We start from the raw sequence: 898,309 nt of genomic DNA, 5'->3' as shown, positions 1-898,309 counted from the left end.
ACCGCCCGGACCACCCGGGCCGCCACGGCCACGAGCCGGCGCGCTGCCGAGCTGCCCGGACGACTGCTTGGGCATCATCGCGGGGTTCGGCCGCGGGATGCCGGGGACGCCGCCGCCACCGCCGGGACGGCCGGCCGGAGCCGGACCGCCGGGCCGGCCGGACTGCGGACGCGGACCGCCGGGGCGGCCGCCGCCTTCCTGGCCGGGCCGCGGAGCGCGCGGCTGCCCCATGCCCTGGGACGACGAGAACGGATTGTTACCGGGCCGCGGAGCGCCGCCCGGGCGAGGCCGGGAACCGCCCGGCAGACCGCCGGTCGACCCGGGCCGCGGCGCCCGCGGCTGACCGCCGGGGCGCGGCTGATCGGAACGCGGACCGTCGCCGCGACCCTCCTGCCGGCCGGGTGCACGACCCGGAGCCGGACGCGGGGTCGGCCGCGGACGGCTGTCCCGGGGTGCGCCGTCGGACCGCGTGTCCGGACGTGTGTCCGGGCGGCTGTCCGACCGCGTGTCCGGACGACTGTCCGTACGGTTCTCCGGTCGAGCCGGTGCGGGACGCGGCGTCGGCCGGGCCGGTGCCGGAGTCTCCGCCGGCGGCGTCTCCGCCCGCGCGGACTCCGGGCGTGGAGCCTCCGCCCGAGGGGTCTCCGCACGAGGGGTCTCCGCACGGGGTGCCGGGGCCTCCGCAACAGGTTCTGGTTTCTTCTCCGCCTCGACGGGCGGGGCGACAGGCGCGGGAGTCGCCTCGACAGGCGCCTCCGGCACGGCAGGCTTGGCCGTCACTGCCTCTTCCTTGGACGGGCTCGCGGGCGCCTTCTTGGCGGGAGCCTTCTTGGATGCCTTCTTGGCGGGCTGTTCGCTCGCCAGTCGCTCCGTCAGCCGACGGACGACTGGGGCCTCGACGGTCGACGATGCCGACCGGACGAACTCCCCCATGTCCTTCAGGGTGCTGAGGACGACCTTACTTTCGACTCCGAGCTCCTTTGCGAGCTCGTAGACCCGGACCTTAGCCACTACTCTCCTCGTTCGGTCCGGACCTTGGGCCAGGCGCGGACCAGCTAGTTGTCGTGCATGCTCATTGAGGTGTACTCATCGAGTGGTCATGAGCGTTAGCCCACCTTCTGTTCGACGCGGGTGTCCCGGTGCACGACGTGCCTCGGGGCCCACGCTTCGGCTGGTTGCCCGCCCGGTCTCGGGCAGGCAGGTGATAGCTGGCCGTACGGCCGAGCACTAACTCTATGCCCAAGCGTACGCATCTGCCTAAGCGGGTGCCGCTCGGCGCGGCACCCCGGGTCAGTCGGTCGGGAGGGTGAGGCCGGCCAGCTGGTCGGCGCCGATCCCCTCGGTCCGGAGCGCCCGGCCGAACGCGCGCTTCTTCGTCGCCTGCGCCAGGCACTTCGGATCCGGATGCAGATAGGCCCCGCGACCCGGGGCGACCTGTCGCTCGTCGACGATCACTCGGCCGCCGGACCAGACGACCCGCAGCAGCGCCTTCTTGTCGGTACGCCGACGGCAGCCGATGCAGGTCCGGACCGGGTCGCTCACCGCGTCACCGTAGCGCGGACCACGGCGAGCGCCGCGGCCGCGGCCTCGTCCATGTCGGTGGTGTCGATCAGGTGGCGCGGGCCGTCGCGGGTCTCGTCCCACGGCTCGTAGCCGCCGGCCTGGACCTCGGCCCACGTCGGTACGGTCTGGCCGGCGAGGTCGGGCCGGCGGCCGCTGACCCGGCGACGGTGCTCGCTCTCGTCGTGGACGACGGTCTCCAGGAAGACAGGGCGGGACACCTCGGCCAGACTCAGCCAGCCGGCCCGTGCCTCGGCGACCGGGTTCACGGCGTCGACGACGACCGGCCGGCCGAGCCGGAGCATGCCGAGGGCGATCTCGTGCGCGAGCGTGTAGCCGACCGGGCCGACCGGCGGCTCGACGGTGCCGGTCCGCAGCAGGACGGTCTCGATCGCGTCGACGCGGACGTACCCGGCGTCGAGCTCGCGGGCCAGCCTGGTCGCCAGGGTGGTCTTCCCGGTGCCGGGGCGGCCGGCGAGCAGGATCAGCAGCGGTCGGTCCGCTGGGGTCAAGCCTGGTCCTTGACCGGCTCGGTGTCGGAGCGGATGTCGATCCGCCAGCCGGTCAGCCGGGCGGCGAGCCGGGCGTTCTGCCCTTCCCGGCCGATCGCCAGCGACAGCTGGTAGTCCGGCACGACGACCCGGGCGGCGCGCTGGGTCTCGTCGACCACGGTGACCGAGGTGACCTTGGCCGGCGACAGGGCATGGCCGACGAACTTCGCCGGGTCCGGGGAGTAGTCGATGATGTCGATCTTCTCCTCGTTCAGCTCGTGCATCACGGCGCGCACCCGCTGCCCCATCGGGCCGATGCAGGCGCCCTTCGCGCTGACCTCGGGGTTGTTGCTGACCACCGCGATCTTGCTCCGGTGGCCGGCCTCGCGGGCGACCGCCTTGATCTCGACGGTCCCGTCGGCGATCTCCGGCACCTCCATCCGGAACAGCTTCTCGACCAGGCCGGGATGGGTCCGCGACACCACGACTTGCGGCCCGCGGACCTCCTTGCGGACCGAGACCACGTAGACCCGGAGCCGGGTGCCGTGGGTGTACGACTCACCGGGGACCTGCTCGGCCAGCGGCATGATCGCCTCGATCTTGCCGAGGTCGACCAGCACGGTCCGGGTGTCGCTGCCCTGCTGGACCACGCCGGACACGATGTCGCCCTCGACGCCGGAGAAGTGGCCGTACTTCTGCTCGTCCTCGGCGTCGCGCAGCCGCTGCATGATCACCTGGCGCGCGGTCGACGCGGCGACCCGGCCGAAGCCCTCCGGCGTGCTGTCGTACTCACCGATCTTGGCGCCGTCGTCGTCGAACTCGGGCACCATCACGTTGACGTGCCCGGTCTTGCGATTCAGTTCGACGCGCGCGCCGGGGACGGCACCGTCGGTCTTGTCGTACGCGGACAGCAGGGCTTCCTCGATCGCGGCGACCAGAATGTCGAACGGGATGTCCTTCTCCCGCTCCAGCAACCGCAGTACGGATATGTCGATGTCCACGTCAGTCCTCCTCGGCACGATTCAGCTCGACCTGAACCAGCGCCTTACCGATATCGCCAAAACGTACCGAAGTCTGTTCCGATTCTGTCGTCAGCAGCACCTGATCATCGCCCACTTCGGCGATTCGACCGGTGATTTCGGTGCCGTCGGCGGTGTTCACCCGGACCAGCCGGCCCGTGTTGCGCCGCCAGTGCCGGGGCAGGGTGAGCGGGCGGGAGACGCCCCGCGACGTGACTTCCAGCGTGTACGGTCCCGCGCCCGCCGTGTCGTCGGCGTCGAGGGCGGCCGAGACCGCCTTCGTCGCCTCGGCGATGTCGTCGAGCAGCGGACCGGTCCCCTCGGGCCCGTCTCCGTCGACCACCAGCCGGAGCAGCCGCCGCTTGCCGGCGGGTACGATCTCGACGGCCTCGAGTTCCAGACCGTGTTCCGCGAGCACGGGGGTCAGCAACTGCTCGATGTGGACGTCCTTCATCCCCCAGCTCCGTTCGATTGATATGTTGAGGTGCCTCATCTGCGGGCCGCAGTTTTTCGCGGACCAGGCATTGTTCCATGACACCCGTAGTTTCTGACGCAGGGGACCAACCCGATGAACCCACCGCTGCCCCGGCGCGTCGTGCTGCTGGCCGGGTTCGGCGCCCTCGGCGGGACCCTGATCGGGTGTGACGCCAAGGCGCCGGTCGGGCCGACCACGACACCGGAGCCGAGCCCGACCCAGCCGCCGGTCTTCGCCGGCGGCGCCGCCGCGGCCAGGCTCGAGGAGCAGCTCAGCCTGCAGGCCCGGTCGCTGCTGACGTCCGGCGGCGACGACCTCGGCCGCCCGCTCACGGCGATCCTGACCGCCGCCGCGGGCGGCCACCAACTCCACCTGGCGGCCCTCGCGGCGCCGGAGCCGACCGGCCGGCCGACCTCCGGCGGCAGCCCGCGGCCGACCCCGAAGCCGACCAAGGCCGCCCTGCCGGCCGACCTCAAGGAGTTCGCCGCCGCCGAGGCCGCCGCCGCCGGTGCTCATGCCGAGCGGGCCGTCACCGCGGAGTCGGTGACCGCGCTGTTCTGGGCGTCGCTCGCGGCCGCGGCCGACGGGTACGGCCAGGCGGTCCGGCAGCAGGGCGGCTCCACGAAGGGTGCCGGCCCGGCCAAGGCGCCGAAGCCGGGGCCGCACCGCCCGGTCGAGCCGGTCGAGCCGGAGCAGGCCCGGCGCGCCATGGTCGACCAGCTGCACGCGGTCACGTACGGCTATCAGATGGCGATCGGGCACCTGGCCGAGGACCGTTTCGAACGCGCCGCGACCGCGCTCCGGGAGCACCGCGGCCTGCGCGACCGACTGATCGCCGACCTGGTCGAGGCCTCCGCCGACGTCCCGCCCGCCGCCCCCGCGTACGACGTCCCGGTGCGACCGACCGACCCGGCGTCGGCCACGAAGTTGATCATGACGATGGAGACCGCGCTGCTGCCGTTCTGCGGCCAGTGGGTCGCCGCCGCCGAGTCCGGGGAGGAGCGCGAGCTGGCCGTCGCGACACTCCGCGCGACGACGGTTTCCGCGGTCGGTTGGGGCGGACCACTGCTCAGCTGGCCCGGCTACGTGGAGCCCTGACCGATTCCTTTCCGGTCCGGCCGGGGTTCATATCCCCATGACGATCACGACCGAAGACCCCAACCGTGCCCACTGGACTGCGTTGGCCGCCGGCCAGGAACCCGTCTGGGAGGACCTCGGCGCCGACCCGGACAGCATCGAGACCGAGCTCACCACCGACCCGGCCGGCCGCTGGCTGCGCCCGCCGGACCCGCTGCCCGGCGCCGCGGTGCTGGCGATCCACGGCGGCGGTTTCATCGGCGGCTCGACGCACACCCACCGGCGGCTGTTCGGCCGGCTGGCCGAGGCCACCGGCACCGCCACCTTCGCCGTCGAGTACGGGCTGGTGCCGGAGCACGTGTTCCCGAGCCAGCTCGACACGGTCACGGCGGCGTACCGCCGGCTGCTCGACCGGGGCGCGACCCGGGTCGCGGTCACCGGCGACTCCTGCGGCGCCGGGCTCGCGATGGCGCTCGCGCTCCGGGTGCGGGACGAGGGACTGCCGGCACCGGCCGGGGTGATGCTGATCTCGGCCTGGGTCGATCTGGAGGCCACCGGCGACACCTACGACACCGGCTCCGATCCGTTCTTCACCCGCGACCTGGTCCGGCAGCTCGGCGCCGGCTACCTGGCCGGCACCGACCCGCACCACCCGCTGGCCGCTCCGATCCACGCCGATCTCCGCGACCTGCCGCCGGTCTATCTCCAGGTCGGCGCCGCGGAGGCCGGGCTCGGCGACAGCCGCCGGCTGGCCCGTCGGCTGCTGGAAGCCGGCGTGGAGGTGCGCCTGGAGGAGTACGGCGGCCAGTTGCACACGTTCCAGATGGCGGCCGGCCGGACCCGGGTGGCCGACGAGGCGGTCGGGAAGGCGGGACGATGGCTGCGATCGACGTTGACCAGGCAGGTGGGATGACCGGATTCGAGGACGCGGCGGCGCCGTTGCGGCGCGAGGTGCTGGTCCACTGCTACCGGATGCTCGGCTCCTGGGACGAGGCCGAGGACGCCGTCCAGGAGACCTTCCTGCGGGGCTGGCGGGCGTGGGCGACGTTCGAGGAACGGGCCTCGGTCCGGACCTGGCTGCACCGGATCGCCACCAACGTGTGTCTGAACTCGGTCCGCGACCGCGGCCGGCGGGCGCTGCCGGCCGGGATCGGCGCGCCGGCCGACCGGGTCGACGAGCCGGGACCCGTACTGCCGCCGGAGACCTGGATCCAGCCGATCGCCGACGACCGGCAGGACCTCCGGCTGGCCGTGATCGCCGGCCTGCAGACCCTGCCGCCGACCCAGCGGGCGGTGCTGCTGCTGCGCGACGTGCTCGCGTTCAGCGCCGCCGAGGTGGCCCGGATGCTCGACCTGTCGACCGCCGCCGTGAAGAGCTCGCTGCAACGGGCGCGGGCGCGGCTGGCCGCGGTGGCACCGGAGCCGGAGGACGTGCTGGAACCGAGCCGCCCCGAGGCCCGGCGCCTGGTCGACGCGTACGTCGGCGCGTTCGAGAACGCCGACGTCCAGCGGCTGATCACGGTGCTGCGCACCGACGCGACCCTGCAACTGCCGCCGGGCCGGGACTGGTTCGCCGGCAAGGCGAGCTGCTCCCAGGTCTTCGCCGCCGCCGTCGGAAACCCCGGCGAATGGAAGATGCGGCCGATCGTCGCGAACGGCCAGCCGGCCGTGATCGCCGCCTACCGCGGGCAGCCGTTCGGCATCGCCGTGCTGGACGTCCGGACCGACGGCATCGCCGGCGTCACCGCCTTCGGCCTGCCGGACCTGGTGCCACGGTTCGAGGCTGCCCGGCCGTCGTGATCACCGGGGGCCGACGAACTGCATCACCGTGTCGTAGCCGAGCTTGAGGATCAGGGCGAGGACGACGATCAGGAAGACCCGGCGGACGAACTCGTTGCCGCCGCGGATCGCCATCCGGGCACCGAGCAGCCCGCCGATCAGGTTGGCCGCGCCCATCGCCAGGCCGAGCTGCCAGATCAGCTGGCCGTGCACGCCGAAGACGATGATCGCGCCGAGATTGGTGGTCAGGTTGGCGATCCGGGCCTTGGCGCTGGCCTCCAGGAAGCCGTAGCCGAGCACACTGACCAGCAAGATCACGAAGAACGCGCCGGTGCCCGGGCCGATCAGCCCGTCGTAGCAGCCGATGCCGAGCCCGATCGCCGCGGCCCGGCCGTAGTGGTGGCTGCCGGCGTGCTTGCGTTCGCTGATCATGCCGAGCTTGGGCCGGCGCCAGGTGAAGATCCCGACGCCGATCAGCGCGATCAGGACGATCGGGGTGAAGATCGACTTCGGCAGGTACTGCGCCACCATCGCACCGCCGGCCGCGCCGAGACCCGACGTGATCACCAGCGGGATGATCGTCCGCCAGTCCGGTCTGACCTTGATCGCGTACGTGATCGAGGCGACCGCCGTGCCCCAGACGCTGGACAGCTTGTTGGTGCCGAGGATCGCCGCCGGCTGGCTGTCCGGCAGGCCGATCAGCAGCGCCGGCAGCTGCAGCAGCCCGCCGCCGCCGACCACCGAGTCGACCCAGCCGGCCGCGAACGCGACCAAGATCAACAGTGCGACCCCGAGCAGGGACAGCTGGAGGCCGTCGTGGAGCATCACTCCCAGAACTAGACGAGGAGATCCGCGGCGCTGCCCTCACGGATGAGGGCGAGCAGATGAGGAAGCGCATCCGCGACCGCGATGTCGGAGCGCTCACCGGTCCGGCGGTCCCGGACCTCGATCAGGCCGTCGGCCAGGCCGCGGCCAACCACCACGATCGTCGGCATGCCGAGGATCTCGGAGTCCGCGAACTTCACGCCGGGGCTGACGTTCCGGTCGTCCAGCAGCACCTCGATGCCCGCCTCGTCCAGCCGGGTGGCCAGCTCGTGGGCGTACTCGGCGATCTCGGTGCCCTTGCCGGCGGCCACGATGTGCACCCGGTACGGCGCGATCTCGGGCGGCCAGGCCAGACCCTTCTCGTCGCTGGTGTTCTCGGCCACCGCGGCGACGGCGCGGGACACGCCGATGCCGTACGAACCCATGGTGACCGTGGTCAGCTTGCCGTTCTGATCAAGGACCTGCAGGCCGAGCGCCTCGGCGTATTTCTTGCCCAGCTGGAAGATGTGACCGAGCTCGATCCCGCGGGCCAGGTGCAGCGGCCCGGAGCAGTCCGGCGACGGGTCGCCCTCCCGGATGTCGGCGACGTCGATCGTCCCGTCCGGGGTGAAGTCGCGGCCGCAGACAAGATCAAAAACGTGCTTGCCCGGCTGGTCGGCGCCGGTCACCCAGCGGGTGCCGACCCCGACCCGCGGGTCGACCAGGTATTTGATCTTGGTCGCCGACTGCTCGCCCAGCGCGCCGGGGCCGATGTAGCCCTTGACCAGACCCGGGTGGGCGGCGAAGTCGGCCTCGCCGAACGGCTCCGCGGCGGCCGGCTCCAGCTGCGCCTCCAGCCGCTTGGCGTCCACCTCGCGATCGCCGGGAATCCCGATCACCAAGGGATAGCGAGTCTTGCCGTCGGGCTCGGTGATCATCAGGACGACGTTCTTCAGGGTGTCGCTCGCCTGCCAGGGCCGGTCCGGCCGCGGCACCCGCTCGTTGGCCACCGCCACCAGCGTCTCGATGGTCGGCGTGTCCGGGGTGTCCTCGACGTGGGCGGCGGGTAGGTCGTCGTACGGGAGCGGTTCGGCGGGCGGGATCCGGACCGCCTCGACATTGGCGGCATAACCGCCGGGCGAGCGGACGAACGTGTCCTCGCCGTTCTCCGCGATGCCGAGGAACTCCTCGCTGGCCGAGCCGCCCATCGCGCCGGACATGGCGGAGACGATCTCGTACTGCAGGCCGAGCCGGTTGAAGATCTTGATGTACGCGTCGCGGTGCGCGTCGTAGGACTTCTGCAGCCCGCTGTCGTCAAGATCGAAAGAGTACGAGTCCTTCATCACGAACTCGCGCCCGCGCAGGATACCGGCCCGCGGCCGCGCCTCGTCGCGGTACTTCGTCTGGATCTGGTAGAGCGACAGCGGCAGATCCTTGTAGGAGGAGCAGAGGTCCTTCACCACCAGGGCGAAGATCTCCTCGTGGGTCGGGCCGAGCAGCATGTCGTTGCCGCGCCGGTCCTTCAGCCGGAACAGGTTCGGGCCGTACTCGGTCCACCGGTTCGTCGCCTCGTACGGCTCGCGCGGCAGCAGCGCCGGCAGGTGCACCTCCTGCGCCCCCATCGCGTCCATCTCCTCGCGGACGATGGCCTCGACCTTCCGCAGCACCCGGTAGCCGAGCGGCAGCCAGGAGTAGATGCCCGGGGCGGTCCGCCGGATGTAGCCGGCCCGGACCAGCCAGCGGTGGCTGGGCACCTCGGCGTCCGCCGGGTCCTCGCGCAGGGTCCGGACGAACAACTCCGTCATGCGAGTGATCACGTCGGTGCTGGCCTTTCTTCGACTTTCTGGGGAGCAGCGGGGTACGGCGCCGTACCACCCGTGCACCTTATCGCCAGTCCGCGGGTGGTCCGTGCCGTCCCGAGGTTTCATATCCCTTGCTATTCATATGAACGGCGAGTAATGTCCTGGGCCATGGACGGTTTCACGGTGCTGGCGGACCCGAACCGCCGCCGCGTCCTGGATGCGCTGGCCGACGGAGAGTCCGACGTCGGCTCGCTGGTCGAGCGCCTGGCGCTGTCCCAGTCGCTCACCTCGAAGCACCTCCGGGTGCTCCGGGACGCCGGCGTGGTGACGGTGCGCGTCGACGGCCCGCGTCGGGTCTACCGACTCAACGACCGCCCGCTGCCCGACGTGATCGCCTGGATCACGCCCTATTACCGCCGGTGGTCGCGGGGCCTCAACCGGCTGACCGAACTACTCGAACAGGAGAAGGACGATGCCGAATGAATTGATCATGGACGCGATCGCCGCGGCGGGCTTCGAGGCCGCGACGCTCACCGAGGACGCCGGCACCTGGGTGTTGACGATGACCAGATCACTGCCGCGCAAGGCCGAACAGGTCTGGCCGTGGCTGACCGAGCCGGACCGGCTGGCCCAATGGTCGCCGATCGTCCCGGACCGGTCGCTCGCCGAACGCGGTGCCGCCCAGGCCCGGGAGAATCCGGGCGACGACTGGGTGGACGTCGAGGTGCTGGAGGTCGACCCGCCGCGCGAGTTGATCCATCGCTGGGGTGATCACACGATGCGCTGGACGCTGACCCCGAGCGACGCCGGCTGCGTGCTCACGCTCGAGCAGCGCTTCGGCGACCGTGATCTTGCTCCCGCGCTGGCAGGTGGCTGGCACGTCTGCCTGGCCGTGCTCACCGTGACCACCGATGATCATCCGGTCGGCCGGGTGGTCGGCTCCGACGCGAACGCGTACGACTGGCAGCAGCTCCATGATCATTACGCCGAGCAGTGGGGTCTCGGGGCGACGAGGGCGTCCTCGTGAAGCCCGCGACCGTCATCGTCGCCCTCCCGGTCACCGACCTCGACCGCACGCTTCGCTTCTATCGCGAGGGTCTGGGGGTCGAGACGTCCGACATCGACGGCGGCATGATCGTCATCGAACTGCCGAACCTCTCGCTGTTCCTGATGGATGTGCGGGAGTACGCGACCTATGCCGACCGGGTCGGCCCGGCGGCGAGCGCCACCCCGGCCCCGGGCGCCTGCATGTTCTCCTGCGCGATCGGCACCCGGGCCGAGGTGGACCAGACCCTGGCCGGTGCCGAACGCGCGGGCGGCTCGATCCCCGGTCCGGCCGGGGAGTCCGACGGCGGCTACATGGGCTACGTCAGCGATCCCGACGGGCACGTCTGGGAGCTCGTCTGCAACGACCAGACAGCGGCCGCCGCCGGATCGTCGACGGCCGCGCCGGACCGGTGACCGACCGGTGACCGACTACAGGCCGGACAGTTCGAGCTCTTCGCTGTAGTGGCAGGCGGCCAGGTGCCCCGCCCCGGTGATCGGCCGGAGTTCCGGCAGCCGACTCGTACAGCCGTCGTTCACGTAGCGGCACCTCGTATGGAACGGGCAGCCCGGCGGCGGGTCGGCCGGGTCGGGCAGGTCGTCGGCGATCGTGTAGCCGTGGCGCGAGCCGCGCTGGGCCGGGTCGGGGATCGGGACCGCGTGCAGCAGCGCCTCGGTGTAGGGGTGCTGCGGCGCCCGGTACAGCTCGTCGGTCCCGGCCCGTTCGGCGATCTTGCCGAGATACATCACGGCGACCCGGTCCGAGATGTGCTCGACCACGGACAGGTCGTGGCTGATGAACAGGTAGGTCAGGTCGTAGGCGTCCTGCAACTCGCCGAGCAGGTTCAGGATCTGGGCCCGTACCGAGACGTCGAGGGCGGAGACGGCCTCGTCGGCGATCACCATCCGCGGGTTGGTGACCAGGGCCCGCGCGATGTTGATGCGTTGTCGCTCGCCGCCGGAGAAGGCGTGCGGGTAGCGCTTCAGATACTCCGGGCGCAGGCCGACCACCTTCAAGATCTCGGCGACCCGGTCCCGGAGCTCGGAGCCCGTGGCGAGCCCGCTGTTGCGGAGCGGTTCGCCGACCAGCTGCTCGAGGGTCATCCGCGGGTTCAGTGAGGAAAACGGGTCCTGGAAGATCACCCGGACGTCCGTCCGGTACTTCACCAGACCCGCCCCGCCCAGCGTGCTCACGTCGACTGCCGAGCCGTCCCGCCGCCGGTACTCGATGCTGCCCGAGGTGGGCTCCAGGATCCGCGCGATCGTCCGGCCCAGGGTGGACTTGCCGCAGCCCGACTCCCCGACCAGGCCGAGCGTCTCGCCGGGCCGGATCGCCAGGCTGACACCGTCGACGGCACGGACCTCGCCCTTGGCCCGGCGGAAGGCCCCGCTCCTGACCGGGAAGTACTTCTTCAGGTCGCGCACCTGCATCAGCGGAGCCGGCACCTCCTCCGGCGGCGGACCGGCCGTCCCGCCGTCGGGGCCCGGCGCGGGCTCGACCACCTGCACCCGGCCGGGCACTGCCTCGGCCTGGCCGGCGCGCCGCGGCACGGCCGGGGTCTCCAGCTCGACGACGCGGCGGGTCGGCTCGCCCGGCTGCCCGGCGGCGCCGTCGCGGTCGTACAGGTGGCAGTAGGCGACGTGGCCCCCGCCGAAGTCGGCCAGCGCCGGCAGGCTCTGGTCGCAGACGCCCTTGATGGCGTGATCACAGCGATTGTTGAACGGGCAGCCGGCCGGTCGGTTCTGCGGGTGCGGGATCATCCCCCGGATCGCGGACAGAGCCTGCCGACGTCGGCCGGCCCGCATCGTCGGGATCGACTCCAGCAGAGCCCTGGTGTACGGATGCTTCGGGTCGCCGAAGATCTGGTCGACCGTGCCGTGCTCGGCGACCCGGCCGAGATACATGACGGTCACCTCGTCGGCGATCTCGGCCACCACGCCCATGTCGTGGGTGATGAACAACATCGACATGCCGCTGTCGGCCTGCAGCCCGGCGAGCAGATCCAGGATGCGAGCCTGGGTCGTGACGTCCAGCGCGGTGGTCGGCTCGTCGGCGATGAGCAGCTTCGGCGAGCAGGACAGCGCGATCGCGATCATCGCGCGCTGGCACATCCCGCCGGACAGCTGGAACGGGAAACTGTCGATCCGGTACTCCGGCTGCGGAATGCCCACCTTGCGCAGCATGTCGATGGCGTGGTCCCGCGCCTCGGCCTTGCCGAGCTTGCGGTGGATCCGGATCGCCTCGGTGAGCTGGTCGCCGATGGTGTACATCGGTGACAGCGACGCCATCGGCTCCTGGAAGATCATCCCGATGTCCCCGCCGCGGACGGTCCTCAGCCGCGGGTCCTTGCGGCCCAGCTTCGTGATGTCGATCATGGTGTCGGAGCCCGGGTCCGGCCGCCACTCGATCGAACCGTCGATGATCCGGCCGGGTCGCTCGATCAGTCGCATGATCGAGCGGGCCGTGATCGACTTGCCGCACCCGGACTCGCCGACGACGCACACGGTCTTGCCTCGCGGTACTGCGAGATCGACACCGTCGACGGCCTTCACCACGCCTTCTCTGGTGAAGAAGTGGGTCTTCATCCCGGCGATGCGCAGGACCGGCTCGTTTGCGCGCTCCATGAGTCCTTCTCTTCCGTTTCAGCTGTACGGGTCGGCCGCGTCGCGCAGACCGTCGCCGAAGAAGTTGAGGGCCAGTACGGCGACCACGACCGCGATGCCCGGGATCATGATCCACGGCGAGGTGGTGATCACCCGGACGTTCTGGGCCTCCTGCAGCAGGACGCCCCAGCTGACCACCGGGGGCTGCAGGCCGAGACCCAACCAGGACAGCGAGGTCTCGGCCAAGATCATTCCCGGGATCGACAGCGACAGTCCGGCGATGATGTGACTGGCGAACTGGGGCAGCATGTGGCGGAAGATCAACCGGCCCCGGCTGGCGCCGTCCATGGTCGCGGCGCTGATGTACTCCTCCTCGCGCAGCGCCATGAACTTGCCCCGGACCTCGCGGGCCAGCCCGGTCCAGCCGATCATGGACAAGATCACCACGATGGCGAAGTAGCGCTGCAACGGTCCCCAGTCAGGAGGTACGGCAGCGGCGAGCGCCATCCACAACGGAATCGCCGGCAGCGACATCAGGAATTCGATCACGCGTTGGATCACCGTGTCGACCGCGCCGCCGAGCAGGCCGGACAGGCCGCCGAGGAGGATCGAGATCACCAGGCTGATGGCGATCCCGACCAACCCGATGGTCATCGACACGACGGTCCCGTGGATCATCCGGGACAGGATGTCGTGGCCGTTCTTGTCGGCACCGAGCAGATAGACCGGCTGCGTCTCGTTCGGGTCCTGCGGTCCGATCAGGTGCCGGTCGCCGGGGATGAAGCCGAAGAGCTGGTACTCCTCGCCCTGGACGAACAGCCCGATCTCGGTCTTGGCGGTCTCGTCCGCCCGCCAGGTGAGCTCCAGGGTGTCGGGGTCCTGCTCCCCGGTCACCGGGTGGACGTACATCCCCCACTCGCCGTTGTCGACGAAGTGGATCGGTTGCGGCGGTGCGTAGGCGTGGTCGGCGCTGTAGAAATCGCTGGAGTACGGGGCCAGGAAGCCGGCGAACAGGACCACCAGATAGAACCCGAGCGTGATGATCGCGCCGATCACGGCCAGCCGGTGCCGCTTGAACGACCACCACATCAGCTTCCACTGGGAGGCGACCGCGACCTCCGGCTCGGCGATCTCGGCAAGATCGACTTCGGCCGGCTCCGCGGCCCGCTGATCGGGCAGTGCCTGAGTCATCGTCCAGTCCCCCTCAACGCCGCGCCAGCCGGACCCGGGGGTCCAGCCAGCCCAGCAGCAGGTCCGAGATCAGCGTGCCGATCACGGTCAGGGTCGCGCCGATCAACACGATCGACCCGGCCAGATACATGTCCTGCGACCGCAGCGCCCCGAGCAGCAGCGGTCCGGTCGTGTCCAGGTTCAGCACCTGGGAGACGATCGCGTCGGCGCTGATCAAGCCGGCCAGCACCCAGCCGATGGTGGAGAAGAACGGGTTCAGGGCGACCCGCAGCGGATACTTCAGGGTCAGCTTCACCTCGGACACGCCGCGGGCCCGGGCGGCCACGACGTACGGCTTTCGGACCTCGTCCAGCAGGTTGGCCCGCAGGATCCTGATCATGCCCGCGGTGCCCGCCGTGCCCCACACGATCAACGGCACCCAGAGGTGCCCGAGCAGGTCCAGCACCTTGCCGAGGTTCCAGGCCGCGCCCTGCCACTCCGGGGACAGCAGGCCGCCGGCGCCGGTGCCGAAGTAGGTCATGCCGAGGTACATCAGCACCAGGGCGATCAGGAAGTTCGGCGTCGCGAGACCGATGAACCCGATCATGGTGACGACATAGTCGCCGACGCTGTACTGCCGCAGCGCGGAATACACCCCGATCGGGAACGCCACCACCCAGATGAACACCAGGGTGGCCACCGACAGGCCGATGGTCAGCGGCAGCCGGTCGGCGAGCAGCTCCGACACCGGCTTCTTCCAGGCGAACGACTGCCCGAAGTCCTGGTGCAGCACGATGTTGGTGATCCATTTCCAGTACTGGACGTAGACGGGCTGGTTCACGCCGTAGCGCTGCTCCAGGGCGGCGATCCTGGCCTGGTCGAGTTGATCACCCTGAGCGGCGTACTGGGCGATCAAGGTCGACACGTAGTCGCCCGGCGGCAGCTGGATGATGATGAACGAGGCGACCGAGATGGCGAACAGCGTCGGGATCATGATCAACAACCGACGCAGGACGTAGCGTCCCATCAGCTGATCACTCCTGGATGAACCACGTCGGCGGGTTGGCGTGCGCCGGCGTGTAGTAGACGGGCGTGTCCGGGATCGGGGTCTGCACGTTCTTCAGCCGGTTGTTGATCACGACGTACGGAGCCGGCGCCGAGGCGATCCCGATCACCCAGAACTGTTCCTTGGCGATGGCGATGATCTGCCGGTAGAGGTCTTCCCGCGCCTTCTGGTCCGGCGTCTTCTCCAGCTGCCAGTAGAGCTCCATCTGCTGCAGCGCGGCGTCGATCGGCTTCTCGCCGGACGCACCGTCGGAGGCGAAGTACTCCGCCCAGGGCGTCGCCCAGAACGACTGGCTGCTGAACGGGAAGTACCAGCGCGGTTCGACGATCTCCACCGCCGCGCCGCCGTCGCCGCTCCACACGCAGGCGTCGGTCTCGTTGGCCTCGTTGCCGACGCGTTCCGAGAAGAGCGTCCGGTCGATCGCGTTGACATTGAGCCGGATCCCGACGGCCTTCCACATGTTCTTGATGATGGCCGCCGCCGCGGACCACTCCGAGAACATCGCCTGCGCCACGTCGAGCGTGATCGTCAGGTTCTTGCCGTTCGGCAGCGTACGGAAGCCGTCGCCGTCGCGCGCCGCGATCCCGGCCTTGTCGAGATGCTCGTTGGCCGTGTCGACATCGAATTCGGTGTACTGCTTGGCGAACTCCTCGTCGTAGTAGATCGAATTCTTCGTCGGTGCCGCCTGCCAGGGCTCGCCCTGCCGCTGCCAGACCGCGGTGATCAACTCCTGCCGGTCGATGGCGTGCGAGAGACCGATCCGGAAGTCCTTGTTCTGATAGAGCTCCCGGTGGTCCTTGTTCTTGTTCGCCAGGTTGAGGGCGACGCACATCGTGTTCATCGAGGTCGGCGTGAGGTCGGAGATCTGGTAGCCGGATTCCTCCCGGCTCTTGGCGAAGACGGGCTTGTTCGCCGGCACGTTGACGTGCCGGTACATCAGGTCGACCTCGCCCGACGTGGTCTTGAGGACCATCACCTCCGGGTCCATCACCACGGCGTAGGAGAGCTTGTCGATGTAGGGCAGCTGGCGACCCTCCGGGTCGGTCTTCCAGTAGTACGGGTTGCGCTCCAGCTCGACCGAGTTGCCCTCACCGAGCGGGGTGGTCACCTTCCACGCGTTCAGCACCGGACAGTCCACGCTCTCCCACTCGTTCACCTGCCCGTCGTAGTAGTCGGTCCAGGTCTCGAAGCCGGCGTCCTTGGCCTCCTGCTCGGCCTTGTCGTTGTACTTGGGGTGGAAGCGGGACGCGTAGTGCTTCGGCGCCGCGACCAGGTCGATGTAGTGGGTCGCCAGGTCCAGGAACAGGCCGTTCGGCTGGGCGAAGGTGAGCTTGACCGTGTAGTCGTCGACCTTCTCGGCCTGGGCCAGCTTCCCGTCCTGGCTGAGCCACTTGGGCGGGGTCGGGTTGAGGTCCGGATTGCCGGCGACGTCCTGCACCACGAACATCAGGTCGTCGGCGGTGAGCGGCTCTCCGTCCGACCAGCGCAGCCCCTCCCGGAGCCGGATCGTGAACGTGGTGGCGTCGTCGGAGGCCTCGACCGCGGTCGCGACACCGGGCAGGTTCTGCGTCACCATGGGGTCCTTGCGGAGCAGCGGTTCGTAGCCGGCGATCCGCTGGAAGGCCGCGGTGTCGCCGGGTCCCTGGGTGAACGAGCGCCAGGTCCCGCCGTAGCTGCCGAGTTCGGCGACCTCGACGACCAGCGGCTCCTTCGGCAGGCGTTCCGCCAGCGGTTCGAGGTCCCCGGCCTCGACCCGCTCGGCCAGCATCGGCGACTCCTTGACACTCGTGTCGACCGAGCCGCCGCCGTTCGAGTCGCCGCCGTCCCGTTCGGGTTCGGTGGACAGGAAGCCGCAGCCGCTCAGGGTTGCGGTGACCAGGGCGGCACTACCGCCCCGGACCAGCAGGTTCCGTCGGCTCAACACGTTCTTGATGGGTTCGCTCATGATCACTCTCTCGCCTTCGAGTTCCGGAGAATTCGGACAATGTCAGAAAACGGTTCCTGGCCAGATCCGGTGCGGCGCCGGCTAACTCACCCGCCGCCAGGCGTCGGAGCCGCCCGGCGGCTGGTTCCGGCTGCGGGCCTGCGCCTGCCACCAGTGGCCGTCGTGGGCGACCAGCTCACCCCCGGTGTAGTGCCAGCTGGCCGTCCAGGCGCGCTGCGGCCCGAGGGCGCCGGTGACGAACTCGCCGGCCTCCAGCCACGGCCCGCGGTCGGGACCCGGCTGCTCGCCGTCGGTCGCCTCGTGCGCCACCCAGGTCCGGTCGTCGTGGCGCACCAGGTCGCCCGGGCCGTAGGACCGGTCGGCGGCCCACGGTTGCGCCTGCCCGGCCTGCCCGGCCGCGTAGGTCCGTACCACGACCTCGTCCGACGGCGCCGACTCGCCGGCTGCGTTCTCCGCCCGGACCGTGTAGGTGTACTGCTGCCCCGGCTCGGCGGTGCGGTCGTAGAACGTGGACACCCCGGCGGTGCCGAGCTTCTCGGCCGGTTCGCCGTCCCGGCTGCGGTAGATCACGTGCCGCTGGTTGCCCGCGCCCGGCTTGAAGATCAGGCCGACGAACCTCTCGCCGGTCAGCCCGACCACGAGGCGTTCGGGCACGGCGGGCCGGGGCACCGCGGCCTGGACCGCCTCGCTCGGCTCGGACCGGCCGCGCTCGTTCTCCGCCACGATCCGGTAGCGGTAGCCGGTGGCCGAGGTCGGGACGTCGGCCACGTACTCGGCCTTCGTCACCGACGCGATCGGCGTGAAATCGCCTCCGCCGTCGGCCAGCCGCTGCACCTCGTAGGTCTGCGCGTCGGTGACCTCGTCCCACTTCAGGCTGACCGAGGAGAAGTCGATCTCCTCCACCCGCGGCGTGGCCGGTGTCGTCGGGTGCTCCAGCGGCCGGTTCGTGGTGGCGCCGACCGTTTCCGACGGTCCGGACGCGCCGCCGGCCCCGAGTGCGATCACCCGGTAGCGATAGCTCGTGCTCGGCTGGACCGCCGTGTCGGTGAACCGGGAGCGAGTCGTCCGCGTGACGACGGCGAACTCGCCGCCGGCGCCGGCCCGCTCGACGGCATAGCCCACGGCGCCGTCGACCTCGGCCCAGTCCAGGCTCACCGAGTAGCTCCTCGCCTCCGCCTCGGGAGTCCCGGGCCCGGGCGGTGGTGCGCTGTCGTCGTAGTGGGCGAGGTCGACCTGCTCCGACGGTGCCGACTCGCCGCCGGAGTTGACCGCGGCGATCCGATAGCCGTACGGCATGCCGGCGGCCAGGTTCGCGTCGTTGAACTCCGGCTCGGTCGTGGTCGCCACCGACCGCGGGTACGGGTCCGCGAGCGAGGTCCGGTACACGACGTAGGCCGTGGCGGTCTCGACCGGATCCCAGCGCAGACTTGCGGTGCCGTCGGTGACCTCGCCGTGCACCGCCGCGGGCGCGGCAACCTCCGTGTCCTCGGCGGTCGGCCGGAAGGCGGCGATGTAGTTCATCGTGGACCCGCCGGCGTTGGGGCCGAGCACCACCCGGGTCCCCGCCGTCACGTGGCGCTTGAACACCGTGTATGTCACCGGCTGGTCGTCGATGATCACGGTTCCGGTGTCTTCGTACTGAGAGGTCAGCCAGGCCGGCCGCGGCGAGATGCGGGCGTCGTGCGCGAGGTAGACGTCGGTGTCGCGGGCGACGTGGAACCGCACGAGATCCTCGTTCGCAGCACCGCGCGAGTCGTTCGCGGATCTGATCCACTCCGCGCCCAGCAGGTCCGCCGGGAGTTCGGTGAAGCGGTAGCCGCGGTCGCCGTGCGTGGCATCGCCGACCTGCAGGTTCGACTCCAGCGACCAATCGGTCGCGTTCTCGGCGCCGTTGGCGGAGCCGTCGTTGACGACGACGCTGCGGGCGACCTCGCCGTTCAGCGGCGCCAGCGGTTCCGGCTCCTCCTTGGGCGCGACCGGCGGCTCGAACTGGTCACCGTCCCAGTCGACCGGCGTCAGCGGGTAGCCGGCCGGGAAACCCGGGGCGGCGAGTTCGTTCAGGTACTCCTCGAGATTCGTGTACCCGTTGCCGTTGTCGTCGCCGTTGCGGTCGGCGGGATCGTCCGGATCGAGCCCCCGGGCCGTCTCCCAGCCGTCGGGCATCCCGTCCCGGTCGGCGTCCGCCGGCGCGGTGCCCTCGGCCAACTCCGGGAAGCCGCCGACGTCGCCCTCCTGGTCGATGATCACCCCGGTCTGGAACCGCACGCTGCTGATCACCCGGCGGTCCACGGCGTCGCGCCGCAGCGAGGCGCCGGCATGGTCCAGGACGTGTTCGTACGCCGACTCCGGCGACTCCGTGTGCACCGGCGGATAGGCGAACCGCTCGTCGACGACGACGCTCGGCCGGTCCGACTCCATGATCTTTTCGCCAGGGTCGTGGCCGTCCAGCACGTCGTTGAGGTTGCCGTCGATCCGGTTGTCGGCCAGATACACCTGGTAGTTCTCGTTGCCGCGGAACACCCCGAACTGCGGCTCGGTGGAGTTGGCGCCGGCGATGAAGTAGTTGCCGACGACGTTGCCGTATCCCTTGGTGCCAGACTCGCCGCCGGCGACGTAGGCGTAGCCGCCCCAGTTGTAGACCACGTTGTTCACGAAGTCCATCGGCCCCTTGGTCTTGGGGTTGCGGTCGTTGTTGTGGGCGTACAGGTTGTGGTGCATCGAGATGGTGTTCATCTCCACCAGCCCGCCCATCGAATGGGTCAGCAGGCCCTCGGAGATGATCGACCACTGAACGGAGATGTTCTTCGAGCGGGGGTTGTCGTAGTCCTTGCTCTTGATCGACAACACCTCGTCGCCGCCCCAGGAGAACGACGAGTGGTCGATGATCACGTTCTGGCAGTCCTCGAAGTACATCGTGTCGTCGCCGGCCTGGTCGGAGTTCCGGAAGCGCAGGTGCCGGACGACGATGTCGCTGCTGTTGAGGAAGCGGATGTTGTTGCCGGCGATCGTCACGCCGTCGCCCGGCGCGGTCTGCCCGGCGATGGTGATCCTGGCCTTGTTCCGCACGATGATCTGCGGAATCTCGATCTCGCCGCCGATGTCGAAGACGATCGTGCGTGGGGTGTCGCCCGCTGTGGTGAGGGCGTGGTGGAACGTGCCCGGACCGGTCAGTTCGCGGCTGGTGACGTGGTACACCTCGCCGCCGCGACCGCCCTGGGCGAAGGCGCCGAGCCCTTCGGCACCGGGGAAGGCGGGCAGCGCGTCCTCCTCGGCGCGGGCCGGTGCGCCCGGCAGGACCACCAGGGACAGTGCCAGGCACAGCAGCAGCGGCAACCACAGCCGGCGTGCCGGCGGCACCGCAGAACCCGAGAACTGCTGACTCAATCCGCCCATCTCATACCCCTCTGTATGAAGATCAGTTGACGTTGAAACGATCCAGTGAGAAACCGGTTTCACCGTAACAGAGGGTTTCGGCGAGCGTCAAGAAGTCGATCGGGGCGACTGCGGCTCAGCGCGACCACGAGAAATCACTTGCCAGGCCAGGCGCGGATCGGTCACGATCATCCGGCTGGTGCCCGTCTGCGCCGGGAGCGCCCGGTGCCTGAGGAAGGAGGCGTGACATGTCCATCGCCTCCTTTGGTCATGCCTTCGTGACCATCACCCTCAGCACAGGAGCACGCACCGATGACCGAATCCAGGTCCGCAACGGACTACGGCTTCGACTTCACCTTCGAAGCCAAACCTGATCTGCCCGACAACCAGCGCTGGTCTCGTTACGACGAGATGGGCGTGCTCACCGGGCCCGAACCGCTGCCCGACTGGGTGATCACCGAGATGGCGATCGACACCGAGCTGGGCATCCTCAAGACCGGCAAGGAAGCCGACGTCCATCTGGTCGAACGGGCCACCGACGACCGGGCCGAACTCCACGCCGCCAAGCGCTACCGTTCCCATGATCACCGCCAGTTCCACCGGGACAGCGGGTACGTCGAGGGACGCAAGATCAGGAACACCCGGGACCGCCGGGCCATGGCCAAGGGCAGTCAGTGGGGCCGCACCGTGGAGGCCGGCCAGTGGGCCGCCGCCGAATGGGGCACCCTCTGCGACCTCTGGTCGGCCGGCCTCCCGGTGCCGTACCCGATCCAGCTCGACGGCACCGAGATCCTGATGGAGTTGATCACCACCGAGGACGGCCGACCGGCGCCACGACTGGCCCAGGCCAGGCCGGACCGGGACCTGCTCGCCGTCTTCTGGCAGCAGCTCACCGACGCCATGCGTGTGCTCGCCTCACGTCAGCTGGCCCACGGGGACCTGTCCCCGTACAACATCCTGGCCACGGAGGATCGCATCGTGATCATCGACCTCCCCCAGGTCGTCGACATCGTCGGCAATCCGCAGGGCATGGAGTTCCTGGCCCGGGACTGCCGCAACGTCGCGAACTGGTTCACCGGCAAGGGATGGGCGGTCGACCCCGACGAGCTGCTGTCGGAGTTGATCAGCTACGCCTGGTGATCAGGAGGACGGCCAGACCTCGACCAGCTGGCCGTCGGGGTCGGTCACGGTGATCCGGCGCGGGGCGTCCAGCAGCTCCGCCGAGTAGCCGGCCGCGGTGAGCTGGCCGGCGACCGCCTCCAGCGGCTCGTCGGTCTCGAGGCTCAGCCCGACCGAACCCTCCTGATCATCGGTGTGGGCTCGATGCAGGAGGATCACCCCACGGTCACCGTTGCGAAGATGATGATGACCCTCCGAACCGTCCTCGTCGGGCTGGAAGCCGAACCGGGCGAAGAACCGGGCCGCGCCGTCGAGGTCGTTGGTGAAGAAGACCACGACCACGTCGACCGGCCCGGGCCGCGGTTCGTGTCGCTCGTACCCGTAGAAGTCGGTCTGCTCCTCGTTGATCGAGAGCTTCCCGCCAAAGGGCGTGCTGACCGTGGCCTGAAGGCCGAAGGCCTCGTCCCAGACCGACGTCTCGAGACCCTGCGACTCCAGATACGCGGCGGCCGCCCTGGCCTCCGGGGCCACCATGACCAGTCCGGTCTGGCCGCCCGGCGCGCCGGAATCGCTGCGGTCCCCCGAGGCGTGCAGGGCCACGGATCCACTCCGGCCGCGCAGGTCGTACCAGCCGGTGTCCTTGCTGACCAGGACACCGAGCCCGAGCACCTCGAGGAACCGCGCCATCGCGGCGGGCTCGTCGGAGAACCGGAAGGCCTGTGCGACAAAGGTCGGCACGGCAACGCTGCTCTGCTCCGTCATGGTGATCATCACTGTCCCTTCTTCGTCGTCAGGTAGGCCTCGAGCGCCGTCTCGACCACGGCGGACAGACTGCGGCCCTCGTCGATGGCCTGGTGCTTGAACCGGCGGACCAGCTCCGGCGGTAGGTAGACGTTGAACTGAACCTTGCTCGGCTTGTCTGCGACCATGGCTAAAATGCTAGCAATCTAGTACGGAGGGTTGTCAACCCCTTCCGGACCGCTGAGATAAGGTCTGCCTAACCAAACGAAGGGGAATCCTGATGCGCCCGTTGCGCCTGCTTTTCGTGATCATGGTCGGCCTGGCCTTGCTGGCCACGGGCTGCGGCAGTGGCGGCACGACCCCGTCCGGCGGGGCACCGGCTCCGCAGCGGCTCGGCCCGACCGCCGCGCCGGGCGACGACGTCTGCGGCGAGACCCGGCCGGCCACCGGGCCGACGACGATCGAGCACGCGATGGGGTCGACCACCGTCCCGGACGACCCGCAGCGGATCGTGGTGCTGGACAGCGACAAGCTGGACACCATCTGCGCCCTCGGGCTGCAGGACCGGCTCGTCGGGACGATCTCGCTGGACAGCGGCCAGCCGTCCTATCTCGGCCCGACGATCAAGGCGGTGCCGACGGTCGGCAAGATCTCCGAGCCGGAACTGGAGAAGATCGCGAGCCTGCGCCCGGACCTGATCCTCGGCTCGAAGTTCCGCACCCCGGACCTGTACGACCAGCTGTCCCAGATCGCGCCGACGGTGTTCACCGAGCTGGTCGGCCTGACCTGGCAGGAGAACTTCCTGCTCGACGCGAGCGCGCTGCGCCGGGCCGACCAGGGCCGGGAACTCCTTGATCAACTCAAGGCTGACGCGAAGACCACCGGCTCCGAGGTCGACGGGGCCCAGGCCGAGGCGTCGATCGTCCGGTTCATCAACGGCGGGATCCGGATCTACGGCCCGACCAGCTTCTCCGGCTCGGTGCTCGAACTGGCCGGCATCTCCCGGCCGGAATTCCAGCAGCTGAACGGGGCCGAGGACCGGCGGTTCGCCGAGATCAGCGCCGAGGAACTGCCGAAGGCGGACGGCAAGATCATCTACGTCACCGCGTACGGGCCGGACGCGACGGCCCAACAGGACCAGCTGCTGAAGGATCCGCTCTGGCAGACGCTGAACGGGGTGAAGAGCGGGCGGGTGTTCCTGGTCTCCGACGAGGTCTGGATGACCGGGATCGGCGTGATCGCGGCGCACGGGATCCTGGTGGACCTGAAGACCTCCCTCGGCTGACGGTCAATGTTCGGGTTCCCGTCACTCCCCGCTGTTAGAACGGCTCGATGGCTACCGCTTCCGAGTCCTCCCGTCCACGCCCGGTCACGGTCGCCGGTTGGGTCCTGCAGGTCCTGGCCGCCGCGATGTTCCTGTTCACCGCGTTCGGCAAGTTCACCGGCTCCGCGGTCAGCGTCGAGACCTTCGACGCGATCGGGGCCGGCGACTGGCTGCGCTACCTGACCGCCGCGCTGGAGTTGCTGGGCGCCGTCGGCCTGCTGATCCCGCCGCTGTCCGGGCTGGCGGCGCTCTGCCTTTCCCTGCTCATGGTCGGTGCGGTGCTGGCCCAGCTCGCGGTGGTCGGCGGGCCGTGGCTGCTGCCGGTGGCGTTGCTCGCCGTGGTCGCGGTGATCGCCTGGATCCATTGGCCGCGGACGATGGGGCTGATCGCCCGGATTCGTACCGGGGCAGGGAATCAGGACGTCCAGTCGAGCCGGCCCCGGGCCGGCGAGCAGTCGTAGAACCCGCGTTGGCCGGACAGGTCGCCGCGGATCGGCGTGTCCGGGAAGTAGCGCCGGGCCAGCTCCTCGCTGGGCACCTCGCTGGCCGTCCGGTCGGCGACGACGTAGAACACCTCGGCGCCCCGGACCTCGCCCGTCAGCGCGGCCAGGCAGACGGCGGCACAGGCGTCGGGCGGCGAGTAGCCCCACAGGTCCGGTGCCGCGGCGGCCTCGTTGCGGCGGATGTGGGCCACCCGAGCCTCGCGTTCCATGATCGCGGAGAAGCGCAGGCTGGCCACCGACACCGACGGGAACCGGCGGACGATCGAGCGGGCCTGCTCCTCCAGGATCCACTTGGACAGGCTGTACGGATCCTCGGCGTAGGTCGGGTGCGACGCGTCGATCGGGAAGTAGTCGAACCGCGGCTGGCGGCTGTAGATGCCGCCGATCGCGTTCACGCTGGACGCCGCGCAGACCCTGGTCACGCCGGCCTCGGCCGCCGCCAGCAGGACCGAGTAGGAGCTGCTCACGTTGTCGTGGTGGGTTCGCGGCCAGCCAGGCTGCGGACCGGCCCAGGCGGCCAGGTGGATCACCGCGTCGACGCCGTCGAGCAGGCCGCGGACCGCGTCGTAGTCGGTCACGTCGGCGATCACCGGCTGCACCAGCGGGCCGGCCTCGACCAGTTCCCGGTCGCAGGCGATCACCGTGTGCCCGGCCGCGGTCGCCGTGTCGACCACCCGACGACCGAGCCGGCCGGCCGCGCCGGTGATCATGATCCGCATCAGCTCTCCTTGCCCGCGGCCTCGATCAGTCCGCGCATGTACCCGATCGCGAACAGCCGGCCCAGGGTGCCGTAGCCGACGTCGGAGAGCGATTCGCCATACATCGTCGGTACGTGATCACACCGCATCAGGCCCTCGAAGCCGATGTCGCGATACGCCTTGACGCAACCGTACATGTCGGTCGGCCCGGCGTCGTGCCACGTCTCGGTGAAGCTGTCGACGGTGCCTTCGACGTCGCGGAAATGGACGAAGAAGATCTTGCCGTCGGCGCCGAGCTCGCCGATCGCGGCCGGAAGATCATCCGTCATCAGCCGGAAGTTGCCCTGACAGAACGTGATCCCGTTCATCGGCGAGTCGACGGTCTGCAGCAGCCGGCGGTAGCCGTCCAGGCTGGACATGATCCGGCCCACCCCGCCGAGCGGCGACAGCGGCGGATCGTCCGGATGCATGGCCAGCCGGACACCGGCGTCCTCGGCGACCGGGATCACCCGGCGCAGGAAGTACTCCAGGTTCTCCCAGAGTTGATCTTCGGCGATCTCGCCCAGTTCCGGCGGTCCCGCATCGAACGCCGTCCGGTCGAAGGCGGTGACCACCGAGCCGGCCCGGGACGGCGTGCTGGTGGAGGTGCGGACCCAGTTCCGGTCGGTCATCCACTCGTAGCACCAGACTCCGATGCCGAGCTTGCCCATGCTGGTGATCAAGGTGCAGACCGCGTCGATCTCCTCGTCCCGGCCGGACAGGCCGCGCTTGGCCAGGTTGAGCGGCGGACGCCATTCGATCACGCCGAGGTCGAAGCCGGCCTGCTGGTAACGGTCCTTCAGGCGCAGCATCGGCCGGTAGTCCCAGGGCGCGGCGCCGTCGCCTGCCTCGAGCCGGTCCACCGGTGGCAACGTACCCACCGCGTCCTCGACGCCGGCCTGGGCGACCAGCCTGGACAGCGTGCCGTCGATCTCGGCGCCCGGGACCACTTCGGCGATCTTCACGTGCTCAACTCCTCCATCGGGTCAGCTCCAGAGTCGATCATGGGCGGTTTCGTTGTCCCAGATCGCCGTGTCGGCGAACAGGACCGGCGCCCGCGGGTCGAGGTGCTCGGCGAACAGTTCCTCGTTGATGTCGGTGAAGCCGAGACCCGGCGCCTCGGGCACGGCGATGTTGCCGTCGTCGGCGATGATCGGGTTCGGCAGTCCGGTGACCAGGTCGTTCCAGAACTCCACGTCCGCCGCGTGGTGCTCCAGAGCCAGGAAGTTCTGCGTCGCGGCGGCCAGGTGGACGCTGGCCATGGTCGCGACCGGCGACGCGGCGAGGTGCAGCGCCATCGCGATCCCCTGCTCCTCCGCGTAGTCGCCGAGCCGCTTCGTCTCGGCGATCCCACCCGACGTCGCCGGGTCGGGATGGACCACCCGGATCGCCCCGGAATCCAGCAGGGGCTTGAAATTCTCGGTCAGATAGATGTCCTCGCCGGTGCAGGTCGGCACCGCGACCGCCTCGGTCAGCTGGCGCCACTGGTCGGTGAACTGCCACGGGATCAGGTCCTCGATCCAGGCCAGCGTGTACGGCTCCAGGGCGCGGCCGATCCGGATGCAGGAGTCGAGCGCGATGTGGCCGAAGTGGTCGGCGGCCAGCGCGACGTCGTACCCGACGATCTCGCGGACCCGCGCGACGTAGGCGGCCAGCGCCTCGACCCCGCGCTGGGTGACCTGGATCCCGGTGAACGGGTGCATCGTCGCGCTGTCGGTCAGGGCCCCCGGTGGCGCGATCAGCGCACCCGGCACGTCCTTGATCAGATTGATGCCGACGTCCATCTTGAGCATGGTGAAGCCGCGCGCCTTGCGGTCGAGCAGCCGCTTCCCCATCCGATCCGGGTCGGCTTCGCTCGGTGTATCGGCATAGCACCGGACCCGGTCCCGGAACTGCCCGCCAACGAGGGCGTACGCAGGAACGCCGTAGGCCTTGCCGGCCAGGTCCATCAGCGCCATCTCGATCCCGCAGACGCCGCCGCCCTGCCGGCCGTGCGCGCCGAACTGTTTGATCTTGCGGAAGATCTTGTCCAGGTTGCACGGGTTCTCGCCGATGATCCTGCTCTTCAAGATCAACGCGTAGCTCGCGCTGGCGCCGTCGCGGACCTCGCCGTAGCCGACCAGTCCCTGGTTCGTCTCCAGCCTGATGATCGTCGACGGGAACGGTACCCCGACCAGGTTGGCGACCTTGAGATCGGTGATCCGCAGCTGACTGGGCCGGGAGGCGGTGTTGACGTTGTCCTCGCTCAGCACGGGAGCGCCCGAACCGACGATGGTCATGACGGATTTCCTTCTCTCGTTGAGATTTAGATCGGTTGGCGCTCAGATCGGGTTGACGCGGGTCCAGTCGGCGTAGTCGGCCTCGATGTGCTCGGCCCAGGTGCCGGTGTCGATCTCCGTCGTAGTGTAGATCCGCTCCGAGATGCGCAGCTTGCCGAACCGGTCCCGGTGCGCGGTCTTCTTGCTCTCCTGCACGACGGCGGCGACCAGGTGCGGCGGGATGAAGGTGACGCCGAGCTCGGTGCCGAGCACGACATCGCCGGGCAGCACGGTGGCGCCGCCGATGGTCACTGCCGCGTTGACCGTGTTCAGCACGACCTCGCGGATCGGCGACGGGTCGGTGTCGCGGAAATAGAAGTTGGCGTCGAGCTCGCGCAGTCCGGTGAGATCCCGTACGCCACCGTCGATCACGGCGCCGACCCCGGTCCGGGTGGCCACCGCGGTGCCGAGGTTGTCGCCGACCACGGTGCCGTTGAAGATCTTGCCGAAGATGTCGGCGACCAGGCAGTCGCCGGCGCCGAGCGATTCGATCACCCAGGTGTTCTGCCGGCCGCCCTCGGTGAAGCCGTGCTCCCGGCCGTTGCGTACCACGGCTTCGTTGTGGTCCGGCCGGAACGGCACGAACCCGCAGGTCAGGGCGCGCCCGGCGAACGGCCGGCCGGGCCGGGACTGCACCCAGCCGCCGACGTACTGCCGCGGATAGCCGGCATGATCGAGAACGGACCAGGCGTGCTCGGCGGTGGCGCCGGCGAGCACCTCAAGATCATCATCGGGGACCCGGGGACGCCCGTCGACGGAACGCTCCCCCTCCCACAACGGCGTAAGGGCGACGATCTCTTCGTAGGACGGCAGCATCGAGGAATCCTCGGTTGACGGGAGTTGCGCAGAATGCAACGCTGTTGCTCAATCCTGCGCAGCGGGGGCGCAGCCTGTCAAGGGTCGGACCACCAGGAGACACGAGCGATGGCAGCAGCGGAGGACCAGCGGGCGACCTCGTCACTGCGGCGGGGCCTGGTCGCGCTCGAGCTGGTGGCCCAGTCCGGCAAGGACGGCGTCACGGTCACCGAGGTCGCCGCGCAGCTGGCCCTGGACAAGTCCAGCAGCTCGCGGATCCTGGCCACGCTGCGCGAGGCCGGCTATGTCCGGCAGGACGTCAACCGGCGCTACTTCTCCACGCCACGGCTGAGCAAGCTGGCCCACCGCCGGCCCGGCGTGCTCGACCTCGCCGGCCTGGCCCGGGCCCGGCTGGAACAGCTTCATGATCAACACGACGAGGCGATCCATCTCGCGGCGGTCAACGGCGGCGAGATGCTGTTCCTCGACTATCTGCAGACCAGCAAGGCCGTCCGGACCGAGATCCCGATGGTGCCGCGGCCGATCCACGAGGTCGCGGTCGGCGTCGCCGTCCTCGCCGCGGTCGAGCACGGCGAGCGGTCGCAGCTGATGCGGGAGTCGCTGGCCGCGGCGCACCACCGGCTGTCCGCCGCCGAACGCAAGGAGCTGTCCGGCCAGATCGAGCTGGCCCAGCAGCGCGGCTGGGCGACCATCGAGCACGGCGACGAGGTGACCCGGATCGCGGTCGCGCTGATCGACGCCGAGGGCAGCCCGGTCGGCGGCATCTGCCTCTCCGGGCCGTCGTACCGGATCGACCCGATGATCAAGGAACTGGCCCGCGACACGATCGCCGCCGCCGTCGAGATCAGCGCCAGCTTGCGCTGACCGCACCGCCGCGCCCTGTGGCGTGTCGCGATTTCTCTTCGCATCAACAGCTGCAACGTTGCATCGGCCCGTTGCGCTCGACACCAAGAGGTTTCGCGACATCACCGGGCAGGAACAGCGGCCGGTGTGATTATTGGGGTGCAACGGATCACCGGTACTGGCACGATCACCGGATGGCGGTCGACGAGGCTTCCCTCGTGGCGGCGCTGGCCGGAGCGAGTCCCGCGATCACCTTGCGCGGACGGCCACGTCGCCTGGCGGGCTACGCCAACGAGATCTGGTTCTGTGACAGCGACGCCGGGCCGGTCGTCGCCAAGGTGCGGCTGATCCCGGAGGAGGATCCCGAGCAGCTGGCCACCTATGTGCACACAATGGATCTCTTGCGCCGGCAGGGATTCCCGACCCCGGAGCTGCTCGTCTTCGAGGAGTCCTGTGCCGCTCTCGACGGCCGGCAGTTCTCCGTGCTGCGGCACGCGGACGGCGCGGAGGCGTCCGCGCTGCTCGGCCGGATCCCGGCCGCCGCGCGGGTCGAGTTGCTGCGGGAGTTCGGCCGGATCATCGGCCGGCTGCATGCGATCGAGCTGCCGGCCGGGACGGTCTGGCGCGACGACACCGGACAGGCGCACCCCGGCTGGCCAGAGGTCTTCCGCGCGGCCCTCGACGAGGTGCTCGCCGAACTGACCTGGCTCGACGGCGACGAGCGGAGGCTGGTCGACGCGGCGACCGTACGGATCGAGCGGGAGGCACCCGCCCTGCTGGCGCCGGTAGCCGCTGCACGCCTGGTCCACCGTGACCTGCACCCGGGCAACTTCCTCGTCGCCGAAGGGAGGACCACGGTCCTGCTGGACTTCGAGATGGTCCGCGAATGGGACGCGGCGTACGACTTCATCAAGATCAACAGCAGCCTCCTCGGCGGCCCGGCCGAGGAGGTCGCCGCCTTCCACGCCGGCTACCGCGAGCAGGTGGCCCCGGACGACGGGTTCGCGGCCAGGGTCCGGTTGTACGAGGGTCTCTACGGCCTGCTGTCCGCCGCCGAGTTCCGCAGCGGCAATCCGCGGCATCGAAACTGGGCCAACAGCCTACGCCGCTGGCTCGCGGCGGAACAGGACCGGCTGTGACACCCAGTGCCGGGTCACCCGGCCGCCGGGTCGCTCGGCGAACAGCCGCCGCACCTCACCGTAGAGATGATCACGTTTGGCCGGCTCCATGACGAGGTGATTGGCGAACGTGTCCAGCAGGGCGAGGTAGCCGTCGACGTCGTACTCGACCGGCCAGACGTAGCTCCGGTCGGCGACCGCGGTGAAGAGCCCGGTCGACTCGGCTTCCTCGATCAGCGGCCCGTTGGTCGGCCGCGGCGGCGCCGGCGGCCAGTCGATCGCCCCTTCGCCGAGTTCCTGGTAGACGGGCTGGAGCTGGTCGAAGAACGGGTCGTAGCCGTCCGGAAAAGCGTGCCGGGCCCCGAAGACCGCCAGCCAGCCACCCGGCGCGAGCAGGGCGGCGGCCTTCGTCCAGCGCACCTGCGGATCGAGCCAGTGCCACACGTTGGCCGAGTAGACGAGGTCGTAGCCGGTCCCGGCCGGCGGCTCCCACTCCTCGAAGCCGCCGGTGATCACCGAGACCAGCGGAAAGGCGGCGAGATTGCGCCGGGCCTGCTCGGCCAGGCCGGGACCGAGCTCGACGGCGGTGATCTTGAACCCGCGCCGCGCGACATCGACCGTCGCCGTGCCGGGGCCGGCGCCGATCTCCAGCAGCTCCGACGGCGGCCGCAGACCGGTGGCGGTGATCAGGTCGTCGAACAGCTCGGCGGGGTAGGCCGGCCGCGCCGCCTGGTAGATCGCCGCGGATTCGTCGAAGACGTCGCGTTGGCTCATGGAAGACATCCCATGATCGTTCCACGCGCAAGCCGGCGACGCTCCTGACTTTCATCACTACCCGCGCGGTCCGCCGCCGTGGAGCCTCGTTGGCACGACCTTCCACCGCATCAGGCCGGGCCACGGCGACAGCAAGACCGTGCCGCTCAAGCTGCTCGAATCGACGGCCCTCGACTCGGGCGTCCTGCACCTGGTCTACGGCCGCGCCGAATAGTCGCCTCGGGTCGGGAGGATGGCAGGACGCGTTCGGCCCTGGCACCACCGGGCATTCCCGAGATCTTGCTGCTCAGCAAGTAGTTGCGACCCAGAGGGCGTGGGCGACTGGCCCGGTACCAAGATCATGAGTGCCGGTACGGTTCGTCAGGTACACGTTCCCGTGCGGTGACCGGAAGATCATCGTCGTCGGATCCGGTCTGCGCCGCCGCCACCCTCCATGCGTCACCGCACGAGTGCGCCGTGAGGCGCTTGTTGATCGAGTGGAGGTGAGAGGCCTGCACCGTGGTTCTGTCGCAGCAGGACTGCGAAGCTGAGGGCAGCCTGTCCCGGGAGGTGCCGGGATGGGTGGAAGCGGCCCTGACGATGCCGGGACGTGTCAGTACTGCCAGATGGTGCGGGTCCGGCTAGCGAGGACGGAAAGGTAGACGCGAGAAACCGGCGTATACGTCCCTCAATGACACACCGGCTCGAAACCTGGCGGATCAGGGCCGGATGCGACGCGCACCCGCTGTTGATCATCGATTGGTGATCTTGTGGGGAACTTCCTGGAGCTATTCGAGCGGCGATAGGAAGGCTGTGGTGAAGGTCTGTGGCGTAGCCACAGCGAGGTCGCAGGGTCCAAGTCGGCTGCCTCCTTCGTCGAGCGATCAACAAGTGAACACGGGAACCGTCCCCGGTCCGCCTCAGAACGCCACACAGCCGGTGTGAGCGTGGGGGCTGGGTTCACCGTCGACCGATCGGTCGGGGACGGGGCGGAGCCGTCGTAGTAGTCGCGGGAGTCACGACCCGCCATCGGAGTCCGGGAGAGCCGGTCACAGGGCGAAGGGCGGCAGTGGTATCGAGAAGAGAATTGGAGATTGTCATGCCGAAAGACGCTGCCCCGAACGGGGACGCCTCGCTGCCGATAGTGCCGGATGGTCCTCGGCGGCGGGTATCGGGGATTCAGGCCAAACTTCACCGTTGGGCGGTGGCCGATCCCGGCCGCCGGTTCGACGATCTGTTTAATCTCGTGCATGACCCGGCCACGCTGATCATGGCGTGGGATCGGGTCGCGGGCAATCGCGGAGCTGTGACGGCGGGTTCGGACGGGTGGACAGTCGCCCGGATCGAACGCGAGGTCGGAGTCACGCGGTTCCTGGACGATCTACGCTCCTTGATCAAGTCTGGGGAGTTTCGGCCGCAACCGGTGCGGGAACGCAAGATTCCCAAACCGGGCGGGGCCGGGAAGGTCCGCCGGTTGGGGATTCCGACGGTGATTGACCGGGTCGTCCAGGCCGCGTTGAAGCTGGTGCTGGAACCAATCTTCGAGGCCGACTTTCAGCCGGTCTCCTACGGGTTCCGGCCCGAACGGCGCGCACACGACGCAATCGCCGAGATCCACCAGTACGGCACCAACGGATACCGCTGGGTGCTCGATGCTGACATCGAGGCGTGTTTCGACCGGATCGACCACGCGGCCCTGATGGACCGGGTGCGGCTCCGGGTCAAAGACAAGCGCGTGTTGCGGCTGGTGAAGGCGTTCCTCAAAGCCGGGATCTTGACCGAACTCGGCGAGGTTGAGGACACCAACACCGGCACTCCGCAAGGCGGCATCCTGTCCCCGCTCCTGGCCAATATTGCGCTGTCAGTGCTCGACGAGCACGTCCAGCAGCCATGGCAGCCAGGCGGGTCGATGTCGACTCAGCAACGACGTAAAACACGGGTCCAGAAAGGTGAGCCGAACTGGCGGATCGTCCGCTACGCCGACGATTTCGTCGTTCTGGTCCACGGTGAACGGGCCCATGTCGAGGGCCTACACGAGAAGATCATTCAGGTGCTTGCACCGATCGGATTGACGCTGTCAGAGGCGAAAACCCAGATCGTGCACATGAGTGAGGGGTTCGACTTCCTCGGGTTCCACATCCAGTGGAAACGAAAACGAGGAACGCAGAGATGGTACGTCTACACCTTCGTCGCGAAACGACCGATCCGGTCGATCCGGGACAAGATTCGTGCCCTGACCCCCAGAACGTCACAGCAAGAGCTCAGGAACGTGCTGATCCGGATCAACCAGATCAGTCGCGGCTGGACCAACTATTTCAAGCACGCCGTCGCGAAACACACCTTCAGCCACCTCTATTGGTTTACCGGGTGGCGGATCGTGCACATGATGCGAACCCGGCACCGCTGGAAATGGAAGGACGTCCGACGCTGGCTCGTCACCCCCACCGGAAGATGGAGGCCGATCAGCGCGGACGGGATCGTACTGTTCAACCCGGCAGCGGAACCGATCACTCGCTACCGCTACCGCGGCTACAAGATCCCCAACCCCTGGACCCACACTGTCTGAACCAACCCACCGGCAGAACCATGGAGAGCCCGGTGCGTGGAAACACGCACGCCGGGTTCGGAGAGCGGCCTGGGGAAACGGACCGGGAGCAATCCCGACACCGCGCCCCAGGCCGACTCAACTGCTCGACCCGAGCCAAGGGAGTGAGTGTGGCGACCCGGGTCTGGCCGGGCGGCCCGTTCGGCTCGTAGGGATCGGTGTGATCAAGATCGAGGTTCCGGGTCGCGGTCGACCACGGGAACGCACTGCCCGGTTGGCGCAGGAAGGCGTGTTCGCGGTGGCGGGCCGGGATCTCGTAGGCATCCACCGGTGGCGGCACGTCGTTGAGATCGATCACCGGCCGCACCACTACCCGCTCATGCCCCAGCCACTCACCGACCACACTCTTCAGGGTCGGTCCGATCCTTGGCACGCGGCACACGCCGTCGGCCTGCGAGAGATCCTCGGCGGAGATGTGCACCACGACGGTCGAGGTCGGCGCCAAGAGCGCCGGGTCGAGTTTCGTCACAATCCGTTCCACTGCAGCCTCGAAGATCGACGACTCCACATCAACGTGGCTGGGCCGATCTCGCAGCGCCGGATGCACGTCGGATTCCTCCACCACCAGCTCTGGTTCATCGTCCGGCGTCAACGCCGCCACAGCCTCGGCCAGTTCGTCGTCGAACAGTTCCGGCTGCCGGCGCCGCGCCCGCAACTGGGTGATCGCGCCGACATCACCCAACAAGCCGAACGCCTCAGCCCGCCGCTCATCCGCCGTACCCTCGGTCAAGCAATCGGCCAACTCCTGGACCTGGGCATACAGCCGGGTCGCGGCCAACGGCTCCAATCGCCCGTACACTGCCTTGTGCCCGTTGTCATCGGTCTGGGACAACCACACCCCACGCTGCTTCCGGCGCTGCTCGTACTCGGCGCGAGCCCGGTCACCGTCGACGCGCAAGATCTCGGCCTCGACTGCGTCGCGCAGCTTCCCGAACGGCTGCGACCCAGCAAACCAGGCCACCGCCCGATCCACCTGCGCCGCTTGTTCCATGGTCAGGTGGTGGGTCAGCCGGGCGATCTTGCAGGCCTGCCACTCCTCAATCTCACACCGCATCGTCTTAGCCCACAGCAGCGGCAACCTGTGGCGCAGATCCAGCACGTCTCCGATGAACGCCATCCCAGCTCCGCTGCTCTTGCCGATCTTGGCCAAGAACTCGATCATGGCCAGATCGTTCAATGCCGGAGTGCCCTCCCCACCCGGCCGGACCGCCCGCGCCAATCCCGGCCCGGTCTCCATGATCGACTCCGCCGGATGCGCATCCACCCACGCCGCTGTCCAGACCAGCAGCTCGTTCGCCGCGGCGATCCGGGCCCGCCTCAACCCGCCCGCGGCCTTGAGGATGTCGTCGGTGCCGTACCCGGCAGCCTTCGCCTCCAACGATTCGAACATGTATGCCATTCTAGCCCACTGGACCGACAGAAACCCAACAAAACAAGGGATCTGTGGATAATTCCGGCCACGTTCACCTCGGTCATCCACCGGCGATACGGGCCTCGCAACCGCCCTCTCGGCCTCTGAGCCGATCATCGCGACAAGAACTCCTGACCCGCGTCGACTGCCGGGATTCACTTCTGTTCAGCTCACGACTTGGCTCGACATGGACCATGCCGAAGCCCCCGAGCCGAAGATTGCGTCCGGCTTACTTGATCAGGTCACGTCTCAGTCTCCGCTGCGAAACACGACGGCTGAAATCGCTGCAGACAAGGGCTACCGAAACCCAGAGACCTCCGACCCAAGTTGACCGAGAATCTCTGGCAACGCGCAGACGGAGCATGATCGACTCGCTGTCGCGGCCGGTGCAGGTGCGCAAGGTCTATCCCCATCGACACCGGCATAGGGGCCGACGAGCGCGGTGAGTGACCGGAACCGAGGCGGACCACCTCCTGGCGCAGATCAGCCGGGACGCCAGGGGTCTCCGACGTTTTGCCGGAGGCGACTCTCGTCACTGACTCCGTTCAGGGTTGAACGACCCCGATTTGGCCCTTCAACAGGCTCAGGGCACCTATCGGCCGGGCGTCAGGACGGCGCCGGCCGACGGGGTGAGCGGGTCGGGCAGTGCGGCGAGGTCGAACCAGGCGACCGAGGTGATCTCCTCCGGCAACCGCACGCCGGGCGTGCCCGACACACCCTTGCCGGTGAAGGCATGCGCTCGATATCGACCACCGGTGCCCGGGTAGACCAACTCGTGCACGCTGTGCGGCGTGACCGCCTCGGCCCGCAGACCGGTCTCCTCGAACAGCTCCCGAAGGGCCGCCTCGGCCGGGGACTCACCGTCCTCGATCTTCCCGCCGGGCAGGCCGTAGAAGCGGTGCCCGTAGTTCTGCCGGACCAGCAGCACCCGTCCGCTCGGGTCCCGCACCAGCACGACGCTTGTCTCCCAATCCCACATGCGCGGCAGCCTGCCACCGACCACCGACAGCCTTGAAGCCACCCGTAGAGTCCTCGGTATGCGCGATCAGGCGGCTGCCCTCGAAGCCGAGGTGTCCCAGGCGGCCCGGGAGCTGGGTGTTCCCGGGGCCGTCGTCGGAGTTGATCATGGCGGTGACCTCGACTTCACCGGCTCCGGGGTGACCCGCCTCGATCATGGCCGACCGGTCGACGAGTTGACCCTGTTCCAGATCGGCTCGACGGCGAAGACCTTCACCGCGGCGGCGATGATGGCACTCGTGGACCAAGGCCGGGTCGCGCTCGACGAGCCGGTGCGCCGCCACCTGCCCGACCTGCGACTCCACGACGACACGGCGGCGGCGAGCCTGACCGTCGGTCACCTGCTCAATCACACCGCGGGTTGGGACGGTGGCGACTCCTGGGTCGACACCGGCGAGGGCGACGACGCCGTCGAACGTGCGGTCGGGGCGCTGGCCGACCTGCCGCAGCAGTTCGCCCCGGGCACGGACGCCTCGTACAACAATGCGGCGTTCGTGCTCGCCGGGCGGGTCGTCGAGAAGATCACCGGCGAGCCGTTCGACAGCGCGCTGGCGACGTTGATCTTGGAACCGCTGGGGCTCCGGGAGACGTTGACGTCGCTGAACGCGATCATGACGCACCCCTTCGCGCTCGGCCATCAGCCGACGGCGAACGGCGGCGAGGTGCGGGTCTGCGAGCCGTGGAGCGATCCGCGCGGCTACATCCCGGCCGGCGCGCGGCTGGCCTCCAGCCTCCGTGATCAACTCGCCTGGGCCCGCTTCCAGCTGGGTGACGGCCGGGCTCCGGACGGCACCAGGGTGCTCTCCGAAGCGTCGCTCCGGGCCATGCACGAGCCGACGACCGATCATGTACTGATGCCCGGCATCCGGGTCGGCATGGGCTGGATGCTGCGCGAGTACGACGGCGTCAAGATCATCGAGCACCACGGCGACGTGGCCGGCCAGCACTCGGCGGTCACGATCATCCCGGACCGCGACACCGCGATCGTCGCCCTGACCAATTGCAGCCCGGCCGGCCGGGAACTGTCGGAGCGGGTCGTGCGCCGGATCCTGGAGACCCGGCTCGGCCTGGTCGAACGGCCGCCGGAGCCGCTCCGGCTCTCCCCCGCCGAACTGGCCCCGTACGCGGGGACGTACCGCACCGACGGGATCGAGTTGCGGATCGTCGTCGCCGACGACGGCCTGATCATCCACGGCACCGTGTCGGACGGCGACGGCTCCGGCGAGACGCTGGAGTTCCCGGTCAGCCTGCTCGCCGGCGAACGCTTCCTGGTCGTCGGCGGCCCGTTCACCGGGCTGCAGGGCGAGTTCGTCCGGGACGGCGACGCGGTGGTCGCGGCCAAGCACGTCGGCCGCCTGGTTCCGCGCGCCGGTTAGGCCCGGTACGCGCTGATCACCAGTACCCGGGTGTCGTCGCCGGCCGGTTCGACCGCGGCTGCGTCGCCGTCGATCCAGGTGACCGCCTCCGCCCCGGGCTGCCGGCGGGCATAGCCCAGCATCGTCGGGCTGGGATCGACGCCGATCACCGACCGACCCTCGGTCGCCAACGTCCGGGTGAGCAGGCTGGACGAGTTGCTCGTCCCTGCAGGGATCCTCGGCCATCGTCACTGTCCGGACCGCCTGTCCAGCAGGACCTCGATGCCGTCCAGCAGTCGTTCGAGGCCGAAGTCGAAGTTGAACCGGTGATCGGTGTCCGGGTCCGGTCGCCCGGCGCTCTCGAACTGGCGGTGGATCGCCGGGAAGTGATCGGGATCGACCACCCGCGACCAGTACGGCCGGTGCGCCTGCCACCAGTCGGAATCGTCGAACCCGGCCGCCCGTGCCGCGGCGGCGTCCACCTCACTCTGCACCGTACCCTGGACGAACACGCCCAAGGTGATCATGGTGGCGGTGATCTCCGCCGCACTCAGCCCGGTCCGGTCCAGCGCGCTCAGGTCGCGGTCGTACTTCGCCGTCACGTTCGGACCGGACGGGGGCCGGGTCGCGGTCAGCTGTAGCAGCCAGGGGTGCCGCAGGTAGCGGTCCCGGTCGTTGTGGGCGATCTCGATCACGGCCTCCCGCCAGCCGACCGTCTCCGGTACCGGCCGGAGATCCTCGCCGGTGACGTGGTCGAGCATCAACGCGTGCAGTTCGGGCTTCCCCGGCACGTGCGTGTAGAGCGACATGGTGCCGACCGAGAGTTCCTGGGCGAGCGCACGCATCGTCACTCGCTCGAGACCGCTCACGTCGGCGAGCTCGACGGCCTGCTGCACGATCCGCCCCACCGAGAGCCGGTCGCCGGGGCTCGACCGTTCGGCGGTACGCCACAGCAGCGGCAGTACCCGTGACAATTCCGCTCCGTGCATGTCTGGACCCTAGTCGCCGTACATAGTACGGTACGACGTACGCCAGTGCCGCCGCCCCACGTGAGGAGCACGTACCGTGAGACCACTGATCGTTTCCTGCAACATCTCCCTCGACGGCTTCATGGCCGGGCCGGAGGGCGACCTCGCGTCGCTCAGGTTCATCGTCCCCGACGAGGATCAGGAGGACGACCTGGCCGACCGGTTCCGTTCGACGGTCGACACGATCGTGATCGGCCGGCAGACGTTCCTGGACATGGAGGCCCACTGGACCAAGGTCGAGAGCCCGATGGCTGACTGGATCAATGCCACCCCGAAGGTCGTGCTGACCTCGACTGCCGACCTCGACGTCTCGATCTGGCCCGGAACCACACTGGCGACCGGCGACGGCGCCGAGCAGGTCCGGAAACTCAAGGAGTCCGGGGGCGTGCTCTGGTGATGTTCGGCGGCGTGGCGTCGATCCGGTCCATGATCACGGCGGGCCTGGTCGACGAGTTCTGGTTGAAGATCAGCCCGGTCGCCGTCGGTCAGGGCAGCTCGATGTTCGCCGAGCTCGGTGCCGCGCTGCCCCTGACGCTGCGTACCGCGCGGACGTTCGACTCCGGCATGATCGAGGCCGTCTACGCGACCTCGTCTGAGTAGATGCCGCGGGCGCGGAACGCGTCGGTGACCACCTGCAGCCCCTCCAGGCCGGGCAGCCGGGCCACGTGCTCGTCGATCTTGCGGATCTCCGCCATCCCTTCCGGGGAACCGAAGATGTGCTTCATCACGTGCCTGACCTCGGCTTCCGGCATCACCCCGGAGCCGACCGGACCCCACGCCTTCGACAGCGCGAACCGGGTCAGCGTCCGGGCCGCGGCGCTCTGCTCCAGCCGGGCCCGGGCCTGGGTGGTGTAGAAGGCGACGTGCCGGGTCTCCTGCTGGCCGATCCGGCGCAGCAGCGGCGACAGCGCCGGATGATCTTCGAGCTTGGCCAGCCGTCGGTACGCGGCGGTGGCAGACCACTCGTTCACCGCACCCCAGCTCATGTGCACCGCGACGAAGTCGGCGCCGACCAGGTTGCCCAGCAGCGCCTGCTTGACCGGAGCGATCTTGTCCCGCCAGCCAAGCTTGAGCCGGCGCGACTTCAGGGCGTCGAAGTCGACCGAGATGCCGTGCCGCTGCAGGACCGCCGCCAGCGCCTCGCCGTGCCAGTACTCCTCCCGGTTCCACATCGTCATGAACGTCGACACCGCGTCCTCCCGATGCGACGGCGTGGTCAGCATGTCCCGCATGTAGCAGACCGTGTGGTACTCGATGTCGCACATGTAGTGCAGGCTGCGCAGCGTCTCCGGCGACAGCGGCCGGTCGTCGAAGGCGGAGAAGTCCAGGTCCTCCCAGTGCACCCGCTCCGACGTGTCGGCGTACTTGTCGATGTCGAAGGCCATGATCAACGACTCCCTTCGTCGGTACGCAAGCGAAGCCGGCCCCGGCCCTCGATGAGCCGGAGCCCGGGCAGGCCCGGCAGACCGGCGTCGACGTCATGATCATCAAGCCCGCCGAAGACGGTCCGGACGAACCAGGACACCTCTGCCTCCGGCAGCCCGGGACTGCGCTCCGGCCACGCGTACGACCGCAGGCGCCGGCCGACCAGGCGCCGGGCCGCGGCGGACCGGTCAAGATCAACAGCGGCCCGGGTGCGCAGGTAGCGGCCGTGGATGATCTTGATCGCGAGGACCGACTCGGCCAGCTCGGCAAGGTCCGGTTCGAGCTTGATCAACTCCCGGTAACCGACCCGGCTCAGTTCGTCGTCCAGGACACCCTCGACGAGATGGACGGCGACCACCGGATCGCCGATCAGGTTGGTCCGCAGCGCCTCGGTGATCGGCAGCAGCCGGTGCCGGGCGTCGCCGAGCAGCCCGCGCACCGACCACCGGGAGGGCGGCGGAAAGTCGACCGGCCACGCATGCGCCTCGAGCACGGTCCGCAGCGCGTCCGCGATCCAGTGCCGCTCGTAGGCCCAGGTGCACAGGAAAGCCGTGACCTGAGCGTCGCTGTGGGTGGGCGTGACCAGCAGCACCCGCATCCGTTCGATGGTCGAGCGTTCGATCAGGTAGAGCACCCGGAGCAACCGCAGGGTCGTCGCCGAGCAGCGGATTCCCTCCAGCGGCAGCCGTTCGGCCAGACTCCCCGAGGCGGCCCGGGCATGCTCGCGGAGATCACGATCGAGCCGGCCGGCGTCGTCGTACCACTCCATCCGTGCACCCCCAGAAGTCCAATCAGAGAAAGCTTAGCCTCACCTTACTTGAGTTGGGAACCGGGTGGGGTTGGGCTGCGCCGTGCCCCGCCGGTCGTTACGGTGTCCGCTCAGCGACAAGAGGAGCGAGGAAAGACATGTCCGAACCGCAGGGAGCCTTGGCGAGCTTGCCGAGGCGACTGCCGCCGTTCAGCAGCGCCGCGGTGCTGGCGCTCACCGCGACACCCTGGCTGCAGAAGCTGTACGAGACGCCCGAGTCGACGTGAACCGGACCTCCACGCTCTGGGGGATGCTGGCGACGGTGAACCACCGCATGCTGTTCGCTCTCGTGCTGGCGATCGGGATCCTGCTCGCGTTCGTCGTGGTCGGTGTCCTGGCCCGGCCGGACCGGCTGCTGGCCCGCTCCGTCCTGGGCTGGCTCGCCGTCCTCGCAACTTCCGGAATCATCTTCTTCAGCGACAACGATCACACCCCCGGAGCCGGCGTGATCATCACCCTGGTCGTCTGCGCGATCACCGCGCTGGTGACCTCGCTCGGCCCGCTCCTGCAACGCTTCCAGGGCCCGACCGGAACCTAGTGTCGTGCGACACTAGTGGCGAATCTTCGGGCATCCTTGAGCAGAAGTTGATCGTTCGTGATGCCTGGGCGGCTTAACTATTCATCAGTAGGCCGGTCCTCCCAAGTACCCGCAGGCTTGGTTGAGGGCCGGCCGAATTTTTTGTTCTCCGCCAGGTGCTTCAGCTTGTCCGGATTGAGCACCCCGTAGATGCCGGTGACCTTGCCGTCGGCCACGTCCAGCCCGAGCGCGGTCAGCGGCCGCCCGTCCGCATAGCCGATCGCCCGCCGGGTCCCGGCATCCCAGACCAGCTCGTACCTCGGCAGGTCGGGACCGATCGCGCCGAACAGCCGGGCCACCTTCTCCGCGCCGGTGATCGGCCGCAGTGCGGTACGGATCGCGCCACCGCCGTCCAGATAGAGCACGACGTCCGGCGCCAACACCTCCAGCAGACCCTCGATGCTGCCGCCGGTCGCGGCCTGCATCAGCCGGTCCGCCGCCTGCCGCGCCGCCTCCGGCTCGGCCCGGAACCGCGGCCGCCGCTCCCGTACGTGATCACGGGCCCGGTGCACCAGCTGCCGTACCGCGCTCGGGGAACGATCCAGCATCTCGGCGACCTCCGGGTGGTCGAACCCGAACACGTCGTGCAGCACGAACGCCGCCCGCTCCAGCGGCGACAGCGTCTCCAGCACGACCAGCATCCCGGTCGCCAGATCCTCCGCGTCGGTGACCCGCTCGGCCACGTCCTCGGTCGTCCAGAGCGGCTCCGGCAGCCACGGCCCGACGTAGTCCTCCCGGGCCCGGCGCAGCTGCCGCAACCGTTCCAGGGAGAGGTTCACCACGATCCGGACCAGGTAGCCGCGCGGGTTCGCCACCGCGGCGTGATCGACCGTGTCCCAGCGCAGCCAGGCCTCCTGCACCACGTCCTCCGCGTCGCCGACCGAGCCGAGCAGGTCGTACGCGATCGTGAACAGCAGCCGTCGGTACTCGGCGAAGGTCGACCCGGAATCGATCATGAACTCCATCCTGACCGATCCGTCCGAGCCGGGTCGGTCGAGGTCGGTCCGGGGCGTTCGCAGGCCTCAGGCTTCGGTGTAGCAGCTGAGCCGGTGACCGTCCGGGTCGTCGAACTCGAAGTAGGCGACCACGTCGGGAATGTCGATCAGCTCGCCCACGGCGATGCCCAGATCGATCAACCGTTGCCGTTCCGCCCGGACGTCGGGAACGCCGAACCGGACCACCGTGTTGCCCGGGCGCGGTTCGTCCAGGCCGAGTTGCAGCCAGGCGCCGCCGAGGTCGTACTCGACGACGGTGTCGACGGGGCGGAGATCCGGGCCGCCGCGTTCCAGGATGCGTTCGTACCAGCCGGTCGATCGGTCGAGATCGCTGACCGACAGTCCGACGGTGACGCCGCTGATCTTCATCGTGCCTCCTCAGGGTTGACACCCCAGGGACGAACGGCAGCGCCGGAAATCGACAGCGCCTCGGCACGAGTCCTCGACTTCCCGCCGGTGCCCGATGTCACAAACCGAGCCCGTTCGCCATCGTAGGGTCATGATCGATCCCTGGTGGCCGCTCGCGGTCCTTGCCCTGATCCAGTTCGGCGACGGACTGATGTGCCTGAAGCCGGTCGCGTTCATCCGGAAGTGCTTCGAGGACGTCGGGTTCCCGAGGCGGTTCTGGTGGGTCGCGCCGCCGATCAAGTTCGCCGCGACGGCCGGGCTGGTGATCGGGATCTGGTTCCGGCCGCTGGCGATCCTCACCACCGCGGCGCTGGTGATCTACTTCCTGCTCGCCGCGGGGGCGCACATCCGGGCCCGCGACTTCGGCCGCAACTTCTTCCTCAACTGCCTGGGCATGCTCACCCTCAGCAGCGCCACCTTCGTCTTCACTGTCCTCGCACCGGCGCAATGATCAAGGACCCGTCGGCAGTGAGAGGTCGGCGATCACCCGTTCCCGCGGTCAGGTCATAGGTCTCGAGTTCCAGGGCGACCGCGGTCTCGGGCGCCGCGCGCTGGATCACGATCGCCACCTGCTCGGACCGCACGCCCTCGGGAACCGAAGCGTGCAAGGAAAGCCAGCCCGCTCGGGTGGGCACCTCGAGCCCGGGTGACGCCCGGTCCGGCATGCCGCGGGCCTGCCGCCGCGCGACGGCGGCGAGCGACAGCACCGGCAGCGGCAGGTCGTGCGGGGCAGCCGGATTCGCGCGGACCAGGTCGTCCAGCAGCAGCCTGGCCGGCGGAGTGATCAACTGGACCTCGTCGTACCGACCGAGCACGACCAGCCCGGGAGCCGCGTCGTGATCCTGACGAGCGCCGCGGGCTTCCCGCCGCCCGAACTGGTGCTGGACTTCAGGGCCTGAGCCGTGGCAGTCGTCAGTAGAGGATCGTGGCGAACTCGCTGACCTGGCGGAAGCCGACCCGGCGGTACGTCGCGCGGGCGGCATGGTTGAAGTCGTTGACGTAGAGCGAGACGACCGGCGCGACGGCGCGGGCCTGCTGCACCACGGCGGCCATCGCGGCGGGAGCCAGGCCGCGGCCGCGGAACTCCGGGTCGAGCCAGACGCCCTGGACCTGGCTCGCGGTGGCCGAGACCGAGCCGAGGTCGGCCTTGAAGAGGACCCGGCCGTTCTCGATCCAGCCGAACGCCCGGCCCGCGGAGATCAACTGCCGCACGTAGAACCGGTAGCCGGCCGAGTTGCCCTGGACCGGGGAGACGCCGACCTCCTCGGTGTACATCTTGATCGCCGCCTCCGAGTACGGCTCCCACTCGGCCAGCGTCACCGGCCGGACGTACGGATTCGGCACCACCCGGGGTTCCGAGTCGATCGCCAGCACCGGCTGGTGCGGCCGCACCTCCCGTACCGTCGCCCAGGACTGGCCCCAGCGGTCCGACAGCCCACGCCACAGCGCCATCGCGGTCTCGGCGGGGCCGATGATCGAGGAGCACATCCGTTGCGGGCCGGCGAACTCGACGTAGGCGTCGACCGCCTCCTGGTCGGCGCCGACCGGGACCAGGTTGGAGCCGGCGTGGCAGAGGGACCGCAGCACGCCGTCGCGTTCGTACCCCCACATCGGGCAGCCGAGGCTGTTCGGGTCGAGACCGGCACCGCGCACCCGGGACGCGACGAAGACGTTGTCGACCGGCCGGGTGGAGAGGATCCGCACCGCGGCGGCAAGATCACCGGAGTTCAGCACCCGGACCGTGCCGGCGTGGCCGGACCGCCCGGTGACCGTCGACGCGGCCGTCATCCGTCGGTTCCGCGGCGAGGTCTCATGGGTCCGACGTTATCCCCGCGCCGGGGCCGGCGTCGATGCGGCGCCCGCGACCTCGACCAGCGGCTCGCCCTCGACCGAATCGCCGAGCTCGTCGGCGATCCGCATCGCCTCCTCGATCAGGGTCTCGACGATCTCGCTCTCCTTGACCGTCTTGATCACCTCGCCGCGGACGAAGATCTGGCCCTTGCCGTTGCCAGACGCGACGCCGAGGTCGGCCTCGCGAGCCTCGCCGGGGCCGTTGACGACGCAGCCCATCACCGCGACCCGGAGCGGCACGGTCAGGCCCTCCAGCCCGGCGGTGACCTCCTCGGCCAGCTTGTAGACGTCCACCTGGGCCCGGCCGCAGGACGGGCAGGAGACGATCTCGAGCTTGCGCGGGCGCAGGTTGAGCGACTCCAGGATCTTGGAGCCGACCTTGACCTCCTCGACCGGGTCGGCCGACAGCGAGACCCGGATCGTGTCGCCGATTCCCTTCGACAGCAGGGCTCCGAACGCGACCGCGGACTTGATCGTGCCCTGGAACGCCGGCCCGGCCTCGGTGACGCCGAGGTGCAGCGGGTAGTCGCACTGCTCGCTGAGCAGCTCGTAGGCGCGGACCATGATCACCGGGTCGTTGTGCTTGACCGAGATCTTGAAGTCTCCGAAGCCGTGCTCCTCGAACAGGCTGGCCTCCCACAGCGCCGACTCGACCAGCGCCTCCGGGGTCGCCTTGCCGTGCTTGGCCAGCAGCCGCTTGTCCAGCGACCCGGCGTTGACGCCGATCCGCAGCGATACCCCGGCCTCGCGCGCGGCCTGGGCGATCTCGCCGACCCGGTCGTCGAACGCCTTGATGTTGCCCGGGTTGACCCGGACCGCGGCACAGCCGGCCTCGATCGCCGCGAACACGTACTTGGGCTGGAAGTGGATGTCGGCGATCACCGGGATCTGCGACTTCCGCGCGATCGCCGGCAGCGCGTCCGCGTCGTCCTGGCTCGGCACCGCGACCCGGACGATGTCGCAGCCGCTGGCGGTCAGCGCGGCGATCTGCTGCAGGGTCGCGTTGATGTCCGAGGTCAGCGTGGTGGTCATCGACTGGACGCTGATCGGGGCACCGCCGCCGACCAGCACCTTGCCGACCTTGATCTGCCGGGTCGGCCGCCGTTCGGCCAGGGTGGGCGGCGGCAGCGGCGGCATTCCAAGATCAATACTCATGCTCTTCTTTCTGTACGTCAGCCGCTGAACAGCTTGATCGGGTCGAAGATGTCGGCGATGATCAACACCGCCCCGGAGAGCGCCACCACGATGCCGACCGCCCAGGCGACCGGCAGCATCCGCGCGGTGTCGACGTGGCCCGGGTCCGGCCGCCGGAACAGCCGGGACAGGCCTCGCCTGAGCCACTCGTAGATCGCGCCGGCGATGTGCCCGCCGTCCATCGGCAGCAGCGGGATCAGGTTGAACAGGGCCAGGAACAGGTTGACGTTGCCGAGCGTGAGGGCCAGCGCCGCGAGTTTGTCGGCGACCGGCACCTGGTCGGTGGAGGCGATCTCGCCGGCCACCCGGCTCGCCCCGACGATGCTCATCGGGCCGTACACGTCCCGCGGCTGGCCGGTGACCAGATCCCTGGCCACGTTGAAGACCTTGACCGGGAACTGCGCCAGCAGGTAGCCGGTGCGCTGGGTCAGGTCCCACATGTCGTTGAGGACGGTGACCGGGCCGCCGCGCTCGCGGACCGGCTGCGGCGTCACGCCGAGGAAGCCCTGCTGGATGATCTTGGACGGGTCCCACTCGTCGCGGACCCCGTTCAGTGCCGTGTTGACCGGCTTCAGCTCGACTGGCTGACCGCCGCGCAGCACGGTGAGCCTGGCTTCATGATCGAGATTGGCGCGGATCGTCGCCTGCAGCTGGTCCCAGGACTCGATCCGTACCCCGTTGAAGGAGACGATCTCGTCGCCCGGCTGCAGCCCGGCCAGGAAGGCGGGCGTCTTCGGGTCGTTCGGGGCGCAGGCGGAGGCCGGCGCGTCCAGCGGCCGGATGCACTCGCTGACCGTCTGCACGGTCAGGGTCTCCCGGTAGACACCGTACGTCGCGGTCACTCCGAGCAAGATCACGAAGGCCAGCAGAATGTTCATGATCGGCCCGCCGGCCATGATGATCAACTTCTGCCACGGCTTCTTCTGGTAGAGCAGCCGGCCGTCGTCCTCGGGCCGGATCTCCTCGTACTCGGCGGCCCGGGCCTGGTCGGCCAGCGACTGGAAGATGCCGGTCCGGGTGGCCCGGACCTGATTCGGCCGCTCCCGGCTCGGCGGGTACATGCCGATCATCCGGACGAAGCCGCCGAGCGGGATGGCCTTGATCCCGTACTCGGTCTCGCCCTTGCGCCGGGACCACAGGGTACGACCGAAGCCGACGAAGTACTGGGTGGTCTTGACGCCGAACAGCTTCGCCGGGACCAGGTGGCCGATCTCGTGCAACGCCACCGACGCCATCACCAACGCGAAGAAGATGAGTGCGCCCGCGATGTAGATCACGGTCTCCAGGGCTGACATCGGTCCTCTCGATCTCCCGGGCTAGCGCCGGTAGCATTCCTCGCCGGCCCGTTGCCGGGCCCAGCCGTCCGCCGCGAGCACGGTCTCCACCGTCACGTGGTCGGTGAAGCCGGCCGGTGCGGCCACCGATGATCCTACGTCGGCTCCGGGATCGCCCGCAGGTCTCGCCTCGCCGAGGTGTTCGGCCAGGATGTCGGCGACGATGTCGACGATGTCGGTGAAGCTGATCCGGCCCTCGTGGAAGGCGTCGACGCACACCTCGTTGGCCGCGTTGTAGACCGCGGTGGCCGTACCGCCGGCCCGGCCGGCCCGCTTGCCCAGCTCCACCGCCGGGAACGCCGCGTCGTCCAGCGGTTCGAACGTCCAGCTGGTGGCCTGGGTCCAGTCGCACGGGCGGGCGGCGCCGGGCAGCCGGTCCGGCCAGGTCAGGGCCAGCGCGATCGGCAGCTTCATGTCCGGCGGGGAGCACTGGGCGAGCGTGGAGCCGTCGACGTACTGGACCATCGAGTGCACCATCGACTGCGGGTGCACCACGACGTCGATCCGGTCCAGGTCGATCCCGTACAGCAGGTGCGCCTCGAGCACCTCCAGCGCCTTATTGACCAGCGTCGCCGAGTTGGTCGTGATGACCCGGCCCATGTCCCAGGTCGGGTGGGCCAGCGCCTGCTCCGGCGTGACGTCGCGCATCTGCTCCCGGGTCCAGCCGCGGAACGGCCCGCCGCTGGCGGTGACGATCAGCCGGTCCACCTCCTCGGCCCGGCCGGCCCGCAGACACTGCGCCAGCGCGGAGTGCTCGGAGTCGACCGCGACCAGTTGCCCCGGCTTCGCCGCCCCCGTGACGAGCGCCCCGCCGATCACCAGCGACTCCTTGTTGGCCAGCGCCAGCGTGCTGCCGGCGGCCAGCGCGGCCAGCGTCGGGCGCAGGCCGGCCGACCCGGTGATCCCGTTCAGCACGACGTCGGCCGGCTCGGCCGCCGCCTCGGTCGCCACGTCCGGGCCGGCGATGATCTTGGGCAAGGTCAGCTTGCCCTCGGCCCAGCCGCGCCGGGACGCCTCCGCGTACAGCGCGAGCTGCAGGTCCTGCACCGCCGACGCCTGGGTGAGCGCGACCAGCCGCGGGCCGAACTCGAGGACCTGCTCGGCCAGCAGCTTCGGCCGGGTACCGCCGGCGGCCAGCACGGATACCCGGAACCGGCCCGGATTCTCGGCGATCACCTCCAGGGCCTGGGTGCCGATGGATCCGGTGCTGCCCAACACGACGACGTCACGCACGGGTTCAGTCTTCCCTATCCTTGGCCGGGCCGGCGTCAGCGCCGCGTCAGCGGGAGCGGTCACCGTGCATTCAGGCCCGAGCGACCGCACGGATCAACGCCCCCGAGGAGCAGCCGCAGCATGAATGACCAGACCGGCGCGTACGTGATCCGGTATTCGGCCTCGTGGGAGAGCCTGGCGCTGGCCGCGCTCAGTGTGGCGTTGACCTTCTCCTTGGCGCGCCTCGCCGCGACGACCGCAGAGCCGCTGGCCTGGATCCCGTTGCCCTTCGCCGGCGGCTTCGCGCTGTTCCTGGTCGTCAGCCATCTGGCCCGGCTCGGCAAGGTCGCGCTGCGGGTCGACAGTCACGGGCTGACGTTCGGCGGGCAGCCGTTCCGCCACCGGGAGACCACGCACACCGTGCCGTGGACGGCGATCGATGCGGTGGTCGTCTACCGGACGTATCTCTATCGGGTGCAGGGGTTCGGGCCACGGACCGGCCGCTTTCTCGGGCTCCGCGGGACCGAGGCTCCGATCATCCTCCCGGGCCGGCCCGATCCGGTCACCGACCCGTCCCGCTACGCCGCGATGATCGACCGGCTGCGCCGTTGGGTCCCGCACGTCCCGCCCGACGTCGCGTACGCCAGCCGGCGGGTCTGGGGCTGACCCCTGTCCCGCGACCGACTCGCCGAGGCCGTGACCCGCTTCGCACCCCGCGTCGAGGTCGTCGACACCGGGTGATCCGCTCGGTGCACGGGTCTCGAACTGATCTTGTCCGAGACCGCCGGACCACCGATCGAGGCTAAGGTGTGCCTCGTGACCCAGCAGTTGGAACGGGCTTCGGCGGCCGAGCACGGGCTGAGGCCCAGGGCCGTCCTCGATTTCCTCGATGATCTTGATCAGGAACTGCACAGCCTGATGATCATCCGGCACGGCAAGGTGCTGGCGGAGGGCTGGTGGGCACCGTACGGGCCGGAGCAGGTGCACCTGATCTACTCGCTGAGCAAGAGCTTCACGGCGACAGCCGCCGGGATCGCGGTGGCCGAGGGCAAGCTGCATCTGGACCTGCCGCTGCTGGCCTACCTGGACGACCTGGCCGACTCCGCGGCCGGTGACCGGATCCGGAAGCTGACCGTACGGGACACGCTGCGGATGGCCACCGGGCACCTCGAGGACACGCTCTGGCGCTCCTTCGTCGCCGACCCGCACGAGCCGCTGCGCGGTTTCCTCGGGATCGAACCCGATCATGAACCGGGCAGCGTGTTCGCGTACAACAACACGGCCACGTACGCGATCGCCGCGATCACCCAGCGGGTCACCGGAGAGACGCTGCTGGACTACCTGACGCCGCGGCTGCTGAAGCCGCTCGGCATCGACCAGGCGCACTGGACCGCGTACCCGGAAGGCCGCCAGCTCGGCTACACCGGCCTGCACCTGACCACGGAGTCGATCGGCAAGTTCGGCGAGCTCTACCTGCGCCGCGGGAGGTGGGGCGACCGGCAGCTCGTCCCCGCCGCGTACGTCGACGAGGCGACCTCGGCGCTGACACCCAACCAGCAGGGGTCGACGCCGGACTGGCAGCAGGGCTACGGCTTCCAGTTCTGGCGGTCCCGGTACGGCTACCGGGCCGACGGCGCGTTCGGCCAGTTCTGCCTGGTGCTGCCGGACCAGGACGCGGTGATCGTGATGACGTCGGCCGCCTTCGACGCCCAGTCGATCCTCGCGACGGTCTGGCAGCACCTGCTGCCCGGCTTCAGCCAACGGCCGCTGTCCGGCGCCGACCGTGACGCCGACGCGCTGGCCGAACGACTGGCGACGCTGACCCTGCCGACCGCCGACCAAGCGGCCGACGCGGCCGCCGAGCAGCCGTACGGCCGGCCGCCGGAGGCCGAGGACGCGCCGCGGCCGGACGTCCACGTCACCGGTGTCGAGTCGGGCGACTACGGCGTCTGGCGGGTCAGCCTGACCCACTCCGATCCGATGCTGCCGCCGGAGACGCCGTACTTCGACCTGGTCGCCGCGGCCGACCGCTGGCTCGAGACCACCGTCGAACTGCCCGGCGACCGGGAGCTGCGGCTCGCCGCCAGCGGCACCTGGCTGGACGACATCTTCCGGCTGGACCTGGTGCTGGTGCAGACCCCGCACCGGATGACCCTCTGGTACGCGCCCTCGACCGGCGGCACCATCACCGAGTGGGTCACCGCCCCGCTCCCCGGCACCTCCCTCTTCGGCCTAGCCCTCCCCCGCGCCCTGACCCTCTGAAACCCCGCGGACCCAAGCGAGTGGGGCGTATCCGGCCGGGTGTACGCGGCAGGTAGTGACCCACAGCATCAGGGAATTGCTCGACCTGGCTGTCGCGAGGGCGGCCAGGGCGCTCAGTCGTCGAGCGGTGCCCGGCTCGGGCCCGCGGGCAGGTTGAGGCATGGGTCCGGCAGCGATGGTGTCGCTTTTCCTCCACGCGTCGAGCATTGCCACGTGGCACTCGCCCTTGGCTTGCGAACCGTGGAGGAAAAACGACGCCAACTGCGCCCAGCACAGCGCCCTCATCCCGCCCGGTGCACGCGCCCGCCGGCTCCGCCCCGCCGTCCCCCACGCTCCACCCGCCCCCGCCCGCCCGTTCCGTCTCGCCCGTCCCCGCGCCGCCGCGCCCGATTCCGCCGCGCCCGTTTCCGCCCCGCCCCGTTTCGGCCGCTCCGTTACGCCTCGCCCGTCCCCGCGCCGCCCGTCTGCGCGCCGCCGAGCCCGATTCCGCCCCGCCCGGTTCCGCCCGCGCCCGACCACCAGTTTCCGCCGCGCCGGCCACCCGTTTCCGCCCCACCCGTTTCCGCCCGCGCCGGCCACCCGATTCGGCCGCGCCCGGCCGGCCGTTTCGGCCGCGCCGTTCCGGCCTCGCCCGGCCAGCCCTTTCGGCCGCGCCGTTCCGCCTCGCCCGTCCCCGCGCCCGCAGCCATTCGCCCCGGCCCGCCCGCCCGTTCCCGCGCCGCCTTGCCTCGCGCACTGCCGGTCGCCGCGCCGTCTGTTCGTCGCGCCGCCTGTTCGTCGCGCCGCCTGCTCGTCGCGCCGCCCGTCGGCGTCGCCTCTGCCCTCGCCGTCCCCAGCAGGCCCACGTCGGGTTGTCGACAATCCCATCGCTGGCGCGAGTCCTGGCGTTGAAATGTCGACAACCCGACGTTCCAGGCGGATGGGTCGGCGCGGCGGGGACGATCTCGCGCGCCGCACGACGGTCCGGCCTTTCGATGCCTAGCCGCGACCCTGATCTCGGGTCGCGACCCCGGTTCCCGGCGCGACGACCCGTCCCGTCTGCCGCGGCGGGCTCAGGGCAGGCGCCACTCCTTCTCCATGACTGTGTCGGCCCGGGTCAATCGACGGTGAGGTCGCGGACCGCGTTGTCGCGGAGGGTCTGCAGGCCGGCGTCGCCGATCGCGACGGCCCCGATGAACAGGCCGTAGGCGTCCGGACGGCCGGTGTCGACGACGATCACGTCGACCGTGTCGCCGGGGACCCTGCGGTCGGAGACGTAGATGTCGGTCCGGATCCACCAGGCCTGGTGGCCGTCGATGGTCGTCTGCTCCGCCTTGAGGTCCTTGGTGGACTGTTCGGTGGTGTACCAGCCGGAGCTGGCGACGCACTGCATCACCTTCTGCGCGGCGGCCTTCGGCGTCGGGGCGAACCCGTCCGCGGCACGGATCTCGCCGACGCCGAGGAACGCGGCCCAGCCCGGGTAGACCGAGAAGCCCTGCGACTCGACGTCGTAGCCCCAGCTCACGCCGCTGGTCTGCAGGTCGTCCACCCAGCCGTCGATCCGCGGGAAGGACAGGCCGCCGCCGTGCACCCGGCCGTCCGGCGGGCGCGGTCCGCGCTCGCGGGGATTGCCGGTCGGGCAGGCGATCGTCGTCTCGGCGGTCCCGCTGGCGGACGGGCTCGGCGTCGGCGACGGTGACGGCGTCGGCGACGCGGTGGGGGTCGGCGAGGCGGTGGGCCGGCTGTCGTCCCAGCCGGACACCGTCGAGGACGGGACCGGGTCGTCCGTGATCGGACGGCCGGCGCCCGCTTGCCGTACCGCGAAGAAGATGATCAAGCCCAGTACGACGACCAGCGCCAGGCCGCCGATGATCAAGGACAGCCCGCGCCGTTTCCCCGGCCGCTCGGCGCCGGTGGCCGGGCCGCCCGGGCGGTCGGTGGTCTGCTGGGACCAGGCACGACCGTCCCAGTAGCGGTACTGACCGGGTGCGCCGGAGGGGTCGGGATACCAGCCGGGCGTCGACACGGGCGTCAGTCAATCACGGCGCGGTCCCACCGCCGGCGCCCGTCCCGACAAGATCAGCGGGTACGGGGCTCGCCGCGGTAGCTGCCGACGGACCAGAGATTGCCCTCCGGATCGGCCAGGGTGAACTCGCGGCCGCCGTAGTCCCGGTCGACCGGCTCGTTGATGATCTTGGCGCCGGCGGCGACCGCCCGGCGGTGGATCTCGTCGACGTCGTCGGCCACCAGATAGGTCCCGGCCGTGCCGGGCCGGCGGCTCCAGTCGGCGTCCGGCTGGTGGCTGCCGAGCATGATCCCGCCGGTCCCGGCGCCGCCCGGGTGCGGCCAGTTGAGTTGGGCGTGGGCGACCCGGTCGCCGTCGGCGTACACGGCGGTGCGTTCGAAGCCGAGCACATCGACCAGGAAGTCGATCAGGGCCGGTGCGTCGGCGGCCTGCAAGGTGGGCCAGACGTTGGCAGCAGTGTCGGTGTCGGTCATGGTGGCGAGTCTTCCGGAGCCCGGTGCCCACCGGCTTGGATGTTTCGGAACTCCTCGGCGATCCAGCGGGACGGGCTGGTGCCCGTGTACTGCCGGAAGTCCCGGACCAGGTGCGACTGGTCGTAGTAGCCGCGCTCGGCCGCCACCCGGCCCAGGTCGCTCCGCCCGGTCCGGTCGATGTCGGCGGCGATCTGCCGGCGGGCCAGGTCGAACCGGAACAGCCGGCCGACCTGTTTCGGGGACGCCCCGAGTTCGGCGCCGAACAGCTGGCTCACCCGGCGGCCGCTGTAGCCGAGGTGCCGGGCCAGGCCGTCCATCGAGCCGGTGCCGCCGAACCGGGCCAGCCAGCGCCAGCCCTCGACGAGCGCCGGCGGCGGGGCCTCGACCCGCTCGGTGGCCTCGACCCGACGGCGCAGGTACGCCCAGAGCAGCTCGAACCGTTCCGCCCAGGTCGGCGTCTCCGCCATCCGCTCCCGCAGCCGGGCCGCCTCGGCGCCGAGCACGGCGACCCCGTCGCCGACCAACTCGGTCAGCTCGCGGGTCGGCGGGCCGAACAGGCGGCGCGCCGCCAGCGGGTGGACGGCGAGTTGGATGCCGACCTGGCTGCGCGGCTGGACCACGTAGGCCGGCCGCTGGTGCAGGCCGCCGAGCAGCACCTCCGCCCGCGGTGCCGCCGGGGTCAGGGCTCGGTCCGGCGTGTCGGCACCGATGATCGGGGCGTCGTCCAGCGCGAAGATGAAGGCGAGGTACGGCGACGGCAGCCCGCGGTGCAGCCCGACCGGGTTGTCCGTGGTGTGGTAGCCCGTCGCGGAGGCGACCAGGCCGGGCAGCCGGCTCGGCGGCGTGACGAACGCGTACCGGCGCCGGGCGTCCTCGGTCTCCTCGGAACTGACGGCCACGATCCCAGTGTGCTCCCTAGACTGCGGACATGCTCGTGCCGCTCGGCAACACGCTCGCGTTCGCCCTCGCCGCCTTCGTCTTGATCATCATCCCGGGGCCGTCGGTGCTGTTCGTGGTCAGCCGGGCGCTCGCGTACGGGCGCCGGACGGCGGTGCTCACCGTGCTCGGCGGCGCGCTCGGCAGCTTCGTCTGCGCGGTCGGGATCGCCGTCGGCGTCGGAGCGCTGCTGCAGGCCTCCGCGCTTGCGTACACGGTGCTGAAGTTCGCCGGCGCCGGCTACCTGGTCTATCTGGGCATCCGGGCGATCCGGCACCGCGGCAAGCTCTGGCAGGCCCTCGAAGAGGGAGCCGCGCCGGTCGGCGGCCGACGCACGTTCGTCGAGGGCTTCGTGGTCAGCGTGACGAACCCGAAGTCGATGGTGTTCTTCGCCGCCGTCCTGCCGCAGTTCGTCGACCGTGCCGCCGGCGCGCCACCGGGCCTGCAGATGATCATCTTCGGCGCGATCTTCGCGGCCATCGCGCTCCTCTCCGACACGATCTGGGGGCTCGCGGCCAGCACCGTACGCGGCTGGTTCGCCGCGTCCCGCCGACGGCTGGAGCTGGTCGGCGGCGCCTCCGGACTGACCATGATCGGACTCGGCGTCGGCGTGGCCCTGAACGGGCGCCGGGACTAGCCCGGGGTCCCTAGACTGCGGGCATGTCTGCGACGAGACCGGCGGGGCGACCGTGACCCGGCGCACGATCGAGATCGAGAGCCTGGCCGCGTTCGATGATCATCTGGCGTCCACCTCCCGGCTGAACGGCTGGTTCGTCCAGTCGGTCGACCTGACCGAGCGGGCGGCCGAACTGGACCGGGTCGTGGTCCGCGGCGCCGTGTTCCTCGGCTGCCGGTTCGGGCCGGGTGTCGAGGAGCGGCTGCGGCGGCGCGGCGCGTTGATCTTCCCCACGCTGCCGGAGTTGCCGTTCGATCCGTACCGGCCTCGGCTCTATTCGGCCGACGACCTCTACGGCGATCCGGCGGACGGCCGGCTGGTGCCGTACCCGAGCAGTCCCGATGCGGCGATCTATGCGTGGGCGAAGGAGGCCCAGGTGCACCGCTCGCTGGACCACTCGCTGGCCGCGTCGCTTCATGATCATGCGATGTCGGACGCGCTGGACGAGGCCATGCACGGCTCGGCGTACCAGAACGGTCGCCGGGTGGTCGGGATCATGGGCGGCCACGCGCTGGCCCGGACCGACGACGCGTACTGGCAGGCGGCGCGGCTCGGCGCCGACCTGACCGCGGCCGGCCGGGTGGTGCTCACCGGTGGCGGACCCGGCGCGATGGAGGCGGCCAACCTCGGCGCCTACCTGAGCCCCGAGCCGGAGGCGCTGGTCGAGGCGCGGGCGCTGCTCGGCAAGGTGACCGACTACCGGGTCTCGATCGACGACTGGGTGGAGACCGGCTATCAGGTACGGGAGCTGTTGCCGGCCGCCAAGGCCGGGCACAGCCTCGGCATCCCGACCTGGTTCTACGGCCACGAGCCGAGCAACGTGTTCGCCACCGAGATCGCCAAGTACTTCGCCAACGCGCTCCGCGAGGACACCCTGCTGCACCGCTGCCGCGGCGGCATCGTCTATCTGCCGGGCCGGGCCGGCACCCTCCAGGAGATCTTCCAGGCCGTCACCGAGAACTACTACGCCACCGACGACTCCGAGATCGCGCCGATGATCTTGGTCGGCACCGACTACTGGACCCGGGCCCTGCCGGCCTGGCCGCTGCTGGCCAAGATCGCCGAGGAGCGGTCGATGGCCGCCGTGATCGCCTGCGTCGACTCCGTCCCCGAGGCCCTGGACCGACTCGCCGAGTTCAGCCCCTGACCGCCCTCCGCATCCCCGCCCCCGCATCTATCCGCGACTGTTGCACCAATCCGCGACTGATGCAGCGGTCGCGGATGAGTGGAACGGTCGCGGATCCAGCACAACCGCGACCTACGCCACCGGACGACTCCGGCGTGGGTCAGGGGAGCAGGACGAGCTTGCCGGTCGTCTTGCGGGCGGTCAGGTCGGACTGGGCCCGAGCCGCCTCCGCGAGCGGGTAGGTGCCGCCGATCCGGACCGAGAGCCGGCCGTCGCCGATCCAGGCGAACAGCTCGGTCGACCGTTCCAGCAGCTCGCTCCGGGTGACCGTGTAGTCGGCCAGCTTCGGCCGGGTCAGGAAGACCGAGCCGGCGTCGTTGAGGCGCTGCGGGTCGACCGGCGGCACCGGGCCGCTGGACGCGCCGAACAGCACCAGGTGGCCGCGCCGCCGGACCGCGGACAGTGACGCGTCGAACGTGTCCCGGCCGACGCTGTCGTACACGACCGGAAGGCCCTCGCCGTCGGTGAGTTCGCGGGCCCGGTCGGCGAAGCCGGTGTAGCCGACGATCACCTCGTCCGCGCCGGCCTCCCGGGACAGTTCCGCCTTCTCCTCGGTCGAGACGGTGGTGATCACCCGGGCGCCCTTGATCTTGGCGATCTGGGTCAGCAGCAGGCCGACCCCGCCGGCGCCGGCGTGCACCAGCACGGTGTCGCCGGCCTGGATCGGATAGGTCGAGGTGGCCAGGTAGTGCGCGGTCAGCCCCTGCAGCGGTACGGCAGCGGCCTGCTCGTCGGACAGTCCACGGGGTACGGCGAGCAGCTTGTCCGCCGGGCCGACCAGCCGGCTGGCGTACGAACCCGGGATGCCGGCCCAGGCCACCCGGTCGCCGACCGCGAACGTGGTCACCTCCGGCCCGACCGCGCTGATCACGCCGGCCCCCTCGCCGCCGGGCACGAACGGGTAGTCGACCTTGTAGGTTCCGCTGCGCTGATAGGTCTCGATGAAGTTGACCCCGACGCCGGCGACGTCGATCGCCACCTCGCCCGGGCCGGGCTCGCGGTCCGGGACCTCGACGTAATCGATCACCTCGGGGCCGCCAGCACGGGCGTACCGGATCGCGTACGCCATGATCATTCCCCTTCGGTGCGGGCCTTGCGGGCGGCGATGAACGACCTGATCCCGAAGATCAGGTAGACCACCGTGACGACGAGCATGATGATGCTCTCGATGATCGCGCCGGGGCGTTCGGCGGTGCCGTCGAACAGCTGGCCGATCTTGGCCACGTTCATCAGCGAGCCGAGCGCGCCGATCAGCGCGAACACGAGCGCGAGGTGGATCGCGTGGCGGCGGAACTTCTCCCGCATCGCCAGCACGCCGCAGATCCCGATCAGGATCCCGACGAACGCCGGGATCAGCGCGGTCGCGCTGGACGCTCCGGTCGCGATGAACGTGATCACGCCGGTCAAGATCAGGATGACGGAGACGGCCTGGGTCAGTCTGGTCACCCGGGTCAGCATAGTGACGAGGTCTCCCGGGACGGGTCGGGCCCCGTGGCCCGGGTGAGTAACGGCCTGCTCCGGGTGTCGATCCCCGGGGTCACCCGTTCGTCGGGTGGGTACAAACGCAACAGGCACTGAAGGGAACTTGTGATGAACAACCCCGTGATCGACCTCGATCCCCGCTACAGCGACACCGGCCAGCCGCCGACGAGCTGGAGCCACACCCGGTCCGTGCTCGAGACGGCCCAGCTGTTCTGGATCGCCACGGTCCGCGAGGACGGCCGGCCACATGTCGTCCCGCTCGTCGCCGTCTGGCTGGACGACGTCTTGTACTTCAGCTCCGGCGAGGAGGAACAGAAGACGGCCAATCTCCGGCACCATGATCGCGTAGCCCTGACCACCGGCTCCGATCATTGGTACGCCGGGCTGGACGTCGTCGTCGAAGGACGGGCCGAGTCGGTGACCGATCCCGCGGTGCTGGCCCGGGTGGCGGCGGCCTGGGACGGCAAGTGGGACGGCTTCTGGGGTGAGCACATCGTGACCGATGGCGGCTTCGGCACGCCGAGCGGCGGCTTTGCCAAGGTCTGGGCCGTGCGGCCGCAGAAGATCCTCGCCTTCGGTCGCGGTCCGGCCGGCTTCAGCCAGACCCGCTACCGACCGGCCGAGTGATCTTGGTCCGTACGCAGCCCGGCCGCCATCACCTCGGCCAGGGCGGCCGCGCGCGGGCTCATGATCAACTCCTCCAGCGTCATCGGCCGGCCGTCCGGATGGCTCAGCGGCATCCGCCAGTTCGGATGTTGATCAATGGTGCCGGGCTGGTTCTGCACCCGCCGATCGCCGACCAGGTCGGGCAGCGCCGCCACCCGCAACACGGCCGGGGTCGCGCTGAGGAACCGGTGCAGCGCCTCGACCACCGGCTGCTCACCTTGATCATCTTCGGCCAGCAGCCCGCGGCCGCGCAGTTCGGTCAGCCAGCCCTCGCGTTCGGCGCGGGAGCCGGCGAGTTCCTCGGCCAGTGGCCGTTCCAGGAGGCCGAGCCGCTCCCGCAGCCGGACATGATCATCGCGCAGGTAGGCCGCGGTCGGCGGCAGGTCGTGCGTGGTCACCGACGCCAGGCAGGCGGTCCGCCAGTGCTCCGCCGGCAGCGGCGTGTCGGCCTGGTAGTCCCGTTCGAACCACAGGATCGAGGTGCCCAGGATGCCGCGCTCGCGCAGGAAGTCCCGGGCCGCCGGCTCGACCGTGCCCAGGTCCTCGCCGATGATCACGGCGCCGGCCCGCTCCGCCTCCAGCGCCAGAATGCCGACCAGCGCCTCGTGGTCGTAGCGGACGTAGGTGCCCTCCTTGGGACCCGCCTCGCGCGGGATCCACCAGAGCCGGAACAGGCCGATCACATGATCGACTCGGAGCCCGCCGGCGTGCCGGAGCAGCGCCGCGACCATCTCCCGGAACGGCCGGTAGCCGGTCTCGGCCAGGCGGTCCGGCCGCCAGGGCGGCTGGTTCCAGTCCTGACCGAGCTGGTTGTACGCATCCGGCGGCGCCCCGACGCTGAACCCTCCTGCGTAGCAGTCCCGCAGCCGCCACGCGTCCGCGCCGCCCGGATGCACGCCGACGGCGAGGTCGTGCAGCACCCCGAGCCGCATCCCGAACCGGCGCGCGTCGTCCTGGGTCCGGGACAGCTGCTCGTCGCACTGCCACTGCAGCCAGCGGACGAAGTCGATCTCGGCGGCATGATCATCGGCGAACCGTTGCACCTCGGCCGATCGCGGGTCCCGGTACGGTTCCGGCCAGGTCCGGCTGTCCGGCCCGTGCCGCTCGGCCAGCACGGACCAGGTGGCGAAGTCGGTCAGCGACGAGCCCTCCCGCTCCACGTACCCGGCGAAGGCGAGCTGCCGGCCAGGCGTCCGGCCGGCCCCGAAGATGATCTTGAGTGCGGCCAGCTTCGCCGCCCAGGCGGCGTTCCGGTCGATCCGGTAGCCGACGCCCGGCGTCTGCAGCAGCCGTTCCCGGAGCCGGCGGATCCGCTTCCGGTCCTTCCGCCGCAGCGTCGCGTACTCGAAGATCGCCTCCGGCCGCAGGTAGAGCGGGTGGACGAACCGCCGGCTGGCCGGAAGGTACGGCGACGGCTCCAGCGGCGGCACCGGTTCGGCGGCATGCACCGGGTTGATCACCACGAAGTCGCCGCCGTGCTCGACCGCCGCCCAGGCCGCGAGGTCGGTCAGGTCGACCAGGTCGCCGCTGCCCCAGGACGACTCCGAGCGGACGCTGTACAGCTGCGCGGCGAGGCCCCAGCCCGGCCGGGCCGCCAGGCCGCCCGGCCAGTCGAGCCGGTCCGGGGTGACGATCAGCGCCGCCTCGGCGCGGGCGTCGCCGACCTCGGCCCGCAGGGTGTGATAGCCGGTCGGCAGGTCGTCCGGCAGCGGGTACGACCAGCGCTGGATCAGCGCACCGGCCACCTCGCGATCGCCGTCCGGGCCGTCCGGCGCCGCCAACTCCAGGTCCGGCCGCCCGTCCTCGTACCCGAGCGTGAGCCGGACCTCGGACCCGGCCGGCGCGTGCACCGGCACCGCTATCGACTGGCCCCGACGCACCGTCACGCACGGCGGCAAGGCCGATCGCCACGGCGCCAGCTCATGATCGGCCAGCGCGGCCCGGACCGAGTCCGGTGACGATGCGTCGACCTCGAGGCCGGCCAGCACGCCGACGATCGTGGCCGGGTCGACCCGGGTCAGGTTGCCCCGCCAGTCGTAGTACTCGGTGTCGATCCGGTACGCCTGCGCGAGCCGGATCAGGTCGGGGTCAGCGGACGACACGACGCCATCCTGGCATGCCCGGACCGGAGTCCACCCACAGCAACCCACAGGCGCCGGCCAGCCCGAACCCAGCCCGATGCCAGCCTCCGCCACTCACCTGGGGATCTCCACCACGACAACAAGGGAGAACCATCGCATGAGATCCAAGACCACCGTCGCCGCCGCGATCGCCGGCAGCGCACTGGCCGTGACCGGGATCGTCGCCGGCACCGGAGTCGCCGCGGCCGAACCGACGCCCACTCCGAGCGCCGGCCCGTCGGCGAGCGGCACCCCGTCGGCCGATCCCAGGAAGGCGCCGGACGACCGGACCGGTCCGGTGCGCCACACCGGACCCGGCGGGGTCTTCGCGGCGCCCGAGCTGGCGGAGAAGCTCGGGCTCGACGAGGCCTTGGTCGACGAGGCGCTCCGCGCCGCGTTCCAGGAGCTGCGCCCCGACCGGGACGCCGATCCGGACGACCGACCGTCCCGGGAGGAGCGGCAGCAGCAGCTGACCAAGCTGCTCGCCGAGAAGCTGGGCGTCGAGCAGGCCGCAGTGGAAAAGGCGCTCACCGAACTGCGCGAGGCCGCCCGGGCCGACGGCATCGCCGCGCTGAAGGAGCGGCTGGCCGAGGCGGTCGAGGCCGGCACCCTGACCCAGGCCGAGGCCGACGCGGTGGTCAAGGCCGCCGAGGCCGGCGTCATCCCGGCCGGACCGGGGCGCCGCTGACCCCTCCCCACCGACCACGTTTCCTCCCCCTCCCGCCGCCCGGTGCCGGACCTCCCCTCCGGCACCGGGCGGCGGCCCGTCCGGGCCGTCCGACGTGAGTTCCACCACTCGTCCGGAGGCCTCCGCGCGGGCCCGTCGAGCAGGTTTCCGCAGGTTCTCAGGGGTCCGCTGAGCGTGCCGCGCGGCGGCCGGGCGAATTCGCGGCGACTGGGTAGTTACAAACCTGTCATTTCCATATATGGTGGTCTTCGCGCCAAACAGCCACTACAGGTAGGGAGGATCCCCAACATGACCGTGACCAGTGAGATCCGAGTCGTCAAGCGTGACGGGGGCCTTCAGCAGTACGACGGGTACGAGATCGCCCGCTCCATCGAGGACGCCGCACGCGGCCTCGACGACGCCATCAAGCGGGCTACCCAGATCCAGTCCGAGCTCGAGATCACGCTGTTCGACAAGATCACCACGGAGCAGCTGGACGAGGCCGTGATCGGCATCGCGCTGCAGAACGTGAAGGACGATCCGGCGTTCGACACGATCGCCGCCCGGCTGTTGATCAAGACCCTCTACAAGCGAGTGCTCGGCGAGACCAACGACCTGTTCGGCGACTCGGCGCCCGAGACGATCCAGGCGCTGCACCGGCTGCGGTTCGCCGACTACCTGAGCGACGCGATCGAGCGCGGCCTGCTGGATCCCCGGCTGGGCAGCGAGATGTTCGACCTGGAGCGGCTGGCCGCGGCGCTGGATCCGACCCGCGACGACCTGCTCCGCTACATCGGCGTGCAGACCATGCGGACCCGTTACATGATCAGTGATCATGATCGGAACCCGCTCGAGGTGCCGCAGTACTTCTGGATGCGGGTGTCGATGGGCCTCTCGCTCAACGAGGAGGACCCGACCGAGGCCGCGCTCGGCTTCTACGAGGGCATGTCCCGGCTGGAATACCTGGCCGCCGGCTCGACGCTGGTGAACGCCGGCACCTCGTACGCCCAGCTCTCCAACTGCTTCGTCATGCAGATGGAGGACGACATCGAGCACATCGCGAAGTCCGTTCGCGACGTGATGTGGCTGACCAAGGGCACCGGCGGGATCGGCCTCTCGGTGTCCAAGCTGCGCAGCGAGGGCTCGCCGATCCGGTCCAACAACACCACCTCGACCGGCCCGATCCCGTTCATGCACACGATCGACTCCACCCTGCGGGCGGTGTCTCGTGGCGGCAAGAAGTTCGGCGCGCTCTGCTTCTACATGGAGAACTGGCACCTCGACTTCCCGCAGTTCCTCGATCTCCGGCAGAACGCCGGCGACCCGTACCGCCGCACCCGGACCGCCAACACCGCGGTCTGGATCTCCGACGAGTTCATGAAGCGGGTGCGCAACGACGAGGACTGGTACCTGTTCGACCCGCTGGAGGTCGAGGACCTGACCGAGCTGTACGGGGCCGCGTTCTCCCAGCGCTACGCCGAATACATCCGGATGGCCGAAGCCGGCGAGATCAAGCGGTTCAAGAAGATTCGGGCCCGGGAGCAGTTCCAGGCGATCCTGATCTCCCTGCAGACCACGTCGCACCCGTGGCTGACCTGGAAGGACACGATCAACACCCGGGCGCTGAACAACAACACCGGGACGATCCACCTGTCCAACCTGTGCACCGAGGTCTGCCTGCCGCAGGACCGGGACAACGTCGCGGTCTGCAACCTGGCCTCGATCAACCTGTCCAAGCACCTGCGCGGCTCCGGCCCGCAGGCCCGGATCGACTGGGACCGGCTGCGCCAGTCCGCCCGCTCCGCCGTACGGCAGCTGGACAACCTGATCGACATCACCATCTCCTCGGTGCCGGAGTCGGAGCGGTCCAATGCCGACAACCGGGCCATCGGGCTCGGCGTGATGGGCTTCACCGACGTGGTGGAGCGGATGGGCTACTCGTACGAGAGCGAGCAGAGCTACGCGCTGGCCGACGAGATCATGGAGTTCGTCAGCTACCACGCGATCGACGAGAGCGCCGACCTGGCCCGTGAGCGCGGGGCGTACTCGAACTTCCCGGGTTCGCGCTGGTCGAAGGGCATGGTCCCGTTCGACACGATCGACGAGCTGGAGCGGGACCGCGGCGTGAAGGTCGACGTCGACCGGACCACCCGGCTGGACTGGGACGCTCTGCGTACCAAGGTCAAGGGCGGCATCCGCAACGCCACCCTGATGGCGATCGCCCCGACCGCCTCGATCGGCCTGGTCGCCGGCACCACCCCGGGCCTGGATCCGCAGTTCTCGCAGATCTTCAGCCGGGCCACCTCGTCGGGCAAGTTCCTCGAGGTAAATCGCAACCTGGTCAAGGATCTCAAGGAGTACGGCCTCTGGGAGCAGGTCCGCGACGACCTGCTGCGCGCCCAGGGCGACGTGTCCAAGATCGACATCGTGCCGGAGGAGTTGAAGAAGATCTACCGGACGTCGTTCCAGCTGTCCCCGTACGCGTTCATCAACGTGGCCGCGCGGGCGCAGAAGTGGATCGACCAGGCGATCAGCCGCAACATCTACCTGGCCAGCCGGGACGTCGGCGAGATGGTCGACCTGTACAGCGCGGCCTGGGACAAGGGCGTCAAGACGACGTACTACCTGCACATGATGCCGCGGCACACCGCCGAGCAGAGCACCGTGAAGGTGAACAAGGCGGCCGAGCTGCGCGGCGGGTCGGCCCCGGCCGAGGCCGACGGCGGCTCGACCAAGAGCACCCCGGCGCGGCGCGGGTTCGGCTTCGGGCGCTCCGGCGGCCGTACCCCGACCTCCCCCGCCACGGCGTCCGAGGTGCCCGCGGTCGCGGCAGCCGAGACGGTCGACGCGGTCTCGGTGCAGCGGCCCCAGACAGTCGAAACACAGTCCGCCGAGGCGCAGGCCGTCACGGCGCACCGGCCCACCGCGGCCGAACGTGCCGCCACCGCGCAGGCGACCAAGCCGGTGCAGTCCGAGAGCGAGTCCGTCGCGCGGCCGGCCCGGGCCGTGCAGCTGTCCGTGACGCCGGCCATCTCGGTGAACGACCTCGACCTGATCGACCCGCAGGACCTGGTGCAATGCGATTCCTGCCAGTAGGCCGGTACCTGTCAGACTCGGTCGCGGCACCACGTGGGAAGGAATGGCGATGACATCGATTCTGGGGACCGGGATCACCGAAGGGCTGCTGCTGAAGCCCGTGACGTATCCATGGGCGTACGAGCTCTACAACCAGGCGGTGGCCAACACCTGGTTCCCGCACGAGGTCCAGCTCGGCGAGGATCTGAGCGACTTCGGCCGGATGACGGACGACGAACGGCACGCGCTGACGCACCTGATGAGCTACTTCAATCCGAACGAGCTCCTGGTGAACAAGGCGCTGGCGTTCGGGGTGTATCCGTACGTGAACTCGGCCGAGTGCCACCTGTATCTGGCGAAGCAGATGTGGGAGGAGGCCAACCACTGCATGGCCTTCGAGTACGTGCTGGAGACGTTCCCGATCGACCGGGCGGCGGCCTACGAGTCGCACATCAGCGTGCCGTCGATGGCCGCCAAGGAGCAGTTCGAGGTCAACTTCATCCGCCGGATGACCGAGCAGACCCTGGACATCTCCACCGTCGAGGGCAAGCAGGACTTCGTCCGGAATCTCGTTGCGTACAACGTGATCCTGGAAGGGATCTGGTTCTACTCCGGCTTCATGGTGGCACTCTCGTTCCGGCAGCGGAACCTGCTGCGCAACTTCGGTTCCTTGATCGACTGGATCGTCCGGGACGAGAGCCTGCACCTGAAGTTCGGGATCAACCTGATCTTGACCGTGCTGGACGAGAACCCCGAGGTCGGCACCGAGGAGTTCGCCGAGGAGATCCGCGGGATGATCTTGAAGGCGGTCGAGATGGAGGAGGCGTACAACCGGGATCTGTTGCCCAACGGGATCCTGGGCATGAACGCCGACTACATCAACCAGTACGTGAAGTATCTGGCCGACCGGCGCCTCGAGGAGCTCGGCTTCGAGTCCGAGTACAACGTGACCAACCCGGCCAAGTGGATGGCGACCGCCAACGACACGCTGCAGTTGGTCAACTTCTTCGAGTCGATCAACACGTCGTATGAGGTCAACGCCCGCGCCAAGTGATCACCGCCGACGCTCCCTGATCCTGCCCTCCGGCAGGGTTCAGGGAGCGTTGTCGTTGCGGGCGGTCAGGACCAGGATGCTGATCAGGAACAGCCCTGCCGCGGGGAGCAGGGCTCCGGTCAGGCCGGCCAGGCCGGCGATCGCCGCGAGGACGGAGGTGCAGGCGATCTCGCCGACGTACTCGGCCTGGGCGAGGAACGAGTGCACGGTGGCCCGGACGTCGCTGGTGGCCCGGCGATTCACCCAGATCGTCGTGACCGTACGGATCAAGGGCAGCGCGGCGCCGGAGGCGATCAGGACCGCCAGTACGGCCCAGGTCAGGTTCGGCGCCAGCGCCAGCAGAGTCAGCCCGGCGGCGGCCGCTCCGCAGGCCATGATCAGCGCGGTGCGGGCGCCGCGTTCGCCCTCGATGCGGCGCTCGACGGCGAGCAGGGCGAGCGCGCCGGTGATCAGGCCGGCGATGCCGAGCAGCGTGAACCAGAGCGTGCCGTCCCGGGTGGACGGGAAGCCGAGCTCGGCCAGCCGGACCGGGTAGATCCGGCCGAACGAGTCGGCGGCGCCGTTGACCAGCACGGTGACGATCACCAACGCGAACAGGGTACGGTCGCGCAGCGCCAGCCGGGCACCGCGGCGGGCGATGCCCAGGGCGGCGCGCAGGTGGCCGGTCCGGACCGGCGTGAAGTTGCGCTCTGGGAACGTGACGGCGACGACGACACCGAGCACCAGCATCGCGACGCCGGCCACGACGATGCCGGTCTGCCGGCCGACCAGGATGCCGAGCCCGCCCAGCGTGATCATGCCGACCGCGGCCCCGGCCAGCTGCCAGCGGGCCTGCCGGGTGAGCACCGAGGTGATCATGGCCGGCCGGTCCAACTCGTCGGTGATCCAGGCGACGTCGGCCCCGCTGGAGAACGTCCACGAGATGCCCCAGAGCATCTGGGACAGCAGCAGCGGCCAGAAACTGCCGAACAGCCCGGTGGTGATCATGGCCGTCCCCATCAGGGCGTGCGCGATCACGATCGCCCCCTTGCGGCTGATCGCGTCCGCGAACACCCCGGCCGGCACTTCGAAGATCACCGCGGCGACGCCCTGGGCCGCCGCGATGATCAACAACTCGGCCGGAGTGAGGCGCGCGTCGACCACCATGAACAGGCTGGCCAGCAGCCACCAGCCGTTGTGCAGGACGGCGCGGGCACCGATCCAGCCGAGGAAGAGGCGAACCAGGAGCGACGGGTTCATCGAATTCCTCGCGGCTGGACCCGGTTCACCCGGACCCGGGGGCCGCGATCCCGGACCGCTGCCGGGCCGCCTCGAACAGCAGCACCCCGGCCGCGACCGCCGCGTTGAGGCTGTCCGGCCCACCCGCCGGCCCGGCCGACATCGGAATCCGTACCGGATGGGCGACCTCGGCCCAGCGCGACGACAGCCCTCGCTGCTCGCTGCCGATGGCGATGGCCGCAGCCCCGGTCAGGTCCGCGTCCCAGGAGGCGTCCGGTGCGTCCGGGATGCCCGCGAAGATCGTGATCCCCCGCTGCTGCAACCAGCGCAACGCCGAGCCCGAGTCGGTGATCGCGAGCGGCACGGTGAACAGATGACCGAGCGAGGCCCGGACCACCCCGGGCCCGTACGGATCGGTCGCCGGATCGCAGATGATCACGCCGTCGACGCCGGCCGCACAGGCGGTGCGCAGCATGGCGCCGAGGTTGCCCGGCTTCTCGATCCCCTGCACCACCAGGAGCAACGAGCCGTGCTGGGCGGGCAGCCCGTTCAACGGCGCCGGGAAGATCCGGCCGACTCCGATCAGCCCGTCGGGCCGGTCCCGGTGGCTGATCCGCCGGAACGGTTCCTCGGCGAGTTCGACCAGGCGAGTGCCACCGGCGCGGGCGCGGGCCAGCAGTGCCGCCTCGTGCCGGCCGGACCAGAGTGCCCGGCAGTAGTAGAGGTCGAGCAGGTCGACCCGGGACTGGGCTCGACTCAGTTCCCGGTAGCCCTCGATCAGGAAGGCGCCGGCGCGAGCCCGATGGCGCGGCAGCCGGAGCCGTACCAGCTCGGCCACCTTCTTGTTGGTACGCGACGTGATCACCGGATCCGCGCGCATGCCGGACACAGGTCCGTTCATGATCATCACCCGATGGTGCAGACGTGATCACCGGCCGGCATCCGTCGAGGCGGGCAGCCGGTGCAGTGGACAGTTCGTGATCGGAGCGCGAAGTCAGCGGTCGGGAACCCGACCGGCCTCGCACATGATCCTGATCATCGGAACTGTCCTCCTCGTCCGCTTCGGACTGTAACCCCGCAGGGCCGCGACCTGCCAGTGAATATCCGAGGAGTGCGGGACCCTGGTGTCGCGTAGCCCCTAGCGAGCTTCCCAGGTGCCCATGATCACGGCCCGGCCGACGCTGTGCGAGAACAGATTGAAGCCGAGGTAGGCACAACTCGCCTCGGCCGGGATGCCGAGCGACGCGACGCCGACCGCATGGACGCCGATGTAGTAGCGGTGCGGCCCGTGCCCGGCGGGCGGCGCCGCACCGACATAACCGGCGAAGCCGGCGTCATTGCGCAGCTGGAACGCCCCGGCCGGCAGGTTCGCGTCACCCTCGGCTCCGGCGTCGGTCGGCAGCGAGGTCGTACTCACCGGAACGTCGGCGACGGCCCAGTGCCAGAACCCGCTGGTGGTGGGGGCGTCCGGGTCGAAGACGGTGATCACGAACGACTTCGTCTCCGCCGGGAAGCCCGACCAGGACAGCTGCGGCGACCGGTCCGCTCCCCCGGCGCCCATCCGCCCGCTCACCTGCGGCTGCCCGAGCACCGCACCGTCGGCAAGATCATCACTGGTCAGGTCGAACGAGGGCACGGACCCAATCACGTCGTACGGAGTAGCCATGGATGTCACCTTAGCGAGGTTCCCGACGAGCCGGCCCCCGTGAGTGCGCAGGCACATGAGGGCCGGCCGCCGTTCCTGAGTGGTGACTCAGACAAGCTCTGGCACGTGCAGATGAGCCATCGCAAGTTCGTACTCCCTCACCTCCCTGATCGCCATTCCTGCAGCGTCCGTGGCGGCGGCGCGAAGCTGATCGGCCATGGCGCGACTGCCCTCGAGAGCTTCGCGGGAGTCGTACGTCGACGTGATGCAGCACCGACCGGTGTCCCGGTTGAGCAGGACACTGATGCTGCAGAATCCGTTCAGCTGCTCGATCTTCGGCAATGAGTCGCGGATGAACTGCAGCGCCGCTTCGGGCATGGACGGCTCGACGTCTGCCCAGGTCACCCGACTGCAGCAGCCTTCCGACGTACGGTGCTCGCGGTGCATTAGGGCAATTTCCCACTCGTCCACCGAAATCGACCCACCGAAGACTTCGCCGGCCCGGGCCCGGATCGCTTCGACCTCGTCCATACTGGCTCGCATCGACTCCTCGGAGTCCCAGGAACTCGTCGCGATGCATTCACCCGAGTCTCTGTCGATCAGCACGGACAGGCCGCGACACCCACCGATGGCGCCCAACATCGGACGGACTTCTTCGTCCACGAATCGGATGCCAGGATCGATGTTCTCCGGCATGCCGCGAAACGTGGAGGAGCGTGCAAACACGGTCCACCTCCCAACGGTTGAGGCGATGCCCGACCGGCATCGCCGGCTAGGGATCCACATTCCTCCCTTCCGGCCCGCTCCGCAATGCCGTCATCGAGATGCCGCCCGAACCAAGTGCCGCCAGCGGCGGAGGGTTCGCTGGTGAGACGACCCGCAAGCACTGTCTCGGGCTAGCGACGGCGCCCGTTGCCGATGATCGATTCGGCGAGCTGCCGGGCGCCGGGCGCCGGATTGGACGCCGGGTGGTTGGCGCCGACGGCCAGCGTTCCGTTGATCAACAGGACGAGCTGCTCGGTGGCGAGTGCCGGCTGCGGGTGCGCGAGCTCGCGCAACTCGTGCTCGATGAGTTCGTGCACGCGCCGGTGGTAGTCCCGGGTGACCTCGTGGCCGGGGTGGTCCGGATCGGCCAGGGCGAGTTCGGCGGCCAGATAACGACAGCCCCGGAAGTCGGGTTCCTCGATCACCGCGCCGAGCCAGTCGAAGATCGCCAGCAGCCTGCGGCGCGGATCGGTCCCGGCCGCCTCCAGGGTCTGCCGGTAGGCCGCCTCGTCCTCGGCAGCCGTCACCCGTAGCACCTCGGTGATCAACCCGTCCTTGCCGCCGAAGTGTTCGTACAGGGAACGCCGGGCGACCTTCGCCTGCTTCAGCACGGCATCGATCCCGACTGCCATGCCCTGCGCGTACGTGAGCTCCTTGGCCGCCGCCAGCAGGCGATCACGCGGGCCGGGCGTCGTCCGTGTGGTCATGGCATCACCCTACTTGGCCGATAGACCGATTGGTCTATAACCTGATGGAAGCCATGCAGCCCGCTCCGGACGGCGCCCGGACGGTCGACCGCGACGCCTGCCTGGAGTTCTGGCGCACGCTCGCCCAGGATCGCGGCAGCCGGTTCGAGCCCGAGGCGGTCACCATCGGCGGCGAACACGCGACGATTCGCTGGCGGCTCCACTTCGGCGCCGGGCTCGCGGAGTCGGTGCGCGGCGTGACCCTGATCCGGATCCGCGCGGGGAAGATCATCGAGGCCCGCGGCTACGTGAAGTCATGATCAAGAACGCTGTCGCCGATGTCCCCCGCTGTTGGGGAGAAACGCCCGAGTACGCGACTTTCCGCTCAGAGCGGGGGATGTTCGCGACACTGGCCGGATGGATGGCGACTCCGAACTGATCCGGGCGATCAATCGCCGAACGGGCGCCGGACTGATCGTCCGGGGACGCGCGGAGCACGGCAAGCTCGGTGGCGCGATCTATGCCGAGTGGCCGGACGGGCGACCCGCGGTGGTGACGCTCTTCGACGGCGAACTGCCGGCCGCCCGCCAGGTGGCCGAAATTCTCAATCTGCTGCAGGACCGCGGATACCCGGTGCCCCGACACGAGCTCGTGGTCGAGCTCGGTGATCAGGTCGTCTTCGTCCAGCAGCGCCTGCCCCAGGCGGCCTCGACTGGGCTCAGCCTCGCGCGGATCCGGGGAATCGCCGCGATCAACGAGCGGTTCGCGGGCGCCTTGGCCGACCTTCCGGACGTGCCGCCGGTCACGCGCTGGTTCCGGCCACCGGGTACGGACCCGTACCTGATCCTGGACCTGGTTCCGCAGCATGATCACCGGGCCCGCGACGTGGCCGAGGAGATCCTGCGGATCACGACGGCTGAGGCCAGCGAGGACCGGCTCGCTGGCGATGATCTTGTCCACGTCGATCTCAGCGCGGCGAACGTCCTCTTCGATGATCAGGAGCGCCCGACGGCCGTGGTCGACTGGAACCTCGGCGTCTACCGCGGTGATCGGCGACTGGCCCTGGTCCAGACCCGGTTCGACCGCGAATGGTTCGTCCGGCGCGCCGATCCCGACCAGGTCGAACTCGCGGCGGCACACCTGCTGGACGAGATCCTGACGGACCTGATCCCACCCGACCAGCTCCGGACCTTCTGGGCATTCTGGCTGCTGCACCAACTGCCGAGGGCCCTCCGCCGCGGCGCCGCCGCGCCCGTGATCGACTGGCAACTGGCCTTGGCCGAGTCACGATTGAGTCACTGAGCAAGATCAGCGGAAGTCCGCCTCGGTCATGCCCGGCGGATGGCCGGGCGCCCATTGCACCAGTTCGATCCGGTAACCGTCCGGATCGGTCAACCAGGAGACGCGCGGTCCCGGCTCGGACGGCGGCTCGGCCTCGATGCCGCGGCCGGCGAGTTCACTGATCATGGCATCAAGATCATCGACCTGGACGACGAGGTGGTTGATCGCACTCGTGTCGGTGACCGGCCGCTCCGGGTCGTGGACCAGTTCGAGGCTGACGTACGGATCGTCCGGCAACCGCAGCATCGTCAGACTGCCGAACCCGGTCTCGGGCACCCGTCCGACCTCCAGGTAGCCGAGGGCGGTGTAGAAGGCGAGCGAACGGTCCAGGTCGGTGACCCGGAGTCCCAGGTGCAGCATGCGCATGGCCACCTCCAGCCGTCGAACGGACCAAGGTTCCACACATTCTCGCGCACCGCGCGCCGCGACGATCGCCTCCAACCGGGTCGGCCGGTTCGGGTGCGCACACGATCACCTGCGGTCCATGGTGATCACCCATCGGAAGCCTGAGCGGCTTCGGTCGTCAGGATCGTGGAGTGCTGGTTGGTGATGTCGATGGCCGTCCTCGGCCGGAATCACCGAGCGCCCTATCGTGAGGCCATGGAAGAGCCGGCGGCGGTCACAGTGACTGGATACCCGGCACGCGCCCTCATGCCGTTCGTCCAGCGTTATCACGGCGCCAGGTTCGAGGACCTCGCGCCATGTGTTCATCGCGGCCTTCCCTCGCACCAACTCGAGTTCATCATCTGCCTCGGGCAGCCTCTCATGATCAACTCGAGCGGTGGGCTGCTGGCGCGTCCGTACGCAGGGCTGGTCGGAGGTCTGCACCGTCGGCCCGTGAACGTTGCGCTCCACGGGTCGATGCGGAACGTTTCGCTCGAGCTGACACCACGCGGTGCGAGGAAGCTACTGGGCGTCCCTGCCGCCGAGCTGGCCGGGCAGTTCGTCGACCTCGACGCGCTGCTGGGAAAGGGCGCCGCCGAACTCACCGAGCGCCTGGCGAGCGCGACCGACTGGGCAGCGTGTTGGTCGGTCCTGGACGACTCACTGAGTTCGCTCGCGTCTCGGGCCAGCGACCGGATCCGGGAGGACGCCGACGCCCAGCACACCTGGCACCGCATCCTCGCCTCCGGCGGCACGGTTCGGATCGGAGACCTGGCCACGGAGTCGGGTTACAGCCACCGCCAGTTGAGAGACAAGTTCCTTCGCGAGTACGGCCTGTCGCCCAAACAGGCCGCCAGGATCGTTCGGTTCGAACGATCGGCAGAACTGGTCAAGACTCTCGGACGAACCAAGCACCACCCGATGGCTCCGACACCGTCGCTGTCCGAGATTGCGGCATGGTGCGGCTACTACGACCAGGCGCACATGACTCGAGACTGGAATGATCTTGCTGGGTGCCCGCCGTCAGAATGGCTCCGGTCCGAGAATCTCCCTTTCGTCCAAGACAGCGATGGTGGTTCCGGCCCAAGCTGACTGCATGGAATCGACGACACCACCGGGCCTGTGGCCGAGCCTCGGGTATCGAGACGCGACCGCAGCTGTCCAGTTCTTGAAGGAGGCACTGGGCTTCGAGGAGATCGCCATCCATCCCGGAAGCGCTCCCGGTGCGATCAATCAGGCGGTACTGCGCTGGCGCTCAGGCGCGATCATCACGGTTCACACCGCCGAGCCGGAGGTCGTCGCCTTCCAGGACCTCGGGCCGCGGATTCCGATCGGGATCTACCTGCATACCGACGACCCGGACGGATTGTACGAACGGGCGGTGAGGTCCGGAGCCAAGCCGTTCGGCGGTCCAGAGACGTCGCACCACGCGACCCGCGACGCGACGGTAGCCGATCCCGAAGGTTGCCTCTGGAGCTTCGGCACCTATCGCGGCGATTGAACAGCGCCACCGGCCGCCGTCATCAGTTGAGCTTCACTGGTCGGTCTGAAGTGCAAAGCCCGAGCGCCACGTCCGTCCGGACGGGTCTCGAGCTCACTTCCTGGCACGGACCGTGCCAGGCACCTTCCGTATGCACCCCGAGGAATGAGCGTTTCGATCAACTAGCTCTTCGCAGCCGCGAGCTGGCCGCAGGCACCGTCGATCTCGCGCCCGCGCGTGTCCCGTACGGTCACGGGCACGCCCCGCCTTTCCAGCCGGCGCACGAACTCTTCCTCGTCCTCGCGCCGCGATGCGGTCCATTTCGAACCAGGGGTGGGATTCAAGGGGCACAGACCTAAAAAACATGTACCCTCGGTGACGTGACCAGGATTGCGGTTGGCTACTGCCGTATCAGCGAAGACCCCGAGGGCCTTGAGGTCGGCGTAGACCGGCAGCGGGAAGACAACTCGACCCTCGCCAAGCGCGAGGGGTTCACGCTCGCACACTCCTTCGAAGACAACGATATCGGTGCCTCGACCTTGAGTCGGAAGAGTCGGCCCGACTTCGAACGGATGATGGAACGCGCCTGGCAAGGCGAGTTCGACGCCATCATTGCCTACTCGAACTCGCGACTCACCCGCCGACCTATGGAGCTGGAGGGCTTCATTGAGCTGTACAACCATCGACTCCGCATCGATCGGCCCATCCGGATCATCACCATGGTCTCAGGTGAGGACGACCTCTCGACCGCGGACGGGCGTATGGTCGCTAGATTCAAGGCGGCCGCCGATGCCGGTGAGGCTGAGCGCACTGGCGAACGGATCGCCCGAGCAAGAAAGGCGAAGCGCGACAAAGGCGAGCCGCATTCTGCATTTCGCCCATTTGGTTGGCAGAAGGATCGGATACACCTCGACCCAATCGAGGCACAGCATGCACGAGAGGCGGTTTCGATACTCATCGAAGGCGCGTCGCTGCACGAAGTGTGTCGAGGGTTCAACGATGCTGGATTACGAACATCCCGAGGGAATCCCTGGACCTATCAGACCGCTCTGACCTACTTTCACAACCCGAGGCTCGCCGGCTACGTCGGCCAGGACGGTGAACTGTATCTACACTCGCTGACTGGCGATCCGGTCAAGGGACAATGGGACCCATTGATAGAGCTTGACACGTTCGAACGGCTGTGCGCGCGTCTCGATCGCAACAAAGAGCTAGGCATACATGTGAGAGATCGTAACGAAAAGGCGCTCCTGAGTGGAGTGCTTCGGTGCGGCGTGTGCGGGACACGGATGCATGCGATCTCCGGCCGAGGAGGTAATCTCCGGCCGGATGGAACACGAACGAAGCGGTACAACGCCGCCTATCGATGTGGGCTCATGACCAGTTCTCTTGGTACAGAGAACAAACACTACATGGTTATTGACCGACTGCAGACCGAAGAAACAGTAGTTGGCCTGCTCCTGCGCTACATGGCGCGAATAAGCCTCGAAACGCAGCCAGCTCCTCAAACCTGGCCACAGGAAGAGGAGCTGACCGCCAAAGAGGAAAGGGCCAAAGCGCTACTGGCAGCATTCTCGCGCGGCGAACTCTCTGAGGCGCGAGTATTTCCTGTCGTCCAAACGCTTGAGGACGAAATAGCGACCCTGAAAAAAGCCCGGCGGCGGTGGCTCGCCGAGACAGCAGGCCCGATTCCTGAACAGCTCAGCCGGGAGGAATGGGACAACCTGCCGACGCACAAGCAGCGCGGATATATCGATCGAGTGTTCTCCTCAATCGTCGTTACGCGCTCTCAGGCAACCGGCCGGCCACGGTTCGACCCCGACCGACTCCGTCCGGTGTGGCGCGAAGCGCGTTGAGCGACGCGATGAGGGCCGCGGAGGGCTCCGGCGCTGCTGCCAACTGCTTCTGTATCCATGCTTCCTTCTGCTGGTCGTCGCTCGTTGGCTCTCCGCGGTGATTCGTCATTACGGTCGCTGCTTCTAGCTGGGTTGTCGGAGTGCCGGTCCCTGTCTGGTTGGCGCCTGGGCGGGACTGGCCTTGCACGGCTTGTCGTTTCCTCATCTCCGGTGCTCCTGTTGTTGTTGTTCGCGGTCGTTGGACTCCTGCAGTTCGTGGCGTGCGTTGGTGCTGTACTCGGCGGCTAGCTGCCGGGCTTCGGCTTCGGAGAGATCGCGGCGGATGTGGCGGCGGTAGTAGGTGTCGAACACGGCCCAGCGGCCGCGAAACCGGCGTGGTTTGAAGATGTCGTCTGCACGGCTCGGCCAGACGTACTGAGGGGCCGGCGCGACGTCTTGGCGCTGCTCGGGTTTCGGCCACGGCTTGTGACCCGCCGGACTGGCCTGAAGCCGAAGGTACTCGTTGAAGCCGATCTCCCGTTCACGGCGGGCCCGTTCGGTGCGGACCTCGACCAGCCGGGCCACGTAGCGGTCCAGGCCGGCGGCGCGGCGCTCAGCCGGCGTCGAGACCCGCCAAGGCCGGCGGTCGTTCCAGCCCTCTGACCTGACGGTCACGTTCGCGATGTAGCCCTGCAGGCCGCGGTCATGCTCCTCCAGCCCGGCCGGACTCAGGGTTTCAAGATCACCGTTCCACGCCGGGGCGCCCGGGTAGCGCCCCTCGCGGTCACGCTCACCAATGCGTTCGCGATAATTGGTCATGATCATTCTCCTGACGTGTCGGACTCGCCGACCTTGGTCGGGGCGGCGTCAGCGGCATACGTCTTCGAGTTGATCTTGAACCACTCTCCGACCTCGTACCCGTAGCGGGCGATGTGCTCGGAGAGGGTCACGGTCGAACCGACGTAATCGGCATCGGTGAACGCGCCCTCGATCTGGCCGCCATCGGCGTAAACGGTGATGTAGTGGGTTTCGGTGTTGTGCGCGGCGTACATGTCTACTCCTTCGTGATCAAGGTCGGGTCGGTCGGGCGCGGGTGATCTTGGCTGCGCGGGCAACGACTCCTGGGGGCCCTCCCTCCTCCCAGTAGATGACCAGGTTCGGGGATCCGAAGTTGCCGAAGACCTCCTTCACGGTCCGCTCTTCGGGTCCCCAGACGCGGATGTTGTGAACCGGAAAGAGGATGCGATCGCCGGGCTTGAGGTCGGCATAGGTCTCGGTCATCTCTGCTCCTTTGTGATCTTGGTCTGGTCTGCCTCGGCGGCGCCCGGTGCGGGGTCCGGGCGCCACTGGGACGGGTCAGAGGGAGTAGCCGAACGCGGCCAGAATCTCGATGTGCGTGGCGTCGGTGTGGAAGTGCGCCATGGGCTCGGACTTGACCATGCCGTTGGGGAAGTTCCCGTCAGCGGCCGGCGTCCAGTAGTAGACCGGGTAGACGGCAATCCGGTCGGCGGCGTGCCAGATGCCGATGCCGTCGAACCCAGCACGGTCGCCCCAGCTGCAGTCGTCACTGAGGACGTACATCGCCAGGCCGTTGACGTCGGAGATCCGGCTCGCCTTCTTGGTCTCGGTGGTGATCATTTCGGGTTCCTCCGGTTGGTGTGGTGGTTGCAGGGACAGGGTTGGTGGATGGCGTGTTCGCGGTGGGTGCGGATCTGGTCGCCGCAGGGGCCAGCGTGGGGTGCGTGGCCGCACCAGGTGCAGGCTCCGGCCGGAATCCGGCGCGGAGGGTTTGACCCGTTCGCCATGATCATCAACTCCCCTGCTGGTGGCCGTTGGGTGGCGGCAGCCCCCTGTTTTTTGGGGGCCTGCCGACTGCTGTCGCATGCCGGCCCGGTAGAGGCTCCAAGGTCAATCAGGGTCCGTGAGGTTCTCGTTTGGCGGACTAGGAAATAAGCGAGCTTGCGAGCGCCGACGTCCGTCAGGCGAGAACCTCACGGACCCTGATTGAGGTTGGAGGGGCCGGGCTGGCACCAGGCCACCGGACCCGGCCAGGCACCCTCTTTCCCGCCCGCAGGGCGGTGGGCACCAGGCCGGGCCCGGCAGCCGCCCGGCTCGACTAACGGTCGTCGTAATCAGCGCGGTCCAGCACCGGCTGGCTGTCCGTGCGCTCGATGGCGGCGTGCTGTTGTTGATCTTGTTGATGCCACCGGACGAGGTCCTCGTCGTGTCGGGCCCGCTCCGCGGCGGTCCTGCGGTGGTCCTCGGTCTGGCGCTGCTGCAGATCGTGCACGGCCTGCCCGGCCCGGTGTACCGCCACAGCGGTTTCGTCCGGTGGCTCGTCCAACGGCTGCCGCTCAAAGTCCGGCGCTACGTCCTGGGCGGGATGATCAGCCGAGTTGCCCGCCGGCCTCGGATCCCGGTCTCCTCCTGGAGCTGCGAGATCCCGTTCGCGTGACCGCTCATAGGCAACCTCGGACGGGTACCCCGCATGCAGATCGGAGAGCACCGCCTCCGTGCCTTCCGCCCGCACCACATCGCCTTCGGATCGAGCGGCAGCAGCTATCTGTTCCAAGCGTCGAATGAGGTCCTTGCTCGGCCCGGACTTGTGCGATTCAGCGATCGCCTCAGCGCGCGCCTCGCGCAGCTCCAGGTCGGCCGCGGCGAGCCGGTTCTCGATGAGCTCGGCCCGGTGGGCATTCTCGTAGAACACCTCACGGTCGTAGTAGTCGAACTCGCCGTCCTCGTCGTTCTCCACCTGGGCCAACTCGCGGGCCCGGTAGCCGGACAGAAGCCCACGAACCAGGCGGATCTCGTCCGACGACAAGATCACCTGCGCCTGGTCCGAGATCGTGGCCGGCACATGCACGGCGTCAACCGCGCCGGTGTCCACCGCGTCGTCGTCGACATCCTGGCCGCCGTCGTGATGTTCGGCGGTCGGGGTTGCGGTGGAGTCACCGGCGTTCGCGGCGGGTGCGGTGCGAAGATCACGCCACGGGTCATGGTTTGGAGCGTCTGGCGGCATAGCTTCCCGCCGATGCTGGGCGCCCTCGCCACGACTAACGACGGCAAGCAGCCGGTCAATCTCGGCCGCAGCCTCAGCGTCGGGCTCACTCCACCACGAGTCGTCGTCGAAGCGGGCATCGTCGGCATATTCCGGTGCGAGGCCCAGGGTCGCTTCGTCCTGGTCTTTCCAGTCGGCCCTGATCCGGTCGTCGATACCGGGCGTCTGGAGATCGTCCAGGTTGGACCGCGTCATCGCCTGCGCCGACCCGATTAGCTCGCCCAGCAGGTCAACGTTGGTCGGTGTGGCGTCGGTGCGGTCCCATTCGGCGTAGGCGTCATCGGTGCCCCGCAGGAGGTCGAATGCCGACCGGGCCCGGCTCAGCGCAGTATCGGCGTCACGGTGCGCGCCGAGACTGTGCCCACCCTCACCCAACTCGGAGTCCACAGCCGGAGCGGTAACAGCCCGCTCGGCAGCCGCGGCCGTGTCGATGGCCGGCCGCTGGTCGCCGGCGGCGTCGGCTTCAGCGGAGGCCTGGGCCGTCGCTCCAGGGGTTCCTTCGATCAGGCGTTGTTCAGCGATGGCTCGCTGCACGTCACCGCGGGCGAAGTCGATGTCCAGGGCGAACTCCGAGTTCACTTCGTCATACCCGGCGGCTTCCCGGAGTTGGTCTTCGATCTCCTCGGCCCGGCCGAGGGCGGTGTCGGCCTCGAACAGGGACGCCGCCAGGGTTTGCCGGGCGTCGGTGTTGCGTTGCGGGATCCGGTACCAGTAGTCCCGATCCCAATCGTCGTTGCACACCTCGTCCTCGGCCAAGATCAACCCGTCAGCGGTGACGCGGACCGGTGACCCGTCCGAGTACCGGGCCTGAAGGCCGGACTTCGCGATCTCGGCAGGGTCTGTCGAGACATGCTCGGCCTTGATCAACTTCTCTGCGCCGCTCGCAGCGACCACAACTCGGTAGCCCTCAACCGGCGTCGACGCGTCCGCGTCCAGGCCGTAGCCGTAGAACGCCTCCTCGATCCGGCCGGGGCCGTACGGGGTTGCCACCAACCGATCCCTCCCCTCCTGGCTGACGGGCTCCAGGGCGTGGGCTTCAAGCCGGTCCGCGGCGGAGTACTCCTCGCCAGCCTCTGCCGTGTCCTGGGATTCAAGGCCGAGCTGGTCGGCGAGCCGGCCGCGTTCCTCGGCGAGCCGGTCGAGGTCGTCCGGTCGCGGCGACCAGCCGCGGTCACGCTCCTCGCCGGGCGAGGCCAAGGTGAGGGCGGTGATCAGGTCACCGTTGATCGCGTCGTCGGCGATTACGGCGGCGAGGTCGCCTTCGTGCTTGACGATCAGTCGGAGCCCGAACGGTGGGCTGATCGGTCGTTCGGCGGTCTGGCCGGTGAAATAGGCCTTGTTGCGTTGGCTGTGCTCGACCTGCAGCCGCTGGGCCAGATCACGCCGCTCGGCGTTGGCGGCGGCGTCGTGGCCGGCGATACCGAGGCTCAACGCCTCGGCCCGCCCAGCGGCAGAGAGCTGGTCGTAGGTGGCGGCCAGCTCGGCGCGCTCCGCGGCCTCGTGCTCCCAGTCGGTCCGGACCATGGCGCGGAAAGCGGGCCACGCCAGCTCGCCGGAGTTGACCCGGAGCGTCCCGGCGATCCGGTCCAGCCGCTCGTCCACCTCCGCCCACACCGCCTCTTCCTGCTCGGTGTGGCCGTAGTCGGCGGTCAGCCGGTCCAACAACACCTGCGCCCGCTCGGCAGCCTTCCCGGCCGCAACGTGAGCCGGCACGAGCAGCGCGTCCCGCTCGGTGTCGTCCAGCTCTGCGACCTCGGCGGTCCGGTCGTCGCCGACCTTGACGTTGGCCAGGATCGGATGATCCAGGGCTGGGTCCAACTCGATCATCCGGTCGACGGCGGCGATGGCGTGGGTCATCGTTCGCCAGAGCCGCCATTCAAACGGCGAGGTCACCGCTTCGTAGCCGGCCCCGACCCGGCCAGCCTTCTCGACCGCCGCCGCCCGGGCCATCGCCTCGTGCACATCGGCCAACGCCGCCGCAAGCTCAGCCCGCGTCTCCTTCTCCGATACATACACGCTCATTTCACCGGCCTCGACAGCGGCCAGGATCCCGGCCATGGCCTCAGCATCGGTAGCCAGCCGGTAACCCGACTGGTCGCGGTTCCCTCGATCGGCTGCGGGCGCTGGCTGGTCCGGCGTGACGCTGGTGGCGAGATCCTTCTGGGCCTGCTCCTGGAGCCGTCGTTCAGCCTGATCCAGCCGCCGCCGGTAGGCGTCGTAGGCCTGCTCGTACTCCTCCTCCGAAACGACCTCGCTCAGGTCAGCCATGGCCAGGTCGGCCTCATACACGCTCTGGCGGTGCTGTTCTTCACGGGCGACGATCCTCCGCGCGATCTCGAGCGGATCGGTCGGGTCGTTGGTGGTGTCGGTCATGATCATTTCCTTCCGTGGTGTTGGTTAGTTAGTGCGAAAGTTCGAGCGCCGGACCGTCGTCGTCCTGCCGAACGGCGGAACGGCTGTCGGCCGGCTGGTCGGTGTAGTCGGTGTGCCAGCGGGCGAGTTCGTCGTCCCGCTCGGCCTCCTGTTCGTCGGCGGCCCGCTGCTCCTCGACGGTCTGGCGGTGGCGGATCTCGACGATCGCCCGCTGCGCGTTACGCACCGCCGCCGCGGACTCCTCCGCCGACGGGACCCGCAGTACGTCCTCGACCTCGACCGCACCCTCGGTCTCGGCCCGAATGTCGGGCACCGGGTCGGCGACCGGCTCGACCTCGACCGGCTCGGGCCGGACCGCGGCCAGGTCTTGGTCCCGGGCCTGTTCGGTATCGGCGAGTTCGTGCTCGCCGGTGATCTCGCGGTGCGGATCCTCAGCGGCATCGGCTTCGCGGCGGGCGGCGAGCCACTCCTCGGCCGTCACCGGCTCCTCGTCCAAAGCTGCGTCCTCGCGGGTCGGCAGCTCGGCCGCGGCCCGCTCGGCCGCCGCCCGTGTCTCCGCCGTGTGCGCGTACCAGGCGGCGCGGGCCTCGTCCGCGACCGCCAGCTCGGCCGACTGCGCCTCCAACGCTTCAGCGAGGGCCGCAGCGTCGCCGGCCTCATCGAGCAGCCGGTCCCGTTCCGCCCGGTCCGTGGCGGCGTCGGCCTGCGCGTTCAGCAGGGCGGCATCGTTACGTCGCTGTTCGGCGGTCTGACGGGTCGCCGCGAGCTGGTCGGCCACATAGGACGGCGCCCACGTCTTCTCCCGCTCGTAGGCGGCGATCCGGACCCGCAACTGGCCCGTGCTCATTTCGGCCTCGGCCCGGTCCGCGACCGGCCGACCCAACGCTCGCCACGCCGCATGCCACGAGGCGTACGCCTCCACCTGTCCCGGCTTCGGCGCGGGGCCCAACGCCTCTGCCGGATCCTCATACCCAGTCAGCTCACGGTGCGCCGCAACCTTGCCGACGTTGTCGAGCCACTGCTCCTGCGCATCTTTGTCCTCGGGCACGGGGCCCAGTGACTCAATCGCCCACTGGGGAGGGGCCGCCGCAAGAGCCCTGCCGAGTTCCGTCTGTCGTGCATCCGCGTCACCCGCAAGCTGCTGCAGGTAAGCACTCCACTGGGCGTCCTCGATCGCCGGAATCCAATCGCCGTAGCCGTCACCGGTCGGATCGAGGGTCGTGGTGTGGTCGGTGATCCGGGAGTGGAGGACGTTGGTGATCTGCCGGGCGTCGTCGAGGTCGCGCCGTTCGACGGCGTCGACCAGGGCGGCGCGGGGGTCGTGGCCGGCGATCTCGACCCGGCGTAGCAGCCGGGTGAGGGTGGCGGCGCCGTCCTCGGCGGCGATTGTCGCCCGCTGCCCTTCGGTGAGGGTGCCGGCTTGGACGAGTTCGTCGAGCCATCGTTCGGTGCGGCCGGCGATCGCGATCTCGCAGGCGTCGGCGAACAGCTCGCCGGGTGTGCGGATCGCCGCGTTCTCGTCGGCGGCCTCGGCGGCGTGGGCGAGGGCGGACAGTTCGGGCTCGTCGGTCTCCAGGACGGTCGCGAGCACGGCTTGCGGGTCGCGGTGGACCGCCTCCAGCACCTCGCCGGTCTGGGCCTGGTCGGGCCGGTCGAGGGTGACAACGTGGGCGGTGTTGGCGTGCCGGCCGCGGCTCATCCCGACATAGAGCGCGTCCGCTCCCGTTCGAGCGCTGACCACGGAGTGGGTGGTGTCGACGGTGACGCCTTGCACCGCGTGGACGGTGTAGGCGTAGCCGAGGGCGAGCTTGTCGGCGACGTAGTCGGCCGGCAGCCGCATCGTCTCCCCGTCGACCGGTCGGCCGGTGTCCCGGTCGATCGGGGCGCAGGTGATCGACCCGTCGTCGTGCACGTCGGTGATCTTGAACTCGTCCCGGTTCCGCGGCGCCCGCCGGTTACCGGCATAGCCGGCCAGGTGCCACGCGTTCTCCCGGGCCTGCACGACGTCGCCGGCACCGGCGAACAGCCCTTGGAGGCCGAGCTGGACGGTGCGGGTGTCGTCGACCCGGCCAAGATCAACGAGCCGGGCCCGGAGGTCACCAGACAGCCGGGCGGCCTGCTCGTTGCTGTCCACGATCAGCAGCGACCGGCGCTCTTCCAGGGTGTCGGCCAGCCACGCCCGGCCGGCGGCCTGCTCGGTCTGCTCGACTGCGCCGCCGTCGAGCAACCGGCCCTGCCGGTGATACTCGCCCAGCACAGAGGTGTCGTGCTCACGCAGCCGCAACGACGCCGGGCCCTCCCAGTCCTCGGCGAACCTCCTAGTTTCGGTCAGTTCGTACCGGGGTCCGGTCGCGGCGGCGAGGTCCATGCCGCCGGCGGCGCCGACGGCCGAAAGCTGGCGGTGATCACCGACCAGCAGGAGTTTCGCGCGGGCCTGCTCGGCGTAGGCGTGGATCCGGGCCAGCGCGGCCGTGTCGGCCATGCCGGACTCGTCGACTACGACCAGGTCGCCGGCGGAGAGTGCCCAGGCGCGTTCCTCCGGCCGGGCGTCGCCGGCGGCGATCCGGTCCTGCATGCCGAGCCACTGGGTCGTGTTCCGCGCGGTGAGCCCCTCGGCGGCCAGGACGTCGGTGGCGATCTGCGCGGTCGCCAGCCCGACAACCCGACGCCGCTCCCCGCCCCACAGGGCGGGGTCTTCCCACGCGTTCGCGAGGGTACCGAGGAGGAAGCTCTTACCGGTCCCGGCCGGGCCGATCAGCGTTTCGATCCGGGCACCGGAGGTCAGGATTCCGGTGATCGCGGCCGCCTGGTCGGCACCCAACTCGGTCCCCTGCTCGGCGACCGTGGCGATCACGGTCCGCGCCGTGGCCGGGTCGAGGGCGCGCCGGTCGGTCGACCGGTCGGCGGCGTGGAGCAGCTTCTCGGTGTGCAGGTGGCCGGGAGTGGCGTAGACCCGGCCGCCGGGCGCCTGATAGGACGAGGCGCCGTTCGCGAGCCGTAGCTCGTCGGGCAGCACGGCCTCGCCGGGACGTTCCGGCTCCAACGGTGTGGCGAGCTTGACGCCGTCTTGGGTGAGCCGGACGAGAAGCTCGGTGATCTCGCCGGGCTGCAGGTTCCCGAGGTGGTCGGGCAGGCTGTCACTGATCGCCCGGGTCAGGTCCGACTCGTTCCAGGAGGCCCGGGTCTCGTGCACCCGGGCGAGCGCGGCCTGCAGCACCGCCGTCTCGGTCCATTCCCCGCCGCCGGCAGGCTGTTCGGTGCGGGCCGCGAGGGCCTGATCGGCGACTGCCGCGAGGCCGCCGGCGACCTCGGCTCGAAGCTGCTGGTCCCACCGGTCGAGCCGTTCGGCGACGGTCTCGCCGTCGTGCGACTTCGCCCGCCGGGTCGCGAGCGTGGCCTGTTGCTTCAGCCGGTTCAGCTCCAACGCGTTCGGCGCCCGGCCGAACTTGCTCTCGAACGCGGCGACCAGTTCGCCGGCCTTCTTCCCGATCGCGGTCTTCCGTGACGAGAACAGGTCCATCACCGACTGGTCGATCCCGACGATCTCGCGGGCCGCGCCGTCCGGGCGGGTCGCGAACTGGACGCCGAGCGCGCGGGTCAGGTGCTGTTCCATGACCCGCTCGGCGACCGCGCCCGCGCTGCCCTTGTACTTGTGCAGGGCGCGGGAGTCGAGCGTGCGCCACTTCCCGTCCGATCCCGGAACCCGGTTCAGGATCGCGTTGTGAATGTGCAGCTGCGGATCGTGGTTCCGCGAGTCGTGCTGGAAGAAGCTCGCCACGACCCAGTCGTGCGCGTCCGCCCACCGACCAGCCGGACCGCCGTGGTGCCCGACCCGGGCATAGCCGGCCTTCTCCGACAGATAGTCGAGCGCGGCATTGTTCCCGGCCCAGATCGCATCCTCCACCGCCGTCCGGTAGGCGGCCCAGGATTCGACCTCACGCCGCGCCCGGCGCACCGCCGCCTCCAACGGCTGCACACCGTGCACCGCCTGCACCGGTGCACCGGCCGCCTGCACCGCCGCACCGGCCGCGTCCTGCTCGGCTACGGCCAGTGCGGCCAGGGCGTCGTCGAGCCGCTTCTGCGCCTGCACTGCTTGCGCTTCGAAAGCAGTATGTAGCACGGTGACGCTCTTCTGCACGCTAAACGTGGCGTCGTGGAAGGCGACGTTCTTGCGGGCCTTCTGCCCCGCCTCGATCCGCAGTGCGGCGCGGCGTTCGGCGTCTGCACCGGGCTCGCGCTCCAGTGCAGCCGCATAAATCTCGTGCTCGGTCGGATAGTGGCGACCCTGGTGGCCGAGAGTGTCGACCTCGCCCCACTTCTCCGGGTCGTCGAACCCGTCGGCACGCGGGTCCAGGAACCGCTCATACAGGGCCTGCATGTCCTGCGCGTCGACCTCGCCGGACAGGCCGAGCAGGGCAGCGCCGGCGCCCTGCCAGCGGCCTGGCGGTTCGCCCTCGGTCACGGCGCCGGTGTAGTAGTTCTCCCGGCCGGTGGCGATCGCGTCGGTCAGGTACGAGGCGCTGTGGCCTGAGTTGACGGTCAGCATCCGGCCACCGCCGCCCCCGCCGCCAGGCGGCCCATCTGATCGTGATGCCAAGGTGTGTACTGAAAATCTTGTGGGTCTCGTGCGCTCATCTGGACATCGCTGGCTACCTGAATCGGGCCATGGAAATCGGAAACTTGATTCGTGCTGGAGTGGCTGGTCATGCTCGGCTCTCCTCAAGCTCAGGCTCGGAATCTGACGGCTCGTTCGGCTCTGACTTGCTGGTGTTCGGGATCAACTGGAGCTGTCTCGGCTCGGTCTTGGTCTCGGCGGTCTGGTCGGTGTCGGTGGTGTCGTTCCAACCGGCGAGTTCGTGGATCCGCTTCGCGCGGGGCCAGCCGGAAGACAGAAGTTTCATCACCGCGCGCGCAGACAGCGGTTCGCCGTCGTTGTGGGCGGCGGCATGCCGGTGCAGCCAGCCGACCAGGGCGGCGTCGTCACCGTCGGGCGGTGCGCCCTCGGCAACAGCAGGCGGCTGCACCGCCGGGGCGGGAACGGCAGCGGCAGCCGTAGCAGGCTCGGAAGCGCTACCGGAAGCACCCGGCTGCACCGGGGCGGAAGCGCTCACAGCAGCAGGGCGGTGCACCGGTGCAGCAACAGCGGTGTGCACCGGCCGGTGCGGCTCACCGGTCACCCGGCCCATTGCCGGGTCGGGGGTGGGGAGGGTGATCGTGGCGCGGTCGAGCCGGGCGAGCAACTGACCGGGTGAGAGTTGCCGGTCGTCGTCGGGCAGCAGCAGGGCGACATCGCGGGCCGACAGCAGCCCGTCACGGATCGTGCGCAGGACGGCAGTCCGGGCCGCGCGGGCACGGAGCATCGGCCGCCACCCGGCCGGAGTCGGACAGACCGCCGCCAAGCGGGACGAGACCCGGACGAGCTGCTGCATCAACGCCCGTGCGGCGACCGGATCGTCACCGCCGGTCCGGGCCAGGTGCAGCCACACCCGGGTCGTGATCACCGGCGACGTCAGCCACGTCAGTACGGACCAACGGGCCGACATCAACGCCGACAAACGGCGCTCCTGCCGAGGCTGAATGAGGCCCATGTGCTGCCGCAGCAGGTGCGCCAGCATCTCCACGATGATCGCGTAAGCGAGCGGGGCCAGGGCGTGACCGAGCTTGGCCGCCCACCCCTCCACACTCGCGGCGTTGATCACGATCGACCCGACAATGAACACGTAGGTCGTAAACATCGCGCCCGGGATCGTCCAGCCACGACTCATCGCCGCCAACCGCAGCGCGGTGCAGGCGATGATCATGCCGTCCGCAACCAGCGGCACCAACGGCGACCCGAACGCGGCAGAGACCGCCTCGAACGACGTCACACCGCCGATCCCGGCCACCACCAAAGCGAACGCCACCGCGACACCGAACCCGAACCGGGACCCGGCCCCGGTGCTGCGGCGCGCCCGCTGCTGGAAGGCGCGCACGGCCCGCCGCACCGTGCGGACGATCACCACGACGACCAAGATCGCGACCAGGACGATCACGCCGTACGGGATCAGATCGAACGGGTTCATGACAGACCTCCAGAAGTGAGGGGAAGCGGCTTGCCGATCGGTGGCGGCGGGTCGAGTTGGCGCGCGAGCTTGATCAACTCGCTCCGGATCGCGGCGCGAAGGTCCGGCTGGGCCGCCACCGAGACGGGCCCGATCCGAACGTCGGCGAACTGGTGAAAGCGGGCGCGGTCGCACGCGGCGATCGCACGAGTCACCGCACGGCGGGACAGGTCGAACTCGACCGGCCCGACCATGAGCCAGGCCCGCCAATGCCCGTCCCAACCGTCTTGGTGAAGCCCGCCGGCCACCGGTACCCGGCCCAGCTCGACGTCAGCCCAGGACAGGACGAGTGCCGACGACCACGGCTCCACCAGCCGCGTGAACGGCCGGCGGCAGCGGACGGCCTTGACGGCCAGGTCCTCGAACCGGTCGAGGACGGCCCACCGGATCTGCGTGAGGCTGATCATCGTGCGACCACCCGAGCCCGGCCGGGGTACTCGCGGTTGTTGCCGCCGGTGCCCCAGTCGACCAAGATCGCCCAGGCGGCGGTCTCCCACGAGCCGAGATTGGCGATCGTGGACAGGTCGAGCAGTCGGCCGGTCGTCAGGCTCGCCACGATCGCGTAGAGGCGGCGTTCGGTGCTGGACCAGCCGCGGCCCCGGGTGTCGACGTCGTCAACCCAGGCCTGCCACGGATCGCGCCGGTCGTCGCCGACGGCGAGCAGCCACAAGCTCGCATCTCGGCGTACGGCCGGTGAGAGTTCAAGCAGCGCCTTCGCGGCGAGCCATTCCTCACTGCCGACGCGGGCCCAATACTCGTTCCAGGTGGTGGTCATGACTGTCCTCCTCGGGTTCGGGTGCGGCGGTGGAACGCCGCGTCGGCGGCCGCGAGCTGCTCGTCGGTCGGTACTGGGGCGGGCCGGTCGTGCGGGCCCTCCCACCAGGCGGCGATCGCGTCGGCTGCGGTAGCGGTCGGAACGTCCGGCCGTCCGGTCGCCTGATCGGTCTGGTGGTGGTCCAGGGAGCACTTCCCGGCGTAGTCGCTGATCCGGCGGACCACGCCGGGCCGCATCCGGTCGTGCCAATCGGCGGCCGACCGGACCGACGGCCGGCCCAGGTACGAGGCGCGCCAGGCCTGCATCAGCCAGACCAGTTCCTCGATCACCTCCGGGTGCCACAGCCAGCACTCCGGCAGCCCGGCCGCCCCGTCGGCGTACTGCAGGTACACCGTCCGCAACCACTGCGTGAGGTCGGTCAGCACCTCGGACGGCGTGAACGTGTCCGGCAGCCCGGCCAGCCAGGACTCGACCGGCGGCACCTGGTCCGGCTCCGGCGTCAGCAGGTCCGGCAGCGCGGCGACCTGCTCGGCCAGCTTGCGGACCTCCTCGGCGAGCTGCTCCAGCCCCGCCCGGTCCGCGAGCCCGGCCTGCGCCGTACGGGTGGCCTCGACCTCCCGACCCAGCCCGGCCAGCCCACGCTGCAACAGTTGGACGCGTTCCTCGATCGTGATCGTCATGCCACACCCCTCTCTCGCCAGTCCTCGTAGCCGTCGACCGCGACGGCCGGCGTCGTGTCGGCCGTCGGCCAGGCGGGATCCTCAGCGCGACTGCTGTTCGTGCGGAGTTGGCGGGCCACCAGGTCATCCAGGGCCCGCCGGGCCCGCTCCAACGCATCCGTGACCTCGGTCCCCGACCACACCGCGGCGATCTGCGCCCGGTCACCACCGGGCCGTTCGTGCCCGGTCCCGTCGTCGTGCTCCACGGCCTGTTGATCTTGACCGTGTTGATCTTGAACGGCCGTCTCCGCCGCCGGGGCCGCGATCGGCTCGACCTGGTCCTCGTCGGGATCGATGTCGGCCCGGAACGGGTCGTCCGTGGCCGGGATCGTCCGGTAGAGGGCGTTCAGTTCGTCCGTCGCCTCATCAGTGGCGACTTGATCAACTTCGCCGTCGACCATGGCGGCGTAGCAGTCGCCGCACAGGTGATCGGTCGTCCTGACGGTGTGGTCGACCGGGCCGCACTCGACGCAGACCCTGCGGGCGGCCAGCGCGGCCTCGACGGCGGCGAGCTGCGCCGGAGTCGGAACCCGCTTCGGTGCGGCCAGATCCTCCCGGTACAGCCACGCGAACCGCTGCTCCCGCTTCCACACGATCCGCCCATACGGCTCCTGACCACCCGGCGACAAACCGGCCTCACGCAACTGCCGCCGCGTCAACAAACCATCCGGCGCCCATCCGAACGGGAACGACAACAGACCATCCGCATCGACCCGGCCGAGCCAGGATCGGCCGTCCCACAACTCGACAGCCCCCACTCCCTTGATGGTCATGACCGGCTCCGATCGTCATCGGCCGGCGGAACGACCACCAGGTGCCGGTCACGTTCGGTCGGCCACACCGGATCCGTGTCGGTGTTGAAGTCGGTCGGGCTGACCGGGATGTCACCGACCCGGCGGGTCGTGGACAGGGTCGGGGTGAACCGGTCGGCCGGGCGGAGGCTGGCCAGCCAGGCACGGAACCCGGCCCAGCCGGACCGCCAGGAGATCTCGACCAGCGCTGGACGCCCGGTGGCGATCCGCCGGTTCAGCCGGTCGGCGGCCTTGTCGGCCCGCTGCTTGGCCCGGGCGGCCTTGCGGAAGTCGTGGCGCTTCCACACCATCTCGACCTTGCCGATCGCGGGCGGCATCGACCGTCCGATGATCACGACCTGTCCCGGCTCCAACTGCGCGAACTGAGCCTCCGACAGGATCGCCTGGCGCCGTTTCGTGGTCGAGTAGCCGCGCGAGCTGTGATCATGCGTCGCGACGTCCTCGTCCCGCTCGCCGGCCAACTTCGAGTAGGTCGCAAGATCATCCGTATCGCGGGCGCCGCCATAGACGAGGACGGTCGCGGAGTTGTTCATGATCGAACCCGCCCCGGTATCGCCCCACCGCTTCCGCAACTGCGACCGGCCCTGCGCCGCAATGTGAATGGTGATGTTCCGGCCACCCATGTCGGACGTCCACTCCGGCAACGGAATCGGACAGATCAGGGCGGCCTCGTCCAACACCATCGTCAGCGACGGATCCAGCCGACCCGACGGCTGCTCCGACGCGATCCGGCGTGCCTCCCGCGCGATATGCGCCGTCAACGCCGTCACCAACGGGGCGGTGCTGGCGTCCTCGGCACCGAGCAGATACAGGGTGCCTTTCTCGTCAAGGAACTTCGCCACGTCGATCGACTCCCCCGGCCGCGCGGCGGCGCTCGCGGTCTCGGAGATCATCCAGCGCAACGCGGGCAGGATCGTCGTCGTGATCGACGACTGGGTCCGCTCGTTGTTGTCGAAGAACTGGACGGCCTGCGCCGTGAACGCCTTCGCCGCCGGCGACCGCCTCAGCAGCCGCGTAACCAGCTCCTTGACGTCCTTCGACGGCTGCGCGGCCCAATCGTGCACGTCACTCATGCCGTACTCGCCGCCCGCCGCCCGGCCCAGGGCCGCGGCGTGCAGCATCGTCGACAACGCCTGCGCCGCCTGCAGCAGCCAGAACTTCCGATCACCGTCGCCGCCGTCACCCGGCGAACCGCCCTCGATCAAGTCCTCAGCCCGGTACATCGCCACGGCCGGCGCCTCACACCCGGCCAGCGGGTCGAACGTCAACGTCGATTCCAGCTTCGCCAACCCGTTCGGATTGAACACATACAGCGGACCAACCTTGCCGCGCAGCAGCTCGGTATTGTCGATCAGATCCGTCCGGGTGGAAGTGCAGATAACCGCGCCCGGCGCGTCCAAGATCCGCCCGGCCATCTCGCCCGACTTACCGATCCGCGGCCCACCAAACCTGAGCGTGACGTCCTCGATCGGCGACCAGATCCCGAACATTCCAACCTTCGCCAGCCGAGTGCCCAGCTCGGTCGCCGAGAGCTTGAACCAACGCACCCACCACGACACGTCCCGCAGCGACGGCCGCAGGATGTGGGCCTTACGGCGCAGCGCGAACGCCGACGCCCGCCGCCACAACACCCACCACGACGCCACACCATCCTGCTGAGCAAGCCGCCGCGACCAACGCCGCACCAGACCACCCGATCCCGTCCGACGATGCGACAACCGGGCAAGCATGATCAACACCACGACCGCGCCAACCGCGAGCGGAATCCACCCGTACTGCTTCAACGGAATCCCCGGCTGCAACAGCCACAGCGCGCCGATCAGAGCCAGCCAGAACCCGCCCGACAAGATCCCGCCGACGACCAGCCGCCAAAACACCAGGCAGAACATGATCACCGACGCGGCACCGGTCAAGATCACCCACAAGCCCACCGGCAGGTGCGCGGCCAACATCGCGCCACCCAAGATCAACAACGCCAGCCCGACCAGGCCGGCCCACGGCATGACCAGGCCTTCCTTCTCTGTCGGCCGCCTCACGACGACACCCCTAGACCAAAGGACGCCGGATCGACCGCTCGGCCTGCCGCGACGTGGCCAAGCAGCGCGGTCGACTTTCCACCGCGCGGCGCTCCCGGCTGGACCCGAGACTCACGCAACACCCGCGGCCCGTACGCGATGCACGACAGCCGCACCGGACCAAACCCCGCCTCGACCGCGTACTTCCGCCGATCACACTCCGTGAACGGCTCCATGCCAGTCGAACCGGCGACCGCGTCGACAACATCGTGGGCGTGATATCCCGACGGCACCCGCGCCGACACCGCCGGCAACGGCAACTCCGGATGATCACAAACCCACGCCGCCAGCTCGAACAAACCGCGAACCAACGCAGCCCGCTCCGCCGGCAACACCTTCAACGTGCCCAACCGAGGCACCCACGCCTCCGCCGACACAGCCCGACCCGTCATGATTGATACCTCCGCTGCTCCTAGCTGGGTTGTCGGAGAACCGGCCCCGGTCTGGTTGGCGCCTGGGCGGGGCCGGTCTCGATCTCTCCGTGGTGTGCTCATTCCCTGGCCCCCTGCCAGTCGGTTGCCGTCACGACGCGGCCCTGGGCAAGCGCTGCATTGCCCAGGTCCTCCATGAGTCGGGCAGGCACGAACAGGCGCCGCCCCACCCGGACAGCCGGAAAGTCTCCCGAGTGAATGAGGCGGTAGACGGTCATCGCCGAAATGCCCGCGAACGCGGCGAACTCCTTGATCGTGAGCAACTGCTTGGTCGGGCTCTCGTCGGCCGAGACCGCAACGGCCTGCTCAGCGAGCCGCTCAGTCAGATCGATGCCGCTCGGCTGAACCGAGCCCTCACCCGTCACAGGTGTTGGCATAGCTTCCACTTCCTTCCAGTTGACTATTCTTGACATAGTTTAACCATGGTCATCAGTCTTTACAACAGTTCCGGCTCGTTGACATAGGTCAACTCGTCAGTGAGCGGCTACGGTCTTCCTATGACCATCGACGCAGGGGCCCCCCAGCCGCCGTACCTGCAGATCGCCGACGCACTGCGAGCTGCGATCAGCTCCGGCGAACTCCCACCAGGCGCGAAGCTCCCGGCCGGCCGGGCACTTGCTCGGACCTACGGCGTCGCGATCCCGACGGCACAGAAGGCCGTCGATGAACTCCAACGAGAAGGCCTCGTTCGATCGCATGGAACCAGGGGCGTGTACGTGATTCCCGCGGCGACGAACGATGCTGCTGAAAATGACATCTCCTCGCTCCGCAAGGAGATTGCACTGCTTGCCGCCCGCGTCGAGGCCTTGGAGTTGAAACTCGATGAACTCCGTTGACCACACGAGCTGGCCGCGAGCCCTGTGTCCTGCCGATCCCCTTGGTTCCATGGAAACCAGTGAATACTGGTGGGGCGAGGCGAACCATGCATCGGTAGTGCACTGAACGTGCAGCGGGGATGAAATGCGGGAGCTGAACATGCGGGTCATCGACACCTGGACAGGTCAGGAAGCTACCGCGCTACAGCGCGCATTCCGGCTCAGCAACGAAGCGTTCGCGGCACGGCTAGGGATCGCCGTTCGCACGGTTGCGAATTGGCATGCCAAACCCGCAGTAGTTCCCGTGCCGGTGATGCAGCAGATTCTTGACACCGCTCATCGCGACGCGGATGAGGATGAGCGAGCGCGCTTCGCCCAACTACTTCCCCCTGATCCGACGGCACTTCCGTCCGAGCCGGGGGTGCTCGATCACGTTGACCAGGATCTGATCAACGCGATCGACTGGCTGGATGAGGCGGCGGAGCTACCTGATGGAACAACCGAGGCGCTGGTTGCATCACGTCTCGCAGAGCTTGACCCACGCACCTCCCGTCGGATCAAGCGACAGCGCAGCAAAGTCGGAAGGTCGGCACTAGCGGATGCAGTAGCCGGCCTGTATCCGACGGCAGCGGAGAACGCGAGCTTGTACCAGGCGAGCACGGCGTCGGGCCCGATCCGTACGACGATGTTGGTGCAGCCTGATTGGGTCGCCGGCCCGGTTCCATTGGGTTCTGGCCAAGATCAATTCGACCTTGATCGTTCGCCCATCAGACCGGTCCATCTGGACGATGCCGCGCATGCTGCTGCAAGCAACCGGGTCGCCGAGATCGTGGCAACTGGATCACGATTCTTCGATGCCCAGCTTTACGCGCTCACTGGCGTGACGATCGACCGCACCGCTGGCATCTCAGGCACGTTTCAACTTGGTCAGTTCCGCGAGTACGCACTCACCACCGATCTGATCGCGACCGAGCTCGTCGACGGATTGGTTAGTGACCGCGCAGACTGGTCCAGCTTGCCGCTGAGGTCTCGGTACCTGCCCACCCCTCTGAGCGCTCTAGATCTCGGAAGCCGCAGGCCCGCCGGCGGAGTGCTCTCATTGTTCGCTGCGGCCCGCCCCGCGAGCCGGACCGGTTGGCCGGCAGACTATGTGCTTCTCATCCAGGAACGCTCCGGTCAGGTCGTCAATGCCAATGGGCAACTGGCCGTCATCCCGAAGGCCTTTCATCAGCCCCTCGTTAACTACGCCGACGACGCGCACCTGTCTATGACTCTCCAACGCGAGCTTGAGGAGGAACTCCTAGGCAGGGATGACCTCGAGCTCGGCGGTCAGGGCGTGGCGGATCCGATCCACCCGAGCCGGCTGTCGGAACCGATGCGGTGGCTGATGGAGCATCAAGACCCGGCAATCTGGCAGATGGAGTGCACGGGCTTCGGCGTGAATCTACTGACTGGAAACTACGAATTCGCTGCACTGACCGCAATCCATGATGAACACTGGTGGGGCTCGTTCGGTGGAGACGTGCTGGCCAACTGGGAAGCCAATCACCTGCAGCAGTACTCGGCGCGTGACACGGCTGCGCTGCTCCACCTGATCCAGGACGATCGATGGAGCAACGAAGGCTTGTTCGCTCTACTCCGCGGGCTCCTCCGCCTGTCGGAGGTAGGAGGCGACCGCACGGCAATTCCCAACATCTCAGAGGAGATCTGATGACCGCTGACTGGCACACCGGCAATGCCAACGACGAGACCGCAACCCGCGGCTGGTTGCTCGGCCACTTCATGGAGCCCGCAGGCTCCATGCGCGCCACTGGTGACCTGGAAGTTAAGTGGGGTGTGCATCCGGCCGGCCAGTCGCGCCCAGAGTGGACCACCGGCGAGAAGCGCACCACGCTGCTGCTCCTTGTCAGCGGCACGTTTCGACTCGACCTCCCCGGCGACAGCGTGACGCTTGAGCGGCAAGGGGACTACGTGCTGTGGGGCGCCGGCACAGACCACTCGTGGCAGGCCGTGACAGATGCTGTTGTCGTGACGGTCCGCTGGCCGTCTGTCGTCTGAATTACGACGTAGCTGCTACTCTGGGGCCATAACCCACCAGCTGACTTGAGCAGTTGGCCGCGAAACCCCGCTACGGCGGGGTTTCTGCTTTCTTAGGTACCCACAGGCCTCGGCGGCGCTGGCCACGCTGCCGGCCGGTGCAGTGTGCGGTTGCCGACGATCAGCGGGCTATCGAACTGTGACGCAGCGAGCAAACCGTCTCGGATCCGACGAATGATCGTCGGACGGGTGGCGAGCAACTCCCGGTTCGGCGGTGCATCCCATGGGTTCACGAGACCGATCGTCTGCCCGAACCGACTCCCGAGAAGCGACAACGGCAGGACTAAATCGGAGTCGTTGCTCACCAGGACCGACGCGTCGCAGGCCTGGTCGAAGGCGTCGACCAGCATCAGTGTCGCCAGGTTGACGTCACTGCCCTTCTCCTCAAACTTGTGCACCAGCACGGTCGGGGGGTCCGGCGGTGGCGGCGGGTTGACCAGCCGGGCGTACTTCTTATCTGCCCGGAACTTTCCGTAGTGAATCGACAGTCCCGGCACGGACCGCAGTGCAGCTAGGTAGGCCTCCTGCCGCGCCGCCACCCCAGGGTTGTCCGGCAGTTCCTTCACCCGAGCTGTGCAGTAGCGGATGCCGACGATGTCGTGGTCGTGCAGCAAGCCGCGGAACATGGCGCCGAGATCCAGCCATTTGAACGGAGTCTTCCGGAGCCGGTAGTACAGGTTGAACCCGTCAACGTAGACGATCGTCCGAGGACGCGGCTTCGGTTCCGGCTCAGACGTGGTCACAACCTCGATTCTCGGAGAGGCCTGGGCACACCTCGGTCTGCGACACGGCACAAGCTAGACGTGAGTCGGCAAGGTGACCCCGGCGGCAGCCAACTCCTTGTCTACGGCACCGGGCCGGAGCCCGTCGATTTCGTTGACTTCCCAGTCAAGTTCAACGGTTCGACCCCTTGCCATCTTCCTTATGCTTGACAGCACGATCGAAACAAGTTCTGCAATGTCGTTGCTACCGTCCTCAGTGCCGACGCTGTTGTCCCTCCAGGCCCACTCGGCCGACCATGCCACGTAGGGATCCTCGTACTCATCCAGGTCGTCGCCGCTGAAGTAGGTGCCGTAAAGCCGAACCTCCATGACCTTTGTCGCCGAGGAGCTGTGGCTACTGGTTCCGGGTGCACTCGTAGGATCGGCGGAGGCGGCAACGCCCAACGTGGATGGCAGCGCCAAGTTCGTCGGCGACGACCGTGCTGCTTTGGCTTCGGCGCGCTCCCGCGCTCGCCTCTGCTGCCTGGTCTCCTTCATCGCCGATCCCTGTCGTAGGAAAGACCGCACAACTCGACAAGATCGCGTGGAAGTGATTCCGCCGTGACGCCCTGTTCGACCAACAGGTCCCGCATCGCATCCGGCGCACTGTCGGGCAGCAGATCGATCAACCCCGCCCGCAGTCGTAGGAGCCGGTGCACCACGTCGTCAATGATCTTGCCCTGTCCACGGTTGGCGAGTAGGGCCTGCCAGGCGCCGCGGTAGTCGGAGGCCCAACCCCGCACATGACTTCTATGGATGTCTTTCGTCTTGCCGATCGAGTGGTCCGGAATTCGCATTGGTCGGTGCTCGTGATAGTCAGCTTGCGAAGGCGCATCGTAGGCCCAGATGAACGCGGTATCCGCCGTCTCATCAACACCACCCTCGACGACGATCGAGCCTCGCGGCAGACCGAACGCCGCTGCGATTGATGACGAGGCGTCAATAACACTCCGCGTGGAATGCTGACCTGGTCTCAACTGGACCTGACCGCACCATCCGGTGGGAGTCCGGATCGGATCAAGAATCGCCCCAGGCAACGGCCCGCCGCGCCCCGCGATCGTCTTCTCCCAGATCGCCCGCAGCCGGTCGCAGTCGGCACGATAGTTACCATGTCGCGCTTGCGCATCATCGATACCAGTCATGACAGCGAGTCTCGCATCGGAACCCAGTCGATCGCCCGGACGCACCCGCGGCGCGTCTCCAGGGTGAGTCGAGTCGCCCGGCTGTGTAGGCTTGCGCGTAAGCCCGCTGACGCTGACAGTTGGGAAGCCGTGAGGTCGGAACCCCCGCCGGACGACGGGACCCGGCCTTCGCGCATTTCAAGACCCGGCTCAGCCGCGCCACTCGACGATCGCAGTCGCGACCATGCCGAATTTCCGCGACTCGGCGAGTTCCGCTTTCCGGTCAGATTCGCTGTAGCCGGTTGACGAAGGTGGCGTCCGAACTCCGATCTTGGGCCCGTAGACGACCGTCACGTAGCGCTGGCTGACGGCCGCTGAGATCCACTCAGGATCCGGAGTCAGTTCCGCGACCGCCCATAACCCGTCCTGCTCGTCCCGCAGCTCAAGCGTCTTGCCGACCCGTCGCACCGACCAACCTGGTGCGCCCTTGAGCATCGTCGCCACGGGCGGCCAGCGCGTGAAGCCCTGCCGGCAAATGCCGGCGACCTGGACCTCACTCGTCTCGCCGTTCAGCGGATCCGACATCATCAGCGCCTTCTCCGGCTCGAAGAGCACGACCGGCAGCGCCTCGGCGGTGGGATCGGGCACGAACGTCGGACCGACAGCCTGAATGTTCCTCGCCAGCGTGACAGGGCTACCCAGCCCGATCGCCGGGTGCGTCGAAAAGATCGCCCGAGCGTTCGTGTGGGTGTCGTTCGCGATGCGCTCGATCTCAGCCTGATCCGTCCCCACGCCGTCGGGCAGCACCGGCCGGCCGGTGGCATCTCTGCCCAGGTTCATCGTCGGAGTACCCACCATCCGCCGAAACTGCGACTGCTTCCGCTTGCGCCGATTGCTCATCTGCCAAGTCCTCCCGCTCGGTAAATTGGCTCGGATCAACAAGTGTTGCACCCGCGTACGACACTCGACTGACCGCGGAGAAATGGTTCCTGCGCCAATTGGGGCTAGGAACTGTCATACGTCCGTGCGATGGTTGAAGGCATGGACATTCGCGCGGAGGACATCGAAGGGATCCCTACCGGGAATCTCCGGGTGCCGCGCGTCACCTTTGCGGAGGTCTGGCGGGCGGCCGAGCAACTTGGCAAGACTGACGAGTACGCGACCGGCGTGACCCTGATGTGCAGGTGGATCGCCTGTGCAACCGTCGTCTTCAACGGCCGTCCCAGTCCCGCTTTCGCACCGATAACGCGGACCCGGCGCCGCGCGCACGAAGAGTTGCTCGAACGCGAGTTTCAGGCAGCAGAGAGGGCGTCGATTCGAGTGCAGGGAACCGACGACCCGCGCCGGCTGATCATCGAGGGAGCCGCCGCGACGTTGCGGTGGGCCTGGAAGGGCAACGGCGACCCGCCCTTGTCAGTTGGTGAAGCTCGCGCGAGCTGAGGTCCCGGCTATGCGCGCTCGCTGGCCGCGAGTTGTCCGCAGGCAGCATCGATCTCCCGGCCACGTGTGTCACGTACGGTGACCGGAACGCCTCGGTGCTCCAGGCGCCGAACGAACTCCTCCTGGTCGGCCAAGTCGGAAGGCTGCCACTTGGTCGCACCTTTAGTTGGGTTGAGCGGGATCAGGTTGACGTGGACCCAGCCCCAGTTGCCGCGCCGCAGCACCTTGGCCAGCAGATCGGCGCGGTGAGCTTGATCATTGATGTCCTTGATCAAGATGTACTCGATCGAGACCCGGCGCTTGGTGATCTTGGCGTACTCCCAGGCAGCGTCGACGACCTCGTCGACGTTCCAGCGGGTGTTCACCGGGACCAGCTCGTCGCGCAGCTCGTCGTCCGGGGCGTGCAGTGAGATGGCCAGAGTGACCGGCAGGCCCTCGGTGGCCAGCTGCTGGATCCGCGGCACCAGGCCGACGGTGGAGACGGTGATGCCGCGGGCGCTCATGCCGAGACCGTCCGGCGCCGGGGTGACGAGCTGCCGGACCGCGCCGATGACGGCCTTGTAGTTGGCCATCGGCTCGCCCATGCCCATGAACACGACGTTGGAGATCCGGCCGGGTCCGCCGGCGATCTCGCCGCGGCCCAGCCGCCGGGCGCCGTCGACGACCTGTTCGACGATCTCGGCGGTGCTCATGTTGCGTTGCAGCCCGCCCTGCCCGGTCGCGCAGAACGGGCAGGCCATGCCGCAGCCGGCCTGGCTGGACACGCACATGGTGGCCCGGTCCGGATAGCGCATCAGGACGCTCTCGACGGTCGCGCCGTCGTGCAGCCGCCACAGCGACTTCACCGTCGCACCGTCGTCGCAGGTCAGTTCGTGGACCCGGTTCAGCAGCGGCGGCATGAAGGTCGTGGCGAGTTCGTCGCGGACCTCGGCCGGCAGGTCGGTCCATTCGGCCGGGTCAGTACGCAGGCCGGCGAAGTAGTGGGCGGAAAGCTGGCGGGCCCGGAACGCGCGGTGGCCGAGGGCCTCGACCGCCTCCCGCCGCTCGGCCGCAGTCAGGTCGGCCCAGTGCCGCGGCGGCTTTCCGCGTCGGGGCGCGGAGAAGACGAGCGGCAGCGTGCCCCCGCTCATGGTGTCTCCCCCGCCGTAGTCATGGCGACAGGCTACCCGGTCGGACCATCAAAGACTGCGCCGGCGGAACGCCCCTTGCCCGATCCCGAAGCCGACCGCGGCCAGCGCCAACAGGACGGCCACCGGCGTCGCGGTGAACCCTTCCACCGGAATCCGCGCCAGGTGTTGGAAGGGCGATGCCGCGATCAGCCAGCCGGGCAACCCCTGGCCGAAGAACCGGATGACGACTCCGTACCCGAGCACGAGCCAGGTCAGCCAGAGCAGCCGCGGCGCCAGCCCGTACAGCAGTGCGCCGATTGCCAGCAGGACCAGCAGTTCGGGCATCCGGGATGTCACCGCGCCGAGCATCACGCCCAGCCAGACGCCATTTCCAGTCGTCGCCGCGCCGCCGAGCCCGATCCCCGCGCCGATCATGATCAACTGCAGGCCGACGCCGAGACCGGTGACCAGCGTCCAGGAGCCGAGCCAGGCGACCCGTCCGGTCGACGTGGACAACACCGCTTCGAGCCGCCCGCTGGTCTCCTCCGTCTTCAGCCGGTACAGCATGATCACGACGTACCCACCGACGACCAGCACCTGGGTCACGCCCATCAGGCTGAGGTAGCCGGCCACGATGTCTCCGTCCAGGCCCTCGATCATGCCCAGTTGAACGGAGTTGACGAGAGCGCCCCAGATCACCGCCAGCACGGTCATCGAGAGCAGCCACCAGCCAAGGCTGCCCCGCTGCAGCCGGTACGCCAGCGCCAGGGATGACCGCAGCCAGCCTGCCGCGCGCACCCGACCCGCCCGGGTAGGCAGCAGCCCGGCCCCGACGTCGCGGCGAGCGGACAGCACATACCCGACGGCGAAGCAGCAGGCGGCGACCACGATCGGGATCGCCAGCGGCCAGATCCTCGGCTCCACCATGACCCGTGTCATCGGCGCCCACGAGAACGGCGACAGCCAGACCAGCCAGCCGTCGTTGTCGATCACCGATCCCACGCCCCGCACCATGAACGCGACGGCCAGTAGGAGCCCGACCAGGGCGCCGGCCGCCCTGCCACCCTCGGTGAGTTGGCAACTGATCGCGGTCACTCCAGCGAAGATCATCCCGGTCAGACCGACGCCGACACCGAACAGCACGGCGTCGCTGGCAGCGAAGCCGATGGCCAGCGTCGTGCCGGTGACCAAGACCACCGTCAGGGCGTTGGTGATCAGCGCAGTGATCATCGCCGCCGTCAACGGAGCGTGCCGGCCGATCACCGCCGAGCGGACCAGCTCGGTCCGGCCGTGTTCCTCCTCGCCACGGGTGTGCCGAATGATCAACAGAAGATTCATCAACGCGGCGGCGAGCAGGAACTCCTGGGTGTACATCAGGAAGAAGAGTTCGATGCGTCCCTGATCCAGGCCGAAGGCCGGACCGACGAAGAACTGCAGCATGCCCATCGCGTCCGACATCTGCGCCGTCAACTCCGACAGTCTCCCCTGACTCGCCATCGTCCGCAGGTTGTTGGCGAACAACACGACGAAGAGAGCGATTCCCGCCGGCCAGACGACGATCTTGATCCGGTCCCGGCGCAGGGCGAGGCGCAGCAGCAAAGCTGTTCCGGTCAGCGAACTCTCGCTTGCCGGCACCGAGCCCCAAGCCCGTACGGCCACTGTGTCACTCATCACCGGCCCTCCGGTAGTGCCGCAGCATGATCTCTTCGAGGGTCGGCGGCTGGCTGGTCAACGCGCAGATGTCGAAGCGGCCGAGGTGTTTCAGCGCCGCGTCGAGCCGATCGCTGGCCACGCTGAACTCCACCCGGTCATGATCGAATTCGAGGTCCGCCACTCCTTCGACGCTCTCCAGGCCGGTGACTGGATTCGCTGTCCGGGCGTCGATGTGGGTCCGGGTCAGGTGCCGCAACTCGTCCAGCGAGCCGGTCTGCACGGTCTGTCCGGCCCGGATGATACTGATCCGATCGGACAGCCGTTCCACCTCGGCCAGGATGTGGCTGGACAGCAGCACGGTGCAGCCGCGCAGCTTGGCGTCGGCGATCGCCGACTGGAACACCACCTCCATCAGTGGGTCGAGACCCGAGGTGGGTTCGTCGAGCACGAGCAGTTCTGCGTCCGTGGCGAGCGCCGCGATCAGGGCGACCTTCTGCCGGTTGCCCTTGGAGTAGGTACGGCCCTTCTTGCCCGGATCAAGATCGAACTGCTCGATCAGGTCGGCCCGCCGAGCCTCGTTCAGGCCGCCGCGCATCCGGCCGAGCAGGTCGATCGCCTCGCCGCCGGTCAGCGTCGGCCAAAGATCAACATCTCCGGGCACGTACGCGATCCGCCGATGCAGCGAAACGGCGTCTCGCCAGGGATCGCCGCCGAGCAGCTCGACGCTGCCCCCGTCGGCCCGAACCAGCCCGAGCAGCACCTTCATCGTGGTGGTCTTGCCAGCTCCGTTGGGCCCGAGAAAACCGTGCACCTCGCCCCGGCGCACGCTGAGGTCGAGCGAATCGAGCGCCCGCACCGTCCCGTAGGACTTCACCAGGCCGCGGACGCGGATCACCGTATCGGTGTCCTGGTTGTTACTGATCATGGTTTCGGTGGTCATCGTCGGCTCCCCTTCGAAGCCTTGTTCCGGTACCCGAGATGCTTGAGAACTGCTGTGAAATAGTCGCGGATCTCGGACTCGGTGCGTTGGTCGTCGTAGTTGAACAGGTGGAACGTGATCGAGGCCAACAGCAGGGTCTGGATCATGACGGGATCGGAGTCCGGCGGGAACCGACCGGCCCGGTGAGCACGGGTCAGGGCATCGAGGATCGCGTCCTCCCGAGCCTGAATACTCGCCGCACGATAGGACCGTTCAAGATCGGGATGATCGCGCAGCGAGTACGCATTCCGCCGGATCAGTCGGCGACCCCGCGGATCGGCCAGCGCGATCGCGAGGGCGTTGATCACGTCTTCGATCGTCGGTTCCGCGGGCGCCGGAGGGAGCGGCAATTGATCATGACCGTGCTTGATCGCGGCGATGAGCAGCTGGTTCTTGTCCGGGTAGCGCCGATAGACCGTCGTCCGAGCGACGCCGGCGTCTCGGGCCACCTGATCGATGGTGGTGGCCTCGATCCCTCGCTCGATCAACGACTCCAGAGCCGCTTCCAAGATCGCTTCGTCGGCCGCGCCGCTGCGTGGCCGGCCAGTCATCCGGGCCGGACGATCATGCTCATCACCCTTTCGCTACACAAGTGTAGCGTAACACGTGATCAGCCCGCCACGGTGATGGTCAGCCCAGCGCCGCCCGGAGCTTGTCGTAGGTCGGCGCGAGCGCCCGCAGCCCGCGCGCCACGGCCGGGTCGTCCCTCGTGACGACCGGATATTGCAGCGATCCGACCAGCCGGGACTGATCCCGCAACACGGCCGACGCCTCGTCGAGGCCGATCCGGGCCAGGCAGGTCGCCGCGTCGTCCAGCCGGCGCGCTCCGACCCGTACCGCGAAGTAGGCGAGGTGACCGCGCAGGCCGTCGTCCAGGCCGGCCTCCCACAGGTCGGCCAGGGCGAGCGCCGCGTCGCCGTTGCCGAGCGTCCCGGGCGGCACCTCCCGGGCCGGATCGAGGTCAAGCCAGGCCGTCGCCGCGCCGATCCCGCGCCGCAGCGCCTCGATCTCGGTGACCTCGGTCTCGCGGCGGAAGCCGGAGCGCAACGTGTACGGCTTTCCGTACGGCAGCGTGTCGGCCCGCCAGGCGGTGAGGAAGTCGCGCACCGGCAGCGTCGCGTACGGGAAGCCGTGCGGATCGTGCATCGTGACCAGGTCCGGCCCAACCTCCAGCACGACGACGAAGTGGTCCGCCTCGATCGGGCCGCGCATCTCCGGCTGGTGCGCCAGATAGCCCATCTCGACCGGCCCGACCCAGACCGGCCCGTCGGCGGCGGCAGCCCGGAGCCGCGCCTCGGCCTCGTCCTCGTCGCCGCCGGAGGTCTCGGTCGCGGTCCAGCCCAGGGCGTCGAGCAGGTTGTCGAAGCCGAGCGCCGGATCCCAGCCGTACGGGTCGAAGAAGGGCAGTCGGCCGCCGATCAGCTGCATTCCGAACGGTCCGCCGGACAGCGTTTCGATCACCGCGGTCGAGGGGGCGTGCTCGCCCATGATCATGGCGAACGAGTTGGCATAGCAGTAGGGCCCGGACCCGATGTAGGGCAGGCCGACGGCGGTCGTGATCATGAGGGATCCTCACTATGGTTGGGCAGCCGGACCGGGTAGACGACGTCGAACCGGGCGTCGCTGCCCGGATGGACCTCGAAGCAGGTGTCGCTGAGGCAGGCACCGGGACGGTCGGCGATCCAGGCCTCCAGCGCGTCGTAGAGGTGCAGCACCAGCGGATAGTCCTCGTACGCCTTCGGCGCCGGCAGCACCGCTTCGGTCTGGGCCGGCGACAGCCGGATCCGCAATCCCGGCAACGGATCGAGCGGGCCGGTGTAGCCGAGCGCGACCTCCACCAGGCCGTCGCTGTCCGGCGTGACCATTTCGTGGAAGTAGACCCGGATCGGGCCGTCGCCGGGTAGGCCGGCGCCGCGCAACCCGGCCCGCAGCTCCGCCTCGGACTCGGCGATGAACGTGTCCAGCTCCGCCGTCGACACCATCCGCTGCCGGCAGAGCAGCGTGGTCGCCGGCGCCTGCCGCACGGTTACGGCGGCGATCAGTTCCGGCAGCTGGGCCGGTCCGCGGACGATCGCATCGATCTGCTGCGCCTGCCGGCCGAGTTGATCATGGCGAGACTTGAGCCAGGCCCGCAGCTCGATCTCCAGCGCCGCCGGGGTCAGGTCGACCAGCGTTGCGATCCTGGCCAAAGGCAGGTCGAGGCCGCGCAGCCGGCCGATCAGCCGGGCCCGGTCGAGCTGGTCGCGGTGGTAGTAGCGGTACCCGGTCGCCGGGTCCACCTCGGTCGGCACCAGCAAGCCCAGCTCGGCGTACAGCCGGAGCGCCTTCGGCGACAGCCGGGCCTCGGTGCCGAAGCGGCCGGCCAGCAGATACGCATCGTCCACACGCCGAGTCTGCGGCCGGCCCCTGGGGCGAGGTCAACCGACGCGCTGATCGAACCGGTCGCCCGGCAACCACCAGGTCTGCCCCTGCTCGCCCAGCTTGTCGAAACCGACCCGGCGATACACCGGCTCGCCCGGCCCGGTGGCGTTCAACAACACCGACCGGCAACCAAGATCACGAGCCCGTTCACCGACCGCCTCGGCCAGAGCGGTGCCGATGCCGCGACGACGTTGACCAGCGTCGACCTCCATGTCGTAGAGCCCGCCGACGGGCTCACCGTCGACCTCGCACAGGTGCAGGATCGCCCGACCCACGGTGACGTCGTCGAGGCGCGCCTCGTACCGCCACCAACGATCTTTCAGCTCGACCACCGTCAGGCCCGCCGGACGCGCATGATCAACAACCAGGCGGGCGACGTCGAGCATCATCCAGTTCGGTCGCCAGCCCCAGTCGAATCCACGCTCGGCCAGCACCGCCCCCAACGCCGGAAGGCCCGCGGCATCCAGGGACCACCAGCCGATCTCCGACAGCGGCCGGTGCCGCTCGAACAACGCCAGCTGCTCGGCCACGCATTCCGCGGCCGCATCGACCGGCACGGTCGGGAACAGGACCATCGCCTCGCCGTTGGGCGTCACCGCCACGGTGCCTCCGTAGCGGTGCTGCACCATACCGCCGGCGGCCTCCGCTCTGGCGGCGAAGAAACTCTGGTGATTGGCGGCACCCAACTCTGCCGCTGCCCGGATGATCATGGGCTCTTCCTCTCCGGACCTGCGGTCCGCGAACAGGGCCAAGGAAGCTGTGATCAACTGGCACGGCTTCGCGAAGATCGGAGGTGGGCTGTCCCCTGCCCGCGGACCCGGCGGCGCCCTCCAGCGCCGAATCACAGGATAGCGCACGAGCTCAACCGCGGTTGTAGGGCTGCACCGCCGCCTTGCTGGCGCCGATCCTCAGGTCCCGGAAGTCGGAGCGGAACGTCGCGCCCGGCTGGTAGTCCTTGTACAGGCCGAACTTGATCTTGAACTCGTTCCTGAACTCGCCCGTGCATCTGGAGCGCGTCGCGTAGCCGAAGTACTCCTCCCGCTCGAAGAGCTTCGTCTCGACGGTGGTCGCTCCCACTCTCCTGTGCCAGACCGCGATACGCCCCTTGGGCGCGCCCTCGTGATAGGGCTCGACGTTGTACTTGATCACGAAGGAGTGCCACTCGTCGGTCCCGACGCTCTTGGTCGCCATCGCCTTGTTGTACTCCAATTCCATGCCCGGCTCCTCGCCACGGCGTACGAACTGGAGGTTGTGCCCGTTGCCGGCGCCGGACTGGATGCGCACGCCGCCGATCGGGTTCGCGGTGCACTGCCATAGCTGCAGCACGTACGCCCCGCTACCCGTCACGTCATCGACGCCCGCAGGGATGCGAACGTCGAACCCGACCCACACGTCGGTGTGGAACGGCAGGTCCCATCCCGTTGCCAGTTCCGAGCGGTCCCGGAGGGTGTTTCCGGCAGCGTCCTGCCAGGTGTTCTTGGCGGGGTCTTCGATGATGGCGCCCGGGTACCTGAAGTCCTTGTCGGTGCGGAACGTCAAGGCCCGCGCCTCCGAGGTCCCGGTGATCCGGGGTGCTTCCCCCGCTCCCTGACACTTGCCCTGAAAGAAGTCCTCGCCCTCCCTGAGGTTGCCGCCAGCGCCGATCTCCGCACTGCAGTCCTCGGGATCTTCGATCGTCCAGGTCTCCCCCGCGATGCCCGCCGCGTAACTGCGGACCGGCTCTGCCGCACCGGCGGGTAGTGGATTCGTCACTGCAGCGACAGCCACCGAGGCGCTCAGGATTACCGCCGCGGTGAGAACCATCGTCCTTCGAGCAAGTCGACCAGGGGCCGAGATCTGCGTCATGGCCATCCCTTTCTTTGGTGGAAATGCTTCCTGTTTCCCCGAGTCGTGGAGGATCTACGGCTTCGGCTGGGGGCCGAGCGATTGCAGGTTCCAGCCGCCCAGCGGTGTCACCGCCGGCGGATCGGCCGGCTGCCCGGTCGGCAGTGGTTCCAGCAGCACCGACAGGCGGAAGTGACGCGCCGGGTCGGCGGTCACCACGAGCTTGCGGGTGCCGGCGTTCGGGTTCTGGCCGGACGGGTTCGGCGAGGTCGGCAGCGGCTTCGCGTCCATGATCGAGAACTTGGCGCCGGCCGGTCCGTCGAGCAGCCGGGCCTGCAGTTGCCGGCCGTTCAGGGTCAGCTTCGCGGTCCTGCCGTCCGCGGCGAGGGTGATCGCCGCGGATGTGTGCATGAACCAGTACGGCGTGATCCGAGCCCTGCCGGCCGCCTCGTCCTGAACCACGACGCGTGATCGCCCGTCGACCATGGCGATGCCGCGCCGCCACCTGATCACGCCACGATCGGCGTACGCCTCGGACAGGTCCGCGACCGAGAACGCCGTCCCCGCATTCCCATCGGTACGGACGACCCTCCCGGTGGCCCCGAGGGCCTGGTCGGGTGCCGTCCCGGGATTCAGGACCAGCGTGTTCTGCCCCTCGGCACGTTTGCGGTAGTACGTCCAGCGCAGCCCGTCCTGACCGGTGTCGAAGTAGCCGGGCAGGCCGTAGTCGTCCCGGCCGAGCTCCGTCGCCCATCGCACCCCGAGGGCATCGAGGACGAACGTGCCCATGTCAAGATCACCGTGGTTCGCGGCGTTGTCGCCGCTTCGGAAGCCGACGAACGTCGCGCCCGGATCCCAACCGCTACGCATCGTCTGCACGTGGGCACGCTGGAACACCTTGTCCAGTGGCAATCCGGAGGCTCCAGGATCCTCGGGATCGATCATGCCCAGCCACATCAGATGCAGCGGCGGCAGTGCGCTGGGCAGGACTCGGGAGGCGCCCTCATCGGCCCACCAGGCGTAGCCGGGTTGGTTGTAACGATGGGCCAGCCAGTAGGTCGACGCCGAGCCGCCCCGGGTCCTGACCTGGGTCAACGAGTCGGCGTAGTTGAACAGCTGCCCGCTCGAGCCGGTCAGCTGCATGCCGAAGTCCACCGTCACATCGAGTCCGGGCGCATCGGAGATGCCGTAGTCGTCACCGATCGACGTCTCCAACGAGGAGAGCGCCGAGACCAGCAACCGGGTCGCATAACCCCAGTAGGTGGTGCCTTCCGGATAGCCGCCGTCCGGCCCGTATTCGGCCAGCGCGACCGGCAGCGAGTCGTACGCTCGGTGCAGCAGCTCATTGGCCAACTCGGGGACCTCGTCGCCGATGGCCAGCGCAGCCATGATCACGCCGCTGTTGCAGACGATGTTCCAGTTGGTCGTCGACCGGGTCCAGGAGTTCGACGTGTCGTAGGCGATCTTGGCCTCGTTCAGCCCGAACTCGATCATGGCGTTGCGCAGTACGGCGCGTTGATCATCGCCCAGATACTCGTAGAGCCAGTCGTAACCGACGGCGTACGCGTACAGCAGCTCGGCGACCGAGAGCCAGCTCTCCGGGTTCCAGTCCGGGAACTCCGCGACGGCCGCGAGCTCCTGGTAGGCCCGGGCCGCGTAGCGTTCGTCACCGGTCAGCCGGTACGTCAGCGACAGGAACACCGATCGCCGCTGCACCTCGCGGGCCACCTGCAGCAGCGTCCGGCCGTCCGGGAACTCGTAGACCGACACCGGCAGCGTGACCATCCGGTCGGCCTCGGTGATCAACTGCTGCTGCAAGCCGGCCGCCAGTTCGGAGCCCGTGACCTGCTGCTCGATCCGGGCCAGCCCGGCGGCGTCGACCATCAGCCGTGGGTGGCCGGGCCGCAGCCCGGCGACGATGTCGTCCGGCGGATGCAGCTGTGGTGGTTCGGCGGCCGCCTTCGGCGCACCACCGATGATCATGGGCAGCAGGACGGCGAGCACCAGGCCGGTGATCACGAGCCGCTTCCGTCTCCGGGCAGGCAGGGTCATGGGAACTCCTCGTCGATGAAGATCAGGTTCGGATCAGGTCACTTGGCCGCGAACGCGGTCTGGTAGTCCTCGCGGATCTGGTCGCCGCCGGCCTTGCGCCAGCTGGACACGGCCTCGGTCCAGCTGTCCAAGGGCTTCCGGCCGATCAGGATCTCCGTGCGGTGATCTTCGAGCGCCTTGCCGATCTGGGCGGTCTTGGTCGCCTCGGTCTCCGAGTAGAGGCCGATCGTCGGATCCGGCAGGGTCATCGCCAGCGCCTTCTCCTGGTAGGCGAAACGCGCCTCCGCGATCCGCCGCTGGCCCGGGTCGTAGATCACCTGCGGACCGTCGGAGATGTAGCCGAACGGCACGAGCTTGAGGTTCTGACCCCGCGAGTTCAAGATCGGGTCCGTCCCCTCGAGCACATACGTCTCGCCCTCGATGCCGAACTTCCGGGTCAGGTATTCCGACGAGCCGAACGGCGAGGCCAGCCAGTCCAGCGCCTTCAGCAGCTCCTTGACCCGGGCCGGATCGGACTTCTTGATCACCGTCATCGCCTGCATCACGGTGCCGCGGTTGTGCACCGGCTCGGTCGAGCTGTCGTACCCGACGGGGAGCATGGTCGCCAGCTCGAAGCCCGGCACCTCGGCGCCCCACATCTCGTACTTGCTGTAGCCGACGAATCCGCCCTGCACCAGCGGGGTGCGGCCGGCGGTGAACCAGTCGTTGCGCTGGTTGTTCGTCGCGGTCATCCCGTCCGGATGGAAGACCCCGGCCTCGACCAGGCCGCGTGCGTCGGCCAGCGCCTTCGCGTACTGTTCGGTCTCGATGTTGGCGGTGAACTTCCCGCCCTCCTCGATCCACAGCGACGGGATGCCGAGCATCGAGGTGATCAGGCCGAGCACGCCGGCCGGATCGCCGCACGCCCAGCGCGAGTTGCGCTCGTCGGTCAGGGCGATCAGCAGTTCCTTGAACTCCGCGAAGTCCTTCGGCTGTACGGCGAGCCCCTGCTGGTCCAGGAGGTCCTTGCGGACGAACATCGCGCCGCCGATCGGCGGCCGCGCGATCGGGATGCCCCAGATCGACCCCTCGATCACGGTCTCCCGCCAGGACTCGGTGGCGAGCCCGGCGAGGTTCGGGTAGTCCTTGATCGCATCGCCGGCCAGATGCTCGCTGAGGTCGGTGAACTGTGACCTGAGCAGCCCCGGCAACTGCTGCACCGAACCGTAGATCGTCACCAGGTCGGGCAGGTCGCCGCCGGCGATCGTGGTGGCGAACCGCTGCCGGTAATCGGCCGACGGTGCGTAGGTGATGTCCAGTTCGGCGCCGAGACCCTGATTCACCTTCTGCCACAGGGGATTCTCGGCCAGGCCGGGGGCGACCGGATCGAAGGTGTACGTCAGCGCCGTGATCTTGCCGCCCGACAGCGGCGGCTCCACCGGAGCCGTTGGTTCGGCCGGGTAGCTGAAGAACCCGTGCATGCCGCCCGGGTAGCCGCTGGGCAGGTCGGGCTTAACGCCGGCGGCCTCGGCGAACGTCGGCAACTCGCCGTCGCCGACGCGCCGGGCGTCGGTGTTCTCGCCGCCCGAGGTGCCGCAGCCGGTCAGAGTCGCGGCGCCGCCGATCACGGCGGCCGCTGAGGCGCCCATGATCAGACTCCGCCGAGTCAGTGTCTCCATGGTGTTTCCTTTCGTCATTGAAGAGAGTCGGGCGCTGCTATCCCTTCACGGCGCCGATCAGCAGGCCCTTGCTGAAGTGCTTCTGGATGAACGGATAGACGATCAGGATCGGGACGATGGAGATCACCAGGATCGCCATCTGGATCGAGGTCTGCGGCGGCATCGTCTCGGCCCCGACGGCGAGTTCGTCGGTGCCGAGCGGGGTCTGGTTGACGACGAACGTGCGCAGCACCAGTTGCAGCGGCCACTTCTCCGGCGACGGCAGGTAGAGCAGCGCCGAGAAGAACGCGTTCCAGTACGCCACCGCGTAGAACAGGCCGACCACGGCGATCACCGCCTTGGACAGCGGCACCACGATCGTGGTGAGGATGCGCAGCTCGCCGGCGCCGTCGATCTTGGCCGATTCGATCAGTTCGCCGGGCAGTTCGAGGAAGAACGACCGCATGACGATCACGTTGAACGCGTTGATCAGCACGGGCAGGATCAGCGCGGCAAGATTGTCGATCAGGCCGAGCTGCCGGACGATCAGATACATCGGGATCATGCCCGGGCTGAACAGCAGCGTGAACAGGGTCAGCAGCAGAATCGGCTTGTGCAGCAGCGTTCCCGGCCTCGACAGCGCGTACGCGAGCATGATCGTGCAGACCACCGACAGGATGGTCCCGACCACCGTGACGCCGATCGACACGAATAGGGCGCGGGTGACCACGCCGCCGGACAGCACCGCCCGGTAGGCGGCCAGTGTCGGATCCGTGGTGAACAGGACGAACCCGCCGGCGGCGCTCACCTCCCGCTGGGACGCGATGCTGGTCATGATCACCGCGACGAACGGCACGATCACCGCCAGGCAGGCGAGGCCGAGCACGATCCCCCGGCCGGCCCGGGCCAGGATCGAGGGACGGCCCATCCAGACCGGCCGGGTGTCTCGCCAGTTGCTCATTTCGAGTACACCCCTCGCTCGCCCAGCGCATGGGCCACCTTGTTGGCGCCGAGCACCAGGATCACGCCGACCACTCCCTTGACCAGGCCGACGGCCGCCGAGACGCCCCAGTCGCCGCCGATGATGCCGTTGTTGTAGACGTAGGTGTCCAGCACCTCGCTGGCCTGGATGCCGACCGGTCCCTGCTGCAGGATGATCTGCTCGAAGCCGACGCTCAGCGCGTCACCGAGCCGGAGGATCAGCAGCAGGACGATCACCGGCCGGATCGCCGGCAGCGTGACATGCCACATCTGCCGCCAGGCGCCGGCCCGGTCGATCGCCGCCGCCTCGTACAGGTTGAGATCGACCCGGGACAGCGCGGCCAGGAAGATGATCGTCGACCAGCCGGTGTCCTTCCAGATCACCTGCGACGTGATCATCAGCTTGAACAGCTCCGGCACCCCGATGATCTGCAACGTCTCGAAGTCGGCGCTGCGCAGCCAGGTGTTCAGCATGCCGCCGTTGCCGAGCATCTGCTGGAACAGCGCCACCACGATCACCCAGGACAGGAAGTGCGGCAGGTAGAGCACCGACTGGGTCAGCCGCTTCAGCCGTTCACTGAGCAGCGAATTCAAGATCAGCGCGAACGCGATCGGCAGCGGGAAGACGAACACGACCTGGATCAGCGTGATGATCAACGTGTTGGCCAGCGCGTTGAGGAACTCCGGGTCTCCGTTGATGATCACCGCGAAGTTCTCGAACCCGACGAACGGGCTGTTGCCGATGCCGAGGAACGGCTGGTAATCCTGGAACGCGATCACGTTGCCGAGCAGCGGCAGGTAGTGGAACATCAGCAGCACCACGACGCCCGGCACCGCCAGCAGCAGCAACACCCGATCCCGTCGCCAGCGAACGGCCAGGCGCTGCCGAAGACCAGGGGAGGTCTTCGGAGACGGTGCCGCCCGCGACGGTGCGGGGCGGGACTGGACGTCGATCACGGTGCGTCAGCGCCCCGCTCCCCCGCAGCACCCGTGCCCCGAGCCTGCCCCTCCGTGCCCTGAGCCTGCCCCTCCGTGCCCTGAGCCTGCCCCTCCGTGCCCTGAGCCTGTCGAAGGGCCGTAACCCGGCCGACCGCGAACTCGACGTGGTGCCGCAGGCCTTCGTAGGCCGCGATCCGCGAGCGGGCCATGGCGTCCCGCGCGGCCGGAAGATCGGAGGCGATCTTGGCCACCCGCTCGACCGCCTCCCCCGCCGCGGCGTCGGTCAACTCGATGATCGACTCGGACAGCCCGAGGTCGTGATACATCTGGCCCTTGATCGTGTCCGTCGGCTGACGCAGGTAGAGCGACGGAACGCCCTCGGCCAGTGCGATCAACGGCGAGTGGCACTCCATGCTGACCACGGCGGCGGCCCGGCGATAGACCGCGGCGGCCTCGGCCAGGTCCCAGAACCGGGGCAGCACGTGCACCCGGTCGCGCACGTCGGCCGGGAAGGTCCCGGCCAGCCGGGTCTCGGCCAGCTCGACCGCGTACGACATCTCGGGCACGATCAACGCCGGCAGGTCGGTGGCCCGGACCCAGCTGATGATCGACTGCCGCAGCACGTCCAGGTCGGACTCCGCGTAGCCGGCGTTGTAGGCCTCCTTGCGCCAGTCCTCGGCCCGCGGGGCGAAGCCGCGAATCTTGTAATACGGCGTGTACCGCAGCCGCGGCACCGCGCACAGGAACTGACCCTCGACCAGCCCGTACTCGGCCAGCACCGGGGCTCCGTGATCATCGTCGACGACGTCGAAGATCACCGTGCCGTCCGCGCCGAACTCGAGCTCGGCCACCCCGATTCCCTGTCCCTGCAGGAATCTCCGGGTCAGCGAGTCCCGGCAGTAGACGAACGCGGCGTCGGTCAGCAACTCCCGGTCCAGTGGGCCCAGCAGGTCGCCGGCGATGGCGTCGATCATGGCCGCCGACCGTTCCAGGGTCCCGTCGTAGGGCCGCAGCGGGTCGACGGTGACCCCGAAGAACCCGTACGGCTTGTGGGTGTGCGCGCGCCAGGCCGCGGTCTCGATCTTGCCGACCAGCGACGGGCCGGAACCGTGCACCAGCAGGTCCGCCTCGCCGAACAGCCGCTCCAGCGCCGGAGTGATCGACCCGTCGTCGCCGACCCGCTCTTCGACCAGCGCCACCTCCGGGTAGTAGCGGGCCAGCAGCTGCCGTACCCCGTCGTCGATGTTGCGCGCCCACAGGGTGAGCCGAACGCCCGGTGCGAACCGCCGGAACGCCTCCAACACCCCGGGGCTGTGCGCGACATCCCCGATATTCACGGTCTGCCATCCAGAGACCACCACGACATGAACCATCGGCAGAACTACCCCAGTTCGCCCCCGACGGGGCATCGATCAGCAACGTCCGGATTAGAGTGACACGGATTAATCGAGTAATCAAGACCGCAATCGGATCCTGATCGGGTCGAACTGAGGTCAGGAGGCGGGCGGGGCCGTGGATCCGCGGTCGATCAACTTCGGGCGTGGGCTCTTCACGAGGGCCGACCTGGCCCGCTTCCCGTCGATCAACTGGCGGAGAGCCCGGTAGCCCCGGACACCAGCTTCGTAGACCGGCATCCGGATCGTCGTCGGTGCCGGCCGGAGGACACCGGCAATCGGCAGATCCTGATAGGCCACGACCGAGAGATCCTCCGGCACCCGCAGCCCCAGATCGACGATCGCCGCCAGAGCCCCGGGCGCAGCGATCACGTTGTCGATGATCATCGCCGTCGGCGGCTCGGGCCCGGTCAGCACCGCCATCGCCGACTGGGCGACGACGTGCGGGTCGAAGCCGGACCGGTGGACCAGCCGCGGATCCGGCCTCAAGCCGGCCGATCGCAGCGTGTCGAGATAGCCGGCGACGCGAGGACCGCCGTAGGAGGCCTGGTCCGGGCCGCCGATCAGGGCGATCCGGCGATGGCCCAGCCGGAGCAGATGTTCGGTCGCCAGGGCGATCCCGGCATGATCATCGACCCAGACGCTGGTCCGCTGATCATCCTCGGCGGGAGTCTGCAGGATCACGTACGGGATCGTGCGACTGGTCAGCTCCTCGATCGTCTCGGAGCCGAGCTGTGGCGACCGGACCAGGAACCCGTCCACCATCCGGGTGCCGACCATCCGTTGCATCAGGTGACTGCCGTGCTTGATCCAGAGTGCATCGGTCAGCATCAGCACGTCACCCGCCTCCTCCGCCGCGGCCTGGATGCCACGGATGGCGTACTCGAAGACCGGGTTCGCGATCTTGGGCACGACGGCGGCGATGATGCCGGACCGCGACATCCTGAGTGACTTCGCCGCGTGGTTGACCCGGTAGCCGGTCTCGGCGACCGCCCGCTCCACCCGGAGGCGCGTCGCCTCGCTCATCCGGATGGTCGTCGCGTTGCCGGAGATCGCCGCCGACACGACCGCCGTCGACACACCCGCCCGCTTGGCGACGTCCTTCAACGTCACGTGTCGCTCGACCATGGCTCGAGCCTAGTGGCGCACTCCGTCCGACCGGTCAGGCACCGGGCGATTCATCGGTTAATCGGTGATCGACGCCCCGGTCACAGGCGGCCGGCGAACCACTCGACCGCCAGGCGATCGGCAGCGGCGGCATGGTCGGTCTGCGGCGCCGGCTCGTCTCCCGGCGGATCGACCAACATGTGCGGCATGTTCGGCACCACGGTGACCTCGGCCTCGACCCCGGCACCGGCCAGCGCGTCGCGTACGGCGAAGGCGGGGACATGGATCGCCTCGGCGTCGTCGAGTTCGCCGACCAGTAGCCGCAGCGGAGCACCGGCCCGAGCCAGTTCGGGAGCCCGCGCGACGAAGTCGATCTTGTCCGCGATCGCTTCCGAGCCGGCATCCCAGGGATAGACGATGCCGTACAGCCGGCCGTTGGCCGCGACCAGCGGCCGCAGCTGGGTCAGCGGGCTGACCACGACCGCGGCCGCAACCGGGAGCCGGGTGGCGGCCAGGACGCCGAGCGCTGCGGCAGCACCGGCCGACCCGCCGAACAGCCCGAGTCGATCACCGGTCAACCCGTGCTCGGCCTTGATCGCCGCGACCGCGGGCTCGAACTCGGCGACGGCCTGGTCCTGGACGGGCCCGTACAGATTGCGGACCGCGTCCTCCATACCGAGCCGCATCACCTCCTCGTCACCGCCGGCCGGCTTCCTGGCTCCGCACAGCGGCAGCCCGAGATAGATCCGCCAGGCATCCAGTCCGTCCAACGGCATCGCCGCCGCGAAGGCGGACTCGGTCCGCGGCGCATCGAACAGGTGCCAGCCGACCACGATCGGCGCCTCCGTCCGGCCCGAGGCCGGCGGCAGGATCAGATAGGGCACCCCGGCGGCGGTGCCGACGTACTGCTCACGTTCTGCGAAGTTCGTCATAATGGACACTGTACAACTTAATTGGACGTTGTACAATAGAGTCATGGAACGGAGCCGAAGGTCGCGCGGTGAGCGTGCCGGACTGAGCCGGGAGCAGATCGTCGCCGCCGCGCGCCGGACGCTGGCCACCCGCGGGCTGGCCGGTTTGAGCCTGCGTGCCGTCGCGGCCGAGCTCGGGGTCGCCCCGAACGCGATCTACAGCCACCTGGACGACAAGAACGCGCTCCTCGACGCGGTGCTCGACGACGTCTTGACGGCGGTCCGGAATCCGAGCGCCAAGAACCCGCGCCGGGCCCTGAGAACGATCATGGTCGACACCTACGACACCCTGGTCGAGCACCCCAGCCTGGTCGGCGCCTACCTGACCAGGCAGGGATCCCGGGGTCCCGAGGCACAACGGCTCGGCGTGATCATGGACGACTGCCTGGACCGGCTCGGAGCCGGCGGCCGAGCGGGCGAGGCCGGCCGGCGCACCATGATCGTCTACACGATCGGGTACGCGGCGTTCGCCACCGGCTGGACGGCCGACGGCGAGCAGCCGTTGTCCGCGAGCAGGGTCCGGCGCGACTTCCTGGCCGGCCTGGACTGGTTGATCAACGGTATCGTCGGCCCGCCGTGATCACGGACAGTCATACTGGCCCGGCGATCATCCGTAGCGCCGAGTCCGCCGACCTGCCCTGGCTGCAGGAGATCGAGGTGGCCGCGGGCGAGCAGTTCCGACGGCTCGGCATGGCCGCCGTCGCCGACGACGAGCCGCCGACGCTCGCCGAGCTGGAGCGGCTGCGCAGAGCGGGCGCCGCCTGGGTCGCCGCCGCGGACGACGGCACGATCGTCGCCTACCTCGTCGCCGAGGAGGTGGACGGCGCCCTGCACGTCGAGCAGGTCACCGTGCATCCGGACGCCGCCCGGCGCGGGCTGGGCCGGGCGCTGATCGAGCACGCCGCGGGTCATGCACGCGACCGGGCTCTGCCGGCACTCACCCTGACCACGTTCCGGGACGTGGCGTGGAACGCCCCGTACTACGAGCGGCTCGGCTTCCGCGTACTCGGCGACGACGAACTCAGCCCAGGGCTCGTCCGAATCCGCGCAGCCGAGGCAGCGCTCGGCCTCGACCGATGGCCCCGCGTGTGCATGCGGCGCGAGCTGTGACGGGAACCCGCGACAGTACGGTCAGCCGCCGGGAACCAGCAGATACATGATCAGCCAGGCGACGGGCGCGGCCACCAGCAGCGAGTCCAACCGGTCCATCACGCCGCCGTGGCCGGGCAGGAACGAGCTCATGTCCTTGATCCCGAGGTCCCGTTTGATCAAGGACTCGATCAGGTCGCCGCAGACGCCGACCCCGACCAGCAGGACACCGAGGATCAGGCCGATCCACCACGGCGCGCCGAGGCCGAACACCGTCAGGGCCAGTCCGGAGCCGGTGCCGAGCACGACCGAGCCGACCAGGCCCTCCCAGGACTTCTTCGGGCTGATCGTCGGCGCCATCGGGTGCCGGCCGAACAGGACGCCCGCCACGTAGCCGCCGACGTCGCCCATCACGACGATCACGATGAACGTGACCAGCCGTACCGAACCGTTCTCCCCCGCCAGCATCAGCGCCGCGAACGAGCCGAGGAACGGCACGTAGGCGATGATCATCAGGCTGGCCGCGGTGTCCTTGACGTAGCCGGACGCCCCCTTGGGCATCCGCCAGATCATGGCGGCCAGGACGGTGAGCGCGAGCGAGGCCAGCAGCACCGAGGTGGTCGAGAAGAACACCGGCCGCTGCACCCCGGCCAGATAGGAACCGGTGGCGATCGCGACCGTACCGACGACGATCGGCACGATGGCCGCCGTCATCCCCTGCCGCTTCAGCGCCTGGTACATCTCGTTGGCGCCGAGCGCCAGGGCGACCGCGAGCAGGGCGACGAAGCCCGGCTTGAACCAGATCAGGGTGACCACCAGATAGGCGCCGAGCCCGACGCCGACCCCGATCGCCGCCGGCAGGTTGCGGCCGGCCCGGCCGTGGTCAGCCGGCGGCTGCGGCGTCGCTCCGCCCGGTTCGTTCCCTGGAGCTGATTCTCCAGGCGAGGGATCCGACACCGATCAAACCTCGATCAGTTCGGATTCCTTGTGCTTGAGCACCTCGTCGACCGCGTCCGTGTGCTGCTTGGTGACCACGTCCAGCTGCTTTTCGGCCCGGGTCACCTCGTCCTCGCCGGCCTCCTTGTCCTTGACCAGCTTGTCCAGGGCCTCCTTGGCGGCCCGGCGGTGGTTGCGAATCGAGATCCGCGCCTCCTCCGCCTTGGTCCGGGCCAGCTTGATGTATTCCTTGCGCCGTTCCTCGGTCAACTCGGGCAGCGTGACCCGGATGACGTTGCCGTCGTCGGTCGGGTTGACGCCCAGGTCCGAGTCCCGGATCGCCTTCTCGATGCCGGCCATCGATCCCTTGTCGTACGGAGTGATCAGCACCATCCGCGCCTCGGGGACCTGAAAGCTGGCCAGCTGCTGCAGCGGCGTCGCGGCGCCGTAATAGTCGACGACCAGCTTCGAGAACATCGCTGGGTGGGCTCGACCGGTGCGGATCGCCGCGAACTCCTCCTTCGCGTACTCGATCGCGGAGTCCATCTTCAACTCCGCGTCCATGAGGATCTCGTCGATCACGGTAGAGCTCCTTCTGCTCGGCTTGGGCTATCAGGTGTGGACTGTGGTTCCGATCCTCTCACCAGCGATCACCCGGACGATGGTGCCGTCGGTGTCGAGGCTGAAAAAGACCATCGGCAGTGCGTAGTCACGGGCCATGCTGATCGCCGTCGCGTCGGCGACCTTGAGGTCCCGGGCCAGATACTCGTCGTAGCTGAGGTCGTCGAACTTCCGGGCGTCCGGGTTGGTCCGCGGGTCCGAGTCGTACACCCCGTCGGTGCCCTGCTTGCCCATCAGCAGCACCTCGGCACCGATCTCCAGCGCCCGCTGGGCGGCCACGGTGTCGGTGGAGAAGTACGGCATCCCGGAGCCGGCGCCGAAGATCACGATGCGGCCCTTGACCAGGTGCCGCTCGGCCCGCTGCGGGATGTACGGCTCCGCGACCTGACCCATCGTGATGGCGGTCTGGACCCGCGGCTCGGCACCCGCCTTCTCCAGGAAGTCCTGCAGGGCCAGGCAGTTCATCACCGTGCCGAGCATTCCCATGTAATCGGCGCGGTCCCGCTCCATGCCCCGCAGCTGCAACTCAGCACCGCGGAAGAAGTTGCCACCGCCGACGACGATGGCGATCTGGACCCCGGTCGCCGCGACCTCGGCGATCTGCCGGGCCAGTGCGGCCACCACGTCCGGGTCGACGCCCACCTTGCCGCCGCCGAACACCTCGCCGGACAGTTTCAACAGCACCCGCTTGTACGGGCTCGCCATCGGCTCTCCTTAGGGTCGAAATTCCGGGCTTGACATGAGCGTGCGCTACGAACCCGTACGGATTCGTAGCGCACGCCACGGTTTCGAAGGCTCAGGAAGCCGCTTCGAAGCGAACGAATCGCTCGATGGTAACGCCGGCCGCGTCGAGCAACTTCTTGACCGGGGTCTTGTTGTCGGTCACCGACGGCTGGTCCAGCAGGACGACGTCCTTGAAGAAGCTGTTCACCCGGCCCTCGATGATCTTCGGGATCGCCTGCTCCGGCTTGCCCTCGGCCTGGGCCGTCGCCTCGGCGATCCGACGCTCGTTGGCCACGATGTCGGCCGGGACCTCGTCGCGGTTGAGGTACTGCGGGCGCATCGCGGCGACCTGCATGGCGGCCGTCTTGGCGGCTGCCTCGTCGTCGCCGGCGTACTGCACCAGCACGCCCACCTGGGGCGGCAGGTCCGAGGCCCGCTTGTGCAGATAGACCGTCGTGTTGCCGTCGAAGTAGGCCGCGTCGCTGACCTCGAGCTTCTCGCCGATCTTGACGGCGAGCTCGTGGATCACGTCGGCGACCGTCTTGCCGGCCTCGACCGGAGCCGCGTTGACCTCGTCGACGGAGTTCGCCTTGGCGGCGGCCGCGGCCTTGACCACGGTCTCCGCGAGGGCCTGGAACTCCTCGTTCTTGGCCACGAAGTCGGTCTCGGCGCCGAGCTGGATCAGTGCGCCGTCGGCGTAGGCGACCAGGCCGTTGCTGGCCGCCCGGTCGGCCCGCTTCGCGGCCTTGGCCTGCCCGGACACGCGGAGCAGCTCAACGGCCTTGTCGAAGTCGCCTTCGGCCTCGGTGAGCGCCTTCTTCGCGTCCATCATCCCGGCCCCGGTGGAGTCCCGGAGCCGCTTCACATCGGTAGCGGCAATCGTCGCCATGCGTCCTCGTACTTCCTTCGTTCAGAGAGCTTGTCAGGGGGAAGCGCAGGGGTTGCCCCCTGCTGCGGTGTCGCGTGAGTCAGTTGCTGACTTCGCTGGGCTCCTTGAGCCCGGCGGTCTCGGACTCCAGGATCGGATCCTGGGAGGTCGCGGCGGCATCGGCGGCCTCGCTGCCGTGGACTTCCTCGGCCGTGTTGGTGGCCTCGGCCCGGGCGTCGGCCTCCTGCTTGGCCAGCAGCTCGCGCTCCCAGTCCGGCATCGGCTCGGCGGTCGCCTCCGCGCCGGTCTGGTCGCCACCGGAACGGGCCATCAGGCCCTCGGCCACGGCGTCGGCCAGCACCCGGGTGAGCAGCGAGACGGAGCGGATCGCGTCGTCGTTGCCCGGGATCGCGTAGTCGACCTCGTCCGGGTCGCAGTTGGTGTCGAGGATGCCGATGATCGGGATCCGCAGCTTGCGGGCCTCGTCGACGGCGAGGTGCTCCTTCTTGGTGTCGACGATCCAGACCGCCTGCGGCACCTCGTTCATGTCCCGGATGCCGCCGAGGGTCTTCTCCAGCTTCTCCTTCTCCCGGCGCATGCCGAGGAGCTCCTTCTTGGTGCGGCCGGAGCCCGCGACATCGTCGTAGTCGATGCCCTCCAGCTCCTTGAGCCGCTGGATCCGCTTGATCACGGTGTGGAAGTTGGTGAGCATGCCGCCGAGCCAACGCTGGTTGACGTACGGCATGCCGACCCGGGTCGCCTGCTCGGCGATCGCTTCCTGGGCCTGCTTCTTGGTGCCGACGAAGAGGACCTTGCCGCCGCGGGCGACGATCTCCTTGACGAAGGCGTACGCGCGGTCGATGTAGGTCAGCGACTGGCGCAGGTCGATGATGTAGATGCCGTTGCGGTCGGTGAGGATGAACCGCTTCATCTTCGGGTTCCACCGACGGGTCTGGTGTCCGAAGTGGACGCCGCTCTCCAGGAGCTGGCGGGTGCTGACGACGGCCATGGCCGTATCCCTCTCTTCTCGGGCTTCCGCCCGACGTACGGTTGTCCGGTGCCGAGCTCTTCGACACCGCCTGATGCCCATGCGACGGCCGACTCGAACCGGGCAGGAATCGAGACCGCGGACGCCGCCCGATCGTGGCCGATCGGTCAACGAGCATGCGAAGTCAGCCCGATTCCTCGGGCTGCGGCGCCGAGTCTACGCCGTTCGCCCGTTCCGGGCTAACTCGCGGCCGGCGTCGGGCGCCAATCTCCGGGCGGGTCCTCACCGACCCGGCCGTCGACCGCTTCCCGGATCAGGTCGGCGTGCCCGGCGTGCCGGCCGTACTCCTCGATCAGGTCGCAGAGCAGCCGGCGCAGGCTGAGCCGGCGGCCGTCCGGCCAGGCCAGGTGGACGAGCTGATCCAGACCGCCGGCGGACAGTGCCGCGGCCAGTCGCTGCCGGGACCGGACGACCGTGTCGTCCCAGATCGCGTAGAGCTGAGCGGGGCTGTCGTCGGCGGCCGAGGTGAAGTCGAAGCCCGGGTCGGCGTCCCAGTCGACCGTGTCCCAGGGCGGACTGACCGGCGCCCCGCTCAGCTTCCTGGTGAACATCTCGTCCTCGGCCCGGGCGAGGTGCTTGAGCAGGCTGCCCAGGGTCAGCGGCGAGGAGCCGATCGTGGTCCGCAGGCCCGCAGCGTCGAGGCCGTCGGTCTTCCAGCGGAAGGTGGCCCGGAGTCGATCCAGGGCTCCGGTCAGGTGCTCGAGCTCGGTGCCCGCCGTGGGCGGTTCGTGCCAGTAGGCGTCGTTCATGCGCGCAACGTAACGGCGGTTCCGGACAGTCGAGTTCCTGAAACCGCGGTTGTCCACAGCCCGGCGGGTACGAATTTCGTTGTCCACAGATTTTCTCCGGCCCGGCGGATCCGAGTGGACCGGCGCAGGATCCCGGGCATGAAGATACGCACGTGCCGCGGGTGGAGCCTGCCCGCCATGGTCCTGGCCGGTCTGCTGCTGGTCCTGGCCGGGCCCGGACCGACGTCGGCCGAGGTCCGGCCCGGCCGCACCGGTTGGCCGCTGTCCGGGCCGATCGAGGTGGCCCGGCCGTTCGACCCGCCCACGACGCGCTGGGGCGCCGGCCACCGCGGCGTCGACCTGGCCGCGCCGGCGGGGTCGCCGGTGCTGGCCGCGGCCGCCGGCACGGTGACCTATGCCCAGCCGCTGGCCGGTCGCGGAGTGCTGGTCGTCGACCACGGGGCCACCCGGACGACGTACGAGCCGGTCACCGCGACCGTGCCGGTGGGGACTCGCGTGACGGCCGGTCAGCGGATCGGGACGCTGCAGCCGGGGCACTGTCCGCCGCGCGATTGCCTGCACTGGGGCTGGTTGCGCGGCGACACCTACCTCGACCCGCTCCGGCTCGGCGGCGCCGCCGCGGCCCCGGGCGGGGACGGACGGGTCCGGCTGGTCGGCGAGGCGCAGCGGGAGGTCGCCGAGCGGCGCGCGGCCGAACGCGCGGCAGCGGCAGCAGCAGCCGCGGCCGGCCTGGGTGGGACCGGGCCACCCGGCGAGCACGGCTTCGTCCCGCCGGTCGCCGGGCCGATCACCTCACCGTTCGGGATGCGGCTGCACCCGGTCCTGCGGGTGACGAAGCTGCACGACGGGACCGACTTCGGCGCCGGCTGCGGGACCCCGATCCGAGCTCCGTACCCGGGCCGGGTGAGTCAGGTCTTCTTCAATCCCGGGTACGGCAACCGGTTGATGATCGACCACGGGACGATCGCCGGCCGGCATGTGGTGAGCGGCTACAACCACGCGAGCTCGTACTCGGCGAGCGTCGGGCAGCAGGTCGCGCAGGGTCAGGTGATCGGCCGGGTCGGCAGCACCGGCTATTCCACCGGCTGCCACCTGCATCTGATGCTCTGGCTGGACGGCGAGGTGGTTGACCCGATGAGCTGGTGGTAATCCCGATATGCATCGGCATATGGCGCGCGTATGCTCGTCTGCATGCGCACGACCATGAACCTCCCTGACGCACTGATGGATGAGGTCCGGGAGCGGGCGAAGGCCGAGAACCGGACGGTGACGAGCCTGATGATCGAGGCCCTGCATGACCTACTGGCGAAGGATCGAACGGTGACCACCAAGAAATACAGTCTCCCCACCGACGGCTTCCCGAACGGGCGCCTGTTGATCGACATCGACGACAAGGACGCCGTGCAGCAGCTCTTCGACGAGGAAGACGGCTGGCTGTGATCCTCCTCGACGTCAATGTGCTCGTGTCCGCGTTCCGGGAGGGCGCGGACCGGCACGCCGACTATGCCCGATGGCTCGGCGGGGCCGTCAACGACGCCGAACCGCTGTTGCTCGCCGACCTGGCGCTCACGGGCTTCGTGCGGATCGTGACGGACCCGCGCATCTCGAAGCCGGTGTCCACCACAGCGAGTGCTTTCGGTTTCGTCCGGGCTCTGCAGGAGACACCACCGGCTCGATCGGTCACCTCGACGCCCCGGTCGTGGGCCATCTTCGACGAGTTGCTCAAGAGTGATCGCCGGCTCCGCGGAGGTGCCGTATCGGACGTCTACCTCGCGTCGCTCGCGAGCGCCCACGGCGCGCGGCTGGCGACCCGGGACCAAGGTTTCGCCAGGTTCGGGAAGCGGCTGCGTTGGTTCGATCCGGCCGAAGGCTGATCTCGCGTCCGATCGTCGGCTTCCACGCCGGGTAGCGTGCCATTCGTATGGTGTACCGCTTTCGGTACACTCCTGCACATGAAGTACTCGGCGGCGGACCTCGCGGCGACCTTGATGGCGACATCAGAGACAAACTATGTCCGCGTCGTGGCCGACTGGCTAGAACATGGCGAGGTAAGCCAGGTCGAGCCTGCACAGACCGGGGACCTCCTCGTTGACGCCCTGGCAGCTGCTGCCGTCGCGCATCTAGCCCGACAAAACGGCACGGAACCGCCAGCATGGACGTTGACTCCGGAACGCGCACTACCAGCCTTCTGGCACCCTGGCAGCGACCGGTTCTTCGCCTACTCACTCGCTCACGCACCCGCCGAGTTCGCTGCCCGCGGGGTGCTGGTCGAGCAAGACTCGTTGGCGTCGGTGTGAGCGACGGCCGCGACCTCACGCTCAGCCGCGAGCAGATCATCGCGCTGCTCTCCGAACTTGGCCGGGAACTCGACGCGCGCGGCGTACGAGCGCAGCTGTTCGTCGTAGGCGGTGCGGCAATGGCACTCGCGTACAACATGCGTCGCACCACCGCCGATGTCGATGGGGTCTTCGAACCCAAGGCCGTCGTCTACGAAGCCGCGCGCCGGGTGGCGGCGCGTCACAGCGGATTGGCTGACGACTGGCTCAATGACGGAGTCAAGGGACTCCTGCCGCCCGGCAACGACCGCGAGGCGAAGGTCATACTCGACGTCCCCGGTGTGACAGTCAGCGTGCCGTCCCCTCGCTATCTGCTGGCGTTGAAGGTCCAGGCCGCACGGATCGACCGCGACCAGGACGACATCATGTTCCTCGCCCGAGAGGCAGGGGCGGAGACTGCCGATGATGTGCTGGCGATTGCAGAGCAGGTCATCGGCAGCAGCCGACTTCTGCCGAAGGCACAGTTCCTCGTTCAAGAGATGTTTGCCGAACCTGGTCATGGCGGTGACGGCCGTGACCGGTGACGCACTCGCCGCCCTAGCGGATACCTCGATTGCTCAAGCGTTGAAGCTGGCTCGAGAAGAGGCAGGACTCTCCGCGAGTGCTCTCGCACGTGCCGCTGAGACATCGCGTGCGGCGATCCACGCCTATGAGACCGGGATCAGGGAGCCGACCGTCTCGACCGCCTTGCGCCTGCTGCGCGTCTGCGGATGCACGATGGAGGTCATCCACTACGGCCGGTCGCCTGGAGCCCAGTCCTCCCCCTGAACGGCGCGCGGTGATTCGGCGCACCCAGCAGGGACGATCTGGATGTAGTCGCCGCGTCGCCGCCCCGATCTGTTAGCACAACGCGCCTCGAGCAGGTACCCGAGGCGGACCCGGGTGATGATGTGGCGGCATGCCGGCTCGGGCGAGGACAGTTCACGAGGCGAAGACGCCGGCCAGGCGGGTCTGCCGGCGGCGGGCCTGCTCGACCGGATCGGGGACCGGGGCGGCGGCCAGCAGCCGCCGGGTGTACGGGTCGGTGGGCTCGTTCATGATCATCGCGCAGCTGCCCTGCTCGACGATCACGCCGTCGTGCAGCACGGCGACCCGGTCGCAGACCTGCTCGACCACCGCGAGGTCGTGGCTGATGAACAGGCAGGCGAAGGCGAACTGCTGCTGCAGCGAGACGAGCAGGTCCAGCACGGTGGCCTGCACCGAGACGTCCAGGGCCGAGGTCGGCTCGTCGGCGATCAGCAGATCGGGCTCGAGCGCGATCGCCCGGGCGATCGAGACCCGCTGCCGCTGGCCGCCGGACAGCTCGTGCGGGTAGCGCCCGGCCCAACCGGCCGGCAGCTCGACGCTCTCCAGCAGGGCGCGGACCCGTCCGGTCAGTTCCGCACCGCGGACGCCGCGGTGGACCAGCAGCGGCTCGCCGATCGACTGGCCGAGGGTGTAGCGCGGGTTGAGCGAGGCGGCCGGGTTCTGGAAAACGGCACCGATCCGCGACCGGATCGCGCGCAGCTGGGCACGGCCGGCGCTCGCCAGCGAGACCCCGCCGACGCGGACGTCGCCGCCGCTGATCGGAGCCATCCCGAGGACGCTGCGACCGATCGTCGACTTGCCCGACCCGGACTCGCCGACCAAGCCGCAGATCTCGCCGGGGCCGAGGCGCAGGTCGACACCGGCCACGGCCCGGACCCGACGCCCGCGCCGGCCGCGGTACTCGACCACCAGCCCGTCGATCTCGAGCGGGGGCGGCGTGGTGTCGTCGCCCGCCGGCCCGCTCACCGGTGCCCGGTCATGATCACGGCCGGGCTCCGGATCGGGGCGGTCGGCGCCGGGGACGGCCGCCAGCAGGGCCTTGGTGTAGTCGTGCTGCGGCCGGGCGAACAGGTCCCGGATGCCGGCGACCTCGACCACACTCCCCTGGCGCATCACGACGACCCGTTCGGCGACGTCGGCGACCACGCCCATGTCGTGGGTGATGATCATGATCGACACGCCGGTCCGCCGGCGCAGCGCCATCAGGACGTCGAGCACCTCCTGCTGCACGGTGACGTCGAGGGCCGTGGTCGGTTCGTCGGCGATCAGCACCTCCGGGTCGCAGGACAACGCCATCGCGATCATGGCGCGCTGACACTGCCCGCCGGACAGCTGGTGCGGGTAGTGCCGCAACCGCTGCTCCGGGTCGGAGATCTCCACCATCCGGAGCAGCTCGACGGCCCGCTCCCGCGCCTGCCGGCGATCCAGGTCGGGCTGGTGCCGCCGGATCATCTCGACCAGCTGGAACCCGATGGTGAAGACCGGATCCAGCGCATTCACCGGGTCCTGGAAGATCATCGCGATCCGCTTACCCCGGATCTCGGTGAGCCGGGCCCGGCCGGCCGTCAGCAGGTCTTGATCATCGAGCAGCACCCGGCCGCCGACCCGGGCGTTGCCGGGCAGCAGGCCGATCGAGGCCAGGCTGGTCACGCTCTTGCCGGACCCGGACTCCCCGACCACCGCGAGCACCTCGCCCTGGCGCAGGTCGAACGACACCCCGTCGACCGCCCGCTGCCACTGGCCGCCGACCTCGAAGTCGACCACGAGGTCCTCGAACGCCAGCACGGCCCGCCCGGCCGAGGTCATGACCGTTCCTCGTCGCCGGCGGCCGATTCCTCGTCGGTGTCGACGTTGTGGGTCTCGTTGTAGGCCTTCCAGTCGGCCAGCATCTTGCGGTGGTAGGTGGCCAGCCACTCCATGTAGTTGCGGGCGTTGCGGAGCCGGCGCCGCGGGCCGGTGAGCGTCGCCGGGACGTCGGCCAGCAGGTCGGAGAACATGGCGCGCTGCCGGTCCAGGTAGCGTCGTTCGCCGGCCAGGAAAGTGCCCCAGATGTCGTCGTCGACGGTGAAGTAGTGGCTGCGATCACCCGGGATGGCGTGCCGCGCGATGAAGCCCATCTCGATCAGCCGCCGGGTGGTGCCGGAGATCGAGCCGGCGCTCGCCTTCAGCGCACCGGCCAGCTCCGCCGACGAGACGTACGGCTTGCTGCTGGTCATCAGATACGCCAGCACGCGACCCTCCATCCGCGGCGAACCGGCCATCTCACGCAGCACCCCGAAGGACTCGATGAACTCCCGCCGCCGTTCGCTGACCTCCCAGTCCTCGGTCGGGTCGGGCGGCGGGGCCGACGGCTTGCTGCGACCGGCGCGGTTCGCGGACTTGGCCATGATCAACTCGTTCCGGCCCCGGCGGTGCCCCTGCTGATCTGGTCGGCGCGGCGGGCCAGGAACACGTCCACCGGCCACCGGCTGCCGCCGCCGTAGCGGACCGACTCGACCGACCCGTCGGCCGCCCAGGTGAACCGGATCGGCTCGCCGGCCAGCCCGAACCCGGCCTCCGCCGTCCCCGCCAGGGTGTTCTCGTCGACGAAGCGGAGCTCGTCGTAGGACGCGGTCGGATCCGGCGCCGCCGCGTAGAAGCCGACCAATCGACCACCCAGCAGGGCGATCTGCACGACGCCCATCAGGTTCGCGAACAGCCCGGTGAACCGGGAGAGATCATGATCGACCGCCGCCGGATCCGGTTCGTGATCATCGGCCGCAAGATTGAGCAGCTTCACCACGCCGTCGGCGAGGGCGGTGGCCGGGCCGCCGATGCAGTTGGTCAGGACGCTCACCGCGACCTGCTCGGTCGGGTCGAGGTAGGTCCGGGTGATGTGGCCCGGGTAGCCGCCGCTGTGGCCGACCAGCCGCCGCTCGCCGATCGTCGTGACGTCCATGCCGAGACCATAGGTGCCCTGCTCGGTGCCGTTCGTCGTGACCGTGCTCTCGTCGCGCTGGATCAGTCGCTTGGCGGAGTCGTCGATCAGGTCCTCGGCGCCGGTGAAATGGGCGGCGGCGTAGCGGACCAGGTCCTCGGCCGTGGAGTAGAAGCCGGTTGCCGCGGCCATGCCGCGGGTGTCGACGTGGCCGATCGCCTGCCGCGGTTCGGCGCCGTCGATCAGCCCGGTATGGCCGGCGGCGAACCGGCCGGCGAGGTCCGGCAGCCACTCCGGGCCGGTGTCGGCCAGCCCGAGCGGCTCGATGATCAACTTCTTGACGTAGTCGTGGTACGAGACGCCCGAGGCGCTCTCGATCGCCAGCCCGAGCAGCGAGTAGCCGACGTTGGAGTACTTGAAGTACTCGTTGGTCTGGTAGACGACGCCGTGCTCGCGGCACAGCTCGATCAGCTCGTCCCGGTCCGGGAACGGCCGCATCAGCTGCCAGAAGTCGGTGTCGATGCCGTCCCTGATCACGCCGCCCTGATGCCCCAGCAGCTCGCGCAGGGTGACCGCTCCGACCCCGGTGCCGGCCAGCTCGGGTACGTGAGCGTCGATCCGGTCGTCCAGCCGCAGCCTGCCCTGACCGGCCAGCTGCAGGACCGCGGTCGCCGTGAACGTCTTGGAGTGCGACGCGATCCGGAACAGGTGGTCGGTCCGCAGCGGCGTCCCGGCCGGCTCGTCGGCGAACCCGTACGCCTGCGAGGTGATCAACTCGGCCCCGACCCGGATCGCGGCCTGCACCCCCGGGATGCGCAGAAAGCGCCGCTGGTACGCCAGCCAGGCCTCGATCGCCGGCGCCGCCTCGCGTGCCGTCTCGACGCTGTATCCCGTCATCGTCTCCCTTTCCCTGGATCCGTCATCCGTCTTGATCATGATCGGCAACCTTTCATGATCGGGCTCGGGGGTTGATCGCGTCCCGGAGCACGTCGCCGATCGTCATCAGGCTGAGCACCGTCACGGCCAGGAAGATGCTCGGATAGATCAACATGTGCGGCGCCCGCTGGAACACGGCCTGCGCGCTGGCCAGTTGGAGGCCCCAGGAGATCGACGGCGCGCGCAGGCCCAGGCCGAGGAAGGTCAGGGTCGACTCGGCGACGATCACGCCGCCGACGGTCAGGGTCGCGACCGCCAGCACCGGACCGATCGCGTTCGGCAGCACGTACTGGCCGAGGATGCGCCGGGTCGGCAGCCCCATCGCGGTCGCCGCCTGGACGTATTCCGCACCGCGGATGCCCCGCACACTGGTCCGGACCAGCCGGGCCAGCGTCGGCCAGGCGAACAGCGCGAGCACCAGCGCGACCGTGATCACCGACCGGCTGCCCAGCGTGTTCAGCACGACGATCGCGCCGAGCAGGAACGGGAAGCCGAGGAAGATGTCGGTCAGCCGGGCCAGGATCGAGTCGAGCAGCCCGCCGAGATAGCCGGCCAGGGTCCCGACGACGAGGGCGATGCCGAGCGCGATCGCAGTGCAGACCAGGCCGACGATCATGGACGCCCGGGCGCCGTGGATCACGTTCGCGTACACGTCACAGCCCTGCACATCGAAGCCGAACGGATGCCCGGCGGTCGGCGGCCTCACGCTGCGGGACAGGTCGCAGACCCGCGGATCCGGATTCCCGAACAGCCCCGCGAACGGCTCCGGTGCGACGGCGATCAACATCATGATCGTCAACACGCCGAGCGGCAGCCAGAACAGCACCCGGCGCCGCACCGTGGCCCAGACACCGCGGGCCTGGGCTCCCTCGACCGCGATGTCGGCGGTCAGCACCTGATCAGTCACGATGCACCGTCCTCAGTCATGGCGCACCCGGGGATCCAGCAGGGAGTGCAGGACGTCCACGATCAGGCTGGTGGCCAGGAAGATCAGGACCAGCGCCGTCGCGATGCCGACGACCGTCGGACCTTCGTGGGTCCGGATGGCCTGAAACATCAGCTGTCCCACGCCGGGCAGGTTGAAGATGCCCTCGGTGACGATCGCGCCGCCCAGCAGCGCGCCCAGGTCGACGGCCAGATAGGTGAGCACCGGGATCGCCGAGTTCCGCAGCACGTGCACGCCGACCACCTGATGCCCCGGCAGGCCCTTGGCCCAGAGCGCCCGGACGAAGTCGGTCCGCATCGTGTCCGCGACGCTGCCCCGCATCAGCCGGGACACCGCCGCCAGACCGTAGATCGCCAGCACGCAGGCGGGCAGCAGGTACGAGACCGGCCACCCCTCCGACACGCCCGCGATCGGAAGCAGCGACAGCCGAACGCCGAAGATCAACTGCGCGGCGACGGCCATCACGATGATCGGGATCGAGGTGACCACGATCGTCATGATCAACACGCTCCGGTCGATCCAGGAGTTCTGCCGCAGGCCGGCCAGCAGCCCGAGCCCGATCCCGATCACGACCTGGATCACCCACGCGGTCAGGGCCAGCTGGATCGTCACCGGCCACCGGCCGGCCAGCCGCTCGGCGACCGACCGGCCGTTCAGGTCGACACCGAGATCGCCGGTCAGCAGCGTGCCCAGGTAGCGGAGGTACTGGCTCCACAGCGGATCGTCGAGGTGGTACTTCGCCCTGATCAGTTCGACCGTTCGCGGCGGCAACGGCTGGTCTCCGCCCAGCGCCGCGACCGGGTCACCGGGCAGGGCGAAGACCGCCGCGTAGATCACGAACGTGACCCCGAGGAACACCACCACGAGCTCGGCGAGCCGGCGGACCAGGAACTTGATCACGTGGTTGGCCCGACCATGATCACTGTCCGGCGAGCTCGGTGAACTCGATGTTGATCGAGCCGACACCCTCGTCCAGCTTCGCCACCCGTTCCGAGGTGGCGTAGGTGTACTTCTCGAAGAACATCGGCGGTGCCGGGAAGTCCTTCATGATCGCCTTCTGTACCTCGACGTACCCCGCGATCGCCTTCTCCTGATCAAGCTCGGCGTCGGCCTTGGCCAGCAGCTCCTTCACTTCTTCGGTGTAGTAGGGGATGCAGTTCACACAGCCGCCGGTCTCCAGGTAGAACTCGCGCAGCGTGTTCTGCTGGCTGGCGTACAGCGCACCCCAGCGGGAGAAGTACGGCCCGGTCAGCTTGCGCTCGTTGCGCAGCTTCTGGAACTCGGGGAAGTCCGTCGTCGGCGTCGCGGTCACGTCGGCGATGCCGAGGTTCTGCCGCAGCTGATTCGCGTAGGCCTGATAGAGCTCGTCCAGCCCGGAACCGCCCGGATACCTGATCTCCATCGAGCCGGTCCAGCCGCCGGCCTCGGCCAGCAACTGTTTGGCCTTGTCGGGATTGAACGTGCACAGTTCACCGCACAGCCCGACCGGAGTGCCCGGCTCCCCCGGCGGCGTCAGCGCGGAGGCCGGCTCCCAGATCCCGCCGTAGATCGCGTCGCTGACCGCCTGCCGGTCGATCGCCATCGAGATCGCCTGCCGGACCCGGATGTCGGAGTACCGCTCCTCCCACAACGGCAGGCCCAGGTAGTTCATCCCCAGACCCTGGAAGACGTAGGCGCGATCACCGAAGTCGGTCTTGACCTGGTTCATCCGGCTGGCCGGGACGAACAGGACGTCGGTGTTGCCGGCCTGGACGTCGGTGTAGGCCGTGGTCATGTCCGTGTACGGCTTGAACACGATCTCGTCGACCGTCGGCTTCGGCCCGGCATACTCCGGGTAGGCCTGCACGGTGACCGGATCGTTCTCGGTGTAGCTGCCGACGATCTTGAACGGACCGTTCCCGATCGGCGCCTTCGCGAAGCCCTCAAGATCATCGTAGGCGGCCTCCGGCAACGGGAAGAAGCCCGTCTGCGACTGCGACACCTGGAACGGGAACTGACCGTCCGGGCTCTTCAACTGCACCGTGAAGGTGTGCTCGTCGATGATCTTGAGACCGGACATCTCCGTGACCTTCGGCTCACCCTCCTCCGGGTTCAGGTCGTCGTACCCGACGATGTTGGCCAGCTGGCCGCTGTTCTCCCAGGCGTTCGGTCCGTACGCGGTCGCGTTCCACGCCTTGACGTAGCTCTCGGCGGTGACCGGCTCACCGTTGTGGAAGGTCCAGCCGTCGCGGAGCTTGATCGTCCAGTTCACCGCGTCGTCGGAGGTCACCGACTCCGCGTTGAGGCCGGTGATCGATCCGTCCGCCTCGGCGAACATCAGGCCGGAGAAGATCACTCTGGTCTGGGCGAAGGCGATCGTCTGCCGACCCGGGTTCAACGTCACCGGGTCGCTGACCGCCAGGGACACGGTACGACTCTGCTGCTCGGTGCCCGATCCACTGCCACCGCCCGCGCAACCGGTGAGGATCAGGAGGGCGGCCAGCAGGACCGCCGGGATGCGGGAACTCATGCAACGTGATCTTGAAGCCCGCTCCGGGCGCCAGTCAATACCAGATCTCAGAAGTTTCAGTATGAAATGAAACCTTAACTCGACCGTGACATCCCGCGGAGTTCAGGCCCGCGGATGGGCCTGTTCGTACGCCCGCCGGAGCCGGTCCGTGGTCACGTGGGTGTAGATCTGGGTCGTCGCGAGTGAGGCGTGGCCGAGCATCTCCTGGACGCTGCGCAGGTCGGCGCCACCCTCCAGCAGATGGGTCGCCATCGCGTGCCGGAGCCCGTGCGGACCAAGATCAGGAGCGCCGTCGGTGAGCCGGAGGGCGCGGTGCACGATCCGCCGGACCACGCGTTGATCGATCCGGCCGCCGCGCTCGCCGAGGAAGATCGCCGGCGGCGAGGCCGGAGTGATCAGAGCGTCGCGGCCGTCGGCGATCCAGCGGTCCAGAGCGCGGAAGGCGGGGGCGCCGAGCGGCACCGTGCGTTCCTTGCGGCCCTTGCCGAAGACGCGCAGCGTGCGCCGGTCGGCGTCGACGTCGGTCAGGTCGAGCCCGCAAAGTTCGGCGACTCGGACGCCGCTGCCGTACAGCACCTCGAGCAGGGCGACATCGCGCAGGGCGACCGGACCGCCCTCCTCCGCCGCGTACGCGATCGCCTGCTCGAGCATCTGCTGCGCGTCGCTGGCGTCCAACGTGTCCGGCAGCCGTCGTTGCAGCTTCGGCGAGCGCAGCGACACCGCCGGGTCGGTCTCGATCTCGCCGACCCGCCGGGCCCAGGCGAAGAAGACCCGGGCCGCGGTGGCCCGGCGCTGGATGCTGGACCGGGCCTGGCCGGCCGACTGCTGCCGGGCCAGCCAGCTCCGCAGGTCGCCCAGGGTGGCTTCGGCCAGCCGGTCCCGGCCGAGGCGGGTCAGCTGCTCCAGCAGCGAGATCAGGTCGGCGCGGTAGGCCCGTACCGTGTGGTCGGAGAGTTGCCGTTCCGAGCCGAGGTGCCGCAGGTAGCGGTCCAGCAGTTCCCGGCAGCCGTCCGCCAGCTCGGGTTCGGCGGGTTCCGGAGCGGCAGGCACGTTCTCACCATCCGTCGGCTCGGCACCGAGGACAAGTCGCCACGCCGCAACCGTGATATGCAAGACATCGTGCCTCTACCTCACCTGAGCCAGCTCATCGTCGGCGGCTACACCCCGACCCTGGGGGACGGATCCGGCCTCGTCACGTTTCGGGTCTCGCCGGACGGCGCCTCCCCGATCGGCACCGTCGAGATCGACTCGCCGAGCTATCTGATCAAGCACCCCGACCTGCCCTTGCTGTACGGCGTGTCGGAGGGTACGAACTCGTCGGCGGCGGCGTTCCGGCTGACCGAGCGCGGCCCGGAGTTGATCAACACCGTGCCGAACTCCGGGCCGGGCGCGTGCCACCTGTGCCTGAGCCCGGACCGCCGGTTCGTGATCACCGCGAACTACGGGTCCAGCTCGGTGTCCGCCTTCGGCCTCGCCGAGGACGGCAGCCTGACCGGGCAGACCGACCGGCTCGACTTCACCGGCACCGGGCCGGATGCGAGCCGGCAGTCGGAACCGCACCCGCACCAGGTGGTGGCCGACTGCGACCTGATCCTGGTCCCCGACCTCGGCACCGACCGGGTGCACCGGATCGGGATCGACGGCGACGGCAAGCTCGGCCGGGCCGGCGATCCGGTCCTGCTGCCGCCGGGCACCGGGCCGCGACACCTGGTCCTCGTCGATGATCAACTCGTGGTCGCCTGCGAGCTGTCGGCCGAGGTGTGGTGGGCTCCCCGTACCGGCACCGGCGGCGAGACCGGGCAGCGCGTACCGGCCTCCGGAAGCTCAACCCAGGAACGGATCTACCCGTCCGCGATCGTCGCCGACGGCTCGTCGATCTTCGTCGCCAATCGCGGCTCCGACACGATCGCCGCGTTCCAGCTCGCCGACGGTCACGTCCGGCCGGCGGTCGAGGTGTCCTGCGGCGGCGCCTGGCCGCGCGACCTGGTCGCCACCGAATCGCACCTGTGGGTGGCCAACCAGAACGACGGCACCGTGGTCGCGATCGGCCGCGATGATCTTGCCGCCGGCCGGATCGACGGCACGATCGAGACGCCGAGCCCGTCCTGCCTGATCCCGCTCACCGAAGGAGCCGGCGCCTGATGCCGAGGCAGACGTCATCGTCCACCTTCCCGCGCCGCCAGGGCGAACTCGCCGTCGTCGGCGGCCGGGTCGTCCCGATCGTCGGCGAGCCGATCGAGAACGGCACCGTGTTGATCAAGGACGGCGTGATCACCGCGGTCGGCGCCGGAGTCAAGATCGGCAAGAAGGCCGAGGTGATCGACGCGACCGGTCAGTGGGTGCTGCCCGGCTTCGTCGAGGCGCACGGCCACGTCGGCGTGCACGAGGAGGGCAACGGCTGGGCCGGCCAGGACACCAACGAGATGACCGACCCGGTCGGCGCCCGGTTCCGCGCCCTGGACGCGATCAACCCGGCCGACGAAGGCTTCCGGGACGCCCTCGCCGGCGGCATCACCTCGGTCGTCGTCAAGCCCGGCTCGGGCAACCCGATCGGCGGCCAGACCGTGGCGATCAAGTCCTGGGGCCGGATGGTCGACGAGATGGTGTTCGCCCAACCGTGCAGCATCAAGTCCGCGCTCGGCGAGAACCCGAAGCGGGTGTACGGCGAGAAGAAGCAGACCCCGTCGACCCGGCTCGGCGTCGCCGCGGTGATCCGGGAAGCGTTGAGCAAGGCGCAGGACTACCAGGCCAAGCGTGATCAGGCCGAGCAGGACGGCAAGCCGTTCGACCGGGACGCCAACTCCGAGGTGCTGGTCTCGGTGCTGACCGGCGAGGTGCCGTGGTGTCAGCACACGCACCGCGCCGACGACATCGCGACCGCGCTCCGGCTGGCCGACGAGTTCGGCTACCGGCTGGTGATCAACCACGGCACCGAGGGACATCTGCTCGCGGACGTGCTGGCCGAGCGCGGCGTGCCGGTGATCATCGGCCCGTTGTTCACCTCGCGCAGCAAGGTCGAGGTGAACCAGCGTCATCTGCGTAATCCGGGTCTGCTGGCCAAGGCCGGTGTCAAGATCGCGATCACCACCGATCATCCGGTGGTGCCGATCAACTTCCTCGTCTACCAGGCGATCCTCTCGGTCAAGGAGGGCCTCGATCCCCGTACCGCCCTGGAATCGATCACGATCAACCCGGCCGAGATCCTCGGCCTGGCCGACCGGGTCGGCTCCCTGGAACCGGGCAAGGACGCCGACCTGGTGCTCTGGGACGGCGACCCGCTGGAGATCATGAGCCGGGCCCGGCGGGTGATCATCGAGGGTCGCGAGGTCTACCACTACGATGCGGACGCCGGCACCGGGTTCACCGAGGACCCGTACCAGATCTCCTAGGAAGGACCTCCTTCGGTGACGACCCTGACCGACCTGACCAGCGGTGGCACGATCCTGCCGATCACCCGTTGGGGAACTCCGGTCATGCATGCCAAGACTCGCCCGGTGACCGAGTACGGGGACGAACTGCACCGGCTGATCCGGGACATGTTCGCCACCATGCGGGCCGCCGACGGGGTCGGCCTGGCGGCCACCCAGGTCGGCATCGACCTCAGCGTCTTCGTCTACGACTGCCCAGACGATGATCATCAGCGGCAGCTCGGCGTGTTCTGCAATCCCGAGGTGGAGCTTCCCGAGGGCAAGGACCGGGTGCTGGAGACCGAGGAGGAGGGCTGCCTCTCCCTCCCCGGCGCGTACGTCGAGCTCGCCCGCCCCGACCGCGCCGTCTGCCGCGGCCAGGACGCCTTCGGCCAAGATCAGGAACTGGTCGGCACCGGCCTGCTGTCCCGGTGCCTGCAGCACGAGACCGACCACCTGCTCGGCACCGTCTTCGGCGACCGGCTCTCCGGCCGGCTCCGGAAGAAGCTGTATCGCCGGCACGAGGAGCTGGCCGACGAGTACCCGGTCGACTGGCCGGTGAGTCCGCGCAAGGACTCCTGAAGCGCCACAACGTCGAGCCGCGGGGAGCGCGAATGAATGATCATGAGGAGCACGTCCGAGCCTTCCTCGCGGCGGCGACCCTGGAACGGCGCGACCTCGACCGGTTCCTCGACACCGGCGAGCCCAACTGGGCCAGGTTCGACGCCGAGCTCGGCTATGTGCCCAACGACTCCCGGGTCGTCGACGGCCATGGCGGGGCGACCAGCACGTACCGCTACGGCGAGCTCGGCGAGCGACTCGTGATCAACTACAGCGACCGACCGTGCCGGATCAACAGCTTCGGCGACAGCTTCACCCAGTGCCACCAGGTGAGCGACGGCGAGACCTGGCAGGAGTACCTCGCCGCGAACCTGGGCGAGCCGATCCGCAACTTCGGCGTCGGCGGCTACGGCGTCTACCAGGCGGCGCTCCGGCTGCGGCGGGTTCAGCCGACGAACATCGGCACCGAGTACGTGATCTTGAACATCTTCCTCGATGATCACTACCGGAACCTGGACGCCTATCGGCTGCTCCGGGTCGGATCGGATTGGTGGCGCGAACAGCGCGAGCTGCCGGTCGGCATGTTCCACGCCAACCCGTGGCGCCATGTCCGATTCGATCCGTCCGGCGGGCTCGCCGAACAACCCAATCCCTGCCCCACCTCGGAGTCCCTCTACGACCTGTGTGACACGGACTTCCTGATCGAGACCTTCGGCGCCGACCCGGTCGTCCAGCTTCTGGTCGCGGAGCAGACCGGCGATTTCGCCTTCGTCCGCGAGCATGCCGAACTCGCGCACTCTCTGGGCGTCGAGTTCGACACGACCACGGGGGCTGCAATGGCGGCGTCGGCCCGTCGCCTCTACACGGCCTGCGCCTTCCGGTCCTCGATCGAGATCATCGAGTCCGTACGCAGCGAACTCGCCAGCCGTGATCAACAACTGCTGATCCTGCTCAGTTATCCGGCTGGAGCGGTCGCCGACGCCTGCGCCGGACTACCTCGGGCTGACCAGGACTTCGTCCGGCGACTCGACGACCTCGGCATCGACTACGTCGACGGCCTGGCGGCGCACCAGCGAGACTTCGAGGCGTTCTCCCTCACCCCGACCGATTACGTCGATCGCTACTACTGCGGCCACTACACGCCGGCGGGCAACCACTTCTTCGCGATGAACGTCGCCAAGTCGGCCATGATCGACTGGCTCGACCCGAGGCCGCCCGCCTACCGCAACGAAGCCGGCCCGGTCGACGGCGCCGCCTCGCGCCGTCACGACCGACCTGATCCCGTGAGCTGAGCGAGCCTGCAACGACGACTATTGGATCGCACTTCGTCTCATGATCATCTACGATCCCGTGAATGCTGCGCATCACGCGGGACCAGCTGATCGGTCTGGACAGCTCTGAGCTCCCGGCAGCCGTCACCGTGCGTTCGGGTGACCAGTTCGTCGCTGAGACGATTGCGTGCACCGTTTCGCCCTTCCTCACCGGCCCGATCGATGTCGAGGGCCTCGGTGCGGGAGACAGCCTGGCCGTCACGATCGACGACATCGACGTCAGAGGCCCGGGCTGGATCGGCTTCGCCGGCACCCGGCTGGACTGGGAACCCTGGGGCGGAGTCCTCCGGGATCGGGCCGGCGCCAGTGTCGAGAGGGCGACCACGTCATCAAGGACACTCGTCCACACCGACCGCTGGTGAGCCACGGCGCCGGCCTGTCGCATCTGTGCAGCCGCTTCGTCGAGAGCGAGTCCTACCGTCAATGCATTTCGGACGCAGCGATGCACGTGGCCTACGCCCAGGATGTCTCGTTCGAGGAGGCCAACGCCTGGCTCGGCGCGATCGGCGATCTTCGCGTGTCCAGCGTCGTCGCCCACACCCCGACCTACCGAATGGACGTCCCCCACGAAGTCCTCCGACCGGTTGTTGAACTGTTGAGCGAAGTCGACCGACCGCTGCTTCCCAGCTCACCTACCCGAGGTCGCTGACGAGGGAGCGCACCTGGCGACCAGACCGCGCGATGCCGACAGGGTCGTGCTGATCCACGCCGAAGGTCAGCGAATCCAACGCGATCAGGAGGGTGTGCAGGTCCAATCGGCGTCGGTACGTCTCGTCGGCCGGTGCACCGAAGCCGAGCAGCAGCGGTGACACCTCCAGCTGTGGTTCGCGGACTCGGAGCACGGCCAGATCATGCACCGGGGCGCCCGCCTGCCAGTCACCGAAGTCGATCATCCCGGTGACGGCGATCGAGTCCCCACCGTCGCCCGTCACGAAGATGTGCTTGCCACTGAGATCGCCATGGCAGAGCACCCACTCCTCGACCGGGAAGTCACGGACGTATCCCGCCAACAACTCAATGATCTGGTCGAACTCGGTCGCCGAGAACCCGCCGGCGAGCACCTGGTCCCGTTTTGCGCATCGGTCAGCCAGTCCAGCGGCCATCACGGTCGACCAGTCGAGCTCACTCTCGACCCGGATGCCGTTCAGCCGGGCCATCAACTCGCCGAGTCGAATCAGCACCTGCCGCACCTGCTGCTCCGAGAGCCGCTCGATCACCTGACTCAACGGACGCCCCGGCACCGTCCGCTGCACCATGACCGGAAACCCGCGGTCGCCGGCGTCGATCGTGTCGAGCAGCAGAATCTCCGGCGCGGGAACGCCGGCCGCCCTGGCCAGGGCGATCGCCCGAGCCTCGGCGGCCGATGCCGAGGGACTGATGTCGTCGTCGAACCTCAGAATCCGGATCATCAGATCCTGGTCGTCCGCAGCTCGAACCCGGTAGACCTCGTTCGAGTAACCCTCCAAGATCCGGTCCGCACGGAGGATCTCGGCTCCCACCGCCCGGCGCACGACGTCGGCCAGGACCGAGCGCGGAGTACTCGGCTGAGCGAGCTGCCATTCGCCGAAAGAGCCGATGCGCATGACGCCATCCCAGCAGCCCCGGAACTTTGGGCCAAGCGGATTGTCGGCGCCACCCGCCCGGAGCACATCGGCGTGGATCCATCGTCCGCGCGCGCCCGACTACCAACGTCTCCGGTTGCGTCGAGTGGACCCAAAGGGCACGGATTCGTCGGGCGGAGCTGCCATTTGGGTCCGTTCGGCGACTTGCGGGTTGGAAGCGCGAGTGTGCGGCGCCGCGGAGCGTGGTTGCGCCGCTGAGGCTCGACGGCTGCACAGGCACCGCCCTTTGCGTCGACAAGGGAATGACAGGCGCCATTGCGAGCGGCACCGGATGGACGGGAGGCGGAGTCATCCGTACGCGCGGGCCACGCAATCGACGGCCGTCCAGGGATCCGGGTTAGCCTGGCCCCGCAACGACCAACCGGCACTCCACGCGCCGATGCAGAGATGAGTCCCACGACCAGCAGATCCGAGGTGACCACGTGTCCTTGTACGACGATCTTGGAGCGATGCGTTGCAGAATCAAGCACGGCGACGGCTCGGATGTCGACCTGGACGACGTCCGGATCCTGCTCGCCCGGGCCCAGGATTACATCCAGCGCACCGATGCGATCGCCGAGGCATCCCTGGTGCGAGGCGATGCCGTCCGACAGCTGCTTGCCGATTGGTCGATGTCGACAGGTAACGCTGAACGGCAGCCAACCGACTGATCTGTAGTGAATTCCAGCCGGTCAGTCGCGGCGGAAATCCACAGCGGTCGAGACCCTGCGGTGGGCGCCATCAGCGGACCAGCGAGTGGCGCGATTTTGCACTTTGCTGCCCGGAGAGATCGATTTCCCGGCCGTTGAGCGGCAGCAAAGCATTCGCCGGCGTCAGCAGCAGCGGCCCTGCGGGTTGCGTTCCTGATCATCGGTACGGGCTCGCCAGAACTCGCGCTCGGAGAGGGCCGGCTGCTCGGGATGGTGCTGCCGCTGATGATCAAGGTAGAGCTGGTACGCGTTGTCGCCCATCACTGATGTGACGTACCAGCGCACGGAACGCCAGACGCGTCCGACCATGATCATCGGAGGCGCCATCAGTGACCGACCCCGCTGGGCTGCTTCTCTGCCGGCAGCGCCGCCCACTGCTTCATCAGGTCGCGTTCCGGCTTGCTGGCGAACAGGCTGGCCGGGGCGTAGCGGCCGGCCGGCTGGGCCGGCAGTTCGGTGCTCGGGCCGCCGCCGGCGCGGAGCAGGGCGATGGTCCGGGCGATCGCGATGGCGATCACGATGATCGCGAGCGTGACGAAGATGATCGACAGCGTGCCCTGGACGAACGTGTTGCGGACTACGGCCTCCATCGCCTCGCGGGTCCTGGCCGTGCCGAAGCTGGTCTCGCCCCGCTCCAGCGCCGCCCGGAACGCGCTGTGCTGCGCCCAGTAGCCGACCGCCGGCACCGGGGAGAAGATCTTCTGCATCGAGGCCGTGATCGTCACCACCGCGGTGAACGCCAGCGGTACGGCGACGATCCAGAGGAACCGGCCGGCGCCGCGTTGCCGGGCCACGATGGACAGGCAGACCGCCAGCGCGATCGCGGCCAGCAGCTGGTTGGCGATGCCGAACAACGGGAACAGCGTGTTGATGCCGCCGAGCGGATCGGTGACCCCCATCAGCAGGATCGAGCCCCAGCCGGCGACCATGATCGCCGTACAGACCCAGGCGCCGATCCGCCAGTTGGTGTCCTTGAACCTGCCCCAGACGTTGCCCAGCGCGTCCTGCAGCATGAACCGGGACACCCGGGTGCCGGCGTCCACCGCGGTCAGGATGAACAGCGCCTCGAACATGATCGCGAAGTGGTACCAGAAGCCCATCAGGGACGTGCCGCCGATGAACTGCTGCATGATGTGGGACAGCCCGAGCGCCAGGGTCGGTGCGCCGCCGGTTCTGGAGACGATCGACTCCTCGCCCACGTTCCGGGCCGTCTCGGCGAGCAGTTCCGGGGTGACGTTGACCCCGGCCAGGCCGAGTGAGTTGACGAACGCCGCCGCGCCCTCGACGGTGCCCTGGGTGACGGCGGCGGAGGAGTTCATCGCGAAGTAGATGCCGCGGTCGATCGAGATCGCCGCGAGCAGCGCCATGATCGCGACGAACGACTCCATCAGCATGCCGCCGTAGCCGATGAACCGGGTCTGCCGCTCCTTCTCGATCAACTTCGGGGTGGTCCCGGACGAGATCAGGGCGTGGAAGCCGGACAGGGCTCCGCAGGCGATGGTGATGAAGAGGAACGGGAACAGGGCGCCGGTCCAGACCGGCCCGTTGTCCCGGCCGGCGAACTCGCTGAACGCGGGCACGCTGATCTCGGGCCGGACCAGGATGATCGCGACCGCCAGCATGACGATCGTGCCGATCTTCATGAACGTGGACAGGTAGTCCCGCGGCGCCAGCAGCAGCCAGACCGGGAGTACGGCGGCGACGAAGCCGTAGATGATGATGCCCCAGGCGATCGTCGGCCGGTCCAGGTGGAAGATCGCCTGGCCCCAGTCGGTGTTGGACACCCAGCCGCCGGCGATGATCGCGAACAGCAGCAGCACGAACCCGATCAGCGAGATCTCGGTGATCTTGCCCGGCCTGATCCAGCGCAGGTAGACGCCCATGAAGAGAGCGATCGGGATGGTCATCAGGATGCTGAAGACGCCCCACGAGCTCTCGCCGAGCGCGTTGACCACCACCAGCGCCAGCACGGCCAGGATGATCACCATGATCACCAGCGTGCCGATCAGGGCCGCGATGCCGCCGATCACGCCGAGCTCGTCGCGCGCCATCTGGCCGAGCGAGCGGCCGCCGCGCCGCATCGAGAAGAACAGCACCAGGTAGTCCTGCACGGCGCCGGCCAGGATCACGCCGACGACGATCCACAGCGTGCCGGGCAGATAGCCCATCTGCGCGGCGAGCACCGGCCCGACCAGCGGACCGGCGCCGGCGATGGCGGCGAAGTGGTGCCCGTACAGGACCCGGCGGTCCATCGGCATGAAGTCGCGGCCGTTGGCCTTGTATTCGGCCGGGGTGGCCCGCCGATCGTCCGGCTTGAGCAGCTTGCGCTCGATGAACTTGGCGTAGAAGCGGTGCGCGATGAAGTACGTGCACACGGCGGCGAAGACGAACCAGATCGCGTTCACGGTCTCGCCGCGGACGATCGCGATCATGGTCCAGCCGAGGCCGCCGAGGATCGCGATCAAGGTCCAGACGATGATCCGCCGCGGGGTCCAGCGGCGCTCCTCCGCTTCCCGTACCTGATCATCGACGGCGACCGGCGGCAACCCGGGGTCCTCCACCAAGGCCGAATCCGAACGCCCTCCGTCTGCACCGTTGCTCATCCCGACACCTTCCCGCGCCAACGCCGTTCCGGTGATCGTAACAGCGCGTCCCCGCTGCCCCGCGGCTTCGTTACTGACCTGTTTCGGACGCCCGACGTCCACCCAGCGAGACCAGTCGGCGGAGCAGGATCTCGGCCGGACCGCGGTGCCCGAGTCGGCGCATCAGGTCGGCGGCCAGCAGCGACGCGAGCCAGATGATCACCGCCAGGATCGACGCTCCGGTGATCCCGAGCCGGTCCCCCAGTCCGAGCCCGTACGGGTAGCAGACCGCGACGAAGATCACCGACTGGACCAGGTAGAACGTCAGCGAGCGCCGCCCCAGCGCCTGCAGCGCCGTGGCGAGGAGTCCCGGTCGCCGTTGGCCCGACGCGGCCACGGCGATGAAGCCGATCACGCCGATCCCGCCCACGAAGCCGGTCAGCGGCTGCAGAAACGTCGCCAGGGCGACACCGGCAACGGTCGGCTCCGGCCAGGAGCCGGTCTGGATCAAGATCGCCGGCACGGCTCCGGCCAGCGCCACCAGCGTGCTGCCCACACCGATCCCGAGCAGCAGCCGCCGGTGCCGTTCGGGCTGCTCCAGCAGCCGGCGGCGGGCGGCCCAGATTCCCAAGATCACCGCGGGCAGCACCAGCACGACACCGATCACCAGTCCGGCCGGCCAGCCCAGCACCCGCTCGATCAACAGCGCCCACGGATCGCGGGCGCCAGGATCGAACCCGTTCAGCGCGTACGACGAGACGCCCTGGGACAACGGGTACCACAGAAGAACTCCGGCCAGCCCGACCGCCGGCACGGCCGTCCCGGCCGCCACCCGCAGCAAGGTCGCGTCCCGGGCCCGGAGCAGCCCGGCGAACAGCACGGCGACGAGGCCGTACCCGGCAAGGATGTCGACCGGGGCGAGCAGCGCGACGTGCAGGAAGCCGATCATGATCAGCCAGCCACCACGGCGCCGGATCAGCCCGCGCACCTCCGCGTCGCTCTCGGCCGGCGGCCGACGATCGGCGAGCTGGACCAGCGCATACCCGAACAGGAAGGCGAACATCGATCGCGCGTGGTTGTTGACGAACAGCAGGTGCAGCACCTCGGTGACCGCGTCGGCCCCACCTGGAGCTCGAGCCACGACGGTGAACAGCGGTGCGTGGGCCAGCGCGATCACCAGCAGCATCAGGCCGCGCGCCAGGTCCGGCGCCGGCGCCCGGCCGCCCGGAGCATCGACCCTCGGCCCGCGCTCCTCGGCCGTCAGGCTTCCCGTCATCTCGACCCCTTAGCAAGTCAACTGTATTGACTCGCTACTGTAGCAATACACTCGACTTGAGTCCAGGAGGTCACGATGCAGCATCGCGTCGACCACGAGCAGCGGCGGCGCAAGCTCGTCGACGCGCTCTGGCGGCTCGCCGAGACGCGCGGCCTGGACGGGGTCGGCATGCGCGAGATCGCCAAGGAGGCGGGCGTCTCGCTGGGTCAGCTGCAACACTATTTCTCCGGCAAGGAGGAACTGCTGCTGGTCGCGCTGACCCAGAACGGCGAACGGGCCGGCGCCCGGGTCCGGCAGCGGCTCCAGGACCTCGGCGGCCGGGCCACGCCCTACCGGATCATCCGTACCTCGTTGCAGGAGATGCTGCCGCTGGACCGGGAGAGCCGCGCCGGGCTGCTGGTCCACCTGGCCTATCTGTCCCGCGCCGTCCACGATGATCAACTGCGCGCCATCACCAAGGACGCCACGACGCCGCTCGCGGCCCTGTTCGCCGATCAACTGCGCCGGGCGGCCGAGGACGGCGATCTCGCGGCCGATCGCAACCCGGAGACCGAGGCGGGGCTGCTGATCTGCCTCGCCGAGGGCCTGACCAACTACGTGCTGCTCGACGTCTACACCGCCGAGGTCGCGCAGTCGATGCTGGACGACTACCTGGCCACCTTGTTCACGCCCGCGGCGCGGTCAGGTCACGACCAGTGAGCTGAACTCGTACGGTGGATCGATGCGGGCCGCCAGGTCTTCCGCCGGCCGTTCCTGATCGATGTCGAAGACGATGCGCTCTCCGACGTAGCGGACGATCACGAGTTGTACCGGGCGGTCCTCACCGTCGAGGATCCGCAGCCGTTGCACCATCAGCGCCGATCCGATGGCGATGTCGAGGAGCTTGGCGATGCGAGGTTCGGCCGGCTCGGCGATCATGGTGCCGCGGGCGCTGCGCGGCCGGCGCCCGATCGCCGCGAGCGCCGCGTGCAGGGAGCCGGTGAGGTCTCGGTCGCGGACCGCCCCGCAGTCCTGCGGGAGGATCACGTCCTCGATCGCGATCGGGGTTCCGTCGCCGCACAGCACGCGGCGGAGCGTGATCACCGATGCGCCGTCGGGCTGGTCGAGATCGGCGTTCTCGGCCCTGGTGCCGAGCCGGTCGCCGAGATCGATCACCTGCGCCGAGGGAGTCCGGCCCTGGCGATGCATGTGTTCGGTGAAGGACAACAGCCTTGCCATCCGCCGGTGCACCGCCCGTTTGGCGACGTAGGTGCCGCTGCCCCTTCGGCGGATGATCAAGCCTTCGGTGACCAGCGTCGCGACGGCCTGGCGTACGGTCATCCGGCTCACCCCGAACCGCTCGGCGAGTTCGCGATCACCAGGAAGGAGGTCACCGTCGGCATAGTCGCCGAGTTCGGCGCGCAGGCGTTCGGTGATCGCCGCGTGGATCGGCCGGTCGTCAGCCATCAGCACCTCACAGTTATCTAGACTTCTTCGACAAGCAACTCTAGTACGATCTCGGGCGTGACTCACCCTCGAAGCGAGCGGCCCAACATCGTGTTCATCCTCACCGACGATCACGCAGCGCATGCCATCGGCTGTTATGGGAGTCAGGTCAACCAGACGCCGCACCTCGATCGGCTCGCCGCCGCCGGCGCCCGGCTCGATGCCTGCTTCTGTACGAACGCGATCTGCTCCCCGTCCCGGGCGTCCATTCTGTCCGGCACCTACAGCCACGTGAACGGCGTGACGAGCATCTACTCGCAGATCGACTACCGGGTGCCCAACTTCCCCCAGGCCCTGCGCGAGTCGGGCTACCGGACCGCCCTGTTCGGCAAGTGGCATCTCGGCGAGCAGGAGCCGCATCTGCCCCGGCCGGAGGATTTCGATGCCTGGCAGGTCTTTCCCGGTCAGGGCGAGTACTTCGACCCGGAGATGATCACCGCTGACGGGACGACCAGGGTGCCCGGCTACGCGACCGACATCGTCACGGATCTCAGCCTGGACTGGCTTGATCAACAGTCCGGCGCCGAGCCGTTCTGTCTGATGATTCACCACAAGGCGCCACACCGGCCCTGGCAGCCGCACCCGAAGCATCGTGATCTCTACCCGGTCGGCAGCATCCCCGAACCGGCGACGCTGTTCGACGACTACGAGACCCGAAGCGACGCGGCGCGGGCCGCCACGATGAAGATCGCCGATGATCTTCCGGATCATGATCTTCGCGTCGCCATGCCGCCCGAGCTCGCCGGCGAGGAGAACCGCGAGGAACGGACCCGCTGGTTCTACCAGCACTACCTGCGCGAATACCTGCAGACCGTGCAGTCCGTCGACGACAACGTCGGGCGCGTGCTCGACTACCTCGACGACCACGGACTCGTCGACAACACGATCGTCGTCTACACCTCCGACCAGGGCTTCTTCCTCGGTGATCATGGTTGGTACGACAAGCGCTTCATCTACGAGGAATCGCTGCGGATGCCGTTCCTGGTCCGCTGGCCCGGCCGGATCTCCCCCGGTACGACCGTGGACGAGATCATCACCAACGTCGACTTCGCGGCCACCTTCCTCGATGCGTGTGGGCTGAAGCCGGGCGACGTGCTGCCGACCGGCCAGGGCCGCAGCGCGCTCCCCCTGCTGGAGGGCGAGCGACCGGACGACTGGCCGCGATCCCTGTACTACCGCTACTGGGAGCACGACGACCCGAACCACCACGCCTGGGCCCACTACGGCGTCCGCACCGCAACACACAAGCTGATCTACTTCTACGCCGATGGCCTCGGCACCGACGGATCCTCCGACCGGGTGTTCCCGCCCGCCTGGGAGCTGTACGACCTCGTCGCCGACCCGAACGAGCTCACCAACATCGCCGACGACCCGGCGGCCGCCGAGATCAGGGCCGAACTCGAACGGGAGCTGGCTCGCCTGCAGGAGCGGTACGAGGACGTACCTCACGCAACCTCGCCGCCAGGCTGATGATCTTGGCCGGCGATCCGAGCTGCCGGCCACCCGCGCCGCTCATGAATCGGGGACCGGCACCGCCCGCAGCACCTCGAGATTCGCGTACTCGGCGATCAAGGGGGCCATCTGGCGGAAGCCGATCTTGCCGCCGGTCAGGGGCGGGCCGCCGACGGTGCCGTCGTCGGTCCACCGCAATGACACCAGCCCGTCGATCGAGAACTCGATCCGGCCCCGCACTTGACGATCATCATGCGGTACGGCGGCTCGGCCTCGATCACCGACGGAATCGGATCAGCCCCTTGGGCCACCAGGTGGAAGCCATGGCTCTTGCGCAGGTTGCAGGTGTGGAAGCGCGGCTCCTCGGGGAACCGCCGCCGGAAGTAGGACACGTGATAGGCGTCGATGTCGCCGTGGTGATACTGCTCGTACGGTCCGTTGCGCTCGGCGAGAGCCGGATCGAGGACGTCCTCACCGCCGCGGCCGCGGGCGGCGAAGAACAGGATGCACAGGCCGGGTTCGTGGAGCGGGAAGAAGTCCCAGGAGACGGCCACGTCGGACGGGAAGGTCTCCGGGCACCAGAGGACGAGATTCGCCGCCTGTCCCGCACCCGGATCGGCCGTGCTCTCCAGGCGGAGCCGGCCCCGCGGGAAGCTGATCACTCCCGGTCCCTCCATCCGGAAGTCGGCCAGGTCCCGGGCGCCGGCCAGCGGGTTCTCGTACAGGAGCTCCCCGAGTTCGGACGACGCCGGCCTCATCGCGGTGGCACCCCGACTTCGGGAACATGCCGCGCGAAGCGGTCGTCGCCGACGGCACAGTGTTCCCGGAGCCGGCGGCGGTGATCATCGAGGATCGGCTGATGGCGGCCGCTGGTGGCCAGATTGATCAGTTGCCCCGGGTCCTGGCCAAGATCGAACAGCTGCTCCCGGTGCAGTCCCCAGGAATGACAGAGGTAGGCGTACCGCTCGGTCCGGACCAGGCGGCCGAGCAGGGTCGACATAACGGGCGGCGGCATCAGGCCAGGAAAGGTCCACTCCGTCTCGACGACGATGTGCTCCCGCCACTGCGGCCGAGTCGCGTGGCCCGACTCCAGCAGCGGCCGGACGCTCCGCCCGGCCCGGTTCCCGGCCGGCTCGATCCCGGCGTAGTCGCACAACGTGGGCAGCAGGTCCAGCCCGACCGAGACGAGTTCCGTACTGGTCCGGCCTGCGGCCGACCCTCCGGGCGGAACGACGATGAACGGCACACCGGCCGCCTCCTGATACAGAACCTTCTTCTGGTTCCACTGGTGGGCACCCTGCATGTCGCCGTGGTCCGACGTGAAGATGATCAAGGTGTTGTCGCGGAGCCCGGCGGCGTCCAGGCCGGCCAGCAACGTCGCGATCTCCGCATCGACCCGTTCGCACAGCCGGTGATAGGCGTAGCGATAGCGGCGCCAGCGCTCCTCGTCCCACTGCTGGGTCGGGTGCACCATCCAGGCGAACTGCTGGACCTGGCGCAGCGCCTCGGGCTCCTCCGAACCCGCGGCGAAGTTGGGTGGCAGCAGCGGAAGCTCACGCCAGTCGGGATCGGGCAGCTCGCCCGAAGGGGGCCGCTGGCCCCGAGCCCATTCACAGATTCCATGTGGCTCGTTGAAGGACGCGACGAGCAGGAACGGTGCGTCCCTCCGCTCGGCGGCCGTCAGGTAGGTGCTGCACGCCTGCGCCAGCCCGTCGTGCGTACCGGAGAAGATCTCGTCGAATCCGCTCGTCGCCCGGCCAGCCGGCCCCGGCCGGCCACCCTCGTGGGCGACCCCGGGGACGTGCCACTTCCCGGCGTAGGCACATTCGTAGCCGGCAGCGGCGAAGATCCGGCCGAGCGTGTCGGCCGGGAAGGACTCCGGCACGAGCGCGATGTTGTCGTTCACGCCGAGGGCGGACGGCATCAGTCCGGTGATCATGGACGCCCGCGACGGCGCACACAACGGGCTGGTGCAGTACGCGTGCTCGAACCGCACCCCGGTCCGAGCCAGCGAGTCGATCGCCGGCGTGGCCAGGTCGGCGTTGCCGGCGCAACTCAGCGCGGTCGCCGACTGCTGGTCGGTCATGATCACCAGCACGTTCGGGCGGGTTGCGTTCACGAGGCCGCTCCCCATGATCGTGAAAGGAACCTGCGCTGGTCCGCCAGCAGCGCCCGGCCCTCCGCTTCCCGACCCGGATACTCCAGGTGCCCCGCCGTCAGCAGGAACCGTTCCCGGACTCCGGCCAACCCGTTGTGGACGGCGAACTGGCCGGGCGGCGGTACGGCCGGATCGGCGAGGGCCAACCCGACGTGGGTGGGGATCGTGATGAAGCCGGCCGCGGCGGCGGCGTCGAAGTAGCGCAGGACCTCCAGCACTTCGGGATGGTCGAGCGCATACAGCCGGACCGACTCGCCGCTGCCGGTGCACGGAAGCGTCACCCGCAACGGGTGATTCCCGAAGCTCGGCACCACCAGACAGGCCGCATGGATCCGGTCGTCCCACGGCAGGGCGAGCGCGCCGATGCCGCCACCGAAGCTGCCGCCCAAGTAGTCGATCCGCGCCGCCGCCTCCGGTACCAGCTGAACCAACGCGCTGACGGCACACCAGGTGTCGGCCACGCAACCGCCGTGAACATAGCGATCGCGGTGATCGATGCCGTGCAGCACGTGCGTCCCGCCCCGGGTCGGGAGGCCCGGCTGCTCGCCGCGGACCGGCAGGCCGCGCGCGGTCAGGAACAGCACCGCTGCCCGCTCCACCGGGACTTCCGCCTCCGGCGCCGCCCGGCCCCCGTAACCATGGCCGACCACGAGCCCGCGCTCGACCTGCCCGTCGGCGGGCAGGCTGAGCCAGCCGCCCAGCCGCAGGCCGTCGGTCGAGGTGAACTCGATGTCCCACAGCCGCGTGCCGGCCGGGCCGGTGTCCCCGCTGGCCCGCATCCGGGCGACCGGGTCGACGGCCCGGGCGGCCCGGTACCGCGCGGTCCAGAACTCCGCGAAGTCGCCCGGTGCAGCGGGCGCTTCGACCGCCAGCAGATCGTGGAGTGAGTAGCCGTAACGGGCATCGATCCGGGCCTGGCTGTCGGTCAAGCCTCCGCTCTCCTTACGCGCGACGGAACGTGACGGTGCGACTCACCCCGGCGGCGCCCCGGGTGTTCACCGAGAAGCTGATCTTGGGCTGGAGCTGGTGGACCGTGATCGTGTCGTCGGCGACGTAGGACCGGTAGCCGGGCTGGTTCAGGTTCACCGTAACCGATGCGGACTCGTGCGTCGGATCGGCCACCGCCACCTTCAGCTCGCCGGCACGCTGCTGCATGATCACCGAGCAGGGCGCAGCCCCGGCCGGCGACAGCTTCACGGCGTCGGCGATCACGTAGCCTTCCGCGACCGCGTTGTCGTTGTTGACCTCGACGTAGTAGCTGCCGGCCTCGAAGTCGAAGACGCCGAGCTCGTTCCACGCCGCGCCGTTGGTCCGTTGATCGACACGGACGGTCGTCCGGCCCCCGGCGTGCTTGATCACGTACGGCGTATCGGCGACGATGATCGTCGGCAGGTACGGGGAGCCCGGCCTTCCCGATCGAGGTTCCGGCCACCGAGCCGGTGTCGAAGAAGTTGGCCGCGGTGATGGCGAGCCTGGGCACCTGCAGGCCTGCACGAGTGCGTTGTTGGCCAGGATCCGAACGGCTCCGGGCGACGCTGCTCGGGCGGCGGCGCTACCGCGTCACGTAGAAGACCACCGCTGTCGCCGCCGCGACATTCAGCGAGTCGACACCGGCGGCCATCGGGATCCTGACCCGAAGGTCCACGTCCCTCGCTGTACGCGGATCGACGCCGGCGCCCTCGGTCCCGAAGATCAGCGCCAGGGCCGGCAGATCCCGCTCGGCCAGTTCGTCGAGGGTGATCGAGTCGTCCGCGAGCGTGAGGGCGACCGTCGTGTAGCCGTGCGCTCTGAGCAGGTCGAGCAGGTCCGGCATCGGTGGCGTGCGCGTCCAGGGCACGTTGAAGACGTTCCCCATGCTGGTCTTGATGGCGCGGCGGTAGAGCGGGTCGGCACAGGACGGCGTCACGAGGACGGCGTCGACGCCGAGGGCTGCTGCGTTCCGGAAGGCACTGCCGACGTTGGCATGGTCCACCAGGTTCTCCAGCACGGCGATCCGTGATCGTCGCGGCCGCCGGCGGCCGAGCACGTCCTCGACCGGCCGCGGCGGCTGCCGGTGCAGCGAGGCCAGGGCACCGCGGTGGACGTGGAAGCCGGTGACCTGTTCGGTGACCTCCTCGGTGGCCAGGTAGACCGGGGTGTCGGGACAGCGAACCAGCACGTCGCGCAGGGAGGCGAGCCAGCGTTCGGCGAGCAGGAAGGATCGCGGCCGGTAGCCGGCCTCGACCGCGCGCCGGATCACCTTCTCCCCCTCCGCGATGAACAGCCCCTCCGCGGACTCCAGCGACTTGCGCAGGTTGACCTCGCGCAGGGCGACGTAGTCGGCCAGCCGCAGGTCGCCGGCGTCGGTGATCGGAATCGAGTTGATCATGGCACCTCGGTGTAGCTGATCGACATGGTCGCGCCGGGGATCGGCATCGCGAGTGCCTCGGCCTCGACGTCGGCGCGGACCGGCTCGGGCAGCGGGCCCGCGACCCGGACCACGATCCGGCCGCCGCGCCGGCCCCAGGCGCCGACGAGTTCGTCGCCGACCAGCAGCCCGTTCGGGTGGAACGTGTCGTGCAGGTCGGTCCAGCGCCGCTGTCCGGGTCCGCAGAACAGGCCGGTCCGGTCCTGCCCGAGCAGGCGCAGGTCGGGTGCGGCCAGGAACCGGGCCGGCGGCGGGTCGGGCGGCCGGCGCAGGTCCGGCTCGTCGCCGGCCAGGATCCAGGCCCGGTGCCCGTCCAGGTCCACCTCCACCAATTCGGGCTTGAGCTGTCGCCAGACCCGGCGAGCATCGCCGGGTGACATCCCGGACCACCAGGCGTACGCGGCCGGAGTGGTCGGCCCGAAGCCGGTCAGGTGCCGGCGGCACAGCTCGGCCCGGGCGTCGGCCTCGTCGATCTCGGGGCGTTCGACCTCCCTGGCGTACAGCGCGCTGGTGGTCCAGCGGAGCGCGATCCGGCCGGTCCAGCAGGCCGACCGGAGTCCGTTGAGACCGCCCCGTCGCTCGGTCCCGGCGAGGTCGCGGCAGATCTGCTCGGCGTCCGCCTCGAGGGCCGCCCGCTGATCTTGGTCGAACGGCAGCCGGCCGATCGTGAACACCCCGAAATCCTGCTCGGGCAGCACGAACACGGCGGCTCGCGGACTGTAGGTCTGGATCAGCCCGGGCGCCTGCCACGCCTCGGGCTCGCACGCCTCGACCCGCGCATGCAGTGCGACCAGGGCGTCCCGCGGTGCCGAGTCCTGCAGCCCGAAGCGCGCTGCGTTGACGTACTCCCGCTTCGGCAGTCGTACGGTGAGCCGCTGGGCCGCGAACCGGTACGCCAGCGCCTGCCGCCGGGTCACCGCCAGGACCGCCACCACCACCATCCTTGAAAGGCTCTAGACTTGCTTCAACTCGAAGAAAGGAACTAACCTTTCCCTTGTGCCGTACGTTCTCACCGTGGACCAGGTCTCGTCCCGGACCGGCCCGGACCGGGTCGAGCCGACGCTGAGGCGTCTGAGTGTAGACACGGTAGACACGGTGCTCCCGTTCACCCGGACCGTCGGCGACGAGTTCCAGGGCGTCCTCGACCGGCCGTTGTCGGTGGTCCAGGTGATGCTTGACCTCATGCGGGAAGGCGACTGGTACGTCGGGCTCGGCATCGGGCCGGTCGAGACGCCGCTGCCGGCGACCTCGCGCGAGGCCCGCGGGCCCGCGTTCCCGGTCGCGCGCGCGGCGGTCGAGGCGGCCAAGCAGGATCCCGACCGGCTCCGGGTGATGGCGACGGCACCCGGCGAGCAGGAGGCCGCGGACGCCGACGTCGTGCTGCATCTGCTCGCCGCCGTCCGCAGCCGGCGCTCGGACCAGGGCTGGCAGGCGATGGACGCGATGACCGGCGACGCGACCATGCAGCAGGCGGCCGAGCAACTGGGCATCACTCGGCAGGCCGTCGGCCAACGGCTGCGCGCCGCCGGCTGGGCGGTCGAGCGGGATACGGTGCCGGTGGTGGCCAGGATGCTGGAACGCGCCGAACGGTCCACCGCGGAGGAGAGTTGATCATGACGCCGCTGCTGCTCGGCCTGCTCGGCTGGACCGCCGTGTCGATCGTCGCCGGCCTGATCTGGCGGCAGCGCGCGCAACCCCGGCCGCCACACCTGCTGACCGGACCGCCCCGCGCGGTGATCATCCTCGCCGTGATCGGACTGGCCCAGCTCGGGGTCGCGATCGTCGCCTCGGCCACGCCGCCGGCCGGCCCGGTGATCAACTGGCTCGGCGTCGGCGCCGCGGCCGTCTCGACGGTGATCACCGGCGGCACCGTCACGACGATCGTGCTCAGCCTCGCCCGAGCCACCGCTCCGACGCTGCAGGTCGGGCCTTCGGGTGCCCGGATCCAGCGCGAGATGCTGCGCGGTGGCGCCTGGATCGGTGTCCTGGAACGGATCGGGATCATGGCCTCGCTGCTCACCTGGCCGGAGGGCGTCGCGCTGATCTTGGCGATCAAGGGGCTCGCCCGCTATCCGGAACTGAAGGCCGGCGCCACCTCAGGCACCGCCGAACGGTTCATCATCGGCACGCTGGTCAGCTTCGGCTGGGCCGCCGGCTGCGCCGGCATCAGCTGGTTGATCATCACCTGAGCGTCTCGAGATACCGGATGATCTCCGGCTGCCGGAACCAGGCGGCCCAGCCGCGGACGTCGGCGTCGAACTGGGTGTCCTTGATCGACAGATCGGCGCCGCGCTCGACCAGGAACCGCAGGGTGTCGAGTGCTCCCGTACCGGCGGCGAGGTGGGCCGCGGTCATGCCGCCCGCCGTCCGCTCGTCGACGGCGAACCCCAGCTCGGCGAGCTTCGGGATCAGGTCCCAGCGTTGCGCGGCCGCGGCTTCGGCCAGCAGCGCCGGCCGCTCGGCCGGGGTGATCCTGCCCTCGAGCGCCGCCGGGAACGGGTCCTCGGCACGCAGCCCGCGATAGAAGTCGCGGACCGTGCCGACCTCGGCGCCGTGGTGGATCAGTTCGTCGAGGATGTGCAGGGCGAACGAGGTGCCGTCGCTCTCGGCATAGGGCCCGGCGATCTCGCCCATCGGCCGGTCCAGGTCCTCCTGGCTCAGCGCGGCGAGCCGGCTCCGCCAGACCTCGTACGCGTGGTCCAGGGCAGCGAGCGCGTCGGCGGCGGAGCCCGGCACCGGCGGCGGGTCGTCCGTGGCCGGCTGACCGAACCAGGTGGCGGTGCGCTCGGCCTGCAGGATGTCGACCAGGTGCGTGATCCGCCAGGCCAGCGTGGTGAACGGCGCCGGCGCCGGCGGGATCCGGCTCGCATCGGCGACGAAGCCGGCGCCGGACTTGTGGATCGTCCAGCAGCCGTCGAACGGTTCCCAGAAGTACTCGTCGTCGGTCAGCCCGGCGACGCGCTGCCGCAGCCGTTGCCAGGCGAAGTCGGACAGTTCGAGAAGGTTCTGCGAGAGCGTCGTCATGGACTTCACGGTAGGACGACCTGCGGACAGGGTCGGTCCTCGAGTTCTGGGAAACTGGGCGCGAGATGGATACCGCGACCCGGCTGCTCCGCCTGCTGTCCCTGCTCCACGCGCGTCCGCAGTGGGACGGCGCCGAGCTGGCGGGCCGGCTCGAGATCACGCCCCGGACGGTGCGGCGCGACGTCGCGCGGCTGCGCTCGCTGGGCTATCCGATCCAGGCCGAGGCCGGGATCGGCGGCGGCTATCGGCTCGGGCCCGGCGGCCGGCTGCCGCCGCTGCTGCTCGAGGACGCCGAGGGGGTGGCGATCGCCGTCGGGCTCCGGGTGGCGACCACGACGACGGTGTCGGGGGTCGAGGAGGCGGCGATCTCGGCGCTGGCGAAGCTGCACCAGGTCCTGCCGGTACGGCTTCGGGAGCAGGTCGACGCGATCAGCGCCCACACCACCCAGTTGCCCCAGGGCGAGCTGCCGGTCGTCGACGGCGGCGTGCTGGTGACGCTCGCCGCGGGCTGCCGGCACGTCGAGGGACTCCGGTTCCGCTACCGCACCCACGACGGCTCCGAGGCCGAGCGGAGCGTCGAACCGCTGCAGATCGTCCACACCGGCCGGCGCTGGTACCTCGTCGCCCGCGACCGGGACCGGCAGGCCTGGCGGACGTACCGGGTGGACCGGATCACGCAGCCCGAGCTGACCGGCACCCGCTACCGGTTCGACGATCCGCCGGACCCGGTCGCGCTGGTCGCCGAGGGGACCGGCATCGCGCCCTGGGATCTCGTCGCCCGGCTCCGGGTGCACGCGCCGGCCGCGACCGTGGTCAAGATCATCCCGCCGAGCCAAGGGGTGGTGGAGGCTGTGGATGACACGGCCTGCGAGGTCCGCTTCGCCGCCAACGAGCTGGGGCCGCTCGTCGACGTCGTGGTCCGGATCCCCTGGGCCTTCGAGATCATCGACCCGCCCGAGGTCCGTACCGCCGTCCATGATCACGCCCGGCGGCTGCTCGACTCCTGATCCACGCGAAAAGGAGAACCCGGCCCGGTGCTGGGGAAACAGCACCGGGCCGGGTTGATCAACTCAGCTGATCACGATCAGCGCTTGTTCCTCCTCGACCGGGCGACGGTCACGCCGCCGACGGCGAGCAGGACCAGACCGGAGAGCAGCGCGAACAGGGTGCTCGGGGCACCGGTGTCCGGCAGTTCCGGGCCGGGCGGCTCGGTCTCGTGCGTCGTGCAGGACGGGTCGCCGTCGTTGCACTCGGCGGGCGGCTCCTGGCCGGTCTCGGTCAGGAAGTTCGCCAGCTGCCCGTCACCTTGATCATCGGCGGCCCGCACCTCGACGACGTAGGAGACGGTGACCGTCTGCCCGGCCGCCAGGGTGCCCTGGACCGTGTACTGATCATCGGCGTCGAGTACGGTCAGCGCCGGGTCGGACGCCTTCGCCGACGTGATCACGTCCGCGTCGTCGAGCACGCCGGCCAGGTGGTCGGTGTGATCGATGTCGGCGTCGCCGGAGCCCTCGTTCTCGAAGGTCAGCGTGTACGTGATCCGCTGCCCCTCCTCGACCTGCGCACCCGAGGACGGGTCGGCCGACTTGCTCACCCGGAGCCGGGCGATCGGGTTGGCCGTGCAGTCCTCGCCCTCGCAGACCGGCTCGTCCGGGGTGTCCTCATCCGGATCGAGCAGGAAGTTGGCGAGCACGCCGTCACCAAGATCATCCAGCCCGCGCACCGTGACCGTGTAGGTCACCGTGACGGTCTGGCCCGGCTCCAGCTCACCGGTGATCGCGAACCGTCCGTTCTCGATCATGGAAACGCTCAGCGCCGGGTCCGACGAGGTCGGTTGGCCGGTCACGTCGGCGTCGTCCAGCAGGTGGCCGAGGTCGTCGACCCGGTCGACCTGCCCGGCTCCCGTACCGTCATTGCCGAAGGTCAGCGTGTAGGTCAACTGCTGACCCGGATCGACCGTGCTGCCCGTCTCCGGAGCGACGCTCTTGCTGTCGACCAGGTGCGGAATCGGGTTGCTCGTGCAGAGCGGATCGTTCTCCTCGCACGGGCCCGGCGACGGGTCCTTGCCCACCACGTTGCCGAGGGCGTTGTTGCCCCGCTCGCCGTCCGGCAGCACCTTGACCGTGTAGGTCACGGTCACGGTCTCGCCGACCGCCACCGAACCGTTCACCGTGAACCGGCCGTCGGCCACCTCCGAGACGCTCAGCGCGTCGCCGGACGAGGTCGGACCGGTGATCAACTCGGCATCGTCCAGCACGTCGGACAGGTCGTCGATCCACTCGTTCACCGCGGCGTCGGTCTCGCCGTCGTTGCCGAACGTGATCGTGTAGGTGACCTCCTGGCCCGCATTCACCACCGAACCGTCGGCCGGATCGACCGACTTCTCGACGGTCAGCCCGGCGGCCGGGATCTGGTGCTTGAAGCAGGGCTGCCCGGTCTCCGGGTCCAGCCCGTTCTCGTCGGCCGGGTCACAGGCCGGCGGCTCCGGGTTGTCCGGGTCCTCCGGCTGGAACGCGACGTTGATCAACTTGTGATCACCGGCGCCGGTGTAGGTCACCTGGTAGGTGATCGTCACCGTCTCGCCCGGCGCCAGCGCGCCGGTCCAGGTGATCCGCGGCTCGGCGTACGCGGCCGCCGGATCGCGGTCGGCCTGGAGCGTCGCCGGATCGACGGTCGCGTCGTCCAGCACACCGGACAGGTCGTCGATCACGACCGCCGGATCCGCTGCCGTGAACGCGCCCTTGCCGTCGTTGGTCGCCTTGACTGTGTAGGTCACGGTCTGGCCGACCTCGGGGATCGCCGTGGTGTCGGCGGCCTTCTCGACCGTCAGCCTCGGCAGCTCCACTTTTGTGCTGTCGCAGGGCAGGCCGGTCTTCGGGTCCTTGCCGTTCTCGTCACACTCCGCCGGCGGCGGCGTGACCGGCTCGCAGTCCTCGGCCGCCGGATCGCACTCGGGCTGGAATGCGACGTTGATCAACTCGGCGTCGCCGGCACCGGTGGTCGTCACCGTGTAGGTGATCGTGACCGTGCCGCCCGGCTCGATCGCACCGCGCCACCGGAGCAGGTTCCCGTCGACGGTGGCCTCGCCGGACGTCGCGTCGACGTCACCGTTGTAGGTCGCGTCGTCGAGCACCCCGGACAGGTCGTCCGCGATGATCGCCGGAGCGTCCTCGGTGAACGCCGCCGTGCCCGTGTTGGACACGGTCACGGAGTACTTCACCGTGTCGCCGATCCGGGTCGCCTCGGTGGCGGTCGAGTTCTTCTCGATCGTCAGCTCGCGGTCCTCTACGACGTAGTCCTCGACCTCACCGGCACCGGCCGGTCCGGTCGGGGACGGCGTGGCGCCCGTGCTCCCGTACAACCGGAACCGCGCATACGTGGTGCCTTCTCCGGTGAACTCGCCGAACTCCAGCGGGTACGTTGCGGTGCCGCTGCCGGCCGGCACGGTCGCGGTGACCAGTTCGCTCGCGTCGAACGTGCCGTTCCCGTCGAGGTCGATCCAGCCGGCCAAGGTGGCCGCCACGTCCCTGGTGTTGGTCGCGGTCACCGACACCGTGGTCGGGCCGGTCTGGGACAGCTGCACCGGCTTGGTCACCCCGTCCTCGTCGGCGACCTCGGCGGTGTCGTCGGCGTCGGCGGCGTCCGAGGGAACCCCGTCCACGTCGATGTCGATCTTGGAGCCGAGCATCAGCGGCGCGGTGTCGGACTGGACGTCGATCCCGGGGATCGAGTGGCGCGGACCGTCATCGGCCAGCGTGGTGCCGTAGCTGTCCGGGGCGTCACCGAAGTCGATCGGGATCGGCGCCTCGGCGCAGCGAGCGCCGTCGTTGGTGCCGGAGGACGGACCGTCGGAGAACTTCTGCGCCGTGCCGGCCGCGACATCGACCCGGAAGATCTGGCCGGTGACGTTGTCGGAGCCGTACAGGAAGCCGTTCGGGTCCGCATAGACGGCGCCGAAGGTGTTGCCGCCGAGGACGCCGAGGTTGGCTGCCACGGACTTCTGCCGGGTCGCCCGATCGAACTTGACCAGTACGGCGTTCGAACCCTCGATGCCGATACTCCAGAGCGCGTCGGTGCCCGGGACGTAGGCCCAGTCAGCTCCCATGCTTGCGAGGCCGGCCGGTGTCGGTGCCTGGCCCTGGTCGACGACGGTTCCGTAGCTGCTGGAGCCCGGAGCGAGGTCAACCACGTGCCAGTTCAGGTCGTCCGTGACCCAGTAGCGGCCTGCCTCGTCAATGTCACCGACGACGAGGTGAGGGAGGCCTTCCGGCCAACCGATCGGGACGGCGCTCGCATCGCCGCCGACGCGCACGATGGTGGTGTTGTGCAGATCCAGGCCGTAGATGTAGTCGTCCAGCACGTTGTAGGCGATCGCGTTGATCCTGCGATTCTCGATGGAGCCGAGCGTGCTCGCAGCACCGGTCACGACGTCGATCCCGATCACCTGGGTGGGCGGCACGTTGCCGGGGTACTGGAACAGGATCCCCTGCGGCGCGCACTGGAAGTCTTGCTGAGTCTCGAAGGTCACCGAGGCGCAGGCCGGCAGGTCGATACCGGCCTGGTCGGAGATGTTCTCGGCGCAGTTCTCGTACGTCCCGGCGGTGTCGGAGGTGACTGCGACCGTGATCGTGCAGGACTCGGTGCCGGCGGCGAGGACGCCGTTGGCGACCGAGACCGAGGCGCCGTCGTCGCCGATGGTCGTGTCCGCTGCACAGGTGCCGCCGATGGCCGTCGGCTCGGCGGCCACCAGGCCCTCGGGCAGGTTGTCCGTGAAGGACCAGCCGTTCTTGGCACCCAACTCGCTGGTGTTGGTGACCGTGAAGGTCAGCGTGGACCGGCCGTCGACCAGCACGGTCTCCGGGCCGAAGGACTTGTCCAGCTGCGGCGTCACGTCGAGCACGCGGATGTTGTCGTACGCACCGTCGTTGCCGCGACCATTGCCGTTCTCGTTGCGCAGCACGATGTCGAACTCACCGCCGGTGAGCAGCACCGCACGGTCGCCCGGAAAGGTGCCGACCCGGGTCGCGGCGGCGGATCCGTTCTGCGACGTACCGGTGATATCGACGGCCCGCGGGTCCGTGCACGGATCGATCGCGGCGCCCGACAGCGGCTGTTCGCCGTCGCCGCCGTCCAGGTAGAACCGGAGCTGCGGGTGGGTGGCGAAGCAGTTCATGGCACCGGCGTCGACCGAGAACGTCACGAACCGCCCGTTGGCCGCCAGCTGGATCGCGTCGTCGGTGCGGAACTGCACCGCATTGTTCGCTCCATCGCCCGCGGTGTAGGAGGCGACCGCAGTGTTGAGGCCGGTCGCGCCCTGGTGCTGACCGAGCGCGTCGACGACTGCGGTCACGGCGTTGTAGGAACCCACGGCACTCGCGCCAGTGCCGCAGTCGCCCTCGAGGCGAGGGCTGGTCCGGTCGATGATGAAACCGTTGCAGTTGGCACGGCTGGCCCAGTAGGGGTCGGCAGAGTACGCGATGCCGGTGGCCGACTCGTAGTCGCTGAGCAACGTGTTCGTAGCGTCGGCGGAGTTTTCGAAGTCCTCTTCGTAGAGGACGGTTGGCTCGCCGGGCGTACCGGGATTACCCGGTACGGCCGCGGCCGGCGTCGGCGGACTGCCGAACGCGATCAGTCCGGTCAGCAGGGCCAGCGAAACGATCGCGGCCGCGAGCCGGAAGCGAGGGGGCTTGTCGGACAAGACTCGATCCTCCACAACAGTGCGCGGGCCGACACGATGTGGAGAAGGCCACCTGCCGGCGAGAACGAATGAGGAAACGCCGGTCCCCCGCCCGTGCGCACGCCATTGCTATCGGTGATCCGGCGAGACTGGCCAGCCGGTGGAGCCGCGCCGCGGCGACATGATCAACGAAATAGTCAACTTCGGTCATGTCGGTGATCAATTCGCGGAAACCGATTCATCGGAGCGCGGGGCTGTTTACAGGACAGGGCGGGGCGGTACCATGCCCACCTCAACTGTGGGTCTCCGACCTCCCGGTTTTCCGGCCAGGTCCTAGCGGGATTGGTATACCAGGATGGCACCACTGGTGCGGGTTGTGCGCGTCTCGGGTTCGGCGTCGATCTCGGCATGCCCTGCGCCCTGGACGGTTTGAGCCATGGACCTCACCGCTGCGGTACGGGCAGCCCGGCGAGCGGCACAAGACGATGATCATGGAGGACTGGCAGGGCTGATCGAGGCCGAGTGGATCCATCTGATCCGGGTGCCCGGGCTGCTCCCCGACCTGCTCGGCCGACTCGACCATGATCAACGGCAACGCCATCCGGCCCTGGAACTGATCATGGACCGGACCGCGCCCGCCCTACCCCGTGGCCCGGAACCGGTTCCGGACCGGGTCCGTACGGTGCAGCGGATGATCGACGAGGGCCGCTATGCCGATGACGAGGTCCGGGTCAGTGTCGAGCATGCCGTGCTGCGGTCGCTTCGTGATCATGGACACTACGACAGTGCGGTACGGCACGCGGCGGCGATCCGTTCGATCGGCGAACGGCTGATCCTGGCCCGGGATGCCGACCACCGCAAGCTGGCGACCCTCTCCCTGCACAACGGCGTGGTGAACCTGCTGGCGGGCCAGCTGATGGAGGCTGGTGGTGATCTTCACGCGGTCACCTACCTACCGAACGCCCATCCCGATGATCTTGCCGGCGCTGCGGGCGAACTGGCCCTGCTGCACGCCGTGTACGGGGAGCAGGCCACCGCGCAACGCTGGGCGGATCAGGCCGATTCGGTACCGGACGGGTGGGCGGCGGACTGGCTGAATCCCGGTCCGCACGTCGGCCAGCTCAGCGCGCAGTTGATCTTGGCCACCGACCGGCTGGACTGGGTGACGTACGAGGAAGTGCTGGGCCGCCTGCACACCGGCCGGTTCGTCCACGACGAGCACCTGTATCTCGCCCAGTACGCCCAGGCCCGGGCCGGCCTGGTCCGCGGCCAGCAGCGGCTGCTCCTTGATCAGATCGCGCACCTGCGCCGGACCTGGCCGAAACAGCTGCCGGCCGATTCGCTGCCGCAGACGTTGCTCGGCGGCATCGAACTCCAACTCGCCCTGAGCCTCGGCGACTTCGCCCGGGCCAAGCAGCTGGTGCCGAGCGAACCGCGGAACCACCAGCAGGTCCTGCAGGTCGCGCACTGGCTGCTCGCCACCAGCCGGCCCAGTGAGGCCGCCGAGTTGATCTCCGACGGGCCCTGGCTCGAGCAGGCGCCACGGCGCGGAGCGATCGACCTCAGCCTCGCCCTGGCCACCGCGCTGGACCGGATCGGTGATCAACACCGCTCGGCCCAGCTGGTCCGCCGGGCCCTCACCCAGTCGGGCGATCCGGGCACGATCCGGCACAGCCTGGTGACCATGGACCGGCGCACCCTGATCTCCGCGGGTGATCATGAACCCGCGGTCAAGGCCGTGATCACGGCCCTGCAGGTCGTCCTGTTCGTCGAGCCGACTGCGGACGGAGACGCGGACCGGGTCGCCCTGACGCCGCGGGAGAAGGTCGTCCTCGGTCTGCTCGCCGACGGCGGCACCGCCGCGGAGATCGCCGAGAGCCTGTTCGTCTCCGTCCACACCGTGCGCAACCAGACCCAGCGGATCTACCGCAAGCTCCGCGCGACGTCGCGCCGCCACGCAATCGACATCGCCACCCGACGGGGTCTGCTGCCGTCGGCCGGCCGGCACCCGGAGTCCGTCGGCCGCTGACCCGTCATCCGCGGAGAACCCGCGCGGCCGGGAGGCCTTCCAGCGCCCGCCGACCAACCACCCGCGACCTCTGCACCGGCCCGAAAGGGTCCTGAGCTTCCCGGCAATCTCAGGTCGGTCTGTGGCCGCGCTGGTCCCAGAGCGGACTTTCGGTGAAGTGCACGTCGTAGGTCCGGTGCATCTCCGCCAATTCCTGCTCCGGGATCTCGCCGCGCAGAATCTTCGGCAGGACGCGGAAATAGTCGAACCGGTTGACGCCGGGCGTGATGAACACGAACGCGGAGACGGGCGAGTCCGAGGTCGCGCCGAAGGCGTGCACGACGCCCGGTGGAACGGCGACCAGCCCGCCGCCGCCGACGGTCACCAGCTCGTCATCCAGCAGCATCTCGAGAGTTCCGTCGATGATGCAGAACACTTCCCAGGACGCCTTGTGGAAATGGGGTTTCGCGTTGTCGGCGCCGGCCGCGATGGTGCCGCTGGAGATGCTGAACGCGCCCTCGCTGGCATCGCTGTCGGCGAGCAGACGCATCGGGTTCCGTCCGGCCAGGAGCTCGGCGTCGGCTGCCTGTACGACAATGGGTGTTTGGTTGATCATGTCTCTCGAGTCCAGCTCAGGAGCGGCGGGCGACCAAGAAGCAGTACGCGACCACAGTGATCACCGATCCTGATCACCGGCGGGCGAGCGCAGGAAGGGGCCATGGAGATCCGTCAGCTTCGGTACTTCGTCGCCATCGCGGAGACCGGCGGTTTCGGCCGGGCGGCTCGCAGCCTGAACATCGTTCAGGCCGCTGTGAGCCAGGACATCCAGCGGCTGGAACGCGAGCTCGGCCTCCGGCTGTTCGACCGGTCCACCCGTCACGTACGGCTGACCGCGGCCGGTGCCCGCCTGCTTCCGGAGGCCGAAGCCGTGTTGCAGGCCGTCGACCGGACCCGGCGGATCGCTGCCGATCTCAGCTCCGGCCGCGACGGCACCATTCGCCTGGGCGTCGGCCGGGCGTTCGATCGGCAGGTCGGTGACCTGCTGACCCGGCTGAACTCCGAGCTGCCGGACTTCCGGATCGAGCCCGTCCGGGCAACCCGGGCCGACCGGCTGGCTCGCGTACCCACCGGTGATCTTGATGCGGCGATCGTTCGCGACGTACGCCCGCCGCGGGAGCTGGCGGCCGCACGGTTGTGGACCGATCAGGTGCTCGCGGTTCTGCCTGCCGCCCATTCCGCCGCGGCACAGGAGGCCGTACCGGTCGCGGCGCTGGCCGATCTCGCCCTTCGGTTGGCCCCGCGCGAAGCCAACCCGCCGTTCCACGACTTGATCATGCGGGTCTGCGACGACGCAGGGCTGTCGCCGCGGCTGGGCGAGCCGTTCACCACCCTGCAGGGCATGCTGCACGACGTCGGAAGCGGCGAGCAGTCCTGGACCGCCTTCTATCCGTTGGACGAGCCACCGGACGTCCCCGGCGTCGTAGTCCGTCCACTGGCCGGCGTCACGGTCGACACGTACCTGATCACCCGGCCCGACGACGAGTCACCTGCGGTACGCCGACTGCTGGACCACTTGACTTCGTCCCCTCGGGTCACGGATGCATCCGGGCGCCCTTCATGATCTTGTCGACCGCCGACCGGCCGCCGTGCACGGCGATGCCGACCAGGTCGAGCTTCTCGGTCGGTACGGCAGCGACGGCGGCCCGGTTGTCCGCGTCGTGGCCGGTGGAGAACATCTCCTGGGTATAGATCGCCAGGGCCACGTCGCGGGCGAGGGCCCTGGCGTGGGCTGCCCGGACCGTTTCGCGGTCGGCGGCGAAGATCATCACCGGCTGCCGGAACAGCGACAGGTAGCCGATGCCGTCGGCGTCCACGTACGGCTCGCCGATCAGGTCGGGGGCGGCCGCGGCGACCCCGCTGGCCAGGAAGGCGGTCACGTTCAGCCGCTGCCAGGCCGCGAGGTCGTCGGCGAGCAGAACGGCGATCTTGGTGTCGAAGCGCACCCGGCCAGAGTGCCCCGATCGCTCAGGTCCGATCTTGTACGTTCTTGATGTGGCGCCCGAAACCGAGATCGCCGCCTGGCGCCCGCAGGCGACCGGGATCGCGGAGGTGTTCCACGCGCGGTTCACCGATCACGCCTACCCGCGGCACACCCACGCCGACTGGACCCTGCTGATCGTCGACGAGGGCGCGATCGGGTACCGGTTGGAGGGCAAGGACCACGGCAGCACCACGGACCTGGTGACGCTATTGCCGCCCGGCGTGCCGCACGACGGTCATCCGGCGACCCGGACCGGGTTCGTCAAACGGGTGCTCTATCTCGAGCCGGATCAGTTGCACGGCGTCGGCGCCGGCGTGGACCGGCCGACGCTGCGGGATCCGGCGCTGCGGGACCGGATTCACCGGCTGCACGGCGTGCTGGCCGCGCCGGAAAGGCTCGAGGCGGAGAGCCGGTGGGCGCTGATCCGGGAACGGGTGCAAGCTCACCTGGACCGGGCCGAGGCGACGCCGAAGCCGGTCCGGGACCGGCCGCTCGCGGCCCGGCTGCGCAGACTGCTCGACGACCGGGTACGGACCGGGCTCGGGCTCGCCGAGGCGGCCGGACTGTTGCAGGCCAGCCCGGAACACCTGGTCCGCAGCTTCGCGGCCGAGTACGGCCTCCCGCCACATCAGTATCTGACCGGCCGGCGGGTCGACCTGGCCCGGCATCTGCTGCTCGCCGGACACCGGCCGGCCGACGTCGCGGCCGAGGTCGGGTTCCATGATCAATCCCACCTGACCCGACACTTCCGGCGGGTCCTCGGCGTCACCCCGGGCCGATACGTCCGGCTACCCTGAACCCCGATGACCGAGAACTCCCGCACGCCCGGCGTCGGCACCCTCGACTGGGCGCCGGCCGGCGATCACCCGGAACTGCTCGCCCCGCCCGTCGTCGCCGCGCTGGCCGGTCTCGACCTGCCGGCCTGGGTCGCCCCGATCGACGCCGCCCTCGCCGACACGGCCGCCTTCTGTGAGGCGTACGACGTTCCGCTCGAGGCCTCCGCCAACTGCGTCGTGGTGTCCGGCCGCCGGGCCGAGACGGAACGGACCGCAGCCTGTCTGGTGCTCGCCACCGACCGCGCCGACGTGAACCGGGTCGTCCGCAAGCACCTCGACGTCCGCAAGATCTCCTTCGCCCCGATGGACGACGCGGTCAGCCGAACCGGGATGGAGTACGGCGGGATCACCCCGATCGGGCTGCCCGCCGACTGGCCCGTCCTGGTGGACGCCGCCGTCACCGAACAGCCGTGGATCGTCGTCGGCAGCGGCATCCGCGGCAGCAAGCTCGCCCTGCCCGGCCCCGACGCCGGCCGGCTTCCCGGCGCGGAAGTGATCAAGCTCGCCATCGCCGGCTGAACTCGTTCAAGATCAAGTTCCGGTACGGGAGCGGCTCGGTGTCCAGGGCTGTCGGCGCCGGCGTCACGTTCCGGCGCGAACCCCAACGCTCCTGACGACGTCGCCGGCGGTACGGACGAAGGCGGCGACGGCGCGGTCCCGGGCGGTCCGCGGCCACGCCACCGTGAGCGTCGTCGGCGGCAGGTCGGCCAGCTCCCGGTAGGCGATGTCCGGCCGCGGATTGCGCTGGACAATCGACCGCGGCACGAACCAGACGACACGGCCGAACGCCACCAGGTTGAAGATCTGGCCGACGGGATGGTCGAGATGGCGCAGGCCAAGCGCGACGGGCTCGACCGCGGGGTCGAGCGCACTCCGGAGACGAGTTCGCCAACCACGTTCCGGCAGTGGTGCGACGAGGTCCTGGGGCCGGTGGTCCTCAGCCCCGCCGGCTGACAGATCCGAACTCCCACCGGCCCGCCGACCGGTCACCAGTGCAGCGACACGCCGTAGAAAACGCTGCTTTGGTGACCGGTCGGCGGGGTTTTCAGCGGGAGTAGCGGAGGGTGATGATCTGGAAGGGGCGGAAGGACAGCGACAGGTCGGCCGGGGTGGTGCTGGACAGGGCGTCCGCGTCGGCCAGGGGGCGCTCGAGCAGGTCGACGGTGGTCACCGCCGTGGCCTCGAAGGCCGCATGGACGTTGGCCGTCGCCCGGCCGCCGTCCGCCGCGTAGAGCCGCACCACGACGTCGCCGCTGCGGTCCTCGGCGAGCTTGATCGACTCCACCACGACGGACTGGTTGTCGACCGTGATCAACGGCTCGACGCCGCCGCCGGCGACGGTCCGCTCGGGCAGGTTGATCGCGTAGCCCTCCCGGACAGCGTCGGCGATCTCGGCGCCGGGCACGATCGCGTACCGGAGCCGGTGCTGGCCGAGGTCGGTCTCCGGGTCCGGCCAGCGCGGGGCGCGGAGCAGGGAGAGCCGGACCGTGGTCGACGTGCCGCCGTCCTCGCGGACGGTCCGGGTGACGTCGTGGCCGTACGTCGAGTCGTTGACCAGCGCCACCCCGTAGCCGGGCTCGGCCACGTGCAGGAACCGGTGCGCGCAGATCTCGAACTTCGCCGCGTCCCAGCTGGTGTTCTCGTGCGTCGGCCGCTTCACGTGGCCGAACTGGGTCTCCGAGCTGGACACCTCGGCGCGCAGGTCGAGCTCGAAGCCCGCCTTGAGGAACGTCTCGCGCTCCTGCCAGTCCACGTCCGTGGTGATCTCCAGCGCCCGGGCGCCCGGGGCCAGGCTGATCACCTGGGTGAACGTCGAGTCGCCGTGCTTGCGGACCATCTGCACCCCCGCGGACACGCCTTCCGCGACGGCCACCGACTCGGCGTCGCGAAGATCGACGACCGTGTTGCGGTAGAACGCGTCGACGTCCCAGGCGTCCCAGTCGTTCGGCACGTCCGGGTGCAGCTGGAGCAGGTTGCCGACGCCGCCCGGCGTGATCGCGTTCCGGCCGGTCTCATGATCGACAACGCTCGTGATCAAGCCGTCGGCGCCGATGATCGCGCTGACGATTCCGTTGTCCAGCAGGAATTCCGACCCACCGGCTGCGCCCTGAGCCTCTCGAAGGGTCACCGTCGCGGGCGCCGCCTCGCCGGTCGCGGACGCACCGAGGGCCGGCACACCGTTGCGGGCGTGCGGCGCGGCGTTCACCGTCGCCTGCCCCTCGCCGGTGCCCAGGGAATCGAGCGAGGCGGTGATCAACTGCTCCAGTTCCTCGCCCACCTGCTGGTACGTGGCGCGCGCCTCCCGGTTCACCCAGGCGATCGACGAGCCCGGCAGGATGTCGTGGAACTGGTTCAGCAGCACGATCTTCCAGAGCCGGTCCAGCGCGTCGTACGGGTACTCGGCGCCGTGCCGCACCGCGGCCGTGGTCGCCCACAGCTCGGCCTCACGAAGCAGGTGCTCGCTGCGCCGGTTGCCCTGCTTGATCTTGGCGTGCGACGTGTAGGTGCCGCGGTGGATCTCCAGGTAGAGCTCGCCCCACCAGACCGGGGCGTCCGGATAGTCGTCGTACGCCTTCTGGAAGAACTCCTCCGGCTTCTCGATCGTCACCCGGGACGAGCCCTCGAGGTCGGCGGTCCGGGCCGCCCGGGCCAGCATCTCCCGGGTCGGGCCGCCGCCGCCGTCGCCGTACCCGAACGGGGCCAGCGCGTGGTTGGCCCGCGCCTTGTCGGCGAACTGCCGGGCGGACCGAGCAAGATCACCGGCGGACAGGTCGGAGTTGTAGGTGTCGACCGGCGGGAAGTGGGTGAAGATCCGGGAACCGTCGATGCCCTCCCACCAGAACGTGTGGTGCGGGAACAGGTTGGTCTTGTTCCAGGAGATCTTCTGGGTGAGGAACCACCGCGAGCCGCTGAGCTTGATCAACTGCGGCAGTGCGGCCGAGTAGCCGAACGAGTCCGGCAGCCACACCTCTTGCGTGTCGATGCCGAACTTCTCCTGGAAATAACGCTTCCCGTGGATGAACTGGCGGGCCATCGCCTCGCTGCCCGGCATGTTGGTGTCGGACTCGACCCACATGCCGCCGACCGGGACGAACTGGCCGGCCGCGATCTTCTCCTTGACCCGGGCGAACACCTCGGGCCGATGCTCCTCGATCCAGGCCAGCTGCTGGGCCTGCGACATCGCGAAGATCATCTCCGGATGATCATCCATCAGCTGGACCACGTTGGACGCGGTCCGGGCGACCTTGCGGACGGTCTCGCGGAGCGGCCACAGCCAGGCCGAGTCGATGTGCGCGTGACCGACCGCGGTCAGCCGGTGCGCGCTTGCGTTCGCCGGCTTGGCCAGCGCGACGGCGAGGATCTCCCGGGCCTTAGCCGCCGTGCCGGAGATGTCGTGCAGGTCGATCGCGTCCAGCGCGTCGGAGATCGTCGCCCAGAGCTGGGCGCCGCGGGGGTCGTCGGCGGGCAGCTCCTCGGCCAGCTGGCCCAGCACGTCGAAGTCGGCGACCAGCTCGCGGACCTCGGCGTCGACGACCGCCAGTTCGGCCTTGGCGAGCCGGTAGATCGGCTCGGCCGGCGCGGTCTGCACGTCGCCGAGCAGGGTCGGCACCCGCATCGTGATCTGCGGGTTCGAGGCCGCCTCGACGTACACCTCGACCCGGTCACTCCCGGGCTCCACCGGCAGCCAGTGGTTGTACGGGTGCAGGCCCTTGATCGGCGTCCCGTCCGGCCGGTACGCCAGCCCCTCGGCGGCGAAGCCCGGGCCGGTGCCCTCGAAGCCGAGGTCGACCAGGACCTCCAGCTCCCGGCCGGACCAGTCGGCCGGCACCTCGGCGGTCAGCTTGAACCAGGTGGTGGCCCAGGGCGAACCCCAGGCAGCGCCCACCTCGGTCGGCTGGTAGCCGGCCGCGAGCCCGTCGGCGACGGGGATCGGCTCACCGTCGACGTCGTACCGCTCGACGGTGAGCGCATGGGTGTGCGGATAGACGGCCGGGCGCAGACGCTCCGGCAGCAGTCGTCCGAGGCGACGCCGGACGAGGACTGGGTCGAAATGCATGGCCCCAGCTTTTCATAACTTCGATGGATTTATTGCCCGGGTCCGGATGTCGTCTCGGGACCCGGCCCGGCCTGCCCCTGCGCCTGGCCGGACTGCGGCGGTGCCGCGGGCGGGACCTGTCCGGGCTGAGCCTGCTGCTGCGGCGGCTCGAACGACGGCGCCGATTCGGCCTCCGGCTGGGCGGCGGGCGACTGAGCGGCCTGACCACCGAGGGCGGCCGGCCCTGTCGGCGTCGAGAGGCCCAACCGGGTCGTCTTCTCCAGCTGCCGGGCCTCGTCGATCGCCCGCTGCACGGTGGCCGCCGCCTTCTCCGCCTCCTCGGCGTTCTGCTGCGCGATCTCGGCCTGGACATCCACCTTGTCGGGCGCCTTGAAGTCGCCCTTCGGGGCGGTCGGGATGGACGACACCGCCGAGCTGACCGCGCCGCCGAGCCCCTCCAGCGCCTTGCCGATCTCGCTCGGGATGACCCAGACCTTGTTCGCGTCGCCGCGAGCGATCGCCGGCAGCATCTGCAGATACTGGTACGACAGCAGCGACTGGTCCGGCTGGCCCGCGTGGATCGCGTTGAACACCGTCGTGATCGCCTGCGCCTCGCCCTCGGCCCGGAGCATCTGGGACTGCCGGTCGGCCTGGGCCCGGAGCACCGCGGCCTCCCGATCGCCCTGGGCCCGCAGGATCGCCGACTCCTTCTCACCGCCGGCGGACAGGATCTGCGACTGCCGCTGGCCCTCCGCGGTCAGGATCGCGGCCCGCTTGTCCCGCTCGGCCCGGGTCTGCTTCTCCATCGCGTCCCGGATTGTCGCCGGCGGCTCGATCGAGCGCAGCTCGACCCGGTTGACCTTGATCCCCCACTTGCCGGTCGCCTCGTCCAGCACCACCCGGAGCTTGCCGTTGATCTCCTCGCGGCTGACCAGGGTCTGCTCGAGATCGAGCCCGCCGATGATGTTGCGCAGCGTGGTCATGGTGAGCTGCTCGATGGCCTGGATGTAGTTCTGTGCCTCGTACGCGGCCCGGACCGGATCGATCACCTGGAAGTAGATCACCGAGTCGATGTTGACCATCAGGTTGTCCTCGGTGATCACGCCCTGCGGCGGGAACGGGACCACGGTCTCCCGCATGTCGATGTTGTAGCGGACCTTGTCGAAGACTGGGATCAACAGGTGCGGGCCGGGATCGAGCGTCCGCCGGAACTTGCCGAGTCGCTCCACCACCCCGACGCGCTGCTGCCTGATCACCTTGATCATGCTGCCGAGCAGCACGACGACCAGGCCGATGACGATGATCCCGAGAATGACGGATAGCGGATCCACGGTCTTCCCTTCCTCTTGGAGAGCTACAGCCTCCGGCTACGGGAGTTGATCATGCTTCGGATAGACGACGGCGGTGGCGCCGTCGATCTCGTACACCTCGATCTCGGTGCCGGCCTCGATCACCATCGAGCTGTCGTACGGGCGCGCGGACCAACTGATCCCGTCCAGCTTGACCTCGCCGCCCGCCTTGTCGATGGCGGACACGGCGACACCGGACGCGCCGAGCAGCCGGTCCGTCGACGACCGGTAGCCGGGCATGTTGCGCACCCGCTCCAGCAACGTCGGCCGGAGCAGCAGCAACGTGATCAAGGAGACCGCGGTGGCGACGCCGATCTGCAGCCACCACAGGTCGGGCGCGACCACGGCCACGCCGGCGCCGGCCAGGGCACCGACCGCGAGCATGATCAACACCAGGTCGAGGGAGAGAATCTCGGCGATCCCGAGCAGCAACGCCAGCGCCAGCCAGATCGCCCAGACGTGATCACCGAGCCAGTCCAACAGATTCATCCGACACCCCCTCGACCGTTCGCCGAACGCGCTGTCCACCGGCCGTCGATCTCGGCCAGCGCGAGCGGCAGCCGGAACGTTTCGCTGAGTGTCTCAGCGGTCAGGGTCGCCCGCAACGGCCCGGATGCGACCACCTTGCCCTCGCGCAACAACAGCGCGTGCGTGATCCCGGCCGGGATCTCCTCGACGTGGTGGGTGACCAAGACCGAGGCCGGCGCCGCCGGATCGCGGGCCAGTTCGCCGAGGGTCCGGACCAGCGACTCGCGGCCGGCCAGGTCGAGCCCGGCGGCCGGCTCGTCCAGCAACAACAGCTCGGGGTCGGTCATCAACGCCCGGGCGATCTGGACCCGCTTCCGCTCGCCCTCGCTCAGGGTGCCGAAGGTCCGGTCGGCCAGGTGATCGACACGGAGCTGCCGGAGCAGCCCGGCGGCCCGGTCATGATCAAGAGCGTGATAGTCCTCGCGCCACCGGCCGACCACCGCGTACGAGGCCGAGACGACGACGTCGTGGACCCGCTCGCTCTTCGGGATCCGGTCCGCCAGCGCCGCCGACGCCAGGCCGATCCGCGGCCGCAGCTCGAACACGTCGACCGTGCCGAGCACCTCGCCGAGCAGGCCGGCGACCCCGGAGGTCGGGTGCAACTGAGCGGCCAGGATCTGCAGCAGCGTCGTCTTTCCGGCGCCGTTCGGGCCGATCACGACCCAGCGGTCGGTTTCGTCGACGGTCCAGTCGACGTCGTCGAGCAGCCTCGTGCCTCCTCGCACGATGCTCACCCCGGCCAGGTCCGCCACTGCCACCATGCGTCAAACCTACCGGGCCGGTCCGCTTCCCGAGCGCGTACCTTAATCACGACATCGACGCTGATTACCCTGTGGTCATGACCGAGAGCGGCCGCGAGCGAATTCGGGTGGGCCATTCCGAACGCGACGCCGCCGCGGAAGCCCTGCGCGACGCGGCCGCGGACGGGCGGATCACCCTCGAGGAACTGGACGAGCGACTCGAACGAGCCCTGTCGGCCAAGACCTTCGCCGACCTCGACGTCCTGTTCGTTGACCTCGGCGGCCCTGCTCGCGAGGCGGCACCGGTCGCGGAGGCTCCGCTGCCCCAGCTGCCCGGCTTCGCCGAGGACGATCCGCTGATTCTGGACGGCGGCTTCTCCTCGGTGACCCGGACCGGCGCCTGGGAACTGCCGCCGTTCATCCGGATCAACGCCGGCGCCGGCACCGTCCGGCTGAACTGCCTGCAGGCCACCACCCGGGCCCGGGTGATCGACATCGAGGTGATCGCGTCGATGGGAACCGTGGTGATCGTGGTGCCGGACGGCTGGGCCGCGAACACCGACCGGCTCTCCACCTCGTGGGGTACGGCGAAGTCGAAGATCACCTCGACCCCGACGGCCGGCAAACCGGTCCTGGTGCTGCGCGGCTCGCTCGGCATGGGCACGCTCAGGGTGCGTCACCCGAGCCGCGGCGACCTGCGCAGGCTGGAGAAGGCGCTGCAGGCGAGCCGCCGGCGGGCGCTGGAACGCTGAACCTCGATGATCGACTCCGCCGGCTGCGCCACTAAGCTCAGCGGGATGGAGGTTGATGCGTCGGTCCGGCTGACGACGCACCTCAACGCGCTGCTCGCTAACCGGGTCAGCGTTGAGGTGGCGGCGACTCAGATCGTGGCCGGTGACGTGGCCCACCACGTCGTCGACCCCGATGATCTGCTGGACGTCGACAGCACTCGGGCGATCACCTGGGAGCGCGCCCTGCCGCGTTGCCTGGTGGTCGAACGGACCCAGTGGCAATTGGCGCTGCCCCGTCCCGGCGTGCTCGGCGGGCTGCGCGGCCCGGTCGAGTTCAACACCGCCGCCCTGTCCGCCGGGGCCGCCGTGCTGGCCAGCGGCGGAGAGCTGGGCCTGGTGCCGATCCGGGTCGGCCAGGCGCTGCAGTGGCGGGTCTTCAACGCGACGCTGCCGGCTCCGCCGCCGAGTCCGTACGAGAGCGAACGGGCGCTCCGGGAGGCGGTGCTGGAGGCGGCCCGGACCCTGGAGACCCTGGAACTGGCCGGCGGCGCGATGGCCGGCTGGCGGCCGCCCGACATCTCCATCTGGGCCCCCGGCTATCCGCCGCTGCAGCGCAACGCGATCGCCAAGGCACTCCGGATGCTGGCCGCCGCGGACCTCGCGCTGAGCGACGACGGCGGCTCGATCTCGTCCTGGGAGTCCGATCTCCGGTCCCGCGAGCTGCGCCGGGTCCGCGACGCAGCCAGCGACGCGCTGGTCTCCGCCGTGAGCTGGATCAAACCCTCATGATCGACTTTCCATCCCGACCAACCCCCTAGCCGCGACCGTTCGACCCATCCGCGACCGTTGCAACAGTCGCGGATCAGCGCAACGGTCGCGGCTGCGGCGGCGGGGTCGCGGGGGACGGGAAGCTTAGACTCGGGGCCGTGAGAGTTCTCGTGACCGGCGGAGCCGGCTACCTCGGCAGCATGATCGCCACCGCGTTGGAGCGGGCCGGCCACCAGCCGGTGATCTTGGACAACCTGGTGAGGGGGCGCCGCGAGTTCGTCGCGAACCGGGTCTTCTACGAAGGCGACATCGCCGACCGGGTGCTGCTGGAGAAGATCGTCGCCGATCAGGAGATCGATTGTACGATCCACTGCGCGGCCCTGATCGTGGTGCCGGAGAGCGTCCGGGAACCGTACCGCTACTACGTCAACAACGTGGCCAAGTCGCTCGAGCTGTGCCAGAACCTGGTCGACCTCGGCCGGCCCCGGCTCGTGTTCTCGTCGTCGGCCGCGATCTATGCCTTCAGCGACCGGTTCGAGGTCGACGAGGCGGCTCCGCTGGCGCCGACGTCGCCGTACGCGCGAACCAAGATGATCATGGAGCTGGCGCTGCGGGACCTGACCGAGGCGACCGACCTGCGGGCGATCATGCTGCGCTACTTCAACCCGATCGGCTCCGACCCCGAGTTCCGGACCGGCATCTACGACCCAGTGCCGTCGCACGTCATCGGCCGGCTGGTCGCGGCCGCCGAGGGACGGATCGACGCCTTCGAGATCACCGGCACCGACCTGCCGACCCGGGACGGGACCGGCCTGCGCGACTACATCGGCGCCTGGGACCTGGCTCGCGCCCACGTCGCGGCCGTCGAGCGCTTCGACGAGGTGCTCGCCGCCGAGGACGCCCCGAGTTCGGTGATCAATCTCGGCACCGGCTCCGGCGTCACGGTCCGGGAGCTGCTGGCCACCTTCGAGGAGGTCTACGGCCGGCCGGTGCCGACCCGCGAGAAGCCGCCCCGCTCGGGTGACGCCGTCGGCGCCTACGCAGGAGTTGACAAGGCGCACCGGCTGCTCGGCTGGCGGGCCGAACAGTCGCTGGCCGACGGCATCGCCAGCGCCCTGGAGTGGGGTCGCCGGCGCGCTTCCGTACTGCCTGATCTGGCGGTCGATTGATCTTGGTCAGGAGCCGTTGAGCACGGCTTCGATGAGATCCAGCCTGACCGGCGGTGGCAGCCGGGCCGGCGTCTCGCTCCGGTCGGCCCGGAAGGCGTCGATCAGGTAGGCGACCAACCGGCGCGAGGCGGCCACGCCCGCGTCGGTCGTCCCGGCGGCGATCCCACCGTTGGCCTGCAGGATCAGAGAGAGGTCCTCAACCGCGAAGTCCTTCCGGAGCCGGCCGGCCTCTTTGGCCCGCCGGACCAGGACCTCGAAGCTCTCGACGAAGTGGGACCGGGCCTGGTCCAGGTAGTCCGTGCCAGCCAGCGTCGCGCTGAGGACGGCCCGGAAGCCGCGATCGCCAGCCTGCATCGCGCACACCTCTTCGATCACCGTACAGAACGCTCGCCACGGGTCCGGGTCCACCTTCGCCTCGCCGAACATGATCAGACAGTGCTCGAAGCGCTCCGCGAAGGTCGCGGTGACCAGGTCCTCCTTGGTCGGGAACCGGCGATAGAGCGTCGCGACGCCGACTCCGGCGCGGCGGGCGATCGCCGCCATCGGCACGTCAAGACCGCGCTGGGCGAACAGGACCCGAGCGACCTCGAGAATGCGATCGCGGTTCTGCTGCGCGTCGGTCCGCAACGCCGGCGCCTCGAGCTGATCATCAACGGCGATCCGAGAGTGCTGGTCGGTCATGTTTCTCACTTTAGCTAAGTGGATGGGGTTCTCCACTTAGGCCGGGTACGGTGAACGACAGACCATGATCAACAACCGAACGGAGCGCCTGTGCCGACAGCGAAGACCCTTCCCCGACAGGCGGTCGACCGGTTCAACGCCTTCGTCCTCGGCCTGCGCGACTCGTCCCTGCTCGGCTCCCGGCTCCGGCGCAGCCTGACCGTCGTGACCTACACCGGGCGGCGCTCGGGCCGGACCTTCAGCACACCGGTCGGGTTCCGGCGCGACGGGGACACGGTGATCATCGGCGTGATGATGCCGGAGCGGAAGCGCTGGTGGCGCAACTTCCTCGGCGAGGGCGGGCCGATCATGATCGAACTCGACGGGGTGAACCGGACCGGTCACGCGGTCGCGGAGCGGAGTGACCGCGGCCAGGTCGGCGTCACCGTCCGACTACGATCCGAGGGGTGAAGAAGTACCTCCTTTTCGATCATGACGGAGTCCTGGTGGACACCGAGTTCTGGTACTTCAAGGCCGGCGAGCGAGCCTTGGCCGAGATCGGCCTCACCCTGGACCGGCAGCGATATCTGCGGGACATGGCGCAGGGCAGGGCCACCTGGGTCCAGGCCAGGGCGGCCGGCGTCGACGACCGGACCATCGATCGGCAGCGCGAAGCCCGCGACGCCTACTACCAGGAGTATCTGCGCACCGAGGCGATCGAGATCGAGGGTGTCCTCGAGACCCTCGCCGAACTGTCGCGGCACGTCCGGATGGCGATCGTGACGACGTCGCGGCGCAAGGACTTCGACCTCATCCACGAGAAGCGGAAGATCACGTCCTTCATGGAGTTCGTGCTGACCCTCGAGGACTACGAGTTCTCCAAGCCGCACCCCGAGCCCTACCTGACCGGCCTGCACCGCCTCGGTGGCGCCCGGGAGGAGACGCTGGTCGTCGAGGACTCCGCCCGGGGCCTGGCCTCGGCACTCGCAGCCGGGATCGACTGCGCCATTGTGCACAACGACTTCACCGGCGCGCAGGACTTCACCGGCGCCCGCCATCGACTCAAGACTCTGAGTGAATTGCGTGACCTCGTCCTCGAGTCCACCTGAGTTCCGGCCACCTGAGACCTGCGTGGAATTCCGCGGTGGCTGGAGCGTCGAGGTGGCTTGGAACTGGCCGCCGCGTCAGGTGCCCTGGGGGTTCCACGGTGCAGGGATTCAACTACCGGGCGTTGACCTGGTGCGAAGGACACGACGCCGACCGCGGTAGTGGCACGGAATTGCACAACGACCGATCGATGCGGATTCCGCCGTGACCAACTCGGCATCGAGTGGACCCTAAGGGCAGCGAAATCGCGCTGTCATGTCTCGGGTTCGTCCGGACAGTATGTCCGAGGTCAGTGTGGACAGATGGTGGTGTGGTTGGTCAAGGGTCGGGGCCGCGCGGGAGCTGCGAGGAGGGTGGCGTCGTCCTCGTCGTGGTCAAGGCCGGGGGCCCTTCGGGTTGGCCTTCGGCCAAGCCTTGACCTCGTCTCCGGGCGCCTGCCGATTCGCGGTCAGCTTCAGCGTGGCGGGTTTGGGCCGAAGCCGCTAGAAGGGTTGGGACCGCTCGGTGGCGTCGCGGCTGCCGTGTTCTGGTTGCCAGCCGCTGGATTCGTCGAGGAAGTCGTCGGGCCAGGGTGCGGGCCGGCCGGTGTCGTCCCACCAGCCGGTTTCGTAGCCGGCTTCCAGGGCTGCCCGGTATTGATCTTGGGTGAAGCCTGGACCGTGGATGTCGCGGAGGTCGATCTTGGTCTCGTCTGGTTCAGCGGCGTCTGGTTCACGATCGTTGTTGATCATGGTTGTTCCTTGCGTTGTCGTTGTTGGTGGATCAGCAGGGGCAGCCGGCCGCCGCGGGGCCGTCCGTTGCTGTAGTAGGTCTTGCCGGGTTCGAGGACCTGGGTCCGGAGGTGGCGGCCTCGGCCATCGAAGATCGTCACGGTCTGACCGGGCTGATCGTGGTGACGGTGGTCTTGGCATGTTCACGGCCGAGCTGGATCCGGACACCGTCGACCCGCACGCTGCCGTTCGCGGCGACTCTGGGCTGTTTCGACCGTGCCGGCCGTGCCGGTGCCGGTGCCGGTGGGGCCGGGACCGGCGGGACCGCGACCGGCCCAGCGGCCATGACCTCGGCCGGTGTGCGCAGGCCGAGGGCTTGATGGCCACGGTCGTGGTTGTAGTAGCGGTCGAACTGATCCAGCTGTGCTTGCAACTCGGCCAACGAGGTCGCCCTCGGCCGGGCTCTCAGCCAGCGTTGCACGGTCTGATGAACCCGTTCGTCCTTGCCCTGGGTCTGCGGATGCCCCGGCCGGCCGGTGATCGGACGACACCCCAGTCCGGTCAGATGATCAACCAGACGGCTCCGCCGGCCGATCCGGGTCTGATTCAACGCGCTGCCGTTATCGGTGAGCAGCAGACACGGCACCTGGAACGCAGCGATACCCCTGTCGACCACCAGGATCGCCGCCTCCACCGTTTCACCCCACGCCGCGAGCGAGGCGATCATGAACCGGGAATGATCATCCACGAGCTGGAAGATCACACACGCACGGTCAGCGGCCAGCACCCAGTCGAACGCGTCGAGCTGCCAGCACTCATGCACCAGCGCGAACACGAACCGTCGCACCGCCGACCGCGGTCGTTTCTGCGGTTGCGGGACCACCATCCCGCGACGGGAGAAGATCCGGGCCAGCGTCGACGCGGCCGGCGGCGTCACACCCAGCCGGTCCATCCGGAACCGGACCGAGACCGGTCCGTAGTCACAGCCCTGATCCCTCAGCTCCTTCCGGAGCCGGACCGCCAACTCCTCGATCTCCAGCCCGACCGCGAGCGGATGCCCCTGCGGCCACGACCGCGAACGTGGCTGGACCGCCGCCGCCGGATCCTCCGCTCGAGCACGAGCCCGGAGTTCGTAGAACCAGGACCGCGACAGCTTTGTGCCGCTCACAGAACCGAGAGACCGCGCCCCGCGGCGCGTCCTCGGGCCAGAACGCGATCTGAACACGAATGTCCACCGAGACCACCCTGTCTGCCATGAACGCCAGCATGCGTTCGTCCGAACTGTCCGGACGAACCCGAGACATAACTGTCCGGTCGAACACAAGTCAGGACAGCAGCGAAATCGCGCCGGACGTTGCCTTTTGCGTCCAGTCGATGAACACCCCCGCGGAGAACCGACGAAATCACCGACCCGACCCGAGTCGCCCGGATACGGAGCCTGCCGGGCGAGGGCACTCGCCCGAGCACGGAATTGCAGTTTGCGGACCCGGGAACCGGGCTCGCCGAGGCAGCACTGCAATTCAGTGCCACTCGGTCGATCCCTCAGCCGATCAGGCGGTCCAGCAGTTCGAACGCGTCGGTGTCGTCGTAGTGGCCGCCGTCCCTGATGATCAAGGTGCCGCCGAGCCGGTCGAACATCGCCCGGCCCTGCCGGTCGTCGCAGCCGTAGGGGTCCGCCGGTGAGTTGATGAAGATCAGATCGTTGACGTGGGCGGCGATCGCCGGCCAGTCGTACTCCTGCTGCAGCACCGGTTCCGCGCCCTCGTTCGGTTCCGTCGCATAGCCCGCGACCAGGATCGCCTGGGCCACCGTGACCTCCAGGTGCTGCAACAGCGCCAGCAGGAGGGCGGCACCGCCGGAATGCCCGACGAGGACCGTGCCGGCATCGAAGGTGTGGCGCGCCAGCACCTTGGGCAGAAAGGTGTCGATCGGCTCCACGTTCAGGCCCGGGTAGTGCGGCACCTCGACGGCAAGACCCCGCTCGGTCAGCCGATCGCGGAGCCACGGCAGCCAGCAGACGTCAGGGTTGGCTCCGGTGCCGTGGAAGATGACGGCCTTGCGTTCCATGGCCTGATCCTGCCACAGGCGAATCGCTACTGACTGTCGTTTTCGTTTAGGATCGTCGGGTGCTTGACCAGTCCCGGCCGCCCCGCACCCTCCCGCGTCCGCCCGCCGGCCGTACGGTCCCGGCCGGGCTCGTCGCGGGGCTGCTCTGTGTGGTCCTGCTGATCTCCGTGATCATCGCGATCGGGCTGGGCCCGGCCGCGATCGGGCCACTCCAGACCAGCCGGTATCTGTCCGCGGCGATCTTCGGCGGGACCCTGCCGGCCGAGGAGGCGTCGGCGTACCAGATCATCTGGCAGATCCGGACGCCGCGGGTGCTGCTGGCCGCGATCGTCGGGGCCGGGCTGGGCTGCGTCGGCGTCGTCGTGCAGACGCTGGTCCGCAACCCGCTCGCCGACCCGTACGTGCTCGGGGTGTCCTCGGGCGCGGCGGCCGGTGCCGTCGCCGTGGGCAGCCTCGGTTTGCTCGGGGTGCTCGGCGTGCATGCCCTGTCCGTGGGCGCCTTCCTCGGCGCGGCCGCGGCGTCCGTCCTGGTCTTCCTGGCCGCGCGGACCAGGGTCGGCCTGCAGCCGTTGCGGCTGGTGCTGACCGGCGTCTGCCTCTCCTTCGGATTCCAGGCACTGATGAGCGTGATCATCTACCTGGTCCCGAACAGCGAGTCCACGGCGACCGTCCTCTACTGGACGATGGGCAGCTTCGGCGCCGCGACGTGGTCCTCGCTGCCGGTGGTGGCCGCCGTCTTGATCATCGGCCTGGTGATCACGTACCGGCACAGCCGGACCCTCGACCTGATGTCGCTCGGCGACGAGACGGCCGCCAGCCTCGGCGTCCGGTCCGACCAGGTCCGCCGCCGGCTGTTCGTGATCACCGCGGTGCTCACCGGTGCGATGGTCGCGGTCAGCGGCGCCATCGGCTTCGTCGGACTAGTCCTGCCGCACCTGGTTCGGCTGCTGGCCGGGTCCGGCCACGCCCGGGTGATCATGATCACTCCCCCGGCGGCCGCGATCTTCATGGTCTGGGTGGACCTGCTGTCCCGGGTCGTCGTCGCGCCCCGGGAACTGCCGCTCGGCGTGATCACCGCCCTGATCGGCGTGCCGGTGTTCGTCGGCCTGATCCGGCGCCGCGGCTACCACTTCGGCGGTCGCTGAGATGGAACTCGAACTCAGCGCGCTCTCGGTCACGATCGACGGCGCCGAACTGGTCCGCGAACTCGATCTCACCGTGGCCACCGGCGAGGTGGTCGGATTGATCGGCCCCAACGGCAGCGGCAAGTCCACCGTGCTGCGCTGCATCTACCGGGCCCTCGCCCCGACCGGCGGCGTGATCATGATCGACGGCCGGCCGATCGCCGGGATGCCGCCGCGGGCCACGGCTCGCAGCGTTGCCGCCCTCACCCAGGACAACGGCGCCGACCTCGACTTCACCGTCGCCGAGCTGATCGCCCTCGGCCGGGCGCCGCACCAGTCCGGCAACCGGGCACTGAGCGACCGGGAACGCCGGCTCTGCGCGGACGCCATGGAACGGCTCGAGCTGACCCATCTGGCCGACCGCGGCATCCACAGCCTCTCCGGCGGCGAACGGCAACGGGTCCAGCTGGCCCGGGTGCTGGTCCAGGAGCCGCGGATCCTGATCTTGGACGAGCCGACCAACCACCTCGACCTGCGGCACCAGGTCGGCGCCCTCTCCGCTCTGCGCGGGACCCGTCTGACGGTGCTCGTAGTGCTGCACGACCTCAATCTCGCCGCCCTGGTCTGCGACCGGCTCGCCGTGCTCCAGGCCGGCCGGCTGGTCCGGCACGGGTCGCCGGCCGAGGTGCTGACCGAGTCCCTGGTCCAGGACGTGTTCGGCATCGAGACCGTGATCATTCCGCATCCGGCCGGTGGCCGCCCGCAACTGTTGCACACCCTCTCCGATCCCGTACCGAAAGGCTCTTGATCATGATCAGACGCGCCGGCATCGCCCTCGTCTGCGGCACCTTGCTCGCGTCCGGCTGCGGCGCCCAGATCGCTCCACCGGCGGCCGAGACCACCGTGACCGTACAGCGCTGCGGGGAGTCGGTGCAGTACACCCGGCCGCAGCGCGCGATCGCCTACGAGGGCGGCAGCGCGGACAAGCTGTTCAGCCTCGGGCTGACCGACCGGGTCCGCGGTTACGTGATGCCGCCGGCCAACCCGCCGGTCAGCGAATCCCCGTGGGCCGCCGAGTACGCGAAGGTCGACATGCTCAGCGACGACCTGCTGAACAAGGAGATCGTGGTCGACGCGAAGGGCGATCTGGTCGTCGCCGGCTGGAACTCCGGCTTCAGCGACCGACGGGGCATCACGCCGGAGATCCTGGACGGGCTCGGCATCGGCAGCTTCATGCACGCCGAGAGCTGCTTCAACTACCCGGGCTTCCCGGAGCGTCACCGGCCGTTCGACGGGCTGTACGTCGACCTGGAGCGGCTCGGCCAGATCTTCGGCGTCGAGGACCGGGCGGCGGCCGTGATCACCGAGCTGCGGCAGCGGGTCGCGGCCGCGACCAGGGACGTCGCCGACGCCGAGCGACCCCGCGTCTTCCTGTACGATTCCGGCACCGACCAGCCCTTCACTGCGGGCCAGCAGGTGCCACCGAACGACATCATCGAGTACGCGGGCGGCCGCAACGTCTTCGCCGACCTCGAGGCGCGCTGGACCCAGGTGGCCTGGGAGGCCGTCGTCGACGCACAGCCCGAGGTGATCATGATCCTGGACTACAACGACCAGCCGGCGCAGGAGAAGATCGACTTCTTGCGGACCGATCCGAAGACGAAGGAACTGCCGGCGGTGAAGGCGAACCGGTTCTTCGTGCTCGACTACAACGAGGGCATCAGCGGCCCGCGCAACGTGGACGGCCTGGAACGGTTCTCGACGTATCTGCAGGATCTGGAGCGATGAAGCCGGCCGCGATGGTCGGGAACGAGCCCGTCGGCGCCCCGCGGCCGCTGCCGGACCGGCGGATCGCCGCCACGATCTGGCCGCTGCTCGTGTGCGCCGTGATCGGCCTGGTGCCGTTCACCGTCTTCTCGACGTTCCTGGTCCAGATCGCCGCGGACGCCGGCAGCGACACCGCGACGGTCGGCACTCTGCGTGGCCTCGGCGGGATCGCCGCGCTGCTGATCGGCGTACTGCTGGCACCCCTGATCGATCGCTGGAGCCGGCTCCGGGTCCGTACCGTGGCGCTGGCGGTGCTCGCCGTCTCCTGCCTGGTCGGCGCCGTCGGCAGCTACCCGACCTTGATCGTCTTCTGTCTCGGCGTCGGCGCCGCCACCGCGGCGCTCAGCCCGGTCCTGCTCGCCCTCGCGGCCGACCGGTTCAGCGACGCCGCCAGCTCGGGCCGGGCCGCGACCATGATCACCGCCGGCCAGACCATCGCCGCGATCATGGCCGGGCCGCTGGTCGGCCTGCTCGCGCTCTGGCCCGGCTGGCGCGGCGCGCTCGTCCTGACGGCGATCATCGCCCTGCTGCTGGTGGCCGGCTCGCTGGCCCGCAACCCCTGGACTTCCTCGGGCAAGCGCCGCGGCGACGCGCTGACCGGGCTGGCGCTGCGCTCCGTCCTGCGGGACCGGACCGTCGCCGGGTTGATCATCATCGCGTTCCTGCGGACCGCGGCGTTCATGGGTCAGCTGGCCTTCCTGGCCGCGTTCTACCATGATCGTTTCGGGTTGGACGTGGCCCAGTTCGCGCTGGTCTGGACCGTCAGCGGCGTCAGCTTCTTCCTCGGCAACTTCCTGGCCGGACGGACCTTGGCGCGGCTCCCCGGCGACGCCGCCAAACCGCTGTTGATCATCGCCCTGATCGCGGCCACCGGTGCCCTGGCGCTGATCTTCACGGCGCCCACCCTGGTCGTCGCGATCGCCGGTACGGCCGCCACCGCGATCTGCCATGCCGTGATCGCCGCCGCGGTCGTGGACCAGCTGGTCAAGCGGGCCAGCCGGCGCGCCCCGACGCTGGCCCTAAACGCCGCCGGGATGAGCCTCGGCGTCTTCGCCGGCGCGACCGTGGGTGGCGCCGGTCTCGCCCTGGCCGGCTACCCGGGCCTGCTGATCGGTCTCGGCGCCCTGACCGCGATCGGCACCCTGGTCGCGGTCGGCTGCCTGGATTCCCGTACGGCCTCGGTGCCGGCGACCGGCTGACCAAGGCGGAAAGGCCAGCCACAACGCTCCTGAGCTCGAATCCACCGCGCTGGATCCGAAAACAGCCCGGCCGAGCTCCGGAGGAGTCGCGGCGGTTGCGGCCGGGGGCAGGGCAGGTCGCTGAGCGGACGACTTGACCTCGATTTCAGCGGGTTTTGCCGGTCAAGTCGTCCGTTCGGTGATCTCGGGCTGCGATGGCGATATCCCGGCTGCGACAACGGGCGGGCGCGGAAGCGGATGGTCGCGGTGCGCGGAGGTCGGGATCTGGGTCGCGACGTGTCGCGATTTCTCTTCGTATCAGACGTTACAACGTTGCATCGGCCGGTTTCGGTCGGTACCAAGAGAAATGGCGACATCGCCTGCGCAGGATCAGCGGGACCGGCGGCCGGTGGGTCCCCGAGGCAGCATTGACGGGTAACGGTGGATCCAGGCAGAGCTTGGTCGATGGGCAAGCCACATCCGTCCTGGACCTTCGACAGGCTCAGGGCACCGACCCCTCCCGGCCCTTCGACAGGCTCAGGGCACCGACCCCTCCTGGTCCTTCGACAGGCTCAGGGCACCGACCCCTCCTGGTCCTTCGACAGGCTCAGGGCACCGACCCCTCCTGGTCCTTCGACAGGCTCAGGGCACTGACCCGTCCTGGTCCTTCGACAGGCTCAGGGCACGGTGGACCTGGCGTGGCGGAGCGAGAGTCGGTCCAACAGCAGGGTGCCCGGGGTGGTTGCCGTGAGGCGCAGCCGGTGCGGGCCCGCGGCCAGGGCCTGGGTGAACTCGATCTCCCGCTGGGACGGCGACGGTCCGCGGAGATCGAGACCGGAGGCGATCGGAGCATCGTCCAGGTCCGCGCTGATCACGCCGCCGGCCGGGTGGCGGACCAGGTCGCAGCGCAACGCGGTCCGGCCCTGGTCGGCGATGAACGGGAACTCGAACCAGTCACCGAGAGCCAGCTCGACCGCCAGTCCAGACCGGCCGGAGAACTTGAAGCCCAGCCCGTGGTCGCCGCGCCGCCGCGATGCCGGACCGGAGGTACGCGCCACGCCGAGCAACGACTCCGCTTCGATGATCAACTCCGCGAACCCGAGGTGGGACTCCTCGCGGCGGTCCGGCCAGTCGGTCATGGTGCCGTCGGCGCCCGCTCGCGCGCCCTCGTCCATCCAGGCCCGGGTGTTGGTGTTGTGCATGATCAGCGGGCCGGCCCGGTGCACCCGGTCGACCAACGGCGCGGTGATCCGGTCGGTCCGGAAGCACAGGAAATCGGCGTACTCGGCGTAGCCGGCGATCTCGGCGTCAGTGATCGTTCCGGCGTCGAGGAAGAGGACACCGATGATCGACTTCGGCAGCAACCGGCGCAGTTCCGCCGACCGGGCCGGGACCACGGACGCCGCCGCGACCCGCGCCTCGGGATGATCAGCGAGGTGCCTGGTCAGTTCGGCGGCGACCAGGTTCATGCTGTCCGTCTTGAGTTCCAGCAGGGCGCCGCAGTGGCTGCCGGCCAGCAACTCCAGGGCCTCCCGCAGGGTCGGGATCCCGGTCGCCGCGCCGGGATCGAACCAACGGCCGGCATCCAGCCGGCGCAGCTCGGCCAGGGTGAACGTGGACACCGGGTCGTCGGCCCGCTCGGGGAAGACGCCCGCGACATCCGTGGTGCGGCGCAGGGTCGCGTCGTGCATCAGGACCAGTTGATCGTCGGCGGTGACCCGGATGTCGATCTCGCAGTAGTCCGCGTACGGGATCGCGGCGGCCAACGACGGCAGCGTGTTCTCCGGCTGCCGGCCGCACAGGCCACGATGGGCGAACGTGATCTTGCCGCGCCGGCGCAGCGATTCCATGATCGACTCCCGTCGAACGGTTCAGTCGGTCACGGTGCTCGGCGCCGGGCCGAGGCCGTCCAGCGCCGTCCAGAGTCCGTCCGGGACCTCGGTGGCCCGCATCCGTTCCAGCTGCTCCAGCCGCTCCGCGCTGCCGACGCCGACGACCGTCGAGTGGATCAACGGCGAGCGCAGCGAGAAGTGCAGGGCCGCGGTGGTCAGCGGGACGCCGTGCTCGGTGCAGACCGCCTCGGCCCGGCTCACCCAGTCCAGCAGATCCGCCGAGCTCTCCTGGTACGCATACCGGGTGCCCCGCCCGGCCAGCAGCCCGCCGCCGAACGGTGCCGCGTTGAAGATGATCATGTCCCGCCGGGCCGCCTCCTCGAACAACGGCGTCGCGGACCGGTCGATCAAGGTGTAGCGGTTGTGGCTCAGCACGGCGTCGAACGCGCCGCTGCTCACGTACTCGATCATCAGGCTGTTCCGGCCCGCGGCGATGCCGATCAGGTCGACCGCGCCCTGCTCCTTGAGCTCGCGCATCCCCTCGACCGCCCCGCCGGGGCCGAACGCCTCCTTGATCGAGATCGAGTACGGATCGTGCAGGTGCAACAGCTGCACCCGGTCCAGGCCGAGCCGGGCCAGGCTCTCCTCGTACGACCGCAGCACCCGGTCCCGGTCGAACCGGCCGGTCCCCGGCTCGGCGTCGGTCTTGGTGATCACCGCGCGCCGTTCGGAGCCGAGGCGGCCGATGGCGACGCCGAGCGCGGTCTCGCTCTCGCCCGCCGCGTAGGCGTTGGAGGTGTCGACCGCCCCGTACGGCCCGGTCAGCATCGCCTCGGCCAGCGCCGGGTCGTTCAGCGGGGATGTGCCGAGCGTGATCGGGCTGAGGACGAGGTCGGTGCCGGGCAGCGTGCGCGGTTCGACCGGATCGTTCAGGGTCATGGGTTCAGCCTAGCGGCGGCGTTCCTGAAGCGTTTCAGGGTCGCCGGACCTCCTAGACTTCCGCTGACCGGGCTGGGAAAGGGGGCGAGAAGTGGCTGCGTCGCGTCGCCGCGGGGTCAACCTGATCGAGGTCGCCCGTGCCGCCGGAGTGTCCCCGGCGACGGTCTCGAACACCCTGAACCGGCCCGAGATCGTGTCACCCCAGACCCGGACCCGAGTGCTGGACGCGATCCAGCGGCTCGATTTCGTCCCCAACCACGCGGCGGCCACCCTGCGCCGCGGCCACAACCGCCTGTTCGGGCTGGTGGTGCCCGACATCACGAACCCGTTCTACGCCGAGATCGCCCGCGGCATCTCCGACGCCGCCGACGAGGCCGGCTACGCGGTGGTGCTCTGCGACAGCCAGGACGACCCGGACCGGGAGCGCCGCCAGCTGGAGACCCTCGGCGAGCACCGGGCCGCCGGTGCGCTGGCCGTACCGCTGACGGCCGACGAGACCCGGCTCGAACGGCTCCGCTCGCTGGGTGCCCACCTGGTCCTGATCGACCGCCTGGCCGATCCGGCGCAGGGCTGCTCCGTCGTCGTCGACGACCGGCGCGGCGGTGAGATCGCGACCGCGCACCTGCTCGCCACGACCACGGGCACGACCCGGCCGATCGCGCTGGTCAACGGCCGGCACGACATCCCGCAGTGCAGTCAGCGCCGGCTCGGTGCCGTCGACGCCCTGCGGGCAGCCGGGCTGGATCCGGCCGCGCTGGTGGAGTTCGAACTGGCCGAGATGACCACCGCCGCCGGGGTCGAGGTCGGGCGCCGGCTCGCCCGCTCCGGCTCGCTCCCCCGCGGCGTTTTCTGCATCAACGACCAGCTGGCGATCGGCCTGATCCGCGGCCTCGCCGCCGAGGGCGTCACGGTGCCGGGTGACGTCGCGGTGGTCGGCTACGGCGACCTGGCGATCGCCCCCGACGCACCGGTGCCGCTGACCACCGTCGAGCAGCCCAAGTACGCCATCGGCCGGACCGCCGTCGAGCGACTGCTGGCCGAACTGGCCGAGGGCGACCAGCACCGGCACCAGGCGACGGTCTTCCCGCCGTCCCTGGTGGTCCGAGCCTCCGCACCCTGAGGCCCGCCCGGTACCCGGACCACTCGGCACCCTTGACAGGGCGGTCGGGCTTGGCGAGACTTTCACGGATTGAATCCATTCAATCGATGCGGCTCGCTCACTGCCGAGAGGGAGAGTCTGGTGCGGCCTCCAGCGACGGCCCGACCGTGATCACCTGGCCCGGCCGAGTCGACTCCTGGAGGCGATGATCATGTTCGACGGCTGGTGGCTGCCCGACACCCCGGACGGCGATGTCCAGGCGGCGTTCCGGGCCGATCTCGAGCTGGCCGCGCCGACCGAGGTGACGTTCCGGCTCCAGGCCGCGGCGAACTTCCGGCTCTGGGTGGACGGCATTCCGCGCGGGTACGGGCCGCTGCGCTATGCCCCCGCGCGCCCCGAGTACGCGAGCCAGCGGATCCGGCTGGACGGCGGGGCGCACCGGATCGCCGTCCAGGCGGCCGGCGGCGGCCTGGTCAGCCGGATGATGCCGGGGTTGCCGTCGTTCCTCTGGGTCGAGGCCGTGGCCGACGACGAGACCGTACTGGACCTGGCCTGGCGCTGCCGCCGGCTCGACGAGTACGCGGCGACCGGGTTGCGCACCAGTCCCCTGCTGGACTGGCTGGAGTGGCTGGACGAGCCGCTGGACCCGGCCTGGCGGATGACACCGGTGATCGAACTGGACGATCGCTGGGTCGCACCGGCGCCCGCGGCAGGCCTGGCGGACGTGCTCGGCGAGCCTCGGCCGAGCGTGATCAACGTGCCCGAGCTCCCCCTGGTCCGGCCCCGGGAGATCGGCCGGGGCCGCTACCGGGACGCCTTCACCGGTTACCGCTTCGACGATCCGGCGATGCAGTTCCTGCTGGCCGACCTCGACCCGCCGGACCATGATGATCATGACGGCGACTGGGTCCGCTACGACCTCGGCCGGATCCGGATCGGGCACCTCGAGCTCACCGTGGACACCGACCGGCCGGCGGTGATCACGCTCGGCTACGCGGACCGGCTGGCTCCGCACGGCCGGGTCGCGCCGGTCGTCGCCCTGTCCACCGGGCCGACCCGGATGATCCAGCGGTACGCGATCGCCCCCGGCCGCACCAGGATCGAGCCGTTCGGCGCGCTCGGTGGCCGTTACGTCGAGGTCCGGGTCACCGGCGATGCCACGATCAGCGAGGCTGGCTTCCGCGACCGCGACTTCCTCGGCCCGCCGCGCGGCACGTTCGAGTGCGACGACCCGCTGCTGAACCGGATCTGGCAGGTCGGCCTGGATACGCTGCGGTCCTGCGCCGAGGACGTCCTGGTCGACTGCATCCGTGAGCGCGGCGAATGGCTCGGCGACGCCATGGCCGCCGCGATCGACCTGCTCGCGGTCGGCTGGGGTGATCAGCGGCTGACCCACCGGGTGCTGCTGCACGCTGCCGCCTGCACCCGCGAGGACGGGCTGGTCGCCGGCTGTGTGCCGGGCACGCCGATCTTCCACGGCAGCTACGCGGCCCAGTGGTTCAACGGCTGCCTGCGCCACGCCGACCTCACCGGCGACGACCACGTCCTGCACGAACTGGAAGACGCCGGCCGCCGCAACGCCGACGCACTGCTGGCCATGATCAACACCGACACCGGCGGCAACAGCGTGCCGCGGAGCTTCGTGGACTGGGGCTACGCACCGGAATCGGGCCGGCCGGACACCGCGGCCCTGCTGCACGTGCTGCGCGGCCTGGACGCGTGGCTCGCCTGGCAGCGCCGGCTCGGTCGGGATCATGATCAGCGGCAGCAGGCCGGGCGTGATCAACTCGCCGGCCTGCTGCGCCGGCAGCTCGCCGCTGCCGACCCGGCCCTGAGCTACCACACGGCGGCCATCGGCCACCTCGCCGGCCTGGTCCCGCCGGAGCGGGCGGTGCCGGTGGTCCATGATCATCTCCGGCGCGGCTTCCCGTTCGACCCGAAGGCTCCGCGGCTGCGCGATCCGGGCCGGGTCGACCCGTCCGTCGTGACGCCGTACTTCACCAACTACTCGATGCCGGTGCTGCTCGACGCCGGCCGTACCGACGACGCGATCGATCTCTGGAAACGGGGCTGGGGCTGGATGCTGGACCGCGGCGCGACCACCTGGTGGGAGGTGTTCGACGACCGCTGGAGCCATGGCCACTTCTGGAGCGGCGCGCCGACCTGGCAGCTCACCCGGTACGTCCTCGGCGCCCAGCTGACCGGCGGCGGAGCCGAGTTGATCATCAACCCGAACCCGGGATCGCTCACCCGGGCCCGCGGCGTGCTGCCGCTCGACGCCGAGCATCAGGTGGAGGTCGCCTGGCGGCGGGACGGGAACCGGCTCCGTTACACGGTGATCAACGACCGCCCGCTCCGGCTCACGGCGCCCGGCAGCGAGCCGAGGCAGTTGGCCGCCGGGCGGCACGAGTTCGACTGAGGTCTTGGCCGGAACCGTCCCCGCTCCCCCAAGTACAGAACGGGGACAGGTCCGGCGGGTCCCCCTGGAACAATTTGGGAAGGCCCTTTCCCAATTGTCCCCCGGTCCGGCCCACCCGGACCGATCCCGGACGTCACGATCGGATCACATCAGTCGCACCGGCTCAGATCACCAGGTTGACCAGGCGGTCCGGGACCACGATCGTCTTCCGCGGTTGGGCACCGCCGAGCAGGCCGGCGATCCGCTCGTCGGCCAGCACCGCGGTGATCAGGTCGTCGCGCGCGACCCCGGCCGGCACCGTGACCCGGCCGCGCAGTTTGCCGTTGACCTGGATCCGGTACTCGACCGTCGCCTCGGTCAGGTAGCGCTCGTCGGCCGTCGGGAACGGCCCGTGCGCCAACGATGCGGCGTGTCCCAGCCGTTGCCACAACTCCTCGGCCAGGTGCGGGCAGAGCGGCGCCAGCATGAGCACCAGCGGCTCGATCACCGCGCGCGGGCAGGGCCGCTCGCCGTACACCTTGGTCAGGTGGTTGTTCAGCTCGATCAACTTCGCGCCGGCCGTGTTGAACCGCAGATTCGCGTAGTCGTCGCGCACGCCGGCGATCGTCCGGTGCAGCGCCCGGAGCGTCGAGTCGTCCGGCCGGTCCTCGTTGATCTTGAGCTCGCCGGTGTCCTCGTCGATCACGTTGCGCCAGACCCGCTGCAGGAACCGCTGCGCACCGATCACGTCCTTGGTGGACCAGGGCCGGGACACGTCCATCGGTCCCATCGCCATCTCGTAGAACCGGAACGTGTCCGCGCCGTACCGCTCGCACATCTCGTCCGGCGTCACGACGTTCTTCAGGCTCTTGCCCATCTTGCCGTACTCCTGGCGGACCTCCTGCCCGTTCCAGAAGTACCGGCCGTCGGTCTCGGTCACCTCCTCGGCGGGCACGTAGCTGCCGCGCGCATCCGTGTAGGCGTAGGCCTGGATGTAGCCCTGGTTGAACAGCCGGCGGTACGGTTCGGAGCTGCTGACGTGGCCCAGGTCGAACAGCACCTTCTGCCAGAACCGGGCATACAGCAGATGCAGCACGGCGTGCTCCTGGCCACCGACGTAAAGATCAACTCCACCACGGTCGTCCGCGCCGTGCTGCTCCGGTCGCGGCCCCAGCCAGTAGCGTTCGTTCTCCGGTTCGCAGATCCGCTCGGCGTTGGTCGGATCGACGTAGCGCAGCTGGTACCAGGACGAACCGGCCCACTGCGGCATCACGTTGGCGTCCCTGCGGTACGTCTTCGGCCCCTCACCGAGATCGAGTTCGACCTCGATCCAGTCCGTGGCCCGGGACAGCGGCGGCGACGGCTCGGAGTCGGCGTCGTCGGGATCGAAGGTGCGCGGCGTGTAGTCGTCCACCTCGGGCAGCGCGACCGGCAGCAGGTGATCGGGCAGCGCCACCGGTTGATCATGCTCGTCGTAGACGATCGGGAATGGCTCGCCCCAGTAGCGCTGGCGGGCGAACAGCCAGTCCCGCATCTTGTACTGGGTCCGGCCCTCGCCGTGCCCGTGCGCCTCGAGCCATTCGATGATCGACTTCTTGGCCTCGTCGACGTCCTGCCCGTCCAGGAAGGCAGAGTTGATCGCCGGCCCGGCGCCGAGGTAGGCCTCGCCGTCGAAGTCGGCTGGCGGCTGCACGGTGCGGATGATCGGCAGCGCGTACTGCTCGGCGAAGTCCCAGTCCCGTTGATCTTGACCGGGCACGGCCATGATCGCGCCGGTGCCGTAGCCCATCAGCACGTAGTCGGCGACGAAGATCGGGATCCGGGCCCCGTTCGCCGGGTTGCTGGCGTACCGGCCCAGGAACACCCCGGTCTTGTCCCGGTTCTCCTGCCGGTCCAGGTCCGACTTCCGGGCGGCGGCGCGTCGGTAGGCCGCGACCGCGTCGGCGGGCGTCGCCGCCCCGCCGGTCCAGTCCGCCGGAGTGCCGTCCGGCCAGGACTCCGCGATGATCAGTTCGACGGTCGGGTGTTCCGGCGCCAGGACCAGGTAGGTCGCGCCGAACACGGTGTCGGGCCGGGTGGTGAACACCTCGATCTCCGCGTCCGGCCGCTCGAGCACCGGGAACCGGAGGCTAGCCCCGGTGGACCGGCCGATCCAGTTCCGCTGCATCGTCTTGATCTTGTCCGGCCAGTCTAGGTCGTCCAGGTCGGCCAGCAGCCGGTCGGCGTACGCGGTGATCCGCATCTTCCACTGCCGCAGGAACCTCTTGAACACCGGGAAGTTGCCCCGGTCGCTGCGGCCGTCCGCGGTGACCTCCTCGTTCGCCACCACGGTGCCCAGCCCGGGACACCAGTTCACCGGTGCCTCGGACTGGTAGGCCAGCCGCTGGTCGTCGATGATCATCCGCTGCTCGGCCCGGGTCAGTTCGGCCCACCGCCGGCCGTCCGGCAGGGCCCGGTCGCCGGACGCGTACTCGGCCTCCAGCTCGGCGATCGGCCGGGCCCGGCCCTGCCGCTCGTCGTACCAGGCATTGAAGATCTGCAGGAAGATCCACTGGGTCCAGCGGTAGTAGCCGAGGTCGGTGGTGACGATCCGGCGGCGCTCGTCGTGCCCCAGCCCGAGCCGGCGGAGCTGGCTCAGGTAGCGCTCGACGTTCCGCTCGGTCGTGGTGCGCGGATGCTGGCCGGTCTGCACCGCGTACTGCTCGGCGGGCAGCCCGAACGCGTCGAAGCCCATGGTGTGCAGCACATTCCGCCCGGTCATCCGGTGGTAGCGGGCGAACACGTCGGTGCCGATGAAGCCCAGCGGATGCCCGACGTGCAGTCCGGCCCCGGACGGGTACGGGAACATGTCCTGAACGAACAGCTTGTCCGGCGGCACCGGCCCGGCCAGCGGCCCGGCGGGATTCGGCGCCTCGAACGTGCCGCGCTCGGCCCAGGTCCGCTGCCAACGCTCCTCAAGCTCGCCGGCGACGCTCGCCGTGTACCGATGGGCCGGTACGCCCTCGTCGGGTGCTCCGTTGCTCACTGCCGGGTCCTTCCGGTCGTTCTGCCCTGGTCAATCGAAAGCGAAAACCCCTCCGCCGAAAGGCGTGAGGGGCTTGCCGCGCGGACCGTGAAAGCTGGTCAGCGCGGCCGGCGAAGAAGCAGAATGGCGGGCCTCATGCCGGAAGATTAGCGCACCGGATCGTGATCATCGGCCGGATCGGAGCGGGAGCCGAGGTCTCCGGGCAGGGTGGGCTCGGTGAGCAGCCGGCGAAACCGGTCGGTTCGATCGGGGCGATCCAGCCAGTCGCCGACCAGCCGGTGCCCGGCCTGGTAGCCAAGGACGTAGGCGCCCATGGCCGGCGAGCGGACGGCCGTGACGGCCCAGGCGGCTTCGGCTTCCGACAGTAGGGCCCACCGCCGGAGGTACCCACCGAGCTCACCGTCGCCGCTGCCCTCCGCGGCCAGGATGGCCGCGTTGACCCAGGCGCCCCACAGGGCGTCGCGAGCCCGGTGGATCGCCGCGAAGTCACCCGTCGTGGCCCTCCCCAGCGGAACGAAGACCTGGTCGGTGAGCCATCGCTGCGCCTGGTCGTCCGGGAAGATCACGTACTGCGCATGCAGCCCGATCCCCTCGCTGACCACGAACGGCGGAGACGGCAGGAAGCGGATCGCATGTTCGGGCTCGCGCCCGTTCAGGGGCTCCTTGAGCAGCGACTCGGCGATGTGGCCGGGGAATCCCTCGTGGGCCACGATGTTGAGTAGGTCGGCGCCGTTGAAGGGCTGGCTGTTGCTGAGGAAGATCGTGCCCGCCGAGCCGCCCTCGTAGTGACCGCGATGGGCACCCGGGTCGAGTTCGACGTCGATCGTCAACGCTTCCGGCAACGGGACGAGTTCACGGGTGCGCGCGACCGTTGCCGCGATCGCACGGTGCGCGAACTCGATGACCCTCTCGGCCGGCAGGAGGTGGGCCTGGCGCCAGGCCAGCAGCCGGTCGGCCAGCGAGCCCGGCCCCGGTGGCAGAGCAGCGGCCAGCCGCTGATGGGCCGCGGCGAGCTCGTCCTCCGGGACGCGACGCAGCGGCGTCCCGAGGCAGCGGCTCGCGTAGGCCAGGAACGGGCGGTCCGCGCCGTTCAGCCGTTCGGCGACCGCGCTCATCGCCGCCAGCTGGGCCGCCACGAAGGCGGCCCGGGGTCCGGTGAGCGGCAGCTCCCGCCGCACCGCCTGACAGGCCACGACGAGGTCGGCCGGCGCCGGTTCAGGTTCCGCGGCAACGCGCTCCTGCCAGGCTGACGGCTCGCGGTAGATCAGGCTGACCTCGCCGGTCGCCGAGCGCACCGCGCGATCCAACCGGAGCGCCAACTCGGCGTACGAACGGAACCAGTCGTCGGAAACGGCCATGCCGACCAGCCCACACCTTCAGCCCACCTCAAGGTCAACCCCGCGGCGGGCGGCGGTCGGTCAGGCGCCGGTCATCTGCACGCCGCCGTCGACGTGGATGATCTCGCCGGTCGTCTTCGGGAACCAGTCACTCAGCAGCGCGACCGCGGCCCGCGCCGCCGGCTCCAGGTCCTTGGTGTCCCAGCCGAGCGGCGCCCTGGCGGCCCAGACCTCGTTGAACTCCTCGGAGCCGGGGATCGCGCGCTTGGCGAGCGTGTCCAGCGGCCCGGCGGCGACCAGGTTGACCCGGACCCCCTCCGGACCGAGATAGCGCGCCAGATAGCGACAGGTGCTCTCCAGGGCGGCCTTGGAGACGCCCATCCAGTCATAGACCGGCCAGGCGACGGTCGCGTCGAAGTCGAAGCCGACCACGGCGGCGGTCTCGCCGAACAACGGCTTGCAGGCCATCGTCAGCGACGTGAGCGAGTACGCCGACACCTGGACCGCGGTCGCCACGTCGGGCCACGGCGTGGTCAGGAAGCCACCGCCGAGCGCGGTCTCCGGATTGGCGAACGCGATCGAGTGGACCACCCCGTCGATCCGGTCCGTATGCTCCCGCAGCGCGTCGGCCAGGCCGGCCAGATGATCTTCGTTGGAGACGTCCAACTCGAGCAGCGGCGGCACCGGGTCCAGCTTCTTGATCACCCGCCGGGTCAGGCTCATCGCCCGGCCGAAGTTGGAGATGATCACGTTCGCACCCTCGGCCTGCGCGATCTTGGCGGTCGCGAAACCGAGCGAGGTGTCCAGCGTCACGCCGGCCACCAGGATGTTCTTGTCCTGCAGGATTCCCATGACTGTCCCCGTTCCTCGTCTACTCGCCGCTCAGTGGCCCATGCCGAGGCCGCCGTCGACCGGGATCACGGCCCCGGTGACGTACGAACCCGACGGCCCGGCCAGGAACTCGATCACACCGGCCACGTCGTCCACCTCGCCGAACCGGCCGAGCGGGATCTGCTCGGCGTACTTCGCGACCAGCTTGTCGTCCAGCTCGTCGGTCATCGCCGTCTTGATGAAGCCGGGAGCGACCACGTTGGCGGTGACGCCGCGGGACCCGAGCTCGCGGGCCAGCGACCGGGCCATGCCGACCAGGCCGGACTTCGAGGCCGCGTAGTTAACCTGGCCGGCCGACCCGAGCAGGCCGACGACGGAGGAGATGAAGATGATCCGGCCGAACCGGTTCCTGATCATCGGCCGGGCGGCCTGCCGGGCGACCCGGAACGCTCCGGTCAGGTTCGCCGCGATCACCGCGTCCCAGTCCTCGTCGGACATCCGCATCACCAGGGTGTCCCGGTTGATCCCGGCGTTGGCCACCAGCACCTCGACCGGACCGTACGCCGCCTCGACCTGGGCGAACGCCGCCTCCACCTGGCCCGCGTCGGTGACGTCGCACTCGATCCCGAGCACGCCGGCCGGAGCCTCGCCGGACCGGGAGGTCGCCGCGACCCGGTGCCCGGCCCGGACCATCCGTTCGGCGATCCCCCGCCCGATGCCCCGGCTGCCGCCGGTCACCAGCACGACCCGGGACTCGGTTGACGCTTCCTGTTCTGCTGCAGTCACGGCGGACACGCTACCGACTCCGCGACCGCGCGGGCGAACGCGTAGGCTGACCCTGTGAGAAAGGCCGCCGTGATCACGGACGCGCCGGGCGCCGCGAGTGCGGAGTTGAGCCGGCGGCAGAAGCGGTACGTGATCACGATGCTGTTCCGGCTCGCCTGCTTCATCGCGATCTTCTTCGTCCCCGGCGTCTGGCGCTGGGTGCTCGGCGCGGGCGCGGTCTTCCTGCCCTACATCGCGGTGATCCTGGCCAATCAGGTGGACTCCCGCCGCATCGCCGGCCGCAGCGAACCGGCCGCGGAGCCCACGGCCGAACCGGACCGGCCCCAACTGGAGGCCGTCCGGATCATCGAGCCGGACCCCGAACCCGAGGAACGGAAGCGCGATGACGCAGCCTGACGGCCCGGGCGAGCCGCTGATCTGCTCGGCGAAGGGCTGCCAGGAGGCGGCCGGCTACACGCTGCTCTGGAACAACCCGAAGATCCACACCCCGGACCGCCGCAAGCAATGGCTCGCCTGCCCGGACCACCGCGAATCCCTGGCCGCGTTCCTGTCCGCCCGAGGCTTCCTGCGCGACATCGAGCCCGTCGCAGGCTGATTCCGTCCGCAATCCGCGACCGTTGCGCGTATCCGCGACTGGTGCAGCAGTCGCGGCTGCGAGGAGCAGTCGCGGCTGCGCGCAAGCGGTCGCGGATGCGGTTCGGCAGGGAGGCCGGAAAAGTGATCAGGCCCGCTCTCGACCGAGCCTGCGGGAACCCGGGATAACGGACCTGATAGGTAAAACTCTAACCGCGGCAACGTTCAATAAGGGTCAAAGCTGACTCAGGAGATGCCTAAGCGTTGCCACGCCTTAGGCAAGGGCTTTCCAAAGCGAATTTCAGCCGCCGATCGCCGACATCGGGCGGTCCGGCTGCAGGAAGGTCGGATCGTCGATGCCATGACCGGCCCGTTTGCCGGCGAGCGCGGCGACCCAGCGGTCGGCGATCCGGTCGTCGGACCAGCCGGTCCGCAGCGGGGTCCGCAGATCCGATTCCTCGCGGGCGAACAGGCAGTTCCGCAGTTGTCCGTCGGCGGTCAGCCGGACCCGGTCGCAGGCCCCGCAGAACGGCCGGGTCACCGACGCGATCACACCGACGGTGTGGTCGGTGCCGGCCACCCGGTACGTCTCCGCGGGCGCGCTGCCCCGGCGCAGGGCCTCGGCCGGGTCCTCGACGAGCTCGTACCGCTCGGACAGCCGGGCCAGGATCTCCTCGGCGGTGATCATCTCGGAGCGCCGCCAGCCGTGCTGAGCGTCCAGCGGCATCTGCTCGATGAACCGCAGCCGGACGCCCTCCTCGATCGCCCAGGCGAGCAGGTCCGGCGCCTCGTGGTCGTTGACGCCGCGCAGCAGCACCGTGTTGATCTTGACCGGTGACAGCCCGGTGTCCCGAGCGGCCCGGATCCCGGCCAGCACGTCGGGCAGCCGGCGCCGCCGGGTGATCTTGGCGAACGTGTCGTCGTCCAGGGTGTCCAGGGAGACGTTGAGCCGGTCCAGGCCGGCCCGGCGCAGTCCCCAGGCCCGGCGGTCCAGCCCGATCCCGTTCGTCGTCAGGGCGATCTCCGGCCGCGGCGAGAGCCCGGCGATGGCGGCGACCAGACCCTCCAGGTTCTTCCGCAGCAGCGGCTCGCCGCCGGTCAGCCGGACGGTACGGATGCCGAGCAGCCGTACCCCGATGTCGATCAACCGGACCGTCTCGTCGTCCGTGAGCAGTTCGTCGCGGCCCAGCCAGTCCAGCCCCTCGGCCGGCATGCAGTAGTCGCAGCGCAGGTTGCAGCGGTCGGTCAGGGACACCCGCAGATCCGTGGCCACTCTGCCGTAGCGGTCAGTCAGCGCACGCATCCGCTCTCTCTCCCTTTCGTTACGATCTCGCCCGATCCATGGACCGGCTGTCCAGCGTGGCCTGCCGCTCGCTGATCACGTACGCGGCGAGGCCGAAGGTGACCAGGTAGGCGACCCGGCGCATCCACTTCCTGTTGAACACGTTGCGGGTCACGTGGTCGAGCGAGAGCTTGCCCGGGCCGGTCATCGCGATCGCTGTCGCCGAGATCGCGTACGCGGCGGGCAGTTCGAAGCCGCCCTTGCTGTTGAAGTAGCCGTTGTCGACGTGCGTCGTCGAGGCGACCGCCATCGAACTGGACACGGCGGCCGCGGCGGGACCGGTGCCGAGGCCGGCGGCGATCATCGCCCCGCCGAGCGTCTCGCTGACGCCGGACAGCAGGGCGTTCCGGTCGCCCGGCTCGAACCCCTTGCTCTCCATGCTGGCCGCCGTCGCCTCGGGGCCGGCGCCGCCGAACCAACCGAACAGCTTCTGCGCGCCGTGGGCGAACACCGCGCCACCGATGCCGAGCCGCAGCACCAGCAGACCAAGATCACGTGCGGATCCCATGCTTCTCCTCTCGGCTTCTCCGTGCTCAGCCGTTACCGTGTGACGCTACTACGGGCCGCCAGAATCCGATCCGGGTGGGTGTACACGTTCATCGATCCGCCGCGGACGAAGCCGGCCAGCGTCAGTCCGGAGCGCTCGGCCAGCTCGACCGCGAGCGAGCTCGGTGCCGAGACGGCGATCAACAGCGCGATCCCGGCCAGCACGGCCTTCTGGGTCAGTTCGAAGGAGGCGCGGCCGGACACCACCAGGGCCAGGTCGCGGGCCGGCAGCCGGTCCTGCCGGAGGGCCCAGCCGATCACCTTGTCGACCGCGTTGTGCCGGCCCACGTCCTCCCGGACGCAGACCAGGTCGCCCGCCGCGTCCATCAGGCCCGCACCGTGCAGGCCGCCGGTCTTGTCGAACGTCCGCTGCTGTTCCCGCAGCCGGTCCGGCGCCGCCGCGATCACCGCCCGGTCGATCCGCAGCTCGTCGGTCAGCTCGAACCGGCCGTCCCGCAGCACCTGGTCGATCGAGGTGGCCCCGCACAGCCCGCAGGCGCTGCTGGTGAGCACCTGGCGCCGCTGCTCGGCCGCCGGCGGCGCGACACCGGCCGCCAGGGCCACGTCGAGTTGGTTGTACGGGTTCTCGCCGTCCTCTCCCGCCCCGCCGCAGTAGCGGGCCGTGCTGACGTCCGCGACGCCCGTGATCAGGCCCTCGGCGTGCAGCAAGCCGTGCACCAGGTCGAGATCGTCGCCCGGAGTGCGCATCGTGACGACGAACGGCTCGCCGTTGATCCGGAGCTCGAGCGGTTCCTCGACGGCGAGGACGTCGATCCGGCGCCGCTCCTCCTCCGCCGTCAAGCGAAGCACCGGATGCCTGCGGGTGAGCCGTCCCATAAGGGAATCATCCCCCACGATTATCCTCGTGGATCATGGACCGCGATGAATGGCTGGCCGCCCTGTCCGCCCGGATCGGCACCGAGGACATCTCGATGGATGACGATGCCGTGCACATCGTGCTCGACCTGGCCCGGGACGCGGCCCACGAGGTGGAGCGCCCGGCGGCGCCGCTGACCGCGTTCCTGGTCGGGGTCGCGGTCGGCCGGGGCGCCGCGCTCGGTGCGGTCGCCGCGCAGGCGACCGAACTGATCTTGTCCGAGGCCGGACCGTCCGATCCCGGCCCGGTCGCCGCCACCGAGGAGGGACCGGCGGGTGGCTGAACCCAGCGGCACCGACGTGGAGAACGACCGTCCCGCCCGCCCGCTCTGGGTGCGCTGGACGGCCTTGATCGTCTTCGTGGTCCTGCTCGGCACCGCCTTCGTGCTGCTCGGCCGCTGGCAACTGGCCCGGCTCGACGAGCGGCGCGGCCACAACGAGCACACGATCGCGAACGAGAAGGCACCGGTGCGGCCGTACACCGAGGTGTTCACCCGCCCGATCGGCGAGGACGACCAGTGGCAGCGGGTCGAGGCGGTCGGCACCTTCGATCCCGATCATCAGTTCGTGGTTCGGTTCCGCAACGGCACCGACACGAACGGCGCCGAGGCCAAGGGCTACGAGGTGGTCACGCCGCTGCGTACCGACGCCGGCTGGGTGCTGGTGGACCGCGGCTTCGTCGCGGTACCGACCGGTGAGCCGCTGCCGACGGTGGCGCCGGCGCCGCCGGCCGGCCAGGTCCGGGTGATCGGCCACGTCCGCCGGAACGAGGAGGGCAGCGGCGGCGCCGTGACGCCGTCCGACGGCCAGGTCCGCTTGATCAACTCGCCGGCGCTCGCGGCGGCGCTGCCGTACCCGGTGCCGGACGGCTACATCGGCGCGATCACCGTCGACCCGCCGCAGGAAGGCGGACTGACGCCGGTCCGGCTGCCGGAGCTGTCCGACGGCCCGCACTTCTGGTACGCCGTCCAGTGGTTCATGTTCACCGCGATCGGGGTGGCCGGGATCGTGGTCTTCATCCGCGGTGATCTTCGCGAGCGGAAGGCGCAGGCCGCCCGGAGCCGGTGATCAACACCCGGACATGATCAGACCCGGGCGGGAATCCCCACCCGGGTCTGATCAAGAAACCTTCCGGACCGGCGTCAGCGCTTGCGCGCCGTCTTCTTCGCCGGAGCCTTCTTGGCCGGGGCCTTCTTCGCCGGGGCCTTCTTGGCGACGGCCTTCTTCGCCGGAGCCTTCTTCGCGGCGACCTTCTTGGCCGGGGCCTTCTTCGCCGGAGCCTTCGTAGCGACGGCCTTCTTCGCCGGAGCCTTCTTCGCGGCGACCTTCTTGGCCGGAGCCTTCTTCGCTGCCGCCTTCTTGGCCGGCGCCTTGGCCACGGTCTTCTTCGCCGCGGTCTTCTTCGCAGCCGGCGCCTTCTTGGCCGGTGCCTTCTTCGCAGGAGCCTTCTTCGCCGGCGCCTTCTTGGCCGGCGCCTTCTTCGCCGCGCCACGGGTCGCGCCGCCGCGGCCGCGGAGCTCTACCCCGGCCTCGACCAGCACGCCGTGCACGAAGCCGAACGAACGACCAGCGTCGTCAGCGATCTTGCGGATGCTCTCCCCGGACGCGTACCGCTTGGAAAACTGGCTGGCCAGCGTGTCACGCTGGGCGCCCGTGATGCGTGAGCCTTTAGCTAGTGCCTTGGCCACCATGCCCTCCTCGTACTTTGGGATCATCGCGCAGGGTCGCCCGATGACTTACAGGACTTATGATCGACATTTCAAGATCAGTGATCAATCATTTGTAGCACTTTTCGCGAACTTTTTTCCAATTCGCACCAAGATCAGCGGTGATTCCGCCTCAAATGAGGGGTGATCAACTGCTCGGGCCGTCGACCTTGATCACGCGAGCGAGATCAACTCCGCGTACTCAGGGCTCCAAAGATCTTCGGTTCCGTCCGGCAGCACCAGTACCCGATCAGGATCGAGGGCGTGGACGGCTCCCTCGTCGTGGGTGACCAGAACCACGGCGCCCTGGTACGTCCTGATCGCGTTTAGCACCTCGGCGCGCGACGCGGGATCGAGGTTGTTCGTCGGCTCGTCGAGCAACAGCACGTTGGCACTGGAGACGACCAACATCGCCAACGCCAGCCGGGTCTTCTCACCGCCGGACAACACGGCCGCCGGCTTCTCCACATCGTCGCCAGAGAAGAGAAAGGAGCCGAGCACCTTGCGTACCTCGGTCTCACCAAGATCAGGAGCGGCGGACTTCATGTTGTCCAGCACGGACCGGTCCAGCTCCAGCGTCTCGTGCTCCTGCGCGTAGTAGCCGAGCCGCAGCCCGTGACCGTTGTGCACCTGGCCGGTGTCGGACTCCTCGAGACCGGCCAGAATCCGCAGCAGGGTGGTCTTTCCGGCGCCGTTGAGGCCGAGCACGACCACCTGGCTGCCCCGGTCGATAGCAAGATCGACTCCGGTGAACACCTCGAGCGACCCGTAGTTCTTGCTCAGATCGGTGGCCGTCAACGGCGTCTTCCCGCACGGCGCCGGGTCCGGGAACCTGATCTTGGCCACCTTGTCGGCCACCCGGACCTCCTCCAGGCCGGACAGCAGCCGTTCGGCGCGGCGCGCCATGTTCTGCGCCGCAACGGCCTTGGTCGCCTTGGCGCCCATCTTGGCCGCCTGGGTGATCAACTGGTCGGCCTTCTTCTCGGCGTTCTTGCGCTCCCGCTTGCGGCGCTTCTCGTCGGTCTCCCGCTGCAGCAGGTAGCGCTTCCAGTTCATCGCGTAGACGTCCAGCACGGCGCGGGTCGCGTCCAGATGGAACACCTTGGTCACGGTCTGGTCCAGCAGCGCGACGTCGTGGCTGATCACCACCATGCCGCCGGGATAGGTCTGCAGGAAACAGCGCAGCCAGATGATCGAATCGGCGTCGAGGTGGTTGGTCGGCTCGTCCAGCAGCAGCGTGTCCGCGCCGGAGAAGAGGATCCGGGACAGTTCCACCCGGCGCCGCTGACCGCCGGACAGGGTGCGCAGCGGCTGGCCGAGGACCCGGTCGGGCAGCCCGAGGTTGCTGGCGATCCGGGCCGCCTCCGCCTCCGCGGCGTAGCCGCCGGCGGAGATCAACTCCGCCTCCGCCCGCGTGTAGGCGTTCATCGCCCGATCGCGTACCTCGTCGTCGGGATCGGCCATCTGCTGCTCGGCCCGGCGCAGCCTGGTGATCACCTTGTCCAGGCCGCGGGCCGACAGGATCCGGTCCCGGGCGAGCACCTCGAGATCACCGGTCCGCGGGTCCTGCGGCAGGTAGCCGACCGAGCCGGGCCGGTGCACGGTCCCCGCCTCCGGTTGTCCCTCACCGGCCAGGATCTTGGTCAGTGTGGTCTTGCCGGCACCGTTCCGGCCGACCAGTCCGATCTTGTCCCCGGGAGCGATCTGGAACGAGGCATGCTCCAACAACAACCGCGCACCCGCACGGACCTCAAGATCATGAGCAACTAACACGGAACAAGGGTTCCCCAGAGAAGGCCGGGGGCCAAATCCTTTCCAGGGGGCTCAGACGTTGAAGCCGAGCGCACGGAGCTGATCACGACCCTCGTCGGTGATCTTCTCCAGGCCCCACGGCGGCATCCAGACCCAGTTGATCCGCCAGTCCGTGACCAGGCCCTCCAGGGCAGTGTTGGTCTGGTCCTCGATCACGTCGGTCAGCGGGCAGGCCGCCGAGGTCAGGGTCATGTCGATCGTGACCGAGTTGTCGTCCTCGACCGTGAGCCCGTAGATCAGGCCGAGGTCGACCACGTTGATGCCCAACTCGGGGTCGACGACGTCCTTGAGCGCCTCGGTGAGGTCCTCCACGGTCGGCTTGCTGATCGGCGCCGCGGGCTGCGGGGTGCCGGACAGGTCGACCTCCGGCAGCTCGTCGCGAATCTGCTGTTCGGTCATCAGTTCTCCTTGGTCGCGCGGAGTACCGCGTCCTTGAATGCGGACCAGCCGAGCAACGCACACTTCACCCGGGCCGGGAATTTGGCCACGCCGGCGAACGCGATGCCGTCCTCCAGCCGATCCTCGTTCGGTTCGATCTCACCACGGCCCTGCATGAGTTCCAAGAACTCCTGGTGCAACTCCAGGCCGTCCGCGTACGGCTTGCCGATCACCAGATCGGTCATCACCGACGTCGACGCCTGCGAGATCGAGCAGCCGACGCCGTCGTACGACACGTCGGCGACCCGGTCGCCGTCCAGCCGGACCCGCAGCGTCACCTCGTCCCCACAGCTGGGGTTCACGTGGTGCACCTCGCTGCCGTACGGCTCGCGCAGGCCGCTGTGATGCTTCTCCCGGTAGTGGTCCAGGATGATCTCCTGGTACATGTCCTCGACGTTCACGCTTTACCTCGACCGAAAAAGTGCGTCACATATTCCAGGGAGTCGACGAGAACGTCGATCTCGGCCCGGGTGGTGTAGAGATAGCTCGACGCGCGGGTCGAGGACTGGACGCCGAACCGCTTGTGCAGCGGGCGGGCGCAGTGGTGGCCGCCGCGCACCGCGACCCCCTTGCTGTCCAGCAGCTGGCTGACGTCGTGCGGGTGCACGTCGAGGCCGCCGGCGGTCAGCGTGAACGAGATCGCGCCGCCCCGGTCCACCGGCTCGGTGGGGCCCAGGATGCGCAGCCCCGGCAGGGTGGCCAGGCCCTTCAGCGCGTACGCCGTGATCTCCTGCTCGTGCGCGGCCACCTTGTCCATCCCAACGGCGGACAGGTAGCCGGCTGCGGCACCCAGCCCGACCGCCTGCGCGATCGGCGGTGTGCCGGCCTCGAAGCGGTACGGCGGCGCGGCGAACGTGGAGCGTTCCAGCTCGACGATCTCGATCATCTCGCCACCGCCCAGGAACGGCGGCAGTGTCTCCAGCAGGTCGTAGCGGCCCCACAGGACGCCGATCCCGGTCGGGCCGAGCATCTTGTGCCCGGTGAAGGCCACCAGGTCGGCTCCGGTCGCCGTGACGTCGACCGGCAGCTGCGGGACCGCCTGGGAGGCGTCCAGCACCAGCACGGCGCCGACCGCGTGGGCCTGCTCGGCGAGCTTGGCGACCGGGTTGACCGTGCCCAGCACGTTGGAGACGTACGCCACCGAGACGATCTTGGTCCGCTCGTTGATCAAGCCGTCCCGCTCGGCGCCGGCCAGGTCGAGCCGGCCCTCCTCGGTCACGTCGAACCAGCGCAGCGTGGCGCCGGTCCGCTCGGCCAGCAACTGCCACGGGACGATGTTGGAGTGGTGCTCCATCACCGAGATCACGATCTCGTCGCCCGGAGCAAGCTTGGCGCCGAGCGTGTGGGCGCACAGGTTGAGCGCCTCGGACGCGTTCTTGGTGAAGATCACCTCGTCGGACCGCGGAGCGCCGATGAAGCCGGCGATGATCCGCCGGGCTCCCTCGTACGCCTCGGTGGCCTCGGCACCCAGCTGGTGCATCGCCCGCGCCACATTGGCGTTGTGGTACAGGTAATGATCTTCGATCGCCTCGACCACACAGCGCGGCTTCTGCGACGTGTTGGCCGAGTCGAGGTAGACCACCGGCCGGCCGCCCACTTCCCGTTCCAGAATGGGGAAGTCGGCCCGGAGGTGGTCGACGTCGAAGGCGAACTCAGACACCGGCGCGCGCAGCCTTCACGTAGCGGTCATAGCCCTCGGCCTCGAGCCGCTCGGCCAGTTCCGCGCCACCCTGCTCGGCCACCCGGCCGGCGACGAAGACGTGCACGTGGTCCGGCTTGATGTAGCGCAGGATCCGCGTGTAGTGGGTGATCAACAGCACGCCGCGGTCGCCCTGGGCGCTGTAGCGGTTGACGCCGTCGGAGACGATCCGCAGCGCGTCGATGTCGAGGCCGGAGTCGGTCTCGTCCAAGATCGCGAACTTCGGGTTGAGCAGCTCCAGTTGGACGATCTCGTGCCGCTTCTTCTCGCCGCCGGAGAAGCCCTCGTTGAGGCTGCGGTTGGCCATCTCGGGGTCCATGTCGACCCGCTCCATCGCCGTATTGACGTCACGCGCCCAGGTGCGCAGCTTCGGCGCCTGCCCGTCGATCGCGGTCTTGGCGGTGCGGAGGAAGTTGGACACCGAGACGCCCGGCACCTCGACCGGGTACTGCATGGCGAGGAACAGGCCGGCCCGGGCGCGCTCGTCGACGGTCAGGCCGAGGATGTCCTCGCCGTCTAGCGTCACCGAGCCCTGGGTGATCGTGTACTTGGGGTGGCCCGCGATCGAGTAGGCCAGGGTCGACTTGCCGGAGCCGTTCGGTCCCATGATCGCGTGCGTCTCGCCGCTGTTGATCGTGAGATCGACACCCTTGAGGATCTCCTTGGTGCCGGCTTCGGTCTCGACCGTCACGTGCAGGTCGCGGATCTCGAGGTTGGACATGTGGGGTGTGACTCCTGGTCTAGTTCGTTGCAGAGTTGGGGTTGGTGACGTCGACCAGAACCTCGCCGTCGACGATCTTGCAGGGGTAGACGGCGACCGGTTCGGTCGCGGGGAGGCCGAGCGGTTCGCCGGTCTTCAGCGAGAACCGGGACCCGTGCAGGTAGCACTCGATCTCGCCGTCGCCGACATCGCCCTCGGAGAGCGGGATCGCCGCGTGCGAGCACTCGTCGGCGATCGCGTAGTAGGCACCGCCCGAATGGACGATCGCCAGTTCGTGATCATCGACGTCCACCGGGATCGCCGATTCCGGTGCGACCTCGGCGGCCGAACAGGCCCTGACGTAGCTCATCAGGACGCCGCCGGCAGTCCGATGTTGATCGCGAGCTCCGCCTCCACCGCCTGCATCAGCTTGTCCTCGACGGCCGGGATGCCGATCTTGCGGATGATGTCGGCGAAGAAGCCGTGCACCACCAGGCGCCGGGCCTCGGCCTCGTCGATGCCGCGACTGCGCAGGTAGAACAACTGCTCGTCGTCGAACCGGCCGGTGGTGGCGGCGTGGCCGGCGCCCGCGATCTCGCCGGTCTCGATCTCCAGGTTCGGCACGGCGTCGGCCCGGCAGCCGTCGGTCAGCACGAGGTTCTTGTTCGACTCGTACGTCTCGATGCCCTCGGCCGCCTTGCGGATCAGCACGTCGCCGATCCACACGGCGTGCGCGCCCTGGCCCTGCAGCGCGCCCTTGTAGTCGACGTTGCTGCGCGACTTCGGCGCGTTGTGATCGACGAACAGCCGGTGCTCCAGGTGCTGCCCGGCGTCGGCGAAGTAGAGGCCCAGCAGCTCGGCCTCGCCGCCGGTGCTCTCGTACGCGACGGAGGCGTTCATCCGGACCAGGTCGCCGCCGAACGAGATCGCGACGTGCCGCAGCGTGGAGTCACGGCCGACCAGGGCGTGCTGCGAGGTGTGGTGCACCGCGTCGTCGGCCCAGTCCTGCACGCTGACCACGGTCAGCTGAGCGCCCTCGCCGACGACGATCTCGATCACGTCGGCGACGGTCGCGCTGCCCTCGAAGCGGAGCACGATGGTCGCCTTGGAGAACGGCTCGGCGACGATCACCGCATGGCCGGCGGTCGCGGTCTCGGTGCTCGACCCGGTGTGGGTGATCACCGCAGCGTCGGCCACCACGGCCTCCTTGGCGATCTTGATCACGGTCACCGTCTCGGCCGCCTGCCAGGCCCGCGCGCTGATCCGGTCCGCCGGCACGTAGCCGCTGGACCCGACCACCGCGTCGTCGGCCGGCACCTCGGACACCGTGACGCCCTCGGGCAGCACGGCGTCCAGCGTGATCGTGCCACCGCCGAACGGGGCGTCCTTGTGCAGGCCGCGGAGGCGCTTCAGCGGGGTGAACCGCCAGACCTCCTCGAGCCCGGTCGGCACGGCATGATCATCGACCGCGAAGGACCCTTCCGGGTGCAGGTGGCTGGCCACCCGGTCACTGGTCTCGACCGCACCAGCGACGTTCGGGGTTGTCGTCGTCACAGTTTCGCTTTCTGTCTTTGGTCTTGTGTCCTGAGCCTGTCGAAGGAGCCGATCGGCGTCAGCCGACCGCGCCTTCCATCTGCAGCTCGATCAGCCGGTTCAGCTCGAGCGCGTACTCCATCGGCAGTTCGCGGGCGATCGGCTCGACGAAGCCGCGGACGATCAAGGCCATCGCCTCGTCCTCCTCCAGCCCGCGCGACATCAGGTAGAAGAGTTGATCTTCGCTCACCTTGGACACGGTCGCCTCGTGGGCCATCGAGACGTCGTCCTCGCGGATGTCGTTGTAGGGGTACGTGTCGGAGCGGCTGATCTGATCGACGAGCAGCGCGTCGCACTTCACCACCGAGGCCGAGTGGTGCGCCCCGGCGTCGACCTGCACCAGCCCGCGGTACGAGGCCCGGCCGCCGCCGCGGGCGACCGACTTCGAGATGATCGAGGACGACGTGTGCGGCGCGCAGTGCACCATCTTCGAGCCGGCGTCCTGGTGCTGGCCCTCGCCGGCGAACGCGACCGACAGGGTCTCGCCGCGGGCGTGCTCGCCCATCAGGTAGACCGCCGGGTACTTCATGGTCACCTTGGAGCCGATGTTGCCGTCGACCCATTCCATGGTCGCGCCCTCCTCGCAGGTGGCGCGCTTGGTGACCAGGTTGTACACGTTGTTCGACCAGTTCTGAATCGTCGTGTAGCGGCACCGGGCGTTCTTCTTGACCACGATCTCCACCACCGCCGAGTGCAGCGAGTCGGACGAGTAGATCGGCGCCGTACAGCCCTCGACGTAGTGCACGTAGGCACCCTCGTCGACGATGATCAAGGTCCGCTCGAACTGGCCCATGTTCTCGGTGTTGATCCGGAAGTACGCCTGCAGCGGGATCTCCACGTGGACGCCCTTCGGCACGTAGATGAACGAGCCGCCGGACCAGACCGCCGTGTTCAGCGCGGCGAACTTGTTGTCGCCGACCGGGATCACGGTGCCGAAGTACTCCTGGAACAGCTCCGGGTACTCCTTCAGCGCGGTGTCGGTGTCCAGGAACACCACGCCCTGCTTCTCGAGCTCCTCGTTGATCTTGTGGTAGACCACCTCGGACTCGTACTGGGCGGCGACGCCGGCAACCAGGCGGGCCTTCTCCGCCTCCGGGATGCCGAGCTTGTCGTAGGTGTTCTTGATGTCCTCGGGCAGGTCCTCCCAGCTGGCGGCCTGCTTCTCCGTGGAACGGACGAAGTACTTGATGTTCTCGAAGTCGATGCCGGAGAGATCGGCGCCCCAGGTCGGCATCGGCTTGCGCCGGAACAGCTTGTGTCCCTTGAGCCGCAGGTCGAGCATCCAGTCCGGCTCGCTCTTCAGCCGGGAGATGTCGGCGACCACGTCATCGCTCAACCCGCGGCGCGCTGCGGCGCCCGCGGTGTCGGAGTCGGCCCAACCCCACTGGTATTTACCGAGCGCCTCCAGGTGTTCCTCCTGGGTGTGACCGGTGCCGACGGGACGGTTCGCGATGTCGGGGGTCTGCGTCATGAGTGAGACCTTTCGGTTGCGGTTTCGGTGGTGGCCTTCGGAATATGGGTGGTGCAGACGCCGTCGCCGTGGGCGATCGTCGCCAGCCGCTGGACGTGGACGCCGAGCAGCCGGGCGAAAGCCCTGGTCTCGGCCTCGCAAAGCTCGGGGAACCGCTCGGCCACGTGCGCGACCGGGCAGTGGTGCTGGCACAGCTGCTCGCCGGTGCCGGCCGGTCGGCTCGCCGCGACGTAGCCGTCGTCCGACAGGGCCGCCGCCAGCGCCTCGGCCGGCGTGACGTCGGGCCCGGACTGGGCCAGGATCCGCGCGTAGCGCTGCTCGGTCTCGGCGATCCGGGCCTCGGCGAACGCTGCCACCGCGTCCGGCCCGGCGTGCTCGCGCAGGTAGTCGAGCGCGGAGATCGCCAGCTCGTCGTACGCGGCGTAGAACTCCTGCCGGCCTGCGTCGGTGAGCACGAACACCTTGGCCGGGCGCCCGCGCCCGCGATGCCCGTACACGCGCTGTTCCCGGGCCTCGATCTGGCCCTGCTCGGTGAGCACGTCGAGATGGCGGCGAATGGCCGCCGCCGTAAGATCGAGGCGTTCGGCCAGCGCCGCCGCGGTGGACGGGCCGTACTCGAGGATCGAGGACGCGACCCGCTGCCTGGTCGAGGAATCAGCGTCCGCGTTTTTCACAACACCAGTGTGCTCTTATTCGCCGTTTGGTTTCAAATAAGGGTGGACTAACCGCAGGCCCGGGTTTCGCGGAAGGCTGGCCCGCCCAGGACGACGGCGCTAGCGTGGTCGCCACCGATCCCGGACGGAGGAAGATGACCGACACCGCAACGGAGGCCAAACGCGGGGCCTTTTCCTCCCGCACCGTGTTCATCATGGCCGCGATCGGCTCCGCGGTCGGACTCGGCAACATCTGGCGGTTCCCCTACGTCGCCTACGAGGGCGGCGGCGGCGCCTTCGTGATCCCGTACATCGTCGCGCTGGTCGTCGCCGGGTTGCCGTTCCTCCTCTTCGACTACGCCCTCGGGCACCGGTTCCGCGGCTCGGCGCCGCTGGCGTTCGCCCGGCTACGCCGCTGGGCCGAGGGGATCGGCTGGTGGCAGGTCGCCATCTGCGTCGCGATCGCGGTCTACTACGCCGCGGTGATCGCCTGGGCGGTGAGCTACACCGGGTTCTCCGTCACCCAGGCCTGGGGCGACGACCCGGAAGGATTCCTGATGCAGGAGTTCCTGCAGGTCGCCGACGGCGTCTCCTTCGCCGTCGTCCCGGGCGTGCTGGTGCCGCTCGCGGCCGTCTGGCTGGTGACCATCGTGATCATGGCTCTCGGCGTCCAGCAGGGCGTCGGCCGCACCGCGGTGATCTTCATCCCGCTGCTGATGGTCGCGTTCGGCGCGCTGGTGGTGCAGGCGCTGCTGCTGCCGGGCGCGGCGACCGGTCTCGACGCACTCTTCACGCCCGACTGGTCGGCGCTGCTGGTGCCGGGCGTCTGGGGCGCCGCGCTCGGCCAGATCTTCTTCTCGCTGTCGGTCGGCTTCGGAATCATGATCACGTACAGCTCGTACGTGGGGCGCAAGACCGACATGAGCGGCTCCGGGCTCGTGGTCGGGCTGTCGAACTCCGGTTTCGAGCTGCTCGCGGGCATCGGCGTGTTCGCGGCGCTGGGTTTCCTCGCGCAGGCCCAGGGCGTCGAAGTCACCGAGGTGGTCGCCAGTGGCATCGGACTCGCGTTCATCGTGTTCCCGACGATCATCAGCCAGGCGCCCGTCGGCGGGTTGCTCGGCGTGCTGTTCTTCGGCTCGTTGGTGCTCGCCGGCATCACCTCGCTGATCAGCGTCCTCGAGGTGGTGATCTCCGCAGTCCGGGACAAGTTCGAGTTGACCCGGGTCCGGGCGACGCTGATCGTGACGGTGCCCGCCGCCGCCGTCAGCCTGGTGTTCTTCTCGACGGCGAGCGGGCTGAGCGTGCTCGACATCGTGGATCACTTCGTCAACCAGTACGGCATCCTGCTCGCCGCGGTGGTGAGCACCCTCGCGGTGGCCTGGGGCGCCAGGGCGCTGCCCGAGCTGGCGGCTCACCACAACAAGCAAGGTTCGGTGCGGCTGGGCCGGTGGTGGAACGTGCTCATCGGCGGCGTCGTCCCGGTGGGGCTCACCGTGGTGCTGGTGCAGCAGCTGATCACGGACCTGCGCGAGCCGTACGAGGGCTATCCGCTGTGGATGCTCGCGGTGTTCGGCTGGGGCATCGCAGTCGCGTCGCTGGTGTTCGGCCTGATCGCGGGCCGGACCAGGTGGCGGGCGGGCACGCAGGTCGACGGCTACGAACCCGACCGGGTCCCGGAGGAGGCGGCATGAGCGGCGCGGCGATCATCATGATGCTCGTGGCGATGGTGATCATCTGGGGCGGCCTGGTCGCCGCGATCATCAACCTGCGCCACCACACGGCCAACGGCGGCGCCGAGCGCGACGGCCGGGACCTGCCGCCCGACCTCTGAGCCGGCCGTCAGTTGGACGCGTCGACCACGAGTTCCGCGACCAGGCCGGCGGGCGGACGGTGCAGATCCTTGATCCTCAGACCGGCGGGGGCGGCCAGGGCAGTGAACTCGGCCAGTCCGCGGACTCGGCCGCCGAGCAGCACCAGTTCGACCTCGAGGCCGGACGGTTGATGGTCGTCGTCGGCGACGCCGCCACGGACCAGGACCCGTCCGGTCCGGCCCGCCGCCTCGGCGCACCGGGTCAGGATCGCGACGGCCTCCGGGTCCGGGAAGTCGTTGATGATGCTGGACAGCTGGTAGAGGTCCGCGCCCGGCGGCAGCGGCTCGAAGAAGCTCTGCGCCACCACCTCGGACCGATCCGCCAGACCGGCCTCGGCCAGGACCTGCTCGGCCCGCGCGGCCGTCGGCGGCAGCTCGACCAGGGTCCCGCGCAGCTCCGGCCGGGCCTTCAGGAGCGCGGCGAGCTTGTAGCCCGCGCCGCCGCCGACATCGACGATCCTGGTCACGCCGGCCCAGGCCTGCTCGGGCAGGATCCGCGGATCGGGCTCGCCGTGCCCGGCCGGGCCCATCATCGCGTCGAAGTCCGCCGACAGCCTCGGGTGAGCGGCCAGATCCTCCCAGAACGGTCGGCCGAACTTCTCGGCGTAGACCGGCCTGCCTTCTCTGACGGCATCGGCGAGCGTGGTCCAGGCGTGGGCGAACCGGCCACCGACCCCGTCCAGGTCGTAGCCGAGCCGAGCCCCCTCACCCCGCAACTGCTGCCCGGCCTCGGTCAGCGCGAACCGGCCCGGCTGCTCCTGCCGGAACAGCCCGCGCCCGGCCAGGTGCGCGAGAATCCGGCGCAGATAGGCGGCATCACAATCCGTGGCCGCAGCGAGGTCATCCGCCGGCCGCGCTCCGTCGGCCAGCAACTCCGGTACGCCGAGCGTGATCACGACCCGGATCGCCCAGGGCGTGGCCAGGTCGGCCAGCTCCTCAAGACTCCGTTCGCTCATGCGTCTAGCCGGCCAGGATGTCGCCGAGGTCGAACTTCACCGGCTCCTCGAGCTGCTCGTACGTGCACGAGCTCGGGTCTCGGTCCGGGCGCCAGCGGTTGAACTGGGCCGTGTGCCGGAACCGGACGCCCTCCATGTGTTCGTACCGGACCTCGACGACGAGCTCCGGCCTCAGCGGTGTGAAGGACAGGTCCTTGCCGCCGCTCCACCGGCTGCCTTCGGCGTTGCGCGGCGTCCGGGTGCCCTCCTCCTGCTTGGCCCAGGCCCACGGATGATCATCGAACGTGGTCACCAGCGGCTGCAGCTCGGTGAACAACTCCTTCCGCCGGGCCGCCGGGAAAGCGCCGATCACGCCGACGGAAGCAAGATCACCGTCGTCGTTGTAGAGGCCGAGCAGCAACGAGCCGATCGCGTCGGGGCCGCTCTTGTGAACTCGGTAGCCGGCCACCACGCAGTCCGCGGTCCGTTCGTGTTTGATCTTGAACATGACCCGCTTGTCCGGCTGGTAGGTCACGTCGAGTCCCTTGGCCACAACGCCGTCCAGGCCGGCGCCCTCGAACTGGGTGAACCAGTCCTCCGCCAGCTTCGCGTCACGGGTGACCGGGGTGAGATGAACGGGCGCATCGGCCGCCGCCAGGGCCTGCTCGAGCGCGGCCCGGCGTTCGGTGAACGGGCGGTCGGTGTAGTCCTCGTCGCCGAGCGCCAACAGATCGAAGGCGATGAACCGGGCCGGGGTCTGCTCCGACAGCAGCTTGACCCGGCTCGCGGCCGGATGGATCCGCTGCTGCAGCAGGTCGAAGTTGAGCCGGTCGCCGCTCTCGCCGATGACGATCAGTTCGCCGTCGATCACGGCGCGATCGGGGAAGTTGGCCTTGACCGCCTCGACCATCTCCGGGAAGTAGCGGGTCATCGGCCGCTCGTTGCGGCTGCCGATCTCCACCTCGTCGCCGTCACGGAAGATGATCGAGCGGAAGCCGTCCCATTTCGGTTCGTAACTGAAGTCGCCGGCCGGGATCTGCTTGACCGACTTGGCCAGCATCGGCTTCACCGGCGGCGGTACGGGGAGGTCCATGTCGACACGCTAACCGAATCCGGGCGCCGTAGGATCGCTTCCGTGCCCGAGCCGGATCCCGCCCTGACGATCGAGGGACTCTCGGTACGGCTCGGCGGTCGCCGCATCCTGTCCGAAGTGAACCTGGGCGTGCAGCCCGGCCGACTGACGGCTCTGCTCGGCCCGAACGGTGCCGGCAAGACGACATTGATCCGGTGCTGTGCCGGCCTGATCACCCCCGACGGCGGCCGGATCTCGGTGCTCGGTGCCGCTCCGGGGACTCCGGCGGCGCTGGCCGGGGTCGGCATGATGCCGCAGAGCACCGGGGCCTGGTCGGGGGTGCGGCCCGGTGAGTTGTTGCGCTATCTGAGCAGCTTGTACGGCGAGCCGCACGATCCCGCGGTGCTGCAAGCTCGGCTGGGCATCGACGCGTACGCCCGGATCCCGTACCGGCGGTTGTCCGGCGGCCAGCAGCAGGCGGTCAATCTCGCCGGCGCGCTGATCGGCCGGCCGAAGTTGATCTTCCTCGACGAGCCGACCGCCGGAATGGATCCGCACGCACGCAGGGCGACCTGGGGACTGCTGCGCGAGCTCCGTACCGCGGGGGTGGCGATTCTGCTCACCACGCATGCGATGGAGGAGGCGGAGGCGCTGGCCGACCAGGTGTCGATCCTGGACGGCGGCGTGATCAAGATCGCCGGTACGGTGGCGGAGCTGACTGCGGGCGGCGCCAGCCTGGAGGAGATCTTCCTGTCGTCGACCCACCCGGGAACGCCATGACCACCCTGGACTTCACGCCGGCCCCGGCGGCCGCTCCGGCATCCCGCCGGATCCTGCAGCACGCGATCATCGAGGCGAAGCTCCTGGTCCGCAACGGTGAGCAACTGTTGCTGGCGCTGGTCATCCCGGTCGGCGTCATGATCATCGGACGGATCGTCGGCGGGCCGTTCGGCGACCTCGGCAGCCTGGTCCCGTCGGTGCTCGGGCTCGCGGTCTGGTCCAGCGCCTTCACGTCGGTGGCGATCGCGACTGGCTTCGAACGTCGCTATGGAGTCCTGGAACGCCTCGCGGCGACGCCGCTCGGGCGCCCCGGCCTGCTGGCCGGCAAGACCCTCGCCGTGATCATGATCGTGGTCGGCCAGCTGATCGTGATCTTCGTGGTCGGGTTGCTGCTCGGCTGGCGACCCCGGTTCGGCCCGGTGCCGGCGCTGGCAGCTTTGGTGATCATGGTGCTGGCGATCGCGACGTTCAGCTGCCTGGCCCTGTTGCTGGCCGGTCGGCTGCGCGCCGAGGCAACGCTGGGCCTGGCGAACCTGATCTACCTGATCTTCGCCGCCGCTGGAGGTCTGGTCATCCCGATCGACGGTTACCCCGCCGCCCTGCGCCCGATCCTTCCGTTCCTGCCCACCGGCGCGCTCGGCGAGGGCCTGCGAGCCGCCGCGGCCGGCGCTCCGCTGTGGTGGCCGGTCCTGGTGCTGGCGGGCTGGTTGGTGATCAGCGGGATCGCGGCCCGGGCCAGTTTCCGCTGGACCTCCTGAGCGTGCGTCACGGCGGCAAATCAGTCGCGTCCTGACGGTGGTCAGCACTAGCGTCGGCCGGATGGCAGAGTTCGTGAAGGGGCTGGAACTGGCGCACAGCTTCTACGAGGACGTCGTGGCGCCGTTGATCGGTCGACCGCACACGGCCTGCCTGATCGGCGAAGGCTCCGAGGTGCTCGGGTACGACACCGAGCGGTCCACCGATCACGAGTGGGGACCGCGGCTCCAGGTCTTTCTCGCCGAGGAGGATGTAGCTCTCGTCCGTGACCGGATCCAGGGCCGGCTCCCGTTGCACTATCGGGACCGACCTACCAGCTGGTACTCCCTCGACGCCGGCAAGGAGACGCACCATCTCGAGATCGGTACGCTCACCGACTGGCTGGCCCGCCGAATCCCCACGATCACCCTGGAACCACCCGATCTCGCGACCTGGCTGAGCGTCCCGCAGCAGCACCTCCTGCAGCTCACCGCCGGCAGGGTCTTCCGCGACGACCTCGGCGAACTCACTGCACTGCGCACCCGTTACCAGTGGTACCCGGACGACGTCTGGCGCTGGATCATGGCGGCGCAGTGGCACCTGATCGCCAACCAATCACCCTTCCTGGGCCGCTCCGTCGAGCTCGGTGATCTTCGGGGCGCCCGGTTGATCACCGCGCGGCTGTGCCGGTTGATCATGGAATTGGCGTTCCTGCAGGAACGCCGCTATCGGCCGTACGACAAGTGGTTCAGCCGCGCCTTCGACGACCTCGACGCCGCCGGCGACCTCGGACCCTTGATCGATCGGGCCCTGACCGAGCCACCGACCGGGCGGGCCGACGACTCGGTGCTCCGGGCCATGATCTTGGCCGGCAGCCGGCACAACGAGCTCGGCCTGAGCGAGCCGGTGCCACCGAAGATCGGACCGTTCGAGGTCGGAATCAACGCTGCCGTCCGGCCCTACCCGGTGCTGAACTCGGCCGCCCTCATCGACGCCATCGTCGACTCGATCACCGATCCGGCGCTCCGCGACCTGCCCCGTGTCGGAACCATCGACCAGCTCACCCACGCCGACGACCTGTTGATCAACTTCACGGAGTGGCCGGCACGCCTCGCTCGCACCTTCCGCACCCAGCCGCTCATTTGACCTCATCGACGCGCCGTTCTATTCTGATTGCAATCTGCAAGCAGTTAGTGGAAGGGGTCAGTCATGGGAATCGTGTTCGCCCAGATGTCCGTGTCCGTCGACGGCTACGCCGGGCACCCCGAGATCGAGAAGACCTGGGAGTACCTCGGGCGGCTCACCAGTTGGGTGCACGACCTGCCGACCTGGCGGGACCGGCAGGGGATGACGGGCGGGACGCCCGGACCGGCCGATGATCTCGTGGCCGAGGAGTTCCAGGCCGGCGCGTACGTGCTCGGCCGGAACATGTTCGACTTCGGCGAGGAGCCGTGGGGCACCAACCCGCCCTACCGGGCGCCGGTCTTCGTCGTCACCCACCGCCCCCGCGAGGTCCTGCACAAGGAGGGCGGCACCAGCTTCCACTTCGTCACCGACGGCCTGGCCTCGGCCGTCGAGCAGGCCAAGGCCGCGGCCGGCGACAGGAGCGTCGGCATCTACGGCGGCATCGGCATCATCAGGCAGGCGATCCGGGACGGTCTGGTCGATGAACTGCACCTGCACCAGGTGCCGGTCCTGCTCGGCGAGGGAATCCGGCTGCTGGACGAGCTCGGCGCCGAGGCGAAGGAACTCGTGGCCACGCGCACCGTCGCGATCGACGGGGTCAATCACCTCTACTTCAGGTTCGACCGCCCGTCCTGACACCTCGGCCAGGATTCCAGTCGATCCGTCTGGCGTCCTCGGACGGCGTCGGCGGACGGGAATCCCTACGACAGCAGCGGAAACCGAGCCGCGGCCGGACCGAGCTGGTCCCGCTCGACGTCGGTGAGCCGATCCCGTCCGGTCGCGACGGCCAGCACCCTGGCCTCGTTCCAGCCGAGCCCGGCCGGACAGTCCTGGCCCAACAGCGAGCGGAACACGGGCGCCATCACCGCGTGCGCCGCCGGTGTCGTCCACGGCGGCCGGTCGAGGGAGAGCGCGACGTCCAGGCCGTGCGCCGCCAGCGAGATCACCCGGGTCGCCAGCCAGTCACCGAGCCGCATCGGCCCGACCCGGGGCACCTCGACGATCCGACCAAGATCATCGTCCGCGAGGGCCGCGGTAGCGTCCCGAAGCGAATCCGCCAGCACATCGGCGACGCCGGCCTCCAGTCGAGCCGCGGCCCTTTGGGCCTGCCGCACGTTGTTGTCCCGGTATTCGGCGGTGCCTCGCTCGGGCCGGCAATAGTAGTCGGCGGCTTCGCGCGGACGGGTGCCGGCCGGAGCGGTACGGAACTCGCCGACCCGGATGCTGTCGGCGATGTGCACGATCAGCTCGGCCAGGTTCCACGGCGGGCAGTTCGTCGGGCGCCCAAGATCATCGGCGCCGAGTTCCCGGACGATCCCGAGAAGGGCCCGGCCCTCCGCGCGGAAGGCTTCCAGCACAGCATCCATGACCCAGTCCTAGCACGTGTTGCCGCACCCGCTCGCTGAGCTTGTCGAAGAGCAGGCTCAGCCCCGGATCCCCCGATCGCTCGTATCGAGCCGACTCGCGGTCGCCACCTCCGGCACTCGCGGCCGTTGGCGCGAAGCCCTCTCAAGTTCGAACGCTGGACGGCTCTGAAGCGCTTGATCAATTGAGCTGCGGCGGAAGGACGACGGCACCCGGCGCTGATCAGCCGACCGCCCGCGAACCAGCCCGGCTGAACCCACCACCGCGGCTGCGGCCCCGGAATGCCTCCCGACGGGTCCCCCTGCAGCCGACGGTGGTGATCATTCAGGCGGGCAAGGCAGCATGCGTCACGTCACAGGCACGAACCCGACGTGACCTTGGTTCGGCGTGCAGCCGGCCGTTGGTGGTTCGAGTGGTGACCGCTGGACCCGGGGTCGTCGCCCGAGGCCGGGGCGGTGGATGCGGCGGTGCCCGAGCGGGGCTGGACGGACCGGGCAGCGCACCGCCGGACCGGCCACCATGATCAAGCGGTCCGGCACCGAGGACTCGAGGGGTTACCCGACGCTACCGGCCCCGGAGCACCGGCCGCTGTTCCTGCCCGGGCGATGTCGCGAAACCTCTTGGTGTCGACCACAACGGGCCGGTACAACGTTGCAGCCGTCGATGCGAAGTGAAATCGCGACACGCCCCCGCCCTCCGCAGCCGCGACCGCCCCCGCATACCGCGACCGTTGCCTCATCATCGCAGCCTCGACATCACCGAGCGGACCGCTTGACCGGCAGAACTCGGCGAAAGCGAGGTCACATCATCCGCTCAGTGAACTGCGCCCGCCACGGCCACGACGGCCGCGATCCGTCGGAAACCGGCTCAGCTGTTTCGGCTCGGGTGCGGCGGATTCGGGGCTGAGCCTGTCGAAGGGGCAGGCCCGATTCGACCCGGCACTTCGGCAGGTCAGCTCGCGCGGAGCAACCCAGTTCCTAGCATGGGGCTCCCTCGCCCTGTTCCAGCAGCGCGGCGATCTTGGACCGGCAGCCGCCACAACCGGTGCCGGCGCGGGTTTCCCGGCCGACGTCGGCGACGGTTCGGGAGCCCGCGGCGATCGCGGCCTGGACGGTCTCCTTCGGCACTCCGTTGCAGCGGCAGACCGGCGCTCCGGACGGCTCGTCGCCACCGTCCGGGCCGTCGCCGCGGAGCAGCAGGGAGCGATCCCAGGGCAGTTCGGTCCCGGTGTCGTACAGCCAGGCCAGCTCCGCGCCCGCGTTCGGCATGCCCAGGCTCACCAGGCCGGTCAGCCGTCCTTCCCTGGTGATCATCTTGACGTAGCGGCCGTGAGCCGGGTCGAGCCACTGGGCCACCTCAAGTCCCGGCGTCCAGGGTCCGGCCAGCGTGTCGCCGGCGGCCACCAGATCAAGATCATCCGCCTTCAGCTGGATCATTCCGTCGATCCCCGTCCCGACCGTGACCGGGACACCGTCGATCAGCCGATCCGCCAGCGCCTCCGCCTGTTCCCAGCCCGGCGCGATCAGGCCGGCCGGCGCCGACGTCTTCAGCGGACGCTCCGTACATTCGGAACAGTACGGCTCCGCGGCGCACCGCACCTCCGCGCAGTCGCCGACGGCGAAGATCGAATCCGTACCCCAGCAGGCGAGTTCGTGATCGACCAGGATCCCGTTGTGACAGCGCAGCCCCGCCGCCTCGGCCAGCTCGGTCCGGGCCAGCGCGCCGCAGGTCAGCACGAGTTCGTCGCCGCGGACGAACCGCCCGTCGCTGAACTCGATCCCGGTGAACCGGCGGCCATGATCATCGTCGGGCTCGGTGAGCAGCGCCCGGCAGATCACATCGGACACCACGAACACCCCAGCCGCACGCAGCGCCCGGAGCAGCAGCCGGCCGCTGTCCTGATCAAGGGCGCGGGCCATCGGGTGTTCGCCCGAGTGGATCAAGGTGGCGTCGATCCCGGCCCGGGCCAGGCCGAGCACCAGTTCCAGGCCGAGTACGCCGCCGCCGAGCACGACGATCCGCCGGCCGGCGGCCACCGAGTCGCGCAGCCGGTCCGCGTCGTCGAGGGATCGCAGCACCTGGATGCCGCTCAGCTCACGCGGGTCGATCCGGCCGGAGAACCCTTCCAGGGAAGGGACATAGGCGCGGGCGCCGGTCGCGAAGACGAGCCGGTGCCAGCCGATCAACTCTCCGCCGGCCAGGGCCACGGTCCGGGCCTCGCGATCGACCTCGGTGACCACGGCGCCGAGCCGGACGTCCACGCCGTCACCGATCAGCTCGGCCGCATCGGACAGCCAGAGCGACGCGCGGGTCGCGACCCCGGTCGCCAGTTCGCCGATCATGACCCGGTGGTAGGCCGGTTCCGGCTCGGCGCCGATCACCGTGATCGCGAACCGCTCCGGCTCGCCCGCCTCCCGGCGACTGCGGTTGGCCGCGCGCAGCCGGTCGATCAGCCGAGCCGCCACCGGCCCGAACCCGATGATCACCACCCGTTCCGGTCCGTTCATTCCCCCACCTCCACATGATCGTCGGCCGCCACGCGCTCGACCCGCACCGACGCGACCTTGAACTCCGGCATCCCCGAGACCGGATCGGTCTCCTCGGTGGTGAGCAGGTTCGCCCGCTGCCGGTCCGGAAAGTGGAACGGCAGGAACACGGTGTCCCGGCGGATCGCCTTGCTGTAGACGGCCCTGACCCGGCACTCGCCACGGTCGTTGTGCAGCCGGACCGGCTCGCCGTCGCCGATGCCGAGCGCCGACGCGGTCGCCGGGTGAATCTCCAGCATCGCCTCCGGCCGCGCCGCCGCCAGTTCCGGCACCCGCCGGGTCTGCGCCCCGGACTGGTAGTGCTCCAGCAGCCGCCCGGTGATCAACACCAGCTCGCCGCGCCGGTGCAGCCGGTCGGCCGGACCGCGATACTCGACGGTGATCAACTTCGCCCGGCCGCTCGGCGTCGGGAAGCCGTCCGTGAACGGCCGCGGCGTCGACCGGCCACCTTCGGGGTACGGCCAGTAACAGGCCTCGCCCTGGTCCAGCCGGGCGTAGCTGATCCCGGAGTAGTCCGCCCGGCCGCCCGCGGAGGCCCGCCGCAACTCGTCGAACACGGTCTCCGGATCGGCGCTGAAGCCGGTGGTCTCGCCGAGCCGGCGGGCCAGTTCGGTGAGGATCCACAGCTCGCTGCGCACCCCGGCCGGCGGTGTCACCGCGGCCCGGCGCCGGATCACCCGCCCCTCCAGGTTGGTCAACGTGCCGTCCTCCTCGGCCCATTGGGTGACCGGCAGCACCACGTCCGCCAACCGCGCCGTCTCGGAGAGGACGAAGTCGGACACCACCAGGAAGTCCAGCCGGCGCAGCCGTTCCGCCACCGCCAGCGAACGCGGCGCCGACACGACCGGGTTCGAGCCGTGCACCAGCAGGGAACGAATCCCGCCCGGCTCGCCGATCGAGGCCAGCAGCCGTACCGCGGGGAGGCCCGGGCCCGGCAGTCGGTCGGCCGGCACGCCCCACACCTCGGCCACCGCGGCCCGCGCGGTCGGGTCGGTGATCATCCGGTAGCCGGGCAACTGGTCCGCCTTCTGGCCGTGCTCGCGGCCACCCTGACCGTTGCCCTGGCCGGTCAGCGTGCCGTAGCCGGAGTCCGGCCGGCCGACCAGACCGAGCACCAGGGCCAGGTTGATCGCCGCGGTCGCCGTGTCGGTGCCATCGGCGTGCTGCTCGACACCGCGCCCGGTGATCACGTAGCTGCCGGCCCGCGACGCGAGCAGCCGGACCGCCTGCCGGATCAGAGAAGCCGGGACTCCGGTGACGGTCTGGGTCCGGGCCGGGTGCCAGGCCGCGACCGACCGGGCCAGCGCCTCGAAACCCTCGGTCCGGGCCACCAGATAGTCATGATCAACGAGATCCTCGGCGATCGCGATCCTGATCATGCCCAGCAGCAGGGCGAGGTCGGTGCCGGGCACCGGCTGCAGGTGCAGCCCGCCGCCGTCCGCGGTCAGGTCCGCGGTCGCCGAGCGGCGCGGGTCCACGACGATCAGACCGCCGCCGGCGCGGATCCCGTCCAGGTGCTGCACGAACGGCGGCATGGTGTCGGCGACGTTGGAGCCGAGCAGCAGCAGTTGGCCGGCCTGATCAAGATCGGTGACCGGGAACGGCAGCCCGCGGTCCAGCCCGAGCCCCCGGTTGGCCGCCGCCGCGGCCGACGACATACAGAACCGGCCGTTGTAGTCGATCATGGCCGTACCGAGCGCCACCCGGGCGAACTTCCCCAGCAGATAAGCCTTCTCGTTGGTCAGCCCGCCGCCGCCGAACACGCCGTTCGCGTCCGCGCCGTAGCTGGAGCGAAGCTTGATCAACCGTTCGGCGATCAGGTCCAGCGCCATGTCCCAGGACGCTGCCGCGAAGCCGCCCCGGCCGTCGGCGATCAGCGGCTCGGTCACCCGGTCCGGAGTGCCGAGCACCGCGGCCGCGGTCCAGCCCTTGCGGCACAGGCCGCCGCGGTTGGTCGGGAACTCCCGCCCGGCCACCTCGACGCCCGCCGCGCCCGGCGTCAGGTTCATCCCACACTGCAGGGCACAGTACGGGCAGTGCGTCTCGGCCATTCAGATCCGCCGCGCGGCCATCGCCGAACCCGGCCGCAGGTAGCAGAACCAGGTGATCGCCAGCATGATCAGATAGGCACCGGCGAAGCAGCCGAAGGCCAGGTCGTAGCCCTGCGTCTGTTCGTACGAGATCCGCAGCACCTGCGGAATCACGAAGCCGCCGTACGCGCCGATCCCGGAGACGATGCCGAGCGACGCGGCCGCCAGCCGTGCCCCGCTCATGCCGCCGGCGGCATGGAAGACGGCCGGCAGCATCCGGTACGTCGAGCCGTTGCCGACCCCGGTGGCGATGAACAGGAAACAGAAGCAGGCCAGGAAGATCCAGAAGTTGCCGGACCTGGTCGCGAAGATCGCTCCGGTCACGCCGAGGGCCAGCGCGACGAACGACACCGCGGTCAACCGGGCGCCGCCGAACCGGTCCGCCAGCCGGCCGCCGAACGGCCGGGCGATCGAGCCGACGAACGCGCCGAGGAAGGCCAGCGACACGGTCGCCGCGCCGACCTTGAAGCCTGCGTAGGACGGGAACGCGTCACTGATCAACTTCGGGAACACGCCGGCGAAGCCGATGAACGAGCCGAAGGTGCCGATGTAGAGCACGGCGATGATCCACAGGTGCGGCTGCCGCAGCGCCGCCAGCGAGGCCGCGACGTCGGACCGTGCGCCGGACAGGTTGTCCATCCGGCGCCAGGCGCCGATCACCGCGACGATGATCAACGGGACCCAGATCAGGCCGGCCAGCGGCAGGTTCACCGCGGCGGCCGCACCGATCGTGATCACGATCGGCACCACCAACTGGCCGACCGACGCGCCGAGGTTGCCGCCGGCCGCGTTCAGTCCCAGCGCCCAGCCCTTCTCGGCCCGCGGGAAGAAGTAGGTGATGTTGGCCATCGACGAGGCGAAGTTGCCGCCGCCGAAGCCGGCCGTCGCGGCGATCAGCAGCAGCACCGGGAACGGCGTCGCCGGGTTCGCCACCGCGACGGCCAGGCTGATCGCCGGGATCAGCAACAGCAGGCCGGACACGATCGTCCAGTTGCGTCCGCCGAACCGCGCCACCGCGAAGGTGTACGGGAAGCGCATGGTCGCCCCGACCAGGCTGGGCAGCGAGATCAGCCAGAAGATCTCCGAGTTGCTGAACCGGAAGCCGGCCGCCGGCAACGAGACGACGACGATGCTCCACAGCCCCCAGACCACGAAGCCGAGGAACTCGGTGAAGATCGACCAGCGCAGGTTCCGGTGCGCGATCGCCCGGCCGCCGTTCGCCCACTGTTCGGCGTTCTCCGGGTCGTAGTCGTCCAGCCAGCGGCCGGGCCGCCGGGTCGGTGCGACGGCCGTCGCCGTCCGGGCCTGGGTGGCCGCATCGATGTCGAGCGCCATCTCGTCTCCTCGATGATCATGGAACTGGTGCCGAGACTTACGCTAGGAACGCGGAGTGTCGGACCTGGTGCGGTCGGGTCACGACCCGGTTAGCTCTTGCGCACAAGCCGTTTCGGGTGCTGTGAGGCGACGGACGTTCATCCGGTAGCCGCGCTTGATCACGGTGCTGATCAAGTCCGGTACGCCGAGGCTGCGGCGCAGCCGGCTGATCGCGACCTCGAGCGCATGCGTGTCGGCCTGGTCGGACAGCCCCTCGACCAGTTGTTCCCGGGACAGCACCGCCGACTCCGCGTCGGCCAGCCTGCGGAACAGGGCCAGCGCGGTCGGGCCGAGCCGGACCTGCCGGTCACCGACCCGTACCGTCTGGCCGCGCAGCTCCAGCACCTCCGCGTCGCCGACCAGGGTCCGATAGCGTCGCACCCGGTCCCGGTTCAGCCGGTCGCAGACCAGCCTGATCAGTGCGCCCATCCGGTACCGGTCCGGCATGATCACGTCGATCCCGGCCTCGGTCAGCGGGCCGGCGGTGACCGGGCCGACCGCGACGGTGATCACGTCGGAACGCAACGCGGACAGGAAGTCCGACCACCGGCCGCTGGACCTGGCCAGGGCCAGGGTGGCGTCGGCAGCCGGCGCACTGGTGAAGGTGAGCGCGTCGAGTGCCCGGTCGCAGACGGCGTCGATCAGCCGCTGGGAGCGGTCGTCGCCGCTGACCGGCGCCCACCGGTACGGCGCGACCGTGTGCACCGCGGCGCTGGCCGAGCGCAGCCGGGCCAGCTGCACCTCGTCGGTGTAACCGTGCAACTGGATGCCGACCCGGCGGCCCGGGCCGGCCGCGATCACCGCGTCGACCAGCGAGGCGGTGGTCTCCGCGTCGCTCAGCGACGCCTCGTCCAGCCCGGCGGCCCGGATCGCGCCGAGCGCCTTCGGGCCGCGGGCCAGCACCCGGGACCGCTCCAGGGTGTCGATCAGTTCCGCGCCGAGACCGGCCACGTCGGCGACCTCGAGCCAGCGGTGCATCCCGTAACCCGTGGTGATCAGGACGAACTCCGGCCGGGCCGCGATCAGCCGCCGGGTGTCCTCGATCAGCGACGCGTCCGACTCGTTCACCGCGATCCGCAGCGACGGCGCGTGCAGCACCTCGGCGCCGCGCCGTTCCAGCGCGGTGATCAGATCCTCCGACCGCCGGTCCGAGGTCACGCCGACCCGGAACCCCTGCAGGGCAGGGACTGTCGCGTTCACGCCGGACCCAGGCCGGCCGTGATCAACAACGGCGCCAGGTCGGCGTGGGACCGGACCACCTCGCCCACGATGATCACCGCCGGCGACCGGACCCCGATCCGGGCCGCCTCGCCGGGCAGCGAACCGATGGTGCCGACGGTGGTCCGCTGCCCGGGCCGCAGCCCGCGTTCGATCACCGCGGCCGGCGTGTCCGGCTCCAGCCCGGCCCGGACCAGGCCGGCGCCCAGCTGGTGCAGGTTGGCCACGCCCATCATGATCACCAGGGTTCCGCCGACCCGGACCAGCGCGTCGAAATCCTCGTCGGACAACGGCTCATGGCCGGAGACGACGGTGAAGGACCGGCTCACGCCGCGTTGGGTGACCGGGATGCCGGCCGCGCCCGGCACCGCGATCGCGCTGGACACGCCGGGCACCACCCGGACCTCGATCCCGGCCGCGCGGCACGCGTCGACCTCCTCGCCGCCGCGCCCGAAGACGTACGGATCGCCGCCCTTGAGCCGGACCACCGACGCACCGCCCCGGGCATAACGGATGATCAACTCGTTGATCCGATCCTGCCCCACCGGATGGTGGTACGGCCGCTTCCCGACATCGACCAGCGTCGCGCCGGGCGCCAGCTCGGCCAGCCGCTCGTGCGGCGCCAGCCGGTCGTACAAGATCACGTCGGCGTCGGCCAGCGCCGCCCGGGCCGCCACCGTGAGCAGTTCCTCCGGTCCCGGCCCGCCGCCGACCAGGGTCACCCGGCCGGCCGCGATCGCCGCCGGCTCGAGCACCGTCGGCACGCCGAGCCGCCGGCACTGCCGCCGGATCGTCTCGACCCGGACCGCCGGCAGGCCGGGGTCGCCGTCGATGATCACGCACCGCGACGGCGGCAGCTGAGCCACCGGCAGCAGGGCCAGCCGCCAGGCGACCGGATCGTCGTCGAGCGGCAGCTCGGACGCGCCGACCCGGCGGACCCGCGCTCCGGCGGCCCGGTAGCGCCGGTCGGCCCGCCGACTCGTGGACTCGGCGCCGACCAGCAGCACCACGCTGCCGGTCAGGTCGAGCTCGCCGATCATGATCGGCGTCCGATCGCCGGGCCGGAGATCAGCGGCGGACCGGACGACGCCCCCGCCGGCGCGTTGACGAAAGGCCGGAACCGGCGCAGCCGCTCCGGGTCCGCCAGGGTCGCCGCCCACTCGTCGACGTAGCGCTCCACGTGATCGGCCATCGCCTGCTCCAGTTCCTCGGCGATTCCGAGCGAGTCGTCGATCACCACGGACTTGACGTGATCGAGGCCGCCGTCGATCGACGCCAGCCAGGCCGACGTCCGTTGCAGCCGGTCGGCGGTGCGGACGTAGTAGATCAGGAACCGGTCGATGTAGGAGATCAGCGTCGGCGTGTCCAGGTCGGAGGCGAACAGGACGGCGTGGGCCGGTTGGAAGCCGCCGTTGCCGCCGACGTAGAGGTTCCAGCCGGCCTCGGTCGCGATCACACCGACGTCCTTGCTGCGGGCCTCGGCGCACTCCCGGGCGCAGCCGGAGACGCCGAGTTTGATCTTGTGCGGTGCCCGCAGCCCGCGGTAGCGCAGTTCCAGTTCGACGGCCATCCCGACCGAGTCCTGGACGCCGAACCGGCACCAGGTCGAGCCGACACAGGACTTCACGGTCCGGACCGCCTTGCCGTACGCGTGCCCGGACTCGAAGCCCGCGTCGACCAGCCGGCGCCAGATCTCCGGCAGCTGCTCCAGCCGGGCCCCGAACAGGTCGATCCGCTGCCCGCCGGTGATCTTGGTGTAGAGCCCGTACTCCTCGGCGACCTGGGCCAGCACAGCCAGCTTCTGCGGGGTGATCTCGCCGCCCGGGATCCGCGGCACCACCGAGTAGGTGCCGTCCTTCTGCAGGTTGGCCAGGGCCCGGTCGTTGGTGTCCTGCAGGCCGCCGCGGCCGCCGTCCAGGATGTAGGCGCCGCCCTGGCTGGCCAGGATCGAGGCGACCACCGGCTTGCAGATGTCGCAGCCGCGGCCGGTCCCGTAGCGGTTCAGCACCTCCTCGAACGAGGTCAGCCCGAGCACCCGTACCGCGTCGAACAGTTCCTGCCGGGACGACGCGAAGTGCTCGCAGAGCGCCGTGGACACGGTGATCCCGGCCTTGATCAACTCCGAGTCCAGCGTCTTCTTCAAGATCGGCACACAGGAACCACAGCCGGTGCCGGCCCGGCTGCACTGCTTCAACTCGCCCAGGTCGGTACACCCGGTCCCTGAGCCTGTCGAAGGGCCTTCCTTGATCAACTTCTTGACGGTGCCGACCGGCACGTTGTTGCACGAGCAGAGGATCGCGTCGTCCGGCAGTTCGGTGGCCGGCCGGTCACCGCCCGCCACCGAGAGATAGCGGCCCGGCGGCTCGGGCAGGTCCCGGCCCAGCAGCGGCCGCAGCGACGGGTACGGGTCGGCATCGCCGACGAAGATCCCGCCCAGCAACGTCTTGGCGTCCCCGGTGACGATGATCTTCTGGTAGAGCCCGCGGGCCGGGTCGGCGTACACCACCTCGAGGCAGCCCGGCAGCTGCCCGAACGCGTCGCCGAACGAAGCCACCTCGACCCCGGACAGCTTGAGCTTGGTCGCGGTGTCGAAGCCAGGGAACCGCGCGTCGCCGCCGGTCAGCCGGTCCGCGACGACGTCGGCCATCGCGGTCGCGGGCGCCACCAGGCCGACCGTGCGGCCGTCGAAGCAGGCCACCTCGCCGATCGCGAAGATCGCCGGATCCGAGGTACGGCAGCGATCGTCGATCACGACGCCGCCCCGCTCCCCGACGTCGAGCCCGGCCTGCCGGCCCAACTCGTCCCGCGGCCGGACCCCGATCGCGATGATCACGAGATCCACCGAGAGTTCCCGGCCGTCGCTCAGCTCGACCGTACGGCCCGCGCCGTCGACCCGTACCTCGGTCGGATAGACGTCCAGCAGCACGGTGTGCCCGGTGTCCCCGATCAGCCGGCCCAGCGCCTCGCCGCCGCCCTGGTCGAGCTGGGTGTTCATCAGCCAGCCGGCCGCGTTCACGACGATCGCCTCGGCGCCGAGCTCGGCCACCCCACCGGCCGCCTCCAGCCCGAGCAGGCCGCCGCCGACGACCAGCACCCGGGGCTTCCGTCCGAGGGTTTCGGGCAGCTCGAGCAGCTCGGCGCGCAGCCGGTCGACGTCCTCCAGGGTGCGGTAGACATGGCAGGAGTCGGCGCCGGTGATCGGCGGCACCAGCGGGTAGGAACCGGTCGCCAAGATCAACTCGTGGTAGGCGTGGTCGGCCGCGGTCGTCCTCACGTAGCGGCGTTCCCGGTCGATGCCGGTGACCTTCTCGCCGGTGCGCAGTGTGACGTTCGGATGCTGCCACAGGTCGGGATCGCCGAGGGTCAGGTCGACGTCGCCGGTCAGCCGGCGGGACAGCGCCACCCGGTCGTACGGCGCCCAGGGCTCCTCGGTCAGGACCATGATCGACAACTCGCCGGCCGGGTCGCCGGCCACGAGTCGTTCCACGCACCTCTGGGCCGCGGGTCCACCGCCGACCACCACCACTCGTCGGGTCATGTCTCGACGCTAAGCAGCCGCGATTACCCGGCCATTTCCCCGATGTAACCGCGGCATGACAGCGTTCACACGGCGCACGCTCCGGACTGTGAGGGGGTCGTAACGCCGCTGATACGAAGCAGCCATCCGCCCGCAACAACCCCCCGCCTACGCTGGCCGCACCATGATCACGATCACTGAACCCGTGGCCGCCCGGACCTGGATCCCGGTGTGCCGGCTGGACGACCTCGAACCCGGTTGGGGCGAGGCGGCGTTGATCATCGACGATCACGGCGCTCCCGCGCAAGTGGCCCTGTTCCGGCTCGACGACGACAACGTCTACGCGACCTCGAACACCGATCCGCACACCGGCGCGGAGGTGATGGCCCGCGGCATCGTCGGGTCCCGCGGCGACGCGCCGACCGTCGCATCGCCGCTGCACAAGGAGATCTACGACCTCCGCACCGGAGCCGGCCTGACCGATCCGGAGCTGGCCCTGCGCAGCTATCCGGTCCGGCTCACCGACGGCACCGTCGAACTCGGCCTCGACTGAGCGATCGGCGGCCCCACCGGGGTCCGTCCGGCTGACCCACCGTCGATCGGGGCCTGCAGACTGCACGCCGATCGGTGACAGTGCGCAGGTGCCGCCGGCCTTGCGCAGCGGGCAGTCTCGGCGGCATGAGCAGCTTGTCGTTCGCCGAGCGGAGTCGGCGCTGGGTGCCCTGGCAGGGCCGGCGGGCCACCGCGGCCGACGTCGCACTGATGGCAGCCATCGGCGGGGTGATCGTGCTCGGGCTGGTGGTCCGGCCGCTGCGCCCGTACCTGATCGCCTCGAATCCGGTGCTGCTGGAGTTCCTGGGCGGCGGCCTGGCCGAGATCGGGGCGGCCGCGGCGTTCGCCCGGATCGGCGAACTGCCGCTGTGGCTGGCGATCGTCGCCGGCGTCGCCGGCATGATCAAACTCGACTGGCTGACCTGGTGGGCCGGCCGCCAGTGGGGCCTCGGCATCATCAGCTTCTTCACCACCAGCGAGCGCACCAAGCGGTTCGCCGAGCGGGCCCGGGAGCTCGATCCGTGGCTGCTGCGGCTGGCCGTGGTGCTGGCCCCGCTGCCCGGCGTGCCGAGCCCGGTGATCTTCGCGCTCGCCGGCTGGACCCGGATGCGGTTGATCCCGTTCCTGCTGCTGGATGCGCTCGGGTCACTGTTGATCACCGGGCTGGTCGCCGGTCTCGGCTACGGACTGGGTCAGCACGCCGTCGATCTGGTGCTGACCATCGATCGGTACGCGTCGCTGGTCAGCCTGACGATCATCGGTTTCGCGCTGACCGTGCCCTTGATCAGGAAGCTGATCAGGAGGCTCCGCAGGAAAGAGGTCGGTCGGCTCTCAACCGGGCCTGCGGGTACCCAGGAGAGCCGACCTGGGTGAAACTCTAGCCGACCGATTCCCAGCTGATGATCAACACCGGCTCAGGAATTCCCAAAGTGCGGATCATGCTTCGCAACGGCTCCTCCGGGCTGCTGTCAGTGGGTCCGCGTAGCGTCCCGGTCGACGGTACGACGAGAGGAGCAGAGTGTGTATGACGGGGCCATCATCATGGAGAGCCTGCGGGTCGGGACGAGCCTGGAGGCGTTCCCGCTGATCCTGCGGCGGTTGAGCAGGTACGCGGTGAAGACGGCCTCGGCCGACCAGCCGCCGGTGTGGACCGAGTTCGTGTTCGAGGTCGCGGACGAGCACGCCGTGGAGCTGGCCGACGCGCTGGCCGAGGTGCTGGACCAGCCGGGCTGGTACGCCGACTTCCACAACGACGAGGAGAACTTCGTGATCTACCCGGGCCGGGTATTCCGCTACCGGCGGGGTGATCAGCTGGCCCGGGCCGAGGCACAGGAGCACGGCCGGACGCTCGGCGTCCCGGAGCCGCAGCTGGACTGGACCGACTGAAACGCGCACCGAGCCTGTCGAGGCACCAAACCCGACCGCCGCGCCCTGAGCCTGTCGAAGGGCCAAGCCGGACGTGGCCTTGCCCTCGACAGGCTCAGGGAACGTTGTGGCTTCGGCCCTTCCGCCTTGATCAGGGAACGTTGCGGCGGCCGAGTTCCGCGGCCTGGCGGAGAGCCTCGATCATGCTGTCGGCCGAGGCCCGCCCGGTGCCCGCGATGTCGAACGCGGTGCCGTGGTCCACCGACGTCCTGATCACCGGCAGGCCGACCGTGATGTTGACGCCGGCCTCGATCCCGAGCACCTTGACCGGACCGTGGCCCTGATCGTGATACATCGCCACGATCAGGTCGTAGTCGCCGCGGCCGGCCAGGAAGAAGGCGGTGTCGGCGGGCAGCGGTCCGCGGGCGTCGATCCCGTCGGCACGGACGGCGGCGATCGCCGGTTCGATCTTGGTCGCCTCCTCGCCGTAGCCGAACAGGCCGTTCTCCCCCGCATGCGGATTGATCGCGCAGACGCCGATCCGGGGGTTCTCGATTCCGGCGCCGAGCATGGCGGCCTGGCCGCGCCGGATGGTCCGTTCGACCAGGCCGGGTTCGATCATGGCGATCGCGTCCAGCAGGCCGACGTGGGTGGTCACGTGGATCACCTTGACCTTGGGCGTGGACAGCATCATCGACACCTCGGGGGTGCCGGTCAGGTGGGCCAGCAGCTCGGTGTGGCCGGGGAAGACGTGGCCGCCGGCGTGCAGCGCCGCCTTGTTGATCGGGGCGGTGCAGATCGCCGCGACCTCGCCGCGCTGGGCGAGCTCGGCGGCCACCCTGATGAAGTGGTACGCGGCGTCGCCGGCCACCGGGCTGACCTCGCCCCAGGGCAGCTCGGCCGGGACCAGGCCGAGGTCGATCGTGTTGATCACGCCCGGAGCGAACCGGGCCTGCGCCGGCTCCTCGATCGTGATCACCTCCACCGACGCGGCCAGGATCTCCGCCGCCAGCCGCAGCCGTGCCGCGTCGCCGATCACCACCGGGTGGCAGAGCCGGCCCACCTCGGCCGCGCGACCGTCGCCGCGCAGCGCGCCGACGCAGATCTCCGGGCCGACCCCGGCCGGATCGCCCATCGTCACCGCCACCAGGGGCAGGTCGTTCCCGGTGTTGATCATGGTCATGGTCGGTCCTGTCGGGTCGGGGCGGACAGTCGGTCGAGGATGCGGACCAGCGAGTCGGGCCCGCCGAAGCTGCCGGGCCGGGTCACCACCGTCCGGTCCCCGGCGGCGCCGAGTGCGACCGCACCGTGGTGGATCTCGGCGCACAGCCGGAGCGTGTCGACGCCGAGCCGATCCAGGACGGCACGGGCGGTGTGGCCGCCGGTCAGGACCAGGGGCACCTCGATCCCGGCGAGGACGTGCTCGGTGAGAGCGGCCAGTTCGGCGACCAGGCCCGCGTCGTCCGCGTCGGCGGTCTGATCGGTCGGCCCGGACAGCTGCCGCTCGGGCAGCCGGAGCACGGCCGGGGCATCGCCGGCCAGGTGCTGCCGGACCTCGGCCGCGGTCCGCTCCGGCCAGCCCGCACGCCCGGCCGGCCGGGTCCAGACCCGGGTGCCGGCGACGGCCGCGGTGAGCGCGTCGAGTTGCCCGGCGAGGGTCGGCGCTGCCGTACCGACGACGAAGAGGATGGCGCGCCGAACGCGCACCGAGTTCGACAGGACGGCCCGCTGAACGCGCACTGAGCCCGTCGAAGTGCCAGGCACCATCGAGCCTTGCCCTTCGACAGGCTCAGGGACCGTATCGGCTAGCCGGCGGGCGAGGGCGGCGATCAGCCCGGCCGAGCCGGCGTAGCGGACTCCGGGCAGGGCGAGGCTCGCCGCGACGATCCGGTCCAGCGCCGCGTCGTCCGTGGCGTCGCACAGCGCGATCCGCCCTGCCTGCGCGGTCTGCGCAATCCGCTCGGCCAGTTCGGGCACGGCGAGTTCGGGCAGCACAGCCGTCGGCAGCGGCGCCAGCAGCTCGGCCAGCGGCGCCGCGCCGATCGGCCGGCCGTCGTCGAGGTCGCGGGCCGCCCCGCCGATCACCACCCGCCGCTGCACGGGCAGGGCTGGCGCGAACACCAGCGGGTACCGGTCCGGGTCGAGGGCGGCCAGGTGGGCGACCAAGCGGCCGCGCAGCAACGAATCGATCTTGCCGATCAGCAGCGGCGCAGGTGCCGCCCGGATCGCGGATCGGGCCCGCTCGGCGGCATCGAGGGCGGGCCGCTGCCGGGTGTCGGTGTCGACGGTCCAGATCGTCGTGCCCGGGGCCGGCCGGGCGTCCGGCCGCAGCCCGATCCCGATCGTGCCGCCGAACCCGTACCGGTGGAAGACGGCGGCGCTCTCGACGGTGCCGGTCAGGTCGTCGCCGATCACCGTGACCCGGAGCGTCACGGCCGACCCGACGGTACGACGACGACCTCGACCCCGCCGGCGCGGAACTCGGCGACCACCTCGTCCGGCGCGCCGACGTCGGTGACCAGGGTCCACGGCCGGTCCAGCCGCGCCCAGGCGTGGAACGGTCGGTGGTTCAGCTTGGCCGCGTGCGCGAGGACGTACACCTGCCGGGACCGGCGCGCCATCAGTTCCTTGAGCCGGGTCTGTTCGGGTTCGGCCTCGCAGAGCCCGCTGTCGCTGGTCACGCCGTCGGCGCCGAGGAAGGCGACGTCGAAGCTGAGCCGCTCCAGGGCGGCCTCGGTGAGCGGCCCGACGAAGGCGTCGCTGAGCGCCCGGACCCGGCCGCCGAGACAGATCGTGGCGACGTCGCCGCGCCCGTGCAGCTGGCCGATCACCGGGATGCTGGCCGTCGTGACGGTGACCCCGAGGCCGGCCGGCAACAGGCGCGCCACCTGGGCGACGGTGCTGCCGGCGTCGAGCAGTACCGAGGTGCCCGGCTCGATCCGGCCGGCGGCCCAGCCGGCGATGGACCGTTTGGCCTCCGCGGCCTCGCCGCCGCGCTGTCGGAGCGAGGACTCCGGGACCGCCATCGCGCCGCCGTAGGTCCGGGCCAGTCGGCCGGTGCCGCTCAGCCGGGCCAGATCCCGGCGGATCGTCGACGCGGTGACGCCGAACCGTTCGGCCAGCTCGGCCACGCCGGCCGGCCCGCGATCGGTGGCCAGCCGCAGGATCTCTGCCCGCCGTTGCTCAGCGCCCACCCGTTCAGCCTAACCCGAAGCTGCGCGAATCGCGCAGGTGAATCTGCGCATGATGCGCAGAAGGTCAGCGCACTTCCTGGATCCGGATCTGGTTGCCGGCCGGGTCGCGGAAGGCACAGTCGCGCACCCCGTACGGCTGCTCGGTGGGTTCCTGGATCACCTCGGCATCGGCCGCCCGCACCTTCTCGAACGTCGCGTCCAGGTCGGGTGTGGACAGCAGGATCCAGCCGTAGGTGCCCTTGGCCATCATCGAGGAGATGGTCCGCCGCTCGTCGTCGGTGACGCCCGGATCGGCACCGGGCGGCGCGAGCAGGATCGAGATGCCGGGCTGCCCGGGCGGGCCGACGGTGATCCAGCGCATCGCGCCCTTGCCGACGTCGCTGCGCACCTCGAACCCGAGCGCGTCGCGATAGAAGGCCAGCGACGCCTCCGGGTCCTGGTGCGGCAGGTAGCTCGTGTCGATGGAGATCTGCATGGCGACAAGCTACTCCGCCGCACCCGGCCCGGGACCAGGTTCAAGCCAGCAGCTTCGCCCAGGTCTGCGGGCCGACGATGCCGTCCGCGGTCAGCCCGTTCCTGGACTGGAAGTCGATCACCGCGGCCTTGGTCCTGGCGCCGAAGACGCCGTCGACGGTGAGCCCGTACGAGCCCTTGGCGTTCAGCAGCTGCTGGGCCTCGCTGACCGCGGCGCCCTTCGAGCCTTCCTTGATCGTCGGCTTGCTCGGCGTACCGCCGCCGACGTTGTACTGATAGAGGTGGTACTTCTGCATCATCGAGATGATCTTGTCCGAGTACGCCGGATCGGTGGCGTAGCCGGCCTTGTGCACCTCGCGGATGAACTGGTCCGGATTGCCGGTGTGATCGAACGCGGCGGCGTAGCGCGGCCGGTTCCGCAGGAAGTGTCCATGATCACGGAACGAGTCGGTGGCGCTGGCGTACCCGCGGAACAGGGCCACCTCGTCCCAGCAGTTGCCCTGCGGATCGCACTCCTGGGTCACCTTCTCGATGCACCGGTTGGAGATCGGACCGTTGTCCGTACCGCACTTGATCCCGAAGTAGGCATTGCCCTCCTTGGTCAACGACGACTCGCCCCAGCCGGACTCCAGCGCCGCCTGGGCCATCGCCACCGACGCCGGTACGCCGAACTCGCGCTCACCGGCCTGGGCCGGATCCTTCGCGGCGGCGAAGAACGTCGCCGGGTCCTCGGCCCGCGCCGAGTCGGTCGTCCCGACGATGATCATGCCGGCGGTCAGCGCGACCGCGGCGACGCCCCCGAGGATGACGCCCATGATCGACTTCTTGACTCTCATGATCGTTTCCCCTCTCGGTCGGGAAGCTCAGGCGAGCAGTTTCTCCCAGGTCTTCGGACCGACGATACCGTCCGCGGTCAGCCCGTTCTTGGACTGGAAGTCGATCACGGCGGCCTTCGTCTTGGCACCGAACACGCCGTCGACGACCAGGCCGTAGTTCCCCTTCGCGTTCAGCGCCGTCTGGGCCCGCTTCACCGCCTCGCCGGTGCTGCCTTCCTTGATCGTCGGCGGGGGCGGCGGGGTGCCGCCGATCTTGGCCACCAAGGCGTCCACCGCCGGGTCTCCGGGCGGCTTGTTCAGCTCGAAGTGCATCTCGTCGGGGGTGCCGCTATAGTCGCCGCCCCAGCGGACCACGCCCTCGCAGTAGTTCAGGATGGCCCGGATCGCCGAGACCTGGGGTGCGTTGAACGTGCCGCGGCTGCCCTGCGGGTGCTTCGGCGCGTTGAAGTCGAGCGCGGTGCCGCTGGCGTGGTTGGACAGCGTGGTGCCGCCGCCGATGGTGCGGTAGTTGAAGCCCCAACAGCCCGGCGTGATCAGCGCTTCGACGGTGTCGACGTACTGCCGGGCGACGAAGCCGAGGATGGTCTCCGGAGCTCCCGGCGCGACGCCCTGCGGGAACTTCACGCCGCCCACGTTGAAGTCGCGGTTCACGGCGAGGTTCTCGGCCGCCGGCCAGCCGTTCTGGGAGGTGGCCGCGAACGCCGGCTGGACTCCCAGCGCTCCGACGCCCACGACGCCGAGCCCGGCGATGCCGACGCCGCGCAGGAACCCGCGCCGGCGCAGCAGGCTCGAGGTGGGATTCGTTGCTTCATGGTCAGTGCACATGGTTCGTCTCCTCGCAGTTGAGCCGAAAAGTTGCCTGCACCACGAGTCAACCCTGCGGAATAGGCGGTCCGCTACCCCTCTGTGCCACAAATTCACCTGGAAGACGCATCCCAGGCCAGGAGTTTTCCCAGCCTGTGCTCCTCTGCCGTACCGTTCCACAGGTCATCCGCGACCGTTCCACGCAAACGCGACCGTCGCAATGGTCGCGGATGGATACAACGGTCGCGGCTGCGCGTCGAGGCCGTCCGGTCAGCCGAAGATCAGCGGGTCGACCGCGGCGGCGACGAACAGCAGCGCCAGGTAGGAATTGGACCAGTGGAACAGGCGCATCGGCTTCAGCGCCGCGTCGGTCTGTCCCTGCACCGCCCGCCGGGCCAGCAGCGTCGCCTCGACCATCAGCGCGGCGCCGAGCACGCCGGCCACCAGCGGATAGAGCCAGCCGGTCCCGGCCACCGGCCAGAGCAGCAGCGACATGCCGACCGTCGCCAGTGAGTAGATCCAGATCCGCTTCGTCACCACCGGCGCCGACTTGACCACCGGCAGCATCGGCACCTCGGCGGCGGCGTAGTCCTCGCGGTAGCGCATGGCCAGCGCCCAGGTGTGTGGCGGCGTCCAGAGGAAGACGACGCCGAACAGGACGAACGGGGCCCAGTCCAGCGACCCGGTCACCGCGGTCCAGCCGATCAGGGGCGGGAAGCAGCCGGCGATGCCGCCCCAGACGATGTTCTGTGAGGTACGGCGCTTGAGCCACAGCGTGTAGACGAAGATGTAGAAGGCGTTCGCGCCCAGCGCCAGGAAGGCCGACAGCCAGTTGACGAAGAAGCCGAGCCAGAGCGTCGACACCACGCCGAGCACGGCACCGAAGATCGTCGCGGCCCGCGGCCCGACGGCGTGCCGTGGCAACGGCCGGCGCCGGGTCCGGCGCATCCGCTCGTCGATGTCCCGGTCGAGTACGCAGTTGAAGACGTTCGCGCTGGCCGCCGCCAGGGTGCCGCCGACCAGGGTCAGCGCGACCAGGGCCAGCGACGGGATGCCCCGCGCGGCGAGGAACATGGCCGGCACGGTCGTGACCAGCAGCAGCTCGATGATCCGGGGCTTGGTCAGGCCGACGTAGGCGGCGAGCACGTCGCGGACGCGGACGGCCGATTGGTCCGTCTGCGGGTCGGATCGGGGCTCGGTCGCTGTCGGACCGGGCACCTCGACGCTCGTCACAGACTTGTCTCGCTCACTCGTACTCGGGGGTCAACTGCCGGGCGGAAACCGCTACGGTGGGCGGTCCGCCTCCGGCAGTCTAGGGTCCCTTCTCGGCGGGCGCACACTCGGCCCGGCGCACCATGTCCACACCTGCGCCCTGGCATCACGCCGAGGTGCGCTCCGAGTAGGCTCAGGCCTGTTCATCGCCTGGAACGAGCAAGGGGAACCGAGTGACCAACACCACAGAGAAGACGGTGCTGCCGGAGGGCTGGACCGAGCTGGACGCGCGCGCGATCGACACCGTACGGGTGCTCGCCGCGGACGCCGTGCAGAAGGTCGGCAACGGACATCCCGGCACGGCGATGAGTCTGGCCCCGGCGGCGTACCTGCTGTTCCAGAAGGTGATGCGGCACAACCCGAACGATCCGACCTGGCTCGGCCGGGACCGGTTCGTGCTCAGCTGCGGGCACTCCAGTCTGACCCTCTATCTGCAGTTGTTCCTCGGCGGCTTCGGCCTCGAGCTGGACGACCTGAAGTCGTTGCGGACCTGGGGCTCGAAGACCCCGGGCCACCCCGAGCACGGCCACACCGCCGGCGTCGAGACCACCACCGGGCCGCTCGGCCAGGGCGTCGGCAACGCGGTCGGGATGGCGATGGCCGCCCGCCGCGAGCGCGGTCTGTACGACCCCGAGGCCGCCCCCGGTACGTCGCCGTTCGATCACCAGATCTACGTGCTCGCCTCGGACGGCGACATCGAGGAGGGCATCGCCAGCGAGGCCTCCTCGCTGGCCGCCACCCAGCGGCTGGGCAACCTGACCCTGATCTACGACAGCAACAAGATCTCGATCGAGGACGACACCAACATCGCCCTCTCCGAGGACACCGCGGCCCGGTACGAGGCGTACGGCTGGCACGTCCAGACGGTCGACTGGACCAACGGCGACACCAACTACGTCGAGGACGTCGCGGCGCTCGACGCGGCGCTGGCGGCGGCCCGTGAGGTGACCGACCGGCCCAGCTTCATCGAGCTGAAGACGATCATCGGCTGGCCCGCGCCGTCCGCGCAGGGCACCGGCGGTGCGCACGGCAGCGCGCTCGGCGAGGAGGAGGTCGCGGCGACCAAGGAGGTGCTCGGCTTCGATCCGGCCACGACCTTCGAGGTTGCCGACGACGTGCTGGCGCACGCCCGCAAGCTCGGCGAGCGCGGCGCCGCCGCCCAGGCCGAGTGGACCAAGGACTTCGAGGCCTGGGCCCAGGCGAACCCGGAGCGGAAGGCGCTGCTGGACCGGCTGAGCACCCGGTCGCTGCCGGACGATCTCGCGGCCGCGTTCCCGACCTTCGACGCCGACCCGAAGGGGCTGGCCACCCGGGCCGCGTCCGGCAAGGTGCTGAACGCGCTGGCCGACGTGCTGCCCGAGCTGTGGGGCGGTTCGGCCGACCTGGCCGGCTCCAACAACACGACGATGGACAACCAGCCGAGCTTCCTGCCCGACGACCGGCAGTCCAAGAAGTTCCCCGGCAACCCGTACGGCCGGACGCTGCACTTCGGCATCCGCGAGCACGCCATGGGTTCGATCATGAACGGCATCGTGCTGCACGGCGGGACCCGCCCCTACGGCGGCACGTTCCTGGTCTTCAGCGACTACATGCGGCCCGCGGTCCGGCTGGCGGCGCTGATGAAGCTGCCGGTGACGTACGTCTGGACGCACGACTCGATCGGCGTCGGCGAGGACGGCCCGACCCACCAGCCGATCGAGCAACTCGCGGCGCTGCGGGCGATCCCCGGCCTGGACGTGGTCCGGCCGGCGGACGCCAACGAGACCTCGGTGGCCTGGGCGACAATCCTGTCCAACACCGACCGCCCGGCCGGCCTGGCGCTGACCCGGCAGAACGTGCCGACGTTCCCGCGCGGCACGGACGGTTTCGCCGACGCCTCCGGGGTGGCGAAGGGCGGCTACGTGCTGCGCGACGCCGACGGCGACCCGGACGTGATCTTGATCGGGACCGGCTCGGAGGTGCAATTGGCGGTCGCCGCCCAAGATCAACTCAAGGCCAGCGGAATAGCGGCCCGAGTGGTCTCGTTGCCTTGTAAGGAATGGTTCGACGCCCAGGACGACGACTATCGCGACTCGGTGATTCCGCCGCAGGTGCGGGCCCGGGTCAGCGTCGAGGCCGGCGTACGGCAGGACTGGCGGGACCTGGTCGGCGACGCCGGCCGGATCGTCAGCATCGATCATTACGGCGCGAGCGCGTCGGCGGGCACGGTGTTCAAGGAATTCGGCTTCACTCCGGAGGCCGTCGTCGCGGCGGCCGAGGAGAGCCTGACGGCGGCCAAGGCGTTGTCCGGGCCCGCGCCGGCCCACACCGCCGCATCCGGCCCGATCGGCCCGGGGGACGACGCGGCGAACCCTGGTGCGGCGACCAACGATCGCTAACTATCCCGAGGAGCTACTTCCCATGACCGATCGACTGAAGGCACTGTCGGAGGCCGGCGTTTCGATCTGGCTCGACGATCTGTCCCGGGACCGGTTGAACACCGGAAACCTGGCCGAACTGATCAAGGACTCACACGTCGTCGGCGTCACCACCAACCCGACGATCTTTGCCACGGCGTTGAGCCAGGGCACCGCGTACGACGAGCAGATCGCCGAGCTCGCCGCCGTGGACACGACGCCGGCCGACGCGATCACCAAGATCACCACCGACGACGTCCGCAACGCCTGCGACGTGCTGACCGCCACCGCGGCGGCGACCGGCGGCGTCGACGGCCGGGTGTCGATCGAGGTCGATCCCGGGCTGGCCCACGACACCGAGGCCACCGTCGCGCAGGCCAAGGAACTTTGGGCCCTGGTGGACCGGCCGAACGCGTTCGTCAAGATCCCGGCCACCGAGGCCGGGCTGCCCGCGATCACCGCGGCGATCGCCGAGGGGATCAACGTCAACGTGACGCTGATCTTCGCGCTGGAGCGGTATCGCGCGGTGATCGACGCGTACCTGACCGGGCTGGAGCAGGCGGCCGCGGCCGGTCGTGATCTTGCTCAGATCCATTCCGTGGCGTCGTTCTTCGTGTCCCGGGTGGACACCGAGGTGGACAAGCGGCTGGACAAGATCGGCTCCGATCTGGCCACCGCGCTGCGCGGCAAGGCGGCGATCGCCAACGCGCGGCTCGCGTACGCGCTGTTCCAGGACGTCTTCGGCAGCGAGCGGTTCGCCACGCTGGAGGCGAAGGGGGCGCGGAAGCAGCGGCCGCTGTGGGCGTCCACCGGCACCAAGGATCCCGCCTACCCGGACACCCTCTACGTCACCGAACTGGTCGTCGCCGACACCGTGAACACGATGCCGGAGAAGACGATGCAGGCGTTCGCCGATCATGGCGAGGTGCGCGGCGACACCGTCACCGGAACCGCCGGCGATGCTCAGGCCGTGCTGGACGGGCTGGCCGAGCTCGGCGTCGAGTACGACGACGTGGTGGCCGTCCTGGAACGGGAGGGCGTCGAGAAGTTCGCCGCCTCCTGGACCGAACTGGTCGACACCGTGACCGCGGCCCTGGCCGCCGCCACGGCCGCCTCGAACTCGGGAAGCAACGCCTGATGATCACCGAGGAGCGTCCCAACCCGCTCCGGGATCCGCAGGATCGCCGGCTGCCCCGGATCGCCGGGCCGTGCGTACTGGTGATCTTCGGCGTCACCGGTGATCTCTCCACCAAGAAACTGATGCCCGCCGTGTACGACCTCGCGAACCGGGGGCTGCTGCCGCCGGGGTTCGCGCTGGTCGGCTTCGCCCGGCGCGAGTGGGAGCACCAGGACTTCGCCAAGATCGTGCACGACGCGGTCAAGGAACACGCCCGGACCCCGTTCCGCGAGGAGGTGTGGAAGCAGCTTTCGGAGGGCATCCGGTTCGTCCGCGGCGAACTGGGCGACGACGAGGCCTTCGACCGGCTGCGCCGGACCATCGCCGACCTCGACGAGGCGCGCGGCACCGGCGGCAACCACGCCTTCTACCTGTCCATCCCGCCCGGCCTGTTCCCGACCGTGGTCGGCCAGCTGCGCGAGCACGGCATGGCCGACCAGCTGCCCGGCCGGTGGAGCCGGGTCGTCATCGAGAAGCCGTTCGGCCATGATCTGGCGAGCGCCCGCGAGCTGAACCAGGTCGTGTCCAGCGTCTTCCCGTCGTCGTCGGTGTTCCGGATCGATCACTACCTGGGCAAGGAGACGGTGCAGAACCTGCTGGCGCTGCGCTTCGCCAACCAGCTGTTCGAGCCGGTCTGGAACAACAACTACGTCGATCATGTGCAGATCACCATGGCCGAGGACGTCGGCATCGGCGGCCGGGCCGGCTACTACGACGGCATCGGTGCCGCCCGGGACGTGATCCAGAACCACCTGCTGCAGCTGCTGGCGCTGACCGCGATGGAGGAGCCGACCTCGTTCGAGGCACGCCAGCTGCGGGCGGAGAAGCAGAAGGTGCTGGCGGCGGCCCGGCCACCGCGGGACCTGGCCAAGCACACCGCGCGCGGCATCTACGGCGGCGGCTGGGCCGGCGGCGAGAAGGTCAAGGGCTACCTCGAGGAGGACGGCATCCCGGCCGACTCGACCACCGAGACCTACGCCGCGATCCGGGTCGACATCGACAACCGCCGCTGGGCCGGGGTGCCGTTCTACCTGCGCACCGGCAAGCGGCTGGCCCGGCGGGTCACCGAGATCGCGCTCGGCTTCAAGCGGGCACCGCACCTGCCGTTCACCGAGACCGACACCGAGGAACTCGGCTACAACGCCCTGGTACTGCGGATCCAGCCGGACGAGGGCGTCACGCTCCGGTTCGGCGCCAAGGTGCCGGGCACCCAGATGGAGATCCGCGAGGTCAACATGGACTTCGCCTACGGCGGTTCGTTCACCGAGTCGTCCCCGGAGGCGTACGAGAGATTGATCTTGGACGTGCTGCTCGGCGATCCGCCGCTGTTCCCGCAGCACGAGGAGGTCGAGCTGTCCTGGCAGATCCTCGATCCGATCCTGGACTACTGGGCCGATCTGGGCACCCGTCCCGAGACGTACCGGCCGGGCGGCTGGGGACCCGAGGAGGCCAACCAGATGCTGGCCCGTGACGGGTTCTCCTGGCGCCGGCCGTGATCATGAACCGAGAGGACGCAGCATGATCATCAGTCTGTCCGACACCACGTCGGCGAAGATCTCCAGCGCCCTGCTGCGGGCCCGGCGCAACGCCGGCTCCCCCACCATGGGCATGGTGCTCACCTTGATCATCGTCACCGACGAAGATCATTACGAGGATGCCCTGGAGTCGGCCGTCGCGGCCGGCCGGGAGCATCCCTGCCGGATCCTGCTGGTGGTGTCCGGTAACGGCCGGCGGGCCGGGCTGGACGCCGAGGTACGCATCGGCGAGGGCACCACCGGCGAGGTGGTGATCATCCGGATGCGCGGCGAACTGGCCCGGCACCAGGCCTCCGTGGTCCGGCCGCTGCTGCTGCCGGACTCGCCGGTGGTGATCTGGTGGCCCGGCAAGTGCCCGAACAATCCGGCCCAGGACGAGCTCGCCCAGCTGGCCCGGCGGCGGATCACCGACTCGGCCACCGCGGCCCGGCCGCTGGCGGCGCTGCGGGAGCGGTCCGAGACCTACGAGGAGGGCGACACCGACCTGTGCTGGACCCGGCTGACGCCCTGGCGGGCCCTGCTGGCCGCCTCGCTGGACCAGTACCCGGCCCGGATCCGCAGCGCCGAGGTGGAGGCCGAGCGGTCCAACCCGTCCGCCGAGCTGCTCGCCGCCTGGCTGCGGTCCCGGCTCAAGGTGGAGGTCAAGCTGCGCCCCAGCGACGGGCCGGGCATCACCGCGGTCCGGATGACCACGGCGGCCGGTGACATCGCGATCACCCGGCCGGACGGCCGGCTGGCCTCCTATTCGGTGCCCGGCCAGCCGAACCGGCTGGTCGCGCTGAAGCGCCGCGAGGTGACCGAGTTGATCACCGAGGAACTGCGCCGGATGGACCACGACGACGTCTTCGCCGCCACTCTGAACGCGTACCGCCGGAACGGGCGCGGCTCGGCCAAGAAGACCGCCGCGAAGAAGACGTCCGGGCAGCGGACCGCCGCCGCACGTACTGTCGCAGTGAAGGGCGCGACGCAGAAGACGGCGGCGGCCCGCGGCAGTGCCCAGAAGACGGCGGCCGCGAAGAAGAGCACCCGGAAGGCCTCGCGATGAGCGACGGGAGCGTCCTGCTGCACGCGGACGCGGACGCCGTCGCCGAGGCCCTGGTGGCCCGCCTGCTGGCCCGGATCGTCGAGCTGCAGACGGCCGGCCGGGTGGCCCGGCTCTGCCTCACCGGCGGCCGGATCGCCACCCGCGCCTACCAGCGGCTGGCGGCGGAGGGCCGCAACTCCGCCGTGGACTGGGGCCGGGTCGAGCTGTGGTGGGGCGACGAGCGGTTCGTCCCGACGGACAGCGAGGACCGCAACGCCGAGCCGGCGATCGCGCAGCTCGCCCCGCTCGGCATCCCCGCCGAGCAGATCCACCCGATGCCCGCGACCGACGGCGGCACCGGGCTGGACGACGCGGCGGAGGCGTACGACGAGGAACTCGGGGGCACGCAGTTCGACGTCTGCCTGCTCGGCCTCGGCCCGGACGGCCACGTCGCGTCGCTGTTCCCGGAGCATCCGTCCTCGTACGAGCCCGGCCGGGTGATCGCCGTCCGCTCCTCCCCCAAGCCGCCGCCGGAGCGGATCAGCCTGACCCTCGAGGTGATCAACAACGCGGCCGAGGTCTGGTTCCTGGTCAGCGGCGCCGACAAGGCCAAGGCCGTCGCGCTGGCCCTGCTCCGCACCGGTCCGGTCCAGGTCCCGGGCGCCGGGACCCGCGGCCGCGACCGTACCTTGTGGCTGCTGGACCGCGAAGCCGCCGCCGAACTCCCCGCCGACCTCACCCAACGCGGCCTCCTCTAACGCCGACCAGTCACAAAAGCAGCGGTTTTGACGGCGTGTCGCTGCAGTTTGTGACCGGTCGATCCGGAGGGTGTACGAAACGTCGGCGCCGCTCTCTAGGTTGGCCCCATGTCTCAGCCCAGCCACCATCACGACTCGGTGTTCCGCCGCGTCCTCGGCGAACCGGCGAACGCGGCCTCTCAACTCCGCTCGGTGTTCCCCGCCGACCTGGTCGCACGGCTCGACCTTGATCAACTGACCCGGGTCCCCGCGAGCTTCGTCGACACCGACCTCAGCTGGCGACACTCCGACCTGCTCTTCTCAGCCCCACTGGACGGCAGCCAAGCCTTCATCTACATCCTGGTCGAACACCAGAGCAGAACCCCGGGGTCCCCGCGGCGTTGTTCGGGGGAGCGCAGCGGAGGAGAAGAACGTCGTGGGGTGGTCTCGACCCGACCATGCCGTTCCGCATGCTCCAGTACGTCGTACGGATCTGGGACCGCTATGTCAAGGACAACCACGGAGCCACCCGCCTGCCGCCCGTCCTCCCCCTGGTCGTCCACCACAACCGTCGCCCGTGGACCGGCCCGAGCGACATCGCCGAAATGCTCGACATCGACGCCGACGCCTGGGACGTGGCAGCCGCCTACCAACCCCGGTTCCGCTTCCTGCTCGACGACCTGACCCGCCTCGACCTCCAGGACCTACGCAGCCGACCACTCACCCCGTCCGCCCGGATCGCGCTGCTCCTCCTCAAGATCGCCGCCGGCAACACCGAACTCGCCGACCAACTGCGGCCCTGGGCCGACGACCTCAGGGCGGTCCTGGAGACCAGCGGTGGGCTCGAGGACTTCCGGGCCCTGGTGACGTACATTGAGTTGGTGGGCGAGTCGCGCCCCCGACGAACTACGCGAACTGTTCAACCAGCTCGGACCGACCGCAGAGGAGGCCTACATGACCACCGCCGAGATGCTCCGCGCCGAAGGCCGAGCGGAAGGGAAAGCCGACGCTTTGGTAGAGCAGCTCGAGCACAAGTTCGGCCCACTCTCTCGGACGGCCCTCGACACCATCCACGCCGCCTCCACAGACCAGCTCCGGACCTGGAGCTTGCGTGTGCTCGACGCGACGACGCTCGACGAAGTCCTCCGTTGACCGCGCGACGGGCTGCGGTGACCCGCCTGACCACGGCCGAGATGCTCCGCGCCGAAGGCCGAGCGGAAGGGCTGGCCGACGCATTGGTACGGCAACTCGAGCACAGGTTCGGCCCACTCTCTCGGACGGCCCTTGACACCATCCACGTCGCACCCGCAGACCAGCTCCAGACATGGAGCTTGCGTGTCCTCGACGCGACGTCGCTCGACGATGTCCTCCGCTGAGCGTCGACCGATTGCGACGGAGTTGATCAAGTTGAATCAGGCCATGATCATGAAAATCCCGCAAGCAGTGCCGCCTCGCCGCGATCCGCACCGCGGCGAGGCACCTCAGAAGTTGATCAGTAGATGACCTCGCCGCGAGCGCGGCGGTCCCGCAGGGCTTGCAGGGCCTCGCTCAGGATGTCATCCGCCTCCGAGTCGGTGCGGCGCTCCTTCACGTAGGCAAGATGCGTCTTGTACGGCTCGATCCGCGGCGGGGGCGGCGGATTGTCCGAGTCCAGGTTGGCCGGCAGGCCGCAGCGCGGGCAGTCCCAGGTCTCCGGGATCTGCGCCTCGGCCGCGAAGGCGGGCCTGGTCTCGTGCGCGTTCGCGCAGAAGTATGAAACGTAGAGCCGCGGAGCCGTTTCGCCACGCTCCGCCTCGCCCATCGGGCCGGAGCCGACACGGCTGCCCTTGATGGCGCTCCCACTAGCCACGGTAGAAATCTCCCTCAGAAATCGAGCACAGGAAAGCGATGATCAAGCCGAAACGGAGCGGCAGCGGAGATGGTCCGCGCTCAACTCTGCAGCTTGTAGAGCAGACCCAAGGCCACGATGCTGGCCAGCCAGACCGCTGCGACGATGATCGTCAGTCGGTCCAGATTGCGCTCCGCCACGGACGTTCCGCCCATGGACGTCGACATGCCCCCGCCGAACAGGTCGGACAGACCGCCGCCTCTCCCCTTATGCATGAGGATGAACAAGGCCAGGATCACACTGGTGACCACGAGAACGATGGAGAAGACCAACACAGGCACGGTCATCATCGGAACGGGCGCAACAATCACCGGGGTACTCTAACTCAAGGCTTACCGAAATCTCACCCCCGACCGGGGGCGGGATTGGTCAGATCACTGGCAAGGCGTAGAAGCGTGAAATCGCGGCGAATTCTTCGACAACGAGGCTCGCTCCGCCGACCAGACAGCCGTCGACGTCGGGCTGCGCCATGATCGCCGCCACATTGTTCGCCTTCACCGAGCCGCCGTAGAGCACCCGCACCTGGTCCGCCACCTCGGGACCGTGCAGTTCGCCGATCCGGGACCGGATCGCGGCGCACACCTCCTGGGCGTCCTGCGGCGTGGCCACCTCGCCGGTCCCGATCGCCCAGACCGGCTCGTAGGCGATGACCAGCCCGGCCACCTGCTCCGCGGACAGCCCGTCCAGGGCGCCGTCCAGCTGGGTCAGCGTGTAGGGCACGTGCTCGCCGGCCTGGCGGATCTCGAGCCCCTCGCCGATGCAGATGATCGGGGTGATCCCGGCGCCGAGGGCCGCCTTGGCCTTCCGGTTGACCAGCGCGTCGTCCTCGCCGTGGAACTGCCGGCGCTCGGAGTGCCCGACGGTCACGTAGGAGCAGTTGAGCTTGGCCAGCATGGCGGCGGAGATGTCGCCCGTGTACGCCCCGCCGGCGTGCTCGGACACGTCCTGGGCGCCGAAGCCGAGCTTCAGCTTGTCGCCCTCGACCAGCGTCTGGACGGTGCGCAGATCGGTGAACGGGGGCAGCACGACGACCTCGGACTTGTCCGGGTCGTGCTTCTTGTCCTCCAGCGTCCAGGCCAGCTTCTGGACCAGGCCGACCGCCTCGACGTGGTTCAGGTTCATCTTCCAGTTGCCGGCCAGCAACGGCTTGCGTGCCACGAGGTTCACTTCTCCTGATCGAGTACGGACAGGCCGGGCAAGGTCTTGCCCTCCAGATATTCCAGCGACGCCCCGCCACCGGTGGAGATGTGCGAGAAGTCGCCGTCGCCGAACCCAAGATCACGTACGGCAGCGGCCGAGTCGCCGCCGCCGACGACGGACAGCCCGTCCACCTCGGACAGCGCCTGCGCGACCGCCTTGGTGCCGGCGGCGAAGTTCTCCCACTCCGCCACGCCCATCGGGCCGTTCCAGAACACGGTCTTGGCTTCCTTGATCAACTCCGCGAAGGCCCGGCCGGACTCGGGGCCGATGTCCAGCCCGAGTTGATCACCGGGGATCGCGTCGGCGGCGACCACGGTGGGCGGCGCGTCCTGCTTGAACTCCGGCGCGACGACGATGTCGGTCGGCAGCACGATCCGCTTGCCGGCCTGCTGCGCCTGCTCCAGGTAGCCCTTCACCTTCTCGAGTTGATCTTCCTCGAGCAGGCTCTGGCCGACCTCGAGGCCCTGCGCGGCGAGGAAGGTGAACACCATCCCGCCGCCGATCGCCAGCGTGTCGGCGGTCTTGATCAAGTTGTCGATCACGGCCAGCTTGTCGGAGACCTTGGCACCGCCGAGCACGACCACGTACGGGCGGGCCGGCTCCTCGGTCAGCCGGCGCAGCACCTCGACCTCGGCGAACACCAGGGTGCCGGCGGCCGCGGGCAGCCGGGACGCGAGGTCGTAGACGGAGGCCTGCTTGCGATGCACCACCCCGAAGCCGTCGGAGACGAACACGTCGCCCAGCGCGGCGTACTTGTCGGCCAGTTCGCCGCGGACGGCATCGTCCTTGGACTCCTCGCCCGGCTCGAAGCGGACGTTCTCCAGCATCGCCACCGCGCCGTCGGCGAGCTCGGAGGTGATCTTGGTCGCGGACGGGCCGACGACGTCCTCGGCGAGCTGGACCTCGGTGCCGAGCAACTCGCCCAGCCGCTTCGCCGCCGGTGCCAGCGAGAACTCCGGCTTGACCTGGCCCTTGGGCCGGCCCAGGTGCGCCAGCACGATCACCTTGGCGCCGGCCTCGCGCAGCTTGGTCAGCGTCGGCAGCGAGGCCCGGATCCGCCCGTCGTCGGTGATCTGATCACCGTCCAGCGGCACGTTCAGGTCGCACCGGACCAGCACCCGCTTCCCGCGCAGGTCCCCAAGATCATCAACGCTCTTCACAAGAATCCTTTCCCTCCGCCGGGACGCCAGCAGCGCGGACGTTCTCGCGGCGTTTCGCAGCGGTCGTGACGGCTCGATCGCGCTTCGGCCGGGGTCGGCGGCGCGGTTCAGGGATCACCGTAGCGGCACGACCTCGGTCGACGACGGCGACCCGGGCGGACGGCCGGTGCCCCTCAGCACGAGGGCACCGGCAGTCCACGAAGAGTTCGCCGAGACGTCGACTCTGGCCGACGGAGGGACGTCTCGGCGGATCGGTCAGAGGCTCTTGCCGACGATGCCGACCAGGTCGACCAGACGGTTGGAGTAGCCCCACTCGTTGTCGTACCAGCCGACGACCTTGACCTGGTTGCCGATCACCTTGGTCAGGCCGGCGTCGAAGATGCAGGAGGCCGGGTCGGTGACGATGTCGCTGGAGACGATCTCGTCCTCGGTGTAGCGCAGGTAGCCCTTCATGGAGCCCTCCGCGGCCGCCTTCACCGCCGCGTTGACCTCCTCCACGGTGGTCTCCCGGCCGGCCTCGAACGTGAGGTCGGTGGCCGAGCCGGTCGGCACCGGGACGCGCAGCGCGTAGCCGTCCAGCTTGCCCTTCAGCTCCGGCAGCACCAGGCCGATCGCCTTGGCGGCGCCGGTCGAGGTGGGCACCACGTTGAGCGCGGCGGCGCGGGCGCGGCGCAGGTCCTTGTGCGGCCCGTCCTGCAGGTTCTGATCCTGCGTGTACGCGTGGATCGTCGTCATCAGGCCCTTGACGATGCCGAACTCGTCGTTCAGCACCTTGGCCATCGGCGCCAGGCAGTTCGTGGTGCAGGACGCGTTGGAGATGATGGTGTGCTTGGCCGGGTCGTAGGCGTCGTCGTTCACGCCGAGCACCAGGGTCAGGTCCTCGTTCTTCGCCGGGGCGGAGATGATCACCTTCTTGGCGCCGCCGTCGATGTGCGCCTTCGCCTTGGTGGCATCGGTGAAGATGCCGGTGGACTCGACCACCACGTCGGCGCCGAGGTCGCCCCACGGCAGCGCGGCCGGGTCCTTCTCCTCGAACACCTTGAACGCCTTGCCATCGACCGAGATGTCGGTGTCGGTCGCGACGACGTCGCCGGGCAGCCGGCCCAGGATCGAGTCGTACTTCAGCAGGTGCGCGAGACTCGCGTTGTCGGTGAGATCGTTGACGGCCACAATCTCGAGGTCGGCGCCGGCGGCCAGCGCCGCGCGGAAGAAGTTGCGGCCGATCCGGCCGAAGCCGTTGATGCCAACACGTACCGTCATGCTTGATTCCACTCCTCGTACAAGATGAGCTCTGTCGGGTGATTCCCCCGCCACGGCCACACTAACGAACCGCCGCCGAGCGATTGCGGACCGGAACTGGCTGTGGTACGTGCATTAGACCACCACCCCGCTGGTCTGTCATCGGCGGCGTGGTCGGACGAGGGAGCGCGTCGAGTCTTCCGCGAGCGGCCCGGCACCGCAACCCGAGGCTCGGCCGGACCGAGCCGGCAGCACGGAATTCCGCAATACGCGCGAATTCTCGAATACATTCCAACGAAGATTCGGCGCCCGGAGTTCCGCCGCAAGCCTGTGCATGCGGCGCCTGGAATTCACAGCGTCCGCGATTACTCTGCACAGAGTGCTCCGGTCTGCCCGGCGCGTCGTACGCGTCCTCACCTCGGCTGTTCTCTTCGTCGCCGTCAGTGCCCTCGCCGGGCTGCTGGTGGCCGCCCTGGTAGCGCCGTTCGCGGGCGGGCTCGGGCTCGGTGCGCGGGCCGCGTCGGACCAGCTGGGCAACCTGCCGGCCGACTTCGAGGTGCCGGCCCAGTCGGAGCGCTCGACGATCCTCGACGTGAACGGCGACGTGCTGGCCTACTTCTACGCCGAGAACCGGGTTTACAAACCTCTGCAGGAGATCGCGCCGGTGATGCCGCGGGCTCTGCTGGCGATCGAAGATCATCGGTACTACGAGCACGGCCCGCTGGACCCGATCGGGACCCTGCGCGCCTTCCTCACCAACCAGGTGTCCGGCGGGGTCACCCAGGGCGGCTCCAGCATCACCCAGCAGTACGTGAAGATGGTGCTGATCGACGAGGCGAAACGGCGCGGTGACGAGGCTGCCGTACGCGCCGCGCAGGAGAGCACGTACGAACGAAAAATCCAGGAATTACGTTATGCCATCGCCCTGGAACAGGAATGGTCCAAGGACGAGATCCTGGAACGCTATTTGAATATCGCCTATTTCGGCGACGGCGCCTACGGGGTCGAAGCCGCCGCGAAGCACTATTTCAACACCACGGCCGCAAAGCTCACCCTGGCCCAGGCCGCGATGCTGGCCGGTCTGGTGCAGAACCCGACCCAGATCAACCCGGTCGTCAACGAGGGCGCGGCGCTGGAACGGCGCGACGTGGTGCTGAACCGGATGGCCGAGTTGGGCATGGTCGGCCCGGCCGACGTGGCCGCGGCGAAGAAGACCGGCTTCGACGAGGACCTGGTCCGGGGCACCCGGAACGGCTGCGTCGGCACCGACTACCCGTTCCTCTGCGACTACGTGTACGACGCGCTGATGCAGACGCCGAGCCTCGGTGCGACGGCCGACGACCGGGAGAACGCGATCAAGCGCGGCGGCCTGACCGTCCGGACGGCGATCGACCCGGAGACCCAGGACATCGCCCAGCAGGCGGTCAGCGACGTGGTCGGCCCGACCGACCCGGTGATCGCCACGATGAACATGATCCAGCCGGGCACCGGCCTGATCGTCGCCATGGCGCAGAGCCGGCCGGTGATGGGCGACGACGCCGAGGCGGGCGAGACCTACTGGAACTACGCGATCGGCGAGCAGGGCGGTTTCCAGGCCGGCTCGACGTTCAAGGCGATCACCTCGGCGGCCGCGCTGGAGAAGGGCATCCCGCTCAGCAAGCGGTACGACGCGCGGGGAACGATGGACTTCTCCGGCGAGACGTTCGACACCTGCGACGGACGGAGCCGGGTCTACGGCGACTGGGAGGTGTCCAACTCCACCGGCACCAACGGCGAGATGGACATGTACCGTGCCGCGCAGCGCTCGGTGAACACCTACTACGTGCAGCTGGAGCTGGACACCGGCATGTGCCGGGTGATCGAGATGGCCGAGAAGCTCGGCATCGTCAGCACCACCGCCGACCGGCCGCTGTCGTACTACCAGGACAAGCCGTCGTTCACCCTCGGCACGGTGGAGATCAGCCCGCTGTCGCTGGCGGAGGCGTACGCGACGTTCGCCTCCGGCGGGATCCACTGCGACCCGATCGTGCTCGAGTCGATCACCCGGCCGGACGGCAGCGCGCTGGCCGTACCGAGCGGCAACTGCCGGCGGGTGCTCGAGGAGGACGTCGCGAACGCGATGAACGATCTGCTGGCCAGCGTGATGACCGACGGCACCGGGCAGCGGGTGGCCACCGACGACGGCCGGCCGCAGGCCGGTAAGACCGGCACCACCAGCGGCAACCAGGCCGTCTCGTTCGCCGGGTACACGCCCGAGATCTCGGGCGCGGCGATGATCTCGGTCGACGTCACCCGGGAACCGTTCCGGCGCGGCGGCGACGACTTCCGGTCCAGCGGCGTCAAGGGCTACCGGGTGCCGTCGACGGGCTTCGTCCTGGAGGGCTCCGGCAGCGGCGACGCCGGGCAGGAGATCTGGAAGCCGGCGATGGAGGAGTACCTCGAGGGGAAGCCGGAGACCCGCTTCGAGGCGCCGCCGCGGGAACTGACCGACGGGCGACTGGTCGACCTGCCGGCCCTGTTCGGGCTGAGTCCGGAGGCCGCGACGAAACGGCTCGAAGAGGCCGGCTTCACGGTGCGGCGGACGACCGAACCGAGCCGTACGGTGCCGGCCGGGCAGTTCATCCGGTTCACGCCGGATCGCGGACGGGTGCCCGAGTTCAGCACGATTCGGGCCGTCTATTCCTCCGGTCCGGAGCCGAGCCCGCCCCGCTGACTCCGGGAATCAGTCCGCGTCGAGGAGTTCCGGGCTGATGCTCGACTCCGTGTCCGGGATGCCGAGCTCCGCGGCCCGCTTGTCGGCGGTGGCGAGCAGCCGCCGGATCCGGCCCGCGACGGCGTCCTTGGTCAGCGGCGGCTCGTGCAGCTGGCCCAGTTCTTCCAGGCTGGCCTGCTTGTTCTCGATCCGCAGTACGCCAGCCGCCTTGAGATGATCCGGTACGTCCTCGCCGAGGATCTCCAGGGCCCGCTCCACCCGGGCGCCGGCCGCCACCGCGGCGCGGGCCGACCGGCGCAGGTTGGCGTCGTCGAAGTTGGCCAGCCGGTTCGCCGAGGCCCGCACCTCGCGCCGCATCCGCCGGTCCTCCCAGGCCAGCACCGATTCGTGGGCGCCGATCCGGGTCAGCAGGGCGCCGATCGCGTCGCCGTCGCGGATCACCACCCGGTCGACGTTGCGTACCTCGCGGGCCTTGGAGGCGATGCCGAGCCGCCGGGCCGCGCCGACCAGGGCCAGCGCCGCCTCCGGTCCCGGGCAGGTGACCTCGAGCGCCATCGAACGGCCCGGTTCGGTCAGCGACCCGTGCGCCAGGAACGCCCCGCGCCAGGCCGCCGCGCACTCGTCCGCGCCGCCGCCGACCACCTGGGCCGGCAGCCCGCGCGCCGGCCGGCCGTGCGAGTCGATCAGTCCGGTCTGCCGGGCCAGCGCGTCGCCGTGCTTGATCACCCGGACCACGTAGCGGGTGCCGCGCCGGATGCCGGAACCGTTGACGATCACCAGGTCGCTGGGGTGCCCGAACACCTCGGCGATGTCGGTCCGCAGCCGGCGCGCCGCGGCGCCGGTGTCGAGCTCGGCCTCGATGACGATCCGGCCGCTGACGATGTGCAGGCCGCCCGCAAACCGCAGCATCGCGGCGACCTCTGCCTTCCGACAGCTTGGCTTGGTGACCTTGATCGTCGCCAGTTCCGCCTTCACCTGAGCTGTCATGGCCATTGGTGCATGATGCCAGATTTGGCCAGCGCCCGAGGCGCACCCCCTAGCCCCAGTGATCTTGAAGGGTCAGCCGGGGATGCCCATGATCTCTGCGTACGCCGAAGCGAGGCGGAGCGGGTCGTGCCGTGGGGTGCCGTCTCGGACGGCCAGGTCGGCGACCACCAGCTCCGCGCCGAGCGAGCTCGCGTACGCGCTCAGATGGGGATCGTCGGCCGCGAACGCGCTGTCCGCCAGCACCACGTCGAGGCGCAGGCACGGCGCGTGCTCGGCCAGCAGTTCCAGGTGCCGGGCGGCGCTGAAGCCGTGCGTCTCGCCGTCGTAGCCGATGTTGAGGGTGAGCAGCCGGCGGGCCTTGGTGGCCAGGATCGCGTCGGCCAGCTCGGGCACCAGGAGGTGCGGGATCACCGAGGTGAACCAGGAGCCCGGACCGAGCACCACCCAGTCGGCGGCCTCGACCACCGCCACCGACTCGGGACAGGCCGGCGGGTCGCTCGGCGTGAGCCGGACCGCGGACACCTGACCGGTCGTCGTCGCCACCGCCGCCTGGCCGCGGACCAGCCCGGTCTCGTCCGGGTGCGCGGCGTCCAGGCCGATCACGTCCGCCTCGATCTCCAGCGGTACGGCGGCCATCGGCAGCACGCGGCCCTTCGCGCCGAGCAGCCGGGCCACCAGGTCGAGCCCGGCCACCGGGTCGCCGAGCCGGGCCCACACCCCGGCGATCAGCAGGTTGCCGATCGCGTGGCCGTTCAGGTCGCCGTCGGAGGCGAACCGGTACTGCAGCACCTCGGCCCAGGTCCGGCCGGACTCGTCGTCGCCGCACAACGCGGCCAGCGCCATCCGCAGATCGCCCGGCGGCAGGCAGTCCAGCTCGGCCCGCAGCCGGCCCGACGAACCGCCGTCGTCGGCGACCGTGACCACCGCGGCGAGCTTGTCGGTGACCCGGCGCAACGCGCTCAGCGACGCCGACAGCCCGTGGCCGCCGCCGAACGCGACCACCGACGGCAATGTCGGCAGCGCTGGCAGGGCCGTGCTCACCCGAAGTACCTCACTCGTGTCCCACATCGCGGTGCAGCACCTTGGTCGGCAGCCCCAGGGCGCGCAGCCGGCGGGCGAACTCCTCGGTCATCGCGGTGCTGCGGTGCTTGCCGCCGGTGCAGCCGATGGCGATGGTGGCGAACCGCTTGCCCTCCCGGATGTAGCCGGCCGCCATGATCTGCAGCAGCTCCTGCAGCTTGTTCAGAAACCCGTTGGCACCTTCGGCGCCGAGCACGTAGTCGCTGACCTCGGAGTCCAGCCCGGTCATCGGCCGCAGCTCCGGCACCCAGTGCGGGTTCGGCAGGAACCGCACGTCGACCACGAGGTCGGCGTCGACCGGGATGCCGTACTTGAAGCCGAACGAGACCAGGGTCACCCGCAGCTGCTCCGTCGTCTCCCCCGCGTACGCGTGCGCGACCCGCGAGCTGAGCTGATGCACGTTGATCGCCGAGGTGTCGATCACCAGATCGGCCGCGGCGCGCACCGTGGCGAGCATCTGCCGCTCCCGGAGAATGCCGTCCAGCAGCCGGCCGTCGCCCTGCAGCGGGTGCGGCCGCCGGGCCGACTCCTGCCGCCGCACGATGACGTCGTCGGAGGCCTCGAGATAGAGGATCTCCGGCAGCAGGCCGCGCGCGGTCAGGTCGCTGAACATGGCCGACAACTGCTCGAAGAACGATCGGGTACGGACGTCGAGGACCACCGCCAGCCGGGTGATCCCGGCGCCGCTGGCCAGCGAACACACCTCGGGCAGCACGCTCGGCGGCAGGTTGTCGATCACGTACCAGCCGAGGTCCTCGAGCGCATTCGCGGCGGTCGTCCGGCCCGCGCCGGACATGCCGGTGACGACGACGACCCGCAGGTCGGGGGCGGTCGGTGCGGCGGCGGGGTCCAGGTCCTCGGGCGCGGCCGTGATCGGCTGGCTGGAGTTCACCGGCCCCATTATGGCGGCCACCGGTGACGCCCGGACCGAGGCGGGTCCGCCCGGTCGCCGACAGCCTCGATCTCAGCCGGATCCGCGACCGTTCCTCCGGGCCGCGCCGAACCTGCGACGCCCCCGACCGCACCGCTCCGCCGACCCACACCACTCCGCCGACCCACACCACTCCGCCGACCCACACCACTCCGCCGACCCACACCGCGCTTTCATCCGCGACCGACCCTCCGCCGGCGACCGACGCTCCACCCGTCATCCTCCCCGCCGCGACCGCTCCGACCCGCCGGCCGAGGCGACCGCGCAACCCTCGGTGTCCGGACAGCGGGTCGGGTTGTCGACTTTCCGACCTCGAATCGGCTTCGACGTGTGCGGTTGTCGACAAACCCACGCGACGTGGACCGACTCGAGCCGGAGCGGGCCAGGGGCAGGGCGGCCGCGGTTGGGCAGGGCGGACGCGAGTGGACAGGGCGCGGACGCGGGTGGGCGGTGGGGCCCGGCTGTCGTTCTTCCGCCTCGGTTCGCCCGACAACGCGCTTCAGAGCCGCCCAGCGCTCGAACTCAGGTGCTTTGGCGACATCGCTCCGCGAGCCTCGGCGCGGTGGCCCGATCAGTCCAGGATCTCGCCGGTGGCGGTGTTGATCGCCTCCGCCTTCGGCGTCTCGGACAGGGCCGCCTTGATCGCCAGCGCGGTCTTGTCGCCGAACCCCGGGACCGCGGCGATCTCCTCCACCCTGGCCTCGCGGAGCTTCTTCAGCGAACCGAAATGCTTCAGCAGGGTACGCCGACGTACCTCACCGAGACCGGGAACCTGATCAAGGACCGATTCGACCATCGACTTGCTCCGCCGGGACCGGTGGTGGGTGATCGCGAACCGGTGCGCCTCGTCGCGGAGCCGCTGCAGCAGGTAGAGCCCCTCCGAGGTGCGGGGCAGGATCACCGGGTCCTCGGTCTCGGGCAGCCAGACCTCCTCCAGCCGCTTCGCCAGGCCGCAGAGGGCAATGTCGTTGATGCCCAACTCCCCCATTGCCTCGGCCGCGGCGGCCACCTGCGGCGGGCCGCCGTCGACGACGACCAGCGCGGGCGCGTAGGCGAACCGGCGCGGCGCCCCGGTGGTCGGGTCGATCAGCATCGGGCCGTCCGGCTCGGCGTCGGCCACCTCCGCAGCAGCCGCCGTACCGTTGCCGCGATCATGATCGGCCGCGGTCCGGGCCCGGTCGTCGAGCAGCCGGCGGAACCGGCGGGTGATCACTTCCTTCATCGCGGCGACGTCGTTCTGGCCGTCCACGCCCCTGATCACGAAGCGCCGGTATTCGCTCTTCCGCGGCAGGCCGTCCTCGAAGACGACCATCGAGGCGACCACCTCGGTGCCCTGCAAGTTGGAGATGTCGAAGCACTCCATCCGCAGCGGCGCGGTCGGCAGTTCCAGCGCCTCCTGGATCTCCTCCAGCGCCCGGTTCCGGGTGGACAGGTCCCCCGCCCGGCTGGTCTTGTGCCGGACCAGGGTCTCGCCGGCGTTGCGGGCGACCGTCTCCAGCAGCGTCCGCTTGTCGCCCCGCTGCGGCACCCGGATCGCCACCTGGGCCTTGCGCCGCTCGCTGAACAGGGCGGTCAGCGAGTCGACCGACGGCGGCAGCGCCGGCACCAGGATCTCCCGCGGCAGCGGCGGCTGCTCCGGCCCGTCGGCCTCCTCCGGCGCCGCATACAACTGGAGCAGGAACTGCTCGACCAGGCCGGCCGTGTCGATGTCGTCGACCCGGTCGGCGACCCAGCCGCGTTCGCCGCGGACCCGGCCGCCGCGGACGTGGAAGATCTGCACCGCGACCTCGAGCGGGTCCTCGGCCAGCGCGATCACGTCCGCGTCGGTGCCGTCGCCGAGCACGATCGCGTTCTTCGACATGGCCTGCTGCAGCGCACCGATGTCGTCCCGGATCACGGCGGCGCGTTCGTACTCCATCGCCGCACTGGCCCGGGCCATCTCGCGCTCGAGCTTCTTGATCATCGGTCCGGACTGGCCGGAGACGAACTGGCAGAAGTCGTCCACGATGTCGCGGTGCTCGTCGGCGCTGATCCTGCCGACGCACGGCGCGGCACACTTGTTGATGTAGCCGAGCAGGCAGGGCCGGCCGATCTGCTTGTGGTTCTTGAACACGCCGTTGGAGCAGGACCGCATCGGGAACACCCGGAGCAGCAGGTCGACGGTCTCCCGGATCGCCCAGGCGTGCGAGTACGGCCCGAAGTAGCGATTGCCCTTGCGCTTCTTGCCGCGGCCGACCATCACCCGCGGGAACTCGTCGGCCCAGGTCACCGCCATCCACGGGTACGACTTGTCGTCGCGATACTTCACGTTGAACCGCGGGTCGAACTCCTTGATCCAGGAGTACTCCAGCTGCAGCGCCTCGACGTCGGAGCGGACCACGGTCCAGTCCACCCGGGCCGCCGTGAACACCATCGCCTGGGTCCGGGTGTGCAGGCCGGCCGGATCGGCGAAGTACGAATTCAGCCGCTGCCGCAGGCTCTTCGCCTTGCCGACATAGATGACCCGCCCGTCCGCGTCGGAGAACCGGTAGACGCCGGGCTGCTCCGGGATCGAGCCGGGCTTGGGTCGGTAGGTTGTCGGGTCGGCCACGTTCCTCAGCGTAGAACCCCGGTCCGACAACCCGAGCGGGGACTATTCGGGCAGCACCAGGCTGTCGCCCGACACGGTGAACTCGACCGCCGGGAGCGGCTGGTCGGCCGGTCCGGAGACCGGGTCACCGGTGGCGATCGCGAAGTGGCTGCCGTGGCACGGGCAGACGATCTCGGCGTTCTCGACCTTCTCCACCGGGCAGCCCTGGTGGGTGCAGACCGCGCTGAACGCCTTGAACTCGCCGGCCGCGGGCTGGGTCACCACGTACTTCTCCTGGATCACCACCCCGCCGCCCTCCGGCACGTCGGCGGTGGCGACCGTGATGCCCTGCGGGGCCGGGGTGGGCGACCCGCTCGCGCTCGGGCTCGAGCCCCCGCTCGGGCTCGCACTCGCGCTCGGCGAGCTTCCGGCGGTCGGTCCGCCGCTCGTCGACGGAGCGGCGGAAGCGGGCGCGGAGGCCGACGGGCCGGCGCTGCCGCCGGTGGAGCAGCCGGCGATCCCAGCCCCCGTGCCGATCGCGACCGCCGCCAGCCCGGCCTGTCTCAGCAGCCTGCGCCGGCTGCGCGCTCCCGCGACGAGTTGGTCGAGTTGGCTGCGGACATCCGGCATCACGGGCTCCCTGGGGGGTCGGGGGTCGGTCCTCAGTTCGCCAGTCTAGGGAGGGTCAGCTGTGAATCGTCCATGATCAACGTCAGCGCGCCGGTGCCACGCCTCAGGCGTCGAGCGAACCCTCGACGACCCCGCCGTGGATCTTCTTGTCCCACGGATCGACGAAGGTGCGGTCCGCCCAGTGCCGATAGCGGCCGGCCAGCTCCGCCGCCTTGGCGGGGTGGGATTCGGCGAGGTTCTCGGTCTCGGAGCGGTCGGCGCCCAGATGGTAGAGTTCGTGGGGTTCCTGGAAGCGGGCGACGAACTTCCAGTTGCCGGCGCGTACGGCGCGGTTGCCCTCGTGTTCCCAGAACAGGGGTTCCTCCCGCCGGAGCGGCCGCCCGCCGAAGGCCGGTGCGAAGGACCGGCCCTCGGCCGGCAGGATCGCGTGGCCGTTGAACTCGGCCGGATACCGGGCCCGGCCGACCTCCGTCAGGGTCGGCATCAGATCGATCACGTGGCCGGGCTCGCGCCGGATCGTTCCGCGGACGGCCGGATCGATCCCGCGCGGCCAGTGCGCGATCAGCGGTGTGGCGATGCCGCCCTCGGACGTGAAGTGTTTGAAGTACGAGAACGGCGTGTTCTGCAGAGTCGCCCAGTTGAGACCGACCCAGATATTGGAGGTCGCGCTGCCCGGCGTGCCCGCGCCGGTCCGGCCGTCGGGGCCGGCTTCGGCGTTGCCGCCGTTGTCGGAGAGGAAGATGATCAACGTGTTCTCGTACGCGCCGGTGTCCTTGAGGTGCTGGACAAGATCACCGACGGCCCGGTCCATCCGGAAGATCGCCGCGGCGTAGACCGCCATCATGATGTCGAAGCGTTCCCGGTGCTCGGCGGTCAGCCGGTCCCAGTCGTAGGCGTACCGCAGGGCCGGCGACAGCCGCTCCGCCGGGCCGACGACGCCGAGTTCGCGCTGCCGCTCGAAGCGGGCGTTGCGCGGCGGTTCCCAGCCGTCCAGGTAGCGGCCCCGGAACCGCGCGATGTCCTCCGGCGGGGCCATCAGCGGGAAGTGCGGGGCGCAGAACGGCAGGTAGTGGAAGAAGGGTTTGCCCTGCTGCCGCGCGTCGTCGATGAATCGGGTGCTCCAGTCGACCAGGAGGTCGGAGCCGTACCAGTAACCGGGGCCGACCTCGTCGGAGTTCAACGGCACCGGCCGGCCGTCGATGTGGACCGCACCCTTGTCCTGATCCCGGAAGTAGGTGCCGCCGACGGGCGCGAAGGAACGCTGGAAACAGCGCGCCCACGGCGGCGTGCCGTGGCCCAGTCCGAGGTGCCACTTGCCGGACATCGACGTGTGATAGCCGGCCGCACCGAGCACCTCGGCCAGGGTCACCGAGCGGTCGAGCAGCCGGCCGAAGGTGCCGCGGGATTCCGGTTTGACGATGTTGTCCAGCGCACCCATGCCGGCCTGGTGCGGATACAGGCCGGTCAGCAGCGAGGCGCGCGACGGGCTGCACCGAGCGCAGTTGTAGAACTGGCTGAACCGCAGCCCGCCGGCGGCGAGCGCGTCCAGGTTCGGGGTCGGGATCTCACTGCCGAAACAGCCGAGATCGGAGAATCCCATGTCGTCGGCCAAGATCACGACGATGTTCGGCCGCTCGGCCACCTCCTCCGCCCGCGCTGCCGGCGCCCCGGCCGCGGAGACTCCCCCAGATGCCAGCGCCAAACCACCGCCCACCAGGGTGCGCCGGGTCATCGTCGGTACGGTCTCCTCCGCCATGGCGTTTCTCCTTCGCCGTCAGGGACATCGATGATCATGGTTCGGTGTGATCAGTGCGCGATCTTGATCGGAAGGGGCCGGCGCCAGGCTTCCAGCCGGGCGGTCAGGGATCGGGCGAGCCGCGGATGGCGATCGGCGACGTCGGTCGACTCGCCCGGGTCGGCCTCCAGGTCGTACAGCTCCACGTTGCGGCCGCCGGACTCGGCAAGCAGCTTCCACCGCCCGGACCGCATCGCGAAGCTCGGGCTCGCGCCGGCCGGCACCTGGCTCGGGTCCCGGAACGCACCGAAGGTCCAGTACAGGTCGGGTCGCTCGGTGACCGGGCGGCCGCACCACGCCGGCAGCAGGCTGATCCCGTCGGCCGGCCCGGGCAGCCGGGTGCCGGCGGCCTCCGCGAGCGTCGGCAGCAGGTCGACCGCGTGCGCGACCGTGCGGTCGTCCCGACTGCCGGCCGGCACCCGGCCCGGCCACCGGATCAGCAGCGGCTGCCGGATGCCGCCCTCGTACAGGCTGCCCTTGCGGCCCCGGTACGGCCCGGCCGAACCCGGCCGGGAGGCTCCCGCGGTGGGACCGTTGTCGGAGGTGCAGACGATCAAGGTGTCGTCCAACAGACCAAGATCATCCAGCGCCCCGGTCAGCCGGCCCACCTCGGCATCCAGCGCGACCAGGACGGCCAGGAAGCGCTCCTCTTCCGGAGTCCGGCCCAGCCCCGCGACCTGCTCCAACTGTTCGGCGCTCGGCGCCCACGGCGTGTGCACGTCGCCGGGCCAGAGTTGGACGAACCACGGCCGATCGTGTTGCCGCCGGATGAAGTCGATCGCCCGGTCGACGAACCGTTCCGTGATCTGCGACTTGGGCAGCTGATCGATCGGCCCCTGCCCCAGCGCGATGCTGGCCGCCGCCAGCCCGGCCTCGGTGTCGGTCGGCACCACCCGCGGGCCGAGTCCCTCGAACTGGGTGTAACTCTCGTCGAAGCCGTACGCGGCCGGCCACGGAGCGTCGCCGACATCGCGGCCACCGCCCAGATGCCACTTGCCGAAATGGCCGGTGGCATAACCGGCGGCACGCAGCGTTCGCGGCAGGTTGGGCACGTCGGGGTCGAGCCAGTCGGCCTGCCCGGCCCAGGCGTTGTGCTCGCGGGTGGCGAGGAAGGTGACGAGCCGGTTCCGGGCCGGATACCGACCGGTCAGGAAGCCGGCCCGCGACGGCGAACAGATCGGGGAGGCGTCGTAACACTGGGTCATCAGCATGCCCTCGGCGCCCAGCCGGTCCAGGTTCGGCGTCCGCACCAGCGGGTTGCCGGCGATCGACAGGTCCCCGTACCCGAGGTCGTCGATCAGGATGAACACGATGTTCGGCCGCCGGCCGGCCGGCCCGGCCGGTTCGGCGGCCGCGCGCGACTCCGCGGCGCCGCACAGCCCGGCGAGTGCGGCGGAGGCGCCCGCGCCGAGGACCGTGCGTCGGGTGGGTCTGGTCATCGGCATTCCCCTCGCGTCGTCGTCGACGAATGTCTCCGGTAAGGACGCTAAGGCACCGAGCGGACGAACCGGAACCCTTTGTAGACAACGTTTTGCATCGTGGCAGAAGTGGGCGTCGCGGTCGGCCGATCTCTTGCCGGCCGCGGGTCGACCGTGGCTGATGGGAGGTTCAGCGAGCGTCGGAGCGGAGCAGTTCGTCGACCTCGGCGGCGGTCGGCGGCTGGGCCCCTTGGCGTTCGCAGACGATCGCGGCCGCGGCGACCCCGCGGCGCAGCGCGTCCTCCAGGGAGGCCTGCCGGCGTACGAAACCGTCCAGGAAGCCGGCCATGAACGTGTCGCCGGCGCCGACCGTGTCGACCACCTCGACCTTGCGGCCGGGCACGTCCGTGCGGCCGTCGGCGTCGACGGCGACGGCTCCGCCCGGGCCGAGGGTGATCACGACGGCGCGCAGCCCGTACCGCTGCTGCCAGAGGGCGGCGGTCTCGGCCGGATCGGCACCGCCCGGCGCGACCTCGGCCAGGGCGGCAAGATCGGCATCGCTGGCCTTGACGATGCCGCCGTTGCGCCCGGCCAACTCCAGCCACGGCTCGACCTTCGTCCAGTAGAGCTTCGGGTCGGTGATCACGGTGGGCCGGACGTTGATGTCGTACGAGAGCGGCGCCTGCGACGCCGAAGCCCAGTCGAGCAGCACCCCGGCGCCCGGCTCGACGACGCAGGCGAGGGACGCGATGTGCAGCCAGTCCCCCGCGCCGAGCTCGGGCAGCTCCGGCGGCTGCCAGGCGAAGTTGGCCGTGCCGTCGAAGTGGAACGTGTAGCTCGCCACCCCGTCGGCATCCAGCTCGACCACCGCCAGCGAGGTGGCCTGATCGGTGATCACGGCAAGATCAAGATCGACCCCGGCGCCGGTGAGATGATCATGGAGCTGCCGGCCGAAGGCGTCCCGGGACAGCCGCCCCAGGAAGTGGCTGTCCGCCTCGAGCCGGCTCAGCGCGACCGCCGTGTTCATCGGCCCGCCGGCCGACAGCGCCTGCCAGGTGGTCCGGAAATGATCATCCGACGGCTCCGCGACCCGGACCAGGTCGATCAAGGTCTCACCACACACGACGAATCGACTCATGGCGGCACCCTAATGGAGCGATCCGGGCGGCCCGCCCCGTCGTCCGGGAACGCCGAAAGGCTCTCGACACCACGGCGGGCGTGGCGTCGAGAGCCGATCGGGGAGGCGGTCGGGGTCAGCCGAGCTCGGCCGCACCGGCCTGGGCGAACTTCTCGTCCAGGTCGCCGGACGGGGCCCCCGCGACGCCGATGCCGGCGATCGGGGCGTTGTCCGCCGCGACCGGCACGCCGCCGGCCAGGAACAGGGTGCCCGGGATGTCCTTCAGGGTCGGCGCGGACTCGAGCCGCTTCACCAGCTCCGAGGTGGGCGCGTTCCAGGACACCGCGGTGTAGGCCTTGCGGACCGCGGACTCGTAGGACTGCGGCCCGGCGCCGTCGCCGCGCAGGGTGACGATGGTGTTGCCGTTGCGGTCCACCACGGCGACGGTGACCCGCTGGCCCTCCTTCTCGGCGGCGTCCAGCGCGGCCTGGGCGGCCTCGGTCGCGGCGTCGATGCTGAGGTGGGTGCTCGTGGTGGTGGCCTTCTCCGGTACGGCGGCCTTGGTCGCGGCCGGCGGTTGGGCGGGCGGCTGAGCCGGCGGCTGGGCGGCGGCGGACACGACGCCCGCGGTGCCGAAGCCGGCGAGGGCGACGGCCGCGGCGGCGGTGATGATCTTGACCCGCGTCGAGAACTTCTTGACCTGCATGGTGTGACTCCCCATCTCGTTGTGGTGTGGGCTTTCCGTGCTGTGCTTCCAGCCTGCTGCCGAGACCCCGGTCCGCGCGTCGTCGCAGTGGCTGGTCCTCGGCGGCCGTACGGGCGAGGCCGGGGTCAGCCGATCGGATGACCCGCGGGCCGCCGCGGCTGGGCCAGAATGGGTGTTCTCGCAGGTCAGGAGAGGAGCGGACCATGGCCGGCAGCACCCCGGCGCCCGGCGGGGACGCGTCCCCAGCCGGCGACCTCGCCACCGCCGCGGCCGGTGACGTCCGCCGGCTCGCCCTCGTCATTCACATCGCGTTCTTCGTCCTGCTCGGGGCCGCTCTGTTCCGATTCGCCCAGCGGCACGGTGACGACGCGCAGGCCGCCGTCGTGTACGCGATGGCCGCCGCCCTCGCCGTCCTGTACGGACTTGCCCTGTCCCGGCTGCTCGGCGCCGGCGTGGCCCGGCTGATCTGGCTCTGCGGCGTGGTCGGGGTCTGGTCGGTGCTGGTGAACCTGGCGCCGAGCTTCGCCTGGTGCGCGGTGCCGCTGTTCTTTCTGGCGTTGCGGATGCTGCCGCTGCGGCTTGCGCTCGTCATGATCATCCTGTTCACCGGCTTGGTGATCTTCGCCCAGTTGCGGCTGGCCGGCCGGTTCGACCTGGACTGGGTGGTCGGCCCGCCCGCCGTCGCCGCCCTTGCGACTGCGGTGTTCGTCGTGATGGACCGGCAGGCGACCCGCCAGGCCGCGCTGATCGAGGACCTGGTCCGGACCCGGGCCGAGCTGGCCGCCACCGAGCGACGCGAGGGCACCCTCGCCGAGCGGCAGCGGCTGTCGATGGAGATCCACGACACGATCGCCCAGGGCCTGTCCAGCCAGCGGATGCTGTTGCAGGCCGCCGACCGGTTCTGGGACGCCGAGCCGGCCCGAGCCCGCGAGCACGTCCGTACCGCGGCCGCCGTCGCGGACCGCGGCCTCGCCGAGGCCCGCCGCTTCGTCCACGACCTGGCCCCCGCCGACCTCGCCGAGGGCGGCGATCTGCAGACCGCTCTGCGGGCGCTGGCCGACCGCGAGATCACCGACGAGCGCACCGTGATCTGCCAGGTCGACGGCACGCCCGTACCACTGCCGGACCGGGTCCAGTCCGCCCTGCTCCGGGTCGCTCAGGGCGCGCTTGCCAACGTACGCGAGCATTCCGGCGCCACCCGGGCCGCCGTCACCGTCAGCTACCTCGGCGACGAGGTACGCCTCGACATCGCCGACGACGGCCGCGGGTTCGACCCGGCCTCGCCCGGACCCGGTTCGGCCGACCGGGGCCACGGACTACCGGCCATGCGGGCCCGGGTCGGCCAACTCGGCGGCACCCTGACCGTCGAGTCCGCGCCGGGCGACGGCACAGTCGTGTCCGCTGCCGTACCCGCGACTCTGGAGGTTCCGACCCCGTGACCAGCCCCGCTCCGACCGGACCCGTCCGGCTCCTTCTCTGCGACGACCACGTCGTGGTCCGGGCCGGCCTGCGTGCCCTGCTGGACAGTGCGCCTGACATCGAGGTCGTCGGCGAGGCCGGCAGCGGAGAGGAGGCGGTGGCCCAAGCCGCCGCGCTCACCCCCGACGTGGTCCTGATGGACCTCCAGCTCGGCGACGGCATCGACGGCATCGAGGCGACCCGGCAGATCGTCGCGGCCGGCGGCGACGTCCACGTCCTGGTCCTGACCACGTACGACACCGACGCCGACATCACCCGCGCGATCGCCGCCGGCGCCACCGGCTACCTGCTGAAGGCGGAACGACCCGAGGAACTGTTCGCCGCGATCCACAGCGCCGCCGCCGGCCGCACCGCCCTGTCCGCGCCCGTCGCGCACCGGGTGATGGCCCAGATGCGCAGCCCCCGGCCCACCTTGACACCTCGCGAGCACGACATCCTCGGCCAGCTGGCGCTCGGCCTGTCGAACCGCGACATCGCGAAGGCCCTGTTTCTCAGCGAGGCCACCGTGAAGACGCACCTCGGCCGGATCTACGAGAAGCTCGGCGTCGACACCCGGACCGGCGCGGTCTCCGTCGCCAAGGAGCAGCGCCTCCTCCCGTGACCTCGATTCGGGCGAGTGACACAAATCTGCAACGCAACCGCCCCGCCGCACCGATTTCGCGCCCCGAGACCCCGTTGCAGGGCCGATCCGTGACACCCCGGGCACGGGTCCTGACATCAACCCGCTCCGCGCCCGTGCGGGCACGCCCCTTGGCCCGGATCCCCGGCACGGTCCCGGCATGCCCGGTCAAGCCGCCGGACCTGCCCGACCCCTCGGCACCGTTCGTCTCCCGACCGCCCTCAGCCCGGATCCTCCGACTGGAAGCGTTGCCGTGCCCTCGGCGGAAGGCCGCTCCGGGTCAGGCACTGGACCCCCGACCCCCGTTCTGACACGTCACCGCAACCCGATCCCGGTTCGATGAAGCGTCACGACGCAGCCACGGCCGAACGGCGAGTGGCTGAGCGCCGAGTGGACCCAAATGGCACGGATTCCGGAAAAGATCTGCCCTTGGCGTCCGCTCGGCGGAGCGTCGGCGCCGGACGCAGCGACGCGACGGTCGCAGAGCGGTGCGCCGGCAAGTGTTCCGGTGCGAGGTTGCTTGGTTGACAGCCTGATGTTCGCCAACAACGCCAGCGCGCCCTAAGCAGCGATCCACGGATTCAGGCTCAAGCCCGCCGCCCAGCGCTAAGTCAATAGGGTCTTCGATGCCTCGTCAGCCGAATGTCCGACCCTCCACTCTTTGCTCACCCCTCTCCGTTCGCCCCTCTCCGCTCGCCCCACCCCTATCCGCTCGCCCCACGGCCCGTTCCCTCCGCCCGTACCCTCGGCGAGTTCCCCTCGTCGCGTTCCGCCACGCCGCCACCCCATCCCCACCGCCGCCCATCCCCCTTCCGCCCGCCCCCTTCTCCCTTCCACCTTCCGCCTTCCCCTCGTCGAGTTCCCCGTTGGCCGCCGCCCCATCCTCCCCGTGGGCCCCTCCCTCCCCACCGGTAGGGCCCCTCCCCCGCCTACCGACCAACCAACCACCATGCGCCGGCACTCCGCCCAGCACCCAGCGCCCACCGCCGGGATCCGCGAGCTGGCCACGTTGACCACCCGCCCACACTCGACTAAGTTCGAAACATGTCTTTCGAAAAGGTGGATCCGCTCGAGGACCCGCGCGCGATGCGAGCTCTGGCCCACCCGATCCGGCTGCGGATCCGGGACCTCTTGGACGACGAAGGTCCGCTCACCGCGACCGAGGTCTCGGACCGGATCGGCGAGAGTCCCGCGAACTGCTCGTTCCACCTGCGCACCCTGGCCAAGTACGGCTTCATCGAGGAGGCCGAGGGCGGCAAGGGGCGCAACCGGCCGTGGCAGATCCGGCACGGCTGGATGCGGGTCGAGCCGGAGAACCTCGCCGGTGATGCCCGGCGGGCCGCCCTGGCGATGGGTCAGGCCCTGCGCGGCGCCCTGGTCCGCCGGATCGAGGCGTGGGCCCGACGCAGCCGGGACCTGCCCGAGCCCTGGCGGGGCGTCGGCTTCGAGATGCAGATCGACACGGACCTGTCGGCCGAAGAGCTGAAGCAGATCGGCGAACAGATCAGCGAGGTGCTGCGACCCCTGACCAGCAAGCGCGAGCTCGCGCCGGACAGCCGGCGGATCACCATCGCCGTGCAGGGCTTCCCGCACGTCTCCGACGACGACTGATCATCCGGTCTCCGACCACACCTCCTCCCGGATCCGCGGCCCGAGTTCGTGCCACAGGGTGGGCGGGATGCCGCTGCTGGCCAGCTCGGCCAGCAGCGTGATCATGCTGTACGACGGATCGAGCCGCAGCCCGCGTTCGACGCAGCAGTTCAGCAGGGCGCCGTGGCCGCCGACCCAGGCGGCGGCACCGGTCAGGGCCAGCGGGCCGAGGGCGTACCGGTCGATGGTCCGGCGGACCACCCGGCGCCAGAGCGCGACGTGGTCGTCGGCGCGGTCGAGCGTGATCATCGACCAGGCGGCGTCCCGGGCGTCGATCGCCGCGGCGAGGACGGCGAGCCGGGCACAGGCCTCGTCCGACGGCTCGGCGGCCAACCCGGCGTGCACGGCCTCGACCATGGTGATCTGCCGGGCCTGCACGTCCAGCTGGTCCAGGTCTCGGACCGCGCGGGCGGCCAGGGCGGCGAGAGCGGGGCGGTCGGGTTCGGCCGGGCCAGCGACGCTGGCCTCCAGTTCGGACCGGCTGGACAGTGCTGGCAGGCCGGCCATCACGGCGGCAGCGGCGGCGCCGCTGGCCCGCGGATCGTACGGGACGCCGGCAGTCCGGGACCTGCCGAACGCCGTCGTCCGGGACCACCAGTGCTCGCCGTCCGCGTACAACACGTCGTGCAGGACGCAGCTCGGGCGGGCTCGTTCCGCCCGGGCCCAGCGGGCCCGCCACCGGTCCAGCAGTGCGGTCGCCGCGGCGAAGTCGGCGCCGAACGCCACCGCGACGGCACCGGTCGCCTCGTGCGCGACGGCGAGAGCGTGACCGTAGTCGGCCAGTTGCCCTGCACCGGCGGCCGGCGGCAGGTCGACCCGGGCGGACAGCAGCAGTTCGCTGCCCCGGAACAGCAGCAGCACGAACGACTCCTCGGGACGGAAGCCGAGCAGGTAGGGAATCAGGCCGAGCAGCTCCTGCGGGTCGCGGGAGTCGAGCCGGAGGGTCGGCTGCGGAGGCCGACGAGGTTGGGCACGTTTCATGCCCATGGTTCTGCGCAGTTCTGGCCGAATCCGCCGGCGGAAAGAAAATCTGTGGACAACCGAGAAAGTCGGGCGCTGCCTGTGGACAGCGCGCCGGCGCCGAATGCGGACTTGCTGCATCTCGTCCGGCGCCACGGTAACGTGATGGGTGTGAGTCACGAGATCGAGCGGGCGGACTCGACCAGTCGGACTGCGCCCGGTCTCGGTCGAAACTCCAGCGGCCCCGCCTTCGCGCCACCCGCTTCCGGGCTCCCCTTGGCCGACCGCCCCCTCGGTACGCCCCCGCCGGCTCCGCAGCCGCCGCCCGAACTGCCGCGCCGCCGCTCGCTGCTGCTCCGGATCGCTCCGGCCGTCGGCACCTTCGTGATCCTCGCCCTGGCCGCCGTGATCATCGTGGCCGGCAGTGTCCAGGACAACCGGAAGGCCGCCGAGCAGGCCAGACGGCCGGTGCCGTCGCCGGTGATCACCGCCCCGCCGGCCGTCGCGTCCGACCCCGCCGGTGAGCCGGACGCGATCGAGTTCACCACCCCGCAGGGGCGCGGCGAGCTCACCGTGATCGACCACACCTGGCTCCGCAAGCCCGGCTCGTCGGAGGTACGGCTCCGGGTCCAGGTCGAACTCCGCGCCCTGGACGGGGTCGTCGACTACGACCCGGCCTACTTCTTCGCCGCCCGCGACCTGGCCAACCCGGTCCGCGCCGAGGACTCCTTCGCCCATGGCGATCTCGACGTCGGCGTGCTGGAACCCGGCGACGCGGCCCGCGGCTATCTCACCTTCCTGCTCCCCCGCGGCGACGTCACGCTGATGATGTCCAGCGACGCCGCCGACTGGATCACCGCGATCAAGATCGTCGACTGAATCACGATCCCGACGCGCGTCGGTGCGGGCCCGGGTCGATCAGTAGGCTTCATCGCTATGACCGAGGTCGAAACTCACACCGAGCGCGGCTGGGACGTGCTCCGGATCCGCTCCGAGGGGCTCGTCGCCGAACTGGTCCCGGGCCTCGGCGGCACCGTGACCTCACTCCGCCGGCCGGACGACGACGCCGAACTGCTCTGGCGCACCCCCTGGGGACTGCGTCCGCTCACGCCCACCCTGCCGGGCAATGCGGAGGCGTCGATGCTTGATCATTTCCCGGGCGGCTGGCAGACCCTGTTCCCTAACGGCGGCGACACCGCACACGCACACGGCGTCGAATGGGGCTACAACGGCGAGACCCGGTTGGCGCCGTTCGACTGGCAAGTCGACGGCTCGTCGGTGATCATGAACACCCGACTGGTCCGCAGCCCGTTCCGGGTGACCAAGATCGTCACCGTGGACGGCCCGACGATCAGCATCGAGGAGTCGGTGCACAACGACGCGAACGAGGCGGTCGAGGTCATGTGGGGCCAGCAGGTCGTGCTCGGCGCGCCGCTGCTCGGCCCGGACACGGTGATCGAGAGCGGCGCGACGATCGTGCACCCCGACCCGACCGCGACCTCCGGCGCCAACTACAACGACGTGATGCCGTGGCCGCGTTCGGTCGGCGAGGACTCCATGATCAACTTGCGCCGGGTGGTCGGCCCGCGCGCCGATCACGCCCGGCTGGCCTACCTGACCGACTTCGTCGATCCCAAGATCACCGTACGGAATCCGGCGGCCGACCTCGGGCTGGACCTGACCTGGGACGCCGAGGCCTGGCCGTATGCCTGGTATGCGCTGGAGTCCGGCCACCGGCGCGGCTTCCCCTGGTTCGGCGACGGCTACTTCCTGGCCCTGACCCCGTCCAGCAGCTGGCCGGCGCACGGCATCCACGACGCCCGACGGATCTCCAAGGCGACCGTCTGGGTGCAGCCGGACGAGACCCGCAACGCCCGGCTGGCCCTGACCGTGCATGCGAGCACCGAGTAGGCACAGCCACGAACCGACGACCGCAGGAGGGGCGGGCCACGATGGTCGATCAACAACGGATCAGATCCTGGGTACGGGTCGCGGCGCGCTCGCTCGGCACCGAGTATCCGTACGCCAGCCACCACGTCAGCCGGGACGCCTACGACAACGACGTCACGCCGCGCACCCTGCATCCGGCCTTCCACGGCAGCTTCGACTGGCACTCCAGCGTGCACCTGCAGTGGTCGCTGGTCCGGCTGCTGACCATCCACCGCGCGGCGCTGAACGCCGAGCAGTTGACCGGCCCGATCTGCGATCTGCTGGACGCCCGGCTGACGCCGGCCAAGATCGCCACCGAGGTGGCCTACCTCCATGATCATCCCGGGTTCGAGCGCCCGTACGGCTGGGCTTGGGCGGCGATGCTCGGCGCCGAGACCTGGCGCTGCCTGGACCAGTTCGCCGACCCGTGGGTGGAGGCGACCAGCGAACTCGTCGCCTGCGTGGCCGATCTGATCATCGACTTCCTGCCCCGGCTGCCGCACCCGGTCCGGCACGGGCTGCACGGAAACACCGCCTTCGCGCTCAGCCTGATGCACCACGCGTTCTCGGTGATCGGCCGGTCCGACGTGGTGGAGTTGATCAACGACTACGCGCGGAAGGCGTACGGCGGCGACACCGCGGCACCGCTCGCGTACGAGCCGTCCGGGATCGACTTCCTGTCCCCGGCGCTGAGCGAGGCCGAACTGATGCTGCGGGTGCTCGAGGCCGAGTTCCCGGCCTGGCTGGACAGGTTCCTGCCCGGGCTGGCCCGCAAGCCGCAGCCCGACCCGGACCTTGATCGACTCCTGCGGCCGATGCCGGTCGAGGACACCGCCGACGGGCAACTGGCGCACCTGACCGGCCTGGCGCTGTCCAAGTCCTGGCAGCTGTCCCGGCTGGCGGCCTCGCTGCCGATCGAGGACCCGCGGCACAGCCGGCTCGTCGCCGCCGCGATCCAGCTCCGCGAGCCGGCCCTGCCGCTGGTGACGGAGGCCCACTTCGCCTCCACCCACTGGCTGCTCAGCTTCGCGATCCTCGCCACCGACCTCTGAGCGTCTTCACCAGGTTTCCTGGCGCAATACCACAGAAGTTTCTCTGGTAAGGCGCCAGTTTTTCACGTTACGTGAAAAACCGACGCCCCCAGTCAGCGGAAGGCGGCCAGGTCGACGTCCGGGCCGGGACCGTGGTCGGGCACCTCGATCCGGGCGCCGTCCTGGCGGGCCGAGGCGAACGCGGCCACGCCGGGCAGCGTGAACCGGGCCGCGACCCAGGCGTTGATCGGCGGCTGCGTCTTCTTGGTGACGGCCTTGACGAAGTCGTCGGCGAGGAAGTGGTGCGAGCCCTCGTGACCGTTCGGGGCGCCCTCGAACTCCTTCGGCAGCCGGGAACGATCATGGGCCTTCGCCATCCCGGAGCTGAAGCTGTGCAGCAACTCCGGATCCAGCCCGGCCAGGTCGGCGTGCCGCTCGGCCTGGTATTCCCTGGTGTAGAAGAGCTCGCTGATGTCCTCGATCTCCTTGCGATCACTCCAGCTGGCGCCGGTCGAGGTCTGCTCCATCACGCCCTCGGTGCCGTAGAACCGGAACCGCGACTCGTGCACCCGGCCCGGATGACCGACCCGGCGGAACTCGTTGGTCCGCATCACGCCGCCGTCGGCCAGGTGGAACAGCGCGCTCATGTTGGAGTAGTCGTTGTCGAACATCGACACCTCGCGGTCGAACACGCCGTCGCCGCGGTCGTCGACGATGCCAATGCAACTGACCGAGGTCGCGTACGTCGGCCAGGCCCCCAGCACGCCGCCGACGGCATGGGTCGGGTAGAGCATGGGCGGGTACGACGCCGTGGCCTTCCAGTTCTCGCCGCCGCTGAACTGGTAGGCGGAGTAGAAGCCGTTGTCCATGTCGTGGACGTAGTCGCCCTCGCCGTAGAAGACGCGGCCGAACTCGCCGGCGGCGATCTTGTCCCGCGCCCAGACGACGGCCGGGTTGTAGTAGCTGGTCTCGCCCATCATGTAGATCAGACCGGTCTGCTCGACCAGCTTGATGATCTCGGCGATCTCCTCCGCCGACACCGCCATCGGCACCGCCGAGTAGACGTGCTTGCCGGCCTTCAGCGCGTTGATCACCAGCTCGCCGTGGGTCCACCGCTGGGTCATCACCGCCACCGCATCGACGTCGGAGGCGAGCATGTCCTCGGCCGACGGCACTGTGCCGTCGATGCCGAACTTGGTGTTCGTCTCCTCGGCCCGCTCCGGCAGCAGGTCGGTGACGACGATGGAGGTGACGTCCGGATGCAGCTGCCAGAGCCTGATGAAGCTTCCCGCGAACTGGCCCGTGCCGATGACACCGATCTTCATGGGTCTGTCTCCCGAATGGTGTTGGGGATGTTTGTGTTGCCGCGAAACAATCAACGAGAGCCTAGGCGATCCGGCCGCCGGACTGTAGTTCCGGTTCGCCATGCGGCATCCTGAAGCCATGGCCGGACGGCGGACCCGACAGGATTTCGATCGGTTGTACGCCGACGGGCGCCCGCCCTGGGAGCTCGGCGGTCCGCAGCCCGCCCTGGTCGAAGCGTTGACCCGGGAGCCGGTCGAGGACCCGGTGCTGGATGCCGGCTGCGGCACCGGCGACCTCGCGCTCTGGCTGGCGGCCCGCGGCCACCGGGTCGTGGCCTTCGACTTCTCCGCCGCCGCGATCGAGCAGGCCCGGGCCAAGATCACCACCGGCGGGTCGGACGTCACGTTCCTGGTCGCCGACGCCACCCGGCTCGCCGACCTGCCACTGCGGCCCCGGACCGTCGTCGACTCCGGCCTGCTGCACGGCCTGGACGAGCCGTCCCGGAGCGCGTACGTCGATGGGCTGCGCGACCTCTGCGAGCCGGGCGCCCGGCTCTTCCTGCTGGCCCGCGACGACCCGGGCAGCGAGCACGCCGATGCCGGCCGGGCCGAGTTGATCACCCGGTTCGCCGCGCCGGACTGGACGGACACGGAGGTCCGGCCGGCCGAGGTGTGCGCCCAGGTCGACGGCGCGGCGGTACGGCTGCCAGGGTGGTTGTTGATCACTCATCGAGCCGCTTAGCTCACTCCATCAGCAACACGGACGGGTGCGCGGACAGGAAATGATCAAGGACCAGGGCCGCCGCGCCGTGCGCCGCGACCCGGTCGCCGACGATCGAGCCCTCGACCCGTACCCCGGCATCGGGGCGGACCAGCCAACCCTTCATCCCCTCCGGAACGACCTCCAGGAAGCGATCCCGGACCAGCGACCAGATCGGACCGCCGATCACCGCAAGATCGAGATCGAGCATGTTGATCATCAACGCGATGCCGGCGCCGAGCCGGCGGGCCGACGCCTCCAGCATCGCGGTCGCCTCCGCGTTGCCCTCGTCGGCCAGCCGGCAGAGCCGGGTGAACCGCTGCTGCAGATCCGCATAGTCGGTCTCCGTGGCCGGCGGGTCCAGCAACCCGTGCCGGACGGCCTGCCGGACCAGACCCTGCGGCGCGCAGGACGTGTTCAGCGAACCGCGCCGGCCGTAGTCGAGGTCCTCGGCCTCGGCGTCGACGATGATCTCGCCGACCTCGCCGACGTTGTTGCTGACCCCGCGGATCACCTCGCCGCCGATCACCACGCCGGCGGCGACGCCGCTGCCGAGATAGAAGAACAGGAAGTCCCGCCGCCGTTCGCTGGACGCCCACAGCTCGCCGGTCGCCGCGGCGGTGGCGTCCTTGTCCAGCAGGACGTGCAGCCCGGTCGCCTCGCGCAGCTCCGAACGCAGGCCGACGTTGTGCCAGGACGGCAGCTGCGGCGGGTCCAGCAGCACCCCGGACTCGATGTCGATCGGGCCGGGGGCCGCGACGCCCAGCCCGAGCAGCCGGCCCTGGTCGATCCCGGCCTCCGTGATCAACGCGTCGCAGGTGACCTTGATCAGGTTCACGATGCCGGCCGGCGTGTGGTTCGACGGCGTCGGCAGCCGCCGGTCCGCCCGGACGTGCCCGGCCAGGTCGACCAGCACGAAGTTCAGGTTGGCCGGGTCGACGTGCACCCCGATCGCGTAGTGCCCGTCCGGGTTGACCTCCAGCAGCGTCCGCGGCTTGCCCCGCGCCTGCGCCACCTTGCCGGTCTCCAGCACCAGTTCGGCCTGCAGCAGCTTGCGGGCGATGTTGGACATCGTCTGCTGGGTGAGCCCGGTCAGCTCACCCAGCTCGACCCGGCTCCGGCCGTGCGGGGAACGACGAATGGCATCGAGGACGACCGCCTGGTTGAAGTCGCCCAGGGTTCGAAGATTCGAGCCCTTGCCCATGCCGTTACACCTCCGATGCCTGGATCCGCCCGTCGCCGTCGGCGGTAGATCTGGGGCGATCACATCATAAAGGTCACCCCTCGTGCACCGTCAGTTCAGTTGATCACCACCGGCTCGCCGCTGCGTACCGACTGGTAGGCGGCCTCGACGATCTCCAGCGAGCGCAGCCCGGCCTCGCCGTCCGGCTGCGGCCGGCGGCCGGTTGTGATCGAGTCCACGAACTCGGCCACCAGGGCGGTGTCCGCGTCGCCGCCGTACGCCAGCCAGAGGGGCTTCCTGTCGGCCTCGGAGAAGCCGTCCACCCGGCTGTTGAACGCGTCCATGTCGGCGATCCCGCCGGTGCCGACCAGCTGCAGGGTCAGCCCGCCCCAGGTCGGGTAGTTCGGCGGCTTGGACCAGCTGCAGTCGATCGTGGCGAGCACGCCGTTGGCGTACCGGATCGAGACCAGGCCGGCCGTCTCCACCTCGACCTTGTCGGCATGCAGGATCTTGTTGACCGAGGCGTACACCTCGGCGGCCCGGGTGCCGTCGAACAGCGAGTCCAGCAGATCGGCCACGTGCACCGTGTGGTCGGCCAGCGAGCCGCCGCCGGCCAGCGCGGGATCGACGAACCAGGACCGGGCGTCGAGCGGGATCCGGCCGTTGTTGGTGCCGGTCACGGACAGCACCTGGCCGAGCGACCCGGAAGCGTAGGCCGCCTTGGTCGCGGCGAACGCCGACGAGAACCGGACCGGGTAGGCGACCATCAGGTTCACCCCGGCCGCGGCGCAGGCGTCGATCATGGCCCGCGCGTCGGCGGTGCTGGTCGCGATCGGCTTCTCCGACATCACGTGCGCGCCGGCCGCCGCGGCGAGCTCGGTCAGCTCCCGGTGCTTGGCGTTCTCGGAGCAGATGATCACGCCGTCCGGCCGCTCCGCGAGCAGCGTCTGGTAGTCGTCGAAGTACGGCACGCCGAGCTGGGCGGCAAGGTCCGCGCCGCCGACCTCACCGGCCGGCCGGGTTCCATGATCGGGATCGCTGGCGATCACCTCGATGCCCAGCCGTTTCAGCGCGTGCACGTAGGAGACCGCGTGCAGATGGGCGAACGACATCATCGCGATCTTCATCGGGCTGCCTCCTCGGCCACGGCGGCGGAATCGTTGGACAGGTGGACCGGCTGCCCGGTCCGGATCGAGGTCGCGGCGGCCTCGGCGATCTTGACCGCGGCCAGGCCGTCGGCGGCGCTGACCCGGGTCGGGGCACCGGTCGTGAAGGCGGCGTGGAACTCCCGGATCTCCGTCAGATAAGGACTTTCGGTGAACCCCGCGTCCGGCAGCAGGCCGGTGCCGGAGTCGTCGGTGGCGCCGCCGTCGATCACCAGCGGCCGGTGCTCGGTGGAGTCGTGCTGCAGCAGCCCACCGGTGCCGGCGATTTGGAAGGTGGTCCGGAACGTCGTTCCAGGCCGCGCCCAGGTGCCGTTGACGTAGCTGATCGCGCCGTTGGTGTGGGTCAAGATCACCTGCGTGCTGCGGACCGGGACCGCCGGGTCGGCGCCGGTGTCGCGGGCGAACACGGTCGCCACCTCGCCGGCGTTCCAGCGCGCGAAGTCAAGATCATGAATGCTCTGGTCGACCACCAGGCCGCCGCTCAGCGCATCGTCGAGATACCAGGGCCGGAGCGGACGGGACCCGGCGCGGGTGAACCGCTGCACGGCGATCTCGCCGATCTTGCCGGCGGCCACAGCGTCGTGCATGGTCACGTACTCGCTGAAGTAGCGCACCACGTGCGCCGGGTAGAGCTGCACGCCGGCGTCGGCGCAGGCCGTGATCATGGACTCGGCATCGGCGCTGGACAGGGCGAACGGCTTCTCGCACAGCACGTCCCGGCCCGCCGCCGCGGCCGCCCGGACCAGCTCGGCGTGGGTCGTGGTCGGGGTGCAGACATCGACCGCGTCGACCGAGGCAAGCAGTTCGTCCAGCGATCCGACGGCCTCGCCGCCGCCGACCCGGTTCAGCAGCGGCGACGGGTCGTCCTTGGTATACACCAGGACCCGGACGCCGAGACTCAGCCAGGCCGGCAGGTGGGCGCCGGCGATCGCGCCGGCGCCGATCATGCCGACGGTGAATGGTTCCGCCATCGAGTGGCTCCCTCTCTCACAGTGGACTCGACCCCCGGTGGACCGAGGAGGTGGTGCACCATTGTGGCCCGACGCGTTTCCGGCGGGGGCGACCGGGGTCGGTCAGTCGATCACCCGGAGTTCGCCGTACCGGGCCAGTCGCGGCGCCGGATCCGTACCGGAGAAGGCGGAGTCGAGGAAGTCGGCGCTGGCGCCGGCGGTGATCGCGAGCCCGTCGGTCCGACCCAGCGAGCCGACCAGACCGGGCAACGGCGGCAGGTAGAGTGGCGCGTCGGTGAAGGTCAGGTGCGCGGCGCCCGGGACCATGATCAGATAGCCGGCCGCGCGGCTGCGGCGCAGTGCGTCGGCCAACCGGTCCTGGTAGTCGGCGGTCTCCTCGCCGGCCGGCTGGTGCCGCAGTGCGAGCACCGGTTGCGGGTACGGGTCCGGACTGGGGTCCCGCGGATAGCCGTCGAGAGCGATCACCGCCCGGAACGCCGGATCGAGGCGGGCCGCGAGCAGGGCCGCGGCCCCGCCCAGCGAATGCCCGGCCACGGCGACTCGGTCCGGGTCCAGCCGACCGGCCAGCGGGCCCGCCGGATCGGCCAGCCGCTCCCGGACGAAGCTCAGATCCGCGGCCCGGACCTCGGTCGAGCGGAGCGCCCGGCGCTCGTCCTCGGCGTCGTCGCCGGTCGCGGCCACGGTCGAGGTGATCACCCGGCCGTCGGCCAGGTGGACCGCCGCCGAGTCGTACGGGTGGTCCAGGGCCGCGACGACGTAGCCGCGGGAGGCCAGTTCCTCGGCCCAGGCCGTGCTCTGGGTCCGGACCGCGCCCAGACCGGGCGAGAACAGCACCACCGGGAACCGCCGGGCGACCGGCTCGGCGTCTTGACGGGCGCGGGACCGGGCGCGGGCGGGCCCGTCGAGCAGGAACGCCGGCAGACCGTACTGGTCCGCCACCGCCGCCGCCACACTGCCGGCCTCCGCTGCCGTACGGCCGAGGAGCTGGGCCCGGGGCCGGTCCGAGGGCAGCGCCGGGAACCAGAGTTGGGCGACGACGACCCGGCGATCGGCCGGCCGGGCTCCGGCCGGGCCGAGTCGGTCCACTGGACGACCCTGGTGCCCACCGGGTACGGACCCGTCGGCACCGGCAGCCGGGGCACCGGCAGCACGACCGCGAGCACCACGCCGGCCCCGGCCAGGCCGACCACGACGCCGGTGCCGAGCCCGGCGGTCCAGCGGCGCCCCGTCCCGGCGGGCCGGCCGCGGCGGGCCCGGACCAGCGCCACGAGCGTGCCGGGCAGGACCAGCAGGAACGCGGCCAGCACCGGGATCAACACCCAGCGCGGCCCGGCGAGCAGGATCCCCGCCAGGGCCAGGACCGCGCCACCCAGTGCCGCGATCCGCATTCCGGTCCGGGAACGCTCCGGGCAGCCAGCGGCCGAATGCCAGCGCCAGCACGGCCAGCACGGCGAGCAGCTCGGGAACGGACAACGAGATCAGCGGCAGCGGCTCCAGCACGCCCCGATCCTGGTCCGCCCGCGAACCCGGGACGACCGGCCAAGGTCTCGACCCGGTTACGACCTCGGTCCGGACCTCGGCCCGAAAGCGTCCAGTCCGTCAGGGCCCTCATGATCCGGCGCGATCGCCCGAGGCTTGCCGCAGGATCTCTCGTCGTCCGCGGGCCCGCCTCGTCGAGCGGACGCCTTGACCCGTGCCGAGCCGTTCCGAGGCGGTCAAGGAGTCCGCTCGAGGTCGGGTGAGACCCGGGCTGTGAGCGATCTTGCGGTGGTGGCGGCGGGCGGACCGGGTTCAGCTTCGACACGCTCAGGGAACGTTGCGATTCCTGACCGAGCCGAAGGAGCCCCGCCCACCGCTTATGAGGGCTCGAACCCGGGCGCGGGCACCGGACCCGCCCGGCAATGCGTCGGCCCCCGGGCCCGGGCCGCCTTCCCCTCACCCCGACCTGGGCCTGGCACCGTGGGATCACCATCACCGCCGCCGCCTCTCCGACCGCCCGCACCAGAGCCGGGTGGCATCACGGCATCCGCGCCGGCCCGGCTCACCAGTCCATGTCGTGCATTGCCGCGCGTCGTTTGGCGCGAGCAGGCAAGCTGGATCACCCGGAAGAACCGGACCCAAGGAGCACCACGTGTCCAGCAGCATCTCCCCCGCCGGCCAGTCCCCGGTCCGCACCGGAGCCGCGAACATCGTCCGGTCCGCCTTCGTCATGGGCGGCCTGCTGGCACTGCTGTGGGTGCTGGAGGGATTCGACTCGCTGCTCGGCGGCCAGTTGGACGGGTACGGCATTCACGCTCAGGAACTGGACGGACTGCCCGGCATCTTCGCCGCTCCGCTGCTGCACGGCGGCTGGACTCACCTGATCAGCAACTCGGTGCCGTTCTTCGTGCTCGGCCTGCTGGTCCTGCTCGGCGGGGTGGCCCGCTGGATCTGGTCCAGCCTGATCTCGATCGTCACGTCCGGCCTGGCCGCCTGGCTGCTCACCCCCGTCAACACGGTGATCATCGGCGCCAGCGGCCTGATCTTCGGCTGGCTGACGTACCTGCTGGCGCGGGGGCTGTGGTCCCGCAAGCCCGGCCAGGTCGTCATCGCGGCCGCCGTCCTGCTGTTCTACGGCGGCCTCATCGTCGGCGTGCTGCCCGGCGCCGCCGGTGTGTCCTGGCAGGCACACCTCGGTGGCGCCGTCGGCGGCGTCCTGGCCGCCTGGCTACTGCACCGCCGCCGCTGACAGGAACGCCGCGTGGAGCCGCGGGTCGCCGGTCAGTTCCGGATGGAACGAGGTGGCCCACAGATTCCCCTGGCGGACCGCGACCGGGTGGCCCTGGTAGCTGGCCAGCACCTCGACACCGGGCCCGACCCGCTCCACCCACGGTGCCCGGATGAACACCGCCCGGAACGGATCGTCCAGCCCGCGCACGTCGAGGTCCGCCTCGAACGAGTCGACCTGCCGGCCGAACGCGTTCCGCCGGGTCACCATGTCGATCCCGCCCAGCGTCCGCTGGTCCTCGGTGCCGCCGACGATCCTGTCGGCCAGCATGATCATTCCGGCGCAGGTGCCGAGCACCGGCAGCCCGTCCTTGATCGCCGCCCGCAGCTCGTCGTACAACTCGAACACGACCAGCAGCTTGCCGATCGTCGTGGATTCGCCGCCGGGAATGATCAAGCCGGCCAGGCCGGTCAGCTCCCGGGCCCGCCGCACCGGTCGCGTCTCGCCGCCCGCTCGACCGATCAGCCGCGCGTGCTCGGCGACGTCGCCCTGCAGGGCCAGGACGCCGATCATGGCCTCAGCAACCGCGTACGGCCGCGGGCGCGGCACCGGTGATCATGGGCCCAGCCTAACCGGGCCCCACGGTTCAGAAGCCCAGGTCCCGCAGCCAGGCCAGCACCTCGTCCTCGCGCTGCCCGGCGCGGTCGGAGGACCACGGCCCGAGCTCCCTCGTGTCCACCACGGCGCCGTCGCGCAGGTAGATGATCCGGTCGGCGCGGGCCGCTACGCCGGGGTCGTGGGTCACCATGACGATCGTGGTGCCGTCCCGGTGCACCTCCGTGAATGCGTCCATCACCTCGACCGACATGCTGCTGTTCAGCGCGCCGGTCGGCTCGTCCGCGAACACCACCGACGGCCCGCCCGCCAGGGCCCGGCAGATCGAGGCGCGCTGCAGCTGGCCGCCGGACACCTGGGTGATGCCGTGGTCCTTGATGTGGGCGATCCCGAACCGCTCCATCAGCGCGTCGACGCGGGCGATCGCGGCCTCCCGGCCCTCCTTCGGTGCCGCCTTGAGCGCGGGCAGCAGGATGTTGTCCCGGACGTCCAGATTGCTCAGGAAGTGCGGCTGCTGGAACACGAAACCCATCCGGGTCAGCCGGACGTCGCTCATCTCGGCGTCGCCGAGCGAGGTCAGCTCCCGCCCGTCCAGCAGCACCTTCCCGGCGGTGGGCCGGTCCATCCCGCTGATCGAGTAGAGCAGCGTCGACTTCCCCGAGCCGGATGCGCCCATGACGACCAGGAACTCGCCGGTCCGGACGGCCAGGTCGACGCCGCGCAACACCTCCGTCGGCGGGTCGGTGGAAAAGTACGTCTTGCCCAGATCCCGTGACTCCAGGGTCGCGGTCGCCTGATCCATCGCTGGTCCCTTCACTCTCGTACCCACTGGCTCTTGTCGGCCTTCCGAATCCCGGCGGTCAGCAGAGCGACGCCGAGCAGGCCCGCCCCGAGCAGCAGCACCGGGTAAAGCAGGTACACGAGCCACGGATTCGGGATGAACGTCAGATCGGTGATGCCGAGCCGGGCGGCGGCCAGCCCGGCGCTGGTCAGCGACTGCCCAGCGGTGGCCGCGAACACCAGGCCCGCCGCCGTCCCCGCCGCGACCACGAGCAGCGTCTTCAGCCGCACCTGCCCGACCAGCTCCCGGACCGAGAACCCGATCGCCGACAGCACGCCGAGCTTCGACCGGTCCCGGGTCAGCCGCAGCTTGAGGAACAGGCTCGTGATCAGGATCGCCACGCCGAGCCCGAACACCAGCGCGATCCAGGCCGCGCCGCGCAGCGAGTCGATCAGCACCCCGAGCGTCTCCCGGAGGTACTCCTGGGTCGGCTTCACGCCCGCCGTCGGGAACAGTTGGTCGTACTCGTCGGCGACCCCGGCCGGATCCCCGCCGCCGGCCAGGTCCGCGTAGACCGTGTAGGCCGACGCGCCCTCGCTCACCCGGCCGGGCAGCTTGGCGGTCTGCCCGCCGTCGGTGAGGTCCTGGTAGATCCCGCTGACCCGCACCGGGGTGACCCGGCCGCCGTCACGCAGGGTCAGCTCGTCGCCGACGCTCACCTGGAACCGGGCCGCGTTCAGGATCGAGAGCGCGATCTGCCCGTCCCGCGGCAGGCCGCCCGCGCTGAACCGGATCGCGCTGTCGGAGTGATCACCGACCTCGGCCCGCAGTCTGGCCCGGCCACCCGCGGCGTCGGCGGTGTAGTCGACGTAGGCGTAGGCCCGTACATCGGTGAGGCGGTCGTCGGCCGCCATCGCCGCCAGCAGCCGGTCCTTGATCCCGTCGACGTCGTCCTGGAACTGTACGTCGGCCCGCAGGTCCCGCTCCGGCGCACCCAGATAGGTGACGAACCGCGGGTTCTCGAACGTGCTGACCAGGTTCGCCGGCAGCGTGATCAACACCGCGGTCAGGGCGAACACGACCGGCAGCAGCGCCCACGCCCGGCCCTCGGCGCGCAGGTCCAGCACGGCCAGCCGCCGGTTGACGCCCGCGCCGAACGCCGAAGCCAACCCGGTACGGCGCACCCAGCGCGCCTGCCGCCGGGCCCGGCGGGCGGTCTCCTTCTCGTCCAGCGTGCTGCCGTGCACGAGCGCGTTCACGACCTCGATCCGGCGGACCGCACGGAGCACGCCCCGGCAGATCCCGACGACGATCAGGAAGACCGCGGCGAGCGCGATCAGCGGCACCAGGAACGTCCAGATCCCGACCGGCGCCTGGGCGTAGCTGGTCTGGATGCCCTGCGTCAGCGCGTTCGCCGCGACGACGGCGAGCAGTCCGCCGACCACGCAGCCGGCCAGCGTCAGCAGCGCGTACTTCGTCAGGTAGAGCCCGGAGATCACCCGGTCCGGGATGCCGATCGCCTTCAGCGCACCGATCTCGTGCACGTCGTCCTCCAGCGTTCCGCGGATGACGAAGCGCAGGTTGATCAACGCGATCATGATCAGGACCAGGCTGACGAACACCAGCGCGAACGCGACCAGGCCGTCGCTGATCATGCTCACGATCCGCAGCTGCGGGCCGGTGATCACCTGGCCGTTGGTCGGCAGCCCGCCGGCGTTCTCGTACGCGGCCTGCAGCGCGTTCGGGTCGCCGCCGGGCACCAGCCGGTACTCGACGATGATCTCCAGCGCGGCGCCGCCGGCCCGGCTGAGCGCCCCGAAGTCCGCGGAGTTGATCAAGAAGCGGGACGACGGCGACAGCGAGGCCGCCATCTGCGAGTCGCGGATCGAGCCCTGCACCCGGAGCGGGTGGGATCCGGAATCGGTCCGGATCGTCAGCACGTCGCCGGCCCGGAGGCCGTACTGCTGCTGGTACAGGACCGGCACGAACACCTCGCCGGCCGCCGGCTGGACGACCGCCCCGGTCTGGTCGACCAGGAAGTCGAACTCGGCGTTCTGGGTCACGAAGAGGTTGTCGATCCGGCTGGCGGCGAGGTCCCCGCTCTCACCGGTGGCCGGCCGCTGCCAGGTCAGGGCCGTGCTGTCGTAGCCGAGCATCTCCTCGAGCAGCCAGGCGTCGAGCTGCGCCACATGGTCCGCCGCGAACCGCTCCAGCGCCGCGAGGTCGTACTCGCCCTTGTGCATCTGCAGGAAGTCCGGCGGCCTGCCCTGCTCGGCCAGCCGGCTGACGGAACCAGCCAGCCTTTCGATCACCATCGACCCGGTGGCCATCAGGAACGCACTCAAGATCAAGATCACCACGAGAGTGGCGTTGATGCCTTTGTTCCTGATCAGGTCGTTGTACGCGTACCGGAGGTAGAGCCGTTCCCCGTTCTTCACCGTGAAGCTCCGCATCCGTTGTGATCTGCGTGAGGACGGCTCCATCCTGACCCGGATGTCCGGCCGTGGGAGTTGGGTTCGTCCCCGGCTCACCCCTGGGCCGGCCACGCCCCGTCCCCGACCGTCGGTCGCGCCTTTCCCCGGGATCGCTCACTCGGCACCCTTGAGCGCGTCGCTCATGGCGATCTTGGCCAGCTTGCGCCCGGACAGCCGCTTGGTGATCTCGTACACTCCGAAGATCACCACGAAGCTGATCACGACATGCCACGGATTCACCGTCATCGGAATCAGCATGTTGAGCGTCTCGGCCACGATCCCGAAGAGCAGATTCGCGAAGGCGAGCATCGCGGGGAACCCGAGCAGGATGCCGACGACCACCGCCGGTGTCGCACTGTTCAAGATCAACCTCGCGAGTTCGCGCCGGCGGTAGCCGAGCACCGTGAACAGCGCAACGGTTCGGTGGCTCTCCTCGATGATCAAGGACGTGACGAGGAACAAGATCACGACCGCGATCAGCACCGCGAGGGCCGACACCGATCCCATGATCAGCGACGTCGGTGCGCCGACCTGTTCGAACGCGGCGGGATCGCGGGTGTCGAGGACGCCGGCGAGCTTCGACTCGTCGAGTTCCAGCTCCCGGCTCGCCAGGACGGTACGGTAGCTGCCCGCCGGCTGGCCGGTCAGCCGGTTGAACTCGGCCAGCGGCATGGTGACGAACTGCTCGCCGTAGGCCTCGACGATCCCGTCGATCCGCAGGCTGTAGGTCGCGCCGTCGAGCTGGCTCGCCATCGGCAGGGTGTCCCCCACCCCGAGCTTCAGCCGGGTCGCCAGCGGCTCGGTGATGTTGACCTGGTTCCGCGGCAGCGGGGCACCACGGGTGTCGTTCAGCTTCATGCCGACCGAATCCGGCAGCATGCCGGTCAGGTAGAAGCCGACCGCCTCGCGCCCCTCCGGGTGCACCCGGACCGTGTTGTACGGTTCCGCTCCGGCCGGGACCGGCGCGTCCTTCAGGTTCTGCACCTCGGTGAAGTTGTATTCGATCTTGTAGTGGTACCGGTTCAGGGCACCGCGTTCGGTGACGACGTCCATCGAGTGGCCGTACGTCAGCCCGAACAGCATGATCATCGAGGCGGCGGCCACACCGAGCACCAGGAACAGCAGGCGCGGGATGCTGCGGACCTGCTCGCGGATCCGGAAGGCGGTGCCGAACCGGAACCGGTCCAGCCGGAGCGCCCGCTCCAGCGCGGTCACCTTGCCGGACTTCTCGCCGCCCTTCATCAGTTCGGCAGCGGGCTTGCGGAGGATCCGGCGGATCGCCAGCGCGCTCGCCGTACCGATCAAGATCACGGGCGCGAGCAGCGCGATCGCCAGATCGTGCGGCGCGAAGTGCAGCCCGGTGTCCGGCAGGTTGTACGAGGCGAGCATGGTGCCGACCACCGGCCCGACGCAGGGCAGCGCCAGCAGCGTCCCGGCCAGACTGCCGGTCAGCGTGATCAGCACCGGCACGGCCAGATAGTGCCGGGTCAGCTCGCCGCGCCGGTAGCCGAGGGCGTACAGGCTGCCGACGATCACACTGTCGGACTTGACGGCCCGGGTGATCATCACGCCGACGATCACGGAGCCGAGGACGAAGAAGGCGCCCGCGACCGGCAGGCTCATCGACTGCATGCTCGAGATGTTTCCCCACGGCATGGTGATCCGCTGGTTGTGCTCGGCCGCGGTCCACTCGGACAGCCGGTGCCCGTCGCCGGCCAACCGATTCCGCAGCGCGGTCGTCTGGGCCTCGATCCGGTCCCGATCAACGAAACGGACGCTGTACGTCGTCGTCGCCGCCCCGGTGGCCGGCGGCAGCGCCTCGAGGTCGGCCCGGGCCGCGACGCCGACGCCGAAACCCGCGGTGGGCAGCACGTCGTACAGACCCTTCAGCGGATACACGTAGTTCGGCACGGCCACCGTGCCGACGACGGTGAACGTCCGGCCGTCGAGGGTGAGCGGCTCCCCGAGCTTCAGCCCGTGGGTCTGCAGGAAGCGCGGATCGACCAGCAGGTCCCCCGGCTCGGCGAGAGCCCGGCCCGCGGTGACCTGGGCGAGATTGATCTTGGTCCCGGCGCTGAGCAACCGAAGCTCCCCCGCCGGCAGCCGGACGTCGTGGCGCAGCGTGGCCTCGATCGTCGCACCGGTCTCGCGCTCCCAGGCGGCGATGTCGAGCGGCCGGTCGGTGCTGAAGGTGAGGTCCTCCTGCTGGTTCCGGTCGGCGAACCCGACCACCATCCGCTCCAGGCTGCCGGCCACCCCGGTCGCTGCCGTGAAGTAGAAGCTGCCCAGCAGGATCAGGATCGCGATGCCGACATAGCGGCCCTTGTGCTCGCGCAGCAGCCGCCCGATGCGGCGGTTCAGGGCGCTCACCACTGGATCCGTTCGGCAGGCACCGGCTGATCATGGTGCGTGACGTCCTCGACCTGGCCGTCGCGCATCCGGAAGACGGAGTGCGTCATGTCGGCGATCGCGGAGTTGTGGGTGATCATCAGGATCGTCGTACCGAACTCGGCATTGACCCGCTGGAGCAGGGCCAGCACGCCGAGCGAGGTCTCCACGTCGAGCGCCCCGGTCGGCTCGTCGCAGAGCAGCAGTCGAGGGCTCTTCACGATCGCCCGGGCGATCGCGACCCGCTGCTGCTCACCGCCGGACAACTCGCACGGGAACCGGTCCTTCTTGTCGGCGAGCCCGACCGCGGCGAGCACGTCGTCGGTCTGCAGCGGCTTCTCGCTGATGTTCGAGACCACCTCGACGTTCTCGCCCGCCGTCAGGTTCGGCACCAGGTTGTAGAACTGGAAGACGAAGCCGACCCTGGTCCGGCGGTACTCCAGAAGTTGATCATCGGTGAAGTCGGAGAGCCGCTCGCCGTCCACCTCGACCGTGCCGCCGTCGGCACGATCGATGCCGCCGACGATGTTCATCAGGGTCGATTTCCCGGATCCGGAGGGACCGAGGATGACCCCGATCCGGTGCCGTTCGAGCTCGAGGTCGGTGCCGCGCAGCACCGGAGTGACGACCCCCGTGCCGTAGCTCTTCCGCAGTCCCGCGACGGCCAGGAACCTGCCGCCGTCCGTCGTGTTCCGCAGGCCGGTCGCCGCGGTCGCCGAAGTTGTCATGACCCCAACGATCGAGCCGGTGCCTGTCACCCACCTGACACGACCCTGACACCGCCCCGGCAGTCCGCTTCGGGTCGGTCAGACAGAGCCTGCGCAACTGTCGCAGGCCGGTGGAACCATTGCCCTCGTGGACGATGCCGACCCGAAACCGACCGCGTCGGTGTACGTCGACGGCTTCAATCTGTACCGGCGCCTGCTGGAGGGCCACCCACAGCACAAATGGCTCGATCTTGAAGCTCTTGCGGACCGAGTGCTGCCGGATTATCAGGTCAGTTCGATCTCCTACTTCACCGCGATCATCAAGGCGCTCCCAGGCAAGGACCCCAGTTCCCCGCAGCGCCAACAGGCCTACCTACGAGCGCTGGCCACCCTGCCCCGGACCGAGATCTACCGTGGCAAGTTCCGCATCGACCCTCGGGTCATGCCGCTGCATCCGACGGTCCTGGATGCCGACGGTGAACCCAAGCGCGTCAAGGTCAAGAAGACCGAGGAGAAGGGATCCGATGTCGCGCTGGCGAGCAGGCTGCTCATCGACGCCATGAAGGGCGTTGCCGACGTCTACGTCGTGTGTACGAATGACTCCGACCTCGTCATGCCGATGCGCCTCGCCCAGGAGGAACTCGGTCGTCAGGTCGGCCTGCTGTCGCCCATGGAGCCGAAGCGCGCCAGCAACGAACTGAAGCAGACGGGCCCGATCTGGCACCGGCAGATCACCCCTGAGGACCTGGCCGCCTGCCAACTGCCGGACCAACTGAAGGACGCCCGAGGCACGATCCGGAGGCCCGAGAAATGGGCCGGAAATTCCGAGAGCCCCGCCGAAGCGGGGCTCTCTAACCAGGAGCCGAAGCCACCTGGGGGTGTATATGCACCTTAGCGCGGTCTGCCGGTTAAGTCAGCATGGTCGCCTTCGGGCGTCACCAGCCGCGCTGATCCTGAGCCGCTGGCGTCCCGCGTTCGCGGGGATGCCGGCCGAGACCCTGATCCGCAAGCACCAGGACGGCTACCACGCCGCCCTTCAGGCGTCCCGCGAGCCCGAGATCGATGCAGCCGTCTTCATCGACTACATGTTCGACGTGATCACGGAATCCCTCACGGCCTACGCGAAACGCGCCAAGGCCGACGCCACCCGCGTCGGCGACACCGTCGACGAGAGCACGGGCATCGACGACGCCGTGCGCGCCCTCCTCCGCAGGCAGCATCGCCCGCGAGGCCAAGGCCCCACGCACGATCGAGCGCCACCTCGCCCGGATGAAGGCCGACGGCCGCGTCCGCCGCGAAGGCTCAGCCAGGGCCGGGCGGTGGATCGTCATCGACGAGGCGTGACGCGGAGACCCGCTCGGCATCTCCGACACCATCCCCGCCAGGTGTCGGAAAACCTGTCGGAGAAGTCGCGGCCCTGCGTCTGGGCCGTCGACGTCGAGCCGCCGCCCAGGCGGATCCGCACCTTCTAGAACCGCACGACCTCGCGGTCTCGAAGCTGGCGGCCGGTCGTGACTAGCAGGCTCGTCAAGATCGTTTCCGGTTCGGCCTCGATCAGGTCGGGCTCGACCTCGACGACCCCACCAGCTCGCCCGGAGGTTCATGAATTGCGGCTGGTGCAGCCGCGTTCTCCGCCGCCTGAGCGAACTGCTCCAGAGCATCCTTGGTTGAGCTCCCGGGTCACAAGTCCACGACCCGCCGGAGGCCGACATCGATCGCATCCATCAAGCTGTCCGGCAGTTCCACGCCGATGTCTTCGAGGTCGGTGCGATCCACGGTCATCGGCTGTGAGACGTTGACGACCGAGTCCTTCGGCAGTCCGGACGCCGACGCCGGGAGGAACACATTGCCCGGATGTCTGGCCAGGGCTGTGTTCGACGTGATCGGCAGAACGACCACAGTGGAGATTCGCGATGAGTTGTACCGATCGGACTGAACAATGACGGCCGGTCGCCGCTTGGCCGGAGCGCTGCCCTTGGGTTCACCGAAGTCCACCCAGCACACCCCACCGCGCTGGATCACCACTCGTCAGACACGACCAGGCGGGTGTTCGCCGCACGACGCAGGTCGGCGGACTCGTCACCCGGCTGCCCGACGGCGTCGATGGCATCATCGATCTGCGCCGTCAACTCTGCATCGGCCAGATCCTCCGCATACTGCTCGGCAGCACGCCGGTAGAACTCCGACCGCGTCATACCGTGCCGCCGCGCGATGCGGTCGAAGCGCGCGGCCGCCTGGTCCGGGAGACTGATCGCCGTCTTCATACACCAGATGGTATAACTTTTCCTACCGCCACTCCAGAGTCGCCGGCCATGTGCTCCATCGCCCAGATCGAAGGACGATGGGACAGATGTTCTGTTGAGAAGAGGCGAATTCGATGGCACCGAGGGCGACCCTCAAAGAGTCCATGCACAACTACCTCCGCGGCGCGCGAGCCGGGATGTTGGCGAGGATCGACGGTCTCCGTGAGTACGACCGCCGTCGGCCGATGACACCGACCGGAACAAACCTGCTCGGGCTGGTGAAGCATCTCACCTTCTACGAGTCCTACTACTTGGGCAGCGTGTTCGGCCGAGAACCGGAGTGGACGCTGCCCTGGATCGAAGACGACTCCATCTGGCAGGGCGCCGACCTGTGGGCGACACCCGATGAGACCACCACCTACTTACTCGACCACTACCACGCTGCGTGCACCCACGCCGACAGCACCATCGCGGAACTTGATCTTGGTGCGCCCACGACCGTGCCGTGGTGGCAGGAAGCCAAGCGGGACACGACGTTGGGCGTCTTGATGACCCACATGATCGCCGAAACCAGCCAGCACCTCGGGCACGCCGACATCATCCGTGAACTGATCGACGGCAGGACTGCGTCCGACCCCGCGGAGATGGGCGATGCGGAGTGGTGGCAGACGTACCACCGCAAGATCACCAGTGCGGCAGATACGTTCCGTGATCACCCGTCCTGACCCTGCGGAAGTCGCCGACCAGGATTCATCTCCGACACCATCACCGCCACCTGTCGGAGAAGTCACCAGCCTCTCAACGGGTTGACCATCCCCACAAAAGGGCAAATGTTTACAGGAAGTTCGAGCAGCTTGTAGACAATTGCCCATCTCGTGCGGTTCCCTGTAACTGCGGCGACTACTCCCCTGTAGGCCTTAGCCGCGGCCACCCCCGACGTGAGGACCGCTCATGCCGTCATACCCGCCCCCACCCGACAAACCCTTATCCCGCCGGCTGTTCGTCGGCGCCGGCGCCGCGCTCGGCGTCACCGCGATCGCCGGCACCCCCACAGCCACCGCTGCCACCAGGATCGACCGGGCCGTCGGCGTCGCCCGGCTCGGCGACACCGTGCACATCCTCGGCCGCACCCGCGGCGGCTGGGTCCGCGTCGGCGCCGACGGATCGGCCCGGCCGACCCGCGGGCTCGGCGCCGCCGAACTCAACAGCCTGTCCGCGGCCGGCGGCGTGCTGCTGGCCGTCGGCGCGGACCGCACCGTACCGGCGGTCTGGGAATCCACCGATGGCGTGTCGTGGCGGCAGGCCACCCGACTCGACGGCGTCGACGGGCACCTCACCGCCAGCGGCGCGTACGGCGGCGTTGCGCTCGCCGTCGGCGCGCAGCTGACCCTCGAACGCGCGCCGCGGAAGCGCATCGTGCTGCGCCGCACCGAACGCGGCTGGGCGACGGTGCCCACGCGTGGTCTCGAGTACACCGACGAGTTCACCGCGACGGCCGTCGGCGGCGACGCCTCAGGCTGGGTCCTGTCCACGGTCGATGCGAGCGGCAGCCTGCTGGCTCGCTCTGCCGACGGTCTCGGGTGGACACCGGACACCCGACTCGTCGATACGGCCGTGAAGTCCTTCGACGCCGGGACCTGGGTCGCCAACGCCATGGCAGGTTCCGCCGGGTTGACCGGCCCGCGGCGTTCGCTGGCCCGGTCCGGTGGGCAGGCCGTCGGCCTGCTCGACGACCGGTCGTACTGGCTCGCCGACGGCCGCATCGTCACGGCGAAGGTCTGAGGGGGCGGGAGACATGATCAGCTTCAGCAACATCGACGGCACGCCGGTCTACTACTGGCGCTCGAACCGTGGCAACACCACGCCGCGGACGTGGAACTGCACGCAGTCGTTCTACGACCGGCTCGTGGTGTGGATCCGCGACCTGCGCAGCCAGTCCGAGGCGTACGGCAGCGTGAGCTACCTGGTGTCGGCCGGCTTCTACGTCAACAAGGCGGGCCAGCACGGTGCCGGCACCGCCATGGACCTCGACCACGTGCGGTGGTCGAACGGCACCACCAGCTCGCCGCTGGACCAGGCCCACGCGTCCGGCACCCAGTCGATCCGCCGCCGCTACCTGGCGGTGGACGCATCGTGCCGCCGCCGATTCCGGTACGTGCTCGACGGGTGGTACAACTCGGCGCACGCGGACCACATCCACGCCGATTTCGGCGACCTGCCGCCGCGGTGCGTGAAGGCCGCGTCAAGCGACTGCAAGTTCGTCCAGGCCATGTGCAACAACTTCATCGGTTCCAACCTGGTGGTCGACGGCGACTGGGGTCCGCTGACCCAGAGCGCGTTCGACACGGCGAAGTCGCGACTGGGAGTGACCGGAGACCCGCACACGACCAGCAGCGTGTGGATGTCCATGATGTGGGCCGTCGCGACGCACGGGTTCGCGAATCAGGCGTTCTGACCACGATCGCCTGGCCGTCATCGGGACCGTGGACTATCCGTCCGCCCTGCGCGGCCGGATAGTCCACAACGTCACTGCCTCGATCACCAGCCGCGCTCGGCCAGCCGGTGCGGCTCCGCAACCTCTTCCACGTTGATCCCGACCATCGCCTCGCCGAGCCCGCGGGACACCTTGGCGAGCACGTCCGGATCGTCGTAGAACGTCGTCGCCTTGACGATCGCGGCGGCGCGCTGGGCCGGGTTGCCGGACTTGAAGATGCCGGAGCCGACGAAGACGCCCTCGGCGCCCAGCTGCATCATCATCGCCGCGTCGGCGGGGGTCGCGATGCCACCGGCCGTGAACAGGACCACCGGCAGCTTGCCGGTCCGGGCCACCTCGGCGACCAGGTCGTACGGCGCCTGGAGCTCCTTGGCCGCGACGTACAACTCGTCGGGTGGCAGGCTCTGCAGGCGGCGCAGCTCGTCGCGGATCTGGCGCATGTGGGTGGTCGCGTTGGACACGTCGCCGGTGCCGGCCTCGCCCTTCGACCTGATCATGGCCGCGCCCTCGGTGATCCGGCGCAGCGCCTCGCCCAGGTTGGTCGCGCCACAGACGAACGGCACGGTGAACTGCCACTTGTCGATGTGGTGCGCGTAGTCGGCCGGGGTCAGCACCTCGGACTCGTCGATGTAGTCGACGCCGAGCGCCTGCAGCACCTGCGCCTCGACGAAGTGCCCGATCCGAGCCTTCGCCATCACCGGAATCGAGACCGCGGCGATGATGCCGTCGATCAGGTCCGGGTCGCTCATCCGTGCCACGCCGCCCTGCGCCCTGATGTCGGCGGGTACACGCTCCAGCGCCATCACCGCCACCGCGCCGGCGTCCTCCGCGATCTTGGCCTGGTCGGCCGTGACGACGTCCATGATCACGCCGCCCTTGAGCATCTCGGCCATGCCGCGCTTGACCCGCAGCGTGCCCGTGGGGGCCTCGTGTGCTGCAGTCATCGTCGTTCCTCCCTCTCCCCAGCGCTTCGGCCGGGGAACGGGAGCAACGTACCTCCTTCAGCCCGCCGATCCACCTTTGCCCTTCGACAGGCTCAGGGCGCGGGAAGGATCAGGCTGCGCGGCGGGAGAACCGGCGGTGCTTCTTGAGCGAGACCAGTCGGCCGGACGGCTGGACCTGCCGGTAGAGCCCCTCGAACGCGTCCAGGGTGGCGCCGATGCTGTGCTTCTCGACGATCTTCCGGCTGGCCGCGCCCATCCGGCGGCGCAGGGCCGGGTCGGCGATCAGGCTGAGCAGCCGGTCGGACAGCTCGTCGATGTTGCCGGGCGTGAACAGCCAGCCGTTCTCGCCCGGGTGCACCAGGTGCGGCAGCGCGACGGCGTCGGCGGCGACGACCGGCTTGCCGGCCGACATCGCCTCCAGGGTGACGATGCTCTGCAGCTCCGAGACGCCGGGCATGCAGAACACCGAGGCCCGGCCGTACGCCCGCAACAGCTCGTCGTCGTCCACGAAGCCGAGGAACCTGACCCGGTCGCCGAGCCCGAGCCGGCCCGCCAGCGACTCCAGGGAGGCCCGCCGGTCGCCGTTGCCCACGATCTCCAGCCGCACCGGCCGGTCCAGCGGGAACCGGGCGACGGCCTTGATCAACTGGTCGACGTGCTTCTCCGCGTCCAGCCGGCCCACGAACAGGATGGTCGGCGTCATCGGGGCGGCGGCCGCCTGGGTGGCCCGCCAGTACTTGTCGGTCTCGATGCCGCAGGAGATCGCCCGGGCACCGGTGATCACGGTGTTGTCCTGCATCACCTGGACCGCGAGCGGCGTCGGCGCGGTGATCGCGTCGGCCCGGCTGAACACGCGGCCGAGGTCGTTCCAGCACCAGCGCGACACGGGGCCGTACAGGGCCTTCGGCAGCGGCAGGTAGCCCAGCACGTTGCCCGGCATGAAGTGGTTGGTCGCGATCGAGGGGACGCCCTGGCGGGCGGCCCACCGGAGCACGCCGCGACCGACCAGCATGTGCGACTGCGAGTGCACGACCTCCGGCTGCAGGTCCCGGATCAGCCGGTCGATCGCCGGCAGCGCCTGCCAGGGGGTGCAGATCCGGAGGCTCTCGTGCAGCGGGTAGCGGTAGGACCTGATCCGGTGCTCGGTCACGCCGTCGACGACCCGGGTGGTGGGCGGACCGTCGACCGACGGGCACACGACGTGGACCTCGTGGCCACGCGCCGCGAGGCCGTTCGCCAGGGTGTGGGTGAAGGTGGAGGCACCGTTGACGTTGGGCGGATAGGTGTCAGCGCCAAGCAGGATTTTCATCGAGTGTCCTCTTCGGGTCGTTGTCGCCCGGTGCGGGCGACGGCATGCCGATCGACTGATCGCGCAGGCCGAGTTCGGTGGCGGCGTCCGGTGCTCCGGTGCCGATTTCCCCGCGCGGACCGCTGGTACCCGCATCGCGGTCCCCGTCCTGGTCCTGCTGCTTCTTGGCGTCGGGATGATGCCGGGCGAGTACGAACACGCCGACCGTGGCGACCACGGCCGCGGCGGCCATCCCGAGCCCGGTCAGCGGATCCATGTCCCTGCCTTCGCCGAGCAACATCAGCCCGATGAGTACGGCGACGAAGGGGTCGGTCACCGTGACACAGGCGAGCACGACCTCCGGCGAGCCGACCGTGTAGGCCTGCTGCACCAGGGTGCCGCCGACCGCGGCCGCGGCGATGATGCCGAGCAACGTACCGATGACGACCGGCTGGGTGATCCGGGTGATGTCGCCGGCGATGAGCTGCGACAGGGCCCGCATGCCCGCCGCGACCAGGCCGAACGCCGCCGCCCCGCCGAACGCGCAGCCGAGCGCCCGGACCCAGCCCTGATTGACCTTGGCGACCATGATCGCGGCGCCGACCAGCAGGCCGACCAGGACCCCGGCCAGCACCAGGGTCTCGCCGGTCAGCGGCACCGAGGTCGCCTTGCCCGCAGTGAGCCAGACGAACGCTGCCGTACCGACGACCGAGATGGCGATCCCGGCCACCACGCCACGGGTCGCGTGCTCGTGGCCGCGGCGGGCGGCGACGATCACGGCGAGCGGCACGCCGAGGACGCCGATCGGCTGGACCACCGAGACCGGCGCCAGGATCAGCGCGACCACGTGCAGGCCCGCGCCGAGCGCGATCAGGGCAAGCCCGGCCAGCCAGCGCCGCTGGCGGAGCAACGCGAGCATGCCGCGCAGGCCGAGGGTGGCGTTCTCACCGTTCGGAGTCGAAATGGTGCGGCGGACGGCGTCGTGCTGCAGGATCGCGCCGAACGCGAAGCAGGCGGCGTCGCACACGGCGATGCCGACCGCGAGAAGGGTCAACAGGCTGTTCGGCGTCACGACGGTTCGCCAACTCGTTCCATCGACCCCGTCCGTCCCACAGGGATCACCCGGCCGGCCGGGTCAAACCGTTCCACAGGGCCCATGCGTAGCACAGGTAGGTGGCGCGCAAGCGGCGCCACACCCACCCGGCCACCGGGCAATGCGGTACTCACGGCCCCGACACTAACGATCCGTGGCCCATCACCCAACCTCCCGGAGCCGGGGTGCCCATCACGGTTTGGCACAGCACGGTTTGGCGCAGCAGGGTTCGGCACGGCTCAACCCTCGCAGTTGCCGCGCGCCATCTCCATCAGGCTGTCTACCGATCTTGCGGTAGGGGTAGCCCTACTGGGGCGGGATCAGGACTCAGGGCCGGGTACGCCATGGGTATGACCCGCGAAGACGCCGATCGCCTCGGCCGCCCGGGCCGGCGCCTCGTAGTGGATCAGGTGCCCGACGCCCTCGGCCACCACCAGGTCCGCCCGCGGGAACCGGTCGGCCAGGATCCGCTGCCGGTCCAGCGCGGTGATGTCGTCGACCTCGCCGGCGATCAGCAGCACCGGCAGGTCGAGTTCGGCGGCGAACTGGCTGACGTCCGACGACACCGACGCCCGGAACGACTCCAGCACGACGTCGCGGTCGGCGAAGGCGCCGAAGTACCGCCGATGTTGATCATGGATCCAGCGGCGCAGCGCGGGATCCTTCGTCTTCGCCATCACCTCGCTGAGCAGCCGGGTGATCGCCCGGCTGCGCAGCAGCGGCAGCCCGACCGGCGCCGGCAGCCTCGCGCCGAGCCAGTAGTAGCCGACCGCCAGCCGGCTGAGGATCCCGCGCGGGCCGCTCAGGGCCGGGGCTCCGATCGGGTTGATCAGGACGGCGCGTTCGGCCGCCAGCCCGCCGGCCAGGGCGGCCGAGACGATGATCGAACCGAACGAGTGGCCGACCATGATCACCGGCCGGCCGCCGGCCACCGCGGCGGTGAAGGCGGTCAGCCAGGCGGCGTAGCCGGCCAGGTCGTGCGGCCGGTCCGGGAACGGTTCGGAGATGCCGAAGCCGGGCAGGTCCGGTGCCACGATCCGGTACGGTCCGCCGGCCGCGGCCAGCTCCTCGGCGATCCGGGCGAGGCCGTGATGATCACCGCGGAAGCCGTGCACCAAGATCACCACGGGGCCGCCGGGGACCCCTTCCGCATACGTGAAGCAGTCGGTACGGCAGCCCGCCACCTCGACCGTCTGGTGGTGGGGCTCGATCACGGGGGCGACTCTACCCGCGCGGCGCCGGGACGAGAGGATAGGTTGAGGGCACGCCACGAGGGGGTGATCACCGTGCGCCGACCGAGATCTGGATCAGCCGGCGCGGTGCTGGTGCTGGCCGGCGTCGTCGGCCTGATGGCACTGATCGCCGCGGGGGTCGGCGGTCCGTGGACCGTGGTCGACCGGTGGGGCCTGATCTTCGGCACCCCGGCGCCGATGTCGCGGCCGCCGCAGCCGATCAGCAACCCGTTCGCCAGCGCGACACCGCCGCCGCGGGACCGGCAGCCTCCGCCGGACCTGAGCTGGCTGGACAACGTCCTGCTCACCCTCGCCATCGTCGCCGGCGTGACCGTCCTCGGCTTCGTCGCCTGGCTGATCTGGCGCCGGTTCCGCGCGCTGCGGCCCGACCTGGAGGACGAGCCGGTGCCGATCGGGGCGGGCCTGGCCCAGGTCCAGGTCGAGCCGGAACTGCCGGTGCTGCGCCGCGGCGCCGCGGCCGCGGCCCGGCTGCTGGACCGGATCGCCGACCCGAACGACGCGATCATCCGGGCCTGGCTGGCGCTCGAGGAGGCCGCCGAGGCGTCCGGGGTGCCCCGGGAGCGGTCCGAGACGCCGACCGAGTTCACCGTCGACGTGCTGGACCGGACGCCCGCGCCGCCGGAGCCGGTCCGCCGGCTGCTCAAGCTCTACCTCGCGGCCCGGTTCGGCTCGACACCGGCCACCGCCGAGGACGTACGGGATGCCAAGCGGGCCCTGTTCGCGCTGGCCGAGCACTGGACCGCCGCCGACGACGCGGTGGAACGGATCAGCCGCGGCGGCAGCCCGGGCAGTGCGGGCAGCCCGGGCAGCGCGGACCGGGAGCGCGACCGGTGAACCCGGCGGAACTGCGGGCCACGGTGATCGGTGTCCTGGTCGTCGCGGCGATTCTCGGCGGCGGGGCCTGGCTGGTCGGGCTGGATCCGCTGAAGTGCCTGCTGATCGCCGTCGCGGTCGCCCTGTTCGGATCGTTCCGGCTGTTCACCGAGTTCGGCGACAACGCCGGCTGGCCGGAGCCGAACGACCGCGGCCGGGACCGCGGCGCCCGGCGGGAGGTGGCCCGGCTGTCCTGGACGCTGCAGGGCCACGCCTCCCAGGTGGACGCCCGGTCCGGCCGCCGGCTCCGTACCCTCGCGGCGGAGACGCTGGCCGAGCACGGCCTGGACCTGACCCGGGACGAGGACCAGGAGCGCTGCCGCGCGCTGCTCGGCGACCGGGCCTATCGAACCTTGGCGGCGGACCGGCCGCACTACGACGAGTTCGTCGCCGTGCTGAACCGGCTCGAGCAGCTGCTTGCCGTACCGCAACGAGAAGGAGTACTGCATTGAATGACGGCGCGGGGTTGAACGACGATCGGACGTTGGAGGTCGCCGAGGTCGCCCGGCTGGGTGAACAGGTCATGGCGGAGGTGGGGACCGTCGTCGTCGGCATGCGGACGGCGCTGCGAACGGCGTTGGCCGCGGTGCTGGCCGGCGGCCACGTGCTCTTCGAGGACGTACCCGGGCTGGGCAAGACGCTCGCCGCGCGCAGCCTGGCCACGGCGCTCGGGCTGGAGTTCCGCCGGCTCCAGTGCACGCCGGACCTGCTGCCGGCCGACATCACCGGGTCATACGTGTTCGATCCGGCGGCGTCGGCGTTCGAGTTCCGGCCGGGGCCGGTCTTCACCGGCCTGCTGCTGGCCGACGAGATCAACCGGACCGCACCGAAGACCCAGTCGGCGCTGCTGGAGGCGATGGCCGAGCGGCAGGTCACCGTCGAGGGCGTCAGCCACCGGCTGCAGCCGCCGTTCCACGTCATGGCCACCTCCAACCCGGTCGAGTACGAGGGCACCTATCCCCTGCCGGAGGCGCAGTTGGACCGCTTCATGGTCCGGCTCGCGGTCGGCTACCCGGACCCGGAGGCCGAGGTCGACGTACTGCAGCGGCGGCTGGAGCGGCAGCGCGAGGAGGCGAACGTCAAGGCGGTCGTCGACGCCGCCACGGTGCTGGCGATGCAGGCCGGGACCGAGCGGGTCGAACTGGACCGCGACGTGGTCCGCTACTGCGTCGACCTGGCCGCCGCGACCCGGACCCACCCGGGCGTCGAGGTCGGCTGTTCACCGCGCGGGTCGCTGGCCCTGATGCTGGTCGCCCGCGGCATCGCGGTGCTCGACGGGCGTGGCTACGTCACCCCGGAGGACGTCAAGGAGATCGCGGTCAGCGCCCTGGCGCACCGGCTGACGCTGAACCCGCAGGCCTGGGCGACCGGGCTGCAGGCCGGCGACGTGATCAAGACCCTGCTCGGCCAGGTCGCCGCGCCGCCGAGCCTGCGCGGAGCCGCCCAGCCGGCCGGCCGATGACCGTACTCTCCCGCGACGACCCGCCCGCGCGCGAGCGAGCGCGCCCGGCGCCGACCCTGCCGCCGCGGCTCAGCCTTGCGGCCGGACTGAGCCTGCCGGTGGCCGTGGGTTTGATCATGCTCGCCCTGCTGGCCGGGCGGCCGGACCTGGTCACGTTCGCCCTGCCGGTGGTGCTGTTCGTGCTCTGGGGCTGGCTCGGCCGTCCCGCTTCCCCGGGCCGGCTGGAGTTGCGGGCGGATGATCAACAACCGGCGCCGGGCGTGATCCCGGCCCGGATGATCATGGAACCGGCCGGAGAGTTGATCATGGTCCGGGTGAACGCGCCCGGCCACCGGCCGCGCGAGGCCGTCCTGGACGCGCTTCGGCTCGAAGATCATGATCATGGTGTCGGCATCGCCATGGAGACGGTACGGACCGGGCGGCGGGACCTGTTCTGGGTGGAGTGGTACGAGGCCGGTGCCGCGGGTGTGACCCGGACCGAGCCGGAGCAGGTCGGGCCGGTCGCGATCACCGTACTGCCCGGGCTGCAGCGGCTGTCCCTGGTGCCGCTGCCGTTCCGGCTGCAGGGCCTGACCGGGCCGCACAGCTGGCGCCGGGCCGGCGACGGCGGCGAATTGCACGACGTCCGGCCGTTCGCCCCGGGCGACCGGCTGCGCCGGATCGACTGGCGGGTCACCGCCCGGCGCGCCGCCGACCGGACCGGGGGCCGGGGCCCGGCCCAGCTGACCGAGCTGTACGTCCGCCGGACATATGCCACCGCCGACGCCTGCGTGATGCTGGTGCTGGACTCGCGGGACGAGATCGGTCCCGTGGTGAGCAGCTGGGGCGACGCGACCGAGGTCCGGGAGGACCAGGCCACCTCGCTGGACATCGCCCGGGTCGCCGCCCTGTCGATCGCGGACCGCTACCTGTCCGGCGGTGACCGGGTCGGACTGGAGGACCTGGGCCGGATGCAACGCCCGGTCCGCCCGGCCGGCGGCCAGCACCAGGCCCGCCGGCTCGCCCTGCACCTGGCCCTGGCCGCGCCGCTCGGCGAGCCCGGCCGGCGGGAACGGGTGCCGCGGCTGCCGTCCGGCTCGATGATCGTGCTCTGCTCGACGTTCCTCGACGACGACGTGGCCCGGATCGCGGTCGACTGGCACCGGACCGGGCACCGGGTGGTCGCGGTCGACGTCCTGCCCCGGCCGGTGACCCGGGACCTGGGCGATCGCGGCCGGACCGCGTACCGGATGATCATGCTGGAGCGGGTGCTGCGATTCCGCGGCCTGGCCCGGGCCGGGATCGAGCTGGTCCGCTGGGATCCGCGGCCGGCCGGGGCCGAGTTGGGCGGTTCGGCCGGCGAGCCCGTACCGGCGGACGCGGCGCTGACGGCGCTGAGCCGGATCAGGCGGCGGCGATGAACTCACCGCGCAACGTCGGCAGCCGGGTCCGGACCCGGCTGACCCGGTCGGCCCGCGGCCGGCTGGAGCCGTGGCGGGAGCGCGGGGTCCGGCTGCTCTGGGCGCTGCGGATCAACCGGCCCGAGTCGCAGCGGCCGCTGCCGCTGGTCCAGGTGGACGTGAAGAATCCGGTGCCCGGCTGGGCGCTGCGCCTGGCCGGCCTCGGCCTCGGCACCGCCTGCCTGCTGCTGCTCTGGCCGGCGCTGCCGCTGCTGGTGCTGACGGCGGCCATGCTGCTGCTCTGGCTGCTCCGGCCGGGCGGGGTCGCCGTCGCCGCGTACACCGCCCTGATCGGGATCGGGGTCCTGGTACAGCCCGATCCCTGGGCGCCGGCCGGTTTCGTCGCCACCGCCCTCGTGCATCTGCTGGTGGCCCTGTCCTGCCTGCTCGGCTCGGCCGGCTGGTCGGCCCGCTTCGAGGCCTCGACCCTGCGCCCGCTGCTGCTGCGCTGGCTGGTGATCCAGGCCGGCGTCCAGGCGTTCGGCCTGCTCGGCCGCTGGATCGGCACCCTGCAACTGGCCCTGCCGGCACTGCCCCTGCTCGCCGGTGCCGTCCTGGTCGGCTTCGCCGTCTGGCTGTTCCCGCGGATCGCCGGCCGACAGGACGGGCCGCGACGGTCGTGACCAAGACGACAAACTGACCAACTGACTGATTTGGTCAGTTTGCCTAGTCTTGGATCATGACCAGCTCAGCAGGCACCTCGCGACCCACCTCCGCCCGTCGCCGCGCCCTCGTTGTCGGCGCCGGGATCTCCGGCCTCTCCGCCGCCACCGCCCTGCACAGCGCCGGCTGGGACCCGGTGATCGTGGAGCGTTCCGAGGCTCGGCGGCGGGGCGGCTACTTCATCGCCATGTACGGCTGCGGCCGGATCGCCGCGGAACGGATCGGGCTGAAGGGGATCCGCAACCGGATGACGACGAGCGGGACGTACCAGGTCGACCGGCAGGGGCGGCGGCGGGCGGCGCTCGGCTTCCAGGACCTGCCGGGCGGGCCGTGGATGATGCTGCGCGGCGACGTGGAACAGGCCGCGTTCGAGGCTCTGCCGGCCACTGTCGAGCTCAGGTTCGACACCTCGCCGACCGGGCTCGACCAGGACGCCGACGGTGCCACGGTGACCCTGTACGACAGCCGGAACGAGCGCTCGACGACCGAACGCTTCGATCTCGTGGTCGGCGCCGACGGCCTGCGCTCGACCGTACGCAAGCTCGCCTGGGGGCCTGACGAGGACTACCTGCGCCCGCTCGGTTTCATGATCACCGCGTTCGAGCTGCCCGAGGCGCTGCCCGGGCTGCCGTCGCAGGACGGGGCCATCCTCTCCGAGCCGGGCCGGTCGTTCTGGGTGTTCCCGTTCGCCGACCACCCGCCCACCGTGCTGTTCTCGTACCAGACCGACGATGTCGCCGCCGAACGCGCCCGGGCCAAGGCGGTCGGGTGGCCGGCCGGCTCCGCGAGCTCTACGGACCCGAGCCGCCCGGCGACCTGATGGAGGCGGCGCTGCGGCACCTGGAGCGGGCCGACGAGTTCCTGTTCGACTCGGTCGAGCACGCCCGGGTGGACCGCTGGCACCAGGGCCGGGTGGTGCTGGTCGGCGACTCCGCGTGGTGTCCGACCCTGTACTCCGGGATGGGCGCGACCTCGGGCCTGGCCGGCGCCGACCTGCTCGGCCTGATGCTGCGGCGGCACCCGGACGACCTGGAGACCGCGCTGACCGAGTGGGAACGCAAGCTCCGCCCGGCGATCGCCGACTTCCAGGAGTCGGCCTTCCCGATGCGGCGGATCTTCACCCAGACGTCGGCCCAGGAGCAGCGGCGGCACAACCGCACGCTCGGCCTCCGTAAGCTGATGTTCCGCTTTCCGCCCGTGATCCACCTGCTGTCGCGGACCAGGCACTTCCGGTTGCGCAACAGCGACCTGGCCGCCTGAGGAGCCGATGACCGACCCAGCACCCGAAACCCCGGCACCCGGCCGGCGCAGTGCCCGCGCCGCCACGATCCTCGACGCCGCGCGGCAACTGATCCTGCGGCAGGGGTTCAAGGCGGTCACGATGGCCTCGGTCGCGCAGCACGCCCATGTCGGCAAGGGCACCGCGTACCAGTACTGGCGGACCAAGGAGGACCTGTTCCTCGAGTTGATCGCCGGTGAGCTCGCCGACGTCCTGACCGAGCTCGCCGAACAGGTCCGGGCCGCTCCGCCGGTCGCCCAGCCGGACCTGCTCTGCGCGACCGTGACCAGGTCCTGGCTGACCCGGCCGCTGGTCCGTGCGCTGCAGACCTCCGACGACGTGCTGCTGGGCGGGCTGCTCGACCAGCCCGGGGCCCGCGACCTGGTCACGACGCACGGTGCCGGCCCGATCCTGCGTGACCTGCTACCCCTCTGGAGGACGTACGAGGTCGTCCGGACCGACTGGTCCGCGCAGCAGCAGGCGGACGCCGTCGCGCTGCTGGTGATCGGCTACTTCAAGGTCGCCGACCTCGGCCCGCAGCCGGAGGCCGAACTGGAGCAGACGTTGCAGCTCGCCATCCGCGGCATGCTGCAACTCCGGGAGCCGGACCGGGCGGACCGGGTCCGACTGGCCGAGGAGGTGGCCGCGGTGCTCACCGCGCACGCCGACCTGGTCCGCGCCGCGGTGAACTGAAGGCGGTCAGCCCGCGGCGGTCCGGTTCAGTTCGCTGGTGGTCGCCCGCTCGACCAGCAACGGCACGTAGTCGCGGATCGGGTTGCCCTCGAACCGCTGGTGCACCGACCGCAGCGTGGCCTCGATCGCGCCCGGATCGATCCCGGTGAACCGCTGGCGGAGCCGCTCCAGCACCGCATTGAGTTCCTGTTCTTCGTCATGGGCCATGGCTGTCCTCGGTTCGAGCTGCGGGAAGCGACCTGCCGCCCGCCACACGGACGGCAGGTCGCTGACTCTTCAAACAGATTGTGCAGCCGACTCAGCCTTCGGACGAAATGGCGTACGTCCCGGACCGGCGCTCGCTGTCCAGATCGGCCATGAACCGGGCCGGGTAGCGTTCTCCGCGCACGGCGCCAGGCGGGATCAGCTCGTCGATCCGGTCCAGGTCGGTCTGGTCCAGCACGACCCCGGCGCTGTCGATCATGGTCGCCACCTGCTCCGGCCGGCGGGCGCCGATGATCGGGACGAGGTCGTCGCCTCGGGCGTGGACCCAGGCGATCGCCAGCTGGGCGATCGTGGCGCCCTTGGCCCGGGCCAGCTCCTCGAGCCGGGACACCAGCGCCTCGTTGTGGGCCCGGTTGTCACCCTGGAATCGCGGCTGGATCGCCCGGCCGCCGGTGAGTTCGCCGCCGCCGCCGATCATGCCGCGGCCCAGCACCCCGTACGCCGTGATCCCGATGCCCAGTTCCCGGCAGGTGTCCAGGATCTCGTCCTCGATGCCGCGGGTGAGCACCGAGTACTCGAGTTGCACGTCGCAGATCGGCGCGACGGCGGCCGCCCGCCGGATCGTCTCGGCGCCGACCTCGCTCAGCCCGATGTGGCGGACCAGACCCTGCTCGACCAGGTCGGCGATCGCGCCGACGGTCTCCTCGATCGGCACGGCCGGGTCCAGCCGGGCCGGCCGGTAGACGTCGACGTGGTCGGTGCCGAGCCGGCGCAGCGAGTAGGTGAGGAAGTTCCGCAGGGCGACCGGCCGGGTGTCGATGCCGCCCATCATGGTGACCGGGTCGAGCAGGGCGCCGAACTTCACCGACAGCACGACGTCGTCCCGCGAGCGGTCGCGCAGGGCCCGGGCGATCAGGGTCTCGTTGTGGCCGGCGCCGTAGAAGTCGCCGGTGTCCAGCAGGGTGCCGCCGGCGTCGAGGTAGTCGTGGATGACGCGGACGCCCTGGTCCTCGTCGACGTCGCCGTACGCGCCGGACAGGCCCATGCAGCCGAGTCCGGGTGAGCTGACGGCGGGGCCGGTGCGGCCCAGGGTTCTGGTGGCGAAGGAAGTGATCATGGCGCCAGCGTGTCCCGGCAGCGCGTCCCGGGACAGGCACGGTTCATCCAGGGACGGGCTCTCCCTGGATCGCGCTGACCGGTCGGGGCACGATGGGACCGTGATCGACCGCCCGGGCCTCGCCGACTTCCTGCGCCGCCGGCGCCGGCTGCTGCACCCGGCCGACGTCGGGCTGCCGGACGGCCCGCGCCGCCGGACCCCCGGCCTGCGCCGCGAGGAGGTCGCCCAGCTGGCCGGGGTGTCCACCGACCACTACACCCGGCTGGAGCAGGCCCGCGGCTCGGCGCCGTCGGAGGCCGTGGTCGGCGCCATCGCCCGCGCGCTCCGGTGCGACCTGGACCAGCGCGACCACCTGCTGCACCTGGCCGGCTATCCGTCGCCGCCGCGCCGTGCCGGCGGCCACGTCCGGCCCGGCCTGATCGCGCTGGCCGACCGGCTGGTCGACGTACCGGTCGCCATCTACAGCGACCTCGGCGAGGCGCTCTGGCACAACGCCCTGCTCGCGGCCCTGATCGGGACCCACGACGGCGCGGCCCGGACCGGCCGGGACCGCAACATCATCTGGCGCTGGTTCACCGAGCCGGGCATCCGGGACTGGACCCCGCCGTCCGATCGGGCTCGACTCTCCGCCTCGCACGTGAGCGACCTCCGCTCGACGTACTCGCGCCGGGCGGGTGATCACGACATCACCAGCCTGGTCCGGGACCTGATCGACCGCAGCGCCGAGTTCCGCGGATTGTGGGAGCGGCACGACGTCGCGGTACGGCGCTCGGACCGCAAGAACGTGCTGCATCCGGAGCTCGGCCTGATCGAATTGAACTGCGAGGTGCTGCTGACCCCCGACGAGGACGTACGGCTGGTCGCGTTCTTCCCGGTCGAGGGCACCGACGCCGCCGACAAGCTGGCCCTGCTGTCGGTGATCGGCCTGCAGGATTTCCGGACCGCGACCTGAGACCTCACATCGGGGCGTTCCCGAGCGTCTTCAGGTCATGACCGACACCCTGACCGAGCCGGCCGCCCGGCACGTCGTGACCAACCCCGCGATCCTCTACTTCGGCACGCCGGTCGTGCTGGTCAGCACCAGGAACGCCGACGGCACGGCGAATCTGGCCCCCTTCTCGTCGGCGTTCTGGCTCGGCGACCGCGCCGTCCTCGGCGTCAGTCACGGCTCGCAGACGTACGCCAACCTGCGCCGCACCGGCCAGGCCGTGATCGCGCTGCCGTCCAGCGACCAGGCCGACGTGGTGAACCGGCTCGCCCTCACCACCGGCCACCCGACCCCGGCCGCCTACAAGCTGGCCCGCGGCTACGCCCAGGTCGCCGACAAGTTCGGCCGGGCCGGGCTGACCGCGGTACCGGCCCAGGTCGTGGACGTGCCGCTCCCGGCCGAGACGCCGATCGCGCTGGAGGCCGAGGTGGTCGCCTTCCACAGCGAGCCCGGCTCGGACGGCGCGCCGGTGACCGAGTTGCGCGTGGTCCGGGTGCACGCCCATCCCGAGCTCCTGCTGCCCGGCCGGCCGAACCGGATCGACCCGGACCGCTGGCGCCCGTTGATCATGAGCTTCCAGCAGCTGTACGGGCTCACGCCGCGGGTGGCGCCGTCCCGGCTCGCCGCGATCGACGAGGAGGCGTACCGCCGCTGATCCCGTGTGCCTGCCCCGAAGCCCGGCGGGTACGTTGATCATGGTCGGCGACCGCCGCCGACGACGATGATGATCATGGAGGGACACCGTGGCAGAACGGCAGCACGGGGGCAGTCCGACCGTCGGCTGGATCGGGCTCGGGATCATGGGCGGGCCGATGTGCCGGCACGTGATCAACGCCGGGTTCGACGTGATCACGTACGCCCGGCGGCCAGAGGCGACGGCTCCGCTGGCCGAGGCCGGCGCCCGGGTCGCGTCCTCGGTGGCCGAGTTGGCCGCCGGCTCGGACCTGGTCGCGACGATCGTCGGGATGCCGTCCGACGTCGAGCAGGTGCTGCTCGGCGACGACGGCGTGATCGCCAACCTGCGGCCCGGCGGCACCGTGGTCGACCTGACCACCAGCGAGCCGGCGCTGGCCCGGCGGATCGCCGCCGCCGCGGGCGAACGCGGCCTCGGGGCGGTCGACGCGCCGGTGTCCGGCGGCCAGGGCGGCGCCGAGCGCGGCACGTTGTCGATCATGGTCGGCGGCGACGAGGCGGCGGTGGCGGCGGCCGAACCCGTGTTGCGCAGCTTCGGCGAAACGATCGTGCACCAGGGCGGCCCGGGCGCCGGTCAGCACACCAAGGCGGCCAACCAGATCCTGGTCGCCGGCGCCATGATCGCGATGTGCGAGTCGCTGCTGTACGCCAGCGCGGCCGGCCTGGACCCGACCCGGGTGCTGGAGTCGGTCAGCCGCGGCGCCGGCAGCTCCGCCGCCCTGACCGCGCTCGCACCCAAGACGATCGCCGCCGACTGGACACCCGGCTTCTACATCGAGCACTTCCTCAAGGACCTCGGGATCATCCTCGCCGAGGCCCGCCGCTCCGGCCTCGCCCTGCCCGGCGTCGAGCTCGCCGAGCGGCTGTACCGGTCGGTGCAGCGGCTCGGCCACGGCCGCTCCGGCACCCAGGCCCTGATCCTGGCCCTGGCCGAGGAATCCGGCCGCAGCTGGCCCTGACCGCCGTCTTCACCACATTTCCTCGCGCTTTACCAGAGAAGCAACTGTGGTAAAGCGACAGTTTTTCACGTTACGTGAAAAACTGCGGGCCCCTGATCCGGGTGACCTCACATTCCGCCGAGGCCGGGCGTCTTCCTCGTGACAGCATCCACAAGGAAGGATCGGGCCATGACCGTTCGACACACGCGGGTCGGGACCGGGATCGGCGAGCTCACGCTGGTCGCCGCCGGGGACGCGCTGACCGGGATCTACTTCCCGGGGCATTGGCATCCGCCGGTGCCCGGCACGACCGGCGAGTACGTCGACGCGGCGGGCGACGCCCTGTTCACCGAGACCGTCACCCAGCTGGAGGACTACCTGGCCGGGCGGCGGACCGGGTTCGACCTGCCGACCGCGACGCGGGGTGACGCGTTCTCGGAGCGGGTCTGGGCGTTGCTCCGGGCGATCCCGTACGGGGAGACGACCAGCTACGGCGAACTGGCCGGGCAGCTCGGCGACCCGAAGCTGGCCCGGATGGTCGGCCGGGCGGTCGGGCACAACCCGCTCAGCATCGTCGTACCGTGCCACCGGGTGCTCGGCAAGGACGGCCGGCTGACCGGTTACGCCGGCGGGCTGGAGCGCAAGCAGCGGCTGCTCGAGCTGGAGCAGCCGGTGCCGGCCGCGGCCGGGCGGCTCATCTGATCATGACGCCGCTGGCCAAGCAACCGTTCGACACGGTGGTCGCCGAGCACGGCGCGCGGATCCTCCGGGTCTGCCGGGCCGTGCTCGGGCCGACCGCGGACGCCGACGATGCCTGGTCGGAGACGTTCCTGGCCGCGCTCAAGGCCTGGCCGGACTTCCCCGACGACGGCCGGGTCGAGGCGTGGCTGGTGACGATCGCGCACCGGAAGGCGATCGACGTCACCCGCGCGCGGGCCCGGCGGCCGATCCCGGTCGCCGAGATCACCGAGACGGCCCCCGAGCCCGGCCCGCCGGACCGCTCCGACGAACTGTGGGAGGCGGTCCGGAGCCTGCCGCCGAAACAACGCCAGGCCGTCGCCTATCACCATCTCGGCGGCCTCCGCCATGCCGAGGTCGCCGAGCTGATCGGCGGGTCCGCCGCGTCGGTCCGCAAGGCCGCCTCGGACGGCATCCGTGCACTGCGCACACTGTTGCAGGACCCGAAGGGAGCATGATCATGATCGACGAATCGCTCGATCCGCTGATCGACGAGGAACCGGCCGGACTGGCCGGACTGAAGGACCGATTGGCCAAGCTGGCCGGGGATTCCGGCCTACTCGACGTGGGCTATCTGATCATGGACAGCCCACTCGGGCCGCTGCTGCTGGCCGCGACCGAACGCGGTCTGGTCCGGGTGGCGTACCAGATTCAAGATCATGACCGGGTGATCGCCGAGCTGTCGCAGAAGATCAGTCCGCGAGTGCTCCGGGCACCGCGCCGGCTGGACCCGGTGGCCCGGGAGCTGGACGAGTACTTCGCCGGCCAGCGGTCCGAATTCGATCTTGACCTGGACCTGGTGCTGACCGCGGGGTTCCGGCAGCAGGTGCTGCGCGAACTGCCCACGATCGCGTACGGGAGCACGGCGAGCTACCGGCAGATCGCGGAGCGGGCGGGCAGCCCGCGAGCGTTCCGCGCCGTCGGCACCGCCTGCGCCCTCAATCCGCTGCCGATCGTGCTGCCCTGCCACCGGGTGGTGCCGACCAGCGGCGGGATCGGCCGGTACGCCGGCGGTCCGGAGGCGAAGGCGGCGCTGCTCGCGCTCGAATCGCGGTGAACCCCTGGCCGCGAGCGGTCTAGCCGCAGCCGCAGGCCCCGCCGCAGCAGCCGCCTCCGCCGCCCGCGGGCACCGGAGCACCCGCACCGGCCAGGCCGCCGAGCGAGACGGTGGACAGTAGCTTCACCGTGTCCGGGTGGCCCCGCGGGCAGTCGGCCGGATCGCTCGCGGCCGCCATCGGGCGGTCGACCTCGAACGTGGTGCTGCACTCGCGACAGCGGAACTCATAGCGCGGCATGAAAGTCACCCTACGACAAGCTTCTCCACCGCTTCGCTTCCCCGAACCTTGCCGCAGGGAACCCGAAAGCGAGCAGAAGGGTATGTCAGCCGGCGACGTTCGCGGCAGCCGCGCTGTGTCCGGCACCGCGGCCCTCGGCGCGGCTCACGATCACGCCGCCGGCGACCCGGACCGCGACCTCGGTGTCGTCGCCGGCCTCCGGCACCCCGAGCGCCTCGGCGATCCGCCCGTCCTCGTCGACCAGCAGCCGTGGACCGGACCAACTGTCCGGCGGGAAAACCCGGCGCAGGCAGCCGATCAGGTCGGCCAGCAGCAGCCGGACCAGCCGGCCGCGCTCGTCGGGATCCCGGGTCGCCAGGACGACCGTCACCTGATCGCCCCTCGGCGCGGCCCGGACCGCCTCCTCGGCCGCCGACAGCCGGCCCGTCCCGAGCACCGCGACCACCCCGTCCGCGTCGAGCCGGACCGGCCGGCCGGTCAGCAGATCCTCCCCCGGTTCCGTCGGCACCGGGCGGCGTTCCGGCCGGGCGGGCGTCGCATAGGCCAGGTGCGGCGGGTCCCAACCGTCGTCCGGCTCCGCCGCGGCCAGCGCTGTGCAGGCCTCGACCACGGCGAACGGGTCGCCGAAACCCGGGGCGATCTCGGCCAGGTGCGCCGCCCCGGTCAGCAGCGTCAGAGCCAGCTCGGCCTGCTTCACCCGGCGGCGTCGGCGGGCCCGGGGCGGCCGGACCGACTCCAGCGCCAGCCCGAGCAGCAGGGCCTGCAGCCGAGTCGCCTGGGCCAGCGTGCTCCGTACCGCGTCGTCGGCGGCGTCGGTCAGCGAGCGCAGTTGCAGCCGGCCCTGCTCGGCCGAGTCGGCGGCCAGCGGCAGCCGTTCCAGCCAGACCCGGGCGAACGCCCCCAGCGCGGCCCCCGGGTCGCTCGGCGGTTCGGCGGCGTCCGCCGCGCGGGCCGCGTCGACGAGTTCGGTCAGGACGGCCAGATAGAGGGCCCGCTTGCCGGGGAAGTTCGAGTAGACCGCGCCCCTGGTCAGCTCGGCCCGGTCGGCGATCCGGTCGATCTTGGCGCCGGTGTAGCCGTGCTCGGCGAACTCCTCGGTCGCCGCCCGGACGACGGCGGCGCGAGTCCGTGCCTGCTGCTCGGCGCGGGTCAGCCGGGCCATCGGGCTCCCTTCCCTCGGATGCCGCACTAGGATACTGTCACCATTCAGATGATGACATCATCCGAAATCGAAAGGGCGGGCCGGCGTGAGCAGGTACGGGATCGAGGCCGAGGGCCTCAGCAGGAGATTCGGCCGGACCACGGCCCTGGACGGCGTCGGGCTGTCCGTCGAGCGGGGCCGGGTGCTCGGCCTACTCGGCCCGAACGGTGCCGGCAAGACGACGGCGATCCGGATCCTGGCCACCCTGGTCCGGCCGGACGGCGGCCGGGCCAGCGTGGCCGGCTTCGATGTCGTACGGCAGCAGGGTGAGGTGCGCCGCCGGATCGCCCTGTCCGGCCAGCACACCAGCGTCGACGAGGAACTGACCGGCCGAGCGAATCTGATCATGATCGGCCGGCTGCTCGATCTGCCCCGGCAGCAGGCGGTGGTCCGGGCCGGCGAACTGCTGGACCGCTTCGGTCTCGCCGAGGCCGGTGACCGGCCGGCGGCCGGCTATTCGGGCGGCATGCGGCGCCGACTTGATCTTGCGGCCAGCCTGGTCGGCCGGCCGGAGGTGATCTTCCTCGACGAGCCGTCGGTCGGCCTCGATCCCGGCAAGCGGGACGATCTCTGGCAGCTGATCCGCGGCCTGCGCGCCGACGGCGTGACCGTCCTGCTGACCACGCAATACCTGGAGGAGGCGGATGCGCTGGCCGACGAGATCACCGTGATCGACCACGGCCGGGTGATCGCCGAGGGCACCCCGGACGACCTGAAGGCCCGGGTCGGCGGCCGGACGGTCGAGGTCCGGCTGGTCGACCCGGCCACCGTCGACCAGGCGGCCAAGATCATCGCCGCGGTCACCCGGCAGCGCCCGGAGCACACCGGACGGCAGCTCCGGCTGCCGATCACCGACGACGCCGAGTTCTTCGAGATCGCCGCCCGGCTGCGCGACGAGTCGGTCGCGGTGACCGAGCTCGCGCTTCGCCTGCCCAGCCTCGACGAGGCCTTCCACGCCCTGACCAATGCCACTCCGACGGAGGCCGCTTCATGATCACCACCTGGCCCGACGCCCCGCCCCGACCGCTCGGCTGGCTCCGGCACAGCGCCGTGCTGGCCCGGCGCAGCTTGATCAAGACCGGCCGGAACCCGGGCGCCGTGATCAACGCCGTCGTCACACCGGCCCTGTTCGGCGCGGTGTTCCTCTACCTGTTCGGGGGTTCCGTCGCGGGCTCCACGTCCGCGTACGTCCAGTATCTGTTCCCGGGTGTCCTGGTGATGGGCGCCGCGACGGCGGGCCTGCTGTCCACCGGCACCAATCTCACCCTGGACCTGAGGAACGGCATCACCGACCGGTTCCGCAGCCTGCCGATCGCCCGGGTCGCGCCGTTGTTCGGTTCCCTGCTGGCCGACCTGGTCCGCTATCTGGCGGCGGCCGCGATCCTGTTCGGCCTGGGCAGCCTGGCCGGGTTCCGGATCGGCGGCGGCGTCCCGGCGGCTGTTGCCGCGGTGGGCCTGGCGATCTTGTTCGGCAGTTGCCTGAGCTGGATCACCGTGTTCCTCGGCGTGTTGATCAAGGACCCGAACGGCGTGACCGCGATCGGCTTCATCACCTTCCTGCCCCTGCAACTCGGCACCAGCCTGGCCGCTCCGGTCGGTTCACTGCCGGGCTGGCTGCAGGCCTGGGCCGGCGTGAATCCGTTCAGCCAGGCGATGGACGCCTGCCGCGCCCTGCTCACCGGCACTCCGGCCGGGAACTCGATCGTCGTCACCCTGATCTGGTGTGCGATCTTCGTCGCCGTTTTCTGCCCGCTCGCCGTCCGCGCCTACGCCCGGCAGCAGTAGTTGATCACTCGTTGGGCGTGAGCTCGCTGTCGAGGACGTACGCCTGCGGGTGCGTTTCCAGGTAGCGCACGACGATCTCGTCGTCGGCCCGGCTGAAGAACTCCCGGTCCGAACACCACCCGGCCCACCCAGGCCTTGATCAACTGCAGGGGGTCGAGCACCGGTCGCTGCCGCCGCCCCAGCGGCGCCTCCCGTTCCTGGCACAGTTCGGTCAGCCGTGACCGCCGCCCGCTCTTGTTGATCATGTGGCGGCCCACCCTGAACGCGCCGAAGCCGGAGATGAAGACCCAGAGGTAGCCGGTGCTCGCCGACCTGAAGCTCGGAGACCGACTCGGCGTAGACGAACACGCGACTCGTCGTCTCGAACGGGTCCTGGCCGTCCGGCGAGACCAACAGACGAAACCTCCAGTTCGCTCTGGCCGTCCTGGCGTCGCCCGGTGGGCCGCACGGTGATCACCGGGGCGCACTCGGACCGGACCTCGGGCTCGGCGGGCTCGGCCGGCGTGACGTAGTCCGGGTCGTTCAGGTCGTAGTGGACCGGGTTCGACCATCCAGGCGTCCCGGCTGGATGCCAGCAGCCGGCACTGGCTCACGTACCGGTCGCCGCCGTGGGCTTCACGTCGCCGGGAACGGCAGCAGCGGGCCGAGCTGGAGTCTCCATGATCTTGGTCGGGGCCGCCGTCGATTGACCGTGATCTGATCAACTTGTAGAATTTACGATATTACGTAATCCATCGACTTGGAGGAGTTCATGTTCTCTCGGCGCCGCTTCCTGATCGCCGGATCGCTGGCGATTCCGGGAGCCCTGGCCTTCGGTTCGACGCCGGTCGCCGCCGAGCCGCGCAGGCCGGCCGATCCGGAGGTCGCGGCCTGGCTGGACTGGATCGCGGCGAATCGGGATTCGGTCTCGATCGTCGCGACCGACGGCGGCCGCGGCCGGATCAGGCATCTGGAGCAACGACCCCGGGTGCTCGCCTCGGCGGTCAAGATCATCCATCTCGCGGCGTACGCGACCGCCGTCGCCCGGGGCCGACTGGACCCGGCGGAGCCGATCCGGCTCGGCGATTGGGACGCCCGGCATCCGTACGTCAGCGACGGCCGGGCCCACTACTCGGCCTACAACGCACTGGGCATTCCGTGCAACGAGTACGGCATCGCGGACGACCCGGACCGGACCGTACCTCTGGACACCCTGGCAGCGGCCATGATCGACTTCAGCGACAACGCCGCGACCGACTACCTCCGGGACCGGCTCGGCGATCCGGCGCTGCACCGGGCCGCCGCGGCCGGCGGTTGGCACCGGCCCGATACCCGTTCCTTGCAAGGCGAAGTGCTGCAGTTGATCTTGCCGGAGCGGGCGGCACCCCACGGGGCACCGGCCGCGCTGCGCCGGGCGATCGGTGATCACCTGGCGAGGCGCTTCATCCACGATCTTGAGTTCCGCAAGGAGGTCTGGGACCGGATTCCGGAGATGCCGGCGACCACCGAGGAGCAGTGGCCGTGGACCCAGGGCCACGCGAAGGGCACGGCCGCGGAGCTGGCCGGACTGCACCACGCCGTCGCCGCCGGCACGTTCCGCCCGCGGTCCGCCCAGCCGGTGATTCGCGGCCACCTGGAGCGCGGTCTCGCATCGCTGCTGCCCGAGGGCGCGGCCGGTCTCGGCTTCAAGGGCGGCAGCCTGCCCAAGACGGTCAACCTCGGCCTCAACGTGCGCTGGCAGGACGGCCGGACCGGCGTCCTCGCCCTGATGCTCACCAACCTGTCCGAGGACCAGGTCGGCACCGGCGGCCCCGCCCTGATCCGCCTCGGAATCGGCGCCCTGCGCGACCCAGACCAGTTCACCGCCCTCACTCAAGCGCTCTAACCCCAAAAGAACCCGCCGACCGGTCACAAAAGCAGGCGTTTCTGCGGCGTGTCGCTGCAGAAGTGACCGGTCGGCGAGCGTCGGGGACTGGAGGGCAGCGATCGTCGGAGAGCCCAAGGCCCACGCGGGTAGGCAGGACTTCGGCTTGCGGGCCTAGATCGACGCCGGGCGTAGCCGGCGGCGCCCGCCGGTTATGCGAGGGGAATAGCAGGAACCCAGGAAGGGCCTCTGCACTCACCGAGCGCACGTGTCCTCGAGACCCTTGTCCTCGCTCGGACCAGAGTCGTCGGCTTGCCCTTCGACAGGCTCAGCCCGAATCCCCCCGAACCCAACCGAAGCGGCTGGGCCGAAGTCGCGGCTGTCGCGGCAAGGTGCGGGCGCGCAGCTCGCCGAGCGGACGACGTGACCTCGATTCCGGCGAGGTTCCCCGGTCAAGCAGTCCGCTCGGTGATCCAGGCGCTCCGATCGTGACGCAACGGGCGCGCGTCGGGCGGGTCGTGGTGCGCGCACGGCCGGCCCGGGCCGGAATGTCGCGTTTTCTCTTCACATCGGAGGGTGCAACGTTGTACCGGGCGGCGGATTCAAGCTGCTGTCGCAACAGTGAGTAGTTGATCAAGCTTCTCAGCGGGGGTCTGGTAGTTCAAGACTTTGCGGGGGCGTGTGTTGAGCAGGCGCTCGACTTCGGCGACTTGCTGGTCGGTGATCTTGGTGAAGTCGGTGCCTTTGGGGAAGAATTCTCGGATCAGTCCGTTGCCGTTCTCGTTGGTCGGGCGTTGCCAGGGCGAGTGGGGATCGCAGAAGAACACGGGGCAGCCGGTGGCGATGGTGAACCGGGCATGTTCGGCCATTTCCACGCCCTGGTCCCAGGTCAACGATCGCCACAACGCTGCGGGGAGCCGGGCGGCCATCTCGGTGAGCCGGTCGGTCACGGTGGCGGCGTCGTGGACGGTGATGCGGCTGATCAGGCAGAACCGGGTGTTGCGTTCGAACAGGGTGATCAGGGCCGAGCGCTGGTCACCGCCGATGATCAGATCGCCTTCCCAGTGGCCGGGCACGGCCCGGTCAGCGGCCTCGGCTGGTCGGGCCGTGATCTTGGCCTCGCCGATCCAGGACCGGTTGGACCGCGGCCCGAGCTTGGACCGGGGACGGCGGCTGGTCCGGCCCGACCGCAACGCCTTCTCCACGGCCAGCTCGTGCCGCAACGCTCCGGCGCCCTGGACGTAGAGGGCCTGGTAGATCGTTTCGTGGCTCACCTGCATAGCGTCACGCCCGGCGAAGTCTCGGGCCAGCCTGCCGGCGATCTGCTCGGGTGACTGCTTGGCGTTCAACCGGGCGATCACCTCGTCCCACAGTTCAGTCCCGGGCCTGAGCTTGACCCGGTCCGACTTCGGCCGCCGCCGCCGCTCGTCGGCCCGCCGCTGAGCGATCTTGCACCGGTAACGACCGTCCACGCTGCCGGCCTCGACCTCACGCTTCACCGTCGACCGGTGCACCCCCAGCTCTCGGGCGATCGCAGCATGCCGCTGGCGTTCCCGGAGCCGGATCGCGATCACCACCCGCCCGGCCAGCGTCAATCGGCCGTTCTCATCCAGATAGTCACCCTCGGGCAGCACCCGCGGCTGCCGCGACCGCGGCGACCGCCGAAACGCACTGACCCCAGGGATCCCACCGATCCGACCCGGCTGCAACTCCATGCCCGCCAGATTGGCCCACCGCATCGCGCTCCGCCGGTTAACACCGACCCGGCGCGCCGCCTCCGAGCACGACTCGCCCGCCGCCACCAACTCCAACACCCGCGCCCGCAAACCAGCATCGACCGCCACAACAACCTCCAAGATCGTTGTTGCGACGACCGTCTGAGCCCGCCGGCGGTTGCGGGCGATGCCAAGAGAAATCGCGACATCTCACGAACGGGTTGGTGGATCCGGGCTCAGGGAACGTTGTGGCCTGGCACCCAACCGGCCCCCGCACCCCATCAGGACCGTGGGTTTGTCGACAACCGCACGCGATGGAGCCGGTTTCGCGTCGGAATGTCGACAACCGACGCGAATGCCTCGTGACTTGCTGCTCGCGCGCGCAAACCCGCGAACGCGGCACGTGGATGCCCAGGCTATTCCCCACGAGCCGCTCATCCGTGCGCATCTCAACAACTATCGACTTTCGTGCGCTCCGAGCTCACCTGCCCCATCCGCCCGATTTGGTATACCATCTGGGCATGGTGCGGCGGACAGTGAGCAATGTGCGGCCCTGGGGCCGCGAGGCAGTCGATCTGGTGATCGAGGACAACCTGATCGCGGAGGTCCGGCCGGCGGGTGGGCCGGCGACTACGGACGAGAGCGGTGAGGTGATCGACGGCGGCGGCCTGGTCGCACTGCCGGGATTCGTCAACGCGCACGCCCACGTGGACAAGAGTTGGTGGGGCATGCCGTGGGTGTCCTCGGGCGGCGAGGGCGGGACGCAGGGCCGGATCGCTCACGAACGCGCGGAACGCGACAAGCTGGGCATCCCGAGTGCCGACGCGGCGACCGCGGTGCTCGGCGAATTCCTCCGGCACGGTACGACGGCGACCCGGACCCACGTCGACGTCGATCTCGGGGTCGGCCTGGCCGGCATCGAGGTGGTCCGCGAGGCCGTCGCCCGGCACCAGGGCGCGATCCAGGCGGAGATCGTGGCGTTCCCGCAGGACGGGGTGATCCGCCGGCCGGGCGTACTGGAGCTGCTGGACCGGGCCGCGGCGGCGGGCGCGACGGCGATCGGCGGACTGGATCCGGCGGGCATCGACCGCGACCCGGTGGCGCAGCTCGACGGGCTGTTCGCGATCGCGGAGCGGCGCGGGGTCGGCCTGGACATCCACCTGCACGACGGCGGCGAGCTCGGCGCCTTCCAGTACGAGTTGATCATCGACCGCACCCTGCGTACCGAACTGCAGGGCCGGGTCACCGTCTCGCACGGGTTCGCCCTCGGCGAGCTGGCGGCCGATCGCCGACTCGGCATGGTCGAACGACTGGCGGAAGCCGGGATCTCCTGGGCCACCGTCGCGCCACCAAGATCAGCACCGCTGCCCTGGCGGGAGATGATCGAGTACGGCGTCGGGATCGGACTGGGCACGGACGGGATCCGTGACCTGTGGTCACCGTTCGGCGACGGCGACCTGCTCCGGGTCGCGCTGGGCTTCGCCCGGTTGCACGGGCTGCGTACCGATCAGGAGTTGATCACCGCGGTCGAGCTGGCCGGCAGCCGCGCCGCCGCCTTCGTCGGCCGTACGGTTCATGATCTTGTCGCCGGGGCCCGGGCCGATGTGGTGCTGATCGACGCCGAGAACGTACCGGATGCTCTGGTCCGTGCGCCCGCCCGGGAGCTGGTGATCGCCGGCGGCCGCGTCGTCGCGCGGTCCGGTCGCCTGGCGTGAGCCAGGTCCGGACCCGGCCGGGACTCGGCTCGGCCCTTGCCTCGCTGCGCGACAACCCGCAGTTCCGGCTGCTCTGGTGGTCGAACCTGTTCTTCTTCGGCGGCGCCTGGAGCCAGACCCTGGTGCTCGGCTGGATCGCCTATGAGCTGACCGGGTCCGAGTTCCTGGTCGCCGTGTTCACTGCGGTACGGCTGGCGCCGCTGCTGCTCGGCCCGCTGACCGGGGCGCTGGCCGACCGGCATCATCGGGTCGGGATGTTGATCATCGCCAGCGGCTGGGCGTTCCTCGCGGTCGCCGTGGTCGCCCTGCTCGCCTCGGCCGGCCTGCTCTCCTACGGTGCGATCGTGATCGGCGGGCTCGCGGTCGGCCTGGCCCAGTCCCCCTCCCAGCCGGCCCGGGCAGCGCTCGTGCTGGAACTGGTCGGGCGGGAGAACCTGAGCAACGCCAACGCGCTCAATGCCCTGGCCATGAACGTGACCCAGGTGATCGGGCCGGCGCTCGGCGGGGCCATGATCGCCGTGCTCGGCGCGCCGACGACCTTGTGGATCTCGACCCTCTGGTACGCGGCGTCGCTGGTCCTGCTGCTTCCCCTGCGCCGGTACGGACGCGCCGTCACCCGGGCCAGCGAACGGATGCTGCCGTTGATGATCAACGGCTTCCGGCAGATCGGCCGGAACCGGCTCGCGCTCGCCGTGCTCGGCGTGACGCTGGCCGCGAACATCCTGATCTGGCCGGTCTACCAGTCCTTCATGCCGGTGTTCGCCCGGGACCAGCTCGGTCTGGATGCCGCCGGGCTGGGCGTACTGCTCACCTGTGGTGGCGTCGGCGGTCTGGTCGGTTCCATGATCATCGCCGGGCTCGGTGACTTCCGCCACAAGGGCGCACTGTTCGTCTTCGGCACCGCGGCCTGGGGCGCCATGTGGGCGCTCTTCGCCGTGTCCGGCCAGGTCGCCGTCTCGTACCTGCTGATGGCCGCGATCGGCGTGTTCAGCGCGGCATTCGGCGTGATGCAGACGACGCTGCTGTTGATCACCACCGACGAGGGGCTGCACGGCCGGGCACTCGGCCTGCAGGAGCTGGCGATCGGGATCATGCCGGTCGCCGCGCTGGCGCTCGGGGCGATCGCCCAGGTCGTCGGAGTCGGCCCGACCACCCTCTGCAGCAGCCTGTTGTTGATCATCACCCTGGCCGCCCTCGCTGTGACCGAGCCACGACTGATCAAGATCGGCAGTCAATCCACCCGGGACGATGATCCGTCCGCGGAGCGCCCGGCCCGGCTCAGATAGCGGCTGGTCTCCAGGTGCTGCCGGACCAGCTCGGCCACGCGGGCGACGTCACGGTCGGCGACTGCGAGATAGAGCCGCTCGTGCTCTGCGGCGACCAGTTCCAGGTCGTCGTGCTGGGTCAGCAGCCAGCGCATCCGGCTGCGCAGGTTCTGCCCGAGCTCGATCAACAACTCATTGCCGGACAGGTCGGTGACCACCTCGTGGAAGTCGGCCGCGGCGCGGCGGGCCCGGACCGCGTCGCCGGCCCGGGCCGCCTCGATCTCGGCCTCCAGGACCGCCTGCAGCCGGCGCAGCCCGGCCCGGTCGTGCCGCTGCGCGGCCAGCCGGAACGTCAGCTCCTCGAACGCGGACCGCACCTCGCTGAGGTCGGCGATGTCGGCCGGCGTGAACTCCCGCACCACGGCCCAGGTCCGCGGACGCTGCACCACCAGACCCTCGGCGACCAGTGCCCGCAGCGCGTCCCGCACCGGGATCCGGCTGACGCCGAGCTCGTTGGCCAGGTCGCGCTCGACCAGCTTGCTGCCGGACGGGCGTACCCCGTCGATGATGTCGTCGCGGAGCTGCCGGGTGACCCGCGCCGACTCCGGCTCGAAGCCTCCGTCGTTCGCCATCCGGCCATTCTTCACCAGGTCACCCTTGAATTGGTTTGGTATACCAAAAGGAGCACACTTTCTCAGGAGGCCCCGATGACCGACCGCGACACGACGCTCCGCAGGATCCGCGCCGGAACACTGGCCGCCGGGCTCGCCGCCGCGATCACGGTCGCCTCGGCCTGCTCGACCGTCCCGTCCCAGCCCGCTGCCGTACCGACGACGCAGGAGAGCACCGCGATGCCGACCGAACCCACCCCGACGCCCGCACCGTCGACGCCGAGCCCGACGCCGAGCCCGACGCCGACCCCTACACCGAAGCCGACCCCTACGCCGAAGCCGACGGTCAGCCGGGAGCAGGCGACGCAGGCCCTGCTGCGCGCCGTCCGCGAGGACGACCCGGCCGCGGCGAAGCGGGCGATCGCCGACGGCGCCGACCTGGAGGCCCGCTCGGACGGCGGCCGGACCCCTCTCGTCGCAGCAACGAAGGCGAACCGGGTCGAACTGGCCCGACTGCTGCTCGACGCGGGCGCGGACCCGGACGCCAAGGACGACATCCAGGACTCGGCCTTCCTGTACGCCGGGGCCGAGGGCCTGAACGAGATCCTCGAGTTGATCTTGGAACACGACCCGGACGTGAAGAGCACCAACCGGTACGGCGGCACCGCGCTGATCCCGGCCAGCGAGCACGGCCACGTCGAGACCGTGCGGATGCTGATCGCGGCCGGGGTGCCGGTGAACCACGTCAACAAGCTCAACTGGACCGCCCTGCACGAGGCGATCGTGCTCGGCAACGGCTCCGATGATCATGTCGAGGTGGTCCGGCTGCTGCTGGCCGCCGGTGCGGACCCGTCCATCCCGGACGGTGACGGTGTGCCGCCACGCCGGCTGGCGGCCGACCGCGGCTTCACCAAGATCGTCGAGGCGATCGACGCTGCCTCCTGATCATGGCAGGGCGTCGGCGAGCAATGCGCGCAGCCGATCCCAGTGCTCAGCACCGAGCCGTTCCCGCCAGCGCTTCTCGACCGCGCTGATCACCTGGTTACCGGCCTCGACCGCCCGCCGGCCCTTGGCGGTGGGCCGCAGGATCCGTACCCGACGGTCGGTCGGATCGCTCACCGACTCGAGGAATCCGTCATTCTCCAGGACGTTCGCGAACTCCCCCAGCGCCTGCTTGGTCATCCCGACCCGGACCGCGAGATCGGTCAGCCGCATCCCCTCGGCCGGGGTCAGGCTGAGCAGCCGCAACTGGGAGGTCCGCAGCCGCCGGTACGGCTGCCGCAGCGCCTTGGCCTCCTGCTGGAAGTCGGACCGCAATGCGTCCAGAAGGCCGCCGAGCAAAGCGAAGATGTGATCGGGCTCAATCTGCTTGACCACGGTCATAAGGGAACCTTACTATCAGCGAGTCAGTAAGGTTTCCTGACAAACCGGGGGAAGGAGCGCTCCATGCGTGGCGCGCGACTAGGGGGCCAGCTCGGCGGCGGCCCGGCGTTTCTACTGGACGAGCTTCTGCAGACGGCCGATCTGGGAACGGCTGTCCGCGAGTTGGTACGAGAAGCGTTCGGAGCCGAGGCCGCCGCCGAGAGCACCCTGATCCCGGTCCCGTACGCTTCGGGCTCGCCGGCCACCGGAGCGCTCTACCGCCTCCGCGGGGCCACCACGGACGGCCGCCCGTGGTCCCTGTTCTGCAAGGTGTTGCAGCACGTCCGGCACTGGCCGATGCTGCCCCTGCTGCCGCCCGCAGTCGCGGCCGACATGGTCGCCGGGTTCCCCTGGCGGTCCGAGCTCGAACTCTGGGACCCGTTGATCATGGCGAGCCTCCCGCCGGGCCTGCGCCCGCCGCGGCTGCACCGGCTGGTCGAACTGCCGGACGACCGGGTCGCCGTCTGGCAGGAGGACATCGCGGTCTCCAGCGAGCCGTTCGACCTTGATCATTATCGTCGCTCGGCGTACCTGCTCGGCCGCTGGAACGCCCGCTGCAGCAGCCCGGAAATCCTGGCCACCAACGATTCCCCGGCCAATCAGGCCCTCCGGCAGTACGCCACGACCGCCGTCCCGATGCGCGGTATCGAGCCGCTCGCCGACGACGACCTGTGGGCCCACCCCTGGCTTCGTGATCATGGCGAGCTGCGGCGCGACCTGTGCCGGCTCGCGCCGCGGATCCCGGAGTTCCTGGACCGGCTCGACACCATGCCGCTGTGCCTGCCGCACGGCGACGCCAGTCCGCAGAACCTGCTGATCCCGCGGGACGAGCCGGACACGGTCGTCGTGATCGACCTCAGCTTCCGGACCCCGCACGCGCTCGGCTTCGACCTCGGCCAGTTGCTGGTCGGCCTGGTGCACGCCGGCGAGATCCCGGCCAGCCGGCTGCCGGCGATCGCCGACACAATCCTGCCCAGCTACCTGCGCGGCCTCCGCGCCGAGGGCGTGAACCCCTCGATCGCGGGCGTCGCCTGGTCGTTCGCGATCGCGACCCTGCTCCGCAGCGGCTTCGACTCCTTCCTGTACGGGCTGCTCGAGGACCCGTCCGACGGTGCACGGCACACCTTCGACGAACGCGTCCGGCTCTGCCGGTTCCTCGCCGACCGGGCCGTCGGCACCCTCGCGGAGGTGAACATCCTCGGCCGGACACCGGTCTTTCATCGTTAGCGAGCTCCGGACGGTCACCAGTCCGAGGTCAACGCGTCGGCCAGGAAGTCGCCGTCGCGGACCAGGTCGACCCGGAAGGCCGACCGGTAGGCCTCGGCGTCCCAGCCCGCCTCCGGGTGGGCCACCTCCGGATCGCACCAGAGCTGCGTGATCCGGTGGCCCAGGGCGGACGCGATCAGATACTCGTTCCTCGCCGTGTACGACTCGGGCGCGATCAAGATCACCGGCTTCGGGGCGGCGCAGAAGATCAGGCTGAACATGCCGCTGCCGGCGAAACCGGCGATCCGCTCGGCCCGGTTGAAGATCATCGCCTGCTCGGCGACACCGTAGTCCTCCGGATACAGCACGGTGTAGCCGTGCCGGGTGACGAACTCCTCGACCTCGGTCAGGTTGCGGCAGGGCCGCCGGTCGAAGTTGGGCCCGCGGGAGACGAAGATCCGCTCCGGCGAGTCCCGCTCCGGCGCGCGGGCCAGCAGGTTGGTCCCGGCCCGGCGCCACACCTCGGGGAGCTCCGGATGGATGAAGGTCGGATCGACCAGCATCGGGGTCGCGGCCAGCAGGCGTTCCACCCGCAGCACGCCCACCGGCGAGACGATGTCGTGCTCGCCGACGCCGGCCGCCGACAGCACCTCCCGCTCGAACCCGGCCGGCCCGATACGACCATCCGCAGGTTGCAGCAGCGCCTTCAGGCCCGGGTGCCGCTCCACGGCGGCCGACCAGGCCCACATCCGGGACAGCTGCTCGGTCATCAGATGGCCGAAGTGCCCGGGCACCTCCGAGGACAGATAGAAGTAGCTGCCGGCCAACCGCTGCGGCTCGGACAGGTCGCCCGGGTAGCGCGCGAACCAGGGAGTGGCCTCGTCCAGGTAGCGGTTGCGCAGCCGGCGCTTGGTGAAATGGCGAAAACTGTCCGGCAGCACCAGGCCGCCGCCGAGCAGCACCTGGTGCGGACAGACCAGGACGTCGCGGTACTCGCGCAGCTGCACCTCCGAGACCCGCTCGTCACTGCGCCGCGCCACCACCTGCGGTTCGAGGTTGGAGCGGAGGCTGCCACCGGGGCCGAGGCCGCGGCCCGGCTTCTTGATCAACACCGAGCCGAGGTCGGGCCGCGCCGCCAGCACCCGTTCGGTCTCCACCTCCCGCAGCTTCGGCAGCGCCGGCCGGCCGCAGGTGATCATCACCGTGCCTTGCTCCTCGGCGGTCCGCCGGATCGAGGCGGCGATCGCCCGCTCCTCCTTCCGCAGGTCGGTCGCCGCCGAGGCTGGGTCGCGATGGGCGATCAGCCGGTCGAGGTAGGCCCGGATGATCTCCGCGCTCCGGTCGCCCGAGCCTGGATCCGCAGTACGGAAGCAGTAGCGGCCGCCTCGGGCGAGGTGGAACCAGATCCGGCGGAACCGGCGCAACCGGTCGTCGGCCGGGGCGCCGGTGGCGTCGACGATCACGTCGAACGGGCCACGAGCGGCCAGTTCGACGTGCCGGCCGGAGTCGGTGCCGCAGGACACCATGATCACCGGAGCGTCATGATCATCACCGGCGGTATGATCATGATCGGCGTGTTGATCTCGGGCAGGAGATTGATCTTGTGCTGCCGGGCCGAACTGGACCACGGTGCCGCCCGGGTGGGCGGCCCGGAGCACCGGCCCGAGCCAGGCCGTCCCGGCGTCGGTGAAGACGGCGATCCGGAGTTGCCGCCTCGGCTCCTCGGGCGGTGTGCCGGCGTCCCCGCTGCCGCCCGCTGGGGCAGCCGACGTGGAGCGGTGCCGCGCTCGGGCAGTCCGGTAGACACGCTTAAGCCAGCCGGGCGCGTACCAGCGCCCCAGCCGTCGCAGCCGGGACCGCAGCCGTGGCTGCCCGGCCTTTCGTAGCCTCTCCACTGCTCTCCCGCGGTGCACCTCGTCGTACCCCCATCGGCAGTGCCACCTTACGACGACCGAGAACGGCCCGGACGATGCCGCGTTTCATCGTTAAAATCAAGTCTTCCGGTCAGCCCAAAAATCTCATACGGTTGCGTCATAATCCCAAACTCGATGTCGAGGATGTGATCATGGTGCGTCACCGCGGACTTCGCCGAACAACCCCCGTACTGCTCGGACTGGCCCTGATCGCGACCCTGCTGGTCGCCGTCTCCGGCCCGGCCCGCGCGGCCGGACCGGGCATCTGGCAGGACTACGAGACCGACGAGGCGGTGGCCGCGACGACCGTCAGTGTGCCGGGCCACGACGCCGCCACCCGGGTGCCGTACGGCAGCCACGGCGAGAGCGGGCTGGAGTTCACGGTCGCGCCGACCGGCACTCCTGGCTCGACCGCGAGCTCCGGCCTGACGCTCAACGCGGGCACCGCCGCGATGCCGGACAACGACTGGTCCGGACACGACTGGCTGGCCTGGGACTTCTGGATGCCGGCCGACTACACGACCACCGGCAGGATCACCATCCGGGACACCCACAACGTGGCCTGGGGCGTGAACTACGCGATCCGGGGCCGCGCCTGGACCGCCGTGCAGGTGCGGTTGGCCGACGTGGCGCGGGCCGGCGTCGACCTCAGCTCGATCAAGTACATCGGGATCTCGATCCCCCGCCGGTCCGAACCGGTGAAGGGCTACTACGACGCCCTGCGGCTGGTCGACGGCACGCCCGACCACAGCGCGTTCGGCAACCGCGTGGTGCAGAACCTGGTCCGCCAGGTCGACTTCGACGCGATCCTGGACGGTGTGGACGCCGACCTGGCGGAGGCGGCGACACTGCTCGGCGACGAGGGTTCGCCGTCGTACGCCGACATGAAGGCGCAGCTCGACGGCCTCGCCGCCGACGCGGCCGCGATCCGCGACGGACTCGACTCGATCACCACGGTCGAGCAGTACAACACCATGATCAAGACGCTGGCCACGCTGGTCGCGGCGCCGGACCGGCTGAAGCAGATCCTCACCCTGCGGCAGGGCCAGCCGGAGGGCCGGTTCGGCCTGGACACAGCCGACTCGATGAGCCTGGTCTACCCCAAGGACAAGACCTGGCCCGGCACCGGCACCGCACCGAGCCTGGAGCTGGCCCGCGGCGAGGCGGAGCACGTGCAGGCCGTCGTGGTCCCGTACGGTCTCGACCTGAACGACGTCCGGGTGTCGATCGACGCCGTCCGTGGACCGGACGGCAAGCCGGTTCCGGAGGGCACCCTGGACGCGACCGTCGCGCCCATCGGGTCGCTCTACACCGTGCCGAGCTCGGCGTACGGCCGGCCGACCTACACCGGCTGGACCCCGGATCCGATCCGGGCCGACCTGAGCACGGTCGACATCCCGGCCGGCGACGTGCAGCCGTACCTGGTCAGTGCCGAGGCCGCCCGCGACCTCAAGCCCGGCCACTACAAGATCACGGTACGGGTGCGCGCGGAAGGCCAGCCGGACCAGCGGCTCGCGGTCGCGGTGACGGTCTGGCCGCTCACCCCGAAGGACCGGCCGGAGCTGCGCACGGCGTTCCAGTTCACGCCCTGGCTGGCCTGGGACCTGTACGGGATGACCGACCCGGCAGAGCGCGAGGCGATGCGGCTGAAGTACTGGGATTTCCTTGCTGAGCACAAGATCCAGCCGGACCAGATCTATACGACGGCCCACAACCCGGCCATTCCGGGGCCGGGCGAGATCCGGCCGCAACCGGTCGCCGACATCGTCAAGATCAAGGAACGCTACGGCCTGAAGCAGTTCACCGCGCTCTACCTCTGGGCCGGGCTGCTGGATCCGAACAAGCCGGAGACCTGGGACACCCAGATCGACATCTGGATTGATCAACTGGAGACGGCGATGGCCGAGTACGAGGCGGCCGGCGTTGCCGACCAGGCCGTCGTGTACGGGTTCGACGAGTCGACCGGGCCGATGCTGCGCGCCGCCGAATACACGTTCGCCCGGATCAAGGAACGGTTCCCGAACCTGCCGACGATGACGACGCTGCGCGACGACACGTTCGGGCAGAACACCGGGCTGACCGAGGAGGTCGACATCTGGGTGCCGTGGATCGACGGCTACCGCCAGGACGTCGCCGAAGCCGCCCGGGCCCGCGGCGAACGGATCTGGTGGTATCACGCGATCTCCACCCGCTACCCGCAGCCGAACTGGTTCAACGGCTATCCGCCGATCGACACCCGGATGCTGATGGGCGCGATGTCGCACCAGGGAGGAGTCGAGGGCATCCTCTACTACGCGACCAACCGGTGGCCGAGGGCCGATCGGGGTGATCAACTTCTGGTCGACGACGGCATCCTGTCCAAGTGGAACCCGGCGACGTTCTACGGCACCGCCGGCGACGGCTCGCTCTACTATCCGGGCGCCGACGGGCCGATGTCCTCGCTGCGCTTCGAGAACGTCCGCGACGGGCTCGAGGACTACAACCTGATGCAGGAACTGCGCCGGGCGATCGAGGCCCATCCGGACGCGCCGCGCGGGCTGCTCGACCGGGCCCGGAAGGCCCTCGGCGCCCGGGACGTGGTGACCGATTCCCGGCACTTCACCGAGGACCCGGCCGTCTACCGCGCCTGGCGCCACGAGGTGGCCGAGACCGCGGTGCTGCTCGAAAAGTTCTGATCATGGACCGACCGGCAGTTCCGCGGAGGCGACCATGATCATTCCGTCACCGCTCGATGGATTCGCGGCCCGCGAGATACCGTGACCCGATGTCGAAGAAGAGGGTCACGCTGCGCGACGTCGCGGAACGGGCCGGCGTCTCGCGAACGACGGCCTCCAACCTGGTTCGCGGGACCGGCCGTGCCTCCCAGGAGACGCGCGATCGCGTGTTCGCCGTCATGGAGGAGCTCGGCTACGTCTACAACCGAGCGGCCGGATCACTGCGGGGCAGCTCCTCCCGCACCGTCGGAGTCGTGATCACCAACATCCATCGAGCCCATTTCGGCGAGCTTCTCGTCGGCCTGGAACAGGCCTTCACCGAGGCGGGGTACACGCTCTTCGTCGTCTCGACGATGGACCAGCTACCACGCCAGGAACGCGCTCTCGGCACCCTGCGCGAGCACAACGTCGACGGTCTCGTCATCGTACCGGCGACGGGCAGTGATCAGAGTCTGATCGACACCCTCGAGGACTGGGGGGTGCCCAACCTGTTCGTGAGCCGGTGGATTCCCGGCATCGATCATCCGTACGTCGGCATTGACAACGAGCACGGCGCGTACGTCGCGGCGCAGCATCTGCTCGAGCACGGCTGCCGCGACATTGCCTACGTCGGCAGCAATCCCGGCATCTCGATCCATCTCGAACGGGTGACCGGCGTGCGACGTGCTCTGCAGGAGTGGCCCGACGAGGCCCGGCTCACGGTCGTCGAGGGCGAGACGACGAGCGCCGGCGGCTACCGGATGACGGCCGGGCTGGTCCGGGACAAGATCACTTTCGACGGGCTGATCGGCCATGGTGATCTTGTCGCGCTCGGCGCCGCGCGCGCCCTGCGCGACCTCGGGCTGTCCGCGCCGGGCGAACCGGGTTCGGTGCGCGTGATCGGTTACGACGGTGTCGACGCGTCCGCGTACTGGCAGCCGGCCCTGACGACACTCGCGGTCAATGCCGACGAACTCGGGCAACTCGCCGCCGAGTCGCTGGTGACGGCGATCGAGGCCGGGGCGGAGGTCGAGTCGAGGCGGCCTCAGCCATCGCTGATGGTCAGGGAGTCCTGTGGACCCCATCCGTCCGCTCAGCCCTACCGGGTCACCCTTCCGGACTGACGACCCTCTCTCCAGATGCTGTTATGGTGGATCGGTCCACCACGATGGTGGATCGATCCATCAACCGGCCAAGGAAGGCACATGGAGATGACGCGCAAGCTCACAATGGCCGTCGCAGGAGTCGCCGCGATGGGCCTCGCCCTCGCCGGGTGCGGTCTGCAGCAACCCGGCGCAGGCGCCGACGGTGACTCCAAGGGCACCGTCACCATCTACTCACCGCGCCCGTCGGCGATCACCGACGAGATCATCCCGCGGTTCGAGGAAGCGTCCGGCTACGACGTGCAACTCGTCACGCTGGGGGCCGCCGAGGTCGCCGATCGGGTCCGGGCCGAGAAGGCGAACGTGCAGGCCGACGTCTGGTGGGGCGGCACCGCGTCGCTGTTCGGACCGGCGGCCGACGAGGATCTCGTCGAGCCGTGGAGCGACGACGTGCTCAAGATCATCGGCGACGAGTACCAGTACGACGACGACAAGTGGGTGGCCGAGCAACTGCAGTTGCAACTGTTCGCGTACAACACGGAGATGATCACCCCGGAAGAGATGCCCAAGGACTGGGACGATCTGCTGGACCCGCAGTACAAGGACAAGATCCTCATCCGTGACGTCGCCGCCTCCGGGACGATGCGGGCGATCTATTCGGCCATGATCGACCGGTTCTACGCCGAAGACGGGAAACCCGACCGCGGCTACGCCTGGCTGAAGGCTCTCGACGCGAACACGAAGGACTACGCGGCGAACCCGGAGGACCTCTACCTCCGGCTGGAGCGGCAGGAGGCCGCGATCACGCTGTGGAACCAGCAGGACATCCTGGCCCAGGCCAAGGAGGGTGCGACGTTCGCCATCCTCGAACCGGCGTCGGGTTCGCCGATCAACACCGACGGCGTGGCCAAGATCAAGGGCGGGAAGAATCCCGAGGGCGCCGAGGCGTTCGCGAAGTTCCTGTTCAGCACCGAAACCCAGGAATGGCTGGCCAACAACGCGTTCCAGATCCCGACGATCGAGCTCGCGAACGAACCGGAGTGGCTCAAGGGCCTGACCCGGAAGGAGTTCGAGTACAACCGCGCGAACGCCGCCGAGCATGAGCGGGAGTGGATCGATCACTGGCTCGAGAACATCAAGAACCAGGGCTGAACCATCGTGATCCCGATCCACCTGGACAAGATCAGCAAGACCTATCAGGAGTCGGCCACGGCCGTGCCGACGGTCAGCGTGGACTTCACGGTCGAGCAGGGTGAGTTCTTCACCCTGCTCGGCCCCTCGGGGTGCGGCAAGTCGACGCTGCTCCGGATGATCGCCGGCTTTGTGGCGCCGTCGTCCGGCCGGATCCGCTTCGCCGACCGGGATGTCACGACGACGCCGGCGCACAAGCGGGGCATCGGGATGGTGTTCCAGAACTACGCGCTGTTCCCGCACCTGACCGTGCTGGACAACGTCGGGTACGGCCTGAAGCTGCGCAAGATCACCAAGGCGGCCCGCCTGCCGCGGATCGAGAAGGCGTTGCAGCGCGTGGGTCTGGAGGGGTACGGCCAGCGCCGCATTGATCAACTGTCGGGTGGGCAACAGCAACGCGTCGCGCTCGCCCGGGCGATCGTGATCGAGCCGGAGGTGCTGCTGCTGGACGAGCCGCTCTCCAACCTCGACGCGAAGCTCCGCGAGGAGACCCGGATGCAGATCCGCGACGTGCAGCAAGCCGCGGCGACGACGGCGATCTATGTCACCCACGACCAGGCCGAGGCGATGGCGATGAGCGACCGGATCGCCGTACTCGCTGACGGCCGCGCCCATCAGATCGATACGCCGCAGAAGGTGTACGCCGAGCCGGCGACGGCCTTCGTCGCCCGCTTCATCGGCCGCAGCAACGTGGTCCCGGCCGAGATCGCCGGCCTCGCCGAGGGCACGGCCGAGGTCCGGCTGGGTGACGGCCTGGTCCAGGCGCGCCGGCACCCGGACGTCGAGGCGGCCGAGGGACAGCGGGTCGAGCTGTCGATCCGGCCCGAGTCGCTGCAGGTCACCTCGCTCGAGACGGCCCGGCTGCGCGGTCTGGTGCGGAGCCGGGAGTTCCTGGGTTCGACCGCGGTGCTCGAGGTCGAGCTCGAGGGAGTCGCCGAGACCGTCACGGTCGCCACGCCGAACCTGGAGGTCGCGCAGGGAGCCCGGATCGGGCTCGAGGTCGAGCCGCGGTCGGGCTGGGTGATCCCGGAATGAGTGACGTCGCCGGCACCCGCCGTCGTCGGCGGCTCGCGCCGACCGAGCGGTTCATCGTCCTGCTCGCGCTTCCGGTGTTCGCCGTGATCATCTTCTTCGTCGTGCTGCCGATGCTGCAGACGGCGATCCAGAGCGCCGGCGGTGACGGACCGGCGGCCAACTACGTCAGCTTCCTCTCCGGCGGATCCCAACGGGCCTTGGTCGCCTCGGTCGGCATCTCGCTCGGCACCGTCGCGTTGTGCGCGGTCGTCGGCACGGCACTGGGCGTGCTGCTCACCCGGTTCGACTTCCCGGGGCGGCGCATCCTGCAGATCCTCGCGGTGCTGCCGCTGGCGCTGCCGCCGCTGATCGGCGCGGCGTCGTTCACCCTTCTTTACAACGAGACCGGGATCTTCCCGCGGGCGTTGCACGCCCTGCTCGGCATCGACCCCGGTGCCGTCGCGGTCTCCGGCGTCAGCGGGGTGCTGCTCGTCCACGTGCTCACCATGTATCCGTACTTCTATCTCTCGGTCACCGCCGGGCTCGCCGGCCTCGACACGTCGCTGGAGGAGGCGGCCGCGAATCTCGGCGCGCCGCGCTGGCAGGTCTGGACGACCGTCGTACTGCCGATGCTGACCCCGGCGCTGGTGGCCGGTGCGCTGCTCACGTTCATGACGTCGATGGCGTCGTTCACGGCTCCGCAGCTCTACAACGTGCAGACGCTCACGATGCAGATCGTTTCGACCCGGACCGGTGGCAACTACTCGCTCGCCGCGGCCCAGGCGACCGTGCTCGCGGTGGTCTCGGTCGGCTTTCTCTTCCTGATGCGCTGGTACCAGGGACGGCAGACGTACCGCAGCCTGTCGAAGGGCATCCAGCGGACGCGGACCCGGACGACGGGCTGGGTCTCCGGCGTGGCCGCGATCGGCAGCACGCTGATCTCGCTGATCTTGATCGCGCCGGTGGCGGCGATCCTGCTGCTGTCGTTCTCCAAGAACCGGTCCTGGACGACCGAGATCCTGCCGAGCCGCTACACGATCGAGAACTACGTCTCGATCTTCACCGACCCCGAGTCGCTGTTCCCCGTCAACGTGTCGCTACAGATGGCCTTCTACGCAACGATTGTGGCCGTGGTGATCGGCGGGACGGCCGCCTGGGTGATCTCCCGGTGGCCGCTCCGCCGCGGCAAGGGTCTGCTGGACGCCATGGTGATGCTGCCGTGGGCGCTGCCGGGCACCGTCATCGGCGTCAACCTGGTCACGGCCTTCGCCGAACCCACCTGGTCCAACCTCGGCCTGGTCCTCGTCGGATCGCTGTTGATCTTGCCGGTGGCCTACTTCGTCCGTTACGTACCGCTGGTCTTCCGCGAGACCGGAGCCTCGATCGACACCCTCGACCCGGCGGTCGACGATGCCGCGCAATCGCTGGGTGCGTCGCCGCTGCGGTCCCTGCTGACCGTGGTGATGCCGCTGGTGTGGCGAGGCGTCCTCGCCGGCGCGCTGCTCGCGTTCATCGACGGTGTCGGCGAGTACGTCGCGTCCGTCGTGGTCTACCCCGCCGGCTACGCACCGATGTCCGTGGAGATCTACAACCGCCTCTACTCCGCCGACCTGGGCTCTGCGGCCGCGTACGGATCGCTGCAGATCCTGCTGATCTTCGTCGTACTGCTCATCTCCAACGCGATCGAGCACAAACCCAAGAACTCGAAGGACACCACGATCATGACCCCGGCGGTGACACCGTGACGACATCGATCGCGGACCTGTTCGACCTCCGGGCCAAGCGGCAACGCTGGCTCGACGTCGAAGCGGCACTCGCCCAGGCGGAGGCGGACGCCGGTCTCGTACCGCCCGAAGCCGCCGCGGCGATCACCGAGCAGGCCGACATCTCCAAGATCGACGAGGCCGCCCTGGCCGAGGCCGAGCAGACCACCGGACACGTGATGGTGCCGCTCGTCACGGCCCTGGCCGAACTCGTCGGGCCCGAACACGGCGGCTGGGTGCACTGGGGCGCCACCACCCAGAACATCCAGCAGTCCGGTGACACCGTCGGCCTCCGGGCCGCCCATGCCATCCTCACCGCCCGGATCGAGCGCATCCTCGGCCTGCTCGCCGACCTGGCCGAGACCCACGCCGCGACGGCGATGGCCGGCCGCACCCACGGCCAGCACGCCGTGCCGATCACGTTCGGGTACAAGGCCGCGGTCTGGGCCGACATCATGCTCCGGCATCGGCAGCGGCTGCGCGAGATCGAGCCGCGCCTCTTCGTCTCGATGACGGGCGGCGCGGCCGGCACGTTCGCGACGTTCGGCGAGCTCGGCCCGGCCATCCAGCGCGGGGTCGCCGAACGGATCGGGCTGGCGCCGATGGCCGTGCCGTCCCGGTCGATCGCTGATCATTTCGCGGAATGGGTGAGCCTGCTCGCCCTCATCGCTGCGACGGCGCAGTCGATCGCCGAGGAGGTGGTCCGGCTGATGTCGGCCGAGTTCTGCGAGGTCGAAGAGGCCTTGCCCGCAACGGATGTCGGCAGTTCCACGATGCCGCAGAAGCGCAACGCCAAGGCGTCGATGGCGATCATCACCGCGGCCGCCAAGGCCCGCGCGCTCGCGCCGCTCGCGGTGGAGGCCACCATCCAGGCGCACGAGGTCGACGGGGCCCGCTACGCGACCATGGACCACGCGCTCGAGCAGTCCGCGACGTTGCTGGACGAGATCCTGGAGCGGCTGGAAGGTCTGCTCAGCGGGCTGCGAGTCCACCCGCAGCGGATGCGAGAGAACCTCGACCTGACCCGCGGGCTGATCACCGCCGAGGCCGTCATGATGCGGCTGGCCGAACGCATCGGCCGGCAGCAGGCCCACTCCCTCGTCCACGACGCGGCGACGGAAGCGTCGAGCACCGACCAGCCGTTCGAGCAGGTGCTCGCCGCCGACCCGACGATCACCGCGCTGCTCAGCCGTCACGAGGTCCACGAACTGCTCGATCCGGAACGCCACCTGGGCCTCAGCGAGACCCTGGCCACCGAGACCGCGACACGCGTCCGCGCCGAGCTCCGGGCCGCAGTCGAAGGAGATCCGCCACGGTCGGTGCGATCGCCGTCGTCGTGACGGCGGCGCTGGCCGGGCCGCCGGCGGAGGCCTTCGCAGCCGCCAGACCGTGCACCGAGGCGGCCATGGCGCCGGCGTGGACAGCGTCCAAGCCGGCAGCCATCAAAGCTCCGGCGATGCCCGCGAGGACGTCTCCGGAGCCTGCCGTGGCCAGCCAGACAGGGCCGTCGTTCTGACTGAACACGGGACCCTCCGGGTTGGCCACCAACGTCGTCGATCCCTTGAGCAGCACGGTTGCGTCGACCTCGCGGGCGAGCCACGTCACATGGTGCAACGGACGGTCTTCGATGGCGGTACGGGCCACATCGTGGCCGAGGGCCGCGAAGATCCGGGCGGCCTCCCCTGCGTGCGGCGTGAGCAGGATCCGCGTCGACGGCGCAGGCCGGTCGCCCGCGGCGCGCCGACGTGCACAGACCTCCAGGGCGCCCGCATCGACCACGCAGGGAAGTCCGGAGGCGAGAGCCGTGTCGATGGCCCGCTCCTGATCGGCATCGTCCTCGACGCCAGAGCCCAGCAGCCAGGCCTGGACCCGGGCGGGGCCAGGCACGATCTCCGGCGTCGCACTGAGCACATGATCGGCGACCCGGCGAGGGCCGACGTATCGGACGATCCCGACCCCGGCGCGAACAGCGCCTAGGCACGCCAGCACCGCGGCACCGGGATAGGTGTCCGACCCGGCCACGACACCGAGCACCCCGCGGCTGTACTTGTGATCGGTCTCGGCCGGTACCGGCCACAGCTCGGCAATGCCGCCGGGAGTCAGCCGGAGCGCCAACGGTTCGGCGTCGAGCTGGTCGGCGAACCCCACGTCGACGAACTCGATCCGGCCGGCTGCGTAGCAGGCCGGCGCGATCATCAGGCAGCCCTTGAAGGTGCCGAAAGTGACCGTCACGTCGGCGCGGACGTGTGCGCCATGGATCTCTCCGGAATCGGGGTCCACCCCGCTCGGCAGGTCGACGGCCACGACCGCCGGTCCGTCCGGCATCGCGGCGACGAGGTCCGCCGCCACGCCTCGCAGACCACCCACACCCTGATCTCCGATGATTCCGTCGACCATGAGATCGGCGACGGCCAACGCCTGCAGAGCGCGCTCACGCCCGGCGATGGTGGTCGCGTCGACCAGGCTGCCGCCGGCCGCCCGGACCGTATCGACACCTGGCTGGTAGGCCTTGTCACCGACAAGCACCGCGTCGACCGTCACTCCTCGCCGGCGAAGAAGCGCACCGGCAAGGAGCGCGTCCGCGCCGTTGTGCCCGGTACCGACCAACAGGACCACTCGGCTGCCGTAGACCGCCCCGCGGCGATCGCGCAGCACGTCAACACAGACGCCGGCAAGAGCAGCCGCCGCGCGGCGCAGCAGCGTGTCGGACCGACGCCCCTCGAGCGTGCGAGCGACCGCTGCCTGAATCGCCTCGGCGGTATGGGCGGCGAGGCAGCCGTCGGAACCCACGGCGAGCACTGGGCGCATCACGCGGCGATCAGGCCGGCGCGCTGGGCTAGTCCGCGAACATGGGAACGGGCTCGCGCTCGGTCCCGGTGCAGCAGTTCCCGCAGCAGCTCGCGGACGAGAGTGGAGTCTCGGACCTCCTCCGCCGAGATTCGTTCCGCGTCGAGCAGGACGAGCGCGGCGGCCTCGTCCTCGCCCCGGCGAACGAACCCACGCGCCGTGTTGATCAACGCCGCGGATCGACGTTCCACGCTGGGCACCTGGTCGATGTCCAGCCGTGACGCGTACTCGACAACCGCGTCGGCGTGGCCCAGTTCCGCACTGATCGCCACGCCGTGGATGTCGACGTTCCCCCTACCGAAGGCCGTCCAGGCGTCGTAGTGCGATCCAAGAGCCCGTGCCGCATCTTCGGCTACCCGGTGCAGTGCCCAGGCCCGGCCGTCCTCGTCCGACTGGGCTGCGCTGATCGCCGCCGCCAGATGGAGCATCCCGTAGTCGGCGAGCAAGGTCTTCTGCGGATCGCTGGGATCGATCCGCCTCTCCAGTTCATCGGCGGCCGCAAGACAAAGCCTCGTTGCCTCGTCCTGCTGACCGGCACGCCGATACGAGCCGGACAATGCCCAGGCGCCGAGCGCGATCAGGTGCGGATCGTCCGCCTCGCGGGCAGCGTTCATCGCCCGCTCGGCAGCGACCCACGCAAGTGCGCCGTCGGGGATGTGGTGTAGCCATTGCCGGGTGACTTGATAGACGCCGGCCAGGGCCCGGGCGGCACGCTTATGCTCGGCCGCCGTCTGATAGGCCGCGTTGGCGTCGGCGATCAACCCAGGAAGCATCCCACCCAGTACCGTGTGGGCGGCGGGAGAGCCATGCCAGACTGTCCATGCCTCAGCGACCCGCTCGCCGACATCGTCGAGATCCGGTACCTGACCGACCGGCGGCGCGATGGGTACGGCGGCCCGCATGAGAACCTCCCGGACCGCTGCAACCGCCTCACCTCTCGGCGAGGAGCCGGGGGCCAGAGTGTCGACAGGTCGACCGATCAGGTCTTCCACCCGACAGCCGACCACCGTGGCGATGGCGATGAGGTCGGTGAGCCGATCAGCATGCCTTCGGCCCTGTTCGACGGCCGAGACCCACTGGACCGACTTGCCGACGCTGAGCGCGAGGCTCGCCTGAGTGATGCCCGCAGCCCGGCGATGTGCCGCGATGTTCGCCCCGATGCCGTCCAACAGGCCAGATTCGCTGTCCATGATTGCCGCCCATCCTCGAGTCCGACGCACTTCGGAGACTACTACTCGTGTAGCAGTACCTGACGTTGCAGGGTGATTCGATCACCTCATGAGCCCTGTACGCGACGCGGACGTCGCAACGGAACGTCGGGTGCGGGTGTACTTCGGGGAACACCTGCTGCGGGAATACAAGGCGGATCAAGCAGCCGCCTTGCGGTACGCCCATGCGATTGGGCGACGATTTCCCGGCCTCCTGGTCACCGTCGACGGCCAGACCGTCGAGGGTCTGGCCCAACTGCCCTGTGAACAACTTTGGACACTCCTCCCGCCCTAACCCGGCCGAAGACTGCAGTGACCTCACTTCTGGCACCCCGCCAGGTGAGCCCCTCGTCCGCACGCACGGTGACGCCGATCCGGCTCGCCTCGTGGAAAGGAAAGGTTGATGAGAATGGCACTGCGCTGGGTCGTGCGGCTGCTGATGCTGATTGCACTGCTCCCCTTCGCGTTCCTGGTTGTCCAGGGATGCAAGCCCGCCTGCGCTGCTGGTCGGTTCGTGACTGAGGACGTCGACCTCGGTGACCTTCTCAAGCAGAGCGAAAAGGACAAAGAACTGGCCAAGGGTCCGAAGAAGCCGAGGAGCAACGAAGCCGACGGTGGAGTCAATCCACGGGGCGGGGGTGGCAATCCGCGCATCGGCGGTGGGAAGTGCCCGCCCGGGAAGGACGCCGGGAACGGCAAGAACTCGAAGATGTTCGGTGCCAACGGTCAACAAACGCCGGGCTCGATCACGGTGTACAACGGCACAACGTCGGGCTATTCGTACCGGATCGACGTCGAGAATCTCAAACCCGGTGTGCGGCCCGGAACGCTGCACCTCCAGATCGACAAGCCAGCCAAGTACGAGAAGTACAAGTACGAGTACAACCCGGCTGACGGCAAGTTCTACGACAGGTTGACCGGTGACCAGCCGCCGCGAGCCGTACGAGACCATGTGGCGAACAGTGACAAGGCGCGGAGCAAGATCAACGTGGGTCTACGACGGCTTGGAGAGTTGTGACGATGAGAGTGATCGAAGAGGCTTCACAGTGGCGGCTGAAGATGAAGAACGGCAGCTACGTAGGCGTCTGGGCCGGCGGCTACGGGCGGGTCGACGGCAACTACGTCTTCAGCATCCTGGTCGAGGTCGCGCAGGAGGAACAGATGGGCGACCTTGTGGTCTTTACTCGCGCTCCTGCTGATCCTTCGCGCATCTCGATCGCGGTGGCGAGCATCCCGATCGACGACGTCGAGAGTATCGAGACGGCGGATTGGGAGAAGATCCCGCCCGCAGTCTGATCCCCTACGGCGAGTCCCAGGTTCCTGCGTGATCAGTCGTTTCGCACCTGAGCCCGGGTGGGTGGAGCCGAGGGGAGTCGAACCCCTCCCCGGACGTCTCCGCATGCGGCTTTACCGTCCAGGTGAACCGTTTCCGGCCCCGTACCGGATCGAGGGTAGTGCAACGGTCCAAGATCACGAAGCGGTTTTCAACCGGACCAGGGGGCCGTTCTGGGCGACCGTCTCGCCGGTCTCGGCGAGGATCTCGATCACCGTGCCGGCGGCGGGGGCGGTGACCGGGATCTCCATCTTCATCGCCTCCACGACGGCGATCGGCGCGCCCGCCTCGACCCGCTGACCGAGCTCGACGGAGAGTTTGATCACGGTGCCCCGCATCGGCGCAACGACTGTGCCGGACGGCTGGTCCGGCCCGGGATCCGTGCCCTGGTAGGGCGGGATCGGGTTCTCCCAGTCGGTGTCGATCCAGCGGGTGTGTACGGCGAACTCGGCCGGGTCGTCGCCGGCAAAGGCGGGATGGCGGACGATCTCCCGGTGGAACGGCAGCACCGTGGCCACGCCCTCGATCCGGAATTCGTCCAGGGCGCGGCGGGCTCGCTGCAGGGCGTGCGCCCGGTTCTCGCCGGTCACGATGAGCTTGGCGATCATGGAATCGAAGCCGCCGCCGACCTCGTCGCCCTCGGCGACGCCGGAGTCGACCCGGATGCCCGGCCCGGACGGTTCCCGGTACGTGATCAAGCGCCCCGGCGACGGCAGGAAGTCGCGGCCGGGGTCCTCGCCGTTGATCCGGAACTCGATCGAGTGCCCGCGCGGCACCGGGTCCTCGATGATCATCAACCGCCCACCGCCGGCGATCATGAACTGCTGCCGGACCAGGTCGATGCCGGTCGTCTCCTCGGTCACCGGGTGCTCGACCTGCAGCCGGGTGTTGACCTCGAGGAAGGAGATCACATCGCCCTGCACCAGGAACTCCACGGTGCCCGCGCCGTAGTAGCCGGCCTCCCGGCAGATCGCCTTCGCCGCCGCCGCGATCCGGTCCCGCTGGTCCTGCGAGAGGTACGGGGCCGGCGCCTCCTCGACCAGTTTCTGGAACCGGCGCTGCAGCGTGCAGTCGCGGGTGCCGACGACCACGACGTTGCCGTGCCGGTCGGCCAGCACCTGGGCCTCGACGTGCCGGGCCCGGTCCAGATACTGCTCGACGAAGCACTCGCCGCGGCCGAAGGAGGCTACGGCCTCTCGGGTCGCGGATTCGTACAGTTCCGGGATCTCGTCCAGCGTGCGGGCGATCTTGAGGCCGCGACCGCCGCCGCCGTAGGCCGCCTTGATCGCCACCGGCAGGCCGTGCCGTCGGGCGAAGTCGATCACCTCGGCGGCGCCGGAGACCGGCTGCTCGGTCCCGGCCGCCATCGGCGCACCGGCGCTCAGCGCGAGCTTCCGGGCGGTCACCTTGTCACCCAGGTCGCGGATGGACTGCGGCGACGGGCCGATCCAGACCAGCCCCGCGTCCAGCACGGCCTGGGCGAAGTCGGCGTTCTCGGACAGGAAGCCGTAGCCCGGGTGGACCGCGTAGGCCCCGGACCGGGCGGCCGCGGCGATCAGCTTGTCGGCGGCCAGGTAGGTCTCGGCCGCTGTCGTACCGCCCAGGGGATGGGCCTCGTCGGCCAGTTTCACGAACGGGGCGTCGGCGTCGCTGTCGGCGTAGACCGCGACGCTGCCCAGGCCGGCTTCCCTGGTGGCCCGGATGATCCGGACCGCGATCTCGCCGCGGTTGGCGATCAGCACCTTGGCCGGGCCGGGCGGCCGGTCGGTGCGCCCCGGCTGGTGCGGCCGGAACGTGATCCGCTGGCCGGGCCGGGCCTGCGCCACGATCGGTACGTCCTCGGCGATCACCACCCCGATCACCGGATAGCCGCCGGTGATCGGGTGATCGGCGAGGAAGATCACCGGCTCACCGCTCGGCTGCACCTGGATCGCGCCGAGCGGCATGCCCTCGGTCGGCAGCTCGCCGGTGACCGACCGAGTGAGTACGGGCTGGCCGGCGGGCCGGGAAAGGCGGGCCCCGATCCGGTCCTGCTCGTCGGTGGCCAGCCAGGATCCGGCGAACAGGTCGTCGGGATTCGTGAACCAGTCCTGCCGGGGTCCGGGGACCACCCGGACAGTCAGCGGACCGGGGCCGATCGGCACCGCCGCCGGCGCCGGTTCGGTGGGTACGGCCGGTTCGGCGGCCGGACCGATCGGCAGCAGCTGCCCGGCCCGCAGGGGTTCGGGACCGAGTCCGGCCAGGGTGTCCCGGCTGCGCGAACCGAGAACCGGCTCGACGTCGAACCCGCCACGGACGCCGAGATAGATCCACCGGCCGGCCTCGGCCAGCCCGAGCCGGAGCACCTGCCCGTCCCGCAATTCGATCGCCTCGGTCGCCGCCACCGGCCGGCCGTCGACGGTGACCGGCGCCCGGCCTCCCGCCACGGCGAGGACGAGGTCGCCCTCCGCCTCGAGCTCAAGACCGCCGAGTACGGCCTCGATCGCCGCCGCACCGTCCGGATTGCCGACCAGCCGGTTCGCCCGGCGCAACGACACCGGGTCGGCGGCGCCGGAGACCCCGACCCCGGACGAGAACCAGCCCGGCCGGCCCAGGTCCTGCAGGGTCGCGCCGGGGCCGGTCGCCAGCACCCGTCCCGCGCTCATGGCGACGTCGCCTCGACGAACCGGACCCGGGTGCCGGGCGCCAACAGGGCCGACTGCGGCCGGCCCAGGTCCCACATCGCCACATCGGTGGTGCCGATCAGCTGCCAGCCGCCCGGGGCGCGGCGCGGGTAGACGGCGCTGTACCGGTCCGCGAGCCCGACCGACCCGGCCGGGACGGCGGTCCGCGACTGGGCGCGCCGCGGTACGGCGGGCCACGGCTCGTCGCACTCCAGATACCCGAAGCCGGCGGTGAAGCCGACGAACCGGCACCGCCAGACCCGACCGGTATGGGCCGCGATCAACCCCGGGACACCGAGTCCGAGCATCCCGGCGACGTCATCAAGATCAACTCCGTCGTACCGGACCGGAATGACCACTTCGCCGGCCTCGTCGTCCGGCGCCGGGACCCAGGTCGCGAGGTCGGTCAGCAGGGCCCGCAGGTCCCGGGCCACGGACCGTTGATCAACATTCTCGTCGAGCGTGATCAACAACGTCTCGGCGGCCGGCAGCAGGTCCGCCACTCCGGGCACGCCGGCCGAGCGGACCGTCGCCAGCATCCCCGCCAGCAGGTCGGACCGTCCGGGCAGCAACAGCAGCGCCCGGTCCCCCGCCGGCCTGATCTCGACCTCGTCGCCCGTACTGATCATGGAAGGATCCTGTCACCGCTGCTCGACGAACGGCGCGATCTCGACGCCCGCGTTGATCAACGCCTGCCGTACCGCCATCGCCATCGCCACCGCTCCCGGCGAATCCCCGTGCACACAGACCGATCGGGCCGAGATCGCGACCTCACTCCCGTCGACCGCCCGGACCCGCTGGTCCATGATCATCCCGAGCACCCGGCGGGCCACCGCGTCGACGTCGGTGATCAACGCGCCCGGTTCGCTGCGCGGGACCAGGGTCGCGGCCGGGGTGTAGCCGCGGTCGGCGAACGCCTCGGTGATCACGGTCAGCCCGGCCTCGGCGGCCAGCCGCAACCAGGCCGAGCCGGGTAGGCCGAGCACCGGCAGCCCCCGGTCGTACGCCAGCACGGCCGCCACCACCGCCGCCGCCTGCGTCTCGTCGGTGACGATCCGGTTGTACAGGGCGCCGTGTGGCTTCAGGTAGCTGACCCGGCTGCCGGCCGTCCGGGCGAACGCCTCCAGCGCCCCGAGCTGGTAGAGCACCTCGTTGGTCAGCGTCGCGGGCGGTACGTCGACGGAGCGGCGACCGAACCCGGCCAGGTCGCGGTAGCTCACCTGCGCCCCGATCGCCACGCCCCGTTCGGCGGCCCGGTCGCAGACCCGGCGGAGGATGTCGGGATCGCCGGCGTGGAAGCCGCACGCGACGTTGGCACTGCTGACCAGGTCGAGCAGGGCGTCGTCGTCGCCGAGCCGCCAGATCCCGAAACCCTCGCCCAGGTCGCTGTTCAGGTCGATCCGGAGGCCGCTCATCGCAGCGTCGGCTCCTTCTCCTCGAGTTCGATCTTGGACGTCTCCGGCGCCAACAGGACGCAGACGATCGTGATCACCAGCATCGCGACAGCGTAGACGGAGACCATGATCGACGTGTTGAACTGGTTCAGCAGCGCGACCGAGATGATCGGCGCCACCGCGCCGCCGACCAGGCCGGCCAGCTGATACCCCATCGAGGCCCCGGTGTAGCGGACGTTGGTCGGGAACATCTCGGCGATGAAGGCGGCCTGCGGCCCGTACATCGCCGCCCAGCAGGTCAGCGCGACGATCGCCGCGAGCAGGATCCAGCCGAACTGCCCGGTGTCCAGCAGGGCGAAGAACACCCAGACCCAGACGGCGGTGGCGACCGCGCCGATCAGATAGACCGGCCGCCGGGCGATCCGGTCCGAGAGGTGCCCGAAGATCGGAATGGCCACCACCTGCAGGGCGGCCGCGATCAGCACCGCGTTCAGGGCGTAGTGGTTCGGCAGGCGCAGATAGGTCGTGAGGTACGTCGTGATGAACAGGACGAACGTGTAGAACAAGACGTCCACGCCGACCCGGGCGCCCAGCGCCAGCAGCACCTGCTTCGGGTAGCGCCGCAGCACCTCCAGGATCGGCGCGGTGGTCTTGCGCTCGGACGCCTCGACCGCGCGATACAGCGGGCTCTCGGCGATCGACACCCGGATCCACAGGCCGACCAGGACCAGCAGGCCGCTGAGCAGGAACGGCACCCGCCAGCCCCAGACGTCGAACGCCTCGCCCGGCACCAGCGCACTCATCAGCGACAGCACGCCGTTGGCCAGCAGCAGCCCGATCGGTACGCCGACCTGCGGCCAGCTGGCGTTGAGCCCGCGCCGCTTCGGGTCGCCGGACTCCAAGGTCATCAGGACCGCCCCGCCCCATTCCCCGCCGAGGCCGAGCCCCTGAAGGAAGCGCAGCACCACCAGTGCGATCGGCGCGATCACCCCAATCGTGGCGTATGTCGGCGTCACGCCGACCAGGAACGTCGAGATGCCCATCAGCAGCAGGGTGACGACGAGGACGTTCTTCCGGCCGAGCCGGTCGCCGAAGTGGCCGAAGATCACGCCGCCGAGCGGGCGGGCCACGAAGCCGACCGCGTACGTCGAGAAGGCGAGCAGGGTGCCGACCAACGGGTCGAAGCTGGGGAAGAAGAGCCTGTTGAAGACCAGGGCGGCCGCAGTGCCGTAGATGAAGAAGTCGTACCACTCGAGCGACGTGCCGATCAGGCTGGCGACGACGACCTTGCGAGCGGAGGACGGCTGCGGTTCCTGGGATCGTGGGAGAGCTGAGGTGGACATCGTTGCCTCCTGGATTCGGAACCCATCGAGAGTGGGCTGGATCACATCCTAGAGATTGTTGAACAATATGACAAGAGGACAATTGGACGATCCATCCACACGGTCACTAGGCTGAGCGCGTCGACTCGAGAAGGGGTGCACCATCAGCGCGAAGTCGCCCGAAGTCAGCCGGCGCGGGTTGCCACGGACTCCGAGCCGCCCCGAGCAGGCCGCCAAGGCGCTGCGCGAGTTGATCATCGGCGGTGAGTTGCTGCCGGGTCAGCCGCTGCGCGAAGAGGAGTACGCCAAGGAGTACGAGATCTCCCGCAACACCGTTCGCGAGGCGTTCCAACTCCTGGCCCACGAGGGTTTGGTCGAGCACATTCCCTACCGCGGTGTGCACATCCGCCGTCTCGGCGCCGCCGACATCCGGGCCCTGTACCACACCCGTCGGCTGATCGAGCCGCTCGGAATCCAGGCCGTCCTGGCCGACCCGGAGGCGCAAGTCCGGCTCCGCGCGGTCGTCGACGAGGCCGCGGAAGCCGCCGAACGGGGCGACTGGCAAGACGTCGGGACCAGCGACATCGAGTTCCACCGAATCCTCGTCGACGCCTGCGGCAGCCCGCACCTGTCGGCCATGTTCGAGCAGCTGCTGGCCGAACTCCGGCTCGCGTTCCTCCAGCTCTCGGACTCGCGACAGCTGCACCAGCCCTACCTGGCACGCAACCACGCCCTCCTGGACCTGATCGGATCCGGCTCCACGGCGCGCCTGGCCGAGGAACTGGCCGACTACCTCAGCGCCGCCGAGCGCGACGTGCTGCGGGACCTCGACCCGGACAGTTGAGTCAGGGCGCGACGGCGTACCAGCGGAGATAGTCGAACGCTGCGGGTTGGGCGTGGTCGCCACCGTGGGCGACCAGGCCGAGCCGGGGTTCGCCGCCGGCCGGCAGGGTGTACGTCAGCCCCCAGGTCCAGGTCTCGCCGTCGCGGCTGACGCCGGCCCGGTAGAACTGCTCACCGGTCGCGGGATCGATCGTCCGGGCCAGCCGGAGCCAGGTCGTCGGCGCCGCGGCACCGAGATTGAGCACGCTGCCGAACGTCGGTGTGGCCGCCGGTACGGACTCTTTGCCGAACTCGGTCAGCGCCGTCCGGGCATGACCCCGGACCGCGAGCCGGAGGAAGTCGTCGTCGTTGCGGTAGACGACCAGACCGGCCTGCGGGAACCGTGGATCGAGTCGATCATGGAGGTCGAGGGACAGCTTCGTCTCGACGATCCAGTCCCCGGCCGGCACGTCCCGGAGCAGCAGGGAGGCCGAGTTCCTGGTGCCGGTGAGGTCACCGCTCTGGACCGGGAAGATCAGGGTCCCGCCGTCCACCGTTGCCGCCGGTTCGCGGACCCAGGACCAGTCCATCCCGAGCGGCCCGTCGAACTCCTCGGCCGTCCCGGGGATCGCGGCACCGGGCTCGGGCTCGGCCACCCGTTCGGTCTCCGGCGCGGCCAGGCCGGCCACCGTGACGTCGTCCACGTCGACCGGACCGGACTCGGCGAGGAGCCCGAAAGTCCCACCACGCAAGGGATTCGCCAGCCTCACCTCCGCCCGGGCCAGCGGATCGTGGAGTCCCGCCTCGGTCACCTCGGCGATCACCGTACGACCAGCGAGCCGCACGTCGAGCTCGTGCCAGCCACCAAGATCAACATCAGCCGGCAGCGCGGCCCGGGTCTGCTTCCCTGCCGTCTCGATGATCACGGCGGGCCGGCGCGGGTCGAGCCGCACCCGAATCCCGGGATCGTCGCCGCGCGCACCGAGGACGAAGCCCGCTGCCGCGTCCCCGGTGACCCGGAAGGTCGCCCGGGCCCGCAGCTGCGGCCCGAACCGTTGTCGCGCCAGCAGCCGGCTCGAGCCGCCCGGCTCGGCGTGCAGGTAGCCGCCGGCCTCCTCGCGGCCGACCGTCCAGCCAGCCCGACCCGCCCAGAGCTCGGAGCTCGGCTCGGCCGCCCCTTCCACGGCGTCGGCGAACGCCGCCGGGATCGGCCCCGGCGTCGGCCCTTCGCTGGCGTACCGCCCGGCCCGGACGACCGGCCAGCCGTCGATCCAGTCGAGCCGGTCGATGTACAGCGAGCGGACCAGTCCCTCCGCCCGGTGCCGATCCAGGGCGTGGAAGACCAGCCAGTCCTGCCCGGCGGCGTCGGTCGCCAGGGTGTTGTGGCCGGTGCCAGTCCAGGCGTTGCCGTTGGGCGTCAGCACCGGCGTGCCGCCCGGGTACGGCGCGTCGGTGCGCGCTCCGGTCCGGTCGACGAACGGTCCGGTCGGGCTCTTCGACCGGGCGACGGACACCGTGTAGCCGCTGTTGGGCACGAGGCAGCAGTGTCCGGTGGAGAAGAAGAGCCAGTACCAGCCGTCGCGGTGGACCAGGTGCGGCGCCTCGAACGCGTCCTCCCGGATCACCTGCACCGGTTCGCCGACCCGTTGCCGGACCTGCCGGTCGACCTCCTGCACGAACACCCCGCCGCCGAAGCCGCCGTAGTAGAGGTAGCGCCGGCCGTCCGGGGTGGCGAGCAACTCGCTGTCGATGATGCCCTGCATCCGCGGCGGCTGGTCCGGGAACGGCTGCCAGGTGCCGGGCGGGATGATCGGCGCCGGATCGGCCCGCCAGGGTCCGGTCGGCGTCGGTGCGGAGGCGACACCGATCGACCGGTTCGGGTTCGGCGCGATGGCGGCGTCGATCGCACTGAACGTGATCACGTAGCGGCCGTCCAACCAGGAGATGTCCGGTGCCCAGATGCCCGTCGTGTCCCGGAACCAGTCCGGCCGGTTGGCCTCGTTGAACACGGTGCCCGCGGGCTCCCAGGTGATCAGATCACGGGACCGCTGGATCGTGATCAGCTTGCTGGTCGTGTACGCGTACCAGTAGCCGTCCCGGCCCCGGATCACCGACGGATCGGCGAAACTGGCCGGCGGCGCCGCGGCGACCGGATTCGCGTAATCGGCAGCCGCCGGACCGGCGCCGGGTCGCGGCTCGGCCACGGCCGCGGGCGTCGCGCTCGACGCCACGCCGATGATCACGGCCACGATGATGATCAGGACAGCAGGCGGTCGCTTCATGATCGGCTCCTTTGCCGGTCGTATCAGGTCAGGTGATCAGTACTGGTCCTTGCCGTAGTCCGCACGCGGCTTCCAGTTCGGGAAGGCGTAGTCGTCCAGCGAGACCTCGGCGCCCTTCTTCTTCGCCGCCTCGACGGCTCGCTCGCGCTCGGCGTTGGACTTGTCGCTGAGTTCCTTGAGGGCGGCCGGAACGTCGGTGACATCTCCGGAGAAGGCACCCTGGACGATGTCACCGAGGCCGGGCTTGATCGCCTTGGTCTCGGCGCCGACCTTGCTGGTCTGCGGGTTCCTGACCACCGCCTCCGGCGCCAGGAACACCTGGTCGGCGAACCAGGTGATCAATTTCTTGTACGCGGGATGGGCGGTCGACTTCTCCACCGCACCAAGATCACGGGGCGGCTGCGACATCGTGTTGGCGATCTCCACTGAGTATTCCTCGGTGGTGAAGTAGTCGCTGAGCAGCTGATTGGCCTGGCCCGCCATCTTGGTCGACGGCGTGATCCAGTACTCACCACCCTGGGTGCCTCGGTAGGTGGCCGGCTCGCCCGGGTTCGGCGTGAGGACCGGGCCGACGCCGAGCGACTCGGCGAACTCCGGGGTGTGCTTCAGCGCCACGCCGGGGCACCAGGGCCCGTCGAAGTAGTAGCCGGCGATGCCGGCCGTCCACCGGGTCCGGGCGGCGTCGTCGATCAGGGTCTGCGAGCCGGGCACCAGAAGTTGATCTTGCTGCAGCGACAGCAGGAACTCGATCACCGTCAGGTACGGCTCCGAGTGGTAGGCGTACTCGCCGGTTCGGTACAGCACTCCCCCGCCGCCCTCGAACCCCGCCGCCTGGGCCAGCACGTTGACCTGATCACCGATCCGGTCGGTCATCCCGATGTTCCAGATCCACCCTTGGGCCTTGCCGCCGGAGGAGTCCCGGACCGCCCGCGCGGCGGACCGGAACTCGTCGTACGTCCGCGGCGGCGCCTCCGGATCGAGCCCGGCCTGGCCGACCAGCTTGGTGTTGAACCAGGTGACGTTGCTGTACACGTGGTAGTCGAAGATCGGGAACGAGTGAACCTTGCCGTCGAAGACGTGGATGCCCTCGATCAGCTTGCCGTCGAGCCGCTTCAGGGCGGCGTCGTTGAGTTCGAGCGGCCCGACCCAGCCGCCGGCGATCAGCTGCGGCACCGGCACCTGGAGGCCGGCGTTCGAGTGCACGTCCGGCAACTGGTTGCTCTGCTTGGCCAGCTGCAGCGCCTGGCCGAGCTTGGCCGGATTGTTGTACGTGTAGTCGACCGGGACCCCGCCCTCGGCCGCGGCGAACTTCTCGAAGATCTTCCGCTTCGCCGGCTCGAGCTGATTCTGGTGGTCCCACCAGGTCAGCCGGCCGGCAGCCACCGAGCCGCCGCCACCCGGGTCGCCGCCGGTACTGCAGCCGGCCGTCAGTGCCCCGGCCGCGGACAGCGCCGCCGCCTGCAGAACCCGGCGTCGGGTCAGGTCGCCCATCTCGTGCTCCTCGTTCCCCTGCGTTTCTTGCCACGTGGCAAGGACCAATCTGGCACGAACCTTGCCGCGTGGCAAGGTTGTGCGGCAGGATCTTGAGATCGAGGAGTGCGGGAGGGTGGCGGACATGGTGACGCAACGCGACGTGGCGCAGCGGGCGGGTGTTTCCGTCCGTACGGTCTCGAACGTGATCAACGACTTCGCCTGGGTCGCCGACGAGACCCGGGCCCGGGTCCAGGCCGCGGTCGACGAACTCGGCTACCGGCCCAACCTGCTGGCCCGCGGGCTACAGCGCGGAAGGTCCGGCCTGATCGCCCTGGTGCTGCCGCTCGATGTGCAGTACTTCCATGATCTCGCCAGCGCCGTGGTCGACGAGGCCGAGCGGCGCGGCTTCACGGTGCTGATCGAGCGGACCGCCGGAAACCCTGCCAGGGAAAGGGATCTGGTCACCCGGCCGGAGCGTGCCTCCCTGTTCGACGCGATCATCTTCAGCCCGCTCACTCTGGACGACACCGAACTGCGCCATCAGCCCGGCGACACCCCGGTGGTGCTGCTCGGCGAGAAGCCGACCGGCCGCGGCTTCGACCGGGTGATCATGGACGACGCGGCCGCCGCCGAGGCGGTCACCCGGCATCTGCTGGAGCAGGGCCGGACCAGGATCGCGGCGATCGGGCAGCCGGCCCGGCCGGCGGGCCGGACCGCCCAGCACCGGACCCGGGGCTACCGGCGCGCCCTGGCCGCCGCCGGGATCGACTTCGACCCGGCTCTGGTCGGCGGCATCCGCAGCTTCCAGCGGGCCGACGGCGCGGCCGCGATGGCCCGGCTGCTGGACGCGGGCCCGCCGCCCGACGCCGTGTTCGGCTACAACGACCTGCTCGCCCTCGGCGCCCTGCGCACCCTGCTCAGCCGCGGGATCCGGGTCCCCGACGACATCGCCGTCGCCGGCTTCGACGACATCGAGGACGGCCGCTACAGCACGCCGACCCTGACCACGATCGCCCCCGACCTCCCCCGCCTCGCCGGCCACACCCTCGACCTGGTTCAGCGCCGGCTGGACGGCTACGACGGCCGCCCCACCACCCGCCGCACCGGCTGGACCCTGATCGCCCGCGAGAGCACAGGTGTCGCGAAAGCTCCTCAGCTCGAGCACTAGAGCCGATATCCACCTCCAGCGCCCGAGTTGAGGAGTTCTGGCGACACATCCGAAAAAAGTTCGGGCAGGATGTCGATCCGAGTCCTACCCCGTTCGACCTGGGGATGAGAGGGTCCGAAAGAGACCCGGAACAACAGGAGAAGAACCGTGAAGTACATGCTGATCATGCGGGCCACCGACGAGGCGTACGCGAACATGGCCGACGTCGACTTCAACGAGATCATCGAGACGATGGGCAAGTTCAACGACGAGTTGATCCGAGCCGGCGTGCTGCTCGCGGCCGAGGGGCTCGACGACGCAGGCGAGGGGGTCGTGGTGGATCACGGCTCCGAGCCGCCGGTGGTCACCGACGGCCCGTACGGCGAGACCAAGGAGCTGTTCGGCGGCTACTACATCCTCAACGTCGCCTCCAAGGAGGAGGCGGTCGAGTGGGCGAAGCGGCTGCCCGGTGCCGGCGCGGGCTTCAAGACCGAGATCCGGCGGGTGACGACGATCGACGAGTTCCCGCAGGACAACCCGTGGATCGCCAAGGAGCGGGCCTGGCGCGAGGCGACCGGGCAGCTCTGAGTGAGGCAGGTTCTCCCCGCCCGTGGGGACGGGCATGAGTGATCCGACCGGCCGGGAGGCGGTCGCCGCCGTCTGGCGGATCGAGTCGGCACGGATCGTCGGTGCGCTCGCGCGTTACACCGGCGATTTCGTGCTGGCCGAGGACCTCGCCCAGGAGGCGCTCGCCGAGGCTCTGGTGACCTGGCCGCGGGAGGGCGTACCGAACAATCCCGCCGGCTGGCTGCTGACGGTCGGCCGGCGCCGCGCCATCGACGGTTTCCGCCGCCGTTCGGCGCTCGACGAGAGGTATGCGGCCATGGCCCGTGATCTTGGTGAGGGAGGTGCCACGTCCGGTGGTGCGCCCGACTCGGACCACGAGGCCGAGCTCTGGGATCCGGACCGGATCGACGACGACGTGCTCGCGTTGATCTTCATCTCCTGCCATCCCGTGCTGGCCAAGGAGGCCCGGGTCGCGTTGACGCTGCGGGTCGTCGGCGGGCTGACCAGCGACGAGATCGCGAAGGCGTTCCTGGTGCCGACGGCGACCGTGCAGGCCCGGATCACCCGGGCCAAGAAGTCGCTCGCCGCCGCCCAGGTGCCGTTCGAGGTGCCGCCGGCCGAGCAACGCGGCGAGCGGCTCGGTTCGGTGCTCAACGTGATCTATCTGATCTTCACGGAGGGCTCCACGGCGAGCTCCGGCGCGGACCTGATCCGTTTCGATCTTGCCGGCGAGGCGGCCCGGCTGGCCCGGGTGCTGACCCGCTTGATGCCGGACCAGCCCGAGGCGTACGGACTGTTGGCGCTGCTCGAACTGACGGTGGCCCGCTTCCCCGCCCGGACCGGGCCGGACGGCGAGCCGGTGCTGCTCGAAGATCAGGACCGGAACCGGTGGGACCGGCCGGCGATCCAGCGGGGACGGGCCGCGCTGGCCCGCGCCACGGCGTCCGGCCGCGGTCTCGGCGCGTACGGGCTGCAGGCGGCGATCGCCGAATGTCACGCCGTCGCGCCGTCGGTGGACGCGACCGATTGGCCGCGGATCGTGATGCTGTACGCGGCGCTGGGCAGGCTCACGCGCTCCCCGATCGTCGACCTGAACCGTGCCGTCGCGGTGTCGATGGCCGACGGGCCAGCCGCGGCGCTCCCCCTGGTCGACCGGCTCGCCGACGACAAGACGCTGGCCGGCTCGCACCTGCTGCCCACCGTCCGCGGCGAGCTGTACCGCCGGCTCGGCCGGACCGCCGAGGCCCGGGCCGAACTGGAGCGCGCCGTGGAGCTGTGCGGCAACGAGCGGGAGCGATCGGTGCTGGTCGGCAAGCTGGCCGAGCTCACCGGCTGAGTTCACCCGGCGTTCAAACGGGACTCCTAGCCTGCCGATCATGGAACAGGTTCGGGGACTGTCTCGTCGCGCCCTGCTGGCCGGTGCCGTGGGTGGCGCCGCGACCCTTTCGCTGGCAGCACCGGCCTGGGCGCGGCCGAAGCCGAGGGCCCGGGTGTTGGTGGCCACCAACGAGCCGTGGGGCACGTACCACGTCAAGCCGCTGCTGGCCGCGGCCGAGCGGCGCGGCTGGGCGATCACGCAACTGGTGCCGGACCTCGGCTCCGTCGATCCGGCCGACCCGGTGCCGGTGGCGACGCTGGACGACGTACCGGAGGCCGACCTGCTGGTGATCACCGGAGCCGCCGACTGGCCGGCAGAGTGCGCGGCGGCGCTGCCCCGGTTGCCGTTGGCGGCGACCTCGCTGGCGTACCTGAATCCGGTCGAGGCGCCGCACGCCGAGGAGTTCCGGCGCCGGCTGAAGATGATCACCTCGTCGTCGCCGGCCGAGGGCCGTGCCTTCGCTGCCTATCTGGGCAGTCACCGGCGGATCCGGGTGGTCGGCTCGCCGCAGACCGATTCCCTTCCGGTACGGGCTCCGGAGCCGGGCACCGTCCTGGTGCTGACCAGCGTCACCTATCCGGACCAGACCGGCGGCGCCGCGCCGGGCACCCAGTTGCTGCTGGACGCGGCGGAACGGCTGCAGGCCGACGGCCGGCACATCCTGGTCGGGCTGCATCCGCGGGAGGACCCGAAGCTGTGGAGCCGGTACGAGCTCAGCACGGTCCCGTCCCTGCAGGCGTCCGCGCGCGCCGAGGCCGCGATCGGGATCCCGGGCACCGTGTTCCCGCTGATCGCGGCGGCCGGGGTGCCGGTGGTCGGCTGCGTCGACCCGGCGCTGACCGTCCCGGATTACCTGCTCGACGTCTGCTCGGCCACGATCGACGATCCGGCCGAGGCGGTGCCGGCGATCAAGGACGCGAAGCTGCCGGACGAGGACGTGCTCTACGACGCGGTCGGCCCGGTCGGCGGCTCGGCCGACCGGTTGCTCGACGCGTGGGCGAAGGTCGCCCGGCGGACCCGGAACGATCTTCCGCACGCGGCCTGACCGCGCACTGATCAAAGGCTGCCAGGCCGGATCGAGCTTGCCCTTCGACGGGCTCAGGGAACGAGTGCGAGCGGAAGGGTCACCTCGAAGCGGCAGCCCGGGCCGTGATTGCGTACGGTCACGGTGCCGCGATGCAGTTCGACGAGGCCGCGGACGATCGCCAGGCCGAGACCGGCGCCGGTCTGCGGGTCGTCGATCCCTGGCGTGCGCGCGCTGCCGCCGCGGAAACCGACCTCGAACACCCGCGGCAACTCGGCTTCCGGAATGCCGCCGCAACCGTCCTGGACCGTGACCCGGGCGGTACCCCCGTCGACTCGGGCGATGATCATCACCGACTCCCCGTCGGGCGTGTGCCGGACGGCGTTGATCAACAGGTTGCGCAGCACCCGGTCCAGTTCGGGGCCGGAGCCGGACACGGTCGGCCAGCTGACCGGCGGGTCGACCTCGAGGGCCACGCCGCGCCGGACCGCGGTGACGCTCACCGCGTCGACGGCCTGCGAGACGGTGTCCTCCAGCGGCACCGGTCGGTAGGTCAGCTTCAGTGCGCCGGCGGTGATCTTGGACAGTTCGAACAGATCGTCGACCATCCGGGACAGCCGGTCGGTCTCGGCGGAGATCCGGCCCGCGTAACCGGCCACCTCCGCCGGATCGGTGACGACGCCGTCCTGCAGCGCCTCACTCATCGCGCGGATCCCGGACAGCGGGGTGCGCAGGTCGTGGCTGACCCAGGCGACCAGTTCCCGCCGGGACGCGTCGACCTGCCGCTCGGCTGCTCGCGCCGCCTCGGCCTGGATGCCGCGCCGGGTGATCCGGCGACCCAGCACCACCGCGGTCGGGATCACGGCGACCGCGATCAGGCTGCAGGTGATCGCGGTCCAGCCCAGTTGGGGCGTGAACATGAACCCGCTGATCATGACGACGAAGATCAACACGGCCAGGATCGGCACCACCACCAAGACGGTGATCATGACCTCGGCCGGCCGGTCCCGGACCAGCCTGAGCACGACGAGTTCGATCATGGTCGTCAGCACGCAGGCCAGCGCCGCCCAGGGCAGGATGTGCAGCAGGTCGTCCATCACGGCTCCCGGTCGTAGCGGTAGCCGCGGCCCCAGACCGTGACCAGCCGGCGCGGCTGGGACGGGTCGTCCTCGATCTTCTCCCGGAGCCGGCGGACGTGCACGGTGACCGTGGAGTCGTCGCCGAAGGACCAGTCCCAGACCCGCTCCAGCAACTCCTTCCGGGTGAACGCCCGGCCGGCGTGCCCGACCAGGAACACCAGCAGGTCGAACTCCCGGCCGGTCAGTCCGAGCGGCACGTCGCCCCGGTGTGCGGTCCGGGCCTCGGTGTCGATGATCAGATCGCCGTCGGTCAGCCTCTGTTCCGGCACGCTCCGCGGCGCCGGCGGGTCGAGCCGTTCGAGCAGCCGGGCCACCCGCAACGTCAACTCCCGCGGGCTGAACGGCTTGACCACGTAGTCGTCCGCGCCCTGCTCCAGCCCGACCACCCGGTCCGACTCGAGGCCGAGTGCGGTCAGCATGATCACGCCGACCGGTGCCTCGGCCCGCATCGTCCGGCACAGTTCGAGTCCGTCGGCGCCGGGCAGCATCAGGTCGAGCACGACCAGGTCCGGCCGCTCCGCCCGGAACACCGCCAGCGCGTCCGGGCCGGTCCCGGCCTCCAGCACCTGGTAGCCCTCCCGGGACAGGTAGCGGCGGACGACGTCGCGTACCGTCTCGTCGTCGTCGACCACCAGAACCCGTTGCACGGTGACAGTCTGCTCCATCCCCGTCACCAGGGTGTCCAGATCAGGTGTGCGGCGACGACGGTCAGGACGACGGAGAGCGTGAGGCCGGCCCGCGCCGAGACGGTCGGCAGCAGGGCGGCGGCGATGATCACGACGTAGCCGAACGGGAGCCAGATCCGTTCCGTCTCGGCCTTCGACAGGCCGGACAGGTCGGCCAGCAACACCGTGGCGAGTCCCGCCAGGGCCAGGACCGCGGGCACAAGGTGCTCGGCCGCCGGCCACCGCGGGCCGCCGAGTCCGGGCAGGGCGCGCACGGCACGGACCAGGCCGGCCGCCGCGATCGGCCCGACCATGATCAGGAACGCGGCCAGGTTGGCCCACACGAAATAGGAGTACGGCCGGTCGGCGGCGACGCCCTGGTAGTAGCGGGTGTGCACCAGCGACAATCCTTCCCACCAAGCGAAGCCGGCCACCGTGAAGATCACAGCGACTAGAGCGACCGCGCCGGTGCCCACCAGCCAGCGGCCGATCACCCGCCGGCCGTCCAGTCGCAGTGTGAGCCCGGCGGCCGCCGCGACGACGAGGCCGTACAAGATCAAACCGTAGGAGAGGTACGGGACCAGGCCGAGCAGCAACCCGCCGGCGATCACCGGGATCGGCCAGCCGGCCCAGCGGCTGCGGACCCCGGCCACGATCAGCGCCAGCCCGGCCGCGGCGACACCCGCGAACAGCCCGTCGGCCGAGACACCGACCCAGAGCGCGCCGGGCAGGAAGACGGTGAACGGGACGATCCGGCGGGCCGCCTCCGGCGCGCCGAGCGACGACACGACCGTCGGGATCGCGACCGCCGCCAGGCAGCCGCTCAGGACGATGATCACCGCCGCGCAGTCGCCGCCGCCCAGCCCGAGCCGATCCAGGATCCAGAACAACGCCGTCACCCCCGGCGGATGACCCGCGACGTGCGTCACCCAACTGCCGGGCTGAAAGTCAAGAATGTGATCAGTGAACGTGGCCAAGAACACGCCGAGCGACTCGATCCGGCCCAACTCGTGCAGATATTCGTGCCCGTTGGTCAACCGGGAACCGAGGCCGCCGGACCAGCCGTCGATCATGGCCAGCGACACCGTCCAGGCGACGGCGGCCAGATAGCCGATGATCATGACCCGGCGCCAGGACTGCTCGGCGGCGAACCGGCGGGCGACGACGATGGCGATGACCGACAAGCCGATCACGGCCGGCGTGCCCGGACCGAGCCTCGGCGACAGCCAGCCGAACAGCGGCGGCGCGTACACCTCGATCCGGACGCCGGTCGCGAGCAGCCACGCACCGACGGCCGCCGCAGCGATGATCAAGAAGCACGCCGCACCGACCGCGATCCCGTCCGACTTGATCACCCTTCGGACCCTAGTGTCGCCGGTCGTCCGGAACCACCGCGCTGCCGGACCCGAAAGAGATCGGTAAGAACCTGACCCTCGATCCGTAAGGGCCGCACTTGAAAGGTTCGAGGCATGGAGCATCGGGTCGACGTCATCCTTCCCTGCCTCGACGAGGCCGCCGCGCTGCCGTGGATCATGGCCCGGCTGCCGCGGCGGTACCGGGCAATTGTGGTGGACAACGGCTCCAGTGACGGCAGCGACGTGATCGCCGCCGGGCTCGGGGCGCTGGTGGTGCACGAACCACGACGCGGCTACGGGGCGGCCGTGCAGGCCGGGCTGGCTGCGGCGACGGCGGACCTGGTGGTGATCATGGACTGCGACGCCACCATCGATCCGGTGGAACTGCCGGCTCTGGTGGCCGTGCTGGTCGACGGTCCCGTCGACCTTGTCTGCGGCCGGCGGCGTCCCGTCGGGCGGCGATCCTGGCCGTTGCACTCCCGGGTCGCGAACGCTGTCCTGGCCGCGCTGCTCAGCCTGGGCGGCCGGATCCGGCTGCACGACCTGGCACCGGTCCGGGTGGCCTGGCGCCGGCCGTTGCTCGGGCTGAAGCTCACCGACCGGCGGTACGGCTATCCGCTGCAGACGCTGCTCCGGGCGGCCCGGGCCGGCTGGCGGGTGGTCGAACGGGACGTGAGCTACCGGCCACGGCCGGACGGCAGCCGGTCCAAGATCACCGGAACGCTGCGCGGCACGGTGACGGTCGCCGCCGACATGCTGCGGGTGGCCCGCGCCGAGGCACGACCGGTGGGCGGTGCGACTCGATGATCGTGACGGTGTTGATCATGGCGAAGGCGCCGGTGCCGGGGCTGGTGAAGACCCGGCTCGGTCCGCCGCTGACCCACCACGAGGCCGCGGCGGTCGCCGCCGCCGCGCTGACGGACACCCTGACCGCCGTCGGGGCGACGTCCGGAGTCCGCCGGGTCCTCGCCCTCGGCGGAGAGCTCGACCAGGCCCTCGGCGCGTCCATGATCAGCGGCGCGCTGGCCGGGTTCACCGTGATCAGGCAGCGCGGCGTCGGCTTGGCCGAGCGGATCGTCAACGCCCACCTGGATTCCGGGCCGGGTCCGGTGTTCCAGGTCGGGATGGACACCCCGCAACTGACCCCCGAGTTGATCAAGCTCGCGGTCCGGGACCTGGTCGGCCCGGACGGTCCGGACGCCGTCCTCGGTCCCGCCGTGGACGGCGGCTGGTGGGGACTCGGCCTGCGCCGTTCCGAACAGGTCGCGCCGGTCGGCCGGGTCCGGATGTCGACACCGGACACCGGCTCGGACACCCTGGCGGCGTTGCGATCCGGGGGCCTGCGGGTCGGGCTGCTGCCGGCGCTGCGCGACGTCGACACGATCGACGACGCGGTGGCCGTCGCTGCCACGGCACCGGGAACGAGATTCGCCGAACTGGTCGGCACGCTGACCGGGCCGGCGGTCCGATGATCACCTCACCCGTCCGGGCGGAACGCCGGCTCAGCCCGCTCCGGCTCTATGCGGCGGCCCTGGACGGCCGGCCGACGACCATGATCACCGAGGCCGGCGAGGAGCGAGGACTGCCCGTGGACATCTGGGCCGGCGCGGCCGGCGATGCCGACCGCATGCTGCTCACTCGCTGCGCCGGGCCGACCCTGGACCTCGGCTGCGGTCCCGGACGACTGGCTCAGGCGTTGCAGGGGACCGGAGCGCCCGTGCTCGGCGTCGACCTGTCCCCCAGTGCTGTCCGGGCCGCGGTCGGCCGCGGCGTGGTCGCCCTGTGCCGGGACCTGTTCGCTCCGCTGCCCGCCGAGGGCCGGTGGCAGACGATCCTGCTGGCCGACGGCAACATCGGCATCGGCGGCGACGCGGTCCGGCTGCTCGCCCGCTGTCGCGCCCTGCTCGCGCCGGGCGGCCGGATCCTGCTCGATCTGGCCGAACCGGGCACCGGTTACGTCCGCCGCCGGGTCCGGCTGGCCGCGGTCGGCCGGTTCAGCGGCTGGTTTCCGTGGTGCTGGGTCGATCACCGGGCGCTCGCCGCACTCGCGGACTGGTGTGGGCTGCGACTGGTCGATCACTGGACCGCGAGCGACCGCCGGCAGGCCGAACTGATCGCGGTGCGGCCATGATGATCAAGAACCTGCGGCCGCCGCGCGAAGAGGACTTCCGCTCCCCGCTGCGCTCGCCGACCCTGACCAGCGTGATCGGGATCGCGCTCGGCATCGCTTTCACCCTGTGCATGATCACCGGGCTGATCAGCCACCTGATCCAGCATCCGCCGGGCTGGTTCCACTGGCCGACCGGCCCGTCCTGGCTGTACCGGGTCACCCAGGGCGTGCACGTCACGACCGGGATGGTCTCGATTCCCTTGCTGGCCGTGAAACTGTGGTCGGTCGCACCGAAGTTCTGGCACCGGATCCCGATCAAGGCCTCCCGCGCGACCATGATCGCCCTGGTGGAGCGCGGCACCATCCTGCTGCTCGTCGGCAGCGCCTTCTTCGAGGTGCTGACCGGCATCCTCAACGTCGCCGAGGCGTACCTGTGGCCGTTCTTCTTCCCCGAGGTGCACTACTTGATGGCCTGGCTGCTGACCGGCTCGGTCGCCCTGCACGTCGCGGTGAAGCTGCCGACCGTGATCACCGCCCTGCGCCGCCCGGCACGTACGGCGGCGCCGCCGGGCACCACCGTGTCCCGCCGGCAATTGCTGGCCGGCACCGCGCTGGCCGGGGTGGTGATCGCCATCGCGACGCTGGGCGACAAGCTTCCGGCGCTGCGCGGCGTCTCGTTCCTGGCCCAGCGGTCGGGGAACGGGCCGCAGGGACTGCCCGTGAACCGCACCGCCGCCGCGGCCGGGATCACGTCCGCCCAGGTCGGCACCGACTACCGGTTGACCGTCGCCGGCAGCCGGACGGTCGACCTGACGCTGCCCGACCTAATCGCGCTGCCCCAGCGCACCGTCGACCTGCCGATCGCCTGCGTGGAGGGTTGGTCACAACTGGCGACCTGGACCGGGGTGCGGCTCGCCGACCTGCTCGCGCTGACCGGTGATCATGATTTCGCCGAGGTACGGATGGTGTCCTTCGATGCCGGACCGTACGGCCGCAGCGTGGTCGCCCGGCCGCTCGCGCTGCACCCGGACACGCTGGTCGCGTTGTCGCTGAACGGGCAGGTCCTGGATCGTGATCATGGTTATCCGGCCCGGCTGATCGCGCCCAACCGGCCCGGCTCCCTGCAGACCAAGTGGCTGACCCGGATCGAGGTCGTCCGATGAAGTCGGTCTCGGCCACACTGGTCATCCGGCTCGCCATCGGGGTCAGCGGCCTGGCGGCCATCGGGTACGGACTGTTCCTGGCCCTCACCACGCTCCGCCGCTGGCCGGACGTGATCTCGGCTGCGCTCTGGTTCGGGCTGCCGCCGCTGGTCTTCGACCTGCTGCTGGTCCCCGTCATCGGACTGTTGGGCGGCCTCGTCGCCACCCGGGCCCGCCCGCGCTGGCGGCCGCCGTTGATCACCGGGCTGATCATCAGTGGTGCGCTCCTGGTGATCGCGGCGCCGTTCGTCTCCGGCATCGGAAGGCGCGCCGACAACCCGTCCCTGCTGGACCGCCCGTACCTGCTCGGCACCGTGGTCGCGCTGGCCGTGATCTGGGCCGGTGCCGCGCTCTGGGGCCTGCTCAGAAAGGAGAACTGATGCGCGTCCTCGTCACCGGAGCCGCCGGCTTCATCGGTTCGACGATCATGGACCGGCTCCGCGCCACCGGTCACGCCGCGGTCGGCCTGGACCTGCTGCTGCCGAAGGCACACCCGGCTGCGGCGCCGCCGCCCTGGGCGGATCCGGAGTTGATCATCGGCGACCTCCGTGACCCCGAGGTCGTCGACCGGGCGTTGGCCGGCGTCGACGCCGTGTGTCACCAGGCCGCGATGGTCGGTGTCGGTGTCACCGTCGCCGACCTGCCCGACTACACCGCGCACAACCTGCTCGGCACGGCCACGCTGCTCGCCGGGATGGCGCGGGCCGGCGTCCGGCGGCTGGTGCTGGCGTCCTCGATGGTGATCTACGGTCCGGGCGGCTACCGCTGTCCCGCCGACGGCGCCGTCCGGCCGCTGGATCGTCGGCCCGAGGACCTGGCCGCCGGGCGCTACGAACCTCGCTGCCCGCACTGCTCCGGCGACCTGGTCGACACCCCAGTCGGCGAGGATGCGCCGGCCGACCCGCAGAACACGTACGCCGTGACCAAGCACGGTCAGGAGTTGCTGGCGGCGTCCTGGGCCCGTGAGACCGGCGCCGCCGTCACCGCACTGCGCTACCACAACGTGTACGGGCCGCGGCTGCCGCGCGACACCCCGTACGCGGGCGTCGCGGCGATCTTCCGGTCCGCACTGGCCGCCGGATCGCCGCCCCGCGTGTACGAGGACGGGCGGCAGCGGCGCGACTTCGTCCACGTCCACGACGTCGCCCGGGCCAACCAGCTCGCCCTGGAACGCCTGGACGCCGATCCGGGCCACGAGATCCTCCCGCTGAACATCGCCTCGGGCGAACCGCACACCGTCGCGGAGCTGGCCGAGGTCCTCTCGGCCACCCTGGCCGGGCCGCCGCCGATCATCGTCGGCGGCGGCCGTGCCACCGACGCGCGGCACATCGTCGCGTCCCCGACCCGGGCCCGTACCGTGCTCGGCTTCACCGCCCGGATCCGTTTCGCCGAAGGGATCGCCGGGCTGGCCACCGACTGACATACAACGATCGATTTTGTATTTGCAACGGTCGTTGTACTCTCAATGCATGTCCTTCAGCACAGCAGAGATCGAGTACATGCGCTCACAGCCGGTCGGCCGGATCGGAACGGTCGACCGCGACGGCCAGCCCGATGCCGTACCGATCGGGATCGAGTTCGACGGCCGCTACTTCTATGTCGGCGGCGGTCACGAGCCGCAACAGACCCGGAAGTTCCGCAACGTCGCCGGCGGCCAGGAGAAGGTTGTCCTGCTCTGGGACGACGTGGTCGCGATCAAGCCCTGGACGCCGCGCTTCCTCCGGGTGTACGGGACCGGCGACTTCGTCTAGCACGAAGGGATGTTCGGGCCCGGGACCTACCTGCGGATCACGCCGACCGTCTCGTGGAGCTGGAACCTCGAATCACTGCCCTTCGACGGCTCGAACGACCGCGAGTTCATACCCCGCCGGACCGTGCACCGACCCGACGCCACTGCGCCCGCCGCCGAGACCGCGAGCACGATCCGGCCGAACTCGGTCTGACCGGTTCAGCCGCGGTAGCCGTAGAGGAAGGTGCGAACCCCGGCGGCAACCATCTCGCCGCGGTCGTCGTCGCTCAACGTCCTGGCCTGCAAGGAGGGATTCGGCACCGTGATCAGGACGGCGAAGTGGTGCGCGGCACGCTGCGCGTCGTCGACGTCGAGCAGCCCCTGGGCGGCAAGCCGGGCCAGCCGGTCGGCCAGCGCGTCCAGCACCCGGCGCGGTCCGGCCTCCTGCCAAGCCTTGATCGCACGCCGCGGGATGTGACCGGACTCGGCATTGATCTGCCGGACCAGCGCCGAATGATCGGCGTAGTCGGGCATCGGCGTGACCCAGGCCAGCCCGAAGTCGATCAGATCGGCCTCCAGGTCGGTCACCTTGCGCAGGTAGCTCTCGATCACCGCGATCTGGGCGTCGGCGACCCGGCTCGCGCTCTCCTTGATCACGACCTGGAACAGCTCCGCCTTGTCCTGGAAGTGGTTGTAGATCGTGCGCGTCGAGACCCCGGCCTTGGCGGCGATGGCATCGATACTGGCCCGCGTGTAGCCGTCCCTGGCGAAGATCACCAGGGCGCCGTCGAGGATGGCGCGGCGCTTGTCGGCCAGGCCACCCGCCGGCCGTGTCCTGGTCGTCCTTCCGGCCATGTCCACCTCCTGCTGCAACGTGCGTTGTGGCAACAACCGTAGGCGTTGCAGACCAGGATCAGGTGAAGGAGGCCGGGTCCGGCGGGGTCACGGTGCCGAGCTGGATCCGGGCGCCGTACTCGTCCCGGACGCCCCAGTGCTCGGCCAGCCGGTCGCCCACGGTGCGGTAGATGTGCGCCGTCTCCATCCGGTACGTCTTGCCGGCCGCACCCGGGCCGTGCACGGCGTCGACGCCGACCCCGATCCCGATGGCCCGGAGCACCACCCGGTCGGGCGATTCGATCACGTCCTGGATCTCGTACCGGAGCTTCAGGACGGTGGTCACGAAGGTCAGGATCTGCCGGTAGCCGGCCGGCCCGGGCGGGATCGGGAACGGCGATCCATGATCGACGAAGTCGTCGGTGACCGCCTCGTCGAGACAGGAGAGGTCCCCGCTGTTGATCCCGTCGATGACGCGCAGCGCCGCCGGCAGGGCCGGGTTGATCGATGTCATCGCAGTCCTTTCGCCCAGATCGGATTCTGCGGCCGACTCTACGCGGAGGCGCCGGTGTAGCGCCGGAGTGCGAAGAACCAGAAGACCCGGGAGCCGACGAAGAACAAGATCGCCACGCCGACCGACAGCAGCGTCGTGAACAGGTCCAGGGTGCCGGACAGCGCCTGGGCCGGCACGGTGACGGCGAAGCCGACCGGAATCACGAAGGTCAGCACCACCCGCAGCCAGCCGGGGAAGATCGTCACCGGCCAGCGCCCGGCCTGGCCGAACACGGAGCCGAAGATCGCCATGATGTTGTCCAGCTTGACGAACCAGAAGGCACAGGTGCCGAGCAGCAGGATGAAGCTGTAGACGATGATCACGCCGCAGATCAGGGTGATCACGAACGCCAGCACGCCGAGCGGGGTGACGCTGTCCAATTGGATCCCGGCCCAGATGATCACGCCGACGCCGAGCACCGAGTCGGCCAGCGCCGCCGGCGAGATCCGTTGCACGCTGGCCAGCAGTTGGGAGTCGGCCGGCTTGGTCAGGGTGAAGTCGAAGGTGCCGAGCCGGATGCCCTCCATCATCGCCTCCACCGACGGCCGGATCACCATGCCGATCTGCCCGGAGATCAGGAAGTGGATGCCGACCAGCAGCATCATCCCGGCGCTGGTCCACCCGTCCAACGTCGCGGTCTGGGAGAAGATCACCCAGAGCCCGATCACCTGGGCCAGCAGCGTGATCACCGCGTTGATCACGGCGATAAGAACTCGCCGCGGTACTGCATGAAGTTGAGCATGCCGAGCCGGACGTAGGTACGGATGATCAGGCCGCCATGACGGAGATTGGCGATCATGCTCCCACCGCCGAATAGTGGCGCAGGGCGCGGGACCAGACCAGGCGGAGCACGATGATCGCGACGATGATCCAGCCGGCCTGCATCGCGTACCCGTACAGGATGTCGAGGCCGGTGCGCCGGCCCATCGCGACCTCGACCGGAAAGGCCAGCGACCAGGAGAACGGCGCCCACTGGGCCACCACGCCGAACGCCACCGGCATCACCGCCAGCGGCGCGAAGCCGCCGCCGAGGAACAGTTGCACGGAGAAGTAGAGGTTGTTCAACGCCGACACCTTGGTCAGCCAGAACGCGCTCAACGCCAGCACCCACTCGATCGCGAACCGGAGCACCGCGGCGCCGATCAGGGCCGGGATGAAGGCGAGCAGTTGCAGCGGCCGGATCCCGGAAAGGTCGGCACCGAAGACGATCATCAGCAGGATCGCGCCGGGCAGCACGCCGAACAGCCCGATGATCTTGTACGACACGTTGTCGATGATGTCCTTGTGGATCGGGTGGATCGGCCGCAGCAGCAGCGGCGAGAAGGCGCCCTCCCGGATCCGCCACTCGAACTCCCACATCAACCAGATGAAGGTGAGGTGCTCGACCACCATCAGGATCGCGAAGTAGGTGACGAACTGGCCCGCCGTGTAGCCGCCGACCGTGCCCGTCGGGCCGGCGACGGTCTGCCAGACGACGATCATGACCAGCGGCTGGATCACCGAGGTGACCACCCAGATCATCACCTGGCCGCGGTAGGCGAGGTTCACCTGGGTCGACGCGACGAACTCGCCGCGGTAGTAGTCGCGCAACGCTCGCCAGTGCAGCTGCCGGGAGTTCGGCGCGCGAACCGCCGTGTCAGACATCGGCACCCGGTTCCGGCGCCGACGTCGCGAACACCTTCTCGATCACGGTCTCGATCGGCTGGTCCTCGATGGTCAGGTCGGCCACCGGGAGCTTGGACAGCAGCCGGGCGGCGACCTCGGGCGTCCGGCTGGCCGGCGCCTGGATCCGCCAACCCGACCCGGTCGGCTCCAGCGGCGCCCCGTTGATCATCGCGGCCACGTCGCTCCGCTCGACCCGATGCCCCTCGGTCAGCTCGACGGTGATCGTCTTGTCGGCGGCGAACCGGCGGACCAGCCCGGCCAGCAGCCCGTCATAGAGCAGCTCGCCGTGGTGGATCACCACCACCCGCTTGCACAGTGCCTCGACGTCGGCCATGTAGTGACTGGTCAAGATCACGCAGGCCCCGGTGCGGGCGTTGTACTCCGCGACGAAGGAACGGATCCGGCGCTGCATCGCGACATCCAGCCCGATCGTCGGCTCGTCGAGGAACAGCACCTGCGGCCGGTGCAGCAGCGAACCGGCGAACTCGCACTTCATCCGCTCGCCGAGGGAGAGGTTGCGGGCCGGCTTGCGGAGCAGGTCCTGCAGCTCCAGCAGGTCGGTCAGTTCCTGCAGCCGGGTGGCGAAATCGGCGTCGTTGATCTGGAAGATCGCCTTGTTCAACCGGTACGAGTCGACCACCGGGATGTCCCACTGCAGCTGGCTCCGCTGCCCCATGATCAACGCCATCTGGCCGAGGTAGCTGCGGTCCCGCTTCCACGGCGTGTAGCCGAGCACCGTCGCACCGCCGGAGGTCGGATAGAGCAGCCCGGCCAGCATCTTCAGCGTGGTCGTCTTCCCGGCCCCGTTCGGACCGAGGAACCCGACCACCTCGCCCGGCTCGATGCTCAGGCTGATGTCCTTGACCGCCTCGACCTCCCGAGTCCGCCGCTTGACCAAGGCCGCCACCGCCGCCTTGATCCCCCCTTCCCGCTCCGGCACGACGTACGTCTTGCGGAGTCGGTCGACCACGATCGCTGGCATGGCTGGACCCTAACCGCTCGCTCTGACGTTTTGTCCAGGGCGATTTCAGGCGGACTGCATCCGAGATTCAGACCTAAGCTGGGCCGATGAGTCGGAGACTCCGGGCAGGTGATCTTGGCCGTGCCGTCGTGCTCGGCGTCCTTGCCCTGAACCTGGTGCTCTGGCTGGTGGCCCCGCCGATCAACGACGGTCGGCCCGACTTCACGCGGCAGGTGTTCTCTGAATTCCTCGCCGCGACGACGGTGCTCTGTTTCACGGTTTGCCTGGTCCTGGCCACCAGGTGGCGGGTCCTCGAGCCTTGGTTCGGCGGGCTGGACCGCATGTACCGGGTGCACCGCGAAGCGGCCGTGGTGGGATTCGTACTCCTGGTTGCCCACGTCGCGCTCGTGCCATGGCGGCTCGACTCGCCGGGTGGAACACCGTCGGGACTGATCGCCTTCGCAGGGATCCTCGTGCTCGTGCTGCTGAGCATCGGGCCGCGGCTCCCGGTGCTGCGACGCGTCATGGCGCTCAGCTACCACAGGTGGCGCTGGACGCACCGATACATCGGGTTCTTCTTCATCGTCAGTCTGGCGCACATGCTGCTGGTCGACGCCGCCGTACACAGCGCGAGTGCGCCCTTCGCGCTGCTCATGACGGCGTATGTGGTGGGCGCGGTCGCGTTCGCGTACTCCATGCTGCTCGCCCGATTCATGAGGCCGCGACGTCGGTACGTCGTCGAGGGCGTGCGGCCGGTCGCAACAGGCGTGGTCGAGGTGGCACTGCGCGCGCGGAAAGCCGGTCGAGCACCGCTCGGGGCAGTTCGCGTTTGCCCGGTACGGGCAGCGAGGGTTGCGCGAACCACACCCGTTCACCATTTCCAGCGCCCCGGGTGGGTCAACTCTGCGGTTGACGATCAAGGAACTCGGCGACTACACCGCTCGGCTCGCCGCCACGCTGCGACGGGGACCGCGGCGGTCGTCGAGGGCGGGTACGGGCTCTTCGACTATCGCACCGGAGCAGCCCGTCAGGTCTGGGTCGCCGGCGGCATCGGAGTCACGCCGTTCCTTGCCTGGCTGCGCGACGAACCCGAAACGGTGCCGCGCGAGATCGCGTTGTTCTGCGTGGTGCGGCTCCGCGAGGACGCCCTGTTCGCCGACGAGCTCCACACCGCCCACGAGCGACATCCTGGGTTGTCCATCCATCTCCATGTCTCATCCGAGTCGGGCACCTTCACCGTCGACCGGATCGCCGAGAAGACCGGAGGGCTGGACCGGTGCGAGGTCTACCTCTGCGGACCGCGGCCCATGGTCGACGCCCTCGAACGCGGCTTCCGGCAACACGGCGTGGACCGCACCGCCATCCACTTCGAGGAGTTCGCGTTCCGTTAGAAAGCGTTGGCCAGAGTGAATGCTCGCCGGTTGGTGAGTGGTGTTGCAGAATTCGGTCCGTAGGCATCGCCGAAGATCTTTGCGGCCCTGCCCCTGCTCGATGCACACGACCGGAGTGAATTCAGCCGGTCAGACGCGGCAGAAATCCACAGCGGTCGGCTTGTCCCAGAGCCAGACGCGCTCGTCCGTCAGGACATCACCTTCGGCTCCGGGAAGTCCAAGGCCAGGAAGGCGTCCCAGTCGTCGGCCAGTCGGAACATGATCTCGCGACTGGGCTCGTCCAGGATCCCGTCCACCTCGGCCTTCCATGAGCTCGCCCACCAGACCGAGCCCTGGTCATCCCCGTTGATCTTGATCGCCAGCGATCCGCCGAAGCTGATGGTCAGCTGCAGGAAGTCGTCCGGGATCAGGTCGTTCAGCGACGACCGGTTGATCGACGGCAGCGCTTCGACCGCGTCGATCTCGGAGAACGTACCCTCGCCGACGCCGGGCACCCGGGTGTACTCCCCCACCAGGCAACCGTTCGTCTGCTTCAACCAGTTCCGGTACGGCACCGGAAGCCGTACCCCCAATTCGGTCTCGACCGCAGCGATCTGCTCCTCCGAGGCCGGGGCCTCGGGTTCAATCGCCAACCTCATTCATGGATCCTTTCCTGGATCACCCGCACACCGCCCCAATGCCGCACATCGCTGTGAAGATCACGGTCCAGGAGGAGCAGCGTCTTGCCGTCCTCGTGATGATGCCAGACCGTTCCCCTGGGCTGCCGGGAAAATCCAGCACTGAGGTTGGATTTCCTGAAATCAGTCTCGTAGTCGCCGACGAAGCCCTCCTCGAAGCGCACGGCGGCGATCGCGTAGTCCTCGAACTGCGGGAATCCCTCGTAGGAGAAGGGAACACCGTCCGGATACTGCTCGTGGAGGGCCGGGTTCTGGTAGTCGCGGTAGACCGTCCCGGCCCGGCTCCGGTTCGACCAGTTGGTGGCGGCGACCGCCCGCTCGGCGTTCGGCGCCAGTTCCGTGATCCGCTCCTGCCGCTCCGCCTCGGTCAGGTTCGGGTCGTATCTCGAGCGTGGACCGCCCAGCTCCCTCGGTGGCGACACCTCGGGCCGCTCCTCGGAATGGCCCGCTTCGGTACTCCTGGGCTCATCGACGGCCATGGCGGTCACCTCCCGCAGTCATATCCCATCGAACCCGGGGCGGCAGGCATTTCCCAACATCAGCCACAACTCTTCGGCCGATGGCCCCTCCCCCGTCACTTCGTTGTCCCGCAACGGTTTGCGGAGGATTCGATGATCAAGAACGGGTCGACTCGGGAACCATGACTGCGCGAGCGCGACTACCTTTTCGTAGTCAGATCGGTTGACTACGAAAAGGTAGTAACTCAGACTGACTACCAAGACGTAGTCATCGAGGAGGTTCACGTGGCCTACACCGGGCGCGTCACCAGCGCCGAGTCGCTCGGACGGATCCTGCAGCAGGCCCGCCTGCTCAACGGGCTGAGTCAGCGCGAACTCGCCCGCCGGCTCGGAACCAGCCAGCGCTACATCTGGGAGCTCGAGGCCGGCAAGCCGTCGATCCTGATGGATCGGTTGTTCGCCATGATGCGCCAGACCGGCGTCAGCCTGACCGCCACGATCGGCGAAGATGATCATGGCTGACCTGGTGGTCGAGCTGTCCGGGACCAAGATCGGCGAGCTCGCCGGCAGCTGGCGCAGCTTCGACTTCTTCGCCGAGCCCGAAGCCATCGAGAGGTACGGCCTGGACAGCCTGGTCCTGTCCGTCGCGGTGCCGCTGATCCCGATACCGACCCGGTCCGGGCGGCGGCGCCGACAGAACTACTTCACCGAACTCCTGCCCGAGGGCCGCATGCTGGACCGGCTGGCGCAGGAGGCCGGGGTTCCCCGGCACGACGTGATCGGCATGCTGCGCCGCTACGGTCGCGACATCGCGGGTGCCTTGCAGATCTGGGATCCGGAGGTTCCCGGCGAACCGCGGCGGCCGCGACGCGAGGCCCAGACGGAGGCCCAGGTCGCCGACCTGCTGGCCCGGGTCCAGGAGTACCCGTTGGGGAACCGACGTGTCGGCGGCAAGACGTCCCTGGCCGGGGTGCAGGACAAGATCGTTCTGGTCCGCTCGGCCGATCGCTGGTACCGGGCGATCGACGGCTATCCGTCGACTCACATCCTCAAGCCGGTGGTCCGCGACTACCCGACGATGATCTTCGACGAGGAGTTCGGGTCGCGCTTCGCCCGGGCGCTCGGGCTCGCCGACTTCCAGACCTGGCTGGCCGAGTTCGAGGACGTACCCGCGTTGATCATCGAGCGGTACGACCGCGACCCGCGGGCGAAGGACGGCCGGGTCCATCAGGAGGACTTCAGCCAGGCCCTCGGGGCGAGCGGGAACGAGAAGTACCAGAAGCTCGGCGACCGGGTCAGCCTGGCCCGGGTCGCCCGGCTGCTGACCGAGCTCGCCGGGCGCGAGTCGGTCGAACGGCTGCTCCGGCTCACCGTGCTCTCGGTCGCCCTCGGCAATCTTGATCTTCACACCAAGAACCTCTCCCTGCTCCACGGGCCCGGCGGCACCCTGATCCTGGCTCCCGCCTACGACGTCGTACCGCAGACCCACCTCCCCGGCGACGGTGACCTGGCCCTGGCCGTTGATCATGAATACCGGCACCGGATGATCACCCGTGAACATCTCCGCAACGAGGCCGCCGCCTGGGGCCTCCCCGAACCCGACCCGATCATCGACGACACCCTCGCCGCCGTCATCGAGCTCGCCGAGCAGGAACAGCCGCACCCACGCGCCCATCAGGCGCTGCCCCGCGAGATCCGCACCTTCGCCCGCAACCTCCGCCAAGGCAAACCCTGCGGATGCCCGTCCGGTCGTCCCTAAGAGGAACCGGTGGAACGGTTCGGCTCGCGGACGCGGTCGTTACCGTTGTCGGCGGGGATCTCTAGGCTGCTGCGCAGTAGGGGGAAGGAGGACGACGGTGGAGTTCGAGACGATCGAGGCGCTGCGGGACCGGCATCCCGCCTGGCGGCTGCTGCGCGCCGACACCGCGCCGCTGATCCTCGGCTTCCTCGGCAGCCACTTCGTCGAGGGGAATCAGGGCGCGACGCCGGCCGTCCGGTTGATCAGCGCGCTCGACGACTATCTGTACGGGATCAACGCCGCGAGCACCCAGCCCCGGTTCCCGCGCTCGCCCCAGGACTATCTGGACACCTGGTCGCAACCCGACTCGGGCTGGCTGCGGCGGTTCTATCCGTCGCGATCGGACGAGGTGCACTACGACGCGACCGCGGAGTTCGAGAAGGCGTACGGCTGGGTCACCGGGCTGCGTGCCCGCGCCTTCGTGGGTACGGAATCCAGGCTGCACACCGTGGTCGACCTGCTGCGCCAGATCGTCCACGGCACCGAGCCGGACCCGGACACCCGGATCGCCGTGCTGCGCCGCCAGCGGGACGAGCTCGACCGCCGGATCGCCGAGGCCGAGGCCGGAAACATCGAGCTGCTGGGCGACACCGCGGTCCGGGACCGTTACCAGCAGTTCGCCCGGACGGCGCGGGAGCTGCTCGCGGACTTCCGGGAGGTCGAGGAGAACTTCCGCCAGCTCGACCGGGCCGCCCGGGAGCGGATCGCTTCCTGGGAAGGTTCGAAGGGCGAACTGCTCGCGGAACTGGTGGCCAGCCGGTCCGACATCAGCGGGTCCGACCAGGGCAGCAGTTTCCAGGCGTTCTACGACTTCCTGCTGTCCGAGGCGAGGCAGGACGAGCTCGGCGACCTGTTGACCCGGGTGCAGTCTCTCGCTCCGATCGACGCGGACCGGCGGCTCGGGTCGATCCACCACGACTGGTCGGAGGCGGCCGAACGCACCCAGCAGACGGTGCGGCAGATCTCCGAGCAGCTGCGCCGCTTCCTCGATGATCAGGTCTGGCTGGAGAACCGGCGGGTGCTCGAACTGGTCCGGTCGATCGAGGCGGCCGCTCTGGCCTGCCGGGAGAATCCGCCGGCCGAGGGTCTGACGGTCGATCTGCCCGGCCTGCCGATCATGCTCCCGTTCGAACGCCCGCTCTACGATGCGCGACCGGCCACCAGGGTCGACAGCATGCTCGCGCCGGCCGACGCCGAGGACCTCGACCTGTCCGCCCTGTTCGGTCAGTCGTTCGTCGATCAGTCCCGGCTGGCCCAGAACATCCGCGCCGTGCTTCCGGAACGGAGTTCCACCCTGTTGTCCGAGATCGTCGAGCTCTACCCGGTGACCCAGGGCGCCGCCGAGATCATCGGCTACCTCTCGCTGGCCGAAGTTGATCTTGCCGTCGCGCTGGACGAGACCGAGGAGACGATCATCGACTACGCCGATCCCGACGGCCGCAGTCGGCGGGCCCGGTTGCCGAAGGTGACGGTGACCCGGACATGAGAACGCCCGAGGAGCAGGCGATCGCGGCCGCGATCATCGAACTGATGCGTGGCGTGGTCTACCGCGAGACCCAGGAGACGGTGTGGACCTCGCTGGATCGGTTCGGTCCCGCCGTCCGTGATCATTTCGGCACGATCGGCGTCGAGCTCGTCGTGGACGACGTGGAGGGGTACGCCTATCTCCGCAGCGAACCGTCCGACGACGAGGCCGAGGAACTCCCCCGGCTGGTCCGCCGGCGGAGCCTGACGTACAACGTCAGTCTGCTGTTGGTCCTGCTGCGCAAACGATTGGTGGAGTTCGAGACCAAGGGTGCCGAGGGCAAGTTGGTGCTCAGTCATGATCAGATCGTCGACCTGTTGCGGGTGTTCCTGGCCGACTCCACCAACGAGGCCAGGGTGATCGATCGGGTCGAGACCACCATCAAGCAGGTCGCCGAGCTCGGTTTCCTGCGTCCGTTGCGCGGGCAGCCGGACCAGTGGGAGGTGCGGCGGATCCTCAAGGCCTACGTCGACGCGCAGACGTTGTCCGACTATGCCGGGAAGCTGCGCGAGTACGCCGGCGCTGGTGATCATGATGAGTAGCGGGCTGTTCTCGGCGATCGAGCTCGACGGCGGGCACCGGGCGGGTTACCGGCTGCAGCGGATCGAGCTCTTCAACTGGGGCACGTTCGACGGCCGGGTCTGGCGGCTGACCCCGGACGGCGAGACGTCGCTGCTCACCGGCGACATCGGCAGCGGGAAGTCCACCCTGGTCGACGCGATCACCACCCTGCTGCTGCCGGCGCACCGGATCGCCTACAACAAGGCGGCCGGCGCCGAGTCCCGGGAACGCACGCTGCGCAGCTACGTCGAGGGCCACTACAAGTCGGAACGGATCGAACGCACCGGCACCTCGAAGGCGGTCGGCCTTCGTGATCACACGTCCTATTCGGTGATCTTGGGCGTGTTCGGCAACGAGGGTCATGACGAGACCGTGACGCTGGCCCAGGTGTTCCACCAGAAGGACCGGGCCGGCCAGCCGGACCGCTTCTTCGTCACGTCGGGCAAGCCGCTGTCGATCGAGGCCGACTTCACCGACTTCGGCGCCGACCTGGGCGAGCTGCGCCGCCGGCTGCGGAATTCCGGAGCAGTGATCAGCAACGTCTATCCGGAGTACGCCCGGCAGCTGCGCCGGGCCCTCGGGATCAAGTCCGATCAGGCGCTCGACCTGTTCCACCAGACCGTGTCGATGAAGTCGGTCGGCAATCTCAACGACTTCGTCCGCAACCACATGCTCGAGCCGGCCGACGCGGCGGAGCGGGTGGACGCGATCATCGCGCACTTCGAGGACCTGACCAAGGCCCACGAGGCGGTCCGGCGTGCGCGCGAGCAGCTGGCCGCGCTGGAGCCGCTGGTCGCGACCGCCGACCGGTACGACGATGCGCTGGCCCGCCGGACCGGCCTGGAACGGCAGCGGGACGCGGTCCGGCTCTACTTCGCCGAGCTGCGGATCGCCTTGCTCAGCGGGGAGATCGAGGCGTACGAGACCGAACAGCACGGCCATCGAACGGTCCGGGACGAGGCCGAGCAGGACCAGGGCAGGCTCCGCGAACGCGGCGACGTCCTGATCACCCAGCGGGCGGCTGCCGGCGGGGACCGGATCGGCCAGCTCGAGCGCGACGAGGCCACGGCCCGTGAGCAGTGCGACGGTCGGCGGCGGCGCTTCCAGCTGTTCAGTGATCAACTCGCGGCGGCGGGTCTGGAGTCCGTGGCCGACGTCGCCGGCTTCCGCTCGCTGATCGGTTCGCTCGGCGCCCGGCGGGCCGGGCTGCGCGAGCGCCGCGCGGCGCTCAATCCGCGGCTCGCCGAACACGCGGCCCGGCGTGCCGAGCTGCGGCGGCAGCAGGAGGAGACCAAGCTCGAACTGTCCAGCCTGGCCGGCCGGGCCAGCAACCTGCCGAGCCAGCTGCTGGACCTGCGCGAACAGCTCTGCCGAGAGCTCGACCTCGACGTCGAGGCGCTGCCGTTTGCCGGCGAGTTGATCGACGTCGCCGAGGGCTACGAGACGTGGCGCGGTGCCGCCGAGCGGGTGTTGCGCGGATTCGCCCAATCCCTGCTGGTCCGGCAGGACGACTATCCCGCCGTCGCCGACTGGGTGAACGGGCGCCGGCTGACGTACCGGCGGTGGGACGGGGAGCAGCGGGGCCTGCGGCTCGTCTACGAGCGCGTACCGCTGCGGCAGGTGGCGCTGCAGCCGCCGGTCCACGGCGAAGGCCTGCTGCTGGCCCAGACCCTGGAGATCGCCCCCGGCCCGTTCGAGTCGTATCTCGGTGATCAACTTCACCGGCGCGCCGATCACCGGTGCACCGAGACACTGGCCGAGTTCCGGCAGGCGCACCGGGCCGTCACGCCGGAGGGCCAGGTTCGTTCCGGTGATCATCACGAGAAGGACGACCGGTCCCGGGTGGACGACCCGCGGACCTGGGTGCTCGGCTGGGCCAACGCGCGCAAGATCGAGGCCCTGACCGCACATCTCGAGGACGTGCAGCGCGAGCTGGAGCAGGCCGATCAGGCGTTGGCGAAGATCGACCGCGAGCGCGACGAGCTCGATGCGGAGGTGTCGGCCCTGGACAAGCTGGAGACCGTCACCGACTGGCGGGAGCTGGACTGGCGGGAGGCCGAGGGACGCGCCGAGAACGCCCGCCAGGAACGGGAACGGCTGCTCGCCGGGGCTCCCGAGCTCGCCGAGATCGATCGCCAGCTCAAGATCAACAAGGACGCGTTGTCCGAGGTCGAGGGGCGGATCGCCGGGCTCAGCGCCAGGATCTCGGTCCTCGACGACCGGATCGGCCGCGCCGACCAGGCCCGCCGGCAGGAGCTCGGCTTCGTCCATGATCACAGCGAAGTCGATCTTGTCGCGGCGCGGTCCCGCTACGACGAACTGAACGACCGGTTGGGCGCGGACCGGCCGACCGAGGCGGACGCCTGCCAGGGCGTGGCGGCCGAGCTGACCCAGCGATTGCAGCGCGAGCTGGACCGGCTCGGCAAGGAGATCGGCGGCTACGTCACCAGCCTCGTCGGTGCGATGAACGAGGTCCGGCGGCGGTGGCCGGAGGCGACCACCGAGATGGACGCCGCCATCGAGGCCCGCGACGAGTTCCGCACGTTCCGGGACCGGGTGGCCTCGGACGACCTGCCGGCCTTCGAGGACGAGTTCAAGCGCCAGCTCAACACGAACACGATCCGCGAACTGGCCGGGTTCAACAGCTGGCTGCGGCGGCAGTCGGACGACATCGGCTCGCGGATCGACACGATCAACGAGGCACTCGGCGCGATCGACTACGCGCCAGGCCGCTACATCCGGCTGGAGATGGAGCGGACCGTGAACACCGAGGTCCAGGCGTTCCGGTCGGAGCTGCGCGCCGCCACCGACGACGCGCTGGTGCCGGTCGATGATCACTATTCGGAGCAGCGGTTCCTGGACGTGCAACGGATCATCGAGCGGTTCCGCGGCCGGCCCAACCACACCGACACGGACAAGGCGTGGACCCGGCGGGTGACCGACGTCCGGAACTGGTTCACATTCTCCGCCTCCGAGCGGGACCGGGAGTCCGACGTGGAGTGGGAGCACTACCGTGATTCCGACGGCAAGTCCGGTGGCCAGAAGGAGAAGCTGGCGTACACGATCCTGGCGGCGTCGCTGGCGTACCAATTCGGGCTGGAGTGGGGTGTCGAGAAGTCGAAGGACTTCCGGTTCGCGGTGATCGACGAGGCGTTCGGGCGCGGTTCCGATCTCTCCACCCGGTACGCGCTGGAGCTGTTCGCCAAGCTCGGCCTGCAACTGCTGATCGTCACCCCGCTGCAGAAGGTGCACATCATCGAGCCGTACGTGCGGTCGATCGGGTTCGTCGACAACCCGACCGGCAGCTACTCCAGGCTGCAGACCTTGACGATCGAGGAGTTCCGGGCCCAGCGTGACGGAAGGGCGCCACGGGAGTGAGCGCGCGGTGGACGACACCGGCCGACGTCGCCGCGAAGGTCCGGCGGCGCTGGGACGACGGCTCCCTGCTGACCGCACTGGCACGCGACGAACCGTTCCCCGGCTTCGACGTGCCCTTGCGCGGCCCGAAGGCCGCCGAGCTCGGGAGCGAGTTGGCGGCGGCCCAGGACTGGGTGGCCCAGCTCGAGCGCGGTGCCTACGACGGTCGCCGCTATCACCTCGAGTACGGCACGATCGGCGGCCAGCACATCGGGCGCTCCCGGATCCCGACCCGTGCCCGGCTGACCGAGTACGACCAGGCCTGGGCCCTGCTCGGCGTGGGTCGGTCCGTCGCCGCGTACCGGAGGATTCTCGAGCTGACCGCCGCCGAACCGGCCGTCCGTGCCTGGGTCGAAGCGCAGCCGCTGCGGGCCCTGGACGCGGCCGAGGACTGGCCACGCCTGCTCGCCGCCTACCGCTGGCTCTCCGATCACCGCGGTTCGCGTCGCTACCTCAGGCAGATCACCGCGCGGGGCGTGGACACGAAGTTCGTCGAACGGCACCGGCCGCTGCTGGCCCGCCTGCTCGGCACATCGCAGACCGCACCGGGCTTCCTCGCTGATCTTGGTCTGCGCGCCAGGCCCGACCTCGTCCGCCTCCGGTTCGACCCCGCCGCCCTCGGCCTGCCGAAGCAGCTGTCCGAGGCGACCGTCCGGGTCGCCGAACTGGCCGAGCTGCCCGCCGACGTACGCACGGCCATGATCATCGAGAACGAGATCACGTTCCTCAGCGTGCCCGTACCCGCCGGCGGGGTAGTGATCTGGGGCAAGGGCTTCGAGGTCGACCGCGCCGGCCGCATGCCCTGGCTCGCCGAATCCAAGATCAACTACTGGGGCGACCTGGACACCCACGGCTTCGCGATCTTGAACCAACTCCGGGCCTGGCTCCCCCAGACCCGCTCCTTCCTGATGGACCGCGAGACCCTGCTGGCCCACCGAGACCGCTGGGTCACCGAAGACTCCCCCACCAACGCCCGCCTCGATCGCCTGACCGCCGTCGAAGCCCAGCTCTACACCGACCTCGTCGAGGACCGCCTCGGCCCCTCCGTCCGGCTGGAACAGGAGCGCCTGGACTGGGCCTGGGTCCAGCAACGCCTTCCGATCAGCTGACTCAGCCGGTTCGGCGACGCACCATCTGCAAGATTCCGGGGCGGGCGGAGACCAGAACACGCAGTCAGGCAGACGCCGACTGCTCGGTCTCGATCAGCTCGACCAGCCGCTCTGCGCGATCGAGCATGGCCGCCGACGGCACGACCGATCCCGTCACGTACGTCGACAGCCGCGATGCCGACGTGCCGAGCCGGGCCGCGAACTCGGCCTGGGTCAGGCCGCTTCTCGCGATCGCCATCCGGAAACGCCGAGCCACGCGTTGTTCCGAGGTTTCCCGGGCTCGGTCGAGCACCAACCGAAGCACGGCCGCCGATGCCTCGGACTCCGCTCCCGTCAGCGCCTGATCGAGATCGGCGGCCACCTCGCCCTGCGGATCCTTCCGCACCGCCGCCGCGATCCGGCGCCAGTGTCGGATCGTGCCACGATCAATCGCGGCGAGGATCCCCTCGACGCCCCATTCTTCGACCGGCGCGTCCGGGCTCACGTCGATATGACGAAAGATCATCACTCCCTCCCTTCGATCATGCAGCGAACGAGATCCTGGCACTGTCCGACCACCGCATCCCACCGATGCCAACGCGGCAACAATCCCTTGTAGGTAGGAAGATGACGCAGCACCCGGCTGTCGGCCGGCTTCGGATCGGCCAGCTGTCGAGCCAGTTGCGACGCCACCGCATCGTCGCCCTGGCGCATCTCCTCATAGAAGACGTCAATCTCGTTCAACGTCGCGGCCGCAGCGCGCAGGCCCAGCTGGTCGGACAAGGCCGCCACGTCCAGGTAGTCCCGGACGCGGTTGCGGACAACGATCAAGAAGGCCTTGATCCGAAGCGTCTCCTCAAGGGTCGGGACCCGGACGGCGTTCCCCGACGGGAGTTTCACCAACTGCACCTCCAGCGGATGGGCGCGGCGGAGCTGGCGTACCCCGGCTTCGATGCCGCCCAGCTCACCCAGGACGATCCTTCCCTCGGTGGCTCGATTGGTCACCCAGTCACCCTCCCGCTCGAGTGCGTCGAGGACGAGGTCGAAGCGCTGCTGGAGGTCGGCGACGACGTGATCATGATCGAACGACACTCGATGCCCCGCATGCAATGCGGCCGCCGTCCCGCCGACGAGAACGGCATCGGGCACCAACGTCTGGAGCCGTGCCGCCGATTCCAGTACCTCGATCAGGTCCTGACTCGGCTCAGGGGCCTGGCTTTGTCCCGCGGGACGTTCAACTGGAGTGTTGCCATTCCCAACCATGGCTGAATGTTATCAGATCCGATACATTTGACATTCCCGTCCCGGCTGAGAGCGTTGAGCGGAAACCGGAGACCGATCTCGAGTCGGTTGGAGGATCATGGAGCACGCAATAGGGGTCGGCCCAACAGACGACGTCGCCCAGCTCCGTCGCGAGCTGGACCGGCTGCGCGCCGAGAACCGTCGGTTGTCGCGGCTGCTCGAGTTGCGCGGTCAGGACACCGAACCTGGCCCGGAGCAGCTGGCCGCTCCCGTGGATCGGCCGGGCATGGTCACGATGGCTTCGCCCGCGGACCGCAAGCTCGCGCTGTTCGCATCCTTGTTCCGTGCCCGTACGGACGTCTATTCCCTTCGTTGGGAGAACCATCGAACCGGCCGGTCGGGTTGGAAGCCTGCGGTCGCCGGCGGCTGGCGCAAAGGGATGAACTCGGCAACCGCACGTCGTCTTCCGCTGACCCAGGAAGTTCTTGCCGCGCACCTGACCGGTGATGAGTTCATCGGCCTGTATCCGTTGCAGCGCGACAATTCCTGCTCGTTCCTGGCGGCGGATTTCGACGGTCCGTCGGCGATGCTCGACGCGTTGGCCTACGTCAAGGCCGGGCGGGCTCGCGAGGTGCCGGTCGCCCTCGAGATCTCACAGTCCGGGCGTGGCGCTCATGGCTGGATCTTCTTCGCCGAGTCGACGCCTGCCGTGATCGCACGCGGCGTGGGTACCGTCCTGATCCATGACGCGATGACACTCCGAGGCTCCATGGACCTCCGCTCCTATGACCGGCTGTTCCCCAGTCAGGACGTCCTGCCGGACGGTGGTTTCGGCAACCTGATCGCGGCACCACTCAACGGCCTTCGCCGACGGAACAGCCTCACCGTCTTTCTTGATCTTGCGACGTTGGAACCGTTCGATGATCAATGGGACTATCTCTCGACGGTCGACCGGCTGGGACCTTCGACGGCCCGGAAGGTCGCACGCCTTGCCGAACGAACCGTTGTCGGTGCCGAGGTGACCCGTCTCGATTCCTCACCAGCGACCAAGATCAAACCTCAGCTGCCCAAGATCGTGACGGCCGAGTTGGCGGCGGGTCTCCGACTGAGCGCCGGTCAGCTGACTCCGGCGGCGGTGTCGACGTTCAAGCATGCCGCGTCCATGATCAATCCGAAGTTCTACGAGTTGCAACGGCTGCGCAAGTCGACCTGATGATCACCGATCTCCGCCACCCGGGCTAGGAGGTTGATCTCACGTGCTCGGCGGAACTCACGGATGCTCAGACCACGGCGGTGAACGCGATGCTCGCTCACGATGACGGCGTCCTCGTCGCGCCGCCCGGGGCAGGCAAGACCGTCATGGCCTGCGCCCTGATCGCCGAGCGCGCGGCGTCGACCGCCGTGCTGGTCGACCGGAAGGCACTCGCCGAACAGTGGCGGGCGCGGATCGAGACACACCTGGGATTTCGTCCCGGTCAGCTCTGCGGCGGTCGATCGAAACTGACCGGCACGGTGGACATTCTGATGATGCCGACGCTGGCGCGGCGCGACGACGTGGCAGAGCTGACCCAGGGGTACGGGCAGATCATCGTCGACGAATGCCACCATCTCGCAGCCGCTGCGTACGACCACTCGGTCAAGATCATCGGGGCCCAGTTCTGGCTTGGGCTGACCGCAACGCCGAAACGTCGCGACGGCCTGGGTGAGCTGGTTTCCTGGCAGCTTGGGCCGGTCCGGCACACGATGGGCGAGGCCGAGCCGACCGCACTCCCGGACACATGGTTCTCCGAACCCGGCCCCGATCGCATCCTCACTGTGCACGAGACGGGCTTCACCTCCGAGCTGAACGACCCCTCGGAGGCGGGGGCACTTGCGGCCGTGCACGGAGCGCTCGCCGCCGATCCGGCCCGGAACGAACAGATCGTCGAGGACGTAGCCGCGGCGCTGTCGCGGGGACGGAACTGCCTGGTCCTCACTCGCCGGCTGGCCCACCTGACCGCGCTCGCCGAGCTGCTCGCGGGCCGTGGCCACGATCCGCTGATCCTGCGCGGCGGCATGAGAACTGCCGATCGCCGCAGCGTGATGGAGCGCCTTGCTGAGCTCAATCCAGGCGACGGCGCGCTCGTCGTCGGCACCACGCCGTTCATCGGCGAGGGCTTCGACGTGCCCGCGCTCGACACGCTCTTCCTGGCCGCGCCGATCTCCTTCGACGGGCTGCTGCTGCAGTGCGCCGGCCGGGTCGTCCGGTCAGCGCCGGGAAAGACGCTGGCAGAGGTGCACGACTACCATGATCATCTCGCGCCGATGCTCGCCGTGTCCCTCCGGCGCCGGATGCCCGGCTACCGCGCGCTCGGCTTCGCTCAACGCTGACCCAGCGTGTTCCGCTCGACCGCGGCGACCTGCGACTTCGCCTCGTTGACGGCAGCCGCGGCCTGCTCGGCGGCTTCCAGCGCGGCGGCCTCTGCGGCGCGGCCGTTCTTGCCGTCGGTCAGTTCGCGGGTTCCCTCGTCCTCCTCGGCGGCCGGCTCTTCATGATCACGCTTCGGCAGCGGGAGTTGGCTGGCGGCATGATCACCGAAGGCCTCGGTGACGGACTTGATCGCCTGCGTCAACTCGCCCGGAATCACCCAGAAGGTGCTGTTCTCGCCGCCGCCGAGTTGCGGCAACATCTGCAGGTACTTGTAGGCCAGCACCTTCGGATCGGCGTTGTTGCGGTGTACGGACTGGAAGACCTGCTCGATCGCCTTGGCCTCGCCGTCCGCCCGGAGGATGGCAGCCTGTTGATCACCCTGCGCGACCAGGATCTCCTGCTGGCGGGTGCCTTCCGCGGTGAGGATCTTGGCCTGGCGTTCGCCTTCGGCGTGCAGGATCGCGGCCCGCTTGTCGCGCTCGGCCCGCATCTGCTTCTCCATGGCTTCCTTGATCGTGTTCGGCGGGTCGATGGCCTTGATCTCCACCCGGTTGACCCGGATGCCCCACTTGCCGGTGGCCTCGTCCAACACCTTGCGCAGTTGATTGTTGATGTTCTCGCGGGAGGTCAGCGTCTGTTCCAGGTCCATGCTGCCGATGACGTTGCGCAAGGTGGTGACGGTGAGCTGGTCGATCGCCTGGAGGTAGTTCGCGACCTCGTACGCGGCCGCCCGCGGATCGGTGATCTGGTAGTAGAGCACCGTGTCGATGTTCAGCACCAGGTTGTCCTGGGTGATCACCGGCTGCGGGCGGGAGGAGAGCACCTGCTCGCGGATGTCGAGCTTGGTGTTGACCCGGTCCGCCAGCGGGATGATGAAGTTCAGGCCGGGCTGCAGCGTCGTGCGATAGCGGCCGAACCGCTCGATGTTGTAGCGGTGCGCCTGCGGCACGATCCGTACCGTAGCGGTGACCAGGAACACGACCACGGCCGCAATGACGAGTGACAGTACGAAGATCCCCATGTGCCTTCCACCTTTCAGAGCCTGCTACGGCAGCAACTCCCGCGGATAGACAACGGCCGTGGCACCGTCGATCTCGAGCACGTCGACCATCGTGCCGGCCTCGATCACCTGGTGTTCGTCGTACGAACGCGCCGACCACTCCTCGCCGGCGAGCTTGACCAGCCCCTGCATCGCCGTGACCTGCTGCAGGACAACGCCTGTCCGGCCGATCAGCGCGTCGCTGCCCTCACGGGTCAGCGGCGGGTGCGCCATGTGGCGCCGGGCGATCGGCCGCACCACCAGGAGACCGGCGGCGGCCGTCGCGGCGAACGCGAGCACCTGGACCAGCACGGGGGCACCCAGCCCGGCCGTGAGCGCGCCGACGAGCGCCGCCGCCGCGAGCATCCCGAAGATCAGCGACAGGGTGAAGAACTCGACGACGCCCAAGGCGGCCGCGAGCACCAGCCAAACGATCCACGCCATTGTGTCAACCCATTCCCTCGGGGGTTGACGATCACTGTAGCTCGGCGCGAAAACCTGGCCTAGTCATCCGCTTGAACCAGCCCAAGCCGATCGCCCGCAACGCCCTACGACAGGATGTTCAAACTTGCGTCGGCCAGCCGTGTATGGACGTGAGGCCCGGAGCGTCATCCTGCGCGAGTTCGACGATCTACCACGACTGATGGCAGCTGAACCCCGTCGACTGGACCCAAAGGGCACGACTTGGCGACGCAGATCTGCCCTTTCCGTCCGTTCGGCGTGCTCCGGTCAGCTTCATGGCGCGCCCAGCCAGATCCTTTCTGCAAGCGGGACTTGCACGAATGCCAAGGCCCACTTCCAAAGCAAACCGGGCCGGCCTCTGACGAGACCGGCCCGGATGTGTGTTGCTCAGTTGATCACTTCAGATCGAAGCGATCCAGTTCCATCACCTTGACCCACGCGGCGACGAAGTCCTCGACGAACTTCTGCTTCGCATCGTCGCCGGCGTACACCTCGGCGAGGGCGGCGGTCGGTGCGCTCCGGATGTTTTCGATGCGCGAGGTGTTCGACGGATGCCAGCCACACTCCGTGGCGAGGTCGCGGCCGGACAGGCGCGCCTGCTCGCGAATCCCCGTAGCCGATCGGCAATGAGCTGGCGCCTCGCGTGCGCTGGAGTGTCGGGAGAGGGCCATCGCCGCCGATTAGACCGGCTTGTACTCGTGGTGCGGGACAGCTCGCTCCCAGACCGCCTCGAAGGCGGACCCGCACAGTCGCACGACTTGTGCATCCTCGATGAGCTCGTAGCCCGGTTCCGACTTCTGCCCGTTACCCGCGAAGTGATTGACCATCACGAGCCGATCGTCGAAGATCCAATAATCGTTGCCGGGCAACGCAAGATCTGTCGCGCGCCGGCGCGGCAACCAGCGCACCTGTTCCCCCGACTCCACATTGCCGTCGGTCACGTCGTATTCGTAACGGATGTAGTCGCTGATCGGCTCGGAAACGATGCGAGCCCGGCGCATCTCCACGCCGCGCGCGACCGTCCGTCGCACGAGCTCCAGCCAGTCCGGCCACCACTGCCGCGGATCGATCTGCTGCCCACTCTGCCAGGCAACGAAGGCGGGATCGTCAAGCATGTAGGCGTCACGCATCTCCAGATGCGCCGCCGATCGCTGGGTCGACGCTAGGACGTCCGCAAAGCTGATCACAACCGGGCGCCCTTCGGAAAGATTCCGAGAAACCGCAGGGCCATGGGTGCTCCCTTTTCGACGTTGCACGCGATGGGCACAAGCAGCATCGCTTCGGCCGAGGCTGCGAGTCAAGAAATGGCGGTAGCCGTGCGATCCCAGGCAATCCGCGGTCCGAATGATCATCCGGCGAGTCGTGCAATGCCGTGCAGGGACTCGCTCCCCGAGCTTCGCGCTACCTAGCCTCAACCATGATCGACAACGTGGGCTTCGACAGGTTCCTGAACCCATTGACTGGACCCCAAGGGCACGCTTCGGCGACCCAGAGCTGCCCTTTCCGTCCGTTCGGTGTGCTCCGGTCAGCTTCCAAGCAAACCGGGCCGGCCTCTGACGAGACCGGCCCGGATGTGTGTTGCTCAGTTGATCACTTCAGGTCGAAGCGATCGAGTTCCATCACCTTGACCCAGGCGGCGACGAAGTCCTCGACGAACTTCGGCTTCGCGTCGTCGCCGGCGTAGACCTCGGCGAGGGCGCGGAGTTCGGAGTTGGAGCCGAAGATCAGGTCGACCCGGGTGCCGGTCCACTTGGCCTCGCCGGTCGCGGAATCCTTGCCCTCGAAGACGTCCGAGCCCTCTCCGGTCGCCGTCCATTCGATGCCGGTCTCGAGCAGGTTGACGAAGAAGTCGTTCGTCAGCGTGCCCGGCCGGTCGGTGAAGACGCCGTGCGCGGAGTGGTCGTAGTTCGCGCCGAGGACGCGCAGACCGCCGATCAGGACGGTCAGCTCGGGCGCGCTCAGGGTGAGCAGGTTGGCCCGGTCGATCAGCAGGAACTCGGCCGGCAGCCGGTTGTCCTTGCCGAGGTAGTTCCGGAAGCCGTCGGCCTTCGGCTCCAGCTCGACGAACGACTCGACGTCGGTCTGCTCCTGCGAGGCGTCGGTACGGCCCGGGGTGAACGGCACCTCGATCGCGTAGCCGGCGTCCTTCGCCGCCTTCTCCACGCCGGCCGAACCGGCCAGGACGATCAGGTCGGCCAGCGAGATCTTCTTGCCACTGGCGTTGAAGTCGGCCTGGATCCCTTCCAGGGTACGGAGAACGGTCGCCAGCTCGGCCGGGTTGTTGACGTCCCAACCGCTCATCGGCTGCAGCCGGATCCGGGCCCCGTTGGCACCGCCGCGCTTGTCGCTGCCGCGGAACGAGGAGGCCGACGCCCAGGCCGTCGACACCAGCTGGGCGACCGTCAGGCCCGACTCGATGATCTTGGTCTTGAGCGCGGCGACGTCCGCCGGCCCGACCAGTTCATGATCAACGGCCGGCACCCGGTCCTGCCAGATCAGTTCCTCGCTGGGAACCTCCGGGCCGAGGTAGCGCTCGATCGGGCCCATGTCGCGGTGGGTCAGCTTGAACCAGGCCCGAGCGAACGCGTCGGCGAACGCCTCCGGGCTCTCCAGGAACCGGCGCGAGATCTTCTCGTACTCCGGGTCGAACCGCAGCGCGAGGTCGGTGGTCAGCATCGTGGGCAGCCACCGCTTGGTCTTGTCGTAGGCGTCCGGGATGATCGCGTCCGCGTCCTTGGCCACCCACTGGTGCGCCCCGCCCGGGCTCTTGGTGAGCTCCCACTCGAAGCCGAACAGGTTCTCGAAGAAGTTGTTGCTCCACTGCGTCGGCGTCTTGGTCCAGACCACCTCGAGGCCGCTGGTGATCGTGTGCGGACCCTTGCCGGTGCCGAAGCTGTTCTTCCAGCCGAGTCCCTGCTGCTCGATCGGCGCGCCCTCCGGCTCCGGCCCGACGTGCTCGTCGGCGTCGGCGGCGCCGTGGGTCTTGCCGAACGAGTGGCCGCCGGCGATCAGGGCGACGGTCTCCTCGTCGTTCATCGCCATCCGGCGGAACGTCTCGCGGATGTCCCGCGCCGCCGCCACCGGGTCCGGGTTGCCGTTCGGGCCCTCCGGGTTGACGTAGATCAGACCCATCTGGACCGCGCCGAGCGGCTTCTCCAGTTCCCGGTCGCCGGTGTAGCGCTCGTCGCCGAGCCAGACCTGCTCCGGGCCCCAGTAAACGTCCTCCTCCGGCTCCCAGACGTCCTCGCGGCCGCCGCCGTACCCGAACGTCTTGAAGCCCATCGACTCCAGCGCGACGTTACCGGCCAAGATCATCAGGTCGGCCCAGGAGAGCTTGTTGCCGTACTTCTTCTTCACCGGCCAGAGCAGCCGGCGGGCCTTGTCCAGGCTGGCGTTGTCCGGCCAGCTGTTCAGCGGCGCGAACCGCTGCTGACCGGCGCCGGCGCCGCCGCGGCCGTCGCTGATCCGGTACGTGCCCGCGCTGTGCCAGGCCATCCTGATCATCAGCGGGCCGTAGTGCCCGTAGTCCGCCGGCCACCAGTCCTGCGAGGTGGTCAGCACCTCGGCGATGTCGGACTTCACCGCGGCCAGGTCGAGGGAGGAGAACGCCTCCGCGTAGTTGAACGACTCGCCCAGCGGGTTCGCCACGGCCGGGTTCTTGGCCAGGATCTTCAGGTTGAGCCGGTTCGGCCACCAGCCCTGGTTGCCGCCACCCTGGGTCGGATGCGGGGCCCGGTGCGCGACCGGACACTGACCCCGGCTCTCCGCGGTTGCCTCTGCGGGGACCGGCTGATCTTGAGACATTGCTTTCCTTCCAAGACTCATACGTGTTCGAGGATGATCAAGAAGTTGGTACGGCAGCGCAGGCGGCACACCGGCCCCAGAAGATGACCTCGGCCTCGTCGATCACGAAACCATGATCATCGGACGCGGTCAGACACGGTGCGTGCCCGACCGCGCAGTCGACATCGGCGATCGCACCGCAGGAACGGCAGACGACATGATGGTGGTTGTCCCCGACCCGCGACTCGTAGCGAGCCACCGAGCCGAGCGGCTGGATCCTGCGCAGCAGCCCGGCACCGGTCAGCGCGTTCAGGCAGTCGTAGACCGCCTGGTGCGAGACCTCGGGCAACTCCTCACGAACCGCGCCGATGATCGAATCGGTGTCGGCGTGCGGATGGCGGTGGGCCGCCCGCAGCACCGCGACCCGGGGACGGGTGACGCGCAATTCGGCCCCCCGCAGCAGGTCCTGCAGTTCCGCTGTGGTGGGCATGACCGCAGCCTAGCGCTTTTCTGGAATGAGTCAAGAAAGCTCGGATGCGGTCAACGGTGTCCGGGTCCGTGATGATCATGGTCCGCGGTACCGCCGGAGCCCGGGTGCTCCGGTGCCCGGACGGCACCCTCGTCGCCCGGCTCCACCACGACGAACTGGCCCATCATGCCCTCGTCCTCGTGCCAGAGCATGTGGCAGTGATACATGTACGGCATCGCCGGATCGGCGTAGTCGGCGAAGTGCAGCAACAGCCGGTAGCGGCGGCTCGGTTCGAGGTAGATCGTGTCCTTCGGGCCGCGCAACCACTCCGGCGGCGGCGCATCGTCGATCGTGAGCAGCCGGAACTGCACGTCGTGCACGTGGAAGCTGTGCGGCATCGGCACCGTGCTGCGGACCTCCCAGACCTCGGTGCTGCCGACGGTCACCACCTCGTCGATCCGGGACAGGTCCATCAGCTGCCCGTTGATCTTGCGCTCGTCCAGCTCGAAGGCCCGGGTCCGGGTCACCGCCGACTCGTGCAGCTCGTCCTCGTCCGCGTGTCGCGAGCGCGGCCAGTCCGGCGCCGGCGACGGCTTCAGCGATGCCGCCGCCCGCAGTTCGAGGACGTCGAACGCGTCGTTGCCGCCCATGGCGAACGGTACGGCGACACCGCCGAGACCGACCTCGAAGGACCGCAGCCGCGCCATCTCGCCCGGCTTCATGATCACCAGCAGCTCGGCGCGTTCGCCGGGCGCCAGCCGGATCCGGTCGATCGTCAGCGGGGCGTCCAGGAAGCCGCCGTCGGTCGCGATCAGCTGGATGTCACGATCGCCGAAGCCGAACTCGTAGCTGCGTGCGGTGGAGCCGTTGAGCAGCCGGAGCCGTACCCGCTCGGTGCTGACCGGGAGGTAGGCGCCGGCGATGCCGTTGGTGGTCACGACCTCGCCGAGGATGCCGGGCTCGCCGCCGTCCCGCCGCAGCCGCAGCGCCCCGTCTCGGTCGAGCAGCTTGTCCTGCACGATCAGCGGGATGTCGTCGACCCCGTACTCGTGCGGCAACGTGGCCCGGCTCGACGCGTCGTCGTCGATCAGGAACAGCCCGGCAAGCCCGCGGTAGACGTGTTCCTCCGTCGTGCCGTGCGGATGCGGGTGGTACCAGAGCGTCGCAGCGGGCTGGTCGATCCGCCAGCTGGGCCGCCACCGGCCGCCGGCCGGGATCGCCTGGTGCGGACCGCCGTCCATCGTCGGCGGCAGGTGCATGCCGTGCCAGTGCACGCTGGTGGTGACGTCCAGCCCGTTGGTCACCTCGACCGCGACCTGCTCGCCGCGCTCGGCCCGCAGCGTCGGCCCGAGACTGGCGCCGTCGTAGCCCCAGGTCGGCGTGTCGAGTTCGGGCAGGATCCGGGTCCGGCCGGCGCCCGCCTTCAGGGAGAAAACCCGAACGCCGTCGCTCACGCGCGACGGCGCCAGCGACGGGATCGGCAGCTTCCGGGTGAACGGTTGGGCGGCCACCTGGTTCACCGACGTCGAACCGACCCCACAGCCGGACAACCCCGCGACCAGGCCGAGGCCCAGGGCCCCGGTCAGCAGCCGGCGGCGGGAGAAGGGCAGGACCGGGGAGTTCATACCCTCAACCCTGCGGCGCACCGCGCCCCGGCACATCAGTGCTCAGGCGTCTCCGCGGTACGCCAGCAGGCGACCCCCGACGTCGCCGACGAGCGATGCCGACCCGACCTCGGCCCCGAGGCGGCCGTCAGAGGTTGTGCGCCTCGAGCACCTTCAGCGCCTCGTCGAGGGTGTCCTCCTGATCTTGGCCGGCCGCGACGCCGCGCTGGTAAATCTCCGCGACTTGATCTTGGACCGTCGCGTACCGCTCCAGGTAGCCCTCCGAATCGGGGCGCCAATAGCCCACGATGTCGTACCGCTCGGAACCCCAGCCGAGCTCCTTGCGGAAGTACTTCCGGATGTCCCGGGACGCCGCCTGCTCGCCGCCCATCCAGACGTAGCCCGGCCTGGCCGGCAGGTCCAGTCCACGGGTCGCCTCGGCGAGCCGGCCGGCGCCGGACTCCAGCTCCGGACTGTCCAGCCAGTGCACGGTCAGGTCGGCCGCCGACTCGAGCTCCAGCCGGCACTGCGGTCCGGGCGCCTCGAGCAGCGCGATGGCCCGTCGCCCGGCCGGCAGTTCGGCCAGGATCCGGCACGCCGCCGGCAGCCCGGTCGGGTCGGCGATGATCAACTCCCATTCCGCGTCCGGCGCGGCGCCGTAGCGACCCCAGGCCTGGCTGAGCATCACCCGGTCACCGGCCCGCACCGCACGTACCCATTCCGAGGCGGCGCCGTGGCCGTGCAGCATCACGTCGACGGTGATCACCGGGCCGTCCGGGTCGTACTGACGGACCGTGTAGTAGCGCTGCCGGGGGCGCGGCTCGTCGAACACCGCATGGCCGTTGATGATCTTGGGCGGCGGCACCTCGGTCCGGCCCTCGGCCGGCAGCACGAACCGGAACCACTCGTCCGCATGACCGGACGAGGCATAGCCGGCCAGGCCCGGACCGCCGAGCACCACCCGGCGGAAGATCGGATTGAGGTCGGTCACCCGCATCACGTCGGCGGTGTAGTACTCCTCGGCGCCAGCCATCGCTCCCCCTGTTCTTAGGCTAACCTTACTCATGATTGGCGGACGTGATCATGATCGTCTCGCTGCGTGGATCGGCGGCCGGTGATCATCATGATGGGTTTCGATAGTGGCCCGGTCAGCGAAGAGGAGTGCCGATGCCCACCGACCTTCCGTTCGACGAGGTCCTCACCACCACCCGTGCCGTCCGCCGGCGGCTGGACCTCGACCGGCCGGTCGAGCCGGAGGTGATCGACGAGTGCTTGCGACTGGCGCTCCAGGCGCCGTCCGGCAGCAACTCCCAGCGCTGGCACTTCGTCGTGCTCACCGAACCCGAGGTCCGGCGGCCGATCGCCGAGCTCTACCGCCGCGGCGCCGGTCCGTACCTCGATCAGCGCCGCGCCGGCGGCGGCACCGAGCAGCAGCGCCGGGTGCACGACTCGGCGCGCTACCTCTACGACGTGATCGACCGGGTCCCGGCGTTGGTCATCCCGTGTCTCCAGGGCCGACCGAGCGGCGAGAACCAGGCCAACTTCTTCGGCTCGATCCTGCCGGCCGCCTGGAGTTTCTGCCTGGCCCTGCGGTCCCGCGGCCTCGGCTCGGTCTGGACCACCCTGCACCTCGGGTACGAGCGCGAGGCGGCGGAGGTGCTCGGCATCCCGGACGACGTCACCCAGGCGGCGCTGCTCCCGGTGGCGTACACGATCGGCACGGACTTCAAGCCCGCCGCGCGCAAACCGCTGGACGAGGTCCGCTCCTGGAACGGCTGGGCCTGAACCGATCGATCAGGATTGAAGAAGTGCGCCGCCGTACGGAATCCCTAGTCTGAGGCCATACCGAACAAGGAAAGGATTCCCGACATGGCCAAGGCAACGCGGAAGAACGACAGCGAAGCGTCCTACGACGGTTTCTCCGAGGACGAGCGGGCGGCGATGAAACAGCGCGCGGCCGAACTCAAGGCCGCCAAGAAGGCGGGCACTGCAGCGGAGAAGGCCGCGGCGGCGGAGGCGGCGGTGGTCGAGAAGATCGCCGAACTGCCGGACGGGGACCGGCAGCTGGCCGAGCAGGTGCACGCCCTGGTGAAGGCGACGGCCCCGGGGCTCGAGCCGAAGCTCTGGTACGGGATGCCGACCTACGCCAAGGACGGCAAGAACCTCTGCTTCTTCCAGCCCGCCTCGAAGTTCGACGCCCGGTACGCGACGTTCGGGTTCGAGGCGACTGCGAACCTCGACGACGGCACGATGTGGCCGACCGCGTACGCGATCACCGAGCTGACCGACGACGCGGCGGCACGGCTGGCCGAGTTGATCAAGCAGGCGATCAGCGACCCGGCCTGATCAGAACTCGACCGGCTCGCCGTCCGGTCCGGCGACGGTCAGCCGGTAGCCGGCCGGCTCACCGGTGATCAACTCCGCGGCGTCGGCCGGGTCGAGTCCGAGCGCCCGGATGGCGCTGCGGGTGGGTTCCGGATCGGGCTCGATTCGTTGCCAGGCAAGGATTTCCAGGGTCGGCAGGTCGGCCAGGCCGGGGTGCGCGGTGTCGCCCCAGTCGATCAGGAACGGCACCTCGAACCGGTCCTCGCGGCGGGCCAGCCGCCACTCCAGCAGGGTGCCGTCCGGCGTGGTGCGGGACAGGTCGGCGACGTCGCCGGGATCGTAGCCGGCTCTCCGCGAGGCCGCGACCACCCCGTCGATGCCGTCCGGGTGCACCGCGTAGGTGACGATCGTCGGCCGGTCCAGGGCAGCGATGCCGAACGTGTCCGGCCGGGCAGCCTGTCCTGAGCCTGCCGCTGGAGAGGCGGGGTCCGGCCCGATCAACTCGAGGTAGTGCGGGCCGCGCCGGCCGGCCACCGTGAACGCGATCAGGGCGTTCGCGGTGCCGCGCGGGTGCACGCCGCCCGGAGCCGCCGTGACGCCGGTCCGCCCGGCGAACCAGGCGACCAGCTCGGCAAGATCGGGACCGGCGATCACCACATGATCGAGAAGCCTGGCGATCGCGGTCACCCGGCGGCCTGCCGCCGGGCTCGTACCTCCGGCTGGCCCAGCGACAACATCAGCCGATTGGCCCAGTTGAAGAACGCCGCACTGTTGATCACGTCGATGATCGCGGCGTCATCGAAGCCGGCCGCCCGCAGCCGCTCGATCTCTGCGGCACCGAACGCCGACGGCGTCCGGGTCAGCGCCACCGCGGCGGCGACGATCGCGTTCCACGCCTCGTCGCCGAGGTCGGCGTCGATCCCCTCGTCCAGCAGCCGCTGCACGTCGTCGCGGCGACCGGACTCCCGGGTGGCGGCGGCGGAGTGCACCGAGGCGCAGTAGACGCAGCCGTTGTGCCGCGAGGCCGCCGTCGCGGCCAGCTCCCGCTCGGCCCGGCCGATGCCGCCCTCCGGGTTGCGGAAGATGTCCAGGTCGGTCAGCGTCCGGGCCTCCAGCGCGTCCGGGTCGCGGACCAGCAGCCTGAAGTACGGGCTCTTGGCCCGGATCGGATCGATCAGCGCCTCCCGCTGCCGATCGGTCAGCTCGGCCTCCTCGACCGGCGCCAGCCAGGGCACCCAGCCGAGCGACTGCTGGGTGAACTGCTCCGGGCCGATCAGGTCCTGGGGATCGGTCACCGTCATCGGGTCGCTCCTTCAAGGTTTGTGCTCTGCAGGATGCGGAGGCCCGCCGCGGTACGCAACTGGAAGGCGAGGAAGGCGACCAACTGGGACAACCGGACGACGTCGTCGGCGTCCCAACCGGCGTCCGCCAGTCCCTGAAGGGCCGCCGGACTCGACTCGCGCGGGCGGAACACGAGCAGGTGGGTGTGGGCCAGCGCGGCGGCCAGTCGATCACCCAGCGCGGTGCTCGTCTCGGCATCGGGCGTCCAGACCGGGCCGGGTACGCTCTCGGCGGCCAGGCCGGGCTCGCGATAGTCGCCGTACGGTCCGGTGCCACGGGCGTTCTCGGCGACGTTCGTGATCACCGCGACCCGGTCCGGGTCCTCGTCCTCGAGCAGGTCGCGATAGAACGCCGCGGCCGGCTCGTCCTGGTGCAGCACCGCGGTGAAGTACGCCACCGCATACCGGTCGCCGACCGGGAACGAGCCCGGCTCGGTCGGCTCCAGCAGTGCCTCGAAGCTCCGCTGCGCGTGCTCGCGGGCCTGGGCCCGGGCGTCCCGCAGGATCGCCAGCGGACTCCCTGGTTCGATCCCGGCCAGCAGGTCGATGATGTCGGCGTTTCCGGTCATCGCTCCCCTTCCCTGTTGATCTTGTGTGCGTCCCGGAGATTCTCCGTGATCACGTCGCCGACCTGCCAGCCGAGTCTCGGCGCGACCTCCGTGGCGAGCAGTTCCAGCGACCGCAGGGTGAGCTCGTGCGGCGCGTCGATCGAGTGCACCTGGAACGCCACGTCGGTCGACTGGGCCAGCGTCGCGTCCGAGGCCAGCGACTCGGCGACCTCGTCTGCGGTGCCGACGTGGGTGTCGGTGAGCTTGATCAACGTCGCCAGATCAAGATCGTCCGCGTCGGCGCCGAGGAAGGTCCCGGCCAGCTGCCGCAGACCCGGCTCGGCCAGCGCCAGCGCCTGATCCCGCCGCTCCGGATCGACGACGAGCGCGGTCCGCGAGGCCAGCACCCGGTTCGGCGAGCCGGCCGGCAACGCGGCCGTGTAGGCGCCGATGATCGGCAACTGAACCGCCGACAGCGGCAGGTCATGATCACCGTCCGGGCGTGGCTGGGTGCGGGACAGCATCAGCCCGTCGCCGCGTTCACCGGCCCGGCGGCCGCCGTCGGCCGAGAACGTCGCCTGCCAGATCCGGCGGTCCAGCCCGTCGGCCGGCGGGTAGAGGCGGGCTTCCGTACCGCGGATTCCCCGGCCGGACAGGGCATCGAGGAAGATCGCGAAGTGATTGGCGAACAGTTCCCGCCGGTCCTCCGACGCGCGGCCGAACGGCGCGAAGGACGACGGCGTGCCGCCGGCCGCGACGCCGAGCTGCACCCGGCCGCCGCTCAGCGCGTCGAGCACGCTGGCGTCCTCGGCGGCCCGGACCGGGTCGTCGATCGGCAGCGTGATCACGCCGGTGGCCAGGGCGATCCGGGAGGTCTGCCGGGCCGCCGCGGCGAGCAGCACGAACGGCGAGGGCAGGCCGCCCTCGTCCTCGCCGAAGTGGTGCTGCGCCAGCCACGCGGACGCGAAGCCGTGCCGCTCGGCGTGCTCGATCTGCTCCAGCGCGTAGCGGTACCGCTCGGCCGCGGTGGCCCGCTCCAGCAGCCGGGTGAAGAAGCCGATCCGCGGACGATGGATGTGGTCGGTCATCCGGTCCTCCTCGTGGTCTCCCTGATCTTGGTGCCCGGGATCGCGGCGATCAACTGCCGGGTGTAGTCGTGCTCGGGAGCCTCGAAGATGCGGTCGGTGGCGCCGTGCTCGACCTGCCGGCCGCGCTGCAGCACCGAGACCGTGTCGGCGATCTGGCGGACCACGGCAAGATCATGGGAGATGAAGACGTACGTCAGCGACAGCTCCTCCTGCAGCCGTGCCAGCAACCGCAGGATCTGGGCCTGGACGGTGACGTCCAGCGCGGACACGGCCTCGTCCAGCACGACCAGCTCCGGTTCCAAGATCAACGCGCGGGCGATCGCCACCCGCTGGCGCTGGCCGCCGGACAGCTCGTGCGGCCGCCGGGCCCCGTACTCGGGCGCCAGCGACACCAGGTCCAGGTAGCGCTCCACCCGTTCGGACTGCTCGGCCCGGTCGCCGATCCGGAAGTTCCGCAGCGGCTCGGCGATGATCTTGGCCACGGTTTGCCGCGGATCCAGCGAGGCGTACGGATTCTGATACACCAGCTGGGCCGACCGGTGGAAGGCGCGCCGGGAGCGGAGCCCGACAACCTCGGTGTCACCGATCCGGATGCCGCCCGCCGTCGGGCGCTGGAAGCCCGTGATCACCCGCCCGATCGTCGTCTTCCCCGACCCGGACTCGCCGACCAGGGCGTGCGTCGTGCCGCGGGCGACCGTGAACGAGACGTCGTCGACCGCGACCAGCGGCGACCGGCCGGGCCGGCGGAACTCCTGCCGCAGACCGGACACGTCCACTAGCGGCGCCACCGGAGCCGGCGGCTCGGGCCGTTGTGGCCGCTCGACGATCTTGGTCAGCGACGGCGCGTCGGCCAGTAGCGTCCGGGTGTAGTCGTCCGCCGGCGCCGACAGCACCTCGGCCGCGTCACCGCGCTCCCGTACCGCACCGTCACGCATCACGACCACCGTGTCGGCCCGGTCCGCGGCGACCGCAAGATCATGGGTGATGAACAGCACACCGGTCCCGGTCTCGGTGCGGAGACGATCAAGGAGATCGAGCACCCGCCGCTGCACGGTGACGTCCAGCGCGCTGGTCGGCTCGTCGGCAATGATCAACTCCGGTTCCAGCGCCAGTGCGGCGGCGATCAGCACCCGCTGCCGCATTCCGCCGGACAACTCGTGCGGATACTGCCGCGCCCGGGTCTTCGGGTCGTCCAGGTCGACCCGCTCCAGCAGCTCGTACACCTTGGTGTTGATCTTGGTCCGGTCCCGCCAGCCGTGGATCCGGAGCGCCTCCGCGACGCTGTCGCCGATCCGCGCGACCGGGTTCAGCGAGTTGCCCGGATCCTGCGGGATGAGGCCGATCCGAGCGCCGCGGATGGATCGCCAGCGCCGGTCCGGCAAGCCGACGAGTTCCGTTCCCTGCAAGGCGATGCTGCCGCCGGCGATGCGGCCGTTCGACGGCAGCAGGCCGATGATCGACTGGGCCACCGACGACTTCCCGGAGCCGGACTCGCCGACCAGCGCGGTCACCTGGCCGGCCTCGACCTCGAGTGAGACACCGTCCACCGCGGTGACCGGGCCGCGCGCCGTGCGGTAGTGCACCGCAAGATCACGAATCGCGAGCAGTGTCATCGTCCCTCCCCGCCCCGGATGGCCTGGCTGAGCCGGTTCGTCGCCAGCACGACGGCGGCCACGATCACGCCGGGCAGCGCCGTCAGCCACCAGGCGGTGGCCACGTAGTTGCGGCCCTCGGCGATCAACAGCCCCCACTCCGGGGTGGGCGGCGGTGCCCCGTACCCGAGGAAGCCGAGCGTCGAGATCTGCAGGATCGCCGACCCGAACTGCAGCGCGGCCAGGGCGATCACCGGCGTCAATGAGTTGGGCAGGATGTGCCGCCAGAGCACGCCGAGGAACGTACCGCCGGAGCCGAACGCCGCCTCGACGTATTCGCTCACCCGGACGCTGACCACCCGGGACCGGGTCAGCCGGGCGAACGCGGCCACCGACGTCACGCCGACCGCGATCGCGGCGTTCGTCGTACCGAAGCCGAGCAAGATCACCACGCTGAGCGACAGCAGCAGCGCCGGTATGGCGAGCAGGACGTCGACGAACCGCATCAGCACGTCGTCGATCACCCCGCCGACGGCTCCGGCGGTAACGCCGATCGCGGTCCCGACGACCAGGCCGACCAGCACCGCGATCAGCGCACCGCTGATCGAGTTCGAGGCGCCGTGGACCACCCGCGCGAACAGGTCCCGGCCGGTCGCGTCGGTGCCGAACCAGTGCGCCGGGCTCGGCGGCTGCAACGCGGCGGCCACGGACTGGGTCGGGCTGAGCGGCGCGAACACCGACGGCAGCCCCGCCCAGAGCAGCGCGACCAAGATCACCAGCAGCGGGATCACCGTGCCCGGTCGCAGCCAGGACCGGACCGCCGACGATCGGGTCTGCAGCTTCAGACTCATCGGCCGCCTCGCTTCCGCAGCCGGGGGTCGAGCACCGGATAGAGCAGGTCGACCACGAGATTGATCACCACGAACGCCGCCGTGGACAGCACCACGATCGCCAGCAGCACCGGAGTGTCCCGGTTGGCGACCGCCTGCGCGGTGAGCTGACCGAGCCCCGCCCGGCCGAACACCGCCTCGGTGACGACCGCGCCGCCGACCAGTTCGCCGAACAGCAGCCCGGCCATCGTCAGGGTCGGCAGCAGCGCGTTGCGGGCCACGGTCCGCCAGAGCAGCCAGGTGTTGCTGGCACCGCGGGCCCGGGCCACCGAGACGAACGGGAGTTCGCGGACCTCCTCGATGCTGCGGATCAGCACCTGGGCCAGCGGTGCCGCGATCGGTACGGCGAGCGTGGCCACCGGCAAGATCAACGCCTCGGCCGGATCGGCACCGATCAACGGCACCAGGCCGAGCCGGAACGAGAAGATCTGGATCAGGATGATGCCGACCCAGAACACCGGCAGCGACACGAACAGCGGCGGCAGGTTGGCCAGCAGCCGGCGCAGCCACTCCGCCGGCCCGTAGGTCGCCGCGACCGCGATGATCACGGCCAGCAGTACCGCCACCAGCAGGCCGATCGAGGCGAGCACGAGGGTCGGCGGCAGGGCCGTCGTGATCAAGGTCGACACCGCGGCGCCGCTCTGCACCGAGAAGCCGAAATCGCCGCGCAGGAAGGAAAGGCTCGACTCGACGTAGCGCACGATCAGCGGCCGGTCGGCACCGTAGGCCTCGCGGATCTCCTGCAGCTGCTCCGGCGACAGGCCGAGCTCGGGGCTGCCGTACCGGGCCAGCACCGCGTCGCCCGGCAGCGCCGCCAGCAGCAGGTAGGCCGCGGTGTAGGCGAGCACCAGAACGATCACCGCCTGACCGGCCCGGCGCAGGATGTAGGTCCCCACCATCATCGGCTCAGCATCATCAGGTCAGCCGGCGAGCCAGGTGCCGTAGAAGCTGGGCCGACCGACCGATTCCGTACCGAAGCCCTGCACGTCGGCGCGCAGCCCGAAGACCTGCGGCTCCTCGAAGATCGGCAGGATGTAGGCCTGCTCGGCGAGCAACTGCTGCGCGGCCTTGGACGCGGCTTCGCGCTGCTGCACCGTCGGCTCCGACGCGACCGCACTGAGCAGATTCTCCAGTTCCGCGTCGCCGATGCTGCCGTCCTTCGTGTCGAGATTCAGCAGGGTGTTGCGGTTCTTGGAGAAGTACTGCGACTTGATCACGTCGAAATCCGCCCGGCCCACCATCGAGTGATAGACCTGGATCTGCTTCGGGTCGAGCCGCGCGGTGTCCTGAGCCGCCTGATCACCGGGGAACAGCTTGACCTCGATGCCGAGCTCGACAAGCTGGGCCTGGATCAGGGTGACGACCTCCTTGGACCGCGGCTGCGGCAACGCCTCGTTGAAGGTGAGGCTGAGCCGCTCGCCGTCCTTGGTCCTGATCTTGTCCGTCCCGACGGTCCAGCCGGCCTCGTCGAGCAACGCGGCCGCGCGGGCCGGATCGTGCACGTAATGCTCCGAGGTGTCCACGTAGCCGAGCGCGGTCTTGGCCAGCGCACCGGTCGCCAGCGGATAGCTCTTGGTGAACAGGGTGTCCACGATCGCCTGCCGGTCGATGCCGGCGATGATCGCCTGCCGGACCCGGAGGTCCGACAGCGCAGGGGTACGGAAGCGGAAGCTGAGCCCGTTGTTCACGCCGTTGGTGGCCGCAGCGTGCAGGGCCAGCCCCTGACCGGCGAACTGCGCCTCATCGGGCGCCTCGATCTGCCGGGCCAGGTGAGCCTGCCCGGACACGACCGTGCCGACCCGGACGCTGTCCTCACCGGCCACGACGTAGATGATCTTGTCCAACCGGGCCCGGCCCTGATGGCTCAGCGACGGCGGCGCCCAGTCGTAGTCCTCCCGAACCTTGAAGCTGAGCTGGGTGCCGACCTGCTCGTCCTCGATCACGAACGGGCCGCTGCCGATGATCGACTTCGCGTTTCCCGGCCCGAACCCCTCGCTGGTCTTGTCCAGCGTCGCGTTGGACAACAGCCCGGAGTTGATCGTCGAGACGGCCTGCGCGAAGCCCGGTGCCGGGGCGCTGAAGTGGAACCGGACCGTGTGCTCGTCGACCACCTCGCCATGGTCGTAGTTGTTGATCGCCTCGGAGACGGTGAGCGCCCGTCCGCTGTCACCCTTCCCGTACAGGTCGAAATTCTTGACCACGTTTGCCGCGTCCAGCGGCGTCCCGTCCGAGTAGGTGACGCCGGTCCGCAGCGTGAACGTGTACTGCGTCGCGTCCTTGTTGATCTTGGGCAGTTCGGTGGCGATCCACGGTTCCAGGTCCAGCGTCTCCGGATTCTGGTAGAGCAGCCGGTCAGTCAGGTTGTTGATCACTCCGCCGTTGGGATAGAAGCCCGCGGCCGGCGGGTAGAGCGTGGTCCAGGTCTGCGGCTCCAGGTACGTCAGCTCGCCACCCGTCCGGGGTTCGCCACTGACGCTGCCGCCGCCGGACTGCTGGCCGGGCCCGCACGCCGCCAGGAGTCCCGTCGCCGATGCCAACGTGCCCGCAATCAGAAGATCGCGCCTCGAAACCGACATGTGACCTGAACCTCTCGCTGCTGCTCCGGATCTCCTTGTTCCCGGGAAAACCCTAGGCGCGTGCGACGCACGGGTCGGACCGCTCTCGCAACGTGAGACACGCCCTACCTGAAAGGTAGGAAATTCGGGGCTGCTCGGAGCGTTGATCCTCGCCGTCGCGTTCATCGCGGCCGGCTGCTCGGCCGGCCCGGCCCAGGGCAACGGCACCGACCGACCGGTCAAGATCGGCGTCGCCGACGCCGCGGAGCCGTATTGGCAGGTCTATCGGACCAAGGCGGAGCAGGCCGGGATCAAGATCGAGTTGATCAACTTCTCCGACTACAACCAGCCCAATCCGGCGCTGGCGCAGAAGCAACTCGACCTGAACGTGTTCCAGCACCTGCAGTACCTGGCCAACTTTCAACGTGCAGTCCAACCAGACGCTGGTGCCGATCGGCGCCACCGCCGTCTATCCGCTGCCGCTCTACTCCACCAAGCACACCGGCACCGACCAGTTGCCGGAGGGCGCCAAGGTCGCGATCCCGAACGACCCGACGAACCAGGCCCGGGCGCTGCTGGTGCTGCAGTCCGCGAAGTTGATCACGCTGGCCGGCGGCGGAAACTCCCTGTCCACCCCGGCCGGCATCGAGTCGGGCCGGATCGAGGTGATCCCGGTCGACGCGGTGGCCGGCCGAGTCGAGCGGAGACCTCCGATGACCTTGGACACCTTGCTGCCGTTGCTCGGCACCGCGTTCCGGCAGACCGTGATCATGGTGCTGATCACTCTGCTCGCCGGTGGTGTCGCGGCCTGGCGATCGGCACCGCCCTGTACGCGACCCGGCCCGGCAACCTGGCCAAGAACAAGATCGTCTTCACGATCCTCAACGTGATCGTCAACATCGTCCGGCCGATCCCGTTCATCATCTTCATCACCGCGATCCGCCCGCTCACCCTGCTTGCCGTGGGCGCCACGATCGGCGTCTCGGCGGCGATCTTCCCGATGTCGATCATGGTCGCGGTCGCGATCGGCCGGATCGTCGAACAGAACCTGGTCGCCGTCGATCCGGGCGTCGTCGAGGCGGCCCGGTCGATGGGCGCCGGCCGGCTCCGGATCCTGTTCACGGTGGTGATCCCGGAGGCCCTGGCCCCGCTGATCCTCGGCTATACGTTCATGTTCATCGGGATCGTCGACATGTCGGCGATGGCCGGCTACATCGGCGGTGGTGGGCTCGGCGACTTCGCGATCACGTACGGCTATCAGCAGTTCAACTGGGCCGTCACGCTGGTTACCGTGGTGATCATCATCGCGATCGTCCAGGGCGCTCAACTGCTCGGCAACGTGCTGGCCCGCCGGGTCCTGCACCGCTGACCCGGACGGCCCGGCTCTGCGTCCCGTCAACGTACCTGCCGGCCACGTTGGTGCGGCCCTCTACTCTTCGTCGAATGGGGGCCAGCGATGATCGGGCAGAGGTCAGTGGGCTGCTGCGCGAGGACATTCTGCTGGAGTGGTATCGGTATCCGGCGGGTCCCGCGGTGGTGTTGCCGGCACATTCCCATGCGGAGTATCAGTTCAATGTGAGTCTGGATCTGGCCGGTGGTGTCGTCCATCGAGGATCGTTCCAGGCGGTGCCGGCCGGCCAGTTGGCGGTGATCATGCCCGGCGTGGCGCATCGACCTCGTGATCCGGCTGACCGGGAGAGCGATTGTCGGCATCTGACGTTGTACGTCAGTCCGGAGACGATCAATTCGGCTTCGGCGGAACTCGCCGGGCGTCGAACAGGTCTTCCGACCTTCCGCGACCTGATCATCGAGGATGCGCAGTTGGTCCATCGGTTCGTACGCCTGCACCGCGCGCTCGGCGGCGCGGTGTCGGCGTTGGATCGCGACGTCCACCTGTTGGCCTTGTTCACCGATCTGGTGCAGCGCCACGCCGGCATCCGGGCAGCGCCGACACCCAGGGCGTTGCCGGCGGTCCGGCGGGCCAGGGATTACCTGCACGACCATCCCGAGGCCAACATCTCTCTCGCCGAATTGGCCGAGATCAGTCAGCTGAGCGCCTTTCACCTGGCCCGGCAGTTCACGGCGGCCTTCGGGGTTCCTCCTCATGCGTATCAGATCCAGCTTCGGATCGAACATGCCAAGCGGCTGCTGCTCGCCGGCCGCTCGGCCAGCGCTGCCGGTCACGAAGCGGGGTTCTTCGACCTGAGCCACTTCAGCCGGCATTTCCGCCGCTATGTCGGTGCCACCCCGGGCGGCTACGCCCGCCGGGTCGGACGAGCAGCAAGAACGTACATTCCTCGCCGTTGACCGCTACCTACTGTCATCGGCATGACTGAACACAAGAAGCCGGGCGGGCTGCCACGGCGAGCGGCGCTCGGGATGGTCGGTGGAGCAACCATCGCCGGAGCGGCCGGCCTGGCGCGACCGACCGATGCCGTTGCGACCGGCCGCCAAGACCGTACCCGCATCGTTCACGCCTTCTACCGGGCGTTGCAGGCCAAGGACATCGACGCGTTCGCAGAGCTATGGACCGAGGACGCGGTCTATCGAGTGCCGGTCGACCCGGCCGGCAAGCCCGGCGCGTTGGTGGGGCGGGAGGCCATCGTGTCGGGCCTGCGCGGGTTCTTCGCGCTGTTCGGCAAGACCCAGTTCACCTGGGAGGTCGAGCCGCTGCGCGACCCGAACCAGGTGATGGCCACCTGGAGCCTCGACATCGAACTGCTGGCGGGCGGCCGTTACCGTAATCGCGGGGTCGCGATCTTCCGGTTCCGTCGCAACCGCATCGTGGAGTTCGTCGAATACTTCGACACCGCGGCCTTCTTGGGCGTCTTCGCCGCCAAGATCGACACTGCGCGCCGCTTCTTCCATCTCCTGCACACGAAAGAAATCGACGCCTGGGCGGAGCTGTGGCACGAGCAAGGAAAGATCATCGTGCCCTACCCGCCGGACGGCTTTCCCTCCGTCATCGACGGCAAGACAGAGATCCTGAGATCGTTTCGTGAACTGTTCGAGGTCTATCAGACCTTCGACACGGAATTGACCGGTGTCCATCCCGCCGTCGACAGCGACGCGATCTGCGTCGAATACACCGTCGCGGCGACCTTGATCAACGGTGAGCGCTACACCAACGACAACCTGGCCGTGTTCCGGTTCCAGGACGGCCTGATCAGCGCCTACCACGACTACTTCGACCCGCGCCGGTTCGCCGAGGTCATCGACGCCCTGCCCGGAGCGGGCCGGTGACCGAACGGGTGTGGCTGATCACCGGTGCCTCCTCGGGACTCGGGCTGGCGATCACCGAGGCCGCACTCGGTTCTGGTGATCTTGTGGCCGCGACGGCGCGCAATCCCGGAAAACTTGAAGATCTGGCTGCCCGGCACCCTGGTCGGCTCCTCACGCCCACGTTTGACGTCACCGACGCTGATCAGATCGACAAGATCGTCACTGAGGTTCTGCACGCTTTCGGCCGGATCGATGTCCTGGTCAACAATGCCGGACGTGCGCTCGTCGGGGCGGTCGAGGAGACCACCGATCGCGAACTCCGTGACCTGATGGAGCTTCACTTCTTCGGCCCGGCGGCACTGACCCGGGCGGTGTTGCCCCACCTCCGCGCCAATCGAGCGGGCGCCATCGTCCAGATCAGCAGCATCGGCGGCCGGCTGTCCTTCCCCGGTGTGTCGGCCTACTCGGCAACGAAGTTCGCCCTCGAAGGATTCTCCGAAGCACTCGTCGGCGAGATCGCGCCGTTCGGCATCACCGTCCTCATCGTCGAACCCGGAGCGCTCCGGACCGGACTGCACGGCCCCGCCATGCAGTCCTCCGCCGAGCTTCCCGCCTACGCCGACATCGTCGGTCCGGTGCGCACCGCCCAGACCGAGTACAACGGCACCCAACCCGGCGATCCCGTCCGGGCCGCGCAAGCCGTACTCACCGCGCTCACCTCCAGCCGGCCACCGCTCCGGCTTCCCCTCGGCAACGACGCGGCCGACGCGCTACGTACTCACCAAGACAAGAACCGGGCCGAATTCCGCCGCTGGGAAGCACTGAGCCGAAGCATCGACTACAGCGGCTAGCAGCATGGCCGATCCGACGGCTACCGCTCCGCGAACTTGCCTTCCTCGCGGATCCGCCGGTTCAGCTCGGTGAGGTAGAGGTCCTCGTCGAAGTCGATCGGGACCTCGCGGCCGAGCCAGCTGGAGAGGTGGATCGCGTTGGCCAGCCGGACCCCGTTGATGCCGTCGCTGCCGGGTGCGAGCAACGGGATTCCGTCGAGGATGTTCGCGGCGAAGTTCTCCAGGACGCCGGCGTGCTGGGAGCCCCAGGCGGAGCTGAGGTCGATGGTCTCCTCGGTGTACAGCTCCTTGGTGTTCAGCTGTCCCTTGAAGAGGTTCCGTACCTCATCCGTGCTCAGGTTGGCCGAGATGTCCTGCTCGTCCTTGATCAGCCGGGTCACCGTCGCGATCTTGGACCGGTCGACGACGATCTTGCCGCGGTCGGCCAGGATCTCGAACCGGTCGGTGCCGACAAGATCATGAGTGGCAGTGGTGAACGTACCCGTCGCCCCGTCGCCGTAGTCCACCACCGCGGTGACCTCGTCCTCGACGGTGATGTCCCGGCGGAAGCCGTACGCCACCTTGGCGTAGACCGACTTCGGCACGCCGCAGATCCACTGCCACAGGTCGAGCTGGTGCGGCGCCTGGTTGACCAGGACGCCGCCGCCCTCGCCGCCCCAGGTGGCGCGCCACTCCGACTGGTCGTAGTAGCCCTGCGGCCGCCACCAGGTGGTGATGATCCAGTTCGTCCGGCGGATCGTGCCCAGCTCGCCGGAGTCGATGATCTCCTTGATCCGCTGGTACAGCGGGTTGTTGCGCTGGTTGAACATGATGCCGAAGGTGAGCTCCGGCTTGGTCGCCGCGAACGCGTTCAGCTCGTTCACCTGCTTGGTGTACACGCCGGCCGGCTTCTCCACCAGGGCATGGATCCCGGCGTCCAGGGCCGCGATGCCGATCTCCGGATGCAGGTAGTGCGGCACCGTCGTGACGACGGCGTCGACCTCGCCCGAGTCCAGCAGCGACCGGTAGTCCGGGAAGAACGGGACTCCGTATTCGGCGGCGGCACTCGCCTTCTCCGGGTCGGTGTCGGCGATCGCGGTGACCCGCATGTTGGGCACCAGGCCGCGCCGCTCGATGAACTGCGCATACATCGATCCCTGGGTACCGACACCGATGATCCCCAACCGGACCTTGCCGTCCACCATGCTGCATCTCCCCTTCGCTCGCCGGCGCCTCCCGTGCCAGTTCACTATGCGCGAACCGGCCGAGTTGCCGCAAACGTTTGCCACCGGTTGTCAGAGGGTGCGCAGCCGGCCAACGCGCTGCGCAGCCTGTGCCTGCTCGGGTAGCGGCGGTTCACGGACGCGACTGTCAGTCGCCGCCTTTAGGCTGCCGCCATGTTCAGCACGATCCCGGTGCCACCGCCGACGCCGGCCCGGAAGGTCGCCGGGTACGGAATGCCCGAGGACACCTCGTCTCTGCTCGACTGGTCGTTCGTCGACACCGAGATGGCCGCCGCCGAGCACTACTGGCTGACGACGACGTTCCCCGACGGCAGGCCGCACAGCGTGCCGCTCTGGGGACTCTGGCTGAACAACCGGCTGCACTTCGACGGCCGGCCGGAGACGGCCTGGGCGCGCAACCTGTTCCGCGACCCGCGCTGCCTCGCGTACCCACCGCACCCGACCCGGGTGGTGACGGTCGAGGGCCGGGCCCGAGTGATCGAGGACGACGACCTCACCGATGCCGAATGGGCCGAACTGGACGGCCGGTTCCAGGCGAAGTACGGCGTCACGGAGGGCTCCCCTTACTGGCAGCTCGAGCCGACGACCGTGATCGCCTGGAACGGCGGCAAGCTCGACACGATGACCCGCTGGCGCTTCTGATCACCGGCCCGTCGCGATCAAGCAGGGTGCCCTCCCGCTCCACGCAGTGATCATGCTCGCCGTCGGACTGCTGATCGGTTGGCTGGTCCCTTCGCACGATCCTCGAGCCGCGTTGGCGATCAACCGGCCGGCTCGTCGAGCAGCCGGCGAAGATGGTGCAGGAAGATCCGGAACGAGCCGCGCCTCAGGGCAGCGTCGCCCTCCGCCAGGTGCTGGCGGGTCAGGCGTTCCGCCATGATCGTCACCGCGGTGCCGCGGACGCGCTCGCGGAAGTCAGGCGCCTCGCCGGCCACCTCGATGTAACCGGCCTCGAGGTGTGGCACGGCCGCGTCTTCCACCGAGTCGAGTTCCGGGTCGGACAGCCGGAAGGTGGCAAGGTCGTGCCAGCCGTTACTTCCTTGGATGTCGCCGAAGTCGATGATCCCCGAGTACCGGCCATCCTGATGAAAGACATGAGACACGTGGAAATCGCCGTGCGCGAGCCGGCCTCGGGCAGGAGCCTCCGCCGACTCCGCATCGACGATCCGTCCGACCTCGCGCACGGCTTCCCTGCCGAAACCCAGGTTCCGTAGCGGCCCGGCGTCGAAACGTCCGATCCAACTCGCGAAGTCACGATGTTCGGCTTGCAGCGGCCACTCTCCATGATCATCCCGGATCCAGCCGAAGCCCTCGACGGAGACCTGATTCACCAGCGCCAAGTCGCGACCGGCAGCTCGATAGATCCTCGACAGGTCCGCTGGAGCGGGGACATCGATGATCCGGCCGCCATTCGACCCATAACCGATCATGGGCCGCCCGGGAATTTCCGACGTGATCAGGACCGGACGAAGTACGTCCTCGTCGAACGAGTCGCAGTGCAGGATCTCGGGAACCGTCACACCGATCCTGCGCAACTCGGTGTGGACCGCGGCCTCGGCGGCGAAACTGGACCGCTCGCCCGCAGGCCACCGGAGATAGAACCGCTGTGTGCCGTGCACGATCCGGTAGACCTCGGTCGACACCCCCTCCATCACCCGTTCCCAACGCGTCCCGCCGCCGAAGATGCGACGCAGCATCCGGTCGATCGCCGACGGATCAGTTTCGGTCACCCGCCGCCACCTCCTCGGATCGCTGGGCAGATCCCCGATAGACAAGGGAGATCCTTGATCAGCACGGTAACCCGCTCGAGCTCGGCCGGACCCGACGGATCGCGTCCAAGGACCAGACCATCGCGCTCATCGCCAGCGATGGCACCACGCCGAAAGCCGCCATCGTCGGCCTGTGCTTCATCGAATGGGCCCACTTCCCGGGCAGGCTCCATGATCACGACGACAGCTACGGCAACGTGCGCCCGTTCCTGCCGTTGACCTGGGGGCGAGAGCCTGTTGCGGACTCGCGCGGCGAAGCACCGTGGCGTGCTCCACGCCAGACCGCCTGGAACCGGCGCCCCGCGGATCCCCGAAGCGGCGCGCCGGATCCGGATCCCTGCGCCTCGGACCGAGGTCACACCGAAGATCTTGCGGTCTGTGGCCGGACGCTCAGATCCTGCCGACATCGACCGGACGCTTTTGGCCGCGGATCCGATCTGTCATGTCTCGGGTTCGTCCGGACAGTATGTCCGAGGTCAGTGTGGACAGATGGTGGTGTGGTTGGTCAAGGGTCGGGGCCGCGCGGGAGCTGCGAGGAGGGTGGCGTCGTCCTCGTCGTGGTCAAGGCCGGGGCCCTTCGGGTTGGCCTTCGGCCAAGCCTTGACCTCGTCTCCGGGCGCCTGCCGATTCGCGGTCAGCTTCAGCGTGGCGGGTTTGGGCCGAAGCCGCTAGAAGGGTTGGGACCGCTCGGTGGCGTCGCGGCTGCCGTGTTCTGGTTGCCAGCCGCTGGATTCGTCGAGGAAGTCGTCGGGCCAGGGTGCGGGCCGGCCGGTGTCGTCCCACCAGCCGGTTTCGTAGCCGGCTTCCAGGGCTGCCCGGTATTGATCTTGGGTGAAGCCTGGACCGTGGATGTCGCGGAGGTCGATCTTGGTCTCGTCTGGTTCAGCGGCGTCTGGTTCACGATCGTTGTTGATCATGGTTGTTCCTTGCGTTGTCGTTGTTGGTGGATCAGCAGGGGCAGCCGGCCGCCGCGGGGCCGTCCGTTGCTGTAGTAGGTCTTGCCGGGTTCGAGGACCTGGGTCCGGAGGTGGCGGCCTCGGCCATCGAAGATCGTCACGGTCTGACCGGGCTGATCGTGGTGACGGTGGTCTTGGCATGTTCACGGCCGAGCTGGATCCGGACACCGTCGACCCGCACGCTGCCGTTCGCGGCGACTCTGGGCTGTTTCGACCGTGCCGGCCGTGCCGGTGCCGGTGCCGGTGGGGCCGGGACCGGCGGGACCGCGACCGGCCCAGCGGCCATGACCTCGGCCGGTGTGCGCAGGCCGAGGGCTTGATGGCCACGGTCGTGGTTGTAGTAGCGGTCGAACTGATCCAGCTGTGCTTGCAACTCGGCCAACGAGGTCGCCCTCGGCCGGGCTCTCAGCCAGCGTTGCACGGTCTGATGAACCCGTTCGTCCTTGCCCTGGGTCTGCGGATGCCCCGGCCGGCCGGTGATCGGACGACACCCCAGTCCGGTCAGATGATCAACCAGACGGCTCCGCCGGCCGATCCGGGTCTGATTCAACGCGCTGCCGTTATCGGTGAGCAGCAGACACGGCACCTGGAACGCAGCGATACCCCTGTCGACCACCAGGATCGCCGCCTCCACCGTTTCACCCCACGCCGCGAGCGAGGCGATCATGAACCGGGAATGATCATCCACGAGCTGGAAGATCACACACGCACGGTCAGCGGCCAGCACCCAGTCGAACGCGTCGAGCTGCCAGCACTCATGCACCAGCGCGAACACGAACCGTCGCACCGCCGACCGCGGTCGTTTCTGCGGTTGCGGGACCACCATCCCGCGACGGGAGAAGATCCGGGCCAGCGTCGACGCGGCCGGCGGCGTCACACCCAGCCGGTCCATCCGGAACCGGACCGAGACCGGTCCGTAGTCACAGCCCTGATCCCTCAGCTCCTTCCGGAGCCGGACCGCCAACTCCTCGATCTCCAGCCCGACCGCGAGCGGATGCCCCTGCGGCCACGACCGCGAACGTGGCTGGACCGCCGCCGCCGGATCCTCCGCTCGAGCACGAGCCCGGAGTTCGTAGAACCAGGACCGCGACAGCTTGTGCCGCTCACAGAACCGAGAGACCGCGCCCCGCGGCGCGTCCTCGGGCCAGAACGCGATCTGAACACGAATGTCCACCGAGACCACCCTGTCTGCCATGAACGCCAGCATGCGTTCGTCCGAACTGTCCGGACGAACCCGAGACATAACTGTCCGGTCGAACACAAGTCAGGACAGCCGCGGATCCGATCCGGACGTTGCCCGTTCCGTCCGCTCGGTGCTGCCTCGTCGCCGGCCACGAAAGATCTTGCGGTGTTGGCTGCTCCGGCGCTCTCGGCGGTCGTTCCGGGCCCAGCCGGTCGCCGCTGACCTGCAGCCCCAATCACCACTGCGCACCAGGCTCGCGAGTGGCACAGAATTGCAGTTTGCTGCCCTCGCGAGGCCCGATTTCCCCGGTTCCGAGGGAAGCAAACGGCAATTCTGTGCCACTCAGCTCCGGTACGGAGCGAGGACGGCTCGGATCTGGCCGCGCAGCCAGTCGGCAGGGGAGCCTTCGCGGTGGATCGCCCAGCCGATCAGGGCGCCGTGGTAGACGGTCTCGATCAAGATCGCCAGCGCAGCGGGATCGGTGCCGGGTCGGAGTTCGCCGGCGTCCATCGCGGCGACGAGTTCCCGCTCGACGTCGGCCCGGACCGCCCGGGCACCACGCAGGGTCTCGGCGTGGAAGTCGGCGTCGGTGAGGTCGAGTTGGAGCAGGGCGACCGAGTTGGCCATCTCCTCCGGCGAGTCGATCCCGGCGACCGCACCCGCCAGGCCCTCCTCGATCCGCCGCAGCGGCGACTCGAACTCCGGCCGGTCCAGCGACCCGACCCAGAGGTCGACGCCGCGCCGGTCGGCGGCGAGCAGCATGCCCCGCTTGGAGCCGAAGCGCTGCACCAGGGTCGCCGCCGACAGCCCCACCTCGGCGGCGACTGCGGCGAAGGTGACCCGGTTCGGGCCGATCCGGTGCGCGAGCGCCAGCACGGCGTCCAGCAGGTCCTCGTCGCTGACCGTCCGCGGCCTGGGCATCAGGCCGGCATTCCGCTGTCCAGCACGACCTGGCGGGCCGCCGTGTCCACCGAGCCCCAGTCCGGCCGGGTGCCGTCGGCGTCGACGAGGTCGTACTCGCGCATCAGGTCCCAGGAGCCGAGGCAGGTGCCGGCGAACCGGGCCCGGTCCGGGTCGGCGGCCAGCGCGGCGATCCCCCGGGCCAGCAAGTGCGGTGTCTCCGAGTGATCGAAGTACGGCAGCGTCGCCGCCCGCTCCTGCCAGGTCTCCTCGGTGATGCCGTAGTGGTCCAGCATCGCCTCGGACCGCAGCCAGCCGGGCGTCACGGTCAGGGCCGTCACGCCGTGCGATCGCAGCTCATGGGCCAACGCCGCACCGAGCCGGACCACGGACGCCTTGACCAGGTCGTAGGCGACGTTGCCGCGGTACGGCACGTCCGCCTTGCCGTCGCCGACCTCGATCACCAGTCCCCCGGTACCCTCCAGCACCAGGGGGATGGCGTAGTGGTTGGTGATCAAGTGCGTCTCGATGCCGTTGCGCAGCACCGAGATCGTCGCATCGAGCGAGTGCTCCCAGAGCGGCTTCTCCTCCACGAAGGAATCCCCGCCCCACACGTCGTTGATCAGGATGTCCAGCCGACCATGATCACGACGGATCCGGTCGACCAGGGCCGCGACCTGTTCCCGATCGGAATGATCACAGCGCACGGCGATCCCGTCGCCGCCCGCGGCGGTCACCCGTTCGGCCGTGTCCTCGATCGTCTCCGGTCGGTCGATCGGGGACCGGCCGGCCCGGGTCGACCGGCCGGTGCCGTACACGGTGGCGCCGAGCGCGCCGAGTTCGACGGCGATGGCACGGCCGCAGCCGCGGGTCGCTCCGGTGACCAGGGCCACCCGCCCGGTCAGTGGACGTTCTGATTCACTCATACTCCGACCATAACCGAACGTTCATTTATAAACAAGCTCGGCTATCCTGCGAGCCTCCGACCGACGAAGGACGGCACCGTGTGGACCCCTGATCACTTCGCGGCCTCCGAGCCAGGCTGGGACGCCCGATTGATCACCGAGAACCCGTTCGGGATCATGATCAGCAGCGACGCCTGCGTTCCGCTCGCGACCCACGTGCCGATGCTGATCCACCCCGCGGACCGGGATCGGGCCCGGGCCGGGCTCGAAGGCTGCCGGATCATCGGCCACCAGGCGCGAGAGAACCACCAGTGGCGGACGATCGCCGACGGCGACCGACTCTTGTTGATCTTCAACGGCCCGCACGGGTACGTTTCGCCGACCCAGTATCCGGACCAACCGGCCGCCCCGACCTGGAACTACACCGCGGTCCACCTGACCGGCCCGGTCACCCTCGTCCATGATCACGAAGCACTGCTCCGCGTGGTCAACCTGACCATCGACACCACCGAACGGGACCGCGACCCCGGCTGGGACCGGGAACCGTCGCGGGACCTCTTCGACCGGATCGTCGGCGGCATCGTCGCCTTCGAGCTGACCGTCGAGTCCGCCGCGAGCACGTACAAGCTGAGCCAGGACCAGCCGGAACACCGGCGAACCCTGGTCACCGAACAGGCACTCGCCGATCCCGATCAGGGCCGGCGCCGGTTGGGCGACTGGATGCGTCGGGCCGGCGGCTGAGCGGGCTCCGATCCGCCATGACGGCCATCACCACCGTGAACCAGAGCAGCGCCAACAAGATCAACTGCGCCATGACGATGCCTCTTGCTCGGTACGCTCAACCAACAGCCGATCGAGCTTCTCGTTCAGGGCCAGGATCTCGGCACGCAGATCGGCGGTCTGCTCCTTCTCGGTGATCGTGATCTTCTCCACCAACCAGGACGCCAGAGTTGCCGTGACGATGCCGAGCAAGGTGATCCCGCCGATCATCAGCGCGGCCGCGGCGAGCCGGCCAGAGTCCGTGGTCGGATAGCGGTCGCCGTATCCGACGGTTGTCATGGTGGTGAGGGCCCACCACAACGCATCGGCGAACGTGGTGATGTTCGCCTCCGTGCTCTCCCGTTCGGCATCGAGCACGGCAAGCGCACCGCAGAACGCCATCAGCGCCGAGCCGCCGGCCACATACACCGCCACCCGACCGCGGAGGCCTGTCGACGCCTTGCGATTCAGGATCTCGAGCAACGACACCAGGCGCAGCAGCCGGAGCGGTCGGAGCAGCGGCAACGCGATGATCAACAGGTCGCACCAGTGTTTCAGCGCGTACCCCTTCCGATCCTCTGCCAGGACCAGCCGGGCGATGTAGTCGACCGCGAAGAGCGCCCAGGTCGCCCACGAAGCCCACTGGAATCGCTCGACCCAGAACAGCCCGATCTCGGGCCGAATGATCGGCACCGCGTAGGAGACGAGGAACGCGACGGCCGCGACCATCAACGGCCACTCTGTGGCCCGCTCCCAACGCCCGGTCAGAGACGACCGGGACCCCTGAGTCAGTTCCATGATCATCTTCTTCAGTCGGCCCTGCGCCAGCGCAGCCGATCGTCCTCGTCAGTGGTCTTGCACTCCATCGGCACGCCCTTCTTGCTCACGCCCTCGGCACCCGCCGATCCGCAGAACGAGCCCGGGTGAACCACCTGCGGTCCGGACTCCTCCTCGTCTTCTTCTTCGTCCTCGTCGTCCTCGCGCGGTTCTTCGGTCTTCTTGGGCTTCGGCTTCTCGGTGTGCTCCGGCTTCGGCTCGTCCGACTTCTTGCGTTGAGGTTCCTCGGACGTCTTCGGCTTGGGTGACTCGGTCTTCTTCGGCTTCGGCGCCGGCTCGTCGGTCGTCTTGTCCCGTGCAGGGGGCGTGAGCACCTTCGGTGTGGGCGGTTTCTCATCCACACAGTCAGTCAGGACCCGAGACATCGCGTCGCGCTCGGCTTTGGTGACCCACAGTTCGAACTCGTGCTTGACCGCGATCTGCCAGGCCACATAGGCGCACTGGTTGATCGCGGGCAGCCAGGTGGCGGCGTCGCCGGCGTTCTTGCTCGCGTTCGACGACTCGGTGACCGCCCGCAGGTTGAGGAAGGAGTTCGCGAACTTCTCCCGCTTCGTCTCGGTCCATTGCTGTGCGCCCTTCTGCCAGGCATCGGACAGCGACACCACATGATCAATTTCGACCATGCCGGCCTGGCCCTTCTCGAAGCTCATCACCACGCCGGAGTACGGATCGGTGAGGGCTCCGGCGATCACCACACACCCATCGGTATTCGCTTTGGTGGTGATCACCTCAAGGTCACGCCGCAGCACGTCGTCTCGCTGACCGCATCCGTTACGGTCGATGTCCTTCCAGCGCTGGCCGTACTCGTCGCGGTCGTATCCGGTCTTCGGGGCCCGGCCCTTGACGATGAGTTCCTGCAGGAGGGCTAGCGCAGTGCCGGGCTTCGCGGCCGGCTCTGCACGAGTCGGTGTCGGCGTGGGGGCAGGAGCCTTCGATGCGGAAGGCGCCGAGCTCCGTGTCGGCTCGGCTGAGGGCGCCTCGGCGGGAGTTGCCTCCGAGGCAACGGGGGCAGGTTCGGCAGCTACAGGTGCCGTCGCCGCGGAGATCCCGGTCATGACCATCGCGACGACGAGCAGAGCAGCAATCGGTGCTCCCGCCGCGAGAAGCACGGCGTTGACCTTCCTCTTCGTCGCAGCCTTCGTGTCGACGTTCTGCCGGATGTGGTTCGTCCACCTAGCTCCGTCGAAGTACCGCTCCATCCCAGGGCGGTCAGGGTCGGGATTCCAGCCAGGTTGGGTAGGGTTATGCACGATCAATCGACTCCGCTTTGGTCGGTTGGTGGAGCCCACCCGCAGCCAGATCTGTGGGTGGGTTACCTCGCCTGGCCGGGTTGCAGCCCGCCAGGCGAGGGTCTTCTACAGGGTTGGTTCTGGGTGCGCCGAAACGGCGACTTGCTTCGCCCCCTTTTGTTGAAGCTCGAACAGGTTAAGCCGCGGCCCAGACCATTGAGCCGAAAACGGGCAACCTGTGTTGGATTGAGGTCTTAAGTCCCAAGCCCGTCGAGCAGCGCAGTGTCCCCCCGGCGGTCCCAGCGGCCCCGGAATCGTCGGAATCGGTCAGTTCGCCCGGCCGGTGCTCTCCCGGGCGACGACGGTGAAGTCGACGGTGAGGTGGCGGGCCGCTTCGGCTGCGCCGGCGATCCGTTCGGTCAGCATCCGTACCGCAGCGCGGGCGATCTCCCCCTTGTCGGGGGCGATCGTGGACAGGGTCGGGGTGACGGTCCGGGCGGCTTCGATGTCGTCGATCCCGATCACGGCGACGTCGTCCGGAACCCGGACCCCGCGGCTGGTCAGCGCGCGGAGCGTCGCCACGCCGAGCCGGTCGTTGAAGCAGAAGATCGCGTCCAGGTCGGGGGCCCGGGTGAGCAGGCTGGCCACGGCTTCGGCGGTGCGCTCGGGCGTGTGGTCACCGTCGACGGTGCTGATCAAGGTCTCGTCGTACGGCAGCCCGGCCGCCTCCAGTGCGGTCCGGTAGCCGGCATAGCGCCGGGCCGGCTCCAGCCGCTGCCGGCCGGCCGCGCCCTGCTGCGGTGACCCGATGACGCCGATCCGGCGGCGGCCCAGTCCGAGAAGATGATCAACGGCGGCGGTGGCGACGGCCCGGCTGTCGACGGCGACGCTGTCGGCCGTCCGGACCCGCCCTTCGCCGAGCAGGACCAGCGGCGTCTGGTCGGTCCGGGCCCGGAGGAAGCGGTCGGAGACGGACCAGGGTTGCAGGATGACGCCGTCCAGAAACCTGCTGTGGAAACCCTCCGCGACGTTTCGCTCGCGCTGCAGCTCGCCATCGGTGGACTCGATCAGCACGGTCAGCTGCTGTCCCGCGGCCTCACGGACGATCAGGTCGGCGAGTTCGGCGAAGTAGGGGCTGCCGAAGGTCGGCAGCGCCAGCGCGATCACCCCGGTCCGGCCGCGGCGCAGGTTGCGGGCGGCGAGGTTGGGCCGGTAGTCCAGCTCGGCCAGCGCCCGCTCGACCTTGCCCCGGGTCTCGACGGTCAGGTGCGGATAGTCGTTCAGCACGTTGGAGACCGTCTTGATCGACACCCCGGCCAGCCGGGCCACGTCCTTGATCGTCGCGCTCATGATGCCAGGAAGCGTACGTACTCGAAGGTCGCGGTCAGTCTGGCCCCAGGCGCGGCCCCGAACGCGGCCAGGCCGATCCGGGGCGTCGGCCCGGCGGGCAGGGTGCGCACCCCGTGCCAGACCCAGTGATCACCGTCGACGCTGGTCGCGGCCCGGTAGTGGTGCTCGCCGGTGGCCGGGTCGGTCTCGTGGCGCAGCCGCAGCCACACCGTGTCGCCCGTGGTCGGGCCGAGACGGGCGTCGCCGTACACCACCCGGCCGTCCCAGGGCAGCTCCGTGCCGAACGCGACATGCCGGGTCCGCCGCGCCGCTGCGTAGCTGAGATTCACGAAGTGATCATCGCCGGCGTACGCGATCAGTCCGGCCTGCGGCCAGGCGGCCGGATAGCCCTCGCCGTACGGCACGGTGATCTTGGTCTCCACGGTCCAGTCCCCGTCGGGCGGCTGGCGCAGCAGCAGCGCGGCGCCGTCGTCGGGGACCGGCCGCTGGTCGATCAGCTCGGCGGCCTCCTGCACCGGCAGGGTCAGCCGGCCGGCGCCGACCTCCGCGGCGGGATCGCGCAGCGGTTGCCAGCCGGAGCCGAGACCATGATCGAATTCGTCGCCGGCGCCGGGGAGCGGCTCGCCGACGGCCGGGTCCGGAACCTTCGTCGTGACCGGGACGTACAGCGGCGCGGCGGTGATGTCGTCGAAGTCGGCGGCCGCGCCGTTGCTGATCAGGTCGAGCCGCCCGCCGCCCGAAGTGGGCGGCAGCGACAGCTCGGCGGCCGCCAGCGGATCATCGAGGCCGTGATCGGTGACCGTCGCCTCCAGGTGCCGGCCACGGATCCGGAGCTCGAGCTCGTGCCAGTCGTCGTAGCGGAAGCCGGCCGGCAGCGGCAGCGCCCGGCGTTCCCCGACCCTGCCGTCCCGCCGCACCATGATCACGAACGACTCCGTGTCGCGATCGATCACCGCCTCGACGGTGAGATCGCCGCGGGTGAGGCTCAGGCCGGCCGAGCCCTGCCCGGGATCTCCGTGCCGGACCGCGCCGCGGAGCCGGACGTCGCCCCGGGTCAGTCGCGTCGCGCCCAGTGCCTGGCGACCGGGAGGGCTGCTGAGGAAGCCGCCGGCCGGCTCCCGGCCGACCGTCCAGCCCGGCCGCGGCTGCCACACCCGCGGCGACAGGGTGCCGTCCTCGAACGCGGCGGCCGTCGTAGCGACCATGCTCGGCGCCGGTTGCGGCCCGTCCAGCAGCCCGCGGCCGCCGTTCGTCGTGGGCCAGCCGTCGACCCAGTCCAGCCGGCTGATCACCAGCTGCCTGCGGTTCAGGCTTCCTTGCAGATAAGGGTTGCTGCGGTCGATCGCGTGCGTGACCAGCCACTGCTGCCCGGCCAGGTCGGTGGCCAGCGTGTTGTGGCCGACGCTGACCCATCGGTTGCCGGTCGGCACCTGGACCGGGGTGCCGCCAGCATGCCGGCCCAGCACGGAGTGACCGTCGCGATCAAGGAAGGGACCGAGCGGACTGCGCGCCCGGCCGACGTGAACCGGGTAGCCGGAGGCCGGCCCTGCGCAGCATCCGCCGATCGCGGAGAGGAAGAGGTAGTAGAAGCCGTCCCGGTACACCAGGTGCGCGGCCTCGTAGCGGTTCTCCAGGGTGACCTGGACCGGCTCGCCGACCGCGGTCAGCCCGTCGGCGGACAGCGGCACCACCCGCACCCCGCCGTCGACGGAGCCGTAGTAGAGATACCGGGTGCCGTCCGGCGTCGCGACCACTTCCGGATCGATCACGTTCCGCCACGCCTGGGTCCCGGGCACCGGCTCCCAGGTCTCCGGCCCGGTCACGTACGCGCCGGAGTCCGTCCAGGGCCCCTGCGGTGCCGGGGCCGTCGCGACCCCGATGGCCCGCCAGTGCCGGTCGACTCCGGCGTTCACCACGTACGAGTAGTAGAGCAGGTAGCGCCCGTCGACGTACTCGATGTCGGGCGCCCAGTACAACCGGTTGGCCTCGTCGCCGAACCCGTCATAGCGCGGCTCCGTCTTCTCGGTGAACACGTCGCCGACGTACTCCCACCGGACCAGGTCGGCCGACCGGGCGATCATCAACCTGCGGTAGTGATCACCGGGGAACAGCGGATCGCCCGTCGCATAGGCGTACCAGTAGCCGTCGCGACCCCTGATCATGGTCGGATCGGCGAAGTTGGGAATCGTCTCACCGCCGACCGGATTGGTGAAGGCCGGCGGCGACTCGGCCGACGCCCGCGGCTGCGGCGAACCCGCCACGGCCAAGATCAAACTCAACCCGACCAGCACGGCAACCGTGACGACGCAGTACGGCTTCGCCCTTCGAGCAACCACCGGAACCCCTCCCCTTTGCAGCTCCAGATCTACAACGATGTCTACTACGTTGTAGAACCGATGTCCAGAGCCGGCCGACCGCCGCGGAATCCAGCGCCGGAAGGAAACTCTGTACGGGTGGGATTCCTGGGCGATAAAGTACGGACTCCAGGCCCCGGACCCCGGCTCGTGAACGACTCCTTGGGGGTGTGGTGTGCCCGTGAAACCCGTCGGACGGCCGGACGGCGCCGGAAGTGTGGATCGATGACGACCCATGATCATGATGCGCTGGACGGTCAGACCGGCCTTCATCAACGGGTCATCCAGCAGCTGACCCGAGTCGCCTTCGAACTGTCGGCGGCGTCCAACCTCGCCGGCGACGGGGTCGCCGAACGCATCGAATCCGTGGTGGACGTACTGGACGAGGTGATCAAGGATCTGCGCCGAGCGACCTTCGAGGCCGCGGCCGACCGCCGTCAGACCGGCAACGGGTCGCCCGACGGCGCCGAATCCGCAACAGGCTCTGACTCACGACACTAACGGTCCTCGGCCAGGACTTCCGGGCTGAGGTGCCCGGCGGCGATCCGCTGGGCAACGTCCGTCAGGGATTCCCGGGACCGACGGGCATGATCACGCAGCACCGTGAAGGCCCGGTCCGTGGAGACTCCGAGCGCCTGAGCCGTGACGCCCTTCGCCTGCTCGATGGCGATCCGGCTGTTCAGGGCGACCTGCAACTGCGCGACCAGGCGCTCGCTCGCCTGGTTCGCCCGCTGCTGCAGGATCGTGATCGTCGTGACGTCGGCGAGGGCCTGGGCAACCTGAAGTTGATCATCGGGAAGCGGATGATCGGGAACAGCGACCAGTTTCAGCGTGCCGATGGTCCGGCCACGAAGCCGCAGCGGGAGCGCGTAGGTCGGGCCCAGCCGCAGCCGGCGCAGCGCAGCCGCGAACACCGGCCAGCGCTCAGGCTGATCGGCTGCCACGGTGGCGACGACGGGCTCGCCCGAGTGGTAGCAATCCAGGCACGGCCCGTCCTGCTGCCGCAGTTCCAGTTCCTCGAGCGACCAGGCCTGCGCCGAGGAGGCCGCCAGGACCCGGAGCACGCCCTGCTCATCGGCCAGGATCAGGGCCGCGCTCTCGGCGTCGAGCAGGTCGGTGCAGCGGGCGACCAGTTCGTCCAGGAGTTCGACGACATCGAGGTCCCTGACCAGGCTGTCGGCGAGTCTGACGAAGAGGTGCCCGAGACGTACCTCTCGCGAGACCATGGGGCAGGTTCACCTACTCGCTGACCCCTTATCCCACCGGGGCGCGGTTCAAACCGACCGGGCGTCACCAACTCGATTTGGTGATGCCGGGCAGTTCGCCCCGGTGGGCCATGGCCCGGAACCGGATCCGACTGAGGCCCGCAATCCGCAGAAAGCCTCGCGGTCGGCCGTCGACCGCGTCACGGTTGCGCAACCGGATCGGACTGCTGTCGCGCGGCAGCCGGGCCAGCTCGCGGCGTGCCCGGTCCCGCTCCGCTTCCGTGCTGGCGGAGCTTCGGATCAGAGCCTTCAGGCCGGCGCGGCGGTCTCGGTAGCGTTCGACCACCGCGGCACGCTGCCGATTCTTGATGATCTTGCTGCGTTTGGCCACCGGATCACCGGTCCTCGCGGAACTCGACGTGACGCCGGACCCGCGGATCGTACTTCCGCAGCACCAGCCGGTCCGGGTCGTTGCGCTTGTTCTTCTTCGTGACGTACGTGTAGCCGGTCCCCGCCGTCGACCTGAGCTTGATCAACGGACGCACCTCGTTGCGCCGAGCCATCGGCGACCTCCGCTTCCATTCGTTTGGATATGACAATCATATTCATTAGAGTGCGATGGACCAACTCGCTACTCAGGAGGCGACGATCATGAACGACAGCAGCCCGTACCTCTCGGTCGCGATGATCGCCGCCGTCGACCCGGTCGCGCGGCAGTCCGCGGCGGCCACGTTCCTGCTCGACCTGCCGGACGCCGCCCAGCTCAGCTACGACCTGGCCGTCGACCGGCCCGAGCCGGCGCTGCGCCGAGTGATCGCGGATCGCGACGGGACCGCCGAAGCCGAGTTCGTCGACCTTGATCACGGCTGCCTGGGCTGCACGCTGCGGCAGGACGTGCTGGCGACGCTGGCGCGGCTGACGGACATCGATCGCTGGCGTACCGTCGTGCTCGCGCTGCCCCTGGCCACGCCGCCAGAACCGGTCGCGGCGGCCGTCGACACCGCGGTCCGGGACGGCCGGCTGGTCGGGATCAGACTCGCTCCGGTGGTCGCCGCCGTCGACGGCGCGACCGCGGTCCACGACATTCTCGGCGACGACCTGCTCGACGAACGCGACCTGGCCCACGGCCCCCGGGACCGCCGGTCGGTCGGCGAGGCGGTGTGCGCTCAGGTGGAGTACGCGGACGCAGTGCTGGCCGTCGGCAACTCCGGCCGCCAGAGTGTCGGCCTCCTCCGCCGGCTGCTGTGCTCGTCGGCCTTCCTGGCCAGTCCGCACCGGATCGACGTCGCCGACCTGATCGTCCGCCGGCACGACACCGGACTGGCCCGGGCCAGAATCCATCCGCTGCAGCCCGCCGGCCGGCCGCAACCGGACGCCGACGGAGTCTGGACGCTGGTCCTGCAGTCCGGCCGACCGTTCGAACCGCAGCGGCTGATGGCGCGGCTGGAGGACCTCGGCACCGGCCTGATCCGGGCCCGCGGACACTTCTGGCTGCCCAGCCGACCCGGGGTCGCCTGCGTCTGGGACGGCTCCGGAGGCCAACTCAGCGTCGGCATCCACGGGCCGTGGGGCGACCGGATGCCGGGCACCGCGCTCACGATCACCGGCGTCGACCCGACGGAACGAGAGCGTATCCGCGACGCCTTCGCCACGATCCTGATGACCGATCGGGAACTCGGCGACCTGGACCGCTGGCGCGGCGTCGACGACGGCTTCGACCCCTGGCTCGGCACGGCGAGCTCCGCCGCCTGACCATGATCATGATCGTGACTCCCGGTAGGAGCTGACCGATGGCCGCAGACTCACCGACCGACTACCGCCGCGGGTTCGACGCCGCCGCGGCCGACTTCGACGCGCTCGGCCGGCACCTCTGGTGCCCGATCGGCCGGGCCACCGTCGCCGCGACCGGGCCGCGCCCCGGCGATCGCGTGCTGGACGCCTGCTGCGGTACGGGAGCGTCGGCTATCCCCGCTGCGCACGCCGTCGGCACGGACGGCTCCGTCGACGCGGTCGACGTCTCCCCGCCCATGATCGACATCGTCCACGCGGCCGCCCTCCCCCAGCTGCACGGCCACGTCGCCGACGTCGTCGGCTGGACCGGGCACGGCTACGACGTGGTGCAGGCCGCGCTCGGCATCTTCTTCTTCCCCGACATGGAGGCCGGCACGCGCCGGCTGATCGGGATGGCCCGGCCCGGCGGCCGGGTCGGCTTCACGATCTGGCGGCGCGGAGCGATGGAGGCACCGGGCGAGCACCTCGCTCGCGCCGTCAACACGGTCACCGGTGCTCCGGTGACGAAGCGCAAGCCGCACCTGATCGACAAGGTCAACGAGGCGGAACCGTACGCGGCCTGGCTCGAGAGCCTCGGCCTGGCCGAGGTGTCGGTGATCACCGACGACCGCCGGCTCGACCTGACCGAGGACCTGGCCTGGCTGATCATCACGGGTTCGGGCTACCGGTCGGCGATCACCGGCCTGACCGACGATCAGACCCGGTCGGTCCGGGACCGCTATCTGGCCACCCTGGCCGCCGACGGCATCACCGAGATCGACGCCACGACCTTGATCGGCAGCGGCACCGTACCCGCTCCGGAATGAGCCCGGTCAGACCCGGGAGATGAGCTGCGGGCGTTGCCGTACCAGGGTCTCGACGCAGGCCAGCCCGACCCCGAACGGCACCACGCCGTACGCGAACAGCGCCGGCCACCAATCCAGTGGCCGATCCACCAGGCCGAGGGTGGGGTCGCCGATCAGCGCGGTGACGATCAGGTACGCCAGGTGCAGGCCGGCCGAGACCCAGACGCTGCCGCTGACCGCCCGGGCGTAGCCCAGCGCGATCCCGACACAGACCGCGAATGTGGCGTCCAGCAACAGGGTGATCACCGACGGTACGCCGGTGGCCAGGCGCAGGCAGGTCAGGAAGGCGCCGTAGAGCAGGCCCTGGCGGATGATCAACCCCCAGCCGCCGTACCGCTCAGCGAGGTTGCTCAGGACCGACCCGCGAAAGATCAACTCGTACGGCAGCACCTGGCCGACCATGATCACGGCGAGCTGGACAGCCACCGGGCCGAGCCAGGCCGCCCCGTCCGGAACCCGCAGCCCGACCTGACCGGCGACGACGAGCACGATGATCACGGCACCGCTCGGGACCAGCCAGGCCAGGAAACCGAGCAGCAGGTGGCGCCAGGCCAGCCCGGGCCGGACCAGGCCGGCTTCGCGGTAGTCCCGCCGGTCGAGCACCCGGAGGGTGAGCAGGGCCAGCCCGGCGATCACCACTCCGCCGATCATCGCCGCGACCGGCCCGCCGATGATCCGGGCCGGAGTAGCCACGGCCAGCGCGCCGAGCACCGGAAGCGCGATCCGCAACGGCAGCGGCCATCGTCGAGCGGTGTCGGAATCCATGATCATCCCTCTCGGTAGCGGCGGGCCAGGGTGCCGAAGGCCACCTTGGGTACCCAGCGTTCGGGTTCGGTCTCGTCGTCTCGCGGCAGCACCCGGACGATCCCGAAGCTGGCCAGATCCAGGTCGTGAGCGGGATCCTCGGAGTACGGCATGCTCGGCTCGCTGAACGCGAACACGAAGGTGCCGTGGACACCGGCCCGGGCGAACAGGTCCAGCGACTCGGTCAGGTAGTCGGCCTGCTCCTGCTCGTTGCGGGCCAGGCCGGCCGGCACCGTCGGCGGGTCCTGGCGATGGTCGACCACCAGGAAGCCGCCGGCGCCTCGCGCCGCCGCTCCGGTGTAGCTGCAGCAACCGAACTCGGTGATCAACACCGGCTTGCCCGACCGGGTGTGCCGGGTGACGTCGGACTTGAACCGCCACCGGTTCCCGGCGTCGCGGTAGTAGTCGAGGCCGATGAAGTCGAACGGGCCCCAGTCCACCGACTCCCAATCGCCCGAGCCGTAGCTCAGCGGCCCGCCGAACCGTTCCCGGGCGAGCGCCGCAGCGCGGCGGAGAAAGCGGTTCAGCCGAAGATCGAAAACGGGCTTGAGCCAGATGAACCACGGCAGCAGGGCGCCGCGCCGGATGAAGCTGCGGCCGGGAACGAGGCCGTTCATCGACAGGCTCAGTTCGCAGCCGACGTTCAGCCCGACCTCGCCGTGGCTCCGGCGCAGCTCCTCGGCCCGCCGCGCAGCCTCGCCCAGAAAGGCCAGCACGGCGGGCGGATCGGCGTCGAACAGCCGCGGCTGCAGCCAGACCGACAGGCCGAGTTCCCGGGCGGCGCGGCCGGTCTCGACCAGCCGGTCCAGGTCGCTCGCCATGATCATGACGGCGTTGCAGCCGAGTTCCTCGGCGATCACCCGCAGGTCCCGGCGCATGTCCTCGGACCGCCAGCCCGGCCGCGACGGCATCGTGCCCTCGTAGAGCACGCCGGCGTCGTAGCCGATGCCCCGCACCGGCGGCAGCGGGTGCCCGGTCATGCTGCGCCCACCGCCCGGAGCAGGAGCGGGATCAGGCGGTCGCCGTACCGATCGAGATCGAGGCCGGGATCCCGTTGTGATTCGGTGATCGCGCCGTCGATCGCATGCACGATGGTGACGGCGGCGACCTTGACGTCCAGCGGTGCGAACGCCTTGGCCCGCCGGCCGCGCTGCAGGATGTGCTCGAGCAGTGCGGTTTCCTCGTCGCCGCCCTGCAGGTAGAGCGGGGTGCCGTCGGCGTCGCGGTGACTGATCACGATCTCGTTGGCGGCCAGGATCCGCTCCCGGTGATCACGGACGTAGCCCAACTCGGCGCGGACATAGGCGGCGAGCTTGCCGGGCCAGTCGTCCGCGGCATCGACCGCGGCGACGATCAGTTCGCCGACCTCTCCGTACACCTGCTCGACCACCTGGGCCAGCAGTTCTTCCTTGCCGTCGAAGTGGTACGAGATCACGCTCTTCGACGTCTCCGCCCGAGCCGCGATCACGCTCAGCGACGCCCCGGCATAGCCGTGCTCGTTGACCGCGATGATCGCCGCCTCGATGATCTGGGCGCGGCGAGCCGCCTCGATGAACGTACCGCTGCGTCGGCCGACCGAACCGGAATCAGACTGCATGAATTGATTCTAGGCCGATCGGCCTGATTCACCAAGAGGCCCGACCCGCAGAGCACCACAAGGTGTTACATTAATAGAGTGATCACTCTAGCAAAGGTGTCAGAGGGCCGACGACTTCCCTTCGCTCTGTTCCTGTTCGGGTTCGCCCCGGTCAGCGCCGAGTACCTGATCGGCTATGACACGATCGCCGGCGACCCGTTCGCGATGGTGTTCGGGCTGGTCGTCTTCGCGCCGCTGTACGGCGCTCCGGCGCTGCTGATCCGGGAGCTGGTTCGCCGCACCGGTCGGGGCTGGCCGTCGATCCTGGTACTCGGCGCCGCGTTCGGTCTGCTCCAGGCCGGCCTGATCGATCAGGGCCTGTTCAATCCGGCCTACCGCGACATCCCTTACTGGGAAGCGGTCCGGGCGCCCACCCTGCTGGCCCCGCTCGGCACCAGCGCGTTCATGCTGTTCCACTTCACGGCCCTGCATGCGTTCGGCAGCGTGTATGCACCGGTCGCCGTCGCCGAAGCCCTGTCCGGCCGGGCGCGGGAGCGGCCTTGGCTGCGGCTCCCCGGCCTGATCGTCATCGTCCTGAGCTGGCTCGCCGCGGCCGGCTACGTCGCCGTCGATCATGTTCTGACAGAGGGCTGGCAGCCGACGCCCGCGCAGATGATCGGGACCCTGGTTGCGGTCGTCCTGCTGTGTTGGCTGGCGTTCCGACTGCCCGCTCCGGGCACGCCGCCCGAGCCAGGGTCGCCGGCGAGCCCGCTCGGCGTCGCGCTGATCAGCCTGGTGCTGATCGCACCACGTCCGGTCCTCGCCGCGCTCAGCCCCGTCCATCCGATGTGGAACTCGTGGCCGCCCACGCTGTTCGCCGTCGCCACCACGGTGCTCTGGCTGGTGATCATGGTGCGGTGGTCCGGCTCGCCCGGATGGTCACCGGTCCACCAGCTCGCCGCGGCCGCCGGCTACCTGTTCGCCGTCGCCGGCACCGCCTTCCTGGTCACCCCGTTGGGCGAGGTCGATCTCGCGGCGAAGTACGGCAGCAACCTCACCCTCCTGCTCCTGGTCGCGGTGCTGACCGGGACCGGTTGGTCGATCCAGCACCGAATGCTGCGGCAAGATCAGGGGGCGCCGAAGCCCGTGATCACGCCGCAGTAGGTCAGCACGAAGGCGGTGCACGGCACCAGAAAGGTCGCCGCCACGATCGTGATCGCGCCGAAGCCGGGCCGGTGCCGCAGCAGCACCCGGTAGGTGACCAGCAGGATCGGCGCCATGATCAAGTGCAGCGGCAGCAGGGAGGAGTCGAGGACCGTGCCGGTGGCCGCCAGGACGGCCGCGACCACGGCGCTGCCGGCCCACAACGCGAAGCCCAGCTCGAACGTCGCCCGCTCCCCGAGCGCGACCGCGGTCGTTCGCGCCCCCGCGGCACGGTCGGCCTGCCGATCGACCAGGGTGGTCGGCAGGTAGAGCGCGGCGACCGCGAGCGAGCCGATCAGCGCCATCGGCCACGGGAAGCCGGTGATCGTTCCGGTCAGGGCGACCCAGCCGCCGAGCGGCCCGAGGACGGCGACGGCGAACGCGTTGAGCGCGACGTCGACGCCGGGCCGGGCCTTGAGCCGCAGCGGCGGCGTGCTGTACGCCCAGCCGAGCAGGACGGTCAGGCCCACGCCGAGGGTGAACAGCCCGCCGAGCGGGATCGAGGCCAGCACGGCCACCGCACCCGAGACGATCCCGATCGCGATCGCCTGGCGCCGGTCGAGGACGCCGGTGACCAGCGGCGCGCCGGCTTTCCGCGGATTGCGCCGGTCGGTCCCCTGATCATGGGCATCGTTGATCGCCAAGACGGCCAGCCAGATCAGCGGACCGGCGATCAGCCCGGCGTACGCCAGCGTCGCCGCCTCGGCCCCGGTCGGCACCAGTCGCCTCGTCGCCAGCACGAAACCCAGGTGCAGGGCGACCAGCGAGACGAGCCAGAACTGCGGCCGCGCCATGGCGAGCAGGGCGGCCGCCCGGTGCCGGACGCCGATCGCCGAAGCACCACTCAGCGGTCGCCGCGTCGCCTCCGGCGTCTCCGATCCGATGATCACCACGGTCCCTCCTGGCCAGGTCCGGCCGGCGCTCTGCCGGCCCAGGACTCGATCACACCAGGCTTCCGCACCCGGGCCATCCCCCGGCCGGGTGATCTTCAGCGGCCGGGTCAGCCGGGGCGGTGATCATGATCACGGCCGACGCTCGTCGGCTCCCTTCCGGGCCAGGTGGATCGGGTACGAGCGCTCGGCGTTGTCCTTGGTGACGCCGATGACGATCCCCATCGACTGCTCCAGCGCGCTGAACTGGCCCTCCGGCGCGCCGACGACGAGCTGGAAGCCCAGCCGCCGCCAGGCGTCGACGCCGCGGGCCGCGTGCCGCACGTCGGCCTTGATGAACGCCTCGTCCAGCACCACCGGCATGAACCGCGGCCGGTCCCGTTCCTCGTCGCCGAGGTGGTAGCGCAGGGCGGCGCCGACGATGAACGCGGTCAGGGTCTGCGTCTCGCCGCCGGACTTGCCGCGGAGGTAGTCGTACCCGGCACCGCGGATCCCGTCGCCGTCGACCTCGCTGGCGGTGACCTTCAGATGCTTGCGGACGTCGAGCAGCAGGTTGCGCTCGCGCTCGTCGCCGCCGGGCCGGATCCGGTCGACCGTCGACCGGATCGCCTCGAACTTGGCCTCGATCTCGTCCAGCCCCATCCGCGGGTCCATCGAACCGCTGGCCAGGGTGCGCAGCGTGTTCTTGAACGACACCACGACACCGGGCGTCCGGGCCGAGCTGTTGATGTCGAGCGTCGTGTCGTTGCCGAACGGGATCTCGGCCAGGATCCGCTTGATCGGGCGCAGCCGCTCCTCGATCTCGTGGTGGGTCCGGTCGTACGCGTTGTGCAGCGTCATCAGGTCCTCGCCGCCCCACTCGATCACCTGGCGCGCCCAATCCTGCCGCTGCTCGCTCAGGCCCTGCTCGCGCAGGTCGGTGAGGATCGCGTGGTAGTCATCGTACGAAGCCAGGCCGGTCCCCCGGTTCGGGTCGTACCACTCGTTCTGGAACGCGGCGAACGCGCTGGTCAGCCCGGTCGCGGCGGTCTCCAGCCGGCTCTGGGCCAGGCTCTGGCTGTTGGCCAGCTCGCGCGGCAGATGCCCCAGCTGCTTGCCGCGCAGGTCGACGTACTCGTCGAACGTCTCCAGCGTCCCGTCCCAGGTGCTGTTGGCCAGCGCCTTGTCCAGCAGCACCCGCTGGTCATCGGTGAGCATGATCGACTCGTCGTCCTGCATCGCCCACAGGTGCTCCCGGAGCAGGTCGGCGCCCTCGGTCAGGTCGCCGCGCCTTCGTTCACAGCCGGCCGCGAGTTGTTCTTGTTCCCAGGAGAGTTTCTGGGCCTGCTCCCGTTCGGTCTCCAATTCCGCCAGGTGTTCACTGAGCGCCTGCAGCTTGTCTTTCGAGGAAAGCAGTTCGGCCTTGGAATTGTTGTAATCCTCGATCTGCTGACGGGCACCGGCCACGTCGATCTCGGACCATGAGGTGTGGCCGATGTGTTCGCAACCGGTGCGTCGCCGGACCAGGCGTTCCCGGTCGCTCTCCACCGCGTCGAGATAGGTCTCGAGTTCCGCGATCTCCGGTTCGAGCCGTTCGATCTCCGCGCGCAGTTCGGCCCGGCGGGCGTCGTTGGAGAAGCCGATCGTGCGCCGGCCGTGGCCGCCATGAGCCCCGCGGCCGCGCCGCTGCGTCTGTCCGCCGCGGGTGACCCGGGGTTGATCACCGTCGCCGAGCCGGTCGGCGTGATCGACGCACTCGTGGACGAACTCGCGGTTGAGGTGCTGCCGCAGCCAGCCCTCGAACGGGCTGCCCGGCTTCACCTGCAGCCGGCCGGCGAGCGTCGTTTCGCTTGCTGGGGCAGGGATGTCGAGCCCACTGGCGACACCGCGGTACTCGATCCGCAGCGGACTGCGCAGCCCGTCGATCGCCTTCCGCAGCGTGTTCCGGTGCCGCTCATCGACCAGGATCGTGTTCGCGAAGCCGCCGAGCACGGCGTCGGCCGCGACCCGCCAGTCGGCGTCGTACGCCTCGGCCAGGTCGATCAGTTCGCCGACGAACGGAAGGTCCTCGACGGCGAGCCCGGCGGCGTGCGCGAATTCGACCCGGATCCGGTGCCGTTCCGGGTGAATGTTGCCGTCCCGCTTGCCGAGTTCGGCCTCCTCTTTCCGAGCCGCCTCGCACTGACTCTTCAGTTCGCCGTGCCGCAGCGTCGTCTTCCGTACGTCCTGCCGGAGCCGTCGTTCCTCGTCGGCGTAATTCGCGAGGAATTCGCGGGCGTGACTCTGGGCAGCGGCGAATTCCTCCTCGGTCCGGGGCGCCTGAATTCCGAGTTCCCGGGTCGCCCTTTCGTACGCGTTCCGGGAATTCTCGATCTGACCCAGCCGCAATTGCAGGCGTTCCAGGGTCGCGTCCAACGCCTCGATCTCGGCGCCGCCGAGGTCGGCCCATTGGCGCCGCTTCTCCTTGACCTGGGCGGTCAGCTCCTTGACCCGGTCGTCCCAGCGGCCCTTCGCCGTCTTGGCGGCCAGCTCGGCGGCGGCGGCGGTGGCGATCGCCGCCTCGAACAACTCGTCCTTGCGGGTCTCGGCCCAGAGCACGAACGGCGACGCGTCGGGGTCCCGCAGCTTGAGCGTGTCGACCCGCTCGATCTCGTCCTGGGCGTCCCGGAGTGCGGCATGGTGCTCCTCGATGTCGGCCAGGATCCGGGCCTGCTTCTCCTTGTCCCGCATCTCGCGGTGCATCTCGTCGAGGTGGTCGAAGGAGCCGATCACCGCGTCGGCGACCGCGAACGTGCTCGGCCGTTCCAGCACCAGCTGCTTGAACAGCGCGTCGACGCTGGTCACCGCGGAGCCGGCGTGCAGGTCGTAGAGCAGCCGGAGCGCCTTCGCGCCACCCTCCTGATGCGAGCCGATGTTGAGCTGCCGCTGCGCGTGGTCGGCGTAGTCGCCGGGCGACAGCATCCGCAGCCCGGGCAGGCCGCGCTCCATCAGGTCCTTGCGGAACCCCTTCACGGCCAGCGGTTCGAACAGTTCGACGATGTGGTGCTCCCGCAGCCCGCCGGTGTAGGTCGCGAACCGGGCCTGCAGGTCGCCCATCCGGGCCGCCTCGCGGGGCGCGTAGAACAGCCGGAGCAGGGTGAATCGGGCCCCGGTCGTCGACGCGAACACCATGGCGATGCAGGACCAGGTGTCGGCGTTCTCGCCGCGCAGCACGAGCGGCTTCATCGAGCCGTCCGGCTGCTCGGTGTGGTCGTAGACACCGCGGACGTACGTCAGCGGCGACCGGATGCCCTCGCCGCGGGTCTTCGCTCCGGTCTCGTTCGAGGCCGAGTTGAGCGGCTTGTTCGGGTGCATCAGACACGTGTACGCGTCCAGGATGGTCGACTTGCCGGCGCCGGTGGCACCGGAGATCAAGGTCGATTCCGGATCCAGGTCGACTTTGTGCACGCCGTCGAAGCCGCCCCAGTTGCAGAGCAGGAACGCCTCCGCGCGCCACTGCTGGTTCCGGTCGTCGACCGGGCTGAGCAGCGCCGACTGCGCCGGCTCGTCCATGATCACGTCCGGCGTGATCGTCTCGGACTGGGTCATCGGACCTCCTCGCTGTTCGGCTCGTCGGCGTCGTCGCTGTCGTCGCCGTCGTCGCCGGGATCGACGCGCTGCTCCGGCGGACTGTCGACCGTCAACGCCTCGGTGAACGCCTGCAGCTGCTCGACGGTCAGCAGGGTCTCGATCACCGGTGAGATCCGGAGCCGGTCCGGATCCTCCGTCACCTGCAGAAAACGATCTTCGGTCAGCCGCTCGATCGCGCGGACGGCGACGGCGTCGGCCCGGACCTGGTCCTTGGTGTCGGCCGGCCGGATGTACTGCAGCGTCTCCAGCAGTTCCGCTCGCTCGACGTACGCGCCCTCCTCGCCGTCCCGCTTCGCCCGGTGATGAGCGTCCCGGATCCGCAGCAGGACAGCGATCTCGTCGCGGGTGTAGCTGCGGTTGATCAACAACGTCGGGAACGCGCGGCCGAGCTCCTGCCCGGCCTGCCGCTTGTACGCGACCTCGTTCACCGGGTCGATCACCAGTTCGAGGAACATGTCGTTCAGCCGGGACCGCAGCTCGTCTTGATCTTCGACGATCGCCTGGTACTCCCGCTGATGCCGGTAGGCCGCGACGTGGGTGCGCTTCAGCAGTAGCACCAGCGCCCGCCGGGTGATCAGCCGCAGGGTGCCGGTGTCGCCGTCGAAGTAGACCCGGTCGTCGCCGGCGTCGTCGATCTCAAGATCATCGAGGTCACCCTCGATCACGGTTTCATGATCATCCGCAGACTCGAGCTGGGTGTCAGTCATCGGAGGCCGTACTCCCCTTCCTCATCAGCGGACCCGCCCGGTTCATCGAACCTGCACCGTGTCGACGAACGTCAGGGCGGGCCCCAGGTACGTCACCGTCGACCCGTCGGGCCGTACCGCGTGGTATTCCTCGACCGGCAGCCCGGGACGCAGGGCGCCCAGCTCGGTCGCCAGTGTGAGCAGGCCGAGCAGGTCCACCGGCCGCCGCAGCTGATCGGGCAGCCCGTTGAACAGGGCCGCCGAGGCGGCGATCCGGCCGCGCACGGTGGCCCGGCGGATCTCGGCCGCCAGCTCCTCGTAGAACGGCCCGCCCTTGGCCCGCAACTCGTCGGCCGAGAAGTCGCCCGGGGCCGTACCGTCGGCATCTGACAGCGGCTTCAACGAGGTCGGGATCCGTTGCTGGCGGGGCTTCTCACGCAGGGTGGCGATCCCCGCGACGCCGACCTCGCCGACGGCGATCACCTGGCCGTCCGGATCCTCGCCCTGCTCCGCGTGGTGGCCGACCGGCAGCGGCACCGTCGCCCGCGGCCCGTGCTCGGCGGACCATTCGCGCAGTGCCGCCTGCACCGCGCGCAGGGCGTCGTCGAGTTCGCGTTCCCGCTGGGTGTCGTTGGACAGGATGAACGAGGTGAGCCGGCGGGTCATGGCGCGCCGCTGCTCGATCACGGCCGACACGCTGTCGCCGATCATGTGCACGGTGCCGCGCAGGTCGGCCTGCGCCCGCGGCGACAGGTAGGTGTCCGCGAACGGGTGGGACAGGATCGTGGCGATGTGCTCCTGCAGCTGCTGCCGTTCCGCCGAGTCGGTGAGCAGCCGCTTGGCCTGCTGGAAGCCGCGGCCGTACCGGTCGGCCTGAGCCAGGTTCCGCGCCTTCGCCAGATACTCGGCGACCACCTCGCCGTGCGGCCGGGTCTCGGAGAAGAACGCGCTGAGCAACTCCTGCGCCAGTTCGTGGAACGACTCCTCGACCCGCTTCAGGTCGCTGGGCAGCCGGTCGATGTCATCCCGCAGCAGCAGGAACTCGTTGTGCACGTCCTCGTCGTCGGTGAGGTCGACCGGTCCGCCGGCCTCCAGCCGCTCCAGCTCCGCGCGGTGGCGGCCGAGCTCGTGCTCCAGCCGGGCGATCTCCCCGCGCAGGCTGTGCATTCGCGCCGTCGGGTCCGAGGTCGCCTTCAGCGCCAGCCGCTGGGCCCGGTCCAGCACGACCCGTACCTGCGACTCACTGACCGCGGCCCGGGTGTTGGTCATCGACTGGACGATCCGGATCGCCTCGCGCGCCTCGGCCGACATCCGGTAGACCTCGCCGCCGCCCGCATCCGTGTGCCGGAGCAGCCAGCCCTTCTCCACCCAGGCCTTGCACGCGGACCGGACCGCCTTCGGGTCGTCGCGCGGCACCGGGAAGTCGTCGACCTGCTCCCGCAGCGTGTCGAAGGTCCGGCTGACCCGGTGGTGGAACTCCTCCGACGGCATCTGGTGCTGTCCCCGGTCCAGCACCGTGGCGAGCGTCGCCAGGATGATCGGCGCCCACTTCTCCTGGCGCAGCAGCAGCCAGGTGGCGTTGCCCATCGCCTCCTGGGCCTCGAGCATGCTCGAGACCGGATCGGTCATGACTCTTCCTCCCGTTCGGATCCGCAGTATGACGCAGCCTCAGCCGCGTTCGCGGGTCGGCCTCGGCGCCGGATAGCTGCGCACGACCTGGCTGGGGCGGAAACCGAGCCGCCGGTAGAGATGCACCGGAGTGTCGCCGACCTCGGCCGCGAGAGTGACGTCGCCGCAGCCCTGGTCGCGCAGCAGGCCGACGGCGCCGTGCACCAGCGCGCTCGCCAACCCCGTGCGCCGGTGCCGCGACTGGACGAAGACGTCCTCGATCACTCCCCGTCCTTCCGGGGTACGCCAGCAGCAGAGGAACCCGGCCAGTTCGCCGTCCTGCTCGACGCCGAGGTACATCGCGTGCTGCTCGAGCCGGCGGCGGTGAGCGACGATCGCGTCGGTCGCTTCCTGGGGCCGTGCGGTGTCGCCGTGCCGGGCGTCCTCCTCGAGGTGGTCCAGCCGGAACAGCGCTCCGCGCGCCGACCAGTTCGGATCGAGTTCGGCGGCCCGCTGCACCTCGACCGGCCGGGCCGACCCGGCCGGCGGTGTTCCGGCCGGCAGCACCAGCCGGTACTCCTGTTCCAGCTCCCAGCCGCGCAGCAACAACTCCGCCTCGACCCAGGCCGGTGTGTCCGGCTCGACGACGACCCGGGCGTTCTCCCCGGGCTGCCAGTCGGCCAGGTCGCGGTCCAGGTCGGCCACGGTGGTCGGCCGGAGGTCGTACAGATAATTGGCCAGGCCCAGCGCCGGGGCGACGGAGCTCCGGACCGCGGTCGCCGTCCCGAGCCGGGTGGCTTCACTGCCGAGTCCCCAGAAGCGGGTGACGTCGTCCACGGGCGCGCGCACGGCGCCACTCTAAGAGGAAAGTTCGGTGGCCCGCCGACGCCCCGAGAGCGGAGCAGCGACTCGGTTTCGAAGATCGGTGGGGTGAGATAGACTCCAACCACTACGACCGGTTCCGCCTACTTCGGTAGGTCCAGGGCCGGTCTTCGCTTTATCTGCGGGGGCACGGGTGTCGACCGACGTCAAGGAATTCAAGTCGTACGAGGCGCTGGCCGACGTGCTCGCCGATCGTGGCATGGATATCGGGCACCGGGAAGACGCAGTCGCTCGACTCCGGGACATCAGCTACTACCGGCTCAGCGGCTACTGGTACCCGTTCCGCCGGCAGACGCGCAACGGTCGCAGCGACGCCTTCTACAAGGGCACCACCCTGGCCGACGTGATGAAGCTCTATCAATTCGACGCGATCCTGCGTACCGCGACGTTCGACGCGCTCGGTCCGGTCGAACTGCGGCTCCGTACGTCCCTGGGTCACGAACTGGGCAGCGTTGACGAGTGTGTGCACCTGCGGCCAGGTCTGCTGGGCCCTCGCGCTCGAGCTCGAAACGGCGCCGACTACACCAGATGGCTTCAAACCTACGAGAACGAGCGATCCAGGTCACGGGAGGACTTCGTCGCTCACCACGACCGGAAGTACGGCGGCCGGCTGCCGGTCTGGGTTGCTGTCGAAATCCTCGATTGGGGAAGCCTCATGTACCTGTTCGGATTCTCACCACGAGACGTCCAGGACACGGTCGCCGCGGAGTTCGCACTATCGGCGCCACAACTGGAGTCATGGCTGCGCTGCCTGAACTTCGTCCGGAACGTGTGCGCGCACCACGGACGGCTGTTCAATCGCGTGCATCCGCTTCAGCCACGTCTGCCAGTCCGGGGTCTTATACCGGCGATCGACGAGGCTCGCGGCGTGATGAACCGTACCTACGGGCAGCTCTGCCTTCTGCAACACATGTTGTCCCGAACTGGATCCGGGCGATCGAGGGTTCTCGCGTCGGCCCTTCGCTCGTTTCCAACCGACGTGCCCACAGTGCCGCTCTCCCACACCGGAACGCCCGCCGACTGGCAATCTTCTCCGCTCTGGAAGACCTGACCACGATCCGACTCGCCGACCGGCCCCTTCTGATCATCCGGACCTGGCGTACGGTCTCCCTCACCGGATCGTGGGAGGACGAGATGGCGGAGGATGCCGGACGGAACGGCGCGGCGCGCTGGGTCGGCGTGACGATCGACTGCCTCGACGTGGAGCGGGTCGCGGGCTTCTGGAGCAAGCTGCTCGACCGGTCGCCCGGGCCGAGTCGGCCCGGCTGGGTCTATCTCGGGCACCCCGAGGATGCGCTGCCCCGGCTCGTCTTCCAGCCGGTCACGGAGCCGAAGCAGGGCAAGGTCCGGTTGCATCTCGACGTGGCCGTCGACAACATCGACCGCGGCATCGCGACGGTGGTCGAGCTGGGCGGCCGGTGCACCGGCGAGCGGTACGACTACGCCGAGGGCGTGGTCGTGGTGATGGCCGATCCGGAGGGACACGAGTTCTGTCTGGTCCAGTACGGCCGGCAGCAGGACGGCTGAATTTCGTCGGCCGCGACCCGCCGTGGATTCGGCCCGGCGGTTGGTCGCCAACGCGGCACCTCGGTATCGTCGCCGGTGCGCACGACCTCAGGGGCAACCACGCTCCTGACGTGAACAGGGGGCCAACCGCCATGCAGATCGCCGTCACCGGATCGATCGCGACCGATCACCTGATGCAGTTCCCGGGTCGCTTCACCGACAGTCTCGTCGACGGCAAGTTGGAGAAGGTGTCGTTGTCCTTCCTGGCCGACCAGCTCGACATCCACCGCGGCGGCGTCGCGGCGAACATCTGCTTCACCCTCGGCCGGCTCGGGATGACGCCGATCCTGGTCGGCGCTGTCGGGGCCGACTTCGACACCGACTACCGGCCCTGGCTGGAGCAGCACGGCGTGGACACCAAGTCGGTCTACGTCTCGAGCACCCACCACACGGCACGGTTCGTCTGCACGACGGACCAGGCGCAGAACCAGATCGCGACGTTCTACGCCGGCGCGATGATGGAGGCCGGCCGGATCGAGCTGAAGCCGATCGCGGACCGGGTGGGCCGGCTCGACCTGGTGGTGATCGCGCCGAACGACCCGGCCGCGATGCTCTCGCACACCGACGAGTGCCGGGCGAACGGATACCCCTTCGCGGCCGACGTGTCGCAGCAGCTGGCCCTGATGGAGGGCGACGGGATCCGCAGCCTGGTGGCGGACGCCGCGTACCTCTTCACCAATCAGTACGAGTCCGAGCTGCTGATGCAGAAGACCGGCTGGACGAAGGCGGAGATCCTCTCCCGGGTGGGCCGCTGGGTGATCACCCGGGCCGCCGACGGGGTGACGATCGAGTCCGCGACCGAGCCGACGCTGACCGTTCCCGCGGTGCCGGTCACGCAGGTGGCCGACCCGACGGGCGGCGGCGACGCGTTCCGGGCCGGGTTCCTGTGGAGCCTGCACCGCGGGTTCGGTCTGGAACGGGCCGCGCAGGTCGGCTGCGGCACCGCCGCGCTGGTGCTGGAGGCCATCGGCCCGCAGGAGTACGCGCTGGTGCCGGACGCGTTCGCCGCTCGGATCGGTCAGGCGTACGGCGAGCAGGCCGCGCAGGACATCCGGGCCAACCTCGGCGCGCCCGCCACTCCGTCCGCGGTCCCCGCCGCCGGCTGAGCCGGGCGGCCGTCAGCCCGTCTGATCGAGGGCCGCGCGGGCGGCGTCGACCAGGCTGCGGACCGCCGAGTCGGGTGAGCTGAAGACCCGCGGCTCGGCCGAGGCCAGCGCACCCGCCATCGAGGCCTGGGCGAGCACGACCACGGCGTCGCCGGCCAGTTCCGCCGCCACCGCTTCCCGGATCAGCCGGTCGTGCCCGGCCTGGTCGCCGCGCTCCCTGCGGGCCACCGCATCCTCGATCACCCGGGACCGGACCGCGACCGCACCGGCGGCCGCCGCCTCGACCAGCCGGGTGGTCGGGCCCAGCGTGGACGCCAGGGTGGCCAGCACCGTGATGCCGCAGCCGCGGCGCTCGGCCTCGGCCGTGGCGGCCCGCGCCATCGCCGTGTCCACCCGGACCACCGGGACCGGAGCCGTCGCCGCGATCTCCTCGGTCGCCTCGCCGATCGACGAGCAGGTGATCAACACCGCCGTCGCGCCCCGCCGGGCCAGCGCCTCGACGTGATCGGCGATCCGCTCGACGACCAGCGGGGTCACCCCGTCGGCGATCGCGGTGTCCAGCAGCCAGGCGTCACAGACGTGCACCCGCTGCGCACCGCGCAGCCGTTCGTCGTCGGCGATCCGGCCGGCCACCAGCGCGTCGAACACCGGCGGATGCATCGCCCCGGTGTGCAGCAGCCCCAGCACCACCTCGCTCATCGCGCGTCCCAGGGCGTGGCCAACTCGTCCACGATGGTGATCAACTTCCGCAGCCGCGGCACCGAGACCTGTTGCAGCGCGTCGGCCAGGTCGGCCCGCCCGACCACGTCGGCCCAGAGCGCCCGACCGGCCAGGAAGCCGCTCGCGCCGGCCCGGCAGGCGGCGGCGACCGCGTCGGCGAAGTCGGCGGCCGCGACTCCCTGGGACAGCACGACCCAGGGGCCGGTGATGCAGTCGTCCAGGGCGGCGCAGGCCCGGTCAAGATCATCGCCGCCGGCCTTGCCGAACAGCGGGACCTGGACCTTGTACAGGCTCTGCCCGACGACGCTCAGCTCCCGGGCGGCGGTCCGGATCGCCTGCTCCCGGTCGAACTCGGCCTCCTGCCCGCGGGCCGGCTGGACCACCGGCTCCAGCACCGACAGCAGCCCGCGTTCCGCTGCGGCGGCAGTGAACCGGCGGGCCAGTTCGACCCGGTCGGTACGGCGCTCGTCGTCGCGCCAGATCAGCAGCAGCTTGATCGCGCTGACCCCGGTCAGGTCGAAGTCGTCGGCCAGCACGACCGGGTCGAGGTCGGTGTCGTCGACCGGCCCGCCCGGTTGTTGATCAAGGGCGTCGGCGGCCAGGATCAGGCCGGTGCTGTCGGGCAGCAGCCGCTCGTCGCGGACCCGGTCGAAGCCGTACGTGTGATCGATCAGGAAGCCGGAGGCCAGCGGGCCGAGCGCCCGGGCGACGGCGAGCTTGAACTCGATCAGGTCCGCCGGGCCGGCCTGGACGCCGGCTGTCGCGAACATGGTGGTCAGGCTGTCGCGCTGATCCATGGCGACCATCGCCAGGGCGCCGCTCGGGCGGGCGATCGCGGTCAGGGACGGGGGCCTGCTCGAGTCGGGCATACGGAGATCCTGGGCAGGTCAGGCCCGGGATGCAAGCACGATCCCAGCCAGCGACATCACGCTTGATCAGGATCGTCGGGATACTCGGGCTGCCGGAGCCGGGGCGGCTCGTTGTCGTCGTTCGGCAGGGCGTCCGGGGTGTCCGGCACCGCGTCCGCCCCTCCGTACGAGGTCTCGGCGGTCGAGTAGCCGGACGGGCCCTCCGACGGCTGTCCCGACGACGGCGTGCGGCGCTGATCGTTCACGCTGCTCCGCGTACCCAGCTCGGCCCCGCGTCACACCGAACCGGCCCGAACACTTCGGCGGATTGCCCGCCGACCGACCGGGTACCAGGTGGATCCGGGCACGCGACACGAGCCGGATCGGGGGTGCAGCCGTACCCATGGACACGTCGACCCAGCCGCGGAGCGCCGGAGTCCCCGGGCTCCTCGGCGCCGCCCGTCATGCCTGGCTCCGCCATCCCGGGTGGTCTCTCGCGGCGAAGGGCGCCGTGGCGGCGACCCTGGCCTGGTTCGCCGGCACCCTCGCGCCCGCCCCGCTCTCGCAGTACCCGTATTACGCCCCGCTCGGTGCCGTCGTCGCCGCGACCGGCACCGTGGTGCGCTCGATCCGGCACTCGGTCCAGTCGGTGGCGGCGGTCCTGGCCGGCGCCTTCATCGCCCGTGCCGTGGACCTGCTGCCGGTACCGGACGTCGTCAAGCTGGCCCTGGTCGTCGGGCTGGCCCTGCTCTGTGTCGGCGCGCGGGTGTTCGGCGACCAGGGTCCGTGGGTGGCGATGGCGGCCGTCTTCGTCCTGATCATCGGCGACGGCAACCCGCACGAGTACGTCGCCGCCTACGCGGGCCTGATCCTCGTCGGGGCGTCGATCGGGATCGGGATCAACCTGCTGTTCCCGCCGCTGCCGCTGACCCCGTCGGAGCGGGCGCTGGACCGGCTCCGGGACGGGCTGGTCGAGCAACTGGAGGCGCTGGCCGACTGGCTCGAGAACGAGGGACCGCTGGAGCCCGAGGAGTGGGAGCGACGGCGCCGCCGGCTGATCCCGGTGATCGAGAGCGCCCGGGCGGCGGTCGCGCGCAGCCGGGAGGCGTCCCGGGCGAATCGGCGCCTGCAGCGGAACCGAGACCGGGTGGCGGCCCAGGTCCGGCGGTCCGCCGCACTGCAGACGGCCGCCGAGGCCGTCGACGAGATCGTACGGCTGCTGGTGGACTGGGAATCGAGCGGACGCGACGACCTCGCGCTGGGCCGGCGGCTGCGGCCGGCGTTCGCGGCCACCCTGCGCCACCTCGCCGCCGCCCTGCACTCCGCGGACGCCCCGTCCGTCGCCCGGTTGGACCGCTCCCTGCACGAGTTGCGCGACGTCGTGCGCGACACCCAGCGGTCCTCCGAGCAAGATCATTTCGTCGCGGGCGCGTTGATCGTCACGCTGAAACGCGCGGCCGACGCTCTTGATCAATGACGCCGGCCGACCCGGAACTCAGCTGCCGCCGAACACGGGCCGAGCGGGAGAGACGTCCTCGTCGTCGACGACACCGGTGTTCTGGCAGGCGGCGAGCCGCCAGGCTCCGTCCTCCTTGGTCATCACCCACAACGGCGATCCGACATCGTTCCCGTCCGCCGTCCGGTAGACCTGCCGGAGTTTGACGGCGACGACGTCCGGCGGGAGGTACAGCACGTGCTCCAGCTCGAAGCTCTGGCTCATCCCGCGCATGCCGCCGGGCAGCACCTTGCGGGTGAACTCGGCGATGGCGTCCAGCCCGAACAGTCGCCGGCCGCCGCCGGTGGTCCAGATCGCGTCGGGCCGGAACAGGGCGAGGAACGGTTCCGGCAGCTCGTTGTTCTGGGCGTGTTCGACGGTGGCGATCACGTCCTTGATCGCGGCGAGGTCGGCGGATCGAGTCGCCGGGTCGATCATCGTGTCGGTCATGATCATGATCATGCTTCTTCAAGGACACTTGAAGTCAAGCGACCGACGTCCCCGGCAGAGCCCCGCGTCGCACCGCCGCACGGTGCTCGCTGGGCCGAATCCCGCGGACCCGGCGGAACGCGACGCTCAGCGCGTCGGCATCGGAGTAGCCGACCTGCCGGGCGATCGTGTCGAGGGTGTCATCGCTGTGTTCCAGCAGGTCGGCGGCGAGGCAGGTCCGCCAACAGGTCAGGTACGTCATCGGCGGTTCGCCGACGAGCGCGGTGAACCGCTGGGCGAAGCCGGCCCGGGACACGGCGACCTCGCGGGCCAGCCCGGCCACCGTCCAGGCCCGCGCGGGTTCGGCATGGATCAACTGGAGTGCCTCGCCGACGACCGGATCGTGCTGCGCGTGGTACCAACGCGGCGCGCCCTCGTCCGGCCGGTCCAGCCAGCTGCGCAGGGTGGTGATCAACAACAGGCCGAGCAGTTGGTCCAGCACCGCCTGGCGGCCCGGGCGCTCGGTCGCCAGCTCCTCGACCACCATCGCCACCGGATGCCGCGCCGCCTCCGACCGTACAGTGATCAGGTCGGGCAGGCCCTCCAGGACCCGGTCGCACAGGCTGCCCTCGGCCGTGAACGTGCCGATCAGCAGCGGTGCCCCGGTCACCGTCGCCCGGCGTCCGTACAGCAGGGCCAGGGTCCCGGGCGGGATCGGCGTCGCGGGCTCCGCCGGCCCGGCCTCGAGGGTCGCCTCGCCGTCCAGCGGTGTGATCAGGGTCAGCGGCCCCTCGTCACCGACCGACAGCGGCGCCGACTCCGCCCGGACGAACCGCGCCTCGCGCGGGCAGAGGTCGCGGAGCAGCCTGGACAAGGTATCCATGGTCGGAGCTTAGACGATCAGTCGGCATATCAAGAGTCTGAACGGTTCTACGTCCAGTCCTGAGCTGGTTGCCTGGCTGTCATGACAGCACCTTCGGAAGAACACAGACGGGGTACGGCTCCGTACCCCCTGCTGCGTGACGGCGCGGCCGAGATCATCGGCGACATCGGGTACGCGACGATGACGACCGTCGACCGACGCGGCCGGCCCCGGTCCCGCGTGCTGATCGCCGTCTGGGAGCTGGACCGGGAGGTTCCGGTCGGCTGGCTGGGCACCTTTCCGACCCCGGTCAAGCTGGCGCATCTGGCGGACAACCCGCACGCGACGTTCTCCTACTGGAGTCCACGGCAGGACACCGTCGCCCTGGACACGGTGACCCGCTGGGACGACAGCCAGGCCACGGCCGAACGCGTCTGGGAGCTCTACGGCCGCGGCAGCCCGCCGGGCTCCGGCTACGACCCGGGCCGGTTCTGGCGGGGCCCGGACGATCCGTCGTTCCGCGTCCTGCGCCTCGATCCGTGGCGGATCCAGGTGCTTCGCGGCCGCGACCTGGCCGCCGGACGACCGCCGCTGATCTGGCGCGCCACCCCGGACCGGGCCGGGGCCGACCGATGAGCGACCCGTCGCCGGCCGAGACCTGGCAACGCCTCACCGAAGGCGACGTGACCGACAGCCCGGACCGGTCGGTCGCCGAGCACGTACACCGCTATCTGGCCACCGGCGGAGCCGACGGGTTCCGGGAGGGCGGGATGCCGAACCTGATCCTGACCACGATCGGACGCGTGACGGGCCGGCTCCATCGCACCGCCGTGTTCTTCGGCACCGACGGCGACGACTACGTCCTGGTCGCCTCCGGCTCAGCCCTCTCGGAACGCCAGCCGAACTGGTTCCGCAACCTGCGCGAGCATCCGGACGTGCTGGTCCAGGTGCGGGACCGCCGCTTCCTGGCCCGCGCCCGGACGACGTCCGGCCCCGAACGGGACCGGCTCTGGCGCCACATGACCACCCAGTTCCCCGCCTATCGCACCCACTACGAAGCCCGAATCCGACGGCAGATCCCGGTCGTCGTCCTCGAACCCCGCTGGAGCCCGACATGAATTCCGGTACGACCCGTACGCTCACCGACCGAACCGCCGTCGTCACCGGCGGCACCCACGGCATGGGCCTGGCCATCGTCCGCGCCCTGGCCGACCGCGGCGCCACCGTGATCACCACCGGCCGCAACCCGGCCACCGTCGAGCAGGCCGCCGCCGAACTCGGCCCGTCCGTGCAGGTGGTCCGCTCCGATGCGGCGGACCTGGCGGCCATCGATGCACTCCGCGACACGGTGTCCGCTGCCCTCGGCCGGATCGACTTCCTGTTCCTCAACCACGGGATCGCCGAGATCCAGCCCTTGGAGCAGGTCACCGAGCAATCCTGGGACCGGCAGTTCGCGGTGAACACGAAGGGATCCTTCTTCACCGTCCAGCGACTCGCGCCGCTGATCCGCGACGGCGGCTCGATCGTGCTCACCACCGTGGCCAACGATGCGATCTTTCCGGGCCTGAGCGCCTATTCGGCCTCGAAGGAGGGTGTGACCGCGTTCGCGCAGGTGCTCGCGGCCGAGTTGGCGCCGCGCCGGGTCCGGGTCAACACACTGGCGCCGGGCTACATCCTCACGCCGACGATGGGCGTCCCCGGCCTGACCGCGGCCGAACGCGCCGCCTTCGTCGAGCAGGGCGACCAGGCCACGCCGCTCGGCCGGCCCGGCACCGTCGAGGAGATCGCGGCGGCCGCCCTGTTCCTCGCGGTCGACGCCACCTTCACCACCGGGGTCGAACTGGCCGTCGACGGCGGCTTCGCCCAGGGGCTCGGCTGACCCGGGACGGGCCTCCCGCGGCCTCGCCGTCGAGATCTCTCCGAAATTCGATGAGATCAATGGTTCCCAACCGGGGTCGCGATCCACTACGGTCTGTGGTGGTTGCCGGAGGGGGCGAACCCCCGAGCGTTCTCTCCGGCAACCGCTACCGGTCTGCGGCGCCGTCAAGATCATCTGGACCGACCCGACGCCGGGTACGGATGCAGAAAGATCTGGTAGCAGCGGATTCGAACTCAGGCCCCGATCAATGCGATGATGGGGCCCGCCGACCGCGCTGAGCCCGGGTGATGTCTCGGTCAGGTTCGTCCACGATGTGGCGATCGGGCGTGGCGGGTGGTGGGCCATCGTCATCTCGGTGATCATGGTCGTCGGATGTGACGGTTCCGGGGTCGCCAGGGGGAGCGAAAGTACGCAATGACATCCGATCAGGATTGGCAGGATCCGCAGGCGCCGAGCGATGCGGAGCTGATCAAGGATTGTCGGAACGGGGACCCTGAAGCGGCCGGGCTGCTGTTCGAGCGCCACCATGACGCCGCGCTGACGTACGCACGCAAGCTGGCCGGGTCGAGCCGGGCCGACGACATCGCGGCCGAGGCGTTCACCAAGACCCTCGCCCTGCTCGGCGACGGCAAGGGGCCCGATGCGGCGTTCCGGCCGTACCTGATCAGCGCGGTGCACAACACGTTCGTGTCGATGATCCGTTCGGACGACCGCTATGTCCTGGTGGACGACCTGGGCGAGTTCGAGCAGGAGTTCGGCGACGACGAGGCGCCGTTCACCGGTCTCGTGGCGGAGGCGTTCTACGAGTTGCCGGAGCGCTGGCAGGTCGTGCTCTGGCACACGCTGATCGAGGGCGATTCGCTCGAGGTGACCGCCCAGCACCTCGGCGTGACTCCGGCCGCGGTCGGCTCGCTCACGTACCGGGCTCGGCGCGGGCTCTCCAACGTACTGATGGCCAAGCTCGCCATCGAGGGCGACGAGTGCCTGCCCACCCGAGAGCTGCTGCGCCAGGACCCCGACGACCTGAGCCGGACCCAGCGCAACGCGCTGAACCGGCACCTGGACGACTGCGACAACTGCAGCCGGCTGGCCGCTGTGGCCCCGGCCGCGGCGAAGTCCGGCATCGCCGGGATCCTCGTCGGCGGCCTGGTCGCCGGCGGTGGCGGCGCCTACCTCGCGCTGCGCCAGCCGGAGGTCGCCGCCGCAGCCGCGACCTCGGCGATGGGGCCGCCGCGGCCGCGTACCTCGCGGGCCTGGATCGCCGCTCCGGTCGCGGGTGTCCTGATCGTCGTCCTGCTCGCCGTCCTGCTCGGCCGGGCGCTGATGCCGACCGCCGAACCCGACGTGTCCGCGCCGGGGATCGGCGGCGCCGCGTCGAACGGCCCGACCCAGGCGCCGCCACCGCCTCCGCCGCCGGCGCCACCGACCCGCTCGGCACAGCAGCCGTCCGAGCCGCCGACCTCGGCCCCACCACCGACCTCGGCCCCACCGCCGACCTCGGCCCCACCGCCGACCTCCGAGCCGCCGACCTCGGCCCCGCCGACGTCGCGGCGACCCACGTCGGAGCCGCCCGCCTCGGTCCCGCCGACCTCGCGACCGCCGACCTCGCGACCGCCGACGTCCGCCCCGCCCACGTCGGCACCGCCGACCTCCGCTCCCCCGACCTCGACCCCGCCCACGTCGCCGCCGACCTCAGCTCCGCCCACCTCGGCGCCGCCGACCTCCGCTCCACCCACCTCGGCGCCGCCGACCTCCGCTCCACCCACGTCCGCCCCGCCCACGTCCGCCCCGCCCACGTCCGCACCGCCGACTTCGGTACCGCCGAGCCCGACGCCCACACCGACGCCCACCCGGCCGGGCAAGAATCTCGGGATCGCCCGGGCCGAGCACTCGAATCCCGCGCCGGGCGTCCACCGCATCGACGTCTATCTGATCGACGCCACCGCGAGCAGCGTGGTGACCGTCGAGTTCGAGGGACTGGACCACGTCTGGTCGGAGCCGGGCCTGCGGCGCCAGAACGCCGTGTGCCTGCCGACGGCCGACGGAACGGCCGAGTGCCGACTGTTCGGCCCGTCCCGGGAGGATCGGCCGCTGACGCTTTTCGTCGCGACGACCGACGACGAACTGGTCGGCAGGATGACCATCAGCGAGCCGGGAAAGTCCGACAAGGACCCGAGCAACAACGAGTTCGTCTTCGACGGGTGACCACCCGGGCCGTGTGATCCAGATCACTCGAATCCCGCGTCAATCGGCGCCAGGTGACGTGTCTAGAAGGGTGAAGCAGGGCAAACGGGGCTCTCACATGGTCCTTCTGCGGGGCCCTGCTTCCCAAAGACGGCACCAGTCTCTGGCGCGGTCATCGGTGGCGGTTTGCACATGTCCGGTACCCGACCACCAGGCCGACCAGTGAACGGACGTCCCGCCCCGGGCGTCCGCTGGTGACCGCTCGGGGTGTCCTGTGGGGGTGTCCTTACCCTCAGTCCCGTCCCCCACAGGTACACCCGACGAGCGCCCTTCCACTCTCGGCCGGATTCCGCCCACTCCGTGGGCCGAATCCGCGAACCCGTTGACCGGCATTTTCGCCCGTCCATAAAGTGACCTTCTGACTGTCCCAAAGGCGGCGGCACGTTCAGCGGAAGGAAGCTCATGTCCCAGATCTCTCCAGCGAGTACGGGGCACGGCCCCGCAACGACCCGAGCGCTGAGTCTGCTGCTCGTGTTCGGACTGCTCGCCACCCTGCTGTCCGTCCTGGTGAGCGGACCCGCCCGCGCCGAGGAACCGGCGGACCCGAACGTGCGCTATCTCGGCGAACCGGTCCAGGTCTCCCAGGCCAGCGGCTCGGTCCTCGGCACCCTGGACGGCCGTACGGTCGCGTACCAGGTGTTCAAGGGCACCTCGAACAGCGACAATCCGGGCGCCTTCACCGCGTTCGACGTCGAGACCGGCGAGCTGTTGCTCGAGCTGCCGATGCCGACCGCCGACACCGCGCGAGCCCTGACCGTCGCCTCCGACGGCCGGGTCTACGTCGCCACCTACTTCGACCAGAGGCTCTGGGGGTTCGACCCGGCCACCCGGCAGCTGGCTGATCTTGGCAGCATCGAGCCGGTGCCCACCGACGCCCAGCCGTTCGGGCTCTGCGCCGGGCCCGCCGGCCAGGTCTTCATCGCGACGTACAAGAGCTCAGGGCTCTACCGGTACGACCCGGCCACGGACAAGATCACGAAGGTCCGCACCGTCAACCCGGCCAACACCTATCTGCACGCCTGCGCCTGGGACCCGGCCACGAATGATCTCTACGTCACCGCGGGCGGCCAGACGGCCGAGCTGTGGCGGATCGCCGACGCCGGCACCGGCACGATGACCAAGATCACCGACGAGACGACGACGCCCGGGCTCGCCGCCGAGACGTTCATCATGGGCCTCTGGCTGGTCGGCGATCATCTGTTCGCCCGGACCAAGAACCTCCGACTGCTGGTGATCGGCACCGACGGCGTCGTTGATCACTGGAGCGGGCCACAGTCGATCAGCGGCTACCACGTCCTGCCGGTACGCAACGATCCCAGCAAGGTCTGGTTCACCGGCTCCTCGGCCGTCCGCGAGTACGACGTTCCCACCGGCACCGTTCGCGACACCGGGCTGAAGGTCTCCTTCTACTTCAGCGATGTCACGTACGACGACAACGGCGATGTGATCGGCACCGACGCGCGCGGGCCGTTCCGGCTCACGATGGCGGGGAGCTACACCAGCAAGCCGTGGACGTACTCCCAACCGACCGCGATCCAGAAGCTGCTGCAGGGGCCGGACGGGCAGATGTTCGCCTCCGGCTATCCGACCGGCCTGGCCCGGGTCGACACCACCGGCGCGGGAAAGATCTATCCGTCCCTCTCGTCCGGCCAGTACGAGTCGTCGGTCGTCCGCGACGGGCTGATGTATCTCGGCCACTACGGCAACGCGAGGTTCTCCCGCTACGACCCGGCCCGGCCCACCGCGGCACCGAAGTTGATCTTCGACGGCCTCGCCGAACATCAGGACCGGCCGTTCGCGATGGCGTACAACGCCGAGCGCGACGAGATCTACCTCGGCACCGTGCCGGGCTACGGCCGGGTGCAGGGCGGTCTCGCCGCGTACGAGTTCGGCACCGGAACCCACCAGTGGTACACCGAGGAGATCGTCAAGGACCAGAGCATCATCTCGGTCGCGTACAACCCGCACGATCGACTCGTCTATCTCGGCACCAACGTCGACGGCGGCATGGGCATCGAGCAGCCGCCGGGACTCGAGTCGAAGCTCGTCGTCTGGGATCCGGCCACCCGCACGGTGGTCCGCGAGCTCGTCCCGGTCGCCGACCGGGAGGGTGTCACCGGGTTGATGGTCGCTCCCGACGGCAAGATCTGGGGCTGGGCCGAGGACACCTTGTTCGTCTACGATCCGGCCGGCCAGCAGGTCGTCGCCCGCTATCCCGGCCTGGCCTCGCGCTACGTCGACGGGCAGTTCTACTGGGCCTGGGCCTATCAGTACGTCTCGCCGATCGACGGCAACGTGTACGCCACCGTCGGTGGCCGGCTGCTGCGGATCGAGCCCGGCACCATGACCGCGACGCAGCTGCTGGCCTCCGGCGCCAACTTCGGCAACCTGGACACGGCCGGCGATCTCTACTTCTCGGACAAGTCGCACGCCTACAAGTACGTGGTGCCGCAGCCGATGCCGAACCAGGAGCCGACCGACGAGACCAAGTGCCTGGCCGTCACCACCCTGCTGAGCGGCCGCGGCCTCGCCTTCCCGAAGGACTACAAGCCGGCCTGGCGCACCGTGTTCGCCCAGGTCGAGCGCCAGGTGGACGACGGCAAGGGCGAGGAGCTCGAAGATGACTACTGCCGCTGACCGGTCCCGGCTGCCGAGCCGGGTCGTGATCATGCTCCTGCTGCTGCTGACCTTGATCATCGGCCTGCTTCCGCCGGGGTCGGCGAGGGCCGACGAGCCCGCCCCGGAGCACGATCGCTGCGGCGACCTGCCCGAACCCGGCCCGGGCGTGGTCACGGGCTTCTTCACCTACTACGAATCCGATCCCTGCCGGGCGAACCGGAAGCTGGCCGCGGTGCGCGCCGCCGGCGGCGACACCATGATCACGTTCGGCTTCCGGCTGCAGCAGCGGCGGACCGGCCCGGACGGCGCGATCCTGGCGGCCGACGGCTCCCCGGACCCCCGCTTCGCCTGTACGGTCGACGGCCTCAGCTGTACCCGTGCGGCGGCGGGCCGGATCGGTGCGGGCACCCTGCGGCGGGTGTTGACCTATTCCGGCACGGAACGCTTCGGGGCCGCGATGCTGCGCTGTCCGCACCGCGATCGCAGCATGGTCTCGGGCGGGATCCGCTTCCAGTTGATCTTGCTGCCGGTCGGCACCGACCGCGGCTGCCGGCAGTCTCATGATCAGTACGACCTGGTGTTGATCAACACCGGCGCACCGGATGCCGTCGACCCGGTGACGATCATGCTGCGGGCGGCGGCCGCGCAAGGCGTCAGCCTGTTCCTCGGCATGCCGCGCCCCGACATGAATCCGGCCTCGCCGTGGCTGGCCGACGTCACGTACCTGGACACCGTGCAGGCCTTCACCCGGCGGGTCTTCACCGACTGGCGCGACCGGCACACCGGCCTGGGTTCGCTCGGCGGGCTCTACCAGAGCGTCGAGATGCCGCTGAAGGGCAATCCGGCCTGGGACGACCAGTACGCGCTGTACGGCACCCAGCACGCCCTGGCCCGGGCCGCCCTGCCGGACCTGCCGGTGCTGCTCAGCCCGTACATCGACGCCCGGCCGCGGATGACGTCGCCGGTGTCCGGGGTGCCGTTGGCGATCACCCGGATGATCGAGTCGGGTCACGGTGCCAAGATCATCATTGCGCCGCAGGACGGCCGCGGCACCGGCAAGGGCGGGGTCTTCTTCCCGGATGAGGCGGATCAGCCGGTGCCCGAGCGGCTCGAGCCGGTCGTCGGCGGGCCGCTGACCTATCGGGAGGCCTACAGCGACTCCTCCGCCGCCTACTTCCGCGCGGCTGCCGAGACCGGCCGGCCGTTCGGAGCGGACCGTTTCGAGCTCTGGGCCAATGTCGAGCTGATGGAGCCGGCACCGCTGCCCGGCGAACCCGCCTGCAGCTCCGGCACCGCCCGCGGCCTGGCCACCGCGGACCGGGTCATGAAGCAGGTGGCCGTGGTCGGCAACACCGTCACCAAGGTGATCGGCTTCGACTGGGACCAGATGATGGAGTGCCGGGTGCCCGGCCGGCCCACCCTGCGCGAGCACCTCCGCGAACTCGGCGATCGCCCGGCCCCGACCGGACTGCTCGCGGCCGGCGACGATCATCCCGGCCTGCTGCTGACCGGCTACCACCTCGACCGGGCCGACGTGACCGTCAGCTACCAGGATGCGTCCGGCGCCCTCCGCAGCCGCGGTTTTCCGTTCGATCCCGTACGGTTCGAGCCGGACCTCGGTGCGAGCCGACCGCAGGCCTATCCGCCGGGCATCCAGGGGATCCGGCTGCCCTGGCGGCCGGCCGACCTCGCCCCGGACCGGCCCTGGCTCAGCTTCGCGGTGACCGGCCCGGCCGGCGAGATCAGCTACCAGCGCTACACCGTGCTCGTCCCGACGGCCTGATCAACGAGGTGACTCGCCGAAGACCGGCCGCCAGGGCCGGATCCTGGGCAGCCAGCCCGGAACGTTGCCGCAGTACCGGACGTAGTCGTCCCCGAAGCGTCGGCGCAGCTGCGGCTCCTCGTAGATCCGCACCCAGAGCACGACGACCATGATCGCGATCGCGAGATACACGAGCACGGGAAGCGACCAGAACAGCAGCGCCTGACCGGCGATCGCCGCGAAGATCGCCGCATACATGGGATTGCGGACATGCCGGTACGCACCGCCGACCACGAGCCGAGTCGGCGGCGCCGCCGGCACCGGCGTCCCGAAGCCCTCGACGACGAAGCGGACGAAGGCGTGCACCAGGAACGCTCCGCCGGCCAAGATCAACACCACTCCGGCGACGCGGCCGGTGATCACCAGCCAGTCCAGGCCGGACGGCGGCGGACCGTCGAACCGCCACCGGCTGAGCAGCCACGGGATCAAGATCACCACGGTGCCGGGACCGACGAGGAAGAACACCGCACTGCCGAGCGCAGCCTGCCGTACCTTCATGATCATCTCCTAGGGTGGGGTGCCCGCGGCCCGCAGGAAGGCCGCGGCGAAGAGTTCGGCCGCATCGTCGATCGGCGGCATCGGCAGCGCGGCCTCGAGGCCGGGCCGCAGCACGACGTGCAGCAGCATCGGGCCGATCAGCAACTGCAGCAGGATCGGGAACGGCAGCCGCCGCAACGCTCCCGAGTCCAGGTGCGGGCCGAACAGCGCCGCCAGCGCTTCGGCCACCTTGGGCGCGTTCCCGCGCATCAACTCGGCAGCCGGCCCGGTCGGCCGGCTGAACAGATCACTCAGCAGGGCGGGGAAGACCCGCGGCTCTCGCTGCAGCACGGTGATCAAGGTGCGGTAGACCCGGAGCACCAGCTGCTCGAGCTCGGCCGGCGGATCCTGGGCCACGGCGATCAGCTCCGGCAACGGGCTGTGCCGGTCGAACACCGCGGCGAGCAGGCTGTCCCGGCCGTCGAAGGCCACGTGCACCGCCGGCAGCGAACAGCCTGCCTCGTCCGCGACCGAGGCGAGCGTGACCGAACCGAGCCCTCGGTCGGCGATCAGGCGCGCGGCCGCCGCGACGGCCCGCTCCCGGACCGGGACCCGGCCGCCGGGGTCGACGCCCGCGTCCCGTACCGCCTCGTCGAGGGTGGCCCGGCTTCCGCCGAGGCGACGCAGCAGCGTGCTGCGGGAGATCCCGGCCACCCGCGCGATCTCGTCCAGCGGGATCTCGGCCACGCTCTGCTCGCGCTCTCGCGCCGCCGCGATCGCCGCGTCCACCAACGCTGCCTCGACCTGCTTCATGACACGCAATTGTAGTCCCGATATACGTGAGTGTCACAGGTGGTGGAGCCGCGGAATCAGGTCGACCCCCGGCGCGGTCGGTCATGAACGGCATGAAGACGAACTGGGCCAGCGGGCTGATCAGGAAGGCGGTCAGCGGCGAGGCGGACTGCTCGACGCTCTGGGGCCCTGGCGCTCGTACGGCGACAGGCTGCATCGGCCGCACCCGGACGGCGCCGAACTGAGCCCTCGACGCGAGCGGCTTCCGGCCCTGCGCGCCCCCGTCCGGTTCGCGCCCGTCCAGGCAGAAGTGGTGTCACATATCTGCAATGCAACCATTGCACCAAGGGCCTGAAATCGATTGCATTACCTGTTCCATTGCAGATTTGTGTCACCTGGCCAAAGATGCGGCCTGGCCTTCCACGCTCGACGGTGGGCGGCCCGGCGCCGGGCCCCGATCCGACCTGCAACGCCCTTGCGCAACAGGCTCCAGTCACGGCGGAAATCCCTCGTGCCCGGGCGGCAGAGTGCAACTCCGTGCCACCTCGGCAGCGGCTCACGGCTCCGATTCGGCGAGTTCCTCCTCGGTGACCCGCGACGCGGCGACGGTCACGGTGAGCCCGCGGCCGGTGAGCAGCCGCGCGAACTCCCGGACGTGACCGGTCTCGTGGTACTGCGACGTGAAGCTCATCGTGAGCAGGCCGGCGTGGGAGATGACGCAGACCTGCGGGCGGACCGCGGAGACGTGGAGCAGCAGTCGCCCGACGCACCCATCGGCCGGTTGCGGCAGGGTGACCCGGCCCAGGTTCGAGACCGCGACGGTCAGGCCACGGTTGCTGGCCCGGCTGATCAGCCCGAGGATCACATCCTTCAACGGCCGCGGCACAACCCTCAACACGGGCATCCGCTCGAACCGGGCGAACCTCCGCAGCTTCCGCTCCAGTGCCTCGGGGGCGGCCTGCAGCCGGAACTGCCGATCGAGCTCGCGGCAGACCGAGCCGAGGTCGTCGGAGCCGTGGCCGTACCTGTGTTCCACCCGGATCGTCGCGAAGAAGTTGCGCGGCGACGTCGAGGGGAAGAACTGGCGCAGGTTCACCGGCACCGTGGCCGCCAGCGTCCGCGGCCGGTCCAGGCCGGACGATCGCCGTACGGCCTCGAAGAAGACGCCGGTCAGGTACATCGTGAGCGAGACACCCTCCGAGCGCGCAAGGTCGAGCAGCTCCGGCACGGGCGCGGTCAGCTCGACGACTCGGGTCCGGTGGTCCGGAGTCCGGGTGCCCCTGATCCGATGCACCCGTCGGCGACGCCACCAGGGCGACCGCTGCGGTCCGTCGGGCGGCGGGCCCTCCCCGACCGGGCGGTCGGCCACCGGCTCCTCGTGACGGCGTCGGCCGAAGTAGTACGCGAAGCTGTCGGCGATCAGCGCGTGTACGGGCTCGGCCGGACCGGCCACCGGACCGGTGGCGTAGTCGGCCCGGCCCGGATCGGGCAGCGAATCCCCGGCCGGCCGGGCGGTCTCGGCCGGCCGGCTCTGGTCCGGGTTGCGCAGGTCCGGGTTGCGCAGCCGGACGTAGGTGTTCACCAGGTCGGAGAGAAACCACAGCGCACCGGTCCCGTCGGACAGGGCGTGGAACACCTCCAGGCAGATCCGGCGGCGATGATGCACGACGCGGAACAGCAGGTTCCGCCGGTCGGCCTGGTAGATCGGGGCACAGGTGTGCTGCTCGTCCGCTGTGACGACCGGGTACAGATCACTGTCCTGCAGGTAGTACCAGAACACACCGCGCCGCAGCACCGCGTGGTAGAGCGGATACTTACCGTACGTCGTGTCGAGAGCCTGCTGCAACAGCTCCCGGTCCACGTCATGATCAAGTTCGGCGCTGATCCGGAACACCTTGGGATCGGCGTCGCTGCGGGACGCCAGGAAGATGTTGGAGGCATTGTCGAGCCGAACCCAGGTCCTGCGACCGACCCAGGTCCTGCCACCGATCATGACCAGACACCTCCTCGGCTCGGCGGGCGTAGCCGAACCTACCCGGATCGCCGGGTCGCGAAACGATCACGCCGCTACGGCACCGGCCGGACCGGGCGGCGTGATCAACTGCTGAGCGGATCCAGCCTGGACGCCTCGGCGTGGTACTTGACGTCGAGCAGCATCCGGCGGGTCGTCGCCACCGTCAGGGGATCCAGCAACCGGAACCCGGCCAGCCCGATCCGTCCCAGCAAGCCCGGGTGAGCCCGGGCCCGGGTCCGGATCACCAGCCGGCGCCACCCGCGCTGCCCGTCGATGATCATGAACGCCCAGGTCAGATCCCACGGCTGGCCGGGCCCACCCTGCCGCAGCACCAGCAACCGCGGCGGCTCGATCAGCGCGAGCGTCAGGGCGTACCCGTCGAACTGGCCCAGCCAGCGGCCCCGCAGCCAGCCGTATGGCCGGCCCGACCGCATCAGCCAGCGCCAGACGAGTTCGCTCGACGCGTCGATGTTGACGGCTCGGGTCCGGGCGAACTCCGCGTCCGGAAGGAGGTCGTCGCCGGGAAGATCACGGGCCAGATCGGCCGGTTCGGCACCCCAGTTGCGGACCTCCCGATAGGCGCGCGCCGCGACCCACACCGCGGCCGTCAGCGCCGCGACCCCCAGCACCAGCCACGGGGCCGCCGACCTTCTCACGTGCGGTACCTGACCGGAGGGCTGCTCACCCTGCCAGGGTACGCCCGGGTGCCGCACGCCCCGGGATGATCATGAAGTCAGACCGCGAGACTGCCGGCGGTCGACACTCGCTCGCCGTCGGCGGGGAAGTCGCCGCGCACGACGCCGGACTCCACACAGCCGACCTGGATCAGCGTCGACGGTGCCGCGAAGCCGCCCGCCGCGAGGTCGAGCCGGCCGCCGGTGAAGCGGGACGCGCTGGCGCGGTAGTGGTTCGTGCCTTCGGTCAGCCGGACATGTGACCCGGCGGGGTCGGTCCGCCGGAGCTCCGAACCCTCGAGGAGTACGGTGAGTTCGGCACCGCCGGACCGGCCGATCCCGGTGCCGGAGCCGATCATGGTGCTGCCCGAGACGACCAGCTGTTGATCTTCGTCGCCGGCCATCGTGAGCCCGACCTCGGTCAGCACGGATTCGGCGAACCGAACCCGCGGCACCGTGATCGAGACCGGAGCCGAGCCCTCGGCGGCGGTCAGCGTGCAGCCGCGGAACGTGATCTCGCCGGTGCCGGCGATGATCATGCCGCCGACACCGCGGAGCGTCGTGTCGATCATGGTGATCGGCGCGGTGACCGTGCCGTTGGTCAGCGTCGCCCCGGCGGCGAATGCGAAGGACGAGTCGCTGATGGTCGTCGGCCGGGCGGACCGCCTGGACTGCTGGGTCACGACGAGCGGGCCGGTCGCCGTGCAGCCGCGCAGTTGCGCACCGTCGGCATTGATCCAGAGCATGCCGGACCCGGCCAGCGAGGGCTTGCCGATCACCTGGACGTCTTCGAGGGTCAGGTCGGTCACCTTCACCCGCGCCACGAACCAGGAGCAGACGTGCTGGCGTACGGTGATCCGCTTGGCCGCCGAGCCCCAGGCGGCGCCCGAGTTCGCGAACGTGATCAAGCCCGAGTTGCCGACGTAGGTCAGGTCGTGTTCGTACTGGCCGTGGGTGACGAACGGTCCTTGATCATCTCCGTCGCCGTGGCAGTTCTCGACCAGGCCGTACGCACTCGCCGTCCAGTCGTTGAGGTGCCGGGCGTTCGAGGTGTGGCAGTTCGCGACGTAGCCGTACAGGCAGTAGATCTGCTGGGTCAGGTATCCGGCACCGCCCCAGGTCACCGAGACCGGGTTCGCCAGCGAGCAGTTGGTGGTCCGGAAGTACGTGTTCCAGCGCCGCATCACGACCGGCCAGAAGGTCTTGGTGGCCTCGACACTGTCGACGTCGCACCGGACGGCGTACTCGAACGCGACCGGGTGGGACCCGGTGAACTGATCCTTGCCGCCACCTTCGAAGATCAGGTTCGCCACCCGCACGTCGTGGACGGGCTCGACCCTGGTCCAGGTGATCGAGCGATCCTTCCCCAGCTCCCAGCCGATCTTGTAGTTGACCCGGATGTGCGTGCCGTCGACGATCTCGGTGACCTGGAGCAGCCGTTGCAGTTCCCGTTCCCAGCGTCCGGCCAGGCCGTTGACCTCCGCCGCGTACCACGCGCCCACCGAGAAGAACGACGCATCCGCCACCGGGAGGATGTCGGCCAGGTCCGGCACCGTCTCCCCGAGCGTCGCCTGCTGGACCTCGTCGGTGATCTTGCCGCGGAAGAAGATCACTGCGGCGAACGGATCGTCCGCGGCCGCGTCCTCGATGCCGCGCGTGGTGATCACCTGATGCCCGAAGTCGAGCTCGACGGCCGACCGGCCGGTGCGGTGCCGCCGGGTGAAGTTGAGCGGCGTGTGCGCCTCGATCCGGTGGATCGTGGGATCGGCGAGCATCGCGTCCAGGGCGTCGTCGGCGGGGGTGGCGGCGTCGAAGATGCCGAAGCGGCGGAAGTCGACGACGCCGTCGTGCAGCAGCACCCAGACCGACCGGCCCCGCCCGCGCAGCACGGTCCCGCCGTTCACGGCCGGCGGATCGTCGGCCACGAAGCGATACAGCAGTGGACCCGGGACGTCGCCGATCTCGGAATAGCCGCGGGCCATCGCAAGATCACCGGGCTGCGCCGGTTTCGCGGCCAGCTGCCGAACGGTGTCCACCACGGCGAGCGACTCCGTGGCCGCCGCGGCCGGTGACGGCGCCAGCGCCGCGGCGACCACACTCCCGCCGACCGCCGCCAGCCCGACCCCGGACAGGAAGGCTCGCCGCTGATTGACCGGCGGCGTCACCGCGGAATCGTCCATCATTCCCCCGTATTATGACACTTCACTGTGATAATTAGTGGAGTTTACGCTAGCCGACGAAGACGCAGTGCACAATGAGAACCTGAGAACCGTCCACGGAGCGACCAGCCGGATTCGGCGATCCTACTGTGGTAATCAGCGGAGAGGATGCGGATGACAGCGCCAGGACCGGCCCTGACCCGGGTGGCGACCCAGCTCCGCGACGGCGGCCCGGCCTCCGTCAGCGGTCTGGCCCGGGCACTCGCGCTGTCTCGGACCGCGGTGGAGAACGCGGTGACGGAACTCGCCGCTCTTGATCTTGTGGTCGACGCACCGCGGCCGGCGAGCCGCGGGGCGGGCCGCCCGGCCCGCCGGCTGGCCTTCCCCGCCGGCGCGGGCGCGGTCGCCGGAGTCGACGTGGGTACGGCGAGCATCCGGGTCGTGCTGGCCGATCTCGCCGGGAGGGTGCTCGCCCGCCGCACGGTCTCCGGCTTCGATCTGATCACCCGGCCGGCCGAGCGTTGGGCGGGCCTGGTCGACGGCGTGACCGGCCTCCTCACCGAGGCGGGCTTCGACCGCGGCGCTCTGCGCGCCGTCGGCGTCTCGGTTCCCGGCCTGGTCGACGACGCCGGCCGAGTGATCATCTCCTCGATCATCCCGGACTGGTCCGGCGCGGTCCTCGGTGATCAACTCTCCGAAGCGTTCGGCTGCCCGGTCGCGGTCGACAACGACGTCCGGCTGGCGGCCGTCGCCGAGCACCACCTCGGCGCCGCGCGACTGGTCGACGACCTGCTCTACGTCTCGGTCGGCAACCGGATCGCGATGGGCCTCGTCCTCGGCGGGCAGCCACGGCGCGGGGTGCACCATGCCGCCGGGGAGGTCGGCCATCTCGCCTTCGGTGATCTTGGCGGGCCGACCGGCCGACTGTCCTGGCGCCGGGCCCCGACCGCGGCCGAGGTCTTCCGGCTGGCCGCCGCGGGGGACGCCGAGGCCAACACCGAGATCGACGCGTTCATCGGGGCGCTCGCCCGTGGCATCGCGACGGTGGCGATGACCGTCGACCCGGCCATGATCATCATCGGCGGCGGCCTCTCCCTCGCCCGCGACCAGGTGATCGACCCGCTCCGGCACGACCTGCACCGGGTCATCGGCCTACCGATCGCCCTGCCCGTGGTCGGCGGCCTGCTCGGCGCCGACGCGTCGGTCCACGGTTCCCTGGTGCACGCGTACACCCGGCACCGTCGGGCCGTCTACGGCCTCGACGGCCTACCGGTGCCGACCGTCCGGACCGCCGCGGTCGACGAGCCGGACGCCGCACAGCCGGCGGATTTGGAGCAGGGAACGACACTGGGCCGATGAGCCGGGTTCTGATCTTGGCCGGCAGTGTTGCCGTGCCCGTCCTGCTGTGGGCCTGCGCGCCGATCGCGAGTCCCGGCCAACCCGCCGTGCCCGCCTCGGGCGGTCCCAGTGCGCGCACCGGTCCGGTGACCACCGGGCACCCCGCCATGGTGCTCGATGACGGCTCCGGCGCCGAGCTGTGCCTGGGCGGCGTCATGGAGTCCTACCCGCCACAGTGCAGCGGACCGAAGCTGGTCGGCTGGGACTGGTCCGACCGGACCGGAGAGTTCGAGGAGGCATCCGGCACGCGCTGGGGGGAGTTCATCCTGACCGGCCGCTACGACCCGGCCGCCGGCGAGTTCACGCCGACCGAGGTGGCCTCCGGCCGGGGCTACGTCTGGCCGGAGCCGGAGGACGACGTCTGGACCTCCCCGTGCCCCGAGCCCGCCGGCGGCTGGCGGGTCACCGACACCTCCAAGGTCTCGGCCGGCGACCTGGACGCCGCACTGAGCCTGGCCGCCGCGCTCCCCGACTACTCGACCGCCTGGATGGACCAGAGCCCGAATCCGTACGCGGACAAGGATCTGAAGGACGAGGAGAAGGAACGGCGGCTGAACGACCCGCGCTACATGGTGATCAACGTCGCCGTGACCGGTGACCTCGCCGCGGCCGAGGCGAAGATCCGCGAGGTGTGGAGCGGCATGCTCTGCGTCTCCCGGGGCGGCCGGACCGAAGCGGAGCTGCTGGCCGTTCAAGATCAACTCCAGGGCACCCCGGGACTGCTGTCCAGCTCCCCGGACCCCAGGACCGGCGTCGTCAAGGCCTACGTGATCCATGACGACGGCTCGATCCAGGCAGCCCTGGACCGGAAGTTCGGCGCCGGCCTCGTCCTGGTGGACTCGGCCCTGAAGCCGGTCTGATCCGGTCAGCTGCCGGCGCGCCAGATCGACTGGCTCCAGCCCGCTGCGGCGCTCAGTGCGGCCAGTTCGATCCGCGACGGCGTGAGCTCGAGGACGCCGAACTTCGGATCCTCCGGCGACGACCAGCTCACCAGCGGGTCGTAGCCGACCGGCGGCGGGACCGATTTGATCTTGTCCCAGCCCTCGTGCGGATCGATCCAGGTGATCGCTCCGTCGACGTAGACCTGCTCGGTCAGGAACGGATCGAGGGAAGACCGGAGATAGCACAACGCAAGGTGCGGATGGATCGCGAGTTCGGCCGCCAGGGCGCCGTTCGGGTTCGTCCCGATCCACACCGTGCGGGTCGCCCAGTCCCAGACCGGATGCAGGATGCGCACCCTCGGTCGCGCCTGGGCGTCGACCGTGCTCGCCGACGCGTACACCACCGTCTCGATGCGGCGCCGGAGCTCCGCCTCGTCGAACGTCGCCATGGAGACCTCCTCGGATCAAGGGCTCAGGGTAGCGCCGCTCAACGGGCCATGATCACGGGTAGTCCGAGACCGGCCGCCGGGTTCGGGCGTAGTTGGCGTACGCCATCGCCAGCATCCGGACCGAGACCAGGCCCGGCGAATTCTGATCAAGGTTCTGGTCCAGGATGGCGCCGATTCGCGGCTGCAACGGATCCTCCGCGTACGGGTCGAGCGGCAGCCAGCCGCCGGCGTACAACTCCTGCTTGACCCGGCCCGCGTCCGCCCGGGAGCCGTCGATCCGCTCGTAGACGGTGAGGTCGCCGGCCGCGTCCTCGGTGATCGTGTGCCGGCTCAGCGTCCGGGCCAGCCGGACCAGGTCATCCCGCCGGTACAGCCCGGACCGGTGGGCCAGTTCGGCGAACTCGACGCACATCTGCCCGTGGCCGAGGTCCTCGACCCGGGTGTTCGGGTTGTACGACGGCATGTTCACCGAAACGCCGTCGGCCGCCGACCAGCCGCGATAGGCCCAGGAATCCTTGTGCTGATGCGGCCACACCACGGCGCCGTCGGCCAGCCGATCCCAGTCGGCCCGCCAGTGCACCGCCAGCCGTCGAGCCCGGTCGAGATGGACCCGATCGCGGGTCAGGTGCCACAGGCTCAGCACGCTCGCGCCCATCGCCAGATCCATGTTGACCGGGTACTCGATCCCGTCGACGACGTACGGCGAGCCCTTCGCGAAGGTGTACGAGCCGCTGCGGCTGCCGAGCTCCTTGAAGTCGGCGTCGTGCACCGCGACCGCCCGGACCGCCGCGTCGCGGAACCGTCTCGCCGCTTCGTCGTACCGCCTGACCCGGCGCAGCGCGGAGTCGGCCATGATCGTTCGGGCGAACATCGTCATGCCGTAGGTGATGTTCCCGGTGTCGACGCCGATCAGCATCGACGTGGACACCGGATCGACGGTCACCTTGAAGTTGCGCCAGGCCGGCAGCGATCGGCCTCGATAGTCGGTGACGCCGCGCACGCTGTCCCGGTTCGCCAGCACAAGATCACCGTGGGCGATGAACTTGTCCAGGTAGTAGGGATCCCGGTGCGCCCGGTACATCAGCACATAGGCCTTGAGCACGGCCGATTCCTGCCAGGAGTAGAGGCCCTGCTCGTTCGTCGCGTCGGCCACACCCCAGCCCCCGTTGAACGCCAGGTCCGCGGCGTCGAACGCGGCCCGGGTCGCCGACACCGGCACCGCGGCAGCAGCCGTGCGCAGTCCGGCCGCGGCGAGGGCGGTGCCGACGGCGATCCCGATCATGGTCCGCCGGCCGAACCGTGGCCCGCCGCCGGTGATCATCGACCGGCGGCCTTCTGGTACGCCTGCTCGTACTCGCCCCGGATCTCGTCGCCGCCGTCACTCCGCCACCGGGCCACCGCGGCGTCCCAGTCGGCGACCGGCGCGTCGCCCTTGATGATCTCCGCCTGCAGTGCGGCCAGGTTCCGGTCCAGGCCGGCGCCGCGTTCCGAGGCCGCGTTGGAGAAGAGCCCGAGCGTCGGATCCGGTTTGCCGTTCGGCACCGTCCGTTCCTGGTACGCATGCGCCCGCCGGGTGTCGTCCGGCAGCCCCGGCAGGTACAGCACCGCCGGCGCCGCCGCGAGGTAGGCGGCGGGCACCCGCCGCTCGTCCATCCCGCTCTTCGTCGAGACCGGTTCGCCGTCCTCCCAGGTGAAGTTGTGCCCCTCGATGCCGTACCGGACGAACAGGTATTCCGCCGTGCCGAACGGCGACGCGAGCCAGTCCGCGACCCGCAGCAACTCCTCCAGCCGGGCCCGCTCTGCCTTCTTGAAGACGGTCAGGCTGAACAGCCCGCCGGACAGGAACTTCCGCGCCGCTCCCCCGTCGGCGCCGGGAGTGTCGAGCGCGTCGAACGTGATCGACGGGTCGGTCGCGACGGCCTCCCGGGCCAGCCCCTGCCAGGCGTTGTAGCTGTTGTAGCTCATCGCGATCGCGCCGGACATCAGCCAGACGTTGACGTTCTCGCCGGCCGTGAAGCCGTCCGGATGCAGCAGCCCCTCCTGCCAGAGCCGGCGAACGAACTCCAGCGCGTCCTTCATGGCCGGGGATTCGTACGCGCTCGTGAAGGCACCGCCCGACTCCTGCCAGCGATTCGGGCCGTCGAACATCTCCAGCGCGAAGGTCAGCGTCGTCAGCGGATCGCCCAGCGCCCAGCGGCCGTTCCGGGCGTCGGTCACCCCACGGCAGAGCTCGACGAAACCGTCCGCGTCGTCGGCCCGGAGCGGCCGGTCCAGCGCGCGGAACAAGTCGGAGCGGCAGAGCAGGAGGCTGCCGACCACCCCGCGGTGGATCGGGATGCCGTAGATCCGGCCGCCGAACATCGCACCCTGCCAGCTGTGCGACGGGATGTTCGCCAACGCCGGATAGGCGGTGATCGCGTCGCCGGCGAGCAGTTCGCTGAGGTCCGCGAAGCGCGCCTCCAGCAGGTCCGGGAACCTGGGCACCGATCCGGGCATCGCCATCGCGAGGTCGGGCAGGTCGTTGCCGGCGACGACCGTGGCGAACTTGCTGGCGTAGTCGGCCGGCGGGGTCAGGTTGACCTGCAGCTCGAGGCCGAGCCGGCGGTTCAGTTCCTGCCAGTAGCGGTTGTTCGCCAGCGCGGGCGGTGCCGAGCCGTCGGTCCGCGACATCGCCAGCAGGCTGCCGCCGGTCGCCGGCGGCCGCTCGTGCAGCGTGACCTGTTGCGGTGGGTACGTCAGGAAGCCGGCCATCACGCCCGCCGCGGACGACGGCAGGTCCGGTTGCACCCCGGCGTAGGCCTGATAGCGCGGCAGCGGCACCCGGGCCGCCGGTTCGGTCGGTGCTTCGGTCGGGGTGCCGGTGGTGCAGCCGGCCACCGCTCCGAGCGACAGGCCGACCGCGGTCTGCAGAGTCGTTCTACGGCTCACTACGGGTCGTTCGTTCATCATTGAACTTTCGGCGCAGGAATTTCGGACGTGAATCGATCCTATTAGCGTCAACCGTAAAGGGCCTCACCAGGACTGTCAACGGTCTGAACCATTTCAGCGGGCGCGCGCGACCGTGCGGATCAGCGGCGGGCGACGACGGCGAACATCGTCACTGCACAGAACGCGGTGCCGGCCTCGACGGCCGCCCCGACGCCGGACCTGAGGTCCTCGGCCTCGGCGGAGGTGATCACGCCCTCGTCCCGCGCGGCGGCGATCTGCAGCTCGAGGAACTCGATGCCGCCCTCGCTGCCCGTACCGAAGACGACGGCAGAGGCGCCCACGTCCTCGGCGACCGATAGTCCGGCTCCGACCAGGAGACCGCGCAGCCGGCGACCGATCGTCGGCTGCCGCATCCGGCGCCGGGCCGCGCCCATCACGCGTGCCACCACCTCGGCTTCGCCGGGGGTGAGGACGAAGGTCTCCCAGTCCGAGTCGATCAGGACGGTACGCCCGCCGGCGGCCAGCACCCGGGCGATCTCGCGGACCGCCGCCTCCGGGTCGGCCAGATGCTGGAACACCCGCTCGCAGCGCAGGACGTCGACCGACCCGTCCGGAAACGGGAGCGCCTCGGCGGCGCCGTCGACCAGCCGGGCGGACGCGATCCCGGCCAACCGATCGGCCGCGGTGGCCCGGAGTCCGGGATGCGGCTCGACGCCGATCGCCGTACCGGACGGTCCGACCAGAGCGGCCAACCGGGCGACTTCGGAGCCGGTGCCGCAGCCCACGTCGACGGCCCGCTCGCCGGGCCGGGGCGCGACCGCCGACAGGGCCCAGTCCCGCAGCCGCTGCACCCCGGACAGCCGTTCCTGGAGGTCGAGGATGCGGACCAGGTGCACCAGCTCCGCGGCCGGGTCGGCCGGCCGGTGGTCGCTGTGGAACGCGGTGGGCTGGGGCATCGACGACGGGGCGGAGCGGGTGCTGTCCATGGGTCCTTCGGCCTTTCTTCCAGGTGATCACCTGAATCCGACCGCAGCGCCGGGGCGCAGGAACAGAGTCTTTGGACCGGCAATCCGGCGGCCCAGGAATACCCTGTTCGGCGTGAGAGACGGTCTGACATGGTGACGGCGGGCGCTCCGGAGATCGCGCGGGCCGCCGAGGTGCTGCGGTCCGGCGGGCTGGTGGCGATCCCGACCGAGACGGTGTACGGGCTGGGCGCCGACGCCGAGAATCCGGCCGCCGTGGCCCGGGTGTTCGCGGTGAAGGGGCGACCGGCGTCTCATCCGCTGATCCTCCATCTGGCCGGCGTGGAGCAGCTGCCCGAGTGGGTCGCCGACGTGCCGCCGACGGCCCGGCGACTGGCCGAACGGTTCTGGCCCGGCCCGTTGACGCTGGTCCTGCGCCGCAGCGGTCGGGTCGGGCTGGCGGTGACCGGCGGACTGGACACGGTGGCGGTCCGCGTACCCGATCATCCGGTCGCCCGGGCCCTGCTCAGCGCGTTCGGCGGCGGGGTGGTGGCGCCCTCGGCGAACCGGTTCGGCTCGGTGAGTCCGACCACCGCCGAGCATGTCCGGGCCGAACTGGGCGCAGAGGTGGACCTGATCCTGGACGGCGGCCCGTGCCAGGTCGGGGTCGAGTCGACGATCGTCGATCTCACGGCCGAGGTGCCGAGCGTGCTCCGGCCGGGCGGAGCCACCGTGGAGGATCTCGAAGCCGCGATCGGCGGCCCGGTGGCGGTGCCGGCGACGAGCCGGGTCCGGGTGCCCGGCCAGCACCCCTCCCACTACGCGCCGCGGGCCCGGGTCGTCCTGGTCGCCCCCGACCGCGTCGTCGCCGAAGCGCTGCAGGCCCAGCGATCCGGGCAGCGGGTGGGCGTCCTGCTCCCGCGGCCCGGACCGGGGCTGCCGGCCGGCGCGGACCTCGTGGTGCGGTCGGTTCCCGCGTCGTCGGCCGCCTACGGACAGCGCCTGTACGGCCTGCTGCGCGAGTTCGACGAGCAGGACTGCGACCTGATCATCGCCTCCGAACCCGACCGGGCCGGACTCGGCCTGGCCATCGCCAACCGGCTGCAGCGGGCGGCCGGGCCGCGACCCTGAAGACACCGCCTCATAGAGTTGCCGGCGTGACAGCTGGTCCCGCCCCGACACCCCGCCAGGCGTTCGACACCCTGATGGCCGGAAACAGCCGGTTCGTCGCCGGCGTGCCCGAACACCCCAACCAGGACGCCGCTCGCCGAGCCCAGGTGGTGGCCGAGCAGCGTCCGTTCGCCGTGGTGTTCGGCTGCTCCGATTCCCGGCTGGCGGCGGAGATCATCTTCGACCGCGGGCTGGGCGACCTGTTCGTCGTCCGTACGGCCGGCCACGTCCTGGGCCCGGAGGTCATCGGCAGCATCGAGTACGGAGTCAGCGTCCTCGGCTGTCCCCTCGTCGTCGTCCTCGGTCATGACGCCTGCGGCGCCGTCGCCGCCACCCGCGACGCCGTCGACCACGGAACGCCCGCCACCGGTTATGTCCGCGATGTCATCGAACGCGTCACGCCCAGCGTGCTCGCCGCCCGGGCCGCGGGAAGCACCGAGAACGCCGACTACATCACCGCCCACACCCGGCACACCGCCGACCTACTCCTCGACCGTTCCCGCGCACTCGCCGGCGCCGTCGCCGCCGGCCGGGCCGCGATCGTCGGCCTCACCTACCGGCTCGCCGACGGCACGGCCAACCTGGTCTCCGCCCAGGGACTCGAGCTGACCACCACGCCCGCCGGCTGATCCCCGCCACGCAGACCCAGCCCCGGCAGGCTCCAGAAGTCGATCATGGTCCGGGCGGGTCAGCGTCCGGCGCGTGCTCCTTCTCGAGCCCGTCGACGATCGCCGCCGCCTGCCGGTGACCGGCGGCTCCGGCCGGATGATTGGCCGTCATCAGCTCGGCGAAGAAGTCGCGCCGGTCGCGCCAGTACCGAAGTCGCTCGGCCAACGGAGCGGTCAGCTCCGGTTCGCCGACGTCCGCCTGGTAGGCCGCGATGATCTTGCCCATCATCCGATCCAGGGCCGCCGACTCCCGTACGATCCGGCGCTCCTCCCGGCCGAGCGGATCGCGCAGCAGGACGACGATCAGGCAGGTCGCCACCGCGACCACCAGGACCGCCCCGACCCATACCGCCTGCGGGACACTCTCCGTGACCGGTGCCGCGATCGCCGCGATCAGGATGATCAACACGGCGGCGACTCCGGCGATGATCAAGGAAGCCCGCAGCTGGCGCACCCCGCCTCCCCTCCCTCGTCGGCCGGTCCGCCGAGCCTAACCCGATCCGGGCAGGGGCCGGCCGAAGCGACGGGACCGACTCCGGAAGCTCGGCACGACCGTCGCTACTGCTCCGCCTATCAGCGGCATCGGTCCGCGATCCGCCAGAACCAGACGCGGCCCGGTCACGGCGCGGCCGAAGACCTCCTCGGCGGCCCCAGACCCACCGAACTCCGAACCCGCGCCATCCCCTCGGCTGCCATCCCACCGAGCGGACGCAAAAGGCAAGCCGGACGCGATTTCGCTGCCATTTGCGTCCGCTCGATGCAATCCAGGCCTGACCGCCCCGTGGCAAGGAACCTTGGCTGAGCCCGCCGGCGGGTCAGCACCGGCAGGAGCCGCACTGGTTCGAGAACATTAAGCTGGATGGTCCAAGCTTCGTGCGGAAGGGTGGGCCGTGAGCGATCTGTCGTCGGTTGGACTGTCAGCGGAGTATCTGAAGGCCGGTACGTCGTCGTTCTACGAGTTCGCCGCTGCGGTCGCACCTCACGTGCTGCCCACCGCACGCGCCCGGGACCTCGGCAGCGGCGATGCCGGGGCGCTGTCACCGCACGGCACGACGATCATCGCCGCGTGCTTCGCGGGCGGAGTGATCCTGGCCGGCGACCGGCGGGCCACCGCCGGTCCGATGATCGCCCAGCGGGAGCTCGAGAAGGTGCATCCGGCCGACGAGTTCTCCATGATCGGCTTTGCCGGCTCGGTCGGGCTGGGGATCGATCTGGTCCGGTTGTTCCAGCTCGAGTTGGAGCATTACGAGAAGCTGGAGGGTTCGTCGTTGTCCCTGGTGGGCAAGGCGAACCGGCTGGCCACGATGATCCGGGGGAATCTGCCGCTGGCGATGCAGGGCTTGGTCGCGGTGCCGTTGTTCGCGGGCTGGGACCACGCTGCGGGCCGGGGGCGGATCTTCTCCTACGACCCGACCGGCGGGCGGTACGAGGAGCACGAGTTCCACTCGATCGGTTCGGGGTCGGTGTTCGCCCGGGGCTCGCTGAAGAAGCTGTACCGGAACGATCTGGACGCGGCCGGGGCGGCGACGGCGGTGATCCAGGCGTTGTACGACGCGGCCGATGACGACTCGGCCACCGGCGGGCCGGATGTGGCGCGCCGGATCTATCCGGTGATCATGATCGCCGGCCCGGACGGCGTGGAACGCGTCGCACAGCAGGGGGTCGCCGAGCTGGTCGGCCGGATGCTGGCGGGCCGGCAGGAACGCCCCGACGGACCGGGAGCCCCGCTGTCCTGAGCGTCGGTCATGATCACGGACCTTCGGCCGTCGACCGATCGAACGTGCCGTCGATGATCAAACCGCCGTCCACCGGGAGCATCACGCCGGTGATGAAGGAGGCTTGTTCCGAGATCAGGAAGGCGATCGCCGCGGCGATGTCCTCAGGCTGCGCGAGCCGGCGCAGCGGTGTCCGGCCCAGCACCTCCCGCTCGTCCAGCGTCCCGGCCCGGAACCCGGATCTGATCATCTCGGTGTCCACGTAGCCGGGCGCGACCGCGTTGACCCGCACGCCGCTCGGCCCCCATTCGGCGGCCAGGGTGCGGGTCATCCCGACCAGCCCGGTCTTCGCGGCCGCATAGGCCACCCGTCGCGGGAGGCCGAACGTGGCCGCGACCGACGCGAAGGTGACCACGCTGCCCGCCGACTCCACCAGGCGCGGGTACGCCAGCTGGGCCAGCAGGAACGTGCCGGTCAGATGGATGTCCAGGTGGCGCCGCCAACTGCCGAGATCGAACTCGGCCGCCGGGGCACGTTCGAGATTGCCGGCCGCCGCGATCATCGCATCGATCCGGCCGAACCGCTCCTCCACGCGCACGACGGCCGCACGGACGGAAGCCTCGTCGGCGACATCACAGGCCAGCCCGAGATGATCACCACCGAGGTCGGCGGCCCGGGCCGCGGCACTCTCGCCGTCGAGGTCCAGCAGGGCGATCCGCCAGCCCCGGTCGGCCAGATAGGCAGCGGTCGCCGCGCCGATGCCGCGCCCAGCACCGCTGATCACGGCTACTCGATCGATCATGACTGCTCCTCGGTCGTCGCCGGCACCCGATCAAGGTCCGGCCTGGTTGGCTTGCCGGCCAAGGATCTCGCAACTGCGGCGCCGCCCGCGACGCGACCGGGTCAGCGAGCCAAGATCGTTTCGCGGATGGTACGGGCGACGAAGTCCAGGGTCGGGCCTGCACTGGAGGGCCTGGCCGAGGAGGACGTCATGATCGTCGTCTCGACCGGAGGACGGCCGCTCGACTCGCTGCCGCCGCTGCCCGGCAACGCCCGCGCCGGGCCCGCGTCGCCTGGTCCGGCGTCGGCCGCCGGATCGGCACCGATTCCCCCAAGCCGGCCGCCGTCCGCCGCGCTGTCCGAGCCGTCCTTCATGATCAACGGTGTGCCCAGGCCGCCCGGCGGATCTCCGCACGGATGGCGGCCTAGCGGGCCTCGACCGGCTCGCCGAAGTCGTCGACCGGTTGACCAGCAACCGCGGCGCACACGATCTGCCATCCAAGCCGTGGCAAGGGGTGGCGCCGCCGCGCGGAAAGCGAATACCGTGAAGCATGCTGATCGCTGAGGAGATCCTGGTGATCTGCCTCAACGACAGTTCGGGGAAACGTCCGATCGGCCGGGGCCAGTTGATGCCAGCCCTGGCCGGCGCTCTGGTCGCCGAACTGGCGTTGCTGGGACGGATCACCCTCACCCCCGATTCCGTCGGCCTGTTCCGGCGCCGCCGCATCGTCCTGCACGACGCCACGCTCACCGGCGACGCCCTGCTCGACCAGGCGCTGACGACGATCGCCGAGAAGCCGGACCAGAAGATCAACGGCCTGATCCATGCGATGAGTACGGGCCGCGCGGGCAGCCGCCTCTACCGGCAGCTCGTCGACCGCCTGGTCGCCGCCGGCGCGATCGCCGAGCCGGACCCGAAGGCCTTCGGGCGGACCTCCTCTCGGCGGTCACCGACGGCGAGTCCGGAACCCATTCGCCGGAAACTGCAGCGGGCCGTCTCCGACCGGGACACCCCGGACTGGCGCACGCTGGTCCTGATCACCCTGCTGCACGCCTCCGGCGCGCTGCTGCACCTGCTGGTCCAACCCGGACTCGATCGGCGCTCGCTGAACCGGCGGGCCCGGGACCTTCTCAACGCCGGCACCCACCGCCTGCACGTTCCGCTCGTCCGCAGGGTTCACACCGCGGTCAGCCGAGCCGTCACCCGTACCCAGATCCCGGCCGACGAAGCCTAGGCACGACCGATCAGCGCCACCGTGCGCCGGTTCCGGCACGCCGCAGGCGCTCCCGGGTCTCGGCTTCGGAGAGTGACGTGATCTGTCCGGCCACCTGCTCACCCTTGGCGTCGTACGCCCTGGTCCAGACCCCGGCAGCCCAGGATCGCTGGACCTCGTCGGCGCTCAATTCCCGGCCGCGTGCCTCGCAGTATGCCGCGAGGAACCGCTCGGTGTCCTCGACGGTGGCCAGCCGGTCCGGGCTGAAGGTCGAATACAGCGCGGCGGCCAGGCCGACGAGGACGGCTTCGCTCTCGACGATCATGCTGTCCCAGTCGTGTACGACGAGCAGTGTGTCCCCGTTCCAGCGCAGGTTGCCGGCCAGCCAGTCACAGTGCCCGATCACCGGTTCGGACTCGCCGGCCCGCAACCGATCCCGGGCCCGGCGGCCGGCCTCGTCGATCCAGTCCGGGCCGCCGACGAGGTTGAGATCGAGCTCGGGGTGCTCCGCCGAACTCGGCCACAGGCCGTCGCCGCCGTGATTCCAGGCCGCCCACGCCGGAGCCGGGTCGAGGGAGGCCACCTCGTCCGGCCGGGGAGCCAGCCGAATCAGCCGCGCGAACGCCTCGGCGAACGCGACGGCCGCCCGGCCCGCGCTCGGCAATTCGGCGCCGCCGGGGACGTACGTCTCCGCGGTGGCCACCTCGGCGCCGAACGGAACGGCCCTGGTGAGCGGCCGTGGGCACGGGAACCCGGCCCGGAACAGGCGGCGCTGGACCTCGACGCAGGCCGCGATCCGAGCCGAGGAGGGACGGATCTTGATCACGACCTCACGACCGTCGGCCAGACGCAGCCCGACGACCGCGGACAGGTGCCCGGAGCTGAAGAGCTGATCGACCGGTTGGCTGCCCAGATGCTCCCGGCACCACTCGGCGAGGCGGTCCGGATCGACGGCAGGTGTGCGGGGCGACACCCGAGCATCCTCACATGCGCAATCAGCGGACGGTCCCACTAGCCGGAGACGATCAGTGTGCTGGGCCGCTCCCGGGCGATGGCCACGATCACCAGCCCGGCCGCGATCACGGCGGGCATGATCATCGCCAGATGCCCGAGGCCCCGGACCACCTCACCGGCGACCATCCAGTGCGCCAGCGACACCGCCCATACGGCAGCCGACCAGCTCAACGAGAAGACCAGCGCCGGACGGGCCAGGCGAGACGGCAGCAGGGCAGCCACGGCCAGCAGGCCGACGATGAGCAGGTCCGGGATCAGGAACGGGTTGGACAGCCGGAGCACGGAGTCGCCGCCGAAGTTGTCGGTCGCGAAGTAGGCGGCCATGAACAACGCCAAGGCGCCGGCAACTCCTCTCGGAAGCAGCAGGAGGAAACGAGCCATGTCTACACTGTAGACATGGCTGGAGCGCCTGTCTACGGCGTAGACTCCGGGCGTGATCAGGAGTCGGCCGAGCGGAACGGTGCGCGGCACGCTGTCCCCCGACTCGATTGCCGCCGGCGCTCTGGAACTCGGGGATCGCGACGGGCCGGAAGCGATGGCGGTAAGGCGGATCGCGGCCCATCTCGGCTGTGATCCGATGGCGCTCTACCGCCATTTCGCCAATCGCGTGGCCCTGCTCGACGCGGTCGCCGACCTCGCCCTGGCCGACCTCGTCCTGCCCGATGACCAGGCACCCTGGGAGGCTCGCCTGCGTAGCCTGCTCACCGACGTCCGCCGGGTCGCCCTCGCGCATCCGGGCATCGCACCGCACATCGCGTCCCGGCCGCCGCTGGGGCCGCACGGCCGGCGGATCGGTGCGGTCCTGCTCGGGGCGCTGCGGTCGGCCGGGCTCGACGATCACGAGACGGTCGCCGCAAGCCAGGTGCTGATCGCCTACCTGTCCAGTTCGATCGCGATGGCGGTGGCAACCCAGGGCCGGCGCGACGACCGCTGGGCCGAAGCGGCGCAGGCCATCCGGGACGCCAGCGAGGGCCGGCTGCCGACCGAGCGACTGCCGGCGGTCGGTTCGGCCGACCAGTTCAGCTTCGGACTCGACCTGCTCGTTGCCGGGCTGCGGTCGCGGACTTCAGCGCCTTCCTAGAGGTGGAGGCGCTTGGCGAGTTCGTGCCGTACCTCAGGACCGGACACGACCTGCAACGCCACCAGCGTGACGACGCTCAGCGAGCCACAGATCGCCGACGGGATCGGGTTGGTCACCCAGCCGAAGGCGAGGAAGCCGATCGGGGCCAGCCCGAGCAGCACCGTCAGGGCGCTGTAGACGATGTGGTCGCCGACCTCGATCCGCATTACCCTGACCGTGATCAGCAGGGCGACGATCGAGCAGGCGCAGACGATCGGCACGGCGTACGTCAGCGACCAGCGGTGCCACCCGGTCAGGTAGTCCCAGTAGACGCAGGCCAGCCCGATCAGCGCGACCAGGTAGACGATGCCCTTGGCGACGTTGCGCCGCTTCCGTACCGCCATCAACACGACCAGCCACATGGTGCTCACGCCCAACCACACCGAACGCAGGACACCGATCTCGTCGACCCCCCGGTTGAACAGCAACTGCGCGACGAACGAGGCCACGATCACCGCGAGCGAGCTGAGGAAAAGCACCCGCAGCACCCGGCGCCGCGAGAACGTGAGCGGCACCGCCGGCAGCGGACTCGGGACCGCCTCGCCGGTCGCCGGGCCGGCGCACAGGGGGCAGCGGGACCAGGCGCCTTCGATGTCGACGGCGCAGTCGGCGCACCGCCTCACCGCTCGACCTCCGCGAGCTCGGTCTCGGTCACCCGCGCCGCCGCGACCGTCACGCCGACCCCGTCGGCGGTGAGCCGGCGAGCGAACTCCCGCACGTGGCCGGTCTCGACGAACGGCGAGGTGAAGCTCACGGTGAGCAGCCCGGCATGCGACATGACGCAGATCTGCGGGCGGACCGCGGAGACGTGGAACAGCATGCGCCCCACGTGCGGGTCCGCGGGTTCGGGCAGGCTCAACCGACCCAGGTTCGAGACGGCGACGGTCAGCCCGCGATTGCTGCCCCGGTTGATCAGTCCCAGGATCACGTCCTTGAGCGGGCGCGGCACGATCCGCAGCACCGGCATCCGCTCGAACCGGCTGAAGCGGCGCAGCTTGCGTTCCAGCGCCTCCGGCGTGACCTTCCGGCGGAACTGGCGATCGAGCCGGCGACAGACCGAACCAAGATCATCGGCTCCCTCGCCGTAGGTGTGCTCCACCCGGATCGTCGCAAAGAAGTTCCGCGGCGACGTCGAGGGGAAGAACTGGCGCAGGTTCACCGGCACCGACGCCGTCAGGGTACGAGACCGGCCCAGCCCGCCCGACGACAGCCGGACGGACTCGAACAGCAGCCCGGTCAGGTACATCGTGAGCGAGACGCCCTCGGCCCGGGCCAGCGCCAGCACCTCGGCCGCGGGCATGGTGAGCTCCAGCAGGCGCGGGCGATTGTCGGGCGTACGAACTCCCCGGACCCGATACACCCTGCTCCGCGCGGTCCGGACCTCCCGACCGGCGTTCTCCGGGTCGCCGTCGGCCGTCGTTCCGGTACGGTTCCGGCGCTGACGGAAGTAGTGCGCGAAGCTGTCGGGGACCAGCGCACGGTGCCGCGCCACCTCGTCCTCGCCGGAGCCGGCCGAGAACCCCGGCTGCCCGGTGTCGTCGGCGGCTGCGCCCGGTTGCTCCGGATAGCGCAGCCGTACGTACGCAACGATCAGGTCGGAGAGGAACCAGAGCGCTCCGATGCCATCGGACAGCGCGTGGAACAGCTCCAGGCTGATCCGTTGATCATGGTGCAGGACGCGAAACAGTAGATTCCGCTGGTCCGCTCGATAGATCGGGGCGCAGGTGTACTGCTCGTCCGCCGTCACCAGGGGGCGCAGATCGCTCTCCTGCAGGTAATACCAGAACACGCCGCGCCGCAGCACGGCGTGGTAGAGCCGGTACCGGTCGTACGTCGCGTCCAGCGCCACTTGCAGCAACCGCGGATCCACGTCGTGATCAAGTTCCGCACTGAGCCGAAACACCTTCGGATCGGCATCGCTCCGAGCCGCCAGGAAGATGTTGGACGCGTTGTCGAGCCGGACCCAGTTCCGGCGGCGGGGCGCGTCACCACTCGTCAGACCCGGACGCTTGTCGAGCGGCAGCACGCCTCCCATCATGGCCCGCCGCCCATCCCGCCCGATCAGCAGCCCGCTGCCCACGGTGATCCACCCGCCCCGATCTCACGGGCCGCCGTGGCGCGCCGAACCGATCCGGGGCAGCGCGGTGAGCCGATAGATCGCTCGGGGCGGGAGCACCAGCAGCAGCGCCGTGACGATCCGGGCATCGACGCCGACCACCTGCCGTGGCGACGGGGACCGCGACATCATCGCTCGCAGGACCGCCTCGGCCACCCGGTCGGGCGAGGTGCCGAAGCCGCTGAGTCGGGACACGTAGCGCCGGGCGAAGTTCATGATCGACCGGTACGGCCCGCCGCGATCCGGCAGCGTGGGCTGCAGTTCGCCGAGCACGCCGGTGCCGCGCCGCCAGATCGGGGTCGCGATCACGCCGGGCTCCAGCAGCGACACCTTGATCCCGGCGGGATGCAGCTCGCTGCGCAGGGCGTCGGCGAGCCCGACGAGGGCGTGCTTCGACGCCGCGTACGGGCCGAAGAGCGGCCCGACGATCCGGGCGTCCAGCGAGCCCATCAGGACGATCCGCGCATCGCCCCAGGTCCGGGCCCCGGCGCGCAGGGCCGGCAGCAACGCCTGGGTCACCTGCAGTTGGCCGGTGACGTTGATGTCGAGCTGGCGCCGGAACTGTTCGATCGGTACGTACTCCAGCGGCCCGGGCAGTGCCGCTCCGGCGATGTTGGCCAGACCGTAGAGCGGGCCGGCCGCGATCACCTCCGCTGCCGCCTCCCGGACCGCGGCGTCGTCGGTCAGGTCGAAGACGACGGTACGGATCCGGGCGCCGAACTCGGCCCGCACCTGCCGGGCCGCCGCCTCGGTCCGGACGGCCGCCCAGACGGCCAGGTCACGTTCCACCAGCGCCGCAACGGTCGACCGGCCGATCCCGCCGGACGCACCGGTCACCAGGATCGACCGCCGGCCGGCCTCGTCGTCCTGCGCTCCAAGTCCCATGCCCACGGATACCCAGAACGGGCTTCCGGCAACCGGGGCCTATCGCTGCGGCCGGGCCGGGTCAGGAGGCGAGGGCCACGCCGACCGCGTCCTCGATCGAGCGCGGGCTCTGCAGGTGGTTGTTGCTGATCATGGAGAAGACGAGCAGTCGGTCGTCCTGGGTCGTGACGTAGCCGGACAGGGCCGAGATCCCGGTCAGAGTGCCGGACTTGCCGCGCAGGTTGTTCGCCGCCGCGGTGTCGAGCATCCGGGTGCGCAGGGTACCGCCGACCAGGCGTTCCGGGTTGCCGGCGACCGGCAGGCCGTCGTACCACTGCTGCCACCATGGCTCCTGCCGGGCGGTGATCAGGACGTCGGTGATGCTGTCGGCAGTCAGGTTGGTCTTCCGGGCGAGGCCGGAGCCGTCGTTGATCCGGAGCCGGCCGGTGTCGACGCCGATGCTCTTCGCGTAGTCGGTGACGACCTCGAGGCCCGCGGGCCAGCTGCCTTCGCCCTTCTCGACGGCGCCCATCGTCTTGACCAGCGTCTCGGCGTGCATGTTGTTGGAGAGCTTGAGGAACGGCGTCATCAGTTCACCGACCGTCATCGACTCGTCGCGGGCGAGCCTGCGCGCCTCGGTCGGTGCCGCGGCGGCGGTGATCTCGCCGGACACACTGATGCCCTCCTGCTTCAGGGCGCGGCGGAACACGTCGGCCGCATAGAGCTGCGGTTCGGACACCGTCACCTTGGCCTGGCCGACGGCGGCGTCGACCGGGAGCGAGCCGGTGACCCGAACGGTGTTCGTACCGTGCTCGCGCTCGACCCGCAGCGTGTTCTCCGAACCGGCCGGTCCGGTCGAGGCGGTGTTGGCCAGCTTGATCACGCCGTTGGCCGGAAGGAGTGCGAGCCGGACCGGGGCACCCGGCTCGGCCGCGGGCCGGTGCTCGACGATGACGGTGCCGGAGTCGTAGTCGGTGTTCGGGGCGAGCGTCAGCGCGGAGATCTGGGCCGAGTAGTAGGACGACTCGTCGTCCCCGCCCCAGCCGTCGCCCAGCCTGACCTGATCGAAGTACGTGTCGTCGGCGACCAGGTCACCGTCCACCCGCCGGATCCCGGCGGCCCGGAGTTGCTCGGCGAGACTCCGGTAGTCCGCTTCCAGGGCGGTCGGATCGCCGTAGCCCTTGAGATACAGGTCGCCGCGCAACCTCCCGCCCCGCACGGCCGCGGTGGCCAGGACGTCGGTGTGGAAGCGGTACGACGAGCCGAGGACCGACATCGCCGCGGTCGACGTGAAGATCTTGGTGTTCGAGCCAGGCACCATCCGCTGATCACCGTCGCGGTTGTACAGCGTTTCACCGGTCGTCGCGTCGCGGACCACCAGCGCAACCTGGGAGCCGTCGTAGACCGGGTCGTCCAGCAGGGCGTTCAACCGTTCCGGCAGCGTCGGGCCGGGATCCGCGACCGACGGCCCGGCCGACTGGGTGATCACCAGTCCGACGGTCACCAGCACGGCGACCCCGAGGACCGCGATCCGCCTCGACACTCTGTTCAACCAGCCGCTCACCAGAAGGCCCCTTCCGTGTGTCCGCCTCAACCCGGCGGACTATAACAGGGTTATGGAGCCAGGGCGCGACATCGCCACCATGATCAACAACGGGAGCCGGGCGATCACGCCGAGCCCGATGCCTTCGGCGGGCGGCCGCCTCGGTCACCACGGAGATGAGCCGGTCGCCCACGGGGGCCGGACGATGTGCTGATCTCTCCCGGGCATTGCTTCGCGTGCCGATCTCGGATAACGTTATCCGTGGGATAACGATATCCCACGCGTAGCTCCGCTGCCGTGCAGCGGTGATGCGGCTGGCTCGCTTGCGGCCTCGACCCGACGAATGCTCCCCCACCCTCAACGAAGAAGGTACCGATCATGAGTCCCCTGCAGGCTGCTCCGCGCGGCCACTCCACTGTCCTCCCACGGGCGCTGGCGCTCGCGTTGGCGCTCGGGATGCTCCTGCTCATCGGGCCGGTCCCGACCCCGCCGGCGAAGGCCGAGGTGACCGGCACCTGCGAGGTGCGGATCCACCCCACGACCAGCGCGGCCGGCTTCACCCATCCCGGCATCGGGCTGACCGAGCCGATCCTGGAGAACGTGCGCGACCAGCTCGCGGCCGGGGCCGAGCCGTGGGTGTCCGGGTTCGAGGCCCTCAAGCAGTCCAGTGCCGCCGGCGAGAACGTACGCCCCTCCAATGCCTCGGCCGCAGACCCGACGAAGCCTCGCACGGACGCGTTCAACGCAGGCACAAGGGGGTTGTTCGAGGCGGACGGCCTGAAGTCGTACACGCAGGCGGTGCTGCACGTGCTCACCGGGAAGGAGGTGCACCGCCGGAACGCGCTCGCCATCCTGCGCAACTGGGAGCAGATGAATCCCGCCAAGTACGAGTACTACGTCGACTCGCACATCCACAACGGCATCCCGCTCTTCCGCATGGCCTCCGCCGCGGAGCTCCTTCGGTCCACCAGCTGCGGCGACGATCAGGCACTCGAGTGGACCGAGGCCGACACCCAGGCGCTCAGCAAGAACCTGATCAGGCCGGCGATCGCCACGTTCATGTCGTCCCCGGACCACTTCATGAATCAGCACAACTACCCGCTGCTGGGCTCGATGGCCGGGGCGATCTTCATGGACGACAAGGACCTGTACGCGGAGAAGGTCGAGTGGTTCACGGTCAACTCGACCGCCAAGGACCGCGGCTTCAACGGCTCGATCAAGTGGCTGGCCCGCTGGGTCGACAAGAACGACAAGACCGGCGAACCCATCGACGACCCGCATGTCCAGTTGACCGAGATGGGCCGCGACCAGGCGCACGGCGGCGGCAACCTCACGAACTTCGCCGCGCTGTCCCGCATGATGATGGCCCAGGGCACCTTGGTCGACCCCGTCGAGGGCACGGTCTCGACCGCCGCCGACGCCGTCGGTCCGTACGAGTTCCTCGACGACCGGATTCTGAAGGCCGCCGACTACTTCTGGCAGTTCATGTCCGGCCGGGACCCCGAGTGGACGCCGATCGCCTACGCGATCTCGCCCGATGGCACGATCCGCGACACCTACAACCACATCGCCGACGGCTATCGCGGCCGGTACGCGACCGCGAGCTTCTGGGAGATCTATTACCACTACCGGTTCACGCTCGGCAAGGATGTCGCGGAACTGGCGCCGTTCTTCGCGGAGGCCTACGCCAAGCGTCCCGGGCCGGCTGTCATCGGTTGGGACGGCCGCGACGGCGGCGGCGACTCGTGGCTGTTCGCGCCGGCCGAGGCGACCGGCGAATCGGCTCCGCCGCCGGCCGCCGACCCCAACCTCCGCGAGGTCGAGCAGCGCTACACGCACCTCGCCGGGGACGTCGAAGCCGTCGACGGCCACGTGAGGCTGGCCGACGGTTCGAAGATCGCGTACCTCAGCGGCGCGACCAACCTTCCGCAGCAGGGTTTCCTCGTCCGTACCGAGGGCGCTGCCGTGATGCATCTGGGCGGCGCCAGTCACGACAACACGGTCCGGCGCGACCGTACCGTGAACGTGCCGGACACCGGCGGCGAGTGGCGCTACGTGATCGTCGAGAGGCCGATGGACAACATCGTGTTCATCGAGACGCAGGGCGCGGCGGTCGACCTCGACCACATCAACGTCGCCGGGGCCGAGCTCGACGGGCCGGTCTTCCCGGAGGACGCGGCCGACCGGATCGTCGGCTGGAAGGGCGCCAAGATCACCCTTGACCTCTCGGCGGCCGCCGCCGACGGCACGACCTACACCGCGACCGGGCTGCCACGGGGCGCCGTGCTCGACCCGGCCACGGGAACGTTGACCTGGACGCCGGATCAAGCCGGCAGCTGGTCGGTCACCGTTGCCGCCGACGACGGCTCGGTCGTCGCCGCCCGCCGACTGACCATCGACATCGCCAACAACCGCGGGGGTACGTTCCGGCTCGCCGAAGGCCGCCTCGACCTCGACGACGGCTACGAGTCGGGGACCGAGGCCGCGTACACCACCGCGCGCGACGCCGCCGCGGACCTGCGCCGCCGCGGCTCCGACGCCGAATACCTGGCCGCGCTGGCGGACCTAGTGGCGGCCGTCGACGGGCTGCGCCTGATCTCGCCGAAGAGTGCTGTGGACGGCAGCCTCGACTACCCAGAGCTCGTCGCCTCCTCCACTGCGGGGGACCGCACCGCGCTCCTCCTGGACGGGGACGAGCAGACCGGCACCGTCTATCCCCAGGCCGTCAACCTGTCGCACACGTTCGACTTCGGACCCGACTTCCGGGTCTCGGCCAGGAAGTTCGGGTTCCAGAGCAACATCTTCGCCGACCGCCTCGCCAACTCGACGATGTACGGCTCCAACGACGGCACCACCTGGACCCGGATCACGCCCGGAGTCACGGCGTTCACCCAGGACTTCAACACCCTGGACGTCGCCCCGGAATTCCGGGACGACCAGTTCCGGTACCTGAAGATCCAGATGATCGAACCGCTGCCGGACGTCCTGTACGGGATCATCCGGGGCCTGTTCGAGATGACCGAGTTCCACATCTACGGTGAGCGCCACGAGATCGGCAATCTGATCAAGTCGGCGTCGCTCAAATCCGACGACGCGGTCGCGGGCAAGATCGCGGTCGGCGACACCGTGACCGCCACGGTCACCACGAAGGAGCCGGTCGACTCCCTCGCCGTGAACGTCCTGGGCCTGACCGCGAACGCGACCTCGGATGACGGCATCACCTGGACCGCCGCGGTGCCGCTCGACGACGTCGAGGCCGGACCGGTCACGTTCTCCGTCGATTACACCGCCGACGGCAGGGCCGGCCCCACCCTGTACGGCACCACCGACGGCTCCAAACTGTTCGTCGGCGGCGACCGCGACCAACGCATCGACGTCGCGAACCTCGCCACCGTCACCGCCTCCTCCGGCGGATGGCCGAACGGCGTGCCAGGCCCCGACGAGGTCGGCTACCTGCTGTTCGACGACGACGCCGACACGGCCGGCGATCTCAACACCGGCGTGGGCTCGTACTACACGATCGACTTCGGTGCGGGTGCTTCCGTACGCCTCGACGAGGTGTTCTTCCTGCCGCGCCTGTGCTGCACCTCTCGGTCCGACGGCACCATCGTCCAGGGTTCCCACGACGGCCAGACCTGGACAGACCTCACCGAGCCGCTGACCAAGACCGCCGCCGGCGTCTGGCAAGGGCGGACCGTCGCGGACGCCACGTACTACCGCTACTTCAAGATCTACAACCCGAACCGCTGGCACGGCAACCTCGGCGAGGTCCAGTTCTTCGGCGACCTCGCGTGACCCTGAGGAGGGGACCATGTCCGACCATCAGAACCATCGGGCCATCTTCCGGCGGCGCAACCTGCTGAAGGGCGCGGTCGCCGCGGGCGCCCTGGCCGCCTCGGGCGGCGGTCCCGCGATCGCTCGGGCCGAGGAGGGCACCGCTCAGGCGCTCACCCATCCGGGAGCGCTGCACACCAGGGCCGACCTCGACCGGATGAGGGCCAAGGTCGCCGCCGGCGCCCAGCCGTGGAAACAGGGCTGGGACAGGCTGGTCGCCAACGCCCACTCGCAGAGCGACTGGACGCCGCAGCCGGTCGAGGAGATCGTCCGCGGCAACACCGACAAACCGCAGAACTACTGGCTGCTCTACCACGACGTCCACGCCGCCTATCAGAACGCGCTGCGCTGGCAGATCAGCGGCAGCACCGCGCATCGCGACGCGGCGGTACGGATCTGCAACGCCTGGTCGGAGACGCTGAAGTCCATCTATTGGCCGCCGTCGGACTCCCGGCTCGCCTCGGGCATCTACGGGTACCAGTTCGCCAACGCCGGGGAGCTGATCCGCGGCGCGCCCGGGTTCGACCTGGGGCGGTTCCAGGGCATGATGCAGACCGTCTTCTACGAGCTCAACAGCGACTTCCTGATCAGGCACAACGGCACCTGCGACACCCACTACTGGGCCAATTGGGACCTGTGCAACATGGCCTCGATCATGGCCATCGGCATCCTCCGCGACGACCAGACGCAGATCGACGAAGCCGTGGACTACTTCTACAACGGCAACGGCGCCGGGTCGATCAACGGCGCCATCCCGTTCGTCCACGGCGACCTGGCCCAGTGGCAGGAGTCGGGCCGCGACCAGGCGCACTCCATCATGGGCATCGGGCTGATGGGGGCCCTCCTGGAGATGGCCTGGAACCAGGGCATCGACCTGTACTCCGCCCGCGACAACGCCTTCGCCAAGGCGGCCGAGTACGTGGCCCGCTACAACCTCGGCTACGACGTGCCGTTCACGACGTACCGCAACTGCGACAACATCGAGCACACCGCCATCTCCACCGGCGGGCGCGGGCAGCTCCGGCCGGTGTGGGAGCTCGTCTACAACCACTACAGCGTCAGGCGCGGGCTGCGGATGCCCAACGTGGCACGGATGGCGGCCGTGGTGCGCCCGGAGGGAGGTGGTGGCGACTACGGCGGCAACTCCGGCGGCTTCGACGCCCTCGGCTGGGGCACCCTCGCGCACCTGCGTTCCACCCCGGCCGTCGTCTCCGGCGGCATCTATCACCTCATGTGCGAACGCTCCGGCAAGTTCCTGGAGAACGGCCGCTCCACGGTCGACGGGAAACCGGTGATCCAGTGGGGCGAGAACGGCGGCGTGCAGCAGCGCTGGAAGATCACCGACGTCGGCAGCGGCTATTCCAAGCTCATCTGCGAGCACTCGGGCAAGGCGCTCGACAACGTCAGCCTCACCGCCGAGGGTTCCCAGGTCAGGCAGTGGACCGATCGCGGCGGAGCCAGTCAGCGCTGGCGCATCACCGATGTCGGCGGCGGTGCGGTCGCGCTCACCTGCGAGCATTCCGGACTGGCCCTGGACAACCGCAACACGGAGGTCGACGGCGAGCCCGCCGTGCAATGGCGCACCAACGGCGGCGTGCCACAGCGCTGGCGACTGATCCGGGTCACCTGACAGGACGGCACAACGGAGGGGCCGAGCGCACTGCGCTCGGCCCTCCTGGTGTTCGGCGGTCAGCCCTTGATGGCTCCGGTCAGGACGCCCTTGGTGAAGTAGCGCTGGAGGAACGGGTAGACGATCAGGATCGGGACCGTGGCCAGGACGATCACCGCCATCTGCAGCGTGATCCCGGGCGGCGGTGGCTGGTCGGGAGAGACGACGGCGCCGGGAATCTGGACACCGGCCAGGACGTACTGCTGCAGGACCACCTGGATCGGCCACTTCGACGCGTCGTTGATGTAGAGCAGGGCATTGAAGTACGTGTTCCAGTAGCCCACGGCGTAGAACAGGCCCATCACGGCGAGCACCGGTTTGGAGAGCGGCAGGACGATGCCCAGGAAGATCCGCCACTCCCCCGCGCCGTCGATCCGGGCCGCCTCGATCAACTCGCCCGGCAGGTTCATGAAGAAGTTCCGGATGACGATCATGTTGAACGCCGAGACCAGGCCCGGAATGATCAAGGACCAGAGCGAGTCGAGCAGGCCGAGGGACTTGACCAGCAGGAAGTTCGGGATGATCCCGGCACTGAAGAACATCGTGGCCAGCACCATGATCAAGATCGCCTTCGACCCGGGCACCTGTCTGGTACGGCTCAGGCCCCAGGCCAGCATCGACGACGCGGTCAGCGACAGCACGGTGCCGACGACGGTCACCCACAGCGAGTTCATCAGCCCGCGCGCGACCGTGCCGCCGTTGAAGATCGCCCGGTACGCGTCCAGGGAGAACTCGGTCGGGAAGATCACCCCGGCCCGGGCCTGCGCCGGCGAGGCGAAGCTCATCGCGATCACGTACACCAGCGGGTAGAGCATGGTGATCACGATCATGATGATCACCACCGCCTTGATCGTCCGCAGCCACAGCGGCGCCGGGTCGAGCCAGGGCGGACGGCCGGTCTGCCCGGTCCGGGGCGGCGAAAGGGTCTGGGTCGCCATCAGAAGATCCCCTCCCCGCCGAACCGTTTGGCGAGCCGGTTGGCTCCGAGCACCAGGACGGTCCCGATCACGCCCTTGAGCAGGCCGGCGGCCGTGGCCACACCCCATTCGCCGCCGAGCACTCCGCGGAAGTAGACGAACGTGTCCAGGACCTGCGCGGCGTCGGCCCCGACCATCGGCTGCTGCAGCAGGAGCTGTTCGAAGCCGACGGTGAGGATGCTGCCGAGGTTGAGGATCAGCAGCAGCGTCGTCACCGGGAGCAGGCCCGGCAGCGTCACGTGCCAGATCCGGCGCCAGGCCGAGGCACCGTCGACGGCCGCAGCCTCGTAGCGATCTTGCGGAATCCCTGCGATGGCAGCGAAGAAGATGATCGTGCCCCAGCCGATGTCCTTCCAGATCCCCTGCGCGACCACCAGCGGTTTGAACGTGTCGGCGTTGGTCATCGCATCGAAGCCGACGACGCCCCAATCGCTGAGCAGGTTGGCGACCAGGCCGCCGCCGCCGAGCACCTGCTGCCAGACCGAGATGATGATCACCCAGGACAGGAAGTGCGGCAGGTAGACGACGGTCTGGACCAGCCGCTTGATCCTCCTCGACAGCAGCGAGTCGAGCAGCAGGGCCAGGGCGATCGGCGCCGGGAAAGCGAAGATCAACTGCAGGAACGCGATCACCAGCGTGTTCCGCAGCGCCGTCAGCACCTCGGGGTCGCTGAAGATCGTCAGGAAGTTGTCCAGGCCGACCCAGGGTGATCGGGCAAAGCCGCGGAACGGTGAGAAGTCCTGGAAGGCCACGATGTTGCCGAGCATCGGCACGTATGCGAACACGAGGAAGAACAACGCACCAGGAAGGATGAACGTGTACGTCCAGCGCTCGCGCCAGACCCGTTGGCGCAGCGTCAGGGTGCGGCGCTGCGGCGGCGTGGCGGTGGGCCCTGGTTCGCGCCCGGTGCGGGTCCCGGGCCCCGCTGCCGTACCCAGGCTCACCTGCCCGCGTCCTTGAGCACCTGGGTGTACTCGTCCTTGACCTGGGTCCCGCCCTGGCTCATGTAGTTGCCGATGAACGACTCGAGGTCATCGAGCGAGGCTCTGCCGGTGATCACGCCGTTCTCGAAGTCGGTCAGCAGTTGCTTCAGCTGCGCGCCCTTGGTGACGAAGGTCTGCGAGGCACCTTCCAGGCCTTCGAGCGGCCGAACGATCGAATTCTCCGCCAGAGACTCCATCACCTTGACGAACGAGTCGACCCACGGAGCCGCGTTCGGATGCACCCGGTACGAGTTGTCCCCGCTGGTGACGCCGACGTACTGGACGCCCAGCTCGGTCGCGTTCTTCGCGTTGGGGATCGGCATGCCGTGCTCATCGAAGTCGAAGTGGCGCCCCTCGATGCCCGAACCGACGAACAGGGCTTCCTCCGAACCGTACGGGGCCGAGAAGTAGTCCAGGACATTGAGGATCTCGGTGAGCCGGCCCTCGTCCTCGGCCGCCGCGGCCGAGACGCAGGTCGACCTGCCGTAGGGAATGTTCCGAACGACGACCTGCGCCGAACCGTCGAAACCCGGCAGGTCGAAGAAGTCGAACTTCGCCCCCGGAAGATCCTTCTCCCACTGGGACAGCCCGGTGGCACTGATCGCCGCGCCGACCGCGTCGTAGCGCAGCGCTGCACCCGAGACGATGTCGGCCGGCGTGGGCGACAGCGAGACCGGATCGAAGATGCGCTCGGACCAGGCGCGGGCCAGCCATGCGAGCATCGCTTTGTAGTTCTCGGTCTCGATCATGTGCACCAGGACGCCGTCGTCGTTCAGCTGCCACTCGGGGCCGGTCCGGAACAGCCGCTGGAACATGAGCGCCGTGGCGGGGTCGTACTTGTTCAGGCCGTACACCTTCTGGCCGCCGGGGCCCGAGCCGAGCGCCGAGACCTCCTTGAGCATGGTGAACAGCTGTTCTGCGTCGGTCGGGGCGCGGCCGACGCTGGTCTGCTCGACCAGATCGGCGCGCATGGTCGGCAGGTTGGTGAGCGCCCAGACGATGGAAGGGATCTGATAGATCCGCCCGTCCTTGAGGCTCGCCTGCCAGATCTCCTCCTTGCGTGCGGCCAGGTTGGGCCACTTGAGGATGTTGTCGCCGGACAGCGTCTCGGACAGGTCGGCGAAGGCGCCGTCGCGGATGCCCTGGAGATTCGCCGCCGACTGGTCGTTGACGAACACCAGGTCGGGCACGTCGCCGGAGGCGAGCATGGTGGCGAACTTCTGGTCGAAGACCGGCTGGGGCACGAACTGCGGCTCGAAGCTCACGCCGAGGCGCTTGTTCAACTCCTGCCAGTACGGATTCTCCTTCAACGGCTTGGACGGATCGCCCCAGGTGAGCTGGAAGCTGGTGACCTTGCCGCCGGAACCGGGCTCGCGGTTCACGGATTTGAAGTAGGTCTGCACCTGCTCGGTGTAGACGTTCTCCATCCCCGGCGTCTTCGTGGCGTGATAGGGCTGCACGTCGAGATCCGGGGCGGCCCGGTAGCTCGGCAGCGTGAACTCGGCCCCTCCCACGGCCGGACCGGCATCGTTGGAGCATCCGCTGAGGGCTCCTCCGGCGGCAAGACCGCCGACTCCGATACCGACGGCTCCGAGGAAGGTACGGCGGGACAACTCGACCATGGACTGGCCTCCTAGCGGCGTTGATGGAGGTTGAGCAACGTACGGATGGGAGCGGGCACCCCGTCCCTCTCAGCGCTATCGCGAACGCGAACAAGGCTCCGGGATAACGTTATCCAGCGTAACCGGACATCAGGAAAACGTCTATCCTGTGGAGCATGACCGCCCCGAAGTCCTACCGAGCGCCGGTGCTCGCCGACGTCGCCACAGCGGCGAACGTCTCCGTACCGACCGTGTCGCGGGTGCTCAACGGCACCAAGTACGTCGCACCCGAGCTGAAGCAGCGCGTCCACGAAGCGATCGCCGCACTCGGCTACCGGCCCAACGGGGCAGCTCGGTCACTGCGCTCCACCCAGCGCACGCTGGTGTCCGTCCTCGCCGGCGGCACCGCCAACTACGGCTACGCGCAGACGATTCAGGGCATCGAGATCGCCGCGCGACAGGCCGGCATGGCCGTCTCGATCACCGTGGTCGAATCGGCCTCCGACGAGCACGTGAAGCGCGCCGTCGACCTGACCCTTTCCCAGCCGACCGCCGGCGTCATCGTCCTCGAGTTCGACCGCGCCGGCCTGCGCGCCTCCCGGTCCCTTCCGGAAGGCCTGCCGATGGTGGTGGTCGGCGGCGGCTCACGGCGAGTCGGCCCGGTGGCGGCGGCCCTGATCGACGAACGTGCCGCCGGGCGCCGGGCCACGGAGTATCTGCTCGATCTCGGGCACCGGACCGTGCACCACGTCGCCGGCCCGACCGAGGGCAAGCACTCCGGCCGCACCGAGGGCTGGCGCGCTGCGCTGAAGGCCGCTGACGCCGCTGTGCCACAGGTCATGAATGCCGAGTGGGATGCACGGTCGGGCTATCGCTGGGGTGAGCGGATCGCCGAACGGCGCGACGTCACCGCCGTGTTCTGCGGCAACGACGAGATCGCCCTGGGCATCATGCGCGCCCTGACCGACCACGGTCTTGATGTCCCCCGGGACGTCTCCGTCATCGGCTTCGACGACCAGCCCCTGGTGTCGCTGTGGCGACCGGCACTGACCACCGTCGACCAGGACTTCGAGGACCTCGGCTCGCGCGCATTCGGGCTGTTGCTGCGCCAGACCGAGGGCGAGACCAACCTGCCCGCCTCCGTCGTGACCCCCGAGCTGGTGATCCGCGAGTCAACCGCCCCTCCGCCCCACTGACGAAGCCGTCGCTGGGCCCGCCGTGGTCCACAAACACCTGACCAGAACCTCGCCGTACGTCAGACGTGGACGATCTCCAGGTCGGCATCGACCCGAGCGATGTCCGCGTCAGCCGACGTGAAGACGGTATGGCGGCGTTCGCGGGCAGCAAGGGCCACATGCACATCCACGATGTCGGGGTGCTTGACCCGACCGATCGTGATCCCGATCTGCTCCGCTCGCGCGGCCGTGAGTTCATCGATGATCACCGGCCCATGATCAGGCCGACCGGCCTTGATCAATCGCGCCACGCCGGCCTGCCGCGGTCCGCTACGCCACACCTGCGCGACGACCGTTCGCGGCACGACAATCTGCAGAGCACCCGCGAGGACCTCTTCGATGATCTGGAGCATGATCGGCTTCCGTTGCTCAAGCGCGATCAGCGCGCCGGGATCGAGGACAACGCCTTTCACGCGACCCTGCCCCCGGGACGCCGTTGCGCCCGATCAGCCGCCGCGAGCAACTCACGCAGCTTCTCCTCCGACGCCTCGTCGACGGTCACGTCGGTACGCAGATCGGCCACGATCCATTCGAGGTGTGCCCTTGCCTCCAACAGTTCCAGCCCCTCGGCCACGAGCGCGGACACCGACTCCGCCCGCCCCTCGGCCACCGCGGCCGTCGCCCACTCGTAGAGATCATCGGGGAGCGACACGCCGATCTTCCTGGCCATACCGGCCACTCTACCCCTGGTATGACCATTCGAAGCGGGCTCCACGCAGCCCAACGAGCCGCCACTGGTCAGGGACCGCGCCCAGGTCTGAGCCGACGCGACGGGGGTCCGGGGGCGAAGCCCCTCCGGGCGGGGCCTGGGGGGTTGCACCCCCAGAAAACAACCGGACGACCCGGCGAAAGGTGCAAGTGCACCTGAGCAGGGTCGTCCTCAGTCCGGTGGACCTAACGCGACAATGTTCGAACCCTGCCCCCATCCTGAAATGGGTCACGACGACACACCTTCAGATACGGAAACACCCCTGGCCAGCGCGGGAGTCTGGAACCGAGATGGCGCGCGCGATCGTGTGCCTGAGCGAGCAAATGCTGACCGCTGCTGAGACTCGCTATGCCACCGGCGAGACGCTGCGCTCGATCGCCGGCAGATTCGGAGTCAGTCGCGAACGACTGTCAACGCGACTTCGCGAGCGTGGAGTCAGACTGCGACGCCGCGGACCCACGAAAGTCCAGATACAAGAGATGCAACGTCGATACGCTCGTGGTGACTCGTTGATGCGGATCGGGACGAGGATGAACCTCGATCCGAGCACGATCCGAAACCAGCTCATCAAATCTGGAGTCGTCCTGCGCGACTCCCACGGACGCGAACGGTAATCATGCTCAAATCTGAGCGCCACATCTTTGTCGGAGGACCGCGACCAGACGGCTCACCCATACTTCCGGTAGCTCATTCGGCTAGTAGATCGGCCGAACAACCGGGGAGCTCTGCGGCCACGCCGAGCGATGGTCCCATGACTGGCAAAGCGTCAGCCACGTGGGTCCTCGATGGCAACCCGTGATCTCATCCTCACGGTTCACACCGGCTCCTATGCGGTTACTTCTCTTGCGGCTGACAAGCGACGCCAGGACCATCCGACTGCACCTCCTCCCACTACACGAGATGAAAGGAATGGCAGCCAAACCTGTGGGATCGGGCTTCTGGCGATGGGTCTGAACGCCGCGACGGATCCGCCAAACTCCTTCGGGCTCAGGTCGCCCACCGCGACCCCAGAGGTAGGAGCGGTTGCGCATGTCCTTGACCCCTGGAATGTGGTACCCGTAGTCGGGTCAAGCGCCTGGAACACCTTGTGTCCGTACGCTCGCGGCGGTCCGTGCCCACCATCGTGCGGCGTTCCAGTCAGTCTCGTCAGGCAGCAAGCCCCACAGCCGGAAAGTCTTTACCATGGATTGGGAGGCAACCAGGGCGGCGGGAGGGAAGCTGGAGGCCACTCGGACTCCACGGGCGCGGCTGGTGACATTGCATCGGCTTTGGCTTACCCCATGACAACTCGGCCGCACTCTTCGACGTTCTGGACCAGGAACAGATCGACATGCTCGAGGACTTCGACGTGGATGACGTCACTGTGGCCGGGTCTCCAGGCCTATGGGTCGAAGGGTCGTTTCGAACCACGGATGGAGACTCGGCCGAGTGGTGCTTGGCCGCCAGCCGCACCACAGGCAGACCGGTGCACTTCGTTGACTCGCGGTCGGCTGGCCTCCTGTTGCTGATCGTCGACAAGCGGACCTATGCCATTGGCTACGGCCAGGGCCACCGACTTCTTTCTGGCGATCAGAAGGACCGCCGGTTCGGGCTCGAGTTCGCGATGCGCGCTCTCGATCCGAAGCAGGTCAGCAAGCTGATGCGCCGACGGCCTGGCGCCCGTGGGAGGACCGAGGTGACACGGATGCCCAGCGGATCGTCGATCTGGGCATTCGACGTGTCCGATGCGTACGCCGACCTCGTGGGCGGCGCCGGCGGCAAGTCGGAGAGCCTTCAACTCACCCACACGCGCCCGGACCGTCCTGTGCCGATAGACGGAGGCATCGGCTTGCGGATCCGCCTTGCGACCGACCCAGCCGAATTGGTGTCGGATATCCGAACCATCGCTCAAGTTCTCGACCGAGCACGCGTCACGGACCTGGAGTTCGCCGACCGCATGCGTCCCCTGCAGGATATCGACACCGTCACTCGCCTGGACAAAGATCTCGAGCTGATGCTGGGCAATAAGGCCGACGAGGCCGGGCACCGGCTGAGCAGCGTCGTCCCCATGGAACTCGCCGATGCGATCGACGATGTTCGCGCATACAAGGTCAGGCTGAACGGTGTCAGCCGCAGAGAATCCGAGGTCACCGTGGCCAATCTCCTCAACCGGGCGCACATTCTCCGGGCCGGAACCAGACTGCAATCCTTCCGGGACGGGCGGATCTCGGCGTATGCCGACGACGACTGCGACCATCTGCTTGGCGGCACTAAGGCCATCGAGTGGCTCGAAGCGATCACAAACTTCGATGACCGGCACTTCGCGCTCGTGGACGGCCACTGGTACGAGATCGACGCCGACTACCAGGAACGGCTGCGCCAGGCGGTGAATGAGCTACTCAAGATCCGGTCCGACATCGTTCTTCCCGACTGGCGTGTGGACCAGTCGGAGCGCGACTACAACGAGGCCGCTGCGTTCGATCCCGACCTTCACCTGATCTGCCTGGACCGCAAGGGAGTCCAGGACGAATTCCACACGCGGTGGGGCTTTGAGGCGTGCGACCTGCTCGGACCTGGCAACGAGTTGATCCACGTCAAGAAGGCCACTGGGTCCTCGCCACTAAGTCACCTCTTCATGCAGGCCTGCGTGGCCATCCAGGGCCTCGAGGGTTCTGTTCAGGCACGCAGCCGATTCCGGGAGATCGTCCGGAAGCACGGGCGCGGCCGCGAACTCCCGCCCGACTTCAAGCCAGCCAAAATCATCTTCGGGATCCTGCTCAAAGCCGGTGAGGAAATCACGCCTCGCACTCTGTTTCCATTCTCGCAGGTTGCGCTCGTCCAGGCCGCTCGACTTCTACAGTCGGCGCGCATCGAAGTCGAGGTTCGTTCCATCCACCTGGCCGAGACATGACCGCCTGCACGCTGGAAGGCGGTCCAGATAGTCGGGGCCTGGAGGCGCACCGGCAATCGGATCGTCCCAGTTGAGCGGTTCTAACGAAGGTGGTGGACAACCGAGACTGGTTGGCCAATTCTGTGCCAAGCCGGGCGACGTAACGCGGTCAATGACCCGAGAACTCCCACCAGCGCGGAGTGCAGAGCAGAAGCTCGTAGCCGACTCGTTCCTGTGGGATTCTGTGGCGCTTCGCAAGAACCGTTATTGCGCGTTGGCGGAGTTGCACGGGCAGGACGTCGACCAGCGTGGGATCGAATGTAGTCGGTCCCTTAGTTGTTGGGATCGAACGCTTGGAGAGCATGAGAGTCCACAGCGAGGTATGCACACGGGCGGTGAGGTCGACCGTCCTCGCAGCTGCGAGGACCTCGCGGGTGATCTCGAGCCCCCAGACATCGAGGTCGCCCCAGTAATGGACTTCAGTGATCGGAGTCGGATGGTCGAGAGCTGCGGTGATGGTCTGCGCAGCCCAGGTGCCCTGCCCGAACGCGACTGCGCAGTACGGGTGGCCGGACTCAGCGGCGAGGAGGCGGGCGCAAGTCCGGAACGCGGCAGTGTTCTCGACCATCAGCAGGCTGGTGCCCTCGCCAACCACCCGATATGCAAACGGGATCGGCACGTTCTCGTACCGCAGCAGCGTTGGCGATAAGCGATCTGGCCGCCAGAACGTCGCAGTTCCCCCGACTCGACGTGCGATCGCCTTCTCATCATCGAACAGTTCGGCAGACCGCTCTTCGGCCGGAACGATCGGACGCTCCGCACCACCATCTCGCAGCCAACGGTTCACACGGTCGAGCACGTCGTACTGCGGGTCACTGAGGTCCACGTCCGACGCCCAGGCAAGCGCATCCACCCACGGAACCGGGCGGCGGCCAACTCGCGCCGGCCGGCCGTCGATCAGTTTCACGAAGCGGGGTAACGGAATCGGAGCGAGGTTGTCCGTCGAAACGGACGGCTGAATCAAACCAGCCTCGCCGGCCGCCCCGATGAGCTCGGCGAGCTGTTTCCTGGCGTCGACGGCCCGAGATGCGTCGACGAACAGCCGGATGAAGATCCGCCAGATCTCGTCGGTGTCGACCCGGGTACGCCGCCCCGCGGCTTCCCGGAGCTCGGCCACGAAACGCTCAATGTCAGTCATACCCCGGCTCCTCATGCTGAACCAGCCGGATGGAATCCAGGTACACGAGATCGGCAGCCATCTTGTCGACGACGAGATGAACGTGACCTGAGCGTGGGTTCTCGCGACCGTCCAGTCGCACGATGTTCTTGAAGGATGCAAGAGCACCGACGTCGTGTAGCCCGGTTGTGTAGATCAGCTGCAGTCCGAAAGCATCCGCCACCCGTTGTTGCACCTCCATCAACGTGGCTTGATTGGCCTTGCCGATCGGATTGTCTAGCAGCAGGGGCAGCGCGGCGTTCGTCTGCAAGCCTGATGAACGGGCCTCGGTGCGCATCCTGGTCAGCGCGGCGAACATCACCAGTGCTACGGTCACCTTCTGGCCGCCGGAGAACACCGACATTTCACCGATGTCCACCCGTTCGTTTGTCAGCCGTTTGTGAGGTTTCAGGATCGTTGCGTGGAACGGACCGCCGATCGAAGCCGATACCGCGGTGTACAACAGGTCCATGCCGGAGGGCACCGTCTTGTCCGGATCGGCGCACACCCGGTCCACAACCGTCGCGACCTTGCCTGACAGCTCTTCCGTCGTCTCGGGCAGCTTGGGATGGGTGAGATGTAGGAACGAACGATCCGACCACTCCTCGAGCCCGGCCGGCATCCGGGTCCGTCGCTGCATCCGCTCGAGCAGCTTCACGGTCTCCTTCACCTTGCCGACCAGATGCTCGATCACGATCCGCCGGTGCCGCTCAACATCGGCGAGCTGCTTGTCTATGGTCAGCGCGAACGTATGCAGCTGACCAGTCAATTGACGTGCGTAGGCGCCGCGTTGGTCCGCCGTCCCCTCGGTCAACCGCGGTATCAGCGTCGGCAGGTCGTCGGTGAGCAGCTTCCTGAATTGATTGGCGAGATGGCGGACGTCGTCAAGCGCGCCGTCACGTTCCTGAATCGCGAGCCTAATGTACTCGGCGGCGTCGTCGAGCTTGGTCTGACTGCCGCGCCGGGCCTTCTCGGCGAACTCCGTACCACCCGACCATGCGGACTCTTCCCGCGGCAGGTCGATGATGTCGGCGGGGCGATCCATCATCACCGCACAGCGGCGCAGCACGACCGCGAGGTCAGCTGCTTCCCGCTCGAAAGCCTTCCGGTCCTGTTCGGCTTCGTCGGCCGCTCGGGCGTGATGCTTCTGGGAATCTGTCGCTTCCGAGTGTTCCTCGAACGCAGCTGCTGCCTGGGCTGTCAACTGCTCGAGCAGCTCCCGCGCTCGGTCGGCGGTGGCCGGCTCCTCGTCGAGCGGCGCTCGACGGCTCGGAGCGATCGCCTCCTTCTGCCGCAGGTCGTCCTGGGCAGCGGACAATGTCTGCTTGGCGAGCGCTTCCTGCTTCGCCAGCTCCATCAGGCTCGCCTTAGCGGCTCTGAGCGCGGTCTCCCGTGCGTCCAGGGTGGCGCCCTCTGGCCCGGACAGCAGTGTCCGAGCGAGGGTGACGACCTCGCCGTTCGCCTGCCGGATCAGCGACCCCAGCTCCGCGAGTTGCTTCTGCAGGTCGTTGCGCTCGCGCAGCAGTTCGCTGGGCGGGCTGGCCAGCTGCAGTTCGGTTCGCGCGGCCTCGAGAGCAAACTCCAGGCTGTCAACCGGATCGTCGGGCGGTGCAGTATCCACGGCCTCCAATCGCCAACGGGTGAACGCGTCGTCGATGCGGCTGATGCGAATCTGCAGCCCCAGGATCATCTCGTTCGCCGATTTCTCCCGGGTGCGCGCCGACTGACGGGCCGCATCAGCCTTCTGAGAACGACGTCGGGCCGCAGCGAGCTGTTCTCCTGCCTCCTGCAGATTGACCAACACCCCCGGCCGAGCAGCTTGCCTGTCGCTCAGCCCGCGAAGTGCTTCCTGCGCTCGCTCGACCTCACCCAGTCGATCACGAGCCGGCTGCACGGCTGCCGTCGCGGCCTGCGCCGTTGCACGGGCTTGCCGGTAGCCCACTTCTGTCGTCCCGAGCCGTTCGCGTACCTCCCGGACAATTGCTTGGCGGTCAGCCACTTCTGTGCGCCAGCGAGCGACCGCGTCGGCAGGATGCCGGTCGAGAAATCCAGTCAGCGCTGCCCGCGCTGACCTGGCCTCGTCCTCTCGGGCCCTCGCGGCTTGCTTTTCCTCGTCGAAGGCGTCCAGTCGGGCCTCGCGAAGCGTCGCCTCGGCCGCGGCCGCGTTTTCGTCGTACAACGCGGCCGGGCCCTGGAGAACCGTGAATGGCTCCGTCCGTTCCCCGTCAAGGGCAGCCATGGTTGTCAGAACGACCGGGCCGGTCAGGACCACGCTCCTGGCGATCGCGGCCGCGGCTTCCAGGTCAGACGGACCGTCCAGGACCACTCCACTGACAATCTCAGGACACCGCGAGATATACGCCGCCTGCTGGTCAACCGGCACACGCCTGCGAAGGACGTCCCAACCAGAGAAGGCCACGCCGATGTCCTCCGCTGCGGCGAGGACGTCCAGAACGGCCTCGACATCGGGGCTGGGTGGCAGTAAACCCGTGCGATTCAACCAGTCCACAGCCCGGGTATCTGTCGCGGCTGCGAGCTCGACCGCCACTCGATCGGCCGCCGCCCAGTCCGCATCTCGGCTCAGTCGATCGGCCGCCGCTTCGCCGTCCTGCCATACGTCAGGGTGCGCGGCATCGAACACCGCGGTTAGTCCCGGCGTCGACAAAAGCTGACTCAAGGCGGCATCCACGGCCTCAGAACGCGCAGCGGCTTTCTCGTACTCAGCCTGGGCATCGCTCAGCGCCGCTCTCGCCGATTCACGCTCTCTCTCCGCCCTGCCGACGGTCCCGAGAGCACCGTCCGCCAAAATCGCGAGGCGTTCGACCTCTGCGTTCCAGCGGTCGCGTTCGGCCGCCGCTGAGGCCCGAGCGTCATCGAGTGGCTGTCCAGACCTAAGCAAGCCGTCCTCTATCGCCCGGGACAGCTCATCGTCGAGTTGCCGCATCCGCTCCTCTGCGGACGCGACCGCGCTGGTCGCTTGGAGGTACTGGCTCCGGGCCTTCCCCTCCTCCTCCTCGGCGGCCGCAGCGGCACTATCGGCGTTCGCGAGTTCCTCCTCCGCTTCGTCTACTGTCGCCTGTTCCACGGCGCGAAGGCTCGTGAGCTTGGCAGCAAGTCGCAACTCGGCCTCGGAGACCGCTGTGCGTAGGGGCGCGGCGCGGTCGTCCATATCCCCGAGCAGCACACCGATCTGCGCCAGCCTGGCCTTGGCTTCACCCTGGGACCGCAACCGACCTGTGATCTCCCAGGCGTCAACTCGCAGCTGCGCCTTCTCGAGCTGTTCGGTGAGCTCTCCGTAAGTCCCGGCTGCCTCCTCATACTGCAAGCGTGCCGCGACAAGTTGGGCTTCCCGACCTTGCTGCTGGCGGTGGTTGCGGACCGACTGCGCCCTCTTCGCCTTGTCCTCGAAGTGTTCTGCCCGTCCTTTGTGGTGTCGGACTGAGCTTTTCGCAAGGACCATCGCAGCGCGGAACTGGTCGACCAGACGCAAAGCCGCATCCCAGTTTCCGGCCGCCTCCGACCGTTCCTCCTCCAGCTGAGTCTGCTGCGAAGCGGCGAACTCGAGCTTGCCCTCGACCGTCCGGCAGAACTGCTGTTGAGCGAGGAGGCTCGGTCGCTGCGTCAACGTGTCCCGCACACCCTCGACCACAGTCGCGACACCATCCGGCACCTCCGGCGGAATGATGTACGGCATCGCCCATTGCACGAATTGGTCACCGCCCTCGAAGTGGAACCGCTCCGAGATGGATCCCTCGTCCGCCGACATCTTGAGTTCGTCCGCGAACACCTCCGGGTCCAGCCCGTGCTGACGGAGCCAGTCCGCCCAGCGCCCCTGGTGGTTGTCAGGCCGGAACGCATCCCCTTCGATCAACGACGAAATCCCGGCCGAGAAGTCGGACAGCGGCCGGCGTTGATCGTCATCGGTGTGCATCAGCCGTACGGCACTCTCGAACGTCAGCCGGCCACCGCTCGGAGGTACGACGGCTGCCCAGAATTGCCTTAGCAACTGGGTGGACTCGCGGGACCGCTCCTGGCGGCGGTGCTTCCACTGCATAACCTGACCCAGCAAAAGCCGCGTGCCCGATCCCGATAGCGTCCGGACACCGGCGATCTGAGCGAACTCGAGTAGGATCTGCGACGTGTCTGTCGCCAGCACATAGTCACCCAGATACTTATCGGGCCTCCCGAGGAAGTCGTCGAGTGCCGGTCGCAATGGGCAGAACACGAGCGACAGCCAGGACGTCTTGCCGCCCATGTTTTCCAGCCATAGCACCGAAGAGGTCGGTTCCCCGTCGATGTCGGTGAGATTCACGGTGAGTGGATCGAAGCGGGCATCCGGATGCCCGACCGATTCCAGGTGAACGCGCCGAAGATGCCACATCAGTCGTCCTTCCCCGCTGCGGCCGATCGTATGGCGTCGAAGACCGCCTTCGCTGCCACCTCGCGGACGTGCAGACGGAATCGTTCTGTGCTGCGGAACACGTCCGACTTGGTGGTGTCGCGCACCATGAATTGCTGCTCGGCCAGCCAGCGCAGTACACGGCCGATCCGGTACACGGTGCAGTCCTGACGCAAGGCCGACGATCCTTTGTTCCGGGAGATCGACTTCTCCGCTACGTATACGGCTAGCGCGTCGGCAGTGGCGATCTCGTCCCCGGCCACCGTCGAGTCGGTCTGCGCCGCGGTCGCAGCCTTTCGGATCCATTCGTCGACCTCGACGGCCGTCACCTGACGTGCGCCCGACTCTCCGAACGAGTTCGCTGTGGGGTAGCAGTACGTCGCGATGCCGACGAACGCGACGCCGTACGTGATCCGCTCCGCGGCCGACGTCCACTTGAACTCCCGCGCGAGGTCGTCCGACCGGAGCGAAAACGGTGAGTCGTCCGCGACGTCGAGGATCAGCCCGACCTGCGGATCGGCGCCGAGCACGCGCAGACCGAGCGGCTCGGCGGCGAACCGCACCACGCTCGCGTACCCGGGGTCGGTCCGGAAGCGCTCCAGCAACGCCCGATGGGCGAGATCCGAGCCCGGGCGGCTGGTCCCGTCGATGGAGAACCTGAGGAGCCTGTTCGCGTCCGCGAAATCATCTGGCCGCATCTGCACCTCCTGACAAGCGGGACAGCAGCAGATCCGGAACCGTGAACCGGTCGAGACTCAGATCAATGCCACTCTCGATCGCGACGATGCCGACCAGCATGGGGTCGCGGGTCTCCGACGAGCCTCGCTCGCCCCAGCACCGCATCGAACACAGCGCTACGAGTAGCGCTACGTCGTCGTCCGCGCCGCACACGAGGGCCGACAGTGGAATCGGTTCCGGCCCGAGCTGTGCCATCATCGATCGGGCCTTGGCCCAGGTGTCGTCGTCGAACCTCTCGAACGGATTCCCGATCTCCTCGAGATCGCCGAGGTCCACGCCGACGAAGGCTTCCTCCCGCTCGCGGGGCCGGGCGAGAAGGACGTTGGCCAGCACCGCCAGCGACGGCACCCTGGGTGCGGTCGCTCCGGCGGACAGTGTGACCAGTGCCGGCGCCAGGTCCGCGAGCTGATCGGGTGGCATCGAGAGCAGCGGCTTGAACACATCGTCGTGCAGGTGAACCCTTCCGACGGCGAGTGAGATCGCGAATCCCTGGGCGACCTGAGCGGCACGGAAGCGCGATCGCGCTGCCAGGATGTGCCGTTGCAGAGCGAGCAGGTGTTGCAGCGTGTCGCCGACAAGCCGGACGACCGAGGCCGCCTGGGTCCGGGACGCCGGATCGACGTCCTCGGCCAACTGGGTCGCATGGTCCGACAATTGATGGAGGGCTCGGACCCGCCCTTCGAGGTGGGCCAGGGCGTCCTCGATCACGGTCTCGGCATCGGCCTCCCAGTCGATGTCACGCAGATCGCGCTCGACCGATCGGAGATACCGGTCAAGCCGATTGCGGTACTCCACGGCCATCCGCTGAGTCATCGCGGCGGACTGTTCCGCCTGCAACCACCGGCCGGACTCGATCTGCGCGCGCAGCACCGCCTCCGCGGCGATCTGCCGGTCCTCGAGATCCAAATCAAGACCGGCCAGGGTCAGATTGAGAGCAGCTTCGTCCGCATGCAGTCGGACCTCGCCATCGGACGTCAAAGTCTCGTAGAGGGCCACGACGCGCAAGTCCGCTCGAGTGTAGTCGGCCGGGTTGATCCAGGGCACGTCGAACCCACGAGCGGCATACCCCACGTTCAGCAGGCGATCGATGAGCCATGTCGCGACCTCGGCATGCTCAGCCGACGTCCGCCCCGGCGCGGATTGCGCCGCCTGCGCCCGGATCGCAGCCTCCACAGACATCCGTGGAACACCGCCTTCGGGATGCAGACCGTACTCCGCCGCAATGGCGTCGAAGGCGGAGACCTGAAGCAGCCGCATGTCGTAGGCATCCCAGGAGCGGTTCGCCCCACCCGCGCGGGCCGCCCGGTTCTTGTCGTGCTCGATATCGAGCAACGGCTGGAGGTGTGCAAGAACCCTCAGCCGGCGCACGAACGACCGCTCGGCGCCTCCTGAATCGGACATGTTCCTCAAAACCGTCGCCCTTGACCCTCTTCGACGGTTGGGGACGTGCCCAGGAGGACGTTGATCACCAGAACCTCCCGCTTGGCCTCGACCCAAGGAATCGACTCAAGTCTGACAGCGACCACTGACATCTGACGTCGCCAGACAAGGCGACTACGTCACCGTCGGACTGAAGCCGGGAGTAGTCATAGTGAACCCATGACCTTCATACCCGGATCGATGCGATAGAAGTGTTACACGGATGCTTCATTCGTGCGACACTTCTATCCATGATCGCGACATCGGACAGACTGCCCGACACATTCACCACGGCAACCGCGCTTGCACGTGGCGTGCATCCCCGCGATCTCTACAGGGCGCGGGACAGTGGCGCCGTCATCGAGTTGTCCCGAGGGGTGTTCCGCCGCGCGGACGCGCCGCCTGCGAGCTATCCGGACCTGCTCGCTGTCGCCTACCGGGCGCCCCGTGCCATCGTGTGCTGTGTGTCCGCGGCAGCGGTCTACGACTTGACCGACGTCATACCGCCCCGAGTGCAGATTGCGGTGACGACCGCGGACCGGCCGCCACGAATCGCCTACCCCGCCGTCGAGGTGTTCCGGTTCGGCACCGACACCTTCGAACTCGGCCTGACAACGGTCGAAGCCGCACCCGACGAGTCGGTGCGGATCTATGACCCCACGCGAACTGTCGTCGACCTGATGCGACTGCGACATCGCCTGGGCGAACCGTTGGCTCACGCCGCACTCCGCCGTTACCTCCGTCGCCGCGACGCACAACCCGGGCTGCTGCTGCGGATGGCGACAACGCTCGATGTTCGACAGCCCGTCCGTCTAGCCATCGACATTGCGAGCGCCGAATGACCAGAGTCACCCGCGAAACAGAAGCCGGACGCGCCTACCTCGATCTGCAGAACCGCGCCCGCCGGGAACACCGCAACACCCAGGAACTCCTGACCCTCTACATCGTCGAACGATGGCTCGCCCGGCTCAGCAAATCCGCCCACACCGAGCAGTTCGTGCTCAAGGGAGGAATGCTCCTCGCGACCTTCGACGCTCGCCGACCCACCGCCGATGCGGACGCACTCGCCCGTGACATGGCTAACGACGAAGCCACCGTCATCGAACGCATCCTCGAGATCGCTAGCCTTCCCGACAACGATGGCGTCGAGTTCCGCACCGACACCGTCACCGCGCACACGATCCGAGACGAAGCGCTCTACGCAGGCCTTCGCGTCACCATGGACGCCAGGCTCGCAACCGCCACCGTTCGTTTTCGGATCGATGTCAACTTCGGCGATCCGGTCACCCCGGCTCCACAAATGATCAACCTGCCAACACTGCGTCCAGAGACTGCTCCGATCCGGATCCTCGGCTATCCGATCGAGACCGTCCTCGCCGAGAAGATCACCACCGCCATCACCCTCGGCGACGCGAACACCAGAGTGCGTGACTACGCCGACATCTACACCCTCATCAGCAAACAACAGCTTCACCACGCCGCCGTACACGAGGCACTGCTGGCCACCGCGGAATTCCGCGGCACATCACTCCAACCGCTATCGGAAGTCATCGATGAGCTGGCCAACCTGCGGCACCAGGCCTATGTCGCGTACCGAGCATCGCTCGGAGCCGACGGCGAGCACCTGCCCCAAGTGTTCAGCACACTCGTCGAAACAGTCGCTGCCTTCGCCGATCAACTCATCGAAGCGCGACCACCCACGGCGATGTGGCTGCCGCAGGAGCTCCGATGGCGACATTGACCGGGCGCACATGGGCCGATGGAAGATGCTCGATCCAACCATCCCGGCGTCTGATCGCCATTGATCATCCTCGGAACAGGTGGCCGCTTCCAAGCGTTGAGGCATGGTTCCTTCGGATTTCGATCATGCGATTTCCCCGCTGCGCGCGGTCTCCTACGTCCGCGTCCAACCGTCAGCCAGGCGCAGCGCGGGTCGGATCCCGACGGCCTCTCCATCCCGGCGCAGCGCGAAGCGAACCGGCACCGGGCACTGGAACTCGGAGCGCTCGTCGTGGCCGAGTTCATCGAGCGAGGCCGCTCCGGCAGGTCGATGGAGCGACCCGAACTACGGCAGATGCTTGCCTACCTCCAAACCCGGCCCGTGGACTTCGTCATCGTTCACAAGATCGACCGGCTCGCCCGTAACCGAGCCGACGACTCGGCCATCACCAACCTGATCACGGGAACAGGCGCCCGGCTGGTCTCCACCGCCGAGCCGATCAACACAACCCCGGGCGGCCGCCTCCTGCATGGGATCATGGCCTCGATCGCGGAGTTCTACTCCCACAACCTCGCCACTGAGGTGATGAAAGGGATGCGACAGAAGGCAAACCAGGGAGGCACCCCGGGCCGTGCGCCGCTGGGATACCTCAATCAGCGCCACCACGAAGGTGACGGACGTGAGATCCGTACCGTCTGCGTCGACTCGGAACGCGGCCCACACATCACCTGGGCCTTCAATACCTACGCAACCGGTCAGTGGAGCATTACCCAGCTCGCAGACGAACTCAACACCCGCGGCCTGACCACCCGGCCAGGGCCCAACACGGCAGCCCGACCGCTCACGCTGCGCAGCGTGCACCACCTCCTCCGGAACCCCTACTACAAGGGCGTCGTGACCTTCAACGGTGTCGAAAGTCCTGAGCAGCATGAGCCTCTGATCGATCCCGTGACTTGGGCGGCTGTCCAGGACATCCTGACCGCGCACCGCAACGGCGAACGCAGCCGAACCCACGACCACTACCTCAAAGGCACCGTCTATTGCATCAAGTGCGGCCGCCGGCTGATAGTGCAACACACCCGCACCCGCAGCGGCCGCGTCTACGAATACTTCGTCTGCCACCGCCGCGGCAACTTCGACTGCCCACAGCGCAGGGCGCTACCCATCGCCGATGTCGAGCAACGAGTCGCCGACAGCTACCGCAACCTCACTCTCACTGCAGAACTGCGCGACCGCATCGAGCAGGTAGCGGTGGCCGGCCTCCACCACCAGAAAGCCGCCAAGGCCGAACGGCTGCACAATCTGATCAAGCAGGGCCGGACCCTCGAAGCCAACCGCGGCAAACTGCTCGACGCCTACTACAGCGACGCAATCCCTCGCGACCTCTTCCTCGCAGAACAACGCCGACTCAAGATCGAGCATGCCCGCATCAACCGGGAGCGCGCGACGATCGAGACCGACCACGCGACGATCGAGCGTCAGACACGCGATGCGCTTGATCTGCTGCAGGACGTGCACACAACCTACGAGCGCGCCACCGAGCCCATCCGCAAACAGCTGAACCGCGCCGTCTTCGAGCGTGTGCTCATCGGCTACGAACCTGACCAGATCCGTGTCGAACTCAATGATCCTTACCGAGAACTCGTCAGCCCCGACAACGAATCCTCAACCGAGACAGACTTTTGATAAGAACATTCCAGTGGACCTAGCGCGACAATGTTCATACCCTGCCCCGGCCCTCCTGCGGGTCGTGAGGATGCGGGATCAGATTCGGCAACGTCCCTTGCCAGACGCAGATTCAGGGGCCGTCGCTAGATGCACGGTGATGCGACCGAGTGAGGGGATGCTTTCGGACGCGGCGGCCAGGTACGCTGCCGGCGAGACGCTGCGTTCGATCGCTGGTCGTCTTGGGATTAGCCGCGAGCGGCTTTCAAGATGCCTGCAGGACCGCGGAGTCAGGCTGCGTCGGCAAGGACCTTCCGAGGCCCAGGTCTGGGAGATGAAGGATCGGTATCTCCGCGGCCAATCACTGGCGCGGATCGGTGCAGTGTTGGGATTCGACGCCACCACGGTCCGAACGCATCTCCTTCGTGCCGATGTCGCCCTCCGCGACCCACAGGGACGAGAGCGATAGCTGCAATCTCTGACGCCGATTACCGGGTCCTCGCAAGGCTAGGCATCCGGATCTGGGCTCGAGGGTCCCCTCAGGACAGGTTTGCAGAGCCCAGGAGCTCACTTCCGCCATCGGCGAGCCGGAGCATGCGGGGCCTTCGGCCGAGCCCGGTCTGCCGAAACATCGAAGAACGGCCTATCGCTGAACTACCCCGCTTTGTTGGATATACATCTTGCTGTGATGCCCCTGACCGATCGACAACGCGAGATCCTCGCGTGGATCGCCGATGGCACGCCGGTAAGGCCGTGGCCGGACTTCACCCACCGGGCGACGGCGAAGGTGCTGCAGGCGCACGGCCTGGTGAAGGTCCGCGGACACGGTTCGTCCTGGACCGCGGAGATCACTGATCTCGGTCGGCGCGTGCGAGCCGGGGCGCAGGAGGTGCCCCCGCGCACCAAAGGTGCGCGTCGCAACACCGGACGAGGTCATGCACGCCGTGGTCGACGCAACACGGATCCATCTGCCGGCGCAGGCACCAGCGAAACAGGCAAAAGCAAAAGGGCGATCAGTAGCTCTGGCCTGATCGATCAACTCCTTGAGGCAGACGGCGTGCTGGTCGTTCAGGATCCCGACGATCAGACCCGAGCGTCATATCGCAGTGCGTTGGCCAGGACGAGCGTTGATGATCTTCCGGATGGAAAACGCCTGACCTACAGCGGCCGCAATTCCGGGAATCTTGTCATCCGCCTTGTGGATAGGCAGCCCCAAGTCGAGCCCGACCCACCGATCGCCGTGCCCACCTCAATCGACCTGAGCCAGCCGACCATCCGACATCTAGTCCAGCACCCGAACTTGATAGAGGTCTCCAGCGCGACCCGAGACCGGGCGCTCCTCATCATGCAAGCCCTGATCGCAGAGTGCATAGACCGCGGGTACCGGGTACAGCCACGTTCGGAGGGAACCGGTGTCGAGGTCATCATCGGCGAGGACAGAGTTCCGGTTGTCATGTGGGAAGAGAAGGAAAAGGTCAGCAAGATTTCCCCGGAGGCGGTCGCAGAACTGAAGTACGACTGGCAACGCGCCCAACCCGTCACCACCTGGGACTGGAGCGGAAGGCTCGCCATCTGCATCGATTTCGAAGTCCGTTGGCGAATCAAGCCACTGTGGGCAGACCGGAAACGGTGGACCCTCGAGAGCCGTTTGCCACGGATCATCCGAGAAGTCGAGGATCTGGCTGCCCAATGGAAGGCGGACCGGGAACGTGCCGAACGCGAAAAGAGCGAACGCCGCAAACTGTGGGAAGAGTCAGTCCCAAAAGCCCGCCAGGAATACATCGATGATCAGAACCGTGCCCAGCTCGAGAAGCAGATCGGTGCCCACCTCCGGGCCCTCCAGCTGCGTTCATATGCCGCGGCAGTCGAGATCGGAACCCGGACAATGGATCCTGGGTCCGAGCAAGAAGCTGCTCTCGAATGGATCAGGTGGATCAGAGCCGAGGCGGACCGGATCGACCCGACACTCCACCCCGGCGCGCTCAGGTACGTGACCCCCGACCGGATCTCCTACTGGGAACTCAACAAATACATGCCTGAAGGATTGACCGCGCTGCATCCACCCGAGTGATCAGTTACGACGTCCGGCTAGTCGCGCGTGCGGAGAGTTCCGAGGGTCTGCCCCAGCTTCGCTGCCAGATCCTCGGCATCGTCAGCGTGGCCCAGCTTGCCGAGCCGTTGAATTGCTTCCTCGGCGATGTCACCGACTCGCCTAATCTCGGCCCGTAGTGCAGCAAGCTCCTCCCATCGAGAGACCGCCTCGACACCACACCACTCCCGCACCAGATTTCGCGCCGGCCGATACTTCTGGTCAACCTCACGAATTATCTCCGGTGAGATCATTGTGCGACCTCCTCGGCCATGGTGATAGCTGCCATGGATCGACTCTCGAAGGTAGTCCCGTTCTTCCTGCTCGACATGCTCAAGCAGCGGCCCCGCATGGCGTTTCGCCAGCGCTTGGGCAGTCTTGAGCGCAATCTGCCAGGTCACGATGAGCGTGCCGCCCGCCTGGAAGCCGAGAGGATCTGACGTGAACAGATTTCGCGGCAAGCCTGAAAGGCCACAAAGGCGATCAAGATCATCGATTCTCAGATAGCTCTCACGCCAGTCGATATCGGCGACCTCGTAGTCAACGACCTGCTCAAAGACTGTGTTGGCCGCGACGACCTCGGGCAGATCGTTGTCGTGGGGCGACTCGGCAAGGACAGCATTCCACCTTGCCTCGCGGGCATGGAAACTCTCGGCCTGGTCCCAGGGCACCTTCAACCGTCCTGGCGGCACCCACTCCGCCTTGCCTTCCATGGCCGGATCGACGAAGTTGATCAACACCCTCGCTGGCCTCTTCGTCCCATGACGCACCACGCGGACCGGGACCAGTCGGTCGACGCTGCGGGCACGGTATCCCCAAATCTCGCCAGGGTTCGGCTGATCAGTGTCGTCAGCCGGCGCCATTGTCTAGCTCTCGCAGGCGCTTACGCAGGGATTCTGCTTCTGCCTCGATCTTGCTCAACTGCGCCTCGATTCTCCGCCGATCGGGTGACTTTGGTGACTTCGGAACTGCCGCAGGCCTCGTTCGTGGAATGAGCCAACCGACTCGCTGGTATCCGGTGACTCGATAAGCGTGCCTGCACGTGTAACAGGCCACCTCCGGACTCGGCTGCGGCCAGCGCAAGTCGATCATCCTGCGCCAGTGATCCCGCTCATTCTCATCAGAAGCTGTCAAGTCGCCGTCGAGCTCCCACAGCTTCTCGAGCTCGCTGCGCATCTCCGCAGCACGCTCGGCCGTGACCAGCTCGGGGCCCTGCTCAGGCCGCCAGTCCGCATCGGTAATCACGGAGTCATGGACGTGACCACACGCAAGCTTGACTCGCCAGTACGCCCGCGAACGAGGCTCAGCACAGCGGATCTTGGACCAAGTAGCCTGATCGAGGCCGTGCTGGGGCTCCTCCGGATCGGGAGGAAGCTCCTTGACTTCCCGGCTCGTCCACTCAACGATCATCCGATACGGCGACGGAGTCCGATGGTCGGCCATACACCAGGACTCGCCTTCCGGCAGTTCCTGGTTTGTCACCGGATCGATGACCGGGCGATCGTCAGGAAAGGAATCCTTACCTCTCGTGTAGATCTCGTGAACGCATCCACAACTCAACTCGACGCGCCATCGATACTGGTCCTCGACCTTCGGCGCGATCAACGGCCATAAGGCTGGCCTACACCGTCTCCGCAGCTCGGCGACACTTCTCTCATACTCCGCCAGCGCGACCCGGCGTGGACGCGCCTTGCCGGCAACCGCCATGAACAAGCCGCCCGGTCGACGAGCCTCTGGCCGATCCACCCGAACCTCCCCATGTCCCGACAGCGCACCAATTCTGGCAGAGTTCGGGCGCCATTTCGATGATTGGTGGTGGACGGCGCACTCGCGGTCGTCGGACGTAGATGTGGGTTCAGGTTCGCGATGACAAGCAAGCTCCGGCTCCTGATGGAAAGGCTGGGCTGCCGTGTGGCCCTCGGACCGCCGGCCCGGAGTGAACCGCCCCGGGGTGTCGGGAGGCTTCATTAGTTGGAGGATGAAGTCATGGCACGTCCGTCGAAGTATCCCCGCGAGGTGCGGGAGCGTGCGGTCCGGCTGGTCGCTGAGGCGCTGGAGCGCGGCGCTTACCCGTCCGAGTTCGAAGCGATCCGCACGATCGCGGACCAGCTCGGGATCGGGTCGGCCGAGACCGTCCGGAAGTGGGTCCGCCGGGCCGAAGTTGATCATGGTCAGCGGCCGGGCAAGACCAGCGAGGAAATCGCTGAGATCAAGGCGTTGAAGAAGGAGAACGCCGAGTTGCGCCGAGCGAACGAGATCCTCAAGAGCGCGTCGGCTTTCTTCGCGGCGGAGCTCGACCGCCCACCCAGGTACTGATCGTGTTCATCGACGAACACCGGGACCGGTTCGGGGTCGAGCCGATCTGTCGCGTGCTGACCGAGCACGGGATCAAGATCGCCCCGTCCACCTACTACGAGGCCCGTAACCGGCCGCCATCTCGGCGGGCGTTACGAGACACCGAGATCGTCGAGTTGATCAAGACCGCCCGGCAGCAGCGGTTCGTCGACGGGTTCGGTGCTCGGAAGCTGTGGCTGTATCTGCGCCGACAGGGCCACGACGTGGCCCGGTGCACGGTCGAGCGGTTGATGGCACAAAACGGCTGGCACGGCGCACTCAGGGGCAAGCAGGTGCGAACCACGATCGCCGACCCCAAGCAAGCCCGAGCGGCTGATCTGGTCGACCGGGACTTCACCGCGCCGGCGCCGAACCGGCTCTGGGTCGCCGACTTCACCTACGTGCCGACCTGGGCCGGCACCGTCTACGTCGCGTTCATCATCGACGTCTACTCCCGGATGATCGTCGGCTGGCGAGCCGCCACCACCATGACCACCGAACTCGTCCTGGACACCCTCGAACACGCGCTCTGGACCCGCCATCAAGCCGGGATCACCGACCTCACCGGCCTGGTCCACCACACCGACGCCGGCTCCCAATACACCTCGTTCGCCTTCACCAGCAGGCTGATCGAGGCCGGCGTCGACCCCTCCGTCGGTTCAGTGGGCGACGCCTACGACAACGCCCTCGCCGAGTCCCAGATCGGCCTCTACAAGAGCGAAATGATCCGACGCTGCGGGCCTTGGCGCAATGTTGATCATGTCGAGATCGAGACCCTGCACTGGGTCCACTGGTTCAACCACGAACGCACCCACGAAGCCATCGACGACCTCACACCCATCGAGGTCGAAACCGCGTACTACGCTGCAAGAAACCGTCTCAGCCCGACCGGGTAGAGACACAACCCGAAGCGTCCGGAAAACCCGGGGCGGTTCACTGCAGGCTGCCACCAGTCGACTCGAAACACTCAGCACCGCCTACGACCGCGCCCGCGACGGCCTCGATGCCATCCTCGACCTGCTCCACGACCTCTCCGACCTCTACCGAAAGAGTCGACCAGCCGAACGCCGCATGCTCAACCGGGCACTCTTCAGCAGGATTGTCGTCGACGATGAGGAGAACGTCACCGTCACCCCAGCCGAACCCGTCGCCACGATTCTCGACGCCGCGCCGAGCCGCGGTCAAAGCTCAGGAACCGAAAGAACCCTGCCCGATCATGACCAAGGGCAGGGTTCGATTTTCGATTCTTACGTGGAGCTAAGGGGATTCGAACCCCTGACCTTCTCCATGCCATGGAGACGCGCTACCAACTGCGCCATAGCCCCTCGTGGTTGGCTCCCTCGGCCCGACCCGCCGGGCCGTGAGAACTCGGAAATACTAGCGTGCCGACCCCGCGGAGGCGAAATCAGGTCACGACTTGGGATCCAAGGGGGCGACGGGGTCCGGGACGTCGGTCAGGCCGGTCAGGTTGTAGCCGGTCAGCCGCCAGCCGAGGGGCTGACGATCAAGGATCGCCCAGGCGCAGTTGTCCATCCCTCGGAGCAGGTTCCAATGCTCTTCGGGAAGCCCGAGGAAGGCGGCGATGCCGAGTCGACCGGAGAGGCCGTGCATGGCGCAGACGACGATCGAGCCGTCGGGTTCGGACTCGGTGATCTCGGTGTACGCCTGGACGACCCGGTCGGCCACCTCGCGGTGGTCCTCTCCGGTCGCCGAGCGCCGTACGTCCTCGCCGGACTTGATCTTGATCACAGCTTCGGCGTCGATCTCGGCCAGTTGATCATGACTGAGGCCGGCCCAGCTGCCGACGTGGATCTCGCGCAGCCGCGGCTCGAAGTTGATCTTCAGGCCGGAGACTTCGACCAGCGCCTCGGCGGTCTGCCGGGTCCGGGACAGGTCGCTGGCGTACAGGGAGGTCGGGTTGTAGGTCGCGATCAGCCGGGCCGCGGTCTTGGCCTGCAGTTGCCCCAGCTCGTCGAGCGGGATGTCCTCCTGACCCTGCATCAACCCGGTGGCGTTCCACTCGGTCCGGCCGTGTCGCCAGATGATCATCCGGCTCGCGGTCATGAAGCTTCCCCCTCTGTGTCGCGTACGTTCAGCGTCGCTCGTCGATGTCCAGGTCGATCTCCGGGCAGTCCCGCCAGAGTCGTTCCAGCGCGTAGAACTGGCGCTCCTCGGTGTGCTGGACGTGCACCACGAGGTCGAGGTAGTCGAGCAGCACCCAACGCTGCTGCCGGTCGCCTTCCCGCCGGACCGGCTTGGCGTCCAGGTCGCGCAGGGCTTCCTCGACGCCGTCGACGACCGAGCCTACCTGCCGCTCGTTGCTGGCCGTGACGACGAGGAACACGTCCGTGATCGCCAACTGGTCCGACACGTCGTAGGCGATCAGGTCGGTGCCGAGCTTGTCGACGGCGGCCTGCGCCGCGGCGCGGGTCAGCTCGATCGCTCGGTCGGTTGCAGTCATTCTCGCCTCTCCTGCGCGGGCTCTCGGTAGAGCCCGCGTTTCTGGATGTATTGCACGATGCCGTCGGGCACCAGGTACCAGATCGGTTCGCCGTCGGCGACGCGCGACCGGCAGTCGGTGGACGAGATCGCCAGCGCCGGGATCGACACCATGCTGACCCGGTCCTTCGGCAACCCTCCGGTGATCGCCGGGTCGAGCTCGACGCCGGGCCGGTTACAGGCCACGAAGTGCGCCAGCTCGAACAGTTCGTCGACGCCCCGCCAGGTGAGGATCTGGGCCATCGCGTCCGCACCGGTGATGAAGTACAGGTCGACGTCGTCGCCACGTTCGGCGCGCAGGTCCTTCAGTGTGTCCACCGTGTACGTCATTCCGGGCCGCTCGACGTCGACCCGGCTGACCGTGAACCTCGGATTGGACGCGGTCGCGATCACCGTCATCAGGTAGCGGTCCTCGGCTCCGGACACGTCCCGGTCGGCCTTCTGCCACGGCTGGCCGGTCGGGACGAAGACCACCTCGTCCAGGCCGAACCGGGCGGCGACCTCGCTGGCCGCGACGAGGTGGCCGTGGTGGATCGGGTCGAACGTGCCGCCCATCACCCCGAGCCGGTAGTGCCGACCGTTCGGCTCGCCGGGATCGCGAGCCAGTCCGGTCGACCGATGGTTCTCCGACACGACAGGATCAGCTGTGCCTTCGGCCCTTGCCGATGGACAGCGTGATCAGCAGCAGCACTATGAGAAAGACGAAGGCGAGCACACCGAAGCCCCAGGCCGGGATCGGCAACTCCGTGTGGACCTCGGTCTCCAGCGCGGTCAACCCAAACAGCATGGGGGAACTCTACCGGTGCCGGCGACGGCTCCGTGCATCGTTACCCGCGGACCTGCCCCGCGCCCGTCACTACGTACTTCGTGGACGTCATCTCGGGCAGCCCCATCGGCCCGCGCGCGTGCAGCTTCTGGGTGGAGATCCCGATCTCGGCGCCGAACCCGAACTCACCGCCGTCGACGAACCGGCTGGACGCATTGACCAGCACCGCCGCCGCGTCGACCTCGGCCACGAACCGGTTCGCCGCCGCCTGCGAGTCGGTGACGATCGTCTCGCTGTGCCCGGAGCTGTACCGCCGGATGTGGGCCAGTGCGTCGTCCAGCGAGTCGACCACGGCCGCGGCGAGGTCGAGGGACAGGAACTCCTCGGCGTAGTCGGTCTCGGTCACCGGCACCACCTGATCACCGTACGACGCGAAACGATCATCGCCGTGCACGGTGACGCCCGCCTCGGCCAGGGCCTGCAAGGCCTTCGGCACAAAGGAATCCGCGACGTCGGCGTGCACCAGCAGGGTTTCCAGCGCATTGCAGACGCTGGGCCGCTGCGCCTTGGCGTTGATCATGATCCGGATCGCCTGATCATGGTCGGCCGACCGGTCGACGTAGAGGTGGCAGTTGCCGGTGCCGGTCTCGATCACCGGCACCTGGCTCTGGGTCACCACGGTCTCGATCAGGCCGGCGCCGCCGCGCGGGATCAGGACGTCGACCAGGCCGCGGGCCGCCATCAGCTCGCCGGTCACCTCACGCGGACCGGGGATCAGCTGAACGGAGTCTTCCGGCAGCTCCGCCTCGGCCAGGCCGGCCCGCAGCGCCGTGACGATCGCGGCGTTGGAGTCGGCGGCGCTGGACGAGCCGCGCAGCAGCACCGCATTACCGGACTTCAGGCAGATGCCGGCGGCGTCGGCGGTGACGTTGGGCCGCGCCTCGTAGATGATCCCGACCACGCCGAACGGCACCCGAACCTGCCGGACCTGGACACCGTTGGGGTTGGTCCAGCCGCGGACCACGTCGCCGACCGGGTCGGGCAGGTCGGCCAGCGCCCGCAGGCCGTCGGCCATGCCGGCGATCCGGTCCGGGGTGAGCCGCAGCCGGTCGATCAGGGCCGCACCGGTACCGGCATCCTCGGCTCGCCGGACGTCGGCCGCGTTGGCCTCGAGGATCACCGTCTCGGCCTTGAGCAGGGCGTCGGCCATCGACTGCAGCCCCGCGTCCTTCGCCGACCGGATCGCCGACCCCAGCGTGCGCGAGGCCTCGCGGGCCCGCAACGCCTGTTCACGGACGGTCATCGCCGTGTTCTCCTCCGCTGCTCTTCGTGATCTGACCCGCAACAATCTAGTCGTCCGATCCGCGGCCGGGCCGCTGATTCCACCACCCGGCGCCGGTCGATACCGGTACCACGACGACCACAGGAGGCACCCCGACATGAAGTTCCGTGCAGCGCTCGAGGCCTCGGGCAAGAACACCGCCGGCTTCGAAGTCCCCGAGGAGATCGTCGACGGGCTCGGCGGCGGCCGGCATCCGAAGGTGCTGGTCCGGCTCCAGGGGTACGAGTTCCGTACCTCGATCGCCCGGATGGGCGGCCGGTTCCTGCTCGGGGTCAGTGCCGAGCGGCGGGCCGAGGCCGGGGTCGCGGCCGGCGACGTGCTGGATGTCGAGGTGGAATTGGACACCGCCGAGCGGACGGTGGAGGTGCCCGACGACCTCGCCGCCGCGCTGGCCGAGCAGCCCGCCGCGAAGGAGTTCTTCGACTCGCTGTCGTACAGCAAGCAGAGCTGGCACGTGCTCCAGGTGACCGGGGCCAAGAAGCCCGAGACCCGGGCCAAGCGGGTCGCCACCTCGGTCGCGATGCTCGCCGAGGGCCGCGCCCGCTGACGGCTCACGCGGTGTCGCATCACCATCGCAGGCTCCACATCACCGAACGGACCGCTTGACCGGCAGAACTCGCCGAAAGTTGAGGTCAAGTGGTCCGCTCAGTGACCTGGCGCCCGCACCTCGGCCACGACGGCCGCGATCCGTCGGGAACCCGGCTCAGCTGTGTCGGTTCGGGCGCAGCCTGCTCGTCAGGGACGGCAGGTCCAGCACCTGTCCCTCGCTCGCATAGTGGAAGTTGACCGCGAACTCGCGGTCGCCGGCGGCCCAGTCCGGCCGGTCCAGGAAGGGCTGCTCGAGGACCCGGCGGCGCAGCGGGAGGGCCGCCCACCGGCCGGGCCCGGGCTGCAGCACGGCGGCCGCCGTGACGGTCTGCTGGGCCCGCGGGGCGATGAAGTCCGGGTAGCGGTCCAGGGTGAAGGTGCCCACCTCGTAGGCCCAGGCGACCTCTCCCGCAACGTTGGCGAGGTAGTGCTCGGCCAGGGCCCGGACCAGTACGTCGCCGGGCGTCGCGCCGTCGTCGAACTGCCAGGCGACGACGTGCGGATCGATGTCGTCGCCCATCGCGACCGAGTCGCGGTCGAGGAAGACGGTGATCACCGGAGCTTCTCCTCGGCCGGCAGCAGTTCGCGGGCGAGCAGGGTGCCGGCGGCGGTCGCGATCGGGAAGACGACGATCGCGACCAGCGGCACTGACAGCAGCAGGAAGGTCGGCACGCCGAGCCCGAACACCTTGGCTCGCGCGGTCCGCATCGCGGCGCGGCGGCCGGCCAGGGTGATGATGCCGCGCCGTTCGCAGGCCGAGCCGATCAGTTCCGTGGCCAGCATCCAGCCGCCGAACAGCGCCGACAGCACCGCGCCGACGACGTTGCCGACGACCGGGACCAGGCCGATCGCGAACAGGACTATCGCGCCGACGAGCGAGACCAGGATCAGCGCGATCGCCTGGCGGACGGCTCGTCCGATCTGGGTGCCGAGCGGTTCCTCCCGCGGCGGCGGCGCGTCCCCTTCAGAGGCGTCGACGGCCTCGGAGATCTGGTCGTAGAGCGGCGCGCCGAGGGCCAGGGTGAGCGCGCTGAAGCTGATCACCATCAGCAGGATCGAGCCGGCGATCAACGCGACCCCCATCAGGATCCGCACCGTCATCGCCCAGCCGGCGTCCCAGCCGTCGGCGAACGGGGACAGCCAGAGGACGATCTCGTCCACCCGGAACAGCAGGACGATCAACAGGATCAGGAAGATCACCGACGTGATCACGGCCGGCAACGCGCCGAGCAGGAACAGCTTCGGCCGCTTTAGAATGATCTTGGCGCCACGGCCGAGCAGGCCGGCCCCGGTGAGGACCTCGGAGATCATCGGCCGCCTCCCACATCGATCGTCGTTCCGGTGACGTACGAGGCGTCGTCGCTGAGCAGCCAGGCGATCGCGGCGGCGATCTCCTCGGCGGTGCCGGCCCGGCCCAGCGGGATCTCCGGCGCCACCCGTTCCAGCCGGCCGGGCGCATGGATCTCGGTGTCGATCACGCCCGGCCGCACACCGGCCACCCGGACACCCTGCCGGGCCAGTTCCAGGCCGAGTCCGGTGGTCAGTGCGTCGATCGCGGCCTTGCTGGCGGCGTAGTCGACGTACTCGAACGCACCACCGCGCACCGCGGCCCGGGACGACACGTTGACGATCACCCCGCCTGCGCCACCATGATCATGGGCCATCCGGCGGGCGGCCGCGGTCGCCATCGCGAACGCGCCGACGACGTTGATCTCCATCACCCGGCGGACCCGTTCGCTGTCGTAGTCGGCCACCGGCGCACCCGGCGACACCACGCCGGCGTTGTTGACCAGGGCACCGATCGGGCCGACCTCGGCATCGAGCCAACCGAACAACTCGTCCACCGCGCCGGGCCGGGTCAGTTCGACCTGGCGGGCGTGCGCGGTGACGCCGGCGGCCCGGCAGTCGGTGATCACCTGATCGGCGTCGGCTGCCCGGCTGGCGTACGTGATCACGACGTCGCGGCCGTCCGCGGCGAGCCGGCGGGCGGTCGCCGCGCCGATGCCGCGGCTGCCGCCGGTGATCAGGACCGGGCCGGTCACGGTTGGCCCACCTGGTCGGACCTGACCCGTTCCCCCTTCGCCTCGGAGGCCGCCCGGAGTTGATCTTGGAACGTGATCATCTTCTCGGTCAGTACGGGATCGCCGGCGGCCAGGATCCGGACCGCGAGCAACCCGGCGTTGCGGGCGTTCCCGATGGACACCGTCGCCACCGGGACCCCGGCCGGCATCTGCACGATCGACAGCAGGGAATCCATCCCGTCCAGGTATTTCAGCGGCACCGGCACCCCGACCACGGGCAGCGGCGTCAGGGACGCGAGCATGCCGGGCAGATGGGCCGCCCCGCCGGCGCCCGCGATGATCACCTCGATGCCGCGGATGTGCGCGGTCCGGCCGTAGTCGATCATCGCGTCGACCATCCGGTGCGCCGACACGACGTCCGCCTCGTACGCGACATCGAACTCGGCGACCGCCTCAGCGGCCGCCCGCATCACGGGCCAGTCCGAGTCCGAACCCATCAGGATTCCCACCCTGGGTGGGGTTTCAGGCATCCGGGTCTCCCATCAGATAACCGGCGGCGTGCCGGGATCGCTTCCGTACGTCGGCAAGATCATCACCGTAGGTGGTCACATGACCGACCTTGCGGCCCGGCTTGACGTCCTTGCCGTACAGCTGGACCCGGAGCCGACGATCGCGGGCGAAGCAGTGCAGCAGCGCCGACGGAAGATCCTCGACGGTGCCGCCCAGGACGTTCGTCATCACGGTCCACGGCGACCGGGTCGTCGGATCGCCGAGCGGCAGGTCGAGCACGGCCCGCAAGTGGTTCTCGAACTGCGACGTGTGCGAACCGTCGATGGTCCAGTGGCCGGTGTTGTGCGGCCGCATCGCGAGCTCGTTGACGACGACCGAACCGTCGTCGCGCTGCATCAGCTCGACCGCGAGCAGCCCGACCACCTCGAGCTCGGCGGCCACGGTCAGCGCGAGCCGCTGGCAGTCGATCGCCTGCTGCTCGGTGAGCCCCGGCGCCGGGGTGACGGTCTCGACGCAGATCCCGTCCCGCTGCACGGATTCCGAGATCGGGTACGCGACCGCCTGCCCGGACGGCGAGCGCACGGCCAGGGCGCTGAGCTCCCGGGTGAACGCGACGTACTCCTCGGCGACGATCTGGATCCCGTCCCCCAGGTTCTCGAACGGGATGCCGACCTCGGCGGCGGTGTCGATCTTCCAGACGCCCTTGCCGTCGTAGCCGCCGCGGGACGTCTTCGCGATCACCGGCCAGCCGTGCTCGTCGCCGAACGCCTGCAGTGCGGCCGGGTCGGCGACCACCCGGTTGATCGGGCACGGGATCCCGGCGGCGGTCAGCCGTTCCCGCATGATCGCCTTGTCCTGCGCGTGGATCAACGCCGCCGGCCCGGGCCGGACCTGGACCCCGGCCGCTTCGAGTTCGCGCAGCAGCCCGGTCGGTACGTGCTCGTGGTCGAACGTGATCACGTCGCAGCCCGCGGCGAAGTTGCGTACGGTCTCCGGGTCGGTGTAGTCGCCGACCGTCACGTCGCCGACGACCTGGGCGGCCGACACGTCGGGGCCCTCGGCCAGCAGCCGGACCCGGATCCCGAGCCCGACCGAGGCCGCGTGCATCATCCGGGCCAACTGGCCGCCGCCGATGATCCCGACAACAAATGACCGCGTGGACGAGGCTCGCTCTGACACGCCGGTCAGCCTACTGGGCGACCGCTGCCGGCTCAGTCGGCAGCCAGCCGGCGTCGACCGCGACGGACCGGGCGATCCGGAGAAACGCGGTGACGGCACCATCCGGGCGGACCGGACGGATCAGCTTCAGGTCCACTGGCGGCAGCGGGTCCGTGATCGCGCGGACCACGGCACCGGGCAGTCGGGTCGCGACCGACCGCGGCAGCAGCATGAAACCGCCGTCACCGACGGCCAGCGGATTGCGCAGGCCGGGTAGGGGTGTGCGCTGGATCTCGAACTCGCCGGCTCGGCGCAGCACCGCGAGCACGGCATCGTGGTAGTCGGGTGCGAGGTCTCGATCCAGGAACCGGAACGGCTCCCCGCGCAGCGCGGCGAGGGCGAGCGGGGCCGTGCTCGCCGCCCACGGCGATCCGGCCGGCAGGCAGACCACATACGGCTCGCGCCGCAGCACCTCGGCCGTGAAGCCGTCCGGCACCGGCAGGTGGCGGCCCAGCAGGACGTCCAGCTCGCCCGAGCGGAGCGCGTCGACCAGCGCGTGGTCCCAGCCATCCCGCGTGGTCAAGATCAGGTCGGGCGCGCGATCGGCGACGGCGGTGATCAAGGTCGGCAGCTCCGCATGACCGACCGTCGGCCCGTAGCCGACCCGCACCGTGGCAGGTCCGGCGGCTCGCCGGGTCAGTCGAACCGTACGGTCCGCCGCCGCCAGCACGCCCCGGGCCAGGTCGACGAACACCTGACCCGCCTCCGTCACCCGGGTCGGTCGGCGTTCGAACAGCCGTACCCCCAATTCGCGTTCCAGGGCTTGGATCTGGCGGCTGAGCGGCGGCTGGGCCATGTGCAGCCGGACGGCGGCGCGCTGGAAGCTGCCCTCTTCGGCGACCGCGATCACGTACTGCATCAGGCGCAACTCCACCGACATACCCGCAGGGTATCCGGACCGACCAACCGGGTCTGGCGACGTGGGAGTCGCACCGTCGGCGCCGGCCGTTGTTCCAGGCGCAGACCCCAACCACAGAAGGAATCCCTCCATGATCGACAACGCAGATCAGCACCCGTCCCGACGCGCCGTGCTCGGCGCCGGCGGCCTCACCGTCGCCGGTCTGATCGCCACCGATCTCGTCACCGCGCCGCCGGCCGCCGCCGGGCCGAATGATCAAGCCCGGCCGATCCTCCGCCCGTTCCCACGCACCGGTCAGCAGGTGCCGGCGGTCGGGCTGGGCACGTTCATGACTTTCGATTCGCTCCCCGGCGACGACACGCGGCGGATCGAGGAGGTGACCCGTCGCTTCTGGCGTGGCGGCGGACGGGTGATCGACACCTCTCCGCTGTACGGGCGCGCGGAGGTCAATCTCGGCCGCTTCCTCCGCGGGGTCGCCGACCGGGCCTTCCTCATGAACAAGATCTGGTCCACCGGCGACTTCCTCTGGGACGACAGCCACGCCGAGGCCAGCCTGCGGCGGTCGATGGAACGGCTGACCCGGGACCGACCGCTGGACATCGTGGCCTGCCACAACCTGGTCAACGTGGACGTGATCGTTCCGCTCCTGCACGCGTGGAAGGCCGAGGGACGGATCCGGCACCTGTCCGTGACCCACCACGATCCGGCCTACTTCGACCTCCTGGTCCGGTGGATCGAGACCGGCGATCTGGACGCGATCCAGGTGCACTACTCGGTGCACACCCGGATCGCCGAGGAACGGGTGCTCGGGGCGGCCGCCGATCGGGGTACCGCGGTCTTCGTCAACATGCCGCTGGAGAAGGGTCGCCTGCCCGCGATCACGGAGGGCAAGCCGCTGCCGGGCTTCGCCGCAGAGCTCGGGATCACCAGCTGGCCCGAGCTGTACCTGAAGTGGGTGATCGCCCATCCGGCGGTGACCGCGGTGCTGCCGGCGACGTCGAATCCCGATCACCTGACCGAGAATCTTCGCGCGCTGCGGGGGCCGTTGCCGGACCCGGAGCAGCGACGTCGGCTGGTCGCGGAGCTCTCCGAGCTGGACGGTTTCGCGGAGCTGGCCGGCATGCCGTGGTATCCGGGCAGGAACTATCGGGGCCTGGTCAGTCGTGGCCAGCAGCGGATCCGGGACCGCAGCCCGTGGTGGCCGTCGTGATCACCGGATGCGGAAGATCAACAGGCGCTGGACCAGGAAGTTGACCGTGGTCGCGGCGCCCTGGCCGATCACGAAGGCGATCACCTGGGCCCCGATCTGCGGCAGCTCCGGCGGGCCGTAGCGCTGCAGGGCCCAGAACACGAGCAGGGTCAGGCCGGTGTTGAGGAAGAACGTCACCAGGTAGAGCACGAAGACGGCGACGAACCGGCGGGCCGAGTGGGTCGCCTTGAAGGTCCAGCGCCGGTTGATCAGGTAGGCGGTCGTGGTGCCGAGCAGGAAGCCGACCGCCTTGGCCAGCGAGACGTTCACACCGAGCAGGGTGAGCAGGGTCCAGGAGCCGAAGTCGACGATCGCGGACAGCCCGCCGGTCGCGACGAACCGGAACAGCTGGGTGCCCAGAGGCATCGGCTCCGGCCGGTCTGCGGGCTCCGACATGTTGGCCGTCCCGGACGTCATCGGACCCACTCCGGTCGCCGCTTCTCCACGAAAGCGGCGATGCCCTCACGCCGGTCGGCCGAGAACGCCGCGGCCCGCCAGGCCCGGTCCTCGACCTCGAGCGCCTCGGACCAGGGCCGGTCGGCGCCGTCGCGGAGGGCCTTCTTGGCGGCGCGTACGGCGAGCGGTGAGTTGCTCGCGATCGACGCCGCCAACTCAAGGGCCGCCGCCCGCGCCGTGCCGGCCGGGACCACCCGGTCGGCCAGCCCGATCCGGCCCGCCTCGTCGGCCGGCACCCGCCGGCCGGTGAAGATCAACTCGGCCGCCCGGGCCGGGCCGACCCGGCGCGGCAGGGCCTGGGTGCCGCCGCCACCCGGCACCAGCCCGACCGACGTCTCCGGCAGCCCGAACGTGGCGTCCGCCCCGGCGATGATCACGTCGGCGGCCAGGGCCAGCTCGCAGCCGCCGCCGAGCGCGTACCCCTCCACGACGGCGATCACCGGCATCGGCAGCTCCCGTACGGCAGCGAAGGCGGCTCGCAGCACCGGCCGTTGACGACCGAGTTGATCATCGCTGAAACCGGCCCGTTCCTTGAGATCCGCGCCGACACTGAACGCCTTCTCCGATGCACTGGTGATCACGACGACGTCCGTCGCGGCGCCTTGGGACACGGCGGCGCAGGCCGTGGTGATCGATTCGGCCAGCGCGGTGGAGATCGCGTTCAGCGCCTCGGCCCGGTTCAAGATCAACTCGGTGACGTGCTCGGCGGCCGGCCGGGTCTCCACCGGCTGCGTCACGTGTCCGAGTCCCGGTCCGGCGGCTCGGCCGGCAGGCTGCCCTGCTCGTGGCCTCCGGTGCCGAACAGCAGCTCGGTCATCACGACGTGCACCCGCTCGACGTCCGGCACGTCGTCCAGCACGATCGGCCCGGCGTCGGCGGCGGTCTGGATGTTGAGGGTGCCGCAACCGAGGATCCGGTCCAGCAGACTGCGCTCGTACGAGACGTCGTTGATCCTGATCAGCGGCAGGTCCTTGCCGATCTTGTTCAGGATGCCCCAGCGAGTGATCAGCCGGCGATTGGTGACCGTGTAGGTCCGGGTCAGCCAGTTCAGGAACGGAATCAGCGACCACCAGAAGATCAGGACCAGCCCGATGCCGACGATGAAGTACTGCCCGACCGGCCGGTAGTCCACGGGGATCAGGGCGAGCCCGACTCCGATCAGGGCACCGCACAGCACCAGGGCGAGCGCGGGCAGGATCAGTGCTTTTCCATGGGTCCGCATGTGCAGCACGACGTGTTCGTCGGCGCCCAGCAGCTTGGCCGGTAATCCCATGCCGCCCATCGTGACACACGTGGACGAGCCCGTGCATCAGCGCAGGTGCACGATGTCGCCCGCTCCGAACGCGCGCCGGCCGGCCTCGGTCCGCACCACCAACCGTCCGTCGGCGTCGATCGCCTCCGCCTCGCCGACCACGTCCTCGGCCCCGGGCAGGGTCACCCGGACCCGGCGGCCGACCGTGCCGCACCGGGCCAGGTAGGCGGCCGCGAGCGCGGTGTCGTCGACCGATTCGCGCCACTCGGCGTAGAGCAGCGCGAACGCCCGCAGCACCGTGATGATCATCGTCGACCGGCCCACCGGCGCGGCGTCGGGCTGCAGCCGGAGCGAGGTCGCGGTCGGCACCGGCAGTTGCTCCTCGGTCAGGCCGACGTTGATCCCGATCCCGATCACGCAGCCGGCCGTCTCGGCGCCGCCGGCCGGCTCGACCCGCTCGGCCAGGATGCCGCAGAGCTTGCGGTCCCGGACCAGCACGTCGTTCGGCCATTTCAGGTCGGCCGGCACCTTCGCGGCGCGCTGCAACGACTCGCTCACGGCGATCCCGGTCAGCAGCGGCAGCCAGGTCCAGCGGGCGGCCGGGACCTCCGGCCGGACCAGCAGCGACAGCGCGATCGCGGTGCCCGGCGGCGCGGTCCAGCTGCGACCCAGCCGGCCCCGGGCGGCGGTCTGGTGCTCGGCGATCAGGACCGTGCCGGACGGCGCGCCGGCCCGCGCCTGCGCGGCGAGGTCGGTGTTCGTCGAGCCGGTCTCGTCGATCAGTTGGACGTCTCGCCAGAGCGAGCCGGGCCCGGTCAGCGCGGCGCGGAGTTCGGCGGCATCCAGCGGCTCGTCGTACGGCACGGGCGGAAAGCCTACGCTGGCCCAGTGACCGAGCCGACCGTCATCCGCGGCAACCCGACCGACGAGGAGATCGCGGCCGTGATCGCCGCGCTGACCGCGCTCCGGGCCCGTTCCGCCGCCGGCCGATCCCGTGGCTGGGCGGGCTATTGGCGCGACGTACGGCGCGGCGGCTCACGTTAGGGTGACCGGCGTGACTGGAACGGGCAAACCCTGGCGACTGGTGCTCGGTTCGGCCTCGCCGGCCCGGCTGGCGACGCTGCGCTCCGCGGGCCTCGATCCCGAGGTGATCGTCTCCGGAGTGGACGAGGACGCCGTCCACGCGGACCGGGTGCCGGACCTGGTGGCCGAACTGGCGCGGCTCAAGGCCACCGCCGTGGTCGGCCGGCTCCGGGCCGAGGGCGTGGCCGGCCCGACGATCGTGCTGGGCGGCGATTCGCTGCTGGAGCTGGACGGGCGGCCGTACGGGAAGCCGGCTGATCATGCCGAGGCGGTGGGCCGGTGGCGCCGGATGCGGGGCCGCGAGGGCGTACTGCACACCGGACACCAGATCATGATCATCGACGGCGACGAGGTGCGGGAGCGCAATCGCACCGCGAGCACCCGGGTCCGGTTCGCCGACCTGTCCGACGCCGAGATCGAGGCGTACGTCGCGACCGGGGAGCCGCTCCAGGTGGCCGGCGCGTTCACCATCGACGGCCTCGGCGGGCCGTTCGTCACGAGCATCGACGGTGATCACCACACCGTGGTCGGGATCAGCCTGCCGCTGCTGCGGGAGCTGCTGGCCGAGCTGGGCGTCGCCTGGCCCGAGCTCTGGTGACCCGCGGCCCCAGGTTAGCGTTGCCTTTCCTCACCAAAACGGAAAGGTTGCTCGTGCGGTTCATCCGGCTTCATGCGCTTCTCGCTGTCCTGACCCTGCTCGCCGTGGCCGGCTGCGCCACGGTCGGTTCGCCGGCCCAGCCCGACGGCGGGAACGGGCCGGGGAACGACCAGTTCCCGGTCACCATCGAGCACGTGTTCGGCCGGACCACGATCGAGAGCCGGCCGACCAAGATCATCACGCTCGGCGTCACCGACGCCGATGCGGTGCTGGCGCTCGGCACCACCCCGATCGCCGTCACCGGCTACACCTTCTATCCCGAGACCGGATTGGGCCCCTGGGCGGAGGAACTCATCCACGGTGACCGGCCGCTGCGCCTGCAGTCCGACGCCGAACCGAACCTCGAGCAACTCGCCGCGCTGGAACCGGACCTGATCATCGGCGTATCGGCCGGCTTCGAGCAGGACGTCTACGACCGCCTCTCCCAGATCGCCCCGACGATCGCGCGGCCGGCCGAACACGCGGCGTACACGGTGCCGATGGACGCTGCGACCCGCCTGATCGTCACGGCGCTGGGCCGCTCCGCCGAGGGCGATCGGCTGATCGAGCAGGCCGAGCAGGCGTTGTCCGGTGCGGCTGCGGATCATCCTCAGTTCAAGGGCAGAACCGCTACGGTCATGCTGCCCTTCCAAGGCAAGTACGGTGCCTACACGCCGACGGACGCCCGTGGCCGGGTGATGGCGCAGCTCGGCTTCCGGCTGCCCGAGCGGCTCGGCGCCCTGGACGACGGCAAGAGCTACTTCATCGAGGTCTCGCCCGAACGTCTCGACCTGGTCGACGGGGACGTCCTGATCCTGCTCGCCGATCAGCCGGCCGACCGGTCCTTCACCGACAAGGACAAGGTCCTGCAGGCGCTGCCGGTGGTCCGGGACGGGCGCACGATCATCCCCGACACCGACACCCGCGGCGCGATGACGTACAACAGCGTGCTGTCGATTCCGTACGCCGTCGAGCGGTTGGTCCCGGAACTGCAACGCGTCCTGGGTTGAGCCGGACGAACAAAGTGTGCACAAGGTGAGCACTTCAGGCGAGAGCCTGGAGTCATGAACGTGATCACCGCACGAGATGCACGCGAGTGGGAGGCCTGGCTCGAAGCCCACCACCACTCCGAGAGCGAGATCTGGATCAAGATCGCCAAGAAGGCCTCGGGTGTCGCGTCGGTGCAGCCGGCCGAAGCGACCGAGGTCGCGCTCTGCTTCGGCTGGATCGACAGCCACCGCCGCCGGGGCGACCAGACGACCTACTTCCAGCGGTACTCGCCGCGCCGTCGCGGCAGCCGTTGGTCGCAACTCAACGTCGCCGCCGCCGAGCGACTGATCGAGTCCGGCCGGATGCGCCCGGCCGGTTTCGCCGAGTTCCGCAAGCGCGCCAGCCCGGACGAGACAGGATGATCATGAAACCACAGGCGAACGCTCTGGACCTCATCGTCTCCGATGGCGCGGCAGCGGTCGACTTCTGTCGTCGGCTCGGCCTCGACTTCGGAGATGCGATCGGCGACCACATTGAGTGCGAGCTGGCGCCCATTGCGAACTGACTGACGTCGGGATTCGACAGTGCCCACGAACGCTTCGACGCACCCTGAGGACACCGGTTCGCGACCGTACGAGATCCGGGCGGCAACAACGTCGACCTCTACGCCGTCCTCACCCGAGGAAGATCTTGTTGGTGCGGTGACCTCGTCGAGCGGACTCCGCCGTCTCTCCGTGCAGCAAAGTGCACCATCGTGCCAGTCGCCGGTCGGCCTGGACGGCGTCCGCCTCACGACGCGACCGCTGTGGATTTCCGCCGCGACTGCCCGGCTGAAATTCACTCCGGTCGTAGGCCTTGAGTACGAGCAGGGCCGCAAGGTCTTCGGCGACGGTGCCTACGGTTCTGCATCACCCTGTAAGCGACAGTTTTTCACGTAACGTGAAAAACTTGTGGCCAGAGTGACCACTGGGCCGGCTACGGGAACGGGCAGCGGGCCGATTCCGATCAGCAAGGGCAAGCCCGGGGCGATGGCCAGCGGCACGTCGGCGGGGAACGGAAGAGGCGCATGCGACCGATCGGAAGCATGACGGTTCTCGGGATACGGAGAGCCACGGCGAGCGCACGAGGCTGATCTGGTGGGACGGGATGTCCGGTTCAGCACAGCCCTGCAGGTCGGCCGGCCTCTGCTCGCGCCGAACGGACCGTTGATCGGGTGGCAGCAGGACCGCGGCGACCATGATCATGACGGCTTCGGTTGGTGGACCGCCGACCCCGGCCGCTGGTCGTGGGCCGCGCACAGGTCGACCACCGCCGCGGCGCCGTCGGGCGTGAAGCGAGAGCCGGCGCCGAGGGCCGGGCTGGGCATCGTCGTCGGTCCAAGATCGGATAGGCCGTGCCGGCGGGCATCCGGTCGCCTTGATGATCCGCAAGCCCCATTGGCCGGGGCTCTGCGCGGAGTGCTCGCAACACGTGGTCGCACCGGGCACGGGCTCCAACGGCGACTCAGAGCAGGAGGGCTGTGGCGAAGGTCCAGTCCGAGGCGACGACACGTCCAGTCGGCCACGGGTCGATCGCACCGGAATGGGCGTAGGTGATCACGTCGCCGGCGGTGGTGATCGTCACCAGGCTCGGCCGGCCGGTGGCGTCCACGGCACCGATCGCGAACGTGGCGACGTCGCTCCAGTCGCCGGCGATCTTGATCGGCGCCGTGCCACCGGTGGGATAGACCCAGAGCGAGCCGTCGCGTTCCAGGTCGATCAGGTCGGCGCGGCCGTCGCCGTCGACGTCGGCCAGCCGCAATTCCCGGGCCGTGTTCCAGCCGGACCCGACCCAGCGCCGTGGCACCGTCCACGGGTTGCCCGGGCCGGTCAGGCCGCTGTGCGGGTAGACCCACAGTTCGCCGCCGCGGTCCCGGAGCAGCACGTCCGGGCGGCCGTCGCCGGTCAGGTCGCCGAGCGCGAGCGCCGTGGCCAGGTTCCAGCCGGTGCCGGCGAAGGTCCGCGGCGCGGTCCAGGGGTCGGAGTCCGTGGCGCCGGTGCCGGGATAGAGCCACAGCGTCCCGTTCGCGGCCTTGGGGTCCCGGGCGACCAGGTCGGGCTTCCCGTCGCCGGTCACGTCACCGAGCAGCAGTTGATCAACGTAGGTCCAGCGATCGCCGGCCGAGAACCGTTGTGACCAAGGCGTTTCACCGTCGTTCGGGTAGACCCAGAGGTCGCCGCGGTGCACCCGGGCCAGCAGGTCCGGCCGGCCGTCGCCGGTGACATCGCCGGTGATCATCGTATTGGCGAAGTCCCAGCCGGTGCCGGCCTCGATAGCCGTCCCGCCCCAGACGTCGCCACTGGCCGCGCCTCGGTGTGGGTGGATCGCCAGCCGGTCGTCGGTCTGGGCGATCAGGTCGGGCCGGCCGTCGCCGGTGGCGTCGGCGAGCAGTAGCGGCTGCCCGACCGGCCAGCCGGTGCCGGCAGCGATCCGGCTGGTGTACGGGTTCTGGGTGGTGGACCGGTTGTGCGGGTAGATCCACAGCGCTCCGGCACCGTCGCGGACCACGATGTCGGGGAAGTCGTCGCCGTTGACGTCGCCGAGCAGCATCGCGTCGGCGAGGTTCCAGCCGGTGCCGGCCCAGACCGGCGTCGAGCCGTACGGCTGCCGGCTGCCGTCGTGACGGATGATCCACAGCGTGCCGGAGGCGGCGCCGGGGTCACGGCCGAGCAGGTCGGGCCGGCCGTCGCCGGTCACATCGCCCAGCAGCAAGGTGTTGTAGCGGGACCAGCCGGTGCCGGCGGCGATCTTGTCCGGCCACGGATTCGGCTCAGTGCCGGTCCACGGGAAGATCGACAACGCACCGGCCGGGTCCCGGGTGATCAGGTCCGGATGATCATCGCCGGTGACGTCACCGAGTAGCAGCGGGTCGGCGAAGCCCCACTCACCGCCCAGTGTCTCCGCCGCCGGCCAGGGATTCTCGGCCGTCGCGCCGGTGTGGGCGTAGAGCCGCAGGGTGCCACGTTCGGCGCCCGGATCGCGGACCACGGCGTCGGCCAGCCCGTCACCGGTGACGTCGGTCGGCCCGGCTGCCAGGGTGGCCGCCCGAGCCCGGTCGGCCCGGTCGGGCTGGTCCCTGGCCAAGATCAACTTCGCCTGGCGTTGGCCGGCCGCGGCCGGTTCCGCGGCGACCGCGACGAGGAGCGGCAGCGCGAGCAGGACGGCGAGCGCGGTGATGATCAGCCGGCGCCGGATCGTGGTGATCATGATCAGAGCTCGATCGGCTTGCGGGCGGGATAGCCGGTGCCGTTCACGGTGATCCTGAGCAGGTCCGGGATCGGCGGAGGGTGCAGCACGATCCGTTTCGGCTTACGTTTCCAGGAGAAGTCGAGCTTGACATCCAGCTGCCGGTTCGCGTCGTCGCGACTGAGCTGGAGGCTGACCGTGCCGTATCGGGTCGGGGCCCGGAGCAGCTTCGTCGGCGTACCGTCGACGAGCCACGCCAGCGGACAGAGCCGGAGCAGGTGCAGCTCGTCGGGGTCGAGCCCGTCGTCGACCAGCGCGGTACGTGCCGCCCAGGTCACCAACGGCTGCACGAACAGCGTGCCGTACATGGCGTTGCGGTGCTCGCCGGCGATGAACGTGTTCTCCGAGCAGGCGCCCAGCATCAGCCCGTACAGCCCTTCCAGGAACCGGGCCCGATCGCCAGTCTGCCAGGTGTGGAAGAGATTCCAGCTGTAGCAGGGTTCGCCGCTGCTCTGTTCGTGATCAAGCACCACTCGGTCCAGTGCGGTGTGGTGCCAGGGGTCGAACAGCTTCGTGTTCGGCCCGACCCGGTAGAACTCGAGATAGGACCGCATCAGCGGATCCGAGGCCGGCAGCAGCCCGGCCCAGACCGCGGTGAGGGCGCCGGTGTCGAACGCCTCCAGGTACGGCCACGGACTGGTCGGGCCGTGGAACTTGCTGGGCAGGATCGGGTGCGTCGCACCGTCCGGATCGGTCCAGGTCGGTGCGTCCTTCGCCGCGGCACGGAGCGCGGTCACGAAGGTCTCCCGGAACGTCGACGCCACCGTCGCGAACTCCTCCGCGCGCGCGTGCTTCACCCGGCGCAGCAGCTCGACGGAACTGGCCAGACCCTTGTAGTTCCAGACCTGGATCCAGATCGACTGCTGCTCGACACCGGTGTCGTTGGACGCGGCGGCCGGCATCAGCCCCTTGACCCCGTCGTGCCCGGTGAACTCGACGGCGGCTTTGATGAACTCGCACGCCTTGACGATGGCCGGCAGCCACCGCTGCGTGAACGCCTCGTCCCAGCTCAGCAGGGCGTGCCGGGCGGCGACCTCGAGGATCGCCCCATGATCACCGAGCCAGTCGAACGACTGCAGGCTCAGCGGCGTGGCGAAGAAGCCATCCGTGGGCAGCGTCGCGTAGGCCTGGCCGGGCGGTTTCCGCTTGCCCTGGACGTCGAGGTAGAGATCGATATGGCGCTCCACCACCTCGTGCCGGCCGAGCAGGTCGAGGAACATGTGGCCGATCATCGACGTCGGCGTGCTCCACAACAGGTCATAGCCGTACGAGCCGGTGAGGAACGTGTACTTGCCGCTGTCCGGGCTCTTCTCCGCGATCACCTCGGCCAACTGCACACTGCGCCGGAAGTACTCGTTGACGTGCGGTTCCGGAGTGATCAACTCGGTCGCCTGCGCGGGCGGTGCCCAGAACGCCTCACACTCGGCGAGGGCGGCGGCGCGTCCGACCTCCCATTCCCGCAGCGCTTCCGCCTCGGCCTGCGGGACGGCGGGCAGCAGGACGTCGATCGAGGTGCCCTCCTTGACCGGCAGGCCGACCTTGAGGTCGTACACCTGATCATGGTTCTCGGCGGCGGCCAGACTGATCGTCCCGCCGGCCGGGGTGCCGACGATCATCCGTACCTGATCTTCGTGGTCGTAGACGGGTACGGTCAGCGGCTTGCCGTCCGGGTTCCAGATCCGGTCGATCCAGGGCGGCCCGTCCAGCGGTGCGGCGGCCGGCCGGGACTCGATGGTGATGAAGGCCTCCTGCTGCTCCGGCGGTCCGACCACATGCCGGTAGAACACCTTGCTCAGCCGCAGCACGAAGGTGAACTCGGCCGGTGCGTCATGATCATCGACGTGGTCGACGGTGAACCTGGTCCAGGAGTAGAGCGGCTCGTCGGCCGTGTCGACCTCACCGCCGCCCTTGAGGTGGGCGAACGTCTCCTGGCGCAGCACCAGCCCGGCCTGCCGGCGGTGCTCGGTCCACAGCACCGGGGCCTCGGTGTCGGTCCGCCAACCCTGCAGCCCGACCCCGAAGTCGCCCCGGTGCAGGTAGTACGGCGTCGTGCTCAGGGCCGGGAAGCCGGAGCCCTGCGGCATCACCGGCGTGACCTGGAAATCCTTGCCCAGATAGGGTTTCAGGTACGGCTTCAGGGTCGGCGCACTGCTCGGCGCGAGGGCCACGGCCGGGTGGCTCAGGATCGCGCCGTTGTAGAACACGTCGAACCGGAACAGGTGCCCCTTCCAGCCGACCGGCGTCCAGACCTGCCGCTGCGGCGGCCACCAGTGGCGGGCCGCTTCGGCGTCGGGCTCGGTCATCGCTGCTCCCTCCGGACGTCCCGGCGTCGCATACGCGGGCGTCACGGCCGTCGGAGCGAGGATGCCGGCCACACCGAGAGCCGCGCCGCCACCGGCCGCCTGCAGCATGCCGCGCCGTGACATGGATGGTCCGGACATGAGGTCCTCCGCCCCGAGGTTACTTACGAAATATCGAAGATGTTTTCGTAATCCTTGAGACAAGGAAACCGCGCGGCGACACAGCTGTCAAGAGTTGATCAAGAACGAAGTTGATCAAGCAGGACGGAGCACGAGCGCCGAGCTGTCCGCCGAACCGGTGAAGCTGCCCGCCCAGCCGAACCCGCTGAACGTGAGCGTCGTGCCGAGATCGGAGTCGATCGTGAAGCCGGCCGGCGGAAGACTCCGTCGCAGATAGGTCGCCACCGCTGCACCCGACGGTCGGTCGATCACCAGGGTCACCGCGTTGGGCTGGTCCGCCGACGTCACGAACGACACGTCCCGCGGCAGCGACACCCGATCACTCGGACCGTTCTGGAACCCCAGCTCGGCCAGGCTCACCCCGTCCGCGGGGATCGCTGCGCTCGAGGTCGGCGCCGGGGTGCTCGATCCCCCGGTGGGCCGCGTCCCGTTCGGAGCGGCACTACAGCCGGCCAGCATGATCATCACCATGATGGCGAGAAGGCCACCGGCCCGAAGGAAACGCACGCGCCTAAGGTAGCGGGCCGGCCGAAGCCGCCGCGCCGAGCCGCGAGGCATGGCATCCTCGACCGCGTGGACTCGAAGATTCTCGTCACCGGAGCGACCGGGAACGTCGGCGGTGCGCTCGCTCGAACCCTCGTCGAACGCGGCGTGCCGACCCGTGCCGTCGTCCGCGACCCGGCCAGGCCGGTGCCGGCCGGCGTGGAAGCTGCGGTCGGCGACCTGACCGACGCGACCAGCCTGCGGGACGCCCTGGCCGGGGTCGACGGGCTGTTCCTGATGCCGGGGTACGCCGACGAGATCGCGACCGAGGCGGCCCGCGCCGGAGTGCGGCGGATCGTGCTGCTGTCCGGCGGCTCCGTGCTCAGCTCCGCTCCCGACAACGCGGTGACCGAGTACATGGCCCGGTCCGAGGATGCCGTACGGGCTTCCGGCCTGGCCTGGACCTTCCTGCGCCCGGTCAGCTTCATGACCAACACGTACGAGTGGAGGCCGCAGCTGGCGGCCGGCGACGTGGTGCGGGCCCCGTTCGCCGACGTACCGATCGCGACCATCGACCCGGCCGACCTCGCCGCGGTCGCCGCCGAGGCGCTGCTCGGCGAGGGGCATGACGGCCGGGCCTATCCCCTGACCGGACCGGAGGCCCTGCGGCCCGCCGACCGGGTGGCGCTGCTCGCCGAGGTGCTCGATCGGCCGCTCACGTTCGAGGCCGAACCGGACGACGAGGCCCGGGCCCGGATGCTCGCCGCGATGCCGCAGCCGTACGTCGACGCCTTCTTCTCCTTCTTCGTGGACGGCACGATCGACGAGACCACCGTCCAGCCCACCGTCGCCGAGGTGACCGGCCGCCCGCCCCGTACCTTCCGCCAGTGGGCCGAGCAGAACGCCGACGCCTTCAGCCACAACGCTCCCTGAGCAGCACGGAAGGGCAAGGCCACAACGCTCCCTGCGCCCGGATCCGCCAACCCCGTTCATGCCCACGATCCCGCGCGGGTGAGATGTGTCGCGATTTCTCTTGGGCATCGACCACAACCGCTCGGTGCAACGTTGCACGCTCCGATGCGAAGAGAAATCGCGACACCCGGCCCGGCCGCACGCAACACGACCCTCACAGCCCGACCGTTCACCGCGCCCGCTGCGTCACGATCGGAGCCCCTGGATCACCGAGCGGACTGCTTGACCGGGGAAACGTCGCCGGGATCGAGGTCAGATCGTCTGTGACGACGAGCTGCGCGCCCGCACCTGACCGCGACAAGCCGCGACTTCGGCCCAGCCGCTTCGGTTGGGGTTCGGTGGATTCCGGCTCAGCGGCGTTCCGGGGCGAGGGTCTTCGAGTAGAGCGACGTGCCGTCGATGTCGCGGAGGTCGACCGTGAGTTCCCGGGTCTTGCCGTCGATCGACACCTCGCCGAAGAACTGGAACCCGTCGGCCGGCGACGTGTTCGGGGCCGGCGGCGCGGCGACGAACTCGGCCCTGGGGCCGAACGTCGGGTCGAGCACGTTCGGGCCGAAGGCGCCGGCGTTGAGCGGGCCGGAGACGAACTCCCAGAACGGGTCGAAGTCCTGGAAAGCGGCGCGGTCGGGCGAGTAGTGGTGCGCCGCCGTGTAGTGCACGTCGGCGGTCAGCCAGACGTGGTTGCGGATCCCCTCCCGCTTCAGGAACGACAGCACCGGAGCAAGATCAAGTTCTCGGCCGCGCGGCGCGCCCGGGTCGCCCTGGCCGACGCCCTCCTGCGCCGCCGCCCCGTCGGGCACGATCAGGCCGACCGGCAGGTCGTTGGCGATGATCTTCCAGGTCGCCTTCGACTTCTTCAGCTCGCGGAGCAGCCAGCGGGTCTGCCGCTCGCCGAGCAGGCCGCCGTCGGGGACCGTCTCCGTACCGTCGGAGTTCTTGTCCTTGTGGGTCCGCATGTCGAGCACGAACAGGTCGAGCAGCGGGCCGTAGTTGATCACCCGGTAGAGCCGGCCCTCCGGATCGGGCGAGATCTTCGCGACCGGCATGTACTCGTGGAAGGCCTGCCGGGCCCGCCGGGCCAGGGTGTCGACATCGGTGACGGTGTAACGGTCGTCGTCGAGGATCTCGCCGGGGTACCAGTTGTTGGTCACCTCGTGGTCGTCCCACTGGGTCACCTGCGGCGTCTCGGCCAGGAAGGCGCGCCAGTTGTCGGCGAGCAGGTTGTACTTGTACTGCCCGCGGTACTCGTCCAGGGTCTCGGCGACCTTGAGCTTCTCCTCGATGACCAGGTTCTTCCAGGTCGAGCCGTCCGGCAGCGCGACGGACTCGGTGACCGGCCCGTCGGCGTACACGTTGTCGCCGCTGCAGAGGAAGAAGTCGGCGTTCCGGGCCCGCATCGCGTCGGCGATCCGGAAGCCGCCGAGCTCGGGGTTGACGCCCCAGCCCTGCCCGGCGATGTCGCCGGACCAGAGGAAACTCAGGTCGGCCGGCCGCTCCGACGCGGTACGGAAGCGTCCCGCCACCGGCTCGCTGGAACGCCGTGGATCGTGCAGGTCCACGGCCTGGATCCGGTAGTGGTACTCGGTCCCCGGCGTCAGCCAGGACAGGTCGAGCTCCCCGGTCAGGTCGGTCCGCGGCGTCACCACCGGACCGGGCACCGTCACCGCCTTCCGGAAGGACGGGTCCCGCGACAGTTCCGCGATCAGCCGGGACGGCCGGTCGGCGCGGGACCAGAGCACCGCCTTCCGGGTCCGTACGTCACCGGACTGCACGCCATGAGTCAGCGAGGGCCGACCCCGCCGCACCTGGGCCGGAGCCGTGGGCTGAGCCTGGGCCAGGGCCGGCGCCGAGGCCAGCCCGATCGCGGTCGCGGTGCCTCCGCCGAGCAAGAGCCGGCGCGAAACCATTCCTGAGTTCTCCCGAGCGTTCACGAGGCTCAGGCTCACCCGGCGTCATGAACGGGGGTTGTCGCGAATCTGACATCTGTTCGCCGAATCGGCCGCAGCAACCGGTCTCCGCGAAGCTGTCGTCAAATCTGCGACAGCGCCCGAATCGCCCAGCCCGACCCGGGCGGATAACCTCTCAGACGATGCCCGAGCAACCAGAGATCTCCGAGCCGGGGGCCGTCGCGGTCCGCCAGCCGCGGCTGCCCGCACCGATCCGCGCGATGCGGCCGCGCCAGTGGATCAAGAACGTGCTGGTGCTGTCCGTTCCGCTCGCCGCCGGCCGGTTGTTCGAACCGGCCGTGCTGCTCAACGCGGCGCTGGCCTTCGTGGCGTTCTGCCTGATCAGCGCCTCGATCTACCTGATCAACGACGTCCGCGACGTCGAGGAGGACCGGCAGCACCCGAAGAAGCGGTTCCGCCCGATCGCGGCCGGCGAGCTCGGCACCCGGCCGGCGGTGATCCTCGCGGGGGTCTGCGGCGTGATCGGCCTCGGCCTCGGGTTCGTCACCGCGATCCCGCTCGGTCTCACGCTGACCGCCTACGCGGTCATTCAGGTCGGCTACTCGACCTGGCTGAAGCACTGGCCGGTGATCGATCTCGCGGTGGTGTCCAGCGGGTTCCTGCTCCGCGCAGTCGCCGGCGGGGTCGCGACCGGGATCGTGCTGAGTCAGTGGTTCCTGCTGGTGGCCTCGTTCGGCTCGCTGTTCATGGTCGCCGGCAAGCGCTACTCGGAGCTCAAGTCGCTCGGCGTCGAGGCCGGCACCCGCCGTTCGCTGGAGCGCTACTCGCAGTCGTACCTGCGGTTCGTCTGGATGCTCGCCGCGGGCACCGTCCTGGTCTCATACAGCCTGTGGGCGTTCGAGAACCGCGGCGAGCCGTGGCTCGGCGTACCCTGGACCGCACTGTCGATCGCACCGTTCACCCTGGCGCTGCTGCAGTACGCACTGGAGATCGATGCGGGCACGGCGGGCGAGCCGGAGGACATCGTCCTGAAAGACCGGATCCTGCAAGTCCTGGGAGTGTTGTGGTTGATCTTGATCGCGATCGCGGTGTTCCTGTGAGCACTCTCGAAGAACTGCACGGGTGGGGCCGGACCGGATCGTCCGCGGCACAGGTCGCCCGGCCGACGACGTCGGCCGACATCGCTTCCTGGGTACGGAAAGCGGACGGCAACCGGGGTGTGATCGCGAGAGGGCTGGGCCGGTCCTACGGCGACGCCGCGCAGAACGCCGGCGGCACCGCGCTCGACCTGACCGCCATGCACCGGATCCTCGCGATCGACGCCGAGAGCGAACCGCCGACCGTGATCACCGAGGCCGGCGTCAGCCTCGACTCGCTGATGCGGGCCCTGCTCCCCTGCGGCCTCTGGGTCCCGGTGCTGCCGGGCACCCGCCAGGTCACCATCGGCGGTGCGATCGCCGCCGACGTGCACGGCAAGAACCACCACACCCAGGGCAGCTTCGGTGATCATCTCGAGTGGCTCGACCTGGTCACCGCCGACGGCGTCGAGCACCGGCTCAGCCCGGACGGCGGCGACCCGGACCTGTTCTGGGCGACGGTGGGCGGGATGGGCCTGACCGGCGTGGTCACGCGGGCCAAGATCAGATTGCAGCGGGTCGAGTCGGCCTATTTCACCGTCGACACCGACCGCACCCGGGACCTGGACGACCTGCTGACGCAGATGAGCACCGGCGACGAGAACTACACCTACTCGGTGGCCTGGTTCGACGCGGTCACCCGCGGCAAGGGTCTCGGCCGGGCCGTGCTGACCCGGGGCGAGAAGGCGAAGCTCGAGGACCTGCCGGCGAAGCTGCGCCGGGACCCGATGAAGTTCGCGGCGCCGAACTTCGGCACGTTCCCGGACCTGTTCCCGAGCGGGCTGGTCAACCGCGCGACCGGCAAGGCGTTCAGCCTGGCCTGGTATTTCAAGGCCCCGAAGCACCGGGTCGGCGAGATCCAGAACATCACCCAGTTCTTCCATCCGCTGGACATGTTCGGTGAGTGGAACCGGGTCTACGGTCCGCCCGGCTTCCTGCAGTACCAGTTCGCGGTGCCGTTCTCCGCGACCGAGACGTTCGCCGAGTGCGTCCGGGAGATCGCCAACTCGGGCCAGATCTCCTGCATCAATGTGCTGAAGCGGTTCGGCGAGGGCAACGCCTCGCCGCTCTCGTTCCCGACGCCGGGCTGGACGCTGGCGGTCGATTTCCCGATCACGTCCGGCCTTGATCAACTCTGCCGGCGGCTGGACGAACTGGTGCTCGGCGTCGGCGGCCGGGTCTATCTGGCTAAGGACTCCCGGATCGACGCGGACGCGCTGCGGCTGATGTATCCGCGCCTGGACGACTTCCTGGCGGTCCGGCGCCGGGTCGACCCCGACGGCATCTTCGTCTCCGACCTGGCCCGCCGTCTCCATCTCGCAGTGCTGTGATACGGCTGAGGAGTGGCGTCTGGCGGCGTCCGAGTGCGTGCAGCGCAAGGCCGACGAGGGAGGGCTGCCGGGTCGCAACGCGACCGAGGAGAACGCAGCGATGTGCGTGCCCGGGCGTCGCCAGACGTCGCGCCTCAGCCGTATCACAGCACTCAAGTGAGAGGAATTCATGATCGACTCCCTCGGTGTCCCGCAGTCCCTGCTGCTGCTCGGCGGCACCTCCGACATCGCGCTGGCGATCGCCCGGCGGTACGCGAGCGTACGGCCGCTTCGGGTGGTGCTGGCCGCCCGGCCCGGTGATCGCCGTACGGAAGCGGCGAAGGAGCTGACCGGGCTCGGCTGCGAGGTGACCGAAGTCGATCTTGAGGCGCGCGACCCGGCGACCCATGCGGCGACCATCGACGCGGCCTTCGCCGGCGGTGATCTTGATCTTGTCGTGGTCGCGTTCGGCGTGCTCGGCGAACCGGAACGGGCCTGGACCGATGCCGATCATGCGCTCGAGCTGGCGGAGATCAACTACACGGCACCGGTTCATCTCGGGGTGCTGCTGGCAAACCGGATGCGCAGCCAGGGCCACGGCCGGATCGTCGCGCTGTCGAGCGTCGCCGGCGAGCGGGTACGCCGGTCCAACTTCGTCTACGGCTCCACCAAGGCCGGCCTGGACGGGTTCTACCTCGGCCTCGGCGAGGCGCTCGACGGCTCCGGGGTACGGGTGCTGGTGGTGCGGCCGGGCTTCGTGAAGTCCAAGATGACCGAGGGTCTGAGCCCGACGCCGCTCTCCTCGACGCCGGACGAGGTCGCCGCGGCGGTCGCCGACGGGGTCCGCCAGGGCAAGGAGTTGATCTGGGTGCCGGGACCGTGGCGGTTCGTCATGTCGGCACTGCGTCACGTGCCCCGGCCGCTGTTCCGTAAACTGCCGATCTAGAGCGTGCCGTCCGGGGACGTACGGCATCGATCGGGGGAGGTCGGATGCACGATCCGCTGAGCGCAGTGGACCTGGTTCACGACGAGTTGGACCAGGCCCGGGAGACCGGGCATCTCGTCGATGATCTTGATCAACGATTCGCCGAGCTGGATCCGCAGGACACGGAGGCGCTGGAGCGGCTCTACTTCGAGGTCGTCACGGCGAAGCGCCGGCTGGACTGGCCCTATTGGGAACCCGAACTGCTGCCGGGCATCCTGCGCTCGCTGCCCGACGACCCGGCCAGCAAACCGCCGACCGGCGCGGTGCTGGCGGACAAGATCAACGGCGGCTGGCTGGGCCGGATCGCCGGCTGCAACCTCGGCAAGCCGGTCGAGAACGGTGATCACTGGACCACGGCTCACCTGCGCGACTATCTGCAGCGGGCCGAGGCCTGGCCGCTGCGCGACTACGTGCCGGTGCTGGACCCGATGCCGGAGGAGTTCCGGCTGCTGCCGAACTGGACCGAGACCACCCGCGGCCGGGTGAACGGCTCGGCCCGCGACGACGACATCGACTACCCGATCCTCGGCCTGCATCTGCTGGAACGGCACGGCAACGCGCTGACGCCGGAGCTGGTCGCGGACGGCTGGCTGCACCTGCTGCCGTACGCGCAGACCTACACGGCCGAGCGCGCCGCCTACCGGAACCTGTTGTCCCGGGTCCCGATCGACCGGGTGTCGCTCACCCGGAACCCGTACCGGGAATGGATCGGGGCCCTGATCCGCGGCGACATCTTCGGCTGGACGCACCCGGGAGATCCGCGGGCCGCGCTCACACTGGCGTACCAGGACGCCTCGCTGTCGCACGTCGCGAACGGTGTGTACGGCGAGCTCTGGTCGGCGGCCCTGGTCGCGTCAGCGTTCACCGCGAGCACGGTCCGGGAGGCGTTCGACCGGTCGCTGAAGTCGGTGCCGCCGCAGTCCCGGCTGTACGAGACCCTCACCGCGGTGCAGGACCTGCGCGACGACGGCGCGACCTGGGACGAGGCGATCGCCCAGATCCAGCAGCGCTGGGGCCATTACAGCTGGGTGCACACGATCAACAACGCGGCGATCATCGCGGCCGGCCTGCTCTGGGGCGAGGAGGACTTCGCCGCAACCGTCGGATTCACCGTGCAGGGCGGCTGGGACACCGACTCCAACGGTGCGACGGCCGGCTCGGTGGCCGGCGTCGTGCTCGGCGCCAAGGCGCTGCCGAGCCACTTCGTCGAGCCGCTGCAGGACCGGACCCGGTCGGCCCTGTTCGGCTTCGACAACTCGGTGATCTCCGACCTCGCCGCCCGCACCGTGAAGCTGGTCGACACCCTCCGCGGCTGATCGTCACGCCTCGATCGGGGAGCCTGACGCCGGGTACTCCCGGCCGCGTCCTCCCCGATCCCAGCCGAACGGTCAGGCGGCCTTGGCCAGCTTCTTCTTGGTCACCTTCTTGCCGTCGAGGCGGACCACCTCGCGGTGCTTGACCGTGTAACCGTCGGGCAGGGTGCCGTCCTTGAGCATGCGCAGTGGGCAGCGCGAGCAGCGGTCCTTGGACACGCAGCACTTGAGCTTCGGCACTTTCCGGGACTTTCCCACGGACGAGACCGTACCAGCCGAATTAGGAGAGGCTTACCTGCTGGCCACGGGCTGAGATCGGCGCCGAGCAGGACAGGGATAATGATCATGGGCCGAAACCGTGCCCCTTCCTGCCGAGGCGGACCGCCATGAACCCTGCTGGACCTCTCCGCGCCGTCGTCGTCGGCTCCGGCCACCGCGGTGTCCTGTACGCGACGTACGCCCTCGAAGAACGCACCGAGTTGATCATCACCGCGGTCGTCGATCCCGATCCGGTCCGCCGCGACCGGCTCGGCGACGCACACGGGCTGCCGCCCGACCGGCGGCTGGCCTCGCTCGATGATCTTCCTCCGGCCGGAGCGATCGCGGACGTCGCGATCGACGCGACGATGGACGCCGATCACGTCCCGACCGCGGAACGGCTGCTGCGGAACGGCTATCCGGTGCTGCTGGAGAAGCCGATCGCCGGCACCGCGGCCGAGGTGCTCGGGCTGGCCGAGACCAGCCGCCGCACCGGCCGGCTGCTGATGATCTGTCACGTGCTGCGCTACTCGCCGTTCTACGTCGCCGCGAAGGAGCGGGTGCTGGCCGGCGACCTCGGCGAGATCATGAGCATCCAGATGGCCGAGTACGTCAGCTTCGACCACATGGCGGCGGCCTACGTCCGCGGCCGCTGGGCCAACTCGACCCGGTCCGGCTCGGGCATCCTGCTCTCCAAGTGCTGCCACGACATCGACCTGCTGGCCTGGCTCTGCGACGACCGGCCGGTCCGGGTCGCCAGTGCCGGGTCGCGCCGGCTGTTCACGGCCGAGCGGGCCCCGGCCGGCGCCGGAACCCGCTGCGTCGACGACTGCGCGATCGAGTCCCGGTGCGCCTATTCGGCCCGCCGGCAGTACCTGGAGCTCGGCCTCTGGGGAATGTACGCCTGGGAAGGGATCGAGGAGCTCGGCCCGGAACCGACGCCGGAGCAGAAGCTGGCCTCGCTCGCCTCCGACAACCCGTACGGCCGCTGTGTCTGGCGCAGCGACAACGACGTGCTGGACCGGCAGTCCGTCTCGATCGAGTTCGCCGACGGCGTCGTCGGCTCGTTCCTGCTGTCCGGCAACGCCGCGGTCGGCAATCGGACGCTGGAGATCGTCGGCACCCGCGGCGAGCTCTCCGGATCGCCGGACACCGGCACGATCAGGCTGCGCCGGATCGCCGACTCCGGTGATCAGCTGTACCGGGAGGAGTTGATCACCACCGACGTGGCCGGCCAGGCGCACGGGGGCGGTGACCTGAAGCTGGTCGCCGACTTCGTCCGGGCGGTCCGCGGCGAGCCGGTCAGCGTGTCCAGCACCAAGATCGAGAACTCGATCGACGGCCACCTGATCGTCTTCGCCGCCGACCGCGCCCTGGCCGAACGACGCTTGGTGGAGTTGTCCGAGTTCGCGGCGGACCCCGGCGTGATCGGCGGCATCGGCTGATGGGTGTGTACGAGGCCCTCGGCGTGCGCCCGGTGATCAACGCGCGCGGGACGCTGACCGCCCTCGGCGGCAGCGTGATGGACCCGGCCGTCGTCGCCGCGATGGCCGAGGCCGCGACCGCGTTCGTCGACCTGCCCGACCTGCACCGCCGGGCCGGGCGGCGGATCGCCGACCTGCTCGGCGTCGAGGCCGCCTGCGTCACCTCGGGTGCGGCGGCGGGCCTGACGATCGCGACCGCGGCGTTGATGGCGCGGGACCGGATCGAAGCCGTCCTGGCCCTGCCCGACACCACCGGGCTGCCCGACGAGGTGGTCGTCCTGAAGGCGCACCGGATGCTCTACGACCAGGCGGTGCTGGTCGCCGGAGCCAGGTTCGTCGAGGTCGGCGTCGCGTCGGCGGCGCGGATCGAGCAGGTGGACGCGGCGATCACCGACAACACCGCGTGCCTGTTCTATGCGGCCGAGTCCGCCGACACCCGCGGCTCGCTGCCGCTGGCCGCGCTGGCCGAGTGCGCGCACGCGCGCGGCGTACCGGTGCTGGTCGACGCCGCCGCCGAGATCCCGCCGCCGGACAACCTGCGCCGCTTCCTCGACGAGGGCGCCGACCTGGTGGTGGTCAGTGGCGGCAAGGAACTCGCCGGCCCGCAGTCGTCCGGGTTGATCATCGGCGACCGGCGCCTGATCGACTTCTGCCACGCGAACTCGTTCCCGGAGCACTCGATCGGCCGCGGGATGAAGACCGACAAGGAGACCATCGCCGGCCTGGTCAAGGCGGTCGAGCTGTGGGTCGCCCGGGACTACTCCGTGATCTTCGACCGCTGGGAGTCCCTGGTCGCCCAGGTGCTCGATGCGCTGGCCGGTCTGCCCGGCGTCACCGCCGAGCGGGGCTTCCCGACCGAGCCCGGGATCCAGCCCATCGTGATCCCCCGCGCGTACGTCAGCCAGGCCGGTCGCCCCGCCGCGGAGCTCCGGGACGCCCTGCTCGAGCACGACCCGCCGATCGCCGTCGGCATCGAGCAGGATCGCCTCGCGATCAACCCCCAGTGTCTCCGCGACGACGAACTGCCCACCCTGCTCGCCGCCCTGACCGCCCTTCTCCGCCCACCCCGCTGATCCAGCCCGATCCCCCGGAGCCACCCGCAACCCTCATACCAAGCCGCGACCGTTGCACCCATTCGCGACCGTTGCAGCGGTCGCGTGTGCGAGGAACAGTCGCGGATTGGGCATGGACTGTCCAACGTCGGGTGTCCGATCGGGGCGATGCTGTTCGTAGCAGGGGTAGAGCCGTCACGGTCGCGTGGCGCACCGAGCCAACAGGGAAGGTCCGCATGAAGTATCTGGTTTCCGTCATCGACGACAAGGAGAACCCCGGCAGTGAGGACCGGATGACCATGATCAGCGAGTTCAACGAACGGCTGATCGCCGACGGCTACTGGGTCTTCGCGGGCGGCCTCGCGGCGACCGAGGAGGCCACGGTGATCGACAACCGGGGCGAGCAGGCGGTGATCACCGACGGTCCGTTCATCGAGTCCAAGGAGTTCCTCGCCGGCGTCTGGGTCTGGGAGGCGCCCGATCTGGACGTTGCGCTCAAGCTCGCCACCGAGGCGTCGAAGGTCTGCGACCGCAAGATCGAGGTACGGCCGTTCCAGTGATCGGTTAGCGGAGGGCCTCGCGGAGCACCCGGCCCTCGGAGGCCGCCGGCGGGTCGACCCCGAGCAGCGCGGACATCGTAGCGGCGAGGTCGATGTGGCGCGGCTTCCGAGGCCGTACGCCCTGACGGATCCGGCGGCCGGACAAGATCAACGGGACCGCGAGTTCGGCGCGACTGCCGTGGCGGCCGTCCGACCCCTCGGGCGGCGGCGCGGCCGCGAGGGCGTACGGCTCCTCGAGCTCCAGGACCAGCTGGCCGTACTGCGGCGCCATCCGGAGCTTCGCCTGATTAGCCTTGGTGAGGACGGCGTCGACGCCCTCCACTCCGGCCAGGGCGACGCGGGCCCGCTCGATCGCGTCCGCGTCGTCGGCCAGCGCACCGAGCAGGTGCACCGAGGAGATGCTGCCGCCGGCGATCAGCACCACGTCGGTGTCCGGCGAGGAAGGCTTCCCGCCCGAGCCGAACACCTCGGGCCGGAAGCCGGCCGCGGTCAGCGCCGCGATCGCCTGCGGCGCCATCGGCTTGTTCCAGGCGGTCATGCCATGATCGGCGGTGACCACCCAGGTGGTCCGGCCGAACAGGTCAAGATCACGGACGGCGTTGATCAACCGGCCGATCGCGGCATCCGTCTCGCGCAGCGTGTTCAGCATCCGCGGGTCGTGCGGGCCCCAGGCGTGCCCGTCGCCGTCGACATCGCTGGAGTAGACGGCGAGGAAGTCCGGCCGCCGCGGCAGCGTCACCTGCTGACCGCCGCTGTTCACCGGTTCGCCGCGCAGGATGGCGATCGCGTCGTCCACCCGGGCGTCGATCCGGCCGCCGGGCTGCGTGTAGAGACCGCCCGTGTCGCCGTACGCCACGCCCTTGTCCTGCAGGATGAACCACTGGGCCGACGCCATCAGGATGCCCTGCCGGCGCCAGGCCTGGCCGAGGCCCTCGACCGCGCTGTCCCGGCTCTGACCGCGGGCGACCCCGGCCGCCTCGTCGTAGTAGTAAGCCGCGTTCCGGGTCCGGTCCGGGTAGCAACCGCAGGAGATCGCCGTCCAGGACGGGTTGGTGATCGTGGTCATCACACCGGTACTGGTCGTCAGCGAGCCGCGCCGGGCGAGCGAGCGCAGGTGCGGCAGTTCCACCCGCCCGTCCAGGTAGTCGATGTCGAAGCCGTCCAGTGCGATGAAGATCAACAAGTCGCGCTCGGCGGCGTGGGCGGGATTCGCGGTCAGTGCCAGGGATGCGGCGACGGCTCCCCCGAGCACGGACCGCCGGGTCAGGGCAGTCGGCATGTCAGCACCCTAACTGCGGGCACACCGCCTCGGCGGAACTCGAGGTGAACGGCGAGACACCTACGAGGTACGGGAAGCGGCGGCGGCCAACTTCGTCGTGTACGCGTCCAGGGCCCAAGTCAGCGACAGCGCCGTGGGCGGCGAACCGGCCGCGACCAGCTGCTGGCCGACGATCGCGGCGTAGCGTCCGCTCTTGATCTGCGGCAGATTCTTGATCGACGGCCGAGCGAGGGTCTTCTGCAGGGTCTCCTCGCTCTCGGAGTAGATCAACAACACGTCGCTGACCAACAGATCGGCCTTCTCGTAGCTGACGTTGCCGTAGAAGCCGTCATCGACCGCCGGCACCTCGGCCACGGCCGGCGGCACGGTCATCCCGAGGTCGGTGAGGAACACGACCCGCGGGTCGATCTCCTTGTAGACGGCCAGTTGCTCGGCGACGTCGAACACCGCGATCACGCTCTTGCCGGCCAACTCCGGGTGCGCCGCCCCGGCCTCCCGGGTCGCCTTGTCGATGTCACGGAGCAGGGTCTCGGCCTCGACGGTCCTGCCCAGCGCGGTGCCCACAGTGGTCACCACGTCCTGCCACGCCGTGGCCCACGGCTGGTCCGGATACACGATGGTCGGCGCGATCTCGGACAACCGGCGGTACTCCTCCTCGGTGACGCCCGAGTAGACGGCCAAGATCACGTCCGGCGCGGCCGCGGCGAACTCCTCGAACGGGATCGTGGTGCCGCCGTCCGGGTTGGCCAGCAGGGTCGGCGTCTCGGCGCCCAGGTCCTTCAGCTTCTCCGCGTTCCAGGGCAGCACCTGGTTCTCGTCGCCGCCGTAGATCGCGGCCGGCATCGCCACCGGCACGACGCCGAGCGCCAGGCTGGCATCGGTGCTGCCCCAGCCCCAGGTGAGGACCCGCTCCGGCCTGCTGCCCAGCGTGGTCTCGCCGAACGCGTGTTTGATCGTGACCGGGAACCCTTCGGCGGCGGCATTCCCGGGCGGTTCCGGGGCCGGGTCCGCTTCGGCGCCCGGATTCGCGCAGCCGGCCAGTCCGGCCAGGAACACCACCAGCGCGACGATGACGGCAACAGGTCGGACCACGAATCCCCCTATGGTTAGGCACACCTAATTCGGTACGGGAGTGTAGGTGGTCATCGATCGAGATCACAACCCGGAACCCGGCCCGACGGATCTTGTCGACCATGATCAACAAATGCTATCTTCTCGATATTCGATGAACTCTTCGACATATTGAAGAACGGGGTCGCCGTGCAGGAGATCCGGATCGGGCTGGTCGGGCTCGGGGCACGCGCTCTGGGCACCTGGCTGCCACTGCTGCAGAAGCTGGACGGTTTCAAGATCACCACCCTCTGCGACCCGGTCCCAGCGACGCACCGGCCGGCCCTGGAGCGGCTCGCGGATCCGGCCGGGGTGACCGTCTGCTCGTCGTACGAAGACGTCCTGCGCCGGACCGACGTCGACGCGATCGCCTTGACCGTGCGCTGCGAGGAGCAGGGCGCGCTGGCGGCGATGGCACTCGAGGCGGGCAAGCACGTGCACGCGGAGGTGCCCGGCGCGCACCGGATCGAGGACTGCTGGCGGATCGTCCGCGCGGTCGAGCGGACCGGGCTGACGTACCAACTCGCCGAGCAGACCCGCTACTGGGGCTTCGTCGACGCGTGGCGCCGGATGGTCGCCGACGGCGAGCTCGGCAAGATCACCTTCGCCGAGGGCCAGTACTTCCACTACCACCCGGGCGCCATGTTCCGGGACCCGGAGACCCACCGGCTGTACGGGCCGGATGATCTTGCCGAGCACCCCGGTGCCCGGCCGACCTGGTCCCAGCTGATGCCGCCGATCCACTACCTGCCGCACGAACTCAGCCCGCTGCTCAGCGTGCTCGACGACCGAGTCGTCGAGGTCGTCGGCATGGGCACCGACGGTCCCAGCGCCGCCCATCCCGAGATCAGCCAGCCGGACCTGCAGGTGGCGTTGATGAAGACAGCGAAGGGGGCCGTGCTGCGGCTGGCCGCGAGCTTCGTCCAGCCGCACCCCGAGGGCAACTGGCACTGGTACCAGATCACCGGGACCACCGGCCGGGTCGAGTGGAAACGGGCCGGCCATGATCATCCCAAGATCTGGCGGTTCGGCCAGGGCCCGGATCTGGTCGACGCCGACTGGGGCTTCGAGCGCCCGGACGCGCCGGCGGCGGCCCGCGGCAGCGGCCACGGCGACGCCGACTACTACACCCACATCGCGTTCCGCGACGCCGTCCTCGCCGACCAGCAGCCGGACTTCGACGTCTACCGGGCGATGGACGCAACCGCGCCGGCGATCCTGGCCGCTACCTCGATCGAGCAGGGCAGCCGGCCGCTCGCCGTACCCGACTTCCGCAACCCCTGAAGGAAAGATCCATGAGCATCGCCGTCCTCACCCGGACTGATCAGGTGGTCGGCCGGTTCGGTGACTACCTCGCCGAGATCCTGCGTGCCGAGGGATTCGCCGACCAGACGGTGATCTTGTTCACCGGTGCCGAGTGGCCCGCCCTGGATGATCACGACGCCGTCGTGGTGGCCCGGCTGCGGCCGACGAAGGCCCAGGTCGGCGCACTGCTCGATTACGCCCGCGGCGGCGGCCGGCTGGTGATCATCCGGCCCTCGTACCTGCTCGCGGTCCAGCTCGGGCTGGCTCCGACGCATTCCATGATCGATCCCGCCTACGTCAGCGCACGCGATGATCATCCGGTCGGCGCCGGTCTCACCCGGGAGCCGTTCGAGACCCACGTACCGGCCGACGGCTACCAACCGGATGCACTGCCGCCCGGCGCCCGGGTGGTGGCCGAGCTGCGACTCGACCCGGAAACCCGGACCGCGTTCCCGGCGATCATCGAGCTGCCGTACGGCGAGGGTCGGGTGATCGTTTTTGGGTACGACCTGGCCAAGGCGGTCTCGCTGATCCGGCAGGGTGACCCGGGACGGGTGGGCGGTCACGGGCTGGGCGCCGGCGAGCCGTACCGGATGCAGGACCTGCTCACCGGCTACGCCGATCCGCGCTGCTGGCACCTGCCGCAGGCGGACCTGCACGCGATGTTGTTGATCAACGCCGTGCACCGGGTCGCGCGGGCGGCTCAGCCGCGGCTCTGGTACTACCCGGAGGCGAGCATGCGCAGCGTCCTGGTGCTCGACTCCGACGACGACTGGTCGGCACCGGAGCACTTCGATGCCCTGATCGAGTCCGTGGAACAGCACGGCGGCAAGATCACGATCTATCTCATGCTCGGCGGCGGGCAGCGGACGATCGCGACCCCGGAGCGGGTTGCCGCGTGGCGGGAGCGTGGGCACTCGTTCGGGATCCACCACAACGCGTTCGACCCGTCGCTGGGTGGTGAGGACCAGGAGGAGGTGATCGAACAGGTGGTCCGGCGCGACATCGCCGAGTTCACCGAGCTGTACGGCGGTGTGCCGGTGACCAACCGCAATCACTGCCTGGGCTGGAAGGGCTACGTGGAGCTGCCCAAGGTGTACGCGGAGTTGGGCGTGATCATGGACCTGAACGCGAACAACGCCGGCCCGTCCTGGCTGCAGTACCTCACCGGTTCCGCGCGCCCGCTGCGCGTGGTCGACGAGGACGGCACCGTGATCGACTGCTTCCAGCAGGCCACCCAGGCCTACGACGACCTGGGGATCAAGGGGCTGCTGTCCTCGGACCCGGAGGGCCAGGCCGCGCTGGTCAAGCAGTTGATCATCGACAAGGTCGAGCGCTACTTCAGCCCGCTGTCCATGCTGTCGCACCCGGTCTCGTTCGCCACCTATTCGCGTGCCTTCCAGAACCGTTGTTGGAGCATCGCCCGCGAGTTCGGGATGCCGATCTGGAGTGCCTTCGAATGGGCCGAGTTCGTCCGCGCCCGCGACGCCGCCCGGGTCGGCCAGGTGACCTGGACGGAGGACGCGTTCAGCTGCCGGGTCAGCGGCCGCTCGCCCCGCGGCGCGCTCGCGATCACCGTACCGTTGCCGGCCGGCCGGGCCGGTTCGGCGACCGTCGACGGCCAGCCGGTCGCGCTGACCGAGCTGGACGTCTTCGGCTGGCCGAGCGTCGTGATCACCGTACCGATCGCCGAGGATCATGATCAGGAACGCGAGGTCCGGCTCCAGTTGCGCTGACCCAGGGTCGGTGTCCGTGGCGGACGTCGAGGCCACGGCGGGAGTCGCACGCGGTCTCGCAAGGACCTCCCGCGTCCACCATCGCCCCGCCGAGCGGACCCAAAGACCGGCCTCCGGGCCTGGTCGGCCGGCGTCCTGACTTGTGTTCGTCCGGACACTCATGTCTCGGGTTCGTCCGGACAGTTCGGACGAACTCGAGACATGACCAGGCCTGGTCGACCCGGTCAGCGGGCGAATGTGTGCGCGGCCCGGCCGGCGGGAAGATAGTGGGCGCGCCACCGAGTTCGCGGTCCGGCGCGGCGATCAGGCAACGCGACGGTGGCGCTCGCGGCCACGCCTACACCGCTGCCTCCACATTCAGCTGGCTTCGATGTCGCGATTTCTCTTGACGTCGGACGGTTCAACGTTGGAATCGCCCGGAGCGCTCGATCAGCAGTGATTCTGCGACATCGATCCGATCGGAACAGCCCGGTCCACGCGGGCCGGCCGACACAACACCCATCCCCGGTCGGAACGGCCCGTTCCACACGCACCCCGGCCGGCAACACCCATCCTCGACCCGAACGCCCCGCCCCGCGCACCCCCGCCGACGCCACCACCCGACCCGAACGCCCCCGCCATACACACCCCGGCCGATGCAACACCCCGACCCGAACGCCCTCGTCCCGCACACCCGCCGGACCACCGCACTTCGCCCCGTGCGCCCGCCCGACCACCTCACCTCGCCCCGTGCGCCCGCCCGACCACCTCACCTCGCCCCGTGCGCCCGCCCGACCACCTCACCTCGCCCCGTGCGCCCGCCCGACCACCTCACCTCGCCCCGTGCGCCCGCCCGACCACCTCACCTCGCCCCGTGCGCCCGCCCGACCACCTCACCTCGCCCCGTGCGCCCGCCCGACCACCTCACCTCGCCCCGTACCCAACCGTCGGCCTCACCTCGCCCCGCACACCACCCCCATCGACCGGTCACTTACGCAGCGACACGCCGCCAAAACCGCTGCTTTGGTGACTGGTCGGCGGTTAGGTGGGGGTGGCTCCGCAGGAGATGTTGAGCTCGGTCGAGGTGATCGAGGCGGCCAGGTCGGAGGCGGCGAAGGACGCTACGTTGCCGACGTCGGCCAGGGTGGCCAGGCGGCCCAGCAGGGTCGGGGCGGTCAGGCTGTCCAGGAGCTGCCGGCGATCGGCGGCGGGCATCGAGTCGGGCAGGGCCTCGCCTATTCCGCCGGACTTCAGCGTGATCACCCGGATGCCGTGCGGGCCCAGCTCGACGGCCCACTGCCGCCGGATCCCCTCCAGGGTGTCCAGCGCGATCTTGAAGCCGCCCAGGCCGGGCACGGTCTGTGGGCCGGACCCGCCGAAGGCCAGGATCACGCCGCCGCCCTGTTCGATCATGGCCGGCGCGACGGCTCGGGTGGTCAGGAACTGGGTTCGCGCCATCGTGGCGATCGGGTGGACGAACTCGTCCGGGTCGATCTCCAGCAACGGCCGCTGCACGTCGCCGACGCCGATCACGTTCGCCGAGATGTCGATCCTGCCCTCGGCGGCGAGCACCCGGCCGACGAAGCCGTCCACCGCCTCCCGGTCGAGGGCGTCGACGACGTGCGGAGTCGCGGCTCCGTCCGGGATGGAGTCGGCCACCGCGCGCAGGGTCTGCTCGGTCCGGCCGGCCAGGTGGACCCGGGCGCCGTTGCGGGCGAAGCCGCGTGCCATCGCCGCGCCGACCGGGCCGGCGCCGCCGTAGATCACGGCGATCTTTTCGGTCAGCATGATCATGCCGCCGCGGGTGCGAGACGGTAGTCGAGGGCGATCAGCCGGCCGTCCAGCACCTCGCTGCCGGTCAGCTCCAGGCCATGATCATCGACCTCGGTGAGGATCGGCTTGCCGCCGCTGCGCCCGACCAGCAGTGGGAACACGACCAGCGAGACCTGGTCGACCAGTCCGGCCCGGATCAGGCTGCAGCCGAGCGACAGGCTGCCGATCACCCTGAGCGGGTCTCCCGGTTCCTGCTTCAGCCGGGTGACGGCCGGCACCGCGTCCTCGGCGATCAGGGTGGCGTTGGGCCAGACCGGCGGCTCGGTCAGCGTCGAGGAGAAGATGATCTTGGGCATCCGCTTCAGTTCCTCGAAGCTGCCGCCGTCCCCCACCGCGGAGCTCGGATCCTCACGGCTGGCGACGATCTCCACCAGGTCCTGGTACGTCTGCCGGCCCATCACCTCGACGTGCGGTGCAGACGTCCGCGCATCGATCCAGCGGTCCAGGTCCGGGCCGCCGTAGCCGAAGTAGGCCGGGTAGTCCTTCGCGAACCCGTACCCGTCCACCGAGCAGAACAGCTCGACGCTCACGGTTCTCGTCATCTCTCCTCCAAGATCGTTTCGGGCGCGGCGAGTTCCTCGGCCTGCCGCTGCAGCCAGGTCTGCCAGGTGGTACGGAGTCGGGCGGCTTGATCATCGGCCCAGCCGTACACCCGGCCCATCAAGTTGATCGAGATCGGCCGGTCCAAGCCCATCGGAAAGCAGGACAACGCCCAGAGACCGGGCCCCGGGGACTCGGACCGCAGCAGTAGGTAGCCGGGTTCCGAGCGGACCACGACACCGGCCAGCTCGGGGGCGTCCGGCGCCGGGCGGAACCGCGCGCCGGGCTTCACGGCACCGGAGCCCAGGCCGAGGCGGCGGAACAGTTCGGCCGCCGGGGTGGCCCGGTCTGCCGGCGCCGGAGCGATCATGGTGATCACGTCGACCGGCCGGCCCGGCCGCCCGGCGAACGAGCGCAGGTACTCGGCCAGCACGACCAGGGCCATCCGCCACCCCTCCAGCGCGCCCTGGACCAGGTCCTCCCATTCTTCCCCCGCGTCGGCGAAGCCGCAGATCACCCGGACCACGCAACTGCCGCCCGACTTCGCCTCGACCAGGATCTCGGTGGCCAGCGGGCTCGGCGGACCCTGGTTCGGCTCGTCGTAGCCGAACGCGTGCGGCGGCTCGTAGCGGGTCACGGTCGTCTCGGCGTCGGGGCCGAACGGCTCCCGATGGATGATCATGGAACCGCCGACGGCCGGATCCAGGTCCGCCGGGAAGAGCCAGGCGGCCTGGCCCGGCCCGGTGGCGATCGCCTGCCACACCTGCTCCGGCGTGCCGGGCACCTCGATCTCCGTCTCGCCGTGGCGTCCGCGGTCCCCGCTCATGACGGCTGGTCCTCTCGCTCGGCAGCCGCGGGTCGCGGATGGACGGCGATCACCAGCCGGTGCCAGCGGCCGTTCGGCGCGCCCTCGTCGTGATATTTCGCGGCCAGCCGGGTGACCGCAGTGGTCAGTTCCTCGGCGAAGGCGGCCCGGTCGGCGGTGCTGGCGAACCGGAGTTCGGTGTCCAGTCCGTACACGTGCAGCCGGCTGCGGCGCCGCGCCGCGGTCCGGGCCAGTGCAGCCAGTTCCCGGATCAGTCGGGCGCCGAGGGCGATCAGGTACGAGGCCGACAGCCGGTCCCGGATCTGGTCGGGCCCGCCGCCGGCCGCGCCCAGGGCCTCGGGCGAGACCACGTAACCGGCCGCGGTCGCGACCAGGCGCCGTTCGGTCAGCCCGCCCCAGGTCCGGTTCTCGGCCACCTCGACGAGACCGTGCTGCTCCAGCTGGCGGAGGTGGTAGTTGATCTTCTGCCGCGGCAGGCCCAGCCGCCCGGCGAGTTCCGCGGCCGAGGCCGGCTTCCGCAGTTCGCCGAGCAACCGGGCCCGGCCCGGGTCTAGGGCGACCACGGCCGCCGCCGGATCCGCGATCACCTCGATGTCGTTCACGAGACCCAGCGAATCATTGACAAATATTTTTGTCAAGCGCCTGCAGCGCGGTGACCGGCCGGCCGACAGCGGTCCAGCCGGTGCGCGAAGTCGGCCAGGAACTCGTCCCGCCAGTCGCTGATCGTCCGCGCTCCCGGCCACGGCCCGAGTGCCGCGGCAGGGTCCTGGTCGTCGCACCACCAATGGGGATGCTCGGCGGCCGGGGTCCGCCACCGTTCCTCCGGCGGCGGCGCCGCGGTGAACGCCCCGGTCCGGCCGTCCAGGTCCGGATGACTGCTCTCGATCAGGTACGGAATGATCTTGGGATCCCGTGGCGCGCAACGGAACCGCAGCCGGTCACCATGATCGACGGCAACCGAGAACGGACCCTGCCGGCGGCCGTCGATGATCATCCGCGCGGTGTCGCCCGACCCGTAGCCGACCGGCCTGGGTAGCCAGAACTCCACCACGCCGTAGACCTCGGCGACATCGCCCGCCGTGGTGTGCCGTTCGAAGATCGTCTTCCGGCCGCCCCACAGCGGAATGTAGCGACCACCCCACGAAGCTCGCGACGGGTCCTGAGCCCCGTGCAGCAGCCAGCTGACGGTCGGGCTGTCACCCATCTTCACCGCGGGCAACTGCCGGGCGAAGAAGTCACCGAGCGCGCCGTGCCCGGCGGCGTGCCGGCCGACGAAGTCGCGCACCTGGTGATCACCCGAGCCGTCATCGGCGAAGAACCCGCGGTAGGTGGAGTTCGACTCGATGATCGACAACTCCGGATGCTGCGTCTCGAGATAGTCGTACGCGTCCACGCCCCACAGCTTGTTCGGCCCGCCGATGTAGTGCACCCGGAGCCGCGGCAGGATGTCGGGCGCATCGTGCAGGGCCTGGGCCAGATCATCGATGCCGCCCCAGATCAGGACGTCCAGCGGCCGCACGTCGTCCCGGCGGGCACAGCTGACGATCCAGTCCGATCCCTCGGTCGGGTCGCCGAAGCCCCGGTGATCGGCAACCTCCAGGGCTCCCTGTTTGATCACGGCCCGCAACGTGTCCGGCTCCGGATAGTCACCCGAATGCGTCAGCAGAGACGCGTGATCGGCCGCGTAATGATCAAGGACCGTGTGCAGGTCGGCGGCCCGGCCGTTGCCGTACGGCGACGAGACGAGACCCTCGATCTCCAACCGGTCCGCGTACAGCAGCAGATGGACCAGGGACTGGAAGTCGTCCGGGTCGGTCCCGCCGATGTCGGTCGAGACCAGGACCCGCGGCCTAGTCATCCAGCAGGTTGGGCAGCAGCGCCCGCTGCACGATCCGCTGCGCGGCGAGGGCGTCGTGCCGCGCCTGCGCGGCGGCCAGCGCCTCGACATCGAGGACGTCCAGGGCTCGGTGCACGCCCTTGAGGAACGTGATCGCCTGCCGGGCCGCCTGCACACTGTCCTCGCGGAACGGGAACTGATCAAGCTGCCAGACGCCCTGCCAGTTGTTCTTGCGCAGCGTGTGGAAGAACTCGAACGTCTCGATCAGGTGCACCGAACCGACCACCATGTCGTCGTCCCAGCCGCGCAGGTTGTCGTTGACGTCGATGGCGAACAGCCGGCCGTAGTCGATCGCCAGCTGGGCGGCGTCGGCCGGGGTCTCCTGCCCGTACAGGGAATGGCCGAAGTCGAGCAGGATGCCGAGGTTCGGCAGGCCGATCTTCTCGATCCCGAGCAGCGTCCGCGCCACACTCGGGAAGATGATCTTGATCCGCGGCTCGCGCGGCTTGTACTCGATCACGAACTTGATCTCCGGATGGGCCGAGACCAGCTCGGTCAGCCCGTCCAGCGCCAGTTGCCAGGCGTCGTGATAGTCCACCTGGAACGGGTAGTCCCAGCCGTCCTGGCCCGGCCACAGCTTCACGTAGTCGCAGCCGAGCTCCTTGGCCACGCCGGTGGCCTCGTGCAGCAGGTCCAGCGCCTGCTTGCGTACCGCCGGATCGGGGTGGGTCAACGACCCCTTGACGAAGTCCCGGGTGTAGATCTCCGGAGTGATCGCGATCGCCCGCAGCCCATTGCGTTCCAGCGCGGCCCGGACGTCGTCCAGCGTCCCGTCGAACCCGACGAACGGATAGTTCAGGTCGACCACGGACAGGTCGCCGACCGCGCCGGCCCGGTCGATCTGCTCCAGCAGGCCGACCTCCGGCCCGTAGCCGTCGGTGGCGTAGCGGTCCTTGTAGGTGGCGAAGTGCCAGATTCCGGCACCGAACGTCGGGAGCTCGGTCATCCGTTGTTCCTTTCGGCGAACCTGTTGATCTTGGCGAACATGTCCTCGAGCAGGAACCGGGTGTCCACCGACTCGCAGACCCGGATCGGGTTCCCGGAGCCCGGCACGTGGTGCCCCTCGGCACCGAACCGCGGCGCCGGCCGGACCCGGAAGTTCCCGCTGCCCGGATAGAGCATCAGGGCGATCGCCGGCGAGTCCCCCAGGGAACGGGACTCGATGGGCTCCGCGTGGACCCGGGCGTTCCACTCCTTGAGCTGGCGGACCAGATACTCTCCGAGCGGCCCGGCGCCCGCGATCTTGGCGTCCAGTTCGGCGTAGGAGACCGACACCTGCCGGTAGACGTTGTTCGGCACCTGCCAGACCGTGATCCCGGAGTCGAAGACCACGTTGGCCGCGGCGATGTCGTTGGACAGGTTGAACTCGATCTTGGAACCGGAGTCCAGTCCGGAGTAGTCTATGCCGCCGATCCAGATCACGATCACATTCCGCCGTACGATCTCGGGGTCGAGCAGGATCGCCGACGCCATGTCGGTCAGCGGGCCGAGAAACGCCACGTACAAGGGATCCCCGTCGCCGGCCAGCTTCGACTCCTCGATGATCAACCGGGCACCCGGCGAGTCAGCCGGAGTTTGCTCGTCCGGGATCGCGGCCGCCGCACCGTCGGCCACGGTGATCGTTCCGGTCATCCCGAGCAGGTCGAGCAGGAGATCGATCTCCTCCCGCGACTCCGCCATGCTCCGGTCGGACCGGCGGGTGCCGAAGTGCGCCGGGATCAGTCCACGGACGTCGAAGGTCGGCGACAGCAGCCCGTGCACGATCGCGAACTGGTCGTCGGCCTCGTTCTTGGCGTCGGAGTTGATGATCACTCGACGACGATCCGGCATTGCGCCCCCTGCCTCATTCTGAATAGATATTCAATATTGTATGCTTGCCCAACTTGATGATCTCCCGACCGTACCTAGGGCGTCAAGGGAGCCGACCGGTATCATGATCGACTTCGAAGCGAGGAGGTCGGCCCGTTGCCCGCAGCCGAGCCGGTGATCATCGCGATCGACCAGGGGACGACCAACTCCAAGGCGATCGCCGTTACGGCCGCAGGCGCGGTCGTCGCCCAAGGTGCAGCACCTGTCGAGGTACGCACTCCCGGACCGGACCGGGTGGAGCAGGACCCCGAGCAACTGTGGGATTCGGTCTGCGCCGCGGTCGCGGACTGCCGCCGGACGCCGACCGGTCCGGTCCAGGCCCTGGCGATCTCCAACCAACGCGAGTCGGTCGTCGCCTGGGATCGCGAGACCGGCCGGCCGTTCGGTCCGGTGATCGGCTGGCAGGACACCCGGACCGCCGAACGGTGCGCCCGGCTGGTGGCCGAACCCGGAGCAGACGACCTGGTCAGGAGCCTGACCGGGTTGCGGATCGACCCGATGTTCTCCGCGCCCAAGATCAACGAGCTGCTGCGGACGGCCGGCGCCCCGGTCGACCGGATCGCCGTCGGCACCGTGGACTCCTGGCTCTGCTGGCGGCTGACCGGTCATGATCACGTGATCGAGGCCGGCAATGCCTCCCGGACGCTGCTCTTCGACGTCGACCGGTTGATGTGGTCGCACGAACTGCTCGGCCTGTTCGGCGTTCCCGAGTCGGCCCTGCCGGCCGTGATCAACTCCGACACCCGGCTGCCCACCCGGACCGAGTTGCCCGGGATCGAGGGCCGGCCGGAGATCGCCGCGGTGCTGGCCGACTCGCACGCCGCCCTGTACGGGCAGGGCTGCACGGCGCCCGGCACCGCGAAGGCGACCTACGGGACCGGCAGCTCGGTGATGACGCCGGTGAACGACTTCGACCCGGAACCGTCGCCGGTGCCGACCACGCTGGCCTGGCTGACCGACTTCCCGACGTACGGCCGCGAGGGCAACATCGTGTCCTCCGGCGCCGCGCTCGCCTGGCTCGCTCCCCTGCTCGGCCTCGCCTCGGTCGCCGACCTGCTCGCCCTCGCCGGCTCGGTCCCGGACAGCGGCGGGGTCTCCTTCGTGCCCGCGTTCGGCGGCCTCGGCGCCCCGCACTGGCTCCGCGACGCCGAGCCGACCTTCGCCGGGCTGTCGGCCGGCACCACCCGGGCGCAGTTGGCCCGGGCCGCGGTCGACGCGGTCGCGCACCAGGTCGCCGACGTGATCGACACGATCACCGGCGAGGGGGTTGCGATCGATCAGCTCCGGGTGGACGGCGGCGTGACGGCGTCCACGCTGGTGATGCAGACCCAGGCCGATCTGCTCGGCCTCGAGGTCCGGGTGGCGCCGGTGCCCGAGGTGTCCGCGGTTGGCGCGGCCCGGCTGGCCTGGGCCAGCCTCGGCGCGGCCGACGCCTGGCCGGACCTCGATCAGGATCCGGCCGGCGTCTTCGCCCCGGCGATCGGCGCGGACGAACGCGAAGCCCGTCGCGACCGCTGGCGGACCGCGATCGGGTCGGCCCGACGGTGACCCTGCCGGAGCTCACCCTGCGCCCGGTCCGGATGGCCGACCTCGACCGGGTGCACAGCTGGGGCGCCGACCCGCGCAGCAGCCGGTACCAGGCCTGGGGACCGAACAGCGAGGCCGAGTCCCGGACCTACGTGAGCGAGGCGGTGGCCGCCTGGGACGCCGACCCGCAGGTCAGATTTCCCTTCTGCGCGGTCGATTCCGGCCTGGTCGTCGGGATGGGCGAGCTCAAGATCATCAGCCGCCGGTTCGACCGCGGGGAGATCAGCTACATCGTCCATCCCGATCTCTGGGGCCGCGGCTACGCCAGTGCGATCGCGGCCGCGCTGGTCCGCTACGGCTTCGCGGAGCAACGGCTGTACCGGATCGAGGGCACCTGCGACCCACGCAACCTCGCGTCCGGCGCCGTGCTGCGCAAGACCGGCCTCCGCTACGAGGGCCGGCTGCGCGGCACGATGAAGCTCCGGGACGGCCGGCGGGATTCCGATCTCTACGCGATCCTCGCCACCGATGATCAGCCGGTGACCAGCGCGTAGGCGAAACCGTCCCAGCCCTTGCCACCGACCAGTTGGAGGGCGGTGCCGTCCAGCCGCGGCTCGGCGGCGATCAACTCCAGCACGGCCCGGCTGGCCCGGACCGCCTCGTTGTCCGAGTCCGGGTCGGCGATGCCGCCGGCCCGGACCACGTTGTCGACGATGATCACCGAGCCGGGCCGGGTCAGCCGGAGCGCCCAGGTCAGGTAGTGGGAGTTGTTCGGCTTGTCGGCGTCGATGAACACCAGGTCGAACGGCTCCGGGGTCTCCTCGGCCAGCACCGGAAGGGTGTCCAGCGCGGCGCCCACCCTGATCTCGACCTGGTCGGCGACTCCCTTGCGGGCCAGGTTCGCGGCGGCAACCTCGGCGTGCCGCGGCTCGTACTCGAGCGTGATCACGCGACCCTCCGGCCCGACCGCGCGGGCCAGCCAGAGCGTGCTGTAGCCGCCCAGCGTGCCGATCTCGAGCACCCGGCGGGCGCCGATCGAGCGGGCGATCAGGTTCAGCAGCTTGCCCTGCGGTGGCGACACGTCGATCGACGGCAGGCCGCCGGCCGCGTTGGCCTCGAACACGTCCGCGTCCTGATCGCCGACCAGTGTGTCGACGAGATAATGATCAACCTCGGCCCATCCACGATCCGTCATGCGGCCAGTCTGTCACCGACGCCCGGAGCCGCTCGCGCGGGCTACCTGATCTTCTTGCCGGCCACGAAGTCCGCCACCAGGTCGTACAGTTCGCGGGTCTTCGGGTCCGTGCTGGTCGCGAACCGGTACAGCGCGTCGACACCCTGGTAGTAGGCGACGAAGGCGTCCTGGTAGCCGTACCGCGAGCCGCCGCGCAGGTACGCCAGCAGCCGCTCCCGCAGCGCCGGGTCGGTAGCGGCCCGCTCGTCGAACTCCACCTCGATCCCCATGCCGTACGACCTCGCGATGCCGGCGGCGTCCTCGATCCGGGCCGGGTCCATCTCCTCGAAGAAGTAGTTGGGCTGGAACGCGGCGGCGTCCAGGCCGACCTCCTGCCACTGGAACGCCTTGTAGGCCAGGAAATGCGGGATCCAGAACGCAGTCAGCCGATGATCATGGATGACCTCGGCGACCCGCCGGGCCTGCTCCGGCCCGTCCGGCCCGACGTCGATCTGCTCCGGCAGCCAGTACAGCCCGACCAGGTCCAGCTGCTCGTAGCCGGCTGCGCGCCAGCGCTCGATCAGGCCGGCGGTCCACCATCGGACCACCTTCTCCTGGTTGGCCAGCGCCTGCTCGCGGCCGACCGCGTCGGCGTTCAGGTTCTCGGTGATGCCGTCGCCGTCGACATCGCCGAAGTCGGTCAGGGTGCCGCCCGGGTTCGGGATGGCCAGCACCACCTTGGTCTTCCGGTCCGGGCCGGGCAAGGCGGCGTTCACCTGGCCGGCCGCCCGGTCGAGTTGATCAAGGTCGCCGCCGGGCGCGAAGGTCTTGTCCCGATACCACTCCCAGTCGGGCTGCCGGGCCCAGCCGGAGCCGAGGTCGACACCGGACGGGGTGAGCAGCCCGAGCATCAGGACGCCGTCGAACAGGCGACCGACGGGCCGGCCGTCGCGGTCCACCCGGGCCAGGTACGGCCGCAGTTCGTCGGCCGTCCAGTTGCCGCGGTCGTTGTCGTACTGCCCGTTGTAGATCAGGGCAAGATCACGGATCCCGGCCGTCGCCCGGCCCGGTTCCAGATAGCCGGGACGGTCCGGCGCCGGAGTCACGGCACCGTCGATCCGGCCGTGGAAGCCGGTCACCTCGAGCTCGTCGATCAGCTGGGCGGCGCGGGTGTGCACCGAGAAGCTGATCTTGACGAAGCGCCCGTACGCCGCCCGGGCACCCGGCCGGTCCGGCACGCCTTCGTCACCGACGCCCCAGGCGAACCACTCGTCGCGGGCCGGACCGTCGCCCCAGAGCAGCTCGGTCGCCTGCCGCCCGACCGTCGCCCACCGCCGGGGGGAGTCGGCCACGGCGAACGAGACGTTCAGCGGCACCAGCACCGAAGCGGACGGCCAGTCCTGCAGGAAGTGGGCGCGGATCCCGGTGATCGACTTCGATCCGCCGAGGTCGACCACGATCTCCCGGGTGCGACCTTTGGTACTGCCCACCCAGGCCGGGTCCGTCACATCGAGCGCGCCCAGTGCGCCGTCGGTCAGTTGCCGGCCGCGATCGGGCCGGTCGGCGTCCGGAGCCTCGGACCAGGTGTAACTCCGCCCGGCCGACAGGTCCTTTGGTTCGGCGGCCTGGGCCGTGCCGCCGAACAGCGGAAGTGCCACGGCCAGCGAGGCGAACAGCGCGACGGCGGCGCGCCACCAGGGCCGGCTCGGTCTCGTGGATGGGGCTGCGGGCATCGTTCCTCCTACGCTGGAAGAGGTGATTGGGCAATACCAATTCTGAGTACGGTAACCGTCGCGGCTCGGGCCGGGCAAGACCCGATCGGTCACCCTGGACTCGAGGGGCGCGCGTGGTGCTCCGCCTGATCCGGCCGAGCCCTGGAACAATCGCCGCCATGGTGGAAATCCTCGGGATCGCGTCACTGATCGCGATGGCGGCGCTGGTCGCCTACATCGCGCGACGGGTCCTCGGCGTGCCGATCGGCTGGCCACGCTCGATCCTGGTCGGACTGATCATGGTCGGTTCGCTCGGCACCACCCTGCCCTGGATCGCCTTCCAGTCCGGCCTGTTCGAGCAGAACGAGAACCGGGTCCCGCTCGGGCTGCTGTTGATCTTCGTCCTGGTATTGGCCTGGGGGTTCTTCCTGGCGATCGCCGTCCTCGTGGTGGCCGAGTTGATCATCCCGACTGGCACCATCCCGACGCCGTGGCGGGTGCTGCGGAGCACCCGGGAACGGTTCCGGAGGTTCCGCCGCTACGTGCAGGTGATCGCGATCGCCGTCCGGCACGGGCTCGGCGGCTTCCTCCGGCCGCGGGCCCGGGACCGGGTGACCGGGCTGGCCGCCGAGACCCGGACCGCCTCGGTCGCGCGGTCGCTGCGGCGGGCGCTGAACGACGCCGGGGTGACGTTCATCAAGATCGGCCAGATGCTGTCGGCCCGCCCGGACCTGGTGCCGGACGTCTTCGTACGGGAGCTGTCGCAGTTGCAGAGCTCGACCACCGCGCTGCCCTGGCCGGCGATCAGGCCGGTGATCGAGGCGGGGCTCGGCCGGCCGATCGACGAGGTGTTCACCGAGATCGACCCGGAACCGCTCGCCGCCGCCTCGGTGGCCCAGGTCCACACCGCCGTGTTGATCACCGGCGAGTCGGTCGTGGTCAAGGTGCAGCGGCCCGGTGCCCGGGCCCAGGTGACGGCGGATCTCGACATCGTCGGCCGGCTGGCCGACCGGCTGGAACGCGCCACCGGCTGGGCCCGCGAGCTCGGCGTCCGCCGGCTGGCCGAGGGGTTCGCCGCCTCGCTGCGGGAGGAGCTGGACTACCGGGTGGAGGCGGACAACATGATCGGCGTCGCCGCGGCCACCAGACCCGAGTCGGAGATCATCATCCCGCGGGTCTTTCCGGAGTACTCCGGCGAGACGATCCTGGTCCAGGAACGGTTGACCGGAACGCCGATCGGCAATTCGACCGAGACCCTGGCCGGGTTGACCACCGAGGCCCGGTCGGCGGCGGCCCAGCGGCTGCTCGGCGCGGTGCTGGACCAGATCATGATCAGCGGCGTGTTCCATGCCGACCTGCACCCGGGCAACGTCGTGATCGACGCCGAGGGCCGGATCGGGCTGCTCGACTTCGGCTCGGTCGGCCGGCTCGATGATCATTCCCGGGACGCGCTCGGGCTGTTGCTGCTCGCGGTGGACCGCAACAACAGCATCGCCGCGACCGACGCCCTGGTCGAGATCCTGGAACGGCCGCCGGTGCCGCTGGACGAGAAGGCGATGGAACGTGAGGTCGGCCAGCTGATCGTCCGCTACCGGTCCGGCACCACGACCACCGGCGGCATGTTCGGCAACATCTTCGGCCTGGTCCGCCGGTACGGGTTCGCGATCCCCGGCCAGGTCGCCGCGGCGTTCCGGGCGCTGGCCGCGCTGGAGGGCACCTGCCGGCTGATCGACCCCAAGCTCGACCTGGTCCAGGTCGCCCGCAGCCACGGCGGCGAGATCTTCGCCGCGGCCGCCAACCCGGAGAAGATCCGGCAGCAACTCGACTCCGAACTGCTCAACCTGCTGCCGCTGCTGCGCCGGCTGCCGCGCCGGGTGAACAAGATCAGCGAGGACCTGGAGCGGGGCCGGCTCAGCATCAACCTGCGGCTGCTCAGCGACGAGAGCGACCGGAACTTCCTGCTCGGCCTGGCCCACCAGGTGATCGTCGCCGTCCTCGCCTCCGCCGCCACCCTGGCCGCGATCATCATGATCACCGCGACCGGCGGCCCGAACCTGCCCGGCACCACGATCCAGGTCTTCCCGGTGATCGGCGCCTGCCTGCTCTTCGTCGGCTTCGTGCTGGCCCTGCGTTCCCTGGTCCTGATCTTCCGCCGAAGTTGGTCCAGCTGACCCCACCCGTCACACCTCACCAACTTTCCTGGCGCTTTACCAGGGAAGCTTCTGTGGTAAGGCGCCAGTTTTTCACGTTACGTGAAAAACTGACGGGTCAGACCGGGGGGACGCCGTGGCGCCGGGTGGAGAAGTGGCGGTCCTTGGTCGCGGCGGCGGCGAAGCGGGCGATCAGTTCGCGGCGGACGTCGGCCGGGCGGACGATCTGGTCGATCACGAGTTCGCCGGCCAGCCGGAGGATGTCGATGTCGAGCTCGTACTCGGTGCGCAGCTTCGTCACGTAGGCCTCCCGCTCCGCCTCGTCCTCGATCTCGGCGATCTTGTTCGCGTAGACGGCGTTGACCGCGGCCTCCGGGCCCATCACCGCGATCTTGGCGGTCGGCAGGGCCAGGCAGGCGTCCGGGCCGAAGCCGGGGCCGGCCATCGCGTAGAGCCCGGCACCGTAGGCCTTGCGCAGGATCAGCGAGACCGTCGGTACGGTCGCCTCGGCGACGGCGGTGATCATCTTCGCGCCGTGCCGGATGATCCCCTGCCGCTCCACGGCGCTGCCGATCATGAACCCGGGCACGTCGGCCAGGTAGAGCAGCGGCACGTTGAACGCGTCGCAGAGCCAGATGAAGCGTGCCGCCTTGTCCGCCGAGTCGACGAACAGCACGCCGCCCTTGACCGCCGGCTGGTTGGCCACGATGCCGACCGGCTGCCCGGCCAGCAGGCCGAAACCAGTCACCAGCTCGGTGGCAAACAGCGGTTTCAGTTCGAGGAACGAGTCGGCGTCGACGATCGCCTCGATCACGCCGCGGACGTCGTAACCGAGATGCTCGTCGGCCGGGACCAGGTCGTCGGCGAACGGCCGGGCCGGTTCTGCCTCGTCGTAGACCGGCGGATCGGTGCGCCAGTTCGCCGGCAGATAGGAGAAGTACGTCTTCGCCTGCTCGATCGCGTCGGCGTCGTCGACCGCGAGTTGATCACCGCAGCCGGACACTTCGGCGTGCATCCGGGCGCCGCCCATCTCGGCCAGGCTGACCTTCTCGCCGACCACCATCTCGGCCATCCGCGGCGACCCGAGATACATCGACGCGTTCTGCTCGACCATGATCACGACATCGCAGAAGGACGGGATGTAGGCTCCGCCGGCGGCGCTCGGACCGAACAGGCAGCAGATCTGCGGCACCTTGCCGGACAGCGCGACCTGGTTGTGGAAGATCCGGCCCGCTCCGCGCCGGCCGGGGAACAGGTCGACCTGGTCGGTGATCCGGGCACCGGCCGAGTCGATGAACCAGAACACCGGCAGGTCGGTCCGCAGCGCCTCCTCGGTGACCCGGATGATCTTCTCCACGGTACGGGCACCCCAGGAACCCGCCTTCACGCTTGGGTCGTTGGCCACCACCAGAGCGGCCCGGCCGTCGACCAGGCCGCGGCCGGTGATCACGCCGTCGGCCGGCAGGCCGGCGGCCAGCGCGTTGGCCAGCTGGCCGTCCTCGCTGAACGTACCCTCGTCGAAGAGCAGCGCGATCCGGTCTCGGACGAACAGTTTTCCTTGCCCGGCAAGCTTCTCCGCCGCCTTCGCGGTGGGCCGGAGCGTCGCCTCGACGGCCTCCTCGAATTCCGTCATGCGACCGGCAATCCGAGTCCGCGGGCGATCAGCAGCCGTTGCACCTCCGAGGTGCCTTCGCCGATCTCGAGGATCTTGGCGTCGCGGTGGAACCGCGCGATCGGGTATTCGTTCATGAACCCGTACCCGCCGAAGACCTGGGCGGCGATCCGGGTCGCGGTGACCGCCGATTCGGTGGCGTAGAGCTTGGCGATCGACGCGGCCCGCTTGAACTCCGAGCGATCATGATCAACGTCGTTCTTCCGCTCCGCGGCGGCGTAGACGAGCAGCTCGGCGGCGTGCGCCATCACGTCCAGATCGGCCAGCTGGAAGGCGATCCCCTGGCGCGATCCGATCGGCTTCCCGAACGTCTCGCGGGTGCCGGCATATTCGACGGCAAGATCACGACAGGCCCGGATGCAGCCGAGGGCCAGCGCCGCGATCGCCACCCGGCCATCGTCCAGGGCAGCCAGGAACTGGCCGTAGCCGCGGCCGACCTCGCCGAGCACCTGATCATCGGCGACCTCGACGTCGGTCAAGGTCACCGGGTGCGTGTCCGAGGCGTACCAGCCGGCCTTGTCGTAGGCCGGGCCGACCTCGAGCCCGGGCGTACCGACCGGGACCAGGAACGCGGTCACCTCCGCCGCGCCGTCGGACGCCGTGCCGGTCCGTGCGGTGATCGTGATCACCGAGGTCAGTTCGGTGCCCGAGTTGGTGATGAACTGCTTGCTCCCGTTGATCACCCAGCCGCCGGCGGTCCTGGTCGCCCGGGTCCGCGGCGCCCCGGCGTCGGTGCCGCCCTCCGGCTCGGTCAGACCGAATGCCGCCAGGGCTCGGCCGGCCAGCAGGTCCGGCAGGTAGCGCTCCCGCTGCTCCGGCGTGCCGAACGTCGCGATCGGGTTGCTGCCGAGCCCGACCGCGGCCGACAGAGTGATCCCGAGCGACTGGTCGACGTAGCCGATCTCCTCGATCGCCACGCACAGGCTGGTGAAGTCGCCCGCGCCGCCGTACTCCTCCGGCCCGGCCAGTCCGAACAGCCCGAGCTCGGCCAGTTCCCGGACCGCCTCCAGCGGCAGCCGATGCCTGGCGTTCCACTTCTCCACGTGCGGGGCCAGCCGGGTCCGCGCGAAATCGGCGACGGCGGCCCGGAAATCCCGGTGTTCCGGGCCCAGCCGGTAGGCCGAACCATGATCAACCGCAGTCATGCTGCCTCGCCTCCTCGACAACGCTGTGGATCGAGGCCGAGCCTACTCGCCAGTAACGTTTCAGGCGCGAAAGATCCTCGTCAGAGCTCGGTCTGGCCGGTGACATCCCAGAGGTGGTGGATCACGTCGTGCAGGAAGTACTGACAGAACGTGACCACCGTGAACTCGGCGCCGTCGGAGCGCCGCCCGACCCGCTCGTACTGATCTTCGGCGAGCCCGCGCAGCCGGGTCACGAACGCCTCCGCCGCTCCGGCCAGCTCGGCGGCCACCCGGTCCGGGTCCTGGTTGCGGTAGTCCCCGGTGACCGCGCTCTCGTCCTGGTCCCAGTTGGCGAAGGTGGGCTCGTCCTCGACCAGCATCAGGGCCAGCCGCGCGTCGAACAGCTGATACACGTCCCGAACGTGGGCGCCGTACTCCAGCGGCGACCAGACGTCCGGTCGCGGCCGGATCCCGACCCCGGGGCTCGAGGTCAGGATCTGCACCCACTCCGCGGCCGCAGCCTCGGCCCGGTCGGGCAGTTCCGCCATCGAGATCTGCCCGGCCGACAGTCGGCAGTCGGGGCACTGCCGCTGCAGCGTCCAGGTCCAGTCCTTGGTGTCCGGCTCGGGCTCCATGCCGGACAGCTTAGGCGGGCGGACCCGCCGGATCCGGAATTATCCACCGGTGCCTGTGCAGAAGTTGATCATTTCGGTGCATAACTCCGGGCGACGTGTGGACGGCGCAGTGGACAGCCGAATCGGAGCGACTTAGCGGTGTCCGAGGGGTTGCTAATGGCTGTCGGCGAGGTGTAGAAACGTTGCTACGTTCGCACCTGAGCGTGAGAACGTGATCGATCGGATCGGTCGGCCGAACAGTGGGACCCATGGGCTTCGGTCAAGACCCGCTGCGGCTCCCGGTGACGGGGAGTCGGGCTGTGCCGCTGATCGATCGGCCGGAGACGTCACACAACTCTGGCCTGGTGGGCCTCTCTCACTCATACTGAGGGAGGCCCACCCACTTTCATGATCATGATCGCGGCCCGGCGACGTCGAAGATCAACTTGGCGATGATCGCGCCGGACGGCACTACACTCCCCAATCACCAACGGTGGGGAGGTTTCGTGGCCATCAGCAAGGTGCTCGTCGCCAACCGTGGCGAGATCGCGGTCCGGGTGATCAGGGCCGCGGCCGACGCCGGGCTCGCCAGTGTCGCCGTCTACGCCGATCCGGACGCCGACGGTCTGCCGGCCCGACTCGCCGACGAGGCGTACGCCCTGCGCGGCAGCACCCCCGCCGACACCTATCTCGACGTCGCGAAACTGCTCGCCATCGCGGCGCGCAGTGGCGCCGACGCCGTCCATCCCGGTTACGGCTTCCTGGCCGAGAACGCCGGCTTCGCCCGGGCCGTGATCGACGCCGGGCTGGCCTGGATCGGGCCGCCGCCGGAGGCGATCGGCGCGCTGGGCGACAAGGTCCGGGCCCGGCACCTGGCCCGGCAGGTCGGCGCGCCGCTGGTGCCCGGCAGCGAGGGCCCGGTGGCCGACGCCGCCGAGGTCGCGGCGTTCGCCGCGCAGCACGGGCTGCCGATCGCGATCAAGGCCGCGTACGGCGGCGGCGGCCGGGGACTCAAGGTGGTCCGCGAGGCCGGCGAGATCGCCGAGCTCTTCGAGTCGGCCACCCGCGAGGCTCGGGCCGCGTTCGGCCGCGGCGAGTGTTTCGTGGAGCGCTACCTTGATCATCCGCGGCACGTGGAGACGCAGTGCCTGGCCGACCGGCACGGCAGCGTGATCGTCGTCTCCACCCGCGACTGCTCGCTGCAGCGGCGGCACCAGAAGCTGATCGAGGAGGCGCCGGCCCCGTACCTGACGACGGACCAGCATGATCAACTTCTGACCGCCTCGAAGGCGATCCTGCGGGCGGCCGGGTACGTCGGCGCCGGCACCTGCGAGTTCCTGGTCGGCGACGACGGCACCGTCTCGTTCCTCGAGGTGAACACCCGGCTCCAGGTCGAGCATCCCGTATCCGAGCAGGTGACCGGGATCGACCTGGTCCGCGAGATGTTCCGGATCGCCGACGGCGAACCGCTCGGCTACGACGATCCGCCGGTCCGCGGCCACGCGATCGAGTTCCGGCTGAACGCCGAGGACCCGGGCCGCAACTTCCTGCCCGCACCCGGAACCCTGACCGGCTGGCGGCCGCCGGCCGGGCCGGGCGTCCGGGTCGACGAGGGCTACCGGGCCGGCATGACCGTGCCGGGCAGCTTCGACTCGTTGATCGCCAAGATCATCGTCACCGGGGCGGACCGGGCCGAGGCGCTGCAGCGGTCTCGCCGGGCCCTGGCCGAATTGGAGCTCACCGGCATGCCGACCGTGCTCCCGTTCCACCGCGCGGTGCTCGAGGATCCCGCCTTCACCGCTGCGGACGGCCGGTTCGGCGTGCACACGCGCTGGATCGAGACCGAGTTCGCCGGCCGGCTCGCCCCGTCGGACGGCGTCGTCGAGCCGGGCGCCGAACCGGAGCCGCGCGAGACCATGATCGTCGAGGTGAACGGCAAGCGGCTTGAGGTGGCGCTGCCGGCCGGCTTCACGATCAACGGTGCCGTCGGCCGGGAAGGCCGGCCCCGGCGGCGGCCTCGGACGGCCGCGACCGGGCCCGCGGCGGCGGACGGCCACGCGGTCACGTCGCCGATGCAGGGCACGATCGTCAAGATCGCGGTGGCCGACGGGGCGACGGTCGCCGTGGGCGAACTGATCGTCGTCCTGGAGGCGATGAAGATGGAGCAGCCGCTGATCGCGCACCGGGCCGGGAAAGTGACCGGGCTCACGGCCGAGGCCGGTGAAACGGTCGCCAGCGGCCAGGTGATCTGCGAGATCGTCGACTGAACCAGGGTTCTTATGGCTTTTTAGGTCCCCGACGGTGGGTGTTCGGAGATAACCGGGCAGACTGAAGGGCATGGAGTGGCTTGTTCTCTTGATTGTGCTCGGTGTCGTCGGTGGCGGCGCCATGCTGATCAGCCGTCGCCATGCGCGACAGCGTGAGGAGGCTGCGCGGGCCGAGCTGGAAAGCCAGCTGTCGACCTCGAAGCGCGCCGCCGAGGAGGACGTGACCAAGTTCGGGGAGGAACTGCAGCGACTCGATTCCGATGTCGCCGGCCATCCGCTGGACGAGGCCATGCAGCAGGACTACCAGCGCGCCCTGGACGCCTACGACGACGCGAAGATGTCGCTGGACGCGGTGAAGCAGCCGGACGAGATCCGGCACGTCACCGAGATCCTCGAGGACGGGCGGTACGCGATCGCCTGCGTCAAGGCCCGGGTGGCGGGCGAGCCGCTGCCGGCCAAGCGCCCGCCGTGCTTCTTCAACCCCGCCCACGGACCGTCCAGCCAGGACGTCGAGTGGGCCCCGCCGGGCGGCGCACCGCGCAAGATCCCGGCCTGCCCGGCCGACGCGGAGCGGGTGCTGGCCGGCGCCGACCCGTACATCCGAACCGTCCAGGTCGGTGCCCAGCGGGTGCCGTACTGGGAGGGCGGCCAGGCCTACGCGCCGTGGGCGCAGGGCTACTACAGCAACTGGCGCGGCTCGGACCTGCTGTCCGGCGTACTGATCGGCAGCTTCCTGTTCGGCGGCATGGGCAACGTGTTCGGCGGGATCGGCGAGGGCATCGGTGGGATCGGCGAAGGCATCGGCGGCATGTTCGAGGGCATCGGCGACGGCATCGGTGAGATCGGCGAAGGCATCGGCGGCATGTTCGACGGCTTCGGCGACTGATCTTGATCGCACCGTGGTGCCCGTCTCCCATCGGGGAGGCGGGCACCTTTCACGTTCAGGACCGGGCGACCACCTTGCGCCGACGGATCCGCCAGCCGGCAGGAGTCCGTACGACTTCGTCGTCGTAACCGACGGTGTCCGCGCGGCCGTCGGCCATCACGGCGATGCCCTTGGAACGCACCCGGGCCACGTCGTCCAGGCCGGGTTCCTCGGTGACGATGACGTTCGTGACGTGGTGACCGCGAGGTTGATCACCCGGAGCGGTGCGGAACAGGTCGGTCAGCGCCGGCAGCCCGCGCACGGTGCCCAGGCCGAAATCCGACACGTCGTACGCGGCGTCCTCGGTCAGCAGTTCCGCCAGGTCGTCGTGCCGCCGGTCGTCGGCGAGGTGGCCGTGCAGCGAGATCAATTCATGGATCGCGAGGCGATCGGCGGTCGAGAGCGGCATCGGCTGCCTTCCCTGGGAGAGGATGGTCCTGACATGCCGAACTCTAACCGGGGCGCACGCACCGCTTCAAGCCCGCGACCGCTTCGCGCCGACGCCGCGGCCAATCGCGCCAAGGTGATCAACGCCGCTCGAGAGGCGTTCCGCGAGCACGGATTCGACGTGCCGCTGGACGAGATCGCCCGGCTGGCCGGGGTCGGACCGGGGACGGTGCACCGGCACTTCCCGGCCAAGACGGACCTCGTCGACGCCGTCCTCGCGAGCGTCGTGGCGGAACTGGCGGGCTACGCCGAGGCCCGCCTCGACGACGAGGACCCGGGCCTGGCGCTCCGTACGGTGCTGGAACACGTCGTGGGGGCCGGCGCGGCGGCTCACGCGTTGTCGCACCGACTCGGCCGCCCGGCCGAGGAGGTCGACCGGGCCGTCGCCGAGCCGCTGGCCGCGCTCAACGGTGCGCTCTCGACGCTCCGTGCCCGGGCCGTGCAGGCGGGCGAGGTCCGGGCGGATCTCGACGACGCCACCGTGTCCGCCGTGATCGCCGCCGCCCATGCCGCCTTCACCCACGAACGGGGCGGGCGCCGGGCCATGCGGGTCGTCCTCGACGGCCTGATCGCAGAGCCGGACCCGGGCTGATGTCCGGTACGGGCCGCCGGCTCCGATCTCTCGGTGACGGCCCCCGACACGAGGCCGCGAACGGAAGGAGAATCCGATGAAATACCTGATCATGCTGTACGGATCACAGCAGGACTACGACATGCTGACCGGCAAGGATGCCCCGGAGCGGCCGGCCTGGACGGCCGAGGACGTCGCCGCCCTGCACCAGTTCATGGGTGACTGGAACAACGCCCTGGTCGAGTCCGGCGAGTTCGTCGAAGGACGCGGGCTGAGCGCGCCGGTGCACACCCGACGGGTGACCTTCCGCGACGGCGGAACGGTCGTCACCGACGGGCCGTACGCCGAGACCCAGGAGGTGCTGGCCGGCTACACGATCGTCGACTGTGTCAGCTTCGACCGGGCGACCGAGATCGCCGCCCAACTGGTCGCGACGCCGCATCCGGCCGGCGCCACCACGACGGCGACCGAGGTGTACGTCGACGTCCGCCCGATCGACGAAGCGCCGCCGACGCCCGACGTCTGATCATCGACGTTCATGATCAACCGGACCACCGAGGATCTGCTGCGGGAGCTCACGCCGCAGGTCCTCGGGGCGCTGGTGCGCCGCTACGGGAACTTCGACAGCTGCGAGGACGCGGTGTCCGAGGCGCTGCTCGCGGCGGCGACCCAGTGGCCGGAGACCGGGGTCCCGGAACAGCCGCGCGGCTGGTTGATCACCGTGGCGTCGCGCCGGCTGATCGACCTGCTGCGCGCCGACCAGGCCCGCCGGCGACGCGAGGAATCCCTGGCCCAGTGGGAGATCCGGCCGGGACCGGCGTCGCCCGGAGACCCTGACCCGGCGGATTCCGACGACTCGTTGATCTTGCTCTTCCTGTGCTGCCACCCGTCGCTCTCGCCGGCCTCGCAGATCGCGCTCACCCTGCGCGCGGTCGGCGGCCTGACCACCGCCGAGATCGCCCGCGCCTTCCTGGTGCCGGAGGCGACGATGACCCGGCGGATCACCCGGGCCAAGCAGAGCATCACCGGCAGCGGCATCCCGTTCGCGCTGCCGCCGCGGGAGCAGCAGTTGGAGCGGGTCGCCGCCGTCCTGCACGTGCTCTATCTGATCTTCAACGAGGGGTACGCCAGCACGGCCGGCCCGGACCTGCACCGGCCCGAGCTGGCCGCCGAGGCGATCCGGCTGGCCCGGCTGATGCACCGGCTCACCGACGACGCCGAGGCCGCCGGGCTGCTCGCCCTGATGCTGCTCACCGACGCCCGCCGGGACGCCCGGACCGGGCCCGCCGGCGAGTTGATCACCATGGCCGAGCAGGACCGGTCCCGCTGGGACCGGGAGATGATCACCGAGGGTGTCTCCTTGATCAGTTCGGTGCTGCCACGGGGCGAACCGGGCCCGTACCAGCTGCAGGCGGCGATCGCCGCGATCCACGACGAGGCGCCGTCGGCCGACCAGACCGACTGGCCGCAGATCGTCGCGCTCTACCGACTGCTGCTCCGGGTCTCGGACAACCCCGTGGTCGAGCTCAACCACGCAGTCGCCGTGGCGATGGCCGCGGGACCGGCCGCGGGGCTGGACTTGATCAACGACCTGGACGCCTCCGGCCGGCTCGGCGATGATCATCGTCTGATCGCGGTCCGGGCCCATCTGCTCGAGCTGGCCGGTGATCATGGAGCGGCCCGGTCGGCCTATCGCGCGGCGGCGGACCGGGCAGTCAACCTGGTTCAGCAGCGTTATCTGCGGGACCGGGCCCGACGACTCGAGGAGGACGACGATGGCGGCTGACCCGGCCGAGCTGGTGGAACGGCTGACCGACTGGGCCGAGCGGCAGCCCTGGGTGGACTGGCTCGAACTGGGCGGCTCGCTGGGCCGGGGTGCCGGCGACGCCTGGTCCGACCTGGACGCCGGGATCGGCGTCACCGGAGACGACCTCGACGCGCGGCGGGACGAGGCGGTCCGGGCGGTGAGCACGTTCGCGCCGGTCGCCGGGACGCTGGTCCAGGGCTGGCAGAGCGGCTCGCACTGCATCGTCGCCTACGCCGACGGCCGTCAGCTGTCCCTGGTCGTCGCGCCGGCCGACTTCCGCTCCGGCCAGCCGCCCGAATCCCGGGCCCTGCTGGACCGGACGGGGCGACTGGCCACCCCGGTGGCCGCCGAGCGCCTGATCACCACCCCGGAAACCCTGCGGGAGTGGGGATTCCTGGCCTGGATCGCGATCGGCGACGCGGCCCGGCACGCGGTCCGCGGGCACCGCTGGCGGGCGCTGCGGTCGCTGACCGAGGGCCGGGACCTGGTCTGGCAGCTGTGGGGTGCCGATCACGAGGTCGTCTATCCCGCGTTCGGCGTGGTCAGCGTCGAGAACGCGGGCCTGCCGGAACCGCCCGGCATCCTCGCGACCCATCCCCCGGACCTTGATCAGGAACGGCTGTTGGACGCGGCCGAGGCGCTGGGCCGGGTGCTGACCGAGCTCCGCGATGATCATGAAGTACTGGCCGAGTCGATCCGACGCCGGATCAGGGACCTTCGGTCGCACCGATCACGCTGAGCTCGTCACCGAGCCGGTCCAGCACCTCCGACGTGCCCTCATCGATCTTGATCGCGGCGAACTCGTCGCCCCGGGTCCGGCCGCGGTTGACGATGATCACCGGGCGGCCGGCCTTCCAGAAGTGCCGGACGAACCGGAGCCCCGACATCACGGTCAGCGACGAGCCGGCGACCAGCAGCACCTCGCCGTCGTCGACGAGGTCGTACGCGGCGGCGACCCGTTCCTTCGGCACGCTCTCGCCGAAGAAGACGACGTCCGGCTTGAGCCGACCGCCGCACCGTTCGCACTCGGCCAGCACGAAGCCGTGCCAGTCCTCGACCACCGCGTCGCCGTCCGGCCGCAACTCGGCGTGCTCCAATTCCTCCGCCGCCGGGACCCCCGGATTCAGCAGAGCCAGCCGGTCCTGGACCGAGGCCCGGGACACCCGGAGCCCGCAGTCCAGGCAGATCACGTCGTCGATCCGGCCGTGCAGGTCGATCACCCGGCTGCTACCGGCCGCCTCGTGCAGCCCGTCGACGTTCTGGGTCAGGACGCCGACCAGGCCGGACGCCTCCAGCCGGACCAGCGCTCGGTGACCCCGGTTCGGGTGGGCGGTGCCGATCCGGCTCCAGCCCTGGTACGACCTCGCCCAGTAGCGCTGCCGGGCCTCGTGGGAGCCGGCGAACTCGCCGTACATCATCGGCGAGGCCGGCCGCGCGTTCGGCCCGCGATAGTCGGGAATCCCGCTGTCCGTACTGATGCCCGCTCCGGTCAACACCGCCCACCGACGCCCACGCAGCAAGTCGACCGCCGCCTCAACCCCGCTCACCCCACCAACCTACCCACCCGCGAAACGGTGATGGGGTCATCACGATTCGGCACCCGACGAGACCGTTGGTCCGGGCCGCCGCACCGTTACGTTCTTCGGGTCACGGACCCCGACCCAACGGAGCACAGCGATGAACGACTCCCGGGAACGCCTCTCCGACCTGCCGATCAGGATCCCCGACCCGGCCGATGCGCCGCTGCCGGGCTGCACCTTCACCCAGGCCGTCCGCCGCTACTTCGCCGGCTACGTCAAGTTCTCCGGCCGGGCGAGCCGAAGCGAACTGTGGAAGGTCAATCCGCTGGTCGGGCTGATCTTCCTCTTCGGTCAGTTGGCCGGCAGCGGCGGCTTCGAGAACGCGCCACCGGCGACCAAGGCGATCGTCGTCGCGAGCTGGGTGATCTACGTGATCTGCTTCCTACCGTCCCTTTCGGTCGGGGTCCGCCGGCTGCACGACGCCAACTTCTCCGGCGGGCTGATCCTGCTCACATTCATTCCGTTCGTCGGCGGCCTGATCTTGTTCGTCCTGTACCTGATGGACAGCAACCCGGAGGGCAGCCGGTTCGACCGGACGATCCTGCGGTACGACCTGGCAGGGTGATCTCCGGCGCCGCGGCGATCTCGGAGCCGCCGCGCGAGACTCGCCGCGCTGTCGCTATTTCTCCACGGGCGAGCGCCCACACGCGATGGCCACGTGGAAGTGCCTCGTGCGTGGAGGAATTCCGACAAACGGCGATTGATCAGTTCTCGCGCAGTTCCTGGCCGTGCAGGTGCAGCCGGCGGGCGGCCTCGGCGAGGGAGCCGGACAGGGACGGGTACACGGTGAAGGATTCGGCGACCTGGTCGACGGTGAGCCGTTCGGCGACGGCGATCGCCAGCGGGTAGATCAACTCGCTGGCCCGCGGGGCGACGACGACGCCGCCGACGACGATGCCGGTCACCGGCAGGCAGAACACCTTGATGAAGCCGTCCCGGATGCCCTGCATCTTGGCCCGGGCGTTGCCCTCCAGGGGCAGCATCGCGGTGGCGACCTTCGGGATCGCGGTGTCGGCCTGCTGCTGCGTCATCCCGACAGTGGCGATCTCCGGCGCGGTGAAGACGTTGGACGAGACGACGCTCAGGTCGAGCGGGCTGACCCGGTCGCCGAGGGCGTGCCACATCGCGATCCGGCCCTGCATCGCTGCGACCGAGGCGAGCATCAGGACACCGGTGCAGTCGCCGGCCGCGTACACGCCGCGGGCGGAGGTCCGGGAGACCCGGTCCACGGCGACGAAGCCGGCCTCGTTCAGCTCGACCCCGGCGTCGGCCAGGCCGAGGTCCTCCGTGTTCGGGATCGACCCGACGGCCAGCAGGCAGTGCGAGCCGGTGACGGTCCGGCCGTCGGTCAGCGTCACCACGACCCGGTCGCCGTCCCGTACCACCGACTGGGCCCGAGACCGGGACAGCACCTCCATCCCGCGCCGGGTGAACACGTCCTCCAGCACCTGCGCGGCGTCGGCGTCCTCGTGCGGCAGCACTCGGTCCCGCGACGAGACCAGGACGACCTCGGCCCCGAGCGCGCTGTAGGCGCCCGCGAACTCGGCCCCGGTCACGCCGGAACCGACCACGATCAGCTTCTCCGGCAACTCGGTCAGGCCGTACACCTGGGTCCAGGTGAGGATCCGCTCGCCGTCCGGTACGGCCTCGGGCAGCACCCGCGGATGCGCACCGGTCGCGATCAGGATGACGTCGGCCGGATAGGACCGCTCGCCGTCGGCGGTCTCCGCGACCACCAGCTCGGAAGACGCCAGCCGGCCCCGGCCGGAGATGATCGTCACCTTGTCCCGGACCAGCCTGGATGCGATGTCCTCCGACTGCGCCCCGGCCAGATCGAGCACCCGCTCGTTGACAGCCTTCAGGTCGACGCTGAGCCCGGTGGCCGGCGTGTCGCCGTCGGCGAACCGGATGCCCAGCTCCGCGGACTCGCTGACCTCGGTCATCACCTCGGCGGTCGCGATCAGCGTCTTCGACGGTACGCAGTCGGTCAGGACGGCCGAGCCGCCGATCCCGTCGGAGTCGATCAGCGTCACCTCGCCGCCCAACTGGGCAGCCACCAAGGCCGCTTCGTACCCGCCAGGTCCACCGCCGACGATCACAACTCGGGTCACGTCCGGCATTCTTCCACGCAATCTCCGACCACCGGGGAGGCGGAACCGGTACCCTCCGGGGTGTGCTGTATGCGGCGTACGGTAGCAACCTCGATCCGAGCCAGATGAGCGAACGCTGTCCGCACTCGCCCCGGCGCGGCACCGGTTGGCTGCCCGGATGGCGGCTGACGTTCGGCGGCGACGGGTGGGACGGCCCGCTGCCCACGCTCGCCGAGGACCCCGATTCGCAGGTGTTCGTCGGGTTCTACGACCTGTCCCCGGTCGACGAGGCCAAGCTGGACGCGTGGGAGAGCGCCGACTCCGGCCTCTACCGGAAGGTCAAGCTGAGCGCCAACGCCCAGGACGGCATCGTGCGAGCCTGGGTCTATGTGTTGAACGACTTCGAGGGCGGGCTGCCGAGCGCCCGCACCGTCGGGCTGATCGCCGACGCGGCCGAGGCCGCGGGCGCGCCGGAGGAGTACGTCGCCGAGCTGCGGCTGCGGCCGTGCAGCGGGGACGGCCGGTGACCGGCTGACCGCCGAACTCGTCGGGCGGCTGCGGGCCGCCGGTTGCGTCTTCGCCGAGGACGAGGCTGACCTGCTGGTCGCCGAGGCCGCCGACCCCGCCCACTTGGAACGGCTGGTCCGGCGCCGGGTCGCCGGCGAACCCCTGGAGTACGTGCTCGGCTGGGCCGAGTTCCGCTCGTTGCGGATCGAGGTCGATCCCGGCGTGTTCGTACCGCGGCGGCGCAGCGGCCTGCTGGTCGCCGAGGCCGCGCGCCGGGTCCGGGCCGGCGCGATCGTGGTCGACCTGTGCTGCGGCAGCGGCGCGATCGGGGCCGCGCTGGCCACCGAGGTGCCCGGCCTTCAGCTGTACGCCAGCGAGCTCGACCCGGTCGCCGTCGCCTGCGCCCGGCGCAACCTGGGCACACTCGGCGGCACCGTGCTGCAGGGCGACCTGTTCGCTCCCCTGCCCGAGACGTTGCGAGGCCGGGTGGACCTGGTCGTCGCCAACCTGCCGTACGTGCCGACGGAGCAGATCGCGCTGATGCCGCGCGAGGCGCGCGAGCACGAGGCCCGGATCGCCCTGGACGGCGGCCCGGACGGCCTCGACCTGCACCGGCACGCCGCCGCGGCCGCCCCCGACTGGCTCGCCCCGGGCGGCTGGTTGATCATCGAAGCCGGCCGGCAGCAGGCACCGGTGACCGCGGAAATCCTTGCCGGCAAGGGATTCGAGACCATGATCAACTCTGACGACGAGATCGACGGCACGGTCGTGATCGGCCAGGCCTGAACTCCTGGAACCGATGTGAATTTCCGCCGGTTACTCGCGGCGAGAATCCACCCTATAGTGCCGGAATGACCACTGAGGATCCCAAGCAGCTGGCCGGACACGCCGCCGAAGCGCTGGTACGAGAACTGGCCGTCGACAAGATCGATCTGGCGCTGGTGCTCGGCTCGGGCTGGTCGGCGGCGGCCGACGAGATCGGCGAGCTGCTGGGCGAGTTGCCGCTGTCGGAACTGCCCGGCTTCAGCGCCCCGGTCGTCGCCGGGCACGGCGGCGCACTGCGGGCCTACCGGACGCCGCTCGGCAAGACAGCGGCCGTGTTCACCGGCCGAACCCATTACTACGAGGGCCGCGGTACGGCAGCGGTGGTGCACGGGGTCCGGACGGCCGCGGCGGCCGGCGCGACGACGCTGGTGGTGACCAACGGCTGCGGCGGGCTCAACCCGGACTGGGGCCCGGGCACTCCGGTGCTGATCCGTGATCATCTCAACCTGACCGGCGCCACGCCGCTGGAGGGGCCGACGTTCATCGACCTGACCGAGGCCTACTCGAAGCGGCTCCGGGAGCTCGCCCGCACGGTCGACCCGACGCTGGCCGAGGGCGTCTACGTCCAGTTCCGCGGCCCGCAGTACGAGACGCCCGCCGAGGTCCGGATGGCCGGCATCCTGGGCGGCGACCTGGTCGGCATGTCCACCACGCTGGAGACGATCGCGGCCCGCGAGGCCGGGCTGGAGGTGCTCGGCATCTCGCTGGTCACCAACCTGGCCGCCGGCATTTCCCCCACTCCGCTCGAACACGCCGAGGTGATCGCGGCCGGCCGCGCCGCCGAACCCCGGCTGCGGTCCCTGCTCGGCGGACTGGCGGCCGTGCTGTGACCGGGGCGTCGGCGTTCGACCCCGCGCTGCGGGAGCGGCTCGACTCCTGGCGTGCGCAGGATCCGGACCCGGCGACCTCCGTCGCGCTGGACGACCTGATCGAGAAGGCCGAGGCCGGTGATGCGGCCGCCCGGGCCGAACTGACCGACGCGTTCACCGGCCGACTCGAGTTCGGCACCGCCGGGCTGCGCGGGGCGCTCGGCCCCGGCCCGAACCGGATGAACCGGGTCGTCGTCACCCGGGCCGCGGCAGGCCTGGCCAACTACCTCAACGACGAGGGCAAGGCGGGCGGCCGGGTGATCATCGGCTACGACGCCCGCTACAACTCCGACGTGTTCGCCCGGGACTCCGCGGAGATCATCGCCGCGGCCGGGTTCGAGGTGATCATCACTGCCGGGCCGACGCCGACGCCGGTGGTCGCGTTCGGCATCAGGCATTTCGACTGTGTCGCCGGCGTCGTGGTGACCGCGTCGCACAACCCGCCGAACGACAACGGCTACAAGGTCTATCTCGGCGACGGTTCGCAGATCATCCCGCCGGCCGACGTGGAGATCGCCGAGCGGATCGGCTGGATGAGCCGGCTGCCGCTCGCTGATCTTCGCCGGTCCGAGGACTACACGGTGATCGGCGAGGAGTTGATCAACGCCTACCTTGATCGTTTGACGACGTTGGTCGACGCCGACGCGCCGCGTCGGCTGAACTGGGTCTACACGCCGATGCACGGGGTCGGCGGCGACATCGTCCGGCAGGCGTGGCACCGGACCGGCTTCCCGGCCCCGACCGTGGTCGCCGAGCAGGAGCACCCGGACCCGGCGTTCCCGACCGTGTCGTTCCCCAATCCGGAGGAGCCGGGCGCGCTGGACCGGGCGGTGGCCACCGCGACCACGGCCGGCGCGGAGTTGATCATCGCCAACGACCCGGACGCGGACCGCTGCGCCGTCGCGATCCCGGGTCCGGACGGCTGGCGTACCCTCTCCGGCGACGAGCTGGGCGCGATCCTCGGCGACGACGCCTTGCGCCGCGGGCTGCGGGGCAGCTACGCCTGCTCGATCGTGTCGAGCTCGCTGCTGTCCGCGATGGCGGCCGCGCACGGGCAGCGCTTCGTGGCCACGCTGACCGGCTTCAAGTGGATCGGCCGGGTGCCGAGTCTTGCCTTCGGTTACGAGGAGGCGATCGGCTACTGCTGCGACCCCGCCGCCGTCCCGGACAAGGACGGGATCTCTGCCCTGGTACGGATTCTGAGCGTCGCGGCCGGGCTCAAGGCGGACGGCCTGACGCTGGCGGACCGGCTCGACGAACTGGCCCTCCGCTACGGGGTGCACCAGACCCGGCCGCTGACGTTCCGGGTGTCCGATCTCTCCTTGATCACCGACGCGATGACCCGGCTCCGGGAGCAGCGGCCGGACCGGCTGGCCGGTGAGCCGGTCGCCTTCCTCGATCTTGCCGAAGGCACCAAGGAACTGCCCGCCACCGACGGGGTCCGGCTCTGCGGCGATTCGATCAAGGTCGTGGTCCGCCCGTCCGGCACCGAGCCGAAGCTCAAGTGCTATCTGGAGGTACGGCTTCCGCCGGCGGAGAGCCAGGATCTCGCCGCGGCCCGCGCCAGGGCCGACCGGACCCTGGACCAGGTGGGACTGGACCTGACCGCGGTGCTCGGCCTCTGAACTTCGATCATGAACCGGTCCTGATGGACGATGACGTGATCAAGGAACGACTGGTACGGCTTTCGCAGCTATCTCGCCCCGGGCAGCGGCGACGATGATCAACTCGTGGTGGTGCAGGACCTGGCCGGCGGCCGAGTCCGCGGCATCGCGACCGGCACCGAGCTCGGCCCGCGGCGGACCGGAGCGATCGGCGGCGTCGCGGCCGACCTGCTGGCCCGGCCGGACGCGGCGACACTGGCGTTGATCGACCCGGACTGGCTGGCGCCCGGCTGCTTCGTGTCCACCCTCCACCCGAAGCAGGCTGGCCGTGCCGAGTTCGGTCCCGAGCTGGTCGACGCGGTCCAGGTCGCCGCGACCGATTCGCTCCACGCACCCATATACGTATACTACATTCCTACGTATATCGGGTGCGCGTCGTCCTCGCTGCCCCGATACCCACCGGAGGAGACCCGATGACGACCACCGACCCCGCCCCGTACGGCATCCCGCTCGAGCGCGAGCGGCCATTCGACCCGCCGGCCGCCGTGATGGCGCTGCACCGGGAGGCCCCCTTGCGCCGGCTTCGCTACTTCCCCGAGGGCCGGCTCGGCTGGCTGGTGACGAGCCACGCCCTGTGCCGGCAGGTGCTGGCCGACACCCGGTTCCGCTCCCGGCTCGCCGCGCCGCTCCAGGTCCCGGTGCCGATGGGCGGCCTGGAGGCGTACGGAGACTTCGAGGGTGACCTGCCGGTGACGCCCGGGATGTTCATCGAGATGGACGGACCGGCCCACTCCCGGCTGCGCCGCAAGCTCACCGGCGTCTTCACCGTCCGCCGGATGCGGCAACTGGAGCCGCGGATCGCCGAGATCGTCGGCGCCCGACTCGACGCGATCGAGGCCGCCGGGCCGCCGGCCGACCTGGTCGCCGAGTTCGCGCTGCCCGTTCCCTCGCTGGTGATCTGCGAACTGCTCGGCGTCCCGTACGCGGACCGGGACCGGTTCACCACCGACGCGGCGACCTTCATGACGATGTCATCGACGGCGGAGGAGAAGGCGCTGGCCCAGCAGAACCTGTTCGCGTTCCTGGCCGAACTGGTCGTCGCGAAGCAGTCCGCGCCGACCGACGACCTGCTGTCCGATCTGGCCGTCGACCAGGAGTTGGCGACCGACGAGGTGATCGGGATCGCGGTGCTGCTGCTCGTCGCCGGCCACGAGACCACCGCGAAGATGATCGGCCTGGGCACGCTGGCCCTGCTGGAGAACCGTGATCAGTGGGACCTACTGCGCGAGCAGCCGGAGTTGATCGCCACCGGTGTCGAGGAACTGCTCCGGTACGTCGGCGTCATCCACACCGGGATCATCCGGCAGGCCGATGTCGACGTGGAGCTCGACGGCGAGTTGATCAAGGCCGGTGAGTACGTGACCGTCTCGGTCCAGACCGCCAACCGGGACGAGGCGCACTTCGCCGACCCGGACCGGTTCGACGTGACCAACCAGACCCGCGGCCACCTGACCTTCGGGCACGGCGTGCACCAGTGCCTCGGCCAGCAGTTGGCCCGGGTCGAGCTGCGGATCGCGCTCGGCCGGCTGATCGAACGCTTCCCCGAGCTGCGGCTGGCCGTCCCGGCGAGCCAGGTGCCGCTGCGCACGGACCAGAACTTCTACGGAGCAGCCGAGCTCCCGGTGGCCTGGTGATCTGCCCGTCCCGGGCCCTCAGCCTCGTTGCGGATGAGTCAGTCGTGCAGGGTGCGCAGCGCCGAGTTGATCATGGACTGAGCGGCCCGAGCCCCGAGCGAGACCTTCTCGAAGACCTGGCTGCCGTGGTCGGCGCCGATCACCCGGAACGCGGCGACCGGAACACCGGCCCGGGACAGCGCGCTCGCGTACGCCTCGCCGTCGCCGCGCAGCGGATCCAGCTCGCTGGTGAGGATGTACGCCGGCGGCAGGCCGGACAGGTCGCCGGCCAGCAACGGTGACACGTACGGGTCGGTGACCCGGCCGGTCGGGACGTACTGCCGGACGATACCGAGCAGCTCGGATTGCACGGGCTCCCGAACGTCCGGGCCGACACAGGTCCAGTCGAAGTGGCCGCCGGTCAGGTCGAGCGCGGCCACCTCGAGGATCTGCAGCCGGAGCGGATGTCCGGCCCCGTCCCGGTTGCGCAGGGCCAACGCAGCGGCCAGATTGCCGCCCGCCGAGGTCCCGTCCAGGCCGATCCGGCCCGGGTCGACGCCCAGCTCAGGTCCATGATCGACAAGCCAGTCCAGGGCGGCGACGCATTGGTCCAGTGCCGCCGGGTACGGGTGCTCGGGTGCGAGTGCGTACGAGAGGCTGGCCATGATCACGCCCGCCCCGGCAGCCCGGCGCGCGGCCGGGTGGCGGTGCGACGGATGATGCAGCCCGCCCTGCCGCCAGCCGCCGCCGAACAGGGTCAGGCAGGCCGGCAGCGGCTCCCCTCCTGGCTCGGCGCCGGGCGGATAGAGCAGCTGCAGCCGGGCGTCCGGACGTCCCGGCGTGCTGATCATGACCTCGCGCGTCGACAGCTCCGGGCCGTCCAGCCCGACCAGCGGCCAGAGTTGATCTTGATACGCGTCCGCCAGCCGCCGGTGTTCGATCATGTCCTCGGCCGACTGCTCCCGCGGCACCTGCGCCCGCGCCGCGGCGACCGCGGGTTCCAGTTCCATCGACGCTCCTCAACCATCGGCGACGGCCAGGACCTCCAGGCAACGCAAATCCCCAGGCCCTGTCGTCCGGCAGGATCTCCTGGGGATCACTTCCTGCCCCACCGCGATGGGGCAAGCACGAACACAGTTTAGCTCATCAGGCTTCCGTACGCGGTCGTTCATCCGGGACGTCGAGGTGGACAATCGTGCACCTGGACCGGATCAGGTCCAGACAGTCAGGATTGCCGGTCCGTTCGGCCACCACTGCACCGCAGACCGCATCCGGGATCCATAGCAAGGGCTCTCCGCGCCCAGCCTGGTGGTGGGTCCGGAAAGCACCGGTCATGATCCGAGCGGATCGAAAGTACTGCAGTGCATCAAGATCCCGGCGGTCGTCCTTCAAGCCTCGCGACTCGAGGGTGGCGGAGCCGACGCCGAGGTCCTGTTGTCGCAGAAAGAGCTCTTGAAGACACTTCCTCCGCTGACGTTCGGGCTTGTCGCCGACGCGGCCCGCGCGGACGATGACGAGGTGCTCGATCTGCAGCGCAGCGATCGTCTCGGCGATCAGCCGCTGGCGTTTTGCGCTCTCGTCTCGCCAGTGAAGCTTCTGTTGCCCGGGTCATCGAAGGGCGCTGATGGCCTCAGCGATCGACGGCGCTCGAACGTCATCAGTGATCGCCGCGGCGACTGGGTAAGTCCCGGGGTCCTTGGCGCTGTTCGACCCCGATTCATCGACGTAGGCAGACCACACCTTTCTCGTCCTGCCCGATCACTTCCGGGCGCACGAAGACGACGCCCACCTGAGCGTGCTGCATCGGCAGCGATCACCCCATCTGCTCCCGTCCGGCGTCCGGATTGGCCGCCCGGCCGTCATTCTCGTTGCGGGCACTGACAGAGCGGAGCCATCAGGTCTCAGATGATCTCCAGCCCGTCGCGGTCCGGGAGCTCCGGGAACGGCGCGGTGGGCAGGGTCTGGTACCAGTACGCGACGGAGGCGATGTCGTCCTGCAGCGGCAGGTAGCGGCCGCCGCTGCGCCAGCCCAGCGCCTGCATGGTGACCTTCAGCCCGGTCCGGAACCGGATCGGATCCGTGATGTGCCAGCGATACAGCCCGTACCGGGTCTGGTTGCGGCCGGGATCTTGATCACTGCCGTCGGGTGTCGTGTTCAGCGGCATCCCGGCGTACGGCGTCGTGAACGTCTCGTAGCGCGACCCGACGTGGAAGCCCCAGGCGCCGCAGAAGTAGTCCTCGGTGCCGGTGCCGCAGATCGTCGGCGCGTCCTCGCCGTCCAGGAACCACTTCAGCTCGCCCTCGCCCCACCAGCCGCTGTTGTTCACGCCCCAGGCGACCGCGGTGCCGACATAGTGACCGCGGCCGGCGACGCCGTCGACGATCGTGTACTCCTCCGCGAACGGCAGCGGATTGGTCCGGCGGAACTGGGCGTGGAAGTACGCGGCGTCCTCGGGCACCTCGGTCACCTGATAGTTCACCTGATAGAACAGCACGCACTCGTCGTCGGCCAGGTTCTCCACGGTGATCCGGCAGTGCTGCCGGAACGGCATCTGCCAATAGGAGTTGAAACCGTTCTTCGGATTGACGCAGACCGCGAGCGACGAGATCGGCGCGTAGACACCCCAGCCGGAGGCGAAGAAGTCGTTCAACGGCGTCTCCACCGACGGCTGCTCCTGCCCGTCCCAGTAGAGCCGCAAGATCAACGTCCGGGCCGCGGCCGTCGTGGTCATCCAGATCTGCTGGATCGACCCGGGCCCGTCGATGTCGCCGACTTCGAAGATCGACTTCGGCGCGATCTTGACCGCCGGCGCAACCTTCCACCCCTGACCAAGATCACGAGCGGCCGCCGCCCCGAGCCCATCCGTGGCCAACGCACCCTGGCCGGGCGCGCCGGTCGGGTTCTCCGCGGACAGGGAGCGGGACTGCGCATCCGAAAGCCGATGCAGGTTGCCGAGATGGAGGCCGAGGCCGTCGAAGGAGGTCACGCGGTCGTCCGTTCTGTGAGCGGCTGGTAGCCACCCTCGCGTACCTGCCGTACCTGATCCGCGGTGACCACGTCACCGATCATGCCGTCGCTGTACGGGATCGGCAAGATCGTCCGATTGGACCAGTGGTCATGATCAGTCCGGTCAGCTTCCGGAGGGTCGCGTCGTGGCAGCGTGCCCGATGATCTTCGGCTCACGTTCCGGCAGGATGCTGGCGCGACGGGTGGGCGGGCGTGAAGATGGGACGCGACCCGCAGCCCGTACCAGCGCACACCGAAGAGAGAGCATGGGACTCGACACCGATCAGCCGCCCGGCCCGCTCGGCGTGCGGTCGTACGACGACCTCGCGACGGCGCTGCGGCAGTTGCGGGCCTGGTCGGGCTTGTCGATCCGCCGCACGCATGAACAGGTGGACCGGTTGCGCCGGCAGACCGGCCGGGCGGTTCCGGGATTCGAGACGGTCCGGCGCTGCTTCGAGGCCGGCCGCACCCGGATGGACCCCGAGTTGATCGTCGACATCGCCCAGGTGCTGTTGCGCGGCGACCGGTCCCGGGCCCTGGAGTGGCGGCGCGCCTGCGAACTGATCGAGGCCGGGGCTGGAGCCGGATCGGTGGTCCGGATCGACCGGGAGCTCCCGGCCGCGGCTGCGGACTTCGTCGGCCGGAGCGACGAGCTCGGGCAGATCGTCACCGCGGCCGTGAAGCCCGGGCCGGTGGTCGTCGTGATCACCGGGATGCCCGGCACCGGCAAGACCGCGCTGGCCGCGCAGGCCGGCCGACAGTTGAGCCGAGCCGAGCCCGGCGACCCGGCATTCTCCGCCCGCCGGCTGGCGGTGAACCTGCGCGGGTATGACACCGACAACCCGCCGGCCGATCCGGCCGCCGTCCTGGACGGCCTGCTCCGCGAGGTCGGGGTCAAGCCGCACCGGTTCGCCGGCCAGTCGGTGCCGGTGCAGCTGTCGCTGTTCGCCGATGCGGTATGGGACCGGCCGCTGCTGCTCCTGCTGGACAACGCCCGGTCCGCCGGCCAGGTGACGCCGTTGATCCCGGGCCTGCCGCGCTGCGTGGTCCTGATCACCAGCCGGCACACGCTCGACCTGCCCGACGCGGTACGGGTCCGGCTGGAGGCCCTGACCACGCCCGAGGCCCTGGACCTGCTGCGGGCCCAGCTGGGCGCCGGCCCGGTCGACGGCGAGCCCGAGGCGGCCGCCTCGATCGCCGAACTCGCCGGGCGCATCCCGTTGGCGCTGCGGCTGATCGCCAGCCGGGTCCGGGACCATCCCGGGATCACGCTCACCGACCACCGGGACTGGCTGCTCGACGACCGGGCCCGCGGCCGGCTCGAGGACGGGGTCGAACTCGCCCTGCGCTCCTCGTACCAGCAATTCCCGGAGCCGACGGCCCGCCTGCTGCGACTGCTGGCGCTGCATCCGGGTCGCGACCTCGACCGCTACGCCGCGGCTGCGCTCGCCGACGAGCCCGACTCCGCCGTGGCGACCCAGCTGCGCGCGTTGGCGGCCGGCAGCATGCTCGAACCGCTGCCCGGCGACCGTTTCCAACTGCACGACCTGGTCCGCGCCTTCGCGGCGGAGGAGGCCCAGCGCACCGAACCGCCGCCGGTCCGGGAAGCCGCGATCGGCAGGCTGCTCGACTACTACCGATTCGCCGCCGCGGAGGCGATGGACGCCTACTCGCCGCAGAACCGGGACCGGCGACCGAGGATCGCCCCGGTCGGTCTTCCCGTCCCGGCGTTCCCGGGTCGCGAAGCCGCCCGGTCCTGGCTCGACACCGAGTACGCCAACCTCGTCGACGTCGCCGTGAAGCTGACCGCTGACCGGCAGCCCGGCCACGGCATCGACCTCTCCAACACCCTGTTCGCCTATCTGGACGACGCCGCACACCACGGCGTCGCCCTCCGCCTGCACGAGCACGCGGCGTCGGTCGCCGACGGAGCCGAGCGGGGCCGGGTCCTGGTCAGCCTCGGTGTGACCGCCTCTCAGCTGGGGCGTTTTCAGGACGCGATCGGCCACTATGAGCAGGCTCTAGCGATCCACCGCGATTACGGCGACCGGGCAGGCGAGGGTCGGGCGCACGGCAACCTCGGCGTCACCAACGCCCGCCTCGGCCGGCACCTGGACGCGATCGAGCACCTCGAGCGGGCCGTCTCGATCCACCGGGAGGTCGGCAACCGGACCAATGAGGCGATCGCCAGCGGCAACCTGTGCCAGCTCTACCAACTGGTCGGCAAGTACGACGACGCCCGGATCTTCGGCCAGCACCAGTTGAAGGTGGCCCGGGAACTCGGGCATCGGCTGTCCGAGGGTGTGGCGTTCGGCAACCTCGGCAACGTCGACCGCGGCGAGGGCCGCTACGACGCCGCCCTCGAGCAGCACCGGCAGGCACTCCGGCTCGCCCGGGAGGCCGGCATCCGGGGCCAGGAAGTCGGGGCGTTGAACGAGCTCGGCACCGATCTGCGCCTGCTCGGCCGGCTCGACGAAGCCCGGACCGCCCACACCGAGGCGCTGTCGCTCGCCACCGAGCAGGGCAACCTGATGCAGCTGGCCAAGGCCCACGAAGGGCTGGCCCGGTGCCTGCTGGCCGACGACGACTCCGGCTCGTCGGCCGCCCGGACCGAACTGGCCGAGGCGTTGCGCATCTACACCAAACTCGACGTTCCCGCGGCGACAGAGATCGCGGAGCTGCTGGCCTCGCTCGCTTAGCGCTTCGGCGGCGGCGGCGGAATCGGCTCGTGCTGCAGGTCCGGTTGCCAGCACCAGAGTGGCGGCTGGCACGTGGATGCGTACCAGCTACTCGTCGGCACGAATCCGCTGGATCTGAGGATGCCCCGGCGTCCCTCGTACCGGCCGTCCGCCCTGCGTGAGGCTCGGAACTCCGTCCCGTAGATGAACGTCCTGCCCGACCCGTCGACCAGCGCGGGGTAACCGGCGAAGTAGGGCGACGTGGGCAGCCGATACGAGGACTGCGGACGCCACGGGCCCCAGGTGTAGGTCCGGCTGGCGACGTCGTACGTGCCGTGACGGCCCTGGCTGCCTTGCGTCTGGCCGCACGTGGCGACCCGATGTCCGTTGATCACCAACCACGGCGCGCACTTGGTGTGCACGACCGCCGGGATCGCCTGCGCCGTGCCGGCCAGACTCGGCACGAGTGCGGCGACCGTCACGGTCACCGCGACGACGAGCCGGATCAGAAACCCTCGCATCTGCTCACTCCTCCGTCGGGGCGTTCTGTCGCGAATTCTGTCAGGTCCCGGCCCCGGCCGCGCCGTACCGAGTCGAATCGAGTCAGCATCGCCACCGACTCGATTCGACTCGGTTCGAGACGCAGCAGAACCCGATCCGGACACGGTGGTCCCACGTCCGGAGTCACCCGAGGAGGGACGCCATGTCGGGCTTGAACGAACATCCGGAGTCGCTGGCGCGGCGTCGCGGCGTCGACTGGTCGTCGATCGCCACCCTGCTGGTCCAGCTTCCGCTGATCGTGCTGAGCCTCGGCTTCATGGCCGCGGTCGGCGAGGAACTCGGCCGGGCGCTCGGCAACGCAGCGATCGGCACCGTGGCCGTTCTGATGGTCTGGCTTGCCTCGGGTGCGCTGATCTTCCTCCGTCCCGTCGAGGCCGCCCTGGCCCGGGTACGGCTGCGGGCCCGCCGGCCGCTACCACAGGAGAGCGACCACCTCCTGCCGATCTGGGACTCCGTGATCCGCACCGCCGGCGTGGACGGGGACCGCTTCCAGCTGTGGATCTCCGACACCGACGGCATCAACGCGAGCGCCGCGTCCGGTCACATCGTCACGGTGACCCGGGCCGCGGTCCAGGTGATGCCGCCGCGCGAACTCGCCGCCGTGCTCGCCCACGAACTAGGGCACCATCTCGGCGGTCATCCCTGGGCCGGCCTGCTCGCCCACTGGTACTCGCTGCCGTTCCGCGCCCTGACCCGGCTGATCGTGCTCTTCGTGCGACTAGTGGCATTGATCACGACGGCCATCCTCACGGTGCTGCTGTCGCTCACCCGGCTCGGCGGGCTGGCGAAGCTGTTCTTCCATCCGCTGCTTTGGATCTGTATTGCGACGATGCTGTTGATGTACGCGCCCTTGATCGTGCTGGTGGTACTGCCGATCGCGTTCCTCCGGTTCTTCGATCGCTACGGGGAACTGCGCGCCGACCGCACCGCGGCTGAGCTCGGCTATGGACCCGAGCTGCTCCGGGTGTTCCAGATCTGGCAGGCGCAGGGGCTCGACGACGAGTTGCCGCCGGGCGGCCGGCTCGGGCTGGAGGACCGGCTGAACCTCGTGCTCGGCCGCCTGTTCGCCACGCACCCGCCGCTGGCGAAGCGGATCGCGGTGCTCGACGCGCGGTTCGGAATCCGGTGAGGCTCCGGCTCAGGCCGGGACCGGCCGGTCGAGTCGCTCGCGGGCTCCGCGACCGACTCGGTTCGACTCGATTCGACGCCGAACGTCCGCCGCCGCGGTCATCGTGGACTCGGCAGACCCACAGCCAAGCCGACGACCTCAAGGAGTGATCATGTCGACGCCGCGTCGAACCGGGGTTGCGAGTGCTCTCGCGATCTTGCTGTTCCTTTCCGCGTGCAGCACCCCGGTCCGGATCAACGGTGCCGAGGTGGACAGCAAGGTGCCCTTCCTCTCGCTGCTGGAACAGGAGTGGCGCAAGGAGAGGGCGGGTGAGAAGCACGCGAGCCTGGCGAACGAGACCAGCTGCTGGCTGCTCCGAGAACCCAAGACCGGCAACCTGCAGCCACGGGCTTTCTGCGGACCGATCCGTCATCTGGAGGACGCCGGCAAGCCGGGAGTGTTCGACGAGATGGAGTTCGAGCCGCGGCTGATCGGCGACAAGCAGGTGTCGGTCGACCCGGACGACGTCGACCCGGGCGATACCGGACTGGAGGCGCCGGAGGGGGTAGAACTGTATCGCCCGGACGGCCGGACGCCGGTGCCCGCCGAACAGGTGCCACAGCCGCAACCGCCGGCGGCTGGTTCCGGTGAGATCATCAAGTATGAGTCCGCCTCGTTCCAGACCGGGACCGAGCCGGAGGACGCAGTGATCAAGGCGCCAGGGTTCACGTTCACGCTGAATCGCTTCGGCACGCTGGACCGGCTCGGGGTCGGCGGCGGCCGCCGCTGGCCCCTGGTGCCCGCCGACCACGAGGAGTTCCTCGCGTTCACCGTGACCCGCCTGTACGACCCCGAGTTCAACCGAGGCCGGGCCGGCACTCCGGAGACGTATTCACTGCGGGTGGGCGAGAAGACGACCCCGCTCGAGGAACTCCTCGGCTACAAGAAGGGCCTGTTCGCGATCAGCGAGGATCCGGTGACCCTGGTCGCGTCGGTGCCGGTGGGTGCCGAGGCGGAGTTGGTCGTCGGTGTCGCGGGCGTGGACCAGACGATCTCGCTGCGGACCGGCAAACGGACCTCGACCACGGCCGCCGCCTACTACCGCGGCAAGACGACCGCCGGAGCGAACCGCCAGTACACGCCGCGCCCCGCGACGAACGGCGACTTCCAACTCCAGCACAGCATCACGTTCACCGAGGCGTCGGTTTCACCGTTCGACCGAGACCGCAGCTGGGCCCCGAAGGGCCAGATGTGGCTCTATCTCGACTGGGACCAACGCACCTCGCAACGCGCCGGCGCGAAGGCGAATCTGTATCGCGCCGACTACGATCCGGGCGACTCGATCCGGCTGACCGGCCCGGACAAGAAGGCGATCGAGATCGTCGAGGGCAACCCGGTGTCCAAGATCAACTCTGACCGCGACGGCACCATCGTCGCGCTGGTCCCAGACTCGATCACGTCGATCACCGTGGAATACGCACCGCAGGGCCACTTCCAGGTCACGAGCTCCTACACGAACTCCGACGCGACGCCGAAGGAGGGCGACTTCAAGTTCGAGCCCGAGACGTTCACGATCGACCTCTCGTAGGTCCTAGATCGCGCGGTTGCGGGCGATGTCCCAGCCGCTCCTGATCGTTTCGCCGAGCGACCCGTCGGCCTTCTGCACCCGGTACTCCATCACGATCTGGGCGAAGCTCAGGGTGAACTGCTCGGTCAGTTGCATCCCTTCGCTGCCGGACTGCTGGAACGACGTGATCAAGACATCGGTGAGCGTGATCTTGAAGAACTCGTGCTGCTCGCCCTCCCGGGTCGTCTTCCAGACATAGAGGACCGCCGACTTGAGGTGTTTGCCCTGGGCGCAGGTCAGCATCAGGGTCGGGGATGCCTTGCTGGTCGCGACGGAGAACGTGATGTCCGTGAAGGTCGGCCGGCCGATGACCGGGCGCGTCGGGTTGCTCGGCGCGTTGACGCTGACTCCCCAGCTCCAACTGAGGACGTCGATCGCGTCCACGTGGCCGCCGGCCGTCGACTCTCCCTTGATCCCGTCGATCTCGAGGGCCGCCTGGATCGACGCCGGTTCGCCCGGCTCAGGGAGCGCCTTCGGGCTGGCGACGCCGCCCGGATCCGCGGTGGCCGCGGACGGCAGGTTGATTCCGATCGCGAGGACGGTCAGCGCGATCACCACCAGCCAGGCCGGCCAGGTGGTCGTAGGTCGCTCGATCTGCTCTGTGGTTCGCATGTGATGCCCCTCTCGGCTGTGGCCAGCACGCTACGGACACCGGACTGCACGCACCATCGAGGAAATTACGTACGCGCGCCGCCGCGACCCAGGTCCCACCGGAACATCGCACGCGATCTCAAGGTTCGCGTTCGAGAAGACTTCTCCTCTAGAGTGAATCTGACAACAAATCATCCTGTGAGGAGGCGCCATGGCCGAACATGCCCACGTTTCCGCTGCCGAAGTGCACGAGGTGCTGGCGCGGCACGTACTGACCGACGGATTCAAGCTCGTCCTGGACCTGGACCGCAGCCGCGGCAGTCGGCTGATCGACGCTCGGACCGGCGTCTCCTATCTGGACCTCTACACGTTCTTCGCCTCCGCGCCGCTCGGGCTGAACCCGGCCGGGCTGGTCGACGATCCGGCGTTCCTGGCGAGGCTCTCCATGATCGCGGCGAACAAACCGGCCAACCCGGACATGTACTCCAGCGCGTACGCGGAGTTCGTCGAGACGTTCGCCCGGGTGCTCGGCGACCCGGACCTGCCGCACCTGTTCTTCATCGAGGGCGGAGCGCTCGCCGTCGAGAACGCGCTCAAGGTCGCCTTCGACTGGAAGAGCCGGCAGAACGAGGCGGCCGGCCGGGATCCCGCACTGGGCGCCAAGATCATGCACCTCAGCAAGGCGTTCCACGGGCGCAGCGGCTACACCATGTCGCTGACCAACACCGAGCCCGGCAAGATCGCCCGGTTCCCCAAGTTCGACTGGCCGCGGATCGACGTACCCGCGATCGTGCACCCGCTCGAAGATCATCTCGATTCCGTGATTGCGGCCGAGGAGCGCGCGCTATCCCAAGCCCGCAAGGCGTTCCAGGACCATCCGCACGACATCGCCGCGTTCATCGCCGAGCCGATCCAGGGCGAGGGCGGCGACAACCACCTGCGGCCGGAGTTCCTGCAGGCGATGCAGCAACTCGCCCATGATCACGACGCCCTGTTCATCGTCGACGAGGTGCAGACGGGCGCCGGGACGACCGGCACGGCGTGGGCGTACCAGCAGTTGGGACTGGAGCCCGACGTCGTCGCGTTCGGCAAGAAGGTGCAGGTCGGCGGGATCATGGCCGGCCGCCGGGTGGACGAGGTCGCCGACAACGTCTTCCACGTCTCGGGCCGGATCAACTCCACCTGGGGCGGCGGACTGGTCGACATGGTCCGTTCCCAGCGGCTGCTGGAGATCATCGAGGCCGAAGGCCTGATCGAGGCGGCCGGGCCTAAGGGCGAGCGGTTCCTCGCCGGCCTGCGGGCGCTCGCCGCCGAACGGCCCGGGACGCTCGCCAACGTCCGCGGCCGCGGGCTGATGATCGCCGTCGACCTGGCCGACGCCGGCGCACGTGATGCGCTGCTGGCCGACCTGCGCGAGACTGAACACGTGGTGGCCCTGCCCTGCGGTGAGCGGTCGATCCGGTTCCGGCCGGCCCTGTCGATCGAGAACGAGGAGATCGACGAGGCGGTCGCCGCCCTCGGACGTTCCCTGCAGCGGCTCAGCGGAACGGAGATCGTCAAGTGAGCAAGACCAAGATCACCTCGGTCGTCGGCGGCGAGCCGGTCGACGGCGGCCGTACGGTGGCGAGCACCAATCCGGCCCGGACCGCCGATGTCGTCGGCGAGGTCGCGTTCGCGGACGCGGCCACGTTCGTCCGCGCCGCCGAGTCGGCCAAGGCTGCGCAGCGGGACTGGGCCGCCGTGCCGGCGCCGATCCGCGGTCGCGCGATCGCCCACATCGGCCGGCTGGTCGAGGACAACAAGGAGGCGCTGGCCCGGCTGGTCACCGCCGAGATCGGCAAGCCGTACGCGGAGGCGCTCGGCGAGGTGCAGGAGATCGTCGACACCTGCGACTTCTTCCTCGGCGAGGGCCGCCGCCTGTACGGGCAGACGGTGCCGAGCGAGATGCCGGACAAGCAGCTGTTCACCCACCGGGTGCCGGTCGGCGCCGTCGCGGTGATCACCGCCGGCAACTTCCCGGTCGCCGTGCCGTCCTGGTACATCGTGCCCGCACTGCTGGCCGGCAACACGATCGTCTGGAAGCCGGCCGACTACTCCCCCGTCGTCTCGGCCGCCTTCCACGAGATCTTCGTCCGCGGCGGCGGGCTGCCGGCCGGAGTGTTCAACCTGATCTTCGCCGACGGCGAGCAGACCTTCGCCGGGCTCGAGCAGTCGCTGGAACGGGGACTGATCGACAAGATCGGCTTCACCGGGTCTTCCGCGGTCGGCCGGGAGATCGGCGCCCTGGCCGGGCGGCACCTGCAGAACGCCTGCCTGGAACTGGGCGGCAAGAACCCGCTGGTGATCACGCCCAACGCCGATCTCGATCTTGCCGTCGAGGGCGCGCTGTTCTCCGGCTTCGGCACGGCCGGCCAGCGCTGCACGTCGCTCGGTACGGTGATCGTCCACGAGTCGGTCCACGACGAATTCCTGGCCCGGTTCGGCAAGGCGGTCGAGGCGGCCAAGATCGGCGACCCGACCCAGGACGTGCTGATGGGCCCGATGCTGGACCAGAAGTTCGCCGACCGGTACGAGGAGTACCTCGGCTGGATCAAGCCGCACCACACCGTGATCGGCCCGACCGGCCGGGTCACCGCCGACAACCCGCGGTCCGGGTTTGCCGGCGATCCCGCGGCCGGGCTGTTCTACCACCCCGCGGTCGTCGACGGCGTCCGCGCCGATGATCAACTCTTCCTGGAGGAGACGTTCGGGCCGATCGTCGGCGTGATCACGTACCGCGACCTGGACGAGGCGATCGACCTGGCCAACCGGCCCGGCTACGGGCTTTCCTCGGCGATCTACACGACCGATCCGCAGGAGGCGTTCACGTTCCGGAACCGGATCGGGGCCGGCATGGTGTCGATCAACAACTCGACCTCGGGTGCCGAGGCACACCTGCCCTTCGGCGGGAACGGCAAGTCCGGCAACGGCTCCCGGCAGTCCGGCGTCTGGGTGCTCGATCAGTTCACCCGCTGGCAGTCCGTGAACTGGGACTACTCGGGCCGGCTGCAAAAGGCGCAGATGGACACGGTCGAGCTGACCCCCGATCGTGACTTCCGACTCGAGTCGTAAGCATGGCAACACCGGGCGAGGAACTTGATCGGGCCTTCCGGACTCGCGTTCATGATCTTGGTTGGACCCGGACGGGGAGCTCAGGGGTTCCGTCCCGCCCTCCCAGGGGTCAGGACGAGTCAGCTTCGAGCCTCAGCAGCCCGAGCGCGATTCGGGAGGGAGGTGGGGCGGGTCAGCCGACCCCAGGGGTCCAGGTGGACCTCGAGCGCCTGTTCACCGCGCAAACGACCAGTCGGCAGCTTGATCTGGTCGCCCGCGAGCTGCAGGCGCGCGGGCTGGCGTACTACACGATCGGGTCGGCCGGGCACGAGAGCAACGCCATGATCGCGTTGGCGACCCGGGTCGGCGACCCGGCCCTGCTGCACTACCGGTCCGGCGGCTTCTACTGTGCCCGGGCTGGATTGCGGCCGGGCAGCGCGCCGGTCCGGGATGTCCTGCAGGGGTTGATGTGCCTGGCCGACGAGCCGATCGCCGGCGGCCGGCACAAGGTGTTCGGTCACCCCGAGCTGGCGATCATCCCGCAGACCTCGACGATCGCCTCGCACCTGCCCCGCGCGGTCGGGCTGGCGATCGCGCTGCAGCGGGCCGACCGGCTCGGAGTCGATCATGAATGGCCGGACGGCGCGATCGTGGTCTGCTCGTTCGGCGACGCGTCGGCGAACCACTCGACGGCGGCGGGCGCGATCAACACGGCGATCAACACCGCCTACCGCGGCCTGCCGGTGCCGATCCTGTTCGTCTGTGAGGACAACGGTCTCGGCATCTCGGTACGCACTCCGGCCGGCTGGATCGAGCACGCGTACGGCAGCCGGCCCGGCCTGGACTACCTGGCCGCGGACGGCGCCGACCCGGTCGCGGCCTGGCCGGTGATCATGGACGCGGTCCGCCGGGGCCGTGATCATCGCCGGCCGGTGTTCCTGCACCTTCGTACGGTGCGCTACCTAGCCCACGCCGGCAGCGACGCGGAGATCGGCTACCGCAAGCCGAGCGAGATCGAGGCGGCCTACGACCTCGATCCGCTGCTCGGCACGGCCCGCGCCCTGATCGGCGCTGGCGCCACCGCCGACCAGGTGCTGGCGACCTATGACCGGATCGGTGCCGAGGTCCGGGCCGAGGCGGACCGGCTGGCCGGATCACGTCCGCTCACCTCCGCCGCGGAGATCATCGAGCCGCTGGCCCCGCGCACCCCGGACCGGGTCGCCGAACTGGCCGCGCGCTGGTCGCAACACCGCTCAGACCGGCCGATGACGCTGGCGGAGTCGATCAACACCACCCTGTCCGTGATCATGGAGGCGGACCGCCGGGTGATCGCGTTCGGCGAGGACGTGGGCGTCAAGGGCGGCGTCTACGGGGTCACCCGCGGCCTGGCCCGCCGGTTCGGCGCGGCCCGCGTGTTCGACACGATCCTGGACGAGCAGTCGATCCTCGGCCTCGCGCTCGGCGCCGGATTGGCCGGCCTGGTGCCGATCCCGGAGATCCAGTACCTGGCCTACCTGCACAACGCCGAAGATCAACTTCGCGGCGAGGCGGCCACCCTGTCCTTCTTCTCCCGCGGCCGCTGGCGCAACCCGCTGGTGATCAGGATCGCCGGACTGGCGTACCAGAAGGGGTTCGGCGGGCACTTCCACAACGACGACGCGGTCGCCGTACTGCGGGACATCCCCGGTATCGTCGTCGCCTGCCCGAGCCGGGCCGACGACGCGCCCGCCCTGCTCCGGACCTGCGTCGCCGCGGCGGCCACCGACGGCACCGTGGCGGTGTTCCTGGAGCCGATCGCGCTCTATCACACCCGGGATCTGCACGCCGACGGCGACGGCGGCTGGCTCGGTGTCGATCATGGTGAGCCGGCCTCGATCGGCCGGGCCCGCACGGTCCGGACCGGGACGGATCTGACCATGATCACGTTCGGCAACGGGGTTCCGATGAGCCTGCGGGCCGCCGAATCCCTTGCCGCTCAAGGGATCGAGGCGGCGGTGCTGGACCTGCGCTGGCTCGCCCCGCTGCCAGTGCCGGACCTGCTGGCGGCAGCCCGCGACACCGGCCGGGTGCTGGTCGTCGACGAGACCCGGCATTCGGGCGGCGTCGGTGAGGGCGTGATCACCGTGCTCGTCGAGGGCGGGTTCACCGGCTCGCTGGCCCGGGTGTCCAGCACCGACAGCTTCGTACCCCTCGGCGCGGCCGCGCGCCACGTCCTGCTGGACACCGATGAGATCATCAAGGCGGCCACCGACCTGGCCGGGAAGGAAAGATCATGACTGTCGGCCCCTTGGAATTCCTGGGTGTTGATCATCTGCTCAGCGAGGACGAGCGGGACATCCAGAAGGGCGTCCGCGAGTTCGTCGACGAACGGGTCCGGCCGCATGTCGCCTCCTGGTACGAGATCGGTGAGCCGGACCTCGGCCTGATGAAGGAGGCCGGCGCCCTCGGCCTGCTCGGCATGCACCTCACCGGCTACGGCTGCGCCGGCGCCAGCGCGGTCTCGTACGGCCTGGCCTGCCTGGAACTGGAGGCCGGCGACTCCGGCGTCCGCAGCATGGTCTCGGTGCAGGGATCGCTGGCCATGTACGCGATCTGGAAGTTCGGCAGCGAAGATCAGAAGCAGGCCTGGCTGCCCGGCATGGCCGCCGGCGAACTGGTCGGGTGCTTCGGGCTGACCGAGCCCGACTTCGGTTCCAACCCTGCCGGGATGCGGGCCCGGGCCCGCCGGGACGGCGATGACTGGGTGATCAACGGCACCAAGATGTGGATCACCAACGGCAGCGTCGCCGAGGTGGCGATCGTCTGGGCGCAGACCACCGACGACCCGAAGGGGATCCGCGGCTTCGTGGTGCCTACCGACACCCCGGGCTTCTCGGCGCCCAAGATCGGCAAGAAGCTCTCCCTGCGCGCGTCGGTCACCTCGGAGTTGATCTTGGAGGACGTACGGCTGCCGGGCGACGCCGTGCTGCCGGAGGTGACCGGCCTCAAGGGACCGCTGTCCTGCCTCAACGAGGCCCGCTTCGGCATCACGTTCGGCGCGCTCGGCGCCGCCCGGGACTGCCTGGAGACGGCGCTCGCGTACGCCCAGACCCGCGAGGTGTTCGGCCGCCCGCTGGCAGCGTTCCAGCTGACCCAGGCGAAGCTCGCCGACATGGCTCTCGAACTGCAGAAGGGATTCCTGCTCGCGCTGCACCTGGGCCGGCTCAAAGATGATCATCGACTCGACCCGCGCCAGGTCAGCCTGGGCAAGCTCAACAACGTCCGCGAGGCCCTGACCATCGCCCGCGAGTGCCGCACCATCCTCGGCGCCGCCGGCATCACCGGCGAGTACCCGATCCTGCGCCACGCCAACAACCTGGAGTCCGTGCTCACCTACGAGGGCACCTCGGAGGTGCACCAACTCGTGATCGGCCAGGCCCTGACCGGCCACAGCGCCTTCAGCTGAGCCTCCTGGAGGACAAAGATTGCCTGGAAACGGCAACCGCATGGGAGTTCACCCAAGGCAACCCGATCAAGATCGCTCGGAGTCCTCGGCGCGCGCGATCCGGCCGAGTTCGTCCGACGTGGGTCCACCGCCGGCATACTTACCCATCACGGCGTCGATCGGACCGGCCGCCGGGCCGATGATCATCCGCAGCACCTCCTCAAGCGCGTTCACCGCACCCTCCGTACCGGCGTCGCCGCGGTCGATCAGCACGGCGGTGATCCCCAGGTCCTCCGCTGCCGAACAGTTGCCGGGCCGGTCGTCGACGAAGATCGCCTGCTCCGGCCGGACATCGAGGCCGGCCAGCGCAGCCCGGAAGATCGCCGGATCAGGCTTGGCGACCCCTACCTCGCAGGACAGGACCACCTGGTCGGTGAGGTCGGTGAGCCCGAACCGCTGCAGCAGGTCGGTGGTGTTCGCGAAACAGTTGCTGACCAAGGCCGTACCGACGCCGCGCCGCCGCAGCTCGGCCAGGAACGGCCGGACGTCTGGATAGAGCGTGGCGTGCGCGGCCAGCACGTCGCGATCATGCCGGAGCAGAGCTTCGAGATCCGGCGGCTCCTGACCGGCGAGCCGGAAGGTCTCGGCGAAGGCCCGTTCCAGGGAGATCGTCCCGCTCGTCAGTGCGTCGGCGTTGGCTTGGATCCCAGCGACCCAGTCGGCTCGACCCAGTCCAGACCGCGCGGCGAGCTCGTCCAGCGCGGCGTCGAAGTCGACCTCGATCAGCGTTCGGTAGACGTCGAGCAGGACGGCTCGGACTCGGGACACGGGCCGAGCCTAACCGTCGGAGAAGCTTCACCTCGCGGTTTGCGTTTGAGCACGCTCTAAGGCGTACCTTCGAGGACATGACGCTCACGGCGACCGAGGTACGACAGCTCATCGAATCGACGCCGCCGGACCAGCTCCCGGCCCTGACCCACTCGCTCACCAGCCAGGTGTTCGGCGACGAGGTCGAGAAGGCGCTGACCGTCGCCGAGGTCTCGGAGCTGGTGGGCGTCTCGGCGCACACGCTGCGCTACTACGAACGGATCGGCCTGGTCGAGGTGGCGCGGGACGCCCACGGCTACCGCTGCTACGACCGCGAAGCCGTCGGCCGGATCGTCTTCGTGACCAGGCTGCGGCTCTCCGACATGCCGATCCGCGACATCAAGCGGTACGTCGACCTGGTCAACACCGGACCCGACACGGTGCCGGACCGGCTCGCCCTGCTGGAACGACACCGGGACCGGATCCGGCAGCAGATCGCCGACCTGGAGTTCGCCGAGGCCGTGATCGACTACAAGATCACCACCTACGGCGGCAACTGCGGCACCTAGTCCCTCGCTCTATCGTTCTCTCGACTTCCCAAGCACGCAAGGAGATTCAAGCATGCCCACGTTCCCTCATCGCAAGCTCGGCGACCTCTCCGTCTCCGCCCTCGGCCTCGGCTGCATGGGCATGAGCAACGCGTACGGGCCGGCCGACCGGACCGAGTCGCTGGCGACGATCAACGCCGCCCTGGACGCCGGCGTGAACTTCCTCGACACCGCCGAGCTGTACGGCGCCGGGCACAACGAGAGCCTGGTCGGGGAGGTGCTCAAGCACCGCCGGGACGAGGTCGTGATCGCCACCAAGTTCGGCATCACACCGCATCCCGAGACCAAGATGCCGAACGGCTTGGACGGGTCGGCCGCCAACGCCCGGCGCGCGATCGACGGGTCGCTGCAGCGGCTGGGCGTCGACGTGATCGACCTCTACTACCTGCACCGGGTCGATCCGGAGGTGCCGATCGAGGAGTCGGTCGGCGCGATGGCCGAATTCGTCACCGCCGGCAAGGTCCGCGCGCTCGGTCTCTCCGAAGCCTCGCCCGAGGCGCTGCGGCGGGCCGCGGCGGTGCACCCGATCGCCGCGCTGCAGAGCGAGTGGAGCCTGTTCAGCCGTGACCTGGAGGACGAGATCGTGCCGACCGCGCGCGAGCTCGGGATCGCCCTCGTCCCGTACAGCCCGCTCGGGCGGGGCCTGCTGACCGGCGCGATCGCCGCGACGACCGACCTGGCTGACAACGACTTCCGGCGTACGCTGCCCCGCTGGCAGGCCGAGAATCTCGACCGCAACCTGGCCCTGGTGCAGCGGATCCGGGACCTCGCCGACGACCTCAGCACCAGCCCGGGCCGGATCGCGCTGGCCTGGCTGCTGGCCCAGGGCGACGACGTGGTGCCGATCCCCGGTACCCGGCGCCGGACCAACCTCGAGGACAACCTCGGCGCGGTCGACGTGCGGCTCTCCGAGACCGCGCTGGCCAGCCTCGACGCGCTGGTCGCCTCCGGCGACCGCTACCCCGACATGGCCTGGGTCGCCGGGCGCAGCGCCTGAACCGGTACTCCTCGCTCGGCGGTGTCTCGCCGCCGGTCTGAATGAGTTTTGATACCGTGTATCAAATGAGGCTACGGGTGACCTTGATCATTGTCGGGATCTGCCTCCTCGAGCTCCTGCTGGTGCTCGGCGGCGGCTATCGGCTGATGAACTCGCGGACGGTGCAGATCGCCGGGCGGCTGGTCGACCGGGTGGACACCGCCGAGAAGGTGGTGGCGCTGACGTTCGACGACGGCCCGACCGGCGAGGCCGACGCCGACGCGATGCTGCAGACCCTGGCGGACCGAGACGTACGAGCCACGTTCTACCTGAACGGCAACGGAATCGAGCGGTTCCCCGGCGTCGCCGCGCGGCTGGTCGATGCCGGCCACGAGCTCGGCAACCACACCTGGAGCCACCCACGGATGATCTTGCTCCCACCGTCCGAGATCGCCCGCCAGGTCTCGGCCACGGACCGGCTGATCCGGCAGGCCGGCTACGAAGGCGAGATCACGTTCCGGCCGCCGTACGGGAAGAAGCTGCTGACCCTGCCGCTCTACCTGGCGGCGACCCAGCGGACGACCGTGACCTGGGACGTCGCGGCCGACAGCGAGGACAGCGCCAGCTCCGCCGAGGACCTGGCCGCGGCGACGGTCGCGAACACCAGGCCGGGTTCGATCATCCTGCTTCATCCCTGGTACGGCCGCTCGGCGACCCAGCAGGCGATCGGCATGATCATCGACGACCTGCACCGACAGGGGTACCGGTTCGTCACGGTCTCGGAGCTGATCGATGGCTAGGCCGCCCGCCACCTCACGGGAGGCCATCGACGAGGTCGCCCTCGACCTGTTCCTCCGCAACGGCTATGCCGCGGTCACCGTCGCCGACCTCGTCGCAGCGGCCGGCATTTCCCGGCCCACCTTCTTCCGGTACGTCACCCGCCGGGAGGACCTGGTCCTTGATCAGATCGCCGCGTTCGGCGCTCGGGTCGCGGACGCCCTGGACGAGCAACCGGGCCGGGGCTGGCGGGCGCTCGGCGGTGCCCTCGGCGACGCGATCGACGCGATGTCCCCGGATTCGCCGACGGGTAAGGCCTTCCGGGTGATCCAGCAGGACGCCGACCTCCGGGCGAAGGCGCTCGGGCTGACCCGGACCTGGCGGCAGCAGCTCACCGAAGCCCTCGTCCGCCGCGGCGACTACGGCGGCGACCCGCTGCGCTGCGAGGCCGCCGCCGCGATGGCGATCGGCCTCGCCCAGATGATCTGGGCCGACCCGCAGCGTCACCCCGATCCTCGCGCCGTCTTCGCCCAGGCGGCCGGCCTGACCGACCGGTCCGCCAGCCGGCCAACTGCTCGGTGAGCTTCGCCGCCGGTTCGTCCCGGTCGAGCGAACAGGCTCCGGCGCGTGAAGTCACCGCACGTGATACCGAGCGACACCCGCATCGCCGGCTGCTGACCTCAACCTCTTGTCTCGCGTCCAGAGTTGAGCACCACCGACGAGAGCCACCGACCCGAGCAGGTGAGCATCCATCGCGCTCAGCCCGCGACCCCAGAGCCGGTGGCCATCGACCAGCGTCAACACTTCGTCGTGGGTGAGCACGGGAAAGCGCTCCAGACTCGACAGCAGGTCGAGCACGAGCCGCCGATCCTTGATCGAACCGAGGGCGAGTTCCTCGATCACCAACGGATGGCAGCCCGCCTCACCGGACTCCAACAGATCGACGAGGTCTGACTGGGCCGCGTGCAGGTGGTCGATCCACACCGAACTGTCGACCAGGATCATGCGGCGGACCCGCGGCGGCGTGGCGCAGCCTCGGCGCGAGGGTCCGAGCCACCGAGTGCCGCCAAGCGACGTCCGCTCTCGATCCGGATGAGCGCCCGCAGACCATGGCGCAGCAGGGTCGCCTTCTCCTCGATCCCGGTCAGCTCAGCTGCCCTGGCCAGCAGTTCGTCATCGATGGTCACGGTCGTTCTCATCTCAAGACCCTCCATCAGAATCAGCATCAATTGGTGCTCTCTATGATGCCATACTTCAGTAGCGCTGACCGACGAGGGAGCTGCTCACCGATGACGTGGCGCTGACCATGATCACGGTCGCCGAACTCCTGGCCGGACTGGAGCGCCTGCCAGCCGGCCGACGCCGGACCTCGTTGACGGAGCAGGTCGAGAACGCACTGGAGCCCTACCTCGGGACCCGTGCCATCCTCGCGTTCGACACCGATGCGGCCCGCAACTACGCGAGGATCGTCGCAGCCCGAGAGAAGGCGGGGCGGCCGATCAGCATGGCCGACGCCCAGATCGCGGCCATCTGCCGGAGCAACGGCGCCGCCTGTGCGACCAGGAACATCGGCGACTTCGAGGGAGCGGGCATCGAGCTGATCGATCCCTGGTCCCAGATCCAGTAGCGGCCGAAGGATACGCCGACGATATCCCGCGCAGCCGAGGATGTCCCGGTGGTTCTGACCGGCGATGAGTTTCCGCTCGTCCTCGGGTCTGCCCCTGTGAATCCCAGCAACGATCCCTTCGGATGGAGAAGATGATGAGCGAGACGACCCAGTCCGGCCGCAAGGTCGGCGCCGAGGTCACGGTGTCGATGGACGGCTACAGCGGCACCGGTCCCGAGGACGACATGAGCTGGGCGATGGCCCACATCAGCAGTGAGCAGAGCGAGCTCTACTACGAGGGGATCTGGCGCGGCGTCAGCACCGCCCTGCTCGGCCGGACGAACTGGGAAGGCTTCACGTCGGTCTGGCCCGCGATCACCAGCGACCCGGCCAGTTCGCCCCGGACCCGCGACCTGGGCACCTGGCTGGCAGCAGTGGAGAAGATCGTCTTCTCCACCACGCTCGAGACCTACGACCTGGACCAGTCCGAGTGGACCAACGCCCGGGTCTCCCACGACGTCGTCGGCGAGGTGAAGACGCTCAAGCGGCAGCCGGGCCGCGACATCCTGGTCCTGAACAGCGCCAGCATCATCCAGACCCTGCTCAAGGCCGACCTCATCGACGACCTCTACCTGACGGTGGTGCCCTCGACCCTCGGCGCCGGGACCCGCGTCCTCCCGGACGGCCACGCTTCCAGCTGGCGGCTGTCGTCGGCCACCAGCTTCCCGGTGTCCGGCGCGGTGTCGCTGCACTACGAGCGGGCCTGACCGAAGGCTCGGACTCCTCGGGCCCGCCCCACCTCCGTCGCGAGGTGAGGCGGGTTCCGCACGAGCGGCCTAGGATCGGCCGTATGAGTCCGACTCAAGACGCGATCAGCGACGCGATCGCCGACGAGACCCGGCTGCGGCGGTTCCTGACCGGCCTGCCGGCCGTGGATCCGGTCGGCCTGGAACTGCGCGCGGCCAACCTCGCCACCCGGTCGATCAAGAAGGCGTCCAAGCTCGCCGCGCTGGACCTGGCGATCTCGATGGTCGACCTGACCACCCTGGAGGGCGCGGACACGGTCGGCAAGGTGCGCAACCTGTGCCGGAAGGCGATCCTGCCCGATCCGGAGCGGCCCGAGACGCCGCACGCGGCCGCGATCTGCGTCTATCCGGACCTGGTCGAGACGGCGGTGGCCGAGGTCAAGGGGACCGGGGTGCTGGTGGCCAGCGTGGCCACGGCGTTCCCGTCCGGCCGGTCCAGCCTCGACGTCAAGGTCGCCGACACCGAGCTCGCGGTCGCGGCCGGGGCGGACGAGATCGACATGGTGATCGACCGCGGCGCCTTCCTGTCCGGGAAGTACGGCCTCGTGTTCGAGCAGATCCAGGCGATCAAGGCGGCCTGCGGCACCGCCCGGCTGAAGGTGATCTTGGAGACCGGCGAGCTGGCCACCTACGACAACGTACGGCGAGCGTCCTGGCTCGCCCTGCTCGCGGGCGCCGACTTCATCAAGACCTCGACCGGCAAGGTCTCCCCCGCTGCGACGCTGCCGGTCACCCACGTGATGCTGCAGGCGGTCCGGGACTGGCGCGACCTGACCGGCGAGCAGCGGGCGGTGAAGCCGGCCGGCGGGATCCGCAACGCCAAGGACGCGATCCACTACCTGGTCGCCGTCAACGAGGTGGCCGGGCCGGAGTGGCTCGACCCACACTGGTTCCGGTTCGGCGCCTCCTCGCTGCTGAACGATCTGATCATGCAGCGCCGGACCCAACTCGAGGGCCACTACTGGGGCGCGAACTACGTGACCGTCGACTGACGATCAGGAGTTGATCATGGACTGGGAATACGCACCGGCACCCGAATCGCCGAGCATCGCGGCCCTCAAGGACCGCTATCTGCCGTTCATCGACGGCAAGTTCGTCGAGGGTCACGGCGACGACGTGAAGACGATCGACCCGTCCGAGGGCGAGCCGCTGACCAGCTACTCGACGGTCACGACCGAAGACGTGGACACGGCGGTCAAGGCGGCCCGGAGGGCGTACGAGCGGGTGTGGTCCCGGACCAGCGGCGCGGACCGCGGCAAGTACCTGTTCCGGATCGCCCGCGGGATCGCCGAACGGGCTCGCGAGCTGGCCGTCGTCGAGTCGCTGGACAACGGCAAGCCGATCAAGGAATCCCGTGACTTCGACGTGCCGACGGCGGCCCAGCACTTCTTCTACCACGCCGGCTGGGCGGACAAGCTGCACCATCTCGGGCTGGGGCCGGAGCCGCGCTCGCTCGGGGTCGCCGGCCAGGTGATCCCGTGGAACTTCCCGCTGCTGATGGCGGCCTGGAAGATCGCTCCGGCGCTGGCGGCCGGCAACACGGTGGTGATCAAGCCCGCCGAAACCACCCCGTTGTCGATCTTGGTGCTGGCCGAGATCATCGCCGACGCAGACCTGCCGCCGGGCGTGGTCAACATCGTCACCGGCGCCGGCGGCATCGGCTCCGCGCTGGTCAACCACCCGGACCTCGACAAGGTCGCGTTCACCGGCTCCACGGCCGTCGGCCGGCGGATCGCCGCCGAGCTGGCCGGCACCGGCCGCAAGGTCACCCTCGAGCTCGGCGGCAAGGGCGCCAACATCGTCTTCGAGGACGCCGCCCAGGACCAGGCGATCGAGGGCATCGTCAACGGGATCTTCTTCAACCAGGGCCAGGTCTGCTGCGCCGGCTCCCGGCTGCTGGTCCAGGAGTCGATCGCCGAGGAGTTCCTTGATCGTTTGAAGGCTCGCGTGGAGACGCTGCGGGTCGGCCACCCGCTGGACAAGAACACCGACGTCGGCGCGATCAACTCGACCATGCAGCTGAACAAGATCAACGAGCTGACCGAGGCCGGCATCGCCGAGGGCGCGGAGGTCTGGCGGTCGTCCTGCCCGCTGCCGGACAAGGGCTACTACGTGGCGCCGACGATCTTCAGCGAGGCCACCCAGTCGATGCGGATCGCGCGCGAGGAGATCTTCGGCCCGGTGCTCACCACGGTGACGTTCCGGACGCCGGACGAGGCGATCGCCAAGGCCAACAACACCCCGTACGGACTCTCGGCCGGCATCTGGACCGAGAAGGGCTCGCGGGCGATGGGGATGGCCGCCGCGCTGCGGGCGGGCGTGATCTGGGACAACACGTTCAACCGGTTCGATCCCGCGGCCAGCTTCGGCGGCTACAAGGAGTCCGGCTACGGCCGGGAGGGCGGGCCGAGCGGCATGGCCGCCTACCTGCACAGCGACGACGAGCCTCTCGCCGACGGGAAATGATCATGGCCCACCTCGCGATTCCGAAGACGTACAAGCTGTTCATCGGCGGCAAGTTCCCGCGGTCGGAGTCCGGCCGTACCTACCAGGCGGTCGATGCCGAAGGAGGCTTCATGGCCAACGCGGCGCTGGCGTCCCGCAAGGACGCGCGGGACGCGGTCGTCGCCGCCCGCAAGGGCCTGGCTGCGTGGGCCGGGGCGACTCCGTACAACCGCGGGCAGGTGATCTACCGGGCCGCCGAGATGCTGGAGGGCCGGGCCCGCGAGTTCACGAAGTTGATCACCGCCAGCCGCGGCGTGACCAGCCGGGTCTCCGCGTCCGAGGTCGAGAGCTCGATCGACCGGCTGGTGCACTATGCCGGCTGGACCGACAAGCTGGCCGCGGCGTTCGGCAGCTCGAACCCGGTGTCCGGCCCGTTCTTCTCCTACTCGGCGCCGGAGCCGACCGGCGTCGTGGTGATCTTCGCGCCGCGGGATTCGCCGCTGCTCGGCCTGGTCTCCGTGGTCGCCCCGGTGCTGGCCGGCGGCAACACGGCCGTGGTGGTCGCGTCCGAACCGGATCCCTGTGTCGCCATCTCCTTCGCGGAGGTGCTGGCCACCTCCGACCTGCCCGGTGGCGCTGTCAACATCCTGACCGGGAAGGCCGCCGAGCTCGGCCCGCACCTGGCCGCGCACGCCGACGTGAACGCGCTCGACCTGACCGGCGTCACCGACCATCCCGATGATCATGACCTGCGGACCGAGCTGGAACGGTCCGCCGCGCAGACCCTGAAGCGGGTCTACGTGCCGGCCGGTACGCCCGACTTCGCAGCTCCGCCGGGCACCGGGCGGCTGCGCGCGTTCCTGGAGACCAAGACGGTGTGGCATCCCACCGGCGCCGTCTCGCTCGCCGGCGGCTCTGCGTACTGACCGGCGGCGCGGCCGGTGATCACGCGGCGGCCAGAGCCCGGTCCAGCGACTCGACCAGCGGTGCCGTCACGTCGGCCGAGCCGACCGGCCCGAACGTGGTCAGGAAGCTGACGGTGTTGCCGAAGCGGAGCACCCGGACCCGGTACCACCACGAGTCGGCTCCGCCGCCACCCCCGCCCGAGGCGATCCCGTACGCCAGCTGACGGTCCGGCAACGGCGGCGGGTCGATGCCGAGCCGGCCGAGCGGCGTGTTCCGGCAGGATTCGTCGGCCAGCGCCGAACCGGCGTCGCCGAACCGCCCGGCGGCCACCTCCGGCGACTCCAGCACCAGGACGACGACGGTGACCCAGGCCCGCCCGTCCGCTGCCCGCCCGGTCGCTTCCACCGACGGCACCCGGCCCTCGCGGGCCCGCCCGATCGGAGCCTGCAGCGCGATGCACGGGTCGTCCGCCAGGCCGGCCAGCGGTGCCTCGCTGGTGAGCCGCACGACGAGGTCGGTCAGTTCCAGGGCCGCCACCGCTGCCCGTACCTGGGCTTGATCGAGCTGCCGGTTCCGGGAGTTCCAGTACGGCTGGGCCAGCGCCGCGCCGAGCGTCAACGCGGCGATCACCAGGATCGCGAGGCCCGGCAGGAACCACGGCCGTCGCCAGAATCGCGTGCGGCCGGCGCGGCCCAGGTCCAGCCATTCCGCCGCCCCCTCACCCGGCCGCCCTCGATCCACGATCATCCCTCCATGCTCCACGCCCACCCTCGCTGCTGCCAGCCCAACTCCGCGGACGTCCGCCTCTCGGGCCAGTGACCCGGGTCTGAAGACCGATGAGCCAGGCAATCGCGAGCGGAGCTCCTGTGGCTCTGCGAGACGTCCCGGCCGTCGACACGCCGAACGTTCCCGCGGGAACGCCTCCGCCCGCCCGGCCACACGACACCGACCGCCGACACGCCGAACGCTCCCGCGGGAACGCCTCCGGCCGCCGCGGCGATTGGGTGGGTTTCGGCGGCGGTCATGCGAAGGTTTCGCGGTGCGGCTTCAGGCATCGGTGAGGCCTCGCTGAATGGACGGTAATGGCAGCAGATTTGCTGTGGGGCTGCCATTTGCGTCCGCTCGAGGGTCTGCGATCGACGAGGCGACGCAAACACTCCAGAGGGAATGGCCCAGCGGCTCGGCGAGATCACCTCGGCCGCCGACGAGCGGACATTCCCGCGGGAACGCGTGGGTCGCCGCGTTCGCGCCCGCCGTGGCGCTAGGGGTGTTCGGCCGCGATCACTCGTGCCGGGCGCTCCCAAGACCCGGCGACACAACCCCGACCGGCGACTTGGCGGACGCTCACGAGATGGACGCGACCTGGACTGAAGGCGAGGCTACGCGTGTGATCACCGAATTGAAGTGACTCGGAATGATGACGCTGTCCGGCGTGTTTCGGGCAGAGCGCTTCGACGTGCCGTCATCGTCGCTCGCCGGAACGCTCCAACTGCCCGCGGAAATGCGGGGTCGCTGTGTCATGCTCCTCCCGCCGCGGCGACAGGTGGCCATCGGCGGCGATCACGCGAGGAGTTCGCGATCGGCGGGGCGTGCTCGATCGGGTGGGTCCGGAGGGTGCTCGGCCGGGGTCGCGGTGTGGTCTCCAGGCATCGGTGACGGCGTCGCCGACTGGACGAGAATGGCAGCAGATTTGCTGTGGGACTGCCATGTGCGCCCGATCGACGTACCGGAGGACCTGCGCTCGGGCGATGCCGCGCGAGGAGTGCCGTCGGCATCCGGAGTCACCGGATGCGATGCGCGGCCGGGCGACTGTCCGCGGATCCACGGCAGGTGCACGGCAAGCCGTGCGCTCGGCCCACGCGAACGGGCAAGCTGCGTCGCCCGTGCCCACCCGCGACCCGCCCGCGCGCGGCGGCTTCGCATCCTCACTCCTCGACGCGCACGCCTTTCTGGGCACCCGTCCCTTCGTCACAATCTTCAACCCGATCCGACGAGCACCGCCTGACTCCTACCTCCCCGACTCCTCCGCACCAGATCGACCGGTCACTCCTGCAGCGACACGCCGCGAAAACGGCTGCGGTAGTGACTGGTCGGCGGTGAGGAAGGTGGCCGCCGCGGTGCCGGGGAGGACATAGCGGTAGCGGAGGCCGGGCACCGGGAGGGTCAGGGTGGCCGGGTCCGGGCGGGGGTTGTAGGTGCCGGTCACGGTGCCGACGCCGGCCAGTTCCGCGGTACGGGTTCGGACCCGCCCGTCCGGCGCCGCAGCGGCAGCCGGCGCCGCCTCGCCGGTTGCGGCCAGGCCGAACTCGGTGATCGACCACCAGCTGCCGGACGAGCCCTCGCTGACCAGCCGGAGGTGGCGGGTGGTCGTGCGCGGCAGCGGAATGATCATGGTCCCGGTGCTGCCCCGGCCACGGGCGACGGGGGTCCAGGTCTCGCCGTCGGCGGAGGTCTCGAGTCGGTAGGCGCGGACGTAGTCGCCGACGTTGGCGCCGACCGAGAGCCGGACCTGGTCGAAGGTCCGTTCCGTCCCGAAGTCGAGCCGGACCCACTCACCGGGCGACTGCCCGGCGCCGGAACTCCACCGGGTGGCCTGGTCGCCGTCGAGCATCCGGGCCGCCGCCCCGTCCTGCTCCGTGTGGGACGCGGTCGCCCGCCAGCCCTTGCGAGGAAGGGATTCCACCGGACCGGTGGGCGTCAGCGCCGCACCGTACGGCAGCGAGTAGGCGAACCAGTCGTCGCCGACCCGCACCTGGTTCAGCTCGGCGACGGTCTCCGCCGAGACCGTCTGTAGCAGCCGGCCACCCGGTGTCCCGGCCGGCCCGCGGCCGAAGTCGAGGTCGAGCGAACCAAGATCATCCGGGTCCGCCGGCGAGTCCGGGACGGCGCCGGTCCACCGATAGGTCGCGGCCGCGCCGGCCGGCAGCCGGTGCTCGAACGACCGGTCGCCGACCCGGACCGTCAGCGACCTGGCCGAGCCGGAAGCGTTGTGCGCGATCAGGACCGTGCTGCCGTCCGGGTTCCGGAACGCGACGTTGATCACCTCGTCGGCCGCCACCGAGGACGCGATCCGGGCCGCGCCGGGCCGGACGAACCGGCTCGCGTGCCCGAGCGCCCAGTACTCCAACTCCTTGTCGACGGTGCCGTCGTCGTTGACCGTGATCACGCCGCGGCAGGTGGAGCAGCCGCCGATGTACGGCCCCTTCCGTTCGTCCAGCGCCAGGTTCCACAAGATCACCGACTGGCCCCAGTTCCGCGGCACGCCGATCACCGAGCCCATCGTCTGCGTGAACGCCTCCCGCTCGGTGCCCTGCCAGTCGCCGCCGGAGCACTCGGTGAGGAACGCCTGGGCCCGCGGATAGTTGTTGTGCGACACGGATTGCGCCGGGACGCCGCCGCCGTAGCAGTGCCAGGCGGTGCCGGGCACGTAGCGCGCGGCCCGGCGATCATGCTGCAGCGCCTCCGGGTAGTCGGTGACGTCCCAGTTGTGGTCGTAACCGAGGATCTCGGTGTCCAAGCCGGCACCGGCGATGGCCGGGCCGAGATGATCACCGATGAACTCCACCGCCTGCTCCGGCGGCATGCCCTGGCCCGGGTAGTCGGCCGGCTCATACAGCGGTTCGTTCTGGGCCGTGACGTAGCGGACCGGAACGCCCGCCTTCGCGTACGCCTGGAGGAACTTCACGAAGTAGCGGGCATAGGAGGCGTGATAGCGCGGCAGCAGCGATCCGGTGATCATGGAATCGCTGTCCTTCATCCAGCCCGGCGCACTCCACGGCGACGCCATCACGGTGAGCTCCGGGTTCAGCGTCAAGGCCTCCCGGAGGCGCGGCAGCAGGTAGTCGCGATCATGATCGACACTGAACTCGGACAGGTCCGGGTCGGTCTCGCCCTCCGGCTGATCGTCATAGGAGTAGGCCCGCTCGACGGCGAAGTCCGAGGCCCCCATCGGCTGCCGCAGCACCGACAGCCCGATCCCGTCCTCCGCGGAGAACAGCTCCCTCATGATCTTCGCCCGAGCCGTGCCGGACAGCTTCTCGGTGATCACCCACGCCGAGCTGTCGGTGAGCGAGGCGCCGAACCCGGTCATCCTCTGGTACGCCCTCGTCGGGTCGACCGTGATCACCGTGCCGGCGCCCGGAGCCGCGCCGGTCCAGGACAGGTCGGCCTGCCGGGTCAGCCGGTCGTCGGTGCTGAGGTCGGTCAGCCAGACCGCCACGCCGTCCGGGTTCCGGGGCTCGGCAGTCCCGGTCGCCGCGCCGGCGGTGATCATTCCGAGGGCGACCAGCAGGACCAGCGGGTACGGGCTTCGTCGGACCATGGCACGCTCCGTCGCGTCGTCGTGCCGACCCTCGCCGCGGCACCCCTGCGCTCACGATGCCAGGGACGGAACCCCGGGTCCAGAAGGTGACACAACGTTCCCTGAGCCTGTCGAAGGGCAAGGCACATCCGCCCTGGCCCTTCGACAGGCTCAGGGCGCGTTTCAGTTCGGCGGCACCTGCCGCAGCGAAGGGGCGGGCACGGGCACACCGTCGTTCAGCGCGCTCGCCCCATCCGTCCTCGGGTTCGAACGGAAGGCGTCGAGCAGTGTTGCCGCATCCGGCCAGAAGCCACCGTCCGGCGTGAACCACGGCAGCGGCGGCTCGGCCGTACCGTCCGGGCGCGGCGGTGCCGGGTCCGCCGCCGCCCCGATCGCGTCCATGATCGCGTCGAGACGGGCGAGGCCGTCCACCGACAGCGCGCCGTAGATCGGGTCGCGCAGCGACGCGACCGACTGGTCCAGCAGCGCGTTGAGATTGCCCAGCGCCACCCGCAGCCGCAGCCACTGGTGCCGGTGCCATTGGCCGTCGTTGGCGTACCGGCGAGAGAGCCGGGCCCCGGCCAGCGCGCCCCGCAGCGCCAGGGTGCTGATCTGCTCGATCAGCCATGGGTGTCCCCTCGGAGTGTCGCGTCAGCCCTCCGCCACTGGGCTGCGCCTCTCATCATCGCCCATGATCAGCAAATCCGCCCCTGCTTGCTGCGCGCGGAGTGCGCGGTCGGGTCGAGCCCGATCCAGCGCGGGTCGGCCTTCTCGGTGGCCCGCTGGTAGCGGGAGTCCGAGGACAGCCGGATCCGGTCCGCGTTGTTGTCCAGGCCGAGGTGGACGGTGAAGATCGTGAAGGTGAGCAGGTCGCCCGGCTCGTAGTCGGCGGTCAGCCAGCGCAGCCCGTGCGCCTTGCCGAAGCCGGCCGGGTCGCGGGTCAGCACGCCGTCCCAGGTCAGCCCGTCGGTCGCCGCAATGGTGGCGGCTTGATCATCGTCCTCGCAGTAGGTGTCGACGTCCCGGCTGCCGTACCCGCCGGTGATCTCGTCCAGCCGGTGCGAACCCTCCAGCACGGCCACGCCGCCGAGGGTGCGGTCGATCGCGCCCAGCGGGGTCCAGGCGGTCATCAGGTCGAGCGTGCCGCGGTTCATGAACACGCTGTCCATGTGCGGCGGCGTGGCCTTGCCGGGCGGGACCGCGCGCAGCCAGGTGTAGTCGAAGTGCCGGACGTCGGCCTCGAAGATCCGGTGATACAGCTCGGCCATCCGGTCGCCGTACAGCAGCGTCTGCAGGGGTTCGCTGTCCCGGGCCGCTTCGTGCAGCGACCACGGCCGGTAGTCGTCGGCCGGGATCGCCAGGTCCGGGTCGGTGCCGGGCCGCAGCGCGCCGCGGTCGGCCAGCGCGGCGAGGATCGATCCGCGCGCGGCCCGTACCTCGTCGCGATTGAGATAGCCGGGAAGGAACAGGTAGCCGTCGGTGCCCAGCCGGGCCCGCAGTTCGTCGGCGTCGTGCACGACATCGGCCGACGACCGGAGCGGTTCGACCGCCAGCGGCGCACCCTGGGCGGTGATCAACGGTTCGCGTGAGGTGATCATGAAAGGACGCTAACCCGGCCGCGGCGCGGGGCGTTGACGGGATTGACCCCGTTGCTTGCACTTCCTGGCCCGCGGCCGCCCGCGTACCCTTCCGTCCATGAGGGCCGGACCGCAGCTCCGGTTCCCGCATCCGCTGGTGTCGCCGCGGATCGGCCGGATCTCGATGACCGGGCGAGTGCCGCGGACCGGGCCGTGGCCGAGTGACCAGCCGATGCGGAGGCTGGGCAGTTTCGCGGCGGTCTATCTGCTGGCCGGCGAGGGGCGGTACGAGGACGGCGCGGGCCGCAACCGGCACGTCGCCAGCGGTGATCTGATCATGGTGTTCCCCGACCTGCCACACCGGTACGGACCGCCGGAGGGGGAGCTGTGGGACCAGCTGTTCCTCGTCTTCGACGGCCCGGTCTTCGAGCTGTGGCGGGCGACCGGGCTGCTCGACGACGGCCGCCCGGTCAACCGGCTGCCGGCGGACGGACGGTGGGCGCACCGGTTCGCCGAACTCGTCTTCCTGGATCAGCGGGCCACGCCCGCCGCCGTGCTGCAGGACGTCGCCCGGCTGCAGGTGTTGATCTCCGACGCGCTGGCCGCCGCGACCACCGGCGAGCCCGGCGGCGGCGATGATCAACTCTGGCTGGCCCGGGCGACGGCGCTGTTGGAATCGGACCTGGGCAACCCGGTGCGCCTGCCCGACGTCGCCGCCGCGCTCGGCCTGTCCTACGACGGTTTCCGGAAACGGTTCCGGCGGCTCGCCGGCGTGACGCCGGCACGCTACCGCAGCCAGCGCCGGCTGGACCGGGCCTGTGAGTTGATCATCGCCGGCGGGCTCACCGACCGGGAGATCGCGGCCCGGCTCGGGTTCGCCAGCGAGTCGCACTTCTCCCGCCGCTTCAGCCAACTGGTCGGCAGCTCGCCGCGGGAGTTCCGGGCCGGCGCCACCACGCTGCCGAAGGACCGAGCGCAAAGCTGAGACAAGCTTTCAAGGGCGCCGTGCCACACTGCGCTCATGATCATCACGGAGCTGACCGATCCGATCGGGGTCCGGGTCGAGCCGGACCAGCAGGGCGGCACCGCGGTGCTGGTGCTGGCCGGCTCCAGCGGGCGGGTCGAGACCGCGCGCTGCGAGTTGCTGGCCCGTTCCGGAGTGGTGGCGGAGAGCATCCGTTGGTTCGGCGGCCCGGGCCAGCAGCCGGGGCCGTGGGAGGTTCCGCTCGAGCTGTTCCAGGCCCGCGTCGCCGAACTCCGCGCGATCGCAGACCGGGTCGTGATCATGGGTACGTCGTTCGGCGCCGAGGCCGCCCTGATCACCGCGGCGCACACCCCGGAGGTCGACGCGGTGATCGCGTTCGCGCCGACGGACGTGGTGTGGGCCGGGATCCGCGGCGAGGGCGGGCAGACGTCCCACTGGACCCTGGCCGGCGAGCCGCTGCCGTACCTTCCGTTCGTCGAGGACTGGCGGCCGGACACCGACCCGCCCGCCTATCGCGAGCTCTACCGGATCTCCTGGGAGCACGCCGATCCCGAGCTTCGGGCCACCGCGACCATCCCCGTGGAGCGGATTCCGAACGTGCTGCTGGTGGCCGGCGGCGACGACCGGGTCTGGCCCTCAGTTGATCATGCGCACCGGATCGCCGAGCGCCGCCGGTCAGCCGGCCTGGACACCATGATCATCACCGCCCCCGACGCCGGCCACCGGACGATCCTGCCCGACGAACCGATCGCCACCGGTGGCCAGGCCATGGCCCGCGGCGGCACCCCGGCCGCCGACGCCGCCCTCGGCCAGCAGGCCTGGCCCAAGCTCGCCGCCCTGCTCGGTCTGCCGCCGGGCGCAGTTTTTCACGTAACGTGAAAAACTGGCGCTCTACCACAGAAACTTCTCTGGTATTGCGGCAAGAAACTGGGTAAAGACGGTCAGAGATTGTCGGTGGCGAACGTGTCGCAGGTCTGCGGGTCGCCCGATTCGTAGCCGATCGTGAACCAGCGGACCCGTTGGGTGCTGGAGCCGTGGGTCCAGCCGTCGGAGTTGCTGCCGGAGAGGCGGTCGTCCCCGATCGCCTTCGCGGTGGTGATCACGTCGGCGATCTGGTCCTTGGTGATCGGTTCCAGCATGGCGTCGGGGCCGTCGTCGGCGCGGTTCGCCCAGACGCCGGCGTAACAGTCGGCCTGCAGCTCCAGCCGGACCGATCCGGACTTCGCGCCCTTGGATCCCATCCGCCGGGCCTGCGCGTCCGCGCCCAGCAAATGCTGCACGTGGTGGCCGAACTCGTGCGCGACCACGTACTCCTGGGCCAGCGGTCCGTTGCTGCCGCCGAGCTGCTGCTGCAGCGTGTCGAAGAAGGTCGGGTCGAAGTACGCGGTCTGGTCCGCCGGGCAGTAGAACGGGCCCACCGCGGAGGTCGCCGAACCGCAGCCATCGGTGGCGACCGAGCCGGCGAAGATCACCGTCTGCGGACGCTGGTAGCCCGACACCAGACCGGGCCAGACCTTGTTCAGGCTGTTCGTGGTGGCCACGATCCGGCACACCGTGTCCGTGTTCGCCTTCTCGATGGTGCAACTCTGGATCTGCTGATCGATCTCGCTGTCGCTGCCCCCGCTGCCGACACCGTCGGTCGAGTAGTCGCCGGCGCCGCCGAGGATGTCGGCCGGGTTGATGCCGAAGACCAGCGCGGCGATCACCACGACCACCAGGCCGACCCCGCCACCGATCGCCACCCGGCCGCGTCCACTCCCGCGGCCGGATACCCCGCCGGTGTCCAGCGGGCCGTCACCTCGGAACGTCATAACGAGAGCGTACGACCTTTCGGCGGTCTGGTCGGGGGCCGATCAGTCGTTCCAGCCGGCCAGGCCCGGCCGGTCGGGCAGGGGGTAGCACCCGTCGACCAGGGAGATCGGGCTGTCGTCAGGCAGCAGGCCGCTCTCCACGTAGATCGTGTTCGGCAACGCGGCCAGGACGTGGATGTGCGCACCGCCGCCGTGCGAGGCGTACGGGATGTTGAAGCCGGCCGCCAGCAGGCCGATCTCGAAGCAGTCGGTCACTCCGCCAGCCCGGCGCAGGTCGGGCTGTACCACGCCGACCCCGCCGCGCTCGATCAGGTCCCGGAAGGCGGCCTGCCCGTACCGGTTCTCCCCGGTCGCGATCGGCAGATCCAGTTTCTCGGCCAGCCGGACGTGCCCGGCGGTGTCAGCAGCCGGCAGCGGCTCCTCGAACCAGCGGCAGCCGAGTTGCTCGTACGCCCGGCCGCGGCGCAGCGCCTCCGCGTAGTCGAACGCCTGGTTGGCATCGACCATCAGCGCCGCGTCGTCGCCGATCACCTTGCGAACGGCGCCGACCCGCTCCAGGTCCTCGCTCAGCGGACCGCCGCCGACCTTCACCTTCACGCCGCGGAACCCCTGCTCCATCGCCTTCGCGCTGACTCGTTCCAGGCCGGCGATGTCGAGTTCCAGCCAACCCACCATCGCGTACGTCGGGATCGCCGACCGCTGCGCGCCGAGCAGGCGCCAGACCGGCACGCCGAGCGCCTTGCCCTGCAGGTCCCACAGCGCCTGGTCGATCGCCGCCATCCCGAACGTGGACAGGCCCGGGGTGCCCTGGTAGTCGGTCAGCGTGCGCAGCCGGTCCCGGATGCCCCGGATGAACGCCGGGTCCTCGCCGATGATCACCGGCGCCAGCTGCCGCTCGATGATCATGGCGAGCACGGCCGGCGAGTGCTCCTCGCGGCCGAAGTAGATCTTGCTCTGCCCGGTCACGCCCTCGTCGGTCTCGATCGTCAGAGTCGTGTGCCCGTTGCGATCCAGCAGCTGGATCGCGTCCCGTACCGGATGATCTTTCGCCTCCGAGGTGATCGACACCTCGACGTTGGTGATCTTCATCAGCCCTCCCCGGCCAAGATCGCGTTCACCTGATCACGGACACTACCGAGCGCTTCGGCCGCCGTGCGCTTACCGCTCCAGACGTCGTCCAGCACCGGCCGGTAGACGCCGCGGGCCTGCTGGATGTATTCGCTGAAGTTCTCGTTCACCGCGTGCTCCAGCGCGTCGATCGCGACCGGCAGGTTCTCCGGCGCCTTGTCGTCCGGCTCGAACAGACTGCCGGCGCTCTTGCTGACCGGGATGAAGCCGCGGGACTTCGCGAAGTCAGCCGAGGCCTCCTCCCCGACGCAGTACTTGAGGAACTCCCACGCCTGGTCCGGATCCTTGGAGTCCTTGGGGATGGCGAGCACGGTCATCGTGTTGACCGTGGTCCGGCTGACCTGCTTCGGCACCGGGCGGATGTCCCAGTTCACCGTAGCGTTCTCGCGCAGCCACGGCACGCTACTGGTCAGCGCCAGCATCATCGCCACCTTGCCGGTGCCGAGCTGGCTCTGCTGCCAGTTCGGCGTGTTCTCGCCGGCGGTGATCGTCGCGAAGTCGGGATGCACCTTGTGCTTCAGCGCAAGATCGGCAACCCACTGGACCGCCTCGAGACCCTGGTCCTCGGCCAGCGTGAACCGGGTGCCGTCCTTGGAGTAGATGCCGTCGCCGCCGTTGCTGGTCGGGAACACTGTCTCCAGCGAGGTGTCCGGAAAGACCAGGCAGCCGTACCGCTCGCCGGGCCGGTTGAGCTCCTTGGCAGCGGCGAGGAAGTCGTCCCAGGTCCAGCCGTCGTCTTCCCAATCGGTGCTGGGCAGATCGATCCCGGCGTCGTCGAACGCGTCCACGTTGACGTAGATCACGCCCGGGTTGGTCATGATCGGCCACGCGGCGTGGGCACCGTCGGGCTGTTTGGCGAAGTTGAACGCGACCGGGTAGTAGTCGGCCTCCAAGATCTCGTCCTTCTCCAGGTACGGCTTCAGGTCGAGCAGCGATCCTTCCGCGTAGTAGCCCTTGACGTAGTCGTCGTTGATCCTGATCAACTCGGGCGGCGCCCCGGAGGCCAGCACGGTGCGCAGCTTCGCCTCGAAGTCGTCGCCGCCGGGCACGTTCTGCAGATCCAGCTGGGTGCCGGCCTGTTCGGCCCACTTGGTGGCCACGTTGGCCAGCGGCGATCCGGAGGCGGCATCCCAGGTGAGGAACGAGAACGTACCGTCGCCGCCGGAGGGCCCGCCGTTGCAGGCGGTCAGGGAACCGCCGAGCAGGCCTGCGCCGGCGGCGGCGCCGAGGCCGAGCAGTGATCGGCGGCTGAAGGCTGAACTGGTCATGGTGTGAGTCCTTTCGACCGGACGCCCGGGCCCGGCCATGGGCTGATCGTGATCACGCCGTCCGGAGCCGTGCGACGACGTCGTCGTCCAGTTCGACACCGAGACCGGGCAGCTCGTGCGGCGTGATCACGCCATCCACGGGAAGCAGCGGATTGGTCCAGATCGGGGTGTCGTCGAGGATCGGGTTGTGCTCGATGTTGTACTCCTGCGGATAGACGCAGGCCGGGGTGCTCACCCAGACGTGCGCATGCGCCGCGGTGCCGACCGTCTGTTGCGTGTTGTGCACGGTGATCGGCTTCGTGTACGTGTCGGCGAGCACCGCGATCTTCTTCAGTTCGGTGATGCCGCCGCACTTGATCACGTCGGGTTGCAGGATGTCGACCCTGCCGACCGTGATCAGGTCCCGGAACTGCCAACTGCTGTACTCCTGCTCGCCGACCGCGATCGGGATGTCGACCGCGTCGGCCAGCCGGCCGTACGCCTCGTAGTCGTGCGCGGCCAGCGGCTCCTCGAAGTGCCAGACGCCGAGCTCCTCCAGCGCCCGCGCGATCTTGAGCACCGTGTGCGAGTAGTACGCGTTGTTGACGTCGACCATGATCGGGAAGTCGTCGCCGACCAGTTCCCGGACCGCGGTGACCGTCGCGATCGTCTGGTCGAACCCGTCGTCGTGCATCCACGGCGTCGCCGAGTGGATCTTGTAACCGTGGAAGCCCTTCTCCTGGTAGGACAGGGCTCGCTCGGCCTCCTCGGCCGGCGTCATGCTCCGGGACATCGAGCTGGCGTACACCTTGGTGCCTTGGCGGTACTTGCCGCCGAGCAGCCTGTAGACCGGCTGCCCGGTGGCCTTGCCGAGCAGGTCCCAGAGCGCGATGTCGATCCCGGCGATCGCGTTCAGCTGGGCACCGCTCGGCCCGAGCTTGAACGGCTTGGTGTACATCCGGCGCCAGAGCCGCTCGACGTCGGTCGCCTCCTCGCCGACCAGCAGTGGCCCGAGCGCCGACGTGATCATCGTGTGCGTGACGGCGGCGTTCATCGGACTGATCTCGCCCAGGCCGACCAGACCCTCGTCGGTGTGCACCTTCACGAAGTGCAACCGGCCCAGGAGCACGATCGACTCGACCTCGGTGATGATCATGGATGGGTCACCCTTTCAGACCGGACATGGTGATGCCCTGCACGAAGTAGCGTTGCGCGACGAGGAAGATCAACAGCGGCGGCAGGATGGTCAATGTGGCCGCCGCCATCATGAGGTTGGTCTGGGTGAAGTACTCGCCGCGGAACAGGGCCAGCGCGATCGGCATCGTCTGCAGCCGGGTCGAGTTGAGGAAGATCAACGGGCCGAACAGGTCGTTCCAGGAGGCCATGAACGTCATCACGCCGACCGCCGCCAGGGCCGGCTTGACCTGCGGCAGCATGATCCGCCAGAAGATCCCGAACGTCGACGCGCCGTCCAGCTTGCCCGCCTCCTCGAGCTCCATCGGCACGCCCCGGAACGCCTGCCGGAGCAGGAAGGTGCCGAACACCGGCGTCAGCACCTGCGGCACCCAGAGCGGCAGGTGCGTGTCGATCCAGCCGAGCTCGCGGAACAGCATGTACTGCGGCACCAGGTAGACCATGCTCGGGATCATCGCCGTGGAGAGCAGCAGCGCGAACGCCGCGCCCTTGAAGGCGAAGTCCAGGCGGGCGAACGCGTACCCGGCCATCGAGGCGAACAGCAGCAGGAAGCCGACGTTGAGCGCGGCCAGTTTGACGCTGTTCAGGAAGTAGGGCAGCAGCCCGTCGGCGGCCTGCGCGTAGTTGCTCCACAGCCAGGTCGACGGGAACAGCGTCGGCGGCGACTGCAGCACCTCGTTCTCCGGCTTCAGCGACGCACTGGCCATCCAGATCAACGGTGTCGCGAAGATGACGGCCAGCACGACGAGCACGAGGAAGATCACGATCCGCCGGGTCAGGTGGCGTCGCGGCCGGCGCCGGACGGCGAGGTCAGTTGTCATAGTGCACCCACCGCTTCTCGCCCTTCCACTGGATGAAGGTGATCACCGCGATGATCGCGAACAGCACCCAGCCCATCGCCGAGGCGTAGCCGAGCCGGCCCTCACCGAAGGCGGTGCTGTAGATCTTGTAGATGAAGACCTGGGTCGCGTTGTTCGGTCCGCCGGACGTCATCACGTAGATGATCCCGAAGACCTGGAACGACGAGATGAACTGCACGATCGACAGGAAGAACAGGTTCGGCGTCAACAGGGGCAGAGTGACCGCCCAGAACCGGCGCCAGGCCGACGCCCCGTCCACGGTGGCGGCCTCGAGGATCGAACCGTCGATGGACTGCAGGCCGGCCAGCAGGATCACCATCGGATAGCCGACGCCCTGCCAGATCGCCACGATGATCACCGCGATCAGGGCCGTCCTGGTGTCCGACAGCCAGGCCGGCGCCGGCAACCCGATTCCCTTCAGGATCACGTTGATCAGGCCGTTGTTCGGCTCGTACAGCCAGAACCAGACGAAACCGATGGCGACGACATTGGTGATCGCCGGCGAGTAGTACAGCGTCCGGAACAGCCCGACCCCGGCCACCTTCTGGTTGCACAACACGGCCAGGGCCAGCCCGATCGCGATCGAGGCCACCACGACGGCGATCGTGAACAGCGCCGTGTGCCAGAGCGAGCGGTAGAAGTCGGCATCGGCGGTGAACAGCCGGACGTAGTTCTCCGCACCGAGGAACCTCGGTGTACGGAGTCCGGTCCAGTTGGTCAGCGAGACGCCGAGCGAGGCGATCACCGGGGCGACCTGGAAGATGATCACGCCGCCGATGACGGGGCCGACGAACAGCCAGCCGGCCAGGTTCTGGCGTCTCGGGCGCGCCCGCCGGCGCGGCGCCCGAGGCTCCGACGCGATCGTCTCTGGTCGCATCACTGTGCTGGTCATGATGCCTGCGACGGCTCCTTACGATCCCGATGATCTTGGTCGAAGGCCTTGCGCAACCGGGACCTGGATGCGGTCAGGTGTGCGGTCATCGCCTCGGTGGCGCCGGCGGCGTCCCGGGTCCGGATCGCGGTGATGATGCGGTCGTGCTCGGTCAGCGCGTCCTCGGTGACCGAGGAGTCGCGCAGCAGCCGGAACAGCTGCAGATGGGCGTGCAGCTTGGCGAAGATCTCGCTGAAGTAGCCGTTGCCCGTCGCTCCGATCAGCGCCCGGTGCAGTTCGGCATCGGACCGGGCGAACGCCCCGTAGGACAGTTCACCGGACTCGTAGCCGGTCCGCATCTCCTGGGCGAGACCAGCGATCGCCTCGAGTTGGCCGCGCTGGTGCCGGGCCGCGGCCAGGCCGGCACAGTACGGCTCGATCAGGAAGCGTGCCTCGAACAGCTCCTCGAAACGTTCTGGAGACAGGCGAGGCGTCGCGGAATATCCGATCAGATGCTTTTTCTCGACCAGATCCTCGGCCTCGAGACGGAGCAGTGACTCGCGCACCGGGGTCTGCGAGACCTCGAACTGCCGGCTGATCGCGTCCACCCGGATCCGCTGACCGGGCTCGATCTCACCGTCGATCAGCATGGCCAGCAGGCGTTCGTAGACGCGATCGCTCATACTGGTCCGTTCGGCGCGGTCGTCGCCCATATCGCCTCCTTGCTGGTCGAGCGGCGCCGAGTCAGTCCTCGGCTGATAGCTTGCTGATCGTATCTGATCTGATTTATGGTGACAACGGTTTCCGATCATGATCCGATCGATCAGGAAGGCGGAATCGTGCAGGTTCCCCTCGCGACGGCGCGGGCCGTGGCCACCGACGTCCTTGTCGGAGCCGGCGCCTCCGCCCAGCACGCCGAGCAGCAGGCAGCCGTGCTGGTCGACGCCGAGGCTCGGCGAGTCTCCTCGCACGGCCTGCTCCGGCTGCCCCGGCTGGTCCGCCGGATCGCGAACGACGTCGCCGATCCGCTGGCTTGCGGGCGGCACGACTGGGTCAGCCCCAGTTATCTCACCGTCGACGGTCAGCGTGGCCTCGGTCCGCCGGTCGCCCTGCACGCCCTCGATGCGGTGATCACGGCAGCCGACCGGCATGGCGTCGCCGCGGTGTCGATCACCAACAACAACCATCTCGGCATGCTCGGCTACTACGCGCGGGTCGTCGCCCGGCGCGGCCTGGCCTGCCTGGCGATGACCACCAGCGAGCCGCTGGTCCACCCGTGGGGCGGCAGCCGGGCCATGGTCGGCACCAACCCGCTGGCGATCGGCGTCCCGGCCGAGCCGCAGCCGCTCGTCCTCGACATGGCCACCTCGATGATCTCGATGGGCCGCGTCCATGATCACGCCCGGCGCGGGGTGCCGCTGGAGCCCGGCTGGGCCCTGGACGCGGAAGGGAGCCCGACCACCGACGCGACCGCGGCCATGCACGGATCCCTGGCGCCGTTCGGCGGGCCGAAGGGATACGCGCTCGGGCTCGCCCTCGGGGCCATCGTCAGCTTCGTCACCGGGTCGGCCCCGGACGTCGACGTCCGCGGAACGCTCGACGACGACCAGCCCAGCGGCAAGGGCGATCTCTTCGTCGTGGTCAAGGGCGTCCAGCACCCGGTGACCGCGTTCCTTGATCAGATCCGGGCGACGCCGCCGACCGACCCGGAGCGTCCGGTGACGGTGCCGGGCGACGGCGGCGAGGCCCGGGCCCGGGACGCGGCATCGGCCGGGATCGATGTCGACGAAGGGCTGTGGTCGGAGCTGCTGGCGCTGCGCCTGTCACCCGCTCCGACCGCCGGAGCAGCCAGCCGAGGAAGTGAGGAATCGTGTCGACTGTGAGTCCAGGACTGCTGCGAGCACCACGTACGGTGATCTTCGGGCCGGGCCAGCGCGCCACGCTGGGCCGCCAGGTCGCCACGCTGGGCAGCACCGCCCTGGTCTGTACGGATCGCCGGCTGGCCGGCTCCGCCGAACTCCGCGCCATGATCGACGATCTTGCCGGTCACGGTGTGACGGCGGCGGTCTGGTCCGAGACCGAGGCCGAGTTGCCGAGCGAGAACATCACCGCCTGCCACGACGCCATGACCGGTCGCGGCATCGACGTCGTGGTCGGGGTCGGCGGCGGCAGCTGCCTCGACATGGCCAAGGCGGTCGCCCTGCTGCTGGCCCACGGCGGCCCACTGGAGCGCTACTACGGCGAGTACGTGGTGCCGGGCCCGGTGTTGCCGATCGTCGCCGTGCCGACGACGGCGGGGACCGGTTCGGAGGCGACGCCGGTCTGCGTGCTGACCGATGCGCGGCGCGAGCTGAAGACCGGAATCTCTTCGCCCGAACTGATCCCGACGATCGCGATCTGCGATCCCGAGCTGACCGTGTCCTGCCCGACCGCGCTCACCGCCAGTGCCGGCGCAGACGCATTGTCGCACCTGGTCGAGTCGTTCACGGCGGTCCGCCGGCCGGCGTCGGCGCTCGGCGAGCGGCGGGTCTTCATCGGCAAGAACGCGATCAGTGATCATTACGCGCGCTGGGGGCTGCAGCTGATCGGCACGGCTCTGCCCGCCGCCGTCGAGGACCCGGCGGATCTGGCCGCCCGGGCCGACACGATGCTCGCCGCGAACGCGGGCGGCTTCGCCCTCGGCGTCGCCGGCACCGCCGCCGCGCACGCTCTGCAGTATCCGCTCGGGGCGATCACGCACACGCCGCACGGGGTCGGGGTTGGCGTCCTGCTGCCGTACGTGATGCGGTTCAACGCGCCGGAGCGGCTGGCCGAGTTCGCCGAGATCGGGACTCTGCTCGGCCAGACCGCCGACTCCGAACGGGAGCTTGCGATCAAGGGCATCGAGGCCGTCGACGCGATCCTGGCCAAGATCGGCATCCCGAAGACGCTGGCCGATCTCGGCCTGACCGAGGACCGGCTGGACTACGTCGCCGAACAGGGGCTGGTCTCCAAACGCCTGGCCGAGAACAACCCGCGCCCGCTCGACCTGGGCGCCATGCAGCAGATCGTGCACGCCGCCCACCGCGGCGACCGCACGCAGCCGTTCTGACCTTGTTGATCATGAAGGAGTTCCGTTGACCGATCCCTCGTCGCGCCGCGACTCCTACATCGACGGCGAGTGGTGCCCCGCCGGCGACGGCGCCCGGTACCCGGTGCACGATCCCGCCGATGGCTCAGTGATCACCGAGTTCGCTGCAGCGACGATCGAGGACTGCCTGGACGCCGTCGAGGCCGCCGAGCGCGCCCGCCCGGCGTGGGCCGCCCGGGCGCCGCGAGAGCGGTCGGAGATCCTGCGCGCCGCCTTCGAACTGATGACCGCCGAGGCCGAGACGATGACCGAACTGATCATCGCCGAGAACGGGAAGGCTTACGCCGACGCGAAGGCCGAGGCCGGGTACGCGATCGAGTTCTTCCGCTGGTTCGCCGAGGAGGCGGTCCGGATCGGTGGCGACTACCGGCTCGCCCCGGCCGGCGACAAGCGGATCGTCGTGACTCAGCAGCCGATCGGCGTCTCGGTGTTGATCACTCCGTGGAATTTCCCGGCCGCGATGGCCACCCGCAAGCTCGGCCCGGCGCTGGCCGCCGGCTGTCCGGTGATCCTGAAGCCGGCAGCCGAGACGCCGCTCACCGCCGCGTACGTGGTGGACGCACTGGCCCGGGCCGGCGTGCCGCGGGGCGTGGTCAACCTGGTCACGCCCGAGCCACCAGGGCCCGCCGTCGCGGCGATGCTGCACCACGAGGCCGTACGCAAGCTGTCGTTCACCGGGTCGACCGAGGTCGGCCGGGAACTGCTGCGGCAGTCCGCCGACCAGGTCGTCGACGCCTCCATGGAACTCGGCGGCAACGCGCCATTCCTGGTCCTGCCCGGCGCCGACGTCGACGACGCCGTGGCCGGCGCCATGATCGCCAAGCTGCGCAACGGCGGCGCCGCCTGCACCGCGGCCAACCGGTTCTACGTCCACCGGTCACTGCTGGACGAGTTCACCACCAAGATCACGACGGCGATGAGCGAGGTGCGCCTCGGGCCCGGCCGCGACCCCAGCAACACCCTCGGGGCGCTGGTCTCCGACGTCGAACGGGACAAGGTCGCCGGGCTGGTCGACCGGGCCGTCGCCGACGGCGCCGAGTTGATCATCGGCGGCCCCGTCGAGGGTCCGGGCGCCTTCTACCGGCCGACCGTGCTGACCGGGGTCCGGCACGGCACCGAGATCACCACGACCGAGATCTTCGGACCGGTGGTGACGATCATCGGCTTCGACGAGATCGACGAGGCCGTCGCCCTGGCCAACGACACGATCTTCGGCCTGATCTCCTACGTGTACGGGGAACGCGGCCAGGCCCTGGCCGTCGCCGAGCGTCTCGACTCGGGCATGGTCGCCGTCAACCGGGGCGTGGTCAGCGACCCGGCCGCACCGTTCGGCGGCATGAAGCAGTCCGGTCTCGGCCGTGAAGGCGGTTTCGCCGGGATCGAGGAATTCCTCGAGACCAAGTACATCGGCCTCTGACCCCGGATCGACCGGTCACTTCTGCAGCGACACGCCGCCCAAACGCCTGCTTTGGTGACCGGTCGGCAGAAGGCTTTGGGGGCGTTCAGGCGATGGAGGCCCATTCGGGGCCGGTCTCGGCGAGCTTGTCGTCGAGCTTCGCGAACAGGGGTTCGGGCTTCGCGAGTGGGCGGCCGACGGGGAGGGGTACGGACTCCCAGCGGGCCTGTTCGCCGGCGTACTCCCCCATCAGCACGGGATAGTCCGGGCCGCCCTCCTCGCTGACGGTGCGGATCTCGGGCTGCGCGGCCCAGACTCCCTCGCCGCCGAGCGCCTCGTGCACCCGCTGCGCCGAGTGCGGCAGGAACGGGGTGAGCAGGGTGTTCGCGTCGGCGACCACCTGCAGCGCGGTGTGCAGCACGGAGTCGCGGCGGACCGGGTCGTCCTTGAGCTTCCACGGCTCGGCCTCGGACAGGTAGCGGTTGGCCTGGGTGACGATCCGCATCGCCTCGCTGCTGGCCTGCTTGAACCGGCTCCGGCGCAGCGCGTCGCCGACGATCCCGAAGGCCGCCTGGGATTCCTTCAGCAGTTCATGATCACGATCACGAAGATCATCGGCGGCCGGCACCGCGCCGACGTAGCGGTGTGCCATCGAGATCGAGCGGTTGATCAGGTTGCCCCATTCGTTGGCCAGCTCGGAGTTGGTCCGGCGGACGAACTCGTCCCAGGTGAAGTCGGCGTCCTGGTTCTCCGGGCCGGCGACGGCGATGAAGTACCGCAGCGCATCCGGGCCGAAATCGCGCAGGAAGTCGCCGACGTAGATCACCTTGCCGCGGCTGGTGGAGAACTTCGAGCCGCTCATGGTGAGGAACTCACTGGACACCACCTCACTGGGCAGGTTCAGCGTGCCCATCGGCCCGACCTGGCCACCATGATCACCGGCGCCGTTCTGGCCGAGCAGCATGCCCGGCCAGATCACCGAGTGGAAGACGATGTTGTCCTTGCCCATGAAGTAGTACGCCAGCGCCTCCGGGTCGGCCCACCACTTCCGCCAGGCGTCCGGATCGCCCGTGCGGCGGGCCCACTCGACCGACGCCGACAGGTAGCCGATCACCGCGTCGAACCAGACGTAGAGCCGCTTCATCGGCTGATCACGCCAACCGTCCAAGGGAATCGGCACGCCCCAGTCAAGATCACGAGTGATCGCCCGCGGGCGCAGTTCCGACAGCAGGTTCTGACTGAACCGGAGCACGTTCGGCCGCCAGTCGGTCCGGGTGGCCAGCCAGCTGCCGAGCGACTCCGCCAGGGCCGGAAGATCAAGAAAGAAGTGCTCCGTCTCGACGAACTTGGGAGTCTCGCCGTTGATCCGGGACACCGGATTGATCAAGTCCGCCGGGTCGAGCTGGTTGCCGCAGTTGTCGCACTGATCACCGCGCGCGCTGTCGTACCCGCAAATGGGGCAGGTGCCCTCGATGTAGCGGTCCGGCAGCGTCCGGCCGGTCGACGGGCTGACCGCGCCGAGCTGCGTCTTCGGCACCACGTAACCGTTGTCGTACAGGCCGGTGAACATCTTCTGCACGACGTCGTAATGATTCAGCGTCGTCGTCCGGGTGAACAGGTCGTACGACAGCCCGAGACCCTGCAGATCCTCGACGATCACCCGGTTGTACTTGTCGGCCAGCTCGCGGGTGGTCAGCCCCTCCGCCTCCGCCTGGACCGAGATCGGCGTGCCATGTTCGTCGGTGCCGGACACCATCAGCACGTCGTGCCCCGACATCCGCATGTAGCGGGAGAACACGTCGGAGGGAACGCCGAAGCCGGAGACGTGACCGATGTGCCGCGGGCCGTTGGCGTACGGCCAGGCCACGGCGGTCAACACGCGAGAACTCATGGCCGTCACCCTATCGGGCGTGACTCCTGGCATGATCGGGCGATGAGCGGTCAGAACATCGACTGGGAGGCGCTCCGCCGGGAGGCGAGAGCGGCTTCACAACGGGCCTACGCCCCGTACTCCAACTTCCCGGTCGGCGCCGCCGCACTGGTCGACGACGGCCGGATCGTGTCCGGCTGCAACGTCGAGAACGCCTCCTACGGCGTCGGCCTGTGTGCCGAGTGCGGACTCGTCTCCTCGCTCGCCGCGACCGGCGGTGGCAAGCTGGTCGCGTTCGCCTGTGTGAACGGGCTCGGGGAGCCGCTGATGCCCTGCGGGCGGTGCCGTCAGCTGTTGTACGAACATGCCGCGCCGGATTGCCGCTTCGACACCCCGTCCGGTATCAAGACCATGGACCAGGTCCTCCCTCAGACCTTCGGTCCCGCCGACCTCGACCACGTGAGGAGCTCCACGTGACCCTTGACCTCGACCTGCTGCGGCGTGCCCCGAAGGTCTCTCTTCATGATCATCTCGACGGCGGGCTGCGGCCGCAGACGATCATCGAACTCGCTGCCGAGATTGATCATCCGCTGCCGACCTCGGACGCCGACAAGCTGGCCGACTGGTTCGAGGAGGCCTGCACGTCCGGCTCGCTGGTGCGTTACCTGGAGACGTTCGACCACACGATCGCGGTGATGCAGACCGCGCCGGCGCTGCGCCGGGTGGCCCGCGAATTCGTCGAGGACCTGGGCGCCGACGGCGTCGTCTACGGCGAGGCGCGCTGGGCGCCGGAACAGCACGAGCAGCAGGGATTGACCAAGGCGCAGGCGATCGAGGCGGTCCGGGACGGCATCGCCGAGGGCATGGCGGCGGCCCGCGCGGCCGGCCGGCCGATCGAGGTGCGGCAACTGGTCACGTCGATGCGGCACGCGACGCCGACCCTGGAGATCGCCGAACTCGCCGTGAAGTATCGGTACGACAGCGTCGCCGGCTTCGACATCGCCGGTGCCGAGGACGGCTTCCCTCCCTCGCGCTACAAGGAGTCGTTCGACTACCTGCGGAAGCAGAACGCCCACTACACCATCCACGCCGGCGAGGCGTTCGGGCTGCCGTCGATCTGGGAGGCGGTCCAGCTCTGCGGGGCACACCGGCTCGGCCACGGGGTACGGATCGCCGACGACATCACGTTCGGCGCCGACGGCAAGCCAGTGCTCGGCGAACTCGCCGCCTACATCCGGGACGAGCGGATCCCGCTCGAGCTGTGCCCGTCCTCCAACATCCAGACCGGTGCCGCGGCGTCGATCGCCGAGCACCCGATCGGCCTGCTCACCGACCTGCGGTTCCGGGTCACCGTGAACTGCGACAACCAACTGATGAGCCGGACCACGCTGAGCAACGAGTTCCGGCTGCTCAGCGAGGCGTTCGGCTACGACCTGGCCAAGGTGCGCTGGTTCACCGTCAACGCGGCGAAGAGCGCCTTCCTGCCGTTCGACCAGCGGCTCGACCTGATCGAGAACGTGATCAAGCCGGGGTACGCGGAGCTCGGCGTTTGACCGAGCCCGTCCACGTCGACGCCCACCACGTCCGGCTGTCGGCACCCGGCAGGAACGCCGCGTACCCGCGGATCGAGGTCCTGCCCGACGGCCGGCTGGCCGCCGCTGTCACCCACGACGTCGCCTGGGACTATTTCGTCGGCGGCCGGTGGACCGTGCTGGTGTCCGTCGACGGCGACAGCTGGGAGGCTTGCAACGATCCGTCGCTCCCGTTCAACTGGCCGGGCTCGTCGACCCGCGAGCGTCATGATCGGGCGACCCTCGTGCAGCCCGACGGCACCTGGTTGGCCACCGGCATCGTCGGCTGGCAGGCGTGGCCAGAGGCGGAAGCTGAGCGGGCGCGCGCGGAGGGACGTTACGTCACCCCGACCGCTCCGCCGGGCCTTCCCGGGTTCATCGGAGTCGGGACCAACACGCTCTTCCTGCAGAAGTCGACGGATGCCGGCCGCAGCTGGACACGTCGCGAGGTCGAACTGCCGGCCGCCGGCTGGACGCTGGGGCTGCCCCGAAACATCGTCCTCGACGACGGCACGATCATCCTGCCGGCGCGGCAGCGGTCCCGGGACGCTCACCGAGGCCAGTTCCTCGCCATCCGGGTGACGCCGGGCGAACCGGACCTCATTCGGGTCCACCCCGTCCCGCGCGACCTCGACGGGGTCATCGGCAGTGAGGCCGCCGTGGCCGACCTGGGCGGAGATCGCGTCCTCATGCTCATGCGAGCCGACGCCACGCGTGGTGGCGACGGCCATCTGCTGGCCAGCCATTCCGATGACGGCGGCCGCACCTGGACGCTACCGCTGGCGACCGACATCTGGGGCCGGCCGCCGCACCTGCTCACGCTGGCCGACGGACGCCTCCTCGCGACGTACGGACACCAGCGGGCACCGTTCGGGGTCATGGCCGTGCTCAGTACGGACGGCGGCGAGACCTGGGACGTGGAGCGGCGACTGCTCGTGGCCGTCGATGATCACCCCGAGCAGTCCGTCGGCTACCACCCGATGACCGTGCAGCGCGCCGACGGCTCCCTGTACACCTGCTACTACCGGCTGCACCACGGCGTGAGCCAGGCCCACGCCGTCGCGTGGAACCTGCCGTCCTGACCTACTTCTCGTACGGGATGCCGTCGGCGGCCGGGGCTCGGACCCGGCCGACCAGGCCGGCCACGGCGATGATCGTCGCGAGGTACGGCAAGATCAGCAGGAACTGGCTCGGCACCGGAGTGGACAGGCTCTGCATCTGCGAAGCCATCTGGGTCACGAAGCCGAAGAAGAGGGCCATGATCGCGCCCCAGCCGGGATGCCAGCGGCCCATGATCAACGCCGCCAGGGCGATGAAGCCGTTGCCGACGGTGATCTCCTTCGAGAACGCCCCGGTCGCGCTGAGCGTGAAGAAGGCACCGCCGAGACCCGCGAAGACGCCGCCGGCGAGCACCGCGGACCAGCGGACGCCGACCACCGAGATGCCCACCGTGTCGGCGGCCTTCGGATGCTCACCGACCGACCGGATCCGCAGCCCCCAGGACGTCTTGAACAAGACGAACCAGACCACCAGCACCGAGACGCCGGCCAGGTAGGCCAAGATCGTCTGCTCGAACAGCACCGGCCCGAAGAACGGCAGTGCGGACAGGCCCGGGATCGCGATCTTCTCCAGCACCGGCGCCGAGTTGAACTCGCCCGAGGCAGGCTCGACCAACTGATCGAAGAGGAAGCCGGTGACGCCGACCGCGAGCAGGTTCAGCACGACGCCGAGGACGACCTGGTTCACCTTGTACTTGATCGCGAACAGGGCCAGCAGAGCCGCCATCGCGACCCCGGCGATCATGGCCGCGACCAGGGCCGCGGGCACCGACTTGGTGACGCTGCCGACCACCGCGGCGGCGAACGCCGCGGCGAGGAACTGGCCCTCGATCGACACGTTGACCACGCCGGCCCGCTCGCACAGGACGCCGCAGAGCGCGCCGAAGATCAACGGCGTCGCGACGGTCAGCGTGCCGGCCAGCTGGTTGCTGACCGGGAACGGCAGATCCCGCCCGGCCGCGGCCCAGGCCAGGAAGCCGACCACGAAGGCGAGCCCGCCGACGGCACCGGCCAGCGCCGGCAGCCGGCCGGGCAGCTTGATCAGATAGCCGATCCCGGCCAGCAGACAGAGCACGCCGCAGACGGCGACCGTGGCCACGCCGGGAATGGCCAGCGTCGGCAACTGCACCTCGTCGAACGCGTTGGACAGCGCGAACTTCGCCTCACCGCTGGTGGACAGCAGGAAGATCAACAACAGGACGCCGGCGACGATGATCAACACGCCGGCTGAGTAACGCTGCCGGCGCTCCTCGGCGGACTCGGCCAGGTGCCGCGCCACCACGGCCGGCACGCCGTCGGATACGGTCGTCACGTCAGGGCTCCACTCGTCGGTACGACCTTGTCGGCACCCTTGTCCCGCAGCCCGCGTGTCTTGAGGAACGGCGCTACGGTGCGGACCAGCGCGGGAGCGGCGACGAACAGCACGATCAGGGCCTGCAGCACCGTGGTCAGCGTGAGCGGGGTGCCGGCCAGGCTCTGCATCGACAGCCCGCCGGCGTGCAGGGCTCCGAACAGCAGCCCGGCCAGCACCGTGCCGAGCGGTCGGGCCCGGCCGAGCAGCGCGACCGTGATCGCGTCGAACCCGACGCTGCCGACCAGTCCGATCGACAGCGGCACGGCATAGCCGTTGCTGCTCGGGGCCAAGGCCGCCAGGGCGCCGGCCAGCCCGGCCAGGGCTCCGGCGACCGCCATCGTGATCATGGTCGTGCTGGCCACGCTCATCCCGGCCGTCGCGGCCGCGTTCGGGTTGGCGCCGACCGCCTTGATCGCGTACCCGATCGTCGACCGTTCCAGGATCCACCAGACCAGCACCGCGGCCGCGATGGCGAGCAGGAAGCCGAGGTGCAGCCGGCCGCCGGTCAGCCGGGGCAGCGTCGCGTTCCAGTCCACCTCGGGCGAGATCGGGTCGGTCCGGCCCGGCCGCTGGAAGGCCGTCGTGGTGAGCAGGAACGCCAGCATGCCGGCGGCGATGTAGTTCAGCATGATCGTCACGATCACCTCGTGCGCGCCGGCCTTCGCCTTCAGCCAGCCGACGATGCCGCCCCAGACCGTACCGCCGACGACACCGGCGAGGATCGCCAGCAGCAGGTGGATCACCGGCGGCAGGTGCAGCGCGAAGCCGACCCAGGCGGCCAGGATCGAGCCGACGATCGCCTGGCCCTGGCCGCCGATGTTGAACAGGCCGGCCCGGAACGCCAGCCCGACGCCGAGCCCGGCGCAGATCAGTGGCGCCGCCTGCGCGGTGGTCTCGGTGATCGGCCCGTACCCGCCGAGCGAGCCGGCGAGCAGGGCCGAGTACGCCCCGCCGACCTTGTCCGCCGACGCGGCCAGCGCGTCGCCCGGCCGGCCGAGGAAGTAGCTGAACTTGGTCCGCACGTCCGAGTCGGAAACGATCATGAGGATCGCGCCGATGATCAAGGCCAGGACGAACGCGACCGAGGTCGTCGCCACCTCGGACCAGGGCAGGCGGCGCAGCCTCTTCCAGAACGGAACCCTCACCGCTGATCCTCCCCGTCGGGACCGGCCTGATCGGCGAGTTGCGCGTCCAGGATGGCGTCCTCCTCGCTCGCGCTGATCACCGACGCCGAGGCCATCGCCTCGTCCGCCGGCACCCCGGCCATCATCAGGCCCAGCACCTCGCGCGACGTGTCCGGCTCGACGATGCCGACGATCCGGCCGCGATACATGACCGCGATCCGGTCGGCCAGTGCCGCCACCTCGTCCAGTTCGCTGGAGACGATGATCACCGCGGTGCCCCGGTCCCGTTCGGCGACCAGCCGCTGGTGCAGGAACTCGATCGCGCCGACGTCCACACCCCGGGTCGGCTGCGAGGCGATCAGCACCGACAGCGGCCGGGACAGTTCGCGGGCCAGCACCAGCTTCTGCTGGTTGCCGCCGGACAGCGACGCCACCGATTCCTTGATCGACTGCGTCCTGATGTCGAACTCGCCGACCCGTTCGGCGGCGTTCTGGTCGATCCGCTTCAGGTTCAGCGACAGGCCCTTGGCGTACGGGGGCTCGTCGAAGCTGTTCAGGACCAGGTTCTCGGCGACGCTGAACGTGCCGACGAAGCCGTCGTGCTGCCGGTCCTCCGGCACGTAACCGAGGCCGGCGTCGATCCGCCGCCGCGGCGACAACTGCTGGATCGGCTTGCCGTCCAAGATCACCGTGCCGCCGGCCAGCGGCGCCACACCGATCAGAGCCTCGGCCAGCTCGCTCTGCCCGTTGCCCTGGACCCCTGCGATACAAAGGATCTCGCCGCCGCGCGCGGCCAGCGAAAGATCATCGACGACGACCGTGCCGTTCGGCGCGACCACCGTGGCGCCGTCGATCACCAGCCGTTCCGGGCCGACCTCGGGCTCCTCCTTGGCCACCTGCAGGCTGACCGCGCGGCCGACCATCAGCTCGGCCAGCTTGGCCTCGGACTCGGACGGGTCGGCCTGGCCGACCACCTTGCCGCGCCGGATCACGGTGATCTTGTCGGCGATCGCGCGCACCTCCCGCAGCTTGTGGGTGATGAACACGATCGCCTTGCCCTCGTCCCGGAGCGACCGCATCACGGTGATCAACTCGTCGGTCTCCTGCGGGGTGAGCACCGCGGTCGGCTCGTCGAAGATCAGGAACCGGGCATCGTTGGCGAGCGCCTTGAGGATCTCGACCCGCTGCTGGATCCCGACCGGCAGGTCCTCCACCTTCGCGTCCGGGTCGACGTCGAGCCCGTACCGGCCGGACAACTCGCGGACCAGACGCCGGGCCCGCTTGAGATCGAGCAGCGCGGAACGCTCCCGGCCCAAGATCAGGTTCTCGGCGACCGTGAACACGTCGACCAGCATGAAGTGTTGGTGCACCATGCCGATCCCGGCGGCCATCGCCTGCTTCGGGTTGCGCGAGACCAGCGGGACGCCGTCCACCTCGATCGAACCCCCGTCGGGCTGCAGCAGCCCGTACAGGACGTTCATCAGGGTCGACTTGCCAGCGCCGTTCTCCCCCAGCAGGCAATGGATCTCACTGGGAACGATGTCCAGGCTGATCGCATCGTTGGCCACCAGCGAACCGAACCGCTTGGTGATCTCGATCAGCCGGAGCCCGTGACCGGGCTCCGGCGCGGCAGTGCTCGTCATCTGCGACGCCCTCCGGCTCGGACGGGAACGACTACTGCTTCGGCTGGGCCTTGGATTCGATCTTGATCGTGCCGGCCTGGATGTCGGCCTTGATCTTGTCCAGCTCGGTCTTCAGCTCGGCCGGGACCTTGCCGTCGAACTCGTGGAACGGGGACAGTCCGGTGCCGTCGTTGGCCAGCGTGCCGACGTACGGCTCGTTGCTGAAGGAACCGTCGACCGCCGCGGCGATCGAGTCCTTCACCGCGACGTCCATCGCCTTGTAGACGCTGGAGATCAGGTTCGGGCAGTAGGCCTCGGCGCTGATGCAGCCGTCGGTGTCGACCCAGATCGCGTTCACCTTGCCGCCGCTGGCCTTGGCCACCTGCAGCGCGCCCTCACCGGACGGGCCGGCCACCGGGAAGATGATGTCGGCGCCCTGGCTGGACAGGTTCTCGGCGATCTGCTTGCCGCCGGCGACGTTCTCGAACGGCTTGTCGCCGGGCACGAATTGGCCGTCCTGCTTGGCCGCGTCCCAGCCGATCACCTGGACCGAGGCGCCCTTCTGCTCGTTGTAGTACTGCACGCCCTGGGCGTACCCGTCCATGAAGATCGTCACGGTCGGGATGTTGGCGCCGCCGAACGTCCCCACCTTCTTGGTCTGGGTCATGCCCGCCGCCAGATAGCCCGCCATGAAGCTCGACTCGGCGGTGTTGAACTCGAGCGGCTTCAGGTTCGGCACCTCGGCGAACTTCGCCGGGTCGTTGAAGTCGACGATGGCGAACTCGACGTCGGGGTTCTGCTTGGCCGCAGCCAGCGTGGCGTCGCCGAGCAGGAAGCCGACGGTGACGACCATGTTGCAGTCGGCGTCGACCATCGACTGGATGTTCTTGGCGAAGTCCGCCGTGTTGGTCGACTCGACCTGGCCAGTCTCGATGCCCAGCTCGGTCTTCGCGTCGGTCAGCCCCTTGTACGAGGTCTGGTTGAACGACTTGTCGTCGAAGCCTCCCGCGTCGGACACCATGCAGGCCTTGAAGTCACTGGCGCCGGCCGGAGCGGAGCTGGACGGGTCGCCGCCCGGCGCGGCCGAGGTCGGCGTCGCACCCGGCGGCTCGGCGCAGCCGGCCATCGTCAGGATGACCGCCGCCGCGATCGCGGGTCCGGCAATGAGAGACTTCTTCACGTACTGCCTCCTCGGCGCGCTGAAACGTCCTCCCGAGCCCGGGATCAACGCCTCATCCTTGCCCTGGCTATCGGGTCATTCCGCACTGTAATGGCTGATCGCTGGGGCCGAGAAACCCGCACGGGGTGGATACCCAGTTGTAACCATGCGGCGGATGATCACCGAGCGACCCCGGCCGCCAGGCCGGTCAACAACTTGACGCCGGCGCCGATGCAGGCCTCGTCCACATCGAACAGCGGGGTGTGGATGTCCGGCACCCGGCCGACGCCGACCGGCCGGACCCCGAGCCGGGCCAGCGCACCGGGCACCTCGCGGAGCATCCAGGCGAAGTCCTCGCCGCCCAACGACTGCTCGGTCGGCTGCACGCTGTCCGGGCCGAGCATGATCCGGGCCACCGCGGCCATCCGGCTCACCTGCTCGGTGTGGTTGACCGTCGGCGGGACGCCCTGGCTGATCACGATCTCGCTGGAGACGCCGTACGGTTCGACGATCTGGGCCAGCAGCGCCGGCAGCAGGCCCTCCGCCTCCTGCCAGGCGGCCAACTGCAGCGCCCGCAGCGTGCCCTCGATCTGACCCGACTGCGGGATCGCGTTCGCGGCGCTGCCGGCGTGGATCCGGCCCCAGACCAGCGACACGCCGCCGCGCGGATCGATCCGGCGGGACAGCAGCAGCGGTGCCTGGGTGGCCAGCGCGCCGATGGCGCCGACCAGGTCCGCGGTCAGGTGCGGCCGCGAGGTGTGGCCGCCGGAGCCGGTGAGCGTGACATGGACCTTGTCCACGGCCGACGTGATCGGCCCCGGCGACAGCCCGACCTGGCCGACGTCGGTGCGCGGGTCGCAGTGCAGCGCGTACACCTCACTCAGGTCCTTGCAGGCGCCGTAGGCGATCGCGTCGAGGGCGCCGCCGGGCGTGGTCTCCTCGGCGGGCTGGAAGATCAGCCGGACTCCGCCCGGGAGCAGGCCGTCGCGACGCAGCCGGGCCAGCACCAGCGCGGTCCCGAGCAGCACCGTGGTGTGCACATCGTGGCCGCAGGCGTGGCAGGCACCCGGAACCGTCGACGCGTAGGGCGTCCGCTTGCCGTCCGAGATCGGCAGCGCGTCGATGTCGGCCCGGAGCCCGATCACCGGGGCATCGTCGATCGGTTCGAGGTCGCAGATCCCGCCGGTGCCCACCGCGAGCACCCGGAAGTCGAGCCCCGCCTCGGCCAGCAGCGAGCCGATCCGGTCCGTCGTCCGGTGCTCGGCACGGCCGATCTCGGGGTGCGCGTGCAGGTCGCGCCGGATCGCGATCAGCCGATCCCGCAGTTCAGCCACGGCCGCAGCGATGGTTTGTTCCACGGCCCCAGTCTGGCATGACCGAAATCCAGCGCACTCGGGCCGAAAGCGGCGTTTCCCGGCCCGACGCGCCGAGTGCGCTGGATTCCGGTCATCCACAGACGACCACCCACCAAATCCCCCATCCACAGACTTTCTCGTGTCCGGCTGAAACCGGCGTCGGCTGCGCATCACCCTGAATATGACCGGTTTGTTCGTGCCCCGAGGCCCGCACCTCAAACGCAAGCTGCTGCGCCTGGCCGAGCGCGGCGCCGTCGTCCGGCTCTATCCCGGCATCTACTGTGACCCCGCCCTCGCGACCTCGACCGAGGCACGGATCCACGGAGCCGCGCTCTGGTCCGGCGACGGCGTGCTGCTCGGCGCAGCGCGGCCAGGATCACCTTCTGGCCGGACGTCGCCGTGCCGATCGTGCCCATGCGTGTCTCGTCCGATCGCGTCCCGCCGCCCGGGATCAGGCTGCACCGCGGCCGGATCCCGCCGGACCTGATCATGGAACGCCAGGGGCTGCGCTGCACCGTCCCGGCGCTGTGCTGGCGGACCAATGTCGAGGTCTGGTGCGGGTCCCAGCAGTACTTCGTCGACGCGGCCTTCGTCCGCCTCCTGCTCGGGATCGAGGTGGACGGCTACGCGGTGCACGGCCAGCGGGGCCAGTTCGAGCGAGATCGGCAGAAATAGAGCGACCTGGGTGCAGCATCCCGGGGAAAAGCCCGTTGCCGCTCGCCGATCGTGCGGCTAACGTCGCCGCATGGCCGCGCTCCGCGAGATCGTCATCGACTGCCGACATGCTCCTTCGCTGGCCCAGTTCTGGGCGCAGGTGCTGGATGGCTACGACGTGCTGCCGTACGACGAGGCGGAGATCACCCGGCTGGCCGGGCTCGGGCTGACCCCGGAGACCGACCCGACCGTCGCGGTGGGCGGGCCGGGGCCGACGCTCTTCTTCCAGCAGGTGCCGGAACCCAAGATCACCAAGAATCGGCTCCACCTCGAGGTCGAGGCGCCGGACCGGTCCGCGGAGGTGGACCGGCTGCTCGGGCTGGGCGCCAGCGTGCACCAGGTGCGGGAGGGCTGGACCACGCTGCTCGACCCGGAGGGCAACGAGTTCTGTGTGTCCGATCCGGGCTGATGATCAGCGGTACGCCCTCGATTGCAGCTCGTAGAGCTCGGCGTAGAGGTCGCCGCGCTTGATCAACGTTTCATGATCACCGACCTCGCGGACCCGGCCCTGGTCGAGAACGATGATCAGGTCCGCCATCCGTACCGTGGAGAAGCGGTGTGAGACGAGCAGCGTCACCCCGCCCCGGCTGCGGGCGTCGCCGGCCGCGGCGGTGAAGCGTTCGAAGAGCGCGTGCTCGGTCTGCGGGTCGAGCGCGGCGGTCGGCTCGTCCAAGATCACCAACAGCGGATCCGGCCGGATCAGGCCACGAGCCAGAGCCAGTCGCTGCCATTGGCCGCCGGACAGGTCGATGCCGCCCCAGGCGGTGCCGAGCTGGGTGTCCAGCCGGTCCGGCAGATCGGCCACGACCGGCCCCGCGTCGGCCCGGGCGACGGCCTCCGCGACGGCGTCCCGGTCGTCGATCCGGTCCAGGTCGCCGATGCCGACGGCCTCGCGGGCCAGGAACTCGAACGCCACGAAGTCCTGGAACGTCGCGCTGACCCGGCGCCGCCAGTCGGCCGGATCGATCCGGTCCAGGTCGGTGCCGTCGATCTTGATCGAGCCCGCGTCGGGCCGGTAGAAGCCGGACAGCAGCTTCACCAGGGTGGTCTTGCCGGCACCGTTCTCGCCGACCAGCGCGACCACGGCGCCGGCCGGCAGCTTCAGCGAGACCCGGTCCAGCACGCCGCGTCCGCCCGGCGCCCCTGGGTAGCCGAACGAGACGTCGGTCAGGGTGATCCCGTCGTCCAGCCGGTCCGGTACCGGCGCCGGATCCGCCGGCCGGTGCCGGGCCGTCGCGGCGTAATCCTCCAACCAGAGCAGGCGATCCGCCGTCTTGAGGCCGCGCACGAAGCTCGTCCCGTACGCGACGCCGACCATCACCATGCCGCCGAGCTGGGTGGCCAGGCCGACCGCGAGCACGACGTCGCCCGGCGTGGCCCGGCCGGCCAGCGCGAGCATGATCACGACCGCCACGGCGGCGATGTAGCCGGCCGCCGAGATCGCCGCGTCCAGCAGCCGTAGCCGGGTCGCCCGCCAGCCGGCGGCGTTGCGGACCCCGTTCACCTGCGCCGCGGCCGCCCGGTGCCGCCGGACCAGGTCGTCCACCGAGCCGAAGATCCGCAGCTCCTTGCCGGTGTCGGCCTCGGTACCGACCGCGAACAGGTGCCGGCGCCGGCGCTCCGGCTCGCTGGTCGCCTCGTCGGCGGCGATCTCCAGATCGGTGCTGCGCCGCCCGACCAGCACCGAGACGACGGCGATGATCAACAACCCGAGCAGCACCGGGTGGATCGCGGCGAGCATGATCGCCGACGCGACCAAGCCGACCAGGGCCCGGACGATGCCGGTGGTGGCGTTGACCATCGTGCCGAGGCCGTCCCGATCCTCCCGGATCCGCTGCATCTGGTCCAGGTAGTCGGACCGCTCGTAGTGGGCGATCCCGTCGGTGCCGCCGGCCAGCTCCATCAGGCGCCGGTCGGCCAGCTCCCGGGCGCGTTCCAGCACGACGAAGACGAAGCTGACGTACACGAAGACGTTGAGCAGCGACAGCCCGATCAGCACCGCGATCACCAGCCCGGTGATCAGGCCGAGCCACAGATTCGCGGCCGCCACGGCGTCGATGATCAACTTCCCGCCGTACGCCAGCAGCGGACCGAATGCCGCCATCAGCACGCCGGTGATCAACTGCCCGGCGGCGGCGCCGGGCGCGGCCCGGAAGCCGAAGCCCAGCGAGATCCGGTAGGCCCGCCACAACCGGCGCGCCGTGCTGCCCCATTCCTTGATCATGATCAACTCCGTCCGGCGAAGCGTTCGGCCTGCAGGGTGAACATCCGGGCGTAGGCACCGCCCGCCGCGAGCAGCCGGTCGTGATCACCGTCCTCGGCGATCCCGCCCCGGTCGGGGTCGAGGACGACGATCCGGTCGGCCCGCCGGACGGTGGAGAACCGGTGCGAGATGAGCCAGGTGGTGAGGCCCTCGGTCAGCTCCAGGAAGCGGTCGTAGAGGGCGGCCTCGGCCCGGACGTCCAGCGCCGCGGTGGGTTCGTCGAGCACCAGCACCCGGGCGCCGGCGTCGACGGCGAACATGGCCCGGGCCAGCGCGACCCGCTGCCACTGGCCGCCGGAGAGGTCGACGCCGCCCGTGTATTCGCGGGACAGCACCGTCTCCCAGCCGTCCGGCAGCACCTCGATCACCGACTCCAGGCCGGCCCGCTGGGCCGCCAGCTCCAGCCGGTCCCGGTCGCCCGAATGCTGCGGGGCGCCGAGGGCGATGTTGTCGGCGATGGTCAGGTGGTAGCGGGCGAAGTCCTGGAACAGCACCGCGAGCCGGGACCGCCAGCCGTCCGGATCCAGCTCGGCCAGGTCGGTGCCGTCCACCGTGATCCGGCCCGCGGTCGGCCGGTAGAGCCCGCAGAGCAGCTTCACCAGCGACGTCTTGCCGGCGCCGTTGCGGCCGACCACGGCGAGCGAGCGGCCGGCCGGCACCACCAGGTCCAGGCCGTCGATCGCGGCCTTCTCCGCGTTCGGGTAGCGGAAGGTCACGCCCTCGAAGCGGAGCTCGTCGCGGGGCAACTCCGGCGCGACCTCGCGACGCCGGGTCAGCGCCGGTGCCCGCTCCGGCGCAGCCAGCGCGTCGGCGGCATCGAGCCGGTCCGACATCGCCAGCACCTTCGGGACCAGCAGGGCCGCTGCGGCCAGGTGCGCGTTGTCGTCGTCGAAGGCCATGAACGAGTTCACGCCGGCCAGCGCCTGGACGAAGACCGCGACCGCGGCCAGGGAGAGCTGGCCCGGCCCGGGCCCGACGCCGAGGCCGGCCGCCACCAGCAGTCCGTACGAGAGCGTGTCGACGACGATGATCGCGAGGACGGAGCCGCCGACGGACAGCGGATCCGGCCGCCGGGACCGCCAGACCGGGCGCATCGCGGCCAGCCAGGACTCCTCGAACCGGCCGATCAGCCAGTCCCGCAGGCCGAGGATCCGCAGCTCCTTCGCCGGCCCCGCCTCGAGGGCGAGGTCGCGCAGATACTCGGAGCGCCGCAGCGCGCTGCTCTGGCCGTAGATGACCGCGCCGATCTTGACGTACTCGCGCTGCATCAGCAGCAGGGTCAGCGGCCAGACGATCAGCCAGATCACACCGAGCCACCATTCCAGGGCGAACAGGACGCCGGCCGAGCCGAGCGCCCGGAGCCAGGACGGCAGCGCCCGCGGCAGTGCCTCGACCGCGCGGCCGGCCCGGTTCAGGTCGCTGCCCAGGCCGCGGGCGATCCGGATCTCGTCCAGCGTCTCCGGGTCCTCGAGGTGGGCGATGCCCTCCGGCCGGCCGACCGCCGCCATCACCCGCTCGGCGAGGTGGCTGTCCAACTCGCGGCCGAGCGCCCGGCCCGCGGTGGTCGCGACGGGCGCCACCATCCGGTCGACCAGCACCAGCACGCCGACCACGACGAGCAGCCGCAGCGTCTCGGTCATCGCGGCGGAGCCCGAACCGCCGGCCACCGCCGCTGGGATCGACCCGATCAGCAGCCCGGTCAGCACCGCCGCCGCGACCGGCAACGCAGCGGTCACGAGGACGGACACGCCGAGGATCGCCGCCAGTCGCCGGTCCAGGCGGGGCAGCAGTCGGATCAGGGTGAGCACGCCGCGGCCGGACGAGGCCAGCCGGGCCAGCCGAGTTCGCACCATCATGGCGCCATCATGACATCATTCTGATGTCGCGAGCAAGACCTTGGGACGCCAGACAAGCCGGGGCCGGGCGGGCTAGCGTGGCGCCATGACGACCTGGAAGGAGTTCGCCGAGGAGTCGCCGAGGGTGTCCGGCCTGTTCGCCCGCCGCCACGCCGCGACCGGCTATCTGTGCCTGCTCGGCACCCTGCGCTCCGACGGCTATCCGCGGATCAGTCCGGTGGAGCCGCGGATCTTCGAAGATCAACTCGTGATCGTGGGCATGCCCGGGACCACGAAGTTCGGCGACCTCGGCCGCGATCCCCGGTTCACCTTGCACACGGCCACGGTCGATCCGTACGTCGGCGAGGGCGACGCCAAGTTGTGGGGCGTGGTGCACGACCTGCAGGACGAGGAACTGCACCGGCGGTTCGCCGAGTGGCTGTTCGCCGAGAGCGGCTTCGACCTGCGCGGTCAGCGGTTCGATCCGTTCTACGTGGCCGACATCGAAGGCGCGTCCTCGGTCGAGATGGACAACGGACTGTTGATCACGGTCTGGCAGCCCGGGCAGCCCGAGCGGGCGGTCCGGAAGTGAGCCTGCCCGCGGCCTACCGGCTCCGGATCGGCGTACCGCCGGTGCCCGACTACCTGCGGCTCCGGCGCGAGTCCGGACTGACGCCGCGTACCGAGGAGCAGGCCGAGTTGGCGCTGCCCGGCAGTTGGCGCGCCTGCCACGTGGTCCACGACAGCGGCGAGACGGTCGGCATGGGACGCGTGATCGGCGACGGTGGCTGGTATTTCCACATCGTCGACATGGCCGTCCTGCCCGGCCATCAGCGCCAGGGCATCGGCGACACGGTGCTGACCTGGCTGGTCGACGAGATCCGTACCGCAGCGCCGCCGAAGGCCTTTGTCTCTCTGATGGCCGACCCGCCCGGCCGCCGCCTGTACGCCAAGCACGGCTTCACCGAGGACCGCGAGCGCTCCATCGGCATGGCCCTGTGGACCTAGTGTCGCGCGTCCCTAATGTCGGGTGCCCGTGATCGTCGTGCCGTCCTGACGCACCGTGATCTTGGTCCCCTCGAGTTCAAGTTCGAGCCGGACACCGATCACCCGGGAGGCGAAGATCAGCTGCCCGTCCTGCTGGCCGACGAAACCGAAGATCATCTCGGGCTGGCCGTCGAACCGGACCGCCAACTCGTCCTCGACCGGCCGCAGGCTCAGTGCCGACGCGTCGTGCAGCCGGTAGTGTCCGGCGAGCGCCGCGACCGAGTCCCGATCGGGTTGCTTCGGCTCCTCGAGATCGTCCGGATAGTCGGGCCAACCGCAGCGCTCGGCGATCGCCGCCAGCGCCCGCTGGACGGCGAAGTAGCCCCGGTCGCTGTTGGACATCACGACGGCGCCGGAGCCGAGCTCGTGATAGCTGAGCGCATGACACTGGAACCCGACATTGCTGCCGCTGTGACCGAAGCGCACCTGCCCGTCGCGGCCGGCCAGGAAGACGCCGAGGCCGATCTCGTCCAAGCCGCCGGTCTGGGCCTTGCCGGTCGGCAGCCGCGGCGCCAACATCTCGCGGGCCAGCCCTCGGGACAGTACGGCGTCGACGGCGCCCTGGTAGGCGGCTCGGACCGCCAGGGCCCACCGGCACAGGTCGGCCGGCGTGGTCCACAGCCCGGCAGCGGCCTGCTCGGGATAGAGGTTCCAACCGCCCTCGACCGGACGTCCGTACGCGTCGTGCCCGCTGGCCAGACGATCATGGACCGCCGCGGGTGGCGGCTGGGCGAAATCGCTGTCGGCCATGCCGATCGGGTCCAGCACCAGCTCCCGCATCAGGTCGGCGAACGGCGTGCCGGTGACGTCCTCGAGCAGCTGTTGCATCACCGTCATGCCGCCGCCGCTGTAGCGCATCCGGACGCCGGGCATGGTGTCGACGCGGACGCCCTCGGTGTTCGCCGGATGGGCCCCGCTCAGGATCTGCACCGGGTCGGGCAGCGGGTCCGTTCGCCGATAGCCGGGAAAGCCCGAGGCGGTCAGGCCGGCCGAGTGGCTCGCGAGGTGCCGCAACGTGATCACCGGCTGCCAGGTACCGTTCCGCGGAATCCGCCAGGAGGTCAGCCGCTCGTTGACGTCCTGATCGAGGTCGAGCAGTCCGCGGTCGACCAGCCGGAGCATCCCGAGCACGGCGACCGGCTTGCTGATCGAGCAGGCCTGGAACCGGGTCGTCTCCGTCACCGGTGAGTCTCCGCCCGCCTCCCGGACGCCGAGCGCACCGGTGTCGGCCACGGCATGATCATCGTGGATGGCCCAGCTCAAGCCGGGCACGGCGTAGGCGGCACGGGCGGCTTCGATGCGGTCGCGGAGTTCCGTCATCCGGTCAGATTACGATGATCATTCCGGCCCCGGAAGCGAATTGCTGACCGGTATCGGACGGAAGCGCGGCGTCACCCGATGCTGCGGATCAGCCGTTCGGCGGCGTCGATGATCATGGTCGTCTCGTGCTCCCAGGCCGGCTCCTGACCTCGGTACGGACCGGTGGCCAGCGAGATCGCGACGGCGGCGGCCCGCAGCCGCAGCTCGACCGGATCGACCCGGGTGTCGAAGACGGGCACCCAGTCCCGGATCAGCCGGCTGACCCGGGCGGCCTGCTCGGCGTTCATCCGCTGCACGGACGACAGATGGGCCAGCAGGCAGGCAAGATCATCGGCGCGCCGGCCGGGGCCGATCGTGTCGATGTCCAGGATGCCGCTGACCCCGGTGGCGGAGACGAACAACTGACCCTCGTGGAAATCGCCGTGGGTCGGCTCGGTGCCCAGCGGGATCCCGGCCAGGCCGGTCCGGATCTGCTCGGTCAGCCAGTCCAGCCGCGGCCGCAGCGAGGGCAGCGCCGCCGCGACCATGGTCGCGTACTGCTCCACCGCGTCGGACCACGGATTGCGCCGGCTCAGCGCGGCCACCTCGACCGGCATCGCGTCCAGCACGCCGATCAACTGCTCGGCGGTGCACGGCGGCTCCGGATCGAAGATCGCCTGGGCCAGCGGCCGGCCGGGCAACTGCCGCAGCACCAGCAGGAAGTCCGGCGTGACGGCGGCGATCGGCGGCGCCGGCACCCCGGCCGCCAGCAACAGTTGATGCCGCCGCACGGTCGGCTCGAACAACCGCTCCCGGAGCACCTTGATGAAGAACGTCTCCGGCCCGGCCGCCGTCGTCACGGTCGCCCGCAGCACGGCCCGCCGGCGCGGCCGGTAACCGATCATCTCCAGTTCGACCTGCCCCGGCAGCACCGGCGCCGACAGCACCTGGTGGACGGTCAGCAGCTCGGCGACGTCATCGGCGAACGCGGCCCGGACCAGGCCGGGCAGCTCCGGGTCGCGCGGATAGAGCCAGACCGCGACCTCCCGCTCGCCGTCGGCGAAGATCACCGCGTTCTCGTCACTGGTGGAGCGGCCGCCGGCGCGGGCGCTGGCGCCGAGCAGTTCGGTCCGCCGGCCGAACGGCCAGTCCACCGTCGCCGTATAGGTCGCCGTCGTCGACCGGCGCGGGTTGGCGTCGACGTGGTCCAGCTGCCAGGAGACCAGCCGGCCACCACCGTGCGCCACCGCGGCGGTCAGCAGATCGGCCACTTCCGGCGAGGTGAGCAGGCCCGAGCCGTCGGGGTCGCGGGTGACGCTACTCATCACGGATCGATCTTTGCATGCCGGTACGGGAGCGGGGCGCCTCAGCGAGGCAGCAGGCCGACCTTGTCGTAGACCTCGGCCACGGTGGCGGCCGCGATGGACCGGGCGCGCTCCGCGCCGGCGGCGAGAATGCCCTCGAGCTCGGTGCCCTCCTCGATCAGGCCGAGCGCCCGCTCCCGGTACGCTCCGCCGACCTCGCCCACGACGTCGGCCACGGCGCCCTTGAGATCTCCGTATCCCAAGCCCCGAAAGGATTCCACCAGCGCATCGATCGGCGTCCCGGTCAGCGCGGACAGGATGGTCAGCAGGTTCGCGACGCCCGGCTTGGCCTCCAGGTCGTACCGGATCTCCCGCTCCGAATCCGTCACCGCCGACTTGATCTTCTTGATGTTGATCTTGGGCTCGTCGAGCAGTTCGATGATCCCGGCCGGCGAGGACGAGGACTTGCTCATCTTGCCGACCGGGTCGGCCAGGTCGCCGATCCGGCCGACCGAAGCGACGATGTGCGGCTCCGGCACCACGAACGTCCGGCCGTAGCGGTGGTTGAACCGCGACGCCAGGTCCCGGGTCAACTCCAGATGCTGCCGTTGATCTTCGCCGACCGGCACCCGATCGGCCTTGTAGATCAGGATGTCCGCCGCCATCAGGATCGGGTACGTGAACAGGCCGACGCTCGCCTGATCACCGAGCCCGCGAGCCGACTTGTCCTTGAACTGGGTCATCCGATTCGCCTGGCCGAAGCCGGTCAGGCAGCCCAGGATCCAGCTCAGCTGGGTGTGCTCGGGCACGTGCGACTGGATGAAGATCGTCGACTTCTCCGGATCGACACCGGCCGCGATCAACTGCGCGGCGCTGCGCAGGGTGCGCTGCCGCAGCTCCTTCGGGTCCTGCTCCACGGTCAGCGCGTGCAGGTCGGCGACACCGTAGAACGCGTCATGATCATCTTGCAGCGGCACCCACTGCCGCAGCGCGCCCAGGTAGTTGCCGAGATGCAGCGAGGCCGCGGTCGGCTGGACCAGCGAGAGCACCCGCGGCTTCGTGGTCCGGTCGTCCCGGCCCTGAGCGCCGGCCGTCGCGGCCGGATCTGCGGTCGTCGTGTCTGCAGACATGGGCGACATTGTTACGCACCCGCCGCCGGGCCCGGCGCACCGGGCTCACGCCCACTCGGCCCGCCGCGCCCGTTCGACTCCGGATCGGCGCTGGGCTGGCGCTCCGCGGCCGGGTCCGGCGCCTCCAGCCGGCGCACTCCGACCGCCGTCACGCGGCGCCCGCTCAGCTCGGCGACGCGGAGCGCGAACCGGACCGGGACCACGTCATCGTCGTCCGATTCGACCGGGCCGACCACCTCGACCAGCAGGTCGCCGACCTTGGCCAACCGGCCCAGCCGGGCCACCACGAACCCGGCCACCGTGTCGTACGGGCCGTCGGGCAGGGCCAGCGCGAACCGCTCGGCGAACTCGTCCAGCGTGGTCAGCCCGTCGATGATCACCTCGCCGCCGTTGTCGGCCGGGCGTTCGGTGACGATGTCGTACTCGTCGGTGATGTCGCCGACGAGTTCCTCGACCAGGTCCTCCATCGTGACGATGCCGGCCGTGCCGCCGTACTCGTCGGCGACGATCGCCAGGTGCGCCGACTCCCGCCGCATCATGGTCAGCGCGTGCAGCACCCGTACCGTCTCGGGCAGCGAGAGCACCGGCCGGACCAGTTCACGGACCGGCACCGTGCTGCGGGACGGGTCGCTGTGGAAGAGATCCCGGACGTGGATGAAGCCGAGGATGTCGTCGGCCGACTGGCCGGTGACCGGATAGCGGGACCGCGGCGCGTCGGCGGTCTCCCGGACCGCGCGGTGCACCGGCATGTCGCCGGGCAGGAAGTCCACCTCGGTCCGCGGCACCATCACCTCCCGCAGTCCGCGGTCGCCGGCGGCGAAGACGTCCTCGACGATCTGCCGCTCCTCCGCGCCGAGCGTCGAGGAGGTGCTGACCAGGGACCGGATCTCCTCGTCGGTGACCTCCTCACGAGACGCCTTCGGGTCGCCGCCGAGCAGCCGGACCAGGCCGTCGGTCGACACCCCGAGCAGCCAGATCACCGGCCGGGCCAGCCGGGCGATGAAGTCGACCAGCGGCGCGAGGGCCAGCGCGAACGACTCCGCCCGCTGCAGCGCCAGCCGCTTCGCGGTCAGCTCGCCGACCACGATCGAGACATAAGAGATGATGACCGTCACCACGACCAGGGCGATCGTGCTGCCGACGGCCTCCGAGATCGGCAGCACCTGGGCCAGCACCGGGCCGAGGTCGTCGGCCAGCGTCGCGCCGCCGAACGCCGCGGACAGGAAGCCGGCCAGCGTGACGCCGATCTGCACCGCGGACAGGAATCGGTTCGGATTCTCGCTCAGCCGGGCGACGGTGCGGCCGCTCTTGCTCCGCTGGGCGAGTTGTTTGACCTGGCTGTCCCGCAACGAGACCAGGGCCATCTCGGCGGCCGCGAAGACGCCGCCGATCATGATGAAGACGAAGATGACGAGGATGTTCAGCAGGGTGTCGTTCACGAACACACCTGCTTCGTACTGTGGCTTTCCCCGTCGTCGGATTGAGCGTCCTCGGAGTCCGGGACGAGACCCGGATCCGGCGCGTGTTCGCTGATCACCGGCCACACTTTAGTGGTGTTGGATGGGCCCATGGCGACCGATCGACCGAGTGCCGGAGCCCGGCGCGGCCGCGACTTCCCCGATGACGTCCCGATCCTGACCGACCCGTCCGGACGGGTACGGCTGCGAGCCCACACCGAGGCCGACCTGCCGGCGATCGTCGAGCAGAGCAACGATCCGGATGCGCGTCGCTGGACCCCGGTGCCGATCCCCGCCGACGGGTACGGGCTCGCCGAAGCCCGCGAGTACGCCCTCGAGGTCATCCCGTCGGGCTGGCGGTCCGGGACCGGGTTCGGCTGGGCGATCGACGCCGATCTCGGCCGCGGCCACCGCTATGCGGGGGCGATCGATCTCGGGCTGCGCGACGACGGCAGCGCCGAGATCGGCTTCAGCCTGCATCCGTCAGCCCGCGGCCACGGCGTGATGAGCACCGCGGTGCGCCTGGTCCGTGATCACGGGTTCGACGCGTTGGGCGTACGGGTGCTCCGCTGGCGCGCCCGGGTCGGCAACTGGCCGTCCCGGCGGGTTGCCGCGTCGGCCGGGTTCCGGTTCGACGGCCGGATCCGGCGCTCGCTGGACATCCGCGGCGAGCTGGTCGACGGCTGGGTCGCCACGATGACCTCGGACGATCCGCGGCAACCGATCCGGCTGCCGGAGAATCCAGTGCTGACGGGTGACCGGGCCGGGCCCGGCCGGCCGGTGCTGGTGCGTCCTTACACGGAGGACGACGCGCAGCGGCTGGTCCAGATCTGCTCGGATCCGGGCACCCGCCGGTTCGCGCCGCGGCTGCCGTACCCGTACACGACGCGGGATGCGCTGGACTTCGTCGAGTCGCTGCGCGAGGCCGCCACGACCGGCCGCGGCTTCGGCTGGTGCTACACCGATCCAGGGGTCGGCGTCGCCGCCGGAACGATCACGGTCGCGCTGTCCGACGCCGGCCGCGCCGAGCTCGGCTACTCGGCGCACCCGGATTCGCGGGGTCGAGGGCTGACCACCGCCGCCGTCCGGGCCGTGGCCGAGTTCCTGGGCGGCCACTCGACGGGGCTGCCGATTCCGGTGCGTTCGGTACTCATCCGGTGCGCGGCGAGCAACACCGGCTCCCGGCGGGTCGCGGAGCGGGCCGGCTTCGTCCTGATCGGGACCCAGCCGGCCGCCGAGGTGCTCGCCGACGGCACGGTGGACGATCTCCTGTTGTTCCATCGCGTGTGCCACACTCGCTGAGTGACTTTGCGGATCAGCGTCATCGGGACGGGCTATCTGGGCACGACGCTCGCCGCCGGGCTCGCCGAGTTCGGCCACGAGGTGATCGGCGTCGACATCGTGCCGGAGGTGGTGAAGAAACTCAACGCCGGCCAGCCGCACATGTTCGAGAACGGCCTGGAACACCTGCTGGAGCAGCACACCAGGTCCGGCCGGCTCCGGTTCACCCTGGACTACGACGACATCGCCGACTGGGCCGACGTGCACTTCCTGGCGCTCGGCACGCCCGAGCTGCCGGACGGCTCGGCCGACCTGAGCCAGCTGCACGCGACGATCGACGCCCTGGCGCCCAAGCTCACCAAGCCGGCCCTGGTGGTCGGCCGGTCGACGGTCCCGGTCGGCACCGCGCCGGCGCTGCAGGAACGGCTCCGCCGGCTGGCTCCGGCCGGCGACGGGATCGAGCTGGCCTGGCAGCCGGAGTTCCTCCGCGAGGGCTTCGCGGTCGGTGACACGCTGCGACCGGACCGGCTGGTCTTCGGCGTGCAGTCCGATCATGCGCTGCGGTTGCTCAAGCAGGTGTACGCGATCCCGCTGTCCGAGGAGACGCCGGTGATCACGTGTGATCTGGCCACCGCGGAGTTGATCAAGCAGGCGGCGAACACGTTCCTGGCGACCAAGATCAGCTTCATCAACGCGATGGCGCAGCTGTGTCAGGTGGCCGGCGGCGACGTGACCGTGCTGGCCGACGCGCTCGGCCTGGATGCGCGGATCGGTCGCGGTCACCTGAGCCCGGGGCTCGGGTTCGGCGGCGGCTGTTTCCCCAAGGACATCAGGGCGTTGGCGGTACGGGCCGACGAGCTCGGCGTGAACGTGCTGAGCGACTTGATCAAGAGTGTCGAGGTGATCAACTCCGCGCAGCGGGTCGAGCTGGCCGAGTTGGCGATCGATCAGCTCGGCGGCGAGATCGCGGGCAAGAAGGTCGCCGTACTCGGGGCCGCCTTCAAGGAGGGCACCGACGACACCCGGGACTCCCCCTCGCTCACCGTGGCCGACTATCTCCATGATCGCGGCGCGATCGTCGAGGTGTACGACCCGCAGGCCCACCTCGCCCCGCGGGACGGGTTCACCCAGGTCGGCAGCGTGATCGAAGCGGTCCGGGACGCCGACATCGTGCTGCACCTGACCGCCTGGCCCGAGTTCCGCTACCTCGACCCGGCCGAGCTGGCCCCGCTGGTCAGGTCCAAGATCATCATCGATGGCCGGCTCAAGCTGCACGCCCCCACCTGGCGCGACGCGGGTTGGAAGCTGGTCCAGATCGGCCGAGCCGCCACCCTCTGAGAACCTTGAGGGGTGAGCCTCGACATACCTGATCGGGTCCGCCGGACGGTCGTCGCCGACGGCAACGCAGCCTGGCTGGACGAATTGCCGGGCATCGTCGCCTCGCTGGCCCGGGAGTGGTCCCTGACCATCGGGCGCAGCTTCGCGGGCGGTCATGTCGCCCTGGTCGTCGAGGCGACCCGGGCCGACGGAACCGCGGCGGTGCTCAAGATCGGTGTGCCGGGTCAGGACCTCGGGCCGGAGGCCATCGCGTTGCGCCTGGCCGACGGCGAGGGCTGCGCGAAGCTGTGGGCCGAGGACGCCGGCCGCCAAGCGCTGCTGATGGAGCGCCTCGGAGCTCCGCTGTACGACCTCGTGGCCGACCCGGCCAGCCGCCACGAGCTGCTGTGCGATGTCGCGGTTCGCCTGTGGCGTCCGGTCGATCCCGATCTTGACCTGCCCACCGGTGCGACGTTGGCCGAGCAGTACGCCGAGCGGCTGCCGAGACTCTGGGAGCAGGCGGGGCGACCGTGCTCGCCGGCCACCGTGGCGGACGCACTGAACTGCCTGGAGCGCCGCCGGCTGGCCCACGACGATCGGTCCGCGGTGCTGGTCCACGGCGATGTTCACGAACTGAACGCGCTGCAGGCGGCCGACGGCAGCTACAAGTTGATCGATCCGACCGGGCTGCGGGCCGAACCGGCGTGCGACCTCGGCACCATCGTGCGCTGCAATCCCGACCTCGGCGATGATCTCCGGGCCCGGACCGAGCGGTTGGCTGCTCGTACCGGCGTGGACGCCGCCGCCATCTGGGACTGGGGCACCATCCACCGCGTCGTCAGCGGCGTCTACGCCTGCAGCATCGGCTTCCAGCCCTTCGGAGAGCTGCTGCTGGCCGAAGCGGATCGGCTCACGGCGTAGCCAGCAGCGGGGTCAGGGACGGGCGAGTGCTTCGGTCAGCCAGCCCTGGTCGGGCCGAGTCGGGCGGGCCGGCGGGATCACCCGCACCGTGCCGCAGCGGCGGGCGGCCAGGCGTGCCGCCTGCGCGGCATCATCCCGGGCGTCGCCGCCGACTCCGACGTTGGCGCGGCCGTCGGTGAAGATCACCAGTTCCACGGCCGGCGGGTCGTAGCGTTCGGCCAGCCCGACCGCCAGCAGCAGCGCCGAGGCCAGCGGGGTGCCGCCGCCGGCCGGCAGTCGCCGGAGGCAGCTCATCGCCTTGGCCCGGCTGCGGGTCGGCGCCAGGCCGAGGACCGCCCGGCTGCCCCGGGCGAGCACGATCGCCACCTCGTCCCGCCGCTGGTACGCGACGTCGAGCAGCCCGAGGGCCATCGCCTTCGCGGTACGGACAGCGTCGCGGCCCATCGACCCCGACGCGTCGACGACCATGATCGTCAACCGCCCGGCCCGGCGCCGGCGCAGCTGACCGCGCAGATCCTCCGGCCTGATGATCACCCGCCCGGACCGGCCGCCGGCCCGGATCCGCTGCCAGGGCAGGGCGACCCGCAGCGTCGGCAGCAGGGCCAGCGGCGCCCCGCGCCTGCCGTACGGCACCACGCGGCCCGGCCGCCCCCGAGCCCCACCGGTGATCACCGCGCCGCGGCGTCCGGCGGGAGCCCGGCGGACCCGGGCCCACGGCGGCGGACCGCCCGCACTGGGCACCGCGGGCGGCAGCGGATCGGGCGGCGGCGGTTCGCTCTCGTCGGATCCGGTGCCTTCGCCGCGCGGCGGCCCGGACTCGTCCCGACCGCGGTCCTGATCATGGCCGCGGTCCTGATCATGGTCGCGATCCTGATCATGGTCGTGATCCTGATCATGGTCGGCGGGCTCGGGCGGTGGCGGCGCCACGGTGAGGGCCCGTGGCCCGAAGACGTGCTCGATGAGGATCGGCCGCGGATCGGCACCGGCCCGGTGGATCCGCTCGGCCAGCCGCGCGGCGCCGACCTCGAGACCATGATCGGCAACCCCGTGGCCGTCGGCCAGGTCCACCACGGTCGCCGCGATCCGGTCCCGGTCGACCGGCGCTCCCGGGCCGCCCTCGACCACGTCCGGTAGCAAGGTCCCGTCCAGCAGCCGCCGGAGCGGAACCGTACCCACCGGCAGGTCGACCACGGCGCAGCAGCGGCGGGCCAGCGCCGGCGGCAGCGCGTCCAGCCCGGCGGCGGACAAGATCACCGCGGGAAGCCTGGCCAGGCCCACGGCCAGCTCCAGTTCGACCAGCTCCGCCGCAGCGACCATGATCACCTCGCCGGGCCGGGCCGGCTCCAGGTCACCGGCGGCCAGTCCGGGCGGCACCGGCCGGACCCGGTGGCCACGTTCCGCGAGTGCGGCTGCCAGCTCCTGCCAGACCCGCTCCCGTACCAGGGAATCGCCGGTGATCACCAGCCCGGGACCGGGGTCGTCAAGAAGCGCCGCCAGCAGCGCCGGGTCGATCATGATCACGCCGGTACGGGAGCAGGAGCGATCACCGACCGGACCAGGTCCAGCAGGCGCCGGTCGACCGTCTCGGCGCTGTCGAACGCCTCCCGGTGCACCCGGTGCCGCAGCGCCAGCAGCGCATGATCGACGACGTCACGCTGTTCCACCTGGTCCGCACCGCGCAGGGCCGCGCCGGCCCGGGCGACGTAGCTCAGCACCACCTCGCCACGATGCCCGATCGCCCCGGCCGCGACGCACAGTTCGATGATCGACTCCACAACGGCGTCCGGCAGGTCCACCGAGTCCAGCCGGCGGCGCGCCTCGGCCACGCTCGCCGCGAGTTCGACCTCGGCCCCCGACCAACGCCGGTAGAAGCCGGCCCGGTCGTCGGCGAAGTCCAGCCGGCGCCGGATGATCTCCCGCCGCACGGCCGGGTCGCGCTCGGTGGACACGGTCGTGGCCAGGCCGAACCGGTCGGTCAGCTGCGGCCGCAGCTCGCCCTCCTCCGGATTGCCGGAGCCGACCAGAACGAACTCGCACGGATGCCGGTGACTGATCCCCTCCCGTTCCACCACGTTGACGCCGGACGCGGCGACGTCGAGCAGCACGTCGACCAGGTAGTCGTCGAGCAGGTTCACCTCGTCGACGTAGAGGAAGCCGCGGTGGGCGGCGGCGAGCAGCCCGGGCGCGAACCTCCGCTCGCCGGTGGTCAGGGCGGCCTCCAGGTCGATCGAGCCGATCACCCGGTCCTCGCTGGCGCCGAGCGGCAGCGTCACGACGGCTCGATCCGGATCGGTCAGCGCCAGCAGCTGGCCGAGCGCGCGGACGGTGGTCGACTTCGCTGTGCCGCGGTCGCCGAGGGCCAGGACACCGCCGATCCGGGGATCGACGGCGCACAACAGCAGCGCCCGCTTCAGTTCCACCTGGCCGGCGACCGCGCTGAACGGGAAGACCGGTGGCTCGTTGTCGATCATGGGTTCTCCGTTTCCGATCATGGTCCGTTTCCGATCATGGTCAGGCGGCCGACGGGCCGACTCCTTCCACCGCGTCCTCGAGCAGGTCGGTGACCTGGTCGAGCCGGGCGCGTTCGGCGGGACTCGGCCGCCACAGTCCGCGCCGGTCCGCCTCGTCCAGCCGCAGCGCCATCGAGCGGACCGCGGCCGGATTGACCGCCGCCATCCGGTCCCGCAGCCGGTCGTCGAACAGGAACGTCGCCGCGGCCGCCGAATAGATCCAGTCGTCCACCGCGTCGACGGTCGCCGACCAGCCGAACGTGTTGTCCAGCCGTTGCGCCACCTCCCGTACGCCTTGGAAGCCGTGCTCGAGCATCGCCTCGTACCAGCGCGGATTGAGCAGCCGGGTCCGCGACTCCAGCCGCAGCGCCTCGTCGATGTCGCGGACCCTCGCCCGCGGCGAGTACGTGTCGGACACCAGCACCCGCGGCGCCCGGCCGCCGGCGGCCTTCACCGCGGCCGAGACGCCGCCGAGGTATTCGAAGTAGTGGTCACTGTCGGCCAGCGACCGCTCCGCCGAGTCGAGGTTCTGGAACGTCACGTCGACCGTGGCCAGCACCGACCGGAACAGCCGACCCGCCTCGGCGCCGGTCAGGCTGACCCCGTAGGCGTAGGACTGCCGCTTCGTGTAGAGCTCACCGAGGTCGAGGTCGGTCTCCCAGGTCGAGGCGTCGACGACGTGGTTGACCCCGGAACCGTAGTCGCCGGGCGCGTTCGAGAAGACCCGGGTGGCGGCGTCGGCGACCTCGATGCCGAGTTCGCGGGCCTGCTCGAGCGCGTGCTTGCGGACATAGTTCCGCTCCGGGTCCTCGTCCAGGACGGCGACCGCTCGGATCGCCTCGTCCAGCAGTCCCATCGCCTGCCCGAACAGGTCGCGGAACACGCCCGAGGCGGTCAGCACGACGTCGATCCGGGGCCGGCCCAGGGCTTCCGGGTCGAGGATCCGGAACCGGTTGACCCGGCCGTGCGAGTCGGCGTACGGCTCCACGCCGAGCAGCGCGAACGCCTGCCCGAGAGTCTCGCCGCGGCTCTTGATCGTTTCAATTCCCCAGATCACCAGGGCCACCGACTCGGGCAGCTCACCGGTGTCGGTGATCTTGTTCAGCAGGGCCTGCGCGGAGTCGCGGCCGCGCCGCACCGCTGCCGCCGTCGGGATCGTGGTCGGGTCGATCGCGTACGTGTTCCGGCCGGTCGGCAGCACGTTCGGCTCCCGGATCGGGTCACCGCCCGGCCCCGGCGCGATGAAGCCGCCGTCCAGGGTGTGCAGCAACGCGCCGAGCTCGTCGTTGCGGCCCAGTTTGATCATGGTCTCGGTCAGGTACGCGAGCCAGCCGGGATCAAGATCATCGCCGGACCGGCCGGCGATCACCGCGTCCACCAGCTGCTGGGCCCGGTCCGGCTCGTCGATCAGGCTGGCCAGGCCGCGCTCGTCGCATCCCTGGTCACAGCAGGCTCGCAGGATCGCCCGGGTGTCCTCAGGTTCCAGGCCGCGGCCGAGCCGGTGCAGGCCGACCGAGATCAGCGTCTCGGCCACCTCGTCCAGCGTCGCGGCCAGCCGCTCCAGGTAGACCGCCGGGTCAGTGGTCGCCAGCTCGGCGTCGACGTCGTGGTGTAGTCCCTCGGCCTCGGCGGTCTCGGTGATCATGGTGAGCCGCTGGGCCCGCAGCGCCGGGGCGGCGGCCAGGCAGCCGGCGATGTCGTCGCGCAGGCTGCGCAGCCGGCCGTCCAGGTCGGCATCGGCGAGCGGCGGCGACAGGTGATTGACGATCGTGGCCGCCGAGCGGCGCTTGGCGATCGCCGCCTCGCTCGGATTGGACGCCACGTAGAGATAACTGTGCGGGATCGCGTCCAGCAGGTGATCGGAGAAGTCGGTCCGGACCAGCCCGGTCTGTTTGCCCGGCATGAATTCCAGGGCGCCGTGGGTGCCGAAGTGCAGCACCAGATCGGGATCGAGGTGCCGGTCCAGCCAGGTGTAGCAGGCCGCGAACGCATGGGTCGGGGTGGCGTCCGGCTTGGCCAGCAGCCCGGCCGGATCGGCACCGTAGCCGCGGGACGGCTGGAAACAGACGGTCACGTTGCCGAGCCGCGCACCGTGCACCTCGAACGCCTCGCCGTCGTTGTCGAACTCGCCCGGCGCCGGTCCCCAGGCGGCGGTGATCCGACGGCCGGCCCGGTACTCCCGCAGATAGTCGGCGGCGTGGTAGCGGGCGAGGACCCGTGCGGTCGCCGGTGCCGCCCGGTCGACGACAGCATCGAAGGTCGCCTCGGCATCCGCCGGTACGTCCACCCGGTAACCCGACCCGGCCAGCGCGCCGAGCAGAGAATGCAGCGACGACCAGACGTCGAGCGAGGCCGCGGCACCGATCGCGCCCTTCTCCGGTGCGTGCGACACCAAGATCACCGCGATCCGCCGCTCCGACACCGGCTTGGCCCGGAGCCTGATCAGCCGGTCGGCTAGTCGGACCAGCCGGTCGAGTTGATCATCGACGGCGACCAGCTCGTCCGTTGCGGCGTCCCGGCCGGCGATCACCAGCGGCGCTATCCCGCCCTGGAGTTCCGGCACCGCGAGCTGCATCGCCACCGTGGTCTGGGAGAGTCCGGTCGCGTCGGCCAGCCACTCCTGCAGGGTCTGGTTGCTCAGCGTGATCGCCGCGATCATCGGCACGTCCGCGCCGACCAGCGCGGCCAGACCCTCGGCCAGCTCCGGCGTGCCGTGCCGGCCGCTCAGCGTGAAGCCGCGGGTGTTGATCCAGAGCCGGATCCCGTCCGCGTACGGCTCGAGATCCGCGGCAAGATCGGCGGTCGAGCCGAACCAGCCGACCGCCCGGTGACCGGCCTGCTCGACCCGGTCGAACAACGCGCGGAGATGGCCGTCGTTGCCGCTGAACAGGAGGTTCCGCGAGCACGCCACGACGATCACCGGCGTCCCGCGCCCGGGCAGTGTGCCGGCCGGATGCCAGAGTCCGTGCTCCGGCTGCAGTTCGGGGACGCCGAGGTCGTCCACCGGCCCGCGGGCCGTTCCGGTCCGGCGGGCCAGCAGGCGCAGCGCCAGCACGAGGTTCCCGGTGCTGAGCTGGCGAAAACTCATGATCACCAGGCCGAGCGTCCGGAGATCGCCGGCCGGCAGCCGGTGCGCCAGCGCGGCCGAGGCGCGCAGGACCGGACCGAGCTCGGCCGGCACCGCTGCCCCGGCCGTCGCCAGCGCCCCGGCGGCGGCCATGATCGACTCCCGGGTCTCCGCCGGCCGCTCGGCCGGAGCGAACTCGCCGAGCCGGGTCCGGCCGAGCAGTTCCTGATCGGCCAGCAGCAGCGGTACGACAGCGAGGCCGGGCCGCTCCATGATCAACTCCACCAGCCGTCCGCAGACCCGGGGATCGGCGGTCGAGGTGAGCAGCACGTCCGCGCCGTCCAGCGCCTCGCCGACCGAGGCGTCCTCCGCCAGCACCGCCGGCCCGGGGATCCGGCGCCATTCGGTGATCAACTCGGCCGCGTCGGCCAGCCGCTCGATCGCCCGCCGGAGCGGCAGCGCCGCGGCCTGCTCGAAGCCCACCGTTGCGAGAACCAGACGCGGCGTGGTCATGGCGCCGGAACCAGATCGGGATGCAACCAGTGCGCGATCGCTTCCAGGCCGTCGATCCCGCCGGAGCCGGACGACATCGCGGCGGCCGGCAGCACCAGGATCTGTCCCTCCGCCACCGCCGGTACGGCGGCCATGCCCGGCGATCCGAACAAGGTGTCGTACTGGCTCCGGCCCTTGCCGGTGCTGTCCAGCACCACCAGGTGGGTGGGCGCGGCCGAGATCAGCTGCTCGGTGGCCGCGGGCTGGCTCTTCTGCAGGCCGAGCACGTCGCTCACCTGACGGGTCCCGGCAGCGCCGAGGACGGCCTGGTTGATCGAGCCTGGCCCGGAGAGATAGATGGTGTCGCCGATCACCCGCAGCTGGCCGGCCAGCGGACGTTGATCATCGGCGAGCCCGGACGTCGCGTCGGCCACCCGCTGCCACCGGGCTTGGTAGTCGGTGATCAACTTTTCGGCCTCGGTCTCGGTGCCGAGCGCCCGGCCGATCAGTCGGACGTTGTCGGCGTACATCGTCGGATCGGACCAGGTGTTGGTGATCGCGAGGATCGGCACCCCGGCCTGCTCCAAGATCGCGAACGCATCGCTCTCGGCGTCGTGCCGGGTGGTCACCAGCACCAGGTCCGGATCGAAACTCAGCACCGATTCGGGATCCGCCCCGGCGGCCGAGGCCAGCCGGCCGGCGACCTTCCCGGCCGCTGCGGACCGCAGCGACTGGTTCGGGTTCGTGGTCAGCGTCGGTACGGCAGCGATCCGCGCCGGCTCGACCAGCTGCAGCGCCACGTCCGCAACGTCCGAGGACAGCGCCACCACCCGCTGCGGCGCCGCGGCCAGCGTCACCGACCCGCCCGGATACTCGATCGTCCGCGGCCAGTCCGAGCCGGCGGCCGCCCCGCCCGTACCGTCGCCCGGCGGTGCCGCCGCCGTCGCGGCGCAGCCGGTCGCCATGATCAACAACAGCAGCGGAATGATCAATCGTCTCATCGGAGTTCTCCTTCCCGGTCCACGGCGTCGAGGGCCGTGACCGTGATCGTGTTCAGGTCTGGATGGGGCCGGACGGACGCCTCGACCCCGAAGGCGGCCCGGATCAGGTCCGGCCGCAACACCTCGGCCGGCGGGCCGTCGGCGAGCAGCCGGCCCCGGTCCAGCAGCAACAGCCGGTCGCAGCACCGGGCGGCCAGTTCCAGGTCGTGGATCGCCACCACGACCAGGCAGCCGGTCGCCGCGACGGCCTCGATCAGGCGCAGCACGGTGAGCTGGTGGCGCAGGTCGAGGGCGGAGACCGGTTCGTCCAGCACCAGGATCCGGGGCTGCTGCGCCAGCGCCTTCGCGATCAGGACCAATTGACGTTCGCCGCCGGACAGCGTGGTGATCACCCGGTCGGCCAGCCGCGCGGTGCCGGTCCGCTCCAGGGCCGCCTCGGCAAGTTCCCGGTCGGCCGGACCCTCGACACCGAACCGGCCGAGGTGGGGGTGCCGCCCCATCAGCACCACGTCACGAACGGTGAACCCGAAATCGACGTTCGTGTTCTGCGGTACGAACGCGACGGCGCGCGCCAGCTCCCGGGCCGACCAGCCGCGGATCGGCCGGCCGTCGATCAGCACCGATCCAGCCGCCGGCCGGACCGTGCCCGTCACCGTCCGCAACAGGGTCGACTTGCCCGCGCCGTTCGGCCCGATCAGCCCGATCACCGAGCCGGCGGCGGCCGTGGTCGTGACCCGGTCCACGATCGTCGTGTCGCCGCCGATCACGGTGACCTCGGTCAGCTCCAGCAGGGTTGAACCGATCATCAGAGCCGCTCCCGAGTGGACCGGACGACGAACCAGAGCAGCACCGGCGCACCGACCAGGGCGGTGATCACGCCGACCTGCAGCACGACCGGCGCGAACACGGTACGCGCGATCAGGTCGGCCAGGATCAGGAACGTCGCACCGCCGAGCGCGCTGGCCGGCAGCAGCACCCGATGATCGGGGCCGGCGATCAGCCGGATCGCGTGCGGCACCACCACGCCGACGAAGGAGATCGTCCCGGACACCGCGACCGAGGCTCCCGTGATCAACGCGGCCAGCAGCAGGATGATCATCCGGGTCCGGGTGACGTCGACGCCGCCGGCGCGGGCCTGCTCGTCGCCGAGGCCGAGCACGTTCAGGTCCCGGGCGAACGTCATGATCAGCACCAGCCCGAACAGCACCGGCACGATGATCAACCCGACGTGGTCCCAGGTCCGTGCCTCCAGTCCGCCCTGCAGCCAGAACACGATGCTGCGCAGGTCGTCGTCGGTGTCAGCGGTCGCGACCATCATCGAGATCACCGCACCGAGCAGGGCGTTGATCGCGATCCCGACCAGCAGCAGGGACGAGACGAGCCGGCGGGTGTTGAGGGCCGCGACGCCGAGCACCACCGCGATCGCCGCGGCCGAGCCGAGGAACGCCAGGCCGGGCAGGATCCAGCGGCTGATCGAGGTCAGCCCGAAGTAGAGGGCGATCACCGCGCCGAGCGCGCCGCCGGCGGACACCCCGACCACGCCGGGCTCGGCCAGCGGGTTCCGGAAGACCCCTTGCAGGGCGGCGCCCGCGACGCCGAGGGCCGCTCCGACCAGGGCCGCGACGACCACTCGCGGCAGCCGTACCTGCAGCACCACCACCGTGTCCCGCGGCGACGCGGCGTCGGCCGGCACCCAGCCCAGCCCGCCGCCGATGATGGTGATCACCTCGCCCGGGCTCAGATCAGCCGTGCCGAGCGCGACCCCGGTCCCGGCGGCGATGATCAAGGCGACGAGCAAGATCATTCCGGCCAGGCCGAGCCGCGACCCGACACCGAGCCGGGTCCACAGTCCCAGCCCGACCGTCATCGGATCGCCACCGGGCCGGACAGAGACGGTTCAATCGCCGGCCCGCGACCCGCCGAGTCGGATCCACCCACCCGACCGCGGCGACGGACAGCCGCCGCATCCTCGTACCACCGATGCCCCCGAATCACTTGCTCACGATAACCATTTTCATTTACGAGGTCAGCGAGGCATCCAGCGGCTGGACAGTTAACCTCCGGAAACCCGGCGAAAGGCTGCGGCAAAGCTGGGTCGGGGCGTACCCGGACAACTTCGTGATCAAGTGGATGTTGTCCGGCAAGCTGGAACGGGGCGCCGCCCGATTCGGAACGATCGCTGAGCGCTAGGACTTGATCAACAACGGCGCGACGGCGGCTTCCAGCCGATCGGTCATCCGGAGGAATCCGAGGTCGGTCGGGTGGGAGCCGTCGACCGTGTCGTCGCGGTCCTGGCCCAGCAGCGTCTCGCCCTCGACGTAGTGCAGGTCCGGCGTCCCGTCGGCGACCAACTTCTCGTAGCCGGCCCGGAACGCCGCCCGCTTCGCCTCGGACAGCTCGGCCTGGCTCGACTTGGCCCAGGAGCCGGTCCAGGTCCGGTCCTCGACCAGCACGATCGGCCCCTCCGGACGCCGCGCCCGCAACGTCTGGACGAACGGCACGGCCCGCTCGGCGACCAGGTCGGCGTCCATGTTGGGCAGGCAGTCGACGATCCACAGGGCCGCGTCGATCTCGCCGATCAACTCGGCCAGCTCGATCTCCATCTTCCCGCGGCCGGAGAAGCCGAGCCCGATCACCGGGCGGCCCAGCCGCCGGCCGAGCTGCGCCGGCAGCGTCATCCCCGGCCGGGACGCGGCCGCTCCGTGCACGATCGAGGTGCCGTAGTAGACCACCGGCGGCGTCGGGTCGGCCGGCACCAGCTCGAAGCTCGCCCCCTCCGGCACGCCGATCTCGATGTCCTCGAGCCGGTTGAACAGGCCGAAATAGACCGTGTAGCGGCGATCGGCCGGGTCCAGGCCGGTCACCAGCACGTTCTCCGCCTCGGGGAAGCCGGAGGCGGCCGCGCAGCCGACCCAGCGCCAGGAACCGGGCTCGCTCTCGCCGTAGAGATCGAGTCCGCTGACCGCCACGTTCGGCATGTGCCACATCGCCAGTTGCTCGAGGCCGAGCCGCCAGCGGGCCCGGATCTCCGTCGCGTCGGTACGGAAGCGTGAGTAGAGCGAGCTGGACATCCGGCTCAGGCCCCAGACATCCTCCGACACCCGGCCCTCCGCGTGCCGGGGCAACCGGTCGTACCTGCGGAGGGTGGCCTCGTCGGGCCAGCCCTTGCCCTCCGGCGTCGCGAGTGGATGCCATGCGAACGCTGCGTCGTCCACGCTCCCCCAGTCCTTCCCCTGTGAACCCTGGCCTGCCCTGGAACCGCCTCCCCGCTGTCCGCGGAAACGGCCGGGGCATAGCCTACGGTCAGTCAGCAGAACGTCCACGAAGGAGACCACCGTGCCCGCCAGCACTCCCGTCAAGATCGCCGTCACCGGTGCCGCCGGTCAGATCGGCTACAGCCTGTTGTTCCGGATCGCCAGCGGTGCGATCTTCGGTCCCGACCGGCCGGTCGAGTTGCGTCTGCTGGAGATCACGCCGGCGCTGAAGGCGCTGGAGGGTGTGGTGATGGAACTGGAGGACTGCGCGTTCGATCTGCTCAGCGACGTCCAGACCGGCGACGACCCGGCCAAGATCTTCGACGGCGTGAACCTGGCTCTGCTGGTCGGTGCCCGGCCGCGCTCGAAGGGGATGGAGCGGGGCGATCTGCTGGAGGCCAACGGCGCGATCTTCAGCGCCCAGGGCAAGGCTCTCAATGATCATGCCGCCGACGACGTCCGGGTGTTGATCACCGGCAACCCGGCGAACACCAACGCGCTGATCGCCCGGCACAACGCCCCGGACATCCCGGCCGAGCGGTTCAACGCGCTGACCCGGCTGGACCACAACCGGGCCAAGGCGCAGGTCGCGGCGAAGGCCGGCGTGGCGGTCAGCGACGTCAGCCACCTGACCATCTGGGGCAACCACTCGGCGACCCAGTACCCGGACCTCTACAACACCCTGATCGCCGGCCAGAACGCGGCGAAGGTGATCAACGACCAGGAATGGCTGGAGAACGACTTCCTGCCCACCGTGCAGAAGCGCGGCGCGGCGATCATCGAGGCCCGCGGCGCCAGCTCCGCGGCCAGCGCCGCCAACGCCACCGTCGAGCACGCCCGGGACTGGCTGCTCGGCACGCCGTCCGGCGACTGGGTCTCCCAGGCGGTCCCGTCCGACGGCTCGTACGGGGTCCCGGAGGGCCTGATCAGCTCGTTCCCGGTGACCACCTCCGGCGGCGAGTACACGATCGTCCCCGGCCTCGAGATCAACGAGTTCTCCCGCGCCAAGATCGACGCCAGCGTGGCCGAACTGGCCGAGGAGCGCGACGCCGTTAAGGCGCTCGGCCTGATCGGCTGAGACTCGGCCGCCACTCCGGGACCCTAAGCTGGGCCCCATGAGTCAGCAGTATTCCGGGGGTTCCGCCGACGAGTCCGGCCGGCCGCCGACCTCAGGAGCCACCCCGAACCCGTTCAGCCGTGAGGCCGCCGGGGACGGCGCGGGGCTCGGGTCGGACGGCCCGGCCCCCGGCCGGGAGGACGTCACCGAGCCGGACGGCATCGTCGGCGCGCCCGGCGGGCCGTCGGCCTACCCGTCCCCGGATCCGTACACCGGCCCGGGTACGTACTCGTCGACCCAGTCCACCTCGTCCGACCCGGGCTACTCCTCGAGCGCCGGCTACGGGTCCGGCCCGACCCAGCCGTACCCCTCGAGCCAGCCCTACTCGCCGAACTCGGCCTACCCGTCGAGTTCGTCCTCCTCGGCCCCGGACGCGCCCTACGCGTCGCCGGCCGGGGCGGGCACGCCCGCCGATCCGTACTCGGTCCCGTCCGCGTCCGACCCGGCGCCGACCCCGCCCGCGTACGGCGCCAGCTACGGCCAGTCGTCCGGCTACCCGCCGAACCCGTACGACACCGGCGGTTACCAGTACGGCACGGCGCACCCGTACGGCTACGTCCCGCAACAGCACCCGAGGGGGACGACGGCCCTGGTGCTCGGAATCCTCGGCCTCGTGCTCTGCCCGATCGTCGGCATCGTCGGATTCTCGATCTCCTCCCGGGCCCGCAAGGAGATCCAGGCCGAGCCGCAGCGCTACAGCAACGGCGGCATGATCACGGCCGGCTGGGTGCTCGGCATCATCTCGATCGTGTACGCCTCGTTCTGGGCGATCTACCTGGTCTTCATCGTGATCGCGATCATCGCGTCGGAGGCCTGACGGCTCAACGGGGACCTAAGGCCAGCCTAATTCCGACCTCCGTGGCCAAGCTGGCCCCGTTTACGCAAGAATGTCCGCCATGAGCAACCCATACGACCAGAACCCCTACGGTGGTGGGGGCGGCGCCGTGCCGCAGCCGCACCCCAAGGGCACCATGATCCTTGTCCTCGGCATCCTGTCGATCGTTCTCGGCTGCGGTGTCGTCGGCCTGATCCTCGGCATCGTCACGCTGGTGCAGTCCAAGCCCGTCCTGGCGGAGATCGACGCCAATCCGGCGGCGTACAACAACCGCCAGCAGGTCAACATCGGCCGCATCTGCGGCATCGTCGGCCTGATCATCGGCATCGTCGCGATCATCTTCTGGATCATCTACATCATCGCGATCGCCGCCGCCGTCGGCTCGGGCGCTTTGAACTGACCTTTCTGCCGAGGGGAACCGAGGCGCGGCTGGGGACGTCCGGATCACCGGACGTCCCCATTGACCTTTCCGGCCGAACGGAGCCCCGATGAGCCAGCCCCAGTACCACCAGCCGTACGGCTACGGACAGCCGAACCCGTACCCGCCGCACCAGCCCTCCTACCCACAGCAGCCCTACCCCTACGGTTACCCGCTGCCGGAGCACCCGCAGGGCACTACCATCCTCGTGCTCGGCATCGTGGGCTTCTTCGTCTTCCCCTGCGGGATCGTCGCCTGGTATCTCGGCCACAAGGCCATGCGGGAGATCCAGGCCGGCGGCGTCCGGTACGGCAACGAGTCGAACGTCAACATCGGCAAGATCCTGGGCATGGTGACGACAATCCTCGGTATGGTCGGAGTGGCGGTCGTGATCGCCTACTTCATCGTCTACATCGTCCTGATCGCCGGCATGATGGCGTCCGTCGCCGCATACTGATCAGGACACCGGACTTCACGCGAACGGAAGCACAGTGAGCCAGAACCCGCCGCCGTACGGCCAGGAACCCTACGGTCAGTCCGAGCCCCAGGGCCAGCAGCCGCCCTACGGACACCAGCAGTACGGGCAGCAGCCCTACGGTCAGCAGCCGCAGTACGGGCAGCAGCAGCCCTACGGTCAGCCGGCCCCCTATCAGCAGCCGTCGCCGTACGCGCAGCAGCCGTACCAGATGATGCAGGAGCACCCCCAGGGGACGGTGATCCTGGTGCTCGGCATCCTCGGCTTCGTGACCGGCATCTGCGGGGCGATCGCCTGGTACATGGGCAGCAAGGCTCAGAAGGAGATGCAGGCCAGCGGGATCCGCTACTCCAACGAGTCCAACATCAACATCGGCAAGATCCTCGGCATGGTCACCACGATCCTGATGGGCATCGGGCTCGTCTTCCTGGTGCTCTACATCATCTTCATCGTCGTGATGATCGCCTCCGTCGGCGCGGCCGCCTACTGAAGCAGGACCGCTGAGCGCGCCCCGACCGTGATCGGTCGGGGCGTCATCAGTTCCGCCGCCCGCCAGACCGAGGTCTCGATCGGGTACGGGGCGACGTTGATCAACTGCACCAGTTCGTCCCCGCCGTCGGGGCTGATCATGGCGGCAACCACGAGTCCCGGATCCGAAGCGTCGGTACGGTAACGGGGGCGGACGCCGAGCCGGTCCAGCAGGGCCGCATAGACCGCGAGATCGCACGGGTAGTCCGTGGTCAGCAGGATCGCCGTGCCGGCCCCGTGCCGAACCTCCAGCCCGACCGCGTCCCCGCCGGTGGTCCGGACCAGCACCGTCGCCTCGGAATGGCGCAGCGGCTGCGCAAAGCCGACCGCTACCTCCGGCCGGGTGAGCCCGGTCGTGGCCGGATCGAGCCGGACCGTCGGATGGTTGCTCCGGGTCCGGCCCCGTCGATCGACCACCTGGTCCGGCAGCGGCTCCCCCACCGTGATCGTGAGGGCGTCCGCCAGCAGCCGGCAGTCCCGGCCCAGCTCGTCCAGTACGGGCAGCGCGCCGGCCAACAGGAGTCGGCCGCCGGCGGCGACGTAGTCGGCCAGCAGCCGCTGGGTGACAGCGGCCAGCGAACGCCCGGAGACCAACGCCAGAACGGGATGCCCGGCCGGGGTGAGTCGTTCCGGCAGCTCGGCTTGGTCGATCGGGCGCGGGTCGGTCCGGTCAAGATCATCGTGCGGGCTGAGGTCGACGCCGGCGAGGCCGTACCCGCCGAGGACGAGGGCCCGGGCCAGGATCTGCCGCGGCCCGAAGCCGCGGAACCGGGCCAGCTCGTCCTGCAGGTCCCGGGTGGCCGGGTCGTCCGGTACCCGGTACTCGGTGAGGTAGTGATCGGCGACGAACCCGTACGCGAGGTCGGCGTGCGGGACCATCCCGGCGGCTCGCTGCTCGATCCGGTTCAGGTCGGTGATCACCTCGGTCAGCGCGGGCAGGGTCCGGCTCGGCCGGCCGGTGGGGCCGAGCGGTGCGGCGAAGCCGTGTTCCTCTCCGGTGAAGGCGATCCGGTCGATCCCGTCGCCGCCGGGCAGGTCCGGGTCGGTGTCCAGCGGCGGGTTGGTGCCGCCGGCGAACAGGTAGAAGTTGATCAAGCGGTTGCCGAGTGCGTGGGCCAGCCGGGTCTTCAGCGCGGTCGCCTCGGGCGGCACCAGCGCACCCAGGTCCTGGCCGTAGTCGCCGTCGCCGGCCTCGAACTCGAGCGCCGTCAGCGGCTGGTTCGGCCCGGCGGTCGCCGCCGCGAAGACGTTGCCCAGCACGAAATCGGCGACATTGCCGACCGTGAGATCGCCCAGATACATGTCGGAGCCGGCCACCGTGCCGGGCCGGTTCCGCCAGGTGCCGAGCAGCTGCGAGATCCCGATCGGGTAGGTCAGCCCGCGGCCGCCGCCGGTGCCGTGGATGTTGATCAAGAGCGGCAGCGTGGCGAGCCCGTGCCCGGCCACCCAGCCGGCCAAGGTGTCGGTGTAGCGGCGGAACCGGTCCCGGCAGAACCGCATCAGGTCGTCGGCGACCGCGAGCGCCGCGTCGGCCGGCGGGTCGGCGAGATAGCGCAGCACCGCCGCCGGTTCGGAGCCGGTCAGGCCGGGATGGCGCCCGAGTCGATCTTGGACGGCCAGCCAGGCCCGCCAGTCCGCCGCGACCGCCTCGGTCAGCGCCGGGCTGTTGGAGACCCAGGCCAGCATGCCGATCTCGTTGTCCAGCTGGATCGCGATCACCGGGCCGCCTTGATCATGGTGCCGTTCGGCGAGCACCGGCAGCACCGCGTCATACCAGCGGCGGGCCTCGGCCAGGAAGGCCGGCGCCAGGTAGTCCAAGTCGCGGGTCGGCGGCGGGGCGCCGCGCCAGCCGGGGGCGACCACACCGGGCAGCCCGTACACCCGGTGCGGGATGCCCTCGTTCTTCAACTCCGCCATGCAGAACGGTCCCGGCCGCGCGATCACCAGCAACCCGAGCTCCGCGGCCAGGTCACAGAACGCGCCGAGATCCCGCCAGTCCGCGGTCTCGCCGGTGACATCGATCCGGCCGTCCGGGAGTTCGTGAACCACCCACGGGATGTAGGTCGCGACCGCCTGCGCTCCGGTGTCCCGCAGGGCCACCAAGCGGTCCCGCCACTCGTCCCGGGCCAGCCGGAAGTAGTGCACCTCGCCCGCGAAGATCACCCGCGGCTCCCCGTCGATGATCAACTGCCGACCCCGCGTGGTGATCATGCATCCACCCTACGGCCCACGTCCCACCAGCCCCACTCCACCCAGTTTCCTGTCGCTTTACCAGAGAAACTTCTCGCGTAAAGCGACAGTTTTTCACGTAACGTGAAAAACTGACCGGCCGACGGAGGGGGCGCGTCAGCGGCCGGAGGGGATGACCAGGGCGAGGGCGATGACGGCGGCGCCGGCCAGGATCAGCATGGTCACGTCGAAGCCGCGGGCGCGGACGGCGAGCAGGCCGGCGCTCGCCTTCGGCAGGAACAGCCGGAGCAGGCCGCCGACGCCGAGGGCGGCCCCGATGATCATGGAGCCGACCCGCCAGGCCCCCGTACCGCCGAGAACGGCGTAGCCGAGACCGGCGAGCACGCCGGCCAGGACGATCAGCAGGGCCCAGGGGCTGAGGCCCCGGTCCGGGGGCAGCCGACGCTCGGGTTCGACCTCCGGCTGGTCCATGATCAACTCACCCGTCATGTCAGTGGAAGAAGTGCCGGGCTCCGGTGAGATACATGGTCACCCCGGCCGCCTTGGCCGCCTCGATCACCTCGGCGTCGCGGACCGAGCCGCCCGGCTGGACGATCGCCGAGACGCCCGCGTCGATGAGGATCTGGGCCCCGTCGGCGAACGGGAAGAACGCGTCCGACGCCGCCACCGAGCCGGCCGCCCGGTCGCCCGCCCGGCTGACCGCCAGCCGGGCCGAGTCGACCCGGTTCACCTGGCCCATCCCGACGCCGACCGAGGCGCCGTCCTTGGCCAGCAGGATCGCATTCGACTTGACCGACCGGGACGCCTTCCAGGCGAACTCGAGATCGGCCAGCACCGACTCCGCCGCCGGCTCGCCGGTCGCCAGCTGCCAGTTGGCCGCGTGATCGTGATCGGCGTCGGTGCCGTCGACGGTCTGCATCAGCAGGCCGCCGGAGACCGGCCTGATCTCGGCCCCGCCGGACGGCACCGGCTCGACCACGAGGATCCGGATGTTCTTCTTGGCCTGCAGGATCTCCACCGCGCCGTCGTCGTAGCCAGGCGCCATGATCACCTCGGTGAACACCTCGGCCACCTGGCGCGCCATCTCGACGCTGACCGGGCGGTTCGCGGCGATCACGCCGCCGAACGCGGAGACCGGGTCGCAGGCGTGCGCCTTCCGGTGCGCCTCGGCGATGTCCGTGCCGACCGCGATCCCGCACGGGTTGGTGTGCTTGATGATCGCGACCGCCGGCGCCTCGAAGTCAGCCGCGGCCCGCCGGGCGGCGTCGGCGTCGACGTAGTTGTTGTACGACATCTCCTTGCCGTGCAGCTGGGTCGCCCCCGCCAGGCCGGCCGGGCCGTGCCCGCTGCGATAGATCGCCGCCTGCTGGTGCGGGTTCTCGCCGTAGCGCAGCGTCGCCTGCTTGGTCCAGGTGGCGCCGACCCAGGCCGGGAACCCGGTTCCCTCGCTGGTGTCGCTGAGAACGTTGCCGAGCCAGCTCGCCACGGCGACGTCGTAGGTCGCGGTGTGGGTGAACGCGGCCGCGGCCAGCGCCTGCCGCTCGGCCAGCGTGAACCCGCCGGCCGTCAGCGCCTCGGCGAGCTGCCCGTACTGTGCGGGCGAGGTGATCACCGCGACCGACGGGTGGTTCTTCGCCGCGGCCCGGACCATCGCGGGCCCGCCGATGTCGATCTGCTCGATGCACTCGTCCGGCGTCGCGCCGGCCGCCACGGTCTCGGTGAACGGGTACAGGTTGCTGATCAACAACTGGAACGGCGCCACGCCGAGCTCGTCCAGCTGGTGGCGGTGATCATCGAGCCGCAGGTCAGCCAGCAGGCCGGCGTGGATCTTCGGGTGCAGCGTCTTCACCCGGCCGTCCAGGCACTCCGGGAAGCCGGTCAGCTGCTCGACCTGGGTCACCGGCAGGCCCGCGTCGGCGATCCGGCCGGCCGTCGAGCCGGTGGAGACGATCTCGACGCCGGCGTCGACGAGCTGCTGCGCGATCACCAGCAGGTCGGTCTTGTCGTAGACGGAGATCAGCGCGCGCTTGATCGCGATCTTGTCGGGTGCGGATTCGGTCATCGGTCCCAGCAGACCTTTCTGTCGATCACTCGCCACGGTTGGGTGACGAGCCGGTGGGTCGTCTCGACGAGCAATTTGCGCTCGGTGATCTTGATGCGTTCGTGCAAGGTTTCCTCGGTGTCGTCGTCGAGCACCGGTACGGCGTCCTGGGCGATGATCACGCCGTCGTCGACACCATGATCAACCAGGAAGATCGTCGCGCCGGTCACCTTCACTCCGTACGCGAGCGCGTCCCGCGGCCCGTGCATCCCCGGGAAGGACGGCAGCAGCGCCGGGTGCGTGTTGATCATGCGCCCGGCGAACGCGTCCAGGAAGGCCGGCCCGACCAGCTTCATGAAGCCGGCGCTGATCACCAGGTCCGGCCGGAAGGCGGCCACCCGCTCGGTCAACTCGCGGTCCCAGGCAGCCCGGTCCGATCCCTTCCGGTACGGCAGCGCGAACGAGTCGATCCCGGCGGCGCGGGCCCGGTCCAGCCCGGCGATCTTGGACCGGTCGGCGCCGACCCCGACGACCTCCGCACCGAACCCCGGGTCGGCCGAGGCGTCGATCAGGGCCTGCAACAGCGTGCCGCTGCCGGAGATCAGCACGACAAGGCGTTTCCGATCGGGCCCTGACTGGTTCACGGGCGCAGCCTACCGGCGGAATTGCCGGACCAGCCCGTACCCCAGACCGACCAGCAGCCCGGACAGGCCGAGCGTGCTCACCGCAAGCACGGCGAGTTCCGGCAGCCGCGGCCCGATGCCGGCCAGCCGGGCCTGCCCGAGGTCACCGCTGCAGGCCCAGGCGACACCGACGAAGACCAGGCCGGCCAGCGCGCCGGCCAGGCCGCCGACCAGGCAGGTCTGGTCCGGCCGCGCGTCCGGCCGGGCCCGGTTGACCAACCAGGCCGCGACGCCGCCCGCGACGATGCCGACGGCGAGCCAGGCCAGCTGTTCGGGCCGACCCGGTCCCTCGTCCGGCAGTCCGGCCAGCACCGGGATGGCCGGCAGCAGGCCGAGGTCGGTGTCGGCCGGCGAGACGACGGTGCCGGGGCCGAAGCTGAAGCCGGCGCCGAGGGCGAAGGACGCGGCCCAGACGATCAGGTTGGGGGCGAACGCCAGCTGCAGCACCAGCAGCGCGATGTTGCCCGGCACGCCCGGTGCGAGCGCGTCGATCAGCCCGCCGACCTGGCCCCAGGCGAGCGCCAGCGAGGTGACCAGCAGCCCGGCGCCGCCGACCAGCAGCGCCAGTTGCGCCGCGATCACGGCTCGCGGCAGCGGCCGGGCCCACTCCGGCCAGCGGTCGGCCGGGTCGAGCCCGAGGGCGTGTGCGGCACCGGCGGCGGCCGGCAAGCCGGCGATCAGGGCGGCGAGGACGGCGGCTCGGGGCAGCTGGGCCGGGTCGCCGGCCAGCAGCGTCGTCCCGGTCACCGCGAGGACGTACCCGCCGATCATGACGCCGGTCACGCTGAGCACCGCCGACAGGTCGGTCTCGGCCCGGCTGCGGCGGGCCGCGTAACCGGCGACCTGGAAGTGGAGCAGCACGAAGATCGCGGTCAGCCCCCACGGGATCAGCGTGATCCTGGTCGCACCGAACGATGCACCGGCGCCGTTGCCGAGCAGCCACAGCTGGGTTCCGACGCCGAGGGCGTCCAGCAGCGTGCCCGGGACCGAGGTGAGCCAGCCCACCACCGCGAATCCGGCGGCGAGCACCCAGCCGGCGGCCGCGGTCACGGCGACACCGATCGCCGCGACCGGCCAGCCACCGACCAGCGGGTGGCCCGGACCGGGCGAGGGATTGGCTGAACCGGCTGCACGTGGCACAGTCGTGCTCAGTTCGATCGTCTCGCCCGGCCGGCGCGCAGTCGTCCGCGAGGAGACGTTGCCGGGGGACGGGGAGGCCATGGTGATCCCATGGTTGCCCAGTCGATCGGCGAAAATCGCCCGGACACGCCCTGAGCGAGTAAAGTTTGCAGGTCCGCGCCCACGTCGGGGGTGTGGCGACCCACAGTCGAGGAGTACGAAGGAAACGATGGTCGGCAAGGATTCTTCCGATTACCGCCCACGGCGCGCGCTACCCGCCGACGACGAGGTCGACCTCCCCGAGCAGCAGCCGGTCCCTCCCCAGCTACCGGCTCGACAGCCGTCAACCCCGGCCGATGATCATACCGACGTACGCCCCGGAGACGACGACGACACGGCGTTCGGCTTCCCGGCATATTCGGAGGCCGAACCGGACCAGCCGAAGCCGCTCTACCGGGACGAGGTTCCGGGCCAGAGCAGCTTCGACGACCGGACCCGGATCCAGCAGCCCGCCGCGACACCGCGGGTCCGGCTCCCGGACAGCCGGCACCCCGACGAGGACGTCCTGGACGACCTCGGCGACATCGACGAGGACGGGCCGCGACTCGGCCAGCGGGGCCGGATGGCGCTGCTGATCGGCGCCGTCGCCGCCGTGGTCGTGCTCGGCCTGGCCATCGGCTACGCCGTGATCGGCCGGCCGAACGGCCCGAGCGCCAATCCGCCCAGCCCGAGCAACTCCCCGTCCACCACCGAGACCAACACCACCGGCACCCCCGAGCAGCCGCGCGGCGAGCTGCTGACGACCGAGATGCTGGTCGCCGCCGCCGACGCGAAGCCGATCGACGGGGCGCGGGACTGGAAGGTGTCGCGCACCCTGACCAAGACCGACAACAACTCGCCGAAGGCGGTCTGCCTCGGCACCGCGATCGAGGGCCTGCCGACGGCGCGCGAGGCGATGATCCAGACGCTGGAGAGCAACGGCAAGGAGCCGCCGGCGATCCTGCACCTGGCCAGCGCGTACGGTTCGCCGGAGGAGGCCGCGCAGGCGTATGCCCTGATCGCGAAGGCGGTCGGCAACTGCACCGTGAAGGATCGCGGCGCCTGGCTCTACACCGCGCGGGTGGTGACCGGCCTCGGCGACCAGTCGCTCGGGGTCGTGGTCAAGCTGGCCGGCGGCGAGCAGCCGGAGTACCGCAGCCTGATCCTGAGCCGGACCGGCCGGGTGCTGAACGTGGTCGACGTGGCCAAGCTGTCCGACGACGTACCGGTCGACAAGGCGGTCCGGACCGTCGCCGCGGCCGTCAACCGACAGTGCACCACCGCCGGCGGGGCCTGCGCGAAGCAGACCGCCGACAAGGCCGGCCCGCCGCCGGTCGGCGACCAGCCGGGCTACCTGTCCGGCGGCGACCTGCCGACGCCGGGCGACCAGGCCGGGCCGTGGTTCGCCGACGAGCCGCGCAACCTCACCGGACCGCAGCACGACAGCACCTGCGAGACCGCCGACCTGTCCAAGGTCGCCGGCGGCCGCGCCGTGTCCCGGACCTTCCTGGTCGACGGCGACTCCGGCGACTTCGGGCTGGACGAATACATGGTCACCCTGAAGTCGGAGGCGGAGGCCAAGAAACTGGCCAGGAAGTTCGTCGACGACTGGAAGTCCTGCGAGAAGCGCAAGATCACGCCGAAGGTCGAGGACCCGGTCAAGATCAAGGGCACCGGGGCGAAGGACGCCAAGATCAACGGCTGGGTGTCCGAGATCAAGGTGCCGACCAGCAACGCGAACTCGCGCACGTTCCGGGTCGGTGTGGCCTGGGTCGGCCCGAAGGTCGTCTACACGTTCCTCAGCCCGACCAAGAACCTGGACATCACCGACGGCGACTGGAAGCGGGTCACCGTCCGGGCCGCCGAGCGGGCCACCCAGGTCAACTGACCGGCGCGGGCGCGCGCCGCCTGCACCCGCCCGTCCGCGACCGCCGGGATCGGCCGTTTCGTGCGACGGACGGACCTGGGCGATGAGTTCGATGATCGCCGCGAGTCGTACCGGGTATGACGAATCTTCAGCAGTTGCTCCGCACCGTGGCGGGAGTCCTGCGATGAGCGCCGGCCTGACGGCAGCGCGTCCGCGGCTGGCCCTGGCAGTGCTCATGTTGCCGACGCTGCTGGTGTCGATGGACATGTTCGTGCTGCATTTCGCCGTTCCCGAACTCAGCGCCGATCTCCAGCCGAGCGCGGTCGAGTTGCTCTGGATCGTCGACGTGTACGGCTTCCTGGTGGCGGGTTCGCTGATCACGATGGGAACGCTCGGTGACCGGATCGGGCGGCGCCGGCTGCTGCTGATCGGTGCGGCGGCGTTCGCCGCCGCGTCGGTGCTGGCGGCGTTCTCGACCAGCCCGGCGATGTTGATCATCGCCCGAGCGCTCCTCGGGATGGTCGGTGCGAGTCTGCTGCCCTCCACACTGGCACTGATCCGTACGTTGTTCGAGGACGAGCGGGAGCGCGGGATCGCGTTCGGGGTCTGGGTGGCGGTGTTCACCAGTGGCGGGGCGATCGGGCCGCTTGTGGGCGGGGCGCTGCTGGAGCAGTTCTGGTGGGGATCGGTGTTCCTGCTCGGTGTGCCGGCGATGGCGCTGCTGCTGATCCTGGGGCCGGTGCTGCTGCCGGAGTCTCGCGATCCGCACCCCGGCCGGCTCGACCTGCCCAGTACAGCGATGTCGCTGCTGGCCGTGCTCGGCATCGTCTACGGACTGAAGCGCATCGCCGTCGACGGGCCCGACCTGGTCGCGGCCCTGGCCGGGCTCGGCGGACTGGCCGTGGGCGTGGTGTTCCTGCGCCGTCAGCGCCGGCTCGACCATCCCCTGATCGACCTGACCTTGTTCGGCTCGGCCCGGTTCAACCTCGCTCTGGTCGCTCAGCTCAGCGTGAACGCCGCGTGGGCCGGCACCTACCTGTTCGTCACCCAGCATCTGCAACTGGTGGCCGGGCTGACCCCGGTGGTGGCGGGGCTGTGGACCTTGCCGGGCGTCGCGGCGGGCGTGATCACCTCCACCCTGGTACCGCGACTGCGCGGACGGCTGCGGCCGGAGTTGGTGCTGGCCGGAGTGATGGCGGTGTCCGCGGCCGGCTGCGTCGTGCTCGCGACCGCCGGGACCGGAATCGGCACGGTGGTGGTCGGAGCGGCGCTGGTGATGGCGATGGCCAGCGCGATCGTTGCCGTGAGCACCGACGTGATCGTCGGATCCGCGCCGCCGGAACGGGCCGGTGCGGCGTCGTCGATCTCGGAGACCAGTTCCGAACTCGGCATCGCCTTCGGTGTCGCGCTGCTGGGCGCCGCCGGTGCCGCGGCGTTCCGGAACGTGCTGGTCGGGCCCGCCGGCATCCCGGACTCGGCCCTCGGCACCCTCGGCGGGGCGCTCGACGCCGCCCACGGCCAACCCGGTGGAGAGGCGTTCGCCGCCGCGGCCCGAGCGGCGTTCCTGACCGGGATGCACACCGCGGCCTGGGTCGGCGCCGCGATCATGATCGCCGCCGCAGCGACCGCCCTGGTCCTGGCCCGGCGCACGCCGGAGCCGCAGCTGCAGCCACTCAGCTGAGGACCGGTTCGACCTCCGGGGTCCGCCGCCGGAGCCCGCGGACCATCAGGTAGCCGCCGAGGAAGAGTTCGCTGGTGATAATCGGCAGGACCAGGGCAGGCCGCAGCGCCGGCTCGGTCACGAACACGTTCGCCAGGACGCCGACCGCGCCGACCAGGCCCCAGACGACCAGGTAGCGCGGGACCAGGCCGGACCGGTGCAGCATCAGATAGAGCAGCAGTGCGCCGGCACCGAAGAGCACCGGCACCCCGGTGCCGACCAGGCCGTCGCGGACCGCGGTGAGCAGGGCCAGGTCATCCGGCGCGGTCAGCCTGAGTTGGATCACCGGGATCAGCGCAGCGGTGGCGCAGACCGTGGCCTCGACGATTCTGATGCCGAGATACCCGGCCGCGAGGCCGGGCTGACTGCGCCCGAGTGGTACGGACAGCGCCGCCGCGATGCCGATCACGGCCAGCGCGTTGATCAACTCGAGGACGACGCCCAAGATCACCACCGGGCCGCCGGACGACAGCCGCTCCGCGGCGTCGGGCCCGCCCAGTACCGTCTGGATCAGGGTGCCGCCGACAAGGCTGGCGACGATGGCCGTCACGAACAGGGCCCCCGCGAAGCGGGCGCTGATCGAATCTGTGTTCACTGGTCCCCCTCAGGACGCTGATGTTCGAAGACCTCACCGATCGGTACGCCGAACGCGTCGGCGATCCGGAAGGCGAGCTCGAGCGACGGCGTGTATTTGCCGGCCTCGACGTTCATGATCGTTTGGCGGGAGGCGCCGACCCGTTCGGCGAGCTCCAACTGGGTCATCTCGTCGGCGAAGAACCGCAGCCGGCGGATGTTGTTGGTGATGATCAACTTCTCAGCCATGGCCCACGCCCCGTTCGAGGCGGTAGACCGTGACCGCTCCGCCGGCCAGCGAGCCGACCACGAACGCGCCGAGGACCATGTGCAGCACGACGACGGCCGAGGCTCCCAGTGCCCCGGCCGCCAGCCCGGCGACGAAGCCGAGCCCGACGATCAGGTAGCCGAGTTGGCCGGACCGCAGCCGGATCGCCCGGTCCATCTCGTCCGGCAGCAGCGACGAGGTCATGACCCGCTCGGCCGCGTCGCCGTCGGTGACGGACAGTCGGGCCGCCAGCACGACGTGGAACAGGATCTGCACCACGATCAGCACCACGACCGTCACCGCGACGAAGCCCAGCATCGCGAGCGACCAGGAGCGCAGCGCGTCCGGGCCGGGCTCGTTCCGGTTGACCGCGTAGATCAGGTAGCCGATCGCGAGCAGAGCGCCCGTGATCATGGTCGTCAGGACCCGCTTGCTCTTGTACGACATCGAGGCGCTCCGTCGAATCGTTTGGACTTGGTGTCAAGTATCTTAGACATAAAGTCCAAACGTTTCTACTCCACCGTCGAGGGCTGAGCCCAACGCTCCCTGAGCTTGTCGAAGGGCAGCAGGTTGACGCTTGGGCCCGCGAAGCTGCCGGCGGCACCGAGCGTGGGCGGATGGGCCACGTCGACGCAAGGACACGAGCCCACGTCCCGGCGGCACCGAGCGGACGCTTAGACCTCGATCTCGGCGAATCTGCCGGTCAAGCAGTCCGTTCGGCGATGTCGAGGCTGCGATGGTGGTGATGCTCAGGTCGCGGTGACGAAGCGGTCGGATGAGGGTCAGGAGCTGCGCACCCGATCCAGCGCGACCAGGGCGAGCAGCAGGGCGGCCAGGGACTCGTTGTCGGTGATCTCTTGGCGCCGGATCCTGGCGAACAGGTCGCGGAACGGCATCGCGAGGACGTCGGAGATTCCCTCGACCTCGCGCTCGTCACCGCCGACCCGGCTCAGGCCGGTGGCCAGGAAGACTCGGCCGGGCGCATCGGCGACGCCGTTCAGGCTGTACACCGGACCCAGGTCGCGCCAGGTGGCCGCGGCGTAGCCCGTCTCCTCGCGGAGCTCCCGGGCTGCCGCGACATGCGGTTCGTCGTCGTCCACCCCGCCGCCGGGTACCTCGAGCGAGTCGACGCCGGTGGTGTAGCGGCGCTGCCTGATCATGATCACGTCGCCGTCGCCGGTGACCGGGGACGACGAACACGGCCGGCCGGTTCACCGTGACGACGCCGTACGTCCCGGGCACTCCGTCCGGCCGGACCAGGTCGTCCTCCCGGACATTGATCCAGGCGTTGCGGTAGATCTCCCGGCTCGATCTCGTCTGCCAGCCCATCCGCGGATCCCCTTTCCGGTAACGGGTCCGGACATGATCACGCCCCGCCCTCCATGATCAGGAGAGCGGGGCGTGTTCGTGAAGATCAGGAGCCGGCGAGCCCGGTCATGATCTCCCGCATCAGCTGTGCGGTCTCGCTCGGCGTCTTGCCGACCTTGACCCCGGCGGCCTCGAGGGCCTCCTTCTTGGCCGCGGCGGTGCCGGACGAGCCGGAGACGATCGCGCCGGCGTGGCCCATCGTCTTTCCTTCCGGAGCGGTGAAACCGGCCACGTAGCCGACCACCGGCTTGGTCACGTTCGCCTTGATGAACTCGGCCGCCCGCTCCTCGGCGTCGCCGCCGATCTCGCCGATCATCACCACGGCGTCGGTGTCCGGATCGTCCTGGAACGCTTGCAGGGCGTCGATGTGGGTGCTGCCGATCACCGGGTCGCCGCCGATCCCGATCGCGGTGGAGAAGCCGAAGTCGCGCAGCTCGTACATCATCTGGTACGTCAGCGTGCCCGACTTGGAGACCAGCCCGATCCGGCCGGACTTGGTGATGTCGGCCGGGATGATGCCGGCGTTGGAGACCCCGGGCGTGATCAACCCGGGGCAGTTCGGCCCGATCAACCGGGTCTTGGAACCCTGCGCCAGCGTGAAGAACTCGGCCGTGTCCTTGACCGGTACGCCCTCGGTGATCACCACGACCAGCGGCACCTCGGCCCCGATCGCCTCGACCACCGCGCCCTTGGTGAACTTCGCCGGGACGAAGATCACGCTGACGTTCGCGCCGGTGGCCGCGACGGCCTCGCCGACCGAGCTGAAGACCGGCACGTCGGTGCCTTCGAAGTCGACCGACTGGCCGCCCTTGCCCGGCGTGACGCCGCCGACGATCTTCGTACCGGACTTGATCATCCGGCCCGTGTGTTTGCGGCCTTCGGAGCCGGTCATGCCCTGGACGATGACCTTCGAATCCGCGTTCAACCAAACTGCCATGACTCGACGCTCCCTCAGCTCGCTGCCAGCTCGGCGGCGCGGCGGGCCGCACCGTCCATGGTGTCCACCTGTTCCAGGCCGGGCAGCTTCGCCTCGGTCAGGATCGACCGGCCCAGCTCGGCGTTGTTGCCGTCCAACCGGACCACCAGCGGCTTGGTCACCGCCTCGCCACGCGACTCGAGCAGCTGGAACGCCTGCACGATGCCGTTGGCCACCTCGTCACAGGCGGTGATGCCGCCGAAGACGTTCACGAACACGCTCTTCACCTGTTGATCACCGAGGATGATCTCCAGCCCGGACGCCATCACCTCGGCGTTCGCGCCGCCGCCGATGTCCAGGAAGTTGGCCGGCTTTGGCTTGGCGGTGAACTCCTCGCCCGCGTACGCGACGACGTCGAGGGTGCTCATCACGAGCCCGGCGCCGTTGCCGATGATGCCGACCGCGCCGTCCAGCTTCACGTAGTTGAGGTCCTTGGCCTTCGCCGCCGCCTCCAGCGGGTCCTCGGCCGACTTGTCCGCCAGCGCCGCGTGGTCCGGGTGCCGGAAGGCGGCGTTGTCGTCCAGCGTCACCTTGCCGTCCAGCGCGATGATCTTGCCGTCGCCGGTCTTCACCAGCGGGTTGACCTCGACCAGCGTGGTGTCCTCCGCGCCGTACACGGTGCCGAGCAGCTGCAGCACCCGGGCGATCTCGGCCCGGTCCGCCTCGGCGAAGCCCGCGGCCGCGACGATCTCGTCGGCCTTGGCCTGGTCGATGCCCACGTTCGGGTCGACCGGAATCCGGGCCAGCGCGTCCGGCCGCTCGACGGCGAGCTGCTCGATGTCCATGCCACCTTCCTTCGAGCACATCGCCAGGTACTGGCGGTTCGCCCGGTCCAGCAGCAGAGAGAAGTAGTACTCCTCGGCGATGTCGGCTCCCTCGGCGATCATCACCGTCCGCACCGTGTGGCCCTTGATGTCCATCCCGAGGATCTCCTCGGCGCGGGCCGCGGCCTCGTCCGGGCTCTTGGCGATCTTGACCCCGCCCGCCTTGCCCCGGCCACCGGTCTTCACCTGCGCCTTGACCACGACCACCGGCGTGCCCAGCTGCTCCGCTGCGGCCCTGGCCTCCGCCGGTGTCGTCGCGGTGATCCCGCGCAGGACCGGGACCCCGTGCGCCTCGAAGAGATCGCGCGCCTGGTACTCGTACAGATCCACGACGGCTCCATCCAGATTTCGTTGTGTCTGATTGCTGTGCTTCAGTGCGATCGGAGCCTAACGTCTCAGCCGTACGGAGAGCACAACAGCCCCGTCACTCCGGGAGGTTCACCCGGCCCGGCCGACGTTGGCCCGGACCCAGTCGACGATCTCGGCCATCGACGCGCCCGGGGTGAAGATCCCGGTGACGCCGAGCTCGGCCAGCCGCTCCCGGTCGGCGTCCGGGATGATCCCGCCGCCGAACACGACGATGTCGTGCGCGTCCGCCTCCCGGAGCAGTTCGACCACCCGGGCGAACAGCGTCAGGTGCGCGCCGGACAACACGGAGAGCCCGATCCCGTCGGCGTCCTCGGCGATCGCGGTCCGGACGATCTGTTCCGGACTCTGGTGCAGTCCGGTGTAGATGACCTCCATGCCCGCATCGCGCAGGGCCCGGGCGACGACCTTGACGCCCCGATCGTGACCGTCCAGGCCCGGTTTGGCGACCACGATGCGCAGTCGGCCGGAACCCGCCGATTCCGACGAAACGGTATTCACTCGGGCAGATTACTACCGCAACGCCCGGCGAATTAACGAACATTTGTTCGAAAGAACCGGGGTGGCGAACTCAGGGTCTCCGAGCGCGAATTCCGATACGCCGAGAACGGCCCGCCGGAGTGCCTCAGAACTCGGTTTCCCAACCTGCGAGACGGGGACTTCCCGCGTCATCACCGGCTACCACTAGGCTCGGCGCTCGCCAGAACGCGACACGCAACGGGAAAAACGGCCCGGGGTTTGTGGACCAGTTATCTTTCCGTTATCTTCTTTCAGTGGTCGCTCGACCGAGCGATACGCGGCAGGGACTATGCGGGGTCACCTACCCCAGAGTGAAGGGATGAACGTTGACGGTTGAGGAAGCAACAACCGGGGGCGTTCGCCGTACGTGGAACGACGAGGAGATCCGTAGGTGATTCCCGAACCGCTCCGGCGCAAGTCGCGCCGGGCGCTTTCTTCCATCGAGCCCCAAGAACGACGCGGTTGGTTGACCCATGGCATCGCCGCGCTGACGGTTTCAGCCCTCGGCCTCGCGGTCGCCGGCTCCGTCGCGCTGAGCACCTCCGCCGCCGAGGGTGGCCAGGTCGCGATCACCCGACCGAATGTCCAGGCCGCCCAGCCGCAGAACCAGGGCGACCGGCGCGAGGCCGCCGCCGAGGACCCGAGCCGCAGCCAGGACCGTGAGCTGCAGGCCAAGGAACTCGCCGCCTACCGCGAAGAGGCGCTGGCCCGCGACGCCGAGGCCGCCCTCAAGGCAGCGCACGAGGAGAACCTGAAGCAGCGTTCCGAGGATCTCAGCGAAGCGGAGAAGGAGAGCTACGAGAACGCCGCGCGGATCGCCAAGGAGCGTCGCGAGGCCGCCGCTCGCCGGGCCGCCGAACAGGGCAACCAGGACGACTCCTCCGACGACAGCTCGAACGACGACTCCGATGACGGCTCGTACGACGACTCCAGCGACGACACCGAGCCGCCGCCGTCGTCCGGTGGCGGCGCCGCCTCGCCGGTGCCGGGCGCGGTGATCGGTGCCTACTTCGGCCAGACCGGACTCTGGGCCCGCTACCACACCGGCCTCGACTTCCGGGCCGGCTCGGGCACGCCGATCAAGTCGGTCCAGTCGGGCACCGTGCTGCACGCCGGTTACGGCGGCAACGCCGGCAGCTGGGCCGGCAACTACGTCGCGATCAAGCACCCGGACGGCAACACCACGCTGTACGCGCACATGTCGAGCAACTCGGTCAGCCCCGGCCAGCGCGTCTCGGCCGGCCAGGTGATCGGCCACGTCGGCTCGACCGGTCGCTCGTTCGGCGCCCACCTGCACTTCGAGCTCTACCGGCCGGGCGCCCGGTACGGCGACGTCTACAGCGCGTCGAACCCGCAGCCCTGGCTGAACGCGCTGGGCGTCAACACCAACTGAGTCCCGACCCGGTCGGCCGACCAGGATCTAATCGGTGATCGGGGCGGCGGCCGCCTCCGGCTGACCGGCCGAGGCCAGGCTACTCAAGGTCCGCTGGAGCACCTGCGTGTTCTCGAGCGTCTCGACCGAGGTCACCCTCCCCCACCGCAGGGTGAGGAACTGCATCACCGTGTTCTGGTACGGGGTGCCGTCCGGCAGCGAGCCCGCGACGTTCGACCGCACCGCCACCCGGGTCCGCCACGGACCGCCGTCGACCACGATGTCTCGGACGTCGAACCGGATCCCGGGCAGCAGCCGCAGCATTCGCTGCCACCAGCGCTCCATCCCGTCCCTGGTCGTGCGCCGACCGCCGAGCGCATGCTCGCCGTGGAAGTCGTACACGAACTCCGGCGCCAGGCCGTCGATCATCGTCTGGTAGTCACCCTCGTTGATCCGGTCGAAGATCGAGCGCAGTTGGCCCGCACCACGCGTTTGTACATGATCGTCGCCACCTAGCTACGTTACTCTGAGTAACTCATATGGTACGACCAGGACGCCCGCGCAACAGTTCGATCGACGGCGAACTGCTCCAGGCCCTCGCCGAACTGGTCGCCGAGCACGGCTACACCGCCGTGACCGTCGACCAGGTGGTGCGGCGGGCCGGCACCAACAAGCCCGCGTTCTACCGCCGGTTCCCCGATCTCGCCGCGGCCGTGCCGGTCCTGCTCGCGAGCCGGTACGGGATCGACGAGGACATCGACACCGGCTCCCTGGTCGGCGACCTGGTCGAGGTGCAGCGACGACAGCTGCGGCTGTTCACGGACCCGGCGGTGACCCGGGGTCTGCTCGGCTGGGCCGCCGAGGTGGACGCCGATCCGGCCCGCGGCGAGTCGTTCGTCGCCGACTATCTCCGGCCCCGCCGCGCCCATGCCGGCATCCTGATCGACCGCGCGGTGACCCGCGGCGAGATCGAGCCGGGCGCCGACCCGGATTGGATCGCCGACCTGCTCACCGGACCGCTGGCGCTGCATGTGGTGATGCCCGGGCTGCCGGCGGTCGATGACCGGTTGATCGCGCGCACCGTTCACGCCGCCCTGGACGCGCTCGGCTTCGGCGGCGACCGCGGCCAGGTCTGACCTCGACCATCAGGGCTCGGCGGTGCTGAGTTTCTTGAGCTCGTCGACCAGGTGCTCCAGTGCCGGCAGCGCGGCGGCGATGGCCTCCCGGTCCGGATGGTCGAGCCGATCCAGGCAGGCCTGGACCACCTGGCCCCGGCTGTCCCGGATCCGCTCGGTCATCGCCCGGCCGTCCGGCGTGATCTCGACCCAGGCGGCTCGCAGGTCGTCGGGGTTCTGCCGCCGCCGGATCAGGCCGAGTTCGTCCAGCCGGCCGACGATCCGCGACACCATCGTGGGGTTCAGGCTCTCCAGCCGGGCCAGTTCAGCCAGACTCAGCGGCCCGCGCCCGCCGATCAGGCCGAGCGCCGACGCCTGGCTCGGCGTCAGCCCCTCATGCGTGGCCGAAGCATTGAGCTGGCGCGACAACCGGCCGATCACCGCCCGCAACCGGGCCACCTCGTCCGTGTCCATCCCCTGGCCTTCCAGTTACTTGCTTGCCGGCACGCAATGTAATATTCCCACCAGAACAGCACAGCCCGAGACAGCCCGATCCCCGGAAGGAGGGCCTGCGCTCGGATGTCACGCCTACCGTCCAGCTCATCGGTCCCGATCACCGAGGACGCGCACGATACCAAGCTGCCGGAGGCCTCCCCGCGACGCTGGCTGATCTTCGCCGTGGTCTCGATGGCGCTGTTCATGTCGTCGATCGACCACACCGTCGTCGCGATCGCCCTGCCCTCGATCCGGGACGATCTCGGCACCGGCCTCGAGTGGGCCGGCTGGACCGTGACCATCTATTCGCTCGGCGCGGTGCTGGTGATGCCACTGGCCGGCAAGCTGAGTGATCAGTACGGGCGCAAGCGGATCTTCGTCGTCGCCGCCGCCCTGTTCACGATCGCCTCACTGCTCTGCGCCCTGGTCGACAACATCTACCTGCTCGTCCTGCTGCGCGGCATCCAGGCGATCGGCGGCGGCGCCTTCATGCCGGCGGCGACCGGCATCGTCGCGGACAACTTCGGGCCGAACCGGGACCGGGCGGTCGGCATGTTCACCAGCGTGTTCCCGATCGGCGGCATCGTCGGCCCGATCATCGGCGGCATCCTGCTGACGTACTGGGACTGGCGGGCGATCTTCATCGTCAACGTGCCGGTCGGCATCCTGCTGCTGGTACTCGCGCTGCTGGTGATCCCGGAGAGCCGACAACCGGTGAGCCGGCGCCTCGATGTCTACGGCGTGGTGCTGCTCGGCGTGCTGATCCTCGGCGTGATGCTCGGCGTCACGTCGCTCGGCAGCAAGGACGGCACCCCGCTCAGCCCCCAGTTCATCGTGCCCGAGGCGATCGCCGTCGTCGCCCTGGTCCTGTTCCTCCGGCACGCCGCCCGCGGCACCGCTCCGTTCATCCCGATCCGGCTGCTCCGCGGTCGCGGGTTCGGCGTGATGAACGTGATCAACTTCCTGCAGGGTGCGGCCGCGATCGGCTTCGGTGCGCTGGTCCCGCTGTTCGCCCAGGCCCGGTTCGGCATCCCGATACTCGAGTCGGGCACGCTGATGACGGCCCGCGCGATCGGGATGATCTGCATCGCCGGGGTGGCCGTGATGACGCTTCGCCGGACCGGCTACCGGCTGCCCATGATCGTCGGGTTCACCGTGCTGGCCGCCGGCATGGTCGCCATCTGCTTCCCGCCGCCTGGAGTCTCCCAGGTGCTCTGGCTGGCCATCGCGGCCGGCGTGACCGGTCTCGGCATGGGCCTGTCCATCCCGGCCGGCAACAACGCCGTCCTCCAGCTCGCCCCCGACGAGGCGGCCGGCGTGGCCGGGCTGCGCGGCATGTTCCGGCAGTCCGGTTCGATCATCGCGATCTCGATCGCCACCGCGGTGATGGCCCGCAGCGACGACCCCGGCGCCACCCTGTCGGTGGTGTTCCTGATCTTCGCGGGGCTGATCGTGCTGACCCTGCCGCTGGTGTTCCGGGTGCCCGAGCACAAAGGTCAGTGGTGAAGAATGGCGGCATGCTCGTCGCCTTCAGCATCGCCCCCGCCGCTACCGACCCGGACGGATCGGTGGCCGCCGCCGTCGCCGAGGCGGTACGGATCGTCCGCGCCTCCGGCCTGCCCTCGGAGACGAACGCGATGTTCACCAACGTCGAGGGCGAGTGGGACGAGGTGATGGCGGTGATCAAACAGGCCACCGATGCCGTGCTCGCCCACGCCGACCGGGTCAGCCTGGTGATCAAGGCCGACATCCGGCCCGGGCACACCGGCCAGCTGACCGCGAAGGTGCAACGCGTCGAAGATCTGCTGGACTGAACCGCGGTGTCGACACCCGGCTGGTACCCGGATCCGTCCGGCGCGCCCGGCCGCTACCGCTACTGGGACGGTCGCACCTGGTCCCAGCAGACCTCCGACCAACCCGGGCGGACGCCGCCCGGCGGGCGGGAGCGACGCAGGACGCCCTTGATCATCGGCGCCCTCGCGCTGGTCCTGGTGATCGGGTTGATCATCGTCTTCGTCACGGGTCAGCTCGGCGACCGGCCGGTCCGGATCACCGACGCTCCCGTACCCACGGAGACGGTGACGGGTTGGGACGACAGCAGCCCGACCGCGACTCCCTCCCCCAGCCCGTCGCCGACGCCCAGCCCGTCACCGAGCTCGAGCCCCTCACCGACACCGAGTCCGTCCGGGTCGTCGACCGCCCGGCCGCTCACCGAGTGTCCGACCGGCGACCCGCTGGACCGCAAGCAGCACCCGATCGACGACCGGGTGCACGGCGGCGGCCTGTCCTTCCCTCGGCTGCCCGACTGGGACGAGGAACGGCCGAACGGCGGGATCTCCTGGGCCTACGACGTCTCCTCACAGAGCCAGACCCAGGAGCCCGGCTGGTTCTCCCTGCTCGCGGTCGGCGAGCTCCGCCGCTCCGACGGATTCGCCGCGCCGCGGCAGGCGGCCGAGAGCGTCGTCCAGTGCGTGGCCAGCTCGAGCTTCTACGCCCACTTCACCGGCACCGACCCGTTGAAGTCCGAGGCGGTGACGATCGACGGCCGGCAGGGCTGGTGGATCCGGACCGACATCCGGATCGACGACCCGGAGATCGAGGCCGACGGCGACACCGTCGACGTGATCGTCGTCGACACCGGCCGGCCGGGAACCTTCGGCCTCTATCTCGGCGCCGGCACCATCGGCGACCAGCGCCTGCTCGCCGTCCTCGACTCGACCAAGGCCGGCCTGCGGGTCGACTAGCCACAGCGTTCCCTGAGCCTGTCGAAGCATGTCCAGAGCTTGTCGAAGGAGGCAAGACAGGTCAGGCTCGGCACTTCCGCCTTGCTCAGTGCACTTCGTCTGCGTCTCGGCGACCGGACAGCCGTCCCAACGGGTCCCGAGTATGCCTATATTCCCCCCTATGTCGACAGACAATACCGATCGAGTCGGAATCATTCGGGGGCGGCGCGTACGACGTGGTGCCGTGGTCCTGCTCGCCGGCGTCGTCGCCGGCCTGCTCGCGCTGACCGGCTGCGTCGGTGGCGCAGTCGGGTCCGGCCCGGGCGGCACCACGCTGCACCTGGTCGGGTTCGCCGTTCCGGCCGAGGCGAACAAGGCGGCGCAGGAGGCTTGGGCCAAGACGCCCGAGGGCGCCGGGGTCACCTGGGAGCAGTCCTACGGGGCCTCCGGTGATCAGAGCCGCGCCGTGGTCAACGGCCTGAAGGCCGACTACGTGAACTTCTCGCTCGAGGGCGACGTGACCCGGCTGGTCGACGCCGGGTTGGTCGATCCGAGTTGGAAGGACGGCCCGACGAAGGGGATCGTGTCCGACTCGGTCGTGGTGCTCGCGGTGGCCCCGGGCAACCCGAAGAAGATCACCGGCTGGGCCGATCTGATCAAGCCCGGGGTACGGATCGTGACGCCGAACCCGGCCTCGTCCGGCTCGGCGCGTTGGAACGTCCTCGCTGCCTACCAGCAGGTGATCTCCGCCGGCGGCACCGAGGCCGAGGCGGAGGACTACCTGCGCAAGTTCTTCGGCAACGTGGTCGCGCTGCCCGGCAGCGGCCGGGACGCCACGACCGCGTTCCTGCAGGGCACGGCCGACGTCTTGATCTCGTACGAGAACGAGGCGATCCTGGCCCGGCAGTCCGGCGAGACGTTCGACTACCTGGTGCCGGACGACACGCTCAAGATCGAAAACCCCGGCGCGGTGCTGAAGGACGCCGATCCGAAGGCCCGGGCCTACCTGGACTTCGTGCTCAGCCCGGAGGGCCAGCAGGCCTTTGCCGGCAAGGGATTCCGGCCGGTGGTCGAGGGCGTGGCGGTCGGCGAGGTGGCCGGCGCCAACGACCCGGCGAACCCGTTCCCACCGCCGTTGCGGCTGTTCACGATCAACGACGACCTGGGCGGCTGGAAGAGCGTGAACGAGAAGTTCTTCGCCGACCAGACCGGTCTGGTGCCGCGGATCCAGGCCGAGACCGACCGGCAGAAATGAGCACCTCGCTCGCCTCGCAGCGGGTCAGCACGCTGACCCGCGGGTCCGGCCTCGGGCTCGGCGTCGCGCTGCTCTGGTTCAGTCTGCTGGTGCTGATCCCGTTGCTGGCGATCCTGGTCCAGGCCTCGGCCGGCGGCTGGGCCGGCTACTGGGCTGCACTGAGCAGCCCGCAGACCTTCGCGGCGCTGGCCCTGACCGTCGGCGAGGCGGCCGGCGTGACCGCGGTCAACGTCGTGATCGGCACCATGATCGCCTGGGTGCTGGTCCGGGATCAGTTCTGGGGCAAGCGGGCGCTCGAGGTCGTGATCGACATCCCGTTCGCGCTGCCGACGATCGTCGCCGGGCTGGTCCTGCTCACCCTGTACGGACCCGGCAGCCCGCTCGGCGTGAACTGGGCGAACACCCGGATCGCCGTGTTCCTGGCGCTGCTCTTCGTCACCGTGCCGTTCGTGGTCCGGACCGTGCAGCCGGTGCTGCTGGAGTTGGAGCCGGAGGTCGAGGAGGCCGCGGCGTCGCTCGGCGCCGGCCGGTTCACCACGTTCCGGCTGATCGTGCTGCCGGCCCTGGCCCCGGCCATCGCGTCGGGGGCCGCACTGTCGTTCGCGCGCGGGATCAGCGAGTACGGGTCGCTGGTGCTGCTGTCCGGCAACCTCCCGTACGCCACCGAGGTCGCCTCGGTCCGGATCCTGTCCTACGTCGAGGGTGATCAACTCACCAGCGCCGCGGCGGTCGCATCGCTGCTGCTGGTGATCGCGCTCGCCGTGATCATCGCACTCGACGTGATCTCCCGGAGGGTGGCCCGTCGTGACTGACACCCTGGTGCGCGAGCAGACGCCGATCCGGCCGGATCGCCCGCCGCGAAGGAAAGCCGGCGGACCGGTCCGGTGGGCGCTGCGGCTGATCGTGATCGGCTACCTGTTCCTGTTGATCATCTGGCCGACCGCGTTGGTGGCGCAGGCGACGTTCGCCCGCGGGATCGGCCCGGTGCTGGACGCGTTGTCCCAGCCGGAGGTGATCTTCGCCTTCCAGCTCAGCGTCTCGGTCGCGTTCTGGGCGGTGTTGATCAACACCGTGTTCGGGGTCGGCATCTCGCTGCTGCTGGTCCGGACCCGGTTCCCGGGCCGGCGCCTCTTGTCGGCACTGATCGACCTGCCGCTCTCGGTGTCGCCGGTCGTGGTCGGGCTCGCCCTGCTGCTGGCGTACGGCGGCCGGACCGGGTGGTTCGGGCCGCTGCTGGAGAACATCGGGCTCCAGGTGATCTACGCCCCGCTCGGGATCATCCTGGCCACCACGTTCATCAGCCTGCCGCTGGTGGTCCGTGAGATCGTCCCGGTGCTGACCGAGCTCGGCACCGACTCCGAACAAGCAGCCCGCAGCCTCGGCGCCTCACCGCTGCAGACGTTCGCCCGGATCACGCTGCCGGCGATCCGCTGGGCTCTGCTGTACGGGATCGTGCTCAGCCTGGCCCGGTCGCTGGGCGAGTTCGGCGCGGTCAAGATCGTTTCCGGCGGGGTCGCCTTGCGCACCCAGACCGCGACACTGCTGGTCGAGGAGCGCTACCAGCAGTTCGGCGTGGCCAACACCACGACCGCCTACACGGCCGCCTTCGTGCTGGCCCTCACCGCGGTGATCGCGTTGATCATCGTCGCCCTGCTCCGCCCGAACCACGGAACTGCGAAGGAAAGATCATGAGCATCAGAGCCAGCCGGATCAGCCGGCGCTTCGGCGACTTCGTGGCGCTGAACGACGTCTCGGTCGACATCCCGAGCGGCGGCCTGACCGCGCTGCTCGGCCCGAGCGGCGGCGGCAAGTCCACCCTGCTCCGGATCATCGCCGGGCTGGAGGAGGCCGACTCCGGCACCGTGGAGATCAACGGCCAGGACGCCACCCGGCTGCCGGCGCAGCGCCGCAACGTCGGCTTCGTCTTCCAGCACTACGCGGCATTCCGGCACCTGACCGTCGCGGGGAACGTCGGCTTCGGGCTCAAGATCAGGCGCCGGCCCAAGGCGGAGATCGCGGCCCGGGTCGAGGAACTGCTCGCGCTGGTGCACCTGTCCCCGTTCGCCGACCGGCTGCCGGCCCAGCTGTCCGGCGGGCAGCGGCAGCGGATGGCGCTGGCCCGCGCGCTGGCGATCGAGCCGGCGGTGTTGCTGCTGGACGAGCCGTTCGGTGCCCTGGACGCCCAGGTACGCAAGGAACTCCGGGACTGGCTGCGCCGGCTGCACGACGAGGTGCACGTGACGACCGTCTTCGTCACCCATGATCAGGAGGAGGCGCTGGAAATCGCCGACCAGATCGTGGTGATCAACAACGGCTCGGTCGAGCAGGTCGGCACCCCGGACGAGCTGTACGACCGGCCGGCCAACCCGTTCGTGATGAGCTTCCTCGGACCGGTCACCACGCTGGCCGGGCGGCTGGTCCGGCCGCACGACCTGGAGCTCGCGACCGCACCGCTGGACAGCGGCGTGCCGGGCCGGGTGGTCCGCTACACCAGGGTCGGCTTCGAGGTCCGGCTCGAGGTCGACATCACCGGCCCCGGCGAGCCGGTCACCGTGTTCCTGACCAGGGCCGAGGCGGCCGCGCACCGGGTCGAGACCGGGACCGACGTCTGGCTCCGCCACGTACCGGGCGCCCCCGATCTCCCGGCCACCGGCCTGACGATGGGCGGCGCTGCCGTACCGGAGCGGGAGCTCGATCTTGCCGTGACCGCGTCCTGAGCCCGGCCGCGTGGCCCCTGTCCAGTTGATCATGATGACGGTCGCGAGCCGGCAGCCCGGACGGTAGCCTGGATTGATGTCGACTGCGGGCTGGTACCCGGATCCGGACGGTACGTCCGGCCGTTACCGCTACTGGGACGGCCAGTCCTGGTCCGCGACAACCACCACCGACCCGCGCACCGCTCCCCCGGCCGAGGGCGCCCCGCGCCGCTCCTCGGGGACGGCCCCGGTCGGCAGCACCGCGGAGCCGGCCCGGGCGATCGACCCGCACTACCAGCCGGCCCGCGCGGCGGCAGCACCGACCCGCCGCGGCCGCCTGGTCCTGGCGATCGCCGGTGCGTTGTTGCTGTTGATCATCGTCGCCGCCGGCGGCCTGCTGCTCTGGCGCGGCCCGGACCTCGGGCTGACCGGACCGAACCCGCCGGCCGCCTCGGCCTGGGACGACAGCAGCCCCACCGCCGCGCCCTCGCCGCGGCCGACCCCGCTGCCCTCCACACTCGCCTCCCGCCGGCCGTCCAGACCGAACCCGTCCGAAGGAGGGCTGCGTTGTCCAGAAGGGAATCCGACCCGCGGCCCGGCCAAGCCGGCCGACCGGCGGGTGCACGGTGGCCGGCTCTCGTACCCGATGGTCGCCGGCTACGCGGCGCCGCAACCGAGGCCGCGGCTCGCCTGGTTCTATGACACCGCGTCCCAGTTCCAGGTCACCGAGCCGGGCTGGGCCTCCTCGTTCACGGTGGGCGAGGTGCAGCGGGCCGGGTTGTTCGGCAACCAGCAGCAGGCGGCCGAGCACACCCTGCAGTGCATGATCACCGGCGACGGCTTCGAACACTTCTCCGGCCGGAAGGACCTGCAGAACAAGGCGATCACGGTGGACGGGCGCCCGGCCTGGATGATCATGGCCGAGGTCCGGGTCGACCGGACCGACATCTCGGTGGACGGCGACCGGGTCGTGGTGATCTTCGTCGACGACGGCCGGCGGGACCGGCTGTCCGGCTTCGTCGGACTGGTCCCGATCGGTGACAGCCAACGGATTCCGCTCATGGACACGGTGATCAAGGGGCTCCGGGTCGATTGAACGCGGCCGAACTGCGGGAGTAACGTGCCCTCCGTGAATCTGGTGCGGCAGTTCGCAGACATCGGCAGGTCCGACCTGGAAACGGCCGGGGGCAAGGGCGCCAACCTCGGCGAGCTGACCGGCGCCGATTTCCTTGTGCCACCGGGCTTCGTGGTGATCACCGACGCCTACCGGGCGTTCGTCCGGGACAGCGGCATCGGCCCAGCCATCATGGCGGCGGCCGCGACCGACACCGACGATCCGAGCCGGTTGCAGGCCGCGGCCGAGACGATCGCCGGCCTGTTCGCCGGGCCGGTGCCCGAGGCGATGGCGGCCGAGATCCTGGCCGCCTATCACCGACTGGGCGAGGATGCGCGGGTCGCCGTCCGGTCCTCCGCGACCGCCGAGGACCTGGCCGACGCGAGCTTCGCGGGCCAGCAGGACACGTACCTCAACATCCGTGGTGACGCCGAACTGCTCGACGCGGTACGGCGCTGCTGGGCGTCGCTGTGGACGGCCCGGGCGATCGCCTACCGGGCCCGGCAGGGCATCGCGCCGGATCAGGTCAGTCTCGCCGTCGTCGTGCAGCTGATGATCGAATCCGAGGCGTCCGGCGTGATGTTTACGGCGAACCCGACCAACGGGCGCCGGGACCAGGCGGTGATCGCGGCCGCCTGGGGCCTCGGCGAGGCGATCGTCAGCGGCGCGGTCAACACTGACGACCTGGTCGTCGACGGCACCGGCCGGGTGATCGAACGGCACACCGCGGACAAGGCGGTGCAGACCCGCTATGTCGGCCACGGGACCGCCGAGCGGCCCGTACCCGAACATCGCCGGCGGCTGGCCGTCCTCGACGACGGGGCAGCGGCCGAACTGGCCGCGCTCGGCCGCCGGGTCAGTGATCACTACGGCACGCCGCAGGACATCGAATGGGCCCGCCGGGACGGCGAGTTCTTCATCGTGCAGGCCCGCCCAATCACCGCGCTGCCGGAGGAGACCGGTGAGGTGCCGACCAGTTGGGAGGTGCCGCGGGCCAACAGCTGGTACTTCCGGGCCAGCATCGTCGAGCAACTGCCGGATCCGCTGACGCCGCTGTTCGGCGACCTGATCAACGGCGCCGTGTCGCGCTCGCTGACCGGGATCTTCGCCGAGCTGCTCGGCAAGGAGGCGTTGCCGCCGGGCGCGATGACCTTTCCCATGATCAACGGCTACGCCTACTACGCGTACGAGATCTCGGCGTTCGGCCGCGTTCTCACCGCGTTGCCGTCGGCGATGAAGGCGATCACCGGGCGGGCCGGCTTCGTCGAGCGGTGGCGGGACGACGCGCACCCCGCGTACCAGCGGATCGTGGCCGACTGGACCGCCCGCGACCTGGCCCGGCTGTCGTCGGCCGACCTCTACGACGGCGTCGCGGAGCTGCTCGAGGCCGGCGCCACCTACTACACCGTGGTGCAGACGATCATTCCGCCCGCGGCCAGCAGCGAGACCGCGCTGACCTCCTTCTACGACCGGGCCGTCCGGCGCGCCGGCGACCCGCCCGCGTCGACCCTGCTGCTCGGCTACGACTCGCTGCCGATCCTGGCCGAGAAGTCGCTGTACGACCTCGCCGCCTGGGCCGCCGAGCGGCCGGAACTCAAGGAATGGCTGCTGAACGACCAGGCGACACACGAGCCGGCCGACGCGGACCAGTTCCGGTCCCGGTTCCATGATCATCTGGCCCGGTTCGGCCACACCACGTACAACCTCGACTTCGCACAACCGGTGCCGGCCGACGACCCGGACCCGGTGCTGGACACGCTGCGGTTCTTCCTCACCGGCCAGGGCACCGACCCGCACCGGCGGCAGGCCGAAGCGGCCGCCCGGCGGGACCGGCTGGTCCGCGAGCTCTCCGATCGGCTCGACCCGGTCCGCCGTTCCGTGTTCCGCCGGCTGGTGGCCCAGGCACAGCGGTTCGCCCCGATCCGCGAGGACGCGCTGGCCGACGTCGGGCTGGCCTGGCCGCGGCTGCGCCAGCTGCTCGGCGAACTGGGCCGGCGGCTGGTCCGCGACGGCGTGATCGACGAGGCGGACCAGGTCTTCTGGCTGCGCGACGCCGAGCTGAAGGACTGGCTGTCCGGCGTCGTGCTCGGCTCCCGTACCGACGAGATCGCGAAACGGAAGGCCGTCTGGCGCGGGCAGCGGCTGGCCACGCCGCCGCAGATGCTGCCCGACAACGGCTGGGCCAGGCTGTTCGCGCGCTGGATGCCGGCGGTGTCCGGCAACGAGACCGGCCCGGTGCTGCGCGGAATCGGGGCCAGTGCCGGCTCGGTCACCGCCACGGCCCGGGTGCTCGGCGGGCCGGCCGACTTCGGGCAGCTGGAACCCGGCGACGTGCTCGTCGCCAGTATCACGACGCCGGCCTGGACCTCGTTGTTCGCCAAGGCTTCCGCGGTGGTGACCGACATCGGCGGGCCGCTCAGCCACAGCTCGATCGTCGCCCGCGAGTACGGCATCCCGGCGGTCCTCGGCACCGGGTCGGCGACCCGCCGGATCCGCAGCGGGGAACAGATCACCGTCGACGGTGACGCGGGTCAGGTGACGCTGATCGAGCAGGCCGACTCGGCGACGCCCGCGGCCGCCGAACGGCGCCGCTCCCTGGTGCCGGTGATCGCCGGGGTGGCTGCCGCCGTCGGCGTCGGTGCTCTGCTGTTCCGCAGGCTGCGCCGCCGGAAGGCCGACCGTCGGTGAACCACCGCTCCGTGTTGGTCGTCCAGCACGTCCCGTGGGAGCGACCGGCCCGGCTCGGCGAGGTGCTCACCGACCACGGCATCGGCTGGACCACCGCACTGCTGGCCGGCGCCCGCGATCGGTCCGACGCGCCGGCGGTCGACACGCTGGCCGGGCTGGTGCTGCTCGGCGGGCCGATGGGCGCACTGGACGTCGAGGCGTATCCCGGGCTGGCGGTCGAGGCGCAGCTGGTCCGCGAGTGCGCGGCTGCCGGGGTGCCGATGTTCGGGGTCTGCCTCGGCCATCAGCTGATCGCGACCGCGCTGGGCGCGGCACTGTACCCCGGCGCCGACCGGGAGGCCGGGATCGGCACCGTCGAGGTGGTCGCGGACGGTCCGCTCGGCCCGCCGGGCACCGTCCAGCCGGTGGTGCACTGGCACGGCGACATCGTCGACCCGCCGCCGGGGGCGACCGTGCTGGCCCGCTCCCCCGGCACCCGAACCAGGCCTACCGGCTCGGCGACGCCGTCTTCGCGACCCAGTTCCACCTGGAGGCCGACCGGGCGCTGTTGGCGGACTGGCTCGAGGTGCCCGAGATGGCCGCCGATCTCGGCGCGGACGGTCGGAGCCGGCTGCTGACCGACTACGACGCCGTCGCCGAGCCGATCGACGCCGCGGGCGTGCGGATGTTCACGGCGTTCGCCGAGGCGGTCACCGCCCGCTGAGTCCCGAGGGCGTCACTCCTCGTCGTCGTTCCACTTCGGGTCGTGCTCCCACTGCTCGTTGCGTTCGGCCACCCGCTCCATCGCCTGCTCGGCCTCTTCCCGGCTGGCGTACGGGCCCAGTCGGTCGACGGCCTTGCCCAGCTTCCGCCCGCGGACCACCTGCTTCGTCGTGAGGTCGTACCACCACTGCTCTTCCGGGTCGGTCATGACCACGAAATTACCCCAGCTCGGCGGCCGCCGGGCGGAGCTGATGGTCCAGCGCCCAGGGCACCGAGTAGATGCTCGGGCTGGCCAGCGCGGACGCGGTGGTGTCGTCGACGATCACGTACGAACCTCGCCGGACGGCCGCCAGGTCGGACCAGCCGACCGCCTCCTCGAGCACCTCCTCGCCGCCGGTCAACGGCCACATGATCACCAGATCGGCGTCCAGCACCTCGACCTTCTCCAGCGACACCAGCACCCGCGCCGAGCCCTTGCCCTCCTTCTTGGACTTGGGATCGAGGGTGAGCCCGAGCTCGCCGAGGACCCGCGCGGCCGGATCGGTGTCGGCCGCGACCAGCCCGAACTGATCACCGGTGAACTGCCCGTAGCTGAACGTCTTTCCTTGTACGGCAGGGAAGTCGGCCTTGAACTTGTCGATCTTGGTCGTGACGTCGGCGATCAGCGCATCGGCCTCGGCCTGCTTGCCGAAGATCTTTCCGGCCGCTGCGGTCACGTCCTGCCAGGAATCGAGGACGGCGGTGGAGTCCATCACCGGGATCGTCGGGGCGATCGCGGACAGCCGGTCGTAGGCCTCCTGGGTCTGGTAGCCCGCCAAGATCAACTCCGGCTGCAGCGCGGCCAGCTTCTCGTAGTCGATGTCGGTGTTGTCGGCCCCGACGACCTTCTCCGACTCGTGCTGCGGGGTCCACGGGAAGGCGCCGTTGTCGCCGGAGTAGTTGCGGGTGATGAACTCGGCCGTGATCGGTACGTCGAGCGCGACCAGCGCGTCGGTCCACGGGGCACTGAACGTGACCACCCGCTGCGGATTCGCCGGGAACGTCGACGCGCCGAACGTGTGCTCGATCGTGACCTGCGGCCGATCCTCCGCCGGCGCCGCCCCGGCACCCTGCCCGCAGGCCGCGGCCAGCAGCGCGACCACCGCCACGACGATCATGATCGCAATCCCTCGCCGGCGCGTACCGGTCAGCCCTTCGGCCACTTCAGTCCCCTCTCCTAGGTAAGGAAAGGCTAACCTAGAACCCTGGAGGTGTCGTGCGGGCTACCATGGCTGTGGACGAGCCGGTCAGACGATCGCGGCGCCGCAGGCGGCACCGAGGAAAGTCCGGACTCCACAGAGCAGGGTGGTGGGCAACACCCACCCGGGGCGACCCGCGGGACAGTGCCACAGAAAACAGACCGCCTCCCTCTCCGGTCCGCCGGCGAGGAGGTAAGGGTGAAACGGTGGTGTAAGAGACCACCAGCACCCCAGGTGACTGGGGTGGCTCGGTAAACCCCACCCGGAGCAAGATCAAGAGGATGCGCCCGCGGGCGCATCTGCGGAGACGCCCGAGGGCTGCTCGCCCGAGTCTCCGGGTAGATCGCACCAGGCCGCTGGCAACAGCGGTCGCAGATGGATGATCGTCGCTCACCGTACGGTGAGAACAGAATCCGGCTTACCGACCGGCTCGTCCCCCATGACTGACCGCCTGACCACCCGAACGGCGAGCCGCCGTATCCTCGCCGAGGCGAAGGCTGGCCCGTCATCGCGTGGATGGCGCCGACCGACGACCTAGAGCGTGGCGTTGAGCTCGCCTATCGCGCGCACCGGCTGGCCGCGATACCCCCAGGCGGCTACGCCGTGCTGCACGACCGGCTCGAGGTGCACGGTCCGGCCGTCATGTTCGACGTCCGGCCAAGATCGCCCGAGCTCGTCGATCACGTCGTCCTGAACTCTGTCGGCCAAATGCGCCAGGAATTCCGCCGGATCGTCGCCGGACAGCAGGAAGTCGGATCCGTAGATCCGGCCGACCAGCCCGTCCGGACCGAAATCCTCGGGTGGCTCCGGCCGGTCGGGCGACGGCTCGATGATCCACGACTCTGACCCGAGGTCGTAGATCCCGATGACCGCGGCAGGATCCGCCCCGGCGATGTCTCGCTGCAGCCGCTCCACGAACTCCCGCAGTCCCGCCACCGTCTCCGCGTGTGTTGCCATGCCTCAGCCTCCGTCGATCCGCAGGGAAACGCCTATAGCACCCGGCAGCGCATGCTATAGGCGAGCATCAGCTTGCCGCCCTTCGTGACCTTGCCGGTGATGTCGAGCGTCTTGCCCGAGTACTTCCTGGCGGTGCCGGCCGGGATCGACCCGTGCGGCGGGTAGTTCTGCGACTTCGCGTCGAACTTCTTCCCGTTGAGCCGGACCGTGAGGACGTACAGATCCCCGGTGAGATGCTCCTTCGAGTACGCGCCCCACGCGATCGCCGCGCCCTTCTTCTCCTGCCGTATGGTGAACCGACCGAACAGAGTGTGCGCCCGGTAGTCCTGGCAGTTCGTGAATACCGGGTCGGCCTCGAGCCCGGCCAACCGGCGGCCAATCGCCGTCGCGTACTCGGTGGCCGCAGTCGCGCCGGCCCGGCAGTCGTGCAGCAGGTACCCCGATGGGCTCCCGGCCGAAGCCCTCGCCGAGTACGGCGACCTGCTCGGCCAGGCGGCCGACATCCTGCGGCTCCCATGGGTGGAGTCGACCTCCGGAGCGCACCTGGACGCAAGCCGGATCATGATCGACAACGCTGACCGGCTGATCGCCGTCTGGGTCGGGCCGCCCCGCTCGCGGTTACGGCGGGACCGCCGATGTCGTCGGCCTGGCCCGGCAGCAAGGCACCCCCGTGGTGGTGGTCTGGCCGGACGGCGCGAGTTGGGACTAGGGACTGCACTGCGCGCGCCGGATGGAGCTGAGACGGAGCAGTGTGGACATACTCCCTAGTCAGGGCATGTTCGTCTGGAATCCGGCTGACCGACCGGCTCGTCCCCCATCACCCGCCGACCGGTCACAAAGCAGCTGTCTCTGCGGCGTGTCGCTGCACGAGTGACCGCTCGATTCCGGTGGTCAGACGGGGTCACCGATCAAACCGGGCTGAACCACGAGGTCGTGGATCTCCGATCGCGGCTCGGTCAGGGCCACCGATTCGAAACCGTTCTCGGTGCGCCGGAACAGGCTGCCGGCGGACTCCCGAAGATGATCAGCGACCAGCAGGTGCCCCGATTCGGCCAGGCTCGCATGGATCGCTCGCAGCGCGACCCGGATCTGATCATCGGTGAAGTAGACCGGGCGCAGCAGATTTCCGACCTTGATCACGTCGACCGGTTCCGCCAGCGGTACGAAGACGTCGTGCTCGGCCCAGGTCACTCGCGGGTCCCGGTCCAGGATGGCCCGGGCGTCAGGGTTCAGCATCAGAATCTCGGTCCGGGGGCGACGTGCCGCCGCCGCCAGGATCGGGGCGAGCGCCTTGGCCATCCACGACGCCATCTGCGGCCACGCGACGACCCGGCGACCGGCGACGACCACCCCGAGGCCGTCCCGGAACAGAATCGTCCAGCCGCCGTACTTCACCGCCTCGATCCGGACGAACCTGTCCGTGATCAGGTACGAGGCGAACCGGTCGCCGAGCCGGCCGATCAGGTCGACCGCGGTGCTCCCGTCGCTCGCCCCCATCTCGACGATCCTGGCACCATCGAGCGGGACATGGTCGAGCAGCAGCTGATCAGCCGCGGTCTGGCGTCCGCGCCAGGTGATCTTGGCCGTCCCGCCGAGGTGGATGTTGAACATGGCCCGCTCGAACTGCTGCCAGGTCGCTCCGGGTTCGGTGATGATGGCCGGGTTGTCGACGAACAGTCGTTGGCCCGCGCCGCCTCGCTGCAAGGTAGCCGGCCAGCCGTCCGCCGCGAGCCGAAACGGCACCCGCTTGTCCCGGCCTCCGCGACCAGTGATCATCCCCACGCCCCAACGCTCAAAGGTGGGACGATGGTAATCCGAATTCCAGTGGCGCGCGGCGAATTGAGCCTGTTGCGGATTCGGCACCCGTCGGGCGACGCCGCGGAAGATCTTGTTGGTGCTGCGACGTCGTCGAGCGGACGCCCTGACCGGCGAATCCGCCTCCCGACATGGAGGTCAAGGCGTCCGCTCAGCGAAGGAGCGTGGGCGGAAATCGGGGTCCCCCTGCAGCAAGGTGCAAGATTCGTGCCACTTGCCGGTCAGCTGATGACGTCCACCTCACGACCCGACCGCTGTGGATTTCCGCCGCGACTGACCGGCTGAAATTCACTCCGATCGTGCGCCTTGAGCAGGGCAGGACCCGCACGATCTCAGCGATGGTTCCGACGGACCGAATTCTGCAGCACCCTCACCGCGCGAAACTCACCGTCCGGCGACGATCAGCCGGGCCAGGGCCGCCACTCGACGCCGGTCGGCCGTTCGCCACCGTTGATCATGAAGTCTTTCACCGCGGCCCGGACCAGGTCGATCGGGACCAGCGAGTCGGCGGGCCACTCCTCGTCCTTGCCCAAGTGGAAGTATTCGACCGGCGGTTCGTCCGCCAGCGTGCCCACCGCGTACCAGGTGCCGTCCTCGCCGTCCGCGGGACCGCCGTACAGAATGCCTCCCCTCGTGCAGAGCGCCGCGATCCGCAGTTCGTGATCGGGCAGTCCGCTCGGCAGGGTCGGCCGGTCCGGACAGGTCAACGAGGCCACCGAGTAGTCGGCACCGGACCGGACCATGCTGTCGATCATCGTGTCGACATCGCCGGCCGTGGACAGGATCGACGCCGCTCCGTGCTGCCACCATGCTTCGACCATGATCATCCTCCCGCACTGGATGCACTTCAGGACATGCCGAACGTACCGGTCACCGGTCGCACCCCCGACCGGAAAACCAGCACGCTCCCGTCCTCACCCGCATGCCGGCGTCTGACCGCATCGTCCGCCAGAACCCATAGTCCCCTATCTCGGCCAGCAGGTCACCCCGACGGGCGCTGCCGATATCAACTCGGGACCTCCCGCCGGGCGCGGGCACCGAAGCCTGGCCCTTCCGACGCTCAGGTACGGGGCGGCGGCACCCAGGATCCGGAGGTGGACCGCGGCGATCGGGTTATCCACAGCCTCGCAGGCTTCGATCGAGTGCCGAGATCGGGATCTCCGCCCCTGGTCAGGGCAATTTCCTGGGGGACTTGAGCGGATCCTGAGGCGCAGCAGGCCCGGCCCGGCGGCACCGGGTCGATTGATCGGCAACAATAGGGCCCATGTCCAGGGAGCCGGAAGGCAAACGGACCACAGCAGCGCATCGGGGGGTGCCCGCGACCGCTGCATCGTCGCGTGCCCGCTTCGGAGTGGCGTCCCTGGCCGGCCGCGTCGCTGCTGCGGCGAGCCGGATCACCCGCCAGGACGGTGCCGCGGTCCGTGGCCAGGTGATTCGCCGGGTGGATCCTGCCGCCCTGTCCAGGGTGGTCCGGCGGCAGCCCTGGGTCCTGGTGGTCGGGCAGTACGGGACGACGGTGCTGTCCAGCCTGCTGGTGGCGGCGGTACGGGCCTCGCACGGCACCCATGAACGCCCGCTGGCGCAGACTGAGGCCGACGACGGGCTGGACGGCGTGGTCGCCGCATTGACCGGCCGGGTCGTCCCGGAACTGGCCGTCATCGCCGCCCGGCCCGACGACGCGGTGGAACTGCTCGCCACCGGCGATCTGCCACGGGCGATCGTGCTGGTGAACAGCTCCGGGGCGGCACCGAACGAGCGCTACGCCCAGGCCCGCCGATTACGCGCGGCGATCGACCGGATCCATGCAGTCGTTCCGGTGATCGCCGATGCCGACGACCCGATGACCGTGCTCGCGGCCGGCTCCGCCCGGCGGGCGATCTGGGTTCGCGGTACCAGGACGTACCATGATCAACTTCTGTGCCCGGGCTGCGGCTCGATCCTGACCTGGAACACCGATGATCATCCGGGCTGGAGCTGCCCGCGTCGCGACTACCGCCAGCCCGAGCCGGACTACGTGGTGCAGGACGGCAAGATCACCGACGCCGAGGGCCAGGTCTGGGATCCTCGATTACCGCTGCCTGGCCGGCTGATCATCGACCAGGCCTGCTTCGCCCTTGCCACTGCGGGAACGCTCGGAATCAACGCCGGTACGGTCTTCGTCGGCATGCGTCAGTGCGACGACGCCCTCGGTCGGTTCACTCCGATCAAGCTCGGCGAGACCATGGCGCGGTTGATCGTCGCGCGCCACCCGGCCGAGTTCACCGACGCCCTGTCCATGATCGAGAACCCTACCGTGATCATGGCCACCGACGACACGGAACTGCCCTGGTTGTGGGACTGTGATCCGGCACCGCTGGCCGGCCGGACCATGATCGCCACCGGCCCGCGGGCGCCCGACGTCGCGGTCCGCCTCGGGCACGCCGGACTGGACTGCCGGGACGTGCCGGAGCCCGCCGCCGCCCTCGCCGGGCACCGCCGCGGCGCCGACGTGATCGCCACCCCGGGCGCGTTCCGGGCCCTGCTCCGGCTCGGCGGACGCTGATGAACCAGGCACCCGGCGAGGAGGTCGGGATCGTCGTGGTCTACCCCGACCTGCTCCGGGCCCCCGGTGACGCCGGCAACGCGGAGGTGCTGGCGCGGCGCCTCGAGTGGCGCGGTTTCCGGCCCCGGCTGCGGCTGGTCAGCCACGAGCAGCCGGTGCCGACCGACGCCCGGCTGTATCTGATCGGCGGCGCGGAGGGCCCGGCCCAGGTGGCCGCCGTTCAGCTGCTGGCCGCCGACGGCCGCCTCGCCCGGGCGGCAGCGGCCGGCGCCATGGTGTTCGCGACCGGCGGCGGCTACCAGTTGCTGGGCCGCTCCTTCCCGGCCCCCGACGGGGCTCGCATCGACGGTCTCGGGCTGCTCGACGTCGAGACGGTGCCGGGCACCGAACCCGCACGCGGCGAGGTCGTCGGCCGCCTGCATCTGCTGGCCGGCAACCGGATCGCGACCGAGCGCAAGGGATCGGAGCGGGCCCCGGCCGACGAGACCCACCCGCCGGAACCCGGCCTCGACGCCGACCAGGCCGCCTCCGATCCGCAGATCGTGACCGGCTACGAAGATCACTCCGGGGTGACCCACCTCGGGCCTGGCGCGGACCCGCTGGCCATGATCAGCGTCGGCCAGGGCAACTGTGGCGACGGCACCGAGGGCGCCGTGACCGGATCGGTGATCGGGACCAACCTGCAGGGCCCGGTGCTGGCCCGCAACCCGGGCCTGGCCGACCGGATCCTCGGCCTGGTCCTGGACCGCTCGCTGCGTTCTCTGGTGCGTACTGATGTCGATGAGCTCCGTCGTCGGCGTATCCTGGCGGCCATGAGGACGGCCCACTGATCATGACCATACGGAACGGCCTTGCGGGAGCCGCCCGGCGAACGATCCTGCCAACGCTGGCCACGAAGCTCTGGTTCGGGGCCTTCCTGATCATGAGCATCGCCGACATAGCGGCCGAGTTCGCCGGGGCGAAGACGCTGACCCGAATCCTGATCTTCTTTCCGATGCCGCTGCTGTTCGGCTACGTGCTGGCGCGGGTCCGGCCGGCCGGGGCGCTGGTCCGCTGGCTGCTCGCCGCGATCGTGTTCTCCTGGCTCGGCGACGCGTTCGGCCAACAGGTGATCGTCAAGATCGCGTTCTTCGCGGTCGCCCAGATCTGTTACCTGATTGCGTTCCTGCCGTACTGGCGGAACAGTGTGGCGCGACGGCGGCCGCAGTTCTTGATCTTGTACGCGATCGCGACCGTCGCCATGATCGTGTTCCTGGTCCCGTACGCCGGCACCGTGGCGATCCCGGTGATCGGTTACGCCCTGTTGGTCGGGACGATGGCCGTGCTGGCCACCGGGTTGGGTCGGCTCGGAGTGATCGGCGGGCTGCTGTTCTTCGTCTCCGACACCATCCTGGCCCTGATGCTGTTCGTGCCCAGTATGAACTTCCCGACGCAGGGTGCCTGGGTGATGATCACCTACCTCGGCGCGCAGGCGGTGCTGGCGATCGCGGTGCTGGCCCGGGTGCCGGCCGAGGCCTATCGTGCCGGGTGACCCGGATGTCGCCATCATCGGTGGCGGCCACAATGCGGGCGTCGCTGCGGCCTACCTCGCCCGAGCCGGGCTGCAGGTCGTCGTCTGTGAGGCCCGGGATCGGTTCGGTGGGGCGGTCGCGAGCGAGCCGGTCTTCCCGGGCGTCGCGGCCAACCTGTCCAGGTTCTCCTACCTGGTCTCGCTGCTGCCCGACCGGATCGTCGCCGACCTCGGACTCGAGATCGAGTTGCGGTCGCGGCCGGTCGCCTCGTACACGCCGGTCGGGGACGACGGCATCCTGGTCGAACGGCCGGAGGGCGACGAGACGGCCGTGTCGTTCGCCCGGCTCGCCGGCAGCGCCGACTATCCGGCCTGGGGCGAGTTCCATGATCAACTCGCTGACATCGCGGCGGCGATCGCCCCGACCCTGACCGAGCCGCTGCGCCCGGTCGACGAGGTCCGCGCCATGATCGATCCGGCGCTCTGGCACGGGCTGGTCGAGCGCCCGCTGGGCGACCTGCTGCGGCAGCGCTTCGGCAGCGACGTGGTGCGCGGGATCGTCGCGACCGACGCACTGATCGGCACCGACACCCGGCTGGACGACCCTTCGCTGCGGCAGAACCGCTGCTTCCTCTACCACGTGATCGGCAACGGCACCGGGGAATGGCGGGTCCCGGTCGGCGGCATGGGAGCCGTGGCGGCCGAGATCGAGCGGGCCGCCCGGGCTGCCGGTGCCGACCTGCGTTTCGGGGCCCGGGTCGAGGCCGTACGCGAAGAGGGCGACAATCGCGTCCTCGAGCTGACGGACGGAACCGAGCTGCGGGCGGGACTGGTGCTGGCCGGCTGCGCGCCGGCCGTGCTGGACCGGCTCCGCGGCCGTACCCCCGCCGAGGTCTCCGAAGGCACTCAGATCAAGATCAACATGGTGCTCCGCCGGCTGCCCCGGCTGCGCTCCGGCCGAGATCCCGAACAGGCCTTCGCTGGCACCTTGCACCTGCACCAGTCCGCCGGCGACCTGGACCGAGCCGCCGAGGCGGCCGAGGCCGGCCGGATCCCCGATCCGTTGCCCTGCGAGGTCTACTGCCACACGCTGACCGACCGCTCGATCCTCGCCCCGGGGCTGGACGCCGCCGGCTGGCACACGCTGACCCTGTTCGGCCTGCACACCCCGGCCCGGCTGTTCCGCGCCGACCCGGACCGGACCCGGGACCTGGTCCGTGACGCTGCCCTGCGCAGCCTGCAGCACGCGCTGGCCGAGCCGCTGGACGACTGCCTCGCCACCGACCTGAACGGTCGTCCGTGTGTCGAGGCGATGAGCCCGCTCGACATCGAGGCCGAGCTCGGCATGCCGGGCGGCCAGATCTTCCACGGCGACCTGTCCTGGCCGTGGCTGGCCGGGCCGGACGCTCCCCGTACCGCTGCCGAACGGTGGGGCGTGGCCACCGACGACCCGCGGATCCTGCTCTGCGGTGCCGGCGCCGTCCGAGGCGGCGCGGTCAGCGGGATAGGTGGCCACAACGCCGCCCAGGCCGTCCTCGAGCTCCTTGATCACCGGGCCCGGGGATAAATAAATGATCTTTCTGTACAAGCGGGCGCACGGTCGGCCAGCATCGGTACCAGGAGGCCACCTCCCGGTGGCTGCGGACCGAGGAGCCTGCCATGAAGATCGCCGTCCGACTCATCCTGGGGGCCGTACTGGCCCTGTTCATCGTCCCCGCCCTCGGCATCACGCCGGCCGCGGCCGCCGATGCGAAGCACATCACCATCCCGTCGAACTACGTCTACAACCCGAACACCAAACACCAGCGGACGCTGCACGACTACTGCACCAAGTCGCCTGACTCGTTCCCGACGCCGGGCAAGAACGCCGACTTCCGCGGTCCGTGTGCACGGCACGACATGTGCATCCAGTACAAGCAGAAGAGGCGCAGCTCGTGCGACGCCGATCTGCTGCGCAACATGTCGAGCGAGTGCCGCTACACCTACAAGTGGTACGACCCGCGGCGCGGCGCCTGCCTGGACACCGCGAAGGTCTACTGGGCCGTCGTCCGCGTGAAGACGGTCTTCTCCTGATCTTGATCTTGATCCCCCGCCGACCCGGCCGGGTCGGAATCGGCAGCGTCCGGTTCCGGCCCGGCCGGGTCTTTCATGATCAGGAACTCGCCGACCAGCCCGCGGACACAGATGCCGAACAGCGTCCAGGTCCCGGCGGCGGCCTCGTCGTCGTCGCCGATGATCACATCCGGATGTTCCAGCCCCTCCAGCGCATGCAACCCGAACCCTTCGCCTAGCGCCGCCATCGCCTCGGCGAACTGCTCCAGGGTGTACGGCCGCCGCAGCCGGTAGCCGAACCGGTCGATGACCCGCTGGTAGAAGGCCATGAACTCGGCCACCGACTCGGCATGCCGGTCCCGGCTGGCGTCGCGCAGCCCGTCGCAGGCCTGAGCGGTGGCGCGGACCGCCAGGGCGAGCAGGAAGAGCCGGGACGATCGTGATCTTCCCGCGGTCGCGGCGGTGAACGTCTCGACGTGCCGGGCGGACGCGATCCGGATCACCTCGTCCAGGCTGGACTCGGCCTCGAGCAGGGCGCCGACGGCTTCCTCGGTGCTGTCCACCGGTGCGTCCTGGCGCCAGCGGACGACCGTCGCCGCCAGGTCGCGATGGAAGTCCTCCTGGTCGGCCCAGAGCCGGTAGGCGGCACCCGTGGTCAGCCCGGTCCGGCGGACCACCTCCTGCAGCCTGATGTGAGCCACCCCGTTGGCCACACCCCGTTCGAGCAGCAACTCCTTGGCCGTCTCCAACAACAGGGCCTGGGTCTCCGCACCGGATCGGCGTGGCATCTCAGCACCTCCTGGTCACCCTCCGCAGGGTGCTGATCGTAGTGATCGTGGCCGGCCCGGGCCCGGAGCGGCGCCGCCCGATTCTGATTTCGCGACTCCGCCCTACCTTTGCTACAGTCATCCCCGCGCGCCATTAGCTCAATTGGCAGAGCAAGTGACTCTTAATCACTGGGTTCGGGGTTCGAGTCCCTGATGGCGCACAGAAAGGCCCCCGGCCGGAGTGATCCGGCCGGGGGTTTCGCCTTGTCAGGGCTGGTTCTCAGTCGTCGTACGTGTCGCAGGCGCCGACCACGTCGTAGCCGTAGGCCTGGCCGAACCAGCAGACCTCGTCGCCGGGCTGGTCGTCGACCTCGGCGGCCGGCACGCCCTCGAAGACCGGGATGTCGCCGGGAGGCGAATCCGGGTAGGAGAAGGACATCACCGTGGTGCCGTTCACGGTGAGCCGGCCGCCGAGGTCGGTCGGGTAGTAGCAGCGGACGGTGGGTCGCCGAGGAAGCGGGTCTCGTTCGGGTCGCTGACGGCGAAGCGCTCGACGTCGGAGCGGAGGCCGACGCAGTCGCCGGAGCCGGCGGGCGGCGTCGGCGTGATCAGGCAGCCGGACGCCTCGCGGGCGCCGGAGGAGTGCACCTCGAAGCAGATCTTCTCACCGCCCTGCAGGCCGGGCGCCTCGGCGGCGGAGAGAGTGCCGTCGACGGTCACGGTGCCCGCGCCGGTCGAGGTGGTGGTCTGCTTGACCTGTTGACCGTTCACCAGGAACCGCAGCGTGAACTCGGTCGGTGCGGTGCAGTCGAGGGTGCCGGTTCCGGTGAACGGTGCCGTACTGGTCTCGCTGCCGTTCAGGTCGATCGCCGAAGCCACACAGTTGGTCGGATCGGCGGCGGTCGGCTTCGCCTGGGCAGCCGTCACGGGCAGTACGCCCCCGAGCACGACGGCCAGCGCTCCGACGAGCGCCGAGATGATCTTGATGCGATGCACGATGCCTCCCACAGCCCGGAGCCCGGATCCGGCCCCACCACCAGCAGCACACCTCGCCGGATGATCATGTGTCAACGATCCACCAAGATCAACACGGGACCTTCGGCCGCCGTTCGATCGGCGTTCGCCCAACCGTCGGCGACAACGTCTTGCCCGCTAAGCGCCGGCCGGACTCGGCTGGTTGAGTTCCCGGATCGCCGCGACGGCCTGCGGGTCGTCGGATTGCAGCCGGCCCGCCCAGCCGGCGTTCTCCAGCGGGTAGTGATTCATCAGGATCAAGGTCTCACCGGTGTTGGCGATGCCACGGTAGGCCTCGTCGACGGCAGCGTGGATCTTCGCGGCCATCGTCCGCTTCGCCTCGAGACTGTCGAGCTCGGGGGCCTCGAGGAAACACAGCGGGCGTACGGGTTCCGCGCCGACGACGCCGTCCTGGGCGACGTTCTCGGCCGGATACTCCCGGAGCCAGATCCTGACGTCGGGAATGCGGTAGGCCTCGTCGATCGCCTCCGTGATCTTCTTCATCATCTTCTTCTTGCTGTCGACCTCGACCCCGATCGGGGCCTCGATGAGGAACTGCGGCATGTCGGATCTCCTGTTCTGACGATGGGTTGACTTGGAGACTACAACTTTACAGTTGGAATTACCAACTAATGACATGGACAGTCGGACCTACAGGTAGGCTGGTTCGCGTGGTGGGCAAGCGCAGGTACGACGACAGGTGCGCGGTGGCGCACGGCCTCGATCTGGTCGGGGAACGGTGGGCCCTGCTCGTGGTGCGGGACCTGCTGCTCGGCCCGAAGCGGTTCACCGATCTTCGAACCGGCATGCCGGGCGCCAGTCCGGACGTGCTGACGCAGCGGCTTCGGGAGCTCCAGGCCGCGGGAATCGTCCAGCGGCGCAAGCTCGCTCCGCCGGCCGGATCCTGGGTGTACGAACTGACCGCCTGGGGTTCCGAACTCGAGCCGATCGTGACCGCGCTCGGCCGGTGGAGCAGCCGCTCCCGGTCGATGCCCAGCGGCGCACCGATCAGCGTCGACTCGTTGATGCTCTCGCTCAGGGCGCTCTTCGACCCGGCCGCCGCGGACGGCTTCGCCGCGACCGTCGGCCTTCGGCTCGGCGAGGACCGCTTCCGGGTCCGGATCGAGGACGGGCGGATCGACGTGACCCGGGACGACGCCGTGGATGCGGACGTGACGGTCGACACCGATCCCGCCGTCCTCACCGCCCTGCTGCACGAGGGCCGGCGGCCGGCGGAGGCGGAGCGGTCCGGCGAGTTGCGGCTCGACGGTGACCGGGCAACGGCGCGGCGCTTCCTCAAGCTCTTCCCGCTGCCCGAGCCGGCCGGGCCGGCTGCCGACCCGGAATGAAGCTGTCGCACTGAGCAGGCGGCCCGATCCATCAATCCGCGGGAAGCGCCCCGTCGAGTTGTTGCTGCACGGCCGGAGCAACCTGGTCGACGAGTTCGTCGACCGGCAGCCCGGCGAGCGGCTCGACCCGCAGGATGTGCCGTACGACAGCGAGGCCGAGCAGCATGCCCAGAGCCAGCTCGATCCGCTGTTCCGCCCGCTCCCGGCCGATCACCGGAACCAGCCGCTCGACCACCATCGCGGTCAGGAACTCGCGGATCAGGGCCGCCACGGCCGCATCCGTGACCGCGGCCCGGAAGACGGCCTGCAGCCGCGGACCGGTGTCGGCCGACTCCCACATGCCGAGGAAGCCGGCCGCCAGCCGGCGCCCCAGCCCGTCCAGTCCCGCCGCCGCGAGTTGATCAAGGAACACCGCCGGGTCGAACGGCCACTCGATCACGGCCCGGAACAACCCCTCCTTGGAGCCGAAGTAGTGCACGACGAGCGACGGGTCGACCGAAGCCTCGGCCGCGATCGACCTGAGCGACGCGCGGGCGTACCCGACCTCGGCGAACCGTCGCCTGGCCGCGTCGAGCACCGCCTTCCGGGTATCCGGTCCGCCGGGCCTTCGTCCTCGCGCCATGCGTGTTATTCTACAAGTGTTGAATTACCAGGAAGGACCAGGGACATGGTGTTTTCCAGGAAGATCGCCGAACGCAATCGGGTCGGGCTCAACCGCTTCGCCCGGCACATCGCCGACCGGCTGCCGGGCTTCGGCATCGTGATCCATCGCGGTCGCCGGTCCGGCCGGGAGTTCCGTACCCCGCTCAACGTCTTCCGCGCCGACGACGGCTTTGTCATCGCGCTCACCTACGGGCCGGACGCGGACTGGGTGAAGAACGTGCTCGCCGGCGGCGGCTGCGACCTGCTGACCCGGGGCCGACGGTACGCACTGACCAACCCGCGCGTCGGGCGCGACGAGACCCGCCGGCACATGCCGAAGGTGTTCGTCAGCCAGGTGCTCGCCCTGGCCGACGTGAAGGACTTTCTCTATCTGGACCGGGTGCGCTAGAGGTAGAGGCCGGTGTTGCCGTCGGACAGCCGTTCGGCGGCGACAGCGTGCAGGTCCCGCTCCCGCAGCAGGACGTAGTCCTTGTTGCGCACCTCGACCTCGGCCCGGTCGGCCGGGTCGTACAGCACGCGGTCGTCCACCTTGACGGTCCGGACACCGGCACCGACCGCGACGACCTTGGCCCAGGCCAACCGCCGTCCGATGGACACGGTCGCCGGGATGACGATCCCTCCCCCGCTTCGGCGCTCCCCCGCCTCGCTCTCGGCCGAAACCAGGAGACGGTCGTGCAGCATCCGAATCGGCAGCGGGTCTGCGCTGCCTGTTTGATCAGCCACGAGTCAGCTTTTCCTCTTCCGTACGATCGCGCGGACGATGACCACGAAGGTGACGAAGCCGGCCACGGCCCCACCGATCACGGCGAGGCGCTCGGTCCGTACCCTCCCGTCCTCGTTGACGAACTGCGCCTTGGCGTTCTCCAGCTCGGCGGAGACCCAGTCCTTCAGGCCCGCGATCTGCCGCTGCTTGATCCGGGTCGGGTGCACCTGATCGATCAGCTGCTCCACGGAGTGACCGAGCCGCGCTCGAGCCGCCGCGAGGTCGGTTTCGATCTGGTCCCGCGTCCGCTCCGGGCGCTGCGCTTCCGTCGCCATCGCTGTTCCTCCTTCGACCGATTCTGCTGCGACCCCGTACCGTCAACCCGCAACAGCGTATTGCACCTGGCCCGTTGTGCAGGCCGTGCCCCGGCCGTGGCCGTGAAGTTCAGGCCGTAGGGTGCTCACCATGACCGAGCGACTGACCGCGGGCGACGCCGCGCCCGCCTTCTCCCTGCCCGACGCGGACGGCAAGCCGGTCTCGTTGTCCGACTTCGCCGGCCAACGGGTGATCGTCTACTTCTACCCGGCCGCGATGACCCCCGGCTGCACCACCCAGGCGGTCGACTTCACGGCCGCCGCTCCTGACCTGGACCAAGCCGGCCTGCAGGTCCTCGGCATCTCGCCGGACCCGGTCAAGAAGCTGGCCCAGTTCCGCGACACCGAGTCCGTGTCCTTCCCGCTGCTGTCCGACGAGGACAAGTCGACGCTGGAGGCGTACGCGTCGTTCGGCGAGAAGATGCTGTACGGGAAGTTGATCCAGGCCGTCATCCGCTCGACGTTCGTGATCGACGTGGACGGCGACGGCGACGGCACCATCGCCGTCGCGCAGTACAACGTGAAGGCGACCGGCCACGTCGCCAAGCTGCGACGCGATCTCGGAGTCTGATCAGGACGCCCCACGGGAGTGCCGAAGGCGGGACTCGAACCCGCACACCCGTGGGTACGGCATCCTAAGTGCCGCGTGTCTACCAGTTCCACCACTTCGGCTGGTGCCGGATCATCCTACCCAGGCTGTCGCTACTTGAGTTGGCCGCGGATGGCACCGCCCGGAAACGGCCCGTTGTGAACGTTGGCGTAGTAGTTGCGCGGGTCGGCCTTGATCGCCGAGGCCAGTTCCGTGCCGATCGTCGTGCAGCCGGCCGGGTCGGGTCCGGGCGCGCCGTCGACGTCCAGCGGGATGACCACGGGACCGGCGACCTGCCGTTTGCCGACGTGGATGTGCGCGGCGGTCGGAGCCTCGATGTCCTTCCAGGAGAGGGTCCAGCAGAACTCGGTTCCCTCCAGCGTGTAGGTGAAGAACCCGTGGCCGTCGGGGTCGGCGGCCTGTGTCTCCTGGCCGCCGCTCAACGGAATGGCCGGCGCGGCTGCCGCGGCCGGGCTACCGATGAAACCGGCCGTGACGATGGCCGCCGGGATGACGATCCGTGCGAGCTTGGACATGGCTCCTCCTCGATGAGCAGTCGATCCTCCCGTTCTACGCCGCTGCGCACCCCGGCGCCATAGCTGAGTCGACGGTCAGCCGGGAATCTTGTCCAGGAAGCCCCGGACGTCGCTGATCCGGCCCTGCTCGTCCAACACGATGACGTCGAAGCCGATCACGATCGGCTCGGCACCCTCGGGGCCCAGGCCCCACTGGAACCGGACCTGCCGGTGGTGGCCGTCGGGCTCGCCGACCGGGGTGAAGACGAAGCCCGGGAACTGCTGGCGGGCGCCGTCGATCACGGCGCTGATGCCCGCGTGGCCGGACACCTCGGCGAGCGGGTCCGTGTAGCCGACCGTCTCCGACCAGTGCTCGGCCAGCAGTCGGTCGCGGTCGGCGCCGTCGGCGTTCCAGGTGGCGAGGTAGGCCTTGACGATGTCGTTCATGATCTTGCTCCTTCGTGGTTCCGTGGTGTTGACGGGAGCAAGCCTGACCCGAGGTGGCGTCCACGGACCATGACCTCAGAGGTCATGACGGACCGGACCCGCGGAGTTAGGGTGGCGACCATGATCAGCACCGCCGAGCAGCGTCCGGTCGGGCCGCTGCTGCGCCAGTGGCGCGAGCGCCGTCGCTACAGCCAGCAGGAACTCTCCGACCGTTCGGACATCTCCACTCGGCACGTCAGCCGGGTCGAGACTGGCAAGGCCCATCCGACGGCGGAGATGATCATCCGGCTCGCCGACCATCTGGAGGTCCCGCTGCGGGACCGGAACCAACTGCTGCTGGCGGCCGGTTACGCGCCTCGCTACCAAGATCAACAGCTGGACAGCGCGGGCGTGTCGGTGGTGATGGACGGGCTGCGCCGGCTGCTCGACGCGCATCTGCCGTACCCGGCGCTGCTGCTCGATGATCACTGGGACGTGGTCGACTCCAACGCCGGTGTCGACCCGCTGCTGGCCGGCTGCGCGCCGGAGCTGTTGGAGCCGCCGATCAACGTGATCAGGCTCTCGGTGCACCCGGACGGCCTGGCGCCGCGGATCGTGAACTTCGATCGATGGACCGCGCACCTGCACCACCAGTTGGTGGCCCGGGCCGAGCGCACCCACGACCCTCGGCTCGAGGAATTGGCCGTCGAGGTCGAGTCGCGGCTTCGGCCGGCCGGCCGTCCGGTGATCACCGGTCCGGTGCTCGCCCTCGAACTGGCCGTCGACGGCGGGGTGCTGCGGCTGTTCAGCGTCTCGAGCCGGCTGACCACGGCGGCGGACGCGACCCTGGAGGGCCTGCACCTGGAGACGTTCGTGCCCGCGGACGAGGAGACCCGGCGCCGGTTCGCCCTGGCAGCGACCGACGCCGGGCCTTGAACCCGTATGGAGGGATCAGGGGTTGTTGGCGACCCCCTCGTCCACCGGCGTCGCGTTGGCCCCGGTGATCAGCGCGTACGTGAAGCCGGCGATCGCCGCCCCGATGATCGGCGCGACGATGAACAACCAGACCTGCGACAATGCCGCCCCGCCGGCGAACCAGGCGACGCCGAGGGAACGGGCCGGGTTCACCGAGGTGTTCGTGACCGGGATGCTGACCAGGTGGATCAGGGTCAGTCCGAGGCCGATCGCGATCGGCGCGAAGCCCTTCGGCGCCCGGTCGTCGGTGGCGCCGAGAATGATGTAGAGGAACACCGCGGTGAGCACCACCTCGATGATCAACGCCGCCAGCAGGCTGTAACCGCCCGGCGAACGATCACCGAACCCGTTGGTCGCGAACCCGCTCTCCACCGCGTTGAAGCCGTCCTTGCCGGCGGCGACGATGAACAACACCAGCCCGGCGAACGATGCGGCGACGATCTGGGTCACGATGTAGGGCAGCACACCCCTCCACTCGAATCGCTTCGCGATCGCCAGGCCGATCGTCACGGCCGGGTTGAAGTGGCCGCCGGATACGTGCCCGAAGGCGTACGCGCCGGTCAGCACGGTCAGGCCGAACGCCAGGGCGACGCCGACGAAGCCGATCCCGAGCTGGACTTGGGTGTTGGTGCCGGGATCGGCGGACAGGAACATCGCGGCCAGCACCGCGCTGCCGCATCCCCCGAAGACCAGCCAGAACGTGCCCAGGAACTCGGCGCCCAGTTTGGCGGCCAAGCGAGGCTCTGTCATGGAGATCTCCTCCTTGCCGTGGGCCCATCGGGATGACGGGCCCGATTCCGGCATTGTCAGCCGAGATCGCTGCTCAGGCAATGATTCAGGCGACGACCCGCCGATAACCGACCCAGGCGAAGCCGTCTCGCGGCTCCCGGGACAGCTCGCGCCACTCCTCCGGATCGATCACCGGGAAGGTGACGTCGCCCTCCGGCTCGGCATCCACCTCGGTCACGTCGAGGAACTCGGTACGGTCCCAGGCGGCCCGATAGATCTCGCCGCCGCCGGCGATGAAGATGATCGACTCCGGGTGCCGTTCGCGGGCCAGGGCGATCGCCCGGTCCAGGCCGTCGGCGGTGATCACGCCGTCGGCCCGCCAGTCCGGATCGCGGGTGATCACGATCGTGTGCCGGCCGGGCAGCGGGCGTCCGATCGACTCGTACGTCTTCCGGCCCATGATCAGCACGTGCCCGGTGGTGACCCGGCGGAACCGCTTCCAGTCCTCGGAGATCCGCCAGGGGATGTCCGGGCCGTTGCCGATCACGCTGTTGCGGGCGTACGCGGCGATCGCGACGATCGATCCGGGACCAGGCTCTTCGCGCATCAGACGGCGATCGGGGCCTTGATCCCCGGGTACGGGTGGTAGCCATCGATCGCGAAATCGGCCAGCGTGAACGCGTCGATGTCCTTGACGTCCGGGTTCATGATCAACTTCGGCAGCGGCCGCGGCTCCCGCTGCAGCTGGGTCTTGGCCTGCTCGACGTGGTTCAGGTAGAGGTGCGCGTCGCCCAGTGTGTGCACGAACTCGCCCGGGGCCAGGTCGCAGACCTGGGCGATCATGCTGGTCAGCAGCGCGTACGAGGCGATGTTGAACGGTACGCCGAGGAAGATGTCCGCGGACCGCTGATACAGCTGGCAGGACAGCCGCCCCTCGGCGACGTAGAACTGGAACATCGTGTGGCACGGCGGCAGCGCCATCTGGTCGAGATCGGCCACGTTCCAGGCGCTGACCAGGTGCCGCCGCGAGTCCGGATTCGTCTTAATCCCGTCGATCACCGCAGCGAGTTGATCAAGATGCCGACCGTCGTGGGTCGGCCAGGATCGCCACTGGTAGCCATAGATCGGGCCGAGGTCGCCGTCCTCGTCGGCCCACTCGTCCCAGATCGACACGCCCTGCTCCTGCAGCGGCCGGACGTTCGTCGAGCCGGCGATGAACCAGAGCAGCTCGGCGAAGATCGACTTGGTGTGCAACTTCTTGGTCGTCAGCAGCGGAAAACCTTGTGCCAGGTCGAACCGGAGCTGATAACCGAACGTGCTCAGGGTGCCGGTCCCGGTCCGGTCACCCTTCCGGACGCCGTTGGTCAGGACATGATCAAGAAGGTCGAGATAGGTCTTCACGTCCGGGCCCTTCCCAGTTCGTCGGTCAACACCTCGAGGATCGCCCGGACCGCCTTGCCGCGATGGCTGATCGCGTCCTTGGCCTCCCCGGTCAACTCGGCATTGGTCACCGTCTGCCCGTCGGTGACGAACAGCGGGTCGTAGCCGAAGCCGCGCACGCCGGCCGGCGACCGGAGCAGCCGCCCGTGCATCTCCCCGGTCCGTACGTGCTCGGTCCCGTCCGGAAGGACCAGCGCCATGGTGCAGACGAACCGTGCGGTACGGCGCTCGTCCGGCACGTCGTCCAGCTGCCGCAGCAGCAGCGCGTTGTTGTCCTCGTCGGTGGCGTCCGGCCCGGCCCAGCGCGCGGACCGTACCCCCGGCATGCCGTTCAGCACGTCGACGGCGATCCCGGAGTCGTCCGCGAGCGCCGGCAGGCCGGTCGCCGCCACACAGGCCCGGGCCTTGATCAACGCGTTGCCCTCGAAGGTCGGCTCGGTCTCGGCCGGCGGCGGGTAGTCCGCCACCTCGCCGAGCCCGTGCACCGTCACGTTCAGCCCGGCGGCGGCCACCAGTCGGCGCAGTTCGGCCAGCTTCTTCGGGTTGGCGGTGGCCAGGACGACGGACTCCATGTTCAACGACCCGCCAGGGCCTTCTCCTGCAGCCGGGTCAGCGCCACGCAGCCGGCGCTGCCGAGCTCGAGCAGGTCGTCCAGCGTGGTCCGGTCGAACGGCTTGCCCTCGGCCGTGCCCTGCACCTCGATGAACTCGCCGGCGCCGCTCATCACCACGTTCATATCCACCTCGGCGGCGGCATCCTCGGTGTAGCAGAGATCGAGCATCGGGTCGCCGCCGACCACGCCCACCGACACGGCGGCCACCGACCCGGTCAGCGGCTCGCCCGCCAGCAGGTTGCGGTGCCGCAGCCAGTCGACCGCGTCGGCCAGCGCGACGTATGCACCGGTGATCGAGGCGGTCCGGGTGCCGCCGTCGGCCTGCAGCACGTCGCAGTCGAGGACGATGGTGTTCTCGCCGAGCGCCTGGTAGTCGATCACCGCGCGCAGGCTGCGGCCGATCAGCCGGCTGATCTCGTGGGTCCGGCCGCCGACCCGACCCTTGATCGACTCGCGATCCGACCTGGTGTGGGTGGAGCGGGGCAGCATCGCGTACTCGCTGGTCACCCAACCGAGCCCGGAACCTTTCCGCCACCGCGGCACGCCCTCGGTCACGCTGGCCGCGATCAACACCCGGGTGTGGCCGAACTCGACCAGCACCGATCCCTCGGCGTGGTCCAGCCACCCCCGCGTGATCTTCACGTCGCGTAGCTGGTCGTTGGCCCGTCCGTCGGCTCGTATCGTCACGGCAGCCCACCCTAGTAGGGCGCAGCCCGGTGGAGGTACGGGAGGTGGGAATCGGCTGAGCTGGGACACTGGCGCGGTGACACAGCCCCAGACCGATGCCCCGCGGCTACCGCCCCGGGAGGCTTTGGACCGGCTACTGGCCGTGCTGCAGGCGGAGGGGTGGCAACCGGCCGTGGGCGGGTCGGGGCTGCTCGTCGCCCTCGGGCTGGCCGACGTCGCGCACGACTGGGACGTCACCGTCGATGCCCCGGCCGAGGCCGTGATCGCCGCGCTCGATCGCGCCGGACTGCCCTATCGCGACGGCACCAGGACGGACGGCGTCTACGGCACCGACCGCTGTCTCAAAGTCCATGATCACCTGGACCTGATGATCAACTTCGCCCTGCGCGGACCCGCCGGGATGGAGCCCTTGCCGACCCGGATCACCGGGACCTGGCATGGCATCCCACTGGCGGACCCGGCCGTCTGGGCGCGGGCGTACCGCCTGCTCGGCCGGACCGAGAAGGCCGACCTGCTGCAGGACTGGCTGGCCGCCCGCCGGCTCGGTTGATCAGGAGGTGTGGTCGGGGAAGCGGTGCACCTCCTGGGGCCAGTCGAGGGCGACCGCCATCCGGCCGGCCCAGTAGCGGGCCGCCTCGTCGTCCGGCACCTCGATGACACAGAATCCGCCGAGGTGCTCCTTCGTCTCGACGTACGGCCCGTCGGTGAAGATCGGCTTCCCGTCCCTGGCCTGGACGCTGCACACCACGGTCGAGGCATCGATGCCCCCGTTCTCGTACCGAAGGATGCCGACCTCCTTCATCTCGGCCGACACTGCGCGGACGGCGACGCCCTTCGCGGTGAGCTCCTCCGGCGTGTGCTTGGGCACCCACTCGTCGTTGAACGCGATCAGGTATTGCGGCACTGTCGTCTCCTCTCGGACCTGGCGACCCCGAACGGGCCGCTCGCCCACTCCACGAACGCCACGGTCCCGATCCGACACTCTCCCAGAAGTGGCTGCCGAAAATCGCTGGCTCGGCCAGGAATCCGCCACTATGGTGCGGCGGGTGAATCCACCCTCGGAGAGCCCGGAAGCCTCATAGCTCCGGGCAGGCCGCTGCCCACCGATCCGGTGCGCGGCGGCGTTGGCGTACCCGCCTCCGCGGACCGTGACGGTCCGCCTGCTCTGAGGGGAATCCTTCGTGATCACCGGAATTCCTCCGGTTCGTCGGTCTGCCCGCGACCGGATCGTTCCCGACCACACGGCCCGGCACGCGCTCGTGCTCCGGCCCGAGGTCGGCCGTGACCCGCCTCGACTCCTCGGTCATCGCATCCCCCGACACAAGGAGTTCGATCATGTCCAGTTCGATGTTTCGACGACGTTCCCGGTCCCGGGTCCGGCGGCACCGCGCGCAGTGGCGGCGGATCTCCGCCGTGCCGCTGACCCGGTGCGCCAACCCGGCCTGCGGTGAGCTGACCCCGAAGCACCAGGCCTGCCCGGCCTGCGGTCGCTACCAGGGTCGGCAGGTGCTGCCGCCGCGCGAGCCGTAGCCACTCGTCCGACGCGCCCGGACCGGGGCAGCTCGACCGAACCCGCGCAGCGCGGGGCCACGGCGAGCACCTGGTCCGGGGCGCGCCAGGGCCGCGGCTACAATATATGCATGGAGTATGGGTTACGGGTGGTGAACCTCCTGGGCGCGGTCGTTGTCGGTGTGCACGACCGCCTGGCGGAGGTCACCGAGGTCACGGCGGGTCGCGCCGGGGTGACTGCTGCGGCGCTGGCCACAGTGGCCCAGTACCCGGGATTGACGATCGAGCAGCTGCGGCGTTGCCTGGGCATCAGTCAGCCCGCGACGGTCCGGACGGTCGATGCCTTGCAGGCGGGCGGCCTGCTGGTCCGCGAGCCAGGAGCGGACCGCCGGTCGTTGGCGCTCCGACTCACCGAGGCGGGGCGGGAACGGGCCGGCCGTGTCCTGCGGGCGCGAGCCGAGGTTCTCGACCCCCTGCTCGAAGGGCTGGAGGACGCGGAGCGCCAGTCATTGGAGGCGACGCTGGAGCACGTCCTGAGCCGACTGACCACCAGCGCGCAGCGCGGCGACGAGATTTGCCGGCTCTGTGACATCGGCAGCTGCCCGCCGGCCAACTGCCCGGTTGAATGCGCCAGCCAGCGACACGAGCACGCCGACGAGGAGCGAAACGCATGATCAAGATCATCGGAGTGCCCTTCAACTCGGCGGGCACGGTCACCAGCGTCGCCGGCGGTCCGGCCGCACTGCTGAACGCGGGAATCATGCAGCGGTCGTGGGAGATGACGACCGACAGCATGCTGTACGTCGACGTCGGCACGCCGTCCCCCGTCCGCGACCCGTCGAGCGGGCTGCTGGCACTGGACTCGTTGATCACGATGACGGCAGCGGTACGACGTGCGGTGCCGCAGGCCCTGCGCGACGGACACTTCCCGCTCGTGCTGGGCGGCGACTGCTCGCTCCTGCTCGGGACGTTGAAGGGTGTGCAGGAGGAGCGCGGCGACGCCGGACTGCTCTTCGTGGACGGCCACGAGGACGCTTGGCCACCCCACGACAGCACCACGGGCGAGACGGCCGACTGCGAGCTCGGCCTGGCCCTCGGGCATCATCGCGAGGGCCTGGCCGCGGCCCTGATCACCCAGCTCCCCGACCTCGCCGCCGACCAGGTGGTCGCGCTCGGACCGCGCGATCACGCGGAACTCGACGAGCACCGGGTCAGCTCCCTCGCCTCGACGATCACGATGCTCACCGACGAACAGCTCCGCGGCCGAGCCGCGGAAGCGGCCGGTGACGCGGTGCGGGGTTTCCGAAGCGCCGGACTGCCGTGGTGGCTGCACGTGGATCTCGACGTGCTGACCACCGAGGCCCTGCCGGCCGTGGACTATCGCCAGCCCGGCGGCCTGAGCTGGGACGATCTGCTGGCCGTCACCACCGCCGGGTTGGCCAGCGGGTGCATCGGCCTGTCGCTCACGGACTACAACCCCGACCTCGATCCCGACAGGCACCAGGCCCACAAGATCATCGACTATCTCGCCGCTGCGTTCGCGACGGCCGAAGTGACATGAGCTGGCTGCTGCTGCTGGTGGCGATCGGCGGAGACGTCGCCGGCACCGTCGCGCTCGACCGGGTCGCCGCCAGCCGCCGACGCCGTGCCGCCGTGGCCCGCTTCGTCCTCGCCGCAGCGGCATACCTGGTCGGACTGTGGGCGTTCGCCCAGGCGTTACGAAGCGTCCCGACCGCCATTGCCGACGCCGTCTTCTTCTCCGGTGCCACCGCGGTGATCGCCGTCGTCGGCGTGGTCCGGCTCGGGGAGACCGTGACCCTGCGCAAGGTCGTCGGACTGGCCTTGATCATCATGGGCGTCAGCGTCCTGCGCCTCGGTGCCGGCCATGGCTGAAGCCGGACGGCACCGGAGCGCCGGAAAGGACCGTCGGCCGACCAGACGGGGCATCCAGGCGTGGACCGCACTCTTCCTCGCCATCGCCCTGGACGTCGTGCAGGTGTTTGCGCTGGACGCTTCGGCCGGGTTCACCCATCCCCTGCTCGCCACCGCCGCCATCCTGGCCTTTGTTGCCGAGCTCGTTCTCTTCACCCTGGCGCTGCGCCTGGTGCCGCCCACCAACGCCTACGCCCTGCTCGGCTTGAGCACCGCGGCCGTATCCGTCATCAGCATCGGTTGGCTCGGAGAGCAGATCACGATCATCAAGGCCCTCGCCCTGCTCGCCGTCATCGCCGGCTCCGTCCTGCTCAACGGCGACGCCCGAGCCGCGTCCGCCGGCTCTCCCCGCAGGACATCCCCCGGCTCCCCTGGAGCCAAGGCCTAGCCGATCGTCCAGCGCGCCCCGGACCGGGCCAGCTCGACCGAACCCGCGAAGTGCGGGGTCGCCTCGGCGAGCACCCGGTCCGGGTCGTGCCAGGGCGGGATATGGGTCAGCACCACGGCGCCGACGCCGGCGGCGCTGCCGAGCTCCGCGGCCTGCCGCCCGGACAGGTGCAGCCCGGCCGGGTTGTCCGGTCGGTCCAGGAACGACGCCTCGATCAGCAGCAGGTCGGCGCCGGAAGCCAGCTCGGTCAGCGCCGGCGACGGGCCGGTGTCGCCGGAGAACACCAGGGAGGCGCCGCTCCCGGCCCGCTCGGTGAGCCGGATCCCGTACGCCTCGACGGGGTGCGCAACCCGGGTCACGGTGACGTCGAACGGCCCGATCTGCTGGCTCGGCTGCCAGGTCCGGTAGTCGAAGTAGTCGGCGATGCCGCGGCCGGGTTCGGCCGGTTCGGTGCCGGGCGGCACCGCGACGTCGTAGGCGCGGACCAGCCGTTCAGCGGTGTCGGCCGGCCCGTAGACGGCGGCCGGCCGCCAGGGCGCGGTCGGCGAGTAGCTGGCGCCGACGTACAGGGCGCACAGGTCCAGACAGTGATCGGGGTGCAGATGGCTGAGCAGGACGGCCTCGACGTCGGCCGGGTCGACGTAGCGGTAGAGCGCCCCGAACGAGCCCGGTCCGAGGTCCAGCAGCAGCGAGAAGGTACGGCCCTCGTGGTCGGCCTGGACCAGATAGCTCGAGGCCGGCGACTCCGGGCCGGACCCGGAACCGCTGCACCCGACGACGGTCAGCTTCATGATCACCTTTCCTCAGCTGAACTGCTCCACGATGTTGATCATGCCGGGCATCAGCCGCTGTCCCAGCCGGGCGAACTGGTCCGGGCTGCCGGTGGTGAGGAACCGCGTGCTGCTCCGGCGCGGCGTCTCGTGCACCAACCCGAGCCGGGTCAGCACGGCGTACGCCTCCTTGGCGCACTCCTCCGCGCTGGACACCAGGGTCACGTCGCCGATCACGTACGAGATCACGCCGGTGAGCAGCGGATAGTGCGTGCAGCCCAAGATCAACGTGTCGATATCGGCCACCTGCAAGGGTTTCAGGTATTCCTCGGCGCAGGCCAGCAGCTCCGGCCCACCGGTGATCCCGGCCTCGACGAACTCGACGAACCGCGGGCAGGCTGCCGTGTGCAGCTCGACCTGCGGTGCCGCCGCGAACGCGTCGTCATACGACAGCGAGGTCGCCGTGGCCTCGGTGCAGATCACCCCGACCCGGCCCGTCCCGGTCGCCGCCACCGCGCGCCGTGCGGCCGGCAGGATCACTTCGACCACCGGCACCGGGTAGCGCTCCCGGGCGTCCCGCAGCACGGCCGAGCTGGCCGAGTTGCAGGCGATCACGAGCAGCTTGACGTCCTGCTCGACCAGGTGATCCAGGCACTCCAGCGCGTACTCGCGAACCTCGGCCAACGGCTTCTCGCCGTACGGGGCGCGGGCGGTGTCGCCCAGGTAGAGCACGTCCTCGTACGGCAACTGGTCCAGCACCGCCCGGGCGACGGTCAGCCCGCCGAACCCCGAATCGAAGATCCCGATCGGCGCCTGTGGATTCACTAGTACAGCGTAATGCTGCTCAGTCGGCGAACCAGAAGGAGTAGAGGTCGGCGTTCTCGATCGAGATCCGCAGCTTCACCTGCTGGCCGCGGAACTCGGACAGCTGCCGGCCGCCGCGCCAGGTGACCTCGGCGTCCAGCCGGTCGCCGGTGATCGGCACCGCCTGGTCGCGGCCGAAGCCGTCGATCACCCGGCCCTGCTCGTCGAGCACCTCGACCACGAGCTTCCCCTCCGGGCGGGCCGTCGCGTTCAGGTGCAGCCGCCCGGCCGGCACGGTGATCGGCTTCGTGATCAACTGGCCCGGGTCACCGACGCCACCGGCGGCGCCGTTGCTGAGCGACACCCAGCCGTCCCGGCGCCAACTGGCCAGGCCGATATGGGCCACGTGGCGGTCCCGGTTCGGATCGCTCCGGTCGGCGCCGCCATGCTCGTTGTTGAACGCCCCGTAGAGCAGGCTGACCGTCTCCGGCGTCACGTGCAGGGTGCTCGCGGTGTAGTGCGCGCCGTCGTTCCAGGCGCCGGGCGTCCCGGTCTTGATCACCGGCTCACGGACCGGCCGGTGCCAGTCGAGCAGATCCCGGGACGAGGCGACCTGGACCTCGACCGGGCCGTCGGCCGCCGACTTGTACTCGCCGGACGTGAAGTCGGTCAGCGAGAAGACCCAGGGGAAGCCGAGGTACGTGCTCTCGTACCGGATCGCCGGCATGCCGTAGATCTGGCCCTCCAGGCCGCCGAGCTGCTCGGCCCGTCCGTCGTCGGCGTAGTCGCCGCTGACCGCGAGCGTCGGCTCGGTCCAGGTGATCGCGTCCGGGCTGGTCGACACGAACGCCGACCGCTCGTAGGTGCCCGGCGTCCGCGCGGTGAACATCCGCTTCTTGATCGTCGCCACATACCGCTTGGTCACCGGATCCCAGGTCAGGTTGGAGACGTCGCCGTCCAGCAGCTGCGGCTTGGCGGTCGCCTCGGTCCAGGTGTAGCCGTCGGCGGAGAATCGGATGTAGTAGCCGAGGGTGTCGTTCACGGTGCCGGACCGGAAGACCAGCCCCGCGTAGCGACGATCGGCAGGAGCCTCCGGGTTGTAGGCGATCGTGCCGCCGCCCTCGTCGACGATGTTGGTCTTCGACGCCGGCAGGTCGCCGTACCCGACCGAGCCGCGGCCGAGCGGCTTGGTCCAGGTCTTCAGGTCCTTGGACTCGGCGTAGCAGAGGTGATAGTTCGGCGGCTGGTCGTTGTAGCACGTGTACCACATCCGGTACGTGGAGCCGATCTTGATCACCGAGCCGTAGATGTACGCGCTGTGCTCCCACGGCCGGTCCGCCCGCAGCACCGGGGTCGGCGACACCTTCGCCGGATGGACCACCCGGCCGACGTCGTGCGCCGACTCGATCCGATAGTCGTCCAGGAACAGTTCCCGCGCCCCGGTCAGCTGCGGGTCGTAGCCGGGCGCCGCGGCTTCAAGATCGACTTCGTCCCAGTACGAGACGCCGGCGGGGGCCTGGGTGCCGTAGATCAGCGCGGTCACGTGGGCCGCGGTCGGCGGCGCCTTGGCCGTCAGCGTGACCGTCTGCCAGGCTGGCGAAGGCTCGGGTACGACGTCGACGACGCCGACCCGGGCCCGGTTGAAGTCCCAGAACTCGAGGTAGAGCGACGCCGGGGTCCCGCTGCCGGTCTTGACCTTCGCGGTCAGCCGGTAGTCCCGGCCCGGCGTGGCGACGATCTTCTCCGTACGCACCGAGACCGACCCGGCGGCCGGGTCGGTCAGCTGCAGCGAGCCGAGCCCGGCGGTCCGGTCGGCGGCCCGGTTGATCACCACCGCTGACCCCTGCGGGCCGGTGACGGCCCAGCCGATCGGTTGCCCGGAGCCGTTGCCCGCATCGAATCCGGGGTTGGCCAGCAGCGGTGCCGGCATTCCGACGACCCGCTGCGGCAGCGTCTGCGCCTGGGCCGTCGCCAGGACGAGCACCCCTGCGATCGCGATAGCGGCGACCGTCCTTCGGGTACGCCTTCTCCAGGTCATGATCAGTCCCCTCGCCGGTCTCCGACACCGATCACGCGAACACGAAACGGTGTGCCACGTCACGAATGATCGTGATCGCGGCATCGTTCCATGTCAAGGACGAGGAGCGCCGGTGATCATGAACCGCCGAGGTACTGGCCCACCCGGGTGAAGAAGTGGAACGTCGACATGGCGCCCTGGATGATCGTCACAAACTCCCGGTCATGGGTCTGGAACACCTGCCGCCCCTGCGGCGAGAACGGGTCCGGCGGCTCGAACTCGAACGCGATCCGGCGTGCCTCCTGCTGGGCCTGCTCCAGCGACGGGAAGGCCTGCTCGACGCCGTACTCGATCAAGGTCGGCGGCTTCGCCGAACCCTGGTTCGAGAACTCCACCAGCACGTAGAACATGTTCTCGGGGCTGGGTTGAGAGCTCTGGCCCGGTTCGTAGACAGGGAATTCGGTCACCTCGGGAGCGTAGCGTCAGGTCAGGACCACCAGACCAGGCGCGCACCGGTGAATTCGGCCCGGCGCCCGTCGTCGGCGGTGTCCTCGTCGTGCGCCCGTTCCCGGACCAGCAGGAAGCCGAGCCGGCCCTGCCGCGCCTTGCCGAGCACCCGGGTCACGTCGAGCCGGGCGACTCCCGGCTCGGCCGGTGCGGTCAGCTGACCGGCCGGGAAGGCCTCCCGACCGACCGAATCCGCCCGGACTTCGTCGGGATCGAGACAAGGCGCCGACTCCCAGGTCAACTCGTCGCCGGCCCAGTCGGTCCGGCTCAGGGCGTAGACCTGGAAGGTCAGCGGCGACCCGTCACCGGCGGCGCCGTCGAGCTCCAGGATCGCGGACCGGGCCTCGGCGGGCGCCTCGAACGCGAGATAGCCGACGCCGGGCGCGGCAGTGCCGCCGCGACCGACCGGCAGCGTCGCCGTCGCACCGCCGGGAGTCAGCCCGACGGTGGCGAAGGGCTGCCGCCGCCGCGGCGCCGAGCGACGCTCCAGCAACGTGATCAGCCAGACGCAGTCGGCCGGCTGGTTCGCCGTGATCACTCCGGACTCCGGCACCGTGTCCACCATGATCACGTCGCCGCTGTGGACGGCGCTCACCTCGCGAATGATCACGGTGGCGCCGGCGGCGCGGACCGGCGAGCCGGACAGGTCGATCGTCAGCGGATGGGCGGCCTCGGAGGACCGATGCGGCAGCCACAGGGAGCAGCGTCCGAGATCTCGATCATGGGACGCGACCATCGCGCCGGGCATGATCGCCGGGCCGGCGGACGTGACGCTTGCCGCCAGCACGACCCGCCCGTCCCGGGCCGCGAACCGGTCGGCGAACATCCGGTTCGCCTCGGCCGCCTTCTTGGCCCCGCGGATGTTGTAGTCGCCCGCGTTCTCGACGTAGTAATGCCCTGTCCCGTAAGGGATCCCGTTGGCCCGCACCGTGTTGTCGAACTTGAAGCAGATCATTCCCTCGGCGCCACCGGTCAGGGTCGCGCCCCAGATCTCGGCCAGGTCGCTGAAGATCATCGGGGTGTTCAGGTCGTCGCCGCTGGTCTCGAAGGCTCCGGTGTTGCGACGGTTGAACTCCGAGTACACGATCGGCAACGCCACGCCGGTCGGCGTGTACTCGCGCATCTTCGCCCGCATCATCTCGAGCTCGTACGTGTACGTCGCCGCCGTCTTGTTGTACAGATGGGTGTCGAACACGTCGAACAGGTCATGATCAACGGTGTCGCCGTGGTAGTCGGTGCGCAGGTTGCGCAGACAGATCTCGCCCCAGCCGTGTTCATCGTCGCGGGCGTCGGCGTCCGGGTCGGCGTCCATGTGGTAGTCGGCACCGGTCTGTGAGGCGTGCGTGATCACCGGCGCCTGCACGATCGCCCGGAGCTTCCTGCCGTGCTCGGCGTTGACATCCGCGATCGCCGCCCGGATCGCGTCCGCGGCGATCTGCAGTCCGCGGATGTAGACGGTCTGGTCGACGATGTCGTCGGCCGCGCTCGGGTGATCGGGTTCGTTGACGAAGTTGTACCGCTCGACGCCCCACCGGGACGCCAGGTGGTGGGTGAAGGCGTAGTGCTTCTGCCACATCAGCCAGAGTCCGGACCACGGCGAGTTCCAGCGGAACTCCGCCGCCTCCATGATCGGCGTGATCCCGAGCCGGTGCAGCCGGTCGATCTGGTAGTCGAGGTTGTAGTGGTTGGTCGTCGGGTAGATCTGGGTGGACCAGACCTGGCGCAGCGCCCGCCAATCGATGTATCGGTCGGAATCCTTGCGCAGCAGGGATTTCCGGGCATCGAAGTCGTCGATCGTCTCGACGCCGGACCCCGGGTCGAACGCGCTGTCCGGGCACCAGGCGGACAGGTTGGCGAAGAACCGGACCGCGTTCACCGCGGCGTACTCGATCCAGGCCGCCGTGTTGCCGTTCGGCATGAAGTGCCCGGTGTTGAAGCCGACCAGCGGCATCCCGCGGCCCGCGACGGCACCGACCCGCACCGTGATCCCCTCGGCCGCGGCGTGCGCGGTGCCGGCCGCGAGCGCTGCACCTGCGGTGCCGGCCGCGCTGACGGCCAGGAACTGTCGACGGTTGAACGGAGGCATGTTGATCACTCCCCGGATGCGGCCACTGTGCCGTGCTTCACCTCGAACGCGGCTCAACGTATCACCGCGCATTCAAGATCGGCAAGCGCTTACCGCAATTGGTGGACAGGGGGCGCCACGTCAGTCGTCCCCTGGCCGGTCGAAGGGCCAGGCCAGCCGCACCAACGCCGCCAACCTGCGTGGGATTGTCGACATCCCGACGTCAGATCGGCTTCAGCGCGTGGGTTTGTCGACAACAGCACCTTCAGGGAGGTCGGGCGGTCCTGCCCAGGGCGCGGAGCCGGTCAGTCCAGGAGGTCTTCGATCGCCCTGAGCTCGTCGAAGATCAAAGCCCCACGTTCCCCTGAGCCTGTGCAGGGCAAGGCCCCACGCTCCCTAAGCCCGGATCCACCAGGACCCGTTGCTTCCTGGCCGTGCTCGATGTCGCGATTTCTCTCGGCATCGAACGGAACTGCGCGGTACAACGTTGCACCCTCTCGTGCGAAGAGAAATCGCGACATCCCTGCCCGGACTCCCGTTCGCGTCGCCCTGCCTTGCCCTTCGACAGCTCAGGGATCGTGGGGCTGGCCCGGTCCAGTCGCTGATGCTGAGGCAGCCGTCGGACCTGGCTTGCCCGCTCGACAGGCTCAGGGCGCGGTGGTGGGGATCGGCGCTTCGATGAGGTTCGGGGCACGAGTCCCGGCTTCATCCAGGGAGCGTCGGAGCTCCGGGTGCGTCGCACAGTTCTCCGACCGTCACCTTGAGGTAGAACTGGCTCACGGCTCCCTCGATGATCACCACGAACTCCCCTTCCCCGGTCCGGAACACGTGCCGGTCCTGGGGCAGGCGCGGGTCGGGCGGATCGAACTCGAAGGCGGCTCGCTCCGCCTCGGCAACCGCCCCGGCCAGGTCGGTCGCGCCGTCGCCATAGAGCTCGATGATGGTCGGTGGCATGGCCCCGCCGTGGTTCGAGTATTCGACGAGCACCTGCCACCGCCGTTCCTGCTGCACTTCCTGCGCAGCGGCCTGCTCAGCGGCGCCGACGAGTTCGGCGGGGACGTACGAGGGGTAGTGGGTCATGGGCCCCGAGGGTAGGGCGATTCAGGCCCAGACCTGGCCGTCCAGCAGTTCCTCGGCGGTGTCCAGGTCCGTGTCGTACGCGCCGGTGGACAGGTACTTCCAGCCGCCGTCGGCGATGATCACGACGATGTCGGCGGTCTCGCCGGCCTTCAGCGAACGCGCGGCCTGGGCCAGGGCGGCGTGCAGGACGGCGCCGGTGGACAGGCCGGCGAAGATGCCCTCGGTCTCCAGCAGTTGGCGGACCCGGCGGATGGCGTCGCGGGCGCCGACCGAGAACCGGCCGGTGACGTACTTCTCCTCGTACAGCTCCGGGACGAAGCCCTCGTCGAGGTTGCGCAGGCCGTAGACGAGTTCGCCGTAGCGCGGCTCGGCGGCGATGATCTTGACCGACGGTCGGTGCTCGGCGAAGTAGCGCCCGATCCCCATCAGCGTCCCGGTGGTGCCGAGCCCGGCCACGACGTGAGTCACCTCGGGCAGGTCGGCGGCGATCTCGGGAGCCGTACCGGCGTAGTGCGCGTCGGCGTTGGCCCGGTTGCCGTACTGGTAGAGCATCACCCAGTCCGGATGCTCCGCGGCGAGCTTCTTGGCCACGCTGACCGCCTGGTTGGAGCCGCCGGCCGCGGGCGAGGAGACGATCTCCGCGCCCCACATGGCGAGCAGCTGCTTACGTTCGGCGGACGTGTTCTCCGGCATCACGCAGACCAGCCGGTAGCCCTTGAGCTTGGCCGCCATGGCCAGGGCGATGCCGGTGTTGCCGCTGGTCGGTTCCAAGATCGTGCAGCCGGGCCGCAGCGTCCCTTCGGACTCGGCCGCGTTGATCATGGACAGCGCCGCCCGGTCCTTGATCGATCCGGTCGGGTTGCGGTCCTCGAGCTTGGCCCAGAGCCGGACGCCCTCCCCCGGCGACAACCGGGGCAGCCCGACCAGGGGCGTGTTGCCGACCGAGGCGGCGAGCGACGCGTACCGGGTCATCGGCCGGTCAGCCTCCGGCGACGGCCGGCAGGACGACGATCACGTCGCCGTCGGCGACCGGCGAACCGAGCCCGCCGGTGAACCGTACGTCCTCGTCGTTCACGTAGACGTTGACGAAACGGCGGATGCCCGCCTCCTCGACCAGCCGGTCCTTCAGTCCCGGGTGCCGGCTCTCCAGGTCGTCGATCACCCGCTCGACGGTGTCACCGGTGCCCTGCACCTGCTTCTGCCCGTCCGTGTACGTCCGCAGAATGGTCGGAATCCTGATCTCGACGGCCATTCGCCTTCTCCTTCGCTCGCCCGCCGGTGCGGGTCCCACTTCGTCAGCAACACCCTCGCCGGGCCGGGCTATTCCCGGTACGCGATCTCCTCTTCGGTGACCTCGCCGTCCACGATGCGATACGACCGCACCGAGACCGGCCCGTCGCCGTTGCCGCTGTCCGCGGTCGACACCAGCAGGTAATGGGCCTGTGGCTCGGCGGCGAGGGAGATGTCGGTCCGCGACGGGTAGGCCTCGGTCGCCGTGTGCGAGTGGTAGACCACGACGATCTCGTGGTCCTGCTCGAACATCTCGTTGGCCAGCTGCTTGTGCTCGGTCGAATCGAACTCGAAGAACGTCGGCGACCGCGCGGCGTTGGTCATCCGGACCAGCCGCACCGGATCGTCGGAGCCCTCCGGCCCGGTGATCACGCCGCAGGCCTCGTCCGGATGATCTTGCTTGGCGTGCGCGATGATGTCATCGACCAGGTCACGGCGAATCGTCAGCACAGAGGCGGAGCCTAGTCGGGCCGGTCCCCCTCCGGCGCCGCGCCCGCATCCTGAGACTCGTCACGGGCTGCCGCTGCCTTCGCCTGGCGCCGGCTCTGCTTGATCCCGGTGATCAGCGAGATGCCGATGATCAAGGCGAGGCTGACCCACAGCGCGTACTTGTCGACGGTGAGCACGATGTCGACCGCCCACTGGCCGAGCTGGAAGCCGAGCCCGGCCACCAGACCGGTGATCAACAACGCACCGAGCGCGTCCAGCAGCAGGAACGTCAGCAGCCGCATCCCGGTCCAGCCGGCGATCGCGAACACCAGCGCGGACGGGATGCCGGGCAGCATCGCCAGCACGACCGCGGACCTGACCAGCCACGGGTTCAGATCGTGCGCCCGCCCGGCGATCCGCTTCGCCCGCTCCCCGTTGGCGAACAGTTTGATGATGCCGCGGCCCCACTGCCGCCCGGTCCACCAGAACAGCCAGTCGAATTTGATCATGCCCACGACGCCGGCGAAGATCACCTGCCAGAGCGGGATCTCGCCGATCCGGGCGAAGGCCGCGGCCGCACCGATGGAGGCGTACCCGCCGGTCAGGAACTCCAGCAGCACCGGGTGGGACGCGAGCAGGAAGGGCTTCAGCGGCATCATCGCGAACCCGTACCCGATCAGGGCGATGATCGCGATCAGCAGCGCCTTGTCCAGCCGGCTCGCCTTGCCCTCCCAGGGCGCCAGGTCCCGCCAGCTGGTCGGCGGGCCGGATTCGGTGGTCGTCACCCGCTCACCGGTCCAGGGCCATGATCATGGTCTCCTGGGCGAACCCCAGCCACTCGTACACGCTGGCCATGAAGGCCCGCGGATCGTGCGGCGGGATCGAGGCGATCTCCTCCGCGGCCCCCGCATCCGTGACACCGAGCCGGGTGGCGACCGCGAGCCGGACGCTGGTCAGGGTGCGCAGCCAGGCGTCGGTCTCCTGGGCCGGGATCCGGAGCGGGTTGCGGCCGTGGTCGGTCTCGCCGAGTCGCCGCAGCACCGCCATGGCCTCGGTCACCTTGGTCGCCCGCAGGTCCCGCTCGGTGAACCGGCGGAAGTCGGCGGCGGCGTCCGCATCGGCGGGGTACGCGTTCGGGAACAGCCGTTTCAGCACCGGATCGGCCGGCTCGGTCGTCTCGTCGGTCTGCTCCAGCTCCCGGGTCCACTGGGCGAACGAGTCGTCCGCCGGGCCCGAATACTGCTCCGGCTCCCCCTCGGACACCATCTCGACCAGCTGGCCGACCAGCGAGGCCAGCAGCTCGACCTCGTCGGCGCTGAGCGTCGTGACGATCGTGCCGCCCTTGCGCTTGAACCTCTGCAAAGTGTTACCCAGTTCCCTTTACTGTTCGGCGCGGTCGAGCGTCGCCCAGAGCCCGTACTCGTGCATCGCCTTGACGTCGCGCTCCATCGCCTCCCTGGTCCCGCTGGCCACGATCGCCTTGCCGTCGTTGTGCACCTGCAGCATCAACCGCTCGGCCTTGGCCTTCGGATAGTGGAAGTACGTGACGAAGACATGGGTGACGTACGACATCAGGTTGACCGGATCGTCCCAGACGATCGTCACCCAGGGGATGTCCTGAGCGGTGTCCTCGACCGGACGCTCGGCGATCGCGGTCCCTCCGGCCGGCGTGACGACCGGACCCTCGGTTTGCGACATGCCGCCATTGTGTCAAAGGCCGAGCCGAGGAGACGAAACCGCCGGGTTGGCAGCCGGTACGAGAGCGCCGACCTCCAGCAGCCAGTCGTCCAGCAACCCGGCCAGCCGGCCGACCAGTTCGGGCTCCGCGGCCGCCCGGTCGTCCCGCTCGCCCACTTCGGCGGCCAGGTCGTAGAGCGCCTGCCGGCCGTCCTCGTACCAGCGGATCAGCTTCCAGCGACCTTCGCGGACCGCCGCGCCGGGCGTGCCGCCCTGGTTGGAGTAGTGCGGGTAGTGCCAGAACAGCGGCCCGCGGTCGAACGGCTGCCCGTAGGCGGCCGGAGCCAGATCGACCCCGTCCGGCCGGTGCCAGGCCGGCGGCTCGACGCCGGCCAGCCCGAGCAGGGTCGGGTAGAGGTCCGGCGTGCTGGTCAGCGCGTCGGTCTCCAGCGGCTCGACGCCGGGGCCGCTGACGATCAGCGGGACGCGCAGCCCGCCGTCCTCCATCCAGCCCTTGCCCTCGGCCAGTGGCGCGTTGCAGGTCGGCGAGCCCTCCGCGGTGGCCAGGCCGCCGTTGTCGGACGTGAAGACGATCACGGTCCGGTCCAGCTGGCCGGTCCGCCGCAGTGCCTCGACGATCGCGCCGACGCTGTCGTCGAGGGTCTCGATCATGGCCGCGTAGCCGGGATGGGAATGCCGCGTTCGCCGACGCACCCGGATCCCGTCCAGGTGCCAGGCCGGCATCGGCTCACCGTCGACGAGCGGCTCGGTGTCCAGGCCGAGCCGGTCGGCCTTGGCGCGGTACTTGTCGATCAACGGCTGCGGCGCCTGGATCGGCGTGTGCACGGTGTAGTGCCACAGGTTGAGGAAGAACGGCCGCTGTTGATCATGCTCGTCGATCAGCCGGACCGCCTCGTCGGTGAGCCGGCCGGTCAGGTATTCGCCGACCGGGCCGTCGGCCAGCGTCGGGATCCCGTACGGGCTGAAGTAGCTCGGTGGGTGACCGAGGCCGCAGCCGCCGACGTTGACCGCGAAGCCGTGCGTCTCGGGCGAGGTGAGCCGCTCGCCCAGATGCCATTTGCCGACATGCCAGGTGGCGTAGCCGCCGTCGGCCAGCGCCCGGGCCAGCGAGTGCTCGTTGCGCGGCAAGCCGTGGAAGTACGGCACGTCGGCCAGCCGGCCCACCGCGTGCCCGCCGATGAAGTTGGTCACGCCGACCCGGGCCGGCCACTTGCCGGTCATCAGCGCCGCCCGGCTGGGCGAGCAGACCGGCGCGGCCGCGTAGGCCTGGGTGAACCGGGCACCGCCGGCCGCCAGCGCGTCCAGGTGCGGCGTCTCGTAGAAGTCCGACCCGTAGCAGCTGAGATCGGTCCAGCCGAGGTCGTCGACCAAGATCACGATCAGGTTCGGCGTCACTTCGGTGATCCTGACACAGCGCCCGCGAACACGTCGGCCGGGAAGCGGCCCCACATCCCTTCCAGGGCGGTGTTGCTGAGGCTCACGATGGTGATCTTGCGCTCCAGGTCGACGGCCCAGCTGTGCCCGAACACGCCGCCCCAGGTGATCGAACCGGCCGACAGCGGGCTACCCTCGGCGGCCGGGTCGACGATCACCGACCAGCCGCGGCCGAAGCCGCCGGTCACCCCGGGCGCGACCTCGCGGGCGGTCCGGGACGGCAGCATCCCGGCCACCGTCTCCGCGGTGAGGATCGGGCCGCCGCCGGTCCGGATCGCCTCCAGGAACGTCAGCAGGTCGCCCGCCGGGCCGGCCATCCCGGCACCGCCGGCCGGGAACTGGTTCGCGTCGAGAATCCGCTCGGGCGACATCCGGAGCAGGCCCAGTTCGCCGAACGGCACCGGGTTCGTCTCGAGCAGCCGGGTCGGCTCCGGCTCGCCGTCCGCGTACGGAACGGCCAGGTTCTCGTCGCTCTCGACAGCGAACCGGGCGGACAGGCCGAGCGGACCGGTGATCAGCTCGGCCACGACATCGGGCAGCGGCCGGCCGGTCGCGGCTTCGATCACGGCGCCGAGCACGTCGTAGCCGACCGAGTACTCCCAGTCCGTGCCGGGCGGGAACAACAACGGGACTCCGGCGATCCGGGCGACGTTGTCGGCCAGCGTCAGTCCGGTCCGGTCCAGGCCGTCGGAGATGCCGGCCGCCGGGTAGTCCCCGGTCGGGTCGCCGAAGCCGTACCGGAGACCGGCGGTGTGCAGCAGCAGGTGGTCGACCGTGATCTCGGGGCGGGTGCCGTCGGCGAGCGCCGGCCGGAAGTCGGGCAGCCAGCGGGTGACCGGGCTGGTCAGGTCCAGCTCGCCGCGCTCGACCAGGGCCAGCGTGGTCGTGGCCGTGACGGGCTTGCTCAGTGACGACCAGCGGAACCAGGTCTGTTCCGTCATCGGGCGGCCGGTCTCCCGGTCGGCCAGCCCGGCCGCGCGCCGGTACGCGAGCTCGCCGTCCTTCGCGATCAGCACCACCGTGCCGACGATCCGCCGCTCCGCCAGCGCGTTGTCGATCGCCGCGTCCACCGCATCCCAAGTCATCCGAAGTCCTCTCGTCGGATGCCATGAACCACAAGGCCACGGGCGGCATTCCCGGCCGCCGCCGGATCGGCGCCGTAGGCTGGCCGGGTGGCAGCGGAACACGACCCGGCCGGGATCAAGCCGAGCTGGGGACCGAGCGAGGTGCCGACCACGGCACTGCTCACCGACCATTACGAGTTGACCATGCTCCGCGCCTCCCTGCGCGGCGGCACAGCCCTGCGGCGCAGTGTGTTCGAGCTGTTCCCGCGACGACTGCCGCCCGGTCGCCGGTACGGCGTCGTGGCCGGAGTCGGCCGGGCGCTGCGGGCGCTGCGCCACTTCAGGTTCGACGAGGAGACGATCCGATTCCTGATCGACCGCGACGTGGTCGACTCCGAGACCGCCGACTGGCTGGCCGACTACCGGTTCGCCGGGTCGATCTGGGGCTACCCGGAGGGCGAGATCTACTTCCCCGGCTCGCCGCTGTTGGTGGTCGACGGCACGTTCGCCGAAGGCGTGTTGCTGGAGACCGTCCTGCTGAGCATCTACAACCACGACTCGGCGATCGCCTCGGCGGCGTCCCGGATGACGGTGACCGCGGGCGACCGGCCGTGCATCGAGATGGGCTCCCGCCGGACCCAGGAACTGGCCGCGGTCGGCGCCGCCAGGGCGGCCTACATCGCCGGTTTCCAGGCCACTTCCAACCTCGAGGCCGGGCGGCGGTACGGCGTGCCGACGACGGGTACCGCCGCGCACTCCTTCACCCTGCTGCACGACACCGAGGAGGCGGCCTTCGCGGCCCAGCTGGCTGCGATGGGCGAACAGACCACGCTGCTGGTCGACACCTACGACGTCTTCGAGGCGGTACGGACCGGGGTGCGGCTCACCCAGGGCCGGCTCGGCGCCGTCCGCCTCGACTCCGGTGACCTCAGCCTCTTGGCCAAGCAGGTACGTGATCTGCTCGACTCGCTGGGCGCGACCCGGACCAAGATCATCGTCACCAGCGACCTGGACGAGTTCACCATCGCGGCCCTGTCCGGCGCCCCGGTCGACGGCTATGGCGTCGGCACCGCGCTGGTCACCGGCAGCGGCCACCCGACCTGCGGCTTCGTCTACAAGCTGGTGGCCCGGGCGACCTCGGCCGACCGGGACGCGGAGTTGGTCAGCGTCGCGAAGAAGAGCACGGACAAGATCAGCGTCGGCGGCCGCAAGTTCGCGCTGCGCCGGCTGGATCGGGCCGGGGTCGCGGAGGCCGAGGTGATCGGCATCGGCCGGCCGCCGGACGGCGACGAGAACGACCGGCCGCTGCTGAAGCAGCTCGTCGATCATGGCGAGATCGTCGGCGAGGAACCGTTGTCGGCCGCCCGGGAGCGCCACTTCCGGTCCCGGGCCGAGCTGCCGATCGAAGCATTGAAGATGTCCCGCGGCGAGCCGGTGATCGAGACCCGCTATCTCGATCATGGTGAGGACGCCGCGAATCCGTACCGGACCGGAAAGGGAAGTCGATCATGACCACGGCATTGATCGTCGTCGACGTACAACGAGACTTCTGTGAGGGCGGCTCGCTGGCCGTCGCCGGCGGCGCCGCCGTCGCGGGCAGGATCAGCGCGCTACTGGAGGGCGGCCACGACTACGATCATGTCGTCGCGACCCGTGATCACCACATCGATCCCGGTGATCATTTCTCCGATCAACCGGACTTCGTCGACTCCTGGCCGCCGCATTGCGTGGTCGGCACCCCCGGCGTCGAATTCCATGATCAACTGACGTTCCGCGACTTCGCGGCGGTCTTCGACAAGGGCGAGTACGCGGCCGCCTACTCGGGCTTCGAGGGACGCTCGTCCGACGGCAAGGTGCTGGCCGCCTGGTTGACCGAGCACCACGTCACCCAGGTCGACGTCTGCGGCATCGCCACCGACTACTGCGTCCGCGCCACCGCCCTGGACGCCCGCGCCAACGGCCTGGAGACCCGGGTGCTGCTCGACCTCACCGCCGCCGTAGCCCCGGACCGCTGGCCCGCCGCGAAGGCCGCCCTGGACGAGGTCGGCGTCACCTTCGCCGGCCAGCTTCGCTAAGCCTCCCGCCAGGCGTAGAGGTCACGGAGCAGGGAAACCTCGGCGCCGTGGTGGATCACCTCGCGGTGAATGTGCAGGACCAGCGCCCCGGAAACAGCTGCGGCCGACCTTGCCGGAGTCCGAGGACGGGACCACCGAGGCCGCGTGTCGAACGCGCACGGAGCAAGGCGGAAGTGCCAAGCCGGACCGCCGTGGCCTTGCCCTTCGACAGGCTCAGGGACGTGTTCGACACCAGCCTCGCCAGGGCCACCGAGAACTCCGCAGTCCGCCGACCCGACTCCGAAAGGCGATGATGGTGCCTGCCCTGCCCGAACTTCCGTTGCCGAACGGTGCAAGATCACGGATCGCGGCGATCTTCGCGCATCCCGATGACGAGTCCTACTTCGCCGGCGCGACGCTGGCCGACTACGCACGTGCCGGCTGCGAAGTCAGGCTCGCCACCCTGACCGGCGGCGAAGTGTTCGGGCCGATCCGGTTGCGCCAGTACGCCCTCGCCGGCGCGGCGTTGGGTGCTTCCGCTGCACAACTCCTGCGCCCCGGAACCTGGCAGGACCTCGGCGACTCCGCCTCGGCGGGCTCGCTGGCGGCCGCGCCTCTGGCCGACCTGGCCGACGCCATCGGAGACTTCGTCGCGGAGGTCAGCCCGGACGTCGTGATCATCAACGACGCCGACGGTGTGACCGGACATCCCGACCACCTCCGCGTGCACGAGGCGGTCCTGGCAGCCCGGGGCTCGGTCCCCCTGGTCCTCGCCGGTTGCGTCCGCGCCGTGGACGTCGAGGTCGCGGCCGCCCGGCTCGGCGAGCTCGCGCCCGGCGCCAAGATCGGCTCCGGCGGCATCCACGGAGTCCCGGCCGACGCCGACCTGATCGACGTCGTTCCTTCCTTGTCCGCAAGGCGTTCCCGAGCCGCCGCACTGGACCTCTACCACCCTGGACTCGGGACCTCCGCATTGGCGGATCTCGTCGATCCACTCGCCGGCGTGCACGACGGCGTCCTCCTGCGCGCGATCGCCGAAGCGGCCGGGCACCGCGAGTTCTTCCGCCGCTTCTGAGACACCTGAGCACGCGAGAAACTCCGTTGCCCGGCGCTCAGGTGCTCCGTATCCTGGAACGTTCGCCTCAAGATCAACTGAAAGGACCCATGGACGACATCTCGATGCAGTCGCGGCTGCTCGGCGAACCGCACGACGTGCGGCGAGCGCTGCAACTGCTCGGCGAGCTGCTGACCGACACGGCGATGATCACCGAATCGCCGGAGTCGTTCGTCTGGCGTGCCCTCGGCGCCCACCCCACCACGCTCGCCTGCGAGACGATCACGACGACGGCCTGGGGCGGCATCTCGCTCTCCGCAGTCCTGAACGACCTGATCATGAAGCACGATCCGCGGCTCGGGCCCGCGGTGAGCGACGAGGCGCCGACCTGGACGCAGTTCGACATCGACGGCGAAACGCTGTCGCTGCCGTCCGCGGCCTCAGCCCACTTCCCCGCCGGTACGGTCTCGTCGGCGCCGCTGGTCGTCCAGATCGAGCGCGAGGACTACGGCGCCTTCGCCTGGGACGTCCGCGTGTTCTCCGATCCGGCACACCGAGCCGAGGCGCGCACCCTGCTCGACGACCTGAACCGCACGGCCGTCGAGGAGAAGAACTTCTACCGCGGCCGGATGGTCGGCGTCGACCTTGCGATGGGGCTGCAGTGGAAGATCCTCGAGCCGCCGCGGCTCCAGCGGCAGGATCTGATCATCAAGCCCGACGTCTGGGCCGAACTCGACCTCAACCTGGCCGCCCTGACCGGCCGGGCCGACGTGATGCGCGAGCGCGGCTTCAGCACCCGCCGCGGCGTCCTGATCGCCGGCCCGCCCGGGGTCGGCAAGAGCGCCGTCGCGCGGGTGATCGCCGGTGAGCTGGTCGGCCGGTTCACGGTGATCGTCGTCGACGCCCGGGCCGGCGCCAACGCGCTGCGTGACGTCTACCGGGAGACCGAGCGGTTCGGCCCGGCCTTGATCATTCTGGAGGACATCGACCTCTACCTCGGCGACCGCCGGCAGGGCGATCGCGGCTCCGCGCTGGCCGACTTCCTCTCGGTGATGGACGGTGCCGAGGAGTACGAGGAGGTGCTGACCATCGCCTCGACCAACGATCCCAGTGCCCTTGACGCGGCGGCGACCCGGAGCGCCCGGTTCGATTCGATCATCACCCTCGGCTACCCCGACCAGGCCGACCGGGCCAAGATCCTCACCCGCTATCTGGCCGGGCTCGAGACGCTGGTCGATGTGGATGCGATCGCAGCGATGCTGCCGGACAACGTGTCCGGTGCCGATCTCCGCGAGATCGTCCGCCGGGCCCTGCTCGCGTACGGCGAGGACCTGACCACCGACCGGATCCGTACCGTGGTGAAGGACGGCCGTTGGCAACCGGAGCCGCTGCAGGGCAGCTACCTCTGATCTTGATCGTCGAGCTGGTCCAGCACCCGCTTCGGCGCCACGGCGCGGAATGCGTCCAGGCAGATCGCGTTCAACTCGTCCTGATCGATGTCGACCAGGTGGACACCGAGCCAACCCCGGTGCCCCACGTAGGGCGGCACGAAGAACCGGTCCGGCTCCGTCTCCACCAGGTCCGCCTGGGCACCGGGCGGCGCCGCGCACCAGATCGCCAGCCGCCCATCCCCGTGATGATCATCGAGGAACATCACGAAGCACTTCTTGTCCTTGATGAAGAACGCCGGCCCGCCATGACTCGGCCGCTCCGAGGACTCCGGCAGCCCGAGGCAGGCGACCCGGACAGCAGCCAGCGCCTGATCGACATCCCCGTCGGTGTATGCAGCCATGCCGCCCATTGTGCCTGTCGTCAAACCCCCACCAGCGAAGCACTGGAGCCGATTCCAACGTTGAACCATTCCGGATGAGGAGGTTTTACGACATCCCCAGTGAGGTCGTGCGACCCGGCGAGCCGTTCGACGATGATCACCGAGCACGGCGGCTGGCCTGGGTGATCGGCCGACCGGACGGACGTCACCGCGGCTGGGAAACGCCCGAGCAGGCGGCGGCGCGGTTCCAGGCCGGACTTGATGATCTTCCGGGCGAGGTCGTCGTGGCCACGCACGGCATGGTGCTCACGGCCTGGCTGGTGGCCCGCGGGGTCGTTGCCGCCGGGACCGAGGCTGGATCGTTCTGGACCGGACTCGCGTTTCCTGACGTCGTCACGACCGATCGCTGACCCGCCGGCCGGCGGCGGCTACCCTGGCCACGTGGTCGATTCCTGGCTGACCGGGTTACTGGACGACGCGTCCGCGGGGCCCGGCCCTGCCATCACGGACGATCCGATCCTGGGCTCCGTCGTCGTACCGGACGACCGGCTGGCCGCCGTCGATCGCGAGCTGGACGTCTCCGAACCGGTGCCGTGCCGCGTGATCAACACCGGCGGTGCGGGCGGGCTGGTGGCGCTGGCCAGGCGGCGGTTCGAGCGGCTCCGGGTCACCGGGGTGCGGACCGGCCTGCGCGATCTCGATGATCTTGCCGGTGCGGCCGCCCGGGTCGCGGTCGCGGCGCGGGAGCTGGATCCCGAGGTGACGATCATGATCGAGATCCCGGACGCGCCCGGCTGGCAGCGGGCGGTCGAGACGGCCGAGCTGGAGGGACTCTCGGCCGCGGTACGCGACGAGGGCGAGATCGTGGAGCGGCTGGAGGCCTTGATCGAAGCCGACGTTCCGTTCGTGATCACCGGGCCGGCCGGGTCGGCCGACCGCGTCGTCGAGTTGATCATGATCATCGCCGGGATCGTGGACGGGACGGCACCGCCCGCCGGCCCGCCGGACCCGGACCAGGGCCGCCGGCTCCGGCGCCGGCTGCTCGGGATCGAGGTCGCCGAGCCGGCCGCGATCGCGCAGGGCCTGACCGACCGCGGCTGGCCCACCGCCCACTGACCAACACCATACGCACTCGACTCCGAAGTCGAGACGATCACGCATGCCGTCAAGACTCATGACGATGGTTCCAGCGCTCCATCGACCGTGTACTGGAGACACCAAGCCAGACCCACCGAAGGAGCAGGATCATGAACGTCACCGTCATCGGAGCCACCGGAACCGTCGGCCGGCTGGTCGTCGAGCAGGCGCTCGACGCCGGCCACGCCGTCACCGCCGTCACCCGGGACCACAGCAAGATCGACACCCGGCACGAGCGGCTCACCGTGGTCGAGGCCGACCCGCTCGACCCCGACCAGCTCACCCCGGCCCTGGCCGGCGCGGACGCTGTGATCGTCGCGCTCGGCGCCGGCGCCAAGGGCGGGGTCCGCGCCGCCGGCACGATCGCCGTGATCGAGGCGATGCGCCGGGCCGGTGTCCGCCGACTGATCTGCCAGTCCACCCTCGGCGCCGGGGACAGCCGGCCGCACCTGAACTTCTGGTGGCGCCACGTCATGTTCGGACTGCTGCTGCGCAAGGCGTACGCCGACCACGAGCTCCAGGAAGCCGCTGTCCGGGACAGTGGCCTGGACTGGACGATCGTCCGGCCGGCCGCGTTCACCGACGGCCCGCGCACCGGGAACTACCAGCACGGCTTCGACACCCGGGCGAGCATCACCCTGAAGATCTCCCGGGCCGACGTCGCCGACTACCTGATCGGCCGACTGACCGACGAATCCTCGCTGCACAAGGCGCCCGGGCTATCGTACTGATCAACTCCCACCAGGAACGGGGATCGTCATGGACATGCTCGACGGGTTGCTGGACGGGCCGCGGGCCCGGAGCGCCTTCCTGCTGCGGTCGATCATGAGCCCGCCCTGGTCGATCCGGATCGAGGACGAGTCGCCGCTCACGGTCGTCGCCCCGATCTCCGGCTGGGCCTGGATCGTGCCGCCCGACGGCGACGCGGTCCGACTGGTGCCCGGGGACATCGCGGTGGCGACCGGCGGCGGCCACTACACGGTGGCCGACCATCCGGACACCGAGCCGTCGGTGATCGTCTACCCGGGCCAGCGCTGCACCAGTGCCGCCGACGGCAGGTCCCTGGTGGACGAATGGAACCTCGGCATCCGGACCTGGGGCGAGCACGCCGACGGCGCCACGGTGCTGCTCACCGCAAGCTACGAACGCGCCGGCGAGGTCAGCCGGGCCCTGCTGGCCGCGCTGCCGCCGCTGCTCGCGGTGCGCCGCGAGGAGTGGGACTCGCCGCTGGTCGCGCTGATCGCGCACGAGTCCAACCGGGACGGCCCGGGCCAGCGGGCCATGCTGGACCGGCTGCTGGACGCCCTGGTGATCGCCGTGCTGCGCACCTGGTTCGGCCGCCAGCGGGACAAGGCCCCGGCCTGGTATCGGGCCCAGGGCGACCCGGTGGTCGGCAAGGCGCTGCGGCTGCTCCAGCATGCGCCGGAACACCCGTGGACGGTGGCCGCGCTGGCCAAGGAGGTCGGCGTCTCCCGGGCCGTGCTGGCCCGCCGGTTCTCCGACCTGGTCGGCGAGCCGCCGATGGCGTACCTGACGGGCTGGCGGCTGGCCCTCGCCGCCGACCTGGTCTGTCAGCCGGGCCTCACGCTGGAGGCCGTCGCGCGCCAGGTCGGCTATGCGACGGCGTTCGCCCTCAGTGCCGCGTTCAAGCGGGAACGCGGGATCAGCCCGCAGCAGCACCGCGCGCTCGCGGCAGCCGCGTCCTGATCAAGATCTGATCACGCCCCGGGCAGCTTCTTGATCACCTGCGTGCCGGCGGCAAGATCATGCAGCGCCTGCTTCTTGGGATGGCCGAGCGGCACCAGGACGTCGATCAACTGGAAGATGATCAGCACGGCGGCGACACCCGGCAGCACCCAGATCAAGGTCCGCAGGATCACCGCGCGCCAGGGCAGCCGGCCGGCGAACCGGCCCTGGTCCAGCGGCACGACCCGGAGCCCGACGACCAGTTTGCCGGGCGTCGCGCCCCGCCAGCGCAGGAAGAACCCGTGGTAGAGCAGGCCGACGCCGATCGCGATCACGGTCAGCAGAAGTTGATCACCCGGCGGGATGAGGCGGGTGGTGTCGGTCATCGGCATGATCCGGCCTTCCTCGGCCGCTCGCATCGACTCCTCGAACAGCGCCTGGAACGCCGGCATCATCCGCAGATAGACCGGGATCGAGACGAGGCCGGAGATCACCGTGAAGATCAGCCAGTCGATCACCGCGGCCAGCACCCGGTACCACCAGCCCGACACCTCGACGCCGTCCGCGGTACGCAGCGCCGGCTGGCCACCGGCCGGCATCCCGTACTGCGGCGGCATTCCGTGCTGATACGGCTGGCCCTGCTGATACGGCTGGCCCTGCTGGGGCGGGTATCCCTGCTGGGGCGGCATTCCCGGTTGGGGCGGATAACCCTGCTGCGGCGGCTGGCCCGGCTGCGGCGGAAAGCCTTGCTGCGGCTGGCCCGGGGCCGGCATTCCGGGGTGCGGCGACGGAGGCGGCGGCGTCTCGGCCTGGCGCGTGTTCCGCGACCACTGCCAACCGTCCCAGTAGCGCTCCCGCGCCGGATCGACCGGATCCGGGTACCAGCCGCCGGGCGCCGCATGGCGACCGGGCGGGACGGGCGGGGAGCCGACCGGGATGTCATTACTCACGCGCCCTAGCCTAGTGAGGTGGGAACGAACACCGAGATCTTGATCACCGCGGACGAGCTGGCGGAGGCGCTGGCCGCCCCCGATCGCCGGCCGGTCGTGCTGGACGTCCGCTGGACCCTGGCCGAACCGGACGGGCGGCCGGCCTACCGGGAACGGCATCTGCCCGGCGCCGTGTACGTCGACCTTGATCAACAACTGGCCGCGCCGGCCACCAAGGACGACGGTCGGCATCCGCTGCCGGACCTCGCCGTGCTGCAGCAGGCCGCCCGCAGTTGGGGCATCGACGACGACTCGGCGGTCGTGGTGTACGACGACGGCGGCAACCTGGCCGCGGCCCGGGCCTGGTGGCTGCTCCGGCACGCCGGCCTGACCGACGTCCGGATCCTCGACGGCGCCCTGGCCGGCTGGGTCGCCGCCGGGCTGCCGACCGAGTCCGGCGACGTCGACCCGGAACCCGGCTCGGTCACGCTCGCGTACGGAGCGCTGCCGACCACCGACCTCGATCACGTCACCGAGTTCGCCGGCCGGGGCCGACTGCTCGACGTCCGGGCCGCCGAGCGCTACCGCGGCCAGACCGAGCCGATCGACCCGCGGGCCGGCCACATCCCGGGTGCGTTGAACGCACCGACCGGCGGAAACCTCGGCCCGGACCAGCACTTCCTGGCCCGGGCGGCGCTGCGCGAGCGCTACGCCGGCCTCGGATTGCCGGACGGCGCCGAGGTCGCGGTCTACTGCGGTTCCGGCATCACCGCTTCCCACGCCGCGGCGGCGCTGACCGTGGCCGGCTACCGGCCGGTCCTCTATCCCGGTTCCTGGTCCCAGTGGTCGAACCGGCCCGAGCTGCCCGTCGAGACCGCCTGATCGCAGAGCCCTGCCGCACGCGACACGCACAGACGGGAGCCGTCGGCCCACGTGACGCGTCCTTGGGCAAGAATGTTGACGATGGAGACGATCGGTCGCTACCGCCTGGTCCGGCGCCTCGGCGCCGGGTCCTTCGCGACCGTGTACCTGGGCCACGACGACAGCCTCGACGTTCCGGTCGCCATCAAGGTGCTGGCCGACAACTGGTCCGCCAACGAAGACGTCCGGCAGCGCTTCCTCGCCGAGGCGCGGATCATGCGCAGGATCCGGGACAAGCGGATCGTCCAGGTGTACGACATCGGCACGCTGGACGACGGTCGGCCGTACTTCGTGATGGACTTCATCGACGGCGGCTCGCTGGACGACCTGCGGAAGCGCCGGGTCGAGCCGGAGCGGGCGCTGCGGCTGTGTGCCGAGGGCTGCCGGGCGCTCCAGGTGCTGCACGACAACGACATCATCCACCGCGACGTCACCCCGGGGAACCTGCTGATCAGCCGCGGCGCCAACGGCGAGACGCTGGTCCTGATCGCCGACCTCGGCGTGGCCAAGTCGATGATCGACGCGGCCGGAGCGACGATGACCGCGGGCACGCCTTCTTATATGGCGATGGAACAGGCCACCGGGATCGGCACGCTGGATCACCGGGCCGACATCTACTCGCTGACCGCGCTGACGTACGCGATGCTGACCGGTGAGCCGCCGTTCAAGGTCCGCTCGCTCGCCGACATCCTCGGCCGCGGCCCGCAGTCCGACCCGGAACCGATCGCCGAACGGCTCGGTGCGCCGCCGATCCTGGACGCGTTGATGGTGTCCGGGCTGTCCACCGATCCGCAGCGCCGGCCGCCGTCGGCCGAGGTGCTGGCGCAGGCGCTGGACAGCATCGCCGACCAGATGCACGCCGCGTCGGCCGAGGTCAGCCCGCTGCCCGAATCCACGACGCTGCGGCCGTCGCCGGCGACCGCGTACCTGCAGAACCCTTCGCCGCACAGCCCGGGCACAACTCCTCCGGGACCGGGGGCGACGCCGCACAGCCCGGGCACGTCGCCGCCGGTGCAGTCCGGCGGCAGCCCGACCAGCATGATCGGCCCGCCCGGTTCGGGGCAGCCGCCCGCCTACCAGCAGCAGGCGTACGGCTACCAGTCGCCGGGCACCCAGCCGCCCAGCTACCCGCCGAACCCGTACCTGCCGCAGCACCAGCCGCAGCAGCACTACGTCGAGCAGGCGCCGCCCGACCGCGAGACGAGCGACACCGGCACGACCCAGCGGCCGATCATGTTCTACATCCTGATCGGGCTGGCCGCGCTGGCGCTGTTCGCGATCTCGCTGTTCGTCACGATCACCGCGCTCAACGGCTGACCACCGGGCGGACCCCCGATGGCCGGGTCAGTTCACGATCGGTGAAGATCATGGCCATGGATCACCTCACACCCAGGCCCGACCGTTACGACGTCCCGTACGCGATGGACAGCTTCCAGCAGATGCCGTACCGCAAGCTCGGCGGCTCCGGCCTGGCGGCCGCGGCGATCGGTCTGGGCACCTGGAAGTTCGGCTACCCCGACACCGGTGACGGGTCCCGGGTGGACGGGCCGGGCAGCTTCGAGATCCTGGACCGCTCGATCGAACTGGGCGTCACGTTCTGGGACACGGCGAACCGCTACAACAACGGCTCCGGCAACTCCGAGCGGATCATCGGCCGCTGGTTCAAGGCCAACCCCGACCAGCGCCGCAACGTCGTGCTCGCCTCCAAGGTGCACGGCGGCATGGACGGCTACACCCCGAACCACTGCGGGCTGTCCCGCGGCGCGATCATCGACGCGCTGGACGCGTCGCTGGCCCGGCTGCAGCTTGACTACCTGGACGTGCTCTACTTCCACCGGCCGGACCCGGGCACTCCGGTCGAGGAGAGCCTGGAGACGATCGACGACCTGGTCCGGGCCGGCAAGGTCCGCTATCTCGCGGTGTCCAACTTCTCCGTCGACGAGCTGACCGAGCTGGTCGAGGTGGCCGGCCGGATCTCGCGGCGCTGCCGCCCGGTGGCGGTGCAGAATCAGTACAACCCGGTCGACGGCGAGACCGATGATCATGCCGGCGTGCTCAAGTTCTGCGCCGAGAACGCGATCTCCTACGTGCCGTACTCCCCGCTCGGGCGGGGCCTGCTGACCGGCCGCTACCTCGATCCGGCCAAGGTCGGCGCCGGCGACCGGCTGCACGACGAGGGTTCGCTGGAGGCGGTAGCGGGGAAGCTGGACAAGGTGCAGGGGCTGGCCGGGCTGGCGAAGGAGTGGGACCTCGAGGTGAGTCAGCTCGCGCTGGCGTACCTGCTGACGCTGCCGGGCATGGGCCCGCAGATCCCGAGCTCCTCCAACGTCGCGCAGCTGGAGTCCAACGCGCAGGCCGGCAAGGTCACGCTGACCGACGATCAGATCGCCTCGATCACGCAGGCGCTGGCCTAATTTCAGTAGCCCTGCTGCGGCGGCCCGGGCGGATAGGGACCGGGCTGCTGCGGTACGGGCTGCTGCGGTAGGGGTTGCTGGGGAGCGGGCGGGTAGCCCTGCTGCGGGACCGGCTGGTACGGGCCGGGCTGTTGCGGCGGTCCGCCCCACTGCTGCTGAGGAAGTTGCTGGGGGTACGGATTCGGCGGCCGTTGTGGCTGCTCCGGCTGCTCGGGGCCGCGGACTGCCCGGGACAGGGCGTTCTTGATCTTGGCGATTCCGTACAGCAGGAAGCCGGCGACCAACCCGGCCACCACCATGCCGAGCGCCACCATCGGGAAGCTGCTCCGCTCGGGATTGAGGAAGCTGTACAGCGGGCTGCCGCCGCGGACCCATTCGTAGCCGTCGGTCAGCGTGTAGCCGATCATCCAGACGGCCGGGACGAGGATCCAGATGAACGGGTGCCACCAGCGGGCCCGGTTCTGGCTGCGGCCGATGAAGCACCAGTCGAGCAGCACCAGCAGCGGTGTCACGACGTGGGTGAGCAGATTGTGCAGCTCCTCGAGGTCGCCCTCCATCACGCCGACGTAGGTGCCACCGACGATGACGAGGAGCAGCGTCATCATCCCGCGCAACTTGCCCCGGCCGGGCTCGCGGCCGGTCGCGAAGCTGGCGATCGGGTAGTAGAACGCGAGACCGAGGAACACGATCGCGACCAGCAGATTGCCGCTCTGGGTGAGGAACGGAAGCTCCTCGGGGTCGTGGCCGTAGAGCCACCAGCCGGCGAACGCGCAGACGGCGATGCCGATCCGCCACAGTGCGGTCAAGATCACGAACGCCGGGTTGGGCTTCTTCACCCGGGCGAGCCTAGTGACCTCAGGGTCGTGGGGTAGCCGCCAGGGTGCTCTGGCCGATCCAGGTCGGCAGCGCGCGGCGGGCCTGTTCCGGACCGTCGAGCGTCACCCGGCCGGACCGCAGCGCGGCCTCCCAGGACAGGTCGCCGCGCCAGATCCGGGTCAGCGTGGCCAGCCCGGTGCGGACCGTGACGGTGACCTCGAAGCCGGGGTCGTAGTCGCACAGGTCGGCGTCGTCGCCGGTGACGACCAGCCACCAGTCCTTGGCCCGCGGGATGTCGTCGAACCGGATCGCGACCGTGGTCCGGGTGCGCGGCCAGGCGGTGACCGGCACGGTGCGGCGCAGATCCCAGAGCAACAGGTGCGGATCGAGATCCTGCTCGCCCAGTTCGCCGATCCACCGGGTGCCCCAGATGCCGAGTGAGGTGACCACGTCGACCAGCTCGGCGCCGCAGGTGGTCAGGCTGTAGCCGGCCGGCGTCCGGGTCACGATGCCGGCCCGGGTCAGCGTCCGCAGCCGCTTCGACAGCAGCGCCGGCGACATCTTCGGAACGCCGCGGCGGAGCTCGTTGAACCGGGTGCTGCCGAGCAGCATTTCCCGGACCACGAGCAGCGTCCACCGCTCGTCCAACACCTCCATCGCCTTGGCGATGGGACAGAACTGCCCGTACGACGTCATCGTCTTCTTCCCCCCGAACTCCCGCAACATCAGTAGAACCCGGGGCGGACCGCCGCACCAGGGACCTTCGGTACAGATCTGGAACCGATGCCGCTACAGATCTGGCACTGGCGGCGGCCGCCCGCCGGGAGGACCGTTGAGCCGATCGGAACTCACCACCACTCAGGGGGAACCATGAACCAACAGACCGTCGGCGGTCCCGCCGACACCGAGGCCGACCGCGCACTCAAGGCCAAGCACCGCGCCCTGTGGGCGCTCGGCAACTATCCCGCCGTCGCGGCCGACGTCGTCGCGCCGCTCGGGCCGCTCCTGGTCGATGCGGCCGGCGTGACCAAGGGCGACCGAGTGCTGGACACCGGCGCCGGCACCGGCAACGCGGCGATCCCGGCCGCGCTGACCGGTGCCGAGGTCGTCGCCACCGACCTCACACCGGAGTTGCTCGCCACCGGTGAGCGCTTCGCGGCCGAGCACGGCGTGCGGCTGACCTGGCAGGAGGCCGACGTCGAGGCGCTGCCCTTCGCGGACGCCGACTTCGACGTGGTGCTGTCCTGCATCGGGGCGATGTTCGCCCCGCACCACCGGCGGACCGCCGACGAACTGCTCCGGGTCTGCCGGCCCGGAGGACGGATCGCCATGATCAACTGGACGCCGGAGGGCTTCATCGGGCAGTTGTTCGCCACCATGAAGCCGTACGCGCCGCCTCCGCCGCCCGGCGCCGAGCCGCCGCCGCGCTGGGGCGACGAAGATCATCTCCGGGAACTGTTCGGTGACCGGGTCCGCGGCCTGACCGTGCACCGGCAGGAACTCGTCGTCGACCACTTCCCCGACGGCGCCGCGTTCCGGGACTACTTCAAGCTCAACTACGGGCCGACCATCGTCACCTATCGCGCCATCGCCGAGGACCCGGACCGGGTCGCCGCCCTCGACCAGGCGCTGGTCGATCTGGTGGACCGGTACCAGTCCGCCGGATCGATGCCGTGGGAATACCTCGTGGTGCTGGCCGAGAAGGTTTGACCGGGCTCAGTCGCCGTCGGGCTCCCAAGGGTTGATCACCTCGAACCCGAGGTCGGCGAACCCGTCCACATCGCGGGTGGCGATTCCGACCCCAGCCACGCGGGCGATCGACGCGATCAGGGCGTCCATACCGCCGATCGGCCGCCCGGCCGCGCGGCGGGAGGCGACGATCTCCGCGTAGACGGAGGCGCACTCGGGCACCAGCGGCAGACAGGTGCCCAGCTGGTCGAAGGCCGCAACGGCTGCATCCCACAGTCGATCCCGCCGACCGCCGCTGGGCAGCAGGGCGACGCCGGCCATGATCTCCGCCCGGTTGATCACGGTGGTCACGGGCCGGTCCCGCAGGCTTCCGAGCCAGTTCAACACGGACGGTTCGGCAAGCCGACCGCGCATCACCTCGGAGATGACGTTCGTATCGAGGATGATCACGGCTTGGTCAGGTCCGCCGCCGTGGCCGGCTCGTCCTCGGGCACCACCAGTTCGACTCCACCGAACTCATCGCCGGCCGCCTTCAACGCCTCGATCCAGGTCAGGTCGACCCGCCCGGTGGACTCGAGCGCGTCGAGCAGGATCGTCCGAGCCTCGGCTTCCATCGACCGACCGTTCGCGGCCGCGCGCATCCGAAGTCGTTGTTTGGCACTGTCCGGCAGCTTTCGAATCGTGATCGCGGTCATGAGCTTCACCCCTCTGCAACAATGCTATCACTGTTGCACGATCGAGATGCCGATCTGCTGGCCCTCGCCGACGTCGACGGTGTCGCCGCCGGTCGGCTCGGTGACGGCGAGCCGGTCGGTCAGGGTCTCGCCGACGATCAGGTCCCGGTGGGTCTGGATCGCCGATCGGACGCCGTCATCACCGGACAGGGTGAGCTCGATCCGGTCGGTGATCTTCAGGCCGGCGTCGCGGCGGGCCTGCTGCACGGCGCGTACGACATCGCGGGCCAGACCCTCGGCGGCGAGGTCCGGGGTGACGGCGGTCTCCAAGATCACGAATCCTGCCTCCGGCAGCAACGCCACGGCACGCTGATCATCCGCGCCGGCCTGGTCGGCGACGGTGTGCACGGCGTACTCCCCTTCCAGCAAAGCGATCCCGCCCGCCGTGACCCGACCGGCGTCGTCGATCGACCAGTCGCCGCTCTTGCTGGCCCGGATCGCCGTCTGGACATCACGGCCGAGCCGAGGCCCGGCCGCGCGGGCGTCCACCCGCAGCTCGGTGTGTACGCCCAGCGTCGCCGGATCCACCTGCGCCGGATCCAGCAGTTCGACCTCGCGAACGTTCAGCTCGGCGGCGATCACCTCGGTCAACCCGGCCAGCGACGCGGCGTCCGCGGCGACCACGGTCAGCCGGGCCAGCGGCAGCCGGACCCGGAGGCCGGCCGCCTTTCGCAGCGCCGACGCGGTCGAGCAGATCGTCCGGGCCCGCTCCATCGCCGCCACCAGCGCGTCGTCGGCCGGCGCGTCGTCGCCGGGAGGGCGATCAAGGCCGGGCCAGTCGGTCAGGTGCACCGAGCGGCCGCCGGTCAGGCCGCGCCAGATCTCCTCGCCGACCAGCGGCAGCAGCGGCGCCATCGCCCGGACGGCGACCTCGAGCACCGTGTAGAGCGTGTCGAAGGCGGCCAGCGCAGCCTCGGATTCGCCGTCCCAGAAGCGATCCCGGGACCGCCGGACGTACCAGTTGGACAATGTGTCGAGGAAGTCCTTGACGTCGTCGCAGGCGTCGGCGATGTCCAGCGCCTCCAGATGATCACCGACGGCGGCGACGAACGCCCGGGTCCGGGCCAGGATGTAGCGGTCCAGGACGTGGTCCGCGTCCTCGATGATCTTGGCGTCGTAGCCGCGGCCGCCGCGCGCCACGCCGGCGTACAGGGCGAAGAAGTGCCAGGTGTTCCAGAGCGGGATGATCACTTGGCGGACGCCCTCGCGGATGGCCGGCTCGGTCACCACGAGATTGCCGCCGCGCAGGATCGGCGACGACATCAGGAACCAGCGCATCGCGTCGGCACCGTCCCGGTCGAACACCTCCCAGATGTCCGGATAGTTGCGCAGCGACTTGCTCATCTTCTGCCCGTCGCTGCCGAGCACGATGCCGTGACTGAGGCAGGTCCGGAAGGCTGGCCGGTCGAAGATCGCGGTCGCCAGCACATGCATGGTGTAGAACCAGCCCCGGGTCTGGCCGACGTACTCGACGATGAAGTCGCCCGGGAAATGATCATCGAACCAGTCCGCATTCTCGAACGGGTAGTGCACCTGGGCGAACGGCATCGACCCGGAGTCGAACCAGACGTCCAGCACGTCCGGCACCCGGCGCATCGTCGACCGGCCGGTCGGATCGTCCGGGTTGGGTCGGGTCAGCTGGTCGATGTAGGGCCGGTGCAGGTCCGGCACCGGGACCCCGAAGTCGGCCTCCAGTTCGGCCACCGACCCGTACACGTCGATCCGCGGATGCGCCGGGTCGTCCGACACCCAGATCGGGATCGGGCTTCCCCAGAAGCGATTCCGGCTGATCGACCAGTCCCGTGCACCCGCCAGCCAACGGCCGAACTGGCCGTCCTTGATGTGCTCCGGCACCCAACCGATCTGCTGGTTCAGCTCGCCCATCCGGTCCCTGATCTTGGTGACCGCGACGAACCAGCTGGTCACCGCCTTGTAGATCAGCGGGTTCCGGCAGCGCCAGCAGTGCGGATAGGAGTGCACGTACGGCGCACTGCGCAGCAGCACCGTGCCCTCCGACACCCGCCCCGAGCCGGCCCGCAGGTCGTCGATGATCATCAGGTTGGCGTCCAGCACCAGCAGGCCGGCGTACTCGTCGACCGGCGCCGTGAACCGGCCGCCGGCGCCGACCGGCAGCACCGGCTCGATCCCCTCGGCCCGGGCCACCTCGAGGTCCTCCTCGCCGAACGCGCCGGCGTTGTGCACCAGGCCGGTCCCCTCGTCGGTGGTGACGAAGTCGGCCGCGACGATCCGGTGCGCGCCGGCGTGGCCGGCGAAGTAGTCGAACGGCGGCGTGTACGACCGGCCGACCAGCTCGGATCCCTTCAGGCGTTGGACGATCGTGCCCTCGGCGAGCTCCGGATAGGTGCCCAGCAGCACCTCGGCGATCAGGTACGGCTCGCCGCCCGACTCGACGACGACGTAGTCGATCCCGGGCCCGACCATGATCGCCAGGTTGGACGGCAGGGTCCACGGCGTGGTGGTCCAGACCAGCGCCAGCTCGCCGGTCTCCAGCCGCAGCCCGACCGTGACCGACGGGTCCTCGCGATCTTGGTAGACGTCGTCGTCCATCCGCAGCTCGTGCGAGGACAGCGGCGTCTCATCGTTCCAGCAGTACGGCAGCACGCGCAGGCCCTGATACACCAATCCCTTGTCGTACAGGGTCTTGAAGCCCCAGAGCACGCTCTCCATGTAGTCCCGGTCGAGCGTCTTGTAGTCGTTGTCGAAGTCGACCCAGCGGGCCTGCCGAGTCACGTACCGGACCCATTCCTCGGTGTAGCGGAACACCGACTCCCGGGTCGCCGCATTGAACTTCGCGATCCCGAGCTCGAGGATCTCGTCCCGCTTCTTCAGGCCGAGCTGGCTCATCGCCTCCAACTCGGCCGGCAGCCCGTGGGTGTCCCAGCCGAACCGCCGCTCCACCCGGCGCCCGCGCATCGTCTGGAACCGCGGCACCACGTCCTTGACGTAGCCGGTGAGCAGATGCCCGTAGTGCGGCAGCCCGTTGGCGAACGGCGGGCCGTCATAGAAGACGAACTCGTTCGATCCCCGCTCGCCCGCCGGGCGCTGGTCGATCGAGGCCCGGAAGGTGTCGTCCGTCTGCCAGTACGCCAGCACCCGCTCCTCGAGCTCGGGCAGGCGCAGGCCGGACGGGACCTTGTCGTGATCACCGGTGGTCGCCTTCGGGTAGTTCATGATCATCCTCGTCTCGGTCCAACTGGGCCGAGGACGATGTCACCACCGCGGTACCACCTCGCTTGCCGTTCCGGGACGGGCCGGAGCGACCACTCGTCGCGGGCTGTGACGGGCCCACCCGTCCGGTTCTACTTCAGCTTGCGCGCTGGTTCTTCCGGAGGCTCGCCGGTGATGGCCGGGTCAACGCCGTGCTGGGACGATGGTAGCTCGGTCCGGCCGCCGGTCGCCGCATCCTTTTCCTCCGGGACGGTTCCGGCCCGCCGGACCAGCCGCGGGACCAGTGCGGCCAGCGCCGCCAGCACCAAGGCCCCGGACAGCGCCACCGCGGACAGGCTGTCGACGAAGACCGAGCGGGCCGCGGTGATCATCGTCTCGGCCAGCTCCGGGCTCAGCTCCCGGGCCGAGCCGACGGCGCCGGCCAGGGTCGCCTCGGCGGTCTCGCGGACCGGGCCGGGCAGCCCGGCCGGGAGCGCCGCCCCGATGCCGGCCCGGTACAGCGCGGTGCCGACCGAGCCGAGCACCGCGACGCCGAGCGCGGCGCCGAGTTCGTTGCCGGTCTCCGAGATCGCCGAGGCGGCGCCGGCCCGGTCCGGCGGTGCAGCAGCGACGACCAGGTCTGTCGCGATCGTCAGCGCGGTGCTGAGCCCGAACCCGAAGATCAACTCCGCGGCGACCACCACCGGTAGTCCGCCCGTGTCGGGGGTGAAGATCAACACCGCCACCCCGGCGGCCGCCGTGGCGAAGCCGACCAGGAACGTACGCGGTGCCCCGATCCGGTCCCGCAGCCGGGGTGAGAGCACGGCGCCGGCCGCGACGGTGATCATGCCCGGCAGGGTCCACAGGGCGGCCGGCAGCGGATCCAGTCCGAGCACCAGCTGCAGGTACTGACTCAGATAGAGATTCACGCCCAGCAAGGCGAACAGCGACATCATGCCGCCGAGCACCGACCCGCAGACGGCCGGCCGCCGGATCAGATCGAGGTCGACCAGCGGCGTCGACAGGCGCTGCTGCCGCCGGACGAACGTGACCGCCGCCGCGATCCCGATCAGCAGCGCCAGCGCGGTCCAGCCGTCGACGGCGAGCCGCTCGGCGGCGTGCTTGATCGCCCAGACGATCGGCAGGATCGCCCCGATCGACAGCACGACACTGATCAGGTCCAGCCGGTCCGGCCGCGGGTGCCGGTACTCGGGCACCAGGAGCGCGGTGCCGACCAGCATGATCAGCACCACCGGAATGTTGATCAGGAACACCGAACCCCAGGGCAGGAACTGCAGCAGCACGCCTCCGACGACCGGGCCGAGCGCCGACCCGCCGGCGAACGCGGCGCTCCAGAGGCCGATCGCGGTGGCCCGCTGGCCGTCGTCGTGGAACAGGTTGCGGATCAGCGAGAGCGTCGACGGCATCAGGGTCGACCCGCCGATCCCCATCAGGGCGCGGGCGATGATCAACTGCTCCGGGCTGGCCGCGAACGCCGCCAGCGCGGAGGCCAGACCGAACAACGCGGCGCCGATCATCAGCAACCGGCGGCGGCCGATCCGGTCGCCCAGGTTGCCCATGGTGATCAGCAGGCCGGCCAGCAGGAAGCCGTACACGTCGAGGATCCAGAGCAGTTCGCCGGCGCTCGGCCGCAGGTCCTCGGACAGCCGCGGCACCGCCAGATAGAGCACCGAGATGTCCATCGACGTGATCACCACCGGTAGCAGCAGAGCTGCCAGTCCGAGCCATTCCCGGGTGCCGGCCCGTGCCATCGCATCCTCCTTGCGGCCAAGTTTGCGTACGGCGTACGCACCGATTGCGTACACTATACGCACGGGTTCGCTAGACTGCCAACCCATGGCGGTACAACGAGGCATCCTGAACGTCGGCGCGATCATCGAGCACGGCATCGCGCTGGCCGATGCGGGCGGCCTGGACGCGGTGTCGATGCGGGCGATCGCCGAACGGCTGGGCACCGGGGTGATGTCGCTCTACCGGCACGTACCCAACAAAGAGGCCCTGATCGGGCTGATGGTCGACACGGTGTCGGACCGCTACTCCTATCCCGACCACTCCGACCTGGACTGGCGGCAGAGCCTGACCGTGCTGGCCCGGACCGATTGGGCCATGTATCTGGACCATCCCTGGACGCTGGTGGCGTCCGCGACCAGCCGGCCGCCGGTCGGTCCGAGCACCGTGCGCGCGATGGAGTGGGCCTACTCGGCCATCGCCGAACTCGGGCTGTCGGCCCAGGACACCACCGGTGTGATCATGGCCGTGACCGTGCACGTGCAGGGTGTCGCGCGGCAGGCCATCGCCGAGCGCCGCCTGGCCGAGGCCACCGGCGTCGACGCCGCCGAGTGGTGGCGGCAGCAGCTGACTGCGCTGGACAGTGGTGATCATCCCCTGCTGGAGCCCATCGTGCAGGGCTTCGTCGAGGGCGACACCGAACGCTGGCTGGAGTTCGACCTGAAGTTGATCTTGGACGGTGTGGAACGGCGCGCCGCCCGTTGATCACTGGCCGGGCCGGAGCTCCAGCCGCTGCGTCGCCGCGGCCTCAACCCGGTCCCGGCCGGCCAGGAACGGCCAGGTCTCGTTGCGGGCCCAGAGCTGGGTCTGGTCGTCGTAGTTCGGGTGGTAGGCGTGTCCGGAGACGCCGGACTGGTTGACCCAGCGGGAGCGATCAAGATCATCGAGGTCGATCAGCATCCGCATCGTCGGCCCGTTGATCACGCGGTACGGCTCCGGGTTCCGCAGGTTGTAGCCGAGGGCGTTCACCACGGCCGGCCCGCCGGGCGCCGCGAAGTCGCCTCGGTTGAAGAGCGCCTCGACCGGCGGGATGCCGCTGGTGCCGAGGGTCTGGTGGCGCAGTGTGACCCGGTGCAGCTTGCCCCATTCCCAGTGGTCGGTGTCCCGGGCGATCTTGGACGTGATCTCCTTGCGGGCCTCGATCATCGCCCGTTGCAGTTGATCGTCGCGGCGCTCGGTGACGTCCGGTGTCGTCTTGTCGTCCCACCAGTCCGCCTTGGGGTCCTCGAGCAGGCGGGACAGCACCGCGTACCAACGATCGCCGCCGGCGGGCCAGAGCCGTTCCGGCAGGTCGTCGCGGAACGTGTGCTCCAGCAGGTTGTTCACCACGACGTTGAAGTAGGCGGCCGCCGCCGAGTCGGCCGGCGTCCCGTAATCCCAACCCACCAAGGTCTTCTGCCCCTCGGCCACCCACGGATCGTCGACCTTGATCTTGAGCAGCAGCGGCACCAGGTCGGCCGCGAACCGGTTCGTGTCAATGTAGAAGAGCTGCTCGGCCTGGTCGAGCGTCAGGCCTTCGGCGTTGGCCAGCCGGTCGGCCAGCTCCTGGCTGCGCCACCCGTACGAATAGTCCGAACCGAGCCGGTACGGGTAGTCCTGGCCGACGATCGGCTGGTTGGCGGCGACGAGGTAGCCGGCGGGCGGATTGAGGGTGTACGGCAGCGCCTGGTACGGGAGCAGGCCGCGCCAGTCGTAGGCCGGGTCCCAGCCCGGCGCGAGAGTGCGGCCGTCACCCTTCCCCCGCGACGGCAGCTGGCCCGCCAGCTGATAGCCGATGTTGCCCTCGACGTCGGCATACACGATGTTCTGGGAGGGCGCACCGAACCGCGCCAGCGCCTTCCGGAACTGCGCGAAATCCCCGGCCCGGTTGAGATCGAAGATCGCGTCCATGGACCGGCTCGGCGTCAGGGCGACCCAGTTGAGCGCGATCCCGTAGTTCTTGCCGTCGTCGGGCTGACCGCCGGACAGCTGCTGCAGGTCCTGATCGACATCGGACAGCAGCGGGCCGTGCTTGCTGGACCGGATGATCAAGGTCCGCGGCTCGTCCTCGCCGCGTACGGTGATCTGCTCGGTCCGTACCTCGAGCGGCTGGAAGGCGTCGCCGACCCGCACCGTGTTGCCCTGGATCTCTTCCAGATAAAGGTCCTGGACGTCGGCGTAACTGGTCGTCAGGCCCCAGCTGATCTTGGCGTTCCGGCCGATCACGACGCCGGGCATGCCGGCGAAGCTGAACCCGCTGACGTCGAACGGGCAGGCGTCGGAGACCACCCGGCAGTGCAACCCGACCTGGGCGAACACCGACGGGATCGACGTCGCCAGGTGCGGATCGTTGCCCAGCAAGGGTTTCCCGGACTCGGTCCGCGAGCCGGCGACCACCCAGGAGTTCGAGCCGACCTCGGCACCCAGACCCTCCGGCGCGACCAGCTCGGGCAGCGCCGCCGAGATCCGCCGGACCGTCTCCAGTGCCGGGACCGCCGACCGCCGCTGGGCGTCGGTGAGCGCGGCCGGTGCCCCCGTCCCGGGTCCGCCCGGCTGGAAGGCGCCGTCGCTCACCTTGCCGCCGTCCACGATCGGCCCGAACTCGTGCATCGGATAGCTCGGCCACAGCTCCGCGGCCCGTTCGCTGCCGACCGCAGCGGCGGTGAGGGCCTGATCGATCTCCTGCTGCCGGTTCGCCCCGAGGTCCCAGGCCATCGCCTTCAGCCAGGCCAGCGAGTCGACGGCGGTCCAGTCCTCCGGCCGGTAGTTCAGGCCCTGGACGCCGAGCAGGGCGTATTCGAGGGACAGGTCGCCGGTGCCGCGTTCCCGGAGGTAGGCGTTCACCCCGGAGGCGTACGCATCGAGATAGCGCCGGGTCTTGGCCGAGAGCAGCTCGAGTTCCTGCTCGGCCACCCGGCGCCAGCCCATGGTCCGGATGAAGGCGTCCGTGTTCACCTGGGACGGGCCGAACAGTTCCGAGAGCCGACCCGCCGTGATGTGCCGCCGGACGTCCATCTCGAAGAACCGGTCCTGGGCGTGCACGAAGCCCTGCGCCGCGAACAGGTCCTGCGGGTCGTCGGCGTAGAGGTGCGGCACCCCGCGCGCGTCCCGCAGCACCTCGACCGGCCCGGACAGCATGGGGAGCGAGAGCTGGCCCTCCGTCTGCGGGAACGAGCGCCGTACCGTGGTCACACCGAGGCTGGACAGACCGCCGAGCGCGAGCACGACGACGATGACGGTCAGGATCAACCAGCGCGGCAAGCGACGAGGCACCGGGTCAGCCTATTGGTTCGACTCGCCCGCGCGATTAGCAGTCGGTATGCTTGAGTGCCAGCGGGCACCACAGACCGGGCCCGGGAGGAGAACCCGAACACATGCCTACCTATCAGTACCGCTGCACCGCGTGCACCAACGAGCTCGAGATCGTGCAGAAGTTCACCGACTCGCCGTTGACCACCTGCCCGGAGTGCTCCGGTTCGCTGCGCAAGGTCTTCAACGCCGTCGGCGTCGTGTTCAAGGGTTCCGGCTTCTATCGCACCGACAGCCGGTCCGACGGCAAGTCCGGTGGCAGCGGTACGAAGTCCGAGGCGGCCTCCGGGTCGTCCGGCGAGAGCAAGTCCGACTCGTCGAAGAAGGCCGACTCCTCCACCTCGTCCTCGTCCTCGTCGGACTCCGGGTCGGCCAAGTCCGGCTCCTCGACCTCGAGCAGCTCCGGCACCAGCAGTTCCGGCTCGAAGGTCAGCGCCGGCGCCGCCTGAGGTCGTTTGTCCACAGGTACGGCGACCGTCGCGCATCTGTGGACAGCCTGAACGGTCCGCGTCTTCCTGCTTAACCTCCCCGGCGAGAACCCGAGGAGGTCATCGTGCGATCCCATCCCCGCCAGCCCGGTCCCCGTCAGGCCGGTCCCCGTCACGCCTGGCGCAGCCTGGCCCGCGCCGTGTCGTGGCACCGGCGCAAGCTCGCCGTCGTCGCGGCCGTGCTCGCGGTGCTGACCGGCATCAACGCCGCGGCCCCGCGGCCGCCGGACACCGTCACCGTGCTCCGAGCCACCGAACTGCTGCCCGGCGGCAGCCCGGTCACCGAGGGCCAGGTCCGGGCATCGCCCGTCGCCGCCGGCTCGGTTCCCGACGACGCACTGACCGACCCCGATCAGGTGGTCGGCCGGCTCGTCGTCGCGCCGGTGCCGGCCGGGCAGGTGCTGACCGGCTACGACCTGCTCGGCGAGCAGTCGGTCGGTCCGGGGCGAGTGCTGGCCCCGGTCCGGCTCGCCGATTCCGGCCTCGCGGCGGTGCTGCGGCCCGGCGACCGGGTGGACGTCCTGGCCGCCGACGGGCAGGGCGGCCCGGTCCGGACCGTCGTCGAGCGAGCCCGGATCGTGACCATCCCGGCGGCCGGTGACGTGTCCCGGGACACCGGCGGCGTGCTACTGCTGGTGGAGGCCGACGCCGAGACCGCCGCCGAACTGGCTCGAGCCGCCGGTTCCTCGACCCTGACGGTGCTGCTCCGCTAGGGTCCTGGTGATCTTGGTCGCAGCGACGACGGGCGGCCCAGTCAGCGATATCGCCAAGGAGGAGCAGGGGTGAAGGGCTTCAAAGAGTTCCTGATGCGAGGGAACCTCATCGAGCTTGCCGTTGCGGTCGTCATGGCCACGGCCTTCGGTGCGGTGGTCACGGCTCTGGTCAACATCATCTTGGACCTGGTCGGCAAGGTCGCCAACGTCGACAGTTTCAGCACGGTGGCGGTCGGCGGGATCAACATCGGCGCCTTCCTGTCCGCGCTGATCACGTTCCTGATCATCGCGTTCGTGGTCTACTTCGGCATCGTGCTGCCGTACAACCGGCTGCGTGAGCGGTTCAAGCAGGAGGAGCCGGAGGCCGCCGCGACCACCGAGGAGCTGCTCGCCGAGATCCGCGACCTGCTGCGCGACCGCCGGAGCTGAAAGCCAGGCTCCCGGCTCAGTCCCCGTGATGCGGGGGCACCTCGCGGAGCAGCCGGAGATCATCGGCGTCCGGTGCCGCGGCACGTCGCACCGGGCGGCTCGGCGGCGGGTCGATCTGCTGCCGTGCCCGCTCGATCGCGGCGTGCAGCTGGGCCGCGCCCAGGCCGGACCGGAGTTCCGGCGGGACCGGGTGTGGCCACGGCTCGCCCGCCGCGCGGACCGCGGCGGCATGGGCCCGCACTCGCTCCGTACCGCCGAGCTGCCCGATCAGGTCCTCCGGCCGGATCGCCGGGCCCGTCGGGGCCGGGTCGCCGCCGGTGAGGGCGTACCCGACCGCGCGGGCCAGGGCGGGGTCGACATCGGACATGCTCGGAATGGTAGGTGTTGGCTGGAGCGCCCGGCTGCGGTTCCGCTCCCGGTGGGCCACCGGGGATGAGCCACCCCGGTAAGTTGTCCCCCATGCTCTTACGCCGCTGGGCTCTCGCCGTGGTGCTGGTCGTGCTGGTCGCGACCGGCGGCTGCGGCCAGCCCGAGGTCGAGGTCCGACCGCCCGGGGACGGCCCGGTGACCATCAAGGTCCCCGGTGACGCCACCTCGATCCAGCAGGCCGCCGACGCGGCGCGGCCGGGCGACACGATCCAAGTGGCGCCGGGAACGTACGGCGAGAGCGTGGCGATCAAGACCGCCGACGTGACCCTGGTCGGGACCGACCGGAACGCGGTGATCATCGACGGCGGCGGCCTCCGCGGCAACGGGATCGTGGTCACCGCTCCGCGGGTGACGATCGCCAATCTGACCGTCCGCGGCTTCAACCTCAACGGCGTCCTGGTCACCGGCCTGGTCGACGAGAACGGCGGTCTGGCCAGCGGCAGCGACGGCTACCGACGGCTGGACGAGAAGAAGTTCCCGCCCCTGCAGGGCTTCGCGGTCCGCTACGTCACCGCGTCCAACAACGGCCGGTACGGGATCTACGCCTTCGATTCGCAGAACGGCGTGATCGAGAACAACTACGCCTCCGGGCACGCCGACGCCGGCCTCTACGTCGGCCAGTGCGACGACTGCAACATCGTCGTCCGCAACAACATCTCCGAATACAACGCGGTCGGCTACGGTCAGGCCAACGCGAGCAACGTCGTCTCGGTGGTGCGGAACAGATTCACCAACAACCGGATCGGGCTGACGCTGCTGTCGGACTACCAGGAGGCGTACGTCCCGCAGCGCAAGGCCCTGATCGCCGGCAACCTGATCGCCGACAACGACGCCGAGAAGACCCCGGAGCAGGCCGACGGCGGCTACGGGATCGGGATCGGCATCTCCGGCGGCCAGGACAACGAGATCAGCAAGAACCTGATCACCGGCCACCCGACCGCCGGCATCGTGATCTCCTCCTCCGAGGACATCGCCCCGCTGGACAACCGGCTCACCGGCAACGTCGCTCGGGAGAACGAAGTCGATCTTGCCTACGTGGCGACCGAACGCGCCCCCGGTTCCGGCAACTGCCTGGACGGCAACGACTTCAGCACCACGCTGCCGACCGGGCTGGACCACATCTGGGCCTGCCCGCAGGGCGGGGCGAAGGCGTCCGGCGAGAAGTGGAGCCAGCCGTCGGCGCCGCGCGGTGTCTCGTTCCGCGACGTGATCAAGCCGCCCGAGCAGCCGCAGTTGCCGGAGGCCGCCCGGTCCGCGAAGCCGGCAGCCCCGAAGCTCTCCGGGAAGGAGACCTCGCTCCCCGCCGAGGACCTCTGGGCCAAGTACGCCCACCCCACCCCCTAACGCCGACCAGTCACAAACGCAGCGGTTTTTGCGGCGTGTCGCTGCGCAGGTGACCGGTCGGTGCGGCGAGTGACCGGGGATCGACGGGCTAGGACGTCAGCGTCGGCACCGGCCTGGCCGGCTTGGAGCGGGCCGCGGCAGCAGCGGGTCGACTCGACGACCGTCATCCGGCGCCCCGACGATCGAAACCCGAGACCACCCGGTTGAACGGCTGCCATCACCCTCGCGCTGTCGCGATTTCTCTTGGCGCCGGACGGTTCAAGGTTGAAATCGCCCGGTGCGCCCCATCAGAAGAGAAATCGCGACACGGCACCCGGGACCATCGGGGGATCGCCACACGCCCGGAACCCGTCACGGCCCGGGCCTCGTCCACGTCCGAGCCGCGTCGCGCCGCGCCGCGTCGCGCCGACCAGTCAGCACTGCAGCGACACGCCGTCAAAACCGCTGCTTTGGTGACTAGTCGGCGGGGGTTGGGGGAAGGAAGGGTGGGACTTGGCCGCCGGGGCCGTCGAGGACGGCTTCGCCGACGACCCGTACCGGCTGGTCGAAGGTCCAGTCGCCGCGGACGAAGAGCCGGGTCGCCTCCCGCAGCGACGGCACGACGCGGATCCGCTCGTCGAAGGCCTGGATCGTCTTGTAGTGGGCCGGGTCGAGGTCGACCAGGGGCATCGGGTCGGCGGTGCTGACCAAGCGGCCGTCGTCGGCGACCCGATACGCGTCGGAGCGGAGCAGCAGCAGGTCGTTCGTCGTCTTGACCGGAAGGAAGCGTTCCCGGCCGACGCCGATCGCGGTGGCACCGTCGAACACCTCGACGGCGGCGCCCATCGCCGACTCGACCTGGATCACCTTCGGCGACGACGGGTCGGTCGGGTCGACCGTCTTCTCGTTCCTGATCATGGGCAGGCCCAGAACCCCGTTGCGTTCGGCCAGGGTCGCGGCCAGCACCTCGAGGTCGAACCACAGGTTGTTCGTGTGGAAGTACGGGTGCCGGTGCTCGTCGGTGAAGTAGTCCATCTCGTCGGCCGAGGTCTGCGCCGTGTCGCGCAGGATCAGCCGCCGGTCGGACTTCCGGATCGCCAGGTGACCGCCCTTGCGGTCGGCGGCGGTCCGGCGGCACACCTCGGCCGCGTACGGTGCCCCGCTGGCGGCGAACCAGCCGGCGATGGTCGCGTTCGGCGCCGCGCCGAGGTTGTCGGAGTTGGACACCGAGGCGTACCGGAAGCCCTGCTCCAGCAGCCGGTCCAGCAGGCCGGAGGCCGCCAGCGCCGGGTACAGGTCGCCGTGCCCGGGCGGGCACCACTCCAGGCTCGGGTCGGCCGGCCACTCGACCGGGGTCAGGTCGTCGGCGCGCAGCTTCGGTTCGGAATTCTGCAGGAAGTCCAGGTCGAGCCCTGCGACGGCGAGTTCCGGGTGCCGGCGCAGCCGCTCCAGGGTGTCGTCCCGGGTCCGGAAGCTGTCCATGAAGATCAGCGGCAACCGGGCGCCGTGCTCGGCGCGGGCGGCCAGCACCTGGCCGGCGATCAGGTCGAGGAAGGTCGCGCCGTCGCGCACCGGCAGCAGCGACTTGGCGCGGTCCAGGCCCATCGAGGTGCCCAGCCCGCCGTTCAGCTTGATGATCACGGTCTGGTCGATCGCCCGCCGGGCGTCCTCGGGATCCAGCTCGACCTCGCTGAGCAGGTCGGGATCGGTGAGCGGCTCGATCGAGTCCTCGGCGATGTAGCCGGTGCTGCCCTGCTGCAGCTGTCGGTAGTAGTCGGTGAAGACGTTGATCGCCTGCTCGGCGACGCCGGCCTCGGCCATCTTCTGCTGGGCTCGCTGCAATCCGTCGGTCACAGGCACCGATCGTAGGGCAGCACCGTTCTCGCCGAACGGGTCAGGGGGCGGGCTTGATCGCCTTCAGCAGTTCGGTGGTCTCCTTGATGATCACGCCGCGCAGGTCCCGGTCCGCCGCCGCGTCGCCGGTCTCGCCGCCGTAGTCGCCGTAGACGTCGTGCGTCGCGCCGTCCAGCGTCACGTAGCGGGTCTTCGGCGGCAGCAGGTCCTTCGCCGCGTCGGCCCGGGCCGGCGTGGTCTGCTCGTCGGCCGACCCGAACAGCGACAGGGCCTGGAAGTCGTCGCGTTTGATCTTGGCCGACGGGTACGAGGCGTAGAGCACCAGCCCGTCCACCCGCTCGTCGGTGTCCAGGTAGGCGGCCGCGGCGACCCCGCCCACCGAGTGGCCGGCCACCGCCCAGGCGTCGATCTCGGGATGTACGTTGATCACCGACCGGGCGTGGTCGATGTCGATCATGGCCAGCGACAGCGGCACCTTGAGCACCGCGACCAGGTAGCCGGCCTCGGCGAGCGGCCGCAGCATCGCCGCGTAGGCCTGCGGGTCGACCCGCCCGCCCGGGTAGAAGACAAAGCCGGTGGTCGGTTCGATCACGTTGTCGTGGCGGTCCCGGCGATCGGGTACGAGCTCGTACCAGGTGAGTTTGTCGACGACTCGTACCGTTTCGTCCGACCGGAGTTCACCCAGCGCGGGCTCGACCGCCACCCGCGGGCTCGCGTACCCGACCGCGACGACGAGCACCAGCCCGATGATCATGGCCGGTACGGCGAGCGCGATCCGCCGGTTCAGCTGCCGCCGAATCTCCTCCGGCGTGCGCTGCCGGGGGCGCCGACCGCTCCGGTCGAACTGGTCGTAGCGCTCGCCGAGGATCAGGCTGCCGATCCCCCAGGCGATCCCGATCACGCCGATGACCAGGCAGATCACGGTCAAGATCAGATTGACCGGATGCCCGGCCAGGGTAGCCCGCAGCGCGTTCACCGCTACCAGGGTCGGAACGATGATCATCGCCGCGCCCAGCACCAGCCAGGCGCAGGCGACGATGATCCGGCTCTTGATTCGGACCGCCATGTGCGCAAAGTCTACGGAGGATCGGACCCTCCGCGCGCCACATGGCCCCTGGTCAGGCCGCGACCGGCGTCAGGACGAAGACCTGGATCTCGCGGTCGGTCTTGGTCTGGTAGTTCGCGTAGTCGGGCCACGACTCGACCGCACGGTCCCACCACACGGCCCGCTCCTCGCCCGTCACCTCACGAGCCCGGTAGTCCTTCTTGACCGGGCCGTCCTGCAGTTCGACCTCGGGGTGGGCCAGCACGTTGTAGTACCACTTCGGCGGCTTCGGCGCCCCGCCCAGGGAGGCCACCACCGCGTACTCGCCGTCGTGCTCGACCCGCTGCAGCGGCGTCTTGCGAACCTTCCCGCTCTTCGCCCCCAGCGTGGTCAGCACGACCACCGGGCGGCCCCGGTTCGTGGTGCCCGCCCGGCCTCCGGACGACTCGTAGAGGTCGACCTGCTTCCGGGCGAAGTCCGACGGGCTGGGTTCGTAGTGTCCATTCAAAGGCATATCTGCGACAACCGGCCTAGCCCCTTCGATATTCCTAGCGACTCGGCACGCTGGGTGAGCCGGAGGTTTCAACTGGCCCGACCGCGCCGGACCGGGGTAGCGTTGCCGCGTCACGCCCCCGTAGCTCAGGGGATAGAGCAGAGGTTTCCTAAACCTTGTGCGCAGGTTCGAATCCTGCCGGGGGCGCCACTGTTCGGCCTAGTCAGAGGCCGAATCGGCGCAAATCTCACGGTCGCGTGCAACATATGTGCAATACGCGACGCCTTCAGCGGCCCGGGTCGGCCGGTCAATGGCCGGGGCCGCCGACAAGCGCGGCCGCGAGACACGCCCGGACGCTGACCAGGGCGGTGTCCCGGGCTTGGGTTCACCACGGGGCCGCCGTGGGTTGTGGGCGGGTGCTCGCGGGCAGCGCCGCCGACCCGGGACGATCCCCTCAAGCGGCCAATCGGCCACGGCTGCGGGCGGGCGAACGAGCGCCCGGCGTAGCGGGCTCCGTGGTCGGCGAGGTTGGCCCGGGTCCCGGCCCCGACTCGCCGGTTCGCCACGGGCCCGCCCTGCGGCCCGCAGCCCACGTTCTGAACCGTCGCTAGCCGCCGCCGCGCTGCCGATCTAGGGTCACAGCCAAGCGGCCCGAGCCGGTGCGTCAACACCGGCCCGGGCCTAGACCGAACACCTACACAACTAGGAGTCGATCATGGCCAACGAGCCTATTGACAAACCCGCGCGCAATCACGCCCTGGACACCTACCGAGACACTGACGGCCGACAGCGGGCCGCCACGGTGCCGTGTCCGTGGTGGTGTCTAGGCGAGCCGGGCCACCCGTACACGGTCGGGAATCATGATGCGGTAAACCGACGCCACGAGTTGGAGGTCGGGACCGTGTCCGGTGCCGATGGCCTGGCGGTCCGGGTGGTGATCATCGCCGATGAGTTCGGCGAGGTCGGACGGGTGGAACTGCTGCCGCCCGTGATCGAGGTCAGCGCCGACGCGGTCCGACTCACGGCCGGGGAGGCCGAGGCATTGGCCACTGTCGCCTATCGGGCGTCGCTGCGGTTGGGGCGGATTGCGGCGGGGGCATGATCAACTAGGTCTGGTCAACACGGGCCCGCAGGCTCGCGGCCGGGTGGTCGCGGCCTGCGGGCCTTTGCTTGTGGTCAGCCGACGCCGAACCGGCAGATCGGGGGCGCGGGATCGTGTTGATCATGAACGCCTGCCGGAGCCGCAGTCGAGAAGGGTGATCGGGGGCCCCGGCGGTCGGCCGGATCGATCCCACGCCTCGCCCCCGGTGCGGCCTTGACCATGGTCCGGTGACCATGGCGCAGGCGGTGATCATGGGCGGGCCCGGGGTCAGTGCTGGCCACGGCGGCGCTGGACACGCCGCCCGGGTCCACGGCTGACGCGTCGGCGAGTAGGACACCCGGCGCGGTCGGTCCCGGCGGCGGTGGAACGCGCCGCCGCCGAGACGCAAGATCACCAACTGTGCCGACCGGGTCCATGATCACGATTCAGGGGGTAAGGCTGATCTCCTGGATCGCGAGCTCGTGCGGGTATAGGAACGTTGCGCGCAAGGTCGCCTTGACCCCGACCCGGTCGGAGGAAAAGTAGGCCTCGCGGCTGATCTCGAGCCGGACATCGTCGCGGATCACGATCACCACCCGTCCGGCGCCCGGGATGCCCCACACGGTGCCGGGTGCGACCGCCGGGCTGGTCAGCAACGGGACACCGGCCACCAGCCGCCGGTTGGCCTGGGTGGCGTCGGGCTGCAACAGGGCCTTGTTGGAACCGGTCTGCTCCTTGATCGAGGACAGGGCCAGCGCGTCAACCGGGTTGGCCACGAACGCGGACAGCGCGGCCCCCTCGCCCTCGGCGGCATAGACAGCCTCGGTGAACGGATCGGCGTTACCCCAGGCGGCTCCGGCGTCGATCGTGTTGGTCCCGGTCAGGTCGGCCAGCCCGAGGGGCTGCAACGTGGACGCGCCACGGCTGCCGAAGAAGGCGGCATCGAGCTTGCGGGCGATGTCGCGGGCCAGACCGAACCCGACCTGTTGGGCGGCGTCGGGGGAAGTGTCCTCGGCCAACTCCCGGCTGATGATCGTCAGCCCGGCGAGCTTGTGAAAGGTGTCGGCGACCTCGTCAAATTGGGCATCGGTCGCGGTGATCTCGGCACCCTCGGCCGTCCAGGCGGCGGTCGGGTCGGCGGCGACCAGGGGCACCCGGTAGGAGTTGGCGTCCTCGGACGCGCGGATCGATCCGGCGGCCGTGATCGCGACGGATTCCTGGGTGACCGGGCGAGTGACAAGATCACCGATGTCTTGCGGGAGCCACGCCTGGGCGGCGTCGGCGGTGTACATAGGCATGTTGGGCTTGCTCTCCGGCGGCCCGCGAGAACGCGAACGGCCGCCTACACGGAATGAATCTCCGCGCGGCGGCCGCTGGCCTTACCGTGCTGCCCAACCTGGGGCCTTCGTGATCATGATCGGTCCGGCACGGCCGGTACCCGAATGATCAACCAGCACCCTACATTGCAATGCCGCTAGTCGGCGGCCTGCATGGCCCGATCCAGGGCGTCCTTCCAAGTCGTAGCCGACGCCCTGCCCGGGCCGGGAGTCTTGCCCTCGGCCTTGATCACCGGGGCGATCCGGTCCCGTTCGAACAGGCGCGGCCGCTCCCGGTACAAGTCGGCCAGCCTCGCCGCGAGGGCCTCGGCGTCGAACCGCCCCTCCGGGAACAGCGCGCCAAGATCAACATCGCCGTACTCAAACAGGTCGGCCGGGTTGGACAGCCGCTGCACCCCACCAGTCTCGGGCCGATGGGTCAACGGCTGGTTCGTGATCATGTCCCGGCGGGTCTGGTCGAGTTGCGCCCGGAGCCCGTCGCGCTCGCTCTCCACCTCCCGGAGTTGTCGCCGGTACCGGGCCGCCTCGCGATCCGGCCGGGGGTCATGATCACCATCCCCCTGCCGGGCGTCACGATCACCATCCCCCTGCCGGTCGTCACGATCCCCCTCCTCATCCGATGACCCCGGGGGGTCGTGCGGCCGCCCGGCGTCGCGCAGGGCCGGGGGCTGCTCGCCACCCGGCCCCCCTTGGTTGGCCGGGGGTGCCGCTGCGCGGCCGTCAGCGCCCCGCTGCGGGCCTGTCGCCCGCTCCCCGGTGTCCTGGGCAACCCCGGGCCCGGCACGGCGGCCAGGGGCCGCAGCGGTGTCGGCGGCGTCGGTATCGGTGTCGGTCATGCTGCGTCCCCCGGTTCGTGATCATGCTCGGCGCGGACGGCGGCCAGCGTGGACTGCTTCAGCCAGACCGCGAACTCCCGGCCTCCCATCTCCGGGAACGCCTGCTTGAGGACGTGCGGCACCGACAGCAGCAACTCGCCCGCGCGATCGGCAGTCAACGCGTCCTGAAGCGCGGCCTGCATCGCCGGTCCGTCCTCGCGTAGGTACGCGCTGATCACATTCAACGCGCGGCGTTGGTCGGCGACAGTCAATCCGATCTTGATCTTCATTCGATGCTCCTACTTCCGGTTGTGTCTTGTGTTCGATTGGGCTTCATGATCACGGGCAACGGCTCCCGCGATCAGGTCGATCGGTGTCGGGGTTCCCGGCGATCCCGACCCGCGCGGGGTTCGGGTCGCTAACAGCCGCGCTCGCCACGTGCCCGGCCCCAGGCTGCGGGTGATCATGTGGGGCCCCATCCCCTCCCCCGGGCCCGTCGTCGCCCCCTTGGGCATAGCGAATTTTCTGCCCAGACCGAAGGTTCCGGATGGGGAATTTACATAGGTGATCATGAACCGGACCCGGCTCGCCAGGAGGGGTCCGTGCGGCTGTTGGCAAGTGCAGATCCACCGTGGGCCTTCCCGGGCTGGGGTGTGGTGTGCCCCGATTTCACTGATCGCACCCCGGCCCGGGTGTGCCGTGGGTGGTGTGCCCCTATACAGGCACGGGGCACACCACCACCACCGTGCCCCGGGCACACTCGGGCACACCCGGGCACACGCTGGTTAAACGACATCGGGACTCGCCTCCTGGACCGGGTAGTGATGCGTTGGACGGCCTGGTCCGCCGGATTCGACCCGGATGTTTCCTAGCTCTTCGGCGCGCTTGATCGCACTGTCGATGTCGCCGTTGCGACACCCCTCGCCCGCCACCCGGCGAGCCGCGTCGCGGAGGTAGCGAGTCGTGATTCCCGGGCTGTCGGCGACCACCCTCTCGATCACCGGGATCATCGCGGCGACCTTCTCGGACGCGCGAGCCTTGCGCCGACCACCGGCCCCGCTCATGGTTAGCTGCCGGGAGTCCGAGTCGTAGTCGAGCCGCTCCTCGTCAAGATCAACATCGCGGCCGATCGCGCGCAGGTACCGGGCTCCGTCGCCATCCGGTGGATCGTCCTTGACCATGGTCAGGATGGAATCCGCCCAGTCCTCCTGGGCCGAACTGCCACGGGTTCGTTCGCCATTCCATCCGGTGTGGGTCGTCAAGATCACATCCCGCGCGCCGACATCGGCACGGGCGAATTGATCAAGCTGCACCAGCCAGCGTTGGACCGGGCCAGGGTGCTCCTGGTCGGTATCCGGATAGGCGCGACCGAACGGATCAACGATCAGGGTTTCGACCTCACGGCCGCGTAGCTCGCGGGCAAGACGTTCCAGGTCTTCGGGCTCGATGAACGGATTCCGCCGACCGCGCAGGTTGACCAGATGAAGCTGATCACGCGGCACCCCGACTTCGTCCGCCCACCGTGCAACCTGCGTGCCCGATACCTCGAAGTTCAGAAGGGCGACGGTTCCCGACACCGGTCGGACCTGGAACCTACCTAGCAGCGGCTCGCCGGTGATCAAACTCCGAGCGATGTTCAGCACCAGAGTTGACTTCCCGGTCTTGCGCTGCGCCGCGATCAGCAGGGACCCTTCCCACGGCATTAGTTGATCAATCCGGGCCGGTGGCTCCTCGGGGCGGGCCAGGATCTCGGCGAGGGTACCGATGTCGAACGGCGGCGCAGGAGGCTGATCCTCGGCATCAACGATCCGGCGGGCATCGCGGCGAATCCGGATACGGGCCGCCTCTCTCGCGACCCTCGTCTCGTAGTCCTGAGCCGTGTCCTCCCCTGCCTCGCCCTGAACGTCGGCCGTCGCCAACGTCGCGATCGGAACCTGATCACCGGTCACAACCGGGACCCCGTCGCCGATCACCAACTCGGCGAGGTCTGGCATCCGCGCCTCGGTCGCCCGCCGGGCCTGCGAGGTCCACTTCTGATCAACATCACGGACGGTCCACCGGCCGCTGGTCGGCGCGGCGGACATGAACGCCGCCTTCGCCGCGCCGAGGTCCAGATCGTTCCAGTCCGCCCGCGCCAGCGATGCCAGCCGCAGCGCCGCGTCGGCCTGCATCCTCTCCCACCCGCGCCCATGATCATCCCGGTGCCCCTCGGGCCACCCCGCCGACGCCGCGAGCTCGGCCTTGATCCCCTTGATCGCCGCCTCGACGTACAGGCGTGCCCGGGTCCGCTGGTCGGCCGACAGCGACACGGCCGGGCTCACCGGCAGCGACAGCACCGCCGACACCCCCGAGTGCCCCTGATCGGGCGTTACGGGCCGCCCACGGGCGGCCCGGACCCGCTCCGCCAGCGCGGCCCCGCTATCGTCCCCGGCACCCTCGCCCAGCACCAGGGGCTCGGTCCACCGATACCGCCGGACCTCCCCGGTGATCTTGGACAGTCGACTGGTCGGCGGCAGGAATACAAACCCCCGGCCGGACCCATCCGGCAGGCCGCCGACCAGGTCAATCCCCGGGCCGACCGCACCGCCGTTGTCCTTCCCGATCCCGAGCGGCGTGACGTACTCATGCAGGCCACCCGAGGGCGTGGCAACGGTGCCGTATGTGGTCGGCCACAGTCCGGCCGCCCGAAGTTGATCACGGGCCGCCTCGCCGTCGTGCTGCCGGTCGGTGTCGATCACGTCGAACAGCACCCCGCCGACCATGGCCAGCGCGTCCCCCGGTTGCCATCGATCGAGGACCGAGAGGTCCGGCTCGGTCGCCTGCCAGCCGGGCGGGAGCCGGTAGCCGGTCCCGCCATCGCCCCCGCCGGGGTCCCAGCTGCGGTACCGCATCGCCGGGCGAGCCAAGAACACCGGGGCCCCGGCCTTGATCAACTCGCGGACCGCCTCAAGGGCCGCATCGGACTCATGATCATCACCGATCGGGACGGTCGCCGCCTCACTCACCGCGACCCCCGAATCCCCGCAGCGATCCCGGACAATCACGCGCATGATGCACGTCAGACATGATCAACACGCGGCTCCGCTGGGCCTGCCGCAACTCGGCGCGGGTCGGCGGAGCCACCCGGACCCCGCAACCGGGGCAGGGATCGCCCGTGTTGACGATCTTCCGATACGCGAGCCCCTGCTTCAGCACCTCCGGGGCATCGTCGGGAATGTCGGCATCGGCCGTGATCGCCTTCGCGCCGAGCATCTCGGCCACCGTGGCCGACCATCTGATCTTGAACCCGGTCACGCCGACCCCGCTTCGCGCGAGCCCTCGCCGGACCCGTACCCCGGTGCTAGGGTGACAGCGGAGTCTGAACTCCTATGTTGATCACTCTTTCGGTGAGGGGCGGCCCCAGTGCTCGATGCGCTGGGGCCGACTCTTCTCCTAGGTGGCGAAATCATGATCACCGACCCACAGCCGTCGGGATCTTGATCAACAGCGACTGCTCAATTTGATCAAGATCAACACGAACGATTCGATCACCGATTCGGTAGCCGTCAATACGCCCATCGGCGATGGCACGCCGCAGGGTGCGGACGTTGATTCCCAGATACTCGGCAGCCTCGGACAGGCTCAGATACCGACGTGCGGGCATAGCGAAACCGCCTCTCAGAAAGAGGCGGCCGCTCTGCACCGCACTTGTCCACCGCGCGTGGCCGACCGAGGGAGCTTGTTGATCAAGTTCTGACGGCCACGCTACACAGCTGGTCCACTTCTGTCTAGACGCGGATGGTCACGGGTGCACTGGTGGGCTGACCATACAGCCCTCGCCGAAGGGCGCGTCTGATGTCCGTTTCAAGATCATCGATCATGGGCAGCGGACCGGCACACTTGCACCCTTGCCGCCGTACCGCCACCCACTCCCCGGCCTCAACCACAGCCGCGAGGGTGCGCTCGGTTTCCGGCGGCACGACCAGGTGCGCAACAGGGCGGAAACACTCTCCGCACCGAGCTAACAACACGGCCTCAGGATTCGTGGGGCGACCAAGATCAACTTCCTGATGATCGTCGGTCATGCCGTCGCCCCCGTCACCTTCGCCGACAGCAGGCGGGCGATCTCAGCACCCCGACCCTCGGCCACGTGCTGATACCGCATCGCCATCGCCGGGGTGGAATGGCCCAACCGCGCCATCAATTCGGCGAGGGTAGCGCCACTCTGAGCGGCGAGTACGGCCCCGGTGTGCCTCAGGTCGTGGAACCGCAGATCAGGCCGTCCTGCGGCCTTCCTGGCGTCGTCCCAGGTCTTGTAGAACGACCCGTGCTGAAGCTGATTTCCCAGGCGCGGCGACGGGAACAGCAGCCCGTCCTTGCCCCATTGCGCCCAGTCCTTGAGGTGCGCCTTGATCATCGGCAGCAGGTGCGGCGGGATGTCCACGTCCCGCACCCCGGCATCAGACTTCGGCGGGCCAACGATCGGCTCGGCCGGGCTCCCAGCCCAGGTCACGCCCCTGGTCACCATGATCACGCCGGTCCCCGACTTCAGATCAAGATCGCTACGGCGCAGCTCGGTCAGCTCGCCGAACCGGAGCGCGCACCATGAAGCGAACATGATCATTAGTCCCCACTTGTCCGGCAGCGCAGTAACGATGGCCTCAAGCTCACCGAGGGAGGCAGGCTTGATCTTGCGCTGCCGCTTTGACTGCCCGGCGGCCTTGATCCGGCACGGGTTGGCGATGGTGATCACTTCCTCATCAATCGCCGTCGCGAAGATCGTCTTCAGCAGGCTGTAGGCATGGGCCCGCGCGGTCTTCTCGGTCGGGTCCAGGGTGGCGTACCAGGCCCGGACATCCGCCGGGGTGACCTTATCCATTTCATGATCACCAAGGTCCGGAATGATTCTCCGGTCCAGGATGCCCCGGTAGTGCCTGCGGGTGCGCGGCTTCAACTCCCGACCCGCGAACCAGGCCTCCGCGTAGCTGGCCAGCGTCCGCAGCCCGGTCGCGTTCCGCCGGGCCAGGGGGACCCACAGCCCCCGGTCGATCAACGACCGTTCGGCCGTCAGCCAGGCTCGCGCGTCCAGCAATGTGTCGAAGGTCGAGGTCGCCTTGTGGGTCGCGCCCTCGTACACGTAGGACGCCTGGTGCCGGCCAGACGGGAGTTCCCGCACTCGCCCCCACGGCTCCCGTTGCTTTCGTTGCTTCCGCTTGCGGCTCGTCGCCATCCCGGGGCCTCCCTCTCGGCATCGCGTGTCGATACCGTGCAATACGAGACTACCTTTTCGTCCATTTCTGTCCACGTCAGACACGCGGCCGGATCGCTAGAATCCCTTACCTGTAAGGCGAATGCCGTTACCTGCAAGGGATCCCGGCTACCCCTTGCGGTAAGGTTCGAATCCTGCGGGGGCGCCGATTTTTCTCCGCCGTACGGATTCGCCATGCCTCGCCACCGAGGAGGAGCCATGAGCAGCCCTACTCCCGGACCGCCGGATCCGCGCCGGCAGCCGCCGCGGCCTGCTACGGCACCGCGGAAGAAGCCGAACGGCGCTCCGATCGCGCTTCTGGTCGGCGGCGTTGCGGTGGTCCTGGTCGCGGTGATCGTGTTGGTCGTGATCTTCGTGGTGCCCCGGTTCGGCGGCGCGCCGCGAGCGGACCTCAGTACTCCGGACAAGGCCGCAGTCGCGTTCGCCGAGGCGGTCCGCGGCGGCGACCCGGACGAGGTGTGGGCCCTCACCTGCTTCGGCAACGACGGTTGCATCCGACAGCACGGCGGCGCGATGGCAAAGCCCGAGAGACTCGCCGAGATTCGTGCCGAGGTTCGGGCCCGCGTCCCGAGGCTGCAGGCTGAGCTCGCGGGCGTACGGTTCCGGCCGTCCTATCCCGGGATGGTGGTCGGATCGTTCGACGTCCCGTTCACGACAGCGTCGAAGCCGGATCCCCCGTACCGAACTCTGATCTTCTACCCGTACCAGGGCCGTTGGTACTACCTGCGCAGTGGTGGCGGCGAGCGCTGAGCACGCTCTGTTTCTCCGCCGTACGAAGCCGCCGCGCCTCGTCGGAGCGCAGGTAGCTCTCCGGCACCGGCTGAGCCAGGTAGTCGATGGTCAACTCGTCTCCCGGCGCGATCGGCTTCCCGGCCCGGAGCCGCCGGCCATCCGGGTCGATGATCACGTTCGGCTGATCGCTGTGATTGAGGAAGCCGTAGCTGGTCCGGATCGGCCGCACCAGCAGGGTCGTCGGGTTCAACGCGTTCCACTCCAGTGCGTCGACGACGTCCGGGTGGGCCGCCGCGTCGACGACTTGGCCATCGAGCTCGCCGAGCAGGGTCCCGGCCGGCCGGGAGGCGGTCGCGAAGAGGCCGCGACCGTGGATCGCGCTGCGCCGCACCTCGGTGAACGGCAGCGTGTCGAGGTGGTCGCCACCGAGATGGCGCTCGGCGACCGCGTCGATCGGTGCCGGGTCCCGCCGGGCCTCACCGCGATCGACGGTGTCGATGATCACCGCGGCGACACCGGGGCGGACCCGCCGGGGCAGTTCGTGGCCCATCCCGGCGACGAGGTGCAGCCGGGCGGCCGGGAGTTCCCGGGCCAGCGCCTCGCCGTTGCCCGGCGGGAACAGCGGATCGTCCTTGCCGTGGACGACGGCGACGGGTACGTCGATCTCACCGAGCCGCTCCCGCCAGCGATCGCCCTGCGGCGCCACGGGATGGTTCGTCAGCATCGCCTCGAGATCTGCGGTCCGCTCGAAGACCGTCGCCGCCAGGGCCCGGGCGTCCTCGACGTCGAACCGCGCTGTCGTACTCGCGAACGGCCGTTCACCATCCACCAAATACCGGACCCAGCCGTCCCGGTCGGCCGAGTCCGGCGCGGGTAGCGCCTCGGCGAAGGCGGCCAGCAGGACATCGGATACCTCGGGCAGATCGGGGTCGTTCGGGCCGTGGGCGACCGGCCGGGAGGCGACCAGCGTCAGGGACGCGACCCGTTGCGGGTGATCCAGAGCGGCGAGCTGGGCCACCCAGCCGCCCTGGGAGAAACCGACCCAGTGCGCCTGCCGTACGTCCAGCGCATCGAGCACCGCGACGGCGTCCTCGACCAGATCGGGAAGGCCGTACGTCGGCGCGCCGGCCGGATCGGACGACGCGCCGCCGGTGTCGCGCTGGTCGAACCGGATCACCCGCAGCCCGGCCGCGACGAGCGCCTCACACAGATCCCGCCGCCAGAAATCCAGCGAACAGCCGGTGCCGGCCACCAACAACACGGCCGGACCGGACTCGGCCGGCACCAACTCGTCGACCACCACGTGGCCGCCTCGAACGGAGACGTTCCTCATCACCATCACTTCCCCTCTGTTACTATACCGTCTGGACGGTACAGTAAATCAGGAGGAGGGGCGATGGCAACAAGGCGATCGGAGGCGACTCGAGCCCGGTTGCTCGACGCGGCGAAGCAGATCCTGGTCGAGCGCGGCGCGGGTCAGCTGACCCTGGACGCGGTGGCCGAGCTGGCCGAGGTCTCCAAGGGCGGGCTGCTCTACCACTTCCCGTCCAAGTCCGCGCTGATCGAAGGGCTCGCCGAGCGGCTGCGCGAGTTCACGGCGGCGAACGTCGAGCGGGCCGCGCAGGACGGGGTGGTGCGGACGTTTCTCGAGACCTCGCTGCCCGGCAGTGTCGAGGCCGAGCACTACTGGGCCGTGTTCAGCGCCCTGCGCAGCGGGATCGAGGTGAGCCGACAGACCCGCGACCTGGTGCAGGAGGTCTTCAGCGTCTGGAGCGACGCGCTCCGCGCCGAGGTCGACGATCCGGTGCAGGCCGACATCATCCGGCTGGTCGGCGACGGGCTCTATCTCGGCGCCGTGCTCGGCCTCGATCCGCTCGAGCCCCAGGCCGTCGAGCGCGTCTTCACCCGCCTGGGCGTCCCGGCACACTGAAGCGATACAGCTGTATCGTCCAGGTCGGTTCCTGGGTCGGCCGCGAGCCGTACCAGCGCGCGCCCATCGCCTCGTAGAAGGGCCCGGCGTTGGGGTCGGCGGCGATCCGGAACTCCGACACCCCGAGTTCGCGCGCCGTCTGCACGGCGTGCTGCCACAACTGCCGCCCCAGGCCGCGGCCGATCTGGTCGGCGTCGAGAAACATCCGGTCCAGCAGCAGGCCGTCCTCGTTCTCGGTGAAGCTGTAGAACCCGAGCCTCCGGCCGCCGTCGTCGACGAGCACCTGGACCCGGTTGTCGCAGACGTACGACTCCGAGATCTTCCGCGCATCGCCGGCCCAGTCGAAGTAACCCGCCGGGTAGCCCCAGTGCGACGCGGACCGGGACTGGAGATCCTCCAGCTCCGGAGCCTCGCCAGGCTCGGCAGGGCGGAAGCGGGTCGTCATGAGTGAACTCCTGCGTTCGTGGGCTGTGCCGCATGATCACCGCTGCCGCCGAACTCGTCGGCGATCGAGACGATCAGGCCGCCCAGCATGAAGGCGACCAGCACCGCGACGAGCGCACCGGTACGGAAGGACGGGATGAACCGGCGAGCACCCTCGCCGGCGGAGGCCTCGTGATGCCCGTGGATCAGCGCGTGCCCCTTGCCGCGCCGGAGCAGGAATCGATTGACCGGGAACGCGGCAACGAAGGCCGCGGCGAACGCGATCATCATCCCGACCCAGAAGACGATGTTCACCAGCCCGGCTTCCATCGCGCCGGGGATGATCACCATCACCAGGTTGTCGACGAGTTCCATCGTGGCGATCGAGGCGGTGTCGGCCGCCAGCACGAGCCGCAGGGCGGCCCCGACGGCGAGGCCGGCCTTGAGCAGCGGCAGCGTGGACAGCAGATAGCCGAAGCAGAACGCCAGCGCGACCGAGATCGCGATCGTCGGCACGTTCGGCCAGCCGGCGGCCGTACCGATCAGGAGGCCGGTGATCTCACCGATGGCACAGCCGGTCAGACAGTGCAGCGTCGCGCTGACGGCCATGACGTTCACGCTGTCGGCCACAGGTCCTCCCGGGCACTGGAATGTCGGTCCCCGAGAAGGCGTACCCATTGTGCGCCGACCTCACGCCGCACAGGATCGACGGGTGATCACCCTGCCGCGGTTCGACCGCTCCCACCTCGACGGCGTGATCCGGCTCTGCGAGGCGGAGGGCTGGCCGTCGTTCCCGGCCGACCCCGAGCGCGCGGTACGAGTGCTGACCGCCCCCGGCGTGACCACGGTGGTCGCCGTCGAGGAGGGTACGGTGCTCGGCTTCGCCCAGTTGTTCAGCGACGGCGAACTGCAGGCCTTCCTGGCCCTGCTCGCGGTCGACCGGGACCGCCGCGGCGCCGGGATCGGGCGGTCGCTGGTGACCGAGGCCCTGCGGCTGGCGGGCGGAGCGCGGATCGATCTGCTCAGCGAGCCGGACTCGCTCGGGTTCTACCGGTCCTTCCCGCACGTCGAGCGGCCCGGCATCAGGCTCTACCCGACCCGGACCGGCAGCGACGGCACTGACCGAGACCCTGCCGCCTGACCAGTGGAACCTGCACGTCTCGTCGGGCCGCTCCGCGAGGTCGGGTCAGCCCAGCGCGGCCAGCAACTCCTGCTCCTCGGCGGGGGTGAGCCCGGCCTTCCGGTCCCGGTCCAGGCCGCGCTCACGCTCCTCGGCGAGCGCCTGCTCGACCGTCTCGGCCGGCGGCCGCCGGGTCAGGCCGTCGGCGACCGCCCGCTCGACACTGCGGGACATGAACCCGGCGTAGTCGGCGCCGGGCAGCCACAGCGGCAGCGAGCGCGGCCCCATCCACGGCTCGACGCCCTGCTCCTGCAGCCACTCCCCCGGCGCCGGCACGACCTCGCCGGCGAACCCGGCGGCAGCGCGGGCCAGCTCGAGCACCTCGCCGAACGGGACCTCCTCGCCCAGCACGTTGTACGGCCCGGACAGCCGCTCGTCGCCGGCCAGCAGCAGCCAGGCCGCCAGGTCACCGACGTCGATGGTCTGGGTGGTCTGGTCCGCCGCGTCGGGGACCAGCACCGGCCCGGCATCCCGGGCGAACCGGCCGGGCCAGTAGCCGAACCGGTCACTCTCGTCGCCGCCGCCGCCGATCAGGCCGACCCGGGCCAGCACGACCCGGTCGCCGAGCGCGTCGAGGCAGGCCTGCTCGCAGGCGACCTTGCCCTCGCCGTACTGCTCGACCCTGGCCACGTCGCCCTCCAGCGCGGGCAGCAGGCCGTCGGACTCGTCGACGCCGGGCCGGGAATGATCGGCGTACACGGAGCAGGTGGAGACGAACACCCAGTGCCCGGCCCGCTCCGCCATCGCCCGGACGGCGCCGCGCACCTGACCGGGCTGCCGGCTGACGTCGATCACCAGGTCCCAGTCCGTCGCGGCGACCTGATCGTAGGCGTCCGGCCGTTCCCGGTCGGCCTTGATCAACTGCGCGCCGGCGGGGACACCGCCGCCGGCGCCGCGGGCCAGGCAGACCACCTCGTCGCCGCGGGCCGCCGCCTGCCGGGCCAGTTCACGGCCCAGCCAGGCCGTACCGCCGAGAATCAGGACTTTGCTCATGAGTTCATTCCAGCGGGTACGGCAGCGCCGGGGCCAGCCACTTCGCCCGCAGCAGAAATTGGCCCTGGCTCGACCTCCGGCCCGATGTTAGCGTTAACACATGTCTTGGCCGCCAGCCCGACTGCGTCGTCGGGCCCTGATCGCCGGCGCCGGTCTCACCGCGCTGGCCTCGACGCTCCCGCACACCGCACGAGCCGAGCCAGGCTCCGACCGCGAGCCCTCGGGCACCGAACTCCGCACGATCGACGACACCGTGGTCGTGTTCAGCTACGGCACCGTCCTGCCGGCCCTCGACGGCTGGACGACGCACGAACCGACCCGCGACTACCTCGACCTGGACGGCCGCTGGAAGTTCGCGTACGACCGCGACGGCGCCGGCGAAGCGGCCGGCTGGCAGCAGCCCGGCTTCGACGACGACGACTGGGGCACGATCGCCGTCCCGTCGTCCTGGGACCTCCGCGACAACGACGGCTGGGCCGGCTACGACGGCGCCGACTTCGGCAAGGGCGGCAGCCTGATCGACGGCGACGGCTGGTACCGGACCAGGGTCGAGATCCCCGCCGGCTGGCGGAACCGGCAAGTGCGGCTCGCGTTCCTCGGCGCGTTCTACCGGGCCGACGCCTGGCTGAACGGCACCTGGCTCGGCAGCCACGAGGGCGGTCACACGCCGTTCGCGCTGCCGGTCGACGGCGCTGCGCTGCGACCGGGCCGGACCGCGACGATCGCGATCCGGGTGCACCGGGCCGCCACCTACACCAGCTACGACGGGACCGGCCAGCCGATCGCCGACGACCGGGCGCTGCCGTCCGGGCCGGTCGACTACTGGCCGTACGCGGGGCTGACCCGGTCGCTCTGGCTCGAAGCCGTGCCGGAGGTGACGGTGGCGAAGCTGCTGCTGAATGCCGACGGCCCGACCCTGGACGCCCGCGCGGTGATCGAGAACCACGGCGACCGTCCGTTCCGCGGCAAGATCATCATCGATCCCGGCCGGCGCACCGGCGGCCGCCCGGTCACGGTGCCGGTCGAGGTGCCGGCCGGCGGCGTCGCCGTACCCGCGGCGAAGCTGCCGATCCCCCGGGCGCCGGAGTGGAGTCCGGCGAACCCGGTCGTGCTGCGCGCGACCGCCACGATCACCGGGACCGCCGGCCGCCCGGTCACCGACACCCTGTCGTCGACGTACGGACGGCGTACGGTCACGGTCGGCCAAGATCAACTTCTGCTGAACGGGAAGCCGATCTTCCTCAAGGGTTACAACTGGCATGAGGAGACCGACCGGAGCGGCCGGTCGCTGACCCGGGCCGAATATGATCATGAACTCGGCCACGCCAAGCAGCTGGGCGCCAATCTGCTCCGGAACGCGGTCTACCAGCGGCACCCGTACGTCACGGACTGGGCCGACCGCAACGGCGTCCTGCAGCTGGACGAGTGGGACACGATGTGGATCTCCGAAGCCCAGCAGGCGATCCAGCTCGAGTACGGCCTGTCCGCCGCCCTCGCCGCGGCGACCGCCTGGCACAACCACAACCACCCGTCGGTGATCATGTGGGGCCTGCAGAACGAGTGCACGCCGAACACGCCGACCTACCGGACCTGGCTGGCCCAGATGCGGGATGCGGTGAAGGCGATCGACCTGGCCGGCCGCCCGGTCACCTGGGCCTCGGCGACCAGCTGGGACGAGGCGTTCGACCTGGCCGACGTGGTCGGCTTCAACGAGTACTTCGGCTATTTCTACGGCAAGTCCGAGGACCTCACGCCGACCCTTGATCAGGTGCACGCCAACCACCCCGGCAAGCCGATCGTGATCACCGAGAACGGCACCTGGTCCTTCTGGGGCAACCACGGCGACCCGGCCGAGGCCGGCACCGAGGAGCACCACGCCGCCTACTTCCAGGCCCACTGGGACCAGGTGGTCGCGAAACCCTATGTCGCCGGCTACGCGTTCTGGTTGCTCAAGGACTACAAGCAGCGCCGGAACTACAACATGAACCTGAACGGCCTTTCCTACATGGGAATGCTGCGCTGGGACGGCGACACCCCGAGAGTCGTGTACGACACGTTCCGGGCCGCCCAACCGCCGCCCTGGTCCGCCTGACTTCCCCTGCCGCCCACGCCCTGCCGGTTTTTCACGTTACGTGAAAAACTGTCGCTTCCCGCGAGATGTTTCTCGCGTAAAGAGCCAAGAAGTGTGGTGGGGTGGGACGCAAGTGGCCGGTGGGATCGAGGAGTGCTACCGGACGAGCGACGGCGGCAAGCTCGGTCGGTGGTCGCTCGGCGGCGCCGATCACCGGATCGTGGCCGTCGACGACGGGCCACCGGTTCGGCGAATGCGCGGTGTCGGGTCACCCGAAGACACGTTCGGTACGAACTCCGCGCCCGGCCCGGTCCGGACCGGGTGGCGCTGCTGACGACGTGGCCGCCGCCGGCGACCAGGACGACGAGCCGCACGGTCTCCTCAGGAGGTCACGCAGCAGGTGTTCGAGGGTCGCGGCGCTGCCGCCGGGGCAGCGATCCTGATCATCGGCACCGAGGGGCGTAGCTGACCACGCCGCGCAGCCGCCCGTCGGGACGGCACCACCTGGCGCCAGGAAATGATCATGAAGGCGATCCCGGCCGGCCGCCGCGACCCGAGCCGGCATCATGCGGGATCCATTTCTCGGTTTGCCTCCCGGACGCGCCGAATCTCGACGTGTCCGGCGTGATCACCGAGCTCGGCCGGCAATTGGGGAGCAACCTCGGCCACATGCTTCGAAGTCGAAGCAGGTAGGCTGGCCCGCGATGACCGGCTCACTGATCGACCTCGGCGGCGACGTCGGAACGCCCGATCCCCAGCGCCTGGGCACGTACCTCGCGCTCATGGAGGCCGTCACCCTGTTGCAGCACCAGGTGGAGCAGCAGCTGCGGAGCGTCGGACTGAGCACGGTCCAGTTCCAGGTGCTGAGCAGCCTCGCGGCGGCCGACGGGAAGCTGACGATGACCGCACTCGCCGACGGCGTCGGCTACAGCCGCAGCGGGCTGACGTACCAGGCGGGACTGCTGGAGAAGGCCGGGCTGATCACCCGCGAACCGAGCCCCGACGACGAGCGCGGCACCCTGGTCACGATCACCAGGAAGGGCGTCGCCCTGGTCAACCGGGCCCTGCCAGGTCACATCGAGGTGGTCCGCCGGCTGCTGTTCGAGCCGCTGTCCGGCCAGGACCTGGGCCGGCTCGGCGAGATCATGGGCCGGGTGCGTGACCACCTGCGGGCCCAGCCGCCGCGGTCGGCAGCGCCCCGCAAGCGCCGGAACGGCGCTCAGTCCAAGGGCGGGACGGGCCGGTAGAGCCGCACCTCGTCATAGATCGCGTCGTAGTCGAGATAGCCGCCCGGCAGCCGGGCCCACTCGGTGAAGCCCAGCCCGCGGTAGGCGCGCTCGGCGGCGGTGCCGCCCCGGCAGGCCACGTCGAGGATCGACACGTCCCACTCCCGCCTGGCATACCGGGCCAGATAGTCGATCATCCGCCGGGCCAGCCCCGACCCGCGTTCGGCCGGGACGATCACGAACCCGCCGAGTTCGGCCCGGTGCCGCCGCATCCGATGGGTCTCCCGGATCAGATTGCAGCTGGCGACGATCTCCCCGTCGTCGTTCTCGGCGACGATGTGGAGCGAGTCCGGCGGGCGGTTGAACCGTTCGTCGGCCGCCCGCAGCTCGGCCAGGCTCATGTCGGTGAAGATCGCCCGCTGCAGCTCCCCGAGATCGGTCTCGGCGGCCCGGCGAATCCTCATGCGCTGAGACTACGGGTTTCGGCCCGCGCAGGTACGGGTACGTCGGCGGCGACACAACACTCCGACACGCAGTACCTTCTGAAGGAGGGTTCCGATGGACCCCACCGCATGGCTCCTACCGGTCCTCGGTCTCGTCGTCCTGATCGTCCTCGCTCTCATCGTCATCTCCGTGGTGATGCGGACCCGGGCCCGGGCGAAGGAGGAGCAACTGGGTCGTGACCAGGATCGCGCCACCGCACTCCGGGACGCGGGCAGCCAATCCCAGCTCGCGGCGAAGGCCGACCGCGCCGACGCCGCCCACGAGCGCGCGGCGGCCAACCAGGCCCGGGCCGACGCCGAGCAGGCCCGGGCCGAGGCCGACCGGGCCGAGGTCGAAGCCGAGCGCCGCGACCGTACCGCGGAGACCCGCCAGACCGAGGCCGACCGCAGGCAGGCCGAAGCCATCGAGCGCCTGGACGCCGCAGGTGCCGCGGAGCCCGGCCACGAATCCGGTCGTGATGGTCGCGAATCCGGTCGCGATACCGGACCCGCACCGTCCGAGAAGCCGCCGCAGGCGCGAGCCGACGCGGCTGAGGACCAGGGCCGGCACCGGGGCGACCCGGTGAGCCCGCGGCGGAGCTATCCGTCCGACCGGCCGGACGAGTAGGCCAGCAGCGTCCGGACCGCGTCGACGGTCACCACACCGCGCCAGGCCAGTTCGGCCACCACACCGGGCGGCTGCCAGGTGATCGGCCAGCCGCCGTCCTCCTGCTGCCCCTCGGCGAGGGCACGCAGGTGTGCCGCGATCGGGTCGTCGGGGAACAGCCCCCGGGCCGGCGCGTCCGGGGTCGACGCGAACTGCAGCGGCGTCACGCCGTACCCCGGCCCCGGGTAGAGGTGGAAGTGCGACAGCGTGTCGAGCCGGCCGGCCAGGACCGCGAACTGCTCGTCCGCCCAGCCGCGGTCGTCACTGCCGGCGAGGAACGCCGCGATGTTGAGCGCGGTGTGCCCGCCGAGGTCGGGCTCGGCCAGTGACCGTTCGACCTCGGTACGGCAGCAGGCCTCGGCCCGGTTGAGCCAGTCGGAGGTCAGGCCGAGCCGGCGCAGCCGGACCACGATCCCGCCGGTCGGATTGAGCCCGAGCGGGAACGCCTCGCTGTCCCAGTGTTCGGCGTGCGGATGGTCCTTGACCGTGGGCAGCACGATCGGCAGGGCGCCGTTCGGCGCCGCCACCGCTTCCAGGTACGGCAGCGTCCGGGCCCCGAAGTCGCGCGCATGTTCGCGGACTTCCGCGTCGTCGACCAGGTCGAGCACCTGGTCGATCACGCCCAGCGCGAAGTCGACCGCGACCGGCTGGCTGTCCGGGGCCTGCACGTCGGCCTCGAGCCCGTGGCCGAGGCCGCCGTCGGGGTTGCGGTAGCCGTCCAGCGCGGCCAGCACCGCGTGGCCGATGGCCGGCTCGGCTGGACCGCGGACGAGTTGCCAGAGCCGTCGCTCGACCAGTCGGCCGTTGCTGATCACGAAGTGTCCGGCCCGGTCGATCATCTCCTCGGTGATCATGGGCAGGACTGTAGAGCCCCGCACCGACAGTTCCGTCAGCCTCGGTTACCGTGACCGCGTGCAACTGCTGCGCCCGGGCGGGATCCCCCACCGATGAGGGCCCTGGTCTACGACGAGGTCGGCGGGCCGCCGGTGGTCCGTGACGTCCCGGAGCCGGACTGCCCGCCGGACGGCGTGATCATCCGAGTGGCGGCGACCGGGGTCTGCCGGTCCGACTGGCATGCCTGGCAGGGCCACGACCCGGTCCGGCTGCCGCACGTCGGCGGCCACGAGTTCGCCGGCGTCGTCGCCGCGGCCGGCGACCGGGTCCGGCGCTGGGCGGTCGGCGACCGGGTGACGGCGCCGTTCGTCAACGGCTGTGGGAACTGCTCCTACTGTGCCGACGGTCAGGCGCAGGTGTGCCCGGAGCAGACCCAGCCCGGGTTCACCGGCTGGGGTTCGTTCGCCGAGCTGGTGCCGGTGGCCGCGGCCGACCTCAATCTGGTCCGGCTGCCGGGCTCGCTCGGTTTCGCCGCGGCGGCGGCACTCGGCTGCCGGTTCGCCACCGCCTATCACGCGCTCACCGCGCAGGGCGGACTCGCTGCGGGCCAGTGGGTGGCGGTGTTCGGCTGCGGCGGTGCCGGCCTGTCCGCGATCATGATCGCCCGCGCCCTAGGCGCCCGGGTGATCGCCGTCGACCCGGCCCCGGCTGCGCGCGAGCTGGCCACCCGGTTCGGCGCCGAGACGATCATGGACCCGGCCTCGCTGGACGTACCGAAGTCGATCATGGAACTCGGCGGCGCCCATCTTACGTTGGACTGCGCCGGCTCGCCCGCCGCCGCGGTCGCGGCGGTCTCCTCGCTGCGGCGCCGCGGCCGGCACGTGCAGGTCGGCCTGTTGCTCGGTGATCAGGCGACGCCGCCGCTGCCGATGGACCGGGTGATCGCCTGGGAACTGGCCGTGCTCGGCTCGCACGGGATGCCGGCGGCGGACTATCCGGCGATGCTGGAGTTGATCACGTCGGGCGCGGTCGACCCGGGGAAGTTGATCATGAACCGGACCGGCCTGGCCGGCGCCGGCGAGGCGTTGCGGGCGATGGACCGGCCGGGCAGCCACGGGATCACGGTGGCCGACCCCGCGGCCTGAGTCAGTCCTTCAACAACTCCGTGATCGCCCGGAGCAGCTCGGCCTCGGCGTCCGGGCTGACGTTGCTGGCCCGTTCGCTGGTCTCGTAGCCGCCCTCGTCGTACGCCCGCGCGGTGCCGATGTAGCCGGGCCCGTAGTCGCCGTACGCCGCAACCCCGACCGCAAGGTCGGGCCGCATCGCCTTGGCCGCCAGCTGGTACTCGACGAACGCCTCGCCGGGCAGGTGCAGCAGCCGGACCCGGCCGGCCCGGAGCAGCTGCAGGTCGATCGCGCGGCCGGCCTGGGACCGGCGCAGCCAGCCCAGCCGGTCGGCGCCGGACAGGAACGCGTCGCCGCGCCCGGCGTTGATCAACTCCAGCAGGCTCGGCTCGTCCAGGTGTTCGGCGGCCGGCAGCCGTACCGGTTCGGTACGCCAGCCGACGTCGGCCGCCGTGATCGGGGTCCGCTCGGTCGCCACCCAGGCCCGGCGCAGCCCGTCGGCCAGCCGACCGGCCAGCACGACCCGGTTCTCCGGGTCGCCGTCGTTGTACTTCCCGGCGCCGATGTTGCCGCCGGCGCCGTTGAAGTGGACGTGCAGCGCGCCCGGCACCGACTGGCCGCGCAGGAAGCGGGCGATGCCGGGGAAGTCCGGGCTCGGCGTCTCGGTCAGGTAGTAGCTCTGCGGATGGCAGGCGTAGTAGCTGAGCAGGGCGACCGGGCGCTCGCCGTCGAAGAACGTGACCAGGCTGACCTCGGGATCGATCACGCCCTCCGGCTCGGCGCGTAGCTCGGGCTCGACCGTCTTGGTCATCCGCATCGCCCGGACCCGCCCGTCGTCGCCGAGGATCCGCCGGTTCGAGGCGACCCGCTCGACGCTCGCCGTACCCCAGCCAAGGTGACTGACCGGGACCGGGTCGACCAGCGCCTCGGTGATCGCGGCCGTGGCGTCGTCGAGCACCCGGCGGGCCAGCGCTCCGTCCCAGCGACCGGGGTCGCGGCCGGCCTCGATCAGGATCCGCTCGGCCGAGAAGTCACAGGCCGGTGCGTCGTGCTGGTGCAGCGTGTGCACGGCGACCCGGTCCGGCGTGGTGCCGGCGGCCGCGGCGAGTCGGTCCCGGAACGCGTCGTGACCCTCGTTGCCGATGCCGATCCAGTCCACCGCACACAACACGATCGGGGCCTCGGCGCCGAGCAGCACGACGCCGCGGCAGCTGAGCGAGAGTTCGTCGGTCGCCCCGACCTGCCGGTACGCCATCTGGCTGCCGACCGGCGGGGTGGCGTCGACGCGGAACGTGGCCAGCGCCAGCGGCGCCGTCGTGGTCATGATCAACTTCTATCAGGATCGCGTCCGGGACCCGACGGCAGGGTGACGGAAGCCCCGGCACCTAATCACCAAGCGCCGGGGCGTCGAACACGGGGCTCAGGCCTCGCCGTGCTCTTCCTTCAGCTTCGCGACCTCGGCGTGCACCTTCTCCATGTCGAGACCCTTCACCGCGTCCACGACCTGCTTCAGCTGCGGGGCCTGCAGAGCGCCGGCCTGGTTGAACACCAGCACGCCCTCCCGGAACGCCATCAGGGTCGGGATGCTGGAGACGCCGAGCTGGCCGCTCAGGGCCTGGTTGGCGTCGGTGTCCAGCTTGGCGAACACGATGTCGGAGTGACTCTCGGACTCGGCCTCGAAGACCGGGCCGAACCGCTTGCACGGCGGGCACCATTCGGCCCAGAAGTCGACCAACACGATGTCGTTGTCGGAGATCGTCTTCTCGAACTGGTCAGAGTTGAGTTCGATCGTTGCCATGTCTTCTCCTGGCTGCCCTGACGGCAGCGGTTGTGATGAATCCCTTGTCGCCGGCTGTAACGCCCGGCGGGGGCCGGACTATTCCGGGGCCCGGAAGCCCCGCGCGCTATTTGATCGCCACCACCCGCCGCATCGGAATGGTGATCGGGAACGGCCCGCGCTTGGCCAGCCGGTGAGCCAGGAAGTCGACCGCGGACGCGACCCGGGCCGGCTTCGTGCTCGGCAGGTAGAGCGCCGAGAGCAGCAGTTCGGCGTCCTCGCGGGAGGCCACCGTGTAGTGGTAGCGCTCGCGGGCGTCCTCGACCCGGCGCATCCCGGCCCCCTGCAGCGACTTGGTGAAGCCGGCCAGTTCCACCGAGCCGGGAAACCGGGGCGATCCGCGCAGCCGGGCGTTGATGCGAGCCGGCACCCGCATCTCGGACGGCGACAGCGGGCGCAGCGCGGGGGCGATGGCGGCCAGCACGCCGCCCGGTTTCAGCACCCGGGCGATCTCGGTCAGCACCCGGTTCAGCGGCCGGATCACGAGCAGGCCCATCGAGCTGGTCACCGCGTCCACGGACCCGTCCCGGAACGGCAGCCGCAGGGCGTCGCCGCGCACCCACGGCCCCGGGCCGCGCTCCGCCGCCAGCCGCAGTTCGTCGGCGGACAGGTCGACGCCGATCACGGTCCGTACCTTCGAGGCACTGGGCGGCCGGCTCAGCAGTTCGCGCGACATCGGGCCGGAGCCGCAGGCGACGTCGAGCACCGTACCGGCGTCGGAAACCGCCCGGGCCAGCCAGCGGTAGGGCGTGTGGTCACCAGCCAGCGACCGGGACAGCACGGCTTCGATGACGCCCGGGCGAGCCGCGTGGAACTGGGCCAGAAACCTCGGCCAGTCCAGACCGTCCTCGGACACGACGAGGGCCGGCATCACACCCGGGAGACGAACAGGTAGGCGGACGCCTCGAGCGAGATCTCGCACGGCGGGGCGTCGGCCGCGGACAGTTTGACCCCGAGCCCGCCGCCTTCGACCGTCACCTCGACCCCGGGCTTGATGCCCGCCGCGCGCAGCGTCCCCATCGTCTCGATGTCCTTCTGGATCTCCTCGCTGATCCGTCGCACCACGACCCGGGCGGCGGCGCCGTCGGTCCGCTCGATCAGCTCCCGCAACTGGTCGTTGCCGGCCCGGAACTCCACCTTCGGCGCCTTGACGCCGAGTTCCTCCAGGCCCGGGATCGGATTGCCGTACGGGGACGCGACGGGAGCCTCCAGCAGGTCGACCAGCCGGTGCTCCACGTCGGTGGAGATCACGTGCTCCCAGCGGCACGCCTCGACGTGCACCTTCTCCCACTCAAGGCCGATCACGTCGGTCAGCAGCCGTTCCGCGAGCCGGTGCTTCCGCATCACCCGCATGGCCCGGTCGCGGCCTTCGGGGGACAACTCGAGATGGCGGTCGCCCTCGACCTTGACCAGCCCGTCCCGTTCCATCCGCGCGACGGTCTGCGAGACGGTCGGCCCGCTCTGGTGCAACCGCTCGGCGATCCGGGCCCGCAGCGGCACGATCCCCTCTTCCTCAAGCTCGAAGATGGTCCGCAGATACATCTCCGTGGTGTCGATCAAATCGCTCACGGTGCCCATTCTCCCTGATCAAACCAAAGTTCCACGGCGCAGTCGTCAGCGCCCTCGATTCCAACTGCCGCGCTGCACTGTCGAGAGGCCGCACGATCGTGTTCGTAACTGTAGAACATGGGAACGACAGTCGTCGCCGACCCGTTGACAGTGTCCGATCAGGACGCCAGCAGGGTCAGCAGCCGGGCCACTTCCGCCGCCATCGCGTCGCGGGCCGGGCCGAGGTACTTCCGGCTGTCCACCATCGCCGGGTTGTCGCCGAGCACGGCCCGGACCCGGTCGGTGAAGACCGCGTTCAGGTGGGTGGCGATGTTGATCTTCGTCATACCGGCCGCGACGGCCCGGACGATCTCGTCGTCAGCGACACCGGACGAACCGTGCAGCACCAGCGGCACCGGCACCGCGGCGGCCAGTTCGGCGATCAGGTCCAGGTCCAGCTTCGCGGTCCGTTCGGTCATCGCGTGCGACGAGCCGACCGCGACGGCGAGGGCGTCGACCCCGGTCTCCGCCACGAAGCTGACCGCCTCCTCCGGCCGGGTCCGGGCGCCCGGCGCGTGCACGCCATCCTTACCGCCGACCTCGCCCAACTCGGCCTCGACCGAGATCCCGCGGGCCCGGCACTGGGCCACCACAGCCGCCGTCTCCGCCACATTCTTCTGGTACGGCAGCGCCGACGCATCGAACATCACCGAGGTGAAGCCGAGTTCGACGGCCTGATCGACCAGGTCCCGCTCGGTCGCATGATCAAGATGCACCACGGCCCGGACCGCGGCGGCCTCGGCGATGGCCAGCGTGGCCAGCCCGATCGGGCGCAGCGCGCCGTGGTAGCGGACGGCGTTCTGGGAGACCTGCAGCACCACGTCGGTGCCGGCCTGTTCGGCTCCGGCCACCAGGGCCTCGGCGTGCTCGATGCTGAACACGTTGAAGGCGCCGACAGCCTGCTTGCGCTGGGCAGCCGTCGCGAGGACTTCGGTCAGGGTTGCCAGGGTCATTCGGTCTCCAGCCAATCGCCCGCCCGCAGCACGCGCTGCAGCCGGCCTTGATCATCGACAACACAGAGGTCGGCGGCCCGGCCGACCATGAGTTCACCCACCCGGTCCAGGCCGTGCGCGCGGGCCGGGGTGGTCGCGGCCATCCGCGCGGCTTCCGGGATGGGCACGCCGAGCCCGACGACGAATTCGACCGCACCGGCCATGGTCAGGGTCGACCCGGCGATCGAGCCGGCGCTGCCGTCCGGATTGACCAGGTGTACGGCGCCGCCGGCCACGGTGACGTCCAGGTGGCCCAGCGCGTACGAGCCGTCGGCCAGGCCGGCCGCGGACATGGCGTCGGTGATCAGCGCGACCCGGTCCGGGCCGGCGGCGGCGATCGCCATCGTGATCACGTCCGGGTGTAGGTGGATCCCGTCGCAGATCAGTTCGACCGTGACCCGTTGAGCATCGAGCAGCCGCGGCACCGGGCCGGGCTCGCGATGGTGGATCGGCCGCATCGCGTTGAACAGGTGGGTCGCCACCGTGGCGCCGGCGTCGATCGCCGTAGCGGTCAGCCGTGCGTCGGAATCGCTGTGCCCGAACGCCACCCGGACACCGGCCCGGGTCAGCCGTTCGATCGCCGCCGGACCATGATCGAGTTCCGGGGCCAGCGTGATCATGGCGATCCGGCCGGCTCCGGCTTTCAGCAGTCGGTCCAGCAACTCCGGGGTCGGCGGGGTCAGCAGCGCCGGGTCGTGCGCGCCGCACTTGGCCGCCGAGAGGAACGGCCCCTCCAGGTGGATGCCGGCGAACGCGCCCGCGTCCACCAGCGGCACCAGGGTCTTGATCTGCCGGACCAACAGGTCCGGCTCGGCGCTGACCAGGCTGGCGTAGCTCGTCGTGGTTCCGTTGCGCGCATGGAAATCCCGGGCCTTGAGCGCCTCGTCCGGGTCGGTGGTCGGGTAGTCTCCGCCGCCACCGCCGTGGACATGGGTGTCGACGTAGCCCGGCAGCACCCAGCCCTCGACCCGTTCGCCCGAGCCGGTCGACGGGCCGAGTTCTGTGATCACTCCGTCCGTGATCTTGATCAAGGCGTCGGTACGGACACCGTCCGGCGTCACCACCCGCTCGCAGTGCAGCACGGTCTCAGTCATGATCGACTCCGCGCAGTTCGGCCCAGCCGAGCAGGCCGGCCCCGATCAGTCCGGCATCGGCACCCAGGGTGGCCAGGCGAAACTCCGGCACCCGCTGGAACGTCGCCGTGGCGGCGATCCGGCGCTCCACCTCGGGCAGGAACAGGTCGGCCGCGCCGGACAGCCCGCCGCCGATGATGATCACCTCGGAACCGAGCAGAGTGGTGCTCAGCAGCAGCGACTCGGTGAGGGCGTCGGTCGCCACGGCGAACGCGGCCAGCGCGTCCGGGTCGCCGGCCCGGGCCGCTTCTGCGACGGCCCGCGCATCCAGGTTGGACCCGGCCTCGACGCCGCGGGCGGCCGCATAGCCACGGGCCACGCCGGCGGCCGAGGCCACGGTTTCCAGGCAGCCGATCTGGCCGCAGGCGCACGGAGTCTCGCCGGCTGCCCGGACCCGGGTGTGGCCGATCTCGCCGGCGTAGCCGCCGGCCTCCAGCAGCCGCCCGTCGACGATCATGGCCGCCGCGATGCCGGTGCCGATCGGCAGGAAGAACACGTTCTGCGCGTCCGGGCAGCCGAGCCGCCCTTCGGCGAGGCCGCCGGCCCGGACGTCGTGGCCGACCGCGCCGGAGAGCCCGGTCCGGTCGTGCAGCCGGTCCCGGATCGGCATCTCGGTCCAGCCGACGTTCGGCGCGGCCCGGACCGTGCCGCTGGCCGCGTCGATGATGCCGGGGACGGCGATCCCGAAGCCGTGGCAGGGTCCCGGGGCCGCGGCCGCCGCCTCGGCGATCCGGTCGCCGAGCCAGTCGGCCAGGCCGTCCGCGCCGCCGGCCCGGTAGGTGTCCAGGCGGCGCACCGCGGTGGCGGTGCCGTCCTCGCCGACGTACCCGATCTTGGTCAGAGTGCCGCCGAGATCGACGGCGACGACACACTCAGGTGAATCGGCCACTAGGCGTCCAGCACGACCGAACGGCTGAGGTGGCGCGGCTCGTCGGGGTTGACGCCGAGCCCGATCGCCCGGGCCACCGCGACCCGCTGGGCCAGGATCAGATCCACCAGCGGATCAAGATCATGATCGACGAAGGTCGCGCCGGTCGCGGCCACGTCGTCGACCAGTCCGGCCGGCGGCTCACCGAACATCCACACCGCGCGCCCCTTGTTGGCAATGGAGATCGGGCCGTGCCGGTAGTCCATCGCCGGGTACGACTCCGCCCAGCTGGATGAGGTCTCGCGGAACTTCAGCGCCGCCTCATGAGCGATCCCGACCGACCAGCCGCGGCCGAGGAACGTGAGCTGCTCCGCCTCCGACAGGCCCTCCGGCAACGGCGCGGCGACCGCATCCTTGGCCGCCGCGATCAACGGATCAAGATCATCACCGAACGCGGACCGGAACAACGCCAGGGTCGAGGTGGCGAACCGGGTCTGCACCACCGACTGTTCGTCGGCGAACGCGAGGTCGACGATCTCGTCGGCCAGATCGACCACCGGCGTGCTCAGGTCACCGGTCACCGCGACGGTGGGCACCCGGCCGCGCAGCCGGGTCAGCACCTCGAGCACCTCGGTCGTGGTGCCGGACCGGGACAGCGCGACGACCCGGTCGTAGCCGCGGTCCAGCAGCGCCTCCGAAGCCGTGTAGGCGTCGCTCTCGCCGAGGCCGCGGGACTCGCGCCAGTGCGCGATCACCTGCCCGACGAACCAGGAGGTGCCGCAGCCGATGAAGGCCACCCGCTCACCGGGCTTCGGCAGTCGGTCGGCCACTCGGGCGGCACGGTCGACCGCGGTGGACCAGCAGTCGGGTTGAGAGGCGATCTCCGCCTCGACATGGAAGCTCATGAGACAACATCCTGGTCGTAATTGTGCGTGTTTCGTACCCAAATGTGCAGATATGAACATATCATGCTGATCACCATGAAAGCCGAACTCACCCGGGCGGAGCGGTTGTCGGCACTCCTCGAACGCCTCGTCTCCGCCGGGCAACTCGAGGTCGAGGACGCGGCCACCTTCTTCGGGGTCTCCGCCGCGACGATCCGGCGCGACCTCGACTACCTGGCCGAGCAGCAGCTGCTCGCCCGGACTCATGGTGGCGCAGTCCCGAACACGACCAGCTACGACCTCCCGTTGCGCTACAAGACCAGCGCCCGCAGCGAGGCCAAGGCCCGGATCGCCGAGCGCGCCGTCGAACTGCTCTGGCCTGGCTGCACGGTCTCGCTGAACGGCGGTACGACGACCGTCGAGGTGGCCCGCGCGCTGCCCCGGGCGGCCCGGCTCCGCGAGGCCGCGCCGGGCAGCATGGAGCCGCACGGGATCACGGTCGTGACGAACGCGCTGAACATCGCCACCGAGCTGACCGTGCGCCCGTTCATCAAGATCGTCGTCTGCGGCGGCGTGGCCCGGCCGCAGAGTTACGAGCTGGTCGGCGCGATCGCCGGCGAGACACTGAGCCAGCTCACCCCGGACCTGTGCTTCCTCGGCGTGGTCGGGCTCGACCCGGAGGCCGGCCTGACCACCAACGACGAGTCCGAGGCCGCGATCAACCGGGTGATGATGCAACAGGCCAAGCGGACCATCGTCGTCGCCGACGCCGCGAAGCTAGGCCGGGTCGACTTCTGCCGGATCTGCCGGGTCGACGAGGTCGACGCCGTCCTCACCGACGCCGACGCCGACCCGGAGATCGTGGCCGCCCTCCGTGCCGCCGGTCCCGAAGTCATCCTCGCCTGACCACCCCGCCACAACCGCGACCGCTCCACGCATCCGCGACCGTTGCACCGGTCGCGAACAAGCGAAACGGTCGCGAATCCGGACGGACTGGAACCAGCCGCCCTGACAACCACCCCGCCACACCCGCGACCGCTCCACGCATCCGCGACCGTTGCACCGGTCGCGAACAGGTGGAACGGTCGCAGATCCGCATGGACGGCCAGGCCCAACCGACCCGGCCGGGGCGGTGCAGTGCGGGCGGTCGGGGCCGTCCGGATCGCTGCGAGTGAAATCCGTTGACGCCTTTTTCGTCGCCGCCTACGGTTGGGGGCACACGTGAAAGGAGGTGGTCCGAAGAATGAATTCTTTTGGGACTCGTGAGGTGGCGGCCAGCTAGTCGCTGACCCGGTCCTTCTGGACTGTCGGTCGACGACCGGCTAATCCAAAGGCCGACACCCGGACCCGCGAGCGCCAGGGCTTGTCCTCCTGGCCGTCGATCAGCCGACGCACTGAGATCGGTCGACGACGCCCGCTCGCGGGTTCGCCCTTTTCCTGATGGAATCTCGCCATGATCAGCAGGACGGTGACCATTCCCGGCGTACGACTGCCGGCCTGGCTGGACGGCTTCCGGCGGCGGCACGGCGAGTTCCGGGCCGACCGGGACGCCGACAAGATCATGATCACCTCAGACGACGGGGCGGTCGCCGCGATCACGCCGCACTTCCCGCCGCTGCCGCCGGACGGCGACCCGCTGGCCACCCTGCTCACTCATGTCGCCGCCGAACGCCGGGTGGGTGCGCTGCTGGTCCGCCGCAGCGGCTACGCGGTCGGTGTGTTCGCCGGACCGACCTTGATCGTCTCGAAGGTCGGATCCCGTTACGTACAAGGCAAGACCAAGGCCGGCGGCTGGTCGCAGCAGCGGTTCGCCCGGCGCCGGGACAACCAGGCGACCGCCCTCTACGGCGATGTCGCCGACCATGCCGACCGGCTGTTGATCCCGGAGGTCGGCCGACTGGACACCGTCGCCACCGGCGGCGACCGGGCCGGCGTCGACGCCGTCCTCGATGATCATCGACTGGCGCCACTGCGCCCGTTGATCATGCCCCGGCTCTACCCGGTGCCGGACCCGAAGCTCGCCGTCCTGCAGGATCTGCCGCGCCAGTTCACCGCCGTCGAGATCGGCCTGAACGACCTGGCCTGATCCCCTGCCGCCGGCCGCGCAGCACGCCGTCGCCCGTCGGCCGCAGGTACCACCACTGGTCACACTGGCCTCAAGTTTTTCACGTTACGTGAAAAACCGGCTGTTTACGCGAGAAACTTCCCTGGTAAAGAGCCAAGAAGTGTGGGGAAGTCGTGGCGGGTCAGGGAGCCAGCCGGGTGAGCGTCCAGGCGCTGCCGACGCGGTCGTAGCGGAGTCGATCATGCATCCGGCTCGGCTGGCCCTGCCAGAATTCGATCATGGTCGGGATCACCCGGTAGCCACCCCAGTGCGGCGGGCAGGGCACGTCGCGGTCGGCGAACCGCTGCTCCGCCTTCCGGTACGAGGCGTGCAGCTCCTCGAAGGTCACCCGGCTGGACTGCGCCGACGCCCAGGCGCCGAGCTGGGAGCCGCGCGGCCTGGTCGCGAAGTAGGCCTCCGACTCGGCCCGCGGCACCGGCGCCGCCGTACCCTCGACGCGGACCTGGCGGTGCAGCGGATACCAGCCGAAGAGCAGCGATACGGCGGGCTGGTCGGCCAGCTCGCGCCCCTTCGCCGAGTCGTAGTTGGTGTAGAAGACGAAGCCGTCCGGGTCGGCCTCCTTGAGCAGCAGGGTCCGGGACCGCGGCCGGCCCTCGCTGACCGTACCGACGACCATCGCGGTCGGCTCCGGCAGCACGCCGGATTCCTTGGCGGCAAAGGCATCCGCGAGCCACGCCTCGAACAGCGGGTACGGGTTCGGCGGGGCGGCGGACTCCAGAAGATGATCACCGGTGTAGTCCACCCGCTCGGCGGCGAGGTCTGTGTTGCTCGGAGTGTCGGCCACCGCCCCAGTCTCGCACTGCCGCCGATAGGCTCGCGGGATGGCCGCTTCGGAGTACGCGATCTTCCTCAACGGCTCGTACGGCGTCGGCAAGTCGTCCACCCTGGACCACATCGGCGACCTGCTGTTCCGGACCGAGCAGCCGTTCAGCCTGATGGACGTCGACTGGTTCCACCGGTCCTGGCCGGTGGCCGACTTCGATCACGGGAACAAGATCATCGAGGCCGAGAACATGGCCTTCGTCTGGTCCAACTACCGGCGGGTCGGGCCGCGCCGGCTGGTGATCAGCGGCGTGATCTCCGACCAGAGGGTCCATGATCGCTACCGGGACGCGCTCGGGCTGGAGGTGCGGCCGGTGCGGCTGATCGCCTCACCGGAGACCACGGAGCTACGGCTGCACGGCCGCTACTCGGCGTCCCAGAGTGATGCCCTGACCTGGCATCTGGAACGGCATCTCGAGCTCACCCGGCAACTCGCCGAGGCGGATCTGGACGAGGCCGTGATCGACACCGACAAGCTCTCGCCGCATCGGGTCGCGGAGCGGGTGCTGAGCCATTTCGGCCTGCTGCCGGCCGGATGGAAGAATGACCGGACGTGACCGAGCTCAAGATCCCCGCCGACCTGCTGCCCGCCGACGGCAGGTTCGGCTCCGGCCCGGCGAAGATCCGGCCGGAGTCGATCAAGGCGCTGGCCGTGGACCGCGCCGACCTCCTCGGCACCTCGCACCGGCAGGCCCCGATCCGCCGGCTGGTCGCCGAGGTCAAGGAAGGCCTGGCCACGCTGTTCGCGCTGCCGGACGGCTATCAGGTGGTGCTCGGCAACGGCGGCTCCACGCTGTTCTGGGACCTCGCCATCGCGTCCCTGATCCGGCGCCGCAGCGCCCACGGCAGCTTCGGCGAGTTCTCGGCGAAGTTCGCGGCGGCGGCCGCTGCGGCCCCGCACCTGGAGGATCCGGCGGTCTTGTTCGCGGAACCTGGCTCGATCGTGGTCCCGGCCGCGGTGCCGGGCGTGGACAGCTACGCCTGGGCGCACAACGAGACCTCGACCGGTGCGATCGCGCCGGTGGCGAGGGTCCAGGGCGCCGACGAGGACGCCCTCATGATCATCGACGGTACGTCGGCGGCGGGCGGCGTCCAGGTCGACGTCGCCGAGTCCGACGTGTACTACTTCGCGCCGCAGAAGACCTTCGGCTCCGACGGCGGCCTCTGGCTGGCCCTGCTGTCCCCGGCCGCGCTGGACCGGGCGGCCGAGATCGCCGCGACGGACCGGTGGATCCCGGAGAGCCTGAGCCTCGCCACCGCGATCGACAACTCGGCCAAGGACCAGACCCTGAACACCCCGGCGATCGCGACGTTGATCATGCTCGCCGACCAGCTGCGCTGGCTCAATGATCATGGCGGCCTGCCGTTCGCCGCGGCCCGGACCGCCGAGTCCTCGACCCGGCTCTACGACTGGGCGGAGGCGTCGCCGGTCGCCACCCCGTTCGTCGCCGATCACGCCCAGCGGTCACCCGTCGTCGGCACGATCGACTTCACCGGCGTCGACGCGGCCCGGATCGCCGCCGTGCTGCGCGAGAACGGGGTCGTCGACACGGAGCCGTACCGGAAACTGGGCCGGAACCAGCTTCGGGTCGGGATGTACCCGAACGTCGACCCGGACGACGTCAGCCGGCTCTGCCGCTGCATCGACTGGATCCTGGAGCGTGTCGCCGACTGATCTTCCGCCGGATGCTTCGTCGGAATTAGACTGGCGGCCGGAATCAGTGTCGCACTGCGGAGGTGACAAGGATGTCGAAGCGCGTCTGCGTATGGATGCTGATGCGATTTGGGCCTTGGCCGGTCTGACGGCCGGATCAGCGTCCGCCCAACCTGACGGCCCGCCGATCAGTCCGCGAACTGATTTCAAAGGGTGCATGGAGCATCGGCTCGAGGACAGCAACCGGCGTGCCTGGGTGCGGGGATGTGGCGGTCCGGGGATCAGCGAATTCCGGGCCAGTGCCGAATGCAATACCGGAAACTACGTCTACGGCAGCTGGGTTCCGTCGATCGCGAGCGCTTGGAGTCGCACCGGGCTTTGCTGGACCGGAATCAGGACGGTACGACACCCGGTGACCGGCGAATTGCAGTACCGGATCGGATGGGACGAACGTTGAGTCGATCCAGGCGGCGAACCCTCCTGCTGTCCGGCTGCGGGCTGCTCACGCTGCTCCTGATCATCGTGCTCGTGATCATGCTGCGCCCGCGGAACGATGATCCCGCACTGCAACAGGCTGATGCGTTCGTCCGAGCGGGCGCCCGCGGCGAGGTCCGAGGGGCCTGCTTCAGCGTCGTGAACAGCGGCGGTCGGCTCAACGGCTGCATGGACGATCTTCGTGCCGACGCAGCGTTCCGGAAGCTCTCCGAGCTGCCTGACGGGGTACGCGTTCGACGGGTTCAGGTCGAGGGAGCGGTCGGGGTCGTCACCGCGGCCGAACTCGACCCGACTCCGTCGTTCGACGTGAGACTGGTGCTCGTCGTCGATCCCGATCCGTCAGGCGGCTGGCGGGTCCGGGAGCTCAACGGCCGCGCCATCGCGCACGAGTGACGGACGCTCAGCGGCCCTTGAGCAGGGCGACGACCAGGCCTGCGATCAGGGCGACCACGGCTGCCGCGCCGAGCGAGAACATGGTGCCGACCCGGCTCGGCCCGGCCGTGGGCGGAGAGGTCTCGGACGGTTCGGACGCCGGTGCGCTCGACGACGGCTTCGGCGTCTTCGACTCCTTCTTCGGCGGCGTGCTCGAACCCTCCGAGGCCTTCTTCACCTCGTCCGGAATGGCGACCTGAAGAACCTCGGAATCCTTGCCCTCGCTGCCGACCAGCAGGCTCTCGCCGTCCAGCGAGACCGTGATCGACTCGCCCTGACGCTGGAACGGCAGCGGCGCCCGGGCGATCTGTTCATGATCATCGTTGTCGTAGATCTCGACCGAGACGTACGTCCGCAGGGCCACCCCCTGACCGTCCGGCAGCGAGACCGCGTCGGTGACGAAGGCCGGCGCGTCGGCGACCCGTTCCAGCTCGTTGACCCCCTGCCGGGACGGGTTCTCCGGCGCCGCATAGATGCCGCCGTCGGACTCCTTGCTGACGATGTAGAGCCGGCCGTCGTCGTCGACGAACAGCGCCTCGGCGTCCCGCGGGCCGTCCGGGTACTCGAAGTCGTACGACCGGTACGAACGCGAATCGGAACTCGGTTCGGCATCGTCGAAGTAGTAGACGGTGACGAACTCGCGCTCGGCGTCGTTGTCGCCGATGTCGGCCAGGTAGAGCCGGCCGTCATGGAACGCCACCGCCTCGATGTCGATCGGCTCCGCGCGGAAGGACAGCGTGCCGGTGACCTCGCCGTCCTGGTCGAGCGCGAAGGCGCGGCCCTCGTCGCCGGAGTCGTTGACGGTCCAGTAGCGCTCGTTGTCGAAGTCGGTCGCCAGCCCGGACGACTCGTCGATCCGCTCGTCGCTGATCGTGAACGCCACCTTGTCGTCGGCCGTGGCCGAGCGCGGCGTCGCCGCCCACAGCCCGGCGGAGAGCGGCAGCAGGATCAGCGCCGACACCAGGACGCGCCCGGCCGTCCGCATCATCCGTTGTCCTCCGTTCCGGCAATCATCCGCCCACAGAGAGTACGTGATCCTGCCACGCCCACCGAGTGCTGGCCCAGCGCCCGTCCACTCTTTACGCTTCAACCATGGAAATCGACGGGATGCCGCTGCACCCCCTGGTCGTGCACGCGGTCGTCGTCTTCGTCCCGTTGTCGGCACTCGGCGCGATCGCCGGCGCGGTGTCGGTCTGGGTCCGCCGCCGCTACGGCTGGCTGACGACCGCCTTCGCGCTGGTAGCCGCCGGGTCGACGTTCGTGGCCCAGCAGGCCGGCGTCGCCCTGTACGAGTCCTTCCCGCGCCCGACCTCGGAGATGACCAGTCACATGGAGATCGCCGGCGGGCTGCTGCTCTGGGTGGTGCTGCTGCTCGTCGGCGCGGCCGTCGTGACAGTGCTGCAGTTCCTGATCGACCGGTCCGACACCGCCCCGAAGCCCTAGCAACGGATCGCCACCTGGGTCGGCATGGCGCTCTCGGTGGTCGCCGGCGTCGGCGCGACGGTCCAGGTGATCCGCGCCGGCCACTCCGGCTCGGTGGCCGTGTGGGGCTGACCTCGCTCCCTGACGAGTCAGAGCAGCAGGCTCATCAGGAGTTGTGGCCCGGCGATACGGTCATCGCGCTGGGCCGCCACCTGGTCGAAGCCGTGCCGCCTGTAGAACTCGGCGGCGCCGACCCGGGCCTGACACCAGACGCGCCTCCCGCTGTGGCTGCGCACGTGGGCCAGTAGTGCCGTCAGCACCACGGTCCCGAGGCCTCGCCGTCGAAATCCTTGGTCGACGGCCATCCCGATGATCCGCCACGAGCCGGGCACGGGCCGGCCGGCCGGGACCGGCAGAGCCCGCGGATGCGTGACCCCGACGGCCGCGACGCCACCGTCGATGATCACGCCGTAGTGCCCCCAGTCGGTCAGCGCGCAGTCCAGCTCCGCCGGAGTCGGCCCGCGCCCGAGGACCTGGCGTCTGAGGGGGTACGTGAGCTCGGCCGCAACGGGGATCGCGGAGAACATCAGCCGAGCTGCTGCCAGAGGGCGGCGATCACGATCACGGCTAGGAGTCCGATCAGCACGCCGGAGACGATGGCGCGCCTGGTCCGCGGGGTCACCGGTCCATCCTCGCTCGCCGGACCGGCCGATCGAAAATCCACAGGCCGGTGAGCCGTGCCGACTCTGGCGACGCTCGCGGCGGCTCCATTACGGTTCTGCCATGGGAGAGCTTCGGCTGTACGCGATCGGGATCGATGAGGTCCGCGGCATGTTCGGCGCCCGTCCCGACCAGGCGGCCCGGCTGCGCGAGGTGGCGCAGCGAGCCCTGGAGCCGGCCCCGGCCGCGCCGTCCGGCGGCCTGTTGTCCCGGCTCGGGCCGATCTTCCGGCGGGACACCTCGGCCCCGGTGCTCTCACCGACCCAGCCGCTGCCGGCCGACCTGGACGCCCTGCTCGGCGGCGCGTACATCCCGCCGGATCGGGTCGGCGCGACCTGGCGGCTGCTGGAGATCTTGGTCGCGGGTTCGGCCTGGGGTGCCACCAAGCTCGAACTGACCTCCCGATCGCTGGACGACCTCGACTTCGCGCTGGCCCGTGGCGGGGTGTCCGCCGCGGTCGGGCTGCGGCACCTGCTCAACTCTCCGACCAGCGTCAATCTGGTGCCGGTGCAGGGCCTGGTGGTCGGCTACCACCCGTACCCGAAGGCGCTCGGGATGGCGTCCGCGTACCGCTCGGCGATGCCGGAGATCAAGACGCCGGAGCAGCAGGAGTTGATCTCCGGGCTGGTCAGCTGGCTGGACGGCTTCGTGCACTGGGCCGGCGTCGCCCAGCAGGTCGGCCGGCCGACGCCCGACCTGATCGGGTTCTGGGTCGTTCGCTGACCCTTCGACAGGCTCAGGGCACGGGGTGAGTGCGCTCGGGCCGCTCGGCGAGCCAGTCCTCCTGGGTGGCGACCCGCTCCGGGTGCCGTCGACTCCGAGCCAGGAAGCCCGCGCCGTGCTGCGGCATCGGGTCCTGATCGGTCGGCTGATAGCGCAGGTCGACGCTCCACCGGACGTGATCGGAGTCGTTCGGCGTCGAGCTGTGCACCAGCCGGTCGTTGAACAGGATCGCCGTCCCGGCCCGGACCGGCAGGGCGACGACGCGGCTCGGCTCCAGGTCGAGTTCGCCGGCGCCGAGGGTGAGGTAGCCGGTGCCGGACTGCTGCTCGGCCTCGTAGGTCATCACCCGGTGCCGCTGGGTCCGCGGGTAGACGTGCAGGCAGCCGTTCTCCAGAGTCGCGTCGACGAACGAGATCCAGACCGTGATCACCGGGTTGGAGTTGGCGTCCGGCCAGTACGACTTGTCCTGGTGCCAGGGCACCGCGCCGGCGGCGATCCGCGGCACCTTGGGCCGGACGTTGTAGACCGGGTTGGCGAAGATCTCGGGACCGATCAGGCTCTCCACCGCGTCGAGGATCTTCGGGTTGCTCATCAGCGTGTGATAGCCGGCGATCCGGTCCCGCCAACTGCGCCCGTACTCGAGGAAGTCGTCGCCGGTGAGGCCGTCGAACAGCCGGGCCAGCCGGTACGGGAAGCCGACCTCGGTCAGCGGGTCGTCGATCTTGCCGGCGGCCAGCAGGTCGGCCGCGATCCGGTCCACCTTCTCGGTCAGCGCGGACCGGACCGGAGCCATGTCGGCGTCGTCGAGCAACCCGTCGAGCACCAGATAGCCCTCGGTGTCGTACCGGAGGACCTGGTCCTCGGTCAGGCTCCCGTGGTTGCCGGCGCGCATCCGGGCGTTGCCAAGTTGATCATCGTTGCGGCTGATCGCTGCTCTCATGTCTTGTGACATTACGAATCTTCGCCGACGCGGTCGTGGTCAAGACCGATCGGCTGGTGGTAGAAACCGATCATGTCCCCTGGCAACGTCTCGCTCCGGCTCGACGCTCCGCCCGAGGTGGTCGGCATCGGGGTCGGTCGGCACGGCCTGCGCGAACGGGTCGAGCAGTGGCTGTTGCCGGAGCTCCATTCGATCCATCTGTACGACTACCAGGCGGAGGTCGTCGTGGCCGGCGTCGCGTACCCGATCCGGCCGGGAGCCCTCAGCATCATCCCGGCCGGGGCGCCGATGGAGTTCCGGTACCGGGGACCGTCGGAGCACGTGTACGCCCATCTCCGGCTGCCCCGCCGCGGCCGGGCCGTGTCGGCGCCGGTCATGCAGGACCTCGGCGACGAAGCCGCCTCGGTCCGGGCCCGGCTCACCGCGATCATCGTCGCCCCGGCCGCCCGGAAGTCGGCCGAGCTATGGTCGCTGCTGTGGCGGGCGGCGACCGGCCCGGCCGGGCCCGATCCCGGCGCGGGTCCCGATCATCCGGCGGTCGCGGCCGCGGTGGCCTACATCGAGGAGAATCTGGCTCGGCGGATCACCGTCGAGCGGGTGGCCGGCGCGGCGCACGTGTCGGCCAGTCATTTGAATCGGCTGTTCCGGGCCGGATTCGGGATCGGTGTCGCCGGCTATGTCCGTCAGCGCCGGGCGGACCAGGTGGAGCACCTGCTCCGGGATACGACGCAGTCGATCGGGTCGGTCGCGGCGAGCATCGGGATCGGCGACCTGCAGACGTTCAACAAGTTCTGCCGGGCCAGGTTGGGCGCCTCGCCGCGGCAGCTCCGACACTAGCTCAGAGCCACTTCTTCTTGACCTCGGCCTCGATGTCGACGTCGTACTGCCGGGCCAGCAGCAGGATGTGTGCGAACACGTCGGCCATCTCCTCGCCGAGCAGGTCGTCGACGTCGGCGGCGTCCAGGCCGTGGTCGCGGGATTGGCCGCTGCGCATGAGATAGGCGCGCGTCAGCTCCCCGACCTCCTCGTTGAGCTTCAGCATCAGCCAGTCCGGAGTCCGTTCGATCTTGAAATGCCGGGCGTACGACTCCGACCGGGTCTCGACGGCATCGGACAGTTCGCGCAACTCCATGCCTGCGAGCCTACGGGGTCGGCTGTCCCGGCACCGGTCCACCTCGCCCGCCCCGGTTGGTGATCAGAAACACCACCGCCGCCGCGAGCCCGGTCAGCCAGCCCCAGTAGAGGCCCCAGCCGCCGCCCGCCCCGATCCGCTGCAGCACCATCTGGCCGATCATGTCGGGCGGGAACCGGATGTCCATCGCCACCAGCGGCGCCGTGACCAGCGCGGCCAGCCAGCCGCCGAGGATCACCGCCATCCAGCCACCGAACAGCACCGCCGCGAACCCGTACCGTGGCGACGCCGCGCGGGCCACCAGCCAGACGATCAACGCCACCAGGACGGCGATCACGATCAGCCCGATCAGGGCGGCCACCAGCCCGAGGGGCCGGAAGCCCTGCAGCGGGATCGGCCCGTTGAACAGCGTCCGCAGCGGGAGCGCGTCGACCGCTGCCATCGCCATCAGATAGCTGATCACGCTGCAGGCCAGACCGCCGAGCGGCGCCAGCACCGCAGCGATGATCATGGTCGGGGCCGTCCTCGGCCGTACCGCCTCGGTGCCGGGAAGAGACATCGCAGCAGGATAGCCCTCGTTGTCGGGAAACCGCCTCAGTCGGAGCGCTACCCCGGAGGTTAAGCGGTTGACCCCCTCGGGTGAGGAGAAATTCCGACAGCCACCGGCCGCGGCGGCTCCCCACGAGGCGAGAGTTGCAGCACCACCGCTCCCGGCCTGACCCTGGCATCGGAGCTGTGGATGGCGGCCAACTCCTGCTCAGCCGCTTCGTCGCCCGCGTCCGCACGCAGGACGAGGGCGGCCAGCCGGTCGCCCAGTGCGGTGTCGACCCACTGCCCGGGTAACGGCATGACGCCCCAGTTGTCCCAGAGCAACAACTCGTCGCCGAAGCGGTGCGCCACGTCCATGATCAGGTACGAGAGCACGAACGGCGGTCCGGTGTACCTGATCGGGCCGATCCGGACACCAAGATCATCAATGTCTGTGCCGTTGCGTCGATGATCGTTCCAGGCAGCCGCCGCGGTCAGAAAGGCCCCCGGCGGAAGATCATGCGGATCCTCGATCACTCCCCTCGGACTCGCGAGCCACGGATCGAAGCGGAGCCAGCGCCCGTCGATCCAGGCCTCGCCGACCACATGATCAACCCGGGCCCCGGCTCGCAGGTAGTCCGCGAATCCGACCCGACACCTGCCCCGGATGCCGTGCTCACGAAGGATGCCCACGGCGAGCAGCACCTGGTCCCGACAACAACCCTGAACCCGCTCGGCCTCGGCACGGGGTTCGGTCAACGGCGTCGGGTGCCGTGCCTGATCAAGCTCCAGGATGCGGCTGAGCCAGCGGGCGTTGATGTCGCCGTTGGTCGATTCCGGCAACGGAACTCGCGCGTAGCGGTAGTGCGCGATGACATTGCGCGCGACCGCGCAGACCTCGGGAAGCTCCGGCCGGACCGCACCCAACAGGCGGGCGTACCGGCCCGGATCGGAATAGCGCGAGTGACGCTCGAACCTCATCGGCCGAGCATGCCGCACTTGAAGCGGAAGCTCGGCGGCAGGGCACACTACGGCGATGGGAGAACGCCCCGCTTACACCCCTCGCGCCGTCCGCACCTTCGAGCCGGACCTGGTCCCGTTCCCGACGATCCGGCAACTGATCGACCGGGCTCGCTGGACCGGCTCGGCGCGGAACGGCCAGCCGTGGCGCTTCGCAGCGGTACGGGATTCGGCAGTTCAAGATCAGCTCTCACGACTCGGCGACTACGCCGCCCTGCTCCGGGACGCTCCGGCCGTTCTGGTGCTGCTCAGTCCTACCGCGGAGCGCCGGGACACCGCCTTCGATCTTGGTCGGGTCGCGCAGTCCATCACGATCGCCGCGGACGAGGCCGGCCTGGGCAGCTGCGTGGTCAGCCTCTATCCGGAGGCCAACGCTGACCGCGCGGCCCGGCTGGTCGGCGCCGAACCGGGCTGGTCCGCCCACCATGCGATCGCCCTGGGCCGACCCCGGCCCGCACCGCGCGGTCGCTCCGCGATTCCCGTCGGCCGCCGCCCCACCGCCGACCTGCTGCGCCTGGTCGGCGCCTGGCCGGACTGACACGCAGACCGCCGAGCTGATCCAGGCCGGCTGGCGGCAGGCCGGCGATGATCTTGGTCTCGACGAGGATCTGCCGTTCGTTCCCCCGCTGACCTGGCCGGGCTGGACCGGCGACCGGCTGGACGACGCTGCTTCGCCGCCGCAGGATCACGGCCCAGGCCTGCCACAACGACGAGTACGCCCTGATCCTGGTCCGGCACGTCGCCAACTCCGACCAGTTGCCTGTGACGCCTACGAGGTTGAGCCGGCCGCATTGGCGCAACCGGCCCTGACCGCGATCGTGCCGCCCGCCACGCAGCGGATCACGCTCGACCCGGTCTCATCCTGGCCAGCACCGCCCGACGCTGACGCGATTTCTCTTCTGACGGGCCCCGAACGATCAATCAAGCGCTTAACCGGTCGGTGCGAAGAGGAATCACGACATCGGATCAGAGCGTGGTCGACTCCCGGACCTCCGGCCGCGGTCCGAACACCCTGAACCGGTTCCCGTCCGGATCGCGAAGTTCGATCCAGCGGACGCCGTCGACCTCGCGGTCGGCGACCCGTTCGGCGCCCAGCGACACCGCGCGCTCGGCGAGTTCGGCCCAGCCGGTGCCGGACTCGGTGCCGAGGTCGAGCGAGATGGGCGCGACCGCCGCCGGGGCCTGGTCGACGCGCTCGAAGAGCCAGGTCAGGCCGAACTCGTGGTCGAAGTCGAGCATCACGAAGTCGTCGGTCGCGCCGTCGGCGACCGGCAGCCGCATCAGCTCGGCCCAGAACCGGGCCAGCCGGGCCGGATTCGTGGAGACGAAGGAATACATGCCCACCTGGGGCCGGTCAGTCTCGGTTGTCGTGGTCATGTCCGGTGAGACTCGGCACGGGCACCGGACTCAGCGGGTCAGCCGGGGATGATCACCAGGACCAGGTCGCCGCCCTCGGCCTGTTGCACCCGGCCGATCGCGAGCCGTTGCACGGTGCCGGCGATCGGGGCGGTGATCGAGGCTTCCATCTTCATCGCCTCGATGGTGGCCACGGTTGCGCCCGCCTCGACCTTGTCGCCCTCGGTGACGGTCACGCTGACCACGCCCGCGAACGGCGCGGCCACGTGGCCCGGGTTGCCGGTGTCGGCCCGCTCGGCGGCCTTCACGTCGACCTTGATCGAATGGTCCCGGACCCGGATCGGCCGGAGCTGGCCGTTCAGGGTGCACATGACCGTGCGCAGGCCGCGCTCGTCGGCCTCGCCGATCGCCTCCAGGCCCAAGATCAGACTGACGCCCTTGCCGATCCGGGCGACGTGTTCCTCGCCCGGGCGCAGGCCGTACAGGTAGTCGATCGTGTCGAGCCGAGCGACGTCGCCGTACGTCTCCCGGGCCGCCTCGAAGTCCTTCGACGGGCCGGGGAACAGCAGTCGGTTCAGTGTGACCTGGCGGTCCCGGCCGGGCTTGTCCAGCGCCGCCGAGTCCTCCTCGGACAGCTCGGCGTGGACCGGCGGGATCTTGCGGCCCTGCAGCGCCTTGCTGCGGAACGGCTCCGGCCAGCCGCCGGGCGGATCGCCGAGCTCGCCGTTGAAGAAGCCGATCACCGAGTCGGGGATGTCGTAATTCGCCGGGTTCTCGGCGAAGTCGTCCGGATCGGCGCCGGCGGCAACGAGGTGCAGGGCAAGATCACCGACGACCTTGGACGACGGCGTGACCTTGGGCAGCCGGCCCAGGATCTTGTTGGCAGCCGTGTACATCGCCTCGATCTGCTCGAACTTGTCGCCGAGCCCGAGGGCGATCGCCTGCTGCCGCAGGTTGGACAGCTGGCCGCCGGGGATCTCATGATCATAAACGCGACCGGTCGGGCTGGGCAGGCCGGACTCGAACGGCAGATAGGCCCGCCGGACGGCTTCCCAGTACGGCTCCAGGTCCATCACCGCACGAAGATCAAGATTGGTCGCCCGCTCGGTGTGCTGCAACGCGGCGACCAGGGCCGAGGCCGGCGGCTGGCTGGTCGTCGACGACATCGGCGCGCTGGCCACGTCGACCGCGTCCACCCCGGCGTCGATCGCGGCCAGCAGGGTGGCCAGCTGGCCGCCCGCGGTGTCGTGGGTGTGCAGGTGCACCGGCAGGTCGAACCGCTCCCGGAGCGCCGTGACCAGGGTCCGCGCGGCCGGCGGCCGGAGCAGCCCGGCCATGTCCTTGATCGCCAGGATGTGCGCCCCGGCGGAGACGATCTTCTCGGCCAGCCGGAGGTAGTAGTCCAGCGTGTAGAGGTCCTCGGCCGGATCGCTCAGGTCGGCGGTGTAGCAGAGCGCGACCTCTGCGATGGTGGTCCCGGTCTCCCGTACGGCCTCGATCGCCGGCCGCATCTGCTCGACGTCGTTCAGCGCGTCGAAGATCCGGAAGATGTCGATCCCGGTCTCGGCGGCCTCGGCGACGAACGCGCTGGTCACCTTCTCCGGGTACGGGGTGTAGCCGACCGTGTTCCGCCCGCGCAGCAGCATCTGCAGGCACAGCCCCGGCATGTTGTAGCGCAGCGCGGCCAGCCGCTCCCACGGGTCCTCGTTGAGGAACCGCAGCGCGACGTCGTAGGTGGCACCGCCCCAGCACTCGACCGAGAACAACTCCGGCGTCATCCGGCCCACGTAGGGCGCGATCCGGAGCATGTCCTTGGTCCGCAGCCGGGTCGCCAGCAGGGACTGGTGGGCGTCCCGGAACGTGGTGTCGGTGACCTCGACCCCGGTTCGGTTCCGAAGATCAACAGCGAACGCCTCCGGGCCGAGCTCGAGCAGCCGCTGCCGCGAGCCGGGCGGCGACGGTTGATCAAGATCGACGCCGGCCGGGCGCTTCTCGCCCGGGTCGAGCAGGGTCGGCGCCTTGCCGTACGGCTGGTTGACGGTGACCTCGGCCAGCCAGCGCAGCAGCCGGGTGCCGCGGTCGGCCGGCGCGTGGGTGGTCAGCAGCTGCGGCCGCTGCTCGATGAAGCCGGTCGAGACGTCCCCGGCCAGGAAGTCGTGATCTTCCAGAACCGCTTGCAGGAAAGGGATGTTGGTGCTGACGCCGCGGATCCGGAACTCGGCCAGTGCGCGCCGGGCCCGGGCGATCGCGGCCTGGAAGGTGCGGCCGCGGCAGGTCAGCTTCACCAGCATGGAGTCGAAGTGGGCGCTGATCTCGGCACCGGTCGCCGCGGTGCCGCCGTCCAGCCGGACTCCGGCGCCGCCGGCCGACCGGTAGGCGGTGATCGTCCCGGTGTCCGGGCGGAAGCCGTTGGCCGGGTCCTCGGTGGTGATCCGGCACTGCAGCGCGGCGCCGTTGATCCGTACCACGTCCTGGCTCAGACCAAGATCATCGAGGGCCTCCCCCGAGGCGATCCGCATCTGCGCCTGGACCAGGTCGACGTCGGTGATCTCCTCGGTGACCGTGTGCTCGACCTGGATCCGCGGGTTCATCTCGATGAACACGTGCTGGCCGGCTCGCTCGCCCTCGGTCTCGACCAGAAACTCGACCGTGCCGGCGCAGGAGTAGCCGAGCGACTTCGCGAACGCGACCGCGTCCCGGCAGAGCGCCTCCCGCAGTTCCTCGCTGATGTTGGGCGCCGGCGCGATCTCGACGACCTTCTGGTGCCGCCGCTGGATCGAGCAGTCCCGCTCGAACAGGTGCATCGTGTTGCCGTCGTTGTCGGCCAGGATCTGCACCTCGATGTGCCGCGGCCGGCCGACCGCCTGCTCGATGAACACCGTCGGGTCGCCGAACGCGCCCTCGGCCTCGCGCATCGCGGCGGCCAGCGCCTCGGGCAGCGCGGCGGGGTCGTCGACCCGGCGCATGCCGCGGCCGCCGCCGCCGGCGACGGCCTTGACGAAGACCGGGAAGCCGATCTCGGCGGCGCCGGCGAGCAGTGTCTCCGCGTCGTCGGACGGCGGGGTCGACCGCAGCGTCGGGATGCCGGCGGCCTTCGCGGCGGCCAGTGCGCGGACCTTGTTGCCGGCCAGTTCGAGCACGTCGGCCGGCGGGCCGATGAAGGTGATCCCGGCCTCGGCGCAGGCCCTGGCCAGGTCCGGGTTCTCGCTCAGGAAGCCGTACCCGGGATAGATCGCGTCGGCACCGCACTCCTTCGCCGCGCGGACGATCTCCGCGACGTCCAGGTAGGCCCGGACCGGGTGACCCTTCGTCCCGATCAGGTACGCCTCGTCCGCCTTGATGCGGTGGACGGCATTGCGATCCTCGTACGGATAGACGGCGACGGTGGCCGCGCCCAACTCGTACGCGGCACGGAAGGCTCGGACGGCGATTTCGCCCCGATTGGCGACCAAGACCTTGGCGAACATGCCCCTGAATCTATCTTCCATGTGGCGACCGCCCGAATCCTCCCGCGAATGCTGGACACCCGTCCGACGGCCGATCGGCTGGCGGAAAGCCGCCAGCCGGGCTGGCGGCCAGCCGGGTTTCGCCGATCGGACCAGCGGCCGAAAATGGAGCCGGGTGATGATCATGGTGTTGGAGGTTGCCGGTCGCACGGCGCCCAGGATCGCGGGCGTTCTGCTCGTGCTGGCCTTCGTCTGTTTCGTGATCGGCGCGATCGTGCCGCTGGTCGGTCCGCGCGGCAATCCCTCGATCTTCTCCCTTCCGGTACGGGAGCAGTTGCTGGCCGTGGCCGGCGCCGAAGCCGGCTGGCGGTTGGCCAATCTGCTGATGGGCCTCGCGATCGTGCTCCTCGCCGGCGGCATGACGATCATGACCGCGCTGCTCGGCAGGTCCGGCGCGGTCGTGCTGTCCCGGATCGGGCTCGCCGGGCTCCTCATCGCCGCGGCGCTGTGGCTGGGTGTCACCGGCTACCGGTCCGGCGTGGTCCGGCCGGGCTTCGAGACGTTCGCCGACTGGTCGGTCTGGCTGATCCGCGGCTATCTGATGCTCGGCTGCCTGAGCCTGGCCGCCCTCTCCGGAGCGTTGATCATGACCAGTCTGACCCCTGCCTGGGTCGGCTGGGTCGCCCTCGCACTGAGCGTTGCGCCGCTGCTGCAACTCATGATCACCGGCGACACGCTGCCCGGCTTCCACTACTTCCCGGCCCTGCTGATCGGCGTCGTGCTGCTGCTCCGCTGACTTTCGTTCTGGAGGACAGCCTCCAGAACGGCGTACGGATAGCCGGGTTCCGCCGGGATCGGCGTCGGGGCAGGCTCGAAGCGAGCATGAGGAGGCACGATGAAATCCGATCCGCAACGCCCGGCCGACACGACGATGATGGGGGTCGTCCACGACGCGTTCCGGCGCGACCTGGCGCGGGCCAGGACGGCTCTGACCACGGAACCGTACCCCGCCGTCGAACAGCGCAAGGCCATCGCCGAACACCTGCTCTGGATGATGAGGATCCTGCACGCCCACCACACCAGCGAGGACGAGGGGCTCTGGCCGATGGTGCTGCGCAAGAATCCCGGCGCCGCGGCGATCATGGCGACGATGGATGCGGACCACTCCCGGATCGCGCCGGCCATGGACGATCTGGAGGCGGCGGCAGCCGGGTACGCCGACGACGGTTCGGCGGCGGCCCGGAGCGCGGTACTCAGCGCCCTGGACACGCTCTGCGAGGTAGTCCTGCCCCACCTGCGTCGCGAGGAGGACGAGGCGATGCCGGTGGTCTCGGCCAGCATCACGGCCGCCGAGTGGGACACCTGGGACGAAGAGCACAACATCAAGCCGAAGCCGATGACCCAGCTGGGTCCTGAGGCGCACTGGGTCATCGACAACCTGGACCAGGCCCGATATCAGACCGTGCGGGAGCTCCTGCCGCCGATCCCGAGATTCATTGTGCTGAACGGATTCCGCGGCGGCTACCGGCGCCGGGCGACGGCGACCTGGGGACCCGGCCACTACGGCCCGAAGGCTTGACGTACGTCGTCAGTCGGTGGCCGGCTCCGCGTTGTCCGACGGCGCGTGGCGCAGGAAGGTGAGCACGGCGGAAACCCTGCGGTGCAAGGAATCCTCGACGCCCAGGCCGAGCTTCGCGAACACCGCATTGACGTGCTTCTCCACCGTCGACTCGGCCAGCGTCAGCGACTCGGCGATCGCCCGGTTGCTCATCCCCTGCGCCATCGCCGCCAACACCTCCAGCTCTCGCGCCGTGAGCGTGCCGAGCGGCGACTCGGCGGCCCTGCTCTGGCTGCGGACCAGCACCTCGACGATCCGCGGATCGATCACGGAGCGGCCGGCGGTCACCGCGTGCAGGGCCCGGACCAGTTCGTCGACGTCGCCGACCCGTTCCTTGAGCAGGTACGCCAGCCCTTCGGTGCCGTGCCGGAACAGGGCGAAGGCGTACTGCTCCCCGGCGTGCTGCGACATCACGACGACGCCGACCGCGGGGAACCTGGCCCGGATCTCGTGCGCCGCCGCGATGCCCTCGGTGTGGTGGCCGGGCGGCATCCTGATGTCGGTGATCACCGCGTCCGGATGCAGCCGGTCCACCGCGTCGAGCAGCTCGACGGCCGTGCCGACCGCGGCCACGACGCACACGCCGGCGTCCTCGAGGATCCGCCGGGTGCCCTCCCGGACCAGGTAGTGGTCCTCGGCGATCACCACTCTCACGACACACCTGCCGATGCCGGCAGCCGGGCGTGGATGGTCGCCCCGCCGGTGGCCGCGTTGCCGACCCGTACGGTGCCGCCGACGGCCTCGACCCGGTCCCGCAGCGAGGTCAGGCCGGAGCCGGAGCAGACCGTCGGCGGCAGCCCGGACCCGTTGTCGCGGACCTCCAGCTGCAGTGATCCGTTGCTCGCCACCAGGTCGATCGCCGCTTGCGTCGCCCGGGCGTGCTTCAGCACGTTGGTCAGGGACTCGGCCACGAAGTAGAACGCCGACTCCTCCACCTCCACGGCGAACCGGGCGTCCCGCAGACCGGTCGAGGTCGACACGGTGACCGGGATCGGCATCCGGCGGGCGCTCGACTCGACGGCGGCGACCAGGCCCTCGTCGCTGAGCACCGAGGGGTGGATGCCGTGCGCCAGTTCCCGCAGGTCCTCCACGATCCGTACCACCTCGCCCTGGAGTTCCTCGATCAGCAGGCCCGCCCGCTCCGTGTCGCGGCGCAGGGCCGACCGGGTCAGCGCGAGCTTCGCGACCAGGGCCACCAGCTCCTGCTGGACGCCGTCGTGCAGGTCCCGCTCGATCCGCCGCCGCTCGGCGTCCTGAGCCTGCACGATCCGGGCCCGGGACGCCTCCAGTTCCGCCGTCTGTCGCCGATTCTGCAGCGCCAGCGCGGCCTGCCGGGCCAGGGTGTCGACGAGTTCGTGGTCCCGCGGCCCGAACGGTCCGTCCTGGCGCGGGCCGCACCGGATCAGGCCCAGTTCGTCGGCGCCGTGCCGCAGCGGCTGTTCCAGCACCGCGTCGCCGGTCCGGGGCCCGGCGGTCGCCACCGACTCCTCCAGCCGCACCTCGGCCCAGGCCAGCCCGAGTCCGTCCCGGAGCCCCGCGGCCAGCACTTCGGCCAGTTCGTGCGGGCGGCCCGCATGCTCGAGGGTGCTGCCGAGGCGGACCAGCACCTCGTACCCGGAGAGCCGGCGGCCGAGCACCTGCCGCTCGGCGATCCGGTTCACCCAGCGCCGGACCGGCTCCAGCGCGATCGTCGCCGCCACGGTGATCATGATCGCGATCGCGACCGGCAGCCGGGCCGTCGCGGCCAGCCCGAGCCCGGTCGCCAGGCCGAGGTAGCCGCCGGCGATCAGGAGCCAGAGACCCGCATAGATCAGGGTCCGCCGGGCCGCCGGGCCGACGCCGAGGAAGCCGCGGCGCACCCCGGTCACCACGACCGTGGCGAGCACCGCGACGAACGGCAGCATGGCGAAGACCCCGTTCGGCAACAGGAGGGCCAGCGCCGCGTCGGCGAACCAGAGATAGCCGACCACGAGGACGATCAGTTCGAGGGTCAGCACCGCCATGACGATCAGGATGATCCGGAACATCCGCCGCTCGGCCGGCGCCATCCGGACGGCGCGGACCAGGAACAGCGCGACGCCGAGCAGCACCACGAACCAGGAGTACGTGTAGCCGAGAGCGACCGGCTCCGGCAGCCAGGGCAGCTCCGGGAGCGGACCCGGCACCGGCCGGCCGTCACCGGGCAGCGCGATTCGATCAAGCTCGCCGGCCGGTGCGGTGAACAGCGCGACCAGCCCGAGCACCGGCAGGAGCCACAGTCCGCCCAGCATGATCCGTTCGTACGGATAGCGCGGGCGACCGTCCGGCAACAGCGCCAGCGCCCTGGCCAGCAGGACGATCATGATCATGCTGCCGACCTGGTAGGCGCCCGTCACCGCGATCCGGGCGGCGCCGTCGAGACCGTACGTCTCGGGGGCGCCGGCCAGGTGGCCGAGCACGGCGGCGATCGCGCCGGTACCGCCGACCCAGAGCAGCGGGGCGGCGAGCGTGCACTGGACCGGGCCCCGCCAGCGACCGGCCACGCCGACCAGGAAGAACGGCAGCGGCCCTGCCAGCAGCCAGATCAGGCCGAGTCCCACGTCCGCCCCGTTGACCGGACGAACCACCGCGAGACCGGTCCCGACGACGAAGCAGATTCCGCCCAGCACGGCGAAGAGCAGCGTCGCGCTGAGCCGCACGCCCTGCGCTTCCATGAGCTCATTCTCCGGCGGCGAAGCCGGTTCGGGAAGGCGGAACTCCGCCGCCCGGGCTGGAGGACAGCCTCCAGGACGCGGCCCGGGCCACCGGCTTCCGCGCTGTTGCGTCGGCGCCCAGGCTGATCTCAGCAGCGAAATCCCGGAGGTGTTGATCATGGAGGTCGGACAGGTCCGCACCGCGACGGCAGTGGTCGCCGCCGCGCCGGCGGCGGTCTGGTCGGTGCTCACCGATCCGGCCCGGGTCGGCGAGTGGAGCGGCGAGTGCCGGACCGGCGGTTGGCTCGACGGCGCCACCGGCCCGGTGCCCGGTGCCCGCTTCGTGGGCCGCAACCGGGTCCGCTGGATCCGCTGGTCCCGCCCGTGCCGGGTGATCGAGGCCGCCGCACCGCGCCGGTTCGTCTTCGAGACGGTCAGCCGGTCCGACTGCACCCGCTGGACGTACGACCTGGAACCGGCCGGGGACGGGACCCGGATCCGGCAGACCTACGAAATCCTCCGGCTCGCCCGCCCGTTGGCCATGATGATCAGATTGCTCCTGCCGGAACACGGCGACCGATCCGCGGCGCTGCGCACCGACCTGGTCCGGCTCGGCCGGGCCGCAGCCCGGAGCGGGCCGATCCGGGATCGTTCGTGATCGTGCCGACGACCCTCCGCGGGTCAGCCGAGGGAGACCGCGGCAAGGCCGAACCGGACCGTGATCCGCCCGGTGACGCGCTGCGGTTGCGGCTCCAGGTCGAGCTCGACCTCGTCGGCCATGCCGCCGGCCGCCCGGGCGTACATCGCGACCGGCCGCGGGCCGCCGTAGCCCTCCTCGAGGTCGGAGATCTCCACCAGTTCGGCGATCCGGCCGCTGAACCCGGCCGCATAGTCGGCGGCCCGCGCCCGGGCGTCCTCGATCGCGGCGAGCCGGGCGTCCCGATAGACGGCGTTGTCCCGGCGGAGCGACCAGGAGGGCCCGTCCACCTGGCCGTTGGGCAACTCGACCACGGCCAGCAGCAACGGCGAGAGCGCGTCGAAGTCGTGCACGACCACCCGGGTGTGCTGGCTGCCGCGGTAGCCGGTGATCTTGGTCTGGCTGCGCCGATGGAACACCGGCCCGACGTGCGCTCCGGTGGTGGCCCGCTCCTCGATCGCGGCGGCGTGGGCGTCCATCACCTCGGTCAGGCCGGAACCGGACCGGGCCAATTCGGCGAAGACCGCCCGGGCGTCGGCCGCGGCGGCGTGCAGGGTGATCCGCAGTTCGGCGAGGTCGGGCGGGACCTCGAGTTCCGCCTCGCCGCGGACGGTGACGATCGGTGTGGTCATAGGCAGAAGCTACCCGCGGTTACCGTCACCTGGTGGAGATCTGGTCATCCCTCGTGTCGTTCGGTCTGCTCGCCGCCCTGATGGCGACAATTCCCGGCCTCGACAACACGCTGGTGCTGCGGTCGGCGATCAGCCGTGTCTGCTCAGCCTGGCCTGGTTCAACATGATCATCTTCGGCGCCGAGCTGGCCGGGCGCCGGCTGCGCCGGCCGGGCGTGATCAGGTGGTGCGACCGCGTCTGCGGTGCTGTGTTGATCGGGTTCGGCGTCAAGCTCGCCCTGCAACCGCGGCTCGCCTGACCGGACCGTAGATTGGTCACCATGATCGATTCGGTGATCCGCGTCGGAGTCGTCGGCGCCGGCGGCAACACGAAGCTGCACCATCTGCCCAAGCTGCAGGCGATCGAGGGCGTCGAGGTGGTCGCGGTCAGCAACCGTACTCGCGGATCGGGACAGGCCGTGGCCGACGAGTTCGGCATCCCGAGGGTGGCCGATCACTGGTCCGAGCTGATCGCCGACCCGGAGATCGACGCGATCGTGATCGGCACCTGGCCCAACCTGCACGCGCAGGTGACGATCGCAGCCTTGGAATCCGGGAAGCACGTGCTGTGCGAGGCCCGGCTGGCCCGCACGGTCGCCGAGGCGAAGCAGATGATCGTCGCCGCCGAGCGCCGGCCGCGGTTGATCACCCAGGTGGTGCCGTCGCCGTTCACCCTGGAGTACGACGCGACGATCTCCCGGCTGCTCGGCGAGGGGTATCTGGGCGACCTGGTCGCGGTGGAGATCACCGATCGGTCCGGCTTCGTGGACCCGGCGGCGGCCCGGACCTGGCGGCAGACCACCGCGATCTCCGGCGTGAACATCATGTCGCTCGGCATCTGGTACGAGGCGATGCAACGCTGGCTCGGCGACGCGGCCTGGGTGATGGCGGCCGGCCGCACCATGATCACCCGGCGCCCCGGCGCCGGGGGTGCGAGCGAGATCGTCGACGTACCGGACCATCTCGACGTGATCGGCGCGCTGCCCTCCGGCGCGCAGCTGCGGATCGCCGTCTCCCAGGTCACCGGCCACGCGCCGGCCAACGGCGTCTGGCTGTACGGCACCGACGGCACCCTCCGGCTGACCGGTGACGGGCTCTTCGGCGCCCGGCGCGGCGAGGCGGAGCCGACCAAGATCGACATCCCGGACGCCGAGCGGATCGGCTGGCGGGTCGAGGAGGAGTTCATCGGCGCCATCCGCGGCTCCGAGCCGGTCCGCCGCACCACCTTCGCCGACGGGCTGGGCTACCTGATCTTCACCGAGGCCGTCTGGCGCAGCGTCCGGGAACGCCGCGTGATCCACCTCAGCGAACTCGCCTGACCCGGCCGTTCCTGGAGGGCAACCGCTGGTGCCCGCGACCGCCGTGGCGGACAATGTCCGGCAGGAAGGCGGAACGGAGATGTCCGATGACCATCGACAACACCATCTACGACAGCTGGGACGACGCCTGGTGGGGCGAGGACACCCTGCCCAGCCTGCTCAGGACCGGCATGAATCCGTCCCGGTTCGGCTTCATGCGCCGGGTGATCATCGACGAGCACCGGATCGATCCGGTCGGCCTCGAGGTCCTGGATGTCGGATGCGGCGGTGGGCTGCTCGCCGAGGAGTTCGCCGCGCTCGGCTGCAAGGTCACCGGGGTCGACCCGTCCGAGCCGTCGCTCGCCGCGGCCCGGCGGCACGCGGCCGCGAGCGGGTACGTGATCGACTACCGGTCCGGGACCGGTGAACGGCTGCCGCTGCCGGACGCTGCCTTCGACGTCGTCTACTGCTGCGACGTGCTCGAGCACGTCGACGATCTCGATCGAGTGATCGCCGAGACGGCTCGCGTGCTGCGGCCCGGCGGGCTCTACCTGTTCGACACGATCAACCGCACCCTGGTGAGCTGGCTGGTGGCGATCAAGATCTTCCAGGAGTGGAAGTCGACCCGCTTCATGACGCCGAATCTGCACGTCTGGAACAAGTTCATCCAGCCGGCCGAGCTGCGCCGCGTCCTGCGGGCTCACGGGCTGGCGGATCGGGCCTTCGCCGGACTGTCACCGGGGTGCGATCCGATCACGCTGATCAATCAGCTCCGGCGCCGCAGCCGCGGCGAGATCGGGTACGGCGAGCTGGCCCGGGCGCTGAACATCCAGGAGAGCCGCAACCTGTCGATCTCCTACGTCGGTTACGCGGTAGCGGATCGAGAGTGAATTCCTGCCGGGCAGTCGCGGCGGAAATCAACCGAGGTCGGGCGGTCGCGTCAGGAGAGGATCACCAGACCGTTCAGGTGCCAGTGCTGGCCGGGCACGCTGGAGAACTCGAGCTCGACGGTACGACCTCCAGGCACGGCGAAATTCAACCAGGTAAAGGATCCGCCGAGCAGGAACTCGCTGACCGCGGCAACCTTGCCGTCCACCTTGACCGTGGTCGGGAACGAGTCGTGCACGTCGCCGACCAGCACGTGCAGTTCATGATCACCGGCAGGCACGGTCAGCCGCAGCGCGCGGGCCCGGGTGTCGTTGACGAAGTCGCGCAGCAGCGGGGCGGCGATGTTGCGGTCCCGCGACTGCGGGGCCCCGCCGACCCAGCCGTACGCCGCCCCGTCGGCCCAGGCGTCGGCCGGCGACAGCCGGCGGTAGCCGTCCAGCAGCGGCGAACTCGCCGAGCCGGCGTCGACCGCGAGCAGGCAGTGTTCGCCGGCCGGGGCGGTGATCACCGGCTGCTCCGCGATCAGCGCGGGCAGGTCGCCGGACCGCAGGGTCGGCCTAAGCGTCAGGACCTGCGGCGGCAGCGAGGGTGTCACCGGGACGTCGACGGTCCCGTCGCCCTTCGACGGCAGCACCAGGCCGGCCGTGCCGCTGGTCCAGCCGTCCCGCTCGGGCAGCCCGGCGACCAGCTCGGCCTCGGCCGCCGACGCGTTGGCCAGCGACAGCCGGACCAGGTTCTCCCGGCCGCCGATCAGGCAGATCGCGGCGTTGCCGGTCGGCGTGACCTGAACCCAGGAACGCCGTTCGTCGAGTACCCGAGACGCGGCGAAGTAGTAGCCGGCGATCGTGTCCCGCCACAGGATCGCCTGCTCCCGGTGCCGGTCGAACCGTTCCGCCGTGTCCGCCCACCGCTTCGCGTCGATCCGACCGCGCAGCTCGCGCCACCGGTCCCGCATCCGGCCCACCTCGGCCGCACCGTCGAAGTGGCTGTCGTAGACGTGCTGGATCACGGTCTTGCCGGATTTCAGCCGGTGCCCGTACGGGACGTGGTGCAGGAACAGCAGCAGTTCGTCCGGGCAGTCGGAGAGGTTCTCGAACCGGTCCGAGACGGGCCGGTGGTAGAAGCCGGTGAAGCCGTTGCCGGTCGCGACGGTCCGGTCGAAGCCGGTGCCCTCGGCGTCGGCCTGGTGCCAGCCGGTGTTGGTCTGCGGGCTCGGCGTGAAGTGGTCGCCCTTGATCAGGAAGCTGACCCCGAGCGGATTCGTGTAGTCGAGGTAGGTCTGCCAGGAGCCGAGCAGCAGGCCGGTGATCACCGCGACCTCGCGTTGATCATTTCCGAACGTCTGCCGGGTCCACTCCTCGGCGATGTCGCGCGCCTTCAGCCCTGGGTTCCAGGCCAGCCGACCGTAGCCGTGCGTGTTCGCCGCGGCGAGCTGGTGCCGGGTCCAGTCGGTGTCGTCGCCGAGGTTCATCACGCCGGCCACGCCGCCGAGTTCGCGGCCGTAGGTCCGGCCGGAGATGATCTTGGCGACCGTTGTGCCGGAGCCCTCGGCGTGGGTGTCGAAGCCGTACACCTCCTGCCACTGCGGCACCAGGTAGCACAGGTGGGTCGACTGCCCGGTGTATTCCTGGGTGACCTGGAGTTCCATCATCGCGTTGGTGTTCGGCAGCGCGCCGAACAGCGGGTGGGCCGGCTCCCGGACCTGAAAGTCGATCGGGCCGTTCTTGATCTGGACGATCGCGTTGTCGGCGAACTTGCCGTCCAGCGGCTTGAACGTCTCGTACGCCTTGTTGGACCATTCCAGCGCGTTGAAGTCGTGCACGAACGCCCGCCACATGACGATCCCGCCGTGCGGCGCGGCGGCCTCCGCGATCAGGTTGGCGCCGTCGGCATGGGTGCGGCCGTACGAGATCGGACCCGGCTGTCCTTCGGAGTCGGCCTTGACCAGGAACCCGCCGAGGTCGGGGATCGCCCGGTAGATCTCGGTGATCTTGGTCCGCCACCAGTCCTTCACGCCGGCGTCGAACGGGTCCGCGGTGGTCAGCCCGCCCAAGATCATCGGGCTGGCGAAGTTCAGCGACAGGTAGAGCGAGATGCCCCAGCCGCGGAGCAGCGCGGCCAGCGGCTGGAGCTTGAACAACATCTCCGGCGCGATGAACTGGGCGTTCGCGTTGACGTTGTTGATCACGGTCCCGTTCAGCCCGACCGAGGCCAGGGCGCGGGCGTACGTGGAGTGCCGCTCGGTCAACTCGGGCAGCTCCGCGAACCCGAACACCGACCGGCCGGCGTAGCCGCGCTCGACACTGCCGTCGAGATTGTCCCAGTGGTTGGCCAGCCGGAGCGGGTTCCGCGGCCGCTCCGCGACGTCGAGCCGGTCGAGCGTGACGTGCGTCTGCACCAGCCGGAGCAGATGGAACGCCCCGTAGAGCGCACCCCGGTCAGCACCGCCGGTGATGATCACGGCAGCGGTTCCGTCGACCCGGCCGCGGCGGAGGGTGTAGCTCTCCGGTCCGGCGTCCGAGGCCGCGGTCCGGAGCACCAGGGGCCCGGCGCCGTCGACCTTCCGCCGGATCGGGACGTCCCGGCCGAGCAACGACGTGAGGGCCCGGGACAGTTCGCCGGCGGCCGAGCCGAGCGGGCCATCGGTGTCCGGCGCCACCACGTAGCGCAGGTCGCGCCGGTACTCGTCCAGCAACCGCCGGTCGGCCACCAGCGGATAGCGCAGCCACAGTCGGGAGCCGTCCTCGTCGGGTGGTGGCGTCCCGGTGTCGGCCCAGGCGGTCCCGGCCGCCCCGCTCAGCCAGCCGGCGGCCACCGCCGCTGACGTACCGGCAACGAATCCGCGTCGTGTCACACCCGTCACGGCGGCCCCCTTTGGTCGCTCGAAATCGTTTACACGACGCTAGGAGACCGGCCGCACCAGGTCAACGGGCGGCCGCCGGCCTTGGACCCCGGGCCGGACATCGCTGACGGATGTCATTGCCGCCGACGTGCGCTTCGTCACGTCGTGTCCGGTTGGTCACGTCGTGTCACAACGGACCCGCCTGCACGGTCTTTAAGGGTGAGACCCACTGGAGGCACAAGATGCGAAGGATCCTGATCATCGGCGGCGGTTACGCCGGCTTCTACACGGCCTGGGGACTCGAGAAGAGGCTCCGCCGCGGTGAGGCCGAGGTCACCCTCGTCGATCCCCGCCCCTACATGACGTATCAGCCGTTCCTGCCCGAGGTCACGGCCGGCTCCGTCGAGGCCCGGCACGTCGCGGTCGCGCTGCGCGGCCACCTGCACCGGACCAAGATCATCGCCGGTACGGTGACCGCGATCCACCACGCCGACCAGACGGTCCGGGTGCGCCCGCTGGAGGGCCCGGACCGCGAACTGAGCTACGACACGATCGTGATCACGGCCGGCGCAGTCACCCGGACGATCGCCATCCCGGGCATCGCCGAGAACGCGATCGGCCTGAAGCACGTCGAGGAGGCCGTCGCGATCCGGGACCGGCTGCTGACCGCCTTCGAGCGCGCGTCCAACCTGCCGGCCGGGCCGCGCCGGCGGGCCCTGCTCACCGTGACCGTGGTCGGCGGCGGGTTCACCGGCGTCGAGGCGACCGGCGAACTGCTCTCGCTGGCCACCGCCCTGCTGAAGCGCTACCCGGAACTGAGCTTCGAGGACCTGGCGTTCCACCTGGTCGAGGCCACGCCGCGGATCCTGCCCGAGGTGACCGACCGGCCCGGTGAATGGGTCGTCCGGGACCTGGAGCGGCGCGGCGCGGCGGTCCACCTGAACACCCGGCTGGTGTCCGCCGCCGGCGGTCACGTCAAGCTGTCCGACGGTACGGAATACGATTCCGAGCTGCTGATCTGGACCGCGGGCAACGCGGCGAACCCGGTCGTCGCGTCGCACACCGACCTGCCGATCGACGCCCGCGGGATGCTGCCGGTGCGGGCCGATCTCCGGGTGGCCCTTCGACAAGCTCAGGGTGCTGACGAGATCGTCGAGGACGCCTGGGCGGCCGGCGACAACGCGGCCGTTCCCGACCTCGCGGTGCCGGGGTCGCTGACCGTACCCAACGCGCAGCATGCGGTGCGGCAGGGCCGGCTGCTGGCGGCGAACCTGGTCGCCGATCTGCGCGGCCGGAGCCCGAAGCCGTACAAGCATCACAGCCTGGGCGTCGTCGCGACGCTCGGCCTCGGCCGCGGCATCTTCCAGTGGCGGGGCCTGGTGATCAAGGGGCTGCCGGCCTGGCTGATGCACCGCGGCTACCACGTGCTGGCGGTGCCGACCTGGGAACGCAAGATCAGAGTGCTGCTGGTCTGGCTGGCCGCGTTCTTCTTCGGCCGGGACACGGTCTCGCTGATCGCGGTCCAGCATCCGCGGCAGGCGTTCACCGAGGCGGCCGAGTCGATCGTCGTACCGAAGCCTGCTCCGACCAAGCGAAAGGAAGTCGATCATGCCCGCTGAGCGGCCGCTGCCGTTGCGGCAACGCACCTTCGTCCCGCACTGGTCGAACCTGTTCGGCATCCTGGCCTCCGCGTGCATTGTGGTGCTGCTGGTGACCGGCGTGATCTTGATGATCTTCTACGAGCCGTCCGGCGAATCGACCGTCTACCACGGCAGCTACGGCCCGCTGAACGGCGCCGAGGTGTCGAAGGCGTACGCGTCGACGCTGCGGATCTCGGTCGACCTGCCCGGCGGGCTGCTGGTCCGGCAGGCGCACCACTGGGCGGCCCTGCTGCTGCCGGCCGCGATCATGCTGCAGCTGCTGGTGACGTTCTTCACCGGGGCGTTCCGGAAGCCGCACCGGTTCCGCTGGCTGCTGCTGTTCGGCCTGTTCGTGACCGCGCTGCTCGGCGGTTGGAGCGGGTACGCGCTCCCGGACGATTCCCTGTCCGGCACGGGATTGCGGATCTTCGAGGGCATCCTGCTCGGCCTGCCGGTGATCGGCACCCTGGCCTCCGGCCTGATCTTCGGCGACGCGTTCCCGGGCCGGGTGCTCGAGTTCCTGTTCCCGGTCCACGTCTGGGTGACCGGCGCCCTGCTGGTCGGCCTGATCGCGTTGTGGCTGCGGTCCGCGATCAAGGAACGGCCGCTGCGGCGGCGCGGCAGGCCGGTCGGCGAGGTGGCGCTGTTCCCGACGGCGGCGGTGCGGGCCGGCGGGCTGTTCGCGCTGTCGGTCGGCGTGATCATGGTGATGGCCGGCACGATGACGATCAGCCCGATCTGGTTGTACGGTCCCGCGTCCACCGGCAACGCCTCGGCCGGCAGCCAGCCGGACTGGTACACCGGCTTCCTGGACGGCGCCCTCCGGCTGGTGCCGCCGGGCTGGGAGATCACCTGGCTCGGCCGTACCTGGACCCTGGCGGTGATCGCGCCGTTGGCCGTGATCAGCACGTTCATGCTGATCGTCGCCCTGTATCCCTTCCTGGAGGAGCGGTTCACCAAGGATCGGCTCGAGCACGATCTGCTCGACCGGCCTCGTGACGTACCGGTCCGGACCGGTATCGGCGTCGCCGGGATGATCTTCTACGGGGTGCTCTGGGCGGCGGCCAGCGCCGACATCATGGCCACCGAGTTCGGCCTTGGGCTGAACCAGATCCTCACCGTGTTCCAGGTGACATTGATCACCGGGCCGGTGCTCGGATTCGGCGTAGCCTGGAGTCTGTGCCGCTGGCTGCAGCGCCGGGACGCCGAACTGGCCGAACATGGTCGGCCGACCGGTGTGATCGTCCGGCTGCCGAGCGGCGGCTACGTCGAAGATCATTTCCCGCCGCCGCCGGCGATCGCCCCACCTCGGCCGAAGTTGGCACTCGGCCACCATTCGAAGGGAGCCTGATGAACGACTCGGAGCGAAGGATCTCCACCACGGTCCTGGTGATCGGCAGCGGCGGATCGGGGCTGCGGGCGGCGATCGAGCTCGCCGAGCAGCGGGTCGACGTGATCGTGCTCGGCAAACGGCCCCGGCTGGACGCGCACACCTCGCTCGCCGCCGGCGGCATCAACGCTCCGCTCGCCACCATGGATCCGCAGGACTCCTGGCAGCAGCACGCGGCCGACACGATCAAGGAGAGCTATTACCTGGCCGACCCGCGGACCGTCGAGATCGTCACCCGCGGCGCCGAACAGGGCATTCGTGATCTTGAGCGCTACGGCATGGCCTTTGCGCGGGAGACCGACGGGCGGATCTCGCAGCGGTTCTTCGGTGCGCACACGTTCCGGCGGACCGCGTTCGCCGGCGACTACACCGGGCTGGAGATCCAGCGCAGCCTGCTCGCCCGCGCCGAGCAGTTGGAGATCCCGATCTTGGACAGCGTGTACGTGACCCGGATCCTGGTCGACGACAACACGGTCTTCGGCGCGTACGGCTTCGACCTCGCCGACGGCAGCCCCGCCCTGATCCACGCCGACGCGGTGATCCTGGCCGCGGGCGGGCACACCCGGATCTGGCGGCGCACCTCGTCGCGCCGGGACGAGAACACCGGCGACGCGTTCCGGCTGGCCGTCGAGGCCGGCGGCCGGCTGCGCGACGCAGAGCTGGTGCAGTTCCACCCGTCCGGGATCCTGGACCCGGAGAGCGCGGCCGGGACGCTGGTCTCGGAGGCCGCCCGGGGCGAGGGCGGCATCCTGCGCAACGCCGTCGGCGAACGGTTCATGGAACGCTACGATCCGGAGCGGATGGAGTTGTCGACCCGGGACCGGGTCGCCCTGGCCGCGTACACGGAGATCAAGGCAGGCCGCGGCACCGAGAAGGGCGGCGTCTGGCTGGACGTGTCGCACCTGCCGCGGGAAACGATCATGAACCGGCTGCCCCGGGTCTACCAGACCCTGCTCGACCTGCAGCTGCTGGACATCACCCAGCATCCGATCGAGGTCGCGCCGACCGCGCACTATTCGATGGGCGGCGTCCGGACCCGGCACGATGATCATGGAACCGATGTGGCCGGCCTGTACGCGATCGGCGAGGCGGCCAGCGGCTTGCACGGCGCCAACCGGCTGGGCGGCAACTCCTTGATCGAACTCCTGGTCTACGGCAGGATCACCGGCCGCGCCGCCGCCGACTTCGCCGCCGCCCGGGCCGTGCAGCGCCGCTCCCCCGGCGCGATCGCGAACGCCCGGGCCGAGCTGGCCGGACTGCTCGCCGCCGACGGCCCGGAGAACGTCCGGGCCCTGCAGCGGGCCCTGCGCACGACGATGACCGAGTACGCCGGCGTGGTCCGCGACGAGAACGGCCTGACCACCGGGCTGGCCGAACTGGCCGAAATCGAGGAGCGCGCCACCAAGATCGGCGTCCATCCCGACCTCGCCGGGTACTCCGACCTGGCCCACGCGTTCGACCTCAAGGCGTCGATCCTGGCCGCCCGCGCCACCCTCGAGTCGGCCCTGGAACGGCGGGAGACCCGCGGCTGCCACAACCGCTCCGACTACCCCGACCCCGACCCGGCCCTGCAGGTGAACCTGGTCTGGTCCCCGGCCAACGGTGTCACCGCCGAGCCGATCGCTCCCCTATCGGCTGAGATCGAGAAGTTGATCAAGGACGTCGAGACCGCAGGCAAGCTGGTCGAGTAGTCCGCGCTGACCCGTCAGGCAACCCGACGCAGGTCATTTCGCATCCCGCCACTGACGGGCTTCGGGCTCCCAGGTGCCTTCGACACGGCCGGCCAGGACGGGATCGAGGAGTCGCGTTGCAAGATCGACCGCGTCTTCGTAACTGGGTACGGGAGCCGGAGCGGAAGCCGCCGACTTCGGGTATCCCGCACGCCAAGCGACCGGGTCTGGAACCTGGAACCGCGCGGGCATGGTCATGCCGCGAAAGGCGAAACCCGTAACGATCGCCCGGCGCAACTGAACACCCGCCATGCGGTGTGATCGTGCGATCAAGGCGATGTCCACAAGATCCTTCACCCGACTGCTTGCATTGACCCGGCCCTGTTGGACATGCGTACTGACCATGGCACAGAGCTTGTCGGCGAGGTGATCAACGATCGGGAACACCCGGTAATCGGGTCGTACGAGTCCGTCGATCTGAACGGGAGTCAGCGGAGCGGCACGTTCGGCGGCCAGCGTCATCGCAGTCGTCACGACGACGTCCACGTGGAAAACCGAGAACTCCTTCCGACCGAGCATCGCGGCAAGGTGCACCCGACACCCCTTGGCCTCTTCGAGCAAGGGCACGATGCGGCTGACCGAGAAATTGAACCTGTCCCCGATATCACGATCGAGCGCAGCACGCAGCGCCGCTGCCGCGTGCTCGACTCCATGATCAGAATCCGCATAGTAGAGATCGAGGTCCCGGCTGTGGCGAGCGTGCTGGAGGCGCGACAGGAGCGCACCCGCGCCTTTGAGTACCCAAAGGTCGGCGTCTGGGGCCGTGAAACACCGGGCCAGGACTCGGTCGTAGGCGAAGTGGCGCTGCAACTGGTTCACGCTGTAGCGCGGGTCCGACTTGGCGATCGCCTTGAACCGATCGAGCAACGCACGATGGAAGGCGGTGGCAGTCGAGTACTGAAAACCGTCCGATACCGTCGCTGGCTGGTCACCCTTGGAACTCACGATTCCACGCCTTCTGCGCCGGCCAGCAGCATGGTCGCCAGGTCGGCTCCCGTTCGATGACCGTACCGCCTCGCGTGCGGTGCCACGACCTCCGTCAACTGACTCGGCGTGAGTAGGCCGGCACGATGGGCGTCGTGAACGATCTGTGCCACGGCTGACTCGTCTTCGTGATCGGCAAGAAGATCGGCGACCATCTGCTCCGGCCGGCTCGCTGGCATCCCGTCCACGAACTCCCAGTCGCTTCGGGATATCGCCGGACGTACACGCAGCAGCAGATCCGTGCGGCGAAGTTGCCGACGTCGCACGACGTAGAACTCGTGAACCTCCGGGATCAGATCGCCAAACCCGCGAAGGTGTGCGGCCGAGCGATGACTGACGACCGCGTCCATGTCGAGGCTCCGTTCTTCCCAGCTTCGACCGCCACCGAGTTGAAGCCAGGCCGCCCGCAGCGGATCCAGATCCGGGCTTTCAGGCGTGCTGGTCACCCGATACACCCGTGCCGCACCGCTGACCGGGGCAAGGATGCCGTCACTCGCCAGTCGTGCCAGGTCCAAGCTGCTCACCCCGGCGCGCCGAGCCTGTGCCGTCGTCACCATCCCCCACTGCTCGGCGGCCAGGTCGCCGAGTTGAGCCAAGGCAGTCCTGCGCGACATGCTGCAAACCTATCACTATTGATAGATATGCAGCACTCCCGGATTTGAAAGACCCTGCTGACCCGTCACAAGTGCGCGACACAACGTCAAAACCGCAGCGGTTGTGACCGGTCGGCGGGAGAAAGCTGGCCGGAGCGACGGCCGGTCACGGCGGCGAGCCGGGCCAGCAGCAGCACGGTCACGACGATCATGGCCGGACCGGCCGTGAGCGCGACCGTGGTGGTCAGCTGGTCCACCGGGTGCAGGATCGTCGTCACGATCGGGAACAGGGTGTGCGCCACCAGCGCACCGCCGGCGAGCCAGATCCGGTGCCGGTCGGACATCCCCGCGTTGTGCCAGCGCACGATCAGGACCGCCACCGTGATCGCGACCGCGGCGGCGACGGTCATCGGCAGCAGGACGAAGCTCCCTTCGCCGATCGCGGGCCCCTGCATCGGGTCCCCCGGCATCAGCAGGCCGAGGAAGATCAACGTCGCCGCGGCGGCGATCAGCGCGGCGACCGGCGGCGGGGGGACCGGTGGCCCGGTGCCGCCACGGTCGGCCACGGGCGGTGCCGCGGCCGGCCAGCGCCGCGGCAGGATCCGCAGCGCGACGAAGGACAGGACGCCCATCACCGCCACCAGCCCCACCAGGAACGGCAGCGGCGCCAGATACCCGGGATCGGTCGTCGAGGTGAAGACGATCTTGAGCATCGCGATGCCGAGCGCTGCGGCGATCCCGGAGATGATCAAGCCCCGTCGCCGCAGGTAGGGCTCAGCCCGCAGCTCCGGGAAGACCAGGTTGGTGATCATGACCGGGATCAGCACACTGAACGTGAGGTGGTAGCCGACCTGGGACTCCCAGTAGGTCAGGTTGAGCCCGAGCACCCGAGGTCCCCACTCGGCCGCGTTGTACAGCACCGGGCTGGTCAGCGCCTGCAGCCCGAGCCCGTCCTCGGCGAGCTCGTAGACCAAGCCCATCAGCAGCAGGCTCGGCCACCCGCCGCCGGACCGGATGACCAACTCCCGGATCACCAGCACGCCCAGCCCGTACATCGGAATCAGGAACGGGAACGCGAGCCACATGATCGGCATGCTCACCGCCGAGAACGCCAGTTCGGCACAGAGCGGCGCGAGCAGGAGCAGCAGCCAGGCCGCCCTGCCCCGCCGTCGCCGATCGATCACCGAATCCGTCACGTCGCTCCGTCCGCAGCCGATTATTACTTGACTGAGTAAGACTGTAGGTTGCGGGACAGCGGTGACGCAAGACAGGGGGTACGGGAGTGTCGACGAACCGATCGGCCGCGGCCGCGGCGCGGCGGGCCCAGATCATCGAGGCCACGATCGAGACCGTGGCCGAGCTCGGCTATGCCCGGACCACCTTCGCGCGGATCGCCGCGCGCGGCGGGCTGAGCAGCACCCGGCTGATCTCGTACCACTTCGACAGCAAGACCGCCCTGATGCAGGCCGTCCTCGACGACGTGTACCGGTCGATCGATGCGTTCCTGCTGGCCCGGCGGAGCGTCGACCCGGCCAGCCGCCCGATCGGCCGGCCCGCGGACGGCGAAGGCCTGGATCCGCCGGCTTCGGCGGCCGCGGAGCTGCGCGCCTACATCACCGGCGTCGTCGCCTACGTCGATGATCACCGGTCCCGGCTGCGTGCCCTGCAGTCGATCTTCGCCGCCGTGCACGACGATCCGGACAGCCCGGCCGCCCACCAGGCCGACCCGCAGGGCCAGGTGATGAGCCACCTGCACGGGCTGCTGCGGCGAGGCCAGGAGCAGGGCGAGTTCCGCTCCTTCGACCCGCTGGTGATCGCGGCCATGGTCCAGCGAACCCTCGAAGGCCTGACCCGGCTGCTGGATCATCCGGACGTCGACCTGCCGCACTACGCCGAAGAGCTGGCGACCGCGGTCGACCTCGCCACGCGCCGCCACGATTGACGCCCGACCGAGGTGTGCCCTTCGGCCAGGCCGTCAGACCAGCAGCTCCCACTGCTGCAGGGTCGAAGGATGATCATCGGCGACCCGGAGGCGGACGCGACGGTGGGCGCCGGGGCGGCCGGGCCGGAACGGCCGGGTCTGGCGCTGCCAACCGAACTCCTCGCCGGTCCGCTCGTCGATCGGCTGCCAGGTCTCGCCGTCGTCGCTGCCCTCCAGCACCCAACCGCTCATCTCACCGGGTGAGGCGGTGATCGTGTAGAGCTCGAACACCGCCGGATCCTCCAGCGTGTACTCGACCCAGCCGCCGGGCGGCAGCGTGATCGCGGTGGCCGAGGTGTCGTCGACCGCGGCGGCGCCGTCGCCGGTGCTCGCCGCGACCGGGCCGTCCGGGCGGGTCAGGTCGACCAGCGGACGCGGGCGTTCGCCGGCAGGTGTCAGCGAGGCCGGCGCGCTGTCGGCGCCCCAGTCCGACGGCTCCGGGCCGAGGAAGAACTCGATCGTCGCACCGTCGGCGACCTTCCGGTACGGGACGGCGACCGAGGTCCACGGCTCGCCGTCGATCAGCACCGACTGGATGTAGTGGTGGTCGGGATGTTGATCATGGGCGATGATCACCAGTTCCCGATCTTGGTCGAGCTCGATCCGTACCTCGGCGAAGGTCGGCGCGGTCAGCACCAGTTCGCCGCTGGCCAGGGAGAGCGGGTAGAGGCCGAAGGCGGAGAAGAGGTACCAGGCGGACATCTCCCCGTTGTCCTCGTCACCCGGGTAGCCCTGGCCGATCTCGGAGCCGACGAACAGCCGCCGGACGCACTCCCGGACCAGCTGCTGGGTCCGCTCCGAGGCGCCCGCATGCAGATAGAAGTACGGGATGTGGTGGGCCGGCTGGTTGGACAGGGCAAGCATGCCGAGCCGGATGTTGCGGGCCTCGGTCATCTCGTGGATCACGTGCCCGTAGGCGCCCTTGACGCCCTCGGCGCCGGTCTCGTCGGTGGCGAAGAACGCGTCCAGTCGTTCCCGGAGTTGATCTTGGCCGCCGTGCAACGCGGCCAGCCCGGCGCCGTCCTGCGGCACCGTGAACGCCATCCCCCAGCCGTTGGTCTCGGTGTAGTCGCCGCCCCACTGCCGCGGGTCGTAGCCGTCCGGCCCGACCCGGAAGGCACCATGATCATCACGGCCGACGAAGAAGCCGGTCCGCTCGTCGAACAGGTTCACGTACCAGGCCGCGCGGGAGGCGAAGTAGCGCGCGTTCGCCCGGTACTCCTCGCGGCGCGGGTCGTCCGCCGCCGCCCGTTCGGCCAGGGCCGCCGACCAGACCGCGAGGCCGTAGTCGTTGATCGCGCCCTCCAGGGTCCAGGACAGGCCCTCGTCGATCGCGGTCGAGGTGTAGCCGGCGAAGATCGACTTCTCCAGCCCGTACCGCCCGACCACCGGCTCGTCGGCCGGTACGGTCGCGTTGCGCAGCGCGGAGTCGTAGCCGTCGGCGACGTCGAAGCCGGGCACGCCGTTGACGTACGCGTCGGCCAGCACGATGTCGGAACTGGTGCCGACCATGCAGTCGGCGTAGCCGGGCGCGGACCAGCGGGCGGTCCAGCCGCCGTCACGATAGTGCTGGACGAACCCGTCCAGCAGCCGGCCGGTCCGCTCCGGCTCGAACAGGCCGAGGGCCGTCCAACAGGTCCGGTACGTGTCCCAGAACCCGTTGTTCGCCGAACATTCCCCGTCCAGCACGGCCCGGCCGGTGTGCTCCTCGGTGTCCGGCCCGTCGACCCGGAACGGGCTGGCGTAGGCCGGCCTCGGCGCGTCCTCGGTCCCCACGTTCTCGCTCATCGTGTTCGGGTAGAGGAACAGCCGGTACAGGTTCGAGTAGACGGTGATCAACTGATCCTCGGTGGCGCCGCCGACGGTGATCTTGCCCAGCAGTTCGTTCCAGGTCTGCTCGGCTCGCTCGGCCACCGACTCCACGGTCTGGTCCGGGCCGAGCTCGGCGGCGAGATTCCGCTTGGCCTGGTCCAGCCCGATGAACGAGCTGGCCAGCCGCAGCACCACGGTGGCGTCGGCGCCGGGTCGGACCCGGAGGTAGCCGCCGACGCCGGTGTGGTCCGGCTGGTCCAGCGGACCATGATCGACGACGGGCGCGTCCAGCTCGCCGTAGACGAACATCCGAGGCGTCGCGCCGGCCCGCTGCGATCCGCCGTCGGCGTAGCCGGTGACGATGCCCCGGCCGGTCTCCGGGTCGGTCGCGAGCCGCAGCCCGCCATGATCATCGGACTGGTCGAAGATCAACGCCGCATCCGGCCCGGAGAACGTGAACCGCATGATCACCGCGTGGTCGGTCGGCGCCACCTCGGCCCGGATCCCGGACCGGGTGGTCACGCAGTAGTAGTGCGCCCGGTCGGTCTCGTCGGCATGATCGAATTCCAGCCCGCGCGCGGCCGGGTCGAGCTCGGGCCGGTCGGCACTCCCCCACGGGCAGACCTGGAACGTCGTCCGGTCGCCGATCCACGGGCTGGGAATGTGCGACAAGGCCAGACCCTGAAGCTCCGGTCGGTTGTCGGCGTTGTTGTGCTGGTGCCAGGAGTAGATCCAGCGGAACGTCCGGGCGTCGGTGATCGGGGTGACGAAGTGGAAGCCGTGCGGCACCGCCGTCAACGGCGCGTTGTTGCCGCGGGAGTAGCCGCCGCTGGCGTGGGTGCCCCGGGTGGTGCGGACGAAGTCGGCCGGCCGCCGGCCCTCCGCGCCCGGCTCGGCCGGCCCGATCCCGATCAGCTCGAACCAGCCGCGGACGGTTCGGCGGCCCGGGGTCGGCAGCCCGGAAACGTCCACGAGCAAGGCGATCCCGGCCACTCGACGACCGGCCAGCGCGGTCAGGTCGACGCTCTTATGGTTCCACTGGTCCGGAAACGAGGTACGGTCCGCGTACTGCGCCAGCGGGTCGATCGGCACGCCGTGATCATCGACCAGACCCTCGCCGCCGATCACCGTACCGTCGTCCATGATCAACTCGAGGCCGACCGCGGTCGCGGCGCAGCCGTCCTCGACGGTGCCGGCGTCCGGATCGTACGGGCTGAAGATCGCGTAGCGGAGCCGGTCGCCCGCCGTGATCACCCGGTCCGGCTCGGCGACGAGCGCACGGGCCCGGCCGTCGGTGCTGGTCTCGAACCCGGTGGCGGTGGGGGCGAAGAGCCCGGCGCCCGGCTTGGAACTCGGCGGCGCGATCGGTCCGGTGCCCGGGGTGAGCGTCAGGTCTGCGGTGGTCGGTGACGATGCCGGCATGGGCGTCACACTACGTCGGCGCCCTTTCGCAGCCGGAACTGGGCGACGATGTCCCGGCCGAACGAATACACCACGGCAGCAGTGCCGGCGGCGACGACGCCGATACCGAACGCCGGCGGGCCGAACCGGGCCGTCGCGATGATCAACGCGACGGTGCCGAGCAGGCCGATGATCTTGCGGGACAGCCGGGTCGGCAGCGGCAGGTTGAGCCACGGCCAGATCCGGGCACCGGCCAGGTACAGGTAGCGGGCCAGCCCGAGCACCAGTGCCAGCGGGGTCAGCTCGCGGGCCAGTCCGATCGCCAGCGCCAGCGCCAGCACGGAGTCGATCTCGATGTCGAAGCGGGCCCCGAAGGCCGAGCTGGTCCGGGTTCGCCGGGCCACCCGGCCGTCGACGCCGTCCAAGATCACCCCGACCACCGAGAGGCCCACCGCCAGCGCCCGCTGGCCGTCCTGCCAGCCGCCCGAGAATCCACTGACGACCAGGGCGATCACCGCACCGACCAGCAGCGACCGGGCCAGCGTGATCAGGTTCGCCGGGCCGATCGACGGGTCCGCGGCACGGGCCGGCACCGGCCGCCAGGGTCCGGCCGCGACAGCCAGGCTGAGCGCGAACAGGTAGCCGACCGCGGCCACCCACCCGGCGACGGTCAGCCCGACCAGCTGCTGCACCGCAAGCAGCATGGACAGTTGGAGTCCGACCGCGCCGTACACCTCGAGCCGCCAGCCGCCGCCGCGCGCTGAGAGCTCGGGTACCGCGAGTTCAGGCACCGGTGAGGTCATGTCGTCAGTGTCGCGCGCCCGGTGAGCCAGGACAGCAACTGATCGACCGCGCGCCGCAGTTCGCCGGCCCGAGTGGTCAGCAGGGTCGGCATGCAGGTGCCCTTGAGCAGCGCGACGCAGGTGACCGCGAACGCGTCCGGATCGACCTCGACCGCCCAACACCCCTGTTCCGTGCCGGCCGTGACCAGGTCCCGGAGGTTGGCCAGCCAGGCGTTCTCGGCAGCGGCGATGTCGGCGGCCAGCCGCGGATCCCGGTCGGCCCGCAGCGCGAGCTCGGCCAGCACACGGCGCAGTTCGGCGTCGCCGATCAGCAGCTCCAGGACGCCGGTGAGATGACCGGCCAGCCGCTCGGCCGGGCTGCCCGACTCCGGCAGGGACGCGCCGAACCGCTGCTGGAGCAGCTGGTACGCGGCCGTGATCAGGTCCTCCTTGGTGGCGAAGTAGTAGTGCACGGTCGCGATGTTGACACCTGCCCGGGCAGCGACGTCCCTGGTCCGGAGCCCTTCCAGGCCGTGCTCGGCGATGCCGGCGAACACGGCCGCGGAGATCTGTTCGCGGCGGTCGACCCTCGGCATGACGCACCTCTCACCGTCGTTTCGATCAACTGCTTGATCCTAGCCAGCCAGGTCCCTAGGCTGGATTCAATCAAATGATTGAACTTTGAGCGAGGAGGCAGTCGTGCCCCGAACCAGTACCGCCCAGCCGTCGACGGCACCGATCCGGGACAACAGCGTTGGCCGGCAGCGAGTGATCAACCGGATGATGCGCGGCATCCTCAACTCGCCACTGCACGGGTTGATGAGCGGCCGGCTCACGCTGCTGTACGTGACCGGACGGAAGAGCGGAGCCCGGTATGCCGTGCCGTTGGCCTACACCGATCACGAGGGACAGATCCTGCTCGTCTCCGGGGGCACCTGGGTACGGAATCTGCGTGGCGGCGGCCCGGTCGAGGTGCAGCACCACGGCCGCCGGATCACCACCACGCCCGAAGTCGCGGAGGATCCGGACCGGGCCTGGGAGATCGCCGTCGCCCTGCTGCCGCCCAACCCGGTGCTGCGCCGGTTCCAGCAGATCGAGCTCGACGAGGCCGGACTGCCGCGGCGCGATCAGTTCGACGCCGCGCGGGAACGCGGAGCGAAGTTCATCGCCCTGCATCCCGCCGGCTGACGCCCCTCCGCACCCTGAGCCCGGCCAACCTCCCACCCTGAGCCCGGCCCAACCTTCGCGCCCCGAGCCTGTCGAAGGGCCAAGCCGGATGTGGCCCTGCCCTTCGACAGGCTCAGGGAACGTTGTGGCCTTGGTCGTGGCGCTCCAGCCAGGCCGGCCAGAGCCGGCGGGCGACCGTGCGCGGCAGCCGCCCGCCCAGGTGCATCGCACGCCAGGCACCGCGGTAGCCCGGCAACACCCCGGACGCGATCAGTACGTGCCCGATGATCATGGCGGCGACCGGGAAGGTGACCACCAGATGCAGCCAGTGCAGGACGACGAACAGCGGACCGCCGCGCACCATGATCAACCCGAGCCCGCTCAGCACCAAGATCAACAGCCCGCCGACGAGGATCAGGTTGGCCAGCCGCTGGCCGGGGTCGAAGTCCCCTTCGTGGCGGCGGAACCGTCCGGTGAACACGGCGACCGGCCAGCGCGCCAGCCAGCGAAGATCACCGGCGTCCCAGCGGAACGTCTCGCGCAGGAAGCCGCCGATCCGCCGCAGCCAGTAGCCGGCGCCGACCAGGCCGAGCCCGGCCAGCAGCACGCCGATGATCTTGTGCAGGTCGATGTCGGGCACCCCGGTGATCGCGGCCAGGACGGTCGGATCACCTTCCCGGCCGAGCCACAGCCAACCGCCGGTCGCCAGCAGGAACAGCGTGCTGACGTAGATCCCGGCGTGCAGCCACCGGGTGCCGCGCCGGTTGCGTTCGACCGTTGCGACGGGGAGGCGGGACCGGTGATCAGTAGCCATAGCCGTCGGAACCCTGATCCTGTTCCGTCGGCGGTGCGGCACCGTCGGTCACGGTGACGGTGATCTCGTCCTCCGCGCCGGCCGACGAGTGATCGGCATGCTGCAGGGTGACCTTGATCGTGTGCCGGCCGGGAGCCAGTTGATCGATGATCATCTCGCCGTCCGGCTCGACGGTGTAGTCGTCGGCGTTGCCGTCGAAGGACAGGTGGACGTGGTGCCGGCCCGACTCGGGCGGGCCGAGCTCCTCGCTCGATTCGACCTTGAGCGTGAACGGTTGCGTCACCGAGGCGTTGTCGCCCGGCTCGGTGATCGCCAGCGTGGCGCCCGAGTCCGTACCGGCTCCGGGCTGGGCATACAGCGGGCCGCAGCCGGCCAGCACGACCCCGGCCAGGAGCGCGCTGACCCTGAGCACCACCTGGCGGGTGAGGGAGAGTTCGGTGGACATGATCACTCCTCTGCGGCGGCGGCACGGTGCCGCCGTCCGTCCTTCCCTGTCACGGATCCCGGGCCGGTACGGTTCACCGCCGGAGCCGGAGCAGCGGTTCGTGATCACGGTCGTTGATCACCAGGGACGCGATCTCGGACAGCGAGTAGCTGGTGGCCACGGTGACGTCCGCGGTGCCGGAGTAGTCGGCCTCCCAGGCGCCGAGCGACTGGCGGCGCCCGTCGGCGGCGACCGCGACCAGGCTGCACTCGGTGCCCGCCGGCAGCCCGGCGATGTCCACCGTGATCGACGTACCCCAGGGTCGTGCGGTGAGCCGCGCCTGGCCGTGCACCTGCGTGCCGGGGTCGGCCCCGGTCAGCACGACGACCTGGTCCGGCGGCGCCGGCCGGATCAGGCTCAAGATCATCGAGCCGCCACCGAGCGCGGCCGTCAGCACTGCGGCCGCGACGGCGACCGAGACCAGCAGCCGCCGCCAGCGGTGCCGCCGGGAGGCCGCGGCGAGCAAGCGGTCCAGCAGGTCCGGTGAGGGCCGCAGCTCGGTCACGGTCTGCGCGCCGGGATCCTCGCCCGCGAAGCCGTGCTCCAGCCGCTCGACGTCGGCCGGGGTCAGCCGGTCCAGCAGCGGCGGCAGTTCGGCCAGATCGGCGAGCTCGGCCCGACAGGCCGGGCAGTCCCGTACGTGTTCCTCGACCTCGACACCTTCGGCCCGATCGATCGCGCCGAACAGGTAGGCACCGAGGCTCAGCCTGGCCTGGTCGCAGTTCACGGCAACAGCCCTCGTTCCTCGCAGAGCAGCCGGAAGGCCCGCAGCGCGTAGTAGGTGCGGGACTTCACCGTGCCCGGCGGGATCTTCAGGATCGCGGCCGCCTCGGCCACCGTGTGGGCCCGGAAGTAGGTCTCGATCAACACCTGCCGATGCTCCGGACGCAGGGCGGCCAGCACCTCGGCGATCGCCCAGCCCAGCACCGTCCGGTCCAGGTCCGCGGTCGGATCGGGCATCGTCACCAGGGCCGCGTCGGATACCTCGCGCGGCCGCGCCGAGCGGGCCCGATGCGCGTCGACGGCGAGATTTCGCGCCACGGTGTAGAGCCAGGGCCGGATCGGGCCGCGCCGGGCCAGCACCTCGGGATGTCGCCAGGCGCGCAGCAGCGTCTCCTGGACCAGGTCCTCGGCGCGGCCCCGGTCACCGTCGGTGAGCGGCAGCAGATACCGCAGCAGGGCCGCCGCGTGTCGATCGAACAGATCGCGCAGCAGTGCCTCGTCCGCGCGTGGAAGGTCCACCCTTCCAACACGGAACCGACGGCGGCCCGGTTCAACCGCCGACCTTCACGGGGTCAGGCGCTGTAGCCCTTCGGCGGGATCAAGGTGGCCAGTTGGTTGAAGGTGAGCCAGTACGTCGCGGTCGGGGCGAACCCGGCCGAGTCGGCGATCAGCACGTCCTGGTTGCCGGGGTTGTAGCCGATCACGGTGAAGTAGTGCCAGATCGTGTAGTTCGGGTAGCCCGGCGGGTGGTTGCTGGCCGGCGCGACGATGTTGGCGACCAGGGCGTACCCCTTGTCGAGGTCGAGCATGACGTCCCGCCAGAGCAGGTCCCGCTGGGCCTGGGTCGGCGGGTCGTTCGGCATCTCCTTGGTCTCGTACCAGCCGACGTAGTTCGTCAGCACCCGGGTCACCTGGCCGATCCAGTCGGTGCCGTTGGTGGTGGTCGGCAGCTCGTTGGCCATCTGCTGCTGGGACACATTCACGCCGCGCGCGGACAGGGCGTGCCGGGTCGCGGCCGGGCCGCACCAGTAGCCGGTCTCCTGGTACTGGAAGTCGATCTCGACGACGACGTTGCCGTCCGCGGCGGCGTCCTCGAGCTGGGCCGCGACCGCTCGCCGTACCTGAGCGGGATCGGTGCGACTGATCGTGGGCGAGGCGACCTGCCGGGCCTCCTCGACCTCGCGCGCAGTGGCCGGACGGAAGTCGGCGTCCCGGACGGCCCGGGTGCTGACGAGTGGTTCGGTGCCGCGTGGAGCCGCGGCCGCGACAGCCGGCGCGCCGAGCACGGCGACCGGAGCCAGGCCGGCGGCGAGCCCGAGCAGGCGCCGGCGATTGAGTGGGGTTGGGGTCCGCAGAGACATGGGTCCTCCTCGACAAGCGGTATCGGACGTGTCTGACATTAACCTCGATTGCTTGTCGTGCGGAAGATGTTCACACGGCCGGATTGTCAGCGGTCACGGAGCTCGAAGTGCGGCCGCGGGCTGAGCACCGGCACGATTCTGATCTGCTGCCGCCGGGCCAGGATCAGCGCCGACAGGGCGACGCCGAGGACGGTCAGCCCGCCGCCGGCCAGCAGGGTCCAGCGCGGCCCGAACAGCTCGCCCAGCCAGCCCAGGATCGGCGCGCCGATCGGGGTTCCGCCCATCATCACCATCGCGTAGAGGGCCATCACCCGGCCGCGCAGCTGCGGATCGACACTGAGCTGGATCGCCGCGTTGGAGGCGGTCATCGTCAGCAGCGCGACGAAGCCGGTGATCGGCAGGATCAGCGCGTACGTGAGGTAGCTCGGCATCAGTCCGGTGATGATCAGAATCAGGCCGAACAGGATCGCCATCTTGACGATGAACCGGCCGCGCGGCGCGGTCCGGCGGCGGGCCGCGAGCAGGGCCCCGGTGAGCGAGCCGACGGCCATGATCGTGCCGAGGATGCCGTACTCCTGGGCGCCCTTGTGGAACTCCTGCTGCGCCATCAGGGCCGAGGTCATCTGGAAGTTCATGCCGAACGTGCCGACGAAGAACGCCACGCACATGACGAGCAGGATCTCCGGGTTGCCGAGGACGTAGGAGAAGCCCTCGCGGATCTGCCGCTTCGCCCGCGGCGGCCGCTGGGTGATCTGCAGCCTGGCCGGATCGACCAGACCGAGGGCGGCGATGAAGGCGGCGTACGTGACGGCGTTGGACAGGATCGCCCAGCCGCTGCCGAACACCGCGATCACCAGACCGGCCAGCGCCGGGCCGACGATCCGGCTGGCGTGGAACGTGGCCGAGTTGAGCCCGATCGCGTTGGCCAGGTGCTTCGACCCGACCACTTCGTTGACGAAGGCCTGCCGGGACGGGTTGTCGATCGCGGTGCCGAGGCCGAACAGGAACGCGATCAGGTAGACGTGCCAGGTGACCGCGGTGCCGGTGACCGCCAGCAGGCCGAGTGCCGCCGCGGCGAGCGCCATCCAGGCCTGAGTGATCCGCAGGATGGTCCGCTTGTCGAAGCGGTCGGCGAGCAGTCCGCCGTACGGGGACAGCAGCAGCATCGGCAGGAACTGCAGGGCCGTGGTGATGCCGACCGCGAGACCGGAGCCGCCGGACAGCTCGAGGACCAGCCAGTCCTGGGCGACCCGCTGCATCCAGGTGCCGATGTTGGAGATGAACGATCCACCGAGGAAGATCCGGTAGTTCGGCAGCTGCAGAGCGGCGAACATGCCGGTGCGATCCGGCTTCTCGGCTGCGGCGGGCGCGGGCGGTTCGGCGGTCTCGGTGGATACGGGTACGGGAGCGGTGGCCTCGTGATCGGTGTCGGCCGAGAGGCCCGTTCGCTTCGGTCCCGTATCCAGACTCAAACTCCAGCCACCCTGTCCATGATCAACTTCAGATTCCCCGCGCCTCCTCCAGAATATTCGTTAGCAACACTAATTACAACTGCAAACCATCGTCATTGGGATCGCCGATAAGTTCAGGCAGGTCTGATCAGCTGACGGAAGTTGATCTTGAAGGGCACAAGTGAGTCATTCCGGTGTGGCGCAAGCCGGCGGAGCCTGGACTTCCCGGCGATCCACGGCGCGACGCCGAAGATGTCGCAGTGGCCGACAAGGACGCCAATCGAGTGTGGCGTTACGGCCGTTGGAAATCGATTTCGTACGTGCATAACCTCACACTCGGCGCATTGGGCAGACTCGAGGGTGGGGCCGCCGGGCCGCGGGGCACGCCGTGCCTGTGGTGGCGCGCAACTCGCCACCGTGCGCGCGGCGGCAATCGCGACGCCACAAGACCGGCGGGTACCGCTGGTCCTCCACGATTCGCGTCGCGCGGCGGTGCGTGCTGTTATTCCTCCACGGGTCCCGAGTCAGCCGACGGCCTGGACCAGCAGCCCCTGGATGAAGTAGATGACGAAAGCGCCCGCGACGACGTACATCACCGGATGGACCTTGCGGGCCTTCCCGCGGACCAGCTTCAGCACCGTGTACATGATGAAGCCGGCGCCGATCCCGATGGTGATCGAGAACGTGAACGGCATCAGCACCATGGTCAGGAACGCCGGCAGGCCTTCCTCGATGTCGGTCCAGTCCACCTTGACCACCTGGCTGATCATGAGGAAGCCGACGAAGACCAGGGCCGGCGTGGCCGCCTCCGACGGGACCAGGTTGATCAACGGCGCGAAGAACATCGCGAGCAGGAAGCCGACGCCGGTGACCACCGAGGCCAGGCCGGTCCGGGCGCCCTCGCCGACGCCGGCCGCGGACTCGATGTAGGAGGTGTTGGAGGAGACCGAGCCGACGCCGCCGGCCGCGGCGGCGACCGAGTCGACGAACAGGATCCGGGACAGGTACGGCGGGTTGCCGCGACGGTCCAGCAGGTTGCCCTCGGCGCCGACCGCGACAACGGTGCCCATGGTGTCGAAGAAGTCGGCCAGCAGCAGCGCGAACACCAACAGCAGCAGCGGTACGAAGATGTTGATCTTGAAGCCCTCGGCGAACGCGGCCCCGAACGCGCCGAACGGGTCGACCTGGCCGATCAACCCCAGATTCGGTACCGACAGCGCACCGGTGAACTCGGGCTTGTTCAGCACCCAGCCGGCCGGGTTGTCGTCGGTCTTGCCGCCGATCTGTCCGATCAGTTCGATCACCAGGGCGATCACGGTGGCGCCGAGGATGGAGATCAGCATGGCGCCCTTGACCCGCTTCGCGTACAGGATCGCGACGCCGAACAGGCCGATCACGAAGACCAGCATCGGCCAGCCGATCAGCGAACCGTTGATGCCGAGTTCGACCGGCGGCGCCCCCTCGGGCTTGCGGACGATGCCGCCGTCGACCAGGCCGACGAAGCAGATGAACAGGCCGATGCCGACCGAGATGCCGGTCCGCAGTGATCGCGGCACGGCCCGGAACACCGCGGTCCGGAAGCCGGTCAGGACCAAGATCGCGATCAGGATGCCCTCGATCAGGATCAGCCCCATCGCCTGCGGCCAGGTCATCTGCGGCGCGATCACCACGGCCAGCAGCGCGTTCAGCCCGAGGCCGGTCGCGATGCCGATCGGGAACCGGCCGAAGACGCCCATCGCGATCGTCATCAACCCGGCGATCAGGGCCGTCGCGGCGGCCACCATCGTCGTGGCCTGATTGACGTTGGCGTCGATCACCGCGCCCGCCTGGTCCAGGTACGGCAGCCCGCCGAGCAGGTTCCCGGAGCCGTCCGGCTTCGTCCCGATGATCAACGGATTCAACGCCAGGATGTACGACATCGTGAAGAAGGTGACGATGCCGCCGCGGATCTCCCGGCCCACGGTCGAGCCGCGGGCGCTGATCTGGAAGTAGTTGTCCAGCGCGCCGATCGGTCGATCGTCCGGTCCGGTGGGCGGAGCAGCCTTGGGCGACTTCGTAACCATGGAGGGCATTCTTGCCGACGACCCCGGTGCCGCGCCCGGCGTACCCGCTATTTCAGGCTGTCGAGGTTGGCCAGCAGGCGTTCCAGCAGTCCGGCCAGGTCGCGCAGCTGGGCCGGGGTGAGCGCGGACAGCACCTCGGACTCGACCACGTTGGCCTGCTGGATCGAGGTCGTGAACAGCTGCCAGCCGGGCTCGGCCAGCCGGACCAGGACCCGGGTCCGGTTGCCCGGATCCCCTTCCCTGGTGACCAGACCGCGCTGCACCATGCCGTCCAGCCGGTGCGTCATCGAGGACGGCGCGACGCCCGCGGCTTCGGCCAGCCGGCTCGGCGTCAGCGCCTCGCCGTTCGCCCGGGCCAGTTCGGCCAGCACCGCCCACTCCCCCGTCGACACGTCGAGGTCGGCCAGCTGCCGGTCGTAGGACTGGTTCAGCCGCCGGGACAGCCGGTGCACCGCGGTGATCACCTGCTGGACCTGCTCGTCACCGCCGGCCGCGACGTAGGACTGCACCACCTGCTGGTAGTTGTCGGTCTCGGTGAGACCGCGGCGCCGCGACATAGCGGTCCATCCTGCCACCGCCGTCGCACCCGTTTCAGCGCGGGGGCTCGGAGTGACGACCCGCCCGGGAGTTCATCTGCTCGTCGCCTAACCGTGCTGGCACGTTCACAGGCGAGGGAGAGGCTCGCGCTGTCCAGACCCCGACCGGACTCACACCGGTCAGACATTCTCGGGAGTGCACATGAACCTGCCCATGCTGGGCCACACCCATGGCAACCGGAGCGCGGTGACCTGTCACCTGAAGTGTGACAGCGCCTGCGCCAGCCCGCCGCCGAACACCAGCACCGAGCCGACCTTCGCCGAGATCGCGCGCGGACAACTGAGCCGGCGGGCCGTGCTGATCGGGGGTGGCGCTCTCGCCGCCACGGCTGCAGCGCCCGCTCTGGTACCGCAGCTCGCGGCCGCCACCGAGGGCCGCCGCGCGCCGGGCGAGTCGACGATCCGTGGCCCGCTCTCGTTCCAGCCGATCGCTCCGGTGGACGCGGCGAAGGACGCGCTCACGGTGCCGCCGGGATATGAGTGGACGCCGATCATCCGCTGGGGCGACCCGCTGTTCCACAACTCTCCGGCCTTCGATCCGGAACACCCGAACGCCGAAGCGCAGGAGCTGCAGTTCGGCTACAACAACGACTACCTGGACATCATGGTGACCGACCGCGCCGGCCGTGAGGCCCTGCTGGTCTGCAACCACGAGTACACCAACCGCGACATCATGTTCCCGCCGACCGACAACGAGGCCCAGGAACTCGAGGTGATCCGGACCCTGATGGCCGCGCACGGTTTCGCCGTAGTCGAGCTGCGTCGCCGCGGCAAGGGGAAGCCGTGGAAGTACGTCCGCGGCGGCGAGAAGAACCGTCGGATCACCGCGTATTCGCTGTTCTCCCTGACCGGCCCGGCGGCCGGGACGGACCTGCTGAAGACCGCCGCCGACCCGTCCGGCAAGAAGGTGTACGGCACGGTCAACAACTGCGCCGGTGGCACCACCCCCTGGGGCACGGTGCTCTCCGGCGAGGAGAACTTCAACGGCTACTTCAAGGCCGATCCGGCCGTACCGGAGAACGCCCGGTACGGTCTCACCGGCAGCAGCGTGTACGGGTTCGAGAAGGTCGACCCCCGGTTCGACGCCACCAACCCCGACTACGTGAACGAGCCCCACCGGTTCGGCTACATCGTCGAGATCGACCCCATGGATCCGACCTCGACGCCCCGGAAGCACACCGCGATGGGCCGGATGAAGCACGAGGGCGCGAACGTCCGGGTGGACGACGACGGCACCGTGGTGGCCTACATGGGCGACGATGAGCGGTTCGACTACCTGTACAAGTTCGTCGCCAAGAAGAAGTACCGCAAGGGCGACTCGGCCGCTGCCCGCCGGCACAACCTGACCCTGCTGACCGAGGGCGACCTCTACGTGGCCCGGTTCAGCGGCCAGCAGAAGCCTGACAATGCCAACCTCGGCCGTGGCGTCTGGATCCCGCTGACCCAGAACGGCAAGTCGATGGTGCCCGACATGAGCATCGAAGAGGTGCTGGTGTTCACGCGGCTGGCCGCCGACAAGATGAAGGCGACCCCGATGGACCGGCCCGAGGACGTCGAGCCGAACCCGCGGACCGGCAAGGTGTACGTGGCCTGCACGAACAACTCGCAGCGCGGCACCGACGGCAAGCCGGGGACCGACGCGCCGAACCCGCGGCCGCAGAACAAGAACGGTCACATCATCGAGATCACCGAGCACAAGAACGCGGCCAACGCGACGACGTTCGATTGGAACCTGTTCCTGGTCTGTGGCGACCCGGAGGAGTCGGGAACCTACTTCGGCGGCTGGGACGGTCCGGTCGCTCCGATCTCGTCACCGGACAACGTCGCGTTCGACTCCGCGGGCAACCTGTGGATCTCCACCGACGGGGCGCCGAGCGGAATCGGCAAGAGTGACGCCCTCTACCGGGTGCCGGTGCAAGGTAGGGAGCGTGGCCATCTGGTCCAGTTCCTCGCCGTGCCGAGCGGAGCGGAGACGTGCGGCCCGGTGATCCATGACCTCGACGGCTCGGTGTTCGTGGCCGTCCAGCACCCGGGCGAGGACGGCTCCTGGGAGGAGCAGCAGTCCTTCTTCCCGGACTACGTGCCGGAGGGCTCGCGCCCGGACCGCGGCGACTGGCGGGGCCCGCGCCCCTCGGTCGTCCAGGTCACCCGCGCCTGACCCGACCGGCCCGAACGTAAGCTCGGGCCGTGGCTGACCGTCCGGTACGACGACTTCGGTTCGTCGTGCCGGCGGTCCTGTTTTCACTGATCATCATCGGAACGATCTTCGTGGTGGTCCGCTGGCCCTCCGTCGCGGCGCTCGCCTGCCCGGGGTGTTACGGCCTGCAGGCCCTGCGACCCGAGGTGTACGGCGAGCGCGACCTGCCGCCCGGCCAGCGGGACAAGATCATCGAGATCACCACCGAGGCCCGGTCCAAGATCACCGAGTTTTACGGGACACCAGTCAGCCGGCCACGGATCCTGGCCTGCAGCACGGCCGACTGCTACCGCCGGATCGGCGGCGGCCCGGAGGCCGGTGTCGCGATCTTGAACCGTGGCCTGATGCTGTCGCCGCGCGGTCTCACGCCGGTGATCGCGGCCCACGAACTGTCCCATGTCGAGTTCCGGCAGCGGACCGGTGGCGCTGCCGTACCGCAGTGGTTCGACGAGGGGCTCGCGGTGCTGGTCTCCGACGACGAGCGCTACCTGAGGCCGGACGGTGCGGCGGACCGGTGTCTGGTCCCGCCGGACGGCCCCTTGCCGGAGAGCCTCGGCGACTGGCTGGCGGCCGCCTCCGCCGACGAGCGGACGTACGCCCGGGCGGCCTGTGCCGTCGAACGCTGGGCCCGGCACCGCGGTGGACCGGCCGCGATCACCGCCCTGGCCGACCGGTTGGCGCAAGGGGAGTCGTTCCCGGAGGCGTCTCGTTGATCAACTGAGCCCGAAACCCTTGGCAGGCAACGAAACCCGTTGCCTCCGCGGGTGGAGTTCCCCTTCCGGGAGAACCACACCTGGCGGATCAGCGCCGCCGGCCGAGGCCGCTCAGGTGTTGATCATGGTCGGCCGGCACCTGGCGCGGATGCACGAGCTCCGTTTCGATCATCCCGGCTACCTGACCGACGGCCCGCCGGCCGGGCGTTCCGGACCTGTGCCCGGGCCGCGTTCCACCGGCCTGGCCCGGTGATCGCACGGACATCCTCGACCGGATCGTCACCGCCTCCGACTGGGACACCCTGTTGCCGGCCTGATCAAGGCGACTTCGATGATCAGACCGTCCGGTCTCCGGGGCGGAGCGCGGCGAACGGATCGGTGATCGCCAGCCGGCGCTCGGTGAACCGGAACAGGGCGGCCGGGCGTCCCCCGCCGCCTCGAGAAGGCGCGGTCCGCCCGGTCGGCTCCAGCTGACCGCGCCGCTGCAGGACGCGCTGCAGGTTGGTGGCCGACACCTCGCGTCCCAGAGCCGCGGCGTAGATGTCGCGCAGTTGAGCGATGGTGAACTCGTCCGGGGCCAACCCGAAGCCGAGGTTGCTGTAGGAGAGCTTGCGCTGCAGGCGTTCGATCGCCGAGGCCACCACCGAGGCATGGTCGAACGCCATCTCCGGCAGCCGGTCGGCCCGGTGCCAGGCGGCGTTCTGCGGCAGCTGCGGGTCGGCCGTGCTCTGCACCAGGCCCAGGTACGCCGTCGCGATGGTCCGCTGGAACGGGTCGCGGCCGGGCGCACTGCGGGTCTCCAATTGCTCCAGATGGGCGATCTCGTCCAGGTCGGCCTTCGTCGCCAGATGCCGGGCCACGCAGGCGCCCAGCGTCTCGTCCTTCTCCAGTGGACCGCTCGGCAGTGCCCAGGCGCCGGCGTACGGATCACGGGCCCGCTGCCAGACCAGCACCGTCAGCTCGCCGTCCGTGATCTTGAACACAACGGCCACCGCTTCGTGCCGGAAGGTGGGCACCGCATTCGATCTGGCCACGATCGAATGCTACCGTCGTAGGTAGTTTTCGACTCTGAGGCGAAAACCTGACCACGGGAGAAGCTGTGACCTTGATCGAGACGGTCAACACCGACGCCGGCCATCAGGCGCTGCCGCCGGGCTTTGCGGACTGGACCAGCTGGCAGCGCGAGGTGCATGACCTCGCGCGCCGCAAGGATGCCGTCGTGCTGGCGCACAACTACCAGTTGCCGCAGATCCAGGACGTTGCCGATCATGTCGGCGACTCGCTCGCGCTGTCCCGGCTGGCCGCGTCGGCCGAAGCCTCGATGATCATCTTCGCCGGCGTGCACTTCATGGCCGAGACCGCGAAGATCCTCTCCCCCGAGAAAAAGGTGATCATTCCCGACGCCCGCGCCGGCTGCTCGCTGGCCGACACGATCACCGCCGATCAACTCCGGGCCTGGAAGGCCGAACACCCGGGGGCGGCGGTCGTCGCCTATGTCAACACGACGGCCGAGGTGAAGGCGGAGTCCGACATCTGCTGCACCTCCTCCAACGCCGTCGAGGTGGTGGAGTCCCTGCCGGCCGACCGGGAGGTGCTGTTCCTGCCCGACATGTTCCTGGCCGCGCACGTCAAGCGGAAGACCGGCCGCACCAACCTGCACAGCTGGCTGGGCGAATGCCACGTCCACGCAGGGATCTCGCCACAGGATCTGGAGGCGGCCGTACGCGCCGAACCCGACGCCGAGCTCTATGTGCACCCCGAGTGCGGCTGCTCGACGTCGGCCCTGTGGATGACCAGTGTCGGCGACATTCCGGCCGAGCGGACCCACATCCTGTCCACCGGCGCGATGCTGGACGAGGCACGGCGCAGCTCGGCCGGCAAGGTGCTGGTGGCGACCGAGATCGGCATGCTGCACCAACTGCGGCGCGCGAACGCCGGCATCGACTTCCAGCCCGTCAATCCGCAGGCATCCTGCCGCTACATGAAGATGATCACGCCGGAGAAGTTGATCAACTCGCTGCGCAACGAGACCGATGAGGTCCACGTCCCGGCCGAGATCGCCGCCGCGGCCCGGCAGGCGGTCGAGCGGATGGTGGCGATCGGTCGTCCGGGAAGCGGCGAGTGATCAATGACCGACCTACGACTACCCACCCGGCTGCCGGTCGGCCCCGTCGCACGTCGTACGGAGACCGACGTGATCATCGTCGGTAGCGGCGCGGCCGGCCTGGCCGCCGCGATCAGACTGCTGGAGGCCGGCCGCCGGGTCACCATGATCACCAAGGGAACGCTCGGCGACGGTTCGACCGCCTGGGCCCAGGGCGGTCTGGCCGCCGTCACGGACCCGGCCGACAGCCTGACCGATCACCTGGCCGACACGCTGGCGGCCGGCGCCGGACTCTGCGAACCGAACCAGGTCGCCGCCCTCGTCGCCGCCGCCCCGGCCGCGATCGAGCGGCTGATCGAACTCGGCGCCCGGTTCGACCGAGCCGTGGACGGAGCGCTGGCGCTGGGGCTGGAAGGTGGCCACCACCGCCGTCGGATCGTCCATGCCGGCGGTGACGCCAGCGGAGCCGAGGTGGCCCGAAGCCTGGCGGCAGCGCTCACCGGATCCCGACCGGCGCGCCCGGGCCGGCACGGTTCCGGAGCACGGTTCACCCCGCTCGAGCACTGCACCGCCATCGATGCGATCGGCACCGCCGACGGAGTCGTCCGTGGGCTCCGGGTGATCGACAGCGACGGCGTGGTCGGTGAATGGTTCGCCGATGCCGTCGTCCTCGCGGCCGGCGGCATCGGACAGGCGTGGAGCACCACCACCAATCCGGCGACCGCGACCGGCGACGGTCTCGGCATCGCGCTGCGGGCCGGGGCGGTCATCCGCGACCCGGAGTTCGTCCAGTTCCATCCGACCGTGCTCGTCGTGCCGCCGGAACATCGCCGGCCGGGCGATCGTGGCGTCCTGATCTCCGAGGCGGTCCGCGGCGAAGGCGCCCGCCTGGTGAACGGCCGCGGCGAGTTGATCATGGACGGCCGGCACCCGATGGGTGATCTTGCACCGCGGGACATCGTCGCGGCGGCGATGCACGCCGACCTGCTGGCCACCGGTGATGATCATCTGTTCCTGGACGGCACCGCGCTCGGTGCGACGACCTGGCGGCAGCACTTCCCGACGATCTTGCAGCTGTGCCGCGAGCGTGGCGTCGATCCGATCACCGAACCGATCCCGGTCCGGCCGGCCGAGCACTACTTCTGTGGTGGAGTTCTGGCCACGCTCGACGGCCTCACGACCGTCCCCGGCCTGTACGCGGTCGGCGAAGTCGCGTCGACCGGTGTGCATGGCGCCAACCGGCTGGCGTCCAACAGCCTGACCGAGGCGTTCGTTGCCGGTGATCGGCTCGGACGCCTGCTGGCGGTTCGTGATGCCGAGACCGAAGCCAGGTTCGCTGTGATCTCCGCAGCGCTGCGCTACGGTGCCGACCTGGACGATTTCGATCATCCCTTCGCGCTCGCTGATCGGGCACCGGCCGTGATCAGCTCTGCTCAGCGTCCCCGGCTGGTGGAGGCGATCAGCCGCGGAGCGGGCGTGTTCCGCGAGGAGTCCGGTCTGACCGGTCTGCTCGCGGAACTGGCGGCGCTGCCGCGCTCGGATCAGGCGGGCTCGGTGGCCGACGTGGAGACGACGAACCTACAGGTGGTGGGCGCCCTGGTGGGCACCGCCGCCCTGCTGCGCACCGAGAGCCGAGGCAGTCACCGGCGTTCCGATCATGATCGTCCGGTGACCGCCTGGCAGCGACATTCCTATCTCGCCCTCCAGCCGGACGGCCGGCTGCGGACCGCGACCGAGACCGCGGCAGCGGCAGCATGACAGGAGGAACCGTGGCCAAGGGCTACTGGGTCAGCGTCTACCCCACCATCACCGACCCTGAGCGGCTGGAGGTCTACAACGAACGGGCCGGCCTGGCCGTCAAGGCCGCGGGCGGGCGGGTGCTCGCCAGCATCGGCGGCCGAGTCGTCGCCCACGAGGCCGGGCTCGCCGAGCGCGTCGTCCTGATCGAGTTCGACAGCTTCGAACGGGCGGTCGCCGCCTACGAGAGCCCGGCCTACCGGGAGGCGCTGGCCGAACTCCCCGACGGCTTCCAGCGCGACTTCCGCATCATCGAAGGCCTCGACTGACGTTCGAGGCCGCGTTGCCTCGGCCCGCCGGGCTGGCACGGATCGACGCCGTCGTGGAGGGCTCAGGCCGGGTGGGTGTAGCGATTCCGGCCGGCCAGGTAGCCGGCGGTCCCGTGCCCGGCGGCGAGGCCGACGACCAAGATCAGCACGGCCGGCCAGTCACCGGTCGTCGTATGCAGCCAGCCCGCTGTCACCGGGCCGCAGGCGGCCAACAGGTAGCCGACCGACTGGGCCATCCCGGACAGCCGGGTGGTCTGGCTCGCGGACCGGGTGCGCAGCCCGATCAGGGACAGCGCCAGCATGATCGACGTACCGGAGGACATCCCGGCGATGATCACCCAGAGCAACGCCAGCGCCGGGACCAGCAGCAGACCGAGCGCCGCGATGATCATGCCGACGCCGAGCAGCACGCCGACGGCCCGTTGATCACGCCACCGGGACAGCGTGCTGCCGATGGTGAAACTGGCGATCATGCCGGCCACCTGCAAGATCAACAGGTGCAGCCCGGCCGCGGCGGGCGACAGCCCGCGGTCGGTCAGGATCGACGGCAGCCAGGTGGCCAGGATGTAGAAGATCGTCGACTGCAGGCCCATCGCCAGGGTGACCTGCCAGGCCAGGGCGGACCGCCACATGAGGCGTCCGCGCGGCGCCTCGGGCGGCGCCGCGACGGCGTCGACCTCGCTGCGGACCCGGGTCAGCCGGAGCCGGAGCAGCCAGGCGATGGCGGCGATCAGGGCGGGCGCCGCCCAGACGATCAGGGCGGTACGCCAGCCGGCCGGCAGCAGATCGGCCAGCGGCACGCTGAGCCCGGACGCGACCGCGGCAGCGCCGTTCATCACCGCCGAGTAGCTGGCCGTCATCCGGGACACGTGCCCCGGGAAGTCCCGCTTCACGACGGCCGGCAGCAACACGTTGAGCACCGCGATCGCCGTACCGATGATCATGGTGCCGCCCCAGAGCCAGACCGGCCCGGCGACCGAGCGCAGCACAATCCCGGCAGTGAGCAGGATCAACGCCGCCAGCAGCGTCACGTCGATCCCCCACCGGACGCTGACCCGGTGCACCAGCGGCGACACGGCCGCGAAGGCGAGCAGCGGCACCGCGGCGAGCAGGCCGAGACCCGCTCCGCTCATCCCGGTGTCCAGGCCGATCCGGTCCAGCACCGGCCCGACCGAGGTGAGCGCCGGCCGCATCCCGGTCGCGACCAGGATGACGCCGAGCACGATGACCACCCGGGCCAGCCGCGATTCGGCCCGAGTGAGGGGTGGGGCCGTCAACGCAATATCAGTCGAACAGGCTGGTCTGCTCGTCCCAGGCGATGGTGTCCCAGACCGGCGGCGGCAGTTCGGCGGCCCGGTCGTCCGAGGCCACGTTGGAATGGGCGCCGCAGCCGTGGTCGATCGCGACGACCTGCCCGTCGCTCGCCGAGTAGGCGTTCCCGCAGACCCCGAAGGACGTCCCCAGCCGGCCACTGAGCCGGACGAAGAACCCGCAGCTCAGGCATGGGCCCGGCGCCAGCCGGGTGGTCTCGTTGTCCGGCCCGCCGGCGCCGGCCAGCCACCGTTCGGCGGCCTCGTCCCGGCCCAGCGGCGTCAGCACCCGTTCCCGGCCGAGGCCGAGCTCGGCCACGATCGCCCGGGTCTGGCTCGCCTCGGCGGGGTCGGTGTCGGCCGCCTGCTCGCCGCCGGTGTAGCCCGGCTCGAGCCGCGGATCGTTGTCCGGAGTCGGCAGCACCAGGCCCGCCGTCACATCGCCCGGCTGGATCCGCTCCGCCCACGGCACCCAGCCGGCCGCCAGCAGCGCCTCGTCGCCGGGCAGCAGGACGACCTCGTTCACGGTCGCCGTCTTGGCCCGGGAGGCCCGGACCACGGTGACCGACCAGCGCCACCCGCGATACCCCGGGTGCGGGCAGGCGAAGAAGTGGCTGACCAGCCGCTCCGCCTCCGCCTCGTACCCGAGATGGTCGCCGACGCCCAACTGCCCGGAACTCTCGACCGCGGCGTCGCGGGCCAACTCGACCGCGTCGACGCAGATCTGATCGGCCTTCACCGTTCGCTTCACCGCGCTGCGCTTCACCGTGGGGGGCATCGAGGTCACAGCTCCAGTTCGTCGGCGACGGCACGCAGCACGGTGGCCACCTTGCCGCCGGTCTTGCCGTCCGGGCGCTTGCCGCGGCGGTAGGTGTTGCCGATGCCGTCCAGCATCTTGATCAGGTCCTCGACGATGATCGCCATCTGCTCGGGCGACTTGCGATGCGCCTTGGCCAAGCTCGGCGGTGCCTCCACCAGCCGGAGCGACCAGGCCTGCTCACCGCGGCGACCCTCGATGACGTCGAATTCCACCTTCTGCCCGGGCTTCAGCGCGGTCACCCCGGCCGGCAGCGCATTGGACCGTACGTAGACGTCGCCACCGCCGTCCTTGGTCAAGAAGCCGAAACCCTTCTCGGCATCGAAGAACCGAACCTTGCCTACCGGCACGTCTACTTCCCTCCGGGCATGCATGAACCACCTGGTTTTCAGGCTCGCCAAGACTAACCACCCGGGCAACACACGGCCAACCGATATCGCTGTGGGCGGATCGCTAATGTCGGGGCCATGACCACCGAGACGGAGCAGGGCAGCGACGGCGGGCCGCTGCGCAGGCTTCTGGACGGACGCTGGGCCGAGATCAGGGACCGGGCCCGCTCCCTCGAGCTGAAGCGATTCGACCCGCCCTCGTACGACCTGAGCACCGAGCAGCACCGGGCCCGGATCCTGCACCGGCTGGAGGAGTTCGCCGCGTCCGGCCTGCCCCGGATCGGTTTCGAGCCGGCGTACGGCGGGGTCGGTGACGTCGGCGGCGGCATGGTGGCGATGGAGATGCTCGGCTTCCGGGACCTGTCGCTGATGGTCAAGGCCGGGGTCCAGTGGGGCCTGTTCGCGGGCGCGATCGCCGCGCTCGGCACCGAACGGCATCACCGGGCCCATCTGGCCGACGCGATCGAGGGCCGGCTGCTCGGCTGCTTCGCGATGACCGAGACCGGGCACGGCTCCGACGTGCAGTCGCTGGAGACCACCGCGACGTACGACCCGGCGACCGAGGAGTTCGTCGTCGACTCGCCGACCCCATCCGCTCGGAAGGACTACATCGGCAACGCCGCCCGGGACGGCCGGCTCGCGGTCGTCTTCGCGCAGTTGATCACCGGCGGGGCCGAGCACGGGGTGCACGCGCTGCTGGTGCCGATCCGCGACGAGACCGGGAATCCGCGGCCCGGCGTGACGATCACGGACTGCGGCCGGAAGGCCGGGCTGAACGGGGTCGACAACGGCAGGATCGTCTTCGATCAGGTACGGGTGCCACGGGACGCGCTGCTGGACCGGTACGGCCAGGTCGCTGCCGACGGTACGTACACGAGCTCGATCGAGAGCTCCGGCCGCCGCTTCTTCACCATGATCGGGACCCTGGTCCGGGGCCGGATCAGCGTCGCCGGCTCGGCCCAGAACGCGGCCAAGCTGGCCCTCACCATCGCCTGCCGGCACGGCCTGGCCCGGCGCCAGTTCCCCCGGCCGGGCGGCGCGGACGAGGTGCTGCTGCTCGACTACCGGGGCCATCAGCGCCGGCTGCTGCCCGCGCTGGTGAGGACGTACGCACTGTCGCTGGCCCAGAACGACGTGCTGGAACGGCTGCACGAACACCTCACCGCGCCGGCCGCCGACGAACCGGAGCGGGAGCGTACCCAGCGCGAGATCGAGTCGCGGGCGGCCGGGTTGAAGGCGCTGTCGACCTGGCACGCGACCCGGACCATCCAGACCTGCCGGGAGGCCTGCGGCGGCGCCGGCTATCTGGCCGAGAACGTGCTGCCGCAGCTGCGCGCCGACACCGACGTGTTCACCACCTTCGAGGGCGACAACACGGTGCTGCTGCAGCTGGTCGGCAAGGGCCTGCTGACCGACTACTCGTCGCAGTTCGAGGACCTCGACGTGCTCGGCGTCGCCCGCGCGGTGGCGGACCAGTTCGTCGGTTTCGCGATCGAGCGTGCGGTGAACCGCGGCGTGCTGGAACGGCTCCGGCGGCGGCGCGGCGTGCAGCCCGAGATCCGGGACCGGGACTGGCAGCTGGGCCTGCTGGAGGACCGGGAGAAGCACCTCGTCGAGACGCTGGCCCTGCGGATGCGGGGCCGGCTGGCCCGGGACAAGGACCCGTTCGCCGCCTTCAACGCCGTCCAGCCGCACCTGCTGGCCGCCGCGAGCGCCCATGCCGAGCGACAGGTCGCCGAGTCGTTCCTGGCCGCGACGGACCGCTGCCCGGAGCGGGCCGACCTGCTGGACCAGGTGTTCGACCTGCACGTGCTGTCCGCGATCGAGGCCGACCGGGCCTGGTATCTGGAGCACAACCGGATCAGCGACGCCCGGTCGAAGGAGATCATCGCCGCGGTGGATGACCTGTGCGAGCAGTTGCGGCCGCAGGTGCCGGAACTGATCGACGCGTTCGGCATCCCGGAGGCCTGGATCACCGCGCCGATCGCCCAGCCTGGCTGAGGTCGCGGGCCGGTCAGCCCTGCGCCAGCGTCTCCAGCAGCTTCCGGGTATCGCCGGCGTAGTCGGAGTATCGGACGCCGCTGCGCCGGACCACCGCGGCGAAGCGCTGCTCCAGCAGCGAGCGGCAGGCCGCCACGAGCTCTCGGCCCGGCTCGGTCAGGCTGAGCCGACGCCGATTCCCGCCGCCGGACCGGACGTCCAGCCAACCGTCGGCGGCGAGGATCGAGGCCATCCGGCTGGCCGACGGCTCGGAGATGCCGAGTTCCTCGGCGACCGCCCGCTGGGTCACCTCCGCGCCGGCGTCGCTGAGGATCGCCACACTGAGCAGGGTCCGGAAACGCCGGTAGGAGATCTCATGCTCGGCGCGGAGGATCCGGTCCGCTTCCCGGTCCAGGCGCGCGGTCAGCGTGTGCAGATCGAAGCTGAGGGTCTTACGCATGCGGTACTTTACCATGCTAACTTAGGATCCTAAGTTGGCATTCAGGGGGCGTGTCACGATGCACCAGCTCGTCGTCGTCATCCATGTGATCGCCGGAACCGCCGGCCTGCTGCTCGGCCCGGTGGCCATGATCATCGACAGCCGCCGGTTCGCGGCCGGCCGGCGGACCACCGGCCCGGTCACCGCCGGTTACGCCGTGATCGTCGGCGTCGTCTGCCTGAGCGGCAGCGGGCTGGTCCTGCTGGCTCGACCGGACCTCTGGTGGCTGATCCCGGTCTCCGTACTGACGTTCGGGCTGACCGTGCTCGCCGTGGAGTCGGCGCGCCGCCGGTATCACGGCTGGACCCACGGGTACGTACACGGCATGGGTGGCTCGTTCATCGCCCAGGTGACCGCGCTCGTGGTGGTGGCGTTCGCGATCGACGGACCGCTCCGCGGCGGTGCCGAACTGATCGCGTGGCTGACCCCGACGGCCGTCGGCACGATCCTGATCGAGGTCTGGCGCCGACGGCTGCGGTTTCCGCTGCCGTCGCGATCATGAGCAGGGCTCAGAAGTCCCGGACCGGCGGTTCCTGGAGAACCTTCGCCAGATGCTTCAGGTTGCCCAGGGCCAGGTGGGTCGCGGTGCCGTCCTCGTCGGTGAGCCACTGGATCTCGCCGAGCTGACCCATCCGGACGAAGGGCAGCAGCAGCTCCTCGTCCCGCGGGTCGAGCGGCCCGCCGGCGTCGAGGTAGTCGCGCCAGACCCGGCGCGGATCGACCCGGGCGTCCGTGTAGGCCTGGCCGGCGACCTCCCACACCAACGGCTCGACCCGCAGGTCGTCGGTGTCGATCAGGCCGACCAGGCGGTCGTCGCGATAGAGCTGGTTGCGCGGGTTGAGGTCGCCGTGGACGGGCGCCCGGACGTCCAGCCGTCCGCTCCGCGACCAGGCGCCGAGCAGCCGGTCCTGTTCCTCGATGACGCGGTCGACGACCCCGATCGGCGCCAGCACCTCCGGGCCGCGTCCGTACCGGTCCATGATCGCGATCCGTACCTGCGCCCAGTCGAACCAGGGCGGATGATCATCGATCGACCGGAAGCCCGGGCGCTGGCCGAGGCCGAGACCGAGCGAGCACCGGTGCAGCGCGGCCAGCACCGGAATGATCTCCCAGCAGCGCACCAGGCTCGCTACCGTGACACCGGAAACGCCTTGCACGAAAGGGAATACGGCCAGCGTGTGGCCGTCCAGGACCGCCACCTCGTCGCGCTCGGGAGCGATCAGCACCGGCGTGACCTCCGCCCAGGCCCGGGCCACGACGTACTCGTACTCGACCTGGTCGGCGGTCCGCTCCGCCCGGCCGACCCTGAGGACGCGATCATGATCGACACAGTGCAGCTTCCAGGTCTGGTTGAGCATGCCCTCGGCCAGCAGGCTCGCCCGCCGCACCGGCAGCCCCCACTCCTCCCGGCAGAAGCGGACCAGCCGATCCGGCGTCAGCCAGAGCGGTTGCCAGCCCCAGCCGGCGCCGTCGTAGTAGTGCGTTCCGTCCGGCGACAGCGCGCCGCGCTCGGGCTCCGGGTCACTCACGCAGCGAAGCCTGCCAGCCAGGACGGCGTTCGAGCCAAGGGATATCTGGTGGTGACGGGCCGGCAGCGGTCAAGGCGCTGGCCGAGCCGCTCGAGATGTCACTGCCCGGAGTGATGCAGCACCTGCAGGTGCTGGAGGACGCAGGAGTGATCGTGACGGAAAGGTCGGCCGCGTGCGCAGCTGCCGAATCGAGCCGACGGCACTCCGCGAGGCGGAGGGCTGGCTCGGCCGGCAGCGCACGGAACGGTAACGGCAGCTTGATCAACTCAACGACCACCTGAAGGAATCCTGATCATGGACATCACCCAGGAGGCCGAGCATGAACTGGACTTCACGGTCGGCGGACTGGAGACCAGCAACGGATTCTCTCCACCGCCTCGGTCACCAGCATCGAGTTCCAGGCCGAGGGACCGGCCACGCTGCTGGTGCTGACCGAGCACGGCATGTACCTGCCCGGCCAGGAGCGGCCCGAGTGGCGCGAGGCGGGCACCGCCCAGCAGCTCGACCTGCTGGCCGCGGGGTTCGCCCCGGCCACCGAGCCGGCGGAGACCTGATCAACCCGCTGGAGACCCTGCGGCCGCTGCCTGTCGGATCCTGATCCGGAGGCTCGACCAATCCGAATCCCCCTCCGCGCCGAATGGTTGGTACTCGGGGACAACCAATCGGAGGGAATCCTGTGTTCGGACGAAAGTTCGCGGCAGAACTGATCCATCGGAGCGCGGAGACGGAGGCGGGCCGGCGGCGCTTCCTCCGCGGCGCCGGGATCGCCGGCTGGCCCAGATCCACGACTCTCCCCGAACGCCGACCACCCGCCCCTCGCTCCATCGACCGGTCACTTCTGCAGCGACACGCCGTCAAAACGCCTGCTTTGGTGACCGGTCGGCGGAATGGGGTTAGGGGCGGAGGGGGGAGAGGGGGAGGTTGGTGATGGCCTTGGCGAGGGCCTCGACCGGGCCGCGGGCGGAGCGGGGGTTGGCGACGAGGGCCATCTCGATGTCGGGCAGGGCGGGCAGGTCGAACCGGCCGGACAGGTTGCGCAGGTCGGGCGGGACCCGGCTCTGGGCCAGGATCGAGATGCCGAGGCCGGCCCGGGTGGCGGCCAGGATGCCGTTGATCTCGCGGGTGTTGCAGGTGATCCGCCAGGTCCGGTGCGCGCCCTCCAGCGCCGAGATCGCGGCGTCCCGGCTCCAGCTCGGCGCCGGATAGGTGACCAGCGGTACCGGCAGCGAGGGCTCGATCTGGGTCCGGTCCAGGCCGACCCAGACCAGCCGGTCCCGCCGGACCAGCTGGCCGCGGTGCGAGTCGGCCTCCTGGTTGATGAAGACCAGGTCGAGGTGGTTGGAGGCCAGTCGCCGCAGCAGGGTGCCGCTCTGGGTGACGGTCAGCTCCAGGTTGATCCGCGGATAGAGCTGGCGGAACTCCCGCAGGATCGTCGGCAGCTCGCTCACCGCCAGTTCGTCGGCCGCGCCGAACCGCAGCCGGCCGCTCATCGCCGACCCGGTGAAGTACGACACCGCCTCGTCGATCGCGGCCAGGATGGTCCGGGCGAAGCCGGCCATCGCCTCCCCGTTGTCGGTCAGCGCGACCGACCGGGTGTCCCGCTGCACGAGCTGCCGGCCGGCGGCGTCCTCGAGCCGGCGGACGTGCTGGGAGACGGTCGGCTGGCTCAGCCCGAGCTGCTCGGCGGCCCGGGTGAAGGAGAGCCCGTTGGCGACTGCGAGGAACGTACGCAACAGCGTCGGATCGAACGTCTTGTCATCGGCCACGACAACCATCCTCCGCGGGCTTATAAGTCCAGCCAATACAATATATTGGCGTTATGGCTTTGCCGAATAGGAGGGCGGGCCTTTAGGGTTGGTGTCGGGCGACCTCAGCGTAGAGCCATCCGCTTGCCGGCAGATCCCGGCGGTCCAGTCCAGCACAACCCATGAATCAGGTGAGTTCGCCTTGTCCACGGCGCCCGCCGAGCGGTCCCGTTCGGCCATTTTCGGGGACCGTTCCATCGCACTGTCCGAAGCACTCGACCGACTCAGCCGGCCGATCCGCAGCCGTCAGTGGCCGCGCACGCTGGCCGCCCTCCAGGTCCGCAACTACCGGCTCTTCCTGTCCTCCCAGGTGGTGGCGACGACCGGGCTGTGGATGCAGCGGATCGCCCAGGACTGGCTGGTCCTCGAACTGACCGGGAGCGTCGCGGCGGTCGGCATCGCGGTCGCGCTGCAGTTCACCCCGGTGCTGCTGTTCGGGCTCTTCGGCGGGGTGATCGCGGACCGCTACTCGAAGCGGGCCATCCTGATCATCACCCAGTCGGTGGCGACGCTGATGGCCCTCACCCTCGGCGTGCTCGCGCTGACCGGGACGGTCGCGGTCTGGCACGTGTACCTGGTCGCCGCCATCCTCGGCTTCGTCACGGTGGTGGACAATCCGACCCGCCAGGTGTTCGTCTCCGAACTCGTCGGTGATCAACATCTGCGGAACGCCGTCAGCCTGAACTCGTCGGTCTTCCAGTTCGGCGCCCTGCTCGGCCCGGCGTTGTCCGGCGTACTGATCCACGCCGTCGGCCAGGGCTGGTCGTTCTTGATCAACGCGGCCTCCTGCCTGGTGGTCGTCGCGATGTTGATCATCATCCGGGTGCCGGCCGGCAGTTCGACCGTGGTGGCGAAGGCCAAGGGCCAGTTGCGCGAGGGTCTGCGCTACATCCAGCACACCTCCGAGGTGGGCTGGACCATCGTGCTGGTCGCGACGATCGGCCTGTTCGGCCTCAACATGCCGGTGATCCTGGCCGCGTTCGCCGATCACGAGTTCGGCACCGGCGTGAGCGGCTACTCGCTGTTCAACTCGCTCAGCGCGATCGGCGCCCTGGTCGGCGCGCTGATCTCGGCCCGCCGCCGCGGCCAGGTCCGGCTCCGGGTGCTGGTCAGCCTGCTCACCCTGCTCGGGGTGACCATCGGCCTCGCCGCGATCGCGCCGAGCGTCTGGACCTTCGGCATGGTGTTGATCTTGATCGGGCTGCTCACCCTGCAGTTCCTGACCGGCGCCAACTCGCTGGTCCAGCTGACCACCGCGCCGGCGGTGCGGGGCCGGGTGATGAGCGTCTACCTGCTGGTCCTGCTCGGCGGCCAGGCGATCGGCAGCCCGGTCGTCGGCTGGCTGATCGACCACTTCGGCGCCCGGCCGAGCATGCTGCTCTGCGGCGGCCTGGTCGCCTTCGTCGCCCTGCTGTCCGGCCTCGCGATGGCGCACCGGTCCAACCTGCGGCTCGGGATGGACCGGAGCACGTACCGGCGCTGGGTGCACATCCGCGCCCGCTGAGACACCACGTCGCGGCGGCGACCCGGCGGAGCGGCGACGATAATGACGCTCGTGACTGGCGCCAGCCCGGGTAGTCCGGCCGTCCCGACGGGGAGGGGCCGAGATTCGCTGAGGGACGGGGGCACCGGCGGCCGGATCCTGCAGGCGCTGCGGACCTCCGGGCCGGCCACGCGCGCCGACCTGTCCCGGATCCTGGGCATCAGCCGGACCAGGGTCGGCCAGGTCATCGGCGAGCTCGCCCGGATGAACCTCGTCACCGACGCTCCGGCCCCGCACGGTCAGGAGGCCCGGCTGGGTCGCCCCGGCAGTGCGGTACGGCTCCGCACCGGCCTGGGCTTCGTCGTCGGCGTGAACATCACCCACGCCCACGTCCGCTGTCTGGCCACCGACCTGGCGCACGTCGTGGTCGCGGCGGCCGACGAACCGCTCGTCGATCCGCTCGACATCGACCAGGCCATCGAGGTGGTGGCCCGCGTGGTGCGGAGGGTGATCGACAAGGCCGCCGCGGTGCAGGGGGAATGCCTGGGCGTCGGCCTGGCCCTGCCCGCGCCGATCGACCCGGAGACGCTGCGTGCGGCACCGTCCAGTTGCCATCAACTGTGGGTCGACGCCCCGGTGCGCGAGCTCCTGCAGGCCAGGATCGGGCTGCCCGTCTACGTCGGCAATCACGGCAACCTGGCGGTGCTGGCCGAACGACTCTGGGGCGACGGGCATCGCGTCGACGACTTCATCTGGATCGGCCTCGATACCAACGTCGGCGGCGGAATCTGCAGCGGCGGGCAACTGCTCCGGGGACGGGACGGATTCGCGGGCGAACTCGGCCACATCGTGGTCGACCCGCGCGGCGAGATCTGCCGCTGCGGGAATCAGGGCTGCCTCGAGACCGTCGCCTCGCTGGACAGCATGCAGCGCGCCCTCCGGCCGGTCTACGGTGAGGTCGAACCGAGCCGGATCTTCGAGTTGATCGGCCGGGCCGAGCCCGCCGCGCTGCGAGCCATCACCAACCTCGGCACCCACGTCGGCGTCGCAGTGAGCACCTTGATCAACATCCTGAATCCGTCCCTCTTCATCGTCGGCGGCCTGCTCAGCCGACAATGCGGCCCGGTGATCTTGGACGCGATCCGGACCGAGATGAATCGGCGGGCGCTGCCCGCGGCGAGAAGATCGGTCCGGCTGCAGTTCAGCGCGCTGCGCCGACCCGAACCGCTGGGCGCGGCGGCGTTGGTCTTGATGGACACCTCGCGGCACCTCGTCATCGATGAGGCGGGCCGTCCGCACTGGACGTAGTTCCGCGAGTTGACAAAGTCGCGGCCCCGGCCGCCCAGTTACGCAACCTCCTTGGCGATTCGTACGCCTGCTGATTTCCTCAGCCGTACGAACCGTAGGCGCGGTCGAAGCTGTCCACGACGCCGACGAGAGGTTGAAACCCATGACGAAACTCGAATCCCTGCGGCTGTCCCGACGGGCCTTGCTCGGCGGCGGTGCGGCCGTCGGATTGTCCGCGGCGCTGGCCGGCTGCTCCAACGAGGGCCGCGGCGGCGCCACCGGCGCGAACGACCCCGGCACCAAGTCGAAGGTGCGCCCGGCCTACCTCCGCTACGAGGGGGTCGCACCCGACCTGGCCGGCGCGGAGATCGGCATCCCGGACGCCTTCATCCGCTACCCCGCCGATCCGGTGCAGGCGATCACCGAGCCGCCCGGTGACGGCAAGCCGATCAAGGTGATGACGTACACCAACACGCCGGTGCCGCCGAAGCTGGCGCAGAACGAGTTCTGGCAGGAGCTCAACGAGCGGGTCGGATCTCCGGTCGAGGTCAATCTCACGCCGTCGGTCGACTACGGCCAGAAGTTCGCCACCGCTGTCGCCGGCGGCCAGCTCGGCGAGCTGTTCATGATCGGCGGCATTCCGCAGAAGCCCCAGATGCTGGCCGCGAAGGCGGTCGACCTGACGCCGTACCTGTCCGGCGACAAGATCAAGAACTATCCGTTCCTGGCCAACCTGCCCGAGACCAGTTGGAATGCGGCGATCTTCGGCGGCAAGATCTACGGCGTCCCGATCCCCCGCGGCGCGATCAGCACGATGGTTCTCTATGCCCGCAAGGACATCCTCGACGAGTACGGCCTCCCGGCCGAGGTGACCAGCGCCGACGAGTTCGTCCAACTCTGCCGGGAACTCACCGACGGGCCGAAGAACCGCTTTGCGCTGGCCGACCTGCCGCGGGAGTACGTCCGCAACATGTTCGCCATCCCGAACCAGTGGCGAGTGCAGGACGGCAAGCTGATCAGCGGCCTGGAGGAGCCAGCCCAGGAGGAGGCCCTGGCCCTGCTGGCGAAGCTGTGGAAGTCGGGCTACGTCCACCCCGACGCGTTCACCGGCCAGAACCAAGATCGGAAGACGCGGTTCGGCAACGGCACCGGTCCGCTGGTGCCCGGAACGTTCAGCGGCTGGCCCGCCTATCTGCAGACGATGGACAAGGCCGGGGAGATCGCGATCATGGCGCCGCCGGCCCACGACGGCTCCGGCGTCGGCCATACCTGGCTCGGCGAACCGACGATCTCGGTGACCGCCGTCAGCAAGGAGGCCGAGGACCGGGTCGAGACGCTGCTGGCCTACCTCAACTACCTGGCCACTCCGTTCGGCACCAGCGAATACCTGTTCCGCAAGTACGGCATCGCCGGCGTCGATCACACCGTCGTCGACGGAAACCCGGTGCTCACGGACAAGGGTTTCAGCGAGACCCAGCTCGGCCTGCAGTATCAGGCCGACGGCCCGTGGGCGATCTTCCTTCCGGAGAAGGAAGGCAGCACCGAGGCTTGTTTCAACGCGATGAAGGAGATCTGTCCGGAGGCGCTCGCCAATCCCGTCGACGGCCTGTACTCGGAGACCAACAACCGCAAGGGCCCTCAGCTCGGCCGTGCCATCGGCGACGTGACCGACGACATCATCCAGGGCCGCAAGCCGGTCTCGGACTGGGCCCGGGCGGTCGCGAAATGGAAGAAGGACGGCGGCGACAAGATCGCCGAAGAGCTGTACGCCGCCTACGAGGCTTCCCGCTGAGCAGGGCACCGACATCGTGAAACCTCCCAACATCATCTACTTCCACACCCACGACACCGGCCGCTACATCGAGCCGTACGGTGCGCCGATCCGGACCCCGCGCCTGCAGGAGTTCGCCGAGGAGTCGGTGGTGTTCCGCAACGCGCATGCGGCGGCACCGACCTGCTCACCGAGTCGGGCCGCCCTGCTGACCGGCCAGTGGGCCCACACCGCAGGAATGCTGGGCCTGGCCCACCGCGGGCACCGGCTCACGCATCACGACCGCCACCTGGTCCACACGCTGCACCGGCACGGCTACACGTCGGCCCTGGCCGGCGTCCAGCACGAGGCCGCCGGCCCGGAGGCGGCTACCCGGCTCATCGGGTATCACGAGGAGCTGCCGGTCGCGGGGCCGCTGGCGCCGGCTCGTCGCGATGCCGCGGTGCGCTATCTGCGCCGTCGGCACGACCGGCCGTTCTTCCTGTCCATCGGCCTGAACGAGACCCACACGATGCCGAACACCGGTTGGCTGTTCGGACACCCCGGCGGTGATGACCGGTGGACCGCGCCGGCCCCGACCATGCCGGACGGTCCGGTCACCCGTCGCGACATGGCGTCCTTCCAGGCGGCCGCCCGGCAGGTGGACCAGGCGCTGGGGGCGGTGCTGGACACCCTCGACGAGGAGGGTCTGGCCGACAACACGGTGGTGCTGGTGACGACCGACCACGGACTCGCGATGCCGGAGATGAAGGGCACGCTCGGCACCACGGGGACCGGCGTGATGCTGATGCTGCGGGCCCCCGGCCTGCCGGCCGGCCTCGCCGTCGATGCACTGGTCAGCCAGATCGACGTGTTCCCCACCCTGTGCGACCTGCTCGGCATCGAGCCGCCGCCGTGGCTGCAGGGGACCTCGCTGCTGCCGACGCTGGCGGGCCGCCCGATCCGCGCGGAGACGTTCGCGGAGATCACGTACCACGTCGCCTATCAGCCACAGCGAGCCGTCCGCACCGAGCGGTGGCTCTACATCCAGCGCTTCGACGACTGGCGCCGGCCGACGCTGCCCAACGTGGATGCCTCGGACAGCAAGACGTTCTGGGTCGACGCCGGCTGGCCCGATCAGGACGTGCCGACCGTACGGTTGCACGATCTGATCTTCGATCCGCACGAACAGCGCAATCTGGCCGACTGCCCGGCGGCCGCGGAGATCCGGGCCGACCTGGCCCGCCGACTTGATCACTGGATGATCATGACCGACGACCCGCTGCTCCGCGGCCCGGTCCCGCTGCCGGCCGGCCTCCATGATCAACAACTACCAGGGAGTGAGCATGCCATCACCTGAACGCAGAATCGCCCGCCGTCACCTGCTCGCCGGTTCGGCCGCCGCGATCGGGGCACCGCTGATCGGCGGCGCTGCCGTGCCGGCCCACGCCGCGAACCCTTCGCGCCGCCCGGCCTCGCTGGAGTTGGACGAGTCGAGGTACGTCGAGCTCGACGCCGACTTCCTCAACACCCAGACCGCGCACTACCCGCGGATCAAGCGAATGCGGGACGGCCGGTTCCTGCTGCTGTACCAGACGTCTCAGCACTCCTGGAACGTGTACCGGACCATCAGCCGCGACCTGAAGCGCTGGGCCGAACCGCAACTGCTGTTCGCGTCGCACAAGATCCTCGACGGTGCCGATGATCAGTGTTATGCCACCGCGGACGCGCGGGTGCTCGACAACGGGGAGATCCTCGCCGTGTGCTCGTTCCGGGCGAACAAGCGCTTCAGCACCCACATGGAACTCGACGGGCTGATGCTGCGCCGCAGCACCGACAACGGCAACATCTGGGGGCCGGAGCAGGTGATCTACGTCGGCGCCAACTGGGAGCCGTTCGTGCACCAGACCCCAACGGGCGAAGTCCAGGTCTACTTCACCCACAGCGCACCGAAACGAGTGATCGAGAACACCGTCGGATCGACCGGGGTCGCGATCATCCGGTCGCACGATCGAGGTCGAACGTGGACGCCGCACGTGACCGACTATCCGTACGCCGCCGATCGAGTCGCTCAGCAATACGTCCGCACCGCGGACACCGGAGTCAAGATCTTCACCGATCAGATGCCCAGCGCGCTGCAGACGCATCCCCGGGGCGGCATCGCGCTCGCCATGGAGTCCAGGCTCGTCGACGGGTACCGGATCTCCTTCGCCTACACCCGGCAGAACTGGCCGGACCGGTTGGGCCTGAACGAGCCCGGCCCGGCGGAACGGCAGGACAACATCTTCCGCGGCGCGGCCCCGTATCTGGCCCGCTTCCCGTCCGGCGAGTCCGTGCTCGCCTACAACCTGGACTCCCGCCAACATGTCCGTCTCGGTGATCACGACGCCCGCGAATTCGGCGACTCCCAGGTTTTCCTGCCCGGGAACGGATTCTGGGGCTCGATCGAGGTGGCCGGTCCGCGACAGCTCGTCACCACCATGGCCAACGTGCGACCGGACGGGAACAAGATCATGATCGGCGTCCTCGACCTGATCAAGCCCTGACGAGACCCGTCGCCGCTACTTGACGATGCGATAGGTCAGATGGGTGACGCCCTGGTTGACGGCGACCGAGGTGCACTCGAGTTCGACGGCTTCGGGGAGCTCGCGGAAGAAGGGATGCCCGCCGCCCAGCAGCACCGGGACCTGGCTGATCAAGATCTCGTCGAGCAGCCCCAGCCGGATGGCCTCGGTCGCGGTCGCGCCGGCAGCGATCTTGACGTCCTTGCCGGCCGCTTCGGCCACCTCCCGGGCCTGCCGGACGGCCGACTCGAGCCCGTCGGTGACGATCGTCTGACCCTCAGCGGCGTCCGGGATCGGGTCCCGGCTGACCACGAACAACCGGGTGCCGGCATCCATGCTGTTGCCGCCCCACCGGTCCGCGTGTTCGTACGTGTTGCGCCCCGCAACGACGGCCGCGGCCCGGCTGCCGCCGTACTCCTTCACCGCCCGGTTCGCCGAACTGTGATCGGACAGCCAGTCGAAGATCCGGAAGCCGTTGCCGAGCCCGAGCCCGGCCCGGGCGCCGCGTCCGGAGACGTAGCCGTCGACCGAGGCAGAGAGGTGGGTGTACACGAGAGTCATGGCGATCTCCTTGAGTTGGCCGGGTCCGGCGGGCCCGATTCGACACTCGTACGGAGCCGAGACGCCGGATCCGACAAACCGCCCGACATGAATTCGGTCCTCGTTCAAGGACATCACGATCTTGTCCTCGTTCGAGGACCGAGTCACGCAGCCTCTGTTCATAGGGGACCCGTGGTGCCGAGCGAGTTGATCACCCAGTCAGTCGCCAGTCAATTCCCGACACCTGCCGAGCACTTCCATGACTGAGTCGGTAACGGGCAACGGTTCATTCAGAGTCGCCCAGATATAGGCGTCGTGCTCCGCGAGTTTGATGGGTTCAGGTTCGCGGATCTCGACCGCGAAGTTGAACTGTCGGCTCACCTTGCCACTTCCACTCTCATAGTCGAAACGGCCGAGATAGTCAGAGATGGTAGCCACGACGAGACCGGTCTCCTCCGTGACCTCGCGAACCAACGCTTCGCCGAGACCCTCGCCAACCTCGACCTTGCCGCTGGGCAGTTCGAAGATGCCGCCCATGAAGTCGTCGTCTGGACGCCGGAGCAGCAGCACCCTGCCGTGGTGGTGGACGACCGCACCAACGACAAGCTGGTGGACCCCATCGCGCTCGGCTTCACTGGCGAGTCGGGCAAGGGACGAGCTGTCAGCCATATTGATCAGCCTTGGCTAGGTGACACAAATCTGCAACGGAACAGGTACTGCAATCGATTTCATAGGCTTCGAGCCGCTGTTGCATTGCAGATTCGTGACACGAACTCCTGCCGGACCGGCATGATCGGTCTCGGGTAGCCGTCCGAGCAGATACGGCTGCACCCGGACCAGCTGGGAGTCGACGCGGACGATGCAGGTCGACATGGACGATGCATAGATCCTGGATCGCCTCTGACCGGCGGCGGGCCGGGCGAGACTACGATGGCCGCCATGGCGACGTGGGAGGACGGACCGGAGTACGCCCCGATCCAGCGACCGAACCAGTTCACGGTTCCGGAGGTCCCGCCGCTGAGCACGGCTCCGCCGGTGGCCCACCCGGCGGCCGGTGCCCCGGTCCAGCGGCCGCGGTTCGACGGACCGTCCGGCCCGACCGTCGCCCTCGAAGCACTGCGGCCGGAGGAGAAGGATCCGCGCGACCCGTCGGTCCCGTTCCAGGTGGTCTCGAGTGCCGCGACCACGGCCGACTCGGCCTGGGGCGCCGCGCACTGGAGCCGGCCGGACGGCGGCTGGGGGCCGCCGGCGGGTGCTCCCGAGGCGCTGCCGTACGACCCGACCGCGCCCCTGGGCCAGCACCATCCGCCGCCGCCGACCAGCGGCCACCCGGCCGTCGACGGCGGCCCGACGGCGTGGGCGGCGCCCAACCCGTACGGCGGGCCGGCCCAGTCGTCGGGTTATCCGGCGCCCGGCACCACCGAGTGGTTCGCGCCGCCGCCGTCCGCCAGGCCGCCGGCCAACCAGGCCGACGCCGGGTCGGTGCTCAAGGCGGCCACGCCCGGGGTCCTGCTCACCCTGGCCATCGGCGGGTTCATCTATCTGGTCGCACCGCTGACCCTCGGCATCGCCTTCGCCCTGAGCAACCGGATCACGGTCGCCAAGGAGGCCGTCCGCCGGGTGTTCCTGGTCGGGCTCGGCGTGCTCGCGTTCTTCGCCCTGGTCGGCGCCCTCACCAGCGGCGAATCGTTCGTCGACTGGTGGTCCTTCGTCGGCTGGTGGGGCGTGCTGATCTCCTGGTGCGTCGGCGTCGCCCTGTTGATCGTGATCTACCGCGAGCTGCGGAACCCGAGTCAGGGCGGCGGCTACCAGCGACCGTGGTCCTGACCAACCCCACCGACCGGCCGCGGACCCTTGCCGAGGCCCTGCGCTCCGCCGGCCGGGACTTCCTGATCCGGCTGATCGAACTCCGGCCCGACCTCGGCTACCCGCTGCCGGCCGACCTGGCCGAACTCGCCGGCCGGGCCGCGACCACCACGTCGACGGTACGGACCCTGGACCGCCTGGACGCCTGGACCCGGCTGGTGGCCGAGATCCTGGCGGCGCTGCCCGATCCGACCACCCCGGCCGAGGCCGCGGAGCTGGCGGCGGGGACCGTCGCCGACCTGGCCGGTCCGGACTCGGTGGCCGCCGCGGTCGACCGGGCGATCGGTGCCCTGCGTGACCGGGCCCTGCTCTGGGGAACTCACGAGCTGCGGCTGACCCGCGCCGTCCGGGAGTATTTCGGGCCCTATCCCGGCGGGCTGGCCCCGCCCTCGCCGCAGCCGCTCGACCCCGGCCAGGTGGCCGAGCGACTGGCCGCGGCCGGACCGGACGAGCGCGACGTGCTGGCCCGGCTGACGTACTCCCCAGCCGGCGCGGTGCGCAACGCCGACCGCCCGGTCAGCATCGAACAGGCCGCCACGCCGATCGACCGGCTGCTCGCCCGCGGCCTGATCCGGCCGCTGACCCCGGAGACCGTGATCCTGCCCCGCGAGGTCGCCTGGCACCTCCGCGAGGCCCGGTTCGCGGCGACGCCGGTGCCGGCGACGGCCCCGCCGGTCGGCGGCCGGCACCGGGACGGCTCGGTGGTCGACCGGGCCGCCGCCGGCGCCGCGTACGGGCTGCTGGAGGACGTCGTCGGCGTCGCCGCACTGCTCGAGGAGGCGTCGCACCGGCTGGTCCGCGACGGCGGCGTGGCCAGCCGCGACCTGACCCAGCTCGCCCGCGCGCTCGGCACCGATCTGGCGCAGACCGCCTTCGTGGTGGAGCTCGGCGCGGCCGCGGACCTGTACGGCACCGGCGGCGGCAACCGATTGCTGCCCACCACGAGCTACGACCGCTGGGTCGGCGAGCCGCTGCCGGATCGCTGGCTGCGCCTGGTCCGGGCCTGGATGATCATGGAACGCTACCCGGGCCGGGAGCTCGCCGCCGGCCAGCACGCCCTCGGTCCGGAACTGGCCGCGCCGGCCGCGCCGGCGGCCCGCTCGTTGATCATGGAACTGATGCACGCGGCCGGCCCCGGCACCGTTCTTGATCATGATCAGCTGGTCGCCGCGGTCGGCTGGCACCGGCCCCGGCTGGCCACCGCCGGACAACCGACGATCGCCGAGCTGACCACCTGGATCTGGCGCGAGGCAGGCTATCTGGGGCTGACCGGACTCGGCGCCGTGTCCGGTTTCGCGGTCGCCCTGAACCCGTCCGGCACCGAAGGACCGGACGCCGCCCTGCCGGAACCGCTGGCCGCTCTGTTCCCGGGCCTGGTCGATTCGATCATCGTCCAGGCCGACCTGACCGCGGTGGCGGCCGGACCGCTGCCGTACCGGCTGGCCGAGGAGCTGCGGCTGCTGGCGGTCCAGGAGTCCCGGGGCGGCGCGGGGGTTTACCGGTTCAGCGCGGAGTCGCTGCGCCGCGCCTTCGACGCCGGCTGGACCGCCGAGCGGATTCACGACTGGTTGTCTCACCATTCGGCCACCTCGATTCCGCAGCCCCTGGGCTATCTCGTGGACGACGTCGCCCGCCAGTACGGCAGCGTCCGGATCGGCCCGGCGACCAGCTATCTGCGGGTCGACGACGAGGCCCGGGCGCAGACGATCTTGAACCATCCGGGTGCGGCGCAGCTCGGCCTGCGCCGGCTCGGCCCCGGAGTGCTGATCGCCGCCGCGGAGCCGTACCAGCTGGTCGAGTTCGTCCGCGAGATCGGCTTCGCACCCGCCGCCGAGGACGAGTTCGGTCGCAACCTGGCACCCCCGGATCGCTTGCGTGCAACGGTTTTCGAGCGCGTACGGACTCCGGGCACAGCCCGCCCGGCGGAGCTGGCGGACGCGATCCTGGCCGGCGACCGCGGCCGCGACCCGGACCGTGTGGAGACCGCGGAACTGCTCTCCCGGCTGACCCGCGCCGCGAAGAACGCGAGCCCCGTCCTGCTCGGTTACGTCGGCCCGGACGGCGACCCGGTGGAGCGCCGGCTGACCCCAGTTGATCTTGGTGAAGGCGTGCTCCGGGCGGTCCTGGCGGACGATTCCGCGGTACTGCGCATTCCGCTGTCGCGCGTATCGTCGGTGATCCCCCTACAATGAGCCAATGCGGCCCCAGACAATCCGGAGATTCCTGGTTGTCTTGGTGTGCTCGTCCGGGATCGGAACCCTCTACTGGGTGCCCGCGGTCACCGGTTCCCCACTGCTGCTGGACACGTCGCCGCGCCGCGTCCTGCCCGCCGATCAGCCCTCGGACGAGCGCGATCAGTCCCGCGCCGAGGAAGCCGGCGACCGGGGTGACAGCGCGGCCGACTCGCTGCCCGAGGCCGAGCGCGAGCCGATCGCCTCGGCCCAGTCCCGTCCGGTTCCGGGTGCCCCGAGCACGGTGACCGGTCTCCGGGCCGGCCTGGTCACCGACAACTGGGCGCAGATCTCCTGGGATGCGACCTCCGGCGGCGACGTCACGTACCAGGTGCGGCTGAACGGCTTCGAGGTGCTGGAGACCGGCAACGTCGTCGCCTCGGTGCGCTGGTTCAACGACGACATGACCGTCCAGGTGATCCAGGTCCGGGCGACCCGCAGCGGCAAGGCCGGGCCCTGGTCGAACGCCCTGATGGTCGATCCCGAGCGGCCGGAGAAGTCCAAGCCGATCGACCGGGGTACGGCCAAGGATCCCTCGGGTCAGCCGACGTCGAGCCGGCAGCCACGGCCGAGCGCATCGTCGACGCCGCCGCCCGTACCACCGTCCGATCCGGCCCAGCCGCCGACCAACTCACCGCGCCCGTCCACCTCCGGTCCGGGCACGTCGGACGACCCGACCGGCCCGGAGCCCTCCCGGCCGGCATCGGCCGGCCCGAGCGAGCACAACCCGCCGCCGTCCAGCAGCGCGCCGCCGGTCAGCCCGTCGCCGGACGACGACAGCGACCCGCTGCCCTGGCCGCCGTGGGCTCCGACGCCGACTCCGCCGCCGCCGACCGTCCCGCCGCCCCCGCCGCCGGGCCAGGACGCGGACGAGCCGGACGGCCTGTTCCCGCGGCTCGGCAGACTGTTCGAGCGGCTGTTCCCGCCGCCGTCGCCCACGCCGACGCCGACCCCGGAATCGACCCCGCCGGCCGAGTCCACGCCGCCGGCCTCGACCGAGCGCCCGGAGTCCGGCGACCCGGGGTCGAAGGACCCCTCGCCGTCGGGCCCGCCGGCCTCGGACCCCGAATCGTCGACTCCGCCGCCGTCGTCCGACGAGCCGCCGTCGACCCCGCCCGGTTCCGGCGAGCCGCCGGAGTCGAGCAAGCCGCCACGCACCAGCGAGCCGCCGGCGAACGAACCGCCGTCGAGCCCGCCGCCGTCCACCCGGACGCCGCCATCGGAGCCACCCTCGTCCGAGCCGCCGTCGTCCGATCCCGGATCCCCGCAGCCGCCGGACTCTTCGTCCGCGCCGCCGCCCTCGACTCCTCCAGCGTCGTCGGATCCGACCACCCCACCGGCCTCGACACCACCCCCGTCGACGCCGCCGCCGTCGCCTCCGGCATCCTCGGAGTCGACACCGCCACCGTCCTCGGGCTCACCATCCCCGGGACCGACTCGTTAGAGCAGTCTGTTCATGACACATTCCTCGGGGCTGGGACCCCTGGTCGTCCAGTCCGACCGCACCCTGCTGCTGGAAGTCGATCATCCCGACGCCGAAGCGTGCCGGATCGCGATCGCCCCGTTCGCCGAACTCGAACGCGCACCGGAACACATCCACACCTACCGGCTGACGCCGCTGGGCCTGTGGAACGCCCGCGCCGCCGGTCACGACGCCGAACAGATCGTCGACGTCCTGCTGAACTACAGCCGCTACCCGGTGCCGTCCGGACTGCTGGTCGACGTCGCCGACACGATGGACCGGTACGGCCGGCTCCGGATCGAGAAGCACCCGACCCACGGCCTGGTGTTGATCACCACCGACCGGCCGGTGCTCACCGAAGTGCTGCGCAGCCCGCGGATCAAGGGCCTGATCGGCGCCCGGATCGATGACGACTCCGTCGCCGTCCACCCGTCCGAGCGGGGCCGGCTGAAGCAGGTGCTGCTGAAGCTCGGTTGGCCGGCCGAGGACCTCGCCGGCTACGTCAACGGCGAGGCGCACCCGATCGAGCTGGAGCAGAACGGCTGGCGGCTGCGGCCGTACCAGGCGCTGGCCACGAAGTCCTTCTGGCACGGCGGTTCCGGGGTCGTCGTACTCCCCTGCGGCGCCGGCAAGACGATCGTCGGCGCGGCCGCGATGGCCAAGGCGAAGGCGACCACGTTGATCTTGGTCACCAACACGGTCTCGGCCCGGCAGTGGCGCGACGAATTGATCAAGCGCACCTCGCTGACCGCCGACGAGATCGGCGAGTATTCCGGCGCCCGCAAGGAGATCCGGCCGGTCACCATCGCCACGTACCAGGTGATCACGACCAAGCGGCACGGCCTGCACCCGCACCTGGAACTGTTCAACGCGCGGGACTGGGGCCTGGTGATCTACGACGAGGTGCACCTGCTGCCGGCGCCGGTGTTCCGGATGACCGCCGACCTGCAGGCGCGGCGGCGGCTCGGCCTCACCGCGACGCTGATCCGCGAGGACGGCCGGGAGGGCGACGTCTTCTCCCTGATCGGCCCGAAGCGGTACGACGCGCCGTGGAAGGACATCGAGAACCAGGGCTACATCGCGCCGGCCGACTGCGTCGAGGTGCGGGTCACCCTGAGCGAGGCCGAGCGGATGACGTACGCGGTCGCCGAGCCGGACGTGAAATACCGGCTCGCCTCGACCGCCGAGTCCAAGTCCGCCGTCGCGATCGACCTGGTCGCCAAGCACCGCGGCCAGCCGACCCTGGTGATCGGCCAGTACGTCGAGCAGCTGGAGGAGCTCTCGGAGCGGCTCGGCGCCCCGTTGATCAAGGGCGACACGACGGTCCGCCAGCGGGAGAAGCTCTACGAGCAGTTCCGGTCCGGCGAGCTCGACCTGCTCGTCGTGAGCAAGGTGGCCAACTTCTCCGTCGACCTGCCGACCGCCCAGGTGGCGATCCAGGTGTCCGGTGCCTTCGGGTCCCGGCAGGAGGAGGCGCAGCGGCTGGGCCGGCTGCTGCGGCCGAAGAACTCCGGCATCACCGCCCGCTTCTACGCCGTCGTAGCCCGGGACACGGTCGACTCCGAGTTCGCCCAGCACCGGCAGCGGTTCCTGGCCGAGCAGGGCTACGCGTACCGGATCATGGACGCCTCCGAGGCCATCTCCGCCGACTGACCTTGCTCGGTAATCCCGGTGCGTCGGCTGCGGCCGATCCCTAGAGTGCGCCGAGTGGATCTCTCCCAGCTCGGTACGCCGCTCGCGCCGCTGACCCGGATCCGGGGCGGTGCCGCGAACCGGCTGTACCGCCTCGACACCGACCGGGGATCGTTCGCGGTGAAGGAGCTCAACCTCCTCGACCGCCGCTGGACGTACCACCTGGAGGACGTGTTCCGGTTCGAGCGGGCGGCCTTCGCCGCCGGCATCCCGATGCCGGAGCCGATCGCGGCCGGACCGGACATCCTGGTCCACCGTTGGGTCGAGGGATCGAAGCTGCCTGAGGAGCCCGTGTCGCCGGCGTACGGATTCGAGATCGGCCAACTCCTCGCCCGCCTGCACGCCCTCGACGTCGACTGGCCGCACGAACCGAGCGAAGAGCCGATGCCCCTGGACTGGCCCGACCTCGCCGAGCGGGCCGCCGCAACCCGGCAACCGTGGGCCGAGGATCTCGCCGCCCAGGCCGAGACCTTCCAGGCGATCGCCGAGTTCGTCGGAACATGCGAACGCCCCGGTCCCGTCGTCGTCACCCACCAGGACGTCCAGCCGTGGAACCTGCTCGTTCGAGACGGCCGGCCGGTCCTCCTCGACTGGGAACTCTCGGGGCTGCTCGACCTGTCCGGCGAGCTCGGCTCGACCGCGCTGAGCCTCGCGAAGGGCCGCGGCTTCGCCAGCCTCCAGCCCGCGATCTTCCGCTCCGTCCTCGACGGCTACGTCGCCGGTGGCGGTGTCCTGCCGCCGCCGGGGCCGAGCTGGTTCGTCTTCGCGATCGGCGGCTGGCTGGGCCACACGAGGTGGAACATCCTCCGTTGCCTCGCCGGGGTCGAAGCCGGCACCGGCCCGGAACTCGCCCAGTCGCAGGTGATCGCGCGCAACGGCGTGCGCGGCCTGCCCAACCTGTTCCGCCGCCTCCCCGACCTCGAGGCCCTGCTCGTCGAGACGCCGTCCCCGTGAACGAGGGTAGCGACCAGCCCGAGGTCCTGCCGTTGCTGGCCAAGCCTTGGCCGACCGTCGACCACCGTTCAGCGCAGGCTCAGCTGAGGGACCTGGGCTGGCTGAGGTTCGCCCAGGGCGACCAGGCCTACGCCTACCGTTCGCCCACGGGACGGCTGGTGGCCCGGGTCAGCCCGTTCGAGCTGGGCTACGACGACTTCGTCGAACTGTGCCGACGCTGTGCGGGGAATCCGCATCTGCCCCGGATCGACCTGGCCAGTGGGCTCGAAGGTGGCGGTCACCTCACCGTCCTGGAATACCTCACGCCGCCGAGTCCCAGCGAGGCGAACGATTTCCTACGGCAATGGCACCACCCAGAGACGGCCGGCCCGGACCTGCGCGCTCTCCGCCGTGAAGTCGACCTGATCGACGCTCGCGGTCGTGACGCCCATCGTGGTTGGGTCGGGATCGACCTCGGGGAACGACATGTACTCCGCTCGGCCGACGGCAACCTCAAGGTCCTGGACCTCTTCGGAGTGGACGCCGTCCAGCAGTTGATCAAGGACCCGCACGGCTTCGCCCGCTCCATGCCCGCGGACCGCTGCCGGTATCTGCTCGACCTGCCCGACCTTCAACTGGCCGACCACCCCGCCGATTACCTGCGGCGCGTGCGGGAGGCGTACGAGCTCGCCTTTCCACCGCGCTGATCGCGGGACGAAACACTCATCGAGCGGACGGGTTGACCTCGGGTTTCCGAAACGCCGGTCAACGGGTCCGCTCGGTGAGGCCGGCTGCGGAATCGAGGTATTCCGGTGCGCCGCCCCGACGTGCCGATCGGTGGGCGAGTTCGAGGATCTCGGTGACGACGGCCGCGCCGCTCGGGTCGACGGGTGGTGGGCCGGCGTCGGTGATCGCAGTCCAGAGTTGCCGGTAGAACTCGTCTGCTGCCCGGACGGCCGGGAGATCGGTGATCACTCGGCGGTCGCGGCCGTCCAGGTCGATGATCACGGTGTTGAAGTCGGGACAGACGATCGAACCCCGGCTGCCCAGGACGGTCCATTTGGGCAGGTCGACGACGTCCTCGCGGAAGATCTCCACGCGGGACAGTGGCCCGTCGGGATAGCCAAGGCGCAGGTCGAGATAGTGCTCGACCTGATCACCGGGGAAGGTGTGAGTCACCGCCGAGACCGTGGTGGGTGCGCCGAGCAGCTGGACCTGATGGTCGATGAGGTGGGGCGCGATCAGGTACCCGACCCCGCCGCCGCCCTCGCGGGTGTGCGCCCACGCGGCCAGGTCGTGGCCGCTGTGCGGTTGGTCGGGGCCGGCGACGACGTACTTGCCGCGGTGCATGCGGCGCTCCTCCACCCGCCAGACGTCGCCGAGATCTCCGTTGCGGACCAGGTCAACGATGATCAGGTACGACGGCTCCCAGCGTCGGTTCTGGTGCACGGTGAGCATCCTGGAGTTCCGTTTCGCGGCGTCGAGCATCCGATCGCACTCCGCCCGGGTGATCGCCATCGGCTTCTCGACCACCACGTGGTGTCCGGCGTCCAGAGCGGCGACCGTCATCTCGGCATGGAGGTGATGGGGTGTGGCGATCACGATCAGATCCAAGTCGTCGTTGCCGATCAATTCCTGCCAGGTCCGGTACGGACGGGCGCCGAATCGACGACCCGCGGCTTCGGCTCGTTCGGGCCGGGCCGAGGCGACGGCCCGCAGTCGGTACTGGTCCGACCGCTCCAGAACGCCTTCGGCGTGGTAGAACCAGCCGCTGTTGCCGAGCCCGATCAGGCCGACGGCCAGCTCGCGCCCGGTCACGGCGCCGACGCCGGCGTGACGGGATCGAACCATTCGATCACGGCCGCCTGGGTCCAGCCGGGGTCGCCGTTCTCGTACACGCCACGGAACACGTCGTGCACCCGCTCCGCGAACGGCATGGTGGCGCCGAGTTGCTCGGCCATGGCCAGCACGTAACCGAGATCCTTGACGTGCATGCCGAGAGTCCGGCTGCTGCCGTAGTCGCGGTCCACCATCCGTCGCGATCCGGCCAGCGCGCCGGAATAGGCCCCCGTCCAGCGCAGCGCCTCGAGCATCCGGTCCAGGTCCACGCCGGCCCGTTGCCCGAAGGCGACGGCTTCGGCCGCGGCGCCGATCGCGATACCGGACAGCAGGTTCTGGATCAGCTTCACGTACTGGCCCTGACCATGATCACCGACGTGGTAGTGCCGGAACGCGACGACGTCGAAGATCGGCGCCACCTCGGCATAGTCCGCGGGATCACCACCGGCGAAGACGATCATGCCGCGGCCGCCGAAGCTGATCGGAGCGTCGAGAGTCCGGACCGCCCGCTCGGTCGCCCGGGCGAGAAGGGCCAGCGTCCGGTCCGGCCGGTTGGTGCTCATGTCGACGAGGATCGAACCGGCCGCCATGGCCTCCAGCACTCCGCCCGGGCCGAGGACGACGCGGTCGACGATGTCGGCGTTGGGCAGCGAAAGCAGCACGATCGGGACCGCTCGGGCCAGGTCGGACGCGGTGTCGTGGCCGACGGCGCCGGCTTCGCGCACCGCGGCCGACGCCTCTTGATCAACATCGTGGACGTGCAGTTCCACTCCGGCATCGAGCAGGGACCGAGCCATCCTGCCGCCGACATTGCCCAATCCGATCAGGCCTACGGGTTCCATGATCGAGTTCCTTACAGTAGTCGGTGATCATCGGCTGGCCTGCCCGCCGCCGTCGACGGCGAGCGTGGTCCCGGTGACGAAGCTCGCCTCCGAGCTGGCCAGGAACGTAATGGCGGAAGCGATCTCGGCCGGCTCGGCGAAGCGACCCAGCAGGTTCGGGATCCGCATGGCACGCAACTCGTCCCGGGCGGCTTCCGGATCCGCATGATCGTTCAGATGCATCTCGGTGATCGTTCCGCCGGGCGCAACGCAGTTCACCCGGACGCCGTGCGGGGCCAGCGAGGCAGCCAGCGAACGGTTGAACGAGACCATCCCGGCCTTGGTCGCGTCGTAGATCCACTTGTTGGGCCGCGTCCGATAGGCCGCCTCGGAGGCCACGTTGACCACCGCACCGCGACCGTTGATCAGCGCCGGCAGCAGTCCGTGGGTCAGCAACGCGGCACCCTTGAGGTTGACGCCGAACAGTTCGTTCCAGCCGGCCAGGCCGCCCTCGATGAACGTACTGTCCTGGCGGCCGTTGATGTGCACCACCCCGGCACAATGCACCAGCACGTGGACGGCCGGGTACGCCGCCGTGAGGCGTCGGGCCAGGTCAGCGACGGCCGGCTCGTCCAGCAGGTCGACCGGATAGCCGGTCGCCGCCCCGCCGTCTGCGACCAGCCGGTCGGCCAACTCCCCGACCTGGGCGGCGAGCCGGTCCAACAACAGCAGCTCGGCTCCCTCGGTGCTGAGTTGTTCGGCGGTGGCCCGGCCGATGCCGTGGGCGGCGCCGGTGATCACTGCGATCTGACCGGTGAAGCGCTGTCGGCTCATGGAGAGAACTCCTTGATCATTTCAGTCCGGTCGTGGAGATGCCTTCGATCAGGAGCTTCTGGAAGGCCAGGAAGAACCCGATCACCGGCAGCAGGGACAAGATCGACATGGCGAACAGGCCGCCGTAGTTGGACGTGCCGGACGCGTCGACGAAGAGCGACAAGCCGATCGGCACGGTGTAGTTCTCCGGACTGGTCAGATAGATCAGCGGATTGAGGAAGTCGTTCCAGGTCCAGATGAACGAGAACGCGGCGGTCGTGGCCAGTGCCGGTACGGCCAAGGGCATGACGATCCGCAGGAAGGTGCCGAGATAGCCGCAACCGTCCAGCCGCGCGGCCTCCAGCAGCTCGTGCGGGATCAGCCGGAAGAACTGCACCAGCAGGAAGACGAAGAACGCCTCCGTGGCCAGGAACCGCGGGACAACGAGCGGCAGGAAGCTGTCCAGCCAACCCAACTGGTCGAACAGGAGATATTGCGGGATCAGCAGCACGTGGTACGGCAGCATGATCGTTCCGATCATCAGGGCGAACCAGATCCGCCGCCCGCGGAACTTGATCCGGGCGAACGCGTAGGCCGCCAAGGAGCAGGAGACGATGTTGCCGATCACCGCGAGCACGGCGATGATCACCGAATTCCGGAAGAACGTGCCGAAGCCGGTGCTGCCGACGCTGTTCCAACTGTTGGTGTAGTTGGCGAGGGTGAAGTCGTCACCGATCCACAGGCCGGTTTCGAGCAGTGCTCGCTCGGAAGGCCGGAACGATGACGCGCCGAGCCACAACAGCGGATAGACCATGACGAATGCGGCACTGACCAGGCCGACGTGGATCAGGGCCCGCTGGACGGTTCGGCCGGTCATGCTTCGTCCCCGTAGTACACCCAGAACCGCCCGCTGGCGAAGATCGCCGCGGTGACGGCGGCGATCACGATCAGCAACGTCCAGGCCATGGCTGAGGCGTAGCCGAAGCGTAGTTCGGTGAAGGCGCGCTGATAGAGCAGCAATGTGTAGAAGAGCGTCGATCCTGCCGGGCCGCCGGAGCCGCCGCTGACCACGTACACCTGAGTGAAGGCCTGGAACCCGCCGATCACCGCCAGCACCCCGTTGAACAGCACCACCGGCGAGATCGACGGCAGGGTGATCGAGGCGAAGCGGGCCCAGCGGCCGGCGCCGTCGATCGCGGCCGCCTCGTACAGTTCGGCCGGAACCTGGCGCAGTCCGGCCAGGAAGATGATCATCGGCGAGCCGAAGGTCCAGACGTTCAGCACCATGATCGTGATCAGTGCGGTGTCCGGATTGCCGATCCAGCTTCCCGGGAACAGGCCGAACCAGCCCAGGACGGCGTTGATCAGTCCGGTCTCGCCCCATACGAACCGCCACAGGACGGCGATCGCGACGCTACCGCCGAGCAGCGAGGGCACGTAGAAGATCGTCCGGTACAGACCGAGCGCGCGGATCCCGCGATTGAGCAGACTCGCGATCAGCAGCGCGAAGGCGAGCATCACGGGCACCGAGATGCCGACATACAGCAGGGTCACCCGGACCGATCCCCAGTAGGCCGGGTCCTCGACGAACATCCGCCGATAGTTCTCCAGCCCGACCCAGCGGACGGTGCGGAACGAACCGGAGTAGTTCGTGAACGACAGCAGCAGCGACCCGAGCATCGGCAGCAGGGTGATCCCGAAGAAGCCGACCAGCCACGGGGTCAGGAAGGCGTAGCCGGCCAGGTCCTCGCGCAGCGCCGGGCGGAACCGGCGACGGGGCCGGCCCGCCGGCTCGGACTCGGCCGGCGGCGCTGCGGTCAGCAGGACGGACATCGCGGACACCTCATCGTGCGCACCGGACCATGATCAGAAACCGGACAGGGCTGTGTTGGCCTGGGCGATGAACTCCTCGACGCCCTGGTCGATGGTCAGCTGACCGAACGAGACCTTCTCGTAGGTCTGGGTGAACTGGGTGACCAACTGCTGCGTGGCGTCGGGCCAGACATCGACCAGAGCGCCCGCCTTGGACACCTCTTCGTACAACGCGATCCGGTCCTTGATCGCCTGGTCCACCTCCGGGCTGGCCGCCTGAGCGTTGCGGACCGAAGTCACCGGCGGCAGTCCGGTCTGTGCCTTCAACGTCATCGCGCCCTCCTCGGACTTGATGAAGTAGTCGATGAAGGCCACCGATTGCTTGACGTTGGTGCAGTTCGCGGAGATCGACCAACTGTTGGTCCCGACCACCTGGGGCTTGCCGCCGGTCGGAGACGGCGCCAAGATCAACTTGCCCTTGTCGCCGAGGCCGGCCTGGCTGTCGGAGACGTTGTTGTCGCCGGTGCTGGACACCACGAGCTTGCCCTTGGCCAACAGGTTGGCGTTGCCCGGAACGCCGTTCTCCTCGGCGGTCACCCGAGCCGGCGGCGCCACGCCGGCGGCGCTGGCCTCGGTCCAGAGTGTGAACCACTCGCGCAGCGTGTCGGGCGTGAAGCCGACCTCCTTCTCGCCGAACAGGTTCTGGCCCTTGCCGATCGCGAACGCCTGGAACTGGGTGATCTGGCCGCCGCGGTCGGCGATCGCGTAGGTCCCCTCGGGCAGTTTCGGCTGTAGTTCCTTTGCCCAGGCAACGTAGTCGGTCCAGGTTCCTTGATCATTCGGCGGCTGGCTGCCGGCGTCGGCGATCGCGGTCTCGTTCAGCACCGCACCTTCGAACCAGATGCCGTACGGGATCGCATACAGCTTTCCGTCGGCCGCCCGTTGGCTGTCCAACAGCTTGGGGTCGATGCCGGAGACGTCGATGGTCCCGTTCTCGACCAGGGTGTCCAGCGCGAGCAGCGAGCCACGGTCCTCGAACTTCGCCTCGTAACGGGACTGCATGGCGACGACGCAGGGCAGGTTGTCGCTCGCCGCCTGCACCGACAGCCGGTCCCAGTAGGTGTCGAAGGCGGTCGGCTGCGTGGTGATCTCGGTGCCCGGCTGCTGCTCGCCGAACGCGTCGACGACCTCCTGGACGGACTTGTTCCTGGCGTCGGAGCCGTACCAGGTGATCGTCAGCGGACCGTCGGCGGACAGTTCGGCGCCGTCGGCGCCGGGTTCGGACGGTGCCGAGCAGGCAGCCAGGGCGAACAGGGTGAGGACGGCGATCCCGTGGCGGAGGCCTGGGCGGCGTCGAATCCGATCATGGTCGGACATGGTGCTTCTCCTTTGAAACTCAAGCGTTACGAAGGGCCGGCGGAATCGGCGGTGAGGTACGGCCTCGCCACCTCCAGACCGGCACGAAGATCATCGATCACCGTCGAGCGGTCGATCAGCGGCAACTCGATGATCAGTTGACCGGCGTACCCGCGCGCCCGCGCATGGCCGAGGACGCTGCTGAGGTCCACGATGCCCTCGCCGAACCGGACGAACCGGTCCGTGCCGGTCTCGGCGGCGTCCTTGAGGTCGATGTGGATGATCCGGTCGTGGAAGTCGTCGATGAACGTGATCATGTCGACGCCGGAGGCGGCGAAGTGACCGGTGTCCAGGCAGGCGCCGATCTCCGGCCCGGGCAGGGCGGTGAAGATCTGCCGGTAGTCCTCGGGGAACTCGACGACGTTGCGGAAGTGGTTCTCGATCGCGATCCGGATCCCGGCGTCGGCGGCGAGCGGTGCGATCTCTTGCAGGACGGCGATCAGGCCGTTCAGTCCGCCGCGTTCGCCCCGCCGGGAGCCCGTGGCCTTGATCATGGTCACGCCCAGCCGCCGGGCCGCCTCCAACAGCCAGAGCCAGCGGGTGACCTCCCGGGTCAGGTCGCCGAAGCCGTCGCCGGCCGCGAACGGGGAAACCTGCAGCGTCACCGGCGTCAGGCCGGAATCGGCACAACGGGCAGCGATCCGGTCCAGTCCCGTCGGGGTGAGGTTGCGCGGATACCAGGTGTTGAACTCGACGTTGCGGACACCGAGGTCCCCGATCCGGGCGAAGGTCGGTGCGAAGTCCTCGTCACCGAAACCGTCGAAGCAGATGGTCGCCACGGCGACGTCGATGATCATCGTTCGCCCAGGACCGGGAGCTCGATCCGCGCTCCGCCGGCCAGCGCGGACTGGTGGGCGCAGATGCCGACCGAGGTCCAGTTCGCCGCGGTGAGCTCGTCGACCAGCGGTGGCCGGCCCTCGACGATACTGCGGATGAACTCGTGCGCCAGGTGCGGATGTGAGCCGCCGTGCCCGCTGCCCTGGGTGAAGGACAGGTGCTCGTTCTGATCGTCGTACACACCGTGGGTGGTGAACCGGCCGATCTCGGCCGGCAGCCGGTGCGAGAAGTCCGGGACCTCGACCCGGCGCGGCTTCTCGCCGACGTGCAGCACATGCCCGGAACCCTGGGTCTGCTCCCACTCGAACGTGGCCCGGTCGCCGAACACGGTGAAGCTCTCCACGTATTCGCGCGCCGTCTCGAACAAGGACCGCGAGACCTCGGCCGCGACCGGCGAGTCGCGCAGCGTGATCAACGCCGTCTCGACCGCGAAGGGCGAGCCGTAGTGAGCGGTCAGTTCGGCACTGATCCGGCCGGATCCCTGGCAGACAACGCTTTCGGCCTGTGCCCCCGACAGGGCGAGCAGCGGGCTGACCGCGTGCGTCGCGTAGTGCATGGGCGGCAGGCCGGTCCAGTAGCCGGGCCAGCCGGCCATCTCCTGGTGATGCGCACCGCGGAGGAACTGGATCCGTCCGATGGTGCCGTCGTCGAGCAGGTCGCGGACGTGGAGGAACTCCCGGGAGAAGACGACAGTCTCCATCATCATGTAGGTCCGCCCGGTCTTGCGGACCGCCTCGACGATGGCGCGGCATTCGTCCAGCGTGGTGGCCATCGGCACCGTGCAGGCGACGTGTTTGCCGGCCTGCAGGGCACTGATCGTATGCTCGGCATGATCAGGAATCGGGGTGTTGATGTGGACCGCGTCGATCTCCGGGTCCGTGATCAACTCGGCGAAGTCGTCGTACCGGCGCGGGATGTCGAACTCGTCGGCGATCTTGGTCAGGGACTCGGTGGTGCGCTGGCAGACCGCGACCAGTTCGGCATCGGGGTGCGCCTGGTAGATCGGGATGAACTCCGCCCCGAAGCCGAGACCGGCGATGGCGACTCGTACCTGATGCGTCATGTGGCCCTCCTTGGTGATCAAGCTTGGGTCACGGCTGCACGAGGCTCCATGCGCGATCGAGCAACATCTCTTAGATTTCTTACATGTCGGTATCGCTGCCGACGCGGCACGTCGCCCTCCTGATCGAGACCTCGAACGCTTACGCACGTGGCCTGCTGTCCGGCATTCGCAGATTCGTCGTGGAACGCCCACGATGGTCGCTCTATCTCGCCGAGCACAGCCGGCACGAGACCGACTTCTCCTGGCTCGAAGGCTGGCGCGGCCACGGAGTCCTCGCTCGGATCGAGAACGAGGAGACGGCACGCTTCGTCCGGCGGCTCGGCCTGCCGACGGTCGACCTGAGCGCCAAGCGGCTGGTCCCCGAACTGCCCTGCGTGGAGACCGACGACCGAGCGATCGCCCGCCACGCCGTCGACCACTTCGCCGAGCGGGGATTGCGCCAGTTCGCCTACTGCGGCGACGCTCAGTACGGCTGGTCGACGGCGCGCGCCGCGGCGTTCGCCGAACTCGTCCGCGGACGTGGCTCGGAGCCGCACGAGTTCGCCATGGAGTCGTCCGGGCTGCGTTCCCAGGATCGTGATCGACTGGCCGACTGGCTCCGCCGGCTGCCGCACCCGGTCGGGGTGCTGGCCTGTTACGACATCGCCGGCCAGGAGGTGCTCGAGGCGTGCAAGATCGCCGGCCTGCAGGTGCCCGACCAGGTTGCGGTGATCGGCGTGGACAACGACGAGCTCTACTGCAATCTCACGTCGCCGCCGCTGTCCAGCATCCAGCCGGATGCCGTCCGGACCGGCTTCATCGCCGCCGGGATCCTGGACGAGATGATGGCGGGTCATCCGCAACGGCCGGGAGTGCGGCCGATCGCGCCGCTGCGGATCGCAACCCGCCAGTCCTCAGATCTGTTCGCGATCAGTGATCCGCTGGTCGCCGCGGCGCTGCGCTACATCCGTGATCACTCGGACCGGGCAGTCACGGTGAGTGCGGTACTGCAGCATGTGGGGCTCTCCCGGCGCGCACTCGACTACCGCTTCAACCGGTTTGCTCGGCCGCACCGTGCACGCCGAGATCGTCCGGGTCCGGATGGCTCGGGTCACCGAATTCCTCACCTCCACCGACTGGACCCTGGCCCGGATCGCCGAACGGCTCGACTTCAAACACGCCGAGTACATGGGCGTCCTCTTCAAACGCCACACGGGACGGTCCCCCGGGGCCTACCGGCGGATCATGGCCTCGGCCTGAGCCGCGGCAAGGAATGAATGTCGTGACCTCGTGGTTGGCTGTGCTCGTGGAGCGAGGATGACTGCGGGGCCGGCGGAGCAGTTGCGGCTGTCGTCGGGAAGCGGGCGCTGGGTGATGCTGGCGACGGTGCTCGGGTCCAGCGTGGCGATGCTGGACAGCACGGTCGTCAACATCGCGCTGCCCACGCTGGCCGAGGATCTCGGTGCCGAGATGTCCGGGCTGCAGTGGACGGTGAACGCGTACACGCTGACGTTGGCCGGGCTGATCCTGCTCGGCGGCGCGCTCGGCGACCGGTTCGGCCGGCGGCGGGTCTTCGTGATCGGGGTGATCTGGTTCGCGCTGGCCTCGGCGCTCTGCGCGGCGGCGCCGACAGTGGAGGTGCTGATCGCGGCGCGGGCTTTGCAGGGCATCGGCGGGGCGCTGCTCACGCCGGGGTCGCTGGCGATCATCCAGGCCTCGTTCGTGCCGTACGACCGGCCGCGGGCGGTCGGCGCCTGGGCCGGGCTCGGCGGCGTCGCGGGGGCGATCGGGCCGTTCCTGGGCGGCTGGCTGGTCGACGTGGCGGGCTGGCGGTCGGTGTTCCTGATCAACCTGCCGCTGGCGGCGGTGACCGTCGCCGTGGCCGTACGGCACGTGCCGGAGAGCGCTGGGGACCGGACCGAGCGGCGGTTCGACGTGCTCGGCGCGGTGCTGGCGGCGGTGTCCCTGACCGGCATCACGTACGCGCTGACGGAACTGCCGGCCGGCCGGGTCGACCCGTTGATCATCACCGCGGCCGTGGTCGGCGTCGGCACGGCGCTCTGGTTCGTGCTGGTCGAGCGGAGCCGGACCCGGGGTCGCGGGCCGACGCCGATGCTGCCGCTGGACGTGTTCGGCTCGGCGCAGTTCACCGCGATCAACCTGGTCACCCTCGTCGTGTACGGAGGCCTGTCGCTGCTCACCTTCCTGCTGGTGGTGCACCTGCAGCAGGTCGCGGGCTTCACCCCGATCGCCGCGGGCGCCGCGCTGCTCCCGGTGACCGTGCTGATGCTGCTGCTGTCAGCCCGGGCCGGTGCGCTGGCCCAGCGGATCGGGCCGCGCTGGATGATGGCGATCGGGATCACCATCGGCGCCGCCGGGATGCTGCTGCTGGGCCGGATCGGGCCCGACGCCGACTATGTCGTGGACGTCCTGCTGCCGGTCACGCTGTTCGGCATCGGGCTGACCGCCACCGTCGCGCCGCTGACCGCGACCGTGTTGGCCACGGCTGAGGTCCGGCACGCCGGCGTGGCCAGCGGCGTGAACAACGCGGTCGCCCGGGCGGCCGGGCTGCTCGCCGTCGCTGCCGTACCGCCGGCCGTGGGGCTGACCGGCAACGCGCTGAACGACCCGGCCGTCTTCGCCGCCGGCTTCCGCTGGGCCATGATCGTCAGCGCCGGGCTGCTGCTGATCGGCGCGCTGCTCTGTGTCGTCGCGATCCGCGGCAACGTGCTGCGCGCCGAACCGGCTCAGGAACCGATCGGGACCGTCGACTCCTCCTGAACGCCGAGGTCTCGCGGCGCGCCGTTCGGGCTGTTCGCGAGGGCGACGAGTTCGGCCAGTTCGGCCGGCCAGAGCCAGCCGTCGGGTTCGGTCAGATCGGCGGCGGGCCACCAGCGGTGGCCGGCGATGGTGAGTTGTTCGTCCTCGGTGTGGCCGGAGATGTCGATCTCGAACGGCCGGACCTTGATCGCGTAGAACGTCTCGTCCTGGACCAGGATCTGGTCCGAGTAGCCGTGCACGGCCCGGCGCACCGCGAGCGGCCCGATCAGGTCCGCGGCCCGGGACCGATAGCCGGTCTCCTCGGCCAGCTCGCGTACGGCGGCGTCGGTCTCGGTCTCGCCCGGGTCGATGCCGCCGCCCGGAGTGACCCACCAGCTGACTCCGGGACAGCCGGGGTCCGTGTCCTGGAAGAGCAGCACTCGATCATGATCATCGATCATGATCACCCGGACCGCCTGCCGCTGCTTCTGCGGCCGCCGCTGCGGATCCACGGCCTCGAACCGTGGCTCGTCGCCGTTGTCGCCCATCGGCCTCCGATCAGTCTTGTGTCGCAGCTTCTTCGGCGCGGATCCACCATTCCGTCTCCAGGATGCCCATGATCACCTCGTCGCCGTACTGCCCGTTGTGGAAGACCACGTCGCGCCGGCGGCCCTCCTCGACGAAACCGGCCCGCTGGTACGCGGCGATGGCGCGGGTGTTGTAGCCCCAGACCCTGAGCTCGATCCGGTGCAGCCCCAACTCGGCGAACCCGAACCGCAGCATCAGCCGGCAGGTCTCGGTGCCGTAGCCGTTGCCGGTGTGCTCCGGGCCGATGATGATCACGAACTCCGCGGTGCGGCCGTGCGGCGCGGGGATCAGGCCGGCCTGCCCGATCAACGCGTCGTCGTCGATCCGAGCCACCGCGAAGCTGGGATCGTTCGGCGTGTTGTTCGCCGTCCACTGCCGGAACCGTTCGGTGACCGACGCCTCGGGCACCGGCCGGGCGGTGGCCTGTTGCAGCACCGTGGTCGCCGGGTCGTTCCACCAGCGGGCCAGCGCCTCGAAGTCCGCTTCCCGTACTTCCCGCAGATAGACCCGCTCCCCGCGCAACAGATTCGTGCCGTACGCGATCGCAGCATCCGTGTCGGTGAGCCGCCGCATGGCCACATCCTGCCATGGCCCCGCGCGTCGTCTGGACGGCCGGGGTCTTATTGGTTAGGCCGCCGAGGCGCCGCGCGAGTACAGTGGCCCTCCCCCCACGAGAAGCATCGGAGATTTCTGCATGCCCGAATCCCATGAGGCGCTGGAGCAGGAACGACGACATCTCGGCGAATCCCGCGCGGCGCTGCGCCGGATGCGTGATCATGCGGCGTCGCTCGAGGGCCACGGCGCCGGCGCGGATCGCGTGTCGACCGAGCACCTGAAGCAGGTCCTGCACCGGCGGATGAAGTCCCTCGAGGACGACCCGACGGTCCCGTTGTTCTTCGGCCGGCTGGACTACGACGCGCGGCTCGGCGCCGATCACGACGAGCGGCTCTACGTCGGCCGGCGGCACGTCACCGGCGAGTCCGGCGGCGACCCGCTGGTGATCGACTGGCGGGCCCCGATGTCGCTGCCGTTCTACCGAGCCAAGCCCGGCGATCCGATGCGGGTACGGCTGCGTCGGCGGTTCGGCTTCCAGTCCGGCGAACTGACCGCGTTCGAGGACGAGGAGTTGGCCGAGCAGCAGACGGCGCGGCACTCCGAGATCCTCGAGGCCGAGATCGAACGGCCGCGCACCGGCCCGATGCGCGACATCGTCGCCACCATCCAGCCCGACCAAGACGTGATCGTCCGGGCCGACCTGTCCCACTCCCTCTGCATCCAGGGAGCGCCGGGCACCGGGAAGACCGCGGTCGGGCTGCACCGCGCGGCCTACCTGCTCTACGCGCACCGCGACCAGCTGTCCCGTTCCGGCGTGCAGGTGATCGGGCCGAACGACAACTTCCTGTCCTACATCGGCGACGTGCTGCCGGCGCTCGGTGAGATCGACGCGACGCAGGCCACCGTGGCGTCGCTGGTCAGCCAGGCGACCGGGTTCGTGATCACCGGCACCGACCCGGTGCCAGCTGCGTTGATCAAGGGCGACGCCCGGATGGCGGAGGTGATCAAGCGCGCCGTCTGGGGGCATCTGGTCGCGGCGACCGGTCCGCTGGTGGTGCCGCGCGGCGCGCACCAGTGGCGGGTCGCGGCCTATCTGGCCGACGAGATGGTCGACGAGCTGCGCCGGCGCGGCGTGCGCTACTCGGCCGGGCGGGCCATGCTGCCGCAGCGGCTGGCGCACCAGGTCCTGATCCGGATGGAGGCGGCCGGCGACTCGCCGGACGACCGGGTGCAGAACGCGGTGGCCCGCAGCAAACCGGTGAAGGCGTACGCGGACGCCCTCTGGCCGGCCGTCGACCCGGCGAAGTTGATCTTGCGCCTGCTGACCGACGCCGAGTTCCTGGCCGGCGCCGCGGACGGCCTGCTGGATGCGGGCGAACAGCAGTTGATCTTGATGGCGAAGCCGGCCCGGACCCCGAAGAGCGCGAAGTGGACGCTGGCCGACCTGGCCCTGATCGACGAGGCCGCCGACCAGCTGAACCGGACCCCGAGCCTCGGCCACGTGATCATCGACGAGGCGCAGGACCTGTCCGCGATGCAGTTGCGGGCGATCGGCCGCCGGGCCACCACCGGCTCGGTGACCGTACTCGGTGATCTTGCTCAGGCCACCACGCCGTGGGCGACCCGGTCCTGGCAGGAGTCGTTGACCCACCTGGGCCACCCGGAGGCCGAGATCTCCGAACTGGTGGAGGGATTCCGGGTGCCCGGCTCGGTGATCGAGTTCGCGGCCCGGCTGTTGCCGAAGATCGCGCCCGCCCTCACCCCGCCCCGCTCGGTGCGCCGCAGCCGCGGCGACCTGGAACTGTTGCAGACCGACGATCCGGACGGCACGGTGATCAAGTCGGTGGTCGCCGCGGCCGGCCGCGAGGGCACCGTCGGCGTGATCGTCCCGGACGCCACGATCCCCCGCCTGCGCGAGCTGCTGGAGCAGGCCGGCATCCGCTACGACCTACTCGGCGACGTCCCGCCCGCCTTCGAGACCCGGGTGGACCTGGTCCCGGCGACGGTCGCCAAGGGTCTGGAGTTCGACCATGTGGTGGTCTTCGAGCCGGCCGGGATCGTCGCCGCCGAACCGGACCGGGTGACCGGCCTGCGCCGGCTCTACGTCTGCCTGACCCGCGCCGTCACCTCGCTCGCCGTCGTCCATGCCGAGCCGCTGCCGGCCGAGCTGACCGGCTGACTTTCAGGGAGCCGACCTCCACAGGGCCTCGATCGGCAGTGCCCGGATCCGAGGACCGAACGGCAGAGTTTGTTGCCCCGTGTACAGGATGTAGCCGGCGACGAAACGGTCGCCGGCGAGCCGCTCGAGCGCGCGGAGCCCGGACAGGTCTTCGGAGCGCACCGCTGTCCCGGCCTTGACCTCGATCCCGATCAACCGACCGTCCGGAGTCTCGAGCACGACATCCACCTCGACCTTGTCCTTGGTCCGGAAGTGGAACTGGCGAGCCCGGACGTCGTTCCAGGTGAGCTGACGGGCGATCTCCATCGCGACGAAGTTCTCGAGGACGGGTCCGGAGGCGCCGCCCGGCTCGCCGAGCCGAGCCGAATCCTGACCGATCAAGCTGCTCGCGATCCCCGAGTCGACAAAGGCGAGCTTGGGTGTTCCGATGGCCCGGCCCGTGGATCCGGGCGACCAGGCCGGTATGAGTTTGATCAAGAACACCGCGGCCAGCAGCTCGACGTACCTGATCAACGTTGTGCGAGGCAGACCGGACTGCTTGGCGATCGCGGCAGGGACATAGAGACCGCTGATCCGTCCCGCCAGCAGGCTCAGCAACTTGATCAACTCGCTATGACGCTCGATCGTCGCGAGTTGCAGGACGTCACGCTCGATCAGCGTGGCCAGATAGCTGTCGAAGAATGCCGCCCGGCGTCGAGAAGTTCGCCGGATCGCCTCCGGAAATCCACCCGCGGCCGCACGATCCAGGTAGTCGCGCCGACGAAGCCTCGAACTGAACGCGAGTCCTGGCCCGTGCTGGAATGCGGCGTCGACGAACCGGTCCGGTCCGCCGTCGATCTCCCCCTGCGAGAACGGCCAGAGTTCCACGGATTCCATCCGACCCGGCAGGGCATCCGGAAGGTCACGGAGAGCCAGCAGCCGCGATGAGCCGGTCAGCAGATACCGACCCGGGCGAGGATCGAGGTCCACTTCCAGCTTGATCGAGCTCAACAGCTCCGGCGCCAGCTGGATCTCATCGACGACCAGCAGCCCGTCGTGCTCGACGAAGCTGCCGGGATCAGTCTGCGCAGACCGGAGCACGGCCGGATCATCCAACAGCCGCAGCACCGGCTCCGGATCGCGCCCAGCCACAACAAGCCTGGTCAGAGTGCTCTTTCCAACCTGGCGCGCGCCGTTGACCAGGACGACCCGGGTGTCCTCCCATGCCTCTTCCACGACGGATTGTGCATGCCGTGGCCGCAGGTCGCCCATTGCTCTCACCATGGGCCCAGTATGCCCGTCGTGGTCATCTGGCCGCTATTCTCGTGGTCATTTGGTCGCCAGCTCCGTGGTCATCTGGCCGCAGGTCAGGTGGTCACCTGGCCGCAGGTCGGGTGGCCACCTGGCCTGGGCCGTGGCGCCGTGGCCACCTTCCGGTCAGGTCAGGGTGGCCCGGTGATGAGCCCGTACGGCGCTCGCGATCCGCTCCGGATACTCGGCGCCGACCCGCTCGGCGGCGGCCCGGCCGGCGGTCGCCATCGCCTCGCAGACCGCCAGGTCGGCCTTGATCAACAGGTCGCGCTCGGGAGCCACGGCCGGCAGACCCAGCAGCACGGCCGACTGGTCGGGCTGCAGCCGGGCGGCGAACTGCTTGACCCCCATCGGCGGCAGCGGCTGGTTGGTCTCGACGAACAGGTCGTACAGCATGGTGCCGGAGGCCTGCACCCCGGACAGCGCGCAGAGCAGATCCTTCCGGTCGTTGATCATGGCCGGGAAGATCGACTGGATCCGCCAGAACTCCTCGATCAGCAGATTGATCTTGGTCAGATCGGGACCCGGACCGGGCTCGGCCGCCGGCAGCGTCGCGTGCAGCCCGTCCCGGTCGATCACCGCGACCCGGGTCCGATGCCCGGAGGTCGCCACCTTGCTGACCGGCTCGATCACCGCGTCGATCCGGCAGATGTCCTCGGCCAGCGCGTAGAAGACCAGCTTCGAGTTCGGGATCGCCTTGGCGACCAGCGTCGGCGTGATCCGGGCCAGCCAGTCCCGCCACCCCTCGACGAACGCGTCGAACTCCTCGTCGGCGACCGCCAGCACCAGATCGAGATCGGAGCCGGCATCGGCCGTGCCACGAGCCAGCGACCCGGACAACCACAGCCCGCGGATCCGCCGGTCCGATTCCACGACCTCGAGAATTCTGGCGAAGTGCCGATGGTACGGCTCCGGCAGCGGCCGCAAGGCTTCCTCGGGGCTCATGATCAACTCCACCTCCGCATGGATGTACGTCATCGGTCGACCACCGGGCCGGCCAGAGAACCGGTACTCCGGCCGCCTCGATCGTCACACGACCCGAACCGCCGAAGCTAGCGATTGTGATCACATTCACAAACTCGGCGATCGTGGCAGGCCGCGATGACCGGGCGGGCAGGAAGGGCAGGTCGTCCGCGTCGAAGGTTCAGGGTGGAGATCCCAGCCGGGTCTGCTCCACGTGGGTTCCACGCTGCCGGGCCGGCGCGATCGTCGGGCAGCGCGCCGACAGGCCGGACCCGGACCGGAGCGCGGCCACGGCTGGAACGGCGACCCGGCCGGTCTTGACCGGACCAAGTGCCCCTTCGCCCCCGAGCCACCCTTGGGGCATCGACTCGGCGAGGAACGTCGAGAGTGCCTCGGCAGCCCCGAGCGCCGTCCACTTCCCCACACTTCTTGGCGCAATACCAGAGAAACTTCTCGCGTAAAGTGCCAGTTTTTCACGTAACGTGAAAAACTGCGGGGCTCCCGGGCGGCGCGCCCATTGCGTCAGAGGGTGAGCGATGCACCGTCCGGGGCGGCGGTCAGGGTGACCTCGGCGCCCAGCGGCAGGGTCAGGTTGCGGGCGGCGTGGCCGGCCTCGACTCCGGTGATCACCGGGACGCCGAGCCCGCCGAGCCGGTCGGTGAACACCCGCAGAAGTTGATCTTCGTGGTCGGTCTCGGTGAACTGGCCGATCACCACCCCGACCACGGAAGCGAGCCAGCCGGAGCGGGCCAGGTGGGTGAGCATCCGGTCCACCCGGTAGCCCTCCTCGTCGACGTCCTCGAGGAAGAGGATGCTCGGCCGGTCGGGCGCCGGGTCGACGCCGATCCCGCTGGCGACCAGGGACAGGTTGCCGCCGATCAGCAGGCCGCTTCCGGTTCCGGGCACCAGTGTCGTGCCGGTCGCGAGCTCGGTGCCGGGACCAGGGCGGTCGAAGATCATCCGGCGCAGCTGGTCCACCGACGGCAGGTCGTCCAGCTGGGCGACGGCGGCCGCCACCGCGGGCGAATGCAGCGTGACCTGGTCCAGCTCCCGGCCGATCCGGGCGTGCAGCGCGGTGATGTCGGAGAAGCCGAGGAAGTGCTTCGGCCCGGCTTCTCGGAGGGCGTCGAAGTCGATCAGGTCGATCATCCGCTGGGCCCCGTACCCGCCGCGACCGGCCCAGACGGCCGCCACCTCGGGATCACACCAGGCCGCGGTCAACTCCTCAGCCCGTTCCTTGTCGCCCGCGGACAGATAGTCGAGTTGATCATGGACGGTCGAGGTGTTCGGACCGAGCCTCGGCTCCAGGTCCCAGGCCCGCAACAGGTCGACGCCGCGCTGCAGCCGTTCGGCCCGCAGCGGTCCGGCCGGGGCGATCACGGCGACCACCGAACCCGGCTTCAGCGGCTCGGGCCAACGACGCCCACCGGGCGACACCTCGAACATTTACGATCCCTTCCGTCGGCGCAGGCCGGATTGCTGCAGCAGTTCGACGATCCGCCTGGTGCTCACCGGCTGGGCGCCGGCCTCGATCACCGACGGATACCGGTCGGCGATCACGTCGTAGTGATCACGTTCGAAGGCCTGCCGCGGGATGCCGACCCGTTCCGCGAAGGCGTGCAGCTCCTCGAACGACTCGTCGCTGATCAGGTGCGACCAGAGCCGTCCGTGGCCGGGCCATTCGGGCGGATCGACGTAGATCATGATCGCTGCGGTGCCCGGCTGGTCGCGTCGTCGACGAGCCGCCGCCAGGTGGCGACCAGTTCCGGATCGATGTAGGCCTTCCAGGACCCGGTCGGCCGCACCGACGAGCCGACGTGGAACGCCGTCACCCCGGCCCGGGCCAGCCACGGTACGTGTTCGGCCTGCAGTCCGCCGCCGGCCATGATCAACTTCCGGGCGAACGGGTCCTGGCGGGCCCGCGCCACGAGCTCGTCCAGTCCTTCCGCAACGGTCCGGGCCGACCCGGCGGTGAGCACCTGATCAAGCTTCGGCAGATCGCGCAGCGCCCGCCAGGCCCGGTCGGTCCAGATGCAGGAATCGATCGCCCGGTGGAAGGTCCAGCCGAAATCGATCTCGCCGAGCACCTCCCGCATCACCGGCAGGTCGACCTCGGTGTCCGCGTTCAGGAAGCCGACCACGACTCCGTCCGCACCAAGATCACGATAGGTGCGAAGCAACCCCTTGAGCCGTACGATCTCGGCGGCGTCGGTGGCGAACCCGCCGCGCAGCCGGAGCATCACCCGCACCGGCAGCGTGGTCGCCCGGAGCACCTGGCCGACCAGCGCCGGCTCCGGCGACAGGCCGTCGTCGTCCATCGTGCCGACCAGTTCGATCCGGTCGGCGCCGCCATCGGTGGCCCGCTTCGCGTCCGCGACGTGCAGCGCGATCACCTCGAGCAGACCGGTCACGCGCCCAACCCGTCCGAGTCGACGGCGGCGGTCCCGTCCAGGTCGGCGATCCGGGCCAGCGACGGCCCGGACTTCTGCTGGAGTTCGGCGGCGACCGCCTCCGCACCGGCGAAGCTGCGGACCACGTTGCGGTGGCCGAGCTTGGCCAGGTCGTCCGCCGTCCAGCCCCGGTCGGCCAGCGCCGCCAGCAGGGCCGGGTAGCAGGAGACGTCCTCCAGCCCGGTCGGTACCGAGGTGATCCCGTCGAAGTCGCCGCCGAGCCCGACGTGGTCGATGCCGGCCACCTCACGTACGTGCTCGCAATGGGCCACCACGTCGGCCAGGTCGGCGACCGGCACCGGGCCGACCTCCTTGATCAACTCGGCCCGGGCGTCCGGATCGTCGCCGGTGACCCCGGCCGCCTCGGCGCGCTGCTGCAGAGCGACCGACCAGGCCCGGACCTCCGGGCTGACGAACGGCGGTACGAACGTGATCATGCAGGTGCCGCCGTTCTCGGCCAGCCGGGCCAGCACGTCGTCCGGCACGTTCCGCGGATGATCACAGACGGCGCGGGCCGAGGAGTGCGAGAAGATCACCGGCGCGGCCGACACGTCCAGCGCGGCGTGCATCGTCGCCGGTGCCACGTGGGAGAGGTCGACCAGCATGCCGAGCCGGTTCATCTCCCGGACCACCTCGCGGCCGAACTCGGTCAGTCCGCCCGCCTTCGGCTCGTCGGTGGCCGAGTCGGCCCAGTCGGTGTTGTCGTTGTGGGTCAGCGTCAGATACCGCACACCGAGCCGGTAGAGGCAGCGCAGCACGCCCAGCGAGTTGTCGATCGAGTGGCCGCCCTCGGCGCCGAGCAGGCTGGCGACCCGGGTCCCGTCGGACAGCGCCGCGTCCAGTTCGGCCGCGCTGGTCACCAGGACGAGGTCGTCGGCGTACCGCTCGATCATGGCGTGCGCCCCGTCGATCTGCTCCAGCGTCGCGGGCACCGCCTCCCCGACGCCGAGGGTGCTCGGCACGTAGACCGACCAGAACTGGCCGCCGACCGCCCCGCGCCGCAGCCGCGGCAGGTCGGTCTGCAGCTCCGGCTGGTCGATCGCGACGTCGACGCGGTCGAAGTCGTACGCCCGCTTCCGCATCTCCCAGACCAGATCGTTGTGCCCGTCCACCACCAAGGTCGCCGGAGTCCCCGCTGTGTTCACGACTGCCTCACCCTTCTGTCACGTCGCTTCACTGTAACGGGCTGGGACCGGTCCGCCGCGCTCACCGGTACTCATGTCGGAGCAGGCCGTAGATCGCCCCGTCGTGATAGGTGCCGTCCTCTTCCAGCGAGTACGAGCGCCGCAACCCGTCGCGCCGGAACCCGAGTCGCTCCAGCAGGCGTACCGACTCGTGGTTGTCCGCGATCGTCTGGGCCTCGACCCGGTTGAGGTCCATCCGGTCGAACCCGAACCGGAGCAGCAGGTCGAGCGCCTCGGTGGCGATTCCGCGTCCCCAGTGGTCTCGGCGCAGGTCGTACCCGACGTCGGCGCGATGGTGCCCCGGCGCCCAGCCGACGTAGCCGAAGAGTCCGACCGGCCGATCATCGTCGCGGAGCGTGACCAGCCAATGGATCGCGCGCCGGTCCGCGTACTCACGGCGCAACTCGGCGATCAGGGCGGCCGCTTCGGCCACCTCCCGCATCGGCTCGGAGTTGTAGCGCTGGACCACCGGATCGCTGCGCCACACGAACAGGTCGGCGGCGTCGTCCGGCTCCGGCGCGCGCAGCACCAGCCGCTCGCTGGTCAGCGTCGGAAAGGTCGTGAAATCGAAGATCTCGGGCACTGCCGTCAGCCTAGTGTCGCGAGTCAGGTCGTGCTCCAGCTGACCGGAAGTTCCTCCAGCTTCAGGAACGAATACTCGCTGACCCGCAGCTCCTCCGGCGGTACGGCGAGCCGGAGGCCGGGCAACCGGCTGATCAGCTGCTCCAGCACCACGACCAGTTCCAGCCGGGCCAGCGACTGGCCCAGGCAGTGGTGGATGCCGTGCCCGAACGCGACGTGATGCCGGGTGCCGCGGCGGATGTCGAACCGGTCCGGGTCGGCGAACGCGTCCGGGTCCCGGTTGGCCCCCGCGCTGACCGGGATCAGCCCGTCGCCGGCCTCGATCCGAGTGCCGCCGAGCTGGAACGACTCCACGGCCAGCCGGGTCGGCGAGATGTGGAAGATGCTGACGTACCGGAGCAGTTCCTCGACCGCGCCTGGGACCAGCGCCGGTTCCATGATCAAGTCCTGCCACTGATCATGGTGCCGGAGCAGCGTCACCAGGCCGAGGCTGATCATGTTCGACGTCGTCTCGTGACCCGCGGTGATCACCAACCGGAGCGCGTGCAGCAACTCCTCCGGCGTCAGCACCTCGGCAGCTTCGCCGTGCACGAGTTCGGACACCAGGTCGTCGCCCGGGTCGGTGCGCTTGCTCTCGATCAACCGTTTCGTCAGGTCCAGCATCAGCCCGGTGGCGCTTCGGACGTCGCCGGGCGCCGTGGCCAGCAGGTTGCGCCGGGCGTCCAGTTCCTGGAAGATCCCCCGCTCCGCCAGCGGCAGCCCGAGAAAATGACAGATGGTGCGGGCCGGCACCTCGGCCGCGAAGCTCCGGACGAAGTCGGCCGGCGGACCGGACGCCAGGAGCTCGTCGATCAGGTCGTCGACGATGCCGCGGACCACCGGGCGCAGCGCCTGGATCCGGCGGACCGCGAAGTAGCGGGTGAACACGCGCCGGATCCGGGCATGATCGGGACCGTCGAACGTGACGAACGACGGGTCGGCCCGCTCCAGCGCCTCCCGGCTCGGGCTGGAGAACGGGAACGCCTCACGTCGCCGGTCCGCGCTCACCGCCGGGTGGGACAGCACCTCGCGCACCTCGTCGTACCCGACCACCAGCCAGGCGCTCCGGCCGTCGTAGAGCCGGACCTTCTGCACCTTCTCCGCGGCGCTGTACTCGGCCGGCGGGTCGAAGGCCGACCGGCGGGCCAGCGGGAACGACGGCAGCGTCTCGTCCATGATCAACTCTCCTTGGCCGTCGCGGCGGCGACCGCGAGCCGGGCCATGTCGTGGCGCGAGGCCTCGGAGTACCAGGCTACGTGCGGCGTGACGATCACCGCCGGGTGCTCGAGCAACGCCCGTGGCGGTTCGGGTTCGGTGTCGGTGACGTCGAGCCCGGCGCCTGCGATCCGGCCGTCGGCCAGCGCGGCGAGCAGCGCCGCCGTGTCGATCAACCCGCCGCGGGCCGTGTTGATGATCACCGGTCGGCGCTCCAGCCTCCCGAACGCGGCCGCGTCGAGCAGGCACCGGGTCTCCGTGGTCAAGGGGGCGTGCAGCGTGATCACGTCACTGATCGCCAGCAGCTCCGGCAGATCGAGCCGGATCCGTTGCGACGAAGGGCTTTCGACGTACGGGTCGGTGTAGACGATCCGCATGCCGAAGGCCTCGGCCCGGTTCGCGACGGCGCTGCCGATGGCGCCGAGGCCGATCACGCCGAGGGTGGAGCCGCGCAGTCTCCGTACCCCTGAATAGTCGGTGGAGCGCCAGTCCGCGCCGCCCTGCCCGATGAAGTACGGCAGCCGCCGGACCGTGGCCAACAGCAGCATCAGGGCATGATCGGCGACCTCCTCGGTCCCGTACCCGGGCGTGTTGATCACCCGGATCCCGCGCCGCGCCGCATGATCGAGATCGATCAGGTCGAGCCCGATCCCGGCCCGGACCAACAGCCTCAGCGCGGGACAGCGATCCAGCCGGTCGGCTCCGAACCGCTGCCCGCCGATGATCATGGTCTCGACAGGGTGCGGACCCGGATCGTCGGCCTCGACCGCGGCCCAGGACCGCCCGGACCGCTCCAGCTCACCGGCGAGCGAGGGCAGCGAGGCGAACAGATCGGCCAGCACACCGAGCCGCCCCATGATCACCCTTCCGCGTGGAACACGGTTCCGCGTCGAATATCGCAACGACCCTGTTCCATGTCAACGCCGAACACACGCCGGCCCGGTTCCAGCTGTGGGATTGTCGACATCCCGACGCCTGGTCCGTTCTTTGGCGTGGGTTTGTCGACAACCGCACGCCGGCGCCGGCGGTCCCGCGCCACGGATCGAGGGCACTGACGCCGAGGTGACCGTCGCCGAGGTCGCGCCGGCCAGCCGCGGCCCGGCGGCGTCGCGCCGGTCGCGACCGCGCGAGCGAACGCCGACGCAGACTCGAGTGAACCGTCACCCGCCGAAGATCCTGCGGTCCGGCGCGCGGGCCGCTGGTTCCGCGGGCACCGAGTGGACGCCTTGACCCGGCTCTGCCCCAAGAAATCACAGTCGGACGACCCACTCGTTGGCGGCGACCGTTCCGGACGCAGGCGAATCCCGGGCGAGGCCCGGCCGGGAGTCAGTCGGCGGAGAGTTCGGCGTCCTCGCGCGGCAGCAGCTTCTCGACGAGGTCGACGACGTCGGCGATCGAGTCGACCACCCTGGTCGGCCGGTACGGGAAGCGGTCCACCTGCTCCGGCCGGGTCGAGCCGGTCAGCACCAGGACCGTGCGCAGCCCGGCCTCGATCCCGGCGATCACGTCGGTGTCCATCCGGTCGCCGATCATCACCGTCGATTCCGAGTGTGCCTCGATCCGGTTCAGGGCGGACCGCATCATCAGCGGATTCGGCTTCCCCACGTAATAGGGCTCGACGCCGGTCGCGCGAGTGATCAGCGCGGCAACCGAACCGGTGGCCGGCATCGAGCCCTCCCGGGACGGGCCGGTCGCGTCCGGGTTGGTGGCGATGAACCGGGCGCCCCGCTCGATCAGCCGGATCGCCCTGGTGATCGCCTCGAACGAGTAGGTCCTCGTCTCGCCGAGCACCACGTAGTCGGGGTCCTGCTCGGTCTGGACGAAGCCGGCGCTGTGCAGGGCCGTGGTCAGGCCGGCCTCGCCGATCACGTACGCCGAACCGCCCGGGCTCTGTTCGCCCAGGAACTGGGCGGTGGCCAGCGCGGAGGTCCAGATGTGGTCCTCCGGCAGGTCGATCCCGCCGGCCAGCAGCCGGGCCCGGAGATCGCGCGGCGTGAAGATCGAATTGTTGGTCAAGACCAGGAAGCGGCGCTCGAAGTGCCGCAGCGCGGCGATGAACTCGCTCGCGCCGGGGATGGCGCGCTGTTCGTGGACCAGCACCCCATCCATGTCGGTGAGCCAGCAGGCGACCGAGGCGGCGTTCTCCATGGCGCCCACCGTAACGTCACCGCCGGGAGAGCGGCGGGGTCGTGTCCCGGACCTGCACCTCCGGCTCGATCGCGGGCTCGGCCAGGGCCTCGTCGTCCGGCCACGGCTCGGTGGCCAGCCGTACGCTCGCCTCCCCCATCTCCTCCAGCGGCGACCGGACCGAGGTCAGGCCGCGGCCCTCCTGGTCCAGATGGTCCAGCGCCCGGCCGCCGTACCCGGCGACGGCGAGGTCGTCCGGCACCCGCAGCCCGGCCCGTTCCAGGCCGATGATCGTCCCGATGCCGATCACGTCCTCGCCGGCGAAGATCAGCTCGGCCCGGTCTCCGGAGTCCAGATAGGCCTGCGCGGCCGCGACCCCGGCGGCGACGGTGGTCGCGGCCGCGGGGAACACCCGGCTGTCCGGCAGCGCGATCCCGGCCGCGGACAGCCCCGCCCGGAACCCGTCCAGGCGGTCCCGGGTGGACCGGATCGGCGGGTCCAGCACGATCGCCGCGAAGGAGCGGTAGCCGAGTTCGACCAGCCGGACGGCCAGGGCCCGGGCGCCGTCGAAGTCGGGCGGCCGGACCGCCGTCAACGGCTGCGGCGACTCGCCGACCACCACCACCCGGCCACCCTCGGCCTCGAAGCTGCGCAGTTCCCGCATCAGGCTGGAGCCGGCCCGGGCCGTGTCGTCGGTCTTGCGGACGAGGATCAGGGCCTGCGGACGCTGCCGCCGCAGGTCGTGCACGAGGCGCCGTTCCCGCTCGTCGTCGCCGTGGGTCGACAGCAGGTTCACCACCAGACCCCGCCGGCCGGCCTCGGCGACCACGCCCGAGGCGACCCGGGCGAAGAACTGGTCCCGGATGTCGCCGACGACCAGGCCGATCGCCGGGTAGTGCCCGCGCGCGGTCGCCTGCGCGGCCAGGTTGGTCGTGTAGCCGACCCGCTCGGCGGCGTCGAGGACCCGGGTCCGGAACTCCTCGGCGACCTTGCGCGGGCTGCCGTTCAGCACCCGCGACGCGGTGGACGCCGAGACGCCGGCCGCCTTGGCCACGTCCTCCAGCCGGGGCCGGCCCGGATGCTCGACCGCCATCGGGAGCCCCCTTTCTGAGGTACGGGTCCGCCGTGCCGACCAACCTTGACACGGTTTCGGGCGTCAGCATAACCTCTCGGCAAGCGCGTTCCCATCCAATCCGGTACGGATTCGACCGGAACTACCCGACTCAGTGGCCGAATCGGGCAAGCGCCGTCCCACCGGAGGAGATGTCGAAGATGACCCGCTCACTGTCGCGCCGGACCCTGCTCCGCACCGGACTCTCCGCGGCGGCGGTCGCCACGGCCGGCGTCGGGCTGGCCGGGTGCACCACCGCGTCCCGTACCTCGGAGCCGGCGAACGACCCGGCCGCCAAGGCGGCCGCCGTGCCCGACTACCGGCCGTTCCCGGACCGCGCGAAGCCGGACCTGCCCGGGAACGAGCAGGGCGTGCTCGACGCGTACCTGCACTATCCGGCCGAGGTGAAGCCCGCCACCGACGGCGTGCCGGGCGACGGCCAGCCGATCTCCGGTCTCGCCCAGTTGAACGCCGCGCTGCCGCCGGCGGTCGGCCAGCACCCGTACTGGCAGGAGCTGAACCGGCGGCTCGGTTCGGAGCTCAAGATGCAGCTGGTCAACGCCGGCAACGACTTCAATTCCAAGATCGCCACCATGGCCGCCGGGAACGACTTCCCCGACCTGATGCAGGTCAACAACTCGATCCCCTCGCTGGCCCGGTTCCTCGAGGCGAAGATGATCGACCTCACGCCGCACCTGTCCGGCGACAACGTCGCCGCCTACCCGGCGCTGGCCAACCTGCCGACCAAGTTCTGGGAGGCGGCGGTGTTCAACGGGAAGCTGCTGGCGCTGCCGATCAGCCGCGGCATCATCTCCTCGATGGTGCTCTACTACCGCGCCGACCTGCTCGACGCGGCCGGGGTGGACGCCAAGATCAACTCCTTCGAGGACCTGTATCAGCGGGCCAAGGCCGGGACCGACCCGAAGCAGGGCCGCTGGGGGTTCGGCGCCAACCCGCTGTCCTGGGTACGGCAGATGCTGGGCATCCCGAACGGCTGGCAGCAGACCGACGGCGGGCTGGTCCACCAGCTCGAGGACGAGCGGCAGGCCGAGGCACTCGAGGCGGTTCGCCGGCTGCAGGCCGAGGGGCTGCTCAATCCGGACCTCGCCGGTGCCCCGCCGTCGCAGCAACAGCAGTGGTTCGGCGCCGGGCGGAGCGTCTTCTACCTGGGCACCTACAGCGCCTGGTCGTCGCTGGTGCAGAACTTCGGCGTGCCGGCCGACACGATCGATGTGCTGCCGATGACCGGCTTCGACGGCGGCACCCCGACCACCTGGATGGGTCCGCCGAACAACAACTTGACCGTCATCCCGAAGTCCGCCGAGCCGCGGATCGAGACGATCCTCAAGATCGCGAACTACCTCGCCTCGCCGTTCGGCTCCGAGGAGAACCTGTTCATCTCCCGCGGCATCCGGGACCGCCACTACCGGCTCGACGGCAGCGATCCGATCGCGCTGCCCGAGCACGCCGGCGAGCTCGGGCTCGGCGCCGGCTACCTGGCCGCACCGCCGCCGGTGGTCTTCGGGCCGAACATCACCGGGTACGCCGAGAAGGCGCACGCCAGCCAGCAGAAGTTCGTCGAGTACGCCAGCGCCGACCTGGCCCAGACCTACTACTCCGAGACGGCGTCCCGGCGTGGGCCGACCCTGGCGACGATGATCGCGGGCATCGAGTCCGATATCGTCTACGGCCGCAAGCCCGTCTCCGACTGGGCCGGAACGGTCGACCGCTGGCGGACCGACGGCGGCGACAAGATCAGAGAGGAACTGCAGGCGGCGATCCACGCCGCCGGTTGATCATGGACCAGCCGAACCAGACCCGCTCCGAACTCGATCACCGGCTGATCACCCTGGCGCGCCAGGCCGGTGACGCCGCGTGGGATCCGGTGACCGGATTGATCGCCGAGCCGGCCGCGTACAACCCGATCCACACCCGGATCTGGACCGGAACCCGGCATCCGCACCGGGAGAGCGTGCTGTTCGCGCTGACCCTGCTGGAGACCGGTGACCCGAATCGGGCCGAGGCCGTGCTCGACGTCGTGCTCAAGGCGCAGGACACCGACGACGCCTCGCCGACGTACGGCATCTGGAGCTACTACGCCGAGGAGTCGCTGGCGGAGATGGCGCCGCCGGACTGGAACTGGGCCGACTTCCTCGGCCGTGATCTTGCCTTCATCCTGTTCCGGCACGCGTCCGACTTGAGCACCGAGTGCCGGACCCTGGTGGAGACGGCGCTGCGGCACGCGGCCCGGTCGATCATCCGGCGCAACGTCGCGATGAGCTACACCAACATCGCCGCCAAGGGCACGTTCGTCACGCTGGCCGCCGGGCAACTGCTCCAAGATCACGAACTCACCCGGTACGCGATCGAACGGGTCGGCCGGTTGCGTGATCAGATTCGCGACGCCGGCAGCTTCGCCGAATACAACAGCCCCGGCTACTGGGCGATCACGCTGGAGGCGATCACCGCGATCCGCCAGTACATCGAGGCGCTGGCCGCCGTCGAGGGCGCCGGCTGGATCGCCGAACGGCTGTGGCGACACTTCATCCAACGTTGGCACCGACCGACCGGTCAGTTGAGCGGCCCGATGGCGCGCAGTTACGTCGATGATCTTGCCGACGTCGGCCCGGTGTTGGCGGTGCTGGCCAAGGCGACCGGTCAGGAGTCGCCGTTCGATGCCGTACCACTGCGGAAACCGTCGCTGTCGCTGGTGGTCCCGGCGATCCTCGACGTCGCCGCACCCGAGTACGTGATCGACGCACTGGTCGACTCGCCCACCGGACAGGTCCGGGAACGGTTCAGCCACACGACCGCAGCTTCCGGCCACCGGCAGGCGATCCAGGGCACCACCTGGCGCACCCCGCGAGCGACCCTGGGCACGGCCAACACCTCTGAGTTCTGGCTGCAGCGCAGGCCGCTGCTCGGCTACTGGGCCACGGAGGACGACCACCTCTGGCAGCAGAACCGGCACGTCCGGTTGCGGTTCCGCAAGGATGATTACGACTTCTCCTCCGCCGTGTTCAGCTCGATCCAGGCCGGCGGGCACGTGCTCTGGGCGGTCGGCTTCATCTCCCCCGGCGGCGACGAGCACATCGGCCTGCACAAGATCGAAGCCGGCCAGCCCTTCACCGCACGGTCACTGAAGTTGATCTTCGAGATCCGGGACCCGGACGCAACGGTACCCGGGTCGCGAACCCTGCTGCCCGGCCCGGTCGAGATCGACGCCGGACCGGTGCGGCTCCGGATCGCGGTCGCGGCGGCACGGTTCGGCGACCTCCGACCACAGGCCCGGATCGAGCCGGCCGAGGACGGGATCGACGCGACCGTCGAACTGCTGCCCGGGCCGGCCGAGCGGGAGTTGATCATGAACCGGGTCGACGGCGGCTACCTGGTCGGCAGCTTCAGCATGATCGAGTCCGACACCCCGTCGGACTCGGGAAGTCCCGTCGAGGTCGAGGTCGACGAAGCCGTCCTGACCGCCCGCTGGACCAGCCCCGCCGGCAACCGGCTGGAACTGTCCGCGCCGGCCCGGATCGGGACCGCCGAGCAACACCTCGCCGCCTACCGCGGCCTGGTCGACGGAGTCGCCGTCGAAGCCCCACCCCTCGCCCGCTGAGCAGCGACGTACTTCGGACCTCAGCATCGAGTGTGAGGTTACGGACGCCAGAAATCGATTTCATGCGGGCGTAACGTCACACTCGGTGACCTTGGGCCCTGGCGGCGGTGCCGGGCGAGAACCGACAGTGACGTTCACGGGAGCGGGGGCACGAGATGTCACAGAGTTCTGAGGGTGGGCCGGGTCGCGCCGTGGCGCGGATCGGCTGGGTGGTGTTGGTCGTCCTCACGGCCGGGTACGCGATCAACCACGTCGCCGGCATCGCCACCTTCTCCGACACCGACGACGAACGGCTGATGTTCGCCGTCTTCGCCGGACTCAACGCCCTGACCTTGATCATCCTGCTGCTGCCGTACCGCCAGCGGCAGTTCTGGGCCTGGGCCGCCACCTGGGTCAGCGTCGCCGTGTTCGCCCTCTGCCCGATCTGGGTCGCCCCGCCGATCGGCCTGTTCTATCTCGGCACCGCCGTCGTCCTGGCGCTAGCCCAACTCGCCACCCTGCCCGACTTCACCCGGGCAGCAAAAAGGGGCGGCGCCCCGGACCGCTGAGATGTCCGGGCCACCGCCCCTCTTCTTGCCCTCAGGGACGCGGACTCAGAAGTCCATGCCGCCCATGCCACCCGACGGGTCGCCGGCCGGGGCCGCAGCGGCCTTCTCCGGCTTGTCGGCGATGACCGCTTCGGTGGTCAGGAACAGGGCCGCGATCGACGCCGCGTTCTGCAGCGCGGACCGGGTCACCTTGGCCGGGTCGGGGACACCGGCGGCGAGCAGATCCTCGTACTCGCCGGTGGCCGCGTTCAGGCCGTGGCCGGCCGGGAGACCGGCGACCTTCTCCGCCACGACGCCGCCCTCGAGGCCGGCGTTGATGGCGATCTGCTTCAGCGGAGCAGCGGCGGCGGCGAAGACGCTGGCCGCGCCGATCGCCTCGTCACCGTCGAGGTTCACCGAAGCAGCCTTGGCGGCCTGCAGCAGGGCGACGCCGCCACCGGCGACGATGCCCTCCTCGACGGCGGCCTTCGCGTTGCGAACGGCGTCCTCGATCCGGTGCTTGCGCTCCTTGAGCTCGACCTCGGTGGCCGCGCCGACCTTGATCACCGCAACGCCGCCGGCCAGCTTGGCCAGCCGCTCCTGCAGCTTCTCGCGGTCGTAGTCGGAGTCCGAGTTCTCGATCTCGGCACGGATCTGGGCGACCCGGCCGGCGATCTGATCGCTCTCCCCGGCACCCTCGATGATCGTGGTCTCGTCCTTGGTGATGACGACCTGGCGGGCCCGGCCGAGCAGGTCGAGATCGACCGCGTCGAGCTTGAGGCCGACCTCTTCGCTGACGACCTGGCCACCGGTCAGGATGGCGATGTCGGTCAGCATGGCCTTGCGGCGGTCGCCGAAGCCCGGGGCCTTGACGGCGGCGGACTTGAAGACGCCACGGATCTTGTTGACGATCAGGGCAGCCAGGGCCTCACCCTCGACGTCCTCCGCGATCACCAGGAGCGGCTTGCCGGACTGCATGACCTTCTCCAGCAGCGGCAGCAGGTCCTTCAGGTTGGAGATCTTGGAGTTGACGATCAGGACGTACGGATCCTCGAGGGTCGTCTCCATCCGCTCCGTGTCGGTCACGAAGTAGCCGGAGATGTAGCCCTTGTCGAACCGCATGCCCTCGGTCAGCTCGAGCTCGAGGCCGAAGGTGTTGGACTCGTCGACGGTGATGACACCTTCCTTGCCGACCTTGTCCATCGCCTCGGCGATGATCTCGCCCACGGAGGGGTCGCCGGCCGACACGGAAGCGGTGGCGGCGATCTGCTCCTTGGTCTCGACCGGCTTGGCGACCTTGGCCAGCTCAGCGATGATCGCCTCGACGGCCGCCTCGATGCCGCGCTTCAGCGCGATCGGGTTGGCGCCGGCGGCCACGTTGCGCAGGCCCTCACGGACCAGCGCCTGGGCCAGCACGGTGGCGGTGGTGGTGCCGTCACCCGCGACGTCGTCGGTCTTCTTGGCGACCTCCTTGACCAGCTCGGCACCGATCTTCTCGTACGGGTCCTCGAGCTCGATCTCCTTGGCGATGCTCACACCATCGTTGGTGATGGTGGGCGCGCCCCACTTCTTCTCGAGCACGACGTTGCGTCCCTTGGGACCAAGGGTCACCTTGACGGCGTCGGCGAGGATGTTCATTCCCCGCTCGAGGCCCCGTCGCGCCTCGGTGTTGAATTGAATGAGTTTGGGCATAGTTCTCCGCGAGTCCTCCCGCGTTGCTGGCGGTGGATCCCACCGCCGACGGTTGACGAAAATGGCCTACCCACCCAGCGATGCCCGCGACGGACGACCTCGACTGAGATCTCACCGATGGTTGAGTAGCACTCTCGGTCCGAGAGTGCCAGTTCAATGTTTAGCACTCCCCCGGTGAGAGTGCAAACGATCCGGCGCTGTTCCGGGCACGGCCCGACCCTTACGGTCCGGTGACCACGGGGCGAGCCCGTCGCCGTTGTCAGTGACGATGGATAGGGTCGAACTGAAGACCACACGACGCAGGACAACGCCCGGCAACCAGACCCCCTGGAACGGAGCCCGATGATCGAGTTCGAGTCCGTCACCAAGACGTATCCCGACGGCACCACAGCGGTCTCCGACCTCAGCCTGGTCGTCCCGTCCGACCGGATCACGGTGATCGTCGGCCCGTCCGGTTGCGGCAAGACGACCACGCTCCGGATGGTCAACCGGATGCTCGAGCCGACCGAGGGCCGGATCACCTGGGACGGCGAGCCGTTGTCGGCCCGCCCGGTGACGACGCTCCGCCGCCAGATGGGGTACGTGATCCAGAGCGGCGGCCTGTTCCCGCACCGGACCGTGCTGGACAACATCGGCACCGTGCCCGGGCTGCTCGGCTGGCCCAAGGCGAAGGCCCGGCAGCGCTCGATGGAACTGTTGGAGGCGGTTGGGCTGGACTCCGCCCTGGCCCGCCGGTTCCCCGGTCAGCTGTCCGGCGGCCAGCAGCAGCGGGTCGGCGTCGCCCGGGCACTGGCCGCGGACCCGCTGGTGATGCTGATGGACGAGCCGTTCTCGGCGGTCGATCCGGTGGTCCGGGCCGAGCTGCACGAGCTGTTCCTCGACCTGCAGCGCCGGCTGAGCAAGACCATCATCATGATCACCCACGACATCGACGAGGCGATCGCGCTGGGCGACCAGGTCGCTATCCTCCGGGTCGGCGGTGTGCTGGCCCAGGCCGGCACGCCGCAGGACCTGCTGGAGCAGCCGGCGGACGCGTTCGTCGAGGGCTTCGTCGGCAAGGACCGCGGCTACCGGTCGCTGTCCTTCCTGCCGGCCGAGCGGCTGCCCCTGACCGACGACCCGCCGGCCACGGCCAAGGGGCGGCTGGTGTTCGAGGACGACCGGCCGACCGGCTGGGCCGGTTTCCGCGAGGACGGCGGCCTGTCACCCCTCGGCGGCACCTTCGACCCCGCGACGGACACCATGCGGGCGGCCCTGGATGCGGCGCTCGCGTCGCCGGCGTCGGTGGCCGTAGCGGTCTCCGAGGGCCGGTTCGTCGGGGTGGTCGAGCCGGCGGTGATCCTGGCCACGGTCGCCGATCATCGCGCCGCCGAGGCCGTACGGGAGCCGCCGGAGCCGGCCGGGGCGGTCCAGGAATGATCGACGTCTCGTTCGACTGGGGCTGGACGGCCCGCAACTGGACCGACGGCATGAAGATCGGGGCGCTGCTGCTGGAGCACATCGCGCTGTCGATCATCCCCGTCCTGATCGCGGTGATCATCTCGATCCCGCTCGGCTATCTCGTCTTCCTCACCGGGAAGGCGGCGAACGGAATGCTGGCGGTGCTCGGCGTGATCTACTCGGTGCCCTCGCTGGCCCTGTTCGTCGCACTGCCGGCCATGATCGGGACCTCGATCCTGAGCCCGGTCAACGTCGCCGTCGCGCTGGCCATCTATTCGATCGCGCTACTGGTCCGCAACGTCGTCGACGGGCTGCGTTCGGTGCCCGGCACGGTGAAGCAGTCAGCCTCGGCGATCGGGTACGGCTGGTTCCGCCGGCTGCTGGTGATCGAACTCCCGCTGGCGCTGCCGGTGATCTTCGCCGGGCTGCGTGTGGTCACGGTGTCCAACATCGCGATGGTCAGCGTCGCGGCGGTGGTCGGTGGCGGCGCGCTGGGCCAGCTGTTCGACCGCGGCCTGAACTCGTCCTTCCTCACGCCGATCATCGTCGGTCTGGCGCTCAGCCTGATCCTGGCCCTGATCGCGGACGCACTGATCCTGTTGATCAAGCACCAGACGCTGCCCTGGGCGCGCGGCAGGAGGCTCGCATGAGTCTGCTCTCCTTCCTCCTCGATCCGGCCAACTGGCCCGGCGGCGGCAAGATCATCGACCTGCTGCTGCAGCACCTGTGGTACACGGCGGCCGCCGTTCTGCTCGGCGCGGTGATCGCGATCCCGGTCGGCATCCTGATCGGCCACACCGGCCGCGGCTCGTTCCTGGTGATCGGCACCAGCAACGCGGCCCGGGCCATCCCGACCCTCGGTCTGCTGGTGCTGGTCGTCGTGCTGCTCGGCACCGGGGTGGAGAAGATCGTCCCGGTGCTGGCCGTGCTGGCCCTGCCGGCGATCCTGACCGCGACCGCGGCAGGCATCGGCGGCGCCGACCGGGAGGCGGTGCACGCGGCCCGGGCGATCGGGATGACCGAGGGTCAGATCGTCGCCCAGGTGGAGTGGCCGCTGGCGCTGCCGCTGGTCGTCTCCGGCCTGCGCAGCGCCACCCTGCAGGTGGTCGCGACCGCCACCGTCGCCGCGTTCGCGGCCGGCGGTGGGCTGGGCCAGCTGCTGATCAGCGGGCAGCGCAACAACGACTATCCGCAGATGTTCGCCGGTGCGGTCCTGATCGCGGGAATGGCGATCGTGCTGGACCTGTTGCTGGGGGGAGTGGGCTGGCTGATCGGCCGGAACACTCGTGCCCGACGTGCGGCCGCCGAGGCCGTACGAAATCAAGCTGTATCACCAACGAATCGATCCGAGGCTGTGACATGAAGATCAAGAACGTGACCGCGACGATCGCCGCAGCGCTGCTGCTGGCCTTGGCCGGTTGCGCCGGCAACAGCAATCCGCTGGGTGAGTCGGCGGCGCCGTCGCCCGGCGGTGATCAGGACCAGGCCCCGATCGTGGTCGGCTCGGCGAACTTCACCGAGTCCCAGATCCTCGGCGAGCTGTACGCCCAGGCCCTGCAGGCCAAGGGGATCCAGGCGTCGACGAAGCTGAACATCGGCAACCGCGAGGTCTACCTGAAGGCGCTGGAGGAGGGCACCATCTCGGTGGTGCCGGAATACACCGGCAACCTGTTGATCAACTACGACCAGGACACCACGGCCAAGTCCGCCGCGGAGGTCGAGCAGGCGCTCGCCGAGGCGCTGCCGGAGGGCTTCCAGGTGCTGAAGTCGTCGCCGGCCGCCGACCAGGACGTCTATGTGGTGACGAAGGCGTACGCGGACGAGCACGGGCTGGCCTCGCTGGCCGACCTGAAGAAGATCTCCGCCGGCGCCATCCTCGGCGGCCCGTCCGAGCTGGCCACCCGCGCCTACGGCCCGGAGGGGCTGGAGAAGATCTACGGCGCGAAGTTCAAGGAGTTCAAGCCGTACGACGCGCCGGCCGTGAAGGCGCGTGACCTGAACGACGGCAAGATCCAGGTCGCCACGTTCTTCACCACCGAGTCGGTGATCGCCGCCAACGGGTACGTCCAGCTGGCCGACCCGGAGTCGATGATCCTGCCACAGAACGTGGTGCCGCTGGTCACCGACGCGGTCGCCGGCAACGCCGACGCCAAGGCCACCCTCGAGGCCGTCCAGGCCGCCCTGACCACCGAGGACCTGGCCGGCCTCAACAAGCGGGTCGACACCGACCACGACGACCCGGGCCAGGTCGCCGGCGACTGGCTGAAGGAGAAGGGCCTGGCCTGACCCAACGTTCCCTGAGCTTGTCGAAGGGCACGTCAGCTCAGCACGAGTTGAAGGTAGTCCAGGCCGGCCATGTAACTGGTCGAGTCCGGGTTCTTGCCGGTCACGTGCAGCACCAGGGTGTGTTTCCCGGCGGCGAGTTCCCGGCTGCCGTACGCGATCGGGTCGCTGATCTTGACCTCGGGTGAGTTGTAGGCGTCGAACGGTTCGCCGAGCCGTTCGCCGTCCAGGATCAACTCGTTGATCCCGTAGTCGCTGGCCAGGGTCTGGGCCCCGGTCAGCGCGTAGGTGCCGGCGGTGGCCAGCTCGAAGGTCAGCGTCACGGTCTGGTCGGCCGAGGTGGGCGTGAACCAGAGTTGCGCACCGCCGGACCAGGCGACACCGCAGCAGTTGCCCTGCACCTGCAGCGGCGCCGTCGCGGTGGCGTCGGCGAACAGTGACTCGGCCTCGATCCGCAACGTGTCGCCGGTCGTCGCGCTCACCTGGTCCGAGTACGGCCCGGCGTGACCGGCGGCGTCGACGGCCCGGACCCGGTAGTACCAGGTCTGCCGGACGTCGAGTTCGGCGTGCACGAAGCCGGGTCCCCGGGAGACGCCGGCCAGCGTGTCCTCCGACGGCGTGAAGCCGGCCGTGGTCGAGGCGTGCACCTCGTACCGGGGTGCGTAGTCGTCGTCGGTCGCCGCCGTCCAGGACAGCGTGACGGCCGTCGACTCGCCGGCGTCCGCGGTCAGTCCGGCCACCGGTCCCGGATCCTCGGTGTCCGGTGCCGCCGGCCGGCGGGACAGCGCCTGGTAGGCGGCGGCATGCCAGTTCGCGTCTCCGGTCGGCTCCAGGATCACGGTGATCGACGTCTTGCCGGCGGTCAGCGCGGCCGGCAGCGGGTGGCTGTCGTCCAGCCAGCGTCGCGTCGCGTTGCCCAGCGGCTGCCGCCAGAGGCCGGCGTCCTTGCCGTCGACGCTCACCCGCGCCGTCTGGTACGGCTCGGCCTGGTCCGACAGCCGGCGCAGTAGCACGCCGCGGTTGTCCTCGGCGACGGCGAGCGTGAAGCTGATCTTGCCCGTCGTGGCCCGGCCGTCCAGCGTGATCGGCTCGGCGGGCCCGTCGATTCCTTCGTACCGGCTGGTCGCGGTGATCACCTCGCCCGGCGCGGCCGCCGAGTAGTCGTGCTCGGTCTCGCTGGTGTCGTCGCCGACGTCCAGACTGTCGGTCCACTGCAGGGTGCGGTCGGCGCTGCCGTACCAGAAGGTCGTGGAGCCCGTGATCGCGTCGGCGTCGTTGCCCGGACCGTGCTCGATGCCGAACCTGATCATGCTCTCGAAGTCGATCCCGTCGGCGAGCAGCAACCGGTACAGCCCGGTGCAGTCGAACTCGCAGCCGCCGCCGGCCAGCTCGTGCGACGGGTTGCCGGTGAGCGGCGCGCTGAAGGTGCCGCGGTTGAAGTACCAGCCGCCCTCGTAGAAGTCCTCGGTGCCGGTGCCGTGCTGGTCCGGGCTCGCCGAGCCGTCGACGAAGAGCCGCTCGTCGCCCTCCAGGTAGTTGCGCTGATTGCCGGTCGGGATCAGGCCCTCGACGGTCTGCGCGACGCCCACCACGCGGCCGGTCCCGGTCGCCTCCAGGAAGAGATGATCAAGGCCGAAGGTGGCGTGCTCGCGGTTCGCGGTGGCCCGGAAGTGACCGACGGTGCCGTCGGCCAGCTGCTCGGCCCAGCCCGGGTCGTCCGAGACCGCGACCGACGAGGCGGCGCCGCGCAACTCGGTGTCGGTGCCGTTGTAGAGCTCGACCCGCGCACTGCCGGCGTACGGCATCAGCCACCAGGCGGTCAGCGTCCGGGTCTTGACGTCCATGCCGAACATCAGCGACTTCACCGGATAGAGCCCGAGCCCGCTGCCGAAGAACTCGCCGAGCGGCACGTCGACGGTGACCTCACCGTCGAAGGTGATCTTGAGCCGGGCCTTGGCCAGGATCTCGTCGGACAGCCGGGTCTCCCCGGTGGCCGCCGCCGTCCGCAGGTCGGGCCGGATCCAGCGGGCCTTCCGCGGGTCGAGCCCGGACGGCGACGGCTTCTTCGGCGCGGTCCGGGTCCGGTCGACCGGGGTCACCGCGAGCTGCGGCAGCTTGAGCTTGATCCCGGTCAGCGCACCGGCCGTGTCGGACTCGGCCAGCACCGCCGACGCGCCGGGCGCGATCTTGGTGATCTTGTCGATCGTCCGCGGATTCGGCTGCTCCGGCTTGGGATCCGCGGTCCCGGCGGCCCGCAGCGTTTCGATCACGTCGAGCGCCTGGTCGGCCGGGTCGAACGTCTCGATGCCGTCCGCGGTCGCGAAGGTGCGGTAGTTCACGTGGTAGAAGAACGGGTTGTGCTGGGTGGTGATCTTCATCCGGCTGCGGTACGGCATCGGCACCTTGACGTAGACGCCGCCGGAGCTCTGGTCGGCGTTGGCGACCAGCGGGTACGTGAACGGGGCGCCCAGCTTGCCGTCGACGAGGTCCTGCAGCGGCGCGTCGACGACCGTCTCACCGTCCAGCTCGATGGTGATCTTGCCCGTCTTGCTGACGTCGCCGCCGTCTCGGGTGAACCAGATCGAGGTGATCTCCCCGGCCCCGGTGTGGTCGGCGATCACGCAGCCGGCGTCGGTCTCGGCCAGGCACGAGTAGGTGCCCTCGAACCCGTCGTTGTTGCCGTCGGTGCGGTCGAAGCTGGAGAACTGCAGCGCCTTCGCGTCCCGGCCGATCTCGGCGAGCCGGTCGAGCCGGCGGAAGGTGTCCCAGCCGACCGTGCCGTGCCGGACGGCTTCGGCGGCCTTGGTCCTGGTCGTCGTGGTCGGTGGGTTCGCTGCCGCAGGCGCTGCCGTACCGATGACGAGCATCAGCACGAGGACGAACGTGAGCCGGCGGAGCCCGCGAGTGGAGTTCGGCATCGAACTGCCTCCTGGCCGTGTAATCGATTTCGAGCGATGCAACCGCATCCCCGGCCCGCCTGTCAAGGACCGGTCCGCATGCTCACCTCGGCTCCCGGCGCACCACACGAGTCCCGCCTCCGAACAAGGAGCGGAATTCTAACGGCCGACACTTCTGATGCGCATTCAATTCCTTTAGACCAATTCGCATTCCATACCGGCAGGACATCCGATATTCACTTTCCAGGAATTGCCCGGGCTTCACACCTCGGCCAACAATGGTTTCCGATCATTCATTCACTGCGGAAAGGCGGGAATTCATGAAGCGAATCGACGGGCCCTCGACCAGGAAGATCATCGCGCACGGAATCGCCGCAGGCCTTGCTGTGCTGGCTTTCAGCGCCGGCACCGCGACCAGCGCGAACGCCGGCGTCACCGCCGTGTACGGCCCCTATCAGGATTCGACGCAATGCTGGATCGACGTCGAGGCCGCGCACGAGAACGGGCAGACCGTGACCCAGGGTTGCCAATGGCGGTCGTACAACGGCCGGTGGGGCTATTACTTCACGGCCTACTGATTCCTGACCATCAGGAGCGTCATCGCGGACCGGAATCCTGATAGCTGACCTGCAGCAACTCCTTGTAGCGGGGCAGTCCCATCCCCTCGAAGCCGGCGACGTAGGAGTCCCAGTCGGTGTCCAGGCTCTTCGACCCGGTCATGAACTGGACCGAGCTCTGGGCGATGTAGCTCTCGATGTTGGTCTGCAGGGTGGCCAGCTCGCCGGCGTTCTCCGGTGCGACCCAGACGCTGTGGAACGGGAAGATCAGCGACCGGTCCTCGGAACCCTCGTACAGCTTGGTGGCCTCCTGCAACCGGCGTTCGTACCCGGCGGTGGTGTAGATGTCGTCCGACACCACCTGCCCGCCGCGGTACTCGCGCGTGTTGCGATACTGCGCCAGCGGCTGCCAGGCCGTGTTCTCCGGCGACTGCAGCACCTTGTACAGCGCCGGAACGCCTTCCACCAAAGGCTTGTCGCCGGGTCCGGGCTTCTCCCAGTCCTTCCCCTCGACGCCGAACACACCCTCGGTCTCGCCCTGGTCGGTGAAGAGATAGTCGAGCATCTTGATCGCGGCGATCTTGTCGCGCTCACTCGCCTTGTTGGTCAGCACGAACGTGGCGCCGGGCGTCGAGCTGACCGCGTACGAGGCGTAGGCCAGGCCCTGCGGCCCCTTCAGCGGCGGGATCGCGTTGTAGCCGGCGTCCCGCTTGTCCTTCTGTTCCAGGGTGATGAAGAACCGGGGATGCAGCGTCGGCACGCCGCCCAGGATCACGTCGCCCGGGTTGTCGGCCAGCTTCTGCAGGGCCTCCTGGTTCTGGCTCAGCGCGCCCTTGTCGATCAAGCCCTCCTCCATCAACTGGTGCAGGTAGCGCAGTCCCTCGCGCCAGCCCTCCTTGTCGGCCTGGATGTCGACCGTGCCGTCCTTCAGGACGACGGTGCTCTTGTTGTTGACGCCGGCGATGAACGAGCCCATGAAGTAGGGTAGGATGTCGGAACCGACCGCGGACGACAGCGGCACCTCGTCGGCTTTCCCGTTCCCGTTGGGATCCTGGGTCTTGAAGGCCCGCAGGACCGTACGGAACTCCTCGGTGGTGGTCGGGCTCTTCAGGTCCAGCTTCTTCAGCCAGTCGGTGTTCAACCACAGCTTGCCGGGATAGCTGCAGTGGTAGCAGTCGATCCACTGGCCCAGCCCGTAGATGTTGCCGTCGGGTGCGGTCGACATCGCCCGGTACTCCGGGTTCGCGTCGAGCTCGGCCTGGATGTGCGGCGCGTGTTCCTTGATCAAATCGTTGAGCGGCACCACGACGCCTTGATCACCCAGCCTCATCAACTCCGTCGGCTTGAACTGGTCCACCCACGGAATCAGCAGGAACAGATCGGGATAGTCCCCGCTGGCCAAGGAGATCTGGCGCTTCTCCGCGGCAGCCCCGGCGTCCCAGGTCGTGGTCTCCCAGCTGAACTCGATCCCGAACTTCTCCGCCATCTGCTGGGTGAAGGCGTTGGTACTGAGATCGGTGGTGGCACCCTGGGGCGCGAAGACCGACAGCTTGACCGGACCGTTCGGATCCTCGTCCTGCGGCGGCGCGGCCTCGGTGCAGGCCGCCAGCGAGAGGCTCGCAGCCAGCAGCAGCCCGACGGCGCCGGCGACACGATTGCGTGACATGAGTGCTCCTTTGCAGATTCGGTTGATCAGCCCTTGATCGCGCCGATCAGGACGCCCTTGGTGAAGTGACGGGCGACGAATGGATAGATCACCAGGACCGGCACGCTGGCGACCACGATGAGGGAGTACTTCAGCAGGTCCGACAACTGCTTCCGGTCGGCCTGCAGCGCGACATCGGTGGTGGCGGCCGGATTGTTGAGGATGAGGATGTTGCGCAACACCAGCTGCAGCGGCTGCAGGCTGCTGTCCTTGAGGTAGATCAACGCGTCGAAGTAGGCGTTCCACTGGCCGATCGCATACATCAGCGCGATCACCGCGATCATGGGCTTCGACAGCGGCAGCACCACCGACCACAGGAAGCGGAGGTCGCTGCTGCCGTCGAGTTCGGCAGCCTCGGCCAGCTCGTCCGGGATGGCCGAGCGGAAGTACGTCCTGGCGATGATCACCTGCCAGACGGCGATCGCGTTCGGCAGCAGCAGGGCCCACCGGGTGTCCAGCAGGCCGAGTTGCTGGACGACCAGATAGGTCGGGATCAGCCCGCCGCTGAACAGCATGGTGATCAACACCAGGGTCATGATCACGTTGCGGCCGCGGAAGCCGCGCCGGGACAGCGGATAGGCGATGGCGATCGTCAACGTGGTGCTGATCAGGGTGCCCGCAACGGTGTAGAACAACGAGTTCCCGTAGCCGGTGAGGATCTGCGGGTTGCTCAGCACCGCCTCGTACCCGCGCAGCGAGAAGTCGACCGGCCAGAGCAGCACGTGACCCGACGACACCGCGGCCGGGCTGGAGAAGGAGCTGGCGACGATGTGGACCAGCGGCACCAGGACCACGATCATGCCCGCGGTCAGCAGGACGTAGACCGCGATCATGAAGCAGCGGTCGACCAGGGTGTCCTTGATCCGGGTCGGCTTCACCGCGGTCGCCCTCACCACAGCCCGCTTCCACTGAGCCGCCGCGCCGCGACGTTCACGGCGAGCAGCAGGACCAGGTTGACCACCGAGTTGAGCAGGCCCACCGCCGTGGCGATCCCGAAGTCGGCATTGAGCAGGCCGGTCTTGTAGACGTAGGTCGCGATCACCTCGGAGTTCATCAGGTTGATCGGGTTCTGCAGCAGGAACACCTTCTCGAAGCCGACCGCCATGATGTTGCCGACGCTCAGGATCAGGATGATCATGGCCGTGGGCAGGATGCCGGGAATGTCGACGTGCCAGATCCGGCGCACGCGCGACGCGCCGTCCACCCTGGCCGCCTCGTACAGCGCCGGATCGACCGCCGACAGCGCCGCGAGATAGATCACCGCCGCGTACCCGGTGGTCTGCCAGACGTCGGACCAGACGTAGATGTGCCGGAAGTAGGTCGGATCACCCAGCAGATCGGGCGCCTCCACCCCGAAGAAGCCGAACGCCCGGGACACCAGGCCCAGTCGCGGCGCCAGGATCAGGATGATCATGGACACCACGACGACAGTGGAGATGAAGTACGGCGCGTAGGTGACCAACTGGACGGTGCGCCGGAACCAGCGGACCCGTACCTCGTTCAACATCACCGCGAGCATGATCGGCAACGGGAAGCTGGCCAGCACCGCATAGCCGGACAGGATCAGCGTGTTCTTGATCAACGTCCAGAAGACCGGGTTCCGGAAGAAGGCCTCGAAGTGGCGGGTCCCGACCCACGGACTGCCCCAGATCCCCTTGACCACGCTGTAGTTCTTGAACGCGATCACGTTGTTGACCATCGGGATGTACTTGAAGATCAGGAAGTACAGCAGCGGAATGATCACCAGCAGGTAGAGCTGCCAGTGCCGTCGGAACGTCTTCCGCCAGCCCGGCGCCCCGGCTCTCCGCACCCGGGCCCCGCCACCGCTCGGAGCCGGTCGCTGCGGTGCTGTCGCCGGCGGGTCGGCCGAGTCGCGCGCCGCTACCGCGTTTCGCATGTGCCTCCCTGCCCCCTGCGAACCGTCCCGCAGTGAACAAACGTTTGTTCACGCGTACTCGGGAACCATAGCATGGATACGCGAGCGAGCGTCCCTATGCACGGTTGGTTTTTCACGTAACGTGAAAAACTGGCGCTTTACCAGAGAAGTAGACCTGGTAAAGCGCCAGGAAAGTTGGTGGAGTGTGACGCGTGGGGCGACTGGCCGACTCAAGCCGGGCCGGCGACGGACTCCCGTTCGATCACCTCGGGTGCCACGTCGTCCACGAGCTGGTCCTCGCCGGGACGTCCGTCGAGCCGGCGGTGCAGCGCTTCGACGGCCCGCTCACCGAGGCGGCCCAGCGGCAGCTTCACGGTGGTCAGCGGCGGCCAGGTGTGGTCGGCGGTCCAGGCGTCGTGGATCGCGATCACCGAGAGGTCGCCCGGCACGGACAGCCCGAGCCGGCGGGCCTCGGTGAGCACGCCCATGGCGGCGTTCACGTTGCCGACCACGACGGCCGACGGCGGCTGGGCGGCGGCCATGATCGACTCCAGGGCGGGCGCCGCGTCCGGCACCGTGTAGCCGAACCAGGTGATCGACTTCGCCCGCAGCGGCAGCCCGGCGTCGCGCAGCGCGGCTCGGAATCCGGCCGCCCGCAGCCGTGCGGTCGGCAGCGACCGCAGCCCGTTGACCAGGCCGATCCGGCGATGGCCGTGCCGGATCAGGTATTCGGCGGCGATCCGGCCGGCGGCTTGATCATCGAGCATCACGCTCCCCTGCCGGCGCCGCATCCGGGAGTTGATCACGACCACCGGAGCCGTGCCGGCGATGGCGGCCAGCGATTCCGTTGTGTCGGCGTCGCGACCCTGCAACAGGAAGCCGTCGACCCGTCCGTCGTCGAGCAGGCGGGAGATCCGGGACTCGTCGGTCAGCGCCTCGGACCGGCCGAGCAGGACCGTGTAGCCGAGCCGGGCCGACGCCTCCTCGACGCCCCGCATGAGTTCCGCGAACAGCGCGTTGGTCAGGTCCGGCACCACCAACCCGATCGTGTACGTCCGCGCCGACCGGAGCGCCCGGGCCGCATGATTCGGCCGATAGCCGAGCCGGTCGGCCGCACGCTGGATCCGCTGCCGGGTCTCCTCGGTGGCCCGGGTCGCCGGGTCGTCGTTCAGGACCCGCGAGACCAGCCCGACCGACACCCCGGCAGCCGCCGCGACATCGACCAGACGTGCCATGGCGCGATGCTACCGAACGCCGTCGCACTGCTCCGCCAGTCGCCAGACCTGCCCGAGCAGCTGGTCCTCCGGACCGTCGCCGGTGCTGACGAAGTGATCGACGTACGGCCCGATGAAGGCCTGCCAGCGCTGGTTCGCCGGGTCGTCGGCCAGGGCCGTCATGGCGGCTGCGTAGTCGTCGCACTCGACCAGATGGAACAGGTCCGACCCGCTCCGCCAGATCGTCCAGTCCCGGATCCCGACCCGGGCGAACGAGGCGACGAGGTCGTCCGGGATCGTCAGATGGTCCCGTTCGTACGCCGCCTCGGCGCCGGGCTTCAAGATCGAATGCAAGGCCACCCGCATCGACAACTCCTCTGTGAGCAAACGTTTGTTCATGCTACGGTTCTGTTCCGTCCCGGGTCAACGGCAGCAACGGAGGTCGCGCGTGGACAGCACGGAGCCGCCCCTGCAGGGCATTCGGGTGCTCGACTTCAGCCAGTTCCTGGCCGGCCCGGTGGCCGCGTTACGGCTGGCCGATCTCGGCGCGACCGTGATCAAGATCGAGCGGCCGCAGGGCGGTGACATCGGACGCAAGCTGGCCTTCGCCGGCCGGTTCGCCGACGGCGACACGGTGTCGTTCCACGCCATGAACCGGAACAAGTACGGGATCACGGCCGATCTCAAGGATCCGGCCGACCTGGACCGGATCCGGTCCTTGATCACGACGAGCGACGTGATCATCCAGAACTTCCGGCCCGGCGTGATGGAGCGGATCGGGCTGGACTACCCGTCGGTCCGGGCCCTGAATCCCGCGATCGTGTACGCGAGCGCCAGCGGGTACGGCGATGCCGGGCCCTGGCGCGACCGGCCGGGCCAAGACCTGCTCGCCCAGTCGCTGGCCGGGCTGCCCTGGCTGAGCGGCTCCGCCGAGGCCGGGCCGGTCCCGGTCGGGCTCTCGATCGCCGACCACCTGACCAGCTGCCATCTGGCCCAGGGCGTGACCGCGCTGCTGGTCCGGCGATTCCGGACCGGCGCCGGCGGGCTGGTCGAGACGAGCCTGCTGGAGGCCCTGCTGGATCTTCAGTTCGAGCTGTTGAGCACCCGGCTGAACGACCCGACCGTCGCGGTCCGGCGCGGCGGCCGCTTCTCGGCGCACGCGTTCCTGCCCGCGCCGTACGGCACCTATCCGACCAAGGACGGTCACCTCGCGCTGGCCATGAATCCGGTGCCGGAGCTCGGCCGGCTGCTCGACCTGGAGTGGCTGACCACCCTGACCGACGAGGCGGCCTGGTGGGACCAGCAGGAGGCGATCGAGGAGGCCCTGGCCGAGCGGCTGCGGACCGAGATCACCGATCACTGGTTGAAGATCCTCGACGCCGCGGACGTGTGGTGCGCTCCCGTCCTGACGCTGGAGCAGCTGATCGAACATCCCGGCTTCGCCGCCGCCCGGATGACCCAGCAGGTCACCCGGGACGACCTGCGGTTGATCACGACCCGCAGCCCGATCCGGGTCGACGGCGAGCCGTTGACCAGTGACCGCGCCGCGCCGCGGCTGGGCGAGCACAACGACCTGATCGAGCAGGGGCGAGTCGGATGATCACGCTCCGTGGGATCACCTGGGAGCATCCACGCGGCTACGACTGCCTGGTCGCCGCCGCGGCGGCCTACCGTGACCTCACCGGAGTGGCCGTCGACTGGCGATTCCGTTCCCTGCAGGCCTTCGCCGATCAGCCGCTCACCGAACTGGCGGCCGAGTACGACCTGCTGGTGATCGATCACCCACACATCCCGGCGGCAGCAACCGAGGGCCTGCTGGCACCGCTGGACGGGCACGGCTTCGATGATCAACTTCGGGATCTGGCCGAGCACCGTGTCGGCCGCTCACACCTGAGCTACCGCCACGATGATCACCAGTACGGCCTGGCCACCGACGTGGCCGCGCAGGTCGCCGCCTACCGGCCCGACCTGCTGCCGGAGCCACCGCCGGACTGGCCCGCCGTCCTGGACCTGGCCCGGGACGGCCGGGTGCTCTGGCCGGCCAAGCCGATCGACGCGTACTCCAGTCTGATCACGGTCGCCACCGGACTCGGGCACCCGCCCACCGCCGAACCCGGCCGGTTCCTTGATCACGACGCCGGCTTGGAAGCGTTGGACCTGCTGCACCGGCTGGCCGAGCTGGTCCCGGCGGAGTGCCTGACCCAGAACCCGATCCAGGTCGCCGAAGCCCTCGCCACCGGTGATCGGTGGTGCTACGCGCCGCTGCTGTTCGGTTACACCAACTACAGCCGGGCCGGCTTCCGGACCCACCGGCTCCGGTACACCGACATCCCGATGATCAACGGCGCACCCGCCGGCTCGCTGCTCGGCGGCGCCGGGATCGCCGTCTCGGCCCTACGCCAGGCTCAGGGAACGTCGGCCGTGATCGACGAGGCGCGCCGGTTCGCCTTCTGGGTCGCCTCCGCCGAGGTGCAGCGCGGCGTCTACTTCGACGGCGGCGGCCAGCCCGGGCACGGGGCGGCCTGGGCCGACGACCGGCTCAACGCCGAGACCCTGGACTTCTTCCGCGGCACCCGAGCGACCCTCGAAGGTGCGTATCTGCGGCCCCGGTCCCTGGGATACATGGAGTTCCAGGACACCGCGTCGCCGTGGGTCACCGCGGCGTTGCGCGGGGAACTGACCGACGAGGAACTGCTGCGCCGACTGGACGAGGCGGCGGACCGGTGGCTGCGATGAAGACCGTTGATCGATTCTTCGAGGACTACGCCGTCGGGGAGTCCCGGACCACCCAGGGCCGGACCGTGACCGAGGCCGACGTCGTGCTGCACGCCGGCCAGACCGGCGACTTCTTCCCGCACCACCTCGACGCCGCGTGGTGTGCCACCCAGCCGTTCGGCCGCCGGATGGCACACGGGACCTTGATCATCTCGATGGCGGTCGGGATGACCGCCGGCGACATCAATCCGCAGGCCATGAGCTACGGGTACGACAAGATCAGGTTCGTCAAGCCGGTGTTCATCGGCGACACGATCACCGTCACGGCCGAGGTCACCGACAAGGCTGATCATCGCAAGGATCCGGCCCGGCTCGGCTACCTGCACGAGCTGGTCTCCGTGATCAACCAGGACGGCGAGACGGTCACCGTCCTCACCCATCTGTATCTGGTGAACAAGCGGGGCGAGCCGTCATGATCGACGACTTCGCCGAGATCAGTGACGCGGTCCGGATCACGCTACCCCGACACGCCCGGAGGCGGATCGGCATCATCGGAGCGGGCGCGATCGTCGACGTCGCGCATCTCCCGGCCTACCGCGCACTCGGTCTCGAGGTCGTCGCGATCGCCGACCTGGACCGCGCCAAGGCGGCGGACGTTGCGGCCCGGCACGGCATCGGCACCGCGTACGGCAGCGCCGAGGAACTGCTCGCCGACCCCCGGGTCGAGGTGATCGACATCGCCGTCACGGCCGCCGCGCAGCCCGCGCTGGCCGGCGCCGTCATCCAGTCGGGCCGACCGGTGCTGGCCCAGAAGCCGTTCGCCCCCGATGTCGCCACCGGACAAGGGATCGTCGACCTCGCCGCCGAGCGGAAGGTCGCGCTGGCGGTCAACCAGCAACTCCGGTTCGACGAGGGCATCGCCGCCGCGCACCGCATGATCGAACTCGGCTGGATCGGCGACGTCACGGCGATGTCGATCATGGTCGACATCCGGACCGCGTTCTTCGACGACTGGCCCTGGATGCGCGCACTGGACCGGGTGGAGATCACGTACCACTCGATCCACTACCACGACGTGATCCGCTGGTTCCTCGGCGACCCGGACGCCGTGTTCTGCGCCGCAGGCCGGCAGCCGGGTCAACCCGGCCGGGGCGAGACGCGGACCATCTCCACCTACCTGTACGGCTCCGGCGTCCGGGCCCTGGTCCACGCCAATCACGACAACCTGCACGGCGACAACAGCGCCACGTTCCGGATCGAGGGCACGAAGGGCGCGATCCGCGGCACCCTCGGTCTGCTGTACGACTATCCGCGCGGCCGCCCGGACACGCTGGAACTGCACAGCACCGTGCTGCCGACCGACGGCTGGCTGCCGTACCCGGTGACGACGCGGTGGATCCCGGACGCCTTCCGCGGCCCGATCAGCTCCCTGCTCAACCACCTCGCCGACGGCACCCCGCTGCGCTCCTCCGGCGCCGACAACCTCGGCACGCTGCGACTGGTCGAGGCTCTCTACACGTCGATCGACGAGGCGCGATCGGTCGAACTGGTGCCGGGCTGAGGGTCAGTCCGTGCCGTTGGCGATCTCCAGCAGGACGTCGGCGTGGCACGGACCGGACAGCGGGCACCAGCACGCGAGATCCTTCCCGGCCAACTCCGCCCTGATCTCGTCCCGCGACGGGTAGTCGAGGTCCGCGGACTCCGGATCGGCCAGGAACGCCCGGAAGCTCGCGACCGCCCAGTCCCGGTCGTGCCCGAGCTTGGGCTCGATCCGGAACGGGTTACCCCAGCGAGTCGGCCGGGCGACGACGACCGCACCCTCCGGCTTGCGCCAACCGGCGGCGCGCCGTAGCTGGATCCGTCGCGGGGCCATGATCACTCACGGTAGCAATCCAGTTCAGCGGGAGCGGAACACCGGCGCCCGCATGAACCGTGGGGTCGCGGCGGCATTGGGCGCGACGGCGTGGACCAGCCAGGGATGGATCAGCACCACGTCGCCCGGCCGCCCGGTCAGCTCGACGACCCGCAGCCCGACCCCGTCCACATCGGTCTCGCGCTCCATGAACCGGCGCCGCCGCTCGGCCGGGTCGCCCGGGGATCCCAGGTCC

The 898,309-nt window shown here is 69.9% G+C and carries 886 protein-coding genes, 5 tRNA genes, 1 other RNA gene, 9 pseudogenes and 1 other annotated feature (2 of these 902 only partly in view); of the genes and pseudogenes, 387 read left to right on the top strand and 514 right to left on the bottom strand.

The window, feature by feature from the left end:
* From infB to rimP, 5 genes are all read right to left on the bottom strand, one after another.
* On the bottom strand, window positions 1-1,011 hold the beginning of the coding sequence (gene infB / locus BKA15_RS28015; protein WP_179756547.1) for a translation initiation factor IF-2. The gene continues 2,046 nt to the left of window position 1, outside the view; the window shows 1,011 of its 3,057 coding nt (coding positions 1-1,011); it begins with the start codon at window positions 1,009-1,011; the stop codon falls past the left edge of the window.
* A 279-nt stretch (window positions 1,012-1,290) separates the two neighbouring features.
* The gene (locus BKA15_RS35950) at window positions 1,291-1,542 is read right to left on the bottom strand and encodes a YlxR family protein (protein ID WP_179756545.1); all 252 of its coding nucleotides are present in this window, start codon (window positions 1,540-1,542) and stop codon (window positions 1,291-1,293) included.
* Entirely contained in the window at window positions 1,539-2,072 is a 534-nt protein-coding gene (locus tag BKA15_RS35945) for a P-loop nucleotide/nucleoside kinase family protein (RefSeq protein ID WP_246322440.1), read from the bottom strand. Before BKA15_RS35945 ends, BKA15_RS35950 begins: the two co-directional genes overlap by 4 nt.
* The gene (gene nusA / locus BKA15_RS28000) at window positions 2,069-3,052 is read right to left on the bottom strand and encodes a transcription termination factor NusA (protein WP_179756543.1); all 984 of its coding nucleotides are present in this window, start codon (window positions 3,050-3,052) and stop codon (window positions 2,069-2,071) included. Before nusA ends, BKA15_RS35945 begins: the two co-directional genes overlap by 4 nt.
* A gap of 1 nt (window position 3,053) precedes the next feature.
* Window positions 3,054-3,524 (bottom strand): ribosome maturation factor RimP, encoded by a 471-nt coding sequence (rimP, locus tag BKA15_RS27995; protein ID WP_179758750.1) that lies wholly within the window; start codon window positions 3,522-3,524, stop codon window positions 3,054-3,056.
* A 114-nt stretch (window positions 3,525-3,638) separates the two neighbouring features.
* Between rimP and BKA15_RS27990 the strand changes: the two genes are divergently transcribed.
* The 3 genes from BKA15_RS27990 to BKA15_RS27980 are packed head-to-tail and all read left to right on the top strand — an operon-like array spanning window position 3,639 to window position 6,422.
* Window positions 3,639-4,643, top strand: coding sequence for a ferritin-like domain-containing protein (locus BKA15_RS27990; protein WP_179756541.1), 1,005 nt, complete (start codon window positions 3,639-3,641; stop codon window positions 4,641-4,643).
* Between the two features lie 37 nt (window positions 4,644-4,680).
* Complete coding sequence (locus tag BKA15_RS27985; RefSeq protein WP_179756539.1) at window positions 4,681-5,535, top strand: alpha/beta hydrolase; 855 nt, start codon at window positions 4,681-4,683, stop codon at window positions 5,533-5,535.
* A complete protein-coding gene (locus BKA15_RS27980; protein WP_246322439.1) occupies window positions 5,532-6,422 on the top strand; it encodes an RNA polymerase subunit sigma-70 in 891 nt (296 codons plus the stop codon). The genes BKA15_RS27985 and BKA15_RS27980 overlap by 4 nt, the downstream gene beginning before the upstream one ends.
* On the opposite strand, the gene BKA15_RS27975 is transcribed toward BKA15_RS27980, so the two are convergent.
* Together BKA15_RS27975 and BKA15_RS27970 are read right to left on the bottom strand one after the other, a co-directional pair.
* The gene (locus BKA15_RS27975; protein WP_179758749.1) at window positions 6,423-7,226 is read right to left on the bottom strand and encodes a sulfite exporter TauE/SafE family protein; all 804 of its coding nucleotides are present in this window, start codon (window positions 7,224-7,226) and stop codon (window positions 6,423-6,425) included.
* A gap of 11 nt (window positions 7,227-7,237) precedes the next feature.
* Window positions 7,238-9,010, bottom strand: a complete 1,773-nt coding sequence (locus BKA15_RS27970; protein WP_179756535.1) for a proline--tRNA ligase — start codon at window positions 9,008-9,010, stop codon at window positions 7,238-7,240.
* Between the two features lie 165 nt (window positions 9,011-9,175).
* On the opposite strand from BKA15_RS27970, the gene BKA15_RS27965 reads away from it, so the two are divergent.
* The 3 genes from BKA15_RS27965 to BKA15_RS27955 are packed head-to-tail and all read left to right on the top strand — an operon-like array spanning window position 9,176 to window position 10,468.
* Window positions 9,176-9,490 (top strand): ArsR/SmtB family transcription factor, encoded by a 315-nt coding sequence (locus BKA15_RS27965; RefSeq protein WP_179756533.1) that lies wholly within the window; start codon window positions 9,176-9,178, stop codon window positions 9,488-9,490.
* A complete protein-coding gene (locus BKA15_RS27960; protein ID WP_218871607.1) occupies window positions 9,480-10,034 on the top strand; it encodes an SRPBCC domain-containing protein in 555 nt (184 codons plus the stop codon). Before BKA15_RS27965 ends, BKA15_RS27960 begins: the two co-directional genes overlap by 11 nt.
* The gene (locus tag BKA15_RS27955) at window positions 10,031-10,468 is read left to right on the top strand and encodes a VOC family protein (protein ID WP_179756531.1); all 438 of its coding nucleotides are present in this window, start codon (window positions 10,031-10,033) and stop codon (window positions 10,466-10,468) included. Before BKA15_RS27960 ends, BKA15_RS27955 begins: the two co-directional genes overlap by 4 nt.
* A gap of 15 nt (window positions 10,469-10,483) precedes the next feature.
* On the opposite strand, the gene BKA15_RS27950 is transcribed toward BKA15_RS27955, so the two are convergent.
* From BKA15_RS27950 to BKA15_RS27930, 5 genes are all read right to left on the bottom strand, one after another.
* On the bottom strand, window positions 10,484-12,676 hold the full coding sequence (locus BKA15_RS27950; protein WP_179756529.1) for an ABC transporter ATP-binding protein: 2,193 nt from the start codon (window positions 12,674-12,676) through the stop codon (window positions 10,484-10,486).
* 18 nt (window positions 12,677-12,694) lie between these two features.
* Window positions 12,695-13,846, bottom strand: a complete 1,152-nt coding sequence (locus BKA15_RS27945) for an ABC transporter permease (protein ID WP_179756527.1) — start codon at window positions 13,844-13,846, stop codon at window positions 12,695-12,697.
* A gap of 13 nt (window positions 13,847-13,859) precedes the next feature.
* Window positions 13,860-14,852 (bottom strand): ABC transporter permease, encoded by a 993-nt coding sequence (locus BKA15_RS27940; RefSeq protein ID WP_179756525.1) that lies wholly within the window; start codon window positions 14,850-14,852, stop codon window positions 13,860-13,862.
* 7 nt (window positions 14,853-14,859) lie between these two features.
* Window positions 14,860-16,836 carry an ABC transporter substrate-binding protein gene (locus BKA15_RS27935; protein WP_179756523.1) on the bottom strand — a complete coding sequence of 659 codons (1,977 nt, stop codon included), beginning with the start codon at window positions 16,834-16,836 and terminating at the stop codon, window positions 14,860-14,862.
* An 81-nt stretch (window positions 16,837-16,917) separates the two neighbouring features.
* Window positions 16,918-20,229, bottom strand: coding sequence for a pectinesterase (locus BKA15_RS27930; RefSeq protein WP_179756521.1), 3,312 nt, complete (start codon window positions 20,227-20,229; stop codon window positions 16,918-16,920).
* A 291-nt stretch (window positions 20,230-20,520) separates the two neighbouring features.
* On the opposite strand from BKA15_RS27930, the gene BKA15_RS27925 reads away from it, so the two are divergent.
* The gene (locus BKA15_RS27925; protein WP_179756519.1) at window positions 20,521-21,348 is read left to right on the top strand and encodes a serine protein kinase RIO; all 828 of its coding nucleotides are present in this window, start codon (window positions 20,521-20,523) and stop codon (window positions 21,346-21,348) included.
* Here the strand turns inward: BKA15_RS27925 and BKA15_RS27920 are convergent, their stop codons facing one another.
* Complete coding sequence (locus BKA15_RS27920; protein ID WP_179756517.1) at window positions 21,349-22,098, bottom strand: VOC family protein; 750 nt, start codon at window positions 22,096-22,098, stop codon at window positions 21,349-21,351. It abuts the gene before it with no gap.
* On the bottom strand, window positions 22,098-22,256 hold the full coding sequence (locus BKA15_RS27915; protein ID WP_179756515.1) for a ribbon-helix-helix domain-containing protein: 159 nt from the start codon (window positions 22,254-22,256) through the stop codon (window positions 22,098-22,100). The genes BKA15_RS27920 and BKA15_RS27915 overlap by 1 nt, the downstream gene beginning before the upstream one ends.
* A gap of 92 nt (window positions 22,257-22,348) precedes the next feature.
* Here BKA15_RS27915 and BKA15_RS27910 point away from each other — a divergent pair, with 92 nt between their 5' ends.
* Together BKA15_RS27910 and BKA15_RS27905 are read left to right on the top strand one after the other, a co-directional pair.
* Entirely contained in the window at window positions 22,349-23,353 is a 1,005-nt protein-coding gene (locus BKA15_RS27910; protein WP_179756513.1) for an ABC transporter substrate-binding protein, read from the top strand.
* A 47-nt stretch (window positions 23,354-23,400) separates the two neighbouring features.
* On the top strand, window positions 23,401-23,853 hold the full coding sequence (locus BKA15_RS27905) for a DoxX family protein (protein ID WP_179756511.1): 453 nt from the start codon (window positions 23,401-23,403) through the stop codon (window positions 23,851-23,853).
* On the opposite strand, the gene BKA15_RS27900 is transcribed toward BKA15_RS27905, so the two are convergent.
* From BKA15_RS27900 to BKA15_RS27885, 4 genes are read right to left on the bottom strand one after another with little or no spacing between them, the layout of a single operon-like run.
* Window positions 23,808-24,614 (bottom strand): NAD-dependent epimerase/dehydratase family protein, encoded by an 807-nt coding sequence (locus BKA15_RS27900; protein WP_179756509.1) that lies wholly within the window; start codon window positions 24,612-24,614, stop codon window positions 23,808-23,810. The two genes, BKA15_RS27905 and BKA15_RS27900, sit on opposite strands and share 46 nt — an antisense overlap.
* A complete protein-coding gene (locus BKA15_RS27895; RefSeq protein ID WP_179756508.1) occupies window positions 24,614-25,597 on the bottom strand; it encodes a mannonate dehydratase in 984 nt (327 codons plus the stop codon). Before BKA15_RS27895 ends, BKA15_RS27900 begins: the two co-directional genes overlap by 1 nt.
* 21 nt (window positions 25,598-25,618) lie before the next feature.
* Window positions 25,619-26,911 carry a mandelate racemase/muconate lactonizing enzyme family protein gene (locus BKA15_RS27890; RefSeq protein WP_179756506.1) on the bottom strand — a complete coding sequence of 431 codons (1,293 nt, stop codon included), beginning with the start codon at window positions 26,909-26,911 and terminating at the stop codon, window positions 25,619-25,621.
* Between the two features lie 42 nt (window positions 26,912-26,953).
* On the bottom strand, window positions 26,954-27,766 hold the full coding sequence (locus BKA15_RS27885; RefSeq protein WP_179756504.1) for an RraA family protein: 813 nt from the start codon (window positions 27,764-27,766) through the stop codon (window positions 26,954-26,956).
* A 108-nt stretch (window positions 27,767-27,874) separates the two neighbouring features.
* On the opposite strand from BKA15_RS27885, the gene BKA15_RS27880 reads away from it, so the two are divergent.
* A complete protein-coding gene (locus BKA15_RS27880; RefSeq protein WP_179756503.1) occupies window positions 27,875-28,630 on the top strand; it encodes an IclR family transcriptional regulator in 756 nt (251 codons plus the stop codon).
* A gap of 173 nt (window positions 28,631-28,803) precedes the next feature.
* Window positions 28,804-29,748, top strand: a complete 945-nt coding sequence (locus BKA15_RS27875) for a phosphotransferase family protein (protein ID WP_179756501.1) — start codon at window positions 28,804-28,806, stop codon at window positions 29,746-29,748.
* Here BKA15_RS27875 and BKA15_RS27870 read toward each other — a convergent pair.
* A complete protein-coding gene (locus BKA15_RS27870) occupies window positions 29,710-30,510 on the bottom strand; it encodes a class I SAM-dependent methyltransferase (protein ID WP_179756499.1) in 801 nt (266 codons plus the stop codon). The two genes, BKA15_RS27875 and BKA15_RS27870, sit on opposite strands and share 39 nt — an antisense overlap.
* A 1,174-nt stretch (window positions 30,511-31,684) precedes the next feature.
* On the opposite strand from BKA15_RS27870, the gene ltrA reads away from it, so the two are divergent.
* The gene (gene ltrA, locus BKA15_RS27865) at window positions 31,685-33,046 is read left to right on the top strand and encodes a group II intron reverse transcriptase/maturase (protein ID WP_312878799.1); all 1,362 of its coding nucleotides are present in this window, start codon (window positions 31,685-31,687) and stop codon (window positions 33,044-33,046) included.
* Here ltrA and BKA15_RS27860 read toward each other — a convergent pair.
* Together BKA15_RS27860 and BKA15_RS27855 are read right to left on the bottom strand one after the other, a co-directional pair.
* A complete protein-coding gene (locus BKA15_RS27860; protein ID WP_179756498.1) occupies window positions 32,988-34,613 on the bottom strand; it encodes a DUF222 domain-containing protein in 1,626 nt (541 codons plus the stop codon). The two genes, ltrA and BKA15_RS27860, sit on opposite strands and share 59 nt — an antisense overlap.
* Window positions 34,614-35,088: 475 nt before the next feature.
* Window positions 35,089-35,517: an NUDIX hydrolase gene (locus BKA15_RS27855; protein ID WP_179756496.1), complete on the bottom strand. Its 429-nt coding sequence runs from the start codon at window positions 35,515-35,517 to the stop codon at window positions 35,089-35,091.
* Window positions 35,518-35,533: 16 nt separating this feature from the next.
* Here BKA15_RS27855 and BKA15_RS27850 point away from each other — a divergent pair, with 16 nt between their 5' ends.
* Window positions 35,534-36,889 (top strand): serine hydrolase domain-containing protein, encoded by a 1,356-nt coding sequence (locus tag BKA15_RS27850; protein WP_179756494.1) that lies wholly within the window; start codon window positions 35,534-35,536, stop codon window positions 36,887-36,889.
* On the opposite strand, the gene BKA15_RS27845 is transcribed toward BKA15_RS27850, so the two are convergent.
* Window positions 36,886-37,074, bottom strand: coding sequence for a methyltransferase domain-containing protein (locus BKA15_RS27845; protein WP_218872455.1), 189 nt, complete (start codon window positions 37,072-37,074; stop codon window positions 36,886-36,888). The two genes, BKA15_RS27850 and BKA15_RS27845, sit on opposite strands and share 4 nt — an antisense overlap.
* Window positions 37,075-37,116: 42 nt before the next feature.
* The gene (locus tag BKA15_RS27840) at window positions 37,117-37,857 is read right to left on the bottom strand and encodes a TetR/AcrR family transcriptional regulator (protein ID WP_179756492.1); all 741 of its coding nucleotides are present in this window, start codon (window positions 37,855-37,857) and stop codon (window positions 37,117-37,119) included.
* A 76-nt stretch (window positions 37,858-37,933) separates the two neighbouring features.
* Here BKA15_RS27840 and BKA15_RS27835 point away from each other — a divergent pair, with 76 nt between their 5' ends.
* A complete protein-coding gene (locus BKA15_RS27835; RefSeq protein ID WP_179756490.1) occupies window positions 37,934-38,293 on the top strand; it encodes a dihydrofolate reductase family protein in 360 nt (119 codons plus the stop codon).
* Window positions 38,293-38,496 (top strand): dihydrofolate reductase family protein, encoded by a 204-nt coding sequence (locus tag BKA15_RS27830; protein WP_246323252.1) that lies wholly within the window; start codon window positions 38,293-38,295, stop codon window positions 38,494-38,496. The genes BKA15_RS27835 and BKA15_RS27830 overlap by 1 nt, the downstream gene beginning before the upstream one ends.
* On the opposite strand, the gene BKA15_RS27825 is transcribed toward BKA15_RS27830, so the two are convergent.
* Window positions 38,475-39,281, bottom strand: coding sequence for a ferritin family protein (locus BKA15_RS27825; RefSeq protein WP_179756486.1), 807 nt, complete (start codon window positions 39,279-39,281; stop codon window positions 38,475-38,477). The two genes, BKA15_RS27830 and BKA15_RS27825, sit on opposite strands and share 22 nt — an antisense overlap.
* A 2-nt stretch (window positions 39,282-39,283) precedes the next feature.
* Window positions 39,284-40,090, bottom strand: coding sequence for a hypothetical protein (locus BKA15_RS27820; RefSeq protein ID WP_179756484.1), 807 nt, complete (start codon window positions 40,088-40,090; stop codon window positions 39,284-39,286).
* 137 nt (window positions 40,091-40,227) lie between these two features.
* Between BKA15_RS27820 and BKA15_RS36640 the strand changes: the two genes are divergently transcribed.
* A complete protein-coding gene (locus tag BKA15_RS36640; RefSeq protein WP_281385322.1) occupies window positions 40,228-40,356 on the top strand; it encodes a hypothetical protein in 129 nt (42 codons plus the stop codon).
* Window positions 40,353-40,667: a hypothetical protein gene (locus BKA15_RS27815; protein ID WP_179756482.1), complete on the top strand. Its 315-nt coding sequence runs from the start codon at window positions 40,353-40,355 to the stop codon at window positions 40,665-40,667. Before BKA15_RS36640 ends, BKA15_RS27815 begins: the two co-directional genes overlap by 4 nt.
* Before the next feature lie 77 nt (window positions 40,668-40,744).
* Here the strand turns inward: BKA15_RS27815 and sigJ are convergent, their stop codons facing one another.
* Together sigJ and BKA15_RS27805 are read right to left on the bottom strand one after the other, a co-directional pair.
* On the bottom strand, window positions 40,745-41,662 hold the full coding sequence (gene sigJ, locus BKA15_RS27810; RefSeq protein ID WP_218871606.1) for an RNA polymerase sigma factor SigJ: 918 nt from the start codon (window positions 41,660-41,662) through the stop codon (window positions 40,745-40,747).
* 66 nt (window positions 41,663-41,728) lie between these two features.
* A complete protein-coding gene (locus BKA15_RS27805; protein ID WP_179756478.1) occupies window positions 41,729-42,070 on the bottom strand; it encodes a VOC family protein in 342 nt (113 codons plus the stop codon).
* A 130-nt stretch (window positions 42,071-42,200) separates the two neighbouring features.
* Here BKA15_RS27805 and BKA15_RS27800 point away from each other — a divergent pair, with 130 nt between their 5' ends.
* On the top strand, window positions 42,201-42,560 hold the full coding sequence (locus BKA15_RS27800; RefSeq protein WP_179756476.1) for a DoxX family protein: 360 nt from the start codon (window positions 42,201-42,203) through the stop codon (window positions 42,558-42,560).
* On the opposite strand, the gene BKA15_RS27795 is transcribed toward BKA15_RS27800, so the two are convergent.
* The 5 genes from BKA15_RS27795 to dxr all read right to left on the bottom strand — a co-directional run bounded on the left by BKA15_RS27795 (window position 42,535) and on the right by dxr (window position 47,721).
* Window positions 42,535-42,924 (bottom strand): hypothetical protein, encoded by a 390-nt coding sequence (locus BKA15_RS27795; protein WP_179756475.1) that lies wholly within the window; start codon window positions 42,922-42,924, stop codon window positions 42,535-42,537. The two genes, BKA15_RS27800 and BKA15_RS27795, sit on opposite strands and share 26 nt — an antisense overlap.
* 97 nt (window positions 42,925-43,021) lie before the next feature.
* The gene (locus BKA15_RS27790) at window positions 43,022-43,897 is read right to left on the bottom strand and encodes a GNAT family N-acetyltransferase (RefSeq protein WP_179756473.1); all 876 of its coding nucleotides are present in this window, start codon (window positions 43,895-43,897) and stop codon (window positions 43,022-43,024) included.
* Between the two features lie 36 nt (window positions 43,898-43,933).
* A complete protein-coding gene (gene ispG / locus BKA15_RS27785; RefSeq protein ID WP_179756471.1) occupies window positions 43,934-45,115 on the bottom strand; it encodes a flavodoxin-dependent (E)-4-hydroxy-3-methylbut-2-enyl-diphosphate synthase in 1,182 nt (393 codons plus the stop codon).
* A 17-nt stretch (window positions 45,116-45,132) separates the two neighbouring features.
* Entirely contained in the window at window positions 45,133-46,449 is a 1,317-nt protein-coding gene (locus BKA15_RS27780; RefSeq protein ID WP_179756469.1) for a M50 family metallopeptidase, read from the bottom strand.
* 21 nt (window positions 46,450-46,470) lie between these two features.
* Complete coding sequence (gene dxr, locus BKA15_RS27775; RefSeq protein WP_312879439.1) at window positions 46,471-47,721, bottom strand: 1-deoxy-D-xylulose-5-phosphate reductoisomerase; 1,251 nt, start codon at window positions 47,719-47,721, stop codon at window positions 46,471-46,473.
* 120 nt (window positions 47,722-47,841) lie between these two features.
* Between dxr and BKA15_RS27770 the strand changes: the two genes are divergently transcribed.
* Complete coding sequence (locus BKA15_RS27770) at window positions 47,842-48,366, top strand: hypothetical protein (RefSeq protein WP_179756467.1); 525 nt, start codon at window positions 47,842-47,844, stop codon at window positions 48,364-48,366.
* Between the two features lie 150 nt (window positions 48,367-48,516).
* Complete coding sequence (locus tag BKA15_RS27765; RefSeq protein ID WP_179756465.1) at window positions 48,517-49,962, top strand: serine hydrolase domain-containing protein; 1,446 nt, start codon at window positions 48,517-48,519, stop codon at window positions 49,960-49,962.
* A gap of 1,096 nt (window positions 49,963-51,058) precedes the next feature.
* Here BKA15_RS27765 and BKA15_RS27760 read toward each other — a convergent pair.
* From BKA15_RS27760 to BKA15_RS37050, 3 genes are read right to left on the bottom strand one after another with little or no spacing between them, the layout of a single operon-like run.
* A complete protein-coding gene (locus BKA15_RS27760; RefSeq protein ID WP_179756463.1) occupies window positions 51,059-51,967 on the bottom strand; it encodes a DUF2510 domain-containing protein in 909 nt (302 codons plus the stop codon).
* A 53-nt stretch (window positions 51,968-52,020) separates the two neighbouring features.
* Window positions 52,021-52,440, bottom strand: a complete 420-nt coding sequence (locus BKA15_RS27755) for a VOC family protein (RefSeq protein ID WP_179756461.1) — start codon at window positions 52,438-52,440, stop codon at window positions 52,021-52,023.
* A complete protein-coding gene (locus BKA15_RS37050) occupies window positions 52,437-53,339 on the bottom strand; it encodes an AraC family transcriptional regulator (protein ID WP_179756459.1) in 903 nt (300 codons plus the stop codon). The genes BKA15_RS27755 and BKA15_RS37050 overlap by 4 nt, the downstream gene beginning before the upstream one ends.
* A gap of 29 nt (window positions 53,340-53,368) precedes the next feature.
* Between BKA15_RS37050 and BKA15_RS27745 the strand changes: the two genes are divergently transcribed.
* Complete coding sequence (locus BKA15_RS27745; protein WP_179756457.1) at window positions 53,369-54,013, top strand: LysE family translocator; 645 nt, start codon at window positions 53,369-53,371, stop codon at window positions 54,011-54,013.
* 52 nt (window positions 54,014-54,065) lie between these two features.
* Window positions 54,066-55,199: an LOG family protein gene (locus tag BKA15_RS27740; RefSeq protein ID WP_179756455.1), complete on the top strand. Its 1,134-nt coding sequence runs from the start codon at window positions 54,066-54,068 to the stop codon at window positions 55,197-55,199.
* Window positions 55,200-55,338: 139 nt separating this feature from the next.
* Here BKA15_RS27740 and BKA15_RS27735 read toward each other — a convergent pair whose 3' ends face one another.
* Window positions 55,339-56,307: a quinone oxidoreductase family protein gene (locus tag BKA15_RS27735; protein ID WP_179756454.1), complete on the bottom strand. Its 969-nt coding sequence runs from the start codon at window positions 56,305-56,307 to the stop codon at window positions 55,339-55,341.
* A 2-nt stretch (window positions 56,308-56,309) separates the two neighbouring features.
* The gene (locus BKA15_RS27730) at window positions 56,310-56,684 is read right to left on the bottom strand and encodes a hypothetical protein (RefSeq protein WP_179756452.1); all 375 of its coding nucleotides are present in this window, start codon (window positions 56,682-56,684) and stop codon (window positions 56,310-56,312) included.
* Window positions 56,685-56,828: 144 nt separating this feature from the next.
* Here BKA15_RS27730 and BKA15_RS27725 point away from each other — a divergent pair, with 144 nt between their 5' ends.
* Entirely contained in the window at window positions 56,829-57,347 is a 519-nt protein-coding gene (locus tag BKA15_RS27725) for a pyridoxamine 5'-phosphate oxidase family protein (RefSeq protein ID WP_179756450.1), read from the top strand.
* Here the strand turns inward: BKA15_RS27725 and malQ are convergent.
* Window positions 57,329-59,488 (bottom strand): 4-alpha-glucanotransferase, encoded by a 2,160-nt coding sequence (gene malQ, locus BKA15_RS27720; RefSeq protein WP_179756448.1) that lies wholly within the window; start codon window positions 59,486-59,488, stop codon window positions 57,329-57,331. The two genes, BKA15_RS27725 and malQ, sit on opposite strands and share 19 nt — an antisense overlap.
* Window positions 59,489-59,624: 136 nt before the next feature.
* Here malQ and BKA15_RS27715 point away from each other — a divergent pair, with 136 nt between their 5' ends.
* The 3 genes from BKA15_RS27715 (at window position 59,625) to BKA15_RS27705 (ending at window position 64,302) form a co-directional block, all read left to right on the top strand.
* Window positions 59,625-60,194 (top strand): hypothetical protein, encoded by a 570-nt coding sequence (locus BKA15_RS27715; protein WP_179756446.1) that lies wholly within the window; start codon window positions 59,625-59,627, stop codon window positions 60,192-60,194.
* A gap of 288 nt (window positions 60,195-60,482) precedes the next feature.
* On the top strand, window positions 60,483-63,269 hold the full coding sequence (locus BKA15_RS27710) for a ribonucleoside-diphosphate reductase subunit alpha (protein ID WP_179756444.1): 2,787 nt from the start codon (window positions 60,483-60,485) through the stop codon (window positions 63,267-63,269).
* A 49-nt stretch (window positions 63,270-63,318) separates the two neighbouring features.
* Window positions 63,319-64,302, top strand: coding sequence for a ribonucleotide-diphosphate reductase subunit beta (locus BKA15_RS27705; protein WP_179756442.1), 984 nt, complete (start codon window positions 63,319-63,321; stop codon window positions 64,300-64,302).
* A gap of 39 nt (window positions 64,303-64,341) precedes the next feature.
* Here BKA15_RS27705 and BKA15_RS27700 read toward each other — a convergent pair whose 3' ends face one another.
* The 5 genes from BKA15_RS27700 to BKA15_RS27680 all read right to left on the bottom strand — a co-directional run bounded on the left by BKA15_RS27700 (window position 64,342) and on the right by BKA15_RS27680 (window position 68,637).
* Window positions 64,342-65,541, bottom strand: coding sequence for an MFS transporter (locus BKA15_RS27700; protein ID WP_179756441.1), 1,200 nt, complete (start codon window positions 65,539-65,541; stop codon window positions 64,342-64,344).
* 25 nt (window positions 65,542-65,566) lie between these two features.
* On the bottom strand, window positions 65,567-66,427 hold the full coding sequence (locus BKA15_RS27695; protein WP_218871604.1) for a TrmH family RNA methyltransferase: 861 nt from the start codon (window positions 66,425-66,427) through the stop codon (window positions 65,567-65,569).
* A gap of 231 nt (window positions 66,428-66,658) precedes the next feature.
* Window positions 66,659-67,186, bottom strand: a complete 528-nt coding sequence (locus BKA15_RS27690; protein ID WP_179756439.1) for a YbhB/YbcL family Raf kinase inhibitor-like protein — start codon at window positions 67,184-67,186, stop codon at window positions 66,659-66,661.
* Window positions 67,187-67,273: 87 nt separating this feature from the next.
* Window positions 67,274-67,861, bottom strand: coding sequence for a hypothetical protein (locus BKA15_RS27685; RefSeq protein ID WP_246322437.1), 588 nt, complete (start codon window positions 67,859-67,861; stop codon window positions 67,274-67,276).
* A 200-nt stretch (window positions 67,862-68,061) separates the two neighbouring features.
* A complete protein-coding gene (locus BKA15_RS27680) occupies window positions 68,062-68,637 on the bottom strand; it encodes a TetR/AcrR family transcriptional regulator (protein WP_179756435.1) in 576 nt (191 codons plus the stop codon).
* A 44-nt stretch (window positions 68,638-68,681) separates the two neighbouring features.
* Here BKA15_RS27680 and BKA15_RS27675 point away from each other — a divergent pair, with 44 nt between their 5' ends.
* Window positions 68,682-68,936, top strand: a complete 255-nt coding sequence (locus BKA15_RS27675; protein WP_179756433.1) for a nuclear transport factor 2 family protein — start codon at window positions 68,682-68,684, stop codon at window positions 68,934-68,936.
* A 97-nt stretch (window positions 68,937-69,033) separates the two neighbouring features.
* The gene (locus tag BKA15_RS27670) at window positions 69,034-69,918 is read left to right on the top strand and encodes a phosphotransferase (protein ID WP_179756431.1); all 885 of its coding nucleotides are present in this window, start codon (window positions 69,034-69,036) and stop codon (window positions 69,916-69,918) included.
* 6 nt (window positions 69,919-69,924) lie between these two features.
* Here the strand turns inward: BKA15_RS27670 and BKA15_RS27665 are convergent, their stop codons facing one another.
* Entirely contained in the window at window positions 69,925-70,323 is a 399-nt protein-coding gene (locus BKA15_RS27665; protein ID WP_179756429.1) for a VOC family protein, read from the bottom strand.
* Between the two features lie 234 nt (window positions 70,324-70,557).
* Between BKA15_RS27665 and BKA15_RS27660 the strand changes: the two genes are divergently transcribed.
* The 3 genes from BKA15_RS27660 (at window position 70,558) to BKA15_RS37045 (ending at window position 73,677) form a co-directional block, all read left to right on the top strand.
* Window positions 70,558-71,433 carry a helix-turn-helix domain-containing protein gene (locus BKA15_RS27660; RefSeq protein ID WP_179756427.1) on the top strand — a complete coding sequence of 292 codons (876 nt, stop codon included), beginning with the start codon at window positions 70,558-70,560 and terminating at the stop codon, window positions 71,431-71,433.
* A gap of 4 nt (window positions 71,434-71,437) precedes the next feature.
* Entirely contained in the window at window positions 71,438-71,842 is a 405-nt protein-coding gene (locus BKA15_RS27655) for a VOC family protein (RefSeq protein WP_179756425.1), read from the top strand.
* Between the two features lie 359 nt (window positions 71,843-72,201).
* On the top strand, window positions 72,202-73,677 hold the full coding sequence (locus BKA15_RS37045; protein ID WP_179756423.1) for a recombinase family protein: 1,476 nt from the start codon (window positions 72,202-72,204) through the stop codon (window positions 73,675-73,677).
* Between the two features lie 201 nt (window positions 73,678-73,878).
* Here the strand turns inward: BKA15_RS37045 and BKA15_RS27645 are convergent, their stop codons facing one another.
* The 15 genes from BKA15_RS27645 to BKA15_RS27575 all read right to left on the bottom strand — a co-directional run bounded on the left by BKA15_RS27645 (window position 73,879) and on the right by BKA15_RS27575 (window position 90,380).
* The gene (locus BKA15_RS27645) at window positions 73,879-74,475 is read right to left on the bottom strand and encodes a hypothetical protein (protein WP_179756422.1); all 597 of its coding nucleotides are present in this window, start codon (window positions 74,473-74,475) and stop codon (window positions 73,879-73,881) included.
* Window positions 74,476-74,477: 2 nt separating this feature from the next.
* On the bottom strand, window positions 74,478-74,708 hold the full coding sequence (locus BKA15_RS27640) for a hypothetical protein (protein ID WP_179756421.1): 231 nt from the start codon (window positions 74,706-74,708) through the stop codon (window positions 74,478-74,480).
* A gap of 16 nt (window positions 74,709-74,724) precedes the next feature.
* Window positions 74,725-74,937 (bottom strand): hypothetical protein, encoded by a 213-nt coding sequence (locus BKA15_RS27635; RefSeq protein ID WP_179756420.1) that lies wholly within the window; start codon window positions 74,935-74,937, stop codon window positions 74,725-74,727.
* Between the two features lie 75 nt (window positions 74,938-75,012).
* Window positions 75,013-75,294 (bottom strand): hypothetical protein, encoded by a 282-nt coding sequence (locus BKA15_RS27630; RefSeq protein ID WP_179756419.1) that lies wholly within the window; start codon window positions 75,292-75,294, stop codon window positions 75,013-75,015.
* Between the two features lie 478 nt (window positions 75,295-75,772).
* Window positions 75,773-79,090, bottom strand: a complete 3,318-nt coding sequence (locus tag BKA15_RS27625) for a coiled-coil domain-containing protein (RefSeq protein WP_179756418.1) — start codon at window positions 79,088-79,090, stop codon at window positions 75,773-75,775.
* Window positions 79,091-79,118: 28 nt separating this feature from the next.
* Complete coding sequence (mobF, locus tag BKA15_RS27620) at window positions 79,119-83,636, bottom strand: MobF family relaxase (RefSeq protein ID WP_179756417.1); 4,518 nt, start codon at window positions 83,634-83,636, stop codon at window positions 79,119-79,121.
* A complete protein-coding gene (locus BKA15_RS27615) occupies window positions 83,630-83,797 on the bottom strand; it encodes a hypothetical protein (RefSeq protein ID WP_179756416.1) in 168 nt (55 codons plus the stop codon). Before BKA15_RS27615 ends, mobF begins: the two co-directional genes overlap by 7 nt.
* The gene (locus tag BKA15_RS27610; RefSeq protein ID WP_179756415.1) at window positions 83,794-85,152 is read right to left on the bottom strand and encodes a DUF2637 domain-containing protein; all 1,359 of its coding nucleotides are present in this window, start codon (window positions 85,150-85,152) and stop codon (window positions 83,794-83,796) included. The genes BKA15_RS27615 and BKA15_RS27610 overlap by 4 nt, the downstream gene beginning before the upstream one ends.
* Complete coding sequence (locus BKA15_RS27605) at window positions 85,149-85,598, bottom strand: hypothetical protein (RefSeq protein ID WP_179756413.1); 450 nt, start codon at window positions 85,596-85,598, stop codon at window positions 85,149-85,151. The genes BKA15_RS27610 and BKA15_RS27605 overlap by 4 nt, the downstream gene beginning before the upstream one ends.
* Complete coding sequence (locus tag BKA15_RS27600; RefSeq protein WP_179756411.1) at window positions 85,595-85,966, bottom strand: hypothetical protein; 372 nt, start codon at window positions 85,964-85,966, stop codon at window positions 85,595-85,597. The genes BKA15_RS27605 and BKA15_RS27600 overlap by 4 nt, the downstream gene beginning before the upstream one ends.
* The gene (locus BKA15_RS27595) at window positions 85,963-86,646 is read right to left on the bottom strand and encodes a hypothetical protein (RefSeq protein ID WP_179756409.1); all 684 of its coding nucleotides are present in this window, start codon (window positions 86,644-86,646) and stop codon (window positions 85,963-85,965) included. The genes BKA15_RS27600 and BKA15_RS27595 overlap by 4 nt, the downstream gene beginning before the upstream one ends.
* Window positions 86,643-87,458 carry an RRQRL motif-containing zinc-binding protein gene (locus BKA15_RS27590; protein ID WP_179756407.1) on the bottom strand — a complete coding sequence of 272 codons (816 nt, stop codon included), beginning with the start codon at window positions 87,456-87,458 and terminating at the stop codon, window positions 86,643-86,645. Before BKA15_RS27590 ends, BKA15_RS27595 begins: the two co-directional genes overlap by 4 nt.
* Window positions 87,455-89,533, bottom strand: a complete 2,079-nt coding sequence (locus BKA15_RS27585) for a type IV secretory system conjugative DNA transfer family protein (RefSeq protein WP_179756405.1) — start codon at window positions 89,531-89,533, stop codon at window positions 87,455-87,457. The genes BKA15_RS27590 and BKA15_RS27585 overlap by 4 nt, the downstream gene beginning before the upstream one ends.
* A complete protein-coding gene (locus BKA15_RS27580; protein WP_179756403.1) occupies window positions 89,530-89,922 on the bottom strand; it encodes a hypothetical protein in 393 nt (130 codons plus the stop codon). Before BKA15_RS27580 ends, BKA15_RS27585 begins: the two co-directional genes overlap by 4 nt.
* Before the next feature lie 140 nt (window positions 89,923-90,062).
* Window positions 90,063-90,380, bottom strand: a complete 318-nt coding sequence (locus tag BKA15_RS27575) for a helix-turn-helix transcriptional regulator (protein ID WP_179756401.1) — start codon at window positions 90,378-90,380, stop codon at window positions 90,063-90,065.
* Window positions 90,381-90,500: 120 nt separating this feature from the next.
* Here BKA15_RS27575 and BKA15_RS27570 point away from each other — a divergent pair, with 120 nt between their 5' ends.
* The 3 genes from BKA15_RS27570 to BKA15_RS27560 all read left to right on the top strand — a co-directional run bounded on the left by BKA15_RS27570 (window position 90,501) and on the right by BKA15_RS27560 (window position 92,876).
* The gene (locus BKA15_RS27570) at window positions 90,501-90,839 is read left to right on the top strand and encodes a GntR family transcriptional regulator (RefSeq protein WP_179756399.1); all 339 of its coding nucleotides are present in this window, start codon (window positions 90,501-90,503) and stop codon (window positions 90,837-90,839) included.
* Between the two features lie 139 nt (window positions 90,840-90,978).
* A complete protein-coding gene (locus BKA15_RS27565; RefSeq protein ID WP_179756397.1) occupies window positions 90,979-92,529 on the top strand; it encodes a hypothetical protein in 1,551 nt (516 codons plus the stop codon).
* Complete coding sequence (locus BKA15_RS27560) at window positions 92,529-92,876, top strand: signal peptidase I (RefSeq protein ID WP_179756395.1); 348 nt, start codon at window positions 92,529-92,531, stop codon at window positions 92,874-92,876. Before BKA15_RS27565 ends, BKA15_RS27560 begins: the two co-directional genes overlap by 1 nt.
* Window positions 92,877-92,968: 92 nt before the next feature.
* Here the strand turns inward: BKA15_RS27560 and BKA15_RS27555 are convergent, their stop codons facing one another.
* From BKA15_RS27555 to BKA15_RS27540, 4 genes are all read right to left on the bottom strand, one after another.
* Window positions 92,969-93,658, bottom strand: coding sequence for an NYN domain-containing protein (locus BKA15_RS27555; RefSeq protein ID WP_179756393.1), 690 nt, complete (start codon window positions 93,656-93,658; stop codon window positions 92,969-92,971).
* 54 nt (window positions 93,659-93,712) lie between these two features.
* Window positions 93,713-94,174: a hypothetical protein gene (locus tag BKA15_RS27550; protein WP_179756391.1), complete on the bottom strand. Its 462-nt coding sequence runs from the start codon at window positions 94,172-94,174 to the stop codon at window positions 93,713-93,715.
* A complete protein-coding gene (locus BKA15_RS27545) occupies window positions 94,171-94,818 on the bottom strand; it encodes a hypothetical protein (RefSeq protein ID WP_179756389.1) in 648 nt (215 codons plus the stop codon). Before BKA15_RS27545 ends, BKA15_RS27550 begins: the two co-directional genes overlap by 4 nt.
* A 189-nt stretch (window positions 94,819-95,007) precedes the next feature.
* Window positions 95,008-95,697 (bottom strand): hypothetical protein, encoded by a 690-nt coding sequence (locus BKA15_RS27540; RefSeq protein WP_179756387.1) that lies wholly within the window; start codon window positions 95,695-95,697, stop codon window positions 95,008-95,010.
* Window positions 95,698-95,838: 141 nt separating this feature from the next.
* Here BKA15_RS27540 and BKA15_RS27535 point away from each other — a divergent pair, with 141 nt between their 5' ends.
* Complete coding sequence (locus BKA15_RS27535) at window positions 95,839-96,237, top strand: hypothetical protein (RefSeq protein WP_179756385.1); 399 nt, start codon at window positions 95,839-95,841, stop codon at window positions 96,235-96,237.
* 8 nt (window positions 96,238-96,245) lie between these two features.
* Here the strand turns inward: BKA15_RS27535 and rlmN are convergent, their stop codons facing one another.
* The 15 genes from rlmN to BKA15_RS27460 all read right to left on the bottom strand — a co-directional run bounded on the left by rlmN (window position 96,246) and on the right by BKA15_RS27460 (window position 113,265).
* Window positions 96,246-97,367: a dual-specificity RNA methyltransferase RlmN gene (gene rlmN / locus BKA15_RS27530; RefSeq protein ID WP_179756383.1), complete on the bottom strand. Its 1,122-nt coding sequence runs from the start codon at window positions 97,365-97,367 to the stop codon at window positions 96,246-96,248.
* 48 nt (window positions 97,368-97,415) lie between these two features.
* Window positions 97,416-99,017: an ABC transporter permease gene (locus BKA15_RS27525; protein WP_179756381.1), complete on the bottom strand. Its 1,602-nt coding sequence runs from the start codon at window positions 99,015-99,017 to the stop codon at window positions 97,416-97,418.
* Window positions 99,010-99,939: an ABC transporter ATP-binding protein gene (locus tag BKA15_RS27520; protein ID WP_246322436.1), complete on the bottom strand. Its 930-nt coding sequence runs from the start codon at window positions 99,937-99,939 to the stop codon at window positions 99,010-99,012. The genes BKA15_RS27525 and BKA15_RS27520 overlap by 8 nt, the downstream gene beginning before the upstream one ends.
* Window positions 99,936-100,529, bottom strand: a complete 594-nt coding sequence (locus BKA15_RS27515) for a TetR/AcrR family transcriptional regulator (RefSeq protein ID WP_179756379.1) — start codon at window positions 100,527-100,529, stop codon at window positions 99,936-99,938. The genes BKA15_RS27520 and BKA15_RS27515 overlap by 4 nt, the downstream gene beginning before the upstream one ends.
* 79 nt (window positions 100,530-100,608) lie before the next feature.
* Complete coding sequence (locus BKA15_RS27510; RefSeq protein WP_179756377.1) at window positions 100,609-101,541, bottom strand: YobF C-terminal domain-containing protein; 933 nt, start codon at window positions 101,539-101,541, stop codon at window positions 100,609-100,611.
* Window positions 101,538-102,362 carry a MerR family transcriptional regulator gene (locus BKA15_RS27505; protein ID WP_179756375.1) on the bottom strand — a complete coding sequence of 275 codons (825 nt, stop codon included), beginning with the start codon at window positions 102,360-102,362 and terminating at the stop codon, window positions 101,538-101,540. The genes BKA15_RS27510 and BKA15_RS27505 overlap by 4 nt, the downstream gene beginning before the upstream one ends.
* A gap of 33 nt (window positions 102,363-102,395) precedes the next feature.
* Window positions 102,396-103,109 carry a GNAT family N-acetyltransferase gene (locus BKA15_RS27500; protein ID WP_179756373.1) on the bottom strand — a complete coding sequence of 238 codons (714 nt, stop codon included), beginning with the start codon at window positions 103,107-103,109 and terminating at the stop codon, window positions 102,396-102,398.
* Window positions 103,110-103,260: 151 nt separating this feature from the next.
* Window positions 103,261-104,244 carry a heparin lyase I family protein gene (locus BKA15_RS27495; protein ID WP_179756371.1) on the bottom strand — a complete coding sequence of 328 codons (984 nt, stop codon included), beginning with the start codon at window positions 104,242-104,244 and terminating at the stop codon, window positions 103,261-103,263.
* A 54-nt stretch (window positions 104,245-104,298) separates the two neighbouring features.
* The gene (locus BKA15_RS27490; protein WP_179756369.1) at window positions 104,299-106,275 is read right to left on the bottom strand and encodes a heparinase II/III domain-containing protein; all 1,977 of its coding nucleotides are present in this window, start codon (window positions 106,273-106,275) and stop codon (window positions 104,299-104,301) included.
* A 38-nt stretch (window positions 106,276-106,313) separates the two neighbouring features.
* Entirely contained in the window at window positions 106,314-107,933 is a 1,620-nt protein-coding gene (locus BKA15_RS27485) for an extracellular solute-binding protein (RefSeq protein ID WP_179756367.1), read from the bottom strand.
* Window positions 107,934-107,970: 37 nt separating this feature from the next.
* Entirely contained in the window at window positions 107,971-108,873 is a 903-nt protein-coding gene (locus BKA15_RS27480) for a carbohydrate ABC transporter permease (RefSeq protein ID WP_179756365.1), read from the bottom strand.
* Window positions 108,870-109,745, bottom strand: coding sequence for an ABC transporter permease (locus tag BKA15_RS27475; protein ID WP_312879432.1), 876 nt, complete (start codon window positions 109,743-109,745; stop codon window positions 108,870-108,872). Before BKA15_RS27475 ends, BKA15_RS27480 begins: the two co-directional genes overlap by 4 nt.
* Window positions 109,746-109,846: 101 nt before the next feature.
* Window positions 109,847-111,193: a polysaccharide pyruvyl transferase family protein gene (locus BKA15_RS27470; protein WP_179756363.1), complete on the bottom strand. Its 1,347-nt coding sequence runs from the start codon at window positions 111,191-111,193 to the stop codon at window positions 109,847-109,849.
* 132 nt (window positions 111,194-111,325) lie between these two features.
* Window positions 111,326-112,354, bottom strand: a complete 1,029-nt coding sequence (locus BKA15_RS27465) for a LacI family DNA-binding transcriptional regulator (protein WP_179756361.1) — start codon at window positions 112,352-112,354, stop codon at window positions 111,326-111,328.
* Window positions 112,355-112,434: 80 nt separating this feature from the next.
* Entirely contained in the window at window positions 112,435-113,265 is an 831-nt protein-coding gene (locus BKA15_RS27460; protein WP_179756359.1) for a prolyl oligopeptidase family serine peptidase, read from the bottom strand.
* Between the two features lie 43 nt (window positions 113,266-113,308).
* On the opposite strand from BKA15_RS27460, the gene BKA15_RS27455 reads away from it, so the two are divergent.
* Together BKA15_RS27455 and BKA15_RS27450 are read left to right on the top strand one after the other, a co-directional pair.
* Window positions 113,309-113,884, top strand: a complete 576-nt coding sequence (locus BKA15_RS27455) for a TetR/AcrR family transcriptional regulator (protein WP_179756357.1) — start codon at window positions 113,309-113,311, stop codon at window positions 113,882-113,884.
* A complete protein-coding gene (locus tag BKA15_RS27450; protein WP_312879431.1) occupies window positions 113,881-114,414 on the top strand; it encodes a GNAT family N-acetyltransferase in 534 nt (177 codons plus the stop codon). The genes BKA15_RS27455 and BKA15_RS27450 overlap by 4 nt, the downstream gene beginning before the upstream one ends.
* Window positions 114,415-114,435: 21 nt before the next feature.
* Here the strand turns inward: BKA15_RS27450 and BKA15_RS27445 are convergent, their stop codons facing one another.
* The 6 genes from BKA15_RS27445 to BKA15_RS27420 form a co-directional block, all read right to left on the bottom strand.
* The gene (locus BKA15_RS27445) at window positions 114,436-115,254 is read right to left on the bottom strand and encodes a phosphatidate cytidylyltransferase (protein WP_218872443.1); all 819 of its coding nucleotides are present in this window, start codon (window positions 115,252-115,254) and stop codon (window positions 114,436-114,438) included.
* A gap of 99 nt (window positions 115,255-115,353) precedes the next feature.
* Entirely contained in the window at window positions 115,354-115,893 is a 540-nt protein-coding gene (gene frr, locus BKA15_RS27440) for a ribosome recycling factor (protein WP_218872441.1), read from the bottom strand.
* Window positions 115,894-115,941: 48 nt separating this feature from the next.
* Window positions 115,942-116,655, bottom strand: a complete 714-nt coding sequence (gene pyrH / locus BKA15_RS27435; RefSeq protein WP_179756351.1) for a UMP kinase — start codon at window positions 116,653-116,655, stop codon at window positions 115,942-115,944.
* Between the two features lie 91 nt (window positions 116,656-116,746).
* Window positions 116,747-117,562: a translation elongation factor Ts gene (gene tsf / locus BKA15_RS27430; protein WP_179756349.1), complete on the bottom strand. Its 816-nt coding sequence runs from the start codon at window positions 117,560-117,562 to the stop codon at window positions 116,747-116,749.
* A gap of 79 nt (window positions 117,563-117,641) precedes the next feature.
* Window positions 117,642-118,550, bottom strand: coding sequence for a 30S ribosomal protein S2 (rpsB, locus tag BKA15_RS27425; RefSeq protein ID WP_179756347.1), 909 nt, complete (start codon window positions 118,548-118,550; stop codon window positions 117,642-117,644).
* Between the two features lie 218 nt (window positions 118,551-118,768).
* Window positions 118,769-119,338, bottom strand: a complete 570-nt coding sequence (locus BKA15_RS27420) for a mycothiol transferase (protein WP_179756345.1) — start codon at window positions 119,336-119,338, stop codon at window positions 118,769-118,771.
* A gap of 138 nt (window positions 119,339-119,476) precedes the next feature.
* Here BKA15_RS27420 and BKA15_RS35920 point away from each other — a divergent pair, with 138 nt between their 5' ends.
* From BKA15_RS35920 to BKA15_RS37405, 6 genes are all read left to right on the top strand, one after another.
* Entirely contained in the window at window positions 119,477-120,487 is a 1,011-nt protein-coding gene (locus BKA15_RS35920; protein WP_246322434.1) for a M23 family metallopeptidase, read from the top strand.
* Window positions 120,488-120,529: 42 nt separating this feature from the next.
* Window positions 120,530-120,778 (top strand): CopG family transcriptional regulator, encoded by a 249-nt coding sequence (locus BKA15_RS27405; RefSeq protein ID WP_179756343.1) that lies wholly within the window; start codon window positions 120,530-120,532, stop codon window positions 120,776-120,778.
* Window positions 120,775-121,212 (top strand): TA system VapC family ribonuclease toxin, encoded by a 438-nt coding sequence (locus BKA15_RS27400; RefSeq protein WP_179756341.1) that lies wholly within the window; start codon window positions 120,775-120,777, stop codon window positions 121,210-121,212. The genes BKA15_RS27405 and BKA15_RS27400 overlap by 4 nt, the downstream gene beginning before the upstream one ends.
* Before the next feature lie 78 nt (window positions 121,213-121,290).
* Complete coding sequence (locus tag BKA15_RS27395) at window positions 121,291-121,635, top strand: hypothetical protein (RefSeq protein WP_179756339.1); 345 nt, start codon at window positions 121,291-121,293, stop codon at window positions 121,633-121,635.
* Window positions 121,632-122,198, top strand: a complete 567-nt coding sequence (locus tag BKA15_RS27390; protein WP_179756337.1) for a DUF6036 family nucleotidyltransferase — start codon at window positions 121,632-121,634, stop codon at window positions 122,196-122,198. The genes BKA15_RS27395 and BKA15_RS27390 overlap by 4 nt, the downstream gene beginning before the upstream one ends.
* On the top strand, window positions 122,080-122,442 hold the full coding sequence (locus BKA15_RS37405; RefSeq protein ID WP_376766843.1) for a helix-turn-helix transcriptional regulator: 363 nt from the start codon (window positions 122,080-122,082) through the stop codon (window positions 122,440-122,442). Before BKA15_RS27390 ends, BKA15_RS37405 begins: the two co-directional genes overlap by 119 nt.
* 153 nt (window positions 122,443-122,595) lie before the next feature.
* On the opposite strand, the gene BKA15_RS27380 is transcribed toward BKA15_RS37405, so the two are convergent.
* From BKA15_RS27380 to BKA15_RS27350, 7 genes are all read right to left on the bottom strand, one after another.
* Window positions 122,596-124,287, bottom strand: coding sequence for a dipeptide ABC transporter ATP-binding protein (locus BKA15_RS27380; RefSeq protein ID WP_179756333.1), 1,692 nt, complete (start codon window positions 124,285-124,287; stop codon window positions 122,596-122,598).
* Window positions 124,284-124,868: a GbsR/MarR family transcriptional regulator gene (locus BKA15_RS27375; protein WP_179756331.1), complete on the bottom strand. Its 585-nt coding sequence runs from the start codon at window positions 124,866-124,868 to the stop codon at window positions 124,284-124,286. Before BKA15_RS27375 ends, BKA15_RS27380 begins: the two co-directional genes overlap by 4 nt.
* A 2-nt stretch (window positions 124,869-124,870) precedes the next feature.
* A complete protein-coding gene (locus tag BKA15_RS27370; protein WP_246322433.1) occupies window positions 124,871-126,334 on the bottom strand; it encodes a serine hydrolase domain-containing protein in 1,464 nt (487 codons plus the stop codon).
* Between the two features lie 13 nt (window positions 126,335-126,347).
* Window positions 126,348-127,241 (bottom strand): ABC transporter permease, encoded by an 894-nt coding sequence (locus BKA15_RS27365; protein ID WP_218871602.1) that lies wholly within the window; start codon window positions 127,239-127,241, stop codon window positions 126,348-126,350.
* A 12-nt stretch (window positions 127,242-127,253) separates the two neighbouring features.
* A complete protein-coding gene (locus BKA15_RS27360) occupies window positions 127,254-128,246 on the bottom strand; it encodes an ABC transporter permease (protein ID WP_218871601.1) in 993 nt (330 codons plus the stop codon).
* Entirely contained in the window at window positions 128,200-129,789 is a 1,590-nt protein-coding gene (locus tag BKA15_RS27355; protein WP_179756328.1) for a peptide ABC transporter substrate-binding protein, read from the bottom strand. The genes BKA15_RS27360 and BKA15_RS27355 overlap by 47 nt, the downstream gene beginning before the upstream one ends.
* 102 nt (window positions 129,790-129,891) lie before the next feature.
* Entirely contained in the window at window positions 129,892-130,839 is a 948-nt protein-coding gene (locus BKA15_RS27350) for a tyrosine recombinase XerC (RefSeq protein WP_179756326.1), read from the bottom strand.
* A gap of 69 nt (window positions 130,840-130,908) precedes the next feature.
* Here BKA15_RS27350 and BKA15_RS27345 point away from each other — a divergent pair, with 69 nt between their 5' ends.
* From BKA15_RS27345 to BKA15_RS27320, 6 genes are all read left to right on the top strand, one after another.
* The gene (locus BKA15_RS27345) at window positions 130,909-131,931 is read left to right on the top strand and encodes a lactonase family protein (protein ID WP_179756324.1); all 1,023 of its coding nucleotides are present in this window, start codon (window positions 130,909-130,911) and stop codon (window positions 131,929-131,931) included.
* Window positions 131,931-133,178 (top strand): amidohydrolase, encoded by a 1,248-nt coding sequence (locus BKA15_RS27340; RefSeq protein ID WP_179756322.1) that lies wholly within the window; start codon window positions 131,931-131,933, stop codon window positions 133,176-133,178. The genes BKA15_RS27345 and BKA15_RS27340 overlap by 1 nt, the downstream gene beginning before the upstream one ends.
* Window positions 133,179-133,193: 15 nt before the next feature.
* Window positions 133,194-133,778: a peptide deformylase gene (def, locus tag BKA15_RS27335; RefSeq protein ID WP_312879427.1), complete on the top strand. Its 585-nt coding sequence runs from the start codon at window positions 133,194-133,196 to the stop codon at window positions 133,776-133,778.
* A 32-nt stretch (window positions 133,779-133,810) separates the two neighbouring features.
* Entirely contained in the window at window positions 133,811-135,049 is a 1,239-nt protein-coding gene (locus BKA15_RS27330) for an SGNH/GDSL hydrolase family protein (protein WP_179756320.1), read from the top strand.
* Window positions 135,050-135,111: 62 nt separating this feature from the next.
* Window positions 135,112-135,450 (top strand): acetamidase/formamidase family protein, encoded by a 339-nt coding sequence (locus tag BKA15_RS27325; RefSeq protein ID WP_179756318.1) that lies wholly within the window; start codon window positions 135,112-135,114, stop codon window positions 135,448-135,450.
* Entirely contained in the window at window positions 135,447-135,737 is a 291-nt protein-coding gene (locus tag BKA15_RS27320; RefSeq protein WP_179756316.1) for a hypothetical protein, read from the top strand. Before BKA15_RS27325 ends, BKA15_RS27320 begins: the two co-directional genes overlap by 4 nt.
* On the opposite strand, the gene BKA15_RS27315 is transcribed toward BKA15_RS27320, so the two are convergent.
* Complete coding sequence (locus tag BKA15_RS27315; RefSeq protein ID WP_179756314.1) at window positions 135,721-136,671, bottom strand: phosphotransferase family protein; 951 nt, start codon at window positions 136,669-136,671, stop codon at window positions 135,721-135,723. The two genes, BKA15_RS27320 and BKA15_RS27315, sit on opposite strands and share 17 nt — an antisense overlap.
* Window positions 136,672-137,132: 461 nt before the next feature.
* On the opposite strand from BKA15_RS27315, the gene BKA15_RS27310 reads away from it, so the two are divergent.
* A complete protein-coding gene (locus BKA15_RS27310) occupies window positions 137,133-137,360 on the top strand; it encodes a hypothetical protein (protein ID WP_179756312.1) in 228 nt (75 codons plus the stop codon).
* A 162-nt stretch (window positions 137,361-137,522) separates the two neighbouring features.
* Here the strand turns inward: BKA15_RS27310 and BKA15_RS27305 are convergent, their stop codons facing one another.
* The 3 genes from BKA15_RS27305 to BKA15_RS27295 form a co-directional block, all read right to left on the bottom strand.
* Complete coding sequence (locus tag BKA15_RS27305) at window positions 137,523-137,714, bottom strand: YbdD/YjiX family protein (protein ID WP_179756310.1); 192 nt, start codon at window positions 137,712-137,714, stop codon at window positions 137,523-137,525.
* Window positions 137,715-137,725: 11 nt separating this feature from the next.
* Window positions 137,726-140,002 (bottom strand): carbon starvation CstA family protein, encoded by a 2,277-nt coding sequence (locus BKA15_RS27300; RefSeq protein WP_179756308.1) that lies wholly within the window; start codon window positions 140,000-140,002, stop codon window positions 137,726-137,728.
* Between the two features lie 70 nt (window positions 140,003-140,072).
* Window positions 140,073-141,257, bottom strand: coding sequence for a DUF418 domain-containing protein (locus BKA15_RS27295; protein WP_179756306.1), 1,185 nt, complete (start codon window positions 141,255-141,257; stop codon window positions 140,073-140,075).
* Window positions 141,258-141,332: 75 nt separating this feature from the next.
* Between BKA15_RS27295 and BKA15_RS27290 the strand changes: the two genes are divergently transcribed.
* Entirely contained in the window at window positions 141,333-141,956 is a 624-nt protein-coding gene (locus tag BKA15_RS27290) for a TetR/AcrR family transcriptional regulator (RefSeq protein WP_179756304.1), read from the top strand.
* Here the strand turns inward: BKA15_RS27290 and BKA15_RS27285 are convergent.
* Window positions 141,939-142,769 carry a GntR family transcriptional regulator gene (locus tag BKA15_RS27285; protein WP_179756302.1) on the bottom strand — a complete coding sequence of 277 codons (831 nt, stop codon included), beginning with the start codon at window positions 142,767-142,769 and terminating at the stop codon, window positions 141,939-141,941. The two genes, BKA15_RS27290 and BKA15_RS27285, sit on opposite strands and share 18 nt — an antisense overlap.
* Between BKA15_RS27285 and BKA15_RS35915 the strand changes: the two genes are divergently transcribed.
* Window positions 142,761-144,212, top strand: a complete 1,452-nt coding sequence (locus BKA15_RS35915; RefSeq protein WP_179756300.1) for a sulfatase family protein — start codon at window positions 142,761-142,763, stop codon at window positions 144,210-144,212. The two genes, BKA15_RS27285 and BKA15_RS35915, sit on opposite strands and share 9 nt — an antisense overlap.
* Before the next feature lie 42 nt (window positions 144,213-144,254).
* Here BKA15_RS35915 and BKA15_RS27275 read toward each other — a convergent pair.
* The 6 genes and pseudogenes from BKA15_RS27275 to BKA15_RS27250 form a co-directional block, all read right to left on the bottom strand.
* Window positions 144,255-144,871: pseudogene (locus tag BKA15_RS27275) on the bottom strand (DUF1961 family protein).
* A 77-nt stretch (window positions 144,872-144,948) separates the two neighbouring features.
* Window positions 144,949-146,313 carry a sulfatase family protein gene (locus BKA15_RS27270; protein ID WP_179756298.1) on the bottom strand — a complete coding sequence of 455 codons (1,365 nt, stop codon included), beginning with the start codon at window positions 146,311-146,313 and terminating at the stop codon, window positions 144,949-144,951.
* Entirely contained in the window at window positions 146,310-147,281 is a 972-nt protein-coding gene (locus BKA15_RS27265; protein ID WP_179756296.1) for an acetylxylan esterase, read from the bottom strand. The genes BKA15_RS27270 and BKA15_RS27265 overlap by 4 nt, the downstream gene beginning before the upstream one ends.
* 13 nt (window positions 147,282-147,294) lie before the next feature.
* Window positions 147,295-147,846: a golvesin C-terminal-like domain-containing protein gene (locus BKA15_RS37040; protein ID WP_446685532.1), complete on the bottom strand. Its 552-nt coding sequence runs from the start codon at window positions 147,844-147,846 to the stop codon at window positions 147,295-147,297.
* A 58-nt stretch (window positions 147,847-147,904) separates the two neighbouring features.
* Window positions 147,905-148,720 (bottom strand): TrmH family RNA methyltransferase, encoded by an 816-nt coding sequence (locus tag BKA15_RS27255; protein ID WP_179756292.1) that lies wholly within the window; start codon window positions 148,718-148,720, stop codon window positions 147,905-147,907.
* Window positions 148,717-149,700, bottom strand: a complete 984-nt coding sequence (locus tag BKA15_RS27250; protein ID WP_179756291.1) for a DNA glycosylase AlkZ-like family protein — start codon at window positions 149,698-149,700, stop codon at window positions 148,717-148,719. Before BKA15_RS27250 ends, BKA15_RS27255 begins: the two co-directional genes overlap by 4 nt.
* Before the next feature lie 55 nt (window positions 149,701-149,755).
* On the opposite strand from BKA15_RS27250, the gene BKA15_RS27245 reads away from it, so the two are divergent.
* The gene (locus BKA15_RS27245; RefSeq protein WP_179756289.1) at window positions 149,756-150,370 is read left to right on the top strand and encodes a SatD family protein; all 615 of its coding nucleotides are present in this window, start codon (window positions 149,756-149,758) and stop codon (window positions 150,368-150,370) included.
* A complete protein-coding gene (locus BKA15_RS27240) occupies window positions 150,367-150,948 on the top strand; it encodes a hypothetical protein (RefSeq protein ID WP_218871598.1) in 582 nt (193 codons plus the stop codon). The genes BKA15_RS27245 and BKA15_RS27240 overlap by 4 nt, the downstream gene beginning before the upstream one ends.
* Here BKA15_RS27240 and BKA15_RS27235 read toward each other — a convergent pair.
* The gene (locus tag BKA15_RS27235) at window positions 150,941-151,783 is read right to left on the bottom strand and encodes a DinB family protein (RefSeq protein WP_179756287.1); all 843 of its coding nucleotides are present in this window, start codon (window positions 151,781-151,783) and stop codon (window positions 150,941-150,943) included. The two genes, BKA15_RS27240 and BKA15_RS27235, sit on opposite strands and share 8 nt — an antisense overlap.
* Window positions 151,784-151,848: 65 nt before the next feature.
* On the opposite strand from BKA15_RS27235, the gene BKA15_RS27230 reads away from it, so the two are divergent.
* Entirely contained in the window at window positions 151,849-152,790 is a 942-nt protein-coding gene (locus BKA15_RS27230) for a helix-turn-helix transcriptional regulator (RefSeq protein WP_179756285.1), read from the top strand.
* Window positions 152,791-152,867: 77 nt separating this feature from the next.
* Here BKA15_RS27230 and BKA15_RS27225 read toward each other — a convergent pair whose 3' ends face one another.
* A complete protein-coding gene (locus tag BKA15_RS27225; protein ID WP_179756283.1) occupies window positions 152,868-157,481 on the bottom strand; it encodes a DUF7927 domain-containing protein in 4,614 nt (1,537 codons plus the stop codon).
* A 415-nt stretch (window positions 157,482-157,896) separates the two neighbouring features.
* Between BKA15_RS27225 and BKA15_RS27220 the strand changes: the two genes are divergently transcribed.
* A complete protein-coding gene (locus tag BKA15_RS27220; protein ID WP_179756281.1) occupies window positions 157,897-159,489 on the top strand; it encodes a response regulator transcription factor in 1,593 nt (530 codons plus the stop codon).
* A 109-nt stretch (window positions 159,490-159,598) separates the two neighbouring features.
* Here BKA15_RS27220 and BKA15_RS27215 read toward each other — a convergent pair whose 3' ends face one another.
* On the bottom strand, window positions 159,599-160,084 hold the full coding sequence (locus tag BKA15_RS27215; RefSeq protein WP_179756279.1) for a cupin domain-containing protein: 486 nt from the start codon (window positions 160,082-160,084) through the stop codon (window positions 159,599-159,601).
* 102 nt (window positions 160,085-160,186) lie between these two features.
* On the opposite strand from BKA15_RS27215, the gene BKA15_RS27210 reads away from it, so the two are divergent.
* Window positions 160,187-161,089, top strand: a complete 903-nt coding sequence (locus BKA15_RS27210) for a LysR family transcriptional regulator (protein ID WP_179756277.1) — start codon at window positions 160,187-160,189, stop codon at window positions 161,087-161,089.
* Here the strand turns inward: BKA15_RS27210 and BKA15_RS27205 are convergent.
* Window positions 161,061-161,471 (bottom strand): DUF2000 family protein, encoded by a 411-nt coding sequence (locus tag BKA15_RS27205; protein ID WP_312879417.1) that lies wholly within the window; start codon window positions 161,469-161,471, stop codon window positions 161,061-161,063. The two genes, BKA15_RS27210 and BKA15_RS27205, sit on opposite strands and share 29 nt — an antisense overlap.
* A gap of 49 nt (window positions 161,472-161,520) precedes the next feature.
* Between BKA15_RS27205 and BKA15_RS27200 the strand changes: the two genes are divergently transcribed.
* Window positions 161,521-162,306 carry a helix-turn-helix transcriptional regulator gene (locus tag BKA15_RS27200; protein ID WP_312879416.1) on the top strand — a complete coding sequence of 262 codons (786 nt, stop codon included), beginning with the start codon at window positions 161,521-161,523 and terminating at the stop codon, window positions 162,304-162,306.
* A gap of 6 nt (window positions 162,307-162,312) precedes the next feature.
* Window positions 162,313-162,864 carry a YbaK/EbsC family protein gene (locus BKA15_RS27195; RefSeq protein ID WP_179756271.1) on the top strand — a complete coding sequence of 184 codons (552 nt, stop codon included), beginning with the start codon at window positions 162,313-162,315 and terminating at the stop codon, window positions 162,862-162,864.
* Window positions 162,865-162,927: 63 nt separating this feature from the next.
* Here BKA15_RS27195 and BKA15_RS27190 read toward each other — a convergent pair whose 3' ends face one another.
* Window positions 162,928-163,137 (bottom strand): type 2 periplasmic-binding domain-containing protein, encoded by a 210-nt coding sequence (locus BKA15_RS27190; RefSeq protein ID WP_179756269.1) that lies wholly within the window; start codon window positions 163,135-163,137, stop codon window positions 162,928-162,930.
* Between the two features lie 33 nt (window positions 163,138-163,170).
* Here BKA15_RS27190 and BKA15_RS36635 point away from each other — a divergent pair, with 33 nt between their 5' ends.
* A complete protein-coding gene (locus BKA15_RS36635; protein WP_281385318.1) occupies window positions 163,171-163,299 on the top strand; it encodes a hypothetical protein in 129 nt (42 codons plus the stop codon).
* A 91-nt stretch (window positions 163,300-163,390) separates the two neighbouring features.
* Here BKA15_RS36635 and BKA15_RS27185 read toward each other — a convergent pair whose 3' ends face one another.
* The 4 genes from BKA15_RS27185 to BKA15_RS27170 all read right to left on the bottom strand — a co-directional run bounded on the left by BKA15_RS27185 (window position 163,391) and on the right by BKA15_RS27170 (window position 169,019).
* A complete protein-coding gene (locus BKA15_RS27185) occupies window positions 163,391-166,402 on the bottom strand; it encodes an alpha-mannosidase (protein ID WP_179756268.1) in 3,012 nt (1,003 codons plus the stop codon).
* 29 nt (window positions 166,403-166,431) lie between these two features.
* Window positions 166,432-167,646 carry an SPFH domain-containing protein gene (locus BKA15_RS27180; RefSeq protein WP_179758735.1) on the bottom strand — a complete coding sequence of 405 codons (1,215 nt, stop codon included), beginning with the start codon at window positions 167,644-167,646 and terminating at the stop codon, window positions 166,432-166,434.
* A gap of 102 nt (window positions 167,647-167,748) precedes the next feature.
* The gene (locus tag BKA15_RS27175) at window positions 167,749-168,213 is read right to left on the bottom strand and encodes an NfeD family protein (RefSeq protein ID WP_179758734.1); all 465 of its coding nucleotides are present in this window, start codon (window positions 168,211-168,213) and stop codon (window positions 167,749-167,751) included.
* A 2-nt stretch (window positions 168,214-168,215) separates the two neighbouring features.
* Window positions 168,216-169,019, bottom strand: a complete 804-nt coding sequence (locus BKA15_RS27170; RefSeq protein ID WP_179756266.1) for an ABC transporter ATP-binding protein — start codon at window positions 169,017-169,019, stop codon at window positions 168,216-168,218.
* A 77-nt stretch (window positions 169,020-169,096) separates the two neighbouring features.
* On the opposite strand from BKA15_RS27170, the gene BKA15_RS27165 reads away from it, so the two are divergent.
* From BKA15_RS27165 to galE, 3 genes are all read left to right on the top strand, one after another.
* Window positions 169,097-169,750, top strand: a complete 654-nt coding sequence (locus BKA15_RS27165) for a DUF1707 SHOCT-like domain-containing protein (protein WP_179756264.1) — start codon at window positions 169,097-169,099, stop codon at window positions 169,748-169,750.
* 45 nt (window positions 169,751-169,795) lie between these two features.
* Window positions 169,796-170,518 (top strand): Rv1486c family protein, encoded by a 723-nt coding sequence (locus BKA15_RS27160; protein ID WP_179756262.1) that lies wholly within the window; start codon window positions 169,796-169,798, stop codon window positions 170,516-170,518.
* Between the two features lie 137 nt (window positions 170,519-170,655).
* The gene (gene galE, locus BKA15_RS27155) at window positions 170,656-171,666 is read left to right on the top strand and encodes a UDP-glucose 4-epimerase GalE (protein ID WP_179756260.1); all 1,011 of its coding nucleotides are present in this window, start codon (window positions 170,656-170,658) and stop codon (window positions 171,664-171,666) included.
* 6 nt (window positions 171,667-171,672) lie between these two features.
* On the opposite strand, the gene BKA15_RS27150 is transcribed toward galE, so the two are convergent.
* Window positions 171,673-172,347, bottom strand: a complete 675-nt coding sequence (locus tag BKA15_RS27150; protein ID WP_179756258.1) for a TetR/AcrR family transcriptional regulator — start codon at window positions 172,345-172,347, stop codon at window positions 171,673-171,675.
* A 90-nt stretch (window positions 172,348-172,437) separates the two neighbouring features.
* Here BKA15_RS27150 and BKA15_RS27145 point away from each other — a divergent pair, with 90 nt between their 5' ends.
* On the top strand, window positions 172,438-172,797 hold the full coding sequence (locus BKA15_RS27145; RefSeq protein WP_179756256.1) for a nitroreductase/quinone reductase family protein: 360 nt from the start codon (window positions 172,438-172,440) through the stop codon (window positions 172,795-172,797).
* Window positions 172,794-173,435: an HAD family hydrolase gene (locus BKA15_RS27140; RefSeq protein ID WP_179756254.1), complete on the top strand. Its 642-nt coding sequence runs from the start codon at window positions 172,794-172,796 to the stop codon at window positions 173,433-173,435. Before BKA15_RS27145 ends, BKA15_RS27140 begins: the two co-directional genes overlap by 4 nt.
* A gap of 480 nt (window positions 173,436-173,915) precedes the next feature.
* Here BKA15_RS27140 and BKA15_RS27135 read toward each other — a convergent pair whose 3' ends face one another.
* The 4 genes from BKA15_RS27135 to BKA15_RS27120 form a co-directional block, all read right to left on the bottom strand.
* The gene (locus tag BKA15_RS27135) at window positions 173,916-174,164 is read right to left on the bottom strand and encodes a hypothetical protein (protein WP_179753172.1); all 249 of its coding nucleotides are present in this window, start codon (window positions 174,162-174,164) and stop codon (window positions 173,916-173,918) included.
* Entirely contained in the window at window positions 174,161-174,304 is a 144-nt protein-coding gene (locus BKA15_RS27130; protein WP_179753174.1) for a hypothetical protein, read from the bottom strand. The genes BKA15_RS27135 and BKA15_RS27130 overlap by 4 nt, the downstream gene beginning before the upstream one ends.
* Entirely contained in the window at window positions 174,301-175,311 is a 1,011-nt protein-coding gene (locus tag BKA15_RS37035; RefSeq protein ID WP_179756252.1) for an integrase core domain-containing protein, read from the bottom strand. Before BKA15_RS37035 ends, BKA15_RS27130 begins: the two co-directional genes overlap by 4 nt.
* Before the next feature lie 374 nt (window positions 175,312-175,685).
* On the bottom strand, window positions 175,686-176,210 hold the full coding sequence (locus BKA15_RS27120; RefSeq protein WP_179756250.1) for an alpha/beta hydrolase: 525 nt from the start codon (window positions 176,208-176,210) through the stop codon (window positions 175,686-175,688).
* Between the two features lie 59 nt (window positions 176,211-176,269).
* On the opposite strand from BKA15_RS27120, the gene BKA15_RS27115 reads away from it, so the two are divergent.
* Genes BKA15_RS27115 through BKA15_RS27100 form a run of 4 tightly spaced genes read left to right on the top strand, consistent with a single transcriptional unit; the run spans window position 176,270 to window position 180,360 of the window.
* Window positions 176,270-177,355 (top strand): FecCD family ABC transporter permease, encoded by a 1,086-nt coding sequence (locus tag BKA15_RS27115; RefSeq protein WP_312879414.1) that lies wholly within the window; start codon window positions 176,270-176,272, stop codon window positions 177,353-177,355.
* A 1-nt stretch (window position 177,356) separates the two neighbouring features.
* Window positions 177,357-178,142, top strand: coding sequence for an ABC transporter ATP-binding protein (locus BKA15_RS27110; RefSeq protein ID WP_179756248.1), 786 nt, complete (start codon window positions 177,357-177,359; stop codon window positions 178,140-178,142).
* Window positions 178,143-178,144: 2 nt separating this feature from the next.
* The gene (locus tag BKA15_RS27105; protein ID WP_179756246.1) at window positions 178,145-179,122 is read left to right on the top strand and encodes an ABC transporter substrate-binding protein; all 978 of its coding nucleotides are present in this window, start codon (window positions 178,145-178,147) and stop codon (window positions 179,120-179,122) included.
* A complete protein-coding gene (locus BKA15_RS27100; protein WP_218871596.1) occupies window positions 179,119-180,360 on the top strand; it encodes an MFS transporter in 1,242 nt (413 codons plus the stop codon). The genes BKA15_RS27105 and BKA15_RS27100 overlap by 4 nt, the downstream gene beginning before the upstream one ends.
* Window positions 180,361-181,016: 656 nt before the next feature.
* Here BKA15_RS27100 and BKA15_RS27095 read toward each other — a convergent pair.
* On the bottom strand, window positions 181,017-182,189 hold the full coding sequence (locus BKA15_RS27095) for a glycerophosphodiester phosphodiesterase (RefSeq protein WP_179756244.1): 1,173 nt from the start codon (window positions 182,187-182,189) through the stop codon (window positions 181,017-181,019).
* Between the two features lie 21 nt (window positions 182,190-182,210).
* Window positions 182,211-183,110 (bottom strand): aldo/keto reductase, encoded by a 900-nt coding sequence (locus tag BKA15_RS27090; protein WP_218871595.1) that lies wholly within the window; start codon window positions 183,108-183,110, stop codon window positions 182,211-182,213.
* A gap of 91 nt (window positions 183,111-183,201) precedes the next feature.
* On the opposite strand from BKA15_RS27090, the gene BKA15_RS27085 reads away from it, so the two are divergent.
* Entirely contained in the window at window positions 183,202-184,230 is a 1,029-nt protein-coding gene (locus tag BKA15_RS27085; RefSeq protein ID WP_179756243.1) for a LacI family DNA-binding transcriptional regulator, read from the top strand.
* 184 nt (window positions 184,231-184,414) lie between these two features.
* Window positions 184,415-186,628: an alpha-L-rhamnosidase-related protein gene (locus BKA15_RS27080; protein WP_179756241.1), complete on the top strand. Its 2,214-nt coding sequence runs from the start codon at window positions 184,415-184,417 to the stop codon at window positions 186,626-186,628.
* Between the two features lie 163 nt (window positions 186,629-186,791).
* On the opposite strand, the gene leuS is transcribed toward BKA15_RS27080, so the two are convergent.
* From leuS to fabG, 4 genes are all read right to left on the bottom strand, one after another.
* Window positions 186,792-189,632: a leucine--tRNA ligase gene (gene leuS, locus BKA15_RS27075; protein ID WP_179756239.1), complete on the bottom strand. Its 2,841-nt coding sequence runs from the start codon at window positions 189,630-189,632 to the stop codon at window positions 186,792-186,794.
* A gap of 146 nt (window positions 189,633-189,778) precedes the next feature.
* Window positions 189,779-190,990 (bottom strand): hypothetical protein, encoded by a 1,212-nt coding sequence (locus tag BKA15_RS27070; protein ID WP_179756237.1) that lies wholly within the window; start codon window positions 190,988-190,990, stop codon window positions 189,779-189,781.
* A gap of 60 nt (window positions 190,991-191,050) precedes the next feature.
* Window positions 191,051-191,821, bottom strand: a complete 771-nt coding sequence (fabI, locus tag BKA15_RS27065; protein WP_179756235.1) for an enoyl-ACP reductase FabI — start codon at window positions 191,819-191,821, stop codon at window positions 191,051-191,053.
* A gap of 30 nt (window positions 191,822-191,851) precedes the next feature.
* Window positions 191,852-192,586, bottom strand: coding sequence for a 3-oxoacyl-ACP reductase FabG (gene fabG / locus BKA15_RS27060; protein ID WP_312879404.1), 735 nt, complete (start codon window positions 192,584-192,586; stop codon window positions 191,852-191,854).
* Window positions 192,587-192,640: 54 nt separating this feature from the next.
* Between fabG and BKA15_RS27055 the strand changes: the two genes are divergently transcribed.
* Together BKA15_RS27055 and BKA15_RS27050 are read left to right on the top strand one after the other, a co-directional pair.
* Window positions 192,641-192,982: a DUF3099 domain-containing protein gene (locus BKA15_RS27055; protein ID WP_179756231.1), complete on the top strand. Its 342-nt coding sequence runs from the start codon at window positions 192,641-192,643 to the stop codon at window positions 192,980-192,982.
* Window positions 192,969-193,181 carry an acetone carboxylase gene (locus BKA15_RS27050; protein ID WP_179756229.1) on the top strand — a complete coding sequence of 71 codons (213 nt, stop codon included), beginning with the start codon at window positions 192,969-192,971 and terminating at the stop codon, window positions 193,179-193,181. Before BKA15_RS27055 ends, BKA15_RS27050 begins: the two co-directional genes overlap by 14 nt.
* Before the next feature lie 279 nt (window positions 193,182-193,460).
* On the opposite strand, the gene moaA is transcribed toward BKA15_RS27050, so the two are convergent.
* From moaA to fdhD, 3 genes are read right to left on the bottom strand one after another with little or no spacing between them, the layout of a single operon-like run.
* Window positions 193,461-194,462, bottom strand: a complete 1,002-nt coding sequence (moaA, locus tag BKA15_RS27045) for a GTP 3',8-cyclase MoaA (protein ID WP_179756227.1) — start codon at window positions 194,460-194,462, stop codon at window positions 193,461-193,463.
* 19 nt (window positions 194,463-194,481) lie between these two features.
* Window positions 194,482-195,009: a DoxX family protein gene (locus BKA15_RS27040; RefSeq protein WP_179756225.1), complete on the bottom strand. Its 528-nt coding sequence runs from the start codon at window positions 195,007-195,009 to the stop codon at window positions 194,482-194,484.
* Between the two features lie 32 nt (window positions 195,010-195,041).
* Window positions 195,042-195,884 carry a formate dehydrogenase accessory sulfurtransferase FdhD gene (fdhD, locus tag BKA15_RS27035; protein ID WP_179756224.1) on the bottom strand — a complete coding sequence of 281 codons (843 nt, stop codon included), beginning with the start codon at window positions 195,882-195,884 and terminating at the stop codon, window positions 195,042-195,044.
* Between the two features lie 35 nt (window positions 195,885-195,919).
* Here fdhD and BKA15_RS35065 point away from each other — a divergent pair, with 35 nt between their 5' ends.
* Together BKA15_RS35065 and BKA15_RS27025 are read left to right on the top strand one after the other, a co-directional pair.
* The gene (locus tag BKA15_RS35065) at window positions 195,920-196,207 is read left to right on the top strand and encodes a DUF6457 domain-containing protein (RefSeq protein WP_218871594.1); all 288 of its coding nucleotides are present in this window, start codon (window positions 195,920-195,922) and stop codon (window positions 196,205-196,207) included.
* Window positions 196,200-196,991 carry an SURF1 family cytochrome oxidase biogenesis protein gene (locus tag BKA15_RS27025; RefSeq protein ID WP_179756222.1) on the top strand — a complete coding sequence of 264 codons (792 nt, stop codon included), beginning with the start codon at window positions 196,200-196,202 and terminating at the stop codon, window positions 196,989-196,991. Before BKA15_RS35065 ends, BKA15_RS27025 begins: the two co-directional genes overlap by 8 nt.
* A 74-nt stretch (window positions 196,992-197,065) precedes the next feature.
* Here BKA15_RS27025 and BKA15_RS27020 read toward each other — a convergent pair whose 3' ends face one another.
* The 10 genes from BKA15_RS27020 to BKA15_RS26975 form a co-directional block, all read right to left on the bottom strand.
* A complete protein-coding gene (locus tag BKA15_RS27020; protein ID WP_179756219.1) occupies window positions 197,066-197,638 on the bottom strand; it encodes a helix-turn-helix domain-containing protein in 573 nt (190 codons plus the stop codon).
* 165 nt (window positions 197,639-197,803) lie between these two features.
* Window positions 197,804-199,402, bottom strand: a complete 1,599-nt coding sequence (locus tag BKA15_RS27015) for an ABC-F family ATP-binding cassette domain-containing protein (protein WP_179756217.1) — start codon at window positions 199,400-199,402, stop codon at window positions 197,804-197,806.
* A 51-nt stretch (window positions 199,403-199,453) separates the two neighbouring features.
* The gene (locus BKA15_RS27010) at window positions 199,454-199,840 is read right to left on the bottom strand and encodes a metal-sulfur cluster assembly factor (protein WP_179756216.1); all 387 of its coding nucleotides are present in this window, start codon (window positions 199,838-199,840) and stop codon (window positions 199,454-199,456) included.
* Complete coding sequence (gene sufU, locus BKA15_RS27005; RefSeq protein ID WP_179756214.1) at window positions 199,840-200,280, bottom strand: Fe-S cluster assembly sulfur transfer protein SufU; 441 nt, start codon at window positions 200,278-200,280, stop codon at window positions 199,840-199,842. The genes BKA15_RS27010 and sufU overlap by 1 nt, the downstream gene beginning before the upstream one ends.
* Complete coding sequence (locus BKA15_RS27000; protein ID WP_179756212.1) at window positions 200,277-201,539, bottom strand: cysteine desulfurase; 1,263 nt, start codon at window positions 201,537-201,539, stop codon at window positions 200,277-200,279. The genes sufU and BKA15_RS27000 overlap by 4 nt, the downstream gene beginning before the upstream one ends.
* Window positions 201,532-202,299 (bottom strand): Fe-S cluster assembly ATPase SufC, encoded by a 768-nt coding sequence (gene sufC / locus BKA15_RS26995; RefSeq protein WP_179756210.1) that lies wholly within the window; start codon window positions 202,297-202,299, stop codon window positions 201,532-201,534. The genes BKA15_RS27000 and sufC overlap by 8 nt, the downstream gene beginning before the upstream one ends.
* A 19-nt stretch (window positions 202,300-202,318) precedes the next feature.
* Window positions 202,319-202,648, bottom strand: coding sequence for a non-heme iron oxygenase ferredoxin subunit (locus BKA15_RS26990; protein ID WP_179756208.1), 330 nt, complete (start codon window positions 202,646-202,648; stop codon window positions 202,319-202,321).
* A complete protein-coding gene (sufD, locus tag BKA15_RS26985; protein ID WP_179756206.1) occupies window positions 202,648-203,832 on the bottom strand; it encodes a Fe-S cluster assembly protein SufD in 1,185 nt (394 codons plus the stop codon). The genes BKA15_RS26990 and sufD overlap by 1 nt, the downstream gene beginning before the upstream one ends.
* Before the next feature lie 58 nt (window positions 203,833-203,890).
* A complete protein-coding gene (gene sufB, locus BKA15_RS26980; RefSeq protein ID WP_179756204.1) occupies window positions 203,891-205,342 on the bottom strand; it encodes a Fe-S cluster assembly protein SufB in 1,452 nt (483 codons plus the stop codon).
* Window positions 205,339-206,016, bottom strand: a complete 678-nt coding sequence (locus tag BKA15_RS26975; RefSeq protein ID WP_179756202.1) for a helix-turn-helix transcriptional regulator — start codon at window positions 206,014-206,016, stop codon at window positions 205,339-205,341. The genes sufB and BKA15_RS26975 overlap by 4 nt, the downstream gene beginning before the upstream one ends.
* 134 nt (window positions 206,017-206,150) lie before the next feature.
* Here BKA15_RS26975 and BKA15_RS26970 point away from each other — a divergent pair, with 134 nt between their 5' ends.
* Window positions 206,151-207,686 carry a sodium-dependent transporter gene (locus BKA15_RS26970; protein WP_179756200.1) on the top strand — a complete coding sequence of 512 codons (1,536 nt, stop codon included), beginning with the start codon at window positions 206,151-206,153 and terminating at the stop codon, window positions 207,684-207,686.
* Entirely contained in the window at window positions 207,683-207,826 is a 144-nt protein-coding gene (locus BKA15_RS26965; RefSeq protein ID WP_179756198.1) for a methionine/alanine import family NSS transporter small subunit, read from the top strand. Before BKA15_RS26970 ends, BKA15_RS26965 begins: the two co-directional genes overlap by 4 nt.
* Before the next feature lie 8 nt (window positions 207,827-207,834).
* Here the strand turns inward: BKA15_RS26965 and BKA15_RS26960 are convergent, their stop codons facing one another.
* Both BKA15_RS26960 and BKA15_RS26955 read right to left on the bottom strand, forming a co-directional pair.
* A complete protein-coding gene (locus BKA15_RS26960; protein WP_179756196.1) occupies window positions 207,835-208,821 on the bottom strand; it encodes a methyltransferase in 987 nt (328 codons plus the stop codon).
* A 4-nt stretch (window positions 208,822-208,825) separates the two neighbouring features.
* Window positions 208,826-209,893 (bottom strand): ATP-dependent DNA ligase, encoded by a 1,068-nt coding sequence (locus BKA15_RS26955; RefSeq protein ID WP_179756194.1) that lies wholly within the window; start codon window positions 209,891-209,893, stop codon window positions 208,826-208,828.
* A 42-nt stretch (window positions 209,894-209,935) separates the two neighbouring features.
* Here BKA15_RS26955 and BKA15_RS26950 point away from each other — a divergent pair, with 42 nt between their 5' ends.
* From BKA15_RS26950 to BKA15_RS26935, 4 genes are all read left to right on the top strand, one after another.
* Window positions 209,936-210,652, top strand: coding sequence for an ABC transporter ATP-binding protein (locus BKA15_RS26950; protein ID WP_179756192.1), 717 nt, complete (start codon window positions 209,936-209,938; stop codon window positions 210,650-210,652).
* Entirely contained in the window at window positions 210,649-211,410 is a 762-nt protein-coding gene (locus tag BKA15_RS26945; protein ID WP_179756190.1) for an ABC transporter permease, read from the top strand. Before BKA15_RS26950 ends, BKA15_RS26945 begins: the two co-directional genes overlap by 4 nt.
* A gap of 61 nt (window positions 211,411-211,471) precedes the next feature.
* Window positions 211,472-212,533: a DUF4037 domain-containing protein gene (locus BKA15_RS26940; protein ID WP_179756189.1), complete on the top strand. Its 1,062-nt coding sequence runs from the start codon at window positions 211,472-211,474 to the stop codon at window positions 212,531-212,533.
* Between the two features lie 63 nt (window positions 212,534-212,596).
* Window positions 212,597-213,208 carry a dihydrofolate reductase family protein gene (locus tag BKA15_RS26935; RefSeq protein WP_179756187.1) on the top strand — a complete coding sequence of 204 codons (612 nt, stop codon included), beginning with the start codon at window positions 212,597-212,599 and terminating at the stop codon, window positions 213,206-213,208.
* A 65-nt stretch (window positions 213,209-213,273) separates the two neighbouring features.
* Here BKA15_RS26935 and BKA15_RS26930 read toward each other — a convergent pair whose 3' ends face one another.
* The 7 genes from BKA15_RS26930 to nirB form a co-directional block, all read right to left on the bottom strand.
* Window positions 213,274-213,939, bottom strand: coding sequence for a maleylpyruvate isomerase N-terminal domain-containing protein (locus tag BKA15_RS26930; protein WP_179756185.1), 666 nt, complete (start codon window positions 213,937-213,939; stop codon window positions 213,274-213,276).
* 975 nt (window positions 213,940-214,914) lie between these two features.
* Complete coding sequence (locus tag BKA15_RS26925; protein ID WP_179756183.1) at window positions 214,915-216,444, bottom strand: FAD-dependent oxidoreductase; 1,530 nt, start codon at window positions 216,442-216,444, stop codon at window positions 214,915-214,917.
* Window positions 216,441-218,534, bottom strand: a complete 2,094-nt coding sequence (locus BKA15_RS26920) for a molybdopterin oxidoreductase family protein (RefSeq protein WP_179756181.1) — start codon at window positions 218,532-218,534, stop codon at window positions 216,441-216,443. Before BKA15_RS26920 ends, BKA15_RS26925 begins: the two co-directional genes overlap by 4 nt.
* A complete protein-coding gene (locus BKA15_RS26915; protein ID WP_179756179.1) occupies window positions 218,535-219,908 on the bottom strand; it encodes an MFS transporter in 1,374 nt (457 codons plus the stop codon). It lies immediately after the preceding gene.
* Between the two features lie 78 nt (window positions 219,909-219,986).
* Window positions 219,987-221,147 carry a uroporphyrinogen-III synthase gene (locus BKA15_RS26910; protein ID WP_179756177.1) on the bottom strand — a complete coding sequence of 387 codons (1,161 nt, stop codon included), beginning with the start codon at window positions 221,145-221,147 and terminating at the stop codon, window positions 219,987-219,989.
* Window positions 221,144-222,205 (bottom strand): uroporphyrinogen-III C-methyltransferase, encoded by a 1,062-nt coding sequence (cobA, locus tag BKA15_RS26905; RefSeq protein WP_179756175.1) that lies wholly within the window; start codon window positions 222,203-222,205, stop codon window positions 221,144-221,146. The genes BKA15_RS26910 and cobA overlap by 4 nt, the downstream gene beginning before the upstream one ends.
* On the bottom strand, window positions 222,202-224,703 hold the full coding sequence (nirB, locus tag BKA15_RS26900; protein ID WP_179756173.1) for a nitrite reductase large subunit NirB: 2,502 nt from the start codon (window positions 224,701-224,703) through the stop codon (window positions 222,202-222,204). The genes cobA and nirB overlap by 4 nt, the downstream gene beginning before the upstream one ends.
* Before the next feature lie 163 nt (window positions 224,704-224,866).
* On the opposite strand from nirB, the gene nirD reads away from it, so the two are divergent.
* The 3 genes from nirD to BKA15_RS26885 all read left to right on the top strand — a co-directional run bounded on the left by nirD (window position 224,867) and on the right by BKA15_RS26885 (window position 226,620).
* Window positions 224,867-225,235: a nitrite reductase small subunit NirD gene (gene nirD, locus BKA15_RS26895; protein WP_179756171.1), complete on the top strand. Its 369-nt coding sequence runs from the start codon at window positions 224,867-224,869 to the stop codon at window positions 225,233-225,235.
* A 125-nt stretch (window positions 225,236-225,360) separates the two neighbouring features.
* Window positions 225,361-226,107: a DedA family protein gene (locus tag BKA15_RS26890; RefSeq protein ID WP_179756169.1), complete on the top strand. Its 747-nt coding sequence runs from the start codon at window positions 225,361-225,363 to the stop codon at window positions 226,105-226,107.
* A 147-nt stretch (window positions 226,108-226,254) separates the two neighbouring features.
* Complete coding sequence (locus BKA15_RS26885) at window positions 226,255-226,620, top strand: hypothetical protein (RefSeq protein ID WP_179756167.1); 366 nt, start codon at window positions 226,255-226,257, stop codon at window positions 226,618-226,620.
* 130 nt (window positions 226,621-226,750) lie between these two features.
* Here the strand turns inward: BKA15_RS26885 and pdxA are convergent, their stop codons facing one another.
* The 7 genes from pdxA to BKA15_RS26850 form a co-directional block, all read right to left on the bottom strand.
* Window positions 226,751-227,782: a 4-hydroxythreonine-4-phosphate dehydrogenase PdxA gene (pdxA, locus tag BKA15_RS26880; RefSeq protein WP_246322430.1), complete on the bottom strand. Its 1,032-nt coding sequence runs from the start codon at window positions 227,780-227,782 to the stop codon at window positions 226,751-226,753.
* Window positions 227,779-229,032, bottom strand: coding sequence for a four-carbon acid sugar kinase family protein (locus BKA15_RS37030; RefSeq protein ID WP_179756165.1), 1,254 nt, complete (start codon window positions 229,030-229,032; stop codon window positions 227,779-227,781). Before BKA15_RS37030 ends, pdxA begins: the two co-directional genes overlap by 4 nt.
* Window positions 229,029-229,793 (bottom strand): DeoR/GlpR family DNA-binding transcription regulator, encoded by a 765-nt coding sequence (locus BKA15_RS26870; protein WP_179756163.1) that lies wholly within the window; start codon window positions 229,791-229,793, stop codon window positions 229,029-229,031. The genes BKA15_RS37030 and BKA15_RS26870 overlap by 4 nt, the downstream gene beginning before the upstream one ends.
* Before the next feature lie 64 nt (window positions 229,794-229,857).
* Entirely contained in the window at window positions 229,858-230,268 is a 411-nt protein-coding gene (locus BKA15_RS26865) for a VOC family protein (RefSeq protein WP_179756161.1), read from the bottom strand.
* A gap of 40 nt (window positions 230,269-230,308) precedes the next feature.
* Complete coding sequence (locus BKA15_RS36615; RefSeq protein ID WP_179756159.1) at window positions 230,309-231,103, bottom strand: glucosaminidase domain-containing protein; 795 nt, start codon at window positions 231,101-231,103, stop codon at window positions 230,309-230,311.
* A 27-nt stretch (window positions 231,104-231,130) separates the two neighbouring features.
* On the bottom strand, window positions 231,131-231,928 hold the full coding sequence (locus BKA15_RS26855) for a peptidoglycan-binding protein (RefSeq protein ID WP_179756157.1): 798 nt from the start codon (window positions 231,926-231,928) through the stop codon (window positions 231,131-231,133).
* A 249-nt stretch (window positions 231,929-232,177) separates the two neighbouring features.
* The gene (locus BKA15_RS26850) at window positions 232,178-233,140 is read right to left on the bottom strand and encodes a heme o synthase (protein WP_179756154.1); all 963 of its coding nucleotides are present in this window, start codon (window positions 233,138-233,140) and stop codon (window positions 232,178-232,180) included.
* 212 nt (window positions 233,141-233,352) lie between these two features.
* On the opposite strand from BKA15_RS26850, the gene tkt reads away from it, so the two are divergent.
* The 9 genes and pseudogenes from tkt to BKA15_RS37390 all read left to right on the top strand — a co-directional run bounded on the left by tkt (window position 233,353) and on the right by BKA15_RS37390 (window position 241,424).
* A complete protein-coding gene (gene tkt, locus BKA15_RS26845) occupies window positions 233,353-235,557 on the top strand; it encodes a transketolase (protein ID WP_179756152.1) in 2,205 nt (734 codons plus the stop codon).
* 22 nt (window positions 235,558-235,579) lie between these two features.
* On the top strand, window positions 235,580-236,713 hold the full coding sequence (gene tal / locus BKA15_RS26840) for a transaldolase (protein ID WP_179756149.1): 1,134 nt from the start codon (window positions 235,580-235,582) through the stop codon (window positions 236,711-236,713).
* Window positions 236,713-238,248, top strand: a complete 1,536-nt coding sequence (zwf, locus tag BKA15_RS26835; protein WP_179756147.1) for a glucose-6-phosphate dehydrogenase — start codon at window positions 236,713-236,715, stop codon at window positions 238,246-238,248. Before tal ends, zwf begins: the two co-directional genes overlap by 1 nt.
* Before the next feature lie 22 nt (window positions 238,249-238,270).
* Entirely contained in the window at window positions 238,271-239,332 is a 1,062-nt protein-coding gene (locus BKA15_RS26830; RefSeq protein ID WP_179756145.1) for a glucose-6-phosphate dehydrogenase assembly protein OpcA, read from the top strand.
* Window positions 239,329-240,069: a 6-phosphogluconolactonase gene (gene pgl / locus BKA15_RS26825; protein WP_179756143.1), complete on the top strand. Its 741-nt coding sequence runs from the start codon at window positions 239,329-239,331 to the stop codon at window positions 240,067-240,069. The genes BKA15_RS26830 and pgl overlap by 4 nt, the downstream gene beginning before the upstream one ends.
* Window positions 240,070-240,177: 108 nt before the next feature.
* Window positions 240,178-240,417: pseudogene (locus BKA15_RS37400) on the top strand (Rpn family recombination-promoting nuclease/putative transposase); the annotation flags it as partial.
* Between the two features lie 89 nt (window positions 240,418-240,506).
* Window positions 240,507-240,869 (top strand): annotated as a pseudogene (locus tag BKA15_RS37395) (Rpn family recombination-promoting nuclease/putative transposase); the annotation flags it as partial.
* Between the two features lie 133 nt (window positions 240,870-241,002).
* Window positions 241,003-241,200 carry a DUF4351 domain-containing protein gene (locus tag BKA15_RS26815; RefSeq protein ID WP_179756139.1) on the top strand — a complete coding sequence of 66 codons (198 nt, stop codon included), beginning with the start codon at window positions 241,003-241,005 and terminating at the stop codon, window positions 241,198-241,200.
* A gap of 41 nt (window positions 241,201-241,241) precedes the next feature.
* Window positions 241,242-241,424: a DUF4351 domain-containing protein gene (locus tag BKA15_RS37390; RefSeq protein ID WP_179758729.1), complete on the top strand. Its 183-nt coding sequence runs from the start codon at window positions 241,242-241,244 to the stop codon at window positions 241,422-241,424.
* Between the two features lie 116 nt (window positions 241,425-241,540).
* Here BKA15_RS37390 and BKA15_RS26805 read toward each other — a convergent pair whose 3' ends face one another.
* From BKA15_RS26805 to gap, 5 genes are all read right to left on the bottom strand, one after another.
* Complete coding sequence (locus BKA15_RS26805; RefSeq protein ID WP_179756137.1) at window positions 241,541-241,897, bottom strand: RNA polymerase-binding protein RbpA; 357 nt, start codon at window positions 241,895-241,897, stop codon at window positions 241,541-241,543.
* Window positions 241,898-241,977: 80 nt separating this feature from the next.
* Window positions 241,978-242,223: a preprotein translocase subunit SecG gene (gene secG / locus BKA15_RS26800; protein ID WP_179758728.1), complete on the bottom strand. Its 246-nt coding sequence runs from the start codon at window positions 242,221-242,223 to the stop codon at window positions 241,978-241,980.
* An 82-nt stretch (window positions 242,224-242,305) separates the two neighbouring features.
* On the bottom strand, window positions 242,306-243,094 hold the full coding sequence (gene tpiA / locus BKA15_RS26795) for a triose-phosphate isomerase (protein ID WP_179756135.1): 789 nt from the start codon (window positions 243,092-243,094) through the stop codon (window positions 242,306-242,308).
* Between the two features lie 5 nt (window positions 243,095-243,099).
* On the bottom strand, window positions 243,100-244,296 hold the full coding sequence (locus tag BKA15_RS26790; protein ID WP_179756133.1) for a phosphoglycerate kinase: 1,197 nt from the start codon (window positions 244,294-244,296) through the stop codon (window positions 243,100-243,102).
* A gap of 255 nt (window positions 244,297-244,551) precedes the next feature.
* Entirely contained in the window at window positions 244,552-245,556 is a 1,005-nt protein-coding gene (gene gap / locus BKA15_RS26785) for a type I glyceraldehyde-3-phosphate dehydrogenase (protein WP_179756131.1), read from the bottom strand.
* 358 nt (window positions 245,557-245,914) lie between these two features.
* On the opposite strand from gap, the gene BKA15_RS26780 reads away from it, so the two are divergent.
* Window positions 245,915-248,248 (top strand): transglycosylase domain-containing protein, encoded by a 2,334-nt coding sequence (locus tag BKA15_RS26780; protein ID WP_312879372.1) that lies wholly within the window; start codon window positions 245,915-245,917, stop codon window positions 248,246-248,248.
* 9 nt (window positions 248,249-248,257) lie between these two features.
* Here the strand turns inward: BKA15_RS26780 and whiA are convergent, their stop codons facing one another.
* The 9 genes from whiA to BKA15_RS26735 form a co-directional block, all read right to left on the bottom strand.
* Complete coding sequence (gene whiA, locus BKA15_RS26775) at window positions 248,258-249,241, bottom strand: DNA-binding protein WhiA (protein WP_179756127.1); 984 nt, start codon at window positions 249,239-249,241, stop codon at window positions 248,258-248,260.
* A 66-nt stretch (window positions 249,242-249,307) separates the two neighbouring features.
* Entirely contained in the window at window positions 249,308-250,276 is a 969-nt protein-coding gene (locus tag BKA15_RS26770; protein WP_376766817.1) for a gluconeogenesis factor YvcK family protein, read from the bottom strand.
* A gap of 10 nt (window positions 250,277-250,286) precedes the next feature.
* Window positions 250,287-251,168, bottom strand: coding sequence for an RNase adapter RapZ (rapZ, locus tag BKA15_RS26765; protein WP_281385589.1), 882 nt, complete (start codon window positions 251,166-251,168; stop codon window positions 250,287-250,289).
* Between the two features lie 649 nt (window positions 251,169-251,817).
* A complete protein-coding gene (gene uvrC / locus BKA15_RS26760; protein ID WP_179756123.1) occupies window positions 251,818-253,836 on the bottom strand; it encodes an excinuclease ABC subunit UvrC in 2,019 nt (672 codons plus the stop codon).
* Window positions 253,837-253,878: 42 nt separating this feature from the next.
* Window positions 253,879-254,445: a Rieske (2Fe-2S) protein gene (locus tag BKA15_RS26755; RefSeq protein ID WP_179756121.1), complete on the bottom strand. Its 567-nt coding sequence runs from the start codon at window positions 254,443-254,445 to the stop codon at window positions 253,879-253,881.
* Between the two features lie 103 nt (window positions 254,446-254,548).
* On the bottom strand, window positions 254,549-256,201 hold the full coding sequence (locus BKA15_RS26750; RefSeq protein ID WP_179756119.1) for an arylsulfatase: 1,653 nt from the start codon (window positions 256,199-256,201) through the stop codon (window positions 254,549-254,551).
* Window positions 256,202-256,251: 50 nt separating this feature from the next.
* Window positions 256,252-257,679 (bottom strand): sulfatase-like hydrolase/transferase, encoded by a 1,428-nt coding sequence (locus BKA15_RS26745; protein WP_218871593.1) that lies wholly within the window; start codon window positions 257,677-257,679, stop codon window positions 256,252-256,254.
* A gap of 169 nt (window positions 257,680-257,848) precedes the next feature.
* Window positions 257,849-258,796 carry a carbohydrate kinase family protein gene (locus BKA15_RS26740; protein WP_179756115.1) on the bottom strand — a complete coding sequence of 316 codons (948 nt, stop codon included), beginning with the start codon at window positions 258,794-258,796 and terminating at the stop codon, window positions 257,849-257,851.
* Window positions 258,797-258,911: 115 nt separating this feature from the next.
* On the bottom strand, window positions 258,912-259,481 hold the full coding sequence (locus BKA15_RS26735; RefSeq protein WP_179756113.1) for a GlcG/HbpS family heme-binding protein: 570 nt from the start codon (window positions 259,479-259,481) through the stop codon (window positions 258,912-258,914).
* A gap of 203 nt (window positions 259,482-259,684) precedes the next feature.
* Here BKA15_RS26735 and BKA15_RS35885 point away from each other — a divergent pair, with 203 nt between their 5' ends.
* The 3 genes from BKA15_RS35885 (at window position 259,685) to BKA15_RS35060 (ending at window position 263,190) form a co-directional block, all read left to right on the top strand.
* On the top strand, window positions 259,685-260,920 hold the full coding sequence (locus BKA15_RS35885; RefSeq protein ID WP_179756111.1) for a sensor histidine kinase: 1,236 nt from the start codon (window positions 259,685-259,687) through the stop codon (window positions 260,918-260,920).
* Window positions 260,917-261,561 carry a response regulator gene (locus tag BKA15_RS35880; RefSeq protein ID WP_179756109.1) on the top strand — a complete coding sequence of 215 codons (645 nt, stop codon included), beginning with the start codon at window positions 260,917-260,919 and terminating at the stop codon, window positions 261,559-261,561. The genes BKA15_RS35885 and BKA15_RS35880 overlap by 4 nt, the downstream gene beginning before the upstream one ends.
* A gap of 1,062 nt (window positions 261,562-262,623) precedes the next feature.
* Window positions 262,624-263,190 carry a winged helix-turn-helix domain-containing protein gene (locus tag BKA15_RS35060; protein WP_218871592.1) on the top strand — a complete coding sequence of 189 codons (567 nt, stop codon included), beginning with the start codon at window positions 262,624-262,626 and terminating at the stop codon, window positions 263,188-263,190.
* Here the strand turns inward: BKA15_RS35060 and BKA15_RS26715 are convergent, their stop codons facing one another.
* Window positions 263,191-264,210 (bottom strand): DUF4192 domain-containing protein, encoded by a 1,020-nt coding sequence (locus BKA15_RS26715; protein ID WP_179756107.1) that lies wholly within the window; start codon window positions 264,208-264,210, stop codon window positions 263,191-263,193.
* Window positions 264,211-264,465: 255 nt separating this feature from the next.
* Here BKA15_RS26715 and BKA15_RS26710 point away from each other — a divergent pair, with 255 nt between their 5' ends.
* Genes BKA15_RS26710 through BKA15_RS26700 form a run of 3 tightly spaced genes read left to right on the top strand, consistent with a single transcriptional unit; the run spans window position 264,466 to window position 267,170 of the window.
* A complete protein-coding gene (locus BKA15_RS26710) occupies window positions 264,466-265,068 on the top strand; it encodes a hypothetical protein (RefSeq protein ID WP_179756105.1) in 603 nt (200 codons plus the stop codon).
* A gap of 57 nt (window positions 265,069-265,125) precedes the next feature.
* On the top strand, window positions 265,126-266,100 hold the full coding sequence (locus BKA15_RS26705) for a DUF4432 family protein (protein WP_179756103.1): 975 nt from the start codon (window positions 265,126-265,128) through the stop codon (window positions 266,098-266,100).
* A 41-nt stretch (window positions 266,101-266,141) separates the two neighbouring features.
* Window positions 266,142-267,170, top strand: coding sequence for a DUF2891 family protein (locus BKA15_RS26700; protein WP_179756101.1), 1,029 nt, complete (start codon window positions 266,142-266,144; stop codon window positions 267,168-267,170).
* Window positions 267,171-267,262: 92 nt separating this feature from the next.
* Here BKA15_RS26700 and BKA15_RS26695 read toward each other — a convergent pair whose 3' ends face one another.
* A complete protein-coding gene (locus tag BKA15_RS26695) occupies window positions 267,263-268,474 on the bottom strand; it encodes a Gfo/Idh/MocA family protein (RefSeq protein ID WP_179756099.1) in 1,212 nt (403 codons plus the stop codon).
* A 118-nt stretch (window positions 268,475-268,592) separates the two neighbouring features.
* Here BKA15_RS26695 and BKA15_RS26690 point away from each other — a divergent pair, with 118 nt between their 5' ends.
* Window positions 268,593-269,195 (top strand): class I SAM-dependent methyltransferase, encoded by a 603-nt coding sequence (locus tag BKA15_RS26690; protein ID WP_179756097.1) that lies wholly within the window; start codon window positions 268,593-268,595, stop codon window positions 269,193-269,195.
* A 1-nt stretch (window position 269,196) separates the two neighbouring features.
* Here BKA15_RS26690 and BKA15_RS26685 read toward each other — a convergent pair whose 3' ends face one another.
* From BKA15_RS26685 to BKA15_RS26670, 4 genes are all read right to left on the bottom strand, one after another.
* Window positions 269,197-270,417 (bottom strand): ROK family protein, encoded by a 1,221-nt coding sequence (locus tag BKA15_RS26685; protein ID WP_179756095.1) that lies wholly within the window; start codon window positions 270,415-270,417, stop codon window positions 269,197-269,199.
* A 95-nt stretch (window positions 270,418-270,512) separates the two neighbouring features.
* Window positions 270,513-271,523, bottom strand: coding sequence for a Gfo/Idh/MocA family protein (locus BKA15_RS26680; RefSeq protein ID WP_179756093.1), 1,011 nt, complete (start codon window positions 271,521-271,523; stop codon window positions 270,513-270,515).
* The gene (locus BKA15_RS26675; RefSeq protein ID WP_179756091.1) at window positions 271,520-272,533 is read right to left on the bottom strand and encodes a Gfo/Idh/MocA family protein; all 1,014 of its coding nucleotides are present in this window, start codon (window positions 272,531-272,533) and stop codon (window positions 271,520-271,522) included. The genes BKA15_RS26680 and BKA15_RS26675 overlap by 4 nt, the downstream gene beginning before the upstream one ends.
* Window positions 272,534-272,635: 102 nt before the next feature.
* Window positions 272,636-273,619: an alpha/beta hydrolase family protein gene (locus BKA15_RS26670; protein WP_179756089.1), complete on the bottom strand. Its 984-nt coding sequence runs from the start codon at window positions 273,617-273,619 to the stop codon at window positions 272,636-272,638.
* Here BKA15_RS26670 and BKA15_RS26665 point away from each other — a divergent pair.
* Both BKA15_RS26665 and BKA15_RS26660 read left to right on the top strand, forming a co-directional pair.
* Window positions 273,560-274,147 carry a hypothetical protein gene (locus BKA15_RS26665; protein WP_179756087.1) on the top strand — a complete coding sequence of 196 codons (588 nt, stop codon included), beginning with the start codon at window positions 273,560-273,562 and terminating at the stop codon, window positions 274,145-274,147. The genes BKA15_RS26670 and BKA15_RS26665 overlap by 60 nt on opposite strands.
* 595 nt (window positions 274,148-274,742) lie before the next feature.
* The gene (locus BKA15_RS26660) at window positions 274,743-275,261 is read left to right on the top strand and encodes a rhomboid family intramembrane serine protease (RefSeq protein ID WP_179758726.1); all 519 of its coding nucleotides are present in this window, start codon (window positions 274,743-274,745) and stop codon (window positions 275,259-275,261) included.
* Here BKA15_RS26660 and pdxT read toward each other — a convergent pair.
* The 5 genes from pdxT to BKA15_RS26635 form a co-directional block, all read right to left on the bottom strand.
* The gene (gene pdxT, locus BKA15_RS26655) at window positions 275,241-275,849 is read right to left on the bottom strand and encodes a pyridoxal 5'-phosphate synthase glutaminase subunit PdxT (RefSeq protein ID WP_376766816.1); all 609 of its coding nucleotides are present in this window, start codon (window positions 275,847-275,849) and stop codon (window positions 275,241-275,243) included. The genes BKA15_RS26660 and pdxT overlap by 21 nt on opposite strands.
* A 37-nt stretch (window positions 275,850-275,886) precedes the next feature.
* Window positions 275,887-276,657 (bottom strand): ABC transporter ATP-binding protein, encoded by a 771-nt coding sequence (locus BKA15_RS26650; protein ID WP_179756085.1) that lies wholly within the window; start codon window positions 276,655-276,657, stop codon window positions 275,887-275,889.
* Between the two features lie 11 nt (window positions 276,658-276,668).
* Window positions 276,669-279,089 carry an ABC transporter permease gene (locus BKA15_RS26645; RefSeq protein ID WP_179756083.1) on the bottom strand — a complete coding sequence of 807 codons (2,421 nt, stop codon included), beginning with the start codon at window positions 279,087-279,089 and terminating at the stop codon, window positions 276,669-276,671.
* A 135-nt stretch (window positions 279,090-279,224) separates the two neighbouring features.
* Window positions 279,225-281,480 (bottom strand): ABC transporter permease, encoded by a 2,256-nt coding sequence (locus BKA15_RS26640; protein WP_179756081.1) that lies wholly within the window; start codon window positions 281,478-281,480, stop codon window positions 279,225-279,227.
* Window positions 281,477-282,226 (bottom strand): ABC transporter ATP-binding protein, encoded by a 750-nt coding sequence (locus BKA15_RS26635; RefSeq protein WP_179756079.1) that lies wholly within the window; start codon window positions 282,224-282,226, stop codon window positions 281,477-281,479. The genes BKA15_RS26640 and BKA15_RS26635 overlap by 4 nt, the downstream gene beginning before the upstream one ends.
* 127 nt (window positions 282,227-282,353) lie before the next feature.
* Between BKA15_RS26635 and BKA15_RS26630 the strand changes: the two genes are divergently transcribed.
* Together BKA15_RS26630 and BKA15_RS26625 are read left to right on the top strand one after the other, a co-directional pair.
* A complete protein-coding gene (locus BKA15_RS26630) occupies window positions 282,354-283,100 on the top strand; it encodes an NYN domain-containing protein (protein WP_179756077.1) in 747 nt (248 codons plus the stop codon).
* A gap of 88 nt (window positions 283,101-283,188) precedes the next feature.
* Window positions 283,189-283,677: a hypothetical protein gene (locus BKA15_RS26625; protein ID WP_179756074.1), complete on the top strand. Its 489-nt coding sequence runs from the start codon at window positions 283,189-283,191 to the stop codon at window positions 283,675-283,677.
* Window positions 283,678-283,885: 208 nt separating this feature from the next.
* On the opposite strand, the gene BKA15_RS26620 is transcribed toward BKA15_RS26625, so the two are convergent.
* Both BKA15_RS26620 and BKA15_RS26615 read right to left on the bottom strand, forming a co-directional pair.
* Window positions 283,886-284,209 carry a type II toxin-antitoxin system PemK/MazF family toxin gene (locus BKA15_RS26620; RefSeq protein WP_312879712.1) on the bottom strand — a complete coding sequence of 108 codons (324 nt, stop codon included), beginning with the start codon at window positions 284,207-284,209 and terminating at the stop codon, window positions 283,886-283,888.
* 14 nt (window positions 284,210-284,223) lie between these two features.
* Window positions 284,224-284,469 (bottom strand): ribbon-helix-helix protein, CopG family, encoded by a 246-nt coding sequence (locus BKA15_RS26615; RefSeq protein WP_179756068.1) that lies wholly within the window; start codon window positions 284,467-284,469, stop codon window positions 284,224-284,226.
* A 143-nt stretch (window positions 284,470-284,612) separates the two neighbouring features.
* Here BKA15_RS26615 and BKA15_RS26610 point away from each other — a divergent pair, with 143 nt between their 5' ends.
* The 3 genes from BKA15_RS26610 to BKA15_RS26600 all read left to right on the top strand — a co-directional run bounded on the left by BKA15_RS26610 (window position 284,613) and on the right by BKA15_RS26600 (window position 286,903).
* Window positions 284,613-285,173, top strand: a complete 561-nt coding sequence (locus BKA15_RS26610; protein WP_246322429.1) for a DinB family protein — start codon at window positions 284,613-284,615, stop codon at window positions 285,171-285,173.
* A 226-nt stretch (window positions 285,174-285,399) separates the two neighbouring features.
* A complete protein-coding gene (locus BKA15_RS26605; RefSeq protein WP_179756062.1) occupies window positions 285,400-286,230 on the top strand; it encodes a hypothetical protein in 831 nt (276 codons plus the stop codon).
* A gap of 13 nt (window positions 286,231-286,243) precedes the next feature.
* Window positions 286,244-286,903: an extensin family protein gene (locus BKA15_RS26600; protein WP_179756059.1), complete on the top strand. Its 660-nt coding sequence runs from the start codon at window positions 286,244-286,246 to the stop codon at window positions 286,901-286,903.
* An 83-nt stretch (window positions 286,904-286,986) separates the two neighbouring features.
* Here the strand turns inward: BKA15_RS26600 and pdxS are convergent, their stop codons facing one another.
* From pdxS to BKA15_RS26580, 4 genes are all read right to left on the bottom strand, one after another.
* Window positions 286,987-287,886, bottom strand: a complete 900-nt coding sequence (gene pdxS / locus BKA15_RS26595) for a pyridoxal 5'-phosphate synthase lyase subunit PdxS (RefSeq protein ID WP_179756057.1) — start codon at window positions 287,884-287,886, stop codon at window positions 286,987-286,989.
* Window positions 287,887-287,995: 109 nt separating this feature from the next.
* On the bottom strand, window positions 287,996-289,195 hold the full coding sequence (locus BKA15_RS26590) for a glycosyltransferase (protein WP_179756054.1): 1,200 nt from the start codon (window positions 289,193-289,195) through the stop codon (window positions 287,996-287,998).
* Complete coding sequence (locus tag BKA15_RS26585; RefSeq protein ID WP_179756051.1) at window positions 289,173-290,246, bottom strand: DMT family transporter; 1,074 nt, start codon at window positions 290,244-290,246, stop codon at window positions 289,173-289,175. Before BKA15_RS26585 ends, BKA15_RS26590 begins: the two co-directional genes overlap by 23 nt.
* A gap of 341 nt (window positions 290,247-290,587) precedes the next feature.
* The gene (locus BKA15_RS26580; RefSeq protein ID WP_179756049.1) at window positions 290,588-291,481 is read right to left on the bottom strand and encodes an alpha/beta fold hydrolase; all 894 of its coding nucleotides are present in this window, start codon (window positions 291,479-291,481) and stop codon (window positions 290,588-290,590) included.
* Window positions 291,482-291,553: 72 nt separating this feature from the next.
* Between BKA15_RS26580 and BKA15_RS26575 the strand changes: the two genes are divergently transcribed.
* The 8 genes from BKA15_RS26575 to BKA15_RS26540 are packed head-to-tail and all read left to right on the top strand — an operon-like array spanning window position 291,554 to window position 297,929.
* Window positions 291,554-292,354 (top strand): DUF4129 domain-containing protein, encoded by an 801-nt coding sequence (locus BKA15_RS26575; RefSeq protein WP_179756046.1) that lies wholly within the window; start codon window positions 291,554-291,556, stop codon window positions 292,352-292,354.
* Window positions 292,351-292,845 (top strand): hypothetical protein, encoded by a 495-nt coding sequence (locus BKA15_RS26570; protein ID WP_179756044.1) that lies wholly within the window; start codon window positions 292,351-292,353, stop codon window positions 292,843-292,845. Before BKA15_RS26575 ends, BKA15_RS26570 begins: the two co-directional genes overlap by 4 nt.
* Window positions 292,842-293,855: an AAA family ATPase gene (locus BKA15_RS26565; RefSeq protein WP_246322428.1), complete on the top strand. Its 1,014-nt coding sequence runs from the start codon at window positions 292,842-292,844 to the stop codon at window positions 293,853-293,855. The genes BKA15_RS26570 and BKA15_RS26565 overlap by 4 nt, the downstream gene beginning before the upstream one ends.
* A complete protein-coding gene (locus tag BKA15_RS26560; protein ID WP_179756042.1) occupies window positions 293,852-295,255 on the top strand; it encodes a DUF58 domain-containing protein in 1,404 nt (467 codons plus the stop codon). Before BKA15_RS26565 ends, BKA15_RS26560 begins: the two co-directional genes overlap by 4 nt.
* Window positions 295,252-295,917 (top strand): hypothetical protein, encoded by a 666-nt coding sequence (locus tag BKA15_RS26555; protein ID WP_179756040.1) that lies wholly within the window; start codon window positions 295,252-295,254, stop codon window positions 295,915-295,917. The genes BKA15_RS26560 and BKA15_RS26555 overlap by 4 nt, the downstream gene beginning before the upstream one ends.
* A 56-nt stretch (window positions 295,918-295,973) precedes the next feature.
* Window positions 295,974-296,777, top strand: coding sequence for an FAD-dependent monooxygenase (locus BKA15_RS26550; RefSeq protein ID WP_179756037.1), 804 nt, complete (start codon window positions 295,974-295,976; stop codon window positions 296,775-296,777).
* Window positions 296,726-297,217 (top strand): Rossmann-fold NAD(P)-binding domain-containing protein, encoded by a 492-nt coding sequence (locus BKA15_RS26545; RefSeq protein ID WP_179756036.1) that lies wholly within the window; start codon window positions 296,726-296,728, stop codon window positions 297,215-297,217. Before BKA15_RS26550 ends, BKA15_RS26545 begins: the two co-directional genes overlap by 52 nt.
* A gap of 7 nt (window positions 297,218-297,224) precedes the next feature.
* Complete coding sequence (locus BKA15_RS26540; protein ID WP_179756034.1) at window positions 297,225-297,929, top strand: TetR/AcrR family transcriptional regulator; 705 nt, start codon at window positions 297,225-297,227, stop codon at window positions 297,927-297,929.
* Window positions 297,930-297,935: 6 nt separating this feature from the next.
* Here BKA15_RS26540 and BKA15_RS26535 read toward each other — a convergent pair whose 3' ends face one another.
* Window positions 297,936-298,136 carry a three-helix bundle dimerization domain-containing protein gene (locus BKA15_RS26535; protein WP_179756032.1) on the bottom strand — a complete coding sequence of 67 codons (201 nt, stop codon included), beginning with the start codon at window positions 298,134-298,136 and terminating at the stop codon, window positions 297,936-297,938.
* A gap of 91 nt (window positions 298,137-298,227) precedes the next feature.
* Window positions 298,228-299,250, bottom strand: a complete 1,023-nt coding sequence (locus BKA15_RS26530; protein ID WP_179756028.1) for an aldo/keto reductase — start codon at window positions 299,248-299,250, stop codon at window positions 298,228-298,230.
* Between the two features lie 100 nt (window positions 299,251-299,350).
* Between BKA15_RS26530 and BKA15_RS26525 the strand changes: the two genes are divergently transcribed.
* The 6 genes from BKA15_RS26525 to BKA15_RS26500 all read left to right on the top strand — a co-directional run bounded on the left by BKA15_RS26525 (window position 299,351) and on the right by BKA15_RS26500 (window position 303,664).
* Window positions 299,351-300,202, top strand: a complete 852-nt coding sequence (locus tag BKA15_RS26525) for a helix-turn-helix transcriptional regulator (protein WP_312879364.1) — start codon at window positions 299,351-299,353, stop codon at window positions 300,200-300,202.
* Window positions 300,203-300,239: 37 nt separating this feature from the next.
* Window positions 300,240-300,893 carry a flavin reductase family protein gene (locus BKA15_RS26520; protein ID WP_179756025.1) on the top strand — a complete coding sequence of 218 codons (654 nt, stop codon included), beginning with the start codon at window positions 300,240-300,242 and terminating at the stop codon, window positions 300,891-300,893.
* 88 nt (window positions 300,894-300,981) lie between these two features.
* The gene (locus BKA15_RS37025; protein WP_218871590.1) at window positions 300,982-301,890 is read left to right on the top strand and encodes an NAD(P)-dependent oxidoreductase; all 909 of its coding nucleotides are present in this window, start codon (window positions 300,982-300,984) and stop codon (window positions 301,888-301,890) included.
* Between the two features lie 168 nt (window positions 301,891-302,058).
* Window positions 302,059-302,571: a methylated-DNA--[protein]-cysteine S-methyltransferase gene (locus tag BKA15_RS26510; RefSeq protein ID WP_179756022.1), complete on the top strand. Its 513-nt coding sequence runs from the start codon at window positions 302,059-302,061 to the stop codon at window positions 302,569-302,571.
* A 2-nt stretch (window positions 302,572-302,573) separates the two neighbouring features.
* The gene (locus tag BKA15_RS26505) at window positions 302,574-303,065 is read left to right on the top strand and encodes an RNA polymerase sigma factor (RefSeq protein WP_179756019.1); all 492 of its coding nucleotides are present in this window, start codon (window positions 302,574-302,576) and stop codon (window positions 303,063-303,065) included.
* Between the two features lie 2 nt (window positions 303,066-303,067).
* Window positions 303,068-303,664: a methylated-DNA--[protein]-cysteine S-methyltransferase gene (locus BKA15_RS26500; protein ID WP_179756016.1), complete on the top strand. Its 597-nt coding sequence runs from the start codon at window positions 303,068-303,070 to the stop codon at window positions 303,662-303,664.
* Between the two features lie 19 nt (window positions 303,665-303,683).
* On the opposite strand, the gene BKA15_RS26495 is transcribed toward BKA15_RS26500, so the two are convergent.
* Complete coding sequence (locus BKA15_RS26495; protein ID WP_179756014.1) at window positions 303,684-303,902, bottom strand: FmdB family zinc ribbon protein; 219 nt, start codon at window positions 303,900-303,902, stop codon at window positions 303,684-303,686.
* An 85-nt stretch (window positions 303,903-303,987) separates the two neighbouring features.
* The gene (locus BKA15_RS36600; protein ID WP_179756011.1) at window positions 303,988-305,064 is read right to left on the bottom strand and encodes a TetR family transcriptional regulator; all 1,077 of its coding nucleotides are present in this window, start codon (window positions 305,062-305,064) and stop codon (window positions 303,988-303,990) included.
* An 85-nt stretch (window positions 305,065-305,149) separates the two neighbouring features.
* Here BKA15_RS36600 and BKA15_RS26485 point away from each other — a divergent pair, with 85 nt between their 5' ends.
* The 3 genes from BKA15_RS26485 to BKA15_RS26475 all read left to right on the top strand — a co-directional run bounded on the left by BKA15_RS26485 (window position 305,150) and on the right by BKA15_RS26475 (window position 308,752).
* Window positions 305,150-306,097 (top strand): ATP-binding cassette domain-containing protein, encoded by a 948-nt coding sequence (locus BKA15_RS26485; protein ID WP_179756008.1) that lies wholly within the window; start codon window positions 305,150-305,152, stop codon window positions 306,095-306,097.
* On the top strand, window positions 306,094-306,888 hold the full coding sequence (locus tag BKA15_RS26480) for an ABC transporter permease (RefSeq protein ID WP_179756005.1): 795 nt from the start codon (window positions 306,094-306,096) through the stop codon (window positions 306,886-306,888). Before BKA15_RS26485 ends, BKA15_RS26480 begins: the two co-directional genes overlap by 4 nt.
* 751 nt (window positions 306,889-307,639) lie before the next feature.
* A complete protein-coding gene (locus tag BKA15_RS26475) occupies window positions 307,640-308,752 on the top strand; it encodes a serine hydrolase (protein ID WP_179756002.1) in 1,113 nt (370 codons plus the stop codon).
* A 581-nt stretch (window positions 308,753-309,333) separates the two neighbouring features.
* On the opposite strand, the gene BKA15_RS26470 is transcribed toward BKA15_RS26475, so the two are convergent.
* Entirely contained in the window at window positions 309,334-310,533 is a 1,200-nt protein-coding gene (locus tag BKA15_RS26470) for an IS30 family transposase (protein ID WP_312879711.1), read from the bottom strand.
* 434 nt (window positions 310,534-310,967) lie between these two features.
* Between BKA15_RS26470 and BKA15_RS26465 the strand changes: the two genes are divergently transcribed.
* Window positions 310,968-312,161, top strand: a complete 1,194-nt coding sequence (locus BKA15_RS26465) for an amidohydrolase (RefSeq protein WP_179755995.1) — start codon at window positions 310,968-310,970, stop codon at window positions 312,159-312,161.
* Window positions 312,158-313,447, top strand: a complete 1,290-nt coding sequence (locus BKA15_RS26460) for an MFS transporter (protein ID WP_179755992.1) — start codon at window positions 312,158-312,160, stop codon at window positions 313,445-313,447. Before BKA15_RS26465 ends, BKA15_RS26460 begins: the two co-directional genes overlap by 4 nt.
* Here BKA15_RS26460 and BKA15_RS26455 read toward each other — a convergent pair.
* The gene (locus BKA15_RS26455) at window positions 313,393-314,058 is read right to left on the bottom strand and encodes a GntR family transcriptional regulator (RefSeq protein WP_179755989.1); all 666 of its coding nucleotides are present in this window, start codon (window positions 314,056-314,058) and stop codon (window positions 313,393-313,395) included. The genes BKA15_RS26460 and BKA15_RS26455 overlap by 55 nt on opposite strands.
* A gap of 75 nt (window positions 314,059-314,133) precedes the next feature.
* Here BKA15_RS26455 and BKA15_RS26450 point away from each other — a divergent pair, with 75 nt between their 5' ends.
* Complete coding sequence (locus BKA15_RS26450) at window positions 314,134-314,982, top strand: ankyrin repeat domain-containing protein (protein WP_179755986.1); 849 nt, start codon at window positions 314,134-314,136, stop codon at window positions 314,980-314,982.
* Here the strand turns inward: BKA15_RS26450 and BKA15_RS36595 are convergent, their stop codons facing one another.
* Window positions 314,983-315,414, bottom strand: coding sequence for a MarR family winged helix-turn-helix transcriptional regulator (locus BKA15_RS36595; protein WP_179755983.1), 432 nt, complete (start codon window positions 315,412-315,414; stop codon window positions 314,983-314,985).
* A 69-nt stretch (window positions 315,415-315,483) separates the two neighbouring features.
* On the opposite strand from BKA15_RS36595, the gene BKA15_RS26440 reads away from it, so the two are divergent.
* The gene (locus BKA15_RS26440) at window positions 315,484-316,686 is read left to right on the top strand and encodes a protein kinase family protein (RefSeq protein ID WP_179755980.1); all 1,203 of its coding nucleotides are present in this window, start codon (window positions 315,484-315,486) and stop codon (window positions 316,684-316,686) included.
* A gap of 14 nt (window positions 316,687-316,700) precedes the next feature.
* Here BKA15_RS26440 and BKA15_RS37020 read toward each other — a convergent pair whose 3' ends face one another.
* Entirely contained in the window at window positions 316,701-318,560 is a 1,860-nt protein-coding gene (locus BKA15_RS37020; RefSeq protein WP_179755978.1) for a glycosyltransferase family 61 protein, read from the bottom strand.
* Window positions 318,561-318,730: 170 nt separating this feature from the next.
* On the opposite strand from BKA15_RS37020, the gene BKA15_RS26430 reads away from it, so the two are divergent.
* The 6 genes from BKA15_RS26430 to BKA15_RS26405 all read left to right on the top strand — a co-directional run bounded on the left by BKA15_RS26430 (window position 318,731) and on the right by BKA15_RS26405 (window position 327,682).
* Complete coding sequence (locus BKA15_RS26430; RefSeq protein WP_179755975.1) at window positions 318,731-321,253, top strand: DUF4091 domain-containing protein; 2,523 nt, start codon at window positions 318,731-318,733, stop codon at window positions 321,251-321,253.
* 89 nt (window positions 321,254-321,342) lie between these two features.
* Window positions 321,343-322,395, top strand: coding sequence for a LacI family DNA-binding transcriptional regulator (locus BKA15_RS26425; protein WP_179755972.1), 1,053 nt, complete (start codon window positions 321,343-321,345; stop codon window positions 322,393-322,395).
* An 81-nt stretch (window positions 322,396-322,476) separates the two neighbouring features.
* Complete coding sequence (locus BKA15_RS26420) at window positions 322,477-323,526, top strand: extracellular solute-binding protein (protein WP_218871588.1); 1,050 nt, start codon at window positions 322,477-322,479, stop codon at window positions 323,524-323,526.
* Between the two features lie 6 nt (window positions 323,527-323,532).
* Entirely contained in the window at window positions 323,533-324,600 is a 1,068-nt protein-coding gene (locus tag BKA15_RS26415; RefSeq protein ID WP_179755969.1) for an ABC transporter ATP-binding protein, read from the top strand.
* Window positions 324,597-326,324, top strand: a complete 1,728-nt coding sequence (locus BKA15_RS26410) for an ABC transporter permease (RefSeq protein ID WP_179755967.1) — start codon at window positions 324,597-324,599, stop codon at window positions 326,322-326,324. The genes BKA15_RS26415 and BKA15_RS26410 overlap by 4 nt, the downstream gene beginning before the upstream one ends.
* Window positions 326,321-327,682 carry a class-II fumarase/aspartase family protein gene (locus BKA15_RS26405; RefSeq protein WP_179755964.1) on the top strand — a complete coding sequence of 454 codons (1,362 nt, stop codon included), beginning with the start codon at window positions 326,321-326,323 and terminating at the stop codon, window positions 327,680-327,682. The genes BKA15_RS26410 and BKA15_RS26405 overlap by 4 nt, the downstream gene beginning before the upstream one ends.
* On the opposite strand, the gene BKA15_RS26400 is transcribed toward BKA15_RS26405, so the two are convergent.
* Together BKA15_RS26400 and BKA15_RS26395 are read right to left on the bottom strand one after the other, a co-directional pair.
* On the bottom strand, window positions 327,579-329,150 hold the full coding sequence (locus BKA15_RS26400; RefSeq protein WP_179758720.1) for an NAD(P)H-hydrate dehydratase: 1,572 nt from the start codon (window positions 329,148-329,150) through the stop codon (window positions 327,579-327,581). The two genes, BKA15_RS26405 and BKA15_RS26400, sit on opposite strands and share 104 nt — an antisense overlap.
* The gene (locus BKA15_RS26395) at window positions 329,150-330,379 is read right to left on the bottom strand and encodes a helix-turn-helix transcriptional regulator (RefSeq protein WP_179755961.1); all 1,230 of its coding nucleotides are present in this window, start codon (window positions 330,377-330,379) and stop codon (window positions 329,150-329,152) included. The genes BKA15_RS26400 and BKA15_RS26395 overlap by 1 nt, the downstream gene beginning before the upstream one ends.
* 427 nt (window positions 330,380-330,806) lie before the next feature.
* On the opposite strand from BKA15_RS26395, the gene BKA15_RS26390 reads away from it, so the two are divergent.
* The gene (locus tag BKA15_RS26390; RefSeq protein WP_179755958.1) at window positions 330,807-331,415 is read left to right on the top strand and encodes a hypothetical protein; all 609 of its coding nucleotides are present in this window, start codon (window positions 330,807-330,809) and stop codon (window positions 331,413-331,415) included.
* 2 nt (window positions 331,416-331,417) lie between these two features.
* Window positions 331,418-331,693: a hypothetical protein gene (locus tag BKA15_RS26385; protein WP_179755956.1), complete on the top strand. Its 276-nt coding sequence runs from the start codon at window positions 331,418-331,420 to the stop codon at window positions 331,691-331,693.
* A gap of 62 nt (window positions 331,694-331,755) precedes the next feature.
* Here BKA15_RS26385 and BKA15_RS26380 read toward each other — a convergent pair.
* From BKA15_RS26380 to BKA15_RS26360, 5 genes are all read right to left on the bottom strand, one after another.
* Window positions 331,756-331,834: transfer RNA gene (locus tag BKA15_RS26380), tRNA-OTHER, on the bottom strand.
* A gap of 33 nt (window positions 331,835-331,867) precedes the next feature.
* Window positions 331,868-334,375 carry a 5-oxoprolinase/urea amidolyase family protein gene (locus BKA15_RS37015; RefSeq protein WP_179755953.1) on the bottom strand — a complete coding sequence of 836 codons (2,508 nt, stop codon included), beginning with the start codon at window positions 334,373-334,375 and terminating at the stop codon, window positions 331,868-331,870.
* A complete protein-coding gene (locus tag BKA15_RS26370) occupies window positions 334,372-335,022 on the bottom strand; it encodes a 5-oxoprolinase subunit B family protein (protein ID WP_179755951.1) in 651 nt (216 codons plus the stop codon). The genes BKA15_RS37015 and BKA15_RS26370 overlap by 4 nt, the downstream gene beginning before the upstream one ends.
* Before the next feature lie 12 nt (window positions 335,023-335,034).
* Entirely contained in the window at window positions 335,035-335,808 is a 774-nt protein-coding gene (locus BKA15_RS26365) for a LamB/YcsF family protein (protein ID WP_179755948.1), read from the bottom strand.
* Entirely contained in the window at window positions 335,805-337,130 is a 1,326-nt protein-coding gene (locus BKA15_RS26360) for an MFS transporter (protein WP_179755945.1), read from the bottom strand. The genes BKA15_RS26365 and BKA15_RS26360 overlap by 4 nt, the downstream gene beginning before the upstream one ends.
* Before the next feature lie 178 nt (window positions 337,131-337,308).
* Between BKA15_RS26360 and BKA15_RS26355 the strand changes: the two genes are divergently transcribed.
* Window positions 337,309-337,953, top strand: a complete 645-nt coding sequence (locus tag BKA15_RS26355; RefSeq protein WP_218871586.1) for a GntR family transcriptional regulator — start codon at window positions 337,309-337,311, stop codon at window positions 337,951-337,953.
* Between the two features lies 1 nt (window position 337,954).
* Here BKA15_RS26355 and BKA15_RS26350 read toward each other — a convergent pair whose 3' ends face one another.
* Together BKA15_RS26350 and BKA15_RS26345 are read right to left on the bottom strand one after the other, a co-directional pair.
* Window positions 337,955-340,213 (bottom strand): family 43 glycosylhydrolase, encoded by a 2,259-nt coding sequence (locus BKA15_RS26350; RefSeq protein WP_179755942.1) that lies wholly within the window; start codon window positions 340,211-340,213, stop codon window positions 337,955-337,957.
* 36 nt (window positions 340,214-340,249) lie between these two features.
* A complete protein-coding gene (locus BKA15_RS26345; protein ID WP_179755939.1) occupies window positions 340,250-341,704 on the bottom strand; it encodes an ABC transporter substrate-binding protein in 1,455 nt (484 codons plus the stop codon).
* A gap of 124 nt (window positions 341,705-341,828) precedes the next feature.
* On the opposite strand from BKA15_RS26345, the gene BKA15_RS26340 reads away from it, so the two are divergent.
* The 4 genes from BKA15_RS26340 (at window position 341,829) to BKA15_RS26325 (ending at window position 345,823) form a co-directional block, all read left to right on the top strand.
* Entirely contained in the window at window positions 341,829-342,854 is a 1,026-nt protein-coding gene (locus BKA15_RS26340; protein WP_179755936.1) for a LacI family DNA-binding transcriptional regulator, read from the top strand.
* A 156-nt stretch (window positions 342,855-343,010) separates the two neighbouring features.
* The gene (locus tag BKA15_RS26335; RefSeq protein ID WP_218872396.1) at window positions 343,011-343,421 is read left to right on the top strand and encodes a YciI family protein; all 411 of its coding nucleotides are present in this window, start codon (window positions 343,011-343,013) and stop codon (window positions 343,419-343,421) included.
* A gap of 34 nt (window positions 343,422-343,455) precedes the next feature.
* Complete coding sequence (locus BKA15_RS26330; RefSeq protein WP_179755930.1) at window positions 343,456-344,736, top strand: RNA polymerase sigma factor; 1,281 nt, start codon at window positions 343,456-343,458, stop codon at window positions 344,734-344,736.
* Window positions 344,737-344,776: 40 nt separating this feature from the next.
* Window positions 344,777-345,823 (top strand): hypothetical protein, encoded by a 1,047-nt coding sequence (locus BKA15_RS26325; protein ID WP_218871585.1) that lies wholly within the window; start codon window positions 344,777-344,779, stop codon window positions 345,821-345,823.
* 53 nt (window positions 345,824-345,876) lie between these two features.
* On the opposite strand, the gene BKA15_RS26320 is transcribed toward BKA15_RS26325, so the two are convergent.
* From BKA15_RS26320 to BKA15_RS26310, 3 genes are read right to left on the bottom strand one after another with little or no spacing between them, the layout of a single operon-like run.
* Window positions 345,877-346,899 carry a sensor histidine kinase gene (locus BKA15_RS26320; RefSeq protein ID WP_179755928.1) on the bottom strand — a complete coding sequence of 341 codons (1,023 nt, stop codon included), beginning with the start codon at window positions 346,897-346,899 and terminating at the stop codon, window positions 345,877-345,879.
* Complete coding sequence (locus BKA15_RS26315; RefSeq protein ID WP_312879355.1) at window positions 346,899-347,588, bottom strand: response regulator transcription factor; 690 nt, start codon at window positions 347,586-347,588, stop codon at window positions 346,899-346,901. The genes BKA15_RS26320 and BKA15_RS26315 overlap by 1 nt, the downstream gene beginning before the upstream one ends.
* 23 nt (window positions 347,589-347,611) lie before the next feature.
* Window positions 347,612-348,961, bottom strand: a complete 1,350-nt coding sequence (locus BKA15_RS26310) for a hypothetical protein (protein ID WP_179755922.1) — start codon at window positions 348,959-348,961, stop codon at window positions 347,612-347,614.
* 114 nt (window positions 348,962-349,075) lie between these two features.
* Here BKA15_RS26310 and BKA15_RS26305 point away from each other — a divergent pair, with 114 nt between their 5' ends.
* The 8 genes from BKA15_RS26305 to BKA15_RS35855 are packed head-to-tail and all read left to right on the top strand — an operon-like array spanning window position 349,076 to window position 354,216.
* On the top strand, window positions 349,076-349,768 hold the full coding sequence (locus BKA15_RS26305) for a glycosyltransferase family 2 protein (RefSeq protein ID WP_179755920.1): 693 nt from the start codon (window positions 349,076-349,078) through the stop codon (window positions 349,766-349,768).
* Window positions 349,765-350,433 carry a TIGR04282 family arsenosugar biosynthesis glycosyltransferase gene (locus BKA15_RS26300; protein WP_218871584.1) on the top strand — a complete coding sequence of 223 codons (669 nt, stop codon included), beginning with the start codon at window positions 349,765-349,767 and terminating at the stop codon, window positions 350,431-350,433. Before BKA15_RS26305 ends, BKA15_RS26300 begins: the two co-directional genes overlap by 4 nt.
* Entirely contained in the window at window positions 350,430-351,092 is a 663-nt protein-coding gene (locus BKA15_RS26295) for a methyltransferase domain-containing protein (RefSeq protein ID WP_218871583.1), read from the top strand. Before BKA15_RS26300 ends, BKA15_RS26295 begins: the two co-directional genes overlap by 4 nt.
* Window positions 351,089-352,234: a molybdopterin-dependent oxidoreductase gene (locus BKA15_RS26290; RefSeq protein WP_246322427.1), complete on the top strand. Its 1,146-nt coding sequence runs from the start codon at window positions 351,089-351,091 to the stop codon at window positions 352,232-352,234. Before BKA15_RS26295 ends, BKA15_RS26290 begins: the two co-directional genes overlap by 4 nt.
* The gene (locus BKA15_RS26285; RefSeq protein ID WP_179755916.1) at window positions 352,231-352,653 is read left to right on the top strand and encodes a hypothetical protein; all 423 of its coding nucleotides are present in this window, start codon (window positions 352,231-352,233) and stop codon (window positions 352,651-352,653) included. The genes BKA15_RS26290 and BKA15_RS26285 overlap by 4 nt, the downstream gene beginning before the upstream one ends.
* Window positions 352,653-353,693: an NAD-dependent epimerase/dehydratase family protein gene (locus BKA15_RS26280; RefSeq protein WP_179755914.1), complete on the top strand. Its 1,041-nt coding sequence runs from the start codon at window positions 352,653-352,655 to the stop codon at window positions 353,691-353,693. The genes BKA15_RS26285 and BKA15_RS26280 overlap by 1 nt, the downstream gene beginning before the upstream one ends.
* A 49-nt stretch (window positions 353,694-353,742) precedes the next feature.
* A complete protein-coding gene (locus BKA15_RS35860) occupies window positions 353,743-354,024 on the top strand; it encodes a PPOX class F420-dependent oxidoreductase (RefSeq protein ID WP_246322426.1) in 282 nt (93 codons plus the stop codon).
* 9 nt (window positions 354,025-354,033) lie between these two features.
* The gene (locus tag BKA15_RS35855) at window positions 354,034-354,216 is read left to right on the top strand and encodes a hypothetical protein (protein ID WP_246322425.1); all 183 of its coding nucleotides are present in this window, start codon (window positions 354,034-354,036) and stop codon (window positions 354,214-354,216) included.
* A gap of 5 nt (window positions 354,217-354,221) precedes the next feature.
* Here BKA15_RS35855 and BKA15_RS26270 read toward each other — a convergent pair whose 3' ends face one another.
* The 5 genes from BKA15_RS26270 to BKA15_RS26250 form a co-directional block, all read right to left on the bottom strand.
* Window positions 354,222-354,857 (bottom strand): TetR/AcrR family transcriptional regulator, encoded by a 636-nt coding sequence (locus tag BKA15_RS26270; protein ID WP_179755911.1) that lies wholly within the window; start codon window positions 354,855-354,857, stop codon window positions 354,222-354,224.
* A gap of 58 nt (window positions 354,858-354,915) precedes the next feature.
* Window positions 354,916-355,350 carry an ester cyclase gene (locus tag BKA15_RS26265; RefSeq protein ID WP_179755909.1) on the bottom strand — a complete coding sequence of 145 codons (435 nt, stop codon included), beginning with the start codon at window positions 355,348-355,350 and terminating at the stop codon, window positions 354,916-354,918.
* Between the two features lie 38 nt (window positions 355,351-355,388).
* On the bottom strand, window positions 355,389-356,090 hold the full coding sequence (locus BKA15_RS26260) for an ABC transporter permease (RefSeq protein WP_179755907.1): 702 nt from the start codon (window positions 356,088-356,090) through the stop codon (window positions 355,389-355,391).
* Window positions 356,091-356,184: 94 nt separating this feature from the next.
* The gene (locus BKA15_RS26255; protein WP_179755905.1) at window positions 356,185-357,033 is read right to left on the bottom strand and encodes an ABC transporter permease; all 849 of its coding nucleotides are present in this window, start codon (window positions 357,031-357,033) and stop codon (window positions 356,185-356,187) included.
* Window positions 357,026-358,036, bottom strand: a complete 1,011-nt coding sequence (locus BKA15_RS26250; RefSeq protein ID WP_179755903.1) for an ABC transporter ATP-binding protein — start codon at window positions 358,034-358,036, stop codon at window positions 357,026-357,028. The genes BKA15_RS26255 and BKA15_RS26250 overlap by 8 nt, the downstream gene beginning before the upstream one ends.
* Before the next feature lie 831 nt (window positions 358,037-358,867).
* Between BKA15_RS26250 and BKA15_RS37385 the strand changes: the two are divergent.
* Window positions 358,868-358,972 (top strand): annotated as a pseudogene (locus tag BKA15_RS37385) (hypothetical protein); the annotation flags it as partial.
* A gap of 92 nt (window positions 358,973-359,064) precedes the next feature.
* Complete coding sequence (locus BKA15_RS37380) at window positions 359,065-359,406, top strand: ferric reductase-like transmembrane domain-containing protein (RefSeq protein ID WP_376766842.1); 342 nt, start codon at window positions 359,065-359,067, stop codon at window positions 359,404-359,406.
* Window positions 359,407-359,594: 188 nt separating this feature from the next.
* Here the strand turns inward: BKA15_RS37380 and BKA15_RS26240 are convergent, their stop codons facing one another.
* Together BKA15_RS26240 and BKA15_RS26235 are read right to left on the bottom strand one after the other, a co-directional pair.
* The gene (locus BKA15_RS26240) at window positions 359,595-360,044 is read right to left on the bottom strand and encodes an SMI1/KNR4 family protein (RefSeq protein ID WP_179755899.1); all 450 of its coding nucleotides are present in this window, start codon (window positions 360,042-360,044) and stop codon (window positions 359,595-359,597) included.
* Window positions 360,041-360,562, bottom strand: a complete 522-nt coding sequence (locus BKA15_RS26235; RefSeq protein WP_179755897.1) for an HNH endonuclease — start codon at window positions 360,560-360,562, stop codon at window positions 360,041-360,043. Before BKA15_RS26235 ends, BKA15_RS26240 begins: the two co-directional genes overlap by 4 nt.
* Window positions 360,563-360,826: 264 nt before the next feature.
* On the opposite strand from BKA15_RS26235, the gene BKA15_RS26230 reads away from it, so the two are divergent.
* The 6 genes from BKA15_RS26230 (at window position 360,827) to BKA15_RS37010 (ending at window position 368,951) form a co-directional block, all read left to right on the top strand.
* Entirely contained in the window at window positions 360,827-361,063 is a 237-nt protein-coding gene (locus BKA15_RS26230) for a helix-turn-helix domain-containing protein (protein ID WP_179755895.1), read from the top strand.
* Window positions 361,050-362,300 carry a type II toxin-antitoxin system HipA family toxin gene (locus BKA15_RS26225; RefSeq protein ID WP_218871582.1) on the top strand — a complete coding sequence of 417 codons (1,251 nt, stop codon included), beginning with the start codon at window positions 361,050-361,052 and terminating at the stop codon, window positions 362,298-362,300. Before BKA15_RS26230 ends, BKA15_RS26225 begins: the two co-directional genes overlap by 14 nt.
* A 97-nt stretch (window positions 362,301-362,397) precedes the next feature.
* Window positions 362,398-363,825 (top strand): DUF3375 domain-containing protein, encoded by a 1,428-nt coding sequence (locus BKA15_RS26220; protein WP_179755892.1) that lies wholly within the window; start codon window positions 362,398-362,400, stop codon window positions 363,823-363,825.
* Window positions 363,822-364,406 (top strand): DUF4194 domain-containing protein, encoded by a 585-nt coding sequence (locus tag BKA15_RS26215; RefSeq protein ID WP_179755890.1) that lies wholly within the window; start codon window positions 363,822-363,824, stop codon window positions 364,404-364,406. The genes BKA15_RS26220 and BKA15_RS26215 overlap by 4 nt, the downstream gene beginning before the upstream one ends.
* Window positions 364,396-367,803 carry an ATP-binding protein gene (locus BKA15_RS26210; protein WP_246323200.1) on the top strand — a complete coding sequence of 1,136 codons (3,408 nt, stop codon included), beginning with the start codon at window positions 364,396-364,398 and terminating at the stop codon, window positions 367,801-367,803. The genes BKA15_RS26215 and BKA15_RS26210 overlap by 11 nt, the downstream gene beginning before the upstream one ends.
* Window positions 367,800-368,951, top strand: coding sequence for a Wadjet anti-phage system protein JetD domain-containing protein (locus tag BKA15_RS37010; protein WP_179755888.1), 1,152 nt, complete (start codon window positions 367,800-367,802; stop codon window positions 368,949-368,951). Before BKA15_RS26210 ends, BKA15_RS37010 begins: the two co-directional genes overlap by 4 nt.
* Window positions 368,952-369,015: 64 nt before the next feature.
* On the opposite strand, the gene BKA15_RS26200 is transcribed toward BKA15_RS37010, so the two are convergent.
* Together BKA15_RS26200 and BKA15_RS35045 are read right to left on the bottom strand one after the other, a co-directional pair.
* On the bottom strand, window positions 369,016-369,456 hold the full coding sequence (locus BKA15_RS26200; RefSeq protein ID WP_179755886.1) for a helix-turn-helix domain-containing protein: 441 nt from the start codon (window positions 369,454-369,456) through the stop codon (window positions 369,016-369,018).
* On the bottom strand, window positions 369,456-369,830 hold the full coding sequence (locus BKA15_RS35045; protein ID WP_218871581.1) for a hypothetical protein: 375 nt from the start codon (window positions 369,828-369,830) through the stop codon (window positions 369,456-369,458). Before BKA15_RS35045 ends, BKA15_RS26200 begins: the two co-directional genes overlap by 1 nt.
* Window positions 369,831-369,848: 18 nt before the next feature.
* Between BKA15_RS35045 and BKA15_RS35040 the strand changes: the two genes are divergently transcribed.
* The 4 genes and pseudogenes from BKA15_RS35040 (at window position 369,849) to BKA15_RS37370 (ending at window position 372,542) form a co-directional block, all read left to right on the top strand.
* Window positions 369,849-370,199, top strand: coding sequence for a hypothetical protein (locus BKA15_RS35040; RefSeq protein ID WP_218871580.1), 351 nt, complete (start codon window positions 369,849-369,851; stop codon window positions 370,197-370,199).
* Window positions 370,200-370,290: 91 nt separating this feature from the next.
* Window positions 370,291-371,385: a TOTE conflict system archaeo-eukaryotic primase domain-containing protein gene (locus tag BKA15_RS35035; RefSeq protein WP_218871579.1), complete on the top strand. Its 1,095-nt coding sequence runs from the start codon at window positions 370,291-370,293 to the stop codon at window positions 371,383-371,385.
* A 65-nt stretch (window positions 371,386-371,450) separates the two neighbouring features.
* Window positions 371,451-371,849, top strand: a pseudogene (locus tag BKA15_RS37375) (DEAD/DEAH box helicase); the annotation flags it as partial.
* A gap of 66 nt (window positions 371,850-371,915) precedes the next feature.
* Window positions 371,916-372,542: a DEAD/DEAH box helicase gene (locus BKA15_RS37370; protein ID WP_376766841.1), complete on the top strand. Its 627-nt coding sequence runs from the start codon at window positions 371,916-371,918 to the stop codon at window positions 372,540-372,542.
* Here the strand turns inward: BKA15_RS37370 and BKA15_RS26185 are convergent.
* From BKA15_RS26185 to BKA15_RS26150, 8 genes are all read right to left on the bottom strand, one after another.
* Entirely contained in the window at window positions 372,533-373,603 is a 1,071-nt protein-coding gene (locus BKA15_RS26185; RefSeq protein ID WP_179755882.1) for an SPFH domain-containing protein, read from the bottom strand. The two genes, BKA15_RS37370 and BKA15_RS26185, sit on opposite strands and share 10 nt — an antisense overlap.
* Window positions 373,604-373,627: 24 nt before the next feature.
* A complete protein-coding gene (locus tag BKA15_RS26180) occupies window positions 373,628-374,065 on the bottom strand; it encodes an NfeD family protein (RefSeq protein ID WP_179755880.1) in 438 nt (145 codons plus the stop codon).
* A gap of 413 nt (window positions 374,066-374,478) precedes the next feature.
* On the bottom strand, window positions 374,479-374,754 hold the full coding sequence (locus BKA15_RS26175) for a helix-turn-helix domain-containing protein (protein ID WP_179747561.1): 276 nt from the start codon (window positions 374,752-374,754) through the stop codon (window positions 374,479-374,481).
* A 9-nt stretch (window positions 374,755-374,763) separates the two neighbouring features.
* A complete protein-coding gene (locus tag BKA15_RS26170; protein ID WP_179755878.1) occupies window positions 374,764-375,270 on the bottom strand; it encodes a DUF6879 family protein in 507 nt (168 codons plus the stop codon).
* Window positions 375,271-375,673: 403 nt separating this feature from the next.
* Window positions 375,674-377,887 (bottom strand): catalase/peroxidase HPI, encoded by a 2,214-nt coding sequence (katG, locus tag BKA15_RS26165; protein WP_179755876.1) that lies wholly within the window; start codon window positions 377,885-377,887, stop codon window positions 375,674-375,676.
* A gap of 37 nt (window positions 377,888-377,924) precedes the next feature.
* Window positions 377,925-378,356 carry a Fur family transcriptional regulator gene (locus tag BKA15_RS26160; protein ID WP_179755873.1) on the bottom strand — a complete coding sequence of 144 codons (432 nt, stop codon included), beginning with the start codon at window positions 378,354-378,356 and terminating at the stop codon, window positions 377,925-377,927.
* 50 nt (window positions 378,357-378,406) lie between these two features.
* On the bottom strand, window positions 378,407-379,960 hold the full coding sequence (locus BKA15_RS26155) for a multicopper oxidase family protein (protein ID WP_218871577.1): 1,554 nt from the start codon (window positions 379,958-379,960) through the stop codon (window positions 378,407-378,409).
* A gap of 127 nt (window positions 379,961-380,087) precedes the next feature.
* Window positions 380,088-380,972: a siderophore-interacting protein gene (locus BKA15_RS26150; RefSeq protein ID WP_179755868.1), complete on the bottom strand. Its 885-nt coding sequence runs from the start codon at window positions 380,970-380,972 to the stop codon at window positions 380,088-380,090.
* Between the two features lie 134 nt (window positions 380,973-381,106).
* Between BKA15_RS26150 and BKA15_RS26145 the strand changes: the two genes are divergently transcribed.
* Both BKA15_RS26145 and BKA15_RS26140 read left to right on the top strand, forming a co-directional pair.
* The gene (locus BKA15_RS26145; protein WP_179755865.1) at window positions 381,107-381,724 is read left to right on the top strand and encodes a nitroreductase family protein; all 618 of its coding nucleotides are present in this window, start codon (window positions 381,107-381,109) and stop codon (window positions 381,722-381,724) included.
* 84 nt (window positions 381,725-381,808) lie between these two features.
* Entirely contained in the window at window positions 381,809-382,285 is a 477-nt protein-coding gene (locus BKA15_RS26140; RefSeq protein ID WP_179755862.1) for an iron chaperone, read from the top strand.
* Here the strand turns inward: BKA15_RS26140 and BKA15_RS26135 are convergent, their stop codons facing one another.
* From BKA15_RS26135 to BKA15_RS26100, 8 genes are read right to left on the bottom strand one after another with little or no spacing between them, the layout of a single operon-like run.
* Window positions 382,286-382,951, bottom strand: coding sequence for a VOC family protein (locus BKA15_RS26135; RefSeq protein ID WP_179755859.1), 666 nt, complete (start codon window positions 382,949-382,951; stop codon window positions 382,286-382,288).
* Window positions 382,948-383,565 (bottom strand): alkylhydroperoxidase domain protein, encoded by a 618-nt coding sequence (locus BKA15_RS35850; protein ID WP_179755857.1) that lies wholly within the window; start codon window positions 383,563-383,565, stop codon window positions 382,948-382,950. Before BKA15_RS35850 ends, BKA15_RS26135 begins: the two co-directional genes overlap by 4 nt.
* The gene (locus BKA15_RS35845; RefSeq protein WP_179755854.1) at window positions 383,562-384,173 is read right to left on the bottom strand and encodes a CMD domain protein; all 612 of its coding nucleotides are present in this window, start codon (window positions 384,171-384,173) and stop codon (window positions 383,562-383,564) included. Before BKA15_RS35845 ends, BKA15_RS35850 begins: the two co-directional genes overlap by 4 nt.
* Entirely contained in the window at window positions 384,170-385,240 is a 1,071-nt protein-coding gene (locus BKA15_RS26120; protein ID WP_218871576.1) for a putative FMN-dependent luciferase-like monooxygenase, read from the bottom strand. The genes BKA15_RS35845 and BKA15_RS26120 overlap by 4 nt, the downstream gene beginning before the upstream one ends.
* Window positions 385,237-386,853 carry a dipeptide ABC transporter ATP-binding protein gene (locus BKA15_RS26115; RefSeq protein ID WP_179755852.1) on the bottom strand — a complete coding sequence of 539 codons (1,617 nt, stop codon included), beginning with the start codon at window positions 386,851-386,853 and terminating at the stop codon, window positions 385,237-385,239. The genes BKA15_RS26120 and BKA15_RS26115 overlap by 4 nt, the downstream gene beginning before the upstream one ends.
* Window positions 386,850-387,683, bottom strand: a complete 834-nt coding sequence (locus BKA15_RS26110) for an ABC transporter permease (RefSeq protein WP_179755849.1) — start codon at window positions 387,681-387,683, stop codon at window positions 386,850-386,852. The genes BKA15_RS26115 and BKA15_RS26110 overlap by 4 nt, the downstream gene beginning before the upstream one ends.
* Entirely contained in the window at window positions 387,680-388,624 is a 945-nt protein-coding gene (locus tag BKA15_RS26105; protein WP_218871575.1) for an ABC transporter permease, read from the bottom strand. Before BKA15_RS26105 ends, BKA15_RS26110 begins: the two co-directional genes overlap by 4 nt.
* Window positions 388,625-388,642: 18 nt before the next feature.
* The gene (locus BKA15_RS26100) at window positions 388,643-390,298 is read right to left on the bottom strand and encodes a TIGR04028 family ABC transporter substrate-binding protein (RefSeq protein WP_179755847.1); all 1,656 of its coding nucleotides are present in this window, start codon (window positions 390,296-390,298) and stop codon (window positions 388,643-388,645) included.
* A 142-nt stretch (window positions 390,299-390,440) separates the two neighbouring features.
* Between BKA15_RS26100 and BKA15_RS37365 the strand changes: the two are divergent.
* The 6 genes and pseudogenes from BKA15_RS37365 to BKA15_RS26075 all read left to right on the top strand — a co-directional run.
* Window positions 390,441-390,647: pseudogene (locus tag BKA15_RS37365) on the top strand (MetQ/NlpA family ABC transporter substrate-binding protein); the annotation flags it as partial.
* 55 nt (window positions 390,648-390,702) lie between these two features.
* Window positions 390,703-390,918, top strand: a pseudogene (locus BKA15_RS36580) (MetQ/NlpA family ABC transporter substrate-binding protein); the annotation flags it as partial.
* A 72-nt stretch (window positions 390,919-390,990) separates the two neighbouring features.
* A pseudogene (locus tag BKA15_RS26090) lies at window positions 390,991-391,646 on the top strand (methionine ABC transporter permease).
* 74 nt (window positions 391,647-391,720) lie between these two features.
* Window positions 391,721-392,584, top strand: coding sequence for a helix-turn-helix domain-containing protein (locus tag BKA15_RS35835; protein ID WP_179755845.1), 864 nt, complete (start codon window positions 391,721-391,723; stop codon window positions 392,582-392,584).
* A gap of 21 nt (window positions 392,585-392,605) precedes the next feature.
* Entirely contained in the window at window positions 392,606-393,520 is a 915-nt protein-coding gene (locus BKA15_RS26080) for a nuclear transport factor 2 family protein (protein ID WP_218871574.1), read from the top strand.
* The gene (locus BKA15_RS26075; protein ID WP_218871573.1) at window positions 393,517-394,350 is read left to right on the top strand and encodes an oxidoreductase; all 834 of its coding nucleotides are present in this window, start codon (window positions 393,517-393,519) and stop codon (window positions 394,348-394,350) included. Before BKA15_RS26080 ends, BKA15_RS26075 begins: the two co-directional genes overlap by 4 nt.
* Before the next feature lie 20 nt (window positions 394,351-394,370).
* On the opposite strand, the gene BKA15_RS26070 is transcribed toward BKA15_RS26075, so the two are convergent.
* Window positions 394,371-395,534 carry a Gfo/Idh/MocA family protein gene (locus BKA15_RS26070; RefSeq protein ID WP_218871572.1) on the bottom strand — a complete coding sequence of 388 codons (1,164 nt, stop codon included), beginning with the start codon at window positions 395,532-395,534 and terminating at the stop codon, window positions 394,371-394,373.
* Window positions 395,535-395,726: 192 nt separating this feature from the next.
* Between BKA15_RS26070 and BKA15_RS26065 the strand changes: the two genes are divergently transcribed.
* Window positions 395,727-396,215 (top strand): pyridoxamine 5'-phosphate oxidase family protein, encoded by a 489-nt coding sequence (locus tag BKA15_RS26065; protein ID WP_179755842.1) that lies wholly within the window; start codon window positions 395,727-395,729, stop codon window positions 396,213-396,215.
* 119 nt (window positions 396,216-396,334) lie between these two features.
* On the opposite strand, the gene BKA15_RS26060 is transcribed toward BKA15_RS26065, so the two are convergent.
* From BKA15_RS26060 to BKA15_RS26030, 7 genes are all read right to left on the bottom strand, one after another.
* A complete protein-coding gene (locus tag BKA15_RS26060; RefSeq protein ID WP_179755839.1) occupies window positions 396,335-397,303 on the bottom strand; it encodes a phosphotransferase family protein in 969 nt (322 codons plus the stop codon).
* Window positions 397,300-397,521, bottom strand: a complete 222-nt coding sequence (locus tag BKA15_RS26055) for a hypothetical protein (protein ID WP_179755836.1) — start codon at window positions 397,519-397,521, stop codon at window positions 397,300-397,302. Before BKA15_RS26055 ends, BKA15_RS26060 begins: the two co-directional genes overlap by 4 nt.
* A 489-nt stretch (window positions 397,522-398,010) precedes the next feature.
* Window positions 398,011-398,259 (bottom strand): hypothetical protein, encoded by a 249-nt coding sequence (locus BKA15_RS26050; protein WP_179753172.1) that lies wholly within the window; start codon window positions 398,257-398,259, stop codon window positions 398,011-398,013.
* Window positions 398,256-398,399, bottom strand: a complete 144-nt coding sequence (locus BKA15_RS26045; protein WP_179753174.1) for a hypothetical protein — start codon at window positions 398,397-398,399, stop codon at window positions 398,256-398,258. Before BKA15_RS26045 ends, BKA15_RS26050 begins: the two co-directional genes overlap by 4 nt.
* Window positions 398,396-399,493 carry an integrase core domain-containing protein gene (locus tag BKA15_RS26040; protein WP_179753176.1) on the bottom strand — a complete coding sequence of 366 codons (1,098 nt, stop codon included), beginning with the start codon at window positions 399,491-399,493 and terminating at the stop codon, window positions 398,396-398,398. The genes BKA15_RS26045 and BKA15_RS26040 overlap by 4 nt, the downstream gene beginning before the upstream one ends.
* A gap of 330 nt (window positions 399,494-399,823) precedes the next feature.
* Window positions 399,824-400,402 (bottom strand): TetR/AcrR family transcriptional regulator, encoded by a 579-nt coding sequence (locus BKA15_RS26035; RefSeq protein ID WP_179755834.1) that lies wholly within the window; start codon window positions 400,400-400,402, stop codon window positions 399,824-399,826.
* Window positions 400,402-401,307, bottom strand: coding sequence for an SDR family oxidoreductase (locus BKA15_RS26030; protein ID WP_179755832.1), 906 nt, complete (start codon window positions 401,305-401,307; stop codon window positions 400,402-400,404). The genes BKA15_RS26035 and BKA15_RS26030 overlap by 1 nt, the downstream gene beginning before the upstream one ends.
* Before the next feature lie 78 nt (window positions 401,308-401,385).
* Here BKA15_RS26030 and BKA15_RS26025 point away from each other — a divergent pair, with 78 nt between their 5' ends.
* Window positions 401,386-402,027 (top strand): FMN-binding negative transcriptional regulator, encoded by a 642-nt coding sequence (locus tag BKA15_RS26025; RefSeq protein ID WP_179755829.1) that lies wholly within the window; start codon window positions 401,386-401,388, stop codon window positions 402,025-402,027.
* 60 nt (window positions 402,028-402,087) lie between these two features.
* On the opposite strand, the gene BKA15_RS26020 is transcribed toward BKA15_RS26025, so the two are convergent.
* The 4 genes from BKA15_RS26020 to BKA15_RS26005 form a co-directional block, all read right to left on the bottom strand.
* On the bottom strand, window positions 402,088-402,843 hold the full coding sequence (locus BKA15_RS26020) for a potassium channel family protein (protein WP_218871571.1): 756 nt from the start codon (window positions 402,841-402,843) through the stop codon (window positions 402,088-402,090).
* An 11-nt stretch (window positions 402,844-402,854) separates the two neighbouring features.
* Window positions 402,855-404,132, bottom strand: a complete 1,278-nt coding sequence (locus BKA15_RS35005; RefSeq protein WP_312879710.1) for a GmrSD restriction endonuclease domain-containing protein — start codon at window positions 404,130-404,132, stop codon at window positions 402,855-402,857.
* A 306-nt stretch (window positions 404,133-404,438) separates the two neighbouring features.
* Window positions 404,439-405,461 carry a LacI family DNA-binding transcriptional regulator gene (locus BKA15_RS26010; RefSeq protein WP_179755823.1) on the bottom strand — a complete coding sequence of 341 codons (1,023 nt, stop codon included), beginning with the start codon at window positions 405,459-405,461 and terminating at the stop codon, window positions 404,439-404,441.
* Window positions 405,458-407,797, bottom strand: a complete 2,340-nt coding sequence (locus BKA15_RS26005; RefSeq protein WP_179755821.1) for a glycoside hydrolase family 43 protein — start codon at window positions 407,795-407,797, stop codon at window positions 405,458-405,460. The genes BKA15_RS26010 and BKA15_RS26005 overlap by 4 nt, the downstream gene beginning before the upstream one ends.
* Before the next feature lie 243 nt (window positions 407,798-408,040).
* Here BKA15_RS26005 and BKA15_RS26000 point away from each other — a divergent pair, with 243 nt between their 5' ends.
* Window positions 408,041-408,316, top strand: coding sequence for a hypothetical protein (locus BKA15_RS26000; RefSeq protein WP_179755818.1), 276 nt, complete (start codon window positions 408,041-408,043; stop codon window positions 408,314-408,316).
* Here the strand turns inward: BKA15_RS26000 and BKA15_RS25995 are convergent.
* The 3 genes from BKA15_RS25995 to rpmG form a co-directional block, all read right to left on the bottom strand.
* Window positions 408,313-409,041: a GAF and ANTAR domain-containing protein gene (locus BKA15_RS25995; protein ID WP_179755815.1), complete on the bottom strand. Its 729-nt coding sequence runs from the start codon at window positions 409,039-409,041 to the stop codon at window positions 408,313-408,315. The two genes, BKA15_RS26000 and BKA15_RS25995, sit on opposite strands and share 4 nt — an antisense overlap.
* Window positions 409,042-409,105: 64 nt before the next feature.
* The gene (gene rpsN / locus BKA15_RS25990) at window positions 409,106-409,411 is read right to left on the bottom strand and encodes a 30S ribosomal protein S14 (protein WP_179755812.1); all 306 of its coding nucleotides are present in this window, start codon (window positions 409,409-409,411) and stop codon (window positions 409,106-409,108) included.
* A gap of 4 nt (window positions 409,412-409,415) precedes the next feature.
* On the bottom strand, window positions 409,416-409,583 hold the full coding sequence (gene rpmG / locus BKA15_RS25985) for a 50S ribosomal protein L33 (RefSeq protein WP_179755808.1): 168 nt from the start codon (window positions 409,581-409,583) through the stop codon (window positions 409,416-409,418).
* Between the two features lie 55 nt (window positions 409,584-409,638).
* Between rpmG and BKA15_RS25980 the strand changes: the two genes are divergently transcribed.
* Window positions 409,639-410,772 carry a CobW family GTP-binding protein gene (locus BKA15_RS25980; protein WP_179755805.1) on the top strand — a complete coding sequence of 378 codons (1,134 nt, stop codon included), beginning with the start codon at window positions 409,639-409,641 and terminating at the stop codon, window positions 410,770-410,772.
* 38 nt (window positions 410,773-410,810) lie between these two features.
* Window positions 410,811-411,617 (top strand): class I SAM-dependent methyltransferase, encoded by an 807-nt coding sequence (locus tag BKA15_RS25975; protein WP_179755801.1) that lies wholly within the window; start codon window positions 410,811-410,813, stop codon window positions 411,615-411,617.
* A 6-nt stretch (window positions 411,618-411,623) separates the two neighbouring features.
* Here BKA15_RS25975 and BKA15_RS25970 read toward each other — a convergent pair whose 3' ends face one another.
* Genes BKA15_RS25970 through BKA15_RS25960 form a run of 3 tightly spaced genes read right to left on the bottom strand, consistent with a single transcriptional unit; the run spans window position 411,624 to window position 414,057 of the window.
* The gene (locus BKA15_RS25970; RefSeq protein ID WP_179755799.1) at window positions 411,624-412,421 is read right to left on the bottom strand and encodes a CPBP family intramembrane glutamic endopeptidase; all 798 of its coding nucleotides are present in this window, start codon (window positions 412,419-412,421) and stop codon (window positions 411,624-411,626) included.
* A gap of 2 nt (window positions 412,422-412,423) precedes the next feature.
* Entirely contained in the window at window positions 412,424-413,440 is a 1,017-nt protein-coding gene (locus BKA15_RS25965) for a glycoside hydrolase family 113 protein (protein ID WP_179755796.1), read from the bottom strand.
* Window positions 413,437-414,057: a TetR/AcrR family transcriptional regulator gene (locus BKA15_RS25960; RefSeq protein WP_179755793.1), complete on the bottom strand. Its 621-nt coding sequence runs from the start codon at window positions 414,055-414,057 to the stop codon at window positions 413,437-413,439. Before BKA15_RS25960 ends, BKA15_RS25965 begins: the two co-directional genes overlap by 4 nt.
* 78 nt (window positions 414,058-414,135) lie before the next feature.
* Here BKA15_RS25960 and BKA15_RS25955 point away from each other — a divergent pair, with 78 nt between their 5' ends.
* The gene (locus BKA15_RS25955; RefSeq protein ID WP_179755790.1) at window positions 414,136-415,200 is read left to right on the top strand and encodes an AF_0692 family protein; all 1,065 of its coding nucleotides are present in this window, start codon (window positions 414,136-414,138) and stop codon (window positions 415,198-415,200) included.
* Here BKA15_RS25955 and BKA15_RS25950 read toward each other — a convergent pair.
* The 5 genes from BKA15_RS25950 to BKA15_RS36575 form a co-directional block, all read right to left on the bottom strand.
* Window positions 415,164-416,129 carry a prenyltransferase gene (locus tag BKA15_RS25950; RefSeq protein WP_179755787.1) on the bottom strand — a complete coding sequence of 322 codons (966 nt, stop codon included), beginning with the start codon at window positions 416,127-416,129 and terminating at the stop codon, window positions 415,164-415,166. The two genes, BKA15_RS25955 and BKA15_RS25950, sit on opposite strands and share 37 nt — an antisense overlap.
* 132 nt (window positions 416,130-416,261) lie before the next feature.
* A complete protein-coding gene (locus tag BKA15_RS25945; protein ID WP_179755785.1) occupies window positions 416,262-419,696 on the bottom strand; it encodes an ATP-binding protein in 3,435 nt (1,144 codons plus the stop codon).
* Window positions 419,693-420,445: a DUF4194 domain-containing protein gene (locus BKA15_RS25940; protein WP_179755782.1), complete on the bottom strand. Its 753-nt coding sequence runs from the start codon at window positions 420,443-420,445 to the stop codon at window positions 419,693-419,695. The genes BKA15_RS25945 and BKA15_RS25940 overlap by 4 nt, the downstream gene beginning before the upstream one ends.
* 42 nt (window positions 420,446-420,487) lie before the next feature.
* Window positions 420,488-422,053: a DUF3375 family protein gene (locus tag BKA15_RS25935; protein WP_179755779.1), complete on the bottom strand. Its 1,566-nt coding sequence runs from the start codon at window positions 422,051-422,053 to the stop codon at window positions 420,488-420,490.
* A gap of 39 nt (window positions 422,054-422,092) precedes the next feature.
* Window positions 422,093-422,881: a GNAT family N-acetyltransferase gene (locus tag BKA15_RS36575; protein ID WP_179755776.1), complete on the bottom strand. Its 789-nt coding sequence runs from the start codon at window positions 422,879-422,881 to the stop codon at window positions 422,093-422,095.
* Between the two features lie 166 nt (window positions 422,882-423,047).
* Here BKA15_RS36575 and BKA15_RS25925 point away from each other — a divergent pair, with 166 nt between their 5' ends.
* From BKA15_RS25925 to BKA15_RS25915, 3 genes are all read left to right on the top strand, one after another.
* Complete coding sequence (locus BKA15_RS25925; protein WP_218871570.1) at window positions 423,048-423,965, top strand: Abi family protein; 918 nt, start codon at window positions 423,048-423,050, stop codon at window positions 423,963-423,965.
* Between the two features lie 83 nt (window positions 423,966-424,048).
* Complete coding sequence (locus BKA15_RS25920; RefSeq protein ID WP_179755774.1) at window positions 424,049-424,441, top strand: VOC family protein; 393 nt, start codon at window positions 424,049-424,051, stop codon at window positions 424,439-424,441.
* Window positions 424,442-424,551: 110 nt separating this feature from the next.
* The gene (locus BKA15_RS25915) at window positions 424,552-425,586 is read left to right on the top strand and encodes a carbohydrate kinase family protein (RefSeq protein ID WP_312879343.1); all 1,035 of its coding nucleotides are present in this window, start codon (window positions 424,552-424,554) and stop codon (window positions 425,584-425,586) included.
* Window positions 425,587-425,598: 12 nt separating this feature from the next.
* Here BKA15_RS25915 and BKA15_RS25910 read toward each other — a convergent pair whose 3' ends face one another.
* The 3 genes from BKA15_RS25910 to BKA15_RS25900 are packed head-to-tail and all read right to left on the bottom strand — an operon-like array spanning window position 425,599 to window position 427,420.
* Window positions 425,599-426,285, bottom strand: a complete 687-nt coding sequence (locus BKA15_RS25910) for an aspartate/glutamate racemase family protein (RefSeq protein WP_179755771.1) — start codon at window positions 426,283-426,285, stop codon at window positions 425,599-425,601.
* Window positions 426,282-427,175, bottom strand: a complete 894-nt coding sequence (locus BKA15_RS25905) for a hypothetical protein (RefSeq protein ID WP_179755769.1) — start codon at window positions 427,173-427,175, stop codon at window positions 426,282-426,284. The genes BKA15_RS25910 and BKA15_RS25905 overlap by 4 nt, the downstream gene beginning before the upstream one ends.
* Window positions 427,176-427,231: 56 nt before the next feature.
* Entirely contained in the window at window positions 427,232-427,420 is a 189-nt protein-coding gene (locus tag BKA15_RS25900; protein ID WP_179755767.1) for a hypothetical protein, read from the bottom strand.
* A 137-nt stretch (window positions 427,421-427,557) separates the two neighbouring features.
* On the opposite strand from BKA15_RS25900, the gene BKA15_RS25895 reads away from it, so the two are divergent.
* Window positions 427,558-428,631 (top strand): aromatic acid exporter family protein, encoded by a 1,074-nt coding sequence (locus tag BKA15_RS25895; RefSeq protein ID WP_179755765.1) that lies wholly within the window; start codon window positions 427,558-427,560, stop codon window positions 428,629-428,631.
* Between the two features lie 18 nt (window positions 428,632-428,649).
* Here the strand turns inward: BKA15_RS25895 and BKA15_RS25890 are convergent, their stop codons facing one another.
* Complete coding sequence (locus BKA15_RS25890) at window positions 428,650-429,105, bottom strand: SgcJ/EcaC family oxidoreductase (protein ID WP_218871569.1); 456 nt, start codon at window positions 429,103-429,105, stop codon at window positions 428,650-428,652.
* Between the two features lie 28 nt (window positions 429,106-429,133).
* On the bottom strand, window positions 429,134-429,961 hold the full coding sequence (locus tag BKA15_RS25885; RefSeq protein WP_179755759.1) for an AraC family transcriptional regulator: 828 nt from the start codon (window positions 429,959-429,961) through the stop codon (window positions 429,134-429,136).
* Between the two features lie 81 nt (window positions 429,962-430,042).
* On the opposite strand from BKA15_RS25885, the gene BKA15_RS25880 reads away from it, so the two are divergent.
* The 6 genes from BKA15_RS25880 to BKA15_RS25855 all read left to right on the top strand — a co-directional run bounded on the left by BKA15_RS25880 (window position 430,043) and on the right by BKA15_RS25855 (window position 438,465).
* Window positions 430,043-430,576, top strand: coding sequence for a pyridoxamine 5'-phosphate oxidase family protein (locus BKA15_RS25880; protein ID WP_179755756.1), 534 nt, complete (start codon window positions 430,043-430,045; stop codon window positions 430,574-430,576).
* Window positions 430,573-431,058 carry a nitroreductase/quinone reductase family protein gene (locus BKA15_RS25875; RefSeq protein ID WP_179755753.1) on the top strand — a complete coding sequence of 162 codons (486 nt, stop codon included), beginning with the start codon at window positions 430,573-430,575 and terminating at the stop codon, window positions 431,056-431,058. Before BKA15_RS25880 ends, BKA15_RS25875 begins: the two co-directional genes overlap by 4 nt.
* On the top strand, window positions 431,055-431,819 hold the full coding sequence (locus BKA15_RS25870; protein WP_179755750.1) for an SDR family oxidoreductase: 765 nt from the start codon (window positions 431,055-431,057) through the stop codon (window positions 431,817-431,819). The genes BKA15_RS25875 and BKA15_RS25870 overlap by 4 nt, the downstream gene beginning before the upstream one ends.
* A gap of 414 nt (window positions 431,820-432,233) precedes the next feature.
* Window positions 432,234-434,024, top strand: a complete 1,791-nt coding sequence (locus BKA15_RS25865) for an RNA polymerase sigma factor (protein ID WP_179755748.1) — start codon at window positions 432,234-432,236, stop codon at window positions 434,022-434,024.
* 441 nt (window positions 434,025-434,465) lie between these two features.
* Complete coding sequence (locus BKA15_RS25860) at window positions 434,466-436,700, top strand: ligand-binding sensor domain-containing protein (protein ID WP_179755746.1); 2,235 nt, start codon at window positions 434,466-434,468, stop codon at window positions 436,698-436,700.
* Window positions 436,684-438,465 (top strand): hypothetical protein, encoded by a 1,782-nt coding sequence (locus BKA15_RS25855; RefSeq protein WP_179755743.1) that lies wholly within the window; start codon window positions 436,684-436,686, stop codon window positions 438,463-438,465. Before BKA15_RS25860 ends, BKA15_RS25855 begins: the two co-directional genes overlap by 17 nt.
* On the opposite strand, the gene BKA15_RS25850 is transcribed toward BKA15_RS25855, so the two are convergent.
* Both BKA15_RS25850 and BKA15_RS25845 read right to left on the bottom strand, forming a co-directional pair.
* Window positions 438,466-439,002: a methyltransferase family protein gene (locus BKA15_RS25850; RefSeq protein WP_179755740.1), complete on the bottom strand. Its 537-nt coding sequence runs from the start codon at window positions 439,000-439,002 to the stop codon at window positions 438,466-438,468.
* Window positions 439,003-439,011: 9 nt separating this feature from the next.
* The gene (locus tag BKA15_RS25845; RefSeq protein ID WP_179755737.1) at window positions 439,012-439,794 is read right to left on the bottom strand and encodes a TetR family transcriptional regulator; all 783 of its coding nucleotides are present in this window, start codon (window positions 439,792-439,794) and stop codon (window positions 439,012-439,014) included.
* Window positions 439,795-439,877: 83 nt separating this feature from the next.
* On the opposite strand from BKA15_RS25845, the gene BKA15_RS25840 reads away from it, so the two are divergent.
* Window positions 439,878-440,018, top strand: a complete 141-nt coding sequence (locus tag BKA15_RS25840; protein ID WP_179755735.1) for a hypothetical protein — start codon at window positions 439,878-439,880, stop codon at window positions 440,016-440,018.
* Window positions 440,019-440,329: 311 nt separating this feature from the next.
* On the opposite strand, the gene BKA15_RS25835 is transcribed toward BKA15_RS25840, so the two are convergent.
* The 3 genes from BKA15_RS25835 to BKA15_RS25825 all read right to left on the bottom strand — a co-directional run bounded on the left by BKA15_RS25835 (window position 440,330) and on the right by BKA15_RS25825 (window position 444,644).
* Entirely contained in the window at window positions 440,330-441,766 is a 1,437-nt protein-coding gene (locus BKA15_RS25835; RefSeq protein ID WP_179755732.1) for an alcohol acetyltransferase, read from the bottom strand.
* Between the two features lie 104 nt (window positions 441,767-441,870).
* Window positions 441,871-442,443, bottom strand: coding sequence for a hypothetical protein (locus tag BKA15_RS25830; RefSeq protein ID WP_179755729.1), 573 nt, complete (start codon window positions 442,441-442,443; stop codon window positions 441,871-441,873).
* Between the two features lie 77 nt (window positions 442,444-442,520).
* A complete protein-coding gene (locus tag BKA15_RS25825; protein WP_218871568.1) occupies window positions 442,521-444,644 on the bottom strand; it encodes a hypothetical protein in 2,124 nt (707 codons plus the stop codon).
* Between the two features lie 150 nt (window positions 444,645-444,794).
* Here BKA15_RS25825 and BKA15_RS25820 point away from each other — a divergent pair, with 150 nt between their 5' ends.
* Window positions 444,795-445,979, top strand: a complete 1,185-nt coding sequence (locus BKA15_RS25820) for an ROK family transcriptional regulator (protein ID WP_179755726.1) — start codon at window positions 444,795-444,797, stop codon at window positions 445,977-445,979.
* Complete coding sequence (locus BKA15_RS25815) at window positions 445,976-446,878, top strand: hypothetical protein (protein WP_179755723.1); 903 nt, start codon at window positions 445,976-445,978, stop codon at window positions 446,876-446,878. Before BKA15_RS25820 ends, BKA15_RS25815 begins: the two co-directional genes overlap by 4 nt.
* 5 nt (window positions 446,879-446,883) lie before the next feature.
* Here the strand turns inward: BKA15_RS25815 and BKA15_RS25810 are convergent, their stop codons facing one another.
* The 4 genes from BKA15_RS25810 to BKA15_RS25795 form a co-directional block, all read right to left on the bottom strand.
* Window positions 446,884-447,348: a pyridoxamine 5'-phosphate oxidase family protein gene (locus BKA15_RS25810; protein WP_179755720.1), complete on the bottom strand. Its 465-nt coding sequence runs from the start codon at window positions 447,346-447,348 to the stop codon at window positions 446,884-446,886.
* 52 nt (window positions 447,349-447,400) lie between these two features.
* Window positions 447,401-448,669, bottom strand: coding sequence for a hypothetical protein (locus BKA15_RS25805; RefSeq protein ID WP_179755717.1), 1,269 nt, complete (start codon window positions 448,667-448,669; stop codon window positions 447,401-447,403).
* A complete protein-coding gene (locus BKA15_RS25800; protein ID WP_179755714.1) occupies window positions 448,666-450,276 on the bottom strand; it encodes an extracellular solute-binding protein in 1,611 nt (536 codons plus the stop codon). Before BKA15_RS25800 ends, BKA15_RS25805 begins: the two co-directional genes overlap by 4 nt.
* Window positions 450,277-450,416: 140 nt before the next feature.
* The gene (locus BKA15_RS25795; protein WP_179755712.1) at window positions 450,417-451,262 is read right to left on the bottom strand and encodes a methyltransferase domain-containing protein; all 846 of its coding nucleotides are present in this window, start codon (window positions 451,260-451,262) and stop codon (window positions 450,417-450,419) included.
* A gap of 129 nt (window positions 451,263-451,391) precedes the next feature.
* Here BKA15_RS25795 and BKA15_RS25790 point away from each other — a divergent pair, with 129 nt between their 5' ends.
* On the top strand, window positions 451,392-452,369 hold the full coding sequence (locus BKA15_RS25790) for an L-threonylcarbamoyladenylate synthase (protein ID WP_179755710.1): 978 nt from the start codon (window positions 451,392-451,394) through the stop codon (window positions 452,367-452,369).
* 26 nt (window positions 452,370-452,395) lie between these two features.
* Complete coding sequence (locus tag BKA15_RS25785) at window positions 452,396-453,037, top strand: carbonic anhydrase (RefSeq protein ID WP_312879334.1); 642 nt, start codon at window positions 452,396-452,398, stop codon at window positions 453,035-453,037.
* Window positions 453,038-453,080: 43 nt separating this feature from the next.
* On the opposite strand, the gene BKA15_RS25780 is transcribed toward BKA15_RS25785, so the two are convergent.
* Complete coding sequence (locus BKA15_RS25780) at window positions 453,081-453,530, bottom strand: hypothetical protein (protein ID WP_179755706.1); 450 nt, start codon at window positions 453,528-453,530, stop codon at window positions 453,081-453,083.
* A 445-nt stretch (window positions 453,531-453,975) separates the two neighbouring features.
* Between BKA15_RS25780 and prcB the strand changes: the two genes are divergently transcribed.
* Window positions 453,976-454,812 (top strand): proteasome subunit beta, encoded by an 837-nt coding sequence (prcB, locus tag BKA15_RS25775; protein WP_179758702.1) that lies wholly within the window; start codon window positions 453,976-453,978, stop codon window positions 454,810-454,812.
* A gap of 13 nt (window positions 454,813-454,825) precedes the next feature.
* Here prcB and BKA15_RS25770 read toward each other — a convergent pair whose 3' ends face one another.
* Together BKA15_RS25770 and BKA15_RS25765 are read right to left on the bottom strand one after the other, a co-directional pair.
* The gene (locus tag BKA15_RS25770; RefSeq protein ID WP_179755703.1) at window positions 454,826-455,593 is read right to left on the bottom strand and encodes an SDR family NAD(P)-dependent oxidoreductase; all 768 of its coding nucleotides are present in this window, start codon (window positions 455,591-455,593) and stop codon (window positions 454,826-454,828) included.
* Between the two features lie 101 nt (window positions 455,594-455,694).
* Window positions 455,695-455,946: a hypothetical protein gene (locus BKA15_RS25765; RefSeq protein ID WP_179755701.1), complete on the bottom strand. Its 252-nt coding sequence runs from the start codon at window positions 455,944-455,946 to the stop codon at window positions 455,695-455,697.
* A gap of 176 nt (window positions 455,947-456,122) precedes the next feature.
* Here BKA15_RS25765 and BKA15_RS25760 point away from each other — a divergent pair, with 176 nt between their 5' ends.
* The gene (locus tag BKA15_RS25760) at window positions 456,123-456,806 is read left to right on the top strand and encodes a GOLPH3/VPS74 family protein (protein ID WP_179755698.1); all 684 of its coding nucleotides are present in this window, start codon (window positions 456,123-456,125) and stop codon (window positions 456,804-456,806) included.
* Window positions 456,807-456,816: 10 nt separating this feature from the next.
* Here BKA15_RS25760 and BKA15_RS25755 read toward each other — a convergent pair whose 3' ends face one another.
* Complete coding sequence (locus BKA15_RS25755; RefSeq protein ID WP_312879332.1) at window positions 456,817-457,758, bottom strand: phosphotransferase family protein; 942 nt, start codon at window positions 457,756-457,758, stop codon at window positions 456,817-456,819.
* 38 nt (window positions 457,759-457,796) lie between these two features.
* Complete coding sequence (locus tag BKA15_RS25750) at window positions 457,797-458,180, bottom strand: hypothetical protein (RefSeq protein ID WP_179755696.1); 384 nt, start codon at window positions 458,178-458,180, stop codon at window positions 457,797-457,799.
* A gap of 52 nt (window positions 458,181-458,232) precedes the next feature.
* Between BKA15_RS25750 and BKA15_RS25745 the strand changes: the two genes are divergently transcribed.
* Window positions 458,233-458,880 (top strand): TetR/AcrR family transcriptional regulator, encoded by a 648-nt coding sequence (locus BKA15_RS25745; protein WP_179755694.1) that lies wholly within the window; start codon window positions 458,233-458,235, stop codon window positions 458,878-458,880.
* Here BKA15_RS25745 and BKA15_RS25740 read toward each other — a convergent pair.
* From BKA15_RS25740 to dacB, 4 genes are all read right to left on the bottom strand, one after another.
* Window positions 458,877-459,542, bottom strand: coding sequence for a DUF6320 domain-containing protein (locus BKA15_RS25740; RefSeq protein ID WP_179755692.1), 666 nt, complete (start codon window positions 459,540-459,542; stop codon window positions 458,877-458,879). The genes BKA15_RS25745 and BKA15_RS25740 overlap by 4 nt on opposite strands.
* Window positions 459,539-460,999 (bottom strand): alcohol acetyltransferase, encoded by a 1,461-nt coding sequence (locus BKA15_RS25735; protein WP_312879331.1) that lies wholly within the window; start codon window positions 460,997-460,999, stop codon window positions 459,539-459,541. Before BKA15_RS25735 ends, BKA15_RS25740 begins: the two co-directional genes overlap by 4 nt.
* Before the next feature lie 21 nt (window positions 461,000-461,020).
* The gene (locus BKA15_RS25730; protein WP_218871567.1) at window positions 461,021-461,920 is read right to left on the bottom strand and encodes an SDR family NAD(P)-dependent oxidoreductase; all 900 of its coding nucleotides are present in this window, start codon (window positions 461,918-461,920) and stop codon (window positions 461,021-461,023) included.
* A gap of 61 nt (window positions 461,921-461,981) precedes the next feature.
* Entirely contained in the window at window positions 461,982-463,463 is a 1,482-nt protein-coding gene (gene dacB / locus BKA15_RS25725; protein WP_312879323.1) for a D-alanyl-D-alanine carboxypeptidase/D-alanyl-D-alanine endopeptidase, read from the bottom strand.
* A gap of 357 nt (window positions 463,464-463,820) precedes the next feature.
* On the opposite strand from dacB, the gene BKA15_RS25720 reads away from it, so the two are divergent.
* Both BKA15_RS25720 and BKA15_RS25715 read left to right on the top strand, forming a co-directional pair.
* Window positions 463,821-467,237, top strand: coding sequence for a putative Ig domain-containing protein (locus BKA15_RS25720; RefSeq protein WP_179755690.1), 3,417 nt, complete (start codon window positions 463,821-463,823; stop codon window positions 467,235-467,237).
* Window positions 467,238-467,253: 16 nt separating this feature from the next.
* Window positions 467,254-468,906 carry an RICIN domain-containing protein gene (locus BKA15_RS25715; protein ID WP_179755688.1) on the top strand — a complete coding sequence of 551 codons (1,653 nt, stop codon included), beginning with the start codon at window positions 467,254-467,256 and terminating at the stop codon, window positions 468,904-468,906.
* Between the two features lie 59 nt (window positions 468,907-468,965).
* Here the strand turns inward: BKA15_RS25715 and BKA15_RS25710 are convergent, their stop codons facing one another.
* From BKA15_RS25710 to BKA15_RS25700, 3 genes are read right to left on the bottom strand one after another with little or no spacing between them, the layout of a single operon-like run.
* Complete coding sequence (locus BKA15_RS25710; RefSeq protein ID WP_179755686.1) at window positions 468,966-469,883, bottom strand: carbohydrate ABC transporter permease; 918 nt, start codon at window positions 469,881-469,883, stop codon at window positions 468,966-468,968.
* Window positions 469,883-470,866 (bottom strand): ABC transporter permease, encoded by a 984-nt coding sequence (locus tag BKA15_RS25705; RefSeq protein WP_312879322.1) that lies wholly within the window; start codon window positions 470,864-470,866, stop codon window positions 469,883-469,885. Before BKA15_RS25705 ends, BKA15_RS25710 begins: the two co-directional genes overlap by 1 nt.
* Window positions 470,863-472,527 (bottom strand): type 2 periplasmic-binding domain-containing protein, encoded by a 1,665-nt coding sequence (locus BKA15_RS25700; protein WP_179755684.1) that lies wholly within the window; start codon window positions 472,525-472,527, stop codon window positions 470,863-470,865. Before BKA15_RS25700 ends, BKA15_RS25705 begins: the two co-directional genes overlap by 4 nt.
* 155 nt (window positions 472,528-472,682) lie before the next feature.
* Here BKA15_RS25700 and BKA15_RS25695 point away from each other — a divergent pair, with 155 nt between their 5' ends.
* Window positions 472,683-473,702 carry a LacI family DNA-binding transcriptional regulator gene (locus tag BKA15_RS25695; RefSeq protein ID WP_179755682.1) on the top strand — a complete coding sequence of 340 codons (1,020 nt, stop codon included), beginning with the start codon at window positions 472,683-472,685 and terminating at the stop codon, window positions 473,700-473,702.
* Between the two features lie 59 nt (window positions 473,703-473,761).
* Here BKA15_RS25695 and BKA15_RS25690 read toward each other — a convergent pair whose 3' ends face one another.
* Complete coding sequence (locus tag BKA15_RS25690; protein WP_179755680.1) at window positions 473,762-474,094, bottom strand: PIN domain nuclease; 333 nt, start codon at window positions 474,092-474,094, stop codon at window positions 473,762-473,764.
* 56 nt (window positions 474,095-474,150) lie between these two features.
* Window positions 474,151-474,411, bottom strand: coding sequence for a hypothetical protein (locus BKA15_RS25685; RefSeq protein ID WP_179755678.1), 261 nt, complete (start codon window positions 474,409-474,411; stop codon window positions 474,151-474,153).
* A 1,300-nt stretch (window positions 474,412-475,711) separates the two neighbouring features.
* On the opposite strand from BKA15_RS25685, the gene BKA15_RS25680 reads away from it, so the two are divergent.
* The gene (locus BKA15_RS25680; RefSeq protein ID WP_312879709.1) at window positions 475,712-477,340 is read left to right on the top strand and encodes a TIGR04141 family sporadically distributed protein; all 1,629 of its coding nucleotides are present in this window, start codon (window positions 475,712-475,714) and stop codon (window positions 477,338-477,340) included.
* A gap of 148 nt (window positions 477,341-477,488) precedes the next feature.
* Here BKA15_RS25680 and BKA15_RS25675 read toward each other — a convergent pair whose 3' ends face one another.
* The 4 genes from BKA15_RS25675 to BKA15_RS25660 all read right to left on the bottom strand — a co-directional run bounded on the left by BKA15_RS25675 (window position 477,489) and on the right by BKA15_RS25660 (window position 485,073).
* Window positions 477,489-478,517 carry a Wadjet anti-phage system protein JetD domain-containing protein gene (locus tag BKA15_RS25675; protein WP_179755673.1) on the bottom strand — a complete coding sequence of 343 codons (1,029 nt, stop codon included), beginning with the start codon at window positions 478,515-478,517 and terminating at the stop codon, window positions 477,489-477,491.
* Complete coding sequence (locus BKA15_RS25670; protein ID WP_179755671.1) at window positions 478,510-482,916, bottom strand: coiled-coil domain-containing protein; 4,407 nt, start codon at window positions 482,914-482,916, stop codon at window positions 478,510-478,512. The genes BKA15_RS25675 and BKA15_RS25670 overlap by 8 nt, the downstream gene beginning before the upstream one ends.
* Window positions 482,916-483,500 carry a hypothetical protein gene (locus BKA15_RS25665; protein ID WP_179755669.1) on the bottom strand — a complete coding sequence of 195 codons (585 nt, stop codon included), beginning with the start codon at window positions 483,498-483,500 and terminating at the stop codon, window positions 482,916-482,918. The genes BKA15_RS25670 and BKA15_RS25665 overlap by 1 nt, the downstream gene beginning before the upstream one ends.
* A 118-nt stretch (window positions 483,501-483,618) precedes the next feature.
* Complete coding sequence (locus BKA15_RS25660) at window positions 483,619-485,073, bottom strand: hypothetical protein (protein ID WP_179755667.1); 1,455 nt, start codon at window positions 485,071-485,073, stop codon at window positions 483,619-483,621.
* A gap of 269 nt (window positions 485,074-485,342) precedes the next feature.
* Between BKA15_RS25660 and BKA15_RS25655 the strand changes: the two genes are divergently transcribed.
* From BKA15_RS25655 to BKA15_RS25640, 4 genes are all read left to right on the top strand, one after another.
* Window positions 485,343-485,933, top strand: a complete 591-nt coding sequence (locus BKA15_RS25655; RefSeq protein ID WP_179755665.1) for a type IV toxin-antitoxin system AbiEi family antitoxin domain-containing protein — start codon at window positions 485,343-485,345, stop codon at window positions 485,931-485,933.
* Window positions 485,930-486,832, top strand: coding sequence for a nucleotidyl transferase AbiEii/AbiGii toxin family protein (locus tag BKA15_RS25650; protein ID WP_179755663.1), 903 nt, complete (start codon window positions 485,930-485,932; stop codon window positions 486,830-486,832). The genes BKA15_RS25655 and BKA15_RS25650 overlap by 4 nt, the downstream gene beginning before the upstream one ends.
* Before the next feature lie 60 nt (window positions 486,833-486,892).
* The gene (locus BKA15_RS25645; protein WP_179755661.1) at window positions 486,893-488,497 is read left to right on the top strand and encodes a recombinase family protein; all 1,605 of its coding nucleotides are present in this window, start codon (window positions 486,893-486,895) and stop codon (window positions 488,495-488,497) included.
* A 667-nt stretch (window positions 488,498-489,164) separates the two neighbouring features.
* Window positions 489,165-490,547, top strand: a complete 1,383-nt coding sequence (locus tag BKA15_RS25640) for a hypothetical protein (RefSeq protein ID WP_179755659.1) — start codon at window positions 489,165-489,167, stop codon at window positions 490,545-490,547.
* A gap of 17 nt (window positions 490,548-490,564) precedes the next feature.
* On the opposite strand, the gene BKA15_RS25635 is transcribed toward BKA15_RS25640, so the two are convergent.
* Both BKA15_RS25635 and BKA15_RS25630 read right to left on the bottom strand, forming a co-directional pair.
* Window positions 490,565-491,302: a hypothetical protein gene (locus tag BKA15_RS25635; RefSeq protein ID WP_179755656.1), complete on the bottom strand. Its 738-nt coding sequence runs from the start codon at window positions 491,300-491,302 to the stop codon at window positions 490,565-490,567.
* 112 nt (window positions 491,303-491,414) lie between these two features.
* Window positions 491,415-492,170: a hypothetical protein gene (locus BKA15_RS25630; protein WP_179755654.1), complete on the bottom strand. Its 756-nt coding sequence runs from the start codon at window positions 492,168-492,170 to the stop codon at window positions 491,415-491,417.
* 381 nt (window positions 492,171-492,551) lie between these two features.
* On the opposite strand from BKA15_RS25630, the gene BKA15_RS25625 reads away from it, so the two are divergent.
* Window positions 492,552-493,795, top strand: a protein-coding gene (locus BKA15_RS25625) for an IS3 family transposase (protein ID WP_179747618.1) whose coding sequence is annotated in 2 segments (ribosomal slippage) — window positions 492,552-492,840 and window positions 492,840-493,795 — 1,245 coding nt in all. Because the reading frame shifts where the segments join, the coding sequence is not laid out codon by codon here.
* Window positions 492,839-492,967 (top strand) — a sequence feature (AL1L pseudoknot). Its footprint overlaps the gene before it by 129 nt.
* A 37-nt stretch (window positions 493,796-493,832) precedes the next feature.
* Here BKA15_RS25625 and BKA15_RS25620 read toward each other — a convergent pair.
* From BKA15_RS25620 to BKA15_RS25590, 7 genes are all read right to left on the bottom strand, one after another.
* A complete protein-coding gene (locus BKA15_RS25620) occupies window positions 493,833-494,084 on the bottom strand; it encodes a hypothetical protein (protein WP_179755652.1) in 252 nt (83 codons plus the stop codon).
* A 67-nt stretch (window positions 494,085-494,151) separates the two neighbouring features.
* A tRNA-Ala gene (locus BKA15_RS25615) sits at window positions 494,152-494,224 on the bottom strand.
* A gap of 85 nt (window positions 494,225-494,309) precedes the next feature.
* Window positions 494,310-494,963 (bottom strand): histidine phosphatase family protein, encoded by a 654-nt coding sequence (locus BKA15_RS25610; RefSeq protein WP_179755650.1) that lies wholly within the window; start codon window positions 494,961-494,963, stop codon window positions 494,310-494,312.
* A 28-nt stretch (window positions 494,964-494,991) separates the two neighbouring features.
* Window positions 494,992-495,360 carry a ribosome silencing factor gene (rsfS, locus tag BKA15_RS25605; RefSeq protein ID WP_179755648.1) on the bottom strand — a complete coding sequence of 123 codons (369 nt, stop codon included), beginning with the start codon at window positions 495,358-495,360 and terminating at the stop codon, window positions 494,992-494,994.
* Entirely contained in the window at window positions 495,357-496,031 is a 675-nt protein-coding gene (gene nadD, locus BKA15_RS25600; protein ID WP_376766815.1) for a nicotinate-nucleotide adenylyltransferase, read from the bottom strand. The genes rsfS and nadD overlap by 4 nt, the downstream gene beginning before the upstream one ends.
* Before the next feature lie 7 nt (window positions 496,032-496,038).
* A complete protein-coding gene (locus tag BKA15_RS25595; protein ID WP_179755646.1) occupies window positions 496,039-496,185 on the bottom strand; it encodes a hypothetical protein in 147 nt (48 codons plus the stop codon).
* A 40-nt stretch (window positions 496,186-496,225) separates the two neighbouring features.
* Complete coding sequence (locus tag BKA15_RS25590; RefSeq protein WP_179755644.1) at window positions 496,226-497,467, bottom strand: glutamate-5-semialdehyde dehydrogenase; 1,242 nt, start codon at window positions 497,465-497,467, stop codon at window positions 496,226-496,228.
* A gap of 136 nt (window positions 497,468-497,603) precedes the next feature.
* Between BKA15_RS25590 and BKA15_RS25585 the strand changes: the two genes are divergently transcribed.
* Entirely contained in the window at window positions 497,604-498,053 is a 450-nt protein-coding gene (locus BKA15_RS25585; RefSeq protein WP_179755642.1) for a YdeI/OmpD-associated family protein, read from the top strand.
* Window positions 498,054-498,209: 156 nt separating this feature from the next.
* Here the strand turns inward: BKA15_RS25585 and BKA15_RS25580 are convergent, their stop codons facing one another.
* The 6 genes from BKA15_RS25580 to BKA15_RS25555 are packed head-to-tail and all read right to left on the bottom strand — an operon-like array spanning window position 498,210 to window position 502,723.
* On the bottom strand, window positions 498,210-498,650 hold the full coding sequence (locus BKA15_RS25580) for a hypothetical protein (RefSeq protein ID WP_179755640.1): 441 nt from the start codon (window positions 498,648-498,650) through the stop codon (window positions 498,210-498,212).
* On the bottom strand, window positions 498,647-499,405 hold the full coding sequence (locus BKA15_RS25575) for an EI24 domain-containing protein (RefSeq protein ID WP_179755638.1): 759 nt from the start codon (window positions 499,403-499,405) through the stop codon (window positions 498,647-498,649). The genes BKA15_RS25580 and BKA15_RS25575 overlap by 4 nt, the downstream gene beginning before the upstream one ends.
* Complete coding sequence (locus BKA15_RS25570; RefSeq protein WP_179755636.1) at window positions 499,402-500,136, bottom strand: SDR family oxidoreductase; 735 nt, start codon at window positions 500,134-500,136, stop codon at window positions 499,402-499,404. The genes BKA15_RS25575 and BKA15_RS25570 overlap by 4 nt, the downstream gene beginning before the upstream one ends.
* Window positions 500,133-500,645 carry a 5-(carboxyamino)imidazole ribonucleotide mutase gene (purE, locus tag BKA15_RS25565; protein WP_179755634.1) on the bottom strand — a complete coding sequence of 171 codons (513 nt, stop codon included), beginning with the start codon at window positions 500,643-500,645 and terminating at the stop codon, window positions 500,133-500,135. Before purE ends, BKA15_RS25570 begins: the two co-directional genes overlap by 4 nt.
* On the bottom strand, window positions 500,638-501,804 hold the full coding sequence (locus BKA15_RS25560) for a 5-(carboxyamino)imidazole ribonucleotide synthase (protein WP_312879320.1): 1,167 nt from the start codon (window positions 501,802-501,804) through the stop codon (window positions 500,638-500,640). Before BKA15_RS25560 ends, purE begins: the two co-directional genes overlap by 8 nt.
* Before the next feature lie 10 nt (window positions 501,805-501,814).
* Window positions 501,815-502,723: a LysR family transcriptional regulator gene (locus BKA15_RS25555; protein ID WP_179755630.1), complete on the bottom strand. Its 909-nt coding sequence runs from the start codon at window positions 502,721-502,723 to the stop codon at window positions 501,815-501,817.
* A gap of 109 nt (window positions 502,724-502,832) precedes the next feature.
* Between BKA15_RS25555 and BKA15_RS25550 the strand changes: the two genes are divergently transcribed.
* Window positions 502,833-503,912: an aldo/keto reductase gene (locus BKA15_RS25550; protein ID WP_179755628.1), complete on the top strand. Its 1,080-nt coding sequence runs from the start codon at window positions 502,833-502,835 to the stop codon at window positions 503,910-503,912.
* Here the strand turns inward: BKA15_RS25550 and BKA15_RS25545 are convergent, their stop codons facing one another.
* From BKA15_RS25545 to BKA15_RS25530, 4 genes are read right to left on the bottom strand one after another with little or no spacing between them, the layout of a single operon-like run.
* Window positions 503,913-504,368 carry a GtrA family protein gene (locus tag BKA15_RS25545; RefSeq protein ID WP_246322424.1) on the bottom strand — a complete coding sequence of 152 codons (456 nt, stop codon included), beginning with the start codon at window positions 504,366-504,368 and terminating at the stop codon, window positions 503,913-503,915.
* Complete coding sequence (locus BKA15_RS25540; protein WP_179755626.1) at window positions 504,365-505,144, bottom strand: enoyl-CoA hydratase/isomerase family protein; 780 nt, start codon at window positions 505,142-505,144, stop codon at window positions 504,365-504,367. Before BKA15_RS25540 ends, BKA15_RS25545 begins: the two co-directional genes overlap by 4 nt.
* Window positions 505,141-505,680 carry a PH domain-containing protein gene (locus BKA15_RS25535; protein ID WP_179755624.1) on the bottom strand — a complete coding sequence of 180 codons (540 nt, stop codon included), beginning with the start codon at window positions 505,678-505,680 and terminating at the stop codon, window positions 505,141-505,143. The genes BKA15_RS25540 and BKA15_RS25535 overlap by 4 nt, the downstream gene beginning before the upstream one ends.
* A gap of 36 nt (window positions 505,681-505,716) precedes the next feature.
* Entirely contained in the window at window positions 505,717-506,523 is an 807-nt protein-coding gene (locus tag BKA15_RS25530; protein WP_179755622.1) for a biotin--[acetyl-CoA-carboxylase] ligase, read from the bottom strand.
* 24 nt (window positions 506,524-506,547) lie between these two features.
* Here BKA15_RS25530 and BKA15_RS37005 point away from each other — a divergent pair, with 24 nt between their 5' ends.
* From BKA15_RS37005 to BKA15_RS25505, 5 genes are read left to right on the top strand one after another with little or no spacing between them, the layout of a single operon-like run.
* Window positions 506,548-506,703 (top strand): acyl-CoA carboxylase subunit epsilon, encoded by a 156-nt coding sequence (locus tag BKA15_RS37005; RefSeq protein ID WP_179755620.1) that lies wholly within the window; start codon window positions 506,548-506,550, stop codon window positions 506,701-506,703.
* 10 nt (window positions 506,704-506,713) lie between these two features.
* Window positions 506,714-507,340 (top strand): Maf family protein, encoded by a 627-nt coding sequence (locus BKA15_RS25520; protein ID WP_179755618.1) that lies wholly within the window; start codon window positions 506,714-506,716, stop codon window positions 507,338-507,340.
* Window positions 507,337-508,389 carry an iron-siderophore ABC transporter substrate-binding protein gene (locus BKA15_RS25515; RefSeq protein ID WP_179755616.1) on the top strand — a complete coding sequence of 351 codons (1,053 nt, stop codon included), beginning with the start codon at window positions 507,337-507,339 and terminating at the stop codon, window positions 508,387-508,389. Before BKA15_RS25520 ends, BKA15_RS25515 begins: the two co-directional genes overlap by 4 nt.
* 54 nt (window positions 508,390-508,443) lie before the next feature.
* Window positions 508,444-508,791, top strand: a complete 348-nt coding sequence (locus BKA15_RS25510; RefSeq protein ID WP_179755614.1) for a YdeI/OmpD-associated family protein — start codon at window positions 508,444-508,446, stop codon at window positions 508,789-508,791.
* Window positions 508,788-508,934 (top strand): VOC family protein, encoded by a 147-nt coding sequence (locus BKA15_RS25505; protein WP_179755612.1) that lies wholly within the window; start codon window positions 508,788-508,790, stop codon window positions 508,932-508,934. The genes BKA15_RS25510 and BKA15_RS25505 overlap by 4 nt, the downstream gene beginning before the upstream one ends.
* 938 nt (window positions 508,935-509,872) lie before the next feature.
* Here BKA15_RS25505 and BKA15_RS25500 read toward each other — a convergent pair.
* The 3 genes from BKA15_RS25500 to BKA15_RS37000 form a co-directional block, all read right to left on the bottom strand.
* Window positions 509,873-511,615 (bottom strand): FG-GAP repeat domain-containing protein, encoded by a 1,743-nt coding sequence (locus BKA15_RS25500; RefSeq protein ID WP_179755611.1) that lies wholly within the window; start codon window positions 511,613-511,615, stop codon window positions 509,873-509,875.
* A 2-nt stretch (window positions 511,616-511,617) separates the two neighbouring features.
* Window positions 511,618-514,095, bottom strand: coding sequence for a hypothetical protein (locus BKA15_RS25495; protein ID WP_179755609.1), 2,478 nt, complete (start codon window positions 514,093-514,095; stop codon window positions 511,618-511,620).
* Between the two features lie 114 nt (window positions 514,096-514,209).
* On the bottom strand, window positions 514,210-514,641 hold the full coding sequence (locus BKA15_RS37000) for a hypothetical protein (protein ID WP_179755607.1): 432 nt from the start codon (window positions 514,639-514,641) through the stop codon (window positions 514,210-514,212).
* Between the two features lie 66 nt (window positions 514,642-514,707).
* On the opposite strand from BKA15_RS37000, the gene BKA15_RS25485 reads away from it, so the two are divergent.
* Complete coding sequence (locus BKA15_RS25485; RefSeq protein ID WP_312879297.1) at window positions 514,708-515,550, top strand: NAD(P)H-binding protein; 843 nt, start codon at window positions 514,708-514,710, stop codon at window positions 515,548-515,550.
* Between the two features lie 389 nt (window positions 515,551-515,939).
* Here the strand turns inward: BKA15_RS25485 and BKA15_RS25480 are convergent, their stop codons facing one another.
* A complete protein-coding gene (locus BKA15_RS25480) occupies window positions 515,940-517,496 on the bottom strand; it encodes an alkaline phosphatase D family protein (protein ID WP_179755605.1) in 1,557 nt (518 codons plus the stop codon).
* A gap of 182 nt (window positions 517,497-517,678) precedes the next feature.
* Here BKA15_RS25480 and BKA15_RS25475 point away from each other — a divergent pair, with 182 nt between their 5' ends.
* The 4 genes from BKA15_RS25475 (at window position 517,679) to BKA15_RS25460 (ending at window position 522,243) form a co-directional block, all read left to right on the top strand.
* A complete protein-coding gene (locus BKA15_RS25475) occupies window positions 517,679-518,596 on the top strand; it encodes a decaprenyl-phosphate phosphoribosyltransferase (RefSeq protein WP_179755603.1) in 918 nt (305 codons plus the stop codon).
* Window positions 518,593-519,963, top strand: a complete 1,371-nt coding sequence (dprE1, locus tag BKA15_RS25470) for a decaprenylphosphoryl-beta-D-ribose oxidase (protein WP_179755601.1) — start codon at window positions 518,593-518,595, stop codon at window positions 519,961-519,963. The genes BKA15_RS25475 and dprE1 overlap by 4 nt, the downstream gene beginning before the upstream one ends.
* A gap of 169 nt (window positions 519,964-520,132) precedes the next feature.
* Complete coding sequence (dprE2, locus tag BKA15_RS25465; protein WP_179755598.1) at window positions 520,133-520,888, top strand: decaprenylphospho-beta-D-erythro-pentofuranosid-2-ulose 2-reductase; 756 nt, start codon at window positions 520,133-520,135, stop codon at window positions 520,886-520,888.
* A gap of 44 nt (window positions 520,889-520,932) precedes the next feature.
* On the top strand, window positions 520,933-522,243 hold the full coding sequence (locus BKA15_RS25460; RefSeq protein ID WP_179755596.1) for an ADP-ribosylglycohydrolase family protein: 1,311 nt from the start codon (window positions 520,933-520,935) through the stop codon (window positions 522,241-522,243).
* Between the two features lie 72 nt (window positions 522,244-522,315).
* On the opposite strand, the gene BKA15_RS25455 is transcribed toward BKA15_RS25460, so the two are convergent.
* The gene (locus BKA15_RS25455) at window positions 522,316-522,498 is read right to left on the bottom strand and encodes a hypothetical protein (protein WP_179755594.1); all 183 of its coding nucleotides are present in this window, start codon (window positions 522,496-522,498) and stop codon (window positions 522,316-522,318) included.
* 128 nt (window positions 522,499-522,626) lie between these two features.
* Between BKA15_RS25455 and BKA15_RS25450 the strand changes: the two genes are divergently transcribed.
* From BKA15_RS25450 to BKA15_RS25440, 3 genes are all read left to right on the top strand, one after another.
* Complete coding sequence (locus BKA15_RS25450) at window positions 522,627-523,943, top strand: Gfo/Idh/MocA family protein (protein WP_179755592.1); 1,317 nt, start codon at window positions 522,627-522,629, stop codon at window positions 523,941-523,943.
* Window positions 523,943-525,055 (top strand): aminotransferase class V-fold PLP-dependent enzyme, encoded by a 1,113-nt coding sequence (locus tag BKA15_RS25445; protein WP_179755590.1) that lies wholly within the window; start codon window positions 523,943-523,945, stop codon window positions 525,053-525,055. Before BKA15_RS25450 ends, BKA15_RS25445 begins: the two co-directional genes overlap by 1 nt.
* Before the next feature lie 215 nt (window positions 525,056-525,270).
* Window positions 525,271-525,594 (top strand): YciI family protein, encoded by a 324-nt coding sequence (locus BKA15_RS25440; RefSeq protein WP_179755588.1) that lies wholly within the window; start codon window positions 525,271-525,273, stop codon window positions 525,592-525,594.
* A 4-nt stretch (window positions 525,595-525,598) separates the two neighbouring features.
* Here BKA15_RS25440 and BKA15_RS25435 read toward each other — a convergent pair whose 3' ends face one another.
* Window positions 525,599-526,873, bottom strand: a complete 1,275-nt coding sequence (locus tag BKA15_RS25435; RefSeq protein WP_179755586.1) for an alkaline phosphatase family protein — start codon at window positions 526,871-526,873, stop codon at window positions 525,599-525,601.
* Window positions 526,874-526,933: 60 nt separating this feature from the next.
* Window positions 526,934-527,965: an ABC transporter substrate-binding protein gene (locus BKA15_RS25430; protein WP_179755584.1), complete on the bottom strand. Its 1,032-nt coding sequence runs from the start codon at window positions 527,963-527,965 to the stop codon at window positions 526,934-526,936.
* 168 nt (window positions 527,966-528,133) lie between these two features.
* Here BKA15_RS25430 and BKA15_RS25425 point away from each other — a divergent pair, with 168 nt between their 5' ends.
* Together BKA15_RS25425 and BKA15_RS25420 are read left to right on the top strand one after the other, a co-directional pair.
* Window positions 528,134-529,267: a Gfo/Idh/MocA family protein gene (locus BKA15_RS25425; protein ID WP_179755582.1), complete on the top strand. Its 1,134-nt coding sequence runs from the start codon at window positions 528,134-528,136 to the stop codon at window positions 529,265-529,267.
* 11 nt (window positions 529,268-529,278) lie between these two features.
* On the top strand, window positions 529,279-531,024 hold the full coding sequence (locus BKA15_RS25420) for a polysaccharide deacetylase family protein (RefSeq protein WP_179755580.1): 1,746 nt from the start codon (window positions 529,279-529,281) through the stop codon (window positions 531,022-531,024).
* A gap of 1,020 nt (window positions 531,025-532,044) precedes the next feature.
* On the opposite strand, the gene BKA15_RS25415 is transcribed toward BKA15_RS25420, so the two are convergent.
* The 7 genes from BKA15_RS25415 to BKA15_RS25385 are packed head-to-tail and all read right to left on the bottom strand — an operon-like array spanning window position 532,045 to window position 537,911.
* The gene (locus BKA15_RS25415; protein ID WP_218871566.1) at window positions 532,045-532,797 is read right to left on the bottom strand and encodes an SDR family NAD(P)-dependent oxidoreductase; all 753 of its coding nucleotides are present in this window, start codon (window positions 532,795-532,797) and stop codon (window positions 532,045-532,047) included.
* Complete coding sequence (locus tag BKA15_RS25410; RefSeq protein ID WP_179755578.1) at window positions 532,794-533,378, bottom strand: dihydrofolate reductase family protein; 585 nt, start codon at window positions 533,376-533,378, stop codon at window positions 532,794-532,796. Before BKA15_RS25410 ends, BKA15_RS25415 begins: the two co-directional genes overlap by 4 nt.
* Window positions 533,375-534,202, bottom strand: coding sequence for an SRPBCC family protein (locus BKA15_RS25405; RefSeq protein ID WP_179755576.1), 828 nt, complete (start codon window positions 534,200-534,202; stop codon window positions 533,375-533,377). Before BKA15_RS25405 ends, BKA15_RS25410 begins: the two co-directional genes overlap by 4 nt.
* Window positions 534,199-534,804, bottom strand: a complete 606-nt coding sequence (locus tag BKA15_RS25400; RefSeq protein WP_179755574.1) for an ArsR/SmtB family transcription factor — start codon at window positions 534,802-534,804, stop codon at window positions 534,199-534,201. Before BKA15_RS25400 ends, BKA15_RS25405 begins: the two co-directional genes overlap by 4 nt.
* 32 nt (window positions 534,805-534,836) lie before the next feature.
* Complete coding sequence (locus BKA15_RS25395; protein ID WP_179755572.1) at window positions 534,837-536,060, bottom strand: DUF1593 domain-containing protein; 1,224 nt, start codon at window positions 536,058-536,060, stop codon at window positions 534,837-534,839.
* Window positions 536,053-537,045 (bottom strand): sugar phosphate isomerase/epimerase family protein, encoded by a 993-nt coding sequence (locus BKA15_RS25390; RefSeq protein ID WP_179755570.1) that lies wholly within the window; start codon window positions 537,043-537,045, stop codon window positions 536,053-536,055. Before BKA15_RS25390 ends, BKA15_RS25395 begins: the two co-directional genes overlap by 8 nt.
* Window positions 537,042-537,911 carry a nucleoside hydrolase gene (locus BKA15_RS25385; RefSeq protein WP_312879295.1) on the bottom strand — a complete coding sequence of 290 codons (870 nt, stop codon included), beginning with the start codon at window positions 537,909-537,911 and terminating at the stop codon, window positions 537,042-537,044. Before BKA15_RS25385 ends, BKA15_RS25390 begins: the two co-directional genes overlap by 4 nt.
* Window positions 537,912-538,064: 153 nt before the next feature.
* Between BKA15_RS25385 and BKA15_RS25380 the strand changes: the two genes are divergently transcribed.
* Window positions 538,065-539,516 (top strand): FGGY family carbohydrate kinase, encoded by a 1,452-nt coding sequence (locus tag BKA15_RS25380; RefSeq protein WP_179755566.1) that lies wholly within the window; start codon window positions 538,065-538,067, stop codon window positions 539,514-539,516.
* The gene (locus tag BKA15_RS25375) at window positions 539,513-540,049 is read left to right on the top strand and encodes a GNAT family N-acetyltransferase (protein ID WP_312879294.1); all 537 of its coding nucleotides are present in this window, start codon (window positions 539,513-539,515) and stop codon (window positions 540,047-540,049) included. The genes BKA15_RS25380 and BKA15_RS25375 overlap by 4 nt, the downstream gene beginning before the upstream one ends.
* Here BKA15_RS25375 and BKA15_RS25370 read toward each other — a convergent pair.
* The gene (locus BKA15_RS25370) at window positions 540,028-540,690 is read right to left on the bottom strand and encodes an O-methyltransferase (RefSeq protein ID WP_179755564.1); all 663 of its coding nucleotides are present in this window, start codon (window positions 540,688-540,690) and stop codon (window positions 540,028-540,030) included. The genes BKA15_RS25375 and BKA15_RS25370 overlap by 22 nt on opposite strands.
* A gap of 41 nt (window positions 540,691-540,731) precedes the next feature.
* Complete coding sequence (locus BKA15_RS25365) at window positions 540,732-542,402, bottom strand: DUF4855 domain-containing protein (RefSeq protein WP_179755562.1); 1,671 nt, start codon at window positions 542,400-542,402, stop codon at window positions 540,732-540,734.
* A 158-nt stretch (window positions 542,403-542,560) separates the two neighbouring features.
* Between BKA15_RS25365 and BKA15_RS25360 the strand changes: the two genes are divergently transcribed.
* Window positions 542,561-544,552: an ABC1 kinase family protein gene (locus BKA15_RS25360; RefSeq protein ID WP_179755560.1), complete on the top strand. Its 1,992-nt coding sequence runs from the start codon at window positions 542,561-542,563 to the stop codon at window positions 544,550-544,552.
* Between the two features lie 97 nt (window positions 544,553-544,649).
* On the opposite strand, the gene BKA15_RS25355 is transcribed toward BKA15_RS25360, so the two are convergent.
* The 3 genes from BKA15_RS25355 to BKA15_RS25345 form a co-directional block, all read right to left on the bottom strand.
* Window positions 544,650-546,164, bottom strand: coding sequence for an acyl-CoA carboxylase subunit beta (locus tag BKA15_RS25355; protein WP_179755558.1), 1,515 nt, complete (start codon window positions 546,162-546,164; stop codon window positions 544,650-544,652).
* Window positions 546,161-547,348 (bottom strand): acyl-CoA dehydrogenase family protein, encoded by a 1,188-nt coding sequence (locus BKA15_RS25350; protein ID WP_179755556.1) that lies wholly within the window; start codon window positions 547,346-547,348, stop codon window positions 546,161-546,163. Before BKA15_RS25350 ends, BKA15_RS25355 begins: the two co-directional genes overlap by 4 nt.
* An 80-nt stretch (window positions 547,349-547,428) precedes the next feature.
* Window positions 547,429-547,962: a DinB family protein gene (locus tag BKA15_RS25345; RefSeq protein ID WP_179755553.1), complete on the bottom strand. Its 534-nt coding sequence runs from the start codon at window positions 547,960-547,962 to the stop codon at window positions 547,429-547,431.
* A 431-nt stretch (window positions 547,963-548,393) separates the two neighbouring features.
* Here BKA15_RS25345 and BKA15_RS25340 point away from each other — a divergent pair, with 431 nt between their 5' ends.
* The gene (locus BKA15_RS25340) at window positions 548,394-550,208 is read left to right on the top strand and encodes an acetyl/propionyl/methylcrotonyl-CoA carboxylase subunit alpha (RefSeq protein WP_179755551.1); all 1,815 of its coding nucleotides are present in this window, start codon (window positions 548,394-548,396) and stop codon (window positions 550,206-550,208) included.
* A gap of 70 nt (window positions 550,209-550,278) precedes the next feature.
* Complete coding sequence (locus tag BKA15_RS25335) at window positions 550,279-551,094, top strand: hypothetical protein (RefSeq protein WP_179755549.1); 816 nt, start codon at window positions 550,279-550,281, stop codon at window positions 551,092-551,094.
* A gap of 55 nt (window positions 551,095-551,149) precedes the next feature.
* On the opposite strand, the gene BKA15_RS25330 is transcribed toward BKA15_RS25335, so the two are convergent.
* Window positions 551,150-551,542, bottom strand: a complete 393-nt coding sequence (locus BKA15_RS25330; protein ID WP_179755547.1) for a nuclear transport factor 2 family protein — start codon at window positions 551,540-551,542, stop codon at window positions 551,150-551,152.
* 114 nt (window positions 551,543-551,656) lie between these two features.
* Between BKA15_RS25330 and BKA15_RS35000 the strand changes: the two genes are divergently transcribed.
* From BKA15_RS35000 to BKA15_RS25310, 4 genes are all read left to right on the top strand, one after another.
* A complete protein-coding gene (locus BKA15_RS35000; RefSeq protein ID WP_218871565.1) occupies window positions 551,657-552,172 on the top strand; it encodes a TetR/AcrR family transcriptional regulator in 516 nt (171 codons plus the stop codon).
* 76 nt (window positions 552,173-552,248) lie between these two features.
* Window positions 552,249-552,677: a YciI family protein gene (locus BKA15_RS25320; protein WP_179755545.1), complete on the top strand. Its 429-nt coding sequence runs from the start codon at window positions 552,249-552,251 to the stop codon at window positions 552,675-552,677.
* Window positions 552,678-552,689: 12 nt separating this feature from the next.
* The gene (locus BKA15_RS25315; protein WP_179755543.1) at window positions 552,690-553,937 is read left to right on the top strand and encodes an RNA polymerase sigma factor; all 1,248 of its coding nucleotides are present in this window, start codon (window positions 552,690-552,692) and stop codon (window positions 553,935-553,937) included.
* Window positions 553,927-554,697 carry a hypothetical protein gene (locus tag BKA15_RS25310; RefSeq protein WP_179755540.1) on the top strand — a complete coding sequence of 257 codons (771 nt, stop codon included), beginning with the start codon at window positions 553,927-553,929 and terminating at the stop codon, window positions 554,695-554,697. Before BKA15_RS25315 ends, BKA15_RS25310 begins: the two co-directional genes overlap by 11 nt.
* On the opposite strand, the gene BKA15_RS25305 is transcribed toward BKA15_RS25310, so the two are convergent.
* Window positions 554,666-555,505, bottom strand: a complete 840-nt coding sequence (locus BKA15_RS25305) for an NAD-dependent protein deacetylase (protein WP_179755538.1) — start codon at window positions 555,503-555,505, stop codon at window positions 554,666-554,668. The two genes, BKA15_RS25310 and BKA15_RS25305, sit on opposite strands and share 32 nt — an antisense overlap.
* A 130-nt stretch (window positions 555,506-555,635) precedes the next feature.
* Between BKA15_RS25305 and BKA15_RS25300 the strand changes: the two genes are divergently transcribed.
* Window positions 555,636-556,103: a DUF805 domain-containing protein gene (locus BKA15_RS25300; protein WP_179755536.1), complete on the top strand. Its 468-nt coding sequence runs from the start codon at window positions 555,636-555,638 to the stop codon at window positions 556,101-556,103.
* A gap of 139 nt (window positions 556,104-556,242) precedes the next feature.
* Here the strand turns inward: BKA15_RS25300 and BKA15_RS25295 are convergent, their stop codons facing one another.
* Entirely contained in the window at window positions 556,243-557,649 is a 1,407-nt protein-coding gene (locus tag BKA15_RS25295) for an NAD(P)H-quinone dehydrogenase (RefSeq protein WP_312879285.1), read from the bottom strand.
* Between the two features lie 62 nt (window positions 557,650-557,711).
* Between BKA15_RS25295 and BKA15_RS25290 the strand changes: the two genes are divergently transcribed.
* From BKA15_RS25290 to BKA15_RS25265, 6 genes are all read left to right on the top strand, one after another.
* Window positions 557,712-558,155 (top strand): gamma-glutamylcyclotransferase family protein, encoded by a 444-nt coding sequence (locus tag BKA15_RS25290; protein ID WP_179755532.1) that lies wholly within the window; start codon window positions 557,712-557,714, stop codon window positions 558,153-558,155.
* A 4-nt stretch (window positions 558,156-558,159) separates the two neighbouring features.
* A complete protein-coding gene (locus BKA15_RS25285) occupies window positions 558,160-558,921 on the top strand; it encodes a putative protein N(5)-glutamine methyltransferase (RefSeq protein ID WP_179758691.1) in 762 nt (253 codons plus the stop codon).
* 65 nt (window positions 558,922-558,986) lie between these two features.
* Window positions 558,987-559,790, top strand: coding sequence for a purine-nucleoside phosphorylase (locus tag BKA15_RS25280; RefSeq protein ID WP_179755530.1), 804 nt, complete (start codon window positions 558,987-558,989; stop codon window positions 559,788-559,790).
* The gene (locus BKA15_RS25275) at window positions 559,787-561,454 is read left to right on the top strand and encodes a phospho-sugar mutase (protein ID WP_179755528.1); all 1,668 of its coding nucleotides are present in this window, start codon (window positions 559,787-559,789) and stop codon (window positions 561,452-561,454) included. Before BKA15_RS25280 ends, BKA15_RS25275 begins: the two co-directional genes overlap by 4 nt.
* A 105-nt stretch (window positions 561,455-561,559) precedes the next feature.
* Entirely contained in the window at window positions 561,560-561,910 is a 351-nt protein-coding gene (locus tag BKA15_RS25270) for a hypothetical protein (RefSeq protein WP_179755526.1), read from the top strand.
* Window positions 561,907-563,127: a cytochrome P450 gene (locus BKA15_RS25265; RefSeq protein WP_179755524.1), complete on the top strand. Its 1,221-nt coding sequence runs from the start codon at window positions 561,907-561,909 to the stop codon at window positions 563,125-563,127. Before BKA15_RS25270 ends, BKA15_RS25265 begins: the two co-directional genes overlap by 4 nt.
* Window positions 563,128-563,165: 38 nt before the next feature.
* Here the strand turns inward: BKA15_RS25265 and BKA15_RS25260 are convergent, their stop codons facing one another.
* From BKA15_RS25260 to BKA15_RS25250, 3 genes are all read right to left on the bottom strand, one after another.
* The gene (locus BKA15_RS25260) at window positions 563,166-564,116 is read right to left on the bottom strand and encodes an alpha/beta hydrolase fold domain-containing protein (protein ID WP_179755522.1); all 951 of its coding nucleotides are present in this window, start codon (window positions 564,114-564,116) and stop codon (window positions 563,166-563,168) included.
* Window positions 564,117-565,007: 891 nt separating this feature from the next.
* A complete protein-coding gene (locus tag BKA15_RS25255) occupies window positions 565,008-566,093 on the bottom strand; it encodes a glycoside hydrolase family 172 protein (protein ID WP_179755520.1) in 1,086 nt (361 codons plus the stop codon).
* Window positions 566,090-566,290 (bottom strand): hypothetical protein, encoded by a 201-nt coding sequence (locus BKA15_RS25250; RefSeq protein WP_179755518.1) that lies wholly within the window; start codon window positions 566,288-566,290, stop codon window positions 566,090-566,092. The genes BKA15_RS25255 and BKA15_RS25250 overlap by 4 nt, the downstream gene beginning before the upstream one ends.
* 89 nt (window positions 566,291-566,379) lie before the next feature.
* Here BKA15_RS25250 and BKA15_RS25245 point away from each other — a divergent pair, with 89 nt between their 5' ends.
* A complete protein-coding gene (locus tag BKA15_RS25245; protein WP_179755516.1) occupies window positions 566,380-568,812 on the top strand; it encodes a tetratricopeptide repeat protein in 2,433 nt (810 codons plus the stop codon).
* Here the strand turns inward: BKA15_RS25245 and BKA15_RS25240 are convergent.
* Window positions 568,809-569,312 carry a hypothetical protein gene (locus BKA15_RS25240; RefSeq protein WP_179755514.1) on the bottom strand — a complete coding sequence of 168 codons (504 nt, stop codon included), beginning with the start codon at window positions 569,310-569,312 and terminating at the stop codon, window positions 568,809-568,811. The genes BKA15_RS25245 and BKA15_RS25240 overlap by 4 nt on opposite strands.
* Before the next feature lie 182 nt (window positions 569,313-569,494).
* On the opposite strand from BKA15_RS25240, the gene BKA15_RS25235 reads away from it, so the two are divergent.
* Both BKA15_RS25235 and BKA15_RS25230 read left to right on the top strand, forming a co-directional pair.
* On the top strand, window positions 569,495-570,481 hold the full coding sequence (locus BKA15_RS25235) for a M48 family metalloprotease (RefSeq protein WP_179755512.1): 987 nt from the start codon (window positions 569,495-569,497) through the stop codon (window positions 570,479-570,481).
* Between the two features lie 151 nt (window positions 570,482-570,632).
* On the top strand, window positions 570,633-572,048 hold the full coding sequence (locus BKA15_RS25230) for a hypothetical protein (RefSeq protein ID WP_179755510.1): 1,416 nt from the start codon (window positions 570,633-570,635) through the stop codon (window positions 572,046-572,048).
* 3 nt (window positions 572,049-572,051) lie between these two features.
* On the opposite strand, the gene BKA15_RS25225 is transcribed toward BKA15_RS25230, so the two are convergent.
* Complete coding sequence (locus BKA15_RS25225) at window positions 572,052-572,699, bottom strand: Hcp family type VI secretion system effector (RefSeq protein ID WP_179755508.1); 648 nt, start codon at window positions 572,697-572,699, stop codon at window positions 572,052-572,054.
* 190 nt (window positions 572,700-572,889) lie between these two features.
* Between BKA15_RS25225 and lat the strand changes: the two genes are divergently transcribed.
* The 4 genes from lat (at window position 572,890) to BKA15_RS25205 (ending at window position 579,213) form a co-directional block, all read left to right on the top strand.
* Window positions 572,890-574,242, top strand: a complete 1,353-nt coding sequence (gene lat / locus BKA15_RS25220; RefSeq protein WP_179755506.1) for an L-lysine 6-transaminase — start codon at window positions 572,890-572,892, stop codon at window positions 574,240-574,242.
* Complete coding sequence (locus tag BKA15_RS25215; RefSeq protein ID WP_179755504.1) at window positions 574,239-575,789, top strand: aldehyde dehydrogenase family protein; 1,551 nt, start codon at window positions 574,239-574,241, stop codon at window positions 575,787-575,789. Before lat ends, BKA15_RS25215 begins: the two co-directional genes overlap by 4 nt.
* Before the next feature lie 194 nt (window positions 575,790-575,983).
* Window positions 575,984-578,044 (top strand): transketolase C-terminal domain-containing protein, encoded by a 2,061-nt coding sequence (locus BKA15_RS25210; protein WP_312879281.1) that lies wholly within the window; start codon window positions 575,984-575,986, stop codon window positions 578,042-578,044.
* Window positions 578,041-579,213: an acyl-CoA dehydrogenase family protein gene (locus BKA15_RS25205; RefSeq protein WP_179755500.1), complete on the top strand. Its 1,173-nt coding sequence runs from the start codon at window positions 578,041-578,043 to the stop codon at window positions 579,211-579,213. The genes BKA15_RS25210 and BKA15_RS25205 overlap by 4 nt, the downstream gene beginning before the upstream one ends.
* A 66-nt stretch (window positions 579,214-579,279) precedes the next feature.
* Here BKA15_RS25205 and BKA15_RS25200 read toward each other — a convergent pair whose 3' ends face one another.
* Window positions 579,280-580,020 carry an HAD family hydrolase gene (locus tag BKA15_RS25200; RefSeq protein ID WP_179755498.1) on the bottom strand — a complete coding sequence of 247 codons (741 nt, stop codon included), beginning with the start codon at window positions 580,018-580,020 and terminating at the stop codon, window positions 579,280-579,282.
* A 77-nt stretch (window positions 580,021-580,097) separates the two neighbouring features.
* On the opposite strand from BKA15_RS25200, the gene BKA15_RS25195 reads away from it, so the two are divergent.
* From BKA15_RS25195 to BKA15_RS25180, 4 genes are all read left to right on the top strand, one after another.
* Window positions 580,098-580,568, top strand: a complete 471-nt coding sequence (locus tag BKA15_RS25195; RefSeq protein ID WP_179755496.1) for a MerR family transcriptional regulator — start codon at window positions 580,098-580,100, stop codon at window positions 580,566-580,568.
* A 52-nt stretch (window positions 580,569-580,620) separates the two neighbouring features.
* Window positions 580,621-581,604 (top strand): aldo/keto reductase, encoded by a 984-nt coding sequence (locus BKA15_RS25190; protein ID WP_179755494.1) that lies wholly within the window; start codon window positions 580,621-580,623, stop codon window positions 581,602-581,604.
* 65 nt (window positions 581,605-581,669) lie between these two features.
* The gene (locus BKA15_RS25185; protein ID WP_179755492.1) at window positions 581,670-582,383 is read left to right on the top strand and encodes a polysaccharide deacetylase family protein; all 714 of its coding nucleotides are present in this window, start codon (window positions 581,670-581,672) and stop codon (window positions 582,381-582,383) included.
* On the top strand, window positions 582,376-582,942 hold the full coding sequence (locus tag BKA15_RS25180) for a TetR/AcrR family transcriptional regulator (RefSeq protein ID WP_179755490.1): 567 nt from the start codon (window positions 582,376-582,378) through the stop codon (window positions 582,940-582,942). The genes BKA15_RS25185 and BKA15_RS25180 overlap by 8 nt, the downstream gene beginning before the upstream one ends.
* A 51-nt stretch (window positions 582,943-582,993) precedes the next feature.
* Here the strand turns inward: BKA15_RS25180 and BKA15_RS25175 are convergent, their stop codons facing one another.
* Entirely contained in the window at window positions 582,994-583,365 is a 372-nt protein-coding gene (locus tag BKA15_RS25175) for a type II toxin-antitoxin system VapC family toxin (RefSeq protein WP_179755488.1), read from the bottom strand.
* Complete coding sequence (locus BKA15_RS25170) at window positions 583,362-583,559, bottom strand: type II toxin-antitoxin system VapB family antitoxin (protein WP_179755486.1); 198 nt, start codon at window positions 583,557-583,559, stop codon at window positions 583,362-583,364. Before BKA15_RS25170 ends, BKA15_RS25175 begins: the two co-directional genes overlap by 4 nt.
* A gap of 80 nt (window positions 583,560-583,639) precedes the next feature.
* On the opposite strand from BKA15_RS25170, the gene BKA15_RS25165 reads away from it, so the two are divergent.
* The 5 genes from BKA15_RS25165 to BKA15_RS25145 all read left to right on the top strand — a co-directional run bounded on the left by BKA15_RS25165 (window position 583,640) and on the right by BKA15_RS25145 (window position 588,143).
* The gene (locus BKA15_RS25165) at window positions 583,640-583,987 is read left to right on the top strand and encodes a type II toxin-antitoxin system VapC family toxin (RefSeq protein WP_281385569.1); all 348 of its coding nucleotides are present in this window, start codon (window positions 583,640-583,642) and stop codon (window positions 583,985-583,987) included.
* A gap of 122 nt (window positions 583,988-584,109) precedes the next feature.
* Window positions 584,110-584,733 carry a dihydrofolate reductase family protein gene (locus BKA15_RS25160; protein ID WP_218871564.1) on the top strand — a complete coding sequence of 208 codons (624 nt, stop codon included), beginning with the start codon at window positions 584,110-584,112 and terminating at the stop codon, window positions 584,731-584,733.
* Between the two features lie 83 nt (window positions 584,734-584,816).
* The gene (deoC, locus tag BKA15_RS25155; RefSeq protein ID WP_179755482.1) at window positions 584,817-585,764 is read left to right on the top strand and encodes a deoxyribose-phosphate aldolase; all 948 of its coding nucleotides are present in this window, start codon (window positions 584,817-584,819) and stop codon (window positions 585,762-585,764) included.
* A gap of 16 nt (window positions 585,765-585,780) precedes the next feature.
* Window positions 585,781-587,238: an aldehyde dehydrogenase family protein gene (locus BKA15_RS25150; RefSeq protein ID WP_218871563.1), complete on the top strand. Its 1,458-nt coding sequence runs from the start codon at window positions 585,781-585,783 to the stop codon at window positions 587,236-587,238.
* Window positions 587,235-588,143 (top strand): aldehyde dehydrogenase family protein, encoded by a 909-nt coding sequence (locus tag BKA15_RS25145; RefSeq protein WP_179755480.1) that lies wholly within the window; start codon window positions 587,235-587,237, stop codon window positions 588,141-588,143. Before BKA15_RS25150 ends, BKA15_RS25145 begins: the two co-directional genes overlap by 4 nt.
* Window positions 588,144-588,162: 19 nt before the next feature.
* On the opposite strand, the gene BKA15_RS25140 is transcribed toward BKA15_RS25145, so the two are convergent.
* The 4 genes from BKA15_RS25140 to BKA15_RS25125 all read right to left on the bottom strand — a co-directional run bounded on the left by BKA15_RS25140 (window position 588,163) and on the right by BKA15_RS25125 (window position 594,021).
* Window positions 588,163-588,870, bottom strand: a complete 708-nt coding sequence (locus BKA15_RS25140; RefSeq protein WP_179755478.1) for a hypothetical protein — start codon at window positions 588,868-588,870, stop codon at window positions 588,163-588,165.
* Window positions 588,871-590,131: 1,261 nt separating this feature from the next.
* On the bottom strand, window positions 590,132-592,444 hold the full coding sequence (locus tag BKA15_RS25135; RefSeq protein ID WP_179755476.1) for a discoidin domain-containing protein: 2,313 nt from the start codon (window positions 592,442-592,444) through the stop codon (window positions 590,132-590,134).
* A 162-nt stretch (window positions 592,445-592,606) separates the two neighbouring features.
* Window positions 592,607-592,933 (bottom strand): hypothetical protein, encoded by a 327-nt coding sequence (locus tag BKA15_RS25130; protein WP_179755474.1) that lies wholly within the window; start codon window positions 592,931-592,933, stop codon window positions 592,607-592,609.
* A gap of 185 nt (window positions 592,934-593,118) precedes the next feature.
* Window positions 593,119-594,021, bottom strand: coding sequence for a phytanoyl-CoA dioxygenase family protein (locus BKA15_RS25125; protein WP_179755472.1), 903 nt, complete (start codon window positions 594,019-594,021; stop codon window positions 593,119-593,121).
* Between the two features lie 97 nt (window positions 594,022-594,118).
* Here BKA15_RS25125 and BKA15_RS25120 point away from each other — a divergent pair, with 97 nt between their 5' ends.
* Complete coding sequence (locus BKA15_RS25120) at window positions 594,119-594,985, top strand: helix-turn-helix transcriptional regulator (protein WP_179755470.1); 867 nt, start codon at window positions 594,119-594,121, stop codon at window positions 594,983-594,985.
* A 36-nt stretch (window positions 594,986-595,021) separates the two neighbouring features.
* Window positions 595,022-595,864, top strand: a complete 843-nt coding sequence (locus BKA15_RS25115) for an alpha/beta fold hydrolase (protein WP_218871562.1) — start codon at window positions 595,022-595,024, stop codon at window positions 595,862-595,864.
* Between the two features lie 62 nt (window positions 595,865-595,926).
* Here BKA15_RS25115 and ypfJ read toward each other — a convergent pair whose 3' ends face one another.
* From ypfJ to BKA15_RS25080, 7 genes are read right to left on the bottom strand one after another with little or no spacing between them, the layout of a single operon-like run.
* Window positions 595,927-596,796, bottom strand: a complete 870-nt coding sequence (gene ypfJ, locus BKA15_RS25110; protein WP_179755469.1) for a KPN_02809 family neutral zinc metallopeptidase — start codon at window positions 596,794-596,796, stop codon at window positions 595,927-595,929.
* A gap of 42 nt (window positions 596,797-596,838) precedes the next feature.
* Window positions 596,839-597,885: a mandelate racemase/muconate lactonizing enzyme family protein gene (locus BKA15_RS25105; protein WP_179755467.1), complete on the bottom strand. Its 1,047-nt coding sequence runs from the start codon at window positions 597,883-597,885 to the stop codon at window positions 596,839-596,841.
* Window positions 597,885-599,192, bottom strand: a complete 1,308-nt coding sequence (locus tag BKA15_RS25100; RefSeq protein WP_179755465.1) for an extracellular solute-binding protein — start codon at window positions 599,190-599,192, stop codon at window positions 597,885-597,887. Before BKA15_RS25100 ends, BKA15_RS25105 begins: the two co-directional genes overlap by 1 nt.
* A gap of 52 nt (window positions 599,193-599,244) precedes the next feature.
* Window positions 599,245-600,327 carry a mandelate racemase/muconate lactonizing enzyme family protein gene (locus BKA15_RS25095; RefSeq protein WP_179755463.1) on the bottom strand — a complete coding sequence of 361 codons (1,083 nt, stop codon included), beginning with the start codon at window positions 600,325-600,327 and terminating at the stop codon, window positions 599,245-599,247.
* A gap of 7 nt (window positions 600,328-600,334) precedes the next feature.
* On the bottom strand, window positions 600,335-601,186 hold the full coding sequence (locus BKA15_RS25090) for a carbohydrate ABC transporter permease (protein WP_179755461.1): 852 nt from the start codon (window positions 601,184-601,186) through the stop codon (window positions 600,335-600,337).
* Complete coding sequence (locus tag BKA15_RS25085; protein ID WP_246322420.1) at window positions 601,176-602,117, bottom strand: carbohydrate ABC transporter permease; 942 nt, start codon at window positions 602,115-602,117, stop codon at window positions 601,176-601,178. Before BKA15_RS25085 ends, BKA15_RS25090 begins: the two co-directional genes overlap by 11 nt.
* Window positions 602,114-602,809: a GntR family transcriptional regulator gene (locus tag BKA15_RS25080; RefSeq protein WP_179755459.1), complete on the bottom strand. Its 696-nt coding sequence runs from the start codon at window positions 602,807-602,809 to the stop codon at window positions 602,114-602,116. Before BKA15_RS25080 ends, BKA15_RS25085 begins: the two co-directional genes overlap by 4 nt.
* Window positions 602,810-602,935: 126 nt before the next feature.
* On the opposite strand from BKA15_RS25080, the gene BKA15_RS25075 reads away from it, so the two are divergent.
* Genes BKA15_RS25075 through BKA15_RS25065 form a run of 3 tightly spaced genes read left to right on the top strand, consistent with a single transcriptional unit; the run spans window position 602,936 to window position 606,643 of the window.
* Entirely contained in the window at window positions 602,936-603,979 is a 1,044-nt protein-coding gene (locus tag BKA15_RS25075; RefSeq protein WP_218871561.1) for an Ldh family oxidoreductase, read from the top strand.
* Window positions 603,967-605,187, top strand: a complete 1,221-nt coding sequence (locus tag BKA15_RS25070; RefSeq protein ID WP_179755455.1) for an iron-containing alcohol dehydrogenase — start codon at window positions 603,967-603,969, stop codon at window positions 605,185-605,187. Before BKA15_RS25075 ends, BKA15_RS25070 begins: the two co-directional genes overlap by 13 nt.
* A 25-nt stretch (window positions 605,188-605,212) precedes the next feature.
* Complete coding sequence (locus tag BKA15_RS25065; protein WP_179755454.1) at window positions 605,213-606,643, top strand: NAD-dependent succinate-semialdehyde dehydrogenase; 1,431 nt, start codon at window positions 605,213-605,215, stop codon at window positions 606,641-606,643.
* An 85-nt stretch (window positions 606,644-606,728) separates the two neighbouring features.
* On the opposite strand, the gene metG is transcribed toward BKA15_RS25065, so the two are convergent.
* Window positions 606,729-608,513 carry a methionine--tRNA ligase gene (metG, locus tag BKA15_RS25060; protein WP_179755452.1) on the bottom strand — a complete coding sequence of 595 codons (1,785 nt, stop codon included), beginning with the start codon at window positions 608,511-608,513 and terminating at the stop codon, window positions 606,729-606,731.
* A 42-nt stretch (window positions 608,514-608,555) separates the two neighbouring features.
* Here metG and BKA15_RS25055 point away from each other — a divergent pair, with 42 nt between their 5' ends.
* Genes BKA15_RS25055 through BKA15_RS25045 form a run of 3 tightly spaced genes read left to right on the top strand, consistent with a single transcriptional unit; the run spans window position 608,556 to window position 611,145 of the window.
* Window positions 608,556-608,969, top strand: coding sequence for a cytidine deaminase (locus BKA15_RS25055; RefSeq protein ID WP_179755450.1), 414 nt, complete (start codon window positions 608,556-608,558; stop codon window positions 608,967-608,969).
* Window positions 608,966-610,045: an adenosine deaminase gene (locus BKA15_RS25050; RefSeq protein ID WP_179755448.1), complete on the top strand. Its 1,080-nt coding sequence runs from the start codon at window positions 608,966-608,968 to the stop codon at window positions 610,043-610,045. The genes BKA15_RS25055 and BKA15_RS25050 overlap by 4 nt, the downstream gene beginning before the upstream one ends.
* On the top strand, window positions 610,042-611,145 hold the full coding sequence (locus BKA15_RS25045; RefSeq protein ID WP_179755445.1) for an exo-alpha-sialidase: 1,104 nt from the start codon (window positions 610,042-610,044) through the stop codon (window positions 611,143-611,145). The genes BKA15_RS25050 and BKA15_RS25045 overlap by 4 nt, the downstream gene beginning before the upstream one ends.
* A 1-nt stretch (window position 611,146) precedes the next feature.
* Here BKA15_RS25045 and BKA15_RS25040 read toward each other — a convergent pair whose 3' ends face one another.
* From BKA15_RS25040 to BKA15_RS25020, 5 genes are all read right to left on the bottom strand, one after another.
* Window positions 611,147-612,433, bottom strand: coding sequence for an ABC transporter permease (locus tag BKA15_RS25040; protein ID WP_179755443.1), 1,287 nt, complete (start codon window positions 612,431-612,433; stop codon window positions 611,147-611,149).
* Window positions 612,430-613,620, bottom strand: coding sequence for an ABC transporter permease (locus tag BKA15_RS25035; protein ID WP_312879274.1), 1,191 nt, complete (start codon window positions 613,618-613,620; stop codon window positions 612,430-612,432). The genes BKA15_RS25040 and BKA15_RS25035 overlap by 4 nt, the downstream gene beginning before the upstream one ends.
* Entirely contained in the window at window positions 613,617-615,242 is a 1,626-nt protein-coding gene (locus BKA15_RS25030) for an ABC transporter ATP-binding protein (protein ID WP_179755441.1), read from the bottom strand. The genes BKA15_RS25035 and BKA15_RS25030 overlap by 4 nt, the downstream gene beginning before the upstream one ends.
* Window positions 615,243-615,273: 31 nt before the next feature.
* On the bottom strand, window positions 615,274-616,401 hold the full coding sequence (locus tag BKA15_RS25025) for a BMP family lipoprotein (protein ID WP_179755439.1): 1,128 nt from the start codon (window positions 616,399-616,401) through the stop codon (window positions 615,274-615,276).
* A gap of 158 nt (window positions 616,402-616,559) precedes the next feature.
* Window positions 616,560-617,738 carry an amidohydrolase gene (locus BKA15_RS25020; protein ID WP_312879272.1) on the bottom strand — a complete coding sequence of 393 codons (1,179 nt, stop codon included), beginning with the start codon at window positions 617,736-617,738 and terminating at the stop codon, window positions 616,560-616,562.
* A gap of 411 nt (window positions 617,739-618,149) precedes the next feature.
* Here BKA15_RS25020 and BKA15_RS25015 point away from each other — a divergent pair, with 411 nt between their 5' ends.
* Entirely contained in the window at window positions 618,150-618,410 is a 261-nt protein-coding gene (locus BKA15_RS25015) for a putative endonuclease domain-containing protein (RefSeq protein ID WP_179755435.1), read from the top strand.
* 70 nt (window positions 618,411-618,480) lie between these two features.
* Window positions 618,481-618,858 carry a VOC family protein gene (locus tag BKA15_RS25010; RefSeq protein ID WP_179755433.1) on the top strand — a complete coding sequence of 126 codons (378 nt, stop codon included), beginning with the start codon at window positions 618,481-618,483 and terminating at the stop codon, window positions 618,856-618,858.
* Between the two features lie 3 nt (window positions 618,859-618,861).
* On the opposite strand, the gene BKA15_RS25005 is transcribed toward BKA15_RS25010, so the two are convergent.
* Window positions 618,862-620,673, bottom strand: a complete 1,812-nt coding sequence (locus BKA15_RS25005; protein ID WP_179755431.1) for an ABC transporter ATP-binding protein — start codon at window positions 620,671-620,673, stop codon at window positions 618,862-618,864.
* A gap of 2 nt (window positions 620,674-620,675) precedes the next feature.
* Window positions 620,676-622,568 (bottom strand): ABC transporter ATP-binding protein, encoded by a 1,893-nt coding sequence (locus BKA15_RS25000; RefSeq protein WP_179755428.1) that lies wholly within the window; start codon window positions 622,566-622,568, stop codon window positions 620,676-620,678.
* 85 nt (window positions 622,569-622,653) lie between these two features.
* On the opposite strand from BKA15_RS25000, the gene BKA15_RS24995 reads away from it, so the two are divergent.
* Window positions 622,654-623,139, top strand: a complete 486-nt coding sequence (locus BKA15_RS24995; protein ID WP_179755426.1) for a pyridoxamine 5'-phosphate oxidase family protein — start codon at window positions 622,654-622,656, stop codon at window positions 623,137-623,139.
* Entirely contained in the window at window positions 623,136-623,555 is a 420-nt protein-coding gene (locus tag BKA15_RS24990; RefSeq protein WP_218871560.1) for a GNAT family N-acetyltransferase, read from the top strand. The genes BKA15_RS24995 and BKA15_RS24990 overlap by 4 nt, the downstream gene beginning before the upstream one ends.
* Before the next feature lie 12 nt (window positions 623,556-623,567).
* Here BKA15_RS24990 and BKA15_RS24985 read toward each other — a convergent pair whose 3' ends face one another.
* The 4 genes from BKA15_RS24985 to BKA15_RS24970 form a co-directional block, all read right to left on the bottom strand.
* Window positions 623,568-624,914: a serine hydrolase domain-containing protein gene (locus BKA15_RS24985; protein WP_179755424.1), complete on the bottom strand. Its 1,347-nt coding sequence runs from the start codon at window positions 624,912-624,914 to the stop codon at window positions 623,568-623,570.
* 71 nt (window positions 624,915-624,985) lie between these two features.
* Window positions 624,986-626,218, bottom strand: coding sequence for a phosphotransferase (locus BKA15_RS24980; protein WP_179755422.1), 1,233 nt, complete (start codon window positions 626,216-626,218; stop codon window positions 624,986-624,988).
* Window positions 626,219-626,259: 41 nt separating this feature from the next.
* Window positions 626,260-627,327 (bottom strand): tryptophan--tRNA ligase, encoded by a 1,068-nt coding sequence (gene trpS, locus BKA15_RS24975; RefSeq protein ID WP_179755419.1) that lies wholly within the window; start codon window positions 627,325-627,327, stop codon window positions 626,260-626,262.
* 11 nt (window positions 627,328-627,338) lie between these two features.
* Window positions 627,339-628,721, bottom strand: coding sequence for a hemolysin family protein (locus BKA15_RS24970; protein ID WP_218872351.1), 1,383 nt, complete (start codon window positions 628,719-628,721; stop codon window positions 627,339-627,341).
* A 174-nt stretch (window positions 628,722-628,895) separates the two neighbouring features.
* Between BKA15_RS24970 and BKA15_RS24965 the strand changes: the two genes are divergently transcribed.
* The 3 genes from BKA15_RS24965 to BKA15_RS24955 are packed head-to-tail and all read left to right on the top strand — an operon-like array spanning window position 628,896 to window position 632,303.
* Window positions 628,896-630,086 (top strand): GNAT family N-acetyltransferase, encoded by a 1,191-nt coding sequence (locus BKA15_RS24965; RefSeq protein ID WP_179755415.1) that lies wholly within the window; start codon window positions 628,896-628,898, stop codon window positions 630,084-630,086.
* Window positions 630,087-631,403 (top strand): UDP-glucose dehydrogenase family protein, encoded by a 1,317-nt coding sequence (locus BKA15_RS24960; RefSeq protein ID WP_179755414.1) that lies wholly within the window; start codon window positions 630,087-630,089, stop codon window positions 631,401-631,403.
* Between the two features lie 12 nt (window positions 631,404-631,415).
* Window positions 631,416-632,303: an aminoglycoside phosphotransferase family protein gene (locus tag BKA15_RS24955; RefSeq protein WP_179755412.1), complete on the top strand. Its 888-nt coding sequence runs from the start codon at window positions 631,416-631,418 to the stop codon at window positions 632,301-632,303.
* A 12-nt stretch (window positions 632,304-632,315) separates the two neighbouring features.
* Here the strand turns inward: BKA15_RS24955 and BKA15_RS24950 are convergent, their stop codons facing one another.
* The 7 genes from BKA15_RS24950 to BKA15_RS24920 form a co-directional block, all read right to left on the bottom strand.
* Complete coding sequence (locus tag BKA15_RS24950; protein WP_246323172.1) at window positions 632,316-633,818, bottom strand: VWA domain-containing protein; 1,503 nt, start codon at window positions 633,816-633,818, stop codon at window positions 632,316-632,318.
* A 2-nt stretch (window positions 633,819-633,820) separates the two neighbouring features.
* Window positions 633,821-634,774: a magnesium chelatase ATPase subunit I gene (locus BKA15_RS24945; RefSeq protein WP_179755408.1), complete on the bottom strand. Its 954-nt coding sequence runs from the start codon at window positions 634,772-634,774 to the stop codon at window positions 633,821-633,823.
* 40 nt (window positions 634,775-634,814) lie between these two features.
* A complete protein-coding gene (locus BKA15_RS24940) occupies window positions 634,815-638,393 on the bottom strand; it encodes a cobaltochelatase subunit CobN (RefSeq protein WP_179755406.1) in 3,579 nt (1,192 codons plus the stop codon).
* A complete protein-coding gene (locus BKA15_RS24935; protein WP_179755403.1) occupies window positions 638,390-639,373 on the bottom strand; it encodes an ABC transporter substrate-binding protein in 984 nt (327 codons plus the stop codon). Before BKA15_RS24935 ends, BKA15_RS24940 begins: the two co-directional genes overlap by 4 nt.
* Complete coding sequence (locus tag BKA15_RS24930; RefSeq protein ID WP_179755401.1) at window positions 639,370-640,179, bottom strand: ABC transporter ATP-binding protein; 810 nt, start codon at window positions 640,177-640,179, stop codon at window positions 639,370-639,372. Before BKA15_RS24930 ends, BKA15_RS24935 begins: the two co-directional genes overlap by 4 nt.
* Entirely contained in the window at window positions 640,179-641,240 is a 1,062-nt protein-coding gene (locus BKA15_RS24925; RefSeq protein WP_179755399.1) for a FecCD family ABC transporter permease, read from the bottom strand. Before BKA15_RS24925 ends, BKA15_RS24930 begins: the two co-directional genes overlap by 1 nt.
* Before the next feature lie 319 nt (window positions 641,241-641,559).
* The gene (locus BKA15_RS24920) at window positions 641,560-642,588 is read right to left on the bottom strand and encodes an SGNH/GDSL hydrolase family protein (protein ID WP_179755398.1); all 1,029 of its coding nucleotides are present in this window, start codon (window positions 642,586-642,588) and stop codon (window positions 641,560-641,562) included.
* A gap of 121 nt (window positions 642,589-642,709) precedes the next feature.
* Here BKA15_RS24920 and BKA15_RS24915 point away from each other — a divergent pair, with 121 nt between their 5' ends.
* From BKA15_RS24915 to BKA15_RS24895, 5 genes are all read left to right on the top strand, one after another.
* A complete protein-coding gene (locus BKA15_RS24915; RefSeq protein WP_179755396.1) occupies window positions 642,710-643,705 on the top strand; it encodes a malate dehydrogenase in 996 nt (331 codons plus the stop codon).
* A 37-nt stretch (window positions 643,706-643,742) separates the two neighbouring features.
* Window positions 643,743-644,561: a hypothetical protein gene (locus tag BKA15_RS24910; protein ID WP_179755394.1), complete on the top strand. Its 819-nt coding sequence runs from the start codon at window positions 643,743-643,745 to the stop codon at window positions 644,559-644,561.
* A gap of 70 nt (window positions 644,562-644,631) precedes the next feature.
* A complete protein-coding gene (locus tag BKA15_RS24905) occupies window positions 644,632-644,979 on the top strand; it encodes a CCC motif membrane protein (RefSeq protein WP_179755392.1) in 348 nt (115 codons plus the stop codon).
* 88 nt (window positions 644,980-645,067) lie between these two features.
* The gene (locus tag BKA15_RS24900; protein ID WP_179755390.1) at window positions 645,068-645,454 is read left to right on the top strand and encodes a DUF4190 domain-containing protein; all 387 of its coding nucleotides are present in this window, start codon (window positions 645,068-645,070) and stop codon (window positions 645,452-645,454) included.
* A 34-nt stretch (window positions 645,455-645,488) separates the two neighbouring features.
* Window positions 645,489-645,962, top strand: a complete 474-nt coding sequence (locus tag BKA15_RS24895) for a DUF4190 domain-containing protein (protein WP_179755388.1) — start codon at window positions 645,489-645,491, stop codon at window positions 645,960-645,962.
* Here the strand turns inward: BKA15_RS24895 and BKA15_RS24890 are convergent.
* From BKA15_RS24890 to BKA15_RS24870, 5 genes are all read right to left on the bottom strand, one after another.
* Window positions 645,956-648,211 carry a beta-galactosidase gene (locus BKA15_RS24890; protein WP_179755386.1) on the bottom strand — a complete coding sequence of 752 codons (2,256 nt, stop codon included), beginning with the start codon at window positions 648,209-648,211 and terminating at the stop codon, window positions 645,956-645,958. The genes BKA15_RS24895 and BKA15_RS24890 overlap by 7 nt on opposite strands.
* A gap of 135 nt (window positions 648,212-648,346) precedes the next feature.
* Window positions 648,347-648,679 carry a DUF3017 domain-containing protein gene (locus tag BKA15_RS24885; RefSeq protein ID WP_246322419.1) on the bottom strand — a complete coding sequence of 111 codons (333 nt, stop codon included), beginning with the start codon at window positions 648,677-648,679 and terminating at the stop codon, window positions 648,347-648,349.
* Between the two features lies 1 nt (window position 648,680).
* Window positions 648,681-650,252, bottom strand: coding sequence for a bifunctional phosphoribosylaminoimidazolecarboxamide formyltransferase/IMP cyclohydrolase (gene purH, locus BKA15_RS24880; protein ID WP_179755384.1), 1,572 nt, complete (start codon window positions 650,250-650,252; stop codon window positions 648,681-648,683).
* Window positions 650,249-650,875 carry a phosphoribosylglycinamide formyltransferase gene (purN, locus tag BKA15_RS24875; RefSeq protein ID WP_179755382.1) on the bottom strand — a complete coding sequence of 209 codons (627 nt, stop codon included), beginning with the start codon at window positions 650,873-650,875 and terminating at the stop codon, window positions 650,249-650,251. Before purN ends, purH begins: the two co-directional genes overlap by 4 nt.
* Window positions 650,876-650,884: 9 nt before the next feature.
* Complete coding sequence (locus BKA15_RS24870) at window positions 650,885-652,135, bottom strand: cell division protein PerM (protein WP_179755380.1); 1,251 nt, start codon at window positions 652,133-652,135, stop codon at window positions 650,885-650,887.
* Window positions 652,136-652,262: 127 nt separating this feature from the next.
* On the opposite strand from BKA15_RS24870, the gene BKA15_RS24865 reads away from it, so the two are divergent.
* The gene (locus BKA15_RS24865; RefSeq protein ID WP_179755378.1) at window positions 652,263-653,960 is read left to right on the top strand and encodes a hypothetical protein; all 1,698 of its coding nucleotides are present in this window, start codon (window positions 652,263-652,265) and stop codon (window positions 653,958-653,960) included.
* A gap of 163 nt (window positions 653,961-654,123) precedes the next feature.
* A complete protein-coding gene (locus tag BKA15_RS24860) occupies window positions 654,124-655,620 on the top strand; it encodes an MFS transporter (RefSeq protein ID WP_179755376.1) in 1,497 nt (498 codons plus the stop codon).
* On the opposite strand, the gene BKA15_RS24855 is transcribed toward BKA15_RS24860, so the two are convergent.
* From BKA15_RS24855 to icmB, 8 genes and pseudogenes are all read right to left on the bottom strand, one after another.
* The gene (locus BKA15_RS24855) at window positions 655,613-656,254 is read right to left on the bottom strand and encodes a DUF4386 domain-containing protein (protein ID WP_179755374.1); all 642 of its coding nucleotides are present in this window, start codon (window positions 656,252-656,254) and stop codon (window positions 655,613-655,615) included. The two genes, BKA15_RS24860 and BKA15_RS24855, sit on opposite strands and share 8 nt — an antisense overlap.
* On the bottom strand, window positions 656,251-656,481 hold the full coding sequence (locus BKA15_RS24850; RefSeq protein WP_179755372.1) for a helix-turn-helix transcriptional regulator: 231 nt from the start codon (window positions 656,479-656,481) through the stop codon (window positions 656,251-656,253). The genes BKA15_RS24855 and BKA15_RS24850 overlap by 4 nt, the downstream gene beginning before the upstream one ends.
* Complete coding sequence (locus BKA15_RS24845) at window positions 656,474-656,947, bottom strand: hypothetical protein (protein ID WP_179755370.1); 474 nt, start codon at window positions 656,945-656,947, stop codon at window positions 656,474-656,476. Before BKA15_RS24845 ends, BKA15_RS24850 begins: the two co-directional genes overlap by 8 nt.
* A 335-nt stretch (window positions 656,948-657,282) precedes the next feature.
* Window positions 657,283-657,660 (bottom strand): NUDIX domain-containing protein, encoded by a 378-nt coding sequence (locus tag BKA15_RS24840; RefSeq protein ID WP_246323168.1) that lies wholly within the window; start codon window positions 657,658-657,660, stop codon window positions 657,283-657,285.
* A gap of 106 nt (window positions 657,661-657,766) precedes the next feature.
* Window positions 657,767-657,829: pseudogene (locus BKA15_RS37495) on the bottom strand (NUDIX hydrolase); the annotation flags it as partial.
* 85 nt (window positions 657,830-657,914) lie between these two features.
* On the bottom strand, window positions 657,915-658,805 hold the full coding sequence (sucD, locus tag BKA15_RS24835; protein WP_179755368.1) for a succinate--CoA ligase subunit alpha: 891 nt from the start codon (window positions 658,803-658,805) through the stop codon (window positions 657,915-657,917).
* Window positions 658,806-658,819: 14 nt separating this feature from the next.
* Window positions 658,820-659,998 (bottom strand): ADP-forming succinate--CoA ligase subunit beta, encoded by a 1,179-nt coding sequence (sucC, locus tag BKA15_RS24830; protein ID WP_179755366.1) that lies wholly within the window; start codon window positions 659,996-659,998, stop codon window positions 658,820-658,822.
* A 108-nt stretch (window positions 659,999-660,106) separates the two neighbouring features.
* Window positions 660,107-660,535 carry a coenzyme B12-dependent isobutyryl CoA mutase small subunit gene (icmB, locus tag BKA15_RS24825; RefSeq protein WP_179755364.1) on the bottom strand — a complete coding sequence of 143 codons (429 nt, stop codon included), beginning with the start codon at window positions 660,533-660,535 and terminating at the stop codon, window positions 660,107-660,109.
* A 484-nt stretch (window positions 660,536-661,019) separates the two neighbouring features.
* Here icmB and BKA15_RS24820 point away from each other — a divergent pair, with 484 nt between their 5' ends.
* Window positions 661,020-661,946, top strand: a complete 927-nt coding sequence (locus BKA15_RS24820) for a M23 family metallopeptidase (RefSeq protein WP_179755362.1) — start codon at window positions 661,020-661,022, stop codon at window positions 661,944-661,946.
* Window positions 661,947-661,973: 27 nt separating this feature from the next.
* Here BKA15_RS24820 and BKA15_RS24815 read toward each other — a convergent pair whose 3' ends face one another.
* Entirely contained in the window at window positions 661,974-662,390 is a 417-nt protein-coding gene (locus BKA15_RS24815) for a nuclear transport factor 2 family protein (RefSeq protein WP_312879707.1), read from the bottom strand.
* A 74-nt stretch (window positions 662,391-662,464) separates the two neighbouring features.
* Here BKA15_RS24815 and BKA15_RS24810 point away from each other — a divergent pair, with 74 nt between their 5' ends.
* Window positions 662,465-663,061 (top strand): TetR/AcrR family transcriptional regulator, encoded by a 597-nt coding sequence (locus BKA15_RS24810; RefSeq protein WP_179755358.1) that lies wholly within the window; start codon window positions 662,465-662,467, stop codon window positions 663,059-663,061.
* A 9-nt stretch (window positions 663,062-663,070) separates the two neighbouring features.
* Here the strand turns inward: BKA15_RS24810 and BKA15_RS24805 are convergent, their stop codons facing one another.
* On the bottom strand, window positions 663,071-663,514 hold the full coding sequence (locus BKA15_RS24805) for a MarR family winged helix-turn-helix transcriptional regulator (RefSeq protein ID WP_179755356.1): 444 nt from the start codon (window positions 663,512-663,514) through the stop codon (window positions 663,071-663,073).
* Between the two features lie 105 nt (window positions 663,515-663,619).
* Here BKA15_RS24805 and BKA15_RS24800 point away from each other — a divergent pair, with 105 nt between their 5' ends.
* The 11 genes from BKA15_RS24800 to BKA15_RS36570 all read left to right on the top strand — a co-directional run bounded on the left by BKA15_RS24800 (window position 663,620) and on the right by BKA15_RS36570 (window position 674,714).
* Complete coding sequence (locus BKA15_RS24800) at window positions 663,620-665,041, top strand: MFS transporter (protein ID WP_179755354.1); 1,422 nt, start codon at window positions 663,620-663,622, stop codon at window positions 665,039-665,041.
* Between the two features lie 11 nt (window positions 665,042-665,052).
* Complete coding sequence (locus BKA15_RS24795) at window positions 665,053-665,349, top strand: thiamine-binding protein (RefSeq protein WP_179755352.1); 297 nt, start codon at window positions 665,053-665,055, stop codon at window positions 665,347-665,349.
* Window positions 665,350-665,355: 6 nt separating this feature from the next.
* Window positions 665,356-666,279, top strand: coding sequence for a DUF2510 domain-containing protein (locus BKA15_RS24790; protein ID WP_179755350.1), 924 nt, complete (start codon window positions 665,356-665,358; stop codon window positions 666,277-666,279).
* Between the two features lie 223 nt (window positions 666,280-666,502).
* Window positions 666,503-667,513, top strand: a complete 1,011-nt coding sequence (locus tag BKA15_RS24785) for a sulfate ABC transporter substrate-binding protein (protein WP_312879270.1) — start codon at window positions 666,503-666,505, stop codon at window positions 667,511-667,513.
* Window positions 667,510-668,325, top strand: a complete 816-nt coding sequence (gene cysT, locus BKA15_RS24780) for a sulfate ABC transporter permease subunit CysT (protein ID WP_179755346.1) — start codon at window positions 667,510-667,512, stop codon at window positions 668,323-668,325. The genes BKA15_RS24785 and cysT overlap by 4 nt, the downstream gene beginning before the upstream one ends.
* Window positions 668,318-669,205 (top strand): sulfate ABC transporter permease, encoded by an 888-nt coding sequence (locus tag BKA15_RS24775; RefSeq protein WP_312879268.1) that lies wholly within the window; start codon window positions 668,318-668,320, stop codon window positions 669,203-669,205. Before cysT ends, BKA15_RS24775 begins: the two co-directional genes overlap by 8 nt.
* Window positions 669,202-670,230: a sulfate/molybdate ABC transporter ATP-binding protein gene (locus BKA15_RS24770; RefSeq protein ID WP_179755344.1), complete on the top strand. Its 1,029-nt coding sequence runs from the start codon at window positions 669,202-669,204 to the stop codon at window positions 670,228-670,230. The genes BKA15_RS24775 and BKA15_RS24770 overlap by 4 nt, the downstream gene beginning before the upstream one ends.
* Before the next feature lie 76 nt (window positions 670,231-670,306).
* Complete coding sequence (locus BKA15_RS24765) at window positions 670,307-671,305, top strand: DUF2510 domain-containing protein (protein ID WP_179755342.1); 999 nt, start codon at window positions 670,307-670,309, stop codon at window positions 671,303-671,305.
* 33 nt (window positions 671,306-671,338) lie between these two features.
* Window positions 671,339-674,011 (top strand): PEP/pyruvate-binding domain-containing protein, encoded by a 2,673-nt coding sequence (locus tag BKA15_RS24760; RefSeq protein ID WP_179755340.1) that lies wholly within the window; start codon window positions 671,339-671,341, stop codon window positions 674,009-674,011.
* Window positions 674,008-674,628 (top strand): type 1 glutamine amidotransferase, encoded by a 621-nt coding sequence (locus tag BKA15_RS24755; RefSeq protein ID WP_179755338.1) that lies wholly within the window; start codon window positions 674,008-674,010, stop codon window positions 674,626-674,628. Before BKA15_RS24760 ends, BKA15_RS24755 begins: the two co-directional genes overlap by 4 nt.
* Window positions 674,586-674,714, top strand: a complete 129-nt coding sequence (locus BKA15_RS36570; RefSeq protein ID WP_281385310.1) for a hypothetical protein — start codon at window positions 674,586-674,588, stop codon at window positions 674,712-674,714. The genes BKA15_RS24755 and BKA15_RS36570 overlap by 43 nt, the downstream gene beginning before the upstream one ends.
* A 12-nt stretch (window positions 674,715-674,726) precedes the next feature.
* Here the strand turns inward: BKA15_RS36570 and BKA15_RS24750 are convergent, their stop codons facing one another.
* Window positions 674,727-674,921, bottom strand: coding sequence for an SPOR domain-containing protein (locus BKA15_RS24750; protein ID WP_179755336.1), 195 nt, complete (start codon window positions 674,919-674,921; stop codon window positions 674,727-674,729).
* A gap of 10 nt (window positions 674,922-674,931) precedes the next feature.
* Window positions 674,932-675,870, bottom strand: a complete 939-nt coding sequence (locus BKA15_RS24745) for an ABC transporter substrate-binding protein (RefSeq protein WP_179755334.1) — start codon at window positions 675,868-675,870, stop codon at window positions 674,932-674,934.
* Between the two features lie 121 nt (window positions 675,871-675,991).
* On the opposite strand from BKA15_RS24745, the gene rnpB reads away from it, so the two are divergent.
* An RNA gene (gene rnpB, locus BKA15_RS24740) (RNase P RNA component class A) lies at window positions 675,992-676,388 on the top strand.
* A gap of 97 nt (window positions 676,389-676,485) precedes the next feature.
* Here the strand turns inward: rnpB and BKA15_RS24735 are convergent.
* The 4 genes from BKA15_RS24735 to BKA15_RS24720 all read right to left on the bottom strand — a co-directional run bounded on the left by BKA15_RS24735 (window position 676,486) and on the right by BKA15_RS24720 (window position 679,550).
* Entirely contained in the window at window positions 676,486-676,908 is a 423-nt protein-coding gene (locus tag BKA15_RS24735) for a hypothetical protein (RefSeq protein WP_179755332.1), read from the bottom strand.
* 32 nt (window positions 676,909-676,940) lie between these two features.
* Complete coding sequence (locus BKA15_RS24730; protein ID WP_179755330.1) at window positions 676,941-677,411, bottom strand: hypothetical protein; 471 nt, start codon at window positions 677,409-677,411, stop codon at window positions 676,941-676,943.
* A 388-nt stretch (window positions 677,412-677,799) separates the two neighbouring features.
* Window positions 677,800-678,690, bottom strand: coding sequence for a hypothetical protein (locus tag BKA15_RS24725; protein ID WP_179755328.1), 891 nt, complete (start codon window positions 678,688-678,690; stop codon window positions 677,800-677,802).
* Between the two features lie 434 nt (window positions 678,691-679,124).
* The gene (locus BKA15_RS24720) at window positions 679,125-679,550 is read right to left on the bottom strand and encodes an Imm1 family immunity protein (protein WP_179755326.1); all 426 of its coding nucleotides are present in this window, start codon (window positions 679,548-679,550) and stop codon (window positions 679,125-679,127) included.
* Between the two features lie 437 nt (window positions 679,551-679,987).
* On the opposite strand from BKA15_RS24720, the gene BKA15_RS24715 reads away from it, so the two are divergent.
* The 5 genes from BKA15_RS24715 (at window position 679,988) to BKA15_RS24695 (ending at window position 684,848) form a co-directional block, all read left to right on the top strand.
* On the top strand, window positions 679,988-681,265 hold the full coding sequence (locus tag BKA15_RS24715; RefSeq protein ID WP_179755324.1) for a MurT ligase domain-containing protein: 1,278 nt from the start codon (window positions 679,988-679,990) through the stop codon (window positions 681,263-681,265).
* A complete protein-coding gene (locus BKA15_RS24710; RefSeq protein WP_179755323.1) occupies window positions 681,265-682,095 on the top strand; it encodes a glutamine amidotransferase in 831 nt (276 codons plus the stop codon). Before BKA15_RS24715 ends, BKA15_RS24710 begins: the two co-directional genes overlap by 1 nt.
* A 2-nt stretch (window positions 682,096-682,097) precedes the next feature.
* Entirely contained in the window at window positions 682,098-682,796 is a 699-nt protein-coding gene (locus BKA15_RS24705) for a lysoplasmalogenase (protein WP_179755321.1), read from the top strand.
* A complete protein-coding gene (locus BKA15_RS24700) occupies window positions 682,786-684,342 on the top strand; it encodes a phytoene desaturase family protein (protein WP_179755319.1) in 1,557 nt (518 codons plus the stop codon). Before BKA15_RS24705 ends, BKA15_RS24700 begins: the two co-directional genes overlap by 11 nt.
* A 92-nt stretch (window positions 684,343-684,434) precedes the next feature.
* The gene (locus tag BKA15_RS24695; RefSeq protein WP_179755317.1) at window positions 684,435-684,848 is read left to right on the top strand and encodes a phospholipase A2 family protein; all 414 of its coding nucleotides are present in this window, start codon (window positions 684,435-684,437) and stop codon (window positions 684,846-684,848) included.
* Here BKA15_RS24695 and BKA15_RS24690 read toward each other — a convergent pair.
* Window positions 684,809-685,615 carry a TetR/AcrR family transcriptional regulator gene (locus BKA15_RS24690; protein ID WP_179755315.1) on the bottom strand — a complete coding sequence of 269 codons (807 nt, stop codon included), beginning with the start codon at window positions 685,613-685,615 and terminating at the stop codon, window positions 684,809-684,811. The two genes, BKA15_RS24695 and BKA15_RS24690, sit on opposite strands and share 40 nt — an antisense overlap.
* 127 nt (window positions 685,616-685,742) lie before the next feature.
* Here BKA15_RS24690 and BKA15_RS24685 point away from each other — a divergent pair.
* A tRNA-Lys gene (locus BKA15_RS24685) sits at window positions 685,743-685,815 on the top strand.
* A 59-nt stretch (window positions 685,816-685,874) separates the two neighbouring features.
* On the opposite strand, the gene BKA15_RS24680 is transcribed toward BKA15_RS24685, so the two are convergent.
* The 3 genes from BKA15_RS24680 to BKA15_RS24670 form a co-directional block, all read right to left on the bottom strand.
* On the bottom strand, window positions 685,875-686,051 hold the full coding sequence (locus BKA15_RS24680; protein ID WP_179755313.1) for a hypothetical protein: 177 nt from the start codon (window positions 686,049-686,051) through the stop codon (window positions 685,875-685,877).
* Window positions 686,048-686,590, bottom strand: a complete 543-nt coding sequence (locus BKA15_RS24675; RefSeq protein WP_179755311.1) for a hypothetical protein — start codon at window positions 686,588-686,590, stop codon at window positions 686,048-686,050. The genes BKA15_RS24680 and BKA15_RS24675 overlap by 4 nt, the downstream gene beginning before the upstream one ends.
* 156 nt (window positions 686,591-686,746) lie before the next feature.
* Window positions 686,747-687,172 carry a tautomerase family protein gene (locus BKA15_RS24670; protein ID WP_179755309.1) on the bottom strand — a complete coding sequence of 142 codons (426 nt, stop codon included), beginning with the start codon at window positions 687,170-687,172 and terminating at the stop codon, window positions 686,747-686,749.
* Window positions 687,173-687,279: 107 nt separating this feature from the next.
* Between BKA15_RS24670 and BKA15_RS24665 the strand changes: the two genes are divergently transcribed.
* Complete coding sequence (locus BKA15_RS24665; protein WP_179755307.1) at window positions 687,280-687,957, top strand: winged helix-turn-helix transcriptional regulator; 678 nt, start codon at window positions 687,280-687,282, stop codon at window positions 687,955-687,957.
* Window positions 687,958-687,988: 31 nt separating this feature from the next.
* Here BKA15_RS24665 and BKA15_RS24660 read toward each other — a convergent pair whose 3' ends face one another.
* Entirely contained in the window at window positions 687,989-688,579 is a 591-nt protein-coding gene (locus BKA15_RS24660; protein ID WP_179755305.1) for a TetR/AcrR family transcriptional regulator, read from the bottom strand.
* 45 nt (window positions 688,580-688,624) lie between these two features.
* Here BKA15_RS24660 and BKA15_RS24655 point away from each other — a divergent pair, with 45 nt between their 5' ends.
* The gene (locus tag BKA15_RS24655) at window positions 688,625-689,008 is read left to right on the top strand and encodes a nitroreductase family deazaflavin-dependent oxidoreductase (protein ID WP_179755303.1); all 384 of its coding nucleotides are present in this window, start codon (window positions 688,625-688,627) and stop codon (window positions 689,006-689,008) included.
* Here BKA15_RS24655 and BKA15_RS24650 read toward each other — a convergent pair.
* Both BKA15_RS24650 and BKA15_RS24645 read right to left on the bottom strand, forming a co-directional pair.
* On the bottom strand, window positions 689,005-689,301 hold the full coding sequence (locus tag BKA15_RS24650) for a GroES family chaperonin (RefSeq protein WP_179758682.1): 297 nt from the start codon (window positions 689,299-689,301) through the stop codon (window positions 689,005-689,007). The two genes, BKA15_RS24655 and BKA15_RS24650, sit on opposite strands and share 4 nt — an antisense overlap.
* A 45-nt stretch (window positions 689,302-689,346) precedes the next feature.
* Window positions 689,347-689,658 (bottom strand): DUF3618 domain-containing protein, encoded by a 312-nt coding sequence (locus BKA15_RS24645; protein ID WP_179755301.1) that lies wholly within the window; start codon window positions 689,656-689,658, stop codon window positions 689,347-689,349.
* Between the two features lie 130 nt (window positions 689,659-689,788).
* On the opposite strand from BKA15_RS24645, the gene bcp reads away from it, so the two are divergent.
* Entirely contained in the window at window positions 689,789-690,268 is a 480-nt protein-coding gene (bcp, locus tag BKA15_RS24640; RefSeq protein ID WP_179755299.1) for a thioredoxin-dependent thiol peroxidase, read from the top strand.
* Window positions 690,269-690,287: 19 nt separating this feature from the next.
* Here the strand turns inward: bcp and BKA15_RS24635 are convergent.
* The 3 genes from BKA15_RS24635 to BKA15_RS24625 form a co-directional block, all read right to left on the bottom strand.
* Window positions 690,288-690,369, bottom strand: a tRNA-Leu gene (locus BKA15_RS24635).
* A gap of 30 nt (window positions 690,370-690,399) precedes the next feature.
* Window positions 690,400-690,822 (bottom strand): CHRD domain-containing protein, encoded by a 423-nt coding sequence (locus tag BKA15_RS24630; RefSeq protein ID WP_179755297.1) that lies wholly within the window; start codon window positions 690,820-690,822, stop codon window positions 690,400-690,402.
* Between the two features lie 75 nt (window positions 690,823-690,897).
* Window positions 690,898-691,248 (bottom strand): nuclear transport factor 2 family protein, encoded by a 351-nt coding sequence (locus BKA15_RS24625; RefSeq protein ID WP_179755295.1) that lies wholly within the window; start codon window positions 691,246-691,248, stop codon window positions 690,898-690,900.
* Between the two features lie 120 nt (window positions 691,249-691,368).
* On the opposite strand from BKA15_RS24625, the gene BKA15_RS24620 reads away from it, so the two are divergent.
* Window positions 691,369-692,163, top strand: coding sequence for a helix-turn-helix domain-containing protein (locus tag BKA15_RS24620; protein ID WP_179755293.1), 795 nt, complete (start codon window positions 691,369-691,371; stop codon window positions 692,161-692,163).
* A gap of 15 nt (window positions 692,164-692,178) precedes the next feature.
* Here the strand turns inward: BKA15_RS24620 and aqpZ are convergent, their stop codons facing one another.
* The 5 genes from aqpZ to rph all read right to left on the bottom strand — a co-directional run bounded on the left by aqpZ (window position 692,179) and on the right by rph (window position 695,671).
* A complete protein-coding gene (gene aqpZ / locus BKA15_RS24615) occupies window positions 692,179-692,952 on the bottom strand; it encodes an aquaporin Z (RefSeq protein ID WP_179755291.1) in 774 nt (257 codons plus the stop codon).
* Window positions 692,953-693,037: 85 nt separating this feature from the next.
* Entirely contained in the window at window positions 693,038-693,538 is a 501-nt protein-coding gene (locus BKA15_RS24610) for a dihydrofolate reductase (protein WP_179755289.1), read from the bottom strand.
* Window positions 693,538-694,332, bottom strand: a complete 795-nt coding sequence (locus BKA15_RS24605) for a thymidylate synthase (RefSeq protein WP_179755287.1) — start codon at window positions 694,330-694,332, stop codon at window positions 693,538-693,540. Before BKA15_RS24605 ends, BKA15_RS24610 begins: the two co-directional genes overlap by 1 nt.
* Complete coding sequence (gene rdgB, locus BKA15_RS24600; RefSeq protein WP_179755285.1) at window positions 694,329-694,943, bottom strand: RdgB/HAM1 family non-canonical purine NTP pyrophosphatase; 615 nt, start codon at window positions 694,941-694,943, stop codon at window positions 694,329-694,331. The genes BKA15_RS24605 and rdgB overlap by 4 nt, the downstream gene beginning before the upstream one ends.
* 2 nt (window positions 694,944-694,945) lie before the next feature.
* Window positions 694,946-695,671 carry a ribonuclease PH gene (rph, locus tag BKA15_RS24595; protein ID WP_179755283.1) on the bottom strand — a complete coding sequence of 242 codons (726 nt, stop codon included), beginning with the start codon at window positions 695,669-695,671 and terminating at the stop codon, window positions 694,946-694,948.
* Window positions 695,672-695,747: 76 nt separating this feature from the next.
* Between rph and BKA15_RS24590 the strand changes: the two genes are divergently transcribed.
* Window positions 695,748-696,221, top strand: coding sequence for a hypothetical protein (locus BKA15_RS24590; protein ID WP_179755281.1), 474 nt, complete (start codon window positions 695,748-695,750; stop codon window positions 696,219-696,221).
* Here BKA15_RS24590 and BKA15_RS24585 read toward each other — a convergent pair whose 3' ends face one another.
* Window positions 696,222-696,575: a YciI family protein gene (locus tag BKA15_RS24585; RefSeq protein ID WP_179755279.1), complete on the bottom strand. Its 354-nt coding sequence runs from the start codon at window positions 696,573-696,575 to the stop codon at window positions 696,222-696,224.
* Window positions 696,576-697,006: 431 nt separating this feature from the next.
* On the opposite strand from BKA15_RS24585, the gene rpmF reads away from it, so the two are divergent.
* The 5 genes from rpmF (at window position 697,007) to BKA15_RS24560 (ending at window position 699,500) form a co-directional block, all read left to right on the top strand.
* Window positions 697,007-697,201: a 50S ribosomal protein L32 gene (rpmF, locus tag BKA15_RS24580; protein ID WP_246322417.1), complete on the top strand. Its 195-nt coding sequence runs from the start codon at window positions 697,007-697,009 to the stop codon at window positions 697,199-697,201.
* A 110-nt stretch (window positions 697,202-697,311) separates the two neighbouring features.
* Window positions 697,312-697,854 carry a MarR family winged helix-turn-helix transcriptional regulator gene (locus tag BKA15_RS24575; protein ID WP_179755277.1) on the top strand — a complete coding sequence of 181 codons (543 nt, stop codon included), beginning with the start codon at window positions 697,312-697,314 and terminating at the stop codon, window positions 697,852-697,854.
* Window positions 697,851-698,741 carry an arginase family protein gene (locus BKA15_RS24570; protein ID WP_179755275.1) on the top strand — a complete coding sequence of 297 codons (891 nt, stop codon included), beginning with the start codon at window positions 697,851-697,853 and terminating at the stop codon, window positions 698,739-698,741. The genes BKA15_RS24575 and BKA15_RS24570 overlap by 4 nt, the downstream gene beginning before the upstream one ends.
* A complete protein-coding gene (locus BKA15_RS24565; protein ID WP_179755273.1) occupies window positions 698,738-699,073 on the top strand; it encodes a DMT family transporter in 336 nt (111 codons plus the stop codon). The genes BKA15_RS24570 and BKA15_RS24565 overlap by 4 nt, the downstream gene beginning before the upstream one ends.
* Window positions 699,066-699,500: a DMT family transporter gene (locus BKA15_RS24560; RefSeq protein WP_179755271.1), complete on the top strand. Its 435-nt coding sequence runs from the start codon at window positions 699,066-699,068 to the stop codon at window positions 699,498-699,500. The genes BKA15_RS24565 and BKA15_RS24560 overlap by 8 nt, the downstream gene beginning before the upstream one ends.
* Here BKA15_RS24560 and BKA15_RS24555 read toward each other — a convergent pair.
* The 14 genes from BKA15_RS24555 to BKA15_RS24490 all read right to left on the bottom strand — a co-directional run bounded on the left by BKA15_RS24555 (window position 699,497) and on the right by BKA15_RS24490 (window position 712,679).
* Window positions 699,497-700,291 carry an MBL fold metallo-hydrolase gene (locus BKA15_RS24555; RefSeq protein ID WP_179755269.1) on the bottom strand — a complete coding sequence of 265 codons (795 nt, stop codon included), beginning with the start codon at window positions 700,289-700,291 and terminating at the stop codon, window positions 699,497-699,499. The two genes, BKA15_RS24560 and BKA15_RS24555, sit on opposite strands and share 4 nt — an antisense overlap.
* 12 nt (window positions 700,292-700,303) lie before the next feature.
* On the bottom strand, window positions 700,304-701,095 hold the full coding sequence (murI, locus tag BKA15_RS24550) for a glutamate racemase (protein WP_179755267.1): 792 nt from the start codon (window positions 701,093-701,095) through the stop codon (window positions 700,304-700,306).
* Window positions 701,096-701,114: 19 nt separating this feature from the next.
* The gene (locus tag BKA15_RS24545) at window positions 701,115-703,112 is read right to left on the bottom strand and encodes a hypothetical protein (RefSeq protein ID WP_179755265.1); all 1,998 of its coding nucleotides are present in this window, start codon (window positions 703,110-703,112) and stop codon (window positions 701,115-701,117) included.
* A gap of 116 nt (window positions 703,113-703,228) precedes the next feature.
* Window positions 703,229-703,558, bottom strand: a complete 330-nt coding sequence (locus tag BKA15_RS24540; RefSeq protein ID WP_179755263.1) for a hypothetical protein — start codon at window positions 703,556-703,558, stop codon at window positions 703,229-703,231.
* A gap of 20 nt (window positions 703,559-703,578) precedes the next feature.
* Window positions 703,579-705,684: a twin-arginine translocation signal domain-containing protein gene (locus BKA15_RS24535; protein WP_179755261.1), complete on the bottom strand. Its 2,106-nt coding sequence runs from the start codon at window positions 705,682-705,684 to the stop codon at window positions 703,579-703,581.
* 684 nt (window positions 705,685-706,368) lie between these two features.
* On the bottom strand, window positions 706,369-706,743 hold the full coding sequence (locus tag BKA15_RS24530; RefSeq protein WP_179755259.1) for a hypothetical protein: 375 nt from the start codon (window positions 706,741-706,743) through the stop codon (window positions 706,369-706,371).
* Between the two features lie 21 nt (window positions 706,744-706,764).
* Complete coding sequence (locus tag BKA15_RS24525; protein WP_179755258.1) at window positions 706,765-707,715, bottom strand: PLP-dependent cysteine synthase family protein; 951 nt, start codon at window positions 707,713-707,715, stop codon at window positions 706,765-706,767.
* Between the two features lie 7 nt (window positions 707,716-707,722).
* Entirely contained in the window at window positions 707,723-707,995 is a 273-nt protein-coding gene (locus tag BKA15_RS24520) for a MoaD family protein (protein WP_179755256.1), read from the bottom strand.
* Window positions 707,996-708,063: 68 nt separating this feature from the next.
* Window positions 708,064-708,483 (bottom strand): M67 family metallopeptidase, encoded by a 420-nt coding sequence (locus BKA15_RS24515; protein ID WP_179755254.1) that lies wholly within the window; start codon window positions 708,481-708,483, stop codon window positions 708,064-708,066.
* Window positions 708,484-708,494: 11 nt separating this feature from the next.
* Window positions 708,495-709,247, bottom strand: a complete 753-nt coding sequence (locus BKA15_RS35820) for a DedA family protein (RefSeq protein WP_179755252.1) — start codon at window positions 709,245-709,247, stop codon at window positions 708,495-708,497.
* A gap of 4 nt (window positions 709,248-709,251) precedes the next feature.
* On the bottom strand, window positions 709,252-709,824 hold the full coding sequence (locus BKA15_RS24505; protein ID WP_179755250.1) for a DUF2017 domain-containing protein: 573 nt from the start codon (window positions 709,822-709,824) through the stop codon (window positions 709,252-709,254).
* A gap of 18 nt (window positions 709,825-709,842) precedes the next feature.
* Window positions 709,843-710,160, bottom strand: a complete 318-nt coding sequence (gene clpS, locus BKA15_RS24500; RefSeq protein ID WP_179755247.1) for an ATP-dependent Clp protease adapter ClpS — start codon at window positions 710,158-710,160, stop codon at window positions 709,843-709,845.
* 12 nt (window positions 710,161-710,172) lie between these two features.
* Window positions 710,173-711,555: a sulfatase gene (locus BKA15_RS24495; protein ID WP_218871558.1), complete on the bottom strand. Its 1,383-nt coding sequence runs from the start codon at window positions 711,553-711,555 to the stop codon at window positions 710,173-710,175.
* Window positions 711,552-712,679, bottom strand: a complete 1,128-nt coding sequence (locus tag BKA15_RS24490) for a serine hydrolase domain-containing protein (RefSeq protein ID WP_179755245.1) — start codon at window positions 712,677-712,679, stop codon at window positions 711,552-711,554. The genes BKA15_RS24495 and BKA15_RS24490 overlap by 4 nt, the downstream gene beginning before the upstream one ends.
* 141 nt (window positions 712,680-712,820) lie before the next feature.
* Here BKA15_RS24490 and BKA15_RS24485 point away from each other — a divergent pair, with 141 nt between their 5' ends.
* From BKA15_RS24485 to BKA15_RS24465, 4 genes are all read left to right on the top strand, one after another.
* On the top strand, window positions 712,821-714,170 hold the full coding sequence (locus tag BKA15_RS24485) for a nicotinate phosphoribosyltransferase (protein ID WP_312879706.1): 1,350 nt from the start codon (window positions 712,821-712,823) through the stop codon (window positions 714,168-714,170).
* A complete protein-coding gene (locus tag BKA15_RS24480; protein ID WP_179755243.1) occupies window positions 714,167-714,733 on the top strand; it encodes an isochorismatase family protein in 567 nt (188 codons plus the stop codon). The genes BKA15_RS24485 and BKA15_RS24480 overlap by 4 nt, the downstream gene beginning before the upstream one ends.
* Window positions 714,734-715,022: 289 nt before the next feature.
* Entirely contained in the window at window positions 715,023-715,787 is a 765-nt protein-coding gene (locus tag BKA15_RS24470; RefSeq protein ID WP_218871557.1) for a PIG-L deacetylase family protein, read from the top strand.
* An 89-nt stretch (window positions 715,788-715,876) separates the two neighbouring features.
* Window positions 715,877-717,175, top strand: a complete 1,299-nt coding sequence (locus tag BKA15_RS24465; RefSeq protein ID WP_179755240.1) for an AAA family ATPase — start codon at window positions 715,877-715,879, stop codon at window positions 717,173-717,175.
* Here the strand turns inward: BKA15_RS24465 and BKA15_RS24460 are convergent.
* Complete coding sequence (locus tag BKA15_RS24460) at window positions 717,166-717,558, bottom strand: MmcQ/YjbR family DNA-binding protein (protein WP_179755238.1); 393 nt, start codon at window positions 717,556-717,558, stop codon at window positions 717,166-717,168. The two genes, BKA15_RS24465 and BKA15_RS24460, sit on opposite strands and share 10 nt — an antisense overlap.
* Window positions 717,559-717,632: 74 nt before the next feature.
* Here BKA15_RS24460 and BKA15_RS24455 point away from each other — a divergent pair, with 74 nt between their 5' ends.
* From BKA15_RS24455 to BKA15_RS24440, 4 genes are all read left to right on the top strand, one after another.
* On the top strand, window positions 717,633-717,947 hold the full coding sequence (locus BKA15_RS24455) for a histidine phosphatase family protein (protein WP_179755236.1): 315 nt from the start codon (window positions 717,633-717,635) through the stop codon (window positions 717,945-717,947).
* Between the two features lie 31 nt (window positions 717,948-717,978).
* On the top strand, window positions 717,979-718,653 hold the full coding sequence (locus tag BKA15_RS24450) for a hypothetical protein (protein WP_179755234.1): 675 nt from the start codon (window positions 717,979-717,981) through the stop codon (window positions 718,651-718,653).
* 131 nt (window positions 718,654-718,784) lie between these two features.
* Window positions 718,785-719,405 carry an NAD(P)-dependent oxidoreductase gene (locus tag BKA15_RS24445; RefSeq protein WP_179755232.1) on the top strand — a complete coding sequence of 207 codons (621 nt, stop codon included), beginning with the start codon at window positions 718,785-718,787 and terminating at the stop codon, window positions 719,403-719,405.
* Window positions 719,406-719,433: 28 nt separating this feature from the next.
* Window positions 719,434-720,381 (top strand): AraC family transcriptional regulator, encoded by a 948-nt coding sequence (locus BKA15_RS24440; protein WP_179755231.1) that lies wholly within the window; start codon window positions 719,434-719,436, stop codon window positions 720,379-720,381.
* Between the two features lie 11 nt (window positions 720,382-720,392).
* Here the strand turns inward: BKA15_RS24440 and BKA15_RS24435 are convergent, their stop codons facing one another.
* Entirely contained in the window at window positions 720,393-721,310 is a 918-nt protein-coding gene (locus BKA15_RS24435) for an RDD family protein (RefSeq protein ID WP_179755228.1), read from the bottom strand.
* 18 nt (window positions 721,311-721,328) lie between these two features.
* Here BKA15_RS24435 and BKA15_RS24430 point away from each other — a divergent pair, with 18 nt between their 5' ends.
* From BKA15_RS24430 to BKA15_RS24420, 3 genes are all read left to right on the top strand, one after another.
* Window positions 721,329-722,171, top strand: a complete 843-nt coding sequence (locus tag BKA15_RS24430) for a sulfurtransferase (protein ID WP_312879262.1) — start codon at window positions 721,329-721,331, stop codon at window positions 722,169-722,171.
* Window positions 722,172-722,252: 81 nt separating this feature from the next.
* Window positions 722,253-723,527 (top strand): serine/threonine-protein kinase, encoded by a 1,275-nt coding sequence (locus BKA15_RS34995; protein ID WP_246322415.1) that lies wholly within the window; start codon window positions 722,253-722,255, stop codon window positions 723,525-723,527.
* Window positions 723,528-723,583: 56 nt separating this feature from the next.
* Window positions 723,584-724,624, top strand: coding sequence for an aldo/keto reductase (locus BKA15_RS24420; protein WP_179755226.1), 1,041 nt, complete (start codon window positions 723,584-723,586; stop codon window positions 724,622-724,624).
* 2 nt (window positions 724,625-724,626) lie between these two features.
* Here BKA15_RS24420 and BKA15_RS24415 read toward each other — a convergent pair whose 3' ends face one another.
* Together BKA15_RS24415 and BKA15_RS24410 are read right to left on the bottom strand one after the other, a co-directional pair.
* Window positions 724,627-725,460: a Pr6Pr family membrane protein gene (locus BKA15_RS24415; RefSeq protein WP_179755224.1), complete on the bottom strand. Its 834-nt coding sequence runs from the start codon at window positions 725,458-725,460 to the stop codon at window positions 724,627-724,629.
* Between the two features lie 19 nt (window positions 725,461-725,479).
* A complete protein-coding gene (locus BKA15_RS24410) occupies window positions 725,480-726,136 on the bottom strand; it encodes a winged helix-turn-helix transcriptional regulator (protein ID WP_179755222.1) in 657 nt (218 codons plus the stop codon).
* A 174-nt stretch (window positions 726,137-726,310) separates the two neighbouring features.
* Between BKA15_RS24410 and BKA15_RS24405 the strand changes: the two genes are divergently transcribed.
* The gene (locus BKA15_RS24405; RefSeq protein ID WP_179755220.1) at window positions 726,311-727,150 is read left to right on the top strand and encodes a class I SAM-dependent methyltransferase; all 840 of its coding nucleotides are present in this window, start codon (window positions 726,311-726,313) and stop codon (window positions 727,148-727,150) included.
* Window positions 727,151-727,156: 6 nt separating this feature from the next.
* On the opposite strand, the gene BKA15_RS24400 is transcribed toward BKA15_RS24405, so the two are convergent.
* The 4 genes from BKA15_RS24400 to BKA15_RS24385 all read right to left on the bottom strand — a co-directional run bounded on the left by BKA15_RS24400 (window position 727,157) and on the right by BKA15_RS24385 (window position 732,803).
* A complete protein-coding gene (locus tag BKA15_RS24400; protein WP_179755218.1) occupies window positions 727,157-727,579 on the bottom strand; it encodes a type II toxin-antitoxin system VapC family toxin in 423 nt (140 codons plus the stop codon).
* A complete protein-coding gene (locus BKA15_RS24395; RefSeq protein ID WP_246323159.1) occupies window positions 727,576-727,770 on the bottom strand; it encodes a FitA-like ribbon-helix-helix domain-containing protein in 195 nt (64 codons plus the stop codon). The genes BKA15_RS24400 and BKA15_RS24395 overlap by 4 nt, the downstream gene beginning before the upstream one ends.
* A gap of 81 nt (window positions 727,771-727,851) precedes the next feature.
* Window positions 727,852-731,061, bottom strand: a complete 3,210-nt coding sequence (gene ileS / locus BKA15_RS24390) for an isoleucine--tRNA ligase (RefSeq protein WP_281385309.1) — start codon at window positions 731,059-731,061, stop codon at window positions 727,852-727,854.
* Between the two features lie 122 nt (window positions 731,062-731,183).
* Window positions 731,184-732,803, bottom strand: a complete 1,620-nt coding sequence (locus BKA15_RS24385; protein ID WP_179755214.1) for an MFS transporter — start codon at window positions 732,801-732,803, stop codon at window positions 731,184-731,186.
* 85 nt (window positions 732,804-732,888) lie between these two features.
* Between BKA15_RS24385 and BKA15_RS24380 the strand changes: the two genes are divergently transcribed.
* A complete protein-coding gene (locus BKA15_RS24380) occupies window positions 732,889-733,545 on the top strand; it encodes a TetR/AcrR family transcriptional regulator (protein WP_179755212.1) in 657 nt (218 codons plus the stop codon).
* Here BKA15_RS24380 and BKA15_RS24375 read toward each other — a convergent pair whose 3' ends face one another.
* Window positions 733,546-736,092, bottom strand: a complete 2,547-nt coding sequence (locus BKA15_RS24375) for a penicillin acylase family protein (protein ID WP_179755210.1) — start codon at window positions 736,090-736,092, stop codon at window positions 733,546-733,548.
* A gap of 101 nt (window positions 736,093-736,193) precedes the next feature.
* Between BKA15_RS24375 and BKA15_RS24370 the strand changes: the two genes are divergently transcribed.
* From BKA15_RS24370 to mscL, 3 genes are all read left to right on the top strand, one after another.
* The gene (locus tag BKA15_RS24370) at window positions 736,194-736,577 is read left to right on the top strand and encodes an FmdB family zinc ribbon protein (protein WP_179755208.1); all 384 of its coding nucleotides are present in this window, start codon (window positions 736,194-736,196) and stop codon (window positions 736,575-736,577) included.
* A 104-nt stretch (window positions 736,578-736,681) separates the two neighbouring features.
* Entirely contained in the window at window positions 736,682-737,329 is a 648-nt protein-coding gene (locus tag BKA15_RS24365) for an SAF domain-containing protein (RefSeq protein ID WP_179755206.1), read from the top strand.
* 69 nt (window positions 737,330-737,398) lie between these two features.
* Window positions 737,399-737,758, top strand: coding sequence for a large conductance mechanosensitive channel protein MscL (mscL, locus tag BKA15_RS24360; RefSeq protein ID WP_179755204.1), 360 nt, complete (start codon window positions 737,399-737,401; stop codon window positions 737,756-737,758).
* Window positions 737,759-737,774: 16 nt separating this feature from the next.
* Here mscL and BKA15_RS24355 read toward each other — a convergent pair whose 3' ends face one another.
* Entirely contained in the window at window positions 737,775-738,125 is a 351-nt protein-coding gene (locus BKA15_RS24355; RefSeq protein ID WP_179755202.1) for a hypothetical protein, read from the bottom strand.
* Between the two features lie 92 nt (window positions 738,126-738,217).
* On the opposite strand from BKA15_RS24355, the gene BKA15_RS24350 reads away from it, so the two are divergent.
* Window positions 738,218-739,531 carry a right-handed parallel beta-helix repeat-containing protein gene (locus BKA15_RS24350; protein WP_179755200.1) on the top strand — a complete coding sequence of 438 codons (1,314 nt, stop codon included), beginning with the start codon at window positions 738,218-738,220 and terminating at the stop codon, window positions 739,529-739,531.
* Window positions 739,532-739,987: 456 nt separating this feature from the next.
* Here the strand turns inward: BKA15_RS24350 and BKA15_RS24345 are convergent, their stop codons facing one another.
* The 3 genes from BKA15_RS24345 to BKA15_RS24335 form a co-directional block, all read right to left on the bottom strand.
* Window positions 739,988-741,331 carry a UTP--glucose-1-phosphate uridylyltransferase gene (locus BKA15_RS24345; protein ID WP_179758676.1) on the bottom strand — a complete coding sequence of 448 codons (1,344 nt, stop codon included), beginning with the start codon at window positions 741,329-741,331 and terminating at the stop codon, window positions 739,988-739,990.
* 73 nt (window positions 741,332-741,404) lie between these two features.
* Window positions 741,405-742,430: an alpha/beta hydrolase gene (locus BKA15_RS24340; RefSeq protein WP_179755198.1), complete on the bottom strand. Its 1,026-nt coding sequence runs from the start codon at window positions 742,428-742,430 to the stop codon at window positions 741,405-741,407.
* Window positions 742,431-742,482: 52 nt separating this feature from the next.
* Window positions 742,483-742,923: a nitroreductase family deazaflavin-dependent oxidoreductase gene (locus BKA15_RS24335; protein WP_179755196.1), complete on the bottom strand. Its 441-nt coding sequence runs from the start codon at window positions 742,921-742,923 to the stop codon at window positions 742,483-742,485.
* Between the two features lie 114 nt (window positions 742,924-743,037).
* On the opposite strand from BKA15_RS24335, the gene BKA15_RS24330 reads away from it, so the two are divergent.
* Both BKA15_RS24330 and BKA15_RS24325 read left to right on the top strand, forming a co-directional pair.
* Window positions 743,038-743,112, top strand: a tRNA-Arg gene (locus tag BKA15_RS24330).
* Between the two features lie 505 nt (window positions 743,113-743,617).
* Window positions 743,618-744,004, top strand: a complete 387-nt coding sequence (locus BKA15_RS24325) for a hypothetical protein (RefSeq protein ID WP_179755194.1) — start codon at window positions 743,618-743,620, stop codon at window positions 744,002-744,004.
* A 425-nt stretch (window positions 744,005-744,429) separates the two neighbouring features.
* Here the strand turns inward: BKA15_RS24325 and BKA15_RS24320 are convergent, their stop codons facing one another.
* The 7 genes from BKA15_RS24320 to BKA15_RS24290 form a co-directional block, all read right to left on the bottom strand.
* Window positions 744,430-745,281 (bottom strand): phage major capsid protein, encoded by an 852-nt coding sequence (locus BKA15_RS24320; RefSeq protein ID WP_218871555.1) that lies wholly within the window; start codon window positions 745,279-745,281, stop codon window positions 744,430-744,432.
* A 176-nt stretch (window positions 745,282-745,457) separates the two neighbouring features.
* Entirely contained in the window at window positions 745,458-746,156 is a 699-nt protein-coding gene (locus BKA15_RS24315) for a hypothetical protein (protein ID WP_179755192.1), read from the bottom strand.
* Complete coding sequence (locus tag BKA15_RS24310; protein ID WP_179755190.1) at window positions 746,153-746,425, bottom strand: hypothetical protein; 273 nt, start codon at window positions 746,423-746,425, stop codon at window positions 746,153-746,155. Before BKA15_RS24310 ends, BKA15_RS24315 begins: the two co-directional genes overlap by 4 nt.
* A 495-nt stretch (window positions 746,426-746,920) precedes the next feature.
* The gene (locus tag BKA15_RS24305; protein ID WP_179755188.1) at window positions 746,921-749,140 is read right to left on the bottom strand and encodes an AAA family ATPase; all 2,220 of its coding nucleotides are present in this window, start codon (window positions 749,138-749,140) and stop codon (window positions 746,921-746,923) included.
* Complete coding sequence (locus BKA15_RS24300; protein WP_179755186.1) at window positions 749,133-749,396, bottom strand: hypothetical protein; 264 nt, start codon at window positions 749,394-749,396, stop codon at window positions 749,133-749,135. Before BKA15_RS24300 ends, BKA15_RS24305 begins: the two co-directional genes overlap by 8 nt.
* Window positions 749,397-749,586: 190 nt before the next feature.
* A complete protein-coding gene (locus tag BKA15_RS24295) occupies window positions 749,587-749,778 on the bottom strand; it encodes a helix-turn-helix transcriptional regulator (protein WP_179755184.1) in 192 nt (63 codons plus the stop codon).
* 417 nt (window positions 749,779-750,195) lie between these two features.
* Window positions 750,196-751,344 carry a tyrosine-type recombinase/integrase gene (locus BKA15_RS24290; protein ID WP_179755182.1) on the bottom strand — a complete coding sequence of 383 codons (1,149 nt, stop codon included), beginning with the start codon at window positions 751,342-751,344 and terminating at the stop codon, window positions 750,196-750,198.
* Between the two features lie 237 nt (window positions 751,345-751,581).
* On the opposite strand from BKA15_RS24290, the gene BKA15_RS24285 reads away from it, so the two are divergent.
* On the top strand, window positions 751,582-752,133 hold the full coding sequence (locus BKA15_RS24285) for a hypothetical protein (RefSeq protein WP_179755180.1): 552 nt from the start codon (window positions 751,582-751,584) through the stop codon (window positions 752,131-752,133).
* On the opposite strand, the gene BKA15_RS24280 is transcribed toward BKA15_RS24285, so the two are convergent.
* Window positions 752,033-753,448, bottom strand: a complete 1,416-nt coding sequence (locus BKA15_RS24280) for an alpha/beta fold hydrolase (protein ID WP_179755178.1) — start codon at window positions 753,446-753,448, stop codon at window positions 752,033-752,035. The two genes, BKA15_RS24285 and BKA15_RS24280, sit on opposite strands and share 101 nt — an antisense overlap.
* Window positions 753,449-753,511: 63 nt before the next feature.
* Between BKA15_RS24280 and BKA15_RS24275 the strand changes: the two genes are divergently transcribed.
* The gene (locus BKA15_RS24275) at window positions 753,512-754,045 is read left to right on the top strand and encodes a TetR/AcrR family transcriptional regulator (RefSeq protein WP_179755176.1); all 534 of its coding nucleotides are present in this window, start codon (window positions 753,512-753,514) and stop codon (window positions 754,043-754,045) included.
* Here the strand turns inward: BKA15_RS24275 and BKA15_RS24270 are convergent.
* Both BKA15_RS24270 and BKA15_RS24265 read right to left on the bottom strand, forming a co-directional pair.
* Window positions 754,017-754,490 (bottom strand): GNAT family N-acetyltransferase, encoded by a 474-nt coding sequence (locus BKA15_RS24270; RefSeq protein WP_179755174.1) that lies wholly within the window; start codon window positions 754,488-754,490, stop codon window positions 754,017-754,019. The two genes, BKA15_RS24275 and BKA15_RS24270, sit on opposite strands and share 29 nt — an antisense overlap.
* Window positions 754,487-755,077: a DUF4396 domain-containing protein gene (locus tag BKA15_RS24265; protein ID WP_179755172.1), complete on the bottom strand. Its 591-nt coding sequence runs from the start codon at window positions 755,075-755,077 to the stop codon at window positions 754,487-754,489. Before BKA15_RS24265 ends, BKA15_RS24270 begins: the two co-directional genes overlap by 4 nt.
* Window positions 755,078-755,180: 103 nt before the next feature.
* Between BKA15_RS24265 and BKA15_RS24260 the strand changes: the two genes are divergently transcribed.
* The gene (locus BKA15_RS24260; protein WP_218871554.1) at window positions 755,181-755,609 is read left to right on the top strand and encodes a GNAT family N-acetyltransferase; all 429 of its coding nucleotides are present in this window, start codon (window positions 755,181-755,183) and stop codon (window positions 755,607-755,609) included.
* 45 nt (window positions 755,610-755,654) lie between these two features.
* Here BKA15_RS24260 and BKA15_RS24255 read toward each other — a convergent pair whose 3' ends face one another.
* Window positions 755,655-756,641 carry a Rossmann-fold NAD(P)-binding domain-containing protein gene (locus BKA15_RS24255; protein WP_179755168.1) on the bottom strand — a complete coding sequence of 329 codons (987 nt, stop codon included), beginning with the start codon at window positions 756,639-756,641 and terminating at the stop codon, window positions 755,655-755,657.
* Window positions 756,642-756,741: 100 nt separating this feature from the next.
* Here BKA15_RS24255 and BKA15_RS24250 point away from each other — a divergent pair, with 100 nt between their 5' ends.
* The 3 genes from BKA15_RS24250 to BKA15_RS24240 all read left to right on the top strand — a co-directional run bounded on the left by BKA15_RS24250 (window position 756,742) and on the right by BKA15_RS24240 (window position 759,959).
* Complete coding sequence (locus BKA15_RS24250) at window positions 756,742-758,733, top strand: glycoside hydrolase family 2 protein (RefSeq protein WP_179755166.1); 1,992 nt, start codon at window positions 756,742-756,744, stop codon at window positions 758,731-758,733.
* Window positions 758,734-758,845: 112 nt separating this feature from the next.
* Window positions 758,846-759,046 (top strand): hypothetical protein, encoded by a 201-nt coding sequence (locus tag BKA15_RS24245; protein WP_179755164.1) that lies wholly within the window; start codon window positions 758,846-758,848, stop codon window positions 759,044-759,046.
* 370 nt (window positions 759,047-759,416) lie between these two features.
* Window positions 759,417-759,959, top strand: a complete 543-nt coding sequence (locus tag BKA15_RS24240) for a MarR family winged helix-turn-helix transcriptional regulator (RefSeq protein WP_179755162.1) — start codon at window positions 759,417-759,419, stop codon at window positions 759,957-759,959.
* Here BKA15_RS24240 and BKA15_RS24235 read toward each other — a convergent pair.
* Window positions 759,932-760,402 carry a GNAT family N-acetyltransferase gene (locus BKA15_RS24235; RefSeq protein ID WP_179755160.1) on the bottom strand — a complete coding sequence of 157 codons (471 nt, stop codon included), beginning with the start codon at window positions 760,400-760,402 and terminating at the stop codon, window positions 759,932-759,934. The genes BKA15_RS24240 and BKA15_RS24235 overlap by 28 nt on opposite strands.
* 94 nt (window positions 760,403-760,496) lie before the next feature.
* On the opposite strand from BKA15_RS24235, the gene BKA15_RS24230 reads away from it, so the two are divergent.
* On the top strand, window positions 760,497-761,048 hold the full coding sequence (locus BKA15_RS24230; protein ID WP_179755158.1) for a hypothetical protein: 552 nt from the start codon (window positions 760,497-760,499) through the stop codon (window positions 761,046-761,048).
* On the opposite strand, the gene BKA15_RS24225 is transcribed toward BKA15_RS24230, so the two are convergent.
* Window positions 761,021-761,941 (bottom strand): hypothetical protein, encoded by a 921-nt coding sequence (locus tag BKA15_RS24225; RefSeq protein ID WP_179755156.1) that lies wholly within the window; start codon window positions 761,939-761,941, stop codon window positions 761,021-761,023. The two genes, BKA15_RS24230 and BKA15_RS24225, sit on opposite strands and share 28 nt — an antisense overlap.
* 93 nt (window positions 761,942-762,034) lie before the next feature.
* Here BKA15_RS24225 and BKA15_RS24220 point away from each other — a divergent pair, with 93 nt between their 5' ends.
* On the top strand, window positions 762,035-763,066 hold the full coding sequence (locus BKA15_RS24220; RefSeq protein ID WP_179755154.1) for a zinc-dependent alcohol dehydrogenase family protein: 1,032 nt from the start codon (window positions 762,035-762,037) through the stop codon (window positions 763,064-763,066).
* Between the two features lies 1 nt (window position 763,067).
* On the opposite strand, the gene BKA15_RS24215 is transcribed toward BKA15_RS24220, so the two are convergent.
* The 8 genes from BKA15_RS24215 to BKA15_RS24180 form a co-directional block, all read right to left on the bottom strand.
* The gene (locus BKA15_RS24215) at window positions 763,068-764,369 is read right to left on the bottom strand and encodes a hypothetical protein (RefSeq protein ID WP_179755152.1); all 1,302 of its coding nucleotides are present in this window, start codon (window positions 764,367-764,369) and stop codon (window positions 763,068-763,070) included.
* A gap of 96 nt (window positions 764,370-764,465) precedes the next feature.
* Window positions 764,466-764,843, bottom strand: a complete 378-nt coding sequence (gene trxA / locus BKA15_RS24210; RefSeq protein WP_179755150.1) for a thioredoxin — start codon at window positions 764,841-764,843, stop codon at window positions 764,466-764,468.
* A 106-nt stretch (window positions 764,844-764,949) separates the two neighbouring features.
* The gene (locus tag BKA15_RS24205; protein WP_218872329.1) at window positions 764,950-765,753 is read right to left on the bottom strand and encodes a methyltransferase domain-containing protein; all 804 of its coding nucleotides are present in this window, start codon (window positions 765,751-765,753) and stop codon (window positions 764,950-764,952) included.
* Window positions 765,753-766,451 (bottom strand): iron-dependent transcriptional repressor DtxR, encoded by a 699-nt coding sequence (locus BKA15_RS24200; RefSeq protein WP_179755148.1) that lies wholly within the window; start codon window positions 766,449-766,451, stop codon window positions 765,753-765,755. Before BKA15_RS24200 ends, BKA15_RS24205 begins: the two co-directional genes overlap by 1 nt.
* A 158-nt stretch (window positions 766,452-766,609) precedes the next feature.
* Window positions 766,610-767,443 (bottom strand): class II fructose-bisphosphate aldolase, encoded by an 834-nt coding sequence (locus BKA15_RS24195; RefSeq protein WP_179755146.1) that lies wholly within the window; start codon window positions 767,441-767,443, stop codon window positions 766,610-766,612.
* Window positions 767,440-768,576 (bottom strand): N-acetylglucosamine-6-phosphate deacetylase, encoded by a 1,137-nt coding sequence (gene nagA, locus BKA15_RS24190; RefSeq protein ID WP_179755144.1) that lies wholly within the window; start codon window positions 768,574-768,576, stop codon window positions 767,440-767,442. The genes BKA15_RS24195 and nagA overlap by 4 nt, the downstream gene beginning before the upstream one ends.
* Window positions 768,569-769,504 carry an ROK family protein gene (locus BKA15_RS24185; RefSeq protein WP_179755142.1) on the bottom strand — a complete coding sequence of 312 codons (936 nt, stop codon included), beginning with the start codon at window positions 769,502-769,504 and terminating at the stop codon, window positions 768,569-768,571. The genes nagA and BKA15_RS24185 overlap by 8 nt, the downstream gene beginning before the upstream one ends.
* Window positions 769,504-770,388, bottom strand: coding sequence for an SIS domain-containing protein (locus tag BKA15_RS24180; RefSeq protein WP_179755140.1), 885 nt, complete (start codon window positions 770,386-770,388; stop codon window positions 769,504-769,506). The genes BKA15_RS24185 and BKA15_RS24180 overlap by 1 nt, the downstream gene beginning before the upstream one ends.
* 75 nt (window positions 770,389-770,463) lie before the next feature.
* Here BKA15_RS24180 and BKA15_RS24175 point away from each other — a divergent pair, with 75 nt between their 5' ends.
* Together BKA15_RS24175 and BKA15_RS24170 are read left to right on the top strand one after the other, a co-directional pair.
* Window positions 770,464-771,273 (top strand): DeoR/GlpR family DNA-binding transcription regulator, encoded by an 810-nt coding sequence (locus BKA15_RS24175; protein WP_179755138.1) that lies wholly within the window; start codon window positions 770,464-770,466, stop codon window positions 771,271-771,273.
* Between the two features lie 547 nt (window positions 771,274-771,820).
* Window positions 771,821-772,453 carry an acVLRF1 family peptidyl-tRNA hydrolase gene (locus BKA15_RS24170; protein WP_179755136.1) on the top strand — a complete coding sequence of 211 codons (633 nt, stop codon included), beginning with the start codon at window positions 771,821-771,823 and terminating at the stop codon, window positions 772,451-772,453.
* 160 nt (window positions 772,454-772,613) lie between these two features.
* Here BKA15_RS24170 and pdxH read toward each other — a convergent pair whose 3' ends face one another.
* Window positions 772,614-773,276 (bottom strand): pyridoxamine 5'-phosphate oxidase, encoded by a 663-nt coding sequence (pdxH, locus tag BKA15_RS24165; RefSeq protein ID WP_312879252.1) that lies wholly within the window; start codon window positions 773,274-773,276, stop codon window positions 772,614-772,616.
* A 37-nt stretch (window positions 773,277-773,313) separates the two neighbouring features.
* Here pdxH and BKA15_RS24160 point away from each other — a divergent pair, with 37 nt between their 5' ends.
* From BKA15_RS24160 to BKA15_RS24150, 3 genes are all read left to right on the top strand, one after another.
* Window positions 773,314-773,871: a hypothetical protein gene (locus tag BKA15_RS24160; RefSeq protein WP_179755132.1), complete on the top strand. Its 558-nt coding sequence runs from the start codon at window positions 773,314-773,316 to the stop codon at window positions 773,869-773,871.
* Window positions 773,868-774,989, top strand: coding sequence for a phosphoserine transaminase (serC, locus tag BKA15_RS24155; RefSeq protein ID WP_179755130.1), 1,122 nt, complete (start codon window positions 773,868-773,870; stop codon window positions 774,987-774,989). Before BKA15_RS24160 ends, serC begins: the two co-directional genes overlap by 4 nt.
* A gap of 432 nt (window positions 774,990-775,421) precedes the next feature.
* Complete coding sequence (locus BKA15_RS24150; protein WP_179755128.1) at window positions 775,422-775,856, top strand: hypothetical protein; 435 nt, start codon at window positions 775,422-775,424, stop codon at window positions 775,854-775,856.
* Between the two features lie 7 nt (window positions 775,857-775,863).
* Here BKA15_RS24150 and BKA15_RS24145 read toward each other — a convergent pair whose 3' ends face one another.
* Window positions 775,864-776,883, bottom strand: a complete 1,020-nt coding sequence (locus BKA15_RS24145; RefSeq protein WP_179755126.1) for a YjiK family protein — start codon at window positions 776,881-776,883, stop codon at window positions 775,864-775,866.
* A 104-nt stretch (window positions 776,884-776,987) separates the two neighbouring features.
* Here BKA15_RS24145 and BKA15_RS24140 point away from each other — a divergent pair, with 104 nt between their 5' ends.
* On the top strand, window positions 776,988-777,338 hold the full coding sequence (locus BKA15_RS24140; protein ID WP_179755124.1) for a DUF2231 domain-containing protein: 351 nt from the start codon (window positions 776,988-776,990) through the stop codon (window positions 777,336-777,338).
* Window positions 777,339-777,466: 128 nt separating this feature from the next.
* Here BKA15_RS24140 and BKA15_RS24135 read toward each other — a convergent pair whose 3' ends face one another.
* On the bottom strand, window positions 777,467-777,904 hold the full coding sequence (locus BKA15_RS24135) for a GNAT family N-acetyltransferase (protein ID WP_179755122.1): 438 nt from the start codon (window positions 777,902-777,904) through the stop codon (window positions 777,467-777,469).
* Window positions 777,905-778,100: 196 nt separating this feature from the next.
* On the opposite strand from BKA15_RS24135, the gene BKA15_RS24130 reads away from it, so the two are divergent.
* Window positions 778,101-778,760: a DUF7691 family protein gene (locus tag BKA15_RS24130; RefSeq protein WP_179755120.1), complete on the top strand. Its 660-nt coding sequence runs from the start codon at window positions 778,101-778,103 to the stop codon at window positions 778,758-778,760.
* A gap of 13 nt (window positions 778,761-778,773) precedes the next feature.
* Here the strand turns inward: BKA15_RS24130 and BKA15_RS24125 are convergent, their stop codons facing one another.
* On the bottom strand, window positions 778,774-779,700 hold the full coding sequence (locus tag BKA15_RS24125) for a phytanoyl-CoA dioxygenase family protein (RefSeq protein WP_179755118.1): 927 nt from the start codon (window positions 779,698-779,700) through the stop codon (window positions 778,774-778,776).
* A 72-nt stretch (window positions 779,701-779,772) separates the two neighbouring features.
* On the opposite strand from BKA15_RS24125, the gene BKA15_RS24120 reads away from it, so the two are divergent.
* The gene (locus BKA15_RS24120; protein ID WP_179755116.1) at window positions 779,773-780,537 is read left to right on the top strand and encodes a helix-turn-helix transcriptional regulator; all 765 of its coding nucleotides are present in this window, start codon (window positions 779,773-779,775) and stop codon (window positions 780,535-780,537) included.
* A 1-nt stretch (window position 780,538) separates the two neighbouring features.
* On the opposite strand, the gene BKA15_RS24115 is transcribed toward BKA15_RS24120, so the two are convergent.
* Genes BKA15_RS24115 through BKA15_RS24105 form a run of 3 tightly spaced genes read right to left on the bottom strand, consistent with a single transcriptional unit; the run spans window position 780,539 to window position 782,341 of the window.
* A complete protein-coding gene (locus tag BKA15_RS24115) occupies window positions 780,539-780,832 on the bottom strand; it encodes a MazG nucleotide pyrophosphohydrolase domain-containing protein (RefSeq protein WP_179755114.1) in 294 nt (97 codons plus the stop codon).
* A 10-nt stretch (window positions 780,833-780,842) separates the two neighbouring features.
* Window positions 780,843-781,391, bottom strand: coding sequence for a hypothetical protein (locus BKA15_RS24110; RefSeq protein ID WP_179755112.1), 549 nt, complete (start codon window positions 781,389-781,391; stop codon window positions 780,843-780,845).
* A gap of 59 nt (window positions 781,392-781,450) precedes the next feature.
* A complete protein-coding gene (locus BKA15_RS24105) occupies window positions 781,451-782,341 on the bottom strand; it encodes a transglutaminase-like domain-containing protein (protein ID WP_179755110.1) in 891 nt (296 codons plus the stop codon).
* A 55-nt stretch (window positions 782,342-782,396) separates the two neighbouring features.
* Here BKA15_RS24105 and BKA15_RS24100 point away from each other — a divergent pair, with 55 nt between their 5' ends.
* The gene (locus BKA15_RS24100; protein WP_179755108.1) at window positions 782,397-782,918 is read left to right on the top strand and encodes a nitroreductase family protein; all 522 of its coding nucleotides are present in this window, start codon (window positions 782,397-782,399) and stop codon (window positions 782,916-782,918) included.
* 428 nt (window positions 782,919-783,346) lie between these two features.
* Here the strand turns inward: BKA15_RS24100 and BKA15_RS24095 are convergent, their stop codons facing one another.
* Complete coding sequence (locus BKA15_RS24095; protein WP_179755106.1) at window positions 783,347-783,757, bottom strand: VOC family protein; 411 nt, start codon at window positions 783,755-783,757, stop codon at window positions 783,347-783,349.
* 38 nt (window positions 783,758-783,795) lie between these two features.
* A complete protein-coding gene (locus BKA15_RS24090) occupies window positions 783,796-787,203 on the bottom strand; it encodes a pyruvate carboxylase (protein ID WP_179755104.1) in 3,408 nt (1,135 codons plus the stop codon).
* Between the two features lie 157 nt (window positions 787,204-787,360).
* Between BKA15_RS24090 and BKA15_RS24085 the strand changes: the two genes are divergently transcribed.
* Together BKA15_RS24085 and BKA15_RS24080 are read left to right on the top strand one after the other, a co-directional pair.
* On the top strand, window positions 787,361-787,978 hold the full coding sequence (locus BKA15_RS24085; RefSeq protein ID WP_179755102.1) for a hypothetical protein: 618 nt from the start codon (window positions 787,361-787,363) through the stop codon (window positions 787,976-787,978).
* Window positions 787,979-788,077: 99 nt separating this feature from the next.
* Entirely contained in the window at window positions 788,078-788,761 is a 684-nt protein-coding gene (locus BKA15_RS24080; RefSeq protein WP_179755100.1) for a hemerythrin domain-containing protein, read from the top strand.
* A 9-nt stretch (window positions 788,762-788,770) separates the two neighbouring features.
* On the opposite strand, the gene BKA15_RS36995 is transcribed toward BKA15_RS24080, so the two are convergent.
* Together BKA15_RS36995 and BKA15_RS35815 are read right to left on the bottom strand one after the other, a co-directional pair.
* Complete coding sequence (locus tag BKA15_RS36995) at window positions 788,771-789,454, bottom strand: response regulator (protein WP_179755098.1); 684 nt, start codon at window positions 789,452-789,454, stop codon at window positions 788,771-788,773.
* A complete protein-coding gene (locus tag BKA15_RS35815; RefSeq protein WP_179755096.1) occupies window positions 789,451-791,493 on the bottom strand; it encodes a sensor histidine kinase in 2,043 nt (680 codons plus the stop codon). Before BKA15_RS35815 ends, BKA15_RS36995 begins: the two co-directional genes overlap by 4 nt.
* Window positions 791,494-791,650: 157 nt before the next feature.
* On the opposite strand from BKA15_RS35815, the gene BKA15_RS24065 reads away from it, so the two are divergent.
* Window positions 791,651-792,130 carry an SRPBCC family protein gene (locus BKA15_RS24065; RefSeq protein WP_179755094.1) on the top strand — a complete coding sequence of 160 codons (480 nt, stop codon included), beginning with the start codon at window positions 791,651-791,653 and terminating at the stop codon, window positions 792,128-792,130.
* A gap of 23 nt (window positions 792,131-792,153) precedes the next feature.
* Here BKA15_RS24065 and BKA15_RS24060 read toward each other — a convergent pair whose 3' ends face one another.
* Entirely contained in the window at window positions 792,154-792,801 is a 648-nt protein-coding gene (locus BKA15_RS24060; protein ID WP_179755092.1) for an SIMPL domain-containing protein, read from the bottom strand.
* 32 nt (window positions 792,802-792,833) lie between these two features.
* On the opposite strand from BKA15_RS24060, the gene BKA15_RS36555 reads away from it, so the two are divergent.
* The 4 genes from BKA15_RS36555 to ubiG all read left to right on the top strand — a co-directional run bounded on the left by BKA15_RS36555 (window position 792,834) and on the right by ubiG (window position 795,027).
* Window positions 792,834-792,968 carry a hypothetical protein gene (locus BKA15_RS36555; RefSeq protein ID WP_281385308.1) on the top strand — a complete coding sequence of 45 codons (135 nt, stop codon included), beginning with the start codon at window positions 792,834-792,836 and terminating at the stop codon, window positions 792,966-792,968.
* Window positions 792,965-793,099 carry a LysE family transporter gene (locus BKA15_RS24055; RefSeq protein ID WP_179755090.1) on the top strand — a complete coding sequence of 45 codons (135 nt, stop codon included), beginning with the start codon at window positions 792,965-792,967 and terminating at the stop codon, window positions 793,097-793,099. Before BKA15_RS36555 ends, BKA15_RS24055 begins: the two co-directional genes overlap by 4 nt.
* Before the next feature lie 21 nt (window positions 793,100-793,120).
* Window positions 793,121-794,158 (top strand): Gfo/Idh/MocA family protein, encoded by a 1,038-nt coding sequence (locus BKA15_RS24050; RefSeq protein ID WP_179755088.1) that lies wholly within the window; start codon window positions 793,121-793,123, stop codon window positions 794,156-794,158.
* An 86-nt stretch (window positions 794,159-794,244) separates the two neighbouring features.
* Window positions 794,245-795,027, top strand: coding sequence for a bifunctional 2-polyprenyl-6-hydroxyphenol methylase/3-demethylubiquinol 3-O-methyltransferase UbiG (gene ubiG, locus BKA15_RS24045; RefSeq protein WP_179755086.1), 783 nt, complete (start codon window positions 794,245-794,247; stop codon window positions 795,025-795,027).
* A 50-nt stretch (window positions 795,028-795,077) separates the two neighbouring features.
* Here the strand turns inward: ubiG and BKA15_RS24040 are convergent, their stop codons facing one another.
* Window positions 795,078-797,888, bottom strand: coding sequence for an alpha-glucuronidase family glycosyl hydrolase (locus BKA15_RS24040; RefSeq protein ID WP_218871552.1), 2,811 nt, complete (start codon window positions 797,886-797,888; stop codon window positions 795,078-795,080).
* A gap of 221 nt (window positions 797,889-798,109) precedes the next feature.
* On the opposite strand from BKA15_RS24040, the gene BKA15_RS24035 reads away from it, so the two are divergent.
* From BKA15_RS24035 to BKA15_RS24025, 3 genes are read left to right on the top strand one after another with little or no spacing between them, the layout of a single operon-like run.
* On the top strand, window positions 798,110-799,486 hold the full coding sequence (locus tag BKA15_RS24035) for an NAD(P)/FAD-dependent oxidoreductase (RefSeq protein ID WP_179755084.1): 1,377 nt from the start codon (window positions 798,110-798,112) through the stop codon (window positions 799,484-799,486).
* Complete coding sequence (locus BKA15_RS24030) at window positions 799,476-800,858, top strand: cytochrome b (protein WP_179755082.1); 1,383 nt, start codon at window positions 799,476-799,478, stop codon at window positions 800,856-800,858. Before BKA15_RS24035 ends, BKA15_RS24030 begins: the two co-directional genes overlap by 11 nt.
* Entirely contained in the window at window positions 800,858-802,588 is a 1,731-nt protein-coding gene (locus BKA15_RS24025; RefSeq protein WP_179755081.1) for an L-aspartate oxidase, read from the top strand. The genes BKA15_RS24030 and BKA15_RS24025 overlap by 1 nt, the downstream gene beginning before the upstream one ends.
* Window positions 802,589-802,621: 33 nt before the next feature.
* Here BKA15_RS24025 and BKA15_RS24020 read toward each other — a convergent pair whose 3' ends face one another.
* The 3 genes from BKA15_RS24020 to BKA15_RS24010 form a co-directional block, all read right to left on the bottom strand.
* On the bottom strand, window positions 802,622-803,572 hold the full coding sequence (locus BKA15_RS24020; RefSeq protein WP_179755079.1) for a nucleotidyl transferase AbiEii/AbiGii toxin family protein: 951 nt from the start codon (window positions 803,570-803,572) through the stop codon (window positions 802,622-802,624).
* Window positions 803,569-804,225 (bottom strand): type IV toxin-antitoxin system AbiEi family antitoxin domain-containing protein, encoded by a 657-nt coding sequence (locus BKA15_RS24015; protein ID WP_179755077.1) that lies wholly within the window; start codon window positions 804,223-804,225, stop codon window positions 803,569-803,571. Before BKA15_RS24015 ends, BKA15_RS24020 begins: the two co-directional genes overlap by 4 nt.
* An 86-nt stretch (window positions 804,226-804,311) precedes the next feature.
* Window positions 804,312-805,400 (bottom strand): AF_0692 family protein, encoded by a 1,089-nt coding sequence (locus BKA15_RS24010; protein WP_218871551.1) that lies wholly within the window; start codon window positions 805,398-805,400, stop codon window positions 804,312-804,314.
* 86 nt (window positions 805,401-805,486) lie between these two features.
* Here BKA15_RS24010 and BKA15_RS24005 point away from each other — a divergent pair, with 86 nt between their 5' ends.
* On the top strand, window positions 805,487-806,146 hold the full coding sequence (locus BKA15_RS24005; RefSeq protein WP_179755075.1) for a TetR/AcrR family transcriptional regulator: 660 nt from the start codon (window positions 805,487-805,489) through the stop codon (window positions 806,144-806,146).
* Between the two features lie 33 nt (window positions 806,147-806,179).
* On the opposite strand, the gene BKA15_RS24000 is transcribed toward BKA15_RS24005, so the two are convergent.
* From BKA15_RS24000 to BKA15_RS23990, 3 genes are read right to left on the bottom strand one after another with little or no spacing between them, the layout of a single operon-like run.
* A complete protein-coding gene (locus BKA15_RS24000) occupies window positions 806,180-809,419 on the bottom strand; it encodes a GH92 family glycosyl hydrolase (protein WP_179755073.1) in 3,240 nt (1,079 codons plus the stop codon).
* 5 nt (window positions 809,420-809,424) lie between these two features.
* Window positions 809,425-810,201: a CDP-alcohol phosphatidyltransferase family protein gene (locus BKA15_RS23995; RefSeq protein ID WP_179755071.1), complete on the bottom strand. Its 777-nt coding sequence runs from the start codon at window positions 810,199-810,201 to the stop codon at window positions 809,425-809,427.
* On the bottom strand, window positions 810,198-810,776 hold the full coding sequence (locus BKA15_RS23990; protein WP_179755069.1) for a TetR/AcrR family transcriptional regulator: 579 nt from the start codon (window positions 810,774-810,776) through the stop codon (window positions 810,198-810,200). Before BKA15_RS23990 ends, BKA15_RS23995 begins: the two co-directional genes overlap by 4 nt.
* A gap of 103 nt (window positions 810,777-810,879) precedes the next feature.
* Between BKA15_RS23990 and BKA15_RS23985 the strand changes: the two genes are divergently transcribed.
* Complete coding sequence (locus BKA15_RS23985; protein ID WP_179755067.1) at window positions 810,880-811,368, top strand: nitroreductase/quinone reductase family protein; 489 nt, start codon at window positions 810,880-810,882, stop codon at window positions 811,366-811,368.
* 112 nt (window positions 811,369-811,480) lie between these two features.
* On the opposite strand, the gene BKA15_RS23980 is transcribed toward BKA15_RS23985, so the two are convergent.
* The 8 genes from BKA15_RS23980 to BKA15_RS23945 all read right to left on the bottom strand — a co-directional run bounded on the left by BKA15_RS23980 (window position 811,481) and on the right by BKA15_RS23945 (window position 818,800).
* Window positions 811,481-812,161: a cytochrome b/b6 domain-containing protein gene (locus BKA15_RS23980; RefSeq protein WP_179755065.1), complete on the bottom strand. Its 681-nt coding sequence runs from the start codon at window positions 812,159-812,161 to the stop codon at window positions 811,481-811,483.
* Window positions 812,151-812,606, bottom strand: a complete 456-nt coding sequence (locus BKA15_RS23975) for a hypothetical protein (RefSeq protein WP_179755063.1) — start codon at window positions 812,604-812,606, stop codon at window positions 812,151-812,153. Before BKA15_RS23975 ends, BKA15_RS23980 begins: the two co-directional genes overlap by 11 nt.
* 73 nt (window positions 812,607-812,679) lie before the next feature.
* Complete coding sequence (locus tag BKA15_RS23970; protein WP_179755061.1) at window positions 812,680-813,372, bottom strand: zf-HC2 domain-containing protein; 693 nt, start codon at window positions 813,370-813,372, stop codon at window positions 812,680-812,682.
* Window positions 813,369-813,887 carry a sigma-70 family RNA polymerase sigma factor gene (locus BKA15_RS23965; RefSeq protein ID WP_179755058.1) on the bottom strand — a complete coding sequence of 173 codons (519 nt, stop codon included), beginning with the start codon at window positions 813,885-813,887 and terminating at the stop codon, window positions 813,369-813,371. The genes BKA15_RS23970 and BKA15_RS23965 overlap by 4 nt, the downstream gene beginning before the upstream one ends.
* Window positions 813,888-813,940: 53 nt before the next feature.
* Window positions 813,941-814,729 (bottom strand): C39 family peptidase, encoded by a 789-nt coding sequence (locus BKA15_RS23960; protein WP_179755055.1) that lies wholly within the window; start codon window positions 814,727-814,729, stop codon window positions 813,941-813,943.
* An 86-nt stretch (window positions 814,730-814,815) separates the two neighbouring features.
* Window positions 814,816-816,201 (bottom strand): MFS transporter, encoded by a 1,386-nt coding sequence (locus tag BKA15_RS23955; protein WP_246322414.1) that lies wholly within the window; start codon window positions 816,199-816,201, stop codon window positions 814,816-814,818.
* Window positions 816,202-816,704: 503 nt separating this feature from the next.
* Window positions 816,705-818,243: an NCS2 family permease gene (locus BKA15_RS23950; protein WP_179755053.1), complete on the bottom strand. Its 1,539-nt coding sequence runs from the start codon at window positions 818,241-818,243 to the stop codon at window positions 816,705-816,707.
* A 47-nt stretch (window positions 818,244-818,290) separates the two neighbouring features.
* Window positions 818,291-818,800 (bottom strand): MarR family winged helix-turn-helix transcriptional regulator, encoded by a 510-nt coding sequence (locus tag BKA15_RS23945; RefSeq protein ID WP_179755051.1) that lies wholly within the window; start codon window positions 818,798-818,800, stop codon window positions 818,291-818,293.
* Between the two features lie 181 nt (window positions 818,801-818,981).
* On the opposite strand from BKA15_RS23945, the gene BKA15_RS23940 reads away from it, so the two are divergent.
* From BKA15_RS23940 to BKA15_RS36550, 3 genes are all read left to right on the top strand, one after another.
* Complete coding sequence (locus tag BKA15_RS23940; protein ID WP_179755049.1) at window positions 818,982-820,997, top strand: PhoX family protein; 2,016 nt, start codon at window positions 818,982-818,984, stop codon at window positions 820,995-820,997.
* A gap of 29 nt (window positions 820,998-821,026) precedes the next feature.
* Window positions 821,027-821,749 carry a hypothetical protein gene (locus BKA15_RS23935; protein ID WP_179755047.1) on the top strand — a complete coding sequence of 241 codons (723 nt, stop codon included), beginning with the start codon at window positions 821,027-821,029 and terminating at the stop codon, window positions 821,747-821,749.
* Window positions 821,750-821,873: 124 nt separating this feature from the next.
* The gene (locus BKA15_RS36550) at window positions 821,874-822,002 is read left to right on the top strand and encodes a hypothetical protein (protein ID WP_281385307.1); all 129 of its coding nucleotides are present in this window, start codon (window positions 821,874-821,876) and stop codon (window positions 822,000-822,002) included.
* An 82-nt stretch (window positions 822,003-822,084) separates the two neighbouring features.
* Here the strand turns inward: BKA15_RS36550 and BKA15_RS23930 are convergent, their stop codons facing one another.
* Window positions 822,085-822,783, bottom strand: a complete 699-nt coding sequence (locus BKA15_RS23930; protein WP_312879247.1) for an NUDIX hydrolase — start codon at window positions 822,781-822,783, stop codon at window positions 822,085-822,087.
* Window positions 822,784-822,893: 110 nt separating this feature from the next.
* On the opposite strand from BKA15_RS23930, the gene nadA reads away from it, so the two are divergent.
* Genes nadA through BKA15_RS23915 form a run of 3 tightly spaced genes read left to right on the top strand, consistent with a single transcriptional unit; the run spans window position 822,894 to window position 825,919 of the window.
* On the top strand, window positions 822,894-823,874 hold the full coding sequence (nadA, locus tag BKA15_RS23925; protein ID WP_218872320.1) for a quinolinate synthase NadA: 981 nt from the start codon (window positions 822,894-822,896) through the stop codon (window positions 823,872-823,874).
* A gap of 3 nt (window positions 823,875-823,877) precedes the next feature.
* Complete coding sequence (gene nadB / locus BKA15_RS23920) at window positions 823,878-825,611, top strand: L-aspartate oxidase (protein ID WP_179755045.1); 1,734 nt, start codon at window positions 823,878-823,880, stop codon at window positions 825,609-825,611.
* Window positions 825,608-825,919, top strand: a complete 312-nt coding sequence (locus tag BKA15_RS23915) for a DUF1330 domain-containing protein (protein WP_218871550.1) — start codon at window positions 825,608-825,610, stop codon at window positions 825,917-825,919. Before nadB ends, BKA15_RS23915 begins: the two co-directional genes overlap by 4 nt.
* A 62-nt stretch (window positions 825,920-825,981) precedes the next feature.
* Here the strand turns inward: BKA15_RS23915 and BKA15_RS23910 are convergent, their stop codons facing one another.
* From BKA15_RS23910 to BKA15_RS23900, 3 genes are read right to left on the bottom strand one after another with little or no spacing between them, the layout of a single operon-like run.
* Window positions 825,982-827,196 carry an MFS transporter gene (locus BKA15_RS23910; RefSeq protein WP_179755043.1) on the bottom strand — a complete coding sequence of 405 codons (1,215 nt, stop codon included), beginning with the start codon at window positions 827,194-827,196 and terminating at the stop codon, window positions 825,982-825,984.
* A gap of 7 nt (window positions 827,197-827,203) precedes the next feature.
* Window positions 827,204-828,007 (bottom strand): DUF3027 domain-containing protein, encoded by an 804-nt coding sequence (locus BKA15_RS23905; protein WP_179755041.1) that lies wholly within the window; start codon window positions 828,005-828,007, stop codon window positions 827,204-827,206.
* A gap of 5 nt (window positions 828,008-828,012) precedes the next feature.
* Window positions 828,013-828,396 (bottom strand): cold-shock protein, encoded by a 384-nt coding sequence (locus tag BKA15_RS23900; RefSeq protein ID WP_179755039.1) that lies wholly within the window; start codon window positions 828,394-828,396, stop codon window positions 828,013-828,015.
* 117 nt (window positions 828,397-828,513) lie between these two features.
* Here BKA15_RS23900 and BKA15_RS23895 point away from each other — a divergent pair, with 117 nt between their 5' ends.
* Window positions 828,514-830,436: an acyl-CoA dehydrogenase family protein gene (locus BKA15_RS23895; RefSeq protein WP_179755037.1), complete on the top strand. Its 1,923-nt coding sequence runs from the start codon at window positions 828,514-828,516 to the stop codon at window positions 830,434-830,436.
* Window positions 830,437-830,449: 13 nt separating this feature from the next.
* On the opposite strand, the gene BKA15_RS23890 is transcribed toward BKA15_RS23895, so the two are convergent.
* Entirely contained in the window at window positions 830,450-830,875 is a 426-nt protein-coding gene (locus BKA15_RS23890; RefSeq protein ID WP_179755035.1) for a MarR family winged helix-turn-helix transcriptional regulator, read from the bottom strand.
* Window positions 830,876-830,933: 58 nt separating this feature from the next.
* On the opposite strand from BKA15_RS23890, the gene BKA15_RS23885 reads away from it, so the two are divergent.
* The gene (locus BKA15_RS23885) at window positions 830,934-831,416 is read left to right on the top strand and encodes a hypothetical protein (protein WP_179755033.1); all 483 of its coding nucleotides are present in this window, start codon (window positions 830,934-830,936) and stop codon (window positions 831,414-831,416) included.
* 7 nt (window positions 831,417-831,423) lie between these two features.
* Here BKA15_RS23885 and BKA15_RS23880 read toward each other — a convergent pair whose 3' ends face one another.
* Window positions 831,424-832,443, bottom strand: a complete 1,020-nt coding sequence (locus tag BKA15_RS23880; protein ID WP_179755031.1) for a phosphotransferase enzyme family protein — start codon at window positions 832,441-832,443, stop codon at window positions 831,424-831,426.
* Between the two features lie 41 nt (window positions 832,444-832,484).
* Here BKA15_RS23880 and BKA15_RS37360 point away from each other — a divergent pair, with 41 nt between their 5' ends.
* Both BKA15_RS37360 and BKA15_RS36545 read left to right on the top strand, forming a co-directional pair.
* Window positions 832,485-832,724 carry an ArsR/SmtB family transcription factor gene (locus BKA15_RS37360; protein WP_376766840.1) on the top strand — a complete coding sequence of 80 codons (240 nt, stop codon included), beginning with the start codon at window positions 832,485-832,487 and terminating at the stop codon, window positions 832,722-832,724.
* 144 nt (window positions 832,725-832,868) lie between these two features.
* Window positions 832,869-832,997, top strand: coding sequence for an SRPBCC family protein (locus tag BKA15_RS36545; protein ID WP_281385306.1), 129 nt, complete (start codon window positions 832,869-832,871; stop codon window positions 832,995-832,997).
* A gap of 339 nt (window positions 832,998-833,336) precedes the next feature.
* Here BKA15_RS36545 and BKA15_RS23865 read toward each other — a convergent pair whose 3' ends face one another.
* The gene (locus BKA15_RS23865; protein ID WP_376766814.1) at window positions 833,337-834,209 is read right to left on the bottom strand and encodes a LysR substrate-binding domain-containing protein; all 873 of its coding nucleotides are present in this window, start codon (window positions 834,207-834,209) and stop codon (window positions 833,337-833,339) included.
* A 181-nt stretch (window positions 834,210-834,390) separates the two neighbouring features.
* On the opposite strand from BKA15_RS23865, the gene BKA15_RS23860 reads away from it, so the two are divergent.
* The 5 genes from BKA15_RS23860 to BKA15_RS23840 all read left to right on the top strand — a co-directional run bounded on the left by BKA15_RS23860 (window position 834,391) and on the right by BKA15_RS23840 (window position 841,314).
* Window positions 834,391-835,752, top strand: coding sequence for an MFS transporter (locus tag BKA15_RS23860; RefSeq protein WP_246322413.1), 1,362 nt, complete (start codon window positions 834,391-834,393; stop codon window positions 835,750-835,752).
* A gap of 51 nt (window positions 835,753-835,803) precedes the next feature.
* Window positions 835,804-837,039 carry an ROK family transcriptional regulator gene (locus BKA15_RS23855; protein WP_179755027.1) on the top strand — a complete coding sequence of 412 codons (1,236 nt, stop codon included), beginning with the start codon at window positions 835,804-835,806 and terminating at the stop codon, window positions 837,037-837,039.
* A 142-nt stretch (window positions 837,040-837,181) separates the two neighbouring features.
* Window positions 837,182-838,810 carry an extracellular solute-binding protein gene (locus tag BKA15_RS23850; RefSeq protein WP_179755025.1) on the top strand — a complete coding sequence of 543 codons (1,629 nt, stop codon included), beginning with the start codon at window positions 837,182-837,184 and terminating at the stop codon, window positions 838,808-838,810.
* A gap of 16 nt (window positions 838,811-838,826) precedes the next feature.
* Window positions 838,827-840,128: a sulfatase family protein gene (locus BKA15_RS23845; RefSeq protein ID WP_218871548.1), complete on the top strand. Its 1,302-nt coding sequence runs from the start codon at window positions 838,827-838,829 to the stop codon at window positions 840,126-840,128.
* A complete protein-coding gene (locus tag BKA15_RS23840; protein WP_179755023.1) occupies window positions 840,115-841,314 on the top strand; it encodes a sialidase family protein in 1,200 nt (399 codons plus the stop codon). Before BKA15_RS23845 ends, BKA15_RS23840 begins: the two co-directional genes overlap by 14 nt.
* 15 nt (window positions 841,315-841,329) lie before the next feature.
* Here the strand turns inward: BKA15_RS23840 and BKA15_RS23835 are convergent, their stop codons facing one another.
* Together BKA15_RS23835 and BKA15_RS23830 are read right to left on the bottom strand one after the other, a co-directional pair.
* A complete protein-coding gene (locus BKA15_RS23835; protein ID WP_179755021.1) occupies window positions 841,330-841,893 on the bottom strand; it encodes a dihydrofolate reductase family protein in 564 nt (187 codons plus the stop codon).
* 198 nt (window positions 841,894-842,091) lie between these two features.
* On the bottom strand, window positions 842,092-842,541 hold the full coding sequence (locus tag BKA15_RS23830) for an NUDIX domain-containing protein (RefSeq protein ID WP_179755019.1): 450 nt from the start codon (window positions 842,539-842,541) through the stop codon (window positions 842,092-842,094).
* A 270-nt stretch (window positions 842,542-842,811) separates the two neighbouring features.
* Between BKA15_RS23830 and BKA15_RS23825 the strand changes: the two genes are divergently transcribed.
* Window positions 842,812-843,699 (top strand): hypothetical protein, encoded by an 888-nt coding sequence (locus tag BKA15_RS23825; protein WP_179755017.1) that lies wholly within the window; start codon window positions 842,812-842,814, stop codon window positions 843,697-843,699.
* Window positions 843,690-845,930: a helicase-associated domain-containing protein gene (locus tag BKA15_RS23820; protein WP_179755015.1), complete on the top strand. Its 2,241-nt coding sequence runs from the start codon at window positions 843,690-843,692 to the stop codon at window positions 845,928-845,930. The genes BKA15_RS23825 and BKA15_RS23820 overlap by 10 nt, the downstream gene beginning before the upstream one ends.
* A 162-nt stretch (window positions 845,931-846,092) precedes the next feature.
* Here BKA15_RS23820 and BKA15_RS23815 read toward each other — a convergent pair whose 3' ends face one another.
* Complete coding sequence (locus BKA15_RS23815; RefSeq protein WP_179755013.1) at window positions 846,093-846,497, bottom strand: hypothetical protein; 405 nt, start codon at window positions 846,495-846,497, stop codon at window positions 846,093-846,095.
* Between the two features lie 12 nt (window positions 846,498-846,509).
* Window positions 846,510-847,301: a hypothetical protein gene (locus BKA15_RS23810; RefSeq protein ID WP_179755011.1), complete on the bottom strand. Its 792-nt coding sequence runs from the start codon at window positions 847,299-847,301 to the stop codon at window positions 846,510-846,512.
* Window positions 847,302-847,425: 124 nt separating this feature from the next.
* On the opposite strand from BKA15_RS23810, the gene BKA15_RS23805 reads away from it, so the two are divergent.
* From BKA15_RS23805 to BKA15_RS23795, 3 genes are read left to right on the top strand one after another with little or no spacing between them, the layout of a single operon-like run.
* A complete protein-coding gene (locus BKA15_RS23805; protein ID WP_179755009.1) occupies window positions 847,426-849,084 on the top strand; it encodes a DNA repair helicase XPB in 1,659 nt (552 codons plus the stop codon).
* Between the two features lie 54 nt (window positions 849,085-849,138).
* On the top strand, window positions 849,139-850,077 hold the full coding sequence (locus tag BKA15_RS23800; RefSeq protein ID WP_179755007.1) for a phosphotransferase: 939 nt from the start codon (window positions 849,139-849,141) through the stop codon (window positions 850,075-850,077).
* A complete protein-coding gene (locus tag BKA15_RS23795; protein WP_179755005.1) occupies window positions 850,074-850,763 on the top strand; it encodes a hypothetical protein in 690 nt (229 codons plus the stop codon). Before BKA15_RS23800 ends, BKA15_RS23795 begins: the two co-directional genes overlap by 4 nt.
* A gap of 58 nt (window positions 850,764-850,821) precedes the next feature.
* Here the strand turns inward: BKA15_RS23795 and BKA15_RS23790 are convergent, their stop codons facing one another.
* From BKA15_RS23790 to BKA15_RS23755, 8 genes are read right to left on the bottom strand one after another with little or no spacing between them, the layout of a single operon-like run.
* Entirely contained in the window at window positions 850,822-851,907 is a 1,086-nt protein-coding gene (locus tag BKA15_RS23790; RefSeq protein ID WP_179755003.1) for a Gfo/Idh/MocA family protein, read from the bottom strand.
* Window positions 851,871-852,737: an NAD(P)-dependent oxidoreductase gene (locus BKA15_RS23785; protein ID WP_179755001.1), complete on the bottom strand. Its 867-nt coding sequence runs from the start codon at window positions 852,735-852,737 to the stop codon at window positions 851,871-851,873. The genes BKA15_RS23790 and BKA15_RS23785 overlap by 37 nt, the downstream gene beginning before the upstream one ends.
* A 27-nt stretch (window positions 852,738-852,764) precedes the next feature.
* Window positions 852,765-853,550: an SDR family NAD(P)-dependent oxidoreductase gene (locus tag BKA15_RS23780; protein WP_179754999.1), complete on the bottom strand. Its 786-nt coding sequence runs from the start codon at window positions 853,548-853,550 to the stop codon at window positions 852,765-852,767.
* Window positions 853,551-853,566: 16 nt separating this feature from the next.
* Window positions 853,567-854,406: a carbohydrate ABC transporter permease gene (locus BKA15_RS23775; protein ID WP_179754997.1), complete on the bottom strand. Its 840-nt coding sequence runs from the start codon at window positions 854,404-854,406 to the stop codon at window positions 853,567-853,569.
* Entirely contained in the window at window positions 854,403-855,362 is a 960-nt protein-coding gene (locus tag BKA15_RS23770; RefSeq protein WP_179754995.1) for a carbohydrate ABC transporter permease, read from the bottom strand. The genes BKA15_RS23775 and BKA15_RS23770 overlap by 4 nt, the downstream gene beginning before the upstream one ends.
* Before the next feature lie 33 nt (window positions 855,363-855,395).
* Entirely contained in the window at window positions 855,396-856,718 is a 1,323-nt protein-coding gene (locus tag BKA15_RS23765) for an ABC transporter substrate-binding protein (RefSeq protein WP_179754993.1), read from the bottom strand.
* 26 nt (window positions 856,719-856,744) lie between these two features.
* On the bottom strand, window positions 856,745-857,554 hold the full coding sequence (locus BKA15_RS23760) for a sugar phosphate isomerase/epimerase family protein (protein ID WP_179754991.1): 810 nt from the start codon (window positions 857,552-857,554) through the stop codon (window positions 856,745-856,747).
* Window positions 857,551-858,657 carry a Gfo/Idh/MocA family protein gene (locus BKA15_RS23755; protein ID WP_179754989.1) on the bottom strand — a complete coding sequence of 369 codons (1,107 nt, stop codon included), beginning with the start codon at window positions 858,655-858,657 and terminating at the stop codon, window positions 857,551-857,553. Before BKA15_RS23755 ends, BKA15_RS23760 begins: the two co-directional genes overlap by 4 nt.
* A gap of 83 nt (window positions 858,658-858,740) precedes the next feature.
* On the opposite strand from BKA15_RS23755, the gene BKA15_RS23750 reads away from it, so the two are divergent.
* Together BKA15_RS23750 and BKA15_RS23745 are read left to right on the top strand one after the other, a co-directional pair.
* A complete protein-coding gene (locus tag BKA15_RS23750) occupies window positions 858,741-859,913 on the top strand; it encodes a XylR family transcriptional regulator (protein WP_218871547.1) in 1,173 nt (390 codons plus the stop codon).
* A 40-nt stretch (window positions 859,914-859,953) separates the two neighbouring features.
* Window positions 859,954-861,417 (top strand): MFS transporter, encoded by a 1,464-nt coding sequence (locus BKA15_RS23745; protein ID WP_179754987.1) that lies wholly within the window; start codon window positions 859,954-859,956, stop codon window positions 861,415-861,417.
* On the opposite strand, the gene BKA15_RS23740 is transcribed toward BKA15_RS23745, so the two are convergent.
* Window positions 861,384-861,944, bottom strand: coding sequence for an NUDIX hydrolase (locus BKA15_RS23740; RefSeq protein ID WP_179754985.1), 561 nt, complete (start codon window positions 861,942-861,944; stop codon window positions 861,384-861,386). The two genes, BKA15_RS23745 and BKA15_RS23740, sit on opposite strands and share 34 nt — an antisense overlap.
* 10 nt (window positions 861,945-861,954) lie before the next feature.
* A complete protein-coding gene (locus BKA15_RS23735) occupies window positions 861,955-862,557 on the bottom strand; it encodes a GNAT family N-acetyltransferase (RefSeq protein ID WP_179754983.1) in 603 nt (200 codons plus the stop codon).
* 121 nt (window positions 862,558-862,678) lie between these two features.
* On the opposite strand from BKA15_RS23735, the gene BKA15_RS23730 reads away from it, so the two are divergent.
* Window positions 862,679-864,718: a HelD family protein gene (locus BKA15_RS23730; RefSeq protein ID WP_179754981.1), complete on the top strand. Its 2,040-nt coding sequence runs from the start codon at window positions 862,679-862,681 to the stop codon at window positions 864,716-864,718.
* A 3-nt stretch (window positions 864,719-864,721) separates the two neighbouring features.
* Here the strand turns inward: BKA15_RS23730 and BKA15_RS23725 are convergent, their stop codons facing one another.
* The 11 genes from BKA15_RS23725 to BKA15_RS23675 all read right to left on the bottom strand — a co-directional run bounded on the left by BKA15_RS23725 (window position 864,722) and on the right by BKA15_RS23675 (window position 875,661).
* The gene (locus tag BKA15_RS23725; protein ID WP_312879243.1) at window positions 864,722-865,933 is read right to left on the bottom strand and encodes an ATP-binding protein; all 1,212 of its coding nucleotides are present in this window, start codon (window positions 865,931-865,933) and stop codon (window positions 864,722-864,724) included.
* A gap of 201 nt (window positions 865,934-866,134) precedes the next feature.
* Window positions 866,135-866,986, bottom strand: coding sequence for an aminoglycoside 6-adenylyltransferase (locus BKA15_RS23720; RefSeq protein ID WP_179754977.1), 852 nt, complete (start codon window positions 866,984-866,986; stop codon window positions 866,135-866,137).
* Between the two features lie 507 nt (window positions 866,987-867,493).
* Window positions 867,494-868,417: a S66 peptidase family protein gene (locus tag BKA15_RS23715; RefSeq protein ID WP_179754975.1), complete on the bottom strand. Its 924-nt coding sequence runs from the start codon at window positions 868,415-868,417 to the stop codon at window positions 867,494-867,496.
* Window positions 868,418-868,675: a DUF4031 domain-containing protein gene (locus tag BKA15_RS23710; protein ID WP_179754973.1), complete on the bottom strand. Its 258-nt coding sequence runs from the start codon at window positions 868,673-868,675 to the stop codon at window positions 868,418-868,420.
* The gene (locus BKA15_RS23705; protein WP_179754971.1) at window positions 868,672-869,382 is read right to left on the bottom strand and encodes a copper homeostasis protein CutC; all 711 of its coding nucleotides are present in this window, start codon (window positions 869,380-869,382) and stop codon (window positions 868,672-868,674) included. The genes BKA15_RS23710 and BKA15_RS23705 overlap by 4 nt, the downstream gene beginning before the upstream one ends.
* Window positions 869,379-870,566: a dipeptidase gene (locus BKA15_RS23700; protein WP_312879241.1), complete on the bottom strand. Its 1,188-nt coding sequence runs from the start codon at window positions 870,564-870,566 to the stop codon at window positions 869,379-869,381. Before BKA15_RS23700 ends, BKA15_RS23705 begins: the two co-directional genes overlap by 4 nt.
* A gap of 61 nt (window positions 870,567-870,627) precedes the next feature.
* Window positions 870,628-871,188 carry a GNAT family N-acetyltransferase gene (locus BKA15_RS23695; RefSeq protein ID WP_179754969.1) on the bottom strand — a complete coding sequence of 187 codons (561 nt, stop codon included), beginning with the start codon at window positions 871,186-871,188 and terminating at the stop codon, window positions 870,628-870,630.
* A 23-nt stretch (window positions 871,189-871,211) separates the two neighbouring features.
* On the bottom strand, window positions 871,212-872,402 hold the full coding sequence (locus BKA15_RS23690) for a cytochrome P450 (protein WP_179754967.1): 1,191 nt from the start codon (window positions 872,400-872,402) through the stop codon (window positions 871,212-871,214).
* Between the two features lie 2 nt (window positions 872,403-872,404).
* Complete coding sequence (locus BKA15_RS23685; protein WP_179754965.1) at window positions 872,405-873,298, bottom strand: NAD(P)-dependent oxidoreductase; 894 nt, start codon at window positions 873,296-873,298, stop codon at window positions 872,405-872,407.
* 469 nt (window positions 873,299-873,767) lie between these two features.
* Complete coding sequence (locus tag BKA15_RS23680; RefSeq protein ID WP_179754963.1) at window positions 873,768-874,589, bottom strand: HAD-IIA family hydrolase; 822 nt, start codon at window positions 874,587-874,589, stop codon at window positions 873,768-873,770.
* Window positions 874,590-874,605: 16 nt separating this feature from the next.
* Window positions 874,606-875,661 carry a LacI family DNA-binding transcriptional regulator gene (locus tag BKA15_RS23675; RefSeq protein WP_179754961.1) on the bottom strand — a complete coding sequence of 352 codons (1,056 nt, stop codon included), beginning with the start codon at window positions 875,659-875,661 and terminating at the stop codon, window positions 874,606-874,608.
* 179 nt (window positions 875,662-875,840) lie between these two features.
* Between BKA15_RS23675 and BKA15_RS23670 the strand changes: the two genes are divergently transcribed.
* From BKA15_RS23670 to BKA15_RS23660, 3 genes are all read left to right on the top strand, one after another.
* A complete protein-coding gene (locus tag BKA15_RS23670) occupies window positions 875,841-877,475 on the top strand; it encodes an extracellular solute-binding protein (protein ID WP_179754959.1) in 1,635 nt (544 codons plus the stop codon).
* A 2-nt stretch (window positions 877,476-877,477) separates the two neighbouring features.
* Window positions 877,478-879,295, top strand: coding sequence for a DUF8769 domain-containing protein (locus tag BKA15_RS23665; protein WP_179754957.1), 1,818 nt, complete (start codon window positions 877,478-877,480; stop codon window positions 879,293-879,295).
* 155 nt (window positions 879,296-879,450) lie between these two features.
* A complete protein-coding gene (locus BKA15_RS23660; RefSeq protein WP_179754955.1) occupies window positions 879,451-879,843 on the top strand; it encodes a hypothetical protein in 393 nt (130 codons plus the stop codon).
* 45 nt (window positions 879,844-879,888) lie between these two features.
* Here the strand turns inward: BKA15_RS23660 and groL are convergent, their stop codons facing one another.
* On the bottom strand, window positions 879,889-881,514 hold the full coding sequence (groL, locus tag BKA15_RS23655; protein WP_179754953.1) for a chaperonin GroEL: 1,626 nt from the start codon (window positions 881,512-881,514) through the stop codon (window positions 879,889-879,891).
* Between the two features lie 342 nt (window positions 881,515-881,856).
* Here groL and BKA15_RS23650 point away from each other — a divergent pair, with 342 nt between their 5' ends.
* Genes BKA15_RS23650 through BKA15_RS23635 form a run of 4 tightly spaced genes read left to right on the top strand, consistent with a single transcriptional unit; the run spans window position 881,857 to window position 885,240 of the window.
* Window positions 881,857-882,933, top strand: coding sequence for an ABC transporter ATP-binding protein (locus tag BKA15_RS23650; RefSeq protein WP_179754951.1), 1,077 nt, complete (start codon window positions 881,857-881,859; stop codon window positions 882,931-882,933).
* Window positions 882,930-883,604, top strand: a complete 675-nt coding sequence (locus BKA15_RS23645; protein ID WP_246322412.1) for an ABC transporter permease — start codon at window positions 882,930-882,932, stop codon at window positions 883,602-883,604. Before BKA15_RS23650 ends, BKA15_RS23645 begins: the two co-directional genes overlap by 4 nt.
* A complete protein-coding gene (locus BKA15_RS23640) occupies window positions 883,601-884,317 on the top strand; it encodes an ABC transporter permease (RefSeq protein ID WP_179754949.1) in 717 nt (238 codons plus the stop codon). Before BKA15_RS23645 ends, BKA15_RS23640 begins: the two co-directional genes overlap by 4 nt.
* Window positions 884,314-885,240: an ABC transporter substrate-binding protein gene (locus BKA15_RS23635; RefSeq protein ID WP_179754947.1), complete on the top strand. Its 927-nt coding sequence runs from the start codon at window positions 884,314-884,316 to the stop codon at window positions 885,238-885,240. Before BKA15_RS23640 ends, BKA15_RS23635 begins: the two co-directional genes overlap by 4 nt.
* Before the next feature lie 32 nt (window positions 885,241-885,272).
* On the opposite strand, the gene BKA15_RS23630 is transcribed toward BKA15_RS23635, so the two are convergent.
* Window positions 885,273-888,155 (bottom strand): DUF2961 domain-containing protein, encoded by a 2,883-nt coding sequence (locus BKA15_RS23630; RefSeq protein WP_179754945.1) that lies wholly within the window; start codon window positions 888,153-888,155, stop codon window positions 885,273-885,275.
* A gap of 299 nt (window positions 888,156-888,454) precedes the next feature.
* On the opposite strand from BKA15_RS23630, the gene BKA15_RS23625 reads away from it, so the two are divergent.
* Complete coding sequence (locus BKA15_RS23625) at window positions 888,455-888,712, top strand: hypothetical protein (RefSeq protein ID WP_179754943.1); 258 nt, start codon at window positions 888,455-888,457, stop codon at window positions 888,710-888,712.
* Between the two features lie 19 nt (window positions 888,713-888,731).
* On the opposite strand, the gene BKA15_RS23620 is transcribed toward BKA15_RS23625, so the two are convergent.
* The 5 genes from BKA15_RS23620 to BKA15_RS23600 all read right to left on the bottom strand — a co-directional run bounded on the left by BKA15_RS23620 (window position 888,732) and on the right by BKA15_RS23600 (window position 893,852).
* Window positions 888,732-890,357 carry a type 2 periplasmic-binding domain-containing protein gene (locus BKA15_RS23620; protein ID WP_179754941.1) on the bottom strand — a complete coding sequence of 542 codons (1,626 nt, stop codon included), beginning with the start codon at window positions 890,355-890,357 and terminating at the stop codon, window positions 888,732-888,734.
* Window positions 890,358-890,383: 26 nt separating this feature from the next.
* Window positions 890,384-891,289, bottom strand: coding sequence for a carbohydrate ABC transporter permease (locus BKA15_RS23615; protein WP_312879235.1), 906 nt, complete (start codon window positions 891,287-891,289; stop codon window positions 890,384-890,386).
* Window positions 891,286-892,293, bottom strand: a complete 1,008-nt coding sequence (locus BKA15_RS23610; protein ID WP_179754939.1) for an ABC transporter permease — start codon at window positions 892,291-892,293, stop codon at window positions 891,286-891,288. The genes BKA15_RS23615 and BKA15_RS23610 overlap by 4 nt, the downstream gene beginning before the upstream one ends.
* A 209-nt stretch (window positions 892,294-892,502) precedes the next feature.
* Window positions 892,503-893,507 (bottom strand): LacI family DNA-binding transcriptional regulator, encoded by a 1,005-nt coding sequence (locus BKA15_RS23605; RefSeq protein ID WP_179754936.1) that lies wholly within the window; start codon window positions 893,505-893,507, stop codon window positions 892,503-892,505.
* A gap of 9 nt (window positions 893,508-893,516) precedes the next feature.
* Window positions 893,517-893,852, bottom strand: coding sequence for an L-rhamnose mutarotase (locus tag BKA15_RS23600; RefSeq protein ID WP_179754934.1), 336 nt, complete (start codon window positions 893,850-893,852; stop codon window positions 893,517-893,519).
* A gap of 82 nt (window positions 893,853-893,934) precedes the next feature.
* Between BKA15_RS23600 and BKA15_RS23595 the strand changes: the two genes are divergently transcribed.
* The 4 genes from BKA15_RS23595 to BKA15_RS23580 are packed head-to-tail and all read left to right on the top strand — an operon-like array spanning window position 893,935 to window position 897,762.
* Window positions 893,935-895,086, top strand: a complete 1,152-nt coding sequence (locus tag BKA15_RS23595) for a CaiB/BaiF CoA transferase family protein (protein WP_312879234.1) — start codon at window positions 893,935-893,937, stop codon at window positions 895,084-895,086.
* Window positions 895,083-896,222, top strand: coding sequence for an extracellular solute-binding protein (locus BKA15_RS23590; protein WP_179754930.1), 1,140 nt, complete (start codon window positions 895,083-895,085; stop codon window positions 896,220-896,222). The genes BKA15_RS23595 and BKA15_RS23590 overlap by 4 nt, the downstream gene beginning before the upstream one ends.
* Window positions 896,219-896,677, top strand: coding sequence for a MaoC family dehydratase (locus tag BKA15_RS23585; protein WP_179754928.1), 459 nt, complete (start codon window positions 896,219-896,221; stop codon window positions 896,675-896,677). Before BKA15_RS23590 ends, BKA15_RS23585 begins: the two co-directional genes overlap by 4 nt.
* On the top strand, window positions 896,674-897,762 hold the full coding sequence (locus BKA15_RS23580; protein WP_179754927.1) for a Gfo/Idh/MocA family protein: 1,089 nt from the start codon (window positions 896,674-896,676) through the stop codon (window positions 897,760-897,762). The genes BKA15_RS23585 and BKA15_RS23580 overlap by 4 nt, the downstream gene beginning before the upstream one ends.
* A 3-nt stretch (window positions 897,763-897,765) precedes the next feature.
* Here the strand turns inward: BKA15_RS23580 and BKA15_RS23575 are convergent, their stop codons facing one another.
* Both BKA15_RS23575 and BKA15_RS23570 read right to left on the bottom strand, forming a co-directional pair.
* A complete protein-coding gene (locus BKA15_RS23575; protein WP_179754925.1) occupies window positions 897,766-898,074 on the bottom strand; it encodes a DUF4326 domain-containing protein in 309 nt (102 codons plus the stop codon).
* A gap of 24 nt (window positions 898,075-898,098) precedes the next feature.
* Window positions 898,099-898,309, bottom strand: partial view of a phytanoyl-CoA dioxygenase family protein gene (locus BKA15_RS23570; RefSeq protein WP_179754922.1) — the final stretch only. The gene runs 542 nt beyond the window's last position; only the last 211 of its 753 coding nucleotides appear in the window; its start codon lies beyond the right edge, outside the window; its stop codon occupies window positions 898,099-898,101.

This window comes from Microlunatus parietis (genome assembly GCF_013407955.1).
In the GTDB taxonomy this organism is placed as follows: Bacteria; Actinomycetota; Actinomycetes; order Propionibacteriales; family Propionibacteriaceae; genus Microlunatus; species Microlunatus parietis.
This window is presented reverse-complemented; position numbering and strand designations above follow the sequence as displayed.

Bases quoted from the DNA above. Each gene is read 5' to 3' on its own strand.
- BKA15_RS27535 (WP_179756385.1), top strand. From the start codon at position 95,839: ATGGACATTCGCGCGGAGGACATCGAAGGGATCCCTACCGGGAATCTC.
- BKA15_RS27185 (WP_179756268.1), bottom strand. From the start codon at position 166,402: ATGCATTTCGACCCAGTCCTCGTCCGGCGTCGCCTCGGACGACTGCTG.
- BKA15_RS36600 (WP_179756011.1), bottom strand. From the start codon at position 305,064: ATGGCCCGGCTGACCCGCGCCGAGCAGCAGGCACGGACTCGCGCCGCC.
- BKA15_RS24610 (WP_179755289.1), bottom strand. From the start codon at position 693,538: ATGCGCGAAGAGCCTGGTCCCGGATCGATCGTCGCGATCGCCGCGTAC.
- BKA15_RS27420 (WP_179756345.1), bottom strand. From the start codon at position 119,338: ATGAACGACGCCTACTGGCACGAACCGCCCACGGCGGGCACCGAGCTC.
- BKA15_RS27485 (WP_179756367.1), bottom strand. From the start codon at position 107,933: ATGGAGACACTGACTCGGCGGAGTCTGATCATGGGCGCCTCAGCGGCC.
- clpS (WP_179755247.1), bottom strand. From the start codon at position 710,160: ATGTCGCAAACCGAGGGTCCGGTCGTCACGCCGGCCGGAGGGACCGCG.
- BKA15_RS27830 (WP_246323252.1), top strand. From the start codon at position 38,293: ATGTTCGGCGGCGTGGCGTCGATCCGGTCCATGATCACGGCGGGCCTG.
- BKA15_RS25170 (WP_179755486.1), bottom strand. From the start codon at position 583,559: ATGAGAACGACCGTGACCATCGATGACGAACTGCTGGCCAGGGCAGCT.
- BKA15_RS23620 (WP_179754941.1), bottom strand. From the start codon at position 890,357: ATGTCACGCAATCGTGTCGCCGGCGCCGTCGGGCTGCTGCTGGCTGCG.
- BKA15_RS26345 (WP_179755939.1), bottom strand. From the start codon at position 341,704: ATGGGCGACCTGACCCGACGCCGGGTTCTGCAGGCGGCGGCGCTGTCC.
- BKA15_RS27710 (WP_179756444.1), top strand. From the start codon at position 60,483: ATGACCGTGACCAGTGAGATCCGAGTCGTCAAGCGTGACGGGGGCCTT.
- BKA15_RS25710 (WP_179755686.1), bottom strand. From the start codon at position 469,883: ATGGCGACCCAGACCCTTTCGCCGCCCCGGACCGGGCAGACCGGCCGT.
- rimP (WP_179758750.1), bottom strand. From the start codon at position 3,524: ATGAAGGACGTCCACATCGAGCAGTTGCTGACCCCCGTGCTCGCGGAA.
- BKA15_RS23785 (WP_179755001.1), bottom strand. From the start codon at position 852,737: ATGGAACCCGTAGGCCTGATCGGATTGGGCAATGTCGGCGGCAGGATG.
- BKA15_RS25345 (WP_179755553.1), bottom strand. From the start codon at position 547,962: ATGGAGCCCGAGCCGGACACCAAGGACTGGACCTGGACGCTGCAGCGG.
- BKA15_RS27305 (WP_179756310.1), bottom strand. From the start codon at position 137,714: ATGATCATGGTCGGACGCGTCTGGCGTTCCGTGCGCTGGTACGTCACA.
- BKA15_RS25175 (WP_179755488.1), bottom strand. From the start codon at position 583,365: ATGATCCTGGTCGACAGTTCGGTGTGGATCGACCACCTGCACGCGGCC.
- BKA15_RS26395 (WP_179755961.1), bottom strand. From the start codon at position 330,379: ATGGACAGCGAATCTGGCCTGTTGGACGGCATCGGGGCGAACATCGCG.
- BKA15_RS24995 (WP_179755426.1), top strand. From the start codon at position 622,654: ATGACGACCTGGAAGGAGTTCGCCGAGGAGTCGCCGAGGGTGTCCGGC.
- BKA15_RS25555 (WP_179755630.1), bottom strand. From the start codon at position 502,723: ATGTCGGTGGAGTTGCGCCTGATGCAGTACGTGATCGCGGTCGCCGAA.
- BKA15_RS37390 (WP_179758729.1), top strand. From the start codon at position 241,242: ATGCTCCGCGCCGAAGGCCGAGCGGAAGGGCTGGCCGACGCATTGGTA.
- BKA15_RS27915 (WP_179756515.1), bottom strand. From the start codon at position 22,256: ATGGTCGCAGACAAGCCGAGCAAGGTTCAGTTCAACGTCTACCTACCG.
- BKA15_RS27020 (WP_179756219.1), bottom strand. From the start codon at position 197,638: ATGATCCCAAAGTACGAGGAGGGCATGGTGGCCAAGGCACTAGCTAAA.
- BKA15_RS35860 (WP_246322426.1), top strand. From the start codon at position 353,743: ATGTCCTTCAGCACAGCAGAGATCGAGTACATGCGCTCACAGCCGGTC.
- BKA15_RS23890 (WP_179755035.1), bottom strand. From the start codon at position 830,875: ATGCGTAAGACCCTCAGCTTCGATCTGCACACGCTGACCGCGCGCCTG.
- BKA15_RS26110 (WP_179755849.1), bottom strand. From the start codon at position 387,683: ATGAGTCTGAAGCTGCAGACCCGATCGTCGGCGGTCCGGTCCTGGCTG.
- BKA15_RS25505 (WP_179755612.1), top strand. From the start codon at position 508,788: ATGATCATGAAACCACAGGCGAACGCTCTGGACCTCATCGTCTCCGAT.
- BKA15_RS24140 (WP_179755124.1), top strand. From the start codon at position 776,988: ATGGAAATCGACGGGATGCCGCTGCACCCCCTGGTCGTGCACGCGGTC.
- BKA15_RS25450 (WP_179755592.1), top strand. From the start codon at position 522,627: ATGAACCCTGCTGGACCTCTCCGCGCCGTCGTCGTCGGCTCCGGCCAC.
- BKA15_RS26145 (WP_179755865.1), top strand. From the start codon at position 381,107: ATGCCCACCGACCTTCCGTTCGACGAGGTCCTCACCACCACCCGTGCC.
- BKA15_RS27745 (WP_179756457.1), top strand. From the start codon at position 53,369: ATGCTCGTGCCGCTCGGCAACACGCTCGCGTTCGCCCTCGCCGCCTTC.
- BKA15_RS26365 (WP_179755948.1), bottom strand. From the start codon at position 335,808: ATGAGCGGCCTCCGGATCGACCTGAACAGCGACCTGGGCGAGGGTTTC.
- BKA15_RS24295 (WP_179755184.1), bottom strand. From the start codon at position 749,778: ATGCCCGCACGTCGGTATCTGAGCCTGTCCGAGGCTGCCGAGTATCTG.
- BKA15_RS26920 (WP_179756181.1), bottom strand. From the start codon at position 218,534: ATGGCCGAGACGCACTGCCCGTACTGTGCCCTGCAGTGTGGGATGAAC.
- BKA15_RS23730 (WP_179754981.1), top strand. From the start codon at position 862,679: ATGCCCGAATCCCATGAGGCGCTGGAGCAGGAACGACGACATCTCGGC.
- BKA15_RS27070 (WP_179756237.1), bottom strand. From the start codon at position 190,990: ATGGCCGTTTCCGACGACTGGTTCCGTTCGTACGCCGAGTTGGCGCTC.
- BKA15_RS26120 (WP_218871576.1), bottom strand. From the start codon at position 385,240: ATGACCGACCACATCCATCGTCCGCGGATCGGCTTCTTCACCCGGCTG.
- BKA15_RS25500 (WP_179755611.1), bottom strand. From the start codon at position 511,615: ATGATCACCACGATCCGGCGCCGGCTGATCATCACCGCGCTCGCCGTC.
- BKA15_RS24985 (WP_179755424.1), bottom strand. From the start codon at position 624,914: ATGACGGAACTCCGCGACCGCATCGAAGCCGCCCGTGCCGCCTACGCC.
- BKA15_RS24120 (WP_179755116.1), top strand. From the start codon at position 779,773: ATGTCCCCTGGCAACGTCTCGCTCCGGCTCGACGCTCCGCCCGAGGTG.
- BKA15_RS24130 (WP_179755120.1), top strand. From the start codon at position 778,101: ATGGGAGAGCTTCGGCTGTACGCGATCGGGATCGATGAGGTCCGCGGC.
- BKA15_RS24660 (WP_179755305.1), bottom strand. From the start codon at position 688,579: ATGGCGCGAGGACGAAGGCCCGGCGGACCGGATACCCGGAAGGCGGTG.
- BKA15_RS24055 (WP_179755090.1), top strand. From the start codon at position 792,965: ATGATCATCTTCGGCGCCGAGCTGGCCGGGCGCCGGCTGCGCCGGCCG.
- BKA15_RS24535 (WP_179755261.1), bottom strand. From the start codon at position 705,684: ATGCCTCCGTTCAACCGTCGACAGTTCCTGGCCGTCAGCGCGGCCGGC.
- BKA15_RS25590 (WP_179755644.1), bottom strand. From the start codon at position 497,467: ATGACCGTCCGTGAACAGGCGTTGCGGGCCCGCGAGGCCTCGCGCACG.
- BKA15_RS26540 (WP_179756034.1), top strand. From the start codon at position 297,225: ATGACCGACCCAGCACCCGAAACCCCGGCACCCGGCCGGCGCAGTGCC.
- deoC (WP_179755482.1), top strand. From the start codon at position 584,817: ATGAGTCCGACTCAAGACGCGATCAGCGACGCGATCGCCGACGAGACC.
- BKA15_RS27885 (WP_179756504.1), bottom strand. From the start codon at position 27,766: ATGCTGCCGTCCTACGAAGAGATCGTCGCCCTTACGCCGTTGTGGGAG.
- pyrH (WP_179756351.1), bottom strand. From the start codon at position 116,655: ATGGCGAGCCCGTACAAGCGGGTGCTGTTGAAACTGTCCGGCGAGGTG.
- BKA15_RS26200 (WP_179755886.1), bottom strand. From the start codon at position 369,456: ATGATCTTTCGTCATATCGACGTGAGCCCGGACGCGCCGGTCGAAGAA.
- BKA15_RS24420 (WP_179755226.1), top strand. From the start codon at position 723,584: ATGGATCACCTCACACCCAGGCCCGACCGTTACGACGTCCCGTACGCG.
- BKA15_RS26185 (WP_179755882.1), bottom strand. From the start codon at position 373,603: ATGGGGATCTTCGTACTGTCACTCGTCATTGCGGCCGTGGTCGTGTTC.
- BKA15_RS23590 (WP_179754930.1), top strand. From the start codon at position 895,083: ATGATCACGCTCCGTGGGATCACCTGGGAGCATCCACGCGGCTACGAC.
- BKA15_RS26160 (WP_179755873.1), bottom strand. From the start codon at position 378,356: ATGCCCACCACAGCGGAACTGCAGGACCTGCTGCGGGGGGCCGAATTG.
- BKA15_RS23805 (WP_179755009.1), top strand. From the start codon at position 847,426: ATGACACATTCCTCGGGGCTGGGACCCCTGGTCGTCCAGTCCGACCGC.
- BKA15_RS25825 (WP_218871568.1), bottom strand. From the start codon at position 444,644: ATGATGGACGATTCCGCGGTGACGCCGCCGGTCAATCAGCGGCGAGCC.
- sufC (WP_179756210.1), bottom strand. From the start codon at position 202,299: ATGTCCAACCTCGAGATCCGCGACCTGCACGTGACGGTCGAGACCGAA.
- cobA (WP_179756175.1), bottom strand. From the start codon at position 222,205: ATGATCGGCGAGCTCGACCTGACCGGCAGCGTGGTGCTGCTGGTCGGC.
- BKA15_RS26290 (WP_246322427.1), top strand. From the start codon at position 351,089: ATGATGATCAAGAACCTGCGGCCGCCGCGCGAAGAGGACTTCCGCTCC.
- fdhD (WP_179756224.1), bottom strand. From the start codon at position 195,884: ATGGGACGGCTCACCCGCAGGCATCCGGTGCTTCGCTTGACGGCGGAG.
- BKA15_RS23660 (WP_179754955.1), top strand. From the start codon at position 879,451: ATGTCACAGAGTTCTGAGGGTGGGCCGGGTCGCGCCGTGGCGCGGATC.
- BKA15_RS25910 (WP_179755771.1), bottom strand. From the start codon at position 426,285: ATGAGCGAGGTGGTGCTGGGGCTGCTGCACACCGGGGCGATGCATCCG.
- BKA15_RS25805 (WP_179755717.1), bottom strand. From the start codon at position 448,669: ATGATCACCGGCGGCGGGCCACGGTTCGGCCGGCGGACCATGATCGGG.
- BKA15_RS24370 (WP_179755208.1), top strand. From the start codon at position 736,194: ATGCCTACCTATCAGTACCGCTGCACCGCGTGCACCAACGAGCTCGAG.
- BKA15_RS23885 (WP_179755033.1), top strand. From the start codon at position 830,934: ATGCACCAGCTCGTCGTCGTCATCCATGTGATCGCCGGAACCGCCGGC.
- BKA15_RS35855 (WP_246322425.1), top strand. From the start codon at position 354,034: ATGTTCGGGCCCGGGACCTACCTGCGGATCACGCCGACCGTCTCGTGG.
- BKA15_RS24560 (WP_179755271.1), top strand. From the start codon at position 699,066: ATGGCTGAAGCCGGACGGCACCGGAGCGCCGGAAAGGACCGTCGGCCG.
- BKA15_RS26330 (WP_179755930.1), top strand. From the start codon at position 343,456: ATGAGTGATCCGACCGGCCGGGAGGCGGTCGCCGCCGTCTGGCGGATC.
- BKA15_RS27985 (WP_179756539.1), top strand. From the start codon at position 4,681: ATGACGATCACGACCGAAGACCCCAACCGTGCCCACTGGACTGCGTTG.
- BKA15_RS27105 (WP_179756246.1), top strand. From the start codon at position 178,145: ATGATCAGACGCGCCGGCATCGCCCTCGTCTGCGGCACCTTGCTCGCG.
- BKA15_RS23840 (WP_179755023.1), top strand. From the start codon at position 840,115: ATGCCATCACCTGAACGCAGAATCGCCCGCCGTCACCTGCTCGCCGGT.
- BKA15_RS25410 (WP_179755578.1), bottom strand. From the start codon at position 533,378: ATGACGAGAACCGTGAGCGTCGAGCTGTTCTGCTCGGTGGACGGGTAC.
- BKA15_RS36640 (WP_281385322.1), top strand. From the start codon at position 40,228: ATGTCCGAACCGCAGGGAGCCTTGGCGAGCTTGCCGAGGCGACTGCCG.
- BKA15_RS27165 (WP_179756264.1), top strand. From the start codon at position 169,097: ATGACCGAGAGCGGCCGCGAGCGAATTCGGGTGGGCCATTCCGAACGC.
- BKA15_RS25650 (WP_179755663.1), top strand. From the start codon at position 485,930: ATGACCAGAGTCACCCGCGAAACAGAAGCCGGACGCGCCTACCTCGAT.
- BKA15_RS26000 (WP_179755818.1), top strand. From the start codon at position 408,041: ATGACGACCCATGATCATGATGCGCTGGACGGTCAGACCGGCCTTCAT.
- BKA15_RS23640 (WP_179754949.1), top strand. From the start codon at position 883,601: ATGAGTCTGCTCTCCTTCCTCCTCGATCCGGCCAACTGGCCCGGCGGC.
- BKA15_RS25145 (WP_179755480.1), top strand. From the start codon at position 587,235: ATGATCATGGCCCACCTCGCGATTCCGAAGACGTACAAGCTGTTCATC.
- BKA15_RS27940 (WP_179756525.1), bottom strand. From the start codon at position 14,852: ATGGGACGCTACGTCCTGCGTCGGTTGTTGATCATGATCCCGACGCTG.
- BKA15_RS24035 (WP_179755084.1), top strand. From the start codon at position 798,110: ATGCGAAGGATCCTGATCATCGGCGGCGGTTACGCCGGCTTCTACACG.
- BKA15_RS26935 (WP_179756187.1), top strand. From the start codon at position 212,597: ATGGGAATCGTGTTCGCCCAGATGTCCGTGTCCGTCGACGGCTACGCC.
- BKA15_RS27340 (WP_179756322.1), top strand. From the start codon at position 131,931: ATGCCGAGGCAGACGTCATCGTCCACCTTCCCGCGCCGCCAGGGCGAA.
- BKA15_RS24385 (WP_179755214.1), bottom strand. From the start codon at position 732,803: ATGGCACGGGCCGGCACCCGGGAATGGCTCGGACTGGCAGCTCTGCTG.
- BKA15_RS25935 (WP_179755779.1), bottom strand. From the start codon at position 422,053: ATGACCGATCCGGTCTCGAGCATGCTCGAGGCCCAGGAGGCGATGGGC.
- BKA15_RS27210 (WP_179756277.1), top strand. From the start codon at position 160,187: ATGGAGATCCGTCAGCTTCGGTACTTCGTCGCCATCGCGGAGACCGGC.
- BKA15_RS26520 (WP_179756025.1), top strand. From the start codon at position 300,240: ATGACCGACACCCTGACCGAGCCGGCCGCCCGGCACGTCGTGACCAAC.
- BKA15_RS26745 (WP_218871593.1), bottom strand. From the start codon at position 257,679: ATGACCAGACCCACCCGACGCACGGTCCTCGGCGCGGGCGCCTCCGCC.
- BKA15_RS27570 (WP_179756399.1), top strand. From the start codon at position 90,501: ATGACCATCGACGCAGGGGCCCCCCAGCCGCCGTACCTGCAGATCGCC.
- rpmG (WP_179755808.1), bottom strand. From the start codon at position 409,583: ATGGCTCGGCGCAACGAGGTGCGTCCGTTGATCAAGCTCAGGTCGACG.
- BKA15_RS24280 (WP_179755178.1), bottom strand. From the start codon at position 753,448: ATGAGGAACGTCTCCGTTCGAGGCGGCCACGTGGTGGTCGACGAGTTG.
- BKA15_RS27405 (WP_179756343.1), top strand. From the start codon at position 120,530: ATGCGCACGACCATGAACCTCCCTGACGCACTGATGGATGAGGTCCGG.
- BKA15_RS23995 (WP_179755071.1), bottom strand. From the start codon at position 810,201: ATGACCTCACCGGTGCCTGAACTCGCGGTACCCGAGCTCTCAGCGCGC.
- BKA15_RS27770 (WP_179756467.1), top strand. From the start codon at position 47,842: ATGAATGACCAGACCGGCGCGTACGTGATCCGGTATTCGGCCTCGTGG.
- BKA15_RS25535 (WP_179755624.1), bottom strand. From the start codon at position 505,680: ATGGGATTACCGGCCAAGCTGCTGGGCGCCGACGAACACGTCGTGCTG.
- BKA15_RS26700 (WP_179756101.1), top strand. From the start codon at position 266,142: ATGGTCGATCAACAACGGATCAGATCCTGGGTACGGGTCGCGGCGCGC.
- BKA15_RS27480 (WP_179756365.1), bottom strand. From the start codon at position 108,873: ATGAGCAACTGGCGAGACACCCGGCCGGTCTGGATGGGCCGTCCCTCG.
- BKA15_RS36570 (WP_281385310.1), top strand. From the start codon at position 674,586: ATGGCCGCCGATCTCGGCGCGGACGGTCGGAGCCGGCTGCTGACCGAC.
- BKA15_RS27965 (WP_179756533.1), top strand. From the start codon at position 9,176: ATGGACGGTTTCACGGTGCTGGCGGACCCGAACCGCCGCCGCGTCCTG.
- BKA15_RS25010 (WP_179755433.1), top strand. From the start codon at position 618,481: ATGGCCGCGCTCCGCGAGATCGTCATCGACTGCCGACATGCTCCTTCG.
- BKA15_RS27525 (WP_179756381.1), bottom strand. From the start codon at position 99,017: ATGAGTGACACAGTGGCCGTACGGGCTTGGGGCTCGGTGCCGGCAAGC.
- BKA15_RS23960 (WP_179755055.1), bottom strand. From the start codon at position 814,729: ATGTCTCTGCGGACCCCAACCCCACTCAATCGCCGGCGCCTGCTCGGG.
- BKA15_RS25495 (WP_179755609.1), bottom strand. From the start codon at position 514,095: ATGTCCGGACCATCCATGTCACGGCGCGGCATGCTGCAGGCGGCCGGT.
- BKA15_RS27675 (WP_179756433.1), top strand. From the start codon at position 68,682: ATGGAAGCCATGCAGCCCGCTCCGGACGGCGCCCGGACGGTCGACCGC.
- BKA15_RS24325 (WP_179755194.1), top strand. From the start codon at position 743,618: ATGGCCAACGAGCCTATTGACAAACCCGCGCGCAATCACGCCCTGGAC.
- ispG (WP_179756471.1), bottom strand. From the start codon at position 45,115: ATGAGTATTGATCTTGGAATGCCGCCGCTGCCGCCGCCCACCCTGGCC.
- BKA15_RS23600 (WP_179754934.1), bottom strand. From the start codon at position 893,852: ATGCGGGTGGCCTTGCATTCGATCTTGAAGCCCGGCGCCGAGGCGGCG.
- BKA15_RS24530 (WP_179755259.1), bottom strand. From the start codon at position 706,743: ATGACCCACTACCCCTCGTACGTCCCCGCCGAACTCGTCGGCGCCGCT.
- BKA15_RS35920 (WP_246322434.1), top strand. From the start codon at position 119,477: ATGAAGATACGCACGTGCCGCGGGTGGAGCCTGCCCGCCATGGTCCTG.
- BKA15_RS24795 (WP_179755352.1), top strand. From the start codon at position 665,053: ATGCTCGTCGCCTTCAGCATCGCCCCCGCCGCTACCGACCCGGACGGA.
- BKA15_RS26335 (WP_218872396.1), top strand. From the start codon at position 343,011: ATGCTGATCATGCGGGCCACCGACGAGGCGTACGCGAACATGGCCGAC.
- secG (WP_179758728.1), bottom strand. From the start codon at position 242,223: ATGACCGTGCCTGTGTTGGTCTTCTCCATCGTTCTCGTGGTCACCAGT.
- BKA15_RS23610 (WP_179754939.1), bottom strand. From the start codon at position 892,293: ATGCGAAACGCGGTAGCGGCGCGCGACTCGGCCGACCCGCCGGCGACA.
- BKA15_RS27660 (WP_179756427.1), top strand. From the start codon at position 70,558: ATGGAAGAGCCGGCGGCGGTCACAGTGACTGGATACCCGGCACGCGCC.
- BKA15_RS27515 (WP_179756379.1), bottom strand. From the start codon at position 100,529: ATGACTGGCCGGCCACGCAGCGGCGCGGCCGACGAAGCGATCTTGGAA.
- BKA15_RS27910 (WP_179756513.1), top strand. From the start codon at position 22,349: ATGCGCCCGTTGCGCCTGCTTTTCGTGATCATGGTCGGCCTGGCCTTG.
- BKA15_RS26280 (WP_179755914.1), top strand. From the start codon at position 352,653: ATGCGCGTCCTCGTCACCGGAGCCGCCGGCTTCATCGGTTCGACGATC.
- BKA15_RS26715 (WP_179756107.1), bottom strand. From the start codon at position 264,210: ATGAAACGTGCCCAACCTCGTCGGCCTCCGCAGCCGACCCTCCGGCTC.
- BKA15_RS25195 (WP_179755496.1), top strand. From the start codon at position 580,098: ATGACGCTCACGGCGACCGAGGTACGACAGCTCATCGAATCGACGCCG.
- BKA15_RS27095 (WP_179756244.1), bottom strand. From the start codon at position 182,189: ATGGAATCGCTGCGCCGGCGCGGCAAGATCACGTTCGCCCATCGTGGC.
- BKA15_RS24765 (WP_179755342.1), top strand. From the start codon at position 670,307: ATGTCGACTGCGGGCTGGTACCCGGATCCGGACGGTACGTCCGGCCGT.
- BKA15_RS24620 (WP_179755293.1), top strand. From the start codon at position 691,369: ATGATCAGCACCGCCGAGCAGCGTCCGGTCGGGCCGCTGCTGCGCCAG.
- BKA15_RS24670 (WP_179755309.1), bottom strand. From the start codon at position 687,172: ATGCCGCAGTTCCTCATCGAGGCCCCGATCGGGGTCGAGGTCGACAGC.
- BKA15_RS24455 (WP_179755236.1), top strand. From the start codon at position 717,633: ATGAGGAGGTTTTACGACATCCCCAGTGAGGTCGTGCGACCCGGCGAG.
- BKA15_RS23670 (WP_179754959.1), top strand. From the start codon at position 875,841: ATGACCCGCTCACTGTCGCGCCGGACCCTGCTCCGCACCGGACTCTCC.
- BKA15_RS27635 (WP_179756420.1), bottom strand. From the start codon at position 74,937: ATGACCGAGACCTATGCCGACCTCAAGCCCGGCGATCGCATCCTCTTT.
- BKA15_RS27565 (WP_179756397.1), top strand. From the start codon at position 90,979: ATGCGGGTCATCGACACCTGGACAGGTCAGGAAGCTACCGCGCTACAG.
- BKA15_RS24950 (WP_246323172.1), bottom strand. From the start codon at position 633,818: ATGATCGACCCGGCGCTGCTGGCGGCGCTTCTTGACGACCCCGGTCCC.
- BKA15_RS25115 (WP_218871562.1), top strand. From the start codon at position 595,022: ATGATCATCACGGAGCTGACCGATCCGATCGGGGTCCGGGTCGAGCCG.
- BKA15_RS27670 (WP_179756431.1), top strand. From the start codon at position 69,034: ATGGATGGCGACTCCGAACTGATCCGGGCGATCAATCGCCGAACGGGC.
- BKA15_RS25205 (WP_179755500.1), top strand. From the start codon at position 578,041: ATGACTGTCGGCCCCTTGGAATTCCTGGGTGTTGATCATCTGCTCAGC.
- sufB (WP_179756204.1), bottom strand. From the start codon at position 205,342: ATGACGCAGACCCCCGACATCGCGAACCGTCCCGTCGGCACCGGTCAC.
- BKA15_RS27560 (WP_179756395.1), top strand. From the start codon at position 92,529: ATGACCGCTGACTGGCACACCGGCAATGCCAACGACGAGACCGCAACC.
- BKA15_RS24690 (WP_179755315.1), bottom strand. From the start codon at position 685,615: ATGCCACGCCGATCCGGTGCGGAGACCCAGGCCCTGTTGTTGGAGACG.
- pdxA (WP_246322430.1), bottom strand. From the start codon at position 227,782: ATGACCATGATCAACACCGGGAACGACCTGCCCCTGGTGGCGGTGACG.
- BKA15_RS25870 (WP_179755750.1), top strand. From the start codon at position 431,055: ATGAATTCCGGTACGACCCGTACGCTCACCGACCGAACCGCCGTCGTC.
- BKA15_RS25280 (WP_179755530.1), top strand. From the start codon at position 558,987: ATGACCACTGAGGATCCCAAGCAGCTGGCCGGACACGCCGCCGAAGCG.
- BKA15_RS24730 (WP_179755330.1), bottom strand. From the start codon at position 677,411: ATGTCGGCCGCCTGGCCGAGCAGGTCGCCGTACTCGGCGAGGGCTTCG.
- BKA15_RS25335 (WP_179755549.1), top strand. From the start codon at position 550,279: ATGGAGTGGCTTGTTCTCTTGATTGTGCTCGGTGTCGTCGGTGGCGGC.
- BKA15_RS25300 (WP_179755536.1), top strand. From the start codon at position 555,636: ATGAACGACTCCCGGGAACGCCTCTCCGACCTGCCGATCAGGATCCCC.
- BKA15_RS24480 (WP_179755243.1), top strand. From the start codon at position 714,167: ATGACCACGGCATTGATCGTCGTCGACGTACAACGAGACTTCTGTGAG.
- purE (WP_179755634.1), bottom strand. From the start codon at position 500,645: ATGCCTGAAACCCCACCCAGGGTGGGAATCCTGATGGGTTCGGACTCG.
- BKA15_RS26325 (WP_218871585.1), top strand. From the start codon at position 344,777: ATGGAACAGGTTCGGGGACTGTCTCGTCGCGCCCTGCTGGCCGGTGCC.
- BKA15_RS35815 (WP_179755096.1), bottom strand. From the start codon at position 791,493: ATGGAAGCGCAGGGCGTGCGGCTCAGCGCGACGCTGCTCTTCGCCGTG.
- BKA15_RS26660 (WP_179758726.1), top strand. From the start codon at position 274,743: ATGGGCGGCCTGCTGGCACTGCTGTGGGTGCTGGAGGGATTCGACTCG.
- BKA15_RS27250 (WP_179756291.1), bottom strand. From the start codon at position 149,700: ATGGTGGTGGTGGCGGTCCTGGCGGTGACCCGGCGGCAGGCGCTGGCG.
- BKA15_RS25055 (WP_179755450.1), top strand. From the start codon at position 608,556: ATGAGCGGTCAGAACATCGACTGGGAGGCGCTCCGCCGGGAGGCGAGA.
- BKA15_RS24865 (WP_179755378.1), top strand. From the start codon at position 652,263: ATGGTCGGCAAGGATTCTTCCGATTACCGCCCACGGCGCGCGCTACCC.
- BKA15_RS25760 (WP_179755698.1), top strand. From the start codon at position 456,123: ATGCTGATCGCTGAGGAGATCCTGGTGATCTGCCTCAACGACAGTTCG.
- BKA15_RS23580 (WP_179754927.1), top strand. From the start codon at position 896,674: ATGATCGACGACTTCGCCGAGATCAGTGACGCGGTCCGGATCACGCTA.
- BKA15_RS24265 (WP_179755172.1), bottom strand. From the start codon at position 755,077: ATGGCCGTCAGCGCGACGCTGCACTGTCTGACCGGCTGTGCCATCGGT.
- BKA15_RS26070 (WP_218871572.1), bottom strand. From the start codon at position 395,534: ATGGTGGACGGCAAGGTCCGGTTGGGGATCATCGGTGTCGGTACCCAG.
- BKA15_RS23685 (WP_179754965.1), bottom strand. From the start codon at position 873,298: ATGGGGCGGCTCGGTGTGCTGGCCGATCTGTTCGCCTCGCTGCCCTCG.
- BKA15_RS25180 (WP_179755490.1), top strand. From the start codon at position 582,376: ATGGCTAGGCCGCCCGCCACCTCACGGGAGGCCATCGACGAGGTCGCC.
- BKA15_RS27110 (WP_179756248.1), top strand. From the start codon at position 177,357: ATGGAACTCGAACTCAGCGCGCTCTCGGTCACGATCGACGGCGCCGAA.
- BKA15_RS24395 (WP_246323159.1), bottom strand. From the start codon at position 727,770: ATGCGCGCGGCCGCGAACGGTCGGTCGATGGAAGCCGAGGCTCGGACG.
- BKA15_RS26945 (WP_179756190.1), top strand. From the start codon at position 210,649: ATGACCACCCTGGACTTCACGCCGGCCCCGGCGGCCGCTCCGGCATCC.
- BKA15_RS27290 (WP_179756304.1), top strand. From the start codon at position 141,333: ATGCAGCATCGCGTCGACCACGAGCAGCGGCGGCGCAAGCTCGTCGAC.
- BKA15_RS26295 (WP_218871583.1), top strand. From the start codon at position 350,430: ATGATCACCTCACCCGTCCGGGCGGAACGCCGGCTCAGCCCGCTCCGG.
- BKA15_RS25310 (WP_179755540.1), top strand. From the start codon at position 553,927: ATGGCGGCTGACCCGGCCGAGCTGGTGGAACGGCTGACCGACTGGGCC.
- tal (WP_179756149.1), top strand. From the start codon at position 235,580: ATGACCGATCGACTGAAGGCACTGTCGGAGGCCGGCGTTTCGATCTGG.
- BKA15_RS26555 (WP_179756040.1), top strand. From the start codon at position 295,252: ATGAACTCACCGCGCAACGTCGGCAGCCGGGTCCGGACCCGGCTGACC.
- BKA15_RS23690 (WP_179754967.1), bottom strand. From the start codon at position 872,402: ATGGACGAGACGCTGCCGTCGTTCCCGCTGGCCCGCCGGTCGGCCTTC.
- BKA15_RS27875 (WP_179756501.1), top strand. From the start codon at position 28,804: ATGGCGGTCGACGAGGCTTCCCTCGTGGCGGCGCTGGCCGGAGCGAGT.
- BKA15_RS27820 (WP_179756484.1), bottom strand. From the start codon at position 40,090: ATGGAGTGGTACGACGACGCCGGCCGGCTCGATCGTGATCTCCGCGAG.
- BKA15_RS24770 (WP_179755344.1), top strand. From the start codon at position 669,202: ATGAGCATCAGAGCCAGCCGGATCAGCCGGCGCTTCGGCGACTTCGTG.
- BKA15_RS24290 (WP_179755182.1), bottom strand. From the start codon at position 751,344: ATGGCGACGAGCCGCAAGCGGAAGCAACGAAAGCAACGGGAGCCGTGG.
- BKA15_RS27010 (WP_179756216.1), bottom strand. From the start codon at position 199,840: ATGACCGAACAGCAGATTCGCGACGAGCTGCCGGAGGTCGACCTGTCC.
- BKA15_RS25240 (WP_179755514.1), bottom strand. From the start codon at position 569,312: ATGCGAGGGTTTCTGATCCGGCTCGTCGTCGCGGTGACCGTGACGGTC.
- BKA15_RS27605 (WP_179756413.1), bottom strand. From the start codon at position 85,598: ATGATCAGCCTCACGCAGATCCGGTGGGCCGTCCTCGACCGGTTCGAG.
- BKA15_RS27375 (WP_179756331.1), bottom strand. From the start codon at position 124,868: ATGGCCAAGTCCGCGAACCGCGCCGGTCGCAGCAAGCCGTCGGCCCCG.
- BKA15_RS24335 (WP_179755196.1), bottom strand. From the start codon at position 742,923: ATGCCTTTGAATGGACACTACGAACCCAGCCCGTCGGACTTCGCCCGG.
- fabI (WP_179756235.1), bottom strand. From the start codon at position 191,821: ATGGGAATCCTGCAGGACAAGAACATCCTGGTGGCCGGCGTGACGCTG.
- BKA15_RS24745 (WP_179755334.1), bottom strand. From the start codon at position 675,870: ATGATCGTCGTGGCGGTGGTCGCGCTGCTGGCCGCGGCCTGCGGGCAG.
- BKA15_RS27900 (WP_179756509.1), bottom strand. From the start codon at position 24,614: ATGCGGATCATGATCACCGGCGCGGCCGGCCGGCTCGGTCGTCGGGTG.
- BKA15_RS26390 (WP_179755958.1), top strand. From the start codon at position 330,807: ATGGCACTGCGCTGGGTCGTGCGGCTGCTGATGCTGATTGCACTGCTC.
- BKA15_RS27050 (WP_179756229.1), top strand. From the start codon at position 192,969: ATGACGCAGCCTGACGGCCCGGGCGAGCCGCTGATCTGCTCGGCGAAG.
- BKA15_RS26350 (WP_179755942.1), bottom strand. From the start codon at position 340,213: ATGAAGCGACCGCCTGCTGTCCTGATCATCATCGTGGCCGTGATCATC.
- BKA15_RS25260 (WP_179755522.1), bottom strand. From the start codon at position 564,116: ATGGAACTGGAACCCGCGGTCGCCGCGGCGCGGGCGCAGGTGCCGCGG.
- BKA15_RS26400 (WP_179758720.1), bottom strand. From the start codon at position 329,150: ATGCGCCCAGTGCTCGCCGTGGGTTCCGACGGCTGCCTCGCCGCCCAT.
- BKA15_RS23990 (WP_179755069.1), bottom strand. From the start codon at position 810,776: ATGCCGAGGGTCGACCGCCGCGAACAGATCTCCGCGGCCGTGTTCGCC.
- BKA15_RS23945 (WP_179755051.1), bottom strand. From the start codon at position 818,800: ATGTCGCGGCGCCGCGGTCTCACCGAGACCGACAACTACCAGCAGGTG.
- BKA15_RS26690 (WP_179756097.1), top strand. From the start codon at position 268,593: ATGGCCGGACGGCGGACCCGACAGGATTTCGATCGGTTGTACGCCGAC.
- BKA15_RS25160 (WP_218871564.1), top strand. From the start codon at position 584,110: ATGGAGAAGATGATGAGCGAGACGACCCAGTCCGGCCGCAAGGTCGGC.
- BKA15_RS27300 (WP_179756308.1), bottom strand. From the start codon at position 140,002: ATGAGCAACGGTGCAGACGGAGGGCGTTCGGATTCGGCCTTGGTGGAG.
- BKA15_RS25660 (WP_179755667.1), bottom strand. From the start codon at position 485,073: ATGTCCGATTCAGGAGGCGCCGAGCGGTCGTTCGTGCGCCGGCTGAGG.
- BKA15_RS23635 (WP_179754947.1), top strand. From the start codon at position 884,314: ATGAAGATCAAGAACGTGACCGCGACGATCGCCGCAGCGCTGCTGCTG.
- BKA15_RS24930 (WP_179755401.1), bottom strand. From the start codon at position 640,179: ATGATCGGTTCAACCCTGCTGGAGCTGACCGAGGTCACCGTGATCGGC.
- BKA15_RS27235 (WP_179756287.1), bottom strand. From the start codon at position 151,783: ATGACGACGCTCTCGCAGAACCTTCTCGAACTGTCCGACTTCGCCTGG.
- BKA15_RS27705 (WP_179756442.1), top strand. From the start codon at position 63,319: ATGACATCGATTCTGGGGACCGGGATCACCGAAGGGCTGCTGCTGAAG.
- BKA15_RS27465 (WP_179756361.1), bottom strand. From the start codon at position 112,354: ATGGTCGAGCGACACGTGACGTTGAAGGACGTCGCCAAGCGGGCGGGT.
- BKA15_RS26600 (WP_179756059.1), top strand. From the start codon at position 286,244: ATGATCAGCTTCAGCAACATCGACGGCACGCCGGTCTACTACTGGCGC.
- BKA15_RS23780 (WP_179754999.1), bottom strand. From the start codon at position 853,550: ATGAGCCGACAGCGCTTCACCGGTCAGATCGCAGTGATCACCGGCGCC.
- BKA15_RS24805 (WP_179755356.1), bottom strand. From the start codon at position 663,514: ATGGACACGGACGAGGTGGCCCGGTTGCGGGCGGTGATCGGCCGGTTG.
- BKA15_RS25350 (WP_179755556.1), bottom strand. From the start codon at position 547,348: ATGACTGCGGTTGATCATGGTTCGGCCTACCGGCTGGGCCCGGAACAC.
- BKA15_RS25315 (WP_179755543.1), top strand. From the start codon at position 552,690: ATGATCAACCGGACCACCGAGGATCTGCTGCGGGAGCTCACGCCGCAG.
- BKA15_RS24575 (WP_179755277.1), top strand. From the start codon at position 697,312: ATGGAGTATGGGTTACGGGTGGTGAACCTCCTGGGCGCGGTCGTTGTC.
- sucD (WP_179755368.1), bottom strand. From the start codon at position 658,805: ATGGCAGTTTGGTTGAACGCGGATTCGAAGGTCATCGTCCAGGGCATG.
- BKA15_RS27380 (WP_179756333.1), bottom strand. From the start codon at position 124,287: ATGACCTCGGCCGGGCGGGCCGTGCTGGCGTTCGAGGACCTCGTGGTC.
- BKA15_RS24705 (WP_179755321.1), top strand. From the start codon at position 682,098: ATGACCATACGGAACGGCCTTGCGGGAGCCGCCCGGCGAACGATCCTG.
- BKA15_RS24235 (WP_179755160.1), bottom strand. From the start codon at position 760,402: ATGAGGATTCGCCGGGCCGCCGAGACCGATCTCGGGGAGCTGCAGCGG.
- BKA15_RS25750 (WP_179755696.1), bottom strand. From the start codon at position 458,180: ATGGCTCGTTTCCTCCTGCTGCTTCCGAGAGGAGTTGCCGGCGCCTTG.
- BKA15_RS25700 (WP_179755684.1), bottom strand. From the start codon at position 472,527: ATGGTCGAGTTGTCCCGCCGTACCTTCCTCGGAGCCGTCGGTATCGGA.
- BKA15_RS35835 (WP_179755845.1), top strand. From the start codon at position 391,721: ATGGGGGCCAGCGATGATCGGGCAGAGGTCAGTGGGCTGCTGCGCGAG.
- BKA15_RS27645 (WP_179756422.1), bottom strand. From the start codon at position 74,475: ATGACCAATTATCGCGAACGCATTGGTGAGCGTGACCGCGAGGGGCGC.
- BKA15_RS24105 (WP_179755110.1), bottom strand. From the start codon at position 782,341: ATGAGGTTCGAGCGTCACTCGCGCTATTCCGATCCGGGCCGGTACGCC.
- BKA15_RS27700 (WP_179756441.1), bottom strand. From the start codon at position 65,541: ATGAACCCGTCGCTCCTGGTTCGCCTCTTCCTCGGCTGGATCGGTGCC.
- aqpZ (WP_179755291.1), bottom strand. From the start codon at position 692,952: ATGACAGAGCCTCGCTTGGCCGCCAAACTGGGCGCCGAGTTCCTGGGC.
- BKA15_RS26420 (WP_218871588.1), top strand. From the start codon at position 322,477: ATGGAGATGACGCGCAAGCTCACAATGGCCGTCGCAGGAGTCGCCGCG.
- BKA15_RS26480 (WP_179756005.1), top strand. From the start codon at position 306,094: ATGATCACCACCTGGCCCGACGCCCCGCCCCGACCGCTCGGCTGGCTC.
- BKA15_RS24195 (WP_179755146.1), bottom strand. From the start codon at position 767,443: ATGACCCTGGCAACCCTGACCGAAGTCCTCGCGACGGCTGCCCAGCGC.
- BKA15_RS27195 (WP_179756271.1), top strand. From the start codon at position 162,313: ATGACCGAGAACTCCCGCACGCCCGGCGTCGGCACCCTCGACTGGGCG.
- BKA15_RS26990 (WP_179756208.1), bottom strand. From the start codon at position 202,648: ATGAGCTACGTCAGGGCCTGTTCGGCCGCCGAGGTCGCACCGGAATCG.
- BKA15_RS27370 (WP_246322433.1), bottom strand. From the start codon at position 126,334: ATGATCAAGACGGATGACGGATCCAGGGAAAGGGAGACGATGACGGGA.
- BKA15_RS24225 (WP_179755156.1), bottom strand. From the start codon at position 761,941: ATGATCACCGAGGAGATGATCGACCGGGCCGGACACTTCGTGATCAGC.
- BKA15_RS27680 (WP_179756435.1), bottom strand. From the start codon at position 68,637: ATGACCACACGGACGACGCCCGGCCCGCGTGATCGCCTGCTGGCGGCG.
- BKA15_RS26705 (WP_179756103.1), top strand. From the start codon at position 265,126: ATGACCGAGGTCGAAACTCACACCGAGCGCGGCTGGGACGTGCTCCGG.
- BKA15_RS25405 (WP_179755576.1), bottom strand. From the start codon at position 534,202: ATGAGCGGGGACCGCGGACGCCACGGCGAGACGGAGATCGAGGTGCCC.
- ubiG (WP_179755086.1), top strand. From the start codon at position 794,245: ATGACCATCGACAACACCATCTACGACAGCTGGGACGACGCCTGGTGG.
- BKA15_RS26830 (WP_179756145.1), top strand. From the start codon at position 238,271: ATGATCATCAGTCTGTCCGACACCACGTCGGCGAAGATCTCCAGCGCC.
- BKA15_RS27255 (WP_179756292.1), bottom strand. From the start codon at position 148,720: ATGATCAACTCGATTCCGATCACCGACGCCGGCGACCTGCGGCTGGCC.
- BKA15_RS27460 (WP_179756359.1), bottom strand. From the start codon at position 113,265: ATGACGAACTTCGCAGAACGTGAGCAGTACGTCGGCACCGCCGCCGGG.
- BKA15_RS25685 (WP_179755678.1), bottom strand. From the start codon at position 474,411: ATGGCCAGGAAGATCGGCGTGTCGCTCCCCGATGATCTCTACGAGTGG.
- BKA15_RS25370 (WP_179755564.1), bottom strand. From the start codon at position 540,690: ATGACGGATCGTGGATGGGCCGAGGTTGATCATTATCTCGTCGACACA.
- BKA15_RS27315 (WP_179756314.1), bottom strand. From the start codon at position 136,671: ATGCGCATCGGCTCTTTCGGCGAATGGCAGCTCGCTCAGCCGAGTACT.
- BKA15_RS26340 (WP_179755936.1), top strand. From the start codon at position 341,829: ATGGTGACGCAACGCGACGTGGCGCAGCGGGCGGGTGTTTCCGTCCGT.
- rpsB (WP_179756347.1), bottom strand. From the start codon at position 118,550: ATGGCCGTCGTCAGCACCCGCCAGCTCCTGGAGAGCGGCGTCCACTTC.
- groL (WP_179754953.1), bottom strand. From the start codon at position 881,514: ATGCCCAAACTCATTCAATTCAACACCGAGGCGCGACGGGGCCTCGAG.
- BKA15_RS24350 (WP_179755200.1), top strand. From the start codon at position 738,218: ATGCTCTTACGCCGCTGGGCTCTCGCCGTGGTGCTGGTCGTGCTGGTC.
- BKA15_RS27735 (WP_179756454.1), bottom strand. From the start codon at position 56,307: ATGGCGTACGCGATCCGGTACGCCCGTGCTGGCGGCCCCGAGGTGATC.
- BKA15_RS23850 (WP_179755025.1), top strand. From the start codon at position 837,182: ATGACGAAACTCGAATCCCTGCGGCTGTCCCGACGGGCCTTGCTCGGC.
- BKA15_RS26550 (WP_179756037.1), top strand. From the start codon at position 295,974: ATGACCAGCTCAGCAGGCACCTCGCGACCCACCTCCGCCCGTCGCCGC.
- BKA15_RS27905 (WP_179756511.1), top strand. From the start codon at position 23,401: ATGGCTACCGCTTCCGAGTCCTCCCGTCCACGCCCGGTCACGGTCGCC.
- BKA15_RS27655 (WP_179756425.1), top strand. From the start codon at position 71,438: ATGGAATCGACGACACCACCGGGCCTGTGGCCGAGCCTCGGGTATCGA.
- BKA15_RS26685 (WP_179756095.1), bottom strand. From the start codon at position 270,417: ATGGGCAAGGGCTCGAATCTTCGAACCCTGGGCGACTTCAACCAGGCG.
- BKA15_RS26915 (WP_179756179.1), bottom strand. From the start codon at position 219,908: ATGGCGCTCGACATCGATGCGGCCACCCAGGCCCGGACGGCGACGGCC.
- BKA15_RS25235 (WP_179755512.1), top strand. From the start codon at position 569,495: ATGTCGGGCTTGAACGAACATCCGGAGTCGCTGGCGCGGCGTCGCGGC.
- BKA15_RS26010 (WP_179755823.1), bottom strand. From the start codon at position 405,461: ATGAGCGCGACGATCAAGGACGTGGCCCGGCTGGCCGGGGTGTCGATC.
- BKA15_RS24355 (WP_179755202.1), bottom strand. From the start codon at position 738,125: ATGTCCGATGTCGACCCCGCCCTGGCCCGCGCGGTCGGGTACGCCCTC.
- BKA15_RS24655 (WP_179755303.1), top strand. From the start codon at position 688,625: ATGGTGTTTTCCAGGAAGATCGCCGAACGCAATCGGGTCGGGCTCAAC.
- BKA15_RS24085 (WP_179755102.1), top strand. From the start codon at position 787,361: ATGATCATGGTGTTGGAGGTTGCCGGTCGCACGGCGCCCAGGATCGCG.
- BKA15_RS25795 (WP_179755712.1), bottom strand. From the start codon at position 451,262: ATGGACAGCACCCGCTCCGCCCCGTCGTCGATGCCCCAGCCCACCGCG.
- BKA15_RS24315 (WP_179755192.1), bottom strand. From the start codon at position 746,156: ATGACCGACACCGATACCGACGCCGCCGACACCGCTGCGGCCCCTGGC.
- BKA15_RS26590 (WP_179756054.1), bottom strand. From the start codon at position 289,195: ATGAAAATCCTGCTTGGCGCTGACACCTATCCGCCCAACGTCAACGGT.
- BKA15_RS26615 (WP_179756068.1), bottom strand. From the start codon at position 284,469: ATGAAGACGGCGATCAGTCTCCCGGACCAGGCGGCCGCGCGCTTCGAC.
- BKA15_RS26285 (WP_179755916.1), top strand. From the start codon at position 352,231: ATGAAGTCGGTCTCGGCCACACTGGTCATCCGGCTCGCCATCGGGGTC.
- nagA (WP_179755144.1), bottom strand. From the start codon at position 768,576: ATGACTGAGACCGTGCTGCACTGCGAGCGGGTGGTGACGCCGGACGGT.
- BKA15_RS27860 (WP_179756498.1), bottom strand. From the start codon at position 34,613: ATGATCGGCTCAGAGGCCGAGAGGGCGGTTGCGAGGCCCGTATCGCCG.
- BKA15_RS25320 (WP_179755545.1), top strand. From the start codon at position 552,249: ATGAAATACCTGATCATGCTGTACGGATCACAGCAGGACTACGACATG.
- BKA15_RS25695 (WP_179755682.1), top strand. From the start codon at position 472,683: ATGACCGCCCCGAAGTCCTACCGAGCGCCGGTGCTCGCCGACGTCGCC.
- BKA15_RS27575 (WP_179756401.1), bottom strand. From the start codon at position 90,380: ATGCCAACACCTGTGACGGGTGAGGGCTCGGTTCAGCCGAGCGGCATC.
- BKA15_RS24115 (WP_179755114.1), bottom strand. From the start codon at position 780,832: ATGGAGTTGCGCGAACTGTCCGATGCCGTCGAGACCCGGTCGGAGTCG.
- BKA15_RS26675 (WP_179756091.1), bottom strand. From the start codon at position 272,533: ATGGCGGAACCATTCACCGTCGGCATGATCGGCGCCGGCGCGATCGCC.
- BKA15_RS27230 (WP_179756285.1), top strand. From the start codon at position 151,849: ATGGATACCGCGACCCGGCTGCTCCGCCTGCTGTCCCTGCTCCACGCG.
- BKA15_RS24250 (WP_179755166.1), top strand. From the start codon at position 756,742: ATGTCTTGGCCGCCAGCCCGACTGCGTCGTCGGGCCCTGATCGCCGGC.
- BKA15_RS35060 (WP_218871592.1), top strand. From the start codon at position 262,624: ATGTCTTTCGAAAAGGTGGATCCGCTCGAGGACCCGCGCGCGATGCGA.
- BKA15_RS24750 (WP_179755336.1), bottom strand. From the start codon at position 674,921: ATGACCGACCCGGAAGAGCAGTGGTGGTACGACCTCACGACGAAGCAG.
- BKA15_RS25150 (WP_218871563.1), top strand. From the start codon at position 585,781: ATGGACTGGGAATACGCACCGGCACCCGAATCGCCGAGCATCGCGGCC.
- BKA15_RS25510 (WP_179755614.1), top strand. From the start codon at position 508,444: ATGAACGTGATCACCGCACGAGATGCACGCGAGTGGGAGGCCTGGCTC.
- BKA15_RS35040 (WP_218871580.1), top strand. From the start codon at position 369,849: ATGGGCGCGGCGGAGCTGGCGTACCCCGGCTTCGATGCCGCCCAGCTC.
- BKA15_RS23895 (WP_179755037.1), top strand. From the start codon at position 828,514: ATGACCACCGAGACGGAGCAGGGCAGCGACGGCGGGCCGCTGCGCAGG.
- BKA15_RS26890 (WP_179756169.1), top strand. From the start codon at position 225,361: ATGAGCAGCTTGTCGTTCGCCGAGCGGAGTCGGCGCTGGGTGCCCTGG.
- BKA15_RS24205 (WP_218872329.1), bottom strand. From the start codon at position 765,753: ATGCCGGCCCTCGTCGTGTCCGAGGACGGTCTGGACTGGCCGAGGTTT.
- metG (WP_179755452.1), bottom strand. From the start codon at position 608,513: ATGAGTTCTCGCGTGTTGACCGCCGTGGCCTGGCCGTACGCCAACGGC.
- BKA15_RS24110 (WP_179755112.1), bottom strand. From the start codon at position 781,391: ATGTCTCTTCCCGGCACCGAGGCGGTACGGCCGAGGACGGCCCCGACC.
- BKA15_RS26465 (WP_179755995.1), top strand. From the start codon at position 310,968: ATGGTGCGGCGGACAGTGAGCAATGTGCGGCCCTGGGGCCGCGAGGCA.
- BKA15_RS26750 (WP_179756119.1), bottom strand. From the start codon at position 256,201: ATGGCGGAGGAGACCGTACCGACGATGACCCGGCGCACCCTGGTGGGC.
- BKA15_RS24940 (WP_179755406.1), bottom strand. From the start codon at position 638,393: ATGACCACGCCGCGTCTGGTTCTCGCAACGGTGGGCTTCGAGCAGGCC.
- BKA15_RS27920 (WP_179756517.1), bottom strand. From the start codon at position 22,098: ATGATCACCATGACGGAGCAGAGCAGCGTTGCCGTGCCGACCTTTGTC.
- BKA15_RS26455 (WP_179755989.1), bottom strand. From the start codon at position 314,058: ATGGCGAACGACGGAGGCTTCGAGCCGGAGTCGGCGCGGGTCACCCGG.
- BKA15_RS35850 (WP_179755857.1), bottom strand. From the start codon at position 383,565: ATGACGGTGACCGATCCCCAGGACCTGATCGGCCCGGAGCAGTTCACC.
- BKA15_RS27945 (WP_179756527.1), bottom strand. From the start codon at position 13,846: ATGACTCAGGCACTGCCCGATCAGCGGGCCGCGGAGCCGGCCGAAGTC.
- BKA15_RS24380 (WP_179755212.1), top strand. From the start codon at position 732,889: ATGGCGGTACAACGAGGCATCCTGAACGTCGGCGCGATCATCGAGCAC.
- BKA15_RS25720 (WP_179755690.1), top strand. From the start codon at position 463,821: ATGAGTCCCCTGCAGGCTGCTCCGCGCGGCCACTCCACTGTCCTCCCA.
- BKA15_RS24345 (WP_179758676.1), bottom strand. From the start codon at position 741,331: ATGGCCGAGGCCGGCGTCGCCGAGCAGGCGATCAACGTCTTCACCGAC.
- BKA15_RS25245 (WP_179755516.1), top strand. From the start codon at position 566,380: ATGGGACTCGACACCGATCAGCCGCCCGGCCCGCTCGGCGTGCGGTCG.
- BKA15_RS26115 (WP_179755852.1), bottom strand. From the start codon at position 386,853: ATGACACTGCTCGCGATTCGTGATCTTGCGGTGCACTACCGCACGGCG.
- BKA15_RS24065 (WP_179755094.1), top strand. From the start codon at position 791,651: ATGGAGGTCGGACAGGTCCGCACCGCGACGGCAGTGGTCGCCGCCGCG.
- BKA15_RS25340 (WP_179755551.1), top strand. From the start codon at position 548,394: ATGATCGCGCCGGACGGCACTACACTCCCCAATCACCAACGGTGGGGA.
- BKA15_RS27120 (WP_179756250.1), bottom strand. From the start codon at position 176,210: ATGGAACGCAAGGCCGTCATCTTCCACGGCACCGGAGCCAACCCTGAC.
- BKA15_RS24710 (WP_179755323.1), top strand. From the start codon at position 681,265: ATGAACCAGGCACCCGGCGAGGAGGTCGGGATCGTCGTGGTCTACCCC.
- BKA15_RS23790 (WP_179755003.1), bottom strand. From the start codon at position 851,907: ATGGTTCGATCCCGTCACGCCGGCGTCGGCGCCGTGACCGGGCGCGAG.
- mobF (WP_179756417.1), bottom strand. From the start codon at position 83,636: ATGCTGACCGTCAACTCAGGCCACAGCGCCTCGTACCTGACCGACGCG.
- BKA15_RS24970 (WP_218872351.1), bottom strand. From the start codon at position 628,721: ATGATCGGCGGCGTCTTCGCGGCCGCCGAGATGGCCCTGGTCTCGTTG.
- BKA15_RS27960 (WP_218871607.1), top strand. From the start codon at position 9,480: ATGCCGAATGAATTGATCATGGACGCGATCGCCGCGGCGGGCTTCGAG.
- BKA15_RS27490 (WP_179756369.1), bottom strand. From the start codon at position 106,275: ATGACCCTGCCTGCCCGGAGACGGAAGCGGCTCGTGATCACCGGCCTG.
- BKA15_RS36615 (WP_179756159.1), bottom strand. From the start codon at position 231,103: ATGAGAGTCAAGAAGTCGATCATGGGCGTCATCCTCGGGGGCGTCGCC.
- BKA15_RS26495 (WP_179756014.1), bottom strand. From the start codon at position 303,902: ATGCCGCGCTATGAGTTCCGCTGTCGCGAGTGCAGCACCACGTTCGAG.
- BKA15_RS26175 (WP_179747561.1), bottom strand. From the start codon at position 374,754: ATGGCCCTCTCCCGACACTCCAGCGCACGCGAGGCGCCAGCTCATTGC.
- BKA15_RS25790 (WP_179755710.1), top strand. From the start codon at position 451,392: ATGGTGACGGCGGGCGCTCCGGAGATCGCGCGGGCCGCCGAGGTGCTG.
- BKA15_RS27970 (WP_179756535.1), bottom strand. From the start codon at position 9,010: ATGACGGAGTTGTTCGTCCGGACCCTGCGCGAGGACCCGGCGGACGCC.
- pgl (WP_179756143.1), top strand. From the start codon at position 239,329: ATGAGCGACGGGAGCGTCCTGCTGCACGCGGACGCGGACGCCGTCGCC.
- BKA15_RS25095 (WP_179755463.1), bottom strand. From the start codon at position 600,327: ATGATCATCACCGAGGTCGAGTCGATCGTGCTCCTGGGCCGGTTGCAC.
- BKA15_RS26215 (WP_179755890.1), top strand. From the start codon at position 363,822: ATGAGAACGCCCGAGGAGCAGGCGATCGCGGCCGCGATCATCGAACTG.
- frr (WP_218872441.1), bottom strand. From the start codon at position 115,893: ATGGACGCGGAGTTGAAGATGGACTCCGCGATCGAGTACGCGAAGGAG.
- BKA15_RS26755 (WP_179756121.1), bottom strand. From the start codon at position 254,445: ATGCCGGATGTCCGCAGCCAACTCGACCAACTCGTCGCGGGAGCGCGC.
- BKA15_RS24025 (WP_179755081.1), top strand. From the start codon at position 800,858: ATGAACGACTCGGAGCGAAGGATCTCCACCACGGTCCTGGTGATCGGC.
- BKA15_RS37370 (WP_376766841.1), top strand. From the start codon at position 371,916: ATGGGCGAGGCCGAGCCGACCGCACTCCCGGACACATGGTTCTCCGAA.
- BKA15_RS24440 (WP_179755231.1), top strand. From the start codon at position 719,434: ATGGACATGCTCGACGGGTTGCTGGACGGGCCGCGGGCCCGGAGCGCC.
- BKA15_RS27665 (WP_179756429.1), bottom strand. From the start codon at position 70,323: ATGCGCATGCTGCACCTGGGACTCCGGGTCACCGACCTGGACCGTTCG.
- BKA15_RS25415 (WP_218871566.1), bottom strand. From the start codon at position 532,797: ATGATCATGCTGACCGAAAAGATCGCCGTGATCTACGGCGGCGCCGGC.
- BKA15_RS27540 (WP_179756387.1), bottom strand. From the start codon at position 95,697: ATGAGCAATCGGCGCAAGCGGAAGCAGTCGCAGTTTCGGCGGATGGTG.
- BKA15_RS26635 (WP_179756079.1), bottom strand. From the start codon at position 282,226: ATGACAACTTCGGCGACCGCGGCGACCGGCCTGCGGAACACGACGGAC.
- BKA15_RS27610 (WP_179756415.1), bottom strand. From the start codon at position 85,152: ATGAACCCGTTCGATCTGATCCCGTACGGCGTGATCGTCCTGGTCGCG.
- BKA15_RS24320 (WP_218871555.1), bottom strand. From the start codon at position 745,281: ATGCCTATGTACACCGCCGACGCCGCCCAGGCGTGGCTCCCGCAAGAC.
- BKA15_RS26925 (WP_179756183.1), bottom strand. From the start codon at position 216,444: ATGAACGGACCGGAACGGGTGGTGATCATCGGGTTCGGGCCGGTGGCG.
- BKA15_RS26960 (WP_179756196.1), bottom strand. From the start codon at position 208,821: ATGAGCGAACGGAGTCTTGAGGAGCTGGCCGACCTGGCCACGCCCTGG.
- BKA15_RS27715 (WP_179756446.1), top strand. From the start codon at position 59,625: ATGAGATCCAAGACCACCGTCGCCGCCGCGATCGCCGGCAGCGCACTG.
- BKA15_RS26865 (WP_179756161.1), bottom strand. From the start codon at position 230,268: ATGCAGATCTCCATCGACACGAGCTACCTGCCGCACCAGGACCCGGAG.
- BKA15_RS24890 (WP_179755386.1), bottom strand. From the start codon at position 648,211: ATGATCACCACGCGGGGTCGGCAGTTGATCATCGACGGGGAGCCGCGG.
- BKA15_RS26050 (WP_179753172.1), bottom strand. From the start codon at position 398,259: ATGATCAACAACGATCGTGAACCAGACGCCGCTGAACCAGACGAGACC.
- BKA15_RS24565 (WP_179755273.1), top strand. From the start codon at position 698,738: ATGAGCTGGCTGCTGCTGCTGGTGGCGATCGGCGGAGACGTCGCCGGC.
- BKA15_RS26930 (WP_179756185.1), bottom strand. From the start codon at position 213,939: ATGGATGCTGTGCTGGAAGCCTTCCGCGCGGAGGGCCGGGCCCTTCTC.
- BKA15_RS26155 (WP_218871577.1), bottom strand. From the start codon at position 379,960: ATGAACTCCCCGGTCCTGCCCTTCTCCCGCCGCCGGCTGCTGACCGGG.
- BKA15_RS25890 (WP_218871569.1), bottom strand. From the start codon at position 429,105: ATGATCATGACCGACACGATGATCGACCCGGCGACTCGATCCGCCGAC.
- BKA15_RS25820 (WP_179755726.1), top strand. From the start codon at position 444,795: ATGACAGCGCCAGGACCGGCCCTGACCCGGGTGGCGACCCAGCTCCGC.
- BKA15_RS25265 (WP_179755524.1), top strand. From the start codon at position 561,907: ATGACGACCACCGACCCCGCCCCGTACGGCATCCCGCTCGAGCGCGAG.
- BKA15_RS25460 (WP_179755596.1), top strand. From the start codon at position 520,933: ATGCACGATCCGCTGAGCGCAGTGGACCTGGTTCACGACGAGTTGGAC.
- BKA15_RS26650 (WP_179756085.1), bottom strand. From the start codon at position 276,657: ATGGATCAGGCGACCGCGACCCTGGAGTCACGGGATCTGGGCAAGACG.
- BKA15_RS24285 (WP_179755180.1), top strand. From the start codon at position 751,582: ATGAGCAGCCCTACTCCCGGACCGCCGGATCCGCGCCGGCAGCCGCCG.
- BKA15_RS23745 (WP_179754987.1), top strand. From the start codon at position 859,954: ATGACTGCGGGGCCGGCGGAGCAGTTGCGGCTGTCGTCGGGAAGCGGG.
- rpmF (WP_246322417.1), top strand. From the start codon at position 697,007: ATGTCCAGTTCGATGTTTCGACGACGTTCCCGGTCCCGGGTCCGGCGG.
- BKA15_RS23825 (WP_179755017.1), top strand. From the start codon at position 842,812: ATGGCGACGTGGGAGGACGGACCGGAGTACGCCCCGATCCAGCGACCG.
- BKA15_RS27150 (WP_179756258.1), bottom strand. From the start codon at position 172,347: ATGACCGACCAGCACTCTCGGATCGCCGTTGATGATCAGCTCGAGGCG.
- BKA15_RS26180 (WP_179755880.1), bottom strand. From the start codon at position 374,065: ATGGCGTGGATCGTTTGGCTGGTGCTCGCGGCCGCCTTGGGCGTCGTC.
- BKA15_RS25360 (WP_179755560.1), top strand. From the start codon at position 542,561: ATGGTGGAAATCCTCGGGATCGCGTCACTGATCGCGATGGCGGCGCTG.
- BKA15_RS23950 (WP_179755053.1), bottom strand. From the start codon at position 818,243: ATGGTTACGAAGTCGCCCAAGGCTGCTCCGCCCACCGGACCGGACGAT.
- BKA15_RS25090 (WP_179755461.1), bottom strand. From the start codon at position 601,186: ATGACAACTGACCTCGCCGTCCGGCGCCGGCCGCGACGCCACCTGACC.
- BKA15_RS24885 (WP_246322419.1), bottom strand. From the start codon at position 648,679: ATGACGGGTGAGTTGATCATGGACCAGCCGGAGGTCGAACCCGAGCGT.
- BKA15_RS24080 (WP_179755100.1), top strand. From the start codon at position 788,078: ATGAAATCCGATCCGCAACGCCCGGCCGACACGACGATGATGGGGGTC.
- bcp (WP_179755299.1), top strand. From the start codon at position 689,789: ATGACCGAGCGACTGACCGCGGGCGACGCCGCGCCCGCCTTCTCCCTG.
- BKA15_RS23575 (WP_179754925.1), bottom strand. From the start codon at position 898,074: ATGGCCCCGCGACGGATCCAGCTACGGCGCGCCGCCGGTTGGCGCAAG.
- BKA15_RS26535 (WP_179756032.1), bottom strand. From the start codon at position 298,136: ATGGCCCATGACGAAGAACAGGAACTCAATGCGGTGCTGGAGCGGCTC.
- BKA15_RS27615 (WP_179756416.1), bottom strand. From the start codon at position 83,797: ATGACCAGCCACTCCAGCACGAATCAAGTTTCCGATTTCCATGGCCCG.
- BKA15_RS25690 (WP_179755680.1), bottom strand. From the start codon at position 474,094: ATGCTCCAGATCATCGAAGAGGTCCTCGCGGGTGCTCTGCAGATTGTC.
- BKA15_RS24800 (WP_179755354.1), top strand. From the start codon at position 663,620: ATGTCACGCCTACCGTCCAGCTCATCGGTCCCGATCACCGAGGACGCG.
- BKA15_RS25330 (WP_179755547.1), bottom strand. From the start codon at position 551,542: ATGCCGCTCTCGACCGCCGATCGCCTCGCGATCCATGAATTGATCTCG.
- BKA15_RS26410 (WP_179755967.1), top strand. From the start codon at position 324,597: ATGAGTGACGTCGCCGGCACCCGCCGTCGTCGGCGGCTCGCGCCGACC.
- BKA15_RS24465 (WP_179755240.1), top strand. From the start codon at position 715,877: ATGGACGACATCTCGATGCAGTCGCGGCTGCTCGGCGAACCGCACGAC.
- BKA15_RS23940 (WP_179755049.1), top strand. From the start codon at position 818,982: ATGAACCTGCCCATGCTGGGCCACACCCATGGCAACCGGAGCGCGGTG.
- BKA15_RS23675 (WP_179754961.1), bottom strand. From the start codon at position 875,661: ATGGCGGTCGAGCATCCGGGCCGGCCCCGGCTGGAGGACGTGGCCAAG.
- BKA15_RS24520 (WP_179755256.1), bottom strand. From the start codon at position 707,995: ATGGCCGTCGAGATCAGGATTCCGACCATTCTGCGGACGTACACGGAC.
- BKA15_RS25435 (WP_179755586.1), bottom strand. From the start codon at position 526,873: ATGCCGACTGCCCTGACCCGGCGGTCCGTGCTCGGGGGAGCCGTCGCC.
- BKA15_RS23585 (WP_179754928.1), top strand. From the start codon at position 896,219: ATGAAGACCGTTGATCGATTCTTCGAGGACTACGCCGTCGGGGAGTCC.
- BKA15_RS24050 (WP_179755088.1), top strand. From the start codon at position 793,121: ATGATCGATTCGGTGATCCGCGTCGGAGTCGTCGGCGCCGGCGGCAAC.
- BKA15_RS25880 (WP_179755756.1), top strand. From the start codon at position 430,043: ATGACAGCACCTTCGGAAGAACACAGACGGGGTACGGCTCCGTACCCC.
- BKA15_RS35065 (WP_218871594.1), top strand. From the start codon at position 195,920: ATGGACCGCGATGAATGGCTGGCCGCCCTGTCCGCCCGGATCGGCACC.
- BKA15_RS35035 (WP_218871579.1), top strand. From the start codon at position 370,291: ATGGAGCACGCAATAGGGGTCGGCCCAACAGACGACGTCGCCCAGCTC.
- BKA15_RS26300 (WP_218871584.1), top strand. From the start codon at position 349,765: ATGATCGTGACGGTGTTGATCATGGCGAAGGCGCCGGTGCCGGGGCTG.
- BKA15_RS27080 (WP_179756241.1), top strand. From the start codon at position 184,415: ATGATCATGTTCGACGGCTGGTGGCTGCCCGACACCCCGGACGGCGAT.
- BKA15_RS23680 (WP_179754963.1), bottom strand. From the start codon at position 874,589: ATGGAGAACGCCGCCTCGGTCGCCTGCTGGCTCACCGACATGGATGGG.
- BKA15_RS27220 (WP_179756281.1), top strand. From the start codon at position 157,897: ATGGACCTCACCGCTGCGGTACGGGCAGCCCGGCGAGCGGCACAAGAC.
- BKA15_RS26430 (WP_179755975.1), top strand. From the start codon at position 318,731: ATGGTGCGTCACCGCGGACTTCGCCGAACAACCCCCGTACTGCTCGGA.
- BKA15_RS27725 (WP_179756450.1), top strand. From the start codon at position 56,829: ATGAACAACCCCGTGATCGACCTCGATCCCCGCTACAGCGACACCGGC.
- zwf (WP_179756147.1), top strand. From the start codon at position 236,713: ATGATCACCGAGGAGCGTCCCAACCCGCTCCGGGATCCGCAGGATCGC.
- BKA15_RS24980 (WP_179755422.1), bottom strand. From the start codon at position 626,218: ATGAGTAGCGTCACCCGCGACCCCGACGGCTCGGGCCTGCTCACCTCG.
- BKA15_RS25960 (WP_179755793.1), bottom strand. From the start codon at position 414,057: ATGCAGTCTGATTCCGGTTCGGTCGGCCGACGCAGCGGTACGTTCATC.
- ypfJ (WP_179755469.1), bottom strand. From the start codon at position 596,796: ATGACGTTCCGAGGTGACGGCCCGCTGGACACCGGCGGGGTATCCGGC.
- BKA15_RS27890 (WP_179756506.1), bottom strand. From the start codon at position 26,911: ATGACCATCGTCGGTTCGGGCGCTCCCGTGCTGAGCGAGGACAACGTC.
- rsfS (WP_179755648.1), bottom strand. From the start codon at position 495,360: ATGACTGCAACCGACCGAGCGATCGAGCTGACCCGCGCCGCGGCGCAG.
- BKA15_RS26680 (WP_179756093.1), bottom strand. From the start codon at position 271,523: ATGAAGATCGCGATGATGTCGTTCGCCCATCTGCACGCGGTCTCCTAC.
- BKA15_RS25865 (WP_179755748.1), top strand. From the start codon at position 432,234: ATGACATCCGATCAGGATTGGCAGGATCCGCAGGCGCCGAGCGATGCG.
- BKA15_RS24525 (WP_179755258.1), bottom strand. From the start codon at position 707,715: ATGACCCGGTACGCGTCGCTCGCCGCCTCGGTCGGCAACACGCCCCTG.
- BKA15_RS25120 (WP_179755470.1), top strand. From the start codon at position 594,119: ATGAGGGCCGGACCGCAGCTCCGGTTCCCGCATCCGCTGGTGTCGCCG.
- BKA15_RS26270 (WP_179755911.1), bottom strand. From the start codon at position 354,857: ATGGCCGGAAGGACGACCAGGACACGGCCGGCGGGTGGCCTGGCCGAC.
- BKA15_RS27330 (WP_179756320.1), top strand. From the start codon at position 133,811: ATGAATGATCATGAGGAGCACGTCCGAGCCTTCCTCGCGGCGGCGACC.
- BKA15_RS24840 (WP_246323168.1), bottom strand. From the start codon at position 657,660: ATGATCAGGCAGCGCCGCTACACCACCGGCGTCGACTCGCTCGAGGTA.
- BKA15_RS25140 (WP_179755478.1), bottom strand. From the start codon at position 588,870: ATGATCGTGGATCGAGGGCGGCCGGGTGAGGGGGCGGCGGAATGGCTG.
- BKA15_RS26940 (WP_179756189.1), top strand. From the start codon at position 211,472: ATGGCAGAGTTCGTGAAGGGGCTGGAACTGGCGCACAGCTTCTACGAG.
- BKA15_RS25980 (WP_179755805.1), top strand. From the start codon at position 409,639: ATGGACCAACTCGCTACTCAGGAGGCGACGATCATGAACGACAGCAGC.
- BKA15_RS25975 (WP_179755801.1), top strand. From the start codon at position 410,811: ATGGCCGCAGACTCACCGACCGACTACCGCCGCGGGTTCGACGCCGCC.
- BKA15_RS26100 (WP_179755847.1), bottom strand. From the start codon at position 390,298: ATGTCGGTTTCGAGGCGCGATCTTCTGATTGCGGGCACGTTGGCATCG.
- BKA15_RS23830 (WP_179755019.1), bottom strand. From the start codon at position 842,541: ATGGCTGACAGCTCGTCCCTTGCCCGACTCGCCAGTGAAGCCGAGCGC.
- BKA15_RS24695 (WP_179755317.1), top strand. From the start codon at position 684,435: ATGAAGATCGCCGTCCGACTCATCCTGGGGGCCGTACTGGCCCTGTTC.
- BKA15_RS24340 (WP_179755198.1), bottom strand. From the start codon at position 742,430: ATGGCGGTCCGAATCAAGAGCCGGATCATCGTCGCCTGCGCCTGGCTG.
- BKA15_RS24720 (WP_179755326.1), bottom strand. From the start codon at position 679,550: ATGATCATGGTCGAAGCATGGTGGCAGCACGGAGCGGCGTCGATCCTG.
- BKA15_RS36635 (WP_281385318.1), top strand. From the start codon at position 163,171: ATGGCGCAGGCCAAGCGCGACGGGCTCGACCGCGGGGTCGAGCGCACT.
- BKA15_RS25655 (WP_179755665.1), top strand. From the start codon at position 485,343: ATGATCGCGACATCGGACAGACTGCCCGACACATTCACCACGGCAACC.
- BKA15_RS24220 (WP_179755154.1), top strand. From the start codon at position 762,035: ATGAGGGCCCTGGTCTACGACGAGGTCGGCGGGCCGCCGGTGGTCCGT.
- BKA15_RS27630 (WP_179756419.1), bottom strand. From the start codon at position 75,294: ATGATCACCACCGAGACCAAGAAGGCGAGCCGGATCTCCGACGTCAAC.
- BKA15_RS24215 (WP_179755152.1), bottom strand. From the start codon at position 764,369: ATGACCACGACGGCGCCGCTGGCGCTGGCCACGTTCCGCGTCGACGCC.
- BKA15_RS27690 (WP_179756439.1), bottom strand. From the start codon at position 67,186: ATGGCTACTCCGTACGACGTGATTGGGTCCGTGCCCTCGTTCGACCTG.
- BKA15_RS24255 (WP_179755168.1), bottom strand. From the start codon at position 756,641: ATGAGCAAAGTCCTGATTCTCGGCGGTACGGCCTGGCTGGGCCGTGAA.
- BKA15_RS25105 (WP_179755467.1), bottom strand. From the start codon at position 597,885: ATGAAGATCACCAACGTCGAGGTGTCGATCACCTCGGAGGCGAAAGAT.
- BKA15_RS23980 (WP_179755065.1), bottom strand. From the start codon at position 812,161: ATGGCTACTGATCACCGGTCCCGCCTCCCCGTCGCAACGGTCGAACGC.
- BKA15_RS24545 (WP_179755265.1), bottom strand. From the start codon at position 703,112: ATGACCTGGAGAAGGCGTACCCGAAGGACGGTCGCCGCTATCGCGATC.
- BKA15_RS25855 (WP_179755743.1), top strand. From the start codon at position 436,684: ATGACTACTGCCGCTGACCGGTCCCGGCTGCCGAGCCGGGTCGTGATC.
- pdxS (WP_179756057.1), bottom strand. From the start codon at position 287,886: ATGACTGCAGCACACGAGGCCCCCACGGGCACGCTGCGGGTCAAGCGC.
- BKA15_RS27355 (WP_179756328.1), bottom strand. From the start codon at position 129,789: ATGAGTTCCCGCATCCCGGCGGTCCTGCTGGCCGCCCTCCTGATCCTC.
- BKA15_RS24270 (WP_179755174.1), bottom strand. From the start codon at position 754,490: ATGACGACCCGCTTCCGCCCTGCCGAGCCTGGCGAGGCTCCGGAGCTG.
- BKA15_RS26255 (WP_179755905.1), bottom strand. From the start codon at position 357,033: ATGTCTGACACGGCGGTTCGCGCGCCGAACTCCCGGCAGCTGCACTGG.
- BKA15_RS26250 (WP_179755903.1), bottom strand. From the start codon at position 358,036: ATGCCAGCGATCGTGGTCGACCGACTCCGCAAGACGTACGTCGTGCCG.
- BKA15_RS26735 (WP_179756113.1), bottom strand. From the start codon at position 259,481: ATGCAGGTCAAGAAGTTCTCGACGCGGGTCAAGATCATCACCGCCGCC.
- BKA15_RS25965 (WP_179755796.1), bottom strand. From the start codon at position 413,440: ATGACCGGGCACCCGCTGCCGCCGGTGCGGGGCATCGGCTACGACGCC.
- BKA15_RS25550 (WP_179755628.1), top strand. From the start codon at position 502,833: ATGATCGACAACGCAGATCAGCACCCGTCCCGACGCGCCGTGCTCGGC.
- BKA15_RS24625 (WP_179755295.1), bottom strand. From the start codon at position 691,248: ATGAACGACATCGTCAAGGCCTACCTCGCCACCTGGAACGCCGACGGC.
- BKA15_RS26020 (WP_218871571.1), bottom strand. From the start codon at position 402,843: ATGGAACTGACTCAGGGGTCCCGGTCGTCTCTGACCGGGCGTTGGGAG.
- BKA15_RS23715 (WP_179754975.1), bottom strand. From the start codon at position 868,417: ATGTTCGAGGTGTCGCCCGGTGGGCGTCGTTGGCCCGAGCCGCTGAAG.
- BKA15_RS37405 (WP_376766843.1), top strand. From the start codon at position 122,080: ATGTGCTGGCGATTGCAGAGCAGGTCATCGGCAGCAGCCGACTTCTGC.
- BKA15_RS35845 (WP_179755854.1), bottom strand. From the start codon at position 384,173: ATGACCGGAAACGCCGACATCATCGACCTGCTGGCCGGGATCGAACCA.
- BKA15_RS37015 (WP_179755953.1), bottom strand. From the start codon at position 334,375: ATGAGCGCGGGACGGGTGCTGGCGACCGGCCCCGGCGCGACCCTGCAG.
- whiA (WP_179756127.1), bottom strand. From the start codon at position 249,241: ATGGCCATGACAGCTCAGGTGAAGGCGGAACTGGCGACGATCAAGGTC.
- BKA15_RS25440 (WP_179755588.1), top strand. From the start codon at position 525,271: ATGAAGTATCTGGTTTCCGTCATCGACGACAAGGAGAACCCCGGCAGT.
- BKA15_RS26695 (WP_179756099.1), bottom strand. From the start codon at position 268,474: ATGAAGATCGGTGTCATCGGCACGGGCCAGTTCGCGGGAAGCTTCATC.
- BKA15_RS23630 (WP_179754945.1), bottom strand. From the start codon at position 888,155: ATGCCGAACTCCACTCGCGGGCTCCGCCGGCTCACGTTCGTCCTCGTG.
- BKA15_RS26605 (WP_179756062.1), top strand. From the start codon at position 285,400: ATGCCGTCATACCCGCCCCCACCCGACAAACCCTTATCCCGCCGGCTG.
- BKA15_RS26370 (WP_179755951.1), bottom strand. From the start codon at position 335,022: ATGATCAGTACGGGCGACGAGGTCGAGATCAGGCCGGCGGGGGACCGG.
- BKA15_RS26040 (WP_179753176.1), bottom strand. From the start codon at position 399,493: ATGGCAGACAGGGTGGTCTCGGTGGACATTCGTGTTCAGATCGCGTTC.
- BKA15_RS24175 (WP_179755138.1), top strand. From the start codon at position 770,464: ATGAAAGCCGAACTCACCCGGGCGGAGCGGTTGTCGGCACTCCTCGAA.
- BKA15_RS27395 (WP_179756339.1), top strand. From the start codon at position 121,291: ATGAAGTACTCGGCGGCGGACCTCGCGGCGACCTTGATGGCGACATCA.
- BKA15_RS24470 (WP_218871557.1), top strand. From the start codon at position 715,023: ATGATGGTGCCTGCCCTGCCCGAACTTCCGTTGCCGAACGGTGCAAGA.
- lat (WP_179755506.1), top strand. From the start codon at position 572,890: ATGGCCGAACATGCCCACGTTTCCGCTGCCGAAGTGCACGAGGTGCTG.
- BKA15_RS26505 (WP_179756019.1), top strand. From the start codon at position 302,574: ATGACGCCGCTGGCCAAGCAACCGTTCGACACGGTGGTCGCCGAGCAC.
- BKA15_RS26500 (WP_179756016.1), top strand. From the start codon at position 303,068: ATGATCGACGAATCGCTCGATCCGCTGATCGACGAGGAACCGGCCGGA.
- BKA15_RS25940 (WP_179755782.1), bottom strand. From the start codon at position 420,445: ATGACTGACACCCAGCTCGAGTCTGCGGATGATCATGAAACCGTGATC.
- BKA15_RS23750 (WP_218871547.1), top strand. From the start codon at position 858,741: ATGTCGGTATCGCTGCCGACGCGGCACGTCGCCCTCCTGATCGAGACC.
- BKA15_RS24870 (WP_179755380.1), bottom strand. From the start codon at position 652,135: ATGGCCTCCCCGTCCCCCGGCAACGTCTCCTCGCGGACGACTGCGCGC.
- BKA15_RS25895 (WP_179755765.1), top strand. From the start codon at position 427,558: ATGGACACGTCGACCCAGCCGCGGAGCGCCGGAGTCCCCGGGCTCCTC.
- BKA15_RS24230 (WP_179755158.1), top strand. From the start codon at position 760,497: ATGGACCCCACCGCATGGCTCCTACCGGTCCTCGGTCTCGTCGTCCTG.
- BKA15_RS25575 (WP_179755638.1), bottom strand. From the start codon at position 499,405: ATGATCTCCGAGGTCCTCACCGGGGCCGGCCTGCTCGGCCGTGGCGCC.
- BKA15_RS24910 (WP_179755394.1), top strand. From the start codon at position 643,743: ATGAGTCAGCAGTATTCCGGGGGTTCCGCCGACGAGTCCGGCCGGCCG.
- BKA15_RS27170 (WP_179756266.1), bottom strand. From the start codon at position 169,019: ATGGTGGCAGTGGCGGACCTGGCCGGGGTGAGCATCGTGCGAGGAGGC.
- BKA15_RS25875 (WP_179755753.1), top strand. From the start codon at position 430,573: ATGAGCGACCCGTCGCCGGCCGAGACCTGGCAACGCCTCACCGAAGGC.
- BKA15_RS27990 (WP_179756541.1), top strand. From the start codon at position 3,639: ATGAACCCACCGCTGCCCCGGCGCGTCGTGCTGCTGGCCGGGTTCGGC.
- BKA15_RS23720 (WP_179754977.1), bottom strand. From the start codon at position 866,986: ATGACGTACATCCATGCGGAGGTGGAGTTGATCATGAGCCCCGAGGAA.
- BKA15_RS26240 (WP_179755899.1), bottom strand. From the start codon at position 360,044: ATGAGGTTGGCGATTGAACCCGAGGCCCCGGCCTCGGAGGAGCAGATC.
- BKA15_RS25920 (WP_179755774.1), top strand. From the start codon at position 424,049: ATGGCGGAGGATGCCGGACGGAACGGCGCGGCGCGCTGGGTCGGCGTG.
- BKA15_RS25545 (WP_246322424.1), bottom strand. From the start codon at position 504,368: ATGACGTCCGGGACGGCCAACATGTCGGAGCCCGCAGACCGGCCGGAG.
- katG (WP_179755876.1), bottom strand. From the start codon at position 377,887: ATGTCTCAAGATCAGCCGGTCCCCGCAGAGGCAACCGCGGAGAGCCGG.
- BKA15_RS27695 (WP_218871604.1), bottom strand. From the start codon at position 66,427: ATGATCATGAACGGACCTGTGTCCGGCATGCGCGCGGATCCGGTGATC.
- sigJ (WP_218871606.1), bottom strand. From the start codon at position 41,662: ATGATCGATTCCGGGTCGACCTTCGCCGAGTACCGACGGCTGCTGTTC.
- BKA15_RS26610 (WP_246322429.1), top strand. From the start codon at position 284,613: ATGCACAACTACCTCCGCGGCGCGCGAGCCGGGATGTTGGCGAGGATC.
- BKA15_RS27495 (WP_179756371.1), bottom strand. From the start codon at position 104,244: ATGACGCAGATCTCGGCCCCTGGTCGACTTGCTCGAAGGACGATGGTT.
- BKA15_RS26815 (WP_179756139.1), top strand. From the start codon at position 241,003: ATGACCACCGCCGAGATGCTCCGCGCCGAAGGCCGAGCGGAAGGGAAA.
- BKA15_RS27545 (WP_179756389.1), bottom strand. From the start codon at position 94,818: ATGACTGGTATCGATGATGCGCAAGCGCGACATGGTAACTATCGTGCC.
- trpS (WP_179755419.1), bottom strand. From the start codon at position 627,327: ATGTCTGCAGACACGACGACCGCAGATCCGGCCGCGACGGCCGGCGCT.
- BKA15_RS25905 (WP_179755769.1), bottom strand. From the start codon at position 427,175: ATGCCCGACTCGAGCAGGCCCCCGTCCCTGACCGCGATCGCCCGCCCG.
- BKA15_RS24965 (WP_179755415.1), top strand. From the start codon at position 628,896: ATGGCGACCGATCGACCGAGTGCCGGAGCCCGGCGCGGCCGCGACTTC.
- BKA15_RS24095 (WP_179755106.1), bottom strand. From the start codon at position 783,757: ATGACCACGACAACCGAGACTGACCGGCCCCAGGTGGGCATGTATTCC.
- BKA15_RS24850 (WP_179755372.1), bottom strand. From the start codon at position 656,481: ATGGCTGAGAAGTTGATCATCACCAACAACATCCGCCGGCTGCGGTTC.
- nirD (WP_179756171.1), top strand. From the start codon at position 224,867: ATGATCACGATCACTGAACCCGTGGCCGCCCGGACCTGGATCCCGGTG.
- BKA15_RS26305 (WP_179755920.1), top strand. From the start codon at position 349,076: ATGGAGCATCGGGTCGACGTCATCCTTCCCTGCCTCGACGAGGCCGCC.
- BKA15_RS24170 (WP_179755136.1), top strand. From the start codon at position 771,821: ATGATCAGCAGGACGGTGACCATTCCCGGCGTACGACTGCCGGCCTGG.
- BKA15_RS24160 (WP_179755132.1), top strand. From the start codon at position 773,314: ATGGCCGCTTCGGAGTACGCGATCTTCCTCAACGGCTCGTACGGCGTC.
- BKA15_RS25815 (WP_179755723.1), top strand. From the start codon at position 445,976: ATGAGCCGGGTTCTGATCTTGGCCGGCAGTGTTGCCGTGCCCGTCCTG.
- BKA15_RS23760 (WP_179754991.1), bottom strand. From the start codon at position 857,554: ATGATCATCGACGTCGCCGTGGCGACCATCTGCTTCGACGGTTTCGGT.
- BKA15_RS26440 (WP_179755980.1), top strand. From the start codon at position 315,484: ATGCGTGGCGCGCGACTAGGGGGCCAGCTCGGCGGCGGCCCGGCGTTT.
- BKA15_RS27180 (WP_179758735.1), bottom strand. From the start codon at position 167,646: ATGATCAAGGTGATCAGGCAGCAGCGCGTCGGGGTGGTGGAGCGACTC.
- BKA15_RS25730 (WP_218871567.1), bottom strand. From the start codon at position 461,920: ATGGGACTTGGAGCGCAGGACGACGAGGCCGGCCGGCGGTCGATCCTG.
- BKA15_RS23650 (WP_179754951.1), top strand. From the start codon at position 881,857: ATGATCGAGTTCGAGTCCGTCACCAAGACGTATCCCGACGGCACCACA.
- BKA15_RS24935 (WP_179755403.1), bottom strand. From the start codon at position 639,373: ATGAGACGATTGATCATTCCGCTGCTGTTGTTGATCATGGCGACCGGC.
- BKA15_RS26080 (WP_218871574.1), top strand. From the start codon at position 392,606: ATGACTGAACACAAGAAGCCGGGCGGGCTGCCACGGCGAGCGGCGCTC.
- BKA15_RS27790 (WP_179756473.1), bottom strand. From the start codon at position 43,897: ATGACGGCCGCGTCGACGGTCACCGGGCGGTCCGGCCACGCCGGCACG.
- BKA15_RS23665 (WP_179754957.1), top strand. From the start codon at position 877,478: ATGGACCAGCCGAACCAGACCCGCTCCGAACTCGATCACCGGCTGATC.
- BKA15_RS26530 (WP_179756028.1), bottom strand. From the start codon at position 299,250: ATGATCACTTCCTTCGCCACCAGAACCCTGGGCCGCACCGGCCCCGCC.
- BKA15_RS27825 (WP_179756486.1), bottom strand. From the start codon at position 39,281: ATGGCCTTCGACATCGACAAGTACGCCGACACGTCGGAGCGGGTGCAC.
- BKA15_RS24570 (WP_179755275.1), top strand. From the start codon at position 697,851: ATGATCAAGATCATCGGAGTGCCCTTCAACTCGGCGGGCACGGTCACC.
- BKA15_RS24460 (WP_179755238.1), bottom strand. From the start codon at position 717,558: ATGGCTGCATACACCGACGGGGATGTCGATCAGGCGCTGGCTGCTGTC.
- BKA15_RS25475 (WP_179755603.1), top strand. From the start codon at position 517,679: ATGCCCGAGCAACCAGAGATCTCCGAGCCGGGGGCCGTCGCGGTCCGC.
- BKA15_RS26625 (WP_179756074.1), top strand. From the start codon at position 283,189: ATGCCGGCCGAGACCCTGATCCGCAAGCACCAGGACGGCTACCACGCC.
- BKA15_RS24310 (WP_179755190.1), bottom strand. From the start codon at position 746,425: ATGAAGATCAAGATCGGATTGACTGTCGCCGACCAACGCCGCGCGTTG.
- BKA15_RS26475 (WP_179756002.1), top strand. From the start codon at position 307,640: ATGTTCTCTCGGCGCCGCTTCCTGATCGCCGGATCGCTGGCGATTCCG.
- BKA15_RS35885 (WP_179756111.1), top strand. From the start codon at position 259,685: ATGGCCGGCAGCACCCCGGCGCCCGGCGGGGACGCGTCCCCAGCCGGC.
- BKA15_RS27160 (WP_179756262.1), top strand. From the start codon at position 169,796: ATGGAGGTTGATGCGTCGGTCCGGCTGACGACGCACCTCAACGCGCTG.
- BKA15_RS24240 (WP_179755162.1), top strand. From the start codon at position 759,417: ATGACCGGCTCACTGATCGACCTCGGCGGCGACGTCGGAACGCCCGAT.
- BKA15_RS26560 (WP_179756042.1), top strand. From the start codon at position 293,852: ATGACCGTACTCTCCCGCGACGACCCGCCCGCGCGCGAGCGAGCGCGC.
- BKA15_RS26970 (WP_179756200.1), top strand. From the start codon at position 206,151: ATGACCGACACCGCAACGGAGGCCAAACGCGGGGCCTTTTCCTCCCGC.
- BKA15_RS24555 (WP_179755269.1), bottom strand. From the start codon at position 700,291: ATGAAGCTGACCGTCGTCGGGTGCAGCGGTTCCGGGTCCGGCCCGGAG.
- BKA15_RS24490 (WP_179755245.1), bottom strand. From the start codon at position 712,679: ATGACTTGGGATGCGGTGGACGCGGCGATCGACAACGCGCTGGCGGAG.
- BKA15_RS26385 (WP_179755956.1), top strand. From the start codon at position 331,418: ATGAGAGTGATCGAAGAGGCTTCACAGTGGCGGCTGAAGATGAAGAAC.
- BKA15_RS25885 (WP_179755759.1), bottom strand. From the start codon at position 429,961: ATGGATACCTTGTCCAGGCTGCTCCGCGACCTCTGCCCGCGCGAGGCG.
- BKA15_RS36550 (WP_281385307.1), top strand. From the start codon at position 821,874: ATGGTCGGCCGGCACCTGGCGCGGATGCACGAGCTCCGTTTCGATCAT.
- BKA15_RS23765 (WP_179754993.1), bottom strand. From the start codon at position 856,718: ATGTCCGACCATGATCGGATTCGACGCCGCCCAGGCCTCCGCCACGGG.
- BKA15_RS24405 (WP_179755220.1), top strand. From the start codon at position 726,311: ATGAACCAACAGACCGTCGGCGGTCCCGCCGACACCGAGGCCGACCGC.
- BKA15_RS25715 (WP_179755688.1), top strand. From the start codon at position 467,254: ATGTCCGACCATCAGAACCATCGGGCCATCTTCCGGCGGCGCAACCTG.
- dprE2 (WP_179755598.1), top strand. From the start codon at position 520,133: ATGATCGACTCCCTCGGTGTCCCGCAGTCCCTGCTGCTGCTCGGCGGC.
- BKA15_RS27500 (WP_179756373.1), bottom strand. From the start codon at position 103,109: ATGATCATCCGGGCAGCGGCAGAGTTGGGTGCCGCCAATCACCAGAGT.
- BKA15_RS27595 (WP_179756409.1), bottom strand. From the start codon at position 86,646: ATGACGATCACGATCGAGGAACGCGTCCAACTGTTGCAGCGTGGGCTG.
- BKA15_RS26035 (WP_179755834.1), bottom strand. From the start codon at position 400,402: ATGCCCAGGCCGCGGACGGTCAGCGACGAGGACCTGCTGGACGCCGTG.
- cysT (WP_179755346.1), top strand. From the start codon at position 667,510: ATGAGCACCTCGCTCGCCTCGCAGCGGGTCAGCACGCTGACCCGCGGG.
- BKA15_RS24180 (WP_179755140.1), bottom strand. From the start codon at position 770,388: ATGAGCTTCCATGTCGAGGCGGAGATCGCCTCTCAACCCGACTGCTGG.
- BKA15_RS24090 (WP_179755104.1), bottom strand. From the start codon at position 787,203: ATGTTCGCCAAGGTCTTGGTCGCCAATCGGGGCGAAATCGCCGTCCGA.
- BKA15_RS24000 (WP_179755073.1), bottom strand. From the start codon at position 809,419: ATGCCGGCATCGTCACCGACCACCGCAGACCTGACGCTCACCCCGGGC.
- BKA15_RS26360 (WP_179755945.1), bottom strand. From the start codon at position 337,130: ATGTCCACCTCAGCTCTCCCACGATCCCAGGAACCGCAGCCGTCCTCC.
- BKA15_RS23645 (WP_246322412.1), top strand. From the start codon at position 882,930: ATGATCGACGTCTCGTTCGACTGGGGCTGGACGGCCCGCAACTGGACC.
- BKA15_RS27520 (WP_246322436.1), bottom strand. From the start codon at position 99,939: ATGACCACCGAAACCATGATCAGTAACAACCAGGACACCGATACGGTG.
- BKA15_RS27870 (WP_179756499.1), bottom strand. From the start codon at position 30,510: ATGTCTTCCATGAGCCAACGCGACGTCTTCGACGAATCCGCGGCGATC.
- BKA15_RS24650 (WP_179758682.1), bottom strand. From the start codon at position 689,301: ATGCTGCACGACCGTCTCCTGGTTTCGGCCGAGAGCGAGGCGGGGGAG.
- ileS (WP_281385309.1), bottom strand. From the start codon at position 731,061: ATGATCATGAACTACCCGAAGGCGACCACCGGTGATCACGACAAGGTC.
- nirB (WP_179756173.1), bottom strand. From the start codon at position 224,703: ATGACCCGACGAGTGGTGGTGGTCGGCGGTGGACCCGCGGCCCAGAGG.
- BKA15_RS27640 (WP_179756421.1), bottom strand. From the start codon at position 74,708: ATGTACGCCGCGCACAACACCGAAACCCACTACATCACCGTTTACGCC.
- BKA15_RS25765 (WP_179755701.1), bottom strand. From the start codon at position 455,946: ATGAAGGACGGCTCGGACAGCGCGGCGGACGGCGGCCGGCTTGGGGGA.
- BKA15_RS25100 (WP_179755465.1), bottom strand. From the start codon at position 599,192: ATGACCAGTTCAGCCTTCAGCCGCCGATCACTGCTCGGCCTCGGCGCC.
- BKA15_RS24860 (WP_179755376.1), top strand. From the start codon at position 654,124: ATGAGCGCCGGCCTGACGGCAGCGCGTCCGCGGCTGGCCCTGGCAGTG.
- BKA15_RS23975 (WP_179755063.1), bottom strand. From the start codon at position 812,606: ATGTCCACCGAACTCTCCCTCACCCGCCAGGTGGTGCTCAGGGTCAGC.
- BKA15_RS25030 (WP_179755441.1), bottom strand. From the start codon at position 615,242: ATGACGAGCACTGCCGCGCCGGAGCCCGGTCACGGGCTCCGGCTGATC.
- BKA15_RS34995 (WP_246322415.1), top strand. From the start codon at position 722,253: ATGGAGACGATCGGTCGCTACCGCCTGGTCCGGCGCCTCGGCGCCGGG.
- BKA15_RS25850 (WP_179755740.1), bottom strand. From the start codon at position 439,002: ATGAAGGTACGGCAGGCTGCGCTCGGCAGTGCGGTGTTCTTCCTCGTC.
- BKA15_RS25355 (WP_179755558.1), bottom strand. From the start codon at position 546,164: ATGACGGAATTCGAGGAGGCCGTCGAGGCGACGCTCCGGCCCACCGCG.
- BKA15_RS25365 (WP_179755562.1), bottom strand. From the start codon at position 542,402: ATGCCCGCAGCCCCATCCACGAGACCGAGCCGGCCCTGGTGGCGCGCC.
- BKA15_RS25675 (WP_179755673.1), bottom strand. From the start codon at position 478,517: ATGACTGACATTGAGCGTTTCGTGGCCGAGCTCCGGGAAGCCGCGGGG.
- BKA15_RS25835 (WP_179755732.1), bottom strand. From the start codon at position 441,766: ATGATCGGTGGCAGGACCTGGGTCGGTCGCAGGACCTGGGTTCGGCTC.
- BKA15_RS25190 (WP_179755494.1), top strand. From the start codon at position 580,621: ATGCCCACGTTCCCTCATCGCAAGCTCGGCGACCTCTCCGTCTCCGCC.
- BKA15_RS24810 (WP_179755358.1), top strand. From the start codon at position 662,465: ATGGTACGACCAGGACGCCCGCGCAACAGTTCGATCGACGGCGAACTG.
- rdgB (WP_179755285.1), bottom strand. From the start codon at position 694,943: ATGGAGTCCGTCGTCCTGGCCACCGCCAACCCGAAGAAGCTGGCCGAA.
- BKA15_RS25770 (WP_179755703.1), bottom strand. From the start codon at position 455,593: ATGATCGATCGAGTAGCCGTGATCAGCGGTGCTGGGCGCGGCATCGGC.
- BKA15_RS25595 (WP_179755646.1), bottom strand. From the start codon at position 496,185: ATGCTGTTTGGGTTGACCGCGCTGGAGACCGAGGTCCACACGGAGTTG.
- BKA15_RS27850 (WP_179756494.1), top strand. From the start codon at position 35,534: ATGCGCGATCAGGCGGCTGCCCTCGAAGCCGAGGTGTCCCAGGCGGCC.
- BKA15_RS25420 (WP_179755580.1), top strand. From the start codon at position 529,279: ATGAGCATCGCCGTCCTCACCCGGACTGATCAGGTGGTCGGCCGGTTC.
- BKA15_RS26150 (WP_179755868.1), bottom strand. From the start codon at position 380,972: ATGGCTGGCGCCGAGGAGTACTACACCGCCGACGTGATGCGGGTGACC.
- BKA15_RS27135 (WP_179753172.1), bottom strand. From the start codon at position 174,164: ATGATCAACAACGATCGTGAACCAGACGCCGCTGAACCAGACGAGACC.
- BKA15_RS25995 (WP_179755815.1), bottom strand. From the start codon at position 409,041: ATGGTCTCGCGAGAGGTACGTCTCGGGCACCTCTTCGTCAGACTCGCC.
- BKA15_RS27975 (WP_179758749.1), bottom strand. From the start codon at position 7,226: ATGCTCCACGACGGCCTCCAGCTGTCCCTGCTCGGGGTCGCACTGTTG.
- BKA15_RS26030 (WP_179755832.1), bottom strand. From the start codon at position 401,307: ATGAGTGAATCAGAACGTCCACTGACCGGGCGGGTGGCCCTGGTCACC.
- BKA15_RS24925 (WP_179755399.1), bottom strand. From the start codon at position 641,240: ATGACGGTCGGGCTGGGACTGTGGACCCGGCTCGGTGTCGGGTCGCGG.
- purH (WP_179755384.1), bottom strand. From the start codon at position 650,252: ATGACCGAATCCGCACCCGACAAGATCGCGATCAAGCGCGCGCTGATC.
- BKA15_RS27455 (WP_179756357.1), top strand. From the start codon at position 113,309: ATGGAACGGAGCCGAAGGTCGCGCGGTGAGCGTGCCGGACTGAGCCGG.
- BKA15_RS25640 (WP_179755659.1), top strand. From the start codon at position 489,165: ATGCCCCTGACCGATCGACAACGCGAGATCCTCGCGTGGATCGCCGAT.
- BKA15_RS25395 (WP_179755572.1), bottom strand. From the start codon at position 536,060: ATGACTAGGCCGCGGGTCCTGGTCTCGACCGACATCGGCGGGACCGAC.
- BKA15_RS24275 (WP_179755176.1), top strand. From the start codon at position 753,512: ATGGCAACAAGGCGATCGGAGGCGACTCGAGCCCGGTTGCTCGACGCG.
- BKA15_RS23905 (WP_179755041.1), bottom strand. From the start codon at position 828,007: ATGCCCCCCACGGTGAAGCGCAGCGCGGTGAAGCGAACGGTGAAGGCC.
- BKA15_RS27800 (WP_179756476.1), top strand. From the start codon at position 42,201: ATGATCGATCCCTGGTGGCCGCTCGCGGTCCTTGCCCTGATCCAGTTC.
- BKA15_RS26105 (WP_218871575.1), bottom strand. From the start codon at position 388,624: ATGATGGTGGGGACCTACATCCTGCGCCGGGCCGGTCAGGCGGTGATC.
- BKA15_RS25845 (WP_179755737.1), bottom strand. From the start codon at position 439,794: ATGAAGCAGGTCGAGGCAGCGTTGGTGGACGCGGCGATCGCGGCGGCG.
- BKA15_RS25585 (WP_179755642.1), top strand. From the start codon at position 497,604: ATGAAGTTCCGTGCAGCGCTCGAGGCCTCGGGCAAGAACACCGCCGGC.
- BKA15_RS27935 (WP_179756523.1), bottom strand. From the start codon at position 16,836: ATGAGCGAACCCATCAAGAACGTGTTGAGCCGACGGAACCTGCTGGTC.
- BKA15_RS23735 (WP_179754983.1), bottom strand. From the start codon at position 862,557: ATGCGGCGGCTCACCGACACGGATGCTGCGATCGCGTACGGCACGAAT.
- BKA15_RS25390 (WP_179755570.1), bottom strand. From the start codon at position 537,045: ATGACCGAGCTCCCGACGTTCGGTGCCGGAATCTGGCACTTCGCCACC.
- BKA15_RS26510 (WP_179756022.1), top strand. From the start codon at position 302,059: ATGACCGTTCGACACACGCGGGTCGGGACCGGGATCGGCGAGCTCACG.
- BKA15_RS25015 (WP_179755435.1), top strand. From the start codon at position 618,150: ATGCGTGTCTCGTCCGATCGCGTCCCGCCGCCCGGGATCAGGCTGCAC.
- BKA15_RS25860 (WP_179755746.1), top strand. From the start codon at position 434,466: ATGTCCCAGATCTCTCCAGCGAGTACGGGGCACGGCCCCGCAACGACC.
- BKA15_RS27780 (WP_179756469.1), bottom strand. From the start codon at position 46,449: ATGTCAGCCCTGGAGACCGTGATCTACATCGCGGGCGCACTCATCTTC.
- BKA15_RS26965 (WP_179756198.1), top strand. From the start codon at position 207,683: ATGAGCGGCGCGGCGATCATCATGATGCTCGTGGCGATGGTGATCATC.
- rlmN (WP_179756383.1), bottom strand. From the start codon at position 97,367: ATGAGCGGGGGCACGCTGCCGCTCGTCTTCTCCGCGCCCCGACGCGGA.
- BKA15_RS27590 (WP_179756407.1), bottom strand. From the start codon at position 87,458: ATGACCATCAAGGGAGTGGGGGCTGTCGAGTTGTGGGACGGCCGATCC.
- BKA15_RS26425 (WP_179755972.1), top strand. From the start codon at position 321,343: ATGTCGAAGAAGAGGGTCACGCTGCGCGACGTCGCGGAACGGGCCGGC.
- BKA15_RS27930 (WP_179756521.1), bottom strand. From the start codon at position 20,229: ATGGGCGGATTGAGTCAGCAGTTCTCGGGTTCTGCGGTGCCGCCGGCA.
- BKA15_RS25185 (WP_179755492.1), top strand. From the start codon at position 581,670: ATGAGGCTACGGGTGACCTTGATCATTGTCGGGATCTGCCTCCTCGAG.
- BKA15_RS24030 (WP_179755082.1), top strand. From the start codon at position 799,476: ATGCCCGCTGAGCGGCCGCTGCCGTTGCGGCAACGCACCTTCGTCCCG.
- BKA15_RS27100 (WP_218871596.1), top strand. From the start codon at position 179,119: ATGAAGCCGGCCGCGATGGTCGGGAACGAGCCCGTCGGCGCCCCGCGG.
- BKA15_RS27600 (WP_179756411.1), bottom strand. From the start codon at position 85,966: ATGACCACCACCTGGAACGAGTATTGGGCCCGCGTCGGCAGTGAGGAA.
- trxA (WP_179755150.1), bottom strand. From the start codon at position 764,843: ATGGCAACGATCGAACTCAACTCTGACCAGTTCGAGAAGACGATCTCC.
- BKA15_RS25445 (WP_179755590.1), top strand. From the start codon at position 523,943: ATGGGTGTGTACGAGGCCCTCGGCGTGCGCCCGGTGATCAACGCGCGC.
- gap (WP_179756131.1), bottom strand. From the start codon at position 245,556: ATGACGGTACGTGTTGGCATCAACGGCTTCGGCCGGATCGGCCGCAAC.
- BKA15_RS24645 (WP_179755301.1), bottom strand. From the start codon at position 689,658: ATGGCGACGGAAGCGCAGCGCCCGGAGCGGACGCGGGACCAGATCGAA.
- BKA15_RS25810 (WP_179755720.1), bottom strand. From the start codon at position 447,348: ATGGCGACGTTCGACGAGGCGGAGCTCCGGCGCCGCATCGAGACGGTG.
- BKA15_RS24060 (WP_179755092.1), bottom strand. From the start codon at position 792,801: ATGACCACACCGATCGTCACCGTCCGCGGCGAGGCGGAACTCGAGGTC.
- BKA15_RS25610 (WP_179755650.1), bottom strand. From the start codon at position 494,963: ATGACCGCGAGCCGGATGATCATCTGGCGACACGGCCGGACCGAGTGG.
- BKA15_RS27950 (WP_179756529.1), bottom strand. From the start codon at position 12,676: ATGGAGCGCGCAAACGAGCCGGTCCTGCGCATCGCCGGGATGAAGACC.
- BKA15_RS23740 (WP_179754985.1), bottom strand. From the start codon at position 861,944: ATGGGCGACAACGGCGACGAGCCACGGTTCGAGGCCGTGGATCCGCAG.
- BKA15_RS27755 (WP_179756461.1), bottom strand. From the start codon at position 52,440: ATGACCGACACCGACACTGCTGCCAACGTCTGGCCCACCTTGCAGGCC.
- BKA15_RS24125 (WP_179755118.1), bottom strand. From the start codon at position 779,700: ATGAGAGCAGCGATCAGCCGCAACGATGATCAACTTGGCAACGCCCGG.
- BKA15_RS25230 (WP_179755510.1), top strand. From the start codon at position 570,633: ATGTCGACGCCGCGTCGAACCGGGGTTGCGAGTGCTCTCGCGATCTTG.
- BKA15_RS27040 (WP_179756225.1), bottom strand. From the start codon at position 195,009: ATGGGATCCGCACGTGATCTTGGTCTGCTGGTGCTGCGGCTCGGCATC.
- BKA15_RS27805 (WP_179756478.1), bottom strand. From the start codon at position 42,070: ATGAAGATCAGCGGCGTCACCGTCGGACTGTCGGTCAGCGATCTCGAC.
- BKA15_RS23835 (WP_179755021.1), bottom strand. From the start codon at position 841,893: ATGACTCTCGTGTACACCCACCTCTCTGCCTCGGTCGACGGCTACGTC.
- BKA15_RS24410 (WP_179755222.1), bottom strand. From the start codon at position 726,136: ATGACGTCGTACGGGCAGTTCTGTCCCATCGCCAAGGCGATGGAGGTG.
- BKA15_RS24845 (WP_179755370.1), bottom strand. From the start codon at position 656,947: ATGTCGTACAAGAGCAAGCGGGTCCTGACGACCATGATCACGGGCGCT.
- BKA15_RS26645 (WP_179756083.1), bottom strand. From the start codon at position 279,089: ATGCGGAGCTTCACGGTGAAGAACGGGGAACGGCTCTACCTCCGGTAC.
- BKA15_RS25225 (WP_179755508.1), bottom strand. From the start codon at position 572,699: ATGCGAACCACAGAGCAGATCGAGCGACCTACGACCACCTGGCCGGCC.
- BKA15_RS25125 (WP_179755472.1), bottom strand. From the start codon at position 594,021: ATGATCACCTCACGCGAACCGTTGATCACCGCCCAGGGTGCGCCGCTG.
- BKA15_RS27685 (WP_246322437.1), bottom strand. From the start codon at position 67,861: ATGCCGGAGAACATCGATCCTGGCATCCGATTCGTGGACGAAGAAGTC.
- BKA15_RS24945 (WP_179755408.1), bottom strand. From the start codon at position 634,774: ATGATCGACAACGAGCCACCGGTCTTCCCGTTCAGCGCGGTCGCCGGC.
- BKA15_RS25135 (WP_179755476.1), bottom strand. From the start codon at position 592,444: ATGGTCCGACGAAGCCCGTACCCGCTGGTCCTGCTGGTCGCCCTCGGA.
- BKA15_RS24735 (WP_179755332.1), bottom strand. From the start codon at position 676,908: ATGGCAACACACGCGGAGACGGTGGCGGGACTGCGGGAGTTCGTGGAG.
- BKA15_RS26065 (WP_179755842.1), top strand. From the start codon at position 395,727: ATGTTCAGCACGATCCCGGTGCCACCGCCGACGCCGGCCCGGAAGGTC.
- BKA15_RS27510 (WP_179756377.1), bottom strand. From the start codon at position 101,541: ATGATCACGACCGCCGTCGGCCTGCCCTACATCGGGTCCGGGCCCTAC.
- BKA15_RS25945 (WP_179755785.1), bottom strand. From the start codon at position 419,696: ATGACCCAGTCCGAGACGATCACGCCGGACGTGATCATGGACGAGCCG.
- BKA15_RS25480 (WP_179755605.1), bottom strand. From the start codon at position 517,496: ATGGTTTCGCGCCGGCTCTTGCTCGGCGGAGGCACCGCGACCGCGATC.
- BKA15_RS23915 (WP_218871550.1), top strand. From the start codon at position 825,608: ATGACAGGAGGAACCGTGGCCAAGGGCTACTGGGTCAGCGTCTACCCC.
- BKA15_RS26235 (WP_179755897.1), bottom strand. From the start codon at position 360,562: ATGGCCGTCGATGAGCCCAGGAGTACCGAAGCGGGCCATTCCGAGGAG.
- BKA15_RS24905 (WP_179755392.1), top strand. From the start codon at position 644,632: ATGTCCGCCATGAGCAACCCATACGACCAGAACCCCTACGGTGGTGGG.
- BKA15_RS24145 (WP_179755126.1), bottom strand. From the start codon at position 776,883: ATGATGCGGACGGCCGGGCGCGTCCTGGTGTCGGCGCTGATCCTGCTG.
- BKA15_RS23625 (WP_179754943.1), top strand. From the start codon at position 888,455: ATGAAGCGAATCGACGGGCCCTCGACCAGGAAGATCATCGCGCACGGA.
- BKA15_RS26450 (WP_179755986.1), top strand. From the start codon at position 314,134: ATGACCGACCGCGACACGACGCTCCGCAGGATCCGCGCCGGAACACTG.
- BKA15_RS25840 (WP_179755735.1), top strand. From the start codon at position 439,878: ATGAACGGCATGAAGACGAACTGGGCCAGCGGGCTGATCAGGAAGGCG.
- BKA15_RS26210 (WP_246323200.1), top strand. From the start codon at position 364,396: ATGATGAGTAGCGGGCTGTTCTCGGCGATCGAGCTCGACGGCGGGCAC.
- BKA15_RS25080 (WP_179755459.1), bottom strand. From the start codon at position 602,809: ATGGGCGACGACCGCGCCGAACGGACCAGTATGAGCGATCGCGTCTAC.
- BKA15_RS27215 (WP_179756279.1), bottom strand. From the start codon at position 160,084: ATGATCAACCAAACACCCATTGTCGTACAGGCAGCCGACGCCGAGCTC.
- BKA15_RS26320 (WP_179755928.1), bottom strand. From the start codon at position 346,899: ATGGACGACCTGCTGCACATCCTGCCCTGGGCGGCGCTGGCCTGCGTG.
- BKA15_RS25970 (WP_179755799.1), bottom strand. From the start codon at position 412,421: ATGGATTCCGACACCGCTCGACGATGGCCGCTGCCGTTGCGGATCGCG.
- BKA15_RS27625 (WP_179756418.1), bottom strand. From the start codon at position 79,090: ATGACCGACACCACCAACGACCCGACCGATCCGCTCGAGATCGCGCGG.
- BKA15_RS26955 (WP_179756194.1), bottom strand. From the start codon at position 209,893: ATGGACCTCCCCGTACCGCCGCCGGTGAAGCCGATGCTGGCCAAGTCG.
- BKA15_RS26140 (WP_179755862.1), top strand. From the start codon at position 381,809: ATGGCCAAGGCAACGCGGAAGAACGACAGCGAAGCGTCCTACGACGGT.
- BKA15_RS26855 (WP_179756157.1), bottom strand. From the start codon at position 231,928: ATGTGCACTGACCATGAAGCAACGAATCCCACCTCGAGCCTGCTGCGC.
- tsf (WP_179756349.1), bottom strand. From the start codon at position 117,562: ATGGCGACGATTGCCGCTACCGATGTGAAGCGGCTCCGGGACTCCACC.
- BKA15_RS27090 (WP_218871595.1), bottom strand. From the start codon at position 183,110: ATGACCCTGAACGATCCGGTCGAACCGCGCACGCTGCCCGGCACCGAC.
- BKA15_RS24135 (WP_179755122.1), bottom strand. From the start codon at position 777,904: ATGTTCTCCGCGATCCCCGTTGCGGCCGAGCTCACGTACCCCCTCAGA.
- BKA15_RS24630 (WP_179755297.1), bottom strand. From the start codon at position 690,822: ATGTCCAAGCTCGCACGGATCGTCATCCCGGCGGCCATCGTCACGGCC.
- BKA15_RS25670 (WP_179755671.1), bottom strand. From the start codon at position 482,916: ATGTGGCATCTTCGGCGCGTTCACCTGGAATCGGTCGGGCATCCGGAT.
- BKA15_RS27925 (WP_179756519.1), top strand. From the start codon at position 20,521: ATGACCGAATCCAGGTCCGCAACGGACTACGGCTTCGACTTCACCTTC.
- BKA15_RS25000 (WP_179755428.1), bottom strand. From the start codon at position 622,568: ATGATGGTGCGAACTCGGCTGGCCCGGCTGGCCTCGTCCGGCCGCGGC.
- BKA15_RS25085 (WP_246322420.1), bottom strand. From the start codon at position 602,117: ATGACCAGCACAGTGATGCGACCAGAGACGATCGCGTCGGAGCCTCGG.
- BKA15_RS26265 (WP_179755909.1), bottom strand. From the start codon at position 355,350: ATGACATCGATCAACCCGGCCCTGCCGGCGGCGCTGCGCGTCATCGAC.
- BKA15_RS23710 (WP_179754973.1), bottom strand. From the start codon at position 868,675: ATGATCTACGTCGATCCGCCCGAATGGCCCGGCCACGGACGGCTCTGG.
- BKA15_RS27880 (WP_179756503.1), top strand. From the start codon at position 27,875: ATGGCAGCAGCGGAGGACCAGCGGGCGACCTCGTCACTGCGGCGGGGC.
- moaA (WP_179756227.1), bottom strand. From the start codon at position 194,462: ATGCGTGCGCTGACTGACCGCTACGGCAGAGTGGCCACGGATCTGCGG.
- BKA15_RS25005 (WP_179755431.1), bottom strand. From the start codon at position 620,673: ATGATCAAGGAATGGGGCAGCACGGCGCGCCGGTTGTGGCGGGCCTAC.
- BKA15_RS26225 (WP_218871582.1), top strand. From the start codon at position 361,050: ATGATCATGGCTGACCTGGTGGTCGAGCTGTCCGGGACCAAGATCGGC.
- BKA15_RS27550 (WP_179756391.1), bottom strand. From the start codon at position 94,174: ATGAAGGAGACCAGGCAGCAGAGGCGAGCGCGGGAGCGCGCCGAAGCC.
- BKA15_RS26740 (WP_179756115.1), bottom strand. From the start codon at position 258,796: ATGAGTCGATTCGTCGTGTGTGGTGAGACCTTGATCGACCTGGTCCGG.
- BKA15_RS23605 (WP_179754936.1), bottom strand. From the start codon at position 893,507: ATGGCACGTCTGGTCGATGTCGCGGCGGCTGCCGGGGTGTCGGTCGGG.
- BKA15_RS23755 (WP_179754989.1), bottom strand. From the start codon at position 858,657: ATGACGCATCAGGTACGAGTCGCCATCGCCGGTCTCGGCTTCGGGGCG.
- nadB (WP_179755045.1), top strand. From the start codon at position 823,878: ATGACCGACCTACGACTACCCACCCGGCTGCCGGTCGGCCCCGTCGCA.
- BKA15_RS23770 (WP_179754995.1), bottom strand. From the start codon at position 855,362: ATGTCCGTCCTGCTGACCGCAGCGCCGCCGGCCGAGTCCGAGCCGGCG.
- BKA15_RS27980 (WP_246322439.1), top strand. From the start codon at position 5,532: ATGACCGGATTCGAGGACGCGGCGGCGCCGTTGCGGCGCGAGGTGCTG.
- BKA15_RS24445 (WP_179755232.1), top strand. From the start codon at position 718,785: ATGAACGTCACCGTCATCGGAGCCACCGGAACCGTCGGCCGGCTGGTC.
- BKA15_RS24015 (WP_179755077.1), bottom strand. From the start codon at position 804,225: ATGTCGCGCAGGACTGCCTTGGCTCAACTCGGCGACCTGGCCGCCGAG.
- BKA15_RS27295 (WP_179756306.1), bottom strand. From the start codon at position 141,257: ATGACGGGAAGCCTGACGGCCGAGGAGCGCGGGCCGAGGGTCGATGCT.
- BKA15_RS24900 (WP_179755390.1), top strand. From the start codon at position 645,068: ATGAGCCAGCCCCAGTACCACCAGCCGTACGGCTACGGACAGCCGAAC.
- BKA15_RS24715 (WP_179755324.1), top strand. From the start codon at position 679,988: ATGTCCAGGGAGCCGGAAGGCAAACGGACCACAGCAGCGCATCGGGGG.
- BKA15_RS23775 (WP_179754997.1), bottom strand. From the start codon at position 854,406: ATGACCGGCCGAACCGTCCAGCGGGCCCTGATCCACGTCGGCCTGGTC.
- BKA15_RS27325 (WP_179756318.1), top strand. From the start codon at position 135,112: ATGCTGCGCATCACGCGGGACCAGCTGATCGGTCTGGACAGCTCTGAG.
- BKA15_RS27840 (WP_179756492.1), bottom strand. From the start codon at position 37,857: ATGCACGGAGCGGAATTGTCACGGGTACTGCCGCTGCTGTGGCGTACC.
- BKA15_RS24100 (WP_179755108.1), top strand. From the start codon at position 782,397: ATGGGAGAACGCCCCGCTTACACCCCTCGCGCCGTCCGCACCTTCGAG.